We start from the raw sequence: 918,559 nt of genomic DNA, 5'->3' as shown, positions 1-918,559 counted from the left end.
CGCTCGCATGGCCTGGGTGCACGGGCTGGAACGGGAGGCCTGAGCCATGCGGCGGCGCGCCCTCGGCATCGATCTCGGCGGCACGCAGGTGCGGGCCGCGCTCGTCGACGCGGACGGCGCCGTGCTCAGGCGCGCTTCGGCCCGCACCGATGTCGGCGGCGGGCCCCCCGCCATCCTCGCCCAGTTCGCCCGGCTGATGGCCGAGATCGGCGCCGATACCGCGACGCTCGCCGGGGTCGGCGTCTGCGCGCCCGGCCCGCTCGACAGCGCCACCGGCACCTTCATCCACGTGCCGACTTTGCCGCGCTGGGAAGGCTTTGCGCTGCGCGACCGCCTGGCCGCCGATCTCGGCCTGCCGGTCGTGGTCGAGGGCGACGCCATCGCCGCCGCCTATGGCGAATGGCGCTTCGGTGCTGGCAGGGGGCTCGACCACCTGCTCTACATCACCGTCTCCACCGGCATCGGCGGCGGCGTCGTCTCGGATGGGCGTCTCCTGCATGGACGGCGCGGCATGGCGGCCCATGTCGGCCATTTCCGCATGGCGACGGACGGCCCGCGCTGCGCCTGCGGCGCCGTCGGCTGCTTCGAAGCCTTCGCGGCGGGCACGGCGCTCGACCGGCGGGCGCGCCAGGCCGTCCTCGACCATCCGGACAGCCTGCTCGCATCCATGGCGGCGACGGACCCCGCCCATGCCGGCCATGTCGTCGAAGCGGCGCGGCAAGGCGACGCCGTGGCCCTGCGCCTGCTCGACCAGGAGGCGGCCTATCTCGGCGAGGGCATCACCAGCCTGATCCATCTCTACAGCCCCGAGCGCGTGATCATCGGCGGCGGCGTCTCCAACGGCCTCGATCTCATGCAGGCGCGCATCCACAGGGTGATCGAAGAAACCGCCATGCCCTCGTTCCGCGACGTCCGCGTGGTCAGGGCCGGGCTCGGCGACAATGCCGGGCTCGTCGGCGCGGCGGCGCTCATCCTGTTCGACGAACGACGCCGGGCGCAGGCGTGATGCACGCCGTCAGGGGCCGCCCTTGAGCAAGAGGACCAGGGTCACGGGCGAAGCGATCGCAACCGGGACTGCCCCGCTGGGACCGCGGGCGTCTCGCCCATATGCGCTAACTTTGCCGACAATAGCACGATTTTCCTTCTCCCATGCGGGACTTCGCATTTCCTGCGGAAATGCTGGGGGTGGCGCGAAGCGGCGGTTGAGGGTCTGGACTTGTGCAATTCCAGCGCGACTATTGAGCTATCTGCGTTGACGTTTAGACCCTCATCCCCCTGCCGGGACCCCAAGCATTTCCAAAGGAAATGCGGTGTCCCGAACCGGGAGAAGGCGGGTATTTCCGTTACGTTAGCGCCTATGGGCTTCCAGCCTGCATCTTCCTGAAGCGTCGAGGTTCCAAGGGCAGGCTGGAAGCCTGCGGTCCCGGGGATTATGCTGCCGGCGTGCAGGTCCCGGCCAGGAAGCCGTTGAGGCGCATCCCCAGGTCCGGTCATCCGATGCCCTGACAGGCCCTTGACGCATAGCATTTTCGACTGATTTTATGGACTATCGGCAGCCATACCGGCTGCGGCCCGTGCGGGCGAGCTTTCATGCAAAGGAATTGCTTCATGCATTTGACGCCATCGCGGTCGTTTTCCCGCCGTGCCGGCCTGGCGGCCCTCGCCGCCCTCGGCCTTGCCATCGGCATGCCGGCCGCCCGGGCCCAGGCCGTCGATCCGGCGCTCGAGGCCCTGATCAAGGGACCGCAGCGCTCGCCGGCCAACAGCGTACGCGACAAATACCGCCATCCCGCCGAGCTGCTGACCTTCTTCGGCGTCCGGCCCGACAGCACCGTCGTCGAGATCCTGCCCGGCAGCGGCGGCTATTGGACCGAGATCCTGGCACCCTATCTGAAGGCCCATGGCCGCTACATCGCCGCCAATGGCGAGAAAGCCTCGACGTCCGAAGAAACCCGCAAGGACAATGCCGCGCTGGCCGCCAAGCTCACGGCCGATCCCGCCGATTACGGCAGGGTCGAGGTCACCGAATTCGCCGCCGACAAGCACGCCATCGCCCCGCCCGGCAGTGCCGACTTCGTGCTGACCTTCCGCAACATCCACAACTGGATGGCCGCCGGCGAGACGAAGGAGGCCTTCGCCGCCTTCTACAAGGCCCTCAAGCCCGGCGGCATCCTCGGCGTCGAGGAGCATCGCGGCAGGCCCGACCAGCCGCAGGACCCGCTCGCCAAGTCCGGCTATGTGCGCCAGGACGTGGCGGTCGGCTTCGCCGAGGCCGCGGGGTTCAGGCTCGTCGGCAGTTCCGAGGTCAATGCCAACCCCAAGGACACCAAGGACTATCCGGCCGGCGTGTGGACCCTGCCGCCGACCTATCGGTTGAAGGACAAGGACCACGCGCGATACGAGGCGATCGGCGAAAGCGACCGTTTCGTGCTGAAGTTCCAGAAGCCGGCTGGCTGACGCCTGCGCGGTGCCGGTCGGAGGACCGGTGGGCGGGTCCCCTGACCCGCCTTTTTCCGCGAGCGCCGCGCTTGCGTGCCGGTCGGGGGACCGGCACACCGCCCGGCGAGCCTCGTCGGGCAGCGGGCGACGTTCCGCTTCACGGCCCGTGAACGATTGCGTGAATTAACACATTGCCCCGCCGGTGGTAGCTGTCGCTGCCGCATTTTCAGTCCATTTCATTCCGGAGTTCATCAATGGATTACGTCAAGCTCGGGTCGACCGGCCTCGAAGTCTCCCGCATCTGCCTCGGCTGCATGACCTATGGCGAGCCCGACCGCGGCAACCACACCTGGACGCTGCCCGAAGAAGAGAGCCGTCCGCTGCTGCGCCAGGCGATCGAGCTCGGCATCAATTTTCTCGACACCGCGAATGTCTATTCGGACGGTTCCTCCGAGGAGATCGTCGGCCGCGCCATCCGGGATTTCTCCCGGCGCGAGGACATCGTGCTCGCCACCAAGGTCAATTCCCGCATGCGGCCGGGCCCCAACGGCGCCGGCCTGTCGCGCCGCGCCATCCTCGGCGAGATCGACAACAGCCTGCGCCGGCTCGGCACCGACTATGTCGATCTCTACCAGATCCATCGCTGGGATCCGGCGACGCCGATCGAGGAGACGCTCGAGGCGCTGCACGACGTCGTGAAGGCGGGCAAGGCGCGCTATATCGGCGCGTCCTCGATGTATGCCTGGCAGTTCTCGAAGGCCCTCTATGTCTCGCGCCTCAACGGCTGGACGGAATTCGTCAGCATGCAGAACCACGTTAACCTGCTCCATCGCGAGGAGGAGCGCGAGATGCTGCCGCTGTGCGAGGACCAGGGCATCGGCGTGATTCCCTGGAGCCCGCTCGCCCGCGGGCGGCTGACGCGCGACTGGAACGAGACCACGGAACGCCAGCAGAGCGACAGGTTCGGCGAGGTCCTCTACGAGCACGGGCTCGATTCGGACCGCAGGATCGTCGAGGCGGTCGCCGCCGTCGCCGGGAAGCGCGGCGTCCCGCGCGCCCAGGTGGCGCTGGCCTGGCTCCTGCAGAAGAGCGCGATCACCGCGCCGATCGTCGGCGCCTCGAAGCCGCAGCATCTCACCGATGCCGCCGCCGCCCTGGCGCTGTGGCTCACCGCCGACGAGATCGCCGAACTCGAGGCTCCCTATGTCCCGCACCCGGTCGTCGGCTTCCAGTAAGCCCGGCGGCGCACCCGATGGAGCCGACACGAAGACCATCGCCGCGGGCCTGCCGATCGCGGCATCGCACGTTCGCGGCGACGACGAAACCCCTTGCAAATCTGGAGATATGCGATGAACAGCCCTGTCATCCGCCTCAATGACGGCTATGAAATCCCGCAGCTCGGCTTCGGCGTCTGGCAGGTGCCGAATGCCGGCGCGGCCGCCGCCGTGACCGCGGCGATCGATGCCGGCTACCGCCTGATCGACACCGCAGCCGCCTATCGCAACGAAGAGGGCGTGGGCGATGCCATCGCCGCCTCGCCCGTCGGGCGCGACGCGCTTTTCATCACCACCAAGCTGGCCAATCCGGACCAGGGCTACGAGTCCACCCTGCGCGCCTTCGACGCCAGCATGAAGCTGCTCCGCATCGAGAAGCTCGACCTCTACCTCATCCACTGGCAGGCCGTGCACCGCGGCGCCTATCTCGACACCTGGAAGGCGTTCGTCAAGCTGCGGGACGAGGGCCGCATCGCCTCGATCGGCGTCTCCAACTTCACCGTGCCCAATCTCGAACGCCTGCGCGACGAGACCGGCGTGATGCCGAGCGTCAACCAGATCGAGCTCCACCCCCGCTTCCAGCAGAAGGCGCTGCGCGCCTATCACGCCAAGGCCGGCATCGCGACGGAATCCTGGAGCCCGCTCGGCCAGGGCAGCCTGATCGACGACCCGCAGCTCGCCGCCATCGGCCGGAAATACGGCAAGACGGCCGCCCAGGTCATCCTGCGCTGGCATCTCGACCTCGGCCTGATCGCCATTCCGAAGTCGGTCACGCCGGCGCGCATCGTCGAGAACTTCGACCTGTTCGACTTCAGGCTTTCCGAGGAGGACATCGCCGCCATCGACAAGCTCGACCGCCCGGACGGCCGCATCGGCCCCGATCCGGAGGTGTTCGGCTGAGCGGCCGGCTCAACCGCCGGCATAGACGTTACGGCTCCTTCTCCCGGTTCGGGAGAAGGAATTGCGCCATTTCTTGTATACGCCTCCCTTCGCAGAGCTTTCCTCAGAAGAACCGGTTCGCCGGGCGGGGCAGGCCGAGATTCTCGCGCAGGGTCGTGCCCTCATAGTCCCGCCGGAACAGGCCGCGGTCCTGCAGGACGGGCACCACCTTCTCGGCGAAGTCGTCGAGGCCGCCGGGAAGGTAGGGGAACATGATGTTGAACCCGTCGGACCCCTCGGTGAACAGCCATTCCTCCATGGTGTCGGCGATGCTGGCCGGCGTTCCGACGATCGCCAGCCCGGCATAGCCGCCGAGGCGCTGGGCGAGCTGGCGCACCGTGAGGCCCTCGCGCTCGGCGAGCTGGATCGCCCGCTCGCGCCCGCTCTTGCTCTGGTTGGTCTCCGGCACCGGCGGCAGGGGGCCGTCGGGATCGAAGCGGGAGGCGTCGTGGCCGAGCGCGACCGAGAGCGAGGCGATGGCGCTGTCGTAATGGACGAGGCTGTCGAGCCTGGCGCGCTTGGCCTTCGCCTCTTCGAGGGTGTCGCCGACCACGACGAAACAGGCCGGCAGGATCTTCATATGGTCGCGGTCGCGGCCGAGCTTTTCCATCCGCCCCTTGACGTCGGCATAGAAGCGCCGGCCGTCCGCCAGCGTCGCCGGCGCGGTGAACACCGCCTCCGCCGTCTCGGCCGCGAGCTGGCGCCCGGCTTCGGACGAGCCGGCCTGTACGATCACCGGCCAACCCTGCACCGGGCGGGCGATGTTGAGCGGGCCGCGCACCGAGAGGTGCTCGCCCTTGTGATCGAGCACATGCATCCTGGCTGGATCGAAGAAGATGCCGCTTTCGACGTCGCGGATGAAGGCGTCGTCGGCCCAGCTGTCCCACAGGCCGGTCACCACGTCGTAGAATTCGCGGGCCCGGCGATAGCGCTCGTCATGGTCGACGTGATCGGTGAGGCCGAAATTCAGCGCCGCGTCCGGATTGGAGGTGGTGACGACGTTCCAGCCGGCGCGCCCACCGCTGATATGGTCGAGCGAGGCGAAGCGCCGGGCGATGTGGTAGGCCTCGTCGAAGGTGGTCGAGGCGGTGGCGACGAGGCCGATATGCTCGGTGGCGCCCGCCAGGGCGGACAGCAGCGTGAACGGCTCGAAGGAGGTCGCGGTATGGCTGCGCTTGAGCGCCTCCAGGGGCATGTTGAGCACGGCGAGGTGATCCGCCATGAAGAAGGCGTCGAAGCGCGCGCGCTCCAGCGTCTGGGCGAGCCGGCGCAGGCGCGGAAAATTGAAATTCGCATCGGGCCAGGCGCCCGGATAGCGCCAGGCGCCGGTATGGATGCTGGCCGGCCGCATGAAGGCGCCGAGCCTGAGCTGGCGGGACTGAGCCATGGCGATCTCCGTATGGATTGGCGGGGCCCGCGGCGGCCCCAAAATTGCTGAAGCAGTCGGGAAGCGGACGGCGCAACGCTGCAGCCCGTCATTCATCACTGCATCTTCGGGTAATCCAATTCAATACAGAAATAGTATGGTATTCCGTCCGTGCTCCATCCCGGCATGCGCGCGGGGCGGCGCCTCACTTCGCCGGCACGAAGATGAAGTCGTCGGGCGGCAGCGAGCCGTAGACGAAGGGCTCCTGCTGGTTTCCGGTGTCCGAGAGCACGTCGCGCGTCACGAAGCGGAACACCTTGTTGATCTCGACGCCCGGCTCGACGATGCGCTTGGCGAAAGCGAGGGCGAAGGGGCTGTCGCCGCGGTTGCCGTCCTGCGCCGTCGTGCCTTCCTTGGCCGCGTAGACCACCAGGGTCGCGCTGGCCGGCTCGACGCGGGACAGGCCGCGGTCGATCGCGCGGGCGGCACTCGTCATCTTCATCTGCGAGGCGAAGGGATTGTTGCGGCAGGCGTCGAGGACCACGAGCTTCAGCCTGTGGGCGCCTTCGATGGCGCTCATCATCCGGTCGAGCGACACCGTCTCGTCGGCGACGTCGCGGTCGGATTCCAGCCTGGCATCGACCGGGATCAGGTAGTTCTTGCCGTCCATCTCCATGCCGTGGCCGGCATAATAGATCATCGCCCAATCGGCCTGGTCCGCCTTCCTGGCAAAGGCCCTGAGCGCGGCGATCATGCCGTCATGGTCGAGGTCGTGCACGACGGTGACGTCGCCGACGCCGGCATTGCGCAGCGCCGCGCCGACGAGCTCGGCATCCTTGGCGGGATTGGGCAGGAGGCCGACGGAGCGATAGGACGAATTGCCGATGACCAGCGCGACGCGGGTGCCATCCTGCGGCACGGGGGCCGGTGCAGCCGGCACGGCGGCCGGCGCAGCCTCGAGCTTGGCGATTTCGGTGAGGGCATAGGCATTGAACGCATCGCCCGCCGGGATCAGCCGCGCCGCCATCCGCATGTCCTGGAGGGCCTTGTCCTTGAGCCCGAGGGCCGCATAGGCGAGGCCGCGGTCATAGGCGGCATAGGCGTAATCGGGCTTGAGTTCGAGCGCCTTGCTGAAATCCTCGACCGCCTTCGCGTAGAGCTTCATGTCGTAATAGGCATCGCCCCGTCCCTTGTAGGGATAGGGATCGGCCGGCCTGAGCTCGGCCGCCTTGCCGTAGTCGAAGGCGCCCTGCTCGAAACTGCCTTTGTTCACGCTGATCATGCCGCGCTGCATATAGGCGTCGTGATAGTCGGGCTTGAGGGCGATGGCCATGTTCAGGTCGGCGAGGGCCTTGTCGTGCTCGCCTTTGGCCTCGTAGACGAGGCTGCGGTCGTTATAGGCGACGGCGAATTTCGGATCGAGCTTGATCGCCTTGGTGTAGTCGGCGATGGCGCGGTCATGCGCGCCCTTGTTGTCATAGGCCGTGCCGCGATAATCGTAGATCCAGGCGTTGCCGGGCTGGTAGCCGATCGCCTTGGTGTAGTCGGCGATGGCGAGGTCGTGCAGCCCCCGGCTCTCATAGGCGAGCCCGCGATTGTCGAGCGCCAGGATGAGGTCCGGCTTATAGCCGATCGCCTGGGTGTAGTCGGCGATGGCGTTGTCGAGATCGCCCTTCTCGCTATAGGCGTAGCCGCGGCTGTTATAGGCGTCGGCAAAGTCCGGCTTGAGCTGGATCGAGCTGGTATAGTCGGCGATCGCCCGTTCATGATCGCCCTCCCCGTCATAGGCGAGACCCCGGTTCCGGTAGGCGGCCGCCTTTTCCCTCTGGCTCTGGCCGTCCGACGCGATGATGTCCGTGCAGGCCGCGATGGAGATGGCCGCCGTCGGCGACTGGCAGCCGTTCCAGTCCACCGCCCGGGCCGGCGACGCGATGCCGCCAGCGGCGGCCAGGAGGATCGTCAGCAAAGGCCATCTGCGCATTTCCGGGCTCCAGCGCTGCAGGTTTACCGATGAGAAATCATAGCATTTCCAGACAGGGCCGATGTGCGGCCGGATACATGCCTCGGCAGGCCCCGAAGCGGTGGCGATCCGGGTCCGGCCTTGCCGGCCGGGATCCCGCTCCCTATTTACCATATCGGCCGCGTGGACGGCTCCAAAATTTGAAGCGGTCACGATGGATGCCATCCCGAGCCCGGACGAGCCGGCCGTCACCGAGGCGATGATCGCCACGCTCGTGCACACCTTCTACGCCCGGGTGCGGGCGGACGACCTGATCGGCCCCCTCTTCGATGCCAGGGTCGGCGACTGGGACGACCATCTCGCCAAGCTGTGCGCGTTCTGGTCGTCGATCGTCCTGCGCACCGGCCGCTATGACGGCCGGCCTCTGCGCCCGCATCTGTCGATGCCGCTGCAGGGGCGGCATTTCGACCGCTGGCTCGATCTTTTCGAGCGCACCGCGCTCGACGTGCTCGGGCGGCAGGCGGCCCTGCTGTTCATCGACCGCGCCCGCCGCATCGCCGACAGCTTCGACATGGCGGTCGGCACCCAGCAGGGCGAGGTCCGCACGCCCCGCCACCAGGCCCGGCCGCAGCCGGCCTGATCTCTCCTATGGCGTCCGGGCGCGGTTTGCGGCATAGCGTGCGGCCTGGTTCCGCGAGATGCCGATGTCGTCCAAGCTGCTTGCCACCCTCACGGGATTGATCGCCATCCTGCTCTGGGCCGTCCTCGCCCTGACGACCGCCCTCACCTACCGCATTCCCGCCTTCGAGCTGCTCGGCCTGACCTTCGCCGTCGCCACCGCGATGGGCGCCGCCTCCTGGCCGTTCCGCCCGGGCGCCGCGGCGGCCCTGCGCCAGCCCCCGGCGGTGTGGGCGCTCGGCGTCGGTGGCCTGTTCGGCTATCACGCGGTCTATTTCGCGGCGCTGAAGCGGGCGCCGCCGGCCGAGGCCAGCCTGATCGCCTATCTCTGGCCGCTCCTCATCGTGCTGTTCTCGGCGATGCTGCCGGGCGAAAGGCTGCGCTGGTACCATGTCGCCGGCGCGGCGCTCGGCTTTGCCGGCGTGCTGGCGCTCGGGCTCGCAAAGGGCGCCGCGGGGTTCGACGCCGCGCATGCGCCCGGCTACGCGCTGGCCCTGGCCTGCGCCTTCATCTGGTCCGGCTATTCGGTGCTCTCGCGCCGGTTCAAGGCGGTGCCGACCGACGCGGTGGTCGGCTTCTGCGGCGTCACCTGCGTCCTCGCCTTCGCCTGCCACCTGCTGCTCGAGGAGACGGTATGGCCGGACGGCACCGAGTGGCTCGCCATTCTCGGCCTGGGGCTCGGCCCGGTGGGCCTGGCCTTCTACGCCTGGGACCGCGGCGTCAAGCATGGCGACATCCGCCTCCTCGGCGTCGCCTCCTATGCCACGCCCGTGCTCTCGACCCTCATCCTCGTCGCCGTCGGCTTCGCCGCGCCGACGCTGGCGCTCGGCCTGGCGGTGCTGCTGATCGTCGGCGGTGCGCTGCTGGCCTCGCGCGACCAGATCCTGGCGGCGAGGAAGCCGGCTGAAACGGCCCTGGACGCCGGCGGAAGCGGCCGGGCCGATCAGCTCGGCGAAAGGCCGATCCCGTAGCGCTCCGCCAGGCGCCAGAACCAGTCGGCGTCGAGATCGGCGGTCCGCTCGATCTCCGCCAGGTCCGGGGCGCAGCGCTCGTGCAGGGCGTAGCACAAGGCTTCGTCGTCGTGACGCGCATGGCAGGCGATGCCCGCCGCGCCGACGGGATGGGCGAACAGAGCCTTGGACCAGGCCTATGGCCGCTCGGGCCAGGATCCGCGAATTCATAAAACGTCGCTGCGCCTTACCGTGGCGAGCCAGCCTGGATCCAGCGTCGGCACCGAGCCGAGGAGGACCTGCGTGTATAGTTCCCGCGGATCGGCGAGCAGGCCGGCGGCCGGGCCGCTTTCGACGACCCGGCCGGCCTTGAGAACGACGATCTCGTCGGCGATCTGCGCGACCGTGGCCAGATCGTGCGCGATGAAGATGCAGGAGGTCCCCGTCCCGGACTGGAGGCGTCCCAGAAGATCGATGATGCCTCTCGCGACCAGCGGGTCGAGCGCCGAAGTCACTTCGTCGCAGATGATCAAGGCGGGATCTGCGGCGATCGCCCTTGCGATGCAGACACGCTGCTTCTGTCCGCCGGACAGTTCCGAAGGCAGCCGATCGATGAGATCCGCATCGAGCTCGGTCATCTCCAGGAGCTCGAAAATACGCCGATCGAGTGCGCGGCCGCGCAGGGCGTGGCGCAGCGAGAGCACGCGTCCAATCGTCTCCCGGATCCGGTGGCCGGGATTGAGGGCCTCGTCCGGGATCTGGTGGATGGCCTGGATGCGCCAGAGAAGGTTCTGCGGGCGCTGGCGGACGAGGGGCGCAAGCGGCTCGCCGGCGAAGGTGATGCGGCCCGATACCGGCGCCAGCAGGCCGCTGACGATCCTGCCCAGGGTCGACTTGCCGGAGCCGGACTCGCCGACGATGGCGACCGTCGCCCCCTTGGGCACGGCCAGGCTGACCTCGCTCAGGACCGGCATTGCCCGTCCATAGCGGGCCGAAAGCGATTCGATCTGGAGAAGAGCGGCGCCGACCGACGGCGACGGCCGCCGCGAAGGCCGCGCGCCCAGGAGTTGGCGGGTATAGTCCTCGCGCGGTGCGCGGATGAGGTCGGCGGTCCGGCCGTGCTCGATGGTGCGCCCATGCCGCAGGACCATGACGCGGTCGGTCATCTGGGCGACGACGGAGAGGTCGTGGCTGATGTACAAGGCCGCGACGCCGGCTTCGGCGACGACGTCCTTGATCGCCACGAGGACCTCGATCTGGGTCGTCACGTCGAGCGCCGTCGTCGGCTCGTCGAAGACGATGATGTCGGGCCGGCAGGCCATCGCCATCGCGACCATCGCCCGCTGCAGCTGGCCGCCCGAGAGTTCGTGAGGATAGCGCTCGCCGATCGTCTCCGGCGACGGCAGGCGCAGACGCCGGTATATCGCGACCGCCTCGCGCCGCGCATCGGCCGATGCGGTCCGCCGGTGGAACCGGACGGCCTCGACATACTGGTCGATGATGCGGCGCGCCGGATTGAACGCGGCGGCGGCGCTCTGCGCGACATAGGCGATGCGCCCGCCGCGCAATTGCCTGAGGCGCCGGGGCGGCAGGCGCAGGATGTCCTCGCCCTTCAGGATGACCTCGCCGCCGCTGATACGGCAGCCGCCGCGCGCATAGGCCATGGCCGCAAGGCCGATGGTCGATTTTCCCGCCCCGGATTCGCCGATCAGGCCGAGAACCTCGCCCGGCTTCAGCGTCAGCGATACGCCCTTGACGATCTCGCGCCAGCCGCGCCCGTCCGGCGCTTCGACCCGCAGATCGCGTATGTCGAGCAGCGGCGCGTCAGCGGCTGGCATCGGGACGAGCCGTCTTGCGGATGTACCAGTCGGAGACGAAGTTCACGGCAATCGTCAGCACTCCGATCGCTGCGGCCGGCAGCATGGGCGTGATGTCGCCATAGGTGATCAGGTCCGCATTCTCCCGCACCATCGAGCCGAGATCGGCGGCAGGCGGCTGCAATCCGAGCCCCATGAAGGAAAGCGCGCTGATCAGCAGGAAGACGAAGCAGAACCGCAATCCGGCTTCCGCGATCAGGATCTTCCTGACGTTCGGCAGGATTTCCCGGCGCACCAGCCAGAAGCTGCCTTCGCCCCGCATGCGGGCGACGTTCATATAGTCCATCGCGGCGACGTCCATGCCGAGCGCACGGCTCAGCCGGAAGAGCCGGGTCGCTTCCATCAGCGCAATCACCAGGATCAGCACCGGTATGGAGGTGCCGAGGATCGTCAGCAGCAGCAGCGAGAAGATGAGCTGCGGCACCGACATCATCACGTCGACGACGCGGCACAGGACGAAGTCGAACCAGCCGCCGACGGCCGCCGAGAGCAGCCCGAGCGAGCAGCCGGCCATGAAGGACAGCGCACTGGCAGCGATGCTGATGCCGATCGTATTGCGGATGCCGAACAGGAGGCGACTGAGCATGTCCCGGCCGAGATTATCCGTTCCGAGGGGGAACGCCGCGCTCCACGGATCGAAGGCGGAGCCGACGATTTCGGATTCGCCGTGCGGCGCCAGCAGGGGAACCGCCAGGGTCACGACGGCGTAGACCACCATGACGACGGCGCCCAGGCGCGCACTCCAGTCCATCGTTGCGAGCCAGTCCGGCACGGACGGCCGCCGGCCGCGCGACGGCAGGGCGCCTCCCGGTTTCATCGCAGCCTCAGGAGACGCGGATTGGTGATCATCGCGAAAAGGTCCGCCAGGAGGTTGAGCAGGATATAGCTCGCGGCGAAGACCAGGCTGCAGGCCTGGATGACCGGCACGTCGCGGACGACGACGGCGTCGACCATCAACTGGCCGAGGCCCGGATAGACGAAGATCATCTCCACCACGACCACGCCCACCACGAGATAGGCGAGATTGAACAGGATGACGGTCATCACCGGAGGCCACGCATTGACCAAAGCGTGACGGGTGATGACCTGCCAGCGCGAGGCGCCCTTGAGAACGGCCATCTCGATATAGGGTTGATCCATGAGGGCGGCGACGGCGGCGCGGGTCATCCGCATCATGTGGCCGAGGACGGCCAGAGCCAGCACGAGCGCCGGCATCAGCGTCTTCAGCAGCCTTTCGGGCAAGGGATCGCCCCAGGAAACGTGGGAGAGGCTGGGCAGCCAGTGCAGCTTGACCGCGAAGACGACGATCAGCACATAGGCGATGAAGAATTCGGGGAAGGAGATCGTGGAAAGCGTTGCCAGATTCAGCGCCCGGTCGATCCAGCTGTCGCGAAACAGGACCGATACGAGGCCGAGGACCACCGCAAGCGGAACGGCGATGGCGGCGGCGAAGCCCGCCAGGAAGAAGGTGTTGTACAGCCTCGGTCCGATCATTTCGGAAATCTGGCGATGGCTCGCCAGGGAGCGGCCGAGGTCGCCATGCAGGATGCCGCCTATCCAGGCGAGGAAGCGGACGGGAAGGGGCCGGTCCAGCCCCATTTCCAGCCGGAGCGCGGATATGGTCTCCTTCGTCGCATCCCTGCCGAGCACCTCGGTGGCGAAGTCGCCCGGAAGAAGTGAGACCGCGAGGAAGATCAGGCACGACACCGCGGCGAGGACGAACAGGCCGACGGCGAGGCGCCTGGCGATCATGCCCGCCAATTGCCGTGAACGATCGCGGTCGAATCGCACCTGTCTCTCCCGGTTCCGGAACGGCTAATTCGTGATCCAGCTGGCGGTCAGCGGCTTGGAGCCGTTGAGGTCCGCATATCCCTTGCCATTGTAGCCGACGGGATTCTCACCGAAATAGCGGGGATCGCGCGGCATGTCCGCCCGCTGGTAGCGGACGTCGCACGACATGCGGGCACGGTTGATCGGCGAGCAATTGTCGAGCGACCCATGGGCGGTGAAGAGGCTGAAGACGATGATGTCGCCGGCATGGAGATCCGCGCACATGATCGACGTGTGACGCTCCTCGGCGAATTCATAGGCCGGCCGGTTATAGGCGAGCTTGCGCGCCACGGACGCCGTCTCGCCCGCGGCGACCACGTCGTCGATCAGGTCGCGATAGGTGTTCGACTTGTCGATGATGAAGAGAGGTCCATCCGTGACCGGCACGTCGCCGAGCGGTGTCCAGACGGTGTAGAGATCGGGCGTGCCCTTGGCGAAGAAGGGATAGTCGTAATGCATGTCGAGGGCCCTGCCGGGCGCCGCGACGCGCAGATAGACGAGGTCGTGGCCGACCGCCGGCGCGCCGTGGATGGCGCCGAGGATCTCGCGCATGCGGGCGCCATGCGTGACGCTGCGAAGCTTCTCGCCCTCGCTGGCCGTCTTCCAGAAGGCACCGAGGTCGGGGTGGACCTTGTCGCGCTGGCTGACACCGGTCACGATGCCGTCGATCGCCGGCTCCCGCAGTTCGCCGACCGAAGCGAGCCGATCGGCGACCTCCTGCCGCGCCGCCATCACGTCCGCCACGGGCAGGACGTTGCGCAGGAGGACGTAGCCTTCCTCCGCGAGGACCTCGCGCAGGCGGGGAAGGTCGGCCAGCAGCGGTGCGCGATCCGGCAGTTCCCGGATCAGGTGGTCCGGAATCCGCTGCCCCTTGTTGACGGCCTCGAACATCATACGATTCCTTTGTCGAAATTCTGCAGTCAGGCGGACAGCGACCAGCGCTCGACAGCCCGCCAATTGTCCATTTCCCAGTTGCCGCTCAGCTTTTCGGGGGTCGTGACCTTCGATCCCAGACCGACGATGTGGTTGGCGAACAGGGGGGCGATGAGGCCGCCATCCTCGTTGAGGAGGTGCTGCATTTCCGCGTAGACCGCACGCCGCTCGGCGGGATCCACGGTCAGCCGCCCCTTCACGAGCAGATCCTCGAAATGAGGATTGTCCCAATGCGTGTCGTTGTTCTCGGCCTTGGCCGCGTAGAAGGCCGTGAAGATCCAGTCTTCGGTCGGCCGGCCGCCGACATAGCCCATGGTGAAGGGCACCTTCGACCAGGTGTTGGACCAGAAGCCGTCATTGGGACGCTTGACGACGTTGATCCGGATACCGGCCGCCTTCGCCTGTTCTGCATAGAGCACGGCGGCGTCGATGGCCCCCGCCGGCCAGGCGACTTCTGCGGTTTCGAGGTCGACCGTGATGCCTTCCGCCCCCGCCTTCTTCAGCAGGAACTTGGCCTTGTCGGGATCGTAGCTGCGCTGGGCGAGGCCCTTGTCGAAATAAGGGTAGGTCGGCCCGATCGGCTGGTCGTTGCCGATGGTGCCGTGCCCGAGCAGCACCCGCTTCAGCATTTCCTCGCGGTCGACGGCATATTTGAACGCCAGGCGGACATCCTTGTCCCGGAAGAGGGACGAGGTGGTGTCCATCAGGATGGTCGAATATTGGGGCCCGGTGGTCTCGACGATGCGGATGCCCGGAACGCCGCCGAGGCGCAGCACGGTCTTGACGTCGACGCGGCCGATCGCATCGACCTCGCCGGACATCAGCGCCGTCTGCCGCGCGGCCGCGTCGGGAATGTTGATCAGCTCGACTTGGTCGAAATGGGCGCGGCTGTCGCCCTTGAAATAGTTGGGGTTGCGCTTGAGCTTGATCGACACGCCCGGCTCGAAGCTTTCGAGGACGTAGCCGCCCGTGCCGTTCCCCGATTGCCAATCGACCTTGCCGTCGACGACGGGGAGGATCAGCATGTGATAGTCGCTCATCAGGAAGGGGAAATCGGCGTTGCTCTTCGACAGTTCGACGACGACCGTCAGCGGCCCTGTCGCCTTGATGTCGGCGATGGGCTCGACCAGCGTCTTGCCGGCCGAGACGCTCTTGTCGCCGCGGTGGAAGTTGATCGAGGCAACCACATCCTCGGCCGTGAGCGGCTTGCCGTCGTGAAACGTCACGCCGTTCCGGATCTGGAACGTCCACGTCTTGGCCTCGTCGGAAGGCGCCCAGGACGCCGCCAACTCGCCGACCAGCGACCCATCGGGCATCACTTCCGTCAGCGAATTGCGCAGCGCCCACCAAGCGAGGGCGACATGCGTATCCGGCGATCCGCGTGGATCCAGCGTATCCGAGGTTGCGCCGCCGGCCACGCCGAACTTCACGGAGCCACCCTTCACCGGCGCAGCGATGGCCCGCGACGCCCAACCCAGAGGCAGGAAGGCACTTGCGCCCAAGCCTGCCAGACCTGCTAAAGTCTGCCTGCGTGTTGTTTTCAACATTCCCCATACCCCTGGCGGTGTCGCTTCGAAGACGTTCAAAGCCTGCGTTTTTATGCTTAATGTACTAATTGACTAGAACGATATGGCTGGGAAAATGGAGCGTCAAGCTCATATTTATCGCTGGTTTCCGGCGTAAATGCTGTTATTTGGGCAAAATCTGCGTTGGTATGCGAAAATCAGTGTGCTAATTGATTAGAACTTTGGCAGGAGGCTTGACGCCTTGAAACTGAGCGTGGATCGCAGCCTTCCCGTCCCGCTGGGCACGCAGCTTCGCGGGCTGATCGAGCACGGCATCGTCAGCGGCGAGTTCACGCCCGGCGAGAGGCTGCCCTCGGTGCGCGATCTCGCCGAATCCCTCGGCGTTGCTCCGATGACCGTGTCGCAAGTGTATCGCTATCTCAGGAACGCCCGCCTGATCGAAGCCCGTCCGGGCGATGGAACCTATGTCGCCGAGCGCAACCCGGATGCGGCGATCGCGCCGACGGAGATGAGCGCCGTCACCGAGCGCCTCGACCAGTTGATTCACGATGTGCGGTGGCTCGGCCTCAGCCGGGCGGACTTCACCGCGATGGTCCAGACCCGCTTCGCGGCGCAGGAGAAGGCGGGCGAGACGCGGCGCGTCGTTACCATCGGCATGTTCGAAGAGGCGACGCGCGACTATGCGGCGGCCATCGCCTCTCATCTGGGGGCGGACTTCCAGGTCGGGGCCTGCACGCTCGATCGCGTCCGCAGCGACGAGGGCTTTCGGAAATCGCTGCGTGACGTGGAACTCGTCGTCACCTTTCCCAATCGGCAGCGCGAGATCGCAGCGCTTCTCCCGCGCCTCAGGGTGGTCTCGATCAGATTTCTTCCGACGGAGAAGACCCGACAGGCGCTTGCGGGCCTGGACCCCTATGCCAGGCTCGCGGTCGTCTCTCATTTCCCCGATTTCCTGCCGATGCTGAAATCGGGCGCGCAGCGCTTTGCGCCCCATGTGGCGGAATGCAGGGCGGTGGTCCTCGACACGCCCGAATTGGGGCCGGCACTCGATTGGGCCGATGTCGTTGTTTACACGACGGGCGCCGAGAGAGTTCTCGACCTGCTGGATGCCGACCAGACGGGATTTGAATACCGCTATGGCCCGGATCTCGTCGATCTCGACCGGACCGTCCTGCCGCTGCTGCGGCGGGAGCGGGCGGAGGATGTTTCGCTTACGGCCCCCTGAGAAGGGAGGACCTATGTTCGACCCGCTTTCAGGTGTCTGGTCCCGGTTTCGACTTTCGTTGCCGCGAGGCGCTCCCTGGCGGCCTGCCATGCGAGACCCCGGGCATTGCTGCTGGACGCAAAGGGCCGGGCCGTCGCCTTCTTCGGCGAGCTCTTTCACCCTCGGCAATACGCGCACCGGGGCCGCCGGAGAGGGAGACCCCGACGGCTGCTATGATGCCGTCCCGAACGCCGCGAAGGCCAGCGCCACACGCTCATACACCGCCCGCTTGTGCGGGGTGACCAGGCCGGGCAGCCGCGCGAGCCTCTCCCAGCGCCAGCCGAAGAACTCCTGCGGCTCGCCCGTCGGCAGGTTGACCACGTCGATCTCGCCGTCGTCGCCCTCGAAGCGGAAGGCGACCCAGCGCTGCTTCTGGCCACGGAAGGGCGACAATTTGTGCCGCGGGCCGTCATAGGGCGGGAAGTCGTAGTCCCACCAGTCCGGCGTCACCGCGAGCAGGGCCGCCGAGCGCACATTGGTTTCTTCCCACAATTCGCGCCGCGCCGCGGCGACGATGTCCTCGCCCTCGTCGATGCCGCCCTGCGGGCATTGCCATTCGAAGCCGGGGACGATCAGCTCGGGGCCCGAGGTCTTCGCCCGGCCGACCAGGACGAGGCCCTGGCTGCTGAACAGGGCGATGCCGACATTCGGCCGGTAGGGGAGCGCCTGGCCCGTCATCGGACGAGGAAGCGGAAGGCGTCGACGACGTTGCGGTAGACGCCGGCCTTGAAGGGGATGACGAGGTCCGGCAGCGCCTCCAGCGGCTGCCAGCGCCATTGGTCGAATTCGGCCTTGAACCGGCCCTCGCCCGGATGGTCGACGTCGATCTCGCTCTCCTGCCCGGTGAAGCGGAAGGCGAACCATTTCTGGATCTGGCCGCGGTAATGCTGCGTCCAGCCGCTGCCGACCATCTCTTCCGGCAGGTCGTAGGCATACCATTCCGGCGCTTCGGCGAGGAACTCGATCGAGCGCACACTGGTCTCCTCATAGAGTTCGCGGATCGCCGCGTCGCGCGGATCCTCGCCCTCGTCGATGCCGCCCTGCGGCATCTGCCACTCGAAGCTGCCGCTGCGCTCGGCCTGGCCGGGTTTCGGCTTGCGCCGCCCGAGCAGGACCTCGCCGGCCGCGTTGAACAGCGCCGCGCCCGCGCAGGGCCGGTAGGGAAGCTTGCTCCGGTCGTTCATGTCTGCCTCGCGTCCTGCCTATTTCTTTGCCGCCGCCTCGATGGCGGGCAGCAGGCGGCCGGCCACGACGTCGTCGCTCAGCGGGCCGACGATCTTGTCGAGGATGACGCCGTCCTTGCCGACCAGGAAGGTCTCCGGCACGCCGTAGACGCCCCAGTCGATGGCCGAGCGGCCATTGGCGTCGACCCCGACGGCGTCGTAGGGATCGCCGAAGGTGCCGAGGAAGCGGCGGGCATTGTCCGGCAGGTCCTTGTAGTTGATGGCGGCGATGCGAACCTTCTTCTGCGCGGCGAGCCGCATCAGCACGGGATGCTCGTCCTGGCAGGGGCCGCACCAGGAGGCGAAGACGTTCACCACCGTCACGCCGCCGGCCTCGAGATCCGCCGTGCCGAGGCCCGGCACCGGCCTGCCGTCGCGCTGCAGGCCGTCGAGCGGCGGCAGCTTCATGTCGGGGACGGTCTTGCCGATCAGCGCCGAGGGCAGCGTGCTCGGGTCGCCCGCGCCGAGCTGGCGCCAGAACAGCAGCGCCAGGGCGGCGAACACCGCGATGGGCAGGAAGGCGAGCCAGCGCCGCCGCGGCCGGACCGGCAGGGCCTGGGTCTCGCTCATCGCGGAGCGCCCTCCGTCCGCGACCGCGAGCGCCGCCTGAGGCCGCGCGCCTCGAGCTCGGCGAGCGTCTTCAGCTGGCTGCGGTAGTCGACCAGGATCCAGGCGGCGAGCGCGGCGATCACCGCGATCGCCAGCCCATAGGCCCATGTGATGAAGGCCCAATGCGGCCCGAGGTCCATGCCGAGGACGACCATGTCAGGCCTCCGCCGGCATCGCGGGCGCCATCGTGGTCGCCACGCCGGCTGCCGCCATCAGGCGCATGGTGCGGATGCGCCGGCGCAGGATCTCGGCCCGCATCGCCATCAGATGCAGGGTGAAGAACAGGCCGGTGAAGGCGAGCGCCATCACCAGGAGCGGCCAGAGCATGGAGGCATCGATGGTCGATCCGCCCATGCGGAACACCGATTCGCCCTGGTGCAGCGTGTACCACCATTCGACCGAGAACTTGATGATGGGGATGTTGACCGCCCCGACCAGCACGAGGACGGCGCAGATCTTGGCGGCGCGGCCGGGGTCCTCGACGCTGTGCCAGAGCGCCAGCAGCGCGAGATACATCAGGAACAGCACGAGGACCGAGGTGAGCCTCGCATCCCAGACCCACCACGTCCCCCACATCGGCTGGCCCCACAGCGAGCCGGTGACGAGGCAGAGCAGAGTGAAGGTCGCGCCGATCGGCGCCGCCGCCTTCATCGCCACCTCGGCGAGCGGATGGCGCCAGACCAGCACCCCGATCGCCGATGCCGACATCACCATCCAGCCGGCCATGCCGAGCCAGGCGAAGGGCACGTGGATGAACATGATCTTCACCGTGGCGCCCTGCTGGTAGTCGTCGGGCGCGATCACGCTGCCATAGATGCCGATCGCGAACAGCACGAGCGTGACGCCGGCCAGCCACGGCAGGATGCGGCCGGCGAGACCCATGAAGACGGTGGGATTGGCGATCTTCCACATGGAGATGTTCTAGACGGGACGAAGCGGCGAAACAATGACGGCGGGAACACAAATACGCGGGATCGCGCAAGATGAAGCATGCCGGCCGGGAGACCGGCCCGCCGGTGGGCGGACCACCCGACCCGCCTGTTATAAAAAACGGCCGGCCCCCTATTCCAGCCCGAACCGGAGCGCCCAGGCCGAGGCGACCGTGCCGAGCACGATCGAGAACAGCGTCATGGCGCAGAGCAGCAGGAAGGGCGGCAGGAACGGCATCGGCCCGGCGATGGCGGCATTGGCGGCGGCGACGCCGAAGATCAGCACGGGGATGGCGAGCGGCAGGATCAGGATCGACAGCAGCAGGCCGCCGCGGCGCAGCGCCACCGTCAGCGCCGCGCCGATGGTGCCGAGGAAGGTGAGCGCGGGCGTGCCGACCAGCAAGGTGAGCGTGACCGCGCCGATGCCGCTCGCGGGCAGGTTGACGAAGAGGCCGAGCAGGGGCGCGGCGACCACCAGCGGCAGGCCGGTCGCGATCCAGTGCGCCAGCGCCTTGACGGCGACCGCCAGTTCCAGCGGCACCGGGCCGAGATGGATGAGGTCGAGCGAGCCGTCGTCGAGATCGGCCTGGAACAGGCGGTCGAGGCCGAGCAGGGTGGCGAGGAGCGCGCCGAGCCAGAGGATGGCCGGGCCGATGCGCGCCAGCAGGTTGAGGTCCGGTCCGACGCCGAAGGGCACGACCGTCACCACCGCCAGGAAGAAGACGACGCCGACCGGCGCGCCGCCGCCGGCCCGCACCGCCAGGCGCAGCTCCCGCACGAGCAGGGCGGACAGCGCCCTCATGCGGCACCGATGGTCAGCACCAGCGCGGGTGCCAGGCCGAGATCGCCATGGGTCGCGGCGAGGATGATGCCGCCGCCGGCGAGATGCTCGCGCATGCGTTCCGACAGGCGGGCCTGCGTCGCCACGTCGAGCGCCGAGGTCGGCTCGTCGAGCAGCCAGACCGGCCGGTACGAGACGAAGAGGCGGCAGAGCGCGAGCCGCCGCTTCTGGCCCGCCGACAGATAGGCGGCGGGCAGGTCGGCCAGGGGCTCGATGGCGAAGAGGTCGAGCGCGTCCTCCGGCGCGAGCGCGGCCCCGCCATAATAGTCGCGCCAGAAGGCGAGGTTCTCCCGCACCGTCAGCGCCGGCTTGAGGGCGTCGGCATGGCCGCAATAATGCATGTGCTCGCCCGAGGGGCGCCCTTCGTCCCCGGACGTCTCGGCCCCCTCCACCACCACCGAGCCGGCCGCCTTCGGCACCAGCCCGGCGATGACGCGCAGGAGGCTCGACTTGCCGGCCCCGTTATGGCCGACGACGGCGACGAGGTCACCCGCGCCCGCCGCGAAGGACACGCCGGCGAACACCGCCCGCCCGCCCCTTTCGCAGGCGAGGTCGCTCACCGTCAGCCGGAGCGGCGCCGGGCTCACACCAGGCCGATGCGCAGGAGGTCGTGCATGTGCACGACGCCGACGGGGCGGTCGCCCTCCATCGCGAACAAGGCGCTGATGCGCCGGGAATCCATCACCTCCAGCGCCTCGCCCACCAGCGCGTCGGCGCGGATCACCTTGGGGCTGTGCGTCATGATGTCGTCGACCCGGCGCGTCATCAGGTCCGGCGCCATGTGGCGGCGCAGGTCTCCGTCCGTGGCGATGCCGATGAGGGCGCCGGCCTCGTCCGTCACGCCGACGCAGCCGACGCCCATGCGCGACATCACCAGCACCGCCTCCGACATCGGCGTGCCCCGGGCGACGAGCGGCATGGCCTCGCCGGCGCGCATGACGTCACGCACGAATTTGAGCGCGGCGCCGAGCTTGCCGCCGGGATGGAAGACACGGAAGTCGACGGCGGTGAAGCCGCGCGCCTCCAGCAGCGCGACCGCAAGCGCATCGCCCAGCGCCAGCTGCATCAGCGAGGAGGTGGTGGGGGCGAGCCCGTTCGGGCAGGCTTCCTCCACCCGCGGCAGGACGAGGCGGATATCGGCGGCCCGGGCGAGGGTCGAGTTCGGCGCCGAGGTCACGGCGATGAGCGGCACGTCGAAGCGGGCGGCATAATCGAGGATGTCGCCGAGCTCGCGCGTCTCGCCCGACCAGGACAGCGCGATCACCGCGTCGTCGGTGGTGATCATGCCGAGATCGCCGTGGCTCGCCTCGCTCGGATGCACGAAGAAGGCGGGCGTGCCGGTGGAGGCGAAGGTCGCCGCCACCTTCTTGCCGATATGGCCCGACTTTCCCATGCCGGTGACGATGACGCGCCCCTTCAGGCCGGCGATCCGCTCGACGCTGGCGGCGAAGGCCGGGCCGAGATCGTCCGAGAGCGCCCGCGCCAGGGCCTCCAGGCCCGCCCGCTCGGTCTCGATCGTCCTGAGGGCGGACCGCAGCACCGCGCCCGCCTCCGCCTGCCGCTTCTGCTCCGCCTGCCCGGTCGTCGCCATGCATCGTTCCTGTCGGAGATTGTATCGCGGCGCTGTTTAGCACAAATTCCGCGAACGTCAGGGTCCGGCCGCGCCGGCGCTGCGGGAAGCCGACGATTTTCGCCGCGCGCCGGCGATCGGCGCTTGACCCGACGCTGCCGGAGGCCGTTCCGTTCGAGGACGGCACGAATCATCCGCGGAGGCACCGATGCCACGTTCGATCCGGATCCTGCTGCTTGCCCTCGCCTTCGCTTCGCCGCTGACGCCGGCCTGCGCCGCGGCCGACCGCTATCTCACCTTCCTGACGGCCCTCTGGCCGCGGGCCCGGGCGGCCGGCATCTCCCGCGACACCTTCGATGCCGCCTTCGCCGGCCTCAGCGCCGACCCCAAGGTCATCGCGCTCGCGGGCACCCAGCCCGAATTCAACCAGACCATCCATGCCTATATCGAGACGCGCCTCACGCCGGGCCGCATCAGCCAGGGCCGGCTGATGGCCGAGCGCTGGAAGCCCTGGCTCGACAAGGTCGAGGCGCGCTTCGGGGTCGACCGCTACGTCGTGCTCGCCATCTGGTCGCTGGAAAGCAATTACGGCGCCTCGCCGGGCCGCTCCGACATCATCCGCTCGCTGGCGACGCTGGCCTGCTGCACGGGCAAGCGGCCGGAGCTGTTCCGCGACGAATTGATCGCTGCCCTCAAGATCCTGCAGGAGCACGACATCGCCCCCCGCGCCATGACCGGCTCCTGGGCCGGGGCGCTCGGGCAGGTGCAGTTCATGCCGTCCAGCTTCCTGAAATTCGCGGTCGACATGAACGGCGACGGCAAGCGCAATATCTGGAGCGAGGAGCCCGACGTGCTCGGGTCGATCGCCAACTACCTGAAGATGCATGACTGGGCGCCGATGCGGCGCTGGGGCTATGAGGTCCGCCTGCCCCGGACTTTCGATTTCACCGCCATCAATGCCCATGACGGCGGCCCGATCCCGGCCTGGGCCGATCTCGGCCTCGTCCGTGCCGATGGCCAGGCGCTGCCGGCGGACGGCAAGGCCTGGCTGTTCCTGCCGGCGGGCGCCAAGGGCCCGGCCTTCCTGATCTCGGAGAATTACTGGGCCATCAAGAGCTACAACATCTCCGATTCCTACACGCTCTCGGTCGGGCTGCTGGCGGACCGCCTGCGCGGCGGCGGACCTCTCAAGGGCGCCTGGCCGGCGCAGGAGACGCCGCTCGACCATGCCCAGGTCGCCGCCATGCAGGAAAAGCTCCGGTCCCTCGGCTATCCGATCGATACGGTCGACGGCAAGATCGGTCCCGCGGTGAGGACGGCGCTGCGCAGCTGGCAGGCCTCGGTCGGGCTGACGGCCGACGGCTACCCGACGCCCGCTATGCTGCAGCGCCTCGGCGCGACGCCCTGAACGCAGCAGCGGAGCGGCATGGCGTTCGCGCGGAAACGGGCCCTGCTCCCGCGGCCGATGGCGATTTCATCGAATCGCAACGTCCTCGAACCTATTGTTCGAGCGTATTCTCCTCGGCGCGAAATTGTCGGCTATGCTGGGAATATTGTAGCGTGAAGGTACCCCTGCGGATGCTCCCGTCTGCCCGAGCGCTGATGTTTCTGGTCCTGCTGGCGGGGTTCATCGGCGCCGGCGCCTTCTATGGCCAGGCGCGCGACGGCGGCGACACGCCGTTCGATGCCCTGCGCCAGTACCGGCACATGCAGGAGACCCAGCGCACGCGCCGGCCTGCGCCCATCCGGCGCACCAAGGTGCGTGCCTCGCCCTTCTCCCTCCCGATGCAGCGGCTGAAGGCGCCTCCCGCCCCGCCGCCGTCCATCTTCGTGCATGTGCTCGGCGACTCGCTGGCGGACCAGACCGGGGCCGCGCTGTCCCGGCTCCTCGCCGACCGGCCCGACATCGCCGTGAAGGACGACACCAACGACGAGTCCGGCCTGGCGCGGCCGGATGCCTATGATTGGAACCAGGCGGTCGCCAGGCTGCTCGCCGGCGGCGACAGGATCGATGCCGTGGTGATCCTTCTCGGCAGCAATGACGAAGTGCCGATCGAGGACGGCGGCGCCGCCCTGGAGCCGCACACCGAGGGCTGGCGCAAGGCCTATGCCAGGCGGATCGACGCCATGCTGGCACCGCTGAAGGCCCGCAACATCCGTATCTTCTGGCTCGGCCTCCCGCCGATGCGGGACGAGGCGCTGAGCGCCGGCATGGCCGAGCTCAACGGCCTCTATCGCGACAGGGTGACCGCGGCGGGCGGGCTCTACACCGATATCTGGGACGGCTTCGTGAATGCGGACGGCAGCTATGCGGCGAGCGGCACCGGCCTCGACGGCCAGCCGGCACGCCTGCGCCTGCCCGACGGCGTGCATTTCTCCGACGAGGGGGCACGCATCGCCGCCCATTTCGTCGAGGGCGACCTGCGGCGGGCGCTCGGCGAGGGCGCCCCGGCCCCGGTCGTCGCCACGGCGCCGCTGGGCGAACCCGACGATACCCTGAAGCCCGGCGTGGTCGAAAAGCCGGAATACGGTCCCGTCCTGCCGCTGCGCGACTATGATCCGACGCCCGGCGGCACCCTGCTCGGCACGAATGCCGCCCCGCCGCCCTCGGCTGCCGATCCCAGCGTCGCGGCGGCGCTCGCCCGCGGCGAGCCCCTGCCCCCGAAGGAGGGGCGCGCCGACGATTTCCGCTGGCCGGAAGGGGCGCAATAGGACGCCCGGAGCTATCGCGGCAGCGTCGTCGTGCCCATCAGCGCCTCGTCGATGGCGCGGGCGGCCTGCCGGCCCTCGCGGATCGCCCAGACGACGAGGGACTGGCCCCGGCGCATGTCGCCCGCCGCGAAGACCTTGTCCTGCGATGTCCGATAGTTCTCGTCGTCAGCGGCGATGTTGCCGCGCTTGTCGAGGTCGACGCCGGACTGCTCCACCAGCCCGGCCTTGAGCGGGCCGGTGAAGCCGAGCGCGATGAACACGGCATCGGCCCGGATCACGAACTCGGTTCCCTCGATCGGCCGGCGCTTCTCGTCGACGCGGGCGACGCGGACGCCGGTGACGCGGCCCTTCTTGCCGACCACCGCGAGCGTGGCGGCCTGGAACTCGCGCTCGGCGCCCTCGGCCTGGGAGGAGGACGTCCTGAGCTTGGTCGGCCAATAGGGCCAGATCGCCAGCTTGTCCTCGCGCTCGGGCGGACGCGGGCGGATGTCGAGCTGGGTCACCGAGATCGCGCCCTGGCGGAAGGAGGTGCCGACGCAGTCCGAAGCGGTGTCGCCGCCGCCGATGACGACGATGTGCTTGCCGGTCGCCAGGATCGGCTCCTCGCGGCTGACATCCTCGCCGGCGACGCGGCGGTTCTGCTGGACGAGGTAGGGCATGGCGAAATGGACGCCTTCGAGGTCGGCGCCCGGCAATGTCGGATCGCGCGGCGCCTCGGCGCCGGCCGCCATCAGCACCGCGTCATGGCCTGCCTTGAGATCGGCGAAGCTGAGGGTGACGCCGATATTGACGTTGTAGTGGAAGGTGACGCCCTCGGCCTCCATCTGGCGCACGCGGCGCTCGATGTGGTGCTTTTCCATCTTGAAGTCGGGAATGCCGTAGCGCAGCAGGCCTCCGGCCCGCGGTTCGCGCTCATACACATGCACGTCGTGGCCGGCGCGGGCGAGTTGCTGCGCCGCCGCCATGCCGGCCGGCCCCGAGCCGACGACCGCGACCTTCCGGCCGGTCTTCACCAGGGGCATCTCCGGCTTGATCCAGCCCATCGCCCAGGCCTTGTCGGCGATCGACTGCTCGATCGTCTTGATCGTCACCGGCACGTTCTCGAGGTTGAGCGTGCAGGCTTCCTCGCAGGGCGCCGGGCAGATGCGGCCGGTGAATTCGGGGAAGTTGTTGGTCGAGTGGAGGTTGCGCGTCGCCTCCTCCCAATCGTCCTGGTAGACGAGGTCGTTCCAGTCCGGGATCTGGTTGTTGACCGGGCACCCCGTCGGGCCGTGGCAATAGGGAATGCCGCAATCCATGCAGCGCGCCGCCTGCTTGGCGACGTCCTTGTCGTCGAGCGGCAGCGTGAACTCGCGGTAGTTGCGGATACGATCGGCCGCCGGCAGGTACTTCTGGTCCTGCCGGTCGATCTCGAGAAAACCTGTTGCCTTGCCCATACTTCAATCCTCGTCATCCCGGACGCGATGCGGAGTGACGCTCGCAGATCAGGATCGCAATAAAACCAAAGTCATCCCGGACGCGATGCGGCACGAAGTGACGCTTCGCAGATCCGGGACCGATTGCAGAAGGAACTCGGCTCCGCCTGCGATCCCGGACCTGCAACGCACCATTGCATGATACATGGCCTCCGGGATGACAATCATTGCCCAAGCAAATCCCCTGCCAAGTCACGCCAATCGGGCTTTTCCTCCTCGATCAAAGCGACCTTCCAGGCTCTCCGCCATTTCTTGAGCTGTTTTTCGCGAGCTATGGCCTCCCCGGGGTTGTCATAGGGCTCGCACCAAACCAGCTTGTCGACATTATATTTCGCCGTAAATCCTCGCCAGACATGAGATTTGTGCTCATGGACCCGGCGAAAAAGATCATTCGTAATGCCCGTGTAGATGGGTCCGCCCTTGCGCGTCGCCATCATGTAGACGTGGAAGCGCTCGTCGGACATCGAACTCTCTGCCGTCGGCAGCGGAATGTCATCCCGGACGCGATGCGGCACGAAGTGACGCTTCGCAGATCCGGGACCGTCCGCAGAAAAGAGCTCAACTCCTCCTGCGGTCCCGTGTCTGCACCGCGCCATTGCATGGCGCAGTGCGCACGGGATGACTGCATCCCTACTCGGCCGCCATCAGCGTACGGGCCTTCTCCATCTCGCGCAGGGCGCGCCGGTATTCCACCGGCATCACCTTGACGAAGCGGGTGCGATAGGTCGCCCAATCGTCCAGCATCGTCTGCGCCAGGGTCGAGCCCGTATAGTGCAGATGGTTCTCGATCATCTTGCGCAGGCGTTCCTCGTCGTGCCGGCCCATGTCGCCGGACACGTCGATGCGGCCCTTGAATTCCAGATCGCCGCCATGATGGTGGAGGCGCTCCATCAGGTCCTCTTCCTCTTCCACCGGCTCGAGGTCGACCATGGAGAGGTTGCAGCGCTTGGCGAAGGAGTTGTCCTCGTCATAGACATAGGCGACGCCGCCGGACATGCCGGCCGCGAAGTTGCGGCCCGTCTGCCCGAGCACCACCACCACGCCGCCGGTCATGTATTCGCAGCCATGGTCGCCGGTGCCCTCGACCACCGCCGCCGCGCCGGAATTGCGCACGGCGAAGCGTTCCCCGGCGACGCCGCGGAAATAGCATTCGCCCGACACCGCGCCGTAGAGCACGGTGTTGCCGACGATGATCGACTTCTCCGGCACCGCGCCCGAATCCGGATGCGGCTTGATGACGATGCGCCCGCCCGACAGGCCCTTGCCGACATAGTCGTTGGCCTGGCCGACGAGGGTGAGGTCGACGCCCGCCGCCAGGAAGGAGCCGAAGCTCTGGCCCGCCGTGCCGGTGAGGTTCACCTTGATGGTGCCGTCCGGCAGGCCCTCATAGCCGTAGCGCAGGGCGACCTCGCCCGACAGCATGGCGCCGGCGGTACGCTGGGTGTTGTTGATGCGGGCCTCGATCGTGACCTCGCGGCCGTAATCGAGCGCCGGCGCCGCCTCGGCGATCAGCGTCCTGTCGAGCACGTGCTCGATCGGATGGTGCTGCTTCTCGCTGTGGCGGATGCCGACATTGGCGGGCATGTCGACCTTGTGGAAGATCCGCGAGAAGTCGAGCCCCTTCGCCTTCCAATGCTCGACGGCCTCCCGGCGGTCGAGCAGGTCCGAGCGGCCGACCATGTCCTCGAACCGCTTGAAGCCGAGCTCGGCCATCAGCTCGCGCACTTCCTCGGCGACGAAGAAGAAGAAGTTGATGATGTGCTCGGGCGTGCCCTTGAAGCGCTTGCGCAGGACGGGGTCCTGCGTCGCCACGCCCACCGGGCAGGTGTTGAGATGGCACTTGCGCATCATGATGCAGCCGGCCGCGATCAGCGGCGCGGTGGAGAAGCCGAACTCGTCCGCCCCCAGCAGCGCGCCGATGACGACGTCGCGCCCGGTGCGCAGGCCGCCGTCGACCTGCAGCCGCACGCGCGAGCGCAGGCGGTTGAGCACCAGCGTCTGCTGGGTCTCGGCGAGGCCGATCTCCCAGGGCGAGCCGGCATGCTTGATCGAGGTCAGCGGCGAGGCGCCGGTGCCGCCCTCGAAGCCGGACACGGTGATATGGTCGGCCCGCGCCTTGGCGACGCCGGCCGCGACCGTGCCGACGCCGACTTCCGACACCAGCTTGACCGAGACGTCCGCCGCCGGGTTGACGTTCTTCAGGTCGAAGATCAGCTGCGCCAGATCCTCGATCGAATAGATGTCGTGATGGGGCGGCGGCGAGATCAGGCCGACGCCGGGCGTCGAATGGCGCACCTTGGCGATGACGGCGTCGACCTTGTGGCCGGGCAGCTGGCCGCCTTCGCCGGGCTTGGCGCCCTGCGCGACCTTGATCTGCATCATGTCGGCGTTGACGAGATATTCCGCCGTGACGCCGAAGCGGCCCGAGGCGACCTGCTTGATCGCCGAGCGCTTGGACCGCCCGTCCGGCAACGTCTTGAAGCGCTCGGCCTCCTCGCCGCCTTCGCCGGTGTTGGACTTGCCGCCGATGGCGTTCATGGCGATGGCCAGCGATTCATGCGCCTCGCGCGAGATCGAGCCGAACGACATCGCCCCGGTGACGAAGCGCTTCACCAGTTCCTTTGCCGGCTCGACATCCTCGAGAGGCACGGGCGCGAGCCCGCGCTGCTGCGCCGACTTGATGCGGAACAGGCCCCGGATGGTCTGGAGATGCGCCGCCTGTTCGTTCACGCTTGCGGCATAGTCGCGATAGCGGTCCTGCGCATTGGCGCGCACGGCATGCTGCAGCGTGGCGACGCTGTCCGGCGTCCAGACATGGTCCTCGCCGCGGATGCGGTAGGCATATTCGCCGCCGACATCGAGGGCGCTGCGATAGACCGGCGCGTCGGAGAAGGCGTCGCGATGGCGCGAGACCGCCTCGGCGGCGATCTCGTTGAGGCCGACGCCTTCGATCATGGTGGCGGTGCCGAAGAAGAACTCGTCGACCAGCGCCGAGGACAGGCCCACCGCGTCGAAGATCTGCGCGCCGCAATAGGACTGATAGGTCGAGATGCCCATCTTGGACATCACCTTCAGCACGCCCTTGCCGATCGACTTGATGTAGCGCTTGACGATTTCCTGCTCGTCGACCTCCTCGGGGAAGTCGAGCTGGGCATGCAGCGCCGACAGCGTCTCGAAGGCGAGATAGGGGTTGATGGCCTCCGCGCCATAGCCGGCGAGGCAGCAGAAATGATGGATCTCGCGCGCCTCGCCCGTCTCGACCACCAGCCCCGCCGCCGTGCGCAGACCGCGGCGGATGAGGTGATGATGCACCGCCGCCGTCGCCAGCAGCGCCGGGATCGGAATGCGGTCGGCGCCGGTCTGCCGGTCGGAGAGGATGATGATGTTGTAGCCGCCATGCACCGCCGCCTCGGCGCGCTCGCACAGGCGGTCGAGCGCCCCGCGCATGCCCTCGGCGCCCTGGGTCGCCGGATAGGTCATGTCGAGCGTCTTGGTGTCGAAGCGCTCCTCGACATGGCCGATGCAGCGGATCTTCTCCAAATCCTCATTGGTGAGGATGGGCTGGCGCACTTCGAGCCGCTTCTTGCGCGAGGTGCCCTCGAGGTCGAGGATGTTCGGCCGCGGCCCGATGAAGGAGACGAGGCTCATCACCAGCTCCTCGCGGATCGGGTCGATCGGCGGGTTGGTGACCTGCGCGAAATTCTGCTTGAAATAGGTGTAGAGCAGCTTGGACTTGTCGGACAGCGCCGAGATCGGCGTGTCCGTGCCCATCGAGCCGACGGCTTCCTGGCCCGTCGTCGCCATCGGCGGCAGCAGGAGCTTGATGTCTTCCTGGGTGTAGCCGAAGGCCTGCTGGCGGTCGAGCAGCGACACGTCGGTGCGCGAGGCGCGCGCCTCCACCGGCGGCAGCGTCTCCAGCACGATCTGGGTGCGCTTGAGCCATTCGCGATAGGGGTTGGCGGTGGCGAGCGAGGCCTTCATCTCGTCGTCGGAGATGATGCGGCCTTCCTCGAGGTCGATCAGCAGCATCTTGCCGGGCTGCAGGCGCCACTTCTCGACGATGTCGCTCTCCGGGATCGGCAGCACGCCGAATTCGGAGGCGAGCACGACGAGCCCGTCCTTGGTGACGAGATAGCGCGCCGGCCGGAGGCCGTTGCGGTCGAGCGTGGCGCCGATCTGGCGCCCGTCGGTGAAGACCACGGCGGCCGGCCCGTCCCACGGCTCCATCAGGGCGGCATGATATTCGTAGAAGGCGCGCCGGTCCTCCGACATCAGCGGGTTGCCCGCCCATGCCTCGGGGATCAGCATCATCATGGCATGGGCGAGCGAATAGCCGCCCTGGACCAGGAATTCCAGCGCGTTGTCGAAGCAGGCGGTGTCCGACTGGCCTTCATAGGAGATCGGCCACAGCTTGCCGATGTCGTTGCCGAACAGTTCGGAATCGACGGAGGCCTGGCGCGCCGCCATCCAGTTGACGTTGCCGCGCAGGGTATTGATCTCGCCGTTATGCGCGACCATGCGGTAGGGATGGGCGAGGGTCCAGCTCGGGAAGGTGTTGGTCGAGAAACGCTGGTGCACCAGCGCCATGGCGCTCTGGAAGCGCTCGTCCGACAGGTCCTTGAAATAGTCGCCGAGCTGGGTGGCGAGCAGCATGCCCTTATAGGTCACGGTGCGGCTCGACACCGAGACGGGGTAGAAGCCCGTGGTCAGCGGCCGGGTGGCGGCATCGTTGTAGATGGTGTTCGAGATCACCTTGCGGATGATGAAGAGCCGGCGCTCGAACTCGACCTGGTCGGGCGTCGCCGCCGAACGGCCGATGAAGGCCTGCATGTGCAGCGGCTCGGTCGGCAGCACGGTCTCGCCGAGGCCCGCATTGTCGACGGGCACGGCACGCCAGCCGAGGAAGACCTCGCCCTCGTCCGCCACCACCTTCTCGATGACGCGCATGGCGTGGAGGCGGCCTTCCTCGTTGCGCGGCAGGAAGAAGAAGCCGACGGCATAGTCGCCCGGCTCCGGCAGGGCGAAGCCCAGCGCGGCGCATTCGGCGGCGAAGAAGGCATGCGGGATCTGCACGAGCATGCCGCAGCCGTCCCCGGCCTTCGGATCGGCGCCGACGGCGCCGCGATGGTCGAGGTTGTGCAGGATCTGCAGGCCCTGCGCGATGATCGCGTGGCTCTTGCGGTTCTTCATGTCGGCGATGAAGCCGACGCCGCAGGCATCCTTCTCGCGGGAGGGATCATAGAGGCCCTGGGCGTCCGGCAGGCCGGGATCGCGCATCACGAGGCGATCTTTCGCCACCGGACGGTCGTTCGTTTTCGTCGCAGCCGCCGTCGCCGCTGCCGAAACCGCCTGCCATCCGTGTTCGAAGATCGCGCTCATCGCCGAATTCCTCTCTTCTCGCCTCTATTGAAATCTGCCAATCACTCAGCCGCCTGGTCCGCCATTCCGCAGTCAAGCGGGAACAGCGATCATGCCGCCTCATCTGTCGGATCACCACCATGCTGCACCGTCCCGCGTTGAAACGCGAGAGCGACGTTCTTGCCATACGGTCTGGCCGGGCCTGTGGGCCATCTTCGGCTTGCCCGCGAGCTACGCGCCCCCGCAAGAGGGAAAGCGGCAGCACCGAGATTGGACAGCAAGGCTGTCCTAAATACGGAAAGCTGACATGCCACATTTCCGCCGCGGTCACAAGCACACAAAATAGCCACCGCGACGTTTTCTTGCGTGGAGCACCCTCCACCGGCAAGAAACGGAGTGCGGACCTCCTGTCCGCTCCTTCTTCCGCAAGCCCGCCGCTTCGCGTGCGGACAGGATGGCCGCGCTCCGATGACCCTATGATGACGCCAGGGCTGCCCGCCACAGCGCGCGGTAGCGCAGGAGCCCCTCGGCATCGGCATATGCCGGGGTCCTCGCCATCGGCGGCCGCTCGGGCCCCTGCGGCCAGATCGCGAGCAGCGAGGCGCCATAGGCCGTGCCGCCGCCGTCGGCCCCGGTCAGCACGTCCTGGCCGGGACGCAGCGCGGCGAGGATGCCGCAATAGCAGCGGTTGAGGGCGAAGCTCCCTTCGATCACCAGCGGGCCCCGCGCCGCATCGAGCGCTTCGAGGAGATAGTCGGTCACCAGCGCGCAATAGAGGCTGGCAAGCGCCGCGCGCATGCCGTCCCCGGCCGGCAGGCTGCCGCGGATGGCGGCGGGCCGGCCCGGAAAAGGCCCGCCGTTCGCGACGAAGGAGGGCAGCGCCAGCACTCCGGCGGCGATCGCCGCGGCGACGTCCGTCTCGTCGCAGGCCGTCCCGCCATCCGCGAGGATGATGGCGAACTCGCGTCCGCCCATGAACTTGGCCGCCGGCACCCCCCGCCCCTCGACGTCGGCATAGGCGAGCATGTCGCGCGCTGGATCGAGCCGCGCCGCGGCCGCGCCGAGCGCCATGATCACCACCCAGGTGCCGGTCGAGATCACGGTGAAGGGCGGCTCGATCGCCAGGAGATGCGGCAGAAGCGAACCGCTGGAATCGTGGATGCCGGCCCGGACCCGGACGGTCGGCGGCAGGCCGGTCTCGGCCAGCACGGCGGATGAGGGAGGGCCGATCACGGCATAGGCCGGCACCATCGGCGGGAACAGCGGCTCCCAGCCGCGCCGCGTCGCCAGCGAGGAGAGGTGCCCGCCGGGGATCGCCCACAGGTCGGCGTGGCAGCCGAGCCCGGTGACCTCCCCGCGCGCGATGCCGGTCAGCCGCCAGGCGAAATATTGCGCATAGGGCAGGATGTGGCGGACGCGGGCGAACGCCTCGGGATGCATGGCCTCCTGATAGAAGACCTGCTTGCCGGCATTGAGGCCGGCCGAGATCGGCGGCGACAGGGTTTCGGCGAAGGGCGGCCGGAAGGGCGCATAGGCCGTTTCGATCGCATCGACGCCGGCGAATTCATAATCCATCACCGGCAAGGCGAGTTCGCCGTCGCCGACCAGCGCGAGCGTGGCGCCATGCGAGGTGACGACGATATCCTCGATGGCGTGATGCCGGGCCGCCTCGCGCAGGCCCGCCATCAAGAAGCGCCAGATCGCCTCGACATCGGCATGCGGATAAGGCGGCGCCGGCAGCGACCGGTTCGGCGTCGAGGCCTGCCAGAGCACGGCCGTGCCCTCGAACAGCACCAGTTTCACATTTGTCTTGCCGACGTCGAGGACCGCGGTCACCGGCATGGCGGCCTCGGCGAAGGCGACGCCGGTGTCCGGCGATATGGGCTGGCGGCCATGGCGCCGTGCCTCCCCTGCTCGTTTCCGCCCCGTTCCTCGTCCCGCGGGGGAGGAATCGCTTTATCCTATTGGCCCGCTGCGCAGGCGCCGGGTCAAGCCCGGATCGCCGCCGCCAGGAGAGCGCCGCGCCCATGCGGCCGGTCGGGCGCTCCGACGTCCGGGATCGGTCAGAACACGTCCGCGAATGTCGAGAAGTTCTGGCCGTTCACCACGAAGGGCGGCAGCGTCGCCACGGCGCCAGGGCCGACGGCGATGGCGCCGAGACGCCCGGCGGCGATCGTCGCGCCGGAGCTCGCCGCGGCCTGGCCCTTGGCCAGCGCGACGGCGATCTCGGCCGCACCGTAGCCGAGGTCGACAGGATTGACGATGGCGAAGCGTTCGACCGCCGGCGGCTCGCTCATCGCCGCCTTCAGGAGGGACGGACGGCCGAAGCCGGTGACGGAGACCTTGCCGGCCAATCCCTTGTCCCGCACGCAGCGGGCCGCGCCGGCCAGGGCCGCCGGATCGAAGGCGAGAAGGCCCTTGAGGCTGGGATGCGCCGCGAGGACGGCCTCGGCGGCGGCATAGCCGGCATCGTCGCCGTCGACGCCGTAGCGGGTCGCGGCGAGCTTGAGCCGGCTGTAATCGGGCTTCAGCCATTCGCGCATCGTTTCGGAGAGAAGGCTCCGGCTCGCGTCGTCCCCGCGCCTGCCGGCGAGGATCGCCACGTCGCCGCCCGCCTTGATGTCGTCGGCGAGCATCTGCATGAACATCTGCGCCTTGCCGCGCGCCCCGGCTCCGCTCAGCTGCAGGAGGCGCCCGGCCTCGACCATGGGCTCCGCGAAGGAGACGACCTTGATGCCGCGCAGGATGGCGCGGCGGCAGACGGGGCCGAGCGCCCTCTCGTCGACCGGCACGATGGCGATCGCATCGACCTTCTGCTTGATGAAGCCGTTCACCAGCCCGACCTGGTTGCGCAGCGTGCGCTTGTCGGGCGCGCCGATGAGCAGATCGACGCCGCCCATGGCCGTCACCGCCTCCTGAACGCCGGCCTGGCAGGCCTTGTAGAACGGATCGTCCGCCACCGGCAGGATGAGCGCCAGCCTGAGATTGGCCACGGGCGCCGGCGCAGGCATCGCCGGCGCGTCGAGCGGCGCCGCGAAAGCCGCCGGCGCTGCACCGGCGAGGCCGGCAGCGGCCAGCGCGCTCAGGGCCCGGCCCAGAATCTGGCGGCGGCTGAAGAGATCGGTCATGGGGGCTCCGTCCGTTCGAGCGGCCGAATCAGCGGCCGCCGGCATCTCATCCCAATGCCATGTTCTTTTCAAACGTGACGTTACCAAGGTTTCGGCCCCGCCTCACGCCATGATCCTGCGGGCCTCGCGCCCGGCCGCCTGCAGCAATTGGTAGACCTTGAAGCGCGCGTCGTGCAGCGCGCCGGCCGCGCCGCCGGCGGGTGCCCTGACCTCGCCGAGGCGCGACATGCCGCCCATCGCCTCGCCGAGGCCGGCAAAGGCGCCGCCCGCCACCGCACCGAGCATCGCGGCGCCGAGCAGCACCGGCTCGGGCGTATCGGCGACCGCGACCTCGAGGCCGGTGGCGTCCGCGATGATCTGGCGCACCAGCGGGCTCTGCGCCGCGCCGCCGCTGATGATGATCTGCTCGAGCGCGATGCCCTTGGCCGCCATCGCCTCGACGATCTGCCGCGCGCCATAGGCGAGGCCGCACAGGCCGGCCACATAGAGCGTGACCAGGCTTTGGAGATCCGCATCGAGGCCGAGGCCGGCGATCACCGCCCGCGCGTCGGGATCGGCATAGGGCGCGCGATTGCCGAGGAATTCGGGGACGACATGGACGTTCGCGGCCCGCCGCACCGCCTCGCCGGCGCTTCCGGCATGCGCGACGGCCCGGCCTTCCAGCCAGGCGAGCAGCGGCTGGCCCGCCTCGCGCGCCGCCTTCGCCGCCTCGGCATGGGCCGGATGCAGCGTCAGCAGATGGTCGAGCGCCGCGCCGGCCGCCGACTGGCCGCCCTCGTTGAGCCAGAGCCCCGGCACCATCGCCGAATAATAGGGTCCCCACACCCCCGGCACGAAGGCGGGCTCCTTCGTGGTCGCCATCGTGCAGGCCGAGGTGCCGAAGACATAGGCGAGGCGGCTCGTCACCGCCGCGGCTGCGTCGTCCGGCCCGGCGGCGCCCACCGTGCCGACCCCGCCGGCATGGGCGTCGATCAGCGAGGCGCCGACGGCGATGCCGGGCACGAGGCCGAGGTCGGCGGCCGCCTGCGCCGTCAGTCCCGCGCCGAGCGGCGTGGCGACGTCGACGATGCGGTCGCCGATGCGGGCAAAGCCCTCGTCGGCGAGCTCGCCGAGGCCGATGCGGTGGAAATAGCCGGCGTCCCAGCGCTTCTCATGGGCGAGATAGGTCCACTTGCAGGTGACGGTGCAGGCCGAGCGGTCGAGGCTGCCGGTCGCCCGCCAGCTCAGATAGTCCGGCAGGTCGAAGAACCAGCCCGCGGCGGCGAACACCGCCGGCTTGTTCTCCTTCAGCCACAGCAGCTTCGGCGTCTCCATTTCCGGCGAGATCACGCCGCCGACATAGCGCAGCACGTCCGCATGCGTCTCGTTGATACGCCGGGTCTGGTCGAGGGCGCGATGATCCATCCACACGATGATGTTGCGCTCGGCATCGCCCGAGGCGCCGACCGGCAGCGGCCGGCCCTGGCGGTCGACGACGACCAGCGAGCAGGTGGCGTCGAAGCCGATGCCCGCGACGGCGGCGGGCGCGATCCCGGCGATCGCCATGGCGCCCTTCGCCGCCTCGCAGACGGCGCGCCAGATATCCTCGGAGGACTGCTCGGCGATGTCGCCCGCCTCGTGCCAGATGGCGATGGCCTGCTTCGACGCGCCGAGAAGAGTGCCGGCACCGTCGAACACGCCGGCCCGGGCCGATCCGGTGCCGACATCGACGCCCATGAAGAATTGCTCGGCCATAAGCTGCGCTCCCCGTCCGTTTCGAACGGCTTCCGATCTTGGCGCCTGATTCGCAATCGCAGAAGGCCGGAGGCCTCCTGGACCCGGGCACGGAACCGGGGTTTCACATGAAGCAGGCCAGGATCACGTCGGCCTCGCGAACGAAGACATGGATATGATGGAAATCATGGGGATGCCGAATCGGCCTACCCTCCCGCCACCTCGACCTCCACGCCCGCCTCGCGCAGCATGGCGAAGGCGGCGTCCGGCGCGCCGTCGTCGGTGATCAGCCGCCGGATGCGGGAGAGCGGGGCGACCGCGATCGAGCCGCGCGGCTCGAATTTCGAGGAATCGGCGAGCACGACGAGGTCGGCCGCGCGGCTGAGGAGCTTGGCCTCGGCGCGGGCGATGAGCGGATCGCTCTCGACGAGGCCGAGCGGGCCGATCGACATGGCGCTCATGAACATTTTCGATGCCGTGTAGTGCTGGATCGAATCTTCGTCGAAGGGCGACAGGATAATGTTCTGGTCGCGATAGACCTCGCCGCCCGGCAGGATGATGCGGTTGTCGCTCTGGCGCACCAGGGCCTCGGCGATCGGGAAGGAATTGGTGAGGATCTGCAGGCGCGCGGCGCGCAGGAACTCGACCATGTGGAACGTCGTCGAGCCGCCGTTGATGATGATCGATTCGCCATCCCGGCACAGGGCCACGGCCCGGCGGGCGATGGCGCGCTTGCGTTCGGCGAACAGGCCCTGGCTGACGTCGAAGCGGCGCGCCTCCAGCCGCGCCCCGCCGCCGCCGATCGCCTGCACGCCGCCATGGACGCGGCGCACCAGCCCGCGCGCGGCGAGGCGCGCCAGGTCGCGCCGGAGCGTCGCCGCCGAGGCCTGCGTGATCTCGGCCAGGTCCCGCGCCGAGACGATCGGGCGCTCGCGCACGAGGGTGAGAATGGTCTGCCAGCGCTCCTGCTCGTGCATCGGCCCTCCAATCGCTCACAACCTTGCGCAAACGCTCATCGATGTCAACTTCATGAGCGATCTTGCGCCGCAACCAGAAGATTTTGCGCCGCATCATGAGCGCTTATGATTGACCGTGACCGCCGGCCTTCCTATCGTCCGCGCCGAAAACGACCGGCCTGCCGGTCCGCGCAGGCTCTGCTTCCACTTCGAGGATCGCTCCGATGGCTTCAGGAAAACTCGCCGATCTCTGGGACGACAACGTCGCCGCCACGCTGGACGAGCCGGGCAAGCTGCTCTACCGCTCGAACCTCTTGGGATCCGATCTGCGCATCACCAATTTCGGCGGCGGCAACACGTCGGCCAAGGTGAAGGCGACCGATCCCTTGACCCGCGGCGAGGTCACCGTGCTCTGGGTCAAGGGCTCGGGCGGCGACATCGGCTCGATGAAGCTCGACGGCTTCTCGACCCTCTATCTCGACAGGCTCGAAGCCCTCAAGGGCCTCTATCGCGGCATCGAGCACGAGGACGAGATGGTCGGCTACCTGCCGCACTGCACCTTCGACCTCAATCCGCGCGCTGCCTCGATCGACACCCCCCTGCATGCCTTCGTGCCGAAGATCCATGTCGACCACGTCCATCCCGACGCGGTGATCGCCATCGCGGCCTCGCAGAATTCGGAAAAGCTCACGGCGGAGATCTTCGGCGGCGAGATCGGCTATCTGCCCTGGCAGCGCCCCGGCTTCGATCTCGGCCTCAAGCTCGGCACGCTCGCGGCCGAGAATCCGCATCTGGTCGGTGTCGTGCTCGGCGGCCACGGCCTCTTCACCTGGGACGACGACGCGCGGGAATGCTACCGCACCACGCTGCGCATCATCCAGAAGGCGGCCGACTGGATCGAGGCGAATGCGAGGCAGCCGGCCTTCGGCGGCGAGAAGACGCCGGCCCTCGCGCCCGAGGAGCGCGCCGCCGTCGCCACCCGGCTGATGCCGGAGATCCGCGGCCGCATCGGCAGGGAACGGGCCAAGGCCGGCCATTTCACCGACGCACCGGAAGTGCTGGAATTCGTGAACGCCAACGCGCTGGAGGCGCTGGCGCCGCTCGGCACCTCCTGCCCCGACCATTTCCTGCGCACCAAGATCCGGCCGCTGATCGTCCCCTTCGATCCCGCCCGCGGCGTCGAGGCCACGGTCGAGGCGCTCGACGGCCTGATCGGCGACTATCGCGCCGGCTACGCCGCCTATTACGAGCGCTGCAGGCACCCCGACTCCCCCGCCATGCGCGATCCCAACGCCGTGATCTATCTCGTCCCGGGCGTCGGCATGATCTCCTTCGCCGCCGACAAGGCCACGGCCCGCGTCGCCGGCGAATTCTATGTGAACGCCATCAACGTCATGCGCGGGGCGACCGGCGTCGACACCTATGTCGGCCTGCCCGAGCAGGAAGCCTTCGACATCGAATATTGGCTGCTGGAGGAAGCCAAGCTCCAGCGCATGCCCAAGCCCAAGAGCCTGGCCGGCCGCATCGCCCTCGTCACCGGCGGCGCCGGCGGCATCGGCAGCGCCATCGCGGCCCGGCTGATGGCGGAGGGCGCCTGCGTCGTGCTCGCCGACATCGACCAGGCTGCGCTCGACGAGAGCGTCGCCGCCTTCGGCAAGACGTTCGGGCGCGACGTCGTGCGCGGCGTCAGGGTCGACGTCACCGACGAGGCCGCGGTGATCGCCTCCTTCGAGCAGACGGTGCGGGCCTTCGGCGGCCTCGACATCGTCGTCAACAATGCTGGCATCTCCTCGGCGGCGCCGGTGGAGGACACCACGCTGGAACTGTGGAACCGCAACATCTCGATCCTCGCCACCGGCTATTTCCTGGTGGCGCGCGAAGGCTACCGCCTGATGAAGCGCCAGGGCAATGGCGGCTCGCTCGTCTTCATCGCCTCCAAGAACGGCGTCGCCGCCTCGGCCGGCGCCTCGGCCTATTGCACCGCCAAGGCGGCCGAGATCCATCTCGCGCGCTGCATGGCGCTCGAAGGGGCCCCCCTCGGCATCCGCGTCAACGTCGTCAACCCTGATGCGGTGCTGCGCGGCTCCCGGATCTGGCAGGGCGAATGGCGCCAGCAGCGCGCCGCCTCCAACCGGATCGCGGAGGACGATCTGGAGGAATTCTACCGCAAGCGCTCGCTGCTGCAGCGCTCGGTCTTCCCCGAGGACGTCGCCGAGGCCGTCTACTTCTTCGCCTCCGACCTCTCGGCCAAGTCGACCGGCAATTTCCTCAACGTCGACGCCGGCAATGCGGTGAGCTTTTCGCGCTGACAGCGAATCTCCTGGGAGAAGACGACCGCCCTCCCCCTTTCGCAAAAGCCGCGCCGGGTGTAGCACCCATGGCCGCCGATGCCGAGGGACCGACCCCGATGGACTTTCTTCCCGATTCCCACACTTTCGTGCTGTATTCGCTGGCCTGCGTGCTGCTCTTCGTCACGCCCGGCCCCGACATGAGCCTGTGGCTCGCCAAGACCATCAGCGGCGGCCGGCGCGGCGGCACGGCGGCGATGCTCGGCACGCAGGTCGGCTGCGTCTGCCACACCGTCTTCGCCGCCATCGGCCTGTCGGCCCTGCTCGCGGCCTCGGCCACCGCCTTCGCGGCGATGAAGATCATCGGCGCCCTCTATCTCCTCTGGCTCGCCTTCAGCGCCATCCGCTCCGGCTCCGCCCTCAACGTCAAGGCGGAGGCCAAGCCGCCCGGAAGCTTCCGGTCGACCTTCCTGCTCGGGCTCGGCGTCAACATCACCAACCCGAAGGTGGTACTGTTCTTCCTGACCTTCCTGCCGCAATTCGTGCAGGCCAACGACCCGCATGCGGCGCAGAAGCTGTTCTTCCTCGGCCTCTATTTCGTCGCCATCAATTTGCCGCTCGCCTTTGTCCTCATTCTCGGCGCCGAGAAGGTGGTGGCGTGGCTGAAGGCCCGGCCGCGCGTCCTGCGCGGCATCGACTTCACCTTCGCCGGCGTGTTCGGCCTCTTCGCGTTCAAGATCCTGACGACGCAGGCGCGCTGAGCGTTCTTCTCCGGCCGTTCTTTTTGTATAAGCCGCCGTCAAGCTGCGGTCCGCGCGCTGCGGCCCGATTCGTTCCGGGAGTTTCCTGTTGCCGTCATTCCTGCGCTGGATCGCCTGCCGCGCCATGCTCGCCGCCTGTCTCGCCGGCATCGCCGCCTCGGCGCGGGCCGGCTGCGAGCCCCTGACCGAGGACGGGCACGATTACGTCGCCTGCCGGTTCGACCCGCGCAGCGACGCGCTCTCGCTCTATTGGCGCGGCGCCGACGGCATGCCGCTGGCGACGACCGAACGGCTCGCCGACGCGGTGGCCGCCACCGGCCGCAAGCTGGTCTTCGCCATGAATGCGGGCATGTACGACACCGCGCTCGCTCCCATCGGGCTCTATGTCGAGAACGGCCGCATGCTGCATCGGGCCAATCTGCGCAACGGCGCCGGCAATTTCCATCTCAAGCCGAACGGCGTGTTCTATTTCGGCGACGGCAAGGCGGGGGTGATGGAGACCGGCCGCTTCCTCAAGGCCCGCCTCAACCCCGCCTTCGCCACCCAGTCCGGCCCCATGCTGGTGATCGACGGCCAGATCCACCCCAAGCTCCAGCCGGACGGTGCCTCGGAGAAGGTCCGCAACGGCGTCGGCGTGCGCGACGACGGCACGGTGGTCTTCGCGATCTCGACCGAACCGGTGAGCTTCTACGCCTTCGCCAGGCTGTTCCGCGACCGGCTCGGCACCCAGAACGCGCTCTTCCTCGACGGCTCGATCTCCACGCTCTACGCCCCGCCCCTGCCGCCCGTCGGCGGCTGGCGCAGCCTCGGCCCGATGCTGGGCGTGACCGCCGGGCCCTGAAACGGCCGGCAAACGCCCGAGGCGACCGGCCCAACCGAAGCTATTAGTTTTTGCACTCTTTTCCTGGGGCTCGCTTTTGGCTAAATCACGGTCAAACTCACGTCACATGCAGGAAATGCCATGGCTCCCCGCACGCTCTACGACAAGATCTGGGACGACCACGTCGTCGAAACCGCTCCGGACGGGACGAGCCTGCTCTATATCGACCGCCATCTCGTGCATGAGGTGACGAGCCCGCAGGCCTTCGAGGGCCTGCGCGTCTCCGGCCGCAAGGTGCATTCGCCCCAGCGCACGCTGGCGGTGGTGGATCACAACGTGCCGACGACGGACCGCTCCAAGGGCATCGACGACCCCGAAAGCGCCATGCAGGTCGACACCCTCGCCCAGAACGCGCTCGATTTCGGCGTCGAATATTATTCCGAGCGCGACACGCGCCAGGGCATCGTGCACATCGTCGGCCCCGAGCAGGGCTTCACTCTGCCGGGCACCACCATCGTGTGCGGCGACAGCCACACCTCGACGCATGGCGCCTTCGGCGCCCTCGCCCACGGCATCGGCACCTCCGAGGTCGAGCATGTGCTCGCCACGCAGACGCTGATCCAGAAGAAGGCGAAGAACATGCGCGTCACCGTCGACGGCAAGCTGCCAGACGGCGTGACCGCCAAGGACATCATCCTCGCCATCATCGGCGAGATCGGTACCGCCGGCGGCACCGGCCACGTGCTCGAATATGCCGGCGAGGCGATCCGCGCCCTCTCGATGGAAGGGCGCATGACGGTGTGCAACATGTCGATCGAAGGCGGCGCGCGCGCCGGCCTGATCGCGCCGGACGAGAAGACCTATGCCTATCTGAAGGACCGGCCCAAGGCGCCGAAGGGCGATGCCTGGGAGCAGGCTCTGGCCTATTGGCAGACGCTCTACACCGAGGAAGGCGCCGTGTTCGACCGCGAGGTCCGGCTCGACGCCGCCTCGCTGCCGCCGATCGTCACCTGGGGCACCAGCCCGCAGGACGTCGCCTCGATCACCGGCACGGTGCCCCATCCCGACGATGCCGCCAACGAGCACAAGCGCGTGTCGATCGAGCGGGCCCTCGCCTATATGGGCCTCAAGGGCGGCGAGAAGATCATCGACCTCAAGCTCGACCGCGTGTTCATCGGCTCCTGCACCAATGGCCGCATCGAGGATCTGCGCGCCGTCGCCGGCATCGTCGCCGGCAAGACCGTCAACGCCAATGTCGATGCCATGATCGTGCCGGGCTCGGGCCTGGTGAAGATGCAGGCCGAGGCCGAAGGTCTCGACAAGATCTTCCGCGCCGCCGGCTTCGACTGGCGCGAACCGGGCTGCTCGATGTGCTTGGCCATGAACGCCGACAAGCTGAAGCCGGGCGAGCGCTGCGCCTCGACCTCGAACCGCAATTTCGAGGGACGGCAAGGCTATAAGGGCCGCACGCATCTGGTCTCGCCGCAAATGGCGGCGGCCGCGGCGATCGCCGGCCATTTCGTCGACATCCGCGAATGGGACAAGGCGTCCTTGCACGCCTGAGGCATTTTCCGGAAAAGTCGATGGACTTTTCGATTAAGGAAAGGCGTCCGACCGACGAGTTGGAGAAAATCGCGATTCGGTGAGATCGCGATTGATCCGGGGCGCGGACGTCACCTGCCCCTCCCTTGCGGGAAAGAGGCCTGGATGCGGCGAAGGCGCCACCTTGCGCGAGGTGGCGCCTCGCTCGTTCGGAGCAACGCGCGAAGCCGATCGATGCACCCTGTCCTCCCCTCGCCGGCCGATGCCCGCCGCCTGCCGCCCTTCTCGCAGGGCATGACGATCGGGCTGTTCGGCGGCACCTTCAACCCGCCGCATGAAGGGCACCGCCATGCCAGCCTCGTCGCGCTGACGCGGCTGGGGCTCGACCGCATCTGGTGGCTGGTGACGCCGGGCAACCCGCTCAAGGACAATGACGGGCTGCCGCCGCTCGAAATGCGCGTGGCCGCGGCCCGCCGCATCGCCGCCGATCCGCGCATCGTCGTCACCGGCGTCGAGGCGGCGATCCATACCCGCTACACCTATGACACCATCCGCTGGCTCGCGCGCCGCTGTCCGGGCGTGACCTTCATCTGGATCATGGGCGCCGACAACCTCGCCTCCTTCCATCGCTGGCAGCATTGGCGCGGCATCGCGCGGACCATGCCGATCGCCGTGGTCGCCCGGCCGGGCGCCACCACCAAGGGGCCGCTCGCCAAGGCGGCCCGCGCCTTCGCTCCCTGGCGCCTGCCCGAGCACGCCGCGCGCACCCTCAAGCGCCGCGCGCCGCCGGCCTGGGTGTTCCTCCATGCCCCGCTCGACGCCACCTCGTCGACGGCCCTGAGGGCCAGGGGGGCCGGCCTGGTGCCGAATCGGCCCGAACAGCAAAAATAAGCTGCTCTGCGGGCCTCCCGGGGCCCCTTACGGGCGTCGACGTCATTGAAACGACGCCATTACTTGCTAATATTAAAGCGCAAATGGAATTCGCGGAGGTCCGCGGATATCGATAAGCATGAGGGTTTGCCCCTGACCACGATGGTGAGACGCGAAGCGGATGTCATTCCGCTTCATCCCGTGTCCCGAGCCTCCCGCCCGGACGCCGAAGACACGGTCCGCCTGCTCCTCAAAAGCCTGGACGACATGAAGGCCGAGGAGATTGTGGAAATCGACCTGCGCGGCAAGAGCGCCATCGCCGATGCGATGATCATCGCGACCGGCCGGGTTGCCAGGCATGTTGATGCGATCGCGGATCGCGCGGTGAAAGATCTCAAGGCAGCCGGCGTTCACAATATCCGCATCGAGGGTGTCCCGGTCTGCGACTGGGTGCTGATCGACGCGGGCGACGTGATCGTGCACATCTTCCGGCCCGAGGTCCGTGCCTTCTACAATCTCGAAAAGATGTGGTCGTCCGCCCGGCCGAACGAGATCCGGTCGAGCTGACGTCCGGTGCGGCTTTCGATCTGCGCCGTCGGCCGGCTCAAGGCCGGGCCGGAGCGCGATCTCGTGGCCCGCTATGTCGAGAGGCTGAACGCCGGCGGGCGCAGCCTGGCGCTCGGCCCGCTCGACATCGTCGAAATCGACGAGAGCCGGGCGCGGCGCGCCGAGGACCGCAAGGCGGAAGAGGCTGAAAAACTGCTCGCCGCCGCCGGCGAGGCGCTGGTCGCCGCCCTCGACGAGAACGGCGCCCTTCCCGGCAGCGAGGCCTTCGCCGCGAAGATCGCAGGCTGGCGCGACGCCGGCACGCCATCGCTCGCCTTCCTGATCGGCGGCGCCGACGGCCATGGCGAGGCCGTGAAGGCGAAGGCCGCGATGACCCTCTCCTTCGGCCGGATGACATGGCCGCACCAGATCGTGCGCATCCTCCTGGCCGAACAGCTCTACCGCGCCTCGACCATCATCGCCGGGCATCCCTATCACCGGGTGTGACGGGAGCTATTCCATGGTGGATGGCGGCGCTGCCCCTCACCTCTATCCTCTCCCCGCAAGGCGGGGAGAGGGGGGCACCAGCGTCGCGGTCATGTCTGAACCGCTGCAAGGAGGGATAGATGCGTTCTGTCGATCTTCCGACACATGCACGTGCCCAGCGATTGCGCAGGGACGCTCCGACGGCCGAGAAAATCATCTGGCGTCACCTGAGAAACCGCTCCCTGGCGGGGCACAAATTCATCCGCCAATCTCCGATCGGTCCCTATTTCGTCGACTTCGTCTGCCGGGAGCGAAAGCTCATCGTCGAAGTCGACGGGGCCACGCATTCGACGGCTTCCGAAGTCGCACATGATCTGCTGCGGACGAAATACCTGCAGCAGAATGGATACCGTGTATTGCGAGTATCAAATGCCGCCGTCCGGGAGAGTATCGAGGGCGTGCTCGAGCTGATTCTCGCCGCTATGGAAGAACAGGAAGGTTGATTTTCCGTATTCCGATCGCCGAACACCGAAGCCTCAATCTCCAGGCTGCGAGATGGAGGCCTTTCAGGACCGGCGCGACATCGAAGTCCCCTCTCCCCGCTTGCGGGGAGAGGATAGAGGTGAGGGGCGGCGCGACCTGGAAGGATCAACTAAAGTCCCGTCGCCGCCTTGATCACCGCCTTGGCCTCGTCGCTCGCCCATTCGGCGGGCCCGGCCATTGCGGCGAGGCGGCAGCCCTGGCGGTCGATCACCACCGAGGTCGGCAGGCCCTGGCCGAGGCCTTCGTCCTTCAGGCTCTGCAGGATGCCGGTCGAGGGATCGGCGTAACGGGCGAGCCTGTCGATCTTGTTGTCATCGAGGAAGGCGGCGACCCTGTCCGCATTGCGGGTATCGATATTGACGGCGACGACCTCGAAATCCTTGCCGCCGAGATCGCCCTCCAGCTTGTTGAGCGCCGGCATCTCGCGCCGGCAGGGCACGCACCACGTCGCCCACAGATTGAGGAGCACCGTGCGCCCCTTGAAATCGGCGAGCGACATGCTGGTGCCGTCCGCCCGCTGAAAGCTGATCGGCGGCAGAGGCTGCGGTGCGGCGCTGACATTGAGCGCGGCGATCTGGCCCTTGGCGAGCGGGTCCATTTTCGCGGCGACCGCGGCCGAACCCGGGCAGGCGGCGCTTTCCTGATTGCGGGAACCGTCCTTTGTCCCGTATATCGCCGCCACGCCGGCCACCACGCCGGCCACGACCGCCGCGCCGATCATCCAGCGTGCCGACGATTTCCGCGGCGGCCGCGCCTCGGTTGCTTCGTCCCGGGGAGTTTCGTCCCGAGTGTTTTCGTCCATTGCGAGCCTGTTCAGATGAGCAACAAAATGTGGGGCGGCCGGTTCCAGTCAGGACCCGACGCGCTCATGGAAGAGATCAACGCCTCGATCGACTTTGACAAGCGCCTGTGGGCGCAGGACATTCGCGGATCGCTCGCCCATCTCTCCATGCTCGAAGCGCAAGGCATCGTCGGAACGGCGGATGCCAAGGCCATCAGCGATGGTCTAGAGGCCGTCCGCGGCGAAATCGAGGGCGGGACGTTCACTTTTTCGCGTGCGCTCGAAGACATCCATATGAATGTCGAGTCGCGCCTGGCCGCCATCGCCGGGCCCGCCGCAGGCCGCCTGCATACGGCGCGCTCGCGCAATGACCAGGTCGCCACCGATTTCCGCCTGTGGGTGCGCGACACCATCGACGAGCTCGACGGCCAGCTCGCGGATCTGATGACCGCCCTCGCCGAGAAGGCGCTCGCCTTCCACGATGCGGTGATGCCCGGCTTCACCCATCTGCAATCGGCCCAGCCGGTCACCTTCGGCCACCACCTCCTCGCTTATGTGGAGATGCTCGGCCGCGACAGGGGGCGTTTCGCCGACGCCCGCCGGCGGCTCAACGAGAGCCCGCTGGGCGCGGCCGCCCTCGCCGGCACCTCCTTCCCGATCGATCGGCGCGCCACCGCCGCCGCCCTCGGCTTCGACCGCCCGACGGCCAACTCCATCGATTCGGTGTCGGACCGCGACTTCGTGCTCGAGGCGCTCGCGGCGGCTGCGATCGGCGCCATGCATCTGTCGCGCTTCGCCGAGGAGATCGTGATCTGGACGACGCCGCAATTCGCCTTCGTCGCCCTGTCCGACAAGTTCACCACCGGCTCTTCGATCATGCCGCAGAAGCGCAATCCCGACGCGGCCGAGCTGGTGCGCGCCAAGGCCGGCCGCGTCATCGGCGCGCTCGTCGCGCTGCTCGTGGTGATGAAGGGCTTGCCGCTGGCCTATGCCAAGGACATGCAGGAGGACAAGGAGCAGGCCTTCGACGCGCTGCAGACGCTGTCGCTCGCCACCGCCGCCATGGCCGGCATGGTGCGCGATCTGCGCCCCGACACCGCGCGCATGAAGACAGCCGCCGGCGCCGGCTATGCGACCGCGACCGACCTCGCCGACTGGCTGGTGCGCGAGCTCGGCCTGCCGTTCCGCGAGGCCCATCACGCCACCGGCAGGCTGGTCGGCATGGCCTCGGCGAAGGGCGACGCGCCGCTCGAGAGCCTCACGCTCGCCGAGATGCGCGAGGTCGAGCCTCGCATCCACGAGGGCGTCTACGCGGTGCTGGGCGTCGAGAACTCGGTGCGCAGCCGCACCTCCTATGGCGGCACGGCGCCGGACAACGTCAAGGCCCAGGCGGAGCGCTGGCTGAAGGCGCTGCGTTCGTGAGCGGTGGCCCCCGGCGCGGCAAAATGCCGGCCGGGACACCGGCATTTCGATCGAATCCATGCTACACAGCCTCATGATCAGGAGTTGTCCATGCTAGGCCCCGCGTTCCGTGTCGCACTCGCTCTGGCGCTGATATCCAGCCTCGCCCTTGCCGGCTGCGGCCGCCGCGGCAAGCTCGAGCCGCCGCCGGAGCAGAATGTCCCCGAGAAGGGCGAGGGGACGGGCAAAAAGAAGGACCCCGGCTTCGTCAAGGAGCATAAGGCCCTTCCGATGGATTTCCTGCTGAACTGATCCAAAAATGCACCATTTCACCTATCGCGACGGCGTGCTGCACGCCGAGGACGTGCCGCTGCCGGCGATCGCCGCCGACGTGGGAACGCCGTTCTACTGCTATTCCGCCGCCACCCTGCGCCGCCATTTCAAGGTCTTCGCCGGCGCCTTCGCCGACGTGTCCTCGCTCGTGTGCTATGCGATGAAGGCCAATTCCAACCTGGCCGTGCTGCGCGTACTCGCCGAACTCGGCGCCGGCATGGACGTGGTGTCGGAAGGCGAGCTGCGGCGCGCCCGCGCCGCCGGCGTGCCCGCCGACAGGATCATGTTCTCCGGCGTCGGCAAGCTGGCGCGCGAGCTCGCCTATGCGCTCGACGAGGACATCCTCTGCTTCAATGTCGAATCCGAGCCGGAGCTGGAGCTGCTCTCCCGCATCGCCAGCGCCAAAGGCCGCATTGCGCGCATCTCGCTGCGCATCAACCCCGATGTCGACGCCAAGACGCACCGCAAGATCGCGACCGGCAAGTCGGAGAACAAGTTCGGCATTCCCATCGCCGAGGCGCGCGAGCTCTATGCCCGCGCCGCCAGGCTGCCGGGCATCCGGGTCACCGGCGTCGACATGCATATCGGCAGCCAGATCACGGCGCTGGAACCCTATGATGCCTCGATCGAGCGGCTGGTCGGGCTGGTGCGGCTTCTGCGCGCCGACGGCCATACCATCGACCATATCGATTTCGGCGGCGGCCTCGGCATCCCCTATCGCGACGACAACGAGCCTCCGCCCCATCCCGACGACTATGCCGCCGTGGTCAAGCGCTATGCGCGCGACCTCGACGCCACCCTCGTCTTCGAGCCGGGGCGGCTCATCGCCGGCAATGCCGGCATCCTCGTCTCCGAAGTCGTCTATGTGAAGCAGGGCGAGGGCAAGACCTTCGTCATCGTCGACGCCGCCATGAACGACCTCATCCGGCCGACGCTCTATGACGCCTATCATGCGATCTGGCCGGTGAGGGAGCGCCAGGCCGGCGGCGCCATGATCACCGCCGACGTCGTCGGTCCCGTCTGCGAGACGGGCGACTATCTCGCGCTGGATCGCGCCATTCCCCTGGTCGCCTCGGGCGATCTCGTCGCCGTGATGTCGGCGGGCGCCTATGGCGCGGTGCAGGCCGGCACCTACAACACCCGCCCGCTCGTCCCGGAAGTGCTGGTCGACGGAGACAAGTTCGCCGTCATCCGCAAGCGTCCGACCTATGACGAGATGCTGGGGCTGGACATCATCCCCGACTGGCTCGTGTGAAGCCGATTCAGCCCAGGCGCATTCCAGACTTCTTCATGGTGCCGATGTACATTCAAGACCACGTCATGTACATTTTCTGTCGAGAGACGTGCCATGACTCTTCACATCACCGACCCGGCCGCCGATGCTGCAGCCCGCGAGCTGGCGGCCGTCCGCGGCATTTCCATTACCGAAGCCGTACGGATCGCCTGCCGCGAAATGTTGGCTAGGGATCGCAGGGTTCTGCCGTTGGAAACGAGGCCGCCGTCATTCACAGCCAGATCGATGCAGCACCGGATACAGGTGAGCGTCCCGACAAGGCCTTCTTCGACGGCATGCGGTCCTCGCGCGCGAGCGTTACGGCAAGGGCAGGCATCCGGCAGCCCTGAACATGGGAGACTGCCCGTCCTATGCCGCGGCGCGCCATTTCAACGCTCCGCTATTGTGCAAGGGCAACGATTTCGCGCAGACCGACATCACGCCCGCGTAAACGAAGCTGGCGCGATGTCGGTTCGGAGACGCCGGCAAGCCCGGCAGCTCGGAGAAAAGACGCCCGTCCGTCAGTGCCGGCGGCGGCGGCGCGCCGGGTCTTCGCTGCTCGCCGCCTTGGGCGGGGCGACCAGCGGCCCGATCTCGGCGACCACCTTGGCGGTGTCCGGGCGCTCGGCGCGCTGATGGCTGTCGATGGCCTGCCGCATGGCGGCGAGATGGGCGGGCGAGGTGCCGCAGCAGCCGCCGATGATGCGGGCGCCGGCGTCGACGGCCAGGCGCGCATATTCGGCCATCAGCTCGGGCGTGCCGGAATAATGGATATGGTCGCCGTGGAACTGCGGAATGCCCGCATTGGCCTTGGCGATGATGACGGCATCGGGATCCGCCTCGGTCATCGACAGGATCGAGACCAGCAGATCCGATGCGCCGACGCCGCAATTGGCGCCGACCGCCACCGGACGAGGATCGATGTCCGCGGCGACGCCCGGCATGGAGGCGGGCGGAATGCCCATCATGGTCTTGCCCGCCGTGTCGAAGCTCGCCGTCACCGTATAGGGCATGCCGACCTTCACCGCCGCCTTGGCGGCCGCGCGCATCTCCTCGGCCGCCGACATCGTCTCGATCCAGATGACGTCGGCTCCGCCTTCCTTCAGCCCTTCGATCTGCTCGGCAAAGATCTCGACGGCGTCCTCCTCCGTCAACGGGCCGAGCGGGACGAAGAGATCGCCCGTCGGGCCGACGGAACCGGCCACCACCACCGGCCGGCCGGCGCCGTCCGCCACCTTGCGGGCATTGCGGGCGGCGATGGCGTTGAGTTCCTTCACCCGGCCGTCGAGCTTGTGCAGCGCCAGGCGCCTGCGGTTGTCGCCGAAGGAATTGGTGAGGATGATGTCGGCCCCGGCATCGACGAAGGACTGGTGCAGCGCGAGGATGCGGTCGGGATGCTCGATGTTCCAGATCTCCGGCGGGTCACCGGACATCAGCCCCATCTCGAACAGATTGGTTCCGGTCGCACCGTCGGCGAGCAGCACGGGCTTCTGGGCCAGGAGATCTGTCAGGCGCATGGGAGATCCTTCACGGGAAGACGTGCTTCCAAATAGACCGTTGCGGTCGCGATTCAAGCGGGAATCTCAAACGGCAACGCCGGGACGAGCCCGGCGTTGCAAGCACGAGGAGATGGGCGGTCCCGTCAGTTCGGGATGGCCATCTTCGGATTGGGCGGGAAGAAGGCGCTCTTCTGCGTCCCGCGCAGCAGCGCGATCGCGGCATTGAGCTGGGTGTCGTCCTTCTCCTCGGCCGGGACATAGGCCGACGAACCGCCCTCCTCCGCCTTGTCCGAGCTTTCCAGATGGCCCTTGAGGCCGGCTTCGCCCTTGGTCTGGTCCTTGCCCTGCAGATCGGCCGGCACATTCTCCTGCACCACGATCTCGGGCTCGATGCCCTTGGCCTGGATCGAGCGGCCCGACGGGGTGTAGTAGCGCGCCGTGGTCAGCCGCAGGGCGCCGTTGCCCTGCAGCGGGATGATGGTCTGCACCGACCCCTTGCCGAAGGAGCGCGTGCCCAGGATGGTGGCGCGCTTGTGATCCTGCAGGGCGCCGGCGACGATCTCGGACGCCGAAGCCGAACCGCCGTTCACCAGCACGATCACCGGCTTGCCGTTGGTCAGGTCGCCGGCCCGGGCGGTGAAGCGCTGGATGTCGTCCGGGCTGCGCCCGCGCGTCGACACGATCTCGCCGCGCTCGAGGAACGCATCCGAGACTTCGATCGCCTGGTCGAGCAGGCCGCCGGGATTGTTGCGCAGGTCGACGACATAGCCCTTGATCTTGTCCTGGCCGATATCCTTGCTGAGGCTGTCCAGGCTCTTCTTCAGGCCGTCGAAGGTCTGCTCGGTGAACTGGGTGATGCGGATATAGCCGATATCGTCGCCGATCTTCTTCGAACGGACCGATTTGACCTTGATGACGTCGCGCACGATCTTGACGTCGAACGGCTTGTCCTTGCCGCGCTGGATCTTGAGGGTGATCGGGCTGTTGACCGCGCCGCGCATCTTGTCGACCGCCTGCTGCAGCGTCATGCCCTGGATCGCTTCGCCGTCCAGGGCGGTGATGACGTCACCGGCCAGGACGCCCGCCTTGGACGCCGGCGAATCGTCGATCGGCGAGACGACCTTGAGGACATTGTCCTCCATCGTCACCTCGATGCCGAGGCCGCCGAATTCGCCCTTCGTCTGAACCTGCATGTCCTGGAAGCTCTTGGCATCCATGTAGCTGGAATGCGGGTCCAGCGAGGAGAGCATGCCGTTGATGGCGGCTTCGATCAGCTTGGAGTCGTCGGGCTGCTCGACATAGTCGGTCCGCACCCGCTCGAAGACGTCGCCGAAGAGGTTGAGCTGCTTGTAGGTGTCCGTGACGGCAGCATTGGCGCCGCCCATCAGGGCAAGCGGCTGCGTCGCCGCGATTGTCACGACAGCGCCGAGTGCGACACCGCAGAATAGAATGGGAAGCTTGCGAATCATCCGCGTGCCTTCTCGCCTTGATTGGACCACCAGGGGGTGGGATCTATGGAAACGCCGTCTTTCCTGAACTCGATATATAGGGTGGGCTTGGCGGCGCTTGAAGCACCCGTCAGCGCCACTTTCGCCACATCGGCGTCGGAGATCGTCCCGTTTCCCACGATTTTGTCAGCTCCCATGGCGGCAACCGGTTCGCCCGTCAAGACGAACTGACCAAGGCCGACATTGATTTTGTCCATGCCGGCCATCACGACATGGTACCCGCCACCCGCATTGATGATCAAGAGCCGCCCATAAGAGCGGAATGTGCCGGCGAAGACAACCCAGCCGTCGCAGGGCGCGGTGACGCCCGCCTCCGGCGCGGTGGCGATCGTCAGGCCCTTCTCCTGGCCGCCACTGCCGTCATCGGCGCCGAAATCGCGCAGGACCGTGCCGGAAACCGGCAGATTCAGCATTCCCTTCGCCTGTTCGAACGGCAGGGCCGGTGCCAGGCGGCTCGGATCGTGCAGGGCCGCCAGCGAGGCCTTGGACGGCGGCGCGCCGGCATTCTGGTTCGCCGTGGCGGCGCCGGCGCTCCTGGCCGCCTGCTGCGCCGGGCCGTTGTCGCGCTCCATGCGGGCAATCAAATCTTTGAGATTGGCGGCCTGCTGGGCGAGGGAGGAGGCGTGGGCCTGCTCGGCAGCCAGCGTCGTCTCCTCCTGCGCCAGCACCTTCTGGCGTTCCTCCACCAATAGTTCGGTGCGCGTGCGGTTCTCGGCGAGCGCCTCCAGCGCCTGCCTCAGCGTGTCGCGCTGGGCCGTGATCTCGGCGCGCACCCGCGCCAATTCCTTCAGATTGCCGATCAGCACCTCGGTCTCCTGGCGCATCTCGGGCAGGACGATGCCGAGCAGCATCGCCGTCCGCACCGCCTGGAGGGCGTCGTCGGGGCTGACCAGCATCGCCGGCGGCGGATTGCGCCCCATGCGTTCGAGCGAGGCGAGCACCTCGACCAGCAGGCCGCGCCGGCTCTGGAGGGAGACGCGGATATTGTCCTCGTTGCTGTCGAGCGAGGCCAGGCGGGCCTCGGCCGTCAGGGCCTTCGCCTCGGTGTCCTGCGTGCGGTTGCCGGTATCGACCAGCTGCTGGTGCAATTTGTCGCGATCGGCCCCCAGGGCCTGGATCTCCCTGCGCAGGCGTGCAACCGTCTCGTCCGAGAGCTTCATCTGGCCCTGGATCAGCGCGAGGTCGCCGCGCCGGGCAGCGACGTCCCGGGCCGGATCGGAAGGGGTTTGGGCGGGCGCCGCGGCAAGCGGGTCGGCCGTGGCGGCCGGCATCGTGCCTGCGAGCGCGGCCATCACCGTGCCGGCCAACCCCAGCCTTCGAAATGCGCAGAATCCATCCATGCCGAATAAATGCAGCCGATATGATTAACGAACCTTCACTCGCTGCCTCTATGCTGGCCCGCCATCGGGTCTTTTATGGGGCGTGATGAGCGCCGCCGGACGGGCCGGCCCCGAACGGGAAGTTGATCGCGAACGGACGTGCCCCGATGGATTTCCGGCGGCAATGCCGGTACAGGACAGGAAATCATGCGGGAACCCCATGCTGCGCCGCTTCTATGACTGGATGATCCATCTCTCCGAGAGTCGCTTCGCGGTCTGGGTGCTGGGTTTCATCTCCTTCGCCGAAAGCTCGTTCTTTCCGTTCCCGCCCGACATCATGCTGGTGCCGATGTCGGTGGCGCAGCCCAGGAAGGCCTGGTTCTATGCCACCGTCTGCACCATCACCTCCGTGGCGGGCGGCATCGTCGGCTATGCGATCGGCGCCCTGCTCTACGAGACGCTCGGAGCCTGGCTGATCAGCGCCTACGGCTATGAGAACGGCGTCGAGCAGTTCCGCTGCCTCTATGCGGAATGGGGCACCTGGATCATCCTCATCAAGGGCCTGACCCCGATCCCCTACAAGATCGTGACGATCACCTCCGGCTTCGCCGGCTACAGCCTGTTCTGGTTCGTGGTGTTCTCCGCGATCACCCGCGGCGCCCGTTTCTTCATCCTCGCCGGCATCCTCAACTATTTCGGAGCGCCGCTGCGGGCCTTCATCGAAAAACACCTGACGCCGGTCGTCATCGGCTTCGTGCTGTTCCTCGGCGCCGGCGTTCTCGCTTCCCATTATCTGTTCACGCCGGGAACCACATGCCATTAGCGCCCGCCCAGCCCCGCAGCCGAACCGGCGCCTATGCCGCCCTTCTCGCGGGCTTGATCGCCCTTGCCGTCATCCTCGCGGCCCTGGTGCTGCAATACGGCTTCGGCTACGCGCCCTGCCCCCTCTGCCTGCAGCAGCGCTGGCCCTATTACATCGGCGCGCCGGTGGCCATCCTCCTCGGCCTGTTCGGCGGCAACCTGCCGCCGAAGGTCATGGCCGCGCTGCTGGTGCTGCTGGCCGCGCTCTTCGCGTATGGCGCCGCGCTCGGCGTCTACCAGGCCGGTGCCGAGTGGAACTTCTGGCTCGGGCCGAGCGACTGCTCGGCCGGCAATTCCGGTGCCAACCCGTCGGATGTCGGCGGCCTGCTCGATGCCATCAACACCTCCACCGTGGTGTCCTGCACCAATCCGCGCCTGCGCATCCTCGGCGTCTCGCTGGCCGGCTGGAACGCGGTGGTGATGGCCGTGCTCGTCGTCGTCACCCTCCATGGGGCGTGGCGGACCGCCAAGGCGCGGTGATCGCCACCCGGCGCGTCAGATCACGTTGAGCTCGAACACCGGCCGGTTCTCGACCACGCGCCCATAGCCGAACACGCCGAGATCCAGCGTCTCGAAGCGGCCGGCGGTGATCAGTTCGGCGAGCGCGCGGCCGGCGGCGGGCGACTGCTGCAGGCCATGGCCGGAAAACCCGTTGGCGAAATAGAAGTTCGGCATCGCCGGATGCGGGCCGATGATCGCGTTCTGGTCGAGCGTGTTGTATTCGTAATGCCCGGCCCAGGCCCGCACGAGCCTGAGCTCCTCCATTGCCGGGACCTGGGCGGCGAGCGCCGGCCAGATGACGTCCTCGAACAGGGCATGGTTCACGTCGAAATCGCCGTCCGCCCGCGGATCCTGCGTCTCGTCCTCGGCGCCGCCGCAGATATAGACCTCGCCTTCCGGCCGGATGTAGATGCCGCCGGGATCGACCAGCATCGGCATGCCCGGCAGCGGCGTGCGGCAGCGCACCACGAACACCGAGCGCTTGCGCGGCTCGACCGGCAGCGCCAGCCCCGCCATGGCGGCGACGGTGCCGGCCTGCGGGCCGGCGGCGTCGACGAGCACGCCGCAGGCCAGCCGCCCACCCGATTTCAGCCTCACCGCGCTCGCCCGTCCGGCCTCGTGCTCGATGCCCACCACTTCGTCGCGCAGATAGACGGCGCCCGCCTCGCGCGCCGCCTTGCGGAAGAGATCGAGCAGGGAATGGGCGTCGAACCAGCCCTCCCCGCTCTGCCCATAGGCGCCGGCGGCGATGTCCTCGACATTCAGCCAGGCGAAGCGCTGCTTGAGCGCCTCCGGCCCGAGCAGCACCACATCGGCTCCCTCCGCCTGCTGGACGCGCCAGTTCTGTTCCAGGATCGGCTTGCCCGCCTCGGTGGCGAGGAGCAGATAGCCGCCCTCGTGGAAACCGACATCCGCCGAGGGCCCAAAGCGCTCCTTGAGGGTGCGGATGACCTCGAGCCCGAACAGGCTCATGCGGATGTTCTCCGGCGTCGAGAACTGCTGGCGGATCGAGGCGGCCGAGAGCGTCGTCGAGGAGAAGGCGTAGGTCGGATCGCGTTCGACCACCGTGACCGAGCCGGCATAGCCCAGCTTCGCCTTGAGGAAATAGGCGGTGGCCGAGCCGATGGCCGCGCCGCCGATGATCACGATGTCGGAAGAGGAGGATGTCACGTCGAGCCTGCCTGTGAGAAAGCCGGACGTTGCGGGCGCCGGCCCGTTTTCCTATGATCGCGGCATGGCATCGCGCAAGTGCTTCCATGACCGCACCGCTCCCATGCCGATGCTTCCCCTGACGGAAGGCCGGCCGGGGGAGCGCGCATCGTGAGCGGATGGAAGCCGCGCCCGGCCGGTGGCCTGCCCGACGGGCTCGTCCTGTTCGACGGCGTGTGCGTGCTGTGCTCGGGCTGGGTCCATTTCATCCTGCCGCGCGATCCGGCCGGACATTTCCGCTTCGTCGCCGTCCAGAGCGCGGCCGGCCTCGTCCTCGCCGAGCGCTTCGGCCTGTCACCCGGCGATCCGCAGACCGTCGCCGTGGTCGGCGGCGGCCTCGTCCATTTCAAGGGCGACGCCCTGCTCGCGGTCCTGGACCATCTGCCGGGGTGGCGATGGACGCGGATCCTCAGGGGAGTGCCGCGTCCGATCCGCGACTTTGCCTATGATCGCGTCGCCCGCAACCGCTACCGCTGGTTCGGCCGGCGCCAGGCTTGCCTCCTGCCGGGGCCCGGCGAGCGCGGCCGCTTCATCGACGATCCGGCGGCCCTCGCCGGCACCGGCACGGCCGCTGCGGCATGATCGACGTCGACATCACCATCCGCCGCGCCGGCTTCGTGCTCGATGCCGCCTTCACCGCGGATGGCGGGCTCACAGCGCTATTCGGCCGCTCGGGCTCGGGCAAGTCGACCCTGCTCAACGCCGTGGCCGGCCTCGTCCGGCCCGAACGCGGCCATATCCGCGTCGGCGGCACGGCTTTGTTCGAAGCCGGCAGGGTCTTCGTGCCGCCGCACCGCCGGCGCATCGGCCTCGTCTTCCAGGACGCCCAGCTCTTTCCGCACCTCACCGTGCGGCAGAACCTCGACTTCAGCAGCTGGTTCGGCCGGGCGCGGTCCGAACGGCTCGACTTCGACATGGTGGTCGGCGTGCTCGGCATCGCGCCCCTGCTCGGCCGGCGGCCCGGCTCCCTGTCCGGCGGCGAGAAGCAACGCGTGGCGATCGGCCGGGCCCTGCTGGCTGCGCCCCGGCTCCTGTTGATGGACGAGCCGCTCGCCGCCCTCGACGCGCCGCGCAAGCTCGAGATCCTGCCGCTGATCGAGCGCGTCCGCGACGAGATGCGCGTACCCATCCTTTATGTGTCGCATGCCGTGGAGGAGGTGGCGCGCCTCGCCAGCCGCATCGTGCTGCTCGAGGCAGGCCGGGTGGCGCGCGTCGGATCGCCGCAGGACGTGCTGGCGCCGCTGTCCGGGCAGCCGCCGGCGGGATCGCTGCTGAACGCCCGTTTCGATGCGGTATCGCTGCTCACGGCACGGGTGCTGTCCTATGACGAGCGCTACGGATTGAGCACGCTCGACCATCCGGCGGGCCGGATCAGCATTCCCGGGCGGGCCGGGCCTCCCGGCGCGGCCATGCGCGTGGTGGTGCGCGGCAGCGACGTGTCCCTCGCCATGCGCGCGCCGCAGGACGTCAGCATCCGCACCATGCTCGCCGGCCGCGTCACCGGGATCGCCGTCGACGAAGGCCCGGTCGCCCGCGTCGACCTCGCTTTGGCCGGCGGCGACAGGCTTTCGGCCTTCGTCACGCGCAACGCCGTCGACGAACTCGGCCTCGCCCAAGGCGGGGACGTGGTGGCGATGATCAAGGCCGCGTCGATCGACGCGCGGTGACGTCACACCGGCCGTGCCGCCCAGGGGTCGAGCGTCCCGACGCCCATGGGCATGAAATCCTTCACGTTCCTCGTCACCACCGTCATGGCGTGGACGAGCGCCATGGGATTGCCGAGCGACGGCCGCAGAGGATTCAGCGCGCCTTCGCTTCGTCGAGCCAGCGCTCGGCCGCCTCGCGGTGGCGCGGATGGATCGAGCCGGCGATCATGCGCAGCGCGGCATAGAGGATCGCCGCATCGTCGGTATAGCCGAGCCCGACGACGAAATCGGGAATGACGTCGACGGGAAACACGAAATAGGCGAGCGCCGACGCGAGCACGACGCGGACCCGCAGCGGCGTCTGGCGGTCGAGCACCGCATAATAGGCGGCGAGCAGGTCGGCGGCGAAAGGCACATGCGCCAGCACGCGCCTCAGCTTGGGGAGGAAGTCGGCGCGCAACGCCTCCTCGCGCCGCGCGAAGCCGGCATCCGACGCATTCTCGCCATGACCATGGTTCGCCATTCGCCGCTCCTTCGACTCACGATGTGGCCCCCGCGGCAGCGGATTCAAGACCGGCGCCGCCGCGCCCGCTGCGACTGCATGCAAAATCGGAAGGGCAGGACAGATTTGCGACGCTTTGCATTGCGTCCGGCGGTATGAAGGGATATCGCATCGCAACGAGATTATAACGGATCGAAACTGGAGGCTTTTTCCCGATGGCCGATCCAAACGTGCCAGCCGACCGTCCCAGGGCCTGGGCGGACAGGCCCCTGTCTCCGCATCTTCAGGTCTATCGCTGGCCCATCACCATGACGATGTCGATCCTGCATCGCGCCACCGGGATCGCCCTCTATGCCGGAACGCTGCTGCTGGCCTGGTGGCTGCTCGCCGCCGCGACCAGTTCGCAGGCCTTCGGCCTGATGCAATGGTTCATCGGCAGTCCCATCGGCCTCCTCATCCTCCTCGGCTATACCTGGGCGCTGATGCACCACGCGCTGGGCGGGATCCGGCATTTCATCTGGGATCTCGGCCATGGCCTCGGCCCGGGTGACCGCGACCGCATCGCCAGGGCCAATCTGATCGGCTCGATCGTGCTGACGCTGCTGTTGTGGATCGTCGGCTACTGGGCCCTCGGCGGCACGAATTGAGGCACGACATGTCGAAGACGCCCAGCCTGAAGACCCCTCTCGGCCGCGTGCGCGGCCTCGGCTCGGCCCGGTCCGGCACCCGCGATTTCTGGCGCCAGCGCCTGACCGGCGTCGCCATGGTGCCGCTCACCGTCGCCTTCGTGCTGACGGTGATCTATCTCGCCCGGGCGAGCCAAGCCACCGCGATCGCCACGCTGAGCTCGCCGCTGATCGCGATCCTTTTGTTTTTGTTCATTGTCGCCGGCATCGTCCATATGCGGATCGGCATGCAGGTGATCATCGAGGATTATGTCCATGACGAGACGATGAAGATCGTCGCTGTCATGGCCAACACCTTCTTTTCGCTCCTCGTGGGTGCGGCCTGCATCTACGCCTTGCTGAAATTGAATTTCGGGATTTGACCCAGATGGCCGACGGCTCCGTCAATCAGCCTGCCTATGGCGGCAAAGCATATGACATCACCGACCATACCTACGATGTCGTGGTCGTCGGAGCCGGCGGCGCGGGACTGCGCGCCGTGGTCGGCTGCTCGGAGGCGGGATTGCGCACCGCCTGCATCACCAAGGTGTTCCCGACCCGCTCCCACACCGTCGCCGCCCAGGGCGGCGTCGCCGCCTCGCTCGGCAATATGGGCCGCGACGACTGGCGCTTCCACATGTACGACACCGTCAAGGGTTCGGACTGGCTGGGCGACCAGGACGCCATCGAATATCTGGTCCGCAACGCGCCGGCCGCCGTCTACGAGCTCGAGCATTGGGGCGTGCCCTTCTCGCGCACCGAGGACGGGCGCATCTACCAGCGTCCCTTCGGCGGCATGACCACCGATTTCGGCAAGGGCATCGCCCAGCGCACCTGCGCCGCCGCCGACCGCACCGGCCACGCCATCCTGCACACGCTCTACGGCGCCGCCCTCAAGCACAGTGCTGAGTTCTTCGTCGAATATTTCGCCATCGACCTCATCATGGACGAGGAAGGCGCGTGCCGCGGCGTCGTCGCGCTCAAGATGGACGATGGCACCCTCCACCGTTTCCGCTCGCACCGCACCATCCTCGCCACCGGCGGCTATGGCCGCGCCTATTTCACCGCCACCTCGGCCCATACCTGCACCGGCGACGGCAACGCCATGGTGCTGCGCGCCGGCCTGCCGCTGCAGGACATGGAGTTCGTGCAGTTCCATCCGACCGGCATCTACGGCGCCGGCTGCCTGATCACCGAAGGCGCGCGCGGCGAAGGCGGCTATCTCACCAATTCCGAAGGCGAGCGCTTCATGGAGCGCTACGCCCCGTCGGTGAAGGACCTCGCCCCGCGCGACATGGTCTCGCGCGCCATGACGATGGAGATCCGCGAGGGCCGTGGCGTCGGCAAGCTCAACGACCACATCCATCTCCATCTCGACCATCTCGATCCGAAGATCCTGCATGAGCGCCTGCCGGGCATCTCCGAATCCGCCCGCATCTTCGCCGGCGTGGACCTGACCAAGGAGCCGATCCCCGTGCTGCCGACCGTGCACTACAACATGGGCGGCATCCCCACCAATTATCACGGCGAGGTCCTGACCAAGAAGGGCAGCGATCCGGACGCCGTGGTGCCCGGGCTGATGGCGCTCGGGGAAGCGGCCTGCGTCTCGGTCCACGGCGCTAACCGCCTCGGCTCGAACTCGCTGATCGACCTGGTGGTGTTCGGGCGGGCGGCGGGCCTGCGCTGCGCCGAGATGCTGAAGCCCGGCGAGAAGCACGCCGATTTGCCGGCCAATTCGGCCGAGCTGGCGCTGTCGCGCCTCGACCGCCTGCGCTACGCGTCGGGCAGCACCGCCACGGCGGAACTGCGCCTGAGCATGCAGCGCGTCATGCAGAACGACTGCGCCGTCTACCGCACCGGCGAATCGCTCGCCGAAGGCAAGGCCAAGATCCACGACGTGTGGCAGGCCGCCGACGATGTCCGCGTCACCGACCGCTCGCTGATCTGGAATTCCGATCTCATCGAGACGCTGGAGTTCGACAATCTGATCGCGCAGGCCGTCGTCACCATGGACGGCGCGGAGAACCGCACCGAAAGCCGCGGCGCCCATGCGCGCGAGGACTTCCCGGACCGCAACGACAAGGACTGGATGAAGCACACGCTGGCCTGGGCCGACGGCCACAGCCGGACGGTGACCATCGACTATCGGCCGGTGCATGCCTACACGATGTCGAACGATATCCAGTACATCGAACCGAAGGCCCGCGTTTACTGAATTCCCGCGGGCGGACGTCATCCTTCCATCGATATTTCAAGACACCTTGCCGCAGATCCCGAAGAGACCTGATCCATGGTTCAGCTGACACTTCCCAAGAATTCGCGCGTCACGGACGGCAAGGTCTGGCCCAAGCCCGAGAACCAGGACCATCTGAAGGAATTCAGGATCTATCGCTACGATCCCGATACCGGCGCCAATCCGCGGACCGATACCTATTTCGTCGACCTCGGCGATTGCGGGCCGATGGTCCTGGACGCGATCATCTGGATCAAGAACAATGTCGACCCGACCCTGACCTTCCGCCGTTCCTGCCGCGAAGGCATCTGCGGCTCCTGCGCCATGAACATCGACGGCGCCAACACGCTCGCCTGCACCAAGGCGATGAGCGACATCAAGGGCACGATCAAGATCTATCCGCTGCCGCATCTGCCGGTGGTCAAGGACCTCGTGCCCGACCTCACCCGCTTCTATGCCCAGCATGCCTCCATCGAGCCCTGGCTGAAGACCGATACGGCGATGCCCGAGAAGGAGTGGCGCCAGTCCCGCGAGGATCGCGAGAAGCTGGACGGGCTCTACGAATGCATCCTGTGCGCCTGCTGCTCGACCTCCTGCCCGAGCTACTGGTGGAACGGCGAGCGCTATCTCGGCCCGGCAGTGCTGCTCCAGGCCTATCGCTGGCTGATCGACAGCCGCGACGAGGCGACCGGCGAGCGTCTCGACGATCTCGAGGACCCCTTCCGCCTCTATCGCTGCCACACCATCATGAATTGCGCGCAGACCTGCCCGAAGGGCCTCAACCCGGCCAAGGCGATCGCCGAGGTCAAGAAGCTGATGGTGACGCGGCAGGTCTGACCCGGCGGCCGCCGATGGCTGCGCTAATGCGTCGGACCCGTGATGTCGACATCGGCCTCGGGTTCGGCGGATCGGCGCGGCTGCAGGCGCGGCGAAGGGGCCGCGGGCACGGTGGCGGGGACGTGCAAGGTGAGCTTGGGCAGATGCAGCGCCGTCTCGACGCGGTCCGCCGGCGACGCGGTGGCCAGGGTCGACAGGGCGACCAGCACGGCATAGGCACCCGAGGCGGCCATCGAACATCTCCGGCATTCATCGCAACCGGCCGAATTATCGCGGAACGGAATGAATGGATGGTTACCGCGGGCGCTGGTCGGCAGGAATTATGACTGAATCCGCCGGTCATTCACCGTCGGCGCATCCGGCGCACGGCCCCTGCCTCCGAGGCGGATCGGCATGGCGGCGGCCTGGACGGGCCGAGGGAGGACGGCGGTGCCAAACCTTCCATTCCCGCTGTCGAAGCGCATTGCAATCTGGTATTGACGCATCGTGCCCCTGATTTGGACCGGATGGATCAATGAAGCTTTCTGCCCTGGCGATTATTCCCTGTGCCTTGGCTCTCGCCTCATGCGAGTCGACGAGCCGTTTCGATGGCATGTTCGGTTCGTCTCCCCGTCCCGTCGCTTCACGTCCGCATCCTGTCGGGGCGCCGGAACCGCTGATCGCGGCCCCTACGGAACCGGTTTCCTCCGAACCGCTGCCGCCCGTCGGCGGCAGCGTGGCACCGGGGTCCTCCGTTGCCGTGCAGCCCGGCGGCATGGCGCCGTCTTCCCAGAATCAGGTCGCCCTGCAGGCGCCCCCGCCGCCGGTCTCGACGGGCGGCATCGCCGGCAGCTGGAGGATCTCGGACGCGGCCCGCGGCAGCTGCGGCATCTCCTTGACGCGCCAGACCCTGCTCGACGTCTATCGCGCCACCCCCTCGGGGTGTCAGGCAGGCTCGCTCGCCAAGGTGAACGCCTGGCAGCAGCGGGGACAGGAGATCGATCTCCTCGAGCCCGGGGGACGCACGGCGGTGCGCCTGTTCCCGACCAGCGACGGCGCCTATGAGGGCGCTGCCACCATGTCGGGCGCCAAGATCCGCATGACCCGGTAGCAAGGCCGCTCCGCCGTCCCGCGGAAATGGGCGCGCGAACGTCGCGCCCTTCGAGGCGGGCAGGGAGAGGCGCCACCCGCCATCGCCGTCGAGGCCGGGGGAAGGTGTCATTTCGAAAAATTGACGGATTCGGGTGCCGCCCGGCAGATCTGTCTTGTCGGGACGGAGGCTGCCGGCCCGCCCCTTCCAACCTCGCTTTGCGCGGCCTCCCGCCATCGGTGAAGAGCCTTCCGCGCAACATCCTGGGTCGCGCCCGATGCGTTCCTGACCTGTGGCCGTCGCGCCCGGAATGACCTTCAATTTCCAAACGCGCTTGCGCGCGCCGGTCACGCCCCCGCAAGGGCCGGCGCCGGTGTTTCCGGCCTCTCGGCGTCCAGCGCCGGGACGCGGCCGAGCGGATGGATCAGGGTGTCGTGCGCGGTCAGGAAATAGCGCCGGGCGACATCGAGATAGCCGTCATAGACCAGGCCGCCATTGTCCCTCACCAGCCTGGCGCGATGGGCGCGATACCATGCCGGGATCTGGTACCAGGGCATCGTCGGCTGTTCGTGATGCACGACATGAAGGTTGTTGTAGAGGAACAGCAGCCCGAGCACCGGCGCGTTCTCGACGATGGCGGTGCGTTCGTCGACCTCGCTTTCGGCGCGGTGCTCGGCATAGGAGCGCACCAGCATCAGCGCCGTGCCCGGATAGACGATGGCGACGAAATACAGCAGCGGGTTGAGGCCGCAGGCGAAGACCAGCCACGCCAGCACGACGGCCAGCTGCAGCGCATGCCCCGCCCAGATGCGGCGATGCATCGCATTTCCCTGCCAGACGAGGCGGGCCTCGCGCTGCACGAAGCAATAGATCGAGCGCGCCGGGCCGATGGTGATCCGCCCCAGGAAGGTCGCGTTGGCCCGCACCGCCAGCGCATGCAGCAGGCCGAGCCGGTCCCACTGCTCCTGCGTCCAGTAATGCGATTCCGGATCGTCGAGGGGATCGGTCAGCCTTTCGTCCCGATGATGCACCAGATGGCTGATGCGGTAGGATTCGTAGGGCAGCCACAGCAGGAGCGGCCAGCAGCCGACGAGGCGGTTGACGGCCCGGCTGGCGGTGGGGTGGCCGTGGATGATCTCATGCTGCAGCGACGCGTGCCAGGCGACCGTCCATGCGCCGAGCGGAATCCACAACCATAGCGGGAAAAGGGTGTGAAAATAGGTCAACACCCCCCAAAAACCATAGATTGTCCCCGCCAGCGCCACCGTCGGCCATTCGATCGGCCGCCGGACCCGCGCAATCCGCATTCCCGCCTTACGCATTCAAATTGCTCCAGAATACAAGGCAGAATGGGACGAATCGCTAAATCACACAAGGATGCTGTTATCTCTGAACATTGACATTTGTCGCCTTCTGTTTCTAAGTGTTGGTTATCGTCCTCTTTGTTGATTTTCATAAACATCGGCACACACCATGGCTCATCCGACGGCTGCGCAAGGCTTCCGCGACAGGCTCGAACGCGTGATCGCGCAGGCCGGCCTCAATCAGGCGGGCTTCGCCCGGCATGTGGGAATCGACCGCTCGACGCTGTCGCAGCTGCTGTCGGCCGACAATGACCGCCTGCCCCGGGCGGAGACCCTGGTGGCCATCGCCAAGGGCTGCCGCATCTCCATCGACTGGCTTCTGGGCCTCAGCCAGCGCGAGCAGGTCGGTGCGGAACTGGTGGAGGCCGTCCTCACCATCGAGACCCAGGCCCACGCTCCCTTCGACGAGCGCTTCCTGCGCTGGCACGCCGAAGCCGCCGGGCGGAAGCTGCGCACCGTGCCGATGTCCTTCCCCGACTTCATGAAGACCGACGAGGTGATGCGGTTCGAATATGCCGCGGCGCTGGGCCCGGAGCCCAATCCGCTGCTGACGGAGCGCCGCCGCCATATCATCGCCTCCATCCGCGACGGCGGCGAGATGGAAGCCTGCGTCTCCCTCCAGGCGCTGCAGGCCTTCGCCGAAGGCCGCAGCCAGTGGCAGGGGCTCGACGCCCCGGCCCGCCACGCCCAGCTCAATGCCATGGCGGCGCTGACGGACGAGCTCTATCCGACCCTGCGCCTCCACCTCTACGATCTCAGGCAGACCTATTCGGCGCCCTTCACCGTGTTCGGCCATTCGCGGGCGGCGGTCTATCTCGGCCCGACCTATCTCGTGCTCAATGCGAGCGAGCATATCCGCATGCTGACCCGCCGCTTCGACGACATCGTGCGGAGCGCGTCCATCCAGCCCCACGCCACCGCGGCGTTCCTGCGGGATCTCGCCGCCCCCCTCCCCGTCCGGCCGCTGTCGTTGATGAACGCAGGCTGAACGGACACTTGCGGCGGCATTCACACAGCGGCCGCTAGGATGGCGATCGGTCCGGTCTGGAGATGCATCATGTTCCGCAGAGCTCTGCTCGGCGTCATTGCCGGCCTCTTCCTGACCGGGGTGGCCCTGGCTCAGGACGCCCCCCTCTTCCGAGGCGCTCCCTTCGGCTTGATCCGCCGACTGCCTGCCCTGCCGCCGCCTCCGGCCGACGAATTGCCGCCGCCTCCCCTCCCGCGGGGCGGAGGGCCCCCGCCGGCCTATGCCGACCTGCTGCCGCCACGCGCCATCATCGGCAGCCTGTTCCGGCGCGGCTATCGCGATGTCGAGATCAAGCGCGTGCGGGGCGGCAGCTATATCGTCGTCGCCGGCGATCAGGACGGCGGTCGCGTCCTGATCGTGGTCGACGGCCGCACCACCGAGATTACGGGCCTGCGGCGGATCGGCTGGGATCATCCGCCCCGCCAATGGAGCGACGACGATTGGTCGCCGCCGCGGCCCTGGAGTGGTCCACGCTGGTAAGATGTCTGTACGGCGTGATTCCGGAGCGGTCCGGCAGCCCGCCTGCGCCCTCGGTGCAGGCGGGCTCGTTCGCCCTCAGCATGGGTGCGCGGCCGGCCTGAAAGATGCTATGGAGCGGCTTCCCTCCTCGCCTCCGGGGTTTCATGCCGCTGTTCGACTGCCCCGAAAATCCCTGTCCCGCCGGTGCCGTGGTCGAGATGATCAAAGCGCGGGACGGCATCACGCTGCGCACTGCGCGCTGGGCTTCGCTGTCCCCCCGGCCGAAGGGAACGGTCTGCCTGTTCCAGGGCCGGTCGGAATTCATCGAGAAATATTTCGAGGTGATCCGCGACCTGCGCGCCCGCGGCTTCGCGGTGGCGACGCTCGACTGGCGCGGCCAGGGCGGATCGGACCGCCTGCTGAGCGATCCTCGGCTCGGCCATATCGGCGACTTCCGGGATTTCGGCCGGGACGTCGAGGCTTTCGTCCGCCAGATCGCCCTGCCCGAATGTCCGCCGCCCTTCTACGGGCTCGCCCATTCGATGGGTGCCGCCATCCTCTTCGACACCCTGCCACCCGGGGCGTCCTGGTTCGAGCGCCTCGCCGTCACTGCGCCGATGATCGACATCGGCGGCAAGCCGCCCGCCGCCCGGCTGACGGCCCGTGTGCTCAGCCTCGCCGGCCTGTCGGAGCGCATCGTGCCGGGCTGGTCGCCGCATCCGGTCGCGCTGAAGCCGTTCCTGGGCAATCCCGTCACCTCGGACCCGCTGCGCTATGGCCGGGCCGCTATCGTCGCCGAGCGCGCGCCCGCGCTCGCCATCGGCGGGCCGACCATCGGCTGGGTCCGGGCGGCATTCGTGGCGATGGACCGGCTGCTGGATCCCCGCTTCGGCGCGGACTGGCGCATCCCCGTGCTGGCCTTCCTCGCCGGCGAGGACCGGGTGGTGTCGTCCTCGGCGGCCGAGCATTTCACCGCAAGGCTGCGCGCGTCCCGCACGCTGACGCTGCCGGGAGCCCGGCACGAGATCATGCAGGAACGCGACGACATCCGGAACGCCTTCTGGGCCGCCTTCGACGCCTTCGTGCCGGGATCGCAGCCCTGAAGCGGGAGGGCCGGGGCCGCTGCCCTGCGATGCCTCAGGCCTCGAACGAGGCCTGCAGCAAAGCGAGCGCTGCCGCATGGACCCGCGCATCCCCGGCGGCGACGATGCGCCCGCCTGCCTGGGCCGGACCGCCGTCCCAGGTGGTGATGACGCCGCCCGCCCCCTCGATGATCGGAATCAGGGCAGTGATGTCGTAAGGCTGGAGGCTGGCCTCGATGATGAGGTCGACGAGCCCCATCGCCAGCATGGCATAGGCGTAGCAGTCGCCGCCATAGCGCGAGAGCTTCACCTTCTCCTCGATGACGGAAAAGCGCACCTGCTCGGCGGGCGCCATCAGGCGCGGCGTGGTGGTGTAGAGCACCGCGTCGGCGAGGGTGGCGCAGGGACGGGTGCGCAGCACGCGTTCGCCGCCGGGACCGCGATATTTGGCCGAACCGCCGTCGCCCGAAAAGCGCTCGCGGGTGAAGGGCTGATGCATCATGCCGTAGCAGGGCTGCCCGTTGCGCAGCAGCCCGATCAGCGTGCCCCAGCCGACCATGCCGGAAATGAAGGATTTGGTGCCGTCGATCGGGTCGAGCACCCAGACGAACTCGGCATCGAGCCGCTCGGAGCCATATTCCTCCCCCATCACGCCATGGGTGGGAAAGGTCGCCCGGATCTTCTGGCGGATCGCCGCCTCGGCCGCGCGGTCGGCCTCGGTGACCGGATCGAAATCGACCCCGCCCGACTTGTCCTCGACGCCGAGAGCCGAACGGAAGAACGGCATGATCGTCGTGCCCGAGACGTTCGCCAGCTCATCCACAAAAGCTTCGAAATCCACCGGCGCCATCGCTTTTTCTCCCGCTCCCGGACGCTGCATCCGGCAGCCCGCGCCGACTTCCACTAGAGCAAACCCCTATGCGCGGAAACACCTTTTTGCAGCGGGCCGCCGCCGGGCGGAAATGCGCAGGCCCCCTGAGCCGCCGGCGTCGCACGGAGATTTTGCGGCGGCAAGGCCGGAGCAAATTGGTTTGACGCGCCCCCCTGGTCGAGAAGTCCGCCACCTTTTTCTGAAAAATGACCTCGCCGGCGCGCTCGTGAGGACAGAAGCGCTGCAGCAGCCACCTTCCGGCCGGACCGGGCATCCTGTCGACGGGATAGACCGCCTGGAACGGCATCATGCCGGCTGCCGGCCCCTCCAGCTCGATACGGGCGAGACGCCCCGGCGGGAGATCATCGGCCAGCAGGTTCTCTCCCTGGGCGACCAACCGAGGGTACCGCCCGGCCCTCTCGAACAAGGTGACGCCGAGCGGCGCCTCCAGGCCCACCGATATCGCGGGCCCCGTCGCCTTCCTCACCAGCGCAGATGCGCGCTTCGTCACTGGCCAGACGCTGGTGGTCGACGACGGCCTGATGCGGCTCAGAGCCGGACGGCGACCGCGGGCAGCGATCCGGTCAGCCTGTTCGCTCCGCGCGTTCGACCCGTCCGGCGGATAATGGGAAGGCGCTTATAGCAAAAACCCCGCCCGAAGGGCGGGGCTTTCCGATGCATCGCGCCGGCGATCCGTCCGGGGCGTGCTACTGGCAGACCCGCACGCGCTCGATATGCCAGCCCGGGTCATATTCGTTCGGCACGCGCTGGCGCTGGAAATAGCAGCGGGGCTCGACATACACAGGCGCCGGATCCTCGTAATAGGCAGGACCCTCGTCCTCATAGCGGTTCTGGTTGGCGATCGCGCCGCCGAGCAGCAGGCCGCCGACGACACCGGCCGCCGCGCCGCCGGCGAAGGCGCCGTTGCGGCCATAGCGCGCTTCCGCCGTTCCGGTTGCCGCAAGCGAAGCGCCCGCGACAGTGGCCAGAACCAGGCCCGAAGCAATGATCTTCCCGAACATGGTCAACTCCTCAAGGGCTGTTCAAGCGATACGGTCCGTCGAAGACACCGATATCCTTAACTTGAGGACGAAGATTACCTGATTCGAACTGAATGGATGATGAACACGCAAAAGTGGTATTATTTGCCGCAACACTATCCCCCCGGCCAGGCACCGTCGATCTAGCGATCGAGCGTTACGACATCGACGGCGTCTCCCAGCCGTTCCTTTGCGATCTCTGCGACATGCCGGTGATGGGTGAAGAGAATCTTCTGCAGAGGCGATCCGCCGGCGGCGAGGACTGCGAGCGTGGCGGCGACGCGCCTCTCGTCGAAGGTGATGACGAGGTCGTCGCCGATGAAGGGCGGCACGACGCGCCGCGCCGCCATGGCTTCGAGGTTGGCGAGGCGCAGAGCGAGGTAGAGCTGGTCGCGCGTGCCCTCGCTCAGGCCTTCGATCGCGATCGTCTCGCCGCCCGGCCGCCGGGCCGCCAGGCGCAGCCTGTCATCGTCGTCGTACAGCGTGGCGATGCCGGCGAAGGCATTCTCGGTGATGGTCGCGAAGAGGGCGCCGGCGGCTGCGATCAGCGGCCCCTGCTCCGTCCGGAGCTGACGCTCCAGGCCGGTGTCGATCAGCAGCGAAGCAGCCTTGAGGACGAGATAGTCGCGGGCGATGCGCTCGAGGTCGCTGCGCGCATCCTGCAGCCGCTGGGCCGCCCCGGCGGCGCCCGCCTCGCGCTCGATCGCCTCGCGCCGGCGCCTCAGTTCGACCAGCGCGAGCGCCGCCTGCTTGTCCTCCTCCGCAAGGGCGGCGAGTTCGGCCTGCACCACCGCGATCTCGCCGGCCGCCTGGTCCGCGCCGATGGAGGCCGCCTCCTGCCGGAGCGCCGCCTCGTCGAGGCCGTCGCCCTGCGCCGCGAGGCTGTCCCGCGCCTCGCGCAGCGCCTCCTGCAGCAGGAGGCGCGCATTGAGGTCTCCGGCGAGCGCGGCCAGGCCCGCCGCCTCGCACCCGGCCTCCGCCGCGAGCGCCGCCAGCGCCTCGTCGCGCCCGCGCTGGGCCTCGGCGGCTTCTCCCAGGGCAGCGCGGTGACGGGCGAGAAGCTGGCGCGCCGCATGGCGCCGGGCGGCGGCCTCGCGCGCGCCGTTGAGCGCGGCCATCAGCGCCGCCGCCGCCGGCATCGCCTCGGCCGGCCCGCCCGGAAGCAGCCGCCCCGCAAGCTCTGCCGCACGGGCGACAAAGCCCTCGCGGTCTTCGAGAATGGCGGCGATGCGGTGTTCGAGGCTGGCGAGCTGGGCGAGCTTGCCCTGCACGCCCAGCCAGAGTTCGGTCGCCTTGGCGGCCTCCTGCGCACCGGCCCCGCCGATGAGTCCGATCGCGGCGAGCGCCGCGGTCCATCCCTCCTGCGTCGCCGACAGCGCCGCCCGGGCCTCCGCGGCCTCGGTCTCGGCGCGGGCGAGATCCAGCCGCGCCGCCGCGAGGCGGTCGTCCAGCGAACGGGCTTCGCGTGCCCACTGGTCCAGGCCGTCCAGCCTGTCCTCGACGAGCCGGATCAGGCTGGGGAGGCTCTGCGCGGCCGTACCGGCCAGCCCGGCCTCCGCGGCGATCGCCTCGAGCGCCGGCCGCTCCTCCTCCAGCAGGCGGACGGCCCGCGCCGCCGTCGCCGCCGCCTCGGCGAGTTCCGCCCGCAATTCGCGCAGGCGCACGACCTCGGCCAGGAAGCGGCGCATCACCGCAGGGGCCTCTGCCGCACAGCCCAGCGGCGCGAACAGCGCCTGCCAGCGGTCGCGGATCTCCTTCTCCTCGGCGCTGCGCAGGGCCTGCCGCGCCCGCACCGCTTCGAGCGCGGCCGCGGCTTCCGCCTGCGCATGGGCCGCCATGTCGCGGCGCGCCAGCCTTTCGACCTGGCCGAGGCGCCGGTCCGCGAGGTCGTCGACCTGCATCACCGCCCGGCGATAGGCGTTCACCGATGCCGTCCTCGGATCGGCCAGCGCGACGTCGAACAGGTCGTCGCGCTCCGCGCGCCGGCGGGCGAGCAGGGCGTCGTCCACCAGATCCCCTTCGCCGCCCTCCGCGGCCATGGTCTGGCGGCTGGCGGCGATCACGCCCTCGAGCCGGGCCGCCTCGGCGGCGTCCTGCCGCTGCCCGGCCTCAAGCCCGGAAAAGCGCTGCTCGAAGGCCGCGACGGTCTCCTCGGGCGGCGCCGGCCATGACCACAGCGCCGTCCGATCGCCGATGGCGGGAGAGAGGCGGGCGAGGCGCTCGTCGAACTGGCTGCGCCGACGGGCGAGATCGGCTTCGCGGTCGCGCGCCGCCGCCGCTTCGGCCAGCGCGGGACGCATCGCCTGCAGGCGGCGGCGCAGCGGCTCAGGATCGCCGCCCGCCCCGAGCCCGTCCCTCTTCTGCGCCAGCGTGCCGATGGCTTCCCCGGCGCGCCGTGCGGCGCGATCGCTCTCGGCGGCTGAGAGCTCGGCGGCGCGCCGCCGTTCCGCCAGGACGCGGATGCGCTCCAGCGCAAGGTCGCTCGGCTGCAGCCGAGCGAGCGCCGTGCGGTCGGCCTGGCCGAGGCGGCGGGCGAAATCGTCGAGCGCCGCGGCGGCCTCGCGGGCCTCCTCCTGGCGCCGCGCCAGATCCTGCAGCGCCTTGGCGAGGGCCGCGCGTTCGTCATTGAGCGCGACGATCGCCTCGCCGGCGGCGAGCACGGCCTCGTCGACGGCGATCGCCGCCAGCGCCGCCTCGGCGTCCGCCACCTCGCGGGCGATCCGTGCCAGGGTCTCCCGGCCCGCCGCCGCGGCCGCGAGGGCCGTTTCGATCCGGGCGGCGGAGCCCGGCGGCAGGTCAGGCACCCCGGCCAGGGCCGCGAGCCCTTCCTCCGCCCTTGCGACACCGGCGAGCAGCGGCGCGACGCGCCGCACGCGGTCGATGCGGGAACGGCGTGCACCGGCCTCCTTCAGCCGTTCGGCCAGGGCCGCGGCGCGCGCCTCGCCGGCGGCGATGCCGGCATCGAGCTCGCGCACGTCGTCGGCGCGCAACGACTGTTCGCGCAGGGCCTTGCGGGCCGCGTCGTAGCGGTCCTGCGCCTCGTAGAAGGCGCGCTTGCTCGACCGGCGCACCCCGAACAGCCCGTCGGCCTCCGCGTCGAGCCCGGCGCGCACGGCGATCAGCGTCCGGAGCCCCGACGCCGCCGCGAACAGGCTTTCGCCGACCTCGCCCTGCGCCGCCAGCATCTGGCGGGCGCCCTCGCGCAGCCCGCTCTGGCCGAGGCCGAACGCCGCCAGGAAGACGTCGCGCGAGATGCCGCCCAGCATCGGCTCAAGCAGCGCCTCGTCGAGCGGCGCGTCCTGGTCGTCGGTGAGCGAGTTGCGGTTGCGCTTGCGGCGCCAGAAGCGGAGTTCGCGGCCATCCGCCCCGCGCATATGGGCTCCGATGCGCAGATCCTCGTAGCGATGGCGGAAATTGGCGGGACTGCGCAGCTCGAAGCCGTAGAGGAGGTCGGTGATCGCGGCGAGGGCGGAGCTCTTGCCCGCCTCGTTGGCGCCGTGGACGATATGCAGCGCGGCGTCGGGCCGCAGCTCCAGCACCGTCCCCGTGAACGGGCCGTAGCGGTCGAGATCGAGCCGCGTCAGCCTCATGCGCCCGGCTCCCCGCCGGAACCCCGGCCCTGCCGCAGCCGGCCGAGCGCGATGGAGCGCGCCTCGTCGAGCAGCCCCGACCGCGCCTCCTCCCCGCCTTCGGCCAGCAGCGGGCGCAGCTCGTCGGGCAGCCTCGCGGCGATGTCCTCGAAGGCGGCGGCGAAGGCGGCCGCGAAGCCCGGCTCCCCCTCGACGCCGGAGAGCAGCGCCTCGGGGTCGGCGAAGCCGATGCCGGCATCGGCCGGCTCTGTCCGGGGCGGCGTGGTGGCGAGCACGACGCGCTCGACATAGAGCCGGTCGCTGACCCTGTCCGCTGCGGCCTGGAGCTCGGCCTGCACATGCGGGCCGGATGCCGCCAGCCCGTGATGGACCGGCGTCTCCCCGTCGAGGGTGAGCCGCAGGGCGAGCGGGCGCTCGCCCGCCGCCAGCGCTTCGCGGCGCAACGCCGGCTCGACCCGGCGCACGACCTCGTCCAGCGAGGCGGCGGCGCCGACGTCGACGCGGATATGAGCCCAGCGCGCTCTGTCCAGCGTCAGCGGCTCGACGCCGACGATGGCGCCGTCCTCGACCTCGACCAGCATCGCGCCCTTGGCGCCGGTCTCGCGGATATGGCGGCCCTGCAGATTGCCGGGGAACACCACATAGGGGTCCTCGCAGACGATCTCGGCGGCATGGATGTGGCCGAGCGCCCAATAGTCGTACTGCTTGGCCCGGAGGTCGGCGAGCGTGCAGGGCGCGTAGGAGGCGTGGCCGGCGCGCCCGTCGAGCGAGGTGTGGAGAACGCCGATGTTGAACCAGCCGGGAACGGCCTGGGGGTAGCTGCGCACCATGTTCTCGCTCACCGCCCGCTCGGCGAAGCTGCGTCCGTGCAGCGCCACCTTGAGCGCCGGCAGTTCCACCGTCTCGGCCTTGCGCGTGCCGAACAGATGCACGTCGGCCGGCAGGGTCAGCGAACGGGAGATGATGCTGTCGGCGTCATGATTTCCGCGGATGAGATAGGCGGGAATGCCGGCGCGCGTCAGCCGCGCCAGCTGGCCGGCGAAGAACAGGCCGGTGTGGTAGTCGCGCCAGTCGCCGTCATAGACGTCGCCGGCGATGATCAGGAAGGCGGCGTCGCGCTCGATCGCCTCCGACACCAGCGCGACGAAGGCGTTGCGCGCCGCATCGGCGAACAGCGACGCCAGATGCGGCTGGCGGGCGGTGAGCCCGTGCATCGGACTGTCGAGATGCAGGTCAGCGGCGTGGATGAAGCGAAAGCGCATCGCGGCTCAGGCGGGAAGGGATCCGATGAAATCGAACTTGCCCAGTTCGACGCCATTGCTGCGCAGAATCGCATAGGCCGTCGCGATGTGGAAGAAGAAGTTCGGCAGCGCCATATGCATGAGATAGACCGGCCCGGCGAAGCTGTGCTCGCCCTTCGCCAGCTTCATGGTGACGATGCGCTCGGCACCCGCCGCCACGGCTGCCTTCGGCACCGAGCGGATGAAGTCCAGCGTGCGGGCGATGCGCTCCTGCAACTGGGCGAAATCGCGCTCGTCGTCGGCATATTTCGGCGCCTCGACGGCGGCGAGCCGGGCGGTCGCCAGCTTGGCGAAGTCGCAGGCGAGCGAAACCTGGCGGGAAAGGGGCAGCATGTCGGGAAAGAGCCGCAGTTGGCAGAACACCGCCGGCTCGACCTTCCGGGCCTCCGCATGCGCCGCCGCCTTGCCGAGCATGGCTGCGAGGCTTTCGAGGAACTGGATGAATACCGGCACGCTGGCCTGATCGATCGAGAAGGGCATCGTCACATTCCGCCATGGGAGCGGCATCGCCGCGGGGCCGCGTTCCTAACACGGAACGGCGCGCGCGTGGCGAGGGAAAGCGGGGCGCCCCTGAGGGCGATCGCATTTGGAAATGTTGGTCATCCCGGACGCGATGCAGCACGCCAGTGGTGCATCGCAGATCCGGGATCTCGCGCAGGATAAGGCTCGTTCTGCGTGCGATCCCGTGTCTGCACCGCATCCTCTCCAGGATGCAGTGCGCTCGGGATGACATGTCTGGATCAAATGCGATCAGCTTGGGCTGCGCCCTCGGGCTCGGCGCTCAGACATGGACCATCCGGCCGGGATGGATGATATCGCTATGGGCTTTTCGGGCATTTACCGTTAGGAAAATCCCCCCGCGGACCATGATACCGGTCCCTGTTCGAGTCGCGCCCCGCCATGTTCCTCTCGCTCGCCACGACCCATAGGCCCGCCACCGACCTCGGCTACCTCTTGATGAAGCATCCCGACCGCGTGCACGAATTCGAGCTCGCCTTCGGGAGGGCCTTCGTCCTGTTTCCGCAATCGGACGAGGCGCGCTGCGAAGCGGCGCTGGTGCTCGACATCGATCCGGTCGGCCTGGTGCGCGGGCACGGAGCCTCCGACGGACCGCTCGACCATTATGTCAACGACCGGCCCTATGCGGCTTCGTCCTTCCTGTCTGTGGCGATCAACCGCGCCTTCCGTTCCGCCATGGCGGGCAGCTCCCGCGAAAGGCCGGACCTCGCGGCGACGGCGATCCCGCTCGAGATCACGGTCACGCCGCTGCGCGTCAGGGGATCGGAAACCTTGGTGCGGCAGCTGTTCGAGCCGCTCGGCTGGCGCGTCGACCTCGATGTCGTCGCAGGCCGGGCCGGACCGTCGGCCTATGCCACGCTGCGCCTGTCGGGAACGCTGACGCTCGCGGACGCCCTCAACCACCTCTACGTCCTCATTCCCGTGCTCGATACCGACAAGCATTACTGGATCGGCGAGGACGAGGTGGACAAGCTCATCGCCAAGGGCGGCGCCTGGCTGCACGGCCACCCGGCGCGGGAGATCATCGCAACGCGCTACCTCAAGCGCCGGCGCGGGCTCGTGCGCGCCGCCCTGGCCCGCCTCGCCCCCGAAGAGGCGGAAGAGGAGACAGGGGCCGGGCGACCCGCGGCGCAGCCGGGCCGCGAGGAAAGGCTGGAAGCGCCGCTGCGCCTGCACGACGTCCGCCTCGATGCCGTCGCCGGGGCGCTCGCCGCCAGCGGCGCCTCCGTCGTCGCCGATCTAGGCTGCGGCGAGGGCCGGTTGCTGATGCGGCTCGTCAAGATGCGGCAGTTCAGGACGATCATCGGGCTCGACGCCTCCTCCGCCTCGCTGCAGCGGGCCAGCGAACGCCTCGGGCTCGAACAGGCCACCGGGCCGCGGGCGGAGCGTGTCGTCCTGCTCCACGGCGCCCTCACCTATCGCGACGACCGCTGGCACGGGGCCGAGGCCGTCGCCCTCGTCGAGGTGATCGAGCATCTCGACCCCGATCGCCTGCCGGCCCTCGAAGAGGTCGTCTTCGGCGCCGCCAAGCCGCGTACCGTGATCGTCACCACGCCGAACGCCGATCACAACGTGCTGTTCGACGGGCTGAGAGCGGGTGCCTTCCGCCATCCCGACCATCGCTTCGAATGGAGCCGGGCGGAGATGCAGGCCTGGGCCGGCCGCATCGGCGAGCAATATGGCTATGCCGCCGTGCATTCCGGCCTCGGCGAGGCCCACCCCGAATTCGGCGCCCCCTCGCAGATGGTGGTGTTCACACGATGAGGCTTCCCGACCCCACCCTCCTGGACATTCCCGACTTCTCGCTCGTGGTGCTGATCGGCGCGACCGGGTCGGGCAAGTCGACCTTCGCCTCCCGCTGGTTCGCACCGACCGAGATCGTCTCCTCCGACCGTTGCCGCGGCCTCGTCAGCGACGACGAAAACGACCAGACGGTGTCCGGCGACGCCTTCGATCTCGTCCGTGCCATCGCGGAGAAGCGCCTGAAGAACCGGCGCCTCGCCGTCATCGACGCCACCAATGTCCGAGCGGCCGAGCGCAAGGCCTGGATCGAACTCGCGCGCCGCTGGCACGCTTTGCCGGTGGCGATCGTCATCGATCCCGGTATCGACGTCTGCATCGAGCGCAACAGCCATCGGCCGGACCGGCCGTTCGGCCCGGGCGTTCCTCGCCGCATGGTGCAGGAAATCCGCAGCGGCCTCAGGAACCTGCCGAGGGAAGGCTTCCGGCAGGTCTGGAAACTGTCCTCGGAGGCGGCGGTCGAGGCGGCCGTGATCGCGCGCAAGCCGCTCTGGACCGACAAGCGCATGGATCACGGGCCCTTCGACATCATCGGCGACGTACATGGCTGCGCCGACGAATTGCGGGCCTTGCTCGACAAGCTCGGCTACGCGGTGACGGGATCGGGCGACACGCTCTCGGTCGCCTCGCCCGCGGGGCGCAAGCTCGTCTTCGTCGGCGATCTCGTCGATCGCGGCCCGAAGACGCCGGAGGTGCTGCGCATCGTGATGGCCGCGGTGGCGGCTGGCCATGCCTATGTGACGGAGGGCAACCACGACAACAAGTTCAGCCGCTGGCTGGCGGGCCGCAAGGTGACGGTCAACCATGGCCTGCAGGCCTCGATCGACCAGATCACCGCCGAGCCGCCGGACTTCGTCGCCCGCGTCAAGGCCCTCCTGGGCGACCTGCGCAGCCATTACTGGCTCGACGGCGGCAGGCTGGCCGTCGCCCATGCCGGCCTCAGGGAGGACATGATCGGCCGCGGCTCCCCCGCGGTGCGGGAATTCGCCCTTTACGGCGAGACGACGGGCGAGACCGACGATCTCGGCGTTCCCGTCCGGATCGACTGGGCGGCGAGCTACCGCGGCAAGACGGCCGTCGTCTACGGCCATACGCCGGTCGTCGAACCCGAATGGCTGAACAACACGCTCTGCATCGATACCGGCTGCGTCTTCGGCGGCGAGCTCACCGCTTTGCGCTGGCCGGAGCGCGAAATCGTCGCCGTCGCCGCCGAACGCATCTATGCCGAGCCCCTGCGGCCCGCTCCCGCCGCCGTCGCCGCCGAGACGAGCGTGCAGGCCGAGGCGGACCATCTGCTCGACTATGCCGACGTCTCCGGCCGGCGCTGGATCGATACCGCCATGATGCGGCGCATCGCCGTTCCCGAGGAGAACGCCGCGGCCGCATTGGAGGTGATGAGCCGCTTCGCCATCCCGCCGCAATGGCTGGCCTATCTGCCGCCGACCATGTCGCCGGTCGAGACCAGCCGGGACGAAGGCTGGCTGGAGCGGCCCGAGGAAGCCTTCGCGTTCTTCCGGGAACGCGGCCAGCAGACCGTGGTGCTGGAAGAAAAGCATATGGGCTCGCGCGCCGTCATCGCGCTCTGCCGCGACGAAACGGTGGTCCGGCGCCGCTTCGGCCTGCGCGGCGATGAGGGTGGGGCGATCTGGACCCGGACGGGGCGCGCCTTCTTCGACGACGGCGCCACCACCGCGGCCCTGCTCGGCCGCATCCGCCGCGCAGCCGACGCCGCCGGCCTGTGGGAGGAGCTCGGCACCGATTGGCTGCTGCTCGATGCGGAGATCATGCCGTGGTCGGCGAAGGCATCGGGCCTGATCGCGGAGCAATACGAGCCGGTGGGCGTTTCGGCGCGCGCCGGGCTTCAGGCCGCGCTCGACGCGGCGACGCGCATGCTGGGACGGGTCGCCGGCGCGGAGGCGCTGCAGGCCCGCCTGCGCCTGCGCGCCGACAAGGCCGAACGCTATGCCGAGACCTGGGCGCCTTATGTCTGGCCGGTCACGAATGTCGACGACCTCAAGGTCGCGCCTTTCCACCTCCTCGCGAGCGAGGGCGCGGTGCACTTCGACAAGGATCATCTGTGGCACATGGGCGTCGCCCGGCGGCTGGCCGCATCCGGGGAACCCGCCTTGGTCGCCACTGCGATGCATGTTCTCGACCTCGACGACGCCCAGGCCTGCGCCGCCGCGGCGGCCTGGTGGCAAGGGCTGGTCGCCGCGGGCGCCGAGGGCATGGTGGTGAAGCCGCTCGCTTTCGCGCCGCGCGGTGCCAAGGGTCTGATCCAGCCCGCCCTCAAGGTGCGCGGCCCGGACTATCTGCGCATCGTCTACGGGCCGGAATACGACCTGCCGGAAAATCTGCAGCGCCTGCGCTCCCGCGGGCTCGGCGGCAAGCGGGCCCTTGCCCTGCGCGAATTCGCGCTCGGCCATGAGGCGCTGTCGCGCTTCGTCGCAGGGGCGCCGCTGCGCAAGGTGCATGAATGCGTGTTCGCCATCCTGGCGCTGGAGAGCGAGCCGATCGACCCGAGGCTGTGAGGGGTTTGAGCCCGGTCAGTCCGGCAGCCCGGCCTTGCGGAGCCCTTCGAGCAGGTGGTCGCTGTCGAGCTCGTATTTGAAGGGCCGGGCGGCGATGAAGATGCGCGCGGAGAAATCGGGCTTGGCCGCGAGCAGCGCCGCCCGCGCCCGTCCGGCGCCGTCGGCGTCGCCGAGCTGGGCCCGGCAGGCGGCCAGCCCGGCGAGCACGCCGGCCTGGGGCCCGGCCACGCCGGCATAGGCCGCGGCGCCGTCGGCATAGTCGCGGGCGCAGTAGCAGGCGAGGCCGAGATTGGTGGCGTACCAGGCGGGGTGGAGCGGATCGAGCCGCATGGCCCGTTCGATCCAGGCCCTCCCCTCCTCCGGCTTGCCGAGATAGGTCGCCAGCGGCGAGCGCAACGCCAGGATGCGGGCGTCGTAGGGGTTGAGCGCATGCGCCTTCTTGTGATGGACCTCGGCGATGTCGAGCTGGCGCCGGTAGAGGGCGATCTGACCCATGACGAGATGGCTCCAGCCATCGGCCGGATCGAGAGCCAAAGCGCGTCCGGCGAGGTCCGCCACCGGCGCGAGGTCGCCGCTGCCCGGATGCAGCGCCCAGGCCCGCAGGCGCATCAGGGCCAGCATCGCCAGCGCCCCCGCATAATCGGGATCGATCGCCAGCGCCTTCTCGAAGCAGCCGAGCGCGAGCGCGCTCGAGGCCGGGTCCAGGCGGTTGGCGTGGCGGGTGCCCTGCAGCATCAGGTCGAAGGCGTCGAGGCTCTCGGTGCGCTTGCGCTGCGCCGTGTCGGCGCCGGCCTCGGCCAGGCGCCCCGCCAGGATGCCGGCGACGCTCTCCACCAGCCGGTCCTGTGCGTTGAGGAGCCCCTCCGAGCGCTCGTCGTAGCGATGCGCCCACAGGACGACCCCCGAGGCGCCGTCGAGGAGCCGGACCGACAGGCGGAACCGGCCGGCCTCGACGCGGACGGCGCCGGCGAGGACGAAGCGCACGCCGAGGGCGGCCGCCACACGCCGCGGATCCTCCCTCTCGGCCGCCGGCCGGGGCGCCGCCGCGAGCACCGCGATGTTCTTGAAGCGCGACAACGCCGCGATCAGGTCGTCCGCCAGGCCCTCGCCCCAATAATCGTCCGCGCCGGCGCAGGCGAAGGGCGGGACGGCGATGCTGAACTTCCCTTCCAGCCCGCGGGCCTGCCCGGGCTCGCCGAGGCGGATGCGGGCGACTTCGATCGGTTCCCGGATGCCTTTCAGCAGCCGGGCTCCCATGTCCTCGATGTCGAGCTTCTCGACATCGAGGCCGTCGCGGATCGTCTTGGAAATGCAGATGCCGCCGGGATTGGCGATGCTCTCCAGCCGCGCCGCGATGTTGACGGTCTCGCCGAGAAGATCGCCGCCGCTGAGATGGACGCGGCCGGCATGGATGCCGATGCGGTAGGACAGGACCTCCTCGCCCGTCTTCGCGGCGCCGGCGAGGGCCGCCTGGATCTCCCGTCCGCAGCGGACGGCCTGCTCGCCGGAGGCGAACTCGGCCAGCACGCTGTCGCCGCCGGTGGAAAAGATGCGCCCCTGCCGCGAGGCGACCGAACGATCGATGATGGAACGGCTCGCCGCCAGGGCGGCCAAGGCGCGCGCCTCGTCCTGGCTCATCGCCCGGCTGTAGCCGGACGCATCCGCGGCGAGGATGGCGGCGATGCGGCTCGTCGGCGCGGGCCGGTCGATGACGGGATGGCGATCGGCTTCCATGGCGGGCGGCGAGAGGGGCGGCATTCGGCCGCGAATGCAACCGAGGATAGCGTCATGCCCTGACCCGCACCATAGTGTTTCCGAGCCCGTTCGCCTGTCCTCCTGCCCCGGCTCGGGCGGCGGCGGATGGCGCCGGCCGGCGGCCCTGCGCGGCGAAACGCATGGTTTCATTGACTCGGGCGGGTTTTTCCCCTATCTGCCGGCCGTTCTTACATCGGTAAGACGCCAGCTCGCCGACCATTCCCGGAGAATGGAGGCCAACGCCCGCCAGCGCGATGCGCCCGCGGGCGCGTTTTGCGTTGTGCGTCTTGCTCTTTGGAAGGCAGGCTCCAACATCAGCCGTTGCAGCCGACACTCTTGTTTGGCGCATGATCCCGCCCGAAGGCCCCGCCGGGCGTTCGGGCTCATGCACAAGGGAAGATTTGAATGTTCGATGGTCTCTCCGCCCGTCTGTCCGACGTGCTCGACAAGCTCACGCGCCGCGGCTCCCTCACCGAGGGCGACGTCGGCGAGGCGATGCGCGAGATCCGCCGTGCCCTGATCGAGGCGGACGTCGCGCTCGACGTCGTCCGCTCCTTCACCGACAAGGTGCGCGCCCGCGCCGTCGGCGCCGAGGTGCTGAAATCGGTGACGCCCGGCCAGATGGTCGTCAAGATCGTCAACGACGTGCTGATCGAGACGCTCGGCGCCGACCAGCAGTCGATCGACCTCGAGGCCGTGCCGCCGGTGCCGATCCTGATGGTCGGCCTGCAGGGCTCGGGCAAGACCACCACCACCGCCAAGATCGCCAAGCGCCTGACCGACCGCTTCAAGAAGAAGGTGCTGCTCGCCTCGCTCGACACGCGCCGTCCGGCGGCGATGGAGCAGCTCGCCGTGCTCGGCCAGCAGGTCGGCGTCTCCGTGCTGCCGATCGTCGCCGGGCAGTCCGCCGTGCAGATCGCCCGCCGCGCCATGGATGCCGCCCGCTTCGGCGGCTACGACGTCGTCCTCCTCGACACCGCCGGCCGCACCACGGTCGACGAGGCGCTGATGACGGAGGCCGCCGAGGTCAAGGCCGCCACCAATCCGCACGAGGTGCTGCTGGTCGCCGATGCCCTCACCGGCCAGGACGCCGTCAACACCGCCCGCGCCTTCGACAGCCGCCTCGGCATCACCGGCATCGTGCTGACCCGTCTCGACGGCGACGGCCGCGGCGGCGCCGCGCTGTCGATGCGCGCCGTCACCGGCAAGCCGATCAAGCTGGTCGGCACCGGCGAGAAGGTCGATGCGATCGAGGATTTCCATCCCACCCGCATCGCCAACCGCATCCTCGGCATGGGCGACATCGTCTCGCTCGTCGAGCGCGCGGCCGAGACGATCGACGCCGAGAAGGCGGCCAAGATCGCCGCCAAGATGCAGAAGGGCCATTTCGATCTGGAGGACCTGCGCGACCAGCTCATCCAGATGGAGAAGATCGGCGGCATGTCCGGCGTGCTCGGCCTCCTGCCCGGCATGGGCAAGATCAAGGAGCAGATCGCCGGCGCCAACATCGACGACAAGGTGTTCAAGCGCCAGCGCGCCATCATCGATTCGATGACGCCGGAGGAGCGCCGCAAGCCGGAGATCCTCAAGGCCTCGCGCAAGCGCCGCATCGCGGCGGGCTCCGGCACCACGCCCGAACAGATCAACCGGCTGCTGAAGATGCATATGCAGATGGCCGACATGATGAAGAAGATGGGCGGCGCCAAGAAGGGCGGCCTCGGCAAGATGGCCTCGATGTTCGGGCTCGGCGGCGGCGGCATGCCGGCCCTGCCGCCCGGCGCCATGGAGGCCCTCTCGAAGGGGCAGATGCCGCCCGGCATGCCGCCAATGCCCAATCTGCCGCCGCAGCTGCCGAACTTCACCGGCGGCGGCGCGCCCAAGCCGCCGGGCCTTCCCGGCCTCGGCGGCCCGAAACCGCCCGGCGGCCTGCCGGGCTTCCCCTTCGGCGGCGGCAAGAAGAAATAGCGCCGCCGGCCGCTTTACGACTCTCAACCCAGAACGACAGAAACGGAGTATCCCATGTCCCTGAAGATCCGCCTCGCCCGCCGCGGCGCCAAGAAGCGCCCGTTCTATGCGGTCGTGGTCGCCGATTCGCGCTCGCCGCGCGACGGCCGCTTCATCGAGAAGGTCGGCACCTACGACCCGATGCTCGCCAAGGACGGCGACAAGCCGCGGTGGACCGTCGATCTCGACGCCGTGAAGGCCTGGATCGCCAAGGGCGCGACGCCGACCGACCGCGTGCTGCGCCACCTCGCCGACCAGGGCGTCCTGGCGCGCGAGACCCGCAGCAACCCGCAGAAGGCCGAGCCCGGCAAGAAGGCGCAGGAACGCGCCGCCGAGAAGGCCAAGAAGGCCGCCGCCGCCGCCGAAGCGGCGTGATAGGTCATCAGCAGCCTTCTCCCGATCGGGACTCCGCATTTCCTTTGGAAATGCTCGGGGTCCCGGCAGGCGGATGAGGGGTTAAGCGTGGACGAGAGAGTGCGGTCAATCGCACTCGACTTGTCGAACGCCAGACCCTCATCCGGGAGAAGGAAATTCGGTGCCTCTTTCCACGCAAGGCATCCCATGCCCCCCACCCCGAAGAACCTCGTTCTGCTCGGCGTTTTCGGCGCGGCCCATGGCCTCAAGGGCGAGGTGCGGCTGAAATCCTATACCAAAGAGCCGCTCGCCATCGCCGATTACGGCCCGCTCGCCACCAAGTCGGGACGAGTGATCAGGCTCGCCGGCCTGCGCCCGCTCAAGGACGACCTGCTGATCGCCCGCGTCGAGGGCGTGAACGACCGCAACGGCGCCGAGGCGCTGGTCAACCTCCAGCTCTTCGCCGAGCGCGAGGCGCTGGGCACGCCCGAGGACGAGGACGAGTTCTTCCATGCCGACCTGGTCGGGCTCCTCGCCCGCCGGGAGGACGGCACGGTCATCGGCACGGTGACCGCCCTGTTCGACTTCGGCGCCGGCGACATCGTCGAGGTCACGCCCGCCGGCACCGGCGCCAAGCCCTGGCTCCTGCCCTTCACCCGGCAGATCGTGCCGCAGGTCGACGTCAAGGCCGGACATATTCTCGTCGTCCTGCCCGAGGAAATAGACACCGAGAGCGAAGATCCCACAGGAAAGACCGATGAGCGCTGACACTCCCTTCGAAACCGTCCTGCATGCCCCGGCCCCGGTGGCCGGCCTCATCTTCGACATGGACGGCACGCTCGTCGACAACATGCATGTCCACAACGACGCCTGGGAGGTCTGGCACCAGCGCCGCGGCCTGCCGTTCGACCGCGCCACCTTCTTCCAGGCGACGGCGGGGCGGGCCAACCGCGAGGTCGTCCGCGCCGCGATGCCGGACGCGTCCGAACTGGAGCTCGACACGCTCGGCCTCGACAAGGAGACGATCTACCGCGAGATCTACAGCGGCCGCATGGCGCCGATGCCCGGCCTGCTCGACTTCATCGACCTGTGCCTGGGCGCCGGACGCCCGATGTCCGTCGCCACCGCCGCCCCGCCCGAGAACGCCGCGCTGGTGCTCGACGGGCTCGACCTGCGCCGCCATTTCGTCACCGTGGTCTCGCCCTCGATGGGCTATCGCGGCAAGCCGCATCCCGATCTCTTCCTCGCCGCCGCCGAGGCGATGAAACTCGATCCGGCGCATTGCATCGTCTTCGAGGACGCGCCGCTCGGCATCGAGGCGGCCGAGCGGGCCGGCATGCGGGCCGTCGGCGTCACCACCATGCTGGAGGCGGCGATACTCGACGCATCCAATGTCGTCTTCTCCGTCGCCGACTTCACCGATCCTCGGCTGAAGCCCCTGCTGGGGCTGTAGTCGGGAACGCAACAAACCGGCACGGGCCTTGCAGAAAGCAACGCGAGTCCCTTCCCCCATGCGGGAGAAGGCAGCTGATCCTTTCTTCTCGCGAATGATGAGAGCTGCCATGTGGCGCGCCTCGATCCTCACCCTCTATCCCGAGATGTTCCCCGGCCCGCTCGGCGTCTCGCTCAGCGGCGAGGCGCTGGCCGGGGGAAAATGGGCGCTGGAGACGCGCAACATCCGTGATTTCGGCCAGGGCCGGCATCGGGCGGTCGACGACACCCCGGCCGGCGGCGGGCCGGGCATGGTGATCCGCGCCGACGTCCTCGCCCAGGCGATCGATGCGCTCGGCGACGACGGCCGGCCGCGCCTCCTGATGTCGCCGCGCGGCACCCCGCTCACCCAGCCCCATGTGCGGGCGCTGGCGGCGGGCGAGGGGGCGGTGATCGTCTGCGGCCGCTTCGAGGGCGTCGACCAGCGGGTGATCGAGGCGCGGTCGCTGCAGGAGGTCTCGATCGGCGACTATGTGCTGTCCGGCGGCGAACTCGGCGCCATGGTGCTGATCGACGCCTGCGTCCGGCTGCTGCCGGGCGTCATGGGCGGCGAGACCTCGGGCGAGGAGGAGAGCTTCGAGAACGGCCTGCTCGAATATCCCCATTATACCCGCCCCCTCGGCTTCGAGGGCCGCGACATCCCGGACGTGCTGCGCTCCGGCCATCACCGCAACATCGCGGCCTGGCGGCGCGCCCAGTCCGAGGCGCTGACGCAGGCGCGGCGGCCCGACCTGTGGGAAAAACGCGTCCCGACGAGGCCGCGAAATAAATAGACTCCGGTGAGGAATTGGCGTATTGGCTCGCCTCCACTCAAGCAAGAGCAAGATGCGCCCAAAGGGTGCGCGCGGAGATCGACGATGAACTTGATTCAGACTATCGAGCAGGAAGAAGTTGCCCGCCTCTCGGCCGGCAAGACCATTCCGGAATTCCAGCCCGGCGACACGGTCATCGTGAACGTCAAGGTCGTGGAAGGCGAGCGCAGCCGCGTTCAGGCCTATGAGGGCGTGTGCATCGCCCGTGACGGCGGCGGCCTGCAGGAAAGCTTCACGGTTCGCAAGATCTCCTATGGCGAAGGCGTCGAGCGCGTGTTCCCGCTCTACTCGCCGATGATCGATTCCATCAAGGTGGTCCGCCGCGGCAAGGTCCGCCGCGCCAAGCTCTATTACCTGCGCGACCGCCGCGGCAAGTCGGCCCGTATCGCCGAACGCACCGACTACAAGAAGTAAGCGGTCCCTTCACGCGTTTCCGGCGCCGGCCTGGTTCACCAGGCCGGCGTTTTGCGTTCCCGGGACCGCAGGCTTCCAGCCCATAGCGCTAAATATGGGCAAGACCCGCCTTCTCCCTGTTCGGGAGAAGGTCCCGGCAGGGGGATGAGGGTCTAAACTTCAACGCAGATAGCTCAAGGGTCGCGCTGGAATTGCAGAAGTCCAGACCCTCATCCGGCGCTTCGCGCCACCTTCTCCCGCATGGGAGAAGGAAAATCGCGCTATGGTCGGCAAAGTTAGCGCATATGGGCTGGAAGCCTGCGGTCCCGGGGGCTCTCCTCGGTCACCCCTTCGACCACCACAGCTCGGTCGCGCCGAGCATGTAGATCACGCCCGGATCGCGGCGCTCGAACAGGTCCCAGTAAGCGAGCCAGTGGTTCGGCCGGAACCATTGCGGCACCCAGTAATAGCCTGCCCGCAGCACGCGATCGAGCACGCGGCAGAGCGTCGTCAGCTCGGCCCGGCTCTGCGCCGCGACGATCCTGTCGATCAGCGCGTCGACCACCGGGTCGGCGATGCCTGCGGCGTTGAGCGAGCCCGGCATGGCGGCGGCCCGGCTCGAGAAATAGCCGCGCATCCCCTCCCCGGGCGTGAGGTCGAACGAGACCCGCCGGCCCATGACGTCATAGTCGAAATTGTCGGTGCGCAGCTGGTATTGCGCGGCGTCGACGATGCGGTAGCTCGCGGCGATGCCGAGGCGGCCGAGATTCTGGATGAAGGGCTGCGTGTGCTTGAGCAGGGCGTCGCTGTCGTCGAGGAACTCGACGGTGAGCGCCTCGCCCTTGGCGTTGCGCCGCGCCCGATCGATGACGGTCCAGCCCGCCTCGGCCAGCAGGCGGCCGGCCGCCTGCAGCAAAGCGCGGTCGGCGCCCGAGCCGTCCGAGACCGGCGGCAGCACCGCCTCGCCGAACGCCGCTTCCGGCACCTTGCCGCGGAATTCCTCCAGGATGGCGCGCTCCTCCGACGAGGGCAGGCCCGTCGCCTTCAGCGGCGAATTCTCGAAGATCGAGGTGGTGCGCTGGTAGGACGAAAACATGATGGACTTGTTGGTCCATTCGAAGTCCAAGGCCATGCCGATCGCCCGGCGCACGCGCGGATCGGCGAATTTGTCGCGGCGCGTGTTGAAATGCCAACCCTGCGCGCCCGACGGCGTGTAGTCCGGCACCGACTCGCGCCGGACCCGCCCGTCCTTGGCCGCCGGGAAATTATACCCCGTCGCCCAGTTGATCGAGTTGACCTCCTCGCGGAACAGGAAGTTGCGGGCGGTGAAGCCGAGAAAGGCGCTCGCCCGGTCGCGGTAATATTCATAGACGAGCCGGTCGAAATTGTGGGAGCCGACCTGGCTCGGCAGTGCCGCGCCCCACCAGTCCGTCACCCGCTCAAAGGCGATCGCCTGGCCGGGAGCGACCCGGCCGACCTTGTAGGGCCCGCTGCCGAGCGGCACGTCGAGGGAGGACCGGCCGAAATCCCGCCCCGCCCACCAGGCCTTGGAGAAGATAGGCAGGCCGGCGACCACCAGCGGCAGATCGCGCCCTCGCCCCGGCGCCAGGGTGACGCGGACCAGGTCCGGCGCCTCCGCCACCGCCTCGACGAAGGCGCGCAGCGCCTCGCCGAGATAGGGATGGCCCTGCGCCTTCAGCGTGTTGAAGGACCAGGCGCAGTCCGCCGCCGTCAGCGGCGAGCCGTCATGGAAGGAAAGGCCCGGCCGGAGGCGGAAGCGGTAGGTCAGCCGGTCGGCCGAGACGGCGACCGACTGCGCCGCATAGCCGTACATCGCGTCCGGCTCGTCCCAGGCGCGGGCGAGCAGCGTGGCGAAGCAGGCATCCATGCCGGCCGCGCCGTCGCCCTTGAGGATGTAGATGTGCAGGCTGTCGAAGGTGTTGAAGCCCTGATTGTAGATCGTCTGGGACAATTGCTGCGAAAACACGCCGCCCTTCGGCGCGTCGGGGCGGACATAGGCGAAGGCCTTGAAGCCCGGCGGATATTTGAGGTCGCCGAAGCTCGACAGGCCATGGCTTTCGATCTCGGCACCGCGCGCCCCTGCCGGCAGCAGGGCGCTGGCGGCACCGGCGAAGCCGGCCTTGAGCAGGGTGCGGCGGTCGAGGGGGATTGATGGGGGCTGATGGCTTTTCAAGAGGGGCTCGCTTCCCGGGTGCGCGGACGTCCCGTCCGCTCTTGCCTTCGGCTGGGCGCAACAGCTGCGTCGACGGGCGACGGCCAAAGAGATCTCCGCCTGCCTGCACGTCCAGGCAGAAGCGGACGGGACGTCCGCGCACCCGGGACGTGCGTCAGGCCCCTCACCGTCCCGGCCCCACCTTGGCGACCTTGGCCGGATCGTACCACCAGACGTCCGGGAAGCCGCCGGTCGGGCTCTGGGAGGGCAGCGTCGCCGGCTGGCCGAAGCGGTCCCAGCGCAGCGTGTGCCAGACGGGCGAGCGCCACATCGGCACGAGATAGTCGCCCGCCAGCAGGACGCGGTCGAGCGCCCTGGTGGCGGCGACCAGTTCGGGCCGGTCCTTGGCGTAGACGACGCGGTCGATCAGGGCGTCGACCGCCGGATCCTTGATCCCCATCAGGTTCTGGGAGGCCGGCCGGTCGGCGGCGGCCGAACCCCAATATTCGCGCTGCTCGTTGCCGGGCGACTGCGATTCGCCCCACAGATAGACCATCATGTCGAAGTCGCGGTTGTCCTGGCGCTGCTGGAGCTGCGAATCGTCGACGAGGCGGATGTCGACGTCGATGCCGATGCGCTTGAGCGCCTGCTGGTAGACGAGCGCCACCCGGGTGAAGGCCTCGTTATCGATGAGGATCTCGAACTTCATCGGCTCGCCGGTCTTGGCGTTGACGAGCTTCCTGTCGCGGATCTCCCAGCCCGCCTGCTTGAACAGGTCGAGCGCGGCGCGGAAATTGGCGCGGCGGTTCTCGTCGGTGCCGTTGACGGGATTGGTGTAGGGCGTGGTGAACACCTCGGGCGGCACCTTGTCCTTCACGCTGTCCAGGATGGCGAGTTCCTCGCCCTGCGGCAGACCGCTCGAAGCGAGGTCCAGCCCGGCGAAATAGGAATCGATGCGGGTGTAGAGCCCGTAGAACAGAGTGCGGTTCATCTCCTCGAAATCGAAGACGTCGTTGAGGGCCTGCCTTACGCGCCGATCCTGGAATTTCGGCCGGCGCAGATTGAAGATGAAGGCCTGCATGCGGCCGGACGACGTGCTCGGGAAATCCTGCTTGACGATGCGGCCCTGCTTGATCGGCGCGACATCGTCGCCATAGAGCGTCGCCCAGTTCGCCGCGATGTTCTCCAGGCGGAAATCATAGGAATCGCTCTTGAAGAAGTCCGGCAGCTGCTGGGCGTTGAGGTAATAATCGTAGCGCATCTCGTCGAAATTATACTGGCCCTTGGCGGTCGGCAGGTCGGTCCCCCACCAATCCTTCACGCGCTCATAGACGACGGTGTGCCCGGCATCGAACCGCTTGATGCGGTAGGGCCCGGAGCCGAGCGGGGCCTCAAGGCTCGTCTTGGTGACGTCGCGCGGCTTGCCGTCCGGCCCGTTGGCGAGCCACCAATGCTTCGGCAGCACGGTGAGCTGGCCGACGATCTGCGGCAGCTCGCGATTGCCCTTGGTGTCGAAGGTGAACGTCACCTCGCGCTCGCCGGTCTTCTCGGCCTTGGTCACGTCCTTGTAGTAGTAGCCCCAGCGCGGATTGTTCTGCTTCTGCACCTCGAAGGACCACACGACGTCCTCCGGCGTCACCGGCTGCCCGTCGTTCCAGCGCGCCTTGGGGTTGAGGCGGTAGGTGACGGAGGAATAGTCGGCGGGGTAGCGCAGCGCCTCGGCGATCTCGCCATATTCGGAGGAGGGCTCGTCCAGCGCCGGCGCCATCAGCGTCTGGTAGACGCCGTCGAGCCCCATGGCGGACACGCCCTTGGGCGGCACCGGGTTGAAATTGTCGTAGGAGCCGGGCACCGCCTGGCGCACCCGCCCGCCCTTGGGCGCATCGGGGTTCACATAGTCGAAATGGTCGAACGGCCCGGGATGCTTGAGGTCGCCCAGCAGCGAGACGCCCGTGCGCCAGGGCGGCGCCTCGTCGGCGGCGGCGGCCGGCGGCAGGCAGAGGGCGGCGAGACAGAGAACGGCGAGGCCGGCGAGAGGCGAGAGGATACGGCGCATGGGCATTCCGGATATGGCGATCGTCCTCCCCGCCGAACGCCCGGCGGGGCGAGACCCGCCACTTTCATAGGGCAAATTGGCTGAAATAAGAATGGCGGCGATGCCGGCCGGCATGGCGCTTCCCGCCGCGCGCTCTTATGCGTACTCTACGCCGTCGACGCGCCGACATCGGAAGGAACAGCCATGCTGGGCAGCAAGATCGCCATCGCCACCCTCGCGGTGAAGGACCTCGCGGCGGCCCGGCGCTTCTACGAGGACGCCGTCGGCCTCGAAACGGCCTTCGTGCACGAGCCCGGTGCCATCGCCTACAAGACCGGCGATTCCACGTTGTTCGTCTATGAATCCGCCAATGCCGGCACCAACGACGCCACCGCCGTGACCTGGATCGTCGGCGACGACATGGAGGCGGTGGTCCGCTCGCTCAAGGACAAGGGCGTCGCCTTCGAGCATTACGACATGCCCGGCCTGACGGTGGAGGGCGACATCCACGTCGCCGGCGACCTCAAGCTGGCCTGGTTCAAGGACCCCGACGGCAACATCCACGGCCTCGCCAGCGGCTGAGGCTGAGGATGGCCCGGGTGCGCGGACGTCCCGTCCACCCCAAACGCGCACCGTGCCCGATTCGCCCCCGGCAATCCGCACTCCCCGATTGACGCGCCACCCCCGCCCGCTATAGTGCCGCCCGCGTTGCCCCTATGGCGGAACTGGTAGACGCGTCCGACTCAAAATCGGATTCCGCAAGGAGTGCTGGTTCGATTCCGGCTAGGGGCACCAACTCTTCTTCGAGAAACCAGACTTTCAATAAATTCAAGCCCTTATGGGCGAAGAACGCACAGGACGTCGTGCCTGTTTGTAAAGATTTGTACCACTGCCGGTCGGGGTCTCTGCTGCGGCTCGGCTGGATACATGGCATTCAGCAAGCGGCCCGACTCGGTTTTCCCGTCCACACCATGAGAGCTGATCATCCTGCCGATCATTTGGCCGTGTCGGGCTATCAATCGATACTCGATATTATCTTTCGCTGAAGCGAACGCGAGGGCCTTGCAGACTTCCTGCGTTGAATAGTCCGGGCTCGCCAGCTCTTTGCTTCGCATATCGTTGCGCCCGGTGATACCAGCTTTCTCGCCCATCGTTCGTCCGCATAGGACCCATGGGCCGGGACGCCACCCTACGGCATGGATCCCCGCGCTTCGCTCGCCGGGGATGACGGACACGATGCCTGTTGAGAATGAACCCGAACTCGCTGTCCTGGATTCATGCCGGCCGCGCCGTGCGGGGCGCGGGACCTGCTGCCGATGCGATGGACGCCCTGTGCGGCCACCATCGCGGTCGGCGGCGCATTCGCCTCCCGCGTGCGCCCCCGCGAGACTCCCGGTGCCCCCGGCCGGACGAGCACGCGAAGCCGGCGCGCCCGGTGTCTGGCCATCGGGCATTGCCGTTCGCTCGGGATGCCTGCGGAGACCTTCGCAACGCTTCGCGGCAAGACCGGCGGCACGATCATTCGGGCGCCGCGCGCCGGCCGGGCGACGGCGCCGCTACCGCCAGAGCTTCTCTTCGAGGGTCCACCGCTTGCCGGGCAGCGGGCCATCCTTGATGAAGGCGTCGACCACGTTCCGGAGCAGCCTGGAAGCATTGTTCCGGAAGCCGTGGGCAGGCAGGGACTGGCCGAAGGCGATGGAGCCCGTCGAAAACACCGCACCATCGCCCTTGCTGGTGAAGTAGGTCATATCGGCCCGGATACGGTAGTCGATCGATCCCACCATTCCCGCATAGGCATAGAGGATCTCCTCGGTGACCAGCACGTAATTGTCCGAATGTCCGCCGGAGGATGCGATGATCTTCGTGTGCGGCGGCGTGCCGAGACTGAGATCGTAGCGGTCGATCTCGATGCCGGCGGCGGCGCCGTAAGCGAGGCCCGCATCGCCGATGATCTCGCCGTCGATTCCTTCGGTGATCCAGGCGACGGTGCGATGATACGCATCCGGCATCTTGCGGTAGGGCGCGCAGGTCTCGAAGCCCTCCGAAATCATCCCGACGCCCAGGAGCTTCTGCGGCGCGCGCCCGCGATTGCGCCACAGCCCGCTCTTCTCGCCGGTGGACTGCAGATAATGCTCGCCTGATTTCGCCGCCCAGGCCCGCATCCCCGAATCGAGCTTGCGGACCTCCATGCAGGCCGGGTCGTCCGGGGTGAAGCCGACGCACCAATAATAGCCGTTGCCGCCCATGTAGACGAGGCGCCCTCCCTGCGCGACGAAATCCTCCTGGGCGTCGAGCATGCGCTCCGACACATATTCGGGATGGGTGCCGGTCAGCACGCAGTTGTAGGCGCTGATCGCCTCCAGGCCGTCGCGATGCAGATCCTCGTCGGTGATGAAGTCGCACTCATAGCCGCAGTGATCGATCCAGGCGACGATCGAGAGATCGGCGGGGAACTGCCAGGTGATGTTCATGCTCGACATGCGGTATTTGGGACGCATGTTGATCACGGGCCGCTTGTAGGAACTGAAGCAGACACCTGCACCGTCCTCGAAATTATTGTAGGTGGAGAAGCCGAATTCGCCGTGTTCGTAGGTCTCGATGTCGATGTCGGTGACGACCGGCGGCTGCCCCGTCATCGGCTGGATGATCTGCGCGTCGAAACTGAGCGTCTCGTTGCCATAGGCGAGATAGCTCGCCGTCGGCACCAGGAAGCACAGCTTGGCCGAGGGCTTGGCGGGCCGCACGACGAAGACGATATAGTCCTCGCCGAGCCCCGTTCCCGCACCGATGCGCAGGCGGACGGCATAGATGCCGCTCGCCAGATCCAGCGGGATCGTCATCGTGCGGGTAACGTCCCATCGGCAGTCGGTGACCGCGTCCGCATGGAATTCGATGCCGCCGAATTCCTCGGGCGCGAGCCGGAAGCAATCGTTCTTGCCCTTCCAGTTCCACCCGGTCATGCCGCGCACCGGATGGTTGACGCCCACGGCGTGAAGCCCGTTAGGACCGGTGTCGACCACCCTGTTGCCGATGCCGTTCTCCGAATAGCCGGCCGAGGTGTCCCAGAAGGCCACCAGGGCATCGGACGGGGCCGCGGCTCCGCCGCGGCAGGCATCGAGTTCCCCGCGCGTCAGCACGCGGCTGCACAAGCCCGGCCGATCGATCTTGCCGGAATACAGGTCGTTGATGAACGGTCCGCGTAATTCGTGGCGGTCGCGCGCGCCCCCTATGACGAAGGGGGTATCGGGCCTGTTGTGCTGCACGAAACGGAAGGTCGTGCGGACATGCGAGGCGAACTCGTAGGGCACCACCGTGCCGATCAGGGAATTATAGCGGTTGAGCACGCCCTCCTGGTAGAGCGTCGCCGTCCTGGTGGTCACGTCGAAGGATACCGCCACGAAGTACCAGACCATCTTGATCAGCGGCAATTCGGCCGTGACGTAGTCGACGTTCTTGCCGTCGCCCACCCAGAATTCGAGATAGCCCTGCGGATTGATGCCGAGGGCGAAGCCCTCATTGGTGAGCGTGTCCCAGCGGCCCATGATCGTCTGGCGCTTGCCCTTCTTCGGCATCGTCGGCCAGACATAGGCGAACATGGTCAGCGACCCCTCCATCTTCAGGGTTTGCCGGGGGTCGTCGACCGACAGGAAATTGCCCAGCTGGGTGAACTGCTTCTTCACGGCCCAGCGCCCGTTGTCGGGATGGGAGATCTCGCGCTCGACAAAGCCCGGCCCGTCCTTGTGGCCGTCGCCATGGACGAGGCGGACCAGATGGGCGTCGGCGAAATCGGCTCCGTCCGCGTTGACGTGCAGGGTGATCGTTTCGCCCGGTTTGACGGTTATCTTGTTCGCGTATCCGAACAGTTTCTGTTCAGCCATTGTCGAGTTCCATCAGATCTTTGACTTTCCTGAGAAATACGCCGTGGTAGGCGGCCTCCAGCGTATCGAAGACGGCTCCTTCCCCGTCTTCCGGGCGGTCTCGCGCCGCACGCGTCATCGCCATGATCCGGTATCTGCCGTCGGCAAGCCGGTGGAGCAGATATTGCCGGGATGCGGGCAGGCGCCTGAAATAGGCGAGCACCCGGCCGAGTGCCTCGCTGTGGCGTCCCACGGGCCTGCGGCGGTGCTCCTCAATCAGGCCGTCGTCGACGAGGCGGCGCAGATAGGTGCGTGTCATCTTGTCGAAATAGGCACGGTAGACGACGTCGCGGTCGGTCTGGTCGTCGGCGGACGGCGCTGCCATCTCACTCATGTTCATCAATCCCCACGCGGACGGCCATGGTCACGACTCCATGAGGTCGTGGATGCGGCGCATGAAGATGCCGTGATAGGCGTCCTCGATCGTGACATATTCCCTGTCCTCCACCACGCGGGGGGACACGCCTCGCTTGCCGGAGAAGGCGATGATGCGGTAGCGGTCCGTCGCCGCGATGTGGTGAAGCGCATATTTGTCCTCCATCGGCGAGCGCCTGAAATAATAGAGCACCCGTTCGAGCGCCTCGCTGTGCTGGCCGAGCGGCCGGCGGCGATGCTCCTCGATGATCTCCGGGCAGATCATTTTCTTCAGATGGTCGCGCTGCACCTTGTCGAAGCGGCGGAAGAACAACTCGTCCTTGTCGTCGATCTCGGTCGCCTCCTCCGGGAGCGCCTCGCCGCCCTTCTCCGAGCGCAGCGAGCGCCACTCGCCGCGCTTCTTGTCGCGCCAGGCGTCGAACTGCTTCTTGATGCCGAAATAGCCCTTGTTGAGGAAGAGCACGACGCCCAGCATGATGAGGCCGATGAGGAAGTGGCGCAGCGGGCCGAGATCGATGAGAACCTTGTCGAGGAAGGTGACGACGAGCGTTCCGAGAATCGCCCCTTCGGCCTTGCCGATGCCGCCGATGGTCAGCATCGCCAGGCCGAGCAGCACGGTGTCGAAGCCGAAGATCGAGAAGGCGACGCCGCGATATTGCGCCGCGTAGAACCCGCCGATGAAGCCGAACGCCGCCGAGGTGATCAGGAAGATCTGCACGCGGGCGCGCCGGTAGTCGACGCCGCAGGCCTGGGCGAAGGCCTCGCGCTTCTCGGGCGCCATGCGCAGGATGCGCCCGAGCCGCTTGCCGTTGATGAAGCGGAAGAGGAAGAGCGCGGCCAGCAGCAGGGCGAAAGCCCCGTAATAGCCGAGCCAGGACTGCCCCATCGGGGACAGCCAGTCGGGGATGTAGGAGTCGGCGCCGTAGAGCCCGCCGGACGCCGAGCCGAAAAGCTTGGAGGTGGTGAAGAAGACGCGGCAGAGTTCGTTGAGCCCCAGGGTGAGCAGGGCATAATAGAAACCGTCGAGGCGCAGCGCCGGAACGGCGATGAGCGCCCCCATGACGAAGCCGAGCGCCGTGCCGATCGGCGGCAGCAGGTACCAGGGCAATCCGAGCCGGATGGAAAGCCAGGTGGTGATGAAGGCCGCGACCCCGACCACGGCGTAGGTGGCGAGGGAGAAGATGCTGGCGGTGCCGAGGATCAGCGTCCAACACACATTGATGGCCGCGAAGATGCCGAAGATCGCCCCGGCGGAAAGCAGGGTGTTCTGCATGCTTTCGGGGAAGAGGAACGGACCGAGCGCCAGGAGAAGCAGGCAGATCATCCAGTAGATGGGCCGGCGATCGTCGATCTTCTTCTCTGCCGCGAGCGTCTTGCGGTTGTAGAGGCCGTGAATGTGCAGGACATTGCGCCGCGTCGGCCACCAGCGCCAGCGCGACCACAGCTTCTCGCCGTGATGGGGCCAGACGACGTAGTGCTTGAGCCGGCCGACCTTGTGGGTCTTGACCTTGTAGCGCGTATTGGCATCCCAAGCCTCGCGCGGATCCGGCACGGTGACGGATGGGACTTCGTCGAGCCCCTCGGCCGTGCCCCAGGCCGACAGCGGGTTGTGCCAGGTCAGGGGTTCTTTCTTGAATGCGTCGCTCACTGTTCGCGCCCCTTGTCGAGCAGGCCCGAAATGCCGCGGGGCCGGATGATCAGAATGCAGATGATGACGAGGAACTGGGTGATCAGGACGTATTGGCCGCCGAGATAGCGCGAGGTCACGGCCTCGGTGAGCCCGAGGATGGCGGCGGCGATCACCGCGCCCTGGACGCTGCCGAGACCGCCGCAGAGCGCGATCGAGACCCCCTTGATCAGAGGCGTGAGCCCGCTGAAGGGGGAAACGTAGTAGGTCTGCGAGAGCAGCACGGCGGCAAGCCCCCCCATGGCGCCGGTCACCGCCATGACATAGAGGCCGGTCTTGCGGATGCCGATGCCGACGATCGAGGCGGCATGCGGATTCATCATCATCGCCCGTATCTCCAGGCCGCGGCGGCTGCCCTTCATCCAGGCGACGACGAAGGAGAGCATGGCGACGGAGCACACGACGATGCCGATCTTGTCGGCGGTGAGCACCGTTGCGCCGATATGGATGCTCTTCGAGCCGAAGAGTTCCGGCAGCGACTTCGCACGCGGGCCGAACTGCAGCAGCAGGGCCTGGGAGCCCATCAGGCTGATGGCGAGCGTGCCGATCATGCCGCGGGTGGTGAAATTCGGCTTATCGTGCAGGGGGATGAAGACGAGGAGGCACATCAGGATGCCGCCGAGGGCGCCGGTGAGGATGCCGGCGGCCGCCACGAGGACAGGCATCCTGGTGAGATAGAGCGCGACGACATAGGCGCCGTAGCCGGCGAAGGAGAAGATGAAGCCGTATCCGAGATTGATCAGGCCGAGGCTCGACCAGGTGATCGACACGGCGACGGCGATCAGCCCGTATATGCACGCGACCACGACGGCATTGATGAGAACGAACGTCAGTTCCATCTCGGCTTTCCAATCATGCCTTGGTGAGATTGAAGGAGGAGGACGCCTCCCCCTTGAGCTTGCCGGCATGCATGCCGATGACGCGGTCCACGCGCCCTTCGAGCAGGGCGACGTTCTGTTCGGCGATGAACATGGCGCTGTCCTTGAGGTCGAGCGCGAGCAGGGCTTCCATCACGCTCTGGCCGATCTTGGGCGCCAGCCCGAGCGACGGCTCATCGACGAGATAGAGCTTTGCATCCGTCATCAGGCCGCGCCCGATCGACACCATGCGCCGCTCGCCGCCGGACAGCCGCCCCACCGCCGTCCTCGTCAGCTTCCGGAGGGGCGGGAACAGATCGAGGACGCGTTCCTTGCGGGCCTTGCGGTCGCGCCAGGCCTCGCGGGTGAAGGCGCCGCTGTCCAGATGTTCCTCGACCGTCAATCCGTTGAAGATCTCGTCGCCCTGCGGCATGATCGCCAGGCCCTTGCGGACGATCTGGTGGGTATAGCGCCCCGCCCCCTGGCTGCGTGTGCGGCCGATCTCCTCGCCGTTCAGGAGGATCGATCCCCGCTGCCACCCCGTGAGGCCGGCGATGGCATAGAGCAGCGTGGTCTTGCCATGGCCGTTCAGCCCGACGATGCCGACCCGCTCGCCCGACCGGATGACGAGGTCGAGATCATGGATGACGCGCAGCGGTCCGTAGCCGGCTGAGAGGCCGTCGATCACCAGAATGTCGGACATGTCCACCCTCCGCTCAATGCGCCTCGAAATACGCGGCACGAACGGCCGGGCTGTTGATGACGTCCTGCATCGGCCCTTCCGCGATGATGTCGCCCGCATCCATCACGATCACCCGGTCGGCGATGGAGGCGAGCAGTTCCATGCGGTGCTCGACGATGACGACCGCGACATTCATCTCCTTGGAGAGCATGCGCAGGATCTGGTCGATCTGGTCGATCTCGGCGTTGATGAGGCCGGCGGCGGGCTCGTCCATCAGCAACAGCTCGGGCTTGCGCATCAGGAGGTTGGCCATCAGCAGCTTGCGCCGTTCGAATGTCTTGAGCCGGGTGTTCGGCGTGTCGTAGGGGGCGACGAAATTCACCAGCGCCGCGCCGTATTCCGCATCGAAGCGGGTGAGATAGGGCCGATAGGCCTGCCGGGCGGCCTTGAACGTCTCCCCCACCGTCAGGTCCTCGCAGATGATCGGTGTCTGGTAGGTCCGCCCCAGCCCGAGGCGCGCGCGCTCGAAGAGCGGGAGCCCGGTGACGTCGCGCCCCTTGAACCGGACGGTGCCGGTCTTGGGCCGGTAGCGCCCCGACAGGATCTCGAGCAGGCTCGTCTTGCCGGCCCCGTTCGGCCCGATGATGCCCAGGACCTCGCCGGGCCGGAGGGAGAAACCGATGTTGCGCAGAACCTCACGCCCGCCGAGGTCGAGCGCGAGATTCCGGCAGTCGAAGAGCGGCTCCGCCATGGTCAGGCCCACCAGGGGGCCGCCTTGAGGGTCGATTCCGCAATCTCGTTCGGCCAGATGATCTTGTGGTGGCCGTCCTGGACCTGCACGAAGAGCTGGCTCATCCCCTTTTCGAGTTCGGTGGCCTGATTGCCGAAGCCGTTGTCGGGATAGTGCACTGCCTCCTGATAGGCGTTGTTCATGTTCATGAGGCCGCAGACGCCGCGATAGGGATTGTTGCGGATCCACTTGACGTTGGCGGCAAAATCCTCGGGCGCCTTGGTGGCCTCCCAGGCGAGCTTGAGATATTGGACGATGTCATAGCCGTTGCCGGTATAGACGAGGCCCATATTCCCGGCGAACTCCGGATATCTGGCGGTGTACTTCTTGCGGAAGTCCTGTCCGCGCTGGTCCCCGTAGACGCCGAGGACGGTGCTCCAGCAGAAGCCCTCCGTCGCGCTGCCGCCCAGTTCGAGGAATTCCGGCTGCGACGGGCCGTATTGCAGGTAGACCAGCGCGCCCGGAACCGGATCGGCGACGAATTGCTTGCAGAAGGCCGCGAATTCCGACGCGACCCAGTGATTGATCATGATCGCGCCGGCATCCGCTTCCTTGAGCTTCTGGATGACCGGGCTCCAGTCGTTCACCGGATATTGGATGTCGGTGAGGATGGGTGGCTCGAAACCGTGCTTGGCGAGTGCTTCCTTGGCCGCCCGGAGGATGGTCTGATTGTAGCCGACCTGCTCGGAGACGATGTGGACCCGCTTGTTCTTCGGCTTCCAGACACCGGTTTCCTCCATCTTCTTGAGCCAGACGGGATAGGTCCAGCCATAGTTCACCTCGGAAGGGTCGGTCTGCAGGACATGGCTGTATTTGTCGGGGTTGGCCTTGTAGGCCTCCGTCGCCTGACGCTGGGTGTTTCCCTGCAGATAGGGGCACTTGTACTTGGCGGACTCGTCGAGCGCCGGGATGGGCGCGAACAGGAACGAGTTCGAGATCGCCAGGACCTTCTTGTCGATGCAGGCTGCGATCGCCTGCCTGCAGCTCTCCGGGGAGAGCTTGTCGACATCGGGAACGAAGATGTCGAGCTCGCGTCCGAGAACGCCGCCCGCCGCGTTGATCTCTTCGATGGCCAGCTTCGTGCCGTTGAGATGATCGGTATCGTCGGCGACGCCGTAGGGCGTGGAGAGCGAGGACGGCACCCCGATCAGGATCTTGTCCTTCATGCCCTGGGCGATCGCGGGCGCCGCGATGCCGGCCACGGCCGCCCCGGCTGCAACCTTGAACGCCATGCGCCGCGTGACGCCGCCCCGGTCTGCGGCGGCTTGATCTGCGGCGGCTTGGTCTGGATTGTTCATGTTCACCCTCGTCTGGTTCGCCTGCCGCCGCCATCAAGGGCGGCGGTCGAGCGATTGCTTTTTATAGACATTTAACACGACATCTGGACTGAATGTTCTGTTCTTATATCTAGACGTAGCAATCCTTTTTCTCTAATGTCAATAGGCAAAGGGAAGGGCCCAGGGTCCTTTCGGTGCTGGTTTTTTCGGCAGGGGATAGTCAAGCTTTAGGCACTCGGGTATGGAGAACTGCCGTTTGGGCATTCAAGCGAAGAAACGACCGCGAAAGCGCGTATGCCTGCGAAGCTTTTTCGCCCGGCGCACGTCTGCCATGAGACCAGTATGACTGCCTCCGAATCGACCGCTGCAAGGGCCACCGACCTGACGATCCTCATCGCCGACGACCACTGGGTCGTGCGGGAATCGCTCAGGCAGGTTGCCACGAGCCTCCAAGCCGACGTCCGCACCGTCGAGGCAGCGACGTTTCAGGAAGCGCTGCAGATGCTCGAGAGCAATCCGGACATCAATCTGCTTCTGTTCGACCTGGTCATGCCCGGGTTCAGCGAGTTCGACGGGCTGCGCGTCATCCGCCGGAAGCATCCCGCCGTGCCTGTCGTCATCGTCTCGATCCATGAGGATCCCGACTATGTCCTGCGCGCCATCCAGCACGGCGTGATCGGCTACATCCCGAAATCGGCGAATGCCGACGAGATCAAGCGGGCCCTCGAACTGGTCGTCGCCGGCGGCGTTTCCTTCCCGCGCGAGATCATCGCCCGCGCCAGGCCGGACGACACCCATGCGGACGCCAGGCCGATAGCCGGCGCAGACGCGCGGCTCTCGTCCCTGACGCCGCGCGAGAGCCGAATCCTCGGCCTGCTCGGGCGTGGAAGTTCGGTTCTCGATATAGCTGAAGCGCTTGACATCAGCCGCCAGACCGTCCGCGTACATCTGGGCAATGCCATGAAAAAGCTTGACGTCAGCACTAGAGAAAGCGCTATTCGATTTGCGGTCGAAAATGAGACGGCGTTGGACGCACAGGCGGCGAGCAGTGATTCCGATGGAACAGCCCGGCGAGGAGCAAGCAGGACCCCAGCATCTCGCTCATGATGCCGAAGCGTTCATGGGCCTCGCCCATGGCGCCGCCCTCTGGTCGCCGGACGGCACGCTCCTCACCTGCAATCCGGCCTTCGCGCGGCTGTTCAACTGTTTCGCCGGGTCGATTCCCGCGGGCATCGGTCAGCGCCAGTTCCTCGACCTGGTGGAGCAGTCCGGCCTGCTCGTGCAGTCCAGCCAAGCGGGCGGCGAGCCTGCCGATGCCGGCCGCCTCGATATCCTCTCCGGCCGGACGATGGTCTTTTCCGACGGCACCGTGTGCCGCATCGTGGGCTCGCCGTCGCGCGGCGGCGGCACGGTCACGCTCTGCCTCGACGCGACGGACGCCACGCGCAATGCCCGCGCCCTGGAACGGGCCCGCGACTCTGCGGTGACCGCGGACCAGACCAAATCGCGATTCCTGCGCGCAGCGAACCATGATCTGCGCCAGCCGCTCGCGTCCCTCAAGATCCTGATCTACAGCTGCATCGCCTCGACGAACGAGGCGGAGCGCAGCCAGGCGCTCCATGCGATGGACGTGTCGGTCGCCATCATGGAGGACCTTCTGGGCGCCCTGCTGAACATCGGCCAGCTCGACGCCGGAAAGGTCGAGGCCAATGTCACCACGTTCCAGCTGGCCTCGGTGCTGGAACGGCTGCGGGTGCAATATGATCACCAGGCCCGCGAGAAGGGCCTCGATCTGCGCATCCTTCCTTCGAAGGCCGCGGTGAAGAGCGATCGCGTGCTGCTCGAGCGCGTCCTCGGCAATTTCCTCGGCAATGCCCTGCGCTACACCGAGGTGGGGCGCGTGCTCGTTGGCTGCCGGCGGCGCGGACACCTGCTGCGCATCGGGGTCTACGATACCGGATGCGGCATCCCGAAGGAATTTCACGAGGCGATCTTCGACGAATTCTTCCGCATCGCCGAGCAGCAGGACTATCGCAAGCACAGCCTCGGCCTGGGGCTGAACATCGCCAAGCGGCTCGCGCATGTGCTGGGCCATCCCATCCTCGTCGACAGCCGGCCGGGGATGGGCTCGCTGTTCGCCATCGACGTGCCCATCGGCAATGTCTGGCACAGCACCGTCGGCGTGCAGGAGATCAACGAAAGGATCGGCGGGGAATTTGCCGGGCTCGCATGCCTCGTGCTGGAGGACGACGTCCATCTGCGCAACGCCCTCACCACGCTCCTCGAGCGATGGGGAATCGAAGTGCTGACCCTCGAGGTGTTCGACGACATCGCGGCCCGCGTCGCCGGCCTGGCGGGCCGGCCGGACATCATCATCACGGATTACCGCCTGAGAGGCGGCGTGCAGGGAACCGACGCCGTCAACCAGATCAACGACGTGCTCGAACTGCCGTGCCCCGCCGTCGTGGTCACCGCCGACACCTCGCCGGACCTGATTGCGTCCATCCGCGGACAGGGCTTTCCTGTCCTGATCAAGCCCGTCAGCCCTTCGGGCCTGCGCGTCGTCATGCACAATCTGCTTTTCGAGCCCGAACTGGTGCCGGAACTATCATGACCGAGGCCTCGACGACGCAGGAGCCCATCCCGATCGGAAGCATGGTTCCGCTCTCGGGCACGTCGGCCAATGACGGCCGCGAATTCCGCAACGGGCTGACACTCGCGGTGGACGAGATCAATGCGGAGGGCGGCATTCTGGGACGCCCCCTCAGGCCGGTCTTCATCGATTCCGGCCGGCAGACGGCCGAAGAAGTGGTCCGCGCGGCGCGCATTCTCATCCGCGAGCACCGGGTCCACGCCATCATCAACGGCTACAATATCGGGCCCCAGAATTCCGAATATGAGCCGATCGCCGATGCCGGTGTGATCTACATCCATCACAACACCCTTCTCCAGCACCACGACACGGTCGCCAGCGATCCGGACCGCTATTTCGGCTGCTTCATGGGAGACCCGGCGGAATATTGGTATGGCCAGGGCTTCATCAAATTCCTCTCCTGGCTGAGCGAGAGCGGCCAGTGGAAGCCGCACAACCGCAGGATCGCCATCCTTTCGGGACCCAAGCCCTACAGTATCGTCATCGCCAATGCGATGGCCTCGGCCTCGTCCGAATTCGGATGGCAACTGCCCTTCCCGCCGCGAATCATCCGTACCATGGTGAATGACTGGCGCCCGATCATCGAGGAGGTCCGCCGGCACGACCCGGCCGTGCTGGCCGTCACGCAGTTCCATGCCGGCGATCTCGCCAAATTCCATCTGCAGTTCATGGAGGCGCCGATGTCCTGCCTCGTCTACCTGCAATATGGCGCGCTTCACCGCACCTTCTCCAACATCGTCGGCGACAAGGGGCGAGGCGCCATCGTCGGCACCGTCATCGGCCTGCCGCGCGACGAGATGGGCCGGCACTTCGCGCAGACCTACAAGGCGAAATTCGGCCCGCACACGACGCCGGAGATCGGCTGCCAGCCCTATTCGTCCATGCACCATTACGCCATCGCCGCTTCCGTCGCGGGCGGCACCGGCGGACCGGGCGCGTTCGCCATCAACCGCCGCATTGCGAAGGTCCTGCTCAACCTGCCCTATCGCAGCGTCGCGGGCACCGTCCGCTACCATCCGAAATGGCAGGCGGCCGTTCCCTATCCCGACGCCACCCGCGATCCCTCTCTGGGCCTTCCCCATCTGTTCTACCAGCTGCGCGAACCGGAAGATCCGCCGGCACTCATCGCACCGGAGCCGTTCGCCGACGCAGCGTTCGAACTGCCGCCCTGGCTGTAGCGGCGCCCAGACACAGCCGGTGGCGGATGGCAGGGCCGAAACTGAAGTTGGGAAAGTCGCTTTCCGCTCCAGGGCTGGCCTGGCGCTTCGCAGCGAGCGAAGGGCACACGCATTCGCGACGCCCCCCTATTTCAATACTCTTGAAACGCCGAAATTTCCTGCCATAACCGCGGCATGGCGCGAGTCTTTCTCCATCCGGCCGCCGGCGACATCACGCTCGACGGGGTGCTCCATGCGCTGGCCGATCCGGCGCGGCGTGCCATCGTGCGCAAGCTGATGGTGGAAGGCGGCATGAATTGCAGCCGCTGCTGCGCCGACATGCCGCCTTCCACCGTCTCGCATCACCATCGCATCCTGCGCGAAAGCGGGCTGATCCGCTCCGAGAAGCGCGGGGTGGAGGTGGTCAACGTCGTCCGCCGCGAGGAGATCGAGGGCCGTTTTCCCGGCCTGCTCGCCGCCATCCTCAACCAATCCGGAGCATAGGAATGACTGACATGCAATATCGCCAGCTCGGGCGCTCGGGCCTCAAGGTGCCGGTTCTCAGCTTCGGCACCGCCACCTTCGCCGGCGGCAATGAATTCTTCGACAAATGGGGCGGCACCGGGATCGAGGAGGCGACGCGGCTCGTCGACATCTGCCTGGAGGCGGGCGTCAATTTCTTCGACACGGCGGACGTCTATTCGGCCGGCGGCTCCGAGCAGGTGCTCGGTGCGGCGCTGAAGGGCCGGCGCGACAAGGCCTTGATCTCCACCAAGGCGACCTTCCGCAGCGCCGAGGGGCCGAACGGCGTCGGCTCGTCGCGCTTCCACCTCATCCGCGCCTGCGAGGCGAGCCTGAAGCGGCTCGGCACCGACCATATCGACCTCTATTTCATGCACGGCTTCGACGCGACGACGCCGGTGGAGGAGACGCTGCGCGCGCTGGACGACCTCGTGACGTCCGGCAAGATCGGCTATATCGGCGCCTCCAACTTCTCCGGCTGGCACCTGATGAAGGCGCTGGCGACCTCGGAGAAATACGGCCTCGCCCGCTATGTCGCCTATCAGGGCTATTATTCGCTGGTCGGGCGCGATTATGAATGGGAGCTGATGCCGCTCGGCCTCGACCAGGGCGTCGGCCTGATGGTGTGGAGCCCGCTCGGCTGGGGCCGCCTCACCGGCAAGATCCGGCGCGGCCAGCCCGACCAGAGCGGGCGCATCGCCTCGGGCGGCGCCGCCGGCGGCCCGCAGGTCGACGAGGAGCTGCTCTACACCGTGGTGGACGTGCTGGACGCGGTCGCGCAGGAGACCGGCAAGACCGTGCCGCAGGTGGCGCTCAACTGGCTGCTCGGCCGGCCGACGGTGGCCAACATCGTCGTCGGCGCCCGCAACGAGGCGCAGCTGCGCGCCAATCTCGGCGCCCTGGGCTGGAGCCTGACGGCGGACCAGGTCGCCCGGCTCGATGCCGCCAGCCGCCGCCAGCCGGTCTATCCCTATTGGCACCAGATGGACTTCGACGAGCGCAACCCCAAGCCGACCCGCTGGTAGAGCGGGCCCTGATCGCGCCCTGCCCGCCCCTGGATTGCAGGGGCGGGCCCGGCAATGACAAAGGGCGTCGCCCTGCGAGCCTTCAGTCGGGCGCTCAGGCCCTCTTCGCCCGCGCGATCGCCTGGTCGAGCCGGGTCCGGGAGATGGCCGCCAGGCGCTCGACGCCGAGCAGCCGGGCGAGTTCGAGCGCCGGGTCCTCCTCGGCGAGGAGATGGCGGTTGGCGAGCACGGCGCCGGCCAGTTCCGCCAGCGGGATCTCGGCGATGGCGCGGCGCCCCTCGATGTCGTGCGGCGCGCGATAGGCGATGATCTCCGTCACCGTGCCGCGCCGCCAGATGAAGTCGCCGCCCGCCTCCCGCGTGCGCTCGACGTCGCCGAGATGGGCGGCCACGCGCTCGCGGATCTTGGCGCCGGTGCGCAGCCAGCCATGGGCGCGGGCGATGCGCTGCGCGAGGATATCCTCGCGCAGGGGCGCCTCGGCCTCGAGCACCGCCTCGACCATGGCCATGAGCGTGCCGCGGTAATCGGCCTCGTGGAACCGGTCGGGCTCGAGCCGATGGGCGGAGAAGTCGGCCAGGCGGTAGGGAATCGGGCTGGCCGGGAACGGCGGCGGCTCTTCCAAGACCGGCGGATCTTCCAAGACCGGCACTGCTTCCAAGACCGGCACTGCTTCCAAGACCGGCACTGCTTCCAAGACCGGCACTGCTTCCAAAACCGGCACCTCTTCCAAGACCGGCGGGGCCTCTTCCACGGCCGGCAGTGCCTCGGCGAGCGGCCGCGCGGCGTCGGGGGCGCTTTCGGGCACCGGCTCCGCCTCCCTCGCCTCCGTCTCGTCCGTCTCGGCCGGGCCGGCCGGAACGGGCGGCGCCTCTTCCGGCTCCAAGGCGCTTTCTTCCGCCGCCGGGAGCTCGGCCGGGGCGGGCGGCGGCTCCGCCGCGAGGCGGGCGGCGAGCGCCGCCGCCTCCTCGGCCGCCCTCTTCTGGCGGCTCGTCTCCAGGAGGATGGCGAGCGCCGCATGCAGGCGCTCGGCCGTGCCCTTGGGGTCGAACCACCAGTCGGTCGACCATACGCGCACGATCTCCCAGCCGAGGCCGCGCAGCACCTGCTCGCGCACCAGGTCGCGGTCGCGCGCCGTCGCCGAGCTGTGATAGGTGGCGCCGTCGCATTCGACGCCGGCGAGATAGGTGCCGGCCCGGTCGGGATGGCGGATGCCGATATCGACGCGGAAGCCGGAAATGCCGACCTGCGGCACCGTCTGCCAGCCGAGCCGGTCGAGTTCGGCCGCCACCGCCTCCTCGAAGGGCGATTCCAGCGCGCCGACCGAACCCTCGTCCTGCGCCGGCAGCGCCACGGCGCCACGCTCGGCGAAATCGAGGAAGGTCTTGAGGTCGCGGATGCCCGCCGCCTTGACACGGCCGGTATCGATCTGGTCGGCGGTGAAGCCGGAGAAGACGAGCAGCTCCTGGCGCGCGCGGGTCACCGCCACGTTGAGCCGGCGCTCGCCGCCCTCGCGGTTGAGCGCGCCGAAATCCATCACGCGCTTGCCGGCGGCGTCCTGGGAGAAGGTGATCGAGAACAGCATGACGTCGCGCTCGTCGCCCTGCACGTTTTCGAGGTTCTTGACGATGGCCGGCTCGATGCGCTCGTCGGCGAAGAACCATTCGAGCGCGGGCGCGGCGCGGCGGGCCTCGTCGAACAGGTCCTGGATCAGCCCCTGCTGCTGGCTGTTGAAGGTGATGACGCCGAGGGTCGGCCGCTCGGCTTCCGGCAGCTGCAGCCAGGCGCGCAGCCGGACCAGCGCCTCGGCGACGACGGCGCGCGCCTCGATGCGGTTGGTGCGGCTCTTGCCGCGGTCATAGACGCCGTCCGGCACCGATACCAGCCGCACCGCCCGGTCCTCCACCGCCGGCGAGGGAAAGGTGATCAGGCGGTTGCGGTAGTAATGGCTGTTGGAGAAGGCGATCAGCGATTCGTGGCGGCTGCGATAGTGCCAGCGCAGGTCCCGCATCGGGATGCCCGCCGCCTTGGCCTCGTCGAGGATGCTTTCGAGGTCGCGCTCATGCTCGGCGACATCCTCGTCCTCCGCCTCGTTGCGGCCGAAGAAATTGGTCGGCGGCAGCTGCTTGGGGTCGCCGACGATGATGGTCTGCCGGCCGCGGGCGATCGCGCCGACCGCATCCCAGGTGGTGATCTGCGAGGCCTCGTCGAAGATCACCACGTCGAACAGCGCCTGGTCCGGCGGCAGATATTGGGCGATCGAGAGCGGCGACATCAGCATGCAGGGCGCGAGCCTGGCGAAGCTGCCGGGCATGGCGCCGATCATCTCGCGGATCGAGCGGCTGGGGCGCTGCAGCTCCATCTGGTGGCGCAGCAGGCCGAGTTCCGATTGGCGCGGCACCGCCTGCACCGCGGGCAGCCCATGCGCGATGGCGCCGATGACGCGCGCCGCCGCCTGCGCGCGCACCATCGCGTCGATGGCGCGGAAGTCCCGGATGGCGTGCTCGTGCTGGAAGCGGCGGAACTCGCGCAGCACCGGGTCGGCGTCGATGGCGAGCGGCAGCCACCAGCGCCGATAGGCGAGCCGGAACGCCGCCTTCGTCGCGTCGGGGCGGACGCGGCCGGCTTCGACGTCGCCGACGAGGCCGGCGAGCCCATGCGCCTCGGCCGACCGGCGCACCCGGCACCAGGACGTCCAGTCGCGCAGGAGCGGACGCGCGTCGGCGAGCCCCGCCATGGCCGCCATCAGGCCGGCGAGCAGGGCATCGCCTTCCGGCCCGGCCGGGTCGCGGCCTGCCAGCCGCGCGAAGTCGTCCGCCGCCGCCAGGAAGGCGGCGAAGGCCGCGGCATAGTCCAGCGCCGCCGGATGGACGGGGTCCTCCATCGCGCCGCGCACGAAGGGCGCCACGGCGCGGCCGATCGCCCGGATCTCCTCGGGCTCCCGGCCGAGCTGGAGGAGCGTGGCGCGCAGATGCGCCGCATGGGCGAGCCGGCGATTGAGCACAGCGACGTCGGTGTCGAGCCCCGCGAAGGCCACCGCCTTGCCGGCGAGGAGATTGCCGTCGATCGCCGCCAGCCGGTCCTGCATGCGGCGCAGGAGCGGCAGGTCCGTCTCCGGATCGGCGACGCCGGCGGCGGCGTGGGCCTGGAGCTGCTTCTGCACGCGGCGGCGGCCGGCCCAGCGCACCGGCCACAGCGACGCCGCGGCGTCCTTCCACTGGCCGTCGAGCTCCCCGACCGGAATGCGCGGCACCTCGTCCCGCGCGAAGGAGGCCGACAGGCGGCCCTCGGCCGCGCCATAGTCCTCGATCGCCGCTTCGAGCTCGGCGAGCGCCGGGCGCAGCTGCGCGAAATCACGGTCGAACAGGATGAAATGGTCGCTGCCGGTGCCGGCGAGCAGGGCTTCGGCGAAGGCCGACAGCCGCTTCAGCTCGGCCAGCCCGGCATCGTCCCTGAAGGCGAGGCCGATCCGGCCGAGGAACCGCCCGAGCGCCGCGCGCAGAACGCCCGCTGCGCTCCGCAGGGCGGCGGCGGCGGCGAGCAGCCCGTCCTGCCAGGCCGAGGACCATTCGCCGGCATCGACCAGCCGCAAAGCGGGCCGGTCGTCGACGGCGCCATGGACGATACCGATCTCGGCGGCGATCTCCTCCAGCCGGGCGAGGGCCGCCGCGTCATGCGCGTCGAGCGCCGGCCAGGACAAAGCGGGCGCATGCGCCTCCTGGTTGCGCAGGGCGATGCCGAGCGCCTCATAGGCGGTCAGCCCGTTGCCATGCGGCCGGTGCAGCGCCTCGACATAGGCGTTCAATTCGTCCCGCCGCAGCCGCAGCTTCTCGTTGATGGCGATCCAGCCGGAATTGTCGGCCTGGCCGCCGCTTTCCCAGGCCTTGCGGAGCTGGCCGAGGAAGCTGCGGCGGTCCGCCTTGCTGGAATGGAGTTCGAGGCAATGGTCGCCGAGGCCATGCTCGCGCAGGCGGCGATAGACGACGTCGAGCGCCGCCGTCTTCTCGGCGACGAACAGCACCGTGCGCCCGGCCGCCATGCAATTGGCGATCATGTTGGCGATTGTCTGGCTCTTGCCGGTGCCGGGCGGCCCGACGATGATGAAGTCCCGCCCCTCGGCGGCGGCGAGGCTGGCCGCGATCTGCGAGGAATCGGCCGGCAGGAGCGAGACGACGTCCTGCGGCGCGTGGCGGCGGTCGAGCTCCCGCTCGTCCTCGAAGGGCTTGCCGCCGGGATCGAAGGCCTGGTCGGGCGTCTCGATGAGGTGCCGGACCACGCGGTTCTGGCGCAGCGCGCCGCTGCGCTCGACGAGGTCCTTCCACATCAGATATTTGGCGAAGGAGAAGGTCGACAGCGCCGCCTCGTCGACGACCTCCATGCCGGGCACGTCGCGGACGGCGTGGCGCACCGCACCGAGCACGCGCGGCACGTCGACGCCGCTCTCGTCGCGCGGCAGGCCGCCGTCGAACAGGTTCAGCGCGAGGTCGAAGTCGCGTTCCAGGAACTGCAGCAGCGTGGCGTTGAAGCGCGGCTCGTCCTCGTGGAACTTGAGGGCGAAGCGGGAGGAGGCGCTGCGCCGGTCGAGCTTCACCGGCACCAGCAGCAGCGGCGCGCGATAGCTCCTCTCGTCCTCCGGCTTCTTCTTCCAGCGCAGGAAGCCGACGGCGAGGAAGAGCGTGTTGGCGCCGCCTTCGGCGAAGTCGCTGCGGACCTGGCGGTAGAGGTCGACGAGGCGCGTCTCGAGGGTGCGGGCATCGAGCGGCGAGGCGAGCTCGTCGCGCTGCAGCGCCTCGGCGGCGAAATGCCGGTCGAGGTCCCGGCCGCTGACCTCGCGGTAGAGGCCCGGGTCCCGCCCGCCGAGGGGGTTGTGCTCCGGCAGCGAGATCAGGCGGATCGAGGCACCCGCCGCCAGCCGGTCCTCCAGGGCGGAAATGTCGGTGCACAGGAAGGGGATGGTCTTCTTGGTATCCGGGAAATTGAGCAGCCGGTTGCGCAGCGTGAGATCGAGCAGCTTCTTCTGCCAGCGGTCGATGCGCCCGGCGGCGGTGGTCGGCTTGACCTCGACGACCTCGACCGGCAGGTCCGGCGCGGGCGGCAGCGGCAATTCGATGGTCGCTCCGGCCTCGTCCGCCCCGTCGGCCGGGGCGGGCTCGTGCGAGGCGAGCGGGGTGATGCCGCCGCTGCGCGAGCGGCGGACGTCGATGGCCGCCACGAAGGCGGCGGCCTGCCCCTCCTCAAGCCGGCGTTCGACGAGGCGCTGCGCGTGCTCCATCGTCAGCGGCGGGCGGTGGGTGACGCCCGTCGTCTCGAAGACGACCAGTTCCCGCGAGGCCAGGGCCTTGCGGATCTCCATCGCGTCGCGCTCGATCGCGCTGGGCAGGGTGCGCTTCGTCAGCCAGACGCCGGCGGCCGCATGGCCGTCGAAGAGCAGCATGACGGGATGGAGGCCGGCGGCCTCGAGCGCCGCGCCGAACAGCAGCGCGGTGTCGAGGCAGGTGGCGAGCCCCTCCTGCGCGATGGTCGAGGGGCGGCGGATCTTCTGCCCCCGGCTCTCGAAGCTGGCCGGCGGCTCGGCATAGTGCAGCGCCATCGCCGCCACCGCCGAATAGACGGAAGCCGCGAGCAGGAAGGCGCGCCGGGGATCGCCGCTCTGATAGCCGTCCAGCCCGGAGGCATGGCCATGGGCGGCGAGCCTTTCGGCGGCGGTCTTCAGGATCCTGGCGACGGCCGGGTCGTTGGGCATGACGAAGGCCGGCAGGAGCTGGGCCATGTCGGCGACGCCGCCCCACTCGTCGCGCGCCAGCAGGCGCACCGGGACGCGCCGCTCCGCCAGCACGGCGCCGCCCGCCGAGAGCTTCAGCGCGATCTCGCCACGCTCGGCTTCGTCCAGCCCGGCGAGATAGGCCGAATCGAGATCCACCCGGCGGTCGGCCAGCGGCAGGCGGTCACCGGCGGCCAGCCGGTCGACGGTCCAGGTCTTCGGCCGCAGGAAGGGCGGGCTCGAGGTCATCTCGAGCGTGCAGCGCTCGAAGCCCTCTGCGGTCGGGTTGTGGATCGAGACCGCGCGTAGCACGGGGATGGCGTTCTGGAACGAGGCATAGGTGAAGCTCGGCGCGATATCCGCCTCGATCTCGACAACGGGCAAGGATGTGGCGGCACCGTCCGCCGCGACCGCCTCCTCATCGTCCACGCCGCTACCCCTTGCTTCCTGCCGTCGGAACGGACCGCCGAAACCGAAGGCCGCAGGCCGGACCGTCGGGCCCGCGGCCGAATCGGTGCGCGGTCTGCCGCACCGACAGTCTATCCGCATCCGCTCTCGGCGCCACGCCCATGGGCGCCGAAATCGGCTTCGGCCCGTCCCCGGCACCGTCCCGGACGGCGGGCCGCATACCCTAACGGCCCGGCGGCACCGGCACCAGGCCGTGCCGCTGCATGATCGCCGCCATCTTCGCCGGGTCGGGCGGGCCGCCCCCGGCCAGGGCCTCGCGAATCTCGCGGAAATATTCCGGTCCGAGCACGCCGGGCGTCAGCACGCACAGGCAGCGGGCAGGAACCGTGCCGCGATTGTCGAAGCCGTGCACGACGCCGCGGGGGATGAAGACGGTGTCGCCGGCACCGACCTCGATCGGGCGGCCGTCGACCGTCATGGTCAGGACCCCGGAAAGGCCGTAGACCGTCTCCTCCCAGTCGCGATGGTAATGCGGCACCGGCATGCGCCCCTCGGGCTGCACGGTCATCTCGAACATGTCGAGCGCCCCGCCGGTCTCGTGCTTGCTGCGCAGGAACCGAAGTTCGATCGCACCGATGCGGATGTCTTCCGTCATTGTTTCCCCCTGTCCGGCAAGGAGCCCATCAAAGCTGGAAACCTACCGTCATGCACGCGATTTCCCGCGGGCGGGCCGAGGCGGCAGTTCGGCTTCGGCCGGCGGCAAGCGAGGGCCGGGCAGGATGTCGGCGCGCCCGAAAGGCAAAGCCCGGGGCGTGAGCCGGGCCTCCTTCCCGCCAGGGGACGGCCGGCTTACCGGATCGTCTCGATCTGGTCGTGGCTGAGGACCCAGATATGGGCCGGCAGCGCGATGAAATGGGCGTCGTCGAGATATTTCTCGTTGGCCTCGTCGGGCGCGATGGCCCAGAGCAGGAATCGGCGGATCGCCGCGGCCGTCTGCGGATCGGCCTGCCGGGTGGAGACGATCGCGTATTCGTAGTTGACGAGCGGATAGGCGCCGGCGCCGGGCGCGTTGACCAGCGTCAGGCGCTCGTCGGCCGGCGTGCGCGGCCCGAGCGAGGCGGCGGCGGCGGCGATCGTTTCCGGCGTCGGCAGCAGGAACTCGCCCGAATAGCCCTTCAGGGCAGCGGTGCCGATGCCGGCCTTGGCAATGTCGTCATGCAGGCTGATGCCGATATAGCCGACCGAATAGGGCGTCTGGCGGATCGCCTGCAGCACGCCGGCATTGCCGGTCGCGGTCACGGTGCCCGGGACGGCAGGCCAGGCGACCGTGGTGCCGTAACCGATATCGTTCTCCCAGGCCGGGGTCGAGAACGTCAGGTACTGCGTGAAGACGAAGGTATCGCCGGAGCCCTCGACCCGATGCACCGGGACGATGCCCTGGTGCGGCAGGGTGACGCCGGGATTGAGCGCGGCGATCTCGGCGTCGTCCCACATGCGGACCTTGCCGGCATAGATGCCCGCCAGAGTCGGGCCGTCGAGCTTCAGATGGGTGTCGGCGGCGAGCCCGGGAATATCATAATTCACCGTCAGCGCCGAGATCGCCATCGGCACATTGACGATGCCGGGATAATGGCGGGCCTGGGCGTCCGACATATAGGCGTCGGATGCGCCGATCTGCACCTTGCCCGCCAGCGCCTGCTCGATGCCAGCGCCCGATCCGGTGCCGGCGGTCGTGACGTGCACGCCGGCATGGGTCCGGGCATAGTCGGTGGCCCAGATGTCGAACAGCGGGTAGAGCAGCGTCGACCCGGTCTCCGCCAGGGTGACGTCGGCGGCGCGGGCCGGCACGGCGGGCTGGCCGAACACGAGCAGGGCGCCAAGGCCTCCGGCGGCGAGCGTCGCGTTCAGCTTCTTCAGGCGATCGGCGGACATGGATGTTTCTCCTGGGTGAAGACCGCGGCGCATCGTCGGACCGCCGGAGCCGGGGCGCCCCCGCCTCCCGCATGACGGATGCCCGTCGGAACCTGTCTGGAAATCAGGGATATCGCGGTCCGGCCAGCCCGGCGTCGCAGTCTCGATATCGCCGAGCCCGCGGCGTCCATGGCGGGTCCGCGACCCTATTCGGCCGCCACCGGCACGGAGCCGCCCGTCGAAGCGGCCTCGAACGGCTGATCGAGGCGATCGAGGTTCACGCCCGTGGTCTCGATGCGGTAGAGCCAGGTCACGAGCGCCCCGAGGATCGAGACCACGATCAGGCCGTAGAGCAGGGCCGTGGTGCCGATCGACGCCAGAAGGATCGGGAACAGGAAGGCGGTCGCCACTGCGCCGATCTTGGCGAAGGCGGCCGCGAATCCGGCACCCTTGCCGCGGATCGCCGTCGGGAAGACTTCGCCGGCGAGCAGGTAGGTCTGGGCGTTCGGGCCGAGATTGGTCATGAAGTTGAAGAGCATGAAGCCGGCGAAGATCAGCAGGGTCGAGGTACCGCCGGAAAAGCTCGAGGCGAGAGAAGCCAGGAACAGGCCGGCAGCGCAGCCGATGAAGCCGAGGATCTGCAGCGCGATGCGGCCGACCGTATCGGCGAGCAGCACGGCGAAGATGATGCCGACGATCAGCAATGTGGTGATCAGGGCGGCGCCCTTGGCCGCCACGATGTCGTTCAGGATGAGGTCGGCGACGCTGCGGGCGTGATCGGAATTGGCGCCCAGCGCCACGGCCAGGATGGTCGGCGTGAAGATGCCGATGCCGTAGGTGCCGAGATCCTGCAGGAACCAGGGAACGGAAGCGAGGATGGTGGCGCGCCGGTTGGCCTTGCTGAACAGCGACGTCCAGCTCTGACCGGCCGGTGAGCCGTGGCCCATGCCGTCGCCGTGCCGCGTCGCCAGCCTGATCTCCGCCGGATATTGCGGCTTGCGCACCAGCAGGCGCCTCACCGCCTGTTCGGCCTTGGCCATCTCGCCGCGCGACGAGAGCCAATTGGCGCTTTCCACGATGTAGAAACGGCCGATCGTCACGAGGATCGCGGGGATGATCGCCGAGGCGTACATCCAGCGCCAGGCGCCGATCTCCGGCAGGGTCGACAGCACGGCATAGCCGACCACCGTGCCGCCGAGGGCGCCGACCGCCTGGAAGGCGAAGGCGCCGAGCACGAGCCTGCCGCGGCTGGTGGAGGGAATGCTCTCGGAGATGATCATGTGGGCGGTCGGGTAGTCGCAGCCGAGCGACAGCCCGAGGCCGAACAGGAAGACCACCAGCAGCGGATAGTTCGGGCAGAACACCAGGCCGACGAGGAAGGCGCAGAACAGCACCATCTCGGCGACGAACATCGGCTTGCGGCCGAAGCGGTCGGACAGGCCGCCGAGGGCGACGGCGCCGACCAGGATGCCGGCGAGGCTCGCGGCGCCGATGACGCCGTGCTCGGCGGCGCCGATGTCGAATTCGTTCGACAGGAGAGGCAGCGCCACGCCCGTCATGAACACGACGAAGCCTTCGAAGAATTTGCCAGCCGCGGCGAGCGACCAGATCAGCCATTGCATGCCGGTCATCGGCGCCGCGGGCAGATGGGTGCCATCCGCCCACATCGGCAATTCGTCGATGTGGTCCTGGACCGTTCTCGACCGGACATGTCCAGACGGTTGCGACGCTGCGAGATCGACCATGGCGGGTTCTCCTTTGGCAAGAGGCCGACGAGGCATCGACATGCGCTTGCAAATACACGCGCATCGATTGCTTATATTTATTGATACAACCTGAGATCGCGCTTTGAACGACGTTACGACTGTTTCGACTGGCTCATCGCCTCGAACAATCCTTTGACGTCTCAACTTGACAGGGGAATGACAGTTGCGGCCCTGCCTTCCCGTTCGTCATGCCGGTTGCCCGACCGTGCCCGGGCAGGTGGCCGTCAGGGGCGCCGGCGCGCGCGCCGCTCCGCCCGGCCCTCGGCCAGCAGCGCGTTGATTTCGGCGCCGAGCAGGAAGGCCACAGCCACCAGCCACAGGAAGAACAGCGCGGCGAAGACGCCGCCGAGGCCGGCATAGAGCTTCGAATAGGTGTTGAAATTGGTGATGTAGAGGCTGAAGAGCTCCCCGCCGGCGAGCCACAGCCCCAGCGTCACGAGCGAGCCCGGCCAGATCGTCCAGAAGCGCGGCCGGCTTGCGACCAGGAAGAGATGGATCAGGATGATCGCCCCGCCGAGCACGACGACGGTGATGCCGTAGCGGGCGAGTTCGATGACGAAGGCGAACGCCGCCAGGAAGGGCAGATAGGCGAGCGCATTGCGCCACATCACCGGCCACAGCACCACGAACAGGGCCAGCGTGATGAGGGCGAGGGCGGCGACGAGCACGAAGACGAGGCTCTGCAGCCGGCACCGCCAGAAGGACCGCGTCTCGACGAGGCCGTAGGCCCGGTTGGCACCGATGCGGATGGCCTCGATGCCGTTGGTGGCGAGCACCACGGCGATGATGGCGCTGAGCGTCACCAGGCCCGGGTGCGAGGAGCCCAGCACGTTGACGACCTCCTCGGCGATCGGGCTGGCCACGCTGTGCGGCCAGCTGTCGAACAGGAGGCGCACGATCTCCTCCTGCAGGCCGGCGGTACCGACGAGGCCGGCCAGCGCCGTCACGAAGATCAGGAAAGGAAACAGGGCCGTCAGGGTCGAGAGCGCCATATGGCTCGCCATCGCATAGCCGTCATGCGCGACATAGCGCTGGATCACGCGCCAGAGGAAATTGATGAGCCCCATCGGCCGAGACAATGGCATCGCCGGATGGGCACGGCAAGCAGGAGGCGCCGGCACAGCCGAGGCCCCGGCGGAACCCGGCGCCTCGATCGGTCCCCCTCGGCGACCGGTGCGCGCAAGGCTTCAGGAATATGCCCCTGCGGAGCGCCGGAGCGGCCCGCAGGGCGCGAGGCTCATTCGAAATTCTGGTGGAGGCGGGCGTCGAATGGGCTGCCCAGATAGGGCTGGATGTCCGCACGGAACTTCACCGTATGGGCAGAGCCCTGATGCGCGGCAAGGGCGGCGTAGCTGCCCCAGGTCTCGACGATGGTGAAATGGTTGGGGCCGTCCGTCTGGCGCAGGACGATATAGGAGACGAGATCCTTGTCGCTCTTGGTCGCCGCCATCTCGGTGCGGAGGAAGCCCCACGACTTTTCCTCGCTCTGCGCGACATAGGCGTCGGGAATCACGTCGACGTGGCTGACGAGCGTCACCGGGCCGACCGGATCCGCCGCGTTGGCCGAGCCGGCCAGGACGAGCACACCCGCGGCCGCGAGCATGGCGGCGCCGACATGTGCGATGATTGTCTTCATAGTCTTCTCCTTGGAACAGCGAGCCACATCTTTGTCGCATCCGCCCCAGGCTCGATTTCGGGCGGCGGATCGATCCTGCATTCCGGCAGGTCAATCGATTGGGAGGCAGGTCACGGAAAGGTCGCAGCGATGGCGGAAGGGCCGCCGCCGAGGGGAAGCGCCGCCTCGAGCCTGGACAGATGCGTACCGTCGAAATCGAACAGCGAAATCCGGTCGAGGGCGAATTCCTGCACGAGCAGATGGCGCGAATCCGGCGTGAACTGCACGCCCTGGGCGTTGGCGCTCACCTCGGCCGTGGCGGCGAGGACCGGCAGCGGCTTCGCCAGGTCGAAGACCTGGATCAGCGACACCGAGGACGATCCCGGCTTGCCATGGGCGATATTGCTGCCGTTGATCGACGTCACCGCCATGAACCGCCCGTCCGGCGAGATGGTGACGGCCTCCGGTGTCGCCGCCACCGGCACCACGCCCGCGGCGTGAAAGGTCGGCGAGGCCAGGTCGACGAGGGTAACGGCATCGGCATCGCCGGAACTGCGCCCGATATCGGTGACGGCTGCCCGGCTTCCATCCGGGCTGATCACGACGCTGTAGGGGTTGGAGCCTGTGGTGATGTCCCGTCCCGTATAGGAAACGCTCGTTCCCTCGATCCTGAGGACGGCAACGGTGTTCTCGCCACGCTTGGTCGCCAGCGCCCATCTGCCGTCGGGCGTGATTGCCACGCTCATGACCCTGGCCGTCTCCGTGCCGACATCGACCGCCCCGGAGGAGACGACTTTGCCTCCGTCGAGAACCAGGACATAGACCGCACCCTTGCCGCTCGCCGCGAGCAGCAGCGTGCCGGCTCGGTTCAGGGCGATGCCCCAGGGTCTGGTGGCGAGCTTCGGCCTGTCGACGACGGCAGGCGGAGCAGCCTTCAGGTCGACGATCTGGAGTTCGGCCGGGGCCGCGGGCTTGTCCGGATGCTGCGGGTCGGGCACGGCCGGATTCGAGACATAGGCAAAATGGCCGTCGCGGGACACGGCGACGCCAGCCGGCGGACCGACGGCCGAATGATCGGCGGGGATCTCCCAGAGCTTTCGCGGCGGAAACTGCGAGGCGTCGAAGCCGGCGAGCGAGCCATGCTGCGCACCCGGCCTGACGTGATAGGCCCCATCGACCATCTGGTTCAGCCCGTCATTGGCGGAGATGATCAGCGGTTCGGCCTGCGCCGTCGCCGACAGCAGGCCGGCGGCAAGCATCGCCGCCACCGCCGCCGCCTTCGCCGGAGGGCGGCCCGTTGGCTTGCGATCGGTTTTCTCGTCTGCGGACATGGCTGAAATGCCTCTGCTCAGGTCAATCGAAGGAAAACGCATCACGCTGCCGGCGTGATGCGCCTGTCGGGGGTCAACTGGTCGGGATCGGTGACGAGCTCGATGATCGCCGGCCGCCCGGCCTGCTGCGCCCGGCGGAAGGCGGGCAGGAAATCGTCCGTGGCCTCGACCCTTTCGGCATGGGCGCCCATGGCGCGGGCCAACAGCTGGAAGTCGGGATTGCGGATGTCGGTCGCCATCGGCCGGCCGGGAAAGCGCCGCTCCTGATGCATGCGGATGGTGCCGTAGCGGCCGTTGTTGACGATGATCACGATGATGGCCGCCCCATTCGCCAGGGCGGTGCCCATTTCCTGCGGGTACATCAGGAAGCAGCCGTCGCCGGCAAAGCAGACGACGGTCTTCTCGGGATTGCGGAGCTTGGCCGCGACAGCGGCGGGAAGGCCGTAGCCCATCGATCCATTGGTGGGCGCGAGCTGCGAATGGGCCTGGCGGAAGCGATGGAAGCGATGCACCCAGACGGTGTAGTTGCCGGCACCGTTGGTGATCACCGTGCCGCTTTCAGCCTGCTCGCCGACGAGCGCGACGACACGGGCGAGATCGACGCCGCTGACCGGCGGCGTGACTCGCGCCGGATCGCTGAAGGCGAGATAGTCGGCATGGCCCTGCTCCATCCGCCGCCGCCACGGCCGCTCGCCCCGGCCGGGCAGGGCGGCAAGCTGGGCGAGGCAGGCGCCGGCCGGGGCCGCGATCCCGACCAGCGCCTGGAAGACGCGGCCGATCTCGTCGGGATCGGGATGGATATGGACGAGCGTCTGCGTGGCCATCGGGCCGTCCAGCAGCGCATAGCCCGACGTCGTGACGTCGCCGAGCCGGGAGCCGAGCACGATCAGGAGGTCCGACGTCCTCACCAGCTGCGCCAGGGCGGGCGAGACGCCGAGCCCGAGATGGCCGGCATAGGTCGGATGCAGATTGTCGAGCGCGTCCTGGCGGCGGAACGAAACGGCGACCGGAAGGTCGTGGGCGACGGCGAAGCGTTCCAGATCCGCTCGCTGCGGCGCCGTCCACCCGCCGCCGCCCACGATGAGGAGGGGGGCCCGGGCCGTATCGAGGAGGCCGGCGATCCGCTCGATATCCCCGGCGGAAAGGCTGGCGGAGGGGGCCGACCGGACGAGGATGTCGTCGACGGCGGCCGCCTCGGCGAGCATGTCTTCCGGCAGGGCCACGACGACAGGGCCGGGGCGTCCGGACATCGACGTGCGGAAGGCCCGCGCCAGGATTTCCGGAATCCGGGCCGGATCGTCGATTTCGACCGCCCATTTCGCGACAGGCCCGAACATGGCCCGGTAGTCGATCTCCTGGAAGGCTTCGCGGCCCCGGACCGAGCGTTCGACCTGACCGACGAAGAGGATCATCGGCGTCGAATCCTGGAAGGCGATGTGCACCCCGATGCTGGCATGCGTGGCACCGGGCCCGCGCGTCACGAAGCAGATGCCGGGGCGGCCCGTCGACTTGCCGTCGGCCTCGGCCATGTTGGCGGCGGCGCCCTCGTGGCGGCAGACCACGACATCGATCTGCGGCGTCGCATGGAGGGCGTCCAGCACGTCGAGATAGCTCTCGCCGGGCACGCAGAAGACGCGCTCCACCCCGTTGGCGGCGAGACCGTCGACGATCAGCTGTCCGCCGGTCCGGGCGTTGCTGCGCCGGGCGGCGTCAGGGAGAGGATCGGCGGCGGCGTCAGTCATGGGCGGTGAACTCCTTGCCTTTGGTCTCGGGAAGCATGAGGGCGGCGATCACCGCGACGGCGTAGGCGGCGGCGGCGCAGATGCCGATGGCGTTGTTCAGCCCCAGGGGCAGGGCGATGACGCCGACGAGAGCCGGGATCAGCGAGCCGAGGCCCCGTCCGAAATTGTAGGAAAAGCCCTGCCCCGTGGCGCGGACGCGGGTCGGATAGATCTCGGCGAAGGCGGCGCCCATGCCGGAGACGATGCCGGACTGGAAGAAGCCTAGCGGAAAGCCGAGCAGGAGCGTGGCGACATCGCCGATCGGCGCGAACATGTAGAAGGCCACCACCACCGCGGCGCAGATCGCGCAGATCACGAAGGTCTTGCGGCGCCCGAGGAAGTCGCTCAGGTGGGCGGCGCTCAGATAGCCGCAGAAGGACCCGGCAATGTTGACGATGAGGTAGCCGCCGGTGCCCAGGACCGAGAGATGGCGGCTTTCGGCCAGATAGGTCGGGAGCCAGCTGAGGATGGTGTAGTTGCCGCCGAGCGAGGCCGCCGCGAGCAGGCTTGCCGCCGCTGTCAGGCCGAGGAGCGGCCTTTCGAAGATCTCGCCGATGCGAACCCGTGCCCCGCTCTTTTCCTGCAGGCGGCGCGTCTGCAGGAACACCTCCGGCTCTTCGAGGTTGCGCCGGAAGAACAGCACCGCAACGGCCGGGAGCAGGCCGATCCAGAACATGGCGCGCCAGGCGATATCGCGCGGCAGGACGGAGAAGACGATGGCGAACAGGATGGCCGCAGCGCCATAGCCCACGGACCAGCCGCTCTGCACGGCGCCGACGGCCCGGCCGCGATATTCCTTGCGGATCACCTCGCTCATCAGCGCGGCGCCTGCCGCCCATTCCCCGCCGAAGCCGAGGCCCTGCAGGCTGCGGGTGACCATCAGTTCGCCGAAGGAATGGGTGAAGCCCGACAGTGCCGTGAAGACCGAGAACCAGAGGATGGTGATCTGCAGGACCTTCTTGCGGCCGATCCGGTCGGCGAGGAACCCGGCGATGATGCCGCCGAGCGAGGAGACGACCAGCGCCGTCGTCGCCAGGGTGCCGCCCTGCGACTTGGTCAGCCCCCAGACCGCAATCAGGGTCGGCATGGCGAGCGCGTAGATCTGGACATCCATCGCGTCCAGCGCCCAGCCGGAAAAGCAGGCCCAGAACGTCCTTCTTTCGACTGCCGTCAGGTCTGTGAACCAGCCTTGCATGCTTCCATCCCGCAGCGCGCCTCGAGCGCGACCGGCGGATGTTTTATGACAACGGCCGCGAAATGCAATGCTGAATACAGATAAAAATTCAGGAGTGTCCTTTGAGGTCGCTATGCAGTTATGGTATGGCTGCGAGCATGGAGGCCCGCATGGCTGATGAGCAGGAAAGCACCGTGGAGTGGGTTTACGGAGAGCTCACGACCATGGCGATCGCTTTCCAGCTGCGGCCTTCGGAACGCATCAACGAAGTCGCCCTGGCAAAAAAGCTCGGGGTGAGCCGGACGCCGCTGCGCGAAGCCCTGAACAGGCTCGTCGCCGACGGCTATCTCGACTTCGTCCCGCAGCAGGGTTTCTTCCGGCGGGCGCTCGACCCGCAGGAGATCTTCGACCTCTACGAGGTTCGCAAGAGCATCGAGGTGTCGGGTATCGGACTGGCGATCCAGCGGGCCAAGGCACCCGATCTGGAGGCGATCCGCGATTTTCTCGATACCAGTTCGGCCGACATTCCGGGCCGGACCATTGCCGATCTCGTCGAACTCGACGAGATCTTCCACAACCGCATGATCGCGCTGAGCGGCAATCACGAATTGGTGCAGCTCCTGGAGAAGATCAGCGGCCGCATCCGTTTCGTCCGCTGGATCGACATGGAGAACGGCCGGCGCAGCGTCACCCAGTCTGAACACCGCGCCATCCTCCAGGCGGCGATGGACCGGGACGAGGACCGTGCGAAATCCCTTCTCGGCGAGCATATCGACCGGCGGCTCGACCAGATCGTCGAGGCCGTCAAGGAAGGCTATGCCCGTATCTACATCGCCTCCTCCGTGATGGGCCGTCCCGAAAAGGTCGACATCCCTCCGGTCCGCCCGGGAACGGGCGAGCGGGGCTGAGCCCCATCAGGCATCGCCGTTGGGCGCCGATCCCGCCGGGGCGATGACCGTTCTTCACGGCTCTTCACAATTTCCGGCGCGACGCCGTGCTCACCACAGCGTTACTCGCGCCTTGCTTCCGCCCGCGCTATGCCGGAAAGCATATCCACGGCCGAATTTCGAACGAACTCATTTTGGACGAGACCCATGCGTCGGATCGTTGTTGCAGCATTGACGATGCTGGCCTTCGGAGGGCCGGCCTTCGCCCAGCCGCGCGCGGTGATCGAGCTTTTCACGAGCCAGGGCTGCTCCTCCTGCCCGCCCGCCGACCGGATGATGAACCGGTGGGTGCTCGATCCCAACCTCATCGCCCTGTCGCTGCCGGTCGACTATTGGGATTATCTCGGCTGGAAGGATACCCTGGCCAATCACGGCTTCTCCCAGCGCCAGCGCGCCTATGCGGAGGCCCGCGGCGACCGGGCTGTCTATACCCCGCAGATCGTCGTCGACGGCGTCCTCCACGCCGTCGGCTCGAATGGCGAGGAGGTCGATCGCGCCATCGACGCTGCCGGCAGGAAGGTCGGCGTCCTCTCCGTGCCCGTATCGATTTCGGGGTCGAGCGGCGACTATGAGGTTGCGCTGGGCGGCAGCACGGCGCGGGGCGAGGTCTGGGTCGTGCCGGTCGAACACAAGGCCGACGTGAAGATCGAGCGGGGCGAGAACACCGGCCGCACCGTGACCTATTCCAACGTGGTCAGGGGTTTTCGCAAGGTCGCCGACTATGACGGCAAGGCAGCGACGCTGAGGCTGACCTCGGCGGATGTCGGGGCGCCGGGCGCCGACAGCTTCGTCGTGCTGGTGCAGGCCAGCATACGCGGCATGCCCGGAGCCATCCTCGGCGCGGCCATGAAGTGGCCTTAGAGCCTGTTGTCTTGACGCATTTTCCGAATCGAAAAACCGATCAGCTTTCCTGGAAAATGCTCAGGGCGGTGGAACGGCCGTAAAGCTCGACCCGCCCGGGCTTGCCTTCGGCGCGGGCCCATGGCCGGATGTCGGCGCCGGACCGCGACGACCGTCGAAATGGATTGCCGGTGGACGCGGCGCCGGGCTAACGTCCCGGGCCGTTCCGCCCTCACGCTGCATGCCGAGTTTCCGATGATATCGCCTGACGACATTCGCGCCGCCGCGCGGCGCATTGCGCCGCATATCCGCCGCACGCCCCTGGCGACCATCGAGGCGGGCGCTTTCGGCTTCGATCATCCGGTTCAGCTCAAATTCGAGTTCATGCAGCATGCAGGCTCCTTCAAGCCGCGCGGCGCCTTCAACAATCTCCTGTCCCAGGCCGTGCCGGCGGCCGGCGTCGCGGCGGCTTCGGGCGGCAACCACGGCATCGCCGTCGCTCATGCGGCGCGCGCGCTCGGGCACAAGGCGAGGATCTTCGTCCCGGTGATCTCGAGCCCGGCCAAGATCGCGGCGATCCGCGCCCGCGGCGCCGATCTCGAGATCGGCGGCGAACGCTATGCGGATGCGCAGGCCGCCTGCGATGCCTATGCCGCCGCGAGCGGCGCGCTCGTGGTCCATCCCTTCGATTCCTGGGCGACCATGGCGGGCCAGGGCACGCTCGGCCTCGAATGGGAGGAGCAGTCGGGCGGCGAGCTCGATACGCTGCTGGTGGCGACCGGCGGCGGCGGCCTGATCGCCGGCATCGCCGCCTGGTTCGCCGGACGGATCAGGATCGTCTCGGTGGAACCCGAGGGCTCGCAATGCCTGAAGGCGGCGCTGGAAGCCGGCGGCCCGGTGGATGTCGGCGTCGAAAGCCTGGCCGCCGATTCGCTCGGCGCCCGCAATTGCGGGCCGCGCGTCTACGCCGTCGCCAGCCGCTTCGTCGCCTCGGCCGTCACGGTGCCCGACCGGGCCATACGCGACGCGCAGATGTGCGCATGGGACAGGCTGCGCGTGGCGCTGGAACCGGGCGGCGCCACCGCCCTGGCCGCGCTCCTTGCCGGTGCCTATCGGCCGGCGCCGGGAGAAAGAATCGGCGTCCTGCTCTGCGGCGCCAACGTCTCCCTCGACAGCATCGCGGCATAGGCGCCGAGTTTGCAGAAAACGGCGCGGCTCCTTCTCCCAGCCCAGGCCGGGAGAAAGCCGTTACCTCGGATTCCCAGAGCTGCGGGCAGGATGTCCGCGCTGCCGGATCAGCCCTTGCTGGCCTTGTAGCGCTCGATGGCGGCAAGGATCATGGCCTCGGCCTCGCGGGCGTCGCCCCAGCCCTCGACCTTGACCCATTTATTGGTCTCGAGGTCCTTGTAGTGTTCGAAGAAGTGCTCGATCTGCCTGATCGTGATTTCCGGCAGGTCGGTGTAGTTGTGCACCTTCTCGTAGCGGCGGGTGAGACGCGGCACCGGCACGGCGATGATCTTCTCGTCGCCGCCCGATTCGTCCCGCATCTTGAGCACGCCGACCGGACGCACCGCGATCACCGCGCCGGGGATGATGCCGCGCTGGTTGGCGATGAGCACGTCGATCGGATCGCCGTCGTCCGACAGCGTATGGGGCATGAAACCGTAATTGCCGGGATAGCGCATCGGCGTGTAGAGGAAGCGGTCCACCACCAGCGCGCCCGATTCCTTGTCCATCTCGTATTTGATGGGCTCCCCGCCGACGGGAACCTCGACGACGACGTTGATCTCATGCGGCGGATTGCGCCCGGTGGAGACGGCCTCGATACGCATCGTGTTTCATATCCTGTTACGCAGGCTTCCGGGACACGATGCCCCGGCACTCCCATCGGCGCAGCCTTATGCGGATCGACGATGCGATTCAACCTGAAGATGACGGGTGGAAGCCTCGCGCCGCACCTCAGCCCGCCGGCCAGCCGAAAGCGACCTTGCGGAGCTGGATCTCGCCGAAGCGTTCCACCATCGTATCCACGGCTTGGCCGCCGAGCCGCTGGTAGAAGGCGCAGGCCCGGTCGTTGTCCGCCAGGGCCCAGACGAGGATGCTCTTGACGGCATGGCCGTTGAGGTCGCGGCGCACCGCGTTGAAGAGGCGCTTGCCGAGGCCGATGCCCTGATATTCGGGCCGCAGATAGAGTTCGAAGATCTCGCCCTGATAGGGCAGGCCGACCGCCCGGTTGCGCCCATAGGTGGCGTAGCCGGCGATCACGCCGCCGAACGCCATCACCACGATCCGCGTCTTGCGATCGATCGCGTTGCGCCACCATTTGGCGCCGCGCCGCTCGACCAGGCGCTCGAGTTCACGCCCGGGAATCAGGCCGCGATAGGCGTTGCGCCACGCCGCATCGTGGACATCCGCGATGTCGCTGGCGTCGTCCGGACGGGCCAGACGGATTTCGATAGCGTCGGTTTTCATGCCGAAAGGATAATCGGGCTTCGCCCGTTCCTGCAAGAGGCTTGCGCGAGGCCTCATCGCCATTTGATCGAGCATCGCCGGCGCGGCGGGGCAGACATGACGCCGTATAATCTTGTTGCAAGCGGAGGCGCCAACCTGTTGAAGGACGTAGGGGCCGTCGGCTGCAGGACGGGCGGGGCGGCTCGCCCGCGCGCCGCGCGGCCTTGCGGCGGAGGCGAAATCATCGATGACGGCTGGCCCTTCTCTTTCCACCGGCGTGGCGCAGCCCCTCCCCTTTCCGGGCGACCATCCCGGCGCGGCGGCGAGCGGGCGCATCGGCGTGCTGCTGGTCAATCTCGGCACGCCGGACGCGCCGACCTACTGGCCGATGCGGCGCTATCTGAAGGAGTTCCTGTCCGATCGCCGCGTGATCGAAGTGTCGCGCCTGCTGTGGTGGCCGCTGCTCAACGGCATCATTCTCACCACCCGCCCCGGCAAGAGCGGCGCGAAATACGCCTCGATCTGGGACCAGGCCGAAAACGCCTCGCCCCTCCTCGTCGTCACCCGGCGCCAGACCGAAAAGCTGGCGCGCGCATTTGCCGGCCGCGACGGCCGCGTCGTCGTCGATTTCGCCATGCGCTACGGCAGCCCCTCGATCGCCGAGCGGCTGGACGGGCTGCGCGCCCGCGGCTGCGACCGCATCCTGATCGTGCCGCTCTATCCCCAATATGCCGCCGCCACCACGGCCACCGTCTGCGACAAGGCCTTCGAGCATCTGATGACCCTGCGCTGGCAGCCGGCGGTGAGGATCGCGCCGCAATGGCATGACGATCCCGTCTATATCGAGGCGCTGGCCGCCTCGGTGCGGGCGAGCCTCGCCGGGCTTGATTTCGAGCCCGAGGTGGTGCTCGCCTCCTTCCACGGCGTTCCCAAGACCTATCTGCTCGCGGGCGACCCCTATCACTGCTTCGCCGTGAAGACCGGCCGGCTGCTGCGGGAGGCGCTCGGCTATGACGAGGCGCGCCTCAGGATCACCTTCCAGTCGCGCTTCGGCAAGGAGGAATGGCTCAAGCCCTACACCGACGAGACGGTGGAAGGCCTGGCGAAGGCGGGCGTGAAGCGCATCGCCATCGTCGCGCCCGGCTTCGTCGCCGACTGCCTGGAGACGCTCGAGGAACTCGGGGTCGAGAACCGCGAGATCTTCCTGCATCACGGCGGCGAGAAATTCGCCTATCTTCCCTGCCTCAACGACAGCGAGGAGGGGCAGCGCGTGCTCGAACACGTCGTCGGCCGCGAATTGCAGGGCTGGATCTGACGCCGCCGCGGCACAGGACCGCCGCGTCCGGAAGCCGCCTTATCTGAGCAGTTCGGCCGTGCGGTCGAAGGCGGGGCCGAATCCCTTCAGGGAGACCGCGAAGACAGTCACCTTGCCCCCATCGGACGCCTTGGCCGAAAGCTTGAGCTGCTTGCCGTTCTTCAGGGCCGAGACGGTCGCCGCATTGAAGACGAGCTGCACGACGCAGCCCGAGGGCAGGCAGGTCTTGAAGGGAAGCGGCTGGCCGCTGGGCCCGCCGTCGAGCGCCAGGCTCACGCCGGCATCGAGGGCGAGGCCGAACGGCATCATCAGGAAGCCGGTGGTGCCGTCGGCCGTCGGCGACAGTTCGACGGCGAGAACCCGCTTGCCGGACTTGCCGTCGACTTCCTGTTGCTGCATGGCGCAGACCTTGGTCTGCCCCTTCAGGCCGCAGACGACGCGCCAGTCCTGATAGCTCTCCTGCAGGGAGGACGCCCCGCCCGGAAGCGACGATTTCGCGGCGTCGTCCGCCCGCGCCTGGGGTATGGCGGCCAGGACGAGAAGAGCAAGGATCAGGCTGGACTTCGACATGGGGTCCTCATCGGAGCATCGGCATCATGCCGACCGGAAGCGAATGCGCGGAACCCAAACCACAATTTCGGGCGGCTGGCTACAGCCGCCGAGGTGCCGCCGCGCTCAGCCGGCCGCCAGGCGCGCGAAGGCCTCCACCTCGTCCGGCCGGGTGGCGAAGGAGGTCACCAGGCGTACGAGATCGGCGTCCGGACCGGGATGCCGCTCCGGCGCCAGGCTGCCCCGCGGCCATTCGTAGAACCGCCCGCCCGCCTGGCGCAGGCGCTCGATCAGCGCCTTCGGCAGCACGGCGAAGACCTCGTTGGCCTCGACGGGAAAGGCGATCTCGTGGCCGGCGGCGCGAAGCCCCTTGTCCAGCAGCGCCGCCATGGCGTTGGCGTGGCGGGCGAGATCGAGCCAGTGGTCGTCCTCCAGCATGGCGATGATCTGGATGGCGATCAGGCGCGCCTTCGAGACGATATGGCCGCTGCGCTTGCGCCGCCACTCGATTTCCGCGGCCTTCTCCGCATCGAACAGGACCACGGCCTCCGCCATCAGGGCGCCGGTCTTGGTGAAGCCGAAGGACAGCGCGTCGATGCCGGCCTTCCAGGTGACGTCGGCCGGCGCGATGTCGTTCGAGAGCTGCTTGAGGAAGGCGAGGGCATTGGGGAAGCGGGCGCCGTCCATATGGACCTTGAGCCCGCGCTCGCGCGCCGGCCCGGTCAGCGCCAGGATCTCCTCGGGGCGATAGACCGTTCCGCATTCGGTCGCCTGGGTGAGCGAGAGGGCGGCCGGCACCGGCAAGCGCCCGGCTGGCCCGGAGGCCCGGCCGGCCACCGTCTCGAAACGGGCGGGATCGATCTTGCCGGCAAGGCCGCCGATGCCGATCAGGCGCGCGCCCTGGGTGATGAATTCCGGCGCGCCGCCCTCGTCGGCGATGATATGGGCGTCCTCATGCGCATAGACCGCGCCATAGGGCGGGCAGAGCGCCGCGAGGGCGAGGGAGTTGGCGGCCGTGCCGGTGGCGGCAGTGAAGACACCGACGTCGCGGCCGAACAAAGCGGAGAGGCGGGCATTGGCCTCCCGCGTCAGGTCGTCCTGGCCGTAGGCGGGCGCGAGGCCGCCATTGCCGGCGGCGAGCGCTTCGAGGATGCGGGGGCTGGCGCCCGCCCAATTGTCGCTGGCGAAATTCATGGGCCCTGCAGTAGAGCCGGGCGACCGGCGGCGCAAGGCTTTGGGCGCTGACATTGTGTCGCGATGCCCGGCAGCCGGGCGCCCCTAGAGCGACGTCCGGCCGAGGCGGCGGGCGATGAGGGCGTCGAGCGACAGGAAGCCGCCGCCGAACTTCACCAGATAGAGCGCGCACACCATCCAGGGGACATGCTCGTTATAGCTCTCGGGATAGACGAAGACCTGGATCACCAGCGTCATGAAGAACAGGCCGAGCGCGCCGAGGCGGGTGGCGAGGCCGAGAATGACGAGGACGGAGAACACGCTTTCGCCGAGGAGCGCGAGATGAGCGGCGATCTCGGGCGGGACCAGCGGCAGCTTGTACTCCTCCTGGAAGAGGTAGACGGCGCTGTCCGACAGCGTGAACAAGGTGCCGTCCGCGACCTTGGTGCGCGCCGACCACCAGAAGACGCGCAGCAGCGCGACCCGCGCCAGCAGCGCGATCAGCCAGTGCGGCACCAGCGTGGTGAGGTAGAGAACCCGGTCGAGCAGCCCCTGCGGCCGCGCCGGCTCGGCGGATGTGGTCATGGCGGGCATCGTCATCGTGAATCCTCCTGATAGGCCCTCTACGGCACGGCCGATGCCGACGTTACAGCTTGGACCCGGGAATGAAGCGCAGGGCGATGCCGGCGCCGACCAGGCCGGCGACGGCAGCGGCAAGATTGAAGTCCAGCGCCGCGGCGAAGGCGGCTTCGGCCGCGGCGGCGAGTGTTTCGCCGGCCCCGAGAGCGGCCAGGAAGGCGTATCCCCCCGGCGGCAGCACCTGCACCAGCACGTCGAGCGCCGGCCGCGTCACCAGCACGTCCTCGCCGGCCCAGTCGTCGACCGGGCGGACCTCGCCGCCGGCGTTGATCTGCCAGATCGTCGCCGCCGGAAAGGCGGAGCGCAGCAGGCGCACGGCCGGGTGGAGGACAACCCTCGTCTCGCCGAGACTTTCCGGATCGAGGGCCTGGAGGTCGATTAATGTAGCCGGCTCATTATCGGCGGCGTGATAGGCCTGGCTGCGGGCGACTTCGAGCCGCATGACGTCGGCGAGATAGGGAACCTCCCGCGCCGGCTCGAACGTCTCCACGAAGTCCGGCAGGTCGTCGCCATAGGCGAGCAGCAGGGGTGATCGCGGCGGATGCTCCCGAACGAAGAGGATGGCCAGGGCGCGGAAGAATTCCTCCCCGACCAGCGCCATTGCGGCGGGGAAACGGCCTTCCAGCGCCCCTGCCAGCCCCAGCGCGACATTGTTGCGGTAGACGGCGAAGCGCCGGTCATGTCCCGCACCGTGATGGGCGCGCAGGCCCGCCGGCGTTTCCGCGGCCGGATCGAGCACGGCACGGCGGAAGGCTTCCTGGAGATCGGCTGCCATGTCGGCGATACCCTTCATTTTATTTGCCGGCTATCTTATTGGCTTGGCGCACCGCGGGTATCCCGCGTGGGATACCCGCCGGCCACAGCCTCAGCTCTTCATCGGCGCGAGCGAGCCCATGCCGTGCGGCGTCTTCATCGTCACGCAGTTGCCCTTCGGGACCAGCTTGAACGACTGCCCGTCATAGTCGATGGTCGACGCGCCGGCGCAGGAATGGGCGCCGGCCGCGCAGTCGTTCTGCCCCTTGAGCGAAATGCCGTAGCATTTCTCCTTGGCTTCATCGGCCCGGGCGGGGGCGGACAGCAGGGCGGCGGCGCTGGCGACGGCACCCGCGAGGGCGAAGGTGGTGGCGGCCTTGGTGAAGACGGACATGGTCGGTTCCTTTTCTCTCTGCAGCGGCCCGGAACGATCCCGGCGCCCTGCGTGAGACGACTATGCGCATGCGCCCCATCACCGGCAAATCAAGTGCATGTGGCCGAAAACACCCGAAACGCGCGAGTTTTTGTGATCCCCCCGCCCTGTAACGAAAGCCCTCGCCCCCACGTAGTCATCATCCCACCATGATGATTCATCATGTTGAACCCGGCATCGCATTGACAGGGCCCGGCGGGGCCCCGATATAGCCCCTTCGATTTCCCCGAGACCTCAACGCTCCGATCCTGCTGGAGGACCTGCCATGGCCGTCCTTTCCGATCTCGCCGACAAGCCGCACCAGGCGGCGGCCGCCCGTACCGTCTTCATCGACGGCGAGGCGGGCACGACCGGCCTCGGCATCCGCGAGCGTCTCGCCTCCGTTCCGGGCGTCCGCCTGCGCTCGATCGCGCCGGAGCTGCGCAAGGATCCGGCGGCCAAGCGGGACCTCCTGCAGGAAGTCGATCTCGTCGTCCTTTGCCTGCCGGATGCGGCGGCGAAGGAGACGGTCGCGCTCATCGACGGTCTCGGCGGCGGCGGCCCGAAGATCCTCGACGCCTCCACCGCCCACCGCACCGCGGCGGGCTGGACCTACGGCTTCGCCGAACTGGCGCCGGGGCAGGCCGAGCGCATCGCCGCGGCGAGCCATGTCTCCAATCCCGGCTGCTATCCGACCGGCGCCGTCGCCCTGCTCCGGCCGCTGGTCGACGCCGGGCTGATTCCGCAGGACCACCCCGTCGCCGTCAATGCGGTGAGCGGCTATTCCGGCGGCGGCAGGTCGATGATCGAGGCCTATGAGGCGGGCACCGCCCCCGCCTTCGAGCTCTATGGCCTCGGCCTCGAGCACAAGCACGTGCCGGAGATCGAGACCTATGCGCGCCTGTCGCGCCGGCCGATCTTCGTGCCCTCCGTCGGCAATTTCCGCCAGGGCATGCTGGTGTCGGTGCCGCTGCATCTGGACACCCTGCCCGGCAAGCCCTCGGCCGGCGACCTCCACGCCACGCTGGAGCGCTATTATGCCGGTGCCGACCTCGTCGGCGTGCTGCCGATGGACGGCTCGACCCGGATTGAGCCCGAAGCGCTCAACGACACCGACCGGCTGGAGCTGCGCGTCTTCGCGCATGCCTCGCTGCCCCAGGCGGTGCTGGTCGCCCGGCTCGACAATCTCGGCAAGGGCGCCTCGGGCGCGGCGGTGCAGAATATCCAGCTCATGCTGGGCTGACCGGGCGCGACTCTCGGCGCTGGGACAAGCATTGTAAGCGACCTTCTCCCATTCGGGAGAAGGTGCCGGCAGGCGGATGAGGGGCTAGACGCCGACGAGGAAAACTCCGCGAGACCTCGCTCGAACTGTCGAGCGCCAGACCCTCATCCGGCGCTTCGCGCCACCTTCTCCCGCCTGGGAGAAGGAAAACTGCGCCATTTCCTGTAAATCGGCACCTATGGACAGGATGTCCGCGCCCCCGCCTACTTCACATATTCCCGCGCCGCTTCCTCCAGCAGTCCATGCATATAGGCGGCGAAGGAGCGCCATACCTCGATGTGGAAGTCCTGGGCGCCCTTGCGCCACAGCACGATCTCGGCCTTGACGTACAGCGTGCGCGTCGCCATGCCGGGCGGGAAGGCGGCGGGGTCGAGGTCCAGCATCACGCCGTTGGCGAGCACGTCCGCCGCCAGCGATCCGGAGACAAGGATGCCGACATTGCGGTGGCTGGCGTCGACGAGGGAATGCGGCTCCGCCACCGCCGCCTCGATCGCGTCATAGACCTGCTTTTCCTGGTCCTGCGGTGCCAGCAGCAACCACTCGTCGGGACCGAGCCTGAAGGCGGTGCGGACATCGTCGGTCGCGGCGGTGTTGATCGCCAGGGGCAGCGCCAGGCCGAAGGCCTGGCCGGCCGCGATCGCCGCGCTTTCGGAGCCGCGCAGCACGAGGCGCGCGCCGCGCGGGGCGGCCTCGATGGCGAGGCGGCTGCGCGCCGTGATGGCGGGAACGCCGTCGAGAGGATCGCGGCGCAGCAGGGGGGCGGCCCGGAGATCAGCCATTGAGCCGTGTTCCTTCCTTGTCGATGAAGACGGGATCGACCACCGTCACCGCGATCGCACCGCCGGGCATCGGCACATAGACCTCGTCGCCGTAGCGCGAGCGGCCCCGTTCGAGATTGCACAAGGCGATGGAGCGGCCGAGATTGGAGCTCCAATAGGCCGAGGTGACATGGCCGAGCGCATGCTCGCCGATCGCCGGTTCGGCGACGCCGGTGATCTGCGCGCCCTCCTCCAGCACCACGGTCGGATCGGCGGTCAACAGGCCGACGACCTGCTTGCGGTCGGGCCTGGCGAGGTCCGGCCGCATCAGGCCGCGCTTGCCGACAAAGTCGGCCTTGGCCTTGCCCACGGCCCAGCCGATGCCCGCCTCGTCCGGCGTCAGCGTGCCGTCGGTGTCCTGGCCGACGATGATGTAGCCCTTTTCGGCGCGCAGCACATGCATCGCCTCGGTGCCGTAGAGGCAGCCCTCATATTTCGCCACCTCGGCCTGGATCGCCTCCCACGTCGCGCGGCCATAGGCCGAGGGCACATTGACCTCGAAGCCCGCCTCGCCGGTGAAGCTCATGCGGAACAGGCGCGCCGGCACGCCGCAGATATGGCCTTCGCGCACCGACATGTGCGGCATGCCGGCATTGGAGATGTCGATGCCCTCGACCAGCGGCAGGAGCACGTCGCGGGCATGCGGGCCCTGCACGGCGATGACCGCCCATTGCTCGGTGGTCGATGTCAGCCAGACCTTGAGGTCGGTCCATTCGGTCTGGAGGTAATCCTCCATATGGGCGAGCACGCGCGGCGCGCCGCCCGTGGTGGTGGTGACGTGGAAGCGGTCCGGCGCCATCCGGCCGACCACGCCGTCATCATAGACGAAGCCGTCGTCACGGGTCATGATGCCGTAGCGCAGCCGGCCGGGTTCCAGCTTCAGGAACGGATTGACATAGATGCGGTGCATGAACTCCGCCGCATCCGGCCCGACGACCTCGATCTTGCCGAGCGTGGTTGCATCGAACATGCCGACGCGATCACGCACCGTGCGTGTCTCGCGGTTGACGGCCTCGTGCATGCCCTCGCCGCTGCGCGGATAATACCAGGCGCGCTTCCACAGGCCGACATCCTCGAACACCGCGCCGGCCTCGGCCTCCGCCTCGTGCATCGGCGTCCGGCGCACGGGATCGAAGAGGTCGCCGCGCGAGGTGGCGGCGAACAGGCCGAAGGTGGTCGGCGTATAGGGCGGCCGGAAGGTGGTCAGGCCGACCTGCGGCATCGTCTTGCCGAGGGCGCCGGCGGCGATGGCGAGGGTATTGACGTTCGAGGTCTTGCCCTGGTCCGTCGCCATGCCGGTGGTGGTGTAGCGCTTGACGTGCTCGATCGAGCGGAAGCCTTCGCGCGTGGCGAGCTTGATGTCCTTGGCGGTGACGTCGTGCTGGAAATCGACGAAGGCCTTGACGCGGTCGGGGTTGCGCTCGTGCGGCAGCCCGCCGGCATGGAAGCCGGACGGCGCCGTCGCCTGCGCGACGTCGAAGCGCTTCAGCGCCCCCTTGTCGCGCCCGGCGGCGCGCCCGGCCTGGTGGCCGACGGCGAAGCCGTCATCAATGACGGCGCCGAATTCGAACACGCCGCGGCAGGCGCCGGCCGAGCGCTCCGGATCCCGGGAAGTGCCGGGCACGAAGACCTGGTTCTCCGCATCGAAGGCGAGCTTGCCGCGCGACTGCGAGAACAGGTGCACGCTCGGCGTCCAGCCGCCCGACATCAGGACGAGGTCGCAACTCACCGTCTCCCGGTCGCGCACGCTGGCGCCGTCGGTGCCGATGCGGCCGAGCCGCACCGAGGAGACGCGCAGGCGGCCCCCGGTGCCGGCGATCGTCGAACCCGGCGCCACGCGGATGCCGGCCTGCCTCGCCGCCTCCGCCAGCGCCCCGCCCTCGGGCCTGATGTCGGCGATGACCGCGATCTCGATGCCGGCGGCCTTGAGGTCGAGGGCGGCGCGATAGGCACTGTCGCAGGCGGTGAACACCACCGCGCGCGAACCCGGGCGCACGCCGTAGCGGTTGACGAAGGTGCGCGCGGCATCGGCGAGCATGATGCCGGGCCGATCATTGTCGGGGAAGACCAGCGGCCGCTCGATCGCGCCGGCGGCGATCACCACCTGCTTGGCGCGGACCTGCCACATCCGCTCGCGCGGCATGCGGGGCCCGGGATCGGCGAGGTGATCGGTCAGCCTTTCGGCGAGGGCGACGAAATTGTCGGAATACCAGCCGAAGGCCGTGGTGCGCGGCATCAGGCGGACGCGGTCGTTCAAGGCGAGCGACATGATGATGTCGGTGGCCCAGTCGCGCGCCGGCCGGCCCTCGATGCTGGCCGTGGTTTCCGACAGCAGGGATCCGCCGAGCTCGGCCTGTTCGTCGCACAGGATCACCTGCGCGCCGGTCTCGGCGGCAGCGACGGCGGCGGCGAGGCCGGCCGGGCCGGAGCCCACCACCAGCACGTCGCAATGGGCGAAGCGGTTGAGGTAGCGGTCGGGATCGGCCTGCTTCGGCGCGTCGCCGAAACCCGCGGCGGCGCGGATCTTGGGCTCGTAGACGCTCTTCCAGAAGCTCTGCGGCCACATGAAGGTCTTGTAGTAGAAGCCGGACGCCAGGAAGGGCGACAGCAGGTCGTTGACCGCGCCGGCATCGAATTTCAGCGAGGGCCAGCGGTTCTGGCTGGTCGCGGCGAGGCCCTCATAGAGTTCGACCTGAGTGGCGCGCAGGTTCGGCGTGGTGCGTCCGGCGTCGCGGACGACGGTGACCATCGCGTTCGCTTCTTCGGACCCCGCCGCCATGATGCCGCGCGGCCGGTGATATTTGAACGAGCGGCCGACCAGGTGCACGCCGTTGGCGAGCAAGGCGGAGGCGAGCGTATCGCCGCGCACGCCCTGATAGGCGACGCCGTCGAAGGTGAAGTTGAGCGGCTTGGACCGGTCGATCCGGCCGCCGGCGCCGGTACGGAAGCGGGCGTTCACGACCGGACCTCCGTCTTCGCCGTCTCGCCGGCGAGTTCGGCCGCCAGCGCGGCGAGATCGGGCTTGGGGTCGCCCACCTTGTAGGTCATCACGAATTTGTCGGTCACGGTGTGGCGCACGGCGTTGAAGAAGCGCGCGCAGCCATGGATATGGCGCCAGCGCTCGGCGATCAGGCCCTTGGTGTTGGAGCGCAGATAGAGGAAGTCCTCCCACTGCGCGTCCGTCGGCCCCTCCGAATAGGCGGGACGGGCGATATGGGCTTCACCCATGTTGCGGAACTCGAGTTCGGGGCGCACCCCGCAATAAGGACAGGCGATCAGCAGCATGGCGGCCTCAATGCGCGACGGCGGCGGCGGCGGCCTCGTCGATCAGCCGCCCGGTGCGGAAGCGATCGAGCGAGAAGGGCGCGGCGATGGGATGGGGCTCGCCTGTCGCCACCGTGTGGGCGAAGACATGGCCGGAGCCGGGCGTCGCCTTGAAGCCGCCGGTGCCCCAGCCGCAATTGACGAACAGGCCGGGAACCGGCGTCCTCGACAGGATCGGCGAGCGGTCCGGCGTGACGTCGACGATGCCGCCCCAGTTGCGCATCATGCGCACCCGGCGCACCACCGGGAAGAGCTCGCAGATCGCATCGAGCGTGTGGGCGGCGATATGGAGCCCCCCGGTCTGCGAATAGGAGACATATTGGTCGGTGCCGGCGCCGATGACGAGGTCACCCTTGTCCGATTGCGACATATAGGCGTGGACGGTGTTCGACATCACCACGCAGGGCATGATCGGCTTCAGCGGCTCGGACACCAGCGCCTGCAGCGGATAGCTCTCCAGCGGCATGCGTACCCCGGCCATGCCCATCACCACCGATGTGTGCCCCGCCGCGACGACGCCGATCCTCTTGGTCCGGATGGTGCCGCGCGTGGTCTCCACCGCCGCCACCGCGCCCGCGGCGTCGCGCGTGATCCCCGTCACCTCGCAGTTCTGGATGATGTCGACCCCGAGCGCGTCGGCGGCGCGGGCATAGCCCCAGGCGACCGCGTCGTGCCGGGCGACCCCGCCGCGCCGCTGCAGAGCGGCGCCCATGATCGGATAGCGTATATCCTTGGAGATGTTGAGGATCGGGCAGAATTCCTTCGCCTCCTCCGGCGTGAGCCACTCATTGTCGACGCCCGCCAGCCGGTTGGCGTGCACATGGCGCTTGGTCACCTGCACGTCGTGGACATTGTGGGCGAGCATCATCACGCCGCGCGCCGAATACATCACGTTGTAGTTGAGGACCTGCGACAGGTCCTTCCACAGCTTCAGCGCGTGGTCATAGAGCGCGGCGCTCTCCTCCCACAGATAATTGGAGCGGATGATGGTGGTGTTGCGGCCCGTATTGCCGCCGCCGAGCCAGCCCCTCTCGATCACCGCGATGTTGCGCATGCCGTGCTCGGCAGCCATGTAATAGGCCGTGGCGAGGCCATGGCCGCCGGCGCCGACGATGACGGCGTCATAGGCCGCCTTGGGTTCGGGCGAGCGCCATTGTTCGGGCCAGTTCTGGTGGCCGCTCAGCGCGTTGCGCGCCAGGGAAAAGACAGAAAACCGCACGTCTCGCCGCCCGTTCGAGGATCATGGCCGGGACTATCAGCATCCCCGCACCACCCCGTCTAGCACGGAAGCGACGCGCCTTTTGTCGCATCAGAAGAAATCGACCGAGGGCCGACACCGGACCCTGTCGCACAGGAGGCGCATCCAGGACATTTCATTCCGCTTGCACCCGGCAAGGCGGCACGATATTTGTCTATTTACGCCATCATTTGCGACATCCGGTCGCCTGCACGTCAGAAATCTGCAATGAATGTCGCAAGATCGCCGTGCTCCGTCGTTTTCAGCGGTTCGATCCGAATGGCCCGTCATCGTCATCCGGCGAACGGCCAGCGAGGGAGCGCAAGCAGCGCAGGCTGCCGATCCCCAGGGCCCGCAGAGGCCCGCCACCCGTCCCGAGGGGCGGCCGCGCCGCATGGAACGGTCGCCGCTCTCTTTGTCGCTCAGCATGGCCGGCGCTCGCGGCCATCGTCCAGGGAGAATGGTGAATGAACATCCGGCCGGATATCGGCGCCACGCATACAGTCGGCTTTCTGTTGACCCCGAATTTCTCGATGATCGCCTTCGCGGCGGCCGTCGAGGTCCTGCGCCTGACGAATTACGTCACCGGCGCCCGGGCGTTCGCCTGGCGGCTCTATTCGCCCGACGGCCAGCCGATCGAGGCGTCCAACGGCGTCGCTCTCGCGGTCGACGGCGCCTATGCCGATGTGGGGCCGATGCCCGAGATCATCGTGTGCTCCGGCCTCGACGTGCAGAAATACGACCATGGCGCCCTGATCGCCAAGCTGCGCAAGCTCGCCTTCTACGGCGTCTCCATCGGCGCGGTGTGCACCGGCACCTATGTGCTGGCCAAGGCGGGCCTGCTCGACGACCATCGCTGCGCCATCCATTGGGAGAATTTCGACAGTTTCCGCGAGGAATTTCCCGAGATCGACGCCACCCAGGAACTGTTCGAGATCGACCGCAACCGTTTCACCTGCGCAGGCGGCACCGCCTCGATCGACATGATGCTGGCGCTGATCACCGCCAAGAAGGGCGCGGTGATCGCCGCCCTCGTCACCGACGAACTGATCCACCACCGCATGCGCGATTCGCATGAGCGCCAGCGCATGGAACTCAGGGCGCGCCTCGGCGTCTCCCACCCCAAGCTCCTGGCGGTGATCGGGGAAATGGACAAGCGCCTCGAGCGGCCCGTCTCCTGCGCCCAGCTCGCCCGCACCGTCCGCCTGTCGCCACGCCAGCTCGAAAGGCTGTTCCAGCGCTACCTCGACACGACGCCGACGCGCTATTACCTCGAAATGCGCCTCAACCGCGCCCGCCAGCTCCTGCGCCAGACCTCGATGCCGATCCTCTCGGTGGGCCTCGCCTGCGGCTTCGTCTCCGCCTCGCATTTCTCCAAATGCTATTCGGAGCATTTCGACCGCACGCCCTCCGAGGAGCGCAAGGGCATGCGGGTGGAACGCAACGTAGCGACCGCGATCGCCTGACCCCTGGGACGGCCGCCGTCCCGCGCCCATGCGCCAGGTTTGCAGAAAATGGCCTGATTTTCCTTCTCCCGGATGGGAGAAGGTGGCGCGTAGCGCCGGATGAGGGCCTGACCTTCAACGATTCAAGCGCAACTATCGAGCTATCTGCGTCGACGCTCTAGACCCTCATCCCCCTGCCGGGACCTTCTCCCGGACCGGGAGAAGGCGTCTAATTCTCATATCCTGCCGCGTATGGGACGTCCCCTGGGCTTCAGTTCCCGCCCAGCAGACCGGCGGCGATGTTGATCGCCAAGGCCAGCACGGTCGCATTGAAGAAAAACGAGAAGATCGCATGCGCAGCCACGAGGCGGCGCATCAGCCGCGAGCGAATATTGGTATCCGACGTTGCCGACGAGGCGCCGATCGCCACGGAGAAATAGACGAAATCCCAGTAGTCGGGCTCTTCGTCCTGGTTGCCGAAATCCAGGCACGGCGCTGTGGGATGGCCGCCGTCATTGTAGAAGACATGCGCGTAGTGGATCGCAAAGATCGTGTGGATGAAGAACCACGAGCAGACGATCGTCACCACCATCAGCGGCAGCGACACGGCGGTTTGCCCGGCGTGGCTATGCATGGCGCTGAGTTCGAACACGACACCGGCAAAGCTCGCGGCGGCCGACAGCATGCTCAAGGCCAGGATCGTCAGGGCGCCCTCGTCGAGATCGTCGGCACGCCGGCTCAGGTCCTGCGTCGTCATGCGCCCGAGATACCAGCTGACCGAGATGACGTAGAATGCCGATGCCAGACACCAGCCGGCCAGGAGGCGTTCGAGAAGCGGAAAGCCGAAAGGCCCGATGAAGGCAGCCAGGAAGCAGATGGCGAACGGCGCGACCAGGAATGGACGAGTGATGATCGCGCGGTAGAACGCTCTCATGACCGGCGTTCTGCCGTAAACCTCGCTGCCGCCCGCAAAATATCCGCCTCGGAGCCGAACACCGCCAGCGGCGCGAGCGCCTCGGCGACCAGCCGGCCGAGTTCCACCCGCGCCTGCGCCACGCCCCACAGGCCGACGAGCGTTCCCTTGCCCCGTCCCGCGTCCTTGCCCGTCGCCTTGCCGAGCTCGGCGCTCGAGGCTTCGACGTCGAGGATGTCGTCGGCGATCTGGAAGGCGGCGCCGAGGGCGCGGCCATAGGCCTGCAAAGCCTGATAGCGCTCCGCGTCGGCCCGGCCGATGGTGGCGCCCATCTCCACCGCGCCGGCGAGCAGGGCGCCCGTCTTCATCGCCTGCAGTTGGCGGATCGCGCCGGCATCGAGATCCACCGGCACGCCGCCGGCGAAGCGGCCTTCGGCTTCGAGGTCGAGCATCTGGCCGCCGGCCATGCCCGCCGCCCCGGCGGCCCGCGCCAGAAGGGCGATGAGCCTGGCGCGGATCGCCGCATCGCCGCTGGTGGCGGGGTCGGCCAGCGTCTCGAACGCCAGAGTCTGCAGCGCGTCGCCGACCAGGACCGCCGTCGCCTCGTCGAAGGCGCGATGCACCGTCGGCTTGCCTCGGCGCAGGTCGTCGTCGTCCATCGACGGCAGATCGTCATGGACGAGGCTGTAGGCGTGGATGAGCTCGATCGCCGCTCCCGCCCGCAGCGCCGTCTCCTCCTCGCCCTTGAGCAGGCGCGCCGTCTCGAAGACCAGGAAGGGGCGCAACCGCTTGCCGCCGCCCAGCACGGCATAGCGCATGGCCGCCATCAGCCGCGGCGGCACCGGCGGATCGGTGGCGACGTCGAAGATCGTCACCAGCATGGCTTCGATCTCGCCGGCGACGGAGGCGAGGCGGTGATGGAAATCGGTGTCCATGGGCTGTCATACCAAGAAGAGGCGCGATGATCCCCTCCGGGATGGGAGAGGAGGCGAAGCGGGTCCCGAAGGCCCCGCGATGTCGGCGCGAACGCTGTCCGGACTCGATCTGCCTTGTCGAGGCAAAGTCGATGGCGGCCCGCAGGCCGCGCGCGGACGGAACCGGCGTCAGACCATGTGCTGGCCGCCGTTGATGGTGAGCGTCGAACCCGTGATATAGCCGGCATCGTCCGACACCAGGAAGAGCACCGCCCGTGCGACTTCCTCGGGCTGGCCGAGGCGGCCGGTGGGAATCAACGGCAGGACACGGGTTTCCAGCACCTTGCTGTCCATGGCCGCCACCATCTCGGTGAGGACATAGCCCGGCGCGATCACATTGGCGGTGATGTTCTTCGCCGCCCCCTCCAGCGCCAGCGCCTTGACGAAGCCGATGTCGCCGGCCTTGGACGCGGCATAATTCGTCTGCCCGATCTGGCCCTTCTGCCCGTTGATCGACGAGATGACGATCACCCGGCCGAAGCCGCGATCGCGCATGCCCCCGATCACCGGGCGCGTCATGTTGAATAGGCTGTCGAGATTGGTGCGGATCACCGAGGACCATTGGTCCCTTGTCATCTTGTGCAGGAAGCCGTCGCGGGTGATGCCAGCATTGTTGACGAGGATATCGACCGGACCGAGATCCTTCTCCACCTCGGCCACGCCGGCGGCGCAGGCGTCGAAGTCGCCGACGTCCCATTTGTAGGTGGCGATATCCGTCTCGGCCCTGAACCTGGCGGCGGCCTCGTCATTGCCGGCATAATTGGCGGCGACCTTGTAGCCCGCCGCCTTCAGCGCCTTCGAAATGGCGGCGCCGATTCCGCGCGTTCCCCCCGTGACGATCGCGACTCTCGTCATGCTTCCTCCCTGGCGATTCCCATTCGTCTTCTTGCAGACTTGGCGATGCACATGTGGCGATGGATTGAAGATGGAACGATGGCGCGGATGCGGCGGCGATGGACGCCGGCCGCGATCAGCGCTCGACGGTGAGCGCAATGCCCATGCCGCCGCCGATGCACAGCGTGGCGAGGCCCTTGCTGCCGCCGCGGCGGGCGAGCTCGTGCAGGAGGGTGACGAGCACGCGGGCGCCCGAGGCGCCGATCGGATGGCCGAGGGCGATCGCGCCGCCATTGACGTTCACGATCGAAGGATCCCACCCCATATCCTTGTTCACGGCGAGAGCCTGGGCGGCGAACGCCTCGTTGGCTTCGACGAGATCGAGATCCCCGACGCTCCAGCCCGCCTTTTCGAGCGCGCGCCGGGAGGCCGGGATCGGGCCCGAGCCCATGACCGCCGGGTCGACGCCGGCGGTCGCCCAGGAGACGATGCGGGCGAGCGGCGTCAGGCCGCGCCTCTCGGCGTCCTTCGCGCTCATCAGCACCACGGCGGCGGCGCCGTCATTGAGGCCGGAGGCGTTGCCGGCGGTGACCGTGCCCTCCTTGGAGAAGGCGGGCCTGAGCTTGGCCATGCCGTCGAGCGTGGCGCCGTGGCGCGGATATTCGTCCGCATCGACCACCACGTCGCCCTTGCGGCCGGGCACCGTCACCGGCGCGATCTCGTCCTTGAAACGGCCCGCCTTCTGTGCCGCCTCGGCCTTGTTCTGTGAGCCGACGGCGAAGGCGTCCTGGTCCTCGCGGGTGATCTGCCACCTGGTGGCGACGTTCTCGGCGGTGATGCCCATGTGATAGCCGTGGAAGGCGTCGAGCAGGCCGTCCTTCAGCATGGAATCGAGGAACTTCATGTCGCCCATCTTGGTGCCGGCGCGCAGATGCGCGACATGCGGCGCCAGCGACATCGATTCCTGCCCGCCCGCCACGATGATGGAGGCGTCGCCATTGGCGATCTGCTGCAGGCCGAGAGCGACGGCACGCAGGCCCGACCCGCACAGCTGGTTGAGGCCCCAGGCGGTCTTCTCCTGCGGCACGCCGGCGGCCATCGCGGCCTGGCGGGCGGGATTCTGCCCTTCGCCGGCGGACAGGACCTGCCCCAGAATGACTTCATCAATGTCGCCGCCCTCGACCTTGGCGCGGGACATCGCTTCCTTCACGGCCGCCGCGCCCAGCGTATGGGCCGGCACGGCCGCGAAAGCGCCGTTGAACGAGCCGACCGGCGTGCGCGCCGCGCTGACGATGACGACGTCTGTCATGGCATAGTCTCCTTCGAACCCTGTTGGCGGCCCGCGCCCCCATGGGAGTGCGGACGGGTGCTCAAACGCCATATGGGGGGGCCGACATCTCGGCGTCAATCATGCACGCGCTCGATGACGGGTTTACCGCGGCTGCACAAAGGTGTTTTCGCGGTCGCGAAAAGAGCCTAGGATTCCCGAAGGGAGAGGACGAAGTCTCGTCCCATGGCACGGGCCACCGCGAAGGGCATGCTGGCATGGCGAAAGCGAAAGAGCCGACCACCATCAAGAAATACGCCAACCGGCGCCTCTACAATACGGGCACGTCGACCTATGTCACGCTCGAGGACCTCGGCGCCATGGTCAAGGCCGGCGAGGACTTCGTCGTCCACGACGCCAAGACCAATGAGGACATCACCCGCCAGGTCCTGACCCAGATCATCTTCGAGCAGGAGAGCAAGGGACAGAACCTGCTGCCGATCACCTTTCTGCGCCAGCTCATCCGCTTCTACGGCGACAGCATGCAGGCGCTGGTGCCGAGCTTCCTGGAATTCTCGATCGACACGCTCACCCGCGATCAGCAGAAGCTGCGCGAGCAGATGACGCAGCACCTCACCGGCGGCTGGGGCCAGGCGCCCTGGATCAATGGGGGCTTCGGCAGTCTGGAGGAGCAGGCCCGCAACAACATGGCTGCCTTCCAGCGCGCCTTCCGCCTGTTCACCCCCTTCGCCCAGAGCAACGGCCTCGACGCCGAGCCGCCGAGTCCCCCGCCCTCCCCCAAGGCCGGTGACGACCTCAACGACCTGAAGAAGGAACTGGCGGAGATGCGCTCGCGCCTCGACCGCATGAGCGACGAGAAGAAGTGAGGAAATAGCGCTCGCCCGCCCCGAGCAAATTCTCCGGCTTTTTGTTTGACGCGTTTTCCCGATCGCGAACTCGATCCGCTCTTCTGGAAAATGCCCGAGCGGGACTCTCGATCTCCTCACGTTCCCGTCATCATCACCGGCTCCGGCCGCAGGCCCGCCTTCGGACGCGGCAGGTCGAGCCGGAGGGCGCCGGCGACTGCGCCCTGCAGCCGGTCGCAGCCCCAGCCTGCCAGGAGCTGCGCCGTCGCCTCGTCGTCGACCCATTCGGCGCCGACGGCGAGCGAGCGCTGCACCGCCGCCTCGACCAGGCTGCGCAGCGCAAAGCGCCCGTGGGCAACCTGGACCGCCGTTTCCACCAGCGCGCCATGCAGCGTGATCCGGTCGGCCTCCAAGGCCTTCACCGCCTCGAACGACAGATGGCCGCCGCCGAAGCCGGTGACGCCCAAGCGCGCGCCGGACGCTCGAATGGCCCGCGCAAGCGCGCCTCCCCGGTCGAGATCGGCTCGCGCCACGGCCTCGTCGAGTTCCAGGGTCAGGCGCGGGCGGTCCTCGCCGCCGGCCGGAGGGATCACGCCTTCGGGCAAGGGAAGAACGATCTCGACCTCGGGGTGGCGTGCCAGCGTGGCATCCGCGAGTTCGATGAGCCGGAGCGCGAAGCGCCTGGCGACGGCGGCATCGCCGTCGCGGGAAAGCTGGGCCGGCTGCCAGGGGGTGGCACCGGCGGGCGTGCGGACGAGGGATCTCGCCCGGAACGGGCTCGGCCCGGCCGGGCCGCCTTGGCCGCGGAGGTCGATGATCGGATCGAAGGCGAGGAAGAGCCTGTCCTCCTCGAGGGCGCTGGCGATCAGCCCAGCGGCGCCGGGGGTCGCTCCCTCGTCGGCATCGCTCGCCAGTGTCATGAAGCCGCCCGGGCTTTCCCTCGCGCAGCGGTCGAGCGCATGCTGGGCCCGATGCAGCGCCGCCGCGCCATCCGGGGCCGTGGGAAGAAGGACGGCGCCGCCGATCGAGATCGAGGGATGGATCGTGCCTGCCGGGGCGTCCACCGCCGCCGCGGCGACCGAACTGCGAAAGCGTTCCGCCGCCCGCGGCAGATCGGCGGCGTCGCATCCCGCGAGGACGAGCGCGAACCTGCCGTCGGCGACGCTGACGAGGTCGTCCCCGACACGGAGCACCCGGCGCAGGCTCCGCATGACCTGCGCCGCGACCGCATCGGCCGTCACCGCGCCATGCTCGGCCTCGATCGCAGCGAGGCCGTCGACGGCGACCAGCAGCAGCGCGGCCCGTCGACCGGTCTCGCACGCCTTGGCCAGGACGCGGCCGAGGCGATGTCCGAGACCGGCGTGCTGGGATGGCCCGGCCTCGTCCTCCGCGCAGTCGGCGACGACCCGCAGCAGGCCGCGGGCGCGGGCCGGCCGGCCGTCGGGACCGGCGAACCAGCGGCCGCGATCCTCGATCCAGCGCTTGCGTCCGCTCCCGGCCGGCCGGCACGCATAGCGCAGGCAATAGGCGGTGCCGCTGCCGGCCGCGCCCGCTCCGCCATGGAGGATCGCCTCGTGGCGTCCGCCCGGGGCTTCGAAATCGAGCAATTGCGCAAAAGCCCTGCCGCTGGCGAGGGCAGCCTGGTCGGCGATGCCCAGGACGCGGGCGGCGCCAGCGCTCCAGGACACATGATCCGTCTCGAGGCACCACTCGTAGCACGCCTGGTTGAGCGCGATCATGAGAGCCCGCGGATCGATCGGGGATATCGAAGCAATCATGCCGCCCGGCGGCATCGTCCTGTCAGACATCGTTACGCTTTCCGCGCCCGTTGCGGGCGTAAGGGCTGTCTGAGATCTGTCCCGCCCTCTCCTGCGAGCGCTACGCAGCTTGCCGGGGATGACGATATTCACATGAAGACAGGTCTCAAACGAACTGTAAGCATAGGAAGCAAGAATGATGCCGTGCACTGGTTAACAGGCGCTTATGCGGCGGCGGGCTCTCTGGCGGGCCCCGCCCTACACGCTGCCGGTCAGCATGGCCCGGATGACGACGCGCAGGAGCCGGGCGAGCCGCTGGTCGAGCTCGGTCCGGTTGGCGTCGCGATCGGCGGAAATCGCCACGGGATCGATGAAGCGGTGCAAGGCGTCGGTGAGGAAGACGATCAGGCGCTCGTTGGACCGCGCGCGGAAATGCTCGATCGACCGCCCCTCCTCCACCACGCGCTCGATCAGGCCGCGGATACGGCGGCGGTGCCGGCGCACCACGGCGCGATTCTCGGCGATCGCCGAGAGCCAGGCGGCGAAGAGATTGGGCTCGTGGTCCAGCCGCTCGCGATAGAGCCGCGCCAGGAGCAGCATCATGCGCTCGAGCTTGTCGTCGGCCGGATCCGGCGCATCGGCGACGCCGGCGAGCTGGGTCTCGACGCTCTTGTGCCATTCGCCGGTCACCGCGTCGATCAGCGCGTCCTTGGAGGCGAAATAGCGGTAGACCGCCGCGTGGCTGAGCTGCGCGTCCCGCGCCACCGCGACCACCGAGGTGCGCTGCAGGCCGTGCTTGCGCACATGGTCCGTCGCGATGTCGAGCAGGCGCGCGCCGGTCGGCTCGGACTTGCTCACGTATCCACCAGGGGCGATTTCCGCGACGGCGGCGCCTGATGCGGCTGGGCGAGATAGGCTTCCGAGCGCATTTCGATCAGGCGCGACACCGTCCGGTGGAACTCGAAGGCCTCCCGGCCCTCCTCATAGGGATAGAGGCCGGCGGGCTCCGCCTCGGCGGACATCACGAGCTTGACGCCACGGTCGTAGAGGCTGTCGATCAGCAGGATGAAGCGCTTGGCGGCATCGCGCTGCGCCTGCTTCAGGACGGGCACGTCGTCGATCATCAGCGTGTGGAAATGCGCAGCCAGCGCGAGATAATCGGCCGGGCCCCGCGGCTGCTCGCACAATTCGGCGAAGGAGAAGCGGGCGAGGCCCATCGCCGCCTGGGGGACCACCAGCTCGCGCCCCTTGACGGCGAGCACCTGCCTGGCGCCCTCGCGCAGGCCGGTGAGGCGGAGGAAGATGGCGTCCATGTGCGCGCGGACGTCGGGTCCCGTGCCCAGGAGATAGGTCTCGCCGCCCGACAGCTTTTCCAGCCGGTAATCCGTGCGCGCTTCCAGCTTCACCACATCCATGTGCTGCTCGAGGAGCTCGATGAACGGCAGGAACAGCGCCCGGTTCAGTCCGCCTTCATAGAGCCGCGCGGGCACGACGTTGGAGGTGGCGACGACGATGACGCCGAGCCCGAACAGGTGGCCGAACAGCCGCCCGAGGATCATCGCATCGGCGATGTCGGTCACCGAGAATTCGTCGAAGCACAGCAGCCTCGCCTCCGCCGCCAGCGCCGCCGCGACCGGGCCGATCGGGTCGTCGCCCTTGCGGCGCCCCGCCTTCACCTCGTTGCGGTAGCGGAAGATGCGCTCGTGCACGTCGTTCATGAAGGCGTTGAAATGCACCCGGCGCCGCGAGATCCGCTCGGGCACGCTGGCGCCGAACAGGTCCATCAGCATGGTCTTGCCGCGACCGACATCGCCCCAGATATAGAGGCCCTTCGGCGGCGCCTTCGGTTTGGCGCGGCCGAAGAGCCGGGCCAGCGCGCCCGGCTTCGACGCGGACGGGGCTTCGCCCAGCCGGTCGAGCAGCATCTGCAGCCGGGCGAGCACCGTTTCCTGCGCCGTATCGCGCTCCAGGGCGCCGGTTGCGGCCAAAGCGAGATAGCGCTCATGAAGGGAAGGCGAAACGGGGGCGTGCAAGATCGGGACTCGGGAGGTTCGGCGGCGTGGATTCAATGCCGGGCCGGCAGGGCCGGCGGGACGAGATCATAAGGCGGCTTCCATCCCGGCAGCGCGGCAATGCGCGCGCGCCAGGCCAGGATATGCGGATAATCCGCCAGCGCCATGCCGGTTTCCTCATCGAAGAAGATATAGCCGGCGAGCGAGATGTCGGCGATGGTCGGCCGCCCCCCGACCATGAAGTCGCGGCCCGCAAGATGCTTGTCGACGATGGCGAAGGCGCCGGCCGCCCGGCCGCGCAGGAACGCCGTGACCGGCGATTCGCCGCTCTTCTGCAGGCCGACGAGGAAGCGCAGCGTCGCGTAGTAGCTGGTGAACTTGTGGTTGTCGAACAGGATCCAGCGCAGGATCTCGCGCCTTTCGTCCTCGTCGCGCGGCCCGAACTGCCCGGTCTCGGCGGCCAGATAGTCCAGGATGACCCCGGACTGGGTGAGGGTCCGCCCCTTGTGCAGGAGGACGGGTGCCTCTCCCATCTCGTTCACCGTCTCGCGGAAGCCGGCGGTCCGGGTCTGGCCGTTGAAATAGTCGACCGGCACCCGCTCCCAGTCGCTGCCCGTCAAGGCGAGCATCAGCGCCGCCTTGTAGGAATTGCCGGACTCGCCGAAGGCGTAGAGTCGATAGTCAGCCATGCCGCACTCCCTCTTGTGCCGTTCCTCATAGCCAATCATGCGGGAGGGGCATAGAGCGATCGGCGGCGCTTTGCGCCCGCTTCGTTCCTTCCCATCGGGCAGGGCCTGCGGCCAATGTCTCTCGCCCGCCTTTGGCGGAAGGCGTTGACATCCGCCGGCCTCGTCGCTAGAAACCGCCATCTTTTAATTTTGGGAGCCGTAGCGGATTTTCGCGCGCTCCGGTCGAGGCACGAGAACCATGAAGATCCGCAATTCGCTCAAGTCGCTGCGCACGCGTCATCGCGACAACCAGCTGGTCCGCCGCAAAGGCCGCGTCTACATCATCAACAAGACCCAGAAGCGCTACAAGGCCCGCCAGGGCTGATTGTCGCCGCTTTCCTGCGATAGAGCCCGGTCACGGTGACGTGACCGGGTTTTTTGTGTTTGAATCCCGCGTCATCCGGGAGCACCATCGACGCATGCGATTTGCCAGATTTGCACATCTGTTCCTCATCGGCCTGCTCGCGCTGCCCGCCTCGACGATGGCGCAGGGAAGGCCGGGGCCCGATCCGGCGCTGGACCACCTCTACGACCGGCTTGCCAAGGCCCAGTCGGACAAGGAGGCCCGCAACATCGCCATCGCCATCGAGCGCGCCGAACTGCAATCGGGCAGCGACACCGCCGACCTGCTGATGGACCGCGCCCTCACCGCGCTGCAGGCGTCCAATCCCGACGCGGCGATCAAGCTGCTGAGCGCCATTATCCATCTGCGTCCCGGCTATGCCGAGGCCTGGAACAAGCGGGCGACCGCCTATTTCCTCAAGAAGGACTACACCCGTTCGATCGCCGACATCGCGCAGACCCTCAGCCGCAACCCGCGCGAATATGGTGCCTGGAGCGGGCTCGGCGTCATGCTCTCCGATCTCGGCGACAAGAAGCACGCCTATGAGGCGTTCCAGAAGGCGCTGGCGATCAATCCGCGCCTGCCGGGTGCCAGGAAGGCCTTCGACCAGCTCAGGACGGATGTCGAGGGACGCGATATCTGACCCGCCTCCCTGCTCCGTCCGGATCCCGGCCCGAAGCCGGCATCGACGGACAATTCCGCTCACCGACATTCTCCCGACTCTTGGTTGCGCAGGCCGCGATTGACCGTTCTCCTCCTTCTCCTCTTCGTCCTCGTCGGCGTCCATCTCCTCGCGGTGATCATGGCGACCGCGATCATCGCCGCCCGGATCGAGGAGGAAAATCCGCCCGAGGGGGTCTTCGTCGAGGTGCCCGGCGGGCGCCTGCACCTGTATGATCTCGGGGCCACCGACGCGGACCGGCTGCCGATCCTGCTCCTCCACGGGGCCACCTCCAATGCGCGCGACATGGTGCACGCGCTGGGCGCCGATCTCGCCCGGCGCCGGCGCGTGATCGCGGTGGACCGGCCCGGCCATGGCTGGAGTGACCGGCCGGGCGGGCGGGGCGATGCCTCGCCGGCGCAGCAGGCGGCGCTGATCATGGCGGCGCTGCGCCGGCACGGCATCGGGCGCTTCGTGGTGGTGGGCCATTCCTGGGCAGGCTCGCTCGCCGCCCATTTCGCTCTCGACTATCCCCGGGAGGTCGCCGGCCTCGTCGTCCTCGCCGGCGCCACCCATCCCTGGCCCGGCGGCATCAACTGGTATTACCGCCTGGCGGCCATGCCGGTGCTCGGCCGGATCTTCGTCCATACGGTGATGACGCCCGTCGGCGCCTGGGGACTGTCGAAATCGGCGGCCGAGGCGTTCGTTCCCCATCCCGGACCGGCGGATTATGTCCGCAAGAGCGCCGCCGCCTTGGTGCTGCGGCCGAAGGAATTCCGCTGGAACGGCCAGGACGTCGCCGACCTCAAGGCCTTCCTCCGGCAGCAGGCGCCACGCTATGGCGACATTGCCGTGCCGACGGCGATCCTCGCCGATCCCGCCGACCCTGTCGTCCACACCGGCATTCATGCCGAGCCGCTGTCCCGCATGGTCCCCCATGCGCGGCTGACCCTGCTCGCCGGCGCCGGCCACCAGATCCACTATACGGCGAAGGCGGCGGTGCTGGCGGAGATCGAACGGGTGGCGGCGGAGGCCGAGGCGCTGCTTCACCCGCTCGGGGCGAGCGGCTTCTGACGGGACGGCCGGGATCTGATTTGCCGGCTTACTATATCGCGAGTATACCGGCCTTCCTCACGCCTGCAGGGGCCTTTTGTGCGCCCGGCTGCTCCGGCGCTCCACGCGGGCACTCTCTCCTCCTTCCGTGGCTCGTCGCCGAAAGTAAGCTGGAAGGGCCGAAAACGGCGCGATATCGCCGATATTCCCGGGGATGGAAAGCCGCCACCGCAACGGAGTTTCGGCGCGCCGACATCTCCGGCATATAATTTGCCGGCAAATTGAAAAAGGCGCGACGCACAGCGCCGCGCCTCCGAATGGCGTGCGATTATGCTACGCGCCTTCGATGTCGTCGGTACCGACGAAGGCGATGCGCATCATGTTGGTCGCTCCGGGCGTGCCGAACGGCACGCCGGCGACGATCAGCACGCGCTGGCCCGGCCTGGCGAAGCCATCCTTGTAGGCATGACGGCAGCCGCGCTCGACCATGTCGTTGACGTCCTTCGCATCCTCCGTCAGCACCGCATGCACGCCCCAGACGAGGGCGAGGCGGCGGCCGGTGGAGATGTTGGGCGACAGCGTCAGCAGCGGCTTTTCGGCGCGTTCGCGCGCGATGCGCAGGCCCGTGGCGCCCGAGGCCGTCCAGGCGATCAGCGCCGCGAGGTCGAGCGTCTCGGACACGGTCCGCGCCGCCGCGGCGATGGCGTCGGCGCCGGTCTGCTCCGGCTCGTTGCGCTGGGCGTTGATGATGGTGCGATGGAGCGCGTCGCGCTCGACCTCTTCGGCGATGCGGTTCATCGTCGCCACCGCCTCGATGGGATAGGCGCCGGACGCGCTTTCGGCGGAGAGCATGACGGCGTCGGCGCCCTCATAGACCGCGGTGGCGACGTCCGAGACCTCGGCGCGCGTCGGCACCGGGATCGAGATCATCGATTCGAGCATCTGCGTCGCCACGATGACGGGCTTGCCGAGCTTGCGGGCGCCACGCACGATCCGCTTCTGCAGGCCGGGCACCTTTTCGAGCGGCAGTTCGACGCCGAGGTCGCCGCGGGCGACCATCAGCGCGTCGGAGACCTCGATGATCTCCTCCAGCCGCTGGATGGCCTGCGGCTTCTCGATCTTCGACATGATCAGCGCGCGGCCGCGGGCGATCTTGCGGGCCTCGGTGACGTCCTCGGGACGCTGCACGAAGGAGAGCGCGATCCAGTCCACGCCGGTCTCGAGCGCGGCGTCGAGATCGCCGCGGTCCTTGGCCGTCATGGCCGAGACCGGAATTTCGGTATCGGGGAGCGACACGCCCTTGCGGTTCGACATCTTGCCGCCGATCAGCACTTCCGTCACCGCGCGGGTGCCCATGCATTCGGTGGTCTTCAGCCGCACCTTGCCGTCGTCGAGCAGGAGCGTATGGCCCGGCCGCAGGGCGGACAGGATTTCCGGATGGGGCAGCTGGACGCGACCGACGTCGCCCGGCGTGGGATCGGAATCGAGCACGAAGCTGGCGCCGTTGACGAGCTGCACCGACCCTTCGGCGAATTCGCCGATCCGCAGCTTCGGCCCCTGGAGATCGACGAGGATGCCGATCGGGCGGCCGCATTCCTTCTCCACGTCGCGGATCATGCCGACCATCTCGCGCATGCGGTCATGCGAGGTGTGGCTCATATTGATGCGAAATACATCGGCTCCCGCCGAAAACAGTTTGGCGATCATCTCCCTCGAGGAGGAAGCGGGCCCGAGTGTGGCGAGAATCTTCACCTTTCGCTGGCGACGCATGCGGCTCATTCTTTCTATTTCGACATTGCGCCCGGGCGGGCGCTTCGGCGCAACCACCCGGCGGTTCAACCGTGCGATTTCACCGGGCACCCCCGCGCCCGGGCGCTTCGCAGGATCGATCTGCGTCGCGATGGCGGGAAAGGAGGCGGCCGGTCAGGGTCGCGTCTGAAGCCTGGCAGTCTAAACCGTTTTTAGCGCCAGAAACGTGACATAAATGCCACGCCGCTGCGCTATTTCGTCGGCGGTATTGCGGGCTTCGGCGTGGGCAGGGCGGGAACGGCGGAAGCCGGCGCCGATGGGGCGGTCGGGCTCGCCGACTGCGCCGGAGACGTCGCCGCAGCCGGGGCGTTGGGCGACGTGACGGCCGGAGCCGGCGCCGAGGAGCCGGGGGTGGTCGGCGTCGGCGCCGCCGGCGCGGCCGGAGGCACCGCCGCGCGCGGGGCATCCGATTTCGGCCGCGCGCCGTTCTGGGCCTGTTCGGACAGCTGCACGGTCCAGCTCTTCTGCTGGCCGGTGTCGATCTCGAAGAAGCCCGAGCGGTCATAGCCGCGGGCGAGGCAATTCTCGAAACCGCGAATGGTGAATTCCTTGTCGCGGGTGCACATGAAGGACTGCCCGCTCCACTCCCCGCCCTGGTCGTAGTCGACCGAATAGACGTAATAATAGCGGGCCGCGAGCGGCCCCTTGAGGATGGACTCGCAGCTGCGGGCCGAGACGTTCCACCAGCCCTCGGTGAGCCAGCCCTGCTTGTCGCGATAGCCGATCGCCACGCCCACCCGGCTGGACGTGTTGTTGCACAGGCGGAAATCGGCACGCGCCGGAGTGGCGAGCAGCGGCAGCGAGGCCATCACCAAGGCCGGAAGCGTCAAGCGGTACATGGGGCGCGGCGTCATTCGAACCGATTCGATCCTGAGAGAGACCTTGATACAGGCTCGTTCCAGCGCAAGAAAGACTGCTTTCTCGTCAACCGCAGGTCTGCTTTCCGGCCTGCGGCAAGGCTCGGATACCGGGCGTTAAGCATCCCGGAAAGATTTTCTTAGCCTGTAGCGGGCCCGCTCTCTATGCTCGGCGCCATGACTTTCTCCTTCTTCATGGTCCCGCCCACCGCCGTACCGGGCCGGGTTTGCGGCATCCGGGCGGACTGAACCGCGATGGCGCCCAAATCCGCTTCGACCGATTTTTCTCCCCTGGACGTGCTGGAGGGGGATGCCGAATCCGGCCTGATCCTGCTCTGCGACCACGCCTCCAACGCGCTGCCGCCGGAATATGGCACGCTCGGCCTGCCGCCCTCCCAGCTCGAACGCCATATCGGCTATGACATCGGCGCCGCCGCCGTCACGCGCGACCTGGCGCGAAGGCTGCGCGCGCCGGCCCTGCTCACGCGTTTTTCCCGGCTGCTGATCGATCCCAACCGCGGCGCCGACGATCCCACGCTGGTGATGCGCCTGTCGGACGGCGCCCTCGTTCCGGGCAATGCCCGCATCGGGCGGGAGGAGGTGCTGAGCCGGATCGAGCGGTTCTACCGGCCCTACCACAAGGCGGTGGCGGCGCTGGTGAACGACCGGCTCGCCCGCGACGTGGTGCCGATCCTGTTCGCCGTGCATTCCTTCACGCCGGTCTGGCGCGGCGTGCCGAGACCCTGGCACGTGACCCTGTTGTGGGACAACGACCCGCGGGTGGCGCGCCCGCTGATCGAGGCCTTCGGCCGGGATCCCGGCCTCGTCGTCGGCGACAACGAACCTTATGACGGCGCACTCGAAGGCGACACGCTCTACCAGCACGCGACGCTGCGCGGCCTGCCGAACGCCCTCGTCGAAATCCGCCAGGACCTGATCGGCACGCAGGAGGGCGCCGAGGATTGGGGCGCGCGCCTCGCGCTCGCCTTGTCGCCGCTCCTGGCCGATCCCACCATCCGCCGCATCGAACATTACGGGTCGCGCACGGCTGCCGTCCCGCCCCCGGCGGCACGGGCCTGAGCGCGCCGCCGCCTGCCTGCCGCCGCCCCGCCCCCTTGACCCGACTCGCTTTTTTCCCCCACACCCGCCCGAAACAGCGCAGGAGTAGCCCATGACGGACGCAACATCGGTCGCCGCCGACCAGCTCAAATCCATCATCGAACGCATCGAGCGGCTCGAAGAGGACAAGAAGGCTATCGCCGACGACATCAAGGAAGTCTATGGCGAGGCGAAGTCCAACGGCTTCGACGTCGCCATCCTGCGCCGGATCATTTCGCTGCGCAGGAAGCCCGCCGCCGAGCGGGCCGAGGAGGAGGCGATCCTCGAGCTCTACCTCCAGGCCCTCGGCATGGAAGCGTAGGGCAGAGGGAGTGAGGCCTCGCCGGCGACCGCGACGAACACCGGAAAGGCCTCACCCGCCGGGCCCGCATGTCCCGTCGGGACGGGAGCAGGGCGGACCCGTACTTTGCGTCGGTCCGCCGCCGGAAGCGGCGAGCCGGGGAAGCGTCAGCTCTCGTCCTTGCCGTCCATCGCCGCCTGCAGATCCTCGAATTCCTCGCAGGACGTGCCGCAGAGCTTCTTGATGGTGTCGAGCTGCTGCTGGGCGAGATCGCGCCGCCCCTTGATGACATAGGCTTCGCCGAGATATTCGCGCACCTGGACGTAGTTCGGGTCGAGCTGTACCGATTTCAGGTAATAGCCGATGCCTTCGTCGGTACGGCCGAGCTTGCGGGTGGCGTAGCCGCGGAAATTGAGGGCTTTCGGCGTGGCGGGATCGTGCAGCAGGTCGAGCACCTCCAGCGCCTCGTCATAGCGTTTCGCCTTGGTGAGCACCCAGGCGTAATTGGCCATGTCGTCGTCGGGCATGGCGTCCGCTTTCATCTTGACGCATTTCTTCCGCTTGACGCTCCACACATAGCCCTTGTCGCAGGTCGTCATGTCGGTGATGGGCTTGCCGGTCTTGTCGTCGCTGGCGCCGCCACCGCCGCCGCTTCCCCCGCCACCGCCACCGCCGCCTCCCGCGGCGAAGGCGGCACCGACGGACAGAAACAGGACGGCGGACAATGATCCGAGCGTCAGCCGGCGCCGGAACGTCGATGAAGAGTGAGCCATGGTGATCCTCCTTGCATGGATGCCGGGAAAACACGCCATTGCCGATATTATTCGTGCCGAGGCGCGGAATTCGCAGCCCGGCGCGCATTCCCGCCGCGCCTTTCCTTGACTCCCGCGCCCGCCGCTGTATAAGGCCCGTCAACGCGCGGCCTTGGGGTCGCGCGTGTTTTTTCGTGGCCGCCTCTGCCATCGGCGGGCGGCCTTATGTCAACAGACTGGAAAAGCCGGCCGCGCGAGCAGTCCAGGCACCGATCGATGTTCCCCTTTCATCGATGCGTGCGGATGCGACCGCCGGGCGAATGCCGGGTCCGAACGAGGAAAATCATGTTCGCGGTCATCAAGACGGGCGGTAAGCAATACCGCGTCAATCCGAACGACGTCGTAACGGTCGAGAAGCTCGAAGGAGAGGTCGGGGAAATCATCGTATTTCCCGAGATCCTCGCCGTCGGTGGCGACGCAGGCCTGACTTTCGGCACGCCGACGGTGTCAGGCGCATCGGTCGCCGCCGAAGTCGTGGAGCAGGGTCGTGCCGACAAGGTCATCGCCTTCAAGAAGCGCCGCCGCCAGAATTCGAAGCGCCGCCGCGGCCATCGCCAGCACCAGACCGTGGTGCGCATCGCCGAGATCCTCGTCGACGGCGCCAAGCCCACGGTGACGGGCTCGAGCGCGGGAACGGCGGACGAGCCGGCAGCCGCCGAGGCCTGAACCGGCAGGCCCTTCCGGCCTGTCCGCTCGGAAAATGTTTCGGGGGTCGACAATCGCCTGACGATCGGGCATTGTCGGCCCAATTGATGGTTTCACCGCCGTGTCACAGCACCGGCGTAGAATGGATTCGAGGAGTTATCGCCATGGCTCACAAAAAAGCAGGCGGTTCGTCGCGCAACGGTCGCGACTCGCACAGCCAACGTCTCGGCGTCAAGAAATTCGGTTCGGAAGCCGTGATCCCAGGCAACATCATCGTGCGCCAACGCGGCACGAAGTGGCATCCCGGCATCAATGTCGGCATGGGCAAAGACCATACCCTTTTCGCTCTCATCGAGGGCCGCGTCGATTTCCGCACCCGCGCCAACGGCCGAATTTACGTCAATGTCGTCACGGCCGATGCCGCGATGAAAGTAGCAGCAGAATAAACCCGGCGGATATCATCAGCTCCGCCGGCTCCACTGGACCGGCGGACCTGAAAAAAGCCCTAAAGGGTGCACAGGTTGAAGCAAGGGCGGTGGAGAGAAATCCCAACGCCCTTTTTCACGTCTGGAGCTGCCCCATGTCCTCCCAAGCCTCGGCGATCCCGACCATAGAGATCGAAACCGCGCGCTTGATCCTGCGTGCCCCGACCTTCGCCGACGTCCCGGAGATGGCCGCCCTGGCCAACGACTCCGCCGTCGCGCTCATGACGGGCCGCCTGCCTTTCCCCTATGGTGAAAACGACGCGCTCACCTTCGTCCATTATCAGGACGAGGCGCGTCGGGCAGGCAAGGAGCTGGCATTCGCCATCGAAAGCAAGGAAGGCAAGGCCTTCCTGGGCTGCATCGGCTTCCGCCTGCCCAAGCCCGACGCGGCAGAGATCGGCTACTGGCTCGGCCGGCGCCATTGGGGCCGCGGCCTGGCGACGGAAGCGGCCCGGGCGCTGATCGACCACGGCTTCGATACCCTGCCGATCAAGACCGTCATCGGCGAATGCCGCGTCATCAACGAGCCCTCGCGCCGGGTGATGGAGAAGTGCGGCCTGCGCTATATCAATTCGGGCCTGCGCGCCGCTCCGGCGCGCGGCGGCGCCCTGCCGATCGACCGCTTCTGCCTCTCCCGTGCCGACTGGGTCAGCTTCAAGGCCTGGCAGCCCGCCATCGTGCGGGAAAGCAGCGGTTCCACCGAGCTGGCGGTCTGAACGGCCTCCGCTGCGGCGGACAGCCTAGCCGGTGGGGCGATCACCCGATCGCCCTGCCCGGAAACGCAGAGCCCGCCGGAAGCCCCGCTTGTCCGCACTTCCGGCGGACCTCAGGCCACCGATGCCTCGGCATCGGCGATGCGGGCCGCATTCCAGGCGACGGGCTTCGTCGGAGCCGCTCTGGCGCTGGTGAGATTGGTGCCGAGCCCGTGGGTCAGCGTCACCTGCCCGCCATGCGTCGTCACCGTCACGAGCCCGTGCTCGACGAACACGCCGAACACGCCCTTGCTGGGGCCGGCGAAGAATTTCGTGCCGCGCGCCGCGATCAGGCCGAACGGCGTGGTGACGGACAGCGGCCCCGACGGCGCGCCGTCGGGCCGGTCGAACAGCATCGCGCCCCGTTCCAGCACCAGCTCGCCGCCGCGGTCGACCAGAAACCGGTCGATGCGCACCCGTGTGCGCTCGCCGAGCGAGAGCCGCGTCGCCTCGCCGAGCTTGACCGCCAGCCGGGCGCCGGCCCCCGTGCCGAGCATGTCGTCGATGAAGACGGAGGCGCCGACGGCGAGGGGGCGCCTCTCGCCGCGCAGCTGGCCGGTCGTCTCGCCGGCCGTGGCCTGCACGGTTCCCGCCTCGATGATCTGCATGGCGGCCGCCGCAAAGCCGGGCCGCAGGCCGGCGAGGGCGAGCCCGGCCAGGAGGGAACGGCGCGGTATCGGCATGGGACAGGTCTCCTGGGGCAGCAGGCCGAAAGCGCCGGGGCGCGCTTCGGCGACGGAGGGATAAGAGGCCGGGACAAGAGCCGCGGCAGCGGGTCCGCGCCGGCACGATCGCACCTTAGCGGTTTCCCCGCCATGTTGCGAGACACGTCCCGGCCCCGATCCGGGCCCCGGTCACGATTCGTCGACCGGCGTCCGCCGCGGTGCCAGGACAGCCGGCGCAACGCCGCGCGGCTGCACGGGCCGCGTCTTCCAGAGCGAGACGACCACACCGCCGCCGATGATGGCGAGCGTCACCCCGAGCGCCAGCGCCGGGTCGACCTTGCCGACGAGATGGGCCCAGTAGATCTTGGCGCCGATGAAGACCAGCACCAGCGCGAGCGCATATTTGAGGTAGTGGAAGCGGTCGATCATCGCGGCCAGCGCGAAATAGAGGGCGCGCAGGCCGAGGATCGCCATGATGTTCGCGGTATAGACGATGAAGGTATCGGTGGTGACCGCGAGGATCGCCGGCACCGAATCGACCGCGAACACGATGTCGGCGACATTGATGACGATCAGCGCCACCAGCAGCGGCGTCGCATACAGGACGGGCCGGCCGCTGGTCGGATCGGCCTGGCGGACGAGGAAGCGGCTGCCGTGCAGCTCCGCCGTGATGCGCATATGCCGCCGCAGGAAGCGCACCAGCCAGTTTTCCTGGAACGCCTGCGTCTCCCCCGACACGAACAGCATGCGCACCCCGGTGACGATCAGGAAGGCCGCGAAGAGGTAGAGCACCCAGCCATAGGTCTGCACGATGGTGGCGCCGGCGCCGATCATGATGCCGCGCAGCACGATGGTGGCCAGGATGCCCCAGACCAGGGCCCGGTATTGCAGCGCCGCCGGCACGCCGAAATAGCGGAAGATCAGCGCGATGACGAAGACATTGTCGATCGACAGCGATTTCTCGATGAAATAGCCGGTGAAATAGTCGATCGCCGGATTGCTGCCGTCCGGCCTGTCGTCGAGGCCCCACCAGATCGCGGCGCCGAACGCCATGGCGATGGCTATATAGAGGGCGGAGAGCTTGAGGCTCTGCGCGACGCCGAGTTCCCTGTCGTCGCGATTGACGACATTGAGATCGAACACGAGCAGCAGCAGCACGAAGGCGAGGAAGCCGAGCCACATCCAGCTCGGCTGGCCGGCAACGTCATAGGTGAGGAAATCGAGCATGCGCCGGACCCTTTTGCTTCGAAATGACCATCGAAGCCGGCTCCGACATCGCGGCGCGCAGAGCGCATCCGCCAGAGGGGCCCGGTAACCGGCCCCTTTCCATCGCCGATCGCGGCCGCCCCGTCAAGGGCAAGCCGAAAGGACTTCACGTTCGGGGCAGCGCGCGGGAGGCCCTGCCGGGCGCGATCCGGGCTCATAACCGCCAACGCGCGGCGAAAATCGCTGGGCAGGCCCGCCGATTGCGCATCGCCCACGAAAAAGGCCGGAGCAAAGCCCCGGCCTCGAAGGCGGCAACGTGCGAGTGCGTCAGTGCGCAGTCGTCATCTTCTTCTCGATCTCACGCTTCAGCCGGACGGCCGTCGTGGAAAGCTCGGTGGCGCTCGCCTTGATCAGCCAGGCGTCGAGGCCGCCATTGTGCTCGACCGTGCGAAGGCCGGCGGCGGAGACGCGCAGGCGCACGGAGCGGCCGAGCACGTCGGAAATCAGCGTGACATTGTGCAGGTTCGGCAGGAACTTGCGCTTGGTCTTGTGGTTCGAATGGCTCACCTTGTGGCCAGACTGAACACCCTTCTCGGTCAGCGCGCAACGGCGGGACATGGGACGATCCTTCTCAATCGGGACGGCGCCGCACCAGGCGGGGCCAAAGATCAAACGTTACCACCACCCGTGAACGGGGGCAGCAACCTCCGACCCTGAATTGTGTGGCGTTGCTATAGTCGTGCGACATTGTCCCGTCAAGAGCGCTTGCCTTCCGGCGCGCTTGCCTGTATCAGGGCGACGCATCAGCGCGGCTGCCGCATCGGCCGCCGGGCTGCGCATATCCGGACAGCGCTCCAGGCGCCGCTTTAGCTCAGCCGGTAGAGCACATCATTCGTAATGATGGGGTCGCGTGTTCGAGTCACGCAAGCGGCACCACCCTTCCTTCCCTGCATAAATATCGTCGGCGATTCGGGGCTGTCTGCTCATGCGTTTGAACCGCCGGCAATGGATGCAGGCCGCCTCCGCGGCCCTCGCCTCTCTGACGGCAGGGCGCTCGGCCCGGGCGGAGACACCGCCTTCGAGGCTTTCGCCGGGCCGGATGATGGAGGATCTCGATTATCTCCGGACGCAGTGGGCTCCCCTCGACCGAAGCTTCAGCGAGCGGCAGCGGCAGATCCTCGATGGCGTCATCGCGGAAGCCGGGAGCAGAGTCGCCAGCCTGTCCGTCGAGGACTTTGCGCTGTATGTCATGCGAGCGGCGGCCATACCGCGCAACGGCCACACCACCGCGCTGGTCGGTCGCCTGCTGGGCAGCCTGCCGATCCGGACCTGGTGGTTCGCCGACGGGCTCCACATCGTCAGCGCCCAGCCGCAATTCCCGCATGTGCTGGGCGCTCGCGTCGAAAAGCTCGGCGGGATGACGCCGGACGAGGCGCTCGCCGCCGTCGCGCCCTTCATCTCCGGCACCGACCAGCGCATCCGCTATCTGAGCGCCGCCTATCTGACCAGCCCGGCCGTCCTGCGCCGCATCGGCGCGGTACCCGACGCCGCCGAGATTCCGGTGACCCTGCGTCTCGCCGATGGCGGCCTCCATCGCGCCAGCCTCGGCGCGGCAACCGCGCCGGACCCGGGCGATGGCCATGATCCGGTCTTTAGCGGCTGGTCGGCGCTCATCCCGGACGATCCGGACATGCCGGGCCGCTGGCCCCATGTGCTGGATGGGATCGACACCCGCTCCCCCGTCTATGCCAAGCCCACCGACCTGTCGACGACGTGGATGGGGAGCGCCGGCAAGGTTCTGTATGTCAGAAGCAATTATCTGCGCAGCCAGGGCCAGGATGCGCGCTATCAGGGGTGGGTCTTCGGCGTTCTGCAAGGCCTCGTGGTGCCGAAGCAGCCGCAAGCCGTGATCGTCGATCTGCGGCTCAACAATGGCGGCAATTTCTTCGACACGCTTCTGTTCGCCCAGGCCCTGCCGAAATTGATGCCCGCCGGCGGCCGGGTCTTCGTGCTGATCGGTCGCGCGACGTTTTCGGCCGCTTTGGTGACGGCCGCCATGCTCAAGGGCGCCGGCCCGGACAAGGTGATCTTCATCGGCGAGCCGATGGGCGACAACGGCCATTTCTGGGCCGAGCCCGGAACCAAGATCCTGCCGAATTCGGGAATCACCGTTTTCTACAGCACGCGGTTCGAGGACTACGAACATGGATGCTCCGACCCCGGGCAATGCTATTGGCCCACCATCGCCTTCGGACCTCGGAACATATCCCTCGCGCCCGATATCGCGGTCGACGTCTCGTTTTCCGATTACGCGGCGGGCCGGGATCCCGTCCTCGAGAGAGCGCTCGCCATGGCGGATCGCGGCGCGCCATAGGCCTCTTCGCTCGGCCTGTTGCACGATCCGGCCTGATCTCGCTTCATGGATGCCTTCGACGGGGGCGACACGGCCATTCGGTTGCCGTCCTGTCTCGTCTTCGTCCCGCGAAGCCTCACAGATCGAACGCGACGTAATAGAACCCGAACGCGGCAACGGAGACGAAGAGCAAGGCGGACAGCATGGCGGAATCCTTTCGATCTCAAGGGATTGTCGCACCGCGGGGTTTCCGGAATCAGAGGCCTTTGTAATGAAATGTAAGCGCGGCTGCTTTCGGATCGAGGTTCAGGCAGGATCGCAGCATCCGGGCCGCGGGCGGAATCGAGCCCGCCGCTCTCGCCAAGACGAGGACCTCTCATGCCGCCATCGCCCGCCTTCCTCGGTTTCCCCGATCGCCTCCCCGGCAACGTCGCGCCCCGCGCCGTGCTCTTCGGCGCGCCGCACGGCACGCTCTATCCGGGCATCGACGCCGCCCCGTTCGCGCAGGCTCCGGCGGCGATCCGGGCCGCCAGCCAGGAAGATGCGGATTGGACCGAGCATTGGGATTTCGATCTCGACGGCCCGCTGTTCGCCGGCGGTCCCGCCGCTTGCGTCGATATCGGCGACGTGCCGACCACGCTCGGCGACGGTGCCGGCAACCGGGCGCTGATCGAGCGGCAGACGCGCGCCATCCTCGCCGCCTCGGCCGTGCCGGTGATGATCGGCGGCGACGATTCGGTGCCGATTCCCTTCCTCGCCGGCTTTGCGCCGGCCGGCCCGATCTGGATCCTGCAGGTCGACGCCCATATCGACTGGCGCGAGGAGCGCTATGGCGAGCGCTTCGGCTTTTCGAGCACGATGCGGCGCGCCAGCGAGATGCCGCACGTCGCCGGCATCGTGCAGGTCGGCCTGCGCGGCCTCGGCAGCGCCCGCGCCGCGGAGATCGAGGCGGCGAAGAGCTACGGCGCCCGCTTCGTCACGGCGCGCGAGCTGCATCGCGACGGGCCGGAGGCTGCGCTCCGGCATATTCCCGCCGGCGCGAATGTCGTCGTCACCTTCGATTGCGACGCGCTCGACCCTGCCGTCATGCCCGCCGTGGCCGCCCCGACGCCGGGTGGGCTCGACTACGGCCAGGCGATCGGCCTGATCGAGGGCGTCGCCGCCCGCGCGAGGATCGCGGGATTCGACCTGATCGAGTTCTTTCCGCCGTCCGATCGCGGCGGCGTCTCCGCGATCACGGCGGCGCGCCTTCTCGTCAACGTCATCGGCCGCATCGCCCGGCAGGCGTGACGCGCCGCGCGGACGCGCCTGCCGGCCCGCCGATGGTGCTACCCGCCGATATTGGCGGCGGCGAGCACGGCCATGTTGACGAGGTCCGAATCCTTGGCCGCCAGCGGCACGATCTGCACCGGCTTGTCGAGGCCCACCAGCATCGGCCCGATCACCGTGGCGCCGCCGAGCTCCTGCAGCATCTTGGTGGCGATCGAGGCCGAGTGGAAGGCGGGCATGATCAGCACATTGGCCGGGCCGCTGAGGCGGCAGAACGGATAGAGCGCCATCGCCTCGCGGTTGAGGGCGACGTCGGCGCCCATCTCGCCGTCATATTCGAAATCGACCCGGCGCTTGTCGAGGATGCGCACGGCCTCGCGCACGCGTTCGGCCCGCTCGCCCTCGGGATGGCCGAAGGTCGAATAGGCGAGCATGGCGACGCGCGGCTCGTAGCCGAGGCGCTTGGCCACCATCGCCGCCTCGACCGCGATCTCGGCGAGTTCCTCGGAGGTCGGCATGTCGTGCACCGCGGTATCGGCGACGAGCACGGTGCGCCCGCGCGCCAGTGCGATCGACACGCCGATGACGCGGTGCCCCGGCTTGTCGTCGATGACGCGGCGGACATCCTCGAGCGCGATCGAATAATTGCGGGTGAGGCCGGTGACCATCACATCGGCATCGCCCATCGCCACCATGCAGGCGGCGAAATAATTGCGGTCGATGCTGGCGAGGCGGATGCAGTCGCGCATCAGATAGCCTTTGCGCTGCAACCGGTCGTAGAGATATTGCGCATAGGCATTGGTGCGCGGGGAAATGCGCGCGTTCTGGATGATCATGCCCTCGCGCATCTCGACGCCGGCGAAGGCGGCGGCGGCCTCGACGCGGTCTTCGCGGCCGACCAGGATGGCGCTGCCGAGCCCCTGGTTGACATAGGAGGCGGCGGCGCGGATCACCGCCTCCTCCTCGCCCTCGGCGAAGACGACGCGCTTGGGATAGCGCCGCACCTTGTCGTAGATGCGCGCCAGCGTTCCGGCCACCGGGTCGCGCCGCGCCGAAAGCTGGGCGCGATAGGCTTCGAGATCGGCGATCGGCTTGCGCGCCACGCCCGTCTCCATCGCCGCCTTGGCGACGGCGATCGGGATGCGGGTGATCAGGCGCGGGTCGAACGGGGCGGGGATGATGTATTCGCGGCCGAAGCGCGGCCGGGCGCCCTGATAGGCGGTGGCGACCTCGTCCGGCACGTCCTCCTGCGCGAGTTCCGCCAGCGCGACCGCGGCGGCGACCTTCATCTCCATGTTGATCGAGGTCGCCCGCACGTCGAGCGCCCCGCGGAAGATATAGGGGAAGCCGAGGACGTTGTTGACCTGGTTGGGATAGTCCGAGCGGCCGGTGGCGACGATGGCGTCGTCCCGCACGGCATGGGCTTCGTCGGGCGTGATCTCCGGGTCCGGATTGGCCATGGCGAAGATGATGGGGTTGGGCGCCATCGAGCGCACCATGTCGGCCGTCAGCGCGCCCTTGGCGGAGACGCCGAAGAAGACGTCCGCCCCGTCCATCGCCTCGGCGAGGGTGCGCCGGTCGGTGACCGCGGCATGGCCCGACTTCCACTGGTTCATGCCCTCGGTGCGTCCCTGCCAGACCACGCCCTTGGTGTCGCACAGCAGGACGTTGGCGGGGGCGAATCCCATCGCCTTGACCAGTTCCACGCAGGCGATGCCGGCCGCCCCGGCGCCGTTGACCACGAGCCGCGTGGAGGAAATGTCCCGTCCGGTGATCTTCAGGCTGTTGAACAGGCCGGCGGCGGCGATGATGGCGGTGCCGTGCTGGTCGTCATGGAAGACCGGGATGTCCATCAATTCCTTGAGGCGCTCCTCGATGATGAAGCATTCCGGCGCCTTGATGTCCTCCAGATTGATGCCGCCGAAGGTCGGCCCGAGATAGCGCACCGCATTGATGAACGCGTCGGGATCCTTGGTGTCGATTTCCAGATCGATCGAATCGACGTCGGCGAAGCGCTTGAACAGCACCGCCTTGCCTTCCATCACCGGCTTGGAGGCGAGCGCCCCGAGATCGCCGAGCCCGAGGATGGCGGTGCCGTTCGAAATCACCGCGACCAGATTGCCCTTGGCCGTGTAGTCATAGGCCCGGGCCGGATCCTCCGCGATCGCCCTCACCGGCACCGCGACCCCCGGCGAATAGGCCAGCGACAGGTCGCGCTGGGTCGCCATCGGCTTGGTCGCGACGACCTCGATCTTGCCGGGCTTGCCCTGCGCGTGGAAGGCGAGCGCTTCCTGGTCGGTAAAGCTGGGACGCGGCTGGCGCGGCGGTTTGTGGTCCGGCATTTTCGGAGGCTTTCCAGTGGCGGGGCGCCGACCCTATCCGCTGCTTTGGCGGCCAACAAGGGTGATTTCTGGTTGCACTGCAGCAGAAAACGTCGCTTTTGCGCATCTCCCCGGCAGAAGTTCGCGGCCTGGCGGCGGCCTGCATGATCGGCCTGCCGGCGTCGAGACGGCCATTGGTTTGCGGCCGGATTTCCCCTATATGAAGGGGCAGAATTGAGAGCCTTTCCGCATGTCCGGCCTTGCGAACCGCCCCTATCTGAAGATGAACGGCATCGGCAACGAGATCGTCGTGCTCGACCTGCGCGACGGCGGCCACGAGGTCACGCCGGCGGAGGCGCGGGCGATTGCGGCGCATGAGCCGTTCGACCAGCTGATGGTGCTCTATCCGCCCCGGCAGGCGGGCACGGATGCCTTCATGCGCATCTTCAACACGGACGGCTCGCAGTCCGGCGCCTGCGGCAACGGCACGCGCTGCGTCGCCTGGCACCTGATGCCGGCGCACGGCCGCGACACCATCGTCCTGCAGACGCCGACGAGCCTGGTCGAAGCCCGCCGGGCCGGCGAGGCCTTCACCGTGGACATGGGCCCGCCCCGCTTCCTGTGGCAGGAGATTCCGATCTCGCGCCCGGCCGAGGACACCCGCGCGGTCGACTTCCGCTACGGTCCGGCCGAAGCGCCGCTGCTGGAGCGGCCGAGCCTGGTCAATATGGGCAATCCGCATGCCGTTTTCTGGGTGCCGGACGACCCCTATGGCTACGACCTCGCCACCATCGGGCCGAGCATCGAGCACGATCCTCTGTTTCCCGAACGGGTGAACGTCTCGCTCGCCGAGGTCCGCGATGCCGGCCACATCGTGCTGCGCGTGTGGGAGCGCGGCGCCGGCATGACCCGGGCCTGCGGCTCGGCGGCCTGCGCCACCGGCGTGGCGGCGGCCCGGCTCGGCCTGACCGCACGCCGGACCCGCATCTCGCTGCCGGGCGGCGATCTCCTGATCGACTGGCGCGAGAGCGACGACCATGTGCTGATGACCGGCGCCGTCGAGCTCGAGCATGCCGGACGCTTCGCGCCCTCCTGGTTCGCCGACGCCGCATGAGCACCGCCGCCAGCACGGTCGTCACCTTCGGCTGCCGCCTCAACATCCATGAATCCGAGGCGATGAAGACGCTTCTCGGCGGCCGGGACGACCTCACGGTGATCAACAGCTGCGCGGTGACGGCCGAAGCGACGCGCCAGGCACGCCAGGCCATCCGGCGCCTCAAGCGCGAGGATCCGCAGCGGCGCATCGTCGTCACCGGCTGCGCGGCGCAGACCGACACCGAGCGCTTCGCCGCCATGGAGGAAGTCTCCTTCGTCGTCGGCAATGCGGAGAAGCTCACGCCTTCGACATGGCAGTCGCTCGACGACAGCCGGGGCAAGGTGGTCGCCTCCGACATCATGGCGGCCCGCGATATCGCGCTGCCGGAGATCGGCGGCTTCGAGGCGCGCGCCCGCGGTTTCGTCCAGATCCAGAACGGCTGCGACCATCGCTGCACCTTCTGCATCATCCCGTTCGGACGCGGCAATTCGCGCTCGCTGGCGCCGGAACTCGTCGTCGCGCAGATCCGGCGCCTTGTCGAAGCCGGCTACAAGGAGGTCGTCCTCACCGGCGTCGACCTGACGAGCTACGGCGCCGACCTGCCCGCCCCCCTGCCGCTTGGGCGGCTCGTGCGGCAGATATTGGCGGAGATCCGCGAGCTGCCGCGGCTGCGGCTGTCCTCGATCGATTCGATCGAGGCCGATGCGGACCTCATGCGCATGCTGGCGGAGGAGGAACGGCTGATGCCCCACCTCCACCTCTCGCTGCAGTCGGGCGACGATCTCGTCCTGAAGCGGATGAAGCGGCGCCATTCCCGCGCGGATGCCCTGCGCTTCTGCGCCGAGGCCAGTCGCCTGCGCCCCGACGTCGTCTTCGGCGCCGACATCATCGCCGGCTTTCCGACCGAGGACGAGGCGATGTTCCGCCGCTCGCTCGACCTCGTCGAGGAATGCGGCATCGTCTATCTGCACGCCTTTCCGTTCTCGCCTCGCCCGCAGACGCCGGCCGCCCGCATGCCGCCCGTCGACGGCACCGCGATCCGGGAGAGAGCCGCCCGCCTGCGGGAGGCGGGCGACCAGGCGCTTGCACGCTTCCTGGATGGCCAGATCGGCCGCGCGCTGCCGATCCTGACCGAACGTGGCGGCATCGGCCGCACCGTCCAATTCGCCGCCGTGCGGCCGACGGAGGCGCGAGCGCCCGGGGAAATCCTTCCCGTCCGCATCACCGCCCGCAGCGGACGGGAACTTGTTGCCGTCGCAGCTTGATTTCGGCCTTGGGAGCGTGGATTCATCATAGGTTCAGCCGTGATGGCGATGATGATTCTCGATAGCCACAAGGGCCGGACCCGCCATCGTCCGGCGGCGTCATGCCGGCGCGCTGGCCCGCTTCCGGCCGTGGAGACTTCCGCGTGAAGACATATAGATCCGCTTTCGCCGCCGCCGCCCTGCTCGGACTGGCTTCGGCACCTGCCCTCGCCAGCACCGGCGCGCTCGTCGTCCGCTACGGCCTCACTCTGGCGGGCCTGCCGATCGGCACCGCCACCGTGACCTTCAACGTCGCGGATGGCGGCCCCTACAAGATCAACGCGGCGGCCAAGGTCGGCGGCGTGATGAGCCTGCTCAGTGACGGCCGCGGTTCGGCGAGCGCGGCCGGCCGCCTCGGCCCGAGCCAGCCGCAGCCCTCCAGCTATGCCCTCAACTCGATCTCGGGAAAGAAGCCGCAGACGGTGCAGCTCGCCCTCGCCAACGGCGCGGTGACCGCCGCGGCCATCATGCCCGAGCCCGCGCCGCGGCCCGACCGGGTGCCGGTGACCCTGGCAGACAAGCGCGGCGTGATCGACCCGCTGTCCGCCCTGCTCGTGCCGGTCGCCGGTTCCGTCAACGTGCTGTCGGCGGACGCCTGCCGGCGCAAGCTGCCGATTTTCGATGGCGCCCAGCGCTTCGACATTCCGCTCACCTATTCCCGCACCGAGCAGGTGCGGGGCAAGGGCTATGACGGACCGGTGATCGTCTGTTCGGCCCGCTATATTCCCATCGCCGGGCACAGGCCGGAACGGGCGCAGACCAAGTTCATGGAAGACAATCGCGATCTCGAATTCTGGCTCGCACCGATCGGCGGCACCCACGTCCTGGCGCCCTGGCGAATCGTCGTCGGCACCCAGATCGGACGGCTCACCATCGACACCATCCGATACGGCGGCGGCGACTGATCGCAGGCGCAGGCGCCATGGGCGCTGAGATAGGGGGTCCTGACCTGCAACGGTTCAGGATTTGTCATTGCCGGGCTCGTCCCGGCAATCCAGCCGGGCCTCCAACGTCATCCTGGACGAAGTCTGGATACCCGGAACCCGGGTAGGACAAAACGGCCCCCTGCCGATGTCTTGCCGCATATGGCACACGCCCTGCCGCCTGCAGACTTCCCACCAGATGATCCTCCGGCTTCGTTCCGGCCGATGACGGAGGTGCCTCATGGCGGGACAGGACATTAAGACATGCCGAGCGGCCCGCATCCCTCCGGCGCATAGACCAGTCCGAACCGCCTCCATTTTTCACCGTTTCCCGCGCGGACATTCCCCGAACCGCCATCGCCCGCTGATTCGGCCACTCTTCGTTCCCTCTCCGGTTGATAGCTTAACGCCGGTCACGCCACGGCGAACACGCCGGTGACCGGGACGTGGTCGGACGGCTTCGTCCATCCCCGCGCTTCGACGAGGACGTCGATCGAGAGCGCCGAATCGGCCAGCGTCGGCGTGGCCCAGATATGGTCGAGCCGCCGGCCGCGATTCGAGGCAAGCCAATCGGCGGCCCGATAGCTCCACCACGTGTAGAGCTTCTCCGTTTCGGGCACGAATCGACGCATCACGTCGACCCAGCCGCCGGTGGCGATCATCGCTTTCATCGCTTCGGTCTCGACCGGCGTGTGCGAGACGACGTCGAGAAGCTGCTTGTGGCTCCACACATCCTGTTCGAGCGGCGCGATGTTGAGGTCGCCCACCAGCAGCGCGTTCGGACTGGAGGCGGAAAACTCGCCGGCGAACCAGGCGTCCATTTCGGCGAGGAAATCGAGCTTGTGGCCGAATTTCGGATTCACCTCCCGGTTCGGAATGTCGCCTCCCGCCGGCACGTAGAAATTGTGGATGGCGAGTTCCTGCCTCAAGCCGGCGGCAGCGCCGAGCCGGACGGAGATGTGGCGGGCATCGCCCTTGGCGCAGAACTCCCGCTTCTCGACCAGATCGAACGGCAGCTTCGAGAAGATGGCCACGCCGTGATAGCCTTTCTGGCCGTTATAGGCGATGTGGTCGAATCCGAGCCTGCGCACATCCGCCAGCGGGAACTTGCCGTCCTCGACCTTGGTCTCCTGCAGGCACAGCACATCCGGATTGCGTGCCGCCACCAATTGGCGCACGAGGTCCATGCGCAGGCGCACGGAGTTGATGTTCCAGGTCGAGACGACGATGTTCATGAAGATGCCTTGAGGTGCGATGGTCTCGGGGCCGTCGCCGAATTCGCGCGGGGATGAGCAGAGAGGGCGACAAAGCCCTTCACCCGCGCCCTGTGCCGACCCTGTTTGAACCTTGCCGCGCGGCCCCGCGAAATCGGCCCGCCGGCAAATCTCGGGACGCCTCAGCCGCGCAGGCGGCGGCAGAGGTCGTCGAGCTGCTCCAGCGAGTTGTAGCGGATTTTCAGCTCGCCGCCGTCGCCCCGGTGGTCGAGCAGCACCTTGAGACCGAGCACGTCGGAGATGGTCCGCTCCAGGGCGATGGTGTCAGGGTCCTTCTCGACCCGCGACCGGGCCCGCACCACCCTCCCGCTGTCCTCGGCATGCTCCTGGGCAATGCTCTCGGCATCACGTACGGTCAACCCCTGCCGGATGATGGCCTGGGCCACCTCTTCGGGATTGGCGACTGAAAGCAGCGCGCGGGCATGGCCGGCGGTGAGCTCGCCATTGATGACGGAAGCCTTGACCGCGTCGGGCAGCCTGACCAGCCGGAGCGTATTCGCCACATGGCTCCGGCTCTTGCCGATGACCTTGGCGAGATCGTTCTGCGAATAGGAGAACTCCTGGATCAGCCGCTCATAGCCCACGGCCTCTTCGATCGCGTTGAGGTCCGCCCTCTGGACGTTCTCGATGATCGCGAGTTCCAGTGCCTCACGGTCGGAGGCTTCGACGATCGTTACGGGAACATCATGTAGGCCCGCACGCTGCGCGGCGCGCCAGCGCCGCTCGCCGGCGATGATCTCATAGGCATCGAAGCTTCCGGCGACCGGCCGCACCACGATCGGCTGGATGATGCCTTTCTCCCGAATAGACGCCGCGAGTTCCTCCAGATCCTCGTCTCCGAAGCGTTGGCGGGGATTTTTCGGATTGGCTCTCAGGAAGCCGATCGGCACCCGCCTCTGACCGCGCGCCCGTTCGATCGCCGAATTCTCGTCGCCGGCGTCGCCGATCAGGGCGGCGAGGCCACGCCCCAGGCGCGGCCGCATCTTGTCCTCAGGGGTCATGGTCGATCCTTAAGCGGCGCGCAGCATCTTCTCGCGCTGAATGATTTCGGAGGCGAGACGGACATAGGCCTGGCTGCCGGGGCATTTCAGGTCGTAGAGCAGCGACGGCTTGCCGTAGGAGGGGGCTTCCGAGACCCGCACATTGCGGGGGATGACGGTCTGGTAGACCTTCTCGCCCATGAACTGGCGGACATCCGCCACCACCTGGCCCGAAAGGTTGTTGCGCGCATCATACATCGTCAGCACGATGCCGTGGATACCCAGGCTGGAGTTGAGCGAGTTCCGCACCTGCTCGACCGTCTTCAGCAGCTGGGACAGGCCTTCCAGGGCAAAGAATTCGCATTGCAGCGGCACCAGCACAGCGTCCGCCGCCGTCATCGCATTGATGGTGAGAAGGTTGAGGGAAGGCGGGCAATCGACAAGAATATAGGAGCAGGGAAAATCATCCGATGCCGCCAGTGCATGGATGGCGCGTCGCAGCCTGTAGGCCCTGTCCCGGTCGCCCGCGATTTCGAGCTCGACCCCGAGCAGATCCATGTTGGACGGCGCAATATGCAGTTGCGGGACAATCGTCTCCAGAATCGCGGTCCGCAGATCGCAGTCGCCGACCATCACGTCATAGGTGCTGTGAACGCGCTGCTTGCGGCTGATCCCCAGTCCGGTCGATGCATTGCCCTGAGGGTCGAGGTCGATGATCAGCACGTCCTCGCCGATGGCGGCGAGAGCGGTTCCCAAATTGATGGCCGTCGTCGTCTTGCCGACGCCGCCCTTCTGGTTGGCAATTGCAAGCACACGCGGAAGAGTCATGACATCCATCCTGTTGCCGTCCACGCTCATGGCCCGGACCGCCTCGCCGCTTTGCTGACGACCATGATCCGCCCCGTAGGGTCGGTCACGCTCGGCAACAGCTGCGCGTCGATTCTCCAGTATTTGCCTGCGTCGGTCAATTCCTGATCGGCTCCTCTGCCTTTGAGGAACAGCCCCCGGGCGCCTGCGCGAAACAGCTTCTCGCCGAGATCGAGCAAATCACCCACGGGCGCGAGTGCTCTCGCCGTGACGATGTCGGCGTTGCCCCGCCACGCAGCGGTGAAATCCTCGATCCGCATGGCATGGACGGTCGCTGGTGCTTCGGTGGCGCGAGCGACCTCGCGCAGGAAGGAGGCCTTGCGTCCATTGCTCTCGACGAGATGGACATGGAAGCCGGGGCGGTCGACACCCGCAATGGCGAGGACGAGTCCCGGAAACCCCGCACCGCTGCCGAAGTCGACGACGGTGTGAGCGCCATCGAGCAGCGGCAGCAGCTGCGCGCTGTCGGCGAGATGGCGCGTCCACACATGCTCAAGCGTCGAGGGAGCCACCAGATTCTTGATCGTCTGCCAGCGCAGAAGCAGGTCGACATAGATGTCGAGCCGAACGGCTGTTTCATGTGAAACAGCCAGATGAGACAGGGCCAGGGCGCGGTCGGCTTCGAGAGGCATGAATCGTCAATGCCCGAGCCGAGCGCGAAGGGCAACGTCTCGCACTGGCAATCCCGGATTTATTTTTCGGGGAGTCCTGCAATCCTGTTGAGGTTATGCCTCAGCGAATCGATGCGGCGCCGAATCGATGCTCATCGACGCAGCTTGCGCAGCGTTGCCAACAACAGCGTCGTGGCCGCTGGCGTGATGCCGTCGATCCGGCCCGCCTGGCCCACCGTCCTCGGCCGCACCGCAGAGAATTTATGCTTGGTCTCGTTGGAAAAGCCGACCACGCCGGCGAAATCGAAATCGTCGGGAATCTCGATGTCCTCGTCGCGCCGGAAGGCCGCGACGTCGGCGCGCTGCCGTTCGAGATAAACAGCGTATTTCGCCTCGATCTCGACCTGCTCCCGAATGGCGCCGTCGATCCCGCCCGCCTCCGGCCAGAGCCGCGCGAGATCGGCAAAGCCGACGGTCGGATAGGCCAGAAGATCAAACGCCGAGCGACGGACACCGTCGCGATTGATATAGATGCCGGCCGACTCCGCCTGATTGGGGGTCACCGACACCGATCTGGCCCAGGCCACCGCGTCGGCCAGTGCCGCCCGCTTGCCGGCCCAGGAGGTCTGGCGTTCCTGTCCGATCAAGCCCAGCCCCAGGCCGATCTCCGTCAGGCGCTGGTCGGCATTGTCGGCGCGCAAGGTCAATCGATATTCTGCGCGCGAAGTGAACATGCGGTAGGGCTCGCTGATTCCCCGCGTCACGAGATCGTCGATCATCACGCCGAGATAGGAGGTCTCTCGCCCGAAGGTGACGCCCTCGCTTCCACCCGCGCGCCGCGCCGCATTGAGCCCCGCCGCGAGGCCCTGGCCCGCCGCCTCCTCATAGCCGGTGGTGCCGTTGATCTGTCCTGCCAGGAAAAGCCCGCGAACCGCCTTGGCCTCGAGCGTCGCGAACAGCGCCCGGGGATCGACATGGTCATATTCGATGGCGTAGCCCGGCCGCAGCATCTGCGCCTTCTCCAGGCCGGGAATGGTGGCGATCATCGCCTTCTGCACGTCCTCCGGCAGGGAGGTCGAAATGCCATTCGGATAGACTGTGTGATCCTCCAGGCCCTCCGGCTCCAGGAAGATCTGATGCCCGTCCCGTTCGCCGAAGCGCACCACCTTATCCTCGATGGAGGGGCAGTAACGCGGGCCGCGGCTCTCGATCTGGCCGGAATAAATCGGTGCGCGATGGATGTTGTCGCGTATGACCTGATGGGTCTCGGTGGTCGTCCTGGTAATACCGCAGGCGATCTGGCGGTTGGGCAGCCCCTTGGTCAAGGTCGAGAACGGTTCGGGCGGCTCGTCTCCGGGCTGCATTTCGAGCGACGCCCAATCGATGGTGCGGCCGTCGAGACGGGCCGGCGTCCCCGTCTTCAACCGCCCGAGCGGCAGGCCGAGGCGTGCCAATGTCCGGGAAAGACCGAGCGCCGGCGCCTCGCCGACCCGGCCGGCAGCGATCCGGGTCTCGCCGATATGGATGACGCCGCTGAGAAAGGTCCCCGTCGTCAACACGACCGATCCGCATCCGAATCGATCTCCGCGGGCCATTGCAATGCCCGTAACGGCTCCGAATCGAGTCTCGATGTCGTCAACTTCACCTTCGATGACGGTGAGGCCCTGCTGCTCGCCTATCGCAGCCTGCATGGCGCGGGCATACAGCGCCCGGTCGGCCTGCGCTCGCGGCCCGCGCACCGCCGGGCCCTTGCGTCGGTTGAGCACCCTGAACTGGATGCCGCCCTGATCGGCGACGCGTCCCATCAGGCCGTCCAGCGCATCGATCTCCCGCACGAGGTGGCCCTTGCCGAGGCCGCCGATCGCGGGATTGCACGACATCGTGCCGATGGTGGCGGCGCGATGCGTCACCAGCGCGGTCCGCGCGCCAAGCCGCGCCGCCGCCGCCGCCGCTTCGCAGCCAGCGTGGCCGCCGCCGACCACAATCACATCGAACTGTCGATCCATGCATCCATTCCCTATCCGGAGGCGCTTTTACGCCGGTGAGGCGCGAGCGTCAAAGGCGCGGTGTCCGGAAGGGACGGCGCAGAGACGCTCCATGGCCTGCGGACCGGCCGCACAGCCGAAAGCCTATTTGCCGATGCAAAATTCGCGGAAGATCAGGTCGTAGATCTCGTCGATATCGACCCGGCCGGTCAACCGCCCGACGGCGCGCGCCGCCAGCCGCAAATCCTCGGCGATGAATTCGACGGGCGTGTCGACATCCGCGCCGCGGACGATGTCGAGATGCCGTGCCACAATCTCCAGTTCCTGGCGATGGCGCGCCCGTGTCACCAGCGCCTGCTCGCCGCCCTCCAGCGCGGCGCGCGCCATCGCTTCGAGGCGCGCCAGCAGGGTCGCCATGCCGGTGCCGCCATGCACCGACAGGCTGACGTCGAAGGCGCCGATCGCCGCCGAGCCCGGCTGATCGTCCTTGGTGCGGATGCGGAGCAGCGGCGCCGCCACCGCCGGAGGCTCGGCACGGGCATCGGCTGATTCCAGCCAGACCACCAGATCGGCGCGCTCGAGACTGGCGCGCGCCCGCTCCACCCCCATCGTCTCCACCACATCCGTCGTCTCGCGCAGGCCCGCGGTATCGACCAGCGTCACCGCATAGCCGCCGAGGTCGAGATGCACCTCGATGGTGTCGCGGGTGGTGCCGGCGATGGGCGAGACGATCGCGACGTCGCGTTGCGCCAGGGCGTTCAGCAGGGTGGACTTGCCGGCATTGGGCGGGCCGGCGATCACCACCACCGCACCCTCGCGGATTCGCTCGCCGCGGCGTGCACCCGCCAGGGCGGCCTCGATCTCGCCGTGGAGCGTGCCGGCATTCTCCCGCACCGACGCCAGCAGCGCCGGCACGTCCTCTTCGTCGGGAAAATCGATCTCGGCTTCCGCCCAGGCCAGCAGCCGCGCCAGGCGGGCACGCCAGTCCGCGGCCGCACGCTCCAGGGCGCCCCCGGCCTGGCGGAGGGCCTGCCGCCGCTGGCTGCCGGTCTCCGCCTCCACAAGGTCCGCCACACCCTCCGCAGCCGTCAGATCCATGCGGCCATTGCCGACCGCCCGCCTGGTGAACTCGCCGCGTTCCGCGACGCGGAAACCCGCCAGACCGGCCAGGGCCGACAGCACCGCCTCGACCACGGCGCGCCCCCCATGCACATGGAACTCTCCGACATCCTCGCCCGTGAAGCTCGCCGGCCCCGCGAAAAAGAGCACGAGGGCTTCGTCGAGGACCTCCCCGGAGGCCGGCTCCCGCAGGTGCCGCAGAACCGCCCGCCGCGGCTCGGGAACGCCGCCGGCCATCGTTTCAAGGCCGAATCGAACGCCGGGTCCCGACAGGCGGATGACCGCCACACCCGACCGGCCTGCGCCGGAGGCCAGCGCAAAGATGGTATCGTTCTCGCCATATCGCAAAGAAGGCACGTTCATGGTCTAACTTCTTCCGACAGGAGATCGATCGCCTTGCAGAACAACCTCGCCCATGAAACCAGTCCCTATCTGATCCAGCACGCCGCCAATCCCGTGCATTGGCAGCCCTGGGGCGAGGCGGCCTTGACGCTCGCCCGGCAGCAGAACAAGCCCATCCTGCTGTCCGTCGGCTATGCCGCCTGCCACTGGTGCCATGTGATGGCGCATGAAAGCTTCGAGGATCCGGCCATCGCCGCCGTCATGAACGAGCTCTTCGTCAACATCAAGGTTGATCGGGAGGAACGGCCCGATATCGATCAGATCTATATGGCGGCCCTGCATGCCCTTGGGGAGCAGGGGGGCTGGCCGATGACGATGTTTCTGACGCCTGACGGGGATCCCTTCTGGGGCGGGACCTATTTCCCGCCGGAGCCGCGTTATGGCCGTCCCGGCTTTCCCGACGTGCTGCGCGCCATCGCCGGGGCCTATCATGACGATCCCGTCCGCATCGGGCGCAACCGCGACGCTCTTCGCGGGGCGCTCGCCCGTATTCCGCCGCGCGGCCACACCGCATTCGGCGCGGGCGACCTTGCCCAATCGATCGGACGGCTCGCCGCGATCACCGATCCCGTCAATGGTGGCACCACGGGTGCGCCGAAATTTCCGAATGCCTCCTATCTCGAACTTCTGTGGCGCGGCGGGCCGGGCAGCGAAGCCCGACGGCTCATGCTGCTGACGCTCGAGCGCATCTGTCAGGGCGGCATCCGGGACCATGTCGGCGGCGGCTTCGCGCGCTACAGCGTCGATGAACGCTGGCTGGTGCCGCATTTCGAGAAGATGCTCTACGACAATGCCCAGCTTCTCGAATTGCTCGCCCTCGCCTGGGCCGAGACGGGGCGCGACCTGTTCCGCCAGGCCGCCGGCGAATTGGTGGAATGGCTGCGGCGCGAGATGATGGCCGGCGACGGCCGCGCCTTCGCCGCCTCGCTCGACGCCGATTCCGAGGGCCATGAAGGCCGCTTCTATGTCTGGCGTCCCGAACAGGTCACCGACGCGTTGTCGCCCGAAGACGCCGCCTTCGCGCTGGCGGCGTACGACATCACGCCGAGCGGCAATTGGGAAGGAAGCGCCATTCCCAACCGCCTCGACCGGCCCGATCTCACCCCCGCGGAGGTGGCGCGCTGGCACCGCCTTCGTCCCATCCTCCTCGCCGAGCGGTCGCGCCGCGTGCCGCCGGGCCGCGACGACAAGGTCCTTGCCGACTGGAACGGCCTGATGATCGCCGCCCTCGCCCGTGCCTCCGTCGTCTTCGCTGAGCCGGCCTGGCTGCAGCTCGGGCGCGACGCCTTCCGTTTCGTCGCCGAATCCATGGCGCATGGCGACAGCCTCGGCCATTCCTGGCGCGACGGCCGCCTGCTGGTGCCGGGCCTCGCCACCGATCTCGCCGCCATGATCCGGGCCGCCCTCGCTCTTGCGGAGGCGGGCGCCGAAGGCGATTTCATCATGCGGGCCCTCGGCTGGGCGGATGCCGTCGAGCGGGATTACCGCGATTCCGAAGGCGGCGGCTATTTCCTGACGGCAAGCGATGCGGCGGGCCTCATCGTGCGGCCTCGGTCGACCCTGGACGACGCCGTGCCCAACGCCAACGGCATGATGGCGGATGACCTCGTCCGGCTCGCCGCGCTCACCGGCGACGAGCGCTGGCTGACGCGGGCCGACGAGGTTCTTGCCGGCCTTTCCCCGTCGATCGCGGCCAATATCTTCGGCCATTGCTCGCTTCTGAATGCCCTGGATCTCAGGCTGGGCGGCCTGGAGGTCATCGTGGTCGGCGAAGGCCCGGGCGCCGATGCGCTGCTGGCCAAAGCCCGGGCGCAACCATTTCCGGTCCGAATCATTTTGCGGATCCGGACAATCGCCGATCTGCCCTCCAGCCATCCGGTGAGGGCGGCCCCCGCCACGCCCGGTGCCGCCGCCTTCGTCTGCACCAACGGACGCTGCTCGCTGCCGGCTGGCAACGCCGCCGATCTCGCAGCGACCCTCGCCGCCATGCGGCGCTGAGAATGTTTCATGTGAATCAGGCTGTCGACCGGATGACGCGTGATTCATGTGAAACATTGCGTCGGTGATTGCCGCATGAGCGGTTGTCAAGCCGAGAGCCGTAGCGGGAGCGTCATGCTGCCCGCAGCCGGCTCCGCGACGAGATGGAGAGGCCGGCGTCTCACGGCCCGCCGATCGAAACGCAATGCCGGCCAAGCCTTCGCCCCACAAGCGGGGACTCCGCATCTCATGCAGAAATGCTCGCGTGAGGATGAGGGCCGGCGCAACCGGGAAGAGGGAGACGGCGGCCAAGCCGTTCCTCTCGTCATGGTTCAGCCTTCGTGCCGCCCCTCACCTCTATCCTCTCCCCGCAAAGCGGGGCGAGGGGACCCCGGCGTCGCGGCAGGATGGAGAGGCCGGCGTCTCGCAGCCCGGCGACCGAAACGCGGCGCCAGTCGCACCTTTGCCCCGCTGGCGGGAGCTCCGCATTTCCTGCACAAGCGCTCCGGGTGAGGATGAGGAACGGCCCGGCTTAGGCCGCGCGATGGGAAGGGCACGGTCTGAGGGCCGTGCGCAAATAGGCTCATTAGGAAAAGGTTGTATGCCGGGGCTTGGCCGGACATGCGGCTTCGCGGCGCGATGAAGCCGCCTCAGCGCCAGGAAGTACCCGCGCTGCCCAGACTCGATGGAAACGATGTGAAGCCCGCTGCGAGGCCTCGGGCCAGGTTGGCCGGGGGTGCTGTCCCGCTTCTTCGCCGCCTGCTCAAGCGACGACCCGCCGGAGAGCAGGCGAGAATGAGAGTGCCGAGCCGGGAGACCGATTCCCCTTCCGCGACCGTCCGGCTCGGCCTGTTCCGAGCCGGAGCGGCTCCGTTCCGGAGCCGAATCGGAGGATCACGTGTTCATCGAATCGAAGAAGTCGGCGTTCTGCTTGGTCTGCCGCAGCTTGTCGAGCAGGAACTCGATGGCGTCCACGGTGCCCATCGGGTTGAGGATGCGGCGCAGGACATACATCTTCTTGAGGATGTCGGGTGCCACCAGCAGCTCTTCCTTGCGGGTGCCCGAGCGGGTGATGTCGATCGCCGGGAAGACGCGCTTGTCCGAGACCTTGCGGTCCAAGATGATTTCCGAATTGCCGGTTCCCTTGAACTCTTCGAAGATCACTTCGTCCATGCGCGAGCCGGTTTCGATCAGCGCGGTCGCGATGATGGTCAGCGATCCGCCTTCCTCGATATTGCGCGCCGCGCCGAAGAAGCGCTTCGGCCGCTGCAGGGCGTTGGCGTCGACGCCGCCGGTCAGCACTTTGCCGGAGGAGGGCACCACCGTGTTGTAGGCGCGTCCGAGACGGGTGATCGAATCAAGGAGGATGACGACGTCACGGCCATGCTCGACCAGGCGCTTGGCCTTCTCGATCACCATCTCCGAGACCTGCACATGGCGGGCCGCCGGTTCGTCGAAGGTCGAGGATACCACCTCGCCCTTCACCGAGCGCTGCATGTCCGTCACTTCTTCCGGACGCTCGTCGATCAGCAGCACGATCAGATAGCATTCGGGGTGATTGGCGGTGATCGACTGCGCGATGTTCTGCAGCAGCACCGTCTTGCCCGTGCGGGGCGGGGCGACGATGAGGGCGCGCTGTCCCTTGCCGATCGGCGCGACGATGTCGATGACGCGGGAGGAATAGTCCTTGCGCGTCGGGTCGCCGACTTCGAGCTTCAACCGTTCATTGGGATAGAGCGGCGTCAGATTGTCGAAATTGATCTTGTGCTTGGTCTTTTCCGGGTCCTCGAAGTTGATCGTATTGACCTTGAGCAGCGCGAAATAACGCTCGCCGTCCTTCGGGCTGCGGATATTGCCTTCCACCGTGTCGCCGGTCCGCAAACCGAATTTGCGGATCTGCGAGGGCGAGACATAGATGTCGTCGGGGCCGGGCAGGTAATTGGCTTCCGGCGAACGGAGAAAGGCAAAGCCGTCCTGCAGCACTTCGACGACGCCCTCGCCGACGATCTCGACCTCGCGGCTGGCGAGCTGCTTGAGAACGGCGAACATCAATTCCTGCTTGCGCATCGAGGAGGCGTTCTCCACCTCGAGCTCTTCGGCGAAGGCAAGCATTTCCATAGGGGTTTTGGACTTGAGGTCCTGAAGTTTGATTTCCCGCATGGGGAGTCCTTGTGAGGGGGATTCACTTCACAGCGCGCCAAAAAAGCGGGCGCGGAATCACAGATTTCAGAGAAGCAGGTCTTTTGATCGCCAGACGAGGAGCCTTGCGTCGGCGCCTTGGTCGGGCTCGAACCACAACCTCAAGACGCCAGCCTGCAATGGGAGGAGATCGGTCTTATACAGCCCGGCCGCAGCGGCGGCAAGCGGCTCCCGCCGCCCGGCCGCTTAAAAAGGCTTCACCACGACCAGAATCACGATCAGGATCATCAACACGGTCGGAATCTCGTTGATCAGCCGATAAAATCGGGCGGACCTGACATTGCGATCGGCGGCAAAATCCTTCACCAGCTTGGAGAACCAGCCGTGCACGCCCGAGAGAATGATGACGAGCAGGAATTTGGTGTGCAGCCAGGGCGCCGTGTAGAAGCCCGAGAAATAGGCCAGCGACAGCCCGAAAAGCCAAGTGAAGATCATCGAGGGGAGGATGATCGCCTTCATCAGGCGCCGCTCCATCACCTTGAAGGTCTCGCTCTGGATCGAACCCTTCTGCGCCTCGGCATGATAGACGAACAGCCTCGGCAAATAGAGCATGCCCGCCATCCAGGCGATCACGGCGATGATATGGGCGGCCTTCAGCAAATCATAGCCCGTGCTGCCGTAGCTCATATCCCGCTCCCGAATTTGCACCCGATAGGCCGCCCCGGCGGGAAGCGGCTCTCCCCCAGCCTATTAGGCTTGCGCCCTGATTCGCTCCAGCATCCGCTCGACATGCGCGATCGGGGTCTGCGGCACGATGCCATGGCCGAGGTTGAAGATGAATGGCTGGCCTGAAAAAGCGCCGAGAATACGATCGAGGGCGCGGTCGAGCGCATCGCCGCCAGCAACGAGAGCGAGCGGATCGAGATTGCCCTGGACCGGCTTGAGGGTCTGCACATTCGCCGCCGCCCAGGCCGGATCGACGCACCAGTCGAGACCGATGGCGTCGACATCGACCGCGCGGGCATAATCGACATAGAGCGAGCCGGCGCCGCGCGGAAATCCGATGATGCGTGCGAGCGGATGGCGCGCCCGGACGCCCTCGACGATGCGCCTCGCCGGCTCGATCGCCCACCGCTCGAACTCGTCCGGCGGCAGGATCCCTGCCCAGCTGTCGAAGATCTGCACGGCATCGACACCCGCCTCGATCTGGGCGCAGAGATAATCGATGGAGGCCTCGATGAGGCGGTCGATCAGCGCCGCGAAGAAGTCGGGATCCTGGTAGGCGGCAAGCCGCGCCGGCACCTGGTCTTTGACGCCCCGCCCGGCGATCATATAGGTGGCGACCGTCCAGGGACCGCCGCAAAAGCCCAGGAACGTCACCGCCGGCGGCAATTGCCCCTTCACGCGGCGCACCGTCTCGAGAACCGGCGCCAGGTGATCGAGGTCGATCTGGTCCCGCAGCCCCGCCAGATCGCCCCGGCCGGTGACAGGCTCCAGGCGCGGGCCCTCGCCCTCCTCGAACCATACCTTCTGGCCGAGCGCGTCGGGCACGACGAGAATGTCGGAAAACAGGATCGCGCCGTCGAAGCCGAAGCGCCGGATCGGCTGCAGCGTCGCCTCCACGGCGAGTTCGGGTGTGTAGCAGAAATCGAGAAAGCCCGAAGCCCGGCCGCGAATGGCGCGATATTCCGGCAGATAGCGTCCTGCCTGACGCATCAGCCACACCGGCGGCCGGGATGGTGTCCGGCCGGAAAGCACGTCCAGGAGAGGCTTGGTCATTGCGGAGGCTTGGTCATTGCGATGGAACTTTCCTTCGGCCAGCGGCCGCGACACGGCGGTCTACGCCGGAATCGGTCCGACGCGCCGACAAAATGTCCCGGCCTTCATAAAAAATTAAAGAAATGAATCTTCAATTCTCTTTCTTCTTAACGGGTCGTTTACCGTGGTTCCTGGCTGTCCACAATCTATGCACAGGCGGCCGCCCTGTCTCGACCTCTCCGGCCGGAGCTGAAGGCGTGCCGGCACGGCCCTGTCGTGGGCATCGATTGGCTCGCAGAGTCAATCGCTTGCATCGGAGCCCCGCGCGTTCGCGCCGGAGCTCCCCGGAAGACTTATGAGTCTTGTTCATCCGGGCCCGGTGAATCTCATCCAGAGTCGCCAGCCTGTTGATGGATAAGCGGGGTCATCCACAGGCGCTCGCCGGCGCGGCCGGGGGAGGGCGGTTTTCCACACTTGTCCACAGCGCCGTCCCGGGTTACGCCAAGCCATGGCCGCGAGAAGTTTCTTCCATCTCCATTTGGTTTCGGATTCGACCGGCGAGACGCTGATCATGGCGGGGCGGGCGGTCGCCGCCCAGTATCCGGCCATCTCGGCGCTGGAACATGTCTATCCGCTGGTGCGCAGCCAGCGCGATCTCGACAAGGCGATCGCCGAAATCGAGAACTCGCCGGGCATCGTGCTCTACACCCTGGTCGAGCGCGAGCTGTCCGAAAGGCTGGAGCGGACCTGCCGGGAGATCGGCTCGCCGGTGATCTCCGTGCTGCAGCCGATCTTCGACCTGTTCAACTCCTATCTTGGCGCCGAAGTGATGGTGAAGCCGGGCGCGCAGCACGTCCTGAACGCCGATTATTTCCGCCGCATCGACGCGCTCAATTTCACCATGCTGCACGATGACGGCCTCATGACGGGAGACCTCGACGAAGCCGACGTCGTGCTGATCGGGGTGTCGCGCACCTCCAAGACGCCGACCTCGATCTACCTCGCCCATCGCGGCGTGAAGACGGCCAATATCCCGCTTGTCCCCGGCATCCCCCTGCCCATCGAGGTCGAGCGGCTGCGCCGACCCCTGATCGTCGGCCTCTACGCCTCGCCTGAGCGTATCGTGCAGATCCGCGAAAACCGCATCCTCGGCCTCAATCCGCAGCATGACGTCATCGCCTATACCGACCGTATGCTGGTCTCCGAGGAGATCGCCCAGTCGCGCCGGCTCTTCTCGCAGCGCGGCTGGCCGATGATCGACGTGACGCGCCGTTCGATCGAGGAAACCGCCGCAGCGATCCAGGGATTGCTGCGGGCCCATCGCCGCTCCCTCATCGTGGAGACATGACCCTGTCCGGCCTTCCTTTCATCCTCGCTTCGAAATCCGCCGCCCGCATCGCCATGCTGCGGGCCGCCGGCCTCGACATCGACATCCTGCCGGCGGCCATCGACGAACGCGCGCTGGAGCGGGGGTGGGAAGCCGACGATCTCGCTCCCGAGGCGGTGGCGCTGGGCCTGGCGCGGGAAAAGGCGCTTGCGGTCTCGCGCGGCCAGCCGGGCCGCATCGTCATCGGCGCCGACCAGACCATGGCGCTCGGACGGGAGCGCTTCTCCAAGGTGGCGACGATGGCGCAGGCCCGCGGCAAGCTGCTGCGGCTGCGCGGCAGGCGCCATGCGCTGCATTCGGCCTTCGCCGTGGCGCGAGACGGCGGCGTGCTGGCGAGCGGCGTGGCTTCGGCCCATCTGGCGATGCGGGACTTTTCGGATGCCTTTCTCGACGCCTATCTGGAGCGGGCGGGCGAGGCGATTCTGTCCAGCGTGGGCTGCTATCACCTCGAAGGCCTCGGGGTGACGCTGTTCGACGCCATCGATGGCGACTACTTCACCATCCTCGGCCTGCCGCTCCTGGCCCTGCTGGCCGACCTCCGTCGGAACGGGCTCGTCGAGGGCTAGCGGCGCTTGAGCCGGCAGCGAAAGCCACGCACAATGGCAGGGCGCACATCGCCGGGCCGAGATCGGCCCTCACCTCACCCGCATCGCAAGAATCCTCATGAAACGCGCCTTCGTCGTCGGCTACCCCATCGCGCATTCGCGCTCGCCGCTCATCCATAATTTCTGGCTGCGCGGCCTGGGCCTCGAGGGCAGCTATGAACGCGTCGCCGTGCCGCCCGATGCCTTCCCCGCCTTCCTGGACACCCTCGGCGCCCAAGGCTTTGCCGGCGGCAACGTCACCGTACCGCACAAGGAGGCGGCGTTCGAACGGGCGGTGGTCGAGGATGCCGTCGCCCGGGCGCTCGGCGCGGTGAACACGCTGTGGCTGGAAGGCGGGGTTCTGAAGGGTGCCAATACCGATGTCGCCGGCTTCCTCGCCAATCTCGACCAATCGGCGCCCGGATGGGACCGGACCGCTTCGGGCGGAGGCCCGCCCCGGGCCGTGGTGCTGGGCGCCGGCGGCGCCGCCCGCGCGGTGCTCTACGGCCTGCTGCAGCGCGGTTTCGGCGAGATCGCCCTCGCCAACCGGACGATCGAGCGGGCCGAGACGCTCGCGTCTCATTTCGGTCCGAAAATACGTGTCCTATCGTGGCAGGCGATGGAGGACGCCCTGGCGGGCGCCGATCTGCTCGTCAATACCACTTCGCTCGGCATGAAGGGGCAGCCGCCGCTCGACATCGATCTTTCGCGTCTGCCCGGGGCAGCGCTCGTGACCGACATCGTCTATGTGCCGCTGGAGACGCCGCTGCTGGCGAAGGCCCGCCGCGCGGGCTACCGCACGGTCGACGGCCTCGGCATGCTGCTGCATCAGGCGGTGTCCGGCTTCGAACGCTGGTTCGGCGTCAGGCCGGTCGTCAGTGAGGAATTGCGGGCCCTGATCATCGCCGACATCGAAGCGAGCTGACCGGCTCGCGGGCCGACGCTATGCTTCGTTTGCCGGCTAAAGAGGAGCGATCTGCCGTGACCTTCATCCTCGGCCTCACCGGATCGATCGGCATGGGCAAGTCGGCGACGGCGGCCATGTTCAGGGCCCGTGGCGTCGCGGTGCACGATGCCGACGCCACGGTTCACCGGCTCTATGCCGGCCCCGCCGTCGCCACGGTCGAGGCGGCATTTCCGGGCGTCGTCGTCGATGGCGCCATCGACAGGCTGCGGCTCGGTCAGAGGGTGTTCGGCAGCGGCGAAGCGATGAAGCGCCTGGAGGATCTCGTGCATCCGCTGGTGCAGCGGGCCGAGCGCGACTTCATCGAGGCTGCCCGGCAGAAGGGGGCCAGGCTCGTGGTGCTCGACATCCCCCTGCTGTTCGAGACGGGCGCAGACCGGCGCTGCCGTGCGGTCGCCGTCGTCACCGCGCCGGCCTGGATCCAGCGCGAGCGCGTCATGGCCCGGCCGGGCATGGACGAGCGGCGCTATGCCGCCATCCTCGGGCGCCAGATCCCCGATGTGGAAAAGCGCCGTCGCGCCCATTTTCTCATCGACAGCAGCCGAGGCCTCGTCTTTGCCGAGGCGCAGGTCGCTGCCATAATAGCGGCCCTGTCATCGACCCTGTGAGTCGCCATGCGTGAAATCATCCTCGATACCGAAACCACGGGCCTCGACCCCAATGAGGGGCACCGGCTGGTCGAGATCGGCTGCATCGAGATGATCGACCGCCTCCCGACCGGCGTGACCTGGCACCGATATTTCAATCCTGAACGCGACATGCCGCAGGAAGCCTTCGCCGTGCACGGGCTGTCGAAGGAATTCCTGTCGGACAAGCCGCTTTTCAAGGAACTCGCCGGGGAGTTCGTCGCCTTCGTCGGCGAGGCGCATCTGGTCATCCACAATGCCGGCTTCGACATGCGATTCCTCAACGCCGAGCTGAAGCGCGTCAATCAGGCCGTGCTGCCGATGGACCGGGTCATCGATACCCTCGCCATGGCCCGCCGCAAGCACCCCGGCGCCCGCGCCTCGCTCGACGAATTGTGCCAGCGCTACGGCATCGACAACTCGAAGCGCGTCAAGCACGGGGCCCTTCTCGACGCCGAGATCCTGGCCGAGGTCTATATCGAGCTGACCGGGGGGCGGCAGACGACGCTCGGTCTCGCCACGGCGTCCGCGGCCGTCGTCGCGCGCGCCATCGCCGGGGCGGCCGGGCCGCGGCCGGTCCCGCTGCCCTCGCGCCTGCTGGCGGCGGAACTCGCCGCGCACGAAGCCTTCGTCGCGGCGCTCGGCGACAACGCGATCTGGAAGAAATACGCCTGAACAAAGGGGCCAGCCTTCAGCGCACACGAGGCGCTGCGCTCATGGCGATAGGCGGCACAAAGCACTTCAAGGCCGCACGCGCGACGCCTGCCTCTCGGGGCCGGGAGGGATCACGGGCGAGGCGGGCAGAGGCACGGCGACCCTCCAACCCCTTCCCCGGCGGGGGGAAGGGGAAATCGGGCGTCGCCTCAGGCCTGGCCGGCGGCCGGCGGCACCTGGGCGAGACGGTTGCGGTAGAGGGCGACGAAGTCGATCGGGTCGATCATCAGCGGCGGGAAGCCGCCATTGCGGGTGGCGTCGGCGATGATCTGGCGGGCGAAGGGGAAGAGCAGGCGCGGGCCTTCGATCATCACCATCGCATGGACGTTGTCGTCGGGAATGCCGGCGAGGCGAATCACCGCGCCGTAGAGCAGCTCGAACTTGAACAGCGTGCCCGCGCCTTCGCCGGCGCCGCCCTCGATCGACAGCTCGACTTCATAATCGGCGCCGCCGAGCGGCTTGCCGTTCACGTTCACCGTCAGGCTGATCTGCGGCGAGTTCTGCATGTTGCCGAGCGAGCGCGGCGCGTTCGGGTTCTCGAAGGACAGGTCCTTGATGTACTGCGCCAGCACATTGATGGAGGGCTGGATTTCCTGGCCCTGGTCGGGGCCGTTGGAGTTCTGCGGTTCGGTCGCCATTGTCGTTTCCCTGTCTCGCGACGTATCGCCGCTGCCTTGGAAGATGGTTCGGAAGGTTCGAGCGCGGGTACCATGCCGGCGCAGGCGGAACAAGCGCGATTGCGGGCCGTCGGCGGAGGCCGCCGGCCCGATGCCGTCGCCGGATGGGGCTCAGGCCGAAAGGCCCCGGGTGTTTTCGTCGATTTCGGCCTTGGTGGGAATGCTGGACTGCGCGCCCGGCCGCGTGCAGGCGAGGGAGCCGGCAGCCGCTCCGCGGGCGAGCGCCTCGGTGAAGCCGAAGCCCTGCTCGAGCGCGGCGGCATAGGCGCCGGTGAAGGTGTCGCCGGCGGCCGTGGTGTCGACCGGTACGATCTTCAGGGCGGGAGCCGACCGGCGCACGCCGTCGATCCAGCCGACGACGCCGTCGGCGCCGAGCGTCACGATGGCGGCACAGCCGAAGCGCTCGCTGATCAGCCTGACGGCCTCCTCGGGATCGGCGACGTCGATGCCGGCGGCCCGCGCCACGACCAGCGCCTCGTGTTCGTTGACGACGAGATCGTCGAGCAGCCGCAGCATGTCGGCGGGAATGGGCCCGGCCGGCGCGACGTTGAGGATGACGCGCGCCCCGCGCGCCTTGGCCTGGGCGATGGCGGCGAAGTTCTCGCTGTCGCGGATTTCCCGCTGCAGCAGGACGATGTCGCCCTTCGCCAGCGGATAGGCCTCCAGCTGCGTCGCATCGGTGAGCTGGTTGGCGCCGGAGGCGACGACGATGGCGTTCTCGCCGCTCTCCTCGACGGTGATGAGGGCGACGGCGGTCGGGCGCCCGGTGCGGCGGAGCGCGGAAATGTCGACGCCCGCCTCCGCCATCACGGAGACGGCGAGATCGGCGAAGCCGTCATTGCCGCGCGATCCGATAATGGCGGTCTTCGAGCCGGCCCGCGCCGCCGCCACGGCCTGGTTGGCGCCCTTGCCCCCCGGCACCATGAAATAGCCGTCGCACAGCACGGTTTCGCCGGGATGCGGGATATGGCTCACATTGGTGACCAGATCGACGCCGAGAGAACCAAAAACGACGATCATGCGTCGATTTCCTCCGGATTTGCAGGGTTTTCAGACCCCTTGCTTTGAAAATAGCCGCTGCCGGCGGCGGCGCAACTGCAGAATGGCTCAGCCCCGGGCGGCCCTGACCGAGGCGGCGAGCGCCTCGGCGCGGCGGCCGACCTCTTCGGCGCTGCGCCCGACCGCATAGAGGTCGGACCCGACGCCGAAGCCGTCGACGCCGGCGGCGAGGAAGGGCGGGATGGTCTGCGGCGACACGCCGCCGACCACCAGCAGCTTGGTGCCCCTGGGCAGCACCGCCCGCAGGCCCTTGACCGCGGCGGGAGAGGCCATCTCGGCGGGGAACAGCTTCAGCGCATCGGCGCCCGCCTCCAGCGCGGCGAAGGCCTCGGAGGGCGTGAAGAAGCCGGGGAGCGACAGGAGGCCGCTGGCCTTGCTGGCGCGGATCACCTCGACATTGGTGTTGGGCGAGACGATCACCGTGCCGCCGGCCGCGGCGACGCGGCCGACATCGGCGGGGTTGAGCACGGTGCCGGCGCCGACGAGCGCCCGGCCTTCGAGGCTGCGGGCGATCCGCCCGATGCTGTCGAAAGGCTCGGGCGAGTTGAGCGGCACCTCGATGATGCGGATGCCGGCGGCGACGATGGCCTCGGCGACCGCCTCGACTTCGTCGGGCTTCACGCCGCGCAGGATGGCGATCAGCGGCATGCCGGCGAGTGCGGCGTCGAGGGTGAGGCTCATCGGTGGAAAACTCCCTGGCGGGTGCAGGCGGACGGGTGGATGCCCGGCCACGGTTCGAAATGGATCGGTCCGGGCATGCCTCAACGCGCCGCGGCGATGGCGGCGAGGCCGGACAGGAAGGCGCGCTCGGGCGTGAAGATCTCGATCGCGGCGCCGCGGGCGCGCAGGGCGGCGACGTAGCGCTGGGCGATCACGCCATCGGCCACCAGCGTCACCCTGTGCTCCCCGCCATAGCGCCGGAAGGCGCCCTCGATCTCCGAGCCGATGAGGAGGCCGGACAGGAACGGGCCCACCTTCTCCCCCGTCATCGCGCCGTCGAGCACGCGGGCGCGGGCCTGGAACAGCCGGTTGAGAAGGCCGCTTTCGTTCTGCGCCGCTTCGAGCCCCTCGTCGAAGCCGGTGAGGTCCTCCGGCTCGGCGGCCAGGCGTGCCAGCAGGCTCTCATGGCGGTAGAGCGCATAGCTCTCGCCGGTCATGAAGCTGGCGAAATCGGTGATGGCGCCCCCCTCGACCCGCGCCCATTTCGAATGGGTGCCGGGGAGGCAGACGAGGCCGTCGACGACGTCGGTACCGAAGATCAGCGTCTCCTCGCCCCGCATCACGTCCGGACCCGACGGACCGCGCGCGATCACGCCCGGCACGATGGAAATGCGCTCGCTCACGGCGAGGACGGCGTCGGCCAAGCTCTTCGGCGAGGCCGGGCAGGGGGCATAGGCGGCCTCCGCCCAGCCATTGCGCGAGCCGACCATGCCCGCCATCAGCACCGGCGCATCCGGATCGAGCGCCATCCAGGCGCCGCAATGGCGCTGGAGGACGTCGCCAAATCCGCCCGGCGGCACGTTCGCCATGCCGTCCTCGGCGACCACGCGGTCGATCACCTTGCCGGCTGCGTCGAGCCGGAAGGCACGAAACCGGCTCGTGCCCCAGTCGACCGCGATGAACGCCACGCCCATCTCAGACCCAGCCGCCGTCGACGATGATCTGCTGGCTGGTCATGCCCGAGGCCTGGTCGGATGCCAGGAACAGCACCGCCTTGGCGATCTCCTCCGGCAGGATCTTGCGCTTGAGCGCCTGGTTGCGGAAGATCGCCTCCTCGCCGGCCTGGTCGACCCACAGCGCGATCTGGCGCTCGGTCATGATCCAGCCGGGGAGCACGCAATTGACGCGGATATTGTCCTTGCCGAACTGCTTGGCGAGCAGGCGCGTGAAGCCGTAGGCCGCCGATTTCAGGGTGGCATAGACGGTAAGGTCTTCCGAGCCCATCAGCCATGAGCAGGAGCCGAAATTCACGATGGCGCCGCCGCCGGCCTCGATCATGGCGGGGATCACCGCCTGGGCCGCGAAGAAGGCGTGCTTGAGGTTGATGGCGACGCGATCGTCGAAATAGTCCGGCGTGACCTCGAAGAATTTGTGGCGCTGGTCATGCGCCGCATTGTTGACGAGGACGGTGATGGTACCGAGCTTGGCGGTGATGTCGGCGATCGCGGCCTTGAGGGCCTCGATGTCGGTGACGTCGGCCTTCTCGAAATGAACGGTGCCGCCCGCCTTGTTCAGTTCCTCGGCCAGCGCCTGCGAGGGCCCTTCGGCAATGTCGACGAAGCCGACCTTGGCGCCCTGTTCGGCGAACAGCCGCACCGTCGCGGCGCCGATCCCCTGGCCGCCGCCGGTGACGAGGACGGTCCGCCCCTTGAGATCCGGATATATGGCATTCGCCATCTTCAACTCCCGAGTGTTTCCTACAGATTTCTGGCCGAATTCGTCCTACATATCGCGCGTCCGGCCCGCGCGTCCAGCCCGCTGACAAAAGGGCCGGGAAGGACTACATACGGCGCCATGGCCCTGTGCCGCCAGCCCCGAGCGGGGCGCCGGCGCCCTGTTTCGAGGTTTTGCATGAACTGGATCGCTAACGTCGTTCCGCCGCGGATCAAGGATTTCTTCTCGCGTCGCGACACGCCGGAAAATCTCTGGATCAAATGTCCGGAGACCGGGCAGATGGTGTTCCACAAGGACCTGGAACAGAACAATTACGTCATCCCGACCTCGAACTACCACATGCGGATGACGGCGACGCAGCGCCTCACCATGATATTCGACGAGGGAAAATGGGAGGACATCGCCCTGCCGGAGGTGGTGGTCGACCCGTTGAAGTTCCGCGACGAGAAGCGCTACACCGACCGCTTGCGCGATGCGCGCCTCAAGACCGGCATGCAGGATGCCATCAAGCTCGGCGTCGGCGCCATGGACGGCGTGCCGGTGGCCGTCGCCGTCCAGGACTTCGACTTCATGGGCGGCTCGCTCGGCATGGCCGCCGGCGAGGCGGTGGTGAAGGGCCTCCTCACCGCCGTCGAACGCGGCCTGCCCTTCATCATGTTCGCGGCCTCCGGCGGCGCCCGCATGCAGGAAGGCATCCTGTCGCTGATGCAGATGCCGCGCACCACCGTGGCGATCCAGCGCCTGCGCGAAGCCAGGAAACCCTATATCGTCGTGCTGACCAATCCGACCACGGGCGGCGTCACCGCCTCCTACGCCATGCTTGGGGACGTGCAGATCGCCGAGCCCGGCGCGCTGATCGGCTTCGCCGGCCCGCGCGTGATCGAGCAGACCATCCGCGAGAAGCTGCCGGAGGGCTTCCAGCGCTCCGAATATCTCAGGGAGCACGGCATGGTCGACATGGTCGTCCACCGCAACGAGCTGAAGCCCACTTTGGCCAGGCTGTGCCGCCTCATGACCAGGGCCCCGGCGAGCGAGGCGGCATAGCCGTCCTCCGCCGCCGCCCGCCGTCTCCCGTTCATCCCGCCGAAGCCAAGCCCCATGATGCAGTCGGACGCCTTCATCGCGCGCTTCATGGCGTTGCACCCCAAGAAGATCGATCTCTCCCTGGAGCGGATCGAGCGCCTCCTGGCGCAGCTCGGCCATCCCGAACGCCGGGTGCCGCCGGTCGTCCATGTCGCGGGGACCAACGGCAAGGGGTCGACGGTCGCCTTCATGCGCGCCGCGCTGGAGGCGGCCGGCTATGGCGTGCATGCCTATACCTCGCCGCATCTGGTGCATTTCCACGAGCGCATCCGCCTCGGCGGCCATCTCGTCGGCGAGGAGGCGCTGGTCGATGCGTTCGAGACCTGCGAACGGGTCAATGACGGCGCGCCCATCACCTTCTTCGAGATCACCACGGCGGCGGCCTTCAAGCTCTTCGCCGACCACCCGGCCGACGTCCTGCTCCTCGAGGTCGGGCTCGGCGGCCGCATGGACACCACCAACGTCATCGACCGCCCGCTCGTCACCGTCATCGCCTCGATCTCGCAGGACCATGCCGATTTCCTCGGCACCGACCTGGCGGGCATCGCGCGGGAGAAGGCCGGCATCCTGAAGCGCGGGGTGCCCGGCGTCCTCTATCCGCAGGTCGACGAGGTCCGGGCCGAGATCGAGCGGGTCGCCGCCCGGGTGGGGGCGCCGCTGGTCATCGGCGGTCAGGATTTCGACGTGCACGAGGAGAATGGCCGCCTCGTCTACCAGGACGAGGACGGCCTGCTCGACCTGCCGCTGCCGCGCCTGGCCGGCCGGCACCAGCACCGCAATGCGGGCCTCGCCATCGCCGCCCTGCGCAGCCAGCACCGCCTCGTCCTGGAGGACAGGCATTTCGAGCGGGCGATGCAGGCGGTGGAGTGGCCGGCGCGCCTGCAGCGCCTCAACCAGGGCGCCATCCCGGCCCTGCTGCCGCCGGGCTCGGAGATCTGGCTCGACGGCGGACACAATGTCGACGGTGGCCGCGTGCTCGCCGAGGCTCTGGCCGAGCTCGAGGAGCGCACGGCGCGGCCGCTGGTGCTGGTGACGGGCATGCTCTCCACCAAGGATTCGGACGGGTTCCTGCAGAATTTCGCCGGCCTCGCCCGCGAGGTGCACGCCGTGCCGATCGAGCACAGCCCGGCCGCGCGCACCCCCGAGGAGGTCGCCGCCGCCGCCCGCCATGCCGGCCTCGCCGCCCGGCCGCACGCCTCGCTCGAAGCCGCCCTCAGGGCGATCGCCGACGAGGCGTTTCCGGTGGCGCCGCGCGTGGTGATCACCGGCTCGCTCTATCTCGCCGGCGAGGTGCTGGGCTTCAACGGCACCGCCCCGAAATAGCGCCTGTCCCGGGAGCGCGGATATCCCGGTGCAGGGCTGGCGACGTCGCCTGTCCCCGCTCTTCCTTCCACAGGCGCCGAGTTCGGAATGCCAGCGGCTCTTTTCGCATGCTGGTACGACGGATCCGGGGGGTGAGACCCAAATTCTGTTTCGTTGCCCAGGACGGAATGCGCTACATGTCGGGTATGCGCATGAGCGACCGACATGGCTGACAATATCGAAACGGGCCTGTTGACAGAAGTGCTCAAGGAGATCCGCAACCAGTTGCGTGATCAGGGGCAGCTTTTGTCGAAGCTTGTCGAAGCTCGTCGAACTCACCGCCGCTCAGAGCCGCCGCATGGAGCGAGTGGATGCTCGTGTCTCTTCCATCGATGCACGGTCCGGAGAACAGACGGACGAACTGACGACGATCATCAGAGATGAAATGCTGGGCGCCCGGACCAATTTCGAGATCCAGTGGGAAGACAGGCTTCAAGACCTGGATGGGCGCATCCGCAAGCTCGAGGAAAAGATCGGCGCATAAAAGGAGGCCCGACGCCGCCTTCAACGCGCGACACGCGCGACTTGACCGAAGTCGGATAGGACGATTCAGGCAGTAGGCTCGCCGCAGGGGCAAGGTTCATCCGTGATCGACCCTCATGCCTCATGTCGCGCGCCCGGCCTTACGCCACCGGTGTCCACACCACCTGCTCGATCCGGCTCGCGCCCGTCGCCAGCATGGCCAGGCGTTCGAAGCCGAGGGCGATGCCGCTCGCCTCGGGCATGATGGCGAGGGCGGCGAGGAAATCCTCGTCGATCGGGTAGCGCTCGCCATAGATGCGCTGCTTCTCCGCCATCTCGGCTTCGAAGCGGCGGCGCTGCTCGGCCGCATCGGTCAGCTCGCCGAAGGCGTTGGCGAGCTCGACGCCGCAGACATAGAGCTCGAAGCGTTCGGCCACCCGCGGATCATGGGCGGTGCGGCGGGCCAGCGCCGCCTCGGCGCTTGGATATTCGTAGAGGATGGTGGCGCGGCCCTGGCCGAGATGGGGCTCGATGCTCTGCACGAGAATGCCGGAATAGAGGTCGGACCAGGTATCGTCCGCCGCCACGCGCAGGCCCGCCTGCCGGGCCGCCGCCGCCAGCGCGTCACGGTCGCCGGCGCCGTCCTCGTCGAGGGTCGCGAGCAGGTCGATGCCGGCAAAGCGCGCGAAGGCTTCGGCGACGGTGAGGCGTTCCGGCTCGGCATGGGGATCGGCGGTGAGGCCGCCATGCGAGAACAGGCGCCGCCCGCCGGTCTCGGCCGCGAGGGCGAGCAGCGCCGCGCAATCGGCCATCAGCGTCTCGTAGCGCTCGCCGGCGCGATACCATTCCAGCATGGTGAATTCGGGATGGTGGGTCGCCGTGCGCTCGCGGTTGCGGAAGACCCGCGCGGCGGTGAAGATCCGGCGTTCGCCCGCCGCCAGCAGCTTCTTGCAGGCGAATTCCGGCGAGGTGTGCAGGAAGCGCCGATGCGGCACCAGGTCAGGGCCGATGAGATCGGTGGCGAAGGCGTGCAGATGCGTCTCGTTGCCGGGCGAGACCTGCAGGATGGCGGTGTCGACCTCGACGAAGTCCCGGGCGGCGAAGAAGGCGCGCAGCGCCGCCATCAGGCGGTTGCGGCCGAGCAGGAAGGGACGGCGATCCTCATGGGCGGAGGGGCGCCACCAGGCGGCCGACTGGTCTGTCACGATGCGGCGTCCATCTTTGATTTCCGGCACGGACACCCCAGATAGGGGTGTCCCCCGTCATTTGCCGATTCCGGTTATCATAGGGCCGGACCCTGATTCGAGCATGATTTCGCTTTTTCGTCGCAGTTCCCCCCCCGAGCCGATCCAGATCGAGGTCAGGCTCGGCACGGCGACCTATCCCGTCACCGTCAAGCGGCTGGCCTCGGCCCGCCGCTACACGCTGCGCGTCCGCACGGCGCAGCGTGACGTCGTGCTCTCGATGCCCGAGAAGGGCAGCCTCGCCACCGCCAGGGCCTTCGCCGACAAGCATGCGGGCTGGATCGCGCTGCGCATCGGCAAGCTCTCGCAGGACGTCGCCTTTGCCGACGGCGCCATGGTGCCCCTGCGCGACGTGCCGCACCGCATCGAGCATCGGCCGGGACGCGGCACGGTGAAGCCAGAGGCGGGCTCGCCGCCGGTGCTCGCCGTGTTCGGCGATCCCGGGCATCTGCCGCGCCGGCTGACCGACTGGCTCAGGAAGCAGGCGTTGAAGGAATTGCAGGCGGCGGTCACCCGGCATACGCAGGCGCTCGGCGTCAAGCACGGGCCGGTGAGCGTGAAGGACACCGCGAGCCGCTGGGGATCGTGCTCGTCGTCGGGGGCGCTCGCCTTCTCCTGGCGGCTGATCCTCGCGCCGCCCTTCGTGCTCGATTACCTCGCCGCGCACGAGGTGTCGCATCTCCAGGAAATGAACCATTCGCCGCGCTTCTGGCGCCTGTGCCGCACGCTGTGCCCGCGCACCGACGAGGCCAAGGCCTGGCTGAAGTCGCACGGGGCCGGGCTGCACCGCTACGGGTGATGGCCCCGCGGGACGCCCGCTCCCTTTTTTACCGATCGTCGGTCAGCCACCTTCTCCCGTTGCCGGGAGAAGGTCCCGGCAGGGGGGATGAGGGTCTGAACTTCAACAGGACAGCTCAAGATCGCGCTTCAATCGTCGAAATTCAGGCCCTCATCCGGCGCTTCGCGCCACCTTCTCCCGGGGTCGGGAGAAGGAATCGCGCCGTCTTCCATAAACTTGGCGCCTGAGGACAAACGTCCGGCTCGCGCTCACCAGTCGAACGCGTCCGTCGTCTCGCGGGCGCCGACCAGCATCGCATCGGCCACCAGATGGAAGGGGGCGGCGTCGACGGCGCTTTCCCCGCGGTCGAGCAGCCCGGCGAAGCGGGCATAGATCGCCTCATATTCGGCCATTGGCTCGCTGACCACGAGCGTGCCGTCGACGGCGAGCTTCGAGCCGCCGTCGATCAGCGTGAGCACGCTGCCCGCCGCGGTGCGGATCTCGATGGTCCAGGTCTGGTCGCCGGTCTGGCGCCAGTCGAATTCGGCCGTGAGCGGCGCGCCGGGTTCGGCCGCCGTCGAGGAGAAGCGCAGCGAGGCGGCGATCGGCGTGTCGCGGTTGGCGGGATAGACGAGCTTCGCCGCGCTGACGAAGAAGGGCTCCGGCACGATCCTGGTGAGGATCGACAGCGCGTTGATGCCGGGGTCGAACACGCCGAAGCCGCCGGGTTGCCAGATCCATTCCTGGCCCGGATGCCAGCGCTTGACGTCTTCCTTCCAGGTGATGGCGAGCGCAGCGATCTTCTGGCCGGCGAGGCGGCGGCGGGCCTCGTCGACGCCGGCATTGTATTGCGAGTGCCAGGTGGCGAAGAGCACGCGCTTGCCGGCGCCGGCATGGCGCTCGAGATCGGCGAGTTCGCTCACCGTGGGCGCGGGCGGCTTTTCGAGCATGACGTGCTTGCCGGCGGCGAGGGCTTCCAGTGCCACCGCATGCCGCACGCTCGGCGGCGTGCAGATCGCCACGGCGTCGAGATCGGGCAGGGCGGCGTAGAGCTCGGCGGGCGTGGCGAAGGTCGGCACGCCCGGCTGCTGCACGCCGCGCTGGCTGACGAGGGCGGCCAGCCGGAAGGCCGGGTTCTTGGCGATGACCGGCAGATGCTGGTCGATGGCGATCTTGCCGACGCCGATGATCGCGATGGAATGCTGGCTCATGCTGTCCGCTCATTTGTCAGTCAAATGGAGCGTGCTGGGTATCAGCAAAACGGGGCGCCGGGAAGGGCGGCGGCGCCGCCGCCGTGCGGCGGATTTCGGCCTCCCGGGCCGGCTTCCTCTTGATGTCGGCGGCGAAGATGGGCAAGAAGGCGATCTTCGTCGGACCCGATCTGATCGGGTGGCTCGGCCGGGCGCCTATCCCCCGGAAACCCCCAGCGCGATTCCGCCTCACGCATCCCGTTCGCGGGTTGGGCGGCCATCGGTTTTCTGTCGCGCTCGCAGATGATTTGGTTCGAAACATGAGGATTCTGGAGACCCTCCGCCGCGAATGGCTGGCGGACATTGCAACGAATCTGCTGTCGGGCACCCTGGTCGCCCTGGCCCTGATCCCCGAAGCCATCGGCTTTTCCATCGTCGCCGGCGTCGACCCCAAGATCGGCCTCTACGCTTCCTTCTCCATCGCGGTGGTGACGGCGATCGTCGGCGGCCGCCCCGCCATGATCTCGGCCGCGACCGCCTCGACGGCGGTGCTGATGATCACGCTCGTGCGCGATCACGGCCTGCAATATCTGTTCGCCGCCACCATCCTCATGGGCGTGTTCCAGGTGCTGGCCGGCGTCTCCCGCCTCGGCCTCCTGATGAAGTTCGTCTCCCGCTCGGTGATGACCGGCTTCGTCAATGCGCTCGCGATCCTCATCTTCATGGCGCAGCTGCCGCAATTGCGCGGCGTCGGCTGGGAGACCTATGCCATGGTCGCCGCCGGCCTGGCGATCATCTATCTCTTCCCCCTCCTGACCAAGCGCGTTCCCTCGGCGCTGGTGAGCATCGTCGTGCTCACCGCCTTCACCATGATCACCGGGCTCCGGCTGCACACGGTCGGCGACATGGGCGAACTGCCGTCAAGCCTGCCCTTCTTCGCCATCCCGCAGGTGCCCTTCGACCTCGAGACGCTCCGCATCATCTTCCCCTATTCGCTGACCATGGCCGCCGTCGGCCTGCTTGAATCGCTGCTGACCGCCCAGATCGTCGACGACATGACGGACACCGCCAGCAACCGGAACCGTGAATGCGTCGGGCAGGGCGTCGCCAATTTCATCACCGGCTTCCTCGGCGCCATGGGCGGCTGCGCCATGATCGGGCAGTCGGTGATCAACGTCACCGCCGGCGGCCGCACCCGTCTTTCCACCTTCTTCGCCGGCTGCTTCCTGCTCTTCCTCATCGTCGTCCTCGGCGACTGGGTGAAGCAGATCCCGATGCCGGCCCTGGTGGCGGTGATGATCATGGTTTCGATCAGCACCTTCAACTGGTCCTCGGTCGTGCGCCTGCGCTCCCATCCCCTGTCGTCGTCGGTGGTGATGGTCGCGACCGTGATCGTGGTGGTGACGACCGGAGACCTCGCCAAGGGCGTCCTCGTCGGCGTGCTCCTCAGCGGCGTGTTCTTCGCGGCCAAGGTGGCGCGCATCCTGAGCGTGCGCTCGGAGCTTTCCGAGGACGGCACGCAGCGCACCTATTTCGTCGCGGGGCAGGTGTTCTTCGCCTCCTCCAACAGCTTGGTGGAAGCCTTCGACTATCTCGATGTGCCGAAGAAGGTGTGCATCGATCTCAGCCAGGCCCATTTCTGGGACATCACCGCCATCGGCGCCCTCGATTCGATCGTCCTGAAGCTGAGGCGCCACGGCGCGGAGGTCGACGTCGCCGGCCTCAACGAAGCGAGCGCCACCATGGTCGAACGCTTCGGCACACACCAGCGCGCCGATGCCGCGAGCGGGCCGGCGGCGCATTGAGAGGGAGAGCGGACATCCGGTCCGCTCCTTGCCCCAGATGCGGCGGGCGCCGAGACGGATGCGGGAGCGGAGGGCCGGTCACCACACCGTATAGCCGCCGTCGATGACATAGGCGGCGCCCGTCACATAGGCCGCGGCCGGGCTGGCGAGATAGACGGCGAGCGGACCGATCTCGTGCGGCTCGCCCGGCCGGCCCATCGGAATGTTCCTGACGAAGGCCTCGATCACGTCGGGGCGCTTCTCGTTCCAGGCCCGGTTGGTGTCGGTCATGAACAGGCCTGGGCAGATGGCGTTGACCGTGATGCCGTGCGGGGCCCAGTCGGCCGCGGCGCAGCGGGTGAAGTGCAGCACCGCCGCCTTGCCGGTCTCATAGCCGCGGCCGCCGATGCCGCGATTGGCGATCAGGCCGCTGATCGAGGCGATGTTGATGATCCGTCCGCCCTTGCCGGCGGCGAGCATGGCGGCGCCGACGATCCTGGTGCCGAGGAAGCAGCTCGTCAGGTTGCGGTCGAGGGTGTCCTGCCAGCTTTCGAGCGTCTCCTCGGTGATCCCGACGCTGTTCTCGCGGTTGCCGACATTGTTGACGAGGATGTCGATCGGGCCCCGCTCGGCGACGATCTCCTCGAAGGCCGCTTGGCAATCGGCCGGTGCCGCCATGTCCGCCTCCAGCGTCCAGGCCTGCCGGCCGAGGGCGCGGATCTCCTCCGCCGCCTTGTCCAGCGTCGCCGCCGTGCGGCCGGTGATGACGACGTCGGCGCCCGCCTCGGCGAGCGCCAGCGCCATCACGCGGCCGAGGCCGCGGCTCGCCCCGGTGACGAGAGCCCGCTTGCCCGCGAGCCCGAACCAGTCCTGCAGTGCCATCCCAACCTCCGCTTTGCTGTCGATCATGCTGTCCCGTCAGGCCAAGGCGGCCTCGGCCCGGTCGGCGAAGCGCTGGCGCGACGCCCAGTCGAGCAGCCGCGCCCGGAAGCGGGGCCAGTCGACATCCGTCTGCGGCGTCAGCGGCTCGGGCGCTCCCGCTATGTCGGGCCGGCTGCCGACCGCCTCGAAGAAGGCGTCGTAGGCGGCGGGAATGTCGTAGCGGCCCTGCCAGGGCACCGTCTCCCACGGCTTGGGGCGCGTGACGAAGTGGCGGACGATCGGGGCGATCGCCCCTTCGAGGTCGAGGTGGAAGAAGTCGCCCATGAAATTGAAGCGCGGCGACAGCGGCGCGAAATCGCCGGCGATCACGGCGTTGAGGCCGTCCTGTTCGAGATAGGGGCAGGCGGCGCGATGGGCGAGCACATGGCGCAGCGCCGCCGCGCCGAGGCCGCGGGCCGACCATGCCGCACGGTCGATCACGGTGACGCCGTTGTTGAAATAGGGCGTGTCCGGGCCGAGGCCGAGGCCGGCGCGATGGTGCACGAAGCGCTCGCCGAGGGCGCCGCCGCCGAACTGCTTCAGGAAGATCATGTCGAAGGCGGCCGCCAGGGCATGGCCGCCGAGATCGATCGTCGCCAGGGCGGAGAGGCCGGGGCGAATCACCTCGATGTCCGCGTCGAGCGAGATGATGCGCGTGATGCGCTCGGGCAGGATGCGGTCGAGGAAGAGGCGGCGATAGACGGCGCGGGAAAAGCCGGTCGTCGGCGCATCGGTGGCGACGGCGTCGACATCGGCGGTGATCAGCGTCGCCCGGCTGCCGGCGCGGGCGTCGAGCGCCGCATGGTCGGCCGGCGCTTCGCCGGGGCCGCACAGGATGAAGATCTCGAGGTCGCCTCCGTCCGGCTGCCGCCGGATCGAGGCGGCGGCATAGAGGGCCGGAAGGAAATAGGCGGCGTCGGTGGTGATGCAATAGGCGGCCGTCATGTTCCGTCCTGCGGTGCGGCGAAGAGCGTCAGCATGCCCCGGCCCGAGGGCGGGGGGAAGGGTGCGTGCTGTCTCACTTATGCCCGTATGCACAGGGATATGGTCGGCCGAATCTGCTTCGAAGTGGAAATGACCGATGATCGAGACGCATCGTCGAGCCGTGGAGGAAACGCTCCAGCTCCTGCAGGCCCTGGAAGAAGCGCGCAAGAACGCGCTGCGGCGGCTCAAGGAGATCCGCAAGGCGGAAAGCGAACGCTACGAGAAACTGCGGCCGCGTGAACGCAACGGCGCCGAAGGCGCGCTCATCGAGATCTACAGCAAGCATCTCAAATACGCCGCCAACCGCCTCAAGGAAGCGGGACTGAACGTCGCCGAAGCTGCCTACAGCCTGCAGGACGCGCTTGAGGAGGAAGAGCGGTAAAGGGGGATCGGCCGGCCTCAGGGGTGCCCGTCGCTTTTCGCCGCGGCCTGCCGGCCGCCGCCGAGCCATGACGTCGCCGCCGCGACGAGGAAGAGCAGGGTCGAGAAGCCGAAGGCGATGGAGATGCCGCTCATGAAGGGGATCGAGAGCAGTTCGGGGAAGAAGTGCTTGCCGGTGATGATGGCGGCATTCGCCGGCGGCAGGGCGGCGAGGGCAGCGGGCGGAATCAATTCGCCCATCGGATTGTAGCCCAGGAAGGCCGCGAACAGGCTGGCGACCGGCGGCGCGGAAGCCACCTGGCGGGCGATGTCGAGCGGCATGCCCTGCGCCACCAGCCGCGTCTCCATCACGCCCGGCAGCGTCCAGGCGAGGCCGAAGATCATCAGGGTGAAGAAGATGCCGATGGAGAGGACCTGCCCGGCATTGAGCGTGGTCGCCCGCACGCCGGAGGCCTGTCCGCGCTCGCGCGCCGGCACGGCATTCATGATTTGCGTGGTGTTGGGCGTGACGAACAGGCCCGACCCGATGCCGTTGAGGAAGATCAGGGCGGCGAACAGGCCGTAGGGAAAGTCCGCCGGCAGCAGAGCGAGCGCCACGAAGGAGGCGGCGCCGAGCACCATGCCACCCGCCGCGAAGCCGCGCGGGCCGTAGCGGTCCGAAAGCGGGCCAGAGAGGAAGCCGGCGATCAGGAAGCCCGCCGTCAGCGGCAGCATGAAGATGCCGGCCCACAGCGGCGTTTCCTCGAAGGAGTAGCCGTGCAGGGGCAGCCACACGCCCTGCAGCCAGATGATCAGCATGAACTGCAGGCCGCCCCGCGCGATCGACGACAGCAGGCTGGCGACGGTGCCCATGGCGAAGGCGCGGATGCGGAACAGCGCGAGGTCGAACATCGGGCGCGCCACCCGGCGCTCGACCGCCACGAAGGCGGTGAGGATGACCAGGCCGGTCGCCAGCTCGGCGAGGACCTTCGGGCTGCCCCAGGCGGTGACGGCATGGCCGTAGGGCTGGATGCCGTCGGTGATCGCCGTCAGCACCAGGACGAGGCCGACGGCGAAGCTGACATTGCCGAACCAGTCGATATGGCCGGGCTGCGGCAATTGCCGGTCGCGCAGGCTGACATAGCTCCAGATCGTGCCGACGATCCCGAGCGGCACGCTGATCCAGAACACCAGCCGCCAGGAGATGTCGGCGAGCAGGCCGCCGAGCAGCAGGCCGATGAACTGGCCGCCGATCGCGGCCATGGTGTTGATGCCGAGCGCCAGGCCGCGTTCCTGCGGCGGGAAGGCGTCGGTGAGCAGGGCGGTCGAAGTCGCCGTCATCAGCGCCCCGCCGACGCCCTGCACGATGCGCATGACCACGAGATAGAGCGCCGCCCCCGGGCCGGTCGGCATCAGGCTCAGCGCGATCGAGGAGAGGGTGAAGACGAGAAAACCGAGATTGTAGATGCGCGCCCGGCCGAACATGTCGCCGAGGCGTCCGAAGGTGACCACCAGCACCGAGGTCACCACCATGTAGCCCATGATCGTCCACAGCAGGATGTCGGTGTTGGCCGGGTCGAGCGGCTGCAGGCCGATGCCGCGGAACACCGCCGGCAGGCTGATCAGGATGATCGATGCGTTGATGAAGGCGGCGAGCATGCCAAGCGTCGTGTTGCTCAGCACCATCCATTTGTGACGGTCGGCGCCGGCCGCGACGGCGGTCTGCTCGGGCGTGACGTGATCCATGGCGATGTCCGGAAGGAGAGGAGCCGGCAGGCGGGTTTCAGGCCGTTGAAAACGTCTCCTGAGGGATGGTCAAGCCCAAAATGGCGCGTCGCGTCGATCGGTGGCCGGTATCAGCCCCTTGAAAAGATTGCATGTTTTCGATCGCGCAACCGCGCGTGGCACCCTCGCCGTTCTGTCAGGCGTCGGGCGGGGCCGGCGCCGCGGCCTCGACGAGCCAGGCGCCGACGGCCTGGCATGTCGCAGCCGAGCGGGGGCGCGGGGACGTCACGAGATGGAAGCCGTCCGGCGGCACCATGGGAGCGTCGAGGAAGGGCACCAGCCTTCCCTCCCGGACGAGGTCGCCCGTGATCGACCGCCAGCCGAGCATGATGCCGAGGCCGCCGAGGGCGGCCTGCGTCGCCTGCACGTAATTGGTGAAATGGAGGCCGGCCCGCCGGTTGGGGGGGAGCCCGGCGCCGCGCAGATAGCGGCTCCAGCGCACCCAGCTTTCATCGTCGACATCGACATGGAGGAGCGTGGCGTCGGCGATGCCGCTGCCGGCGTTCCGCAGCCGGGCGGCGAGTTCCGGGCTGCAGACCGGATCGATCCGTTCGGCGAACAGGAGCTGGACACGCCCGTCGGTCCAGCTGCCGTCGCCGTAGCGGACGGCGATATCGACGCCGGCGGTGAGCTGCGGAGCGCCGTGCTGGGTCGTCATCACATTGACCGCCATGTCCGGATGGCGGTCGTAGAAGCCGGCCAGACGCGGCATCAGCCAATAGGTCGCAAATCCCACCGAACAGGCGATCGTCGCGGCATCGGCCGTGCGCGTGCCGAGCCGCCCGATCTCCTCCACCGCCTCGGCGATGCGCCCGAGGCCCTCGACCGTCGCCCGGTGCAGCAGCAGGCCGGCCTCGGTGAGTACCGCCGGCCGGACGCTGCGGTCGAGCAGCCGGGCGCCCAGATGATCCTCGAGCTGGCGCAGGGACTGGCTGACGGCAGGCTGGGAGACGTTGAGCGCGGCCGAGGCCTGGCGGATGCCGCCGCGCCGCACGACGGTATCGAACACGGTGAGGAGGCGCAGCGGCGGAAGCGTCACATCATAAGCTCTGGCTTAAGCTACATTCATTTTTATAAGGCTTCCGATCCAGCCCGGACAAGGTTTAATTCAGGATGAAGCGGGCTTCCGGTCTCATGATGCGGCTGCGTCGCCTTTCCCTTCATGGGCGAGGCAAGGCCCGGCATAAGCCGGCAATTAAGGATGGCGAGGACATGGACGGCTCTTTTTCGAATGCGGTCGAACTGGGCGAGAACGGTCTGACGACCCCCCTCGGCAATGGCGCATCGGCCTATTTCAACTATTACTGGCTGCGGGACAATTGTCCGACCTCGTTCGACCCGCAGACCCGCGAGCGGACCTACGACATCTTCTCGCTGTCGCAGCGGCCGGTGCCGGAACGCGCCCATCTCGTCGACGGCGCGTTGGAAATCCTGTGGCGGGGTGACGGCCATGTCACGCGGCACGCTCTCGAATGGCTCGCCTCCTATGCGCAGGGGACGCCGCGGTCCGATCCGGCCGACCTGCCGCGGCGCCTGTGGTATGGCGGCCACTATCCCGACATCGCCCGGTTTTCGCAGCCGGCGCTGATGGCCGACAAAGCGCAGGTCGCCCGATGGCTGGAGGCCATGCTCGTCGAGGGCGTCGCGATTCTGACCGACATGCCCGACAGCGACGAAGGGCTGACGCAGACCGCCAGGCTCATCGGCCATGTCCGGCCGACCTTCTTCGGCGAATATTTCGACGTCAGGACCCATATCAAGCCGACCAACCTCGCTTATACCGCCAAGGCGCTCGAACTCCATACCGATACGCCGGCCGAGGATTTCGCGCCCGGCGTGCAGTTCCTGCATTGCCGCGCCAACAGCGTGGCCGGCGGCTCCAGCCTCTTCCTCGACGGCGCGGCGGCGGCGGCGGACCTGCGCCGCGAGCATCCGGACGATTTCGCCCTCCTGTCGGAGACCTCCATTCCCTATTACTGCGAGCACGACGATTACGACATGCGCTCGCGCCAGCGCGTCATCGAGCTCGACGACCATGGCGAAGTGTCGGGGGTGACGATCAGCCAGCACATGGCGGATGTCTTCGACCTCCCGCAGACCTTCCTCGACAGATATTATCCCGCCTTCTGCCGCTTCGGCCGCCTGCTGCAGGCCGACAAATATCTCATGCGCTTCCGGCTCGGCGCCGGCGAGTGCATCGTGTTCGACAATCACCGCATCGTGCATGGCCGCGAGGCCTACACCGCCGAGAGCGGCGACCGGCACCTTCGCGGCTGCTACACCGATCGCGGCGAGATGCGCAGCACCTATCGCGCCCTCGTGACGCAGGGACGCTTCAAATGAACATCGCCACCCCGATTTCCGCGTCGGCGATCCATGCCGACGAATGGGCCCTGCGCGTCGATCTCGCCGCGGCGTTCCGCCTCGCGGCCGGCTTCGACTGGCACGAATCCGTCGGCAACCACTTCAGTGTGGCGCTGTCGGCGGATGGCGGGCGTTTCCTGATGAATCCGCGCTGGAAGCATTTTTCGACCATCCGGGCGAGCGACCTGCTGCTCCTCGATGCCGGCGATGCCGAAACGATGAGGCGTCCGAACGCGCCCGATGCCTCCGCCTGGTGCATCCACGGCACCATCCATGCGCGGATGCCGGCGGCGCGCGTGCTTCTGCACTGCCATCCGCCCTACGCGACCGCCCTGGCGTCGCTGAAGGATCCGGCGATGAAGCCGGTCGACCAGAATACCGCGCGCTTCTTCGGCCTCGTCGGCGTGGATCTCGGCTTTTCCGGCCTTGCGGACGAGGCCGAGGAGGGCATCAGGCTGGCCGAGGCGTTCGGCACCCACCAGGTCCTGCTGATGGGCAATCACGGCGTGACCGTCACCGCCGCGACGGTGGCCGAAGCGTTCGAGCATCTCTATTTCTTCGAGCGTGCCAGCAAGACGCTGATGCTGGCCTATGCCAGCGGGCAGGAGCTCAACGTCATGTCGGATGCGGTCGCCGCGAAGACCGCCGAAGGATGGCGGGCCTATAACGACATGGCCTTCGCCCATTTCGAGCAGCTCAAGGCCATGCTGGACCGGCAGGATCCGTCCTACCGGGACTGACCGCCCGGTGCACCCTCCCCGGATTCCCCGGCCGGCCACGGATCCTCGCCGCATGAAACTCTTCTATATTCCCGACACCTGCGCCCTCGCGGTCCACATCGCCGCGCTGGAGGCGGGGCTCGATGTCGAGCTCGTCAGGGTCGAGCGCCGTGGCAGGGGCCATGTCTTCGAGGGCGGCGACTATGCTGCCGTCAACCCCAAAGGCAAGGTTCCCGCCATCGAGATCGACGGCGAGATTCTGACCGAGACCCAGGCCATCCTCCATTGCATCGCGTCCCTGGCTCCCGAGCGGCTGCCCTTCCCGGCCGGGGGCCTGCCGCGCTGGCGCATGGTGGAGACGCTCAGCTTCATCACGGCGGAACTGCATCGCGGCCTTTCGCCCCTCTTCCACGCCGAGATCGCCCCGGATCACAAATCCGTGCTCCTCGGCGTGCTTCGCCGCAATCTCGGCCTGCTGCAGGATATGATCGGCGAAAAGCCGTTCCTGATGGGTGAAGCGTTCACGGTGGCGGATGCCTATGCCTATGTCGTCACCGGCTGGGCCGGGTCTTTCGATATCGATTTCCGGGCCTGGCCCGTGCTCGACGCCTATCGTGACCGTATCGCCGCCCGTCCGAGCGTCCAGCGCGCCTTGCGCGAGGAAGGCATGGCCGCGGCGTAGGAGACGTCGAGGCTGAACGGCAGGCTGCGGACCAGCCAGTAGGTGCCTTGCCCGGCAAAGCTGGTGCTATGGGCTCGCCGCCTTCCGATTGTCGACCGAAACTCGTCGACGGTCAGGTCACCAGGCGCCGTGCTGGAAGACGATGCGATATCCGTCGGGATCTTCGAAGGTGACGCCGTCGCGATCCCAGTAGGGGTTGAAAGCCGCGACGGGCGCGAAGCCGGCGGCACGCATCCGGTCGGCGGCGGCCTGCCACACAGGGCGTCGAGGCAGGTAGAAGACCAGCAGGTTGTCCTGCGTCGGCGCCCTGCCGGCCGCATGGCCGCGCGCCCTGGTGAACTCGAAATGATAGGGCGCGCCCTCGCGACCCAACATCACGCCGTCGAACCCTTGATGGTCCTCGAAGCGATAGAGCACGCTCAGGCCCAGCCCGTCCCGATAGAAAGGCAGCAGGCGGTCCAGATCGTCGCTCGGCCGGGCCACGCGCAGCGTGGGGATATGATCTTCCAGGGTCATCTTGTAATCCTCTCATCGGCATCGCGGCGCGCCGGTGCCGCCTCGTTCAGCCGGCACCGGAAGGGCCTCCGATCACGGAGATAGATCGCCGCGGCGCAACGATCTATGACTCCCGCTCGAACCCGGCTATCCTTCAATCCCTGTCCGCAAGGGTGAGGGGAAGCCGCAAATGTCGCGCGTGCGGCCTTGGACAGGCGCCTTTGGCAGGATTGGCCCGATGAACACCACCCAACCCCTCCGGATCGATATTTTTTCCGATGTCGTCTGCCCCTGGTGCTATGTCGGCAGGAAGCGCCTGGACGATGCTCTGGCGGCCGTGGCCGATATCCCCGTCGAGCTGCATTGGCGCCCCTTCTTCCTCCAGCCCGACCTGCCGCGCGAGGGGATGGACCGGCAGGACTTCATCGAGGCGCGCTTCGGTTCGCTCGAGGCCTACAAGGCGCGGTCGCAGCAGCTCGTCGCGATCGCCGAGGCCGAGGGCCTTCCCTATCGCCCGGACCTCATCCGCCGCCAGCCCAACACGCTCGACAGCCATCGGCTGATTCACTGGGCCGGGACCGACCCTGCCGGCGACAGGTCGAGCCCGATGAAACGGCGCCTGATGGAGCTTTTCTTCGCGGAGGGCGGCGACCTCGGCGACACCGATGTGCTGGTGCAGGCGGCGGCCGATTGTGGCATGGATCCCGGCAGCGTCCGTGGCCGCCTCGCGACGGATGAGGACGCGGACGCCGTCTCGGCAGCGGCGGGGGCGGCTTCGGCGCAAGGCATCGACGGGGTTCCCACCTTTGTCTTCGCCGCCAAATATGCCCTGTCGGGCGCCCAGCCTGCCGATCTGCTCGCCCGCGCCATCCGGCAGGTCTCGGCGGAGCTGAACGAGCCGGCTGCCGGATAGAACAGGCCCCGGCGGCGGCGCCGTTGTGACGGGGGTTTGAAACGATCGGGCATGGCCCGAAATTCGCGGCGGGGCCCGCCGCCTGATCGAGGAGAGCGACAGCATGGACGATCGCAAGGCCATCATGATCACCGGCGCGGCGGGCAATCTCGGCAGCGCCGTCGCGCTGGAGCTTGCGCGCGGCAACGCCAGGCTGGTGTGCCTGGACCGCTCGGCCGACAAGCTCGAACGCCTGGCTGCCGGCTTTCCCGCGACGGTCGAGGTTCTCCCGATCGCCGGTACGGACCTGACCGATGCGGATGCCTGCGCGGCGGTCGTCGCGCAGGCGACAGCGCGTTTCGGCGGCGTCTGCGGGCTCGTCAACACCGTGGGAGGCTTCCAGTTCGGCCCCTTCGCCAAGGCGCTCGGGCAATGGGACGCCATGATGACGATGAATGCCCGCACCGCCCTCGCCATCAGCGCGGCGGTGCTGCCGGGCATGAAGGCGGCCCGCTACGGCCGCATCGTCCATATCGCCGCCGGTGCAGGCCTGAAGGCGCCGGCGGGGCTGGCCGCCTATGCCGCGTCGAAGGCCGCCGTCATCCGGCTGACGGAAAGCATTGCCGAAGAATGCCGCGCCGACGGCATCACCGCCAACTGCATCCTGCCCAGCATCATCGACACGCCCCAGAACCGGGCCGCCATGCCCGACGCCAACACCGACGACTGGGTATCGCCTCGATCGATCGCCCGCCTGATCGCCTTCCTCGTCTCGCCGGAGGCCGCCGTCGTCACCGGCGCCGCCATCCCGGCGACGGGCAGGGACCGCCAGGAGGCGGTGTAGCCTCGCCGGGTTCGCCGCTCCGGCTGGAGCGAAGCGCAAAGCGCATCGGCGACCGCCGACGAAAGCCGGCTGCCGCGGCGGCGTGCCCTGTCACACGTCCAGATTCGCGACGCTCAGGGCATTGTCCTGGATGAATTCGCGGCGCGGCTCGACGACGTCGCCCATCAGCTTGGTGAAGATGTCCTCGGCCTCGACGATTTCCTTGACCTGCACCTTCAGCATCGAACGGGCGTTGCGGTCGAGCGTCGTCTCCCACAGCTGTTCCGGATTCATCTCGCCGAGACCCTTGTAGCGCTGCAGCGAGAGGCCCTTGCGCGCCGCTGTCATCATGGTCTCGAACAGGGCGACGGGGCCGTGCACCACGGTCTCGTCGTTGCGGCGCGTCAGCGTCGCCGGCCTGCCATAGGTCTCGCGCAGGGATGCCGACCGCTCGTCGAGCATGCGGGCGTCGACGGTGGCGAGAAGCTGCGCGTCGAGGGCATGCGATTCCTTCACCCCGCGCACGGTGCGCTCGAACAGATAGCCACCCTTGTCGACGATGCCCGTCCAGCCGCGCTCGAATTCCTCGGCGACGGCATCGAGCCGATGCGCCACCTCGACGGCGGCGGCCGCAGCGCGTTCGGGATCGGCGACGACGCCGATATTGAGCGCGCCGGCGATGGCGGCCTGCTCCACCACGCCGCGATCGTAGCGGCTGTGCAGGGCGGCGAGCAGGGTGCGAACGTTGCGGGCATCGGTGATGACGGCGCGCAAATCCTGCGCGGCGCGTTCCTCGCCGCTGGCGAGCCGCAGCACCGACCCGTCGACCCCGGTATCGATGAGATAATCCTCCAGGGCGCGCTCATCCTTGAGGTATTGCTCGGACTTGCCGCGCGAAACCTTGTAGAGCGGCGGCTGGGCGATGTAGACATGGCCGCGATCGATGATCTCGCGCATCTGCCGGAAGAAGAAGGTCAGCAGCAGGGTGCGGATATGGCTGCCGTCGACGTCGGCGTCCGTCATGATGATGATCTTGTGATAGCGCAGCTTGTCGGCGTTGAACTCCTCCGAGCCGATGCCGGTGCCGAGGGCGGTGATCAGCGTGCCGATCATTTCGGATGACAGCATCTTGTCGAAACGCGCGCGCTCGACATTGAGGATCTTGCCGCGAAGGGGCAGCACCGCCTGATATTCGCGGGCGCGGCCCTGCTTGGCCGAGCCGCCGGCCGAGTCGCCCTCGACGATGAAGAGCTCGGCCTTGGCCGGGTCGCGCTCCTGGCAATCGGCGAGCTTGCCGGGCAGGGAGGCGACGTCGAGCACGCCCTTGCGGCGGGTGAGTTCGCGGGCGCGGCGCGCGGCCTCGCGTGCGGCGGCGGCCTCGACCACCTTGCCGACGATGACCTTCGCCTCGGCCGGATGCTCCTCGAACCAGACGCCGAGCGCCTCGTTGAGCGCGCCTTCCACCACAGGCCGGACTTCGGAGGAGACGAGCTTGTCCTTGGTCTGCGACGAGAATTTCGGGTCGGGCACCTTGACCGAGAGCACGCAGGTCAGCCCCTCCCGGCAATCGTCGCCGGTCATCTCGACCTTTTCCTTCTTGGCCATGCCCGAACTCTGGGCATAGCCGGTGATCTGGCGGGTCAGGGCGGCGCGCAGGCCGGCAAGATGGGTGCCGCCGTCGCGCTGGGGAATGTTGTTGGTGAAGCACTGCACCGATTCATGGTAGCTGTCGTTCCACCACAGGGACGCTTCGACGCCGATGCCGTCGCGCTCCGTCTTCACATAGATCGGGGCGGGAAGCAGCGCGGTCTTCGAGCGGTCGAGATAGCGCACGAAGGCGGCCAGGCCGCCCTCATACATCATCTCCTCGCTCTTTTCTCCGCCGTGGCGCCGGTCGGTGAGCACGATGCGCACGCCGGAATTGAGGAAGGCGAGTTCGCGCAGCCGATGCTCCAGCGTGGCGTAGTCGAACTCGACCTTGGTGAAGGTATCGGTCGAGGGCGTGAAAGTGACCTCGGTGCCGCGCTTGCCGTCGGACGGACCGACGAGGGCGAGCGGCGCATCGGCATTGCCGTGGGTGAAGCTCATCTGGTGGTGCTTGCCGTCACGCCAGATGCGCAGCACGAGCTTGGCGGAGAGGGCGTTCACCACGGACACGCCGACGCCGTGCAGGCCGCCGGAGACCTTGTAGGAATTCTGGTCGAACTTTCCGCCGGCGTGGAGCTGCGTCATGATCACTTCGGCGGCGGAGACGCCTTCCTCGTGATGGATGTCGGTGGGGATGCCGCGCCCGTTGTCGGTGACGGTGACGGAGCCGTCCGCGTTGAGCGTCACCGTCACCAGGTCGGCATAGCCGCCCAGCGCCTCGTCGATGGCGTTGTCCACGACCTCGTAGACCATGTGATGCAGGCCCGAACCGTCGTCGGTGTCACCGATATACATGCCCGGACGCTTGCGCACCGCATCCAGGCCCTTGAGGACCTTGATGGAATCGGCGCTGTAAGCGTTGTCGGACGTTTCGATGCGGACGGGTTCAGCCATGGAGCAACTCATTTCCTGATTCGACTTCCAATATAGGGATTCCCAAGCCGGATTTCATGCCAAATCGGCATATTTTTGTTATTTTTCAGATATTTATCCGTGATTCGGGGCACCGCGCCGCGTTTGTGATCCGCTCACCGGGCCACGACGGCGACGGCTGCGCCGGCCATGGCGGTGCTGCAGCCGCGGTTGAGCACCCGCATGGCGCGCGGGCTGGTGAAAAGGGTCCGGGCGCGGGCGGCGAGCACGACATAGAGGCCGAGCACCGCGGCGACGACGATCTCGGTCGCGGTGACCAGTTCGGCATAGCTCGAGAGCGAGATGCGGCCGAGATCGAGCAGGTTGGGCAGGAGCGCCGTGTAGAACATCATCACCTTCGGGTTGCCCAGCGACATCGACAGGCCGCCGAAGAAGGATCGCCACGGCCTTTGGCCCTGTCCCTTCGCCTCGACGCCGAGCGCGGCCGGCGGGGTGGTCCACAATTTCCAGGCGAGATAGACGAGGTAGGCCGCGCCTGCGTAACGGATCGCCAGGAACACGGCGTGGAAGCTCTGCGCCAGCACGGCGAGGCCGCCGACCGCGAGGCTGAGCCAGACGGCGTCGCCCAGCGTCATGCCGGCGGCAAAGGCGAGGCTGCGCCGTGCGCCTTTGCCGAGGACCTGCACCACCAGGGCCGCCACGCCCGGACCGGGCAGGGCGACGGCCACCAACAGCGTAGCGGCATAGACCGACAGGGCGGCGGAATCGAGCATGGAGCGGCTCCGGCAACGGGGCGCCATCATAGCGGTTCGCGGGCGGGATGGGAACAGTGCGGGACCGCCGGGCCGCCCTGCCCGTCGCCGGCTCCGTCCCCGCTCTATTGGATCGAGGACAGAGCGATCCGCCGCTCGGCCTCCTGCACCGCCTGCGGCGTGCCGACATGGAGCCAGACGCCGTCGAGGCGCCGCCCGAACAGCCGCCCGGCCGCCTCGGCGGCATCGAACAGGCGGTTCAGCGAGAAGACGGCGGGCATGTCGTCGAAGAGGTCGGGCTTGATCAGCAGGACCCCGGCATAGGCGAAGGGCACCACTTCGCCTTCGCGGCGGCGGCGCAGCCGGCCGCCCGGATCGAGGTGGTAGTCCCCGGCGCCCTCGAAGCCGACGCTGGTCGCCGTCGCCGCCAGCAGCATCAGGATGTCCATCCGAGCCGGATCCCAGTTCGCCGTCATCGCCGCGAGATTGGAGCGCGGGCCTTCGATCCAGAAGCTGTCGCAATTGCACACGATGAAGGGCTCGCGCCCCAGCATCGGCAGGGCTCGGCGGACGCCGCCGCCGGAATCGAGCAGGCCGTCGCGTTCGTCCGAGATCAGGATGCGCGGCGTGCGGCGAGCCGCCAGATGGGCCTCCATCTGGCCGGCGAAATGATGGACGTTGACCACCGCCGTCTCGACGCCCGCCGGCGGGAGACGGTCGAGGACATGGTCGAGCAGCGCCTTGCCGCCGACTTCGACGAGAGGCTTGGGGCGGGTCTCGGTGAGCGGCCGCATGCGCCTGCCGATACCGGCCGCCAGCAGCATGGCCGTGGCGAACGGGCGGGAGGCGCCTTCGCCCCCCGCAGGGGAGGCCGGCCGCGTCACCGCCGCCCCTCGACCGAGAAGACGAAGGTCTCGAACCATGTGCGCAAGTCGGCCAGCGAGGGATGGGCGAGCATCCGGTCGAGATAGGCGCGTATGCGCGGCAGATGCTGCAGATAGGCCGGCTTGCCGTCGCGCCGGTCGAGGCGGGCGAACAGGCCGAGGATCTTGGTGTTGCGCTGGGCGCCCATCGCCGCATAGGTCTGCGCGAAAGCAGCCGGGTCGAAGGAGGGGTCGACGCTCCTGCGCGCCTTGACGTAGCGCGTCAGCAATTGGAGCTCCAGCGTCTGCGGTACGGTGACCCGCGCGTCGAGGCAGAGCGCGGCGACGTCATAGGCGGGCGGCCCGATCATCGCGTCCTGGAAATCGAGCAGGCCGACCCGGCGGATGCCCTCGCGCTGGTCGAGCCAGAGCAGGTTCGGGGAATGCACGTCGCGCAGCAGCCAGGTCTTCGGCTCCCTGAGCGCTGGCGCCAGCGCGGCGCGCCACAGCGCGATGAAATGGTCGCGGTTGCGCTGCGACAATTGGGGCGCGCCGATCATCGGCAGGTACCAGTCGAGCAGCAACTCGACCTCGATGTCGAGCGCGCCATGGTCGAAGGGCGGGATCTTGTGCGAAATCCCCGGGGCGACGGGCAGCGTATCCGGCAGATCCATCGCGTGCAGCTGCGCCAGGAGGTCGATCGCCACGCCGTAGCGCTCCGGCACCGGCGCACCCTCTTCGGCGATGAAGATCGATCCGAGATCCTCGATCAGCAGCAGGCCGTGCAGGAGGTTCTCGCGGATGATCTGCGGCACCGAGAAGCCGCGTTCGCCGAGGCCGCGGGCCATGGCGACGAAGGGCTTCACATCCTGCGAGATATGCGCGATCTGGCTGTAGGTCTTGCCGTAGCGGACCGGCGTGCGGTCCGTCCGCGTGGGCGAGTTCATCAGGATGGCGCTGTTCTTGCCGCGGACGAGGCGGGTGTAGCTGCGCGTGGAGGCGTCGCCCTGGATGTGGATGCGGGTGGCGTCCTGCCAGCCGGCGGTGCGGAGGAAATCGCCGATCTGGGCGATGCGGCGCAGCCGCTTGGCCCATTTGCCCATGCCGGTCAGCGTCGCGCGGCGGGCGGTGTCGCTCTTGCCGGCATGGACGAAGCGGATGTCGAGGCGGTCGGGCGGCAGCGCCTCGCCGGCCCGTTCGGGCCATTCCACCAGGACGAGGGCGCCGTCCGGCGCCTCGTCCCAGCCCAGCTCCTCCAGCTCGCTCGGATGGCCGATGCGGTAGAGATCGGCATGGACGATGGGAAAGGCCGGGGTGTCGTAGAGCTGGATCAGCGTGAAGGTGGGGCTGGAGACCTCCAGTTCCGGATCGCCGGCGATCTGCCTCACGAGCGCGCGCGCGAAAGCCGTCTTGCCGGCGCCCAGATCGCCCGAGAGCGTGACGATGTCGCTGGGGTGCAGGGCGGGCGCGAGGTCGCGCGCCAGGATTTCGGTGGCGCTTTCGGTGGGGAGGTCGACTGTCCATTGATGGGTCAGAACGTCGGTCAACGGCGATGGCCCCTTGTGAAGAAGGTCATGCCATGGAGACACCGGATCAAAGGACAAGTAAAGCTCATTGCAGCGCGGTTCCGGATTTGCGCCGCGCCGCTGCGCCGTCGCTCGGATCGGCCATGCGCTGGAGGTCGGGGTTGCGTTCGGCCGGCTTGCGGCGGGCGGCGGAGTCGATCGGCAGGCGGCAGGTCACGATGGTGCCGCGGCCTTCCTCCGAGACGAGTTCGACCGTGCCGCCATGCAGCTCGACGAAGGAGCGCACGATCGACAGGCCGAGGCCGACGCCGCGATGGCCGCTGCCGCCATGGGATTCGAAGCGGTCGAACACGCGATCGATGACCGCCTGCGAAATGCCGCGACCGCGGTCTTCGACGCGGAACACGATCTCCTGGCCCTTGCGCAGGGCCGACAGGGTGACGGTGCCGCCCGGCTGCGAGAAGCCGATGGCGTTGGAGAGCAGGTTGAACAGGACCTGCCGCACGCGCTGGCCGTCGGCCTCGAATTCGCCGATGGCATGGCTCGCCTTCATCTCGAGCCGCACGCCGCTCTCGGCGAGCCGCGGCTGCACCGCCTCCGCCACGCCCTGCATCGCCTCGCGGATGTCGACCATGCCGAGGTCGAGCGTCATCGCGCCGGCGTCGATGGTGGCGAGGTCGAGGATGTTGTTGATGATGGCGTAGAGCGCGTCGGACGAGGTCTTGATATAGCCGGCATATTGGTGCTGCTTGTCGTTGAGCGGCCCGGCCGAGCCGTCGGCGAGCAGCTGCACGAAGCCGATGATGTTGGTGAGCGGCGAGCGCAGCTCGTAGGATACGTGGTGGACGAAATCGTTCTTGAGCCGCGCCGCCTCTTCGAGCGCCTCGTTCTTCTCCACCAGGGCGTTCTCGAAATTCACCGAATCCGTCACGTCGGTGAAGGTGGCGAGCGTGCCGCCGTCCGGCAGCGGCACGGTGGCGACGTCGATCACGCTGCCGTCCACGCGGATCATCCGCTTGCTGGTGGAATGGCGGGCGTCGCCGAAGGAGGTGATCACCGATTTCAGCGCCTGCCACACCGCCTCGTCCCGGAACAGGATCGAGCATCGCGCCACCACGTCGTCGATATGGGGACGCTGCTCCATCATCTCGGAGGGCAGGCGCCAGATGGCGGCGAAGGCTGGATTGGACAGGCGCAGCCGGCCGTCCGATCCGAAGGCGGCGACGCCTTCCTTGAGGTTTTCCAGCGTTTCGCCCTGCACGCGCGACAGGGCCTTGTAGCGGGCTTCGAGGTCGATGCGCTCGGTGACGTCCTCGAACAGATAGGTCACGCCGCCGGCCGGGTTGGGCGTGGTGACCACGCGGGACGTGCGGCCGTCCGGCAGGTGCCACCAATGCTCGGCCGGCTCGAGGGCGCGATAGGCCTCGTGAAGCTTCGACTTCCAGGCGCGGAAATCGGCCTGCTCGGGCAGGCGGCGCTGGGCGCGCAGGCGGTCGAGGATCTCGCTGTCGCTCGGCTTTTCGTCGAGGAAGGCCGGATCGAGCTGCCAGAGGGTGCTGAAGGCGGCATTATAGAAGGTGAGGTGCTGGTCGGCATCGAAGATCGCCACCGCGGTGGCGAGCTGGTCGAGCGTGCGGACATGGGCCTCGATCTGGCGCCCGATATCGGCGCGCATCGTCTCGACTTCCGAGACGTCGATCGCCATGCCGGCGGACCCGCGTGAGGAGGGGATGTCGATGACGTCCAGCGTGCGGCGCGCGCTGCCCACCACCGCCGGCACGCGCTTCAGGAAGGGCCGGCCCTCCCGCCGTGCCTTGCCGGCCTCCTCGCGGGCGGGCCGGTCGAGGAGCTCGATGTCGCGCGCCAGCACATCCGCCTCGTCCGCGGCGTCGACGGCCTTGGCATAGGCGCGGTTGACCCAGGTCAGCTTGTCGTTGGCGTTGCGCAGCCACAGGGGGACCGGCGCCTCGTCGAGCAGCGCCCGGATGGCTTCGATCTCCTCGGTCGCCCGGCGGTGGCGGTCCGCCAGGCGGGCGAGCTCCAGCCGGTCGCCGGTCACCTCGCGCAGGCGCAGCACGGCCCGGCCGCCGATGGCCCGGCCTTCCGCCTCGATGAAGCCTCCGTGGCGGGAGCGGGCAACCAGGCGAAAGCCTTCCCCGCGCTCGCGCAGGGCGCGGATGTGCTCGTCGAGGCTGCGCGTGTCGTGATAATCGAGCCAGCCCGTGCCGATCAGGCCTCGCCCGCTCGGCGAGATGGCGACGCCGGTCAATTCGCCCGATATCAGCGGCAGGTCGTCCGCGCCCGACCACACCGCGATCAGCTGCGGCTCCGCCATCAGCAGTTCCTCGGCCCGCTCGGCCCGCGCCAGCAGGGCGAGCATCTCGGTTCTCGCCGTGCGCTCGCGGCCGATCCACAGCGTCCGGGCACGGAGGTGGAAGATCGCAAGGCCGGCGGCGAGCATGAGGAGGCCCGCCACGAAGGACAGCATGAAGAGCATGCGGCGATCGGCGCCGCTGAAATCGCCGAACAAGGCGGGGGCCAGGACGCCCTGCTCGCCCTCGGCGATGGCGAGCGAGGCGAAGGTGAGCAACGCCACAAGCCCGAACCCGGCGGTGAGGCCTGTCCGGACGCATAGCACCCGGCTCCGTCCGGGTGGCTGCGTCATTTTCCTGTCTTGCGGCATATTCTCACGACGAACCCGAATTCCCCTCGACACCGGCAGGACGCCGGTGCTTGAACGTTCCGCTTGCACTGAAACGCAACGCGACGAGCCTCTGGGCCGGAGCGGCATCCCGCTCCTTCGCCGCAGCCTCGTCTCCACACGGGGTCACGAGCCGCGCAGCCTTGATCGCCGGCCTCGCCTCCCCCGAATCACCGCACTCTACTCTTCCGATAAGTTGCGTCGGAAGCCTCCTTCGGAGACGAACGCCACGAAATTTTCGGCAGCGGGGACACGCACGCGGAAAAATCACGGTCCCGAAGCTGGACTCATCATGGCATTACCTATACTTACCAAAGAGTTAACTGGACCATGGCTGACGTCGTCCGCGCCGCTTCGATCGGCAGGACGACAGGGATCGGCCGGCCGGCGTGGTCGGGTTGATGATCGTGAATGAAAGTAGAAGCGACGGCTTGCCGTTTCGGCAAACTGTCATACTATCGTCTTGCGCTTATCTGTGACGCAGGTGGGCCGGACCCCGGTGACGACAAGTGCCGTGCGGTTCGGTGACATGATAATAATCCGCGTATCAACGCGACATTGCGTCAGAAATAAGGGCCAGGGGGCCTCTATAGCCGGGAATGACGACATGCGTCTTTCGTCCCGTATGACCCGTTTGGGTACGGCGTTGACAGCGTTTCTCGCCGCCATCACCTGTCTCGACGGTGTGGCGTGGGCAATTACGGGAGGGGTCGCTTGTTCTGACCCGAACGGGCTTCGTCGCCATGTCGTGCGCATCGTAAGCTCGGACGGCACCGTCTGTTCGGGGACGATCGTCGGTTCGAGGAAGATCGTGACGGCGGCCCATTGCTTCACCTCGACGGATGCGAGCCGCTATCAGATCATGGTGCTCGATCACAATTTCACCGAGCACTGGGTGCGTGTCTCCTCGATCCGGGTGCATCCGCAATTCAACCGGCGTGGGCTCGAACGGCAGACGCAACTCAACGACATCGCCGTGGTGAACGCGGCGGCGGCCCTGCCGGGCGACATGGCGGTCGCGCCGGTGGCGAGCGGGAGCGTGCAGGGCGAGGTGACGGCGGTCGGCTTCGGGACCGGCTTCCGCGGCCGGGATCTGCGCCAGGTCGAATTGCAGGCCGGGAGCCGGCAGATGTCGCCGACCGGCAGCCAGATCCTGACATCGATCGACGGCGGGGCTTGTTCCGGCGATTCCGGCGGCCCGATCTTCCGCAAGAACGGCAAGGGTTTCGTTCTGGTCGGCGTCATCAGCTGGACGTCCGGTGCCTGCGGGGCGATGACGGCGGTGACACCGGTGGGACGCTATCGCGGCTTCATCGGCGGCTAGACAGAGCATTTTTTCAAAAGAGTCGCGGAGCCGTCCCGGGGGCATCCCGATGCGGCATGCCGGGAGACAAAAGCGCCGCGCCCCTGGGAAGGGGCGCGGCGTTCTTGTTGTACGCATGCAACGGATACGCAACGGGTACTGAAAATCGGCTGGTTCTACGGATTGGGATGGCCTTGCGGACATCATCTACGCAATGGGTGCTGGCAATCGTTTGGCTTTGAAAGAGGCGGGGGAAGGGCGTGGCCGTCCGTCCCCGTTCATGCGTCCTGTGCGGGCGTAAAACCCGCCCGGCGCGGCTCAGTAGCGGCCCTTCTGGGCGTTGAGGAAGTCGCGGCCTTCGACGGCATTGGAGGAGAGGCCGAAATCGGGATCGGTCTGCTGGGAGCCGGAGAGGAAGTGGCGGGGCGCGGCATTGTCATGGCTGGTGGCGGTGATGGCCGGGGCATTGCCGCCGACGATGACCTGGCCCTCGGGGCTGTTGGAGAGGGCGAAGGCCGAGGAGATCGACAGAGCGAGGGCGGCGGCGGTGAGGGAGGAGAGGAGAACGGTCTTCATGATGGCAGGTCCTTGAAAAAAGTCCTTCGGCATATCAGTCCGGCAAAGGGCATCGGTCGAAAGGGCTGGGGTGATGAAAAAGCGTGAGCGGTCGCTCGGGGTGGTCGGCAGGCGGTATCGGGCGGGGCCGGTCGGCGGCCCCGTCGTCTCAGGCGGTGGGCTTATTCGCCGCCTTCGTCGTTGAGCCAGTGGCCGCCCTGCTGGACGGCATGGAATTCGCGGCCCTGGATGGCATTGGAGGAGAGGCCGAAGCTCTGGCTCGGGGTGCCGTCCTCGGAGACGCGCTGGCCATAAACATGGCCGGAGAGGAAGCGGGCCTGGGGGGCGGCGGCGTCAGGGGCGGCGTAGCTGGTGACGGCCGGGGCTTCGCCGCCGATGATCACCTGGCCCTGCGGGCTGTTGGAGATGGCGAAGGCGGAGGAAACCGACAGGGCCAGGCCCGCCGCAGCCAGGGTGGAAACAACAAGGGTCTTCATGGTCGTCGTCCTGAAAAGGATGCCGGCGGTCCGGCGATCCATCGTCTGGAAGAAAAGGCAGGAGGCTCGAGGCGGTCACGCGACGCAGCGTGCCGCCCGCTCCTGCCGGGCGGCGGGGCCGGCCTTGCGACCTTGCGTCCCGTCCACCCACTTTACGGTCGCCCCCGCCGGCGTTCGATGCGGCGGGGACCGGCTCCCGAGGGAGCCGTCAGAGCTCAGTAGCGGCCCTTCTGGGCAGCAAGGAAGTCACGGCCCTCGACGGCATTCGAAGAGAGGCCGAAATCGCTGTCGGTCTGCGCGGCGCCCGACAGGAAGTGGGCGGGGGCCGACTGGTGGCTGGTGACCGCCGGGACGTTGCCGCCGGTGATGACCTGGCCATCGGGGCTGTTGCTGAAAGCGAAGGCCGAGGAGATCGAGAGAGCCAGACCCGCGGCAGCCAGCGATGAAACAATGATCGTCTTCATGATTTTTGTCCTTGATGATCGGGCGGCAGTGCGTCGTCCGTTGAGGGAGGTTATAAGACGGTGCGTCTCACATGGCAATAGAAAACGAGACGCTTCGGATTGAAATAATTGTGATCGCGCCGTGATCGAAAGGGAAGCCGGCTGCGATTAACCTCCCAAATCCGTGATCGCGCTGTCAGGGACGTCGCCCCCTGCGAGAATGCCGGGCTGCCGAACGATTGCCGCAAAGTCCATATCCGAGACACGCCGTCTACCAATAAGGCGAAAACGCGTCTTTCCTCCGGCAGGAAAACGGATCCGGCGCTCCTTCCTTGCAGAAGGGCGCTCTGCCATAATGGACCCATGTTCACGCCGATCTTCGACCGCTCCCTCTATGATGCCGGAACGCTGCAGCCCTCCTATTGGGAGGACACGGTGCAGCGCCGCGACTTTCCGGTGCTGCAGGCCGATCTCGCCTGCGACGTCGCCATCATCGGCGGCGGCTACACCGGCCTGGCGGCCGCCTACCATCTCGCCAGGGACCACGGCATCGACACCGCCGTGCTGGAGGCCGGGCCGATCGCCTGGGGCGCGTCGAGCCGGAACGGCGGCTTCATGTCCTATCCGCCGACCAAGCTCGGCATCGGCGCGATGATCGACCGTTACGGGCTCGACGACACCCGCCGCTTCTTCGCCGATCTCAGGGCCGCGGCGGACTATCCGCGGGAGATCGCGCAGGAGGAAGGCTTCGACATCCGCCTGCAGGGCGACGGCACTTTCGATGCCGCCCACAACGCGCATGCGGCCGAGGGCCTCAGGGCCTCGGCCGAGGCCCATGCCCGGGTCGGCATCCGCACCACCCTCTACAGCCGCGAGGCGTTCACCGCGATCGGCCATGGCGGCACCGAGCAATTCGGAGGGCTGCATGTGGAGGGCGGCGGCGGGCTGCACCCTCTCGCCTATGCCATGGGCCTGGCGGACGCGGCGGCGCGGCGCGGCGTGAAGCTGTTCGCCTCCTCCCCGGTCGAGCGCTGGGAGCGCGACGGGTCCCGCCACCGCCTGGTGACGCCGGGCGGCACCGTCACGGCGCGGCGGGTGGTGTTCGCCACCAATGGCTGGACGCCGGACGGCCTGCACAAGGCCATCGACGCCCGGATATGGCCGGCCTTGTCCAATATCGTGGTGACCCGGCCCTTGAGCGAAGCCGAGTTGCAGGCAGCGCCCTATGTCACCGACACGCCGGTTTCGAACACCCGCAAATTGCTGTTCTATTATCGCCTGCTGCCGGACAGGCGCTTCCTGTTTGGCGCCCGGGGCGACGTCTCCGGCACGCCGCGGGCCGCTGCCGCCATGCGGGCCTGGATGGAGCGGCGGATCGGCGAATTGTTCCCGGCGTGGAAGGATGTCGGCACCGATTATTTCTGGCGCGGGCTGGTCGCGCTTTCGCTCAAGCTCGCGCCCTCCGTCGGCCGCGTGCCCGACGATCCCAGCGTCTATTACGGCTTTGCCTATCATGGCTCCGGCGTGGTCGCCGGGCCGCTCGCCGGGCGCTATCTCGCCCGGGCGATCGGGGCTTCGCCCGATGGCGGCGTCGACGTGCCGGCCCCGCTCGCCGGCCTGCCGCCGCGCTTTGCGCTGCCCGGCCTGCGCCGTCCGGCCCTCGCCATGGTCTATGCCGGATATGGCGTGAAGGAATGGCTCGGCGACAGGCTGTAGCCCGATCAGAAATCCGAGGCGATGCCCTTCACTTCCCAGTCGCCGTAGCGCACCGGCTCCGGGCCGTCCCGGCCGTTGAGTTCGCGCGGCCGTGCCACCTGCGGCGCAGCCTTGCGGCGGGCCTCCGCCTCGGCCAGCGCCCGGCGGGCGGCATCGCTCAGCACCTTGCCCGGCGCGGCGTTGGGTGGGTTCGCGCTATCGGTCTCATCATCGGACATGCCTTCTGATCGCAAAATCGAACCTCCCGATCAAGCGCTTCCTGCGCGCCTTCGGCCTGGTGACGCCCGGGAGGCCGAGCCGGCGAACGTCGCCGATCCCCGGCACGGCGCATGGGGAGGACGCCGCGGGCGCGGTGAACAAAATTGCCCCGCCTGCGTTTGAGGGCATGGCTGCGGCGAGCGCGTGCCGCCGGACGTCGCTCCGGGCAGGCCTGCCGCACGGATCTGGTTCAATCAACACAGAGGTCACGCGATGATCCGTCTCGACTATCCCATCGTGATCGAGCCGGCGCCGGAGGAAGAAGGCGGCGGCTATAGAGCGAGGGTCCCCGATCTCCCCGGCTGCATCAGCGATGGCGAAACGCGCCAGGAAGCGGTCTCCAACATCCAGCAGGCGATCATGGCCTGGCTGGCGGAAGCCCGCAATCTGGGCTGGTCGGTTCCGAGCGCCTGAGCGACGGTGCAGAGCGTCTTTTCGCTGAAGGCGCCATCTCGCTTCACGCGTCGCAGCGGCTCGTCTCCGCGAGCACGCTCCTTTCCGCCAAGAGAAGCACCCCTGTCCGGCGAGGAATTTCGAGGAGCGAGGGAACCATGGCCGCACCCTGCAGTTGTTGTGGCGAGAATGCGGGAGAATAATGGCCATGTTCCGAAACCTGAAGGCACTCACTCTGGCGGAATGGCTGTATGGCGCGGCCTTCTATGCCCTGGCCGCCGGGTTCTGCACGGCATGCGTTTTCCTGGGATGAACTTGTTGCCCCAGGGGCGGTGAGCGGTTCGCCACGAAGACGCAGCGCGAGGCGGGCAGGATGGCCCGCCCTTTTTTCGTGTCAATGCGACGGACGGGTCGCAGCCGAACTCAGCGCTTCGGCGAGCGCGGCGGCGGTATAGGGCTTCTGAAGGTGGACGGCATCGGCGATGCCGTGGCTCGGAAGATCCTGGGGGGCCGCATAGCCCGAGGCGAAGATCACCTGCAGATGCCGCATGCGCCGGCGCGCTTCGGCAGCCAGCGCGATTCCCGACATGTCCGGCAGGTTGATATCGGTCAGAAGCACGTCGAACGTGCCGCGGTCGAGCGAGGCGAGGGCCTCCTGTGCGCCGTCCGCCTCGAGGACCGCATGGCCGAGGTCCGACAGCATTTCCTTCGTGCTGGCGCGGATCAGCGGATCGTCTTCCACCAGGAGGATGCGCAGGCCCGGCATTTCCGCCCGCCCCGGGCGGGCTGCCATGTCCTCCCGCGACACCGGGAAGGACGCCTCGTCGACATTTCGCTGCCGATTGTGGCGCAGGACGTGGCGGATCTTGCGCGCGAGCGCCTCGCGCGTATGCGGCTTGCTGAGCAGCTCGATGCCCTCGTCCAGCCGGCCGCCATGCACGATGGCATTGTCGGTGTAGCCGGAGGTGAAGAGGACGGCGATGTTGGGCAGGCGTTCCCTCGCCTTGCGGGCGAGTTCCGGGCTGCGAAGGGGCCCCGGCATCACCACGTCGGTGAACAGCAGGTCGACCGGCATGCCGCTCTCCACGATGGCGAGGCCGCTCTGGGCGTCCTTCGCCTTCAGGACGCGATAGCCGAGGTCGGACAGCGTTTCGACGACGGTGGTGCGCACGTCCTCGTCGTCCTCGACGACGAGGATCGTCTCGGTGCCGCCGGTGATCGGGCCCGCATCGATGTCGGTGGCAACGTCCTCCTCCTGGCGTTCCCGCGGCAGGTAGATGCGGATCGTCGTGCCGTGGCCGGGCTCGCTGTAGATCTTGATGTGGCCGTTGGACTGCTTGACGAAACCATAGACCATGCTGAGGCCGAGACCGGTGCCCTTGCCCTCCGGCTTGGTGGTGAAGAAGGGCTCGAAGACATGCTCCATCACCTCGGAGGTCATGCCGACGCCGGTGTCGGTGACCGCAAGCATGACATATTGCCCCGGGCTGACGTCGATATGCCGGGCGGCATAGGCGTCGTCCAGCGAGGCGTTTCCGGCCTCGATGGTGAGCCTGCCATGGCCGCTCATGGCGTCGCGCGCATTGATCGCCAGATTGAGGAGGGCATTCTCGACCTGGAAGGGATCGACGAGCGTATTCCACAGCCCGCCGCTGATCACGGTCTCGATCTCGATGCCGTCGCCGAGGGCACGGCGGAACATGTCGTCGAGGCCGCGCACGAAACGGCCGAGATTGACGACCTTCGGCGCCAGGGGCTGGCGGCGACCGAAGGCGAGCAGCTGGGAAGCGAGCTTCGAGCCGCGCGAGACGCCCGCCAGCGCGTTGCCGAGCCGCCGCTCCGCCTTCTCATTGCCGGCGACGTCCTTGGCGAGGAGCTGGAGATTGCCGCCGATCACCTGCAGGAGATTGTTGAAATCATGCGCGACGCCGCCGGTCAGCTTGCCGATGGCCTCCATCTTCTGGGCGACGCGCAGGGCCTCCTCCGCATGCTGCAGGACTTCGGCGGCCTCCCGGTCCGCCGTCACGTCGCGGCCGACGCCGTGCAGGCGGTCCTCGACGTCCGGCGACAGCGTCCAGGCGATCCGCCGCCAGCCGCCGGCCGCCGTGCGGATGCGATTCTCGCAGGCGGCGGGGCGTCCGTTCGCCCTCATCTGAGCCATCACCGCCCGCATGGCCGGGCGGTCCTCGGGGTGGATCACGTCGTAGCAGCTGCCGGCCAGCAGCGCCGACCGGTCGTGGCCGAGCGATCGCGTCCAGGACGGGCTGACCCCCAGCAGGCGCCCGTCATAATCGGCGAAGACCAGCAGATCCTCGCTGAGTTCCCACAGGCGGTCGCGCTCGCCGACGGCCTTGCTGACGCGCTGCTCCAGCGTCTCGTTGAATTCGCGCAGCGCCGCCTCGGCCTGGCGGCGCTGGGCGATCTCGGTCTGCGCGGCCTGATAGAGGCGGGCATTGTCGATGGCGATGGCGGCCTGGGCGGCGATGCCGATGGCCAGCCGTTCGGCGCGTTCGGTGAACATCCCCGGCCGGGGATGGCCGAAGAACAGGCCGCCGAGGACTTCGCCGGTCCGCGAGGCCACCGGCACGGCGAGATAGCTGCGGACCGGAAGATGGCCCTTCGGCATGCCGAAATAAGGCTCGTTCCGGCCGTAGCGTCCGTCGCGGGTGATGTCGTCGGAGCGGACGACGCCTTCGCCGCGGAAGGTCGGCGCGAAGACGGCGGTGTTGCGCGGCATGGCGAAGCGGGAGAAGGCCTCCTTCGCCACGCCCGACAGCGTATAGAGCGTGTAGCTCTCGCCCCTGCCGTCGAGCACGTTGTAGAAGAAGGAGCCGAAGGCGGCGCCCGTCAGTTCCGTGGCGGCGTCGGTGACGACCTGCACCGCCCGGTCGATATCGAGCTCGGCGGCGACGGCCGTGCCGACTTCGTTCAGGACTTCCAGCGTGCGCGCATCCTCGCGGAGCCGGCGCTCGGTTTCCCGCCGCGTGGCGGCGAGCTGGAGGTTGCTGGCGACGCGGGCGGTGAGTTCGCGGGCGGAGAACGGCTTGGTGAGATAGTCGTCGGCGCCGGCATCGAGCCCCTCGACGCGCGCCTCTTCCCCGGCGCGCGCCGACAGGAGCAGGATCGGCGTGTCCCGCAGCGACGGATCGGCGCGCAGGGCGCGCAGAAGGCCGAAGCCGTCGAGATGCGGCATCATCACGTCGGAGAGCACGAGGTCGGGCGCGCGGCGGCGTGCCGCCTCAAGGGCGGCTTGCCCGTCGGCGACCGCCTCGACCTCATAGCCCTGCGCGGTCAGCAGGCGGGCGATATAATCGCGCAGGTCGGCATTGTCGTCCGCGACGAGGATGTGCTTGCCGGCCGCCTCGGCTGCCATGCCCGCGCCGATATCGTCGGAGGCCGAGAGCAGCGGGATCTCCTCGAGAGAGGCGGGGCCCGCATCGCCGGGAAGCCAGCGCAGCGCCTCCTCCACATAGGCCTTGGCGCGCAGATGGCTCGAACCGTCCGCCCGAACCGCGACGAGCGCCTCCCCGGCCTGGGTGAAAGGCAGCCTGATGCGGAAGATCGTGCCGCGGCCGACCTCGCTCTCGACCTCGACCGTGCCGTCGTGGAGTCTCACCAGCTCCTGCACGAGGGCGAGGCCGATGCCGCTGCCTTCGATGCTGCGGCCCTTCGCGCCTTCCACGCGGTGAAACCGCTCGAACAGCCGCGGCAATTCCTCGGCGGGAATGCCGGTGCCGGTGTCGCGGATGGCAATTTCGGCATGCGCTCCGTCCGCCGCCCCGACCTCGACGGCGACTTCGCCCTGGAAGGTGAATTTGAAGGCGTTGGACAGGAGATTGAGGATCACCTTCTCCCACATCTCGCGATCGATCTCGACCGGAAGGGGGAGGGGCGGGCAATTCACCCGGAAGCGGAGCCCGGCCTTTTCCATCGCGGACCGGAAAGTCGACGCGAGCTCCGCCGTCAGGGCGGAAAGGTCCGTGGGCCGGCGGTCGATCTGGACGCGTCCCGCCTCGATGCGCGAGAAGTCGAGCAGCGTGTTGACGAGCTTGAGGAGACGCAGGCCGTTGCGGTGGGTGACTTCGAGCAGGACGCGGTCGCCGGTACGGCTTTGCGTGTGGTTGGCGAGGAGTTCCTCCAGCGGGCCGAGCATCAATGTCAGCGGCGTCCTGAATTCATGGCTGACATTGGAGAAGAACAGCGTCTTGGCGTGATCGATCTCGGCCAGCGCTTCGGCGCGGCGCCGCTCCTCCTCATAGGCCTGGGCATTGCTCACGGCGGCGCCGATCTGGTTGGCGGCCAGCTCGAGAAATCCCTTGTAGCCCTCCTCGAAGAGGCGAAAGGGGTTGAGGCCGACGATCAGCACGCCGCGCCGCAGGGTGTCGCCGCCCGGCACGATCGGCAGGACGGCGGCGTGGGCGGGCGGCCGGTTCCAGGCGCCCATCGGCAGCGCGGCACCGAATCGCGCGGCGAGATCGGTTACGAGCCGGCTCTCCTGGCTGCGGATCGCGTCGGCGAAGGGCCATGTCCGCTGCGCCTCCGCCTCGATCCGCCGTGGCGCCGCCGGATGGCCGGGCTCGATGCCGCTCGCTGCGGCGAGCGAGGCGCTGCCGTCGTCGGGATCGACCAGATAGATCAGCGCGAAAGGCAGGTCGCGCGGGTCGCTGGCCAGCGCGGCGGCGCTCCGCTCGCAGGCCTCCTGCCAGGTCCGGGCATTGGCCGAGCCGGCCGCCAGCTCCATCAGCAGCGCCAGCTGGCGTTCGCCGATCACACGCTTGGTATCGTCGCTGTTGGCGCAGATGATGCCGCCGGCGCTGCCGTCGTCATCGGGAATCGGGCTGTAGGAAAAGGTGTAATAGGTCTCTTCCGGATAGCCGTTGCGTTCCATGACCAGGAGCTGCGCCTCGACATAGGTGCCTTCGACGCCGGTCATCGCGGTGGCGAGCAGGGGCCCGATGTCGGTCCAGATTTCCTGCCAGACCACCGATGTCGGCTTTCCCAGGCTGTCCGGATGCTTGCCGCCGATGATCGACTTGTAGGGATCGTTGTAGAAGAAGCGCAGCTCCTGTCCCCATCCGATCCAGATCGGCTGGCGCGAGGCGAGCATGATGCGGATGGCTGTCTTGAGGCTGCGCGGCCAGCAGGCGGCCGGTCCGAGCGGGGTCGCCTCCCAATCGAACGCTCGCATGAGGGCGCCCATCTCGCCGCCCCCGGCGAGGAAGCCCGCCGCATCCGCATCGTCGATCTGAACGGCCTGGAATGAAGTCGCTTCGTTCACAATTCACACCCCGGGCGACGTCCAGGCCGCGCATCCCCCGCCCCACGGCGATCCGCATCCCGGCGCCGAGCGTCCAAGGCGGGTGGGCAGGAAGGCCGGATGCGGCCTCGTCGGTACGAGGGTGGCGAACGGACCGGCGAGGACGGTGTCGACATGCGGCCGCGGCCGGCCGGCAAGCATTCATGGAAGGGCCGAAAGGTCATCGATCTCTTCGCCATCGTCGCCGTCAGTGACATTCACTCGATAGCCGTACCGAATGAGCAATACAAGCCGCGAAACAGCCGGCACTGATCTTGTCGACGTCCCCATAAATACCAGTATGGGAACGTGAAAACACCACGCGTGCCGGTTAAACATGCCCCCCGCTTAACAGCTTTCAACGCGCCGCGGACCTTTGGGTTCCGGAGGGGTCGTCATTTTCTCTGCGGGGCCTCGGGCGGGGCGGCAAAACACGCGGCGCCCTGTCTTCCCCATTTTTCGTCGAGAAGGGATGAACTTCGGGCGGCCCCGCGGTGTTATCGGTCCTGCAATGGGATGCGCCTCATGATGAACAATCTCTTCGCCGTCTGCTCCGTCTTCTTCATCTTCTGGCTGTGCGGCGGCTTCAGGCGCACGGCCGCCTATTTTGCGCGCCCCAGCGAGCTCGATCCCTGCGAGCATTTCATCGAGCCGCCGAAATAGGCGCCGTCCATCGGGCGCTTATCGGGAGGCCTCCCGCCCTTCCTGCTGCGTGGGCATGCGGAAGGTGATGCGGGTTTCCTCCGGGGAGGATTTCGCTTCCAGCGTGCCGCCATGAGCCTTGGCGATTTCGGAGGCGATATAGAGGCCGAGGCCGACGCCGCGCAGGGTGGGTTGATACGAGGCGCGCACGAACGGCTCGAACAGGTTTTCCATGATTTCCGCCGGGATGGGCCGGCCCTCATTGGCGACGGAGAGCTCGAATCGTCCGCCGGCGGTGCTCGCCCTGACGTCGACGGAGCCGTCGGGAGAACCCTGCGCCAAGGCGTTGACGACGAGGTTGAAGAACAGCTGGCCGATGCGCACCGGATCGCATTTCACCGCTTCGGCCAGGCTGAACGCCGTTTCGATCCTGCGGCCGGCATAGGACGAGCGCAGCTCGGCGACGATCGGCTCCAGAACCGGGCCGAGCATGGCATGGCATTGGCGTTCGAGCACGATGCCGCCCCCGAGACGCCCGCGCGCCAAATCGAGGACATCGTCGATGAGCCGCGTCATGCGGGCGACCCCGCCCTGGATGGCGTCCAGCAGCATCTTGGCCTTGGCTTCGTCCGGGCTGCGCCCGAGCATCCGCGCGCCGGCGTCGATCGCCGCGAGCGGGTTCTTCAGGTCATGCCCAAGGGCGGCGATGAATTGTTCGCGGCGCTCCGCCGTCTTGAGTTCCGCCGCCGGGGCGTCCTGCGATGCCTTCGTGCCCTGCTGCCCTTCGAGCTGGAGGGCGATGAGTTCGGCGAAGAGCCGGAACATGCCGACGATCTCGGGGCGCTTCAGCCGGGCGGGGCGCCGGTCCATCGCGCAGAGCGTGCCGAAGAGGGTTCCGTCCCGCAGGGCGATGGGAAGCGAGATATAGCTTTGGATGCCGTGGGATGGCGGCGCGGGGGCGCCGGCGTCATGCGGATCCTGCCCGGCATGATCGATCACCACGGCTTCCCGGGTCTGCCGAACGTGATGGCGCAGGGCGGTCCCGACCTCCATCTCGTCGCCCGGCTTCCATCCCAGCCCGATCTCGTCGCGGACGCTGCAGGTGATCCAGCGGTCCTCCGTCATGCGCGCGACGGCGGCAAAGCCCATCCCCGTCGTCCGGCAGACGACCTCCAAGATGTCGGGAACGGCCTCGATGCGGGCAACGGCCTCCACATCGGCTTGGAAATCGGGCGCCATCGTCGGTGTCGTTCCGTGCGGGTCGGAAGGCATGAACGGGCGACCTTAACGGAGGGCTGTGCCGGAAGGGAGTCCGAATTTCGGGATGTTTCCGGCGGTGCGGACGGCCTCTCCGCCTGCGCCCCCGGGCTGCTGGCCTATTCGCCCTGCGCGGCTCGGCTCTGCACCGCAGCCAGATAGGTGTCGCGCGAGGGGCCGATATGGCTGCGGCACAGCGCCACCAGCGTCTTGCGGTCGCCGGCCCGCAAGGCCTCGATCATCGCCCAGTGCTCGTCGCGGGCGCGGGTCAGATGCAGGCGGCTCGCCGCGGTGAAGAAGCGCGCGCCATGTACCTTCTGCGCCGCGCTGCGGATCACCTCGGCGAGATAGGGATTGCCGCACGCCGAGAAGAGCGCCTCGTGGAAGGCCATGTTGGCGCGGAAGGCGGCGCGCGGGTCGTTGGCGTCGATTGCCTGCGCATGCCGGGCCTGAATCTGGGTCAGCCGTGCGATGAAGTCGGCGGCCGCCGGAAGGGGGATCTGTTCGGCGGCGAGGGTTTCGAGCGCCTCGCGGACCGAATAGATCTGGCGGACCTCCTCGGGGCCGAGCAGGCGCACCATGGCGCCCTTGTTCGGCACGCGGTCGACCAGGCCCATGCGCTCCAGTTCCGACAGCGCCTCCCGCACGACATGCTTCTTGCAGGAGAACTGCTCGGCCAGCCGGTCCTCGAGCAGGCGCTCGCGCGGCATCAGCCAGCCGAGGACGATCTGTTCCTCGAGCGCCGCGACCATGTCGCGCACGCGGTCCGTCGCCGGCTGGCGTATCGTCGGCTCCGTCATCGCACCCCTCCGTCCGGTCCGATGCCATCATACGCGATTCGCGGTTGCCGAAGGCGTGCGGCCGGGCGGCGGCGGCCGGATCGGCATCAGACCGGCGCGACCTTCGTCTGCGCCGGCACGAAGGAGCCGAAATCGCAGCCGCCATCGGCCTGCAGCACCTCGTTGAGGTAGAGCCGGCGATAGCCGCGCTCGTCCGGCGGCGCGGCGGCGGGGAGCGCGGCACGCCTGCGCTCGAGCTCCGCCTCGTCGACCAGCAGGTCGAGCCGGCGGCCCGCGGTGTCCAGGCATACGGTGTCGCCGGTCCGCACCAGGCCGAGAGGACCGCCGGCCGCCGATTCGGGCGTGATATGCAGCACGATCGTGCCGAAGGCGGTGCCGCTCATGCGGGCATCGGAGATGCGGACCATGTCCTTCACGCCGGCGCGGGCGAGCTTGCGGGGGATCGGCAGGTAGCCGGCCTCCGGCATGCCCGGCGCGCCTTTCGGCCCGGCATTGCGCAGCACCAGGACGCTCTGCGGCGTGACGTCGAGATCGGGGTCGTCGATGCGGGCGGCGAGGTCGGCGAGATCCTCGAACACCAGGGCCGGGCCGGTATGCTGCAGCAGCGCCTGGTCGGCGGCGGCCTGCTTGATCACGGCGCCGCCCGGCGCGAGGTTGCCGCGTAGCACCGCCATCGCCCCGGACCGGTAGACGGGGTCGGCCAGCGGCCTGACGACCTGCTGGTCGAACGGCGCCGGCGCGGCATCGATCTCCTCGCCCAGCGTGCGTCCCGTGACGGTCATGCAATCGAGATCGAGCATCGGCCTCAGCTCGCGCAGGATCGCCGTCAGGCCGCCCGCCTTGTAGAGGTCCTCCATATAGCCCTGTCCCGTCGGCTTGAGGTCGACCAGCACCGGCGTCTCGCGGCCGAGCCGGTCGAAGCCCTCGAGGTCGACCCGGATGCCGGCCCGGCCGGCGATGGCGGTGAGATGGATGAGGGCGTTGGTCGAGCCGCCGGCCGCCAGGATGACCCGGAGGGCGTTGGTGACGGAAGCCGGCGTGACGATCCGGTCGGGCGTCAGCCCTTCGGCGGCGAGCGCCACGGCCCGTTCGCCGGTCCGTTCGGCGAGGCGGCGCCGCTCGGCATGCACGGCGGGCACGCTCGCCGACCCCGGCAGCATGAAGCCCATCGCCTCGGCGGCGAGCGCCATGGTGCTCGCCGTGCCCATCACCGAGCAGGTGCCGATGGTCGGCGCCAGCTCGTAATTGACGGCCTGGATGCCCGCCTCGTCGATCTCGCCGGCCCGGTAGCGGGCCCAGAAGCGGCGGCAGTCGGTGCAGGCGCCGAGGCGCTCGCCGCGCCAGCTGCCGGCCAGCATCGGCCCGGTGACGAGCATGATGGCGGGTATGTTGGCGCTGAGCGCACCCATCAGCAGAGCGGGCACCGTCTTGTCGCAGCCACCGAGCAGGATGACCGCGTCCATCGGCTGGCCGCGGATCATCTCCTCCGCGTCCATCGCCATGAGGTTGCGCAGATACATGCTGGTGGGATGGGAGAAGCTCTCATGGATGGAGACCACCGGGAACGGCACCGGGATGCCGCCGCTCAGCATGACGCCGCGGCTTGCCGCCGCGATCAGTTCGGGCACGTTCTGGTGGCAGGCATTATAGCCCGAATGGGTGTCGACGATGCCGATGATCGGGCGTTCGAGCGCCTCTTCGGTATAGCCCATCGCCTTGATGAAGGCCTTGCGCAGGAAGACCGAAAAGTCGCGGTCGCCATAATGGGGCAGGTTCCGGCGCATGCCGAAGGGCTTGGTCATGTTCGTCCTCGTTTCGGCATGAGGATCGGCCTTTCGATGTTATTGTCAATTGGATCATTGACAATATTTTCAAAACTTCCGAAGCTGCCGGCAGGCCGTGACGCGGCGTGGCCGCGGCGCTGCAGCCATGCGATCGGGCAGGGGATATGGAACGGGTGACGGGACGCCTCAGGGACAAGCGCATCATCATCACCGGTGCGGTCGGCAATATCGGCAAGGCGGCGGTGGAAGCCTTCGTGGCGGAGGGTGCGCGGGTGGTGATCGGCGACGTCGACGTCGCCCGCGGCGAGGAAGCCGCTGCGGCCTTCGGTCCGGCCGTCCGTTTCGTGCCGGTCGACGTCGCCGACGAGGCCAGCCTCGCCCATCTCGTCGAAGCGGGCGTCGACTGGCTCGGCGGTCTCGACGTGCTGGCGCAGAATGCCGGGCTGATGAGGTCGGGCAGCATCCTCGATTTCGATGCGGCGGCGTTCGACCGGCTGTTCGCCGTCAATGTGCGCGCGCTGTTCATCGGCGCCAGGCATGCCATTCCCCACCTGAAGAAATCGGGCCGCGGCTCGATTATCAACACGGCCTCGCTCGCCGGCAAGCGGGGCGGGCCGGGCCTGACCGCCTATGCCGCCTCCAAGGGCGCCGTGATCGCCTTCACGACAACGCTGGCGCTCGAACTCGCCCCCGAGCGGATCCGCGTGAACGCCATCTGTCCCGGCTGGGTCGACACCGCCTTCAACCAGCCGATCATCGACTTCATGGGCGGCCCCGAAGCCCAGGCCGCCAAGGTCTCCGCCATGGTGCCGCTCGGCCGGCAGGGACAGCCGCACGAGATCGCGCCGCTCTTCGTGTTCCTGGCCTCGGACGAGTCCTCCTACGTGACGGCGCAATCGATACTGGCCGATGGCGGCGCCTTCAACGGCTGACGCACGCCATCGCCCCGTACAGGAAATCACCTCGCATCCGACGAGGGTGATCGCAAGGCTCGGACGAGCCGGACAAGAGGGAGAGAAACGATGAAGCTCATGGGATCGAGGGCCGCCGTCGCGGCCGTGATGCTCGCCGGCGCGCTCGCATCCGCGCAGGCCGCGGAGAAGAAGCAGCTCTATTTCGTGCCGAACGGCGCCGTCGACTTCTGGAAGCTGGCCGAGGCCGGCATGAAGAAGGCGCAGGCGGAACTGCCCAATTACGCCATCCAGATCAAATATCCCGAGCAGTCGTCCGCCGCCATCCAGGACCGCCTCCTCGACGACCTCGTGGCGAACGGCGCCGCCGGCATCATGGTGAGCTCGGTCGACCCCAAGACCCAGACCGAGGCGCTCGACAAGGTCGCCGGACAGACCCTGCTGTTCACCACCGACAGCGATGCCCCCCGCAGCAAGCGCGCCGCCTATATCGGCTCCAGCAACAAGGATGCCGGGCGCCAGGCTGCCGAGATCCTGAAGAAGGCGCTGCCCAATGGCGGCAAATGCATCGCCTTCGCCGGGCTGCCGGGCGCCGACAACGCACGGGAGCGGCTCGAAGGCATCCGGGAATCGATCCAGGGCACCAAGATCGAGATCCTCGACGTGCGCGCCGACGACATGGACCAGGCGCGCGCCAAGCGCAATGTCGAGGACATCCTCACCGCCCGCAGCGACGTCAACTGCATGATCGGCGTCTACGCCTACAACACGCCGCAGATCTACCTGGCCCTGCAGGAGGCCGGCAAGCTCGGCCAGATCACCGTCGTCGGCTTCGACAACGACCAGGCGACGCTCGGCGGCATCAAGGACGGCTCGATCGCCGGCACCGTGGTGCAGCAGCCCTTCGAATGGGGCTATCAGGGCATGAAGGACATGGCGCGCTACCTGGAGGGCGACAAGTCGTTCATCCCGGCCGACGGGCTGATCATCATCCCCACGCAGATCATCGACAAATCGAATGTCGACGGCTTCATCGCGCAGGTGAAGACCTGGCTGAGCGCCAAGTAGGACGGAAGCGATGTGCCGGTCTTCGGACCGGCATTGTCGCGCGAAAGGAACAGGAAGAGATACGGGAAATGACGCGATTTTCCTTCTCCCGGCTCGGGAGAAGGGCGCTGATCATATCGTCGGCCTATACGTCCGGCCGCTCCACCCTCCGACGTCAGCCTCCATGGTCGCGCGATGGGGGGTCGATCACCGATCGACCTCTTCCTTTACGGCTATGGCAGCTTCGCGTTTCCAGGAAGGGCGCTCGGCGCCCGCCCTCCATCCCCGCCTTCGCTCAATCGTGCGGCGCTGCCTTCACCGCCTTCAGCGCGGCGAGGTAGCGGTCGCGCCAGGCCCGGCGCTCGGGTAGGGCCTCCTCGCTCACCGTCCCGCGCAGCTGCCGTTCGATCTCGGCGACGAGGGCCGGGCTCCACGGCCGCGGATCGGCCTGCTCGCGGGCGAGGTCGAAATACATCGGCCCGAGGTTGCGGCAATATTCGGCGATGCCGTTGGCGGCGTTGAGGTCGATGGTCTGGAACGGCCCCATGAAGAACCAGCGCAGGCCGAGCCCGTCCGACACCGCGCGGTCGACCTCGTCGGCGCTGCAGATGCCGTCCTCGACGAGGCGGAAGGCCTCGCCCAGCAACGCGCTCTGCAGCCGGTTGACGACGAAGCCGGCGATCTCCCGCCGGAGTTCGATCGGCGACTGCCCGACGCTGCGCATCACCGCGCCGGCCCGCTCGACGACCTCGGGCGCGGTCCAGGGCGCGGGGACGATCTCGACCAGCGGCACGAGATGCGGCGGGTTGATCGGATGCACGACGAGGCAGCGGCGGTTGCCGGCCAGGCCCTCGGTGAAGGCCGAGGCCGGCAGGCCCGACGTCGAGCTCGCCAGGATGGTGTCGGGGCCGGCCGCGGCGTCGAGGCGCCGATAGAGCGCCTTTTTGATCTCGAGCCGCTCGGGCGCGCTTTCCTGCACATAGTCGGCGCCGGCGAGCGCCTCCTCGAGGCTCGGCGCCGTGCGGATGCGGGAGAGGACGCCATCTCCGTCCGCGCCGGCATTGGCGGCGGCGAAGGCGGCCACCCTGCCGGCGGCGGCGGGATCGGGATCGTGGACGACGACGTCGAGGCCGGCGCGGGCGAAGACCAGCGCCCAGGAGGAGCCGACGACGCCGGCTCCGATCACGGCAATTGAAGTCATGGGACGGACCTTCCCTGCAGGTTGGTTCGAGGCGGCGAGGGGCCGTCTCAGCGTGGATTGCCGGTGGTGGCGGCGCGCTGGCGCCGCCGGGCGGCATAGACGGACAGGCCGACGGCGACGACGAGGATGCCGCCGTTGAAGAAATACTGGATGTAGAACGGGGCTCCCAGCTGCTGCACGCCCGAGAAGGAGAAGGCGAGGACCAGGACGGACAGCAGCGTGCCGACGACGTTGACGCGGCCGGGCTTGATCGAGGTGGCGCCGAGCAGCGTGGCGGCGAAGGCCGGCAGCAGATATTCCGGGCCGACGCTCGGCGTGCCCGTCTGCAGGATGCTGCCGAGCACGATGCCGGCGAAGCCGCTGATCAGGCCGGAGGCGATGAAGGCGCCCATCACATGGCGCTGGACATGGATGCCGGTGAGTTCGGCGGCGCGCACATTGGCGCCGATGACGTAGAGGTTGCGGCCGACCGGCAGCATCTCGGTGACGCCCCACAGGATCACGGCGATGACGGCGACGTAGAGGGCCGGCAGGGGCAGGCCGTGCCAGATCTGCGTCAGGCCGGTGAAGCTGTCGGGCAGGTCCATGCCGACGATCTGCTCGCCATTGCTGAACCAGTTGCTGATCCCATAGAGCAGCGTGCCGGTGCCCATGGTGGCGATGAAGGAATCGATCCTGAACCAGGTCACCAGCGCGCCGTTGACGAAGCCGGTGAGCACCGCCAGCGCCAGGATCAGCGCGGCGGATTCGGCCCAGCCGAAGCCGAGCTGCACCTGCATGCCGATGATCAGCACCTGCGCCATGCCGGCATGGTAGCCGACCGACAGGTCGAACTGCTTGGTGGCGAGCGGGATCATCTCGGCGAGCGCCAGCATCGCCGTCACCGACTGGCTGACCAGGATGGCGTTGATGTTGGTCATGCTCAGGAAGCTGGCGGGCCTGAGCAGGCCGAAGACGGCCATCACCAGCACGAAGACGACCAGCAGGCCGTAGACCGCGACGAGATTGGCCAGCGTCTGCGGCTGGCGGGCCCGCGGCCGCGCGGCCGGATCCGGCCTGCTTTGCGATGTCGGATGGGACACGGTTTTCTCCGGCATGTCAGGAAACGGAAGGCGCGGCTTCGGCGCCGGTCGAGGAACGGGCGATGAGGCCGTCCAGGGTCAGCGCGGAGCCGGCGAGCTCCGCCACGATCGCGCCGCGCCCGATGACGAGTGCGCGGTCGCACAAGGAGGCGACCTCCTCGAAATCGGAGGAGATCACGAGGATGCCCGCCCCTTGCGCCGCGATGTCGCGGAGCATGCGGTGGATGACGCCCTTGGCGCCGATGTCGACGCCGGCGGTGGGCTCCTCCATGATGAACAGGCGGGCGCCCGTCGCCAGCCAGCGGCCGACGAAGACCTTCTGCTGGTTACCGCCGCTGAGCCAGTCGATCAGCGCCGAAGGGTCGGGCGGGCGGACGTCGAAGCGGTCGAGCACGCGCGCCGCCTCGGCGGTCTCGCGGTCGTGCCGGATCGGCAGGAATGCCCTGCCGCCGACATTGGCGGTGTTGGGATAGAGATTCTCGCGCAGCGACATGCCGCTGATGGCGCTCTCGCGCAGCCGGTCGCCGGCGAGGAGGGCGATGCCGCGCGCGATGCGGCCGGCGATCCCGAGGTCGGCAGGGATGACATCACCGCCGAGGCGGATCGTGCCCTGCTCCTGGCGCCGTGCGCCGAAGATCGTCCGGCCGATCGCCTCGTGGCCCGCCCCGCGCAGGCCGACCAGGCCGAGCACTTCGCCGGCGCCGACCGTGAAGCTGAAGGGGCCCTGCTCGCCGATGCAAAGCCCCTCGACCTCCAGCAGGAGCGGCCGTCCCCCGCCCGCCTCCGCCCCGCGGTGATCGATCTCGAGGTCGCGCCCGAGCATGTCGCGCACGATGGCGTCGGTGGTCAGCGCGCCGATCGGGTTGGTGCTGACATGGCGGCCGTCGCGGAAAACGGTGACGCTGTCGGCGAGCCCGAAGAGTTCGTTCAGCCGGTGGCTGACATAGAGAATGCTGGTGCCGGAGGCTCGCAGCCGCCTGAGGATATCGAAGAGATGCTCCGCATCGGGCCCCGGCAGGGATGCCGTCGGTTCGTCGAGTACGACGATGCCGGCCTTGCGCGACAGCGCCCGGACGATGCCGAGCACCGCCTTGCTCGCGGCGCTGAGCGTGCCGACCAGCGCGCGCGGATCGGGCGGCTCGACCCCCATCGTCGCGTAGATGTCCCGCGTCTGCGACCACACGCGGCGCCAGGAAATGAAGCCGCCGCTCTTCGGGAAGCCCGCGACGAGGGCGACGTTCTCGCCGATGCTGAGCTCGTCGACGAGGCCGAGATCCTGGTGGACGAAGGCGATCGGCAGGTCCTCGCTGCCGGGGTGGACCAGCCGGCCGTCGATGTGGATCTCGCCTTCGTCCGGCGTGTACAGGCCGGCCAGCGTCTTGATCAGCGTCGATTTCCCCGCCCCGTTCTCGCCGACCAGCGCATGGATCTCGCCCCGCCGGATCGTCAGGTCGACATGGTCGAGGGCGAGCGTGCTGAGGAAGCGCTTGGTCAGGCCGCGGATCGATACGGCCGGGATCGGTTCATCCGCCATGCTTGGGTTCCGAGATTGGGAGCGCGGACGCCTCGTCCACAGGCGCTAACCTATTCGCGCGATTGGAGAGTCGATCACCGATCGACCTTCTTTCTCGACGCAGGCTCTGCATTTCGAAGAGGGGCGATCGGTGATCGCCCCTCCATAAGGGGGTTCGTCGTCACCCTCCGCATGCGTTCTTGGTGCCCTTCCAGATGTTCAGGTAATGGCAGGCGAAATTGTTGCTGGGCACGAATTCGTTCTTCGAGCCTCCCTCGCTGTCGACATTCTCCTTCACGATCAGGAAGGTCGGCTGGATGAATTTGGCCGGCTCCTGCCCCGCCATGGCGTGGACCACCGCATCCACCGCCTCATAGCCGAAGAGCGAGCTCGGCTCGGGCACGCTGGCGACCTCGAAGCCGCCCTTGCGGATCATGTCGTAGGCCGAGGGCGGCGCATCGGCGCCGACGAGCTTGATCTTGTCGGGCGAGGCGCCGGCCGAGCGCAGGGCGGCGGCGGCGTTGGTATAGTAGCCGTCGCAGCAGGTGGTCATCCACCAGCTGTCGCCATATTTGCCGAGCAGGCCGGTGATCGCCGGCGTCATGCGGTTCGAAGCCTCGCCGAGCGGCATGTTGATGGTTTCGAGCATCTTGCAGGTCGGGCAATTGGCGATCGGGGTCGTCGTCGCCTTGGCCTTGAAGCGGGCGATGGCATAGGAGTTGTCGACCATGTGGATGTCCTGGGCCTTGCCCTCGGACATGGCGATCACATAGGCGGCTTCCGTCTGGCCGATCTCGGCGGGGTTGGAGACGATGTTGTGGTAGAGGCCGAGCTCGGGGCTCGGGCCGGGGAAGGCGGTCGCATGGATGCCGATGACCGGAATATGCCGGGCCACCGCGTCCTTGATCGGCTTCTGCAGGGCGTTGGCGTCGGCGGGCGTGATGATGGCGACCGGGTTGGCGGCGAGCGCCTGCTGCATCGCGGACAGCGTGCCGCTGACGGTGCCCTGGCCGTTGAAGGTGAGCACCTTCCAGCCGAGCGCCTTGGCGCCTTCCTCGACGCCCCGGCCCCACAGGACATGCGGCGTATAGGACTGGTCGGGCGAGACATAGGCGATGGTGAAGTCGCCGGCAGGCGCCTTCGGCCCGTCGGTGGGGCCCTTCCATTCGGTCTGCGGCTTGGTGCGCTCGGCGACGATGGCCTTGGCCTCGTCGACCGACAGCGTCTCCTTGATCACCGGATCCGGCCATTTCGGATAGGGCTCGGCCCGCGTGGCGCTCTGCGCCAAGGCGTGGCCGCCGATGACGGTGGCGGCGATCAGCGCCGCGGCGCGGAGCGTCCTGGGCAGGACCCTCGCGGAGCGGGCGGTCTTGTGCGCAACGGGCGCGGTCTCTTCCGGGAACATCGTTTCCTCCTGGGTTGATGATGGCCGCTTCGTTTGGCGAGCGGCTCTGTCGAACGGCGCCGGGTGTCGGCGGGGGTGACGGGCTTCGATTGTGCTTGTGAAGTCTGAATGTCTGATATTATGAATGACGAACAGCCCCATCCTGTCAAGCGGGAGAATGCGAGCGGCATGCACCGGTCCCGATATCGAGCGACGCCGCCGTCGCACGGCCGCCTTTCCCCGGATCCCGGCGCCTCCGTCGCCGGTGGAAATACGGCCGCGGATCGGGCATATGCATGGCTGCCAACGGGCGCCGTCGGGGGATCCGGCTCCTGCAGGGGCGCGCCATGACCGCCCCATCCACACGGCCCCCGCACGGACAGAGTGCCTCCATGACCGACTCGAAAAAGACGGAGACCGGCAACCTGATCCGCCCGGTCAGCCGCGCCACGCTGCCGCAGGAGATCGTCAAGGCGCTGACCGATCTCATCATGAAGCGGGTGTGGAAGCCCGGCGACATCATCCCCAGCGAGAAGGAACTCGCCATCCGCTTCCAGGTCGGCCGCTCGACGGTGCGGGAGGCGGTGAAGAGCCTCGTCGTCATCGGCGTGCTCGATGCCCGGCCCGGCGAGGGCTCCTTCGTGCGCGCGACCAGCTCGGAGCTGCTGTCGGGCGCCTTTCATTGGGGCCTGCTGCTCGGCGAGCGCAATCTCGACGACCTCGTCGACGTGCGTGTGCTCGTCGAGGTCGAATGCACGCGGCGGGCGGCGGAACGGCGCTCACCCGCCATGCTCGACCAGCTCGGCGAATCGATAGCAGACATGGAGGCCCACCAGACCGACCACAATGCGTTCATGGAAAGCGACACCAGGTTCCATCTCGCCATCGCCCAGGCGGCGCAGAACCCGATCTTCGAGAATATCGGCGGGACGATCCAGTCCATCGGCCGCATCTGGTATCCCAAGACCTACTATATCCCCGAGACCAAGGGCCTCACCATCACCGAGCATCGCGCCATCGCCGAGGCGATCGCCGCCGGCGACGTCCAGGCGGCGGCCGACGCGATGCGCGCCCACCTCGTCTCGGCGGGCAAGCGGCTGCGGCGCATCCTGTCGGGCGAGTAGCGGTGGGCTGCGGGCGCCACGCCCATAGGCGCTAACATATGGGCAAGACCCGCCTTCTCCCTGTTCGGGAGAAGGTCCCGGCAGGGGGATGAGGGTCTAAACTTCAACGCAGATAGCTCAATAGTCGCGCTGGAATTGCAGAAGTCTAGACCCTCATCCGGCGCTTCGCGCCACCTTCTCCCGCATGGGAGAAGGAAAATCGCGCTATTGTCGGCAAAGTTAGCGCCTATGGACGCCACGCCTGCCTCTATTCTTCGAGCAAGCCTTATCCTTCGAGGAAATGGCCGATGGCGTTGAGCGGCTTGACGCCGTCGCAGATGATCTTGGCGATGGCGAGCATGGGAACGGCGAGGATTGCGCCGGGGGCGCCCCACATCCAGAACCAGAAAATGAGGAAGATGATCACCAGCACGGGATTGAGGGTGAAGCGCCGGGCCAGCAGCATCGGCGTGATCATCTCGCCCTCAATGAGGTGCACCAGCAGATAGAGCCCGGCCGGCAGCAGGGCGGCGCCGAGGCCGTCCTGGCTCAGCAGTCCGGCGAGCAGGAAGATGGCGATGCCGCCGAACGGGCCGATGATGGGGATGTAGTTGAGGAGGAAGGCGACGCTGCCCCACAGCACGGGATCGCCGACGCCGCAGACCCACATGATGAGGCCGGTCGCCACGCCGACGGCGCCGTTCATCAGCGTGATGGTGATCAGGTAGGCGGAGATGTTCTCCTCGATCTGCTGCGACAGCTCGACCACCTGCCGCTTGTCGCTGAAGCGCGGCAGCACCTCGACGAAGCGGCGAAGGAACGTGTCGCCCGAGACCAGCAGGAAGAACAGGATCAGGATCGTTTCGAAGAAACCGCTGGCGAAATGCTGCGTGCCCTTGAACAGGGTGTCGGAGATGCCCGTCGTCGGGGCTCCGGCGTGGCTGCCGCCGTCGATCTGGCGCAGGAAGGTCTGCAGGTCCTGGATCGGATGGCTGAGGAATTGCAGCCTTTCCTCCAGGCGGGGCAGGCCGGACGGCAGCTTCTCGGCCCATGTCGCGGCGGGACCCGAGATGGCCGCGCCGCCGGCGACGATGACGCCGAAGACGGCGAAGATGATCAGGAGGGCGCCGAGCGAACGGGGAACGCTGAAGCGTTCCATGACGCGCATGCCCGGCTGCAGCAGCAGCTTGAGCACGAAGGCCAGGATGATCGGCAGGATGATGTCGGAGGCGACATAGGCGACCGCCAGCAGCGCGATCGCCAGCAGGCAGGCCAGCAGCACAACTTTCGGGTCCGACGAAAACGGTCCCCCCTCGCGCATCAGGTCCGGAACCTCCTTCGGTTCCGTGTGGGTCGTCGGTATGGTGACCGAGAGCAGGGGATCTGTCATGGCGCTCTTTGCAGGGGTGAAGGCGTCGGAGCCCTTCCAGCGCATGCGGTTGCCTGGACGGGCGCGACGATGTTCGGACGCGGAAAATCTGCACACTCAATGTGCGCGGCGTCAAAACGTTCCTCCGCCAAGAACGGCACGAAGAAGATGGTCGGCCGGCAAGAACAAGGCCGCGGTTCCGGCCGTCTATTCCTTTGCGGTACTTGCCAGGAAAAACCGCACCATCTCGGCGGATGCATCCGGTCCCGACGGATCGGTGTAGGAGCCCTCGGCGTGTCCGCCCGCCCAGGCGTGGCCGGCACCGTCGATCATCCAGCAGTCGACGAGCGGGATCCCGCTCCGGTCGAAGACGGTCGTGCGGCTGAACGAACGGCCCGTCTGCGTGCTTCCCGGCTGCGTACGGGTCTCCGAGACGGGCAGCCGCGATCGCGCCCGCTCGGCGATCCGCTCGGCGTTCGAGGGATGCACGGTCCCGTCGGCCCGCCCCTGGAAGATGATCATGCGCACCGGCGCGGCGTCCGCGGCCGGGAGGTCGCGGACGAGGCCGCCGGGCACCTCGCCCCGCATCGCTGCGAAGGCGGACATGGCGTCGTTCGCCGACCGGTAGGCAAGGCCCGAATGGGCGCCGACCGCGGCATAGAGATCGGGATGGGTCTCGCCCATCACCACGGCCATCGCGGCCCCGGCGGACAGGCCCGCGACGAAGGTCCGGTCGCGCGGAACGCTGAACTCCGCCTGGAGCGCGCGGGTCATCCCGGCGATGATCGCCGGCTCGCCGGCCTCGCGCGTCTGGTCGGCGGGGTTGAACCAGTTCCAGCAGGCCGAGGGATTGGCGCCTTGGCTCTGGTTCGGATAGGCGATGACGAGCCCGTACTCCTCCGCCCTGGCATTCATGCCGGTGCCGGCCGCGAAATCGTCCGCGTCCTGCTTGCAGCCATGCAGCATGACGACCAGGCCGCGCGCGCCTTGCGCGGCGGCAGCCGGGATATAGAGCCGGTAGCTGCGCGCACCGGCCGGCCCGGCGAAGGACCGCGTCACGAATTGCGCGCCGGGCGGCAGGGGCTGGGCGACGCGTGCCGGCCTGGGCGTGCCCGAAAGGGCGGAGAAGTCCGGCATCGCCTGTCTCCCGGCCCGCAGCGCCGCGAGCACGTCCGCCATGGGCTTGCGCAGGCGGAAAGGCCGTTCCCCCGGGCCCGGAGGAACGGGTGCGAAGGGCTGCACCATTCCTTCCTGGAGCGCGCGCATGGCCTCGCCGGGATTGCCGGCCCGTACCGACTGCATCGCACGACGCAGGGTCGCCGCCAATTTACTGTCCATGACATCGATCCTCGTTGCGGACGGTTGCCCGCCGCCGTCGCTCAATATGGGGTGCCGGCCGCGGGCCAGACAGGTGGGGAAGCCGGTATCGCGCGGAAGGCGGGCGGCCGCGTCGGGCCGGGTGCCCTCGACGCCGAGCCGGTCAGGCGGAGAGGGCGCGAGACGGGGTGCCGTCATGGGCGGCGCGCCGCAGCACGTCGGTCACCTGCTCCAGGCCGTAGGGCTTGGAGATGAAGCGGCTGCCCTCCGGCAATTCGTTCCGCGAATATTTCTGGCGGCCCGACGTGATGACCAGCTTGATCGGCGGCCAGCGGTCGCGGATCGTCGCCGCCAGCTTGAGGCCGTCCATCGAACCGGGCATGTTGATGTCGGTGAAGACGATGCGGACGTCGTTCCGGCTGCGCAGGATGTCGATCGCGGCATCCGCGCTGTAGGCTCCGATCGCCTCGAAGCCCGCATCCTCCACGATATCCATGGCGTTCATCAGGATGATGGGCTCGTCCTCGACGACAAGAACGACAGATTTCTGGGAAGTGGTCGTCGTGGTCATCAGCGCGGTTCGTCCTGGCAATGCAGAACCCGACCCTTGCCCGCGTGGCGCGAGTACGGGACCCTGCCACACCGCAACGCGGACGCGCGCCCCCTGTTCCCCCTTAAAATGCAGGCCTGCATTGCAGAATGCCTGGCTCTGCCTTTCCCCGCGCGTTTGGAGGGTCGATCACCGATCGACCTCTTCCTCTCCGGCCGCCTCGGCGTTTCCAGGAAGGCGATCGGGTGATCGCCTCTCCATACCTCACGCCTCACCCGGCAAAGGCGGCGCTTGTGCGGTCAGCGTCCGGCCGTCACGGCGGCCAGCGCGGCGGCGAGTTCGGACTTCGTGCAGGACTGCGGGATCACCGCCGTCATCGGCGCGGCCGCCGCGGGATCGGCGGCGAGCTTCGCCTCGGCGGCCCGGTCGGCTGCCAGGATGACCGGCAGCGCGGCCTCGCGCGCCCGCGCCCGTTCGACGAGAAGCAGGCCCGCCATGTCGGGCAGCTGCGTCTCGCAGAGCAGGACGTCGACGTCGCGCATCGCCAGGGCCGTGCGCCCGTCGCTCGCCTCGAGGACCTGGTGGCCGAGTTCCCCGAGCATGCCGGCCATGACCCTGCGCGTCTGCGCATCGCCGGCGCAGACCAAGATCCGCAGCCGCCGGCCCCCGGCCCGTCCCTTCCCCCGGTCGTTTGCGAAGACATGGCGCAGCCTGTGGGCCAGGGATTCGCGCGTATAGGGCTTGCTGAGCAGTTCCACCCCCTCGTCGAGGCGGCCGGCATGCACGATCGCGTTCTCGGTGTAGCCGGAGGTGAAGAGCACGCTGAGATGGGGCAGGCGCTCGCGGGCCTTTCGCGCCAGTTCCGTGCTCTTCAGCGGGCCGGGCATGACCACGTCGGTGAACAGGAGGTCGATCGGCATGCCGCTTTCGATGATCGACAGTGCGCTCTGGGCATCCTTGGCCTTGAGCACGCGGTAGCCGAGGTCGCTGAGCAGCGCCACCGCGGTCTCCCGCACCGACGCATCGTCCTCCGCCACCAGGATGGTCTCGCTGCCGCCGATCACCGGGCCGGGCTCCAGGTCGACAAGGGTGTCCTCCGACTGGATCGAGCGCGGCAGATAGAGCCGCACGGTCGTGCCGTGGCCGATCTCGCTGTAGATCTTGATATGACCGCCCGATTGCTTGACGAAACCGTAGACCATCGACAGGCCGAGCCCGCTGCCCTTGCCTTCGACCTTGGTGCTGAAGAAGGGCTCGAAAACCTTCTCGACGATGTCGGGCGACATGCCGCAGCCGGTGTCGGTGACGGCGAGGAGCACATATTGCCCGGACGTCACGTCGGGATGTTCGGCCGCATAGGAGAGGTCGAGGAAGGCGTTGCCGGCCTCGATCGTCAGCTTGCCGCGCCCGTCCATGGCATCGCGCGCGTTGATCGCCAGGTTGAGGAGGGCATTCTCGACATTGGCCGGGTCGATCAGCGTGTTCCACAGGCCGCCTGCGATCACCGTCTCGACCTCGATCGCCTCCCCGAGGGTGCGCCGGAGAAGGTCGTCCATGCCGCGAAGGAGCCGTCCGAGATTGACGACCTTGGGGGCCAGCGGCTGCCGCCGGCCGAAGGCGAGCAGCTGGGAGGCGAGCTTGGATCCCCGCGACACGCCTTCCATGGCGTTCTGCACGCGGCGGCGGGCTTTCGCATTCTCCGCTATGTCCTTCTCCAGCAGCTGGAGATTGCCGCTCACCACCTGGAGCAGGTTGTTGAAGTCGTGGGCGACGCCGCCGGTCAGGTTTCCGATCGCCTCCATCTTCTGCGACTGGCGCAGGGCGTCCTGGGTCCTGACCAGCTCGGCCGTCCGCGCCTCGACGCGCTGCTCCAGCGTCGTCGCCAGATCGGCCAGCGCCGCCTCGGCCGTCTTCTGATCCTCGATCTCGGTATTGGTGCCGATCCATCGCTCGACGGCTCCCCGGGCGCCGCGGATCGGCACGGCCCGGGCGATGTGCCAGCGATAGGACCCATCATGGCGGCGGAGCCGGAATTCGGTCTCGTAGAGCATGCCGGCCTCGAGGGCCCTGGTCCAGGCCTGCAGGGCGCGCGGCGCGTCCTCGGGGTGGACCATCGCCGCCCAATTGTCGTCCAGCGTCCCCTCCGTCAGGCCCGCATAGGCGTAGACGCGGTCGTTGAACCAGTCGATGCTTCCGTCGGCCCTCGCGGTCCAGACATGATTCGGCATCGACTGGGCCATCAGCCGGAAGCGGCTTTCGCTCTCGCGGATCACCTGCTCGGCGGCGATGCGCGCCGAGATGTCGACGAACATCGCGGCGAACCGGCCGGGGCCCGCCGGCCGGGCCCGCGCCTCGAACCAGCGGCCGTTCAGGGCGGGAATCTCGATCTCGAGCTGGATGGATTGTCCGCCGTCCACCACGCCGGCACAGGTCTCGATCAACGCATCCCCGATACCGGGAACCATTTCGCGCACGGAGCGGCCGTTCACCTCGGCGGCCGGCAGGCCCGTCTGCTGCTCGAAAGCCGGATTGAGCTCCACGAAGCGGAAGTCGACCATCCTTCCGTTCGCGTCCCGGATCGCTTCGCCGATGAAGAAGCCTTCGTGCATCTGCTCGAACAGGCCGCGCCAGCGTGCCTCGCTGGCGATGACCGCGGCTTCGGCTCTCTTGCGCTCGGTGATGTCGAGCACGATGCCGACGAAGCGGCGAGTCCCCGCCTCGGGGCTGGAGACGACCTCACCGCGCCGCGCGATCCAGCGGATCTCGCCCGTCTGCGGGCAGATCCGGCGATATTCGGAATAGTCCAGCGGATTGGCGTGATGGAGCCTGGAGGGACCGGCCGCCTCGCGATCGTCCGGATGCATCAGGTCCAGGAGCAGATCGTCGGTGACGACCACATCGGGGTCGAGGCCCCAGATCCGGCGGTACTGATCGGAGACCTCCAGGAGGCCACTCTCGGGAAACCATTCGAACGTGCCGACGCCGCCCGCCTCCTGCGCGATGCGCAGGCGCTGTTCCACCCAGATGCGTTGGGTGGTGTCCTTGATCAGCGTCAGCACGCCGGCCGGCACGCATTGTTCGTCGAGCACCGGCGTATAGTCGATGTTGAGCCAGGCATCCTCGGGCTTGCCGTCGCGGTGCAGCACCAGATGCTGGTCGCGATAGGCCAGCGTTCCGCCGGCCAGGACGACGTCGAGGACGTTCCGGTTGAAGTCGGCGAGTTCCGGCCACGCCTCCAGGACCTTGCTGCCGAGCGAGGCGGGATGGCGGCCACCGGCGAACCGTGCATAGGCGTCGTTGTAGATCATCACGCCGTCGCGGCCCCACAGCAGGACCATCGGCGTCCTGGCGAACAGCATGAAGGAGACGAATGATTTGAGCGGCGCGGGCCAGCCCGCCGGCGGACCGATCGATGTCGACGACCAGTCGAACGTGGCGATCAGGGATGCCATCTCGCCGTCATGGGACAGGAAGGCGAGCGCGTCGGTGGAGGCGGGGGCGTGCATGAAACCCAGATGTCCCGGCTCCAGGATGGAGCCTTTTCCATCCTGACACCGATCCGGCGGAATGATCAACCGTCCGATCGCCCGCGGGGCGCGTCGACGGGCGGAACCGAACTTTTTGACGTCATGGACTTTGCCCGCGGCACAAGGGAGAGTAGAGAGGGCTGCGGCGTCCGGCGACATCTCGCCGAGGGGAGCATCGCATGAACATCATCGGTCCGTCGGGCGGACTCCAGGGCCTGCGCATCCTCGTCGTCGAGGACGAGGCGATGCTCGCGATGATGATCGAGGACATGCTGATGGAGTATGGCTGCGAGGTCGTGCACGCCTCGCGCATCGCCCAGGCGCTGGAGATGGCGGCGACCGAGACGGTGGACGCCGCCTTGCTCGACGTCAATGTCGCGGGTGCGGCGGTCGATCCGGTGGCCCGGGAGCTGCAGAAGCGCGGCATTCCCTTCGTCTTCTCCACCGGCTACGGCGCGGGCGGCCTGCCGCCGGACTATCGCGGATGGCCGACCCTCTCCAAGCCTTTCCAGCAGGAAGAACTGCGCGCGACCCTGGAGCAGGTGATCCAAGTCAGCCGGGCGGGATGACGGCGGACGGGAAGCGCGGCGAGGGGGCCGCCCTTCCTCTTCGTCGCGGGACCTTGCGGCCGTCGCCGGCAAGGGCATTTTCCATGGAAAGCCGATCGGCTTTTCGATGGGGAAAATGCGCCGAAGCGATGATTTGCTCTACCGCGTATGGTTCGGAAGCGGCTGGATGACGTCGGACGTCATGATCGGCGCATTGTCGTCGAAGTTGACCCAGCCTTCCGATTCATAGGCCTTCCGGCGGCCGGCGAGATCGACGGTCGGCCCCTGGCGCAGGATCGCCCTGGCCTCTTCGGCCTTGTCGTCCTCCACCCGCGCCGTCACCAGCGCACCGCCGCGCCGCACGCTTTCGGCATAGAGATGGGCGTCGGCTTCCGGTACCCCTGCACTCGTCAGGGCGCCGACGATGCCCCCTGCCGCCCCGCCCACGACGGCGCCGGCCACGGCGCCTGCCGCCGTGGTGGCGAGCCAGCCCGCAGCGACGACGGGGCCGATCCCCGGAATCGCCATGATGCCGAGCCCGGTCAGCAGGCCTCCGACGCCGCCGAGCGCCGCGCCGATGCCGGCGCCCTTGCCCGCCTCCTCCTCGGTGGTCGACGCGCCGTCCTCGCCACGGTTGGCGACGAGCGAGATATCGGCGCTTGCGATGCCGGCGGCTTCCAGCCGCTTCACGGCAGCCATCGCTTCGTCGTAACGGTCGAACAGGCCGGTTATGGTTGTCGTCATCTCAGCTCCTCCTGAAGCGCGCATTTCCGTGGAAACGCGATCGGCTCCAAACGCTTGTTCGCGGATCTTTGCGATGCGTGTCGATGCCGACGCGTCGCAAGACGCCTGAGACCTCGAATCGCGCGCCGGCCGATCGGCCGGCGGGACGGGTCGATCGGCCAACATCCCCGGCGGCGGATTGTTCCCCATTTGGGCATCTCGGCCGGTGGGAGCGGCGTGGCGGCCGCACCGGACGCGCTGCAATCGGAGGTTGAGGCCGGTGCCGGCCCAGGGAACCCGATCGCCGACCGGACGTTTGCTCGACGATGGGCAGCCGCCGTGACACGGGTGGCCGCCCCCACCCACAGGAGAGCACTTATGATGAAGACGAGAACCTTGGCATTTGCAGTGATGCTCGGCGGGCTTGCGGCCGCCCCCGCCTTTGCCGCCGAGAACACCACCGCCACCACCGCGCCGGCCAATGCGGGCAACGCCACTTTCATCAGCCAGGCTCAGGCCGGCGACTGGCGGGCGTCCAAGCTCGTCGGCGTCGACATCTACGGGCCCGACAACAAGAGCATCGGCGACGTCAATGATGTCCTCATCAACCGCGACGGCTCGATCAAGGCCGTCGTGATCGGCGTCGGCGGTTTCCTGGGCGTCGGCGAGAAGAGCGTCGCCCTTCCGTTCAGCGCCATCCAGTGGATGGATGCGCCCGCGACCAGTGCCGCGTCCAACACGGCGACCGCGCCTGCGACCACCGGATCCGTCCCTGCGGCCGGGACTGCGCCGTCCGCCAACACCGGCACGGCTCCCGCGACCACGACGCCTGCCGCTCCCACCACGACAGCAGCAGCCGCGCCCATGGTCAACGACTATCCGGACCATGGTGTCCTGAACATGACGAAGGATCAGCTTCAGAACGCGCCGACGTTCAGCTATGCCTCCGAGAAGAAGTGACGTCCTGTCGCCCTCGATAGGCCGTTGAACCGAGGGCGGGCCGCAGGGTCCGCCCTTTTTTCATGGTGCGCCCGGCAGGCGCGCACCTCCGCGACCTTCCGTCTCGAATTGCCCCGCGGGGGAGAGGCCGGTCAACCGATCCGGCCGCGCCGTTGTCCCGATTCACGGCCTCGTTCTCACCGTTTCGAGCCCGCTTCAGGCCGCGTAGCTCTCCGCCGCCTGGTCGAAGAACAGCGCCTGGCTGATGGTCGCCTTGAGCACGTCGATCTGGAAGGGCTTGGAGATGAGGAAGGCGGGCTCCAGCCTTTCGCCGGTCAGCAGGCGCTCCGGGAAGGCCGTGACGAAGATGACCGGGAGCCGGAGGCTTTCCAGGATTTCCTGCACCGCATCGAGGCCGGAACTGCCGTCCGCGAGCTGGATGTCGGCGAGGACGAGGCCCGGCGGCTTTTCGCGGGCAAGCTTGACGGCCTGGCGATGCGTGCGGGCAATACCGGTGACGCGATGGCCGAGATCGGTGACGAGGGTCTCGAGGTCGAGGGCGATCACCGGTTCGTCCTCGATGATGAGCACGTCCGTCGCCATCTGCAGCGCGATCTCGCGTCCCGCTTCGTCCAGAAGCTCGCCGACGGTGTCGAGGTCGGTGTCGAGGATGGTCGCGACCTCCTGCAACGAGAAGCCTTCCACGGTGCGCAGCAGGAAAGCCTGGCGCGATCGTGGGGCGAGGCGGTCGAGATTGCGCTGACCGGGCAGGATCTCGAACTCGATCGTCGGCGCCACGTTGAGCGGTACCGACGTCCACAGCCGGATGAAGAGCCGGTAGAGCCCGAGGCGGACATCGAGCCGGCTGGACAGGGCTGAGGGGTCGGCGACCAGCGCCCGCAGCGTGGAAGCGACATAGGCATCCCCGCTTCGCTGGGAGCCGCTCAAGGCGCGCGCGAAGCGGCGCAGATAGGGAAGGTGCTGGGCGATTTCCTGGGCGGCCGACATGCGGGCCTCCTATGCTTGACGACTTGAATTCCGAACGTGTCGGCGAATTTGGAATTCCGTCAATTTTTTACTACCGGGTCAACAGCAAAAAAATATATTTTGTCTATGGGAACAATGGAACGCGCCCTGCATTCCATGTCTGATCTGGCCTTTTTATTTGAAGATGACATCGAATGCATGTTGATGCCGGGCTCGGCGCGAGGATGTACCTTTCGCGGGCCCCGCGCCAGGGTGCGAGGGCTCCAGGTTCGCGAGCCGGCGGCTAAGCCTTCGGCCTTTCCATGCGCGGATCGTAGAGCGGCTCCATGAACACCCGCGCCTCCACCCGCTCCGTCGCCACTTCGAGTTCGTAGCGGCCCGACAGAACGTGATCGCGGTCGACGCCGTCGGGATGGCGCACATAGCCGTAGCCGATGTTGAGGCCGGCCGTGTAGCCCCAGCCGGCGGAAGCGAGCCAGCCGCAGCGCCGGCCGTCGCGGTAGATCGTCTCGCGCCCCAGAAGGATCACCGAGGGGTCCGCCACCGTGAAGCCGGCGAGGAGGCGCGGCAGGGGCCTCCCCGCCTGTTCGAGCAGGGCCTCGCGGCCGAGGAAGGGGATGTCCTTCTTCAGCTTCACCGCCCAGCCGAGCCCGGCCATCAGGGGCGAGTGGTCCGGCCCGATCTCGCCGCCCCAGGCGCGGTAGCCCTTTTCGAGGCGCAGCGATTCGATCGCCCGGTAGCCGGCATTGACGAGGCCATGCCCGGCGCCCGCCGCCATCAGCGCGTCATAGACCGTCAGCGCGAACTCGACGGGCACATGCAGCTCCCAGCCGAGCTCGCCGACATAGGTCACGCGCAAAGCGAGGAGGCGTGCGCCGGCGACCTCGATGAGGCGCGCCGCGCCGAAGGGGAAGCCGGCATTGGAAAGGTCGTCCGCCGTCAGCGCCGCCAGCACGTCGCGTGCCTTCGGGCCCATCAGCACCAGCACGGCGTTCTGCGAGGTGACGTCGGCGATGCGTGCATCGAGGCCGTCCGGGATGTTGCGGCCGATCCAGTCGAAATCATGGGTGGCGAAGCCGGTGCCGGTGACGATGTAGAAGCTGTCGGCCGCGAGCCTCGCGACGGTGAGGTCGCATTCGATGCCGCCCTTGCGGTTGAGCATCTGGGTGTAGACGAGGCGGCCGGGCTGCTTCGGCACGTCATTGGCGCAGATCCAGGACAGGGCCGCCTCGGCGTCCCTGCCGGTCACCGTGAATTTGGCGAAGGAGGTCTGGTCGAACAGCACGGCGGCCTCGCGCGCGGCGCGATGCTCGCGGCCGACGGCCTCGAACCAGTTCTGGCGGCCATAGGTGTAGACGTCGCGCGGCTCCTCGCCTTGCGCGGCGAACCAGTTCGGCCGTTCCCAGCCGAGCTTCTCGCCGAATACGGCCCCGTCCGCCTTGAGGCGGTCATAGAGGGGCGAGCGGCGCAGCGGCCGGCCGGACTGATATTCCTCGAACGGCCAGGCCATGGCGTAGTGCTTGGCATAGGCCTCCATGGTGCGCTGCCGCACCCAGCCGGTGTCCAGGGTGTTGCGGCCGAAGCGCCTGATGTCGACCGCCCACAGGTCGTAGGGCGGCTCGCCCCTCGCGACCCATTCGGCCAGCGCCATGCCGGCGCCTCCGCCCGAGGCGATGCCGAAGGCGTTGAAGCCGCAGCCGACATAGACGCCCTTCGTCTCCGGGGCCGCGCCGAGGATGAAATTGCCGTCCGGCGTGAAGCTCTCGGGGCCGTTGATGAACTGCTTGATGCCGGCCCGTTCCATGGCGGGGACGCGGCCGATGGCGAGTGCCATCAGGGGCTCGAAATGGTCGAGGTCGTTCTCCAGGAGCTGGAACTCGAAGCGTTCCGTCGCGCCGGTATTGGCCCAGGGCTTGGGGTTGGGCTCGTAGCCGCCCATCACCAGCCCGCCGACCTCCTCCTTCCAATAGGTGAGCCGGTCGGGATCGCGCAGCGTCGGCAGGTTCGGGGTGACGCCCTCGATGCGCTCGGTGATCAGATATTGATGCTGCATCGAGACGAGGGGGATGTTGACGCCGGCCATGCGGCCGATCTCGCGCGACCATTGGCCGGCGCAGATGACGATCTTCTCGGCCTGGATGCGGCCCTGATCGGTCAGCACGGCGCGCGCGACGCCGCCCTCGCCCTCGATGCCGGTGACGGTGATACCTTCGCGGAAGGTGACGCCGCCCTGGCGTGCGCCTCTGGCGAGCGACTGCGCGATGTCGGAAGGCGAGGCCTGCCCGTCGGTCGGCAGGAAGGCGGCGCCGACGACGTCCTCGATCTGCATCAGCGGCCAGAGGTCCTGCGCCTCCCGCGGCGTGAGAAGCTGCATCTCCAGGCCGAAGGAGGTGGCGGTGGTCGCCTGCCGCTTCACCTCGGTCCAGCGCTCCTGGTTGCAGGCGAGGCGCAGGCCGCCATTGCGCTTCCAGCCGGTGGCGAGGCCGGTCTCCTGCTCCAGCCGGTCGTAGAGGGCGACCGAATAGCCGAGGAGCTGCGTGATGTTGGCGTTGGTGCGCAACTGCCCGACCAGCCCGGCGGCATGCCAGGTCGAGCCGGAGGTGAGCTTGCCGCGCTCCAGCACCAGCACGTCGGAGAGGCCCATCTTCGCCAGATGATAGGCCGTCGAGCAGCCGACGATGCCGCCGCCGATGATGATGATTTTCGCGGAGGAAGGGAGATCGGTCATGGGACGTTTCCAGCTGGTGATGTCGTTGGGGACCGGTGCTTGCGAAGCCGGGCCATCGAGGCTTTTCTTCCCGGGCGCGCGGACGTCTCGTCCGCCCTTTCCCTCCTTACGCGCGAGATGCCGGTCAGGGGACCGGCACACCGGCAGGCGGGGCCCCGGCCCGTCTCCCGGGGGATGCGCGCTCGCTCACATCCGCCGCCAGGCATCGTGGGCCGCCTCGTAGCGCCTGAGATTCTCGGCCGTATAGGCGGCATAGTCGAAATCGAGCCCCGAATGGATCTCCGAAACCATGCTCCACATCGCCTCCCGCAGCAGGGAGGCGGCCGTCATCGCGGCGAGGCGGCGGGAGAGATCGTCCGACAGCGCCCGCCCGAAATAGGCCTCGGCGAGGCCGATGCGCGAGGCCTCGTCGAGCTCGGAATTGGAAGCGAGGCCGCCGAGGTCGAACAGCGGCGAATTGAAGCCGGCATAGTCCCAGTCGACCAGCCAGAGCCGCCTGCCGTCGTCGAGGATGTTGGCGGGGAGCAGGTCGTTGTGGCCGAAGACGATCTCCACCGGCCCGACGGCCGCTTCCAGCGCGTCCGCTTCCTGCAGCAGCCGCGGCAGCGAGGCGAGATGGCGGCTGCCGCCTTCCCGCAGCGTATGGGCGTAGTCGCGCAGCACCTGGAACACCCAGAAGATCGCCGCCGGCCCGCGGAAATGGCGCGGCAACTCGCGATGGCAGCGCCGGACGAGGTCGACCAGCGCGTCCCGGTTGCGGGGATCGCGCACATCCGCCGCCCCGAAGGTCCGCCCATCGACATAGCGCAGCACGAGGGCGCCGGGTTCGCTGTAGATGACTTCGGGCGAAAGTCCGGCGGCGAAGGCGGCCTTGCTGGCGGCGAGTTCGTTGCTGCGGCTGATCTGGTGCAGGGGAATGTCGTCGCCGATGCGCACGACATATTTATGCGCGCCGTCGACCACGGTGAAGTTGGTGTTGGTGATGCCGCCGCCGAGCGGCTGCGGATCGACCTTGCCGCGCCAGCAGGCGAGCGAGGCCGCCCTGTGCAGGGGATCGCTCGCCCCGGGACGGGGAGGCGGCGCGGCAGTCATGGGCACCTCCGGATGATCCGTTCAACCTCCCCACACGCTAGCGCAGTTTGTATGAAACCGTCCAGAGGTTGCGGCCCTCGGAGCGCGGACATCCTGTCCGCTCTCCGTCAGGCGAGCAGGGCGCAGAAGCGTTCGATGTCGACATTCCCGCCGCTGATGATCACGCCGACGCGCTTGCCGCGAAGCGGCTCGCCCATCGCGCGCGCGGCGGCGAAGCCGAGGCAGCCGGTGGGCTCGACCATCAGCTTCATACGCGCGGCGAAGAAGCGCATGGCGTCGGCGAGCTGGCGGTCCGAGACGGTGAGGATGTCGTCGACGTCGCGGCGGATGATCGGGAAGGTCAGCTGGCCGAGATGCTGCGTCTGCGCCCCGTCGGCGATGGTCTGCGGGGTATCGATATGGACGATATGGCCGCTCCGGAACGATTGCTGGCCGTCATTGCCGGCCTCGGGCTCCACGCCGTAGACCTTGCAGCCGGGCGCCAGCGCGCGGGCGGCGAGGGCGGATCCCGACAGCAGGCCGCCGCCGCCGAGGCAGACGAACAGCGCGTCGAGCGGACCGGTCTCCTCGAACAGCTCCCGCGCCGCAGTGCCCTGGCCGGCGATCACGTCGGCATGGTCGTAGGGCGGCACCAGGGTGAGGCCGTGCTCCTGCGCGAGGTCGCGGCCGATCGCCTCGCGATCCTCGGTGTAGCGGTCGTAGAAGACGACGGTGCCGCCATAGCCCCTCGTCGCCGCCACCTTCGCGCCCGGCGCGTCCTGCGGCATGACGATGGTGGCGGGCATGCCGAGCAGCCTGGCCGAGAGCGCGATCGCCTGCGCATGGTTGCCGGAGGAGAACGCCACCACGCCGGCGCGCCGCTGGCGCTCGTCGAACCGCGACAGCGCGTTGAAGGCGCCGCGGAACTTGAAGGCGCCCATGCGCTGCAGGTTTTCGCATTTGAAGAAGAGCGAAGCCCCGCTCTCCTCATCGGTCGTCCGCGACGTCATCACCGGCGTGCGATGCGCGTGCCCCGCCAGCCGTGCCGCCGCCGCGACCACGTCCTCATAGGTCGGCAATGCCCTGTCGTCAGCCTTCATAGCCGCCCATCCCGCACACGAAGGCCCATTCCTCGTCCGTCACCGGCTGCACGGAGAGGCGCATCTGCGTCACCAGCGCCATCTTGGCGAGCTGCGGCTCGGCCTTCACCGCGGCGAGGGACACCGGTTTGGGGAAGGGGGCGACAGCCTTGAAATCGACCAGCACCCAGGGCTCGCCGGGCGTCGCCGGATCGGGATAATGCTCGCGCACCACCTCGGCGACGCCGACGATCGCCTTGCCTTCGTTCGAATGGTAGAAGAAGGCTTGATCGCCCGTCTTCATCGCCATCAAATTGAGCTTGGCGGTGTGGTTGCGCACGCCGTCCCACTTCGTCCCTGCGGCCCCGGCTGCGACCTGGTCGTCCCAGCTCCAGACCGACGGCTCCGACTTGATCAGCCAGTGACGCATGAGGATGTCTCCAGAAGGGGCCGGCAGGCGCGGCGATTCGGGTTCGGACGCGCGCCGCGATCAGGCGGCGGGCGGCTTGACGCCCCAGCGCCAGCGCCGGATCTCGACGTCAACGAACAGCCCCGCCTTGGCATAGGGATCGTTCTGCGCGAAGCTCCGGGCCTCGGCCTCGGACGGAAATTCGACGATCAGCATCGAGCCGGTCGGGCGGTCCTGGTCGTCGAGGAACGGCCCGGCGCCGAGGAGGTTGGCCCCGCCGACATCCTTGAGATAGTCGAGATGGACCTGGCGGGTGGCCATGCGCAGATCGAGGCCGTCAGGCTTGTCCTTGCACAAAATCACGAATTGCATGGTTCGGATCTCCCTTCGCGGTGATCGCAACCGCGTAGCGATTTGCGCCGGCCTTGTCGAGGGGATGGGCGCAGGCGGCACGGTCCTCCGCGCCGGGATAAGAGGAGGAGGCGGTAATTTCGTCGTAGCCGGGCTTGTCCCACGGCTGTCCGGACTTCGTCCGGGATGAGGCAAGCGGCCCGGCAATGACACATCATGAACCGTTGGCAGGCCGGAACCACCTGCCTCAGCGCCGATGGGCGGCACGCCGCCACGGAATGGTTCCCTGGCCGGCGAGAAACAGGGTTCACGTAGTTTTCATCGGCCGCCGAGGTCGGCACCGGGTCCGCCGCGTTGTTCATGACAGCGGCCGGGTCCAGTCTGCGGACGCATCGCGGCCCGGCCTGTCCCGCATCACGGAGAAACCAATGCAGAAGATCATCGTCTCATCGATCGCCGCTGCCGTCCTCGCCCTTTCGGGCTCCGCCGCATGGGCCGACATGCCCGACCAGCACAATCCCGATAATCCGATCGTCGTGCGGCGGCAGATGCATGACTGGCAGCATCGGCAGGCCAGGCACCATGGCGCCCGCTACCATCATGATTACCACCATCACCACATGTGGCGGCATCACCACGTGATGTGACGGATTCGATCGCGCAGGGAGACGTCCGTTCGCGCTCCATTCAGGCAAAGTGCCGCGATCGCCTTCTCCCGCATGGGAGAAGGCGGCGCATGACGCCTGTCCTGGCGCGCCGGACCGTTCCGTTCGCTCCGGGCCTCAGCCCCTGGCGCGGGCTTCCGCCGCGACCACCGTGTTGTGCAGGAGGCAGGCGACGGTCATCTTGCCGACGCCGCCGGGCACCGGCGTGATGTAGGAGGCGATGCCCATCGCCTCGGCGGTGGCGACATCGCCGACGATGCGGCTCTTGCCGTCCGCCGTGGCGACGCGGTTGATGCCGACGTCGATCACCACGGCACCGGGTTTGATCCAGTCGCCCTTCACCATTTCGGGGCGGCCGACCGCCGCGACGAGGATGTCGGCCTGGCGGCACACGGCCGGCAGGTCGCGGGTGCGCGAATGGGCGATCGTCACGGTGCAGTCATTGGCGAGCAGCAACTGCGCCATCGGCTTGCCGACGATGTTGGAACGGCCGACCACCACCGCGTTCCGGCCGGACAGCGCGCCCTTGCCGAGCGTGTCGACCAGCATCATCAGCGAGCCCAGCGGCGTGCAGGGGATCAGCATCTGCTCGGGATCGATCTTCGCCGCCGTGAACAGCTTGCCGACATTCATCGGATGGAAGCCGTCGACGTCCTTGGCCGGGTCGATGGCGTCGATCATCATCTGCCCGTCGAGATGGTCGGGCAGCGGCAGCTGCACCAGGATGCCGTCGACGGCCGGATCGGCGTTGAGGCGGGCGATCTCGGCCAGCAGCGCGTCCTTGCCGACGGTTTCCGGCAGTTCGATCAGCCGGCCGTCGATCGCCGTCTCATGCGCCATCTTGGTCTTGGTCGACACATAGGCGCGGCTCGCCGGATGATTGCCGACGATCACCACGTCGAGCCGGGGCTTGCGGCCATGGCTCGCGGCGAAGGCTTCCGCGCGCACCTTGGTGCGGGCCCGGACATTCGCCGCATGGACATTGCCGTCGATCAGTTCGGTCATGGCGCAGACTCTCGATGTTCAGGACGGGGCCTTATAGCGCGACGACACCCCCGCAAGGCAATCCCGGCCCGTCCTGTTCTGTCCTGATTCGGCGGGGCCGGGCGCCAAGCCCGCCGTCCCGGCGACGGATGGGCGCCTTCACGGACGGGCCGATGCGCAATACGGTGCGCAGGCGCCAGTGCGATTCGAGGCCCCGGAGCCTCGGTGCGGCGCCGAGGAGGAAAGCGATGGCGGCCGGCGGCAAGCGTCACTTCAACGTCCCGCGCGAGGCGGATCTCGGGCTCCACACCATCGCCAATGCGGCGGGGCTGGCGATCTCCTTCCTGCCCAACGGCACGATCTTCGCCATCGAGCATCGCGGCTCCGCCGTCATGGTGAACCAGGTGCTCGGCTCGCCGCTCCACGGCGGCATCGGCCGGCTCTATCTGCGCGCCGGCGGCGACCGGCCCTTCGTCGGCGAGATCGTCGGCCCTTCGGCCAAGGGGCGCTTTGCCGGCGGCACCGAAAGCGCCGAGTGGACCGGCGAGATCGAAGGCGTTTCCTACCGCGTCAAGCTGGGCCTGTACCCGCTGGATACCGCATGGCTCTGGCAGGTCGAGCTGTCGAGCGAGGGGGGCGAGGTGCCTTGCGACGTCGTGCTGGTGCAGGATGTCGGCCTCGGCGGGCGCGGCTTCCTGATGGGCAGCGAGGCCTATGCCTCGCAATATCTCGACCATCACATCGCCCGGCACGACAGCTATGGGCCGGTGGTCATGAGCCGGCAGAACCTGTCGCAGAACGGCCGCTTCCCCTGGCTCGCCCAGGGATGCCTCGACGGCGCGGCCGGCTTCGCCACCGATGCCATCGAGCTGCTCGGCCCGGATTTCCGGATGACGGGCCGCTTCGCCCGGCCCTTCGGCACCCCACTTCCCAGCCGCCGCCGGCAGCACGAGGTCGGCTGCGTGGCGCTGCAATCCCTGCCGCTGGCCGTCTCGCCGGGCTATCCGGCGCGGGTATCCTTCTTCGGCGTCTTCGCCGCCGACCATCCCGCCGCCTCGGGCGAGGCCGACCTGGCGCCCGTCGAGGCGGTCGCGCGGCGGCACGGCCACATCGTGGTGGAGGCGCTGGCGCCGGCGGCGCCGCCGCGCAGCCTCCTCCAGGATGCGCCGCTTCTCCAGCCCCTCGCCTTCGGCGAGGAAGAGCTCGCCCGCCGCTTTCCCGAGCGCAGGGCGGAAGAGCGCGACGGCGCCGCGCTGCTCTCCTTCTTCGTGCCGGACGGGCAGCAGAACCGCCATGTCGTGCTGGCGGCCAAGGAAGGCCGCGTCGCCCGCCGCCACGGCGCCCTGCTGCGCAGCGGCCGGAGCATGAAGCTCGACGACTCCACCCTGTGCGCCACCGCCTGGATGCATGGCGTGTTCGCCGCGCAGCTCACCATCGGCAACACCTCGTTCCACAAGCTGTTCTCGGTCTCGCGCGATCCCTACAACATCACGCGGGCGAGCGGATTGCGCATCCTCGCCGATATGGGCGAGGGCTGGCGGCTGCTCGGCGTGCCCTCGGCCTTCGACATCGGCCTGAGCGATGCCCGCTGGATCTACCGGCTCGCCGACCGGACGATCACCGTCCACGCCATCGCTGCCGGCGATGCCCCGGCCATGCAGTGGCGCGTCGCGGTCGAGGGCGCGCCGTGCCGCTTCCTCGTCAGCGGCCATGTGGTGATGGGCGAGCGCGACTATGAGCAGACGGGATCGGTCGAGATCGACGAAGCGGCCGGCCGCATCAGCCTGCGCCCCGCGTCCGACTGGCTCTGGGGCCAGACCTATCCGCATGCCGCCTATCACCTGGTGGTCGCGACGCCGGAGGCGGTCGAGGCCCTCGGCAGCGACGAATTGCTCTATGAGGACGAGGCGGTTCGCGACGGCTCCGTCATCGCCCTGCGGTCCGCACCGACCACGGAGCTCGTCTTCGCCGTCACCGGCTCGATGACCGATACGGCCGAGGGCCTCGCGCTGGCCGATCGCTTCGCCGCCGGGCCCGACGCGGGCGGCCTGCTCGCGCCGGCGCGGCGGTTCTGGAGCCATGTCACCCGCGACCTGCGCCTCCAGGGCGAGGACCCCGACGTCGAGGCGCAGGACCTCATGCTGCCCTGGCTCGCCCATGACGCCATGATGCACCTCACCGTGCCGCACGGGCTGGAGCAATATACCGGCGCCGCCTGGGGCACGCGCGACGTCTGCCAGGGGCCGGTCGAGCTCCTGCTGGCGCTCGAGCATGACGGCGAGGTCCGCGACATCCTGCTCACTCTGTTCGCCGAGCAGTCGCGGGCGAAGGGCGACTGGCCGCAATGGTTCATGCTCGACCCCTATCCCTATATCCGCGCCGGCGACAGCCATGGCGACGTCATCGTCTGGCCGCTGAAGGCGCTGTGCGACTATGTCGAGGCGACCGGCGATCTCGCCATCCTCGGCGAGAAAGCCGCCTGGCGCGACGGGAAGAATGGCCGCACCGCCGACATCGACACGATCGCCGCCCATGTCGATGCCTTGCTCGACACCGTGCTGGCGAGCTTCATCCCCGGCACGCATCTGGTGCGCTACGGCGAGGGCGACTGGAACGATTCGCTCCAGCCCGCCGACCCGCATCTGCGCGACTGGATGGTCAGCAGCTGGACGGTGGCGCTGCTCTACGAGCAGGTCGTGCGCTACGCCGCCATCCTCGACCGGGCCGGGCAGGGGGCGCGGAGCGTGGCGCTCGCCGATCTCGCCGGCCGGATGCGCGCCGATTTCAACCGCCACCTCATCCGTGACGGCGTGGTGGCCGGCTATGCCCTGTTCGGGCATGAGCCGGGCAGCGGCGTCGAGCTGCTGCTGCATCCCTCCGACACCCGCACCGGCCTCGCCTATTCGCTGATCTCGATGACGCAGGCGATCATCGGCGGCCTGTTCGATCCCGACCAGGCGCGCGACCATCTGCGGGTGATCGAGGAGCATCTTCTCCTGCCCGACGGTGCGCACCTTATGGACCGGCCGGTCAAGTATAGCGGCGGGCCGGAGACGCTGTTCCGGCGCGCCGAATCCGCCGCCTTTTTCGGGCGCGAGATCGGCCTGATGTATGTGCATGCGCATCTGCGCTATTGCGAGGCGCTCGCCCGGCACGGCGAGGCGCAGGCGCTGTGGGACGGCCTCGCCCTCGTCAATCCCATCGCCGTGACCAACCGGCTGCCCAGTGCCGCGCTGCGCCAGCGCAACACCTATTTCTCCTCCAGCGACGCCGCCTTCCCCGACCGCTATGCGGCGAGCGCCGAATGGGGCCGCGTCCGCGCCGGCACCATCGCCGTCGACGGCGGCTGGCGCATCTATTCGAGCGGTCCCGGGCTCTTCACCCGCGCCGTCGTCGAGCTCGTGCTCGGCCGCCGCCGGCATTTCGGCGAAAGGATCGAGAGGCCGCTGATGCCGCCGGTGCTGACGGGAATGACGATGAACCGCGAGGCGTGACCGCCCGGGAGCGCGGACGTCCTGTCCATAGGCGCCGAGATAAGAGGAAGAGGCGCAATTTTGTCATGCCCGGGCCTTGTCCCGGGTATCCGGACTTCGTCCGGGATGAGGGCTCTCGGCCCGGCAATGACAAATCCTGAACTGGTATGGACCAGAAATCGCCCTGTCTCAGCACCTATGGCATCCAGTCCGTCCGCGCTCCCGCGATTTCAGGCCTCCGCGTCCTTGCCTACCTGGCGTTTCTTCGTCCGGCGCCGCTGCTTGCGCAGCTCCGCGCTTTCATGGATGCCGAAGGTCGCCTTCGGCTTTCTGCGCGCCGCCGCGGCCTTTTCCGCCCGTTCCTTTTCCTTCAGCAGCGCCTTCAGGGCCTTGAGGTGGGCTTCGGTGAAGAAGAGATCGCGGCCGGAGGCGGTGAAGAAGCCGTGCTGGCGCGCGACATTGGCGAGCGGCTTCGCCTCGGTGCCCAGGCGTTGGGCGGCCTGGACCAGGGTGAAGACCGGTGCTGCCGGGGACGACGGGATCTCGGCCAAGGAAAGTCCTTCCATTCGGTACGGCGACCGCGAAGGGCCTTTCTACAGGAAAACCGGCGGCCGATGCAAAGAAGGTGGCGGCCCCGTCTCACGTAGTGAGGATCGAGCACACGCAAACTCGCACAGCGAATGGACGCTGATCGCTACCAGTTTGGTGCTTCCAGCGTCTCGATCGCGGTCTGCTGCTGCGCTTCGTCGTCGCCGACGATCAGGCGCAGCAACACGTTGGTATCGAGGCTGGTTTTCACTTGCGCTCGATTCCGCTCAGTCCCGCGGCGGTGCCGGCGTCGGCAATGGCGTCATGGATCTGGTCGATCGAAAGCCGCGCGCCGTTCGTCTTCCCCTTGAGGAAGCTCTGCAGCTCCCGCCACGAGCCCTTGGGCTGTTCGGCCTTCAGCTCCGCCCGGCCATCGGGCAGCAGCTCGAGCCTGATCTTGCCGCCCGGTTCGATGCCCAGATGCTTCAGCACGTCCTTCCTGAAAGTGACCTGGCCCCGCGTATTGACGTCAACGTCGGCATGGTGAGCGTCCCCCAGACTGACTGCCGATATAAAGCAAATTTGCATTATCGGCAGGGCGGATGTCCGGCGAAGGTGACCGCCCGTCACACCAAGGGCGGGTCGAGCCGGGCGAAGGCCGCCTGCCGGCGATAGGGAAAATAGGGATAGGGCGCCGTCACCGCGCTGGCCTCGTCGAGCCGGGCCACCTGCGCCGGCGTGAGCGACCAGCCGACGGCGCCGAGATTCTGGCGAAGCTGCTCCTCGTTGCGGGCGCCGATGATCACGGAGGCGACCGTCGGGCGCTGCAGCAGCCAGTTGATGGCGATCTGCGGCACGGTGCGGCCGGTCTCGGCCGCGATCTCGTCGAGCGCGTCGACGACACGGTAGAGCAGTTCGTCGTCGACGGGCGGCCCGAAGCCGGCGGTGTCGTGCAGGCGGCTGCCTTCCGGCCAGGGCTGGCCGCGGCGGATCCGGCCGGTCAGCCGGCCCCAGCCGAGCGGGCTCCAGACCAGCGCGCCGAGGCCCTGATCCTTGCCGAGCGGCATCAGCTCCCATTCATAGTCCCGGCCGAGCAGCGAGTAATAGACCTGGTTGGCGACGTAGCGCGGCCAGCCGTGCCGGTCGGCCGCCGCGAGCGACTTCATCACCTGCCAGCCCGAGAAGTTGGAGACGCCGACATGGCGCAGCTTGCCCGCCCGTACCAGCCCGTCGAGCGTCGAGAGCACTTCCTCCACCGGCGTGCCGGCGTCGAAGGCGTGCAGTTGCAGCAGGTCGATATGGTCCGTGCCGAGGCGGCGCAGCGCATCCTCGACGGCGCGCACGAGACGCCCCCGCGAGGAGCCGGCATCGTTGGGGCCATCGCCCATCGGCAGGCCGGTCTTGGTCGAGATCAGCACCTGGTCGCGCCGTCCCCTGATCGCGGCGCCCAGCACCTCCTCGGAGGCGCCCTGCGAATAGACGTCGGCGGTGTCGAACAGCGTGACGCCGGCGTCGATGCAGATGTCGAGGAGGCGGCGCGCCTCCGCGGCGTCGGTGCGGCCCCAGGCGCCGAACAGCGGGCCGGATCCGCCGAAGGTGCCGGTGCCGAAGCTGAGCGCCGGCACCTTCAGCCCGGATGTTCCAAGACGGCGATAGTCCATGGCGATTTCCTTTCGATCGATGCGGGTCAGGCGGAAAGGGAGGCCGATCGCGCCGCGTCGATGCGATCGGTCCTCAGGGCGAGGAGCGCGGTGACGATGGCGGCGAGCGGAAACAGGCTGGCGGCGAGCGGCACCATGCCCAGGCCCGGCCCGTGCTCGATCACGGCGCCACCCGCCCAGGCCCCGAGGGCGTTGCCGAGGTTGAAGGCGGCGATGTTGAAGCTGGAGGCAAGGCTGCGGCCGGCACCGGCGGCCTTTTCCAGCACCCACATCTGCAGCGGGGCGACGGTGGCGAAGCCCGCCGCGCCGAGCAGGCCGACGAAGAGGACGGCGGCGATGGGCTGGTGCAGCGCCGGCCCCATCAGGGCCAGCACGGCGGCGAGGCCGGCGAGGGTGCCGAGCACCGTGCCGACGAGGTGCCGGTCGGCAAAGCGGCCGCCGACGAGGTTGCCGAGCACGAGGCCGCCGCCGAACACCAGCAGGATCGGGGAGACGGCGGTCTCCGGGAAGCCGGCGATGCGCGTCAGCGCCGGGGCGATATAGGTGAAGACCGCGAAGACGCCGGCATAGCCGAGCACCGTCGTCGCCAGGCCGAGCAGCACGACGGGCCGCGCGATCGCGGCGAGATCGGCCCGCCAGTCGGACGCCTCCGGCGCGGCCTCGTCCTTCGGCACGAGCGCGAGGATGACGCCGAGCGCCGCGACGCCGACGAGCGCGACCGCCCAGAACGTCGCCCGCCAGCCGAAGGCCTGGCCGAGCCAGGTGCCGAGCGGCACGCCGAGGATGTTGGCGACCGTCAGCCCCGTGAACATCACGGCGATGGCCGAGGCGCGCTTGTCCGGCCCGACGAGGCCGGTCGCCACCACGGATCCGACGCCGAAAAAGGTGCCGTGGGCGAGCGCGGTGAGCACGCGCGCCGCCATCAGCGTGCCGTAGGTCGGCGCGAGGGCGCAGGCGGCGTTGCCGGCGGCGAAGATCGCCATCAGGCCGAGGAGCACGGTCTTGCGCGGCCAGCGGGCCGTCAGCACGGTCAGCACCGGCGCGCCGGCGACGACGCCGAGCGCATAGCCCGAGATGAGCAGGCCGGCGGAGGCGATGGAGACGTGGAGGTCGGCGCCGACGTCGAGCAGCAGCCCCATGATGACGAATTCGGTGACGCCGATGCCGAAGGCACCGGCCGTCAATGCGTAGAGGGCCAAGGGCATGATGAAAGGGGTCCGGCTGGTTCGTGGGATGAGCCGGACCATAGACGCGCGGGAGACGATGAGATAGAATGCCTGAAATCACATCATCTATGAATTGAACTCACAATGGCACGGATCGAGATCAATCGCTCCGGCGAGATGGAAGTGTTCGTCCGCGTCGTCGAGCAGGGCGGCTTCTCGCCCGCGGCGCGCGCCTGCCGGATGACGCCCTCGGCGGTCAGCAAGCTCGTGGCGCGGCTGGAGGGCCGGCTGGGCGCCCGGCTCGTCAGCCGCTCCACCCGCAAGCTCCAGCTCACGCCGGAAGGCTGCGCCTTCTACGAGCGGGCGACGCGCATCCTCGCCGACATCGAGGACGCCGAGCGCGGCGCCGCCACCGGGGAACAGGCCGTCGGGCGCATCCGCTTCAACACCAGCGCCTCCTACGGCATGCACATCCTCGCGCCGGTGCTTCCCGACTTCCTCGCGCTCCACCCCGGCGTCACCCTCGACATCGTGCAGACCGATCACGTCATCGACCTCCTGGCCGAGCGCACCGACATCGCCGTCAGGGCGGGGCCGCTGAAGAGCTCGAGCCTCGTCGCGCGCAAGCTCGGGGAGACGCCGATGCTGATCGTGGCGTCGCCCGCCTATCTCGGACGGGCCGGCGTGCCCCGGACCATCGCCGATCTCGAGCTGCATGAGCGCCTCAGCTTCAGCTATGCGCGCAGCATCGAGGGCTGGTCGCTGCGCGACGGCGAGGAGACCGTGCTGGTGCCGGCGGTGGGCCGGGTGCAGGCGAGCGACGGCGAGGCGCTTCGCCACCTCGCGCTCGGCGGCGCCGGCCTGGCCCGCCTCGCGGCGTTCACGGTGCGCGACGACATCGCGGCGGGCCGTCTGGTGCCGGTGCTCGAGCCGCTCGGATCCGGCGACCGCGAGGTCTTCCATGCCATCTATGTCGGACAGGGCGGGCCGCTGCCCTCCCGCGTGCGCGCCTTGCTCGACTTCCTCGCCCTGCGCGGGCGGGTGAGCTGAGGCCGCGCCCTCAATAATGCGGCGGCGGCGGTTCGGGCAGGCCGGCGAGGTCCGCCCGTAGCTCGGTCGCCTGCATGCGGTCGTCGAGGCGCGCCAGCCGGCGCGTCAGCGCCTCGATCTGCTTCCACTGCGCCACGATCGCCTGGTTGAGATCCTCGATGATCTCGTCCTGGAAGGCGAGGCGGGTTTCCAGCGTGTCGATGCGGGCGGTGAGCGTGTCGATGTCGTTCATGCCGCAGCTCTACCACGTCGCGCCGAAACCGTCATGGCCGGCGCGGCGGCGTGCGGCCGGGCCTCACAGCCGCGCGACATGCTCGACCAGGCGGTCGATGTCGGCGCCGGTGTTGTAGTAATGCGGCGAAGCGCGCACCAGCATCGGCAGGGATCGCGCCTCGGCGTCGAGCCGGGTGCTCGCGGGGTCGGAGGTGCCGATGACGATGCCGGCGGCGGCGGCGCTCGCCACGACGCTCTCGGCCTCATGGCCGTCCAGCGTGAAGCTGACGATGGCCGACGGGCTCCGGCCGAGATCCCGCAGGCGCAGGCCGTCTATGCCGCTCAGGCCGGCGCGCAGGCGGTTCGCCAGCGCGCGGCAGCGCTTCTCGATCGCATCGAGCCCGAGATCGAGCGCATAGTCGACCGCGGCGCCCAGCCCCAGCCGCGCCGCATAATTATTCTCCCAATTCTCGAAGCGGCGGGCATCGCCGCGCAGCCGGTACCGGTCCCGTTCCACCCACGGCGCGGCGTGATGGTCGATCATCGGCGGTTCGAGCCGGTGCAGCATCGAGCGGCGGACATAGAGGAAGCCGGTGCCGCGCGGCCCGCGCAGGAATTTGCGTCCGGTCGCCGAAAGCATGTCGCAGCCGATCGCCTCGACGTCGACCTCCATCTGCCCCACGGCCTGGCAGGCGTCGACCAGATAGGGAATGGCGTAGGTCCGCGCCACCGTGCCGATGCGTGCCGCGGGGTTGACGAGGCCGCCATTGGTCGGCACCCATGTCACCGAGATGAGCTTCACCTTGCCGTCGATCATGCGCTCGAGCGCGGCGACGTCGAGCTGGCCCGAGGCGTCGTTCGGCACCACCTCGACCCGCGCGCCCGTGCGGCGGCACATCTGCAGATAGGCGACATAATTGGCCGCATATTCGGCTTCGGCGGTGAGGATGCGGTCGCCCGCCTTGAAGGGCATCGCATAGAACGCCATCTGCCAGGCGACGGTGGCGTTCTCCACCAGGGCGATCTCGTCCCGGCCGGCGTTGAGCAGCCGGGCGACGGAATCATAGACGGCTTCGAGCCGCTCGGCCTCCCTGTCGGCGGCGGCGTAGCCGCCGATCTCGGCTTCCAGGTCGATATGATCCTTCATGGCCGCCACCACCGAGACCGGCATCAGCGCGGCGCCGGCATTGTGGAGATAGGATTGCCGGCCGGCCGCCGGCGTATCGGATCGGATCCGCTCGAAATTGATCATCGTCTATGTGGCTCCGGCGCTGAGCTCGGCCCAGTCGAACTCCGCCTCCAGCACGTGATAGGCGTCATCGCCGATGGCACCGTCGAGGCGCAGTTCATTGGCCTTGCGGCGGGCGGCGGCGATCGCCTTGCGCCGGATCGGATTGCCTGGCAGCTCGTCGGTGTCGTCCTCGGTGGGACTGGTCTCGTTGAGCTCGACCACCGCGCGGTATTCCTTGCGCAGGATGCCCGCCAGGGGCGAGGTCTCGTCGGCGATGGCGTCGAGCGCCGCGCGATAGGCCTCGGTACGCGCCCACTTCACCTCCTGGCCGACGGGGTCGCCGTCGCGCAGGCGCAGCCATCCGATCAGCGGCTTCAGGGTCGGCCCCTGGATCACCAGCGTGCCGAACACCACGCAGAAGGCGCAGATCAGGATGAGGTCGCGATAGGGGAAGGGCGAGCCGTCGGCGAGCCTGTCGGGCAGCGCGAAGGCGGCGGCGAGCGTGACGATGCCGCGCATGCCGGCCCAGGACACCATCAGCCCGCCGCGCATCGTCGGCCGGGCCATCGGTCGGGGCGGGCGGAAGCCGTAGCGGGCGATCTTCACGCGGATCGCCGTGTTGTAGGTCATCACCCAGGCGAAGCGCGCCAGGATGGTGGTGGCGAGCACCGCCAGTGCCGTCATGCCGTATTCGTAGCGCAGGCCCGCGTCGAGCCGCTCCCACAGCGGGCGCAGCTGCATGCCGATCAGCACGAAGGCGAAGGCGTTGAGGATGAAGACCGCCGTCTCCCACACCGCATAGACGGGCACGCGCATGCGCGCCGGCACGAACACGCCGCCCGTGCGGGCGACCGTCATCGCATAGGCCACGATGGTGAGAATGCCGGAGAGGCCGATGGCCTCGGCGACGATCCAGACCCCGAACGTGGCGGAGAACTGCACGATGATCGCCGTCGGCGCGTCGTCGATCAGCCGATTCGCGCGCTGGAACAGATGGCCGAAGGCGATGCCGCCGACGATGCTGCCGACGACGGTGAGCAGGAAGGCCGGCGCGATGCCGACCACCGAAATGCCGCCCGACACCATCGCCAGCACGGCCAGGCGGTAGATCAGCAGGGCGGTGGCGTCGTTGAGGAGGCTCTCGCCTTCCAGGATCTTGAGGAGGCGGTGCGGAAGCCTGACCTGCCGCACCACCGCGGTCGCGGCGGCGGCATCCGGCGGCGCGACGATGGCGCCGAGGGCGATGGCGGCGGCCCATGGCATCGCCGGAACCATCAAGTGGGCGACCACCGCGACGGCCACGGTGGTGACACCGACGGCGGCGATGACGAGGTTGCCCACCGGCAGCCAATTGTCACGAAGATCGCGCAGCGATGTGTCGTAGGCGGCGTCGAGCAGCACGGGCGCCACGAACAGCGTCAGCGCGAGATGGGGATCGAGCGTCCATGCCGGCGCGGCGGGCACGAAGGCGAGGCAGGCGCCGCCGATGGCCAGGAAGGTCGGATAGGGCACGCCCAGCCGGCGCGCCAGCGCCGCCAGCAGGGCCGCGCCCAGCAGCAGAAGGATGATCCACTCGAATGTTTCCATCAGCGCCCCGGCATCCGTGCGCAGGTTGTATCGGCCGGGCGGGCACGTCAAGATTGGAGGGGTGGTCCGCTACCCGTTGATCGGAAAGCGGACCACCGTGTTCGCCTTGTCGGGGCCCGTGCCCGGATCGTCCGGCACCGGATGCGAGGGCAGCACCGGCGTGATCGGCGCCGCCCGCCGTGCCAGCGGCTTCAGCGGCTCGACCTTGGCCGCCTCCGCCTTCGGCTCCGGAGCGGCCGGCTCGGCTGCCGGCGGCGTCTCCGGCGCCTCGGGCGGTTCGGCCGGGGCGAGGGCGTCCTGCACCGCCGCCGGCGCCACGACTTCGGCCTCCACCAGCCGGGGCTGCTCGGGTTCGTCGATATCCGCGAGCACGTCGTCGGCATAGCTGTCCGTCGGGGCGCCGAGGCGCTCGACCGGCATCTTCCATTCGAAGGCGTCGAGATGACCGGTCACGGGCGATGCCGGCAGCCACACGTCCGAGACGACGCCGTCGGCGGTCCATGCCGGATCGCGCGGCGCGCGGACGGCGCGCGAGAGCCATTCGCGGACCTTGCCGGTGGAGCCGTTCTCGGCTTCCTCGATCTCCGCCATCAGCAGGCAGACGCGCTCGGTGGCGCCGGAGGCGAGGAAGGGCGTCAGCGAGGAGCGCGCCAGGGTGAAGTCGCGCGCCGCCAGGGCGGCGCGGGCGAGGGCCACGCCGCTCTCGGGACTGCCGGGGGCCTGCGCCGCCAGCGACTGGATGCGGGTCAGCCGGTCGCGCGCGGAATCGCCGAGCCGCACGTTCATATAGGTTTCGGCGATATCGGGATGGGGCGACAGGCGCCAGGCCGCCTCGAGGATCTTCGAGGCCTTGCGGATCTCGTTGCTTTCCGAGAGCAGCCGCGCCGCCATCACCGCCGCCGGCACCAGGCCGGGCGCGAGCTTGAGGGCTTCGAGCAGGCTGGCGCGCGCGCCGGCCCGGTCGCGTTCCGCCTGCTCGATGCCGCGGGCGGCCAGCAGCACGGCGCGATGGCGCCTCGCAGTGTCCTTGTCGATCAGGCGATGGTCGGCATTGCGCGCCAGGGTGGCGAGCGCGCCGGCCCAGTCCTTCTCCAGCGATTGGAATTCCAGGAGGGCGGTGCCGGCCCAGGGCAGGGTCGGCGACGTCTTCACCGCTTCGGAGGCGAGCATGCGGGCGGCGCGGGCGTCGCCGCGGCGGCGCGCCTCGACGAAGAGCCCGCGCAGGCCGAGCGGCCGGGTCTCCGGATCCTCCAGCATCAAGCGGAAGGCGGCCTCGGCGCCGGCGCGATCGCCCGACAGCTGCGCCGCCTGGGCTCGGAGCAGCAAAGCGAGCGGCTCCGAGCCGAGGATTTTCTCCGCCTCGGCCGCCTGGCGCTGCGCCCGGCGCACATCGCCCGAGCCGACGGCGATCATGCCCTGGGTCACGGCATTGAAGCCCCTCGACCGGCGCCGGGTCCGGAAATAGCCGGACAGGGCGGCGGGCGACCGCAGCAGCCAGCGCAGCAGGCCGACCAGCAGCACGAGCAGCGCGACCAGCGCGAGGAGGGCGATGGCGGCGACGGTCAGCGTCGTGCGCACATGCCAGTGCTGGAAGGTCAGCACGACGTCGCCCGGACGGTCGGCCAGCCAGCTCAGGCCGAGCCCCGCCAGGGCGATCGCGACGATGATGACAATGATACGGAGCATCAGCGCCTCACGGACTGGAGAATTTCTGGAGGGCCGCGGCGGTCTCGGCCTGGATCACGTCGAGGGCGCCGAGCGCGCTGCCCGCCTGGGCGAGCCATGCCGCCCCGGCCTGCTGTCCGGCCTCCGGCATCGCCTTGAAGACGGCGACGGCCCCGGCGAGGTCGCCGCGGTGGAGGGCGTCGGACACCTTCTGCACCGGCGCCGCCGGATCGTCCGGCGAGCCGTCGCCTTCGCGGGTGATGACCACGACATGGCCGAGGCTCGACATCAGGCGGTCCATCACGCCGGCATCCGCCGGCGGCGACGGCGGCTTGGGGGTGAGGGCCGCCACGATCGCGGGCCTGACGGCGTCGAAGCTTGCGGCGAGCGTCTCGGTCGAGGGAACGCCGGTCGCCGCGAGGGCCGCCAGCGGCGCGAGGGCATCGGCATTGCCGCCGATGGCGGCGGCCGTCTTCAGCTCCGGCTCGAACGGCCGGCCGTCGCGCACCGCCTGGGCGACCTCGGCGAGCGCCACCGCATAGGCCGCCGCCTTGTTGGAGGCGGCGCTGGTCGAGGCCGCGAGCGCTGCCACTTGCTTCTGTGTGTCGCGCAGACCGGCCTGGACCTCGGACGCCGCGGCTGCTGCGGCGGCGGCCTTGTCGCCCACCGGCGCGATGGCGGCCTCCTGGGCCTTGGCCGCCTCGTCCAGCGCCGCATGCAGGCTGGCGATGTCGGCTTCGGCCTTGGCGAGCCGATCCGCCAGCGGACCGGCGTCGCCGGATGCCGCGGCGGGCGCCGTGCCCGCCGGGGTGGCGGCCGCGGACTTCTGGGCCTCGCCCGCCAGATTGAGGGCGTCGTTGGCGGCATCGCGCGCCGCTTTCGCCGCATCCTCGGCGGCGGCCGCGCGGCTCATCGCCTGGTCGGCCGCCGATTTGTTGGAGGCGATGTCCTGCTCGGCCGCGGCGAGGCGGGGCGAGAGGTCGTCATTGCTTCGGCCGAGAGGCACGAGGCCGGAGGAAACCGCCGCCAGCACGAGGACGGCGCCCGCGACGCCGCCGGCCAGCGCGGCGAGCAGCAGGGGGAGCCTGCGCTGCGGGGGCGGCGTCTCGAAGATGTCGAGCTTCGGCGCCGGCTGCACCGGCGGGGCGGCATGGTCTCCCGCCGTTTCGGCCGCCGCGTCCGCGGGCGCGGTCGCCGGCTCTTCGGGCGTTCCGGCATCGACGGCCGCTCGCGGCGCGTCGGACGTGTCGAGCCTGGGCTCGGCCTCGCCTTCGGGACCGACCGCTGCCGCCGTGGCCGCGTCGGTGTCCGGCGTTTCGCCTGCCGCCGGGGCGGCCGGCTCCTGCGGCGTCTCGCCGCTCCAGGGGCCGGGCTGGCCGGGCTCGCCTTCGGCCTGCGGGTCGCCTTCGGCGGGCGCGCCGGCGCTCTCCGGCGCCGCGGCGGATGATTCGGTCCGTATCTCGACGGCATTCAAATCGAGCGTCGTCGGGCGGACAGCCATGCTCTTCTGCCGTGCCTGGCCGCCCGCCGTGTCGTCTTCCCGTACCATGCAGACCTCATGGGAACTGATATCGCCCAGCCTATATCACGAAACCGTATGGCGCTAATCGGGCGGAGGCCCGCCCGGTCCGTCCGTGCCGCCGATTTCGGTTCAGATCAGGTCGAGCAGCGCTTCCTCCTCCGGGAGCGGCGCGGACGCCACATGCCCGGCGCCGCTCTCGGCCAGCACCGCGGCGACCTTGGCCGAGAGGCAGAGATGCCGCAGGCCGAGCGCCGCCAGGGCGGCGGGGCCGCCGGCGCAGGCGATGAACGCCTCGGCGGTGCGGGCCGAATAATGCAGCACCGCATCGATCCCCCCCGCGGCGATCGCCTCGGCCGTGGCCGGCGCGAAGCGCTCGGCCTTGTGCGCTTCATAGACCACCGCCAGCCGGACGTGATGGCCGTGCGCGGCGAGGGCGGCGGGAAGGTCGCCGCTGCGGTCCGCTCCCGCCAGATAGAGGATGCGCCTCGGCGTGGGCCAGGCCCGCGCCGCGTGGTCGAGGAGGGCGTCGAGGTCGCGGCCCGTCGTCTCGACGTCGGCGAAGCCGAGCGCCCGCGCGGCGGCGGCGGTCCGCCGCCCGACGGCGACCAGGGGGATGGCGAGCAGGTCCGCCAGTTCCGGCCGGTGCCGGATCGCCGCAAGGGCGTTGCCGCTGGTGACGACCACGGTGTCGAACGGACCTTCCGGCAGCGCATCGTCGCGGGGGGTGACGGTCAGCATCGGATCGATCAGCGCCTCATGGCCGCGCTCGGCGAGCGCCCGTGCGGTCTGGCGCGATTCCTCGATCGGCCGGGTGACGAGGATGCGGGCCAAGCGTCAGGTCCCCGTGAAGAAGCCGGGGCCGCCGCGCGTGCGCAGCTCCTCGCCGGCCGAACGGCCGAGGGCTTCGGCCTCGGCGAGGGGCCCGCTGCGCGCGGTCTCGTGCGCCTCGCTGCCGTCGGGCTTCAGGATGAGGCCGCGAAAGCGGACGGTGCCGCCCTCGATGCGGGCATGGCCGGCGATGGGGGTACGGCAGGATCCGTCGAGGACGGCGAGGAAGGCCCGTTCCATCCTGAGCGCCAGATGCGTGTCGGCATGGTCGATGGCGCCGACGAGCCGGTTGGTCGCGGCATCGTCCGCCCGCGTCTCGATGCAGATCGCGCCCTGCCCGAGCGCCGGCAGGAAGCTCTCCTCGCTGAGGATGGCGCTGGCATGATCGAGCATGCCGAGGCGCTTCAGTCCGGCCACCGCGAGCAGCGTCGCGTCCGCCTGTCCTTCGGCGATCTTGCGCAGGCGCGTTTCGACATTGCCGCGGAACAGCATGGTCTCGAGATCGGGGCGCAGGCGCTTGAGCATCGCCTGGCGGCGCAGCGCCGCCGTGCCGACGACGGCGCCGTGCGGGAGGGCCTCGATCGAGGCCACCCCCGGCGCGATCAGCGCGTCGCGGACGTCCTCGCGCTCGAGGAAGGCGCTGAGGACGAGCCCGTCCGGCAGCAATGTCGGCATGTCCTTGGCCGAATGCACCGCAAGGTCGATCTCGCCGTCGATCAGCGCGCGCTCGATCTCCTTGGTGAACAGCCCCTTGCCGCCGGCCTCCGACAGCGCCCGGTCCTGGATCATGTCGCCGGACGTCCGGATGACGCGGATCTCCAGGCGCTCGGGCGCGATGCCGTGGGCGCGCGCCAGCAGCGCTCGGGTCTCGCGGGCCTGGACGAGGGCGAGGGGGCTGCCTCTCGTGCCGAGGCGGAGGAGGATGGACAAGGCAGGATTTCCCGGCAGGACGGAAGGATGGACCGCGCTGCTTTGCCGAAGAATTGCCGGGGTGTCAAAGGCCGGGGCTCGCCGAGGCCGCGCGGGTGCCCGGATTCGCGGCGCCGGCCGCGCACACGCGCCGGTGGAGCGCCGTGGAAAGCACTGCTTCATTTGGCGGCGGGCATGCTTTACGATGACGCCCTGTCTTCCCTCATCGGTATCGGCGTATCCCAAATGCTCGTCCTCGGCATCGAAACCACCTGCGACGAAACTGCGGCGGCGGTCGTCCTGCGCAACCAGGACGGCGAGGGCGAGATCCTGTCCAACATCGTGCTGTCGCAGATCGCCGAGCATGCCGCCTATGGCGGCGTGGTGCCGGAGATCGCCGCGCGCGCCCATGCCGAGATGGTCGACCACGTCATCGAGCGGGCGATGGACGAAGCCGGGATACGCTTCGACAAGCTCGACGCCATCGCCGCCGCCGCCGGGCCCGGCCTGATCGGCGGCGTGATCGTCGGCCTCACCACCGGCAAGGCGCTGGCGCTGGCGCTCAACCGGCCGCTCGTTGCCGTCAACCACCTCGAGGCCCATGCGCTGACGCCGCGCCTGACCGACCACGTCGCCTTTCCCTATCTGCTGCTGCTGGCCTCCGGCGGCCATACCCAGCTCGTCGCGGTGCGCGGCCTCGGCGACTATGTCCGCCTTGGCACCACCATCGACGACGCCATCGGCGAAGCCTTCGACAAGACGGCGAAGATGCTCGGCCTCGGTTATCCCGGCGGCCCGGCCGTGGAGGCCCAGGCGATGAGCGGCGACGCGACGCGGTTCGCCTTCCCGCGGCCGATGCAGGGCCGGCCCGAGCCGAATTTCTCGCTCTCCGGCCTCAAGACGGCGGTCCGCCTCGAAGCCGAGCGCCATGCCCCGCTCGCCGCCAAGGATGTGCGCGACCTCTGCGCCTCGTTCCAGGCCGCCGTCGTCGACATGGTGGTCGACCGCACGCGCGTCGGCCTGCGGCGGTTCCGCGATGCCGCCGGGCAGCCGACCGCCCTGGTGGTGGCGGGCGGCGTCGCCGCCAACCGCGCCATCCGCCGCGGCCTGCAGCGCCTCGGCTCGGAAGTCGGCCTGCGCCTGGTGATGCCCCCGGTGGCGCTGTGCACCGACAACGGCGCCATGATCGCCTGGGCCGGCGCCGAGCGGCTCGCCGCCGGCATGACCGACGGGCTCGATTTCAGCCCCCGCGCCCGCTGGCCGCTCGATCCCAACGCGCCGGGATCCGGCAAGGGAACGGGCGCCAAGGCGGTGGGCCTCAAGGAAGCCAGGGCGTGAGCGCTGCGCGCGGGGCGGTCGTCGGCGTCATCGGCGCCGGCGCCTTCGGCACGGCGCTCGCCTGCGCCCTCGCGCGGGCGGGATGCGCCGTCCGGCTGTGGGGGCGGGACGCCGCCCATATGGCCGAGCTGGCGCAGGAGCGCCGCGTGCCGCGCCTCGGCGGCCTCATCCTTGCCGAGACGATCCGCCCGACGGCCGACCTCCGCGAGGCGGCCGCCGCCGAGGCGCTCGTCCTCGCCGTGCCGACGCAGGCGCTTCGCGACGTCTGCCTGCAGCTCGGCGGCCTGGCGGCGCCGGACATGCCCCTCATCCTTGCCGCCAAGGGCATCGAGCGGCGCAGCGGCGGCTTCGTCTCGGATATCGTGCGCGAAACCCTGCCGTCCTGCGTGCCGGCCGTGCTGTCGGGGCCCGGCTTCGCCGCCGACATCGCCCGGGGCTTTCCGACGGCGCTGACCCTGGCCTGCGCCGACGGCGCCCTCGGCGCCGCCCTGGCGCGAATGATCGGCTCGCCGGCCTTCCGCCTCTACCACACCACCGACCTGCGCGGCGTCGAGATCGGCGGGGCGGCCAAGAACGTGCTGGCGATTGCCGCGGGCGTCGCCGCCGGCCGCGGCTTCGGCGAGAGCACCGTGGCGGCACTGCTGGCGCGCAGCTTCGCCGAGTTGACCCGGTTCGGCCTCGCCTTCGGCGGGCGAGCCGAAACGCTGGCGGGCCTGTCCGGCCTCGGCGACCTCATCCTGACGGGAACCTCGTCCCGCTCGCGCAACCGGCGCTTCGGCGAGGAACTCGGGCGCGGCGCCGGCGTGGAGACGGCGATCGCCGAGGTCGGCCTCGCCGAGGGGGTCTGGACCGCGCCGATCCTGGCCCGCATGGCGGCGGAGAAGGGGGTCGACATGCCGGTCGCCGCCGCCGTCGCCGATCTCGTCGGCGAGGCGCGCGTCGGCATCGATGCGGTGATCGAGCGCCTGCTCGCGCGTCCGCCGCGGGCGGAGTAGGGCGGCGGATCCGCTGCCCCGCGCGAGGTGTCCTACGCCCGCGCCCGTGGATGGGCCGCCTGATAGACCCGCATCAGCTCGCTGGCGTCGACCTTGGTGTAGACCTGCGTGGTCGAAAGACTGGCATGGCCGAGCAGTTCCTGGATCGAGCGCAGGTCGCCGCCGCGTCCGAGCAGATGGGTGGCGAAGGAGTGGCGCAGGGCGTGCGGCGTGGCGCTGTCGGGCAGGCCGAGCGCGCCGCGCAGGCGCTGCATCGTGAGCTGGACGATGCGCGGCGACAGCGGCCCGCCGCGCGCGCCGACGAAGAGCGGCCCGTCCGGCCCTGTTTCATATGGAACAAGGGCGAGATAGGCCTCGACCGCCTGCGCCACCGGCGCGATGATCGGCACCGACCGCATCTTCTGCCCCTTGCCGGTGACGGTGAGGCTGTCGCGCCCGCTCACCGGCGCATCCTTGCGGGCGATGCCGAGCGCTTCGGAAATGCGCAGCCCCGCCCCGTAGCACAGCGCCAGCACGGCGGCGTCGCGGGCGAGGATCCAGGGTTCGCGCAGGTCCCCGCTGCGGCTTTCGGCGTCGGTGACGCGGCGGGCGGCATCCGGCGACAGCGGCTTGGGCAGGCTCTGCGGCAGCTTGGGCCCGCGGACGGCGGCGAGCGCCGCGCTGGCGCCGTGGCCCTCGCGTTCGAGGAAACGGGCGAAGGCGCGCGCGGCGGCGAGGGCGCGCATCAGCGAGCGGGGCTTCAGCCCGTCGGTCCGCCGGGCGGCGATGAAGGCGCGCACGTCGCGCGGGGCGAGCGCGGCGATGTCGCCGAGCCCCGGGGGGGCGCCGAGATGGCCGGTGAGGAAGCGCAGGAGGGCGGTGACGTCGCGGTCATAGGCCTCGACCGTCTTCGGGCTCATGCGGCGCTCCACCGCCAGATAGGCGAGCCAGCGGCCCCTGGCGGCGGCGAGATCGGGAGCGGCGACGAGGAGCGGCGGCGAAACGGTCATGCCGCCACTCTGCACCACAAAGATGAGCGATCGGTTGAGACCGCCAGGAATTGCGTTCGAGCCGGAGCGGATCACCCATTCAACGCAGAGGTATCAAAAGAATTCTGCGATTCGTGGTGATCCGATCCGAAGATGGAACGCTATTCGCCCGGCACCATCGCGGGGGCACGGGAGGCGACGAGGGCCGGGCTCCGTCCGAAGCCGTACATGACGACCAGGCACAGCGCCGACAGCCCGAGATAGCCGCAGGCGAGCGGGAAGATCGTGCCGTTATAGGCCTCGCCGATGAGGCCGCCGATCACCGCGCCCATGATGGTGGTGACGCAGCCGATGAAGGAGGAGGCGGTGCCGGCGACGTCGCCGACCGGCTCCATCGCCAGCGCGTTGAAGTTCGGCAGCGTCAGGCTGAGCAGGAAATGGGCGATGCCCATGGTGATGCCGAACACCAGCAGCGGCGGCCGGCCGTCGAAGAGATAGGCCTCGGCCAGCAGGATGGCGGCCATGACGGTGAAGCCCGCCATGCCCGCCCGCGACAGCTTGTGCATGCCGAGCCGCTTCACCAGGCGCGAATTGGTGAAGGAGGCGATGCCCATGCAGATGGCGATCATCCCGAAGGCGAGCGGGAACCACGGGCCGAGCTTGTAGATGTCGGTCTCGAAGATTTGCTGGGCCGAGCCGACATAGGTCATCAGGCAGCCCATGGCGAGGCCCATGGCCAGCATGTTGGTGAGCGAGGCGCGGTTGTTGACGACGCGTCCGATGCCGAAGGCGACCATGGCGATCGACAGCTTGCGGCGATATTCGGGATGCAGCGTCTCGGGCATGCGCAGGCCGAACCAGATCGCCACGGCGATGACGAGGCCCAGCATGCTCACGAAGATGTAGTGCCAGCTGCCGAGGATGAGGAAGGCGCTGCCCATCGCCGGCGCCACCACCGGCACGACGATGAAGATCATCAGCGTCAGCGACATCACCCGCGCCATGTCGCGCCCGCTGTAGCGGTCGCGGATGATGGCGATCGACAGCACCCGGGCAGCGGCGCCGCCCATGCCCTGGACCGCGCGCGCCAGCAGGAGCGTCTCGTAATTGGGAGCGAAGATCGCCAGCACCGTACCCGCCGTGTAGATGGCCAGCCCGATCATCAGCACCTTGCGGCGCCCGATCGTGTCGGAGACCGGGCCCCAGACCAGCTGCATGATGCCGAAGCCTGCCATATAGGCGGTCAGCACCAGCTGCATGCGGTTGGGATCGGCCACGCCGAAGGTCGAGCGGATCGAATCGAAGGCGGGCAGGAGATTGTCGATGGAGAGCGAAACCAGCCCCATCATCAACGCAATAACGAGGACGAATTCCAAAAACGACGGTTCGGGCGCCGGCTTGGAGGCCGGTGCGGCAGGCAATCTGGACATGAAAGGCTCAAATGCACGGTAGGCTGGCGGGGGGCAAAAATGCGGCGCTCAGACCGGCGTCCATTTAGCATGGCGATCGTGACTAAAAGGTGATTTTTTTGCCACATCGGCGCAAAACCAAGCAAATGCTGCCCAGATATGCGATTTTTGCGGGTGTCGCCGATCGCGTTCCCGGACCGGCCGGTTGCGCTCAGACCCCCTCGCCTGCGAGGTCGCGCCGGGCCCGGTCGGCCTCTTCGGCATAGCGGCGCAGGGCATGGGCTTCCGAGAGCAGGCCGACGACGCGCTTGCGCGCATCGACGACGGCGAGGGCCTCGGCCTCGCAGGCCTCGATGCGTCGGGCGGCGTCCTTGAGCGTCATCGACGGCGACAGCGTGTCGGTGCGGTGGGTCAGCAGCCCGTCGACCAGGCCGCCGGCCTGGCCCTCGAAATTGACCTGATAGGCGTCGGCGACCCGCACCAGCCCGGCATAGGGACCGTCCGGCCCGTCGACCGCCACGACGTAATGGGTCGAGCCGAGGGCGTGGGCATGGCGGAACGCGCCGAGGGACATGGTCCGCTCGACCGTCGGCACCGGCGTGCGCATCACCCGGGCGACGGTGAGGTCGCGCGCCCAGCCGACGTCGTGGGCGCTGCGGATGGCCTCGCCGCGCAGATGGAACCGCCAGGTGGCGAAGGAATAGCCGAAGGTCTCGCGCACGGTGATGGTGGCGACGATCACCGCCATCAGCACGGCGACGGTGAGCTGGAAATCGCCGGTCATCTCGAGGACGAGGAAGCTCATCGTCAGCGGCCCGCCGACGATGGCCGCCGCCAGCGCCGCCATGCCGGCCAGCGCGGCCGCATGCGGCGCCAGGCCGGGCGACAGGGTGACGAGGCTGACGCCGGCGAGGAAGAACTGCCCGAGCAGGGCGCCGAGGAAGAGCGAGGCGAAGAACAGGCCGCCGCGAAAGCCCGATCCGAGCGAGATCGCCGAGGCGAAGGCCTTGAGCAGGATCAGGCCGCCGAGCAGCAGAAGGGGCTGCGGGGGTTCGGCCAGCAATTTCATCAGGGCACCGTGCCCGGAGGACAGCACCTGCGGCGTGACCAAGGCGAGCAGGCCGAGCAGCAGGCCGCCGATGGCGGGCATGAAGCCGATCGGCAGCCGGATGCGCCGGAACAACGTCTCGGACAGCGCCACGCCCTGCATGATGGCGATGGCGCTGCCGGCGCAGAACAGGCCGAGGCCGCACAGCGTGGCGACGCCCGAGGCATGCGGCTGGAAGGCGGCGCCGACGGCGAACTGGTAGGGCTCCAGGCCGAGCACATGGGTGACGATGGTGCCCGTGATCGCGGCGGCCGCCACCGGCGCCAGGGTTCCCACCGCATAGGAGCCGATGATGATCTCGAAGGCGTAGAAAGCGCCGGTGAGCGGGGCGCCGAAAGCGGCGGCGATCGCCCCCGCAGAGCCGCAGCCCACCATCAGGCGCATGTCGGCCCGCCGCAGCCGGAAGGCGAGGCCGAAGCGGGCGGCGAAGCCGGAGCCGAGCTGGGAATAGGCCGCCTCGAGGCCGACGGAGGCGCCGCAGGCGTTGGAGATCAGCGTCTGCGCGCCGACGATGAGGCTGCCGCCGAGCGACATCCGGCCGCCATGCAGCGCATTCGCCTCGATCGGGTCGACGGGACGGCGGGCGTGGCTGCGGGCGAGGACGAGATTGAACAGGCCGAGCGCCAGGCCGCCGAGGACGGGCACGGCCAGGACGAGCGCCGCCGGCAGGCTCTCCATGCCGCTCAGCCTGTCGCCGGCCTTGAGGCCGAAGAACAGTTCATGCGCGATCTGCGCGCTGCGGCTGATGACGAAGACGGCGATGCCGGCGATCGCGCCGCACAGCGCGGCCATGATGACGAGCCCGCTCTCGCGGCGGCGCACGATGCCCCGCAGCCAGGCGGGGACCGCAGTGGAGGAAGGGGGCTGGGTGTCGTCGCTGGAAGGCAGAGCGGGCATGAACAAACGCGGATGCCCCTGCCCCAGTGAAGGAGAGGGGGATGTCGAGATGGCCGATGATGGAGAATGTTTAGTCGCTCGCCACCAAAGACAAAAGCCCGCCCGCGACGCAAAGACGTCTATTTCGACCGCGAATTGTAATAATAATATCGATGGATTTTCTATGCCTTGACTCGGCAGGACCGCGCGTCGGCGCGTCGGGCCTCGCGTGCCGGCTGCGACGCCGGCACGCGGGATCGGGCGCCCGCTCTATCGATCGATCTTGTTGCGACGATTGGCGATGAGGTCGTCGACCACGGCCGGATCGGCGAGGGTCGAGATGTCGCCGAGCGCGCCGAAATCGTCCTCGGCGATCTTGCGCAGGATGCGGCGCATGATCTTGCCCGACCGCGTCTTGGGCAGGCCCGGAGCGAACTGGATATGGTCGGGCGAGGCGATGGGGCCGATCTCCCGCCGCACCCAGGCGACGAGTTCCTTGCGCAGGCCGTCATCGCCGCTGCTGCCGGCCATCAGCGTGACATAGGCGTAGATGCCCTGGCCCTTGAGATCGTGCGGATAGCCGACCACGGCCGCCTCCGACACCAGCTCATGCGCGACCAGGGCGCTCTCGACTTCCGCCGTCCCCATGCGGTGGCCGGAGACGTTGATGACGTCGTCGACCCGGCCGGTGATCCAGTAATAGCCGTCCTCGTCGCGGCGGCAGCCGTCGCCGGTGAAATATTTGCCCTTGTAGGCGGCGAAATAGGTGTCGAAGAAGCGCTGGTGGTCGCCATAGACGGTGCGCATCTGGCCGGGCCAGCTGTCGGCGATGACGAGGTTGCCCTGGCAGGCCCCGCTCAGCACCTTGCCTTCGCCGTCGACGATCTCGGGCCGGATGCCGAAGAAGGGCCGCGTCGCCGAACCCGGCTTCAGCGCCGTCGCGCCCGGCAGCGGCGAAATGAGGATGCCGCCGGTCTCGGTCTGCCACCAGGTGTCGACGATCGGGCAGCGGTGATCGCCGACGACGCGGTGATACCACTCCCAGGCCTCGGGATTGATCGGCTCGCCGACCGAGCCGAGCAGGCGCAGCGAGGCGCGCGAGGTCGCCTTGACCGGCTCCTCGCCGGCGCCCATCAGCGCCCGGATGGCGGTCGGCGCGGTGTAGAAGATCGAGACCTTGTGCTTGTCCACCACCTGCCAGAAACGGGAGACCGAGGGATAGTTCGGCACGCCCTCGAACATCAGCGTCGTCGCGCCATTGGCCAGCGGGCCGTAGACGATATAGGAATGGCCGGTGACCCAGCCGACATCGGCCGTGCACCAGTAGATGTCGTCGTCATGGTAGTCGAAGACATAGTGGTGCGTCATCGCCGCATAGACGAGATAGCCGGCGGTGGTGTGCAGCACGCCCTTGGGCTTGCCGGTGGATCCGGAGGTGTAGAGGATGAACAGCGGGTCTTCGGCGTCCATCTCCTCGCAGGGGCATTCGGCCGGCACGGCGGCGGCGAGATCGTCGTAGAAATGATCGCGGCCGGCCGCCATCGCCACCGGCGCGCCGGTCCGGCGCACCACGATGACGGAGGCGACGCCGCCCGCCTTGGCGCAGGCCGCGTCGACATTGGCCTTCAGCGGGATCTTCCGGCCGCCGCGCACGCCTTCGTCGGCGGTGATGACCACGGCGGACGCGCAGTCGGCGATGCGTCCGGCCAGCGCCTCCGGCGAGAAGCCGCCGAACACCACCGAATGGATGGCGCCGATGCGGGCGCAGGCGAGCATCGCATAGGCGGCCTCGGGAATCATCGGCATGTAGAGGGTGACGCGGTCGCCCTTGCCGACACCCTGGCTCTTCAGCACATTGGCGAAGCGCTGCACATGTCCGGAAAGCTCGCGATAGGTGATGTGCCTGGACTCGGCGGGATCGTCGCCCTCCCAGATGATGGCGGTGCGCTCGCCCCGCTCGGCGACATGGCGGTCGACGCAGTTCCAGGCGACGTTGGTGGTGCCGTCCTCATACCAGCGGATCGACACGTCCGGCGCGTAGCGCGTGTTCTTGACGAGGGTGTAGGGCTTGAACCAGCCGATGCGCTTGCCGTGTTCGCCCCAGAATGCCTCGGGATCGGCGACGGAGGCCTCGTACATCGCCTGGTAGCGCGATTCGTCGACATAGGCGCTCGCGGCCCATTCCGGCGGGACGTCGTAAATCCGGGCTTCCGACATGGCTTCCTCCGTCATTCCTTACGCGAGCCGGCGTTGGGGCCGGCTGTTTGTTCCCGCGCGACGCCGGCCGGGCGGCCGGCCTTGCGCGCACCGATGTCGGCGCTGCCGTCGGGCCGGCGCACCGTTGCGACACAGGCTTAGGCAAAGCCGCGCCCGCCTGCAAGAGAGCGAATGACGGCGACGACGGGATGGAAGAGGAACCTGTTGCCGCACCCGCCTTCGCGAGCGGCCGAGGCGGCGCCGCGCCCTTGCCGTCCGGGCGAAAGCCGGGGGCGCCGCCGGCCGGCTTCGCGCTAAAGGCCCTCGAACAGGGCGCTCGAAATATAGCGCTCCGCGAAGGACGGCACGATCACGACGATGCTCTTGTCGTCCATGCCCGGACGGGCGGCGAGTTCGAGCGCTGCGGCGACGGCCGCGCCGGAGGATATGCCGCCGGGAATGCCCTCGATGCGGGCGAGCAGGCGCGCGGTGTCGAACGCGGTCTGGTTGCCGACGGTGATGACGTCGTCGATGATCGAGCGGTCGAGCACCTCGGGAATGAAGCCGGCGCCGATGCCCTGGATCTTGTGCGGCCCGGGCTGGCCGCCCGACAGCACCGGCGAATCCTCCGGTTCCACCGCGACGATCTTGATGCCCGGCTTGCGCGGCTTGAGGACCTGGCCGACGCCGGTGATGGTGCCGCCCGTGCCGACGGCGGACACGAAATAATCGATGTCGCCCTTGGTGTCGTTCCAGATTTCCTCGGCGGTGGTGAGGCGGTGGACTTCCGGATTGGCGGGGTTGCGGAACTGCTGGGGAATGATGGCGCTCGGCAGTTCCTTGACGATCTCCTCGGCCCGCGCCACCGCGCCGCGCATGCCCTGTGCGGCGGGCGTGAGCACGATCTCGGCGCCCAGCAGGGCCAGCATCTTGCGCCGCTCGATCGACATCGATTCCGGCATCACCAGGATGAGCCGGTAGCCGCGCGCCGCGGCGACGAAGGCGAGCGCGATGCCGGTATTGCCGGAGGTCGGCTCGACCAGCACCGTTTCCGGCTTCAGCATGCCGGCTTTTTCGAGCGCATCGATCATGCTGACGCCGATGCGGTCCTTGACGCTGGCGATCGGATTGAAGAATTCGAGCTTGGCCAGGATGCGGGCCTTGACGTTCTTGGCCTTGGCCAGGCGGTTGAGCTGCACCAGGGGCGTGTCGCCCACCGTCTCGGTGATCGACTGGTAGATACGGCCGCGGCCGGGCACGTGGTTCGGAACTTGGCTGGTCGGTGCGGCAGTTGCCATGGGTTTTCCCTCATTGGTCGATCGCGCGGAACTCAGCATTAATCCAGTAAATTGTCGAGATTAATGTGGAGTAACATTTTCGACATGTAAATTAGATCGCGAAGTCGATATTCGCCGCCGTGCCGCCGAACACGTGCTTGCGCTCGGCGTCGCGGCACAGATCCTCCACCGTGACCTTGTCGAGCTCCGCCAGGAAGGCCAGCGAGGCCTGGTTCACCGAGGGACCGATGACCTGGTCGACCAGGTTGGACACCGGGGCCGCATCGTCCTCGGAGGAGGCGTCCGACATCGCGGCGCGCACGATGTCGCCGGCGGTGATGCGGCGCCGTTCGCGCGCCAGTTCGTAGCCGCCCCGCGGGCCGCGCACGCCCTTGAGGATATTGTGGCGCACGAGCGCCTGCAGCAGGGTCTCGAGGTGGCGGGGCGGCAGGGCATGGCGGGTCGCGAGCGCCTTGGCGGCTACGGGCGTCGGCCTCGAATGGTGCGCGATGTCGACGACGGCGGCAATGCCGAGCAAGGAGCGACGCGAAAGAAGCTGCATGACCTAAATCCCCCTGGAACGATCTACCCGCCTGACCGGGTCCCCGTCGATCCGAAACCGGCGCTGCCGCGAACGGTCGAATCGACGCTGCTCGCCTCGACGAGCACGCAGGCCGTCACCGGGGCGATGACCAATTGGGCGATCCGCATGCCGTGGCTGACGACGAAGGGATCGCTGCCCAGATTGATCAGGGGGACCATGATTTCACCTCGATAATCCGCATCGATCGTTCCCGGGGCATTCAAGACGGTAATTCCGTTTTTCACAGCCAGGCCGGAACGTGGACGCACTTGCCCTTCATAACCCTGTGGAATTTGGAAAACCAGCCCGGTCGGCACGAGGGCGCGGCTCATCGGCGCGAGGACGATCGTCTCGCCCGGCGGCAGGGCGGCCGCGAGGTCCAGTCCGGCGGCGCCGGCGCTCTGGGCCGCCGGCAGCGGCAGGTCGCCGGCATGGGCGAGCTTGAGCACGGCGATGGCGAGGGGAGCGGTCATGACGGCCTTTCGGGAATGAGCCCGCTCCCGGCCGCAGGCGTTCGCGCTGCTCGCGGGCGAGAGGGTGGGGTGGTGGTTGCGGATGGGGGCGTGCTGAAGCGCCTGCATCCGGGGCAAATGACGATTCGACCGAATCGCCATTTTCTCCAACTCGTTGTTTTTGCGCATTTTCTCAATCGAAAAGTCTATCAACTTTTCTTGAGAATGCTCTAGCCGATATGGAGCTTGGCCCGCTCCAGCTGGCCCAGGCGGGCGACGAGCGCGGCGGCGACGGCCTGCTTGTCCATGTCGGGCCACGTCTCCACGCCGTTCATGGAGATGAGATGCACGCGGTTGCGGTCGCCGCCCATCACGCTCGCGCCGCCCGGCTGGGGCGAGACGTCGTTGGCGACGATGAGGTCGCAGCCCTTGCGGGCGAGCTTGGCGCGCGCATGCTCGACGACCTGCTCGGTCTCGGCGGCGAAGCCGACCACGAGCGTCGGCCGCTGCGCCTCGTCGCGTGCGATGGTGGCGAGGATGTCGGGGTTCTCGACCAGCATGAAATGCGGCGTGCCGCCCTCGTCCTTCTTGATCTTCTGCGCGCCCGCATCGGCCACCCGCCAATCGGCGACGGCGGCGGCGAAGACGGCGATGTCGGCCGGCAGGGCGTGCCGCACCGCTTCCAGCATCTCGCGCGCGGTTTCGACCGCCACCAGCGTCACGCCCGGCGGCGGCAGCAGCGAGACGGGCCCCGAGACCAGCGTCACGCGCGCCCCGGCCGCGAAGGCGGCCGCCGCGATGGCATAGCCCTGCTTGCCGGAGGAGCGGTTGGCGATGAAGCGGACGGGATCGATCGGCTCATGCGTCGGGCCGGCCGTCACCAGCACATGCTTGCCGGCCAGCGGAAGCGCCGCCAGCAATTTGGTGTCCGGTCCCGGCGAGGCGGGAAGCGGGATGAAGGTCTCGCCGGCCAGGGCGTGTTCGATCGCCGCGACGATCTCGAGCGGCTCGGCGAGCCGGCCCGGCCCGTATTCGCCGCAGGCCATCTCGCCGTCGTTCGGGCCGACGAAGGCGACGCCGTCCTCCCGCAGCCGGGCCACGTTGCGCTGCGTCGCCGGGTGGAGCCACATGCGCACATTCATGGCCGGGGCGGCCAGCACCTTCTTGTCGGTGGCGAGCAGGGCGGTGGAGGCGAGGTCGTTGGCGATGCCCTGCGCCATCCTGGCGAGGAGATCGGCGGTGGCGGGGGCGATCACCAGCAGGTCGGCGTCGCGCGACAATTCGATATGTCCCATCTCGGCTTCGTCGGTCAGCGAGAACAGGTCCGTATAGACCTTGTCGCCGGTCAGCGCGGAGACGGACAGCGGCGTGACGAAGGCCTCTCCCGCCTTGGTCAGGATCGCCCGGACGCCGGCGCCGCGCTCGCGCAGGCGGCGGACGAGATCCAGCGCCTTGTACGCCGCGATGCCGCCGCCAATGACGAGGAGGATGCGTTTTCCGGCGAGGATGGATGACATGGCACGATCCCGTGTGGCGCGATGGCTCAACACATAGATACAGCCGCAGAGCGATTCAATCGCGTTCGGGGGCGCCGGCCGTCCCCCTCAGGGCATCGCCATCGCGATCTGGTTCGATCCGGCATAGCGGATGCGATCGTCGCCGCCATGCGGATCCGGCAGGCCTTCGAGGATGCGGGAGGCGATGGCATCGTAGTTGCCGTCGAAATGGTGCCCGCCCGGCAGGGTGACGATCTCGACGCGCTGGGGGTCGACGTCGCTGCAACCCGAACGGTCGCCCTCGTCCGCGCCGCGGAAGCACTGCACATGCGGGCCCGAAATGGCGGCGACCGCGGGGATGGTCCGCCGTTGCGCCGAGAGGACCTTCATGAAGCCGACAGCATAGTCGGCCTCGCGCGACAGGCCGAGCAGGGAGACGAGATGGATGCGTTCGCGCAGTTCCGGCGTCAGGTGGGCGTAGACGGTGGCGGCGACGTCGGCGCCGAAGGAATAGCCGACGAGGATGATCGGGCGATCCGCCCGGAAGGGCGCCACCATGCGCTCGACCGCCACGGCCACTTCGTCCGGCGAGCGGTGATGGATGAAATAAGCGAGGCTGTTGAGGCCGATGGTGGTGACGCCGGCGCGGGCGAGGCCGGAGGCGATGCCGTCGTCGATGCCCCACCAGCCGCCATTGCCCGAGATCAGCACGGCGATCGGCCCGCCCTCGTTCTTGCCGTCGATCAGCACGACCGGCAGGTCACGCAGCGCGGCCGGCACGTTGCGGTTGTCGGGGGCGCCCAGCGCGCCCCATACGCCGCTGAACACGGTGGGGAACCAGCGCGGCAGCACCGTATTGCTGAAATAGGCACCGGCAGACAGCACGATCAACGCGATGCCGACCTGCCTCAAGCGGAACAATCTGGTCATGGGGATACATATGAAAGAGGATCCGGCCTTCTCCGCCGCGATGATGGCGCGAAAAAGGCAGGCCCGCGCAGTCCCTTGCGAGGAATTGAAATTTGTGCGCGCTGCCCGGAAGGACGCTTCCACGCGGCCGAAAGGCCAAAGGGGATGGGGCTTGGATCGAGAAGTTTCGCGCGCATCGGTCCCGGCCGTGCGGCACCCCGAGACATAGCCGCGATGTCGGAAAACGATGTCCGGCAGGAATCGAACCGGGCTTCCGGGACCTTAAGGAAGGCGGCGGCGCCGCGCGCTTTTCCGCCGGGGTCAAAGATTCGCACGGACGGGGCGGCCCAGGCCGCACGGGAGAACCGCGCCCGCGGGGCCCGGCGCCCCGCTGACGAAGGGCCAGGCCCGCCCACGGGCGGTCTTCCGAGAGGAAGCCGGCGCGCTTCAGCGCGGCGCCAGCACCATGATCATCTGCCGGCCTTCGAGGGCGGCATCCGATTCGACCTTGGCGATCAGCCCGGTATCGTCCTTCACCCGGTTGAGCAGGCGATAGCCGATCTCCTGATGCGCCATCTCGCGGCCGCGGAAGCGCAGCGTGACCTTGACCTTGTCGCCTTCCTCGAAGAAGCGCCTCATCGCCTTCATCTTGACGTCGTAGTCATGGTCGTCGATCGCCGGGCGGAGCTTGATCTCCTTGATCTCGACGGTCTTCTGATTCTTGCGGGCCTCGGCGGCCTTCTTCTGTTCATTGAACTTGAACTTGCCGTAGTCCATGATCTTGCAGACCGGCGGCTCGGCGTTGGCGGCCACCTCGACAAGATCAAGTCCGGCTTCGAAGGCCATGGCTATCGCCGCCCTCGTCTCGGTCACGCCGCGATTCTGGCCGTCCTGATCGATCAGCATGACGTCGCGGTTACGAATCTCCTCATTGATGCGCGGGCCGTCCTTTGCAACCGGCGCTGTTGTCCTCATAGGTCGACGAATGGCGGTAATCTCCTCTACCGTTCAAATGATTTGGGCAAAAATATAGGCTCGCGCAAGCCGCACGCCCAGCATGCCAGAAGATCGTGCCGATGCGCCCGGAAGTCAACGCTTTCGTTGCAAATGCCGTGATTTTCTCGCGAGCGCGGCTCAATCCGCGCCGAGACGGCGGCTCCTGACGAGGAGTTCGCCATAGACGTCCAGCGTCGCCTCGCACATCACATCGAGCGAGAAATGCGCCTCGACATGGGCGCGGGCGCGGGCGGCGAGCCCGTCGCGGGCAGAGGCCCCGAGCGTGAGCGCCTCGATCAGCGCCTCGGCCAGCGCCTCGGGGTCGCCCACCGCCGTCCGCCAGCCGGTGCGGCGGTTGCCGACGATCTCCGGCGGGGCGAGCACGGTTTCCGAGGTCGCGCCGTGGTCGGACACCACGACCGGGCAGCCCATGGCCTGGGCCTCCACGGCCGTGCGGCCGAAGGCTTCGGGGCTGGTCGAGGGGATGGCGACCGCGGCGGCGGACAGATAGGCGGCCGGCATGTCGCTGCAATGGCCGACGCGATGGACGGCGCCGCGCAGGCCCCGTTCCGCGATGCGGGCGTCGATATCGGCGACATAGCCGTCGCGGCCCTGCGGGTCCCCGGCGAGCACGAAGGCCACGTCCTCCAGGCCGCGCTGCTTGACCAGCGCCGCCGCGTCGATGAGGACGCGCTGCCCCTTCCACGCGGTGAGGCGGCCGGGCAGCAGGACGATGCGCTGATGCGGCTCGATGTTCCAGGCGCGGCGCAGCACCTCGACCCGCTCGAAGGACACCGCCGACGGCGAGAAGGCGGTGAGATCGGTGCCGCGATGGATGACGCGCACCCGCTCCCGCGCCTCGGGCCAGTTCTCGGCGATCGTCTCGGCGGTGAAATAGGAATTGGCGATGACGACGTCGCCTTCGGCCATCACGCCGTTGTAGCGTTTCTTCCAGCTGTTCCCGCCGGCATAGGAGCCGTGATAGGTGGTCACGAAGGGCAGGCCGAGCCGTCGCGTCGCCAGCCGGGCCGACCAGGCCGGCGCCCGCGAGCGTGCATGGACGAGATCGATCCTCTCCTCGCGGATCAGGCGTTCGAGCCGGCGGGCATTGCCCCAGATGCGCAGGGGATTCTTGGTCGAGGCGTTGAAGGGAACCCACAGGCCGCCGCGGGCCTGCAATTCGCCGACGAGGCGCCCGCCTTCGGTGGCGACGAGGGCGCGCGCGCCGCTGCGGGTGAGGGCGTCGGCGATGTCGATCGTCGTGCGCTCGGCGCCGCCCGCCTCCAGGGAAGGGATGATCTGCAGCACCGTGATGCCGGCCAGACGTTCTTCCTTCGGCCGCCGGGTGCTCGGCCGGGCGGTTCGCGAAAAGGCGGATGAGGGTGCTGGCTGCTCCGGCATAGTGCGTTTATAGAGCCTCCGCCTTTCAAAATGAAAGACGTCGCGGCAGTTGAAATGGACCGGCACCGATGTTTTGCCCAGCCGGCGTGCCGCGCCAGAGCAGGAAGGAAGACGACATGACCGGCAATCCCGCGACGATCGAGATCGGCGAAGGCGCGTCCTCCCGCGCCATCGCCTGGCGCCGGCAGCCCGGCCGGGGGCCCGACGTGGTCTGGCTCGGGGGCTTCCGCTCCGACATGCTGGCGACGAAAGCCTCCGCCCTCGCCGAATGGGGCCTGCGCAACCATCGCACCGTGATCCGCTTCGACTATTCCGGCCATGGCGAATCGGGCGGGCGCTTCGAGGACGGCACCATCGGGCGATGGCTGGAGGACGCGCTGGCGGTGATCGCCGCCGGCGTGCACGGCCGGCCCATCCTGGTCGGCTCGTCGATGGGGGGCTGGATCGCGCTCCTGGCGTGCCAGCGCCTCGCCGGGACGCCGCATGCGCCCGCCGGCCTCGTCCTGGTCGCGCCGGCCGTCGACTTCACCGAACGGCTGATGTGGGACGAATTCCCCGAGGCGGTGAAGCGGGAGGTGATGGAGACCGGCGCCTGGATGCGCCCCTCGGCCTATTCGGCCGAGCCCTATCCGATCACCCGCGCCCTGATCGAGGAGGGGCGCGGCCACCTTCTTCTCGGGCGCATGGTGAAAACCGGCTGCCCCGTTCACATATTGCAGGGCATGGAGGATCCCGACGTGCCCTGGCACCATGCCATGACGCTGGTGGAGAGACTGGCGGAGGACGATGTCACGGTGACGCTGATCAAGGATGGCGACCATCGGCTGTCGCGGCCGGAGGATATCGGGAAACTCGTCGAGGCGGTCGAAGGCATTGCGCCCAAATCGCTGCTCACTCTATAATTGCTTCAGTTTTCCTGGCCGGCCTTGACCCGGTCGCTGGAACGGAGAGAGACATGTTCATTCAGACCGAGGCGACGCCGAACCCGTCGACCCTCAAATTCCTGCCCGGCCGCGACGTGCTGCCGGAGGGCACGCTGCACATGACCAGCGCCGCCGAGGGCGCGCAATCGCCGCTGGCGGAAAAGCTGTTCTCCATCGAGGGCGTGGCGGGCGTGTTCTTCGGCTCGGACTTCATCACCATCACCCGCTCCGGCGTGGAATGGCAGCATCTGAAGCCGGCCGTGCTCGGCGCCATCATGGAGCATTATCTCTCCGGCGCGCCGATCCTGAGGGAGGATGTGGCTGCGCAGGGCGACGGCGAGGAGTTCTTCGACGAGGCCGACGAGGACACCGTCGAGACGATCAAGGACCTGCTGGAGACCCGCGTTCGTCCCGCCGTGGCGGCCGATGGCGGCGACATCACCTTCCGCGGCTACCGGGCCGGCGTCGTCTATCTCAACATGAAGGGCTCCTGCTCGGGCTGCCCGTCCTCGACGGCGACGCTGAAGAACGGCATCCAGAACCTGCTGCGCCATTTCGTGCCGGAAGTTCAGGAAGTCCGCGCCGCGTAGTTTCGGACCGCATAAGCCCGCGCTTGGAGGGTCGATCACCGATCGACCTCTTCCTATCCCGCAAGCATTGCGTTGCCGAGAGGGGCGATCGGTGATCGCCCTTCCATCGTCGCGCTTTTCCCGGCGAAGCCGGCGCCTGACGACATCCTGCCCCGTTCGCGTTGCCCTGTCCGCGTCAATAGCCGTCCCATTGGAAGAATTCGGGATAGGTGTGGCGCCACATGTCTTCCCGCTCCTTGTGCACGCCGATGAACTCGCCGAAGGCGATGCAGGCGCGGCGGCTGCCGCGGTCGCAGCCTGCGTGCAGGTGGCGCAGCTCGTCGAAATAGGGATCATAGGCGACGGGCGCGGGCTCGATATAGCGCGGCGGCGGTGGCGGGGCGGGGTGGTCCGCCAGCGCCTGGCCGAGCAGCACGCCGCCGACCGCACCGACCGCGACACCGCCGAGCAGCGCGCCGGTTCGGCCGTCCTCCGCCTGGGCGGGCGGGGCGGCAAGGGCGGCGATGGCGCCGAGCATGGCAACGGCAATCGAGGATCGAACAATCCGGTTCAAGGTCGTCTCCTGACTATAGATCCCCCAGCAATGAAGGGAATTCTATACAAGGCGGCTTAGCAATCTCTAAAGAGACTCCAGCGAGACGGCTCTACTGAAGATGAACATCCGTTTATCTTCGTGAACCATCGCGATTGTGCCTATATGCCTGACCTGTTCAGGCAAGCAGGCCGGCCATCGGCTTCACGGCCGCCGAATCCGGGAAGACCTGGTCGCCGAGAACTGCCGCCGACAGGCCGAACTGGTCGGCCAGCAGCCCCTTGAGCACGGCCCGGACGTCGGTCGTCGGCGCGAGGTCGCGGCCCTGATAGAGCTGGGCCGGCTTCAGGCCGGGCCAGTCGGCGATGACGCGGCCGCCCCGGACGGCGCCGCCCGCCAGCAGCACCACCGTGGCGGTGCCGTGATCGGTGCCGACGGTGCCGTTGATGCGGGCCGTCCGCCCGAACTCGGTGACCGCGACGATCGCGGTGTCCTGCCAGCGCGCGCCGAGCCCCTGCCGGAACGCATCGAAGGCGCCGTCGAGCCCGCCGAGCAGGCTCGCCAGCCGCCCGGTGGCGCCGCCCTCGTTGACATGGGTATCCCAGCCGTCGAAGGCGAGCGCCGCGACGCGGGGGCCGTCGCCGGCGGCCATGAGCCGGGCGGCGCCCTCGGCGGCCTGGCGCATGCCCGGGGCGGTGTCGAGGCCGCCGCGCGGCTTCATCGCCGCGGAGGTCATGCCGTCCCCGGACGCCATCCTGTCCGCATCGAGCCCCCGGCGCAGCATGGCGCCGAGCGCGGGATCGCGCTGCGCATAGAGGTCGAGCACCCGGGCCTGGAGGTCCTCGCCCGGCGGGGACAGCGATTGCGGCGACCAGCCGAGCACCGGCGCCGGCCCGCGGATGACCAGCGGCGTCGCCGGGCCGATCGCCAGCCCGCCCGACCGGGCCACGCGCTCGCCGGCGGGAAGCGCCGCCAGCGCCCGGTTGAGCCAGCCCGTCGCCGTGTGGCCCGGTCCGGCAAAGCCGCTTTCGAGCACGTCCTGGCCGTCGAAATGCGAACGCTCGCGATAGCCGGTCGCGGCGGCATGGACGATGGCGGCCTGTCCGGCCTTGAACAGCCCGGCAAAGACCGGCATCGCCGGATTGAGCGCGAAGAAGCCGTCCAGCGCCAGCGCCGCATGCGGTCCCGTCCGCGCCAGGGCGATGTCGCCGTGCAGGCCGGCATAATCGGGGTCGCCGACCGGGCCGACCGTCGACAGCCCGTCGAGCGCGCCGCGCAGGACGACGACGACCAGGCGGGGATCGCGCCCGTCGGCAGCGCGGGCGAACCGGGGCATGTGGGCCCAGGCGAACAGCGCGCCGCCGGTGAGGAGCACGGCGCGGCGCGAGGGATGCGGGCTTTCGCACAGGCTGTTCATCGTCATCTCCGCTGGAATTCGGGTGCCATCAGCAGCAGCGCCAGGCCCTGCTGCTTCGATTCGGCCTTGGCGATCGCCGCGCGGGTCTGCGGCGAGGCGGAGGCGCCGACCACCGCGTCGAGCGTGGCGGCGGGGTTGGCGATGTCCTTCACCTGGCGGGCTGCCTGCCAGGCGATGTCGAGACGCACCTTCATGCCTTCGGGCGAGGCCTGCGCGTCCACCGCATCGGAGAAGCCGTTGGGCCCCGGCACCTGCCAGAGCGGCTCGCCCAGCGCGGCGAGCCAGCCGAGCGACTGGCCGGTCTCCTTCGCCAGGTCGGCATCGCCGGCCGGCCCGGCATGGGTGGCGCGGCGGATGGCGACGACATAGTCGAGCGGCGAGCGCATCTTGGTCATCGGCGTCTTCCACGCCTCCGGCATGTCGACGAGCGTGGCGGCGACGGCGCGCAGATTGCCCCCGCTCGCCGCGAAGACCTTGGCCAGCCGCGCCACCGCGGTGGGCGGCGGATCGTCGGCGATGAAGTGCCGTGCGAGCTTGAGGGCGATGTGCCGCGCCGTCGCCGGCTGCGCGGCGATGTCGTTCAGCGCGGCCTCGGCCTGGCCCATGCCACCGGCCGGATAGGTCCGGCCGAGGAGGACCTCCTCGCCGGGCTCATGGGCGGCGGCCTCGAACACGAAGCTTCCGGGTTCCCCGAGCCGTCCCTCCCGCCCCGCCACCGTCCAGCCGGTGAGGAGGCGGGCGAGCGTGGTGACATCGGCCTGCGTATAGCCGCCGCCGACCCCGAGCGTGTGGAGCTCCAGGATCTCGCGGCCCAGATTTTCGTTGAGGCCGCGCCGGCCGTTCTGTCCGGCGCGCGAATCGGGGCCGATCGACTGCTGGTTGTCGAGATAGACCAGCATCGCCGGATGGCGTTCCACCGCCAGCAGCATGTCGGCGAAGCGCCCGAGGACGAAGGGCCGTATCGCCTCCCGCTCGAAGGCGCCGGCCGCCGCCCGCACATAGGGATGCTTGGCGACGGAGACGCAGAAATGGTTCGACCAGAAATAGACGAGGCGCTCGACGAAGCCCGCCTCGACCGACAAGGCCTTGTCGAAGCGCGCTTCCGCCTCCGCGCGGAACAGGCGGGCTTCGACCCCCGGGTCCGGCTTGGGTGGGAGCGGCGCGGCGGGCTGGGGCGGCGCGCCCGGGGGAACCGCAACGCGGCCCTTGTCGAGCTCGCGCTGGCGGGCCGCCGCCATGCTCGCCTCGATCGCGGCGGTGCTTCCCGTCAGGGCGGCGCCGGCCGGAGCGTCCAGGGAGATCAGCGCGATGTCGGGCTGCCGGAGCTCGGCCTTGAGAAAGCCGCGCGGGTCGGCGGCGACCTTGCCGATATCGCCGGGCCGGGCGCCGAGGCCGAAGCGGTTGCAGGCGATCAGGGCGGTGTCTGGATCGGAATCCGGCAAGTCTCGCCTCCCCTATGACCGGGCGTCGTCGGCGCGGCCGGCTTTCGGGTACCGGTCGTCACCGTCCATTCATGGCGCCTGCATGGGGTGGCGTTGCGGCATCGGCAGGGCGATAGAGCGGCAGAGTGTTTCGGAACTTTACGCGCGTCCCGCGAGGGGACGGCGCTCCCCGCGCCGCCGCTATCCCCAGGCTGTGCAAAACCTGCTCGGGAGATGGGACCATTACGGCCGCCGCCTGGTAAGCCGGCCCCCTGAAATTCGCTTGGGAGCGGCCGCCCGGACCCGTCAGGGCTTCACGAACCGATAGGCGAAGCGATCGGTCTGGCCCTTGATCGACGGATCGAACGCCTTGATCGAGTGCTGATCGTCCTCGTTCGCAAGCATGGTGCTGACCGCGTCCAGCACGAAGCCGGCTGCCTCGACCTCCTCGCGGACGGACGCGGGATCGATCCGATGCAGCGACGGGGTATCGCTCGCGCCCGACCCGGCGGCGGCGGCGTGGTCGACGATGACGTAGCGCCCACCCGGCTTGAGCCGCTCGTAGACAGCTCGATTGAAGGCGGCCGCCGTCGCGCCCTTCTTTTGGATCAGGGCGGTGTGGAGATCGTGGTAGAACAGGTGCAGCCACAGGACATCTGCGGGCTGCGTGACCTCGGGCATTGCGACGAGGTCCGCCGAGACGGCTTCGACATTCTCCCGGCCCGGCTCCTTCGCGAGCGTCCGCATGCGGCCGAACGGATCGTTCTTGAAGTGGGCGACTTCGGCCGGCACGAAGCTGTAGACCCGACCTTCGGGTCCCACGACGTCGGAGAAGAGACGGGTCCAGTCGCCGTCGCCTGGGTAAACGTCGATGACGGTGGAGCCCGCATCGACGCGTGCGAACCGGATCAACTCGGATAGCTTGGATTGGTCGTACATCGGAATCTCCGCTGAGGTTGGGCATTCGACGAGCGCGCGGCGTGCGAGGGGGCGATCCGCGGCTCTTTCACCGTATTCGTAGGCCCTACGAGGCTCGTTGTGCGGCCCCGGTGTCGATGGGCGAGGGCGTCGGGTTCGTGTCCGTCTTGGAGGCCCGCACCAATGCCTGCGTGTCGACATACTCCCGGATGCTGGTCAGTTTCCCATTTCGAACGGTAATGGCGAAGACCCAATTGTCCTCCCACGTCCTATTGGTGGCTTTGATTCTTCCCTTGGCGAAGCCGACGACCAGAACCCGGTCGCCCTGCGCCACGAATTCGCGGCGCTCCATGAGCGAAGTTTCGACCTTTTCGGACGCCGTCCGAAGCAAGTCCGTCAATCCGGCGTGCCCGCGGTGTGTGCCGGCCAGCGGCCAGTCCTGGCCCGGAATGATCCACTCGATATCTTCAGCGACCAGCGCCAGCAGCCCCTCCCTGTCGCCGCTGCCGATCGCGGCGAAGAAGTCCTTCACGGTCTGGACGTTCTCTTGTGTGCTCATTGGAAGTTCTCCATTTCCCTTACATCGCCTCACGCCGGATCTGATCGGCGACGATCGCTACAGGCCCGCAGCCGGAGCGAGGAAGCGAACGATCCCGTCCCTCAGGTCGGAAAGTCTCTACTTCTCTGGCCCTGCCGCAGGATTTCCAGACCGGGCCGCGGACGCTGGGTTGCACGCTCTTCGGCGCGACCACCGTCGATAGCCCACGGGAGTCGGCTGAAGAGAACGACGGGGGATGGATCCCACCGGCGTTGTCGGCCTGCCGGCGGGCGCCGGTGTCGGTCATTCAGCCGATATCGACGTTCATGGCGAAGTCCCACGTGCCAGCGCCGTTCTTGGCCAGGCCGATCATCATCAGACCGAGCGCTTCAAGCGTCTGAGCCATGCGCAGGCCGCCCACGTCGAACGGGCGCAGCCCGAGACTTTCGAGGAACGTCGAGACACGCGCTTTCGCCTCCGCATCGTCGGCTGCGATGAACGCGTCGAGGCGTCCACCCTTGGCAAGCACGTGACCGAAGATCGTGTTGAACGCCTTCACGACGTGAGCGCCCGCGGGAAGGCTTTTTGCAGTCTCCTGCGCACCGGAACTGCCGGCAGGGGTAACGAGGCCCGTCATATCGGCGTTGACCGGGTTGGCGAGGTCGATGATCACCTTGCCGTCGAGGGCGTCGCCAAAGTCGGCTACCACCGCGGCCACGCTGCCGTAAGGCACGGCGAGGATGACGATGTCGCCCGCCGGCGCAGCCCCATACGTCCCCGTGGTCGCTCCGGCCGCGAGCTTGCCGGCTAGTGCCTGCGCCTTTGCAGCGTCGCGGTTGACCACCTCCACGGTGTGTCCGGCATTGGCGATACGGCCCGCAACCGCCGCGGCCATGGTTCCAGAGCCAATGATGCTGATAGTACTCATGGAAAGTCTCCTTTGGCGTTAAGTGATCCTCGTAATCTCTACGAGGCATCCCCCGGTTGATGTTGCTTGCGTGCCGGGCCGCGCGCGTCATTCATCATGCCAATTCCAGATCGACAGTTTCTTGCCCGAACAGTTGACGGCATCGCGATTTCACTATCGGCCGGGCCGGTCACGGCCCGGCGTTCTACCCCAGCCGAACTCAGCTGGCGGGGAAGTAATGGCCGTTGTCCAGATCGGCGAGCAGGCCGGGCTGAGTGGGTTCCCAGCCGAGGGTCTGGCGGGTGATGGCACTGGACGCGGCGACGTCCAGCTTCACCAGATTCGCGAGGAACCCGAAAAAGCCCGGCAGCATCAGCTCATCCGCGGGAATCGGCACGGCCGGCAGTTTCAAGCGGCTGCCGATGGCTTCGGCGATCTCGCGGAACGGAATGGCCTCGTCGGCAACCGCATGCCAATTCCTGCCGGCGGGGCTCTTCTCCAGCGCCAGACGGAACACGGCGGCGAGGTCGCGGGCGTGCACGGCCGACCAATTGTTCTTGCCGTCGCCGGGATAGCCGACCACGCCCTTCTCCTTCGCAAGCCCGATCAGTATCGGGAGGAAGCCGGCATTGTCGGTCGTGCTGTGCATGATCGTGGGAATGCGCACCACCGAGGACCGCACGCCTTGCTCAGCGAGACCGAGCACGGTCGTTTCGACGATGTTACGAACCCGCAGGGTGCCCTTGAACTTCTCGCCGCCAGAGAGGGTGGGATCCTCCTCGGTGGCTGGACGGCCGAGATGTTCCCAGCCCGGCGAGCCGATGCTCCCAGACGTGACCAGCGGCTTTCCGGTCCCCTTCAGTGCCTCGCCATATGCGAGCATGATCGTCTGCTCGGCGGCAGCCACCGCGTCGAGGCCTCCGGTGGGAAGCAGGTCTTGCCGGTGCGCGACGTGAATGACACCGTCGGACTCCGCTGCCGCCGCTTTTAGCCCGTCGAGATCATCGAGGTCGCCGCGACGCACCTTGGCGCCAAGCGCAGACACCGCCTCTGCGGACTTGTCCGACCGGGCAAGGGCAGTGACCTGGTGACCGGCTGCAATGAGGTCGGAAATGATATACGGACCGGAATGGCCGGTCCCGCCGGTAACGAATACGTGCATGATATGGCTCTTTGTGGGCGAAGGGATGCGAGAAGGGATGGCGCGTGTCCTCAGACGAGGAGGCTGACGCCGATCGAGAAGTTGGGGTGTTTGATGGAGTGGGTCATGAGCCCCAGCCACAGCATGCAGGCGTGCTCCAGCGTCCGCGCCATGGTCAGCTGCCCGGCGTCCATGGGGCGCAGACCGAGGCTCTCGATGAAGGCTGAGACATGCGCCTTCGCCTGAGAGTCGTCCCCGGCGATGAACACATCCAAGGGGCGGCCGTCGACTGGACCGGCAGCCAGGACCTGGGCGTTCTGGGTGTTGAACGCCTTGACGATAGTGGCGTTGGCCGGCGCGACCTTGGCGATCTCCCGCGCGCCGAAACTCTCCTCAGGCGTGAGGAAACCCGTGAAGTCGGATTTGATGGGGTTGGTGATGTCGACGATGCGCTTGCCTGCCAGCTTTTCGCCGTACTGCTCCACCACGTCGAGAACCGCCGAGTAGGGCACCGCCAGAATGACGAGGTCGCCGGCCGGGGCGGCGCCGAACCTTCCTGTCGTCGCTCTCGAACCGATCTGCTCGGCCAGCGCCCGCGCCTTCGTGGCGTCGCGCCCCGTCACCTCGACGGTGTGCCCCGCCTTGGCGGCGAGGCCGCCGATCGCTGCGGCCATTCCGCCTGAGCCGATGATGCTGATCGTGCTCATGTTCGTGTTCTCATGACTGCTCTTTTCGGGTTGTCGGAAGGCGCCTTCGGCCCCATATTCTTTTGTGGATCAGTGATCCATATATCTGGACCACTGATCCGATTGTCAAGGTGACCTATGCGAGCCGACGCCAGAAAAAATTACAGCCACATCCTCACGGTCGCGCGTGAGGCCGTCACCGAGCGCGGTGCCGAGGTGTCGATGCGCGATATCGCCCGTCGGGCCGGGGTCGGGTTGGCCACGCTTCTCCGTCACTTCCCGACGCGAGAGGCCTTGTTCGAGGCGTTGCTGTGTACGAACCTGGACGCATTGACGCAGAAGGCGGACGAACTCGAAACGTCGAACGCACCCGGCGAAGCGCTCATCTCCTGGTTTCGCGAATGGGTGGTTTTCGCCCAGAGCTATCGGGGCGTTGTCGCCATGATGGCCGCCGCCCACACGAACCCGGACTCGGCTCTTTATGCTTCATGCGCAGCGGTGCACTCGGCGAGCGCGCGACTGCTGCGCCGTGCTCAGGCCGAAGGTACCGCGCGCGCCGACATGAATGGGGATGACCTGTTCGCCCTGATGACGGCCCTCGGCTGGGCGGTCGACCAGCCCTCCTTCGCGCCACGGGCCGATCACCTCTCTCACCTTATTATGGGCGCCATCCTCACAAAATCGCCGGGCAGCGATGTCGAGAAAGCAGGAAGTTGAATCGGATCGGCATCTGCTGCGCTCGGCCGTCAAAGCCGGTTAGTTGCGAAATCGCGGAACGCCAGCTGGATTTCTTCCCTGGTGTTCCTGACGAAGGGACCGCCGAATATGACGGGGGTTCCCCAAGCGGCGGCCCGCCGGCCATTGGCGGTCTGCCAGCGCTACGCCGGCCCTGACGCGTCCATCTGCGAGGCCCGGGCCAGGGCCTGCGTGTCGACATATTCCCGGATGTTGGTCAGTCTGCCGTCCCGGACCGTGATGGCGAAGATCCAGTCGTCCTCGAACGTCTTGTTCGTGGCTTTGATCTTTCCCCTTGCGAAGCCGATGACGAGGACCCGGTCTCCTTGCGCCACGAACTCCCGGGGTTCCGTGGATGTTTCCATCGACTTGGATGCCGTCTCGAGCAGATCCGCCAGCCCGGCGTGCCCGTGCCGCGTTCCGGCCAGCGGCCAGTCCTTGCCCGGAATGATCCATTCGATGTCTTCGGCGACCAGCGCCAGCAGAGCCTCCCTGTCGCCGCGGCCGATCGCGGCGAAGAAGTCTTTCACGGTCTGGATGTTCTTCTCAATGCTCATGGGACTTTCTCCGTTTCGCACGGATCGGATCGCGCTCGACCCGACCGCGTGCGTCGTATCCCTGCCGTCGGGAAAGTCGTGTTCGTCAGTCGAACTTGACCAAATCCTTGAAGATCAGCCGGCCCCAACTGTTCCCGCGCGCCTGCACAAGCAGTCCGCCTTCCGACAGCCCGCCAAGTTTGATCGGCGCGAAGCCGAGATTTTCCGCGAGCGTGCCAATCTCCGCCGCCGCGTCGTCATCGTCACTCGCCAGGAACACGACTCTCCTGCCACCATGGACGGCCGGATCCTGCGCAAGTGAGGCAGCGCCCAAATGGTTGAAGCCCTTGACCAGCCTTGCACCAGAAAAAGCCTGTGCGATGAACCTGGAAGAAGGCTGACCTCCCAGTTGCTCGGGGGGCACGCCGTAGGCATTGGTCACATCGACGATGGTCTTCCCTTGCCAGGTGGGCAGCGCCTTGGCGACATCCGGGTGCGACTCGAAACGGACGGCCAAGAAGATGACGTCCGCCTTGACGGCTTCCGCCAGTGCTTTGGCAAGGATCGTGGGCCCGATCGCGGCCGCTTCGGATGCAAAGCTTTCGGGGGCGCGCGTGGTTGCCACGGATACTTCGATGCCCTTGCGGGCAAACGCCTTGGCCAGGGCCTTGCCGATAGTGCCGAAGCCGATGATTGCGTAGCTCATCTGTGTATTCTCCTTGAGTTTACCAGGCCCGCTCGGGCTCCGAATGTCGGATGGAGCCCGTCCAGGCGTAGCGCGTCAGAGTTGCGCCAGGCCGCCGTCGACGGCGACCTCGCTGGCGGTCATGAAGCTGCTGTCCGACGACGCGAGAAAGGCGGCCGCGGCCGCGATCTCCGTGGGATCGGCCATGCGCTGGAGCGGAGTCATCGCGCCGTAGGCCTTCTGGCCCTCCTCGCCCAGCGCTTCCTTCGCGAGTTCGGTCGCCGTCGCCCCGGGCGACAGCACGTTGACCCGGATGCCGGTGCCCTTCAGGTCCTCCGCCCAGCTCCGCGCGAGGTTGCGCACGGCCGCCTTGCTCGCGCTGTAGGCCGTGAATCCCGGGGCGCCCGTGGTACCGGCGCTCGATCCGGTCAGGATGATCGAACCGCCCTGGCCCATCAGCGGCAACGCCTTCTGGACCGTGAAGATCGTACCCTTCACATTGGTGTCGAAGGCTTCGTCAATGTGCGCGGCGGTGATCTGGCCGAGCGCAAGCGGGCTTCCCGCCCCGGCATTGGCGAAGACGATATCGAGGGTTCCGCGCTCGGCCTTCACCGCCGCGTAGAGGCGGTTGAGGTCGGCCTCATCCGAGACCGAGCCCTTCACCGCGCGGGCATGGGGGCCAAGCTCGGCCATGGCGGCGTCGAGCGCTTCCTGCCGGCGGCCGTAGATGAAGACGAAGGCGCCTTCCTCGATGAATCGCTTTGCCGAGGCGAGGCCGATGCCGGTGGCGCCGCCGGTGATGACGGCGGTCTTTCCATTCAATCTGGTCATGTCGTGCGGTCCTTGTTTCGCCGTCTCGGGTCTTGGCTGTAGGGGGAGGTCCCCCCAAGAGCCTCAACATGGGTCCGCCGGAGGCAGGTGGTGAGGGCGGAATCGCGCACATCGGTGGTGCAAAAACGATCCAGTTGGACGATTGAACGTCGCCGCGTTCGCATGCACTGCGGCACAACGTGTTATAGTGAGCTTCGCAAAGGCGCCGCTTGCGGCGCGGGAATGCACCATGATCGATTGGGATGACGTTCGCTACTTTCTTGCCGCGGCGCGCGGAGGCTCAGTGCGGGCCGCCGCCAAACGTCTCGGCGTGAATCACGCGACCGTGCTGCGCCGCATCGCCCAGCTCGAGGGCCGCCTCGGGGCGCAGCTGTTCGAAAAGCTGCCTTCGGGCTACCGCCTGACGGCTGCGGGCGAGGAGGTCCTCGAGCTCGCGGAGCAGATGGAAGCGTCGTCGAACCAGCTGGAGACGCGCATCTTCGGCCGCGACCAGAGCGTGCGCGGGCTTTTGCGGGTGACGTTGACGCCGATCCTCGCGACACACCTGCTCATCCCGGACTTCGCCGATTTCGCGCGCCTGCATCCGGACATCGAGATGGAGATCCTGTCGTCCGGCGAGCTGGCAAACCTGACCAACCGAGAGGCCGACGTGGCGATCCGCGTCGTCTATGACCGCAAAACCCTGCCGCTCAATCTTCACGGCCTGAAGGGACCGGCGCTGTTCGGCGGCGTCTACATATCCCGCGATCGGCTGGATGCGTGGCGGGCCGGCGCGACGGATCCCCTCCGGTGGATCGTCATAAGCATGCATGGAATTCCGGATTGGGCGAGCGAGGGCGAGGTGGGCACCACGGGGGTTCCCTTCAGGATCACGGACGCCGGGGCGCAGATCGCCGCTGTACGGCAGGGGCTCGGGATCACGACGCTGCCGTGCTTCGTCGGAGATGCCGACCCGCTGCTGGTGAGGGTGCCGGGCACCGATCTGCACATGTACGGAACGCTCTGGCTTCTCACACAGGGGGAGACACGCAAGACGGAGCGCGTCCGGCTCTTCACGGCGTTCGTGTCCCGCAGCCTCGCCGCGCACGCTCCACTCCTCGCGGGGCTGTCAATATCGCGCGACTGACGCCCGGGAGAGACCCTTCATGCGTCTGGTCTACACACCCGCAGCGGGCGATCCGATATCGCACTTCGGCCTGCCCGCCATGAGGCCGAGCTGAGCCGCAGCCCCGCTTCGCGGCGACCGTGTTCCGTTGTGCGAGCCGAAGTCTCGCTCGGCCTGTTCGGCCGGACGTGCCTTCGGGATACCGGCCGGGATCGCCCCTGCCAGGGCCTCGGCGGACCCGGACTGCCCGTAGGGAATGTCCCGGCGCGGCCGGCGGCCGGACTGTGCACCGCAGCATTATGACGGCCCCGTGCCTCAAAGCCGCCTTGATTCCACGGTCTGTCTCCCGCCCGGCCGCCTGCATGAAGCCGGCGGCGGGGACCCGAGCCCCTCATCCTGATAGGGCTCGACGAGCGGGGACGGCGGATGAGCGGAGCGTGTACGCAAGGGGTCGATACGGGATTCGTGACCCTCGGAGCGGCCAAGGTCGCCATTCTCGGCGTGGTGCAGGGCATCACCGAGCTGATGCCGATCTCCTCCACGGCGCATATGCGCCTGGTGCCGGCGCTGCTCGGCTGGCAGGATCCGGGATCGGCCTTCTCCGCCACCATGCAGCTCGCGGCGCTCAGCGCGGTCGTGTGCTATTTCTGGCGCGACATCCGCGCCATCGCCGGCGGTTCGCTCGCAGCCGTCGCCTCGCGCGACTGGGGCTCGACCGAATTCCGCCTCGCGGTCGGCATCGTGCTCGGCACCGTCCCGATCGTCATCGCCGGCCTGTTCCTCGCCCCGCTGCTCAACACCTGCGACAGCCCGCTGCGCACACTGCCGGTGATCGGCATCGCCTGCCTCGTCATGGGCGTGCTGCTCGCCATCGCCGAAATCGCCTGCCGCCACCGCCGCCGCACCGAGGACATGCGGCTCTCCGATGCGCTGATCGTCGGCGTGGCGCAGGTCGGCGCGCTGATCCCGGGCGTCTCCCGCTCCGGCTCGACGCTGACGGCCGCCCTGTTCCGGGATTTCGCCCGCGAGGAGGCGGCCCGCTTCTCCTTCCTGCTCGGCCTTCCCGCCATCGCCCTGGCGGGGCTGCACGAGGTGGTGACGCTCGTCCACGCCCATCTCGCCCTCGAAGGCTGGCTCATCCTGCTCGTCGGCGTCGTCGTCGGCAGCCTGTCCTCCTTCGCTGCCCTGTGGGGCCTGATGCGCATCCTCGAGCGCTACTCCACCTGGCCCTTCATCATCTACCGCATCCTGCTCGGCGTGGCGGTGCTGTGGGTCTCCTTCGCGGCGTGAGGCCCCGGGAGCGCGGGCATCCTGCCCGAACCCAATTTGCCCCAAGATTTAAGAGGAGAAGGCGCAGTTTTTGTCATACCCGGGCTTGTCCCGGGTATCCAGACTTCGCGCGGCATGACGCTTGCGGCCCGGCAATGACAAATCCTGAACGGTCATCGGCCAAAAATCACCTTTGGACATCTTGTCCGCGCTCCCGGGGCTATTTCCCCTTGCCTTCCTTCTTGCCGAACACCGCCAGGAGATTGTCGCGGATGCTGTGCTGGCGTACCGGCGAGGTGATTTTCGCGCCCGTGAGGTCGGTGACGTAGAACACGTCGACCGCCTTCTCGCCGAAGGTGGCGATGTGGGCGGAGGCGATGTTGAGGTTGAGCTGCGAGATCGCCGTGGTGAGGTCGTAGAGCAGGCCCGGCCGGTCGAGGCCGGAGACCTCGACGACGGTGTGGCGGTGCGACCATTCATTGTCGACCACCACGTCCGGCGCGACCTGGAAGGCGCGGTGGCGCGTCTTGCCGGCGCCGCGCTTGGCGACCGCCTCCGGCAGGCGGATGGCGCCGCTCAGCGCCTGCTCCATGCCCTGGGCGATGCGGCCGGCCCGCCGCAATTCATCGGCATCTTCAGGGAATTCCCGGCTGACGAAGATGGTGTCGAGGGCGAGGCCGTCGGTGGTGGTGTTGATCTGCGCGTCGACGATGTTGGCACCCGCCGCCGCGCAGGCGCCGGCAATCACCGACAACAGGCGCGGATGGTCGGGCGCGAGCACGGTGAGCTCGGTCACGCCGCGGAAGGCATCGGTGTCGACCTCCGTGCCCAGGCTCTCCCCGCGCGCCGTCACCGAGCGGATGAAGCGGGCATGGCGCAGCCGCGTCGGCAGGTCGACCTTCAGCCAATAGGGCGGATAATGGCGGCCGACATAGGCCTCGATCTCCTCAGGGCTCCAGTCGGTCAGCGCGGCCCGCAGCTCTTCCTGCGAATGGCGCACGCTGGCGCGCCGGTCGGCGTTGGAGTGGCCGCCCGCCAGCACCAGTTCGGTTTCCCAGAACAGGGAGCGCAGGAGCTGCCCCTTCCACCCGTTCCACACGCCGGGGCCGACGGCGCGGATGTCGGCGACGGTGAGGATGAGGAGGAGCTTCAGCCGCTCCAGCGTCTGCACCGTGCCGGCGAAGGTCTCGATCGTCTTGCGGTCCGACAGGTCGCGCGACTGGGCCGTCATCGACATCACCAGATGCTGCTCGACGAGCCAGGACACCGTGTCGGTCTCGGCCGGGGTCAGGCCGAGGCGCGGCCCGAGGCGGCGGGCGATACGGGCGCCGGCGATGGAGTGGTCCTCCGGGCGGCCCTTGGCGATGTCGTGCAGGAAGGTGGCGACGTAGAGCGCCGTCCGGTTCTGGATCGTCGGCATGATCTCGTTGACGAGCGGATGCTCGTTGGAGCCGACATTGCGGTCGATGTCCGCAAGCTCCCCCACCGAGCGCAGCAGGTGCTCGTCGACCGTGTAGCGATGATACATGTTGAACTGCATCATCGCGACGACCTTGCCGAAGTCGGGGATGAAGCGGCCGAGCACGCCGGCCTCGTTCATGCGCCTGAGCACGGTTTCCGGTGCGTTGCGCGAGGTCAGGATCTCGAGGAAGAGGCGGTTGGCCTCGGTGTTGTCGCGCAGCGCCGCGGTGATCAGCTTCAGCGACTGGGTGACGAGGCGCATCGCCACCGGGTGCAGCGCCAGGCTGTGGAGATCGGCGAGGTGGAACAGGCGGATCAGGTTGACCGGATCGCGCGCGAACGCCTTGTCGTCGGCGACGTTGAGGCGCCCCGTGTCGATCACGAAGTCCTTGGTGCCGGTCAAGGCCTGGCGCTGGGCCCGGCGGAACGGCGCGATGAAGCGGTCGAGCCGCGCGCGGGGCTTCTGCTGGCGTTCCTCCAGGGCGGCGCAGACGATCGCCGTGAGGTCGCCGACATCCTTGGCGACGAGGAAATAATGCTTCATGAAGCGCTCGACGCCGCGCAGGCCGCCGCGGTCGGCATAGCCGAGCAAGGTGGCGATATCCTGCTGGAGGTCGAAGGTCAGGCGGTCATCGGGCCGTCCGGCGAGGAAATGGATGGCGCAGCGCGTCGCCCACAGGAAATCCTCCGCCAGCACGAATTGCCGGTATTCGCGCCGCGTGAACAGGCCGGCATCGACCAGCGCCGCGGCGTCGCGCACCCGGTAGACATATTTGGCGATCCAGTAGAGCGTGTTGAGGTCGCGCAGGCCGCCCTTGCCCTCCTTGACGTTGGGCTCGACGCGGTAGCGCGAATTGCCGGTCTTGACGATGCGCTCGTCGCGTTCGGCGAGCTTGGCGGCGACGAACTCGGCCGCCGTCGACTGCACGATCTCCTTGTCGAAGCGGGCGGCGAGATCCCCGGCCAGCGACATGTCGCCGAGGATCGGGCGCGCCTCCAGCAGCGTGGTGCGGATGGTCATGTCGGTGCGGGCGAGGCGCAGGCAGTCGTCGATCGAGCGCGTGGCGTGGCCGACCTTCTGGCCGAGGTCCCACAGCACGTAGAGGATCGCCTCGGTGACGCTCTCGCCCCAGGCGGTCTGCTTGGCCGGCAGCAGGAAGAGGAGGTCGATGTCCGAGCCCGGCGCCAGCGTGCCCCGGCCGTAGCCGCCCACCGCGATGATCGCCATGCGCTCGCCGGAGGTGGGATTATGCGTCGTGTAGACATAGCGCGTGACATAGGCATAGGTCGCGCGGATCAGCTCGTCCTCCAGCCAGGACAGGCGCTGGGCGCAGACCGTGCCGAGCCTGTCCTCGTGGAACCACGCCTTGATGCGCTCGCGCCCCTCGCGCAGCGTCGTCTTGAGCAGCGCCACCACGGCGAGGCGCAGCGCGTCGCGCTCGCCCTCGTGCTCCAGGGCGAGCGCGTCGATCTCCGCCTCGAGCGCCATGCGGTCGATGACGAGATGCAGCTCACGATCGGGCTTGTCGAGCATGGGGGGCCTTTGGGGGAAGGTGACAACCCTGGGACCGCAGGCTTCCAGCCTGCCTCTTCGCGACACGCAACAGAGCAGGCTGGAAGCCTGCGGTCCCAGGAACTACGCTCTTCTGGCGCCATCCCGTTTGGCTTTCAAGGAAAACAAGGCCTCCAGCGCCTGGCGAGGCGTCATGTCGTTGGGATCGAGGGCGTCGAGCGCCTCGGCGACGACGTCCGGCCGGGTCGCGGGCGCCGGGGCGGCCGCGCGGGGGGCCGCGGCGAAGAGCGGCAGGTCGTCGATCAGCCGCGCCGAGGGGGCCTGGCGGTCGGTCGCTTCGAGCTGCGCCAGCACGGCGCGCGCCCGCTCCACCACCGCGGCGGGCATGCCGGCCAGCTTGGCGACCTGGATACCGTAGGAGCGGTCCGCCGCGCCCGGCACCACCTCGTGCAGGAAGACGACGTCGCCCTGCCATTCGGTCACCCGCATGGTGGCGTTGGCCAGGCGCGGCAGCTTCTTCGAAAGCTGGGTCAGTTCATGGTAATGCGTGGCGAACAGAGCGCGGCAGCGATTGACGGCCGAGAGGTTCTCGATCGCCGCCCAGGCGATGGACAGGCCGTCGAAGGTGGCGGTGCCGCGCCCGATCTCGTCGAGGATGACGAGGGCGCGGGGCCCGGCCTGGTTGAGGATGGCCGCCGTCTCCACCATCTCGACCATGAAGGTGGAGCGGCCGCGGGCGAGATCGTCGGCCGCGCCGACGCGGGAAAACAGGGCGTCGACGGCGCCGATATGGGCCTGCCGGGCCGGCACGAAGGAGCCGATCTGCGCCAGCACGGCGATGAGGGCGTTCTGGCGCAGGAAGGTCGACTTGCCGGCCATGTTGGGGCCGGTCAGCAGCCAGATCTTCCCCGCCGCGCTCTTGTCCGGCGCGCTCCTGCCCGCAGCCTTGCCGGCCCCAGCCTTGCCGGCTTCCTGGCCCGACAGGTCGCAGTCATTGGCGACGAAGGGCTTGCCGTCGCGCTTCAGCGCCTGTTCGACGACCGGATGGCGGCCGCCCTCGATGGCGAAGGCGAGCGAGCCGTCGACCGCCGGCCGGGCATAGTTCTCCTCTTCCGCCAGCACGGCCAGCGCCACGATGACGTCGAGCAGGGCGAGCGCCTCGGTGGCTGTGCGGATGGCCGCGCCGTCGGCGAGCAGGGCGCCGGCCAGTTCGCCGAAGATCGCCAGCTCGCCGGCGAGCGCCTGTTCGGCCGCCGAAGCGATGCGCGATTCCAGCGTCGAGAGCTCCGAGGTCGAGAAGCGCATGGCGCCGGCCATGGTCTGGCGATGGACATAGGTCTCGCGCAGGCCGGGCTGCAGGAAGGCCTCGCCCGCCTGCTGCGGCACCTCGACGAAATAGCCGAGCATGTTGTTGTGCTTGATCTTGAGCTGGCGCACCTCGCTCGTCTCGGCATAGCGCGCCTGCAGGGCGGCGATGACGCGCCGGCTCTCGTCGCGCAGCGCCCGCGTCTCGTCGAGCGCCGCGTCATAGCCGGCGCGGATGAAGCCGCCGTCGCGCTTGAGCAGCGGCAGGTCGTCCTCCAGCGCCGCCGCGAGGCGGGGAGCGAGGCCGCGGTCCGGCCGGGCCAGCGCCGCGGCGATCGCGGCGAGGATCGGCGGCAGGTCGGCCTGGGCCTGCAGGAGGGCTTCGAGGTCGGCGATGCCGCCGAGCCCCTCGCGCAGCGCGGCGAGGTCGCGCGGGCCGGCGCGGTCGAGCGCCAGCCGCCCCATCGAGCGCGCGATATCCGGCGCGGACCGCAGCCGCGCCCGCATCTGCCCGCGCAGCAGCGCCCTTTCGGTGAAGAAGGCGACCGCATCCTGCCGCTCGGCGATGGCGTCGGGACGGATCAGCGGGCTCGCCAGCCATTGCGCCAGCAGGCGCCCGCCGCCGGCCGTCACCGTGCGGTCGATGGCGTCGAACAGCGAGCCCGCGCGCTCCCCGCCGAGCGTGCGCAGCAATTCGAGATTGGCGCGCGTCGCCGCGTCGATCGCCATATGGCTGCTGGCCCCGTCCCGGCGCGGCGGATCGAGCGCCGGCTTCCGGCCGACCTGGGTGCGCAGGATGTAGGTCACCAGCCCGGCGGCCGCGACGGTCTCCGCCCGCGAGAAGCTGCCGAAGCCGTCGATGGTGGCGACGTCGAAGAAGTCCGCCAGGCGCCGCTCGGCCTGGCCGCCGTCGAAGACGTCGCGGCCGACCGGGGTCACCGCGGCGCGGATTTCGCGCCACAGCGGCGCGAGCGCCTCGTCCTCGTGCACCGCCTCGGCGATGACGACCTCGCTCGGATCGAGCCGGGCGATCTCGGCCGCGAGGCCGGCGGGTGAGCATTCCGACAGGCCGAACTGGCCGGTGGAGATGTCGGCGAAGGCGAGGCCGTAGCGCGCCTCGTCGTCGGAGACGCGCAGGCGCGCCACCGCGAGCAGCAGGTTGGAGCGGGTGGGCTCCAGCAGCGTCTCCTCGGTGATGGTGCCGGGCGTGACGAGGCGGACGACGCCGCGCCGGACCACCGACTTGCCGCCGCGCTTCTTGGCCTCCGCCGGGTCCTCCATCTGCTCGCACACCGCGACGCGATGGCCATGCGCGATCAGGCGCTGCAGATATTCGTCGGCACGCACCACCGGCACGCCGCACATGGCGATGTCGGCGCCCTGGTGCTTGCCGCGCTTGGTCAGCACGATGCCGAGCGTCTTGGAGGCGATCTCGGCATCCTCGAAGAACAATTCGTAGAAATCGCCCATGCGGTAGAACAGCAGCGCCCCCTGATGCGCCGCCTTGATCTCGAGATATTGCGCCATCATCGGCGTGACCGGCTGCAGGCCGTCCGGGTCGGGTTTCTGGGGAGCGATGTTCATGGCCGGACCCTAGCAGAAGCAGCCGAATCAGGCACGGGGAAGCCGGATATGGGTTGTGGATAGCGGCGGATGGGAATCAACCTTCTCCCGGTGCGGGAGAAGGTGGCGCGAAGCGCCGGATGAGGGCCTAGACTTCGACAGGAAAGGCGCAGCCGGGATCCCCATCATGACGAGCGAACAGCGTTTATTCGCAAGGCAGCTTCGAGCCAATCAGACCGATGTCGAAGGCCGTCTCTGGCAAGCTCTGCGTGGAAGAAGGCTGCAAGGTCTCAAATTCAGGCGGCAGGTCCCGTTGCTGGCCTACACCGTCGACTTCGTATGTCTTGAGAAACGACTGGTGATCGAGCTCGATGGCAAGCAACACGATTGGCATCGCGAATATGATGAGGAGCGCACCGCGGCAATCGAGGCGTCGGGATTTGCGGTGCTGCGTTTTACAAACGAACAGTTGAAAGGTGATCTCGACCCGGTATTGCAGGAGATCCTGCGAGCTGCCTTTCTTCATGATTGAAAGGCGGGGATTTCGTGCTTTCCATATCCAGGTTTAGACCCTCATCCGGCGCTTCGCGCCACCTTCTCCCGAATCGGGAGAAGGTTGTCCAGCCCCCGCCATTGACGCCGCCATCATCAACTGCCACTTGAGCCCGATGACCTCTTCCCCCTCCGGCCCCGGCTTCGGCGTCTATCTGCATTGGCCGTTCTGCCTGGCCAAATGCCCCTATTGCGACTTCAACAGCCATGTCCGCCAGGGCGGCGTCGACCAGGCGCGCTATGTCGAGGCCTATCGCCGCGAGATCGCCCATATGGCCGCCATCGCGCCGGGGCGGACCGTGTCCTCGATCTTCTTCGGCGGCGGCACGCCCTCCCTGATGGCGCCGGAGACCGTCGGCGCCCTGCTCGATGCCGTCGCCGGCGCCTGGACGGTGGCGCCCGATGCCGAGATCTCGCTGGAAGCCAACCCCACCAGCGTCGACGCCGGGCGGTTCGCCGGCTATCGCGCCGCCGGCATCAACCGCGTCTCGCTCGGCGTGCAGGCGATGAACGATGCCGACCTCAAGCGCCTCGGGCGCATGCACAGTGTCGCCGAGGCGATGGCGGCGGTGGAGATCGCGGCCAGGAGCTTCGAGCGCTTCTCCTTCGACCTCATCTATGCCCGGCCCGGCCAGCAGCCCGGTGACTGGCAGGCCGAGCTCGACGGCGCCATCGACCGCGCGGCCGAGCATCTTTCGCTCTACCAGCTCACCATCGAGCCCGACACCATGTATGAGCGGCTCGTCGCCGCCGGCAAGCTCGTGCCGATGCCCGACGACGATGCCCGCGTGCTGTTCGACATCACCCGCGAGACCTGCGAGCGGCGCGGCCTGCCGGCCTACGAGATCTCGAACCATGCCCGGCCCGGCGCCGAATGCCGGCACAACCTCGTCTATTGGCGCTATGGCGACTATGCCGGCATCGGTCCCGGCGCGCATGGGCGCCTCGTCGACGGCGGCGGCGTCCGTCGCGCGCTGTCGACCGAGCGCAATCCGGAAAAATGGTTCGCCGCCGTCGACCGGCAGGGCCACGGCCTCGTCGACGACCAGCCCCTCGCCCCGGACGAGCAGGGCGACGAGCTCCTCCTGATGGGCCTGCGCCTCGCCGAAGGCATCGACCTCGACCGCCTCGCCGCCCTGCGCGGCCGCCCGGTCGACGCGCGCCGCCTCGCCGGCCTCGCCGAAGGCGGCATGATCGAGCGCACGGGCGCGCGCATCCGCGTCACCCGCGCCGGTTTCCCGCTGCTGGACGCCGTGGTGGCGGAACTGGCGACGTAGAACCCTGGGAGCGCAGAGGCGTCGAGATAACAGGAAGAGGCGCATTTTTGTCACACCCGGGCTTGTCCCGGGTGTCCAGACTTCGTCCGGGACGAGCAAGCGGCCCGGCAATGACAAATCCTGAACCGTTACGGGCCAAACATCGCTTTAACTCGGCGCTCATCGGCGTCTCGCCGACGCTTCCCGCATGAACCCTCGGCTTCGCGGATTACCGCATGCCGGAGCGAGAAGCGGCCCCCAGCCTGCGCAGGATGATCCGCGCGATCCCCGCATAGTCGCCGTCGAAATGATGGCCGCCCCGCCGTTCGATGCGGGTGGCGCGGCCGAGTTCGGGCAGGGTGCAGGCGGTGTTGCCGGCGGCGCGTTCCTCGACGCCATAGAGGCAGATGACCTTGTCCATCGGCAGGCTGCGCAGGGCCGGGCCGACGGGTACGTCGTCGGCCGAGGGGATGTCGAGCATTTCGAGGATGGAAATGCGGAAATCGGCGGCGGGCACCAGCCCGAGCAGGGCGACGAGGCGCGTCGCCCGGCGGGTCCGGGCCGCCAGATGCGGCCAGGCGAAGGGGAAGGCGTCGGCGCCGAAGGAATAGCCGACGAAGGCGATGCGGCGCACGCCCCATGCCTGCCGATAGGCGTCGGCGATGCGGTCGAGGTCGGCGGCGAGGCGCTCCGGCGTCTTGCGGGCGAAGAAATAATCGAGCGAATCGAGGCCGACCACGCCGAAGCCGGCGGCGGCGAAGCGGCGGGCGAGCGCGCGGTCGATGGCCTGCCAGCCGCCGTCGCCGGAGAGCAGCACCACCAGCCCCAGCGGGCGGCCCGAGGCCGGATAGATCGCGATCGGCAGGCCGGCGGGCGGATCGGCGGTCCCCGCCCGGCCCGGGGAGGCCAGCGCGAGGCAGGCGAGCAGGGCTGCGAGGAGGATTTTCCCCCGGGTGCGCGGACGTCCCGTCCGCCCGTGCGAACGCTGCGCTTGCAGCAAGGGGCGGACCGGGAGCCCGCGCAGCCGGGAGGTCTCCGCGCCCTGCCGCTCAGCCATAGACGGCGTTGCGGATCGCTTCGGGGTAGGCGCCGTCCACGCCGGCGACCGCGGTGTTGGAGAAGGCGACGACCGAAAGCCGGCGCGCCGGATCGACGAACCAGGAATGGCCGTAGACGCCGCCCCACTGCCAGCTGCCCGGCGAATAGGGCACGCCCGCGGCGGCGGGATCGCGCGCGATCGACCAGCCGAGGCTGAAGCCGCGGCCGGGGACGCCGGTGTCGAGGGTGCCGATGGCGTTCTCGCCGAGCAGGGCCGCGCTCGCCGGCGAGAGGATCGGGCCGCCGCCGGTACGTACGGCCTCGAGGAAGGCGAGGAAATCGCCGGCCGTCCCGACCATGCCGGCGCCGCCGGAGGGGAAGGAGGCAGGGTCGAAGCAGCGGTCCGGCGCGAAAAGGAAGATGGTGTCCTTGCCCTGGACCGGCTGCAGGGCGGCCATGCGGATCGGCCGTGGCTTCCCGTCGGCATAGGCGGCGGCGAGGCGTTCGGGCTTCGTCGGCGTGAATTCGGTATCGGCGAGGCCGAGCGGCCCGGTCACGTGGCGGGCGACGATGGCGGGAAGGCCGGCGCCGGCCGCCTGCTCCAGGAGCCCGCCGAGGACGTCGATCGCCACCGAATAGCGCCAGGCCGTGCCGGGGGCGAAGGCGAGGGGCTGGGCCGCGATCCGTTCGAGGTTCTCCACCATGCCGCGGCCCGGGCGGTCTATCCCCTCGGAGATCCCGGCCGATTCGGGATAGCCGTAGATCAGCCCGCTGGTATGGGTGAGCAGCTGGCGCACGGTGATCGCCGGTTCGCTGCCGTCGGCGAGCTTCGGCCGGAAGCCGGGCAGGAAGCGCGTCACGGGATCGTCGAGCCCCAGCACGCCCGCTTCGGCGAGCGACAGGGCCGCCGCGGCGACGAGCGGCTTGGTCACCGAGGCCAGGCGGAAGATGCTGTCCTCGGCCGTGGGCCGGCCCGCCTCGCGGTCGGCATGGCCGGCGGCGCGGCGATAGACGATCTGCCCGTCCTCGGCCACCAGCACGACCGCGCCGACGATGCGCTCCTCGCCGATGGCGGCGTCGATGACGGCGTCGAGCCGGCGGGCACGGGCATCGGACGGGGAGGGAGGCATGGCGAGGCTCCGGGAGGGGATGGAAAGGCGTGTGAATCGATCAGGGCAACCACCCTATGCTTCGATCTTGCGCCACACCAGCATCGCCGCCGCGAGGTCCTCCAGGGCGGATCCGATCGATTTGAACAAAGTGATGGCCTCGTCGCCGCAGCGGCCCTGGTGCCGGCCGCGGGCGAGGTCCGACAGGGTGGCGCGGACGTCGCCGCGCGCCACCGCGCCGCTGCCGATCGCCAGCGCGACGTCGCCGCCCTCGGTGAGCGCCGCTTCGGTGTCGATGAACAGCTCGGAACGCCGGGCTGCTTCGTCGTCCGCTTCGCGCATCTGCAGGTTGAAGGCGCCGACGAGGTCGAGATGGGTGCCGGGCCTGAGCCAGGCGCCCCTGACGAGCGGTTCCCGGGTCAGCGTGGCGCAGGACACGATGTCGGCCGAGCGGACGGCGCTTTCGAGGTCCGGCTCGAACCGCGCCGCAAAGCCGGCCTGGGCGAGCTTTTCGATCAGCGTCGCCGCGCTTTCGGGCCGATGGTTCCAGATGGTGATCTCGGTGACCGGGCGCTGGCTCATATGGGCGCGGATCAGGAAGGGCGCGAGCGCGCCGGTCCCGACCATGGTGAGCCGCCGCGCGTCGGGCCGGGCGAGATAGGAGGCGGCGAGGGCCGAGGCCGCCGCCGTGCGCCAATGGGTGAGGCGGGTGCCGTCGATCGCCGCCAGCGGCGCGCCGGTGTCGCCGGACATCAGCACATAGGTGCCGAGCACGGCCGGCATGCCCCGCGCGCCGTTGCCCGGGAAGACGTTGACGAGCTTGGTGCCGAGGAAGGCGCCGGGGCCGGGCGCATCCGCCGTCCAGGACGGCATCATCAGCGCCGTCGCCGCATGGGCGCCATGGCCGATCTCGAGGTGCTGGCGCGGCGGGGTGACGAAATCGGCGGCGAAGGCATCGCGCAGGGCGTTGACGAGGTCGGGAAAGCTCAAGAGTTCGTCGATCTCGTCGGCGGTAACGACGCGCATGGGCACTCCTGGCCTTGACCGGCCGATGCTCGGGGGAAGGGAAGCCTGCTCAGAAAGGCACGGGCGAGGGCAGGATGGCGTGGCTGTCGCGCGGCTGCGAGGCCGCCGCGAGCTGCGCCCGGAGGTGCTCCGCCTCGGCCCGGTAGCGCTCGGCCTCGGCGCGGGCGAGGCGGGCGGCGCGGCGATGGCGCCCCTGCTTCAGCCACACCGAGAAGCCGCCGAGCAGCACGCCGAGGATCAGCACGGCGAACAGGATGAGGAACAGCGGCGCGTCGAGGGCCGCCGCCGGCGCCTGGGGGTTCAGCGGGTCGAACGACAGCGTCACCCATTCGCGATTGGCGAAGGCGAAGGCCAGCACCACCGCCGCGACGGGAATGAGGACCAGATAATAGAAGAAGCGCTTCATCGCCCGCCCTCGTTCCCGCCTCGCCTCGGCGATTTCAGCCTCGCCGGCGCCCTGCCGCCCGTCATGCCTTGGCCGTCGGCTTGTTGAGGCGCAGCCGCATGTCCTTGCCGGTCTTGAAGAAGGGCACGAACTTCTCCTCCACCGGCACATGGGCGCCGGTGCGCGGATTGCGGCCGATGCGCGCCGGCCGTGCCTTGACCGAGAAGGCCCCGAAGCCGCGCAGCTCGACGCGGTCGCCATTGGCCATGGCGTTGGCGATCTCGTCGAGGATCGCGTTGACGATATTCTCGATGTCGCGCTGGTAGAGATGCGGATTGGCTTCCGCGATTTTCAGGACCAGTTCGGATTTGATCATCTTACGCCCGCCAATCGTTCGTTTCGTTGTCGATCGTGTCTATCTGCCCGAACAGGGCCGACGCAACTCTCGCGCGGCGCAAGGCCCCGGCAAGGCTGGAGCCTGTCTTCGGAATACCCGGTCTCGAAACCTTGGCTGGAGCCTTTGAAGGCCGTTGCTTTTGTTTCAAGGGTGCCAAACCGATACGAGGCCGTCAAGCGCCGCCGGTTGCGCCTCGGGGGCGGCCCGCAGGACGTCGCCCAGCACCGTCAGGCCGGCGCTGTCGGCGAGCCAGGCGGCGGCCCGCGCGAACGGGAAGGACGAGCTCGTCGAGGGCTTGTCCCAGTCCTCGACCGGCAGGTCCCTGCCGATCGACCGGGCCTGGCTCAGCCAGGCGACCGCATTGCTCTCGTCGCCGATGCCGTCGATCAGCTTGAGGTCGAGCGCCTGCTTGCCGGTGAAGATGCGCCCGTCCGAGACGGCGGCGAGGCCGGCATCGTCATAGCCGCGGCGTTCCCTAACCAGTCCCTTGAACCAGGCATAGGTGTCGTTGACGATGGAGGCGAGCGCCGCGGTGGCCTCCGGGCTGGTCGGCGACACGCCGTCCGGCGCGGCCTTGAGCGGCGAGGACTTCACCGCCTCGACCGACACGCCGATGGTGTTCAGCAGCCTGGTGAAGTTGGGATATTGCACCAGCACCCCGATCGAGCCGACGAGCGAGGTCCGCCGCGCCACGATATGGTCGGTGCCGAGCGCCGCCATATAGGCGGCGGAGGCGCCGAGGCCGTCGATCACCGCCACCGTCGGCTTGGCCGCCGACAATTTGCGCAGGCCGTCATAGAGCGCCTCGCCGCCGGTGGTGGTGCCCCCCGGCGAATTGATGTCGACGATCACCGCCTTGGCGCTCGACCGGGCGATGGCGTCGAACAGCTTCAGATTGGCGGTCTGGTCGCCGATGAAGCCGCTGACCTTGACGCGGGCGATATGGTCGCCGCGATGCTGGAAGGAAGCGTTGCCGCCGAGCGTCACATAGGCGACCAGCAGCGCGGCAGCCAGAAACAGGAAGGCGAGCACGCGCCATAGTGTGAGCTTCCGGCGCAGGAGGCGGCGGTCGACCAGAAGATCGGTCTCAAGGGACATGGAAAAGCCTTCGGAGAGTCGCTCGGGGCGCCCTTGCGAGCAAAGTGGCGCGGACCCTATCCGAGGCGTCCCTCAGGGGCAAGGCCGAGGACGCCGCGGCCAGGGACGCCGCGGGCCGGGCGGCTCCGGCCGCCGGCTCGCCCGGCATCGGCCTTCCGCCTCAGCGTCCGCCGACGAGGATGACGAATTTGAGGTCCGGGCGGGTGGTCGGATTGAGGGTGACCTGCTGATAGTCCAGCCTGCCGCGCCGGGGATGGTTGAAGCGCCGCAGCCCGCCCTCCCGGCCGGTGACGCTGTGCCCATGCCAGGCCTCGGCGAAGAAGGGGCTTTCGCGCACCAGCCGGGCGACCAGCGCCTGCATGGCCGGCTCGTCGAGATGGTGGCCGTAGTCGATGCGGAATTCGGCGATCACCCGCCGCGCCCGCGCGTCCCAATCCTCGATCAGGAGCCGGGCTTCCGGCTTCAGGAAGATGAAATGCAGGAGGTTGCGGTCGTTGTCGCCGTCGAGCCAGCCGGTGAAGAGGTCGGCGGCGGCCTTGTTCCAGCCCAGCGCGTTCCACAGAGGGTCGATCACATAAGCGGGGGCCGCCACCGTCTCCAGCGCCGCGAGCAGGGCGGCGGGCGCCGCCGGCTCCGCGTCGCCGGCGCCCTGCGGATCGCGCTTGCCGGCGAGATCGAACAGATAGCTGCGTTCGGCGGGCGAGAATTTCAGGACGCCGGCGAGGCGGCCGAGCGCATGGGCGGACAGCGAGATGTCGCGTCCCTGCTCGAGCCAGGTGTACCATGTCGTCGACAGGCCGCCGAGCTGGGCGACCTCCTCGCGCCGCAGGCCGGGCGTGCGCCGCCTCGCGCCGCCGGGCAGGCCGAACAGGGCCGGCGACAGCCGCGCCCGCTGGGAGCGCAGGAACGCCCCGAGCTGCTGGCGCCGCGCCTGGTCGGATTCGAGTGTCATGGCACCATTCATACCAGGATAAGTTTGGATCTGGTACCGGTGTAACGACGGATGTAGAACATTTCCAGCCTGTCGCTCCCGCAGGGAGGCCCCCTGGGAGCGACAAGACTGCAAAGGGAGAAAGCCATGGCCCGCTCGGCCGCTCTGGAAACACTGGTCACCCATCAATTCGGCTCGCAGGCCGCCGCCTATGTCGCGAGCGTCGTCCACGCCCGGGGCGAGGATCTCGAGGCCATGGCCGCCGAGGTCGCCGCGGCGCGCCCGGCGCGCGTGCTCGATCTGGGCTGCGGCGGCGGCCATGTCAGCTTCGCCGCGTCGCCCTTCGCCGGCACGGTCACCGCCTATGACCTGTCCGCGGACATGCTGGCCGCGGTGGCCGGCGAGGCGGCCCGGCGCGGCCTCGCCAATATCCGGACGCAGCAGGGCTCGGCCGAGCATCTGCCCTTCGCCGACGGCAGCTTCGACATGGTGATGAGCCGCTTCAGCGCCCATCACTGGGGCGACGTCCCCGCCGCCCTGCGCGAGGCCTTCCGCGTCGCCGCCGAAGGCGGCACGCTGGTGTTCGCCGACGTGACGGCGCCGCCGCGGCCGGTGAGCGACACCTTCCTGCAGACGATCGAGATGCTGCGCGACCCCTCGCATGTGCGCGACTATACGGTGGCCGAATGGGAGGCGATGCTGGCGGCGGCCGGCTTCACGGTGACCGCGACGCGCGCCATGCGCCTGCGGCTCGACTTCACCTCGTGGATCGCCCGCATGCGCACGCCGCCCGTCTTCGTCGAGGCGATCCGCGCCCTGCAGGCGGTGACCTCGGCGGAGGTGCGCGAGCATTTCGCCGTCGAGGAGGACGGCACCTTCACCCTCGACACCGCGGTGTTCGTGGCGAAACGGTAGGCTTTTCCGGAGCGCGGACATCCCCGTCCGCTCCTGGAGGCACCGGTCCCTCGGGAAGAGCGGGCAGGGATGTCCGCGCTCCGGGAATCATTCCGTCCGCGCGGCATTGCCGCCGGCCCCTGCTTTGTGATATTGCGGCGCAAAATCCGACAGACCATCACTCGCAGAGCGCCGGCCGGCAGGGGTCAGCAGGCGCGGAAACCCGGTTTATCATGCAACTTCGCAACATCGCCATCATCGCGCACGTCGACCATGGCAAGACGACATTGGTCGACCAGCTGCTGCGGCAGTCCGGCGCCTTCCGGGACAACCAGCGCGTGGCCGAGCGCGTGATGGACTCCAACGACCTCGAAAAGGAACGCGGCATCACCATCCTGGCCAAGGCGACCTCGATCGTCTGGAAGGATGTCCGCATCAACATCGTCGACACCCCCGGCCACGCCGATTTCGGCGGCGAGGTGGAGCGCATCCTCAACATGGTCGACGGTGCGATCGTGCTGGTCGACGCCGCCGAAGGCCCGATGCCGCAGACCAAGTTCGTGGTGTCGAAGGCCCTGAAGATCGGCCTCAAGCCGATCGTCGCCATCAACAAGGTCGACAAGCAGGACGCGCGCCCGACCGAGGTGGTCAACGAAGTGTTCGACCTCTTCGCCGCGCTCGACGCCACCGACGACCAGCTCGACTTCCCCATCCTCTACGGTTCGTCCAAGCAGGGCTGGATGGCCCTCTCGGCCGACGGCTCGCAGGATGACGGCATGGCGCCGCTGTTCGATCTCGTGCTCCAGCACGTCAAGCAGCCGACGGTCGAGCCCGGTCCGTTCCGCATGCTCGGCACCATCCTGGAGGCCAATCCCTATCTCGGCCGCATCATCACCGGCCGCATCTCCTCCGGCGTGCTCAAGGCCAACATGCCGATCAAGGCGATCGGCGTCGACGGCAAGGTCGTCGAGCAGGGTCGCGTCTCCAAGGTCCTCGCCTTCCGCGGCATCGAGCGCCAGCCGGTGGAGGAAGCCGAAGCCGGCGACATCGTCGCCATCGCGGGCCTGACGCTCGGCACCGTCGCCGACACCTTCTGCGCGCTCGAGGTGACGCAGGGCATCGTCGCCCAGCCCATCGACCCGCCGACGGTGTCGATGACCTTCATGGTCAATGATTCCCCGCTCGCCGGCACCGAGGGCGACAAGGTGACCAGCCGCGTCATCCGCGACCGGCTGCTCAAGGAGGCCGAAGGCAACGTCGCCCTCAAGATCGAGGAATCCGCCGACAAGGACTCGTTCATCGTCTCCGGCCGCGGCGAATTGCAGCTCGCCATCCTCATCGAGGTGATGCGCCGCGAAGGCTTCGAGCTCGGCGTGTCGCGCCCGCGCGTCGTCTTCCAGAAGGATCCGGCGAGCGGCGAGCTGCTGGAGCCGATCGAGGAAGTGGTGATCGACGTCGACGAGGAGTTCTCCGGCGTCGTCGTGCAGAAGATGTCCGAGCGCAAGGCGGACATGATCGAGATGCGTCCCTCCGGCGGCAACCGCCAGCGCCTCGTCTTCTACGCCCCGACCCGCGGCCTCATCGGCTATCAGGGCGAATTGCTGACCGACACGCGCGGCACCGCGGTGATGAACCGGCTGTTCCACGCCTACGCGCCGTTCAAGGGCGAAGTCGCCGGCCGCCGCAATGGCGTGCTGATATCGACCGATGCCGGCGAAGCCGTCGCCTATGCGCTGTGGAACCTGGAAGATCGCGGCCCGATGATGATCGAGCCCGGCTGGAAGGTCTATCAGGGCATGATCGTCGGCGAGCATACCCGCGAGAACGACCTCGAAGTGAACGTGCTCAAGGGCAAGAAGCTCACCAATGTCCGCGCCTCCGGCAAGGACGAAGCGGTGCGCCTGACCCCGCCGATCAAGATGACGCTGGAGAAGTCGATCGCCTGGATCCAGGACGACGAGCTGCTCGAGGTCACGCCGAAGTCGATCCGCCTGCGCAAGGCGATCCTCGACCCCAACGAGCGCAAGAAGGCCGACCGCGCCCGCGAGGCGGCCGCGTAAGCCCCTGGGACCGCAGGCTTCCAGCCTGCCTCTTCCCGCAGGCGCAACGCTTCCAAGAGGCGGACGTCTCGACCATCCGCTCCAGCTCTACGGAAACGGCGCGATTTTCCTTCTCCCGGCTGGGAGAAGGTGGCGCGCAGCGCCGGATGAGGGTCTAAATTTCGACAATTCAAGCGTGATTGTCGAATTACCTTTGTCAAAGTTTAGGCCCTCATCCCCCTGACGGGACCTTCTCCCCGCAACGGGAGAAGGCAATCGATTCTCATATTGTAGAGCGTGCGGACAGGATGCCCTTCCCCGTCAATAAGTCGGCGGCGTGATGGCGCTGACGATCTCGCTGCGTCCGTCCGAGACGTTGCGGAAGCGGTGCGGCAGGCGGCTGTCGAAATAATAGCCGTCGCCGGGGCGCAGGATCTCGGTCTGCCCGTCGACGGTGATCTCCACCGCGCCGCTCAGCACCATGCCGCCCTCCTGCGCCGAATGGGCATAGGCCTCGCCCGTATCGGCGCCGGGGGCATAGGTCTCGTGCAGCATCAGCATCGATTTGTTGGGATAGCCGAGCCCGATCACCCGGTAGGAGACCGTATCCGGCCGGCCGATCTCGGTGAGGTCCGCCGCGCGGTAGAACGGGCTCTGGGGCAGGGCCGATTGCAGGTCGAGGAAGAATCCCGGCAGCGTGGTGCCGAGCGCGTCGAGGACGGCGTGCAGCGTGTCGAGCGAGGGGCTGATCATGTCGCGCTCGATCAGCGAGATCGAGGAATGGCTGACGCCCGAGCGCGCCGCCACCTCCCGCACGCTGAGCTTGCGGCGGTTGCGAAGCTCGCGAAGCCTGTGCCCGATCTTCATGCTGTCCTCCCCGCCGTGGCGCCGGCTTGATAGCATGACGGGCGAAGTGGTGAATATATTAAACGAACCCCGTCCCCCCGATTGCGCAACTCACCCGCAGAACCGAGTGTCGGCCGACCGTTCTTCCCCCGGAGATATCCGCCGATGCCCATTCTCGACCCCGCCGTCGAAGCCAGGATCATGCGCGTCAAGGCGCCGGAGCGCAGCGCCTGGACCGACAACGCCCCGGTGGAGGCGACGGTCAAGGCGGTGATCGACGACGTCCGCAGCCGCGGCGACGAGGCGCTGCGGCATTATTCGCGCGAGTTCGACCGTGTCGAGGTCGAGCGCTTCGAGGTGTCGCCGGCCGAGCGGCAGGCGGCGGTCGACGCCCTCGATCCGCAGACGCGGGCCGATACCGAATTCGCCATCGCCCAGGTCAGGGCCTTCGCCGAGGCGCAGCGCGCCACCCTCCTGCCGCTGGAAGTCGAGCTGCTGCCCGGCCTCCATCTCGGCCATCGCGTCATCCCGATCGCCAAGGTCGGCGCCTATGTGCCGGGCGGGCGCTATCCGCTGCTGTCGGCGCCGGTGATGACCATCGTGCCGGCCAAGGTCGCCGGCTGCGACGAGGTCGTCGCCTGCCTGCCGCCCGGCGCCCACCAGGCGATGGTCGCCGGCTGCCACCTGTCGGGAGCCGACCGCATCTTCCGCGTCGGCGGCGCCCAGGCGATCGCCGCCATGGCCCATGGCACGCAGAGCATCCCCGCCGTCGACAAGATCTTCGGCCCGGGCAACGCCTTCGTCAACGAGGCCAAGCGGCAGGTGTTCGGCCTCGTCGGCATCGACCAGCTCGCCGGGCCGAGCGAGATCTTCGTCGTCGCCGACGAGACCGGCAATGCCGTGACCATCGCCATCGATCTCCTCGCCCAGGCCGAGCACGACGTGCGCACCCGCGTCGGCCTGATCACCACCGACCGCGCGCTCGCCGAAGCGGTGCGGGCGGAAGTGGAGCGCCTGCTGCCGGGCCTGTCGACCGCGGCCGTCGCCGGCCCGGCCTGGCGCGATTACGGCGAGATCGTCGTCTGCGCCGACGAGGCGGCGATGCTCGCTTATTCCGACTTCATCGCCGCCGAGCATCTCGAGGTCCACACCAGGGATCCGCAGGCGACGGCGGCCAGGCTGCGCAATTACGGTTCGCTCTTCATCGGCGTGTCGGCCAGCGTGGTCTATTCGGATAAATGTTGCGGTACCAACCATACGCTGCCTACGATGGGCGCCGGCCGCTACACCGGCGGCTTGTGGGTGGGCTCCTATCTCAAGACATGCACGCATCAATGGCTCGACGAGCGGGGCGTCGCCGCGGTGGCGCCGCCGGCGATCCGCCAGAGCGCCAGCGAGGGCCTGGAGGGCCATCGCCGCGCAGCGGCCCTGCGGCTCGCGCCGCAGCAGCTGCTGGCGGAGATCGGCGTCTAGTTTATTCAACGGCGCAGGGGCGAGCCATTGCTACGCGGCGGGCTTGAGGGTCGGATGGATCCGTCCATACGGCGACGGTCGCGCAACGCCGGGCGGGACGGACCGATCGCCGGGAAGGTGACGGCAGCCGCCCCGGCCGATGCGGAAACAATCAACCAGAGGGAAGTCGACGATGATCTTCAAGCATGCTCTATCCGCGTCCGGCATGGCGGCGGGCCTGGTGCTCGCCGGCCTGAGCCTGGCCTCGGCCCGCGACCTCACGGTCGTCTCCTGGGGCGGCAACTACCAGGACGCGCAGCGCAAGATCTATTTCAAGCCCTTCTCCGCCAAGATCGGCAAGCCGGTGCTCGACGAATCATGGGACGGCGGCATCGGCGTGCTGGAGGCCAAGGTCAAGGCCGGCACGCCGAACTGGGACGCCGTGCAGGTCGAGGCCGACGAGCTGGCGATCGGCTGCGCCGACGGCATCTATGAGCCGATCGACTGGAGCAAGCTCGGCGGCAAGGACAAGTTCCTCGACAGCGCGGTGAGCGAGTGCGGCGTCGGCGCCATCGTGTGGTCGACCATGATCACCTATGACGGCGACAAGCTGAAGGAAGCGCCGAAATCCTGGGCCGATTTCTGGGATACCAAGAAGTTCCCCGGCAAGCGCGCCCTGCGCCGCGGCCCGAAATATGCGCTCGAATTCGCTCTGATGGCGGACGGCGTCGCGCCCAAGGACGTCTACACCGTGCTGCGCGCGCCCGGCGGCGTCGACCGCGCCTTCAAGAAGCTCGATGCGATCAAGGGCGACATGATCTGGTGGGAATCGGGCGCCCAGCCGCTGCAGCTGCTCAAATCCGGCCAGGTGGTGATGACCTCGGCCTATAACGGCCGCATCACCGGCATCAACAAGACCGAAGGCACGCATTTCAAGGGCGTGTGGCCGGGCAGCATCTATGCCGTCGACAGCTGGGTCATCCTGAAGGGCAGCCCGAACAAGGACGAGGCGATGGACTTCATCGCCTTCGCCAGCCAGCCGGAGAACCAGTCCAAGCTGCCGCTGGACATCGCCTATGGCCTGCCGAACAAGGCGGCCGCGGCGGCGGTTCCCGCCGACCTCGCCGCCGACCTGCCGACCAATCCGGCCAATATGACCGACTCCATCTCGATCGATATTGATTTCTGGAACGACAATATCGAAGATCTCACCAAGCGCTTCAACGCCTGGCTCGGCCAGTAGCGCGGGAAGTCCTGGCGACCGGCGCGCCCTCCGCGCCGGTCGATCCTGCGGAGAAGGAGACGTTCGCGCCAGATGGACTCGTTCATTCATTTTGATGCCGTCAGCAAATCTTTCGGCACGATGAAAGTTGTCGACGGTCTCGACTTCCATGTCGGGCGCGGCGAGTTCGTCAGCCTTCTCGGTCCTTCCGGTTCCGGCAAGACCACGCTCCTGATGATGCTGGCCGGCTTCGAGACGCCGACCAGCGGCGCCATCCATGTCGATGGCGTGCGCGTCGAGCGCCTGCCGCCCTACAAGCGCAACATGGGCGTCGTCTTCCAGAGCTACGCGCTGTTCCCGCATATGACCATCGCCGAGAACATCGCCTTTCCCCTGAAGATGCGCGGCATGGGGCGCGCCGAACGCGAGAGCCGCGTCACCCGCGCGCTCGACCTCGTCCGCCTCGGCGAGCTCAAGGCCCGCCGCCCCGCCCAGCTGTCCGGCGGCCAGCAGCAGCGCATCGCCCTGGCCCGCTCGCTCGTCTACGAGCCCAAGGTCGTGCTGATGGACGAGCCGCTGAGCGCGCTCGACAAGCAATTGCGCGAGCATATGCAGCTCGAGATCCGCGAGCTCCACCGCACGCTCGGCCTCACCGTGATCTTCGTCACCCATGACCAAGGCGAGGCCCTGACCATGTCGGACCGGGTGGCCGTGCTCAATCGCGGCAAGATCGAGCAGCTCGACACCCCCTCGGGCCTCTACGACCATCCGCGCACGCGCTTCGTGGCCGAGTTCATCGGCGAGACCAATCTGCTCGAAGGCACGCTCCGGGCCCATGCCGACGGGCTCGCCCAGGTCGAGCTGGCGCAAGGCCGCGTCGTCGCCTGCCGCACCGGCGCCCCGCCGGCGGCGGCCGGCGAACGGGTCATGGTCTCCGTGCGGCCCGAGCGCCTGCGCCTCGGCAGCGATCCCGGCGCCGCCAATGCGCTGCCGGTGCGCATCGAGGACGACGTCTATCACGGCGACCATGTCCGCCTGCATCTCGACTGCGGCGGCCAGCGCCTGGTGGCGCGCACCGACCGGCGCGACGAGGCGCGCCCCGTCGGCTCCGACGCCATCGCCGGCTTCGCGCCGGAAGACTGCACGCTGGTCCTGCCGTGAACCTGCCGCCGCGGCTGAAGGCCGTCCTCCTCGTCCTGCCGCTCCTCGCCTTCCTCGGCGTCTTCTTCCTCTGGCCGCTCGGCATGATGATCGCGACCTCGGTGCAGGGCGGCACCGTGCGCCTCGCCTTCCCGCTCACCGCCGAGGCGATCGCCGGCTGGAACGGCGAGGGACTGCCGGGGCCGGCGGTCGAGGCGGCGCTGGTCGGGGACCTGCGCGCCACCATCCCGCAGGAGCAGTTCGGCGATGCCGTGCGCACGCTCAACAGCATGCAGTCGGGCTTCCGCACCCTGCTGCCGCGCACGGCGGCGGCGGTGCGCAAGGCGCCGGATGCGCCGCCGCCCGCGCTCGCCGCCGTCGATCCGCGCTGGAGCCAGACCCCGTTCTGGCTGGCGCTGAAGCGCGGCATGCCCGCCTATACCGACGCCAACCTGCTCGCCGCCGTCGACCTCAGGCGCGGCGACGACGGTGCCGTCGCCGCCGTGCCGCCCGACATGGCGGTGAACCGCATGATCATGCTGCGCACCTTCGTCATCGCGCTGGAGGTGACGCTGCTGTGCGCCGCCATCGGCCTGCCCTTCGCCATGCTGGCGGCGAGCCTGTCGGGCTGGAAGCGCAACCTCCTGCTGCTCGCCGTGCTGCTGCCGCTGTGGACCTCGCTGCTGGTGCGCACCGCGGCCTGGATGATCCTGCTGCAGGAGAACGGGCTGATCAACCAGGTGCTCAAGCTCCTCGGGCTGATCGACAGCTCGCTGCCGCTGATCTACAACCGCACCGGCATCCTGATCGCCATGACGCATGTGCTGCTGCCCTTCATGGTGCTGCCGATCTATTCGAGCCTCGTCGCCATCCCGAAGAACCTGATGCCGGCGGCCGCGGCGCTCGGCGCGCCGCCGCTCAGCGCCTTCCGCCACGTGCTGCTGCCGCTCGCCATGCCGGGGCTGCTGTCCGGCTCGCTCCTCGTCTTCATGGTGGCGCTCGGCTATTACATCACGCCGGCCCTGGTCGGCGGCCCCAACGACCAGATGATCAGCTCCGTCATCGCCTTCTATGCCACCGGCACCGCCAATTGGGGCATGGCCGGCGCGCTCGGCATCTTCCTGCTGGTGCCGACGACGGTGCTCTATCTCGTCTATGGCAGGCTGTCGCGCACGCCGATGGTGCAGCCGTGAGCGGCGCGGGCCGGGGGCCGGCGGCGGCGGGCTTCAACGCGCTGCGGCTCGCCTTCGCGGCGCTGGTCGTCGCCTATCTGATCGTGCCGCTCTGCGCCATCCTGCCGCTCGCCTTCACCGGCAGCGTCTTCCTGACCTATCCGATGGAGAGCGTCTCGACGCGCTGGTTCGAGCAGCTCGCCACCAGCGACGCCTGGCAGCGCTCGATCGTCAACAGCCTGATCGTCGGCAGCGGCGCCACTTTGCTCTCCACCGTGGTCGGCACCCTGGCGGCGCTCGGCCTGCGCCGCAACCTCGTGCCCTTCTCGGGCGTGCTGCGCTCCTTCTTCCTGCTGCCGATGGTGGTGCCGGCCGTGGTGCTCGGCGTCGGCATGCAGATCCTCTATGCCCGCATGGGCCTCGCCAGCTCCTATGCCGGCGTCATCATCGCCCATGCCGTGCTGTGCGTGCCCTTCGTGCTGGTGAACGTCTCCGGATCGCTCGCCAGCATCGATCCGGCGCTGGAGCGGGCCGCCGCAAGCCTGGGCGCGCCGCCCGCGGCGGTGTTCCGCACGGTGACGCTGCCGCTGGCCCTGCCCGGCATCCTCGCCGGCGCCGCCTTCGCCTTCGCCACCTCGCTCGACGAGGTGGTGATCACCCTCTTCGTCGCCGGCCCCAACCAGACGACGCTGGCCCGGCAGATGTTCTCCTCGCTGCGCGAAAACATCAGCCCGGCGATCGCCGCCGCCGCCTTCCTGATCATCGTGGTGACGCTGATCCTCGCCCTGGTGGTGAAGGGCGCCTCGATCCTGTCCTGGATGCGGGCGCGGCGGGAGGAGGCGTGACGGGAGCGCGATGTCTCGGCGCATGGGCTTGCCACGCCGCCGGCGCGTTCTTAATCAGCCGCCTTCTCCCCGGCGGGGAGAAGGTCCCGGCAGGGGGATGAGGGTCTATACTTCGAGGCAGATCGCTCAAAATCGCGCTTCAATTGTCGACGGTCAGATCCTCGTCCGGCGGTTTGCGCCACCCCAGCATTTCCGCATGAAATGCGAAGTCCCGCTTGGGAGAAGGAGACTGTGCCGTTTTCTGCAAACTTAGCTCTGATGGACAGGATGTCCGCGCTCCGGCGCTACCCGATCCGCCGGATCGTCCTCAGCGTGCTTCCCGCCGCGGCGATGCGCGCCACGCCCTCGGCGAGCCCCTCCACCATCACCGTCATGCTGTGGCCGGTGGCGTGGATCAGGGTGTCGGCGTCGCGCACCAGGGCGACATGGCCCTTCCAGAACAGGAGGTCGCCGCGCCGCAACGCCGAAAGCGGCGTGGCGGGATCGAGCGCTTCGCCGAGGGTGCCTTCCTGCATGTCGCTGTCGCGCGGGCAGTCGAGGCCGCAGGCCTGGAGCGCCGTCTGCACCAGGGCCGAGCAGTCGAGCCCGAGGCTGGTGCGGCCGCCCCACAGATAGGGCACGCCGAGGAAGCGTTCGGCCACGGCGACGGGGTCGTCCTCCGGCGCGTCGATGGGCGCCGCATGCTCGGCGAATACGAAGCCCCAGTCCTTGAGCGCCAGGAACGGCCCGCTGGGGCCGGAGACGGCGATGGCGCTGCCGAGGGTGAGCGGCATCATCGGCGGCGCCTTGATCGAGGGCACCGGATAGACGAAGGTCCGCTGGGCCCGGATCCGGTGGGTCGGCGCATGCGCGTCGTCGGCCGCCCCGGCGGAGAGCGCGTTGGCCGAGAGCCAGCCGACATAGAGGTCGCGCTCCAGCTGGCCCCAGGCCCAGCCCTCCATCTCGTCATAGACGGTGAAGATCTCGCCGAACACCGCCTCGGTGTCGATCGAGGTGGCGAAATCGGGCTCGCGCCGCAGCGCGGCGGCGGTCTCGACCACGCGGCGCCTTTCGCCCCGGCCGTAGCGCGGCGCCTCGACGAGGCCGCGCAGATGCTCGGCCGCGAAATCGGGCCGGGCGAGCGTGGTGCGGCGGTCATGGGTCGGATGCGCGGTCATCGCGGCAGGTCCTTGGCATGCGCGACCAGGATATCGCCGAGCCGCTCGACGAACAAGGCGCCGTCGACGGTGCGCTGGATGATGACGTTGCGCCGGTCGAATTCGTCGCGCCGCCGCGCCGTGAGCTTGAGCTTGGCGAGGCTGTCGAGGGCGCGGGTGATCACCGGCTTGGTCACCGACAGCTTGGCGGCCAGGCCCCGCACCGTATGCGGCGGCACTTCGAGATAGACGGTGAGCAGGATGGCGAGCTGGCGGGCGGACAGGTCCGGCTGCGCGTCGCGCACGAGGTCCAGCGTCACGTCGTGCCAGAGGCGCAGGGCCTGCGCCGGCCGGATCTCGACCCCCATGATGTGCTCCCGCTCAGGCCGCGACGATGTCTCGGCCCGCTATGGTGCCGCGAAATAACGCAAATTTTGTTAACCCCGGGAGCGCGGGCGTCCCGCCGGCTCTTCCTCTCCCTCGGGCTGGCTCGCCGTGTCGCCTGTCCCCAGTGGAAACGCCTTGCGCGGCGGCGGCGCTCCTCACCTCTATCCTCTCCCCGCTTCGCAGGGCGAGGGGACATCGGCGTCGAGGCAATCTATCGACGCCGCCATCTCGCCCCGCCCTTCCGAAACGCGACGCCGCCGTCCCTTCGCCCCGCTTGCGGGGAGAAGGTAAGGATGAGGGGCTGCACCAACGCTTCCGTGTAAAGCGATAGCCGGCGCCGGATCGGCAGGCCGGGGCGGCGCCCCTTGTATCTGGACATCACGATTGATGTTGGATTGAAGCGACAGAGCCCGAGGACCGGTGGCCACCGGTCCTCGGGTGCGGTGAAGTCGCCCGTTGCCCCTCAGGTTACAACCGCAGGTGAGCCTGGGATCTTCGCCGTTGTCACGTACGACCGAATAGTCGCTGGATCGCAATCGCACGAACAAGGCAGGTTACCGTGGCGCATCAGTTTTGTGGAGCAGATGTTTCGAAGGCGCGTCTCGACGTGGAGATGCTGGACCCGCGTGGCGAGGTGGTGAGAGCTTCTTTCATCAACGACGCGGCGCAGATCGCCGACTTTGCGGCCTTGTGCCGGGAGCATGGCGTTGAATTGGTGGTGATGGAGGCGACCGGCGGCTATGAGCGGCTGGCCTTCCTGCTTCTGTGGGAGGCTGGCATCCCCTGTGCCCTGGCCAATGCCCGGTCGGTGCGCCGCTTCGCCGAAGCCATGGGGGTGCTGGAGAAGACCGACCGGATCGATGCGGGCATGATCCGGCGCTTCGCCGAAGTGAAGCAGATGCGGCCCGATCCGCCGCCGAGCTTGGCCCAGCAAAGCCTGACGGCGCTTGTACGCCGGCTCGGCCAGGTCACGAGCGACCTTGTGGTCCAGAAGCAGCGGCGCCAGATAACGACCGACGCCAAGGCTCTCGCCAGCCTGGACGAATTGATCGCCTTCCTCAAACGCCAGTCGCGTTCGCTGGAGGGCGAGATCGCCGGTCTGATCGACGAGGATCCCCTCTGGAGCCATCTGGGGGAGACTTTTCGGTCGGTCAAGGGCGTGGCCAATCGCTCGATCGCCCGCCTGATGGCGGACCTGCCGGAAATCGGCACCTATTCCAACCGAGCCATCGCCAAACTGGTCGGCCTTGCCCCGATCGCCAGGGAAAGCGGCGCACTCGAAGGCAAGCGCCATATCCGCGCCGGCCGGGCTCCGGTGCGCTCGATCCTCTTCCTGGTCGCCGACATCGCCCGTCGCTACGACCCCGGCCTGAAACAATTCCACCAGAGGTTGCTGGATGCCAAGAAGCCCAAAATGGTCATCCGTATCGCCCTGGCCCGCAAACTTCTCGTCAAGCTCAACGCAAAAGCACGCGATGCGCGCATCGCTTTCGCCAACGCAACTTGACAAGCCAGATAGTCGCTCACCTCTATCCTCTCCCCGCAAAGCAGGGCGAGGGGACATCGGCGTCGAGGCATCTATCGACGCCGCCATCTCGCCCCGCCCTTCCGAAACGCGACGCCGCCGTCCCTTCGCCCCGCTTGCGGGGAGAAGGTAAGGATGAGGGGCTGCACCAACGCTTCCGTGTAAAGCGATAGCCGGCGCCGGATCGGCAGGCCGGGGCGGCGCCCCTCACCTCTATCCTCTCCCCGCTTCGCAGGGCGAGAGGACATCGGCATCGAGGCATCTATCGACGCCGCCATCTCGCCCCGCCCTTCCGAAACGCGACGCCGCTGGCCCTTCGCCCCGTTTGCGGGGAGAAGGGACGTCAACGTCGCGACACCCGGCCCGGCCGCTCGCTTGCGGCGCCACGCGCCTCCGCCCGTCAGCGCGGATCGATCGGCACCAGGCCGGCGAGGCCGAGAATGTCCTCCAGCACGGCGCCCGCACCGAGCAGGGCCGCTTCGCCGCGCGGCTTGCCGATCAGCTGCAGGCCGATCGGGCGCCCGTCGGCGCTGAAGCCGGCCGGCATCGCCAGCGACGGGCAGGAGGTCATGGTCACCACGCTGGCCAGACGCAGCCACTCGACATAGTTCTCGAAGACGTGGCCGTCGACCTCGCGCACCCAGCGCTGCTTCACGTCGAGGGGTGGCGTGCAGGCGGCGGGGGTGAGCAGCAGGTCGTAGGTGCCGAAGAAGGCGGCGATTTCGGCATAGAGCCGGCTGCGCCGCCGGAGCGCGACGCCGACCGCCTCGGCGTCGAGGGCGCGGCCCCGCTCGATGTTCCAGACGACGTCGGGCTTGAGGAGGCTGCGCTTGGTTTCGTAGAGCGTCTGCATGCCCGCGACATAGCCGAGGGCGCGCAGCGTTTGGAAAGCTTCGGGCACGCCGGAGAAGTCCGGGCACGCCTCCTCGACGATGCAGCCGGCCTCGGCGAAGCGCCGCGCCGCCGCCTCGCAGACCGCGCACGTCTCGCGATCGACCGGGGTCACGCCGAGATCCGGCGAGAAGGCGATGCGCCTGGGCGCCCCGCGCTCCCGGGCGGCCTGCCGGAAGCTCGCGGCCGGCGCCTCCAGCGACAGGGGATCCTCGATATGCCAGCCGACCATGGCATCGAGCATCAGGCCGATATCCTCGACATTGCGCGCCATCGGGCCGTTGACCGCCAGCGTCTCGAACTGCACCTCGGCCGGCCCCGCCGCGACGCGGCCGGGCGTCGGGCGCAGGCCGACGACGGAGCAGAAGCTCGCCGGCGTGCGCAGCGAGCCGCCGAGGTCGGAGCCGGTGGCGAGCCAGACCTGGCCGGTCGCCAGCGCCACCGCCGAGCCGCCGGACGAGCCCCCCGCGTTCAGGCTGCGGTTCCAGGGGTTGAGCGTCTCGCCGAAGACGTCGTTGAAGGTGTTGGCGCCGGCGCCGAATTCCGGCGTGTTGCTCTTGCCGATCGGAATGCCGCCATGGTCTTCCAGCCGCTCGACCATGATGTCGGAGCGCTCGGGCACGTTGTCGGCGAAGATGGGCGAGCCATAGGTCGTGCGCACGCCGGCAAGGTCGCTGAGATCCTTGACGGCGAAAGGCAGGCCGCCGAGCCAGCGGAAATCCTGTGCCGGCGCGGGCGGCTGCGCCATCAGCCGGCGCGCCTGGTCGCGCGCCCGCTCGGCGCACAGCGTCACCATGGCGTTGACGGCGCCGTCGACCTCGGCGATGCGCGCGAGCGAGGCCTCGACGAGGTCGAGCGGGCTGACCTCGCGCCGACGCAGGAGGTCCACCACCGCGCCGGCGCTCAGCCGGATGAGATCGTCGCCGTCGTTCATGATATCTCCCTGGGACCGCCGGCTTCCAGCCGTCTTTTCAGAAAATGGCTCGACTTCCTTCTCCCGGCCGGGAGAAGGCGCTGAATGGCCTCACCCTCACGCATAGCGCGTCTTGAGATAGGCGTAGAGCGCCCGTGCGCCCATCACCTCGGCGCCCTCCGGCCGGCCGGGCCGGGTGGTCGGATTCCAGCAGAACATGTCGAGATGGACGAAGGACTTGGCCTTCTCCACGAAGCGGTCAAGGAAGAGCGCCGCGGTGATCGCGCCGGCGAAGCCGCCGCTCGAGACGTTGTTCACATCGGCGATCTTGGACTCGAGCATGCCGTCATAGGGCGGCCACAAGGGCAGGCGCCACAGCGGGTCGTGCTCGACCAGGCCGTTGTTCTGCAGGGCGTTGGCGACGACGTCGTCGCGGGTGAACAGCGGCGGCAGGTCCGGCCCGAGGGCGACGCGGGCTGCGCCTGTGAGCGTCGCCATATCGACGATGAGGTCGGGCGCCTCCTCGTCGGCGAGCGCCAGCGCGTCGCCGAGCACGAGCCGGCCCTCGGCGTCGGTGTTGCCGATCTCGACGGTGATGCCCTTGCGCGTCGCCAGGATGTCGCCGGGCCGGAAGGCGGAGCCCGAGATGGCGTTCTCGACGGCGGGGATCAGCACGCGCAGGCGGATGCGGAGCCCGGCCGCCATGACCATGCTGGCGCAGGCGAGCACCGAGGCGGCGCCGCCCATGTCCTTCTTCATCAGCAGCATGCCGGCGCTCGGCTTGATGTCGAGGCCGCCGGTGTCGAACACCACGCCCTTGCCGACCAGCGTCACTTTGGGATGGGCCGGATCGCCCCAGCTGAAATCGATCAGCCGCGGCGGGCGCGACGACGCCCGGCCGACGTCGTGGATCATCGGGAAGTTGCGGTCCAGCAACTCGTCGCCGACGGTGACGGCGAAGTCCGCGCCATGCCGGGCGGCGAGGCTGCGGGCGGCCTCGGCCAGTTCGGCCGGACCGAGGTCGTTGGAGGGCGTCGCGATGAGGTCCCGCCCGAGCGCCACGCCCTCGGCGATGCGGGTGATGTCGTCGGCGTCGACGCCGTCCGGCACCACCAGGCGGGCGGTGGGCGCCTCGGCGCTGCGGTAGCGGGTGAAGCGGTAGGCGCCGAGGAGCCAGCTCAGCGCGGCCAGCCGGTCGTCATGGCTGGCATTGGCGAAGCGGTAGGTGCCCGCCGGCAGCAGCGTCGCGAGCTTGCCCGGCAGGAAGGCGTCGCGGTGGCGCCCGCCTTCCTCCAGGCCGAAGACGATGCCGGCGAGGGCGCCGCCCGCGGACGGCAGCAGGAGATGGCGCCCGGCGGCCGCTTCGAAGGCGTTGGCGGCGATCCAGTCGCGCTGCGGCGCGGGCAGGCCAGCGAGGATGTCCGCCGCATCGTCACGGGTGACGAACCAGATCGGGACGGCATCGGCGGCGGATGCGACGAGGAGGTCGTGCATGGCAATCTCTCGCAAGGTCAGGGTTTGGGGAAGAGGTCGTCGATGCGCCCCGCCAGCCGGTAGCCGAGCAGGCCGAGCCATTCATGCGAGGCGACATTGCTCTGGCGCAGGCCGTCCCCGACATTGAAGAAGGGCAGCCAATCGTCTGCGGGCCCGGCCGTCCGGTAGTTGACGGGATAGGGCAGCACGTCGAAGCCGGCCTTGCGGAACAGGCCCATGGCGCGCGGCATGTGGAAGGCCGAGGTGACGAGGAGGTAGCGCTGGCCCGGCGCCGGCTGGAGGAGGTCGCGGGTGAACTGCGCATTCTCATAGGTATCGCGCGATTTCGACTCGAAGACCATGCGCTCGTCGGGAATGCCGAAGCTCTCGAAGAGCTGCTTGGCCACCGTCGCCTCGGGCACGTCGTTCTGCGTGAGGCTGGGCAGGCCGATGCCGCCGGTGAAGATGATCCGGGCCTGCGGATAGAGCCGGGCGAGGGCGGGCACCACCGTCATCCGTTCAGCCGAATCGTTGAGGCCCGATTGGTGGCGCATGCTGGCGAGATGGGTGTCGACCGCGCCGCCGAGCACGATGATGCCGGCGATGTCGGTCCCGGGCGCGATCGCGGCGGGCGGAAAACGATCCTCCAGCGGCGCGAGCATGAGATTGCCGGCCGGCGAAAGCCCGAACACGGCGAGGAGCACGATCGAGGCGCCCATCAGGACGCAGCCGAAGGCGCGGGAGCGGCGCCGCAGGCACAGCAGGAGGCCGAGGAGCCCGATCAGGAACACGGCGTTCGACGCGGTCGCGACGAAGCCCACCGCCTTGGCGACGTAATAGAACATGAATGGCGTCCCGCTGCTTCCGCTCAGGCCGCGTCGGCGTCGAGGAAGCGCTGGTCGGCCTCGTCGAGGTCGCGCCTGAGCTTGACGATGGTGAGGCTGTCGTCGACGGCGCAATTGTCGTGGCTGAGCAGGTCGCCCTTGCGGATCGGCCGGGTGACGCGGGCGCGCTCGGCGAGCCCGATCGGCAGCAGGCGCGCCTTGCTGGCTTCCGCCCAGCGCATCGACCAGCCGCGATAGTCGTATTCGCCGATGCGCCCGAGCACGGTGCCGGGCTCGAGGTCGCGCTTGGCGCGCGCCGCCGCCTCGGCCACCGGGTGGTCGAGCGGCTGCATGTCGGCGGTGCCGTAGAGGACGGCGCGGGCGGCGGTGAGCGGCGTCTCCAGGCTGGTGAGGTGGTAGGGCCGGTGCAGCGTGAAGAACGGCCCCTTGCCGACATGCAGGTCGGTCATGCGTTCGAGCACGCGCGGATGGTTGGGCTCGACGATGCAGAAGACGCCGGGCGCCACGCCCTTGCCGATGGTGTAGTCGACGACGCCGCGCCGGCTGAGCACGCCGCCATGGCTGGCGGGGCAGAGCACCTCGGCGAGCTCGTCCCGGCTGGCGCGCGGGCCGTGCATGCCGGGCTTGTCCGGGACGAGGCCGGTCGCATTGGCGAGCGCCACCATCTCGACCATGGTCTTGGAGCCGTCGACGAATTCGACCAGCATGCGCGGGTTCATGTCGCGCGCCTCGGCCTCGGCCACGTAATCGTCGGGCACGGCGTCGAAATCGACCGCGTTGTTCTTGCCCTTGCCGGCGGCGACGACCGTCATGCCGAGGGCGCGGGCGAAGGCGACGAGCTCCACCGCCGCCGCCGGCTCGTCGCCGGCCGCCCCGGTATAGATCACGCCGGCCTTTTCCGCCTCGGCCTTGAGGTAGCGCCCGATGGTGATGTCGGCCTCGACATTGAGCATCACCATGTGCTTGCCGTTGCGGATGGCGGCGAGGGCGACATGGGCGCCGGTCTCGGGATGGCCGGTGGCGTCGATGACGACCTCGATGCGCCCCGCCGCGGCGAAGGCGGCGAGGTCCGTGGTGATGGCGATGCGCCCCGCCTCGATGGCGCGGTCGATGGCCGAGGTGTTGGAGACCTCCACCAGCTCGTCGGGGCGGTGGCCGGCGCTGAGGGCGGCGGCGATGGCGTTCTGCGGCCGGGAGCGCACGCAGATGGCGCCGATGCGCAGGCCCTGCATCAGCGCGATCTGCACGATGAGGTCCGTCCCCATCTGGCCGGCGCCGACCAGGCCCACCGTGATCGGCCCTTTTTGGCGTGCTCGTTCGGTCAGGTCGGCTGCGAAAGACGGATTCATCGGATACTCCGCGAGATTGACGCCCCACACGCCCGCTGGACGACGGGGTCTCACCGTCTAACCACCAAAACACGCCGCTGCCAAGAACAAGCAGCCGAACGTGCCGGCGGCGCGGACATCATGCCGGGTTCCGACGCATGATACCGCGATGACGAAAAGGGCCGGACGCCGACGGACGCCGGCAGAACAGGTTCTTGAACCGCCCTCTTTATGGTGGCAAAAGACCCTCATGGAAAAGCGTCGGCCGACGTATGACCTCGAAGCGATCAAGGACGCCATCGGATCGAGCGAAACCCTGGCGATAACCGTGTCCGCGCTGCGGGACGCCACCGCGCTCGGCTTCGATCGCCCGCGTATCGCCGACACGATCGCCGGTATTCGTCCCCGAATGTTCTTCAAGTCGATGACGACCTTTGTCGATCATCGTGTCTGGCAGGACGTCTACCACGTGCCGCTGGACGGCTTGATCCTCTATGTGAAATTTCAGGCTGACGTGGTGACCGAGTTCGGACGGATGTCCTTCAAGGAGAAAGGGTCATGACGGCAAAGGCAATCCATCTTCCCGACACCATGTTCGCACCGGAGACCGGTGAATTGCTGACGCGCGGCGTGCGTCCGTTCGACGTGACGTACAAGGGAGAGACGATCACTGTCGACTTGCCGGGCTACTACCCCGCCGGCGACGGCGATGGTGTGGTCGTCGGCAAGGACATGGCCGTCGTCGACGAAGCCATGCGCGCGCTCAAGGAAAAGCTCGATGGCATTCCCTCGCCGGCCACGATCAGGCGCGTGCGGACCAAGCTGAAGCTCTCGCAGCGCGAGGCGGGCGCCTTGTTCAAGGTCGGCGAGAATGCGTTCGACAAGTACGAACGGGGACTGGTCGAACCCAGCGGGCCGACGACGCAGTTGCTCCGGGTGCTCGACCGCCATCCGGACCTCGTGCGCGAATTGAAATGAGACCGCCGCCGTCGTGACGGGCGGCCAGGATGCCCGTATGCGCTGACTTTGCCAGGCAAGGCGTGACGATGGAGGGGCGATCACCCGATCGCCCTTCTTGGAGACGCAGAGTCTGCCGGCAAGGAAGAGGTCGATCGGTGATCGACCCACCGATCGCGGGCCTGAGTTACGCCTACGGCCCGGTTGTCCGCGCTCCGATCACCCGAAGCGCGTCGCGGCGAAGGGTGCCGCGTCGACGAAGGTCTTCTCGCCCGTCATCATCTCCGCGAGCAGCCGGCCGGTGGCGGGGCCGAGCGTGAAGCCGAGATGCTGGTGCCCGAAGGCGAGCCACAGGCCGCGATGGCGCGGCGCCGGGCCGATGACCGGCCGCGAATCCGGGAAGATCGGCCGCGCGCCCATCCACGGCTCCGCTTCGGCGCGGCCCGCCAGCGGAAACAGGCTGCGGGCGATCCTCTCGGCCTTGTCGACCTGCACCGGCGTCTTCGGCGCGTCCCGGCGGGCGAATTCGGCGCCGGTGGTGAGGCGGATGCCCTGGAGCATCGGCGTGATCGCGTAGCCGCCCTCCTCGTCGAGCACCGGCCGGCTGAGCCCGGCGCCCGCCTCGGCGTGATAATGCATGTGGTAGCCGCGCTTCACCGCCAGCGGCAGGCGATAGCCGAGCGGGGAGAGCACGTCCATCGACCACGGGCCGAGCGCGACGACCGCCTCCCGGGCGCCAGCGGCGCCTTCCGCCGTGGCGACCGACCAGCCCTGGCCGTCCTGTGCCAGGGTCTGGGCGTCGCCGGCCAGCAGCGTGCCGCCGATCTCCTGGAAATAGGCGGCATAGGCCTTGGTGACGCCGCCGGGGCTCGACACCGAATCCGGGTCGGACCACAGGATGCCGGAGCGGAAGCTGGGCTTGAGCGAGGGTTCGAGCGCCAGCACCTCCTCGCGCGACATTTCCCGCGCCTTGTAGCCGAATTCGGCCGCGAGCGGGATCTCCTCGCGCTCGGCGGCATGCGCCGCCTCGGTGCGGTAGATCTTGACCCAGCCCGTGTCGCGAAAGAAGCCCTCGGCCTGCGCCGCCCGGGCGAGGCGCCGGTGCTCGGCCACGGTGACGTCCAGCAGCGGCTGCATGATGCGGGCCGTCGCCACCAGCTGGTCCGGCGCGGAGAAGCGGCGATAGGCCAGCAGCCACGGCGCCAGGGCCGGCAGCGCCGACCAGTGGAAATTCGCGCCGGGATAGCGCTTGAGGACGATGGCGGCGAGCGCCGAGAGCTGGCGCGGGAAGGCCACCGGCAGCAGCGAGCAGCGCTCGACGAGGCCGGCATTGCCGTAGGAGGTCTCCTCGCCCGGGCCGCGCCGGTCGACGAGCGCCACGGCGCGGCCGCGCTCCTGCAGGTGGACGGCGATGGAGACGCCGACGATGCCGCCGCCGAGAACCAGGGTATCGTAATGCATGGCAGGTCTTTCGATGTCAGGCGGGCAGGCGGCCGTGATGGCCGAGCGATCGCGCCGCCGCGACGATGGCGGCGAAGCCGGCGGCCGCCGCCGTGCTGTGGTGGCGGGCGCGCATATAGGAATGGTCGAGCGCCGGCTCGTGGCGCAGGGAGACCGGCACGCCGGCCTCTTCCAGCCGGGCGGCATAGAAGAAGGCCTCGTCCTGCAGCACGTCGTGCGCGGCGGCGGTGATGAAGGCCGGCGGTAGGCCGTCAAAGTCGTTTTCGAGCAGCGGCACGGCACGCTTGTCCCGCCAGGCGGGCGACGTCGGCGGTCCGAGGAAGGCGTCGAGATAATGCACCATCTCCTCGCGGGCCAGGGCCGAATCGGTGGCGTTGCGCCGGTATGACGCGGTGTCGGTCTCGGCACCGAGCACGGGATAGATCAGGATCTGGCCGCGCAGGACGTCCTCGCCTCTGTCGCGCAGATCGCCGGCCAGCGCCGCCGTCATCTGGCCGCCCGCGCTGTCGCCGCCGGCGACGAGGCGGGCGGTGTCGATGCCGTGGCCGGCGCCTTCGGCGAGCACCCAGGCCAGCAAAGCGTGCGAATCCTCCAGCTGCGCCGGGAAGGGGTGCTCCGGTGCCAGCCGGTAGTCGAGCGCGACGACCGCGACGTCGGCGCCGGCCGCGATCTCGGCGCACATGTCGTCATGCGTCTCCAGGCTGCCCAGCACCCAGCCGCCGCCGTGGAAATAGAGCAGGCCGGGCTTCGGGGCGCCGCCCTCGGGCCGGTAGAGCCGCAGCTTCAGCGGGCCGCCGGGGCCGGCGATGGCGAGATCGGTGACGGCGAGGCCGGGCGGATGCGGCGCGTGGTAGGAGCGGCAGACCGCGTCCCACGCCGAGCGCTGGCGGTCGAGCGGCCAATGGATGGCCTCGTGCGGCGTCTCGGCCGCGAGCCGGGCGCGGAAGGCCGCCATGCCCGGATCGAGCGGCGGGCGGGCCTCGGCGAGATGCGCGAGGCGGGCGGCAAGGGCAGGGGCGGATGGCATGAATCGGTCCGGGGCGGGGGCAATGGGCGAGGATAGGACGGCTCGCCCGCCGGAGGAAACCGAAAAACGACGGCGGGGCTGCCGGTCTCGCGCCCGGCGCCGCCGGGCCGCCCTCACGGCTTGAAGAAGGCGCGGATCTGGGCGAGGAACTGGGCGGGCGGCCCGGGCGGCGCGCTCGCCGCCTTCGCGGCGTCGCGGGCGAGGAAGGCCTGGCCGCGCCGGGCGGAGGCCTCCAGGGCCGCGGCGAGGCGGGGCTCGGCCGCAAGGAGCGGCTGGAGCTCGTTCCGGCGCAGCTCGAACAGGATGCAGCGCGTCACGGCGACGAGCGTGCCGGGATTGGGGCCGTCGGTGAGCAGGCTGATCTCACCGAAGGAATCGCCGGGCCCGAACCGGCCGACGACATGGGAGTGGCCGGCCATCATCCGGCTGCCCTCCACCACGCCGGAGGCGACGATGAACAGCCCGGCGCCGGCTTCGCCCTGCGACAGCACGGTCTTGGTCGGTTCGAACATGCGGCGGACCATGGTCCGCGCCAGCGCGTCCCGCTTTTCGGCGGCGAGCGCGGCGAAGAGCGGGATTTCGGCCAGCAGCTGTTCCGGGGTCAGCGTTTCCACCAGCGGCGAGGCGAGGCCGTCGACGGCGGCGCCGGCCGGGAGCGAGGTGCGGATGTTGTGGTAGCGGAACTGGCGCAGCACTTCCTTGAGGAGCAGGCTCTTCATCGCGCCGAGATGGTCGGTATGGGCGACGGAAAAGGCGATGTCGTAGCTGTTGGAGCGCAGGCCGATGCGCGACAGCAGCACCGAAGGGGCGGGATCGGCGAGGATCTTGGGGCAGAGCATGGTCGCCTGGCGCAGGAGATCCATCACCAGGTCCGGCTTGGCGCTGGCGTCGCAGGAGACCTGCACCGCATCGTCCCGCCGCGTCGTCGGCTTGCTGCGGTTGATCACCCGCGCCTTGGCGATCAGGCTGTTGGGGACGGTGGCGATGTCGTTGCCGTCGGTGCGGATGCGGATCGAGCGCCAGTTGACCTGGACGATGACGCCCTCGATCGCCCCGTCGATCCAGATGCGGTCGCCGATGGAATAGGGGTGCTCGATGCCGACGGCGATGCCGGCGAACACGTCCGCCAGCGTGTTCTGCAGGGCGAGCGCCAGCACGATGGCGATGACGCCCGAGGTCGCCAGCAAGGCGCGCACCGGCAGGTCGAACACGAAATTGACCACCGCGAGCACCGCCGCGATGTAGACGATGCCGGCGACGAGGTCCGAGCCGAGCTTGGCTTCGCCGGTGCCGCGCTCCCGGAACAGCGGCAGGCGCAGCAGGCCGACCACCAGGCGCCCGCCGAGGATCCACCAGGCGGCGACGAGCCCCTGCTGCCACAGGCCGATCGCCATGCTCGCAGTGTCGAAGACGGGGGCGACCGGCGGCCCGCTCGTCTTCACCGTCAGCAGGGTGAGGAGGACGAAGAAGAACGCGCCGGTGGCCATGCGCAGCCAGGCGGGACGCCAGGCGATGCGCCAATTGCCGGCGGTGAGGCAGGCGAGCACGGTGGTGAGGATCAGTTCGCTGACGGGAGGCAGGGGCATGGCGCCGACCGGTGGAGACGGCCCCATGATGGCACCCGGGCGGACGCGGCGCCAGAGCCTTGCCGGCAGGAAGGCCCGCCGCCCCTATCCCTCCAGCATCTTCTGCATGAAGACGAGATCGAGCCAGCGCCCGAATTTCTGGCCGACCTGCGGCATGCGCCCGGTCTCGACGAAGCCGAGGCGCCGGTGCAGGGCGAGCGAGGCCTCGTTGGCGGCGTCGATGCCGCCGAGCATGACATGCTTGCCGCCCGCTGTCGCCGCCGCGATCAGCGCGGCGAGCAGGGCGCGGCCGATGCCCCGGCCGCGGGCGGGCTCGGCGACATAGACCGAATGCTCCACCGTGTAGCGGTAGCCGTCGAAGGGGCGCCAGTCGCCATAGCTGGCATAGCCGAGCACCGCCCCCTCCTCCTCGGCGACGAGGACGGGATAGGCCTGCGCCCGCCGCGCCTCGAACCAGGCCTGCCGGTTGGCGAGGTCGGCGACGGTCCAGTTCCAGATCGCCGTCGAATGGAGCACGGCGTCGTTGTAGATGGCGAGGATGGCCGGCAGGTCGGCCTCGGTCGCGCTGCGGATGGTCATGCCGTGAGATCCTTCCAGAAGAACGTGGTGTCGGAGAAGACGCCCGGCGCCAGCAAGGCGTGCCGCGGCATGACGCCGAGGCGCTGCCAGCCGAGCTTCTCGTAGAGCCGTTCGGCGGGCGATCCGGCGGTGGTGTCGAGGCTGAGCAGCGGACGGCCGAGCGCCCGCGCCTCCCGCTCCAGCGCCGCCATCAGGGCATGGGCGACGCCGCGCCCGCGTCCGCGCCGATGCACCAGCAGCTTGTTGACCTCGGCCCGGTGCGGCTGGTTCTGGATCGGCACCGGGCTGAGCTGCACCGTGCCGACCGGCTCGCCGTCGAGGCGAGCGACGAACAGGATGGTGCTGCCGTCCGCCACCCGCGCCACCGTTTTGCGGTAGAAGGCTTCGGCCGTCGGCCGGTCGAGCGGCGGCAGATAGGACACCGACGCCCCGCCTTCGACGCAGTCGATCAGGATGCCGGCGAGGACGGGCACCAGCGGCGCGGCCTCGTCCGGCCCGGGGATGGTGACGGTGATGGCGGTCATCGGGGAGGCACCTGCCGGGCGTGGGAGAGGACGACGACGTAGCGGGCCGGCACAGGGCCGGGATTGTGGAACATCAGCGGCCGGTCGAGCCGCATATGCAGGCAGTCGCCCGGGGCGAGCGGCCAGGCCTTGCCGTCGACCGACAGGACGAGCTCGCCTTCCCGCAGCCAGACGAGCTGGTCGAAGCCCGCTCCGGCGTGGCGCTCGAAGGGCACCAGCGCCCCCGCCGGCAGCTCGACTTCCACGAGGTCGACGATGCCCGTCGCGGTCGCCGGGGAGACGGCGCGGCGGACATAGCCCGAGGCCGGATCGCGCCAGAGCGGCTGGTCAGCCCGCCGCGCCAGCGGCGAGGCCTCGGCCTTCGGCTCGGCGAACAGGGTGGAGAGGCTGACGCCGAGCGCGCCGGCGAGCCGGGCGAGGAGCTGGGCGGTGGCGCTCGATTCGCCGCGCTCGATCCGCGAGATCATCGCCCGGCTGACGCCGCTGGCCGCCGCCAGCGCCTCGATCGAGAGCTGCCGCGCGCCGCGCAGCGCCTTGATGCGCGTGCCGAGATCGGCGTCGATATCCGTGACCTTGTCCATGATAGGAGATTATATTTCCATTATATTGGAGTCAAGCGGTGTCCGCGATCATGCGCGGGAGCGCGGACGTCCCCGCCCATAGGCGCTGAGATTAAGAGGGGGGAGGCGCAATTTGTCCTACCCGGGCTCGTCCCGGGTATCCGGACTTCGTCCCGAATGAGGGCTGCCGGCCCGGCTGGATTGCCGGGGACAAGCCCGGCAATGCAAATCCTGAACGGTCATGGGCCAAAAACGGCGTCCCCCTCCGGGCCGAAGCGGAGGCCCGCCTCCCGGAAATATCCGCCTTCGCCCCCGCGCGGGATGACGGAGGCCGGCCGGATGCGATAGCCTCGGGAATCAAAACCCTGCCGGAAACGCCATGACCGATACAATTCCCGCTTTGTCCCTGCGCGCGCTCGACGACCTCGCCGCCGTCGTCCGCGCCTTGCCCGCCGATGCGGCGGACGCCCTGATCGAGGCGCTCGCCACCGCCCGGCGCATCGCCATCTACGGCGCCGGCCGCGAAGGCCTGCAGATGCGCGGCCTCGCCATGCGGCTCTTCCATCTCGGGCTCGACGTGCATGTCGTCGCCGACATGACGGTGCCGCCGGTCGGCCCGGGCGACCTCCTGTTCGTCTCGTCGGGGCCGGGCGCCTCGAATATCGGCGATGCCCTGATGAAGGTGGCGCGGGAGGCCGGCGCCCGCACCGCGGTGGTGACCGCCCAGCCGCAGGGCCGCACGCCGCAGGCGGCCGACATCGTCTTCACCATCCCCGCGCAGACCATGGCCGACGACCGCGGCGGCGCCGTCTCCGTGCTGCCGATGGGCTCCCTGTTCGAGACGGCGCAGATGCTCGTCTTCGAGATCGTCGTGCTCAAGCTGCGCGACCGCCTCGGCGAGACGGCCGAGACGATGCGCGCCCGCCACACCAACCTGGAGTGAGACGAGGCCCGTCGTGCCCCGGGACCGCAGGCGTCCCGCCCATATGCGCTAACTTTGCCGACAATAGCGCGATTTTCCTTCTCCCATGCGGGACTTCGCATTTCCTGCGGAAATGCTGGGGGTGGCGCGAAGCGCCGGATGAGGGTCTGGACTTCTGCAATTCCAGCGCGACTATTGAGCTATCTGCGTTGAAGTTTAGACCCTCATCCCCCTGCCGGGACCTCAAGCATTTCCAAAGGAAATGCGGTGTCCCGAACCGGGAGAAGGCGGGTATTTCCGTTATGTTAGCGCATATGGGCGTCCCGCCTGCTCTTGGAAACGCGACGGTTCAGGAAAGGGCAGGCTGGAAGCCTGCGGTCCCAGGGTCTACGCTCTTCCGCCATCCCGTTTGGCCCGAGAGGAAACGACCATGACACGCACCGGACGCCAGATGCGCTCGACCATCCGCGAGGACGGCACGCTCACGCTATCGCTGGAGGAGGTCGCGGTCGGCGATCCCGGCGATGACGAGGTGATCGTCCGGGTCGAGGCCGCCCCCCTCAATCCCAGCGACATCGGCCTGCTGCTCGGGCCGGCGGATGTGTCGACGCTCGTCGAGACCGGCGGGGCGGGCACGCCGTCGCTCACGCTGACGGTGCCCGAGGCGCGCCTGCCCGGCATCCGGGGGCGGCTCGGCCAGTCGCTGCCGGTCGGCAACGAAGGCGCCGGCACCATGGTCGCCGCCGGCCGGGAGGCGCGCGCGCTGGAAGGCCGGCGCGTCGGCATGTTCGGCGGCGCGATGTATGCCGATTATCGCCGCATCCGCGCGCAGGACGTCATGCCGCTGCCCGACGGCGCCAGCGCCATGGACGGCGCCTCGATGTTCGTCAACCCGCTCACGGCGCTCGGCTTCGTCGAGACCGCGCGGCGCGAGGGGCATAAGGCGATCGTCCACACCGCGGCCGCCTCCAATCTCGGCCAGATGCTGCAGAAGATCTGCCTCGCGGACGGCATCCCGCTCGTCAATATCGTGCGGTCCCCGGCCCAGGCCGGCATCCTCCTCGCGATCGGCGCGACCCATGTCCTCGACAGCACCGAGCCCGGCTTCGCCGACAGGCTCGCCGACGCGATCGAGGCGACCGGCGCCACCATCGCCTTCGACGCCACCGGCGGCGGCACGCTGGGCAGCGACATCCTCCAGGCCATGGAACGCGTGGCGTTGCGCGGGATGACGGCGTATAGCCGCTACGGCTCGGACGTCTTCAAGCAGCTCTACGTCTATGGCAGCCTCGCCGCCGGCCCCACGATGCTCGACCGCGCCGGCTTCGGCTCCCAGTGGAGCGTCTCGGGATGGCTGCTCTTCCCCTTCCTGCGCAAGGCCGGCCCCGACATCGAGGCCCGGCTGCGCCGGCGGGTGGCGGACGAACTCACCACCACCTTCGCGAGCCATTACACGCGGGTGATCGGCCTCGCCGAGGCCCTGAAGCCGGACGTGCTGCGCGCCTATGAGCGCAAGGCGACGGGGGAGAAGTTCCTGATCGATCCGACGCGGGGGTGAGGGGGGGGAGCGAGAGGTCGCGTGCCGCGACGAGGGAGGCATCGACATCGTCGCAGCGAAACTTTTGGTTACCCTGCACCGAGTTGGCCGCCTCCTCACCTGCGACGAATATGCCTCACGCTACCATCTGAAGGATTTGCGCCTTATCTCGACCTTCATCGATATCGCTGGTGCTAACAGCGGATCCCGCGAGGATGTACAGGTGCCGCGAGGGCTCGTCTCGGTAATCGAGCTTATGTCGCACTATACAATTTCGGGAAGTGGGATAGGTGTCGGGATCTCTCTAAGCTTACGAAAAGCGATCCTAGCTTTTTGAAGGCGTCCGTTTCCGGCTTTTTCCGGCTTCCGACGGGCTGTCTCTTCCCAGGGGTCATCCTTCCCATCTTTCCCAAACCCCTCAACCTCGAAAAGGAATGCCGCAGTAGCTGCCAATTCAAGCTCGATAGCTCCTATTCTGGCTGCGGCAGAAATAAAATTGGCTCGCTCGAGGTTTCTCACTCCGTCTTGCTGAACTGTGGTGAAAACAGAATACCATCCGCCCCAATCAGTCCGACGCTCCTCTTCCGTTACCAACTTAAGGCCTGTTGCCAATTTCATTGCGTCTGCGAGGTCATCACTAAATGGGCCATAATGCCGGTATTCAAATTCGAACTCATCAGAAAAACCAGCTAACCGGCTTAAATATGCAACCTTTTGAAGACGAGTGCGTCCGATCAGCTCACCGCCCGCATCCGAAACAATAGACGCGGCTCTCTCATGAAGATCATAGGCTGACATTAGACTTCTCCAACAGAATTCTGTATGATGCTTGCGATCATAGTGCGACCTTCAGTATCATCCTCGCTAACGTAAGCACGGTTAACCTCAAAAGACTCTGCGCCAGATACAACAGATGAAAGGTGAGCCATATCCTCTATCACGCCTGCATGGCGTATCAGTATTTGATTCAGTGGTGTTTGAGAATCCTGAAATTTCTTGTAAGGAGATCGCCGATATTCATCAATTAAGATTTGTCGTTCCTTATTTCTTTCTCGTTCTATCGATCTGGCTGTGATTTCTTTCATAATCGTCTTTACTTTTATGGTAATTTTCGCCTCGCGCTCCTGTCGATCTTCAGGTGTCATTCCACGTCTCACGGGAATTTGACCCTCAATTTGTCTGCGAACGTCGATACATTTGAGTAAGCGTCTGCCCTCAAGTCGACTTGCATATTCCGCGACGAGCTTATCTTTCGAGTTTGACAGAAAGTGCAAACTTCCCCAAAATAATGCGTCATCCAAAAGTAATGCATTCTCAATAGCATTCGGGTTAGAGAGAAATAAAATTATGGGATGGTTATCTGGTAGGCCACTCAAATCGTTTCGGCCATCTTGTACAAGGCCGTAAAGTTTCAAAATGAGAGAGGAAAATATTTTTTCTGCTCCCCGTGTTGTTTTGTGTAGATAAACATTCGGGTATAGTTGAAAAAGTGATAAAACATAATGCTCCGCTGCATGAAACGCCTTAGGGCCGAGAACGAGTGTTTTGACTTCACCCGCTTCCTCCTCATCCGCATTAATGCGTACGGTGCCTACTTCCAAATTAGCGAGGATCCATGTTGCATCCACCCCACTCCCCTGGACACCGGTCATCAATCGGTCACGTTGCATATAATCTAGTCGGTCTGCATCGAATTGACTCGAAACAACAGAATCAAACAAATTGCCAGGATTTTTGTTCCGAATTACGTCGGCCACTTCTTCCGAAAAGCCGCGACCCAATTCACGGTTAAGAACCTCTGAAATCTCCGATTCTCGGACAAGAGCATCGCTTACATTTTCGTGTATAGCCATCGGAAGGTTAATTCTCTTGCCGATATCTTCAAATGCATGGCTAAACATCCCATGGCCCAGATCGTGGACCAACGCAGCCGCAAGAGCTACAAGGGACTGATGCGTTCGGTTGGCCGGATCGCTTTCTATTACTGCCATCAGAGCGCGTGCAATGTGGAACACGCCAACGGAGTGTGAAAACCGCGTATGAGTTGCACCAGGGAATACGAATTCTGAAAAACCAAGCTGGCGAATTCTGCGGAGACGTTGGAATGGGCGGGAGAGTTGGCTCGGTTTGTTTGGACAGCTTAGCCCTGCCGGATAAGTGGATTTCAGCCCGTATTATGCCGCGGCCGGGATTGGGGTTGGCTGGCTGAAGTAGGCCTGATCGGGTGTCTTCCGGTCAAGGCTCGAATGGGGTCTGCGGGTATTGTAGAAAATCAAATATCGGCCGATCGAGGCGCGGGCCTGGGACACCGTGTCGTAGGCGTGGAGATAGACTTCCTCGTATTTCACCGACCTCCAAATTCTCTCGACGAAGACATTGTCGCGCCAGGCGCCCCTGCCATCCATGCTGATCTTGATGTCGTTCTTGATCAGCAAGCCGGTGAAGGCCTCGCTGGTGAACTGGCTGCCTTGATCGGTATTGAAGATTTCCGGCTTGCCATAACGCACCAGAGCCTCCTCGACCGCCTCGATACAGAAGTCCGCCTCCATGCTGATCGAGAGCCGCCAGGACAGCACGCGGCGGCTGAACCAATCCACCACGGCTGCCAGATAGACAAAGCCACGCCGCATCGGGATGTAGGTGATGTCCATCGCCCAGACCTGATTGGGCTTGGTCACCGGCAGTTCGCGCAGGAGATAGGGATAGATCTTGTGTCCCGGCGCTGGTTTCGAGGTGTTCGGTCGCCGGTAGATTGCCTCTATCCCCATGCGCTTCATCAGCGTGGCGACGTGCAACCGTCCGGCTTGGTGCCCATCGGCAGCCAAAAGACCTTGCAGCATGCGAGAACCGGCGAAGGGATGCTCAAGGTGCAGCTCGTCGATCTGCCGCATCAGGGTAAGGTCGGCGGGCGGCACAGGACGGGGCAGATAGTAGACGCTGCTTCGCGCCAGTCCCAAAGCCTTGGCTTGGCGAGTGATCGGAAGTTCGTGCGTGCGGTCGATCATTTTCTTGCGCTCAGAAGGCCGGCCTTGGTGAGCGCTCCTTCTAAAAAATCATTCTCAAGCGTCAACTCCCCGATCTTGGCATGGAGGGTTTTGACATCAACCCCGGACGAAGCTGGCACGGCCGTGCCACCCGCACCGAATACCCCGGTTGCCCCTTCAAGAAGCTGTGTCTTCCACTGACTGATCTGGTTGGTGTGGACATCAAACTGCTGAGCTAACTCATTCAGCGTCTTCTCGCCCTTGATCGCCGCCAAGGCTACTTTCGCCTTGAAAGCCGGGCCATGGTTCCGGCGTGCTCGTCTCGTCATCGTCGCTCCTGTTCTTGGCATCCTATGCCAGGTTCAGGGCCAAATTCCACTTATCGGTCCTGTCCGTTTTTCCCGAGCCAGCTCTGGGTTTGTAGAACGCGCCACATCGTCTGTTCAAATTGCCCAGTGTTAAATTCAATCAAATTATGAAGCGGATCACGGATCCGCTGTGATTTTGCTTGACCGATCATTGCCCCATTGGCCTGCAGCGCACCCCGCGAATCATGTGCACTGGCATAGCCATCCCTAGACAATGAGTGCCACAAACGCATCGAAAACTCCAAATGCTCCAAGGTTGGGAATGACACTTCGTCGCTGCAGGCGATAAGGGTACACGAAAATTGGAACAAATAAAGAACGAATTTTCTAAAGGTAATTTGATACTCCTTCCGTGCAGGCAGACTCCAGCGGCCGGATATCCCTAGGAAGGAGCCCTTCCCACACCGCCGATCGGCAATATCTCAATTGCCGGCTTCTATGGAGATCCTTTCAACTGGCCCACTCGCCCACCCGCCCCACCGATTCCCGCACCACCAGCGTCGCCGCCAGCTCGATGCGCTGCGGCTCTCCGCGATCCCCCGCCATGCGCGCGCGCAGCAGGCGCACCGCGTTCGCCGCGAGGTCGTCGATCGGCTGGCGTACGGTGGTCAAAGCCGGGCGGAAGGCGCTGGCCCAGGGGAAGTCGTCGATGGCGGCGACCGAGATGTCCGCGGGCACCGACAGGCCGGCCTCGTGCAGGCAGCGCATGACACCGACCAGCATCTGGTTGTTGGCGACGAACAGCGCCGTCGGCCGCGGGTCGAGCCCGATCAGCCCGGCCGCGGCCTCGGCGCCGCCCGCCTCGCTGAAATCGCCGTGCACGATGAGGCGCGGGTCGGCGGCGAGGCCGCGCGCCGCCAGCGCCGCCGCAAAGCCGCGGGCGCGCTCCTGGCCGGGCAGGCCGCGTTCCGGGCCGGCGACGGTGGCGATCGCGGTGTGGCCGAGGTCGATGAGATGCGCGGTCGCGGCGAAGGAGGCGGCGCAATTGTCGATGACGACGGCATCGACCGGCGCGCCCGCCGGGGCGCTGTCGGCGAGCACGATCGGCGTGCCCCGGCCGATGGCGAAGGCGCCGGCATAGTCCTCGCCGCCGCCGACCGGGCAGAGCACGATGCCGTCGACCCGCTGCATGCGCAGGAGCGCCAGCATCTCGCGCTCGCGGGCGAGGTCGAAGCCGGTGTCGCACAGCAGCATGGCATAGCCGTCGGCCCGGGCGAGCCGGCCCACCGCATGCACGAGCCCGGTGAAGAAAGGGTTGGTGACGTCGGGGATGATCAGGCCGAGCAGGCGCGAGGAGCCGCTCTTCAGGCTGCGCGCGATGCCGTGCGGCGAATAGCCGAGCGTCTCCACCGCCTCGCGCACGCGGGCCTGCAGCGCCTCGCTGACGAAGGAGGCCCCGCTCAGCGTCGCCGAGACGGTGGCGGTGGAAACCCCGGCGAGGCGGGCGACGTCGCGGATGGTCGGCATCGGGTGATTTCTTCCCGGGTGCGCGGACGTCCCGTCCGCTCTTCCTTCCTGCACACCATAAACGCCGGGATGCAGTCTGGGCGCTTCATAGGCGCCAAATCTTGCAAAATAGGCGCCAAGCCCTGCAAAGAATAGCGTGGGTTTCGTTCTCCAGGGTTTAGACCCTCATCCCCTGCCGGACCTTCTCCCGACCCGGGAGAAGGCGGCTGACCGGGCACGGGTTTCCGAGGCGGCGGGCAAGGGCGGACGGGACGTCCGCGCACCCGGGAGGGCTACCGCCACCAATGGCCGTCGGTGCCGGTGCCGGCCTTGCGGGCCGAGCGCTGGGCCGGGGCGTCGGCGGGCAGTTCCTCGATGTCCATCAGGAAGCGCTGCGCCGGGCTCATGCGGTCGTAGAGGCCCTCCGTCAGATAGTCGCGCTGCACCAGCTGCTGGGGGAGGTCGCGCCGCGTATAGGTGAGGTGCAGCACCCGGCGCCGCTCGCCGCTGCGGTTGACCGTGCCGCCATGCCACATCGAGGAGTTCATCACGATGACCGAGCCCTTGGGCGCGGTGACGTGGAGCTCGCCCGGATAGGGCGCGGCGAGATCCTTCGGGGTGCGCGCCTCCTCCTCGGGGGTGAGGGGCGCGGGCTCCCAGTCGCCCTGGTTGACATGCGGCACGTTGATCGGATGCCATTTGTGCGAGCCCGGCACGATGCGGGTGGGGCCGTTGTCGGCCGTCATGTCGTCGAAGGTGACGATGGCGTTCAGCACCCACCAATCGTCCTCGAACAGCTTGGGCACGTCGACATGCAGGTCCTGGTGGCCCTTGCCGGGCAGCGGGTCGCGCAGATTGGCGCCGTGCAGCTTGAACTCGCCGAGGAGATGGTGCGAGGCCGCCAGCACCGGCGCGATGGCGAGGCAGCGGTCATAGGCGTCGGTCTTGTTGAAGAGGTTGGAGACGCGCGGCGCCCCCGGCTCGACATGCACCTCGTGGCCGCCGCGCTCGCCCTCCTTGCGGTGGAGGTCGTCGAAGGCCTCCGCCATTTCCCGGGCCTCCTCCGGCGAGAAGACGCCGGTCTGGATGAAGAAGCCGTTCTCCTCGAGCGACCGGCGCTGGTCGTCGGTGAAGTCCGATCCGGTGACGCCGAGCTCGCGCAGGGCCTGCTTGGTGTACATCGCGTTCCTCCTTGTGGCTGCCGGCTGTGCCGGTCTGTCCCGTACTTAGCGTTTAGCTAAACGTTAAGGCGAAGGAAATTAGCTGATCTGGGCGAGATGGGCAAGGAGGGGGAGGGGGTATCGCGCCGCGTCATCCCGGACGCGGCGCAGCGCGGGAGCGATGCGCCGCAGATCCGGGACCGTCCCCCGGAAGAGGCTCCCTCCGCATGCGGTCCCGTGTCTGCACCGCCCCCTGCGGGGTGCGGCGCGCACGGGATGACGGCTTGAGGCGCACTCCCTTCGAAATATATGCGGCAACCGGCGGTTTCCGCCATCTGGGGACGCGGCAAGCGCCTGCGTTTTGAGTAGCATCGGCGGGCGCCTCGTGATTCCCGGCCGTCACGTCGCGACAACACAAGAAGCGTCGGGGGAGGGGATGGGGGTCCTATGCAACATGTCAGCCTGATCGAGGAATTGCTGCTTCTGACGCTGGAGGATGCCGGCGGCGAGTTCGACGAGGTGCCCGAGGTCTATCTGACCTGCGGCGTCGCCGGCGCCGCGCTGATCGACCTGTCGCTGCAGGGACGGATCGATTCCGACCTGCGCGAGCTCTGGGTGGCCGACCCCACGCCGACGGGCGACCCGGTCCTCGACAGGGTCCTCGCCGAGATCGCCGCCGAGCCGGCGCGGCTCGATCCGAGGGCGTGGATCGTCAGGCTCGCCCCCAAGGCCCCGGCGATGCGCGAGGCGGCGCTGGCCAGCCTCTGCGCCAAGGGCATCCTCTATCGCCGGGACCAGAGCTTCCTCTGGGTCCTGCACGATCGGCGCTATCCGGTCGCCGCCGGGCAGGAGCGTCCCGAGGCCAAGCGCCGCCTCCTCGCTTTGCTGTTCAACGACGACATTCCCCATCCGGAGGATGCCGCCCTGGTCGCGCTGGCCGACGCCTGCTTCGTCTTCGAGCGCTTCTTCAAGCCGGCGGAGCTGAAGGCGGTCAAGCCGCGCATCGAGCAGCTCGGCCGGCTCGACCTCATCGGCGGGGCGATCGTGCGGACCGCGCATGAGCTGAACCTGCAGATCAAGACCTCCGAGCGCCGCACGGTGATCGCCGGCCTCGCCGGCAATGTGATGGAATGGTATGATTTCGGGGTCTACGGCTTCTTCGCCGCCGCGATCGGCCAGCAATTCTTTCCGGCCCACGATCCCACCGTCTCGCTGCTCGCTTCCTTCGGCGTCTTCGCGGTGGGCTTCATCGCCCGGCCGCTGGGCGGGCTGGTCTTCGGCCATATCGGCGACCGCCGGGGACGGCGCGCCGCCGTCGTCGCCTCCGTGCTGATGATGGTGGTGCCGACCCTGCTGATGGGCCTGCTGCCGACCTACGAGACCATCGGCATCGCCGCGCCGGCCCTGCTCGTCGCCCTGCGCCTGCTGCAGGGCCTGGCGGTCGGCGGCGAATACACGACATCGATGGTGCTGCTGGTCGAGGAGGCCCTGCCGTCCCGCCGCGGACGATTGGGCAGCTATGCGCCGCTCGGCTCCATCGGCGGCCTGTTGCTGGGATCGCTGGTCGGCGCCGCCATCACCGCCATCCTGCCGCCGCAGACCGCGGGATCCTGGGGCTGGCGGGCCGCCTTCCTCACCGGCGTCGCCATCGGCGCGCTGGTGTTCATCGCCCGCCGCCGGCTGCCCAAGGAGCCGGAGGTGAAGGCCACGGGGGCGGAAATGTCGCCGATCCGCGACGCCTTCCGCACGCAATGGACCACGATCCTCAAGGTGATCGGCTTCAACCTCGTCAACGGCGTCGGCTTCTACATGTGCTTCATCTACATGACGACATGGCTGCTGCAGACGCATCATTTCGCCGAATCCGAGGCGCTGGCGCTGGACAGTTTCGCCCTCGTCGTGCTGCTCGCCGCGCTGCCGGCCTCCGGCATCGTCTCCGACCGCATCGGGCGCAAGCCTTTGCTGCTGCTGGGCTCGGGCCTGCTCGCTTTGCTGGCCTGGCCTTTGTTCTGGCTGATCAGCCAGCCGAGCCTGCCGCTGATCCTGGCCGGGCTCGCGAGCTTCGGGCTGATCGTCGCCTGCTTCGCGGGCGCCTGCCCCGCCTTCATGGTCGAGGCGTTCCCCAAGCATGTCCGCTGCTCGGGCCTGTCGGTCGGCTACAACCTGTCGCTGTCGATCTTCGGCGGCACGGTGCCGCTGGTCTCCGTCGCCCTGATCGCGGCGACCGGCGACCGGCTGGCGCCCGCCTTCTACCTGATGCTGGCGGCCGCGCTGTCCTTCGTCATGGCAACCCTGATCGATGCCCATCCGGACGAAGCCCGGGCGGGGTGGTGAGGAGGCTGCCCGGCCGTCCATCGCGACAAGGCGGGTCGGGGGACCAGCCCACCGGTGTGCCGGTCTCCCGACCGGTGCCACACCCCCCGAGTCGTCTTCGGGCGCCACGGCGTCCCTTCAAGAGCCTTGCAGCGTTTCACCGGCGTTCCCGCCTGTGAAGCGCTGCTTCATCGTAAGTCGCATGTGCTTCAGGAGCGGCGAGAAGCTTCCCGCACAGACCAGGGCTTCTCGACGGCGGAGCGGATTCGAATTATCTATAAAACATGGTGACAGCTAAAGACGACACGATTGCCGTTCGGATCAGCAGGATTCTGGCCGATCGCATCATCGCCGGGGCGCTTGAGCCCGGATCCCGCCTCGGGCAGGATCACATCGCCGACGAGTTCGGCGCAAGCCATGTGCCCGTACGGGAAGCCTTTCGGCGGCTGGAAGCGCAAGGTCTTGTTGTAAGCGAGCCGCGCAGGGGGGTGCGTGTTGCAAGCTTCAGTCCTGAAGAGGTGCGGGAGGTGGCTGAGATGCGGGCTGCCCTCGAAGCGCTGGCGCTGCGCAATGCCGCTCCACACTTGACCAAGGCCATTCTCGATCAGGCAGAGGAGGCCAATAGGGTCGGCGATCGCGCTCGGAACGTCCAACAATGGGAAGCAGCCAACCGACTCTTTCACCGCATCCTTCTTGCCCCCTGTGGCATGCCGCGCCTGTTGAAGGCCATTGACGACCTGCAGACGGCGAGCGCTCGCTTCCTTTTCTCCGGCTGGCGTGCCGAATGGGAAGCCCCCACCGACCGCGATCATCGCGCTATCCTGGATGCCTTGAGGGCAGGACAGGCGGAGGCTGCAGCCAATGTGCTTGCGCGCCACGTGCAGACCATGGGGCAGAAAACGCCTCGTTAGCCGCCGGAGCAGCCAATCAGGACGGTTCGACGATGGGTTGGTTCCGGGTGATTATCGGCAGCTGCCCACACCACCGGCAATAACCCCGGAACTTGCTGATCCAGGTCGCCCTCGCCTGGAAGCCGTCGTGTTCAGCCGATTTTCAGGCCGAGAGGCTTTTTCGGAATCGCGGCGGGAGGGTGCGCGATCTCGCTGGTGAGCCGAGATATTTCCCGCCTTTTATCATTAGCTCTTGCCGAAATCGTAGATCTGTGGATTCAATTAGCGATAGATATAGTAAATTATAGATAATATCGCACAAGGATCCTCAGATGGCGAACGCCGCCCTGCTCCTCACCCGATCCCGTTCCCGACTATCGACGCGCACGGTCGTGACCGTCCTTGCCGGAGCGGCGCTGATGACGCTTGCCGCCAAGGTGCAGATCCCGTTCTGGCCTGTGCCGATGACGCTGCACACGATGGCCGTCATGGCATTCGCGGTAGCCTTCGGCCCGCGTATCGCGGTTTCGATCTTCCTGGCCTATCTCGCGGCCGGCGCGGCGGGCCTGCCGGTGTTCTCCGGCTCCCCCGAGCGCGGCATCGGCATTGCCTACATGGTCGGGCCGACCGGCGGCTATCTGCTCGGCTATCTCGTCGCTTCCTGGCTGGTCGGCATGCTGGCCGCCGGCAAGGGCGCGATGGGCCGTTCGGTGGCGATGTTGGCCGGCATGCTGCCGATCTACGGGTTTGGTGCCGCATGGCTCGCGGTCTATGTCCCCGTAGACCGGCTTCTCGCCGCCGGCGTCCTGCCCTTCCTGCTGGGCGATCTGGTGAAGATTGGCGCCGTGGCGGCCGTCGGCATGGCGATGCCGGCTTCCTTCGTCCGGCTTCGGGGCAAAGCCGAATGACGGCGGTGGACGGAGCGATCCGGCACGACTGGACAACCGACCAGATCGTCGCCCTGCATGAATTGCCGCTACTTGAGCTGGTCGGTCGCGCCAACGCGGTGCATCGCCAGCACCATGATCCGAACAAGGTGCAGAAAGCGAGCCTGCTTTCCATCAAGACCGGCGGATGTCCGGAGAACTGCGCCTATTGCCCGCAATCGGCGCATCATCGCGATGTCGGCATGAACCGCGACAAACTGATGGACCCCAGGAGCGTGGTCGCAAGGGCCGCGACCGCCAAGGCGGCAGGGGCTGAACGCTTCTGCATGGGCGCCGCGTGGCGGCAGGTGCGCGACGGCAAGGAGTTCGATGCCGTCGTCGAAATGGTCGAGGGCGTCCGCGCGCTCGGAATGGAAGCCTGCGTCACGCTCGGCATGCTGAAGCCGCATCAGGCTGAACGGCTCGCGGCGGCCGGCCTCACGGCCTACAACCACAATCTCGACACCAGCCCCGAATTTTACGGCCGGATCATCACCACGCGGACCTATGCGGACAGGTTGGATACGCTGGCGACGGTGCGATCTTTCGGGATCGACCTCTGCTGCGGCGGCATCATCGGTATGGGCGAGACGATCCATGATCGGGCCTCGATGCTGCAGGTTCTTGCGGGAATGGAGCCGCACCCCGAAAGCGTGCCGATCAACGCGCTCGTTCCGGTTGAGGGGACGCCTCTGGCAAGGCGCCCGCGCATCGACCCGCTGGAACTGGTGCGGATGGTGGCGACGACCCGCCTGGCGATGCCGGCCTCGACGGTGCGCCTCTCGGCCGGACGGTCCGGTCTCAATCGCGAAGCGCAGATTCTGTGTCTTGTTGCCGGAGCGAATTCCGTCTTTTACGGCGATACGCTGCTCACCACACCCAATGCCGGCATTGGCGAGGACGCCGAACTGTTCGCCGCGATAGGTGAGCCGTGAACCGGAATGCGCCTGCGCCTGCGCCTGCGCCTCCGTCCCGGCAGGGTGAGCACCCGGGGAGCGGCGGTCGCCGCAGCCATGCCAGCCCGGGCGGAGCGAGGCGGGTCGGGGGACCCGCCCGCCGCGGTGTGCCGGTCCCCCGACCGGCACCTTGTCCCGGCCGTCACAGGCCCAGCACGCTGCGAAGATCGGACGCCACCTCCTCGTCGCCGCCTTGCAGGAACGCCTCCAGGCAGGGCTGCAGGACGCCGCGCTGTTGCATCACCTCCGAGACATTGTGCTCGGATGTTTCCAGCGGATAGAGCCGGACTTTGGGGGACGCGCCCAGCCGCTCGGCATGGGCCGCATCCAGGGCGTCACCCCGGGGATAGACGACGTGAAAGCGCGTCTGTCCCGCCGATGCGATCAGCGCGCGGATGTCATGGGGCGCGGGCCCGGCCTGGATGACGTCCATGCTGTCCTGCCACCGGCCGTCGCCATGGTCCGCTCGCCATCCGGCGTCCAGGGATGTCTGCGGCGACATCGCAAGCGCCCTGTCCAGTCCGAGGAGCGCGGCGAGCGCCAGCGCCATGTAGCCGCCGCCGGAGGTGCCGACCGCAAAGGTCCGCCTGGCATCGATTCGGCGCACGAGCCTCGAAACGAGATCGACCGTATCGGAAAAGGACGACGTCAGGCCCGGTATGCCCCGGTAATACCAGAGGCTGTTGCTGTCGCAGATGAAGATCTTGTTCGTTTCGATCTGCCTGGACGTGTTTTCCATGGCATAGAGGATGCTGTCCTTCGGGACGATGCCCGCGCAGGACACGAGCAAGGTGTCGGAGGAGCGGGCCATGGCGACCATCACGCCCTCCGCGTCGATCCTGTCGGAAAGGCCTGCGGCGACACAGGCTTCCAAGGCCCGGCGTCGGATCATCCTGCACCATGATGCTGCGGCGGGCGGCCGAGGGCCGCCCCTTTGCTTACGATCGCATGATGAATAGCAAGGGAGAAGCCTTGTCGCCTCAAAGGCTCGGGATCTCATGGCGTCAAGTCCCGGCGCGAGGCAGCCGTGAACGACGATCGATGCCGCTTCCCCTTTCATCGGCGGCCGCGCCCGCCTACCGTGCGGGCCATGCGCCATGAATCGCCGGCCGCTGATCGGTGGTGGCCGCCTGGAGGAATGACTGATGATTTCGCTCACCCGTTCGGCGTCGGCTCTCCTGCTTGTGCTGCTCTTGCCGGCGCTGTCCGTTCCAGCCGGTGCCTTGGCCCGCGACGCATCGTGCGGCGACGGCGATCCGCGCGTGGAAGGCTTCCGGAACGACATGAGAACGCTGAAGGACGACCTCTTCGCCAAGGAGGCGGCGCTGAGGAGCAACCCGGATCCGAACCTCGCCAAAAATCCGATCGCCTTGTGCGAGGTCACCAAAGCCCGCATCGCCTTTTTCGCGCGGATGCGGGATTTCGTGAAGGTCTGCCCGAATCTGCCGCATCTCAAGGAGAACGTGACCAAATCGGCGGCGCTGCTTTCGAAGCTGCAGCAAGCCAGGGCGGTGCATTGCCGATGATCTCGGGAATGATGGTGAGTGCCACCGTCCTTCCGTGGGCTCCCTTTTATCCGGGAACCCGATCAAGCACGGCGCGCAGGAACAGACGAAGCCTGTCGCTCCTGGGATTGGAAAAAATCTCGGCCGGCGTGCCTTCCTCCACGATCAGGCCGGCATCCATGAAAATGACCCTGTCGGCCACGTCACGCGCAAAACCCATCTCATGCGTCACCAGCACCATCGTCATGCCTTGCTCGGCGAGATCGCGGATGACGGCAAGAACCTCTCCGACGAGTTCCGGATCGAGGGCCGACGTCACTTCGTCCAGCAACATCAGCTGGGGCTTCATGGCGAGGCAGCGGGCAATGGCGACACGCTGCTTCTGGCCGCCGGAGAGCTGGGACGGATAGGCATCGGCCCGATCGGCGAGACCGACGCGCCCGAGAAGCGCGCGCCCCTCCTCGACCGCCTGCGCCCTCGGTATCTTGAGCACATGGATCGGGGCCTCGATCACGTTGCCCAAGGCCGTCATGTGGGGAAAGAGATTGAAGTGCTGAAACACCATGCCCATGCGTGCACGCAGGGCATTCATGTCGGTGGCGGGCAGAACCTCCTTTCCCTCGAAAAGGGTCCTGCCTCCGGAAGGCTGCTCCAGGCGATTGAGGCATCGAAGCAGCGTGCTTTTTCCCGAACCGCTGGGACCTATGATCGCGATGCTCTCTCCCTTTGTCACGGCCAGGTCTATGCCGCGCAGCACTTCATGCTTGCCGAATGCCATCGTGAGGCCTTCGATCCGGATGATCTCGTTCAACGCGGCGCCCTCCTGCGTTCCAGGGCCTTCGCAAATTGCGCGAGCGGAAGGCAGATAGCGACATAGATGACACCCGCCATCGCGTAGATCTCCAGGCTTCGAAAGGATTGGCTGGCGGCATCGTAAGAACGATACATGATCTCCGGGACCGCGATCGTCAGGGCGAGCGATGTGTCCTTGATCATGGCGATGACGAAATTGGTGAAGGGCGGAAGCACCAGGATCGCGGCCTGCGGCAGGATGATGCGGCGCATCGCCAGCCAGGACGGCATGCCGAGGCTGCGGGCCGCTTCGAATTGCCCTCGCTCGACACCCTCTATGCCGGCGCGGAAGACCTCGGCCGCATAGGCGCCGCCGATCAACCCCAGCGTCAGCGCGGCTGCGCTGAACGGACCGAGCCGGATATTGATCGTCGTCAGGCCGAAATAGATGATGAAGAGCTGCAACAAGGCGGGCGTTGCGCGAATAAGTTCGATGTATACGCCCGCAGCGACCCTCAGCCATCCGATCTGCCCGAGCCGCGCCATCGCAAGCAGCAGGCCGAGGACGACGCTTCCGGCAAGCGCGATCGCGGTGAGCTCGACCGTGACGACCGCGCCCTTCAGAATGTAGGGAAAATATCGCTGGGCGAGCTCGAAAAACGCGATCATCGATCCTACTGCGCATGGATTGGGAAGGAGTTTTGACGGGGGCGGGCCCCCGTCAGAGCTGCTACTTGAACAAGCCGGTAACGTAGGCCGGGTTGTCCAGTCCGTACGTCGCCATGATCTTCTTGTCTTCGCCCGAGGCCTTCAGCGCCCGGATTTCCTTGTCGAAGGCCTCGATGAGCGCCCCCGATCCCGTCTTCGCGAAAACATAATGCGTGGCCGGCAAGGTCGGGCTGCCGAGATATTCGGGCGGAAGATATTCGACGACCTTGAAATCATAGTCCGGATTCTTCTGGGCTGCGTAGTCGAAGGTGAAGCCCCACCAGATGGCGGCATCCAGGCGGCCGGCCTTGAGGTCGAGCAGCATGGGATCGGCCGCATCGAACTTGCGGATTTCGGTGACGCCGAAGCGCTTCTTCAGCTCCTCCGCCTCGAGCTCCTGCGCCGAACCGCGGACGGTGCCCAGCACCTTTCCCTTCAGGTCCTCGACTTTGGCGATACTGCCCGTCTTGTTCGCCAGCAGCACGTCGATGCCGTACCAGAACGGCTCCTTGTTGTAGGCCATGACCTTCTCCCGCTCGGGCGTGCGGTAGAGACCGGCGATGACGTCGACCCGGTTCGCCTCCAGCGCCGGGGCGAGGGCCGCATGGACGAGGACGACGGGATCGACCTCGACGCCGATCGATTTGGCGATCGCCTTGGTGAAGTCGGCATCGATGCCCTTCCATTCGCCGCTGTCGATATCGATCCAGGCCTCGGGCGGAATGCTGAAGGTTCCAACCCGCATGAAGCCTCGTTTCTTGATTTCCGCCAGCAGGTCTCCTTCCTCGGCGCGCGCGCCTCCGGCCCCTGCGACGAGCGATGTGGCCACGCCGCCGACCAGCATGGTCGTGAAGTTTCTTCGCGTCAGCTTCTGGATCAAAGTCTTGTCTCCCCTCGTTCTGGTTTCCGGATGGATTGATGCGCGCTCGACCGAGCCCGCGGCCTCTCTCAGAGGCGTGGCATCCCTTCTGCGAAGCGGCGTATCGCCGATAGTCCGAAGGGGGTGCACAGGGTTGAGGGGATGCGAATTCCGCCCGCATCCACTCCCAAACGTAAAGCGGCAACGCGTTTGCCGTAGATCACGAGATGATCGATGCTCTCTTCGAGGAACACGATGAGCGGCAATACATCCTTGTAGTGACGCTCCGCCTGCGCTTCATCGCCGTCCTTCATCGCGTCATAGATCTTGACGAAGAAGTCGAAGCTTTCGCCGCCGGGGATGACCCCTGCCGCGCCGGCACGCAGGACGTCGGGCAGTTCAAAGCCGCCCCGGCCGTTGAACACATCGAAACGGCCTTCGGTCTCCTGCACCAGTCGCTCGATCGCAATCGCCGTGCCCTCGGTCTTGGCGACGAGGAAGTTTGCGTGGCGCCGCGCCAGTTCGAGCAGCCCGCTGTTGGAAAGGCCGATTCCGAGGTATTGGGGAGCGTTCTGGATGCCGATCGGCAGATCGACCTTGTCGATCACTGCACTGAAGAATTCGAGAAGCTGCTTCTCGCCGATATGAGAGACCGGAGGCGGCTGGAGCACGAGCCAGCTCGCGCCGCGCTCCCTGGCCAGCCTGCAGAATTCGATCTGGCTCGCAATATTGTTCTCGGCGACCGTGACGCTCAGGGGCAGCCGGCCGGCATTGGCTTCGATCACCCAGTCGAGCATCTTGAGGCGATCGTTCCGCGAGAGCTTGTTGACCTCCGAGGCGAGGCCGAGAACGGCGAGCCCGTTCACATGATGACGGATCATCGCTTCGACGCTCGCGACGATCGGGGCGCGCAGCAGCTCTCCGTCCTCGTCGAAAAAGGCATAGATCATGGGATAGACACCATGGAAACCCGAACGCGACATCACCATCCGATCCTTGTTTATCGTTAAACTAACGCTATCCCGGAGTTTTTGTGTTGGCAAGCCCCTCTGCGGTGGAATTTGCGATCGCCGCCCCGACGGGCTAGGTCGATCCGCCGGGCTGCAGCTTGACGGGGAAAAGCCGATGGCGCTCGGAAGGCAGGTTTCCCTCCAGCATGTCCAGGATGGCGGCCCCCGCGCTCGCCCCCATTTCATAGGCGGGAGAGATCACGGTGGTCAGCATCGGCTGGGTATATTGCCAGGTGTCGAAGGCATTGAACCCGCTGACCAATATGTCTTCCGGCACCCTCAGGCCCTGGTCGATGACCCATTTGAGCGCCGAGATGCCCATCTGGTCGTTGCCGCCCATGATGGCGTTCGGCCAGCCCGATTGCGCGACGTAGCGGGCGATCGCGGCTTGAGAATCGGAGAAGCCGCCATCCGCGCAGTTGACGACGGCGAATGTCGAGCGGGCATCGCCCTGCAAGGCGCTCGTCACGCCGGCGATACGCTGCTCGATGGCCGGCCATTCGACATCCGGCGCCATGAAGACGAAGTCGCGTCCTCCCCTTGAGAGCATGTGCTGGGCCAGTTCGCGCGCACCGCCGAAATCATCCTGGCGGATGGAGATCACGCCATCGCTGTCCGATCCGACGTCCTGCAGGACCACGACGGGATGCCCAGGCTTTGCGAGCCGTTCGAGAAGGCGCCTGCGGCGGGAAGCAGGCCCGGACATGAGCACGCAGAGGGCGTCGGTCTCGTGCCGCCGGACGAGCGCGGATTGCGGCAGGGTTCGCGCGGACATCCCCTGGACGACCAGTCCGTAATCCCGCTGGCTCAGATAATTGCTGAGACCCGCAACGACGCGGGTTATGAAGGCGTCCGCGAGGAAAGTCGGGGATTCGTCGACGACGACCATGCCGATCGAGAACCGCTTTGCCAGTCGAAGGCTTCGGCCGCTGGCGTTCGGCCGGTAACCGAGCTCGCTGATGGCGCGCTCGACTTCGGCACGGACGTCCTTTCCCATCGATCCAAAGCGCTTGTTGACGACATTCGACACCGTCATCGACGAGACATTGGCGGCTCGGGCAACATCGGCGACCGTCGGCCGTCGGCCGATCGGAAAGTCTCCCGAATGCGGCTGTCGATCCGGTCGCGATTTCTTTTCCGTCATGGCGGCAATCGCGGGTCTTCCTGGAGGAGCCGGCTACGTCTGCTCCGCGCATCGGTCCGATCGAAAACGGAAGGATAGGTCGCGGAGGTAAATGGTTTTCGGCTCTCGTTCAAGAGATAGCCCCGCTGATCCTCGCCGGCAACAGGGGAGGCGGATCCGCACGTCCGGTTTGACGAGCGGGGAAAGGAGACGGGGCGTTGCCTACCGACTCAAGCGACCGCGCCCTTCCTCGGCTCCGCAAGGCGGCTTGAGGATCTGCCGACGGAGGAGAGCGCCGGCGCCGTGCTGCAATACGCCAAAGCGGCCGATGCCGCCTTATATCGAACCCTGGCGAACCAATGTGCGCGATCCTACTGCGCCGGCGCCTCTCGCGGCTTCGATGCAGGGGCCTTGGGTTTCGAACTCCGGCTCCGCGGTGGAGCAGGTGCCGCGGCCGGCGCAGCCATTGGTTGCGCAAAGCAGCTGATCGACCCGATCTGGTGCGCACCATACTGGACATAGGGCGAATTCGGCGTCTGCGTATGCTCGGCCGATATCGGCATGTACAGATAGCAGATCGATCCATCGACCGGATCACGCCAGCGCTGGATCACCGTATCCATCAGGGGGCCACGATAATAGGCTTCGAGCTTCATCAGCGGCAGGCTGTCCCAGCGCGGCCCCTGCTGAACCGGCTGTGCCGGCGTTTGCTGAACCTGCGGTATCGGCGGTTGCTGAGCCGGCGGTTGCTGAGCCTGCTGTGCGGCGGCGGTTCCGGCCGCGAGCAAGGTCAGCAACCCGGCCAAAGCACAGCCGGGTTGAATCCATGTTTTCATGCAGGTCCTTCGATGACGGATCCCAGCGGGATTTTCCTAAGCCCAGGGTCCCTAGAATTCGACTCCAACACCAACTCTCGCAACCCATTCGGCGCCACCGGCATTGGCGTAGCCGGCATTGATCATGACCGGGATCGGGAAATCGAGGCGGTGGGCAATGTTGATGCCGAGGCCAACCTCGCCCTTGAACGTACCGATGCCGCCACTGACGGTCGTCTTGCCGGGTGCGGAAGGCATCATCGGACTGTTCAGCGCCACGGTGGCCGCGATACCGCGCCGCGCCTCGGTCTGAACCGAACCGATCCGGTTCGACAGGCTGCCAAAGGCCTGGTTCAACTGGCCGACATTGACGGCGTCGGTCGGCGCGATGCCGGCCGCCACATTGGTGACGCGGCGTTCATTGCCGACACTGCCGACCGAGACCGTGTTGTCCTGGCTGGCCACGGAACCCTGGCCGATCGCCACCGAATTCTGGCCCGTCACGGTGGCCCCGGCACCGACCGCAACGGAACCGGCGGTGGTGACAGTCGAACCATAGCCCATCGCGACTGCGCCGCTGGCGCCCGCCCCGACGGTCGCACCGGAGCCATAGGCCATCGCGTTGCTCGCGCCGGCCCCAACGGTCGCCTGATAGCCGAAGGCCGTGGAATAATTGGCGCCCGAGTTGACGGTCGCCTGATAGCCGAAGGCGTTTGAATATTGGGAATTGTCGGCGATGCTCGCCGAAGCGCCGAACGCATTCGAATAGTTCGAGCCGTCGCCGACCGACGCGGCCGAGCCGATGGCCGAGGCATTGCTGGAGTTCGCTCCGACCGTGGCGCTGCGCCCGGAAGCCAAGGCGCTGACGGAGTTGTCGCCGACCGTGGCGGACGTGCCGATCGCCGTGGAATCCGTCGCGCCGTCGCCGACGCTGGCACTGCGGCCGATGGCATTGGCAGACTCCGACCCGTCGCCGACCGTGGCACCGACGCCTATTGCGCTCGCGGCCGAAGAATTGTCTCCGACCGTGGCGCTGGCGCCGATCGCGGAGGCGCTGCTGGATAACGTGCCAACGGCCGCGTTGTTGCCGACGGCGGTCGCAGCCGAAGAATTGTCCCCGACCGTGGCGCTACGCCCGGAAGCCAAGGCGCCAACGGAGCCGTCTCCGACCGTAGCCGCCGTACCGATCGCGGTGGAATCCGTCGCGCCGTCGCCAACGCTGGCACTGCGGCCGATGGCATTGGCAGACTCCGACCCGTCGCCGACATTGGCACCGACGCCTATTGCGCTCGCGGCCGAAGAATTGTCTCCGACCGTGGCGCTGGCGCCGATCGCGGAGGCGCTGTTGGACAAAGTGCCAACGGCCGCGTTGTTGCCGACGGCGGTCGCAGCCGAAGAATTGTCCCCGACCGTGGCGCTGCGCCCGGAAGCCAAGGCGCCAACCGAGCCGTTTCCGACCGTGGCGGACGTGCCGATCGCGGTGGAATCCGTCGAGTTGTTGCCGACGGCAGAAGAACGGCCAAAGGCATTCGCACTTTCGGAACCATTCCCGACCGACGATTGAATGCCGACAACCGTCGAGGCCGACGAATTCGTCCCGACGGTATTACCGTAGCCGATGGCGTTCGAGAAGTTCGATCCGGCGCCTATGGCCGTGTCGCCGCCTATGGCGATCGAGTAGTTCGTGTTGTTGGTAGCGGCAGCGTTGCCATTACTGCTGGAAATGGCGATGCTGCTCGAGGAACCCGAAGCGCCGTCATCGCCATTCCCCAGCTCAAAGGCCTGCGCTGCCGCGAACGGTAGCGAGCAGCCAGCCACGATCAGCGTTATCCACAACCGGCGGGCCCGACCGACTGCTCCCTTTGTTGCCTTCATCACGTCCCCCCCAAGCGGCTTAACAAGACTTACGCGCGAAACGGGCTTCCCCCGGGAATTCGTAAGCGAGATCTGACAAGTGCATGGCCGCCGCAAGCTGTCAACCGGCTCGGCATTACGGCATTAAGTTGCCAGTGCACTTGTTCGGCTCCTTCCGTAAGTGACTGTGAAATAAATCGCACCGCCGCCACATTCCGCCGTCTGAGCGGCGCCCTGATGAAGCTCGCATGCCTTGCGGCGACGGGCGCCTTTTGCCAGCGCCATGCTTGCCGGATCGCCCGTTCGAGGCTTCCGGGAGGGGTAGACGGCCCGAAATATCCGATGCCCCAGGCCCCGAACAGCATCGCCCATCCTCGGCGGAGCCCATGTGGTCCGGCCAGGCGTGATCGACCACGACGACGGAGACGTCGCCACTGACGTCGGAGTTGCAGTGACAGTGCATTTTTTTAACTACTGCTCCCCGCGCGGGGACTACCAAATAAAATGCACTGTCACCGTTATCCGGGTGAAGAAGGTCACGCAGACGACGCCGCGCGGCTGCACCAGCCCGCCCAACCCGCTGCCGACGGAGACCACCACCTATGTGTTCGGCGACGAGCGCGTCACCTACAGCGCCTCGACCGATCCCTGCGTGCCCACCACCCCGCTGTGGGTGAAGTATCCGACGCCGCAGACCAAGATCGAAGGCACGGGCGGCGCGGCCAAGACCTTTACGCTGCTGCAGGACCATCTCGGTTCGATGCGGGCGGTGACCGACGCCACCGGCGCTCTGGCCATCGCCTCGCGCTACCAGCCCTTCGGCTACCAGACGCCGACCACGACCTCGACGACAACGAAGGAGGACCACGCCTTCATCGGCGAGCGCCAGGACGAGACGGGTCTGCTCTATCTCAACGCCCGCTACTACGATCCCATGGTCGCCCGCTTCGTCTCCCCCGACTGGTGGGACCCCACCCATGAAGGCGTCGGCACCAACCGATACTCCTATGCCGATAACAATCCCGTCAACGTCAAGGATCCCAGCGGGCACTATGCTGACCAGAACGCTGGAACTGAACATTCGAATAGTGACGATGGTCCTTCTCCAAACGTAAAGGGAGACGGCCCCGATACTTCAATCAAAATCCACGTCCCTGGTTTGAGTGATGCCGAGGATGTCCACAGACAGAAGAATCCTCAAACAGCCCAGTCCGTAAACGGAACAGATTTTATAGTATCTCCCGGGGGCGTTACCTACCCTCTACCGAAGGGATCAACACCGGGCCCGAATATAAATAAGGCTGGAAATGTAACTGGACAAGCCTACACTGATGGCACAGGGGGCGGATCAGGGGATCTTCACGAAAACGTTACCGAATTCCGTTCGATGAACCCGACTGAGGGGCCGTATCCTAAGCCGAATGGCTACGGTGTTTACATGAACAAGACAGGTCAAACTGTTGACCCGTTTACGGGGAAAACGATTCCTCGCAACGATCCGATGGCTCACATTGATAAAGGCGCGCCTCTAAATAATGCACCACCTCCGAAGCCGGCTGATGTATCGCCACCGTCCAATCCAAATCCTCCGCCGGACCCGGATCCGGCTCCTCCAAGCGCACCTCTGAATGGAATACCGGAGGAGCCCGAACTGCCCGAGATCCCATTGTTTGTAGATCCACTTCCGTAAATGGCGAAAGTATAGAGGACATCTATGGTTAGCGGTGAGAAAGTAGAAAACCTCAGGTCTTTTGATGATATACTAATTGGCCAAAGAGTATCTTCTTTGGTATTTGTTGAGGATTATTCTCAAATCGTATTTGATGATTGTATTTTGACGCTTTTCCGATGGCCGGAAATATGTAGAAGTTCGCTTAAAATTAAATTTGGAGATATTGAATATCGGAATTTATATTGTGAAATAATAAACAAGAAAGTTGTTACCATTGAAGAGACAATTGAAGGCACGAAAATTGATTTCGAAAATGCGATCTCTATTAATTTGAATGAAAACATAAGCGACGACTCGATAATAGAGTCCGGATTTTTGATTGAGAAAAAAACAAATACTATGATGTCTTTTTGAAAATTCTTGCAGTCAATCTCGTCCAGTCCGCGGTCCGGCAGTGCGGCGAATTTGAAATTCCGAAATTCCGGTGACAGTGCACTTTATTCGTCCCCTGTCCTTGCTTTCATGGCCGCCTCACACCTTGACTTTCGGCCCATCGGTCGCTGTGCCGTCTTGGAACAAATAGCGAACAAATCTTGACATCCGCCTTGTCCCATGGCCTACTTTGCCTCGGAACGAAGCGCGGCGGGGCCAAGGTTCGCGATACCGCCCCGTGCCTTCCACCCACCCCGGCCGATCCCGGTTCGCCTGCGGCGCGCCAGCCGCATTGAGGCGCCCTCCCATTTTCGTCCTGGCTTGGAAACCAGGACGGGGCCGGCGCCGAGGGGGATCGCTGCAGACCGCCCCATTGCTCTTGCGAGCGATGCCGGGACCGCCGACATCCGGTAGCGCCGGGTGTGCGATCACCCGGCCGTCAGGTCTGCACACGGGGCTCGATGAGGAACGTGCCGGGATCGGGCCGCTTTCGGGCCTGCCGGATCCCGCGCGAGACAGGAGAGGCGCCGGCCGTCTGCCGTATCGTCCGCAAGGAGGGGATGGCGGGGCATTTCCAGGCCGGATCGCCTTGTCGGACGCCGGCGGCCGGCAAACCCGGCCCGCAGCGTCCGCGGCCGCAGCAGCACGGGGACCCGGCTGCTCCGGCCGGCGGGGTGCGGCGAAGACATAAGCCGTCCGCCAAGGCCCCTGTCCCGCCCGTTCCGTGGGTGAGGCTTACGTGTCCCATCGGCTTCCCTGGCCCGGAAGCGGTGAAGGGCGCGGGGCCTGTCCGGCGTAGCTGGTGATGGAGGGGAACCGTGCCCTCCGGCGCCGGCGATGCCTCCCGTCCGGCAACGGGTCAGGCCGAAGGCTTGATCCGGAGCGATGGGAAACAGCCGAGCCTCGGCGCGTTGCCTGTTGGCGCGCTTCGGCTCGGCGGGAAAGGGGCGACGGCGGCCTTGCACAACATGCCAGGCCCGCTTCTTCACGACCACTGAGACACTGCACCACGGCTGACACGAGAACAGCCGTCGTCGCCCCGATCTTCCCTTGCACAATCCGGCCCGTTCAGGGCGCGGCGATGAAGACGCATGCCCGCACGGCCATCACCGTCATCCCGTGCGCACGGCACCCCGCAGGGGTGCGGTGCAGACACGGGACCGCGTGCAGGATGAGGTTCCTTCTGCCCGCGATCCCGGATCTGCGAGGCGTCACTGACGTGCCGCATCGCGTCCGGGATGACAGCACCCACGCTGTCGCCGGTTTGGCGTTCTTCCCCGGGTGCGCGGGCGTCCCGCCCGCTCTTGCCAACCCACAGGCGCAACGTTTCAACCTTCGAGCGTCGCGTTTCCAGAGCGGGCGAGACGCCCGCGGTCCCAGGATAGATGCCGACCCCCAAGTGCAACGTCTCAATCGGCTAGCGCGGCGTTTCCAGAGCGGGCGGGACGCCCATATGCGCTAACATAACAGAAATACCCGCCTTCTCCCGGTTCGGGAGAAGGTCCCGATAGGGGGATGAGGGTCTAAACGTCAACGCAGATAGCTCAATAGTCGCGCTGGAATTGCACAAGTCCAGACCCTCATCCGGCGCTTCGCGCCACCCCCAGCATTTCCGCAGGAAATGCGAAGTCCCGCATGGGAGAAGGAAAATCGCGCTATTGTCGGCAAAGTTAGCGCATATGGGCGAGACGCCCGCGGTCCCAGGAGAGATGCTCACCCCAAGCGCTACGTTTCAATCGGCGGGCGCGGCGTTTCCAGGGCGGACGGGACGTCCGCGCGCCCGGGAGGAGCCGGCGGTGCCGGGGATCGACCCCGTCCGTTACCCGTCCACCTTGAGCGCGGCGATGAAGGCTTCCTGCGGGATGTCGACCTTGCCGAACTGCCGCATCTTCTTCTTGCCTTCCTTCTGCTTCTCCAGGAGCTTGCGCTTGCGGGTGATGTCGCCGCCATAGCATTTGGCGGTCACGTCCTTGCGCAGGGCGCGGATGGTCTCGCGGGCGATGATCTTGGCGCCGATCGCCGCCTGCACCGGGATGACGAACATGTGCTGGGGGATGAGGTCCTTCAGCTTCTCGCACATGGCGCGGCCGCGGCTCTCGGCGCGGGCGCGGTGCACCAGCATCGAGAGGGCATCCACCGGCTCGGCATTGACGAGGATCTGCATCTTGACGAGATCCCCCTCCTTGTAGTCGGTGAGGTGGTAGTCGAAGGAGGCATAGCCCTTCGACACCGATTTCAGCCGGTCGTAGAAGTCGAACACCACCTCGTTGAGCGGCAGATCGTACTGCACCATGGCGCGCTTGCCGACATAATTGAGGTCGACCTGCACGCCGCGCCGGTCCTGGCAGAGCTTGAGGATCGAGCCGAGATAATCGTCCGGCGTCAGGATGGTGGCGCGGATCCACGGCTCCTCGATCGAGGCGATCTTGACGACGTCGGGCAGGTCGACCGGGTTGTGCAGCTCGATCTGCGTGCCGTCGTTGAGGTTGATCTTGTAGACGACGGAGGGCGCGGTGGCGATGAGGTCGAGGTTGAACTCGCGCTCCAGCCGCTCCTGGATGATCTCCAGATGCAAGAGGCCCAGGAAGCCGCAGCGGAAGCCGAAGCCGAGCGCGGCGGAGGATTCCATCTCGAAGGAGAAGGAGGCGTCGTTGAGGCGCAGGCGGCCCATGGCGGCGCGCAGGTCCTCGAACTGGGCGGCGTCGACCGGGAACAGGCCGCAGAACACCACCGGCTGCGCCGGCTTGAAGCCCGGCAGCGGCACGACATTGCTCTTGCGGTCGTCGGTGATGGTGTCGCCGACGCGCGTATCGGCGACTTCCTTGATCGAGGCGGTGATGAAGCCGATCTCGCCGGGGCCGAGCGCCTCGATCGCCTGCATCTTCGGGCGGAACACGCCGATGCGGTCGACCTCGTAATGCGCGTCGGTGCCGATCATCTTGATGCGCTGGCCCTTCTTGAGGGCACCGTCGAAGATGCGCACCAGCACGACGACGCCGAGATAGGCGTCGTACCACGAATCGACCAGCAGCGCCTTCAGCGGCGCGCTGCGGTCGCCCTTGGGCGGCGGCAGGCGGGTGACGATGGCCTCGAGCACGAGGTCGATGTTGAGGCCGGTCTTGGCCGAGATCGGCACCGCCTCGGAGGCGTCGATGCCGATGACGTCCTCGATCTGCTGCTTGATGCGGTCGGGCTCGGCCGCCGGCAGGTCGATCTTGTTGAGGACGGGCACGATCTCGTGATTGGCGTCGAGGGCGTGGTAGACATTGGCGAGCGTCTGCGCCTCGACGCCCTGGCTGGCGTCGACGACGAGCAGCGAGCCCTCGCAGGCCGCCAGCGAGCGCGAGACCTCATAGGCGAAGTCGACATGGCCGGGCGTGTCCATGAGGTTGAGGATATAATCCTTGCCGTCGCGGGCGCGGTAGTTCAGCCGCACCGTCTGCGCCTTGATGGTGATGCCGCGCTCGCGCTCGATATCCATGGAATCGAGGACCTGCTCGACCATCTCGCGATCGGTCAGCGTGCCCGTCTCCTGGATCAGGCGGTCGGCCAGGGTCGACTTGCCGTGATCGATATGGGCAACGATCGAGAAATTCCGGATATTTTCAATGGGTTCTTCGCTCATGCCGCGCGAAATAGCAGAGCGGGGCGGCGAAATGAAGGGGCGAGACGGTATGGGCGGGGCGAGGCCGGCGTTTTCTGCCGTTTTCCGGCCTCGCCCTCCGGGCGCCGGCGGACGCAGGGAACCGGAGGAGCCGCGCCGGCGTTGAGGCGCCGCCCGTCCCGGGCGCCCCGCCGCCATCGATCCGCACCATGGTGAAATGTGAGAACGTCGACAGCAAGACCCGGCCGCCCCCCCATCCGTGGCCGGCAGCCGTGATGCCGCCGGATCCTCGCCGCCGGGAATCCGGTCGTCCGGCTCCGCGGCTGTGGCCGCTGCTCGGCCTCAACTTCTTCATGGCCGACATGCAGGCCGGCATCGGCCCGTTCCTCGGGGTCTTCCTGCTCGCCCATGGCTGGCAGAGCGGCCTGATCGGCACGGTGATGACCATCGGCGGCATCGCCGGCATGATCATGACGATTCCCGCCGGCGCCATGATCGACGCCACCCGCCGCAAGCGCGCCTTCGTGATCGTCCCCGGCATCTGCACCGTCGCCGCCTCGGCCGTCATCCTGCTGTCGCAGCACTTCTGGGTGGTGGCGGCCTCGCAGGTCGCCACCGCCGTGGCGGGCGCCGCCATCGGGCCGGCCGTCGCCGGCATCACGCTCGGCATGGTGCGCCAGGCCGGCTTCAACCGCCAGAACGGCCGCAACCAGGCCTTCAACCATGCCGGCAACCTCGTCGGCGCGGCGCTGTCGGGCTATCTCGGCTGGATGTTCGGCTACACCGCCGTGTTCGTCCTCGCCGCTCTGTTCGGCGTCGCCTCGATCGCCTCGGTGCTGCTGATTCCGGCCGCATCGATCGACGATGCCGCCGCCCGCGGCCTGAAGGACGATGCTTCCGACGGCAAGGCCGGCGGCTTCCGCGTCCTGCTCGAATGCCGGCCGCTGCTCATCCTGGCGGCGGCGCTCGCCGCCTTCCATCTCGGCAACGGCGCCATGCTGCCGCTCTACGGCCTCGCCGTCGTCTCCGGCACGCAGGCCGACGCGCCGAGCTTCGTCGCCGTCACCATCGTCGTCGCCCAGGCGGTGATGATCCTCGCCTCCCTCGCGGCGATGCGCATGGCCGAGCGCCAGGGCTATTGGCTGGTGCTGCTGATCTCCTTCATCGCGCTGCCGATCCGCGGCCTGGTGGCGGCCCATCTCGTCACGCGCTGGGGCGTCTATCCCGTGCAGATGCTGGACGGCATCGGCGCCGGGCTGCAGAGCGTCGCCGTGCCCGGCCTGGTGGCGCGCATCCTCGACGGCACCGGCCGCGTCAATGTCGGCCAGGGCGCGGTGATGACGGTGCAGGGGCTCGGCGCCTCGCTGAGCCCGGCGATCGGCGGCTGGATGGCGCAGGAACTCGGCTACCCGCCGGCCTTCACCATCCTCGGCGGCTTCGCGCTGGTTTCGATCGCGCTGTGGGTCGGATGGGCCTCGGTCCTGCGCCCGGCCTGCGGCGGCGCGCCGGAGGCCGCCCCGCCGCCCCTGGCGAAGAGCGCGGCGACCTGACGCCGCCGGCCGGGGGCGTGTCCTGCCGGGGAGCGGTCAGGCATCGCCGCCGTGCGCCGCGAGGCATTCGAGCAGCGGCAGGCGCTCGGCGAAATCCGGCCGGCTGCGGGCCCAGCTCACCCAATAGCCGGCCTCCATGCGCAGCGTGCGCCCGGTCAGGCGTTCGAGCGTGCCGGCTTCGAGCGCCGCGCCGCAGAGGGCGAGCGAGGCGAGCAGCACGCCCGCGCCGGCCTCGGCCGCGCGCAGGGCCTGCACGAACGTGTCGAAGCGCAGGCGCGGCGCCGGCGGCGGCTCCGCGCCGGTGGCGTTCGACCAGTCGCGCCAGCCGAGGCGCGGCCCGGCGACGGCGATGCGCGGCAGGGCCTGCCAGTCCGCCGCCGTGCGCAGCAGGGCCGGCGCGGCGACCGGCGCCAGCTCCTCGGCGAACAGGCGCCGCGCCTCCCGTCCGGGCCAGCCGCCTTCGCCGAAACGGATCTCGAAATCGGCTTCCGACCGCTCGTAATCCGGCAGGTTCTGGATGGTCTCGAAGGCGAGCTGGACATGGGGCAGGCGCCGGGCGACAAGCGGCAGGCGCGGCACGATCCACAATTCGATCACCGAGGCCGATGCCGCGACGGTGATCTTGCGGCGGGGCGCCTCGAACAGGGTGGCGGCGCTGTGCAGCAGCCGGTCGAGGGCGGCCTGGACGTCCGGCAGCCAGGCTTCCCCCTGCGTCGACAGGGCGACGCCGCGCGGCAGGCGGTTGAACAGCTGCGCGCCCAGCCGCAATTCGAGGTTCCTGATCCGCTGGCTGACGGCCGCCTGGGTCAGGCCGAGCTCGTCCGCCGCCGCGGTGAAGCTGCCGAGGCGCGCCGCGGTCTCGAACACCCGGATCCATTCGAGCGGCGGCAAGGTCTGGCGAGGCTCTGCCATAATGGATTCGAGGCCACCCTATCGGAATTCATTGCTGGAATTTATGGCACGCCGCCTGCCACAGTGTCGACGGATCATCCTTCGGACCGGGAGGCGGCAATGCCGGAGCACGTCGATATCGAGATTCTGGACAGGGGCGCCGCCATGGCCGTGCGCCTGCCGGACGGCGCCAGGCGCCGCTTCCATGCGGTATGGCTGCGCGACAACGCCTGGGACGAGGCGACGCGCGCGCCGGGCAACGGGCAGCGGCGCATCACGCTCGCCGACATCCCCGCCGATACGCGTATCGCCGCGGCGCGCATCGAGGCGGGGCAGGTGCAGGTGACGTTCGAGCCGGAGAACCGCACCATCGCCTATGATGCGGCCTGGCTGGCCGCGCATGCCTATGACAGGCCGGAACGGCGCTCGCCCGGCTGGACGGCGCCGGAGATCGAGACCTGGGATGCCGGCCTCGGCGCAAGCATCCCGGTCGCCGATTTCCAGGCCGTCCGCCGCGACCGCGCGGCGCTCGGCGGCTGGCTCCGCGGCGTGCGCCGCTACGGCTTCGGCAAGCTGACGGGAGGCCCGGTCGAAAGCGAGGCGCTGCTCGGCGTCGCCGCGCTGTTCGGCTATGTCCGCGAGACCAATTACGGCCGGCATTTCGAGGTGCGCACCGAGGTGAACCCGACCAACCTCGCTTATACCGGCCTCGGCCTGCAGGCCCATACCGACAATCCCTACCGCGATCCGGTGCCCACCCTGCAGATCCTCTATTGCCTGGAGAATTCGGCCGAGGGCGGGGAGAACATGGTGGTCGACGGCTTCCGCGCCGCCGAGCGGCTGCGCGCGGAGAGCCCGGAGGGCTTCGATCTCCTGACGCGCCATTGCGCGCGCTTCGAATATGCCGGCGAGGCGGGCGTGTGCCTGAGGTCCCGCCGGCCGATGATCGAGCTCGCCCCCGACGGCGAGCTCGTCGCCATCCGCTTCAACAACCGCTCGGCGGCGGCGATCACCGACGTGCCCTACGAGCACATGGCCGCCTACTACGCCGCCTATCGCCGCTTCGGGGAGATCATCGACGACACCGCCATGGAGGTGACGTTCAAACTCGCGCCGGGCGAATGCTTCATCGTCGACAACACCCGCGTCCTCCATGCCCGCAAGGGCTATTCGGGCGCCGGCTCGCGCTGGCTCCAGGGCTGCTACGCCGACAAGGACGGGCTGCTCTCGACGCTGGCCGCCATCGAATCGCAACCCCGGAAGGCCGCCTGATGAGCAAGCCCGATCCGCAATCCCTGTCGCCGGAGACGATCGTCGCCTTCCTCGCCGACATCTTCGAGCGCCGCGGCGGCGAGGAATATCTCGGCGAGCCCGTGACGATGGCCGAGCACATGCTGCAGGGCGCCTGCCTCGCCGAGCGGCAGGGCGAGCCGGAAGCCGTCATCGTCGCCGCCCTGCTGCACGACATCGGCCATTTCACCAGCGAGTTCGGCACCTTCTCGATGGAGGACACCCACGACAAGCACCATGAGGAGGCGGGCGCGCAGGTGCTGGAGCGCTTCTTCCCGAGCCTCGTCGTCGATTGCGTGCGCCGGCACGTCGCCGCCAAGCGCTATATCTGCGCCACCGACCCCGCCTATTTCGGCGAGCTCTCGGCGGCGTCCATCCACTCCCTCAAGCTGCAGGGCGGGCCGATGAACGCCGCCGAGATCGCCGAGTTCGAGACGAATCCGAACGTGCGCGAGATCGTGCGCGTGCGCCGGCTCGACGACGCCGGCAAGATCGCGGGCATGGCCACGCCGGGCTTCGCTTATTTCGCGCCGATGGTGCAGCGCGTGGTCGACGCCCATTGCGGCGGCCGGGGCTGAGGTCGCCCTGCGGCAGCGGCGGCGAAAGGTCCCCTCCCGCCGGATCCAACCGGCGCGCATGATGGTTCCCGGGAAGGCCGCCGCGCTGGCGGCGGCCGGTCAGCGAAGGGAACGACCATGCTGCTGGAAGGATCCTGCCATTGCCGCGCCGTCGAGTTCAGCCTCGAAGCCGAGAGCCCGGTGCCGTTCATGCATTGCCACTGCTCGATCTGCCGCAAGACGGCGGGCTCGGGGGGCTTTGCCATCAATCTCGGCGGCGACGCCCACAGCCTGAAGGTGAAGGGGCGCGAGCATCTGCGCGTCTACCACGCCATCATCCGCGAGGAAGGCCAGCCGGACGAGCGCTCCGAGGCCCAGCGCCATTTCTGCGGCGCATGCGGCAGCCCGCTGTGGCTCTTTGATCCGCGCTGGCCGGATCTCGTCCACCCGCATGCCTCGGCCATCGACACGCCGCTGCCCAAGCCGCCGGAGATGGTGGAGGCGGCGCTGCGCTATGCGCCCGCCTGGGTCGACGTGCCCGGCGGCAAGAACCATATCCATTGCGACACCTGGCCCTCCGAATCCCTGGCGGAATGGCACAAGCGCCACGGCCTGCTCGGCGGCGGGGAGTAGGGGGGGAGCAAGCGGGTACGCATATGCGCTAGAGCGAAATTGTTCAGACTGTAGAATATCCAGCATTAGAGAAGTAATTTCTGCATTCGGACGGGGAGAAGCGCGGGAGAGTTTTGGCGATTTCGTCCCAGAGATCGTGGATGGATCGGGTTGCAGCCGCGCGCAGGAGAGCTTTGAGCTTTGCGAAGAGGTTCTCGATCGGATTGAGATCGGGGGAGTAGGCGGGCAAGTAAAGCAGTTCCGCCCCTGCGGCCTCGATGGCTTGGCGCACACCCGGGACTTTGTGGCTGCTCAGATTGTCCATGATGACGATATCGCCGTAATTGAGGGTGGGAACGAGGATCTGCGCGACATAGGCCTTGAAGCAATCGCCGTTGACTGGGCCGTCGAGCACGCAGGGAGCTGTCAATCCCCCGCTGCGCAGAGCGCCAATGAAGGTCGTGGTTTTCCAATGGCCATGCGGCACGTAGTCGATCAGGCGCTGTCCGCGCTTGCACCTGCCGTAGTGGCGCGCCATCGCGGTCGAGGCCCAGGTCTCGTCAATGAAGACCAGACGCGAGGGCCTCAGCCAGATTTGGTTGCTGTGCCATTTGCGGCGAGCGGCCGCGACATCGGGGCGTTTTTGCTCGCTGGCGTGGATCGTCTTTTTTTATATGTCAGCCCAAGCCGCTTGAGCATATGCCACATCGGGGCATGGCTGATGCTGACCCCCAATTCTTCCTCCGCCCAGGCCCGCAGATCCGCGACACGCGCATCCGGATCAGCCGCGACCTTGGCCCGCAGAACCTCTTCATGCTTGGCAAGCTTGAGCGGAACATGATTGCGCTGGGGGCGGGCACTGACCTCCCCCGTCGCGCGCCGCCGCGCGGCCGCCTTGTAGATGTAGGACACACTCACCCTGAAGATTGGTGCGATTGTGCTCGCCGACATCCCGCTATCCAGCGCCCCAAGCACACGATCTCGCAAATCCTGCGAATAGGCTTCACCACGCTTCGTCATGCTTCATCTCCGGAATAGCCCGGAAACCTATGAATCACACTAAGCCATCCAGTGGAATCCCTTCCGATTCCACTCAGACAAATTCCGCTCTAGCACAATGCGGTCGCCTCCTTCACGGGGGCGTGGATCGAAACAAGAAATTGGAAGCGGCGTTCAATCCGGGGCCGACGTCGCCTCCTTCACGGGGGCGTGGATCGAAACCACTGCCACTGGCCAATGTTGCGCTGGAATTCCAGTCGCCTCCTTCACGGGGGCGTGGATCGAAACCGGAATGGCTGCGCTAGGGTCCTCATCGACCAGCTCGTCGCCTCCTTCACGGGGGCGTGGATCGAAACCACTTCCCGTCCCTCGAAGCAGACGACACCTTGGGCAGTCGCCTCCTTCACGGGGGCGTGGATCGAAACGGATAGCAAACATCATCCGTGGCGATACCGACACGTCGCCTCCTTCACGGGGGCGTGGATCGAAACTGGATAACATGACCGAACCGTTTTTCATCGGTTGTTGGTCGCCTCCTTCACGGGGGCGTGGATCGAAACTGTGCCTCACGCGACCAGGCCGGCGGGCAGAAGACGGTCGCCTCCTTCACGGGGGCGTGGATCGAAACATCCAATCTGACGAAGTGGACGGCGTATGGTCGCATGGTCGCCTCCTTCACGGGGGCGTGGATCGAAACATCGCCATCATGCAGCGCTTGCACGAGGATGATCTGTCGCCTCCTTCACGGGGGCGTGGATCGAAACATCCTTCTCGACGACGCCGCCATAAGCACGCTTCTGTCGCCTCCTTCACGGGGGCGTGGATCGAAACAGCGCGAGGCCGGCGGGCGTTAGGCGGTAGCGGTAGGTCGCCTCCTTCACGGGGGCGTGGATCGAAACTCCTCCGGCGATATGGGCGTCTGCGGAGCACCTTCGTCGCCTCCTTCACGGGGGCGTGGATCGAAACAAGGCGCCGTACCTGATGGCGCCACTCAACATCTGGTCGCCTCCTTCACGGGGGCGTGGATCGAAACGCTTCGGCGGCTCGATCGACAACTACGTCAAGGCCGTCGCCTCCTTCACGGGGGCGTGGATCGAAACAAAATCACTTTCCGGAAGCACCATGTCGTAATCAGGTCGCCTCCTTCACGGGGGCGTGGATCGAAACCAGACCCGAGCGGCCCAATTGTCGCCCCATTGACGCGTCGCCTCCTTCACGGGGGCGTGGATCGAAACTCAGGGAGGCGCTCGCGCAGCTTTGAGGCTTGCGCGTCGCCTCCTTCACGGGGGCGTGGATCGAAACTCCTGGGCGAGGACGAGCAGGTCCTCGCCAAAATGTCGCCTCCTTCACGGGGGCGTGGATCGAAACCGTGGTAAAGCGGTCGGAATCGCCGTCGCCCAGCAGGGTCGCCTCCTTCACGGGGGCGTGGATCGAAACGTCTTCCGCGCCGCCGAAAAGGAAAAGGTGCAGTCGCCTCCTTCACGGGGGCGTGGATCGAAACAAAGGGTCATCATCCGGTCCCGAAATGAACATCCAATGTCGCCTCCTTCACGGGGGCGTGGATCGAAACGACAACAGGAACGCCGCAAATGAGGCTGCGGTTGTCGTCGCCTCCTTCACGGGGGCGTGGATCGAAACAGGGTGAGGCGGCGGCGGCCATCGACGTCGGGGAGGTCGCCTCCTTCACGGGGGCGTGGATCGAAACCAGGATGGCGCGCCCGCCATCATCCCGAGCGCCGAGGGTCGCCTCCTTCACGGGGGCGTGGATCGAAACTGACCAGGACACGCCATCCCCGGACGAGGCCATCGCCGTCGCCTCCTTCACGGGGGCGTGGATCGAAACCGAGCATCCGAGAGCTACGACGTCATGGCGAGCATGGTCGCCTCCTTCACGGGGGCGTGGATCGAAACAGGATGAGGCGGCGGCGGCCGTCGACGTCGGGGAGTCGCCTCCTTCATGGGGGCGTGGATCGAAACGCTCATCGTGATTCCTCCGTCATGAAACCTGGACAAGTCGCCTCCTTCACGGGGGCGTGGATCGAAACAGGAAGCCGCCGACGGACCGCAGCAACGGCTATGCGTCGCCTCCTTCACGGGGGCGTGGATCGAAACTTTTCCTCGTCGCTGGCTTCGGGGGCGAGCGGATCGTCGCCTCCTTCACGGGGGCGTGGATCGAAACGGGGATGGCTTGTTCGGTCGCTCGATCGGTGGGGCGTCGCCTCCTTCACGGGGGCATGGATCGAAACGCCCTGGCCGAGGGAGACGGCCGCCGGCGGCGCGGACAGATCAATTTTGTTCTTTATTTGTTCTTATTTCCGATATACCTTGTTTCAGGAATCGACAGGACAGTTCCTCGGCCCAAACGCGGATCCGGCACCGGTCGATGGGGGATGAGATGTATTACGCGCATTCGAGCGAGGATCAGGATCGCGCCCGCTGGCAACCCCTGGCCGAGCATCTGCGCGCGGTGGCGGAACTCGGGGCGGTCCGGGGCGGAAAATTCGGTGCGGGCAAGGCCTGCGCGGTAGCCGGATGGCTGCACGATCTCGGCAAATACACGAAGGAATTTCAGGCCTATATCGCCGGGCAGCGACGCGACGGCGGCGATCATTCGACGGCTGGGGCGCAGGAGGTGCTGCGGCTTGCTTCCGCACGCTCCGACCGGTTGATCGCGGAACTCGTCGCCTATGCGATTGCCGGCCACCATGCCGGCCTGCCGGATCGCAGCGGCGAGACGGGCTCGCTCGACGACCGTCTCGTGAAGGCGCTCCCCCAGCTGGATGCCGTCTGGCGGGACGAGGTCGAGGCCGATGCCGCGGGTCTCTTTCCCCCCGCATTCGAGCCGCATCCGGACGGGAGCCGGCACGCCTTCCAGTTCGCCTTCCTCGGCCGGATGATCTTCTCGACTCTGGTCGATGCGGACTTCCTCGATACGGAAGCCTATTATGCGGGATTGGAGGGGCGGCCGGTCGATCGCGATTGGCCGTTGCTGCCAGGGCATGTCGATCGGTTGGTCGGCCTGCTCGATGCCCACATGGCCGCGAAGACGAAGGCCGCTCCGGACACCCCGCTCAACCGCCTGCGCGGCGAAATCCTCGGCCATGTCCGTGCCGGGGCAGCGCTGGCGCCCGGTGTCTTCACGCTGGACGTGCCGACCGGCGGCGGCAAGACGCTCGCCTCCCTCGCCTTCGCGCTGGATCATGCGCGGCGCTGGGGGATGGAGCGCATCGTCTATGCCATTCCCTTCACCTCGATCATCGACCAGACGGCGACGATCTTCCGCGACGCGCTGGGCGAGGATGTCGTCCTCGAACATCATTCGGCGATCGAGGAAGAAAAGCCTTCCAACGCCGAGGGCCGTGACAAGCTCCGCCTCGCCATGGAGAATTGGGATGCGCCCGTCGTCGTCACCACCAATGTGCAGCTCTTCGAGAGCCTCTTCGCCAACCGGTCCTCGCGCTGCCGCAAGCTCCACAACCTGGCGAGGGCCGTCATCGTCCTCGATGAGGCGCAGACCATCCCGCTGCCGGTCCTGAGACCTTGCGTCGCCGCTCTCGACGAACTCGCGCGCAATTACGGTTGCACCATCGTGCTGTGCACCGCGACGCAGCCGGCGCTGGCTTCGCCGCGGTTCAAGGGCGGCTTCGAGATCGGCACGGACCGCGAGCTGGCGCCGCGGCCTGTGGATCTGCACGCGGCCCTGAAGCGCGTGACGCTGGAACTGCGCGGCACGATGACGGATGACGATCTCGTCGAGGAACTCGCCGGCCATCCGCAGGGGCTCGTCGTCGTCAACGGCCGCAAGCATGCCCTCGATCTCTATCGCAAGGCCGAGGCGGTCGGCCTCGAGGGTGTCATCCATCTGACCACGCGCCAGACGGCGGCGGACCGGCGCCGGATCCTGCAGGACGTGCGACAGCGGCTGCGCGACGGCCGGCCCTGCCGGTTGGTCGCGACCAGCCTGATCGAAGCCGGCGTCGACATCGATTTTCCGCGCGCCTGGCGGGCGGAAACCGGCCTCGACCAGATCATGCAGGCGGCCGGCCGGGTGAATCGCGAGGGAAGGCGGCCGGCGGAGGAGAGCCTCGTCGTCGTCTTCCGGCCGGCCGAGGCCCTGCCGCCGACGGAGATCAGGGGTTTTGCGGCGGCGATGCAGCGTGTCGTCGCCAAGGGACACCGCGACCTCGCCTCCCAGGCCGCGATCACCGATTATTTTCGCGAGGTCTATTGGCAGCGCGGCGGCGATCTCGACAGGCATGGCGTTGCGACCGCCTTCGTGGTCGATCCGCGCGGCATGACCACGAATTTCGCCTATCGCACGGTCGCCGCGAAATTCCGCCTCGTCGAAAGCGGCATGGAAGCGGTGATCGTCGCGATCGAGGAGGAGGCCGGGGCGACGCTGCGGGCGCTGGCCGCCGGCCTGCCGCCCGCCGCGGCCGCGCGCCGGCTGCAGAACTTCGTCGTGCAGGTGCCGCCGCGCCTACGGCAGAAGCTGATCGACAACGGCCATGTCGCCTTCGTCGAGGGTTTCGGCGATCAGTTCGCCGTGCTGAAATCCGAGGGGCTCTACAGCCGCGACGTCGGCCTCCTGTTCGAGGATGCCGACGAACTGGGCTTCGACGGGATCATATGAGCGGCGCCACGAATTCTCGGCCGCCGCGCCTACACGTTTCCGGTTGCGGCGGCGATCGCCTTCCGCAGCGGAATCTCTGGCTTTTCCACCCGGTGCTATGCCTGATGTTTCCACGGATCGACGATCGCGAGGCCGATATCTGCGAAGTCGTCGACATTGCGGGTGGCGACCGCAGCGCCCCGCGAAAGTGCGATCGCGGCGATCTGCCCGTCGAACTGGCTGATCCGGCGCCCGGACTGACGGCGCATGACGGCCAAAGTCGCATACAGATCCGCAGCCTCCGAATCGAAGGGCAGCACACGACCTTTGAAATCCTCGGTGAAGAGGGGGCGGATCGCCGCTTCGAGGTCGCGCCTCCGCCTTCCGTCAGCGAGAAGGCGAAGGCCGTAGAGGATTTCCGCTTCCGTGACGGCTGTGGTGAACATCGCGGCTGGCGGCTGCTCGGCCAGCCACGACAGGACGGAGGGACTCGGCAAGGGGCTCAGCAGCTCGGAAATGACATTGGTGTCGAGGACGATCATCGGTCGAAATCGACCGGTTCACGGATCGGCTCGCGCGGGGGAATGTCCAGGACCACCCCTCCGAAGGAGGCCACGCGTGCGCGAATCGCTTCGGCAAGGTTGCGGGCGGGCGGCGCTTCGGTCGACAGGGCGACGCGCAGGATATCGCGGGCTTCGTCCTCCATCGAGCGACCATGGGAGGCGGCCCGCACCCGGAGACGCTTCTTCAGGCGATCATCGATATTCCGGATCGTCACACTCGCCATGCGGCCTCCAGCGGTCGTTGACGACATGTTAAGCATTGATCGCACGGTCGGCAAATAGTCCATGAATTTCTTCCTGTCGGCGGGTTGGGTCGTCGCTTTCCATGGCGCAAGTTCAATAAATGAAGATTTCACTGAAAGCTTTATTTACAAGGCAAAATTTTCTTGACTCGATAAGCGGAAAATAAGAAGTTTTGTATTGAGGTAGGGCTGGTTGATTCCTCAATTCTGGTCTCTGCGTCTACATTTATAAATAGACCGTCGTATAGATTGAAATTGGATTCGATAATGAGCGGTCGATGTTGGAATTTGTCAAAAATAAAATTGTTCTTATGATAAGAAATGTCAATTCAATTTTCTCATCGTGACGGTAAATAAGAATTTGGGTGACATGGCGCTGATTATGGTATATTTTTAGCCTAATTTTTTAATTATAAAGACGAAATTTTGCACAAGTCATCTTCCGATCGAAGATGTGGATCGAAATAATAATTGAAATTTTCATGTGAAAAGCTTGAAATTGCGCGACCAGAACGAAATTATTGAAATATATATTATATTTTTAGATTTAATTGTTCCTGATACCGCGATCTGACGTGCTCTCTATGAAAAGTCTTAACAAGAAAGAGGGGGGTTGTACCCATGTCTTACGGTGTGCGTCTCTTCGTTTCCGGGAGGTGGGGGCTCTTCGTGCGCCCGGAGATGAAGGTCGAACGCGTCTCCTATGACGTGATGACACCTTCCGCGGCACGAGGCATCCTCGAAGCCATCCACTGGAAGCCGGCGATCCGGTGGATCGTCGAGGAGATCCATGTCCTCAAGCCGATCCGCTTCCAGTCGATCCGGCGCAACGAGGTCGGGGCGAAGATGCCGGCCCGGGCCGTCGGCACGGCGATGCGGACGGGCGAGATCGGCGATCTCATGCTCGTCGTCGAGGACAACCGCCAGCAGCGCGCGTCCAGCGTCCTGTCGGATGTCGCCTATGTGATCGCGGCGCGTTTCGAGATGACGCCGAAGGCCGGGCCGGACGACAATGCGGCCAAGCATCTCGACACCTTCAACCGCCGCGCCCGCAAAGGGCAGTGCTTCCACCAGCCCTGTCTCGGCACGCGTGAATTTCCGGCCCATTTCGAACTGATCGAGCCGGGGGCGCTGTCGCCTCCGGCGATCGACGAGAGCCGCGACCTCGGTTTCATGCTCTACGACATCGACCATGCGGGCGACCGGTCCTCGCTCTTCTTCCGTGCCCAATTGGACAAGGGCGTGCTGCGTGTGCCGCCTCCGGGCTCGAAGGAGATCCGGCGATGAGCGCGCTCGCTTCCCTGGTCCGCGCCTATGACCGCATGGCCGCCCGCGGCGAGGTGCCGGCCTATGGCTACAGTCCAGAAAAGATCGGCTTCGTGATTTCTCTCAACCTCGACGGCAGCGTCGTGGGGATCCCCACGGACCTCCGGCGGGGGGAAGGCCGCAAGCGCATCGCTCGGGCATTGGCAGTGCCACAGCCGCCGAAGCGCGCGTCGGGCATCGCGCCCTGCTTCCTCTGGGACAAGACGGCCTATGTCCTCGGCGTCACCGCCGGCGAGGGCAAGCGCACGGTGCTCGAACACTCGGCTTTCGTCGCCTATCACCGGGAATGGCTCGCCGGTTCCGACGACGAGGGCCTGCGGGCGCTCCTGTGCTTTCTCGAAGCGTGGTCGCCGGAGCGGTTCGCCGAACTCGGATGGCCCGAGGAGATGAAGGACCAGAACGTCGTCTTCGCGCTGGAGAGCCAACGCCTGGATGGTGTCTATATTCACAGCCGCCCGGCCGCCCGCGATCTGTGGACCCGTATCGCCGCCGCCGGCGAGAAAAACCAAGCTGTGTGCCTCGTCACCGGCGAGCGAGGACCCGTGGCACGGCTGCACCCGGCGATCAAAGGCGTGTGGGGCGCCCAATCCGCGGGTGCCTCGATCGTTTCCTTCAATCTCGATGCTTTCTCCTCCTATGGCCATAAACAGGGCGACAACGCGCCTCTATCGGAAGCCGCGGCCTTCGCCTATACCTCGGCGCTCAACCGCTTCCTCCTGCGGGACAGCGGTCACCGTATCCAGATCGGCGATGCCTCGACGGTGTTCTGGGCCGAGGCCGCCGAGACGGCGGCGGCCGAGGCGGAGGCCCTGTTCGGCTTCTTCACCGGTGATGAGAAGGGGACCGAGAGGATCGGCGAAAAGCGGATCGAGGCGCTCCTCGCCAAGCTGCGCGCCGGCCGGCCGGTCGAGGATTTTCGCCCGGACCTGCCGGAGAATGTGCGCTTCTTCGTGCTCGGCCTCGCGCCCAACGCAGCACGGCTCTCGGTGCGCTTCTATCTGGAGGACGAGTTCGGCGTGATCGCCGAGCGCTATCTCCGCCACATGGAGCGGATGCGTATCGAGCCGCCGCCCAAGGACGAGACGCCCTCGATGTGGCGCATGCTGATCGAGACGGCTCCCCAGCACAAGAGCGACAATATCCAGCCCAATCTGGCCGGCGAATGGATGCGCGCCATCCTGACGGGAACGCCCTATCCGCTGACGCTCCTCTCCACCCTGCTGATGCGGCTGCGCGCCGACCACGACGTCAATGCGCTGCGCGTCGCCATCCTCAAATCCATCCTGATCCGAAACAAGAAAATGGAGGTTCCCGTGGCCCTCGACCTCGCGAACACGCAGCCGGGCTATCTGCTCGGCCGGCTGTTCGCCCTCTATGAACACATTCAGGCGGCGGCCCTCGGCACCGGCGTCAACGCCACGATCAAGGACAAGTTCTACGGCGCGGCTTCCGCCCAGCCGCGCCGGGTCTTCCACCTGCTCGATTCCGGCTCGGCCAATCACCTTTCCAAGATCGGCAAGCAGAACAAGGGCCGCCAGGTCAATTTCGAGAAGCAGCTCGGCGCTCTCATGGACCTGATGACGCCGGGCAGCGATCCCTTCCCGGCGCATCTGCCGGACGAGCAGCAGGGGCTCTTCGCCCTCGGCTACTACCACCAGCGCAACGACTTCTTCCGCAAGGCGGAAAAATCCGAGGAACCGCAGGCATGACCGCGCTCGCCCATCGTTACGACATCGTCTTCCTCTTCGACGTCACCAACGGCAATCCGAACGGCGATCCGGACGCCGGCAACATGCCGCGTCTCGACCCGGAAACCAATCACGGCCTGGTCAGCGACGTTTCCCTGAAGCGCAAGATCCGCAACTACACCGAACTCGCCAGGGGCGACCAGCCCGGCTACCGCATCTATGTGCAGGAAGGCGCCATCCTCAACGACAGGCATCGCGAGGCCTACAAGGCCATCCGCGGCGATACGGAGAAGGTCGCGAAGGACAAATCGCTCAACCCGCAAGGCGAGGCGGAAGCCCGGGCGCTGACCAGGTTCATGTGCGACAATTTCTTCGACGTGCGGACCTTCGGCGCGGTGATGAGCACCGGCATCAATGCCGGGCAGGTCCGCGGCCCGGTGCAGGTCGCCTTCGCCACCTCCGTCGAGCCGATCATGCCGCTGGAGATCTCCATCACCCGCATGGCGGCCACCAACGAGAAGGAGAAGGCCGATCGCGACAAGGTGGGCGACACCGACGGGCGGACCGAGAACCGCACCATGGGCCGCAAGCACATCGTGCCCTACGGCCTCTACCGCGCCCATATCTTCGTCAGCGCCAAGCTGGCGGAGCGGACGGGTTTCGGCCAGGCCGACCTCGATCATCTCTTCGAAGCGCTGAAGGCGATGTTCGAACACGATCATTCGGCCGCGCGCGGCGAGATGTCGGCGCGGCGCATCGTCGCCTTCAAGCACGATTCGGCGCTGGGCAACGCGCCGGCGCAGGCCCTGTTCTCCACGGTGAAGGTGCGCCGCGCGATGGAGGGGGACCTCTACGACCCCCTCGACAGGCGGCTCGACAATCTGCCGCCGGCGCGGCGCTTCGAGGATTATGACGTCGCGGTCGACCGCGGCGCCGTGCCGGAGAGCGTCGAGGTGATCGAGGTGCTCTGAGACCCGGGGGAGGGGTGGCGGCTTTAGAGTTGCCCGCATCGTCATTCCGGGGCGCCCGAAGGGCGAGCCCGGAACCCATAACCGCTGTTCTGCCAGGGCTGCGGTTATGGGTTCCGGCCTTGCGCTCCGCTCCAGCCGGAATGACGCGCGCTCCGCTTCAACTGAACAGCGGGTTCGGTTTTCGAGATCGAGGTCGATCCGGCGCAATGGACCAAACTCAAGGCGAAGCTCGAAGGCTTGATCAAGCCGGAACACGACAGTCTGCGTTACTATTATCTCGGCGCGAACTGGCAAAGGCGGGTCGAGCATGTCGGTGCAAAGCCGGCGGCCGATCTCGGCGGCCCGCTGATCGTCTGAGGCAGGAATCCGCCTGTGCGAACCTGAAGCGTGCCAGTTTTCGCCGGCAGGTTCGCGCGGGTCCTAGACCCTTGAAATCGCGGAAGAATTCCTCAACATATGGCAGGATCCGCTTCACGGCGATGCTCACGCGCGCCAAGTTCGCGCGTGCTGCGCCATTTTCAGCGGCTGCATAATGCATTAGCACAAGGCGGTCGCCTCCTTCACGGGGGCGTGGATCGAAACGCCTGCGCCGTCGTCGGGCCAATCGCCTGCCCCTGTCGCCTCCTTCACGGGGGCGTGGATCGAAACTACTCCGCCAAGGCCGACGCCGACGATCGCCTCGGGTCGCCTCCTTCACGGGGGCGTGGATCGAAACAAGGCGTTTACGCAACGCGACTGGGCGATCTTCACGCAGTCGCCTCCTTCACGGGGGCGTGGATCGAAACGAGCCGTGCTCGTCGTCCATCACGGCCAGCATTTCGTCGCCTCCTTCACGGGGCGAGGGTCGAAACGCCGATGGCGGCCTGGCGCTGGCCGGACCGGTCATGGTCGCCCCCGCACGAGAACGTGGACCAGGTGAACGAGACGTCGAGGGCGGCTTGCGCATTTCCTCTCCCCCTTACGGCGTGATCACCACCTTCATCGTCTCGTCCAGCTTCATCGCCTGGGCCATTGCCGCATCCGCGTCGCCCACGCTAAAGCGGTGGGTCACGAAGTCCCGCAGCGGGAAGGCGTGCTGGTGTTTCTCCAGCAGTTTCAGGCTGTTGACATAGCCCGTCGGCGGGTGGTTGCATAGGCCGATCAGGCGGAGCTGGCGGGCGGCGATGTGGTGGGGGTTGAGCGTCACCGTGCCGACATCGGCGAAGACGCCGGCGACGATGTACATGCCGCCGCGCCGGCCCATCTCGATGCCCTGGGGGATGGCCTCCGACACGCCGGTGCATTCGAGCACGAGGTCGGCGCCGCGGCCCTCGGTGAGGTCGCGCACCCGGGCCACCACCTCGGCCGGGGCGAGGCCGGTGACGTTGATGGTATGGTCGGCCCCGAACTTCCGGGCCATGGCGAGGCGGTAGTCCGAGCGGTCGAGCGCGACGATGTCGCCGGCGCCCATGATGCGCGCCTTGAAGACGTGGAGCAGGCCCATCGGCCCGACGCCCTGCACCGCGATCGAGGCGCCGGAGCCGAAGCCCTCGCCGTCCATCGAATAGAAGGATTTGGCCTTGTCGAGATTGTAGGTGACGGCCATCAACTCGGTCATCACGGCGATGTCGGCGTCGATGCTGTCGGGCACCTTGAAGACGAAGGCGTCGGGGCGGACATAGATGTGCTCGGCCCAGCCGCCCATCAGATGCGGCGCCTCGGTGGAGGTGTAGTGGTTGCCGTAGCCGCGGATGTTCTCGCACAGCGGAAAGCCGTGGAAGTTGCGGCAGTAATAGCAGCGCCCGCACAGGATATCCGGGCACATCACCACCCGGTCGCCGATGGCGAGGGTCTGGCCGTGATATTCGAGGCCGGTGCGGGCGCGCTTGCCGATGTCGGCGACGGTGCCGACGATCTCGTGGCCGGGGATGATCGGGAAGGGCGTCGAGGTCTCGGCCGGGGTGCCGCCATATTGCGTGGTCTCACCCCTGTAGGTGTGCTTGTCGGTGCCGCACAGGCCGCAGAGCTCGAGCTTGATCACCATGCCGTCCTCGCCGGCATCGGGATAGGGGAAATGCTGCGTCTCGATGCGGCCCGGCCCCGTCATCACCGCGGCCTTCACCCGGTTCGGCTGCATGGCTTCCCTCCCGCTCGCTTTGTTTTGCGCCACTGTGGGGCGGGCCGGGCGGCGGCGCAAGGCGGGGCGCGGCGTTTTTGTGGGGCTCCCATAGACGCAAAATTCGCAAGAAACGGCGCAATTCCTTCTCCCATGCGGGAGAAGGTGGCGCGCAGCGCCGGATGAGGGTCTAAATCTCGACAATTAAAGCGGGACTATCGAGCTATCTGCGTCGAAGTCCAGACCCTCATCCCCCTGCCGGGACCTTCTCCCGACTCGGGAGAAGGTGGCCCGTTCTCGCATGTCAACGCCTATGGATGGGACGTCCGCACAGCCGCCACATGCGCCCTATTGGCAGAACCGCGAGGTGCCGCTCGTGCCGCGCGGTTCGAGGTCCATGTGCCAGTGGGTGGCGTGGGAGGCGTCGGCGCCGGGGCCGAGGGCGGTGTGGAAATAGCCGCAGGCGCCGGCGCGGAAGGCGCGGTCGAACACGCGGTCGCGCTCGTCCGCGAAGTCGCCGACATGGTAGGTGCGTCCGCCCGACAGGCGGAACTGGGCGACGTCGATGGCGAGGCCCTGGCCGTGGGCGCTGAGCTTGGCGCCCTTGACGCCGTCGCGCGGGCGGCATTCGAAGCCCGGCCCGGTGCCGACCGAGACGATGGTGTCGCCATAGGTGCCCTTGGCGAGCGGCGCCATGAAGCCGGAGAGGAAGTCGGCGAAGGTCTCGGCGGTGGTGCAGGCGATCGTCGGCCGGTCGGGCAGCTCGACGCGCCCGCCCGGCAGCGACATCGCGGTGAGCGTCACCGGCGTGTCGATGGTGCAGGCGGGGTTGTCCGGGTCCGCCGGCACGGTGGCCGTCTCGGCGGCGAGGCCGCGGTCGCGCAGGCGGGTGAGGCAGTCGGGGCCGGGCGGGGCGGCCGGCGCTTGCGGCGCCGCCTCGGCCGGCTTTGATTCGGGTGGCTTTGATTCGGGTGGCTTGGCCTCGGGCGCCGGCGCGGCGGGGGCGGCATCCGGCCGGGGCGGCGGCGCGGGCGGCCCCTCGGCGGCGGGCGCCGGCGGCGCCGGCATCGGCGGACCCTGAATCGCGTGGGGCGGCCGGTCGGGCCCGAAGGGTTCGGGCCGGGGCGCCGCCGGGCCGAACGTCTCGGGCCGTGGCGGCGGCAGGGGCGGGGAGGCCGTCTGCGCCGGCGCGGCCGCGGGCAGCGCGAGGATGAGGAGGACAGGGAGGAGACGGACGGCCCGCGCCGCGACGTCGCGCGGAAACGGGGCGCCCGGCCTGCCGGGCCCGAAGGGGCGGTCCGTCTCTGCCGGCTGCGTCGGTTGCCGCCCTGCCATGGTTCTCCCGCCGCCCCTAAAGCAAAATGCGTTCGAACAGGAACGGATCACCAGTTTAACGCACTGATATCAAAAGCGTTTTGCGATTCTTGGTGATTCGGTCTGAAGATAGAACGCTTTGTCGTTGCGGGGGCAACGTGCCGGGCGGGCGTGCGGTTCCGCCGAAGCTGCGCTCGGCGGGGGAGGGTCCGTCAGCGGGAGCCGAAGCGGGTGTCGCCGAACAGCGTCTTGTGCTCGTGCGGCAGCGCCCGCCAATATTGCGGCGGCGCCTCCACCGTGGCGCCGAGCGTGGCGGCGGCGTGCCAGCCCCAGCGCGGGTCGTAGAGCACGCCGCGCGCGAGGGCGACGAGATCGGCCTTGCCGCTGGCGACGATCGCCTCGGCCTGGTGCGGCTCGGTGATGAGGCCGACGGCGATGGTGGCGACGCCGGCCTGCGTCTTCACGGCCTCGGCGAAATCGACCTGGTAGCCGGGGCCGATGGCGATCTTCTGCAAGGGCGAGATGCCGCCGGAGGAGACGTCGACCCAGTCCACGCCGCGCGTCTTCAATGCGCGGGCGAAGGCCACGGTCTGTTCGAGGTCCCAGCCGCCCTCGACCCAATCGGTCGCCGATACCCGGATGCCGACCGGCTTTTCCGCCGGGAAGGCCGCCCGGACCGCGTCGAACACCTCGAGCGGAAAGCGCATGCGGTTTTCCAGCGAGCCGCCATAGGCATCGCTGCGCTGGTTCGACAGCGGCGACAGGAACTGGTGCAGCAGATAGCCATGGGCGGCGTGGATCTCGATGGCGTCGAGCCCGAGCCGCGCCGCCCGCCTTGCCGCCGCCGCGAAGGCGGTGCGCACCCTTTCGAGCCCGGCCTCGTCGAGCGCCAGCGGCAGCGCCTCGCCCTCCTTCTGGGCGAGCGCCGAGGGCGCATGCGTCAGCCAGCCTCCCGGCTGGCCGGCCGGGATCTGCTGGCCGCCCTCCCAGGGCAGCTGGCTCGAGGCCTTGCGGCCGGCATGGCCGAGCTGCACCGTCACGGCGGTGCGGGAGCGGCGGCGGATCGCCGCCAGCACCGGCACCAGCGCCGCCTCGGTGGCGTCGTCCCACAGGCCGAGATCGCCGGCGGTGATGCGGCCGTCGGCTTCGACGGCGGTGGCCTCCAGGCACAGCATGCCGGCGCCCGAGAGCGCGAGGGTGCCCAGATGCACCATGTGCCAGTCGGTGGCCCTGCCCTGCTCGGCCGAATATTGGCACATCGGCGACACGACGATGCGGTTGGGCAGCGTCAGGCCGCGCAGGGTGAAGGGCGAAAACAGGGTGCTCATGCTGGGATTTCCAAAAGTCTCGATGATAGGGCCGCTATGGCCGTCCGGCCGGGCGGCAAGACCATAGATGCCCGCTTTATAGAAGAAAGCGCGATTTTCCTTCTCCCGTTCGGGAGAAGGTGGCGCGAAGCGCCGGATGAGGGTCTGTCGTTAGACGATAAGAACGCGACGACGGAGCGATCATCGTCCGGGTGCAGGCCCTCATCCGCCTGCCGGCACCTTCTCCCGAACGGGAGAAGGCCGCTGATTCACCCGTCCCTTCAGGGCAGGGGCCGCTCTTCCACGCTGTCGACGCGGTCGGGATAGAAGGCGAGGTGGCCTGCGATCGCGGCCACCGCCGGATAGGGCGCCTCATAGGTCCACACCGCATCGGCCGCCCGCTCGCCGCCGAGGGGGATGCCGTAATAGGCGCAGTCGCCCTTGTAGGGGCAGTAGGTCGCGTGGCCGCTGCGCTGCAGCAGGCTCATATCGGCATCCTCGCGCGGGATGTAGAGCACCGGCGGATAGGTGGATTCGCGCAAGGTGAGGGCCCGCTTGCTGTCGGCGATGATCCGCCCGCCGGCGGAGACGATCACATGGGTGCCGCTCGGCTCGATGGTGATGGGGTGATCCGGCCCGGGGATCTTGCTCGTCCTGGCTGTCATGATGGGGTCCTTTCGGGGATTGCCTTCATTCGACGACGATCGCGGCCTGCCGGCCGGCCGAAGCGGTGCGCGGCTGGCCGAGGCCGGCCGCCAGCAGGGCGCCGGCGCCATGGCAGGCGGCGATGGCGACCAGCGTGACCGCGAAGGCGTGCGTCACCGCCGCCGCATCGCTCCGGCTGCCGAGCAGGGTGAAGAACAGCCCGCCCAGCACGGCGACGCTGACGGCGGCGCTCACCTGCAGGGTGGAGTTGACGAGGCCGCCGACGAGGCCGGCCCGGTGCGGCTCGACCCGCTCGACGATGACGCGCACCATGGTCGGCATGCACATGCCCATGCCGAGGCCGATCAGCGCCAGCGCCGGCGCCAGCAGCGGCCAGGGCGGCAGCGCGCCAGCCGGGAAGGCGGCGATGACGGCGGCGGTCGCAAGGGTGCCGCTTGCCGACAGAGCGAAGCTGAGCGAGGGCGCCGCCTTGCCGAACAGGCGGGCGAGGAAGGGGCTGAAGGTCGATCCGGCCAGGAAGCCGGCCGAGAAGGGCAGGATCGACAGCCCGGACTGCAGGGCGGTGAAGCCCAGCGCCGTCTGCAGATAGATCGAAAAGGTGAGGAAGAAGGTCGCCATCGCATAGAGCGTCATGATGGCGCCCAGGCCCTTGAGCAGGCCCTTGGAACGGAAGGCCTCGATGGCGACGAGCGGATCGCCGCCGGCGCGCGCCAGGCGGATCTCGTAGCGCCGGAAGGCCTCGACCAGGAACGGCGTGGTTGCCAGCAGGGCGACCGACCACCAGGGCCATCCCCGCTCCCGCCCTTCCACCAGCGGCAGGACGAGGGCGGTCAGCGCCAGGCTCGACAGCACGACGCCGCCGATGTCGAGGCGGGGGCGATGCTGGCCGCGCGTCTCGCGCAGCAGCGGGATGGCGGCGAGGAAGGCGACGATGGCGATCGGCAGGTTGATGAGGAAGATCAGCCGCCAGCCCAGCCCGCCGATATCGGCGCCCACCAGCGCGCCGCCGAGGAGCTGGCCGACGATCGAGGACAGGCCGATGGCGATGCCGTAGATGCTGAGGGCGCGGCCGCGCTCATGCGGGGGGAAGAGCGCATGCACCGAGGCCAGCGCCTGCGGCGCCATCGCGGCGGCGGCGAGCGCCTGCAGCAGCCGGGCGAGGATGAGCGCCGACGGCGACCAGGCGAGGCCGCAGAAGGCCGACGCCGTGGCGAAGCCCGACAGGCCGATCAGGAAGATCGCCTTGCGCCCATAGATGTCGCCGAGCCGTCCGCCGGTGATCAGGAACACCGAATAGACCACCGCATAGCCCGAGATCACGAGCTGGACGTCGGCCGAGGTGGCGTGGAGCCCGGTGGTGATCGAGGGCATGGCGACATTGACGATGAAGAAGTCGAGCGGTGCCAGGAAGGCCCCCGTCAGCAGCACCGCCAGCGCGGCCCACCGATTGGGGTCGAGGGCCTTGCGCTCGCAGGGCGCGGTTGCCGCCAGTATGGTCATCTGAAATGTCCTTGGTGCCGCAATTCATGTTGCAAAGCACAAATATGGACGTCCGTATTTTTTTGGTCAAGCGCGAATTGCCGGGCGCGCGGACATCCCTGTCCGCGCTCCCAGATCAGCGCAGGATCTTGGAGAACAGCAGCCGCTTGAAGCGCTCGACCGGCTCGGGGTCGCGATGGGCCTTGGCCAGGAGATTGGCGCCCTGCAGGGAGGAGACGACGAAGCCGGCCACCTCGTCGCATTCGAAGCCGGGCGGCAGCTCGCCGGCCGCGACCGCCGCCTTCAGGCAATAGGCGACGGAGGCCTTCACCTCGGCGAAGATGTCGAGCAGGCGCTGCCGGATGACTTCGCTCTGGTCGGTGGCCTCGGCGGTGAGATTGCCGAACAGGCAGCCATTGCGCATGTTGTCGCGGTTGAGGCGGTTCTTGCCCGCGTCGATATAGGCGGCCAGCCGCTGCAGCGGCGGCAGCGCATCGTTGCGCAGGGTCTCGGCGATCGTCGCCGCGTTGTTGGCGTAATAGAGATCGAGGATCTCGAGGGCGAAGGCCTCCTTGGAGGCGAAATGGTTGGTGAAGGAGCCCTGCGGCACGCCGGCGGCCTGGACGATGTCGCGCACGCTCGCCCCCGCGAAGCCGTGCCGATGCACCACCCGCAGGCCTTCGATCAGGATCTTTTCCCGGTTGGACTGCCTTGCCATGCCCTCCAATATGTTCGTCCATATTGAACTGTCAAGCGCAGCGCCCCGATCCGAGCGGTGTCCGGCGGTGCGTTGCCGGAACGCAAAGAGGACGGCCCCCCGCCGTCCTCCTCTCAAACGCCCCGCTCAACGGCGGCCGGGGATCAGCTTCGCGTCGGACAGGTCTCCGTCGTCGTTCCAGATCACATGGTCGCCGATGACGCCGATATTCGAGCAGTTCCAATCCTTCGCGGTCACCACGTCATTGTCCGTGTCCTGGAAGATCGTGCACAACTGGTCGCCATCGATGCGCCAGTTGCCGGTATATTTACCTGTATTGTCGGTTCCCGCGATCGAGCCGTTCGGATTGTAGTATTCCTGATAGGTATCGCCGTCATCGACGCCGGTAACCGTATTTCCGATGATGCGGGCCTTTATTTCAGCACCCGTCAACTGAAGGTCGGACGCCAATACGGGCCCGGCTACGCTCAACATCAATATCGACAAGGGAAGGAAATACTTCATCGATATCATTCTTGCCACTCCCGTCATTTTTCCGTCCGTCCAATGCGTGTCCCGGGGGCGTCTCGACCGCGTGCCGCCCCCGACACGACGAGTATTACAACTTCAGCGGCGAGGCTAGCCGCCGGCCGGCATTTGGCGCTGACCCAGGGGTTTTAATCCTTCCCGGCCGTGGTTGCATGTCACGCCATCGTGAGGGCGGCGGAGCGGGCGCGGTTCAGCCGACCCTGTATTTCTCGATCGTCGCCATCTTCGGCTCGGCGCCGTGGCCCGGCCGGGCGGGCGCCCTGACCAGGCCGTCCTCGTGCCAGAAGGGCTCGTCGACGAGGTCGAACTGCATGGGCCCGGCCAGCGGCTTGAGCTCGAACAGCTGGGCCGAGGGCGAGGCGAGCGACAGATGCAGGCTCGCGCCCGTCAGCACCGCCGTCGACCAGGCATGGGCGTTCACGGTCGCGCCCGCCTTCTCGACGGCATCCGCCGCCAGCCGGAAGCCGGTGACCCCCTCGATGCGCGCCGGGTCGAGGCCGAACACGTCGATGGCGCCCGTCTCGATCCAGCGCCGGTAGCCGGCGGCCTGCCATTCGCGCTCGCCGGCGGCGAGCGGCACCGGCACCGCCTTCTTGAGGGCGACGTGGTCGGCGACGCGGCTCGGATGGAAGGGCTCCTCGATCCAGGCGATGTCGTACTCGGCCATGCGGTCGACGGTGCGGATGGCGGTCTTGAGGTCCCACACCGTGCCGTTGCCGGCATCGACCATGATGCCGCCGTCGAGGCCGATGGCGGCACGCAGCGCCTTGACCAGCGCGACGTCGTAATCGGGGTCGCGCCCGGCCCTGGAGAGGCCTTTCTTGCCGAGGCCGAGCTTGGCCGAGCGGAAGCCGGCGGCGAAATGCGCGGCGATGTCGCGCACCGAATCCTCGATCGTCGGCTGGTTGACATGCAGGCTGGCGCAAGCCGGCAGCGCCTCGTGCCGGGCGCCCCACAAGTGGACGAGGGGAACGCCGCGGTCCCTCGCCTTGAGATCCCACAGCGCCATGTCGACGGCCGACAGCGCCAGCGTGGCGATGCCGCCTTCGCCGTACCACCAGCTCTGCGCCTTCATGGCGTCCCAGCAGCCCTGCGTGTCGCTGGCGTCCCGCCCCCTGAGGAGCGGCGCGAAGCCGTCGGCGATCACCGCGACGGTGGCGCGGCAGGCCTCGGGCCACATGGCGATCGCCTCGCCCCAGCCGCGCAGGCCGGCATCGGTGTCGACGGCGAGCAGCACGGTCATGCGGTCATGGCCGAAATCATTGGGCTCCGGCCAGCGCAGCACATAGGGCGTCATCCCGGTGATGCGCATCGTCGTCCTCCCTGGGGCTTGTGGCCATCCCGTGCGCAGAACGAGATTCGTCTCGCGATGCTGCTGTTTTCCGAATTCGATGGCCCTGCCTTGGCAGGCCGCGGAACCTATGGTATCCGGTTCGGACATACAATTGGTCAGGCCAAAAAACAAGATCTGACAATTCGACGGGAGGGACCGATGCGTTCGAGCAAGCGTAGTATCGTCATGCGTAGCGCCGCCATGCGGCGCGTCGTGGGAGCATCCGTCGCGGCGCTCCTGTCGTCGGCTCTGGCGGTTTCGGCCGCCTTCGCCGAGGATTTCCACGGCTTCGATCCGGACAAGCCGACCGGCGCCATGCTGAGCGCACAGCAACTCGGCGACATGGTCAAGGACGCCGCCCAGGTGTCCAAGCCGCGCAACGGTCAATCCTTCGTGATCGGCTTCGCCAACCTGCAGCGCGACATCGCCTTCTGCGTCAAGGTCGAGCAGGGCCTGCTCGCCAACGCCAAGGCCGCCGGCATCGAACTCCAGGTCGCCGACAACCGCCTCGACGGCGCGACGGCGCTCGCCAATGCCGAGAGCTTCCTGCAGCGCAATGTCGACTATGTCGTCGAGTTCCAGACCGACGCCAATTTCGGCGCCACCATCATGCAGAAGATGAACGATGCCGACACCAAGGTGACCGCCATCGACATCCCGATGCCCGGCGCGACCTTCTTCGGCGCCAACAATCCGCGTTCCGGCTTCATGGGCGGCTCCTATCTCGCCCAGGCGGCGATCGCCAAATTCGGCCTCGACAAGGTCAAGACCGGCTATCTCGTCATCGGCGAGCTGCCGCAGTCCGGCGCCATCCCCGCCATGCGCACCGGCGGCCAGGTCGCCGGCTTCCTCGCTTCGGTCGACGGCTTCCCGGTCGGACAGGTCGTCAAGATCGATTCCAAGAACACGCTCGAAGAGAGCTTCACGCAGATGAACAACGTGCTCGGCCGCATCCCGGCCGGCGTGCCGATCATGGTGACCGCCATCAACGACCAGTCGGCGACCGGCATGCTGCGCGCCGTCAAGCAGGCGGGCCGCGAGGCGGATCTGCTGGTGGTCGGCATGGGCGCGGACGAGGTGCAGACGCTGGTCGACGAGCCCGCCTTCATCGCCTCCGTCGGCTATTTCCCCGAGCGCTACGGCAATTACATCGTGCCTCTCGCCCTCATGCAGCTTGCCGGCAAGAAGACGCCGGACACCGTCCTCGTCAGCCATGTCATGGTGACCAAGGCCAATGTCTGCCAGTATTACAAGGACCAGAAGTGCGGGACCGACGCCGGCTTCACCTACACATTCCCGCAGGACAAGTTCGACGCCCATCTCGCCGAGCTGCGCAAATCGCCGGACCTCAAGGGCTTCGAGGGGCTGATCCCCTCGAACTGAGACCGCAAGGCACAGAGGACGCGTCTGGCGTGAAAGCAGTCAGAGGAACTTTGGGGAAACGCGACCTTTGTCATTGCCGGGCTCGTCCCGGCAATCCAGGGGGCGCCGACCTCATCGAGTTCAGTGGCCTGGATGCCCGGGTCAAGCCCGGGCATGACAAGCCCCCGGTCCTTTGCGATCGGGGGAAGGCGCAATATCGGCCAGTTGCACGCGCTGAACACGCAAGGGTCATTGAAAATGGCTCCTGGCGGCATGATCCGCCCGGACTCCAACAGTGCGAAAGGTAGCGCCATGGCGACGGCAACGCCCCGTCTGCACATGCAGGGCATCGGAAAGTCGTTCGGCGGCGTTGCCGTCCTCTCGGGCGTCGACCTCACGGTCGAGGCCGGCGAGGTCGTGGCGCTGCTCGGCTCGAACGGTGCCGGCAAGTCGACGCTGATGAAGATCCTCACCGGCGTCTACGGGCGCGATGCCGGCACGATCCATGTCGACGGGCGCGAGGTCTCCTTCGCCAATCCGGGCCAGGCGGTGACCGCCGGCATCCGCCTGCTGCCGCAGGAGATCTCGGTGATGCCGGACATGACCGTGGCCGAGAACATCTTCCTCGGCGAATTGCCGATGAAGCGCCGCCTGGGCTTTCCCACCGTGGACGACGCCGCCATGCGGCGGCGCTCGCGCCTGCTGCTCGAGGAGCTCGGCTTCGGCGGCATCGACGTCGCCGCGCCGGTCAAGCGCCTCTCCGTCGCCGAGCAGCGCATCATCGAGATCGCCCGCGCTCTGGCGGGGGAGGCCTCGGTGCTGGTCATGGACGAGCCGACGGCGGCGCTGACCGAGCAGGAGGCGCTGATGATCTTCCGCATCATCCGCCGCCTGAAGCAAAAGCAGGTCTCCGTCATCTATATCTCGCATCACCTCTCGGAAGTCTTCGACATCTCCGACCGCGTCGCCGTGCTCAGGGACGGGCGCAATGCCGGCCTGTTCGCGACGGCGCAGACCACGCGCGACGAGGTGCTCACCGCCATGCTCGGCAACACCGTCGGCGATCTCTACGTCGCCCGCCAGGCCGCCGCCCCCGGCGAGGACGTGCTGACGGTGAACGGCCTCGGCGTTCCCGGCAAGCTGTCCGACATTTCCTTCTCCATCCGCGCCGGCGAGATCCTCGGGGTGTTCGGCCTGGTCGGCTCCGGTGTGGAAGTGCTGGGCCGGGCGCTGTTCGGCGTGCTCGGGCCGCTCGGCGCCGGCACAGCGACGTTGGCGGGGCAGCCCTTCCGGCCGGCCTCGCCGCGGGAGGCCAAGCAGGCCGGCGCCGGCTTCGTCGCGGCCGAGCGCAAGAAGGAAGGCATCATCGCCGACCTCACGGTGCGCGAGAACATCGTGCTGCCCTTCCAGGAGCGCTATCTGCGCTGGGGCCAGGTCTCGCGCGCCGCCGAGGACGCCCAGGCGCGGCACTGGATCCAGGGCCTCGGCATCCGCACGCGCGGGCCCGAGCAGAAGATCCGCACCCTGTCCGGCGGCAACCAGCAGAAGGTGTGCATCGCCCGCTGGCTGGTCGACGGCGTGCAGCTGCTGATCCTCGAGGAGCCGACCCGCGGCGTCGACGTCGGCGCCCGCCGCGAGATCTATGCGGAGCTGCGCGACCTCGCCGCCCGCGGCTTCGCCGTCTTCGTGCTCTCGTCCGACGTCGAGGAGGTCGCCGGCCTCGGCGACCGCTCGCTGGTGCTCGACCGCGGCCGCATCGCCGGCCGCTTCGAGCGCGGCGCCACCACCGCCGACCTGATGGCCGCCACCAGCGCCGACCCCGCCTTCCAGCAAGCCTGAGAGCGTCCATGCCGCAAGCAGCCAGCCCCAAAGCCTTCGCGTCCGTGCTTGGAAAGCCGTGGTCCGGCGTCGCCGTGCTCTTCGTCTTCTATCTCGTGCTGATCGCCGTGTTCTCGATGCTGTCGCCCTTCTTCTTCAGCGTGCGGAACATGCTGTCGATCGGTTCCAACGTCGCCTTCATGGGGCTGATGGCGGCCACCGGCACGCCGCTGATCGTCGCCGGCGGGCTCGACCTCTCCGTCGCCGCCATCGCCGGGCTGACCGGGGTCGTCATCGCGCTGCTCTATTCGCACGGCTTCGACATCTGGGCCGCCGCCGCGGTGTCGGTGCTGGTGGCGGCGGCGATCGGCACCCTCAACGGCGTGCTCACCACGCGCCTGCGCATGAATCCGCTCATCGTCACGCTCGGCATGATGTCGATCGTCTCCGGCATCGCTCTGGTGCTGACCGGCGGGCTGACGCGCCCGCTGATGGTCGGCGGCTTCAACTGGATCGGCAGCGGCCGGCTCTTCGGCCTTCCCGTGCCGCTGATCCTGATGGTCGCCACCTTCCTGGTGCTGTGGCTGGTCCTCACCCGCACGAAATTCGGCCGCTTCGTCTATGCCTCCGGCGGCAATCCCGAGGCCTCGCGCCTGATCGGCATTCCCGTCGAGCGCACGGTGGTGACGCTCTACATCGTCTCCGCGGTCTCCGGCGCCTGCGCCGGCATCATCCTCGCCGCCATGCTCGGCGCCGCCGGTCCCAACGCCGCCTCCCAGCATCTTCTCACCGTGATCGCCGCCATCATCCTCGGCGGCACCTCGCTCCAGGGCGGGCGCGGCAGCGTCTGGGGCACGCTGCTCGCCGTGCTCATCCTCGGCACCCTCGCCAACGGGCTGACGCTGCTCGACGTGTCGAGCTTCTGGCAGGACGTCACCCGCGGCGCCGTGCTGCTGCTGGCGGTCGGCCTCGACCAGATCAGAACCCATGCGATGGGGGACTGACGGCATGGCGAAGACCGACGAATTTCCGCCCATCGAGCGAAATTCGATCGCCGAGCAGGTCGCCAAGAAGCTGCTGGAGATGATCCGCACCAAGAATCTCAGGCCGGGCGACATGCTGCCGACCGAGCGGGACCTCGCCGCGATGATGCAGGTCAGCCGGCCGAGCGTGCGCGAGGCGGTGCGCGGGCTGCAGATCCTCGGCGTGCTCAAGATCCGCCAGGGCTACGGCATCTATGTCTCCTCGCTGGATGCGGCGGAGCTGCTCGGGCCGCTCCAATTCCTCCTCACCCTCAACGCCGAGAACATCGACGCCCTCTACGAGATCCGCTTCCTGATCGACCCCGGCGTCGCCAGGCTGGCGGCCGGGCGCATATCCGATGCCGATATCGAGCGGCTCCGGCAGCTCGTGGCGGCGCAGCAGGACCTCGTCTTCGATCCGCTCAGCTTCCGCGCCTCGGACCTGCGGTTCCACACCCTCATCATGGAGGCGACCGGCAATTCCTTCATGGTGCGCACGTCGAGCTCGCTCTACCTGCTCGGCTTCGAATATCGCCGCATCGCCTCGGAGACGCCGGGAGTGCTGCGGCAGTCGCTCGCCGACCATGAAGCGATCGTCGCGGCGCTGGAGCAACGCGACGGCGAAGCCGCCGCCCGGGCGGTCGAACGGCATCTGCGCAATGTCCACCGCTCGACCGTCGACGCCATGGAGGACGACAAATGATTGGGAAGGCGCGTATCGGCGTCATCGGTGCCGGCTGGTGGGCCGCCGCCAACCATATTCCCGTGCTGAAGGCCAATCCGGACTGCGAGGTCGTCGCCGTCAACCGCCTCGGCGCGGCGGAGCTCGAGGCCCTCCGGCAGCGCTTCGACATTCCCCACGCCTTCGAGGACTGGCGCGAGATGCTGGACACGGTGCCGCTCGACGGCGTCGTCGTCGCCTCGCCGCATGTCCTGCATCACGACCACGCGGCCGCCGCCCTCGGCAAGGGCTGCCATGTCCTCGTCGAGAAGCCGCTGGCGACCGCCGCCGCCGATGCGCGCGACCTGGTGGCTCGCGCGCGGGCGGCGGGCCGCGAGATCGTCGTGCCCTATGGCTGGAACTTCAAGTCGTGGACGGACAAGGCGCGCGAGCTCGTCGGCAAGGGCGAGATCGGCGCGGTCGAGCATGTCGTGCTGCAGATGGCCTCGGCCCTGGAGGACCTCTTCGCCGGCCAGCCGATGAAGGAGACGGAGGGGCACATGTTCCGGCCGCCGGCCTCGACCTGGGCCGATCCCAAGCGCGCCGGCGGCTATGGCTGGGGCCAGCTCGTGCATGCGCTCGGCCTGCTGTTCCGCATCGCCGACCTCGAGCCGGCGCGGGTGTTCGCCGCCACCGGCACCTCGCCGGCGGGGGTCGACTATTACGACGCGGCGGTGGTGCGCTTCGCCAACGGGGCGACAGCCTCGCTGTCCGGCTCGGCGACCGTGCCCAAGCATCGCGGCTTCCAGATCGATCTGAGGATCTTCGGGTCCGAGGGCATGCTGCTGCTCGACATCGAGCGCGAGCGGCTGGAGGTGCGCCGCCGCGACGGGCGCGACACCGTGGTGGCGCTGCAGCCGGGCGACGGCGCCTATGCCTGCGAGGAGCCGCTGACGACATTGGTCGACCTCTGCCTCGGCCGCCCGGTCGAGAATCGCTCGCCGGGCCTCGTCGGCATGCGGGCGGTGGAGGTGCTCGACGCGATGTACCGTTCCGCGGCGTCCGGCCGGATGGAGGATGTGTGATGGCGATGCAATTGTCTCTCACCGCGTGGTCGCTGCGGGCCTGCACCCTGGCCGAGGCGGCCGGCCTGTCCAGGGTCATCGGCATCGGCGCGCTCGACCTCGGCTATTTCTACGGCCCCGCGCTCGATCGGGCGCAGGTGCTGGCGGCGCCGGAACGGGAGGCCGAGGCGGTGCGGGCCCTCGGCGTCGACGTGCCGAACTTCTACCATCTGTTCGGCACCTCGCTCGGCGACCGCAACCTCGCCGAACCCGGCAATCGCGAGCGGAACGAGCAGGATTTCGCCGCCGTCGCCCGCTTCTGCCGGCTGGCCGGCATCCCCACTCTGTTCGTACTGCCCGGCATCTGCAATCCCGGGCAGGGACGGGGCGAGGCGCTGAAGCAGTCGGCCGAGAGCCTGCGCCGCCTGCTGCCGCTGGCGCAGCGGGAGGACGTGCAGCTCACCGTCGAGCCGCATGTCCACTCCTTCCTCGAAAGCCCGCAGCTCGTCCTCGACCTGCTCGATGCGGTGCCCGGGCTGAAGCTCACCCTCGACTACGCCCATTTCGTCTGCCTCGGCTGGCGGCAGGACGAGATCGACCCGCTCGCGCCGCATGCCGCGCATGTCCATCTGCGCCAGGCCCGGCCCGGCGCGCTGCAGACGAAGGTCCACCAGGGCACCATCAATTTCGAGGCGCAGCTCGCCACGCTGAAGGCGGCCGGCTATGCCGGGCGGCTGTCGCTCGAATTTGTCCATCAGGACTACATGGACACGCTCCATGACGACGTCCTGACCGAAACCATCACGCTCAGAGACAAGGTGCGGGCATGGCAGGCTTGAAGGACATGACAGGCTTGAAGGAACGGGAGATCGCCGTGGTCGTCGGCGGGGCCGGCGGCATCGGCTCGGCGATCGTCCGCAAGCTCGCCGCCGACGGTTTCGGCGTGGTCTGCGCCGATCGCGCGCCGGCACCGGCGGCCGATCTCGTCGGCACGGCGGAGATCGACATCGCCGATCCCGTCTCGGTCGAGGCCGCGATGACGGGCATCCTCGACCGCCACGGGCGCATCGACGTGCTCGTCAACGCCGCCGGCATCCATCTCCAGAAGCTCGTCGTCGACACCGAGCCGGGGGAATGGGACCGCATCCAGGCGGTCAACGCCCGCGGCCCGTTCCTCACCTGCCGGGCGGCGGCGAAGCCGATGATGCGGGCGCGGCGCGGCCGCATCGTCAACGTCACGACGCGGCTCGGCTTCGGCAATCCCTATTCCTCCGCCTACATGGCCTCGAAGAACGCGCTCTGGGGCCTGACCCAGTGCCTCGCGGTCGAGCTCGCGGGCTACGGCATCACCGTCAACGCGGTGGCGCCGGGCCATGTCGGGCCGGGCACCGGCATGGAGAAGCAGTTCCGCGAGAAGGCCGACAAGCTCGGCATGAGCTGGGAGGCCTTCGAGGCGCAGGTGATCAAGACGATCCCGGTCGGCCGCTGGTGCCGGCCCGAGGATGTCGCCGCCGCCGTCTCCTGGGTCGCATCGCCGGCGGCCTCCTTCGTCACCGGCGAGACCATCAACGTCACCGGCGGCTTCGTCGGCTACGGCATGGCGCCGCCGCTGGAGGCGCGCTTCACCGAGGGAGACGCCCTATGAGCAAGGATCTGCGGCGGGGCGGGCTCGACCGCCTCACGGTCGAGGACATCGTCCGGCCCGGCTTCTCGACGCCCTGGGACGCGCCGACCGTGCCGCCCTTTCCCTTCACCTTCCGCAATGTCGAGGTGCTGACGCTGGCCTGGCGCACCACCGAGGCCGCGGTGGCGCGGCTGCTGCCGCCGCCGCTGGAGCCCACTTCGGATGTCGTGCTCGCCCATATCTACCGCATGAACGACGTCGAATGGCTCGGCGCCTATGGCGAGAGCAACGTCTCGATCGGCTGCCGGCTGCCTGGCACCGGCATCGCCGGCTCCTATTCGCCCTATCTGTTCCTGTCCTCCGATGTCGGCGTCGTGCATGGGCGCGAGGTGCACGGCCAGCCCAAGAAGCTCGGCGAGCCGAAGCTGGAGATGCGCGGCGACCTCGTCGTCGGCACGGTCGAGCGCAACGGCATCACCATCCTCACCGGCACGCTGCCGAGCAAGCAGCGCACCGACACGCTCGACAGCCTCAACCGGCATTTCGACTTCGCCGAGAACATCAACCTCAAGGCCGTCGACCATATCGACGGCCGCCCGGCGATCCGCCAGCTGACGGCGCGGCGGCTCGCCGGCGTCGTCGTACACGAATGCTGGGGCGGCCCCAACACGGTGGAGCTGCGTCCCAACGCGCAGGCGCCGATCCACCGCCTGCCGGTGGTCGACATGCTCGACGGCCTGCACTGGCGCGCCGATTTCACCTTGATCCCCGGCCGCATCATTCATGATTATCTCGACCGGGACGGAGCCGAAGGGACAAGCCGATGAGCCATCACGCCTGGGTATTGGAAGTGCGTCCCGGCTATGAGGACGAGTACAGGAGGCGCCATGACGAGATCTGGCCCGATATGCTCGAAGCGCTGCGCAAGGCGGGGGTGCGCAACTACAACATCTTCCGCTACGGCCTGACCCTGTTCGGCTATTTCGAGACCGACGACCTCCAGCGCACCATCGACGCCCTCAAGGATGACCCGGTCAACGCCCGCTGGGGCGACTATATGGCGCCGATCATGAAGATCGACATCGACACGCAGCGGGGCTTTCCGTTCCTGCTGCCCCTGCAATGGCATATGGATTGACGACATGGCTTTCGATCTGACCGGCGAAATCGCCATCGTCACAGGTGCCGGGCGCGGCATCGGCGCCGCGGCTGCGCAGGCGCTGGCGGCCAGCGGCGCCCGCGTCGTCGTCTCCGCCCGCCGCCCGGCGGATGCGCAGGCCGTCGCTTCCGGCATTGCCGGGGGCCGGGCGATCGCCATCGGCTGCGACGTAGCCGATGCCGGAGCGGTCGACGCCCTCGTGGCCGAGACGACGCGCCGGCTCGGGCCGCCCTCGATCCTCGTCAACAATGCCGGCGTGGTCTCGCCGATCGGGCGTCTCGACACGCTCGACCCCGAGGCCTTCGCCGCGGCGATCCGCATCACCCTGGTCGGCGCCGCCTTCGCCGCCCGCGCGGTGCTGCCGGCCATGGTCGCGGCGGGGCGGGGACGGATCATCAACCTGTCGTCCGGCGCGGCCCACCGGCCGCTGGAGGGCTGGAGCGCCTATTGCGCCGCCAAGGCGGGGCTCGCCATGCTCACCCGCTCCCTCCAGCTCGAATATGGCGAGCGCGGCATCCGCGCTTTCGGCTTCTCGCCCGGCGTGGTCGATACCGGCATGCAGGCCGAGATCCGCGCCTCCGGCATCAATCCGGTCAGCCGTCTGCCGCGGGAATCCCTGGCGCCGGCGGACGAGCCCGCGGCGGGCATCGTCTATCTCTGCGCGGCCGCGAGCGATGTGCGGGCCGGCCAGGAAGTCGATATCCGCGACGCCGATTTCCGCAACGCCGCAGGCCTGCCGTCGCTGGCGGGGTGAGTCGCGCATCCCGAAAATTAGCCGCCTTCTCCCGTTTGGGAGAAGGTCCCGGCAGGGGGATGAGGGTTTAAACGTTGACGACGATAGCTCGATAACTGCGTCAAAGTTTAGACCCTCATCCGGCGCTGCGCGCCACCTTCTCCCCCCTCGGGAGAAGGAAAAATCGCGTTATTTTCTCTAAGCTTAGCGCTTATCGTCGAAGCGCCCGCGTTTCCACGCAAGGGCAGCCTCTACCTACCAATTCCTACGCCGTCACGCCCTCTTCCGTCGGCGCCGGCCGCGTCTCGCCCATCATCACCGCCACCGCACGATCCGCGGCGGCCAGGACGGGCGCGTTGGTGTTGCCGCAGACGAGGTTCGGGAAGAAGGAGGCGTCGACGACGCGCAGGCCCTCGACGCCCCTGACCCTGAGGTCCGGCGTCAGCACCGCCATCGGGTCGCCGTCCCGTCCCATCCGGCAGGTGCCGACCGGATGGTAGTTGGTCTTGACCGTGCGCCGGCAATGGGCTGCGAGCGCCTCGTCCGATACCACATCGGCGCCGGGCAGCAATTCGCGCAGATAGATGTCGCGCATCGGCGCGGCCTGGAACACGCGGCGGGCGAAGCGCAGGCCGGCGACGGAGAGGCGCATGTCGTCGGGATGGCCGAGATAGTTGGGATCGACCAGCGGCAGGGCGAAGGGGTCGGCCGAGCGCAGCCGCACCGTGCCGCGCGCCTTCGGCCTGACCAGGCAGGAATGCAGGGTGACGCCCGGCACGTCGGCGATGGGCGTGACGTCACGGTCGAGATAGACGGCGGGAATGCAATAGAATTGCAGCGAGGGCTCGACGCTCTCATCCGCCGCATCCCGGTCGGGATTGACATAGGCGCAGACGTCGCAGCCGATCGAATTCACCGGCCCGGTGCCGAACAGGACATATTGCAGCCCGTTCGCCAGCATGCGCAGGCCGGTATCCCCGTGGAAATAGCCGAAGCCGGGCTGGGCCTGCGCGATGACCGGCACTTCGTGGTGATCCTGCAGATTCTCGCCCACGCCGGGAGCATCGACGAGCACCTCGATGCCGTGCGCCCTGAGCTGGTCGGCCGGGCCGATGCCGGAGAGCATGAGGAGCTTCGGCGAGACATAGGCGCCCGCGGCGAGGATGATTTCGCGGTCGGCATGCAGCGTCTCGCGCCGACCGCCTTGCGCCACCTCGACGCCGATGGCGCGCCGGCCGTCGAACAGCACGCGGGTGACCGTGGTCTCGCTCAGCACGGTCAGCCGGGGATCGCGCATCACCTGCGAGAGAAAGGCGGTGGTGGCGCTGCTGCGCCGGCCGTCGCGGTCGATCGTCGTCTGCATGAAGCCGACGCCGCGCTGCTCGCCCGAGTTGAAGTCGGGATTGTAGCGGTGGCCCATGCCCTGCAGCGTCTTGACGAAGATGCGGCTGGTCTCGCAGGTGTGGCGCACGTCGGAGACCTTGAGCGGCCCGCCGGTGCCGTGCGCCGCGTTGAAGAAGTGGTCGTTGTCCTCCTGGGCGCGGAAATGGGGCAGGATGTCGGCATAGCCCCAGCCGCCGCCGACGGTGGCGTTCCACTCGTCATAGTCCGAGGGCCGCCCGCGCATATAGACCATGCCGTTGACGGTGCTGCCGCCGCCGAGCACCCGGGCCTGCGGGATCTGATGCACGCGGCCGCCGAGCTGGGCCTGCGGCGTCGTCTCGTGCCGCGTCACATAGGTGCCGCGGTCCAGGAGCTTGACGAAGGCCGCGGGCATGCGCATCAGCGGGTGGCCGTCGCGCCTGCCGGCCTCGACCAGCAGCACGCGGGCGCCGTGGTCGCGGACGAGGCGGGTGGCGACGACGCAGCCCGCGCTGCCGCCGCCGACGATGATGTAATCATATCGAGCGCCCACCGGATCCTCGCCTGTCTTGTTTGCGCGGCTCGAAATGATCAAAAACGATCATCCGATTTCACGTCATTGACCGAAATCCTTAATGCATTTGCAGGACTTGGCAAGCCCGTGATCGTTTGCGCCACCGGCCTGCCTCCCTGCGCGGCGCCCCGGCACGACAGCGAGCGGAATGTGGGGTATCGTCCCGGCGCGGGCGGATGACGCCGTTTCGCACCTTGCCCCTCGCGCGGGGCGGGGATATGCCGATAAAATCTCAGGGAGACGTGATTTGACCGCCCTTTCGCAAGCCACCCTCGACCACCTCGGCGCCTCCATCGCGGTTCCGCATTACGACAGGTCGGTCCTGCTGAAGGGCATCGTGCATATCGGCGTCGGCAATTTCCACCGCGTGCACCAGGCCGTCTATGTCGATCGCTGCCTCGCGGCGGGCGCGACCGAGTGGGGCATCTGCGGAGTGGAGCTCATCGACAGCCCGGCGATGCGGGACAAGGCGCAGGCCTACAAGGCGCAGGACTGCCTCTACACCGTCACCGAATTCGCGCCCGACGGCACGTCGGCGACGCGGGTGGTCGGCTCGATGGTCGACTATCTCCACGCGCCCGCCGACCCCGAGGCGGTGCTGGCGCGGATGGCCCATGCCGACACCCGCATCGTGTCGCTGACCATCACCGAGGGCGGCTACAACATCGACGAGACCTCGGGCGCCTTCGTACTGGCGACGCCGGAGGTCGCACACGACCTCGCCGGCGGCCCGCCGCGCACCGCCTTCGGCTTCATCGTCGAGGCGCTGCGCCGGCGCCGGGCCGCCGGCATTGGCCCCTTCACCGTGATGTCCTGCGACAATCTCCGCCACAACGGCGACACCGCGCGCAAGGCGATCGTCTCCTTCGCCCGGGCGCTCGATGCCGATCTGGCGGCGTGGATCGACGCCGAGGCCGCCTTCCCCAACAGCATGGTCGACCGCATCGCCCCGCAGGTGCCGCCGGAGGTGCGCGCACGCGTCAATGCCATGAACGGCATCGACGATGCGCTGCCCGCGATCTCCGAGAGCTTCATGCAATGGGTGATCGAGGATCGCTTCTGCGCCGGCCGGCCCGCCTTCGAGACCGTCGGCGTCGAGCTGCGCGACGATGTCGTCGCCTTCGAGTTCATGAAGGGGCGCATGCTCAATGCGAGCCACGTCCTGCTGGCCTATCCGGCCCTGCTGTGCGGGCAGCGCATCGTCCATGAGGCGCTCGCCGAGAGGCGCTTCCACGATCTGCTCGACGCCTTCCTCGACCGCGACGTCATCCCGCGGCTGGAGGCCCCGCGCGGCATTTCGCTGACGGATTACAAGGACGCGCTGCTCGAGCGCTTCGCCAACCCGGCGGTGAACGACCAGATCCTCCGCCTCGCCCTCGACGGCGCCGCCAAGATCCCGGTGTTCCATTCCAGGACGATCGAGGCGTTGCTCGACACCGGCGGCACGCTCGACCGCGAGGCCTTCCTCGTCGCCTGCTTCGGCCGCTATCTGCTGGGACGGGACGATGCCGGCCATGAGTTCCCCGTCAACGAACCCCATTTCGGCGAGGCGGACTGGCAACTCCTGAAGAGCGGCGATCCGCTGGCGCTGCTGCATACGAGCCTGTTCGAGCGGCTCAGGCTGTTCGACCACGCCGACTTCGCGCGCCTGTACCAGGCCTATGCGGAAGAGATCGAACACAACTCGACCTCGGCCGCGCTTGACCGCGTCCTGGCGGTAAAGGGCTGACACATTCCGCGACCGCCGGCCCTCTGCCGCGGGCGGGCGACGTCATAAGGGGGCCAAGCGCGACGCCCATAGGCGCCGGCATAGGGGAATGACCCGCCTTCTCCCGACCTGGGAGAAGGAAAATCGCACTATTTTCCTCCAACTTAGCGTCTATGGGCGAACGCCTGCGGTCCCGGGGAAGGCGTCGCCGATGCCCTGGACCGTCGATCTCTCCAAAACGCCCCTTTTCCGGGCGCCGGCTTCCTCCTCCCGCCGGAACATTCGGGCCCTGCGCCGGTTGGAACTCGCGAAACGTCATCGATCCCGCGAGAGGCAACCGCCATTCACGCCATCACACCCGCCGCCGAACCGATCTCGTCCAGCCCGCAGGCGGACGCCTTCTATGCGGACACGCTGCGCATCCTCGTCGAGCTCGGCGTTCCCTTCCTGGTCGCCGGAACCTATGCCGTCAGCGCCTATACCGGCATCTCGCGCCCGACCAAGGATCTCGACGTCTTCTGCAAGGCCGGCGACGCCATGCGCATCCTCGACCATTTCCGCGGCCTCGACTATGCGATCGAGATCGAGGACGAACGCTGGATCGGCAAGATCCACAAGGGCGAGCATTTCTGCGACGTCATCTTCGCCTCGTCCAACGGCACCATGCCGGTGGGCGACGAATGGTTCGCCGAGGCGAGGCGCATCCCGGTCTGCGGCGTCGAGGTCCTGCTCGTCGCGCCCACGGAGCTCGTCTGGTCCAAGGCCTTCATCCAGCTTCGCCACCGCTATGACGGCGCCGACGTGGCGAACGTCATCCTCCGCCAGCACGAGCATATCAACTGGCGGCAATTGCTCGGCTATATGGAGCAGCATTGGGAGGTGCTGCTCATGCATCTCCTCAATTTCCGGTGGATCTATCCGACCGAGCGCGACCGCATTCCGCGTTGGCTGATGGACGAGCTGCTCGACCGGCTGCGGCACCAGCTCGAATTGCCGCCGCCCCAGACGCGGATCTGCCGGGGGCGCATGTTCTCCCACATCGACTATGCGATCGCCGTCGAGCAATGGGGCTTTGCCGATGTCGGCGGCGACGAAAGGCATCGGCTGGATTGACATGAGCGTGACCGAAGGCAAGTTCACCGTGGCGGCGCTGGCCGACCTCCACGCCAATGAGCGCCGGGAGCGCTCCTATCGCGATCTCTTTGCCGAGATCTCGAAGGTCGCCGACGCCATGGTGCTGTGCGGCGACCTCACCGATACCGGCAAGCCGGCCGAGGCGGAGATCCTCGCCGAGGACCTCCGGGCCTGCTCGGTGCCGATGGTCGCCGTGCTCGGCAACCACGACTATGAATCGGGGCAGGAAGGCGAAGTCGTCAAGATCCTCTCCGGCGTCGGCCTGCGGGTGCTCTCGGGCGACGGCTGCAAGATCGGCGATGTCGGCTTCGTCGGCGTGAAGGGTTTTGCCGGCGGCTTCGGCGCCCGCATGCTCGGCTCGTTCGGCGAGCCGGCGATCAAGGCTTTCGTCGCCGAGACGGTGAGGGAATCGATGCAGCTGGAGAACGCCATGCGCAGCGTCAAGGCCAAGCGCCACGTGGTCGTGCTTCATTATGCGCCCGTGGTCGAGACGGTCGAAGGCGAGCCCCCCGAGATCTTCCCCTTCCTCGGCTCCTCGCGCCTCGCCGAGACCATAGACCGCTTCACCGTCGACGCCATCGTGCACGGCCATGCCCATCGCGGGCGCCATACCGGACGCACGCCCGGCGGCGCCCCGGTCTACAACGTCGCCTACGACATCGAGAAGCCGACCGGCCGGCCCTATGCGCTGATCGAACTCTAGAGGGGACAATCATGTCGACGCCGCTCGCCGAGCCGCCTTCCTCGAACGGAAATGCCGCGCTGGCGGCGCTCGCCGAGGAAGCGGCGGCCTGCCGGCGTTGCCCGCTCTATCGGGACGCCACCCAGACCGTGTTCGGCGAAGGCCCGGCGACCGCCGCGATCATGATGGTCGGCGAGCAGCCCGGCGACCAGGAGGACCACGCCGGGCGGCCCTTCGTCGGGCCGGCGGGCAAGGTGCTCGACCGCGCCCTCGCGGAGGCCGGCATCGACCGCGGGGCCGTCTACGTGACCAACGCCGTCAAGCATTTCAAGCATGAGCAGCGCGGCAAGCGCCGCATCCATCAAAAGCCGAACGCCGGCGAGATCCAGCAATGCCGCTGGTGGCTCGACAGGGAACTCGCGGTGGTGGAACCGGCGCTCGTGGTCGCGCTCGGCGCGACCGCCGCCAAGGCCCTGATGGGACGCACGATGGTGCTGTCGCGCGAGCATGGCCGGCCGGTGTCCTTCGCCGATGGCCGCAGGGGGATCGCCACCATCCATCCCTCCGCCGTCCTGCGCATGCGTGACGACACTTCGCGCGAGGCGGCTTTCGCCGACCTCGTCGACGATCTCCGGCAGGCGTCGGCGCTGCTGCGATAGGTCGGCCGCCCCGGCCCGCCTGCCGCCGCCGGGCCGGAACAAAGCCGGCCGCCTGCTGTTGAGCCTGCATCGATGCAAGGCCGGCGCTCCTCTGCGCCGCGCCGTCGACGACATGCGAGGAGGCGTCCATGACCAACGCAGGCAGCCAGGAACCAGCCGCCGCCGCAAGCGATCACATGCGGCTTCTCCATCACGCCGAAAGCGGCGACGACTGGTTGCTGGTCAGGAGCAGGGACGGCGTCGTCGAGGTCGAGCATCGCCCGAACGCCCCCTCCGGCGGCAAGGTCAGTCGAATCGGCATCGGCGCCTTCCTGCAGGCCGACCCTCGCGGGCCGCAGCATGACGAATTGCTTCGCCTCCTCGGCACCCTCGTGGATATCGCTCCGGCCGGTGCGGAGACCTCCTGACGGTCGGCCTTCATGGGAAGGCCGCAGATGACAGGCGTGCGATATCCGGTCGGTCGCCAGCGAGCGGAGGGCGGCTGCTGCGTGCCCCTGCGACGGCGATCGCGTGCGGACGGCGAGCGAGGAGGATTCGCGGACGCCCTGGCGTCGGCGCTGCTGGCGGGAAGGAACCCGGTCATCCGGGGCGGGATTGCAAAAAGAACAATCGGAATGTCCGATTTTCGCCTCATTCCTGCGGCCGGCGTGGGTTGTGCGGGCCCACGGCCTGGGCGGCGCGGACGTGCAAATCAGCTTCGGCGGCAATATTTCAGGCTTGAAGAGACGGCCATGCCCCCTGCGGGCCGGCATGGCCGGGGCGCCCCAGGCGCACCCGCATTTTTTGTCAACGGTCGAATCCGTGATGTGGCAAAAGTATTCTCCCGGCAAGCTGCCTGAATTCGCGTTCCGAAGCTGTAGAATGTGAACCCCACGATATTCCCGTCTCAGGGAATGCGTTGTCGGCGGGACGAATGCCGCAACGTCAGGAACCGTCAAGTCCGCGTCTATGGTGTTGATTTTCGTCGATTCGTGCAAAAAAATGATCGTAAGCCGTCTTACAATACGCTAATGGCGCGACGTTTGTATTCAATCTCGAATACGAAATCTAACTTACCTTGAGATCCCACGACAAGAGCCGGCGAATCCGTGTTGACAGCGCCGCCTTTCGGTATACAGAAGCTTTTTTTACGCATTTTCGTTCAAATCATCGTGTGTTAGCGTTGATTTTTGGGTATCCAGGCTTGAAACGATCCCCGGCTCATGCGCCTTGCGGATGCCGACATGTCCTTGCGGACACACTATGGCAACATTAATGTGATATCGGATTGCAAAGGTAGCGAATTACCGCTACAGAAGCGTGATGACTTCTGCCATGCCCAAAGGTCAGGAAGCGACGCGATCGGCAAGGGTACCCTGCTGTGGTGGCGGGAACCCCGACGCTATGGGAGCGCTTCCTCGGAAAGAGGAGAGTGTGCAGCCATTCTGAAAAATGGCGAAATGTGTTCTGCTGCCCGGCAGTTTTGCAATTTTGCACATATGTGCAGCGCGGGCGGCTTGTCTGTCGGGAACGCCGGGGGAGGCGATTATGCTGCGGCGATCCGGCAGGGCCAACCAGATACGCAACGATGAGAAGAGCCACAGGGCGATGACTGATAACAAAATAAGGCAAAGAGCCAAATACAGTAAGGCAAGGCCCCTCCTGCAGATCGATTGGCATCGCTTCGGCGATGATCTGCGCAGGGAACGTGAGCGGCGGGGGCTCAGCATGCGCCAGTTCGGGGCGCTCACCGGGGCCGCGTTCGCCACGATCGACCGCATCGAAAGAACCCACCAGCCCTGCGGGTCGGAGGTTTTCATGACATTGGCTGCGATGATCGGAAAGGATCCGCGCTCCTATACCTCCAAACGTCCGGAGCGTTTCGAGGACTGGATCAAGCGCCCCGAGCATTTCACGCAATGGACCGAACAGGGCGATTTCGCGGAAACAGGCACCTGAAGCGGGACGCGCGCGACGATCTCGGCTCGGCCCGCGGAGCGCCGGCACCGGCGGGATGATCCGGCGCCTCCGAGGTTTCGTGCGGCGGCCGACGCGATCATATCCTGGCCTTACTCGTCCTCAGCGGAGTCGCTGTGCAGTTCTGCGCGGGCCGCTTCATCCATGGCGTCGCGGATATAGCCGCCGACGTCGCCGATATCCTCCTCGATTTCCTGTCGGGTGACGCCTTGACGCGCCGCTTCGTCGAGGCATTCGGCCGTATAGGCATCGACGCGTTCCTCCGATCCGCGGCCGTAGGAGGACGAGGCGACGTTCTCGCGCACCCAGGCGTTCATGAAGTCGATTCCTGCCTTGCTCACGGAATATCCCCTGGAACGAGCCTGGGTCGAGGCGCGCCCGCGACCGGGATCGCGAAGGCGCCTCGTCCTGGTTCAAAGTCGTCCGGTGAAGACCAGAATCAGGAGAATGATGACGATGAGCCCGAAACCGCCGCTCGGGCCATAGCCCCAGCCCGAAGAATAAGGCCAAGTCGGCAGCGAGCCGAGAAGCGCAAGAATCAGGATAATGATCAGGATGGTGTAAAGCATGGGCTGGCGTCCTTCCATTGACGCGCAATTAACCGGCAGAAGATGCGATTGTTCCCTGCCGAACATATCAGTATTATGCCGGCGCGCAGCGGTCCTTTGCAGCGGCCTGCCGCGCCGCCGCCGTCATCTCCGGCCCTGTGCAGATGATCTGCGGCCCTCCTACTTCGGCGATGCCCCGGGGCCCGAGCATAGTTCGGCCCCGGAGGCGGCGGCCGACATGGACTGCAAGTATTGGTGCGTATCGCGCATCGGCGCCGAAGGCGTTCCGTCTCGGCCTCCCGCTGCGATGGCGCCCGGAGAAAGCCACGATTTCACCGAACTGCCATTTCCCTCCGACTTTTGTCTCGACCTATTGCTGAGCGAGAAGTCCATCGGCTTTCCGGATGCCTACTCGCTGTAGCGCTCCTCGCGCCAGGGGTCGCCGCGATTGTGATAGCCCCTCACCTCCCAGAAGCCGGGCCGGTCGGCGGTGGTGAATTCGATGCGGTTCAGCCATTTGGCGCTCTTCCAGAAATACAGCCGCGGCACCACCAGCCGCACCGGGCCGCCATGGTCCCTCGTCAGCGGCGCGCCTTGCCAGGCATGGGCGAGGAGGACGTCCTCGCCGAGGAAATCCTCCAATGCCAGATTGGTGGTGTAGCCGTCGGCGCCGTGCAGCGTCACATGGCTCGCTTCGGGCCGGGGATGGACGATATCGGCCAGGGCTCGGCTCGGCAGGCCTTCGAACCGGTTGTCGTAGCGCGACCATGTCGTGACGCAGTGGATGTCGCAGACCTCCGTCGCCTGCGGCTGGGTGATGAAGCCGTCGAAATCCCACGCCACCGGATTGTCGACGGCGCCGGTCACGTCGAGGCGCCAGTCCTCGCGGCGAACCTGCGGCTGCAGGCCGAGATCGAGCACCGGCCAGTCCCGCACCAGATGCTGCCCCGGCGGCAGCCGCTCGCCTTCCGGCCGCGCCACGCGTCCGGTGAGGAATTTGCCGGCCTGCGCCCAGAGCTGCTTGGTGCGCGTGAGTTTCGAATCGGCCGGCAGCGCCGGATCCTCGTCGTCGGTCATTCGCCATCTCCACAGACAAGGGCCGGGATGCGGCTCCGGCCCGCCAGCGATGATACGACGGAAATCGGGCCGGCACATCACCCGGCCGTGCCGCGGCGTCGATTCCGCCGGGGAACGGCGAAGGCGGGATTATTTTCGCTCCGTTCCGCTCTATATGTCGGGTACCGCAATCGAGAGCCAGCCATGCCCGCCGTCGACAATCCCCTGCTCGCCCCCTGGTCCACGCCGTTCGAGGCACCGCCCTTCGAGGCGATCCGAGCGGAGCATTTCCGTCCGGCCTTCGAGGCGGCGCTGGCGCAGAACAAGGCGGAGGTCGCCGCCATCGCAGGGCTGGCGGAGGAGCCCAGCTTCGACAACACGCTGGCGGCGCTGGAGCGCAGCGGCCGGATGCTCGACCGCGTCGCGTCGGTGTTCTTCAATCTCGCGGGCTCCAACACCAGCGACGAATTGCAGGCCATCGAGCGCGACATGGCGCCGATCCTGTCGCGCCACCGCACGGCGATCTATCTCGACGATGCCCTGTTTCGCCGCATCGATGCGATCTTCGCCCAGCGCGACCGGCTGGATCTCACCCCCGAGCAGGGCCGGGTGCTCGAGCGCTATCACATGGCTTTCAGGCGCGCCGGCGCCGGCCGGCCGGAGGAGGTCAAGCAGCGCCTCGCCGCCCTGTCGGAGCGCCTCGCCAGTCTCGGCACCCGTTTCGGCCAGAACGTGCTGAACGACGAGAAGGCGTGGTCGATGCCGCTGGACGGCGAAGCCGATCTCGCCGGCCTGCCGGATTTCCTCGTCGAGGCGAGCGCCCGCGCTGCCGCGGATCGCGGCCAGGCCGGGCATGTCGTGACGCTGTCGCGTTCCCTGATCGAGCCCTTCCTGCAGTTCTCCGCGCGGCGGGACCTGCGCGAGACCGCCTTCAAGGCGTGGCTGGCCCGCGGCGAGGGTGGCGGGGAGACCGACAACCGCGCCATCATCGCCGAGATGATCGCGCTGCGCGCCGAGCGGGCGGCGCTGCTCGGCTATGAGAGCTTCGCCCATTACCGCCTCGACGATTCCATGGCGAAGACACCCGGGGCGGCGATGGAGCTGCTGCGTTCGGTCTGGCGGCCGGCGCGGCTGCAGGCGATGCGCGAACGCGATGCGCTCCAGGCGCTGGCGGCCGAGATGGGCGACAATGTCGACATCGCCGCGTGGGACTGGCGCTATTATGCTGAGAAGCGCCGCAAGCAGGCGTTCGACCTCGATGAAGCCGAGCTGAAGCCCTACCTCCAGCTCGACCGCATCATCGAGGCGGCCTTCGACACGGCCCGCCGGCTGTTCGGCGTTACCTTCGCCGAGCGGCGGGACGTGCCTGTCTATCATCCGGACGTCCGGGCCTTCGAGGCGAAGGACGCCGCCGGCGCCACGGTCGGCCTGTTCTACGGCGACTATTTCGCGCGCGCCTCCAAGCGCAGCGGCGCCTGGATGAGCGCCTTCCGCAGCCAGGAGGAGCTCGACGGCGAGGTCACCCCGATCATCGTCAACGTGATGAATTTCTCGCGCGCGCCGGATGGCCAGCCGACGCTGCTCTCCTTCGACGATGCGCGCACCCTGTTCCACGAGTTCGGCCATGCCTTGCACGGCATGCTCTCGACCGTGACCTATCCCCTGCTCTCCGGCACCGGAGTGGTGCGCGACTTCGTCGAGTTCCCCTCGCAGCTCTACGAGCATTGGCTCGAGCGGCCGGAGGTGCTGCAGCGCCACGCCGTCCATTACCGGACCGGCGAGCCGATGCCGAAGGCGCTGCTCGACCGGCTGCTGGCGAGCCGCACCTTCAACCAGGGCTTCGCGACGGTGGAATATGTGTCGTCGGCGCTCGTCGATCTCGAAATGCACCTTCTCGATCGCACCGACGGCTTCGACGCCGCGGCCTTCGAGGCGAAGGTGCTGGGCGAGATCGACATGCCCGCGGCGATGGTGATGCGCCACCGTCCGCCGCATTTCCAGCATGTCTTCGCCGGCGAGGGCTATTCCTCCGCCTATTACAGCTATCTGTGGTCGGAAGTGCTGGATGCCGACGGCTTCGATGCCTTCCTCGAGGCCGGCGACATCTTCGATGCCGAGACGGCGCGCAAGCTGAAGCAGTTCGTCTATGCGGCCGGCAACCGCCAGGACGCGGCCAAGGCCTATCGCGATTTCCGGGGCCATGATCCGGATCCGCAGGCCCTGCTCCGCAAGCGCGGGCTGGCGGCCTGAGGCAGGGCGCCCGGCCGGGACCGGCACGGCGGGCCGGCGTCCGCCTCAGGAGGCGAGGCTCGTCGCCAGGAATTCGATCAACACCTTGACGCGCGCCGGCTGCAGGCGCGAGGTGGTGACGGCATAGAGCGGCAGGGACGGCAATTGCCAGTCCGCCAGCACGCGTTCGAGGTGGCCGCGCGCCACCGCCTCCTGCGCCAAAGCGGGCTGCAGCGGCGAGATGCCGGCGCCGCTCTCCGCCAGCATCCTCATCATCGCCGCATCGTTCGTCATATAGCGGCCGCGCGCGGTGATCTGCTCCGTCTGCCGGCCGTCGCTCAGCTGCCAGACCTCTTCCGGCCTGGGATTGCGGCCGATGATGCATTCATGATTCGGCAGGTCGGCCGGCATGCGCGGCCGGCCGTTGGCGGCAAGATAGGACGGCGCGGCGTAGAGGGGCTGCGGCACCCAGCCGATCCGCCGCACGATGAGCCGTTCGGCGGCGACGGCGCCGACGCGGAAGGAAACGTCGACCTGCTCGCCGACATGATCGCGGTGAAGCGAAGACAGGTCGATGTCGAAGGTGATGTCGGGATAGCGCCGCCCGAACGCATGCAGGGCCGGGCCGAGCATATGGATGCCGACATCCGCCGGCATCGACAGCCGCAGATGGCCCGTCGGAAGGCTGGCCGTGTCGAGCAGCGCCTCCTCGGCCAGCCGCACCTCGTCCACGAGATGCGCGCAGCGCGCAACATAGCGCGTGCCGGCATCCGTCAACTCCACATGGCGCGTGGTCCGCTCGAACAGCTGGAGGCCGAGGCGTGCCTCGAGGGCGGCGATGCGGCGCGACAGCGTGGCATTGGACACGCCGAGATTCCGGCCGGCGACGCTGAAGCTCCGGGTGCGCGAAACCTCGACGATGAGAACCATGTCATGCAGGGCGGACAGGCTGTTCATGGGCGAGCACGATTTTCTGCGTTGGGGGCCTTCGCGCGTGTTCCGGCCGGCCGGAGCGAGCCCAGCCAGTATCTGTTCTTGCCGGTTGCTGCAATCCCAAGAATCAGGCCGCGGCGCGCCAATATCCCGTTCCACCGATGCTTTCCAGTATAGCTTCACATATAACAGTATATTATCGACGATCTCCCTATAGCTTTGCCAGGAAGCGTATTTCGGTCGACAAAAAGAAAATCGAGAGACGAAAAGCAGGCGACATAACAATATTAGGACGGCCAGATACTGAAAGAAGCGGCCGCGATCCGCTTACCTAGCGCTCGGTGCGTTATGTTCGTTGTTGCGAAGACTGGAACGGGCCGTGTTCCAGCCCGCCTCCAGCCCGCCTCCAGCCCGCCTCCAGCCCGCCTCCAGCCCGCCCTCGGAACGGAAGCGCGCGTGAGCGCTGTCGGGTCCGGTGTGGCCGTTCCGCAACACTCGCCATCCGTATCGCGCGGAGCGAGGGAGTGAATCCCTCGCGCTGTGAAGGAAATAAGTTAGATTTTTCAATAGATTATGAAAGTAACTTGCGGGATCGGCGCGGATATGGCGGGCGACCTCGGCCAAGAATCATTTCTGAAATGATCTTTCTCACTTTTGCGTGTTGCCGACGCATGCGGTTACCTCTCTAACGTAAATAAAGTGTCCAAAAAGTGGCATGTGCGACTCATGGGGTAAATTGGATTTTCGGGCTCTTGTTGAAAAAGCCGATCTACCTTCGAATGCGATGGCTCGGCATGTGCAGGAGGCTCGCAGGCGGCGGTGGGCTCATGATCTCTTGTTTTCGTTCGGGTATAGACTGCGGAATACGATCCAGCTCGCTGTCGAGGCGGAGCCGGACCTGCCTGTGGCAGTCTTTTTCCGATTCTTCGGAGCATCCGCTGGGCAGCCTTCGGCGGATGCCCTTTACTCCCGACATCGCTTGACCATCGGAGCCTGATTGGCAATGACGAATTCTGCTCAGGTAACGAGCCCAGCTCCATTCTCCGCCGCTGCGGAAGATGCGGCGTCATCGGCCGCATGGGATGGCCGGTCTGCGGGGAAATCTGCCGTTTCGGCCCGGCGCGGGGCGATGGCGGAAGCCTGGGTCCATGGCGCGAGCGAGGCCTCGCCCCGGCTGCGCAAGCGCGTCCTGGCCGTGCTGCGCATGGCCCATCGCGTGCTCGGCGTGAACCGCCGGCGCCTCGGCCTCGGCATGCTCGGCCTCGGCGGCAGCGTCGCCGCGCTCACCCTCGCTGCGGCCAGCCTGAGCGTGACGGTGGAGAAGGCCTATGCCGACAACTCGCTGGCGACCGGGACAGGCAGCGTCGCGAGCGGCGCCAACGCGACGGCCTATGGCGTCAGCAGCAACGCGACCGGCGCCAATGCGACTGCCATAGGGGAAGGCAGCCTCGCCAATGGCGCCAATGCTTCGGCCTTCGGCGCGTCGAGCAAGGCGTCGGGCATTTATGCGACGGCGACGGGCTATGGCAGCAACGCCACCGGCCAGGATGCCACGGCGACCGGCGGGTTGAGCATCGCCAACGGCTTCTATGCGACAGCGACGGGTTATGGCAGCAATGCCACCGGCCAGGATGCGACCGCGACCGGCACCACAGCGATCGCCAACGGCTTTTATGCGACGGCGACGGGCTATGGCAGCAACGCCACCGGCCAGGACGCCACGGCGACCGGGGCGGCGGCCATCGCGAACGGCTATTATGCAACATCGACCGGCTATCAGACCAACGCCACCGGCCAGGATGCGACGGCGACCGGATCGTCCGCCATCGCCAACGGACGGGATGCGACGGCCGATGGATATCTCGCCAAGGCCAGCGGCGCCAACGCCACAGCGGTCGGCTCGACGTCGAATGCGTTCGGAACCAATGCAGTGGCGGTAGGCTATCTCAGCTTCGCCAACGGCAACAGCGCGTCCGCCTTCGGCACGAGCGCGAGCGCCGTCGATGGGGCGCTCGCGGTCGGCTACAACGCAGTCGCCAGCGTCGCCAACAGTGTGGCGCTCGGCGCCAACACCACCACCGCCGCCGCGGTCGGAACCCCGACTTTGACGATCGGCACGACGGTCACCAATCTCGCCGGCACCTCGCCGGTCGGCACCGTCAGCGTCGGCAATTCCAGCCAGACGCGCACCATCACCAACGTCGCAGCCGGCCGCATCGCCGCCGATTCGACCGATGCGGTGAACGGCAGCGAACTCTATGCCGCCATCACCACCCTGAGCGCCTCCTCCGGCGGCGGCAGCAACAAATATTTCCACGTCAACTCGACCCTGGCGGACAGTTCGGCGGTCGGCACCGACAGCACGGCGATCGGCCCCAATGCCAAAGCCAACGGCAACGGCTCCATCGCCCAGGGTAATGGCGCGTCTGCCGGCGTGTCGGGAACGCCGACCATCGCCAACGACATCGCCATCGGCACCAACGCCACGGCGACCGGCACCGACGGCAGCGGCTTCAACGCCACGGCGATCGGCAGCAACAGCACGGCCAACGGCGCGGCGGCGACCGCGATCGGCGCCAGCAGCTTCGCCAACGGCGATGCCGCGACCGCGATCGGCGGGCGGAGCAATGCGACCGGCAGCAGCGCGACGGCGATCGGCGACCAAGCCGTCGCCAACGGCACCTATGCCTCCGCTTTCGGCCAGAACAGCAACGCCAACGGCCAGTCCGCCGTCGCCGTCGGCAATCGCAGCGTCGCGGCGGGCGCCATCGCCACGGCGGTCGGCGTGCTTGCCAATGCGACCGGCGAGCATGCCACGGCGCTGGGCGGATCGGCGACGGCCAACGGCGTCAGCGCGACCGCTCTCGGCGACGGCTCCAATGCGACGGGCAGCTGGGCTGCCGCGATCGGCCAGGGCGCCATCGCCAACGGCCAATCGGCGACCGCTCTCGGCAACAACGCCAATGCGGCCGGCATCATCGCGACGGCGGTCGGCCGCAACGCCAATGCCATAGGGAACAACGCCACGGTGGTGGGCGGCAACGCCGTGGCCAACGGCACCAACGCCACCGCCATGGGCACCAGCAGTGTCGCCAGCGGCGCCAATGCCACCGCCTATGGCGAAGGCGCCAACGCCACCGGAACGCAAGCCACGGCGACCGGCTTTACCAGTCTTGCTTCCGGCAATCAGGCGACGGCGACCGGCTCGGCGTCGGTGGCCGTCGGCCTGCGCGCGTCGGCTTTCGGTCAGTTGGCCAATGCCACGGGCGATGACGCGACCGCGCTGGGCCGCGGCGCCAACGCGATCGGATTGCAGGCGACGGCCGTGGGCAGCGGCGCCAATGCCAATGGCGACTATGCAACCGCCTTGGGCAAGGGCAGCCTCGCCAACGGCGCGCGCTCGACGTCTATCGGCGCAGGCGCCAACGCCATCGGTCTCGAAGCGGTGGCAGTGGGCCGTCAGGCCAATGCGACTGGCGGCTATGCTACCGCGCTCGGCACCTCGAGCGTCGCCTCGGGCGACAACGCCACGGCTATCGGTGATGCCGCCTCGGCCAATGGCACCTATGCCAGCGTGTTCGGGCAGTCAGCCAACGCGACAGGCACTTACGCGACGGCGATGGGCCAGGGCAGCATCGCCAACGGCGCGACGGCGTCCGCCTTCGGCCAGGGTGCCAATGCTGCTGCGAACGGAACCACCGCCCTCGGCCAGGGCGCTGTCGCGACGAATGCCGGCGACGTGGCGCTCGGCCAGGGCTCGGTGACGGCGACGACGGTGCAGACCAGCGGCGTCACCATCAACGGCTCAGACTACACCTTCGCCGGTGCGACGCCGACGAGCACGGTCAGCGTCGGCACGGTCGGCGGCGAGCGCACCATCACCAATGTGGCGGCGGGACAGATCTCCTCGACCTCAACGGATGCGGTGAACGGCAGCCAGCTCTATGCCACCAACGAGGCGGTCGAAAGTCTCGGCGCCGCGGTGGATGGCGGCGGCATCAAATATTTCCACGTCAATTCGACCCTGGCGGACAGCTCGGCAGTCGGCACCGACAGCACCGCGATCGGCCCGGCCGCCACCGCCAACGGCGACGGTTCGATCGCCGAGGGCAAGAACGCCACCGCCGGCGTGTCGGGAACGCCGACCATCGCCAACGACATCGCCATCGGCACCAACGCTACGGCGACCGGCACCGACGGCAGCGGCCTGAACGCCACGGCGATCGGCGGCAACAGCACGGCCAACGGCGCGGCGGCGACGGCGCTGGGCGCCAGCAGCAACGCCAAGGGTAGTTACGCGACGGCGATCGGCGCCCTCAGCAACGCCAATGGCACGCGTGCCACGGCCCTGGGGACCACGGCCAATGCCGTCGGCACCTACGCCACGGCGACGGGCTATGGCAGCCTGGCCAGCGGCACCTACGCCACGGCGGACGGTGCGAACAGCAATGCGACCGGCACCAATGCGACGGCGATGGGCCGCAACAGCCTCGCCAGCGGCACCGACGCCTCGGCCTTCGGCTATGGGAGCAACGCCAGCGGCACCAATGCGACGGCCATGGGCGCGAGCAGCAATGCTATCGGCACCAACGCCACTGCCCTGGGCTCGGGCAGCGATGCCGTCGGCACCTATGCCACGGCGCTGGGCTACAGCAGCCTGGCCAACGGCACCTACGCGACCGCCTTCGGCGCGAACAGCAATGCGACGGGCACCTATGCGACGGCGCTGGGCTCGGGCAGCGATGCGTCCGGCACCTATGCCATCGCGGCGGGCTATAACAGCAATGCCGCCGGCACCAACGCCACGGCCCTCGGCCAGAACGCCAGGGCCGACGGCACCAACGCCACCGCGACCGGCTCGGGCAGCAATGCGTCCGGCGCCTACGCCACCGCGACGGGCAACAACAGCAAGGCCAATGGCGTGCAGGCGACGGCGACCGGCTATAATTCGGCGGCGAGCGGGCAATACGCGACCGCCACCGGAGCGTCGAGCGCCGCGGCGGGCACCTTCGGCACGGCGACGGGCTACCAGAGCAACGCCGGCGGCGACTTTGCGACGGCGACGGGCTACAACAGCCGCGCCGCAGGTTCCTATGGCACGGCGACGGGCACCAGCAGCAACGCGGCCGGCGATTTTGCGACGGCGACGGGCTACAACAGCAAGGCCACCGGCTCCTTTGCGACGGCCAGCGGCACCAACAGCACGGCTGCCGATACCTATTCGACGGCGATGGGCTACGCCAGCTACGCATCCGGCGCCTATGCGACGGCGACGGGTTCCAACAGCACCGCCGACGGCACCTACGCGACGGCGATGGGTTACCGCAGCAACGCGTCGGGTTCCAACGCGACCGCGGCCGGCGCCAACAGCAACGCCAACGGCCTCAAGGCGACGGCGGTCGGCGCCGCCAGCGATGCGGAAGGCATCAACGCGACGGCGCTCGGCTATGACAGCTACGCCTCGGGCACGTTCGCGACGGCAGGCGGCGCGGGCAGCAACGCCATCGGCACCTTCGCGACGGCCTTCGGCCAGGGCAGCATCGCCAACGGCACCACGGCCTCGGCCTTCGGCCAGGGCGCCAACGCGGCGGCGAACGGAACCACCGCCCTCGGCCAGGGCGCCGTCGCCACCTATCAGGGCGACGTGGCGCTCGGCCAGGGCTCGGTGACGGCAACGACGGTGCAGACCAGCGGCGTCACCCTCAACGGCACCGACTATGATTTCGCCGGCGCGACGCCGACGAGCACGGTCAGCGTCGGCTCGGCCGGTAATGAGCGCACCATCACCAATGTGGCGGCGGGGCGGATTTCCTCGACGTCCACCGATGCGGTAAACGGCAGCCAGCTCTATGCCACCAATCAGGAGGTCGACAACCTCGGCAGTCAGATCAACAATGTCAGTGCCGTCGCCGACAATTCCGTGCAGTACGACGTCGGCGGCAAGTCGTCGATCACCCTGGCGGGCGTGACCTCGACGGATGGCGGCCTCACCAACGGCACCAAGATCACCAATCTGTCGCAGGGCACGCTGAGCGCGACCTCCACCGACGCGGTGAACGGCTCACAGGTCTACACCATCGCCTCGAACACCTCCTCCTATCTCGGCGGCGGCGCGGATGTCATCGACGGCACGGCGCCGACCTATACCGTCGGCAGCACCGACTACCATGATGTCGGCAGCGCCATCGCCGCCATCAATGCCTCCATCGACGGCGGCGGCATCCAATATTTCCACACCAATTCGACCGGCGCGGACAGCACTGCCGGCGGCACGAACAGCGTCGCCGTCGGCCCTGCCGCCAACGCCTCCGGCGCGAGCGCGGTGGCGATGGGCAACAATACGAGCGCGTCGTCGACCTCCGCCGTCGCCATCGGCGACAACTCGACGGCCTCGGGCGGCACGGGCGCGGTCGCCATCGGCTCGCAGCAGACCGCCACCGGCAACGGCGCCGTCGCCATCGGCGATCCCGGCAGCGCCGTCGGAACCGGCGCGGTCGCCATCGGCGCCGACAACAATTCGAACGGCCAGGGCGCGGTGTCGCTCGGCAACGCCAACACGGCGACCGGGCAGGGGGCCGTCGCTCTCGGCAATGAGAGCACGGCCGGCGCGGCCGGCGCGGTCGCCATGGGCGACACGGCCAATGCGGCGAGCACGAACGCCGTCGCCATCGGATCGAATTCGGTGGCGACCAATGCCGGCGATGTCGCGCTGGGCTCGGGATCGGTGACGTCGGCGGCGGTGGGCACCAGCAGCGTCACCGTCAATGGCACGGACTACGACGTGGCGGGAACGAACCCGACCAGCACGGTGAGCGTGGGCTCGGCCGGTAATGAGCGAACGATCACCAATGTCGCGGCCGGCCAGATCAGCGCGACCTCGACGGATGCGGTGAACGGCAGCGAACTCTACGCCACCAACCAGGCTGTCGACGCGCTCGGAACCCAGGTCGCCTCGATCGGCGAGACGGCGGCGAATTCGGTCCAGTACGATGGTTCCGACAAGTCCTCGATCACCCTCGGCGGCGCCAGCGGCACCAAGATCACCAACCTGTCGCAGGGCGAGGTGTCGTCAACATCGACCGACGCGGTCAACGGGTCCCAGCTCTACCAGACCGATACGCGCGTCACCTCCCTGGAGAACGGCGAGTCCGGCCCGATCCAGTATTCCAACGTGACGACATCCACGCCGAGCGGCGCGCAGAGCAACGATCTGACGCTGATCGGCAAGGACACCAGTGCGCCCGTGGGGCTGCACAACGTCGCGAAGGGTTCGGTCGCCGTCGGTTCGACCGACGCGGTGAACGGCGGGCAGATCAACACGCTGGGCACGTCCCTCGCCACCAATTTCGGCGGAGGATCGACCTTCGACGCTTCGACGGGAACCGTCACGGCGCCGAGCTATACCATCCAGGGCAATAGCTACAACAATGTGGGCAGCGCCCTGAGCGGGGTGAACGACGCGCTCAACGCCATCAACAACAACATGTCCAACCTGCAGGGCCAGATCTCCCGCAACTACAAGAAGGCCAATGCCGGCACGGCCGCCGCCCTCGCCGCGAGCGGGCTGCGCTATGACGACAGGCCGGGCAAGATCTCCACCGCCGCGGCGATCTCGACCTATCACGGCCAGGCGGCGCTGGCCGGCGGCGTCGGCTGGACCTCCGAGGACCAGAAATGGCGGGCCAATCTCGCCGCCACCTTCTCGTTCACCCAGCGCAAGCCGGATGTGGGCGTCGTCGGCGGCCTGTCCTATACCTGGAACTGACGGCGCCGCGGCAGGGGGGATCGGGACGGTCGATCGGTGATCGACCGTCCGGCACGTTGCCCGCCGGCAAGATCCCCCGCTTCGCCGGGGGATTCTGCGTTCCGGCGTGCAGAGCGCCATGCCGCCTGATACAGCATGTCCTCGGGAGCACCGCCTTGCGGCAGGCGACGAAGAGGAACGGAGATCCATGGGTATCATCGGCAGGAAAACGGTCATGGGCGCCGTCCTGGTCGGTCTCGGCGCAGCAGCCTGCGTGCTGCCATGGGCGGCGGCCCGAGCCCAGGATACGCCCTCCTCGCCCGCCGCCCCCGCCTCGCCGGCCGACAACAAGGCCAAGCCGCTTCGGAAGGCGAAGCCGAAAGCGCCCAAAAAGGCCGTGCCCAGGGACAAGGCCGCCCAGCCCGTGGTCGCGCCGCCGCCGGTCGTCCTGCCGGACCCGCCGACGCCCGTCGTTCAGGTGCGCCAGATCGGCCTGACGCAATGCGCCGGCGTCGTCGACCAGATGGCGCACCAGATCCTGACCAGCAACTACAACATCCAGTCCGGCTGGAACCGCGCAGCGCCCACGGAGCACGTGTTCCAGAGCGTCGCCATCCTCAACAATCCCCAGAACACGCCGCCGGACGGCATGGCCGCGCTGGTCGCCACGCCGACGCCGAACGGCGCCTGCGACGGCGTCGCCCTCCAGGTGTTTCCGCTCGCCGGGGATTGCGATACCGCACAGAAGCTGATCCAGGCCGAGGGCAGCGTCGCCACGCCCATCCTCAACGCCCGCATCCTGTTCGACCGCAATGGAAGGCGCCTGTTCCTGGTGCCGGGCTTCGCGAAGACCTGCATCGCCATCGCCGTCGACTCGACCTTCGGCGTGCCGGGGAAATAGGCTTTTCCCGGCATCTCGCCTGTTTGGCCGGCTCCTTGGCGCCTACTTTGCCGGCTCCTTGGCCGCTTTGCCGTGCGTGGGCTTGGCCGGAGCCGGCTTGGCGACCGGCGCCGCGGCGGCCGGCGGAGCCGCAGCGGGCGCGCCGGCGGCATTGCCGAGATTCACCGACAGCCCGAACAGCTGCCAGGACGTGCCGACCGCCTGGAACAGGAATTCGAAACGCAGCTGGTCGCTGCCCGCCGGAAAATATCCGGCATAGTGCAGCAGGCCATCGGCGTTGATCTCCGGCTGCTGCGTCACGACCGGCTCGAGCACGGCGGCATTCGAGAGGTCGAGCCCGGCCTGCCGCTCGCTGGCGAAGATCTCGGCGAGGCGCGCCGCCGTATTGACCTTCTGGAAGTCGGGCGAGCCGAGATCGCGCAGCACGGTGTAATTGCCGGTCTTGTTGGCCTGGTCGAGGGCGATCAGGGTCGAGCGGGTGAATTTCAGCAGCACGCCCGGGTCGACCTTGACCGGGCCCGGCGCGGGGCGGCCGGCGGGTACTTGCGCTGCCGGCGCCTGCGCGGCGGGAACGTCGGCCGCGTTCTGCGCCGCCGCGGGCAGCGCGCTCACGCAGGCCAGCCCGCAGGCGACCACGGCGCGGGCCAGGGCTGCCGCCGGGCGGAAGGCGTGGGATGACATTGCATTCGCGTGATCTGCCTTCATGTCCATTTTGCCCGAAAGGATGCCGTGGCCGGTGATTTTTGTGGAATTTGGCCGGATGTTCGCGACATAACATATTTCGGAAGCCGGGCAAGGCGACGCCGCCGCCGTCCGGCCGTATAAGCGGCCGAAGCGGCGGGAAACCTTGGCGGAAAAGCCGAAAAAGACGGCATCGGCGGTGAAAATGGCCGCTCGGGAGCAAAGGAGCGCCATTCCATCGCATTGCCGCCAAATGCGGAAATGAGAATTCCAGTTCGCGACGTTCCCATTTCCCCAGCGATCCGCCATCGACGGGCGCGCGCGGCATGCCGCGCCGATGCCGACGATGCCTTCCAGCCACAGCCCGCCTGAACCGATTGGGACTCTCATGCTGCCCTTGTCCGCGTTGCGCTCCATGAAGGTGATGTTCGCGACGCCCTGCTACATCTCCGCCGTCTCCATGAACTATGTGGTGAGCACCTTCAGCCTGGCGCTCGATTCCAGGCATGTCGGGCTCGACTGCGTCCTCCACATGCACAGCGAGAGCCTCATCACCCGCGGCCGCAACAAGATCGTGATGAAGTTCCTGGAGGACCCGTCCTTCACCCATCTGTTCTGGATCGATTCCGACATCGCCTTCGACACCGCCGCCGCCTTCCGCCTGCTGCTGGCGGACCGGGACGTCGCGGCCGGCATCTATCCGATCAAGTCGCTGAACTGGCCGGCCGGCGGCATTCCGCAGGGCATGACGCAGCGCGATTTCGAGATCAATTATGCGTCCTATCCGCTGAATTCACTCGACCAGAACAAGAGCCCGATCGGCCAGCATGTCGACGAGCACGGCTTCATCGAAGTGTCGGAGGCCCCGACCGGCTTCATGGTGATCAAGCGCGACGTCTTCACGCGGATGATGCAGCATTACCCGCAGCTCAATTACGTGCCGGACGGGCCGCCCGGCCATCCCCAGGCCCATCTGCACTGGCTGTTCTTCGACTGCATGGTCGATCCCGACAGCGGCCGCTATCTGTCGGAGGACTATGCCTTCTGCCGCCGCTGGCGTGACATGGGCGGCAAGGTCTGGGCCGATTCGACCTCCAAGCTGATGCATCTCGGCCAGCATAATTTCGCCGGCAACCTCGCCGAAAGCCTGCAGGCGCAGGGCCGCTGGTGAGCGGGAGCGCGGACTTCCCGTCCGCTCTTCCTTCCTCAACGTGCGGCGCATCCCGGATGCGGACAGGATGTCCGCGCTCCCGGGAAGGCGTCAGGCCGCGTGGCGCTCGGCCCCGGGGCCGAAATGGCCGACATAGCGTTCGCTGATCTTCTCGACCGGCAGGATGACCAGGACGTCGGTGGTGCCGAACTGGTGGTCGACCACCGCGCCGTCGCCGAAGCAGGCGCCCAGGCGCAGATAGCCCTTGATCAGCGGCGGCAGGCCGTGCAGCGCCGCCTTCGCGTCGATGCCCTCCTTGCCGATGCGGTTCATGGAGACATAGCGCTCCGGCACCGCCTTGACGCTCCATTCGCCGGCGGCGGTGGCGTGGTGGTGCAGGAAGGCGAGCGGCAAAGCGAGGCGGCTCGGATCGGTGCCCTCCAGGCTGGCGCAGCCGAGCATGACGTCGATGCGGTGATGCAGGACATAGGTCCAGATGCCGTGCCAGAGCAGCTCCACCGTGCGCTTGTTGCGATAGGGCGCCAGCACGCAGGAGCGGCCGAGCTCGAGGAAGCGGCGGCCGGGATGGGCCGATATCAGTGGCTCGATGGCGAATTCGCTTGCCGAATAGAAGCCGCCATGGCGTTCGGCGATTTCCTGGCGCAGGAGCCGGTAGGTGCCGACGACGCGGGGCGCCGGCTTGCCGAAGGATTTGGGCGGCGCATCGTGGTCGATGACCAGGAGGTGGTCGCACAGCGTGTCATATTCGTCGCGGTCGCGCTTGGAGAACAGCGAGAGCGCGTTCGGCACCGCCGCCATCTCCTCGTAGAACACCTGGTAGCGCAGCTTCTGCGCCTTCTTGACGTCCTTGGCAGTCCGGGCGAGGCGGACCTCGAGGGACCCGATGCGGCCGAGCGTCATCGGCAACCCGCTATTCTCGGCACGGCGCAGCCGCAGCGCCGGCTTCAGCCGACGCGGCGCCAGCGGCACGATGTTGCCCTGGAACCGCTCGCCCCACCCGCGCGGATCCATCATCGCGAGAAAGCCCTTCGGCGTCGTGTATTTCGGCATTGCCTTCGGCATCTGGAGCCCCTGCCCGTACGTTCCCCATGACCCGCCTGTTGATCACACGATGCAGAAACATTTGTGACAACAATAAGCGAGGCGGAAGCTTATTGTACAGGGCGGGCGCCTTCGGGGCGGTAGAGAAGGGCGGCGCTCCCGCACCGCCGCTCTTCCGTCGTCCCCGTTCCCCTACTGATGGATCTCGGGCTCGACCAGCTTGGCGAGGTTGCGCAGCGATTCCTGCCAGCCGAGATAGCAGGCCTCGGGCGGGATGAGGTCGGGCACGCCGGCCTGCTCGATATTGATTTCGGTGCCGACCGATACTTTCTTCAACGCCACCGTCACCTGCATTTCGCCGGGCAGATTGGGGTCGTCGAACCTGTCCGTGTAGCGCACGCGCTCGCCCGGAACGAGTTCGACATATTCGCCGCCGAAGGCGTGGCTGTGGCCGGTGGTGAAGTTGCGGAAGGACATCCGGAAGGTGCCGCCGACTTTCGCTTCCAGATGATCGACGGTGCAGGTGAAGCCGTTGGGCGGGAGCCATTTGGCGAGGGCATCCGCCTCGATGAAGGCGCGGTAGATCTTCTGCGGGCTGGCCGGCAGGACGCGGTGAAGACGTATCGTGTTGAGCATGCTCGTTTATCCTCTCGGGACGGGAAGGGATGTTCGCGGCCGGTCAGGCGCCGGGTATCGGCAGGACCGGCATGATCTCGACGGACTCGCCGGGGAAGATCGCGAAATGCGGATGGTTTTCGAACAAGGCGGCGGCGGCCTCATGCGACTCCGCCCGCACCAGCGTGAAGGCGGCCATCGCATTGCCGACGTCCTCGACGCCGCGTTCGGAGACCTTCTTCGTCCTGCCGAGCGGGCCGCCCATGGCGACGATCGCCGCCTGGTGCTTGTCGACCCAGGCTTTCCAGGCGGCCATGCCCTCCTGTTCCCGGGCACGCCTTTCGGCGTCGGGAAGCGCCAGCCACGCCGTCATGCGCGGGCTGGTCCTGCTGCCGAGAAAGACGGCGAGGTAGGTGTCGTTCGTGCTCATCGGTTTCCTCTCCTTTGTGGCCTGCGGGCTGATCCACATCACAATGACGAACGAGGCCATGCCGCGCCGACAAGGGGGCGCCGGATTTCTCGACGGCGTCGGCAAAATTGGGTGGGTGCCTGTCAGGACCGAGCCCGAAGTTTCGCCAACCGTAGAGAAGGCCTCACATCAAAGAACCGATTCGCCGTCGGCATATGCAAGAACATCGGCCGATCTAACCAAGAGTTCGAAAGACAGAACTGTGGTCTCCAGGGCCTTGCCCGCGATATCGCCTGCTTCGCCAAAATCCTTAGTCATATCGGGCACAATTCAGGAGGACTGAGGGAATGAAACATAGGCCGCCAGCTCGGTGGTCTAGAGAGTTCGAGTTAATAATACAATACCACGGTGCCGTATTAAACGGCAGGAATGCGACGAATATTAGACGGCGCACAAAAGATCATTTTAACGCCCTATTAATTCTTCCAATTGATAAATGAGTTCTTTAGATAACAGTCACGACGAAGCCATAAACTTCATTTCTCAGCGGACCTGCTCACCTCAGAAAGCAGTTATTATAAAAAAAATTAATCCTATAAACCATAGGTAATTCTAAGTATTTCGTTACAAATTTAACGTACTTTTGCTTCGAATTGTCAAGATCTGTTATTGCCAAATTGGCATAGAAGATCTTATAATACCGACGGTACCGTCTCCTCTGTCACCGCATCCGCATTCTTAAACAGTAAGAAGTCTAAAAAATCTATTTCCTCTTCCTATTTTGGAGAGAGCCTCAAACATTAAATCTCCGAACCTATACGACTCTTTCATATATCTTTTGCTTTGTTCGGGGTTCATGAATTTCTCTTTAAGGGTGTCTTCGTCGAAGTCGGTATCCCCTAGAAATTTATTATATTGGTTTATTAAAGATCTAACTTCACCGCTAGCCTCGCTTAGATCCCGCTGTACAAGCAGCCACTCCAAGCGCTCCGACGGCGTTAGACGAGTCATCTCCGAGGCGTCCTTTGGAGAAACAGTGTTTTCCCTCTTATATATAGCAAGAAGATATAAGAGGGCCGAATAACATGTAAGCATTCTGCTGTGCTTGAGCTTGTAATTCTTTATTTTTCCTTTAATTTTCTTCTCGTCGGGTTTTCGTTCTGTTCTAGCCTCGTAATTGACGCAAAAGGTGCGCCAGAGTCGCAGTATATCGTTTGCTAAAAAGGCTGGCATAAACTCGCCCTTATGATCTTCATAGTCGCGCCAATATGCCGCAATCACTTCGTCAATAACGTAATTATAAGTCTCCTCGCCGAGTAGGGGGCGACTCTCCAAAAATAGAAGAAGTCGGCCGGTTAGAGTGTTATTTGCGTCATCTTCCGGCATTCCTAAGGTATTTATCAGTTCACCCGAAGAATAATGTACAAGGTATTTTCCGTCTCCGTCAAAATCAGGTATTATAAGTTTTCTTGTAGATTCTATTAGATCGGCCTTTATGCAAATCTCGTCCAGCCTACTAAGCTGACTTAACCTCACGGAGTTCGCTCCAGAATCGTCCTTATTTCTACCTACGATGAAGAGATCTAGATCACTATTCTGATTCGCTTCGAGGCGGCCGAATGAACCAGTAGCATAGACGCATGCTTTCCCATCCAGCAACGTCCGGGCAGAGTTCAGCTCTGATTGAAGCGCAATCGTGCGCTCCCTAGTATAGGCGCGTCGGCTTTCTAGCTGATTCATCTTTCCTCCCATTGGAACACGTTAGCAAATATCTCCGCCTGCTCAATTGCATCATCTAAAGCATGGTGAGTATGACGTGAAGCTGGAATCAGATGATTCGGAAGACGTGAACGACCAGCCTGAGAGATTGGGAGTTTACTTTTAACCGCAACTGCGGTTTTAATGTCAAAACAGCGAGAATAGCCAAAGGGCGATCCGTTGGGACAAAATCGAACAAAATACCAATATAGCCAAGACCAATCAAAGCTTAACGGATATGCAACTAAGACTGGATTTGCGTGTCCAGCAACTTTTGTTATCCATTTAAACGCCTCTGTCATAGCGGTTTCGGGATTTTCACCATTTTTAACAAGTAAATCGCGATCTAAACCATTAACCTGCAATGCATCAGCCTCGAAATTATTGGAGATTGGCTTCAGCTCTCGATAAATATTCTTATGGTAATCCTGAGGCCGAGAAAATGCTTTCCCATCAAAGGAGCCGGCATAAACAAGGGCGAACGACAAAATTGAGAAAGGGCCGGGAATAGGACCATCAGTTTCAACGTCCGCGGAAAAATATGCGTCCACCCTGCTCTCCAAGATGTTGCCCGATTGCTCAGCTTCAATCTGATTAGGAAGTGGGTTTGAGCTCACAAAATTCATTTTATCCCTTGTCCAACGATGCAGGTATGTCTAGTTGGAGGAGCATCGATCAGCAAGCGGGCTGACGGATTTCCTCGTCACTGACGTGCGGTTTTGAGAGGGAGCGCGTGCTGAATAATCCGCTGTGGCTCTGTGCTGCCTAGGCGCAAATTATTCAAAACAAGCTCAACCGCCCTCCTGTACCCCGGTTCCTTGTTATCTTCAGTACCTTACGCTGATTGAATTACCGTCGCGCGGTCGGTCCGCGCCCGGTAACTCAATGCCTCCGCCACATGGATGCGGCCGACGGCGTCCTCGCCGTCGAGGTCGGCCAGGGTGCGGGCGACGCGCAGGACGCGGTGGAAGCCGCGGGCGGAGAGGCGCATGGCGTCGGCGGCGTCGCGCAGGAGCTTGGTCGCCACCGCGTCGGGCCTGGCGACCTGCTCGACGACGCTGACCGGCACGCCGGCATTGGTCGAGGCCTCGGCGAGGCCGAGCGCCTGGTAGCGCGCCGACGCCCGGGCGCGCGCGGCGGCGACGCGGGCCGCCACCTCGGCGGAGCCTTCGGCCGGCGGCGGCAGGATCAGGTCGGCGGCGGAGACGGCGGGCACCTCGATGACGATGTCGATGCGGTCGAGCAGCGGCCCCGAGATCCGCGCCTGATAGTCGGCGGCGCAGCGTTCCACCGGGCCGCGCCGGCAGGAGAAGCCGGGATCGTTGGCCTTGCCGCAACGGCACGGGTTCATCGCCGCGACGAGCTGCACCCGCGCCGGATAGGAGACGCGCGCATTGGCCCGCGCGATCACGGCCTCGCCGGTCTCCAGCGGCTGGCGCAGGGCGTCGAGCGTCTGCGGCGCGAATTCCGGCATCTCATCGAGGAAGAGCACGCCGTGATGCGACAGCGAGACCTCGCCGGGCCGGGCATGCGCGCCGCCGCCGATCAGCGCCGCCATCGAGGCCGAATGATGCGGGGCGCGGAACGGGCGGCGATTGGTCAGCTCGCCGCCGGCCAGGTGGCCCGCCACCGAATGGATCATCGAGACTTCGAGCAGCTCGCGCGGGGCGAGCGGCGGCAGGATCGAGGGCAGCCGCGCCGCCAGCATCGACTTGCCGGAGCCGGCCGGCCCGATCATCAGGAGGTTGTGCGATCCGGCCGCCGCCACTTCGAGGGCGCGCTTGGCGGTCTCCTGGCCCTTGATGTCGTTGAGATCAGGCAGGTTGGTCGGCGCGGCGGCGATGCGCGGCTGCGGCCGCGAGAGCAGCTGCGTGCCCTTGAAATGATTGGCGAGCTGGATCAGCGAGCGCGGCGCCAGGATCTCCATGTCCGCCGCGGCCCAGGCCGCTTCCGGCCCCGACGCGGCCGGGCAGATCAGGCCGAGGCCCTTGGCATTGGCGGCGACGGCGGCGGGAAGCACGCCGGCCACCGGCGTGATGGTGCCGTCGAGCGCCAGCTCGCCCAGCACGCAATAGCCCTCCAGCGCGTCGTGCGGGATGGCGCCGATGGCCGCCATCACGCCGAGGGCGATTGGCAGGTCGAAATGGCTGCCTTCCTTGGGCAGGTCGGCCGGCGCCAGGTTGACGGTGATGCGCTTGGCCGGCAGCGCCAGGCCGGAGGCGACCAGGGCCGAGCGCACGCGCTCGCGCGCTTCCGACACCGCCTTGTCGGGCAGGCCGACGATCATGAAGACGACGGAGCCGGCCATGATCTGCACCTGCACGTCGACCTGCCGCGCCTCGACCCCTTCGAACGCCACCGTCGAGACACGCGAAACCATGGGAGCCCCCGCCACAAGCCGGACTGGACGATAGCGGGCGGCGGGGAGCGCGCCAAGAGGGGATGAGAACAAATCGTGATTTCAACGGAAATCCCGTCCGCTCTTCTGCTCCGCTGCCGCAACGGGTGCAGGCTCGCCTCATCCGGCCACCGGTGTGGTTCAAGAGCGGGCGGGACGCTCACGGTCCCAGGGGATGCGCGCTCCCGGGAGCGCGGACGTCTCGTCCGCCCTTCCTTTCCGCCGCAGCACCGGCTGCAGGCTCGCCTCTCCTGCAGCCGCAGTGGTTCAAGAGCGGGCGGGACGCCCGCGGTCCCGGGGGATGTGCGCTTCCCGTCATCCCGCCGGCGGCGGCCCGTCATACTGGGCGCGCGGGCGGATCAGCGTGCCCTTCGTCGTCTGTTCGAGGATATGGGCGGTCCAGCCGACCGAACGGGCGACGGCGAAGAGGGTGAGGGGGGCGCTCGCCGGCAGGCCGTGGGCGTCGCACAGGGCGGCCACGGCGAAATCGATATTGGGCTGCTCGCCGGTCAGCGCCTCGACGGCCTCGCGGATCTCGGTGAACACCGCATCGGGCTGGAACCGGGCGAACAGCGCGGCGGCTCGGGGGTCGCCGTCGGGATAGAGGCGGTGGCCGAAGGCCGGCAGGGGCCGGCCCTGGGCGAGCCAGTCGCGCACCGCCCGCACCGCGCCGTTGCGGCGGGCCGCGTCCACCAAGGCGCGCGTGCCCATGGCCGCGCCGCCATGCAGCGGCCCGGCGAGCGTCGCCAGCCCCGCCAGGAGGCTGGCCGAGACCGGGGCGCCCGTCGAGGCGGTGACACGGGCGGCGAAGGTCGAGGCGTTGAGTTCGTGGTCGGCGAGCAGCACGAGAGCGCGGCGGACGAGGTCCTCCACCGCGGGCGCCTCCCAGGCGGCGGCGACGCGCCGGTGCAGCGGCCCGCCGGTCTGCGCCGCCGCGCCGAGCATGGCGCCCGCCATCTCGGCGACGAGACCGGCCGCCTCGCGGCAGAGCACGGCGCCCGAGCGGCCCTGCGCGGGCGGATCGTTTCCCGCGCGGCGGGCGAGGGCGAGCAGGCCGGCCTCCAGCGGATTGGCGGGGGCGGGCGCGGGCGGCGGCGCTTCGTGCGGCGCCCGCCCGAAATGCACGCCGCCGGCATCCCACAGCAGGGTGGCGATCTCTTCCAGCGTGGCGGTCTCGGCGAGGCGGGCGGCGTCCTGCCCGCGATACCACAGCCTGCCCTGCGCCACGGTGGAGAGGCCGGAGACGAGCACCGGCTCGCCCCAGAAGATGGTTTCCGCCGCGACGGCGGCGGCGCTGCGTCGCCCGGCATGGCGGCCGGCGAGACGGCGCACGTCATCGCCATTGTAGAGGCTGCGCCGCGTGTCCATGGGATCGGGCTTCGCCCGGATCTTGCCGCGGCTGACATTGGCGTAGAGCGTCTGCGGCTGGACCTTCAGCGCCGCCAGCGCCTGTTCCGAGGTTAGCCAGGACATCGCATCTCACATTGACGATTTCAATCAAGATTGACGTCAACCCTAATGCGTCCGAATCCTCCTCGCAAATGGATTTGCGAATGAAGGGAGAGTGTCTCATGAACAACGGACTGGATGATGTCGTCGCGACGGAGACGGTGATGTCCGATGTCGACGGGCTGGCGGGCCGGCTGACCATACGCGGCCATTCGCTCGACGATCTCGCCGCGTCCAGCCGCTACGAGGACCTTGTCGGCCTGCTGCTCGACGGCTTCGTCGCCGGGCTGGCGCAAAGCGAGGAGCTCGCCGCCGATCTCGGCGAGGCGCGGACCCGGGTGTTCGAGCAGCTGGTGCCGGCCTGCGCCGGCCTCGGTCCTCTGTCGGTGACCGAGGCCCTGCGCGCCGCGCTGGCGCAACTCGCCGACGGCGAGGATGCGGCGACGGCGCTGCGGCTCGTCGCCGCGCCGGCCGTGCTGGTGCCGGCGATCGTCCGCCTGCGCCGGGGCCAGGCGCCGATCGCGCCCGATGCCGGCGCCGGGCACGCCGCCGACATGCTGCGCATGCTGCGCGGCGCCGATGCGCGGCCGGCCGAGGCGGCAGCGCTCGACATCTATCTCGTCACCGTCAGCGACCACGGCCTCAACGCCTCGACCTTCGCCGCCCGTGTCGTCGCCTCGACCCATGCCGGCCTGACCTCCTCGGTGCTCGCCGCCCTCAGCGCCCTCAAGGGGCCGCTCCATGGCGGCGCGCCCGGCCCGGTGCTCGACATGCTCGACGCCATTGCCGCCACGGGCGACGCCGAGGCCTGGCTGGAAGCAGCCCTCGATCGCGGCGAGCGGCTGATGGGCTTCGGCCACCGCGTCTACCGCGTGCGCGATCCGCGCGCCGAGGCGCTCAAGCGTTCGGTGCAGCGCCTCTTCGCCTCGGGCGGCGAGGGCACCGGGCGGCTCGCCCTCGCCGAGGGCGTGGAAGCGGCGGCGACGCGCATCCTGGCGCGGCGCAAGCCGGACAGGCCGCTGCAGATCAATGTCGAGTTCTACACCGCGCTGCTGCTGGAGGCGCTCGGCTTCCCGCGCGAGAGCTTCACCGGCGTGTTCGCCGCCGGGCGCGTCGCCGGCTGGATCGGCCATGCCCGCGAGCAGGCGCTCTATGGCCGCCTGATCCGCCCGCAATCGCGCTATGTCGGTCCGCTTCCGGACAGGGCGGCGTGACGGGGCTCATCCCTGTTGTCTGGCCAGCGTCGCATGCAGCTCCGGCAGTTCGCTGTGATGGAGCAGCAGCACGCCGAGCTTGCGGGCGAGCTGCTCGGCGGCGGCGGTGAAGTCGCGGTTGGAGACGACGGCGGCGTGGTCGGCATCGCTGTAGCCGGCGGCGGCATGGGCCTCCTGCACCGCCTTGTTGCCGACCGGATTGCCGAAATAGAGCTTGCACTGGATGGCGATGGAGACGTCGTCCCGCCGTGCCAGGATGTCGATGCCCTGGTCGCCGGACATGCCCGTCACCTCGGCGTCCCATCCCGCCTGGCGTAGCAGGTCGGCGCACAGATGCTCATAGTCCTGCGGGCTAATGTCCTCGATCGCCTCCGGCATCGCCACGCCGTCCTCGGCGGCGATCCAGCCCTTCACCACCCGCGTCGCGAAGGCGTCGAAGCGCTCGCAGGACCGCTCGTCGAGATCGAGCCCCGTCGCGGCGCGGAATCGCCCCAGTTCCTCGTGCCATTTGCCGAACTCCTCCGCGCCATAGGCGTTGGTGCGGACCAACTGGCGGCAGCGCTTGACCAGCGCCGGGCGATGCGCCCGCAGCAGGCGCAGCCAATGGCGCCGGCGGGCGCCGAAGGGCAGTACGCCGAGCCGGTAGAGCAGGGCGCCGAGCAGCAGGCCCGCGAGCGAAAGCGAGGCGGAGAGGGCGGTGAGATGGTGGAGGCCCGCCAGATTCATCGCGACGACGAACAGGATCGCGAATTTGGTCAGGCCGGTCCAGCTCGCCGCACGAAAGAGACCGAACGCCCGGAACATGGCGCGTTTCTAGCGCGAAAAGATTGCCAAGAGGTGAGAGGCGCCGGCGGGAGGCTAGAGGCGCCGGACCTGGCGCCCGCTCGGCGGCTATACTCGATCATGCGGATCTGTGTATAGCCCGAGATGCGCTGACGGCGGCTGCAGGGCGCGGCCCGAAATGGCGCGCCGACATGGCCAAGAGCCTCCGGCACCTGGGCGAAGACCCGGCGGTATTGGGCCTTTCCGGCGATTAGGCCGCCAGGCCGCCTTCCCGGGTTTGAAGGGGAAGGCGGCGCGTGTCAGGCGAGACGGCGATCAGACCCAGTCGTCGTCGTTCGACCCGCCGTCGTCATTGTCGTAGTCGGTATCGTCGCCATAGTCGTCGTCCGGCGAATCATAGGCGGCGTCGCGGACATTGTCGTCGCGCGAATCGGCCCGGTTGTCGCGATCGTCGTTGCGATCGTCCCGCGGCGCCTCGTTGATGATCGTCTCGTTGACGGTTTCCGGCGCCTGGCGGCCCCAGGGCCCTTCGAGGCCACCGCCGCCGCCGAGCAGGCCGCTCGCATTGGCGCCTCCGCCGAGCAGGCCGCCCCCACCGCCGAACATCGAGCGCACCCCTTCGAACAGCAGCGCGCCGCCGGCGACGCCGGCCGCCGTCTGCAGGGCGCCCCGCATGAAGCCGCCGCCCTGCGGCGCGGAGGCCGCCGGCGGCTCCGGTGCCTGGTACGGGCCGGGCTGGTAGGCGCCGGGCTGGTAGGGCTGGCCCTGAGGCGGGGGAGGCGGCGCGTCGCGGCGCTGTCCGAAGCCGGACAGGGCGGAGCCGGCGCGCTCCAGGAAGGACGGGGCGGGCTGCTGCTGGCGCTGCTCGGCGGCCTGCTGGGCAGCCGCTTCCGCGGCCCTGAGCTTGTCATGGGCTTCGCGCAGGGCGTGATCCTGCACCAGCACGGTCTGCACCAGCGCATAGGCGGCGCCGGGCGAGCGGGCCATCTCGGCCTCGATCGCGCGTTCGGCTTCCGCATCGCGTCCGCCTGGCGTGGCGCTGCGCAGCCGGTTGAACAGGTCTTCGATGAGGGATTTCTCGTCCGGGGTCATCGCTTCTCTCCATCGCGGTTTTTCCGCCTCGGGCGGATCGGCCGCTGCGCTCCCATGTGGGAGCGGTCTCGGGATGGGACAAGAAGCGGCCGGAAATGCGGCGGATTACTTCGGCTTAATCTCCGGGCCTCGCCGCCCTGCGCGGCAGCCTCAATGCGCCTCCTCCCAATTGTCGGCGGCGCGGGCGTCGACCTTGAGCGGCACCTTCAGCGACAGAGCGGGCAAGGCGGCGCCCTCCATCACCGCGGTGACCACCGGCAGCGTCGCCTCGACCTCGCCCTCGGGCGCCTCGAAGACGAGCTCGTCATGCACCTGCAGCAGCATGCGGGCCGAGAGCGAGGCCTTCGCCAGCGCCGCGTCCATGCGCACCATGGCGCGGCGGATGATGTCGGCGGCCGAGCCCTGGATCGGCGCGTTGATCGCCTGGCGCTCGACGAAGGCGCGCTCGGAGGGATTGCGCGATTCGATCGCCGGGAAATGGCATTTGCGGCCGAAGACGGTGGTGACGTAGCCCTGGTTCCGGCATTCGGCCTTCATGCGGTCCATATAGTCGCGGATGCCGGGAAAGCGCTCGAAATAGCGGCGGATATAGGCGCCGGCCTCCTCGCGCGAGATCGCGAGCTGGTTGGCGAGGCCGAAGGCCGAGATGCCGTAGATGATGCCGAAATTGATCGCCTTGGCGCGCCGGCGCACCTGCGGGTCCATGCCGTGCACCGGCACGCCGAACATCTCGGACGCCGTCATGGCATGGATGTCGATGCCGTCGGCGAAGGCCTGCTTGAGCTGCGGGATCTCGGCGACATGGGCGAGCACGCGCAATTCGATCTGCGAATAATCGGCCGAGATCAGCTTGGCGCCGGGCGCCGCGATGAAGGCGGTGCGGATCTTGCGCCCCTCCTCGGTGCGCACCGGGATGTTCTGCAGGTTCGGCTCCGAGGAGGACAGGCGCCCCGTCGTCGTCGCCGCCAGCGCGAAGGAGGTGTGCACGCGGCCCGATCTCGGGTTCACATAGGTCGGCAGCGCGTCGGTATAGGTCGATTTCAGCTTGGTGAGCTGGCGCCATTCGACGATGCGCCGCGGCAGTTCGAGCCCCTGCTCGGCGAGATCCTCCAGCACGCTGGCGGACGTCGCCCATTGGCCGGTCGGCGTCTTCCGGCCGCCGGGCAGCTGCATCTTGCCGAACAGGATGTCGCCGAGCTGCTTGGGCGAGCCGACATTGAAGGTCTCGCCGGCCAGTTCGTGGATCGCCGCCTCCAGCCGCGCGGCGCTCTGCGCGAATTCGCCGGACAACCGCGAGAGGATCTGGCGGTCGATCATGATGCCGCGCGCCTCCATCTTGGCGAGCTCGGCGACGAGCGGGCGCTCCAGCGTCTCGTAGACCGTCAGCATGCCCTCGGCGACCAGCCGGGCCTTGAACAGCAGCCAGAGGCGCAGCGTCACGTCGGCGTCCTCCGCCGCATAGGCGGTGGCGCGGTCGATCGGCACCTGGTCGAAGCCGATGAGCGACTTGCCGGAGCCGGCCACCTCCGAGAAGGCGATCGGCTTGTGGCCGAGATGGCGGACGGAGAGCTCGTCCATGCCGTGATTGCCCTTGCCGGCGTCGAGCACGTAGGACATCAGCATGGTGTCGTCATAGGAGGCGATGCGGATCGCCTCGCCCTGCATCACCAGCGCGTCATATTTGAGGTTCTGGCCGATCTTGAGCACCGAGGCGTCCTCGAGCAGCAGCTTCAGGCGCGGCAGCGCTTCCTCGGGCGCGACCTGCCCGGGCATCAGCCCGGCGCCGAAGAGGTCGGCCTTGTCGCGGTGGCGCAGCGGCACGTAGCAGGCCCGCCCCGGTTCCAGCGCCAGCGAAAAGCCGACCATCTCCGCCTGCATCGCGTCGAGCGAGGTGGTCTCGGTATCGAAGGCGACGACGCCGCGCTCGCGTGCCTCGGCGATCCAGCGGTCGAGCGCCTCCAGGCTGGAGACCGTCTCGTAGCGGCCGACATCGACCGGCGTGGCGGCGAGCTTCGCCCTGACCTGGTCGACCAGCGCGGCGGGCGTGCCGGCATGGCCGCCGAGCGGCGGCGCGCCGGACTGGGCCTCGGCCGGCGGGCCGCCCGCGGCCGCGCCGGGGCCTGCCGGCGCCGGCGCGAAATCGCTGGCGGGGACCTTGAGGAATTCGTCGGGTTCGACGGCGGCCGCGTCGATGCCGGTGTCCTCGGCGATGCGCCGCGTCAGGGTGGAGAATTCCATCGCCTTGAGGAAGGCGATCGCCCCCCTGGCGTCGATGCCGGGCGCCACCAGCTCTTCGATCGGCGTCTCCAGCACGACATCGGTGACCAGCTTGACGAGCTCGCGCGAGATGCGGGCGAGGCCGGCATGCTCGATGAGGTTCTCGCGGCGCTTGGCCTGCTTGATCTCGCCGGCGCGGGCGAGCAGGGTTTCGAGGTCGCCATATTCGTTGAGGAGTTGCGCCGCCGTCTTGACGCCGATGCCCGGCACGCCCGGCACGTTGTCGGTGGAATCGCCGGCGAGCGCCTGCACGTCGACGACCTTGTCCGGCGTCACCCCGAACTTCTCAAGGACTTCGGCTTCGCCGATCACCCGCTCGGGCCGCGAGCCCTTGGCCTTCTGATCGCCGGAAGCCGGGTCGAACATCACCACGCCGGGGCGGATCAGCTGCATCAGGTCCTTGTCGGCCGAGACGATGGTGACGTCGGCGCCGCCCTCGACCGCGATCCGGCAATAGGTGGCGATGAGGTCGTCCGCCTCGTAGCGGATCTGCTCCACCGGCCGGAGGCCGAAGGCGCGCACTGCGTCGCGCATCAGCGGGAATTGCGGCACCAGCTCTTCGGGCGGCGGCGGCCGATGCGCCTTGTAAGGCGGGTAGAGCTCCTTGCGGAAGCTCTCCTCGGACTTGTCGAAGATGATGGCGAGATGGGTCGGCTTCTTGCCCATCACCCCCTCGCGGATCATCTTGTAGAGCACGTTGCAGAACAGCCGCACGGCGCCGGTCGGCAGGCGGTCCGAGCGGTAATTGTAGCGGGCGTCCTGGTTCATCGACTGGAAATAGGCACGGAAGATGAAGGAGGAGCCGTCGACCAGGAAGACGTGATCGCCCGGCCCGGGACTATGCGGGGCAGAAGGGGCGGAGGACGCGTCGGTCATTGAAGCCTCATCATGGCGGCCAGCTTCTTTGGAAGCCCGATTCTCGAGCGGCGATCATACTCGCTGGCGCCGAGAAGGCGAGCGCGCGCTCGCGAGCCGTTCTTGAAGCGATTGCGGAGGCCGGCCCCGGCCGGCTACACTGGCGCCATGATGTTTTCCTCCGAAGAACTGGAGCGCTACGCCCGCCACGTCGTCATGCACGAGGTCGGCGGCGCCGGCCAGCAGGCGCTGGCGCGGGCGCGCGTCCTCGTGATCGGCGCGGGCGGCCTCGGCGCGCCGGTCCTGCTCTATCTCGCGGCGGCCGGGGTCGGCACGCTCGGCATCGTCGACGACGACGTCGTCGCCCTTTCCAACCTGCAGCGCCAGGTCATCCATGCCACCGCCGATATCGGCCGGCCCAAGGTCGAGACCGCGGCCGAAGCGATCGCCCGCCTCAATCCGCATGTGCGGGTGGTCAGGCACGCCGTGCGGCTCGACGCGGACAATGCGGCCGGGCTGGTCGCCGGCTACGACCTCGTGCTCGACGGCTCCGACAATTTCGACACGCGCTATGCCGTCTCGGATGCCTGCTTCCACGCCCGCAAGCCGCTGATCGCCGGCGCGCTCGGGGTGTTCGACGCCATGCTGACGACGCTACGTCCCTTCGAGACGGATGCCAAGGGCAGGCCGAACCCGACATGGCGCTGCCTCTTCCCGCACAAGCCGCCGCCCGGCACCATCCCGAGCTGCGCGGAAGCCGGCGTCCTGGGAGCGCTCGCCGGCATCGCCGGCTCGATGATGGCGCTGGAGGCGATCCGCGAGATCGTCGGCTTCGGCACCGGACTGACCGGCCGCCTCGTCCATATCGATGCGCGCGACATGCGTTTCGTCGAAACCCTCTATGACTGGGACCCGGACAATCCGCTGAATGGCGAAGAGGCGCAAGCAAGGGGCGCGATGGCGATGGCACAAGAGTGACGGAGATGGCAGTCAGCGGCATGACCGAGATCGCCCCCCTCAGGACTTCCAGCCGCGTCTTCCTGCGCGCGCTCCAGCTCGATGCCCATATCGGCTATTACGCCCATGAGAAGGGCGTCCGGCAGCCGCTGGTCGCCGATGTCGAGCTCACGCTCGGCGTGCACGGCTTCGGCGGCGACGACATCCACGGCACCGTCGATTACGGCAGGATCGCGGAGGCCGCTCATGCGCTCGCCGACGAGCATGTCGACCTGATCGAGACCTTCGCCGAGCGCCTCGCCCAAAAATGCCTCGCCCTTCCGCTGGTCAGCGCGGTCAAGGTCCGCATCGAGAAGCCGCGCGCGGTGCCCGGCGCGATGGCGGGCGTCGAGATCGTGCGGGTGAAGGGGTAGCCGGCGCGGACGTCCGGTCAGCCAAGGTGCCGGTCAGGGGACCGGCACACCGGTGGGCGGGTCCCCTGACCGGCCGCTCGTCTTCCTCGGCCGGCCTATCCCGCCCGGGCAAAGGTTGCGTCGCCGGGCCGCGGCGTATTACAAATTGGAAAGCCGGGTTTTCACGGCGCGGCCGGCTCTCTACCTTGCGGCGAATCGTCAACGGGACTGGGAAAGCCACGATGGACAAATGGATCGAAAGAGGGCTCGTCGCCTCGCGCTGGATCATGGCGCCCTTCTATATCGGGCTGATGGTCTCGCTGCTGGTGGTCCTGCTGAAATTCGGCCAGGAACTCGTCCACTACATCGAGAATGCGGTGGCCCTCACCGGCGAGGAGACCGTGACCGGCGCGCTGGAGATGGTCGATCTCGCATTGCTCGGCAGCCTGATCCTGATCGTCATCTTCTCGGGCTACGAGAATTTCGTCTCCCGCATCGACGGCGCCGACCATGTCAACTGGCCGTCCTGGATGACCAAGGTCGATTTCGCCGGCCTCAAGCTGAAGCTGCTCGCCTCCATCGTGCTGATCTCGGCCATCCAGCTCCTCAAGGGCTTCATGCAGATCGAGAAGCTGACCGACCGCGACCTCTATTGGCTCGTCGGCATCCACATCGTCTTCATGCTGTCGAGCGTGCTGCTGGCGCTGTCGGACTGGCTGCAGGCCAAAGCGGGGCATGGCGAGGAATAGGCCGTGCCCCGTTTCGGGTACATACGCCACCGCGTGCCGAGGGCGCCTGCGCATCAGCCCCAGGGATTGATCGTCCGGACGCTGCATGGCGCGAAATGCGCGATGTTTCGCGTGGCGAGCGGATAATCGTGGCGCAAGGCAATGGAAGCGATCATGCCATCCAGGGCATCCAGCGTTTCGCCTTTCCGACGCGCCGCACCCATCACGTGGCCATAGATCAAGGCGGCTTCTTCATCGAAGCCATAGATCCGCCCGGCAAAGCGCCTGCGCCACTCGTCCAGGCTGGACTGCAGCCGAGGCGAACGTTCATCGTGCCGGATTTTCTCGATGCCGTAGGCGATCTCGGCGATAACGATGGCGGGCACGGCGACGAGGTGGTCGTTGGCGATCAGCCAATGGATCACTGCCGGTGCCGGTCTGGGGCGCATTGTCTCCGCCAGCACGTTGGTGTCGATGAAAATCACAGATCGATGCCATGATGAGGCTGGCGATCCGCTCGAGCGAGCGCCTCGATATCGATGTCCTTCTCTGCCGCGGCGTTCCGCGACAGACGCGCGTAAAATTCCGACGCAGGTTCCTCGCCGATGCTCTGACGGGCGTAGAGATCCAGTGCCCGCTCCACGATATGAGCTATCGATCGCCGCTCGCGCGCCGCCAAGCGATGCGCCAGCTCACTCGCCCGTGCCGAACGCACGGATAATTGTCGCTCTGCAGCCATCGTCGCTACTCCTGCTCTCCCACCCTATATGGCGCGACGGCTCAAGATGGCAAGATGTCCGGCTTATGGCACCGCGAGGACCTGGCGGCAGGCCGCCGGCAGCTCGGACATCGTGATCTGATGGGGCGGTGGCGGCGGCTTCGTCGGCGGCTTGGGATGCAGCACCGCGTCCGAGAACCAGTAGTCGAGCTCCTTGCCGCAGCCTTCCCCCGGCGGGGGCGGCACCTGCGGTGTGCAGAGGCGACTGCCCTTGGGGCACAGCAGGCGGACATGGAAATGATAGTCGTGCCCGTACATCGGCCGGACCTTGGCGAGCCATGAACGGTCGCCCGTCGCATCGCGGCACATCGCCTTCTTGACGGCGGGGTTGACGAAGATGCGCTCGACGGCCGGATCCTCCGCGGCCGCCTCCACCACCGCCATGTTGGACGGCTTCCACGAGTCGTTGACGTCGAGGCGGTCGCTGCGGACCATCACGATCGCGCTCATCGTCTCGCGCTCCTGCGCCGACAGCACGTGATCGGGCATCGGCCGGTACCAGATGTCGGCGTCGAGCCCGATCTGGTGGGAGGCGTGGCCGGTGATCATCGGGCCGCCCCGGGGCTGGGCCATGTCACCGACCAGGAGACCCCGCACGCCCGCGACCTGCGGCACGCGGTTGGCCAGCCGCTTGAGGAAGGCGACGATCGCCGGGTTGCCCCAGTTGCGGTTGCGCGACAGCCGCATCACCTGCCAGGTCGGCCCGGTGATCGGCAGCCTCACCCCGTCCGCCAGGCAGCCCCGGGCATAGAAGCCGATCGAGCCCAGCCCGAGGGCGGCGGGCGCCGCCTTCCGGCCGAAGAGCTGCTTGGCGGGCGTCGCCGGCGTGACGTCGGCCAGCGGCGCCAGCCTGAAGCCAGGCGGGGTGACGTCCTGCGCCGCCGCGGGGGCGGCGGCCAGCAGCGCCGCCACGGCCAGGATGAACGGGGCTGGAGCAAATCGCGCTTTCGCCGACCCGCCCTTGGTCGCCGACGTCCCGGCTTGGCGCGTTTTCTCGATCGAAGGGTCTCTCGGCTCTTCCGGAAAACGCTTGAGGACGTGCATGACCGCTCCGCATCGTGATTCGCTGTCCCGATCCTAGCCTGTCCCGGCGCGACGCGGCAGCCGTCCTTCGAACGTGATTCGAAACGGGATTCGCGCGGCCTGAAGGCCGAAACGAAAGCTAAACCATGATGATTCATGGTTCGTCCCATGGTGATTTTTCGACGCGCGCGACGCCCCTGTGCCAATGCGCATGGAGGGGCGGGCGGGCGAATGCGAAGGGAACGTCACCCGATCGACCCGCTGGCCATGGGGACCCGCGCGTGATCATTCCGAGGGGCTTGCCATGTGTTCCTTTCATTCCGCGTCTTCCTTCCGCAGCGGATGCGCCCGCCTGGCGCATGCCTTCACCCTGCGCTGGACCATGCTGCTGCTGGCGCTCTGCGCCGGCGTCCTGCTCCAGGCGGCGCCGGCCGCGGCCGACGTCATCGCCAAGGTCGACGTCGCCTCGCAGAGCATGACGGTGATCGTCGACGGGGCGGTGCAGGCCGTGTGGTCGGTCTCCACGGCGCGCAACGGCTATTACACGCCGCGCGGGGTCTACCGCGCCCAGGCGCTGCAGCGGATGCACTATTCGAAGAAATACCACAATTCGCCGATGCCCTTCTCGGTGTTCTTCAAGGGCGGCTATGCGGTGCACGGCACGTCCTATGTCCGCCAGCTCGGCAAGGCCGCTTCGCATGGCTGCGTGCGCCTCGCGCCCCAGAATGCCGCGGCGCTCTACCAGCTGATCCGCCAGCATGGCATCGCCGAGGCGCGCATCATCATCAGCTGAGGCCGCCCAATCCCGCATGGCTGGCGTGCCGGCATCGCCTGGAGGGGCGGACCCGCCTTGACGTGGCGCAAGCGCGTTCATAGCTTTGTGCCATGAGACCTGTAGCGGCAATCCAGCCGCGCGCTGTGGAGAATTTCGAGATGGGTGCCAACACGATCAAGGTCACGGATGCGTCCTTCCAGGCCGACGTCCTCAATTCGGCCGAGCCGGTCGTCGTCGATTTCTGGGCCGAGTGGTGCGGTCCCTGCCGCATGATCGCGCCGGCGCTCGACGAGATCGCCACCGAGATGGCGGGCAAGGTCAAGATCGCCAAGGTCAATGTCGATGAGAACCCGCAGATCGCGAGCCAGTTCCGCATCCAGTCGATCCCGATGCTGATGATGTTCAAGGGCGGCAAGCTGACGGCCCAGAAGACCGGCGCGGCCCCCAAGGGCGAGCTCTCGCGCTGGATCTCGGCCTCGTCCGCGGCCTGAGGCATCCGCATTCGCGGATGTGATGTCTTCGCGCTTTCGGAAGGCGGCCCCTGGGCCGCCTTTGTCATGTCTGCGTGAGCAGGAGCATCGCCAGCGCGATCGCGAGCCAGGCCAGCAGCCCGAGGCCGATGGCGAGGCGGTAGTCGAGCCTGCCGATGGCGAGAGCGCAGACGGCGAGGAAGGCGAGATAGGCCGGGATCGTCTTCGCGCCGGCGAGGCACGCTTGCCGGAAGCCGCCGGCATCGCCCCGTGCCCCGATGACGGCAAGCGCGACGACTGCAAAGGTCGGGAACAGAGGCAGGATGCCCGGCAGGACATTGCCGCGCTTCGACAGGAAGACGATCAAAGCGGTGATCGCGCCGCCGGCCGCCCCCTTCCACGCGATCTCCAGCATCGCGGCCTCAGCTCAGCGGCAGGCGGCGGAAGACGCCCGGCCGGTCGGGGTCGTGATATTTGTCATAGGGGCCCTGGTCGAGGAAGAGGCGGTGGCAGTGGCGCAGCCTGTCCGGCGACAGCGTCACGCCGAGCCCCGGGCCTTCGGGCACCATGACCAAATTGTCGCGCGGACGGAACGGCCCTTCCTCGATCACGTCGAGCGGCTGCATGCGGAAGAGCGACTGGTTGGGCTCCCGGATGTGCTGCATGGCGGCGCACAGATGCAGGTAGGCCGCGCTGCCGATGCCCGAATCGCCCGAATAGCACCAGAAGTCGAGGCCCATCTGCTCGCAGGCGCCGACGAAGCGCAGCGTCCGCCCGATGCCGCCATGGGTGGCGATGTCGGTGACGACCGCGTCGGGCACGCCGAGGTCGACCGCCTGGCGCAGGTCGAGGCTGTGGACGGAGAACGGGATGGCGGTGTGCTCGCGCAGCTGCTTCAATTCGTAGAGCGAGCCGCAGGGATCCTCCCAGTTGCGGATGTCGAGCGGCTCGATGGCGCGGGCGATGCGCCGGGCGGTGGCGAGACCATAGGCCATGTTCGAATCGATGCGCAGCATGGCGTCCGGGCCGAGCGTCTCGCGCAGGCATTCCAGCATGCGGATGCTCGGGCCCGGCTCCGCCGTGTAGAACTTGCCCTCGAAGAAGGTGGTGCCCCACGTTTCCTTGAGGCCGAGGCAGTAATCGGCGACTTCCTCGGGCGTCGTCTCGCCGCCGAAGGCGCCTTCCCGGCCGCGGAAGCTGAAATAGTCGGTGACGGGAATGGCCTTGCGGACCGCGCCGCCGAGCAGGTCGTAGAGAGGCCGATTCCACAGCTTGCCGCGCAGGTCCCACAGCGCCATCTCGATGCCGCCGAAGGCGCGGACGAGCCCGTAGTCGATGTTGTTGGAAACCCCCTGCCAGCTCGGCACGCAGACCTGCTCGGCGCCGGCGATGTCGATGGGATCACGGCCGACGAGGCGCGGGGCGAGCCGTGTCTCGATGATGGCGGCATGGGCATGAGACGGCGCTTCGCCCACGCCGGTGAGGCCCTCGTCGGTCTCGACCTCGACGATGGCCTTGGAAAAGCCCGCCAGCGAGCCATAGGACCACAGATAGGGGGCCTCGAGCGGAATATTGACGGGCGTGGCCCGGATTGCGGTGATCTTCATCTCGTTCCCCTCGCCGTCTTGTACAGGCAGCGGACGGCAAAGGGAAAGAGCCTCGGCGGCTACTGAGCCGGCTTCAGCGTCCGCAGGAAGGCGACGAGAGCCCCGGCATCGTCGTCGCTGATGTTGCGGTACCAGCCGAACGCCATCAGCGGAACGATATGGCTGCCATTGGGCCGGATGCCGGTCCGGATCGCCGCCTTCAGCCCGTCGTCGCTCCAGGCAGCGATGCCGTTGGCGTTCGCCGGCGTGAGGTTGGAGGAGGCGATCAGGCCGCCGCCCGGCGCGCCGAACTCGTTGCCACCGGCCCCGAGGCGGGCCATGTCGTTGCGCCCCTGGACGAGGGGCGTATGGCAGTCCATGCAATGGCCGAGGCCGGTGGCCAGATAATGGCCATAGGCGACCTTGTCCGTCTTCGGCACCTCGGGAACGGCGACCACCGGCGGCCCGTAGGCGGCGGGCAGCGGGATGCGGTAGACCGACTTCTCCACCTTGTTCGAGATCGGCTTGACCTGGCGCAGATAGGCGACGAGCGCGTTCACGTCGGCATCCGACATGCCGCGATAGAAGGCGATCGGCATGGGCGGGCCGATGATCGAGCCGTCCGGCCGCTTGCCGTTGCGGACCGCCTCGACGATCTGCGCATCGGTCCAGCGCCCGATGCCGGTGTCGGGATCCGGCGTGATGTTCGGGACGACCGCATGGAAGACCGGCGCATCGATCACGAAGCCGCCCGACAATTCCCTATCCGCGATCGGCTTGCCCTCCGGCCCCTTGGGCGTATGGCAATTGCCGCATGCGACGATGCCGTTCATCAAATAGCTGCCGCGCTCCAGCAGGGCGTCGGCCTGCGCCGACGCGGGCGCGATGACGCCGGCTGCCATGCAGGCCAGCACCGCCAGCGAATAGAATGTCCGTCTCATACTGCTTCGAGCCTCCCCAAACCCAACGGCAGCATAATTGAAAGACGTATCGCAGGCGAGTCTGCGGGGGCGGCCCCAATGAAAAACTCTGCTCCGGCTGCGGTCTTCTTGAGCCGCTGCCTTTCGAAGAGCAGGTTTATTGCGGCGCCCACGCCTGTTGATATCTTCGCGCGTCGCGCAAGCAAGGGAATGGCGGCGGACGGAAGGCTGCAGGCAATGCCGGGGAGGGCGAAAGCATATCTGTCGCGCGGGAGGATCTAAATAAGGGAACAGCGAATATTTCCGGTTGCGCCGGAAATATTCGCTGCCGAAAAACGGCGGAAATGCGGTCCTATCCCTGCTTCTCGGCTTCCGGCGCCGCTGCCTTGGGGCCGCCGCGGGCGACGCCGACCATGGCCGGCCGCAACACGCGCGAGCCGATGCTGTAGCCGACCTGCACGACCTGGGCGACCGTGCCGTTCGGCACCGAGGGATCGGGCACCTCGAACATCGCCTGGTGGAAATTCGGGTCGAAGCGCTCGCCCTTGGGATCGATCTTCTTGACGCCGTGCTTCTCGAGCGCGCGCAGCATCTCGCGTTCCGTCAGCTCGGCGCCTTCCACCAGCGCCTTGATCGTCGCATCGCCGGTCGCGCGGGCTTCGGCCGGGATGGTGGCGAGCGCCCGGCCCATATTGTCGGCGACGCCGAGCATGTCGCCGGCGAATTTGGCGATGGCGTAGAGCCGGGTGTCGTTGACTTCGCGCTCGCCGCGGCGGCGGACGTTCTCGACCTCGGCCAGCGTGCGCAGCAGGCGGTCCTTCAGCTCGGCATTTTCGGCCTGGAGCTTGGTCAGCACCTCGAAGGCGCCGTCATTGGCGCCCACATCCGCCTTCGCGTCGGAGGAAGGGTTGTTTCCCGCCGCGGCCCGGGCCTCGGCCGATGCCGTGGCCTCCGCCTCGATCGCGGCGTCGGCAGCTTCGGCATGGGGAGTGGTCTTGTTGGTCATGGCTTTCCGTTCCAAAATTCGTTCGGGGCGGATATCAGCCTCATCGGCAGTGAAATCAAGCCTGAGCGGCCTTCGATCACCGGCACCAGCACGATTTTGCCGTTTTCAAAGCCGCCCGAGGGCGGCCGGACCCTTCCCGATGGCGGCGGATTCGGCAAGGCCCGTCGCGGAAAGATACCGCGCCGGCTCAGGACGAGGCGTTCCTCGCGCCCGCGCCGCGGCTCGCGCCGGTCACCAGGGCCAGCGCGACGTCGAAGGCGCCGTCGGCGTCGAGGGCGGTGGTGTCGAGGATATGCGCGTCGGGCGCCGGCTTGAGCGGCGCGTCGGCCCGGCCCGCGTCGCGGATGTCGCGCTTGCGGATGTCGGCCAGCACATCCTCGAAGGAAGGAGCGTCGCCGCGCCTTTCGAGCTCCAGATGGCGCCGCCGGGCGCGGATGTCCGGCGCGGCGGTGACGAAGATCTTCATTTCGGCGCCGGGCGCGATCACCGTGCCGATGTCGCGCCCGTCGAGCACGGCGCCACCGCGCTGATGGGCGAAGCGGCGCTGCAGGTCGAGCAGCGCCTTGCGCACCTTGGGATGCGCGGCGACCACGGAGGCGGCCTCGCCCATCTCCCGGCCGCGCAGCCGCGCCTCATCGAGCTCGGCGACGTCGAGCTGCTCGGCGATGTCGGCGGTGGCATCGGCGTCGTCGAGATCCAGGCCCCGGTCGAGCGCGATCCGCCCGACGGCGCGATAGAGCAGCCCGGTATCGAGATGCGGCAGGCCGAAATGCGCGGCGAGGCGCCTGGCCAGCGTGCCCTTTCCCGAGGCGGCCGGCCCGTCGATCGCGATGATCATGCGAATTCGGCGCCCAGGCCGCGCATCATCGGCACGAAGACGGGAAAGCTGGTGGCGATGAAGCCGGTGTCGTCGACGGTGACGGGTTTGTCCGAGGCCAGGCCCATCACCAGGAAGGCCATGGCGATGCGGTGGTCCATATGGGTGGCGACGAGGCCGCCGCCCTTCGCCCGTTCCGTGCCGGCGACGATGAGGTCGTTGCCCTCGATGCGGTGGTCGACGCCGTTGGCGGCGAGTCCGGCGGCGACGGCGGCGAGCCGGTCGCTTTCCTTCACCCGCAATTCGTCGAGGCCGTTCATGCGGGTCTCGCCGCTGGCGAATGCGGCCGCCACCGCCAGCACCGGATATTCGTCGATCATCGACGGGGCCCGTTCGGCCGGCACGTCGACGCCCTTCAGGGCCGAGTGGCGCACGCGCAGGTCGGCGACGTCCTCGCCCCCCTCGACGCGGCGGTCGAGCTCGACGATGTCGGCGCCCATCTCCTTCAGCGTGGTGATCAGGCCGATGCGCAGCGGGTTCATCATCACCCCTTCGATGACGATGTCCGATCCGGGCACGATCAGCGCAGCCACCAGCGGGAAGGCGGCGGAGGACGGGTCGGCCGGGACGACGATGGGGGAGGGCCTCAGTTCGGGGCGGCCCTGCAGCACGATCCGGCGGCCATGGTCGCCATGCGGGGTGACGGTGACCTCGGCGCCGAAATGGGCGAGCATGCGCTCGGTATGGTCGCGCGTCGCTTCCGCCTCGATCACCGTGGTCCGGCCCGGCGCGTTGATGCCGGCGAGCAGCACGGCGGACTTGACCTGCGCCGAGGCGACGGGCGTCTCATAGGTGATGGGGACCGGATCGGCGGCGCCGCGCAGGACGAGCGGCAGCCGGCCGCCTTCGGCGCTGGAGACGATCTCGGCGCCCATGCGCAGCAGCGGCGTCAGCACGCGCATCATCGGCCGCTTGCGCAGCGAGGCGTCGCCGTCGAAGGAGGCGGTGATGCCGTGCCCGGCGACCACGCCCATCATCAGGCGGGCGCCGGTGCCGGCATTGCCGAAATCGAGCGCGCTCTCGGGCGACAGCAGGCCGCCGACGCCGACGCCGCGGATGCGCCAGGCGCCCTCGCCGACGCGCTCGATGGTGGCGCCGAGCTTACGGCAGGCCTCGGCCGTCGCCAGCACGTCGGCCCCTTCGAGCAGGCCCTCGACCGTGGTCTCGCCGACGCTGAGCAGGCCGAAGATCATCGAGCGATGCGAGATCGACTTGTCGCCGGGCACGCGGACCCGGCCCGCGAGGCCCCGGCTGCGGCTTGCGGACAGGGGCACGATCTGATCGGGGGAGGCGGACACGGGCGGACTCCGGCAGGCTTGGACAGCAGGTATGGACGGCGGCTTTGCGGCGTCGGGCTTCGACTTCGCGGGGCGCTTAGCATGGATGGGCGTGATGACAAAGAAAGAAGCGCCGCGCGGTGGGCGGGCGCCGGGCGGCCGGGATTTCGCCGCCGCGATTCCGCCGCGCCCTGTGGGCAGCGCGACATTTTGCTTGACCTCTTGCCAAATGATGAGGGGCCCCCATCTTGCGAATCTCATTGACACCGGGCCGTTCTCTCTGTAGCGGCCTCGCACTCCGAATTCGACATAAGGTTTACGCCGTGGCCAGACCTGAACTTGGCACTAAGCGCGTCTGTCCGACGACGGGGCGCAAATTCTACGATCTCAACAAGGATCCGATCATCTCGCCCTATACGGGGCAGGTGGTGACGATCGCCGCGCCGCTTCTGCGCAACGCCCGCCCCGACGCCATCGCGCCCCGCGCCGTGCCGGTCGAGAGCGAGGTCGAACTCGATCCGGTGGCCGATGCCGAACTCATCAGCCTGGAAGAGGCCGATGACGAGGCGGGTGCCACCAAGGTGGCGGCGGTCGACGACGACATCGACGTCGAGGACGATGCGGCGCCCGGCGACGATACCTTCCTCGAGGAAGACGAGGACGAGAGCGACGACGTCATCGATCTGATCGGCGACGGCATCGAGGACGACGAGGAGCCGTGATCGGCCGGGCGGCGACGCCCTTCCGATTTTTTCGAAATTTTCTTCATCGAAATGTCTTGCGTCGGGCCGCGATCCGTGACAGATGAGCGGCCCGTCGGCGGTGACGCCGAACGGTTCGAAGGCGACAATCCCAAGCGTCGCCTTTCAGGAGTGGGGTCATAGCTCAGCTGGGAGAGCGCTTGGATGGCATTCAAGAGGTCGACGGTTCGATCCCGTCTGGCTCCACCAAACTCCTTCTTCGTCAATTCGTCCGTATCGACAAAAGCCGCCGTCAGGGTTCGTTCCCGGGCGGCTTTGCCGTTTCCCCCGGCGAACGCCGGCCGGCATCGGCGCGGGCCGGGTCCGGATTGATCCGCCCGCCGGCCGGTTCCGTATCACCGGGCAGGACAATCGAGCGGAGCGGGTTCATGGCGAGGTTTCTGGCGGCCTATGCGGGGGCGGCGCTGTGCCTTCTCGGCCTCGACCTGGTCTGGCTGACCCAGATGACGTCGCTCCTCTATCGCCCCTTCCTCGGCCCTCTCATGGCCGACCGGGTGTCGCCGGCGCCGGCCGTGCTGTTCTACGCGCTCTATCTGGTCGGAGTGGTGCAACTGGCCGTCGCCGTCTCCGGCCATTGGCGCGAGGCCGTGCTGCGCGGCGCCCTGCTCGGGCTCGTCGCCTATGGCACCTACGACCTCACCAACCATGCGACGCTGAAGGGCTGGCCGGCGGTGCTGACCCTCGCCGACATGGCGTGGGGCACCGTGCTGACGGCCTGCGCCGCCGGCATCGGCTATGCCGCAGCGTCGAGGCTGGGCCGCAGCCCATATGCGCTAACTTAACTTAGGCGGGTGCAACGCTCGGGTCTCCCTTCCCCCTTGCGGGGAAGGGGAAGGGATGGGGGTCGAGACATAGTCTCGACCGATGAGATTGTTGTCCTGACCCCCACCCTTCTATTCCCTCCCCGCAAGGGGGAGGGAGGGCCCAAACGTCACGTTTAACAATCTAAAGTTAGCGCATATGGGGCCGCAGCCGGTAGTGGCTGACGCCCCATTCGGTGCCGCCGCGATTGCCGAACAGGCCGGCGGTGGCGAGGAAGAACAGCCGCCAGCGCCGGCGCCACAGCGCCGCCTCGGTGCCGTAGACCGCCGCCAGGATGCGATCGATCTGCCGGCCGTTGGCGTCGAAATTGGCGAGCCAGTCGAGCGCCGTCCGCTCGTAATTGCGCCCGCTCCAGCGCCACGCCTCGTCGAGGACGAAGAGATCGCCGAACTGGCGGATGAGATCGTGGCTCGGCATGATGCCGCCGGTGAAGAAATGCTGGGCGATCCAGTCGGCCTTGTCGGCATGGTCGAAGCGGTAGGGCTGGCTGCGATGGCTGAAGACGTGCAGGAACAGGCTGCCGCCGGGCTCGAGCCAGCTGCGCACGCGCGTGAGCAGGTCCCGCCAATTGGTCATGTGCTCGAACATCTCCACCGACACCACGCGGTCGAACCGGCCGGCCGGCGCGAAGACGTTCATGTCGGCGGTGATCACCTTCAGATTGGCGAGGCGGCGGGTGGCGGCCCGGCTCTGGATGAAGGCGCGCTGGCTGGCGGAGTTCGACACGCAGGTGATCCTGGCGGCCGGAAAGCGCGCGGCCATGGCGAGGCTGAGCGAACCCCAGCCGCAGCCGAGTTCGAGGATCGCCTGCCCGTCCCGCAGGTCCGCATGATCCATGGTGCGCGCGAGCGCGTGCTCCTCGGCCTCGGCGAGCGTGCCGGCGCCCTCGTCATAGAGGCAGCAGGAATATTTGCGGTTCGGCCCGAGCACGAGGCCGAAGAAGTCTGCAGGGATCTCGTAATGCTGGGCGTTGGCGTCCTCGGCATGCAGGGCGATGGGATGCGTCGCCATCATGCCGGCAAAGGCGGCGTCGGCGCAGGGCAGGCGCGCGAGCTGCCGGCGCGTGCGCCCGACCAGGAACTGCACGCCGCCGCGGGTCATCCAGTCCGGCAGGGATGTGCGCTCGATCATGCCGATGGCCGATGCGACGAGAGTCACGGGGCGGTCTCCTTCGAAGGCGGGCCGGGGAAGAAGGCGTTCACCCGGGCCTGGTAGGCCCGGTAGGCATCGCCGCGCGAACGCAGCATATGCGCTTCGAGCGGCGGGATGCCGGAGACGTGCACCAGCAGCCAGTACATGAAGACCGGCCCCGTCAGCGCGAGCCAGCCCCACGGATAGGCGCCCGACAGGTCGAGGGCGATGACGGGATAGGCGATCCAGCCGAGCCACTGGAAGAAATAGTTCGGATGGCGCGACAGCCCCCACAGCCCGGTGTCGCACACCCGTCCTTCACCGCCGGGATCGGCGCGGAAGCGCACGAGCTGGGCGTCGGCGACGCCTTCGCCGACGATGGCGATCACCAGCACCGCGAGGCCGAGGGCGTCGCTCCAGCGCAGGTGCGGAACGGGATCGTGGGCGGCGGCGAGCACGGTCAGGGCGAGGAAGAGGCCGCAGACCGCCTGCAGCTGCAGGAACCAGAACAGCCGGCGGGCAAAGGCGTCCCCCCATTCGAGGGCGAACTGGCGGTAGCGCGGGTCCTCGCCGCCGGAGAGCGTGCGCTTGAGGATGTGGACGCCGAGGCGCAGCGCCCAGGCGACCGCCAGCGCCGCGACGAGGCCCTGGCGGAACGGGTGCGGCGCGTCGCCGAGCGGCGCGAGGGCGAGGAAGGCGCCGGCTGCGCCCAGCCCGAAGGTCCAGGCGACGTCGGCCCATCCCGACTTGCCCGTCCGGCGCTGCGCCAGCCAGGCGGCCGCCATCGCAACGCAGAAGAACACCGCCATGGCGGCGACCGAGAGGAGCAGGGGCCCGGCCTCGATGGTGGCTGCAGCGATGGGCATCGTCCCTCCCGGTCAGATGTCGATGAAGCGCTGGATCAGCCGGCCGCTCCAATGGGTCGGGCTGGTGCGGCCGTCGATGGCGATGAGGCAGATGCATCCCGCCTCCGGATCGGCCTGCGGCTGGTGCTCGTCGTCCGGCATGGCCTGTGCGCAGTCGCCCGTGCCATAGCGCTCGTCGCCGTCGATCAGCGTCCCGGCCAGCATCTGGGTGAGCTCGACGCCCCGATGGCCGTGCATCGGTACCGCCACGCCCGGGGCGGCCTTGAGCAGGAAGCCGCGCACCGGGGCGCGCCACAGGCCTTCGATCCGGCTGATGCGGATGCCGGGGGCGACCCATCGCCAGGGCCCGACGGTCTCGTCCCTCAGCGCGGCCGGCATCGCGATGCCCGGCGGCAGGAAGCCCGGCCCGGGATGGCGCGGTCGGGACGCCGCGGCGCGCGGCGCCGCAGCGGCGCCGAGGGTGGCCAGCGCGCGGTCGCGGGCGTCGGCAGCCATCGCCGCCGGCGCCCCGTCTTCGAGCAGGATGCCGCCGACCGCCTCGAAGCGGCCGGCGAGATGCCGGCAGGCCGCGCATCCCTCGATATGCGCGGCGACGACGAGGCGCAGCGCCGGCGCGAGCGTGCCGGCTGCGAAGGCCAGCAGCAGGTCGTCTTGCGGATGATGGTGGATCGTCATGCCAGATCGTCCAGAAGCGCCCGCAGCCGTGCGAGGGCCAGCCTGATGCGCGATTTGACGGTGCCGAGGGGAATGCCGAGTTGCATCGCCACCTCCGAATGGGCGTGGCCCTGGAAGAAGGAGAGGTCGACGATACGGCTCTGCTCGGGCGAAAGCTTGGCGAGCGCGGTCCGGAGCTGCTTTTCCCGCTCGGCGGCGATCAGCAGCGCTTCGGCCGAGGGCAGCGGATCGGCTTCCTCGCTCGGCTCCGCCTCCCCTTCCGGCACGATCTGACCGCGGCGCTGGCGGTCGACGGCGAGATTGCGGGCGATCGTGAAGATCCAGGTGCTGGCATTGCCGCGGTCCGGCGCGAAGGTGCCGGCCTTGCGCCACAGGGTGAGCATGGTTTCCTGGGCGATTTCCTCGGCGGTCGTCGCATCGGTGCCCCGACGGATGAGGAAGCCCTTCACGCGCGGCGCGAAGTGATCGAACAGCGTGGCGAAGGCCTGGCGGTCCGCCCGCTCCGCGATGGCGACGACGAGCGCGTTGGCGGCCGTCCTCGCCTCGGGGGATGACGGGGAGGACCGCATCATCGCGCGCGATTTCTGCCGCGCTCCCGTCTCTCGTTCCTGGAGAGGCAGGGAGGCGGGAAGGGGACAGCGGGTCTGGGCCAGGGCACCATGCATGCTCCTCTTACGCAGGCTGCAGGGCCTTGGATCAGTGATCCACCCGCCTGCCGCCGACGTATCTCCCGCACGGGTCGCAAACGCCGGTTCACGGAAAGTCTCGACGGTGCAGGCATGAATGAAGTTGTACGACAAGGCGGCAGTTCCGGAAAGAAGCGTATCGCCGTCGTCGGTTCGGGCATTTCGGGCCTCTCCGCCGCCTGGCTCCTCGGCAAGCGCCATGACGTCACGCTGTTCGAGGCCTCGCCGCGGCCCGGCGGCCACAGCAATACCGTGCAGGTTGCCGGAGCGGACGGCACCGTTCCCGTCGATACCGGCTTCATCGTCTACAACGAGGCGACCTATCCCAATCTGACGGCTCTCTTCGCCCATCTCGGCGTCGCGACCATGCCGTCCGACATGTCCTTCGCCGTCTCGCTCGATTCCGGCCGGCTCGAATATGCCGGCACCGACCTGGCGGGCCTGTTCGCCCAGAGGCGCAATCTCGTCAGCCCGCGCTTCTGGTCGATGCTGCGCGATCTCCTGCGCTTCTACCGCGAGGCTCCCGGCCATGCGGCTATCGCCGGCGATCTCCCGCTTGGCGCCTATCTCGACCGCCACGGCTATGGGGCGGCGCTGCGGGAAGATCATCTTTATCCGATGGCGGCGGCGATCTGGTCGATTCCGGCAGCACGGGTGATGGACTATCCCGCCGCCGCCTTCATCCGCTTCTGCAGCAATCACGGGCTGCTCAAGGTCTCGGACAGGCCGGTCTGGCGGACGGTGGCGGGCGGCAGCCGGGTCTATGTCCGCGCGCTGCTGGACGATTTCCAGGGCAGGATCCGGCTCGGAACGCCGGTGCAGCGTGTCCGGCGCGTGTCCGGCCATGTCGTCGTCGAGCCCTGGGGCGCGGCGCCCGAGATGTTCGAGCACGTCGTGCTGGCGGCGCATGCCGATCAAAGCCTCGGGCTCCTGGCCGATCCGGACGAGGACGAGCGCGCGATGCTCGGCTGCTTCTCCTATGGGCGCAACGAGGCCGTCCTCCATCGCGACCCCGCCACGATGCCGAGACGGAGGAAGGTCTGGTCGAGCTGGAACTACCTCTCGCAGCGCGGCGAGGCGGACCGGCTCTCGGTGACCTACTGGATGAACCGCCTGCAGGGCATCGACGAGGCGATGCCGCTGTTCGTCACCCTGAATCCGACGGCCGCGATCGAGGCGGACAAGATAATTTGCCGGCAAATTTACGAGCACCCGATCTTCGATTGCCGCGCCATGGCGGCGCAGAAAACCTTGTGGCGCCTGCAGGGCCGCCGGCGCACCTGGTTCGCCGGCGCCTATTTTGGCGCTGGATTCCACGAGGACGGGCTGCAGGCCGGGCTCGCGGTGGCCGAAGCCCTCGGCGGCGCCCGTCGGCCCTGGCGGGTGGCGGAGGAATCCGGCCGCATCCATATCGACGCCCCGCCGCTGCCGTCGGCGGAAGAGGAGGCGGCATGAACAGGCCCGCATCGGCCCTTTATGACGGCTGGGTGAAGCATCGGCGGCTGCGTCCGGCCGTGCATCGCCTGCGCTACCGCGTCCTTTCCGTCCTGCTCGATCTCGACGAGATCGACGCGCTGGCGCGCTCCTCGCGCCTGTTCTCCCGCAACCGCTTCAATCTCTTCAGCTTCCACGATGCCGATTACGGCGACGGAACGGCGCCGGGCCTGCGGAGCCAGATCGCATCCCATCTCGCCGCGGCGGGCCTGGCGGATGCGGGCGGGGCGATCCGGGTATGGACCATGCCGCGCATCCTCGGCTGCGCCTTCAATCCGCTCAGCGTCTTCTTCTGCCACCGCGCGGACGGCACGCTGGCGGCGGTCCTCTACGAGGTCAACAACACGTTCGGCCAGCGCCACGCCTATCTCATTCCGGCCGCGCCGGAGGCGGGCGGCGTGGTGCGCCAAGCTGTCGCCAAGGACTTCTACGTCTCCCCCTTCATGGACATGGCGCTGGACTATGCCTTCCGCCTTTCGCTGCCGGCCCGGAGGCTGGCGCTGACGATCACGGTCGGGGACGGCGGCGGCCCGCTGCTGGTCGCGACCCACGCGGCGTCGCGGGTCGAATGGAGCGACGGCGCCCTGCTGCGTGCCTTCCTCGGCCATCCCCTCCAGATGGTCCGGGTTCTCGGCGGCATCCATTGGGAGGCCCTGCGCCTCTGGATCAAGGGCATGCGGACGAGGCCGCGTCCGCCCCCGCCGGCAAGCCCGGTGACGGCGGTCTCTCCAACCAGGCGGCATGATCATGGCTGACGCGACTTCGCAGATGACGGCACCGGCGGGGCCGGTCGGGACTATGGCTGGCGAGCAGGCCGTACGGGAAGGCGCGGGCCGGCGGGCGGCGATGCGCGGGCCGACGGCGTGGCTGTTCGGCCGCCTCCTCGCCTGCGTGGAGAGCGGTTCCCTCGTCGTGGTCCTGCCTGGCGGAAAGGCGATCGAGCACCGCACCGGCATCGACGGTCCGCAGGGCGTGCTGGTGGTGCATCGGCGCCGCGCGCTCCGCAGCCTGGCCTTCGGCGGCGATGTCGGCTTCGCCGAGGCCTATGTGCGCGGCGACTGGTCGAGCCCCGACCTCACGGCGCTGATCGAGCTCGTGGCCCGCAACGGCAGCGCCATCGTCGAGCGTCTGTCGGGCTGGGTCCCGAGCCGCCTCCTCAACCGGCTGAGCCACCTTGCCCGGGCCAATACCAGGACGGGCAGCCGCCGCAACATTGCCTTCCACTACGATCTCGGCAACGACTTCTACCGCCTGTGGCTGTGCCGCGACATGATCTATTCCTCGGCGATCTATGCGGAGCCGGCCGATACGCTCGAACGGGCGCAGCGCCGCAAGATCGATGCGATCGTGTCGGCGCTCCAGCCGCGTCCTGGCGACCGGGTGCTGGAGATCGGCTGCGGCTGGGGGGCCCTGGCGGCCCGGCTCGGCGGCGAGCGGGCGGCCGTGACGGCGGTAACGCTGTCGCCCGCCCAGCTTTCGATGGCGCGGGCGGTGGTGCGGCAGGCCGGCATCGCGGATCGGGTCGACCTGCGCCTGCAGGACTATCGCGAGATCGAGGGCCGCTATGACCGCATCGTGTCGATCGAGATGATCGAAGCGGTCGGCGAGCGCTTCCTGCCGGGTTATTTCCACGCGCTCGCCCGCCGGCTCGAGCCCGGCGGCCGCGCCGTCATCCAGGCGATCACCATCGCCGAGGAGCGTTTCGAGGGCTATCGGGCCCGGCCGGACTTCATCCAGCGCTCCATCTTTCCCGGCGGCTTCCTGCCGACCAAGGCCCTGATGCGCCGGCGGCTGGAGGAGGCGGGCCTTCGCCTCGTGGCGGCGGAGAATTTCGGCCACAGCTACGCCCGCACGCTGCACGACTGGCGGACGCGCTTCGAGGCGGCCTGGCCCGAGATCGAGAAGCTCGGCTACAGCGCCTCGTTCAGGCGGCTGTGGACCTATTATCTCAGCTATTGCGAGGCGGGCTTCCGCGCCGATGCGCTGGATGTCGGCCTCTATTCGATCGTCCACCGGGAGGCGGCATCATGAGGAAGCACCTGCCGATCCCCTGCCTGGCCGTTGCAGGCATGCTGTCGCTGTCCGGCGGGGCCGAGGCGCAGAGCGCCCAGGCCGGGCATCTCCGCGATGCGTTCGGCAACTGGTCGCGCGACGACGGGCAGGCGAAGGTGCGGATCGCGCCGTGCGGCAAGGCGGTGTGTGCGACCAACACCTGGATCCGCGACCGGGACAGCAGCGAGAAGGTGGGCGATCGGCTGGAAATGACGCTGAAGGCCACGGGCGCCGCGATGTGGGCCGGGCAGGCCTACGACCCGAAGCGAAGGATGACCTTTGCGATGACCATGACCCTGAGCGCCGGCAGGCTGCAGACCCGAGGCTGCATGCTCGGCGGCCTCCTCTGCCGCAATGTCGGCTGGACGCGGGTCCGATAGGACGGCCACCCGGTCCGGCGGCGGGCTTCACGCCGTCTCGGCCGCCTGGAACTGGTCGGTCAGATCGGCCAGCGTCGCCTCGATATGGGCCGTCGTCCTGGCGGCCGCGGCCGAGGCGTCGCCGGCGGCCCAGCTCTCGAACAGCGCCTCGTGCTCGGCCTCCGCGCGGGCATTGCGGCTCGACGGCTCCAGATGCTTGAACACGTAGCGCTCGGCAAGGACGTGCAGCCGCTCGACGATCTGCAGCGTCACCTGCCGGTCTCCGGGACGGATGAGCGACAAATGGAAGGCGCGGTTGCAGGCGCCGATCTCGGGCGTATGGCCGGCGATGGCGGCGTTCAGCGCATCGAGGGCCCTCCGCGCGCGGACGCGATCGTCCGAGCCCGCGCGGTCGCAGGCCCAGGCGACGGCGTCGGGCTCGATCCTGAGGCGCAGGCCGAAGACGTCATAGGCCTCCTCGGCCGAGAGGGGCGCGACGAAGAAGCCGCGATTGGCCTGCGAGACGATCAGGCCGTCCTGTTCCAGCCGCGCCAGCGCCTCGCGCACCGGGATCTTGCTGACGCCGAGCTCGGCGGCGAGGGCGTCCTGCCGGATCGAGGTGTCGGGCGCCAGGGTGCCGGCGATGATGCGGCTGCGCATGACGTCGACGATGCGTTCGGGCAGGGCTTTGCGGTCGATGAGGGGCATTGCGGGCCTGGGTGGGAGCGCTGGGTTTGCAGAATTTGGTGCGATTTTCCTTCTCCCGAGTGGGAGAAGGCGGCGCGTAGCGCCGGATGAGGGCCTGACGTCGACGATGCAAGCAGGTCTTTCGCGCTTCACCCGTCCCGGTTCAGTCCCTCATCCCCCTGCCGGGACCTTCTCCCGCTCGGGAGAAGGCAGCCGATCTAGTATTCCGGCGCATATGGACAGGATGTCCGCGCTCCCGCCTACACCACCTGGAAGCCTTCCCAGAAGGCGTCCTCGCGGTCGATCCAGATCGTGTTGAAGCCGGTGGCGATCGCCGAGCCGGTGATCGAGGGGATGATGGCGGGCTGGCCGGCGAGATTGGCCGCGCCCTCGACCTTGCCGACGAAGCGGCTGCCGATATAGCTCTCATGTACGAAGCTGTCGCCGGGCTTCAGGCGGCCCTTGGCGGCGAGATGGGCGAGGCGCGCCGAGGTGCCGGTGCCGCAGGGCGAGCGGTCGATGGCCTTGTCGCCGTAGAACACGGCGTTGCGGCCGTCGGCGCCGTCGCCGCGCGGCTTGTCGGCCCACAGCACATGGCTGACGCCGCGGATGGTGGCGTCGAGCGGGTGGACCGGCACGAATTTATCGGCGACCAGCCGGCGGATGGCGCCGCTGAGCGCGACGATCTGCGCCGCGCCGAGCGCGTCGAGGCCGCGATAGGCGCCTTGCGGCTCGACGATCGCGTAATAATTGCCGCCATAGGCGACGTCGACGGTGAGCGGTCCGAAGTCCGGCACCTCGATCTCGATGCCGCTGGCGGCGAGATAGGCGGGCACGTTGACGATGCGGACCGAGGTGACGCGGCCCTGCTCGACGGTATAGGCGATATCGATGACCCCAGCCGGCACCTCGACGCGCAGGCGGCCCGGGGTCGCCGGCTGGATCAGCCCGTGTTCCAGGCCGAAGGTGACGATGCCGATGGTGCCGTGGCCGCACATCGGCAGGCAGCCCGAGGTCTCGATGAAGAGGATGCCGATATCGGTGTCGGCTCGCGTCGGCGGGTAGAGGAAGCCGCCCGACATCATGTCGTGGCCGCGCGGCTCGAAGCAGAGGCCCGTGCGGATCCAGTCGAAGCGGGCGAGGAAATCCTGCCGCCGTTCCGACATGCTGGCGCCGCGCAGCAGCGGCGCCCCGCCGGCCACCAGGCGCACGGGATTGCCGGCCGTATGTCCGTCGATGCAGAAGAAGGTGTGTCTCATGATGTCGCCGGTTTCTGGTGGGTGGTATGCGTGGATCCGAAGGGGCGGGTCGGGACCCGCCCACCGGTGTGCCGGTCCCCGACCGGCACGGAAACGCCGCGGCCGGAGGAGCGTTACGCCGCCTTGTCGAGGGACAGGCTCGGGCGGGTGGCGGCGGCCTTCTCGACCATCGCGATGACCTCGGCGCGGCGGGCGCCGGTGAGCGGCCAGCGCGGCGGGCGCACCCGTTCGGAGCCGCGGCCCATGATCTGCTCGGCGAGCTTGATCGACTGCACGAGGTCGTGCTCGGCGTCGAGATGGAGCAGCGGCATGAACCAGCGATAGATGCGGCGCGCCATCTCCCAGTCGCCGCGGGCGGCCGCCTTGACGAGCTGCACCGATTCCTGCGGGAAGGCGCTGGTCAGGCCTGAGACCCAGCCCTTGGCGCCGAGCATCAGGCCTTCCAGCGCGACGTCGTCGAGGCCGGCGAAGAGCTCGAAGCGGTCGCCGAAAATGTTGATGAGGTCGGTGAAGCGGCGGGGGTCCGGCGCGCTCTCCTTGACGCAGACGATGTTGGGCACGTCCTCCAGCGCCCGCAGCACGTCGGCGCCGATGTTGACGCGATAGGCCGGCGGGTTGTTGTAGAGCATGATCGGCAGCGAGGTCGCCTCGGCGATCAGGCGGAAATGCGCCGTGAGTTCTTCGGGCTTGGGCACATAGACCATGGCGGGCAGCACCATCAGCCCGTCGGCGCCGAGCTTCTCGGCATCCCTCGCATAGGCGATGGCGCGGCGGGTATCGAGTTCTGAGACGCCGGTGACGACGGGGACGCGGCCCTGGACCGCCTCGACGGCGGCCTTGAGGACGAGGCGCTTCTCATCCGCCTCCAGCGAGTTGTTCTCGCCGCAGGTGCCGAGGACGATGAGGCCGTTGACACCATCCCGTACCAGTGCATCCTGAACGCGCTGCGTGGCGTCGACATCGATTGCGAGATCGGTGTCGAACTGCGTCGTCACCGCGGGAAACACTCCGTTCCAGTTCGTCTTCATCGTTGTTCTCCATTGTCCGCAGGAATCGTATACTATATACGATGACTCGGAATCAAGAGGGAATGCCCCGCGGCATTCGAGGAGGTTTCGTGGCGGCGGAAAAAGCGGTCGTGATGGGTGGCGGCATCGTGGGCCTGTGCTGCGCGCTGGCCCTGCAGCGCCGGGGCGTCGCTACGCTGCTGATCGATCCGGCGCGCAGTCCGCCGCCGGCCTCCTATGGCAATGCCGGCCATATCGCCATCGAGCAGGCCGAACCCCTGGCCTCGCAGGCGACGCTGCGCTCGCTGCCGCGCCGCCTCGCGCTGTTCGGCGGCCCGGTTTCGCTGCCGCCCCGACAGGCCGGTCGATGGCTGCCCTTCGCCCTGCGTTTCGCCCGCGCCGCCCGGCCGGACCGCTTCGCCGCCGGCCGGGCGGCGCTCGGCTCCCTCCTCGCCCAGGCGATGCCGGCCTGGCGGGAGCTGTCCGACAGCCTCGAGCCGCGCGGCCTGCTGCGCGAGGGCGGCCATGCGGTGGTGTGGCACGGCGAGGCGGCGGCGGCGCGCGGCCTCGCGGCCTGGCAGGGCACCGATGTCGGCCAGGCGCGCTTCCACGCCGCCTCCCGCGACGAGCTCGCCTGGCTCGCCACGGCGATGCGGACGCCGCCCGCCGGCGCCGTCGTCTTCGAGAACACCGGCCAGGTCGCCGACCCCGCGGCGGTTCTGTCGGCGCTCGATCATGCCTTCCGCCAGGCCGGCGGCGACCGCCGGACAGGGTTCGTGCGCAGCCTCCGGCTCGGGGGCGGCCTGGCCGAAGCCGTGCTGGACGATGGCGAGCGCCTGCGCCCGCCGCATCTCGTGCTCTCGGTCGGCGTCGAGAGCGGCGCCCTGATGGCGATGCTCGGCGTCCGCGCCCCGATCATCGCCGAACGCGGCTACCACATCCAGAGCCCGTCCCACGCCTGGCCGGCCGGCATGCCGCCGATCGTGTTCGAGGAACGCTCGATGATCGTGACGCGCTTCGACAGCGGCCTGCGCGCCGCGGGCTTCGTGGAATTCGGCCGGCTCGACGCGCCGCCCGACGCCCGCAAATGGCGGCGGCTGGAACGCCACGCCGCCGCCCTCGGCCTGCCCGCCGCCGGGCCCTGGAACCGCTGGGTCGGCGCGCGGCCCACTTTGCCGGACTATCTGCCGGCGATCGGCCGGATGCCGCAGGCGTCCAACCTCGTCTATGCCTTCGGCCACCAGCATCTCGGCCTGACCCTGGCGCCGGTCACCGGCGCGATCGTCGCCGCGCTCGTCGCCGGCGAGCGGCCGCCGGTTCCGGTCGCCCCGTTCGACCTGAAGCGGTTCGGATAGGAGCCTTCATCGGAGTGCCGGCATTCCCATGCATGGAACGCTCAGCCCCTGGGCGGCGCGTCGTGCCTGCGCGGACATCTTGCCGCAGGCCGCGGGATCGCGGTAAATTCCGGCGGGCGAGCGCGGATCCTGCTTCGCCGTGCGAGGGCGAGGCGGGGCGGAGGTCGCCGGGCCGGCGTGCTTCATAATTACCATGCGCGAAACGCACTTGCGCGGCCATGGCCGACCTTCTATGTAAATTCACCCAATTACGCATTTTTGCGTGTGAAAAGACATTCATGGCTCGCTCCCTGTCTCCTCACCTCAAGCGGCTCGAAGCCGAGTCGATCGGCATCATGCGCGAAGTCGCGGCCGAATTCTCCAATCCGGTCATGCTGTATTCCATCGGCAAGGATTCGGGGGTGATGCTGCATCTGGCCCTCAAGGCCTTCTTTCCGGGCAAGCTGCCGTTTCCGCTGCTGCATGTCGACACGACCTGGAAGTTCCGGGACATGATCGCCTTCCGCGACGAGATCGCGCTGCGTTACGGCCTGGATCTCATCGTCCACATCAACCAGGACGGGCTCGACCGCGGCATCAATCCGATCGACTCCGGTTCCTCCCTGCACACCCAGGTGATGAAGACCGAAGGACTGCGCCAGGCGCTCGACCGCTACAAGTTCGATGCGGCCTTCGGCGGTGCCCGGCGCGACGAGGAGAAGAGCCGCGCCAAGGAACGTATCTTCTCCTTCCGCACCGCCAGCCACAGCTGGGATCCGCGGAACCAGCGCCCGGAATTGTGGTCGCTCTACAACACCAAGATCCGGCAGGGCGAGTCGATCCGCGTCTTTCCGCTCTCCAACTGGACCGAACTCGACATCTGGCAATATATCCTGGAAGAGGACATTCCGATCGTGCCGCTCTATCTCGCCAAGGAGCGGCCGGTGGTGTTCCGTTCGGGCACGATGCTGATGGTCGACGACGAACGCCTGCCGCTGGAGCCGGGCGAGGTGCCGCAGATGCGCCGGGTCCGCTTCCGCACCCTCGGATGCTATCCCTTGTCGGGCGCCATCGATTCGGACGCCACCTCGGTGGAGGACATCGTGCGCGAGATGCTCACCGCCCGCACCTCCGAGCGCCAGGGCCGCCTGATCGACAGCGACGAAGCCGCGTCGATGGAAAAGAAGAAGCGCGAGGGTTATTTCTGATGAACGCCCATCCCTCCCTCGCCGAAATGCTCAAGCCCCGCGAGAAGGAGCTCCTGCGCTTCCTGACCTGCGGCTCCGTCGACGACGGCAAGTCGACCCTGATCGGCCGCCTGCTCTATGATTCCAAGCTGATCTTCGAAGACCAGCTCGCGGCGCTGGCCAAGGATTCGCGCCGCCACGGCACGACGGGCGAGGACATCGATCTCGCCCTTCTGGTCGACGGGCTCGAGGCCGAGCGCGAGCAGGGCATCACCATCGACGTCGCCTATCGCTTCTTCTCCACCGCCAGGCGCTCCTTCATCGTCGCCGATACGCCCGGCCACGAGCAATATACCCGCAACATGGCGACGGGCGCCTCCACGGCCGATCTCGCCGTGCTGATGATCGATGCGCGCAAGGGCGTCCTGGTGCAGACCAAGCGCCACGCCACCATCTGCTCGCTGCTCGGCATCCGCCATGTCGTCGTCGCCGTGAACAAGATCGACCTCGTCGGCTATGACAGGGCGGTGTTCGACCGCATCGTCAGCGATTTCGCCACCTTCTCCGCCGGGCTCGGCTTTTCCTCGGTCACGCCGATCCCGATGTCGGCCCGCTACGGCGACAATGTCTCGAGCCGCTCGGGCAATATCGCCTGGTATCAGGGGCCGAGCCTGATCGAGCATCTGGAGACGGTGGACATCGCCTCCGACCGGCTGAGGAAGCCGTTCCGCTTTCCCGTGCAATGGGTCAACCGGCCCAATCTCGATTTCCGCGGCTTCGCCGGCACCGTCGCCTCCGGTTCGATCCGCCCCGGCGACGCGGTGACCGTGGCCTCCTCGGGCAAGTCCTCGGTGGTGACACGCATCGTCACCCAGGACGGCGATCTCGACGAGGCGGTGGCGGGCGACGCCGTGACGCTGACGCTCGCCGACGAGATCGATGCGGCGCGCGGCGACGTGCTGTCGCTTCCTTCCGAGCGGCCGGACGTGGTCGACCAGTTCGCGGCCCATGTCATCTGGATGGCGGAGGAGGCCCTGCTGCCCGGCCGCTCCTACATGATGCGCATCGGCACCAAATTCGTGCCGGCGGCGGTCACCTCGATCAAGCACAAGATCGACGTCAACACCCAGGAGAGCCTGGCCGCCCGGACGCTCCAGCTCAACGAGATCGGCGTCGTCAACCTGTCAACCGGCGTGCCGGTGGCGCTGGACGCCTATCGCGACAACCGCGAGACCGGCGCCTTCATTCTGATCGACCGCACCACCAACCAGACGGCGGCGGCGGGCATGATCGATTTCGCGCTGCGCCGCGCCACCAATGTCCACCGCCACTCCCACACCATCGACAAGGCGGCGCGCGCCGCGATGAAGCACCAGAAGGCGGCGGTCGTCTGGTTCACCGGCCTGTCCGGATCCGGCAAGTCGACCATCGCCAATCTGGTCGAGGCCCAGCTCGCCCGTGCCGGCCACCACACCATGCTGCTCGACGGCGACAATATGCGCCACGGGCTCAACCGCGATCTCGGCTTCAGCGATGCCGACCGGGTCGAGAACATCCGCCGCGTCGGCGAGGTCGCCAAGCTCTTCGTGGAATCCGGGCTGATCGTGCTGTGCTCCTTCATCTCGCCCTTCGCCGCCGAGCGCAGCCTGGTGCGCTCCCTGGTGGAGAACGGCGAGTTCATCGAGATCTTCGTCGACACCCCGATCGAGGACTGCATCCGGCGCGATCCCAAGGGCCTCTACGCCAAGGCGATGGCCGGCCAGATCCGCAACTTCACCGGCATCGACAGCCCCTATGAGAAGCCGGAGCAGGCCGAACTCGTCCTGCGCACGCCCGGGGCGACGGCGGAATCCCTCGCCGAAATCGTGGTGAAGACCCTGCGCGAACGCGGCTTCCTGGAACATCGGGACGATTGGGGCCTGTAGGGTCGTTCGGGGCGCCGACGTCCGGTCCATAAGCGCGGATATACCAGAACGAGCGGCCTTCTCCCGGGCGGGGAGAAGGTCCCGGCAGGGGATGAGGGACTCAACCTCAACGAGAAAAGCCGAAAAGGTGTGCCTATACCGGGAACGCTAAACCGCCATCCGGCGTTGCGCGCCACCTTCTCCGATGCGGGAGAAGAGAAGCCGCTTTATTTCCTGCGACTTAGCACCCAGGACGTCCGCTCCCGTTTCCCATGAAACAGCGTTCAGGCCAGGTGCCAGGCGATGTAGATCAGCGCAGCAGCGATGATCCACAGCGCCGCGGTGCTCCAGCGCGCGCGCCGCGCCTCGGCCCTGCCGATCGCCTCGATGCTGTCGACATGCAGCCCGAAGCCCTTCTCCGCCGCCTCCTCCAGCCTTTGCCCCAGCACCTGCGCCCGGTGAATGAGGCCCGGCAGCAGGGTCAGCGACTTGCCGGCTTCCCAGGTCTGGCTGCCGAAGTCGCCGAGCTTGCCGAGCGGGCCGAGATTGCGCTCGATCCATTCGCGCACCACCGGATCGGCGGTCGCCCACATGTCGAGCTGCGGATCGAGCCGCCGCGCCACGCCCTCGACCACCACCATGGTCTTCTGCAGCAGGATCAGCTCCGGCCGCGTCTTCATGTCGAAGAGGTCGGTCACCTCGAACAGCAAGGTGAGGAGCTTGGCCATCGAGATCTCGTCGGCCCGCTTCTGGTGGATCGGCTCGCCGATGGCGCGGATCGCCTGGGCGAAATCGTCGATCGAATGGGTCGCGGGCACATAGCCCGCCTCGAAATGCACCTCCGCCACCCGGCGGTAATTGCGGGTGATGAAGCCGTGCAGGATTTCGGCCAGGAAGCGCCGTTCCTTCAGGCCGGCCCGCCCCATGATGCCGAAATCGACGGCGACGAGGTTGCCCGCCCGGTCGATCATCAGATTGCCCTGATGCATGTCGGCATGGAAGAAGCCGTCGCGGATGGCGTGGCGCAGGAAGGACTGGATGATGATGCGCCCGAGATTCTTCAGGTCGAACCCGGCCGCCCTGAGGCTGTCGAGATCGGACAGCGCGATGCCGTCGATCCATTCCAGCGTGAGCACGCTGCGGGCCGTGCGGTTCCAGTCCGGCGCGGGGATGCGGAAATCCGGATCGTCGGCGATGTTCTCCGCCATTTCCGAGAGCGCGGCGGCTTCGAGGCGAAAATCCATCTCGAAGGCCACCGTCCGCGCCAGCATGTCGACCGCCTCGACCGGCTTCAGGCGCTTGAACCGCGGATTGAGCCGCTCGATCATGCGGGCGGCGAAATAGAAGGCGGAGAGGTCGCGCCGGAACCGCCGGTCGATGCCCGGGCGCAGGATCTTCACCGCGACCTGGCGCGTGCCCGCCTCGTCGCGGATCGTCGCCTTGTGGACCTGCGCCACCGAGGCGGCCGCCACCGGCTGCGACAGCTCAGCGAAGAACTGCCCGAGCGGCCCGCCCAGTGCCCGCTCGATCTCGGCGACCGCGATGTCCTGGCCGAAGGGCGGCATGCGGTCCTGCAGGGCCTCGAGGTCGCGGGCGACGCCGAAGCCGACGACGTCCGGCCGGGTGGCGAGGAACTGGCCGAGCTTCACCCAGCTCGGCCCGAGGCGGCCGAGCGCCGTCGCCAGGCCCTTGCCGCCCGCGACGTCGCGCCGCTCGGCCAGCCGGCCGAGGCGGACGGCCAGGCGCGCCGACGCCGGCAGTTCGGCGACGTCGACGAGGCCAAGCGCGCCCTCGCGGGCCAGCATCCAGCCGGCGCGCATGAGACGGAACGGGTCGAGGAAGGATGCCAAGATCAAGCCGAGCCAATGGGAGGGACGCAGGTCGATAGCACGGGCCGGCCGCCGGTCAAACCTTCCTGGGACGGCCGGCCGCCGCCCCGCCCTTCTTTTCCGGCCCTTTGCCCGAGCCGGACGGCGCATCGTGCCGGGCGCCACGCAAACGACATGATCCCATGAAGCGGCTTGCATGGCGCGCCGAACCGGTTCTATGTCGCAGGGACAGGACAATCGCGACTTCAGGATCTTCCGTGACCATTCGTTATCATCGTGGCGATCTGCCCGATCTCTCCCGCTACGCCTCGAGCGCCGCCATCGACACCGAGACGATGGGGCTCAACCCGCATCGCGACCGGCTCTGCGTCGTGCAGCTGTCGCCCGGCGACGGCACGGCGGACGTGGTGCAGATCATGCGCGGCCAGAAGGAGGCGCCGAACCTGGCGAAGCTTCTGGCCGACGCCTCGGTCACCAAGATCTTCCACTTCGCCCGTTTCGACGTCGCCATGCTCTACAAGGCGTTCGGGGTGGTGACGCAGCCCGTCTACTGCACCAAGATCGCCTCCAAGCTGGTGCGCACCTATACCGACCGCCACGGCCTCAAGGACCTGACGCGCGAATTGCTGGGCATCGACCTCTCCAAGCAGCAGCAATCCTCCGACTGGGGCGCCGAGACGCTCACCGACGCCCAGCTCGCCTATGCCGCTTCCGACGTGCTGCACCTGCATGAGCTCAAGGCCAAGCTCGACGCCAACATCGCGCGCGAGGGGCGCACCGCCATCGCCGCCGCCTGCTTCCGTTTCCTGCCGACGCGCGCCCTGCTCGATCTCGGCGGCTGGCCCGACGTCGACATCTTCGCCCACGGCTGAGGCGCGATCGCCCCGAGGCAGGGCAACCCGCCGGCCCGCTGAAATCCGCCGGAGACCTTTGCAGGTCTGCCGTCGCGCCATTGCCGCCATGCGCAGGCGATCGTTTATCCCTGTGGACAATTCTGCTATACCCGGCCTACATCAAAACCCGGAAATCTCGCGGGTCGATGACATGGAAGTCATCGGAGACAAAGTCTCTCAACTTATGCCATTGACTTGGTAGTGTTTTTCGGAAGAACATGTTCACTGCATCTACGAAATCAGCGAAGCTTTCATAGTATTTGTTGTGGGTGACCGACGTGTGCATGACGCGCCATAGTCGCTCGATCGCGTTGAGATTTGGCGCGTAGGGTGGCAGGAATCTGAGATCGATCCTTTGTCCGTGCTCGACCATCCATGCCTCGACCTCCTTGGCGTGGTGGTATCTGGCATTGTCGAGGAAAACATGGATTTTCCCCGCCCCCGGATAGGCGGAAAGCAGGCGCGAGAACAGGCGGATGGTCGTCTCTGCGTTGACGGTTTCCCCTTCGACGATCTGGCAGAGACCGCTTTCCAGATTGATGGCGCCATGCAGGTTCAGCCGCTGGCGACCGGCCGTCCGCAAGATGGCAACCGGATCGCCTTTTTTGATCCAACCATGAGCCGGACGGCTCTGGTATTCTGGATGGACAGCATCAAGGAAAACCATCTGGTCATTGGCCGCGAGTCCGCTGAGAAGACGGGAATACTCGGCTATGAACGCTTGTTGCGCTTGCACTGTCGGCAAGCGCGGCAGCGCCTTCGGCTTCTTGTATTCGAACCCGAGGCGATCGAGCAGCTTGATCATCCCGGATCGGCTGTAGGCGATGGAAAACCGCTTCTCTACAAGGGCAATGATCTCGGACGTGCTGGTGAACACGCGCGCCATCAGCGCTTTCACCAAGTCTATTTCCTGCGGCGTCGAAAGACGCGGCAGGCTGCCCTTCCAGCCGAAATCCGTCAGACGCTCAACACCGCCCGATGTCCAGCGTTGATGCCACTGGTAAACAGTGTCGTCATCAACATAAAGCACCCGCGCCACCTCCGGCACGGCGAGCCCGTCATCCAGAAGCAAGATCGCATGCGCCCGCCGCGCCGGGCCATGCTGGCCAGACGGGCGGCGAACCAGCCCCAGCAAATGCTGGCGTTCCGAAGCGGTCAGGAATTGGCCTCTGATCATCCCGTAATCTGAATCCATCAGCGCCGATTCCGCAAGCCTTCGCAGCTATTTGCCGGGATTCTACGGACTCGGGGTATATGAAAAAGGTTGTTGCCATTTTCACCCAACGTTGAGGAATCGCTGGCAGTGATGCCCCGACGCACGGCGCCGGGTTGACGTGCAGGTTCCGCATCGCAATATGATGGATCGATCGTGCCCGGTTTACGCCGCGGAAAGGTACTGCATTGGCCGATATCATCGATTCGCGAGGCAAGGGGGCGCCGTCCGCGGCTTTTTCCCGCGAGAGCGCCTTTCACGCCGCCCGCTCGCACAGCAGGCTGGTGCGTTTTCTGAAATTCGCCGTCCCCACGGTCGCCGTGCTGGGAATGGCTTCCTTCGTCTTCTTCGCCTGGTTCAATCCCTTCCGGGCGGAGAACGTGACGGTGAATGTCGGGCAGGTCGGGGTCGACGGCGGCAAGCTCGTGATGGAGCTGCCGCATCTGACGGGCTTCAACAAGCGCCAGCAGTCCTACAACGTCACCGCCAAGACGGCGTCGCAGAAGATCGCCGCGCCCGGGCTCATCGACCTCACCCATCTCGACGCGGTGATCACCATGGTCGACAAGAGCGAGACGACCATGACCGCCGATGGCGGCAAGTTCAATTCCGACGCGGAAATCCTGTCGCTGCAGGATAATGTGAAGGTGAAGTCGACCAAGGGCTACGATGCGCTGCTGCAGAGCGGCACGATCGACTTCAAGGCGGGAACGGTGAAGAGTTCCGATCCCGTCACGGTGAACCTCGCCAACGGCTCGATCTCCGGCAACGGCATCGACATCGTCGACGGCGGCGGCAAGATCACGTTCCAGGGCGGCGTCACCGCCCATTTCCGCACACCGCAGAATCCGCAGGCGGACGCTTCGCCCGCCGCGGCTGCCGAGGGGCAGGAACCGGCCGAGCAGACCGGGTCCACGCCGCTTCCTACCGATGCTGTTCAGGGGGGATCTTCACCATGATGACGAAATTCGGCCGGCTGGCACCGCTCGTGCTGGTACCGCTCGCTCTTGCATTGATGCCCGTGGCGGCAGGGGCGGCGGAGAAGGAGAAGAAGGCATCCAGCCCCTTCCAGGGCTTCTCGTCCGATAACGGCAAGCCCGTCGACGTCAAGTCGGATTCGCTCGAGGTGCACCAGGACGAGCAGAAGGCGATCTTCAGCGGCAATGTCGTGGCGACGCAGGGCGAATCCGTGCTGCATGCCAACGAGCTCACGGTCTTCTACGACAACAGCGCCGTCAACGGCTCGGCCGCCAAGCCCGCTGACGGGGCCAAGTCCGGCGATGCCACCAAGTCCGGCGATGCCACCAAGTCCGGCGATGCCACCAAGTCCGGCGATGCCACCAAGACGCCGGACGCCGGCGCCAAGCCGGCTGCCGCCGAGGGCAAGGCGGCGGGCGGCACGTCCGGCGCGCAGGCCAATTCGATCAAGAAGCTGATCGCCAAGGGCAGCGTCGTGGTGACCTCGAAGGACCAGAAGGCGACCGGCGACGAGGGCGTCTTCGACATGGCCACCAACATGGCGACCCTGACCGGCCGCGAGGTCGTGATGGTGCAGGGCTCGAACGTCGTGAAGGGCAAGAAGCTGGTCGTCAATCTCAAGACGGGCATCGCCAATGTGATGGGCGGCACCACCGGCCTCTTCGTCAACAGCCAGCAGCAGAAATCCGACTGAAACCAGAAATCTGACTGAAACATTGCGCGTGTTTCATGGGGGAAGCGTCCCTTTCTTGCGCCGGCGCGCCGGATGCAAGGGAGGGCGCGGCATGACGACGGCCCGCTTTCCCGCTTCGCGCCCGCAGCGCAAGCGGTGCGCGCCCGGCGGCGGGCATCGGTGGATGCCCGGCCGCCATCGGCATGAATGCGAAATCAATAGAGGACTTGTCCATCGTGGCCTGGCTGCCTTTGGAACGACGCGGACCGGCGGGAACCGGGGCAGTCGAGTATGAATCGGGCGGGGGAGGCGGCAGCTACGCCGAAACCGCCGAGGGCATTCTCTCGGTGCATTCCATCGCCAAGACCTATGGCAAGCGCGAGGTCGTCAGCGATGTCAGCCTGGAGGTCAGGCGCGGCGAGGCCGTCGGCCTGCTCGGGCCGAACGGCGCCGGCAAGACCACGGTGTTCTACATGGTCACCGGCCTGGTGCCGCCCGACCGAGGCCGCGTCGAGCTGGACGGCTACGACGTCACCCATCTGCCGATGTACCGGCGCGCGCGCCTGGGCATCGGCTATCTGCCGCAGGAGGCCTCGATCTTTCGCGGCCTCAATGTCGAGCAGAACATCCGCGCCGTGCTGGAGATCGTCGAGCCGGACCGGGTGGAGCGCGAGAACCAGCTCGACGAGCTCCTCGACGAGTTCCGCATCCAGCGCCTGCGCAAGACCCCCTCGATCGCGCTGTCGGGCGGCGAGCGCCGGCGCGTCGAGATCGCCCGCGCTTTGGCCGGCCGGCCCTCCTTCATGCTGCTCGACGAGCCTTTCGCCGGCATCGACCCGATCGCCGTCGGCGACATCCAGACCCTGGTGCGCCATCTCACCAATCGCGGCATCGGCGTGCTCGTCACCGACCACAATGTGCGCGAGACGCTGGCGCTGATCGACCGCGCCTACATCATCCATTCCGGCCATGTGCTCACCCAGGGCACGCCGCAGGAGATCATCGACAATCCCGAGGCGCGCCGCCTCTATCTCGGCAGCGAATTCAGGATGTGAGGCGGCGATCGGCGTCATCGCAGCGAATCCCGCCGGCCCGATCAGGCTCCGGGGCGAATGGCGATCGCATCGGACCGCAATGTTCTCCCGCTCCTTGCTCGGCGCATTTTCTCGATCGAGAAGTCTGTGAACTTTTCCGGAAAATGCTCTAGGATTCCGTATGCCCGCCTATATCCTCCGCCGCCTCCTGCTGATCCTGCCGACGCTGTTCGGCATCATGCTGATCTCCTTCGCGGTGATCCAGTTCGTGCCGGGCGGGCCGGTGGAGCGCATGGTGGCGGTCCTCTCGGGCAATGGCGGCGACCGCATGGGAGGCGGGGGCGATTTCGGCGGGCAGGGCCAGCCGGCCGGCGCCGATTCGTCCTCCTCCCAATATCGCGGTTCCCAGGGGCTCGATCCCGCCTTCATCGAAAGTCTCCGGAAGCAATACGGGCTCGACAAGCCGGCCTATGAGCGCTTCTGGATCATGATGCGGAACTATGTGACCTTCGATTTCGGCAAGAGCTTCTTCCGCGACACGCCCGTTCTCACCTTGATCGAGCAGAAGCTGCCGGTCTCCGTCTCCATCGGCCTGTGGGTGACGCTGCTGAGCTATCTCATCTCGATCCCGCTCGGCGTCCGCAAGGCCATGATGGACGGCTCGCGCTTCGACGCATGGACCAGCGGCATCGTCGTGGTCGGCTACGCCATACCCGGCTTCACCCTGGCGATCCTGCTGCTCACCCTCTTTGCCGGCTCGAGCTTCTGGCAGATCTTCCCCAATCGCGGCCTCGTCTCGGAGAACTGGTCGGAGTTCTCGCTCTGGCACAAGATCACCGACTATGCCTGGCACATGACGCTGCCGCTCATCGCCATGAGCTTCTCGGCCTTCGCGACGCTGACCATCCTCACCAAGAATTCCTTCCTCGACGAGATCCGCAAGCAATATGTGCTGACGGCGCGGATGAAGGGCCTGTCCTCCACCCGGGTGCTCTACGGCCATGTCTTCCGCAACGCGATGCTGATCGTCATCGCCGGCTTTCCCGCCGCCTTCATCAGCGCCTTGTTCACCGGCGCGCTGCTGATCGAGCGCACCTTCTCCCTCGATGGCCTCGGCTGGCTCAGCTACAACGCGCTGGTCGACCGGGATTATCCCATCGTCCTCGCCAATCTCTACATCTTCTCGCTGGTCGCGCTCGTCGTCGGCCTGATCACCGACCTCGTCTACATGCTGATCGATCCCAGGATCGACTTCGAAGCGCGGGAGGTCTGAGATGGCGACCGAGGCCGCGACGCCGAGCCCCGCCGCCGTCCGCGGCAGCCATTTTGCGCTTTCGCCGATCAACCGCCGGCGCTGGCGCAACTTCAAGTCCAACCGGCGCGGCTATTGGGCGCTCTGGCTGTTCCTGTTCATCTTCGTCGTCACCCTGTTCGCCGAACTGGTCGCCAACAGCCGCCCGCTGCTGATCGTCGACCGCGGCCATCTCTACTGGCCGGCATTCACCTCCTACACCGAAACGGATTTCGGCGGCGACTTCGAGACCGAGGCCGATTTCCGCGACCCCTTCGTCGCCAAGCTGCTCGCCGACCGCCACGCCTTCGTGCTGTGGCCGCCGATCCGCTTCTCCTACGACACCATCAACCGCAATCTGCCGCAGCCGGCGCCCTCCGCGCCGACCTGGACGCTGGCGGACGACCAGTGCAAGGCCGCCGCCGAGCGCGTCGGCGGCAAGACCTGCCGCGACATCGAGTGGAACTGGCTCGGCACCGACGACAATGCCCGCGACGTGCTGGCGCGCATCATCTACGGCACGCGCATCTCCATCCTGTTCGGGCTGATCCTCACCTTCTTCTCCTCGATCATCGGCATCCTCGCCGGCGCCGTGCAGGGCTATTTCGGCGGCTGGGTCGACATCACCTTCCAGCGCGCCATCGAGATCTGGACGAGCGTGCCGTCGCTCTATCTGCTCATCATCATCTCGGCGGTGCTGGCGCCCGGCTTCTGGATCCTGCTCGGCATCCTCCTGCTGTTCTCCTGGACGACGCTGGTGCCGCTGGTGCGGGCCGAATTCCTCAGGGCGCGCAATTTCGAATATGTCCGCGCCGCCCGCGCGCTCGGCCTTTCCAACACCAGGATCATCTGGAAGCACCTCCTGCCCAACGCCACCGTGGCGACGCTGACCATGCTGCCCTTCATCCTCTCGGGCTCGATCTCGACGCTGACCGCCCTCGACTATCTCGGCTTCGGCCTGCCCCCCGGCACCGCCTCGCTGGGCGAACTCCTGCAGCAGGGCCAGGCCAAGCCCGACGCCTACTGGCTGAGCGTGACGGGCTTCGCGGTGATGGCCGTCATCCTCTCCCTGCTGATCTTCATCGGCGAAGCGGTGCGCGACGCGCTCGACCCGCGCAAGACCTTCAACTGAGCGCAAGACCTTCAACTGAGCGAGAGGCCCCCTTCAACTGAACGAGATCCGCAACAGGCGATTGCGGGAAGCGATTCGATCGGCTAGAAGGACTGCGGAAGCACCCATAGCTCAGCTGGATAGAGCGTTGCCCTCCGAAGGCAAAGGTCGCACGTTCGAATCGTGCTGGGTGCGCCATACCTCACTTTACCACGTCTTGGGTGCTTAGGTCTTGGTCACAGACTGGTCAAACCGAGATTCGCATTTAACGACTCCGTTGATGCCCGCCAAATAAAATGCACTGTCACCGTGTGCGCCCTGTAGGCGTGTTTCTCTAGTGGAGGTAGGTTCCACCCGGATAATAGTCGATAGGTTCGGTAGCTGACGAGCGGCTTGGCAGGGTAATCTGCTGGGTCGGAGCCTCGTGACAAAGGCCGCCTTGGGTGGCTGAGCGATCCGACGGGCCGTAATGTGAGTGAAGCCTGAGCAGGCCTCGAAAGGTGCGATGCGGATGCCGACCCGCCACGGTGATGGGGAAGGCAGTACGGACAGGGAAGCCATCGACACGTGCACCTGTTTGATCCGCCGGGGTATTGGGCACGGCACGCCGGAAGAGAGAGACGGGTCATCAGGGGAGACCCGCTGGTCGAGGATGATACCTCGCGCCGTCGCAGGGCGGTGGACCGAGCGGGAGTCGGAGAGGGGCGTAGTACTGTCGAAACCGGGTAATTGCGGTGGAGGGAAGGCCCCTTGCTTCAGATGCGCTTGTGAAGAAGGTGAGGATAGGGTGATTGGCGATGAGCCTGGCAACACCGGATAAGATCAGGAACCTTCAGAGGAAGCTGTATTGCAAGGCGAAGGCGGAGCCTGCCTTCCGCTTCTATCTGCTCCACGACAAGATTTGTCGCGCGGACATTCTGGCTCATGCGTGGGCGTGTGCCCGTCACAATGGCGGGGCTCCGGGCGTGGATGGAGTGCACTTCGAGGACATTGAGCGGTCGGGGGTGGAGAAATGGCTGGCAGCCTTGCGGGAGGACCTTGCCTCGAAGAGGTATCGGCCCGAGCCGGTGCGGCGGGTGATGATCCCCAAGCCCGGTGGCGGGGAGAGGCCCTTGGGTATTCCCACGATCCGGGACCGGGTGGCCCAGACTGCTGCCAAGCTGGTGCTGGAACCGATCTTTGAGGCAGATCTGGAAGACAATGCCTATGGCTATAGGCCCAAACGAAGCGCGCTCGATGCCATCACGCAGACCCATCGGCTGATCCGACAGGGGTATACGGATGTCGTCGACGCCGATCTGTCGAAATACTTCGACACGATCCCGCATGCGGAGCTCCTCAAATCGGTGGCTCGCCGTATCGTTGACCGGCATGTTCTGCATCTGATCAAGATGTGGCTTCGTGCTCCGGTCGAGGAGCGGGATGGTGGTGGTATCCGGCGCATGAGTGGCGGCAAGAGCAACAAGCGAGGCACGCCGCAAGGCGGCGTTGTCAGCCCGTTGCTTGCCAACCTCTATATGAACCGGTTCCTGAAGTATTGGCGGAGGCAAGGATGCAGTCGGGCGTTCCGTGCGCATCTGGTCAACTATGCCGATGACTTCGTCATCCTCAGCCGCGGGCATGCGCCTGAGGCTCTCGCGTGGACGAGGGCAGTGATGATCAGGCTTGGGCTGAGCATCAACGAGGCGAAAACCTCGGTGAAGGATGCCGGCGCGGACAGCTTCGACTTCCTCGGCTACACGTTTGGTCCGAAGTTCCGGAAACGGGATGGCCAGAGGTATTCGGGCGCAAGTCCCTCCAGAAAGAGCGTGAAACGGATCAAGACCAAGATCGGTGACCTTCTGGTGCCAGGCAACAAGGGAGCATGGCCAGACGTGCGCGACAGGCTGAACGGTCTTCTGACTGGCTGGTCGGCGTATTTTGGCTATGGCACCCGGGCTGCGGCCTATCGGGCCATCGATCGGCACATCTGTGATCGCGTCAGACGCTTCCTCGCCAAGCGGCACAAGGAAGGTGGACGAGGAACGCGGCCCTTCCCCTGGAGAGAAATCTTCGGGACACTCGGGGTCAAGCAACTCACCACGACGCCGAAGGCAACCGCCGTGAGCCTGCAATGAAGTCTGTCGGAAAGCCGGATGCGGGAAATCCGCACGTCCGGTTTGATGAGCGGGGAAGGGAAACGGGGCGTTGCCGAACGGCACAAGCTACCGCGCCCTTCCTCGACTCTACGATTCGAGTGCCGCGATCCCGAGACCGGTGCAATCTGGGCGGGGAGGAGCGGTCCGCCTGGCTCGATGCAGAAGCCTCTGAAAAGGGGTAAGAGAAAGGAGGAATGCCGAATTGAGTAAAGTGGCAGGGGCGAGCATGTTACCGCTGGAAAAGCTGATATCGAGTTTCCGCGAAGCGCAGTCAAAGCTAGTTGTGCAAACCGCAGACCTGCCTTTAGCGACGCTCGCGCAAATGGTGGAAGACAATGCAATCGATCTGCAACCAGGATTCCAGCGACGTGAGCGATGGTCCCCAGATAAGCAGTCAGCGTTGATTGAGTCGTTTCTGCTAAACGTTCCTGTCCCGCCGGTCTATCTCGCTGAAGAGCTATCAGGCACCTATACCGCAATCGACGGAAAGCAACGCCTGCGCGCGATTTCCGATTTCATCTTCGGTAGGTTGACCCTTCGCAATTTGGAACGGTTGACGGAAGCTCAGGGCTTGAAATTTGACGATTTGCCTAGTGAAATTACAAATTCGTTCCGGCTCCGCCCGTATTTACGCGTTGTAACTCTGCTGAAGCAAACCGACCCGATGCTGAAATATGAGGTCTTTCTTAGGCTCAATCGCGGTGGTGAAGCGCTTAACGCCCAGGAGATCCGAAACGTGGCCTTTAGAGGCCCACTTAACGATCGGATTTACACGCTCTCCGAGAATCAATTCTTGCGCCAGCGGCTCAAAATCGATGGACATAAGTCGGCAGCCTATCGCGAGATGGACGACGCTGAATACGTGCTTCGATTTCTCACGCTTTCCGAGCGCATTGCCATCTTCAGCGGCAGCCTTGTGAAGGAAATGGATGAATACATGCGGCGTCACCAGCTCGATAGTGGGCTGAAAGTCGAGAATCTCGCCGCGACTTTCAATCAAGCCATGGATCGGTGTCAGGCAATTTGGGGGGATTACGCTTTCCGTCGGCCTGAAGGGCAGGGCTGGCGCGATCAAACCCTCGCCGGCATGTACGACGCCCAAATGATATCTGCGTCTCAAATCTCACAGCAGGTAGCCGACAAAGCTGCCAATCATCAAGCCGCTGTTCAGGGCCAGACGCGCGCGCTGTTTGATGAGGCTGAGTTCGATAAGTCTGTCCGTACCGGCACTAACACACCGGCTCGCATTCGTTATCGTGTCAATCGCATGAAAAGGCTGCTCGAAGCGATCTAGCCATGGCGCAGTTTCGGCGGGAATTCTTCAGCACGCTAGAGCGGAATTTGTCTGAGTGGAATCGGAAGGGATTCCACTGGATGGCTTAGTGTGATTCATAGGTTTCCGGGCTATTCCGGAGATGAAGCATGACGAAGCGTGGTGAAGCCTATTCGCAGGATTTGCGAGATCGTGTGCTTGGGGCGCTGGATAGCGGGATGTCGGCGAGCACAATCGCACCAATCTTCAGGGTGAGTGTGTCCTACATCTACAAGGCGGCCGCGCGGCGGCGCGCGACGGGGGAGGTCAGTGCCCGCCCCCAGCGCAATCATGTTCCGCTCAAGCTTGCCAAGCATGAAGAGGTTCTGCGGGCCAAGGTCGCGGCTGATCCGGATGCGCGTGTCGCGGATCTGCGGGCCTGGGCGGAGGAAGAATTGGGGGTCAGCATCAGCCATGCCCCGATGTGGCATATGCTCAAGCGGCTTGGGCTGACATATAAAAAAAGACGATCCACGCCAGCGAGCAAAAACGCCCCGATGTCGCGGCCGCTCGCCGCAAATGGCACAGCAACCAAATCTGGCTGAGGCCCTCGCGTCTGGTCTTCATTGACGAGACCTGGGCCTCGACCGCGATGGCGCGCCACTACGGCAGGTGCAAGCGCGGACAGCGCCTGATCGACTACGTGCCGCATGGCCATTGGAAAACCACGACCTTCATTGGCGCTCTGCGCAGCGGGGGATTGACAGCTCCCTGCGTGCTCGACGGCCCAGTCAACGGCGATTGCTTCAAGGCCTATGTCGCGCAGATCCTCGTTCCCACCCTCAATTACGGCGATATCGTCATCATGGACAATCTGAGCAGCCACAAAGTCCCGGGTGTGCGCCAAGCCATCGAGGCCGCAGGGGCGGAACTGCTTTACTTGCCCGCCTACTCCCCCGATCTCAATCCGATCGAGAACCTCTTCGCAAAGCTCAAAGCTCTCCTGCGCGCGGCTGCAACCCGATCCATCCACGATCTCTGGGACGAAATCGCCAAAACTCTCCCGCGCTTCTCCCCGTCCGAATGCAGAAATTACTTCTCTAATGCTGGATATTCTACAGTCTGAACAATTTCGCTCTAGAGCAGATGCTCAAGGTCAGCGGAGAGCCGCTGCTCCAAGACCGGTTGCCGCTTACAGACCCGGCCAACCTGAGTGCACGTGTCCTCAGGCTCGGACTCGCAGTGACCGCATTTGCAATGCTCGAGAAGTACGTGGGTTCGGTCTTCGACCACTTGGTGGAGAAGGATGTCGGTGCCGCCCACCTCGGTTTCGCGGCATTGCCGGACGGCATCCGCGATTTCATCGTGGTCGACTCGACTATCGGCATGAATAACCGCCTCTCGTTCCTCCGCGGTGCGCCTGACCGTATCAATTACGTGACGCAGACGCTCGAACTCGTTGTGAAGTATAAAGACGCTCCACCCTCTTACACTGCCCTTGGCTTCAGTCCGAAAGGTTCGAACGTTGGTCACGATGATATCAAACAGGCTTTTGGAACATTCGGAGTGAAAGACCCCTGGAGCAAGATGAACAGTCTTGCCGCCGCATTTGGTGGAGCTGCCCTTAGTCTACAAGAGAACTACAAGAACTTAGCAGGTACACGGCATAAGGCTGCTCATGATCCTGTCTCCAGCATCCCTGTTGCCGACCTCCAATCAAACATCCGTTCTGCCATTGTGATAGGTATCTGCTGTGACGTGTTGGCGAAGAACGCTGGCGCTGCGATCAAGGCATGTCAGGACAAGAAGAACCTTGAGAAAGATGTAGCGACATATTCTCGCGATACGCGCTTCCTCGATGAACAAGCGGACGGCTCCTGGCTCGAGCGCCCTTTTACAGTACGCAAGGGAACCAAACTTTATCCCAACCGTGCTATCGGAATTGCTGGGGCGGTGGCTCGGGCCGCAAAACCATTTGTCATAGTGCGAGATAGAACAGGGCAACCGATCGAATTGGCTGGATAAAAAACCAAATCGGCCCGAAGGGGCAGCCGCGCGAACCACTCCGCAAACCCATGGCGGCCTGCGAAATCGAATCCAAACTAGGCGATCGATCGACTACGACTCTTTTTCAGCCTATTGTACTCTCACCCCGCAAGCACTGTGAACTATTACCAAATACCCTTGAACTGACGCCACAGCATCCCCAGCTAGACGAACGGTGGTCAAGTAAGTGGAGGGATTCATGGTTCGGAGGGTAACCCCTGCAGAGTACAACGCTATGGTTAGGCGGCAAAACCAAGAAATCGACCGCGTAAACCGTGCCAATAAGGCCGCCTACGAAAAGTGGGTGCGTGACACGAACAGAGAGATCGACAGGATCAACCAGCACAACAAGCGCTTGGTCGATAACCACAATCGCGAGGTTCGCCAGTACAACCAGAAGCGCCAAGCGGCCATCGGCAAATACAATCAGGCGGTGCGCACTCACAACGCCCAGGTCGAGCGGGACCGGCAGCGCCGCCTCTCAGCGCTCCGCGCGCTGACCACATCGCGCTATGCAGACGTCAGAGACTCTTCCTTCGACTTGAGCGCGAGGTATGATCGAGTTGAGGCTATAGGCTCTGCGAATACCGACATCCTGGCGGCCGCCAAGCGAGAAAGCAGCAACAGCGCTGCCGTCGCATACGCCTTGAACGCCGACACCGAAGCGCCGACTGAAAGCGCACAGGATACTGGCATCCTCGACTATCTTACCGACCTCTCCCAAGATCTTTGCGACCGGTGGAAAGGGGCGCTCTTCGCGCTCAATCCGGCCAATACGGATGCTGCTCGCCACTTCTGCACAAGCGTGCGCGAGATTTTCACCGAGATTCTGGACCGGTGGGCCGACGACAAGGATGTCATCGCGGCTGATCCAAGCTACGAGAAGACACCCAACGGTACCCCCTCACGAAAAGCGAAGGTCAGATACCTGTTGAAGCAGAAGGGCGCGGATTCGCCTGAGATGCTCGGCTTCGTTGAAAAAGACATCGACGACATACTTCAGCTTTTCCCAGTTTTCAACAAAGCCACACACGGAGCGGCGGGGACGCTCACCTTCGCCAGCCTGAAAGCTCTTAGGCAGCGCGTAGAGGGCGGCATCATGTTTCTGGCCACCATAGCCTCATAGCGGGGCCGGCCGAGATCTGCGGGCGGGCAAGTCACTCTCGCATGTCCGCTTCGACCAATTGTGTTCCATTAACGAACGGGCGGCTTTCGGCTCAACATCTGCCGAGATCGCCCGCGAGTTTTTGGTATTAGAACCCAAATGGCGGCGGTGAGCGTTCAGCGGCATTCGCAAAGAATTACACAGCACAAAAGAGTTGGCTCGGTTTGTTTGGACAGCTTAGCCCTGCCGGATAAGTGGATTTCAGCCCGTATTATGCCGCGGCCGGGATTGGGGTTGGCTGGCTGAAGTAGGCCTGATCGGGTGTCTTCCGGTCAAGGCTCGAATGGGGTCTGCGGGTATTGTAGAAAATCAAATATCGGCCGATCGAGGCGCGGGCCTGGGACACCGTGTCGTAGGCGTGGAGATAGACTTCCTCGTATTTCACCGACCTCCAAATTCTCTCGACGAAGACATTGTCGCGCCAGGCGCCCCTGCCATCCATGCTGATCTTGATGTCGTTCTTGATCAGCAAGCCGGTGAAGGCCTCGCTGGTGAACTGGCTGCCTTGATCGGTATTGAAGATTTCCGGCTTGCCATAACGCACCAGAGCCTCCTCGACCGCCTCGATACAGAAGTCCGCCTCCATGCTGATCGAGAGCCGCCAGGACAGCACGCGGCGGCTGAACCAATCCACCACGGCTGCCAGATAGACAAAGCCACGCCGCATCGGGATGTAGGTGATGTCCATCGCCCAGACCTGATTGGGCTTGGTCACCGGCAGTTCGCGCAGGAGATAGGGATAGATCTTGTGTCCCGGCGCTGGTTTCGAGGTGTTCGGTCGCCGGTAGATTGCCTCTATCCCCATGCGCTTCATCAGCGTGGCGACGTGCAACCGTCCGGCTTGGTGCCCATCGGCAGCCAAAAGACCTTGCAGCATGCGAGAACCGGCGAAGGGATGCTCAAGGTGCAGCTCGTCGATCTGCCGCATCAGGGTAAGGTCGGCGGGCGGCACAGGACGGGGCAGATAGTAGACGCTGCTTCGCGCCAGTCCCAAAGCCTTGGCTTGGCGAGTGATCGGAAGTTCGTGCGTGCGGTCGATCATTTTCTTGCGCTCAGAAGGCCGGCCTTGGTGAGCGCTCCTTCTAAAAAATCATTCTCAAGCGTCAACTCCCCGATCTTGGCATGGAGGGTTTTGACATCAACCCCGGACGAAGCTGGCACGGCCGTGCCACCCGCACCGAATACCCCGGTTGCCCCTTCAAGAAGCTGTGTCTTCCACTGACTGATCTGGTTGGTGTGGACATCAAACTGCTGAGCTAACTCATTCAGCGTCTTCTCGCCCTTGATCGCCGCCAAGGCTACTTTCGCCTTGAAAGCCGGGCCATGGTTCCGGCGTGCTCGTCTCGTCATCGTCGCTCCTGTTCTTGGCATCCTATGCCAGGTTCAGGGCCAAATTCCACTTATCGGTCCTGTCCGTTTTTCCCGAGCCAGCTCTCAAACAATGACATAAGAGTGCCCAGTTTTATCCTCTCCGGCGCGCCATCTCCCCGATTTCCCTGCACAGCACTCTGAAACCGCCGAAGCCACGACAGCGCGGAGAGTGGGAGATGCTCTCTTCGGAAGAGAGTAGAAGCGGCGGCGTATGGCGGCGGAGAGTTCGGGTGGTCGCCATCCACGCCTAACGATGGTCCAGTCGAGTGTACTGGCTCGGAATAACGGTGACACTGCACAGGAATAACGGTGACACTGCACAAATAAACACCATCTGCCGCATCGGAACCGGCTTCAGGCCCATCACATAAATGCACCGCTTCTCGTCCTACGTCTCGTCCCAGGCATGCGCCATCGCATCCGTCAGGAACTCGATCAGCACGCGCACCCGTTTCGGCAGCTGCCTGCGCGAGGGGTAGACGAGCTGGATCGCCAGGCCGGGCGCATCCTGTCCTTTCAGGATCTGCGTCAGCAATCCCTGCCCGACCGCCTGCTCGGCATAGAAGGCCGGCGTCTGCGCGATGCCGATCCCGGTGATCGCGGCGTCGATCATCGCATCGCCATTGGTGAAGCTCGCCACCGCGTGGCGGGTGTCGATGGCGATATCCTGGTCGCCGACGACGTAGAGCATCGGTTTCGACCGTCCCGTCGGCGGCATCAGCGCGATCAGCCGGTGCGACAGCAGCTCTTCCGGCGAGGCCGGCTCGCCGTAACGCTCCAGGCATCGGGGGCAGACATAGGTGCCCATCGGCGCCCGGCCCAGCGGCTTCACCACCAGGTCGGAATCTGCGAGGTCCCCGATGCGCAGGGCGAGATCCACCCCCTCGGCGACCAGATTGACGCGGTGATCGTTCATCCGGACCTCGACCGAAAGCTTCGGAAAGCGATCCAGAAAGGCGGCGAGATGCGGAATGAACAGCGCCCGCCCGAAGGTCGTCGGCATGTCGATCCGCACCAGGCCGCTGAGCTCGGCCGGATCGCCGCTGACGGCACTCTGCATGTCGTCGAGCTCGGAGATCCAGCGGCTCGCCCGCTGGTAGAACAGCGAACCTTCCTCCGTCAGGCTGACGCTGCGCGTCGTGCGGTGGAAGAGCCGGGCGCCGAGCCGCAGCTCAAGCTGCCGGATCGCCTTCGATACGGCCGAGGGCGCCTGCCCCAGCGATTCCGCCGCGCGGATGAAACTCGATGTCTCCGCGACGCGCACGAATTCCTCGACCCCTGCAATCCGCTGTGTCAGCCGGTCATTATTGCTCATGAGGAAACAGTATCATATTTCTGACGATCTTTGCGGCGTGACGAAGCACCAATAAAATGCGGCTTCCGACAACGCAGAAGCAGAGTGTCCCATGATGAGAGCCGTCATTGCCGTCGAACAGGGGACGCCCGACGTTCTCAAGCTGGTCGAACGCCCGATACCCGAGCCCGCGGCCGGCGAGATCAGGGTCAGGATCATCGCCTCCAGCCTCAATCCGATCGACGTCAAGGTGCGCAAGGCGGCCCTGCCGATGACGCCGGGGACGTTTCCGGCCGTGCTGCACAGCGATTTCGCCGGCATCGTCGATGCGCTCGGCCCGGGCGTCGCCAAATTCGCCGTCGGCGACGAGGTCTTCGGCTTTGCCGGCGGCTTCAAGGGGCCGGCCGGCGATGTGCCGGGCGCGCTTGCCGAATATGCCGTCTATGATGCCGCGCTGGTTGCCCGCAAACCCGCAAATCTCGATTTCCGCGCCGCGTCCGCCCTGCCGCTGACGGCAGCGACCGCCTGGAAGGCGCTGTTCGACAAGGCGAGCGTCACGCCCGCCAGCAAGGTCTTCATATCGGGCGGCGCCGGCGGCGTCGGCTATATGGCGGTGCAAATGGCGGCCGCGGCGGGCGCCTATGTCGTCGCCGGCACCCGGTCCGAGGAGAGCGCCGCGCTGGCGCTCGGCGCCGGGGCCTGCGCCAGCGTCGATCTTTCGGTCGAGACCGCGGCGGATGTGATCGGCAAGCATACAGGGGGCCGCGGCTTCGACGTCATTTTCGACACCGTCGGCGGCGCGGCGCTCGACGCGGCCTTCCAGATGGTCCGGCCGACCGGCGATGTGGTCACCGTCGTCGGCGCCGCATCCCACAACCTCGCCCCGCTCTATCTCAGGGGCGGCAATCTGCACATGGTCCTGGTCCTGCTGCCGATCATGAAGGGCATCGGCATCGAGCGGCATGGCGAGATCCTCGAGATCGTCGCGGCGATGGCCGAGGAGGGCCGATTGAAGCCGCGCCTCGACCCCGAGCGCTTCACCCTCGCACAGGCAGCCGACGCGCACCGCAAATACGAGGCGGGCGCGGCCAAGGGCAAGCTCGTGATCGACGTCGCGCAGCAGGCCTGACGGGGGTCCCGGACGTCCTTTCGGCGGTGCCGGCCCGCATAGGAGGGGGCCGGCCAAGCCGCTTTCAAGTCGGCTCGGCTGGGTCATAGGGCGTCTACGGGTTGGGGACCTCGTAGACTTTCCCGTGCCATGGCGCTTTGTCGATTTGGTCGAGCGCCATGACGTAAATCACCTTCTCCTCCGGCCCGAAGGCGAGATTTGGCATCGAGACCGAGGGGACTGCTATCGTGCGCAGCAGCTTGGCGTCCCCGTCCACCACGATGATCTTTCCGGGCGCGTCGAGCGAGCGCGGGCTTTGGCCGATATAGAGTTCACCCTTCGCATCGATCTTCACGCCGTCGGGCCAGATATGCGGCGCATTCGGGAAGAGGTCGTCGAGGCGCAGGAAAACGCGGCGGTTCGACAGGGTCCCGTCCGGCTTGATATCGAACTCGATCAGGCGGTTGTCCTCCGTCTCGATCAGGTAGAGCAGCTTGCCGTCGTTGGACACTGCAAGTCCGTTGGCGTTGTGCAAATTGTCCGCGACCTTGGTTACCTTGCCATCCCCAGTGAGATAATACGCCGAAGCATCGATCGCCGGTCCTTCATGGCCGGAACCGGTGAAATAGATGCCGCCTTTCCTGTCCGGCGCGAAATCATTCGGCCCGATGAAGGGGTTGCCGTCGCTGTCCTTGTCGTAGGGCGGCAGCGTCTTGCCGTCGGCCGAGATGTGGCCGATCATGTTGGAATCATAGCATGTCACCAGGAACTCGCCAGACGCGGTCGGCACCACCGCCGAAGGGCCACAGCCATCCTGGCGCCAGAACACCTCGTTTTTGTTGCCGTCCCAGGTCATGACGGTATTTCGGCCATACTCGACATAGAAGAGCTTGCCGTCGTGCCAGATCGGTCCTTCGGGAAAGTAGGCGTCGGGATTGACCACCTTGACGTCGGCGGCGAAAGCCGGTGCGGTCAATACCGCCGCCAGGGCATACGCAAGAATGACTGATTTCATGAAAGTCCCTCTTCAAATCAGGCCTGCCCAAAGAGCGCAGCCAAGGCTTCGCTCCCCGTCCAGGAGATGGATGGCTTGATGGATGGTGAATGCCTGCTGTTTTCAGGCCGTGTGGTTGGGATTTCGCCGGCCACGCGCCCGGATCGGGAAACGGGTAAACCCGGTGAGTGAAGACGGTTTTGCGTCGGCCGGAAACGATCGCATGCGACACATTGCGGTAATAATGCGACAGTTTTTTACTTGACGCGAAACCTGCGGCGATCGTGCGGTGGTCTACTTCGCAATCCCAGTGATGATCGCCGAACAGCAGAAGCAGATGATCGGCATGCAACTTTACGCCGCCTCGAGGGAGCGGTCAGGCCCACCCGCCCGCCCGCGAAATTCCTGCCACGCCCGCTCTATCGTCCCCAGACGACGGCGTTCTCGTGGCGCTTGATGATGTGTTTCAGGTTCTCGAAGGCGGTGGTGACGTGGCCGGCGAAGCGTTCCGCGGCCGGGGAGCGCGGGGCGCCGACGCGGCGTAGGATGCCCAGGGATCGGTTCGGCTGCGGGATCTCATAGGGGAGCACGGTGACGCGGTTCTCCTTGCGCTGCGCGAAGACGACGGAGAAGGGGAGCACGGCCAGCGCGTCGGTTTCGACCAGATAGTTGATGACGCCCATCAGCGAGCTGCCCGAATAGCGGATGTTCAGGTCCGACATGCCGATGCTCATCAGGATCATCTGGAGATCCGACATCAGCGGCGAGCCGGGGAGCGGCGCCACCCAGGGAAAGCGGGTCAGGTCGCGCCCGACCAGACGGCGGTTCCGCAGCAGGGGATGGTCGGGCCGGCACGCCACGATGTTGCGGCCGGGCAGGATCTCGGTGAATTCGAAGCCGGGCCCGAGGCCGAGCACGCCGATCGGCACGATGCCGAGGTCGATCTGGTTGCCTTCGAGCGCCGCGACCATTTCAGGCAGGTTCAGATAGCTCTGCTGGATGGTCACTTCGGGCTCCAGGTTCTGGAACTCGCCGATCATCCGGCTGATCATCGCATCCATGAAGAACGGCACGCCTCCGACGCGCACGATGCCCTTGGTGCCCTTCATGAAGCCCTGCACGGCGTCGGACGCCTTGCGGGAGGCGGTGATGATCGTGCGGCCCTCCGCCGCCAGCTGGGCGCCGAGCGGGGTTGCCTGCAGCGGCCGGCGGCCCTTCAGGAAAAGCGGCTCGCCGATGCGCGCCTCCAGCATGGCGAGCGATCGGCTGACCGCCGGCTGGGTCAGGCCCAGCATGGCGGCGCCCTCCGATACGCCGCCGGAGTCCAGCACGGCGGCGAGCTGCATGAGGTGGCGCTCGTTCAGCTTCATAGCAAAATGCTATACAAGCGCGCCCACAACTCATCAAGCCCGGCGTCGGAGCGTGCTACCTCTGTCGGCAAGGGGAGGGAGGCCCCGGCGGAATGCACGGCCAGCATGACGGTGCGCGGGGGGATCCGATCCCGGAGGCGATCTCGGCGCAGGCGGAGGAGTTTTCCCGGCGCCTGACGGCAGCAGGCCCGTCGCGCCTGGCAGCCGCCGCGCGGGCGAGCGTCGACGGGCTGCACGCGCTCGTCGCGCAATTGCGCCCCTCCGTCGAGGAGTTCCGGCTCGCGATCGATTTCCTGACCGAGGTCGGCCACTACGCCGATGCGCGGCGGCAGGAATGGGTGCTGTTCGCCGACGTGCTCGGCGTTTCCTCGCTGATCGAGGACCTGAACAGCCCGCGTCCCGCCGGCGCGACGCCGAACACGCTGGCGGGTCCGTTCTATCGGTCCGACGTGCCGGACACGCCGCTCGGCGCCGATATCTCGCGCGACCATAAGGGCGAGCCGCTGGACGTCGAAGGGCGGATCGTCGGCCTCGACGGGGCCGGGATCGGCGGCGCCACGGTCGAGGTGTGGCAGGCCAATTCCGAGGGGCTCTATGAGAACCAGGAGCCGGACCGACAGCCCGAATTCAATCTGCGCGGACGCTTCCGTGCCGATCCGCAGGGGCGGTTCGGCTTCGTGACGGTGAAGCCGAAGGGCTACACGCTGCCTTCCGACGGTCCGGTCGGCCGGTTGATGTCGGCACTGGGCCTTGGTCTTGAACGCCCCGCCCATATCCATTTCCGCGTTTCGGCGGACGGTTTCGAGACGCTGACCACCCACATCTTCGATCGCTCGGATGCGGCGATCGGCCGGGATGCGATTTTCGGGGTCAAACCCGAACTCATGGCCGAGTTTCGCGCGCTGCCGCCGCTGGGAGGAAAGCGGAAATATGCGCTCGATCTCGATCTCGTGCTCTGCCCCTCGCCGGCAGAGCGGACCGGAACGTCTGGGAGGAGATGACCAATGGCCCGAATCAGCGGCTACCACCATCTGACGATGTCGACCGACAGCGCTCAGGAGGACTTCGATTTCTACACCAAGGCGCTCGGCCTGCATTCGGTCAAGCGCACCGTCCTGTTCGACGGCGTGATCCCCGTCTACCACCTCTATTATGGCTCGCCCGGCGGCGACGCCTCGACGATCATCACGACGTTTCCGTTCCGCAAACCGGCCGTCTATGGCCGCCGGGGCACGAACCAGTCGCGCACCATCATGCAGTCGATTCCCAAGGGCGCGGCCGAGTTCTGGGTCGACCGGCTGAATGCGCGCGGCATCGAAGCCGCCCGGATCACCCGTTTTGGCGCCGACCGCGCGGCGTTCCTGCATCCATGCGGCATTGCGCATGAGCTGGTCGAAAGCGACAGCGATTCGCGCGAGCCGATCACCAATGCGGCGCAGGGTATCGGCAGGGAGCACGGCATCAAGGGGATCTACGGCGCCGTCGTCGCGGTGATGGACCGCACCGCCATGGACGACTTCCTGACCGTCGCGCTGCCGCTCACGAAGGAGGCCGACAACCATGAGGGCCTGGTGTTCCGCGTTCCCGATGCGGGCGGCGTCGACCAGCGCGTCGAGGTGATCGTCGACCGCGACAGCGCGCAAGGCACCTGGACGCTGGCCGGCGGCACGATCCACCATCTCGCCCTCAACACCGGCGACGAAGAGAACCAGCTCAAGCTGCGCGCCCATATCGAGGGTCTGGGCTTCACGGACATTTCCGAGCAGAAGGACCGCAACTACTTCAAGTCCTGCTATGTCCGCTCGCCGGGCGGCGCGCTGTTCGAGCTTGCCTGGACCACGCCGGAAGGCTGGGCCAAGGACGAGCCGCCCGGCGCGATCGGCAAGACGCTGGTGTTCCCACCCTGGTTCAAGGATCGCGAGGACGAACTGCGCGCCGGCCTCGAGGAGGCGGAATTCGCATGAATTCGGGCAGCGGTCCGCTCCGGCTGGGGTCGAGGGGTTCGGAGGCGAAGGCGATCTGCGTCTTCGTCCACGGCCGCGGCCAATCGCCGGAAGAGATGCAGTCCCATGTGCTGGTGCGGGTCCGCGCGCCGGCGGTGGCCTTCGTCCTGCCGCGCGCCCCGCTCGGTGCGTGGTGGGCGGCGCGCGCCATCGACCCGCTGACCGCGGTCGCCCGCGCGCAGCTCTCCGATGCGCTCGATCATCTGTCCGCCGCGCTCGCCGCAGTCCGGTCCGAACTGCCGGGCCTGCCGCTGGTGCTGGCCGGCTTCTCGCAAGGGGCCTGCCTGTCGATCGAATATCTCTGCGCCGGTCTGCCGCGGCCCGAGGCGCTGGTGGCCTTTACCGGCAGCCGGGTCGGCGTTGCCGCGGATGGCCGGCCGGAAGCCGCGCCCGCCGGCGTGCCGGTCTATCTGACCGGCGGCGACGCCGATCCGTGGATCCCGGTTTCGGCCTTCGCCGATGCGGCGCAGTCGCTCGGCAGGAACGGCGCGCGGCTCCGGGCCGATCTGTTCCCCGGCCGGGGCCACGAGGTCTCGGACGCCGAGATCGCCATGCTGGATTCGATCCTGGCCGACCTGGCGGCGGGCCGCCCTGCGCGCATGGAGGCAGCACGATGATGCAGAGCTTCATCTTTCCGGGCCTGACGACACGGGTGGTGTTCGGCTCCGGTACGACGGCCCGGGCCGGGGACGAAGTCCGGCGGCTCGGCCATGACAAGGTGCTGGTGCTCTCGACGCCGCATCAGCAGGCCGATGCGGAAAGGCTGGCGGCAACGCTCGGCGAGCTCTCCGCCGGAATTTTTGCCGGCGCGGTGATGCACACGCCGCTCGACGTAACGCAGAAGGCGGTCGATGCCTTCCGAAGCAGCGGCGCGACCGCGGTCGTCAGCCTCGGCGGCGGCTCGACGACGGGGCTCGGCAAGGCCATTGCCGTCCGCACGGGCGCGGACCAGGTGGTGATCCCGACGACCTATGCCGGCTCGGAGATGACCGATATTCTCGGCGAGACGGCGGCGGGCGAGAAGACGACGCGTCGCTCGCCGGACATCCGCCCGGAGACGGTGATCTATGATGTCGACCTGACGCTCAGCCTGCCGGTCGGGCTCACGGTCACCTCGGCGATGAACGCGATCGCCCATGCGATGGAGGCGTTCTACGCGCCGGACCGCAACCCGGTGATCGTGCTGATGTGCAAGGACGCTCTTGCCGCCTTTCACAAGGGCATTCCGGCCTTGATCGCGGATCCGCATGACCGGACGGCGCGGGCCGAGGCGCTCTATGCGGCGTGGTGCTGCTCGGCGGCGCTCGGCAGCGTCCAGATGGCGCTGCATCACAAGCTCGCCCATGTCTTCGGCGGCTCGTTCGATACGCCGCATGCCGAGACGCACGCCATCCTGCTGCCCTACACCACCGCCTTCAACGAGCAGGCGGTGCCCGATCTGCTGGCGCCGATCGCCGACGCCTTCGGCGGCGGCACGGCCGGCGGCGGGATCTGGGATTTCGCCCGCAGCGTCGGCTCGCCGCTCAGCCTCCGGGCCATCGGCATCCAAGAGGCCGATCTCGATCGCGCAACGGCGATCGCCGTCAAGAATGCCTATGCGAATCCGAGGCCGATCGACCCGGGATCGCTACGGGAACTCCTCCAGGCGGCGTGGGAGGGACGTCGCCCGGGGGCCTGAGAACAAAACAAGAGGGAGGAGAAAAACATGATTACCAGACGGACTCTGCTGAAAGCCTCGGCGGCGACCGGCTTCACGATCGCCGCTTCGGGGCTTGCCGCTCCGGCCATCGCGCGGGGCGCCAGGATCAAGCTCGGCTATGTCTCGCCGCAGACCGGCCCGCTCGCGGGCTTCGCCGAGAGCGACGCCTATAACATCAAGGCGTTCCTGGCCTCCGAGGCCGGCAAGAATTTCGATGTCATCGTCAAGGACAGCCAGTCCAACCCGAACCGGGCGGCCGAAGTGGCGAAGAGCCTGATCGTCGACGACGAGATCCATCTGATGCTCGTCGGCTCGACGCCGGAAAACACCAATCCGGTCGCCACCACCTGCGAGGCGGAAGGCGTTCCGGTCATCTCGACCACGGCGCCCTGGCAGCCCTGGTTCATCGGCCAGCAGGGCAATCCGGGCGATCCGGCCAGCTGGAAGCCGTTCAACTTCGCCTTCCACTATTTCTGGGGCCTCGAGGACATCATCGCCGTCTATACCGGCATGTGGAAGCAGCTCGACACCAACGGCAAGGTGGGCGGGCTCTTCCCCAACGATGCCGACGGCAATGCCTGGGGCGATCCGAAGAACGGCCTCAGGCCCGGCTTCGACAAGGCCGGCTTCAGCCTCACCGATCCCGGTCGCTACCAGAACCTCTCGGACGATTTCACCGCGCAGGTGAACGCGTTCAAGGCGGCGAATGCCGAGATCGTCACCGGCGTGGTGATCCCGCCCGACTTCACCACCTTCTGGAACCAGGCCCGCCAGCAGGGCTTCAAGCCGAAGGCCGTGACGGTCGCAAAAGCCATCCTGTTCCCGCAATCGGTCGAGACGCTGGGCGAGGCGGGCCACAACCTCTCGTCCGAGGTCTGGTGGTCTTCCTCGCATCCGTTCAAGTCGTCGCTGACCGGCCAGAGCTCCGCCGAGCTCGCAGCCGATTTCGAGGCGAAGACCAAGCGTCCCTGGACGCAGCCGATCGGGTTCTCCCATTCGCTGTTCGAAGTGGCGGCGAATGTCATGGCGCGCGTTTCCGACCCGAGCAGCGCGGACGCGATCGCCGCGGCCATTGCCGCCACCGACATGGCGACGGTCGTCGGCAAGGTGGCGTGGAACGGGGCGGGCGTGCCGCCCTTCGCGGCGAAGAACGTCTGCAAGACGCCGCTGGTCGGCGGCCAGTGGCGGAAGAAGACGGGCGGCGGCTTCGATCTGGTGATCGTCGAAAACGCCGCCGCGTCGCAAATCCCGACCGCCGGCAAGATGGAAGCCCTGGTCTGAGGCTCCTCGGGGGCGGTGTTCGCCGCCGCCCCCGCTACCCGTCCCGAGAATGGCAACGATGATCCTGAAGCTCGAAAACGTCTCGAAATCCTTCGGCGCCTTGAAGGTCGCCGATGGCGTGACCTTCGCGGTCCCGCGCGGCGAGGCGCTCGGCATCATCGGGCCGAACGGGGCCGGCAAGTCGACGCTGTTCAACCTGATCACCGGCAATGTGCTGGCCAATGCGGGGCGCATCGAATTCCTCGATCGCGACGTGACGCGCGCCCCCGCGATGGAACGGGTGCGCATGGGCGTCGGACGCTCGTTCCAGATCCCGCAGCCCTTCGAGGGGCTGACCGTGTTCGAGAACCTGCTCACCGCCGCCGCGTTCGGCCGCGGGGGGCGCGAGGCCGCCATGGTCGACGACTGCGCGCGCATCCTCGAGGAAACCGAATTGTTGAAGAAAGCCAATCTCGTGGCCGGATCGCTCAGCCTGCTCGACCGCAAACGGCTGGAACTCGCCCGCGCGATGGCGACCGGGCCGGAGCTTCTGCTGCTCGATGAAATCGCCGGCGGGCTGACCGAGGGCGAATGCAAGGCGCTGGTCGCGACGATCCGGGCGATCCATGCGCGGGGCACGACGATCATCTGGATCGAGCATGTGCTGCACGCGCTGAATTCCGTGGTCGAGCGGCTGCTGGTGCTGAACTTCGGGCGCGTGATCGGCATCGGCGCGCCGGCCGCGATCATGGCCTCGAAGGATGTCCGCGAAATCTATCTGGGGCTCGAGGTCTGATGCTGCTCGAAACCCGCAATCTCACCGCCAGTTACGGCCAGTTCCGCGCTTTGTTCGGCGTCGATGTCGGCATCGCCGCAGGCGAATGCATTGCAATCATCGGTGCCAACGGTGCCGGAAAATCCACCCTGATGCGCTCGATCACCGGCGTTCTGCGCAACGAGCCCGGCATGGTGCTGCACCGGGGCGAGGCGATCGGCGCGCGCTCCTCGGCCGAGGTGATGAAGCGCGGCATCGCCATGGTACCCGAGGGCCGCAGGCTGTTTGCCTCGCTCACCGTGGAGGAAAACCTTCTGATCGGCGGCCAGATGCGCAAGGTCCCGGGTCCGTGGGATCTCGGCGCCGTCTACGACCTGTTTCCGATCCTGCGCGAGCGGCGCAAGAACCCGGGCACGGCGCTTTCCGGCGGCCAGCAGCAGATGGTGGCGATCGGCCGGGCGCTGATGTCGAATCCCGAACTGCTGCTCTGCGACGAGATCAGCCTCGGCCTGGCGCCGGTGGTGATCCGCGACATCTATGCGGCCTTGCCGAAGGTCCGCGCCGCCGGAGCCGCGATCGTCGTGGTCGAACAGGATATCGGCAAGGCGCTCGCCGTCGCCGACCGCGTCTACTGCATGATGGAGGGCCGCGTCACGCTGGTCGCCGGTGCGGCCGAGGTCACACGCGAGCAGATCCATGCCGCCTATTTCGGGGAGGCGGCATGATCTGGATCGATACCCTGGTACAGGGCATTCTGCTCGGCGGTCTCTATGCGCTGTTCGCGGCGGGTCTCAGCCTCGTCTTCGGCATCATGCGGCTGGTCAACCTCGCCCATGGCGACCTGATCGTGTTCGCCGCCTATCTGGTGCTGATGGGCGTCACGCTGCTCGGCCTGTCGCCCTGGATCGCGGTGCTGATCGCCATGCCGGTGATGTTTTGCCTCGGCTGGCTTTTGCAGACGATCGTGCTGAACCGGGTGCTCGGCAAGGATATCCTGCCGCCGCTCCTCGTCACCTTCGGCCTGTCGGTCGCCCTGCAGAACGGACTGCTGGAGGCGTTCTCCGCCGATAGCCGCCGCATCCCGGCCGGCGCGCTGGAAGGGGCTTCGCTCGATTTCGGCCTCGTCACGGTGGGCGTCATGCCGCTCCTGACCTTCGCTTCGGCGGTTGCCGCGATCCTCGCGCTGAACGGGCTCTTCTATCACACCGCACTCGGCCGGGCGCTCCGCGCCACCTCCGACGACCCCGTGACGGCAGGCTTGATGGGGATCGAGCCGAAGCGGATCTTCGCCATCGCCACGGGGATCGCGATGGTCGTGGTGACGATCGCGGCGCTCTATCTCGGCATGCGCGCGAATTTCGATCCGTCGATCGGGCCGGCGCGGCTGATCTATGCCTTCGAGGCGGTGATCATCGGCGGCCTCGGCAGCCTGTGGGGGACGCTCGCCGGCGGGATCATCATCGGCGTGGCGCAGACCTTCGGCGCCGCGGTGAATCCCGAATGGCAGATCCTCGCCGGCCACGTCGCCTTCCTGGTGGTGATGCTTCTGAAACCGCGGGGCCTGTTCCCGCGCGCGGTGGATTGAGGGCGGCATGTACAAGCTCACCACCCGCACCCGCGCCGGCACCGCCACAGCGATCGCCATGCTCGTCCTGGTCCTGGCCGCTCTCGCTTTGCCGGCCGTGGCGCCGCGCGGCGTCATCCAGGATCTGTTCTTCATCCTGACCATGCTGACCCTGGCGCAGCTGTGGAACCTGCTCGCCGGTTATGGCGGCCTCGTCTCGGTCGGCCAGCAGGCCTTTGTCGGCATCGGTGCCTATGCGATGTTCGCCGGGGTCATCCTGCTCGGCTGGAACCCGGTCTGGGCGATCCTGCTCGGCGGCCTTGCCGGGCTGTTGCTGGCCATTCCGACCGCTTACTTCGCCTTCCGCCTGCAGGGTGCCTATTTCGCCATCGGAACCTGGGTGATCGCCGAGGTGACGCGTCTGTCGATCGCGCAGTGGAAGACGCTCGGCGGCGGTACCGGCACCTCGCTGCCGCGCGAGGCGACGAGCCATATCCTGGGAACGGACGCCATCCGCGCGCTGTTCGGGGTCCGCGATGCGGCCGCGCGCGACATTCTCGCCTATTGGCTGGCGCTGATCCTCGTCGTTGTCGTCACGGGCGGCATTTACGGGCTGCTGCGCAGCCGGCTCGGCCTGGCGCTGGCGGCGGTGCGCGACAACATCGATGCGGCGCGCTCCGTCGGGGTCGATGCCGGGCGGCTCAAATGGGCGGTGTTCCTGATAGCGGCGGCCGCCACCGGCCTGAGCGGCGCGCTGATCTTTATGCAGACGGCGCGCATCTCGCCGGATGCCGCCTTCGCCGTCACCGACTGGACGGCCTACGTCATCTTCATCGTCGTCATCGGCGGCATCGGCACCATCGAAGGTCCCATCCTCGGCGTGCTCGTCTTCTTCGCGCTGCGCTCGGCGCTGGCCGATTACGGCAGTTGGTACCTGATGACGCTCGGCGTGCTCGCCATCGCCGTCATGCTGTTCGCGCCCAAGGGACTGTGGGGGCTGATCTCGTCCCGCAGCGGGCTGCATCTGTTCCCGGTCCGCCGCAGGCTGACCGGTCCGAAGATCGAGGGAGGACTCTGATGGCCGATATGGAAACCGACGTGCTGATCGTCGGAACGGGCCCGGCTGGCTCGGCGACGGCGGCGCTGCTGTCGAGCTGCGGCGTCGCCAATATGGTGATCAACCGCTATCGGTGGCTGTCGAATACGCCGCGCGCCCACATCACCAACCAGCGCACCATGGAAGTGTTGCGCGACCTCGGGACGGATGTCGAAGCCGAGGCTTCGATGCACGCTTCCCCGCAGGAATTGATGGGCGAGAACGTGTTCTGCGAGAGCCTGGCCGGCGAGGAGATCGGCCGGATGAAGAGCTGGGGCACGCACCCGCTCTCCAAGGCGGAGCACCTGCTGTCCTCGCCCACCTTCATGAACGATCTGCCGCAGACCTTCATGGAGCCGATCCTGTTCAAGACGGCCTGCTCGCGCGGCACGCAGGCGCGGATGAGCACCGAATATGTAAGCCATGTCCAGGATGCGGACGGCGTCACCACCACCTGCCGCGACCGGCTGACGGGCAAGGCGTTCACCGTCCGGTCGACGTTCCTGGTCGGCGCCGATGGCGGCAACTCGCTGGTCGCCGAACATCTCGGCCTGCCCTTCGAAGGCAGGATGGGCGTGGGCGGATCGATGAACATCCTGTTCCGGGCCGACCTCTCCAAATATGTCGCCCACCGCCCGAGCGTTCTCTACTGGGTGATGCAGCCCGGCGCCGATGTCGGCGGCATCGGCATGGGGCTCGTCCGCATGGTGCGGCCCTGGAACGAATGGCTGATCGTCTGGGGCTACGACATCAACCAGCCGCCGCCCGTGGTGACGCCGGAACTCGCCACCGAGGTCGCACGCCAGCTGGTCGGCGATCCCGAACTCGAGATCGAGCTGCTCGGCGCCAACACCTGGACGGTGAACAACTGCTTCGCGACAGAGATGTCGAAGGGCCGGGTCTTCATCATGGGCGACGCCGCGCACCGGCATCCGCCCTCCAATGGTCTCGGCTCGAACACATCGATCCAGGATGGGTTCAACCTCGCCTGGAAGCTCGCCAAGGTCGTCAAGGGGCAAGCCGGGCTCGGACTGCTCGACAGCTACTCGACCGAGCGTGCGCCGATCGCGCGCCAGATCGTGACGCGCGCCAACCAGTCGATCGGCGAATTCGGTCCGATCTTCGAAGCGCTCGGCATGGATGGCGGCGTCGACCACGAGAAGATCCAGCGCAACATGGAGGCGCGCTGCGACGCGACCCCGGCCGCCGAAGCGCAGCGCGAGGCGCTCCGAAAGGCGATCGCCTTCAAGAAATACGAGTTCGACGCCCATGGCGTCGAGATGAACCAGCGCTACAAGTCGGACGCCGTCGTGACCGACGGACAGGCGGAGCCGGCCTTCGAAAGGGACAGCGAGCTGCATTACGCCCCCACGACCTGGCCGGGCGCGAGGCTGCCGCATGTTTGGGTCTTCGAGCGGTCGGGCAAGAAGATCTCGACGCTCGACCTCTGCGGCCATGGCGAGTTCACGCTGCTGACCGGCATCGGCGGCGAGGCATGGGTCGCGGCTGCCGAGGCTGTCGGCGCGGAACTCGGCCTGCCGATCCGCACGCACCTCATCGGCCCCCGCCGGCCGATCGAGGACCATAGCGGCGACTGGGCGCGGGCAAGCGAGATCCGCGACGCCGGCTGCCTGCTGGTCCGCCCCGACCATCACGTCGCCTGGCGCTCGGAGGCGCTTTCCGCCGAGCCGGCGGCCGAACTGCGCCGCGTCCTCAAATCCATTCTCGCACGCTGAGGCAAGGCCATGAGCAACGAGCACGAATATGGCTACTTCACCGAGGAAAACTCGGCCGAGGTCGTTGTCGCGCGCAACAAGAACGCCGGGGACGAACGGCTCAAACAGGTGATGGAGGTCATCACCCGCAAGCTGCACGAGGCGGTCAAGGAGATCGAGCCGACCCAGGAGGAATGGTTCGCTGCGATCATGTTCCTGACCGAGACGGGGCAGATGTGCAACGAATGGCGCCAGGAATACATCCTGCTGTCGGACATCCTCGGCGTCTCGATGCTGGTGGACGCCATCAATAATCGCAAGCCGTCCGGCGCCTCGGAATCGACGGTGCTCGGGCCGTTCCATGTCGACGACGCGCCCGAATTGCCGATGGGCGCCGACATCTGCCTCGACCGGAAGGGCGAGCCGATGTTCGTGCATGGCCGCATCCTCGACACGGAGGGCCATCCGATCGCCGGCGCCAAGATCGATGTCTGGCAGGCGAATGACGAGGGGTTCTACGACGTGCAGCAGAAGGGCCTCCAGCCCGATTTCAACCTCCGCGGCGTGTTCCGGACCGGCGAGGACGGGCGCTATTGGTTCCGCGGCGTGAAGCCCAAATATTACCCGATCCCCGATGACGGCCCGGTCGGCAAGCTGCTCGGCGCGCTCGGCCGCCACCCCAATCGGCCGGCGCATCTGCACTACATCATTTCGGCCGACGGTTTCGACGCTCTGACCACGCACATCTTCGATCCCGACGATCCCTACATCAATTCGGATGCGGTCTTCGGCGTGAAGAAGAGCCTGCTCGCGGAGTTCCGCAAGGTCGAGGACGCCGAGGCTGCTGCGGCGGTCGATGTCGAGGCGCCGTTCTACGACGTCGCGTTCGATTTCGTGCTGTCGCATGCCAAGCCGAAGTGAGGCGTCGTGGGCCGCCCTTCAGCGCAGGATCTCCCGCATCCGGTTCTGGACGTCCTGAAGGGCGGGAAGATAGCGCTCGACGAGCGCGCCGACGGGCTCGCCCCGCGCCGGCAGGCCGAGATTGACGGCGGCGACCGTGACCCGCCGTGCCGTCATCAGCGGAACCGCAATGGAGCGGAGGCCGATCTCGACCTCCTGGTCGATGACGGCGTAGCCGTCGGACCGGACGCGATCCAGCGCGGCCAGGACGGCTGCCGGCTCGGTCAGCGTGTATTCGGTGCGGCGGGGCAGGGCGGCCGCGCCCAGCCGCTCGCGCGCTTCGGCCTCGGGCAGGGCGGCGAGCAATACCCGGCCCATCGAGGTGCAATAGGCCGGAAGGCGGGAGCCGGGCATCAGCGTGATCGTCATCACCCTGCGCTGCGCGGCCCGGGCGACATAGACGATCTCGGTGCCGTCGAGGATCGAGACCGAGGAGCTTTCTCCGATCGCATCGGACAATTGGTCGAGCAGCGGCTGGACGAGTTGCGGCAGGGGCATGGTCGCCAGGCATGCCGTGCCCAGCCGCAGGACGCGCGGCGTCAGGGTGAAGAACTTCCCGTCATAATCGGCATAGCCCAGATGGGCGAGCGTCAGCAGGCAGCGCCGCGCCGTCGCGCGATCGAGGCCGGAGGCGGCTGCGACCTCGGAAATGGACTGGCGCGAATGGTCGAGGCTGAAGGTCTCGATGACGGAGAGGCCCTTGGCAAGACCGCTCATGAAATCGCGTTCGATCACAGCCATGTCGGGTCCCACCGGTGATTTGAGCGATATACGCACAAATGGATGATATCGCACAAATTAGATGGACGGAAGAACAGGTGGCGGACTATTTCTGGGTCGCCCAGGTGTTCGCGCCGGGGAGCTGAGAGGAAGCGCGTATGGACAAGACAGTCGCAAACCTCGCCGCCGCCGTGGCGGGGGTCGAGGACGGCATGACCGTGATGATCGGCGGCTTCGGTGGCGCCGGTGCGCCGATCGAGCTGATCCATGCCCTCATCGATCGTTTCCTCGCGACCGGCCGGCCGAAGGACCTGACGATCGTCAACAACAATGCGGGCAACGGCCATGTCGGCCTCGCCGCGCTGATCGAGGCGGGGATGGTCAGGAAGCTGATCTGCTCGTTCCCGCGCTCCGCCGATCCGGTCGTGTTCACCGATCTCTATCTCGCCGGGAAAATCGAGCTGGAGCTGGTGCCGCAGGGCACGCTCGCCGAGCGCATCCGCGCGGGCGGCGCCGGCATCCCCGCCTTCTACACGCCGACCTCCTACGGCACCGATCTCGCCATAGGAAAGCCGGTCGAGCAGTTCGACGAGCGGCCCTATGTCCGGGAACGCTGGCTGAAGGCCGATGTGGCGCTGGTGAAGGCCGAGACGGCCGACACCCACGGCAATCTCACCTACCGGGCGGCGGCGCGAAACTTCAATCCGCTGATGTGCATGGCCGCCGCCGTCACCGTCGTGCAGGCGAGACGGATCGTGCCGGCGGGCGGCATCGACCCGGAGATCGTCGTCACCCCCGGCATCTTCGTGCAGCAGGTGGTGGAAGTCGCCCATCCCGCGCAGGAAGAAGACCTGAACCGCGCCAATGCCGTCTATCCGGGAGTTGCCTGACATGACCGCCAAGCTCTCCAACAACCAGATCGCCTGGCGCGCCGCGCAGGACATTCACGACGGCGCCTATGTCAATCTCGGCATCGGCTTCCCGGAAAAGGTGGCGCAGTACCAGCCGCCCGGCCGCGAGGCGATCTTCCACACCGAAAACGGCATCCTGAATTTCGGCCCATCCCCTCCCAAGGGCGAGGAGGACTGGGATCTGATCAATGCCGGCAAGCGCGCCGTGACGTTGAAGCCGGGCGCCGCCTTTTTTCATCATGCCGACAGCTTCGCCATGGTGCGGGGCGGGCATCTCGATGTCGCGATCCTCGGCGCCTATGAAGTCGCCGAGAATGGCGATCTCGCCAATTGGTCGACCGGTCCGAAGGGCGTTCCGGCCGTCGGCGGCGCGATGGATCTGGTCCACGGCGCAAAGCGGATCGCGGTGATCACCGATCATGTCACCAAGGACGGCAAGCCGAAGCTTCTGAAGCGCTGCAGCCTGCCCTTGACCGGCGTCGGCTGCGTGACGCGGGTCTATACCTCGCTCGCCGTGATCGACATCGAGGGCGGGCACTTCGTCCTCAGGGAGAAGCTGCCTTCCATGTCGTTCGACGAGCTCCAGGCGGTGACCGGCGCCGACTTGCACGTCTCCGGCCCCGTCGCCGATCTGATCGTTCCGGAGCTCTGACATGACCGACGTTTTCATCTGCGACTATATCCGCACGCCGATCGGCCGCTTCGGCGGGGCGCTCGCCGCGGTCCGGGCCGACGATCTCGGCGCCATCCCGCTCAAGGCTTTGCTTCAGCGCAACGCCGGCGTCGATTGGGAGGCGGTCGACGATGTCGTCTTCGGCTGCGCCAACCAGGCGGGCGAAGACAATCGCAATGTAGCGCGCATGGCGTCGCTTCTCGCCGGGCTGCCGGTCAACGTCTCCGGCACCACGATCAACCGCCTCTGCGGCTCGGGCATGGATGCCGTCATCACCGCCGCGCGCGCCATCAAGGCGGGCGAGGCGGAATTGATGATCGCCGGCGGGGTGGAGAGCATGTCGCGCGCGCCCTTCGTCGTTCCCAAGGCGGAAACGGCCTTTTCCCGCAATGCCGAGATCTACGACACGACGATCGGCTGGCGGTTCGTCAATCCGTTGATGAAGGCGCAATACGGCGTCGATTCGATGCCGGAAACCGGTGAGAACGTGGCGGAGGATTTTGCCGTCTCCCGCGAAGACCAGGACGCCTTCGCCGTCCGCAGCCAGGCAAAGGCCGCCGCGGCGCAGGCCAATGGCCGGCTGACGCGCGAGATCACGCCGGTCACGATCCCGCAGAGGAAGGGCGATCCGGTCGTCGTCGAGAAGGACGAGCACCCGCGCGCGACGACGATCGAGGCGCTGGCGAAGCTGCCGACGCCGTTCCGCAAGGGCGGCTCGGTGACCGCCGGCAATGCCTCGGGCGTCAATGACGGGGCGGCGGCGCTGATCCTCGCCTCGGAAGCGGCGGCCAGGAGGCACGGCCTGACGCCGATCGCCCGCGTCCTCGGCGGCGCCGCGGCCGGTGTGCCGCCGCGGATCATGGGATACGGGCCGGTGCCGGCGTCGCAGAAGCTGATGGCGCGGCTCGGGCTCGGCGCCGGCGATTTCGACGTGATCGAGCTGAACGAGGCCTTCGCCTCCCAGGGCCTCGCCACGCTGCGCGCTCTCGGCATCGCGGATGACGATGCGCGGGTCAACCGGAACGGCGGCGCCATCGCGCTCGGCCACCCGCTCGGCATGTCCGGCGCGCGCATCACCGGCACGGCGGCGCTCGAACTCGCTCTCGCCGGCGGCCGGAGATCGCTCTCGACCATGTGCATCGGCGTCGGCCAGGGCATCGCGATCGCCCTGGAACGGGTCTGAGAGGCGGCCGCGACGGCGATCTTGACGGCACGGGGGATTCGCGGAACCCCGGCCCCCAAGGGTCGCATTGAAACAAGTCGGACCAGGGCGAGGAAGTTGGCGGCGAGCTTGTCGCAGCGTGTCGGCGACCGGCCCGTCATGCGCCTGTCCGGCTGCGGGGCCGAGCTACTGGCGCTTTGCTGCTGGATCGACCGCAATCAAAAGCTTGCCGTGGGCTCGTCCGTTCATGCTGATTTCTACTGCGTCCTGCCAATCATCCCATGTGAATATGCGGGCAATCGGGATCGAGAAACGCCCTTCTGCGGCAAGCTGGGCATAATCTCCAAGAACGTCGTAGCGATGAACCACTCCTTTCTCGCGCCCGGTCGTGCGGACGCCAAGGCCGCCCTCATCGAAATCACTGAAACTCATGACGCGGCGCGGATCGCCGCCGACGATCTCAATGAGATCAGGCAGCACGCCTTTGACCAAGGCCGTGTGCAAAGCGAAGTCAGGTGTTCCGCCCGAAAGCGCGCGAACCCGCTCGACCATGCCGTCGCCGTAAGCCGTTACCTTCGCGCCGAGGTCACGCAGGCGGCCGGCGAAGGTCTCTCCGGCCGTGGTGGTCACATTCGCCCCGCGCCGCAAGGCAATCTGGACGGCAGCAAACCCGGTCATCGTCCCTCCGCCATTGATCATGATGGTCTGGCCCTTGGACAGTCCGAGCAGATCGATACTCCTCGTCGCTGTCTCGACGGCCATCGGCAGGCATGCGGCGTGCAAAAGGTCCAAACCGTCCGGGACCGGAATCCACAGTTTGAGGACCGCAAATTCCGAAGCCCCTGCGGTCGCGTAGCCGATATAGTCGGGGACACCGAAGACAAGATCGCCAACGCGAACGCCGGCGACGCTATCGCCGATGGCATCGACGGTGCCCGACACATCGAACCCAATCCCACGCGGTGGAGGGAGGGGAATGAATCCGCGGCAGACGGCCCAATCGGCGGGATTGAGTGCGCAGGCATGGACGCGAATGCGGACCTGTCCCGGGCCCGGCGTCGGGATGGGGACGATGTCCAAATGCAGCACGTCAGTCGGATCGCCGTAGCTGCGGACGCGAAGCGCCTTCATCGTTGCGGTGTTGGAACTCGACACTGTGTCCTCCTCGGTGGCGCGCGCCTGCGAAACATCATCCTCACGCCCGCTCTTGCGATCGCGAGGCATCGGCGATAGCGTATCGTCATATGCTGACGTTACCCGTAAAGTCAGCTTGTGACAATACAGGATGATGTTTTGCCGAGGGATGCCCAGAAAGTGCGGCGGCGCTTGCAGGAGGCGGCTTTGACGCTGTTCCAGACGCGCGGTTACGAACAGACCACGGCGGCAGACATCGCGGCTGAGGCCGGGGTAACGCAACGGACCTTTTTTCGGCATTTCCCCGACAAACGAGAAGTGCTCTTCGGCGGCCAGGCGGAATTCATCGACGTGCTTACCAAGGGGGTCCTGAGCGCTCCACCGGGCCTCGGGCCGTGGGATACGCTGTTGCATGCATGTCGGACAGTTGAAGCGCTGTTCATCGAAAACCGTTCCTTCTCGGCGCCGCGCCGCGTTATCATTGCGGCCAATCCGACCTTGCAGGAACGCGCTCAGACGAAAACGCAAGACGTCATGGCCGCTCTGGCATCGGCGCTTCGCCAGCGCGGCGTGGCCGACCGTTCCGCCGATCTCGTCGCGCATATGGGCATGGCGGCGATGGGACACGCTGTGGCTGCCTGGTTCGAGAACGGATCGACGGACCTAAGCATCCACATTGAGAGGGCATTCAGAGAGGTGCACGATCTATCAGCGCATGACCCGGCACCGTCACGCTGATTTTCGCGGGTTCATAGGCAGTAAAACGGCCGGCCGCTGCATTGGACGTCCGATCATCGGCACAGATTGCTCCAAGGCGGAATGCCGGCAATCCGCCCCATCCGGTCATCGCAATTCATGGGTTCGCGGCCTAATAGGGCAGCCCGACATAGTTCTCGGCCACGCCCGCGGAGCCGACCGCGGAGTTCGCGATATAGTCGAACTCCGCTCGCTGCATGCGCTGCTCGAAAGGCGTGTTGGCCGGGAAGTGGTGCAGCAGGCTCGTCATCCACCAGGAAAACCGCTCCGCTTTCCAGATGCGTGCCAGCGCGCGCTCGGAATAGCGTGAAAGGCCCGCGTCGGAGTGCTCGCGGTAGTGCTCGATCAGGCCCTGCGAGAGATAGTGAATGTCGCTGGCTGCGAGGTTGAGCCCCTTGGCACCGGTCGGCGGTACGATATGAGCGGCATCTCCGGCGAGGAAAAGCCGTCCGAAGCGCATCGGTTCGGCGACAAAGCTGCGGAGGGGCGCAATGCTCTTTTCGATCGAGGGACCGACGGTCACGGCGGCCGCGACATCCTCGGGCACGCGGCGCCTCAATTCGTCGAAGAAGCGCTCGTCCGACCAGTCCTCGACCTTTTCATCCAGGGGGACCTGGACATAATAGCGGCTGCGGCCCGCCGATCGCATCGAGCACAGGGCGAAGCCCCGCGCGGCGTTGGCATAGACGAGTTCATGCGCCGCCGGCGGCACGTCCGCCAGGACGCCGAGCCAGCCGAAGGGATAGATCCGCTCGAATTCCCGGATCGAGCCGTCCGGCACCGAGCGGCGACAGACGCCATGGAACCCGTCGCAGCCGGCGATGAAGTCGCAGGCGAGTTCGGTTCGGACCCCGTCCTTGACGAAGGAGACGCGCGGTGCGGCACCGTCGAAATCGTGCAGCGCGACATCGTCGGCCTCGTAGATCGTGGTCGCACCCATGGCCTCGCGCGCGATCATGAGGTCGTGCGTCACTTCGGTCTGGCCGTAGACGGTGACCGTCTTGCCGCCCGTCAGGCCCTTCAGATCGATGCGATGGCGGCGGCCCTCGAAGGCGAGCGAGAAACCGTCATGCACGAGGCCCTCGCGGTGCAGCCGCTCTGCGACGCCCGCCTCTTCCAGCATATGGACCATGCCCTGCTCGAGCACACCGGCCCGGATGCGGGAGAGCACATAATCGCCGCTCCTGCGTTCGAGGATGACAGTGTCGATGCCCTGCCGCGACAGGAGCTGGCCGAGCAACAGCCCGGCCGGGCCGGCTCCGATGATGGCCACCTGTGTCCGCATGATCTTCCTCCCTCATCGATGCGGTCGAGCCGGCATCGTCCAATGGTCGGTGTTTTATGCGATCGCGGCTTGACGTGAATGGAGCATTCGCACAACTTGTTGGACAAATCGAACATGGCTTTGCAATGTCCACCGCTTCCGTCCCGGCCTATTGGCTCTATGGCGAGCGCCGCGGGGATCGCTTTCCCGACGCGCTGCACATCGAGACGATCGGCGATCGCAGCTCGATCAACAATTGGCGCATCCAGCCGCACCGCCACCAGGACATGCATCAGTTCTTCCTGATCGTCTCGGGAGGAGGCAGGGCGCGCATCGATGGCATCGATCATCGGCTCGCACAGGGAACGGCGATAGTGATCACGCCTTTTGTCATTCACGAGTTCTGGTTCGAAGCCGGAACGGTCGGCTACGTCGCCAGCGTCGCCGATGTGATTCTGCGGCGATTGTTCGAGGCCGAGCCGGCGACGATGCGGGCGCTTGCGAGCCCCCGCGTCGTGGATCCGTCGCCCGAACGCTCGGAAACAGGAGGGCTACAGGCCGCCATGCAGGCCGCCCTCGCCGAATTCGAGCGGAACGCCGGCGGGCGCGAAATCGCGCTTTCAGCCCATGCGGCCTTGCTGGCGACCTGGTTTGCCCGCGCGGCTAGCCAAATGTCGCGCTCGCTCGGGCCTTCGGCCGACGGCCGGATCGCCTTGGTCCAGCGCTTCGTGGCGCGCGTCGAGGCCGATTTCCGCAGCCACCAGCCGCTGGAGGCCTATGCACGGCAGCTCGGCGTGTCCGTGCCGCATCTGACGCGCTGCTGCCGCGAGACGCTCGGCCATCCGGCGATCCGGATCATCCACGACCGGCTCATGATCGAGGCGAGGCGCCATCTCGTCTACACCTCCATGGGCATATCGCAGATCGCCTTCGGACTTGGATTTTCCGATCCGGCCTATTTCTCGCGCTTCTTCGCGGCGCGCGCCGGTCTGCCGCCTTCGGACTATCGCGCCGCCGGTTGAGCGATTTGCGCATCGGGCAGGAATCGCAGCGCTTCGATCAGCTGCCGGGCGTGGCCCAGCGCCGCTCCCGTCGTGATCGCCATCTGCGGAAGCACCAGCCATTCCAGCGTCCAGGCCGCGCCGGATCTCTCGTTCTCGTGCACGAGCGCCTGCTGAAGCGTGCCCGCGAGGCCGGCATTGAAGCGGGCGAGGGCGATCAGCACTTCCGCCGCCACGGGATTCGACTTGTGCGGCATGGCGGAGGAACTGCCGCCGCCGGCGATCCGGACGGCGGCGACTTCGTTCTGCGCCATCAGTCCGACATCGGCGCCGATCTTGCCGAGCGTGCCGCTGGCGAGGGAGAGCCAGTTTCCAAACTCGACGATGCCGTCGCGGGCCGTGTGCCAGGCCGGCGCGCAGCCGAGGCCGAGCCGCGTCGCCAGCCTCTCGGCGACGAGATCGCCCTTGCCGTCGAGACCCGAGCGGGTTCCCACGGGGCCGCCGAACTGGACGACGAGAAGACGCGGCGCGATCTCGGCGAGGCGTGCGCGATCGCGTTCCAGGGGCCTGAGCCAGGTGTCGATCTTGTCGGCGGCCGTGAAAGGGAGCGCCCGCTGCATCCGCGTCTGCGCCATCAGGGCGGTCGCCCCCTGCGCCGCCTTCAGGCGTTCGAGCGCTTCCATCGTCCCCGCAAGGCGCGCATCGAGTTCGGCAGCGAGCGGCTTCAGCCGCAGGATCAAGCCGGTATCGACGACGTCCTGGCTCGTCGCGCCGAAATGCAGCCATTTGCCATGCGGCTCACCTACCGCCTGGCGCAGGAGCGCCACGAAGGAGGGCCCGACGACGCCATCCTTCGCCATGCCGGCGCGCAGCGCGTCGAGCGGTGGCCGGAAGCCGCGACACGCCGTCTCGATCGTGGCGGCAGCCTCGGCCGGCACGATGCCGGCCTCCGCTTCGGCGCCCGCGAGCGCCGCCTCGAAGGCAAGCATGGCCTCGATCTCGCGGCCTTCGGCGAAGAAGGCGGCGATCGCGGCGTCGCCGGCAAGGGCGTGCAGCAGGGGGAAGCTCATCGGTTCACTTCGCTCCGGGCACAGGACGGACAGGCTTGCGAGGCGGCCGACGGATCAGCTCCCGATGCCGCCGGCGCCGTCATATATCGAAGAAGACGGTTTCCGTCTCGCCCTGGAGATGGATGTCGAAGATATAGGTCGGCAGGCTTCCTTCGGCGGACCGTGCCGCGATCAGCGTCGGAACCCTGCTGCGATGCTCGATACGGGCGAGAACCGGATCGATGGCATTGGCGGCTTCCTCGTCGTCGAAATAGAGCCGCGTATGCAGGCCTATGTTGATGCCGCGGGCGACGATCCAGAAGGTGATGTGCGGCGCCATGGGCCGGCCGTCGAAATAGGGGACCTGGCCGGGCTTGATCGTCTCAAAACGATAAAGGCCTGTCACGCCGTCGACCGGTTGGCGCGCCCAGCCGGCGAAGGCCGGATCGGCGGTGCCGCGATGCTCGCCGCGGCCGGGATAGAGGCCGTCGGCATCCGCCTGCCAGATTTCGATCAGCGCATCCTTGAGGATGTTGCCGCCGCCGTCGATCACACGGCCGGTGATGACGATGCGTTCCCCCTTTGCCGCGGCTGGAACCGGCCCTGAGCCCAGATCCGCCGCGTAGACGCCGGTGATGCCGATGAAATTCGGGTTCGTGCCGATATGGACATAGGGTCCGGCAGTCTGCGACGGGCTCTCTGGCAGTCTATCGAGCTTCTGGGCCATCAATTACCCTCCTTGCGGTTCTCGAACATGGTCGAGCGGCGCCCACGCAGCACGATGTCGAACTTGTAGGCGAGCGTATCCATCGGCGGCGAAGCCTCCCGGTCCAGGGCGGCGATGAGCGTCTCGACAGCTTCGCGGCTCGGTATGCCCCTGACGATCGGGCACTGCCAGATCATCGGATCGCCCTCGAAATACATCTGCGTGATCAGGCGCTGCGCGAAGGCATGGCCGAAGACCGAGAAATGGATGTGCGCCGGCCGCCAGTCATTGACGCCGTTCGGCCAGGGATAGGCGCCTGGCTTGATCGTGCGGAACCAGTACCGGCCTTCCTCGTCGGTGATGGCGCGTCCGCAGCCGCCGAAATTCGGATCGATCGCCGCCAGATAGGTTTCCTTCTTGTGGCGATAGCGGCCGCCGGCATTGGCCTGCCAGAATTCGACGAGCGCGCCGGCCACCGGCCGGGCATTCTCGTCGAGAACGCGGCCATAAACGATGGTGCGGGGGCCGATCGGGTCGCCCGTCGTCGCGAAATTGCGGATGAGGTCGTTGTCGAGCGGCCCCAGCATGTCGTGGCCGAATACCGGGCCGGTCATCTCCGAGATCGTGTTGCCGAGCGAGAGCAGCGCCTGCTTCGGCGACCGCAGCACCGAGGTCTTGTAGTCGGGCGTGAAGGCCGGCGGATGCCAGGATCGATCGCGCTGGAAGAATGCGCCGTCCTGATAGGATGAATTCTGGTTTCGCATGATGGGACCTCCTCCCGATCTTCCGCCGTCAGCCCGTGGTCTTGGCCTCGGCGTCCATTTCCGCATAGGTTTTTGCGGCAATCTTGAAGGCGTGGTTCGCTGCGGGCACGCCGGCATAGATCGCCACATGCAACAGCGCCTCCTTGATGTCGTCCATGCTCGCGCCGGTATTGCCGGTGGCGCGGACATGCATCGCCACCTCGTCATGGTGGCCGAGCGCGGCCAGAAGCGCGATCGTGAGCATCGAGCGCTCGCGCTTGCTGATCGTGTCGCGCGACCAGACCGAGCCCCAGGCGCTTTCGGTGATCAACGTCTGGAAATCCGCGTTGAAGGCGGTGGTCGAGGCGACGGCGGCGTCGACATAGGGCCCTCCCAGAACCGCGCGTCGCGTGGCCAGGCCGGTCTTGTAGCGCTCGGTCGGCTCAGACATGTCCGTTCTCCTCGAGATGGCGGGCGATCAGGGCGGCGAGCGCAGCCGGCTGCTCGACCGGCGGGATGTGGCCGCAGGATGCAATCGTCTCGAACCGGGCGCCGCGAATGCGATCGGCCGTGGCGCGGACGAGATCCGGGGGCGTGGAGAGATCCTGATCGCCGGCGACGACCAGGGTCGGCACGGAGAGGGCGCCGACGCGCCCGGTCAGGTCGGCGTCGCGGAGCGCCGCGCAGCTGCCCCCATAGCCCTCCGGCGGCGTCCGCAGCAGCAGGTTGCGCCAGCCCGCGAGTTCCACCGGCCGCGCCGCGCGGAAGCTCGGCGTGAACCAGCGCTCCATGACGGCGTCGGCGATCGGGGCGAGACCGCCGCTTCGCACGGCGTCGATGCGGGCATTCCAGCCCTCCGTCGTGCCGATCCTGGCGGCGGTATCGGCGAGGACGAGCGCCGCCACACGCTCCGGCGCGCGGAGTGCCAGATTTTGCGCGATCAGCCCGCCGATCGAAAGCCCGACCAGCGCAAACCGGTCCAGCTTCAGATGGCCGGCGAGGGCGAGCAGATCGTCCGTGTGATCGTCGATCGAATAGGGCCCGGCGGGAGCATCGGAGAGGCCGTGACCGCGCTTGTCATGGAGCACGATATGCCAGCGATCGCGAAGACGCGCGGCGACGTCGTCCCAGATGCGGAAATCGGTGCCGAGAGAATTCACCAGGACGATCGCCGGCGCGTCGGTCGGTCCCACCGAGGTCCAATGGATCACCTGATGGTTCAGCAGCGCAAACGCCATGGCAGATCAGGGTCCTTTCAATGACGATTCCGGGAGAATAGGACGTGGCGGATATTCATGTAAAATGAGATTATCGGCTGTTATTATAACTCCGGAGTTATAGCTATGGATCTGACACGCGGCGATATCGTCGATGGGCGGATCAAGCTGCGCCATCTCGTCTGTTTCCTCGAAGTCGCCAGATTGAAGAGTGTCGTGCAGGCATCGTCCGTGCTCGGCCTCAGCCAGCCGGCTGCTTCGAAGACGATCCAGGAACTGGAGGCGATCCTCGGCGTCGAATTGTTCGACCGGAGCCGCCGCAATCTCATCCTCACCAGCTATGGCGAGGTTTTCCAGCGCTATGTCGGCGCGAGCCTGACCTCGCTGAAGCAGGGTGTCCGCTCGATCGGGCAAGCCGGCAGCGCCGTCATCTTCACGGTCGGAGCCCTGCCGACCGTATCGGCCAGCATCCTGCCGGCCGCGGTCATGCATTTTACCGCCCGGCAACTCGACATGACGCCCCGCATCCTCACCGGCCCCAACGCCTTCCTGATGTCCCAGCTTCGCGTCGGCGAGGTCGATCTCGTCATCGGGCGCATGGCCGAACCGGAAGCGATGCGCGGATTTGCCTTCGAGCACCTCTATTCGGAGGCGATCGCGCTGATCGTCCGGCCCGGTCATCCGCTTCTGGCCACGCCGAGTTTCGATATGGGTGCGATCGGCGGCTTCCAGATGCTGATGCCCCCGCCCGGATCGATCATCCGGCCGATCGTCGACCGCTTTCTCGTCGCCAATGCGATCGGGCCCTTGCGCGGCGGCGAGATCGAGACCGTTTCGGACGCCTTCGCGCGCAGCTATGTCCGGGCCACCGATGCCGTCTGGATCATCTCGCAGGGCGTCGTCATCGACGATGTCGCGCATGGCTTGCTCGCAATGCTGCCGGCCGATACCGCCGACACGCTGGGTCCCGTCGGCCTCACCACCCGCGCCGACACGCCGCCGACGCTTCCGGTGCAGCTTTTCGCCCAGTCGGTTCGCGATGTGGTGGCCGATCGCGCCGGCCCCGGTTGAGCCGGCGCGATCGTCTGGCGATCAGAACGGGTAGGGCTGCGGGCCCTCGATCGTCACCCAGCGCAGCTCCGTGAATTCGGCAATCACCGCCTTGCCGCCGAAGCGGCCATAGCCGGAGGATTTTACGCCGCCGAACGGCATTTGCGCCTCGTCGGCGACGGTGGGTCCATTGATATGGCAGATGCCGCTCTCGATCCGCTTGGAGACCGCGAGCGCCCGCTTGATGTCCTGACCGAACACCGCGGAGGAGAGACCGTATTCGGTGTCGTTGGCGACCCGCACGGCTTCGTCGACGCCGTTGACGCGGATGATCGGCTTCACCGGACCGAAAGTCTCTTCCACATAGATGCGCATGTTCGGTGTGACGCGGTCGATCACGGTCGCTTCCACGACGGTGCCGGTCCGCTTGCCGCCGGCCACGACGATGCCGCCCTTTGAAACGGCATCCGCGATCAGTTCGTCCATCCGCTCGGCCGCTTTCAGGTCGATGAGCGATCCGAGCACCACATGGCCGCGCGGATCACCGGCCGGCAGCGAGGCCGCCTTGGCGGCGAACTTGGCGACAAACGCATCGGCGACCTTTTCGTCGACGATCAAGCGGTCCGTCGCCATGCAGATCTGGCCCTGATGCAGGTAGGAACCAAAGGCTGCCGCCGAAACCGCCTGGTCGATATCGGCATCGTCGAGGACGATAACGGGCGCCTTGCCGCCGAGTTCGAGCAGCACCGGCTTCAGATGCTCGGCCGCGAGCTTGGCGATGATCTTGCCGACTTTCGAGGATCCCGTGAAATTGACCCGTCGAACCGCAGGATGGGCGATCAGCGCCTCGACGACGGCCGGCGCGTCGGCAGGGGCGTGGGAGATGACGTTCACCACGCCCTTCGGGAAGCCGGCATCGTTCAACACCTGTCCGATCAGATGGTGCGTGCCGGGGCACGCTTCGGACGAGCGCAGGATCACGGTATTGCCGCAGGCGAGCGGAGCGGCGATGGCGCGGACGCCGAGGATGACCGGCGCGTTCCAGGGCGCCATGCCGAGCACGACGCCGGCCGGCTGGCGGATGGCCAGCGACAGGATGCCGGGCTTGTCGGAGGGGATGACCTCGCCGGTGATCTGGGTCGTCAGCGCGCCGGCCTCGCGCAGGATGCCGGCGGCGAGATGGACGTTGAACCCGGCCCAGGGCGCCGTGGCGCCGGTCTCCTCCATCATCAGCCGGGTGAAATCGGCCACGCGGCTCTCCAGCATGTCCGCGGCCTTCACAAGCAGCGCGCGCCGCTCGCCGGGGCCGGTCTCGGACCAGCTTTCGAACGCCTTGGCGGCCGAGGCGACGATCGCCTCGACATCGGCGAGGCCTGCCGCGGCGGCGCTGGTCGCGACGGCGCCTGTCACCGGGTCCCTGCGGTCGAAGGTTGCGCCGGAGGCGGCATCTGCCGCTTCCCCGTCGATGATAAAGCCAATTTTCACGGTTCTCTCCTTTTCGGGATGCCGGCCGCGACGGGGCCGGCCATGGATGGCGGCAGCGGCCTAGAAGCCGAGGACGTCCGCATTGATGGAGGCTTCCAGTCCGCCGTCGACCGGCAGATTGGTGCCGTTGATCCAGCGCGCCCCGTCGGAAGCCAGGAACAGGATCGCCGGCGCGATGTCGGGCGCGCTGCCGGCCCGGCCGACGCGGGTGATGTCGCTGTCGACCCGCGCATCGCCGAAGACCTGGCGAAACTCCTTGAGGATCGGTGTCGAGACCGGGCCGGGGCTGACGGCGTTGACGCGGATGCCGCGGTCCCTGAACAGGCTGAGATGAGCGGCCCGCTGGGTCCACAGAAGCAGCGCTTCCTTCGAGACCGGATAGCCTTCGCCTTTCGCAATGGCGAATTCCTCGAGGATCTCGTTCGGGTCCGGGAAGCCCTGCACGCCGACCAGTCCCTTGGCCCGTTCGAGATTGGCCCGCCAGCCATAACCGGCGATCGAAGCGACATTGACGATGGAGCCACCCTCGCGAATATGCGGAGCGACGGCCTCGGAGAGCGTCCTGAGACCATAGAAGTTGATCGCGATCGTCTTGGCGTCGCCGAGCGTGCCCGAAACCCCGGCGACATTGGCCAGGGCATCGATGCGCTGGGGCAGGCGGGCGACGAGATCCGCGATCGACGCCGGTGACGACAGGTCGGCCTGGATGAACGAGGCCATCGGTGTGGCGGGAACGCGCTGGTCGACGCCGATGACGTCGGCACCGGAAGCCAGGGCGAGTTCGGCCGTGCGGGCGCCGATGCCGGACGAGACGCCGGTGATGAGGATGGTCTTGCCGAACAGCATGGTCTGTCTTTCGTTTCTGTTGGGAAGGGGTCAGGGCGTGCCGGCCGAGGGCGTCGCGCCCCTTTCGCCGTCATCCGGCGGGCTTGTTCCGGCCGTCGGCTCGATGCCGAGAATGCGGTAGCCGAGCGGCAGCAGGCTCAGGCCGAAGCGGCGCTCGAGCCAGCCCCAGATGCCGCGCGGCACGAAGAGCGAGAAAAGGAGCGCGGTGGCGCCGAGCCCGACCAGGTACCAGACGCCGCTGCCGCCGAACCACGCTTCGATCAGGAAGAAGATCAGCGCACCGAGGATGGCGCCCTCGAACGTTCCGAGGCCCCCGACCAGCACCATGAAGATCATGTAGGCCGTCCACTGGACGCCGAAATAGGTCTTGGGCTGAAAGGTGATCGCGGTCGAGAGCCAGAGCGCGCCGGCGAGCGCCGCACCGAAGGCGGCGAAGACATAGATGATCCGCTTGGTTGCCATCACGCGCACGCCCAGGGCGGCGGCGGCCTCCTCATTGTCGCGGATCGCCTGGATCGCCGAGCCGATGCGGCTCCTGAGCAGGACGAACAGGATGACGAGGATGGCCGTCATCGAGCCGAGCGCGGCCCAATAGTTGAAGGCGTGCCGCTGATCGGCGTCATAGGCGTTGAGCGCGATCAGCGAGGTGCCGGTCTCGCCCTGGACCAGACTGTCGAGATTGACCAGGAGGTGGCAGAGCTCGGCCAGGACCCACATGCCGATCGCGAACTCGCCGCCCTTGAGCCGCAGCATGAAGCTGGAGATTGGCAGGGAGACGGCCGCGATGATGACGGCCGCGAGGACGAGCGACACATAGACGTTGAGGCCGGCATCGGCGAGCCGCACGGCGGCATAGGCGCCAAGCCCGAAGAAGGCCTGCTGCCCCACGGAGACGAGACCGCCATAGCCGGCGAGCGCGTTCCAGGTCACCGCGAGGATGACATAGATGAAAAGCGTCGTCAGCTTGTCGATCGCGTTGTTGCCGAAGAAGAACGGCCCCGCTGCGAGCATGACGAGAAGGAGGGTCGCGCCGAGGATGGACAGGCGCGACAGCGGCGTCCATCGCTCGACCCGGATGGCTGGATCCCGGCTCATGCGGAACGCCTCACGATCTTGCGGAACTTGGTGCCGATCGCCTCGCTTTGGAGACGTCCGAACAGCACGGCGAGGAAGACGGCATGACCGGTGATCAGGAAGCCCTGCGGGTTGATCTGGGCGCCGAGGCTCTGGGCGACGCCGAGTACGACGCCGCCGATGAGCGTTCCCCAGAGCGAGCCGGCGCCGCCGATGACGGCCGCCTCGAAGGCGAAGATCAATTGCGGCCCGCCCGCATAGGCGTCGAAGGTGGCGCGCATGCCGAGAAAGGCGCCGGCAATGCCGACGGTCACGAGGGCGATCGCCGCCGCCGCGGCATTGATGCGCTTGGCGTTGATGCCGATGAGGCCGACCGTATCCGGATCCTCGGCCGTGGCGCGGATCGCCCGCCCCAGCTGCGTCTTCGTCAGGAAGAGTTGCAGCCCGCCCAGGATCACGACCGCCGTCACGAAGGTCAGCGCCGCCAGCTTGCCGATGTAGATGTCGTCGGTGATCGTCCAGCTGTCATAGGAAAGCTCGTCGATGAACGGCGCCAGCGAACGGGTATCGGCGCCGAACCGCTCGAACAGGAGATTGTCGAGCACGATCGACAGGCCGAATGTCGACAGGATCGGCACCAGCATGCCGCCGCGCTGGCTCCGCTCCAGGATCGTCCGCTGCAACACCCAGCCGAGAGCCGCCATGGCGGGCAGCACCAGGATCAGGCCGGTGAACGGATTGAGCCCATATTGGTCGGCGAGCACGAACAGCGCGAAGGCGGCGACGATCGCGAGGCTGCCATGCGCCAGATTGATCATGCGCATCACGCTGAACATGAAGGACAGACCGCAGGCGATCACGGCATAGTAGCCGCCGAGCAGGATGCCCTGCACGATCTGGTTGACCCAAATCATCATGCGTGCAGCCTCCCCTTGGCGCTGCCGAGGCCGAAATAGGCTTCGGATACCTGCTCGCGCGTGATCTCGCCGCGCTTGCCTTCCAGCACGATCTTCCCCTCCAGCATGCAGACGATCCGGTCCGCGACCCGCATCGCCCGGCGCAGATCCTGCTCGACCAGGATGATCGTCGTGCCGCCCTGGATGAGCGTATCGAGCGAGGCATAGACGCGGTCGACGGCGAGCGGCGACAGGCCGAGCGAGACCTCGTCGAGAAGCAGGATCTCGGGGTTCGTCATCAGCGCGCGGCCGATCGCCGTCGCCTGCTGCTCGCCGCCGGAGAGATTTCCGGCCTTCGCCTTGCGGCGCGGCACCAGATTGGGGAAGGCCTCGAAGACGCGATCGATCGTCCAGGGACCCTTGCGGCCGGCCGAGCGCGCGAGGATGAGGTTTTCCTCGACCGTCATCTGGCTGAACAGACGCCGGCCCTCCGGGACGAGCGCGACGCCGAGCCCGACGCGGCTGTAAGCGGGAATATGCGTGATATCCACGCCGCCGAAATGCACGCTGCCCCCGAACGGGATATGCGCGCCCGCGATCGCCCGCAGCAGCGTGGTCTTGCCCGCGCCGTTGGCGCCCACGAGCGCGACCGTCTCGCCCTTTTCGACGGCGAAGTCGATACCGCGCACCGCCTGGAGCAGGCCGTGGCGGACGTCGAGGCTCTTGATCTCGAGGAGGCTCATTCGGCGCTCCCCCCGAGATAGGCTTCGACGACCGCCGGCGTTCTCATCACCGTCGCGGGGTCGCCGTCGGCGATGATGCGGCCCTGGTCCATGCAGATCAGGCGATCGGCCACGGCGAGCAGGATGTGGACGATGTGCTCGATCCAGACGATGGCGATGTTGCGCCGGCGCAGTTCACGGATCGTGGCGACGAGCTCGTTCGCCTCGCCGTCCGTCAGTCCGCCGCCGATCTCGTCGAGCAGCAGCAATTTGGGATCGGTCGCCAGCGCGCGCGCCAGCTCGAGCCGCTTGCGGTCGAGCAGGCCGAGCGTCTCGGCGCGGCGGTTGGCGAGATGGAACATGCCGCAGAGGCGCAGGGAATCGAGCGCGCGCTCATAGCCCTCCTCGCGCGGAAAATCGCCGCCATTCGCCGCCGCCACGAAGACATTCTCGAACACCGTCATGCCGCCGAAGGGGCGGGGGATCTGGTGCGTCCGGACGATCCCGCGCCGGCACCGCTCCGCCGCCGGGACATGGGTGACGTCCTCGCCGATGAAGCCGATGGTGCCGCTGGTCGGCGGATGCGCACCGACCAGCACGCTCAGAAACGTCGTCTTGCCGGCGCCGTTCGGGCCGACGATTCCGACCGCTTCGTCGGCGCGCATGGAGAAGTCGATCCCGTCCAGGACGACCAGCGCGCGAAAACGCTTCCGAAGCCCCAAGACATTGATGATCGGCTGGTCTGTTGCCTCGCTCACGCTTGGATCCATTCGGGTCTGCTCTGTCGCCGCGACAGGAAAGGGAGAGGATGGATCTCCCGCATGTGAAGGCGGGAGATCGGCCGCGTCAGCCGTTGAGCGGCTGCAGCTTGGTGGCGATCGGCACGTTCGGGTCCGTCGCATTGTCGGTGACGACGAAGTCGAGCTTGAACTTCGAGCCCGGCGCCGCCTTCACCCATTGCGTGCCGACGATGGGACCGGGGGATACGTTCGGCACGGGGCCGCTCGTGAAGTCGACCTTGCCGGAGATGGTGACGGTATTGAGCGTGCTGATCGCCTTGGCGATCTCCGCCTTGCTCTTGGGGTCGGTGCTCGCCTTGAGCGCGGCAAAGCCGGCGTCGAGAAGCGAGAGGGTGGCGCCCAGTTGCTGCGTCCACTGTTTGCCCGAGCTCTCCTCATAGCCGCTGGCGAGCGCCTCACCGCCGATGCCGGTGAGCGAGGAGGCGTAGGGGAAGCTCTTGTGCCAATAAGCGTTGTTGCCGAGGTTGTAGCCGAGCGTGCCGAGCGCTTCGACGCCGTCCGGGAAAAGACCGGTCTTGGCGAGCTGCGCGATCTTCAGCTGCTTGCGCAGGCCCTGTTGCGCCGCCTGGCGCCAGAAGGCGGCGAAATCCGGGGGGATCGGGAAGGAATTGAAGATCTGGACCTTCTCCTTCCTGAACAACGAGATCTGCGACGAATAATCGGTCGTCCCGTCCTCATAGGCACCGGGATCGATGATCGTATAGCCGGACTTCTCCAGCAAGGGGACGAGGTTCGCGCGAATGGCATTGCCGTCCGCATCGTTGGGATAGAGAACGCCGACCTTCTTGTTGTTCTCGATCAGGGCGAACTGCGAAACATACATCTTGTAGAATTCGCCGACGCCGAAGCCGAAATGATAGGTCCATTTGAACGGCGAGGGCGCGCCCGGCTTGGCGCCGCGGCCGAAATACCAGGCCTCCCAGGGCATGACGGTCGAAAGGCATGGCACGCCGGCGGCTTCGGCGGCGTCGGCGACCGGATTGATCGTCTCCGGCGTCGAGACGGCCAGGATCAGATCGACCTGATCGGCGTTGATCAGCGACTTCGCCAATTGGCTGGCGCGCGAGGGATCCGATTGCGTGTCGACATCGATGATCTGGATCTCGTAGGTCTTGCCGCCGATCGCAAGGCCTTTGGCCAGCGCCTTGCGCGCCAGGTCAAGCACATAGCCGTCGGTCTGGCCGAAGCCGGACAGGGCACCGGTGCGCGGGCTGACGAAGCCGACCTTGATGACATTCTCGGCGCCGGCCGCGAACGCTCGCCCTTGCGTCGCGAGCATCAGACCGCCGGCGCCGATGCCGGCCATCACCTGGCGGCGATTGGGGCGCAGGCCGGTCGATTGGATTGGATGATTGGACATTTTTTCCTCCCTCTTCGTTCCCCGATATGCCGAGGTCCGGCACTAGATGGGGTAGCTTCCCGGCTGGCTCGACACCGTGATCCAGCGTAGTTCGGTAAACTCGGGAATGGCGGCGAGGCCGCCGAAACGGCCATAGCCGGACGCCTTCACGCCGCCGAAAGGCATCTGCGCCTCGTCCTGGACAGTCGGGCCGTTGATGTGGCAGATGCCCGATTCGAGCCGCTTGGCAACATCGATGGCGCGCTTGACGTCACGGCTGAAGATGGCGGACGACAAGCCGTATTCCGTGTCGTTGGCGACACGAACGGCCTCGTCGATGCCGCGGACCCGAACCACGGCGACGACCGGCCCGAACGATTCCTCCGAATAGATCCGCATGGCCGGCGTCACATGGTCGACGACGGTCGCATCCATCAGCGTGCCATTGGCATGGCCCCCGACGCGCAGCACGGCGCCTTTGGAAAGGGCATCCTTGACCAGCGAATCGATCCGCTCGACCGCATCGAGCCCGACCAGGGCGCCGAGCGGCGTCGTGCCGCGGCGCGGATCGCCGGCCACGAGCGTCGCGGCCTTGCGCGCCAGCTTGTCGACGAAGAGGTCGGCGACCTCTTCGTCGATGACGATGCGCTCCGTCGACATGCAGGTCTGGCCCTGGTTCATGAAGGCGCCGAACGCCGCCGCGGCCACCGCCTCGTCGAGATCGGCATCATCGAGAACCAGGAACGGCGCCTTGCCGCCCAGTTCCAGCAGGATCGGCTTCAGATGGCGTGCCGCGACCTCCGCAATGAGGCGACCGACGCGCGTCGAACCGGTGAAATTGATGCGGCGGACGGCGGGATGCGCGATCAGCGTCTCGACCACCCGGGCGGCGTCGGCGGGCGCATTGCTGACGACGTTGACGACGCCCTCACCGAGCTCGGCGTCGCGGAAGGCCTCGCCGATCAGCCGATGCGTGCCGGGGCAGAGTTCCGACGTCTTGAGGACGACGGTGTTGCCGCAGGCGAGCGGCATCGCCAAGGCGCGCACCCCGAGAATGACGGGCGCGTTCCACGGTGCCATGCCCAGCACGACGCCGACGGGCTGGCGGATGCCGAACGCCATCATGCCGGGCTTGTCCGTGGGGATCATCGTGCCGGCGACGGAGGTGGTGAGGCTGGCGGCCTCGCGCAGCATCTCGGCGCCGAGAGTGACGTTGAACGCCGCCCATGCGGCGGTGGCACCGGTTTCCTCCGCCATGACGGCGATGAACGCTGCCCGGCTCCCCTCGATCCGGTCGGCGGCCCGCATCAGGCGGCTTCGGCGCTCGCTTGGCCCGAGTGCCGACCAGCCCGGATAGGCGGCGGCAGCCGCGGACCCCGCCGCAACCGCATCGGCCAGCGTGGCCGCAGCGGCGCGGCTTGCAATTTCACCCGTGACGGGATTGAGCCGGTCAAACGCCCTGCCATCCGAGGCTGGCATGTCGTGATCGCGCAGAAGCAGGGGAACATTGAGCACGGCGTCCTCCTCCGACGACAGGCCATGGAAATCCGGTCCCGAGAGTGAATGTCTCCAGGCTCGTCGAAAGGCTGCAAACGACCGTTCGCGTCGTTCACCGTTCGCGTCGTGGCGACGTCGACGGGGAAGTCTCTTTCGTTTCGAAAAAACCGATGCTTCGCGCTTGCTCCTCGAAAGGCGAATCGCTTGTTTCCTCTGACTATCCAGTTCTTTGGCTGGATTGACGATCGACAGTAAGCCTCAGCCTGACCGTGGGCGGAATGCATTATTCTGGATATAAGTGGTATTTTCCTGGATAATCGCTATGTTTCCGGGGGAGCCCGCCTGCAATGCCCAATTCCTATCCTTCGCCGCCGGCCCTGGCGAAGCCGGACCGGATCCTGCGCGCCGACGCAGCCGTCATCGCGTCGAGAATAGAGACGGCCCTTGCCGAGCGTAGCTGGTCGATCGCCGAACGTGAGCGGCGTCGCCATTGCCAGCTCTTCTTCGTTTCCCATGGCCGCGCGGTCTTCACCAGCGTGGACGGGCATGGGATGGAGCTGTTCGCACCGGCCATGCTCTGGCTGCCGCGGCCGGTCGCCGGCGAGTTTCGGCTGCAGGCCGGCAGCGACGGCGTCACGGCGATGATCGCGGAGGATTTCGTCTGGCGCGTCATCGGCGACAGCCCGGTCGCCGCGCATCTGAGGCCGATGCTGGAACGGGCGGCGGTGGCGCCGGGCGAGCGGATCGCACCGCAGCTTGCCGAGATCGAGGCCTCGCTCAACGCGCTCGTCCGGGAATCGCGCGAGCCGCAGGCCGGAGGTGCCGCCATGATGGCGCTTCATCTCGGCGTCGTCCTGCTTCACCTCTGGCGCGCATTGGGCCGCGGAACGGCCATCACGCAGCGCGGCAGCGGCGTTGCGACCGTCCAGCGGTTCCGGCAGCTGATCGAACTTCACTATCGCGAGAATCTGAGTGTCGATGAATATTCCGACCGGCTCGGCGTGACGCGTGCGCATCTCCACGACGCCTGTCTGCGCGCCACGCGGGAGACGCCCTTGGCGCTGATCCATGTCCGCCTGCTCGAGGAGGCCCAATCGCGTCTCGAGCAGACGGACCTGTCGGTGGAGCAGATCGGCTACAGCCTCGGTTTCCGCGATCCGAGCTATTTCAACCGCTTCTTCAAGCGCTTGTCGGGCGTGACACCCGGCGTCTATCGGCAGCGCGGTCCGGTCGCGCGCACGACACGCGAGCCGCCCTCTTTCGCGGCATGGCCCTGAGACGGGCTGCGGCCGCGCAGGCGTGAACCGCCGGCGGCAGGAGGTTCATGACGCTCATCAGCGCGCGACAGGATCGTCGCCGATCGTCGCCAGCAGGCCTGTGCCGTGCGCCTCGATGCGCGACAGCGTGCGCGCGCGGAAATTCGACTTGTTGCTGGGCGCCTGTCTTTCTGGCGCCGCCCGATCAGAGTCGCCGCGACAAAGCCGCTCTGGAATTGCGCCTGGCTGAACGGCCCCTCGGCGGATCAGGCGACGTATGGATGTCGCAGGCCCCTTTCCGACGAACGCGCCATTCGTCGTCTCGTCGGTCCCTGCTCTCGTCGCGATCGGAATTTTCCGATCTTCCCGAATAGGTCAGCGATCGCCGTCGAGCAGCCCGTAGAGCGTGCGGAGCCTGTCGATGTCGACGTGGAGGGAGGCCTGGAACCCCGTGCCTTCGAGGCCGGTACAGAATTGCATCGCGTGGCGGAGGCCGAGTTTTTCGGATATCAGCCAGAAGAACGGCCGCATCTCCACGGCCGGCATGAACTCGATGACCCTGGTGCCGGGCTCGCAGAAAAGCAGGTTCGCCAGGCCGGCGCCGTGGGCGCCGATCACGAATTCGGCGCGCTGGAACAGCAGGATCTGGTCCTCGATGTCGGTTCCCTCGAGCTGGACCGTTTCGAAGCCGCGCGGGCGAAGCAGGGCTTCGACCGCTTCGAAATTGTCGATGGCCCGCGTCGGCCCGAGGCGCCTGATGAGAAGGCGCTTGTCCCGGGGACCCCGCCTTTCGGCATATCGGGAGGCGATGCGGCGCTGGAATCGCCTCACATGGGCGGCGGGGATGCCCTCCATGATGTCGTGGCTCTCCAGCCAGACCGCCTCGCCGACCCGGGCCATCGGAGGCGGGGCCTCGACGACAGGCCATGCGTCGAACCCCAGCGCCGCGAGGGAGGCGCGATGGTCGAAGGCCGCGTCGATGTCCATCGTGCGCGGCAGCGCGATCCGGAGGCCGAGGCTCTGGCCGACCGTCTGCGTCAGCACGTCCAGCGCCAGCAGGCCCTCGGCCACCCAATGGTAGTAATTGTGCAGATTGCCGTTGAAGAAGATGGCGAACGCGCCGTCGAGCGGGGGCGCCTCGGCGAGGGCCTCCTTGCGGACCCGGATGCCCGTGGAGGTCCTGGTCAGCCACGGCGCATCCTTCGGCGCGACCTCGACATAGCCGGCATCCTTGGCGAAGCCTGACCCGTCGAAGATCGCGCCTTCCGTGTACCGCGACATCGAGACATAGGGGTCACGCAGGCGGCGAAGCGCGAGGTCGTCGGGCACGGCACCCAGCCGGGCGCTGCCGGCGTTGCGATAGCGCGTCAGGAAAAGCCGCCGGTCGGATGAATCGGCGAAGATCGGCTCGCGGCGATAGAGGGTGGCCTCGCTCGCGCAGCGCCATCGCGAATGCGGCACCCGAAGGAACGCCGCCAGCGAGCCGACGCCATGGACGGGGGCCGAGGAGGAAACCGCCGCGACGAAGGTCCGATCGGCAGCCCCGGGCGCAGGGGCCGGCGTCGCCGGCGCGCCGCTCGCTTGCGGCCCGGCCCCCGAGGGCGCCCCCGCCAGCACGCTCGGCTGGATGTATAGAAATCCCTTCAGCTTCCATGCCGATCGCCGGGGCGGCGAGCGCACATCCTCCTGGTCCGGCGTCTGCAGGAAGACGGTGACCAGGCCGTCCTCTTCGCTTTCGCAGGACAGGGTCACGATCCGGTCCGCCCCGGGCTCGATCGCAACCTGCCGCCGCGCCCCCGATGCGGCGCGCATGTCGATCCCGCACGCCTTCGAGCCCGATGCCGAGAACCGGAAGACGATGACCACCGTGGCACGGGGCGCCCGGCCTGCTCGGAACCGCAGGACGGAGAGAGGAGCGGAAGCGGCGATGCCGGCCGCCTGGGGGACGCCCCATCCCGACACGCAGGCCGCATCGCCCGACAGATGCCCGAGGACCGCTTCGCGGGCGCTGCCGTCCACCCGCCTGCCGATCTGCAGGAATATGTTGGGCGGCAGCGAGATGGCCGAAGGGGAGAGCGATGGCTTCGGCGGTGCCTGCAGCTCGGCCGTCACCCCGAGCATGATCGCGGCGGCACAGTTCCGCCAGGACCGGAGCGGGAACCGTTCGGCGATCTCCATTTCGCGCTCCGCCCGCCGTTCAGGCTCGTCCAGATAGCGGACGAGCCGGGCATATCCGTCCCGGACGTTGTAGGGATCGATGTAATCGGCGAAAGCGCCGCCGACCTCGGGCACGCCGCCGGCGGCCGAAGCCAGGCAGATCTTGCCATGGGCCAGGCTCTCCCCGACCGGCAGGCCCCAGCCTTCGTCGAAGCTGGGGAATATCGTCAGGAGGCAATGGCGATAGAGCAGGTCCAGCGCCCGGTCGGACAGGTCGTGCAGGAGGACGATCCGGCCGTCGAGATGGCTGCAGGCCTCGATCTGGCGCAGGATGTCGTCGACCAGCCAGCCCTTGCGTCGGGCGAGCACCAAAGTGGGGATTGAGGGGCGGCCGGCGTCGGCCATCAGCTTCCAGATGTTGAAGAGATAAGGCAGGTTCTTGCGAACCTCGAGGGTGCCGACGCAGAGGACGAACGGCGAACGCAGGAGAGCCGCCACGGCGTCGCCGGCCTCGGTCCCGCGGCCCGGTCGCTTCGGCAGGTCATGTCCGAGCGGGACGACATGGATCGGGATCGAAGGGAGGTCGCGTTCCCGACGATAGGCGGCCAGCGCCTCCCTGTTGTAATTGGAGGACGTCATGACGAAGTCGGCGAGGGCCAGGACTTCCACGAGCGGCCTCACCAGCCTATTGCCGGTATTCTCCTCGAAATATTCGGGGCGGGATATCGGCAGGATGTCGTGGAGGAACACCCCGAGCGTGACGCCGCAATCCCGGAGCTGCCCGACGAGCCGTCCTACGCCGGCGACCGTCCAGAAGGCCCCGGTTGCCAGGAAGAGATCGCCGGGACGGACCGTCACGGGCACGGTGCCTTCCAGCACAGTCCGGATCCGGCTGCGCAGCTTCGAAGCGGATCCGGCGCCGATCCGGTCGACGATCCCCAGCAATTGGGGCTTTGCGACCATACGCAGACCGCCCTCGCCGAAAACCGTGAACGCGACTTCGGGCCCCTGGGGCGGGCTCTCCAGATGGCGAATCAGCTCGCATTGAACGCGCTGGATGCCGGAAACCGCCCGGGTCAGGCGCAAATGCGAAAGCAGGTCCGTGATGTCCAGATAGAGGAGGGGGCAGCGGCCTTCGCCGGCCGGCCTGCTGCGGCTCGTCGCGACGGAAGCCGTCGGGCGCGCCTCGCGGCGGCCGCTCAAGAATTGCATCCCAGCAAAATCACATCCGCAGCGGCAGATCTTCAATAAAAGGAAAGCAGTGACTGTCAGTCTTCGCTACTGATCGATTCGGCGCAAGCCTGTTCTGATTCTGCCCGATCTCGAACCATGCCCGACGAAATGAATAAGCCTGCAAGGGTGTAACCCGGAGGGAAGCGCGCGATATGAAGAAATTAACGATCAGAAACCGTATATTGCTGAGTTTTTTTGCTGTGCTGGTGATCATTTCGATCATGGCTGCCGTTGTCCATCTCTGGCTCGCCGAGATCGAGCGTGAAGCCAAGACCATTGGGTTCAGCACCGGGCCTGCTCTCTACTTCAGCGCGCAAATGCAGAACGCCGCGATGAACTCCTACAGCCTGATCGAGGAGTTTGCGCTGCAGGACAATCCGTCCGATCGGGCCCGCGTCGAAAGCGAGATCAAGATCACCCTCGGCGACCTCGACCAGCGCCTCGCCAAATACAAGACGACGATCGATACGGAGGAAGACCAGAGAAATTACGATGCGGTGCACGACCTCGTCGGTCAGCTGTCTTCGGCCGAAGAGGCCGTCCTTCAGCGCGGCCGCGCCAGCGATGCGTCCGGCGCGGTTGCGGATGTCCGCGCCGACGTAAGGAACGGGCCAAAGCCGGTCTTCACCAGGATCCAGGCAGCGCTCGCGACGATGTTCGAGTTCAACAAGGGCGAGGCCGACACGTCGACCCGGCGCATCGTGACTGTCGTCCGTTCGGCCGAGACCGGGCTCGGCATCGGCTTCCTCGCCGCCGTCGCCCTCTCCTGCCTGTTCGGATATCTCCTCTTCCGTGCCGTGATGATCCCGCTGGGCCGGCTGCTCGGCGCCGTCGAGACGATGCGGCAGGGCGATTTCAGCGCGCGCCTCCATCTGGAGCGGCAGGACGAGTTCAGCACGCTGGGCGCCGGGTTCAATGCCATGGCCGACGATCTCACCGGCCTGATCGGACAGGTGCAGAAATCGAGCATCCAGGTCAACACCTCGATCACCGAAGTCGCGGCCACCTCGAAGGAGCAGCAGGCGACGGCGCACGAGATCGCGGCGACGACCACGGAGATCGGCGCGACGGCCAAGGAGATCGCGGCGACGTCGAACGAACTCGCCCGTTCCATGAACGACGTCTCCGCCGTGGCGGAACAGACGGCCACGCTGGCCGGCGGAGGCCAGGCGGGCCTGGCGCGCATGGAGACCACCATGCGCCACGTCGTCGACGCCGCAGCCGCCATCAACGCCAAGCTCGCCATCCTCAGCGAGAAGGCCGGCACCATCAACCAGATGGTCACGACCATCACCAAGGTGGCCGACCAGACCAATCTCCTGTCCCTGAACGCCGCCATCGAGGCGGAGAAGGCCGGGCAATATGGGCGCGGCTTCGCCGTCGTCGCCACGGAAATCCGCCGCCTCGCCGACCAGACCGCCGCCTCGACCTACGATATCGAGCAGATGGTCAGGGACATCCAGTCGGCGGTCGCCGCCGGCGTGATGGGCATGGACAAGTTTTCCGAGCAGGTCCGCCGCGGCATGTCGGAGGTCCAGGAAGTCGGCGGCCGGCTGTCGGAGATCATCGAACAGGTTCAAGACGTGGTGCCGCGGTTCGAGGCGGCGAACGAAGGCATGCAGGCCCAGGCGGCGGGCGCGGTGCAGATCAGCGAGGCCCTCGGCCAGTTGAGCGAGGCCGCGCAGCAGACGGTCGAATCCCTCCAGCAGTCGACGCTTGCCATCGACGAACTGAACCAGGTCTCCAGCGGGCTGCGCACCAGCATCTCGCGCTTCAAGCTCAGGGCGTGACCCGATTCATCCTGCCGCCGGAGGAACGATGCTCTTCCTGATGTTCCACCTGGACAGGGACCGCTATGTCCTCGATGTCGCGCAGATCGAGGAAGTCCTGCCTTATGTGGCGGCCAAGGCCATTCCGGGCGCGCCGGCGGGGGTGGCCGGCGCGATCAACTATCACGGCAAGCCCGTGCCGCTGATCGACCTCGCCATGCTGGCGCTCGGGCGGCCCTCGGCCGCGGTGATGAGCACGCGCATCGCCCTCCTGCGCTACCCTTCCGGCACGGCCTCGCCCCGACTGCTCGGCCTCGTCGTCGAGCGCGCCACCGATATCCTGGCCCGTGACGCCGCCGATTTTGGGCCGTCCGGCATCGATGCGGGCACGCCGCCCTATCTCGGCCCCGTCGCCACCGACGATCTCGGCATCATCCAGCGCGTCCGCGTCGAGGATCTGCTGCCGGCGGACATCCGCGAGGCCCTGTTTCAGCAGATCGCGGCGGCATCCTGATGATCGCCGCGCTGGAGCAGTTCCTCAAGGAAGCGATCGGGCTGCATGTCGAGACGGTCGGCACCGGCGTGATCGACCATGCCGTGAGGCAGCGCATGAGCGCCTGCGGCATCGCCGACGCCGGCCTCTATTGGGAGCACCTGACGACGTCCGGCGATGAGCGGCAGGCGCTGATCGATGCGATCGTCATTCCGGAGACGTGGTTCTTCCGTGACCGGGAGGCCTTCGCCGCCGTTGCCGGCCATCTTCGCGCCGCGGCGCGGGCCGGCCGTCCCAGCCGTCTCCTGAGCCTGCCCTGCTCGACCGGGGAGGAACCGTTCTCGATCGCCATGTCCCTCTTCGATGCCGGCTTCGGCCCGCAGGACTTCAGGATCGACGCCGTCGACGTCAGCGCGCAGAGCCTCATGAAGGCGGAACGGGCTGTCTATGGCCGCAACTCGTTCCGCGGCGCGGATCTGGGCTTTCGCGACCGCTATTTCGAGCAGGTCGGATCCGGCGCGCAGCTGAGCGCGAAGGTGCGTGCGCAGGTCTCCTTCACGCGCGCCAATCTCTTCGAATGGACGCCGGCGGCCGGGCCGAACGCCTATGACGCCGTCTTCTGCCGCAACCTACTGATCTATTTCGACCGCCAGACGCAGGACCGCGCCTTGCACCGCCTCGGCGGATGGCTGGCGCCCGGCGGCCTCCTGCTGGTCGGGCCCGGCGAATCCGGCCTTCCTGCCGGTTCCGGCTATGTCTCCCTCCGGGCCCCCAGGGCTTTCGCCTTCCGCAAGGCCGAACAGCCCCCGGCGGCCGTGCCCCCGCCGGCCCGCAAACCCGCCATGCCGCCCGGCCCGCCCCGGCGCAAGCTCGCGCCGGCGGTGGACAGGGTCCGCCCGCAGGCCGCCGCGGCGACGACGGCGCCGGGCGAAGGCGCCGCCCCGGCGTCCGAGCGCGGGGCCGCCAGCCTCGCCGCGCTGCAGCAGGCCGCCGACAGCGGGAGGATCGGCGAGGCCAAGCAGGCCGCCGCGGCCCATCTTGCGGAATTCGGCCCCTCGCCGGAGCTTTTCTACCTCATGGGGCTGGTCCATGATGCCAGCGGTGCGGCATCCGAGGCGATCGGCTGTTATCGGAAGGCTTTGTATCTGGCACCCGATCATCCCGAGACGCTTTCCCATCTTGCTTTGCTGCTGCGCAGGCAGGGTGACGTCGCCGGTGCCAAGGCTCTTGGCGGGCGGCTGGCCAGAATCGAGAAAGGGAGCGGTCGGTAATGGCCTCCTCAGCCCAGGGCGAACGCCGCGAGTCCTCCCCCGCGCATCCGGGCGCCGGGCAGAACGGCGAGGCGGCGGCGCAGACGGCGCGCAACCTGCTCGACCGTCCCCTTCCGCCCGGTTATCGTGAGGAATGGGCAAAGCATTTCGGGCGCAGCGAACGCAGTGCGGAGGAACGGGAAGCCGCTTGGGAAAAAGCGGGGACGGTGATGGTCTTCCGCCTCGGCGAGGAATGGCTGGCGCTGCCGACGGACATCTTCCATGACGTCGTCGAGCCGAGGCCGATCCACTCGCTTCCCCACCGCCGCGACGCCGTCGTGCTCGGCCTCGTCAACATCCGCGGCGAGTTGCTCGTCTGCGTGTCGCTCCACGAATTGCTCCATGTCGGGCAGGACGGGGCGGCGCCCCGGACCGGACGGGGAGACGGCATGCGGCGCCTCGTCGTGATCGGGAGAAAGGACAGGCGTCTCGTCTTCGCCGCCGACGAGGTGCATGGCGTTCACCGCTACGACCGCAGCGCCGTCCAGGCCGTGCCGGCGACGATCGGGCTGGCGGCCTCGGCCTTCACCACCTCCATGCTGGCCTGGCAAGAGCGGACGATCGGCTGCCTCGATGGAGCGATGGTGCTGGAGATGCTGGATCGGAGCCTCGCATGAGCGGGGAGGATTTCAGCCAGTTCTCGATGCTGGACCTGTTTCGAGCCGAGCTCGAGACCCAGTCCCACGCGCTGACCGCGGGACTTCTCGCGCTGGAGCGCCAGCCCATGGCGGCCGATCACCTCGAAGCCTGCATGCGGGCCGCCCACTCGCTGAAGGGCGCCGCGCGCATCATCGACCTCACCCCGGCGGTCACCGTCACGCATGCGATGGAGGAATGTTTCGTCGCCGCCCAGCGCGGGCAGGTGCGGCTGCAGCGGGCGCATATCAGCGCCCTTTTCGGCGGCGTCGATCTGCTGGCGGCGATCGCCGCGCAACCCGAGGGCGGCACCGACCAGACCGCGCCCGCGATCGCGAAATTCCTGAAGGCGCTGGCGGACGCGTCGGCGCCTGACCCGGCGGAGGAGGCCCCGGAGCCCGTGGAGGGCGGGCCGGTGCCCGTCCGGGCGCCCGCCATGCAGACGCCGCAGCCGATGGAGCCGGCCTTCACGGCGGCCGTTGCCGGCGGCCCCGACCGCATCGTGCGCCTGACGGCCGGCAGCCTCAACCGGCTGCTCGGGCTCGCCGGCGAGGCGTTGATCGAGGCGCGGCGGCTGAAGCCCTTCGCCGGCGGCCTCGTCCGGCTCAAGCGCCTGCAGACCGATCTCGCCAGATCCTTCGACGCCCTGCGTTCAGAGCTGCCGCAGCCGGGCAATGACGAGCGCGTCGCGCCGGCGCTCGCCGACGCCGGGCAGAAGCTGGCGGCGATGCAGGAATTCCTCGCGCAACGGCTCGGCGAGCTGGACAGCATCGACAGGCGCGTCACCGACCTCGCCAACCGGCTCTACGACGAGACGCTGGCCAGCCGGATGGGGCCGCTCGAGGACGGCGTGAAGCATTATTCGCGCATGGTGCGCGATCTCGGCCTGGCGCTCGGCAAGATCGCGCGGCTGGAGATCGTGGGCGGGTCGACGAGCATCGACCGCGACATCCTGGACCAGCTCGATGCGCCGCTCGGGCATCTCCTGCGCAATGCCGTCGATCACGGCCTGGAGACGCCGGGGGAACGCATCGCGGCCGGCAAGCCGGAGGAGGCCACCGTCCGGATCGAGGCGCGGCATAGCGCGGGCCGGCTGCAGATCATCGTCTCCGACGACGGCAGGGGCGTCGACCTCGACGTCCTGCGCCGGCAGATCGGCAGCCGCCGGCTCGCCAGCCCGGAAGCCATCGGCAGCCTCAGCGAGGAGGAACTGCTCGAATTCCTGTTTCTGCCGGGCTTCTCGCTGAAGACGACGGTCAGCGACATCTCCGGCCGCGGTGTCGGCCTGGATGCCGTCAGGGACATGGCCAGGCAGGTCGGTGGGCTCGTCAGGGTATCCTCTGCGGCTGGTGTCGGGACCTCCTTCCAGCTCGAACTGCCCCTCACCCTCTCGGTGGTGCGCACGCTGCTGGCGGAGATCGACGGCGAACTCTACGCGTTTCCGCTGGTGGGCATCGCGCGAGCCCTCAGATTGCCGCGTGAGCGCGTCGAATTGGTCGAAGGGCGTCCGCATTTTCGGTTCGACGGCCGGCAGATCGGCCTGATCACCGCGCATGACGTGCTGGAGCGGGCTGAATGGAAGCCGGCCGGAGGCGAGTTTCCCGTCGTCGTCATCGGCGAGCGCGAGCGGAGCTACGGCGTGATCGTCGATCGTTTCGCCGGGGAGCGGGAACTGGTCGTGCAGCCGCTCGACCCGCGCCTGGGCAAGGTCAAGGACGTCAGTGCCGCGGCCCTGATGGATGACGGCTCGCCGGTGCTCATCCTCGACGTCGACGATCTCATCCGCTCGGTCGAGAAGCTCGCTTCGTCCGGGCGTCTGCGCGCGCTCGGGCGGGCCGCGGACACCGCGGACCGCAAACGGCGCAAGCGCGTGCTGGTGGTCGACGATTCGCTCACCGTGCGCGAACTCGAGCGCAAACTGCTCGATCACCACGGCTATCATGTCGAGGTGGCGGTCGACGGCATGGACGGATGGAACGCGGTCCGCTCCGATCCGTTCGACCTGGTGGTCACCGATGTCGACATGCCGCGCATGGACGGCATCGAGCTCGTCACGCTGATCAAGAACGACGTGCGCCTCGGCGGGATACCCGTCATGATCGTTTCCTACAAGGACCGGGAGGAGGATCGCCGCCGCGGCCTCGATGCCGGCGCCGACTATTACCTGGCCAAGGGCAGCTTCCATGACGAGACGCTGGTGCGGGCCGTCGCCGACCTGATCGGGGAAGCCGACGAATGACGTGCTCTGGGGACCGGCGATCATGAGGATCGGCATCGTCAACGATCTGCCCATGGCGGTCGAAATGCTTCGCCGCACCCTCGCCGCCGTGCCGGCCCATCAGGTCGCATGGGTCGCGACGAACGGGCGCGAAGCCGTCGAGGCCTGCGCGCTGGATCTGCCGGACCTCGTGCTGATGGATCTGACCATGCCGGAGATGAACGGCGTCGAGGCGACGCGCCGGATCATGGCGGCGACCCCGTGCCCGATCCTGGTGGTGACCGCCAGCATCGATGCCAATGTGCCCGAGGTCTATGACGCCATGGGCTATGGCGCGCTCGACGCGGTCGAAGTTCCGACGATGGCGTCCGACGGGGCGAGATCCGCCAGGACGCAGCCCTTCCTGGCCAAGATCGCCAATATTGCGCGGCTCATCCAGGACAGTTCCCTCACGCGGCGCAAGGCGGCGGCCGTGCAGGCTCCGGCGGCGCAGCGGCTGATCGGGATCGGCGCCTCGGCCGGCGGCCCGGCCGCCGTCGCCGGCGTGCTCGGCAAGCTGCCGGGAGACCTCCCGGCCGCGGTCGTCGTGATCCAGCATCTGGACGCCCAGTTCGTTCCCGGCCTGGTGCACTGGCTCGGCCAGCACACGGCGCTGCCCATCCGCGCCGCGGTCGAGGGCGACGTCCCGGAGGCGGGAACGGTCCTCGTCGCCGCGACGAATGATCACCTCGTCTACAGGCCGACGGGCGAACTGGGCTATACGTCCGATCCGCGCAACAATCACTATCGTCCCTCGGTCGACGTGTTCTTCGAGAGCGTGGCGCAGCGCTGGCGCGGGCCTGTCGTCGCCGTCCTTCTGTCCGGGATGGGGCGCGATGGCGCCAAGGGACTGAAGTCGCTGCGCGACAAGGGGCACCTGACGATTGCGCAGGACGAAGCCACCAGCGCGGTTTACGGCATGCCCAAGGCCGCGGCGGCGATCGGGGCGGCGGCCGAGATTCTACCGCTCAATTCAATCGCGGCACGCCTGGTGCAAGCCTGCTATAATGGGATCTGAAGGATACCCCCATGTCAGACGATTTCGATCTCGCTTTCGGGATTGTTCCGGCTCCGGCCGAAAACTACCTGTCGATGGTCCTGCTCGTCGACGACCAGGTGATGATCTGCGAGGCGGTGCGGCGCGCGCTGGCGGGCCAGCCCGAGCTCGACTTCCACTACTGCACCAATCCGCTCGAAGCGGTGCGGGTCGCCGCCGAGGTGAAGCCGACCGTGATCCTGCAGGATCTCGTCATGCCCGGCATGGACGGGCTCGACCTCGTCCGGCAATATCGCCAGAATCCCTCCACGCAGGCCGTCCCGGTCATCGTGCTCTCCACCAAGGACGAGCCGGCCATCAAGGGCGAGGCGTTCAACGCCGGCGCGAACGACTATCTCGTCAAGCTGCCGGACCAGATCGAGCTCATCGCGCGGATTCGCTATCACACGCGTGCCTATCTCGATCACGTGCAGCGCAACGAGGCCTATCGCGCCTTGCGCGAGAGTCAGCGCCAGTTGATAAAGGCCAATCTCGAGCTTGAGCGCCTGACACGGATCGACGGGCTGACCTCGCTGGGCAACAGGCGCTATTTCGACGAATATCTCAGCCTGGAATGGCAGCGGTCGCTGCGCAAGCAGATCCCCATCGCCATCCTGATGATCGACGTCGACAATTTCAAGAAGTACAATGATACTTATGGACACCTTGCCGGGGACGAGGCGCTCAAGCGCATCGCGCAGGTGATCCAGAACAGCCTCGGCCGCCGGACGGATCTGGCGGCTCGATTCGGCGGCGAGGAATTCGTCGCCGTCCTTCTCAACGTGTCCGATCCCGGTGCATCCCATGTGGCGGAGCGCATGGTGGCGGGTGTTCGCGATCTCAACATTCCGCACGGATCGGGGCGCGTCACGATCAGCATCGGCATTGCGAGCACGCTGCCGGCGGTCGGCTATACGCCCGGCGAACTTCTCCATATCGCCGACCAGGCGCTTTTCCGTGCCAAGATGGCGGGGCGCGACCGTATCGTGATCCACGAGCCCTCGGCCACGTGAAGGGGACTTCCCGCGCGGTCGCCGTACCCTGCATGGCGCCGGCAAGCGGAGACGTTTCCGGCCAATGGCGGGACGCCGGAGAAGGCGGCAGCCCCTCCTCGGCTTCCTCGACGCGGACGAGGCGGGCGCGCAGCGTCGTGGGCGCGGCGACCCTCGTCCCTCCCCTCGCGGGCCTCGACGGTGCGGGGCCGTCAGGCTCGCGCGGCGGATGGCGGCGACATCGCCTTGTGCCTCTCCCGCAGCATGTCGGCGGAGTCGCGGACGACCTCGGAGATCTGCATGAGCTGGGCGACCAGCGGACTCGTCTTGCGCCAGATCATGCCGATCGTCCGCGAGGGCCGCGGGCTCTTGAAGCGGGCGATGGACACCGATGCCGAGCGTGTCTCCATCGCCACGGCCATTTCCGGAATCAGGGTGACGCCGATGCCGGCCCCCACCATCTGCACCAGGGTGGACAGCGAGCTGCCGTCCAGCAATTCCCGCGTCAGCATGGAATGCATGTTGCAGAACGCCAGGGCCTGGTCGCGGAAGCAGTGGCCTTCTTCCAGCAGGAGCAGCCGCATCTCGCGCAGCGTGTCGCGGTCGGGCACCGGCTTGCCCTCGTCCTCGCCCGGCCGGACCAGCACGAACTCCTCGGTGAACAGCGCCACCTCGGTAAACGAGAGCTCGGATACCGGCAGGGCGACGATGGCCGTATCAAGCCGGCCGTCCGCCAGTTCCTGGATCAGCTTGGGCGTCAGCGTCTCGCGCACGTGGATGTCGAGGCCGTCATGCAGGCGCGTGAGATTGCCGATGATGGTCGGCAGCAGATAGGGAGCTACGGTCGGGATGATGCCGATGCGCAGCGGCCCCACCAAGCGGTCCCGCGAGGCCTGCGCGAGGTCTCCCAGCGCTTCGACCGAACGCAGGATATCGCGGGTGCGCAGCGCGAATTCCTTGCCGAAATTGGTGAGCTGGACCTGGCGGGCGCCGCGCTCGAACAGCGCGGTGCCCAGCGATTCCTCCAATTCCTTGATCTGCACCGACAGCGCGGGCTGCGTGATGGCGCAGGCATCCGCTGCCCGTCCGAAATGGCCGTGCCGTGCCAGCGCCTCGAAATAGCGAAGCTGCCGGAGTGTCAGGTTGATCATAACCGCGCCTTATTGCCGCAATCAGAAAACCCAACTTAAACTAATGAGGGGACTTTGGTAAACCAGCGCCGCGGAAACAGGGTCCGTCAAATGTGACAGCAACCTCGCGCCAGGGCCCCGACGGCCCGCCGGGGCGTGCTGTCCAGGCGATGGACAATGCCCGTGCAGCCCGAGTAATGCCGTTTCAGTGCGTTCATATTCCAGCCGAGCGTGGCAGGCGGGACATTCGATGTCTCGGACACCCGATGATCGTGCTGGCCGTGACGAGGAATCGTCTTTCCAAGGACTGGCAGTGCTTGTCCGCGGACAAGTTCAGTCGACGCAACCACGATCGGAGGAAATCATGGATGGAAATGATGCCGGGAACGCCGGCAAATGCCCGGTGGCGCATGGGGCTCGCCCCGTTCCCACCTTCGGCGGACGGTCGAACCGGGACTGGTGGCCGAACCAGCTGAACCTCAAGATCCTGCACCAGCGTTCTTCCCTCTCCGATCCGATGGGCGAGGGGTTCGATTACGCCGAGGAGTTCAAGAAGCTCGATATCGAGGCCCTGAAGAAGGACCTCTTCGCGCTGATGTCGGACTCGCAGGACTGGTGGCCGGCCGATTTCGGCCATTACGGCCCGCTGTTCATCCGGATGGCCTGGCACAGCGCGGGAACCTACCGCACCGGTGACGGCCGCGGCGGCGCCTCCTCGGGCACGCAGCGCTTCGCGCCGCTCAACAGCTGGCCCGACAACGTCAACCTCGACAAGGCGCGCCGCCTGCTGTGGCCGATCAAGCAGAAATACGGCAACAAGATCTCATGGGCCGACCTGATGATCCTGACCGGCAACTGCGCCCTCGAGTCGATGGGTTTCAAGACCTTCGGCTTCGGCGGCGGCCGGGCGGATGTCTGGGAGCCTGAGGAAGACATCTATTGGGGTGCCGAGGATACCTGGCTCGGCGACAAGCGCTATACCGGCGAGCGGGACCTGCAGAACCCCCTCGCCGCCGTGCAGATGGGCCTCATCTATGTGAACCCGGAAGGGCCGAACGGCAACCCCGACCCCCTCGCCGCGGCCCGCGACATCCGCGAGACCTTTGCCCGCATGGCGATGGACGATGAGGAGACCGTCGCGCTCATCGCCGGCGGCCACACCTTCGGCAAGACCCATGGTGCGGGCGACGCAGCGCTCGTCGGTCCGGAACCCGAAGGGGCCGGCCTCGCGGAACAGGGCCTCGGCTGGAAGAACGCCTTCGGCACCGGCAAGGGCGCCGACGCGATCGGCAGCGGCCTCGAAGTGGTCTGGACCAGCACGCCGACGCGGTGGAGCAACAATTTCTTCTGGAACCTGTTCGGCTATGAGTGGGAGCTGACGAAGAGCCCCGCCGGCGCGCAGCAATGGAAGCCGAAGCACGATGCCGGTGCCGGCACGGTGCCGGACGCGCACGACCCGTCGAAGCGCCATGCCCCGTCGATGCTGACCACCGACCTCGCTCTGCGCTTCGACCCGGCCTATGAGAAGATCTCGAGGCGCTTCTTCGAGAACCCCGACCAGTTCGCCGATGCGTTCGCCCGGGCATGGTTCAAGCTGACGCACCGCGACATGGGCCCCCGCTCGCGCTATCTCGGTCCGCTGGTCCCCGCCGAGGAACTGCTGTGGCAGGATCCCGTTCCCGCCGTCGACCACGTGCTGATCGACGCGCAGGACATCGCCGACCTCAAGGCCAAGATCCTGGCCTCCGGGCTTTCGATCTCCGAACTGGTCTCGACCGCCTGGGCCTCGGCCTCGACCTTCCGCGGTTCCGACAAGCGCGGCGGAGCGAACGGCGCACGCATCCGCCTCGCGCCTCAGAAGGACTGGGACGTCAACCAGCCCGCCAAGCTGGCGACGGTGCTCGGCACGCTCGACGAGATCCGGGCGGCCTTCGACGCCGCGCAGACCGGCGGCAAGAAGGTATCGCTGGCCGATCTCATCGTCCTCGGCGGCTGCGCCGCGGTCGAGCAGGCGGCCAAGAATGCCGGCCATCCCGTCGAGGTTCCCTTCACGCCGGGCCGCACCGATGCGACGCAGGAGCAGACCGACGTCGAATCCTTCGCCGTGCTCGAACCGGTCGCCGACGGGTTCCGCAACTACCTCAAGACCGACTTCACCATCGCGGCGGAAGGGCTTCTGCTCGACCGGGCACAACTCCTGACGCTGACCGCTCCGGAAATGACGGTGCTGGTTGGCGGCCTGCGCGTCCTGGACACCAATGTCGGACATTTCCAGCATGGGGTCTTCACCAAGCGGCCGGGAATGCTCACCACCGACTTCTTCGTGAACCTGCTCGACATGGGCACGGTCTGGCAGGCGGTCTCGGAAGCCGAAGACGTGTTCGAGGGCCGCGATCGCGCGACGGGCGAGCTGAAATGGACCGGCACCCGCGTCGATCTGGTCTTCGGCTCGAACTCCCAGCTCCGCGCCCTTGCGGAAGTCTACGGATCCGGCGACTCGCACAGGAAGTTCGTGCAGGACTTCGTGGCGGCCTGGAACAAGGTCATGAACCTCGACCGTTTCGACGTGGCCTGACGCCCGCAGAAAGCCGAGGGGCGCCGCCGGAGTCCGGCGGCGCCCCTCGGCGCGAAAGCAAAATGCTTGGCCCGCCATGCATCTCGCCTGCCTCCGGAGAGCGGGCGGCGGGCGATCAGAACCCGAACGCGCCGATCGTGCGCGTCAGCACGGCCATGTCCACCGGTTTGGGGAGAACCGGGCAGGTCGTCCATTCCGGCGGGAGGTCGGAGGGCGCGCGCCCTGTGGCGAAGACGATCGGCACTTTCCGGGTTTTCAGTTCGCAGGCGAGCGGGAAGACGAGATCCTTGCCGACATTGACATCGAGGATGCCGAGGTCGACGACGCGGGAGACCAGCAGCTCCACCGCCTGCATCAGGCTCGATGCGATATGGATGTTCCGGAAGCCGAGTTCGCGGAGCATGTCTTCCATCAGGCACGCGATCAGAAGTTCATCTTCCACCAACAGCACGCCCGCAGTACCGCGCTGCAGGTTCATGGAACACTCCTCGACCGTACGACCAACTCCCTATGTCAACTAGTAGACAGACCGATGGTTCCCGCCGGTGCTACGCGGTTCCGCGACTTTTTTCGAGCGGGATGCTGTGTTGGCCAAGGGGAAGCGCTCAGGGGCGGAGGGGACCGGCACGCCCGGACGACAGCGCCTCGGCAACCAGATCCTGAATTCCCTGCCTGCGCCGGCGATGGAGGCCCTGTCGCCGGCCGTCGAATATGCCGACACCCGCCGGGGCGAAAGCCTGTTCGAGCCCGGTGACGAGGTGACGCATGCCTGTTTCCCTCTCGGGCCGACGGTGATCGCCTTCGTTCTGCCGATGCGCGACGGACGGATGGTGGAGGCGGCGACGATCGGGCGGGAGGGGGCGGTCGGCGGCGTCGTCAGCCTCGGGCTGAAGCCGGCCTTCGCCCGCGCCGCGGTGCGCATAGCCGGGCCGGTGGCACGGGTGCCGATCGCCAGGCTGGAGGACGCCAAGCGCGCGACGCCGCGCGTGCACGACATCTTCTCGCGCTATGCCGACTGCCTGACGGCGCAGGTGCTGCAGTCGGTGGGCTGCGCCGCCCTGCACCCGCTCGAGGCGCGCTGCGCGCGCTGGCTCCTGATGACGCATGACCGGCTGCAGGAGCCGGTACTGCCGCTCACCCAGGAATCGTTGGCCGAGATGTTCGGCGTCGCCCGCACCTATATGACGCGCATCGCGAGGTTGCTGGAGGAGCGGGGCGCGATCTCGCGGCGGCGCGGGGCCATGTGCATCGAGGCGCGGTCGGTGCTCGAAGAAATCAGCTGCGAGTGCTATGGACGGGTGCGCAGGCATTTCGAACGCGTGCTGCCGGGCCTCTACCCGAGGGCCGAACCCTGAGGGAAATCACACTCCCGTCGAATCGCATTTTTCTGACGCATTGTTTTGACATCTTCGCGAAAAGGCCCCGGTCGCTGCGGCCCTCCTTGTCGGGGCGCGCCATCCACAGGAGTCGGCGTGCATGAAGCGCGTGCAGCATCCCGTCCGCAACCGCCTCCTCGACGCCCTTTCCGCCCATGACCGCGGTCTGCTCGCCCACCATGCCGAAGCCTATGGGCTCGAAGCCGGCGAGATCCTGTTCGAACCCGGGCAGGATGTCCTGCACGTCTATTTTCCCGGTCCCGGCTCCATCGCCTCGCTCCTGCTCGACCTGCGCGAGGGCGCGACGGCGGAAGCCGCGATGATCGGGCAGGAGGGAGCCGTCGGCGGCATCGTCAGCGACGGCAACAAGCCGGCCTTCGCGCGGGGCGCCGTGCAGGTCGCCGGCACGGCGCTGCGGGTGCCGATCGAGGCCCTCGAAGCGGCCAAGCAGCGCTCGCCGACCCTGCGCGACCATTTCGCCCGCTATGCGGACTGCCTGCTGGCGCAGGTGCTGCAGTCCGTCGCCTGCAATGCGGTGCACGACCTCGACGCAAGGCTGGCCCGCTGGCTGCTCTCCACCCAGGACCGCATCGGCGGGCGGGACTTGCGCCTCACCCAGCAGTTCATCGCCGAAATGCTCGGGGTGCAGCGCAGCTACGCCTCGCGCATCATCGGCGATCTCGAGAAGAAGGGCATCATCGCGACCGGCCGGGCCCTGGTCACCATCCGCGACCGGCGCCGGCTGGAGGGCGAGGCCTGCGAATGCTACGCCTATCTGCGCCGGCACTATCAGCGGGTGCTCCCGGGCGTGTACCCCATGCCGGAATAGGACGCCCGGCTGTCCCGAGCCTATCCGAGCCAGGCCAGCACGGCGAGGGCCGCCGCGAGCGCCGGCGTCATCACCACGATGCCGAGGCGCAGGAACAGCCACGCGCCGACCCTCTGCCCGTCCCGGCGCAGCGCCGCCAGCCAGAGGATGGTGGCGAGGGATCCGGTCACCGACAAATTGGGGCCGAGATCGATGCCCACCAGGATCGAGGCCGCGACATGGCCGGGCAGGGGCCCCGCCTGGATGGCGCTGCCGGCGATGAGCCCGGCGGGCAGGTTGTTGACGAGGTTGGTGCCGAACGCCGTCATCGTGCCGGCGAGCACACCGGCCTCGCGCGGAGCGTTCGCGGCAGCCTGTTGCAGCGCCGAGGCGAGCAACCCGATCACGCCCGTCTGCGCCATCGCCTCCACCAGGATGAACAGCCCGGCGACGAGCGGCAGCACGCCCCAGGAAATGCCGCGCAGGATCTCGGCCGGATTGTCCCGGTTGACGCAGACCACCAGCACCGCCGTAGCGACGCCGGCGACGAGCGTCGGCAGGCCGAGGTCGAGGTCGAGGGCCGATGCGGCGGCGAGCAGGATCGCGGTCGCGACGATGCCGGCGCCGGCCAGCCTGGCCCCGGGCGTCAGCGCGGGCCGCGGCACGTCCGCCGCGATCGCGTCGGCGGCGAGCGAACGGCGCTGGGTCAGCCACAGGGCGGCGAAGGTGACGCCGATCGCCAGGATCGAGGGAAGCGTGAACAGGCGCAACCAGTCGAGCAGCGGCGGCATGTGGCCGCCGCCGAACACGACGAGGTTGGCCGGGTTGGAGATCGGCAGCACGAAGCTGGCGGCATTGGCGATGAAGGCGCAGATCAGCAGGAAGGGCAGGGGGTCCTTGACCTTGGCCGCCCTGGTGGCGGCGAAGACGGCCGGCGTCAGCACCACGGCGGTGGCGTCGTTCGACAGGAACACGGTGACGACGATGCCGATGGCGTAGATCAGGGCGAAGAGGCGCTGGGGCGAGCCGCGGGCATGGGCGACCGCCAGCGCCGCCAGCCAGTCGAACAGCCCTTCCTTCCGGGCAAGTTCCGACAGCAGCATCATGCCCGTCAGGAACAGGTAGACGTCGAGGCCCTTGAGCACGCCCGTCCAGGCGACGTCGGCGGGAATCAGCCCGAGCGCCAGCAGCAGCGCCGCCCCGGCGAGCGCCCAGACGGCCTCCGGCCACTCGAAGGGGCGCATGATGACGCCGGCCGTCGACAGGCCCACGATGCCCCAGATCAGGTTGTCGGCTCTCGCCCAGGTCTGCAGGTCCATCATCGTCGGGGCGCGGTCCTCAACTCGGCCGCCGCAGCCGGGGCGTCCGGCTCCGTCGCGGGGCCGATCCTGGCATTGGCGGATCTTCGATCCAGTGCATAGGGGAGACGGGGCGAGCCGTCATTCGGAAGGGTGGTGCGGCGGAGCATCAACCGGCGGAAAGCAGCCCGTTGATCGCGGCCAGCATCGCCTGGAGGTCGTAGGGTTTGTCGAACACCTCGGCGAAGAGTTCGCCGTGCTCGCGGCCGGTCGAGCCTTGAGCTCCGCTGACCAGGATCACCGGAAGGCCGTCGAGCGCCGCGTCCGCCTTGACCGCCTGCGCCAGCTCCAGTCCGGTCATGAGGGGCATCATGAAGTCGGTTATCACCAGCGCGGGCCGCCGCTCGCGGATCATCTGCAGCGCGATGACGCCGTGGGCCGCCGTCACCACTTCATGACCCTCGTCCCGCAGAAAGTTCGCCAGCATGTCGGCGAGCAGGAATTCGTCGTCGGCGACCAGTATCAGTGCCATCCAGCCGCCTCCCCGGATTTCTTATCCATGACGCTCAGCCCCCGCGAGGGTGCGCTACGTGAGGCAGTTTTCCTCCGATTTCGTCCGGTACGACTGCGAGGCCCTTGTCGGTGAAGACGAGATCATGATTGCGCGAACTATGGGCGCTGTCGCGGACCTTGAGCACCGAGATCAATCTCTTCACCTCCGCACCCGTGTCGACGTGATTGAGCAAGAGGAGATTGTCGAGAACGCTCGAGATATCCGGCATGGGGGTGGCCATGCCCGCTCCCGACAAGTCCCGCAATTCCCATGTCGCAACGGTCGTAACGCCCAGGGCGCGCAATTCGTTCGTCAACGCGGCGAAAAATGTCACGAGCCGCAGCGGATGGATCGCCGCCCGCTCGAAACCGCCGAGGCCGTCGATGAAAAGGCGCTTGACGCCCCGTCGCCGCACCGCCTCCAGCAGGTGATGCGCCAGCTTGTCGAGGATGTTTTCGGTGAGCGGATGCCAGACGAGCTCGATCGCCTCGGAGGCGACCGCGTCCTTCATGTCCAGGCCGAGCGATGCCGCCTTGAGCATCAGCCGCGAGGGAGGCTCGTAGAAGCCGAAATGAAGCGCCGGCTCCTCGCCGCTCGCCTGGCTCAGGAAGTTGATGCCGAGGGAGGTCTTGCCGCTGCCGGGCGGACCCATCACGAGCGTGATGGATCCGGCGGGAAGCCCGCCTCCCATCGCCTCGTCCAGGCCGTCGACGCCGCTCGTCATCCGGAGCGCGGCCGGCGCGTCCTCGACCGACGTGCGCGCGAGCACGGCTTCGAGGCGCGGAAACGCGACGATGCCGTCCTCGCCGATCTCATATTGGTGATAGCCGCCCAATGAGCGGCTGCCGCGCGATTTGCGCACCTGCAATCGCCGAAAGGACCGCACGCCGGCGATGTCGTCGCAAAGTTCTATGACGCCGTCGACCATCGTATGTTCGGCACTGCTGTCCTTGGTGCGGGTGCTGGTGAGGAACAGCACCGTGCATCCTACGAACGCGGCCTGGCTTTGGATCTCCGCGACGAAGGTTTTGACGTCGAGGTCGGTCTCGGCCCGTTCCCTGGCGTTGAGCAGGCCGTCGAAGACCAGGAGCGTCGCCGCCTGCCGCTGGATTTCCTTGCGGAGCAGGGTGACGACGCCGTCGAGCCCCTCATCCCTCAGGGACTGGAAGACGCTGACATATTTGATGCCGTCGCCGAGCTTCTCCCGGTCGAAGAACGTCAGGGTCGACAGCGACTGGAACAAACGGTCATGCGTCTCGGCCAGCAGGGTGATGTAGAGAACGCGTCTTCCCGCTGCGATCTGGGCAAAGGCGACCTGATTGCTGAGGATCGTCTTGCCCGCCCCGGGCCGGCCCTCGATGATATAGGAGGCGCCCTCGACGAAGCCCCCGCCCAGAATGGCGTCGAGGCCGCTCACGCCGCTGGCCAGCCGCGCAAGATGCTCAACCACGACCCTTCTCCGTCGCCTGAGGTGGCGGGCCGGTCCGACTTGGCTGCCGCGCCGGCCCCCTCCGAGAACAGTGTCCGATCTGCATGAACATCATGGCTTCAATCCGTTCCTTCCCTGATGGCCGGAAGTTTGTTCGGTTCTAGACTGCAGCGCCTTTTTCGCCAAGCGCTGCTTCACCGACAGCGCTGCTTCACCGGCGCCTGTCGGACAGGGCCTCGACGACCGACTTACGCTGGGTAAAGCGGGTTGTGCGCAAACGCCGTCCTGCACCGACATCAATCCTTGCGGATGTCGTTCGCCGCGGGCGCGCGGTTCGCCGGCGGCTCGGTGTCGGGCGAGAGGGCCGGCTCGGCGATGTCGAAGCCGTGATCGCTCAGCGCCGTCAGCAATCGGCGTATATGCGCCGACCACGCCTCGTCCATGACCGGCTTCGACGCGCCGGCGGCGGCCATGGCGCGCGCGCCTATCGGCCGCCGGGCCGGCCTCGGGGGGCCCAGCCTCAGGAGACGGTCCCAGCGCCGCGCGATCAATTCGAGTTCGGTCTTGAGCGCCAGACCCTCGAATTTCCACGCCAGATAGATCGCCTCGCTGAGGGCGAGCGCGAGCGGACCGCGCCAGCTCCACGGCCCGACCGCGCCTTGCTGCTGGCTGAGAAGCGTGAATTCGCCGGCGAGGAGCAGCAGCACGGCCACCATCAGGAGCTGGGCGGCGTTGAAGGACCAGGGCCGCGGCCGCGCGCCCCGAAACCCGACATCCTCCGCCAGGCGGCGGATTTCCGGGAAGAACACGGCACGGGCGACCCGCCGCGTCGCCAGGGCTGCCGCCGCTCCCCCGGCGACGAGGATGACGGCGATGGCGACATACATCCGCGAGAACAGCGCGTCGCCGGGATGGTCGCGCGGCGCTGTCAGGGGGCTGGCGAGCGCGAAGGCGAGCGCCGCCAGCGCGCCTGCGAAATGCAGCAGCGGCACGTCGTGGAGCCACCGCCGGATGTCCCCGCCTGTCATGGCGTGGCGGGCGCCGCCGGCGGCTCGGAGCACGGCTCCGGGCGCTTGCCGCCGTCCAGTTCGGTCACGGTGCTGACGGCGACGGCAAGCGCGGCGTCGTGCGGCGGCGGGCCCGTCAGCGAATCGATGTTGCGGATGCCGGATCCGATCACCCCGGTCCAGTCATGCGCGGATGCGGTCTCGATCCTGGCACGGAAGAGGTTGGCGTTTCGGATATGGCCTCCCGGCATGTCCGCCGGCAGGGTGGCGCCGGCCAGGTCCGCGCCGGTGAAGATCGCCGATCCCACATTCTTCGCGCCGGTGAGGTCGACATTGCGCAGGTCCGCGCCGCAGAACAGCGCGCCGCGCAGGTCCGCACCCTTCAGGATAGCGTCCTTCAGGATGGCGTTGCTGAGATTCGCGCCGTCGAGATTCGCGCCGGTGAGGTCGACGCCCGTCATGTCGAGCCGGTCCTTCGCGTCGGTGCGGGCGGACGGCTTGTCCGGCTGCGGGGCCGCCGGTGTGTCCTGCTGCGCGAGCACGATGGCGCCGGCCCGCCCTTCGGCGCCGGAAAGGACCGTGCCCTGAAGCGAAGCCCCGGCGAAATGGGCGCCCGTCAGCGTCGCCCCCGACAGGTCGGCATGACGCAGCGAGGCATCGGCCAGGCTGCTCCGCGTCAGGTCCGCGCCGGACAGGTCGGCATAGTCGAAGGAAGCGCTCCTGAGATCGGTGCCGACCATGCGGATGCCCGCCATGCTCGCATGCTCGAAATTGCCGCGCCGGAGGCGCCAGCTCGACAGGTCAATGCCGCGGACCGTGCCTGCCGCTGCTTCTTTGCCCGGCGCGCGGGGCGGAAGCGTCTCCTTCCCGTCCGTCCTTAGCGGGGCCTGCACGGCTTCTTTCGGCTCCCCGGCGACGAGCCTCGCGCCGGAGAGATCGAGGGCCCGGCCATAGGCCGGCGCGACCGCCCCCGCGAGAAAGGCGATCAGCAAAACGAGACGGTCCCGCATGGTCAGGTTTTCCTTCATGAGAGGGGAAGATGGCGCGCGCTGCCGGGACGGCGTCCCGGCGAGCAGGCCGGCGGCGAGAATGACGGCGGCGATCAGCGCCACCCCTCCGGGGATGTCCATGCTCGCCGTGGCCATGATCGAGCGGGCCGGCTCCCAGGCGAGGAGGACGATCAGCCATATCGCCGCCGCCACGCCCGCCACCAGCAGGAGGCGCGCGGCCCGGCCGGCCCGATCGGCACGGCGCGGACCGCCGGACGGGGCAGGGCGCGGCAGCAGCGCCAGGGCGATGAAGGCGAGATCCACCGCCAGGGCGGCGGTCTGGACGGCCTCGATCAGGGAGCCGTCGAAGGGCGGCGCCGGCCGGGCGGCGACATAGGGCGTAAAGCGCCAGCGGATGAGCGCGAGAATGCCGAGCGGCATCCAGAGGGCCGCCAGGCGCAGGACGGGCGCGGCCGACCGCAGCAAGGCGCGCCGCCGCAGCACGGCCGCATGCAGTCCCAGGATCAGGAACGGACCGATGGAATAGCACAGGCCGAAGGGGCGCAGGAGCGGACCGGGACCGGCTTGCGGAGGCGGCAGGATCAGATCGGCGTCCGACGGCGCCAGGACGGCGGCCGTGACGGCGGCGAACAGCAGCAGGACGGCACCGAGCGTGCGATCGGCCTTCAGCTTGCTCTCGCGCCCTGCTTCATCCATGGTCGATGGCATCCCCCGTGCGACATTACTGGCGCCGGTTCGCGACGGTCAATGCCGTCCGGATATTTTGGATGCCGCCGGTCCGGCGCGACAGGAACATCATGCCGGTATCGCAGCCCTTTTGTCGCACGATGCTGTGCTGGACGCTGGACAGAATTCGGGCACAATATCGCTTTCGCTCGTCGCCATGCCGTAAAACCAAACCGGTATTCATCGTCGGCTTCGGCTTCCGCATTGCCTGCATGGTTGCGCGGCAATGCATCCACCGGGTCTGTCGGAATACCGCATGAGCACGGCCATACAGGACTTGGTCCACCCGCTGTGGGACGAGCTTTCCGATTTCGAGGCGAGCCAGCCCGTCAAGGCCGCCGCCCATCTGATGAGCCGGCTCTGCTGTCTTGCGGAGGCGGCCAACGCCACCTGGGCCGGCGCGATACGGTTCGACGCCAACAATATGAAGGACCCGCTTCAGGGCTGGCGCGTCGGCGCGGTGCAGGCCCTCCACCCGGTGGTGCCGCATCCGGATGAAGGCCACTTCAAGGAAATCCTGCGCATCTGGGACAGGAGGGAGATCGACCCGTCCTTCCTGCTGCCGCTTCGGGACGTCGGCACGTTCCGGACCTATTCCTTCCGGCGGGAACTGCCCGCCGAATGGTTCGAATCCGCCTTCTACCAGCGTCACTATGGTTCGGTCGGCACGCATGATGCCGTCTTCGTCGCCTTTCCCCTCAACGAGGGCTGCGAGTCGCATTTCGGCTTCTATTCGGGCAGGACCTTCGCCGACGAGGAAATCCTGCTGCTCGCTTATGCGCTGCGCGGCATAAAATGGTTCCATCGCCATCTCATGCTGGCGAGCGGCCTGACGGTCGCCAATGCGCCCCTGACGGCCGCCGAACGCAAGGTTCTGCAACTCCTGCTCACCAGGGCTTCTGAGAAGGAGATCGGTCGCCAGGTCGGCGTCGCCACGTCCACCGCCCACCAGCATGTTACCAGCATTTTCCGCAAGTTCGGCGTGCGCAGCCGCGCCGAGCTGATGAGCCTGTGGCTCAATCCGGGCGGATGATCCCGTCCCTGCCCGTGCTCTTCTCCTCTATCTAGAGGATAGGACAGGGCAACCCCCCCGATTATCTGTTTCCTGTTCGAATCTGCCTCTGCGGAAGGTGCGCCGGGGTCGTCGAGACGGGCTGGGGGATACAGTGTCGCAAAGCAAAGCTTCGGCGGGAGCAGTCCTGGGCGCCGCCGGCGCGGGGAACGGCGATGCTCGCCCCTCGCCGGGTTGGTGGATCGCTCTGTTGCTCTTTCTGGCGCCGCTGGCCGGCGGCTCGCCCGCTCGGGCGGATTGCCTCGATGGCGCCGATGGGCAAGTCTACTACCCCGGCGCCGGTTGCGGCGCGGGCAATGACGGCGGCGCGACGGCTTATCTCGATACGGGCGGCGCGGGGGGCGCCGGCGGGGGAAATGGCGGCTCCGGATATAATGGCGGCGGCGGCGGCGGCGGAGAAGGCAGCGGCGGCGGCGGCGGCATGGGAGGCTTTCTCGGCAGCGCTGGCGGCGTGGACGGCGGCTATGGCGGCTATCGCGGGACCGGCCCGGCGGTCAGCTGGAACGAGGGCGGCGGCGGTGGCGGCGGCGGCGGTACGGGACTGACCGTCGACGCGGAGGGCGTGATCTCGGGCGCGATCCAGGGCGGCAATGGCGGCGCCGGCGGAAACGGTGCCGACGAGACGGACCGCCTCGGCGGCGGCGGCGGCGGCGGTGGTGGTGGTATCGGCCTGCTGATCCAGACGCCGGGCAGCTACGAGCTCACCGGAAGCGCCGAGGGCGGTAACGGCGGCAAGGGCGGAGACGGCGGCAAGGGCACTTATGCAGTGTATGCCGGCGGCGGCGGCGGCGCGGGTGCTTCCGGCGTCTCGATCACCGGCGCCCAGCTCACTTTGGCGGTCGGCGCCTCGGCGCAGGGCGGCACCGGCGGCGCCGGCGGCCTCGGCAACGACCCGAGCGGTAACGGTTATGCGGGCGGGGGCGGTGCCGGCATTTCCGCCTATAATGCGACGATCATCACCGCCGGAACCATCGTCGGCGGTCTCTCCGGCGACGGCGTGCAGGGTGCCGCCCTGCTCTTTCGTGGCGGTACGAACACTCTCACCTTCCTGAACGCCACCTCCGGCCTGACCGGCGGCATCGTGCTCCAGAGCGCGGCCTCGCTCGTCCTCGACCAGGCGACCGACGTGACGCTCGCGAGCCCGATCTCGGGCAACGGCTCGGTCACCAAGGCGAAGGCGGGGACCATCGTTCTTTCCGGCGCCAGCACCTATACCGGGGCGACGGCAATCAACGCTGGCACGCTGAAAGGCGGCGCGGCCAACAGCTTCTCGGCCGCCAGCGCCTACAGCATCGCGGCGGCGGGGACCCTGGACCTCGGCGGCTACAGCCAGAGCCTCGGCCGCCTGTCGGGCGTCGCCGGTGCGCGGATCACCAACAACGGCAACGCCGCGGCCACGCTGACCGTCGCGGGAAGCGGCACCTCGACATTCGCCGGCACCATCGCAGACGGCGACCATGCGCTCGGCCTCGCCAAGACCGGAACCGGGACGCTGGTGCTCACGGGCGCCAATTCCTTCTCCGGCGGAACATCGATAACCGGCGGAAAGCTGCAATTGGGCAATGGCGGCGCGGTCGGTTGGATCACGGGCGACGTGACGACGTCGTCCGGCACCCGCCTCGTCTTCGACCGTTCGGACGAGGTCACCTTCGCGGGCGGCATCTCCGGCAGCGGCGGCCTGGAACAACTGGGCGGCGGCGTCACCACCCTGACGGGAACCAATACCTATTCGGGCGGCACCACATTGTCGGGCGGCGTGCTGTCGGCATCGAGCAACAGCCAGCTCGGGAGCACGACGGGCACGCCGGGCGGCCTGACGTTCAACGGCGGCACGCTGCGCGTGACCGGCACCGCCTTCACCAGCACCAGCCGCGCCGTCACCATACAGGCGGGCGGCGGTACCTTCGACATCGCCGATGCGGCGAACAGCCTGAGCCTCGGCGCCGCCATTTCCGGTTCGGGGCGCTTGACGAAGACCGGCGCCGGGACACTCGTGCTGACCAAGTCGAGCACCAGCTTCACCGGCGACACCTATCTTCTCGGCGGTACGCTGTCGGCCTCGAACAACAACCAGCTGGGGCAGACCAGCGGCAATCCGCCGGACCTCTATCTGAATGGCGGCATCCTGCAGGTGACGGGCACGTCCTTCACCAATCTTGGCAGCCGGGTGGTCAGCCTGATGAGCGGCGGCGGCGGGTTCGATATCGCGGCCGCCGGCAATATCTTCACGGTGAGCAGCAATCTTTCGGGCACCGGCAGCCTGGCGAAGCTCGGGGCGGGCACGCTCCTGCTGTCGGGGACGAACAGCTATTCCGGCAGCACGGCGATCTCGGCCGGCACACTGAAGGCGAGCGCGGCAAACCGCTTCTCCGCATCCAGCGCCCATGTCGTCGGCGCTTCCGGCACGCTGGATCTCGCGGGGTACAATCAGGCGATCGGCTCCCTGGCGGGCGCTGCCGGCGCTGTCGTCACCAGCAGCGGCGCATCGGGGAGCGCGCGGCTGACCGCGGGCGGCGACAACAGCTCGACGGTTTATGCCGGGGTGATCCGCAACGGCGCCAACGGGGCGCTGGCCCTAACGAAAACGGGCACGGGCACGCTGACCCTGTCGGGCGCCAGCACCTTCACCGGGGCGACCACGGTCTCCGGCGGCGCCCTTGAGATCGACGGTTCGAGCGACAGCGCGACCACGGTCAAGTCCGGCGCCAGCCTGCAGGGCGGCGGCACCATCAAGGCCGGCGTCGGCATCGAGAGCGGCGGCCACCTCGTCGGAGCGTCCGGCTCGACGCTGACGATGAACGGGCTGACGCTGGCGAGCGGCTCGAATGTCGACGTCACGCTGGGCACGCCGTCGTCGACGGCCCTGTTCGACGTCAAGGGCGACCTCACCCTCGACGGCACCCTCAATGTCAGCGACGCCGGCGGCTTCGGCGCCGGCGTCTACCGCATCATGGATTACGCCGGCACGCTCACCGACAACGGCCTCGCTATCGGCACCACGCCGGACGGGACCTCGGCCTCGGACCTCTATGTGCAGACGGCGGTCGATCACCAGGTCAATCTGGTCGACAGCAGCGGCGTCACCGTAAACTTCTGGAACGGCGGCACGACGGCACCGGACGGCACCATCCATGGCGGCACCGGCACCTGGACCACGACGGGCGCCAACTGGACGGACCAGGACGGCAATGCGCCCGGCCCGATGAAGCCGCAGCCGGGCTTTGCGGTGTTCGAGGCCGCGGCGGGCACCGTCACCGTCGACGACGACGGCGGCCTTGCCCCGGTGAGCGTCACCGGCATGCAGTTCGCGACCAGCGGCTACACCGTGACGGGCGATGCGATCACCCTGGCGCCGGCCAGCGGCGCGGCGATCATCCGCGTCGGCGACGGCACCGCGGACGGCAGGACGATGACCGCCACCATCGCCTCGGTGCTCGAGGGCACGGGCGGGCTGAAGAAGACCGATTACGGCACCCTCGTCCTCGCCGGCACCAATATCTATGCCGGCGGCACCACCATCGCGGCGGGCACGCTGTCGGTTTCGGCCGACGCCAATCTCGGCGATATCTCGGGCGGCCTCACCTTCGATGCGACCGGCGGGCCGCAGGACAGCGCGCCGACGCTGCAGACGACGGCGGACGTCACCAGCGCCCGCAGCGTGACGCTGACCACCAACGGCGCCTTCGACGCCGCGGCCGCCACCACGCTGACGCTGACCGGCACCGTCGCCGGGGCGGGCGGCCTGACCAAGGCGGGCGCCGGCACGCTGGTGCTCACCGGCGCCAACATTTATCAGGGCGGCACGCTGATCTCGGCCGGCACCCTGCAGGCCGCGGCGGCGAGCCTCGGCTCGGGCTCGATCGAGGACGATGCCGCCCTGGTGCTCGACCAGGCGAGCGACGATACCCTCGCCAATACCGTCACCGGCACCGGCACGCTCACCAAGACGGGCACGGGCATGCTCACCCTGTCGGGCAGCAATTCCTATGCGGGCGGCACCACGATCGAGGAAGGCACGCTCGCCGTCTCCGCCGACGCCAATCTCGGCGACGCCGCCAGCGGGGTGACCTTCTCCGGCGGCACGCTGGAGGCGACCTCCTCCTTCGCGACCACCCGCAGCTTCACCTTCGACCAGGCCGCGACGCTGCAGGTCGATGCCGGCGCCAGCCTCGTCGACGGCGGCAGTCTCGGCGGCACCGGCGCCTTGGCCAAGACCGGCACCGGCACGCTGGTGCTCAACGGCGACAGCAGCGCCTACACCGCCGCAACCACGGTCTCGGCCGGCAAGCTGGTGGTCGGCGACGATGCCTCCTCCGGCGCCAGCCTGGCCAGTATCGTCACGGTGCAGGACGGCGCGGCGCTCGGCGGCAAGGGCTCGATCGGCGGCCTCGTGGTCGAGAGCGGCGGCACCGTCGCCCCCGGCAATTCGATCGGCACCCTCACCGTCAACGGCAATGTCGTGTTCGACGCCGGCTCGATCTACGACGTCGAGGCAGACCCGGCCAGCGGCGACAGCGACCTCATCCATGCCACCGGCACCGCGACCCTCAATGGCGGCTCGGTGCTGCATCTCGGCCTCGGCGGCACCTACCAGGCGCTGCAGACCTACACCATCCTGGAGGCCGACAGCGGCGTCACCGGCACCTTCGCCACCATCAGTTCCAACTACGCCTTCATCGATCCGGTCCTCGGCTATACCGCCGACAGCGTGACGATGACGCTCGCCCGCAACGACGTCTCCTTCGCTTCGGTGGCTGAGACGCGCAACGAGGCGACGACGGGCGCGGCGGTCGACAGCCTGCCGCCGGGGACCAACGCGGTGTGGAACGCCGTCGCCGTGCTCGATGCCGCCGGGGCGCGGCACGCCTTCAACCAGCTTTCGGGCGAGGTGCACGCCTCGCTCGCCGGGCAGATGATCGAGGACAGCCGCTTCGTGCGCGAGGCCGCCCTCGACCGGCTGCGCGACGCCTTCTGTGCCACCGGCTTCGGCGCCAGCCCCGCCCGGCCGGATGCCGGCGGTATCACCGCCGGCGCCGGCTGCGAGGCCGATCCCGGCCGCTTCACCGCCTGGGGCCATGCCTTCGGCGCCTGGGGTCATGCCGGCACCGACGGCAATGCCGCCTCATCCTCGCGCTCGATCGGCGGCTTCGTCGCCGGCCTCGATGCGCCGATCTTCGACGACTGGCGCGCCGGCCTGCTGGCGGGCTACAGCCAGTCGAATGTCGACGTCGACGCCAGAGGCTCCTCGGCCACCAGCGACGATTATACGCTCGGCCTCTATGGCGGCAGGCAATGGGGCGCGCTCGCCCTCCGGCTCGGCGGCGCCTATACCTGGCACGACATCGACACCAGCCGCACGGTGGCCTTCGGCGGCTTCGCCGGCTATCCGCAGGCGAGCTACCATGCCAGTACGGCGCAGGCCTTCGGCGAACTCGGCTACCGGCTGACCAGCGGCGGCATCGGGCTCGAACCCTTCGCCAACCTCGCTTACGTCAACCAGCATGTCGACGGCTTCACCGAGGAAGGCAGCGCCGCCGCGCTCACCGCGTCCGGCCGCAACGAGGGGGTGACCTTCTCCACCCTCGGCTTCCACCTCGCCGGCACCTTCGAGACCGCCGGCCTGCCGGTCACCGCCAAGGCGACGCTCGGCTGGCGCCATGCCTATGGCGAGACCACGCCGACCTCGCTGTTCGCCTTCTCCGGCGGCAGCAGCCAATTCGAGGTCGCCGGCCTGCCGGTCACCCGCGATGCCGCCATCGTCGATACCGGCCTCGACGTCCACCTCACGCCGAGCACCACCTTCGGCGTCAGCTATGGCGGCCAGTTCGGGCGAAACGCCATCGACCAGAGCGCGAAGGGTACGCTTGCGGTGAGCTTCTGAGGTCCGGGTCCCGGAGGCTAGAGCGAAATTGTTCAGACTGTAGAATATCCAGCATTAGAGAAGTAATTTCTGCATTCGGACGGGGAGAAGCGCGGGAGAGTTTTGGCGATTTCGTCCCAGAGATCGTGGATGGATCGGGTTGCAGCCGCGCGCAGGAGAGCTTTGAGCTTTGCGAAGAGGTTCTCGATCGGATTGAGATCGGGGGAGTAGGCGGGCAAGTAAAGCAGTTCCGCCCCTGCGGCCTCGATGGCTTGGCGCACACCCGGGACTTTGTGGCTGCTCAGATTGTCCATGATGACGATATCGCCGTAATTGAGGGTGGGAACGAGGATCTGCGCGACATAGGCCTTGAAGCAATCGCCGTTGACTGGGCCGTCGAGCACGCAGGGAGCTGTCAATCCCCCGCTGCGCAGAGCGCCAATGAAGGTCGTGGTTTTCCAATGGCCATGCGGCACGTAGTCGATCAGGCGCTGTCCGCGCTTGCACCTGCCGTAGTGGCGCGCCATCGCGGTCGAGGCCCAGGTCTCGTCAATGAAGACCAGACGCGAGGGCCTCAGCCAGATTTGGTTGCTGTGCCATTTGCGGCGAGCGGCCGCGACATCGGGGCGTTTTTGCTCGCTGGCGTGGATCGTCTTTTTTTATATGTCAGCCCAAGCCGCTTGAGCATATGCCACATCGGGGCATGGCTGATGCTGACCCCCAATTCTTCCTCCGCCCAGGCCCGCAGATCCGCGACACGCGCATCCGGATCAGCCGCGACCTTGGCCCGCAGAACCTCTTCATGCTTGGCAAGCTTGAGCGGAACATGATTGCGCTGGGGGCGGGCACTGACCTCCCCCGTCGCGCGCCGCCGCGCGGCCGCCTTGTAGATGTAGGACACACTCACCCTGAAGATTGGTGCGATTGTGCTCGCCGACATCCCGCTATCCAGCGCCCCAAGCACACGATCTCGCAAATCCTGCGAATAGGCTTCACCACGCTTCGTCATGCTTCATCTCCGGAATAGCCCGGAAACCTATGAATCACACTAAGCCATCCAGTGGAATCCCTTCCGATTCCACTCAGACAAATTCCGCTCTAGCCCCGCGCCCCTCCGCGATCCCTCAGCTCTTGACCTCGAATGCGGCATCGACCGGCACCTGCATCGCCGTCACCAGATGGTTGGTCTTGCCGGCCAGCCCGATGACCGCGAGCAATTCGCCGTGCTGGGCGTCGGTCATCCCCTTGGCGCGGGCGGAGGCGGTATGCGAGTGGATGCAATACGTGCAGCCATTGGCGGTGGAGACCGCGATGTAGATCATCTCCCGCACGAGCGGATCGAGGGCGCCGTCGGCGACCATCACCGCCTTGAGCTCCTGCCAGGTCCGCTCGAGCAAAGCGGGATCGTTGGCGAGGGCGCGCCAGAAATTATTGACGAAATCGGATTTGCGCGTCGCCCTGATATCGTCGAACACCGCCTTGGCGGCGGGGATCGCCTCGACCTCGCTGTCCGTCAAGAGCCGTACGGTGGCCATGGTCCTGTCCTCCTGAGAAACGCGGTGCCGCGCTCAATGCACGGCTGCGTACATGATCTTTTCTTCCGTGGCTTCCCGCGGCGAGAATTCCTCGACGATGCGGCCCTGGCGGCAGACCAGGATGCGGTCCGAAAGATTCATGATCTCCGGCAGATAGGACGAGATCACCACCACAGCCAGCCCCCGGTCGGCGAGCTTGTTGATGATCTGATGGATCTCGACGATCGCCCCGACGTCGACGCCGCGCGTCGGCTCGTCGAAGATCACGATGCGTGGCTCCTGCACCAGGCCCTTGCCGATCACCACCTTCTGCTGGTTGCCGCCCGACAGTTCGACCACCCGCGCATTATCGTTGATGGCGCGGATGCTGAGGGTGTCCGTCCAGGTCTTCGCAAGCTCGTGCATTTCGCTGAAGCTCACCACCCAGGCCTTTTCCCGACCGGCGGCGAGCAGGCCGGCGAACAGGTTCTCGGCGATCGACATCGTCTCGAAGATGCCTTCGCTCTTGCGGTCCTCGGTGACGTAGACGATGCCGTCCTTCATCGCTTCCCGCGGCACGGTGTAGCGCACCGGCTTGTCGTCGAGCTCAATGATGCCGCCGCGCCGGAAGTCGCGCTTGTAGATGCCCGAAACGATCTTGAACGTCTCGGTCCGGCCGGAGCCGATCAGGCCGAACACGCCGGTGATCTGCCCCTCGAACACCGAGAAGGAATTGTTGCGCACGATGCTGCCCATCGAGACGTCCTGCACCGACAGCACCCTGCGGCCGGGCTTGCGCAGCGGGCTCTGGCTGCGGTCCTTGTACAGCGCGGTCGACAGGGTGCGGCCCACCATGGCGGCGACGATCTTCTCCCGGTCGAACAGCGCCGTCTCGCCGCTCGCCACCAATTCGCCGTCGCGCAGGATGGTGATGCGGTCGGACAAGAGGAGCGCCTCCTCCAGGGCGTGCGAGATGAAGATGACCGCGACGCCGCGCGCTTTCAGCCGGCGCACCAGCGCGAAGAAATGCCGCTTCTCCTCGGGGGTCAGCGTCGCCGTCGGCTCGTCGAAGATGATCACCTCGGCATTGTGGTGCACGGCCCTGGCGATCTCCACCATCTGGCGCTTGGCCGCGCCCAGCGTCTCCACGGTCGCGGCGGGGTCGACCGGGAAATTGAGGGACTGCAGGAATTGCTGGGCGGCGATATAGATGCCGCGAAGGCGGTTCAGGAACTTCTCCGACCCGAGATAAAGGTTCTGCGCCACCGTCATCGACGGCACCAGGCTGGTTTCCTGGAACACCATGGCGATGCCGGCCTTCAGGGCCTCGTGCGGGGAGGCGAACCGGACTTCCTTGCCATGATGGAACATCCGGCCGGCGCTGGCCTCGACCGCCCCGGAGATGATCTTGGTGAGCGTGGACTTGCCCGCCCCGTTCTCGCCGAGCAGCGCGTGGATCTCGCCCTTGCGCAGCTCGAAATCGACGCCGGTGACGGCGGGAACGCCGCGATAGGTCTTGGAAACCCCTTCCAGGCGGACGATCGGCTCCATCGCTCGGCCCTCCATCTCACGATCCTCCCGCTGCGGCATTGTCGACGGTGACGAGGCAGCCGCCGCCCCTGGAGGCGACGACCAGCCGGCCCCGGTGCTCGACGGCGCTGCAGGTGCCGTGGCGGCGGCCGTCGGCGCGGCTGTGCAGGCTCGACACCGGCATCAGGCCGGCATCGAGGCGCACGACCATGCCGTAGGAGCGGCTCGGCGACCACGGCTTGTGCACGCCCATCGTCTTGATGCCGCCGCATTGCAGCGGCTCGAGGAAATCGCGGCCGGAAGAGAACGCCGGCGCGATCCAGTAGGCCGGCGGCACGTCGCGCAGCATGTCCTGCCGATAGCGTTCCTCCCGGAGCACGAACTCGACGAGGCGGTTGCGCGGGGCGAAGAGGCAGAGCCAGACCCCGCCATCGGCGCCACGCGAGAGGCGGGCCGGATAGCCGGGCAGGTGGTCGGCGGCGGTCGCGGCCCGCACGCCGGCGCCGCCGACGCGGATGAGGCGATGGCGCCAGGCCTCGCTGGCGACGATGCCGTCTCCGTCCGCCAGCAGGCCGTTCGGAAAGGCCAGCCCGCCGGCGACCTGCCGGAAGGAGCTCTCGCCCGCCTCGCGCTTCCACAGCGAGCCCGATGCGGCTTTGCGCAGGAGGTCGGCGGCCCAGGCGCCCGGACTGCAGGCGGACGAGCCGTTCGCCAGCCACAGCGTGCCGTCGGCGCCATAGGCGAGGGCGGTGATGCAGCGGACGGCGTCGGGCAGGCCGACAGCCGCGCTGCCGATCGTCAGCATGCCCGTCTCCAGGCCGACGGCGATCTCGTCCGCCGGCGACACCGCCAGCGCCGTGACGGGGGCGGGATACGTCTCCAGCACGCGGGGCTCCCCGCCTTCGCCGATCGAGAACACGGCGTTGCCGCTGCTGGCGACGAGGCCGTCTTTCAGCACGGCGAGATTGTCGGGCTCGGGCAGTTCGGCCAGCACGGGGGCCTCGTCGAGCCGCGTGTCGGGGCGGAACGCGCCGTCCATCGGCGGCACCGTGATCGTCCTGCCGCGGAAGAGGTCGAGGAGCGGGTCGAGGATCATCGCTGCGCCCCCCAATAGGAGGCGGGGCCGGTCCAGCTCTCATCCGCGCCGGCGAGATCGAGGCGGCCGATGCGGTTGTTGAGGATGCCGCCGACGAAGAGCTGGCCCTTGTGCTCGCGCATCGAGGTGACCATCGGGTGCGAATCGCCGGTGAGATCGCCCATCGCCCCGACGATGGCGCCCTTCTCGTCGAACTTCACGATGCCGCCGGTGTTGATGTTGGGGAACAGCCATTCGTCCTGCGGCAGGCGGCGCGTCATGCGCTTGCGCATGGCGGGATGGCGCAGCGACAGGTCGAAGCTCGGCGTGCGCATGCCGAGCCACGCCATCCAGTAACGGCCGTCCGAGGCGCGGTTGATATTGTCGGGATAGCCCGGCATGTCGCGGATCACGCATTCGGCCGTGCCCGCCTTCGGGCCCTCCAGCCAGTAGCGGTGCACGCGGCAGGCCCAGCTCTCGGCGAAGAACAGCGACTTGCCGTCATGCGCCATGCATACGCCGTTGGTGTAGCGGTAGCCGTCGAGCAGGGTCCTGGTCGAGCCGTCGCGGGGGTCGAACACCAGGAGGCGGCCGGTGGCGCGGTTCTCGATCGAATCCAGCGCCCAGTCATGGGCGTCGTAGCGCTTGGTGGAATCGGTGAAATAGATGCGCCCGTCCGGCGCGATGTCGCAATCATTGGGGTCGCGCAGCCGCGCATCGTCGACGATCGAGGTCCAGGAGCGCGCGGTCTCGGCCGAGAGCTTGGTGACGCTGCGGTCGGGCGCGATCGAATACAGCCCCATGGCGCCGACGCAGCTGATGAGGTTGCCGGCCCGGTCGAAGGCGAGCCCGAGCGGGAAGCCGCCGACATGGGCGAACACCTCAGAACGCGCATAGTCGGGCGCGAAGAAGCGGATGATCTCGCCATGCCGGGTGCCGCAATAGAGATGGTCGTCGCGGTCGAGGATGATATCCTCCGGGCCTTCGAGCTCGCCGAGGCCGATGGAAGCGGCCTGCGACAGGCGGTTGTCGAGCGCGTAAGGCGTGCCCGAGCCCGGCTGCGCCGAGGCGGCCTCGCCCATCTTCAGGTAGACCGGCGCGACATAGACCTCGTTGAGGACCTTGTGGCGGTTCTTCAGCCAGCGGATGTCGACGATGACGGCGGCCGCCAGCATGATGCCGAGCACCATCTGGTTGGTGCCGGTGCCGTAGCCGAGGCGGATCAGGCCGTTGGTCATCACCAGGACGATGATCGCGCCCATCAGGCCCTTGACGATCGAGCCGCGCCCGCCGCCCAGGCTGTTGCCGCCGACGACGGCCGCGGTCAGCGCCAGGATCTCCAGGTTGAGGCCGGTGCCCGGTCCCGCCCCGCTTAGCCGGCAGGCGATGAGGAAGCCGGCGATCGACGAGCAGAAGCCCGAGAAGACATAGGTGAGGAACACGGTGCGGCGCACGCGGATGCCGGCATTGTGCGCCGAGCGCCGGGATCCGCCCACGGCCAGCACATGCCAGCCGAAGCGCGAGCGGGTCAGCGCGACATGGGCGATGACCGCGAGCACGAGGGCCGTCGCCACCGAGACGGACAGGCCGTGGAAGCTGCCGTCGCCGATATAGTCCCACAGGTCCGACGCCGCGTCGGACAGCTGGATCTGCGCCGCGAAATTGACCACGAGGATGTCGAAGACGGCCCGGCCGAGGATGAAGGTGACGAGGGTGGTCAGGAAGGCCCTGAGCCGCAGATAGCCAATCAGGTAGCCGTTGATCGCGCCGCAGGCGATGCCCGTGGCGATCGCCGCGAGGAGGGCGAGGCCGACCGGCTGGTGGAAGATGAAGAAGGCGGAAACCGCCGAGAAGGTCGAGAGCGCGAAGATCGAGCCGACCGACAGATCGATGCCGCCGCCGAGCATCACCACCGTCAGGCCGATCACCACGATCGAGAACTCGCCGAGCTGGCGCGTCGAATCCTGCAGCGAGGAGATCCGGAAGAACCCCGATATGGCGGTGCCGAACACCGCGACCGTGACGACCAGCACCAGGAAGGGGATGGCATTGTCGGTCCAGCGCTTGGTCAGGATCTCGCCGACGACATGGTCGGGAACGAGATTGTAGCGCCAGGCCTGCAGGCGTTCGCGAAAGGACATCGACCAACACTGTTGAGGGCATCGTGAGACAGGCTGGCCGGATGTTCCGGCCAGCCTGATGGCGGGTGGAGAGGGGCTCGTGCCGTTATTTGGCGGCGGCCGCGGCGGCTGCCTCCGCCTGCAGGGCCTTGAGATCCCAGCAGGTGTCGGGCTTGAGGTCGGCCTTCGTCGTCGCCTTTTCGAGCGTGTAGATATAGGTCTTCGACGTGCCGGCGGGCTGGCCGCTCTGCAGCAGGAATTTGATGATGGCGTTCATGTCTGCCGATTGCCGGGCGAGATCGGTCATCACCACGGCGCCATAGGTGCCGTCCTGCAGCCGGTCGCAATCGGCGGTCTTCTCGCCGCCGCCGGTGGTGACCAGGAACACCTTGCCGTCGAGCTTGGCGTCGCGGATGGCGGCCGAAGCGCCGGTGGCGTCGCCGTCCCAGAAATCGATGATGCTGCAGATGTCCGGATGCTGCTGCAGCATGGTGGTGGTGACGTTGCGCGATGTGGTGGCGTCCCAGTTGGAATCGGGCTTGGCCACGACCTGGAAGTCGGGGTGCTTCTCCAGTACCTTCATGATGCCGTTATACTGGTAGAGGCTGGACGAGTTGACCTGGTCGCCCTGGACGAGGCCGATCTTCTTGGAGGAGTTCGGGCCGCATCCCTTGACGGCGGCTTCCGCTTCCAGCTGGCCGAGGCGGTCCCAGTCGCTGCCGACGAAGGCGTCGGCCGGGAAGTTGGCGGGATTGTCGACGAGGATGATGTAGGTGCCGGCCGCCTGCGCCTTCTTCATCAGCTTGGAATAGGAATTGAGGTCCGGCGCGTGGATGATGAGGACGTCCGGCCGGCTGTCGCCCGAGATCGCGTCGGTGATGGCCTGGGCGCCGGCATCCGTGCTCCAGTTCGGATCGCGCGTCTCGAAGGTGCCGCCCCAGGCGTCGACTTCCTTCTTGAGATAGGCGGCCCAGCCCTGGGCGAGGTCGAAGCCCATGGCGAGCGGCACCAGCATGACCCGCTTGCCCTTCATGGCCTGCGCATAGGCCGACGGGCCCGGATCGTCGGCCGCGGACGCAACCGTCGCGGTGAAGGCGGTGATGGAAAGTGCTGCGAGCGCGAGCCCGATGGTCTTCATCAATCTCATGTCATGCCCCTGTCGTCGAATGACGCATTCCGTGGAGGCCGAAACGATCCGGCCCCCTTCCTTCAGATGTCCCCCTGCTGGGCGGTTTGCTCGTCGCGCGGATTGAGGAGGCCGTCGACGATGATCGCCGCCAGAAGAATGGCTGCCTTGATCAGGTTCTGGTAGAGCAAGGGTATGTCGATGATCGTCATGGCGTCGAGCAGGATGCCGATCAGCGCGGCGCCGATCAGCACGTTGCGCACGCCGCCCTTGCCGCCGGACAGGCCGATGCCGCCGATCACCGCCACCAGCACGATGTCGTAGAGCAGGCTCGAATTGACCACCCGCGTGTTGATGGAATGCAGGCTCGACGCGGTGAGGATGCCCGCGATGAAGGCGACGAGCGCCGAGATCACATAGCGCAGCACCAGCATCGGCCGCACGGGGATGCCGATATTGCGCGCGGCGGCGGGATTGTCGCCGGCCAGATAGACATAGCGGCCCCATTTGGTGAAGCGCAGGAACAGGAACATCGCTCCCGCGAGCGCGGCGAAGATGAAGACCTCAATGGGAATGGTGAAATAGCGCAGCCCGCCGAGCCGCTCGACCCAGTGGCCGGGCGGCACCGGCACCGCATCCTGGGTGATCAGCTGCGAGCGCACGAAGCCGAAGACGAAGGCGGCGGTGGCGAGCGTGACGAAGAGGGCGGGCACCTCGGCATAGGCGATGAGGAAGCCGTTGAGGAGGCCGAGGCACAGCACGCCGGCCAGCACCGAGGCGAGGGCGACGCCGTCGCTGGTGCCGCTGTTCAGCATCTGCAGATACCAGGCGACCGACATCGCCATGATCGCCACGGCCGACAGGTCGATGCCCCGCCCGATGATGACGACGGCCATGCCGAGCGCGAGGATGCCAAGCACCGAGACGGAGCGCACGATGGCGACGAGATTGTCGGGGGTGAGGAAGCCGTGCAGGCCGATGGCCGCCGCGCCGAAAAGCAGGACGGCGACGACCAGGACGATGCCTTCCTGGCTCATCCGCTTCCAGCCTGCCCCGCCGCCTTGCGCCATATCCCCGCTTCCCACGCCGCCTGCGCCGCATGAACGCGTCGGCGCAGGCGGTTGAAGCTAGCGGGGACGCAGGCGCCGTCAATAGCAAGCGCGCCATGCGAGCAAAAATCCTGGGCTGATCTTCAGGCGCCCGAGGCGGAGGCGGTCGGTGTCGTCCTGCGCGCCTTGCGGCAGGCAGCGGCGCGGTGCAGACATGGGGCGGCAAGATGATGGAAGCAGGTTCGCGAAAGGAAGGGACCATGGCCTGTCCGTGCAGAATCATCCCGTCCCCGGTCGGCGCGCTGAAGCTCGTCGCCGGTGCCGGCGGCCTCGCCGCGATCCTGTGGGAGAACGACGATCCCGGCCGCGTCCGCCTCGGCCCCCTCGTCGAGGATCCCGGCGACCCTGTCCTCGCCGAGACCGAACGCCAGCTCGGCGCCTATTTCGCCGGGGCGCTCAGGATTTTCACCGTACCGCTCGATTTCAGGGGAACGGCGTTCCAGCAGAGCGTGTGGAAGGCGCTGCTCACCATTCCCTTCGGCGAGACGCGCAGCTATGGCGACATCGCACGCCAGATCGGCCGGCCGGCGGCGGTCCGTGCCGTCGGGGCCGCCAATGGCCGGAACCCGATCTCCATCATCACGCCTTGCCACCGCGTGATCGGCGCGAACGGCGCGCTCACCGGCTTTGCCGGCGGCCTGGCCGCCAAGCGGCGCCTGCTCGACATGGAGAGCGGCCGGCTCGCCTTCTGAGCGCTCTTCCGATCGTTCAGCCATTGCCGATGAGGATGCCGGTGGCCAGCACCAGCGCGCCGCCGAGCATCACCTTGGCGGCAGCCGACAAGGGCGGCGTCTCCATGAAGCGCCACTGGATCCAGGCGATCGCCAGGAGTTCGAACACCACGACGATGCAGGCGACCAGCGTCGCGAGGTAGAAGTCGGGAATGAGGTAGGGGATGGTGTGGCCGATGCCGCCCGCCACCGTCATCAGGCCGCAGACGATGCCGCGCAGCAGCGGCGTGCCGCGGCCGGAAAGCTTGCCGTCGTCGGCGAGCGCCTCGGCGAAGCCCATCGAGATGCCGGCGCCGAGCGAGGCGGCGAGGCCGACCTTGAGCGCATTGGTGGAATCATGGGTGGCGAAGGCGGCGGCGAACACCGGAGCGAGCGTCGACACCGAGCCGTCCATCAGCCCGACGAGGCCGGGCTGGATGATCTGCAGGATGAAGTTGCGGCTGGCGCTCGCATCCTCCTTCTCCCGCACGTCCTGCGGCAGGCGCTCGGCCTCGAATTCGCCGGCCTTCTGCTCGTGCTGGGCTTCGGCGTCGGCGAGGTCGCCGAGGAGCTTGCGGATGCCCGCGTCGCTGGTCCGTCCGGCCGCCGCCCGGTAGAAGCGCTCGGCGTCCCGCTCCATCTGCGCGGCATGGCGGCGCACGGCCTCCACGCCGAGCGGGCGCACCTGCCACACCCGCTTGCGGGGAATGTTGCCGCGGATGTCGTGCCGCCGGATCAGCGGGATATGGTCCCCGAAGCGGTCGACGAAGAGGTCGATCAACTGCCGGCGATGCTCGCTTTCCTCGGCCGCCATGTCGTCGAACAGGCGGGCGGTGTCGGGATATTCCTCCCGCAGCGTATGGGCGAAATCGGCAAGGATGCGGCCGTCTTCCTCCTCATTGCTGATGGCGAGGGCCAGGATTTCGGTTTCGGTCAGTTCGTCGAAGGATTTCATCGTGCAGCCGTACCCAGATTAGATTTATTCTAAACTAGAGCGGCGCGCCGGGGATGACAACCGCCTTGAGGAATTTTTCGCGCCGTCCAAGCGGAGTTTCACCGGCGAGAACCCCCGTGAAACTCCGCAAGACTCTTGAAAGGATGCAGCGATTTCGGTCCATCCGTTGGATGGGCCCGAAAATTCTGCTTAGGATTCGCCGCCGCCCTTCCGGGCATGCCCGAGGGGTGCCGTCATGATCGAGATCCGTTCCGCCTCCGCCTCCGCCCGTATCACCCCGGTGGCGGCCATGCTGAGCGACGTCGCCTTCCGCCTGCCGTCCGGCCGCCTGTTCCGGCCGTTCGCGCAGGCGCCCTGGTTCGGCTCGACGGAGGCTGGCCTGCCCGGCCATCTGCGTTGGCTCGGCAGCGAATTCGTCTGCCTGCCCTTCGGCGTCGGCGGGCCGCTCGAGGAGATTGCGGGGGATTGGCGGCATTTGCCGGTCGAAGCCGTCAACGAGCCGGCGCATGGGCCGGCGGCCGAAGAGGCCTGGACGGTGCTCGTGCAGGCCGCCGACAGCATTCGCCTCGCGCTCGACTATCCCGCCGATCATCCGATCCGCCGGCTGGAGCGCAGCATCGCCGCCGCGGCGGACGGTCCGGCGCTCGATCTCGAACTCGCCGTGGAGAGCCGCGTGCCGGCGCGAACCTCCATCGGCCTCCACCCCATTCTCGACCTTGCCGTGCCCGAGCGGAGCCTGTCGGTCGCGGCGCGTTTCGATTTCGGACTGACCTATCCGGCACGCGTGCCCGGCGGCGGCATGGCGAGCGCCGTCGGCCGGACGTTCGAGCGGCTTTGCGCCGTGCCGGCGGCGGGCGGCGGCCTCGTCGACCTGTCGCGCCTGCCGCTCGGCCCCCCGGTCGAGGACGTGGTGCAGCTCTGCGGCCTGCGCGGACCCGTCGAGATCCGCTTCGAGCACGCCGGCGCCGGCTTGCGCATCGATTGGGACCGGTCTCTCTTGCCCTCGTGCCAGATGTGGATCAGCGACCGCGCGCTACAGGCGCCGCCCTGGAGCGGGCGCTATCGCGGCCTCGGTATCGAACCGATCGCCTCCGCCTTCGATCTCGCCAATGCCGTTTCGCTGGCGGACAATCCTATCGCGGAACGCGGCGTGAAGACCGCCGTCACCGTCGAGCCCGGCGCGCCGCTGCGCATCCGCTACCGGCTGGAAGCGTTCGAGCTGTAAGAAAGACTTGCGACCATGGCGGGAAGGTCTCTGGCGACAGGTTCCATTCGGTGCAGCGCCTTTTATAGGCATGAATTCATTGCGGCCGCACTCGTATCTGTATATACAGAAACATGACGGTCGAGTTCGACGCGGACAAGGATGCGCGCAATATGGAGAAGCACGGCATTTCGCTTGCCCGTGCCGAGGAGATGGACGTCAGGGCCTTTCTGGAGGACGTTCGCGCCGACTACGGCGAGAAACGCTACCGCGCCTGGGGCTTCATCGATGGCGAGGCTCATTCCCTCGCCTACACGCTGCGCGCCGGCGTGCTGCGCCCGATCAGCCTGCGTCGCGCTCATGCAAAGGAGATGAAACGCTATGTCCCCTAGACCTTTCGTCACCGATCCGGACAACCCCGAATGGACGGAGGAGGACTTTGCCAACGCCAGGCCGGCCCATGAAATGCCGGATGACATGAAGGCCGTTTTCAAGAATGCGGGCGGCAGGCCGAAGAAAGAGGATCCGAAGCGGCCGGTCTCGATCCGGCTGAGCCCCGAGGTCGTCGACTATTTCAAATCCGGCGGCCCCGGCTGGCAGACGCGGATCGACGACACGCTCCGGAAGGCTATCGGCATCGGCTCGACCCCACGAAAGATCGCGGCCGGCGGCAAAACGCCATCGCCCGTCGCCGCGCGACAGGGGCGCAAATAGATCCTGTCTCGGTTCAAGCCCTCAATCCAGCGGGAACGGCCGGTCCTCCAACCCCTCCACCCCGGCGTCGATGGCGAAGAGATGGCCCGAGAGCGGCGCGGCGGCGAGCATCACCGGGCTCAGATCGAGGCGGGCGGTGGTGACGTAGAGGGTGGCGAGGCCGGGGTCGCCGAAGGCGAGGCTGGTGACGCGCGGCACCGGCAGCAGGATGACGCGCAGGCGCTCCCCCTCCGGCGAGAAGCGGGTGATGCGCCAGCCGTCCCAATGCGCCACCCAGACGCCGCCTTCGGCATCGACCGCGAGGCCGTCCGGCAGGCCCTCGTCCATGGCGAAGCTGGCGAAGACGCGCCGGCCCGTGGGCTTCGGGCTGTCGGGTGCGATGTCGTAGGCGAGGATGCGCCGGCCGATCGAATCGCTGAAATACAGCGTGCGCCCGTCCGGCGAGAAGGCGGGGCCGTTGGAGACGACGAAGCCGGCATCGGCCATGACGGGCGCGGCGCCGGGTGCGAGGCACCACAGCACGCCGCGCGGCTCGGCCTCGGCCGCGTCGCTGGTGCCGATCCACAGCCGGCCCCAGCGGTCGACCTTGCCGTCATTGTAGAGGAGGCCGGCGCGACCCTGCTCCGGGGCGACGAAGGGCGTGAGCCCGCCGGTCCGCGCGTCGAGCAGCGACAGGCCGGCCGGATGGGCGAGCAGCAGCGTGCCGGGGCGCCCGGTCGGGATCACCGGCCCCAGCGGCGTGGGCGCGTCGAGCGCGAGGCGGCTGGCCGCCTTCGTCGCCGGGGCGTAGCCGAACAGCGCGGGCTCGACCAGGTCGAGCCAGAGGAGGCGGCCCTCCCGTGCGTCCCAGGCCGCGGCCTCGCCGAGCGTGTTGGCGCATTCGGCAGCGATGCGGATCATGATCGTTTCGCCTCCCTGTCGCGAAAGCGCGCGCGGGCGCGCTGGAGATGGGCCTTGCCGTCGAGGATCGCCCGCAGCATGCCTTCCTCGGCCGCTGCGGCATCGCCCCGGTTGATGGCGTTGAAGATGCCGATATGGATGGCCAGGTCCTCCTCGAAACGCGAGCTGCTTTCCTCCAGCGCCTCCTGCTGGATGCGGAAGCTGAACTGCAGGAAGTTCGCCACCGTGTGGGCGAAGCGCTTGAGGAGGACGTTGTGCGAGGCGGCGAACACCACCATGTGGAATTTGACGTCGGCCCTCGCATAGGCGGCGACGTCGCCGATCGAGGCCTGCATGTCGGCGCAGGCCTGGGAGATGCTGGCGATGTCGTCGAGGGTCGCCCGGCCGGCGGCGAAGCGCGCGGCGGGCGGCTCGACCAGCTGGCGCATCTCGATGAGGTCCTTGAGGATGTCCTGGTCGAGGCTGTCGAAGGTGTGCCAGGACAGCACGTCGCCGTCGAAGATGTTCCATTCGTCGCGGGCCCGGACGCGGGTGCCGACCTTCTGGCGGGTCTCGACCAGCCCCTTGGCGGAGAGCACCTTGATTACCTCGCGGATGGTGGTGCGGCTCGCGCCATAGGTCTCCATCAGCTCGGCTTCGCGCGGCAGCGTGACGTTGGGCGGGTAGAGGCCGCGCACGATGCTTTCGCCGAGCGTGCGGATCAGCCGGCCCTGTACGCCGCGCAGGCGGTAGCTGGTCGAGCCGGACTCCGGCCGCTCAGCCGTGGCGTCGTCGTCGATCCACAGGAACCCCGTGTCGCGCGAACTGTTCATGGTTGCGTCCCGCTCCTCCTCGGCCGTCCCGCCTGTCGCGCGCCTGCGTCGGCCCGATGCATCAGAAAGTCGCCGTCATGCCGCCGTCCACGGTCAGGACATGTCCGGTAACATAGCTCGCTCCCGGCGTGCACAGAAACAGGATGGCGGCGGCGACTTCCTCGGCGGTGCCGGGCCGGCGGAGCGGGATCTTGCCGTGCCGGACATAGACGTCCTGGAACCATTCGGTCTCGTATTCGGTGCGTCCGTCCTCCAGCCGCGCCATCGGCGTGTCGATGAAGCCGGGCGCCACGGCGTTGACGTTGATGCCGCGCGGCGCCAGTTCGCAGGCGAGCCCCCGTGTCAGGTTGACGAGGGCGCCCTTGGCCGCGCCATAGGCGAGCGAGCCCGTGGTGCCGCGAAAGCCCTGGATCGACGCGACGTTGACGATGCGCCCGCAATCGCTTGCCGCGAGCCGGCCCGCTGCCGCCAGGCTCGCATGCAGGGCGCCTTCGAGGTTGACGTCGAGGACGCGCCGCCAGCGCGCAGCGTCGAAATCTGCCACGGAATCGGATGGGCCGATGCCGGCATTGTTGACGAGGCAGTCGAGCCGGCCCCAGGCCTCGGCGGCCGCCGCGATCATCGCCTCGATCGACGGGCGGTCGGCGACGTCGGTGCGGGCGAAGAGCGCAGTGCCGCCCTCCGCCGCGATCGCGGCGACCGTGTCGGCGCCGTCCGCCTCGACGATGTCGGCGACGAGGACCCGCGCCCCGGCGCGCGCCAGCTGCATCGCCGTCGCGCGGCCGATGCCGCGCGCCCCGCCGGTCACCACGGCGACGCGGCCGGCGAGGTCGTGGAGCGAGCGCGCCGCGCCGCCCTCGGCCATCAGACGAGGTCCGGCGTGGCGAAGAGGCGCTCGCCGCGGACCTTGATCTCGACGTCGACGAGATAGGTCCTGAGCGCCGCGAGGTCGATGTCGATGCCGAGGCCCGGCGCGTCGGGGACGAGGATCTCGCCATCGGCGTCGCGCGTGATGTGGTTGCGGGTCAGGTCGATGGCGAGCTGCTTCGGAGCCACCGGATATTCGCAGATGCGATGATGCGCGAGGCCGGCGAAGGGCTGGATCGAGGCGCTCAGGGCGAGATGCGAGGTGAAGGTGTGGTTCACATAGGTGACGCCCTTGGCCACCGCGTAGTCGGCGATCTTCTTGGCCGGGCCGATGCCGCCGATGCGGCCGCAATCGATCTGCACGAAGCCGACCTGGCCGTAGTCGATGAGCTGGCGTGCCATGAACACATTATGGGCGCCCTCGCCGCCGGCGAGCTTGACCTTGGGGCTGCGCCGGGCCAGCGCGCCATAGGCTTCGAGGGCGCTGGCATGGAACGGCTCCTCCAGCCAGACGGCGCCGGCCGCCTCCAGCGCCGGCAGGCGGGCCGCCGCCGCCTCGACGTCCTCGCCGAAGATCTGGCCGACATCGACGAGGAGGATGCCGTCCGGGCCGAGACCCTCGCGGGCGGCCAGGATATGGTCGCGGTCGATCTCGACCGCGCCGCGGCCGACCGGACCCCAGCCGAACTTGACCGCCGCGAACCCCTTGGCGCGGGCGGCCCTGCCGAGATCGAGCGTCTCCTGCGGCGTGTCGCCGAAGAGCTGGGAGGCATAGGGCGTCTTCTTCTCGGCGCGCCGGTAGCCGAGCAGCTTCCACACCGGCTCGCCGCGCACCTTGCCGAGAAGGTCCCACAGCGCCATCTCGACGCCCGACCAGGTGTGGGCGGCCTGCAGCAGGTCCATGCTGTCATATTCGACCAGCGCCGCCATGCGGGCGATGTCGGCCGGGCCTTCGAAGGCCTGGCCGAGCACCGAGGCGCCGACCGGGCGGCAGACGCCGTGCGACATCGGGCAGACGAAGGCGGCGATGGAGACGAGCGGCGAGGCCTCGCATTCGCCCCAGCCGACATGGCCGCCGGCCGAGACCCTCACCAGAAGCGCGTCCTGGCTTCCGTCCGCCTCCGTCGTGATCTCGGGCATGGCAAGATAGAAGAAGTCAACGGCATCGATTTTCATGGGAAGACAAGACTCCGTACTGTCACAAGGCGCGATTGCCAGCGCGTTGCTGCATGAAGCCGACGGCGAGCGTGATGCCGGCGGCGAAGACGAGGATAAGGGTGGCGAGGGCGTTGATCTCCGGCACGAAGCCGACCCGCATCATGCCCCACAGGCGGATCGGCAGGGTCGATTCCGAGCCGGCGAGGAAAAGGGTGATCAGCGTCTCGTCGAAGGACATCGAGAAGGCGAGGAGGCCGCCGGCGATCAGCGCCGGCCTGAGCTGCGGCAGGATGACCAGCCAGAGCGTCTGCCAGCGCGAGGCGCCGAGGTCGAGCGAGGCCTCCGTCAGGCTCTTGCCGAGGATCTGCAGCCGGACGAGGACGGTGCGGTAGACGATCGGCACGATGAAGACGACATGCCCGACCACGATGGTGAGGATGCCGCGGGTGATGTCGAGCTGCCGGAAGAAGATCAGCAGAGCGAGGCCGGTGATGATCGGGGGCAGCAGGAAGGGCAGGAAGATCAGCCCCTGCATGAGGAGGCCGAGCGAGCGCCGCGCCGTGACGAAATAGAAGGCGAAGAGCACCCCGAGCACCAGCGCCAGCGCCGTCGCGACGACGCCGATGAAACAGGTGGTGGCGAGGGCGGAGAGGATGTCGTCGTTCACCCACAGCCGCGCATAGGGCTCCAGCGAGAACGGCGCGAACGACATCACGCCCCTGAGCCGGACGAGCTGGAAGAAGGACAGCGCCGACACCGCCGCGAGCGGGGCGTAGAGGCACAGGAAGGTCAGCACCGTGACGATGCCGAGCACGAGGTCGATGAAGCCCGCGCGCCGCGTCATCGCACATGCTCCTTGCGCAGGAAGAGCCCGGCGATCGCGACGGCGGCGAGCGCGGTGCCGAGCAGGATGACGGCGAAGGCCGAGCCGAGCGGCCAGTTGAGCGCCAGGCCGAACTGGCTGAAGACGATGCGGCCGAAGGTGAAGCCTTCGGTGCCGCCGACCATCTGCGGCGTGACGAAATCCCCGAAGGTGAGCACGAAGGTGAAGACGCCGGCGACGACGATGCCCGGCATCGCCAGCGGCGCCACGATATGCAGCAATTCGTCCCGGGTCCTCCCGCCGAGATCGGCGGAGGCGGCGAGATAGTTCGGGGGGATGCGGTCGAGCGCCAGGTAGATCGGCAGGATCGCATAGGGGAGGTAGACGATCGCCAGCGTCAGGAAGATGGCGGTGCGGCTGAACAGGAGGGCCTCGATCGGCTGGCCGGTCAGGCCGATCGCCATCAGGCCCTCGTTGAGGAGGCCGCGCTGGCCCAATATGCCCCGGATCGAATAGATCTTGATGATGTAGCTCATGAACAGCGGCAGGACGAAGGCCATGAGCAGGAGGAAGCGCACGCGCGCGGCGCGGCGGAAGATGAACAGGGCGACGAAGGACGCCAGCACCGTGTTGACCACGGTGACCTCCAGCGACAGCAGCACCGTGCCGCCATAGACGGAGAGATAGCTGTCGTCGCCGAGGAAGGCGAGGTAGTTGCCGAGGGTGAACTGCGTGACGATGTGGCCATTGTCCAGCGTCCAGAAGCTGATGAGGACGAAGGACAGGATCGGCGCCAGCACGAACAGCAGGGGCAGGCCGAGATTGAGCCCGTGCCAGGCAGCCTTGAGGAGCAGGGGGCGGGCGCTCATGGGCGCGACGCTCCGGGCCGGGTGATCACGGCGGTGTCCGCCGCGGACCAGGACAGGGTGAGGGGCGAGCCGGGCGCGACAGGCGCCGCCCCGCCGAGCTGGCGCAGCTTGATCCGCAGCTCCGGCGCCGCATCGGGGCGCACTTCCAGCATCGCCGTCGGCCCCAGGAAGTGGCTGCTCGCGACGGTCGCCTGCAGCCGGTTCTCGCCGGTTGCGGCCGTGCCGATATGTTCGGGCCGGACCGCGACGAGAACCGAGGCGCCTGGCGCGGCCGGGCCGCCGGGAATGCCCGCGAAGGTGCCGAGCACCGTCTCGACGCGGACCATGCCGCCGTCCGCCGCGGCGATCCTGCCTTCCAGCACGTTGTTCTCGCCGAAGAAATTGGCGACGAAGGCGGTGCGGGGCCGGTGATAGATCTCGTGGGGCGTTCCTTCCTGCTCGATGCGGCCGTCGGCGACCACGACGATGCGGTCGGACAGCACGATGGCCTCCTCCTGGTCGTGGGTGATGAACACGAAGGCGATGCCGAGCCGCCGCTGCAGGTCCTTGAGGAAGCGCTGCATCTGGGCGCGCAGCGAAACGTCGAGCGCCGCCAGCGGCTCGTCGAGCAGGATGAGCCGCGGCTCGCATATGATCGCCCGCGCCAGGGCGACGCGCTGGCGCTGCCCGCCGGAGAGCTGGGCCGGGAAGCGCTCGCCGAACTGGTCGAGGCCGACGGTGGCGAGGACCTCGTCGACGCGCCGGGCGATCTCGGCCCTGGCCACGCCGCGCACGCGCAGCCCGTAGCCGACATTGCCGCGCACGCTCATGTGGTGGAACAGGGCATAGTCCTGGAACACCGTGTTGAACGGGCGCCGGTTGATCGGGACGCGCGCGAGGTCGCGGCCCTCGAACATCAGGCGGCCCTCGTCGATCGATTCGAAGCCGCCGATGATCCTGAGGATCGTCGTCTTGCCCGAGCCGCTGGGGCCGAGAATGGTCAGGAACTCATTGTCCGCGACATGCAGGTCGACGCCGTGGAGCACCGTCACGGATCCGTAACGCTTGGAGACGCTGTCGAAATGGAGAAGGGGCTGCACGTGGTGAAATCCCGAATGAGCCGGACCGTTCGCGGGGATCGGCCGGGCCTGCGCCATGCGCCGCCCGGTCATCGAAGCCGCGGTCAGTTGCTGGCCTTGACCTCGTTCCACAGCGCCTGGCGGCGGTTGTAGTCCTCGGGATTCTTGGCCCAGATCAGCTTGTCCGCATAGTCCATGCCCTCGGCGGGCGCCGTGGTGCTGGCCCAGCCCGACTTCACCGCCATGTCGGCGCCGATCTTCTTCTGGAAGGCGAAGTTGATCCAGGCATAGGCGAATTCGGGATGCGGCGAGCCGGCGCTGACCGTGAGGTTGTCGAGCCAGCCGACGGCGCCCTCCTTCGGGATGGTATAGCCGACGTCGAAGCCCTTCTTCTTCAGGTTGATGGCATTGAGCTCGCCCATCGAGAACATCAGCACGACATTGTTCTCCGACCAGATCGTCGTTCCCTCGTCGAAGCCGGCGAAATAGGTGAGGAGGTTGTGCTTGAGGTCGACCAGCTTCTGCTTGACCTGCGCGAACTGGGCGTCGTCGAGCTTGAAGGGGTCCTTGATGCCGAGCGCGATGGCCGCGAAGTTCACGCAATTGTTGGCGTCGTCGAGCGAGATGACCTTGCCCTTGTATTGCGGATCCCACAGCACGGACCAGGAGGTCGGCGCCTGCGGGAAGGTCTTCTTGTCGTAGACGAGGCCGAGCGAGCCCCAGGCCCAGGGAATGCCGTAGGTCACATTGTCGAACGTGGCGTTCGCCATCGGCTGGAACTGCGGCAGGAGGTTGTCGAAGCTGGTGAATTTCGACTTGTCGATCGGCGCGACCAGCTTCTGGTCCGCGAAGGCCTTGAGGCTCGCGGTATCGACGGCGACGACGTCGTAATCCTTGCCGTTCGACGCCTTCATCTTGGCGATCTGTTCGTCCACCCCGCCGACATAGGTGACCTTGACGGCGATGCCGGTCTCGTCCTGGAATTCCTTCACCCAGGCCGGGTCGGCATAGCCTTCATAGGTGAGCAGCCGGACCTCGCCCTTCGATTGTGCCAGGGCGGCGCCCGATACGCCCAGCGCCAGGGCGACGGCCGCGGCACAGGCTGCAATGGTAAGCTTCATGATGTCCCCTCTCGTGTTGGTCACGACGTTTGGCAGGACATAATCATCGTACTTTATATCGGACGTCAACCCGTCTCGCGCAGGACAGAGGGGAGTGGAAAGGATGGAGAGGATGCGTATGCCTGGCAAGATGGCTGCGAGGCGACGGATTTCCAGCCTGGAGACCGATTTTTGTGGGCGTTCGGTCGATCTCGGTCCTTTTCATTAAATCGTACTTTATGACCCGTCCGGTGAGGGCGCCCCCTGGTGCGCGGACGTCCCGTCCGCTCTTCCCCTCCGCTTCCTTTGCGACGAGGCGTTTCCAAGGGCGGACGGGACGTCCGCGCACCCGGAAGGGCCGGCCTGCCTTGCCGGCTCCGTCTACCCGACCGGATAGGGCGCCTGCCCGAAGGAGGCGGCATGGTAGCCCTTGCTTCCCACCGCGCGGGCCAGCGGGCTGCGGAAGTCCGTGCCGGCGCGCAGGCTGTCGAGCACGTGCCGGAAATCGCAGCGCGGCCGCCAGTCCAGCGCCGCCCGCGCGCGGTCGTTGACATAGACGCGGTCGATCTGCGGGACCAGCCTCCAGCCCCGCGCGGCATACAGCGCCTCGCAGTCCGGGAACAGCCGCCGCACCACGGCGGCGGCGTCGCGGCGCAGCGGGCCGAGATCGTCCGGCGAGAACGGCGTCGTCGCCGAGACGATATAGCGCCCGAAGCCGATCGCGGCCGCCTTGCCGGCGGCGAGCAGATGGGCCTCGACGACATCCGCGAGATCGACGCGCCGATGCAGCATTTCGTTGGCCTGGACGTTGGCGGTCTCGTAGGCGTCCCTGACCGCCGCCTCGTCGTCGGCCTCCGGAAAGAACCGGGACGTGCGCAGCACGATCACCGGCAGGCGCTGGCGGCGGAAGGCCAGTTCGCACAGGCTTTCGGCAGCGACCTTGGTCACGCCGTAGATGTTGCGCGGGACCGGTGCGACCGTCTCGGTGATCCAGGCTGCCGGCTCCCCCGGCGCCGGCGTCAGGGCGGCGCCGAACGCGCTCGTCGTGCTGGTGAAGACGAAGGCGCCGACGCCGGCGGCGGCCGCTTCCTCGAGCAGCGCCAGCGTGCCGGTGACATTGGTGTCGAGGAAATCCTGGGCGGCATGGGTCGCCACATGCGGCTTGTGCAGCGTCGCCGTGTGGAGGACGGCGCGCACGCCCGCCATGCAGCGCCGCACGAAGTCCCGGTCGGCGATCGAGCCGACGCGGTCGGTGAACCGGGACGGCTTGATGTCGAGCCCGAGCGCCGCTTCGCCCGCGGCGCGCAGGCGGATCATCAGCGCTTCGCCGAGATGGCCGGCGCTGCCGGTCACGAGGATGGTCATCGCCGCCATGTCCTTTCTGGAGCCGCAGCGACGCTACGGGGAGTCGGCCGGCGGGGCCACGCATAAGATATGCGGGGTGCCGACGGGCTCAGGCGAGCGTCGTCACGAGGCGGCCGGCGGTGCCGTCGGCGAGCACGATGCGCTCCCACAACATGCGGCCGGGACGGATGGGAAGGAGCGGGTGGCCGTTGGAGCCGGTGTCGACAGCGAGGCTGTCCAGCCGGCCGTCGTGCCAGCCGAGTTCGCCCAGCCTCGCTTCGGCCGCCAGGATCTCCGCGGACGCGTAGGCAAGCAGGGATCTGCCGATGAAGGCGGACGGGTCGCCCTTCCACTCGGCTTGGCGCGGGCGGGAGGCGGCGAGCAGCCGGTGCGTCCGGTCGCAGATGAGATGCACCTTGCCGGCGGAGGATTCCACCAGGCGTTTCAGAGCGGCGTCCTGCGCCCGTCCGGCCGGCGGCGCGAGGAGGCGCTCGATGGCGGCGCGCCGGGGCTCGGGAAGGGGCAGAAGGCCGCGTTCCCAGCGGGAGACCGTGGTCTGGGCAACGTCCAGGAGTTCGGCGAGATGGGCCTGCTTCATGCCGCGCAGGAGGCGCATGCGGCGCAGGGAGGCTGCATCGTTCACGGCTTGCTCCGCTTCCTTTCCGGCCCGCCCGCGCCGGGACGGCTTTTCGACGGCCGCCGCAACGCTCGCGGGCTCCGATTCGATGATCCGGCTTTCGTCCGCTGCCGCGACGGGGGCGGACTCGGCTCCCGGAACCTTAGCATCCCCCCGGGGCATTATGGCAGGGTGACTGCGGAGGCAAAGGTTCGCATGGCGCCTTGAAATCGCCCGGAGTTCTGCAATTTTGACGTGAAACCCGGCCGGATGGCACAATTTCAACCCATTTGGATAGCGACCGAGACGTGAAATGTCAACACTTGCAATGCGGTTGCTTCACAAGTAGGCTGGATATAATGAGTATCTTTTGCAATATACCTTGAATTTACTTGGTGTTGTAGTTGGGATTTCCTGCCCGCGATGGCCTATTCGGAGGAACGGAAGGCATATGTCGACAGCTGACAACCGCGCTTTCACCGAAAGGACGCCGGCAATACGGGAGCAGATCGCGGCGGCCCCGCAGGACTGGGCCCTGTTCCTCGATCTCGACGGCACGTTGCTCGACATCGCCGAGCATCCCTGGGACGTGCGCACGCCGCCATGGCTTCCCGGCAAGCTGGAAGGGATCGAGGCCGGGCTCTCCGGCGCCATGGCGATCGTCAGCGGCCGCCCGCTGGCCGACATCGACCGCCTTCTCGAACCCTCGCGTTTCTGCGCGGCGGCCGAGCACGGCGCCGAGATGCGCCTCGCCGACGACAGGGAGGTCGTCGGCTTCGCGCTGGCGACGGACCCGCTCCTGCTTGCGGCGATCGAGGAAGCCGTGGGCGGATTCGCCGGCGTGGTGGTCGAGCCCAAGGCGACGGCGATCGCCGTGCATTACAGGGCTGCGCCGGACAAGGGCGAAGCGGTGTTCGGCGCGCTGAGCGAGGTGCTGGCGCAGGTCGGCGGCGACAGGCGCATCATGGCCGGGCGCTTCGTCTTCGAGGTGGTGGCGACACGTATCTCCAAGGCCCAGGCCGTCAAATTCCTGCTCTCCTTGCCGGCCTTCGCCGGGCGCACGCCGGTCTTCATCGGCGACGATGTCTCGGACGAGGAGGCCTGCCTGTTCGTCGAGGAGCAGGGGGGCGTGGCCCTGCGCGTCGCCGGCGAATATTTCAGCCTCGACCGCTCCGCCTTCCGCTCGCCCGACGAGGTCCGTCTGTGGATCGCCACGCTGGCCGGCGACCTCGAGCGGGTCCGCGAGGGAGCGCTTCGCGCATGAGCCGCGGGGAGGCCGTGTCCGGGCACCGCGCCGATGCCGGTTCCTTCCTTGGCAGCGACGGCATCGAAGGCAGGTTTTCGGGCCCGACCCCGGCCTTGCCCGGCACATTTCATTGACAGGGCGGATGCGCGGGCTCATCGCGATGTCGGCCCGCGTCCAGAAGAGGTCATGATCATGCTTGATGGTTCGAGGAGGCACGCCGGTCCGTCGCGGCCGGCTGGCGGCAATGCGCATGAAGGCCGGCTCAGCCGGGCGGGAGGCGGGGCATGAAGCTCCGCCTGGCCGATGGCGTCAAGTTCGCGGCGGCGGGCGTCATCCTGGTCGTGGCCCTGATCGCCGGCGTCGCCCCCTTCTCCAAAACCTTCATCGAACACTGGTCGCGACGCGACGTCGAAGCCCGTTCCCGCCTCGTCTACAACGCCATCCAGGGGCCGGTTTCCCACGCGCTGGCCACCGGCGACATGGACCGGCTCGGCTCGATCTTCGACGGCGTCGCGCAGGACAACCGCATCCTCGCGGTCGGTCTGTGCGATCCGAGCGGGCGCCTGCTGAAGCCGACCAAGCTGATGCCGCCGACCTTCTCATGCGACAATCTCCCCGATGAGGAAGCCGGAAATTTCTCCACCCTCACCAGGGGGCGGCAGAACATTCTCGTCGGCACCTTTCCCCTCGCCGAGCAGAGCGGCAAGGCGCATCTGATCATCCTGCATGACCTCAGCTTCATCGATGTCCGCTCCGACACCGCCCAGACCTTCGTCGCCCTGACCTTCGCCGGCTTTGCCGTCGTCATCGCCGGCATCGCCGCCATCTTCGTGTTCTTCATGCTGCGAGGCTGGATGCGCTCCTTGCAGATGGCCGTCGAGGATGTGCGGTCCGGGCGCCCGCTGTCGCCCGAACGGCGCGAACTGACGCCGATCGACGCGCAGATCCAGACGCTGCTGCGCGAGATCGGGCGGGTGCCGTTCGAGACCACCCAGATCGACTGGAACCCCGACGCGCTGCAGCGCCTCCTGCACGACGCCCTGCCGGGCGCGGAAGTCCTGATCGTCGCCAATCGCGAGCCCTATATCCATATCCGCACCGGCCAGAAGGTCACGGTGCAGACGCCGGCGAGCGGCCTGGTCTCGGCGCTGGAGCCGGTGATGCGGGCCTGCGGCGGCACCTGGATCGCCCATGGCAGCGGCAATGCCGATCGCGAGACGGTGGACCGCAACGACAAGATCGCCGTGCCCCCGCAGGACCCCGCCTACACGCTGCGGCGCATCTGGCTCACCGACGAGGAGCAGGACGGCTATTATTACGGGCTGGCGAACGAAGGCCTGTGGCCGCTCTGCCACATCGCCTTCGTCCGCCCCACCTTCCGCGAGGAGGACTGGCACGCCTATGAGATCGTCAACGAGCGCTTCGCCGATGCGGTCGCCCAGGAGGCGCGCACCGAGGATCCGATCGTGCTGGTGCAGGACTATCATTTCGCCCTGGCGCCGCGCATGATCCGCGAACGCCTGCCGCGGGCGACCATCATCACCTTCTGGCACATCCCCTGGCCCAATGCCGAGACGTTCGGCATCTGCCCCTGGAAGGAGAGGATCATCGAGGGCCTGCTGGGCAGCACGATCCTCGGCTTCCACACCCAGTTCCACTGCAACAATTTCTTCGAGACGGTCGACCGCTATGTCGAGAGCCGCATCGACCGCGAGAGGGCGACGGTGACGCTCGGCGGCCACGAAACCATGGTCCGGCCCTATCCGATCTCGATCGAATGGCCGCCGCGGGCGCTCGCCAGCCAGCCGCCCGTCGAGACGTGCCGCGCCGAGGTGCGGCGGGACCTCGGCCTGCCGCCCGACATCAAGCTCGCCGTCGGCATCGAGCGCTTCGACTATACCAAGGGCCTGCTCGACCGCATGAAGGCGGTCGACGCCCTGCTGACGAGCACGCCGTCCTGGAAGGGCCATTTCGTCTTCGTCCAGGTCGCGGCGCCGACGCGCAGCAAGCTCTTCGCCTACAGCAACCTGCAGAATGAGGCGGAAGCCCTGGTCGAGGAGATCAACCAGCGGCACGGCGAGGGCGACTACAAGCCGATCCTGCTGATCGTGCGCCACCATGAGCATGACGAGGTGTTCAAGCTGTTCCGCGCCGCCGACCTGTGCATCGTCAGCAGCCTGCATGACGGCATGAACCTCGTCGCCAAGGAATTCGTCGCCGCCCGCGACGACGAGCAGGGCGTGCTGGTGCTGTCGAGCTTCACCGGCGCCTCGCGCGAGATGTCGGAGGCCCTGATCGTCAATCCCTACCACGCGCAGGAAATGGCGCAGGCGATCGAGACGGCGCTGTCGATGCCGGCCCAGGAGCAGCGCGAGCGCATCCGCGTCATGCGCCAGCAGGTGCAGGAGCGCAACGTCTATCGCTGGGCCGGCCGCATGCTGCTCGACGCCGCGCAGGTCCGCCAGCGCCAGCGCATCCTCGACATCGGCAACCGGAACAGGGAGCAGTGAGCGGGACGTTCTCCCTAGATGCGCCCCACCACCCCGGCATATTCCGCGATGGGGAGCGGCCGTCCGATGTAATATCCCTGCACATGGTCGCAGCCTTCGCGGGCGAGGAAGGCGAGTTCCTCCTCGGTTTCGACCCCCTCGGCGAGAACCGGCAATCGCAGGCCGTGAGCAAGCCCCAGCACGGCCCGCACGATCGCCGCCGATTGGGGATTGTCCTCGATCTTCGTCACGAAGGTGCGATCGATCTTGATCTTGTCGAAGGGGAACGACTGAAGATAGGACAATGATGAATATCCGCTTCCGAAGTCGTCCATCGCGATCCGCACGCCCAGAGCCTTGACCTCGCGGAGGATCGACGCGATGCGCCCGGAATCGTCCATCAACACGCCTTCCGTGATCTCCAGTTCGAGCTGGTTCGAGGCGAGGCCGGTTTCGAGAAGGATGGAACGGATAAGGCCGGGCAGATCGCTGTGCTGGAATTGCACCGGAGACAGATTGACGGCCACGCCCAGGGGAAGCGGCCAGGATGCAGCCTCACGGCATACCTCGCGCAGCACCCACTCGCCGATCGGCACGATGAGGCGGCTCTCTTCGGCGAGGGGGATGAAGGTGCCCGGAGAAACCCATCCCCGGGTTGGATGCCGCCAACGCAGCAGGGCCTCGAATCCGGTGATCTTGCCGGCGATTTCCGCCTGCGGCTGATAGAACACGACCAGTTCGCCGCGCTCGATCGCGGAGGCCAGCTCGCGCCGCATCGAACGGCGTTCGCGCAGCTTCTTGTCCATCTCGGGTGTATATGACCGCGAGACCCCCGGTCCTTCCTTCTTGGCGCGATGGAGCGCGGCGTCCGCATTTGCCAGAAGCGTTGTCGCATCGCCGCCATCGTCCGGAAAGATCGCAATGCCGATGCCCAGGCTTGTGCGGATAGGCTCGCCTAGAATATCCAGATCGCCGCTGACGGCGTCGATCACCCGATCGGCGAGCGCGATGCTTGCTGCCCTGTCCGCCTTGGCGATCAGCGCGAACTCGTCGCCGCCGATGCGCGCCACCAATCCCCCCTCGGCGACGGCGAGGAGCCTGCGCGATACTTCGCACAACAATTGGTCTCCGGAGGCATGGCCGAAGATGTCGTTGACCTCCTTGAGGTGATCGAGGTCGATGCTGAGAATGGCGAAACGGTCGCCCGTGTCGATGGACGCCTTCAGTATCGCGGCAAGACGCTCATTGAACGCAGTCCTGTTCGGCAGGTCCGTCAAGGGATCGTGCAGCGCCAGATGGGCAATGCGCTTGTCGGCCCGGGCGCGCTCGGTGACATCCCGGATGACGGCCAGCATGTGCAGCGGTGCGCCGTCCGCACCCTTCAGCAAGATGCGGTTCAGCGTGATGAAACGCGAGTCCCCCGAGCGCAAATTGATCGCGTGGCTGTCGACGGCGAGTTCGCCGTTTCGCAACAGTTCCTCGTCCTGCCTGGTAATTTCCTCGATGGCCGTCGCGGGATAGACCTCTTCGATCAGCTTTCCGATGACATTCTCGCGAGTCATGCCGAGAAAGTCTTCCGCGGCCTTGTTCAGAAGGATGAACCGTCCGCTCCGGGCATCCCTGACGAAGATCGCGTCCGGTATGCTTTCGATCACGACGGCCAGGAACTCCTGCGCGCGCCGCAATTCGTCTCGCGCCTTCAGGCGCTCGGTCCCGTCCACGACGGCGACCAGCTGTCCGCTGCGTCCCTCATAGGTGATCGATCGCGCGTAGACGTCGACGAGAAGCTCGCCGCCGTCTGCCCTCTTGTGCCGCCATGTGCTGCCGTTCTCGGCCGTCCATTCCCTGCCGGCGGCGCTTCTCGCGGCCTCCCACTCCTCTTTCGGTCGAATATCCAGGATCGTCATCGAAAGGAACTGGTCGCGGCTATAGCCATAGCGCTCCACAGCCGCATTGTTGACCGCGAGGAAGCGGAGGCTTTCCCGATCGAAGACCCACATGGGAACGGGGTTGCTGTCGAACAGCAGATCGAAGGCTTCCTCCTCCAGACCCAGGGCGGCCCGCGCCTGTGCCAATTCGTTGCCGATGCGGGTTTGCCCGGTGATGTCGTCATATGTCGAAAGCCAGCCCCCGCCGGTCGTCGGCTGGTGGGAAACCCGAACGATGCGGCCATCCTTCAGTTCGAGCAGGGCGGCGGAATGCCCGGCCCGATCCGCAGCGTCGAGCGGCCTCCAGACATGGGATTTGGGATCCTCGTCCGGAAGCGGACCGAACATGGCTCCATGATGGAGGATGTCGAGAAGCGGGGTCCCCGGCTTTGCAAGCTCCGGCGGCAGATCGAAGAGATCGGCGTAACGGCCGTTGCCGTGGATCAGCCGTCGCCGGGAATCAAACATGCAGACGGCTTGCGGCATCGCTTCCAGGGCGGTTTCGACGCGCACCGTCCGCCCGCCGAGGAGATCGTATGCCCCTCGTTTGATCGCCTTGATCGCCGGGACTATTTCAGAAAGCCGCTTCAATACCGTCCCCCCGACCCGGCTGTAACAATCGTCAGAGCCCGACCGGAAGCACTTCCAAGAAGACACTCTGACGCCCCACCTCACTACGTTGTAGCGTACGCCGAGTGGATGCAAATACAACCTGATTCGTTCAGTCGAAAAATAAGATCCTTATCTCCTGGTCTGAACTTGACTAAAGATTTTAAGGATTTCCTTCGAAATAATATTTCGCTTAAATTTGCAATTAAACTCAATTAATTTGTTCTATTAACGCGAACGTGATACATATCAAAAATATAAATGGTCGTCTTATGAAGCAGTAGGGGTATTTTATTTAAACCTATTGGCAATAAAAAGCATAATTTTCTTGAAGCGCTGTTCCTGTCGGCATCACTTGGCTGGAGCGTTTGTTTGTCGGCACCGGCTGCGCCGCCTGGCACACTATGATGCCGGCGCAGTCAACCGCCCACTTCGCTGGCCGCGATCCGGCCCGCCACCATACCAATCGTCATATCGCGATCTCCTCGATCCCGGTCTGAGAAGGCTTCCGCGCCTACTGATCGAAGCGCCAGCTTCCGTTCAGCGCATTGTCGCGCGTCGTGCGGATGCCGACGATCACCATGGCGAGGATGGTCACGAGATAGGGGATCAGCTCGAGCAGCTGCGGCGCCGCGCCGGTGACCTGCGGCAGTCGCACCGAGAGCGCCGTCGCCAGGCCGAACAGCACGGCGACGGCCGCGGTGCGTACCGGCCGCCCCTTGGCGAAGAAGATCGCCGCCAGGGCGATCAGGCCGCGATCATTGTTCATCTGCTTGGCGAACAGCGAGACATAGCCGAGCGACAGATAGGCGCCGGCGAGGCCGCAGAACAGGCCGCTGAGCAGCATGGTCTGGAATTTCACCCGCTCGACGGGGATGCCGGCGGCGCGCGCGGCGTCCTCGGCCTCGCCGACCACCCGCACCCGGAGGCCCCAGCGCGTGCGGTAGAGCCACCAATGCACCACGGGTATGGCGAGATAGGCGACGTAGACGAGGAGGGTATGGCCGCTGGCCAGCGGCCCGACCACCGGTATGTCGGCGACGAAGGGGATGTCGATGGCCGGGAAGGTGGGGATGGCGTCGGAGGCGAACACGCCGTCCTGGCCGAGCAGGCTCTTGAGGAGCAGGGCGGTGAGGCCATAGGCGAGGAAGGTGACGGCGATGCCGACGATGAAGATATGGGCGCGGAAGCGCAGGTTGAACAGCGCCATCAGCGCCGCCATCAGCATGCCCGCGAGGATGCCGGCCAGCACGCCGACGGCGAGGCTGCCCGAGATATAGGCGGCGGCGATGGCGGCGAAGGCGGCGACGATCATGAAGCCATCCAGCGCGATGTTCAGCATGCCCGCCTGGAAGGTGAAGAGGCCGCCCAGCGCCGCGAAGATCAGCGGCGTGGAGATGCGGATGGCGGAGAAGGCGATGTCGGAAATCATGGCGCTCGCTCCTGCGGAATGTCAGCGGTCGGCGGGGGTCGGGCCGGGTTGCTCGCCCGGCGCGGCGGCGGGGGCGCCGGCCGCCTGCCTCTTGCGGTGCCGGTCCAGCCAGCCGAAGGAGAACTGGGCCGCCAGGATCAGCACCACGATGAACTGCAGCACCTGCACCAGATATTTGCTGATGCCCATCTGCATCTGCAGCACCGAGCTGCCGCTGTCGAGCGCGCCGAACAGGAAGGCCGCCAGCATCACACCGATGGGATGGGAATGGGCCAGCATGGCCACGGCGATGCCGTCGAAGCCGTAGCCGGGCGAGAAATTGTCGTAGAAGGCGCCGTAGACGCCGAGCACCTGCTCCGCGCCGGCGAGGCCGCCGATGGCGCCGCTGACCAGCATGACGCCGATGACGTTGCGGCGCACATTGACGCCGCCGTAATGGGCGAAGCGCGAATTGAGGCCGATCAGCTTCCATTCATAGCCGCGCACCGTCACGCGGTTGAACACCGCGATCGCGACGCAGCAGGCGATGGCGATGAAGATGCCGGTATTGAGCTGCGAGAAGATCGAATAATTGGTCAGCCTCGCGGCGTCGGCGATGTCCGGCAGCTTGTTGGTCGGCCCCGGCGCCTTCAGCACGCGGGTGGAGATATAGCCGGTGACGAGCAGCGCCGTCGGATTGAGCATCAGGCAGATGACGAGCTCATTGACGTTGAGATAGACCCGCAACAGGGCTGGAATGGCGGCCCACAGCGCCCCGCCCAGCGCCGCGGCGAGGATGCAGGCCGGCGCGTGGAGGAGCGGCGGCAGGTCGGCGGCGTAGCCGACGATGCCGGCGGCGAGGGCGCCCATCAGCATCTGGCCCTCGACGCCGATGTTCCAGATGCCGGAGCGGAACGAGAGCGCGACGGCGAGGCCGGTGAAGATCAGCGGCGTCGTCATCTGCAGCGTCACCGACAGGTTGGCCCAGCCGACGAGGCTGCCTTCGATGAGCAGGCGATAGACCGCGACCGGGTCCTGGCCGAGGGCGGCGACCAGCAGCCCGCCGATGACGAAGGAGATGACGACCGCCAGCACCGGGCCGGCCAGCGGCTTCAGGATGCGCATCCCCGGAAGGCCCGCCTGCTTGGGCAGGCTCGTCTCGCTCTCGCTCACGCTCATGTCCCTGTCTCGGCCGGAACCGGGTCGTCGGCGCGGGGGGCCTCCGCCTCCAGGCCGCCCATCAGCCGGCCGACGCCCTCGACCGTCGCATCGGCGCTGGCGAAATCGCCGACGATGCGGCCGCGATAGATCACCAGGATGCGGTCGCAGAGCGAGAAGATCTCGTCGAGATCCGCCGAAACGACGAAGACGGCGCAGCCTTCGTCCCGCATCTTGACGAGCATGCGGTGGATCGATTCGATCGCACCGATGTCGACGCCCTGCGAGGGCTGCTCGGCGATGATCAGCGAGACCGCGCGCGTCAGTTCGCGGGCGAGCTGCACCTTCTGCTGGTTGCCGCCCGAGAGCGCGCCGGCCGGGGTGTCCTCGCCGGCGCCGCGGATGTCGAACCTGCGGATGAGTTCGCGCGTCCGGCGCCGTGCCGCCCCGGCCGAGAGCAGCGGGCCATGGCTGAACTCGGCCTGGTGGCCGAGCGTCAGGTTCTCCCAGATCGAGCTCTGCAGCGAGAGCCCGACCTGGCCGCGGTCCGCCGGGATATAGGCGAGGCCGGCCTTGCGCGCGGCACGGGGGCTGGAGGCGGCGGGCGACGTGCCGCAGATCGAGATGCGGCCGGCGACCGGCCGCCGCAGCCCGGCGATGCTCTCGACCAGCTCGTCCTGGCCGTTGCCCTGCACGCCGGCGAGGCCGACGATCTCGCCGGGATGGATGTCGAGCGACAGGTCCTCCACCGCGACGGCGCCGCGCTCGCTGCGCACCGTCAGGTTGCGGATCTCGAGCGTGCAGGCCGGCGCGGGGCGGGAGGCGGCCTTGCTCACCCGCAGCAGCACGCTGCGGCCGACCATCAGGCTGGCGATCTCGTCGGCGGTGATGCCGTCATTGTCGCGCGTGGTGACGATGCGCCCGTGCCGCATCACCGAGATGCGGTCCGCCGCCGCCAGCACCTCGCGCAGCTTGTGGGTGATGAAGATCACCGAGCGCCCGCTCTCGGCCAGGGCCTGCATGGTGGCGAACAGCTCATGCGTCTCCTGCGGCGTCAGCACGGCCGTGGGTTCGTCGAGGATGAGCGTCTCGGCATTGCGGTAGAGCGCCTTGAGGATCTCGACCCGCTGGCGCAGGCCGACCGGCAGCGTGCCGACCACGGCCTTGGGATCGAGGTCGAGGCCGAAGCGGCGGCTGAGCTCGGCGGTCTGCTCCTCGGCGCGCCGGCGGTCGAGCCGGGAAAAGGAGCGCACCGGCTCGGCGCCGATGATGATGTTCTCGGCGACGGTGAAGGACGGCGCCAGCTTGAAATGCTGGTGCACCATGCCGATGCCGGCCTTGATCGCCTCGGCGGGACCGTCGAACGACACCGGTGCGCCGCGCAGCAGGATTTCACCGCCCGTGCGCGGCACGAGGCCGTAGAGGATGTTCATCAGCGTCGACTTGCCGGCGCCGTTCTCGCCGACGAGGGCGTGGATCTCGCCGGGCCGGATCTCGATCGAGGCATCGTGGATCGCCATGAGGTCCCCGAACCGCTTGGCGATATTGCGCATCGTGACGAGGTCGCTGCCGTGCATGGCATCACCCGGATCGCTGGAGGAGGGAGAGGTGCGGCAAGGGTTCGCCGCGCCGTCGTTCCGTATCCGCTCAGTTGCTCTTGCCGGCGATCGAGGGCGGCGTCGCCATCGGCGGCGTGCCCATCTCCTTCTGGCCGGGCTTCAGGTCGAAATAGTTCGGCACCACGATCTCGCCGGAAATCACCTTCTGGCGCAGCACATCGACCTGCTTGAGGACGTCGTCGGCGATGAGGCCCTTGTTGTACTGGTCCATCGCCGCGTCGACGCCGCCTTCCTTCAGGCCGTAATAGAGCACGGTACCGCCCTTGAACGTGCCGTCCACCACCGACTTGATCATGTCGTAGGCCTGGGTGTCGACCCGCTTCACCATCGAGGTGAGCACGAAGCCGGGAGCGAGGTAGTTCTGGTTCGAATCGACGCCGATGGCGAGCGTCTTGGTGCTCTTGGCCGCGTCGATCACACCCGCGCTGGTGGCGCCGGCGACGGCGAAGTTGATGTCGGATTTCTGGTTGACGAGCGAGAGCGTGTATTCCTTGCCGGCCGCCGGGTCGGTGAAGGTGCCGGCATAGGTCTCAAGGACGTTGACCTGGGGATTGGCCATCTTCGCCCCGTAATAATAGCCGATGAAGAAGCGGTGGATGATCGGGATGTCCTTGCCGCCGACGAAGCCGATCGTGCCCGTCTTGGTGGTCTTGGCCGCGATCATGCCGACGAGGAAGGAGCCTTCCCAGTCCTTGGTCACGCTGCTCACCACATTGGGGGCGATCGGGTCGGGGCCGACATCGACGAGGCCGAACTTCTGGTTGGGGAAGGCGGCGGCCACCGTCTGCATCGGCTTGATCATGTCGAAGGACGAGCCGACGATGAAGTCGAAGCCCTGGCCCGCCGCGCGGGCGAGGGTCGACTGGAATTCCGAGATCGAGCGCGGCTGGATGACGACATAATCGATGCCGAACTCGGCCGCCGCCTTCTTCATCCCCTGGTTCATCATGTCGTTGAAGGAGCGGTCGCCGAGGCCGGATTCCGACGTGACCATCGCCACGCGCAGTTTCGCTTCGGCGGCGCCGGCCAAGAGCAGACTGCCGGCCAGCATCGCCAGGATGCCGAGTGCTGCAAGAACTCTTCTCATCTGTGTTCCCTTTGGATCTGGAGTGGACGACAGTCGGCGCGGAGCTTCGCTCTCTTCGCCGGGTGGTTCAGGTCCGGTGCGACACCCTCCCCTGGAGGGGGAGGGTCAGCCTGCAAGGCCGGGGTAGGGTGATGGCGCGACCCGGCATGACACAGGCAAGAAACAATGAATTCTTGCGAAGAAGTCACCCCACTCCGACGCTTCGCGTCGCCCCTCCCCCTCGAGGGGAGGGTGGAACGTGGCGCTTGCCCAGGCCTTGCCCCTTTGTGCTCGTTCTACGCTTTCGCCTCCTGTGCGGCGGCCATGAAGGATCGGACCTTGGCGGGATCGAAGCTGCCGAAGGCCGTCCCGGTGCCCTTGAGGGAGGAGGAGACGATCGTGCCGTCGGCGACGGCGTTCACTTCCGCCACATTCTCTGCGGTGACGCTGCCGCCGACCAGGATCGGCACCTGGCCGACCCTGCGCCGGGCGATGGCGATATAGTCGTGCGTCTGAGCGTAGGTCTTGCCGGTGAGGACGAGTCCGTCGGCGGTGCCGAGGCGCACGGCATAGTCGAGGTCGTCCTCGAAGGTGCCGGGCACCAGCGACATGCCGGTGCGGTCGTGGACGTCGGCGAAGATGGCGACATGGTCGGCGTTCCAGCTCGTCCGCGCGCGGATCGCCGCGAAGGCCTGCGCCGATTCGACACCGAACGGCGTCAGCATCGCCCCGACGAAGATCTTGATGCGCACGAAATCGGCCCCCGCGGCGGACGCGACGGCGAACATCGCCTCCGCGTCGTTCTCCAGGAGGTTGAGCCCGACGGGCTTGCCGAAGGCTTGCCGGACCTCGCTCGACACCCGCGTCATCCAGGCGACCTGCGCCTTGGTGGCGTGCAGGTCGGTCGGGACGTCGCCGAGATTCTGCACCATCAGCACGTCGACGCCGTTCTCGGCCAGGATCTGCGCCTCCGCGAGGGCCGGGACGAGGATGTCGTCGATGCCGGCGCCCCGGTAGCGGCTGCTGCCCGGCAGGGCGCCGAGCTGCACCATGCCGATGACCGGCTTCCTGCCGGCGCGGATGAGGGACAGAAGTTCGCTCATCAGGCCGCCGCTCCGCTTTCGGCCTTCTGCGCCGAATTGAAGATCTGGCGGAAATTGACTTCCTGGCGCTTGCGGTTGTCGAAGCCGAGGAAGGCGATGCCCTGCTTGTCGGAGATGTGGCAGGACAGATATTCGAACGGCGCCTTGTAGACGAAGGGCGACAGCGTTTCGGGCACCGGCGGCATGGCGAAGAAGATATCGCAGGCCGCCTTGGCCTCTTCGTCGCCCTCCTCGCCGATGATGATGATGCGCGAGCCCATCTCCCGCGCGGCCTGGGCCTGTTCGAGGCCGCGGTCGTGCCCGGCGCCCGGGGGCAGGATGATGATGGTGTCGGTCATCTCGTCGGTGATGAAGTAATGTTCGTGCGCCCACTCCTCGAGCTCGGAGAGGTGGCAGGGGCGCGTCAGGCCCTCGAACCATTTGGCCATGCCGAAATAGGCGGTGGCATAGTTCGGGCCGCCGCCGAGGATCACCGTCTTGCGATCTTTCGTGAAGCTGGCGGCGATCGCCTCGGCGAGCGTGCCGGAAACGGCATCGGCCTTCGCCATCGCGTCGGGCAGGGCGTGCAGGTCGGCCACCAGCGCCGCGACCTCGGCGGCGTCGAGATTGCCGATGCGCTCGCCGAGGGCGATGCCGGCGATGACGAGGCCGAGCATGCTGGCGGTGTAGGTGATGGTGCCGGGGGTGACGACGCGCGTCCCGTCCGGCTGCTCCTTGATGTTCGGGGTGGCATTGACCTTGATCAGCGTCTCCGCTGTCCTCGCCAGCCGGTTGTCGGCGCTGACGGTGACGCCGAAGGTCCAGGCGCCGCGCTCGCGGGCGAGGCGCACGCCCTCGATGGTGCGCGATACCGTTCCGGAATTGGAGATGCCGAACACGAAGCTGTCCTCGGGCAGGTGGCCCACCAGGTAGCGCGAGAATTCCAGGGCTTCGACCGGCTCGATGAAGCGGCCGGTGGCCAGCGACATGTGCTGCCGCGCGGCGAGGGCGGCGCAATAGCTGTCACCGCAGCCGATCATGAAGCCGTGGCGCAGCGTTCCCGGTTCGCGCGGGGCGACGACGCCGCGCATGAAGTCGAGCATGGCGTCGACATTGTCACGCACGAAACCGGGTTGCATGGCAATCTCTTGCAGCATGACGGTCTTTTCGTTCTGCACGGCAATTCCCTTCATTTGCTTTGGTGCGGCCCGGCCTCGCGGCCCGGCCTTCGTTCAGATCGGATAGGTGCCGGCGCGGGCGCGCAGGGCATCGAGCCGCCGCCTCGCCTCGCCGGGTGTGGCCGCGGCGAGCCGCGAAGAGCCGAGCGCCTCGACGCAGAAGGAGGCGGCGACGGCGCCGAACAGCAGCGCCTCCAGGGGATCGCCCGTGCGGGCAAGGCCGACGAGCGTGCCGCCGCAGAAGGTGTCGCCGGCCCCGGTCGCATCGACGACGTCGACGGGGAGCGCGGGCAGGCGGATGCCCTGCCGGGCGCCGGCCGCATGGGCGACGACGCCGTCGGCGCCGCATTTGACCGCGATCAGCGCGACGTCGGGGCCGATGGCGCGCAGGCGCCGCACGGCCTCGATCGGGTCGGCGTCCGGGAAGAGGGCTTCGGCGTCCTGGCGGCTCGGCAGGAAGAGATCGACGCTGTTCAGGAGCGCGCCGACCTCGTCGAGGCCGACTTTCGCCAGATCGCGGTCGTCGAGGTCGAGGGAGATGAGACGGGTGCCGCTGTCGCGCAGGGCGCCGACGAGGCCGCCATAATGCTGCCAGGGCAGGGGCGCGATATGGGCCGCGTCCTGCCGGCCGGTGGCTACCGCGGAGGGAGCGGGGCTGAAATCGGCCCAGTTGCGTGTCTCCCGCCGGAACACGAAATGCCGCGACCCGTCCTCCTCGTAGAGGCCCCAATTGCGCAGGGTGCGGGGCAGCGCCGGGCAGCGCGAGAGGTCGATGCGCCCGGCCAGCGGACCCAGCGGATATTCCGGACCGACGGGCGCGACGATGCTGGCGCGCTCCCCCCACACCGCCATGCCGAGGGCGGCATACATCGCATTGCCGCCCGGCACGCCCCACCGGGTCGAGCCATCGACGAAGACGAGATCGTCGATGGACAGGTTCCCGAAGGCGGCGAAGGAGGCCGTCATGACTTCATCCCGGCGCGGACCAGGGTGAAGTCGATGACGTCGGAATTGTGGTAGTTGACCGAATAGAGCGAGCGCCGGCCCTCGATGTCGAAATGCGCCTCGCGCATCAGGAGGAGCGGCGAGCGCGGCTTGAGGTCCAGCAAGGCGGCGAAGGTCTTGCCGGCGGAGACCGCGGTCACCGACATCTCGCTGCGCGCCAGCGGCCGCGCCAATTGCTCGGACATGAAACGGTAGATCGAGCTGCCGTCGAAGCGCCGCACCAAGGCGAACTCCCGCGCGGGATCGACGAGGCGGATATATTCATAGGCGACGGCGAGCGGCCGCTCGTCCATCAGGCGCACGCGGCAGATCTGGGCGACCGGGGTATCCTTGGCGACACCCAGCGCCTCGGCGACGCCGCCCTCCGCCGGGACCATCCGGAACGTCATGTCGCGCACGCGAGGTTCGCCGCCGAAGGAGCGGATCAGGGCGCTCATCGAGCGCATGGTGTCGAGGGCGCTGCTGACATGCCGGGACGGGTCGGTGACGAAGGTGCCGACGCCGTGGCGGATGTCGAGCAGGCCGTCGCGCGCCAGGATCCGCGTCGCCTCCCGCAGGGTCGGCCGGCTGATGTTGAGCTGGCGCGCCAGTTCCGCCTCGCCCCGCAGCCGCGTGCCATGCGGCAGCGCGCCCGACTGGATCTGCTCGCGAAGAGCGTTCGAGACGCGCCCCACGAGGTCTTCCCGCGGCACGCCGCCCTGCCAGATGCGTCCGGAAAGATGGGTGATCTGCAGGTCGTCCACGTCGGCCTCCATGCTCGGCAGGCGGAGAATGCGGAAGGACGGCGGCGAAGTCAACTGACATCAGAGGTCAGACGTCTTGTTTCTTTACCGACGGCAAAATACCTCTCGCCCGTTTCGACCGGACATCTAGGCCGGAGCGTGCTGAAGGCCGGTACCCGGGCTTCTCGCGGCCTGTCCGGGCCGGTTTTCACGCCGCCGGGAAAACAGGGGCGGGCGAGACGTCTCCGCTCCCCGAAAATCTGCGCCGACGCCGGCCTGAGCGCGCGCAGGAGATCGGGTCATCTCGTGCCCCGGATGGGATGCGTGTTCACGCCGCCGCCTTGCCGGCGCGGATGGCGTCGCGATAGGCGGCGAGGCCCTCGGCGATGGGGAAGCGCGGCTTCCAGCCGAGATCGGCGGCGATCAGCGCGACGTCGAAGCGCGTCTGCACGTCCGGCACGTCGTCGGCGCCGGGAACGAGGCGCGGGCGCATGTCCGGATGGGCGGCGGCTGCCTTCTCGACGATGGCCGGCATGGTCAGCGCCTCGCCGGAGCCGACATTGTATTCGCGGTGCGGCAGGTCCCTGGCCTCGAGCGCGGCGATCATCGCTTCGGCGACGTCGTCGGCATAGACGTAGTGGTAGACGAAACCGGGGTCGCAGGGGATCTCCGTCTCCACGCCCCTCTCGGCGTTGCGGATCAGCGCGTTGAGATGGCAATTGGCGCGGCGGTAGGGGCCGTAGACCCGGCCGATGCGCAGACTGACGCCGGCGAGGCCGTATTCCACCGCGAAGCCCTGGATCAGCTGCTCGCAGGCGACCTTGGTGGCGCCGTAGACGGAGGTCGGCCGCAGCGGTGTCGCCTCGGTGATGGCCGCCGCGCCGACATCGCCATAGACGCTGATCGAGGAGCAGAACACGAAGCGCCGCATGGCGTGGACGCGGGCGAGGTCGAGCAGCAGGGCGGTCGCGTCGATATTGGCCGAGACGAGCTTGAGCGGCTCGCCCTGCGCCATCATCGGGCCGGAAATGGCGCCGCAATGCAGGACGGCGTCGATCGCCTCCTCGCGGATGAGCGCTTCGAGCGGACCGCGCTCGTCGAGCCCGACCAGCCTCAGCGCGGGATCGTCGCGGCCGAAGCCGGTGATGTCGATCGGGACGACCTTGTGCCCGCGCGCGGCGAGCATCGGCCTCAGGGCCATGCCGATCAAACCGGCGGCGCCGGTCAACAGAACGTTCATGCGGGCTCCTTCTCTTGCGTTCGGGCCGGCCTACAGGGCGACCATGCCGCCGTCGACGCTCACGTCGGATCCCGTCACGAAGGAGGAGCCGTCCGAGCAGAGGAACAGGATGACGGCGGCGACCTCCGGCGATTCGGCGAAGCGGCCGATCGGCGTCAGCGGCAGGAAGGCGGCGCGCTGGGCGTCGGTGACGTCGCGCTGGATGCCGGTCATCGTCGTGCCCGGCGACACCGAATTGATCTGGACGTTGTGGGGCGCGTATTGCACTCCGGCCTGCCGCGTCAAGGCGAGGACGGCCCCCTTGGAGGCGCAGTAGGCGGCGGCGTCGCGCAGGCCGATATGGGCCGCCGTCGAGGCGACGTTGCAGATCTTGCCGCTCCGGCGCGCCACCATCCCCGGCAGCACGGCGCGCATGCCGAGCCAGACGCCCTTGGCGTTGATATCGAGGATGCGGTCCCACACCGCCTCGGACACGTCGATCGCGGTGTCGCCGGCCACGGCGATGCCGGCATTGTTGACGAGGATGTCGATGCGGCCGTGGCGGCCGAGCACGTCCTGCACCAGCTCCGTCCAGCCTTCGGCGTCGCGCACGTCGAGGCTCGCGGCTTCCGCCCGTCCGCCGGTCGCCCGGATCGCGGCGGCGGCTTCGTCCGCCTCCTTCCAGTCGACGCAGATCACCGTGGCGCCGCCGGTGGCGAAGCCCTCGGCGGCGGCGCGGCCGATGCCACTGCCGGCCCCGGTGACGATGGCGATCTTGCCGTCGAATTGCGGCGAGGGAGAGGGCATGGCTTCAATCCGGATTGGCGAGGGATGCGGGCGCGAACGGCCGCAGGGCGGGCGAAGTGGCGAGGAAGTCGAGGAGGTCGCGGTCGCGGCCATGGCCGGCCACGAGCTGCAGCCCGATGCCGCCTTGCGCGTCGGTCATCGCGACGGGCACCGTCACCGCCGGCAGGCCGGTGACGTTCATCCAGCCGGTGAACACGGCGTGGCCGCGCGGGCCGACCTCGCGGCCGTCGATCTCGGGCGGGAAGATGGTGTCGGCCGGCCAGGCGAGGGCCGCGGTGGCGGGGCAGAGCAGCAGATCGTAGTCGCGGAAGAACAGGCCGGCGGCGCTGCGCACCTCGGCGGCGGCGGCGAGGGCGTCGAGCAGCTCGCCCGCCGTGCGGGCGGCGCCCTGTTCGGCCAGCGCCCTGGCGCTGGGATTGACGAGCGCCTGCCAGCCCTCGAATTTCGACAGGTGCCAGGCGAGGCCCGCCTGCATGATCGCGGTCCAGGCGGCGGTGACGCGGTCGGCGTCGAAGGGCGCCTCGATCGTCTCGACCCGGGCGCCGGTTTCCGCGAGCGCCGCGGCGATGCGGCGGCTCGCCGCCGCGATGCGCGGGTCGACGGGATTGGCGCCGATCGCCGGCATGAAGGCGATGCGCGGCTCGGCGGGGAAGGGCCGCGCCGGGGCGGCGGTCGCCAGCGTGCGCGGATCGGCGGGATCGAAGGTCTCCAGCACCTCGCGCACGCTGTCGAGATCGGCGGCGGACCGGCCGATCGCGCCGACGACTTCGAAATCGGCCAGGAGCTGCGGAAAGCCGTCATAGCGCGTCACATGGCCGATCGACGGCTTGAGGGCGAACAGCCCGCAATGGGCGGCCGGGCGGCGGATGGAGCCGCCGGCGTCGGTGCCGATGGCGAGCGGCCCGATGCCGGCCGCGACCGCCGCCGCGCCGCCGCCGGTCGAGCCGCCCGGCGTCATGCCGCGCGCATGCGGGTTGAACGTCGTGCCGAAGACGAGGTTGCCGGTATAGCCCTGCACCGTGAATTCCGGCACGTTGGTCTTGCCGAACAGGAGGGCGCCGGCCGCCCGGAGGCGGGCGACCGCCGGCTCGTCGTGATCGGGCACGAAGTCGCGGTGCAGCCGGCTGCCCCAGGTGGCCGGCAGGCCCGCGAGGTAGAGATTGTCCTTGATGCTGATCGGCACGCCGTCGAGCACCGAGAGCGGGGCGCCGTTCTCCCAGCGCAGCGTCGAATCGAGCGCGGCCAGCGTGGCGCCTTCGCGGTCGACGGCGATCACCGCATTGAGGCCGGGATTGACCGCGTCGAGGCGGTCGAAGACGGCGTCCATCACCGCCGTCGGCGAGAACGCGCCGGTGCGATAGCCGGCGACGAGCTCGGCGGCCGTCAGGGACCAGAGGGGGGCGGTGTCCGAGGTGCTCACGCCGGTTCTCCCACCCGTGATGATGCCGGCAGCGGTATGTCGCGATAGAGCTGGGCCAGCTTCTGCCGGAAGGCGGGCTCGGTCTTGCGGATTGTGCCGGCGACCGGATCGGCGCCCGCCAGCATGGTGTCGGTGGCCTCGCGCGAGAAGTCGACGACGAAGCGCACCCGATCGGCGCGCCGCGCTTCGACGCGCTCGGAAACCGTCGCCACCGGACGTCCCTCGGCGAGGGCCGCCCGGATCTCGTCGACGACGACGCAGGCGTCCTCGCAGGCCTGGGTCGCGCCCTGGCCGAGCGTCGGCACCATCGGATGGGCGCTGTCGCCGACGAGCAGGATGCCGGGCTCGCGCCCATAGGCGACGCTGCCTTCCTGCAGCCGCGCCCAATGGATGCGCTCGGCATGGCGCTGCACCGCCTCGATCAGGTAGCCGGCCTGCGGGGAGGGCGTCCCGGAGGCGGGCCGGTAGAGTTCGCCGAGGAAGGCCGGCTGCTTCATGTCCTCGGCGATGCCGCTGCCCGGGGGGATCGGGAACGAGCCGGCGCAATAGATGAAATCGCCGGGCACGCGGAAGGCGAGCAGCCGGTTGGATCCGTTGAACCACTGGGCGTAGTCGTCAATCGGACAATCGGGCCCGGCCGGGAACAGCACGCGGTAGAGGCAGACGCCGAGAAAATGGGGCGTCTCCGGCCCGCCGAGGACGAACTCCCGGATCTGCGAATAGCGTCCGTCGCCGGCGATCAGCAGATCGATGTCCTCGATGCGGCTCTCGGTGCCCGAAGCGCGGTCCCGCCAGACGACGAAGGGGCTGCCGTCCGCCCGTCCGCATTGCGTCAGCTCGGCGGAGAAGCGCACATGCTCGCGGATCGGCTCGCGCAGCAGCGCGTAGAGCTCGGCCCAGCGGATGCGGATGCCGGCATTGTCGGCGACGGTGGCGAGGTCGAGGTCCATCAGCACCCGGCCGTCGGTGAGCGAGACCTGCCAGCTCTGCCAGGGCAGGCTGTTGGCGATGATGGCCTCGGCGCTGGCGGGCAGGTGCAGCTTCAGGCATTTCATCGCGTTCGGGCCGATATTGAGGCCGGTGCCGGCTTCGGCATGATCGAGGGGGCTGACCCGCTCCAGGCAGGTGAGTTCGATGTCGTCGCGCCCGGCCAGGCCCGCCGTGATCAGGCTGCCGGCGATGCCGGCGCCGACGACCACGATGCGCTGCTTCTTCGCCGCGTTCATCTCAGGCGTCCGGCCGGTCGGCGATGACCGCGATCATGCCGCCGCCATCGGGGCCCTGATGCTCGGCGCCGCCGGACACGAACAGGCCGGTATCGTTGAGGATGCTCGCCGCGATGGCGCCGACCGCCCCGCGGATGTGGCGCTGCTCGTTGATGTCGCCGTCGTTGAGCATGGTGTGCGGACGCCCGCGGATGAGGCCGTCGCGCTGCGCCTCGCATTTGATGAAGGCGGCGCGCACGCGGCCCGCCTCCATCTGCGGGGCAGGCGAAAAGCCGAGGCGCTGCACCATGGCGTGGATGCTGGCGACGTCGAGCGCGTCCGTCATGGTGGTGTGCTCGATGGCGAGCGGGCCGGACCAGGCCCGGCTCATGCCGACGACGATCACCTCGTTGCAGTCGACCTCGACGCCCGCCGACATCGACGCCACCGACGAATAGAGCGAGAAATCCTTGAGCACGGCGGCCTCGACCGCCTTGTCGGCCGGCACCTCGCCGAGCGCCTTGGCGACGCCGAGCGCGCAGGCCGCGCGGCCGAAGCTCATCAGCTTGCCGGGATTGTCGGTGGCGGGCGGACGGCCGGAGCGCTGGTCTTCGAGAATGTCGGCGAGCGTGAAGGCCGGGCCCTTGACCTGCACGAAATGCACCTCCTCGATGGCGGCCTCGGCGATGGCCGCGGTGACCGAGGCGGCGATGGCGTCGATCTGGGCCTGCCGGCCGATGTCGGACGGGCGCATCGGCGCGGTGAAGGCGACGCCGATCGCGAGCGCCGGCTCGCCGCCGGCGGCCGCACCGTCCGGCGCGACGGTGAAGACGGTGTAATGCGGCGACAGCACGCCCTCGACGCCGCCCGAGAACACGAACGGGATCTTCTCGCGCACGGCTTCCGGCGAACGGCCGGTGCGCTCGCCGATCAGGATCGAGAGGCAGAGGGTGAGATAGCCGCGGGTGTAATCATTGACGAGGCCGTTGCCGTGCGTCTTGCCGATGACCGCGACGATCTGCGAGGCATCGATCGCGCCGCTGTCGATGGCGGCCTTGAGGCCTGAGACGTCGCTGGGATCGGCAATACTGAAGCGGTGGACATCGGCGCGCACGGGCGAACTCCGGAGATGACTGGACGAGGGCGAGTCAAATCAGACGTCAGACGTCTGATGAGAGCGTGATTGGGGTTTCCGCGCAAGCGGAAATTTCGGCGGCGTCCGCGCCGCGGATGCGGACGAGCCGGTTGGCGAGGGTGCCGATCGAGTCGGCGACGAGCTCGACCATGTCGCCGTCCTGCGGGAAGCGGCCGATCTCCAGCCCCGTGCCGCCGGCGGCGGTGCCGGAGGCGAGGAACTCGCCGGGCTGGAGCGTCTCGTCCCTGGAGAAGTGGACGATGAGGTCCTCGAAGCTGTGCAGCATGCCGGCGGAGGTGCCGCTGGCCCAGAGCTCGCCATTGACGCGGGCTTCCAGGGCGAGGGCGTAGGGATCGGGGATCTCGTCGGGGGTGACGATCCACGGGCCCATGGCGTTGGCGCCGTCGAAGCTCTTGGATTTCGAGGGGCCGAAGCCGGATCGGCTCTCGACGAGCTGGAAGTCGCGCGCCGACATGTCGTTGTAGAGGGTGTAGCCGAAGATGCAGCGGCTCGCCTCGGCGGGGCGGATGTTGCGCCCGCCCCGGCCGAGGAAGAGGCCGAATTCGAGCTCGAAATCCATCACCCGGCTCGCCTGCGGCCATTGCACCACGGCCCGGTGGCCGACGACGTTCAGCCGGTTCTGGAAATAGGAGACCGGGCGGTCGACGAACACCGGCGGCACGGCCGGCAGCGGCTGCAATTCCTCCGGCGTCGGCGCACGCCCTTCGAGGAAGGCGGCAACCCGGCGCATGCCGATGGGCGCGTGGCGGATATGGCCGGGGAAGAGGGCGGCTTCGCGCAGTTGCCGCGGCTCCGGCACGGGAGGCAGGAAGGCGACCGCGTCGAGCGGCACCAGGAAGGCCGCCTCTGCGCCTTCGCGCTCCGCCAGGCGGCGCACCCGGTCGAGGCCGGCCTCGCCGGCGTCGATCAGGTCCAGCATGGTGCGCAGGGCGGCGTCGGGGGCGGAGCCGGTCGCCGCCTGGGCGGCGGCCACGTCGAAGGCATGGCGCTCGCCGGGCGCCACCACGCCCACGAAGCGATGCCCCTGCCGTTCGAAGGTTCCGAGCTTCATGCGCCGTTCCCGTCCGTCCTCGCCCCGCTCTCAGGCCGGCGCGAAGACGTAGAAGGAATGGACATAGCCGAGCAAGATGGCGGCATACCAGGCCAGGACGAGGGCGAGCATCAGCGTGCACACCGCCATGCCGGCGGCCGTCATGCGCGGCGCCTCGACGAAGGTGCGCTGGGGATAGGCGCCGAAGGCGCGCGCCTCCATCGAGATCACCATCATCGACGCCTTGCGCAGGCTGCCCACCAGGAGCGGCATGGCATAGCGCTTGGTCTCACCGATGCGTCCGGCGATGCCGCCCTTGCGCACCACGCCGCGCACCGACTGGGCGGCGCGGATCGTCTTGATCTCCTCCTCGATGGTCGGGATGATGCGCAGCGCGATGAAGAAGGCGTAGGCGATGCGGTAGGGCACGCGGATCTGCGTCACCAGCGCGATCGCCAGCTCGCGCGGATCGGTGGTGCTGACGAAGACGAGCGAGGACAGGATGATGGCATAGATGCGCAGCGCCGAGGCGATGGCGTAGTCGGCGCTCTCGGCATAGATCGGATGGCCGAAGATGCGGAAGGCGACATGCGTGCCGGGCAGCGTCAGGGTCTGGATCACCAGGAAGCTCAGGCAGGCGAGGCCGAACAGCCAGGTGCCGCGGAAGACGACCGCGAAGGACAGGCCGGCGAGCGCGAAGGCGGTGAACAGGATCGCCAGCGTGACGACGATCTGCACCCAGCCGATATAGGCGCCGAAGGCGAGGAGGGAGACGCCGACGAGCCAGGCGAGCTTGGTCAGCGGGTCGAGGTGGTGGAAGAAGGAGTTCCCGGCCCGGAACTGGAAGGCGGTGGAGCGGTTCATGCGGGCGTCCTCTGGGGTCCGGCGATGGTGCCGGCGAGGTCGGCGAGGGAAAGGGTCGGGCGCACCGCGCTTTCCGGATGCAGGTTGGCGAGGGCGCGGCTGATCTCGAAGACGGGCGGCACCAGCAGCCCCGCTTCCTGGATGAGGCCGGAATCGGCGAACATCGCCTCCGGCCGGCCGTCGAACAGGAGCCTGCCGCGGCTGATCACCAGCGCCCTGTCGGCCCATTCGGCGACGAGGCGGACGTCATGGGTGATCATCAGGATGGTGGTGCGGTAGCGTTCGCGCAGGCGCGCCATCAGGCCCATGAGCTGCTGGGCGCGTTCATGGTCCTGGCCGATCGTCGGCTCGTCGAGCACGAGCAGATGCGGCTCCAGCACCAGCATGGTGGCGACGCTGAGGCGGCGGCGTTCGCCGAGGCTGAGCGAGAAGGGCGAGCGGTCGCGGTAGCGCTGCAGGTCGACGATGCCGAGCACCTCGTCGACGCGCTCCTTGATCGCCGCCTCGGAATAGCCGCGGACCTGCAGGCCGTAGGCGATCTCGTCCCACACCCGGTCGGTGACGAATTGATGGTCCGGATTCTGGAAGACGTAGCCGATCTCGGCGGCGATGTCGCGGGCGGTGAGGCCGGCGATATCCTTGCCTTCCAGCAGGATGGTGCCGCGCGGCGGCGGGTTGATGTGCATCAGCAGGCGGGCGAGCGTGGTCTTGCCCGAGCCGTTGCGCCCGCACAGCGCGATCATCTCGCCGCGGCCGAGGTCGAAGGAGATGTCGGCGAGGATCGGCAGCTTGCGCTCATAGCCGAAGCGCAGGTCGACGACGCGCAGGAAGGGGGCGACCTCCTCGCCGGCGGGAACGGCGGCCGGCAGTGCCGGCGGCATGCCCTCGCCGAGATGGCGTTCGGCGAACTGCACGGCTTCGCCGACATTCAGCGGCATGTCGGCGGCGGCAAGCGGAAAGCCCATGGCGTCGGACAGCGCCAGCGCGAATTCGCAGGCCTGCGGGAACCAGGCGCTGGTCGGCACCGTGCCCTGCTCCTCGGAATGGGCGGTCCGGCGCTGGGAGAAGGCTTCGCGCGGCGTGCCGTCGAAGACGACGGTGCCGCGGTCCATCATCACCACGCGCGAGACGCGGTCGGCGAGCTCGTCGACGCGGTGCTCGACCATGACGATGGTGGTGCCGGCCTCGCGGTTGAGCTTTTCCAGCACGGCGAAGATCTCGGCCATACCGGCCGGATCGAGATTGGCGGTGGGCTCGTCGAGGACGAGCAGCCGCGGCCGCGCCGCGAGCACGGCGGCGATGCTCACGCGCTGTTTCTGGCCGCCGGAGAGATCGAAGATCGAGCGGTCGCCGAAGCCGTCGAGGCCGACGAAATCCAGCGCCTCGGCCTGGCGCTGCAGGATCTCGGCGGCGGGGCGGCACAGATTCTCCAGCCCGAAGCACACTTCGTCGCGCACCCGCGTGTTGATGATCTGCGCCTCGGGATCCTGGAACACCATGCCGACTTCGGTGGCGAAGGTGGCGACCTTGGTGGTGGCGACGGGCTTGCCGTAGACGGTGACCTCGCCCGACAGCGTGCCTTTGAGGGTATGCGGGATCGTACCGTTGAGGAGCTGCAGCAGCGTGCTCTTGCCGCAGCCGCTCGGGCCGAGGATGAGGACGAACTCGCCCTCGTCGACCGTCAGCGAGACATTGTCGAGGACGTAGTTCGCCTCGCCTTCGTAAGCGTAGGAAACGGCGCGGATCTCGATCGCATGCTCATGCCCCGGCATCGCCGCGGCGGCCGCCCCGCCCTGCATCGCCGGGATTGCGGGCGCGTCCGCGGGAGGGTGGAGGCTGCGCGGGGGCGCAGCCTCCACGGCGGGATCGACTGCAAGGGCCATGGCACCGTTTCCCGCTGCGTTGTCCATCAGGCCGGCGACCGTTGCGGCTGGACGGGCGATTCGGCCGTGGCGAGGGCGGTGCCGCGCAGCACGCCGGCACGGGCGAGCGCAAGGGCGATCGGCTTGACGAGGATGATCGCATAGACCGCGCCGCTCGCCATGCGGATGATGAGGGCGAGGAGATTGTAGCTGATGCCCATGTCGCCGACGCCGAAGAAATAGACTTCCGGGATCTGCTGCAGGAGCGGGGCGAGGGCGCCGGAGAGGGCGAGCACCGACAGCGTCCACTTCTTGTAGCCGTAGAAGGCGAAGCCGAGATCCGACATGAAGCCCTGAAGGAAGCCGGCGCCGAGCACCATGATGCCGTTCGGATTGCCCGACAGCACCTGCGCCACGCCGTTCATGGTCTCGGCGATGGTGGCCGCGCCCGGCTTGCGGATGATGTAGCCGCAGAGCGGGCCGGAGATGTAGAAGCCGCCGCAGACCGCGGCGAAGGCCAGGAAGCCGTAGCTGCCGGAGAAGGTCATGAAGAGGCGGCCGAGCATGGCGTTGGGCGTGCCGAGCACGCCGTTGATCACGCCGATGATCGCCATGATCACGATCTCCATCAGCGTGAAGCTGACGAAGAATTTCCCGCTCGTGCGGTTCATGAAATAGGCGATCGCCGCCAGGACCACGCCGATGACGGCGACGATCAGATAGATAATGCCAACAGTCATAGGAAGTGCCTCGCAGCTTGAATGAGAGCCAGTGCGTGCGCCGGCAGGAGCCGGTATCCGCTGCGATCGACCTCGTTTGTTCAGGTTTCCGACATTGCGGCAAGCCGCCTTCAGAAGAGCCCCTCGCACCCTCTGTCCGATCGCCGAATGAATAATGCATTCAATTTTTCGGGTGGGACAGTTGAAGATGTCACCAAAAGGCTGCTTGATTGCATAAATAATATGCAGTCCAAATTTTAGACAAAGCCCCCTACTCCGCGGCGGCGGCCGTCGGCGTGTCCGCGCCCAGCAGCGCCGCCAGCGCACTCTCGACGCCGCCGCTGCGGTGGGGAATGCCGCAGGCGCCGAGGCCCATCTCGATGGCGGCGAGGATGCCGAGCAAAGTGGGGTCGTTGAAGTCGCCGAGATGGCCGATGCGGAACACCCGGTCCGTGAGCTGCCCGAGCCCGTTGCCGAGCGACACCGAGGACTGGTCCAGGATCGTGGCGCGCAGCGCATCGGCCGAATATCCGGCCGGCAGGCGCACGGCCGTCAGCGCGGCGGACGCCTCGCGGAGATCGGCGGCCTGGATGTCGAAGCCCCAATGCCGCACGCAGCGTCGGACCGCGTCCGCCGCCCGCAAATGGCGCCGGAACACGGCGTCCATGCCTTCCTCCTCCAGCATGTCCAGGGCGACCGCGAGGCCCTGGAGGAGGTTGGTGGACGGCGTGTAGGGGAAGAAGCCCTTGTCGTTCGATGCCAGCATCTCCTCCCAGTCCCAGAAGGCGCGCGGCATCCCGGCCGTCGCGGATGCGGCCCTCGCCGTCGGGGAAACGGCGTTGAAGCTGAGGCCGGGCGGCAGCATCAGGCCCTTCTGCGAACCCCCGACGGTGACGTCGACACCCCATTCGTCGTGGCGGTAGTCGATCGAGCCGAGCGAGGAAATGGTGTCGACGAGCAGCAGGGCGGGATGGCCGGCCCGGTCGATCGCCCGGCGCACGGCGGCGATGTCCGAGGTCACGCCGGTCGAGGTCTCGTTATGGACCACGGCCACCGCCCGGATCCGCCGTTCGCCGTCCGCGCGCAGCTGCGCCTCGATGCGGGCGGCATCGACGCCGGACCGCCAGTCGCCGGGCAGGAGGTCGACGTCGAGGCCCAGCCGGCGCGCCATCCGGCTCCACAGCGTGGCGAAATGGCCGGTCTCGGCCATCAGGATGCGGTCGCCCGGCGACAGCGTGTTGACGAGCGCGGCTTCCCAGGCGCCGGTGCCGGAGGCCGGATAGATGATGACCGGCTGCGTGGTGCCGAACACGCCGCGGATACGCTCCAGCACCGAGCGCGCCAGCTTCTGGAACGTCGGGCCGCGATGGTCGATGGTCGGCTGGGCGATCGCGGCCAGAACGCGCAGCGGCGTATTCGTCGGCCCGGGAATCTGGAGGAAGGGTCGTCCTGGCACACGGGGCATCGGCGTGAGATCTTTCTGGGACGCCATGCCCATCACGGCGTTTCCCTCGATTTATCCCTTATGTGAATAATGAATGCAATATTATGAATTGCGATAATTCGGGGCTTTGCTAGAGAGGAGGGGATCGGGCGTTTGCGGCATCGTCGCGCGGGCGCGGTCCGGGGTGACGATCACCGGCCGAATGCGATAGTTTGGAGCGGCATTGCCGATCCACCGGAACGGAGAGACATGACGCTCGCGGAGTTTCCTTCGACGATCAGCCGCCGCTATCTGCATGACGAGGTCGTCGCGCGTCTGCGCGACCTCATCCTGTCGGGAGAGCTGGAGCCGCGCTCCCGCGTCAACGAGGCGGCGCTGTGCAAGCGCTTCGACATTTCGCGCACGCCGCTGCGCGAGGCCATCAAGCTGCTGGCGGCCGAGGGGCTGCTCGAGCTTCTCCCCAACCGCGGGGCCCGCGTCACCGCCCTGTCGACGCGGGAGGTCGAGGACGTCCTCGAAGTAGTCGCCGCGCTCGAGGGCGCAGCCGGCGAGCTCGCCTGCAGCCACATCACCGACACCGAGATCGCGGCGCTCGAGCGGATGCAGGAGACCATGGTCGAGGCGTGGAGGGCGCAGGATGCGCCGCGCTATTTCGCCTTCAACCGCCAGATCCACGAAGCGATCATGCTGGCCTCGCGCAACACCGCCCTGCAGGGCGTCTATGCCATGATGGCCGGGCGCATCCAGCGGGCGCGCTATTCGGCCAACAAGACGCCGGAGCAATGGGTCCACGCCATCCAGGATCACGGCGAGATGCTGAAATTCCTGCGCGCCCGCGACGGTCTCGCCCTCGGCGCCCTCATGCGCCGGCACATCCGCAGCAAGCTGCCGGTGATCACGGCTGCGTTCGGCAAGGCTGCGCAGGAGCGCAATCAAGGCATCATGGTTTCAGGCTGAACCGCAGAGCCCGTCATTCCGGCTGAAGCGAAAAGCCGGAACCCCTGATCGCGCCATTGGCAGGACGGTGTTCATGGGTTCCGGGCTCGCCCTCCGGGCGCCCCGGAATGACGACAGCTATTCGATGAACGTATCACGCTCTGGAGCGGGGCGTTTCGAGCCTGATTGACGCCCCGTCAGCCGCCTTCGAGGCCCGCCAGCACGATGTCCGGCGCGGCGCCCCAGCGGGCGAATTCGGCGACGAGTTCGGCTTCCGAGGCATCCGCGTGGATGCCGGTGCGCACCAGCGCCGCGACGGCGCCAAAGCGATGAGCGCCCGCGATGTCGTGCTCGACGCTGTCGCCGACGCACAGGATGTCCTGCGGACGCGGCGAGCCGACCAGCGCCGCCGCGGCGGCATAGATCGCCGGATGCGGCTTGCCGATCCAGGTGACCGGCCCGCCGAGCGAGGCATAGAGCGCGGCGATGGCGCCGGCGCCGGGGAACGTCCCGTTCACGCCCAGCGCCAGCCTGTCCGGGTTGGTGCACAGGCACGGCACGCCGCGCGCCGCGGCAGGCCCGAGCTGCCTTTCATACGCGTCCAGGGGCACGCGATCGCCCTGGCTGCCGCCGATGATGACGAGGTCGGCATCCGCCCCGTGCTCGGTGATCGAGAAGCCCGCGGCGTCGGCGAGATCGTGCTCGTCGGAGGAGGAGAGGGTCAGGCAGCGCGTGGCCGGGCCCGGCGCGACCGCGATGTCGCCCCTCTCCAGCATGGCGCGCGCCACGTCGCCCGAGGTGAGGAAGTGATCATAGAGGTCCCGTGCGAAGCCGAGCCTGGCCATGCGCTCCGCATTGGCCTCGCCGGGCTTGCCCGAATTGGAGATGATGACGGTGCGCGTGCCGCGCTGCCGCAGCAGCCGCAGCGCCTCGACGGCGCCGGGATAGGGGCGCCGTCCGTCATGCAGCACGCCATACTGGTCGAGGAAGACGACGCCGAAGGCGGCGGACAGCGGGCCGAACAGAGGGAGGCCGTTCATGTCGCGGAATCTCCGGGCCGGGAAAGCAGAAGCCGTGCCGTGCCGACGCAGGCTTCCTGCGACAGGGCCGGCTCGAAGGGCACGCCGAGCCGGCGTTGCCGCATGCGCGCCCACGCCTCGTTGCCGGCGCCGCCACCGACGCTGCGCACCGAGAGCAGGGCGGGTGCACCGAGCTCGGCGAGGCGGCGATAGGCGAGCGCCTCGATCGCGGCGATGCCTTCGAGCACCGCCTGGAAGAAGAGAGCGTCGTCGGCCGGGCGCGGCGCGAGGCGCGGCTCCAGGCCGGGGTCGTTGACGGGAAACCGCTCGCCCGGCCGGCCCAGCGGATAGAAATCGAGGCCGGTCGGATGCTCGGGCCTGAGCCGGGCCGTCAGGGCGACGAGGTCGGCGCCCGGAAACAGGCTGTCGATCACCCTGCCGCCCGTGTTGGAGGCGCCGCCCACCAGCCAGCGGTCGCCGAGGCGATGGCTGTAGACGCCATAGGCCGGCTCGAACACCGGGGCGTCGGACAGGAGCTTGATCACCAGGGTCGAGCCCAGCGCCGTCACGCCGTCGCCGACCCGGTCGGCGCCGGTCGCCAGGAAGGAGGCGCAGCCGTCGGTCGTGCCGGCATGGACGATGGTGCCCGGCGGCAGCCCCAGCGCCCGTCCCGCTTCGCCGACCGGACCGATCGCGGCGCCGGGCTCGACGACGTACGGGAGCTTGGCCAATACGGCCCCGGTGCGCGCGATCCAGGCCGGCCATTGCCGCGCCACCGGATCATAGCCGGTCTTGAGGGCGTTGTTCTCGTCCGAGCGGTCGAAGCGCCCGCTCAGCCGGCCGGCCACCCAGTCGGCCTGGTGGAGGCAGCGGCGGACGCCGGCGCGATCCTGCATCGCCAGCACCCGGGCGAGGCCGGAGGTTCGCCCTAGGGCAGGGCTGCCGGCCGGCGCCTCGGCGGTGACGCGCGCGAGGACGGCGTCGTCCGTGCAAGGTTCGTCATACATCGAGGCGGGGCCGACGGGCTCGCCGGCTTCGTCGATCGCCACCACGGTGCCGGAGGTGCCGTCGACGGCCAGCGCCCGGAGAGCGGACAGGTCGTGGCCCTCCCTGAGTTCGGCGAGGCAGAGGCGCACCGCCCGCCACCAGGTCTGCGGGGCCTTGGGATCCTCGCCGATGGTGGCGAAGCGCGCCGCCGCCGTGCCGACGAGGTCGCCGCCCTCGGCGAGGAGCGCGGCGCGCACGCCGGAGGTGCCGACATCGATGCCGAGCAGCCGCGGCGTCACGGCGCGGCCTCCTTGGCGCGAGTCTTGGCATCGAGCGTCTGGCGATACTGCTCGGCCTCCCAATGCGTCAGCTCGTAGTCCTGCGCCTTCGACAGGTAGTTGAGGACGGCATCGGCCGGGATGCGCGAGGCGACGTCCCACAGGCAACGCGCCAGGGCGTCGGCGGCCGGGGTGGTCGAGCGGTGCAGGACGACGCCGAGACCGCGCAGCAGCAGCATGGCGGGCGGCCCGTCCTTGGCCTCCTCGCGGCGGATGGCGGCACCGGCGGCGACGTCGTCCGTCTCGACGATGCCGGGCCCGAGGAAGATGACGTGATCGGGATAGAGCGATCCCTGGCGGACATGGCCGAAGCTGACGGGATCGAGCGCGACGCCATGGGCGAAGAGGTCCGCCGGCAGCCGGTAGTCGCTGCCCCGCACTGCGTCCTCGAGCCTGCCGAGGTCGGCGGGCGGCGCGGGCCGCGCCGGCGACGCCAGAGCGAGGCAGACGCGGTCGAGGCGGTCCTCGACCTCGGCCACGCTGGCGCCGGAGACGACGAGGCCGTGATTGCCGAGGACGAGGACGTTGGTCTCCGGCTTCTGGCGCGCGGCGATCGCCGCCGAAAGCGGCACGCCCGGCCGGCAATAGGGCACGAAGGCCCATGCGACGTCCTCCAGCGGCGCGAGCCTTTCGCCGATGCGGGCCTCCCCGTCCTGCCGTGCCGCCAGCGCGAGCGTCTCGACGCAGTGGATATGGGCGACGACGGCGTGCGGGATGACGGCGTGGACGCTGGTCTCGATCGACGGGCGCAGGTTCGAGACATTGGCCGCCTGGTCGACGAAGTCGACGGCCGTCTCCGCACGGGGATCCCCGCCCGCCAGCGCCGCGCGCAGCGGCTCGATCCGCACGGGGACCATGATGTCGCGGTCGAGCGCATGGGCGAGCCAGGTGCCGGACGCCTTGATCCACATGATGCCCTCGCGCTTCAGCGAGGTGTTGCCGCCGGCCGCCTGGGTCTTGGCGGAATCGTCCCCCAGCATCGCCGAGAAGGCACGCAGCGCCCGGAATTCATCGTCACCGGCCATCGATTGCGTCATGTCTGTCGGTCTCCGGTGGATCACTGATGGCACGGGATCGGGATTTGAACGAGGGGCGTTGCCCGCGAGCCAAAGCGTGTTGCGGTGTGAAGGATGGGCGTTCCCTCACCGCCTGCCCGCCATCCAGGCCTCGAAGCCTGCGATCTCGATGTCGGTCATGTGCAGGCCGTGCTTGGTGCGCCGGCTGAGGATGTCCTCCGCCGTCGCCGCCCATTCCCGGTCGATCAGGAAGCGCGCCTCCCGCTCGTAGAGCGTGCCGCCGAAGGCACGGCCGAGATCGGCGAGCGAGGTGGCGCCCTGGAGGAGGTCGTCGCCGCGGGTGCCGTAGCGCCGGGCATAGCCGAGCGCGACGTCGGCCGGCAGGAAGGCGTGGCGCTGCCGGAAGCCGGCCAGAAAGCGGTCGAAATCCGCATCCGGCATGTCGCCGCCGGGGAGAGAGGCGCGCTGCGTCCAGGCCGGCCCCATTTTCGCGAAGAACGGGGCGAGCTTTTCGAGCGCGTGTTCGGCGAGCTTGCGGTAGGTCGTGATCTTGCCGCCGAACACCGAGAGCATCGGTGCCGCTCCGTCCGGCGCGTCGACGTCGAACACATAGTCGCGCGTCACCGCGCTGGGATTGGCGGCCTTGTCGTCATAGAGGGGACGCACCCCGGAGAAGGCGTGCACGACGTCGGCGGGCTTGAGATCGACCTTGAAATAGCGGTTGACCACCCCGAGCAGGTAGTCGACCTCGGCGGGCGCGATCGCCACCTCGCTCGCCGGTCCGTCGAAGGGAATGTCTGTCGTGCCGATCAGGCTCAGATCGCCTTCATAGGGGTTGACGAAGATCACGCGCTTGTCGGTGTTCTGCAGGAGATAGGCCTGCTCGCCCTCCCAGAATTTCCGCATGACGATATGGCTGCCCTTGACGAGGCGCACCCGGTTCTCGGCATTGCTGCCGGTCGAGCGCAGCACGTCCTCGACCCAGGGCCCCGCGGCATTGACGATGACCTTGCCGCGCGCCGTCAGGCGCCCGCCGCCCGCTTCGTCCGCCAGCTCCACGGTCCAGGCGTCGTGCCCGCGCCGGGCGCCGACCAGCGGCGTGCGCGTGCGGACCGTGCCGCCCCGCATCTGCAGGTCCAGCGCGTTGAGCACGACGAGCCGGGCATCGTCGACCCAGCAGTCGGAATATTCGAAGGCCTTGCGATAGGCGGGCCGGATCGGCCGTCCCTCCGGGGCGGTGGCAAGGTCGAGGCTGCGGGTGGGCGGCAATTTCCGGCGGCCGCCGAGATGGTCGTAGAGGAAGAGGCCGAGCCGGATCATCCAGGCCGGGCGCTGCTCCGGGCTGTGCGGCAGCACGAAGCGCATCGGCCAGATGATGTGGGGCGCGGCGGCGAGCAGCACCTCGCGCTCGATCAGCGCCTCGCGCACGAGGCGGAACTCGTAATATTCGAGGTAGCGCAGCCCGCCATGCACGAGCTTGCCGGAGCGGGAGGACGTGCCCTGGGCGAGGTCGTCCTTCTCGCACAGAAGGACCGAGAGGCCGCGCCCGGCCGCGTCGCGGGCGATGCCGGCGCCGTTGATGCCGCCCCCCACGACGATGAGGTCGAATGATCCGAGGTCCTGCATGTCGCCGGCCGTTCCTTTCAGGGTCTGCCTTGTCGTGTCCGCCCGTTCAGCACGGGTTGAGGGGCGGCTCGCCGGCGATGTAGCGGCGGACCTCCTCGGCCGCGGCCTCGGCGGCGAACGTCACCGTCTTCACCGAGGCGCCGGCGATATGGGGCGTCAGCGTGACGTTGTCGAGCTGCAGCAATTCCCAGTCCGGCGGCACCGGCTCGATGCCGAAGGTCTCGATCGCCGCGCCGCGCAGGTGCCGGCTCTTGAGGGCCTCGGTCAGCGCCGCATAGTCGACGAGCGGCCCGCGCGCCGTGTTGACGAAATAGGCGCCCGGCTTCATCGCGGCGAACTGCTCGGCGCCGATGAAGCCGGTCGTCTCGGCGGTGACGCGCGCATGCAGCGTCACCACGTCGGATTCGGCCAGGATCCGTTCGAGCGAGACGTGCTCGACGCCGTCCTTGAGATCGTCGACGGAGAGCTGGACATAGGGATCGCAGACCAGCACCTTGCAGCCGAACGCCTTGAGGATGCGCACCACCTTGGTGCCGACATGGCCGTAGCCGACCACCCCGACCGTCATCTCCGACAATTCCTGCCCGGTGAGGTCGGCGCGGTAGAGATCGCCCCGCCATTCGCCGCGCCGGAGCGATTCATGCCCCCTGGTGATCAGCCGAGTCTCGGCGAGGATGGCGCCGAGGGTGAATTCGGCGACGGCGCTGGCGTTGCGGCCGGGCGTGTTGACGACGAGGACCTTGCGCTCGCGCGCCGCCTTCATGTCGATATTCACCGGGCCGCCGCGGGAGACGGCGATCATCCGCAGATTGGGCAGGCGGTCCATGATGCCGGCGGAGAAGGGGGCGAGCTGCGTGACCGCGATCTCGGCGTCGCCGATCATGGCGACGATCTCCTCCTCCGTGCCCTGATATTCCTTCAGCCCGTCCATGCCGGCCTCGGCATAGCCGTGCTGCATGGGTTCGTCCGGCCACGGCATTTCGTAGGATCGGATTTCCAGGCTGACGCCGCATTTGCCGCGGATCGCTTTTTCGAACATCGACGGCAACATGAAACGGTCGCCGATGATTGCAATGGTCGGTCTCAAGCCTTCGTCTCCTGTCTGATGCGGGCGAGGGTTTCCCAGGCCGGCGGCATCGCCTCGCGGATGGCGACATAGGCCGGAAAGAGCTCGCCATAAAGCCTGTTCAGCGCCGGGTCGGGATCGGTGACCTCGCCGAGCGCCGGCGTCACCCATGCGTCGACGCAGGCGGGAATATCCGCATGCAGGCCGAGCCGGACCGCCGCCATCATCGCCGCGCCGGCGGCGCCGCTCTCCTCGCGGTTGACGGTGCGCACCTGGGCGCCGAGCGTCGAGGCGAGGATCTTGCGCAGCGCCTTCGAGCGCGCCGCGCCGCCGCCCAGGCGCACCTCTTCCGGAATCATGCCGGTGGCGGCGTAGCAGTCGCGCGCCGCGAAGGCGAGGCCTTCATAGACGGCGCGCATCATGCCGGCGAAGGTCGTGCGGGTCGAGAGGCCGGTGAACTGCGCCCTGGCATGGGGGTCGAGGAAGGGGCCGCGCTCGCCGGCCTCGAAAATATAGGGATGGTAGAGGGCCGAGCCCGGCGGCGCGTCCATGACGCGCTTGTCCATGCCGGACAGCAGCGCCGCGCGCGTCGCCTCCACGCCGGCCGCGGCCGCCGCCTCGCGCGCCACGTCGAGGAACCAGTCGATATTGAGCGTCGAGGCCATGTTCGACTGGATGGCCAGCGAGGAGCCTTCGATCGGAAAGCACATCGTGTAGCCGGAATGGGAGTCGTTGAGCGTCACCTCCTCGGGCGTCGCCACATAGCGCATATGCATGCCGGTGGTGCCGACGATGGTGAGGCCGACCTTGCCGGAACGGTCGAACACGCCGCCGCCGAGGCCCGTGCAGACGACGTCGAGATAGGCGAGCACGATCGGCAGCCCCTCCGGCAGGCCGGTGACGGAGGCCGCCGCGGCGCTGAGCCCGTGCGAGACCCGTGTCCCGTCGATGATCGGCGGCAGCAGCCGCTCATAGTCGGCGATGCCCATCTTCTCGAGGATCGAGGGCTCGTAGCGGCGGGTGCGGAAATTGCCGAAGGTGAAACTCGCCTCGGAGGGATCGGTGACGCGCTCGCCGGTCAGCTTGAAATAGAGCCAGTCCTTGCAATGCAGCGTCGTCGTGGCCCGAGCGAGGCGCTCCGGCTGGTGGATCTTCATCCAGGCGATCTGGGCGGAGGCCATGCAGGCATTGAGGCCCGATCCGGTCAGTTCGTAATGGCCGTGATAGTCGCGGCTTCGCAGATAGGGCCCGATCAGCCCGGCCGCGCGCGAATCGAGCCAGAGCAGGCCGCCGCCGACGGGTTCGCCTTCCCGGTCGACCAGCCAGGTGCCGTCGCCCTGGCCGGTGACCGCGACCGCCGCGGCGCGCGCGGCGAGGTTGGGGATGACGTCGTGCAGCTCGCGCAGCGTCGCCGCGCAGTCCGCCCAGGTGCGGGTCATGTCCTGCTCGACCTGGCCGGGGCCGGGTGTGGCGTAGGAATTGGGCCGGGCCGCCATCGCCACCTGCTCGCCGTCGAGCGTGAAGACGACGGACTTGATCACCGAGGTGCCGGCATCGATGCCGATGAGGAGGTCACGAGTCATGGGCCGGCCTGGATGGGGAAACGTGCCTGGAAGGGCGGGTCTGTGCGGTGGTCGCAGGAAAGCGGATGGACGGATGCGGGAAGTCGGCCGCATGTCCACAGGCGCTGGTTTCTACAAAAAATAGCGCGATCTTCCTTCTCCCAAGCGGGAGAAGGTGGCGCGAAGCGCCGGATGAGGGACTGACTCCGGACAATTCGAACTCGACTATCGAGCGCATTTCGTCAAGGTCTAGACCCTCATCCCCCTGCCGGGACCTTCTCCCGGATCGGGAGAAGGCAGCTGATCCGTTTATCCCGGCGCCCATGGGCGGGAGGCCCGCTCTCGCCGATGACGCCCCCATCACGCCGCCTCCGTGCCGTGGCTGAGCGCCGCGCCCGTCTCGGCGTCGAACACATGCAGGCTCTGCACGCCGATCTGGTAGCGCAGCGTCTCGCCGGCCTTCGCCGCCACCGGCGCGTGCGACACCGCGACCATCAGCTTGCCCGCGACGTCCATCGCCAGGTGGCTCTGGTCGCCGAGCCACTGGTTGGAGACGATGCGCGCCTGGTGGTCGCCGGTGCCGAGGCGCACCGAGTGGGGGCGGATGCCGATCACCGCCCGGCCGCGCCGGCCGATGGCGTTGCGGACCGGCTCCGGCACCTCGGCGGCGGCGAAATCCAGCGCGGGCCCGTTGGCGATGGCGAAGCGGACGCGCTCGCCGTTCTCCACCGCGGCATCGAAGACGTTCATCGGCGGCTCGCCGATGAAGGTCGCAACGAAGAGGTTCGCGGGCCGATCCTTGAGTTCCTTCTGGTTGGCGAATTGCTGGAGCACGCCGCCTTCCATCACGGCGATGCGGTCGGCCAGCGCATTGGCTTCGGTCTGGTCATGCGTGACGAAGATCGAGGTCATGCCGCGCTCGACCAGCAGGTTCTTGAGGCGCCCGCGCAGCACGGAGCGCAATTGCGGCTCGAGCTGGCCCATCGGCTCGTCGAGGAGGTAGAGATCGGCCCGCCGGACGAGGGCGCGCGCCAGGCTGGCGCGCTGCTGCTGGCCGCCCGAGATGGAGGAGGGATAGCGATCGAGAATCGCCTCGATCTCGACGAGCCGGGCGATCTCCTCCACCGCCTTGGCGATCTGCGGCGCCGGCGTGTTCGAGCTCTTGAGCGCGAAGGCGATGTTGTCGCGCACCGTGAGCGGCGGATAGAGGGAATAGCCCTCGAACGCCATGGCGACGTTGCGCCGGGCCGGCGCCAATTGCTCGATGCGCCGGCCGGCGAGCGAGATGCCGCCGGTCGAGACCTCCTCGAAGCCCGCGATCATGCGCAGGGTCGAGGTCTTGCCGCAGCCCGAGGACCCGAGCAGGGCGACGATCTCGCCCTTGGCGATCGCCATGCTCAGGGATTTGACCGCATGGACCGGCGCCTTCCTGCGACTGCGGTAGATCTTGTCGACATTGTCGATCACGAGGGCGGTTTCGGCCATGGAGATACTCAGTTCAGATGAGGAGGGATGCGGCGGCCGCTCGCCGCGTCGAACACCAGCACGGCGTTCGGGTCGAAGCGGGCATGCGCCGGGCCGTGCCGCCGCGTGGCCTCCTCGTTGCCGGCCTCGGCGGCCAGCAATTCACGGCCGTCGGTGGTGCGCAGGAGCAGCACGCTCTTCTCGTTGAGCGGGGTGATCGCCACCACCTCGACCGGGAAGCTCTCCGGCGAGGCCGTCTCCTCGACCACGAGGCTTTCCGGCCGGATGCCGATCATGCAGGTCCTGCCGGCGATATGGGCATAATGCGCCGGCAGGCGGAGCGGCCTGCCGCCGATCTCGAAGACGGGCTCCGCCTCCTGCAGGACCGGTGTCGCCGGCACCACGTTCACCGTCGGGTCGCCGAACAGGCGCGCGACGCCGAGCGTCGCCGGTTCGAGATAGACCTCCGCCGGCGTGGCGACCTGGGCGAAGCCTCCGTCCAGCAGCACGGCGATGCGGTCGCCGAGCGCCATCGCCTCCTTGTAGTCCTGGGTGACGTAGAGCACCGTCGATCCCGCCGTCTTGAGCAGGGAAGGCAGCTCGAGGCGCATCTCGTAGCGCAGCTTGGCGTCGACGTTGCGCAGCGGGTCGTCCAGCAGCAGGATGCGCGGATCGGAGACGAGCGCCCGCGCCAGCGCGGTGCGCTGCTTCTGGCCGTTGGAGAGCTCGCGCGGGGCGTGCTGCATCACATGGCCGATCTTCAGCAGGGCGCCGACGCGGTCGACCTTGGCCTTGATCGTGGCCGCCGATTTCTCATGCGCGGTGAGGGCGCTCGCGATGTTGTCATAGGCGGACATGTGCGGGAACAGCGCGAAATTCTGGAACGCCATGCCGACGCCCCGCGTCTCCGGCGCCGCGTCGGTCACGTCGCGGCCCATCAGGCTGATCGAGCCGGCGTCGGGATCCTCGACGCCGGCGATCAGCCGGAGCAGGACGGTCTTGCCCGTGCCGGAGGGGCCGAACACGACGACGATCTCGCCTTCGTCGGCCGACAGCGAGAGGCCCTTCAGCACCTCGCCCGTCTTGAAGCCCTTGTGGAGATTGCGGAGTTCGATCTGAGGCATGGTTCAGCCCTTCACCGCGCCGAGGGAGAGGCCTTCGACGAGGTAGCGTTGCGCCCACAGGGCGATGGCGAGGGTCGGCGTGATCGACAGCACGATGGCGGCGGCGATCTGGCCGTACTGGATGCCGGACGCCGTGACGAAGGCGAGGGAGCCCACCGTCACCGGCTGTTTCTCGGCCGAGGCGAGCACCAGGGCGAAGACGAAATTGTTCCAGCAGAAGATGAAGGCGAGCAGGCCGGCCGCGGCGATGCCGGGCCCGGCCAGCGGCACGGCGATGCGCGCGAAGGTCTTCAGCCAGGAATGGCCGGCGATGCGGTAGGCCGATTCGATGTCGGGCGAGATGTCCTCGAAATAGCCCCGCACGATCCACAGGATCAGCGGCAGGGCGATGAGCTGGTAGACCCAGATCAGGCCGACATAGGTGTCGGTCAGCCCGATCTGCTGGTAGTAGAGCGTCAGCGGCAGCAGGACGAGCAGCGGCGGGGCGAAGCGGAAGGACAGCAGCGTGAAGGCGATGTCCTCGCTCAGCGGGAATTTGTAGCGCGCGAAGGCGTAGGCCGCGGGCACGCCGAGCACGAGCGCGACGGCGACCGACACGCCGGAGAGCAGCACGCTGTTCCACAGGTTGCGCATGAAGGCGATGTCGAGCGTGCCGGCGGTCGAGACCAGCTTGCCGGTGATCAATGCCTGGTAGTTGCTCAGCGTCGGCGTGAAGAACGGGCTCGGCGGAATGCGCAGGATGTCCTCGTTGGTCTGGAAGGACATCAGGAAGATCCACAGGATCGGGAACAGGAAGAAGACCAGGATCAATGTGATCAGGGTGCCCCGCAGGGCCTTTTCCAGCGTCGAGGTGTGTTCCATGGCTTGCTCCTCACGCCAGTCCGCGCGCACGTTCGCGCAGCTTCAGGTGCTGTTTCACGAAGATGTTCGACAGGATGTAGGTGATCGCCCACAGGATCATGAGCAGGGCCGCCGACTTGGCGACGTTGGTGTACTGGTAGAAATCGAGATAGGCGCGCACCTGGAACACCAGCAGCGTGTTGCCGGGGCCGCCCTGCGTCATCGAATAGATGATGTCGAACTGCTGGATGGAATCGAGCAGCCGGAACAGCGCCGCCGTCATCAGATAGGGCGCCAGCATCGGCAGGGTGATGCGGAAGAAGACGAAGCGGCGCGGCACGCCGTCGAGCGCTGCCGCCTCGAAGGGCTGGCGCGGCAGCGAGCGCAGGCCGGCGAGCAGCAGGATCATGATGAAGGGCGTGTAGACCCACACGTCGACGAGCACGACGGTGAAGAGCGCCGAACTCGGATCCGAGGCCCATTTGAAATTGGTGATGCCGAGGAGCTGGAGCAGGTAGGACAGGATGCCGAAGCCCGGATTGGTCATCAGCTTCCACATCAGCGCGGCCAGGGCGGGCGCCGTCATCAGCGGCAGCAGCAGCAGCACGGAGGCGAGGTTGTTGAAGCGGGTCTGGCGCTGCAGCAGCACGGCGATAGCGAGGCCGAGCAGCACTTCGACGCCCACCGTCAGCGCGGTATAGAGCAGGGACACACGAACCGTGTTCCAGAATTCGGGGTCGCTGGCGAAGCCGATATAGTTCTGGAACCAGATGAACCCCTTCATCATCGGCATGTTGAGGCGGTAGCGCAGCAGCGAATAATAGATCGCCGTCACGAAGGGGACGAGGATGCCGATGCAGACGATCAGGGCCGGCAGGCTGAGGAGATAGGGCAGGAGACGCGTCCTGCGCCGGCGCGGCACCGGGACGGTTTCGACGACATCCGCTGTCATGACGGCATACTCACGGGTTCGATGCGAGGGGACGGGGCCGCAGGCCCCGCCTGGATTTCGAAGGCTCCGCCGCCGATGCGGTGCGAGCGGATCAGGAAGTCGCGATGCCCTTCATCCCTGCCTTCTCCCCTCAGGCGGGGAGAAGGAGGGGGCGGCGTCGCGTTTCGACAAGCGGGTCTGCGAGATAAAACCCGGCAGGACTTGTCGCGGCGCCGAGGTCCCCTCTCCCCGCTCTTGTGGGGAGAGGATAAAGGCGAGAGGCTGCGCGACGGCGATCCGTCCCGCAACGCCGACGGTCGTCAGCCGAGACCGGCGTCCGACAATTGCTTGTTGATCGCGGCGGCGAGCTGGTCGAGCCCGTCGTCGACCGGCACTTCCTTGGCGACCATCTTCTGCAGCGTCTCCGCCCACAGCGTGGTGACGTCGAAGAACAGCGGCTGCGGCGTGAAGTAGATCTGCGCGCCGGGCGAGGACGCCTGCAACTGGTCGAAATAGCCGCTGTAGGACTTGTCCAGCTTGGCCTTGAAGTCGGCATTGGAGGCGACCGACTGGCGCACCGGGTTGACGAAGTCCATCTTGGTGGCGCCGAAGGTGTCGTGCTCGGTCGAGGACGCCCATTGCATGAAGTACCAGGCGGCGTCCTTCTGGGTGCCGAAGGCGTTCATGGCCAGCGACCAGATCCACACATTCGGCGTCGGCGCCTTGGCCTCGGGATTGGCGGCGAAGGCATGGAAGCCGAGATTGCCCTGCTCCTTGTTGCCGGCCCCGTTCATGAAATAGCCGAGGATGTCGGCGTCGAAGATGGTCGCCGACGCGCCGGCGCCCAGATCGGTGCCGACCTGGTACCAGGTGTAGGTCGACCAGTTCTTCGGGCCGGAATTCTGGACCATGTCGACGAACAGCTTGTGGTAGGCCTTGGACTGGGGCGTATCCATCGCCGCCTTGAGCTTGCCGTCGGCGCTGACCGTGAGGTCCTTCTGGCCGTAATTGGCATAGCCCGAGAGGAAGCCCGGATGGATCGTCGCCCATGACCGCGAGCCGCGCACGCCGATGCCGTAGGGCCCGCCGAGATCCTTGGTGAGCTTGGCGGCCTTCTCGACGAGGTCGGGCATGTTCTTCGGCGGTTCGACACCCGCCTTTTCGTACATCTTGCGGTTGTAGGTGATCGAATTGAGCTCATAGCCCCACGGGATGCACCATTGCTTGGCGTCCTTGGAGCCGAGCGCCGCGCCGGGCACGCCGTTCCAGGCGGTCGAGGCGCGCAGGCCCGGCAACACGTCTTCCCAATTATAGGTCGGGCTCGTCTTGGCGGGGTCGCTGATATAGGCGTTGAGGTCTTCCACCCAGCCCGCCGGGCCGTAGGTCCAGGTCATGTAGGCGCCGGTCATGAAGGCGTCGTACTGGGTGGACTTGGAGGAGAGCGCCGCCGTCACCTTGTCGAAATACACATCCTCCGGGAAGATGTCGTAGGTGATGTCGATGCCGGTCATCGACTTGAAATTGGCGAGATCGGCGATCATCGCATCGGCATAGGGATGCTTGTTCAGGAGGAGGTGCAGCTTGGTGCCGTTGAACTTCTTCCAGTCGAAGTCCGTGGCGGCGAGCGCCCGGGTGCCCGCGGCGTTGAGCATGAAGTTGGCGGCGGCGGCGGTAATGCCGAGCTTGGCCGCGCCCACCATCAGCTCGCGGCGGCTGATCTTGCCCGCCTTGTACTGGTCGAAAAAGTCGTTTGCCTTCTGGGTCATCGTTTCCATCCTTGGTTTTTGCTGTTGGTTCCTTCGATCCGGGTCTTGCCGCCCGGTTGCTGGCCCGATCGTCAGGCGGTCAAGGTTCGCGCCGTCCTTTCGTCCATGATGATGCCGTGGAGCAGTCCGCTGGCGAGGACGGCCCGGATGGCATCGATTTTCGAACGCCCGCCCGCCAGTGCGACCGTCTTCTGCGTGCCGATGTCGGCGGCCGACATCGAGAGGGTCCGGGCCGACAGGTCGTTCTCGATCAGCTTGCCCGAGAGGCTGAAGATATGGCCGAGCACCTCGGCGACGCCGCCGGCGCGCCGGGCCGCCTCGACGTCCTCCCGCTCGATCATGCCGGTGGAGACGGTCGAGGCGTCGGCCTCCATCGTGCCGATGCCGACCATGCGCAGCGTCGCGGAAATGCCGAGCTGCATCACTTCGAGCACGCCGCGCTGGGCCATGAACACCGCCCTGTCCTCGACCGAATTGGCATAGAAGGGCAAGGGCAGCACATAGGTCTCCGCCCCGGTGCGCCCGGCCAGCCGGTGGATCACGTCGAAGGGGGTGGTGGCGTTGCGCCGCGTCAGCCCGCCGAGCAGGGAAACCAGCTTCACGCCGTTCGCGCTCATCGTCGGCAGCATGGAAACGCAGGCGGCGAGCGTGCGGCCATGGCCGAAGCCGATCACCTTGTCCTCGCCGCTCTCGAGCGCGCGGCGCAGGAAGCGGCTGCCCGCCATGCCGAGGGTGCGCAGCGGCAGAGGCTCGTCGTCGAGATCGGGGCAGACTTCGCAGAATTCGATGCCGTAACGGCGGCGGACCGCCTCCTCGAGCCGGAGGCATTCGGAAATATCGCCGTCGATGGAGAACTGCACCAGGCCGTCGCGGTTGGCGCGGGCGATGAGCCGATGCGCCTTCAGGCTGGGAATGCCGAGGCGCCGGGCGACTTCGCCCTGGGTGAGGCCGCCGCCGTAATGCAGCCAGGCCGCGCGAATGCAGAGATCGAAATCCTCGCTATTCGGATATTTGCGGGCTTCGCTGAGCATTCCCTGAGCCTGATAATTTTTTCTTGTCTTGAAGTTTGTTTCATCACCATGGCATTCTGTCAAGGCTGATCGAACCCGGCGATGCAGGCGGCGGCCTGGCTTCGGCAGGGTTCGATCCAGCAAGGGAAAGAGAGAGGCGGGCCGCATGCCCATGGGCGCCGAGGCAAGGGACGGACGCGAATTTTGTCGTGCCCGGGGCTTGTCCCGGGCCTCCGGCCCGGCTCAGAAGAGGTCAGGCGGCTGAGGTGCGACGAGATGCGAATCTCGCCGGCCAGGACCGCCTGATCCAGCGTCTGCGGGCCGGAAGCCTGCCGCCCCAAGAAACGTCCCGGATGGAAACCCCGATGTCCTTTCGCCTGTCGCTGAACACCAATCCGCTGGTCAACCGCTTTGCCGCGCCGGACGAGCTGATCCGCACCGTCGCCGGTGAGATCGGCATCGGCCATATCCAGCTCGTGCATGAATTCATCAATCCGGCCTGGCCCGCCGCCACGGTCCGCCGGCTCACGGACGCGATGGCGGCGGCCTGCGCCGCGGAGGGGGTGAGGATCACCTCCCTGATGACGGGCCCCTATGGCCGGCTCAACCATTTCGGCCATCCCGACGCCGAGGTCCGCGCCTATTATGTGGGCTGGTTCGAGCGGATGGCGGATATCGCGGCGGACCTCGGCTGTCCGGCCATCGGCACGCAATACGCCATCCTGACCTACGCCGACTATGACGACCCGGTCCTGCGCCGGACGCGGCTCGGACAGGCGCTGGAGTGCTGGCGCGCCGTGGCCGAACATGCCGCCGGGCGCGGCCTCGCTTATCTGTTCTGGGAGCCGATGTCGGTCGGCCGCGAGCTCGGCCACACCATCGCCGCCTGCGCGCAGCTGCAGGATTTCCTCGACGCCGCCGACCTGCCGGTGCCGCTCAAGGCCATGGTCGACATCGATCACGGCGACGTCTCCTCGCCCGATCCCGCCGACACCGATCCCTATGCCTGGGCCGCGGCCTTCGCCACGCGCTCGCCCATCATCCACATCAAGCAGAGTTCCGCCAACAAGGGCGGCCACTGGCCGTTCACCGCCGCGCACAACCAGGACGGGCGCATCGTCCCCGACCGGCTGATCGCGACGATCCGGGAGGCCGGCGGCGTCGACAATGAATTATGCATGGAGTTCGCCTTCCGCGAACGCGAGCCGGCCGACCGCAATGTGATTCCGATGATCCGGGAATCGGTTGCCTTCTGGAAGCCTTACGTCGATATCGGGCGGCCGGAAGCGGAGAAGACGGAGCGTTGACATGGCAGTGAAGAGACCCTGGATCGGCACGAGCTGGAAGATGAACAAGACGCGGGCCGAGGCCGAAGCCTTCGCCCGGGCGCTGGCGGCCTCCAAGGTGGCATCGACGCGGAAGGTGCTTCCCTTCGTCATTCCGCCCTTCACCGCGATCGCCGGCGTCGCCGAGATCCTTTCCGGCACCGCGGTGCGCGTCGGGGCGCAGAACATGCATTGGGCCGAAGCGGGCGCGTGGACCGGCGAGATCTCCGCGCCGATGATCAAGGATGCCGGCGCCACCATGGTCGAGCTCGGCCACAGCGAGCGGCGCATCCATTTCGGCGAGACCGACGAGACGGTGGCCCTGAAGGTCAAGGCCGCTCTCGCCCACGGCCTGCTCGCGCTCGTCTGCGTCGGCGATACGCGGGCTGAATTTGAGGCGGGCGCGACGGCGAGTGCGCTGGCCCGGCAGGTCGAGGCCGTCTTCTCGGTGACCGAGCCCAGCCAATTGTCCCGCGTCGTCATCGCCTATGAGCCGGTCTGGTCGATCGGCGAGGGCGGCGTGCCGGCCGATCCGGACTTCGCCGACGAGCAGCATGCCCTGATCAAGAAGCAGGCGGTGGCGCGCTACGGCATGCCGATCGACGTCGTCTATGGCGGCAGCGTCAATCCCGCCAATTGCCGCGAGCTTGCCGCGCGCCCGAGCATAGACGGCCTGTTCATCGGCCGCTCCGCCTGGGACGTGCAAGGCTATGTCGGCATCGTCGAAAGCGTCTGCGAGAGTCTCCCTGGCGCCTGAGCGCCCGGCGTATTTTCGGGAACGGCCAGCCGTTCTCGACGGCGCGAATGCGCCGAATGCGGAACCGGAGAAAATTGCGATTCGATGACATCGCAATTTTCCCGGAGTTTCCCCAAGGTCGCAACGCCTCCCATGCGCGACGACATAAGAATTCGCACGTAAAGATTGTATTTGTGGTCTGTGCCGATGTGTTTCGGGGCCGCGTTTCGGTTTTATGACGCGGTTTGTACAGAAGATTCCGGCATAGCGTGGCGGCGGTCGTGCCCTTGTCATCGAACGCTGGTCTAGCTCCTCGCCTCGCTAGAGGAAATACATCATGCAGTCTTTCAAATATGCCCTTTTCGCCATAATGGCATCGACGACGTCTGTCTTCGCCGCGGATTTGCCGCAAAGAGCCGAACCCGTTGCTCCGGCTGCCGCCGTCCCCTTCTCCTGGACGGGCTTCTATGTCGGTGCGCAGGGCGGCTATCAGTGGACCGACGCCTCCGGCCCGCTCGGCAGCCGTCCGGATTTCTCCCAGGGCATGCCCTATAGCAACCATCCCGAAAGCGGCTTCATCGGCGGCCATGTCGGCTACAACTACCAGTACGACTCGTTCGTCGTCGGCATCGAAGGCGATGCCAACGCCGCCTTCGACGACAAGGATACGGATCTGGTGCAAAGCCCCGTGCTGGGCCAGCCGCCCTTCCGCATCCGCACCAAGCAGGACTGGAACGCCGATATCCGCCTGCGCCTCGGCTATGCCATCGACCGCTTCCTGCCCTATATCGCGGGCGGCGTCGCCTTCGGAGACGTCAAGACGAGCTACGAGCCGACCAGCCCGCTCCTCTTCGGCGTCCAGAACAACACCAACCGGACCGGCTGGACGATCGGCGCGGGCCTCGAATACGCCGTCACCGACAACATCACCGCCCGGATCGAATATCGCTACACCGATTTCGGCAAGAAGAACTTCTCCTATCCGAGCCTGTCCTATTACGACAAGGTGAAGTTCACGACGAACGCCGTGCTCTTCGGCGTGAGCTACAAGTTCTGACCGGAACGATTGCCGGCGGCTCAGACGGCCTTCACGTCGCGTGCCTGGCCGCCGGTGATGCCGATGAGATCGGCCGCCGTCGTGCGGAAGGCGTGCATCGGCGAGCCGGCGGCGGCCCAGAGCGGGTCGAGGCCGAGAAGGTCCTCGTCGACGAGGACGAGAGGCGCGGTCCGGTGCCCGACGGGCGCCACCCCGCCGACGGAAAAGCCGGTGACGGCCGCGACCCAGGCCGGGTCGGCCCGCTCGACCTTGCGGCCGAGCGCGGCGCCGACCTTGGCGCGGTCGATGCGGTTCGCGCCGGACGCGATGACCAGCACCGGCGTATCGCCGGCGCGGAACACGATCGACTTGGCGATCTGCGCCACGCTGCAGCCGACCGAGGCCGCGGCCTCCTGCGCCGTATGGGTGCCTTCGGCGAAGGCCGCGATGGTATCGGCATGGCCCGCCGCGAGCAGGGCCCGCCTCACCCGTTCGATCGCTTCCTGCATCGATTGTCCGCCTCCCGGATCACGGCGCGCAGGATAGGGGCGCGCCGGCGCGATGCCAACCGCGATCGTCTTGCGACCAAGTGGCTGTCACCAAGGGGCTGGACGGCGCGCCGATCCGGGACTAGGCTCCGTTCCGTTCCGAGGGGTGTCCTGCGCGAGCGGGGCTGAGATGGCCGAGAGCCGAACCCTTCGAACCTGATCCGGGTCATGCCGGCGAAGGGACGGGAACCATTGTGTTTCGCTGCGATGCGAAGCCTCCCAGACAATCGTCGCCCCGGATCTCCATGTCTCGTTTCGAGGAGGAGATCCAGTGAATATCCATCCCAAGGACAAGCTCGCCGCGCCGCAGAGCGTGACCACCGGCCCGATCGCCGGCTCGCGCAAGGTCTATGCCGCGCCCGCGTCGCATCCCGCCATGCGGGTGCCTTTCCGCGAGATCGCGCTGAGCGATCCCGCCGAGGCGCCGGTGCGCGTCTACGATGCCTCCGGCCCCTATACGCAGGCCGACATCCGCATCGACCTCAAGCAGGGCCTGCCGCTGGTGCGCGAGGCCTGGATCGCCGGCCGCGGCTTCGCGCCCGTCGAGGGCCGGGCCGTGAAGCCGGAGGACAATGGCAACGTCTCCGCCGACGCGCTGGTCGAGCCCTGCCCGGCTACGCGGGTGCTGCGTCAGGGCCGCGACGGCCAGTTCGTCACCCAATATGAGTTCGCCCGCGCCGGCATCGTCACCGAGGAGATGGTCTACGCCGCCTTCCGCGAGAATCTGGCGCGCGAGACGGCCCTCGGCGGCGCGGCGGAGCGCATGGCCGACGGCGACAGCTTCGGCGCCGCCATCCCCGATTTCGTGACGCCGGAGTTCGTCCGCGACGAGATCGCCCGGGGACGGGCCATCCTGCCGGCCAACATCAACCATCCTGAAGTCGAGCCGATGGTGATCGGCCGCAATTTCCTGGTCAAGGTCAACGCCAATATCGGCAATTCGGCGGTGACCTCGGGGGCGGCCGAGGAGGTCGAGAAGCTGGTGTGGGCAACGCGCTGGGGCGCCGACACGGTGATGGACCTCTCCACCGGCCGCAACATCCACAATATCCGCTCCTGGATCCTGCGCAATTCGCCGGTGCCGATCGGCACCGTGCCGATCTACCAGGCGCTGGAGAAGGTCGATGGCGACCCGCTCAAGCTCGACTGGGCGGTGTTCAAGGACACGCTGGTCGAGCAGGCCGAGCAGGGCGTCGACTATTTCACCATCCATGCCGGCGTCCGGCTCGCCCATGTGCCGCTGACGGCGCAGCGCGTCACCGGCATCGTCTCGCGCGGCGGCTCGATCATGGCGCGCTGGTGCCTCGCCGGTCATCGCGAGAGCTTCCTCTACGAGCATTTCGACGAGATCTGCGACATCATGCGCCGCTATGACGTCTCCTTCTCGCTGGGCGACGGCCTCCGGCCGGGCTCGATCGCCGACGCCAACGACGCCGCGCAGTTCGCCGAACTCGACACCCTCGGCGAGCTCACGAAGATCGCCTGGGACAAGGGCTGCCAGGTGATGATCGAGGGCCCCGGCCATGTGCCGATGCACAAGATCAAGCAGAACATGGACAAGCAGCTCGCCGTCTGCGGCGAGGCGCCGTTCTACACGCTCGGACCGCTGACCACCGACATCGCGCCGGGCTACGACCACATCACCTCCGGCATCGGCGCGGCGATGATCGGCTGGTTCGGCACGGCGATGCTCTGCTACGTCACGCCGAAGGAGCATCTCGGCCTGCCCGATCGCGACGACGTCAAGACCGGCGTCATCACCTATCGCATCGCCGCCCATGCCGCCGATCTCGCCAAGGGCCATCCCGCCGCGAAGATCCGCGACGACGCGGTGTCGCGGGCGCGCTTCGACTTCCGCTGGCAGGACCAGTTCAACCTCTCGCTCGATCCCGATACGGCGCGGGCCTATCACGACGAGACGCTGCCGAAGGACGCCCACAAGGTCGCGCATTTCTGCTCGATGTGCGGGCCGAAATTCTGCTCGATGAAGATCACGCAGGACCTCCGGCAGGAGGTGCGGGCCATGGAGGCCGAGGCCTCCGCGCAGGCGGGGATGGCGGCGAAATCGCGCGAATTCCTGGCCGGGGGCGGCGCCCTCTACGTGCCCGCGGAATAGGGCCGTGCGCGTCGTCGTGATCGGGGCCGGGGTCGCGGGCCTCGTCGCCGCGCTCGAATGCGCCGAGCGCGGGGCCGAGGTCGAGATCCTCGAACGCAGCCCGGCCTTGGGCGGGGCGGCGGCTTCCTGGCTCGCCGGCGGCATGCTCGCACCCTGGTGCGAGCGGGAGAGCGCCGAGCCCGCGGTGCTGGAGCGCGGGCAGGCCGCCCTCGACTGGTGGCCGCGCCATGTGCCGCAGACCGTCCGGCGCGGCACGCTGGTGGTGGCGCCGCATCGCGACGAGGGCGAGCTCGCCCGCTTCGCGCGGCGTACCCTCGACCATGAGCGGGTGGACGAGGCGGCCATCGCCGCGCTCGAGCCCGACCTCGCCGGCCGCTTCCGCCAGGGCCTGTTCTTCGCCCGCGAGGCGCATCTCGACCCGCGCCTCGCGCTCGCCGTCCTGGTGGAGGCGCTGGCGCGGCGCGGGGCCGCCATCCGCTATGGCGTCGAGGCCGACCCCCAGGCGGCGGTTGCCGACGCGGTGCTCGACTGCCGGGGCTTCGCGGCCCGCCGGGACCTGGCGGATCTTCGCGGCGTGCGGGGCGAGATGGTGGTGGTGCGGACCGCCGACATCGCTCTGTCGCGTCCGGTCCGTTTCCTCCATCCGCGCATGCCGCTCTATGTGGTGCCGCGCGAGGGCGGGCTGTTCATGATCGGCGCGACCATGATCGAGAGCGACCGGCAGGGGCCGCCGACGGTGCGTTCCATCCTCGAACTGCTCAACGGCGCCTTCGCCCTGCATCCGGCCTTCGGCGAGGCGGAGGTCGTCGAGACCGGCGCGGGCATCCGCCCCGCCTTCCCGGACAACCTGCCGCGCCTCACGCGCCAAGGCCGTGTCCTCGCCCTCAACGGGCTGTTCCGCCACGGCTTCCTTTTGTCGCCCGCGCTGGCGCGCGAGGCGGCCGATCTCATCCTCCCGGACCCGGAGGTCAGCCATGACCCTGATCATCAACGGCGAAGCGCGTGACGTCGCCGCGCCTTCACTCGCCGCGCTCCTCGAAGCGCTCGAGCTCGATGCCGCCGTGGTCGCCACCGCGGTGAACGGCCGCTTCGTGCGGCGCGCCGACAGGATGGTGACGCTTCTCGCCGAGGGCGACGCGATCGAAATCCTCGCGCCGATGCAGGGAGGATGAGGATGCGGCGGGCGATTTTCCCGGGTGCGCGGACGTCCCGTCCGCTTCTGCCCCGGCACATGCGAAAGTTGGCAATGAAGAGCGGACGAGACGTCCCCGCACCCGGGAAGGCCACATGCCCGGAGATCGTGCCATGATCGACCCTCTCGACTTCTACGGCACCCGCCTGTCCTCGCGCCTGCTGCTCGGCACGGCGCAATATCCTTCGCCTGCCATCCTCGCCGAGGCGGTGCGCGGCTCGGGCGCCGGCATCGTCACCGTGTCGCTGCGCCGCGAATCGGGCGCGCTGCGCAGCGGCCAGGACTTCTGGCAGTTCATCCGCGGGCTCGGCGCCCGCATCCTGCCCAACACCGCCGGGTGCCATTCGGTCAAGGAGGCGGTGACGACGGCGCAGATGGCCCGTGAGGTCTTCGGGATCGGCTGGATCAAGCTCGAAGTGATCGGTGAGGCGGACACGCTGCAGCCCGACGTGTTCGGCCTGGTCGAGGCCGCCCGCATCCTCTCGGCCGACGGCTTCGAGGTGTTTCCCTACACCACCGAGGATCTCGTGGTGGCGGAGCGCCTGGTCGAGGCCGGCTGCCGCGTGCTGATGCCCTGGGGCGCGCCGATCGGCAGCGGGCGCGGCCTCAACAACGTCTTCGGCCTCAGGGCGATGCGCGCGCATTTTCCCGGCATTCCGCTCGTCGTCGATGCCGGCATCGGCACGCCGTCCCAGGCCGCGGCGGCGATGGAACTCGGCTACGATGCCGTCCTGCTCAACACCGCCGTCGCCAAGGCGGGCGATCCCGCCTTGATGGCACGCGCCTTCGCCATGGCGATCGAAGCGGGGCGCCTGGCCTTCCGCGCCGATCCGATGGAGCCGCGCGACATGGCGGTGCCCTCCACACCCGTGCTCGGAAAGGCGCTGCTGGCATGATCCTCCGTCTCGATCCCTTCTATCCGGTCGTCGACAGCGCCGGCTGGGTCGCACGCCTCGTCGAGGCGGGCACCCGCCTGGTCCAGTTGCGCGTCAAGGACCGGCCGCCCGGCGACACCCTGGCCGAGATCCGCCGGGCGCTCGCGCTCTGCCATGCCGCTGGGGCGCAACTCGTCGTCAACGATCATTGGCAGGCGGCGATCGAGGCCGGCGCCGATTTCGTGCATCTGGGGCAGGGCGATCTCGATACGGCGGATCTCCCGGCGATCCGCAGGGCGGGGCTGCGCCTCGGCGTCAGCACCCATGACCATGCCGAGCTGGAGCGGGGCCTGTCGGCCGATCCCGATTACGTCGCCCTCGGCCCGATCTATCCCACCACGCTGAAGGTGATGCCCTTTGCGCCGCAGGGGCTCGGCCGCATCGGCGAATGGAAGCGCCTGATCGGCGACCGCCCGCTCGTCGCCATCGGCGGCATCACGCTCGAGCGTGCCCCGCTCTGCTTCGAAGCGGGCGCCGACTGCCTCGCTCTGGTCAGCGACGTCACCGGCCACGCCGACCCGGCATCGCGCATCCGCGCCTGGATCGCCGCCACCCGCGGGCGGTCGGCGTGAGCCCGCGGGCCGGCCGGGGACGGCGATGACGGCGGTCGCCCTCACCATCGCGGGGTCGGATTCGGGCGGCGGCGCCGGCATCCAGGCCGATCTCAAGACCTTTGCCGCGCTGGGCGTCTACGGCACCAGCGCGATAACGGCGGTCACGGCGCAGAACACCATGGGCGTGCGCGCCGTGCATCTCGTTCCGCCCGGGATGGTGGCGGCCCAGATCGCGGCGGTGCTCGACGATTTCGACGTGCGCGCCGTCAAGATCGGGCTGGTGCCGGCTGCCGCCCATGTCGCCGAGATCGCCGACGGCCTGGCGCGCCGTTCCGTCCCGGTCGTGCTCGATCCGGTGATGATCGCCTCGTCGGGCCACCGGCTGATGGACGCCGACGCCGTCCGGGCCCTGCGGGAGCGCCTGCTGCCGCGGGTCGCCTGCCTGACGCCGAACCTGCCGGAAGCCGCCGCCCTCACGGGGCGGGACCTCGCCGCCGGCGAGGCCGAGATGGAGGCGCAGGGGCGGGCGCTGCTCGCCTTCGGCCCGCAGGCGGTCCTCGTCAAGGGCGGCCATGCGGGTCTCGGCGAGGCGGTGGACCTGCTGGTCTCCGCGCAGGGCGTCATCCGCTTCGCCGGCGCCTGGATCGACAGCCCCAACCTCCACGGCACGGGCTGCACGCTGTCCTCCGCCATCGCCGCGGGCCTGGCGCGCGGTCTTCTCCTCGAGGAGGCCGTCGAACGCGCCAAGGCCTATCTCACCGCCGCCATCGCGGCCGGGGCCGGGCGCCGGCTCGGACGCGGCTCGGGACCCCTGGACCACTGGCCGGACCGGGCCCGGCAGGGATAAGGGAGCAGCCCTGCGTGGGACGCAGGGCTGCTGCGACGAGGCTTTGCCGGCCTGCAAATGCCCGCTCCGGCGGCAAATATGGCATTCCTGCGGCGCACGCTTCCCGGCGAAGGCCTGCCTGGTGGCAGGCAAGGCAGTATCGCCAAGCTGAACCGCAGCCTGATCTGGATCGGGGTACCGCCGAGGGGGACGTGACGTGGAAGAAATCGAGCCAAGATGTTGCGCCGCGCCCAATCTCGTGTTGTTGAAGTGAGGAAATTAACGTATTATTTTATAATAAAACTTGTACAAGAAGTATATATAAAGATATTTCTCGAATAAAATATGTAAAGTGACAATTTGACTCGGGATGACCGGTCTTAATTTTGCCTTTGAATCTACGCGGTCCGGCCAAGACGCTCGACGGGCATGTGGCGCAAACGCTACAGACTTGGACGGCGATTTCTGTTTTATAGTGAGCTACTGTATCTCGTCGTTTTGGAGTTCGTTTTATGAAAATGCGTTTGGCCCTTGCAGCCTTGCTGCTCACCTCGACCTCGGCTTTTGCGGCTGATCTCGCCCCTCAGTCGGTCGAGCCGGCGGCTCCGATGCCCGTCGCACCCGTCTTCAGCTGGACCGGCTTCTACGCCGGTGTTCACGCCGGCGCCGTGTTCGGCGATGCCAAGGCCAGCGATCCGGCTCTTGGCGCCCGGGCGAAGTTCAACAGCACCGGCTTCATCGGCGGCGCCCATGCCGGCTACAATGAGGAATTCGACAACAATGTCGTGATCGGCCTCGAAGGCGACATCGACTACACCAGCCTGTCGAAGACGACCACGGAGACCGTCGACAGCGTGTCGGGCTCGGCCAAGTTCAAGAGCGACTGGCAGGGTTCGGTCCGTGCCCGCGCCGGCTATGCCTTCGACCGCATCCTGCCCTACGTCACCGGCGGCGTCGCCTTCGGCGATGAGAAGCTCAGCGTCGATATTCCCGGCATCGGTTCCGATTCGTCGAGCAAGACCCGTGTCGGCTGGACGGCCGGCGGCGGCGTCGAATACGCCATCGACCAGAACTGGATCGTGCGCGGCGAAGTCCGTTACACCGACTTCGGCAAGCAGAACGTCAACATCCTCGGCGACCGGGTGAAGACCCGCTTCAACGAGACCACGACCGAGCTGGGCGTCAGCTACAAGTTCTGATCCGGCGAAACGCCGCTCTCTCCTCCCGGAGCGGTTGCACGGGAAGCCCGGCGAAAGCCGGGCTTTTTTTATTCTCCCGGATCCGCGGCGCAGCATTGCCGTCCGCCGCGCTTTGCCGTTGAGCGGCAAGCCGATCGCGCGCAAACTCGCACGGTTTTTTTCAGCCGTGCCGCGTCAGCGGATTTCCAGGAAGTCATTGATGCCTCCCCCTATCGAGGATGGGCTCCCGCTCATCCGCCAGAGCAATTTTGTCCTGTTCTGGTCGGCCCGTGTCCTGTCGACCAGCTGTTTCCAGATCGTCTCCGTCGTCATCGGCTGGCAGATCTACGCGCTGACCAGCAGCACCTTCGACCTCGGCCTGGTGGGTCTGTGCCAGTTCCTGCCGATGCTGCTGCTCACCCTTCCCGCCGGCCATATCGCCGACCGCTTCGACCGGCGCGTGGTGGTCCGCACCTGCCAGCTCGTCGAAGGGATGACGGCGGCGGGCCTGGCGCTCGCCTCCTGGTCCGGCGTCATCAGTCCCCATGTCATCTTCGCCGCCGCGGTGCTCGTCGGCGCCTGCCGCACCTTCGAGGCGCCGACCGTGGCCGCTCTCCTGCCGATGGTGGTGAGCCCGTCGATCCTTCCCAAGGCCCTGGCGCTCTCGGTCTCCGCCATCCAGACCGCCACCATCATCGGTCCGGCCTTCGGCGGCCTCCTCTACATCGCGGGACCGGGCCTGGCCTATATCGCCGTCGGCCTGCTCTACCTCGTCGCGGCGGCGCTGGTCTCCTCGCTGAGGATCCTAGTGCCGCCCGCTCCCCGCGAGACGCAGACGCTGCGTTCGGTGTTCTCGGGCTTCGGCTTCATCCGCAGCCGGCCGGTCATCCTCGGCGCCATCTCGCTGGACATGGTGGCGGTGCTGCTCGGCGGCGCCACGGCCCTGCTGCCGGTCTATGCGCGCGACATCCTCCACACCAATTCCCTCGGCCTCGGCGTCCTGCGCGCCTCGCCTGCCCTGGGCGCCCTGGCGACATCGCTGGTGCTGGCGCGCTGGCCGATGGAACGGCATGTCGGCCTGAAGATGTTCGGGGCGGTGGCGACCTTCGGCTTCGCCACCATGGTGTTCGGCGCCTCCTCCTGGTTTCCCCTCTCGATGCTCGCGCTGAGCGTGATGGGGGCGGCGGACGTGGTCAGCGTCGTCGTTCGCAGCACGCTGGTCCAGCTCGGCACGCCCGACGCGATGCGCGGGCGGGTCAGCGCGGTCAATTCCATGTTCGTCGGCACCTCGAACCAGCTCGGCGAGTTCGAATCCGGCATGACGGCGACCCTGTTCGGCACGGTTCCCGCGGTCGTCCTCGGCGGCGCGGGAACCGTGATCGTCGCGCTGGCCTGGTCGCGGCTGTTTCCGGCGCTGCGGCGTGCCGACGGCTTTCCGCGCAGGAGCGCCTGACGCGGCCGCCGTGTCGCGCCGGAACATCCATCTCGACAATTCCGCCGCGCCTGCCCATGGTGCGGCCATGCGCAGCCCCAGCTTCAGACGCGATTCGACCCCGGTTTCCGCTGAGGACGTTCCGGCCGATCTCGCCATCTCGGGCATCATCGACCGGGTGACCTATCACAAGCCGGAGACCGGCTTCGCCGTGCTCAAGGTCAAGGTGAAGGGGCGCAAGGATCTCGCCACCGTGCTCGGGCGCCTGGCTTCGGTGGCGCCCGGCGAGAAGCTGGAGGCCACCGGGCGCTGGAGCGTCGACCCGGAACGCGGCCTCCAGTTCAAGGCCGAGACCATCGCGACGCAGCCGCCGGCGTCGGCCTCCGGCATCGAGCGCTATCTCGCCTCGGGCTTCGTGCGCGGCATCGGCCAGGAGACGGCCAAGAAGCTGGTCGCCGCCTTCGGCAAGGATACGCTCAAGGTGCTCGACACCGAGCCGGAGCGCCTCGATACCGTTGAGGGCCTCACGCCGCAGCGCGTCCGCCTCATCCGCGAGGGCTGGACGGCGCAGCAGGGCTTCCGCGACGTGCTGCTCTTCCTCACCGAGCATGGCCTCGGACCGAACCGCGCGGCGAATGTGCAGAAGACGCTCGGCTCCGGGGCGATCGAGCTGATCAAGGCCGATCCCTATCGCCTGTCGCGCGAGATCAAGGGCTTCGACTTCCACACCGCCGACCAGTTCGCGCTCAGCCTCGGGCGCGATCGCGAGGATCCTTCGCGCCTCAGCGCGGGCCTGCTCTGGGCGCTGGGCGACGGCGCGTCGAACGGCCATTGCGGCCTGCCGCGCGAGGTCCTGTTCGAGCGGGCGGCGCGCATGCTCGACGTCGACGAATATCTGCTGAACGAGGCAGCCTCGGAGCTGCTCAAGGCCAAGGCCGTCATCGGCGACACCATCGAGGGCGTGCCGGCCTATTTCCTGCCCTCGCTGTGGCATGCCGAGGAGACGGTCGCGGCGCGGCTCAAGCAGATGGCGGGCGGCACGCCGCCCTGGCGGCAGGACGGACTGGCCGAGGCCGTGCTCACCGCCGAGGCCCGCACCGGCAAGCGCCTCGCGCCGGCCCAGGCGCTCGCGGTCGAAAGCGCGCTGGCCTCGCGCCTGCTCGTCATCACCGGCGGCCCGGGCGTCGGCAAGACCACCATCATCGACACCATCCTGCGCGCCCTCGACCGCAAGGAGGTGACGATCGCGCTCTGCGCCCCGACCGGACGGGCGGCCAAACGCATGGCCGAGAGCACCGGCCTGGAAGCCAAGACCATCCACCGCCTGCTCGAAATCGATCCGGTCTCGGCGACCTTCCGCCGCCAGAAATCCTATCCGCTCGACGCCGACCTCGTGATCGCCGACGAGGCGAGCATGATCGACATCGAATTGATGCGCGCGCTGCTGGACGCGCTGTCGCCGCGCGCCGCGCTGGTCCTCGTCGGCGACGCCGACCAGCTTCCCTCGGTGGGGCCCGGGCAGGTGCTGGCGGACGTCATCGCCTCCGGCGCCGTGCCCGTCGTGCGGCTGACGGAGGTCTTCCGCCAGGCCGAGTCGAGCCGCATCATCGCCGCCGCCCATGCCGTCAACCACGGCGAGGTGCCGGAAGGCGCCAGGAGCCCGGAGGAGGGCGACTTCTTCGTCGTCGACATGGCCTCGGCCGAGGACGGGGCCAACAAGATCGTCGACATCGTCACCCGGCGCCTGCCGCGCCGCTTCGAGCTCGATCCCGTGCGCGACATCCAGGTGCTGACGCCGATGAACAAGGGGCCGCTCGGCTCGCAGGCGCTGACCCAGGTTCTGCGCGAGATGCTCAATCCCGCGCGCGAAGGCGCGATCATCCGCGATTCCGGCACGTTCGCGCCGCGTGACAAGGTCATGCAGATCGACAACGACTACGACCGGGAAATCTTCAACGGCGACATCGGCTTCGTCACCCGCACCGATCCGAAGCTCGGCCAGCTCACCGTCTCCTTCGACGGGCGCGAGGTGCATTACACCGCCGCGCAGCTCGACAGCCTCGTGCCCGCCTATGCCACCACCATCCACAAGGCGCAGGGCTCCGAATACCCTGCCGTGGTGGTGGTGATCGCCAACGGCCATTATCCGATGCTCGCCCGCAACCTGCTCTACACCGCCATCACCCGCGGCAAGCGCCTCGTCGTGGTCGTCGCCGACCGGCGTGCCCTGCGCATGGCCGCCGAGGACGCGATGGGACGGCGGCGCTGGACGCGGCTGCGCGAGAAGCTGGCGGCCTCCTGACGCCGCCGGCATGAGGCTCGCACGTCTGCGGCATCGTGCGGGAAGGCACATCGGGCGCCCGCTGTTTCCCGCAGAACGCTTGCCGTCATATATGGGCGTTATAGAACTGGAACGTGTCGGTCTGGCCGGCGAGCTTCGGGGGGCGGAGATGCAGAGGAACTGGACGGTCGGAACCTGCCTGTTGTTGAGCCTGTCCGCGTTCGCCCTGCCGGCGATCGCCCAGACCAAGAGCCCGGCAGCGACGAAAACGCCGGCGGCGACGGCGCCGGCCGCCGACCCGGCCTTCGAGGCCGCCAAGGCTGCCGCCGCCGCAGAGGGCCCCGATGCCCTCAGCGCCGTCCAGATGGACCTGATCTGGACGGGCGATCTCAATTCCCTGCCGACCGGCGACCTCGGCAAGCGCAGCTATGAGGCGATCAAGGCCTTCCAGAAACGCATCAAGGCGAAGGACACCGGCATCCTGCTGCCGCCCGAGCGCGCGGTGCTCGCCCAGCATGCCGCGAAGTTCACCGATCGCTACGGCTTCACCGAGATCACCGATCGCGGCCTCACGGTGGGCTACCCCGCCAAGCTCGCATCGAAGCGGACGGAGGGCAAGAACGGCCCGAATTTCGCTTCGCCGAAGGGCGACGTCTCCATCGACGTCCTGAGCCTGCCGGCCGACAAGGAGGACTTCGAGGCGCTGTTCGCGCGCATGAAGACCGAGCGCCCCGGCCGCAAGGTGACCTATTCGCTGCTGCGGCCGGATTTCTTCGTCGTCACCGGCGTCAATGACGGCAAGAGCTTCTATCTGCGCTTCCTTCGCGCGGACGGCCTCTCCCGCGGCTTCGCGCTCGGCTGGGATCCGGCGCTGTCGCCCGCCTTCGACCGCGTCGCCATCGCCATGGCTGCGTCCCTCCGGCTCGCCGGCCCGGACGAGGCCGCCGAAACAGCCGCAAAGCCTGCGGCCAAGCCCGTCCAGAAGCCGGCTGCGCCGGCCGAGCCTGCCAAGCCGGCAGGGCCGCCGGTGCCGTTGCCCGCCGGCGCTCCCGCCGGACCGAGGACCGGCCTCGGCGTCCTGGTGTCGGACAAGGGCGACATCCTCACCTATGCCGGCGCGGTGGCCGGCTGCACGAGCGTGACCATGGCGGACGGCAGCCGCGCGGCGGTGATCGGCGGCGATCCCGCCAACGACATCGCCGTCGTCAGGCTCGCCAGGCCGGCCCGCCTCGCGCCGTTGTCCTGGCGGACGGCGCCTCTCGCCATGGGCGAGGCGGTGTCGGTGCTGTCGGGCGCCTCGCCGGTGGCCGCGACGGTGACGGCGCTCGCCGGCCCGGGCGCCGATACCCGGCGCGTCGGCCTCAGCGCCGGCGGCGGCGGGGCGCTGGCCGACAAGGATGGGGCGCTGGTCGGCCTCGCCGCGGCGGACGGCAGTCCCGTGGCCCTCAAGGCGCTGTTCGTCACCGCCTTCCTGCGCGCCAACGGCGCCGCTCCGCCCGCCAAGGGCGGCGACGCCGCCCGGGACATGATGTCGTTCCGCTGCGAGCCGGGGAAGTAAGGGAGCGCAGGCTTCCAGCCCATATGCGCCAACATAAGAGAAATACCCGCCTTCTCCCGAGCCGGGACACCGCATTTCCTTTGGAAATGCGAAGTCCCGCATGGGAGAAGAAAAATCGCGCTATTTTCGGCAAGGTTAGCGCCTATGGGCTTCCAGCCTGCTCTTGGAAACGCCGGAGCTTCCGGAAGAGGCAGGCTGGAAGCCTGCGGTCCCGGGGCTCACACTTCGAAGCACGCCACCCGTCGCCCGTGCTTCATCTCGAGCTCCGGGCGTTCGGCGCGACAATGGGGCTGCGCCAGCGGGCATCGCGGGTTGAACGCGCAGCCGGGCGGCGGGGCGAAGGGCGAGGGCAGCTCGCCCTGCAGCACGATGCGCTCGCGCACGCGGTCGGGATCGGCCTGCGGGGTCGCGGCCATCAGCGCGCGCGTATAGGGATGCTGCGGCGCGGAGAACAGCGCTTCTCGGCTGCCCATCTCGACGGCGCGGCCGAGATACATCACCATCACGTCGTCGGCGATATGGCGCACCACCGATAGGTCGTGGCTGATGAAGATGTAGGCGAGGCCGAATTCGGCCTGCAATTCGCCGAGGAGGTTGAGCACCTGGGCGCGGACGGAGACGTCGAGCGCCGAGACCGGCTCGTCGAGCACGAGGATCTTCGGGTGCAGCATCAAAGCGCGGGCGATGGCGATGCGCTGGCGCTGGCCGCCCGAGAACATGTGCGGATAGCGCTGCGCCTGCTCCGGCCGGAGGCCCACCCGCCGCATCATCGCCAAGGCCGCCTCGCGCCGCTCGGCCGCCCGCATGGCGGTGTTGACGAGCAGCGGCTCCTCGAGCGCTTTGCCGATGGTCTGGCGCGGATTGAGCGAGCCGAACGGGTTCTGGAACACGATCTGGATCTCGCGCCGGAGCGCCTTGCGCTGGGCGGCGCTCGCCAGCGTCACGTCGACCCCGCCGATCTTCAATTCGCCCGACGATGGCGTTTCGATCATGGTGATGAGCCGGGCGAGCGTCGACTTGCCGCAACCGGATTCGCCGACCACCGCCAGGGTCTTGCGGGCCTGCAGGGTGAAGCTCACCCCGGCGAGCGCCCGCACCACGGCGGTGGCCCCGAACATGCCGCGGCGAGCGTCGTAGAAGCGGGTGAGGTCGCGCGCCTCGACCAGCGCCGGGGAAGCCGCTGCGTTCATGATGCGGTGTCCAGCTCGGCCGGCGCCCCGTGGTCGAGCGGCCGGATGCACAGGGCATGGTTGAAGGCGGCGCCCGCCCGTCCGGGCGGGGCGGCCCGGCAGGCGTCGACGGCGAAGTCGCAGCGCGGGGAGAACAGGCAGCCGGCCGGCCGGTCATAGGGGCCCGGCACCACGCCGGGGATGGAGGCGAGCACGCGGGTGGTCGCCCGCTCGGGCAGGGCCGCGAGCAAAGCGGCGGTGTAGGGATGGCGGGGATTGTGGAAGAGCGCCGGAGTGTCGGCCATCTCCACCTGCTGGCCGGCATATTGCACGACGACGCGATGCGCCGTCTCGGCGACGACCCCCATGTCGTGGGTGATCAGCACCACGGCCATGCCGCGCTCCTTCTGCAGGCCGATCAGGAGGTCGAGGATCTGGGCCTGGATGGTCACGTCGAGGGCGGTGGTGGGCTCGTCGGCGATGAGGAGCTTGGGATTGCAGGCGATCGCCATGGCGATCATCACCCGCTGGCTCATGCCGCCGGACATCTGGTGCGGGAAGGCCGAAAGGCGCCGCGCCGGATCGGTGATGCCGACGGCGGCGAGGAGCTCGACCGCGCGGTCGCGGCTCTGCCGGCGCGAGAGCGGCATATGGGCGCGGATCGCCTCGATGAGCTGGAACCCGACGGTGAAGCACGGATTGAGCGAGCTCATCGGCTCCTGGAAGATCATCGCCATGTCCTTGCCGATGATCCCTCGCCGCTCGCGCGCCGTGATGCGGGCGAGGTCGCGCCCGTCGAAGGCGAGCCTGTCGGCGGTGACGCGCGCCGTCTTCGGTAAAAGGCCCATCAGCGCCAGCATCGCCACCGATTTGCCCGAACCGGATTCGCCGACGATCGAGACGATCTCGCCGGCATCCAGCGCCAGCGAGATGCCGTCGACGGCGCGGAACGAGCCGTGGCGGACCTGAAACTCGACGCTGAGATTGCTGATTTCGAGCAGGGCCATGGCTCAGCCTCGCTTCAGCTTGGGGTCGAGCGCGTCCCGCAGGCCGTCGCCGAACAGGTTGATGGCGACGACGGTGACGAGGATGGCGAGGCCCGGCATGGTGGCGATCCACGGCGCGCTCTGCAATTGCTGGCGCGCATCGGCCAGCATGGCGCCCCATTCCGGCGAGGGCGGCTGGGCGCCCATGCCGAGGAAGCCGAGCGCCGCCGCCTCCAGGATGGCGTCGGACACGCCGAGCGTCGCCTGCACGATCAGGGGGGCGAGGCAGTTGGGCAGCACGGTGACGAACATCAGGCGCAGCGTGCCGACGCCGACCACCCGCGCCGCCGTGACATAGTCCTTCGACAATTCGGCGAGGGCCGTCGCCCGGACGATGCGCACATAGCGCGGCAGGAAGACGACGGTCACCGCCACGATGGTGTTGGTGAGGCTCGGCTGCAGGATGGCGACGATCACCATGGCGAGCACCAGGTCGGGGATCGACATGATCAGGTCCATCGTCCGCATCAGCACGATGTCGACGATGCCGCCGCGGAAGGCGGCGACCAGGCCGAGCACCACGCCGAGCAGCACCGAGACCAGCATCACGGACAGGCCGATGCCGAGCGAGTAGCGCGCGCCGTAGAGGATGCGCGAGAGCATGTCGCGCCCGTTCGAGGCGTCGGTGCCGAGCGGAAAGCGCCAGTCGCCGCCGGCGATCCAGGCGGGCGGCAGCAATTCGTGGCCGTCATTGCCGGCGATCGGGCTGTGTGGGGCCAGGAAATCGGCGAAGACGGCGGTAAGGACGATGAGGACGAGCACGACGAGGCCGCCGACGGCGCCGCGGTTCTGCTTCAGCCCGTCCCAGGTCTCCGCCAGCAAAGTGGGGGGCGCCGCCGAGGGGGCAGGGCCGGCCTCGGCGGCCGTTCCAGTGTCAGCGGCCATGGCTGATCCTCGGGTTGATGATGCCGTAGAGCAGGTCGACCGACAGGTTCACCAGCGTGACGAGGATGGAGATGATCAGAACGCCGCCCTGCAGGGCGGGATAGTCGCGCCGGTTGAAGGAATCGATCAGCCATTTGCCGATGCCGGGCCATGAGAACACCGTCTCGGTCTGCACCGCGCCGGCGATCAGCGTGCCGACCATCAGCCCGATGGCGGTGACCACCGGGATGAGGGCGTTGCGCAGGGCGTGCAGGCCGACGACGCGCAGCGGCGAAAGCCCCTTGGCCCGCGCCGTGCGCACATAATCCTCGCCCAGCACTTCGAGCATCGCCGACCGGGTGATGCGCATGATCACCGCGAGCGGAATGGTGCCGAGCACGATCGAGGGCAGGATGAGATGGGAGAGCGCCGACAGGAAGGCGCCGTCCTGGTCGGACCAGAAGCTGTCCCACAGCATGAAGCCGGTGGTCTGGTCGGGATCGAAATAATAGGCGACGTTGTCGATGCGTCCGTCCACCGGCGTGAGGTCGAGCTTCAGCGACACCAGCAGCACCAGGAGGATGCCCCACCAGAAGATCGGCATGGAATTGCCGATCACGGCGAGCGCCGTCACCGTGTAGTCGACGAAGGTGCCGCGCGACAGGGCGGCGACGATGCCGAGGGGGACGCCGAGGCCGACGGCCAGGACCAGCGACACCGCCGACAATTCGATGGTCGCCGGGAAGCGGGCGAAGAACTCGCTCAGCACGGATTGCTGGCTGACGACCGAAATCCCGAAGTCTCCATGCAGGATCTGCCAGAGATAATGCAGGAATTGCTGCCAGACGGGCAGGTCGAGCCCGAGCTGGTGGCGGAACTCGGCGAGCCGTTCCGGCGAGATGCCGTGCTCGCCGACGCGCACCTCGACCGGGTCGCCGGGAACGAGGCGGAGCGCGAAGAAGGTCAGGGCCACCAGGGCGATGAAGGTCGGGACGGTCTGGGCGATGCGCTTGAGCGCATAGGTCAGCATGGGCGCTCGCGAAGCTTGCAACGGGGCAGGCGAAACGGGAGAGCGGCGGGCTCGAGAGCCGCGCCGCCCCCGGCGAGGCTGCTTACTTCAGCTCGACCTGGTGGAACTCGAAGCGCCCGAGCGGCGAGACCTTGAAGCCGACGAGATTCTTGCGCATCGGCACATAGACGACCGAATGGGCGATGTTCAGATAGGGAACCTCGTCATGGGTGATCTGCTGCATCTCCCGGTAGAGCTTGGCGCGCTCGTCCTTGTCGAAGGTCTGCTGGGCCTTGAGGAAGCGGTCGTTATAGTCCTTGTTGCACCAGCGGGCGTAGTTCTGTCCGCCGTCGCGCGCCGTGGCGCAGTCGAACAGGAAGAAGAAATTGTCGGGGTCGCCATTGTCGCCGGTCCAGCCCATCTGCGAGATGGTGGCTTCGCCATTCTGCAGGCGTTTGCGGTAGTCGCCCCATTCATAGGTGACGAGATGGGCGTTGACGCCGATCTTGGCGAGATCGGCCTGCATCAGCTCGCCCATGCGCTTGCCGTTGGGGTTGTAGGGACGGTAGACCGGCTGGTACCACAGGTCGACGTCGAGCGGCGTCTTCACGCCCGCGGAGGCGAGCAGCTGCTTGGCCTTCTCCGGATCGTAGGGATATTCCGGGATCTTGTCGTTGTAGCCCAGCATGAAGGGCGGGATCAGCGTCGTCGCCGAGGCGCCGGTGCCCTCATAGACGTCCTCGATGATGTTCTTCTTGTCGATCGCCATCACCAGGGCCTGCCGCACCTCCTTCTTGTCGAAGGGCGGCTTCTTCATGTTGAAGGACAGATAGGCGTCGTTGAGGCCCTGCTGCGACATCACATTGAGGTCGGGATTGGCCTGCATTCCCTTCAGGTCGGCCGGCAGCGGGCCGACCATGATCTGGCATTCGTTCTTCTGCAGCTTGGCGTAGCGGGCCTCGGCATCCGGCGTGATCGCGAAGACGAGCGTGTCGATCTTCGGGCGTCCGCCCCAGAACTGGTCGAAGGCCTTGTAGCGCAGCACCGCGTCCTTCTGGTAGGCCACGAACTGGAACGGACCGGTGCCGACGGGCTCCTGGTCGATCTTCTCGGGCGTGCCGGCCTTCAGCAGATAATCGGCATATTCGGCCGATTCGATCGATGCGAAGTCCATGGCGAAGTTGGGGATGATCGTCGCGTTCGGCTCGTTCAGCGTGACCTTGACCGTGTAGTCGTCGACCTTCTCGATCGATTTCAACAGCTTGGGCATGTCCATGTCGTTGAAATAGTCGTAAGCGCCGCCCGACACCTTGTGGTAGGGATTGTCGTCCTTCCATTGCCGGTTGAACGAGAACAGCACGTCGTCGGCGTTGAAGTCGCGCGTCGGCTTGAAGCCCTTCAAGGAATGGAATTTCACGCCCTTGCGCAGATGGAAGACGATCTCGAGACCGTCCTTCGAGACCTCGTATTTCTCGGCGAGACCGGGAACGACGTCGGTGGTGCCGGGGGTGAATTCGACCAGCTGGTCATAGGCCGGCCGGTCTGCGTCGAGCGTGGTGTTGGTGGTGTTGAGCGCGGGCTGGAAGTTCTCGGGACTGCCTTCCGAGCAGAAGACCAGCGTCTTGGCGCTGAGGCCGGTGGAACCCAGAAGCGCGGCGAAGCCTGCGGCGAGAAGGCCCGTTTTGAAAAGTTTCGACATGTGGTCCCCGTTGGTGATGCCGCGCCGTATGCTCCGCATCGAGGCGGAAGCCGGCGCAGGACGAGCGTGGTGCGCCCTGTTCCGACCATGGAAGCCTTTTTGAGCGATGTCGGCAACGGCTATTTGCAGTTTTCGCGCCGGGAGCCGCCGGCATCCGGCCGCCGCAGCGGCGCAGTGCAACCCCAGGCTGCAGGGGTGCCCAGGCGACCAACCGGAAGCCCCGCGGCTCGCAAGCGGGGCTCCGCCGAAGGCGCGCCCAGGCGCCGGATCATGCGCGGCCTCAGGCCGGCTTCACGAACAAATCGAGCTTCTTGAAATGCTCGGCGAGCAGGTAGCAGACCGTCACGCGCGATTTGGTGTGATCCGCCTTGAGCTTCTCGATGACGGACTGGATGGCGGCATCGAGCTTCTTGTCGTCATCCGTCAGGGCAAGCTTCTTCTTGAGGAAGCCGTCCCGGAGACGGGCGAGTTCGGCGGGGTCCTTGCCCGCCACGAGAGAAGAATCCCTGTTGCGCAGTGCAATGCCGAGATGCCGGACGATGCCGGCGACCGCGGCCTCGTTTGTATTGGACGTATATTTCTTGATGTCGGCGATATAGGTTGCCAGATCGGTCATCGACGTTCTTGCCTCCCGATAAAAGCGGTTTTGATTGCACGACAAGAAACTGTGCACTGAAGATTAGCGCACGATTCAAGACCGCGCGCCACTTAAAATATGCTTTCGTTAGGGAAACGGCAGCGCCTATGACCGCTTGGCGGCGATCGCGTCCCAGATCGGCACCGCCAGATTGGGGCCGCCCAGGCGCTGGATCGCCCTGAGCCCGGTCGGCGAGGTCACGTTGATCTCGGTGAGATGGCCGTCGATGACGTCGATGCCGGTGAAGAGCAGGCCTTTCTCGCGCAGGGACGGGCCGATGCGCTCGCAGATCTCCTGCTCGCGCGGGCTGAGGTCGGTCGGCTTGGCGGCGCCCCCGCGCACCATGTTGGAGCGGATGTCGCCGGGTTGCGGCACGCGGTTCACCGCTCCTGCGGCGACGCCGTCGATCAGGATGATGCGCTTGTCGCCCTCCACCACGCGCGGCAGGAAGCGCTGCGTCACCCAGGGATCGCGCGACATCGTCGAGAACAGGTCGAAGAGGGAGCCGAAATTCGGATCCTCCCGCGCCACCTTGAACACCGCGGCGCCGCCATTGCCGTAGAGCGGCTTCATCACCACGTCGCCGTGCTCGGCCCTGAAGTCCTCGATCTCGGCCTTGTCGCGGGTGATCAGCGTCGCCGGCATCAGGTCGGGAAATTCGGTGACGAAGATCTTTTCGGGCGCGTTGCGGACATGGAAGGGATCGTTCACCACCAGCGTCTTGGGATGGACGCGGTCGAGCAGATGCGTCGTCGACACATAGCCCATGTCGAAGGGCGGGTCCTGGCGCAGCAGGATGACGTCGAAGCTGGTCAGGTCGGTCCGGACGGTGGCGCCGGACTTGACATGGTCGCCCTCGACATCCTGCACGGTGACCGGCTTCGTCAGCGCGGAGACCACGCCGTCGCGCTGAGAGAGCGTGTCGGGCGTGTAGACGGACAGCGGGTAGCCGCGGGCCTGCGCCTCCAGCATGAGGGCGAAGGTCGAATCGCCCCTGATGTTGATGCGCTCGATCGGGTCCATCTGCACGGCGACATTCAGTTTCATCGAGCGGTTCCTTGCTTTCGTCACGGGAAGGCTGGCCCGTAGATAGCCGCCCGGGCCGCCGTGCAACAGACGTCCGTCAGGCGCGGGACCGAAAAAAGAAGGTTTGCCGGAAAGACGTTCCTACTTCGCCTTGGAGGGGTCGCCGACATAGCCCTCGATCAGCGTCTGCCCGCTCGCCGCATCGTGCAGGGCGAACAGGAACGGCTTGTCCGCGACGAAGGCGAGCGGGGGCGGGCCGGCGATGCTGCGCGTGGTGGTGATCGCGGTCGCGGCTGCGGCCTCGGTGCCCTTCTCGTCGACGGCGATGACGACCTTCTGGACGATCCTGTCGATGGCCTGCGGGCGGGACGAGAAGCCCGAAAGCGCCGTCGGCGACAGCCGGGCCGGCTTCAGGCCCCTGTCGTCGAGCCCGGCCAGGAGATCCCCGCCGGCCCTGATGGTGAAGCGCGGCAGCGCCACCGTCACATATTTGTCGGCGAAGCCCTCGCCCGACAGCCAGCCGGCCACGGGCGCGAAATCGGCGAGCCGCGCCGGACCGTCGGTGGTGGTGATCAGGATGAGCGAATAGTCCTTGGTCCTGTAGGGCAGCGCGACGGCGAGGAAGCGGCCCTCCCGGCGCACGGGCAGGGCTTCTTCCCGACCTTGCATCATGGCGACCTTGACGGGCCGGCCGCCGGCCGGATGAAAGTCCGTCCGCGTGGTGCGGGAAGGATCGAAGGCCGTCTGCCAGTCGTCCTTGAAATGCAGGGCGTCGAGGACGACGAGGCCGCCTTTGGTCAGCGGCGCATCGAGGATGCCGGGAATGAGGCCCCCGGTGCGGTCCTTGACCAGGGCATTGATCGCCGCGACCGTGGCCGGATCGGAAAGGTCCTTCACCTCGGCCTGGGCGCCGGCCTTGCGCAGGAGCTCGATCGCCGCCGGCAGCGGTTCGGATTTCGGATCGAAATAGACGGCGCCGACGCCGGAGAGCGGTCCTGAGCCGCCGCCCGCCAGCAGGGGGGCGAGCGTTCCCCGCAGGGCGGCGAGGCCGTCGGAGGGGGCGTCGTCGAGCCGCAGCACCGTGCGCAGCGCCTGGCGGAAGGGGGCGTCGGCGCCGATGTCGAGCAGCGAAAGCGCCGCCGCGAGGCTCGCCGGCGAGACGGCCGGATTGGGCGGCGCCTTGGCCTTGGCCGGCTGGCCGAGGAGGTCGAAGCCCAGCCTCGCCGAAGCCTCCGACCAGCGCGCGGCCGGCCCGGCGGGCGCGCCCTGCTGCGCGAAGGCGCATCCCGTTACGGCCATCAGGGCCGCCGCCACTCCCATCGCCAATGACCGCCTGCGCATGCCCTTGCCTCCCCCGCTGGACGCCCGCACGTCCGGATCCGTCCCGTGATAGCCATCATGCCATGCCTGCGCTGTATCATGGAGCACCTTCTGCACGGGGCGGGGTGAGGTGAGGCGGGGCCTGCTGCGATCGGCCGAGCCGCTTCGGCGCTGCGCGAGCAGGGCGGAAGGGGCGTCGCAATCGCGCCAAACTTGCGCTTCCCCGCCGGGAGTCGTCCCGCTATAAGGCTGCGTCCATCCGGTCCGAGGGCCTTTCCATGCGCAGCGCCGCCGTCGAGCGCACCACCAACGAAACCTCGGTCTCCGTGTCCGTCGATCTCGACGGCACCGGGCGGCACGATATCGAGACCGGCGTCGGCTTCTTCGACCACATGCTGGCGCAGCTTGCGCGCCATTCGCTCATCGACATCACCGTGCGCGCCAAGGGCGATCTCCATATCGACGACCACCACACGGTGGAGGATGTCGGCATCGCCCTCGGCCAGGCGCTCCGCAAGGCCCTCGGCGACCTCAAGGGGGTGATGCGCTATGCCGATGCCATGCTGCCGATGGACGAGACGCTGTCGCGCGCCGCCGTCGACATTTCCGGCCGGCCCTTCCTGGTGTTCCGCGTCGAGTTCCCACGCGAGAAGATCGGCACCTTCGACACCGAACTGGTGCGCGAATGGTTCCAGGCCTTCGCGATGAATGCCGGCATCACCCTGCATGTCGAGACGTTCTACGGCGCCAATGCCCACCATATCGCCGAGAGCTGCTTCAAGGCGCTGGCGCGGGCGCTGCGTGCCGCCATCGCCATCGATCCGCGCATGGCCGGCGAACTGCCGACCACCAAGGGCAAGCTCGGAGCATAACATGGCGAGCTGGACGGTCTTCGAACCCCGGGCCACGGCGCCGGGCACCCTGGCGGCAGCCGACGGCTCCGTCTTCGTCAAGGACGGCTTCAGCCTCCCCGCCTTCCTCTTCGCCCCGCTCTGGCTCCTGTGGCAGCGCATGTGGCTGGCCTTTTTGTTCTGGCTGGCGGCCGAGGTCGTGCTGCGCGCCGTCGCCTTCGCCCTGCATATGGGCGACATGTGGGCTGCCGGCCTGTCGCTGCTGTTCGCCTGGCTCTTCGCACTCGAGGCCGGCGCGCTGCGCTGCTGGACGCTGCGGCGCAAGGGATGGCGCCTGGCCGGCATCGCCTGCGGGCATGACCTGACCGAGGCCGAGAGCCGCCATTTCGAGGGACGTATGCCGCCGCCGTCCGCGCCGCCGGCGCCTCCCGCCGCGTCCTCGCCCGCCGGCCCGACGCGCCCCGATGCCGGCCATGGTGCCGTGCTCGGCCTGTTTCCGGAGCCATGGGGGGCACGGACGTGATCGCCGCCATCATCGACTATGGTTCGGGCAATCTGCATTCCGCCGTGAAGGCTTTCGAGCGGGCCGCCGCGGATAGCGGGCTGGCGACGCAGATCCGCCTCACCGCCGACCCCGACCTCGTCGCCGGGGCCGACCACATCGTCCTGCCGGGCGTCGGCGCCTATGCCGACTGCAAGCGCGGGCTGGCGGCAGTCGACGGCATGATCGAGGCGCTCGGCGAGGCGGTGACGGTCCGCGGGCGGCCGTTCCTCGGCATCTGCGTCGGCATGCAGCTGATGTCGGAACGCGGCCTCGAATTCGAGACCACCGAGGGGCTCGGCTGGATCGGCGGCGACGTCACGGCGATCCGGCCCGCCGATCCCGCCTTCAAGGTACCGCATATGGGCTGGAACACCCTGCGCGTCTTGCGCAACCACCCGGTGCTCGAGGGCATTCCGACCGGCCCGGACGGGCTGCACGCCTATTTCGTCCACTCCTACCATCTGGCCGCCTCCGATCCCGGCAGCGTGATCGCCGAGGCCGATTATGGCGGCCCGATCACGGCGATGGTCGGGCGCGCCAACATGGTGGGCACCCAGTTCCATCCCGAGAAGAGCCAGGCGCTCGGCCTCGCCTTGATCGGCAATTTCCTCCGGTGGCGCCCTTGATCCTTTTTCCCGCAATCGACCTGAAGGAGGGGCGCTGCGTGCGCCTCGTCCAGGGCGACATGGCGCAGGCCACCGTCTTCAACGACGATCCCGCCGCCCAGGCCGCCACCTTCGAGGGGCTCGGCTTCACCTATCTGCATGTCGTCGATCTCGACGGCGCCTTCGCTGGCAAGCCGATGAACGGCGCGGCGGTGGAGCGCATCCTCGCCAGCGTCACCATGGACGTGCAGCTGGGCGGCGGCATCCGCGACATGGGCACGGTCGCCGCCTGGCTCGACCGCGGCATCGCCCGCGTCATCATCGGCACGGCGGCCGTGCGCGATCCCGCCTTCGTCAAGGCCGCGGCAAAGGCGTTTCCCGGCCGCATCGCGGTGGGGCTCGACGCCCGCGACGGGCTGGTGGCGGTGGAAGGCTGGGCCGAGGTCTCCACCGTGACGGCCGAGGACATCGCCCGGCGTTTCGAGGATGCCGGCGTGGCGGCGATCATCTACACCAACATCGCGCGCGACGGCATGCTGCAGGGCATCGACTGGGACGGCACGCTCGCTCTGGCCAAGGCGGTGCGCATTCCGGTGATCGCCTCCGGAGGGCTCGCTTCGATGGCCGATATCAGGCGGCTGGTCGAGCCCGACGCCGCCATCCTGGAAGGCGCGATCGCCGGGCGGGCGCTCTATGACCGCCGGATCGACCCGCAGGAGGCCCTGGCGCTGCTGCGGCAGGCGGCATGATGCGGCGCGCCCGGATAGATGACGTGATTTTCAGGCTCGATTCTGTCATGGTCGCCCGATCTTCGGCAGGACGGCCCGCCACGCCGCCCGTCCGCTAACCCCCGGCCGGTAGCCATGCTCAAAGCGCGTATCATCCCGTGTCTCGACGTCAAGGACGGCCGTGTCGTCAAGGGCGTCAATTTCGTCGACCTGCGCGACGCCGGCGATCCCGTCGAAAGCGCCCGCGCCTATGACGCGGCGGGCGCCGACGAATTGTGCTTCCTCGATATCGCCGCCACGCATGAGGGGCGCGGCATCCTGCTCGACGTCGTCCGGCGCACCGCCGAGGCCTGCTTCATGCCCCTGACCGTGGGCGGGGGCGTGCGGGCGATCGACGACATCCGCCAGCTGCTGCTGGCGGGCGCCGACAAGGTCTCGATCAATTCGGCCGCCGTCGCCGACCGGCACTTCGTCGCCCGGGCCGCCGAGAAATTCGGCCAGCAATGCATCGTCGTGGCCATCGACGCCAAGAAGGTCTCCGCGCCGGGCGAGGCCGGCCGCTGGGAGATCTTTACCCATGGCGGGCGGCGGGAAACCGGCATCGATGCGGTCGCCTTCGCCCGCGAGGTCGTCGATCTCGGCGCTGGCGAACTGCTGCTCACCTCGATGGACCGCGACGGCACCAAGGCCGGCTTCGACCTGGGGCTGACGCGGACGGTGGCGGACGCCGTCGGCGTGCCGGTGATCGCCTCCGGCGGCGTCGGCACGCTCGACCATCTCGTCGAGGGCGTGCGCGACGGCCATGCCAGCGCGGTGCTGGCCGCCTCGATCTTCCATTTCGGCACGTTCTCGATCGGACAGGCCAAGGCCCATATGGCGGCGGCGGGCCTGCCGATGCGCATGGACGGCATGCACAGGGGCGGTCTCGCGGCATGACATTTTCCCTCGCCGACCTCGAGGCCCGGGTGGCCGAACGCGCCGAGGCGCCGCCCGAACAGTCATGGACAGCCAGGCTGCTGGCGGGCGGCCCGCCGCGCGCCGCCAAGAAGTTCGGCGAGGAAGCGGTCGAACTCGTCATCGCCCTCGCCGAGGGCGAAAGGCCGCCGATCGTCGCCGAGGCGGCCGACGTCCTCTATCATCTCCTGGTCGCCCTGCGCTCGCGCGGCGTCGGCCTGGATGACGTGATGCTGGAGCTCGAACGGCGAACGGCCCAGTCCGGCCTCGCCGAAAAAGCCAGCCGGAACCATGGATAGGGAGCGGGCGCACAGGATGGATCAGCTCGTGCACTCCAGGGTGTCGCCCTATTCGGTGTTCTCCCGCGGCGAATGGGCCAAGCTGCGGGCCGACACCCCGATGACGCTGACGGCGGCCGAGCTCGACCGCCTGCGGGCGCTCAACGACCCTGTCTCCCTGGCGGAGGTGGAGGAGATCTACCTGCCGCTGTCGCGCCTCCTGTCCCTCTATGTCGCGGCGACGCAGGCGCTGCATCGGGCGACGCAGAGCTTCCTGACCACGCAGTTCGGCAAGGTTCCCTATCTGATCGGCGTCGCCGGTTCGGTCGCCGTCGGCAAGTCGACGACGGCGCGCGTGCTGCGGCAGTTGCTGACGCGCTGGCCGAACACGCCGAAGGTCGACCTCATCACCACCGACGGCTTCCTCTTTCCCAATGCCTTCCTGCGTGAGCATGGCCTGATGGAGCGCAAGGGCTTTCCGGAGAGCTACGACACCCAGCGCCTCCTGCAGTTCCTCGCCGACATCAAGGCGGGGCAGGGCAGGGTGACGGCTCCGGTCTATTCCCACCTCGTCTATGACGTGGTGCCCGGCGAGTTCGTCACCGTCGACCTGCCCGACATCCTCATCGTCGAGGGCCTCAACGTGCTGCAGCCCGCGCGCCTGCCGCGCGACGGCAAGGCCATTCCCTTCGTGTCGGACTTCTTCGACTTTTCGATCTATCTGGACGCCGACGAATCGCTCCTGCGCCGCTGGTATGTGGAGCGCTTCATGACGCTGCGCCAAACCGCGTTCCGCAATCCGCTGTCCTTCTTCCGCAAATATGCCGACCTCACCGAGGGCGAGGCCCTCGAGACGGCGCATGGCCTGTGGAGCCGGATCAACCAGCCCAACCTCGTGGAGAACATCCTGCCGACCCGGCCGCGGGCCGATCTCATCCTGCGCAAGGGCGAAAGCCACGGCATCGAGCAGGTCTCGCTGCGCAAATTGTAAAATGCCTGAAACATTGCGCGGGCAAGTCCTTCACCGGTATGCGGTAGGGATGCGAATCCCTCGACCGCCCGGCACGGGATGCCGGGACCATGTTTCTGCCGCCGAACGCGTATGAACGGGCCCGGCTCTCCCGGGGCGTGAACCGAAAGGAAGTCGTGATGAAGGGCATGCGTGCCTTGCTGCTGGTAGCGGCACTGACGATCGCCGCCGGCCTGCTGTTCGGGCTTGCTCCCGGGATCGATGTCGACGCCGCCCGCCTCTTCGGCACGACCGGAACCGGCTTCGTCATGCGCCTCGACGCGACCGCGCTCGTCATGCGCCAGGTCGGGCTGTGGATGCCGATCATCGTGGCGGCCTGCTGCCTGCTGGTTCTCCTCGCGCCCATCGTCAACCCGCTGTACCGCTCGCGGATCGATGCCCGGAGCCTCGCCGCGATCGTGCTCACCTTCGTGCTCGGCCCCGGCCTGCTGGTCAATGTGGTGCTCAAGGACAATTGGCATCGCCCGCGGCCCATCCAGGTCGTCGAGTTCGGCGGCGTCAACCAGTTCAAGCCGTGGTGGGACACGTCGGGCGCCTGCAACGTCAACTGCTCCTTCGTGTCGGGCGAGGTCTCCGGCGCCGTCGCCATGGCCACCGCCGCCGCCCTGGTGCCCGCCGCCTATGCCGGCTCGGCCCTGATGGCGGCGATCGCCTTCGCGGTCGTCGTGGCGTTCCTGCGCATGGCCTTCGGCGGCCATTTCCTGTCGGACATCGTCATGGCGGCGCTGTTCACCGAATTCATCGCGGTGGCGCTGATGACGCTGTTCCACGATCCCCGCTGGCGCTATGGCAGGCCCGGCGTGCTCGACGGCGACATCCGGGCCCTCGCTTTCCGCTTGCGCATGCAGGCTTCGCGGTCCTGACGCGCGCCGCGCCGTCTCTCGCCGGCCATGGCGGTCAGGGTTCCAGCAACGCCTTGTGTTGCGGAAAAGCCCGGCTATAGTCGCGCGCGATTTTCCCGGAGTTCCCGATGTCTCAATCTGTCAAGAAGGTGGTGCTTGCCTATTCGGGCGGCCTCGACACCTCGATCATTCTCAAATGGCTGCAGACCACCTATGGCTGCGAGGTCGTGACCTTCACGGCCGACCTCGGCCAGGGCGAGGAACTGGAGCCTGCGCGCCAGAAGGCGCTGCTGCTCGGCATCAAGCCCGAGAACATCTTCATCGAGGACGTCCGCGAGGAATTCGTGCGCGACTACGTCTTCCCGATGTTCCGCGCCAACGCCCAGTATGAGGGCCTCTATCTGCTCGGCACCTCGATCGCCCGCCCGCTGATCGCCAAGAAGCAGATCGAAATTGCCGAAAAGCTCGGCGCCGACGCGGTTTCACACGGCTCGACGGGCAAGGGCAACGATCAGGTCCGCTACGAAGTTGCCTATTATGCCTTGAAGCCCGACGTCACCATCATCGCGCCCTGGCGCGAATGGGACCTGCGCTCGCGCGAGCAGCTGCTGAAATTCGCCGAGGACCACCAGATCCCCATCGCCAAGGACAAGCGCGGCGAGGCGCCGTTCTCCGTCGACGCCAACCTCCTGCATTGCTCTTCCGAGGGCAAGGTGCTCGAGGATCCGGCGGTCGAGGTGCCCGATTACGTCTATTCGCGCACCGTCAACCCGGAAGATGCGCCGGACAAGCCGACGGTGATCAGCATCGACTTCGAGAAGGGCGATCCCGTCGCCGTCGACGGCGTGCGGATGTCGCCGGCGACGCTGCTCACCCGGCTCAACGAGCTCGGCCGCATCAACGGCATCGGCCGGCTCGACCTCGTCGAGAACCGCTTCGTCGGCATGAAGTCGCGCGGCATGTACGAGACGCCCGGCGGCACCATCCTGCTGCAGGCCCATCGCGGCATCGAGAGCATCACGCTCGACCGCGGCGCGGCCCATCTCAAGGATGAGCTGATGCCGAAATATGCGGAGATCATCTATAACGGCTTCTGGTTCTCGCCGGAGCGCGAGATGCTGCAGGCCCTGATCGACAAGAGCCAGGAAGCGGTGACCGGGTCGGTCCGCCTCAAGCTCTACAAGGGCGGCGTGCATGTCATCGGCCGCGAGAGCCCCTATTCGCTCTACAGCCAGGACCTCGTCACCTTCGAGGAAGGCGCCGTCGCCTATGACCATCGCGATGCCGCCGGCTTCATCAAGCTCAACGCCCTGCGCCTGCGCACGCTCGGCAGCCGCAAGCGCAAGATGGGCATCTGACGCCGCATTCCGGCGGGGCTCCGTCGCCCCTCCTCGTCGAACGCAGCCTTCCCCGCCCCCGGGGAAGGCTGTTCTGCTTCAAGGGCCTCGACATCGTCACCGTGGAATGGGGGGAGAGGTGTTCGGGTGCGGTGCAATAAATATATACTGCGATGCAATCTGAAATCCTCATGTATTTGAGGCAGCATTACTGACATTTTATTTGAGGGAAAAGCGATTTTCTAGAGAGGGAGAACTTATCCCGATTGCTTATCGGTATTGCCGTTGCGATAGTCCTGGGTGTTGGTCAGGCAATGATCGGTTACGAGCAAGGCAATCCCATGATCCGGAAACTCGTCCTGCTGTTCGCGGGCGCCATGATGGCGCTGGCGGCCTCCTTCTCCGCGGTTCAGGCCGCACCGAAGACCTTCTACTGGATTTCGCACGGTTCGCCGGCGGACCCGGTGTGGACCTACTTCCTGGCCGGCGCCAAGCAATGGGCGGCCGATACCGGCAGCACCGTCAACACCTCCTTCCACAATGGCGACGTCGCCGCCCAGCAGGAGGCGGTCCGCTCCGCCATCGCGGCCGGCGCGGCGGGCATCGTCACCACCAGCCCGGATCCGGGAAGCCTCGTGAAGGTGGTGGACGAAGCCAACGACAAGAAGATTCCCATCATCAACTTCAACACGCCCGATCCGAAGGCCAAGTTCGGCGCCTATGTCGGCGGCGACAACGTCAAGTTCGGCACCGCCTGGGCGCAATATCTGGTCGACAAGGGGCTGGTGAAGTCCGGCGACTTCGTGTGGATGCCGGTCGAGGTACCCGGCGCCACCTATGGCGTGCAGGAGGAGCAGGGCATCGCCAGCGTGTTCAAGCCGGCGGGCATCAAGTGGGAGGTGACCGAGACCACGCTCGACCAGGCCGAGATCATCAGCCGCATGAGCGACTATCTCACCGCCAACCGCAAGAAGGTGAAGGCGATCATCGGCATGGGCGACCTGGCGATGGGCAGCATCAAGCGGGTGTTCGACCAGGTCGGCGTCAAGCCGGGCGAGATCCCGGTCATCGGTTGGGGCGATTCCCTCGATACCACCCAGGAGGTCCTGCACGGCTATGTCAACGCCGCGCAGTGGCAGGATCCGCAGGCGACCAGCTACATCGCCCTGTCGATGGCGGCGATGTCCGCCTCCGGCATCCGGCCCGGTTTCAGCGTCATCACCGGCTCGCTCTACGACAAGGATACCGCCCAGCAATATGACGATATCCTGAGCGGCAAGAAGTGATGCGAAGGCCGGGCGCTTCCGCCGGCCGGCGCGCCCGGCGCCTCCTCGGGAGGGGAGGCGGGCCGGTGCCGCCCCGCGACGGTCCTGCCGATCCTGTCTCCATCCGCCAGCAGCCGGGCAAGGAAACAACGTGGAAAGACATTCGATACTTCAGCGCTTCGTCGCCCGGCCGGAATTTGGTCCCCTCGTTCTCTTCATCGTCGTCATCGCGGTCTTCGGCATCGAGAACCGCGATTTCCTCTCCCCCGACAATATCAGCAACATCCTGGCCTTCACCGTCGAGTTCGGGCTCATCGCCCTCGCGATGACCATGCTGATGACGGCGGGCGAATTCGATCTTTCGGTCGGCTCGCTCTTCGGCTTTTCGCCGATCCTGATGTGGACGCTCTTCAATGCCGGCGTCCTGCCGCTGTGGGCGGCCCTCGTCGTCGCGCTCGTCGTCGCCGCCATGATCGGCTATGCGAACGGCTTCTTCGTCACCCGCCTCAGGATCCCCTCCTTCCTCGTCACGCTCGGCATGCTGCTGATCGTGCGCGGCACGGCGCTCTACGTGACCGACGGCTTCCCGCAGCGCACCTGGAGCGCGGAGGGCCAGCCGCTCGCCTATGTCCTCGTCGGCACCTTCTATATCGGTTCCTTCCGGGTCTACATGTCGCTGTTCTGGTTCAGCGCGGTCGCCATCATCCTCGGCTATGTGCTGACGCAGACCAAGGTCGGCAACTGGATCCAGGCCTCCGGCGGCAATCCCAATGCGGCCCGGGCGCGCGGCGTCAATGTCAGCCGCACCAAGGTCAGCCTGTTCATGCTGAGTTCGGTGCTCGCCTCCTTCGCCGGCATCATCAGCTCGATCCGCATCTCCGCCGCCAATCCCAACAGCGGCGACGGCTACGAGCTCGAGGTCATCGCCATGGTGGTGATCGGCGGCACCGTGCTGACCGGCGGGCGCGGCTCGATCCCGGGCACCGTGCTCGGCATCTTCATGCTGCGCAGCATCCGCAACGGCATCGTCTTCGTCGGGGTGCCGGCCCTCGCCTACAAGATCTTCCTGGGCGCCATCATCCTCGGCATGATGGTGCTGCATTCATGGCTGGAACGCCGCCACCAGGAGGGCACGTGATGGCCGGCGAACTCGTCCGCATGCAGAACATCGCCAAGTCCTATGGCCGCATCCGCGCCATCGAGGACGTGACGCTGACCGTCCGCGAAAAGGAGATCGTCGGCCTGCTCGGCGACAATGGCGCCGGCAAGTCCACTTTGATCAAGATCCTCTCCGGCGCGGTGCCCGCCACCTCGGGCGATATCTTCATCCGCGGCGAGAAGGTGGAGATGCGCTCGACCACCGACGCCATCGCCCGCGGCATCGAGACGATCTACCAGGATTCCGCCCTGGTGCCGCAGCTCTCCATCGCCCGCAACCTCTTCCTCGGGCGCGAGCCGCTCAAGGGACCGCGCTTCCTCAACCGCATGGACCAGGCCAGGATGAACGAGGTGGCGGCCGAACTCCTCCGCCAGGTCGGCATCACCAAGAACATCGCGCCGACCACGCCGATCGGCGCGCTGTCCGGCGGGGAGCGTCAGGCGGTGGCGATCGCCCGCGCCATGTATTTCGACAGCGACCTCATCATCCTCGACGAGCCCACCAACAATCTCGGCGTCGCCGAGACGCAGGGCGTGCTCAATTTCGTGCGCAACGCCCGTAATTCCGGCCATTCCTGCATCTTCATCGCCCACAACATCCACCATGTCTTCCAGGTGGTGGACCGCATCGTCGTCATGCGCCGCGGCCGGGTCGTCGCCGACGCCATCGATCCGAAGAAGACGAGCGTCGAAGAGGTGGAGAAGGTGATCACCGGCATGGAGCCTTGAGGGATATCCCGGGAGCGCGGACATCCTGTCCGCTCTTCCTCTCCGCGGGCTCGCGTCCCGACGGACGTCCCGAGAGAGGTGGACGAGACGTCCGCGCTCCCGGGAAGAAGGTCCCGTTTTGCTGCAATGCACGCTAAATTTTGCCGCCGCCCCTTGTTTGCGGACGCCGTCGCATGTGATGGTCGCGCCGACCGGCCATCGCCCGGCCGGGAACAAGGCGCCGGACCTCTATGAAGAAGCTCGTTGTTTTCGACCTCGATGGCACTCTCGCCGAAAGCAAGTCCCCTGTCGATGCCGAAATGGCCGGACTTTTGCGCGACCTCCTCGCCGTCGCCAAGGTGGCGATCATCTCCGGCGGAGACTGGCCGCAATTCGAGAAGCAGTTCCTGTCCAATTTTCCCGCCGAGGATCTTTCGGGCCTTTCCCTCCTGCCGACCTGCGGCACCAAATTCTTCCATTTCGAGGCGGGCTGGAAGCCGCTTTATTCGGAGGATCTGGGAGCCGACGAGAAGCGCCGGATCATCGATGCGCTGGAGGATGCGTTCACGCGCGGGGGCTTCCATCCCGAGCAGGTCTGGGGCCAGGTCATCGAGGACCGCGGCAGCCAGATCACCATGTCGGCCCTCGGCCAGCAGGCGCCCGTCGCGGCCAAGGCGAAGTGGGACCCGGACTTCACCAAGAGGAAGCTGCTGAAGACCTTCCTGGACGAGACCATCCCGGACTTTTCGGTGCGGATGGGCGGCGCGACCTCCATCGACGTGACGCGCCAGGGCATCGACAAGGGCTACGGCATCCGCAAGCTGCGCGACCGGCTGGGCATCGCCATCGAGGAGATGATCTTCGTGGGCGACGCCCTGTTCCCCGGCGGGAACGACTACGCGGCCAAGGAGGCGGGGGTCGATTCGATCCGCGTGCGCGATCCCGAGGAGACGAAGCGGATCATCGAGACCATCATCGCCTGCCTCGGCTAGACCCGGCGGCGGCCCTTCCTCACCTTCTCCCCGCAAGCGGGGCGAAGGGACGACTGCGTCGAGCCCCGATGACGTTGCCGCGAGACTCGGCCGTCACGGAATTTTCGCGACGCCGATGTCCCCTCGCCCCGCGGAGCGGGGAGAGGATAGAGGTGAGCGGCGCGACCGGCAAGACAGGAGCCGATGGCTGGCGCCGATGTCGGCGCCCTTCTCACGCCACGGGAACCGATCACAAAAAGAAACCATGAACCCATCCGGCGGAAATTCGATCTGTCCGGCGGCGCCGACTTTTGTTAGTGGGGAAACGAACATGCCATCGCGGCCCGGGCAACGGGCCCGCCCGGAGGAATCGATCATGTCTGACCAACGCCAAGTCGCCATCGTCACCGGCGCCGCCACCGGCATCGGCAAGGCCATCGCCCTTGCCCTGCTGGAGCATGGCTGGGCGGTGACGTTCAGTGGCCGTCGCAAGGAGGCGCTGGACGCGGCTGTGGCAGAGAGCAGCCACGCCGATGCCGCGCTCGCCTTCCCCTCCGACGTCACCGACCCCGCCTCGGTGCACGCGCTCTTCGCCGCGACGGTCGAGCGGTTCGGCCGCGTCGACCTCCTCGTCAACAATGCCGGCACCAACGCCCCCGCCGTGCCGGTGGAAGACCTGCCGGTCGAACAATGGCAGGCGGTGGTCGACACCAACATCACCGGCGTGTTCCTGTGCACGCAGGAGGCCTTCCGCGTGATGAAGGCGCAGACGCCGCGGGGCGGGCGCATCATCAACAACGGCTCGATCTCGGCGACGGCGCCGCGGCCGAATTCCGCGCCCTATACCGCCTCCAAGCATGCGGTCGCCGGGCTGACCAAGTCGACCGCCCTCGACGGCCGCAAATACGACATCGCCTGCGGCCAGATCGACATCGGCAACACGCTGACCCCGATGGCCTCGCGCATGCCGGGCGGCGTCATGCAGGCCGACGGCTCGATCAAGCCCGAGCCCACCTTCGACGTGAAGCACGTCGCCGACGCCGTCCTCTATATGGCCGGGCTGCCGCTCGACGCCAATGTGCTCACCCTCACGGTGATGGCGACCAAGATGCCCTTCGTCGGGCGCGGCTGACCTGGAGCGCGGACGTCCAGTCCGCTCTCCGGATTACCGCCCGATCCGCGGCCGGCCGGACGCCCTGGCGGTGACGAGCGCTTCGACGAAGATCTCCCGTCCTTCCGTCACCGCCTTCTTCTCGTCCACCGTCACGGCGATCTCCACCGAGGCGGCGCCCGCTTCCAGCGCATCGGCATGAGCCTGGGCCCGGGCCGTCTCCTCCGCATGTGCGAGGGCGGCGCCGAGGTCGCCGAAGTCGCGCGTGCCGCTGCGCGCCAAGACCCGGAAGACGCCTTCGACCGGCTGCAGGATGCGCAGTTCCGCCGAGACATGCACGCCGCCGACCACCGCGCCCACGGCGTTGGCGACCTCGGCGTGCTCGGGCACCAGCGCCGGCGCGCCCACCAGCGCGGCGATGGCGCCGTAATAGGTGGCGGCGGAGGCACCGAGACCGACCACCGGCGTCGTCAGCGACAGGCCGATGCGCACCAGGCCCTCATGCCCGTCCAGCGCGGCGGCGGCCAGCACGTGGCGGGACAGGCCGGCCTCCTGGAAACCGTCCTCGGCGAGCGCGCATTCGAGCAGGAACTCGGCGGAGCGGCGGGTGAGGACCTCGATGATGCGGCGGGCGAGGATGTCGGGCGTAGCCGCGAAGGGAAGGCCCATGGCGTTGCGCCGCCGCGAGAACAGCAGGGCACCCTTGGCCGCGGCGTCCCTGTCCCAGGCGGCATGAAGGCCGAGGACATGGGCGGCGTCCGACGGCGTCAGCGAGGCCATGATGGCGAGGCGGCGATTGACGAGACGCTGCAGGGCGTTGAGCTCGCGCCGGTTGGCGATGAGCCTGTCGGCCGGCTGCGGCCCTTGCGCAAGCCGGCCGAGGAGCTCGGCCTCCAGGGCCGGCACTTCGGCCAGGGGCGGATTGAGGCTGAGGGCAAAGCGGCCATGGAGGTCGTTGGGCATGTCCGCACCGAGTTGGCGCTCCAGCGTGGCGTGGACGAGGTCGCCATGGCTCGCCGCCAGCAAAGAGAGCGGGATCGCGCGGCGGGGGCCGAGCTTCAGCGACGCCTCCAGCCCGTGCTGTTCGAGCGTGACCTCGCTGTCGCCGCCGAGCCCGCAGGTGCGGATGGCGATGGCCTCGACCATGGTGCGGAAGCCGCCGATCAGCGCGCCGGCGGGATCGATGCGCGGGCGCCCCTGGCGCAGCACCACGACGTCGGTGGTGGTGCCGCCTATATCCGAGACCAGCGCCTCCTGCGTGCCCGCCAGGAAGGCGCCGCCCACCGCGCTGGCGGCCGGGCCGGAGAAGATCGTCTCGATCGGCCTCGCCTTGGCGACTTCGGCCGAGACCAGCGAGCCGTCGCCGCGCACCACCATCAGCGGCGCCTGGATGCCGAGCGCGGCCAGGCGCCCCTCGGTCGCCGCGATCAGCATCTCCAGGAGGTGGATGAGGCGGGCATTGAGGACGCAGGTCAGCGCCCGCTTGGGGCCGTCGAGCCTGGCCGAAAGTTCGTGGCCGCAGGTCACCGGCAGCCCGGTTTCCCGCCGCAGGATGTCCCGGGCGGCGATCTCGTGCGAAGGGTCGAGCACGGCGAAGCGCCCGGTCACCGCGAAACCGGTGAGGCCGGGCGCGAGGCGGCGGGCCTCGGCGGCCAGCGTTTCGGCGTCGAGCGGCATGCGCGGCTGGCCCATGGCGTCGTGGCCGCCGCCGACGAGGATGACCGGATCCCCGTTCAGCGCGGCCTTGAGGTCCGGCCGTTCGGCGTCCGCCGCGTCGAAGCCGATATAGACGAGGCCGACGCGCCCGCCCTGGCCTTCGACCATGGCATTGGTGGCGAGGGTGGTGGAGAGCGAGACGAGGGCAATGACGCCGGGTGCGATCGCCGAAGCCTCGATCACGGCCCCCACGGCGCCGCCGACGCCGATGGCCAGATCATGGTGGGTGGTGAGGGATTTGGCCTTGGCGACGACGCCGCTCGCTTCGTCATAGAGGACGGCGTCGGTGAAGGTGCCGCCGGTGTCGATACCCAGAAGGATGGCCATGAAATCCGTCGCAAATCCGCAATCAATTCGATCGGCTGCTGATACGCGAGAATCCCGTCCCCGCTCCACAGGAAACGGCTTGCCGGCAGCGATCTGTTGCGGGGCCGGACTATCGTCAGGGCAGGATGCCGGGACGGCGGACTTTTCGCCCCAGGCGCCTGACGAGAGAATGGGCAGCCTTCTTCCGCTTGGGAGTACGATAATCGCGCTATTTTCAGTACGTCCGAGGCTTGCGGACGAAACGTCCACGGTTCCGGAAAAAAGCCCTCCCCAGCCTTCGCTGGAGAGGGCGGCCCCCCCGGCCGATGTCTTGGAGCGAAGCAGGATCGGCGTCCCCGCCGGGTCCTGCGCGATCAGGACGCCGGCTTGGCCGGCAGCGGCTGGACCGGCATGCCGGGGCCGATCTTCTGCAGGTTGCCGCTGATGATGCTGTCGTGCTCGCCGACGCCCTTGACCACCGAGATGAGGTCGCCGTCGGTCGCGCCGAGCTCGACCAGGCGCTGGTCGACCCGGCTGCCCTCGCCGACGACATAGACATATTTGCCGAGCTGGCTGGAGCCGAGCGCCGTCTGGGGCACCAGCAGTGCATCGGCCTGCTGGCCGACCGCCAGCCTCACCCGCACATATTGCCCGGGCAGCAGTGCCAGGTCGTCATTGGCGATCGTCGCCCGGGCGGTGATGGTTCCCGTCGTGCGGTCGACCGCGTTGTCGAGGAAGGTCAGCTCGCCCTTGTGGTGAGGGCCGGGCTCGCCGGGCACGAAGATGTCGGCGCTGATCCTGCCGGCGGCCTTCGCCTTCTGGATCGCGACGAGATCGGTCTCGCTCGGATTGAAGGTGACGTAGATCGGATTGAGCTGCACCAGCGTGTTGAGGACCGTCCCGCCGGCGCCGACCAGCGTGCCGACCGGCGCCTGGTTGCGGCCGATGCGGCCCGGGAAGGGGGCGCGGATCTCGGTATAGCCCAGATTGAGCTCGGCCGAGTGGACGGCGGCGGCATCGGCCGCGATGGTGGCCTCGCCCTGCTGCACGGCGCTGGTCCGCTGGTCGAACGTGTCCTTCGACAGATAGCCGGTCTTGGTCAGCTCGTTGCCGCGATTGAGGCTCATCCGGGCGTAGTCGAGCGAGGCGGCGTCGCGCTGGGCCTGCGCCTTCACCTGGTCGAGCGTGGCCTGGAAGTCGCGCGGATCGATACGGTAGAGCAGGTCGCCCGCCTTGACGTCGCTGCCGTCGGCGACCGCCTGGTCGAGGATGTAGCCGGAGACCTTGGCCTGCAGCGTGATGCTGCGGATCGATTCGGTGCGGGCCGCATAGTCGAGATAGAGCGGGATGTTGCGCTTGATCACCGGCGTGACCGGCACCGGCATGGCCGGCATCGCGGGGGCCGGCGTGGCGGCGCCCGCCGGGCCGGCGACGAGGCCTCCCAGCATGCTCGGCTGGTTATAGGCGTAGACGAGGGCTGCGGCAGCGATCGCGACGACAGCGGTGGTGGTCTTGAGGTAACGCATGGGGAGGCTTTCCTATTCCGCCGCTTCGACATGGGGGAGACGATTGGGCTTCTCCGCGTCGGCCGGCGTGGCATGGGGGTCGGAAGCATGGCCGTCGGAGCCGTGGCGGGGGCTGCGCTCCCGCCATTTCTCGATCACGGCATAGAAGACCGGCACGAAGGCCAGGGTCAGGATCGTGGCGGCGACCATGCCGCCGAAGACGGTGGTGCCGAGGGACTGCCGGCTGGCGGCGCCGGCGCCGGTCGCCAGCATCAGCGGCACGACGCCGAGGATGAAGGCGAAGGCCGTCATCAGGATGGGACGCAGCCGCAGCCGCGCCGCCTCCATCGCGGCTTCGACGATGCCGAGGCCCTCCTCGCGCCGGCGCCTGGCGAATTCGACGATCAGGATCGCGTTCTTCGCGGCGAGGCCGATGAGCATGACGAAGCCGATCTGCGAATAGACGTCGATCTGCATGCCGCGCAGGCAGATCGCCGCCAGAGCGCCGAACAGAGCGAGCGGCACCGCCAGCAGGACCATGAAGGGCATGGTCCAGCTTTCATACTGCGCTGCCAGGATCAGGAAGACGAAGACGATGGCGAGCGCGAACACCACGGTCGCGATGGAGCCGGCCTTGAGTTCCTGGAAGGTGATGCCCGTCCATTCGAAGCCGAAATCCCGCGGCAAGGCCGTGGCGGCGGCCCGTTCCATCGCCGCGACCGCCTGGCCCGAGCTGAAGCCCGGCGCGGCGCCGCCATTGATCAGGGCCGAGCCGTAATTGTTGTAGTGCGGCACCGTCTCCGGCCCGACGATGGGCTTGAGGGTGCCGAGCGTGGAGAGCGGCACCATGGCGCCGGCGGCGTTGCGCACATAGAGGCGCGACAGGTCCGTCGCCTTGGCACGGGCGTTCTGGTCGGCCTGCAGGGTGACGCGGAAAGTACGGCCGAACAGGTTGAAGTCGTTCACATAGAGCGAGCCGAGATAGATCTGCAGGGTGTTGAACACGTCCGGCAGGCTGAGGCCGAGCAGCTTGGCCTTGGTGCGGTCGAGGTCGTAGTCGAACTGCGGCGTCGAGGTCGAGAAGGACGAGAACAATTGCTGCGGGTTGAGCTCGGGCTGCTTGCGGGCTTCCGCGATCAGGGCCTGCGTGGCGTCGTTGAGCGCGACGGCGCCGCGTCCGGTGAGGTCCTCGACTTCGAACTCGAAGCCGCCTGTGGTGCCGAGGCCGGGGATGGAGGGCGGATCGAAGCTCAGGGCGAAGGCGTCCGGGATCTGCAGGAGCTTGCCCCGGACCTCGTTGACGATCTTCGAGGCGTTCTGCTCCGGCGGCCGCTCGTCCCACGGCTTGAGGATGGCGAACTCCACCGCCGAATTCGACTGCGCGGCGTTGGTCAGGAAGTTGAGGCCGCTGATCGAGCCGACGATGTCGACGCCCGGCGTGTTCTGCAGGATGTCGCGCGCCTTCTTCGCCACCGCGTCGGTGCGTTCCAGCGAGGCGCCGTCCGGCAGCTGGATCACCACGAAGAAATAGCCCTGGTCCTCGACGGGAAGGAAGGTGGAGGGAATGCGGGTGGAGAGGAGATAGGTGCCGACGAGGCCGGCGGCGAACAGGCCGAGCACCGGCCAGCGGAAGCGGATCAGCCAGCGCACCGCCGAGGCATAGGCGTGCGAGATCCGCTCGAAGCCGCGATTGAACCAGCGGAAGGGCGGAAAATTCGTGGGCGTCCGGTGGCGCAGGAAGGCGGCGCTGAGCGCCGGGCTCAGCGTCAGCGAGTTGAAGGCGGAGATGCCGACGGAGATCGCCACGGTCAGCGCGAACTGGTTGTAGAGCCGGCCGGCGACGCCGGGAATGAAGGCGACGGGCACGAACACCGCCATCAGCACCGCCGTGGTGGCGATGATGGGGCCGGTGACTTCCTTCATCGCGAGCCTGGCCGCTTCCAGCGGCGGATGGCCGTCCTCGAGCTGGCGTTCGACATTCTCGACGACGACGATGGCGTCGTCGACCACGAGGCCGATCGCCAGCACCATGCCGAGCAGGCTGAGCATGTTGAGGGAGAAGCCGAACATCTCCATCACCACCAGTGTCGCGATCAGCGAGACGGGGATCGCGATGGTGGGGATGATGGTGGTGCGCCAGCTCTGCAGGAAGACGAACACCACCGCGACGACGAGGGCGAGCGCCTCCGCCAGGGTGATCACCACGTCATGCATCGAGGCCGACACGAAGCGGGTCGTGTCGTAATGCATGGCATAGGCGATGCCCTTGGGGAAATGCTTCGACAATTCCTGCATCTTGCCCAGGACACGCGCCTGGAGGTCGAGCGCGTTGGAGCCCGGCATCTGGTAGACGGCGAGCACGACGGTCGGATCCTTGCCGAAGAAGGCGGAGGAGGTGTATTGCAGCGCCCCGAGCTCGATGCGGGCGACGTCGCGCAGGCGGACGAGCGAGCCCTGGGCCGAATCGGCCCTGACGACGATGTCGCCGAACTCCTTGGGGTCGCTCAGGCGGCCGGTGGCGTTGACCTGCATCTCGAAGGGCGTGCCGGCGGGCGCCGGCGACTGGCCGATCTTGCCGGCCGCGACCTGGACGTTCTGCTCGGCGATGGCGTTCTGCACGTCGACGGCGGTGATGCCGAGATTGGCGAGCTTGTCCGGGTCGAGCCAGACGCGCATCGAATAGCGCCGCTCGCCGAAGATCTGGACGTCGCCGACGCCTGGCAGGCGCTTGAGCGGGTCGATCACCTGCAGATAGGCATAGTTCGACAGCGCGATCGGGTCGACCGATCCGTCGGGCGACGTCAGGTTGACGATCAGCACGAAGTTCGGATTCTGCTTCTTGATGGTCACGCCGGCCTGGTTGACGATGGCCGGAAGCGACGAAGAGGCCTGCGAGACGCGGTTCTGGACGTCGACGGCGGCGATCGACAGGGGATAGCCGACGTCGAAGGTGACGGTGATGTTGGAACTGCCGTCATTGGAGCTGGAGGAGGACATGTAGGTCATGCCCTCGACGCCGTTGATCTGCTGCTCGAGCGGCGTGGTCACGGTGTCGGCGACCACCTGGGCGCTGGCGCCGGGATAGTTGGCGCTCACCACCACCTGGGGCGGCGTGATGTCGGGAAACTGCGAGACCGGCAGCAGGAAATAGCAGATCGCCCCCGCGAGCACCATGATGATGGCGATCGCAGAAGCGAAGATCGGGCGTTGGATGAAGAAGTTCACCATGTCAGGGGGCTCTGCAACGGTCGAACGGCGCCCTGCCGCCGGCAAGGAACCTGTGTCCCTTGAGCGCGGGGTTGCCGAAGAAGGGGATGGATCGCGCCGGGATGGCGGGCGCGGCGTTGTCTCTTGCGACGTGAAGGCGCGCGGCGACGCCGCGGAGCATCGCCTGGAGCGCGTTGGGGTCGACCCGGTCGGCCCGCATCACGGCGACGGTCACCGGGTCGCTCAACAGTTGATCGATCGACAGATCGTTGTTCATCGACGCCATGGGACCTCCTTGGCGGACATCCGTGGGCGACGGCGTTCCGCTTGCTGAATTCTGCGATCTCGGCCGGTTCTGCCGCTCCTGCCGGGCCTCCCTCAATTCCCTGGGAGGTCATCGGCCTTGACATCGCGCGATCAAAGATGTTACCGCTTGGTAACAAGTGCAGTGTTACAGACCGGTCACACCCTAGTCAAGAGACATGTCTCACAAAATTTTGCAGCGCGAAGAAGACGTATTGCACCGCGAAGAGCCCGCCGCGCCGGTGGCCTGTGCCGCGATGCGCCCGCGCGACCGCATCGTCGTCAAGGCGCGGGACCTGTTCCACCAGCACGGCATCCGGGGTATCGGCGTCGACGCCATCGCGGAGGCGGCCGGCACCAACAAGATGACGCTGTATCGCCATTTCGGCTCCAAGGACGACCTGATCGTCGAATGCCTGCAGAAGGCGGTCGACGAGGCGCAGACGGGGTGGGATGCCTTCGAGACCGACTATCCCGGCGACGCGATGGCGCAGCTCCATGCCTGGGTCCGGCAGGGTGCCGCCTGCATCGAGGCGGACAAGCGCGGCTGCGAGATGGCCAATGCGGCGGTCGAGCTGACCGAGGCCGGCCATCCGGCGCGCCGCGTGATCGAGGATTTCAAGACGGCCTATCGCAACCGCCTCGCCAAACTGTGTTCGGATGCGGGCCTCGCCCAGCCCGATCTCGTCGCCGATACGCTCGCGCTCCTCATCGAAGGGGCGCGCGTCAGCCGCCAGAGCGTCGGTGTCGAAGGGCCGAGCGGGCGCTTCATGCGCATGGCCGAGGCGATCATCGCCTCCTTCGGCAAGCGCGAGCCCGGCGCCTGAAGGCCTGACCGGTGAAGCCCCCGTATGAGCGCCTCGCCGCCGACATGCGCGCCGCCATCGCGCGCTGCCGATCGCCCCTCGCCGATCCCTTCCTGGCGGCATGGCCGCAAGCGCAGGCGCCGATCCGGCGTGCCGCCGCGGCGTTGCCTGTGCTGTCACGGCTGCCGCAACTGCTCGACCACACGGGCGCCGCGACCGCCGACCTGACGCAACTGGTGGTCGAGAACGGCGATGCCCTCGACTGGCGGCAGACCTATGGCGCCGGCGATTTCGGAAGCGCCTTCCTCTCCCGCTATGGCTGGACCGAGATCATCGGCCAGAGGGGCGCCTTCGCCAGCGACAGCATCGCCGCCGGCTTCCTCATGCTCGGGCCCGGCATCGAATATCCCTTCCATTCGCACGACGCCGAGGAGATCTACATTCCCCTCGCCGGCACGGCGCTGTGGGCGGCCGGCCCGCAGGGCTGGCGCGCCAGGCCGCCGGGCGATCTCATCCATCATCCCTCCCGCGTGCCGCATGCCATGCGGACCGCGGCGGCGCCGCTCCTGGCGCTCTATGTCTGGCGTGCTGGAAATCTGACACAGAAATCCGTCATAGAGGCACCCCAAGCCTGATCTCTGGAGAATCTCCCATGTCCCATCCTGCCCTGACGCCCGGCGCGGTCGCCGTCATCACCGGCGGCGCGAGCGGCATCGGCCTTGCCGCCGCCGTCAAGTTCGCCGGCCTCGGCCTCAAGGTCTGCATCGCCGATCTCGGCGGGGAGCGGCTCGCCGAGGCGGGCGCGGCGGTGGCGGCGGCCTCTCCCGAGGGGGCGGCGGGGGTGATGACCGCGGCGACCGATGTCGGCCAGGAAGAGCAGGTACGCCGGCTGGAGCAGGCGGTGCGCGAGCGGTTCGGTGGCACGGATGTCCTGATGAACAATGCCGGCATCCAGCCCGGCAGCGGCATGTTCGGCCCGGCCGGCGCCTGGCAGCGGGTGCTCGGCGTCAATCTGTGGGGCGTCATCCACGGCAGCCAGGTCTTCGTGCCCGGCATGATCGAGCGCGGGCGGCCCGGCCTCGTCATCAACACCGGCTCCAAGCAGGGCATCACCACCCCGCCCGGCGATCCCGCCTACAATGTCGCGAAGGCGGGCGTGAAGGCCTTCACCGAAGCGCTGCAGCACGAGCTCCGCAACACGCCGAAAGCGGGGATCAGCGCCCATCTGCTGATCCCCGGCTTCGTCTTCACCGGGCTGACGGCAAAGGGGCGCACCGAGAAGCCGGACGCGGCCTGGACGCCGGAACAGACCGTCGATTTCATGCTCGCGAGCCTCGGGAAAGGCGACTTCTACATCCTGTGCCCCGACAACGACGTGCCGCGCTCGCTCGACGAGCGCCGCATCGCCTGGGCGGCCGGCGACATCATCGAGAACCGCCCGCCCCTGTCGCGCTGGCATCCCGATTATGCCGAGACGTTCGCGGCCTTCGTGAAGGGGGACTGACCGACGGCTACAGCCCTCGCCGCGTCGTCCGCTTGGGCATGACCGCATGGGTCGGCCGCCCTGCGGCGCTTTGCAGCTCGCGCCGGAAGAGGTCGCGGCGCTCATGGATCGAGGCGATCACCGGGCCGGCGGGCACGCCGAGGCCGGCGAGCGCCGCCTCCGAGAGCTGGAGGCTGGCCTCGATGGTCTCCGGCACCGCGTCGGTGACGCCGAGGGCGTAGAGCTTGCTCGCATGGGCGGCGTCACGCGAGCGTGCGACGATGACGAGGTCGGGCCTGAGGGCCCGCGCCGCCGTCACCACCGCCTCGATCTGCCGGGGCGTATCGATGGTGACCACTAGCGCGGACGCCTCCAGCAGCCCGCAGCGCTCGAGGAAGACGGCATTGGTGGCGTCGCCCCAATAGACCGGCTTGCCGTCCTCGCGCCATTTCGCCACGCCCCGGGCGTCCGCATCGACCGCCAGATAAGGGATGCGGTGCTCGGCCAGCATCTCGGCCACCAGCCGGCCGACGCGGCCATATCCCACGATGATCGCCCGCCTCTGCCTATCCTCGGGCGGCGGCTCCAGCGCCGCGGCCTCGACCGGCAGGGTGCGCTCCAGACGCTTGGCGAGGCGCCGGCCGCTCCAGCCGAGCATGGGAATGAGCGCCATCGACAGGGAGGTGACGACGACCGCCAGCGAGGACTGCTCCGGCGTGAAGATGGCGAGGGAGGAGGCGAGGTTGAAGACCACGAAGGCGAATTCGCCGGCGGAGGCGAGCAGGAAGGCGGTCTCGACCGAGACCGCCGTCGGCAGGCGGAACAGGCGGCAGAGGGCGAAGACGATGCCGGCCTTGACGAGGATCAGGGCGAGCACGGCGCCGGCGATCAGCAGCGGGTGCTGCAGCACCACGGCGATGTCGATGGTCATGCCGATGGCGAAGAAGAAGACGCCGAGCAGCAGGCTCTTGAAGGGCTCGATCGTCGCCTCGATGGCGCGCCGATATTCCGTCTCGGCCAGGAGCAGGCCGGCGATGAAGGCCCCGAGCGCCATGGAGAGGCCGGCGGCGGCCGCCGCCACGCCGGTGCCGATCGCCACGAACAGGGTGGCGGCGATGAAGAGCTCCGGATTTTCCGGCCGTGCCACCAGGCGGAAGAGCGGACGCAGCAGGAAATTGCCGGCCGCGACGATCGCCCCGATGGTGACCGCCGCCGACAGCAGGGCATAGGCGAGCCCCGTCCACATCGAGGGGCCGCCGCCGCCGGGAACGCCGAGCGTGCCGACGAGGAACAGCACGGGCACGACGGCGAGGTCCTGGAAGATCAGCACCGCGAAATTGGCGCGCCCGGTGGCGGACGCCATGCGCCGCTTCGCCGCCAGGATCTCCACCACGATCGCCGTGGAGGACAGGGCCAGGCCCGAGGCGAGCACGAGGGCCGCCGTGGCCGGCAGGACGAGGCGCGCGATGAGCGCGATGGCGAGCGTCGAGACGACCACCTGCAGCGCTCCCAGGCCGAAGACGAGGCGGCGCATCGTCTTCAGGCGGGCGAGCGAGAGCTCGAGGCCGATGACGAAGAGCAGGAAGACGACGCCGAGCTCGGCGATCTCCGCGATCCTGTCCCGTTCGCCGATGGTGACCCAGTCGATGAGGGGAAAACGCGAGGACAGGGCCCCGAGGCCGCTCGGGCCCATCACCGCGCCGGCCGCGAGGAAGCCGATCACCGAATTGACGTGGAGGCGGCGCACGAGCGGGACCACGACGGCCGCCGTGCCGAGCACGACGAGGGCGTCCTTCAATGCCGATGCGTCGAACGTGCCTGCCAAATCCCGTCCCCCGATGCCTGCCCCGCGGCGGACATCGAACAACGAAGCCGGCCGCTTCGCCAAATGAATTATGCGCAACGCCCGCGCATGTCGGCGGGGGCCGTCCGGAACCGGCCGAAAGCCCGGCCTACAGCTTCCAGCCCGAGTGGATCGCCACGATATTGCCGCTGAGGGAACGGTGGCTCACCTGCGAGAAGCCCGCTCTGGCGATCATCGCCGCAAAATCGGCCGGCCGCGGGAATTTGCGGATCGATTCGACCAGATAGCGATAGGGCTCGGCATCGCCCGTCACCATCCGGCCGATCGGGGGGATGAGGTTGAGGGAATAGAGATCGTAGATGCGGTCGAGGCCCGGCACGTCGACGGCCGAGAATTCGAGGCAGAGGAAGCGCCCCCCGCGCCGCAGCACGCGATAGGCCTCTTCCAGCGCCTTGTCGATGCGCGGCACGTTGCGGATGCCGAAGGCGATGGTGTAGCCGTCGAAGCTGCCGGTCTCGAAGGGCAGTTCCTCCGCATTGGCCTCCACGAAGGAAAGCTGGCCGCCGAGGCCCTGGGCCTCGCCGCGGGTCCGGCCGACTTCGAGCATCGAGGCGTTGATGTCCAGCACGGTGACATGGGTGTCGGCCCCGCCCGCCCGGGCGATGCGGAAGGCGACGTCACCGGTGCCGCCGGCCACGTCGAGATGGCGGAAGGGGCGCCGGCGCGGCGGGTCGAGCAGGTTGACGAGGTTGTCCTTCCACAGCCGGTGCAGGCCGGCCGACATCAGGTCGTTCATCAGGTCGTAACGGCCGGCGACCTTGTGGAAGACGTCGTCGACGAGACCCTGCTTCTCGGCGAGCGGGACGGTGGAAAAGCCGAAATGGGTTTCAGCGCTGGCAGGCATCGTCGAACTCCGGGCACGCGGTCGCCGCCAGCTATAGAACAGGAGGGGAAGGCGAGGGAAGCCGCATTCCGGCGTGCCGGAGCCACGCGGTCCCCGCGCATACTGGCGCGGGCGCGGGTCCGCCCCTATGTGTGACGTTCCCAGCCTCGCGGAGAAACGATGCCCGAACTGCCCGAAGTCGAAACCGTGCGCCGCGGCCTCGAGCCGGCGATGGCCGGCGCGAGGCTGGTCGAGGTCGAGGCGCGCCGGCCGGACCTGCGCTTTCCCCTGCCGGCGGACTTCGCCGGCCGCCTTGCGGGCCGGACGGTGGTCTCGCTGGGCCGGCGGGCCAAATATCTCCTGGCGGACCTGTCCTCCGGCGAGGTGCTCGTCATGCATCTCGGCATGACCGGACGCTTCCTCATCACGAGGCCGGACGGCGGCGTCGAGGAGCCCGGGGACTTCGCGCAGGAGGCCGGTCAGGCGCGGCGCCACGACCATGTCGTCTTCCGCCTCTCCAACGGCTTCGTCGTCACCTACAACGATGCCCGCCGCTTCGGCTTCATGGACCTGGTGCCGCGGGCGGACCTCGCGGCCTCGCGCCATTTCAAGGCGATGGGCATCGAGCCGCTCGGCAACGAGCTGAGCGGTGCCCTCGTCGCGACGTTGTTCGCCCGCAAGGCGGCGCCCCTCAAGGCGGCGCTGCTCGACCAGGGCCTGATCGCCGGGCTCGGCAACATCTATGTCTGCGAGGCGCTGCATCGGGCCGGCCTGGCGCCGGAACGGGCGGCGGGGACGCTCACCTCCGGCGAGGCGGGCCGGCTCGCCGAGGCCATCCGCGACGTCCTGGGCGAAGCGGTCGAGGCCGGCGGCTCGACCTTGCGCGATTATCGCCACACCGACGGCTCCCTCGGCTATTTCCAGCACCGCTTCCGCGTCTATGACCGCGAGGGCGAGACCTGCGCGACGCCCGGATGCGGCGGCGCCATCGAGCGCCTCGTCCAGTCGGGACGGTCGACCTATTGGTGCCGGACCTGCCAGGGCTGAATCGCCCGGCCGCCTTTACCCCGGCCGGCTTCGTTTGCTATCCTGCCGCGGACTGCGCAGGGGAGCCATGATGCCGGACACCGCCTTTCCGATCCGCCGCGTGCGCACGCCCGTCCTCGACATCGCCTATGAGGAGCATGGTCCCGCCGACGGCGAGGTCGTCATCCTGCTGCACGGCTTTCCCTACGACCCGCGCGGCTATGACGAGGCGGCGCCGATGCTGGCCGAGAAGGGCCGCCGCGTGATCGTGCCCTATCTGCGCGGCTACGGGCCGACGCGGTTCCTGTCGCCGCATACGCTGCGATCCGGCCAGCAGGCGGCCCTGGCGCGGGACTTGCTCGACCTCATGGATGCGCTCTCGATCCGGCAGGCGGCCCTGGCAGGCTATGACTGGGGCGGACGGGCCGCCTGCATCGTCGCGGCGCTGTGGCCGGAGCGGGCGCGCTGCCTGGTCACTGGCGACGGCTACAACATCCAGGACATTCCGGGCTCGGTGCGGCCGCTCGCGCCGGAGATGGAATACCGCCTGTGGTATCAGTATTATTTCAATACCGAGCGCGGGCGGGACGGCCTTGCCGCGAATCGCCGGCCGCTCTGCCAGCTGCTCTGGCAGCTGTGGTCGCCGTCCTGGCGCTTCGAGCAGGCGACCTATGACCGCACGGCGGCCTCCTTCGACAACTCCGATTTCGTCGACGTCGTCATCCATTCCTATCGCCACCGCTACGGCTATGTCGCCGGGGACCCGTCGCTGGAGGCGATCGAACGGGACCTCGCCCGGCAGCCGGCCATATCGGTGCCCACCATCGCCCTGTATGGCGCCGATGACGGCGTCGCGCCGCCGGACGAGGGCGAGGGGGACCCTATCCGCTTCCCGCGGCTCCATGCCCGCCGCGTCCTGCCCGGCGTCGGCCACAACATCCCGCAGGAGGCGCCCGGGGAGGTGGTCCGGGCGCTCGAGGAGCTCCTGAGTGGCGGATAGAGCATTTTCCAGGACAGCGGATGGGCTTTCCGATTGGAAAATGCGCGAAAACCACAGGTTGGAGAAAAATTTCGGCTCGACGGATCGCAATCGACGCCGGCGGCTCCCGGCCGCCAAGGGCTGGTGATAACCGGTGGCCGGCGATTCCCTGCGGCGGCGGCCTCCCCTACAGTCGGCCCCGAATCGCGGATCCCTTCCTTCGCCCGGCTCGCCGGGATGACGGGACGATTGCCAGACAGTCTCTTTCCCCTGATTCGGAGCCGATGATGACGCAGCCGGATGGAACCTACGAAACCCTGCTCGTCGAAAGGCGGGGGCGGGTCGGCCTCATCACCCTGAACCGTCCCAAGGTTCTCAATGCGCTCAACGCGGCGCTCGCCGCCGAGCTGACGGCGGTCCTCGCCGCCTTCGACCGCGACGCGGCGCTGGGCTGCACGGTGATCACCGGATCCGAGAAGGCCTTCGCCGCCGGGGCGGACATCACCGAAATGGCCGGCAAGACCTACCCGCAGGCCCGGATCGAGGATTTCATCGCCGTGTGGGACGGTTTCGCGCGTCTGCGCAAGCCGGTGATCGCCGCCGTCGGCGGCTTCGCCCTCGGCGGCGGCTGCGAACTCGCGATGATGTGCGACCTCATCATCGCCGCCGACGGGGCCCGCTTCGGCCAGCCCGAGATCCGCCTCGGCATCGTGCCCGGCATCGGCGGCACGCAGCGCCTCGTGCGGGCCATCGGCAAGGCGAAGGCGATGGAGATGGTGCTGACCGGGCGCATGATGGATGCGGCCGAGGCGGAGCGTGCCGGGCTGGTCGCCCGCGTGGTGCCGGCGGCCGACCTTCTGGCCGAGGCGATGCGGACCGCCGAGGCGATCGCCGCCATGCCGCTGCCGGCGGTGCTCGCCGCCAAGGATTGCGTCGACCGCGCCTATGAGCTGACGCTGGCCGAAGGCATCCGCTACGAGCGGCAGGCCTTCTATGCCCTCTTTGCCAGCGCCGACCAAAAGGAAGGCATGGCCGCCTTCCTCGAGAAGCGGCCGCCGGCCTTCCGCCACGGATAGGGCACGGATAGATAGGGATGGGCGGGCTTTTGGCCCTTCGCCCGCGGGCGCGCGGGCTTCGGCGTCCGCTTTTTGGCGCTTCGATGCAGGATGGCGTTGACGGCGGGCCTCGCCCCATGTAAAGAGCCGCCTCCAATGTCGGACGCAATTGGCGTCCGCTTTTTGTCGTTTCACACAACGCACGGCTTCCGGGGGATCGTCTGATCGCCAGGAGACGGTCGGCTCAACAGGCAGGAACCATGGCCAATACCAAGTCGGCCAAGAAGGCTACGCGCAAGATCGAAGTGCGCACCGCAGTGAACAAGGCGCGCCGCTCCCGCATGCGCACCTTCATTCGCAATGTCGAGGAGGCCATCGCCGCAGGCGATCAGGCCAAGGCGACGCTTGCATTCAAGGCCGCCGAGCCCGAGATCATGCGCGCCGCCCAGAAGGGCGTCGTCCAGGACAACACGGCTGCTCGCAAGGTTTCGCGCCTGGCGCAGGCGGTGAGGAAGCTCGGCGCCTGAGCGGGTCGATGCTTCGTGCCGGCGTGTGCTGACGTCCGGACGGGTCGGATTCTATTGACCTTACGTAGAGATACCGAAACCCGGCCGTCGTGCCGGGTTTTGTTTTGCCGCGAGCCGCTTCATCGTTCGGCGCGAGATGCTTGGCCGTATGGTCCTTGCCGGCCGATGGCCAGCGCCGGCGCGCGGCGCTGGCGGCCCGCCGTATCGGCCCGCCGCCTGCTACCCCCGGGAAGGCTCGGTTTCATGTGACCGCATCCGCGCATTTCGCCGGATGAGCGGCGCGCCTGCGCCCTATTTCCCCGTCTCCCATCAGTCACGCCGGTCGCGGAGGATGTCGTTCCCGGGCCGTTCAAGTAACAGGTATGAAAATACCCTGCACGAAACCGGTGCTAATCTTTCCCCTTGACTCAGGCTTTTGCTCAAATAGCGTTCGAGGAGGCCGTGCCGATCAAAATTTCGCATGTTAGATCAGTCGTTTACGACCTAAGGCTTGTTGCCTCCCGCCGGGGGTCGGGAGAGTCCCCACAAAATGTGGCCGTCTGAAATCTTTACGCAGCCGAAACGAGTTTTTTCGAACTGTTTTGCCGCCTCCACGATTCCATCGACTCCTCAACGCGTTGCAGCTTCGGGGTGCGGCGAGCCCCTCGTCCGAATCGGGAACGCCGGGGCACCGTTAACGAATCAGTGAGATTTGTCTGTTGCAAGCGCCTGCCATGGTTCGCTATGTTTTTTCTCGGAACGGGTCACGTGTATGTTCCTTCCCGATATTGCGAGTGGACCAGCGTCCTTTCGGACGTCGGGGAGGCGTGTGCGAACGCCTTTTCGAGTATAGATCGGTGCGGTATGGGTGTGGTTAACGTCGTGTTGAAGTTCTATACTGTCATTTTGTAAGCGTGTGCTGCATGCGCGTCATGCCGGTGGGCCGGCGTGTTTTTGAAAAAATCAAATCAGGTCTGAAAGACGGAACTGGAGTATCATGTCGTCGGGGTGGATGAATGACTATGCGGGGGATGTTTCAGCCAGCGAGGCCTATGAGCTTCTCGGCCGGGAACCCAAGTCCCAACTCGTTGATGTCCGCACCAAGGCGGAATGGTCCTTTGTCGGCGTTCCGGATCTCTCCGCTCTCGGCAAGGAAGCCGTCCTGGCTGAATGGCAGCGCTATCCCACCATGGAGATCGCGTCGGACTTCGTTGCGCAGCTGGAACGAGAACTGGCGCGCCGCTCGGTCGGCCAGCATGATACGATCGTATTCCTCTGCCGCTCCGGCGCGCGCAGTCTCGCCGCAACCCAGGCCATGATCGCCGCGGGGTGGCTCGGCAGCCGCAACATCGCGGCGGGCTTCGAGGGCCCGGCGAACGCCGAGCGCCACCGCGGCCTGGTGGACGGCTGGAAAGCTGCCGGCCTGCCTTGGGTCCAGTCCTGATTCCATTCGTGGTTTTGCCGCTGCAGCTCCGGCCGTGATGCCGGAGCCGTGTCATGAACTCTTTGCCAGACGATAGCCCCATGAACCCGAGCGAACGCCTGACACTCGCTGCCGCGGCACCGACCGCGAGCGACATATCCAATGGGTCGGTCACTGCCGATCCGCCGGCTGCCTGGGATCGCGTGAAGCGCCTTCTGCGCGCCGAATACGGCGAAGACGTCTTTTCCAGCTGGTTCGCCCGGCTGGAGCTCGATGTCGTCATCGACGACACCGTCCATCTTTCGGTGCCGACGCGTTTTCTGCGCAGCTGGATCCAGGCCCATTATCTCGACAAGATCCTCGGCATGCTGGCCGCCGAGCTGCCGGGCACCGCCCATATCGCCCTCAACGTCCGGACGGCAGGGGTGCGGCCGATCGCCGGCCGCGACCACGCGCCGGGCGCCAGGGCGGCCGAGCCGATGGTGGCGGCGACGGCCAAGCCCGCGCCCTTCCTGCGGGCCATCGAGGTGACGTCCCGCGAGGACGATCTCGCCGGCTCCCCGCTCGACCGGCGCATGTCGTTCGACGCCTATTTCGTCGGGCGTTCCAATGCTCTTGCCCATGCCGCCGCCCAGCAGGTCGCCAGGGCCGGCGCCAGCGAGCCGCTGCCCTACAATCCGCTCTTCCTCCATGCCGCCGTGGGCCTGGGCAAATCCCATCTCATCCAGGCCATCGCCCATCTGTCGGAGAGCGTCGGCAAGCGGGCGCTCTACCTCACGGCCGAGCGCTTCATGTACGGCTTCGTCGCGGCGCTGAAGGCGCAGACCGCCATCGCCTTCAAGGAGAAGCTGCGGGCGATCGACCTCCTCGTCATCGACGACCTGCAATTCCTGGCCGGCAAGTCGATCCAGCAGGAATTCTGCCACACGCTCAACGCGCTCATCGACGGCGGCAAGCAGGTCGTCGTCGCGGCGGACCGGCCGCCGGCCGATCTCGATACCCTGGACGAGCGCGTGCGGTCCCGCCTGTCGGGCGGGCTGGTGGTCGAAATCGGCGCGCTGGACGAAGAGCTGCGCATCAAGATCCTCAAATCGCGCATCGAGGCGGCGCGGGCGCATCACGCCAATTTCGACGTGCCGGACAATGTCGTGGCCTATGTCGCCCATCAGGTCTCGACCAACGGCCGCGACCTCGACGGCGCGGTGAACCGTCTCCTCGCCCATTCCGCGCTGTCCGGCTCCGGCATGTCGCTGGAGACGGCGGAGGCGGCCATCCGCGATCTCGTCCGCAACCGCGAGCCGCGCCGCGTCAAGATCGAGGATATCCAGCGCATCGTCGCCAAGCATTACAATGTCAGCCGGGCCGACATCCTCTCGCTGCGGCGCACGGCGACGGTGGTCAAGCCGCGCCAGATCGCGATGTATCTGGCCAAGTCGCTCACGCCGCGCTCGCTGCCGGAAATCGGCCGCCGCTTCGGCGGGCGCGACCACACCACGGTGCTGCACGCCGTGCGCAAGATCGAAGGCCTGGTGGGGCGCGATACCGGCCTTGCGGAGGAGGTTGACCTCCTGCGCCGTTTGCTGTCCGAGTAGGGCGATCCCTCGTTCCTGCGTCGCGGCGAGACCGTGACGGGCAGGGGCGCAGGTGCCTCCCACTCCGGATGACGTGATGCCCTATCTCGGCCTCGATATCGGAACCTCCGCCGTCAAGGCGGTCATCGTCGACGACGACGAGAAGGTGCTGGCGGAAGGCGAGCGGCCCCTCGTCCTTTCCAGGCCGGGGCCGGGACTGTCCGAACAGGACGCGCAGGACTGGGTCGGCGCTGTCGAGGCCGTGCTGCTGGCGTGGCGGCAAGACCACGGCGCCGTGCTGGCGGCGGTCGAGGGCATCGGCCTCTCGGGCCAGATGCACGGGGCGGTATGCCTCGGCGCGGACGACCGGCCGCTGCGCCCCGTCACGCTGTGGAACGACAGCCGTGCCGCCGCCGAAGCCGCCGAGCTCAACCGCATCCATCCTGATCTCGCCTGGCGGCTGGGCGTGCCGGCCGCGCCCGGCTTCGCCGCGCCACAGCTGCTGTGGCTGTCGCGCCACGAGCCCGCGACGCTGGTGGCGCTGCGCAAGGTGCTGCTGCCGAAGGACTATGTCCGCCTCCAGCTGACGGGCGAGCATGTCACCGACATGTCGGACGCGGCCGGCAGCTGGTGGCTGGACGAAGCCGCGCGCGACTGGTCGGACGCCGCGCTCGCCGCCACCGCCGTCAGCCGTTCGGTGATGCCGCGCCTCGTCGAGGGAACGGCGGTGTCCGGCTCCCTGACCGTCTCGGCCGCGACCCGCCTCGGCCTCCGGCCGGGCATTCCGGTCGCCGGCGGGGCCGGCGACGCCATGGCCGGCGCTGTCGGCATCGGCGCCATCGATGACGGTGCCTTCATCTCGCTGGGGACGTCGAGCCAGTTCTTCGCGCCGGGCAGGCAATATCGGCCGCTGCCCGACAAATTCCTGCACGCCTTCTGCCATGCCGTGCCCGGCTGCTGGATCCAGATGGCGGCCCTGCTCAACGGAGCCTCCTGCCTCGCCTGGCTCGCCGCCCTGGTCGGCACGCCGATCGAGACGCTGCTGGCCGAGGTGGCGGCGCAGCCCCCCGGGCCGGGGGCGGTGACGTTCCTGCCCTATCTCGCCGGCGAGCGCACGCCGCACAACGATGCCGCTGCCAGCGGCGTCTTCTCGGGCATGACGGGCGCGACCGGCAGGAGCGATCTCGCCCGCTCCGTGCTGGAAGGGGTCGCCTATTCCCTGGCGGACGCCGCCGATTGCCTGGCCGAGGCGGGCACGCAGCTCCAGGACGTCGCGGTGATCGGCGGCGGCGCACGCAGCGCCCTCTGGGTCCAGATCATCGCCGATGTGCTCGGAAGGCCGCTCAAGCGCTACCGTGGCGGCGAGAAGGGACCGGCCTTCGGTGCGGCACGGCTGGCAAGGGCCGCGGCCTGCGGGGCCGACATCCGCACGCTCGCGCCGGCGCCGCCCGTGCTCGACGTCGCCGAGCCGCGCCCGGACCTGACGGCCGCCTATGCGGAACGGATCGCCGCCTTCCGCCGCCTCTACCAGGCGACGAAAGCGGCGCGATAGGAGCGCGGACATCCTGTCCGCCTCTTCCCGCACGCGCACCCGAGGCGTGCGGACCTCGATCTACAGGCAGCTCAGCGCCAGCCGGCGCACGGTCGCCTCCAGTTCCCTCGCCAGCGCCTTGCGGTCGGTGCCCGGCCGGTAGGGCAGCGCCTCGCCCCACTGCACCACCACGTCGATCGGCGCGCCGGCGAGGATGCCGAGGAGATGGGGGCCGAGATCGGTATCGCCGATCCAGGCGATCTCGCTCATGCCGCTGCGGCCGATCGGCAGGCCGCCGCGCCGGACATAGCGCAGCGCCAGCGGCTGCACGAAGGCGGGCGCCTCCTCGCCGCCCAGCGCCTCGCGCGCCGCGCCGAGCAGGGCCGAGCGGAAGGGCAGGACATGGATGCCGTCACCGGTCGTGCCCTCGCCGAACAGCACCATGGCGTCGCCCGATCTCAGGCGCGCGCCGATGGCGGCATTCGCAGCGCCCGTCTTGTGGCGGCGCTCGCGCTCGATGAAGATGGAGCGCTGCAGCCGGGCGAACAGGCCGATCACCGGCCACCCCGCCACCTCGCTCTTGGCGATGAAGGACAGCGGCGCGCAGGCCCCGAGCACGACGATGTCGAGCCAGGAGACGTGATTGGCGACGATGAGCAGCGGGCGACGCCGGTCCTCGGCGCCACGGACCGTGAGCTTCACGCCGATGATGGCGAGGACGCAGCGATGGAAGAACACCGGCAGGCGCCGGGCCAGCGGCCAGTCCGCCCGCACGGCGAGCCATTGCAGCGGGATGAGCGGCAAAGCGAGCGCCGCGACCGCGGCGATGCGGCAGATGGATTTGAGCCGCATCAGCGAAGGCCCGCCCGGCCGCCCGCGCCTCGCTTCGCCCATCTCGCCCCTCGTGCCACGGATTGCTCCCCGCTTCGAACCCCGGTTCCCCTATAGGGGAAACAGGCGCCGCGACCAATGCCGTTTCTCCTCCTCGCCTGCCGGTTATTCGGCCGCCGCCGCCACCGGGTCCTTGCCCTTCCCTGCGGCGCCGGGAAGCGGTTCGCCGCCGCCGGCCCTCGGCTGCGTCCCATGCTGCTCCGGCTCCGGCAGGACGTCGACCGCGCGGGAGGGATCGGCCGCCTCCCGCCGGACGAACCAGCCCGACACCCGGTCCAGCGCCACATAGACGACCGGCGTGATGTAGAGCGTCAGCAATTGCGAGACCAGGAGACCGCCGACCACCGCCACGCCGAGCGGCTGGCGCAGTTCGGCGCCGGCGCCCTGGCCGAGGGCGATCGGCAGCGCGCCGAGGATGGCCGCCAGCGTGGTCATCATGATCGGCCGGAAGCGCAGCACCGCCGCCTCGACGATGGCGTCGCGGGCGGACGCGCCGGCCGAACGCCGCTCGATGGCGAAATCCACCATCATGATGGCGTTCTTCTTGACGATGCCGATCAGCATGATCAGGCCGATCATGGCGATGATCGACAGGTCCATGCCGAAGATCTCCAGCGTCAGCAGGGCGCCGATGCCCGCCGTCGGCAGCCCCGACAGGATCGTCAGCGGATGGATGAAGCTCTCATAGAGGATGCCGAGCAGGATGTAGACGACCAGCACCGCCGCCAGGAGCAGCATCGGCATGCCCGAGAGCGAATCCTGGAATTGCTGCGCCGTGCCCTGGAACTTGGCGCTGATCGTGTTGGGCATGTCGATCTCGCGCGTCGTCTTCTCGATCGCCGCGACGGCCTGGCTCAGCGCCACCCCGGGGCGCAGGTTGAAGGAGATCGTCACCGACGGCAGCTGCCCGATATGGGACAGCGACACGGCGGCCGGCACCTCCTCGATACGCGCCACGCTGTCGAGCGGGATGTGGGCGCCGCTGCTGGAGCGGATGGTGAGTTTGCGCAGGAGGGCCTCGGGCGAGCTGTAGTCGCCGCCCGCTTCGAGGATGACCTGGTAGGTGTTCTCCGGCGCATAGATCGTCGAAATCTGGCTGGTGCCATAGGCGGCGTAGAGCCCCGCGCGGATCTGGTCGACGGTGACGCCGAGCTTGGCGGCGTTGTTGCGGTCGATATGGACGACGGCGTTGCGCGCGTTGATCTGCAGGTCCGAATTGACGCCGGTGACCTGCGGCATCGCCCGCATCCGCTCCTCGATCTTCTGGGCGTAGAGGCGCAGTTCATCGATATCGGCCGACATCAGCGCATATTGGTACTGGCTGCGCGAGCGCGTGGCGCCGATGTTGATCGACTGCACCGCCTGGAAATAGGTGCTGATCCCCGGCACCCGCGCCGCTGCCCGCTCCAGCCGCGCCATCACGGCGCCGATCGGCTGCGTGCGGGCCGGTTTGTCCCGGAGCTGGATGAACAGCCGCCCGGCGCTGATCTGTCCGGCACCGCCGCCGCCCACGGTGGATATCACCGAGCCGACGTCGGGGTCCTTGCGCAATTCCTCGACGACGGCCTGCTGCCGGACCGCCATGGCGTCGAAGGAGACGTCGTCCGGGCCGACCGTCGAGCCGCTGACGAGGCCGGCATCCTCCTGCGGGAAGAAGCCTTTGGGAATGTCGACGAAGAGGATGGCGGTGAGCACGAAGGTCGCGGCCGTGAGCCCGAGCATGAGCACCGGCGCCTCGACCGCGGCCCGCACCGTGGTGGCGTAGCCCCTGGCGAGCCGCGCGAAGCCCGCCTCGAAAAGCCGCAGCAGCAGCGGCTCCTTCCGGCCCTGCTCATGCGGCTTGATCAGGCGCGCGCACAGCATCGGCGTGAGCGTCAGCGACACGACGCAGGAGATGAGGATGGCGAGGCCGATCACATAGCCGAATTCGGAGAACATGCGCCCGATGATGCCGCCCATGAAGATCACGGGGATGAACACCGCGATCAGCGACATCGTCATCGACAGGATGGTAAAACCGACCTCGCGGGAGCCGATCAGGGCGGCGGCGAAGGGCTTCTGCCCGAGTTCGACATGCCGGACGATGTTCTCCAGCATCACGATGGCGTCGTCGACCACGAAGCCGACGCACAGCGTCAGCGCCAGCAGCGAGATGTTGTCGATCGACAGTCCCAGCACATGCATGCCGGCGAAGGTGCCGATCAGCGAGATCGGCAGGGCGATGGCCGGGATGAGGGTGGCGCGGGCGCTGCGCAGGAAGAAATAGATGACGATGACGACGAGGACGATCGACAGGCCGAGCGTGAACTCGACGTCCTCGACCGCATGGCGGATCGAGACGGAGCGGTCGATCATCACGTCTAGCGTCACGCCGGCCGGCATCGCCTGCCGGATCTTCGGCAGCACGGCCTTGATCGAATCGACCACGGCCACCGTGTTGGCGTCGGGCTGGCGCTGGATGGCCAGAACGATGCCGCGCTTGTCGTCGCGCCAGCTCGCCGTCTGGTTGTTCTCGACGCTGTCGACGGCCTCGGCGACATCCTGCAGGAGCACCGGCGCCCCGCTGCGCGAGGCCACGACGACCGGCATATAGCCTGCGGCGCGGCGGATCGGGCCGGTCGCCTCGAGGATGATGTTGCGGCCGTCGGCATGGGTGGAGCCGACCGGGGTGTTCGAATTGGCCGAGGCGACCGCGCCTTGCAGGTCGGCCAGGGTGAGGTTGCGTGCGGTGAGCTGGTCGAGATCGGCCTCGATGCGCACCGCATATTGCTGGCTGCCGTAGATGTTGACCTGCGCGATACCGGGCAGGGTGGACAATTGCGGCACGATGTCCGACTGGGCGAAGCGGTCGATGTCGGACATCCGCGCCTGGTCGGAGGTGAGGGCCAGGAACAATACGGGCTGGTCGGCCGGATTGACCTTCCGGAAGCTCGGCGGCGTCGCCATGTCGGCGGGCAGGTTGCGCTGCGCGGTCGCGATCGCCGACTGGACGTCGAGCGCGGCGCCGTCGATGCTGCGGTCGAGATCGAACTGCAGCACGATCGCCGTCTGGCCGAGCGTCGAGGTCGAGGACATCTGTGTGACGTCGGAGATCGCCGAAAATTGCTTCTCCAGGATGGCGGCGACGGACGAGGCCATGGTTTCGGGGCTGGCGCCGGGCAGCGAGGCGCTGACCTGGATCGTCGGGTGGTCGACGCGCGGCACGGCGGCCACCGGCAATTGCCGGTAGCCGAACCAGCCGGCGGCGACGAAGGAGACCATCAGCAGGATGGTCATGACCGGGCGTCGGATGCAGATCTCGGACAGCATGCTTGTCTCCGCCCCGGCTCAGCTTTTGACGGCGGCGGTATCCGTCGCGGCCTTGGCCGAGACGGGAGCGCCGTCGACGAGGCGCAGCATGCCCTCGCTCGCCACCTGCTCGCCATCCGCGACGCCGTCCGACAGCACCGCATCCGCCCCTGCGACGCGGGCGACCGTCACCGGGCGCAGATGGGCGACGGCATCCTCGACGACGAAGACATAGCTGCCGTTCTGCCCGATCTGGACCGCGGCGCTGGGGACCACGACCTGCGGCGCGGTGCCGGGAAAGACGACCTCGACCTTCACGAAGGCGCCGCCCCACAGCAGGTTGCGCTCGTTGGGGATGTCGGCCTTGACCAGGATGGTGCCGGTGGCGGGATCGATGGCGTTCTCGATGAAGGCGACCTTTCCCGTCAGCGTGTGCCTGCCGGCGGTGACGTCGACGCGCACCGGGCCGGACGCCATGGCTTCGCGCAGCGCCACCAGGCGGTCCTGCGGGATCGAGAAGGCGACCATGGACGGGTCGAGCTGGTTGACGGTGGCGAGAGGCGCCGCATCCGAGGTGCGCACGCTCGAGCCCGGCCTGACCGGGATCGATCCGATCCGCCCCGACACCGGGGCGCGGATGACGGTATCGTCGCGCGTCGCCTGCGCCGAGGCGAGGGTGGCCCGGTCGGCGGCGAGCTGAGCCTGCGCGATCTTGAGGGCGGTGGCCGCCGTGTCGCGCGTGGTGACCGCACCGGCGTGGCGGCTGAGGAGGCTGTCGGCGCGGGAAAGGTCGTGCTCGGCCTGGGCGATCTGGGCCGTGTCCTTCTCGATCTGGGCCTCGATCTGCGCGATCTGCGCGGAGATCGTACGGTCGTCGAGCGTGAAGAGGATGTCTCCCTGCTCGACCTCCGCGCCCTCGGCGACGCGAACGCTGGTGACCGCGGTATTGTCGATGCGGCTGCGCAGCTGGATCGAGGCATAGGGCGTGGCGGTTCCCACGGCGGCGATCACGACCGGCACCTGCCTGACCGCGGCCCTGGCCAGCCTCACAGGCACCGGCGCGGTGCCCTCGCCGGGCTTCCGCACCTCGCCCCCGGGAACGCCGGCGCCGCCCGGGGCATCGAGGCGAAGCGCGGCGGCAAAACCGGGGATCGCAGCGACATAGGGCTCGGAGGCGGGAACCGTCCGCACGATCCAGGGCGCGACATAGGCCCGCTGCCACCAGGCCAGGCCGAAAAGGAGCGAGAGGAGGACCGCCAGATTGAAAAGACGCTTCATCGGAAACCATCGAGTCATGAAATGAAGCGCGGAGTTTAGGGGCGAAGGCGGGCTTCTTCCGGGCCGCTACGATTAATTTCCTGTCATGAAGCGCGAGGAGGCGGGAAAATATCCGCGCCGGTTGCAATCGGCTCTCATCCGGCGCCTCGCCGTCCGGCCGAGGAAAAGCCCCGGCGGGGCTGCCGGGGCGGGTCTTAGGTGCAGACGATGGCGCGGGCCTCACTCCGCCGCGATGGTCTGCGGCTTGTGCTCCTTCTCCGGATTTTCGGTGAAGCCCTCCTCGGCGGGCGGCGCCTCGTCGCCGGAAGAGCCGAAGCTGCCGATCCAGTGGGAAAACCTGTCGAGATAGAGGTAGATGACCGGCGTGGTGAACAGGGTCAGCACCTGGCTGACCAGCAGGCCGCCGACCATGGCGTAGCCGAGGGGCTGGCGGATCTCCGCGCCGGTGCCGCTGCCGAGCATCAGCGGCACGCCGCCGAGCAGCGCCGCCATCGTGGTCATCAGGATGGGCCGGAAGCGCAGGAGGCAGGCCCGCCGGATGGCGTCGAAGGCCGACATGTGGTGGTCGCGCTCGGCGACGATGGCGAAGTCCACCAGCATGATGCCGTTCTTCTTCACGATGCCGATGAGGAGGATGACGCCGATCAGCGCGATCAGGCTGAAGTCGAAATGGAACAACAGCAGGGTGGCGAGCGCGCCCAGGCCCGCGGAGGGCAGGGTCGAGAGAATGGTCAGCGGGTGGATGTAGCTCTCATAGAGGATACCGAGGATCAGGTAGACCACGATCAGCGCGGCGACGATCAGCATCGGCACCGAGGAGAGCGAGGCCTGGAAAGCCTGCGCGGTGCCCTCGAAGGTCGAGCTGATGGTGGCGGGGACATTCATGTCCCGCTCGGCCTGGCTGATGGCGTCGGTCGCCTGTCCAAGCGCCACGCCCGGTGCCAGGTTGAAGCTGATGGTCACGGCCGGGAATTGGCCCTGGTGGTTGATGGCCAGCGGCTGCACCGGCACGGTCGTCCATGTCGTGAAGGCCGACAGCGGCACCTCCCCGCCTGTCGTCGGCGAGCGCACATAGATCTGCTGCAGCGTCGAGATGTTCTTCTGCAGCGACGGCAGCACCTCCAGGATGACGTAATAGGTCGACAGCTGGGTGGAGAACTGCGCGATCTGGCGCTGCCCGAAGGCATCGTAGAGCGTGGCGTCGATGACGTCGGGCGTCAGGCCGTAGCGCGCGGCCTGGTCGCGGTTGATCGTCAGCGTCAGCGTGGTGCCGGAGGCCTGCTGGTCGGAGGCGACGTCGCGCAATTGCGGCATGGACTTCATCTTGGCCAGCAGCTTGGGCGCCCATTGGTTGAGCTCGCCGATGTCGGTTCCCTGCAGGGTGAACTGATATTGCGTGCGCGACGGCCGCCCGCCCATGCGCACGTCCTGCGCCGCCTGCAGGAACAGCCGCGCCCCCTCGACCTTGCTGGTCTGCGCCTGAAGGCGGCGGATCACGTCGTCCGCCGACGCCGTCCGCTCGTCGCGCGGCTTCAGCGTGATGTACATGTTGCCGTCGTTGAGGGTGTTGCCGTTGCCGCCCATGCGCATCGCCATATGGGCGATGGCCGGATCCTTGAGCACGATCTGGCCCAGCTGCTCCATATGGTGCGCCATGTCGGCGACGGAGGTGTCCTGCGCCGTCTCGACGATGCCGGTGATCAGGCCGGTGTCCTGCTGGGGGAAGAAGCCCTTGGGAATGATCACGAACAGGTAGCAGGTCAGCGCCAGCGTGGCGAAGAACACCATCAGCGTGACGAAGCGGGCCTTCAGCACGATGTCGAGGCCGCGCTCATAGGCGCCGAGCAGGGCGTCGAAGGCCCTTTCGCTCATCTGATAGAGCTTGCCGTGATGCTCCTCGTGGATGGGCTTGAGGAAGCGCGAGGCCATCATCGGCGTCAGCGTCAGCGAGACGAAGGCCGAGACGACGATGGTCATGGCCAGGGTGATCGAGAATTCCCGGAACAGGCGGCCGATGATGCCGCTCATCAGCAGCAGGGGGATCAGCACCGCGATCAGCGAGATGGAGATCGACAGGATGGTGAAGCCGATCTCGCCCGCGCCCTTCAGCGCCGCCGCCATCGGCCTCTCGCCTTCCTCGATGTAGCGCGTGATGTTCTCCAGCATGACGATGGCGTCGTCGACGACGAAGCCGACCGCGATGGTCAGCGCCATCAGCGAGAGGTTGTCGAGGCTGTAGCCGGCCAGCCACATCAGGGCGCAGGCGCCGAGCAGCGCCAGCGGCACCGTGATCGAGGGGATTACCGTCGCCCATACGCTGCGCAGGAACACGAAGATGACCATCACCACCAGGCCGATGGTGAGCAGCAGCGTGAACTGCACGTCCTTCACGGCGGCCCGGATGGTCTGGGTGCGGTCGCTGAGCACCAAGATCTTGATCGCCGGATTGATGCCGGCGGTCAGATGCGGCATCTCGGCCATCACCCTGTCGACGGTCTGGATGACGTTGGCGCCGGGCTGCTTGAAGATGACGAGGAAGACGCCGCGCTTGCCGTCGGCCCAGCCGGCCTGGGTGTCGTCCTGGGCGGCCTTCACCGCCTGGCCGATATCCTTGACGCGGATCGGGCTGCCGTTGCGGTAGGCGATGATGGCATCGTTCCAGCTCTTGGGATCCATCAGCTGGTCGTTGGTGTAGATGGTGTAGGATTTGGTGGCGCCGTTGAAGGTGCCCTTGGGATTGTTGACGGTGGTGACCGACAGCGGCGTGCGGACGTCCTCCAGCGACAGGCCCTTGGCGACGAGCTTGGCGGGATCGACCTGGATGCGGATGGACGGCGTCTGCTGGCCGCCGACATTGACCTGCCCGACGCCGTTGATCTGGCTGATGGCCTGGGCGAGCTTGGTCAGCGCCTCGTCCGAGACCTGGGTCAGGGGCAGCGTGTCGGAGGTCGCGCCGAGCAGCAGGATCGGCGAGTCGGCCGGGTTGACCTTACGATAGGTCGGCGGGCTCGGCATGTTCTTCGGCAATTGGCCGTTGGCGGCGTTGATGGCCGCCAGCACGTCGCTGCCGGCGCCGTCGATGTTGCGCGACAGGTCGAATTGCAGCGTGATCTGGGTGGAGCTCGTCTGGCTCGACGAGGTCATCTCTGCGATGCCGGGGATCAGCGCGAACTGGGTCTCCAGCGGCTGCGCCACCGAGGACGCCATCGTCGCCGGATCGGCGCCGGGCAGGCTGGCCGAGACCTGGATCGTCGGGAAGTCGACTTCCGGCAGGGGCGCCACCGGCAGCTGCGGATAGGCGATGATGCCCACGAACAGGATGCCGACCATCAGCAGGGAGGTGGCGATCGGGAAGCGGATGAACGGAGTGGAGATGCCGCCGGCCATGTCAGTTCGCCTCCTTCGCCGCCGCAGCGTCGGCGGGCGCGACGGCCTGTTCGGCCACCTTCTCGCCGTCGGCGGCCATCGGCTTGGCATCGACCTCGGCGCCGGGCTGCAATCTCGACTGCCCCTCCACCACGACTTTCTGGCCGGGCGCCAGCCCGTCGGTGACGACGGCCTTGCCGTCGCCGCTCAGGCCGACCTTGATGGGCTGGGCCTCGACCTTGCCGTCGGCGTCGATGACATAGGCGAAGAGCCCGCCGGGCCCGTGCTGCACCACGTCCTCGGGTACGACGACGACCTGCTTGAGGGTGTCGACGAGCATGCGGGTCGTCACCGACAGACCCGGCCAGAGCGCGTTGTCCTTGTTGTCGAAGCGCGCCTTCAGGCTGATCGTGCCGGTCGCCTGGTTGACGGAGTTGTCGATCACGGCGAGCGCGCCGTGCGACAGGGTGGTCTGGCCGTCCGAACTCAGGGCGTCGACCGCGACCCCGCCCCGGTCATAGGCCTTGCTGACGGCCGGCAGCGAATCCTCCGGCTCGGTATAGACGACGGCGATCGGCTGCAGCATCGCGATGGTGACCATGCCGGTCTGGTCCGAGGCGTGCACGATGTTGCCGGGGTCGATCAGGCGGAAGCCGGTGCGGCCGCTGAAGGGCGCGGTGATCGTCGTGTAGCTCAGATTGGTCTGGGCGTTGTCGATCGCCGCCTGGTCGCCCTTGATCTGCGCCGTCATCTGGTCGACGAGCGCCTGCTGGGCATCGAGGTTCTGCTTGGATTCGAAATTCTGCTTGGCGAGGTTCTGGAAGCGCTCGAGATTGAGCTGGTCGTTGCGCAGATTGGCCTCGTCCTGCGCCTTCTTGGCCAGCGCCTGGTCGAGGGCGGACTGGTAGGGCCGCTTGTCGATCTCGATGAGCGGATCGCCCTCCTTCACCATCTGGCCCTGCTTGAAGAAGACCTTGATGATCTGGCCGTCGACGCGGCTCTTCACCGTCGCGGTCTTGAACGGGGTGACCGTGCCCAGGCCATAGGTGCGCACCGGAAAGTCGGCCTTCGCAACCTGCACGAAGGTGACGGGAACCTTGGCGACCGGCGGCGCGGCCTTGCTGGCGGCCTGGGCCTGCGCCTGGTTCCCGTCATAATACCGCCAGCCGCCATAGCCGGCCGCCGCCGCGACGAGAACTATCGTCATGTATACCGGCCAGCGCCGAGAGCGCTTTTCTTGTGAATTTGTCATATATCTGGTCCGATAGTTGGAAACGTCGCGGCGATTGCAGCTGGTACAGAATTATTTAGCTCATTTTGCGGAGCATACAGCGTCTAAAATATGACGTGGGCCGCAATACAAGCTCGATCTCGAAATGTTGAACATGGCGTTACCTGTCCATCGACGGCCGTGATCATGAGAAGACATTCCTACCGGGCCCTCATCGGATCCTGGCCGGAGGGCGGCAAGGGCCGTCTTCCGGCCGGCAGCCTGGTGGCGATCGTCACCGGCTCCGGCACGGGAACCGGTGCCGGCGCGAGAAGCTCATGCCCGACGTCGCGGGGCATGCGCATGAAGATGAAGGTGGACGCCGCTGCGATCAGGCCGACGCCCATGAAGACCGGCGGGAAGACGGCCGCGGTCAATGTGGTGGCGCCCGAAAGCTGCATCGAGGCTTCGAGCGCGAAGGCCGCGACCGACACCCCGACCGAGCCTGCCAGTTCCTGCAGCACCGATGTCATGCTGGTGACGCGGCCCATGAGGGCGGCGGGCACGTCGGAGACGCCGGCCGTGTTGATGCTGGTGAACTGGAGGGATCGGGTGAAGCCCGCCGCGAGCAGCGTGGCGCAGATCGCGGCGACCGGCATATGGGCGTAGAACAGCGCCGGGGCCGCCACCAGCGCCGAGGAGAGCAGCGCGTTGACGGTGAGGACGCGCCGGAAGCCGACGCGGCGCAGGATGGGCCCGGCCAGCGTCTTCATCGCCATGGCGCCGAGGCCGGTCGACAGCGTCATCAGGCCGGACTGGAAGGGGGAGAAGTCGAAGCCGAGCTGGAACAGCAGAGCGAGAAGGAAGGGCGTGGCGCCGACGCCGATGCGGAACAGGAAGCCGCCCGAGATCGAGGCCCGGAAGGCGGGAATGCTCAGCAGGCGCAATTCGATCAGCGGATTGGCCGAGCGCCGGGCGTGCGGCACGTAGAGCCCGATCAGCACCAGGCCGAGCACGGCGAGCGCCATGTCGTAGCCGGGCGCGACGACGTCGAGGCCGGCCAGCGTCGCGCCGCTCATCAGCGCCACCAGGCCCGGGGCCAGCAGCAGGAAGCCGATGAGGTCGAAGGGGCGGCGGTCCTCCTCGCGCACATTGGGGACGAAGATCGAGGACAGCACGATGCCGAGCACGGCGATGGGGATGTTGATCCAGAAGATCAGGCGCCAATGGAAATAGGTGGTGATGAAGCCGCCGAGCGGCGGGCCGCTCAGGGGGCCGAGCAAGGCAGGAAAGGTCAGCCACATCATGGCGTTGACGAGATCGTGCTTGGGCGTGGTCTTGAGGATGATCAGCCGGCCGACCGGCGTCATCATCGCCCCGCCCATGCCCTGGAGGATGCGGGCCGCCACCAGTTCGGTGAGGTCGTGCGACAGGCCGCAGGCGATCGAGCCGAGGGCGAAGACGACGATGGCGGCGCGGAAGACGGTGCGCGCCCCGAAACGGTCGGCCATCCATCCCGAGGTCGGGATGAACACGGCGAGCGAGAGGAGATAGCTCGTCAAGGTCAGCTTGAGGTAGATCGGGCTGGTGCCGAAATCGCGGGCGATCGTCGGCAGCGCGGTCGACAGCACGGTCGAATCGAGGTTCTCCATGAAGAGCCCGGTGGCGATGATGAGCGGCAGCAGGCGGCCCGGGGAGACGGATCGATCGCTCACGGCACCGCCTCCGCGGCGGGCGAGGGCGCTCCCAGCCCGCGCAGGGCGAGGCCGACCACGGCTTGGGCGATCTGCGCGTCGGACAGGTGGTCGGCGGTGACGCCGCTGCGCACCATGCCGATCATCAGCTTGGCGGCGAGCCCGGCCTCGAAGGGCCGCGCCTCGCCGCGGGCCTGCCCGGCTTCGATCGCCGCCTTCAGCCGCGCCTCGACCTGCCCCCGGCGCTGGCGGAACAGGCGGCGCTTGGAGGTCTCGCCTTCGCCCATCGGGCTGATCGAGCCGAAATGGGTGCGGATGGTGGGAACGATCTCCGTCACCAGGCGGACGAGACGCTGCTCGAAGCCGCCGGGCAGCACCATCGCGGTATCGAGCCTGCTTTCGAGATCGTCGAGGGCATGGCCGAACGCCGCCTCGAACAGCGCCTCCTTGCTGGGGAAATAGCGGTAGACCGTGGGCTTGCCGATGCCGGCCTCGAAGGCGATCTCCTCGACGGAGGCGGCTTCATAGCCCTGGCGCGCGAAGATGCGGCTCGCCGCGTCGAGCAGATTGTTGCGGCGGATGTCGCGCCACCTCTCCGCGGCCGAAGGCCTTTCGTCAGCTCGAACGTCCATGCGCAGCCCCGATCAGAACCCGCCGGTTACGAACGAAACCGGCGAGTTTCATCTGGGCATGAAATGTGAAGAAAATATGCGGAAAGGCCCGCTGCCCGCTTTGCGGGCAAACACGATGTCACACGTTTCGGTGAGGATTGTTTCGCCTGCGTAAACCGGCCATTCCGGCCCCTTGCGCGGGATGTCCGGCTGCCCGCGACAGGCGGGCAGGGGAAGTGCCGTAGTCCTCTCCTGCCCCGGCGGGACCGGCGTCCGTCCGCCTAGTGGAGGACCGTGAAGCCGGCCTCCGCGAAGGGCTTCTCGCCCGCCGGCGTCTTCAGGAAGGCAAGGAAGGCGGCGGCGTCCGCGGCGTCGGCGGAGGCCGTCGTCACGCCGAAGGGATAGATGATCGGGTCATGCGTGTCCTCGGGGAAGGTGGCGACCACCTTGACCTTGGGCTCGGCCTTGGCGTCGGTGGCGTAGACCACGCCGAATCTGGCCTCGCCGCGCGCGACGAGGGCGAGCGCCGAGCGCACATTGTCGGCCATCGCGAATTTCGGCTCCACCGCCGCGAGGATGCCGAGCTTCTGGAAGGCGGCCCTGGCATATTTGCCGGCGGGAACGGTCTTCACCTCGCCCACCGCGATCTTGCCCTCGCCGGTGGCGCCGGCGAGATCGACCCCCGGCGACAAGGCGAGCGTGGCGGTCGAATCCAGGGGCGCGATCAGCACGAGGGCATTGCCGAGCAGGTTGGCGACGCTGTCGGGCCGGATCAGCTTGCGGTCGGTGCCGTATTTCATCCAGTCGAGATCGGCGGAGGCGAAGATGTCGGCCGGCGCGCCCTGCTCGATCTGCCTCATCAGCGCCGAGGAGGCGGCATAGGAGATCACGACCTTCTTGCCGGACTGCGCCGTCCACGCCTTGGCCGCGCCGTCGAGCGGTCCCTTGAGGCTGGCCGCCGCGAAGACGGTGAGGTCGGCCGCCAGCGCCGGCGCGGACAGGAGGGGCAGGCCGAGGACCAGGGCGAGGACGGCACGGCGGAGGATGGACAGCATGGCGGAATCCCGGTTGGCTATAGTTGTGTGGCTATAGCGAACAGGGATGAAGGCGGCGTGTCAATGCCGCGAAGGCGGAAAAGAAGGGCGGCTTCCGGCGCTGCCCGGCCGTGGCAGGCGCCCTGTCGGCGGCCTGCCCGTTGGCCGACCGTCATATATGGGTGACATAGCCGATCCGGCTGCGGGGCGCCCGCCCGAGCCAGAAGCACAGCACCGATCCGGCGGCCAGCAGCAAGGCGAAGGGAAGTTCGAGGATCGGCAGGACGATGTCGTTCCAGACGAAGGCGCTGAAGACGCTGTCGACCCCCGCTTGCGCACGGGCGAGGCTGGAGGCGCTCAGCCATTGCCAGAGGCCGTGGATCGACAGCACCGTCCAGCCGCTGTCGGCGATCGAGCGCGTGCCGTCGACGATGACGGCGACGAAGGCCGCCGCGGCCAGGAACAGCCCGAGGGATTGGGCAAGAAAACGCATCGGCTCCGTTTCCTCCGCGAGAAGGCCCAGCCTAGGCGATCCCTCGCCGAAGCTGGAGTCCCTTCCAGCGCCCGGCGGCGCGAATCCGATGAAAAAACCGGCATGACAGGTTTACAAAACCCGCCGACGCCGCCATAAGCACCGCTCGACGGAAGGGTGGCCGAGTGGTTGAAGGCGCACGCCTGGAAAGTGTGTATACGGGAAACCGTATCGCGGGTTCGAATCCCGCCCCTTCCGCCATTACCACCCATTCTACGTCATGATGCGATATTCCGGGCGATGGCTACGCAGACCCCGCCGATCGCCGCACTGGCGACATGTGCGGATATCAAACATGGCGTACACCCTCCTTCTCGGCAGATTTCAAACTCCAACTTCGCCGGCATGGCCGCCCAGCAGCCAAGCGCATAGTTCGTGATGTTGAAGCCCAGCGAGCCGCCTAAAGCCGCCATCCATGCCGCAGATGACGTTCTATTCGCGGTCTCGATGGCAATCCGCCTGGACTGTCGGAGGCCAGCTCTGGGAGAGCCAGGGTAAGCATCCGCGGTCCAAGTGAACGCGCTGCGATAAAAGCGTGGAGGTCATCGCCTTCTGCGAGAACCGCCCCCCAACGCCCCACCGGTCAGCGAGGTTGTTCACCGAGGGCCCAATTCGGTCCGTCGAAGGGATAGCCAGCCGGCACGCGCGCCGCGGCATTATAACTCTGGATCCATCCCGGATAGGCGGCCGGCCGTTGGCTGGCCTCGTCTAGTTGGCGCAAGTCGTCGTCTTCCAGCGCAAGATCGAGCGCCGACAGGTTAGCTTCAAGTTGATCGAGGCGCTTGATCCCCACAATGACGCTGGTAACGGCGGACTGCGCCAGCAGCCATGCCAGTGCCACCTGCGCGGGCTCACTTTCCCGGCGTTCGGCCACCGCCTTCAAGGCATCGATCACATTGAAGGTGCGTGCCTCGTCGACGGGCGGGAAGGAGATCTTGGCGCGACGTGCGGCGGTGTCTTTACTGCCGCTGCGATCGAACTTGCCCGACAGCAATCCTCCCGCAAGCGGGCTCCAACACAAAAGGCCGAGCTTCTGGTCGGACACCGCCGGGATCACCTCGTCCTCGATGTCGCGGCCAGCGAGCGAGTAAAACGACTGGATCGAGACGATCGGCTCCAGCCCCTCACGCGCGGAAATGCCGAGTGCCTTCATCAGTTGCCACGCCGCGAAATTGGAACAGCCGATGTGGCGCACCTTGCCTTGCCGTACCGCATCGTCAAGCGAGCGCAAAACCACCTCGATCGGCGTGTACGGATCGAAATTGTGGAGCTGGTAGAGATCGATATGATCGGTCTTGAGGCGGCGCAGGCTCGCTTCCAGCGATTCCATAATGTGGCTACGCGACTGGCCGATGTCGTTCGGACCGCTGCCCGATTTGCCGCTGACCTTGGTGGCGAGCACGACATCGCGTCGCCGCTCCTTCAGCACCTCGCCCAGCACAGTCTCCGACCCGCCGCCGCCATAGACGTCGGCCGTGTCGATGAAGTTGATCCCGGCATCGAGCGCCATGCCGACGATCGCGTCTGCCTCCGTTGCGGACAGGCGGCCGATGGCGTTACCGGCCGGGTTGTCCGCTCCGCCAAAGGTCATCGCACCCAAGCAGAAGCGCGAAACAAACATGCCGGAGGAGCCGAGTGGAGCAAACTGCATCACCATACCTTTTATCATTTCTCACTTGATACCATCGTGTCCTGATACGATCTATAATCGATCAACTGAATAATGTAGGCGATCGTCCATGATCGATCCTCTTTCCGACTTCCTCGCCAGGCTGCAGAGCGAGAGCGTCTTTCCGGTGCAGATGGAAGCGCGGGGGCGATGGGGGCTGCGCTACCCGGCATTCCGCCATATGAAATTCGGCGGCATCATCAAGGGGGAGCGATGGTTTTGGGCGGAGGGTGTAGAGCCGCAGTGCCTTCGGGCCGGCGACTTTTACTTACTGACCGATGGCAGGCCCTACTGCATGGCCAGCGATCCCGACGCCCCATTGGCTGAAGCCACTGCGGCTTTCGCGTCGTATCGCCCATCGGATGGCAATCTGATCTATGGCGAAGGCAAGACCAGCTCTGTCGCAGTCGCCGGGCGCTTTACCTTCGCGGACGATGACATGGCGGCCATGTTACGCGTGCTGCCGCCGCTGATTCATGTGCCGGCTCAAGATGTGGCAGCCACTCCACTCCCCCTTCTCATGACGCTGATCAAGGCCGAAACCGGTGCCATGAACCAGGGAGGCCGCGTTGCCGCGTCCAGCCTGGCGAACCTCGTCCTCGTTCACATCCTGCGGGCCTGGCTCGCGATGGGGAAGCGTTCCGCCAGCTGGCTAGCGGCGACCAGCGATCGACAGATCGGTGCAGCGCTGTCGGTCATGCACGAGCGGGTCGGTCACGACTGGTCGCTCGACCTGCTCGCCAGGCACGTCGGCATGTCGCGCTCGCTGTTTGCCAAGAGGTTCGCCGAAGCGGTCGGGGTGCCGCCGATGACCTATCTGCTGGGCTGGCGCATGACGATCGCGCGCACGGCGTTGCGGAATGGCGAACGCAACATAACGGCGTTGGCTGAGCGCCTGGGTTATGGTTCCCCGACGGCTTTCCGTATCGCGTTCCGCCGTGAGGTGGGCGAGAGCCCCGGGCGTTACCGAATAGGACACAACGCCAATTAAGTTGGTGTCGTTATCATAGCTTTGATCGGCGTCGGTTATCTCCTGGCGATGTTCATGACTACCGCGATCAAGCCCAATTTCCCAAGCCGTTCTACTAAACGAAGGAGAACGCGCGCCATCTTCTGGTCAGCAGTTTAGTGACAAGCGCCGTGCTTTGTTGCGGAAGGCACATTATGCGCACGAGCGCAGACGATTTGAGGATTTTCGAGGCGCCGGAACAACTGCAGGTAGGTTTTAGAACGCCCACGCCTGCAGTGCAAAGATGGTCGGGGCTACCTGAAGGTGCCTTGGCCTTTCTTCTTAGGCCGCGCTTGAAAATGCGCGAAATCTAGCCCGTCAAACCAGCCGTTGTGACCGCTTTGTCTAGAAGCTGACGTTCCGCTGCCCCCCCGGCGCGGCCATATAGAAATGGGCAAGACCGATGAACTGCGCTAATTGGCACTGGAGGAGGCGCCGTGCGGCGTTAGAGGGCTATAGCGTAGACGTAGTGCTCATCATCATCGGGCGCGGCCCGCCATTACCACCCATTCTACGTCATGATGCGATATTCTACGCTGTAGATGCCTGGTCGCCGCCGATTGGTGTAGGGCGCGTCAAAGGGACTTGCCAAAAAGAAGTTTCCGAACGGTCGGTCGAGACATTTGCGCCTTCCAGGGATGTCGCATTTCCAGGGCACGGGTCACCCGTCAGTCCATCAATATCACGGATTTGCCCGGAAGCCGGTTGCCAGTTTCAAGGTCGCCAATCAGGGCGATCGCCTCGGATAAACGGGCAGTGCGGTTGATCGGTATTTTGAACTGGCCAGCAGTGGCCAAGTCGACGATCTTTTGCAGGATCAACGTGCTCGGCACGCCCCGGACGAAGCTGTGCTTGGATGAGATCAGTGATCTGATCAAGTTGCCGACGGTCGGGTCGATGTCCACCGCGATGCCTGAGCGCCTGGTCAGGAAATCCTCCTCCCTGGACGTCAGGCCGCCATGGCAGTCGAAGACGACGTCGAAGGCGCGCTTCAGATGGTCGGGCAAGGGCTGAGTGTAATCCAGCACCCCCGCCAGCCCCATATCAGCGGAACTGGCGAGAGAAGAGGGCCCCACGCGAGCGGTGATGACGGCTCCGAACGCTTTGGCGATGGCGATGGCCGCCTGCCCCACGCCACCGGAGGCGCCATTGATGAAAAGCGACTGTCCTGGCTTCAGCTTGCCGCCGTCGATCAGCGCGCGCCAGGCGGTCACGCCGACCGTCGGCAAAACGGCGGCGGCGGCAAAGGACAGCGAGGCTGGTTTCTTGATCACCAGATTGGAGGTGGTGATCGCCGTTTCGGCAAAAGCGCCGGGCTTCATCATCGGCACCTGCCCCAGGACTTGGTCTCCATGGGCAAAGCCGGTCACGCCGGGCCCGATCCCCTCGACGACGCCGGCGAAGTCCATGCCCATCGCCCGCGGGAAGCGCCTGCCCATCATGAGCTTCATGAAGCCCTGGCGTAGCTTCCAGTCGAGCGGATTGATCGAGGCCGCCTTGACGCGTACCAGAATTTCGTTCTTGCCGGGGGCTGGGAGTTCGTAGGCCTCCAGGCGCATCACCTCGGGTCCGCCATATCGATGGTACTGAATGCGCTGCATGTCATTCTCCTCGCCAGCGTGATTTCGAGATTGGTCTCAAATATTGACTTACTCCAGATAAGTGACTAAATCTCCCGGCACAAGAACGCATATTTTCAGGACCAGGCCATATGGATATGTCCGCAGCGCCCGACTCTGCCGATTGCCGCGGGGTCAGCGAGATTCTCAACCGGGTCGGAGACAAGTGGACGATGCAGGTGGTCGTTGCGCTTCGCGATCAGCCACGGCGTTTCAACGACCTCAAGCGCCAGATTGCCGGGATCTCGCAGCAGATGCTGACGCGCACTCTGAAGACACTCGAGCGCGACGGTATGGTCGAGCGCACGGTCTGTGCCGCCACTCCGCCGCAGGTGGAATATGCGTTGAGCGAACTCGGGCACTCGCTGTCCGAGCCCGTGCGGCAGTTGGCGCAATGGGCGGTCGCGCATCTCGCAACCATTCACGGCAACCGCCTGCGCTACGACACCAACCGCTGAGACCGGCACGTCCTCAGTCCGCCGCCCGGATTGAGGATTGAGATGCGGCAAGCTGTGTCGCTCATACCGACGGCGTGACGAAGGCCTTCTCTGGAAACGCCCTCCCAACCACCTCCAGGAAGGCGCGCACCTTGGCACCGATCAGGCGGCGTGAACTCTGCAGCGCCCAGATCTCCACGGGCGGACCGGCATGGGTTCCCCAATAAGCAAGCCTGCCGACCGCGATGTCTTCGGCAACAAGGAGTTTGGGCAGTAAGGCCGCACCCGCGCCCGCGAGAACCGCGTCACGAACCATCAGGAGCGATGAGAGGCGGAGGATCGGGTCTGGCCTCAGGACGATGTCAGCCTCCGTTCCGGAGCCCATCCGCCAGACGGTCCCGGGCGGTGTCGCGGAGAGCAGAACAGCCTTTACCGCCGATTCTTCGCCATCTGCCATTTGAAAGGGGCGTGACATGCCGGGCGGCGCCACGATCAGGCGCTCATCGTTGAGGAAGCGACGGCCGACGAGGCGCTCGTCCGGCGACGGGTCGATCCGGATGATCAGATCATAGCCATCTTCGACTGGATCGACCTTGCGGTCCTCGGCAACGATGTCGAGCTGGACCTCCGGATAGGCCAGAGCAAACCGCGTGCCGATCCGGGGAAGCGCCACATGCGCGAAGACGACGGGCGCACTGACCCGTAGCCTGCCTTTCGGCGTGGATGCGCCAAGGACGACCGCCTCTCCGGCTTCGGCGATTTCACTCAGCAGCCCGTGCGTGCGCTCATGAAGCGCCCGTCCTTCATCCGTCAATCGCAGGTTCTGGGACCCGCGCTCGATCAGCCTCACGCCGAGGCTCTCTTCGAGTTCGGCGACCCGCCGCGACAGCGTGGCTTTCGAGCGTCCGGAGACGCGGGCAGCGCGGCCAAACCCGCCATGGGCAGCGACAAGGTCGAAGTCGGACAAAGCCTGAAGATCCATCAAAGTGTTCCGTATTTGAGACAAATTATCTCGATAATGGCATCTCCCAAACGTAAATGAAACGGATATCTTGCTCCTCAACAGATGCAACTCGAACCAGACATAAGGAGACTTCGACATGGCCATTCTCGTTACAGGCAGTACAGGAACCATCGGGGCGCAGGTTCTGGCCCATCTTCAAGGTCGCAACGCCGATGTGCGCGCTCTGACGCGCTCGCCCGAGACGGCGCAGCTTCCCGCCGGCGTGACGGCGGTCCGCGGTGATCTCGCCGACCCGGATTCGGTGCGCGCGGCACTTGCTGGCGTCAGCACGCTGTTCGTGCTCGCCCCGAATGTCGCCGATGAACTCACCCAGGCCATGCTGACCCTGACGGTCGCCCGCGAGGCCGGTGTCAAGGGCATCGTCTATCTCTCGGTCTTCGGCGGCGACGCCTATGCCGACGTGCCGCATTTTGCCGGCAAGTACACGGTCGAGCGCATGATCGAGGCGCTCGACTTGCCCGCGACGGTTCTGCGTCCCGCCTATTTCATCCAGAACGATCTTCGTCAGAAGGACGGACTTCTGAAGGCCGGCGTCTATGGCTCGCCGATCGGCGCGAAGGGCGTCTCGATGGTCGATATCCGCGACATCGGCGAAGCCGCCGCGATTGAACTCGATCGCCGTGAGCGGTCTGCGACGCCGCTCGGCCGCGAGACCTACGCCTTGGTCGGTCCGAACGGTCTGACCGGCGAAGGTATCGCCGCCGTCTGGAGCGAAGCGCTCGGCCGCGCGATCCGTTATGGCGGCGACGATCTCGTCGTCATGGAGCAGCGCACGAAGACCATGCTTCCTGCCTGGCATGCGCTCGACCTGCGCTTGATGTTCAGCCGCTATCAGACGGAAGGCGCGGTGGCGACCGCTGACGACATCGCGCGCCTGACCAAGCTCCTCGGTCGCGCCCCGCGCTCCTATTCCGCTTTTGCGAGGGATGCCGCCGCCCAGTGGGCGAACGCCTGAGTCCGCGCGCTTACCCGAGCCAAGGAGGACACATGATGACGACGAGCCAACCTCTCTCGCCTGAAGACGCTCCAGCGGTGGCCGCGATGCGACAGGCCGCCTCGGCTCATAAGGGTGAGACACTCGGGCCCGAGGCGCGGCCGATGTTCGACGCCATGCTTGCCGCAACACCTGCTGCGGCGGATGTGCGGGTCGAGCCAGCAACCGTTGGCGGCATCGCGGGCCTCTGGCTGCGGCCGGCGAATGCGCGAGCGGGCGCGCGCATGCTTTATATTCACGGCGGTGGCTATGTGCTTGGCTCGGCACAGGCGGTCACCCATTTCGCCGGCCAGATCGCCGTACGCGTCGGCGTTGATGCCTTCGTCCCGGATTACCGGCTGGCACCCGAGCACCCGTTCCCGGCAGCGATCGACGATGCGGTGGCCGTCTATCGCGGTCTCGCGGCGGAGGGAGCCGAGCGGATCGTGGTCGTGGGCGATTCGGCGGGAGGCGGCCTTGCGCTGTCCCTGCTGTCGATCCTCGCCGCCGATACGACGACGGGCATGGTTCAACCGGTCGGTGCGGCTGTGATGTCGCCCTGGACCGACCTGGCGCTGACGGGCGACAGCTTCGAGACAAGGGCGGAAGCAGACCCTATCTTCACGCGCGGCGTACTCCAGGGCTTCGCAGACCTGTATCTGCAGGGCCAGAATGCCGCGAACCCCAAGGCGTCGCCGCTCCATGCGTCCCCCGCCAACCTGCCGCCGATCCGCATCGATGTCGGCGACGCCGAAGTGTTGCTCTCCGATTCCATCCGCTACACTGAGCGCGCGCGAGCGGCGGGCGTGGAGATCACGCTGTCGGTCTGGGAGGGCATGCCGCATGTGTTCCAGTCCTCCCTCGGCCAGTTTCTCGCAGCCGAGCAGTCCGTGAACGCCATCAGCGACTTCCTCCGCCAGCGCTCGATGCCCTGACCGACGGCGCCGTCCCCTCCAACCCACTCAAAGGAGCTTGATCATGACACGCGTATTATTTGTAGGGCAGATACCGGAAACCGTCGACTTTTCCGATCCCTCCCTGCCACCAGGGTTCAATGCTGAAAAAATCCGGGCGGGCATCGACATCGCGGAGGCGACCATGACCGAGCGCGGTTGGGAGGGCGACCTCTGCATGATCGCTCCCGATGACACTGGCATCGCGGTGCTGGCCGCGCAGCTGGCGAAGGCGGACTATGATTGCGTCGTGATCGGTGGCGGCCTGCGCATCCCGCCCAAAGGGCTGCCGTTCTTCGAGAGGGTTGTAAACGCTATCCACCAAGGCGCACCGAAGGCGGCGATCGCATTCAACACCCGTCCCGAAGATACGGCGGAGGCCGCGGCGCGGTGGACCGACGCGGATTGACCGCAAGGCGGGCGTCGAGATTACTTTGTTGGTCTGGGAGGGCATGCCGCATGTGTTCCAATCCTCCCTCGGCCAGTTTCTTGCGGCCGAGCGGTCCGTGACCGCCATCGCTGATTTTCTCGACCAGGGGCTCAGCGATGCTTCCCTGTCCATCAGCACAGCTTCGGAGGTTTGACATGAAAATTCTGGTATCGGGCGCCACCGGCGCCACCCGCCGGCTGATTGTCAGCAAGGCCATCGCGAACGGAGACGCGATCGTGGCCCTCGTTCGTTCCAAGGCAAAGGCAGCAGACATTGCCGGCGCCGAACTCGTCGAAGGCGACGCCCGCGATGCTGCCGCTCTGACCCGCGCCATCTCCGGCTGCGATGCCGTCATCAGTTCAACGAGCCGCATAGTGGTGGGCCGATCCGCCATCGCCGCGACCGGATGAGCGGCGTCATGTAGGTCCGGTGCCCCTTTTCGGCTTTTCCATCTTCCCGCGCTTTCCGCTGCGCTTGCCCGCCACGTCCACCAGTCGCCGAAACGTCGGGCACTCCATATGGGAGGGCGCCGGGCAATCGGCGATGTGGCGGAGCGTATCGCGCAGCGCCGTCAGTTCACGGATCTTCCGGTCAATCTCGTCGGCCTTCGCATGAATCACCTGGCGCCGCAGGTGACGACCTACCGCCGAATGCTGCCGATTTCCCTCCAAAGCCCTATCGTCGAACAAACAATTCCCCGTAGCTTCGCAAGCCGTCGGCGCGCGAAACTCGTCCGACGTAGCCCAGTTCTCGGCGTGCGTCGGCATCGTCTATGGTGAACTCTCGCCCAATCATGCGCATCAACGAGCGCGAGATTGGTGGATCGCCCTCTTTGCGCATGATCGTCCAGATCGTGTCGAACAGTCGGCCCATGGCGGAGGCGAGCCAGTAGGGCATCGACCGCAGCCTGGCGATGGACAGTCCCTGCAGGTCCGCGAGCGAAGCGATGAACTCGCGGAAGGTCAGCCCGTCCTGGTCCCTGATAAAGAAGGCGCGACCGCCGCCTCCACGGTCGAGGGCGCATCGTATGGCTTCGATCACATTGTCCACGTGGCAGGTTGAAACGGCGTAATCGCCGCGGTCGATAAAGGCGAACTGCCCGGATCGGATGGCTTCGGGAAGCGCTCGGCTGAACGGGTCGCCAGGCCCCCAGATCGCCGGCGGTCGGAGCGCGATGGTGCGAAATCCGGACCGGTCGGCCGCCAGCACCAGCGCCTCGGCCTGCGCCTTGCTGGCCAGATAGGCGGAAAAATGGTTGGGAAACGTCGGCGCGCTTTCATCGGCGTTGCGGATCGGCGTGCCGCGATCATCCATGATGATCCCCGCCGCGCTGATATAAACGAATGTCTTCGCACCGGCGGCTTCGGCGACCTTCAGCAGCGCAGCGGTGCCATCGACATTGGTGCGGAAAAAGGGTGCGCGCGGCCCGGAAAAGCGGAACAGGGCGGCGGCATGCACCACCGCGTCGATCGTAGGAAGGGCGAGCTGCGCGGCGCTTTCCAGATCGGCATTGACCGGTGTGGCCCCCATCGCCTCCAGCCGGGGGCGAGAGGATGCGGAGCGTGTGAGCGCGAAAATCTGATGTCCCTCGCCCACGAGTTGGGGGATCAGGCGACTGCCGAGCAGGCCGGTGCCTCCCGTCACGAGAACTTTCATTGTGATTAGCCTTTCAGGATGGACCGCAGAGCGCTCTCGCGCATTTGCTCAAGCATCGTAGAGGTGGGGGGCCACTTTGCGTAGCCGGGCCGTGACGTGAAGCAGCGACGCGGCATTCACGCTGGCCCACAGAAGATCGGCCGCCGGCTCGATCTCCAGCGCCAGCCGGCACGGCGGATATGTCCGATGCCGACACGGCAGCAACGATCGCGCTCAATGTCATCGCGCCGACCCGGCTCGCCCGCGCCGTTCTGCCGGGGTTTCTGAAGCGGGATACCGGCGCGATCATCAATATCGCATCGATCATGGCATTTCATGCCCTCCCGATCACCACGCTCTACAGCGCCACGAAGAGCTACGTGCTGACGTTCAGTCGCGGGCTTCAAGGGGAATTGGCGGCGACCGGGGTGCGTGTTCAGGCGGTGCTTCCCGCCGGGACCGCAACCGAATTCTACGACCATTCCGGCGTCCCACTCTCAGCTTTCGACCCAGCCGCAGTGATGACGACCGAGAACCTGGTCGATGCTCGCTTGCTGGCTTTGACCGGGATGAGGAAGTTAGGCTTCCTTCGGTTCACAACGACGAACTATGGACGGCTTATGAGCAAGCGCGGAGCGCGTTGTTCGGGGCGACCCAGACTGGCATACCAGCACCGCGCTACCACAAAAGCGAACGGCTGCCTGCCGGCTACGCGTCAAAGGGTCCCCGACATTTGCGATCTAATTCGCCGTCGCTACGCTTTGGGCCATTGCCCGTCACGCCTCATGCCTGGTTCTTGGCGAGACAGCCAGTCCGAGAAACACGAGGACTGCCTGGTTGAGCCGCAGGATATCTTCGTCGTCCAGCCGCCGACGCGCGCGCCAACCTTCGTCCTTGGCGCGGTCGTGATCTTGTCCACCATCAAACGGCATGCCGCCCGCAATCCATTGCGCTCGTTCGGCTCCACCGGCAGGCGGAACAATGGCGCATCGGTCTCGTCCGTGGTGAAGGCGCAGATGATGATTGAATCGGTAGCGTCGAAGCTATCGTCCTGAACGATGACGACGGGGCGCGGCTTGCCCGCATGGTCCTTGCCGCCGGCGATGGTCCAGATGCCGCCTCGCCTCATTCATCGCCCCAATCCGATATCGCGTCGATGAACGCTTGATCATCCGCTGCATGGGCACTGGCGGCGACGGCAGCTGATTGGCGATGTGCTTCGGAGCGGAAGGCGGGGGAGCGCACGTCCGGCACCCAAATCTGGATCGGGCGCAGGCCCTGCTCGCGCAGGCGCTCGCGATGTTCCCGTACCTTGATGCGCGAGGGATTGGCGCCTGATGCCGAGGCCATGACAAGTCTCCAGCGTGGTTACATGTAACTCATCATAGGCCGCCGGGGTCGCCAGTCCTTTCACCGCTGTTCGCTGCCGGTTCGAACCCCTCCTCTTTCCGGCCCTTTCCTGCCACAGCGAGGTGCGGATGGGCTCGGATCCTTGATGATTGTCGACGTTTCCGCGCCGTCGTATGGACGAATGTACAGATCGGAGAGCGGCCACGTAGGTTTCGCAGTAAAATTAAAGAGAGTGAACAGTTCTTGGCTCTTGCCAAAGCCTGACGTGCTCAAGCCAAACCGCGCAGCGATCACGATGGCAATTGCTGTTATTCAAGGCTGGTGGCCGACGCACGACGAAACTAACAGGCTGTTTGGAAAATCGATAGCGCCCCTTGCCATTGATGTGGCGCGCCGATTGCATCCTCGTATTGAGCCATAGCGCGCGCTCCCACCCCGTGGTCGAACGTCGGGATTGGCATCCGGGTACCCGAGAGGAGGCAGGCAGCTTACAACTGGATGCCATCACAGGACTCCTGCGACATCGGTTCGCGAGAAATCCTCGCCCACATACAGCAATAAACAACCATGCTCTTTCGCGACTTCATAGGCAAAACAGTCGCCGAAGTTCAGCGCTGCGGGATGCACACCCTTGCCCCAGATTTCGTAGGCATGCGCGATGCGTCGCGCCGATGCCGGCGTCACGCTGACAACCTCGAAGCCGAGACCTTCAATGAGGCGCTCCATCTCTTCACCAACATTTCGCCGAGCAGCGACAATCAAGGCTTCTGCCACTGTACCGGCGGAGATCAGAAGGTTCTCTTCGGCTTCCAGTGCGGCGGCACACGCATCCGCCTCAGGCCCATTCAGCACGATGGCCATCAGTGCCGACGTATCGACCGCGATCATTCCGGCAGACCGTCATCACCGTAGAGGAAATCCTGGCTGTGCGCCGCGCTCGGTCCGGCTGCCGCCTTGGCGGCGGCGGATGCTCGCACAGCCGCGAGCAGAGTCCGACGAGATTTCCGGTCCGTCGCCGCCTTGATCGGCACGAGCCGCACGGCAGCGTGACCGTGCCGTGTCAAGATGACGTCATCTCCCGCCTCGGCGCGCCGAACCAACTCTGTCAACTGCCCCTTGGCTTCTGTCACAGAAATTTGCATGGCTTGCTCCAATTTGGACCATATAGCGGTCCAATATTCTGCTGTGCTTAGACCATTTGATAGTCTAAAGCAATAACCATGCAGATGGCCCCTCACGGCATGCTCCGCGGTGACCCGCTCGATCCCGTCCCCCATGTCGGCGCGCTCGTCTCGCGGGATCACATGGAGAAGGTGCTGTCCTATATCGAGAAGGCAAGGCGGAGGGCGCGCGTATTGCCCCTCTTCATCGTTCGCTGCCCGCCACACGGTAGCCATCGAACCTTCGTAGTGATCCCAGCCGCAAACGATGCGGCGACGGGCAAGCCCGCGCGAGCGCGGCTTCGGGGGGGTCCATGATCATCGTCCATCATCTCAACAATTCCCGCTCGCAGCGCGTGCTCTGGATGCTCGAGGAATTGGGCCTGCCCTATGAGGTCCGGCGTTATGAACGCGACAGGAGGACCCTGCTGGCTCCGGCCGATCTGCGGCGCGTGCATCCGCTGGGCAAATCGCCGGTCGTCGAGGATGACGGACGCGTAATCGTCGAGAGCGGAGCGATCGTGGAATATCTCGTCGAGAAGGCCGGCGGACGGCTGGGTCCGCCGGCCGACCGGGAGGCGGCGCTGCGCTACCGCATGTTTCTCCATTATGCCGAAGGTTCCGTCATGCCGCCCCTGCTCTTGAAGCTGGTGCTTGCCCGCGTGCCGATCATGGGCAGGCTGGCGGTCAGGCGGATACAGCCGATGATCGACACGCATCTCGATTTCATCGAGGCCGAACTGCGCCAGCGCCCGTGGTTCGCCAGCGATCACATGAGCGCCGCCGATATCATGATGAGCTTTCCGATCGAGGCCGCGCGGGATCGCGGCGGCCTCGATGAAAGCCGTCCGCGAACGCTGGCGTGGCTGCACGGCATCCAGTCTCGACCTGCCTATCGGCGCGCCCTCGAGACAGGCGGCCCCTACGCATACGGCTAGCATGACAGTCGCTGTCTCGATCTGACATGCGCTCGCTGTGCATGCGCGCCGCAGCATGACGGGCGAGGGCGCGGCGATGCCATCCGCGCCTGGAGCGAGCTTGTTGCGGTCGAGACCGAGTCCGGTCTTGGCGGTCTCGGTGGGAACGTGGATCGCCGCCAGGCGGTCTGCATCATCCGCCCGGACTTTGGTCTTGCCCCCTCAATCCGCCTTCGCCCAGGCGCAGATCTGGGCCGGCCCCAAGATCTGGCTGAATAAGGCCGTTGTGTCCCTGCGGAGGACGTCCGGCAGCGTTTCGTCGAGGCCGGCAGGCATATCCGACAGGTCTCCGCCCATTCCCGATCTGACGGTCATCGCCGTATCCGCCAGCCAGTGGTAGAGCGGGCTGTGGTCGCCATTCCCCAGCGGGATTTCGCAGAACAGGTGAGGAGCCGGCAGCCCCGCCTTCATAAAATGCTCCGTCAGCCGCCGTGCGGCGTCCGGATGATTGAGTGTCTTGCCGAAGTTCGCGAGAATCCAATCGCATAGATCGTCCCAGACTTTCACCGGCGGATGGGAACGCAGGGCGCTGACAAGATCGAGTTCGTGAAACGCCAGCACGCCACCCGGCCTCAGGCACGAGCGTAAAGACCGCAGGACGGCACTGGGATCGACGGTGTGAACGAGTACATAGCGTCCGATCACGGCGTCGAAACCGCGGGGATAAACGAGCGCCGCTATATCCGCCTGCTCGAATTTCACGTTGCGCAGCCCGCTCTCCCTGGCGCGCCGGTGCGCGGTTGCCAGGGCTTCGGGGCTCCGGTCCACGCCGGTGACGGAACCGGAGGCGCCGACCATTTGAGCTGCGAGCATCGAAACGTCGCCCGCGCCGCAGCCGATATCGAGAACATTCATCCCCTCGCACAGGCCTGCGCTGTTGAGCAGCCTCTCGGTGATCGGAGCAATGATCCGGCTCTGAAAGGCGAGCCGTTCAAGTTCTCGATCTGAATGGCCGAGAATGTACCGGTGTTGCGATATCTTGTTCACTGAAGGATGTCCCTTGTGCGTCCGTGAATCTGCGGGGGGGCTGGCCGGCGTCCGATGAGGCGCCGACGGCCCTGGCCGGTGAAGTACCGGCCCGCACAAGAAAAACGCCCGTCTATTACGGGACCATTGCAACTCCGATCCATCCGATTACGAAGGTAATAGGGAAGCGTCGTGCCGTTGCTATGGCCGCTTATGGGAGAGTTTCCACCGAAGCCACGAAGATCTGGCCGAAGCCGCGACGCGTCGCGATCATGCGCGGTGCCGGCGGGTCGCTCTCGATCTTGCGGCGAAGCCGTCCTTCGTGACCGTGCGGCACGGCCATCAGGCTTCACATTCGACTTGAAAGGTGGCCGATCCAGCCGCCCCTCACCTTCATCCTCTCCCCGCAAGGCGGGGCGAGGGGACCTCGACGTTGCGTCCCTCCGGTGATGCGATCATCTCGCCCGTCCCTTTCAAGGCGCGAGGCCAGCCGCTCCTTCTCTCCCGACTTCGGGGGAGAAGGCAAGGTTGAGGGGCTGCGTCGCCCGAGGGGGCTATCCAGCCGGATGTCCGATAATCCAACGTCCCGCTGCCGAGGCCTCTATCCCCCCAGCGTCCAGATGCTCGATTTCTTGATGTCGGGATCCTCGAGATCGCGGGAGACGGGCACCTCACAGGTGGCGAGCAGGGACAGCCTGTCCTTCGCAGATGGGTCTCGTCGTCAGGCGATCATCGGTCCTCTGCGTGCGGCACGGCAGGCGTGTTCAAAAGCTTTGAGGCTTCGCCGGCGTTCAGGCAGCGAGGGAATGCACGATCGCCAGGCCGGCGAGGCGGGCGCTGGCGAGAAGCTGGTCCAGCCCGTGGCCGTTGCGCGCCTTGGCCGACAGCCCGGACATGGTGGTGGTGACGAAATCCGTCAGAAGCGCTGCCTTCTCCGGATGGCGGGCAGCGATGTAGTCGCGAATCACGCCCTCTGCGACGCGGTGGAAGGCACAGGCCGCCTCGCGCGCGTCGAGGTCGTTGCAATGGGTGCCTTCCAGCACGAGGCAGCCGCCGGCGGCCGGATCCTCCGCGTAGCGGCGAGCGGCTTCCTCCAGCACATCCGCGAGGGCCTCGGCCACCGGGCGTTCAGGGCGCAGGATGTCGTGAAGGGGAATGGCCCGCGTGTTGGCCCAGTGATCGAGAACGCGGGCGTAGAGCCCGGCCTTGTTTCCGAAGGCGGCGTAGAAGCTCGGCGGGTTGATGCCGAGCGCCTTGGTGACGTCTGCGACGCTGACCGCGTCGTAGCCGTGAGCGTGGAAAAGGTGCTGCGCCGTGCCAACGGCCTCGTCGGGATCGAAGCGCCGCGGTCGGCCGCGCGGACGGGATTTATTTGTAGGAGCCATTACAAAACCCTTTGAAGCGGCCGTCGGATGTTTTATGTAGCGCGTGCTACACTAAATCTCAAGGAGGGCCGAATGGCCGCGTTTCAAGGAAAGTCTGTTCTGGTGCTCGGTGGCAGCCGGGGAATCGGAGCCGCGATCGTGCGGCGCTTCGCGACGGAGGGCGCAGTGGTGGCCTTCACCTATGGTGCGTCGCGAGAGGCGGCCGAACAGCTGGCGGCCGAAACCGGCAGCACGGCGGTCCTGACCGACAGCGCGGACCGCGACGCGGTGATCGCGCGGGTACGCGAGAGCGGACCGCTCGACATACTCGTGGTGAACGCCGGCTTCGCCCTCTTCGGCGACGCGCTGGAACAGGACCCGGATGAAATCGACCGGCTGTTCCGGGTCAATATCCACGCTCCCTATCATGCTTCGGTCGAGGCGGCGCGGCAGATGCCGGAGGGAGGGCGCATCATCGTGATCGGTTCGGTGAACGGCGATCGGATGCCGGTCCCGGGCATGGCGTCCTACGCGCTGAGCAAGTCCGCCCTGCAGGGCATGGCGCGCGGGCTGGCCCGCGATTTCGGGCCGCGCGGCATCACCATCAACATCGTGCAGCCCGGGCCGATCGACACCGATGCGAACCCTGCGGACGGGCCGATGAAAGAGCTGATGCACAGCTTCATGGCCATCAAGCGCCACGGGCGGCCCGAAGAGGTCGCGGGGATGGTGGCGTGGCTGGCAGGACCGGAGGCTGGCTTCGTGACGGGGGCGATGCACACGATCGACGGCGCCTTCGGCGCTTAGCCGCGTGGAGCCCGGGCCTGGCGCGCCTCTCGCAAGGTCGTCTGATGCCATCTCTCAAGGCGGCGGCGCCATTCGGATGCCGGGACGGTCGCCCTCCGACAAACGCGCGACAACTCACGGTTCCCAGACCGGTGGGCTTCCGATCAACGTCCGCAGCGCCTCGGTGAAGGCCCGCAGCTTGGCGCTCGGCTGCGGCAGGGCGCGCAGGAGATAGATGCCGGCCGGCGCGGCGTTCCAGGGTTCGTTGCCCGGCCGCAACCGGACCAGCCTGCCCGCTTTGACATCCGGTCCGACGACCCAGCTCGGCAGGAGCGCGATGCCCAGGCCGGACTCGGCCGCCGCGCGCAGGGCCTCGAAATCGTCTGAACGGAACGTCACCATGGCGTTCCCGCCATGCCCCGCCGGACCGTCGAGCACGTCCCGCCAGCCGAGAAGATCGGCGCCATGCAGCTTGTCCAGCAAACGGTGCACTGAGAGACCGGCCACGCTCTCCGGCGCACCCGCTCGCGCCAGATAGGCCGGGCTTGCCACCAGCAGCCGGGTCAGCGGCGCCAGCTTGGTGGCGATCAGCGTGCTGTCGTTGAGCGCCCCCATGCGGACGACGACATCGAGGCGCTCGAGAACCGGATCGGCCAGCCGCTCCGTCAGGTCGAGCTCGACCTTGAGCGCCGGGTGCTCGGTCTGCAGCGCGGCCACAACCGGCAGGACGTAGCGCTTGCCGAAGGTCGGGAAGCAGGCGATCCGCAGCGTGCCGGAGACGGCCCGGTCAAAGGCGGAGACCTCCGCGTGGGTGTCGGCCAGCTCGTCGAGAAGCCCCAGCGCCCGCTCGTGCAGCCGCCGGCCGGCATCGGTAAGCGCGAGGGCGCGTGTCGAGCGGATCAGCAGGGCAACGCCCAGATCCTCCTCCAACGCGTCGATCTGGCGCACGATCGCCGAAGGGGTCATGGCGCGCCGGCGGGCGGCGCCGGAAAAGCTCCCCGCCCTGACGACATCGACGAAGACGGACAGGAATTCGGCGAAGTGGGGTCTCATCTTTGCGATCCAGGCAAAGCCGTTTGCAGAAGGCTACGGCTTATCGCCGATCCCCGACAGTCGCACAGTCCTCCCCGTCGACACAGAGGCGGCGTGGCGTTTGACGCCGCCCGACGACTAGGAGAAACTGAGATGACCGTTCTTGAGGACCTGCTTCTGTCGCAGTCTGCCTATTCCGCCGAGATCGATGTTCCCTTTGAGAAGATCGACATCGCCGATTGGCTGTTCACGCTGCCGGAGGCTGAATATTTGCGCTGCTGCCCGCCCGACCACATCGCCGCGGGCACCACGACGACGGATGACGGCCGCCGCATGTCGATCAATGTCGAGATGATCGGCACCGGGCTCGTCATCCAGCATTATGTCGCCGAGGAGGCGACGCCGAGCTATTGCCGGATGAACTCGATCTCCGACGTGTTCACCCCCGTCGGGCGCACGCAGGTCAACGTCATCTGGGAACTGATCGCCGAGGCGATCGAGGGCGGCCGCACCCGCTACACCAACCGCGTTACCTCGCACCCGACCGACATCTTCATGGACTTCATCACCGCGCATGGCCAGACCTTCGAGCAGGCGGCCGCGGCCCGTCAGGCGGCGGGCGGCGATCACAACCGCCGGGAGACGCCGCTCTTCGCCGCCAGCATCGCCCGCCACGCGCTCGGCAAGGCCGCAACGCTATGAAGGCGATTATGTTCGATGATTTTGGCAGCGCGGCGATTCTCCGCCTCGCCGAGGCGCGATGCCGGAGCCACGCCCCGGCGATCTTCTGGTCAAGGTGAAGGCCGCTGGCGTCAATCGCGCCGATTTTCTGCAGCGGCAGGGCGATTACGGCCGCCAGAGCTATGGCGAGAGCGGCCTGCTCGGGCTGGAAGTGGCCGGAGAGGTGGTGGCCGTTGGCCGCGACGTCACGGATGTCCGCTCCGGCGAGCGGGTGATGGCGATCGTCGGCGGGGGTGTCTATGCCGAATATGCCCGCGTCGATCGCGGCATGGCGGTGCGCATTCCCGACGATCTCGATGATGTCGGAGCGGCGGCGGTGATGGAATCCTTCGTCACCGCCTGGGAAGCGGCGGTGCAAGCCTGGGCCATCATCGCCAACGAGGCCCGGCCCGCGCAAGGGCGCCCTGATGACGGTTCAGTCCTGCGAAGACGGCGCGTCGCCCATCATCTTGCTCAGCAGAAAGCTCAGCGCGATCCGTTCGGCGGGATTGAGGTGGATGAGCGTCTCCTCGCTGATGGCGCGCGCCTTGGGATACATGGCATCCAATAGGATGCGCCCTTCATCGGTCAGCGCCATCATCACCTTGCGGCCATCGCCGGCATCCTTCTTCAGCTCGAGCAGTCCACGCGCCTTCAATCGGTTGACGACGCCCCGGATCGTCGCCTGGTCCACCGCGGTCGCTCGGACCAGCTCCGCCTGGGAGCAATCCCCGAGATCCCTGAGGATGCAGAGCGTCACGAACTGGACGGAGGTCAGAGCGGTCGGCGAAGCCCGTTCGTTGAAGATGGCGAGATGGCGCTGATAGACCTTGCGCAGCATGTGCCCGACCTGCTGCGTGACATCATAGGTGTCGGACGTATTGGGCATGGCGGACGCTTCGATCATCGTTTCCAAGGGGGCAGGGGGCCGTTGACGGATCCGACATGGCGCCGCTGCGACGACGCCGGCCTGCCCAGAGCTTACAGCGCGCCGAGATCGGAGAAATAGTCTGTACGTTATAAATTTTCAGCAGACAGTTGACCGTCTCCTGATCATCTGCACAATTTGCAGGCGATTTCAGCAAATCTCTACCCGCTTGAGTAGTTCGGCGTGTGGAACACGTTGCGTATTCTAGTGCATGCACTGTATATTTGCACTGTTCAGGCGAACAGCTTCGCCGTTTTTTGCGAACGGGATAAGGAGCGCCGGCTTGCTCGCCGATCACCAAAGACAAATGCATTTGGTGGCATACCTCAAGACCGGCCCAACGGCGCGGTATGATGGCGGATGGCGTCATCCGGAGGCGACGCTCGACGATTTCCTCGGGGCCGAGCGCTACCAGCAAATAGCGCGTACGCTTGAAGCGGCGAAATTCGACGGCTGCTTCTTCGCCGATCTGCTGGGGTTGCAGGATATCCATCGGGGCAGCTATGAGGCCGTGCTCCGCGGGGGTGGACAGGTCAGCTATCTCGATCCCATGGTCGTGCTTCCCATCATGGCCGCCGCGACCCGTCGGCTCGGTCTCGGAGCGACACTGTCGACCACCTTCCACAATCCCTATCATCTGGCCCGTTGGCTCGGATCGCTCGATGTGCTGAGTGGCGGCCGTGCCGCCTGGAACATCGTCACCTCCGCCACGGATCTCGAAGCGCAGAATGTCGGCATGGACGCGATTCCACCCAAGGATGAGCGATATGATCGCGCCGAGGAGGTGATCGAGGCCTGTTGCGCCCTCTGGGATGGCTGGGACGACGACGCTTTCGTCCTCGACAAGCGGAATGGCGTCTTCGCGGATCCCTCAAGGGTGCGCTACGCCAATTACGAGGGGCGCTGGGTAAGGACGCGCGGCCCGCTGTCCATCCCGCGCAGCCCGCAGGGGCGCCCTGTCCTGATGCAGGCGGGGGCATCCGATCGCGGCCGCGACCTCGCCGCGAAATGGGCCGAAGTCATCTTCATGGTGCAGCGGACCAAGGCCGACCTTCAGGCCTTCTATGCCGACATCAAGGGGCGGATGGGCGCGCGGGGGCGGGCGCCCGGGGATTGCGCCATTCTTGCCGCCTCGACCTTCGTCATCGGCGAGACCGAATCGATCGCACGCGAGCGCGCCGACTATCTGAGGAGCCTCGTCGATCCCGACATCCGGCAGGCGCGTTATTCCGGCCATCTCGGCGTGGATCTCACCAGGCTGAAGGACGGCGAGGACATCGGCGGCCTGCAGGCAAATCAAGGGATTCATGGCTCCCGGATGGTGTTGGAGCAGGCGATGCGGGACAGTGGCGCGACCTTGCCGGAGGCGGCGGCGCGGCAGGGAGACGGCGATGAGATCGTCGGCACGCCCGGCTCCATCGCGGATCGCCTCCAGGACCTCTTCGAATCCGGGGCCTGCGACGGGTTCATCGTCGCCCCCACCTATTTTCCCGGCATGTTCGAGCAATTCTGCCGCGCGGTGGTACCTGAGCTGCAGCGGCGCGGGCTGTTTCGGAAGGAGTATTCCGGCACGACGCTCCGACATCATCTCTCGTCCTGAACGGACGGATGCGGGGCGGCGCGGCGGCAAGGATGAACGGCAACAAATATCTCCGGAGTGGAAGACGAACCATGAAGCGAATGACAGCAATGCGTGCCCGTCTGACCGGGCTGGCCCTTCTCGGACTTGCCGCGATCGGCCTCGCCGGCCATGCCAGCGCACAAGGCGTCGTGGACGCGGCCCGGGCTGCCCTGCCCGAGGCGACGCGCCAGTCCGGCACGCTCAAGGTGGCCACGTCCCTGCAGTGGGCGCCGTTCGACTATGCGTCGGAGAGCGGCGAGCCGGTCGGCATCGACATCAGCCTCATGCAGCTGCTCGCCGCCAAGCTGGGCCTCAAGGCCGAGTTCGAGGACCTCAAATTCCCCGCCATCATTCCGGGCGTGCAGGCGGGCCGCTTCGACGTGGGCGTCAACCAGTTCGACGTCAACGACGAACGCAGGAAGATCGTCGGCCAGCTGCCTTACTTCAACTCGGGCTACGGGCTGCTCGTGCGCAAGGGCGTGACGGGCATCGACGTGAACAATCTGTGCGGCAAGACACTGGCCCTGACCCAGGGCAGCGCGCAGATCGCCATTGCCGAGAAGCTGTCGGCCGCCTGCGTCGCGGCGAGCAAGCCCGAGATCGAGACGACCTTCTACCCCGACAGCGCGGACACCTATCTCGCCGTCGCCAATGGTCGCGGCGACGGCTTCCTGACGGCACGCGCCGTCGGCGTCTATATCTCCAAGGGCAACCCGAAGCTCGAGCTTGCGCCCGGCGCGCTCTCCGGCATGAACTCGATCTCGGGCATCATCGTCGGCAAGTCCAATGAAGGGCTTTACAAGGCTCTCCTGCTGGCGATGAAAAGCGCCATTGCCGACGGCTCCTACGCCGCCGTCCTCGACAAGTTCGGCGTGGCCGACGGCGCTCTGACCCTCGAGCAGATCGAAAAGTAAGGCCGTCTCTCGACGATGAGTCGGGAGGGGCTTGCGCTCTCCCGCCCGATCGGTTTGGGGAATTGTGGCTCGATCGAGGGGATCGAGCCACCTCATTGCTTCGCCTGGTGCAGCGCCGCGCACCCGACGCAGGCACCACTTCGGGAGCAGTCATGAGCGCACGCCTCGCGATGGACACCAAGGGACCTTCGGCGGCCATGTCGAAGGCGCCCGAGATCGTCGATCCACCCCGCTTCGGACGCTGGATAGGTGTCGTCCTCGTGGGCGGGGTGATGGCCTGGATCGTCTTTCAGGTTCTGACCAACCCGGGCTTTCAGTGGGATGTCGTCGGTCGATACCTCCTGAATGCCGGCGTCCTGAAAGGCGTGGCGATGACGCTGCAGCTCACCGTGATCGTCATGATCGTCGGGCTGCTCATCGGCATCGTCGTCGCGGTGATGCGCATGTCGGGCGATCCGCTGCTCATTTTCTGCGCCCACGCCTTCGTCTGGTTCTTCCGCGGTACGCCCGTGCTGGTCCAGCTGGTGTTCTGGTACAATCTGGCAGCCCTCTTCCCCGCCATCGAAATCGGCATTCCGTTCGGGGGGCCGAAATTCTTCGAGATTCCGGCCACCGTCGCCATTTCGTCCTTCACCGCCGCGCTGCTCGGCCTCGGCCTGAACGAGGGAGCCTATATGGCGGAGATCATCCGCGCGGGCCTGCTGTCGGTCGACAACGGACAGACCGAAGCTTCCAAGGCGCTCGGCCACAAGCCCTGGCAGACCTTCTGGATCGTCGTGCTGCCGCAGGCGATGAAGGCGATCGTGCCGCCGACGGGCAACCAGGTGGTCGGGATGCTCAAATACACCTCGATCGCCAGCGTGGTTGCCCTCTACGAGCTGATGCACTCGGTCGAACTCATCTATTCCAGGACCTTCGAGACCGTGCCGCTGCTGATCGTCGCGGCCCTGTGGTATCTCTTCCTGGTGAGCATCCTGTCGGTCATCCAGTATTTCATCGAGAAATATTACTCGAAGGGCTGGCATCGGCAGGACGATCGGGGCGTGTGAGCCGTGAACAGCATCCCCCTCAACGCAGACCGGGCCTCGCGCATGACCGCACCGAACACCGACGAGCCGCTCGTCCGATGCGAAAACATCTGGAAGACGCGCGGACACAACCTCGTCCTCAAGGGCGTCGATCTGAAGGCCGACAAAGGCGAGGTGGTCTGCCTCCTCGGGCCGTCCGGCGCCGGCAAGAGCACGCTGCTCCGCTGCATCAACGCCATCGAGCTGGCGGATCGCGGGCTGGTGCATGTCGACGGGGTGCCGATCGGCTGCACGCTGCGCAACGGCACCTATGTGCGCCTGACTGAAAGCCAGCTCAGCCGCCAGCGCGCGGACATCGGCATGGTGTTCCAGAACTTCAACCTGTTCCCGCATATGTCGGTACTGAGCAACATCATCGACGCGCCCATGCGCATCCGGGGAGAAACACGCGCGGCGGCGACGGAGCGGGCGCACGAACTCCTGCACAAGGTCGGCCTTTCGGAGAAGGCGGGCTCCTATCCGCGTCATCTGTCGGGCGGCCAGCAGCAGCGCATCGCCATCGCCCGCGCGCTCGCCATGCAGCCGAAGCTCATGCTGTTCGACGAGCCGACCTCGGCGCTCGATCCCCACCTGACGGACGAAGTGCTCGATGTCATCAAGGGCCTCGCCGCGACCGGCATGACGATGATCATCGTCACCCACGAAATCCAGTTCGCCCGAGACGTCGCCGACACCGCCGCGGTGATGAGCGACGGGGTGATCATCGAAATGGGCCCGGCCAGGGACGTGCTCTCGCGGCCGACGGACCCGCGCACCCGAACCTTCCTGGCCCGTTCCCTCCCGGACCATCAGCAGCAGGCGGTATAGCAGCATGAGCGACATTCGCCGCAGCTGGCTCATGGTCATCGACCATCAGCCGGCCTTCACCCACCCCGGCAGCGCCTGGTTCACGCCGGCGGCGGTGCAGTCGACGCCGAAAGTGGCCTCGCTGGTCCCGCTCTATGGCGACCACGTGGTCTTCACGCGCTTCGTCCCGCCTGCGGCGCCGAGCGGCAGCTGGATCCCCTATTACGACAAGTGGTCGTTCGCCTATGCCGAGGGCTCGGACTGGCTCTGGGACGTCGACGATCCCTGGCGGACGCGATCGAGCATCTCCAGCGACACCTTCTCGAAATGGACACCGCAGGCCCGGGCGATCTTCGCCCCCGAGGACGAGATCGTCATGTGCGGCATCTCGACGGATTGCTGCGTGCTGGCCACCGCCTTCGCCGCCGTCGATGCCGGGGCGCATGTCCGGATCGTCGCCGATGCCTGCGCCGCCAAAAGCCAGGCGGTTCACGAGAATGCCCTGGCGATCATGGCCTCGCGCGCCCCGCAGCTGACGATCGTCACCGCCGCCGAGGAAGCCGAACGGATGCGGCGGGCGTTGCCGAACAGGGGAGAGCAATGATGGGCAAGACCATGCATCTGGGCATGATTCTGCTGGGCACCGGCAGCCATGTCGCAGGATGGCGCATGCCGGACGCCCAGTTCGGATCGCAGAACCTGCCTTTGCTCCGGCAGGTGGTGCAGAAGGCGGAGGCGGGCAAGCTCGACTTCGTGTTCTTCGCCGATGCCGTGAATACCGGCCTCGACGCCCATCCCGGCATGATGCTCCGCTTCGAGCCGCTCACGCTGCTGGCGGCGCTGGCGATGAGCACCTCGCGCATCGGGCTGGTGGCGACCGTCTCGACGACCTATTCGGAACCCTACAACATCGCCCGCGCCTTCGCCTCGATCGACCATCTGAGCCAGGGCCGGGCGGGCTGGAACGTCGTCACCGGCTCGAGCCCGGACGCCGCCGCGAATTTCAGCCGGGACAAGCATCCCCCGCATGAGGAGCGCTACGCGATCGCCGAGGAATATGTCGCGATCGCCAAGGGCCTGTGGGACAGCTGGCAGGAAGGCGCGCTCGTCGGCGACAAGGAACGGGGCATCTTCGTCGACCCCACGAAGATGCATGTCCTCGATCATCAGGGCGCTCATTTCAGCGTGAAGGGCCCCCTCAACATCACGCGCCCGCCGCAGGGCTATCCGGTCATCTTCCAGGCCGGCGCCTCCGATCGCGGTCTCGATTTTGCCGCTGCCACCGCCGAAGTCGTCTTTGCCGCCCAACAGGTCCAGGAGGAGGCGCTCGCCTTCGCCGACAGGCTGCGCGACAAGGCCGAGGCTGCGGGCCGGGCGCGGGAGGCGGTCAAGGTTGTCTGCGGCGTCTCGCCGGTCATCGGCCGTACCGAGGAGGAGGCGAAGGAGATCGTCGCCGAGCTCGCCTCGATGATGGACACCAAGGCCGCGATGCGGGTGCTCTCCGACCGCCTCGGCCATGACATGAACCAGTTCCCGCTCGACGAGCCGGTGCCGGATCTTCCCCCGTCGGGCATGATGCAGGGCCACGCCATCCAGCTATCCTCCATCGCCCGGCGCAAGAAGATGACGCTTCGCCAGCTGCGCGACTACGCCGCGGTGAGCTCGGGGCATCGGCTGCTGGTCGGCACGGCCGAACAGGTGGCCGACGACTTCGAGGACTGGTTCCGCAGCGGCGCTGCGGATGGTTTCGCCATCATGTCCACCCATCTGCCCGGCCCGGCGGAGCGTTTCGTGGACGAGGTGGTCCCCCTTCTCGTCGAGCGCGGCCTGTTCCGTTCCGAGTATGCCGGCAGCACGCTCAGGGACCATCTCGGCCTCCCCCGGCCGGCACATCCCGCGGCTGTGGCCGGCATGGCGACAGGTGTGGAGGGATGAGGCTTTTCCCAAAGGGCGATTGATCGGCACAACGAGGGACGAGCCGCCGGTTCCGTCCGCGGCATTTGCGCCAACGTCCCGCGCCTGTTTGCGGCCGGCCTGCTCCCGATCGCTCCCGTATAGGCCTTCGATCCGGCTTTGCCCTCGCCGCCTGTTTCGACGCCGCGCACGGGTCGATGGCGCCGCGATGACGAGGAGGAAGGCACGCAGGTTCGCGGGTCGCGCCATTTCGCCGTCGCGCGACAGGGCATGATAGCCGGCTTCGGATCGGCTCTATTGCCGGTGGACCACGACGTTGAAGCCTTCGTCGGGCGCCGGCGCGATGAAGTGGCTCGTGATGAGATCGAATTGCTCGTCGGTTGCCGCGAACGCGTGCTCTCCGCGCGCATTGCGCGCCCGAAGCCGAGCCTTGCAGACGGCATCGGGAACATCGAGGTAATGCAGTTGATGGGAGGCCCCGGCCTCCTCGAACAATGCGCGCATCCATGTGCGCTGGGCCGGCGTGTTCGCCGGAAAGTCCAGGACAACCGAAACGCCGCATGTGAGGAGCGCGACCAGATGCGATCCCATTGCGTCCCGAAGGTGAGCGGAACAGCGAATGTAATCGGCGACCGAGGTCATCGCTCCCGGATAGAGCCGGGACAGCCAATGATCCTCGCTGACGACGACGGTGTTGGGCAGGCGGCCGAGTTGAGCGGTGAGCGTCGACTTGCCGGAGGCAATTTTGCCGCACAGGAGATGCAGCGTCGCTTGGTTCGATGACATGTCCATAGACTTTGCGCTCGGCGCTCTACACGCCGTTGATGTTCACATGCGGGACGCCCCGGCCCGACATATCAGGCCGGGTGGCTAATTCGGCCGCCAAAGGCGGCATCCGCATGGTGAACAGGGAAGGTCATCGACCTACGCTGTACTCTTCCGAGGCCTTCCCGTCCAGATGGAGCCCGTCCGCTTCAGGGCAGGGAACGAACCCAGCGCTCGTCTTCATCGGCCGCCGCCCGTCATTCGGGCAGGGGCCTGCCGGTGAACGGCCTCGCTGCCGTTCACCAATCCGCGAGGCTTCCGTTCACAGACGCGGTCCGCCGAGGGTGAAGCCGCCATCCACCACGATGTCCTGGCCGGTGACAAATCCGGCGTCCTCGGACAGCAGCCACGCGATGGTCCCCGCGACGTCTTCCGGCGTTCCGTTTCGGCGCAGGGGTGCATGGGCGGCGAGACGCGCTGAAAATAGGGGATCGAGAACCTCTTCGGCCATCGGCGTCAGGATGATGCCGGGGCTGACGCTGTTGACCCGGATGTTGCGCGGCCCTTGCTCCATCGCGAGCGTGCGCATCATGGCGACGAGCGCGCCCTTGGTGGCGGCATAGGCGCCGGCGCCGGGCATCACGGCGCTGGCGGTCCATGAGGCGTTGATGACGATGGCGCCGCCTTCGAGATGAGGCAGGCAATGCTTGATGCCGAGGAACGTCCCCAGCAGGTTCGTGGCGACGGGTCCCTCGAAGTCGGAAATCTCGGTTTCGGCGAGCGGCTTGAACTCGCCGAGCACACCTGCATTGGCAAAGAGGCCGTCGATACGGCCGCCTGTGTCGATCGCCTGCTCGACCATCGCCTTCACCGCCGCGTCGCTGCCGATATCGCAGGCGATTGCCGATGCCGTTCCGCCGGCGGCGATGATCTCGGCAGCCAGTTGATCGAGAGGTCTCGGTCGCCGCCCGACAAGAACGGTTCGCGCCCCCTCCTTTGAGAGGCGGAGCGCCGCAGCGCGCCCCATGCCGGTTCCTGCCCCTGTGACGATGATCGTCTTTTCCGCAAACCGCGTCCGCATTCTTGCCATTTCCTTCGAGGGCCTCGCTGCAGGCGTTGTAATTGCTTTTCGACGGGAGAATAATCGGGCGATATCTTGGATCATTTGAAAGTTATGCCATTAAATGGATCTGCTTCGTTCCATGCAGGCGTTCGTCGCCACGGTGCAGGCCGGCTCCATGAGCGCAGCTGCGGCCGCCATCGGGCTCTCGCCCGCGATGGTCGGGCAGCACATAGCCGCGCTGGAGGAGCACCTCGGCACCCGGCTCCTCAACCGGACCACGCGCCGTCAAAGCCTGACGGATTTTGGCTCGGACTATTTCGAGCAATGCCGCGACATCCTCGATCGGATCGCGCTCGCCGAGGAAGCCGCCGAGCTGCAGCGGACGGCGGCTCAGGGGCGCTTGCGCATAACCGCGCCCACGACCTTCGGCACCGAAGCGCTGATGCCGGCCCTCGCCGGTTACCGGGCTCTTGCGCCGGAGGTGGAACTCGACATCGGTTTGACTGATCGCAATGTCGATCTTGTCGATGAGGGCTTCGACATTGCCTTTCGCATCGGCGCCATGCCGGACGGCAGCATGATCGCGCGATCGCTGATGCCATATCGCATGGTGGTCTGCGCCGCGCCCGATTACCTTTCCCGCAAAGGCACGCCTTCGCATCCGGGCGAGCTGGACGGGCACGAGGCCGTCGCGTTCACGCCCTCGGCCCGTTCCGCCTGGAGGTTTACGCAAGGAGAGGAGGATGTACAGGTCTCGCCCATCCGCATGATCAACGTGAACAGCGGCCAGGCCGTCCGTGCAGCGGCACGGGCGGGCCTCGGCATCATCATGCAGCCGGAAATTCTGGTGAAACGGGACCTGGAAGCGGGATGCCTGATCCGTCTTTTCCCGGACTGGCGGCTCGACGAGCGCCCGATGTGGCTGCTCTACTACCGTGATCGGCGCATGACGCCCCGGCTGCGCAGCTTCATTTCCTTTGCCGTCGCGGCATTCGGCTCATCCGGGAGCGAGGACGAAGGGACGCCGGCCTCTGCCTGAACGAGAGCCGGACCGATCTTCCGGCCGGCAGCGATATTCCTTGCAGGATGAAAGCCAGGGATAAGCCGGAAGGGGCAGCCGGCCTGCCTCGCCTAGCCCCGCATATGTCGTCTGTCCGGCTCGACGGTTGCCGCCTGTGGCGATGCCACGCGCGCTTGCGCCCCATCGGCGGCAGGAGCGTCGCGGTCGTCCCACAGCGATCGGATGCGTTCGGCGTCCTCCGCCGTCGCCGGGTTGTAGACCACCATGGTGAGGTCCGTCCGTCCGTCGACCGCAAAGGCCGAATATTCGAACGCGATGCGGCCCGCGACCGCATGGCGGATATGCTTGACGGTCTCGCCATGAGGTCCGCGGACGTCGTTGTCGCGCCACATCGCCTTGAATTCGGGGCTGAGCCGGCAGAGTTCGTCGACCAGCGGTTCGACTTCTTCGGAAGCGCCGGCCCGGGCGACGTCCGCCCTGAACGTGCCCAATGCGAAGCGCGCCACGCTTTCCCAATGATATTGCGCGGCGCGGGCCCGCGGATCGAGGAAGATGAAGCGCAGGATGTTGCGTTCCTCCGGGCGAAGCGACCCATAGTCCATCAGCATCGCGGTCGCCGCCCGGTTCCAGGCCATGACATCCCATAGCGCGGTCCTGATCAGGGCGGGGCTGGGGTCCAGCGCGTCGAGAACGCGTTGCAGCCGCGGCGTGACGCCGTCGCTTTTCTGGTAGCGCACCTCGGGGAGGCGGCCGAGGCCGAGCAGGAAGAGGTGCTCGCGCTCGGCATCGGTGAGCAGGAGCGCTCGCGCGATCCGATCGAGCACGTCCGTTGAGGGTGCTCCGCCGCGGCCCTGTTCGAGCCAGGTGTACCAGGTCGGGCTGATATTGGCGCGCTGCGCCACTTCCTCGCGACGCAGGCCCGGGGTGCGGCGACGCTCCGCGGGAAAGCCGAGAGCCGCCGGGTCGAGCTTGGCACGACGATCCTTCAGATACCCGCCGAGCAGGTTCACGGCCGTGACGCGGTCGACCATCCTGTTAGCCTCTATACTACGATAAAGTCCCTACTTTACCGGAATAACGCATCGGCGCACCTTTGTCTCCGACGAAATGTGGAGCTGTGCCCATGCGTGTATTTGTAACCGGTGCCACCGGCTGGGTTGGGTCGGCCATCGTGGCGGATCTGATCGCCGCCGGCCATGCGGTGCTCGGCCTCGTCCGCTCGGACGCGGGCGCCGAAGCCCTGGCCGCGGCCGGCGCCGAGGTTCGTCGCGGCACGATCCAGGACCTCGCCGGCCTCGAGGCCGCTGTATCGCAGGTGGATGGCGTGATTCACACCGCCTTCAACCACGACTTCTCGAAGATCGCGGAGAGCGGGGCGGACGAGCAGCGCGCCATCGCGGCGATGGGCGGCGTGCTGGAAGGCTCCGACCGCCCGCTCATCGTCACCTCCGGCGTCGCGCTCCTCGCGCCGGGGACCGTCGTGACGGAACTGAGCCGGCCCCGTCCCCCCGCCGACGCCTTTCCCCGCAACCCGGAAGCCGCGGTGGCCGCGCTGAGGGCGCGCGGCATACGCGCCACGGCCGTGCGGCTTCCGCCATCGGTCCACGGTCATGGCGATCACGGCTTCGTGCCGCGCGTCATCGGCCTCGCCCGCGAGAAGGGCGTCTCCGCCTATGTCGGGGACGGTCTCAACCGCTGGCCGGCGGTGCACCGGCTCGACGCGGCCCGCGTCTTTCGGCTGGCCCTGGAGCGCGGCGGCGAAGGAGGCCCGTTCCACGCTGTCGCCGAGGAAGGCGTGCCATTCAAGGCGATCGCCGAGGTGATCGGCCGGCGGCTGGACGTGCCGGTCGTGTCACAGACGGCGGACGAGGCAGCAGCGCATTTCGGCTGGTTCGCCAGGTTCGCGGCCGTCGACTGCCCGGCCTCGAGCGAGAGAACCCGCTCGCTGCTCGGCTGGAAGCCCGGGCAGGCCGGACTCATCGAGGACATCGACCATCCCAGCTATTTTGCTTCCTAGAACAAGGATCGACTCTATGCGTGTATTCGTCACCGGCGCGACAGGAAATATCGGCTCGCGCGTCGTCAGGGAATTGATCGCGGCGGGCCATGAGGTGCTCGGCCTCTGCCGCTCGGATGAGAAGGCTGCGGCGCTGGCTGCCGCCGGCGCCGAGGTCGTCCGCGGCTCGCTCCAGGATCTGGGCGGCCTGAAGAGCGCTGCCGCCCGGTCGGACGGCGTCATCCATCTCGCCTTCAACCATGATTTTTCGCGATTCGTGGCCAATTGCGAGGATGACCGTCGCGTGATCGAGGCGCTCGGCTCGGCTCTCGCCGACTCCGGCCGGCAACTGATCGTGACCTCGGGAACCCCCATGGCCAACACCGTGTCCGGCCAGCCGGCTAGGGAGGGCAACGCCATCGTCGGTTCGGACGTGCATCCGCGCGCGGCCTCGGAGGAGGCTGCCGCCTCCCTCGCTGCGGCCGGGGTCAATGTGGCGGTGATGCGCCTCCCGCAGGTCCATGACACCGTCACCCAAGGCCTCGTCACCCCGGCGATCGGGATGTATCGCGCGAAGGGAGTGTGCGCCTATGTCGGGGACGGGCTGAACCGTTGGCCGGCGGCGCATGTCCTCGACGTGGCCCGCCTCTACAGGCTGGCGATCGAAAGGGCCGAGCCGAACGCGCGGTATCACGCCGTCACCGAGGAAGGCGTGGCGACACGCGACATCGCCGAAGCCATCGGCCGACGCCTGAAGCTGCCGGTCAAGTCCATCCCGCCGCAAGAGGCTTCGGATTTCTTCGGCTGGCTGGCCATGTTCGCCGGGCAGGACCTGCCCGCCTCGAGCGCGCAGACGCGAGCCGCGCTCGGCTGGGAGCCGGTCGGGCCGGGGCTCATCGCCGATCTCGATCGCCTGGGCGATGAGGCCGTCCAGATGGCCGGCCGCTGATCCTCGGCCGGCTTAAAGTTCGCTGTCGCCCGGCAAGGCGGCGGCGACCGCGTCGATGGCGAGCCGGACGCGCAGGGGCAGATGCGGCGTCTCGGGCCACAGGGCATGGGTCCTGAACACGAGCTGCGGCGCGTTCGCCAGGAGCGGCACGAGCAGTCCGCCGCGGACCCGCTCCCGGATGAGCCAGCAGGGCAGCCAGGCGAGGCCGTGCCCCGCCTCGGCCGCGTCGGCGATCGCTTCCAGGTCGTCGAAGTGAAGCCGGCTCGGCGGGGTGACTTCCCGCAGCCCGCCGTCGCCGCCAGGAAATTGCCATGCCTTGACGCGTCCGCCGCGTCCATAGGTGATGCCGCGATGCGCGGGCAGGTCGTCCAGCGTCTCCGGGCGGCCGTGCCCGGCAAGATAGGCCGGCGAACCGCAGACGGTCATGCGTTGCAGGCTGACCGTCCGCGTCATCAGCCCTGCGCCGTCGCCGATCGCGCCGTTGCGGATCGCGAGGTCGAAGCCGTCTTCGATCAGGTCGACCGGGCGGTCGCAGAAGGAGAGGTCGAGTTCGAGCTTGGGGTGCCTCGCCGCCAGCCGGGTGAGCACCGGCGCGACGCAGCGTCGCCCGAACAGCACCGGCACCGACACGCGCAACCGGCCCGACGCCTCGCGCCGGCCGGAGTCGATCGCCGTCTCGCCGGCCCGCAGCTCTTCGAGCGCCCGGGCGCAACGCTCGTAATAGATCTGCCCGTCCTCGGTGAGGGTGTGGCTGCGCGTCGTGCGGTGAAACAGCCGGACATCGAGCCGCGCCTCGATCCGCGCGATCGTCTTGGCGACCGCCGAGCGGGTGAGGTGCAGCCGCTCGGCGGCGGCGGCGAAGCTGCCGGTTTCGACCGCCGCCACGAACACGTCCACGCCGCTCAGCAACTCGCCCATATTGTCAGCCGTAAGGAACCAATGCTGAGAGTTTATATCACCACCGGCGCCTAAAATTCAACGATACAGTGCTGGCCATCGAAATTTCGGCATCAGGAGCAATGGATGGCCAGGACGATGAAACGATGGGAGATGGACGGCCTCGGCCGCGACCGGCTCGCCTTGAAGCAGGCGCCGGTTCCCGAACCGGCGACCGGCGAAGTGCTGGTGAGGGTGGCGGCGGTTTCGCTCAATTACCGCGACAGGCTGGTGATCGAACGCGGCATGGGCCTGCCGCTCGCCTTTCCCTTCACGCCGGCCTCCGATCTCGCCGGAACGGTCGAGGCCGTCGGGCCGGGGGCGAAGCGCTTCGCCCCCGGCGACCGGGTGATCTCGACATTCGCGCCCGGCTGGATCGAGGGCGCGCCGCTCGGCAATGCGCGCACGCCGCCCTACCGCACCCTCGGCGGAGCCTATCCCGGCGTGCTCGCCGATTATGTCGCCTTCCCCGAGGACTGGTTCGTCCGCGCGCCGGCCTCGCTCGACGATGCCCAGGCGAGCACCTTGCCCTGCGCGGGCCTCACCGCCTGGTTCGCCCTGGTCGAAAAGGGGAGGGTGCGTGCCGGCGAGACGGTGCTGGTGGAGGGCACCGGCGGGGTCGCGTTGTTCGGCCTCCAGATCGCCAGGGCGCATGGAGCGCAGGTGATCGTCGTCTCGGGCAGCGCCGGGAAGCTGGAACGCGCCAGGAGCCTCGGTGCCGATCACGCCATCGACCGCACGGCGGAGGACTGGGTGGAAGCCGTGCTGCGCATCACCGACGACCATGGCGCCGATCAGATTCTCGAGATCGTCGGCGGCCCGCATCTCGGCAAGGCGGTGCAGGCGGCGGCCATCGGTGGACAAATCCATCAGATCGGCGTCATCGAGGGCTTCGAGGTCGCGGCGCCCGTCGGGCCCCTGATGCTGAAGAACCTCACGATCCAGGGCATCGGCGTCGGGCATCGCCGGGCGCTGGAACATCTGGTCGTCGCCGTCGACCGCATCGGACTGACGCCGGTCATCGATGCGCGCTACCCGGCTGCCGAACTCCCCGCCGCGCTCGATCATCTCGACCGCGGCGCCTTCGGCAAGATCGTCGTCGAGATGACGTGAGGAGGACGGCGCGCGTCCGAGGTCCGGGCGCAATGCGGTGTCCGGACGGAGGTATGCCCTCTTCAGGCAACGGCGAGGATCGACCGGACGTCGCGCTTTGGCGGCACGCCGAACAGGCGCCGGTACTCCCGGTTGAACTGGGTCACGCTCTCATAGCCGACACGGAGGGCGGCGGTGCCGGCGTCGATCCTCTCCGTGATCATCAGGCGCCGGGCCTCGTGCAGGCGCAGATGCTTTTGATATTGCAGCGGGCTCATCGCCGTGAGAGCCCGGAAGTGGTGATGCAGCGTGGACTCGCCCATGCCCGCCTCGTCCGCCAACGCCCCGATGCTGAGCGAGCGGTCGAAATTCTCGCGGATCCACCGGATTGCCGCCGAAACGCGCTCGGTCTGCGTTCCCCTCTGGACCGCCTGCCGCAGTCGGCCCCCGACCGGCCCGGTAAGGATGCGATAGAAGATTTCGCGCTGGATCGGCCGGACGAGGATCGGGATGTCGTCGGGACTGTCGAGAAGCTGGAGCAGACGCATCGACGCGTTCGCCAGCGCCGGCGTGACCGGGCCGACCGCAATGCCGGCGCCGTCGGCTGCGGCCGAAGGCCCGTGTCGATCGACCTCCGCGATCAGCTCCCGCGCCATGTCGAGATCGATATTCTGCTTGATCGAAAGATAGGGCGTCGCCTCGGTCGCATCGAGGACCTGGACCACGGTGGGAAGGTCGACCGCGGTCAGGAGGAAGCGGGACTGGTCGTAGACATAGGTTTCCTCGCCCAGGATGACCCGCTTCGCGCCGCGGACGATGAAGGCGTAGGACGGCTCGTAGAGATACGATCCCGGCTCCATGGGCGACGTGCGCCGATGGAGCGTGAGACCGGGCACCGCCGTGCTGCAGGAGCCGTCGCCGCCGAGGTGACGGGTGATCGCCTCGGCCATCCAGTTGCGGACAGCTTCGATTTCCGCGGCTTCGACGGTCCCGTCGATATCTGCTGCAGGCTTGTCCACCAGGCCTTCCTCTCGGCCGCGACGTTCCGGGCACGCCGCTCAGTTTAGCACATCCTGCTTCCCACCGTCGCGTTCGGCCTTCAGGCCGGGAAGTCGGTCGAAAGCGTCAAGCCCTTCCATTCTTCGACATTCCTGCGAAGGGCCTCCGCCTTGGTCGTGAACACGGCATAGGCGTCGGACCCGGCCGCGAACCAGGCCGGCGGCTTCCCGGCGTCGGCCAGGGCCAGTATCGCGGCGGCGAATTTCACGGGATCGCCGACCTGGCGATGATTGTCGGCATCCAGCGCCGCCCTGTGCCGGGCGGACGAAGCCGCGTAGTCGTCGATCGCGATTTCGCCGTAGCGTACCGAGCTGCCATCGAGGAAATCCGTGCGGAACCGCCCCGGATAGACACAGGTCACGTGGATTCCGAACGGCGCGACCTCGTGCCCCAACGCCTCCGACCAGCCCGAAACGGCATGCTTCGTCGAGCAGTAGACCGAAGCCCCCTCGAAGCCTTCGACGCCGGCGATGGAAGAGATCGTCACGATATGGCCGGAGCGTTGCGCGCGCATGATCGGCAGGATGGCCCGTGTCACGTTGAACACGCCGAACACGTTGGTCTCGAACTGCCGATGCAGCGTTTCCGGGGTGATTTCCTCGAACGCGCCCAGCTGGCCGTAGCCCGCATTGTTGACGAGCACGTCGATGCGGTCGAAATGCCGTCTGCTCTCGGCCAGGGCGGCGGCGATCGCGGCGGTGTCGGTGACGTCGAGGGCCACGGCCTGAAGCCGTCCGCCATGGCCCGTGAGCGCGTCGGTGATCGGACGCGGGTTGCGAGCGGTTGCAACGACGTTGTCGCCCGCTTCGAGCGCCGAACGCGCGATCTCCATGCCCAGGCCGCGGCTGGCCCCGGTGATGAACCAGGTCTTCATTGTCTTTTTTCCCGTAAACGAAACAGCGACGGCGCCTGTCGCGCCGGCAGGGCGTTGTCTACCGCTCCCGGCCGGGTGGCCGCTAGGAACGGTCCTGCCTGCTTCTTGCCTGATCCTGTCGATCCGCGCCGGCACGTTGAGGCCGGCACTTCCTGCGCGTCGTCGAACCCGGCGGCTCAGGCCTGCGGGGGAACGACCACCAGCTTGCCGAACTGCGCCCTGGCGAGAAAGTCCTGCTGGGCGCGGGCGAGTTCGGACAGCGGATAGGCGGCGGCGAGGAGAGGGCGGATGTCCCCGCTTTCCAGGGCGCCGACCAGCCGCTCGAACACGCCGTCGTCCTGGGAGGTGCAGCCGAAGAAGCAGAGATCCTTGAGATAGAGCTTGCGCAGGTCGAGCGAGACGATCGGGCCGGCGACCGCGCCCGACACCGCATATCGGCCCCGCGGCCTCAGGACGTCGAGAAGATCCGGCCAGGACGGGCCGCCGACGACGTCGATGACGGCGTCGACGCTGTCGGGCGGCACATGGGACGCAAGCGCCGCGCCCCTCGGCACCAGCCGCGCGGCGCCGAGGGCCTCGAGGCGATCCGCATGACGCCCGCTCGCGACCGCGATCACCTCGGCGCCCCGCCGGCGGGCGAGCTGGACGCAGGCCGCGCCGACGCCGCCGCTCGCGCCGGTTATCAGCACCCGTTCGCCGGCCGCCACGCCGCTGCGCCCGAGCAGGTTCTCGGCCGTCGCATAGGCACAGGGAAAGGTCGCGAGCTCCGCATCGGAGAGGGGGCTCTCGATCCGGTAGGCATCGGGGGCGGGAACGCAGGTGAACTGCGCAAAGCCTCCGTCGACCTCCGAGCCGAGCCAGGCATCGCGCCTTCCCTGCCGGAGCGAGCGCAAGCAAGGCTGGACGATGACGCGCTCGCCGATGCGGCCGGCCTGCACGCCGGCGCCGGCCGCGACGATGGTGCCGCACACATCCGCGCCCTGGATGCGCGGAAAGCCGATCGCCCCGTTCCAGCCGCCTTCCCGTGGCGGCGTATCGACGCCGACCCCGGCCGGCGCATACCAGCCGATCCGCGTGTTGATGTCCGTATTGTTCAGGCCGGCCGCGCCTACCCGGATCAGCACCTCGCCGGCCCGCGGCCGGGGTACCGGGACGTCATGCCGATAGGCGAGCTTGTCATAGTCCCCGTGGCCGGTGAGGACCATCGCCGTCATCACGGCGGGAATCGAGAATGTCATCATGCCTCGACAATGCCCGCCTTTGGGCGATATGCCAGCGGAAACGACGGGGATCGGCGTTTCGCCAGAACTCCCGTCCGGCCGGCGAATTGCGAGAGGGCGACGTCGGGGCAGCGGGAGCCGCCGCCAAACCTCGCGCGGAGCCTCTTCGTTCAGGTCTTCGGCTGCAGCCTGTCCCAGATCCTCACCAGGTCGGCGACGGACTTGGCCTGCATCTTGCGCATGACCTGGCTGCGGCGAACCTTGACGGTGATTTCGCTGACGTCGAGGAGGCCGGCGATCTGCTTGTTCAGAAGCCCGCGGACGACCAGGGGCAGGACGTCCCGTTCTCCGGGCGACAGCGTCCGCCAACAGGCCTGCAGGGTCGCCGTGGCCTCGTCCTCTTCGAGCCGAAGACGATCCTTCTCGATGCCGTGCTGGATGGCGTCGAGCAGGTCCTGGTCCCGGAACGGCTTGGTCAGAAACTCGATGGCGCCATTCTTCATCGCCTTCACCGACATGGCGATGTCGCCGTGGCCGGTGATGAAGATGACGGGCAGCCGAAGGCCGGTCCTCGCCATCTGCTGCTGGAATTCCAGTCCGCTTTGCCCGGGCATGCGGATGTCGAGCACGAGGCATGCCGGGCCATCGACCGGGGCGGCCTCCAGGAAGGCCCGGGTCGAGCCGTAGGACCTGACGCTCAGGCCCACGGAGGCGAGCAGGTCCTCGATCGCCGTGCGGACGGCCTCGTCATCGTCGATCACGTGGACGAGCGCGGTGCCGGGCTCGTGCGTCGGGCCGGCGGCGGTCATGGCGTGTCCTTCCCGGCGGCCGGCAGGCTGAAGCGGAACACCGCGCCCATCCGCGGCTCCGACGTTGCCCAGATCCGGCCGCCATGCGCCTCGATGATCGAACGGCTGATGGCCAGGCCGATGCCCATGCCGGTTTCCTTCGTGGTCCAGAAGGCGTCGAACGCGTGCTCCAGCACGGAAGGCTTCATGCCGGCACCGGAATCGGCGACGGCGAGCACGATGTTTCCATCGGCGTCGCGGGAGGAGGATATCTCCAGTTCCCGCCTGAAGCTGGGCAGGCCGGCCATGGCTTCGAGGGCGTTGAGGAGCAGATTGCCGATCACCTGCTGGATCTGGACCCTGTCCGCCATCGCCGCCGGGAGATCCTCCGCCAGGTGCCATTGCAGCGCCACGCCGTTGCGCTCGATCTCATGCTGCGCCATGGCGACGGCTTCGATCGCGGCTTCGTTGAGATCGAGCGGCTCGCGGCGCGACGGCTCGTTCCTGGCGAGGCCGCGGACACGGGCGATCACCTCGCCGGCGCGGCTGGCGTCGCGGACGATCCGTTCGGCGGCCTGCCGTGCCTTGGCGAGGTTGGGCGGCTCATGGGCGAGCCATCGCCGGCAGGCATCGGCGCTCGTCACCACCGCCGCGAGGGGCTGGTTGACCTCGTGGGCGATCGAGGCGGTCAAGGCGCCCAGGCGCGTCAGACGGGCCACGCGGGCGAGCTGTTCTTGTGCGTCATGGGCGGCCGCCTGCGCGGCCACGGTCTTCAGGGCGAGATAGGTGGTGACGCCGATGGCGGAGGCGCTGATCCCGCAATTGAAGACCCCGGCCTCGAAGGAGCCCTGCTTCGTCAGGAGCAGGCTGATCGCCGTGAGGCCGACGCAGACCGACGCCAGGAAGACGACGCCGCGGGTCGACAGGAAGCCGATCGCGGAGAGAATGACCGCGATGTAGAAAACCGCGAAGGCGATCTCGAAATCCGTGACCGTATCGGCCACGAAGATGCAGATCAGCAGCGACGCGATGAAGACGGCCCGCAAGCCGGGCCTGTTTCGCTGTTTGGAGAGCATGCCCTGCTTCATCGTCGGCGACCGTCGTGGCGGCGTTCTACGGGTCTTCCTGCCCGACTTGCAAGGCGCGGGGCAAGCGCGGGCCGACGAATTCGACCGCGAAACACGAGGGATGGCGAAATCGCGACCCTCTCCGCATCCCCGCGCCGCCGTCGGCTATACCAAAGTATAGCTCCCTTATTCTGAAGTCTTCCCTGTCTTGCCCTGATCGAGATGGCGCCCGCAGGCAGGGGATTCTATAGCGATTTATGCCCGCTCGGTCGCTTCGGCCGGCGGGACCCGCGCAGGCCGGCAAGGGCGATCCGCACCCTGGCTGCCGCGCGGATCGAAAATCCCCGCCGCCGGGGCGTCTGCTCGGGGCCTGATCCAGGCGCACCCGCGGCGCTCCGGGCGGCGCACCGGTGAGGTGGCACATGATCTTCATAGCGGCCCTGTTCCGAAACCGCCGCCCAGGCCGGGAGGCGCGGCCCGTCCCTCGGTCCTCCTCGGAGCCGTTCCCGTCACCGATGCGGGCGGGCCTGCGCCAGGCGGCCGAGCACGCGGTCCGCCTGCTGGCGGCGGTCCTCGCCTGGAGCGCCGTGCACCTGCTCCGGCTGGCGTTTTCGCGCGTATCGCTGCGCCTTCTGTCGAAGCGTCGGGCTCGCTCGCTCGCGGGCTGGGCCGGGCGCCTGAATCACGCATCCGTCGAAATCCTGCTCCGGCAGTCGCGCTGCTCCGATCAATCCTTCAGGCCACCGGCCAACGGGTTTCTTCCATGACAAGGCAGACCTTCAGCCCGCTCGCCATCCGCCGTTCCGTGCTGCCGAGCCTGTGGGACCTGATGGCCCTGCTGATCGTGGTCGGCGCCATCGTCCTCGTCGCCTATGGCGCGAGGGTCACCACCGTTCCGCTCTCGACGCTGGACGTCACGCCGCTGTCGCTCGACCCGGCCAATCTGCCGGTCTACGCCTTGCGCACCGTGCTGCGCATGCTGCTGGCGATCGCGTTCTCGCTGGTGTTCACCTTCGTCTACGCCGCCGCCGCCGCCAAGAGCCGGCGCGCGGAAATGGTGCTGATCCCCATCCTCGACGTGCTGCAGTCGGTGCCGATCCTCGGCTTCCTGACCTTCACCGTGACGTTCTTCCTCAATCTGTTCCCCGGCAGCGTGCTGGGAGCGGAGCTGGCTTCGGTGTTCGCGATCTTCACCAGCCAGGCCTGGAACATGACCTTCAGCATGTACCAGTCCATGCGCAATCAGCCCAAGGACCTGGAGGAGGCGACGCGGAGCTTCCACCTGAGCGGCTGGCAGCGCTTCTGGCGCCTCGACGTACCCTTCGCCATGCCGGGCCTGGTGTGGAACACCATGATGTCGATGTCCGGCGGCTGGTTCTTCGTCGTGGCGTCCGAGGCGATCACCGTCGGCGACACCACGGTCACGCTGCCCGGCATCGGTTCCTATGTCGCGCTGGCGATCAAGCAGCAGAACATCATGGCGATCCTCTACGCCGTCGTCGCCATGCTGGTGGTGATCATCCTCTACGATCAGTTCCTGTTCCGCCCGCTGGTGGCCTGGGCCGACAAGTTCCGCTTCGAGACCACGGCGTCCGGCATGGCGCCGACATCCTGGATGCTCGACCTGTTCCGCCGCGCCCGCGTCACACATGTGCTGGCGGCGCCGATCGAATGGCTCGCGCGCCTGGTCTGGAATCTGCGTCTGCCCCAATGGCCCCGGCTCGGGTCGCGGCAGGCCGGCATCGCCACCGCGCGGGTGATCGACGGGGCGTGGATCGCACTGATCGCGGTGGGGGCGGCATGGGCCGCCTATGTCAGCATCACCTATCTGCGGGCCAGCATCGGCTGGTCGGAGGTGGCGACGGCGGTTCTCTATGGTCTCATCACGCTCGCCCGCGTCGTCGTGCTGATGGCCATCGCGACGCTGATCTGGGTGCCGGTCGGCGTCTGGATCGGCCTGCGTCCCAAGCTCGCCGAGAAGGTGCAGCCGCTGGCGCAGTTCCTGGCGGCCTTTCCGGCCAACATCGCCTTTCCCGTCTTCGTCGTGCTGATCGTGCGTTTCGGGCTCGACGCCAATATCTGGCTCAGCCCGCTGATGATCTTGGGCACGCAATGGTACATCCTGTTCAACGTCATCGCCGGGGCGAGCGCCTTTCCCAGCGACCTCAAGGAGGCGGCGCGCAGCTTCCACATCAGGGGCTGGCGCTGGTGGTTCAAGGTGATCCTGCCCGGCATCTTTCCCTACTACATCACCGGCGCGATCACCGCCTCGGGCGGCTCGTGGAACGCCAGCATCGTCGCCGAGATCGCCAGCTGGGGCGATACACGGCTCTCCACGCCGGGGCTCGGCTCCTACATCGCCAACGCCACCGCGGCCGGTGACTTTCCGCGCGTCGTGCTCGGCATCGTCGTGATGTGCGCCTTCGTCACGCTGTTCAACCGGCTGGTCTGGCGCCCGCTCTATGCCTTCGGCGAACGCCGCCTGCGCCTGGGCTGACCCGTTTCTCCCGATCTGAGGATACCGCCATGCTCGACCACGTCGTGAAGGCCCCGCTCGTCGATATCCGGCAGGTCTGCCGGTCCTTTCCCAAGGGGAGCGGCAAGGAAGTCGTCGTCCTCGAGGATGTCGACCTGACCATCAAGGCCGGCGAGATCGTCGGCCTGCTCGGCCGCTCCGGCTCCGGCAAGTCGACGCTGCTGCGCATCATTGCCGGCCTTCTCTCGCCCTCCTCGGGACAGGCGCGGTGCCGGGGCTCGGCCATCCAGGGGCCGCCGGCGGGCATCTCCATGGTGTTCCAGTCCTTCGCCCTGTTTCCCTGGCTGACCGTGCTGCAGAATGTCGAGCTCGGCCTGGAGGCGCAGAACGTCGAGCGGGCCGAGCGGCGCCGGCTCGCACTCGCCGCGATCGACCTCATCGGCCTCGACGGCTTCGAGAACGCCTATCCCAAGGAATTGTCCGGCGGCATGCGCCAGCGCGTCGGCTTCGCCCGCGCCCTCGTCGTCCATCCCGATCTCCTCTTGATGGACGAACCCTTCTCCGCCCTCGACGTGCTGACGGCCGAAACGCTGCGCACCGACATGATCGACCTGTGGATCGAGGGGCGCCTGCCGATCAAGTCCGTGCTGATCGTCACCCACAACATCGAGGAGGCGGTGCTGATGTGCGACCGCATCCTGGTGTTCTCCTCCAATCCGGGGCGGGTGGCGCGGGAATTGAAGGTCGACCTGCCGCATCCGCGCAACCGCCTCGACCCGGTGTTCCGTCAGATGGTCGACAGCATCTACGCCCTGATGACGCGGCGCGCCGAGCCGCGGGCGCCTTCGATGGAGGGCATACCCGGGACGGGCATGGGCATGGTCCTCGATCCCGTCTCGACCAATGTGATGGCCGGCCTCATGGAGGCCGTCGCCGGCCCTCCCTATCACGGCCGCGCCGATCTGCCGGTTCTGGCAGGCGTGCTCCAGCTGGAGGCCGACGAGCTCTTCCATCTCGGCGAGGCGCTCCAGCTCCTGCGGTTCGCCCAGCTGAGCGAAGGGGATCTCCTGCTCACCGAGGCCGGCAAGCGCTTCGCCACGCTGGAGACGGACGCCCGCAAGAAGCTCTTTGCCGAGCATCTCGTCACCTATGTGCCGCTGATGGGGCTGATCCGGCGGGTGCTCGACGAGCGTCCGACCCATACCGCGCCGGCGGCGCGTTTCCGCAACGAGCTTGAGGACTACATGACCGAGCACTATGCGGACGAGACGCTGAAGACGATCGTCGCATGGGCGCGCTATGCCGAGCTGTTCGCCTATGACGAGCAGGCCGAGACCTTCAGCCTCGAAAATCCGGAATAGGTTGCCGGCTCGGGGGCGCGATCAGGTCCGGCCCGCGTCCATCAGGCGGTAGCGGTCGAGCGCCACGGCGACGATGATGATCAGGCCCTTGACGATATATTGCCAGACGTCGGAGACGCCCGTCAGGATCAGCCCGTTGGTCAGCACCGCGATGATGAGCGCGCCGATGAGGGTCCCCCAGATCGAACCGATGCCGCCCACGAAGCTCGTGCCGCCGAGGATGACGGCGGCGATCGCGTCGAGTTCGTAGGACTGGCCGAGCTGCACGCCGTTCGCCGCATAGAGGCGCGCCGCCGACATCACCCCGCCCAGCCCGGCGAGGAGGCCGGAGACGCCGTAGACGAACAGGAGGATGCGCCAGACCTTGATGCCGGACAGCCGGGCCGCGCTCGGATTGCCGCCCACGGCGTAGATGTGGACGCCCAGCACCGTCCGGCGCAGCACGAACCACGAGGCGGCGACCACCACCAGGGCGATCACCACGAGCCAGGAGATGCCGAAGATCGAGCCATTGCCGATGAAAGCGAAGGGCAGGGCCGGGTTGAACACCGTGGTGTCGTGGCCGAGCAGGCGGGCAAAGCCGCGCACCGCCGTGAGCGAGCCGAGCGTGACGATGAAGGGCGGCAGCTTCAGGAAGGCGATGAAGCCGCCATTGGCGAGGCCGAACAGGAGGCCGGCGGCGAGCGCGGCCGGAACGCCGATCAGGCCGATGTCCGGCAGCAGCGAACTCATGACCGCCACCATCGCCGAGACGGCGAGGATCGAGCCGACCGAGAGGTCGATGCCGCCGGTGAGGATCACGAAGGTCATCCCCGCGGCGAGCACGGTGTTGATCGAGGCCTGCTGGGCGACGATGGAGAGGTTCTGCAGCGAGGCGAACCGCCCCGACAGCAGCGCGAACACCACGCACAGGATGATCAGCATGGGCAGCATGCCGAGGGCGCGCACCAGGCCGCGGAAGGACTGCTCGCGGCTCGCCGGCGCGAGGGCTGCTGCCGGTTGGACGGACATGTTGTCGGGGCCGCTCATCGTTGTTTCCACCCTCAAGCCTGGACGGGTGCCGGCCCGGCATGCAGGCCGGCGGCGAAATTCATGATTGCTTCCTGCGTGATCGGCAGGCCGCTGTCGCCGCCGACCTCGCCTTCGATGGCGCCTTCCCGCATCACCAGCACCCGATCGGCGATGCCCATGATCTCCGGCAGCTCGCTCGAGATCACGATGATGCCGATGCCGGCCTTGGCGAGCTGGTCGATGATCCGGTAGATCTCCGACTTGGCGCCGATGTCGACGCCGCGCGTCGGTTCGTCGAGGATCAGCACCGACGGCTTGGCTTCGAGGAGGCGGGCGAGCAGGACCTTCTGCTGGTTGCCGCCGGACAGCGAGCCCACGGCCACGCGCTCATGCCCCACCCGCACGGAAAGCGCCGAGATCGCCGCCTTGGCGCGGGCCTTCGCCCGGACGCTGTCGAGAATGCCGGCGGGGCCGGCGTCGCGGCTGCAGACGATCAGGTTGACATTGTCCAGGACGGACATGTCGAGCAGCAGGCCCTGCGCCTTGCGGTCCTCGGTGAGGTAGACGAGGCCGGCCCGGATGGCGTCCTGCGGCCCGGCGATGGCGACCGCGCGCCCGCCGATGCGGATCGTGCCCGCCGCGCGCCTGTCGGCGCCGAAGATCAGCCGCGCGAGCTCCGTTCGCCCGGAGCCGACGAGCCCGGCGATGCCCAACACTTCGCCGGCATGGAGCGCCAGCGTGCACGGCTTCACCCGCCGCCCGTCCGTGATGCCCTCGACCTCCAGGACCGCCGGGCCGCGCCCGCCTGAAGCGGCGTGGTCCTTCTTGTAGAAGCCGGAGATGTCGCGGCCGACCATCATCCGGACGAGGCGCTCGGCCGAGAGTTCGTCGCGCGACAGGGTGCCGACATAGCTGCCGTCGCGCAGCACCGAGCAGCGGTCGGAGAGTTCGTAGATCTCCGCCATGCGGTGGGAGATGTAGATGATGGCGAGCCCGTCGTCGCGCAGGCGCCGGATGAGGTCGAACAGGCGGTCGGTCTCCCGCGAGGACAGCGCGGTGGTCGGCTCGTCCATCACCAGGATCTCCGCCTTGGTGTGGATCGCCCGGGCGATCTCGACCAGCTGCCGCTCGGCCAGCGACAGCGAGCCGACGAGGGCCTTGGGCCCGAAGCCCGCCCCGAGCCTCGCCAGCACTTCCCGGCTGCCCGCCGCCATGGCGGCGCGGTCCGCCAGTCCGGCCGTCCGCGCTTCCCGGCCGAGGAAGATGTTCTCGGCGACGGTGAGGTTGGGCGCCAGCGACAATTCCTGATAGATCACGGCGATGCCGAGTTCCCTGGCGTGGAGGGGCCCGGCGATGGTCACGGGCCGGCCGCGGAGGACGATCTCGCCGCCGGGATCGGCGACATAGGCGCCGGACAGGATCTTCATCAGGGTCGACTTGCCCGCGCCGTTCTCGCCCATCAGCGCATGGATCTCGCCCGGCCATGCCGCGAGGCTGACGCCGTTCAGCGCCTTGAGGCCGGGAAAGGTCTTGGAAATGTTGCGCATTTCCAGGACCGGCGTCGTCTCCTGTCGCACCGTCTCGCCTCCGTGCACCGTCATGGGGTCGCGCGGGCGGCCGGACGAAGCCGGCTGCCCGCGGACTGGCCTGCCGGCCTATTTGCCGGCCCAGCCCGGATAGGACTGGATATTGGCGGTCGTCACCAGCGTCGGCGGCAGCAGGATCGTCTGCTGCGGCGGCTTCTTGCCGCCGACGATCTCCACCGCGTAGCGGTAGGCCTCGGACGCCATGTGATAGGGCGCCTGCGCCGAGGTGGCGCGGATCAGCGACTTGCCGCCCTTCATGACCTGGATGGCGTCCGGCGAGCCGTCGACCGAGGTGATGAAGAACTCGCTGCGGTGGAGCTGGGACGCGGCGAGGTCGGCGCCGATGGCGGTCGGATCGTTGATGGCGAAGATGGCGTCGACCTTGGGGAACTGGGTCAGCAGGCTCTGGGTCACCGCGAGGCCGCCGTCGCGCGAGGCCTGGCCGTTCTGGTCCCTGGAGATCACATGGATGTCCGGATGGGCGGCGAAGACCTTCTCGCAGCCATTGACGCGGTCGACGATGGCCGAGATCGGCGGCCCGTTGACGATGATGACGTCGCCCTTGCCGCCGGGCAGGTTGTCGACGATGTACTGGCAGGCCTGCCGCCCGGCTTCCTCATTGTCGGTCATCACGGTGACGTCGACATTCTTGGCCGTGACGTCGAAGGCGGCGACGGTGATGCCGGCCGCCTTGGCCCGGTCGACCGCCGGCTGGATGCCGACGGGATCGACGGCGTTGAGCATGATGATGTTGGTGCCGGCGGCGATGAAATTGTCGATCTGGTTGAATTGCTTGCCGAGATCGTAGTCGGCCGATACCGCGGTCACCTCGGCGCCCGGCGTCAGCTTGGCGGCGGTGTCCTGGATGGCGCCGTTCGTCACTGCATAATAGGGGTTGCCGAGGGAGCCGACGGTGATCCCGACCTTCGAGACCTCGGCTGCCGACGCCGCCGAGGCCGCGAGGGCGATGCCCGTCGCTGCCGCCGCGGTCCGCAAAAAGCTCTGACGCATAATCCGTTTCCTCCCTTGTTTCCGGCTTGTGCCGCCCGGAGAACCGGCGACGCGGCCGGCTTCTCCGACGCGGTGGGGTCGTTGCCGCACGGTCGTTGCCGCCGGCCCGCTCCCCGCGAGATTCCGTCTGGCCGGCGCCTCGGCACCAGCCATTGGCAGGAACGCTAACATCGGTCACCACGCCCGTCCAGGCATAAAATTTCCTTGCATCACATCGTGCAAGAAAGTTACTACCAAGCGAGGGGGCGTGAAATCGGTTAAGCAGGGCGCAGTCTGGCTGGCGGTAGAGGCGGGTATGCAGGGGACGGAAATCACGCGGCGGATCGATGCCTTGCGCGGCGGATTGAATCCGACGCTGCGCCGCGTCGCGGACCTGGTGCTCGACCGTACCTCGGAGGCCAAGGCCATGAGCATCAAGGAATTGGCGGAAGCCTGCCGGGTGTCGCAATCCTCGGTCAGCCGCTTCGTGCGCGCGGTCGGGGCCGAGAGCTACCAGGATTTCCGCATCATGCTGGCCGAAGGTCTGACCCGGTCGGTCGGCGCGAACCGGACCGGCGAGCCGTCGGTCTATGAAGGCATCGCGCCCGGCGACGATGCCGCGGCGATCATCGCCAAGGTGGCGCGGCGCCAGGCGGAGATCATCCAGGCCGCGAGCATCAGCCTCGATCCCGTTCAGCTGCAGCGGGCGGCCGATCTCGTCGCCGCCCATGACACGCTCGTCTTCTTCGGCGTCGGCTCGTCCCTGCTGGCCGCCGAGGACGGCGTCATGCGCTTCCTGCGCATCGGCAAGGCCTGCGTCTACAATCGCGACGCCAACATCCAGATGTTCTCGGTCGCCGGACTGGCGGGGCGGGCGGTGGCGATCGGCATCAGCGAGTCCGGCCGCACCCGCTCGACCGTCGAGGCCGTGCGCGAGGCGGCCGCCCTCGGCATGCCGTCCATCGCCATCACCTCCGCCGCCGGCTCGCCGCTGGCGCGCAGCGCCGATGCCGTCCTCCTCACGCCGGGCGCGGCGCCGGAGCCGACGGGCGGGGAGGGCATGTATGAATCCATGGTGTCCAAGATGGCGCAGCTCGCCGCCATGGACGCCCTCTACGCCCTCGTCGCCGTGCAGGACCATCAGCGAGCGCTGGCACGGCTCGACTACACCGATGCCGTCATCGTCAGGAGCCGGCTGAAATAGATGCGGAATGGAATGACAGAGAAGATCGAACGGGCCGCCCTGCCGTCCCTCAACCGCCTGTGGCCGTTTGCCGGCGGCGAGATCAGCGACATCGGCGTCGACGGGAGCTATGTGGAGGAGGCGCAGGCGGCGGCGGGGCCGGACGAGATCGTCGCCCGGGTGGACGCCGTGTGCATCTGCTCCTCCGACATCAAGATCATCCGCATGGGCGCCGCCCATCCTTTGTTCGCCGACCGCGACCTCAAGCGTTCGCCGGCGGTGCTCGGCCACGAGATGGCGCTGACCGTCTGCGACGTCGGCGAGCGGTGGAAAGACCGTTTCCGCCCGGGCGACCGCCTCGGCCTGCAGCCGGCGATCATGGTGGACGGCGTGCGCCGCACCGTCGGCATGGACCTTCCGGGCGCCTTCGCCCAGTTCATCCGGCTCGATGCCCGCGTGCTGGCGGGAGCGGGTCCCTATGTCTTCCCGGTGCCCGCAGACATCAGCGCGGCGATCATCGCCATGCTCGAGCCCTATTCCTGCGTCGAGGCCGCCTATCGCCCGAATTGCCGCACCGTGCTCAAGCCCGGCGGCAGCCTGCTCGTCGTCGGCTTCGCCGGCGCGGACGCCGTCGCGCTGGACGTCGCATGCCCGGAGGGGGCGGCGGTGACGCTGGTCGGCGGCGGCGAGGCGGCCGAGGCCTGGGCCGGCCCGCGGCGCGCCGGCGCCTTCGCCACGCTCGACGCCTTCCTCGCCGCGCCGGCCGGCGCGCAGCCCTATGACGACATTCTCGTCCTCGGCCGGCCGGACGTCGCCGCGATCGAGCGTCTGGTGCCGCGCCTGGCCCGCGGCGGGCTGATGGCGCTCGTCGGCGCCGCGACCGAGGCCGCGCCGGTCGTCGTCGATGCCGCCCGCATCCATTATCATGAGCTGTCCTTCCTCGGCGCCCCCGGCCCCTCCGTCGCCGAGGCGTTCGCGCCGTCCCGCCACCGCTTCGCCCCGCGGGCCGGCGGCACCATGCTGATCCTGGGCGCGGGCGGCGCCATGGGCCGCATCCATGTCCACCGGGCGCTGGAACTCGCGGACGGGCCGGCGACCGTCATCGCCGCCTCGCGCAAGGCGGACCGCTGCGCCAGCCTGGAGGCCGATTTCGGCCCGCTGGCGCGCCGGCACGGCAAGAGGCTGGTGGTCGCGCAGGACCACGCGGTGGCGGAGACGGTCGCCCGCCTCGCGCCGGACGGATGCGACGACGTCGCCGTCGTGGCGCCCGAGGTGGAGGCGATCGAGCGGGGAGCCGCGATGATGAAGCCGGACGGCCTGCTGGTGCTCTTCGCCGGCATGGCCTTCGGCAAGGCCTGCCGCCTGCCGCTCGGGCGCATCGCCTCGCAGGGCGCGCGCTTCACCGGCTCGACCGGTTCGACGGTGGCCGACCAGATCGCCGTGCTCGACCGGGTGGTGGAGGGCTCGCTCGACCTGTCCGGCAACCTCGAGGCCGTGGCGGGGTTCGGCGCTTTGCCCGAAGCCCTCGCGGCGGTGAGCGAGGGGCGCGTGTCGGGCAAGATCGCGATCTATCCCGGCCGGCTCGATCTGCCGGTGACGCGCATCGCCGGCCTGCGCCCGGCCGCGGCCGAGGGCACGCGCTGGACGCCGGACGACGAACGCCGCCTGGTCGAGGGCTGACGGGACCGGGGCGGACGGCACGAAGGGCGCCGGATGACCGGCGTCCGGCAAGAAGACGAAACGGGAGGGCGCCAATGGCCCATTGCGTGATCGGCGTGGATATCGGCACCACCGGCACCAAGACTGGCCTCTATGACGAGGCGGGCCGGCTGCTCGGCTCGGCCTTCGAGGAATCGGTGCTGATCTATCCGCAGGCCGGCTGGGTGGAGCAGCGCCCGGACGACATCGAGGGCTCCGTACTGCGCACCATCAGCGCCGCCGTGGCGAAGAGCGGCGTGCGCGGGAGCGACGTCGCGGCCATCGCCATCGACGGCCAGATGGCCGGCGTCTGCACCGTGGACGACGACTGGAACGCGCCGACCCATTACGATTCCTGGCTCGACAATCGCTGCGCCGCCTTCCTGCCGCGCCTCAAGCAGCAGGAGACCGAGATCCTGCGCTCTTCCGGCTGCGCGCCGTCCTACAATCACGGCCCGAAGATCCTCTATTGGCAGCAGGAGCATCCCGAGGCCTGGAGCCGCATCCGCGCCTTCGTCCAGCCGGCGGCCTATGTCGCCGGCCGCATGGCCGGCCTGCGCGGCCGCGACGCCTTCATGGACCGCACCTATCTCAACTTCTCCACCTTCGCCGACACCGCGAACAACCGCTGGAACGACGATCTGCTCGCCGAATTCGGGCTCACGGCGGAAAAGCTGCCCCGCATCGTCGAGCCCTGGGACATCGTCGGCAGGCTGACGCGGGCCGCCGCCGAGGCGACCGGGCTGGTGGAGGGCACGCCCATCGCCGCCGGCTGCGGCGACCAGGCTGCCAATGTGCTCGGCGGCGGCTTCGTCGATCCGGGCATGGTGTATGACGCCGCCGGCACCGCCTCGGTGTTCTCCATCGTGATCGACCGTTTCGCCACCGATACCGCCTACCGGGCGCTGATGACCTGCCCGCATGTCGTGCCCGGGCTCTATTACGCCATGGCCTATGTGGCGGGCGGCGGCCTGAACCTGCGCTGGTTCCGCGACGCGATGTGCGGTGCCGAGAAGGAGGGGTGGCTGTCCGCCGGCCGCGACCCCTATGACGAGCTGGCCGCCCTCGCCGAGACCGCGCCGCCCGGCTCCGACCGGCTGGTGTTCCTGCCCCATCTCGGCGGGCGCAACACGCCCAACAACACCGACATGCGCGGCGCCTTCGTCGGGCTGACCTGGAAGCACGGCAAGGCGCATATGGTGCGCGCCATCATGGAGAGCATCGGCTACGAATATGCGCTCTATCTGCGCTCGGTGCGGACCCTGGCGCCGGACCTCGAGCCCACGCGCGTGTTCGGCATCGGCGGCGGCGCCCGCAGCCAGGCCTTCCGCCAGATCAAGGCCGACATTCTCGGGCTCGACTATGGCCGGCTCGACCGGGACGAGTTCGGCACGCTCGGCAGCGCCATCGTCGCCGGCAAGGCCGTCGGCCTGTTCGACGACATCGCCGCCACCGCGCGCCGCTTCGTCAAGACCGACGGCGCGCTCACCCATCCCTCCCCCGGCAACGCGGCCCTCTACGGGGAGTATGCCGCCTTCTATGCCCGCCTGCTCGACCAGTCGGCCGGCTTCTTCGAGGAGCTTGCGAGGATTGAACGGGCATGACGGCGTGAGGGCTCTCAGGGCACCGGCGTGCCACAGCGCGCCATAGAAGATCCACGCCGTCACCGGCGGCAATTCCGGCTGGCCGAGGCTGACCATCTTGGCTGAAATCGCCGCGAGGGTCGGTGGCCGGCCGGTCGCCGTCGGCGGCGAAACGCAAAATGGCAGGCACTTGGATCCCTGGGGCTTCGGCGAGCAAAGCCTCGTCCCTTCATTTCGGCAGTGTGCGGTTATGTTTGCTACACGATGCTGGATCCACTGGTCTGCATATATGCGAGCAGGTGGACACCAGGTAGACCGACGGCACGCGCCGAAACTCTTGCGCCCACGAAAACGATGAGCCTAAAATGTAATCGGGCGGGGGAAATAAGGCATGCGTGAGTTCTTGTCTGCGGCTATACGATTCGTACTTTTTTGGTCGGTAACTGCTGCCACTGTATTTTCTGCAGAGTTTATATTTTCGTTCATAAATTTTAAGATTGTCTATGGTCGGTTTTTAGATGCGGTTTCAGGCAACGTTGATGAAATAAGCAGGCCGGAATTTGCCTATTCTTTAGCGGGGATAATATTCTCCTCCGGCGTGGGGCTGGCAGTATCCTTTCTTTTATTTCATGTCGCGCCTGTCATCTTCGTGCTTTCACGAGCGCGAAATCTGGTCCGAGCCGCTGTTGGCAACGGCAGGAACGACAAGGAGGTGCGTAGGGCGTTCGCATCAGGTTTCGAGCGGCTGCGCCAGCGGCTGTCACGCCAATGGCTCATCGGTCATTCCTGGATCGAGTTCGAAGAGACACTTGTTGATACTGACAGTACCGACGCTATCGGTAATACTGTGAGACCACAGGTGTTCTTCAACATCAGTGTAGCGCGCGAGAGGCTGGCGGGCCTGAAGATGATGAATGCCGTGCCGGGCTATTTCGTCGGCATCGGCTTGCTGCTGACTTTCATCGGTCTTGTGCTCGCCCTTCATAAGGCAGGCGCTGCCGCTGCGGCAGGTGACTCCACCGTCATGGCCAAGGAGATGGGCGAACTGCTGCAGATCGCGACGTTCAAGTTCTCGACCTCGATCGCCGGGCTCGGCGCCTCGATCATCCTTTCGATCGTTTTCCGTTGGTTCTTCGTGTTGATCGAAAGCGCATTTTACCGCTTCAATGCCGCGCTGGAGCGGGGCTTATTGTATCACGCGCCGCAATCAATCGCGATTGAGATGAGCCGTACCATGCAGGACCAGTTGGTCCAGCTGAAGGACATCACCCAGGGTGACTTTTTCGCACGCATGGGGTCCGAGATCGCACCGCACCTCAATGCCGCGATCAGCGATGCGATGACGCCAATCACAGATCAAATTGGCAGCGCAGTCGGCAGCCTTACGACGAACAGCCAAAGCGGCGTCGAGAGCATGGCACGTTCATTTGCCGAGTCGTTGCAGCATGGTGCCGGTGCAGAAATGCGCGAACTCGCGGCGACGCTGAAGCAGCTTCAGATGTCGATGGTCGAGATGCAGACGGGCGTGCGCGGCAGCGGTGATCAGTTCGCTGCCAAGTTGTCCGAAGCGGCCGACAACCTCAATCGCATGGTGGAGCGTGCTGGCCAAAGCTTTGAAACGAGTTCGACCCAGAGCCGAGACTCACTGGCAGCGGTCGTGGAGACGCTTCGCCAAACGATGGAAAGGGCCAATGCCGATCTGGACACGGCGCTGGGCGCGGCTGCGGGGGGCGCCTCGGCAAAGCTCGAATCTGCGATGGGTAATGTGATGGGCAAGCTCGACGAGCAGATCATTGGCGTTGGCGCGCGTTTCGGTGAACTGGCGCGATCGATGCAGGCGATCGAAGGGGCGCTCGCGAGTCAGAGAGTCGCGCTCGAAGGCGCCTCTGCCGAGGCGCGAAACACTGCGCAGGCCTTTGCGGAAAGCGCGGGTAGCGTTCGAACCGCGACGGCGCCGCTCATGAATGTCGGCGACAAGTTCAGCAGCGCCAGCGAAAAACTGGCCGCGAGCGTGGGAGCGACCTTGGAGACGCTGAATGGCGCCAAGGACCAGATGGCGACGCTGGCGAAGGACCTCCAAGCCACCAATACCACGACCAACGATTTCTGGCGCGACTTCTCCAGCAAGTTCGATGATGTCGATACGGCGCTCGCGAAAGCGGTCAAAGCGCTCTCCGAGTCTACCTCCGATCAGGAACAGCGCTTGCGCGATCATGTGCGGCAGGTTGATCAGGGGCTGACCGAGGCCATCCAGAAGATGTCGCCGATGCTGGCGAGCATTTCGGATAGTGCGGAATCCATTGCCGACAGCCTGGAGAAGAACAGACCAATGGAAGAAGCGGAATAAGACTGCGGCAGGCGGAGCAGAATCATGATCGCGGCCGACGCCGATGAGCATACAGGTACTCACGTTGAGGAAGATGAGAACTATTTCGTGTCAATGACTGACATGATGGTGGGAATCCTCTTCATTTTTATCATCATGCTGATGGTTTTTGCCCTGAACTTCCAGAAGCAAACCGATCAGAGCGAAACTTTGACGAAACAGCAACGGGAGCAGATCGAGAAAGCGCAGGAACTGGCGCGGCAGATCGCGGCGCTCCAGGGGCGCATCGATGATGCCGTGAGCGAAATTCGAAAGGCCGACAACGCACGAAATGGATTGTTGAAAGAAGTGCAGAAACGGCTCGAAGCCGTTAGCGTGAAAGTGACCATCGACCAAAACACTGGCGTGCTGCGCTTGAACGAGAATGCCGTGCACTTCAAGACGGCCAGCGCCGCGCTCGATGCGGCCGCCTCCGTAAACGTTGACAGGGTCTCGCAGGTACTTCTCGATGTTCTACCTGCGTATGTCGAATGTCGTAGGGATGGTGGATGTGCGCAGCCTTCAAGTGGTTACAGGTTAGAGACGGTCTTCATCGAGGGGCACACCGACAAGAATGGTGGGCCTGAGTTGAACTGGCCGTTGTCGACTGCCAGAGCGGTCAATACCTATCGAACGATGGTCGAGAAACATTCTGACCTTCATAAGCTGCTGAATTCCCACAAGGTGGAAGTCATGTCGGTCTCGGGCTACGCCGACACCCGTCCTGCCACCGATCGCGACGAAGACAATCGACGCATCGACCTTCGTTTCGTCATGGAGGCCGATCGGGAAGAGCGCCTCAGCCAGGTGACGAACCTGCTTGAGCAAATGAGGGGCCAAGTCGAGGCGCTGCAGGAATCCGCCCGCGCGGGATTGATCGATGCGGAACACTCACAGAGTGGCGCCCGGTGAGCACACTTCTCAAGGACGCGATTAAGGAGCTTTTAGTCCGGCACAGTCCGTCGACGCCACCGTTGACGGAGCCGTCCCTTCTGCGGCTCGCGCGAAAGCTTCCGGAAGGCCAGGGTGATCTCCCTGGCCCTAAGAATTATGAGGAGATCGCCGTTCGGCTCAAGACGATGCTCGGCCGCGGTGAACGCCTGACCAAAGCGCAGGCGCGCGATGGTGCATGGTGCCTGTGGGGCACACGCGTCGCGATTGCCAAGGAGCCCGATCTGCTCAGGGCTTTCCTGGCTCAGGTCCGGGCGCTGCGGCACAAGGCTTCCTCGCGTGCTCTAGCCTTCTCCTATCTGATCAGCTTCCAGGCTGGTGGCCCGGGATTTGCCACCGTCGCCGATGTGCTGCGTGATGTCACCTCGGTCATGGGCGACCCCTTCGTCGGTCTCCAGCGCAAGCTGCGCATCTTCGATCAGAACGAAGGGCCCCGTCTCATTGGCGATGCGGCTTTCGCCGAGAGGAAATCTCCAGGCGCGGTCCTGGAGGAGAACGGCGTGCTTCTGCAGCAGGTTCTGGCTGGTGGGTATATCGAACCCTGCGCGCGCCAGGTCCTGCAACGCGCTGCCGAAGACAAGCGAATGGCGGCGCTGGAGCGCCTGGAGTTCATCAAGCGCATTGCGGTAAAAACGGACACGCACAAGCTGAACTTCCCCACCCACAAGGATCTGGTCGCAAACGCCCTGCTCCAGCCCTATGTCGGGCGCGAGGCGGAGAAGACCATCAAGGACCGCACGCTCGATTTACTGATCGCTCTGGAAGGGCTGGGTGATCCGCGGACCAAGAGCGGCAACTGGGTCGGCATCCCCGCGGCACGCGATGTCGCCATCAGTTGGCTGACCGAGCAGGCGCTACGTCAGTTCCTCGACGTCGTCGCGGCCGTGAATCCCAACGAGAATTGGCCCTATCGGCGCAAATTCTGGGAAGCGATGCACTCGAGGGGCGTCATCTCCGAAGCCTGGGTCGTGCTCGACGGCCATGGCGCCACCGAGGCGCGCCGGCGATTCGGCAGCCACGCCCGGTTCGGCCGCTTCTCACCGGGCAGCGGCAGCGTCCAGGCCGGTCACGCCGTGCTTTTGCTCAGAATCGGGGGAGGCGTGTGCGCCGAATGGAGTTTCAACGGCAAATGCCGTTTCTGGGTGGATGCGACGCGGGTGGGAGCGCCAAAGCTCTATGAACCGCATTACGGCGCGGATGATCTTCGGCTGGGAAACCGCTACGCACCGGTCGAAGAAATTACCCACGTGCGGCACACGGGAGAGAGTGCTTGGCAGCATAAGGCGGCCAAGCAAATCCATAAAATGTCCGGCGAGCGATTTAATCCGCGAGAATATATGTGAAAGCGTCCTTCGTCCATGAAGTCCAGTCAGACGGCGTTCTGCTGAGGTTACGGCAGCGGCGCTTGCTTAGCTGGCAGGCGGTCCCAGTAAAAGACTGGTCCACTGCCGACGGCAGGCAGGGCGCGGCCGCGCGTTTCCTGCTCCCCGGCGTCGAGACCGGCGCGAGTTTCGAGCGCGACGGCGGCATTTTGCTGCCCCATGCGCTTGTTGCCTCGCTGCCGGCGACCGTGGCCGAAGCCGCCGGCCTGCCGCCGCTCGGCACGCTGTCGATCACCCTCGCCTTCGAAGGCATCATGACCGACACGAGGGCCCGCATCCGTGCCAGCTGGTACGATGAGGCCGACAGGAAGATCCGGATCGAAAGGGTCGGCGCGCTGGCCCGATGGGGCGCGGTCGAAGGCCGCCTCTCCGCACCGCTCTATGCGCTTGCCGAGGCAATCGACGGCTACAATCAGACCGAGGGCAGGGACGCCGATGCCCGCATCGCCGCCTGGGGCGTGGTGCAGGCGGCGCTGAAGCGCACCACCGCCGACGAGCTGCGCAGCAACGACCATTATCTCACCAGCCTGACCGTCTATCAGGCCGGCGCGGTGGCGCTCGACGTCGTCGAGACCGCCTCCGGGCCGGACTTCTTTCCTGTCGTCATGGGACGCGAGAAGGCCGCTACTCTCGAAGACGAGGCTGCGGCGCCCGGCGAGGACGGCGAAGCGCCACCGGCCCAGTTCGACCTCGTCTCGGACGCGCTCCTGCCCCGGCCGCTGCAGCAGCGTTTCTCCCGCGAAATCTTTGCCGGTGCGGGAAAGAGCCGCGACGCCTATGAGCTCGATCGCAACGTCTTCCTCGTCCTCGATCCGTCGCTGAAGACGGCGCTCGACGTCATCCGCCGAAAGCGGGCTGCGCCGAAGGCCGAGCGCATTGCCTTCCTGAAGAATCCGCGGGCCGAGATCGCCGCAGCGATCGGCGGCGATAGCGACGAAACGTCCTTGTCGCTGCTGGTCGAGACCTGGCAATATTCCGCGCGCGTGCTGGGGCTCGGCTTGTGGGAGCCGCCGCCGGTCCCATGGCTGAAGAACAAATCCGGCCAATGGCTGCCCGAACGTTTCCCCTGCCGTATCGGCAACGAAGTGATCGATCTCGACCGTGAGGGCTTCCAGACGCTGAAGGCGGAAGTCAGCCGCGCCGACGCCAGCAACGAAGCCGAGATCACCGTTGAAGGCCGGACATTCCGCGTTGCCGATGTCCAGGACACTTTCGAGCAGCTTGGCTTTGACCGGTTCGGCAATGGCGGTATGGCGGAACCGCCGCCGGAGTATCAAGTGGAGATGGCGCATGCCGAGCCGGCTTCGTCTTCTCAAACAGGCGTCGATGCCGATGAACGACTGGTCATCAGCCAGAACCTCAACGGTGAGGAATTTGCCGTTTCCTATTCGCCACGCGTTACCGCGGTCGGTGCCGGCTTTCCGTTGGCGCCCCTTGTCCTGACACCGCCGAAGCCGCACCAGACGACAGGCTTTGACTGGCTCGTCGCCTGCTACCGCGCCGGTTGGCCGGGCGTGCTGCTCGCCGACGACATGGGCCTGGGGAAGACCTTCCAGGCGCTCGCCTTCCTGGCTTGGGTGAGGGCAAATCGCAGGGCGCTGGGGGGCGGCCGTGGCGCGCAGAACAAGCCGGTGCTGATCGTCGCGCCGACGGCCCTGCTGCGCAACTGGATCGACGAGGCGAGCCGGCATCTCGGAGCAGAGGCGCTTGGCGAGCGCGTCGACGCCTTCGGCTCGTCGCTGCGCCATCTCAAGGGCCCGAAGGACGAGCACTGGACGCCGGAGACGGCCATCCATGTCGATGAACTGCGCAAGGCGGACTGGGTGCTGACCACCTATGAGACTCTGGCCGACAACCACCGTGCTTTCGCGCGGGTCGCTTTCAGCGTTGCCGTCTTCGACGAGGCGCAGAAGATCAAGTCGCCGGGGGCCATCAATACGCAGTCGGCCAAGGCGATGAACGCCGATTTCGTGCTCGGCCTCACCGGCACGCCGATCGAGAACCGGCTCGCTGACATGTGGTGCATCATGGACCGCGTCGTGCCGGGCTATCTCGGCAGCCTCAAGGATTTTGTCTCGACCTATGAGGAGGGCGGTGAAGACGATTTGAAGCGCCTGAAGGAAAAGCTCGACAGGCCTCAGCAGGAAGGCCGCGCCCCGCCGGTGCTGCTGAGACGGATGAAGACGGAGATCCTGGAGGGCCTGCCCAAACGCGAGATCAAGTCCAAACGCGTCGTGATGCCAGCCGAGCAGGCCGAGGCCTACAGCGATGCGGTGCGCAAGGCGCAGACCGGCGGGGCGACGCAAGGAGACATGCTCCGGGCGATCCACGCCTTTCGCGGCGTTTCGCTGCATCCGAGTGGCGCGCGCGAGTGCGACCCGCTGGACAGGGCGTCGGTAGGGCGCTGGTTCGCGCAGTCGGCGCGCATGCGTCACGCCGTCGACGTGCTCAAGGAGGTGTGCGCGTCTGGCGAGAAGGCGCTGGTCTTCATCGAGGATATCGAGGTCCAGGCATTGTTCGCAGCTGCCGTTGCGACGCATTTCGACCTCGGCCGGCAGCCGGCCATCATCAATGGCCAGATACCCGGCGAGAAGCGGCTGGAGATCGTCGAGCGCTTCCAGGCCTCGCCCGCGCCGTTCGACATGCTCGTGCTGTCGCCCAAGGCAGCCGGCGTCGGCTTGACCATCACCGCAGCCAATCATGTCATCCACCTGTCGCGCTGGTGGAATCCCGCGGTCGAGGACCAGTGCAACGATCGCTGCTACCGCATCGGCCAGCTGAAGCCGGTGACGGTGCATGTTCCCATCGCCGTGCACCCGCATTTCGGCGAGGCATCCTTCGACGTTAAGCTTGACGAGCTTTTGCAGCGCAAGCGGCAGCTGTCGCGGAACATGCTCATGCCGCCGGTCGCCGATGGCGATGTCCGGACGCTGTTCGGTGAGACGGTCGGCAAAGCCTGAGGCTCAGGGAAGTGCGGCCTCGGCGAGGAATGGCGACGGCATCGTCACCTTGTCGCCGATGCGCGTCGAGGCCGTGAGGATCAGCCGTTTGCGTGCGCGCGTCATGGCGACGTAGAAGAGGCGGCGCTCGCCTTCGAGCTTGCGCTCGTCATTGGCGGAGCGCAGCGGCCAGATGCCATCGACGACGTCGAGCATGACGACCGTGTCGAACTCGCGTCCCTTGGCGCGCAACGCCGTCATCAGGTGCACCGGCTTCTTCCATATCTCGTTGTCGCCGTCGCCATCCATGCCCGGCAGTCTGACCAGCGTATCCTTCGCCTTTTCGAGATCGTCGACGAATGCCTGGAAATCGGCGCCGTATCGCTCGGAGAATTCGACGAGGTAGAAGAAGGGCGGGTCGGCGAGGAAGATATCCTCGGTGCTACGCCCATAGTCCTGCCGGAAGCCGGAGTAGAGATTCTGCAGCGCCTCGACCGCCGCACGCACCGTCGGGGCGTGGATGAGCTGGCGCAGCTTGACGGCAAAGCTCGCCGCCGTCGCCCCCTCGTCGCTCTGCCCGCGGATCGGTCCATCGTAGGTTTCGAGCTGATCGATGGCCGCATCATAGGATTTGGGGCGAATCTGCCGGATATGGCGTGCCATCGCGTCGGCCTCGGCACGGCGCAGCGGGTAGCGTTGCACGGAGTTGCAAAGGGCCATCACGTCGTCGACGATAGTCGGCACCGCGACGCCGAGCCCTGCCATCGTCCGCGTCCGGAGAGCACCGAGCAGACGGTCGAAGGTTTCGGAGAGGAAGAGATGGAGATCCTCCGCCGCGCAGAAGGGTATGTCGTCGCGCGCCAGCAGGATCTGATACGGAATCAGTTGCGCCCGCTTGCGCGAGAGAAGCGCCATGCGCGCGCCGGGCGTCTTCCTGCCGACGAAAGCGCGGATTTCCGAAAGCACGTTCTCGACCGAATCGAGAAACGTTGCGCCATTGTGCATGTCGACAACCGCATCGATGGTCGACACCGGATGCATCGCCTTGGCGACGCGCCGCTTGTTGTGGGCGATCAGCCTTGCCGATTTCTCCACGATGTTGCGGGGGCTGCGGTAGTTCTTCTCCAGAATATAGGTAGCAAAGCGCCGGTCGAGATAGCGATTCGGCTCCAGGATGAAGTCGGGTGCGGCGCCGCGCCATTCGAAGATCGCCTGGTCGTCGTCACCGACGATCGTCAGGGCGGACCCGTTCAGCTCGGCAATCGTCGTGATGAGCGCCAGGTCGAGCGGGTTGATGTCCTGGAACTCATCGACCAGGATCTCGGTGATGCGCGCTTCCTTGGCCATCTCATGTCCGGAGGCGAGCTGGCGCCGCTGGTCGAGCCAGGCACCGTATTTCTGGTCTTCGAGCGTGAACGTGCTGGTGTTGAATTGCTGCGTGCAGGCATTGTTGAAAAAGGGCAGCGCAACCTCAAGGAACGGCTCCCAGCGGCGAGTCGTAAGCACACCCAGATCCTCCAGCCGCACTATGTATTCTTCCAGAAGAGGAAGCAGGCCGAGTCCGTCCAATGCGTTCAGCCGGTCATCGGCCATCCGTAGCGAACCGTCCTCATGGTCGAAGCCGAGCGTCTTCATCATGTCGAGCAGACCGGCCAACAGCTTGGGTAGCTTGAAGGGCTGGTGCTTCATGCCCTTTTCCAGGGCCGGCACGGCGGTCCAGGCCGGCGCTAGGATGGTCTTGACCATGGTGGATCGTTCGAATTCGGACACGTGCAGGCGAGGCGACGCCGAAAGGGCCTTGAGCCGGCGATGGCCCCAGCCATTGAGGGTCACGACGTCTGCGCGCGCGGCCACCCCCGCGAATTTCTCGCCGCTCAACCTCGATTTCAGCTCGTCGCGCGCTGCGCGCGTGAACGAGACGATGAGAAACCTCGAGCCCGGTGCACGGCGGTGAAGCTCGGCGCAGCGATGCAGCAGCGACAACGTCTTACCGCTGCCTGCAGGCGCGAGTAGGCGGATGTCGCGTTCTGGCGCTCGTACGAAGCAGAGCTGGGTCCCGTCGAGACCGCCATAGGGATCAATTGTGGGAGTGCCGATCGTAGCCGCCATGCTCAGGCAAACCATTTCTTGATGTATTGGGTCATGGCGGCTCCTACGCTCGCCCGCCGCCACTCGCATAGAAGCGCCGCTTTGCACACGCGTCCTTGGCGTCGTAAATCTCAGGCAACTCAAAGAACCGTGTCAGCTGTGAACGGCGGCTCACAACAGACCGAAATCCTTCACCATACAATTAGCTCGATTGGGGCTGCGATGCGCTCTATTTAACATACACAGGACGCCGCAGGCGCTCTTTGACGAACGCACTGTTGTCTATCCAAGATATCGGCGTCGGACAATTGAAAACTCGGCGGAGTGACAAGGAGACCCTACTCCGATTGCTGTGCGTCTGCCCTCTTGCGGAAGTGGCTTGGCGGCGCACCGATGATGCGCTTGAAGGCTCGACTGAAAGAGGCCTCGGCATCGTAACCGAGCCGGTCGGCTGCCACCGAGACACGCATTCCCTCGCCCAGCCATTGGCGCGCCTGATGCATGCGCACACGCACCACGTAACGCGCCGGTGTATCGCCGACGACCTTCTGGAACCGCTCGGCAAATCCGGAGCGCGACGCGCCCATCAGCCGCGCAAGCTCCGCAAGGCTCCAATCCCGGTCCGGCTCCAGATGGATCGCCGCCAGCACCCGGCCGATATCGGGATTGCGGACCGCTGCGATCCAGCCGGTCGTCTCGCCGCAGCCATGCTCGACCCAAGTCCGAATAAGCGTTGCGGTCAGGACATCGGCAAGGCGGGCGAGTATGCCGCCTGCGCCGACCCGGTCCAACTCCACCTCGCGCGCCATGGCGTCGAGCAAATGAGGGATCGCCGGATCATTCCTGGCGAGATCGCTCGTCAACATCGCATCCGGCATCAGCTGCAGCAAGGGGTGAAGCTTGTCGATGTTGAAGCGCATCGAGGCCGTCAACGCCACGGTTTCGCCGCAGCCATCGGGGCACTGGACGTCAAACACGCCCTGGCAGACCTCCTTGCGATCGAACCGTTCAAATGGCTGCGGCGGAATTCCCGGGGCGTTGGCAATTACATGCGCATTGCCGCGCGGTAACAGCACCGCATCGCCCGGCCGCAATTCCAGCCAGTCCCCGCCCGGGGTCTGCAGCCAGGCCGCCCCCGTCGATATGAAATGAAAGCGAGCGGCGTCCTCCGCCGGAAACGACGTTGACCAGGGCTCGGATAGCCGGCATCTGCCGTATTCGACGCCGTCGAGCCGAAGCCCTCGCAACATTTCGCTGAGAGGATCGGGGAGGTTGCCGACGCTGGGTTTGGACGAACGGTCAAGCATGTCGGACTTTCTAGCATGGAAAGTACACGCTGTCAGGTCTAAGTCTGAGCTGGTCGCGGTAAGGCTCGCTGCGAAACCCGGCACACAGGACTGAACCCCATGACAGATACCACCGTCGAAGCGGCCGATGTCGTCGCGTCTGCGTCTGGCTCCCGCATCGAGACCCCGTCGCGCTGGAGCGCTGTCGGCGCTTTGAGCCTCGGCGTCTTCGGCCTGGTCACGGCGGAATTCCTGCCGGCGAGCCTGCTGACCCCCATTTCCGCAGACCTCGGAGTCTCGTCAGGCGCCGCCGGCCAGACGGTGACGATCACGGCCATTGTCGCGGGGATCGCGGGTCCGGGCATTGTCATCGGCACCCGGAACCTGAACCGGCGGTGGACCCTTTTCGGGTTGGCCGCCTTGCTCGTGCTCGCCTGCGCGCTCGCTGCCCTCGCAAACGGGCTGACCATGCTTCTCCTGTCGCGCGTCCTCCTCGGTATCGGGCTTGGCGGCTTTTGGGCAATGGCCGGCGCGATCGCGATGCGCCTGGTGTCCACCGAGCACTTGCCGCGCGCGATGGCTATAATCTTCACCGGCGTCTCGGTCGCCACCGTCACGGCGGCGCCGCTCGGCGCCTATATCGGAGCGACGCTCGGCTGGCGGGCCGCCTTTGTCGTTGCCGGCCTGGTCGGCGTGCTGGCGCTGATCGGGCAAGCCGTCACGATTCCCTCGCTGCCGCCGGCCGGACATGCCGGATTGGGCACAATGGCTGCAGTTTTGCGACGCCCGAAGATCCGGGTCGGGCTCATTGCAACGATCCTCATCGTCGCGGGACATTTTGCCGGCTTCACCTATATTCGCCCCTATCTCGAATTCATCCCGCGTTTCGATGCGAAACTGGTTTCGCTCGCGCTCCTCGGCTACGGCGTCGGCGGCTTCTTCGGCAATTTCGTCGGCGGCATGATCACGGAGCGGAATGCCGCGCTGGGCAGCGTCTTTGCTGCCGGCCTCATCGCTGTCTCCGCCGCGATCCTCGTCACCGCGGGTGCCTCGGGCGCGGTGGCGGCGGTGGGTGTCACGCTTTGGGGCTTCGGTTTCGGTGCCTTTCCGGTCAGCATCCAGAGCTATATCACCCGTGCCGCCCCGGACGAGGCAGAGAGCGCCGGCGCCTTGCTGCTCACGACGTTCCAGATCGCCATATCGAGCGGCGCGGTGCTCGGTGGCCTGCTCGTCGATGTCGAGGGACCGCTTGCCGTCGTGCTCTTCCTCGGCGTCATGTGCTTGCTGGGAGCCGCGATCATGGCGGTCCGCGGCGGCAGGCAGGTCGCCTTCAGCCAGGGCTGACCGAATGCGTGCGTGCCGGCGGGCGGATGGATGTCCAACCCGTTCCGTCGGTGTGAGACGCCTCGCTAGAGACGCTGCGGGACGGCTGCTGCAAAGAAGTCGGTCGCGCGGCGCACGCGCGCCGGCACGAACCGACGCTTCGGCCAGACGAGGCTGATGTCTCTGCCGTCTTCGAGAAAGTCGTCCAGTATCGTGATCACGTCGGGATGATTGAGCTCATCGGCGAGCGAGACCTTGGCGAAGAGGCCGATTCCGACGCCGGCGAGAACACCAGCCCGGATCGTTTCGACGCTGTTGGAGGACAAGTTGCCGCGAACGGGCACGCTGAACCGTCCATGCGGGCCTGAAAAGGGCCATTTCGCCAAGTCCGCCAAGCCACCGTATAGAAGGCAATTGTGCTCACTCAGGTCTGCGGGAGTCCTCGGCATCCCGTGCTTCTCGAAGTAGCGACGGGATCCGACGCAGACGAGGGGCGTGACCGCCACCCGGCGGACAACCGCGTCCGGGTCTTCGACCGGCCCCACCCTGATCGCCAGGTCGATCCGATCTTCCACCATGTCCCGCACGAAATCCGAAAGAACGAGATCCACCTGAAGGCCGGGATAGAGCGACAACAACTCGGGTATCAGCGGCAGGATATGCAGGCGGCCGAATGTGGAGGCCGCGCTGATCCTGATGAGGCCCGACACGGCCTGGGTGCTGCTCGTCAGTTCGCTATCGGCATCGTCGATTTCATCAACGAGCGGCTTCGTCCGGTCATAATATCGCTGCCCCTGATCCGTCAGGGTCACGCTGCGGGTGCTCCGATTGAACAGCGCCACGCCGAGGCGCTTCTCGAGCGCGGCGATTGCCTTGCTGACAGCGGGCTGCGACTCGCCGGTCCGACGCGCAGCAGCCGAAAAGCCGCCCGATTCGACCACCGCGATAAAGGCACTCAACTCCTGAAATCGATCCATTTCATTCTCTTTAGGCATCAATCTTATGAAGATCCGCAGTATTATCGATGTTTTTCGCATGACCTAAATGAGGCGTCTACCAACGCTTGAAAGGGAATGCGCCATGAATATCGATATTACCGGACGCAAGGCGGTCGTTACCGGGTCTACGGCGGGCATCGGCCGAGCCATCGCCGAAGGACTGGCACGCGCTGGGGCGTCCGTCGTGATCAACGGACGCGGCGAGGAACGGGTCGCGACAGCGCTTCGGGAGCTGCGCACGCTTTTCCCAAACGCCGAGCTTGCCGGTGTCTCCGCCGATCTCGCCAACCCGGAAGGCGCGGCCGAGTTGTTCGCACGGGCACCGGATGCGGATATCCTCGTCAACAATGTCGGCACGGGGCGCCCGAAGCCGTTCTTCGACATTGCCGACAAGGAGTGGATCGATCTCTTCGAGCTCAACGTCATGAGCGGCGTCCGCGCTTCCCGCCACTATGTGCCGGGCATGACGAAGCGCGGCTGGGGGCGTGTCGTCTTCATCAGCAGCGAGTCCGCGCTCGCGGTCCCCAAGGACATGGTCGATTACGCCATGACCAAGACGGCTCAGCTCGCCATTGCGAGGGGCCTGGCCGAGGAGGTCGGCGGAACGGGGGTCACCGTCAATTCGGTCCTCCCCGGTCCAACGAATTCGGAGATCATGAGCGGTTGGATGAAGGCGACCGCAGAGGCGCAGGGCATCACGCAAGAGGAGGCCGAGCAGCAGTTCCTGAAGACGCTGCGCCCGACAACACTCCTCAATCGCTTCACGACGACCGAAGAGGTCGCGAACCTGGTCGTCTATGTCTGCTCGGAGCAGGCGTCGGGGACGACGGGCACGTCCTTGCGTGTCGACGGCGGCGTCGTGCGGACAATCGCATAAGGCTTCCGCTTCGCGCAACGCTTGGCGCGGCTCCGGGAAGGGCGAGGCACCGGTCCCCTCCCGGGGCAGACCAACGCCCAGGTCAAATGCGTTCGTACGCATATCTAATTTGGTCATTCAAATAGCGCTATCCAGCGCTGGCGCCAATGCAATCGCTTGAGGTCCTCATGACGGGTTCATATCCACCACCGGCTTGGAGACATTGCCGTATGTCCACTGACCGCTTTTGACGCGTTTGAGCCAAAGTTAGGGAGTGACCGTGATGGAGATCGGCGTTCGAGCTCGCCTTCAGCTGAAGTGGGGCACGCAATTCTTGCATGCCCATCCGTCTACATGACGAAGACGGCTCGGGCACCGGGCGTCTCCTCATAGGCCATGGCCTGGTCGATCTGATCGAGGCTGAACTCCTTGCCAATGCGTGTCCTGAAGAGAGGTTCGTCGATCAGTCCTTCGATTTCCTTCATCGCTGCAGCAAGCCGCAGTGGGTTCGAGACCGTGGCGTTTTCCAGGACCGAATATCGTCTAAGGACCAGGTTTTTGCCCATCAGAAGCATCGTTGAAAAAGAAACGGGCGCGGAACCGCCCAGGAACCCGTAGACGTAGATCGTCGAGTTCATGGGAAGGCTCGGCAGGATATGGCTGAGCAGATCGCCGCCGACTCCGTCGAATACTGCGCTCGCCCCGAGTTCCGCCGACAACGCGCCTACGCTCTCCTCGAAGTCGGGCTCCGTCGTCACCAAGACATGTTCAGCGCCATGCGAGACGAGTTCCGCGCGCGCTGACGTCGAGCGGACGACAAAGATCGCCGGCACATTCTGTCGGCGCGCAAGCGACACCGCAATGCGGCCTGTCGCAGATGTTCCTGCCGTGACGATCATCCCCTTATGTCCGTCTGCGGCGATTTGCGCCAGAAACGCATAGACGGTGAGGACATTGGCGAACGAGCCATTATAGTCCCGGACGCGAACATGATCAGGCAGGATCAGGCAGCTCCCGTAGGGCAACTGCGCCTTCTCGCACCAGAGGCCGACGATGGCCGGGCTTCTGACGAGGGTCTTGTAGATCGCCACCGGCTTGCCGACGTAGTCCGGAGGAACACCCGGCCCGATCGCCACGACCTTACCCGCGCCATTGGACCCATAGACGTCCCAGGCGCCGCCTGACATGGAGGCGCCTCCGGGCAGGGGCCGGCTCAGGAAGAACCGATCGCCATGCGTTATCGTGGCAGAGTCCATGTCAACGAGGATGTGGCCAGGCGGCGGATTTTGCGGGGCGGGAATATCGCGAAGCTCCAGTGTTCGGCTGGGTGTCACGCAAATCGCTTTCAAGGCTGTCTCCTCTGCGCCTCCGCGAGCGCGGCATCGCGCCCTTCGCGGCTTGCGACATAAGACAGCGACCTGCTAACAAACGACAAGTACGGAATTTTTTGTTAGTGGGTCACGCGATGACAACACCGAAGCAATGCCCCGTAATCTTTACCTCGCGCGTTATCGGCGGGCGGTGGAAGGCGAAGCTCGTCTGGCTGCTCCTTCGGAATGAAAAACTGCGCTACACCGAGCTGCGTCGCGGATGTCCCCCGATCAGCGACAGGATCTTGTCGAAGGAGCTGAAGGAGCTCGAAGGGTGGGGCCTCATATCGCGACGGGAATACGCAACGATTCCGCCCAAAACCGAGTATAGCTTGACCGCCTTGGGCGAGACGCTTCGGCCGATAATGGCGGCGATGGCGGAATGGGGCGATAAAACCCAAGAGATTATCGGCGTGGCGTCGGAGTGAAGACGCGTCTGGTGTGCGTCCGAGGCCAACGACTGCTTTTGGCGCGAGCAGACGACATTGGCTTTTCATCTCGGCTCGTGCCCGACAATGCCGCCGATCGTCTGGCGGCATTGTCGGGCTGCTTCGCGAAGCCGCCGCCGTCGGCCGCGGCGTGGAATACGCACGACCGAACACACCCTTTCGAACCGGCCTCGCGATCGAAGCCGCCACCGGCGCCGCGAAGGATGCCGCCGTTTAAAACCGTATCTGCCCGGCGTGCAGGAAGCACATCTTGCTGAACAGCGAGAGGTCGAGCGGGTTCGGCAGGCGGACGTCGCCGATGTCGGGGCAGGGTTTCTTCGCCGGGTCGTAGGAGCGGTCGATCTGGGAGATGAAGACGAGAATGAGGCCCCGGTCGGCGGCGAAGGCCTTCAGGGTGCGGATCTGCGCCATCAAGGGCGGGTTTTCGCGCCTGTGGTCGAGCAGCTGCAGGTAGTCGACGACGACGAGGGTGCCGGGCGGCGCCGTGGCCAGCGCTCCGACGATGTAGTCGGCGCTGATGGCGTCGGAATCGTCGAAGTCGAACAGGCCTCCGAAATGCGCCGGGTCTGCCCCGATGGCGCGGAAGCGATCGATGACGTCCCGCGCCGTATATTCCAGCGTGAAGAGCACGCCGCGGCGGCCCGCCTTCATGGCTTCCACCGCGAGTTCGAGGCTCATCAGCGTCTTGCCGTGGCCGGGCCGGGCGCCGATGAGCACGAGGTCGCCGGGTGCCAGCCGGGCGAACAGCCCGCCGGCGGGCGATGTCGCGGTCCGCCTGGCGGCGAGCAGGCTCCAGGCGCCGAAGCCTTCCCCGGCGGCCACGCGGTCGAGCGCCTGGTGGAGCGGAATGCGTTCCTCGCGCGACAGGCGCCTGGCCCGGCGCTTCAGATGGTGGACGGGTGCGGACAGCTTCACGGCAAAACCTCCCCTTGCGAGCGATCTTCGCAACCCCTCCTTATGCCTGGTGCCCGAACGGTCGGTCCGAGGATGGGATGGCCCGGCATGAACGATGCTTTCCCGAGCGGAGGGGGGAGGCGCGGGCCGCGCCGGCGGCAAGCATAGCCGAGTCGCGGCCGATCGAAAATCGCCGGGGGCGGGCGTTGTCGCGGGAAGGGCGGACGGGACGTCCGCGCGCCCGGGGAGTGCTGCCGGCGGCGTCAGCCGGACCAGCCGCGGTGGATCACATAGACGGCGACGGCGAGGACGAGCGCGGCGAAGAGGCGGGCGAGCATGTGCCGGCTGGCGGACAGCCGGGTCGCCAGCAGCATGCCGCCGATGCCGCCGAGGATGCCGCCGGCGATGAACTCGGCCGCCAGCGCCCAGTCGACCAGGCCGGCGCCGGCATAGTTGAGCGCGGTCGCCAGCCCGAAGGTTCCGACGGCGAGCAGCGAGGAGCCGATGGCGCTGATCGTCGGCATGCCCGTGGCGAGGATGAGCGCGGGGACGATGAGGAAGCCGCCGCCGATGCCGAAGAAGCCCGAGCCGAAGCCGGTCACCAGGGCGGCGCCGGCGGTGAGAGCGCACATGCGCAGGTCGACCGGGCGGGCGACCGCCGGCGCCTCGCGCCGCGGGCGCAGCATCAGGAGGCCCACCACCAGCATCAGCACGCCGAAGAAGAGCAGCAGCCGCCTGCCGTCCACCAGCATGCCGAGGCTGGAGCCGAGCAGGGCGCCGGCCGTGCCGATGAGGGCGAAGACGACGGCGCAGCGCCACCAGACATGGCCTTTGCGCGCATGGGCGACGAGGCTGGCATAGGCATTGACGGAGACGGCGAGCGCGCTGGTGCCGATCGCCACATGCGGATCGGCGACGCCGACCACATAGAGGAGCAGCGGCGTGGCGAGGATGGAGCCGCCGCCGCCGAGCAGGCCGAGGATGAAGCCGACGAGGCTGCCGGAGCCGAGGGCCGGGACGAGGGTGCCGGTGATCATGAATGCCGCCCTGCAAGGAGGCGGTCATGCACGATCATGCCGACCGCCATCGCGGCCACGAACAGGATGACGGGAGGAAGACCGGTCGACAGCGCCGAGACCGCCGGCCCCGGGCAGAAGCCCGCCAGCCCCCAGCCGACGCCGAAGATCGCCGAGCCTGCCAGCAGGCGGGCGTCGATCCTGGTCTTTTGCGGGAGGTGGAACTGGTCGTCGAGCACCGGCCGTGCCATGCGGCGCTGGAGCAGGACGCCCGGCACCGCCATCGCCACGGCGCCGGCGAGCACGAAGGCGAGGCTCGGGTCCCATCGGCCGGCGAGGTCGAGGAAGCCGAGGACGCGGGCGGGATCGACCATGCCGGACAGCGACAGGCCGAAGCCGAAGAGGGTCCCGGCGGCGAGCGCGGCGAGAAGGCGGAGCAGGGCGCGGGCGGTCATCCGAGCAGGCCTCCGAGGGTCGCCGTAAGGATGCCGGCGGCGAGAAAGGTCGCCGTCGCCGCGATGGAGCGGGGCGAGAGGCGGGCGAGGCCGAGGATGCCGTGGCCGGAGGTGCAGCCGCTCCCCATGCGGGAGCCCACGCCGACGAGCAGGCCGGCGGCGAGGATCACCGGCCAGGCGGCGGCGACCGTCAGCGCCGGCAGGGCGCCGAACAGCGCGGCATAGGCGAAGGGCCCGGCAACGAGGCCGGCGACGAAGGCGGCGTTGAGTGCGGCCCGCCGGCCGAGCAGGAGGCGGCCGACGATGCCGCTGATGCCGGCGATGCGGCCGTCGAGGACGAGCAGCAGCGAAGCTGAAAGGCCGAGCAACATGCCGCCGAGGAGGGAAGGCCAATAGGCGCTCATGCCCGGCCCTCCGGCCTGCAGAAGATGTCGTAGAGCGCGTTGACGAGCTGCGCCGCCTTCGCCTCGGTGAGGCGGTAGAAGATCTGCTTGGCCTCGCGCCGCGTCTCGACGATGCCGGCCTCGCGCAGCACGCCGAGCTGCTGCGACAAGGTCGGCTGGTGGATGTCGAGCTGCTCCTCGAGGGCGCCGACCGAATATTCGCCCTCCACCAGGGTGCAGACCAGCATCAGGCGCGCGGGATGCGACAGGGTCTTCAGCAGGGCGGCGACCTCGCCGGCACGCTTTTCCATGTCCTCGCGCGTCATGCGGTCGCGCAGCTCCGGCGGGGCGGGGATGGCTACGGTCACCATGAGGCGCCTCCGAGGGCGTCGAGGGGGAATTTCAGGTAGCGCCGGCCGTTCGCCTCGGGCTCCGGCAGCCGTCCGCCGCGCAGGTTGACCTGGAGGGCGTGCAGGATGAGCTTGGGCATCGGCAGCGACTTGTCGCGTTCCTGGCGCAGGCGCACGAAGGCGGCCTCGTCGATGCCGGCCAGATGCGGGTTGGTGCGCTTCTCGGCCCCCACCGTGCTCTCCCAGCGCGGGTTGCGCCCCTCGGGCTGGTAGTCGTGGCCGGCGAACAGGCGCGTCTCGTCGGGCAGCGCCAGGATCGCCTGGATCGACCGCCACAGGATGTCCGCCCGGCCGCCGGGGAAGTCCGCCCGCGCGGTACCGCTGTCCGGCATGAAGATGGTGTCGTGCACGAAGGCGGCATCGCCGATGACATAGGTGACCGAGGCCAGCGTATGCCCGGGCGAGAACATCACGCGCCCGTCGATCGAGCCGACGCGGAAGCGGTCGCCGTCGGCGAACAGCCTGTCCCATTGCGAGCCGTCCGTGCGCAGCTCCGGCCAGTTGTAGATGTCCTTCCACAGGGCCTGCACCTCGGTCACATGCGCGCCGATGGCGGTGGGGGCGCCGGTCTTCTCCTTCAGGTAATGCGCCGCGGAGAAATGATCGGCATGCGGATGGGTGTCGAGGATCCATTCGACCGAAAGCCCCTGCTTCTCGATATAAGCGAGGATCGCGTCGGCGCTCATCGTGCCGGTGGAGCCGGATTTCTCGTCGAAGTCGAGGACGGGATCGATGATGGCGCAGCGCCTGGTGGCGGGATCGCTGACGACATATTGCGCGCTCCAGGTCCGGGGATCGAAGAAGCCTTCGACCTGCGGCACCCGGCTCGTCTCGCGCTCCAGCCATTTGACCGCGCCGGACAGGTCGAAGCCGTAATGCCGGCCGAAGGCGGGGACCTCCTCGATGCGCATGCGCCCGTCGAGCACCTCGCCGAGGACATGGAGGGCGAGGGCGCGCATGCCGCTCTTGCAATGGGCGAGGACGCGCCCCTGCGCCCCGGCGACGAAGGCCTGGAAGGCGCGCACATCGGCGCGGGTGATGCTCGCCAGGCTGACGGGGACGAAGGCATAGGCGAGGCCGGCCCTCTCGGCCGCCGCCTTCTCGGCGGCATTGCCGGGCTGGCCGGGCTCCTCGCCGTCCGGACGGGCGTTGAGCAGCGCGGAAAAGCCGCCTTGCGCCAGCGGGCCGAAGGCGGCGGGATCGGGCTGGCCGGCGATGGACAGCCGGTCGGTGACGGAGACGGGTTGCATGATGCGGCCTTTCGAGAATCGATATACATTTAAGTAAAATATATAATGTTGAGATGCAAGGGGGGAACGAAATTTTCCGCGCACCCCGCCGCCCGTCCCCGGTGCCCGGCAACGTCATCCCGTGCGCACCGCCACCCTGCGAGGGTGGGTGCAGACACGGGACCGCGTGCGGAACGAGCCTCATCCTGCCCGCGGTCCCGGACGCGATGCGTCACTGACGTGCCGCATCGCGTCCGGGATGACCGGCCGTTGCCGGGCGGGGGGGCGAGACTACCCCGCGCCGCGAAGGAAGCGGTCGACTTCCTCGCGCTCGGGGATGCCGAGGCGGCCGCCGAAGCGGGTGCATTTGATCGCCGCCGCGGCCGAGGCGAAGCGCACGGCTTCGGGCGCGCCCATGCCCTCGCCGAGAGCGAGCGCCAGCGCGCCGTGATAGGTGTCGCCGGCGGCGAGCGTGTCGACGACCTCGACCCGGAAGGCGGGGATGTGCTCGATGCGGCCGTCTGCCGTGAACCACGTTCCTCGCGGGCCATGCGTCACCGCCTGCCAATTGGGGGCGCCGGCTGCCAGTTCCGCCAGCGCCGCGGCCGGGTCCTCGCGCCCCGTCATCTCGCGCGCCGCCTGGTGCGAATAGGCGACATGCGTGGCCGCCTGGAGCAAAGCGGGGCTGTCGGGGGCGCTGTCGACGTCGAGCACGCCGGGGCATCCGGCCTGCCGGGCGAGGGCGAACAGGCGCAGCGCCGCCGCCTCCCAGCGGATGTCGCCCATCACGGCATCGGTGCCGTCCGGCAGCGCCTCGGGCAGCCATGCCGGCTCCTGCGGCAGGGCGTCGTCGGTATAGGTCACGATCAGGCGTTCGCCGGCGGCGTCGACGAAGATCGCCGAGAGCGGTGAGGTCAGGCCGGGAATGCGCCGGATGAGCGCGCAGTCCACGCCGAAGGCTTCGAGGCCCTCGACGATGTCGCGCCCGGTCGCATCGTCGCCGAGGCGCACCATCAGCACCGCCTCGCCGCCGAGCCGGGCCACCGCGACGGCGGCGTTGGCGGCGAGGCCGCCGCCGACCACCGTCAGGGCGTGGCTGCGATATTTCTCCGGACGGACGGGCATCTCCCGCACCGCGAAGATGAAATCCTGAACCGCCGTGCCCGCCAGACAGACCTTGGCCACGTCGCCCCCCCCCCCCCCCGGAATGGTCGATTTTCCGTCCGCCCCTCCCTATCGGCCGGAGCGTCCTGCATTCAAGCGCTTCGGCCGGCGCGAAGGCAAGGAGCCCGGCGCATCTTCCTACCTGTTTCCGACCGCGGACCGGGGCGAGTCGGCATTCCGGGTCTCCTCGGAAAAGGCCAGGGAAATATGGATGTCGAGCCGCTCCTTGACGGCGAGCGAGGCGGCCGCGAAGGCGGCTTCCAACGCCGCTTCCGGCATGTCGTAGGGGCCCGTCCTGTCGCCGTCATGGTCGATCATCCAGCCCTCCCGGCGGCTGACGATCCGGTATGACGCCTCTTTCGCCTTGTCCATTGCCGTCTCCTCGCTGATGTCGCCTGCAAGGAACGGACGATGGGAGCGGTGGTTCCTGCGCGAGGAAGGGGCTGTCCCCGCGGCAGGCATCCTTCCCGTCTCGCTTACCGCCCGAGGAGGACGTCGCGGGTGTGGCCGGCGATCACCGCCTCCTCGTCGGTCGGGATGATCAGCACCCGCACCGCGCTGTCCGCGGCGCCGATGTCGGGCGCCGCGGCGGCATTGGCGGCGGCGTCGATGGCGACGCCGAGCCAGCCCAGCCTTTCGCCGACGCGGGCGCGTATCTCGGCGGCGTGCTCGCCGATGCCGCCGGTGAAGACGAGGCATTCGAGGCCGCCGAGGGTGTTGGCCATCGCCGCCGTGTGCCGGGCGATGCTGAAGCAGAAGAGGTCGACCGCCTCGGCCGCTTCGGGGGCGTCGGATTTCAGCAGCGCCTGCATGTCGCCGCTCAGGCCGGAGACGCCGAGAAGGCCGGATTCCTTGTAGAGCAGGTGCTCGAGCGCCGCCACCGAGAGACCCTGCGCCTGCTGCAGATAGAGGAGGACGCCCGGATCGATGGCGCCGCAGCGTGTCGCCATCACCAGCCCGTCCAGGGCGGAGAAGCCCATGGTGGTGTCGGCGCTCCGGCCATGGCGCATGGCGCACAGGCTCGCGCCGCTGCCCAGATGCGCCACCACGGTGCGCCTGTCCGCCAGCGAAGGCGACAGGCCGGCGAGACGGCGCGCGACATATTCATAGGACAGGCCGTGGAAGCCGAAGCGGCGCAGGCCCTGCACCTCGTAGCGGCGCGGCAAGGCGAGCCGGCTGACCGGCGGCGCGAGATCGTGGTGGAAGGCGGTATCGAAGCAGGCGACCTGGGGCAGCTGCGGCCGCATCGCCCGCAGCGCCCGGATCGGCGCGAGGCTTCCCGGCTGGTGCAGCGGGGCGAGCGGCGTCAGCGCCTCCAGCGCCGCGAAGAGGGCATCGTCGATGCGGGCGGGCTCGACGTGGAGGCCGCCGCCATGCACGACCCGGTGGCCGACCCCCGCAAGGGCGCCGGCGCCGATATGTTCCTCGCTCCACGCCAGGAGATCGCTCACCAGCCCGTGGCCGTCCGGCTCGCCGGACGCCGCGTGGCGGTCCGCCAGCATGCCGCCGTCGGGGGCATGCGCCACCAGGCGCCGGGCCCCGTCGCGTTCCTCGGCCTTCCCCCTGGCGAGGAGGCCGGGCTCGTCGGCGCCCGACATCGCGAACAGCGCGAATTTCAGGCTGGAGGAGCCGGCATTGATCGCGAGGACGGCATCGGTCATGTCATGCTCCTGTCTGTGTTGGGCCCGTCAGGACGGGATGCTCGGCGACGGCGATCTGCCGATGGAAGATCATCGGTCGCACGCCAGTACCGGTCCATCGAGGCGAGGTGTCCGGCGTTCGCCGTGCCGCTTCTGCATCGTTTCTGCCTCGGAAGCTACCGTCGGCATCCAGGAACGTTCTGCAGTGGTTGATACGACGGCTAACTATGCGCCGCGCCTTCCGGATTATGCCCCGCCGCGACTGCCCCGACAACCGACCGTGCCGTGAATTGTTCGGGACGGGAGAATGAGCCGTCGACGGGTCTGCGAGCCTGGACGGCCGCCGTCGCGGGCGGATGGCCAGATTCGGGAGGATTGCGCGTTTGGGCCATGGCCGTAGCAGCCCCGACAGGGTAGAACTGACCTGTCGTTCCGTCAGGGACGTTCTCTGACCTTCGTGGATACCGGGCTTCCCATGACGCTGATCAAGACATCGAGGATCGGTCCTGCCGCCGGCCGGCACGATATGCCTGCCGGCCGCCGCAATGTCCGCAAGCCGCAGGGCGCCGCCGTCGCGGGCAATGCGAAGATATCCGAACGCCTCGCCGCCGCCACCCAGGAACTCGCCAGCGGGCTGTCCGAGGCGTCGGCTGCGGCCGAGGAGCTGTTCAGCTCGATCGCGCAGATCGCCGCTGGCGCGGCGGAGGCCTCCGCCGCCTCCCAGCAGCAGCTTTCGTCGCTCAAGGCGGTGACCGGCCATTTCACGGCCGCCAAATCGCAGGCCCAGTCCTTCCGCAGCCTCACCACCTCGCTCGAGCGGACGCTGATCGAGACCTCGGCGCAGACCATGACCTCGGTCCGCGCCATCGAGCGCAACGCGGAGCGCCAGATCGCCTCGGTCGAGGTGATCGCCGAGCTGGAGCGCCGCACCCAGGACGTGCGCGACGTCACCCAGATCGTCGGACGCATCTCCGACCAGACCAACCTGCTGGCGCTGAACGCGGCGATCGAGGCCGCGCGGGCCGGCGATCACGGCCGCGGCTTTGCCGTCGTGGCCGACGAGGTGCGGGCGCTGGCCGAAACGTCGGAGAAGGGGGCGACGGAGGTCCAGGCGCTGGCCGACGCCATCCAGTCGGAGGTGCGGTCGGTTGCCGAGGCGGTGAAGGCGGCCGCGGAAGCGGCGAAGGCCGAAGCCAGGACCGGCCGCATCGTCGGCGAGACGCTGGAGGCGATCGGCAGGGAGATGATCCAGCTGTCGGAAGGCAGCGAGACGACGCTGCTCGCCGCGCTCGAGGCGGAACGGGGAGTGGAAGAGGCGCGGCGAGGCGCCGAACAGGTGGCGAGCGCGGCCGAGGAACAGTCGGCGGCTGCGGGCGAGGCGCAGACGGCCACCGGGCAGCAGGTGCAGTCGGTCGAGCAGGGCAAGGTCGCCGCCGAGGCCCTCTCCGCCCTGGCGGAGGTCCTTCGCGACCGGGCGGACGACAGCCAGGCCGAGCAGATCGCCGCCATGGCCGAGGAATTGTCGGCCGCCATCCAGGAATTGAGCGGCACGGCGAGCCAGATTTCGACCGCGGTCGATCAGATCAGCCGGGGCGCGCAGCAGCAGGCCGCGGCGACGCACCAGACCTCGTCCGCGCTCGTCCAGATCGAGAACGGCGCCAAGGTCGCCCTGGCCAATGCCGGCCGCGCCGATGAGAGGGCGACGGCGATCGTGCTTTCCCTTTCGGATTGCCGTTCGTCCGTGCAGCGGCTGATCGAGGCGGTGCTTTCGATCACAAGCGCCACCCAGGACAATCTGGCGAGGATCCGGCGCATCGAGACAACCGGCCGCAGGATCGAGAAGAACATCGATGCGATCGCCCTGCTCGGCGTGCAGACGACCATGCTCGCCGTCAGCGGTTCGGTGGAGGCCGCGCGGTCGGGTCAGGCCGGCCGCGGCTTCGCGCTGGTCTCCAACGACATCCGCGCGCTTGCCAGGGAGGCCTCGGAGAGCATCGACCGCGTCAAGGACACCGTCCGCGGCATCCTCGACCAGATCAATTCGTTGCGCCGCGAACTGGAACAGGTCGTCGCCGCCTCGGAGGGCGAGCTCCAGAACAATCGCGCCACCGTCGTCGCCCTCGAAAAGGTCGACCGCGAGGTCGCCGCCCTGAGGGAGGCCAACCGCGCCATCCTGGAGGGCGGCGCGACCATCCGCGAGGTCGTCGAGGAGGCGGCTGCCGGTGCGCGCCAGATCGCGGCGGCGGCGGAGGAGGCCGGGTCGTCGGCACGCCAGGCCGCCGCGGCGACGGCGCAGCAGGCACAGGGCGCGGAGGATCTCGCCGCGGCGATCGAGGACATCGCCGCCCTGGCCGATGCGCTCAGGGGAGAGGGCGCGGCACAAGCGGGCCCCGACGAGCCGGGGCCGGCGGTGGCGGACAATGGCTGAGCCGGCGGCACTCGCCGAGGGTGAGGGGGAACCCCGGCGCTTCCTGACGTTCCGGAGCGAGCGCCGGCTCTATGCGCTGCCGGCCGAGGACGTGCTGGAAGTGATGCAGACGCCGGATGTCGCCCGCGTCCCCCGCGCACCCCCGTTCCTGCTCGGCATCGCTAATCTGCGCGGCATGGCGACCCCGCTGGCGAGCCTGAGCGGGCTGCTCGGCCGCCAGGTGCCGCCGCCCGCCTCTTCGTCGCGCGCGATCGTGCTGAACATCGGGCAACGGGTGGCGATCGTCGTCGACGGCCTGAGCGCGCTCGTCAGCATCGAACCGGACCAGCTCGAGAGCGCCGGCGCCGCGTGGGCGGGCGAGCGCGGCGAGGCCGTGAGCGGGGCCTTCCGCTGGAGCGGTCACGCCGATATCGTCAGGATCCTCGACATACGGGCATTGCTGGCCGCCGCTTTCGTGCGGCGGGCGGCCGCCGAGCGCCCGCGCGGCCGGCTTCATGCCGAACTCCCGGCCGCCCTCGCACCCGATGCCCCGTCCTGGACGCGCTATGTCGTCTTCGAGACGGGCGGGCAGGAATATGCGCTCGACGTCGCCGCCGTCCGCGAGATCGTTCCGGCGCCGGAAGTCCTGGCGGCCATGCCGGAGAGCGAGGACGTCGTCATGGGGCTGACGGCCTATCGGGGCGGTATCCTGCCCCTGCTGTCCATGGCGGGGCTGCTGGGATTTCGATCCGCGGCGCGGCCGGACGCCGGTTCCCGCATCCTGGTCGTCGGCATCAGGGGCACGCTGGCCGGCCTGGCGGTGGACAAAGCGCGCGCGATCCTCGACGCCGATCCGACTCTCGTCGAGCCGCTTCCCGCCATGCTCGCGGCGCGCTCGGGAGGCGAAACGCGCATCAAGGCGGTGTATCGGGACGAGGCCGGCACCAGGCTGGTGTCGATCGTCGCGGTCGACACGCTTTTCCGGGAGGACATCATGCAGCGTCTGTCCGCGCCGGGGCGCCCGGCGGCGCAGGGGGAGACCGGCGGCAGCGAGGCCTCGCCGGGGCAGAGCACGATTCTGGTGTTCCGGCTCGGGGACGAGGAATACGGCCTGCCCATCTCGTGCATCGAGGAAGTGGCGCCGGTTCCGACCCGGATCTCGCGGCTGCCGCGGGCGCCCGACTTCCTGGATGGGGTGACGAGCCATCGCGGCGAAGTGCTCCCCGTGATCGATCAGCGCCGGCGGTTCGACATGCCGGCCGGCGCATCGCTGCCGTCGCGCCGTCTCGTCGTCCTGCGCAGCGGCGGCCATCGCGCCGGCCTGATCGTGGACGGCGTGTCCGAAGTGCTCCGCACCAGCGAGGGGGCGATCCAGCCGCCCCCCGAGCTGACGGGCGAAGCGACGCGCTATGTCGAGGGCGTCGTCGATACGGGTGAACGGGGCCGTCTCGTGCTGCTGCTCAATCCGGCTGAATTGCTGAGCGTGAGCGAACGCAGCGAGCTCGACTCCTTCACCACCTCCCATCCCGCGCCGTTGCCTTGATTAAGGTCCTGGTCGTCGACGATTCCGCGCTGGTGCGCAAATTGCTCGGGCAGGCCTTCGCCGGCGAAGGGGATTTCGAGGTTGCCTTCGCCCGCGACGGCGTCGCGGCGCTCGCCGAACTCGCCCGCTTCAACCCCGACGTGGTCACGCTCGACGTCAACATGCCGCTCATGGACGGCCTGGCCTGCCTCGACCGCATCATGATCGAGCGTCCATGCCCGGTGGTCATGGTCTCTTCCGCGACGGGAGAGGGCGCCGAGGCGACGCTGGAAGCCTTGCGGCTCGGCGCCGTCGATTTCGTGGCCAAGCCGGACGGCGCGATGTCCCTGCAGATCGAGGCGTGGATCCCCACGCTCCTGCGGACGGTGAGGACCGCAGCGGGCGCCAAGCCCCGCCTCAGCCGGCGGCTGCGGGAGCGGGTGCGCCATCGCATGCGCGGGTCCGCTCCGGCGGGCCTCGCCCCGCCGGCGGCGCCCAGGCTCGCTGCCGAGGCCGCTCCGATCGAGGGGCTGGCTCATGGCCTGGTCCTGGTGGGGGCGTCGACCGGCGGCCCTCCCGCGCTGGAGACGCTGCTCCGGGCCCTGCCTTCCAGCTTTCCCTGGCCGATCCTCGTGGCGCAGCATATGCCGGTGGCCTTCACCGGCCCCTTCGCCAAGCGCCTCGACGGGCTGTGCGCCTTGTCCGTCGCCGAAGTGGGAGCGCCCGTGCGGTTGCGGCCCGGCGCCGTCCATATCGGCCGGGGCAATGCGGACCTCGTGGTGACGCGCCGGTCCGGCGAGCTCTTCGCGATGGCGGCGCCGGCCCAGCCCGGCTATCCCTGGCATCCGAGCGTCGATCGCCTCGTGCGCAGCGCTATGGAGCAGGCGCCGGCCTCCCGCCTGGTCGGCCTGCTCCTGACCGGCATGGGCACGGATGGCGCCGACGCGATGGCCGCGATGCGGCATGCCGGCGGACGGACGATCGCCGAAGCGGAGGAGACGGCGGTGGTCTGGGGCATGCCGGGGAGCCTGGCCCGCCTCGGCGGGGCAGACCGTATCCTGCCTTTGCCGCGGATCGCCGATTGCCTTATAAGATGGACGGCGAAGATGGATTGACGACCACGGATGCCGCTCGTTCGAAAACATGCGCCGGTCCGGACGGACGCCGAGGCCGGGGACCGTTCGCCGGTCCCGCACGCCGGCGCTGCGGACCTGCGCGTCCGACTCGTCGAAGGCACCCCCGAGGAGCGCTATGCGGCGGCGCGCCTGCTGGCGGCGATGCCCGAAGGCGCCGACATCCTCGGCCAGGCGCTGGCGCTGGAACCCGATGCGCGGGTGCGGGAGGCGATCTTCGCAGGTCTGGCACGCTCGAGCGATGCAGGGGCGGTGGACGTGCTGCTGCGCCAGCTGCATTCGGACGACGCCGGCCTGCGCGGCGGGGCGCTCGATGCCCTCCGCGCGATGCCGGGACGTTTGAGGCCTTATCTCGAGGCCCTCCTCTCCGATGGCGATTCCGACGTCAGGCTCCTCGCCTGCGATCTCCTGCGCGAGCAGCCGGACGACGTGGCGGCGGCCCTGCTGCCGCCGCTCCTCGATGCCGAGACCCATGCCAATGTCTGCGCGGCGGCGGTGGACGTCCTCGCCGAGGTCGGCGATGCCCGGTCCCTTCCCGCGCTGCAGCGCTGCGCGGCACGCTTTCCCCGCGAGGCCTTTCTCCAATTTGCCATCCGTGTGGCCGTCGGACGGATCGGCGGCCCGCCTTGAGCGACGAGGCGCGGGCGCAGGTCGTCACCGAGGAGGAGTTTGGTCGCCTGTCGGATTTCCTCTACCGCCGTACCGGGCTGGTCTTCGGGGCGGCCAAGCATTATTTCGTCGCGCGCAGGCTCGCCGAGAGGATGGCCGCGACGCGAACCGGAACGTTTGCCGGCTATTATGCGTTGCTGCGCCGCAATGCGGACGACGAAATCGAGCATCTGATCAACGCCTTCACCATCAACGAGACCTATTTCTATCGCGAGGATCATCAGCTTCGCTGCCTGACCGGAGACCTCCTGGCGGAGCGTGTCGCCGGCCGCCCGGCGGGCGGCGGCATCAGGATCTGGTCGGTGCCGTGCGCCACCGGGGAGGAGCCCTATTCGCTGGCGATGTGGCTGCTGGAGAACTGGCCGCCCGTCGATCGCTACGAAGTCGAGATCGTCGGCTCCGATATCGACACCGCAGCGCTCGACGCCGCCGAACAGGGCTATTTCGGCAAGCGCGCCCTCATGCGGCTTTCGGACGGGCTGGTGGAGAAATATTTCGTCGACAGGGGGAACGACAGCTGGCGCATCAGGGAGGAATTGCGCGAATCCGTGCATTTTTCGCGGGTGAACCTGATGGACGCGGGCGAAACCGCGGCGCAAGGTCGGTTCGACGTGATCTTCTGCCGGAACGTGCTGATCTACTTCGACGACATGTCGCGGCGCTTGGCGGCGGAAAATCTCTACGAATGCCTTTTGCCGGGCGGTTTCATTTGTCTGGGGCATGCGGAATCCATGAGTCGCATATCGCCGCTTTTCGAGGTCTGCCGCTATGCGGACGCCATCGTCTATCGACGCCCATGGGAGGACCGGCGATGACCCCGGACGGCAAGGCGCGCATCCTCGTCGTCGACGACGCCAGCCTGGTCCGCCTCTATTATCGCGACATCCTGGAGAAGGCTGGCTTTGCGGTCGACGAGGCGCTCAACGGCATCGAGGCCCTGGAGAGGCTTCTCCTCGATCCCGCCGATCTCGTCATCGTCGACGTCAACATGCCGCGGATGGACGGGCTGAGCTTCCTGCGCGCTTTGCGCGAGCGGGACCTGCCCCTCGCCTCCACGCCCGCCTTGGTGACGAGCACGGAAGCGGCGCCGCAGGACGCGGCGGCGGCCAGCGCCGCCGGGGCCAATTTCTACCTGGTCAAGCCCGTCACTCCCGAGGTCCTGGCGCGCCATGCGGCCCTGCTCTGCGGTGTGGCGACGTGAACGAGTTCATCGAGCAATTCCTGATCGAGAGCCGGGAACTGGTCGAGCAGGCGACCAACGATCTCCTGTCCCTGGAGGCCGATCCGCAGGACAGGGCTTCGGTCGACCGGCTCTTTCGCGCCCTCCACACGCTCAAGGGCGCCGCCGGTATCGTCGATTTCGACGCGATGGCGGCGTTGATGCATGCCACGGAGGACGCGCTCTCCGAGGCGCGCTCGGGGCGCCGCGCCATCAGCCCGGCGCTTGTGACGCAGGGCCTCGCCAGTCTCGATCAGGTCAGCACCTGGCTGGACACCATGCAGGCCACCGGCGTTGTTCCCGCCGATGCCGGCAGGGCGGCCGAGGCGGTGGCGGCGTCTTTCGAGCCCGCGCCGGCCTCGGCGGCCGAGGACGCTTCCGAAGGCTGGGCGAGCGCGCTGCGCAGGCGCCACGGCGCGCAGGCCGGGACGGCGCGCGTGGCGATCCGCTACAGGCCCGCATCCGACTGCTTCTTCCACGGCGAGGATCCGCTCGAGCTTTTTTCGGCCTGCCCCGGCCTCCTCGCCGTCGATCTCGTGCCGCTCGGCACCGTGCCGGCGGCGGACGCGCTCAATCCCTATGACTGCCTGTTCGGCGTCCTCGCTTTGTCGGGCGCACCGCTCGCGGAGGTCGAGGCATGGCTGGCGCCTCTGGGTCCCCGGGCCGAGGCGGTGCCGCTCGCCGGGGAGGCTCCGGACCTGCCGGCGGAAGCCCGCGACATGATCGAGGCGCAGATCCGGCTTCTCGGGGAGGCGGGTGCGCGGCCTTCGCCGGGGCGGGCGGCCTCGGCGGCGCGGTCGGCGGCCAATATCCTGCGCTCGCTCGGCCGGGCGGCGGACGGGGAAGCCGTCGATCGCGTCCTGGCGGATACGGGTGAGCTCGCCCTGCCGGCGGCGCTCGCCGCAGCCCTCCGGCGTCTCCTCGGCACGGACGGGCCGGGCGCGCCGGCAGCGGACGGCCCCGGGCCGGACCCCGCCGCGGCGGCACCGGGCGCCGTCCGCGTGGAGTTCGACCGCATCGAAGCCCTGATCAAGCTCGCCTCGCAGCTGACCGTGGTGAAGAATGCGCTCGGGCACTCCACGGAACGGGCGGCCGAGACGACGATGAGCGACCTGCTCCCGCGCCTCAAGGAGCAGCATGCCGCGCTCGACCGCCTCGTCAGGGAATTGCAGCGCGCCGTGCTGGACATCAGGGTCTTCCCCTTCCGGCATGTCTTCCAGCGCTTTCCCCGCCTGGTGCGGGAGATGGCGACCAGCGTCGGCAAATCGGCGCGCCTCGTCGTCGCGGGCGAGACGACGGAAGCGGACAGGGCCATCGTCGAGGGCCTGTTCGAGCCGCTCCTGCACGTGCTGCGCAACGCGGTGGACCATGGCGTCGAGACCGCGGTCATCCGTGCCGCCGCGGGCAAGCCGCCGACGGCGCTCATCCATCTGCGCGCCATGCGGAGCACCGACCGCATCCTCGTCGAGGTGGAGGACGACGGCAGCGGCATCGACGTCGAAAGGGTGCGGCGGGCCGCGGTCGAACGCGGCATCGTCGACGGACGATCTGCCGAAGGCATGGCGCGGGAAGCCCTGGTCGATCTCATTTTTGCGCCGGGCTTTTCCACCGCGCCGCGGGCGACGGCGCTGTCCGGGCGCGGCGTCGGCATGGATGTGGTCCGTGCGGCCGTGGAGCGCATGAACGGGCGCGTCGGGGTGGAGAGCGCGGACGGGAAGGGAACGCTCATCCGCTTCGACCTTCCCTTCACGGTGATGCTGATGCGGGTCATCACCGTGGAAGCGGGCGGGCAGGCCTTCGGCATTCCGGTCGAGGCGGTGGTCGAGACCGTCAGCATGCCGCGCTCCCGCATTTCCGCCATCGGCCGGGCGCGGGCCTTCGTTCACCGCGACCGGACCATCCCGCTCGTGTGGATGAGCGAGATGCTGGGAGAGCGGGCGGCGGCCCGGGAGGAGGGCGAGGCCCGCATCGTGATCCTCTCCGCCGGCGGCGAGTCGGGCGGGCTCGAAGTCGACCGGTTCGGAACGAAGATGGACGTCATGCTCAACCCTCTCGAAGGCGTGCTGGCCGGGGCGCCGGGCATTTCCGGCACCACGCTCTTGGGCGATGGACGCGTCCTCATCGTGCTCGACCCTCTGGAGCTGATCCGATGAGCGTGCGCCTGCGCGACGAGGGGACCGTCGAGCTCGCCGGCCGCTGCCCCGCCGACGACGCCGAGCCGCTGCTGCGCCTCCTGCTGTCGGAGCCCGGCGCGCAGGTCGACTGGCGGACATGCGACCATCTCCACATGGCGCTCGTGCAGCTTCTCTTCATCTTCCGCCCCCCGCTCGTCGGGCCGCCGCGCGGCGATTTCCTGCGCCGCCATGTCGATCCCCTGCTGCGGCGCGCCTCCTGACAAATGCAAATGCGGCCTTTCGCCCATGGTGCGAAAATGCGAGAATGGCCGGAAATCCGAACGATCCGAGAGAGACTGAATGCAGGTGTGCGAAGTCTATGGTCCGTAAAGTCCTTATCGTCGACGACAGCAAGCTCGCGCGCATGGCGATCGTCAAGGTCCTCGGCAGCCTGTATCCGGAGTGGACCAGGCTGGAGGCGGCCGAAGCCGAAGCCGCCCTCGAAATCGCCGGGCAGACGGCCATCGACATCACGCTCCTCGATTTCAACATGCCCGGTCGCGACGGCCTCAGCCTCGCTTCCGATCTGTTGAAACTGTATCCGGGCATGCCGGTCGCCGTGATCTCGGCCAATCACCAGGACGAGGTCGTGCGCCGCGCTGGGTCGATCGGCGCTGCCTTCCTCTCCAAGCCGCTGACCGAAAAGGCCTTGGCCGCGTTCCTGGCCGAGGCGGTGCAACAGCTGGGCAGGGATGCGCGGTGAGCCTCCCCGACATCCAGATCCTGAGCGAGCTCGAACTCGATGCCTTCACCGAACTGGTGAACATCGGCGTGAGCAAGTCGGCGAACAGCCTGCGCGAAATGATCGGCGAGCAGGTGCTGCTGTCGGTGCCCCGTCTCAGCCTGGTGAGTCGGGGACGGGCGATCGAGATGCTCGGCGAGACCGAGGCGAGCAATCTGGTCGCGGTCCATCAGGTCTTCGAAGGCGACATCACCGGCCGGGTCATCCTGATCTTTCCCGAGACCAAGAGCCTGGAACTCGTCAGGGCGGTCGCGGGCGGCGACCTGCCTCTCGAGGACATCATCGAGCTCGAGCACGAGGCTTTGGCGGAAACCGGCAACATCATCCTCAATGGCTGCCTTTCCACCATGGCCAACCTGCTGCAGCGCAGCCTGAGGATGTCGCTGCCGGAGATCCTCAGGGGCAAGGGTCCCGAATTCTTCTCGATGGATCCGCCGCCGGATGCCGGTGACGTCGTGATGTTCCTCTTCATCAATTTTGCCGTCAGGCAGCGCGACATCCGCGGCTATATCGTCATGCTGATGGATCTGCCTTCGCTGGCGGCGTTGAAGGGATTGCTCGCCGAATTCATCGAACGGACGACAGGCGTGAAGGCGACGGCTCCCGATGAAACAGCCTGAAAGCGGCGGGCTGGGCGAGATCCTCGACGCGCTCGACACCGGCCTGATCATCCTGGATCGCGACAAGAAAGTCGTCGGCTGGAACGGCTGGGTGGTCTCCGCCACGCGGGTTTCCGCCGAGGAGGCGGCCGGCCGGACGCTGGAGGAGATCTTCCCCCCCGAGCCGCTGCGCCGGCTGCTCGCCGCGGTCGACAATGCCCTGCATGCGGGGACGTCGAGCCTCCTCACCCATTCGCTCAATCCGGACCTCCTGCCCCTGCATACGCGGGCGGGCCGCTCCCTGATCCATGATGTTTCCGTGCGCCCGCTCGGGCCGAGGAGCGAGGCGCGCTGCCTCATCCAGATCGTGGACGTGACGCTTGCCGCGGAGCGCGAGCGCCTCCTCCGCGCCCGGCAGAATGCCCGCTATGCCGCCGTGGTCGACAATGCTCCCGATGCCATCGTCACGCTGAGCGCCGAGGGCATCGTCGAATTCGCCAATGCCGCTGTGCATCGCGAACTCGGCTATCCCCTGCAGGATCTCGTCGGCCTGCCGCTGCGTGGGATCTTCGCCGACGCCTCCGAATGGGATCGGATCTGGCCGCGGCTGGCGGCGGGCGAGGCGCTGCCGGCGCCGGTGAGCCTGGCCGTCATCCGGAGGGACGGCTCGACCAGCCATGTCGAATTGTCCGCGTCGCGCTGGACCAGCGAGATGCGGGTCTATGTCACGGCGATCCTGCGCGACGTCACCGACCGGCATGCGGCCGAAGCCAAGCTCCGGCACCTCAACGAGACGCTCGAGGAGCGGGTGGTCAACGCCATCGCCGAGCGCAATCTCCTGGCCGATATCGTCGAGACGACGGATGCGTTCATCCAGGTCGTCGACCTCTCCTATCGCATCCTCGCCGTCAACAAAGCGAGCGCGGACGAATTCGAACGGATTTTCGGCGTCAGGCCGGAGGTGGGCGACGACGTGCTCGACCTCCTCGCCGCCCAGCCTGAGCAGCGCGACAGGCTGGAGGCGCTGTGGCGCCGGGCTCTGGCCGGCGAGAACTTCACGGTCGTGCAGGAGCTCGGGGATCCCGCGCGGGACCGGCGCCATTACGAGATGAAGTTCAGCTCGCTGCGCGGGAGCGACGACCGCCTCGTCGCCGCCTTCCAGTTCGTCTACGACGTTTCCGAGCGTCTGGAGCATCAGGCCCAGCTCGCCCGGACCGAGGAGGCCCTGCGCCACGCCCAGAAGATGGAGGCGATCGGCCAGCTCACCGGCGGCATCGCCCACGACTTCAACAATCTCCTCATGGGCATCAGCGGCTCGATCGAACTGCTCAGGCGCCGCATCGCCGCCGGCAAATATGACGAGACGCAGCGTTTCATGGATGCCGCGGTGGCCTCGGCCAACCGTGCGGCGGCGCTGACCCATCGCCTGCTCGCCTTCGCCCGGCGCCAGCCGCTCGATACCCGCAGCGTGGATGTCAACCATCTCGTCCGCGACATGGAGGACCTGCTGCGGCGCTCCCTCAACGAGCAGATCGAATTGCGGATTTCGCTCGCGCCGGATCTCTGGGCCACGCTGACCGACGCCAACCAGCTCGAGAACGCGCTGCTCAACCTCGCGATCAACGCGCGGGACGCCATGCCCGACGGAGGCCTCCTCAGCATCAGCACGCGCAACGAGGAGCTGGACCGTCCGGTCCGGCATGGGTCGGAGGAGATCGAGGCGGGGTCCTACACCGTCATCCGTGTCGCGGATACCGGCGTCGGCATGCCGCCCGAGGTGGTGTCGAAGGTGTTCGAGCCTTTCTTCACGACGAAGCCGATCGGGCAGGGGACGGGCCTCGGCCTTTCCATGATCTACGGCTTCGTCAAGCAGTCCCGCGGGCATGTGCGCATCGAGAGTGCGCCGGGCGAGGGGACCGCCGTCGTCATCTATCTGCCGCGGTCCGACGAGGAGCCGCTCGCCGGCCGCGAGGCCGCCGTGGAACGGCCTTCCGTCGCCTCCGGCGAGGTCGTGCTGCTGGTCGAGGACGACCCGTCCGTCCGCCTGCTGATCGGGGAGGTGCTGAGCGAGCTCGGCTATGCCTGTGTGGAAGCGACCGACGGCCAGGCCGCCGAGCCGATCCTGCGTTCCAATATCGAGATCGACCTGATGATCACCGATATCGGGTTGCCCGGCATGAACGGCCATCAGCTCGCGGATATCGCCCGGCGTTACCGGCCGCAGCTGAAGATCCTGTTCGTCACCGGCTATGCCGAGCACGCGACCGGCAACACCGGATTCCTCAGGCCGGGCATGGAACTGGCGACCAAGCCCTTCATCCTCGATTCACTGGCGCTCAAGATCCGCGAGATGCTGGCCGCTCCCGCGCGGCGCACGGATACGGTGTGATCGCAGGAGGACGCCGGACCGAAGCGGGGCCGGCGACGCGGACGGGCAACGCCGAGCCCGGCGGTTTCACAACGCCTTTTCCGTGCCGGCGTCGAAGAGCGAAATCCGGCCGAGGTCGATGTCGAGGGCGATCCGCTCGCCGGCCCGGCTGACGTCGTGGGCGCGCAATTCGGCGAGGACCGGCACGCCGGCGAGCCGGAAGGTGGCGAAGCTGCGCGAGCCCGTCGGCTGCAGCAGCTCGATCTCGGCGTCGATGCGCGCAATGCCCGGCGCCGGCGCTTCGCCGGCGGCACGGCTCACATGTTCCGGCCGGATGCCGAGCAGCAGCGGCGTCGCGTCGGCGATGCCGGCGGGAACCCGTCCGGGCGGCAGCGGCAGGCGTGCCGGGGCGCCCTCCCGGAAGGCGACGGCGTCGCCGGCCTCCCCGCGCGCCAGCACGCCCGGCACGAAGCCCATCTGGGGCGAGCCGAGGAAGCCGGCGACGAAGCGCGAGGCCGGCCGCTCGAACAGCGCCAGCGGCGCGCCGGACTGCTCGATGACGCCGTCGCGCATCAGCACGATGCGGTCGGCCAGCGTCATCGCCTCGATCTGGTCGTGGGTGACGTAGATCATCGTGGTGCCGATCTCCTGGTGGAGCCGCTTGATCTCGCCGCGCATCTCGTCGCGCAATTGCGCGTCGAGGTTGGACAGGGGCTCGTCGAACAGGAAGATCTGCGGGTTGCGCACGATGGCGCGCCCGATGGCGACGCGCTGGCGCTGGCCGCCGGAGAGCTGGCGCGGATAGCGGCCGAGCAAAGCGGTGATGCCGAGCATCGCCGCCGCGCGGCCGACCCGCTCCTCGATCTCGGGCTTCGGCATCTTGCGCGCCCGCAGCCCGAAGCCGATATTCTGCGCCACCAGCATATGCGGGTAGAGCGCATAGTCCTGGAACACCATGGCGACGTCGCGGTCGCGCGGGCGCATGTCGTTGACGACCCGTCCGCCGATGGCGATCTCGCCCTCGGTGATGTCCTCGAGCCCGGCGATGGTGCGCAGCAGCGTCGACTTCCCGCAGCCTGACGGGCCGACGAGCACGGTGAACTCGCCGTCGGCAATGGCGAGGTCGATGCCGCGCACGGCATGATAGCTGCCGTAGCGCTTGTGCAGGGCGCTGATCCTGACCTCAGCCATGAGTCTCCTCGCGGGATATCGTTCCAAATGATCGGGTGGTCGCGTTGGCCCTCACCCCTGCCCTCTCCCCGCTGGCGGGGAGAGGGCAGGGGTGAGGGGCGCCGCCGCCGCATCATGTATTGCGGGCGATTCCAAATTTGCCATTCCTCACCCCCTGACGGCGCCGAGCGTCAGCCCACGCACGAGGTGGCGCTGCGCCAGCACGCCGAGAAGGATCGAGGGCACGAGCGAGACGATGGCGAGGGCGCTCGCCTCGCCATATTGGGCGCCCTGGAATCCGAGAAAGGCGCGGAACACCGTCGGCAGCGTGAAGGCGGTCCGGCTGGTGAGGATCAGCGCGAAGAAGAATTCGGTCCAGCAGGCGATGAAGGCGAAGACGGCCGCCGCCACGATGCCCGGCGCGGCGAGCGGCACGGCGACGCGCCAGAAGGCCTGCCAGCGGGTGCAGCCGTCGACCAGCGCCGCATCCTCCATCGAGCGCGGCAGCCCGCGGAAATAGGCGAACATCATCCACACCGTCACCGGCAGGGTGAACACGGTATAGGCGATGATCATGCCGAGATGGGTGTCGTGCAGGCCGATGCCGCGATAGATCAGGAAGATCGGCAGCACCACCGCGATCGGCGGCAGGAAGCGCTGCGACAGCACCCAGAAGGACAGATGCTTGCCGCCGGTGCCGAAACGGGCGAGGCTGTAGGCCATCATCGTGCCGAACAGCGCCGACAATACCGTCGCTGCCAGCGAGATGACGAGGCTGTTGATCAGTCCCTGCAGGCCGCGATAGGCGAACAGCGCCGCCGTGTAGTGCACGATCGTCGGCTCGGACGGGAACCACACCGGTGGCACGGCGAGATAGTCGTCGCTCGGCTTGATCGAGGTGATGAACATCCAGTAGAGCGGGATGAGCACGAAGAGCAGGAACAGGCCGAGGAAGACGAGCCGTCCGGCCGAGCCCCGGCGCCGCCAATGGGGTGTCGCGTTCGCCATCACGCCGGCTCCGTGTTGAGGAGGCGCCTGACCAGCAGGCTGACCACCGCCGCGGTGAAGATCAGGAAGATCCAGCTTCCCGCCGTCGCCTGCGAGAGGTGGAACTGCGTGAAGCCGACGGTGTAGAGATAGAAGGACGAGGTGTAGGTCTTCGTGCCCGGCCCGCCGGCCGTCATGATGAAGATGGTGTCGAACAGCTTGATCGCGTCGAGCAGGCGGAAGGTGATCGCCAAAAGGATCATCGGGCCGAGCTGCGGCAGCGTGATGGCGCGGAAGGCGAGCCAGCTGTCGACGCCGTCGAGCTCGGCCGCCTCGTAGAGATTGGGCGGGATCGAGGTCAGTCCGGCGAGCAGGATGACGAACATGAACGGCGTCCACTGCCAGACGTCGGCCAGGATCAGCGAGATGTAGAGCCAGGGCGTCTGCGTCAGCCAGCTGATCGTCACGTCGTGGCCGACGATCTTGCCGAGGACATAGTCCATCGGCCCGAAGGGGCGCTGCAGCAGGAGGGCCCAGGCCTGTCCGACGATGACCGGGCTGATGAACAGCGGCACGATCAGGATCGACATCACCAGGCCGCGCCCCGGGAAGGTGCGCACCATGGCGAGCGCCAAGGCGAGGCCGAGGCCGAACTCGATGGCGACATTGGCGGCCGAGAGCAGCACGGTGAGCACCAGCGACCAGCGCGCCACCGGATCGAACACCACCATCGAGAAGTTCTTCAGGCCGACGAAGGCGTGGCCGGGAATCTGGAAGTCGTAATTGACGAACGACACCCACACCGAGAACAGCAGGGGATAGACCGACAGCGCCAGGATGAGCAGGACGGCGGGCGCGACGAGCAGCCATTTGAAGTGGCGCTCGCTCCAGTCTGACAGGCGCGCGAGGGCACCGGCCGGGCGGGGCGGGGACAAGGTGCCGGTGTGTGGGGCCATCGGAGGGTCTCGCTTGGAATATAGACGACGATGCAGTCGGTCGTGCTGCCCTCATCCTGCCCTTCTCCCCATAGGTGGGGAGAAGGAACGGCCGGCGTCGCGTCTTGAAGACGCCGCCGCTAGATGAAGACGTTGCAGGCCTGTCGCGACACGGAAGTCCCCTCTCCCCGCATGCGGGGAGAGGATAGAGGTGAGGGACTGCGTTATCTCAGGCGGGAAGATCGCACGTCTTCCCGCGGTTCCCCTCAGTCCATCTTCACGGCCATGCCCATCGTCTCGATCGTGTGATCGGCCGAGGAGCCGGGCAGCTTGCTGTATTCGGCGAAGGCCGCCTTCTGGCTGTCGACGCCGAGCCGCTCCGTCGTCTGGTCCCATTCGGCGGCGGCGGTCTGGAGCGCCTCCTTCGGGTCGGTGCCGGCCCAGACCGAAGAGCACATGCGGTCGAGCGACAGGGCGTAGTCCTGCCAGCCGGGCATGATCATGTCGAGCAGGCCGACATTGGCCGAGTTGTTGAGGTTGATGAGATAGTCCTTCGCGTCCGGCCACAGCGAACGATAGAGATCCGACTTGAAATGCGACAGCCGGTAGGGGTCGCGCAGCGAATAGGGCAGCATGGTGCGCGCCAGCGACACCGGCGGCGACGTCGCCCACTGCATGAACAGATAGGCGGCCTCGGCATTGGCGGAATCGGCCGCCAGCGCCTTGTTGTAGCCGGTGGCATGCTCGGGATGGCCGCCCGGCATGACCGCATAGCCGACCTTGCCGGCGACCGAGGATTGCGGGATGAAGTTGATCGCCTTGGCGCTCTGGGAATAGTTCGCGGCCATGCGCCCGGTCGGCGGCCAGGAATAGATCATCGCCACCTTGCCCTGCAGGAAGGCGGCCCATAGCGACACCGCGTCGAGTTCGTTGTTGCCGGGGATCGAGGCCTTGTTGGCGGCGAGCATGTTCTCCAGCGTCTTGATGCCCTGGGGCGAGGCGAGCTGCGCCTTCATGTCGGCATCGAACAGCACGCCCTTGTTGGCGCGGAACTGCTGCATGAAATCATACTGGTTGCCGGGGCTGCCGGCCTTGCGGAAATGGCCGGCGCCGTAGACGTTGGGCGCGAGCTGGTCCGAGATGAACTGGGCGACCTCGGCATAGTCCTCCCATGTCTTCGGCACCTCCAGCGGCTTGTTGAACTTCTTGGCGTAGGCATCCTTGAGCTTGGGATCGGCGAAGATGTCCTTGCGATAATAGAGGGCGAGCATGTCGCCGTCGTCGAAGAAGCCCCAGATCTTGCCCTTATAGGTCGGCAGGGCCTTGTAGAGGGGGTGATAGTCCTCGAAATCGGCCTTGTTCATGTATTTGGCGATGTAGTCGTCCAGCGGCGCGATCACGCCGCCATCGGCGAGGGACGGGGTCCAGGCCGGCTCGATGTCGAGGATGTCATAGGCGCCGGAGGCGGCGATGTGCTCGGCGACCGGCTTGGAATACTGGTCCGGATGGGACAGCTCGACCACGTTGGACTTGATGCCGGTGAGCTGCTCCCAGACGGGGCCGGAGAAATTGCGCTGGTCGAGCGCCTGCAGGCCGGCCTCGAAGGTCATGCTCAGGCTGACGCCCGAATATTGCTTGGCGGCGGCGACCGCCCGGAAGGCCGAGCCGTCGGCCGGCCCCTCGGTCGAAGCCTTGAGGGCCGCGGCCTGCGCCTTGCCGAGCGGCGTCGAGGCGTCGGCGAGGTCGAGGGCGGCGGCCGCGACGGCCTCGCTCGTCCAGGCCGGCAGCGCCAGCCCGGCGAGCGGCAGCATGCCCATCATCTGGCCGAGCCGGGTGATGAAGGTCCGCCGCGTCGGGCGGCCGGACAGCCACGCATCGACCTCCTCGGCAAGACCGGCTTCGAAGTCACGCCTTTCACGCTCGTTCATGTTGTTCCTCCCTGTGGTCTCGTCCCGAGGGCGCTTCGGTCGAGGCCTTCTTCTGCTGGGGCGCCCGGGATTATTTACGGGGGCTTTCGCGCAACCGACCATGTCGGTCGAGCAGCCCCTCATCCTGCCCTTCTCCCCGCATGCGGGGAGAAGGGATGGCCGGCGTCGCGTTCCCGAAAAGCAGGCTGCGGGACGTGAATGTTGCCGGCCTGTCGCGACGCTGATGTCCCCCTCGCCCCGCTTGCGGGGAGAGGATAGAGGTGAGGGGCGGCGCTCCCTCCCACGATAATGCGATGGCGGGGCGCAGCCGGCCCCTACCCCTCACCGGCTGGCGAACGCCGCCAGCTTCCGCTGCCAGGCCGGCGTCTCCAGCACGGTGCGGTTGACGACGGCGCGCGGCGTCCGGCCGTGCTGGACCTCGATCACGGCCGCGATGTCGGCCTTTCCGTTGCCGGCAAAGCATTGGTCGGTCCAGCACAGCGCGTGGGGCGAGAGGATGACGTTGTCGAGCTTGAGGATCGGATCGTCCGGCTCGGGCGGCTCCTGTTCGAGCACGTCGAGCCCGGCGCCCGCGATGCGTCCCGCCTGCAGTGCCGCCGTCAGCGCCTTCTGGTCGACGATCGGTCCGCGCGCCGTGTTGATCAGGTAGGCGGTCGGCTTCATCAGAGCGAGGCGCTCGGCATTGACGAGGTGGTGCGTCTGCGGCGTCAGCGGACAGCTGACCGACACGATGTCGGCACGCCGGAAGACGTCTTCCAGCCCGACCAGCTCGATGCCGAGCTCGGCGGCGACCGCCTTGTCGGCGAAGGGATCATGCGCGATGAACTTCATGTCGAAGGGCTGCAGCAGCCGGAACAGTTCCGCGCCGATATTGCCGATGCCGAGGGAACCGATCGTGCGCCCGACGAGGCCGACGCCCATATGGTCGGAGCGCCGGGCAAAGCCCGCCGCGGCCTCGCGCGTCAGCCGGTCCTTGATCGTCAGCTTGCCGGTCAGGGCCAGCATGAGGGTGACGATCGACACCGCCACCGGCCGGCGCACGCCGTCGGGCGTGATGACGAGGGCGATGCCGGCCTGCGTGCAGGCCTCGACATCCACGGTGTCGTAGCCGACGCCGAAGCGGGCGATCACCGCGAGGCGGCCGCTCTTCGGCACGCTCCCGGCGTCGAAGCGGTGGGCGAGCAGGATCAGGGCGTCGAAATCCTCGAGCTGGTCGGCCCGCAGCGGATTGGCCGGTTCCAGGAAGACGGCCTCCACCCCGGGGGCCTGCCGCAACGGATCGAGGTCGAAGTCCGGATAGGTCGGCGAGCCGTCCGCTTTCCTGAAATCCCCGGAGATGGCGACACGAAAAGGCTGGGCCATGGCGTCAGATCCTCTGGTTCCCGGTGCCCTGGCGCAGGCGCGACACCGCCTCCGCAAGGGCGTTGTGCAGCACCCAGACATCGCCCGCATAGCAGATGAAGTCGAAGCCCTCGCCATAGAGCGCGATGCCCGCCTCGACCGTCGGCACCAGGCGGCCGAGCGCCTTGCCGTTGCGCTTGGCGGCGGCGATCGTCTTGTCGACCGCGGCCTTGAACGCCGCATTCTCGAACTGGCCTGGAATGCCGAGCGAAACCGAGAGGTCGAAATGGCCGATCCACAGGCAGTCGACGCCGTCGACGGCGGCGATCTCGTCGACATTCTCGACCCCTTCCGCCGTCTCGATCAGGCAGAAGAAGGTCGAGCGGGCATTGGCGGCGCTGAACTTGTCGGCGACGGTGCCGGGCCGGTACCGGTCATGCGCGATCTGGAGCGCGACGCCGCGGCCGCCCTCGGGGTGGTATTTCATCGCCTGCACGATGTCGCGCGCCTCCTGCGCCGTGCCCACCATCGGCGGCATGATGCCCTCCGCGCCCATGTCCATGGCGCGGGCGATATGGTGGTAGGCCTTGGACGGCGTGCGCACCAGCGTCGGCAGGTCGGCGGCCTCGAAATAGCGCAGCACGCTCTTGACCGTCTCGAAATGGAAGCCCGAATGCTCCATGTCGAGGAAGGCGAAGTCGCATCCCGCCGATTTCAGGATGTGGCCGATGCCGGGCGTCGCGAATTCGAGGATGAAATGCCCGAATTTCGGCGCTCGCGTCTGCGCCATGGCCTTGAGACCGTGCTCCGTCATTCCCGTTTCCTTCCCGTCCTCCGCCCGCTTCTTCGCGCGGGTCGGATCGTTTGAAATCAGACCGATCCCTCGCAGACGAGGTCGCCGGTCGTTATCGTTTTGGCCGCCACCAGCCCGGCGCTGTCGGCGTCGAAGCTGAGGAAATGGTCGGTGCGCATATGGGCCTCGAAGGCGGCCCGGTCGGCATAGATCTCGTAGAGGAGCACGCGGTCCGCCTCGTTCTCCGGCTCGACGACGTCGAAGCGCCGGCAGCCCGGCTCGGCCTGCACCGAGGCGCGGGCATTGGCGTCGATCAGCCGGCGGAACGCCGCGAGGGCGCCGGGCTTCACGCGAAAATCGACGATGACGACATAGCTCCCCATTACCGGCCCTCGACGATCGTCTTGTAGCGCCGTGCGATATAGTCGAGATGGCTGCGCATCGCCGCCTCGGCCCGGTCGGGATCGCGCGAGGCGACGCCCTCGAAGATGGCCCTGTGGGCCTCGTAGATCGTGTCGTAGAGGGCGGGATCGTGCGCCGGCCCCAAGGTCGTCTCGCGCTGTTCCAGCAGCCAGTCGGCGAGCGCGGCGTGGATCGCGGTGAAGATCGAATTGCCGGGGATCACCGCCAGCACATAGTGGAAGGCGACGTCCGTCTCGCGGAAGCGCTTGAGGTCGCCGATGGCCGCATGGTTGGCGGCGAGCGCCGCCTCGAATTCGGCGATGTCGTCATCGGTGGCGAAGGCGGCCGCATGGCGGGCGAGGCCGCCCTCGAAGAAGGCGCGGGCGTCCTGGAACTCCTCGACGCCGCCGGGAGCCGCCAGCATGTGGCGCGCCGTGCCGGAGAGGGCGCCGATGACGAATTCGGGCGTCGGTCGGCTGACGCGGGCGCGCTCGCCGGAGCGGATCTGCACGAGCCCCATCTTGCGCAGGTGGAAGAGCGCCTCGCGGATCGCCGGCCGCCCCACGCCGTAATGCCGCATCAGGTCCCGTTCGGAAGGCAGGAGATCGGCCTGCGCATACTGGCCGTCCTGGATCATCCGTTCCAGGTCGTCGGCCACTTCCTCGTACAGCTTGCGCCGCCGGATCGCTGCATGCATTTTGGTATACCTATGATACCAGGACGAAACGGACGCTAGCGCCGATCGGGGCGGCGGTCAAAGGAAATGCATGCTGCGCTGCAGCAGTCCGGTACCCGGCCGGCACAGTTCCGCGGCGGCGGCCCGGTCCGCTCGTTCTTCAGGCCGTGTGGATTGTCCATCGCCGACGTGGAGCGTCGGCCGGTCCTCGGGCCGGCGTCCTCAGCCGCGCCGCCTGCGCGCGCTGAGCCCCTCCGCCGCGAACAAGGCGAGCAGCAGCAGGCCGAGGGCGGCGCCCGCGTCGGCGGTCATCGTCCAGCCGCCGCGATGATAGGTCAGCGCGCCCAGGATCGAGCCGGCGGCGCCGCCCATGAAGTTGATCGTCATGTAGATCGCGTTGACGCGCCCGCGTATCTCGCTTGGCACCGAGAAGATGATGCGCTGGCTGACGACTTGGTTGGTCTGGACGGCCGCGTCGATGAGGAGGGTGAGCACGACCAGCGGCGCGAGCGCCATGGCGGCGACGGCGGGGCCGGTGGCATAGAAGGCGAGGCCGAGTGCCGCCATGGCGCCGGCCGTCGCCGGGCGGATCAGCCCGCGATCGGCGAGGCGTCCCGCGACCGGGGCGGCGAGCGCCCCGCCGGCGCCGGCGAGCGCGAACAGGCCGACGGCGTGTTCTCCCAGGCCGAAGCGGGCCGCCAGCATGAGCGGGGCCGCGGTCCAGAACATGTTGAAGCCGGCGAACATCAGGGCCTGGTACAGCGCGCGCCGCCGCAGGACGGGCATGTCGCGGAACAGCCCCGCCATCGACAGCAGCACCTGCCCGTAATGCATGCCGCCGCGGGGCGCATGCCGCGGCATCAGCCGCGACAGCAGGATGCCGATCGCCGCCATCAGCCCGGCGGAGCACCAGAACACGGTGCGCCAGCCGAAGCTGGCGGCGATGAAGAGCGAGGCCGGCCGGGCCAGCATGATCCCCGTCAGCACGCCGGCCATGATGTTGCCGACCACCCGCCCGCGCCGCTCCTGCGGCACGAGATGGGCGACGAAAGGCAGGAGCACCTGCGCGCCGGTCGAGCACAGGCCGATCAGGAAGGAGGCGGCGAAGAAGGGAAGCGCCGCGGTCGAGACGGCGACGCCGACCAGCCCGCAGATGGTCAGCGACAGCGTCGTCAGGACGAGGCGGCGGTTCTCGACGAGATCGGCGAGCGAGACCAGCAGGAACAGCCCGACGCCATAGCCGATCTGGGTGACGCCGACCACCGATCCCGCCAGATCGGGGCGGATGCCGATCTCGGGTGCGATCGAGGCGATCAGCGGCTGGGCGTAATAGAGGTTGGCGACGAGCGCGCCCGTCGCAATCGAGATCACGGTGACGAGCGCCGCGGAAGGTCCGGGCCTGGCCGCCGCGGCGCGTCCGGCCGACGGTTCAGGCGCCATGGTCGGCACGGTATGCAAGCGGGAAGGCCATCGCCGCGTAGTTAGAACGGAAGGCTCGCCTTTCATAGGGCGGAATGCAGGGGCCCATGGAAATTGAGGCGGCCTGCCGGTCTTCAGCCGGCCGGCCGCTTCCAGCCGACGCCTGCCGGGGCAGCACGTCGAATACTATATTTACCTCTTGAAGAAGAAGCGGAACAGGCGCAAGATTTGCGTGTTCATGTCGAAGGGAAAATTCCCTGATTAGCCGGCCGTTCAAGAGCCGGACTAGGAGGTACGTCATGGATCTCAGTGAAATGATCACCGGTTTTCTCGCCGTGCTCGTCTTTGCCATCCTGGGCATCGACACGGTGATGGATTGGCGCGCGCTTCCACGCAACGCCGTGCCGGCTCGCGCCGCTGCGGCGCCGGCGCGCCATAGTTTCGATTCGAGCATCAGCTGCGATATCGTCTGGTGCTGAACGTCGTCCCGGCGGCTTGCGGACGCCCCGATTCGCGACAGCGGAGGCGGGGCCGTCTTCATTGCGTGCCCATCGGCTGGATGTGGCCTGGCTGACGCATCGTCGTTCCCGGCGCTGAACGAGGGCGGTTCGTTCCGGCGGCATGGTCATCCCTTCGTCTGAATCGGGGGCGGCTCATCGCACAGGCTTTGTCGGCGCTGATGTTTTGCGGCCTGTTGAGCGTGAGCGCGATCTTCGGCTCGGTGCTGCGCAGATGGCTGCCGGAGACCCATCTGTCCGACCAGAACATCGAGGCGATCCGGCTCGTCACCAGCCTGCTGGTGACGTTCGTCGCGGTCATGCTCAGCCTTCAGCTCTCCTCGGTGAAGACGAGCTTCGACACCGCCTATCGCGACCGTGGCATCGATGCCGCCGAACTCGCCCGGCTCGACCAGTGCCTGCGCAATTACGGGCCGGAAGCGGAAGGGGCACGGGCGCTGCTGCGCGCCTATACGGCGGCGGTCGTCGCCAGCACATGGCCCGACGAGCCGCGGCCGCAGGCGGTCTCCTATCCCGACACCGCCGGCATGCCGCTTCGCGGCGAGAGCGCCACCCTCGGCGCCCTCATGAACAAGGCGGGCGTGGCGATCGATGCGCTCGCCCCCGCGGATGCGCTGCATGCCAATCTCGCGGCGCGCTGCCGGGCCGTCTATGGCGGTGTCCAGACCAGCCGCTGGACGGTGATCGAGGACGTCCACGGCCCGTATTCGGCCCTGTTCTCCAATGTCGTCACGATCTGGCTGATGCTGGTGTTCCTGAGCTTCGGCCTGCAGGTCCCGCGCAAGCGCATGGCGGCGGTGGTGATCGGCATCGGCGTGGTGTCGATCTCCAGCGTGATCTTCGTGATCCAGGATCTCGAAAGGCCCTATGGCGGCCTGTTCGGCATTCCCAGCACGACGATGCGCGACACCCTCGCCGACATGCTGCGCCTCGATCCCTCCCCCTGATCCCGCCGCGCGATTTTGCGCTGGATCTCGGCGGCGCGAATGCGCAATGTCGCGGGGGGCCGCCGTTTCCGGCGGCCGCGAGGACGATGCTGCGAATGAATGTGAATCCATGAAAGTCACGGACTGGGCCCGCCTCGCCGTCGCCTGGGCGACGGTGGCGCTCTTTCTCCTCATCAGCCCGGATTGGCTGTCCGGCTCCGGCGGGCCGGCCGTGTCGGCGCTGGTCTTCTTCTGGCTGCTCGGCGTCACCGTGTGGTCCGCCTTCGGCGGCGTGCACGCGGCGGAGGAAATGGCCGAGCGCCTCGGCGAGCCCCTGGGCACGCTGGTGCTCACGCTGTCGATCGTCATCATCGAAGTTGCGCTGATCTCGGCGGTGATGCTGGGGGCGAAGGCCGCTCCCACGCTCGGGCGCGACACCATGTTCGCCGTGCTGATGATCGTGCTCAACGGCGTGGTCGGGCTGGGACTGCTGCTCGGCGGCCTGCGCCACAAGCAGCAATTCTTCAACCTGCAGGGCGCGTCGGCCTATCTGGCCGTCATCATTCCCCTCGCGATGATCGCGCTTCTCCTGCCGAACTTCACGGTGTCGACGGAGGGAGGCACGCTGAGCACGGCGCAGGCCGTGTTCTTCTCGCTCTTCACCGTCCTGCTCTACGGCATCTTCCTCGTCCTGCAGACCGGCCGCCACAAGGACTTCTTCGTCGAGCCGGGCGAGAGCGCGACGGCCGGGCCGGTCGATCCGCCGCCGCTGCCGTCGCTGGCGCGCAACGTGGTCCTCCTGCTCGCGGGCATCCTGCCGATCGTCATCCTGTCGAAGAGCCTCGCGGCCATCCTCCATTACGGCATCGGCGCCGTCGGCGCCCCGCCGGCGCTCGGCGGCGTCATCATCGCCATCGTCGTGTTCATGCCCGAGGGCATCTCCGCCCTGCGTGCGGTCAGCGCCAACGAATTGCAGCGCGCCGTCAACCTGTGCCTCGGCGCGGTCGCCTCGACGCTCGGCCTGACGGTTCCCGCCGTCCTCGCCATCGGCCTGATCACCGGTCAGACGGTGACGCTCGGTCTCGACCCGATCAACATGGTGCTGCTCACCACAACGCTGATCCTGAGCACGCTGACCTTTTCCGGCTCGCGCACCACCACGCTGGAGGGCGCCGTCCACCTCGTGATGTTCTTCGTGTTCGTGGTGCTGATCTTCAGTCCGTGAATCCAGCCGCTCGGCCGCAGAGGCCGGCGTCCCTGCATCGGACGCTTCCGCTTCGCCCTCAGGCGATCTTCTTCAGGTCCTGGAGGCGGACAGGCCCGTGCTGGCTGGCGAAACGCAGGCTCGTATCGGCGCCCTGCTGCTGGGAGATGCCGGCGATGACGTGGTCGCCCGTATCGTAGACCGCGAGAACGCCGCCGTCCTCGATCGCCAGGCGCCGCTTCATCGGGAAGATCGCATAGCGCGTCGCGTTCTGACGCCCCGCCGAGGCCGGCGTTCCCAGCTCGCCAGGCCACCAGCCCGAGCCGGCCTCCTGCGCCGAAGGGCTGCGGGTGTCGGACCGCGTACCGGCCGGGTCGCCCGCCTCCGGGAGCCGCTGGCAGAGGTCGGAAGCGAGCGCATCGAGACGCGCCTTCATGCCGTTGTCGAACATGTTCCCCACCATCGTCATGCCGCCGCGCATCCACTGGGACATGCCGCCGAAATCGGGATGGGAGAACTGGGCCATGGTTCCGCCGCTGCGCCGCAGCGCTTCGAGGCACGCCCTGACGGCGCTCTCGGAGACCCGGTGGCGCAGGGACATTTCGATGACCAGCTTGCGATCGTCGACCGGCATGTCGTTCCCTCCTTCATGGACAGGGCGGCCTTCGGCGGCCCCCGCGAACAGGAACGGGCATGCCAAGCGAGGGTTCCTCCGGCGCGACGCGGGTGGGAGGCCGTCGCCGCTACCGCTGCGCCGAGACCAGGAGCATCATCGGGCGCTCCACTTCGTCGGCGAGCGCCGGCTGGGCGGCGAGTTGCGCCGGGGCGGGGCTCCACTCCTCGACATGGCGGATGGCGAAGCCCGCGGCGATCAGCGCGTTGAGCGTCGTGCCGAGCCGCCGGTGCTGCTTGACGACACCCTCGGCGAGCCAGTCGGTCACGCGCGGGCCCTCCACCGCATAGCCGTCGACCGGCCATGTCCGGCGGCCGTCCGCTCCTACTGCCCAGCCGGGCCTCGCCGGCGCCATGAAGATCGGGTGCTCGATGGTGAAGACGAAGTGGGCGCCGGCCACGAGGGCGCGGTGCACCACGGCGACCAGCCGCCCGAAATCCTCGATATAATGCAGCGCGAGCGAGCTGTAGGCGAAGTCGAAGGCGGCTTCCTCCAGCTGCAGCGTCTCGAGGTCGGCGATGACGTAGTCGATGCCGCCGTCCCGGGTCTCGGCCCGCGCGCGGCCGATCATGTTCTCGGAGAGGTCGAGGCCGAGCACATGCGCCGCGCCCTGCCGTCGCGCCCAGCGCGCGAACCAGCCGAAGCCGCAGCCGAGGTCGACGACGCGCTTGCCCGGGAGGTCCGGCAGCAAGGCCCGGATGGAAGGCCATTCCGGCGCCCCGTCGAGGCCGTACACCGAGCGCGCAAGGCGGCTGTAGCCGGCAAAAAAGTCCGGCGTGTCGTAGATGTTCTGGGCCATGGCTCGCTCCCCTGTCCCCGTGCCCCGGTCGAAACGGGCGCGATGATAGCGAGGATGGCGGCCGGAACAATTATCGGGCGCGCCTGGACGGATCGGCGTGCTCCGCCGCACAATTGCCCGCTATGGGGGCTATGGCTTGCGCCTGCTTCCGATCCGGCAAGCTCCAGGGGAAAATCGTACGGCCATGTTTCAATCCGCCCTTCCCCACGAATATGCCGTGGGCATCGAGCAGGCCGACATCGACTTCATGGGTCATGTCAACAATGCCAGCTATCTCAAATGGGTGCAGGCTGCGATCGTCAGCCATTGGGAGCGTTTCGCTCCCGCCGAGGCGGTGAAGAGGCTGGCCTGGGTCGCGCTGAAGCACGAGATCGTCTATCGCAAGCCCGCCTTCCTCGACGACGACGTCGTCGCCACCGTGATCCTCGAAAAGGTCTATGGGGCGAGGGCCTTTTACGAAGTGATCATCCGGCGCGGCGAAGTCGTGCTCGCCGAGGTGAAATCGAGCTGGTGCTGCCTCGACGCGACGACGCACCGGCCGGCGCGTCTTGCCGGCAGCATCATCGAACGCTTCCGGGGCAAGACGGACACCGAAGAGAAGGTTGAGAGCTGAGGCGCGGGGCGCTGCCCGGTCGGGGCATTCTTCCAGGGAGTTCCGCTCTCGAAAGAATTCGTCCCCCGGCGGAAAAGTCGAGCGTGCGGAGCGCACCGAACAGCCATCTCGCCGGCGAGCCGCCGGGGCGGCTGGCCTGTCGGAACGTTCGGCGTTTGAACTTGCGATAGCGCGGGCGGCGTTCGTTTTACCGCCGATCTTGCTTGCCGCAACGCAGTGCGCGTCCGAAATCCCGGAAAATTGGATTTCCCGACCGCGCCGTTTGCAGGAAGGCTCCCGGGAGGCAAGCAGAAAGCGGGCCTTCTTCCGGGTTCTTCGAACAGAGACGACGCGGTACATCCTCCCCCCGCAAACTATTTGGATTTCTGCTGTTGATGAAGTAGACGTCAGGCGGTATACCCACACCGTTGTCTGAATTCTCCTGCGCATCGGGGGAGCGGTTGCATGTTCGATCCAAGCAGATCGGAACTCGACGTCAAGTTCGAGGCCGGGGGGAATGTTCGGCGGGCCGGTAGAGGCGCCGTGCTGAGCGCGCCTCACGGTCGTCGATGCCGCATTCCCGACACAGACGCCTGCGGAGGGCATGGACAGGCCTGGGCCGCCGGCCATGCACCTGAGCGCAGACGGTGACGGTGGCGATCGATCTCAGCAGGGCGCAAGCCGGTACCCGCTTCGAGGCGCGCGACGGCGAAGTATGGACTTATATCGGCCCGTCCTTTCGGCATGATGTCTATGAATATTCACTCCAGGGCAGCGACCTGGTCAAATGCATCTTCACCCGCGACGGACATTACTGGGTGGTCGGTGAATCGCCGCACGACCTCGTCAGGACGATCCACCGGGAGGAAGCTGCCCCCGGCGGCAACGAGCCTGCATCCTGGCATTGCATCGACCTTCCCTTCGGCGATGCCGCCGATCTCCGCATGACGCGCCGGCGATAGGCCGGTCCGGCATTCGCGTTGCCGGCCGCCGTCAGCCGCCGACGAGGTGGCGCGGCGTGCCCTGCATGAACAATTCGATGTTCTCGATCAGTTGGTCGGCGAGCCCCTGGATGGCTTCGCGGCTCGACCAGGCGACATGCGGCGTCAGGATGAAATTCGGCAAGCCCAGCAGGCGCATCATCACGTGATCGGCCGGCGGCGGCTCCGCCGTCACCACGTCGAAGCCGGCGCCGGCGATCTGCCCGCCGACCAGGGCGTCGTGCAGGGCCTGCTCGTCGACGAGGCCGCCGCGGGCGGTGTTGATCAGAAGGGGGCGGCGCGCCATGGCCGCGAACTCCGCCGCGCCGATCATGTTGCGGGTCGACGGCATCAGCGGCGAATGCAGGGTGATGACGTCGCTCTGCGCCAGCACGTCCTCGAACGCGGTATAGAGCGGCCCCATGCCCGCGCTGCCCTTGTAGGCGGCGAACAGGACGCGCATCCCGAACGCCTTGCCGATGTCGGCGACCGACCGGCCGAGCACGCCGTCGCCGATGATGCCGAGGGTAGCGCCGGCGAGATCGTGGATCGGATGATCGAAGAAGCAGAATTGGCCCGATTCCTGCCAGCGCCCGTTCCTCACCGAGTCCCGATAGGCGAGGATGCTCCGGCGCAGTGCCAGGATCAGGGCGAAAGTGTGCTCGGGCACGGTGTGCACGGCGTAGTTGCGGATGTTGCACACGCTGACGCCCCGCGCTGCGCAGGCCGCGAGGTCGACGACGTCGGTGCCGGTGGCGGCGACCGCGACGAGGCGCAGGCGGGGCGCGGCGGCGATCGCCTCCGCCCGGATCGGCGCCTTGTTGGTGATGACGATCTGCGCACCGGCGATCCGTTCGGCGACCTCGGCCGGCGTGGTGCTCTCATGCACCACGAGGCGGTGGGCGAAGCCGAGCGGCCGCACCCGGGTCTCCTCGGGCAGCGTCGCCCTGTCGAGGAAGACGACGTCGACGGGCTCCGTCCGGTCCGTCACGCGCATGCCGTCCTCTTGATCCCGGTCCTGATGCCGTTCTGCCATGCGATATCCTCCTGCGTCATGTCTCCGTGGGGAGCGTCACCGCCTGCCGCCTCACGCGCAGCCCCTCGTATTGACATAGAGGGCATAGACCGACTGGCTCGCCGCCATGAACAGCCGGTTGCGGTGGGGGCCGCCGAAGCACAGATTGGCGCAGCGCTCGGGCAATTGGATGCGTCCGATCCTCTGGCCTTCGGGCGAGTAGACGACGACACCGTCGAGCTCGGGACGGCCCATGCCCCAGCCGCACCACAGATTGCCGTCCTCGTCGACGCGAAAGCCGTCGAGGGCGCCGCCGTCGTCGGCGGTCAGGAAAGTGCGCCGTCCGGCCAGTTCGTCGCCGGCGACGTCGAAAGCAAGGATCCGGCGCGGCGACACCCGGCCCTCGACGATGTAGAGCGTCCGCTCGTCCGGGGAGAAGGCGAGGCCGTTGGGGCCGCGAATGCCTTCGGCGGCGGCGCTCGCCGCACCCGTGACGCCGTCGATGCGGTAGACATTGGCGGGGAGCTCCGGCTGGGCGCGGCCGCCCTCATAGTCGCTGTCGATGCCGAAGGGCGGATCGGTGAACCAGATCGAGCCGTCGCGCTTGACCACGATGTCGTTGGGCGAATTGAGCCGCTTGCCTTCGAAGCTGTCGAGGAGGACGGTGATCGAGCCGTCATATTCGGTGCGCGTCACCCGTCTGGCGCCGTGCTCGCAGGTGAGGAGGCGGCCCTGCCGGTCCCGTGTATTGCCGTTGGCGAAGTTGGAGGGCTTGCGGTAGATGCCGGTCGTGCCGGTTTCCTCGTCCCAGCGCAGGATGCGGTTGTTCGGGATGTCGCTCCACAGCAGGCATCGCGCATCGCCGAACCATACCGGCCCTTCGGCCCAGCGGCAGCCGGTGTACAGGCGCTCCACCGCCGCCAGCGGATGGCGGTATTTCTCGAAGGAGGGATGCAGGATCTGCACCGCCGGGTCGGGGTAGAAGGGCGTCGGCTGCCACATGCCGTCTGGTCCTGGGTGTCGTGCGGGGAGCGATGGACGCGGAACGCCCGTTCAGGCCTGGAGCGCCACACGGACGCTCCCGCTTCGGGCAGCATAGGCGATTCGCCGCCTCCGTCCGCCGCTTATCGCGCCTCCAGTCCGGCACGAGGGGCTGCACCCCGTCACATCGGCGGCGCGACGCCATGGGTGCCGACGACGACGAAGCCGGCGCTCAGGGCCGAGCCCGCGCCCGCTTCGGCGGGAACGAACACCGTGGCGCCCGGCTTGAGGTCGTCCGGCGTCGCCGGCGCGAAGGTCACGACGGGCGTGCCCTGCGCGATCGTGACGGTCTTCTGCCCGCCCTGATAGGTCAGGGTGAGCGTGCGGCCGTGGACGTCCGCCACGGCGTTGGCGACGGTGGCGTTCGTCATCGTGCTGCCAGGCTGGAGGTCCCAGGGATAGCTGCCTTCGCCCGTGCCCTTCATCGCGGCGGGGAAGACCAGCACTTCGACGGCGCCGTCGCCGCCGGCCGCTGTCGGCAGGGACGCGACGCCGACGAAGTCGCCCGGCTTGATCGCCTCGACCGCGGCCCTGGCGACGCCGGTGACCTTCCAGCCGGGCTTCAGCGTGACGGCGACGGTGTCGCCCTCGCGGGTCTTCACCGTCAGTGCAGGCCCCTCCAGGCTGACGACGGTGCCGCGCACGCGCACGGTCTTGACCTGCGCCAGGACCGCCTGCGCGGGGATGGCGGCCAGCAAGGCGGCGACGCCGATGGCGCCGAGGGCCGATGTGATCTTCATTGTCGTTCTCCCGGAATGAGGCCCGCGGGCACGGCGGAGGCCGTCCCCGAGGGCGAAAAGCAGCCGAGATGTCCCACAGCCCGAAGAAGGCTTGGTTCAAATAGAATTGATCGACTACGCTTGTCGTCGGGCGCGGGACCGCGACAAGGTGGGGCCGAGGCCCGAAATCGAAGCAAAGACGGCCCAGACCCGGCCGGGGCGGCCCCCCGTCCGGGAAGAACGGCGCGGCGGAACATCACGACAGAGTGATCGGACCGGCAAACGGCCTCGATCGAGGTGATTTCGTCCGCTCATGCGCCGAATAATCGTCCTGCTCATGTGTTCTGCTCCCGACCACAGCGCTGGGCGGCATGGGCGCCATGCCGGCTCCGCCCGCCCCGAAGGAACACCGCCATGATGAAACCGAAGCCGATGGGCCCCCGCCCCCTCCTCAGCGCCGCCCTGGCGGCGCTGTTCCTCGCTCATGCCGCCGTGCCGGCCGTCGCCGCCCAGCGCAAATGGCGCATCGACCCGGGCCAGACCTCGATCGGCTTCGTGGTCGACGGCGTCGGCTGGCCGCAGACCAAGGGTCGTTTCCGCGACTTCGAAGGCCGCATCGCCATCGACTTCGACCATCCCGAGTCGAGCCACGTCTCCTTCCATGTCGCCGCCAAGTCGGTCGACGTCGGCTCGCCGTCCTTCGACGACTATCTGCGCACGGACGCTTTCTTCGATGCCGCCCGCTTCCCGACCATCGCCTTCGAATCCACCAAGGTGGAGAAGGTCGATGACCGCCATGCGCGCGTCACCGGCAACCTGACCCTGCGCGGCGTCACGCGGCCGCTGACCATCGACGTCGAGGTCGAAGGCGCCGCCGGCGCCAGCGCCCGCCTCGGCTTCCGCGCGACGGGCACGATCCATCGGCTGGCCTTCAACATGAGTGCGGGCTTCCCCGCCATCAGCAACGACGTGGCGCTCGTCGTCACGACGCAGGCCCTGGCCGAATGACCACCCTTTCGCCGCGCCGGCGCTGGAGCCCGGCCGGGCAGGCGCTGCACTGGCTGTCGGCGGCGCTGATCCTGTTCATGCTCGGCCTCGGGCTCGTCATGGTCGAGTTCGTCGAGGATCCGGGCCGGCGCTTCGAGCTCTACCAGCTGCACAAGACCTGCGGCGCGTTCGTCTTCCTGCTCCTCGCGCTGCGGACGGCGTGGCGGCTCTTCGCCGTCGCGCCGTCGCCGCCCGCGACGATGCCGGGGCATGAGCGCCTCCTCAGCCGGACGGTCCATGTCGTGCTCTATCTGATGATCTTGGCGATCACCCTTTCGGGCTATGTGATGATCTCGTCCTCACCCCTGCCGCTGCCGGTCGAACTGCCGGGCGGCCTCGCCGTGCCGAACCTGATCGCGCCGGATTATGGCCTGTCGGAGACGATGAAGACCCTGCATCACCGCCTCGCCTGGGTGCTGCTGGGGCTGGTGGCGCTGCATGTCCTCGCGGCCCTGAAGCACCATTTCTGGGACCGCGACGACGTCCTTCGGCAGATGCTGCCGCTCGTGCGGGCTCGCAGGGAGGGTCGATCACCGGTCGACCGGCCTCCCGGCGGCGGGCTCCCCGCTGCCGAGAGGGGCGATCGGTGATCGCATCTTTCGCGGGGCTCAGCCGCTGCGGCGGCGCTGGTTGAGCGAATCGAAGAGGACGGCGAGGAAGATCACCGCGCCCTGGATGAACTGCACCCAGAACGGCTCGACATTGTTGAGGGTGAGGCCGTTGTTGATCACGCCGATCAGCAGCACGCCCAGGATGGTGCCGAGCATGCTGCCGCGGCCGCCGAACAGCGAGGCGCCGCCGATGACCACCGCGGCGATGGCGTTGAGTTCGAGGCCGTTGGCGGCGATCGGCTGGGCCGAATCGAGCCGGCCCGTGAGGATGATGCCGCCGAGGCCGGCGAGGCCGCCGGAGATGAGATAGACGAGCATCAGCGTGCGCCGGACGGGGATGCCCGCCATCACCGCCGCCTCGCGGTTGCCGCCGACCGAATAGACCTCGCGGCCGAACACCGTCTTGGTGAGGACGAAGGCGCCGATGACGAGTGCGGCCGCCGCCACCAGGCCGGCGATCGGCAGATAGCCGACGAGCCCGCCGCCGATGGCGTCGAAGGCATCGTCGAAGCCGAACACCGTCTGCCCGTTGGGGATGATGAAGGCGAGGCCGCGTGCCATCGCCATCGCCGCCAGGGTGACGATGAACGGGTTCATGTTGAGATAGGTGACCGAAAACCCGTTGAAGAGCCCGCAGGCGAGCCCGACCAGGATGCCGAGCAGGACGGCGGCCGGGATCGGCACATTGGCATGGAGCGCGAGGCCGGTCAGCACCCCCGAAAGCGCCACCACCGAGCCCGAGGACAGGTCGATGCCGCCGGTGATGATCACGAAGGTCTGGCCGCAGGCGACGATGGCGATCAGCGAGCTCGCCACCAGGATCGACATGATGTTGGGCGTCGACAGGAAGGACGAGGTCGTGAACGACAGATAGAGCACGATCGCGAGGAAGACCACGATGATCGCGATCTCGCTCATGTCGCCGCCGAGGAGGCGCGGTCTCTTCCGGCTGGCCGCCGGCGGGGCTTCGTTTGTGACCATGCTGTTTATCCGACCGCGGCCAGGGACATGATGCGGTCCTGGCTGAATTGAGGGCGCTCGACTTCCCCTGCCAGCCGCCCGGCGCGCAGCACGCCGATGCGGTCGCACAGGCCGAGAAGCTCGAGCATGTCCGAGGAGACGATGACGACGGCCGCACCGCGGGCGGCGAGTTCGCCGATCAGCGTGTAGACCTCGACCTTGGCGCCGACGTCGACGCCGCGGGTCGGCTCGTCGAGCAGGAAGATGCGCGGTGCCACACTGATCGCCCGCGCCAGCACCACCTTCTGCTGGTTGCCGCCGGACAGGCGCCGGACCTCCTGGCCCGCCGATGTCGCCCGGATGCGCAGGTTGCGGATCGAGGTCTCCGCCAGTCTCTGCACCTTGCGCGCGGACATGATGCCGAGCCAGGACAGCGCATTAAGGGTGGACATGGCGATGTTCTGGCGGATGGAGAACGCCAGCACCAGGCCTTCGAGCTTGCGGTCTTCCGGCGTGAGCACGATGCCGCTGCGCAGCGAGCGGCGCGGCGAATGCGGCCGATAGGCCTCGCCCGCGACCCGGATGCGGCCGGCGGAGATCGGCAACGCCCCGAACAGCGCCTTCAGCACTTCGGTCCGGCCGGCGCCGACCAGGCCGGCGAGGCCGTAGATCTCGCCGGCGCGCACGGTGAAGCTGACCCCGTCGAAATGGCCGGCGCTCGAAAGCCCTTCCACGTCCAGGAGGGACGGGCCGAGCGTAATGTCCTGCTTGGGAAAGAAGCTGTCGATTGGCCGGTTGACCATGGCCTGCACCATGGTCTCCTCGGTCCATTGGGGCGTCGCGCGCGTGTCGACGCAGCGCCCGTCGCGCATCACGGCGATGCGGTCGGAGACCTTGAACACCTCGTCGAGGTGATGGCTGATGAAGATGATGCCGACGCCCTGCGCCTTCAGCTTGGCGACGGTGCCGAAGAGGCTTTCCACCTCATGGCTGGTCAGCGTCGCCGTCGGCTCGTCCATGACGATGACGCGGGCCTTGCGCGACAAGGCGCGGCCGATCTCGACGAGCTGGCGCTGGGCGAGGGACAGCGAGCGGATCTTGGCGGAGGGCGGGATGTCGAGGCCGACCTGCGCGAGCACGGCGCGGGCCTGCTGCATCAGCGCGCCGGACCGCACCGTGCCGAGGCCGGTGCGGGGCAGCGTGCCGGCGAAGATGTTCTCCGCCACGCTCTGGTCCGGGAAGAGGCTCAGTTCCTGGTGGACGACGATGATGCCCGCCTCCAGGGCCTGGCGCGGGTTCTGCGGCGAGAACGCGGCGGTGCCGAGCCGGATGGTGCCCTGGTCCGGCTGGTAGATGCCGGCCAGGACCTTCATCAGCGTCGACTTGCCGGCACCGTTCTCGCCGACGATGCCCAGAACCTCGCCCTCGTCGAGCGAGAGCGAGACGTCAGAGAGAACGGTGACACCGAGGAACGCCTTCGAGACGTTCGCCATGTCGAGAATACGCGGCACTGGCTCTCCCCGTTCTGGAGCGGATGACGGTGCGGTCAGCCCTTGGTGACGTCGTCGGCCCACAGGCCGTAGGATTTCACCTCGGCGCTGTCGATATTCGCCTTGGTCAGCAGGATGTGCGGCCAGAACTGATGGGCCGGGATCTTGGACTTGTCGCCGTTGAAGTAGGCGTTGACATAGTCCACCGCCTGCGCCGCCATCGTCAGCGGGTTCTGCGAGAGGGTGGCGTCCATGTCGCCCTTGCGGATCGCCGTCAGCGCCTGCTCGGTGCCGTCGATGCCGATGATGATGATGTGCTTGGGATCGTCGATGGGCATGTTGCGGCTCGCCTGCCTGACGGCGCGCAGCGCACCCACGGCGTTGTCGTCATTGCCGTTGAACACCGCGTCGATCTGCGGGTTGGCGGCCATGATCTGGCTCATCAGGTTGAAGGCCTTCTCCTGGTCGAACTGGGCTTCCTGCCGGGCGACCAGCTTCAGGTCGGGCGCCTCGGCCGAGATCTTCTTGAACTCGTCCATGAAGCCCTTGTCGCGATCGTCGCCGGCCGTCGTGCCGAGCAGGCCGACGAGGTTGACGACGTTGCCCTGCACCTTGCCGTAGCGTTTCTTGAGCTGGGCGGCGATGTATTGCGCGCCTTCGCGGCCGAGCGCGACGTTGTCGGTCTCCAGGAAGTTGGTCTGGCAGTCGCCGCAGGCGGCGCCGCGGTCGAGCGTGAACACCGGGATCTTCTTCTTCTCGGCCTGCTGCACCACCGGCACGATGGAGTTGGCGTTGATCGGGTTGAGGATCAGCGCATCGACGCCCTGGTTGATCAGGTCGACCACCATGGTCGACTGGGTGTTGGCGTCGCCATTGGCGTTGGTGTTGAGCAGCGTCATGCCGGGATATTTCTTCACGGCGTCGACCACGCCCTTCGTCATGCCCTGGAAGAAGGGATTGGCGAGGGTGGCGACATTGTAGCCGATCTTCAGCGGCTTGCCCTGTGCGAACGCCAGCCGCCCGCCGAGGGTCGAGGCGGCGACGACCGACGCACCGGCCAGCATGAACTCGCGACGATTCATTCTTTCAACTCCCTGGTTTCCTCCGGCCCTCGATCAGGCCGCCCTTTTTCGTTGATGACCCACGGCCGAACTCCCGTCGGCTTCCTGCGTCATGTCAGCATATCCGACACGTAACCACCGCTGGCGTCAAGTAGGGAAGCGTGTCAGGCTTGCGCAAACTCCGTCATCGGGCATCATGTTCGTTCGGTCGCAGTCGAAATCCGTCAGGCGCGACCGGGCGAGTTAGGGTTTGCGCATTCGTTCGAACTGCGGCAGGTTGGCGCCGCCGCTTCGCTCGCCCCCGACAACAAGATGCGCGGTGACGGCCTTTTCCGTGGGAGGAATGATGAAAAAGGTCATGAATTCGCCCGTCAGCTATGTGGACGACATGCTGTCCGGCCTGTGCCTGGCGCATGAGCGCCACTTCCGGCAGCCGGAGCGGCGGGTCATCGTCCGGGCCGGCGGTGCGGTGAAGGGCAAGGTCGGCATCGTCACCGGCGGCGGCTCGGGGCACCTGCCGATCTTCACCGGCTATATCGGGCCGGGCCTGCTCGACGCCTGCGCCATCGGCGACGTCTTCGCCTCGCCCTCGGCCGACCAGATGGCGAGCGCCATGCGCCATGCCGACGGCGGCGCCGGCGTGCTCCGGCTCTACGGCAATTACGGCGGCGACGTCATGAATTTCGACATGGCCGGCGAGATGCTGGAGATGGAGGACATCGCCTCGACCACCGTGCTGCTCGCCGACGACGTCGCCTCGGCGCCGGCGGCGGAAGCCGAGAAGCGGCGCGGCGTGGCGGGTATGGTGTTCGCCTTCAAGGCAGCCGGCGCCCGCGCCGAGGAGCGCGCCACCCTCGACGAGGTCACGGCGTCGGCGCAGAAGACGGCCGACGCCTGCCGCTCGATCGGCTTCGCCCTCACGCCCTGCATCGTGCCGCAGGCCGGCGCCCCCACCTTCAACCTCGCCGAGGACGAGATGGAGATGGGCATGGGCATCCATGGCGAGCCCGGGATCTGGCGCGACAAGCTGAAGACGGCGGACGAGATCACCGACGAGATGGTCGACCACCTGCTGGACGACGTGCCGCTCGGCCGGGGAGAGCGCATCGCGCTACTGGTCAATTCGCTCGGCGCGACGCCGCTGGAAGAACTCTACATCATGTATCGGCGCATCCGCGAACGCTTCGACGACAGGGGCGTGACCATCGTCTCGCCGCTGGTCGGCCGCTACGCGACGTCGATGGAGATGGCGGGCGCCACCCTCACGCTCTGCCGCCTCGACAGCGAGATCGAGCGGCTGCTCGCCGCGCCCTGCGACTGCCCCTTCTGGAAAATCTGATCGTCTGGAAAGAAACGACCATGGCCTCCGACGCGCCCGCCTCGAACGAAACGGCGATTTTCACCTCCGCCGACCTCGCCGCCGCGCTGAAGCGCATCGCCGGCCGGGCGCAGGGCGACGCCGCCGAGCTGAACGCCGCCGACGGGGCTCTCGGCGATGGCGACCTCGGCATCACCGTGTCGCGCGGCTTCGCCGAGGCCGCGGCGGCGCAGCTTCCCGAGGATGTCGGCCTCGCCTTCATGGAATGCGCCAAGGCGATGCAGCGCGTCTCCTCCTCGTCCTACGGCACGCTGCTGGCGACCGCCTTCCTCGCCACGGCCAAGGCCTGCAAGGGGCGCGCCTCGATCGAGGCGCGGGAGATCCCGGAGTTGGCGCTCGGCGCACTGGCGGCGATGATGGCGCGCGGCAAGGGCAATCTCGGCGACAAGACCGTGCTCGACGTCCTCAAGGCCGTCGCCGACGCCACGGCGGACGCGTCGCCGGCCGAGCTCTACCCGCGCAGCCTCGAAGCGGCGCGCGCTACTCTCGAGACCTTCAAGGGCCGGCCGAACAAGCTCGGCCGCGCCCGCATGTTCGGCGAGGGCAGCATCGGCCTCTACGACCCCGGCCAGCTTGCGATGGTACGGATCATCGAGGCGCTCGGCCCGGCGTGACGGCGGGCGCCTCCTCAAGACGACAGACAGGAACGCAGCATGGAATATCGATTTCTCGGCCGATCGGGCCTGAAAATTTCTGTTTTGACGATGGGAACGTTCACTTTCGGCGGCAAGGGGCCGTTCGCCATGGTCGGCAGCCAGGGCGTGAAGGACGCCCGCCGCCTCGTCGACCTGTGCATCGACGCCGGCGTCAACCTGTTCGACACCTCGAACATGTATTCGAACGGCCTGTCCGAGGAGATCCTCGGCGAGGTGCTCGCCAAGGGCAAGCGCGGCGACGTGCTGATCTCGTCGAAGGCCCGCATGCGCATTGGCGACGGGCCGAACGACGAGGGCGTCTCGCGCTATCACGTCATCCGCGAATGCGAGCGCAGCCTCAAACGCCTCAGGACCGACGTCATCGATATCTACTACATGCATGAATGGGACGGCGTCACCCCGCTGGAGGAGATGCTGGAGGCGCTCGACACCCTGGTGACCCAGGGCAAGGTCCGCTATATCGGCTGCTCCAACTATTCCGGCTGGCACATCATGAAGGCGCTCGGCGTTAGCGACCGCGACCGCCGGCAGCGCTTCGTCACCCAGCAGATCCATTACACGCTCGAGGCACGCGAGGCCGAATACGAGCTGCTGCCGATCGCGGTGGACCAGGGGCTGGGCGTGCTGGTCTGGAGCCCGCTCGCCGGCGGCCTCCTCTCCGGCAAGCACCGCCGCGGCAAGGAGGCGCCGGTGGGCTCGCGCCAGAACGCCGGCTGGACCGAGCCGCCGATCCGCGATTACGATAGGCTCTGGACCATCGTGGACGCGCTTGTCGAGATCGGCGAGGCCCGCGGCGTTTCGGCCGCGCAGGTCGCGCTCGCCTGGCTGTTGGGGCGCCCGGCCATCGCCTCGCTCGTCATCGGCGGGCGCAACGAGGAGCAGTTCGAGCAGAATTTCCGGGCGGTCGGCCTGAAGCTGACGGCGGAGGAACGCGGGCGCCTCGACGAGGTCAGCGCCATTCCCATGATCTATCCCTATTGGCACCAGCAGAATTTCGCCAGGGACCGCTTCGGTGCCGGCGACCGCGCGCTGCACGGGGAAGGCTGAGGGACGGCTTGGTATGTCGCCGGGAGGGCGGTCGCCGCGAGGTCCGTCCAGGCGGGCGGCCTTCCGTTTCACGGTGGAATAACATCGGCGGTTGGAAATGGGCGTGAGGCAAAGAGCGCCGGATCGAAGAGGAGCGTGCCGGAGCATGGCGAGCGTCTCGCCCATACTGGTCGACCGCCTGCTGGCGATCTCGCGGGCGCTGGCCGGGCATATCGATCCCGGCGCGGCGTTCCGGGCGACGGCCGCCGAAATCGGGAGCCTGCTGCCGCACGACCACATCGACGTGGCGGTGCTGCTGCATGACGGCGCCAGCCATGCCTGCTACGAGGCGGGCTTCCATACGAGCTGGAGCGCGCTCGGCCGGGATCCCCTCCCGGCCGAGCGCAGCCCGGTGCGCATGGTTCTCAAGGGCGAGGTGCCCTATCTGATCGCCGGCGACGCGTTGTCGGACGGACGCTTCCATTTCGACGGCGCGCTGGACGAGCCGATCTTCGCGGCCGAATTGCGCAGCCGCATCATCGTGCCGATGCGCGCGCGGGGCGAGATCGTCGGCACCCTCAACATCAGCCGGCATGCGGCCGACTGCTACGGCATCGAGGACGTCGGCACCGCCCAGCAATGCGCCGACTTCATTGCCCCCTATATCTTCGCCCTGATCCAGGCCGAGGAGGCGCGCCGCGCCATGCTCGCCGAAAGCGAGGCGCGCAACCGCGAGGAATTGCTGCGGGTCGGCGCCTCCCAGCTGACCGAAGGCATGGAGCGGGAGCGGCGGCGGATCGGCATGGACCTGCACGACCAGACGCTGGCGGACCTCGCCCGCGTCGTGCGCCAGGTGTCGGCCCTGCGCAGCCAGGGCGTGGCCCGGGCGGCGCAACTCGCCGACCTCGAGCGCGAGGTCGTCGGCTGCCTCGCCGAGCTGCGCCACATCGTCGACGACATGCGGCCCGGCGTCCTCGAGCTGTTCGGCCTGCGCGAGGCCGTCGAGGCGCATCTCAACCGCAGCGTCAGCCGCGCCAACCCGCCGATAGCGGTCCATATCGCCGACAGGAGCGATGGCGCCGCCGACACCCTGCCCGACACCATGCGCACGGCGGTCTACCGCATCGTGCAGGAGGCGATCAACAATGCCGCCCGGCATGCGATGGCGAGCCGCATCGACGTCCGCATCGAGAGGGACGCGGAGGAACTGCGCATCGCGGTCACCGACGATGGCTGCGGCTGCGGCCCCGTCGGGCCGGAGACGTTCGGCGGCATCGGCCATATGCGCACGCGGGCGGCGCTGATCGGCGCGCGCCTGCATATCGGCCGTGCCGGCCGCAAGGGCGGCACGAAAGTGGAGGTCGGCCTCAAGCTCGGCCGCCCCGCCGGGGGAGGCTAGGCCGTCCGCCTCCCGTTCGAAGCGATATTTCTCCGTCGAGGCCGTGCTTCGGCGACATGCGCAGGAGGAGACCAGGATGCTTGTGATGATAGCCGAGGACGACGGGCTGCATCGGGCGTTTGCACGCGGGATCATCGAGCAGCTCTGGGCCGGCGACGTCGAGGTGATCGAGGCGGCCAACGGCAACGAAGCCATGGACCTGGCGAACCGGCGGACGCCGCCCTGCGTCGTGCTCGACCTGCAGCTGCCCAAGGTGACGGGCATCGAGGTCGCCCGCGCCATCTGGAGCCGGCGTGCCGACACCAACATCCTGTTCTGGTCCAATTTCGCCGACGAGGCCTATGTCCGAGGGGTGGCACGCATCGTGCCGCCGGGCTCCGTCTATGGCTATGTCCTCAAATCGGCCTCGGAGGAGGGCATGCGCTCGGCGCTGCGCGGCGTCTTCCGCGAGGGCCACTGCATCATCGACCGGGAAATCAGGGGCATCCAGCATCGCGTGCAGGATCGGCGCGAAGGCATCACCGACAGCGAGTATGAAAGCCTGATCGACATCGCCCTCGGCCTCACGGACAAGGCCATCGCGGCGCGCCGCGGCCTGTCGACGCGCGGCGCCCAGAGCCGCATCCAGCATCTCTACGACAAGCTCGACCTCACCGGCGCGGGCGAGGGGGACAGTGCGCCGATCTTCAATTCGCGCACGCGGGCCATCTACATCGCCCTCTCGCGCGGGCTGATCAACATCGATGCCCTCCGGCGCGAGCAGCACCAGTTCGACGCCTGGCTCGCCGGGCCCGGGCGTGCGGCGAAATAGGCCGCGGGACCGGCGTTCCGCGGGCGGGGCAACCGCGATAGGATCGGGCGCGCCGGCCGGAAGACCGGCACGCCCCCTGGAACGTCAATATATCGGAGGATGCCCATGTCGGAAGAAAGCACGACGCCGGAACGCCCGGCGGTCTGCACGGTTTTGCGGGCGAGCGCGCCGTTCGTCGGCAAGCAGGGCTTTTCCTATGCGCCCGCGATCTCGGCGGAGACGACGGGGGCTGCCGCCATCCACATGCAGCTGCTCACCATCCCGCCCGGCGGCCGCGCCAAGGCCCACAAGCACGAGGCCCACGAAACCGCGATCTATGTGATCAGCGGCGAGGCCGCGATGCATTACGGCGAGAGGCTGGAGCAGCACCTCGTCTCGCGCGCCGGCGACTTCGTCTACATTCCCGCCAACGTGCCGCATCTGCCCTACAATCTGAGCAGCACGGAACCCTGCGTCGCCGTGATCTCGCGCACCGATCCCAACGAGCAGGAGAGCGTCGTCCTCCTGCCGGAACTCGACGCGATTCACGTGTGACGGAAGCCTTTGCCCGCGGGCCCGCCGGATGACTGTGCAAACGCACAGTGTCCGCTGTTCCTTGCCCCCTATCGTTTTCCCCGTCGCCCGCTAGCCTCGCGCCAAACAACAAGATCGAGACAACAGGTCGAGGAAACGCCGATGCCTTTCGTCAATATCCGCATTCTCAAGGGCCACTCGCAGCAGCGCAAGGACGAGATCGCGCGCCGCGTCACCGAGGCGGTCAGCGAGATCGCCGAACTGCCCAAGGAGGCGGTGTGGGTGGTGTTCGAGGATGTCGAGGCGCCGGACTGGTATGTCGGCGGCAAGACCGCCGCCAAGCCCAAGGAATGACCTCGGTGGAGATGCGCGATCCGCGTTTCGCCGATATCGTCGGCGACGCCGGGCTGGAAACGCTCGCGGGCGGCTTCGGCTTCACCGAGGGCCCCGTCTGGCACCCCTATGAGAAATGGCTCGTCTTCAGCGACATCCCCAACAGCCGCATGCATCGGCGGCTGCCTTCGGGCGAGATCGAGGTCTTCCGCGACCCGAGCCACAAGGCGAACGGCAACACGCTCGACCGCCGGGGACGGCTGTTGAGCTGCGAGCATGCGACCAGCCGCGTCACCCGCGCCGAGCCGGACGGCACCGTCACGGTGCTCGCCAGCCACTATGGCGGCAAGGCGCTCAACAGCCCCAACGACATCGTCGTGGCGACGGGCGGGGCTGTCTATTTCACCGACCCGACCTATGGGCGCCAGCCCTTCTTCGGCGTGCCCAGGGAGGCGGAGCTGGCCTTCCGCGGGGTCTACAGGATCGACGTCGACGGGGCAGAGCCGACGCTGCTGGCGGGCGACTTCGCCCAGCCCAACGGGCTGTGCTTCTCGCTCGACGAATCGCGCCTGTTCGTCAACGACACCGAGCGGCGGCACATCCGCGTCTTCAGCCTGTCCGCGTCCGGGGAGCTCACCGGCGGCGCCGTCTGGGCGACGACCGAAGGCGAGGCGCCCGGCGCGCCGGACGGCATGAAGATCGACAGCTGCGGCAATCTCTATTGCAGCGGGCCGGGCGGGATCCATGTCTTCGATCCCTCGGGCGACGGGCTCGGCGTCATCTCGACGCCGGAACCCTGTGCCAACTTCACCTTCGGCGACGAGGACCTGCGCGGTCTCTATTTGACCGCGTCGACCTCGCTGTACCGGCTCAGGGTGCGCGTGCCCGGGCTGAGGCTCTTCTGAGCCGGCGGCGGCGGGGGTTCTGGCGAAATCTTTGATTTCGGGGCGAAAATAGGGAAATGTTCGAGGCCGGGGCTCGTCCGCGACAGCGGCGCCCGGCTCCGGGCGAAGGGGCAGCCGGCGGGTCGCCGGCTGCCGGTAAGAACGATCATAAACGGGAGGATCTGCAATGAAGAGAATACTTGTCCTGGGCGCCCTTGCCACGCTTCTGGCCTCGGGAACCGCTCTTGCCGACACGAGCGGCAAGAAGATCGCCTTCTCCAACAATTACGCCGGCAATTCCTGGCGCCAGGCGATGCTCAAGAGCTATGACGCCGTCACCAAGAAGGCGGTCGAAGACAAGATCGTCGCGGCGGCCGACGTGTTCACCACCGCCGACAAGGAAGTGCCGACCCAGGCGGCCCAGATCCAGAACCTGATCCTGCAGGGCTATGACGCCATCGTCATCAACGCCGCCTCGCCCGATGCGCTGAACGGCGCCATCAAGCAGGCCTGCGATGCCGGCATCGTCGTGGTTTCCTTCGACGGCGTCGTCAACGAGCCCTGCGCCTACCGCGTGGTCGTCGACTACAAGGACATGGGCAAGCAGGAAATCGAGCACATGGCCAAGTTCCAGCCCAAGGGCGGGAACCTCCTGGAAATCCGCGGCCTCGCCGGTACCTCGATCGACGACACCATCCATGCCGGCATCCTGGAAGGCGTCGCGGCCCATCCCGAGTTCAAGATCGTGAGCTCGGTCACCGGCGACTGGGACCAGACCACCGCCCAGAAGGCGGTGGCGACGGTGCTGCCCTCGCTCCCGACCATCGTCGGCGTGGTCGACCAGGGCGGCGACGGCTATGGCGCGGCGCAGGCCTTCGCCGCGGCCGGCAAGTCGCGCCCGACCATCATCATGGGCAACCGTCAGGACGAACTGCAATGGTGGAAGGAGCAGAAGGACAAGGACGGCTACACCACCTGGTCGGCCTCGATCGCCCCGGGCGTGTCGACGCTCGCCTTCTGGGTCGCCCAGCAGATCCTCGACGGCCGCAAGGACCTGCCGCATGACCTGGTGGTGCCGTATCTCGCCTTCACCCAGGACGACTTCGAGGCGGCCCTGCCGACCATCGCCAAGGGCGGCGTCGCCAGCCACGAATACACCCAGGCCGACGCGATCGCCGCGATCAAGGCCAACATGAAGTGAGGCGGCGTGGCGGACGGGACGAGGAAACGTTCCCCCGCGGCCCGTCCCGCCCGCATCGCGGCGGCCCCGGCCGGCGCGGGTCTTCACTTTTGCCCTCTCCCTTTGCGGGGAGGGGGCCTGCCCGCCTGCGGATGAACATATTTTCAGTGGAAATTCCCCGGAGGCGCGGATAAGGCTGCGGGGCTGAAATACTGGACGCCCCTCAGAACCGACCGGCTGCCATCCCGCTTGTGCGGCGATGCGGAGCCTCCCTTGCATGTACGATCCGGCCTCCTGCCGACCGAGCCCCATAGGAGTGACAGTGCCATCCGAGGCCGCTTCGATCATCGTCAGGCTGGACGATGCCGGCAAATATTTCGGTGCCGTCCGTGCGCTCGACGGCGTCGACTTCGCCGTTTCCAAGGGGGAATGCGTCGGCCTCGTCGGCCATAACGGGGCGGGCAAGTCGACGCTCATGCAGGTGGTGGCCGGCACGCTGGCCCCCAATCGCGGCCGCATCGCGGTCGGCGGCGCCGTCGAGGAGAACTATTCCGTCGTCCGCGCCCAGAAGCTCGGCATACGCTGCGTGTTCCAGGAGCTTTCGCTCTGCCCGAATCTCAGCGTCGCCGAGAACACCCGCATCAACCATCCCTCGCTGCGCGGGTTCGGATGGCGCCGCCGGGCGGCGCGCCTGATCGTCGACAAGCTCGACGAGATCTTTCCCGGCCACGACATCGCCGCCTCGGACGTCGTGCGCGACCTGTCGATCGGGCGCCGGCAGATGGTGGAGATCGCCCGCGCCTTCACCGTCACCACCGATCCTCTCGACCTCGTCATCCTCGACGAGCCGACATCCTCGCTCGACGCCCGCACCGCCGGGCAGTTGCTCGCCTTCGTCCGCCGCTTCGTCGCCGGCGGCCGCAGCTGCATCCTCATCTCGCATTTGCTCGGGGAGATCCTCGAAAACGCCAGCCGCATCGTGGTGATGCGCGACGGCAAGGTCGTCGTAGCCGACACCGCCGCTGCCTTCGACCGCGACCGGCTGGTGACGACGATGGGCGGCGCCGCGGCCGAGACCCGCGAGAAGGCCGCCGCGCAGACGGCGGCGCGGCAGGAAAGCCGGCCCCTGCGCGTGCGTGCCCGCCCGGCGCGCCAGACCAACCAGACCGAGCTGGTGGCGCGCGAAGGCGAGATCATCGGCCTGGCTGGCCTGTCGGGACATGGCCAGACCGACCTGCTCATCGCCATCTACAGCGCGGCCGAACGCCGCATGGCGGGCGTCGAGGTGACGGAGCCGGTGGCCCTCGTCGCCGGCGACCGCCAGTCGGACGGCGTGTTCCCGCAATGGTCGATCGCCGCCAATATCGGCATCCGCTCGCTGTCCCGGCTGCGCCAGGGCCTGCTGATCTCCGCGCAGCGCGAAGCCGAGCTGGCGAAGTTCTGGCAGGACAGGATCAAGATCCGCACCCCCGACATGAACAACAACATCCTCTCGCTCTCCGGCGGCAACCAGCAGAAGGCGCTGTTCGCCCGCGCCCTCGGCTCCGACGCCCGCATCATCCTGATGGACGACCCGATGCGCGGCGTCGACATCGGCACCAAGCTCGAGGTCTACGATCTCATCCGCGAGGAGGCGCGCAACGGCCGCACCTTCCTCTGGTACACCACCGAAACCGACGAGCTCGACAATTGCGACCACGTCTATGTCTTCCACAACGGCCGGATCGTCGCCGATCTCAGCCGTTCCGAGCTGACGGAAGAGCGCATCATCCAATCCTCCTTCAGCGAGGCGGTGTGACATGACGGCGCCTTCCGTGGAACAACGCGTCCGGGTGCCGGCGCTCGGGCGGATGACGCCGGGGCGGATGTTGCGCGCCCTCCTGCCGGCCCTGTCGCTCTCCCTCGTGCTGATCGCGATCGCCTGGCTCAATCCGCGCGCCATCAGCTATTTCGGCTTCAACCTGATGCTGAACCTGGCGATCCCGATCGCCCTGGCGACGATTGCCCAGATGTTCGTCATCGCCAGCAACGAGCTCGATCTTTCCATCGGCACCTTCGTCGGCTTCGTCGGCTGCGTCACCGCGACCTGGCTGCACGACGCCCCGCTCCTCGGCATCGCCGTGCTCCTCGGCGGCATCGCGGTCTATGCGGCGCTCGGCGCGCTGATCCACCTGCGCAACCTGCCCTCGATCGTGGTGACGCTCGGCATGAGCTTCGTGTGGAGCGGCCTCGCCATCCTCATCCTGCCCAAGCCGGGCGGCAAGGCGCCGGACTGGCTCCTGGCGATCACCGGCTTCAAGCCGCCCTTCGTGCCGCTGCCGATCGTGGCGGCGGTGGTGATCGCGGCCGTGGTGCATTTCGGGCTGATGCGGACCTCCTTCGGCGTCGTCCTGCGCGGGTCGGGCGGCAATCCGGCCGCGCTGCGCCGCGCCGGCTGGTCGCTGCTCCGCATCAAGGTCATCCTGTTCGCGCTGACCGGCCTGTTCGGCGTCCTCTCGGGCATGATGCTGATCGGCATCACCACCTCGGGCGACGCCAATATCGGCAATGGCTACACGCTGCTGTCGATCGCCGGCGTCATCCTTGGCGGCGGCGAGTTCGTCGGCGGCCGGGTGTCGCCGATCGGCGCGGTCATCGGCGCGCTGACGCTCGCGCTCGCCGCCTCGCCGCTGCTGACCTTCATGCATATTCCGCCGGACTGGCAGGTCGCCGCCAACGGCGCCATCCTCATCATCGTGCTCGCGGCGCGGGCGCTGATCAGCCGCAAGGAAGGGTGACCGATGCCGTCCCTGAGGATACTGCTCGCCAAGCCCTGGCTGTGGTCCTTCGTCGGCGCCCTCGTGGTGTGGCTGGCGACGATCGCCTTCACCGGCGGCTACGGCGCCGGCGGCATGCTCACCTCGGCGCTCGCCTTGGCGGAATTCACCGTCATCGTCGGCGTCGGCCAGATGTTCGTGATCACGCTCGGCCCCGGCAATGTCGACCTGTCGCTGCCCGCCAATATCGGCCTCGCCAGCGCCGTCGCCATGAAGGTGATGGACGGCAATGATTCGATGGTGGTGGCGGGCCTCCTCGCCGCGCTCGCCTGCGGCATCGCCATCGGCGCGGCGAACTACCTGCTGATCTGGGCGCTGCGCATCCCGCCGATCATCGCCACGCTGTCGGCGAGCTTCATCATCCAGTCCATCGACATCAGCTATGGCCGCGGCCTGCAGATCAAGCCGCCGCCGGGCTTCGCCGAGTTCACCAACCTGCAATTCTTCGGCATCCCGGTCCTCGCCGTGCTGGTGATGCTCTTCACCGTCGGCGCCGCCATCCTGCTCCAGCGCATGATCTATGGGCGATCGGTGCTCGCCATCGGGCAGAACATCCGCGCCGCCTGGCTGGCGGGGGTCAAGGTCGGGCGCATCCGCTTCCTCACCTACGCGCTGTCGGGAGCCCTGGGCGGCCTCGACGGCGCTCTGCTGGCCGGCTATTTCCGCGGCGCCAATGTCGATATCGGCAATGAATATCTGCTGTCGTCGCTGGCGGTGGTCGTGATCGGCGGCACCTCGGTCGCCGGCGGCAAGGCCAATGTGCCCGGCGTCTGGGGCGCGGCGCTGTTCCTGGTGCTGCTCCTGACCATGCTCAACACCTTCGGCGTCAGCGCCGGCGTGCGCCTGCTGCTGACCGGCCTCATTATCGTCGGCGTGATCACCGCCGCCGGCGGGGAGAAGGCATTGCGCTGAACGTCGGCCGACGGACGCCTGTCCGTCATCCGATCACCTCGACCGTCCGCACGCCGACGATCGTCCGCAGCCGGCCGGCGATGTCCTCGACCGACTGGGGCGACAGGCGGATGAAGGAGACGAGCACCTCGTCGCTGCCGTCCTCGAGCCGCTGGCGCAGCACGAACTGCTTGACCCTGGAGGCCCGCAGCCCCGCCGCCTCGTGCACGACGTCGAGCGTGACCTTGTCGTGCTCGGCGCTCAGCCGGATGGTGCGCACCGCCATCTGCGCGCGGAAGCGCTCCTCCAGCGGCTTGATGCCGGCCAGGATGACCAGGATGATGACGGTGGTCGACAGCGCCGCGGTATAGAGGCCGCCGCCGACGGCGAGGCCGATGGCCGCCACGCTCCACAGGCTCGCGGCCGTCGTCAGGCCCTTGACCACCTCGCCGCGCAGCAGGATCGTGCCGGCGCCGAGGAAGCCGATGCCCGACACCACCTGCGCGGCGATGCGCGAGGGGTCGAGGACGACATGCGGATTGTTGACGATGTCGGAAAAGCCGAAGGCCGAGACGATCATGATGAGCGAGGAGCCGACGCAGACCAGCATATGCGTGCGCAGTCCTGCGGCCCAGAGCAGCCTCTCGCGCTCGAAGCCGATGACGCTGCCGAGGGCGGCGGCCAACAGAAGCCGGATGAAAAGTTCGGTGTTGGCGAGCATGTCCACCTCCGTCGATGTGCCGGATCGCCATGAAAGGCGATTCGCGTCGGCCCGTGGCCGGCGATGGCGCCGTATTCTGTCGTGAACGCGCGCGAAGCGATCGATATCCCGCTCCCCTCTTTCATCCCGCCCGGTCCGCATGTCCGTGACCGGCTTGACGGGCGCCCGCGATCGCGTAATTCTACTGGCAACGCATAAAAATGCAGACAGGGGTGGAAACGTGGCCGACGATCTCGCCCGTCATGCGCGTGACGAGGACGATGAGGGCATGCCGGCCCGCGCGGCCTGGATGCATTTCGTCGGCGGCATGACGCATGCCGAAGTCGGCAAGCGGCTGCATGTGCCCGGCTTCAAGGTGCAGCGGCTGATCGCCCAGGCGACGCGCGAGGGCATGGTGCAGGTCTTCGTCAACAGCCCGATCGCCGGCTGCGCCCGCCTGGAGCAGGCCCTGTCCAACGCGTTCGGGCTGGAGGAGTGCATCGTGGCGCCGGATATCGGCGAGGCGGCGCTCGTACCGGTCTCGCTCGCCGCCGCCGGTGCCCAATACCTGCTGCGCATCCTGCAGAGCGGCGCGCATCGGGTCATCGGCCTCGGCCACGGCCGCACCCTGACCGACATCGTCGAAAGGCTGCCGCGCCTGCATGTGCCCGAGACCAGCTTCGTCGCGCTGCTCGGCGGGCTGACGACCAGCTTCTCGGCCGACCCCTTCGACGTCATCCACCGGATCTCCGACCGCACCAAGGCGGCGGGCTTCTTCCTGCCCGTGCCGTTCTTCGCCAATTCCTCCGCGGATCGCGAAGTGCTGCTGTCGCAGCTCGGCGTCGTGCGCGTCCAGGCGCTGGCGCTGGAGGCGACATTGCTGCTCGTCGGTATCGGCACGACGAACCCCGACGGCTTCCTGGCCCGCAACGGATCGCTGCAGGCGGACGACCTCGTCGAGTTGAAGCGGCTGCGCGCCCGCGGCGAGATCCTCACTTATTTCCACGACGCGCAGGGCCGGCCGATCCGCACCGAGATCTCGTCCCGCGCCGTCACCCTGCCTTACGAAGACCTCGCCGGCCGCAACATCGTGGCGGCCGCCGGCGGCGCCGACAAGGTCGATGCCATCCGCTCCATCCTGCGCAGCGGGCTCCTGAAGGGCCTCATCACCGACGAGGCGACCGCGGCGGCGCTCCTCGGTCCTGCCGTTCCGGAGCGGCAGGCCGCCGGCATGCGCACCGCGCAGACGAGGCGGGCGGGCCAGGGCCGCGCCGCCGCCGCAAAGCCCCGCCGGCGAGGCGTGGCGGCCCGTCCGGACGGGAGCCCGCCATGACGACCGCTTCCCTCCGATCCGCCGCAGCCACGGGAGCGGCCCTGACGCTGTCGGGCATCGCCAAGTCCTACGGTCCTATCCGCGTCCTCAGCGATATCGGCTTCGAGATCGGGCGGGGCAGGGTGCACGCGCTCGTCGGCGAGAACGGCGCCGGCAAGTCGACGCTGGTGAAGATCATCACCGGCATCGTGCAGCCCGACGGCGGCGAGGTCTCGATCGGCGGGCGGGCCGTGCATTTCGCGACGCCGATCGAGGCGCGCGCCGCCGGCATTTCCGCGGTCTACCAGGATCCCAAGCTGTTCCCGCATCTCGACGTCGCCGAGAACATCTTCATGGGCGCCTATCCGCGCACGATGTTCGGCACCGTCGACCGCCGGGCGATGTATGACAAGGCGAGGGCCTCGCTGCGCCAGCTCGGCGTCGAGCTCGATCCGTTCTCCCTCGTCGCCGCCCTGTCGATGGCAGAGCTGCAATTCGTCGAGATCGCCCGCGCGCTGTCGACCGACGTCCAGCTCCTCATCCTCGACGAGCCGACCTCGCCGCTGACGCCGGCCGAGGCCGAGCAGCTCTTCCGCATCGTCAGGGCGCTGCGCGACCAGGGCAAGTCGGTGCTGTTCATCACCCATCGCCTCGAGGAGGTCGAGGCGATGGCGGACGACGTCACCGTCCTGCGCGACGGCCGCCACGTCGCCACCGGCCCGGCCAGCGAATTCGACCGGGCGAGGATCGTCAACCTCATGGTCGGCCGCAGCGTCGACCATCTCTATGCGGACAGGACCGTGGCCGCGCCCGGGCCGGAAATGCTGCGCGTCGAAGGCCTCGGCCTCAGCGGCACCTTCGCCGATATCTCGTTCTCGCTGCGGGCGGGCGAGATCGTCGGCATGGCCGGCCTCGTTGGCGCCGGCCGGTCCGAGATCGCGCAGGCGATCTTCGGCATGACGCCGCCGAGCGCGGGCAAAGTGGTGCTCAAGGGCGAGGAGATCCAGCCGGGGAGCCCGGCGCAGATGCTGCAGCGCGGCCTCGCCTATCTGCCGGAGGACCGAGACGGCCAGGGCCTCATCATGGCCGAAACCGTGGTCGAGAACGTCACGCTGCCGGTCATCCGGCGGCTGGCGCGCTTCGGCGTGCTCGACCGCGCCGGCGGGCGGCGCATGGCCGACGAGGCGGTCGCCACCTACCAGGTCCGCACCAAGGGCATCGACCAGGTCGTCGCCGCGCTTTCCGGCGGCAACCGCCAGAAGGTCGCCTTCGCCCGCTGGCTCGCCACCCGGCCGGCGGTGCTGATCCTCGACGAGCCGACGCATGGCGTCGATGTCGGCAGCAAGGCGCAGATCCACCGGATTATCGCCGATCTCGCCGCCGCCGGCATCGCCGTCCTCCTCATCTCGTCCGACCTGCCGGAGGTCATCGCCATGAGCGACCGAATCCTCGTCATCGCCGAAGGGCGCCTCGTCGGCGAGATCGCCCGCGCCGACGCCACGCAGGAAGCGGTGATGCAGGCCGCCACCCGCACCGTCGAGGCTGCCCATGACCGCGCCTGATCCTGCCCTCGTGCCCGGCCGGGCACCGCCCCGGCGCAATCTCGGCCGGCTGGCGCTGCGCCTGCGCGTCAGCGGCGTCGTCCTCTTCCTGGTGATCCTCGGCATCGCCTTCTCGATCCTGACGCCGCACTTCGCCAGCCTGCAGAACATCGGCGTCATCGCCTCCAACGCCTCGATCCTCGCCATCGTCGCCGCGGCGCAGGCGATCGTGCTGCTGACCCGCAACCTCGACGTCTCCGTCGGCTCCATCATGGGGCTCACTGCCTATCTCAGCGCCGATTATGCCGCCCATCATCCCGATGTCGGCGTGCTGCTGGTGGTGATCGCGCTCGCCATCGGGGCGGGGCTCGGCGCCGTCAACGGGCTGATCGTCGCCTATGGCCGGGTGTCGCCGCTGATCGCCACGCTCGGCACGATGTCGCTCTATCGCGGCGCCACCTATGTCTATGCGCACGGCCAGGAGATCACCTCGAGCCGCCTGCCGCGCTGGGTGCTCCAGACGGTGGATCTGCGTATCGGCGGCCTGCCGCTGCTGGTGCTGGTCTGCGGGGCCGTCGTCGTTGCCGCGGCGCTGTTCCTGCGGCTCTTCCCCTTCGGGCGGCGCATCTACGCCGTCGGCTCGAACCCGCTCGCCAGCGTCTTCTACGGGCTGCGCACCGAGCGTGTCGTCCTTTTCGCCTATACGCTGGCCGGCCTGATGTGCGGGTTTGCCGGCCTGCTCTACGCCGCCCGCGTCGGCACCGTCACCGTCGTGCTCGCCAGCGGCTGGGAGCTGACCTCGCTGGCGGGGGCGGTACTCGGCGGCGTCAGCGTCGCCGGCGGCTCCGGCTCGCTCATCGGCGCCGCCCTCGGGGCGGTGGTGCTGGCGACGATCGACAACGGCCTGGTGCTGCTCGCCATTCCCGAGTTCTGGCGCATGTTCATCCAGGGCACGGCGATCGTCCTCGCCGTCACGGCGGACGTGCTGATCAACAGCCAGATCCGCCGCTCGCTCAAGGGCCAGCGCTTCGGAGGAAAGCTCGCATGAAGGCCCGGCTGCCCGTCTCCTCCTGGGAAGTGACGCTCGTCGTCGCCATCGTCGCGGCCGGTTGCTGGTCGGCGACGCTGTCGCCCTATTACCTCAGCCTCGACCAGATCCTCGATTCGACGCGCCAGTTCATCATTCCCGGCCTGCTCGCCATCGGCCTCGCCATCGTGGTGATCACCGGGGAGATCGACATCTCCGTCGCCTCGACCCTGGCGGTCGGCGCCGTGCTCCTCTCCAAGTTCTCCGCTTTCGGCGTGCCGGTCTGGCTCGCCGTGCCGCCGGTGCTGGTCGTCTGCGCCCTGCTCGGCACGTTGAACGGCCTGCTGGTCGCCGGGCTCGGCCTGCCCTCGCTCGCCGTGACCCTGGGGACGATGGGGGCGTTCCGCGGCCTCGCCTTCATCATCGGGTCCGAGGTCGGCTACACCGATTTCGACGATTCCTATCTCTATACGGGTTCGGACTATGTCTGGGGCATCGTGCCGGTCGCCCTGCTGCTGTTCGTCGCGGTCGCGCTCGCCATCGGCTTCCTCCTGCACCGCACCGTGTTCGGGCGGCGCTGCTTCGCCGTCGGCAACAACAAGGATGCCGCCTGGATCGCCGGCATCGACGTCACCCGCCTGAAGACGATCGCCTATATGCTGGCGGGTGTCCTCGCCGGCCTGGCGGCGCTGGTATGGATCGGCCAATACGGCTCGGCGCGCGGCGACAATGCCGACGGCCTCATCCTGTTCGTCGTTACCGCCGTCGTGCTCGCCGGCGTCGACATCAATGGCGGCAAGGGCACGGTGCTCGGCATCGTGCTGGCGCTGCTCCTGCTCGGCACGCTGCGCAACGGCATGGGCCTCGCCAACATCGCCGGGCCGACGCAGACGCTCGTCTTCGGCGCCCTGTTGGTCGCCGGCGTGCTGCGCCCGCTCGCCCTGCGCGTCCTGGCGGAAGCGCGAAATTTCGTTCGTCCCGCATCGTCGGGCGCCGGAAAGGCCGGCTCCTGACCACCAACCAGAAGCGGAGATCAATCCGCCGCATCAAACAAAACACAAATGGAGGAACGACGATGACATCGAGAAGGACTGCACTGGCCGTGCTGGCTTCGGCTCTCGCCATGGGCGCGGCGCTCGCCCCGACCGCTCAAGCCAAGGATTCCGGCTTCAAGCTGATGATGACGCCGAAATGGACGGGCTTCCCCTATTTCGAAGCCGCCGCGAAGGGCGGCAAGGCCGCGGCCGACGAACTCGGCGACACCTTCGTCTATGCGGGCGCCGACCATGCCGACGTCTCGCTGCAGGTCGAGACCCTCACCAACTTCGTCACCCAGCATGCCGACGGCATCATCCTGGCCGCCATCGACCTCAATGCGGTGGCGCCCGTCCTCAAGCAGGCGCGCAAGAAGGGCATCACCGTCACCACCTTCGATGCCGATGCCGCGGTGCCGGCGCGCGACATGTTCGTCAACCAGCTCTCCTACGAGCAGGCGGCGCGCGTCATGCTCGACTGCGCCCTGCTCGACGCGCCGGAGGGCGGTGAGATCGCCTTCGTCGCGGCGTCGCCGACCTCTCCCAACCACATGGCGCATATCAAGATCATGACGGAGCTGACGAAGACCGATCCGAAATACAAGGTCTTCAAGGTCGTCGACACCCAGTTCGCGGGCGATGACGACGCCAAGAGCTTCGATGTCGCCACCAACCTGATGCAGGCCCACCCCAACCTCAAGGTGATCATCTCCTCCTCCGCCGTCAGCGCGCCGGCGGCGGCCCGCGCCATCGTCTCCGGCGGACATCAGGGCAAGGTCTTCGCCACCGGCTTCGCCCTGCCGGCGGCGATCAAGAGCTATCTCGACGACGGCTCGGAGAAGGCCTTCGCGCTCTGGAATCCCTATGAGCTCGGCTATGTCGCCACCTATGCGACCCACCTCAAGCTCGCCGGCAAGCTCGACATCAAGCCGGGCGCGACCTTCCAGGCCGGCAAGGCGGGCAGCTACACCGTCGGCAAGGACGGCGAGATCGTCTACGGCAAGCCTTTGATCTTTACCAAGGAGAATGTCGACAAGGCCGGCTTCTGAGCCAAACCAGCCGGGCGGCGAGAGAAGGCGCCGCCCGTATCGTCCCCGCGAGCGCGGACGTCCCGTCCACAGGCGCCGGGATAGGATAAGGCGGTTTTTGGCCCATGACGGTTCAGGATTTGTCATTGCCGGGCTTGTCCCGGCAATCCAGCCGGGCCGGGGCCGCCATGCCGCACGAGGTTCGGGTGCCTGGGACAAGCCCGGGTAGGACAAAATTGCGCCTCCTCCTATCCCGGCGCCTGTGGACGGGACGTCCGAGGCGATCGCGGGAATCTGCCGCAGGGAGGGCTTTCAGGAGCGCTCGGCCGCTCGCCTGCATCCTCTTCCCGCAAGACGGGACGAGGGCTGCGCCGTCCTCTCCGGTTCCGGTCTTTCAACACGAACAATCCAAGGAGGAAGTCCATGCCCACGCCATGCTGCACCCTGACGGCAACGCTCCATGGCAGGCCCGAGAAGCGCGAGGAACTGGTCAAGCTGCTCGCCAGCTTCGTCGACCGTTCCCGGTCCGAGCCCGGCTGCGTCGAATATCATTTCCACGTCAATCCGGACGATCCCGACAATTTCTACTTCTATGAAAACTGGACGACGCGGGAAGATCTCGACCGCCACCTGCAAATGCCCTACCAGCGCGAATGGTTCGGGCGCCACAAGGAATTCCTCGTCAAGGATGCGGAACTGCGCTTCTTCACCATGCTGAGCGACTACGACAAGTAGCCGTCCGCCGGTCGGGCCCGGACCGCGAAAGACGACACTCATTTCCGGAGGAGACAGCATGGAAAAGCTCGGTATTCACGCCTTCGTCTGGACGGGCGGTTCCCGGCCGCAGGACCTCGAAGGGGCGATGGAGAAGTCCCGCCGCCTCGGCTACCGGCTGATCGAGTTCCCGCGGCTCGATCCCACCAAGTTCGACATCGCCTGGCTGTCGCGCCGGCTCCGCGACTTCGGCCTCGATGTCGCCGTCACCATGGGCCTGCCGCCTTCCGGCGACGTCTCCAGCGAGGATCCGGCGATCGTCGCCGCGGGCGAGCGCATCCTGGAGACGGCGGTCGCCACCACGCGCGATCTCGGCGGGCGCAAGCTCGGTGGCATCCTGTTCTCAGCCCACAGCAAGGCGAGCCATATGCCGACGCGCAAGGGCCGCGACAACAGCGTGGCGGTGCTGACGCGGGTCGCCGAGAAGGCGAAGGCGGCGGGGGTGACGCTCAACCTCGAAATCGTCAACCGCTTCGAAAGCAATCTCCTCAACACCACGGCGCAGGGCCTCGCCTTCATCCGCGACACCGGGATGGACAATATCTATCTCCACCTCGATACCTTCCACATGAACATCGAGGAGGCCGATCCCGCGCACGCGATCCGCCTCGCCGGCGACCGCCTCGGCTATGTCCATATCGGCGAGAGCCATCGCGGCTATCTCGGCACCGGCACCATCGACTTTCCCAGGATCTTCGATGCCCTGCTCGACCACGGCTATGACGACTTCGTCACCTTCGAATCCTTCTCCTCCGAAGTCGTCGACGAGGATCTCTCCATCACCTGCGGCATCTGGCGCAACATCTGGGACGACAATGTCGCGCTCGCCGCCCATGCCAAGGCGTTCATCGAGGCGCGCCATGCCGATGCGGTGAGGAAGGCGGCTTCCGTCATCCACCCGTGACGGCGTCGACCACGGCCTCGACCTCGATCTCGACCCGGTAGGGCCCCACCAGCCGGTCGATCGCCAACAGCGTGTTCGCCGGGCGCACGCCGGCGAAATAGCGCCCGTGCACGCGCGACACCGGCTCCCAATCGTCGACATCCTGCAGGTAGACGCGGCTGCGCACGACGTCGGCGAGGCTGCCGCCGAGCGCCGCGAGGCTCGCTGCGATCTTGTCGAGGATGTAGACGGCCTGGCCGGCCGGATCGTCGGGGCAGACCGCCTCGCCGGTCGTATGCGTCGCGGTGGTGCCGCTGACGAGGATGCGCTCGCCGATCCTCATCGCCCGGCTGTAGCCGCAGATGCCTTCCCAGACGCTGCCCGTATCGACGGTGAAGCGGCCCGGACGCCCTTCGACCGGCGACGCCTCGTAGATCTTCGGCAGTTCGGCCAGATGATGGCTGAGGTCGCCGGAGGCGGTGAGGAAGGGCGGCTTGCGGTATTCGTCGCCGCAATCGCCGCGCAGCCGGCGCGACTGCGCGAAGGCCTCGGCGAGCACGGCGCGATCCTCCGCGTCGAGGGCGAGGCCGAACATGCGCGCATTGTCCTGCCGGTGCTCGCTGTCGCCGAGCCTTGCGCCGACGATCACCGCCGCGACGGCGGGCTGGTCCAGCACCCAGCGGGTGGCGACGTTGGCGATCGAGGCGCCGTGGCGGTCCGCCACGCGCTTGAGCGCCCCGAGGATGGCCTGGAACACCCTCCAGCCGCCGACGGCGTCGACGAAGCGCTTGTATTTCATCTTGCTCCAGTCGGCGATCGCATCGGGCTCCGGCGCGCCGAGCCAGCGTTCGGACAGGAGACCGCCCGCCAGCGTGCCATAGGCGAGCAGCCGGATGCCGTGGGCGAGGCAGAACGCGCTCATCTCCTCGGCGGCGCGCCGGTCGAGCACCGAGAACGACACCTGGTTCGACACCAGCGGGATACCTTCGCCGACCAGCACGCGCAGGTGGTCGGTGTCGAAATTGGTGACGCCGAGGTGGCGGATCAGGCCTTCCTCGCGCAGCTTCGCCAGTTCCTTCAGGGCGTCGAGATAGGCCGGGTGGTCGAAGGTCCACCAATGGAACTGCAGGAGGTCGATCGCCGGCACGCGCAGGCGCTCGAGGCTGCGCTCGACGCCGGCCCGCACCACGGCCGCCGTCATCGGGCCGGGCGTCGGGCACCATTTGGTGAAGGCGAGCGAGCGTTGCGGGCCGGCGCGGCGTTCCCGCGCCAGCCATTCGCCGGCGATGACCTCGGCGCTGCCATAGTGGTCCGCCATGTCGAAGGTGTCGAAGCCGGCGGCGCTGTAGGCCTGCAGGGCATCGGCCGCCGTGGCGGGATCGAGGAGACGGCCGCCGCGCTCCATGTCGGCGACCTGCCACAGCCCGGTGACGATGCGGCTGATCGAAAGGCCCGGTGCGAGGTCGATGCGCGCGGGCGGGGCGGACAGGGCAGACGGCATCGTCGAATCGGTCATGGCTCGCATCGAGGTCCGAGGGGTCGGCCGCCTTCTTAGCGCCGCTTGCGCATGAAGGGAACGGTATCGCGTTCCAGGCGTTAGGGAATGTCGATCCCATCGACAGGGCAAGGCCGAGCCACGCCGCGACAATGTCTTCGAGGGTCGACGTTACGCATCCGGAACGCGCATTCGCCCGGCCGGGGTCCATGAACGAAAGGAAAAAGATCCGTGCTGAAATATACGATGCCAGCTGCTTTTCTGGCCTTCTTCGTGACTCTGGCGTCGGCCTCGGCGTTGCCCGTCGCTTCGTCGGGGACGATGGTGCAGGCGCAGTCGCCGCAGATCGTTCAGGTCCAGATGCCGGATCGCAAGCTCGTGCGTCCCGGCCGGCCTGGCGTCCGTCCCGGTGCTCGTCCGGGCCGACCCGGCATTCGTCCGGGCCGTCCTGGTGTTCGCCCGGGCATCAACCCCGGTCGTCCCGGCTTTCGCCCGCGCCCCGGCGTCCGCCCCGGTTTCGGCGGGCCGCGACGCTTCCGCTACGCTCCGGGCGCGCGCCTCGGCGCCCCGCCCTATGGCTGGCATCGCTACCGTACCCGCCCCTATGACTGGCGCACCCGCGGCTGCATCGTCGTCGGCCCGATCTGGTTCTGCCCCTGAGGCAGGGTGATCCCGAAGGGCTCCGGCGCAGCGATGCGCCGGAGCCCTTCGTCTGTACGGCATGCCGGCGGCGGCGGGCCCCCGCCGAAGACGGCAAATACCCTGCCGAGAAGCGCCGAGGTCGGGAAAGACAATCCGCTTCCGTCCGTTTTGCGCTATGACGCCATGCAATCTCCCTATATCGGGACGGCAGGATGGGCGGCATGGACAAGGAAAGCGGCATCACGGCATGGAAGCCCGCCGTCAGCAGGAGCGGCGGCCCCCTTTATCTCGCGGTCGCGGATGCGCTCGCCGCCGATATCGCCGCCGGCCGCCTCCCGCCCGGCACCCGCCTGCCGGCGCAGCGCGCCCTGGCCGACATGCTCGGCATCGATTTCACCACCGTCAGCCGCGCCTATGCCGAAGCGCGCCGGCGCGGCCTCGTCGACGCCTTCGTCGGGCAGGGGACCTTCGTCCGCCGCCGCCCGGCACCGGCCGCCGCGACGCTCGCCGCCGGTCTCGTCGACATGGGCATGAATCTTCCCCCCCGTTTCGAGGATGCCGCGCTGGTCCGGCGGATGTGGAGCGACATGGCGGGGCTGGAGGCCAGCGGCGGCCTCGATCTCCTGCTGCGCTACCAGGACGTGGGCGGCACGGCCGCCGACCGCATGGCCGGCGTGCATTGGCTCGCCGACCGCATTCCTTCGGTCGGCGCCGAGCGGCTGCTCGTCTGCCCCGGCGCGCAGGGCGCCCTCCTGGCCGTCGCGGGCCTGCTCGCGGGGGCCGGCGGCTCGATCTGCGCGGAGGCGCTGACCTATGCCGGCTTCCGGTCCCTGGCCGCCCATCTGCGGATTCCCCTCGTCGAGGTGGCGATGGACGAGGAGGGCCTTCTTCCCGAGGCGTTCGACGCGGCCTGCCACCGGCACAGGCCCAAGGCGCTCTACTGCACGCCGACGCTGCACAATCCGACCACCGCGACCATGCCGCTCGCCCGGCGCCGGGCGATCGTCGCCATCGCCCGCGAGCACGGCCTCTTCATCATCGAGGACGACGCCTACGGGCCGCTGGCGCCTCAGGCGCAGCCGCTCGCCGCGCTCGCGCCGGACATCGTCTTCCATGTCGCGGGCCTGGCCAAGAGCGTGTCGCCGGCGCTGCGCATCGCCTATCTCGTCGTGCCCGATGCGCGCATGGCCGCCCGCGTCGCCGGCGCCGTGCGCGCCACCACCGCGATGGCCTCGCCGCTGACGGCGGCGATCGCGACGCGCTGGATCGAGGACGGCACCGCCCAGGCGGTTCGCGACGCGATCCGCGGCGAAGCGTCCTCGCGCCGGGCGATCGCCGCCGCCGCCCTGCCGCCGGAACAGGCGCGCATCCCCGGCGAAGGCTTCCATGCCTGGCTGCGCCTGCCGCCGCCCTGGTCGCGCGGGGAATTCACGGCGCGGCTGCGCGCCGCCGGCATCGGCGTCGTCGGCAGCGACGCCTTCGCGCTGGGAACCCCGCCGGAAGCCGTCCGCCTCGGGCTCGGCGCCGCCGGCTCGCGCGAGGAACTGGCGCAAAGCCTCCATATCGTCGCCGATCTCCTCGGCGAGGCGCCCGCAATGTCCTCGATGGTGGTGTGACCGGCGCCGTTCCCGGGCCGCCTCATGCATGCATCTTCGCGCCCTTGGTGATCTTGTCGACGATCTTCCTGTCGGCGCGCAGCGCGATGCCCACCACCTTCGCATCGTCGGGCGCATGCTCGGCGAAGACGGCGCGGTTGGCGGCATCGTGGCCGGTGGCGAACATTTCCTCTATATAGAGCGAGGTTCTCACCGCGCGGTCCAGCGACCGCCGGTGGATCATCCGCATCGTCCCGGCATCGGCGGACAGCACGATGGCGGGCTGGATCGACAGGGCATTGTAGACATGGCCGGCACGGTCTCGATAGGGCTCGCCGATGATGGCGGGGAACTGGCCGACGATGCCGCTGGTCAGGAAGCTCGTCACGTTGAGAGCCTGCCAGGGCGCGAGATCGTTGCGGAGGACGATCGCGAATTTCGTATCGAACATGAGCTGACTTTCGGCGGGCGCCGGCCCTGCGAGGGCCGGCGACAGGGATGATGAAAGCCGATCTAGAGCCGCAGGTCTTGGAGGGTCTTGAACGTTCGTGCGAAAGAGGGACGGGCGACGGCATCGTCACCGCGCCGGCCTTTCCGGGCATCGAGCGCATCGAGGCGCGCTTCTTCGGCGAGGCCTTCGCGCCCCATCGCCACGACAGCTACGCGCTCGGCGTCACCCTCCAGGGCATCCAGACCTTCCGCTACCGCGGCGCGGCGCGCTACAGCCCGCCGGGCGGCATCATCGTGCTGCATCCCGACGAACTGCATGACGGCGGGGCGGGCACCGAGGCGGGCCTGCGCTACCGCATGCTCTATCTCCAGCCCTCGCTGCTGTCGCAGGCGCTCGGCGGCGAGGGGGCGGCGCTGCCCTTCGTGCGCCAGCCGGTCCTGGCGGACGATGCGCTGCGCGCCGGCCTCCTCGCCGCGCTCGGCCCGCTCGACCGCGGGCTCGACGAACTGGCGGCCGACGACATCGTCTCCCGCATCGCGCAAGGCCTCGCGCGGCATGGCGGGCAGGCGCCAAAGCCGCTCGGCCGGCTCGCCGCGCGGCAGGTGACCCTCGCCCGCGAATTCCTGGAGGCCAATGCGACGCGGCCGGTGCGCTCGGAGGAACTCGAGAGCGTCACCGGCCTCGACCGCTTCGCCCTCTCGCGCCACTTCCGCGCCATGCTCGCCACCAGTCCGCACCGCTTCCTGCTGATGCGCCGCCTCCAGCATGCCCGGCGGCTGATCGACCGCGGCGAGCCGCTCGCCGAGGTCGCGGCGGCGGCCGGCTTCGCCGACCAGAGCCATCTCAGCCGGCATTTCAAGAAGGCCTTCGGCCTGACACCGGGCCGCTGGGCCGCCCTCGTCGCGGCGGGCAGGACGCGACGTTGAGGCAAGGCGCTGCCGCTCCTGCCATTTTGCCTCACGCGTGGTTTTCGTGGCCCCCCTGCAGCCATCGGGCGCAATCGGGGCCGAGCTCGGCGAGCGCGCGCTCCTCATAAATGCGGCTCAGCGCCTCCGGCAGCTCGTCGCGCCAGCGGCCGTTCGTCCCCTTGTGGATGAAGGTCCTGCCGCCGCCTTCCCAAAGGATACCGCCGAGCGGGGCGGCATCCTCGGCATTCGCCTTCATGTAGTCGAAGCTGCAATGCTCGACGATTTTCGGAAAGGCCGCTTCGTCGATGGGGATGTCGAGGAAGGAGGCGATGCGGCGGATGCCGCCGGGCATGTCCCGCTTCATCTCGTCGTAATGGAGCAGCAGCACGTTGGGCAGATCGCGCACCGCCCACCAGCTGGCGATGTTCTCCCAGAAGGGCCAGAACGGGTAGCCGTCCTTTTCCAGCCACGCCTGGAAATACTCGACCACGCCGCAGTCGACCCGCTCGATCGCCGGCCCGACGCGGCCGGGCGTGTCGTTGAGCACCTGGTACCACAGGTCGGTCGCCTTGCTGTGGTGGTTGTACATGCTCCACATCACGTCGCGGCCGTCGCGGCCGAGATAGATATATTTGGCCTCGGGGGAGAAGACGAGCGCGTCGACCGGCAGATGCGTCTTGACGAAGCGCCGGTTCGCCTGCGCCTCCAGGGCGGCGAGCTTGACGTCCTTCGGCGGCACCCTCAGGTCGAGCCAGGGCGAGATTTCGTGAACGGGCACGTGGTCCGCGCCGCCGAAGATGAGCTGGCCGATGATCTGCTGCGTCCAGGTGGTCCCGGATTTTCCATAGGTCGCGATGATCACGTCGTCCGGCCGGAAGCGGAACGCGTCCCAGATGGTCGAATCCATGTGGTGGTTGTGGATGTCGCGGCTCTTGACCGGAAAGGATTGGTTTTCGGCTCTCATGGCGGCTTGCCCTTGACTTTGAGGAAAAGATATCGGTGAGATGTCCTGCCTGATCTTCCGTAAAGGAAAGAGAGGCGCGGGAGGCGCGACCTTGCGCATCCCGGCCGGCGACCTTCAGTGCGGTTCGCCACGGACGAGCCGCCAGAAATCCTCCTTGGCGTTGGTGCGGGGAAAGGGAACGTCCGGCACGGGCCTGCCGAGGAAGGCGCAGAGCGGCTCCCAGCCCTCCGTCACGTCGAACACCAGCAGTCTTTCCGGAGGAAAGGCGGCGCGCACGTCCTCGATGCGCTTGCGATAGGCGCGCAGGGCCCCGTCGCGGTCGGTGACCGCGCATCCGAAAGTCTGATTCTCGATCAGTTCGAAGCCGGCATCCAGCATGGCGTCGATATGGGGCGGCATCATCGTCCGCTCGGGCGCGTCGCGCAGAGCGCCGATGGTCGCGGAGAAGCTCTTCCACCACGCCTCCTCCGGCCTGACGCTCAGCACGATCCTGGCATCGGGGTAGGCCGCGGCCAGCTCGCGCCACGGGTGGGCGCCCGGCCAGTCGACCTGCGAGCGATAGCCCGCGAACACATCGTCCCACATGACGAGCCTGCCGGCGGCGACGGCCTGCCAATGCGGGACCTGCCCGGGATTCTTGAAGACCTCCTCCATATGATGACAGGGCCCGAAACCCAGGATTTCCAGCGCGTGCTTGAGCGACAGCGTCCCGTCCGGCCGAAGCCGGGGCCGATGACCTGCAGCGACATCGATGTTCTCCCCCGTAGCCGCCGAATTCATTTCATTGTCGGCCACGAAGTTACAATGCAGGCGATATATTCAAATTTCAACTATTGGGAGGAGATGGAACGGCCTCGAGCGAAAACTTGTCGGTAAAATGGCTCGGCTCTACAGCATTGACGGCATTAAAATATCCAAGTGGGCCGCCGACGGTTTCGGTTTAGCCTCAAAAACTGTATTAATATAGTATATATATGAAGTATATCTTTGGGGAATTTCGTCCTTGAAGCGAGACTTCGCTCATGACGGCGCCCGCTTCCGGGCGCCGTCCCGACTCCCTGCCTTCGTCATCCCAGCAGCAGCCGGCGCAGGGCGGCGTCGCACAGGTCGAGCTGGGACGGCAGGATGGATTCGTCCGGCTTGTGCGCCACGTCGATCGAGCCGGGGCCGCAGACCACGGTGGGAACGCCGAAGTCGCGCTGGAACAGGCCCGCCTCGGTGCCGTAGGCGACCTTGCCGTGGCCGTTGTGCCCGACCGCGTTCTTGATGCGCGTGACGAGCGGATGCGCCGGATCGATGCCGTGGGCCGGATAGTCGTAGAGCATCTCGAAGCCGATCGAGGCCTCCGGCGCCTGGCGCCGCATGGCGGGCACGAGTTCCTCTTCGGCATAGGCGGCGATCCGGCCGAAGATCGCATCCGGCATCACCTCGGCGAGGTTGCGGAACTCGAAGGTCAGCGCGCAGGTCCTCGGCACGATGTTGACCGCCGTGCCGCCCCGGATGCGGCCTGTCGAGATGGTGGAATGCACGACGTCATATTCCTCGTCCGCGGGGCCGAGGGCCAGTTCGGCGGCGAGCCGGCGGATGAAGACGACGAGCTCCGCGGCATATTCGATGGCGTTGGCGGCCCGCGGCGCGAGGCTCGAATGGGCCTCCGATCCGGTCACCAGGCAATCATAGCCCCGGCCGCCCTTGTGCCCGACGACGACCCGCATGTCGGTGGGCTCCCCGACGAGGCAGGCAGCCGGCTTCTCGCCCCGTCCCGCCAGGCGGGCGATCATCGCCCGCACGCCGGTGCAGCCGACCTCCTCGTCATAGGAGAAGGCGAGATGCACCGGCTCCCTCAGCTTTCCCGCCACCAGCGCCGGCACCGCTGCCAGCACCGAGGCGAGGAAGCCCTTCATGTCGGTGGAGCCGCGGCCGTAGAGGCGGCCGTCGCGTTCGGTCAGCGCGAAGGGGGGCGACGTCCAGGCCTGGCCGTCCACCGGCACGCAATCGGTATGGCCCGAGAGGATGAAGCCGCCGGGCCCGGGCGGGCCGATGGTCGCCCACAGATTGGCCTTGTCGCCGGCGTCGTCGGCGAAGATCTCGGCCTCGATGCCGAAGCCGGCGAGATAGTCGCGGACATAGCGGATGAGCGGCAGGTTCGACCGGCTGCTGGTGGTGTCGAAGGCGACGAGATCGGCGAGGATCTCGCGCGTGGTGCTGGTGGTCATGATCGAAGGGTCTCGGAGGTTGTCTGAAAGCGTTTCGTCATCCCGCCGGCGCAGCGGGCGAAAGGGGATCCATGCCATGGCGCGACGTTCCGGGCCAGGGATCCTCCAGCGGCCCGGCGGGGACGGCGGAACTCGGGGGCGCCGCCATGCGCCGGGCGGGCCGTCAGGCGCCGCCATTCCCGCCGGGGCGGTAGGGCGGCGGCGTCATGATCATGGCGGAGACCTCGGCGGGAATGCCGCCGATCGGGTCGTGCCGCGAGGGCATGCCGTCGATGAAGGGCAGGAGCTGCTGCTTGGCGATCTCGAAGACGCGCCGCAATTCCTGCACCGGGTGCGGATGGGCGTCGACGCGAATGTCGAGCCAGGCGAACGCCTCCTTGTGGAAGACCTTGAGCGAGGCGGACTGCTTGCCGCGCTTGTCGCCGCCAGCGGCCTGCCCGGCCTCCAGCACCAGCATCAGGCGCTCGTGCAGGTCGAAGGCTTCGCTCCTCGCCGCGGCGGCGGCCATGGCCTCGATCGTCGCCGCGCCCACCAGCATGTTGCCCTGCACGGTGAAGCCGTCGCCTTCGATATGGCCGGCCCAGTCGACGCATTCGCTGCCGGTATAGGCGGCGGTGCGCCCTTCTCGGTCGACGATGCCGAGCTGGCGCACGGCGCGGCCGGGATCCTCGGCGATGAGCTTGTCGAGGGCCTCCTTCGCCGACAGGCCCCCGCGCAGCAGCGCCAGCCCTTCAATGCCGAGATAGGGGTTGACCCAGGACTGCGTCGCGATGGCGCCGATGCCGGGCTCGATGAACGGGCAGATGCCGCCGACCGCCGGCACCGCGGTCGAGACGGCGACGCCGAGCCTGCCGCTGCGCGGGCAGCGCGCCGCGATGGAGAAGGTGTTGAGTTCGATCATGGCGTGGTCCTCTGGTCTGCGGTGGCGCGAAAGCGGCGGAACGGGTCCGGCACGGCGTCGATCAGCGCGCGGGTATATTCGCTCTTGGGGGCGGTGAAGATCTCGTCCGCGCTGCCGATCTCGACCACGCGTCCCAGCCGCATCACGGCGACGCGGTCGCTGACCTCGCGGATGACCGCCAGATTATGGCTGACGAACACCGAGGTGAGCCCGAGCTCGCGCTTGGTCTCGCGGAAGAGCTGGAGCACCTGCGCCTGGACGGAGACGTCGAGGGCGGAGGTCGGCTCGTCCGCCAGCACCACCGCCGGCTTCATGATCACCGCGCGGGCGATGGCGATGCGCTGGCGCTGGCCGCCGGAGAGCTGGTGCGGGAAGCGCGAGACGGTCGAGGCCGCCAGGCCGACGCGCTCCAATGTCGCGCCGATCAGCGCGGCGCGCGAGCGCTCGTCGCCGATGCCGTGAACCTGCAGCGGCGCGGCCAGGATGGCGCCGATGCTCTGGCGCGGATTGAAGGAGGAGGCGGGGTCCTGGAAGATCGCCTGCATGCCGCGGCGCACGGCCTTCAGGTCGGCGCCATGGGCGTTCCAGACATCGCGCCCCTCGACGGTGACGCTGCCCTCGGAGGGGCGGATGAGGCGCAGGATCATGCGCAGCAGCGTCGACTTGCCCGAGCCGCTCTCGCCGACGATGCCGAGCGTCTCGCCGCGCTCCACCGCCAGCGTGACGCCGTCGACCGCCTTGGCCCCGCGGGTGAAGGATTTGCCGAGGCCGGTGACCTGGATCACGGTGTCGCTCACGCCAGGCCCTCCGGGCGCGCCGGCGCGAACAGCGTCGGCGTCGCGGCCAGCAGGGTGCGGGTATAGGCGTCGCGCGGCGCCGTGAAGATGCGCTCCACCGATCCCTCCTCGACGATGCGGCCGCGATACATCACATAGACCCAGTCGCAGAGCTCCGCGACCACGCCGAGATCATGGGTGATGAACAGGATCGAGGTGCCCTTGCGCGCCCGGATCTCCTTGAGCAGGCGCAGCACCTGCGCCTGCACGGTGACGTCGAGCGCCGTCGTCGGCTCGTCGGCGATCAGCAGCTCCGGCTCCAGCGCCAGCCCCATGGCGATCATCGCCCGCTGCTGCATGCCGCCCGAGAAGCCATGGGGATAATCGTGGATGCGCTGGTCGGGGTCGCGCACATGCACCTGCCGGAGCAGGCCGGCGGCGCGCCGGATCGCCTCGCGCACACCCATGCGGCGATGCAGCACGAAAGGTTCGCCGACCTGCCGGCGGATGCGCATCGTCGGGTTGAGCGCCCGCATGGCGTCCTGCGGGATGAAGGCCAGCCGGTCCCCGCGCAGGCGCCGCATCGCCGCCGCCGGCAGCGACAGCAGCGGCCGCGCCCCGAGCTCGATCGAACCGGCGACGCTCGCCCGCTTCGGCAGCATGCGCAGCGTCGACAGCGCCGTCATCGTCTTGCCGCTGCCGGATTCGCCGATCACCCCGACGATCTCGCCGGGCCAGACGTCGAGCGAGACCCGGTCGACGACGCGGACCGGGCCGCTCCGTTTCGGGAATTCGACCACGAGGTCGCGGATCCTGAGCGTCGGCCCCTTGGCGGGATCGGCATGGAAGCGCTCTTCTTCCATCGTCATTCCCTCATATGCGGGTCGAAGACGTCCCGGAGGCCGTCGCCGAGCAGGTTGAAGCCGAGGACGCAGATGAACATCGCCATGCCCGGCACCAGGCTGAGCCAGGGGGCCTGCACCAGGAAGCCGCGGCCGGTGTTGAGCATGTTGCCCCAGGAGGGGTCCGGCGGCTGGGCGCCGAGGCCGAGGAAGGACAAAGCGGATTCGAGCAGCACCGCATAGGCGAAGGCGACCGCCGCCTCGACGAGGAGCGGGGCGACGATATTGGGCAGGATCTCGCGGAAGATGATGCGGGCGTCGCCCATGCCGATCGAGCGCGCCGCCTCGATATATTGCTGGCGCAGCACCGATTGCGTGCTCGCCCGCGCCAGGCGCGAGAAGCCGGGAATGAAGACGATGCCGATGGCGATCATCGCGTTCAGCACGCTGGTGCCGAGGCTGGCCATCAGCACGACGGCCAGCAGGATGGCGGGAAAGGAGAACAGGAGGTCCATCGCCCGCATCAGCGCGAGGTCGGCGAAGCCGCCGAAATAGGCCGCGGTCATGCCGACGAGGGTGCCGCCGGCCAGGCCGACGGTGACGGCGATCAGCGAGACCTCCATGGAGATGCGCGCGGCATAGATGGCCCGCGAGAGCACGTCGCGGCCGAGTTCGTCGGTGCCGAGCCAATGGGCGGGGCTCGGCGGCTGCAGCATCTGCACGACGTCGAGGTCGAGCGGCGAATAGGGCGCGACGAACGGCGCGAAGACGGCGGCGAGCAGGACGATGCCGACCAGGAGGCCGCCGAGGATCACCAGCCGCCAGCGGCGGATGTCGAAGCTGCTCTCCATCTAGCCGTGCCTCGCCTTGACATGGCGCGGGTCGAGCGCGGCGGAGAAGATGTCGACCAGCAGGTTGACGGTGAGCACGAACACCGTGATGGCGAGGGCGCCGGCGAGCAGGACGGGGTAGTCGCGGTTGATGATGCCGACCAGCACGAAGGAGCCGACGCCGGGCAGGAGGAAGATGTCCTCGATGACGACGACGCTGCCGAACAGGAAGCCGAACTCGACGGCGGCGACGTTGCAATAGGGGATGAGGGCGTTGCGCAGGGCGTGGCGGAAGATGACGACCATGCCGCCCGCGCCCTTGGCGGTGGCGGTTCGGATATAGTCGGTGGAGAGCACTTCCAGCATCGAGGCGCGCATGATGCGGATGAGCAGCGCCGAGGAGACGAGGCCGAGCGACAGGGCCGGCATGATCATCTGCTTCAGGTTCATCAGCGGGTTGAGGCCGAACGGCGTGAAGCCGCCCGGCGGCAGCCAGCGCAGCCGCAGCGTGAAGACGAGCACGAGCAGGGTCGCCAGCCAGAAATTCGGCACGGCGCCGAGGATCGTCGCCAGGAAGGTCACCGAGCGGTCGGCGGCGCGCTGGTGGCGCCGCGCCGCGAGGGCGCCGAGCGGGATGGCGATGACGTTGGCGACGAGGAAGGCGAGGGTGGCGAGTTCCAGCGTCACCGGCAGCCGTTTCAGCAGCTCCGGGCCGACCGCCACGCCGTTCTGGAAGCTGGTGCCGAAATCGCCGTGGAGGATGCGGCCGAGCCAGTCGAGATATTGCACGACCAGCGGGCGGTCGAGGCCGTTCAGCGCCTCGAAGCGCCGGATCGCCTCCGCCGTGGCGTCGATGCCGAGCGCCGCCTTGGCGGCGGAGCCGGGCAGGACGTTGATGGTGACGAAGAGCACGGCCGAGGCGGACAACAGCGTCAGCACGAAGGCCGAGAGCCTCAGCAGGACGAGACGGATCATGGCGAACCAGACGCTTGCAGGAAACCGGCCGGACGGCGTCCGGCCGGGACGGCACGCGGGGCGGTCGCATTTGGAAAGTTCAGGTCATCCCGGACGCGATGTCGTACCCGCGTGATGCCGCGCGGATCCGGGATCGGCCGTGGGAAGAAGCTCCTTCTGGCAGCGGTCCCGCGTCTGCGCCGCACCCTTGCAGGGTGCAGCGCGCATGGGACGACCCGGATCTCCATCGGCGATCGCTCCGGGGACAGCACGGCGCTCAGGCGGCGAGCCAGGCGTCCTTGATCGTTTTCAGGAAGCCGGTGCGCATCGGCTTGTAGTTCTGCAGCTTGTCGGTGTGGGCCGTGAGGATCCAGGCATTGACGAGCGGCACGATCGGCATCTGCTCGAGCGACAATTCCTGCTGGCGCTTGTAGGCAGCCTTGCGCGCCTCGAGCGTGGTGCCGGACTTGGCTTCGTCGAGCACGGCGTCCATGTCGGGCGAGCAGCTCTTCTGCACGTTGATGCCGGTGTTGCAGCGGTAGTTGTTGGTGACGAAATCGTCGGGATCGGCGAGCGGGCTCACCCAGTACATCGCCGTCATGTCGAACTTGCTCGGCCCCCACACCTCGTCCCAGTAGCGCGGGATCTCCATCGTCGAGATGGTGGCCTTGATGCCGACGGCCGCCAGATTGGCCTGGATGATCGGCGCCATCGACATCATCGCCGGGAAGGAGGACGCCATGGTCAGCGACGTCTCGAAGCCGTCGGGATGGCCGGCCTCGGCCAGCAGGGCTTTGGCCTTGGCGACGTCGCCGCGCAGCGCGAAGGTGTTCAGGTCGGCATAGGCCCAGTTCCATTTGGGGATGACGCCGCCGGTGATCGGCGTCGCCTGCCCGAAGAAGGTGCCGGCGACGATCGCCTGGCGGTCGAGGGCATGGGCGATGGCCTGGCGCACCTTCGGATTGTCGAGCGGCACGTGGGTGTTGTTGGGCAGCAGCCAGTAATAGCGCGAGCCTTCGAGCGTCTGGCCGGTGAGGCCGGGCGTGGCCGAGATCGTCGCCCAGTCCTTCGGCGGGATCTCGTTGGAGAAGTTGACCGTGCCCGAGATCAGCGCGTTGGTGAGGGCGGTGACGTCGGCGATGAGATGCATCTCGATGGCATCGAAATACGGCTTGCCGGGCTCGTAGAAATCGGCGTTGCGCTCGAAGGCGATCAGCGAGCGGGGCTGGTAGGAGATGAATTTGAACGGTCCGCTGCCGACGGGCTGGGCATTGAGGTCATGCCCGGATTCGACCAGCGCCTTGGGCACGATCGAGGAGCCGGGGAACGCCATGTAGACGAGGAACGGTCCGGTCGGCTTGGTCAGCTTGAAGGTGACGGTATGGGGATCGACGACCTCGACCGAGGCGATCGTCTCGACCTGCGAGGCGTAGGAATAGCCGCTGTTCGGCGCCCGCAGCCGGTCGAAGGTGAACTTGACGTCCTCCGCCGTCAGCTCGGCGCCGTTGTGGAACTTGACGCTCTTGCGCAGGTAGAAGGTGTAGCTCTTGCCGTCCGGCGCCATGTCGTAGCGCTCGGCGAGGTCGGGATAGGGCTTGGCGTCGGGGTCGAGCGACATCAGCGTCGAATAGATCTGCTCGATCACCACATGCGACATGCCGCTCGGGCCGCGCGCCGGGTCGAAGCCGGCCGGATCGGCCGAGAAGGCGAGCTTGAGCACGCCGCCCTTGACGGGCTCGTCCGCCAGCGCCGGCGCGACGCCCAGAGGCCCCGCGCCGAGCGGCGCCAGCAGCGCCAGGGCTGCGGCCGAGGCGCTCGCCTTCAGGAGGAAGCGCCGGCTCACACTGCGATTGCGGTTGTTCTTCATGATGGATCCCCCTCAGGAACGAAACCGGCCGCGTCGGGGTCTTGTCTTCGATCCCGGATCCCGGCCAAGATGGTCATATGCCTGTCGCGTCGACTTGAATTCACTTGAATGATAAGAAAGCCGCTTGGCCGGTCAATCGAAAAACCGCGCTCTGCATGGCCAATTTATCTGCAACCCCGTGCTTTTTTGGGCAGGATGCGCGGGACGGCCGTTCAAGCGGATACGGGCGCCCTGTCGGAAGGAATGAAACGGGTATGGCGAGACCGGCGCGCGAGGAAGCGGATGCGGCGTCCCTCGGCAAGCATCTGCGTCACCTGCGCCATCTCAAGGGCCTGCGCCTCAAGGATGTCGCGGCCGCGATCGGCTGCTCCGAGAGCATGCTGTCCAAGGTGGAGAACGACCGCACGGACCCGTCCCTGCACATGCTCCACCGGCTCGCCGAGGCGCTGGGCACGCCGGTGCAGGCGCTGTTCAGCGACACGCCGGCCCAGCCGCTCACCGTCTACCGCAACGGCGAGAGGCCGGTTCTCGCCATGGAGAGGCACGGCTCCGGCCCGCCGCTGGCGAGCTTCGAGCGCATGATCCCCTATGCCGAGGGCCGCACGCTCAACGCCAACGTCCATGTCGTGCCGCCGGGGGGCGGGTCGAACGGCATCCTCCGGCACGAGGGCGAGGAGGTGGGCTATGTCGTCGAGGGCACCATCGAGCTGGTGGTCGACGGCACCTCGGTGGTGATCGGGGCCGGCGGCTCCTTCTTCTTCCAGTCCTCGCTGCCGCACAGCTACCGCAACATCGGCACCGTCGTCGCACGCGTCGTCTGGGTGAACTCCCCGCCCTATTGAGAGGCGGGCGCATCGCTCTGCGGCCTGCCCCTCGCCGATCCGGCGTGCCGTCGCAAGGCGGCCCGGCTCCGGAGGCTTGGAGGGGCCGCGCCATCGTGGAACGTCTTGGCGATGCTTTCACCGGCGGTGTTCGTGTACAGGCGCAGTCCGCTCGGCCATCGGGCTCTACAGCCCGGTCCGGTCTCGTGCATGAAGCAATGCATCCGGGTGCCGCCGGGAACTTCTGCTCGATTCCCGGAAGGATTTGGCAGCGGAAGTCTGGAGCCTGTCCGGCGATAGACACACTGCCGACCCGGGCGCCCGGCAATCCGGGCGGCGAAAATACGGCGCAAGTTTATTTCTCTTTATTCCTCTAGGTAAGTTGTTTTTGTGCAACAGTTTACAACAATTCTCCGCTGAAATCTCAACGTTATGGCTTTAGTCGTCGGCCGACGATAAGCGTGATCAGGCCGGGTCGTCGCCATGCGGGGGGGCGGTGCGGTGATCGAACGGCCGGAGGCGCGGGCGTTCGATCGGAGCGAGCTTCTTCGAGAACGAATTTCTTTCGATATCGATATTTGTCCCCAGCCGCCGACGGCGTGACGTCCGGCATGGGACGAGCCCTGGTGCCTGGATCACCGGCGTCATCGGCTGAACGAGGCGGGAATTGAGTATGGCTCCGAACGACCGCAGGTCTGGGCAGGCCCTTGCTCGCGCGCAGGGGGCGAGGCGGCCGCTGCTCGCTTTCCTCGCCTTCGCCGTGGCGCTGATCCTGCCGGCTTCTCCCGCCTCGGCCGACAATTGCTCGGTCTCCGGCAGCGTCGAGACCTGCACGGGCAGCCAGATCCCCAACGGGGTGCATGTCGACGCCGGACCGACGACCCTCAACGTCAACAGCCTCACCACCGCCGTGAACGGGCAGGTCGGCCTGTTCCAGAACGGCGGCGGCGGCGGCGGCGGACATGACGGCGCCCTGTTCGTGTCGCCGAGTTCGGGCGGCAGCGGCGGTTCGGGCAGCAGCGGCGTGACCGTCGTCGGCACGCCGACCACCGATGCGAACGGCGTCGTCACCATCAATTTCAGCGATGGCAGCATCGAAATCCTGACGCCGGTTTCCAGCACCCAATATTCCCAGGCGATCAAGGTCCCGGTCAAGGACAGCGACCCGGTCAAATACACGACCACGACGACGACCATCGACGCCACGGTGACGACGAACCAGCAGGGCGACCTCGTCATCACGCTGGGGGCCAGCGGCAGCGGGGGCACGCTGACGATCAAGTCCGGCGGGCCCGGCCTCGATGCCGGGGGCGGCCTCCATCTGACCTATGTCGGCACGCCGCAGACGCTGACGACGTCGGGCCAGGCCGGCGTCATCGCCGTCAGCCAAGGCGGCAGCGGCGGCAGTGGCGGCACCTATTATCTCGGCGGCGGCGGCGCCCATGGCGGCAATGGCGGCAATGGCGGCGACGTCACCGTCTCGGCCACGGGAAATATCACGGTGGCGAATGCCTATGGCGTCGTCGCCCAGTCCATCGGCGGGCATGGCGGCGACGGCGGCGGCTCCGAGGGTGCGGCGTCGGCCAGCGGCGGCGACGGCGGCCTCGGCGGTGCGGCCGGCAATGCGACGGCGGAATATGCCGGCGGCACGCTGACGACCACCGGCGACAACGCCGTCGGCGTCGCCGCCCTCAGCCAGGGTGGCCATGGCGGCTCGGGGGGGGATGCCGGCGGCATCGTCGCCAGCAGCGGCAGCGCGGCGGGCGCCGGACAGGGCAAGAAGGCGAGCGCCCAGGTTGACGAGGGCGCCACCGTCAGCACGGCCGGCACCAATTCCCACGCCATCCTCGCCCAGTCGATCGGCGGCAGCGGCGGCAACAGCGGCAGCGCCGGCGGCATCGCCGCCTCGGGCGGCGACGGCGGCTCGGGCGGCGATGCCGGCGAGGCGGACGCGACCAACAACGGCCATCTGATCACCAGCGGCGACCACGCCGACGGCATCCTCGCCCAGTCGGTGGGCGGCGGCGGCGGGCAGGGCAACAGCACCGGCGGCCTCGTCGCCCTCGGTTCCACCGGCGGGGCGGGTGGCGCCGGCGGCGACGTGAACGCCGCCAATGGCGGCCAGATCGAGACCCACGGCTTCAATTCGACCGGCATCTTCGCCCAGTCGATCGGCGGCGGCGGCGGCGACGGCGGCTCGACCAGCGGCTTCGCCTCGATCGGCGGCTCCGGCTCGGCGGCCAGCAACAGCGGCGTCGTCACCGTGACGAATACCGGCTCGATCACCACCGACCAATCCTTTTCGGACGGCATCTTCGCGCAGTCGGTCGGCGGCGGCGGAGGCAATGGCGGCGCCAGCGACGGCCTCGGCGGCCTGAGCTTCTTCACCGTCGGCGGCTCCGGCGCCAAGGGCGGCCAGGGCGGCAATGTCGTCGTGGTCAGCGGCGGGTCGATCGTCACCGGCCTCGCCGCCAGGAATTCGGGCCATTCGTCGGATGTCACCGATTCCGACGGCATCTTCGCGCAGTCGGTCGGCGGCGGCGGCGGCAATGGCGGCAACGCCCTCGGCATCGGCGTCGGCATAAACCTGACCATTGGCGGTTCCGGCGGCACCGCCAATGCCGGCGGCAATGTCGAAGTCGACCGTTCGTCCGACCCGCTCGACATCGCCTCGATCACCACCTGGGGCGACCGCTCGGCCGGCATCTTCGCCCAGTCGGTGGGCGGGGGCGGCGGCAATGGCGGCTTCGCCCTCAGCGCCACCGCCGGCCCCATCGCGGCGGGCATCGCCCTCGGCGGCACCGGCGGCAAGGGGGGCGACGCGGGCAATGTCAGCGTCGCCACCAACGGCACCATCGAAACGCATGGCAACCTTTCCGACGGCATCTTCGCGCAGTCGATCGGCGGGGGCGGCGGCAATGGCGGCCTCGCCGTGGCCGGCAGCGTCGGCGCCGTCACCCTGTCCCTGGCGGTGGGCGGCAATGCCGGCGACGGTGGCGCCGCCGGCACGGTGAGCATCGACAATCTCGCCGGCATCACCACGGCGGGCGACAATTCCACCGCGATCTTCGCGCAGTCGATCGGCGGGGGCGGCGGCAATGGCGGCGATTCGGTCGCTGCCGGCGTCGGCCTCGGCAGCATCGCCTTCGGCATCGGCGGCGTCGGAGGCGGCGGCGGCGCCGGTGACGACGTCACCGTCACCAGCGGCGACAGCAGGACGGGCACCGCCGCCAATATCGCCACGAGCGGCCGGAATTCGGACGGAATCTTCGCCCAGTCGGTCGGCGGCGGCGGCGGCAATGGCGGCATGGCGATCGCCGCCGCGGTCGGGGCCATCAGCGTCCCCGTCACCCTCGGCGGCCAGGGCGACACCGGCGGCGGTGCCGGTACGGTGATCGTCTCCAGCACCGGCGAGGTCACGACGGCAGGCGACAATTCGACCGCGATCTTCGCCCAGTCGATCGGCGGCGGCGGCGGCAATGGCGGCTTCGCGGTCTCGGCCGGCGTCAGCATCGCCGGCGCATCGGTCGGCCTGGGCGCGCCGGCCGGCGGCGGCGGCAATGGCGGCGCGGTGACGGTCACCAGCGCCGGCAATATCTGGACGCAGGGCAGCAATTCGGCCGGCATCGTGGCGCAATCGGTCGGCGGCGGCGGCGGCAATGGCGGCTTCGCCATCGCAGGCCAGGTCTCGGCCGTCGGCAATGTCGGCCTCGCCTTCGGTGCGGCCGGCGGTACCGGCGGCAATGCCGGCGACGTCATCGTCAGCGCTTCTCCGTCGAACCCCAATCCCAACGGCAGTCCGGCCGACGCCACGCTCGAGACGGACGGCGACAATGCCACCGGCATCCTCGCGCAATCGATCGGCGGTGGCGGCGGCAATGGCGGCTTCGCCGGTGCCCTCGCCCTCTCCGGCGGCATCTCGGCCGGCGTCGCGCTCGGCGGCGGCGGCGGCAGCGCCGGCCATTCCGGCACGGTGACGGTCACGCAGTCGAACAATATCCTGACCAAGGGCGACAATTCGGCCGGCATCGTCGCGCAGTCGCTCGGCGGCGGCGGCGGCAATGGCGGCTTCGCCGCCGCCTTCAGCGGCACGCTTCCGGTGGAGCCCGTGTCCGGCTCGCTCTCCGTTGCGCTCGGCGGCAGCGGCGGCACCGGCAATGCCGGGAACACGGTGTCCGTCACCAGCACCGGCATGGTGACGACGCAGGGCAGCATGTCCGACGCCATCCTCGCCCAGTCGATCGGCGGCGGCGGAGGCAATGGCGGCCTGAGCATTTCCGGCGCCTTCACGGTCGGCGGGCTCGGCTCGGCCGCGGTCGCCATCGGCGGCAGCGGCGGCGCCGGCGCCGACGGCGGCGCGGTGACGCTCCACAGCACCGGCCAGATCGCGACCGCCGGCGACGGCTCCAGCGGCCTCGTCGCCCAGTCGATCGGCGGCGGCGGCGGCAATGGCGGCTTTGCCGGCGCGGCCTCGCTGGCGACCGGCGTCTCCCTCGGCATCAGCGTCGGCGGCACCGGCGGCGCCGGCGGCAAGGCCGATACCGTCGACGTCACCAATGACGGCGCCATCTTCACGACGGGCAGCATGTCCGACGCTATCCTCGCCCAGTCGATCGGCGGGGGCGGCGGCAATGGCGGCTCCGCCATCGGCGTCGCGCTCAGCGGCGGCGCCGGGCTCACAGTCGCGATCGGCCGCAAGGGCGGATCGGGCGGCGATGCCGATGCCGTGACGGTCGGCAGCAACGGCGCCATCGTCACCGGCGCCTACACGCTGGTCGACGGCGACGCCGTGCCGGCGGGCACCGGTTCCGGCAGCGCCGGCATCGTGGCGCAGTCGATCGGCGGCGGCGGCGGCAATGGCGGCTTCAGCGGGGCGCTCGCCATCGGCGGCGAGGCCGCGCTCGGCGTCTCCCTCGGCGGCAGCGGCGCCACCGGCGGCAAGGCCGGGAGCGTCGAGGTCACCAATGGCGACGTCGCCGCCAGCAGCATCACCACCTTCGACGACCTGTCGAGCGGCATCATCGCCCAGTCGATCGGCGGCGGCGGCGGCAATGGCGGCTTCGGCGCCAGCCTGAGCGGCAGCGGCGGCGTCGCGCTGTCCGCCTCCATCGGCGGCGGCGGCGGCGCCGGCGCGACGGCCGGCACCGTGACCGTCACCTCGACGGGCGCCATCGCCACCTATGGCGACTTCTCGGACGGCATCTTCGCCCAGTCGATCGGCGGCGGCGGCGGCGACGGCGGCTTCGCCCTTTCCGGCGCGGCGGCGCTGGACGGCGCTGCCGGCATCACCGTGGGCGGCAGCGGCGGCGTCGGCTCGGAAAGCGCGGGCGTGACCGTCACCTCCACGGGCGGCCTCTATACCGCCGGCGACGATTCCAACGGTATCTTCGCCCAGTCGATCGGCGGCGGCGGCGGCAATGGCGGCTTTGCCGGTTCGGTGGCGCTCTCCGACGCGGCGATGACGATCGGCGTCGGCGGCAAGGGCGCCGACGGCGGCGATGCCGCCTTCGTCAAGGTCACCAGCACCGGCGCGATCACCACGCGCGGCAGCAATGCGAACGCCATCCTGGCGCAATCGATCGGCGGCGGCGGCGGCAATGGCGGCTCCAGCGTCGGGCTGGCGCTCGGCGCCCAGGCCGGCCTCTCCCTCGCCATCGGCCGCAGCGCCGGCTCGGGCGGCGATGCCGGCGCGGTCACCGTCGGCAGCAACGGCACCATCGTCACCGGCAGCGGGTCGGTGGTCGACGGCAAGTGGGTCGCGGGCGGCAGCAACGCCGCCGGCATCGTGGCGCAGTCGATCGGCGGCGGCGGCGGCAATGGCGGCTTCAGCGGGGCGCTCGATATCGGCGGGACGGCCGCCCTCGGCCTCACGCTGGGCGGCGCCGGCGGCGGCGGCGGCAATGCCGGCGACGTGACGGTCACCAGCGGCGACGTCACGGTCAGCGACATCACCACCTTCGACGACCTGTCCGGCGGCATCGTGGCGCAGTCGATCGGCGGGGGCGGCGGCAATGGCGGCTTCGGCATCGATCTCTCGGGTGCCGGCAATGTCTCGCTTTCGGCGACGATCGGCGGCAAGGCCGGTTCCGGATCGTCGGCCGGCAAGGTCACCGTCACCTCCACCGGGGCGATCACCACCTTCGGCAATCTTTCCAGCGGTATCCTGGCGCAGTCGATCGGCGGCGGCGGCGGCAATGGCGGCTTCGCCGTCTCCGGCAGCCTGACGGGCGAAGGCGCGGGCGCCAGCGTCGGCGTGGGCGGCAGCGCCGGCGACGGCTCGTCGGCCGGCAAGGTGACCGTGACCAGCACCGGCGCGATCACCACCTATGGCACGATGTCCTCCGGCATCCAGGCCCAGTCGCTCGGCGGCGGCGGCGGCAATGGCGGCTTCGCCGTCTCCGTCGCCCTGTCGTTCGGCGAAGGCGCCGCCGCCGGCGTCAGCGTCGGCGGGGGTGCCGGCGACGGCGGCACGGCGGGCGACGTCGGCGTCACCAGCACGGGTGACCTCACCATCGGCGGCGCGCTCTCCGCCGGCATCCTGGCGCAGTCGATCGGCGGCAATGGCGGCAATGGCGGCTTCGCCGCGGCGGGCGCCCTCACGCTCGGCGCCGGCGCCGACCTCAGCGCTGCCGTAGGCGGCGCCGGCGGCGGCGGCGGAACCGCGGGCGGCGTGACGGTGACGAGCACCGGCGATATCGTCACCGGCGGGCCCCTCTCCGCCGGCATCCTCGCCCAGTCGATCGGCGGCGGCGGCGGCAATGGCGGCTTCGCGGCAGCGGGCAGCATCACTGTCGGCGAAGGCGCTTCGCTCGGCGTCGCGGTCGGCGGCTCGGGCGGTGGCGGCGCCACGGCCGGCGCCGTCGTTCTCGACAGTTTCGGCGACGTCACCACGCTGGGCGATCTCTCCTCGGGGCTCGTGGCGCAGTCGATCGGCGGCAGCGGCGGCAATGGCGGCTTCGGCGCGTCCCTGGCCGCCGGCGGCTCGATCGCCCTTTCGGCCGCGGTCGGCGGCCAGGGCGGCGCCGGCTCCGGGGCCGGCAGCGTCGAGGTCACCAATGGCAGCCACGCCATCGCCGGCAACATCACCACCTATGGCGACCTTTCCGACGGCATCCTCGCCCAGTCGATCGGCGGCGGCGGCGGCAATGGCGGCCTCGCCCTTTCCGGTTCGGCGGCGCTGGAGGGGGCGGCCGGCGTCACCATCGGCGGCAAGGGTGGCCTCGGCTCGGACAGCGGCAGCGTCACCGTCGCCAGCACCGGCGTGATCCAGACCGCCGGCGACGGCTCCAACGGCATCGCCGCCCAGTCGATCGGCGGCGGCGGCGGCAATGGCGGCTTCGCCGGCTCCATCGGGCTGGCGGCGACGGCGGCGGTCACCGTCGGCGTCGGCGGCCTCGGCAATGACGGCGGCAACGCCTCCTTCGTCGCGGTGACCAATACCGGGGCGATCACCACCTATGGCAGCGATGCCAACGCCATCCTGGCGCAATCGATCGGCGGCGGCGGCGGCAATGGCGGCTCCAGCGTCGGCTTCGACCTCGGCGGCGAGGCCGGGCTCACGGCCAATATCGGCCGCAGCGCCGGCTCCGGCGGCAATGCCGGCGCGGTCACGGTCGGCAGCAACGGCGCCATCGTCACCGGCACCGGTTCGGTCGTCGGCGGCAAATGGGTGGCCGGCGGCAGCAGCTCGGCCGGCATCGTCGCGCAGTCGATCGGCGGCGGCGGCGGCAATGGCGGCTTCAGCGGCTCGGTGGCGCTCGGCGGCACCGCCGCGCTCGGCCTGAGCCTCGGGGGCGCCGGCGGCGGCGGCGGCAATGCCGGCGACGTGACGGTCACCAGCGGCGACGTGACGATCAGCGACATCACCACCTATGACGACCTGTCCTCGGGCATCCTGGCGCAGTCGATCGGCGGTGGCGGCGGCAATGGCGGCTTCGGCCTCTCGCTGTCGGGCGGCGGCAAGGCCTCGCTGTCGGCGGCGGTCGGCGGCAATGCCGGCTCGGGCTCTTCGGCCGGCAAGGTCACGGTCGACAGCACCGGCGCGATCACCACCTTCGGCGCTCTCTCCAGCGGCATCCTCGCCCAGTCGATCGGCGGCGGCGGCGGCAATGGCGGCTTCGCCGTCTCCGGCAGCCTCGCCATCGCCGATGCGGCCGTGGGCGCGAGCGTCGCGGTCGGCGGCGACGGCGGCGGCGGCTCCTCCGCCGACGACGTCGAGGTCACCAGCACGGGCGACATCGTGACGTTCGGCACCCTGTCCTCCGGCATCCAGGCGCAATCCCTCGGCGGCTCCGGCGGCAATGGCGGCTTCGCCGTGTCGGCCGCCATCACCGTCGGCAAGGGCGCCTCGGCCGGCGTCGCGGTGGGCGGCGGCGCCGGCGACGGCGGGCAGGCCGGCGCGGTCACGGTGACGAGCACCGGCGCCATCACCACCCTCGGCACGCTGTCCTCGGGCATCCTCGCCCAGTCGCTCGGCGGCTCCGGCGGCAATGGCGGCTTCGCGGTGGCGGCCGCCGCCACCTTCGGCAACGGCGCGGCGCTGAGCGCGGCGGTCGGCGGCCCGGGCGGCGACGGCGGCAAGGCCGGCGACGTCGAGGTCACCAGCATTGGCACGATCGGCACGGCCGGCGACCTGTCCTCGGGCATCCTCGCCCAGTCGATCGGCGGCGGCGGCGGCAATGGCGGCTTCGCCGTGGCCGGCAGCCTCGCCGTCGGCGGCGAGGACGCGACGCTCGCCGTGACGGTCGGCGGCAGCGGCGGCGACGCCGCCTCGGCGGGCGACGTCACCATCGCCAGCACCGGCGATATCACCACCTTGGGCGAGCAGTCCTCCGCCATCGTGGCGCAGTCGATCGGCGGCAGCGGCGGCGATGGCGGCTTTGCCGGGGCGCTCGGCGTCGATTTCGGCAAGGGCGGCTCGCTCGGCGTGTCCGTCGGCGGCTTCGGCGGCACCGGTTCCACCGCCGGCAAGGCGACCGTCACCAGCACGGGCGACATCGCCACCAGCGGCGACGGCTCCAACGGCATCCTGGCGCAGTCGATCGGCGGCGGCGGCGGCAATGGCGGCGCCAGCGTGGCGGCGACCTCCGCCTCCGGCCAGACCGGCCTCAGCCTCGCGGTCTCGGTCGGCGGCGGCGGCGGCGACGGCGGCACCGGCAACGACGTCTCGGTGACGTCGGACGGCACCATCCTCACTCTCGGCGCGCTGGCCAACGGCATCTTTGCCCAGTCGGTCGGCGGCGGCGGCGGCAATGGCGGCTTGTCGATCGCCGGCAGCCTCAGCGTCGCCGACGAGACCAGCACGGGGGCCGCCGTCAGCGTCGGCGGCTTCGGCGGCGATGGCGAGACCGCCGGCAACGTCGTCGTGAACAGCAATGTCGGCGCCACCCTCGCCGGCAACACCGCCACCATCGAGACGGACGGGGCCAGCGCCAACGGCATCTTCGCCCAGTCGATCGGCGGCGGCGGCGGCAGCGGCGGCTTCTCCGGCGCCCTGTCGCTCTCGCTCGGCGAGGACAGCGCCAAGGGCTTCGGCGTCTCCATCGGCGGCTTCGGCGGCACCGGCAACGATGCCGGCACCGTCGACGTCACCAGCCTCGACAACATCCTGACCAAGGGCGACGGCTCCAACGGCATCCTCGCCCAGTCGATCGGCGGCGGCGGCGGCAATGGCGGCTTCAGCGCCGCGGCGACGCTGACCTCCTCGGCGCCGACGGACGGCACGGTGGCGGTCTCGCTCTCCCTCGGCGGCTTCGGCGGCGAGGCCGGCGACGCCGGCACCGTGGGCGTGACGTCGACGGGCCTCATCACCACCGGCGGCGACCACGCCGACGGCGTCCTCGCCCAGTCGATCGGCGGCGGCGGCGGCAATGGCGGCCTCAGCGTCTCCGGCGCCATCTCGCCCGCCGGCAACTCCACCGACGTCGCGGTGACGGTGGGCGGCTTCGGCGGCGCCGGCGGCACGGGCAGCGCGGTCACCATCGCCCGCAACGGCGACATCGGCACCACCGGCGACTATTCGGCCGGCATCGCGGCGCAGTCGATCGGCGGCGGCGGCGGCAATGGCGGCATGGCCATCTCCGGCGCGTTCGGCAATGTCGGGGAGGGCGGCGCCAAGCGCTTCAGCGCCACCCTCGGCGGCTTCGGCGGCACCGGCAACAGCGCCGGCAAGGTGACGGTCGGCAGCACCGGCACGATCGTGACCGCGGGCCTGCAGTCGCAGGCGATCATCGCCCAGTCGATCGGCGGCGGCGGCGGCACCGGCGGCCTCGCCGGTTCGGTCGTCATCGGCAATGGCGGCGCCGACACGACGCTGAATTTCGGCGCCACCGTCGGCGGCAGCGGCGGCACCGGCGGCCTCGGCGGCGACGTCGCGGTGACCGACACCGACGGCTATCTCTCGACCTCGGGAACGGCCTCCCAGGGCATCCTCGCCCAGTCGATCGGCGGCGGCGGCGGCAATGGCGGCTCCAGCATGGCCGGCGTGATGGGGCTTTCCGGCGCTTCCGTCGGGCGCACCGTCAACGCGGTGGTGACCGTGGGCGGCAGCGGCGGCAGCGGCAATGTCGCCGGCAACGTCACGGTGACCCAGTCCGGCGGCATCGTGACGACCGGCGACGGCTCGCACGGCATCCAGGCCCAGTCGATCGGCGGGGGCGGGGGCAATGGCGGCCAGGCCAATTCGCTCTCCCTGGTGCTGACGGCCAATTGCACCCTGCCGGGCGTGTGCACCAAGCCGCCGGAAGTCGGCAACAATATCGGCATCAATCTCGCCGTGGGCGGCTTCGGCGGCACCGGCAACGACGCCGGCACCGTCGACGTCGGCAACAGCGGCTTCATCGTCACCTCGGGCCAGGCCGCCAACGGCATCCTCGCCCAGTCGATCGGCGGCGGCGGCGGCGAGGGCGGCAACAGCATCCTCGGCCTGAAGGACCTGGTGCCCGATCCCTATGCCGACCTCACCACGGCGCTGAAGCCGTTCGGCGGCATCGGCATCGCCAAGAACCTCCAGGTCGCCATCGGCGGCTATGGCGGGGCGGCCGGCAACGGCGCGCAGGTGACCGTCGGCAATACCGGCCAGATCCAGACGGCGGGCGCCTTCTCCTGGGGCATCTTCGCCCAGTCGGTGGGCGGCGGCGGCGGCAGCGGCGGCAATTCCGTCGCCGGCCTGCTCGGCACCGTCGGCATCGGCGGCGGCGCCTATGCGGACGCCCTCGGCGTCCATGACGACGGCAGCGCCGGCGACGGCGGCCTGGTGCAGGTCACCAACGGCACCTCGTCGGCCACCGCCGAAGAGATGAGCGTCGGCGCCATCGTGACGACGGGCGCGGTCTCGTCGGGAGCGATCTTCGCCCAGTCGATCGGCGGCGGCGGCGGCCAGGGCGGCGCCGGTTCCGGCCTCATCGACATCGGCGGCGAGGGCGGCTCGGCCGGCAATGGCGGCACCGTCGACGTCACCAACTACGCCTACCTGTCGACGGCCGGCATCTTCTCGGACGGCATCAACGCGCAGTCGGTCGGCGGCGGCGGCGGCATGGGCGGCGGCGGCGGTCTGGCTCTGGTCACCCTCGGCGGCTCCGGCGCCTCCGGCGGGGACGGGGGCGCCGTCGGCGTCGTCAATTCCGGCGACATCGCCACGGCGGGCGACGAATCGAACGGCATCGTCTCGCAGTCGGTCGGCGGCGGCGGCGGCCGGGGCGGCGGCTATGTCGCCGCCGACGCCGACATCATCGGCTCCCCGAGCCTGGTCGAGCTCGGCGGTGCCGGCGGCTCGGCCGGCAATGGCGGCACGGCGGGCATCCGCAATTCCGGCTATGTCAGCACGGCCGGCGCCTTCTCCAACGGCCTGTTCGCCCAGTCGGTCGGCGGCGGCGGCGGCATCGGCGGCAATGCGTTCGGCGCCGTCACCTTCGGCGGCGCCGGCGGCTCGGCCGGCAATGGCAGCGCGGTGACCATCGACAATTCGGGCGGCGAGACGTTCACGCAGACCGGCGGCACGCCGCTCACCGTCAGCATCGTCACCACCGGTGCGAATTCGGACGCCATCCTGGCGCAATCGGTCGGCGGCGGCGGCGGCGCTTCCGGCCAGGCCACCGGCCTCGCCTCCTTCGGGCGCGACTCCGGGGTCGGCAGCGACGGCGGCGCCGTCACGGTCACCAATTCCGGCACCCTGCTGACCTATGGCACCAATTCGACGGCGATCTTCGCCCAGTCGGTCGGCGGCGGCGGCGGCTATGTCGCCGCGGCGACCGGCCTGCTCTGGGCCGACAGCGGCGATTCCGGCGCCGGCGGCAATGGCGGCCTGGTGAGCGTCACCAACACGGCGAGCCTGATCCAGACGGCGGGCGCCAATGCGCATGGCATCTTCGCCCAGTCGATCGGCGGCGGCGGCGGCGTCGTCAACGCGGCGAGCGGCACCGTCTCGACGAATTGGGGCGTGCCCGATCCGGTCACCGGGGTCATCACCGACCTCGTCAGCGACGCCGGCCTCGGCATCGGCTTCGCCGGATCGGCGGGCGGGGCGGGGGCGGCCGGCAACGTCGTCGTCGACCAGACCGGCAGCATCTACGCCGAGGGCCAGAGCTCGTTCGCCATCCTCGCCCAGAGCGCCGGCGCCACCAACGGCAATATCGCGATCACCGTCAATGCCGGCAGCACCCTCGTCGGCGGCACCGGAACCGGCGCCGCCGTCGGCTTCCTCGACGGCGCGGCCAACACGCTGAGCAATGCCGGCGTCCTCACCGATCTCGGCCAGACGACCGGCCTCGCCTTCGACGCCGACAAGAACCTGATCGTCTCCGGCTGGCTCGACGGCATGGCCGTCTACGGCACCTCCGGCAACGAGGCGGTGACCAACACCGACTACATCACCGGCAATGTGAATCTGGGGACCGGCACCAACACCTTCGACAACAAGCAGAACGCCTGGTTCGTGATGGGCAGCACGCTCGCCCTCGGCAGCCAGTCGGGCGACCTCTACACCAATGAAGGCTTCATGACGCCGGGCGGCATCAACAAGATCTATGCCACCAACGAGACCGGCTCCTTCAAGCAGACGGCCAGCGGCGTCTACATGCTGGATTTCGACCTCGATCCGGCGACCGACGTGCTCAACGTCACCGGCACCGCCAACCTTGCCGGCACGCTGGCGATCAACATCCTCAATCCCGGCAATGCGACGCCAGGCGAGAGCCAGCACGCCTTCGTCACTACCGGGGAGGGCGTCACCAACAATGGCATGGTGATCGACGCCACGCCGTCCGCGGTCGCCACCTACAGCCTCCTCTACGACCAGTACGACGCCATCCTCGACACCAAGATCACCTTCGCGCCGGGCGGCCTCACCGAGAACGGCATCAGCGTCGGCTCGACCATCAACCAGATCCAGACGGTGCAGAACGCGCCGGCCTTCGTGCCGCTCGCGGCCGCATTGTTCTATCAGCCCAACGCGGCGGCCCTGAACGCGACCTACAATTCGCTCGACGGCGAGGGGACGGCCGGCACCGAGCAGACCTTCTTCAACGACACCGACGAGTTCATCAATGCCGTCATGCACCAGGCCGACGTCTGGCGCACCGACGACAGCACCGATCTTTCCGGCTACGTCACCGGCGACTGCACCAAGGGCAAGCCGGGCGCCGGGCCGACGGCCCGCCAGGGCCTGTGCGATCCGCGCACATGGCGCGCCTGGATCACCGGCTATGCCGGCGGATCGAATTTCGGCGGCGATGCCGTCGTCGGCTCGGGCAGCCTGCACACCAACGATCACGGCATGGCCGCCGGCCTCGACTATCAGGTCGACCCCGATGCCCTTCTCGGCCTGGCGCTGGGCGGCGGCACCTCCGGCTTCAGCGTCGATTCCCGGGCGACCACCGGCGATGTCGGCACCGGCCATGCCGCCTTCTACGGCGCGCTGCGGCAGGGCTCGTTCTATGCCAACGGCCTGATCGGCTACGATTATTTCCATGCCAACACCAACCGCTACGCGATGCTGCAGGGCACCGATGCGGTGATCAACCCGGTTCCCGGCTTTGCCGACCAGCTGGCGAGCGGCTTCGGCGGCTATGCCGTCAGCGGCCGGGCCGAGCTCGGCTACAAGAAGGATTTCGGCGGCTTCTCGGTGACCCCGTTCGGCGCCGTGCAGTTCTCGTCCCTTACGATGGACGACCATGTCGAGCATCCGCAGGGCACGCCGGGGACCCTCGGCGTCGATTACGCCCGTCGGACGGTCGCCTCGGTGCCGAGCTTCCTCGGCGCGCAGCTCGACACCCGGTTCGACGTTTCCGGCGCCTTCTATGTCGAACCCTTCGTCCGGGCGTCGTGGGTGCATGAATTCGAGCGGTTCCGCTCGATCAACGGCAGCTTCGCCGCGGCGCCCGGCTATGACTATATCGTCTACGGCGCCGCCGCCCCCCGCGATTCGGCGCGGGTGGAGGCGGGCATCAATATCGTCAGTGGCACGGGCTGGTCCGTCTACGGCAAGTTCAAGGGCGATTTCGCGAAGAGCGCCCACGGCATGTCGGGATCGGGCGGCATCCGCTATGCATGGTAGGAAACGCATGACTGGACTGGAAGCAAGAAGGATGCGGCGTCTCGCCGGCATCGCCGTCGGGATCGCCCTGGCGGGCATGGCCGGCATCGGCAGCGGCGGGGCAGCCACGGCGCCGGCCAAGAAGCCCGCGCCGAAGCCGGCCGCGGAGGCGCAGCACAAGGCGGACGACGCCGCTGCCGCGCCGGCCGCCGCACCCCGGCCGGCGAATGCCCCGGGCTGGGCCGCCCGCTGCTCGGCGGCTGCGCGCCAGGGGCCGCTCGAATGCGCGGTCGAGGAGAGCGCCGTCATGAACGGCACCGGGCAGCTCGTCGTCGGCATCACCATCAGGGTTCCCAGCGATACGCGTTCGCCGGTCATGCTGGTCCACCTGCCGCTCGGCCTCTATCTGCCCGCCGGGGTGAAGCTGCAGGTCGACGCCGCCGAGCCGGTCGGCCTCGCCCTGCAGACCTGCGACGCCTCGGGCTGTTTCGCCGGCGCGCCGGTCACCGCGGGCCTGCTCGACCAGCTCAAGCACGGCCAGCAGCTCAAGGTCATCTTCCAGAACCTGCAGCACGCCGATATCGCTGTGCCGCTGCCGCTCGGCGACTTCGCGGCGTCCTTCGCCAAGATCCAGTAGCGGGCGACGGCCGGTCGCCGCAGCCTTGCCCCATATGCCGGGATAAGACGATTTCGGCCCGGGACGGTTCAGGATTTGTCATTGCCGGGCTCGTCCGGCAATCCAGCCGGGCCGCTTGCCCTCGTTCCGGCGAAGTCCGGGTAGCCGGGACAAGCCCGGCTATGACAGATTGCGCCTCTTCCTCTTCCTCCTGTCTCGGCGCATGGGGCAGCCTTGCCCGCGGCCCTGCGCGGCGGCATAATGTGCGTGGTCGGGCCGCAGGCCACCTCGACAGCGGGGGAGAAGCAATGATCACGCCGCCCCATTTCGCCCTTTTCGATACCGCGATCGGCACCTGCGCCCTGGCCTGGGGTGCCAAGGGCCTCCTCAGCGTGCAGCTGCCTTCCAGCGATGAAAAGGCGCTGCGGGCGCGGATGCAGCGCCTCGTCCCCGGAGCCGTGGAGGCCGAGCCGCCGCCGCCGGTGCGGCGCGCCATCGAGGCGATGCAGGCCCTGCTCCGCGGCGAGCCGGCGGACCTCTCCTGGATCGAGCTCGACATGGAGGCCGTGCCGGCCTTCAACCGGCGGGTCTATGCGATCGCGCGGGCCATTCCGCCGGGCTCGACCATGACCTATGGCGAAATCGCCGCCAGGCTCGGCGACCCCCTGCTCGCGCGCGCCGTCGGGCAGGCCATGGGCCAGAACCCCTTCACCATCGTCATGCCTTGCCACCGCGTGATGGCGGCCGGCGGCAAGTCCGGCGGCTTTTCCGCCCATGGCGGCGTCGAGACCAAGCGCCGCATGCTGCGGATCGAGGGGGCGCTGCCGGACGACCAGCCCTCCCTGTTCGGCTGGCCGTGAGCATCGCCATGGCGCCGGATGCCGAAGGGCGCCTCGCCGCAATCGCCGGGGCCTTCCTGGCCGACCCCGAGGTCAGCCGGGGCAAGCTGTTCTCCGCCTGGGGGCTGAAGGTCCGCGGCAAGATCTTCGCCATGGTGACGCGCGGCCGCCTCGTGGTGAAGCTCCCGAGAGCCCGTGTCGATTCGCTTGTGGCGCAGGGGCTGGGAGACCGCTTCGATCCCGGCCATGGCCGGCTGATGAAGGAATGGCTGTCGCTGCGTGGGCATGAGCCGGATTGGCGCGCATTGATGGCGGAAGCGAAGGATTTTGTCGCCGGGGCAGCCAATGCGGGCAGCAGTGGCGAGGGATGACGCCCCGCGAGGACGAGGCCGCCGCGGGGTGAAGATGATCCTTCCGGTATCGATGCCGGCATTTTGACACAGCCTGCCTCGCGACGTTCCGACCCCGTTGCGTCGGCGTCGGTTTGGTCCATACTGGCGGTAAAGACGGTCCATCTCCTTGTTTTCACCCGCCTTCTCCGGGCATGCCGGCAGCATGGCCGAAAACCGGGGATCGGCCGATGACCCAGGAGGATTCGATCCATGACTACCGGCGCAGACTTCGTGACGCTGCAGGCCGACGGCATAAGCGTGACCCTCGATCTCGCCGTCGGGCATATCAGGGCGCTCGAGGTCGACCGCGGGGAACAGCGGATCGCGCCGCTGCATACGGCGCCCTGGATCGGCGATTCGCATGCGTCGGACACGCCCGCGCATCTGGCGCGCCTGTCCGGCGACTTTCTCTGCGCCCCCTTCGGGCCGAGCGACATCGACGGCTCGCCGTCCCATGGCTGGCCGGCCAATTCGCCCTGGCGTCATCTCGGCACCGAGGCCGTCGCCGGCGGCAGCGTGGCCCGCTTCGAGCTGGGGCGAACGGTGATGGGCGCCACCGTCACCAAGGAATTCACGCTCCGCGACGGCCATCCCTTCCTCTATCAGCGGCATCTCTTCTCGGGAGGCGAGGGCGCCGTCTCGGTGGGGCTGCACATGATGGTGTCGCTGCCGCAGGGCGGCCATCTCAGCTTCTCGCCCAAGCTCTTCGCCGAGACGCCGGCCGAAGCGCTGGAGCCCGACGCCGCCAGGGGCCATTCGCTGCTCGCCTATCCCGCCCGCTTCACCGACCTCAAGCACGCGCCGCGTGCCGATGGCGGCACCGCCAACCTCACCTGCTATCCGTTCGACCGCAATCACGAGGATTTCGTGATGATGGTCGAGAAGCCGGAGGACAGGCTCGCCTGGGCGGCGGCCCTGCGCCACCACGAGCGCGACCTCGTGCTCAGCCTGAAGCGGCCCGCCGACTTCCCGGCGACGTTGCTGTGGATGAGCAATGGCGGGCGCTACTACGCGCCCTGGAACAGCCGCCACCGCGGCGTGCTCGGCCTCGAGGAGGCGCGCACCTATTCGCTCAACGGCCACAAGGCGTCGATCGCGCCCAACCCCCTCAGCGCGCAGGGCATCCCGACCTCGATCGCCCTGGGGGCGAACGGGGAGGTCGACCTGCGCCAGGCCATCGGCATCATGCCGGTTCCCCCCGGTTGGGACCGCGTGACCGACGTCGAGGCCCGCGGCGGCACGCTCGCCGTGATCACCGACATCGGCGAATTCACCGTGCCCTACGATCCGGCCTTCGTGCTGCACCGATAGGAGGGCGGCGCACGTTCCTCCCTTGGGGGGACGCCGAAGGGCGAGGCCGGATGCGCCTCACCCCACCAGCACGATCCTGAGATCGTTGACGTTGGTGAAGGTCGGGCCGGGGGCGACGAGGTCGCCGAGCGCCTCGAAGAAGCCGGTGGAATCATTGTCGGCGAGGAAGGCCGCCGCGTCGAGGCCCTGCGCCCGGGCGCGGGCCAGCGTGGTCTCGTCGACGACCGCCCCGGCCGGATCGGTGGCGAGGCCGCCGCCGCCGTCGGTGCCGTCGGTGTCGGCGGCGAGGGCGCTGATGCCGCTCTCGGCCTTGAGGGCCAGCGCCAGGGCCAGCGCATATTCCTGGTTGGGCCCGCCGCGCCCCTGGCCGGCGATGGTCACCGTCAATTCGCCCCCGGAGATCAGGGCCGCGCGCCGGCCGGCCGCCTTGAGCTCGCGGGCCAGCGAGGCCTGGGTCGCGGCCACCTCGCGCGCTTCGCCCTCGACGTCGGCGCCGACGAGCACCGGCTCATAGCCGCGGGCACGCACGGCCTTCGCCGCCGCGTCGATCATCATCGCCGGCGTCATGACGATGCGGTACTCGGTGTTGGCGAAGATGGCGTCGCCCGGCTTCGGCGTCTCGTTGGCCGGGTCCGCGAATAGGGACCTCGCCGCCCCGAGGGGCGTCCCGTAGCGATCGGCGATGGCGAGCGCCTCGGCATTGGTCACCGGGTCGGGCACGGTCGGGCCGGACCCGATCACCGAGGGATCGTCCCCCGGCACGTCGGAGATGGCGAGGGTGAGCAGGCGGGCCGGGAAGGCGGCACGGGCGAGGCGTCCGCCCTTGATGCGCGACAGGTGCTTGCGGATGGCGTTGATCTCGCCGATCGCCGCGCCGGACCGCAGCAGATGCCGGGTGATGGCCCGCTTGTCGTCGAGCGACAGGCTGCCGGCGGGCGCCACCCAATTGGCCGAGGCGCCGCCCGAGAGCAGCACCAGCACCAGGTCCTCCGCCGTGGCCGAGGCGGCGAGGTCGAGGGCGCGCCGCGCGCCCTCCACGCTGCCGGCGTCCGGCACCGGATGGCCCGCCTCGATCATCGGGACGAAGCGCATCGGCCGCCCATAGCCGTGGCGGGCGACGGCGATGCCCTCGATCCGGTCGCCGCCGACGCCGAGCGCGGAATAATGCGCCTCGGCGGTCTCGGCCATGCTGCCCGCCGCCTTGCCCGCGGCGAGAAGGATCAGGCGTCCCCGCTCCGGCGGGGCCGGCAGATGGGGAACGAGGCAGCCGGCGGGATGGGCCGCGGCCACCGCTTCGCTGAACACGGCGTCGAGAATGTTGCGGTGGGCGCGGATCGGATCCGTCATGCCTGCGTCGTCTCCTCTGTTCGGTCGTCGGCGTGCTTTAGCAACAAAAAAGGCCGGTCGCGAGACCGGCCTTGTCGAATTTCGAAGCCGCGGCGTCAGGTGCGCCGGGCGACGGCGTTGTAGATCAACAGGAGGATGATCGAGCCGGCGACCGCGATCAGCAGGCTGGTGAAATTGACGCCGGTGACCGGCGGGCCACCGAGGAAATTGGTGCTGATATAGCCCCCGATGAGCGCGCCGACGATGCCGATCACGATGTCGATCAGCACGCCCGCGCCGGTCCTGTTCACGATCTTGCTGCCGATGAAGCCGGCGATCAGGCCGAGTATGATCCACGCGATCCAAGACATGATGGTTCCTCCCTTATCCCGGATGTGCCTCCGGATGCTTGTGTGCGCGGATGGTAGGCGAGTAAATTCTTTTCGCAAGTCCGAACTGTCGTAACGCAAGGTGAGGTCGGCGGGAATTTCGTCGTCTCGATGTCGTTATGAGCCGGAGCAGGGATGCAGTATAGTGAGCGGGCAAGGCGGTCGCGACTTGCGACGCGAGACGAGGAGATGCAAATGGGCTTTTTCGACGATGCGCTCAACAAGGCCGCCCCGGGCGGCAACCTGGCCAAGCCGCTGATCATCGCGGCCGGCGCCCTGCTCCTGGCCAAATATCTTCACGGCAATGACGGCGCGCCGGCCCCGGCGCCCGCTCCGGCGCCGGCCTCGCCGCCCGTCCCGCAGCCGTCCGCTGCGGACCAGGGCGGGGGCCTGCTCGGCGGGCTCGGCGGGCTGCTCGAGCGCTTCCAGCAGGCCGGGCACGGCAACGTCATCGATTCCTGGATCGGCAATGGCCAGAACGCGCCGATCCAGCCGGGCACGCTCGGCCAGGTCCTCGGTTCGCAGACGATCTCCGACCTCGCGCAAAAGGCCGGCATCAACGAGCAGGACCTTTTGAACCAGCTCGCGCAGAACCTGCCCAACATCATCCACAACCTGACGCCCAACGGGCGCCTGCCGACGCCGAACGAGGTCGGGCAGTAGCGCGCGGACGCGGAGGGGCGATCGCCGATCGCCCCTCACATAAAGAAATCCTTATATCCTTATTGTCGTTGCGTGCCGCCTGTGCTAGACGCCCGGGCATTGAATCAGGATCGCACCGATGAGCACGCACGATTATATCGTCAAGGATATGGGCCTCGCCGCCTGGGGCCGTAAGGAAATCGACATCGCCGAGACCGAGATGCCCGGCCTGATGGCGACGCGCGCCGAATACGGCCCGGCCCAGGTGCTGAAGGGCGCCCGCATCGCCGGCTCGCTCCACATGACGATCCAGACCGCAGTGCTGATCGAGACGCTGACGGCCCTCGGCGCCGATGTGCGCTGGGCGTCGTGCAACATCTACTCGACCCAGGACCACGCCGCCGCCGCGATCGCCGCGGCCGGCACCCCGGTCTTCGCCGTCAAGGGCGAGACGCTGGAGGAGTACTGGCAGTACACCCACAAGATCTTCGAGTGGGCCGATGGCGGCACGCCGAACATGATCCTCGACGACGGCGGCGACGCCACCATGCTGATGCATCTCGGCCTGCGCGCCGAGAAGGGCGACACGGCCTTCCTCGACGGCGCCACCAATGAGGAAGAGGAAGTCGTCTTCGCCGCCATCAAGGCGCGGATGAAGGAACAGCCGGGCTGGTACACCAAGAACGCGCTCGCCATCCGCGGCGTGACGGAAGAGACCACCACGGGCGTGCACCGCCTCTACGAGATGGCGAAGAAGGGCACGCTGCTGTTCCCCGCCATCAACGTCAACGATTCCGTCACCAAGTCGAAGTTCGACAATCTCTATGGCTGCCGGGAATCGCTGGTCGACGGCATCCGCCGCGGCACTGACGTGATGATGGCCGGCAAGGTCGCCATGGTCGCCGGCTTCGGCGATGTCGGCAAGGGCTCGGCCGCGTCGCTGCGCAATGCCGGCTGCCGCGTCATGGTCTCGGAAGTCGACCCGATCTGCGCCCTGCAGGCGGCGATGGAAGGCTATGAAGTCGTCACCATGGAAGAGGCGGCGCCCCGCGCCGATATCTTCGTGACGGCGACGGGCAATATCGACGTCATCACCATCGACCATATGCGCGCCATGAAGGATCGCGCCATCGTCTGCAACATCGGCCACTTCGATTCCGAGATCCAGGTCGCGGCGCTGCGCAACCTGAAATGGAGCAATGTGAAGCCGCAGGTCGACGAGATCCAGTTCGCCGACGGCCACCGCATCATCCTGCTGTCCGAGGGCCGCCTGGTGAATCTCGGCAACGCCACCGGCCATCCCTCCTTCGTGATGTCGGCCTCCTTCACCAACCAGACGTTGGCGCAGATCGAGCTGTGGACCAATCCGGGCCAGTACGGCAAGGAAGTCTATACCCTGCCCAAGCATCTCGACGAGAAGGTCGCCTCGCTGCATCTCGCCAAGGTCGGCGCGCATCTCACCAGGCTCAGCGACAAGCAGTCCGCCTATATCGGCGTGCCGCAGACCGGCCCGTTCAAGCCGGAACTCTACCGCTACTGACGGCGAGCCGGCCCGTCGGCGTTCCCGCTTGCCGGAACGCGCAAGAAGCGAAAGGCGCGCGCCGCGCCTTTCGAAACGAGGGGAATGGCCCCTTCCTCGCGGCCTGCAGCATGCCTGCGGACGCATGGCTGTCCCTCGCCGTCGCGCCGCCGGGAACAAGGCGGGCCGGGCGGCGTTGCTTGGCTGCGGATCGGCCGTTGCTTCCTGCAGACATCCAGGCCCGAAGCCGTGCTTATGCGCGGCCGGGATGTGCTTCCTTGCCGGGCTCGCCAGCGAGGATCCCATGCTCATCCGTTACGGCTTCAACATCGATCTCGATTTCTTCCAGCCGTCGACGCTGGTCACAGTGATGGACGTCCATCCCGACCGGTGGAGCGACATCGTTTCGGAAACGAGCTATCCCTATGGCCAGGCCCGCCGGGCCCGCACCTTCTTCGATGCCCACGGCAATTTCTGCCGTCGCATCGATCTCGACGGCGGCACGGTATCGCTGCGCCGCGAGGGCCTGATCCGCGACGGCGGCCTTCCGGACCCGGTGTTCCCCACCCTGCCGCAGACGCCGGTCGCCGACCTGCCCGACGAGACGCTGCAATATCTCACCGCCAGCCGCTATTGCGAGACCGATCTGATGGCCGCCTTCGCCTGGCAGAATTTCGGCTGGATCGAAGGCGGCTGGGCCAGGGTGCAGGCGATCTGCGATTTCGTGCAGGGGCATCTGCGCTTCGATTACGCCCTGGCCTCCCCCACCCGCACCGCCGTGGGCGCGTTCCAGGAGCGCGTCGGCGTGTGCCGCGATTTCAACCACCTCGCCGTCACCCTCTGCCGGTGCCTCAATATCCCCGCGCGCTACTGCAACGGCTATCTCGGCGACATTGGCGTGCCGTTCAATCCCGATCCCATGGATTTCAACGCGTGGTTCGAGGCCTATCTCGACGGCCGCTGGTACACGTTCGACGCCCGCCACAACCAGCCGCGAATCGGCCGTATCCTGCTCGCGCGGGGCCGGGACGCCGCCGACATCCCGATGATCCATTCCTACGGCCAGCATAGCCTCGGCCGTTTCGAAGTGATCACCGAGGAGGTGCCGGAAGCCCAGGCCATGCGCGCCGTGGCGTAATCCGGATCCGGGCCCGTCATTCGGGCGCCGGTATCGCCCGGGCGAAGGCCTGGAGGGAGGCAACGATCGCCGCCGCGATCCCGGCCTGCGCCGCGATCGCCTCCCCGTCGAGGCCGGCGGCGAGCAGGGGCACCGTCAGCGAGGCTTCCTCCACAACCCGGCCGGACATCGTGCGCAGCACCAGGCGCAGCGCCGTCTGCGCGTCGGAAGCGCGCGGCGAGGCGTTGAACAGCGCGACCGGCTTGCCCGGGAATTCCGGCCCGCCCACCAGCCAGTCGAGCGCGTTCTTGAACGAGCCGGGAATGCCGCGCGCATATTCGGGGCAGGAGATCAGCAACCCGTCCGCGGCGCCGACCCGTTCGCGCAGGGCGCGGACCGCGTCCGGCAGCGCGCCGGCTTCGAGATCGGGGTTGAAGTGCGGCAGGGCGCCGATGCCCGCGAACGGCTCGATGCGCATGCCGGCAGGCGCCAGCAGGGCGGCGGCCTCCAGAAGCGCGCCGTTGGAGGACCGGGCCCGAAGGCTCCCGGAGAGGGCGAGAAGGCGGATCATGGGCACGCGCTCGAGGAAGGGCGGGGGCGATCTAACGCGAATCGCCGATCCGCGCCACGCTTCGCCGCCCGATATCGCCAAGGCGCGGCTGCAGCGCCTCATCGGTCTTTGACATCAATCTGTCATAATGCCAATGAAGCCCTTGAAGACGCTTCGGGTTTAGACGTGGCTGCGCGCAGGCGGACGGGCGTCCGGCCCGCGCTCCGGCCCCGCCAGCCCGCCGGGCGCACCCTGATTGTCGTGAAGCCTGCCCGATGCATCTCCCTCTTACGGTCTTCCTCGCCGTGCTGGCCGCAGCCGCCCTGCATGCCGGCTGGAACGCCCTGGTCAAGATCAAGCTCGACCCCTTCCTGGCGATGACGCTGATCTGCGTCTCCTGTGCCATCATCGCCCTGCCGGCCCTGGCGATCACCGGGCTGCCGGCCGGCGCGGCATGGCCGTGGATCGCCCTCTCCACCTTCCTTCATCTCGGCTACTACCTGTTCCTCGCCGAAGCCTATCGCCGGGCCGACATGGGCCAGATCTATCCGATCGCCCGCGGCGCCGCCCCGCTGGTGACGGCGCTGATCTCGCTGTTCATCGTCCATGACCCGGTCAGCCCCGGCAATCTGATCGGCATCGTGCTGCTCGGCCTCGGCGTGCTGCTGATTTCGCTGAAGGGCCAGCGTTCGGCGCTGGTGCCGAGCCGCGCGGCGATCGTCTACGCCTTGCTGACGGCGGCCACCATCTCGCTCTACACCGTCGCCGACGGCATCGGCGCGCGGGCCGCGGGCGGTCCCAACGCCTATGCGGCGGCCCTGTTCGCGGTCGACGCCTATCCCATGCTGGCGATCTGCCTTTGGCGCAAGGGATTGTCGGGCATCCGGCCGGCGCTGCGCTTCGTCGTGCCGGGCTTTGCCGGCGGGGCGATGTCGCTGGCCGCCTACTGGATCGTGATCTGGGCGATGACGGTCGCGCCCATCGCGCTGGTCGCCGCCACGCGCGAGACGAGCGTGCTGTTCGGCGGCATCATCGCCGTGCTCTTCCTCAAGGAACCGCTGACGCCGGTGCGCGGCGTCTCCGCCTTCCTGATCCTGCTCGGCCTCGTCTTCATGCGGCTGTTCTGAAGCACGGGGGGCAGGACGATGAGCCCGTCCGCCGCGCCCGCGCCATGCCCCTGAATATTCGCGCGTCCATGGCCGGCTGAAAGCCGCGGCTCTGCTTGCCTTTGCTTGTTCGCGGCTGACATTCCCGCACAGGAAGCGTAGAGTGACCGTCCATGGGGCGCGTTACGTCGTGACTGGCCCTGAAGTCGAGCGCCCTCACGCGGCCGCGGCCTCTCGAAGCCATTTCGGGAGTAGGGACATGACGATCAGAAATCCTGTTGAATGGGGCATCGACGCGGTCCGGACCACGGCGCATGGCGTCGGCGGCATCGGGCAGACCCTCCACCGCCCGGCGGCGGACTTCGACACGGCCTCCCCGGTCGTGCGTCGTATCGACTACGGCGATCTCGGGCGCGCGCTCGCCAAGGGCTTCGCCGATTTCGGCGCCTATCGCACCGATGTCGTCTTCATCGGCCTGATCTATCCGCTCGCCGGCCTTGTCCTGGGCCAGCTCGCGCTCGGCAACGGCATGCTGCCGCTGATCTTTCCGCTCGTCTCGGGCTTCGCCCTGCTCGGGCCGGTGGCCGCGATCGGCCTCTACGAGATGAGCCGGCGGCGGGAGCGCGGGCTGGAGGTGACCTGGGCGCATACGCTCGATGTCTGCCGCTCACCGTCCTTCGGCGCCATTCTGGGCCTGAGCCTCCTGCTGGCGCTGATCTTCGCCGCCTGGATCGGCGCGGCGGCGCTGCTCTACCGCGCGACGCTCGGGCCGGCCGTCCCGGTCTCGATCGCGGCGTTCGTCTCCGACGTCTTCACCACCGGAGCCGGTTGGGCGATGATGGTGACGGGCATCGGCGTCGGCTTCCTGTTCGCCCTTCTCGTGCTGGCCATCGGTGCGGTGTCGTTTCCGATGCTGCTCGACCGCCGGATCCGGGTGGCCACGGCGGTCCGCACATCGGTGGAGGTAGCCAGGACCAATCCGGGTCCGATGCTGGCCTGGGGCTTCATCGTTGCCTGTGCGCTGGTGGTCGGCTCCCTCCCGCTGCTCCTCGGCCTCATCGTCGTGATGCCGGTGCTTGGCCATGCGACGTGGCATCTGTACCGGAGCACCGTCGGCTGACGGTCGCGGACGCGCCGGCGCCGCGCCGCCGGCCGACTCAGCCAGGCGTTCGGCCCGCTGCCCTGGCGGCATGGCGTCGCTGCGCGGCCGTGGGAAAGGCGGCCTCGCCGGCGATCTCCCCGACAGCCGGGTCCGAAATTGTGGCCGAAGGGACACACAAGAACAAGAAAATGCCTCAATTTCCGATGTTTTCGTCCGCGCTTGACGCAAGGGAAAGGGCCCGGAGGCTCAGCCGCGTCGAAATATGACCTACTATGATACCTCAAATAGGATGTGGCCGGCCCACGAAGGTGTTTTTTCCGCCTCAGATGCGGCGTAAATGTGCAAAATGTACGGCCTGTGTCATAATAAATCATAATACATACGATAGGGCTGCCTTTATTCCTCTGCCCGTCAGATGCCTCATTTCGAGCAGCATCAGGCCTACATTTGAAGTTTCGACGCCTGAAATCGTGGCGCCGTCGCCGAAGTTCATTGAAAATAGGCTGATATATCACTAAATTACAAGTTATACTCGGATCATCAACAAGCTTTATCTAAAAATATTACCCTAGGTTATTGAGCGGAGCTCACTTTGGGAAATGCGGTAATTTGATTTAATGTAGAAAAAATATTGTTGAAACTGCGCTCCCTCCCGGGTAGGAGGAGGTATTCTAACTCAAAAAAGACCTTGGGCGCCTTCGCTGAGTGGGTTGCGGAATCCTTTTGTGCATTAACGCACTGCAAAATTGGATGAATCACGGTCAGATCACAGTGTGATCACGATGTGCGTGGAATAGTCCAGTACTCACGGACGTCACGAGGGACATGGCGATGAACAATATGAGCGATATATCCCAGTTTAAACCCGTCAAGCCGACGTCTGCGCCGTATAATGTCGCGATCATTGGGGGAGGCCCCGGAGGTTTATTTACGGCGTGGCACCTGGCCGCCAAAGTCGGCAATGCCTGCAAGATTACGATCTATGAAGCGAGCGAGCGGCTGGGCGGCAAGATCATCACCGGTGAATTTGCCGGCGTCGGCCCTTATGAGATCGGCGTCGCCGAAATCTATGATTATTCCGCTCTCGGCCCCGATCCGCTGCGCGACCTGATCGAAAAGGAGCTGGGCCTCGAGATCAAGCATATCGCGGGGGGCGCCTGCGTCCTCGACGACAAGGTCCTGGAAAGCTACAAGGACCTGAAAGAGAATTTCGGAGACGAGACCTTCGAATCCGTCGAGGCGTTCAAGAAGCGCTGCACGGAGCTGCTCAGCCGTCCCGACTTCTATTCCAGCGCCAGGAACGTCGACAACCGGCATGCATGGTCGCGGGTTTCGGCGGAAGAGGTGATCGCGACCGAGATTCCCGACGAGATGGCCCGCCGCTATGTGCGAATCATGGCGCACAGCGATGTCGCGGCGCCGCCGCACCTCACCAACGGCCTCACCTTCCTCAAGAACGCCCTCATGGATTCGGAGGGCTATATGGACGTCTTTTCGGTGGTGGGGGGCAATGAGCAGATCGTCGACCGCCTCGCCGACGAACTCGACGCCGACGTCCAGTTCAACTCCTCGCTCAAATCCGTCCGGCCCCTGTTCGACGGCAGCCTTCAGCTCGGCATGCATGTCAACGGCAAGCCCGAGACGGTGGTGGCCGACTATGTCGTCCTCGCTTTGCCGCTGACCGCGCTGTCCATCATCGACTGGCGCTCTCCGCATCTGCAGCAGGCCATGGCCCGCCACATCAATTATTTTGACCGCCCCGGGCATTATCTGCGCGCCACGCTGCTGTTCGAACGGCCGTTCTGGCGCGACGTGCTGCCGGGCGCATGGTGGATGATCGATGCGTTCGACGGCTGCTGCGTCTATGACGAAGGGGCTCGCAACAGTCTCGGCCAGTGGGGCGCACTCGGCTTCCTGATCGCCGGCAACGCGGCGCTCGGCCTGGCGAACATGTCGAACGAGGCGATCGAGAAACTATGCCTCGACGCCCTGCCGCCCTGCCTGGAATTCGGCCGCAAGCTGCATGTCGACACCCGCATCCATCGCTGGATGGCATCGGTGAACGCCATTCCCGGCGGTTTCCCGGTCCGCAGCCCCTATCTCAACCACCGTCCCAATGCGGAGCAACTCCCCAATCTGGTGGCGGTCGGCGACTACATGTTCGACGCCACGCTGAACGGCGTGCTCGATTCGGCCGACGCGGCGACGGACATCCTGCTGGCCGAGGTCGTCGCCAGGCGCCAGAGGGAGGCGGAGATCGACGGCCGCCTCGCCGTCAGCGAGTGGTTCGATCCGCCGGGCGCCGAGGAACAGGACGGCGTGTTCGACGCGACCTATCTCGCCGACATGCTGCGGGCCGTCTGGAACGTGCAGCCCGGGGCGCGCATTCTCCACGTCGGCTCCGGCGGGGGAGAGGTGGTGGCGGCGCTGCGCTCGCTCGGCTTCGACGCGCAGGGCCTCGAACCGAGCCAGCACGCCTGGCGTTCGACTCCGCCGGAACTGCGCGCGTTCAATCTCTGCTCGGCCCCGCTCGGCCTCGACGTCCCGGACGGCTATTTCGACGTGGTGCTCGACACCGGCCTCTGCCGTTTCGAACGCTCGGAGCTGCCGAAGATGCTGGCGGAGATCCGGCGCGTGACCCGATATGGTTTCGTGCTCGGCTCCATCAGCAGCGACCTGCCGATCGAACTGGTCGAGCGCCGCAAGCTGCTGACCGGCGTCAAGACGCTCACTTCCCGCTGGGACTGGTCGGATCAGCTCCTCGCCATCGGATTCCACTTCGCACTGTCCGATCCGCGCCTCCTCGACGTGGCCTGGAAGAAGACGGTGGCGGCGGGCGTGGCCCCCGGCGAGTGGTATGAGGATGCGGAGAGCCTCCTTTACTGCTTCTACGGCGCAAGCGGCAGTGCCGCGAGCGACATCGCTGCGGCTGCGGAAGCGGATCGCATCGTCGAAGAGCGGCTCTACACGGACGAGCGGGTTCCCGTTTCGGGCCTGTAGAGGCTGCGTCGTCGGAAGCGATCGATCTTCCTATCCAGGTATGAAAAGGAAAATGACATGCAGAAGGCCCATCTGATGGAGGCGCCGGCTGTCGAGGCAAAGGCATGGCTGGTCAGCTTCGGCACGACGGCGCGGGGCGAGGGGGTGCGCATCGGCGCTCCTCGCGAGCTTTTCGCGCAGTGGATCCCGGTCGACACCGCCGCGCCGCCGGCCGCCGTCGCCGCCGGCGAGGCGGATCGTCCGATCGCCGTCCTGTGGATGCCGACGGGCGCACCGGCCGACGTCGAAGCCGGCTGGGTCGCCGCCATCCCGGCGGGCGAAAGCACCGAGCGGGTCGTTCGCGCCGGCTTGCGCACGGCCCGTATCGTGTGGACCGATCGCCTCGCCATCGTCTACACCGCCCAGGAGCAGCTGGAGGATGCGCTCGACGCCCTCATCCGCTTCACCGTGGTCGAGCGCGATACGGCGGCGCTCGAAGCGAAGATGCCCGCGATCTGGGCGTCGATCGACGCCGACACGCCGCTGACCCACACTGTCCTGCCCAGCGATCACGACCGGCGCAAGGCGGAGGTCAACAGGACGACGGAAACCGTCACCAAGATGGCGAGTTCGGCGCTGCGGCTGGAGATCGCCCTCCAACAGCTCGATCCTGCGCTCCAGAGCTCGTCGAAGCGTCTGTTCGCCGAGCTGGCACTGCAGGCCGGGCTCGAAGATCGCCTCGAAATGCTGGCCGAGCCGATCGACTTTGCCATCGAGCATTATGAATTGATCAATTCGAGAATGATCGAAGCCAAGCAGTTCATGATCGAGGAACAGCAGTTCGAAGTCGGAAAGAAGCAGTTCGAAGTCGAGAAGAAGCAGGCGACCGCCAGTCTCGTCGTCGAACTCGTCATCCTTGCGGTGCTTGTCGCCGATCTCCTGTTTATCGCTTATCCCTACCTCGCGAAGTGACTGGTGGATTGAAATGGCCGGAATGGTGAATAGGATGACGGTGAAGTATATTCTTCCGTTGTCAGTGCTGTTGCTGACGGGGATGAACTGTGCATCGGCTTCCGACCTGCAGCTGACCGCAGCCGAGATCAAGGCGCGTATCATCGGAAATACCGTCCTCGGCGTCGAGGACGGCAATCCCTACCAGGAATATTTCAATCCCAACGGTTCGATATCGGGCAAATCCAGCACGGAGACCTATACGGGCGCCTGGCGTATCCAGGGCGACAAGCTGTGCATGGGCTATGAATCGGACGACGAGTCCGGCCAGATCAACGATTGGAACTGCTCCGATGTCGGTGTCATCGGCGATCGGGTGATCTGGAACGACGACGGGGAACTGTCCGAGGGCAAGCTCGTCGCCGGCGGGAAATAGCAGCGGCGGTCACGCCGCTATGCTTGGCAAACACCGGGAGGGCAGCCATGCCGCCCTCCCGCATCCGGGCCACGGGGAGCGCTCCGCGACCTGTCGAAAGCGGCAGGCACCGCAAGGATGCGCCAAAGCAAAGAGACGGGGCAAATGGCGTTTATATCCGAACGCTTCCTGCCCGAGGGCATTTTCCAGGCGAGCCGACGGGCTTCCCGATCTGAAAATGCGTTGAATGGATAGAGAAGGGGACATTGCGGTTCGATGAATCGCAATTGCTCGGCAAGGGGCCGGCCGCCTTCCCGCGGGTCTCGCCCCTGGCGGGCTCGCGGTCCCGGAGATGGCAGGCAGGGCCTCGGCGGGCAGAGACGCGGCGCGCGTCCCCGCTCCGGCTGCATCGCCCTTCTTTCGTGCCGGCGCTTGGGCGGAAAGCCTTGCGCGGGGCGGAAACCGATCACATCGCGGAACAACGCCCACGCGGACGAGAGGGCGCCGTCGGAATCGTTGCGCCCGCTTCCGCGCGAGGGCGACCCGTGCATCCAGCAACAGGGAGGACACGACATGCAGAGAATTCATCTGGTCGAGGCGCCGGCGGTCGAAGTGAAGGCCTGGCACGTCGGTTTCACTCCGGCGGCCGTCGTCGGCGCCGTGGAGATCTCCTCGCCTCGCCGCCTCTTTGCGCAATGGACGTCGATCGACGCCGAGGCGCCGCCCGCCCTCTCCAGGGCTCCGGGAGAGATCGACCGCTCGATCGCCATCCTGTGGATGCCGCCGGGAGCGGCACCGCAGGTCGAGGAAGCCTGGCTCGCCGCCATGCCGGCGGCCGACAGCGGGGCGAGAATCGTCCGTGCCGGCCTGAGGACGGCGCGCGTGGTGTGGACGGACCGGCTCGCCATCGTCCATACCGCCGAGGAACTGCTCGAGGATACGCTCGACGCGCTCATCCGCTTCACCGTCGTCGAGCGGGACACGGCCGCGCTCGAAGCGAAGATGGCGTCCGTCTGGACATCGATGGACGTCCATGCGTCGCTCGCCCATACCGTGCCGTCCGGCGATTACGACAAGCGCAAGGCGGAGGTCAACAAGACGACGGAGGTCGTCGCCAAGATGGCCGGCGTCGCCCTGCGTGTCGAGGCCGCTCTGGAACAGCTCGATGCTCGCCTGCACAGTTCGTCCAAGCGGCTGTTTGCTGAGCTTGTGCTGCAGGCCGGGCTCGAGGACCGCCTCGAAATGCTTGCCGAGCCGATCGATTTTGCTATCGAGCATTACGAGTTGATCAATACAAGAATGATCGAAGCCAAGCATTTCATGGTCTCCGAGCAGCAATTCGAAGCCGATAAAAAGCAATTTGAAATCGCAAAAAAGCAGGGAACGGCTAGCCTTGTCATCGAACTTGTAATACTTGCGGTTCTGGTGGCCGATCTGCTGTTGATCGCGTACCCATACATTACAAAATGGTCACAATGAGAGAATGGGGATAGTTAAAATGAGGATGATGAAGCATATTGTTCCGCTTGCGCTGATGTTGCTGGGCGTCGCCGGATGCGCGACGGCTTCCAAGGCCGGCATGGGCGGGGACGAGATCAAGGCCCGCATCGTCGGCAATACCGTGACCGGCGTCGACGACGGCAAACCCTATATGGAATATTACGATCCGAGCGGCTCCATCGCCGGCAAGGACACCGAGCCCTATACCGGTTCCTGGCGGATCGACGGCAACAAGCTGTGCACGGGCTATGAATCGGAGGATCCGACGAAGACCGATCTCGACTGGACCTGTTCCGGCGTCTCGGTCGTCGGCGATCGGGTGTTCTGGCTGGATCAGGATGGCGAGAAGACGGAAGCCAAGCTGCTTCCCGGTCGGCAGCAATAGGCTGCCTGCATCCGCGAGCCGGCGATATGGACGGGATGGAGAAGGGCGGCGTTGCCGCCCTTCTGCGCAGGAGGCCTTTGCCCGGACGCGGCGAGGCCGGGGGAACGCCGGAGCAGAATGCGTTCCCGCGGGAATGCCGGTTGAACGTCCCCCCTCGATCCTAGGCGCGCCTGTACCCCTTGGGGGGATCGGATCGCAAGACGCCTATTCGTCGTCCCGCGCATAGGAGATGATGGAGAGGAAGCGGATGGGGAGCTTGCGCATCTCGTCCGGGCCGTGTGGTGCGTCGGCGTCGAAGAACAGGCTGTCGCCGGGCTGCAGGGTGTAGAGCTTGTCGGCGTGCCGGTAGACCACCTCGCCTTCGAGCATGTAGATGAACTCCAGGCCCGAATGCTGGAACAGCGGGAAGACGTCCGACCCCTCCGTCAGCGTGATGACATAGGGCTCGACCACCACGCGCCCGGTATGGCCGCTGGTATGGCCGAGCAGGCGGTACTGGTGCCCGGCGCGCGTGCCGCGCCGTTCGATCAGAAGCCCTTCGCCGGCCCTCACGAACACCGCGTCGCGCCGCTCCTCGAAGCGGCGGAAAAAGGCCGTGACCGGCACGCCGAGCGCGCGCGACAGCGTCTGGAGCGTGGTGAGCGAGGGCGAGGTGACGCCGTTCTCGATCTTCGAGAGCATGCCGAGGGACAGGCCGGTGGCGGCGGCGAGATCGGAGACCGTGATGCCGAGCTTGTTGCGGAAGGCGCGAACCTCGCGGCCGATCGCCACTTCGAGCGTGTTGTCGCGGGCGCCGCCGAGGGCATGCGGGTCCTGTCCGGCCAGGGCGGCACCCGAGGGGAAGTTGCGGGTGGGAAAGGCATCCGAGAAGGGGCCTTCGCCGTCTTCCGGATCCACCGGGTCGGCATAGGGGATGCCGGTCGTATGGGCGATCGCCGCCTGGTCTCCGCGATAGGGCGATGGCGGGCTGCGCTCGGCTCCGCCGCGTTCGGTTGCGGCGCGTTCAACCCTGGGGCCTGGCACGACCACCCGTTTCGTCATTGCCCATACCCCTTTTCAACGTCCCCGCAGGAAGCGGAGGAACGGCCTCACGGCGGTGAAGCAGGACCGGCGAGAAGCTCCTCCAATGTGGAAAGCCCCGTCATCCGCCCGCCGAACTCTTCGGCCGCATCGCGCAGGCACATCAAGAAATATCCGGCGGCCGCGCTGTCGGCAAGCAGGTGGAAGGCCAGCGCATCCCCGATGTCGGCGCGGGCGACGATGGCGGTGAGCCGGGCGACCGATGTCTGCGCGATGGAAAGGTCGGGGAACTTGTCCCTGCGGAGGTCGACACCGCAGATCTTGGCGAACATCGCCGGCGCCGCTTCGCCGGAGACCACGAACCAGGCATGGCTGTCGCGGCGCGGCAGCGGATAGGTCCGCTCCTCGTCCTCGATCCGCCATTCGGCTTCCATCCGGCCGAAGCGGCCGTCGCCGCCGCCGAGCGGGCTCAGGAGCACGACCTCGCCCGGCGCCAGCACCAGGCAGAGGCCGCCATCCGGCTGGCGGAACACCCGGTTGGGCTCCGCCTCGACCTCGACGCCGCGCTTGCGCATGGCGGGGATGGTGCCGCGCCCCTTGAAGCCGAGGCGCGGCAGCGGCGACAGATCGGCGATGCCGAGCGCCGGCAGCGGCCCGTCGAACTCGGCGATCGCCGCGTCGGCGAGAGGCCGCCAGCCGGTGGCCTGCCCGGCCAGCGCGTGCTGGAGCGGGGAACGGCGGAGGAAGACATAGGGAGCGGTCATCACAGGTCCTGCCGCTTGTTCTCGGGATCGTAGAAGGGCGTCGGCACCACCGTCGCCTCGATCATGCGCCCGCCTTCGATGCGGATCGAGAAGCCGGATCCGGCCTCCGCGAGGTCGGGCGGCAGGTAAGCGAGGCCGACGACCTTGCCGAGCGAGGGCGAGAGCACGGCCGACGTCACCCGCCCGGCGATCTGCCCGTCGCGGATGACGAGATGGCATTCCTTGGGCGCGGGCGCCGCCGGGTCGGCCAGGGCGAAGCCGACCAGCCGCCGCGTCACGCCCTTGGCGATCTGCATGTCGACGGCCCGCTTGCCGACATAGAACGGCTTCTTGCGGGCGAGCGCCCATTCCATCCCCGCCTCGGCCGGATTGGTCAGCCCGTCGGTGTCCTGCCCGACGATGATGTGGCCCTTTTCGAGCCGCAGCACGCGCTGGGCCTCGACGCCGAAGGGCTTCATGCCGAAGGGCTTGCCGGCTTCGTGCAGCATGTCCCACAGCGCCTCGCCCTGGCCGGACGGGCAATGGATCTCGTAGCCGAGCTCGCCGACGAAGCCGACGCGCAGGATGCGCACAGGGATGCCGCCGAGCAGGCCCGCGCGCACCGCCATATAGGGGAAGGCTTCCGCCGACAGGTCGATGTCGGTCGGCAGCGTCGCCAGCACGGCGCGGGCCTTGGGACCGGCGATGTTGACGCCGGCATAGGCGGCGGTGACGTTGGCGACGTCGACGTCGAGCCGCCATTGCGTGTTCCACCAGCCCATCTGGCGATACATCTGGTCGACCGCGCCGGTGGTGGCCGTCACGTAGAAATGGCGCTCGTGGAACCGGCAGGCGACGCCGTCGTCGAAGACGACGCCGCTCTGGTCGGTGGCGAGCGCATAGCGTGCCCGGCCGACCGGCTGCTTGGCATAGGCCCAGGTATAGATCCTGTCGACGAACTCGGCGGCGTCGGGGCCGCGGATCTCGATGCCGCCGAGGGTCGACACGTCGATCATGCCGACATTTTCGCGCACGGCCTTGACCTCGGCCGTGATGGCGGCGGCGGCCTCCGCCTTGGCGCCGTAATAAGCGGGGCGCATCCACAGCCCCGCCGCCATCATGCGCGCCCCCAGTTCCAGGTGGCGCTGATGCATCGCGGTGTGGCGCACCGGCTCGAAGGAGCGGCCGGCGAGATGGGCGAACTTCTCCGGCACCAGAGGCGGGCGGAAGGTCGTGGTGCCGACCGCCGCCGGCGTCTTGCCCGTCGCTTCGGCGACCAGCCGGATGGTGTTGAGATTGGCGTGGCGGCCCTGGCTCGGCCCCAGCCCGGCGGTGGAATAGCGCTTGACGAGCTGGATGTCGTCATAGCCGTCCTTGACGGTGTTGACGATGTCCTTGGCCTGCAGGTCCTCGTCGAAATCGACGAAATCCTTGGCCTTGCCGCCGGTGAAGATCGGCCAGGGATGGGTGATGTCGGCCGCGCCGGGATCGGCGGGCGCCACGGCGGCCGTATCGGGCCTGCCGAGCGCCCGCGCCGCGGCGCCCGCGCCCTGGCGGGCGGCGTCTTCGGCGGCGAGGGCGTCCGTCCACAGGCCGGCCGCGGCGCCGGCGATCGCCACCCCCGGCGGCAGGTCCCGGGCGCGATGCATGGCGATGGTCTCGTCGTAGACGGCCCTGGCGCCGGCATGGCTGGCGAGGTTGAGGGCGGGCGTATAGCCGACGCTCATGGCGACGAGGTCGCAGGCGATCCATTCCGGGTTCGGCGCCGTCTCGCCCCGCCCGGTGACGGCGGCGACCGCCACCGCCTCGACATGGGCCTTGCCGCGCGCCTCGACCAGGGTCGAGCCGGTGCGCACGGGAATGGCGCGCGCCCGCACCGCATCGGCGGCGGGGCCTTGGCGTGCCGGGCCGAGGTCGACGACCGCGGCGATTTCCACGCCGGCATCGGCGAGGTCGAGCGCGGCGTCGTAGCCGAAGCGGTTGGCGGTGACGATCACGGCGCGCTGGCCGGGCCGGATGCCGTAGAGGCGGATCAGCCGCTGCGCCGCGTCGGCGAACATGATGCCCGGCCGGTCGTTGTTGCCGAACACCAGCGGCTGGTCGAAGGCGCCGGTCGCGAGCACGGTCTGCCGGGAGCGGATCTTGTAGAAGCGGTTGCCGGCGATGGCCGAGGTCCAGTTGTCGGCGAACAGCCCGGTCGCGGTGGTGTCCGCCATCAGGCGCAGGGTCGGCAGGCTCTGCGCCTTGGCGACCAGCGCGCGGCGGCGCTCGTTGGCGGCGGCGCGGGTGCCGTCGAGGCGGCCATAGAGGAGGGAGCCCCCGGGCTCCGGCCATTCGTCGAGCAGGAGCGTGTCGGCGCCCGATTCGGCGGCGGCGATCGCCGCCTCGAGCCCGGCCGGGCCGGCGCCGACCACCAGCACGTCGCAGAACAGATAGGCCTTGTCGTAATAGCCGTGATGGGCCTTCGGATCGAGCCGGCCGAGGCCGGCCAGTTCCCGGATCGGCTTTTCGAACAGCTTCCACGAGCCGTTCGGGCGGAAGAAGGTCTTGTAGTAGAAGCCGACCGGCAGGAAGCGCGAGAAATTCTCCAGCACCGCGTAGCGGTCGGCGTCGAGCGATCCCAGGCGGTTGATCGAGGTGACCGCCATGCCCTCTTCGATCGGATGGCGGTCGCCGCGCACATTGGGCTCCGGGCCGACCTGCACCATGGCGTTGACGTCGTGTCCGGCCATGGTGAGGGCACCGCGCGGGCGGTGGTATTTGAACGAGCGCGACAGCAGGGAGCGACCCCCGGCCATCAGCGCGCTGGCGATGACGTCGCCGGCAAAGCCCGTCTGGCGCTGGCCGTCGAAGGTGAAGCCGACCGGGCGGGACGGGTCGATCAGCAGGCCCCAATCGGGGCCGGCGAGGCGGGCGGTGCGCTTCATGCGGGCTCTCCCGCCGGTCCGGCAGCGGTCTGTTGGAAGAAGCGGTCCACCGTCATGGTTTCCAGGATCTCGTCGGTGATGGTGTTGCGCCGGGCGACGAACCAGAAATTGGTGGGAGCGTGCAGCCACCATTCATGCACGATGCCGGCGATGTTGTCCTCGATGAACAGATGGTCGGTCCATTGCCGGTCGCTGCAGGTAGCCGGATCGGGCATCGGCTTGATGTCGCCGCCCCACACGAATTCGGAGATGTTGCGCGGCCCGTTGAGCGGACAGTTCATGATCTTCATGGCATGCACTCGAAGGTCCTGGGACCGCAGGCATCCCTGCCTGCTCTCGATCCGCAGACGTTTCCGAAAAGGGCAGGCGAGGACGCCTGCGATCCCAGGGGAGAACTCTGGCTCATCGTCAATGTCCCACCGAGGCCGCGCCCTTTTCGCCGACGAGGTCGAAGCGGTCGAAGCGGTCGAGCGCGAAGGGCCTGAGGAGGCCGGGCTGGGTGCCGGTGGCGACGCATTCGGCCATGCGCTTGCCGCACACCGGCGTCGCCTTGAAGCCCCAGGTGCCCCAGCCGGCGTCGATGTAATAGTTCTCGACCGGGGTGAGGCCCATCACGGGCGAGAAGTCCGGCGTCATGTCGGCCATCCCCGCCCATTGCCGGAGCACGCGCAGTTCGGCCATGAACGGGAAGAGTTCCAGCATGTGCCCCATCAGCCCCTCCTTGAAATCGAGGGTCGAACGGGTCGAATAGAGGCCGTAGGGGTCGGTCGCGCCGCCCATCACCATCTCGCCGCGGGCCGATTGCGAGATGTAGACATGCAGCGAGCCCGACACCACGATCTGGTCGAGGATGGGCTTGACCGGCTCGGACACGCAGGCCTGCAGGGGAATGGTGCGGATCGGCAGCCGGAAGCCGGCCTTGCGCGCCATCAGGCTCGACGAGCCGGCGACCGCCTGCACCACCTTGCCGGCATGGATGGTGCCCCGGCTGGTCTCGACGCCGACGGCGCGCCCGTTCTCGATCAGGACGTCGGTGACTTCCGTCTGCGGATGCACCTCGACGCCCCGGCGCATCGCCTGACGGGCATAGCCCCAGGCGACGGCGTCGTGGCGCGCGATGGCGCCCGGCGGATGGTAGAGCGCGCCCAGGATCGGGTAGCGCACCTCGTCCGACATGTTCATGGTGGGGCAGAGTCTGGCGATGTCGTCGGGATAGATCAGCTCCGAATCGACGCCGAGATGCTTGTTGACCTCGGCGCGCCAGCGCGCGGTGCGCATCGCCGCATCGGTATGGGCGAGGGTGAAATGGCCGCGCTCCGAATACATGATGTTGATGTCGAGCTCGAGCGACAGGCCGCGGAAAAGCTCGACCGATTCCTTGTAGAAGGCGACGCCCTCCGGCGTGAGATAGTTGGCGCGCACGATGGTGGTGTTGCGCGCGGTGTTGCCGCCGGCCAGATAGCCCTTCTCGAGCACGCAGACATTGGTGATGCCGTGATGGGCGGCGAGGTAATAGGCGGTGGCGAGGCCATGGCCGCCGGCGCCGACGATCACGACGTCGTAGGATTTCTTGAGCTCCGGCGCCCAGCGGAAATGCGGGTCTTCGCGGTGCTTGGAACTCAGGCCGTATTTCAGCAGGGCCAAGGGCATACGGGCAACTCCGCGCCACCCACGCGGCGCTCATTCGGGAAGCGAACCCGCGACGATGCGAATTCCCCTCGACTTTTACCGCATGCTTCCTGAAGTGCAAGAAAATTTCCGCACATTAAACAGATGGGCCGCAGGTCGAAAAAGCGGCATCAAAGGTCGAAAACAGGCATTTTGACGGATACGGTGCTTGACTTTTAGGCAGAGGCGAGCGCACCTTTTCCTGGCATAAAAACAAATTGCCTCTGAGGTAACTCGACCTACCGACTGAGAAGCAAATATTCAAGAGAGGAAACATTCATGACACCGGGATCGGAGGATCCGCGGATCGAGGTGATGTATCGCCGCGATCGCGCCTGGTCCTACCTCGCCATCATCGTGCTGTGGCTCACGTTGCTTTTCGTCTTTTCGGAAGTCCTGCCGGATACCGGCTCGCCCGGCGTCACCATCGCGCTCATGGTGGCGGGCGGCCTCGTGCTGCTGTTCAACACGGCCTCGATCGCGGCGCTGCTGCGCCATTACCACGAGGACAAGCAGCATCTCTACGGGCTCGACCTCCACTATATCGACGAAATGAAGAAAGCGAGAAGGTGAGGATCGCCATGGCCAAATCTCCTCTCGCGGACAAGTCCACCCGGGCGAAGAAGCCGCCCTACCGGCCGCCGGAACAGTCGATGGTCGGCCAGGTCGTCGATTCGGCCGTCCTCCTCGTGCTCGTGGTGGCGAGCCTGTTCGCCCCCGTCTATTTCGGCCTCGCCGGCGGCGGCAAGATCGACCTTTCCTTCGCCGACAAGAGCTGGGCCGGCATGGGGCAGACGCCGCTCATGCAGGGCATCTGGGAAAAGCTCGGCTACACCGCCGACACCGCCGCGCCGGTCATCGCCTCACGCTTCGACTACAGCTTCTCCTGGCCGATGTTCCTGCTCACCGCCTTGGTGGTCCTCGTCTATTTCGGCTTCCTGCTCCGCTTTTCGGAGAAGGAATACCGGGACGTGATCGCCGAGCGGTTCGACGGCAAGTGAGGGGAAATCGATGAACGCTTTCCAGTGGCTCGAATACCTCGCCTGGGCGGTTTCGATCCTGATCGGCGCCTGGCTGCTCTACGACCTCGTCAAGACCAATACGAGCTATTCCGAGGATGTGCTGATGTCTTCACGCGAAGGCGAAATCGAGGATGATCTGGTGATCGATCCCACGCATCGGGGGGCGAAATGAGCGAGATCACCACCGACGGGACAGCTGTCACCGTCATCCATGGCGAGAAGATCTCGCTCCTGCGCGTGCTCGGCCCCGCCCATGTCTGGGCGCTGGGGGTCGGCATCGTGCTGGTCGGCGAGTTCATGGGCTGGAACTTCGCCGTCGGCAAGGGCGGCGGGCTTGCCGCGCTCATCGCCTGCTGGACGGCGGGGCTGCTCTACACCTGCGTCGCCATGATCGATTCGGAGGTGACCTCGACGGTCGCCGCCGCCGGGGGGCAATATGCGCAGGCCAAGCACATCGTCGGGCCGCTGATGGCCTTCAATGTCGGCCTGTTCCTCGTCATGGCCTACACCATGCTCGAAGCCGCCAACGCCATCACGGCCGGCTATCTCATCCAGACCGTCGGCGGCATGGCCGGCTTCGACGGCGTGCACGACAAGCCCTTCATCGTGCTGACCATCATGGCCTTGGCGCTGCTGAACTATCGCGGCGTCTACGCCACGCTGACCTTCAACCTCGTCATCACCGCCATCGCCTTCGTCGCCATCGTCGTGCTGTTCTTCGGCGTGCGCCCATGGTCGCACGATCTGCTCAAGCCGAACGAGCTGCTCGGCGGCCTGCCCTATGGCTGGCTCGGCGTCATCGCCTCGCTGCATTTCGGCCTGTGGTTCTATCTCGGCATCGAGGGTACCACCCAGGCGGCCGAGGAGGTGCGCTCGCCCGCGCGCTCGCTGCCCCTCGGCACCATGCTGGGCATGATCACCCTGCTGATCGCCGCCGCGATGACCTGGTATGTCTGCGTCAGCCTGATGCCGTGGGAATATCTCGGGCAGGCGACGACGCCGCTGTTCGACGCCGCGCGGCTGACCGGCTCGACCTCGCTGATGGTGCTGCTCTTCATCGGCACGATCTTCTCGACCCTGGCCTCGGCCAATGGCTGCATCAACGACGCCTCGCGCGCCTGGTTCTCGATGGGGCGCGACCGCTACATGCCGGCCTGGTTCGGTGCCGTGCATCCGAAATACCGCACACCCTTCCGCTCGATCTTCTTCCTGGTGCCGATAGCGCTCATCTTCGCGCTCGGCGCGCCGCTCGACCAGGTCGTGACCTTCTCGATCCTGTCGGGCTTGCTCGGCTACACCTTCATGTCCTTCAACATGATGATGTTCCGCTCCAAATGGCCGCTCGGCTCGATCCGCCGCGGCTATGTCCATCCGCTGCACCCGCTGCCGGCCATCGTGCTGTTCGTGCTGTGCGCGGCGACCTATTTCGCGGTGTTCCTGGGCTACGGCACCCAGCTCCTCGCGATGATGGTCTTCTACATCGTGGTGTCCATGTGGTTCGCCTTCCACCGCTACAAATTCGTGCGGCGCGGCGACCAGTTCACCATGCCCTGGCCGCGGCCGCGGGGCTATTGAGCGCGGCGATGCCGATGCTCCCGCTCCTCGCCGGCCTTGCCGGTCTCGCGCTGCTCGCATGGCTGATGCAGCGCGAGAAGGCGGCGCAGCGCGGCCGGCGGAGCCGGCGCCTGGCCGACTGCCTGCCCCTGTTCGACACCGCCGCCGTCACGCCGGGCGGCGACGGCTTTCCCCGGCTCGCCGGCATCATTGCCGGCCGCCGCGTCGAGATCGAGTTCGTGCCGGATTCGATGACGATCCGGCGCCTGCCGCAATTGTGGATGGTGCTGACCCTGATCGATCCCCAGCCGGTGCGGGCGGCGCTCGGCGTGCTCGCCCGGCCGTCGGGGGCCGAATTCTACGCGCTGACGCCGCGGCTCGGGCAGCGGCTCGACGCGCCGCCGCCCTTTGCGCCCGACGTGCTGCTGCGGGCCTCCGGCCCCGAGGTCGCGGCCTTCCTCCCGCTCGTCGCCGAGCCGATGGCCCGCCTGCTGGCCGATCCCAGGGTCAAGGAAGTCGCCTTGACGCCCCGGGGTCTGCGCGCCGTCTGGCAGGCGGCCGAAGGGCGCCGCGGCCAGCATCTCCTGCTGCGGCAATGCGATTTCGGCGAGGAGCGGGTCGGCCCGGCGGATCTCGTCCGGCTGCATGACGGCCTCGACGCCGTCGCGGCGGCCCTGCGGCCGGCCCGCGATGCCGCCGCTTCCGAGATGGACCGGTGCGCGGCGCGCCGGATCGGCAACCCCCGGCATGGCCCGACATGACAATCATGGCTTCTGCGAAACCGATCGATCCCCGTCTCGTGCTGGCGCTGGCGGTGGTGCTTCCCGGCGCCGGCCATGTCGCGCTCGGCCGGCAGGCCCGAGGCCTCGGCTTCGCCTTCTTCGCGCTGCTGCTCGCCTTGCTGAGCTGGCACGCCACCACGCCCGACATCTCGGCGGTCGGGCGCATGGCCGGCGGCCTCTTCGTGTGGGCGCTGTCCGTGCCCGACGCCTATCGCTCGGCGCGCCTGCGCCGGGAACGCTGGCGGCGCCAGGCATAACGGGCTATATTCACCTCAGGAATATAATTTTCTGAAGATCCTGTTGCCTGGCATGAAAAAATCATTCTTGGCAGTTGAGGGGCGCCGATGAAGCTGCTACGGTCCTGACATGATCAACAGGACGAGGGCAGGGCCATGTGCGGCATTGTCGGCCTATTTCTCAAGGACAAGAGCCTCGAGCCTCAATTGGGAGCGCTCCTTTCGGGCATGCTGACGACGATGTGCGATCGCGGCCCGGATTCGGCCGGCTTCGCCGTCTACGGCGCGCCGAGCTCGGGCAAGGCGAAGATCACCGTGCAGTCGGCCGATCCCGGCCAGGACTTCGACGGGCTCGCCGAACTGGTGGGCGGCGCGGTCGGCGGCGAGGTGCTCATCGCCCGCAAGGACACCCATGCCGTGCTGACGGTGGCCGCCGACAAGGCGTCGGCGGCGCGCGAGGCGATCCGGACGGCGCGCCCTTCGATCCGCATCATGGGCACGGGCGAGACGATCGAGATCTACAAGGAGGTCGGCTATCCCACCGAGGTCGCCGAGCGCTTCTCCCTCTCGCAGATGTCGGGCACCCACGGCATCGGCCATACCCGCATGGCGACGGAATCGGCGGTGACGACGCTCGGCGCCCATCCCTTCTCGACCGGCGCGGACGAATGCCTCGTCCACAACGGCTCGCTGTCCAACCACAACAATCTTCGCCGCGAGCTCAAGCATGACGGCATGACCTTCGAGACCGAGAACGACACCGAGGTCGCGGCCGCCTATCTCACCTGGCGCATGAACCAGGGCCTCAATCTCGGCCAGGCGCTCGAAAAGGGCCTCGACGACCTCGACGGCTTCTACACCTTCGTCGTCGGCACCAAGGACGGCTTCGGCGTCCTGCGCGATCCCGTCGCCTGCAAGCCGGCCGTGCTGGCCGAGACCGACCGCTATGTCGCCTTCGGTTCGGAATATCGCGCGCTCGTCAACCTCCCCGGCATCGAGGATGCCAAGGTGTGGGAGCCCGAGCCGGCCACCGTCTATTTCTGGGAGCGTTGAGTGATGGAGACAGTCGATCTCGCCAAGGTCGCCTTGCGCGAGCTGAACCAGGTTCTGCACCAGCAGAAGGCGGGCACCAACGCCACATCCTGGGAAGTCGTCAATCCCAAGGGGTCGCATGCGGTCGCCGTCGGCGTCGACGCGCCGATCAGCATCGATATCAGGGGCAGCGTCGGCTATTACTGCGCCGGCATGAACAAGGACGCGACCATCACCGTGCATGGGTCGGCCGGCCCCGGCGTCGCCGAGAACATGATGTCGGGCGAGGTGCGCATCAAGGGCGATGCCAGCCAATATGCGGGCGCCACCGGCAAGGGCGGCCTCCTGGTGATCGAGGGCAACGCCTCCTCGCGCTGCGGCATCTCGATGAAGGGCATCGACATCGTGGTGAAGGGCAATATCGGCCATATGTCCGCCTTCATGGCCCAGTCCGGCAATCTCGTCGTCTGCGGCGATGCGGGCGACGCGCTCGGCGATTCCATCTACGAGGCGCGGCTCTTCGTGCGCGGCGCGGTCAAGAGTCTCGGTGCCGACTGCATCGAGAAGGAGATGCGGCCCGAGCATGTCGAGATCCTGGCGGGCCTGCTCGCCAGGGCCGGCATCACCGATGCCGAGCCGTCCGACTTCAAGCGCTATGGATCGGCGAGGAAGCTCTACAATTTCAACATCGACAATGCGGATGCGTATTGAGCCCCGGGACCGCAGGCATCCTGCCTGTTCTTCCTGAAACCTCGACGTCTCCAAGAGCAGGCAGGATGCCTGCGGTCCCAGCCCTCTCCCGGAATCCCGTCATGAGCTACCACAATCCGCCGACCACGCCGCGCAAATCGGCGACCTTCGACGATTACACCCTGTCGGAAATCCGGCGCGCCGCGACCACCGGCATCTATGACATCCGGGGTGGCGGCGCGAAGCGCAAGGTGCCGCATTTCGACGACCTCCTCTTCCTCGGCGCCTCGATGTCGCGCTATCCGCTCGAGGGCTATCGCGAGAAATGCGCGACCAACGTCGTGCTCGGCTCGCGCTTCGCGAAGAAGCCGATCGAGCTGAAGATTCCCATCACCATCGCCGGCATGAGCTTCGGCTCGCTGTCGGGCCGCGCCAAGGAGGCCCTCGGCCGCGGGGCGACGCTGGCGGGCACCTCGACCACCACCGGCGACGGCGGCATGACGGCGGAGGAGCGCGGCCATTCGCAGCTGCTCGTCTATCAATATCTGCCTTCGCGCTACGGCATGAACCCGGACGACCTGCGCAAGGCCGACGCCATCGAGATCGTGGTCGGGCAGGGCGCCAAGCCCGGCGGCGGCGGCATGCTGCTCGGCCAGAAGATCTCCGACCGCGTGGCGCAGATGCGCACGCTGCCCAAGGGCATCGACCAGCGTTCGGCCTCGCGCCATCCGGACTGGACCGGCCCCGACGATCTCGAGATCAAGATCATGGAGCTGCGCGAGATCACCGATTGGGAGAAGCCGATCTATGTGAAGGTCGGCGGGGCGCGGCCTTATTATGATATCGCCCTCGCCGTGAAGGCGGGCGCCGACGTCGTGGTGCTCGACGGCATGCAGGGCGGCACCGCCGCCACCCAGGAAGTCTTCATCGAGAATGTCGGCCAGCCGACGCTGGCCTGCGTGCGGCCCGCGGTGCAGGCCCTGCAGGACCTCGGCATGCACCGCAAGGTGCAGCTCATCGTCTCCGGCGGCATCCGCAACGGCGCCGACGTCGCCAAGGCGCTGGCGCTCGGCGCGGACGCCGTCTCGATCGGCACGGCGGCGCTCGTCGCCATCGGCGACAATGATCCGATCCACGAGGAGGAATATCAGAAGCTCGGCACCACCGCCGGTGCCTATGACGACTGGCACGAGGGCAGGGATCCCGCCGGCATCACCACGCAGGATCCCGCGCTGATGGAACGGCTCGACCCGATCCTCGCCGGCCGCCGCCTCGCCAACTACCTCAAGGTGATGACGCTGGAGGCGCAGACCATCGCGCGCGCCTGCGGCAAGAACCATGTCCACAATCTCGAGCCTGAGGATCTGTGCGCCCTCACCATCGAGGCCGCCGCCATGGCGCGCGTGCCGCTGGCGGGGACGAACTGGATCCCCGGACAGGGATTTTGAGGCGGGCCGGTCTTCGGACCGGCCCTTCTTTTGCATGAGGATGCCGGTCCGAAGACCGGCCGATCAGAACAAGCCATCCAGACATCGGGGACTATCGACATGACGCAGGATCTGGCGGCACTCGCCAAGGAAAAAGGCATCCGCTACTTCATGATCTCCTATACGGACCTGTTCGGCGCCCAGCGCGCCAAGCTGGTTCCGGCCGCGGCGATCGCGGACATGCAGAGGGACGGCGCCGGCTTCGCGGGCTTTGCGACCTGGCTGGACATGACGCCGGCCCACCCCGACCTCTTCGCCGTGCCGGATGCCTCGGCGGTGGTGCAGCTGCCGTGGCGGCGCGACGTGGCCTGGGTCGCCGCCGATTGCGTGATGGAGGACAAGCACGTCACGCAGGCGCCGCGCATCGTGCTGAAGAACGCGATGGCCAATGCCGCCAAGGAAGGCCTCTACATCCGCACGGGCGTCGAAGCCGAGTTCTTCCTGATCGATGCCGACGGCACCCAGATTTCCGATGCCAAGGACAATGCCGCCAAGCCCTGCTACGACCAGCAGGCGCTGATGCGCCGCTACGACGTCATCGCCGAGATCTGCGACTACATGCTGGAGCTCGGCTGGGGCCCGTATCAGAACGACCACGAGGACGCCAACGGCCAGTTCGAGATGAACTGGAATTTCGACGACAGCCTCGTCACCGCCGACCGGCACTCCTTCTTCAAATTCATGGTGAAGTCGGTCGCCGAGAAGCACGGCCTGCGCGCCACCTTCATGCCGAAGCCGTTCCCGGGGCTGACGGGCTCGGGCTGCCACGCCCATATCTCGGTGTGGGACAAGGACGGCAAGACCAACATGTTCTACGACGCCGACGACGAGATGGGCCTGTCGGCGCAGGGCTACAACTTCCTCGGTGGCATCATGAAGCATGCCGAGGCGCTGGCGGCGATCACCAACCCCACCGTCAATTCCTACAAGCGCATCAACGCCCCGCGCACCGTCTCCGGCGCCACCTGGTCGCCCAACACCGTCACCTGGACCGGCAACAACCGCACGCATATGGTGCGCGTCCCCGGCAAGGGGCGCTTCGAGCTGCGCCTGCCCGACGGCGCCGCCAACCCCTATCTCCTGCAGGCGGTGATCATCGCCGCCGGGCTCAGCGGCATCCATTCCAAGGCCGACCCGGGCAAGCGCTACGACATCGACATGTATCAGCTCGGCCATACCGTGAAGGGCGCGCCGAAGCTGCCGCTGAACCTGCTCGACGCACTCCGGGCCTTCGACAAGGACAAGGCGCTCAAGGCGGCCCTGGGCGAGGATTTCTCGGCCGCCTATCTCAAGCTCAAGCATCAGGAATGGAACAGCTACGCCGGCCATTTCACGCAGTGGGAGCGCGAGAACACCCTCGACGTGTGAGGGGGGGGCAGGCGGCGCGATCTCCTTCTGCCAAGAGGGAGATCGCGCTTATTTTGTCGGATGAGCAGCCTGGAGAATCTCCTGCAGGACAGGGTCCAGATCGCCCGTCAGCTGCTCGTTTCGAAAACGCAATATCATGAAACCCATCGCTTCTATTTCAGCGGTGCGCTCCATGTCATATGCCCCGTGCCAATCGTGCTGCTTGCCATCGAGTTCGATAATGAGACGCCTTTCGGCGCACAGGAAATCGACGGTGTAAGCGAGCAACGGTACCTGTCGCCGGAATTTCAGGCCGTCCAATTTTCGGCCCCTCAGCGCCTGCCAAAGACGATTTTCGACATCCGTTTGACTGGCACGCAGCCTTCTCGCAAACGAACGCGGCTCTGTCGTCATTGTAAGGCTCTCTCACAGTAAAGCGCGGAAAATCCTTCTCCCGAGGGGGAGAAGGTGGCGCGCAGCGCCGGATGAGGGACTGACGTCTCCCGATTTGAGGGGCTACCTGCCCCTCAATCAACCGGTATTTCGATCAGGAGCCGCAAGATATCGTTCAAACTGATGGCCTGCACTTGTCTCGTTGAAGTTTAGACCCTCATCCGCCCTTCGGGCACCTTCTCCCGTCTGGGAGAAGGCTGTCTCCCCTGCCTACAAATCCTGGTTCTGCGGCAGGATCACGAGGTCGCGGATGGTGACGTGGGCCGGCCGCGTCAGCATGAAGAGCAGCGCCTCGGCGACGTCTTCCGAACGCAGGCCGCCATGTTCGGCGACGCGGCGGTCGATCTCGGCCGGGTCGGTCACGCCCCATAATTCGTTCAGCACCATGCCGGGCGCGAGCGAGCCGATGCGGACATTGTGGGGGGCGATCTGCCGGCGCACGCCGTGGACGAAGGACTGCACGGCGTGCTTGGTGGCCGAATAGACCGGTTCCCAGTGGATGGCCTGGTGGCCCGATATCGACGAGGTCACGACGATGTCGCCGGAACGCTGTGCGATCATGCCCGGCAGCACGGCGCGGACGGCGCGGAACACGCCGTTGACGTTGATGCCGATGACCCGGTCCCACTCGTCCGGGTCGCCGCCGGCGACTTCTCCCGCGACATAGCTGCCGGCATTGGCGAAGAGAATGTCGACGCGGCCGAAGCGCGCCAGCGTCCGTTCCAGCATGGCGTCGATGTCGGCGGGCTTCGTCAGGTCGGCGGGCACGGCGAGGGTGTCGCCGCCGAGCTCGGCGGCGAGCGCCGACAGCCTGTCGGCGGACCGGGCCACCAGCACGAGTCGCACGCCTTCCGCCGCGAACCGGCGCGCCGTCTCGCGGCCGATGCCCGAACTGGCACCGGTGATGATCATGATCTTTCCCGCCAGGGATTGCGTCACGGCCGTTTCCTCCTGATTTTTGAATTTTTGACGTGGATCGACCGCTTGCGGCGGGAGCCGGGGAGCGGAGACGGCCGGGCGCGGCGGTCCGGTGGACGCCGCCCGATGCCGGCCGAGCGCCCATACAAGCACGCCGGCGGGAGCGGCACCATCCTGATCGGGGAGATCATCGTCCCGGCCGTCGCCCCGGGCGGCTTCGCCGCGGCGCAGGGCGCGGCGGGGAGCTTCCCGGGAGCGGGCATCCCGCCCATGAGCGCCGAGATAAAAGGAAGAGGCGCAGTTTTATCATCCCCGGGGCTTATCCCGGGTATCGAGACGTCGTGCAGAAGGAGGCAAGCGGCCCGGCTGGGTTGCCGGGACAAGCCCGGCAATGACAAATCCTGAACCGTTACGGGCCAAGAATCGCCTTATCCCAGCGTCCATGGGCCTTCCGCCTGCCCCTTGCTGTCAGACGGGAGGCGGACGAACGCCCGCGCTCCCGGGAAGCAGCCCTACCCCAGGCTGCGGGACAGCACCTGCGACAGTCTTTCGGCGAAGGCGGCCGGATCGGCCGGCACCGTGCCGTCGAGGATGCGGGCTTCGTCGAGCAGCAGCCGTGTCGCGCTTTCGACGAAGGGCAGGTCGGCCCCCGCTTCGCGCGCCGCCGCCAGGCGCGCCACCAGCGCATGGCGCGGATTGATCTCCAGCACCGGCTTCTGCAGCGCGCCTTCGAGCTTGCCGGCGCCGGCCAGGATCTGCTCCAGGCGCTTGTCCATGCCGTGTTCGGGCGCCACGAGGCAGACGGCGCTCGAGGTCAGGCGCTCGGAGGCGCGCACGTCCGAAACGTCCTCGCCCAGCGTCGACTTGGCGAAGGCGAGATAGGCGGCGACGGCGGACGAGACGTCCGGCGCCGCTTCCTCCGGCTTGTCGAGGAGGGGAATGAGAGCGAGGTCGGCCGCGCCCTGCGTCACCGACTTGAAGGGCTTGCCCTCATAGCCGAGCGCCGAGGTCACCCAGAAGCTGTCGACCGGATCGGCGAGCAGCAGCACCTCGATGCCGCGGGCGCGGAAGCCCTCGAGGTGGGGCGAGGTCTCGATGCGCCTGGCATCGTCGCCTGCCAGATAGTAGATCGCCGTCTGGTTGTCCTTCAGGCCTGCGACATAATCCTTGAGCGAGCGCCACTCGCCGCCCGAAGAGGTCGTCTTGAAGCGGGCGAGGCCCAGCAGCGCGTCGCGGCGCTCGAAGTCCTCGTAGAGCCCCTCCTTGAGCACCGCGCCGAAATTGTCCCACACCTTGGCATAGGCGCCGGCATCGGCGGTCGACAGCTTTTCCAGCTCGCTGAGGACACGGCCGGTCACTGCCTTGCGGATGGCGGCGAGCAGCGGGCTCTCCTGGATCATCTCGCGCGAGACGTTGAGCGGCAGGTCGGCGGAATCGACGAGGCCGCGCATGAAGCGCAGATAGCCCGGCAGCAGGTCGGCTTCGTCGGAAATCAGCACCCGCCGCACATAGAGCTTCATGCGGGCCTTGCGCTGCGGGTCGAACAGGTCGAACGGGCGCGAGCCGGGCACGAAGGCCAGCATCGTGTATTCCTGCCGGCCCTCGGCGCGGAAGTGGATGGTGAGCGCGGGCTCGTCGAACTGGCCGGCGACGCCGCGATAGAAGTCCGTGTAGTCCGCCGCCGCGATCTCCGCCTTCGGCCGCGCCCACAGGGCGGCGCCGTCAGAGATCTCGCGCGGCTCGGCATCGGGCTTGTCGGCGAGGAAGATCGGCACCGGCACATGGCCGGAATGGGTCTTGATCAGGCGCTCGACGGTATGGGCCTCGGCGTAGGACCTGGCGTCCTCCATCAGGTGCAGCACCACCCGCGTGCCGCGCTCCGGGGCGTCCTCCAGGTTCACGGCGGCGACCGAATAGGCGCCCTTGCCGTCGGAGACCCAGACATTGGCGGCCTGGCTGCCGGCGCGGCGCGAGAACACCTCCACCTTGTCGGCCACCATGAAGGTGGAATAGAAGCCGACGCCGAACTGGCCGATCAACTGGCTGCCTTCGGCCTGCTGGGCCGTCTCCAGCCGCTCCACGAAGGCCCTGGTGCCCGAGCGGGCGATGGTGCCGAGCGCCTCGATCATCTCCTCCGCGCTCATGCCGATGCCGTTGTCGGCGACCGTCAGGCGGCCATTGTCGGGGTCGAGGGTGATGCGGATGGCGCCCTTCTGGTCCTCGCCGAGAAGGTCGGGATGCGACAGGGCCTCGTAACGCAGCTTTTCGCAGGCATCGGCAGCGTTGGACACCAGTTCACGCAGGAACACGTCCTTGTCCGAATAGACCGAATGCACCATCAGGTGCAGCAATTTGGCGACGTCTGCCTCGAAAGTGCGGCTCTGCGGCGCCTGTGTGTCCGGCGAGGCGCTCTGCTCTTCAGCACTCATAACGATTCTTCACTCATGATGATTGTCGGAAAGGGGCGAAGGACTTCGCCGCAGCACAAATGGACAATTCATCCGTGCGTTTCAAGGCGGGTAGACGGGGAAGACGAGGAGATTCGCCGAATTCGGGCCGGATTCCGCCTCCGAGGGGGGCTCGACGCCGATGGTCGCCGCAGCCCGGCCGCCGGGACCGAGCGAGACAAAAAAGCCGGCCCTGGAAAGGACCGGCTTGAGATATTGGGGGTCGAAATACGCCACCTCGGCAAACCCGATCCGACAAAGTCGGGGGGCTGGGGGGCTGAGGTTTCCGGCTGTCGCCGGACCGGGTGCCGAGGTAACGTTGAAGAACCTCGCGCCGGGCTGAGGCTTCCGATAGGCCGTATTGCGGCGGAAACGTGACTTTTGATGAAGTTGTGTTTCTGCTTGCGGCGAGGCGAATCCGCTGGTCGGCGCATCGGCGCGCGCGCCGGCGATCTGCTTGGCAAACAAGGCTTTTTCGCTCCGAAACCGCGGTGATCCCACGCGTTTCCGCCCGTTGCGGACGACGCAGCGGCCCGATGCCCCGAGCAGTTCAGGCCCGGGCGGGACCGATCACGATTTCGTCATGAGGGGAGGGGAAGGATCAGGATTCTTCGCCGAACTTATGGGCCAGCAGAGCCTCGATGGCTTCCATGCAGGCCTCGGCCTGCCGGCCGGAGGTTTCGACGGTAATGGTGGTTCCGCGGGCTGCCGCCAGCATCATCAGGCCCATGATCGACTGGCCGCCCACCGTCTCGCCGCAGCGCGAGACCTTCACGGCGGCGTCGAAGCCTTCGACCGTCTGCACGAATTTCGCCGAAGCGCGGGCGTGCAGGCCCTTGTTGTTGACGATCGGCAGCACCCGGACGATCGCACCCTCGACGCTCGGCAACGGTACCGGCGCCTCTTCGCAAGGCGGGCCGTCGTTTCCCGGGTCTGCACCCCCCTGGCTACTCATGGAGGCCTCCGCCTGCATCTGGATTTGCGTACAGGCACCCGATGTCCTCGAGCCCCAACATTCGGCCCACGGATTGATGTAGGTCACCGTGTCGGCGAGCGCGCCGGCAGCGAATTGCGGCTCGCAGGCCGCCAGTTGAAGGGAACGACGACTCATTGTCCTGACAACACACGACTGGCGATATTGATGTATTTACGGCCGGCCTCCTGTGCACGGGTCACGGCTTCGGCGAGGGGAACCTCGCTGCGCAGACGTGCCAGTTTGACCAGCATGGGAAGGTTGATGCCGGCAAGCACCTCGATCGAGGGGCCGCTCATCACCGAGATCGCGAGATTGGAAGGAGTCCCGCCGAACATATCCGTCAACACCACCACGCCGGAGCCGGTTTCAACCCTGGCAACGGCATCGATGATGTCATGCCGACGCTGCTCGACATCGTCCTCGGGACCGATATCGATCGCTTCAACATTGCGTTGCGGCCCTACCACATGTTCCAGGGCCGCGAGGAACTCGGTAGCCAGATGACCGTGGGTTACGAGAACCAAGCCGATCATCGTTGAACCTGTACCATGAGTTCCCGCTTGCTGCCGCGCACGCAACAACAGGCAAGGTCCTTTTCGCTTTCGCGCCACCCGGTGCTGAGCAAATTGAGACGACGCCTCCGTAACGCACGGCTGGGGCGCTTTGAAGGCGCCTGAACAATCCGTAGCTCATCTGCCTGATAATATTCTTGCGATGCACAAAAACAAGTCTCTCGCCGGCTCACATTGTCGCAGTCTCGTCACACGCTGGCCGCAGCCGTTAAGGGAATGTGAACGGCAGCGTCGCCGCCCGGGCTGACATTGTCAACAGGCTGCCGGGCCGAGAAGGGGCAAAATCGCTTCGATGCGGGCCACGGCGCGGTCGAAATCCCGCGGCACGTAGAGATGGGCGACCTCGATGCCCTCGATCGCGATGCGATCGGCGGCGTCGGAAGCCAGCGCGGAAAATTCCGCGTCGGCGAGGATATCCACAACCAGGGCGACCGGCGCGGAGGGCTGATAGGCGATTGCCTCGATGCCGGCGCCCCGGCGTTCGATCAGTCCGGCGATGGTATCCGGGACATGGGCGACGAGATGGCCGCGCTCCGGCTCGACATAGACGCGGTCGTCGCCGACGAGGCGGGCGAAACGCCCGGCCGCCGGCGCGCTCTCGATGAAATGCAGCGCAAGCCGGCTCTTGCCGGCGCGGGAGGGGCCGCGCAGCAGCACGCCGTGGCCGCCGACGACGACGCAGGTGGCATGGATGGTCGGCTTCCTCATACCGCGGTGGCGGGCAGGCGGGCCACGAAGCGGGCGCCGAGCACGACCCCGTCCTTCTTGCGCGTCTCCGCCCACAGCTTGCCGCCATGCGCATCGATGATCTGCTTGGAGATCGACAGGCCGAGGCCGGAATTCTGGCCGAAGCCCTGGTCTTCCGGCCGGTCGGTGTAGAAGCGTTCGAAGATGCGGCTCAGCGCGTGGTCCGGGATGCCCGGCCCGTCATCCTCGATGGCGATCTCGATGTCGTTCTTGTTGCGGCGCAGGTTGATGCGCACCTCGCCGCCGGGCGGCGAGAAGGAGCGGGCATTGTCCACGAGGTTGTTGATGACCTGGCCGAGCCGCGAATCATGGCCGTTGATGAGGAAGGCGGCGGCGGGCAGGCCGGTCGGCACCGACAGGCGGACCTTCACGCCGTCATCCCGCTCGACGCTGTTGAACACGCTGGTCAGCGCCCCGAGCAGCTTGACGAGGTCGACCGGCTCGGCGGTCGAGCGCAGCAACTCGGCATCGAGGCGCGAGGCGTCGGAAATGTCGGAGATCAGGCGGTCGAGCCGGCGCACGTCGTGCTGGATCACTTCGAGCAGGCGGGCGCGCGAGGTGTCGCTCTTGGCGAGCGGCAGGGTCTCCACCGCCGAGCGCAGCGAGGTCAGCGGGTTCTTCAATTCATGCGCCACGTCGGCGGCGAAGCTCTCGATCGCCTCGATGCGGCTGAACAGCGCCTTCGTCATGTCGCGCAGCGCCCCGGACAAATGGCCGATCTCGTCGGAACGCTCGGTGAAGTCGGGGATCTCGTAGCGCGACTTGACGCCGTAGCGCACCCGTTCCGCCGCCTCCGCCAGCCGCCGGACCGGACCGGCGATGGTGCCCGCGAGCAGGATCGACAGGATGACGGTGACGGCGGCGGCCACCGCGAAGACCCTGAGGATGGCGAGCCGCTCCGCCGTGACGATCTCGTCGATGTCGCCGGGCCGGGTCGACAGCAGGAGGACGCCGAGCACGGATTTGAAGCGCTGGATCGGCACCGCCACCGAGACGATCGATTCGTTCTTCTCGTTGACGCGCACCAGCGTGGATGGCGAGCCGTTGAGCGCCGTCACCACTTCGCTGTAGCCCTTGCCGTTGCGGTTGCCGAGTTCCTTGTAGAGCGGCGTGTCGGAGCGGAAGATGAAGCGCTTGACCTCGTTCCACGCCCGCTCGACGACGTTCGGGGTCTCCCTGGGCGGCGGCAGGTCGGAGCGGATGATGTCGCTGTAGATGAACAAAGCGCGCGAATCGATCACCAGATTGCCGTCGCGGTCGTAGACGCGGGCCCGCAGCTTCGTCGGCGAGATCAGGCGCCGCATCAGCGGCGCGACCTTCTCCGGATTGATCGGGAAGTCGAGCGAGGTCGAATCGTCCGGATCCTCGTCGCCCGCCGCCTGCTGCTCCAGGAGCTTCTCCGGATCGATATGGATCGAGCCGGTCTCCACCGTGGCGGAGGCCGCGACGGCGCTCGCCATGATCTCGCCCTGGGTCAGCAGCGCCTGCACGCGGGCATCGATCAGGCCCTCGCGGAACTGGTTGAGATAGAAGATGCCGACGACCAGCGCCACCAGCCCGGCCAGGTTGAGGATGACGATCCGCCGGGTGAGGCTCGAGAAGGTCTGCACGCCGAGCGCCCGCATCATGCGCCGGAGGCGGCGGCGCAGGCTCAGCGAGGGCTTGGGGAGTTCGGGATCGTCCGGATCTCGGTCGGCGCTTATCGGCATCTGAACAACATGGTCACGCGACGCGGGGCTGCTGAAGAACCCGCGTTTGAGACGGTCAGCGCCAGTCTGGGGGAGGTCGGTCGGCGACCGGCCTTCCGCCTTACGCTTCCTTGAAGCGGTAGCCCACGCCATACAGCGTCTCGATCATTTCGAAATCGTCGTCGGCCTGCTTGAACTTCTTGCGCAGGCGCTTGATGTGGCTGTCGATGGTGCGGTCGTCGACATAGACCTGGTCGTCATAGGCGGCATCCATCAGCGCGTTCCGGCTCTTGACCACGCCGGGCCGCTGCGCGAGCGCATGCAGGATGAGGAACTCGGTGACGGTGAGCACCACCGGCTCGCCCTTCCAGGTGCAGGTATGGCGTTCCGGATCCATGCGCAGCAGCCCGCGCTCGAGGATCTTGGCGTCCGACGCCTTGGCCGCGGCCGCATCCTTGGGCTGGAAGCGGCGCAGCACCGCCTTGACGCGCTCGACCAGCAGGCGCTGGGAGAAGGGTTTGCGGATGAAGTCGTCGGCACCCATCTTCAGGCCGAAGAGCTCGTCGATCTCCTCGTCCTTGGAGGTGAGGAAGATCACCGGCAGCTCGGATTTCTGGCGCAGGCGGCGCAGAAGCTCCATGCCGTCCATGCGCGGCATCTTGATGTCGAAGATCGCCAGATCGGGCGGGTTGGCCTTCAACCCATCGAGCGCCGACATGCCGTCATTGTAGGTCTGGATACGGTAGCCTTCCGCTTCCAGCGCGATGGAGACCGAAGTCAGGATGTTGCGGTCGTCATCGACCAGCGCGATGGTAGGCATTGCATTCCTCGCATTTCGCGGAGCGATCCGCTTCGGCTTCTCCTGCGGTTCGGTGCAGAAGAAGCAGGACGGAGAACAGACACGAGGCCGGCTCGGGACAGCCTCGCTCTCTATAGTGGCGATCCCCATCCGGCAAATCACCACCCTTCTGGCATTCTACGCTCAAACCGGCAGAAATGTGACCGATTATTGGTCCGGCTGCCCTGTCATGTTGCTTATTGGTAATGAAAGGCCATTTTTGCCGCCGCCCCCTTGATTTCGGGCCCCGGCATGAAAGTCATGCGTCACGCGTCCCAACCCCGTGCAACAGGGCAGTTCCTTTACGATGACGACAGACAAGACGACCCGCCGGCCGGGCCAGCCGACACCGGCGAGCCAGCCGGCCGATTTCGACCCCGTGCGCCAGGGCAAGGCGCTGCTGCGCCGGATCCAGGCCGGGGCGCTGGCGACGCTCGACCGCCGCGACGGCGGGCCCTTCGCCAGCCTCGTCAATGTCGCGACCGATTTCGACGGCTCGCCGCTGCTGCTGCTGTCGAAGCTGGCGGCGCATCGCGCCAATATCGAGGCGGATCCCCGCATCTCCCTGCTGCTGGCCGAGACCGGCAAGGGCGATCCGCTGGCCCATGCGCGGCTGACCGTCACCGGCCGCGCCGAACCGGCCGGGGGCGAGGCCGTGCAGGCGCGCTGCAGGGAGCGCTTCCTGGCCAAGCATCCCAAATCGGCCCTCTATGCCGGCTTCGCCGATTTCGGCTTCTTCCGCGTCGCCATCGGCGCCGGCCATCTCAATGGCGGCTTCGCGCGCGCGGCCGAGCTCTCCGCGGCGGAGCTGACGACCGATTGCAGCCAGGCGGCGGCGCTGATGGAAGCGGCGCCCGGCGCCCTCGCGCATATGAACGCCGACCATGCCGATGCGGTCCGGCTCTATGCCACCCGGCTCCTCGGCGGCCGGGACGGCCCGTGGCGGATGACCGGCCTCGATCCCGAAGGCGCCGATCTCGCCTTCGCCGGCAGGACGCTGCGCCTGGCCTTTCCCGAGCCGGTGCACGACGCGCAGGCGCTGCGCGGCATGCTCGTGCGGCTCACGCGGGAGGCGCGATCCGCGGCGGACGGCCCTGCCGGCCCGCCGTGAGGCCGATGGCCGGCAGGAAGGCGCATCGGAAGGAGGGGCGATCGCCGATCGCCCGTTTTCTTTCCCATGCGCTCGGCATCGCCGGGAGGGGCGATCAGCGATCGCCCCCCGATGGCATCCGGCCGCCGTCAGGCCTTGATGAAGGCCAGCAGGTCGGCGTTGAACTTGTCCTGCTCCGTCAGGCTCAGCCCGTGCGCGCCGCCGGGATAGACGGTGAGTGTGGCATGGGGCACCAGCGTGACGGCGATCTCGGATGCCGCCGCGATCGGCACGATCTGGTCGTCGTCGCCATGAATGAAGAGGGTGGGGATGTCGATCTTCTTCAGGTCTTCGGTGAAGTCGGTCTCGGAGAACTGCTTGATGCAGTCGAGCTGGCCCTTGAGCCCGCCCAGCATGCCCTGCAGCCAGAAGGAATCGCGTGCGCCCTCGGACACTGCGGCGCCCGGCCGGTTATAGCCGTAGAAAGGCACGGCCAGGTCCTTGTAGAACTGGCTGCGATTGTCGAACGTTCCCTTGCGGATGCCGTCGAACACCTCGATCGGCAGGCCGCCCGGATTGCCCGGCGTCTTGAGCATCAGCGGTGGCACGGCGCCGACCAGCACGGCCTTGGCGATGCGGCCGCTGCCATGGCGGCCGAGATAGCGGGCGACCTCGCCGCCGCCGGTGGAGTGGCCGACCATGACCGCGTCGCGGAGGTCGAGGGCCTCGATCAGCTCCGCCAGGTCGTCGGCATATTGATCCATGTGGTTGCCGTCCCAGGTCTGGGTCGAACGGCCGTGGCTGCGCCGGTCATGGGCGATGACGCGATAGCCGTGCTGTCCGAGGAACACCATCTGGGCGTCCCAGGCGTCGGCGCTCAGCGGCCAGCCATGCGAGAAGATCACCGGCTGTCCCGAACCGAAATCCCTGTAGAAGATCTGCGTGCCGTCTTTCGTCGTGATCGTGCTCATTGTCCATCCTCATCGGCTTTGGAAGGCGCCCTGCCCTCCAGCGGGTTGAATACAGCGCCGGTCATGCTATGCAGATTGGCGAAAGTGACATTGATCGGGGCAAAACTGACAAAATGCCGGCTGATGACAATCCCTTCGAGATCGCCCTGCTGCTCTATCCGGGCGTGCGCACCGCCGCCGTCTACGGCATGATCGACCTGTTCGACGCCGCCAACGATACGGCGCTCGCGCTGAACGGCGCCCGCACGGCGAGCCTGCGCGTCAGCCAGTGGAGGATGGCCGAGGGCGGGACGGACGTCGTCTGCGTGGCCGACACCCATGGCGGACGCGCCAATCGGCCCGTCGCGGTCGTCGTCCTGCCGGCCCTCGGTGCGTTGCCGACGCACGAAGTCGCGGCGCCCTTCGCCCGCTGGTTATCAGAGCGCCATGTCGATGGTGCGACACTGTGCTCCGTCTGCGCCGGAGCCTTCCTCCTCGCCGAGACCGGCCTGCTCGCCGGACGGGCGGTGACGACGCATTGGAGCTTCGCCGAGACGCTGTCGCGCCGCTTCCCGGATATCCGCGTCGAGGTCGAGCGGATGATCATCGACGAGGGCGACATCATCACCGCCGGCGGCATCATGGCCTGGACCGATCTCGGACTGTGCTTGGTCGACCGCCTGCTCGGCCCGGCGGTGATGCTGGAGACGGCACGCTTCCTGCTGGTCGATCCGCCCGGGCGCGAGCAGCGCTATTACAGCAGCTTCTCGCCCCCGCTGGGCCATGGCGACGAGGCCATCCTCAAGGTGCAGCGCTGGCTCCAGTCCTTGGCCGAGGACGACGATGGCATGCGCGGCGTCACGCTCGCGGCGATGGCGGAGACCGCGGGCCTCGAGGAGCGCACCTTCCTGCGCCGGTTCACCAAGGCCACGGGGCTCAAGCCGACCGAATATTACCAGCAGCTCCGGGTCGGCAAGGCGCGCGCGATGCTGGAACTGACGGCGAGGAACGTCGATCAGGTCGCATGGGCGGTCGGCTATGAGGATCCGGCGGCGTTCCGCAAGGTCTTCCAGCGGGTGACGGGCCTGTCGCCGCGGGACTACCGGCGGCGCTTCGCCGCCGGTCAGGCCGCCGCCGCGCTCTCGGCGGCCGGCTGAAGCACGCGGCCGTCGGCCCGGTCCTGCGACCAGGAGACCGCGAAGACGGCGAGGCCGCCGATCGCCAGCAGCGCGCCGACCCAGCCGGTCGAGGCCCAGCCGAAGCCGGCGGCGATGGCAACGCCGCCGAGCCAGGCGCCGAGCGCATTGGCGATGTTGAAGGCGGAGTGGTTGAGGGCGGCGGCGAGCGTCTGCGCGTCGCCCGCCACATCCATCAGCCGCATCTGGATCGCCGGGCAGATGGCGAAGTTGCAGCCGATCAGGAAGATGCAGAGCGAGACGGCCCAGGGGTTGGCGGCCGTCAGCCAGTACAGCGCCATCACCCCGGCGTTCCACACCAGCATGCCGCCGATGGTGGGCATCAGCGCGCGGTCGGACAGCCAGGAGCCGACCATGTTGCCGACATTCATGCCGATGCCGAACAGCACCAGGGCCACCGGCACGAAGGCGGCGGTGAAGCCGGAGACCTGCGTCAGCGTCGAGGCGACATAGGAATAGACCGAGAACATGCCGCCGAGGCCGATGGCGGGGATACCTAGCGTCAGCCAGACCTGCTTGCGCCGGAGGGCGCCGAGTTCCCGCAGCGGGCTCGCGCCCGGCGAGGCCCGGTCGAGCGGGAGGAAGATGACGATCAGCAGGGCCGTCAGCGCGCCGATGCCGCCGACGGCGGCGAAGGTGAGGCGCCAGCCGAGCAGCTGGCCGAGCAGCGTCGCCAGCGGCGAGCCCACCAGCGTGGCGAGGGTGATGCCGAGCATCACCCGCCCGACCGCCTGGCCGCGCCGGCTCGGTTCGGCCATGCTGGCGGCCACCAGGAAGGAGACGCCGAAAAAGGCGCCATGCGGCACGCCGGCGAGAAAGCGGAACAGGATGAGGGAGGCATAGGTCGGGGCGAGCGCGCTCGCGACATTGCCGAGCGCGAAGAAGGCCATCAGCCACAGGAGGAGCGTGCGGCGTGCCATCCGGGCCGAGATCACCGCGATGAGCGGGGCACCGACGACCACTCCCAGCGCATAGGCGCTGATCATGTGGCCGGCCTGCGGCTCGCTCACCTGCAGCCCGGTCGCGACGTTGGGGAGGATGCCCATGCTGGCGAACTCGCCCGAGCAGACGCCGAAGCCGCCGACGGCGAGCGCGAGCTCGATCCAGCCGGCGCCGAAGCGGCGGGAGACGGGAAGGGGGGAGAAATCGGAAAGGGAGGCGGTGGCCGGCTGGGTCACGACGAGACTTTCGAAAGGCAAGGGGCGGACAAAACGAATTGCAGCACGGCCGGCAGGATGCCCGGCATGCGGAAATACGAGGCTCGAGGAATTACGAATGCCTCCGCCGCAATGCGATATCGCATTGCAGCAGAGAATTTATAAATCGATTCATCCTACAGCTTCATGAAATTTCGAGCATTGCAAAATTTTCATACCCTCCTGTCGAATTCGGTGGGGGCCATTCGCCGGGGTGCGGCGCACGACGCCTCGATGCCGCTGCCGCCCGCAGGGCGCTGCAGCCGCCGACGAGGGTGAGTTGGCCGGCAGAGGGCTCCCGGCCGCTCCGCTGCAGAGCCGATCGATCTTCCTCCTCCTTGGTCGATGGCGGCTTGCCGCTGACGATGGAACAAAAAGCGTACGAAACATTGACTCCTCCGCTTGCGGCAGGCAGGCTGAGACTATGACGACATCGGGCGCCCGGAGCTTTGCTTCGGGCGTTTTGCGTTTTCGGACGCCGTGATCGTCCTCGCGCGGGCATGGCCCGCGCGCCCACAGGTCCGGCGTCGCCCCCTGTCCCGATCCCGATCCGCACTGACTGCCCGGCCCGCTCCCGAACCCACCCGGCCCGCCCTCACCGGCGGGCTTTTGTTTGGAGCAAGCCTTGCCCCGCTTTCCCGATTACGTGGCGCAGGAGGGCCTTGCCGTGCCCTCCGCGCCGCAGATCCAGGCCTATGACGACGCCGCCAGGGCGCTGCGACAGCTCGGCCTGACCGTCGAACAGGTCGGCCAGCGCTGGTTCGAGCGCCAGAAGCAGCAGGCCGATTTCGACGACCAGGTCGCCTTCCAGCGCCACAGCCTCACCCAGGACCAGACCCTGCAGCAGGCCCGGGCCGGCATGGCGCCGCAGGCCACCGGCTTCCACGACGCCGTCATGGCCGGCCGCACCCGGGCGGACGATGCGTTCCTCAAGACCGTCTCGCCCGCCAACCGCCAGACCTATGCCGGCCTGCTCACCCTCGACCGCGACCGCACCTCGCTCGCCGCCGCCCGCATGGAATTCGAGGGACGGGGCACCTATGAGCAGGCCGCCTTCGGCCAGTCGGCCGCCGCCATGGCCGACCAGGTCCGTGCCAGCCCCGGCCTGCTGCCCTCCGCCCTCGGCGTGCTGAAGGCGCAGCAGGCCAACCAGTCGAGCGTGCCGGCGGCGGCGCGCGCAGCGCAATGGACGGCGACGCAGCAGGCCCTGCAGACCGCCGCCTGGCAGGGCCGCCATGGCGACGACCCCTCCGGCCGGGGCCTCGCCGCGCTCGGCGTCAAGCTCTCGCCGCAGGACCGGGCCGTCCTGCCGCTGCTGATGGACGAAGGGCCGGTCGACCCCAGCGTCGACGCCCTCACCCCGGCGCAGCGCCGGCAGCTCGCCCTGCACTGGCAGATCGAGCAGGCCCAGAAGCAGGCCGCCGCCCGGGCCGATGTCGCCGGGCTGCAGCAGCGCCTCGCCGACCTGCCGCTCACCGGCCGGCTCGACGGCCCGCCGCCGGACCGGCAGACCTTCGTCACCGCCTATGGCCCCGAGGAGGGCGCCCGGCGCTTCGACGAGGCCGATGCCTTCGTCAACAAGGACGCGCCGGCGATCACCGCGCTGCTGCATCAGCCCGACGCCGCCCAGGACGCCGCGCTCGCCCATTACGCGACCGCCACCGACCCTGACGGCCAGCGCTTCCTCGCCCACGCCGCCGCCGCCGTCGCCCGCTACCGGGCCGAGCGCGCCGCCGACCCGGTCGGCACCCTCGGCAAGCTCTATCCCGCTCTCGCCCAGGACTGGCAGGCCCTCGAAGGCGCCGATCCCGCCACGCTGCGCCGGACCCTGCCGAGCCTCGTCGGCCGGACCGCCGCCCTGATGGATGCCGCCGGCGTGCCGGCAGGCGAGCGGCGCTATCTGCCCCGGGCCATGGCCTCGGCCATCGTCGGGGCCTTCGCCGATACGAGCAGGCCGATGGCCGAGCGCATCGGCCCGCTGCGCGACACCATCGCGGCGGTTCAGGATCCCGGCCAGCAGCAGGCTCTGTTCGACCAGTTCGTCAAGGCCGGCCTCCCACCCATGCTGGAGCCGGCAGCGGCTGCCTATGCCAGTGGCAACAAGGCTCGAGGCGACAGATTTGCACAGGCGCTTCTCGTCGATCCGAATGTCCAGAAAGGTGCCTTGTCAACCACACGATCGGGGAGCCAGGATAACGACGTCTCAAGCCCCGTTGCTGCGGCGAATACAGCGAGCCTTCCCTATCTACGCCGGCCGTTGAACGGGCCCGGCATAGATCTCGGATCTGCGATCGCTCCGCGGATATACGATGCGCGCCTCACCGGCGATCCTGCCGCCGAGCGCGCGAACACCCTGCGCGCCCGCATGATCCAGAACGCAATCCGGATCAACGGCGGCGACCGGAGTGCTGCGGAAGCCGAGGCAAACCAGGATTTCGCAAGCCTTCAGAGCGCCCCTTGGACACCGTCGCGCTACGTCGCTTTTCCCACGACGGCTCTGGAGACGCGGTACGCCTTCGACAACAGCACGAACAACCCCGCTTTGCCGGCCTATGTCGCGGCGCCGACACCGGATGCGCCTTCGAGCGAGGCGGCCGCCGGCGCGGATGCGAGCCCGCGATCAACCGCCCGCGTCGGCTACATCGGCATGCCGGAAGAGCCCGCGGCAAATAGGTCCCTGGGAAAATTTAGCGGCCGCTTCGGGGGACGAGCGGCCATGTCGAGTGTCGGCGACTTGCTCATCTCCGCGCTTATCCAGAACATGATCGAACCTTACGACATGTCGGAGCCCTATCCCGGGACACTTGTTCCCAAGACATATTCTATGAGAGGGTTTTCTGTCAACAAAGACATTCATTTCGGAACAGAGGTATCTCCACTCGTTTCTAGTTATGTTCGTAACTTCGTCATGTCCTTTCCTGCTGTTACTCTTAGTCCAGAGGATACTGACAGAGCCCGGGCATACGCTTTTTCATATATAAATGAGCAGATAAATGCCGGCCGGCGAGCTATGCGCCGCTTGCCTGAGCCTGATGACTATAAAAAAACTTATGAATCCGGCGAATACGAGTTTCGGTTTGCCCCCAATCCAAAAGAGGGGGGCAATGCAGTCGTTGTCGCGATCAGAAAGATAGACCCCGGAATTTTCTGGTCTACCCCCGTCGAGCCTTGGTGGGGCGATCCCGATGCGGCGCAAAAACCGCAGCAATACACCTCCGAGCCCACAACGGCAAAGGCATCTCCCGCTTCACCGACTGCAGATGCGTCGCAAGCACCGCAACCTATACAGCTCCCGCCGAGCCACGGCACAGACGATCCGTACGACAAGATCGACTATGACGGACTCGTGAATAGTGGAGTACCTCCAGCCTCCGCCATTAACATAGCAAAATACAACTACCGACTGAGAAACGGGCAACATTCGGGAGATGGCGCAGCAAGACCCAGTTTCCCAACAGCGGGTTTGCCGGCCCGAGACGGCACCTTGGCCAAGGGGAACCAAGCAGAATCCGCTCCAAATGTATTGGTCAGCAGTGACCCGCTTTCTTCCGAAGCCTCTCAAGCGAAAACGGATAAGAACAAAACAGGAACAAAGTCATCGTCTCTGCCGGATTTCTCGGGGGCGTGGACCGACGGTTACACCAAACTGAACAATACCACCATCTTCGGACCATGGGGTACCCTGGCGAAAAAATCGCCGATGGGAAAAAACTTTTTCGATCCTCGCAGAATGATGTCCTTTTCGTTTGACGAATCCACAGGGATCGTGACGAGAAACAACTCGACTTGGAAACAGATATTGGATAGAACAGGGAACGAATCAGGAACTTGGGTGGCTGGAACGAGGGGCAATGGCTATCTTCTCTCCAATAACCCAGACGCGCAGGCGGCGACGAACTACCGAGGCATCGAGTATCGCTTCGGCTATCCCAATTACGATCCTCATTCTCGCGTGAACGTTCAACTTGACCAGATGTCGAGGATTAGACGTGACAATTTCCGCGCAGGCGATAAGTACATCGCCCAAAGGCCTGAACTGATAAAAGAGCTGGGTATAGAGGCGAAGAATAAAGCGATCGGTGTTGTGCCTAGGGATGTCGCCCGCTGGCGGATCGCAAATGGATATACCTGGCACGAAAAAGAGGACCTGAGAACACTTCAGCTTATTCCGAGCATTATAAACAAATATTACCCCCATATTGGAGGTGTAGGCGAGCTCAACGCCGTCTATAGACTTTATGATCAAGAAGAGGAAGGCGACGATGATAACGAAACTGAATGATCCGGTCTTCGGGGAACTCGATCAGACGGAGTGGGCCTGGATTCGAAATTATAGAGTTTCGATGTTTGGTGAAAGTAAGGAGGTTGAGCTAGAAGTAGAATGGGAAGAACCCGATATATTGCCGTCGACTGAACAACAAGAGACCTTCCTCAAATTCGATCGGAATAAAAATAAATGCTTTAGTGATATTGAAAATGCAATTTATAAATATTATCTTTCTATTTTGAATAATTTGCGAAATGATTTAGGAGACTCTGCTGACGAGCTGATGCCTATCGTCTCGGATGTCAATGGACTGAAAGATTTGGTTTCGTTGCAGGCAATAATTATAAAACCGCATTATGGGATATGGGAGAACAAAATTGTTTTTCTGTTGGATTGTACGTGGGATACAAGCCTCGGGCTTGGTGTTGCGATGATCGACAACAAGGTAACGGAGGTCGGAGAACAGGATATTGTTCTTTGAATATCGAATTACATATGGATTTGAAATAAAAAGCCTTCTCGCGCTCCTTCGGGCTTTACATCAATGAGATCACCAGGGTCGGTTTTGGTTCTACGCTAAATCCGGCCCTAACTAGGCCCGAAAAATTCACGGTGGTTGGCGGATGTGGTGCAAGCCGTTGAAATGACGTAGGATTTGGTTGCTTAAGCCGATCCAACCATTTGCCGGAGACCACACCCGCCATGAATGATCTTACGCTGCCGCTGAGCGGTTTGTCATCTGTTCGGGGCAAGTCCGTCGTCGCCCGTTTCGACGGCGGCATGCTGTCGTCCAACAGCGGCGTTCTGGCTCTGGCCGAGGTGGAAAAGCGGTTGCGGGTGGCCGAGCGTCTGGCGCGCTGCATCGACGATCCGCGCAACCCGGATCAGGTCGTCCACAGCCTGGCGGACATGATCGGCTTTCGCATGAAGATGATCGCCGCCGGCTACGAGGACGGCAACGACGCCAACCGGCTGCGCCGCGATCCGGTCTTCAAGATGGCCCAGGATGCGCTGCCGTCGGGTCGGGATCTGGCCTCGCAATCGACGCTGTGCCGGCTGGAGAACCTGCCCGGCGTGCGAGAGCTGGTCGCGATGGGCCGGGCGATGGTCGACCTTTATTGCGCCTCCTTCCGACAGGTTCCCAAGCGGATCGTGCTCGACATTGACGACACCTTCGACGCTGTGCACGGAGGCCAACAGCTCCGCCTGTTCAATGCCCATCACGACGAATACGGCTTCCAGCCGATTGTTGTGTTCGATGGTGCCGGTCGCTTCGTTGGTGCGGTCCTGCGACCGGCGAAGCGGCCGAGCGGGGCTGAGATCCGTCCCCACCTGCGCCGCCTCGTGCGGGCGATCCGGAGCAATTGGCCGAACACTCGGATCCTGATCCGGGCCGACAGCCACTACTGCAGTCCGCCGGTCATCGACTGGTGCCGCGCCAATGGTGTCGACTTCATCCTCGGCCTGGCGCCCACCACGACGCTGCGCGAGCATGTCTCGGATCTGGAGGCCAGCACGACGGCGCGCTTGGAAGCGTCGACCAAGACGGGCAAGGTCCGTCGCTTCAAGGAGTTCCTTGACGGCGCCGTCAGTTGGAGCCGCGTGGAGCGCATCATTGCCCGCGTCGAGGTCGGCGCCCAAGGTGCCGATACCCGCTTCGTCGTCACCAACCTTGCCGGTGGGAAGGCCAAGGCGCTCTACGAGGATGTCTACTGCCGGCGCGGCGCGGCCGAGAACCACATCAAGTCGTGGAAGACGCATCTTGCCGCCGACCGCACCTCCTGCACCAGAGCGACAGCCAACCAGTTCCGTCTATTCCTGCATGCCGGTGCTTACTGGCTGATGTGGGGCTTGCGGGCCGCGATGCCGAGGCGCTCGAGCTTTGCCGTCGCCCAATTCGACACGCTGCGAGTGCGCCTCATCAAAATCGCCGCGCGGGTGGTCGAGATGAAATCGCAAATCCGCCTGCACCTGCCGACATCGTGCCCCGACCAGCGCATCCTGCGCATCGTCCTCGATCGCATCCCCCAACTCGCGACATAACGATGGGGCGCACACGCCCCGAAACAAACCCGTCGACCCCAACCTGCAAACCCAAGACTGCCATCACGACGGAGCAATCCCGGCGCCTGACGAGGCGCGTGGAAAACCACCGCAACGGCAACCAAATCGTCGCTTCAGGCCGTCAAAAGCTTATCGCCGTGCATTAGAGCGGAATTTGTCTGAGTGGAATCGGAAGGGATTCCACTGGATGGCTTAGTGTGATTCATAGGTTTCCGGGCTATTCCGGAGATGAAGCATGACGAAGCGTGGTGAAGCCTATTCGCAGGATTTGCGAGATCGTGTGCTTGGGGCGCTGGATAGCGGGATGTCGGCGAGCACGATCGCACCAATCTTCAGGGTGAGTGTGTCCTACATCTACAAGGCGGCAGCGCGGCGGTGCGCGACGGGGGAGGTCAGTGCCCGCCCCCAGCGCAATCATGTTCCGCTCAAGCTTGCCAAGCATGAAGAGGTTCTGCGGGCCAAGGTCGCGGCGGATCCGGATGCGCGTGTCGCGGATCTGCGGGCCTGGGCGGAGGAAGAATTGGGGGTCAGCATCAGCCATGCCCCGATGTGGCATATGCTCAAGCGGCTTGGGCTGACATATAAAAAAAGACGATCCACGCCAGCGAGCAAAAACGCCCCGATGTCGCGGCCGCTCGCCGCAAATGGCACAGCAACCAAATCTGGCTGAGGCCCTCGCGTCTGGTCTTCATTGACGAGACCTGGGCCTCGACCGCGATGGCGCGCCACTACGGCAGGTGCAAGCGCGGACAGCGCCTGATCGACTACGTGCCGCATGGCCATTGGAAAACCACGACCTTCATTGGCGCTCTGCGCAGCGGGGGATTGACAGCTCCCTGCGTGCTCGACGGCCCAGTCAACGGCGATTGCTTCAAGGCCTATGTCGCGCAGATCCTCGTTCCCACCCTCAATTACGGCGATATCGTCATCATGGACAATCTGAGCAGCCACAAAGTCCCGGGTGTGCGCCAAGCCATCGAGGCCGCAGGGGCGGAACTGCTTTACTTGCCCGCCTACTCCCCCGATCTCAATCCGATCGAGAACCTCTTCGCAAAGCTCAAAGCTCTCCTGCGCGCGGCTGCAACCCGATCCATCCACGATCTCTGGGACGAAATCGCCAAAACTCTCCCGCGCTTCTCCCCGTCCGAATGCAGAAATTACTTCTCTAATGCTGGATATTCTACAGTCTGAACAATTTCGCTCTAAGGCGGCTAGGAGAGAATCGGTCCATTGCCCTTCAGCATACAAGGGAATTTCCCACCCTCGCGGATATGCGAAAAGATATACCGGGGACAGACCCGATCGTGCCGATCGAAGCATCAGACCCCGACTACGGTTCGCCGTACATGGCCGCCTTCCTCGGCACGCATGTCCAGAAGATCGAGACCATACAGGCGCACGAGACAGGCCGGGCAGGCATGCGGCGCAACGAACGCGGCCTGCGGATCACGAACGACAGGAATATGGAAATGTCGATCGGATGGAACATTCATCGGCCCAACCTGGAGCATGGCATCGTCATGGCGGCCCCCGACCAGATGGACGACAAGCCGGGCCTGTTTTCGTTCTCATCGATCAGCGGCTGACGCAGCTCGGCGTGCCGGTGGCGGTGCGATGCTTCATTAAACGGACAAAAGTGCGGCGTCGCGGCGGGTGGAATCAAGGCCTGCCCGGGGTTACGCCGGCCGGGAGACCGTGCTATTGGCCGTTCCCATCCCTCATCCTCGAAGGCCTGCCAGGAGTCCGCCGTGCGCTTTGCTTCCGTTACCGATCGTCTGGCGGGCCTCGGCGCGGACAAGTGGGTCCTGCATCAGGAGAGCCGCCGGCGGGTCGGCAGCGGCGAGGATATCATCGAGCTCACCATCGGCGAGCCGGACACGCCGGCGCCGCAGGCGCTGATCGATGCGGCGATCGCCGGCCTGCATGCCCGGCGCACCCGATATACCGGCGGGCGGGGCGAGAGCGTCGTCGTGGAGGCGATCGCCGCCAAATATGCGGCGCGGACGGGACGGGCGGTCACCGCCGGCAATGTCGCCTATATGCCGGGCACGCAGACGGCCCTCTACGCCGCCATGCGCGTGCTGGCGGAGGCGGGCGACGAGGTGCTGGTCGGCGATCCGCTCTACGCCACCTATGAGGGCGTGATCCGCTCGTCCGGCGCCGACGTTGCCTATGTGCCGCTCGACCCGGCGAACGGCTTCCACATGCGCGCCGCCGACATCGAGGCCCGCATCACGCCGCGCTCGCGGGCGCTGCTGCTCAACTCGCCGCACAACCCGACGGGCGCGACGCTTTCGGCGGCCGAGATCGCCGAGATCGTCGAGGTCTGCCGCCGGCACGATCTGTGGATCGTGTCGGACGAGGTCTACGAGACGATGGCCTATGGCGCGGCCTTCGCCTCGCCCTTCGACCTGCCGGCGGGCGCCGAGCGCACCGTCGTCGTCTCCTCGATCTCGAAGTCGCATATGCTGCCGGGCTTCCGGTCCGGCTGGTGCGTCGGCCCGGTCGAGTTCATCGACCGCCTGCTGCCGGTGTCGGAGACCATGCTGTTCGGCGCCCAGCCCTTCATCCAGGATGCCGCGGCGAAGGCCATCGGCGCCGCCTTCCCCGAATGCACCGAGATGGTCGAGGTCCTCGCCCGCCGCGCCGCGATCTTTCCCGAGGCGCTCGCCAACGCGCCGGGCCTGCGCTGCGCCATGCCCGAAGGCGGCATGTTCGCCATGGTCGACGTCTCCGGCACCGGGCTCGACGGCGAGGCCTTCGCCTGGCGCCTGCTCGACGAGGAACGGGTGGCGGTGATGCCGGGCTCCTCCTTCGGCCGCCAGGCATCGGGGCATGTCCGCGTCAGCCTCACCGCCGAGGCGCCCATGCTGCGCGAGGCGGCGAGCCGGATGATCCGCCTCGCCATCCGCCTCAGCCAGGGCAAGGCGGCCTGAACGCCGGAGCGCGGACATCCCGTCCGCCGCTTGGAAACGTCACACAACATCGGAAACGTCACAGAAGACAAAGAGGCGGACAGGATGTCCACGCTCCCAAGGGGTTCCATGACCGACCATCCGCCTCTCGGCTCCGCCATCCCCGGGCTGCTGGTCCAGCGCGGCATCGACACCGTGTTCGGCATCCCCGGCGTGCACACCGTCGAGCTCTATCGCGGCCTGCCCGGATCGGGCCTCACCCATGTCACGCCCCGCCACGAACAGGGCGCCGGCTTCATGGCCGACGGCTATGCCCGCGCCACCGGAAGGCCCGCCGCCTGCTTCATCGTGACCGGCCCGGGGCTGCTCAATGCCGCGACCGCCATGGCACAGGCGCTCGCCGACAGCATCCCCATGCTGGTGATCACCACCCTCAATCCGCGGGCGACCCTCGGACGGGGCGAGGGACGCCTGCACGAATTGCGCGGGCAGTCGATCGTCGGGCGCGAGATTTCCGCGCTGGCGCTGACGGTGCTCACCGCCGGCCAGCTCGTCCCGGCCCTGGACGAGGCCTTCGCCTTCCTCGCCTCCTCGCGTCCCGGCCCGGTGCTGATCGAGATCCCGATCGATCTCCTGTCGGAGCCCTTCCTCGTTCCCGATAGCGGCGCGCGCCGGCCGGCCGGGCCGCCGCCGCCGTGCATGGACGACGTCGAAGCGGCGGCGCGCCTCCTCGACGCAGCCCGCAACCCGCTGGTGATCGCAGGCGGCGGCTGCGTGGCGGGTGCGCCGGCCGTCCGCGCGCTCGTCGAGACGCTCGGCGCGGCGACGCTCCTCACCACCAACGCCAAGGGCATCCTGCCCGGCGGCCATCCGCTGCTCGCGGGCGGCTGCGTGCTGACGGCGGCCCAGCACGCCATGCTCGACGAAGCCGACGTCGTCCTGGCCCTCGGCACCGAGCTCGGCGAGACCGACTTCTGGTACGGCGATGCCGGGCTCGGCCTGAAGGGCGCGGTCATCCGCGTCGACATCGATGCACGCCAGCTCGGCCGCAACGCGGTGCCCGCTTTGCCGGTGGTCGGCGATGCCGGCCGCTTCGCCGCCCTGCTCGCGCCCCTGCTGACGCGCCCGCGTCCGGGCGGGGAGGCCTATGCGCAGCGCCTGCATGCCGCCCGGCTCGACGGCGCCGAACCGCGTTATACGCGCCATCTGCCGCTGCTGGAGGCGATCTGGGAGGTCCTGCCGGACGCGGTGGTGGCCGCCGATTCGACCGCCGCGAGCTATGGCGGCAATTTCCTCGCCGAGCCGCCGGCGCCGCGGCGCTGGATGAGCGCGGCGACCGGCTTTGGCACTCTCGGCTATGCCCTGCCGGCGGCGATCGGCGCCAAGGTCGGCCGGCCGGAGGCGCCTGTCGTCTGCATCATCGGCGATGGCGGCCTGCATTTCACCATGCCGGAACTCGCCAGCGCCGCCGATGCCGGCGCGCCGGTGATCGTCCTTCTGTGGAACGACAGGCGCTATGGCGAGATCGAGGAATACATGGTCCGCTACCAGATCGCGCCGCTCGGCGTCCGCCTGCATGCCACCGACTTCGCCGCGATGGCGAAGGCCTTCGGGGCGGACCACCGCATGGCGCGCTCCCTCGCGGAGGTCCGGGCCGCGCTGCTCGCCGCCTCGGCCCGGGCCGCCACCACGATCATCGAGATGGACGCGTCGGATTATGCCTGATCGGTGTCGCCGCGGGCTTGCCGGCCCGCGGCGAAATCGCCGAGATTGACGTCGGATCAGGAAGCCAGGGGAGTTCCATGCAGTTCGCGTTGACCGAAGAGCAGTCGATGCTGGTCGAGACGGTCCGCCGCTTCGTCGAGGAGGAGCTCTATCCCCACGAGGCGCTGGTGGAGCGCACCGACGAGGTGCCGGAGGACGTTGCCGCCAGGATCCGGCAGAAGGCGATGGATCTCGGGCTCTATGCCGCCAACATGCCGGTCGAGCTCGGCGGCGGCGGCCTCGACGCGGTCGGGATCGCCCTGCTCGAACGCGAGCTCGGCCGGGCCAATTACGGCCTGCAGATGGTGGTGGCGCGGCCCTCCAACATCCTGCAGGGCTGCGTCGGCGAGCAGCGCGAGCGCTGGCTCCTGCCGGCGATACGGGGCGAGCGTACCGATTGCCTGGCGATGACCGAGCCGGGCGCCGGCTCCGACGTCCGCTCGATGAAGACGCGCGCCGTGCGCAAGGGCGAGCGCTACGTCGTCAACGGCCAGAAGCATTTCATCAGCCATGCCGACAAGGCCGACTTCATCATCCTGTTCGCCGTCACCGGCACCGAGGAAACCAGGCGCGGCCCGCGCAACCAGATCTCCGGCTTCCTCGTCGACAAGGACACCCCGGGCCTGACGGTGCGGCCCGGTCCGCAGGCGCTGTCGCATCGCGGCTACCACAATTGCGAGCTCTATTTCGACGATTGCGAGATCCCGGCCGGCAATTTGCTCGGCGAGGAGGGCAAGGGCTTCGACCTGATGAGCGAATGGCTCGGCGCCACCCGCCTCACCGTCGCGGCGACCTCGGTCGGCCGGGCGCGACGGGTGATGGACGAGACGCTGGCCTGGGCCGGCCAGCGCAAGCAGTTCGGCCAGCCGATCTCGCAGTTCCAGGGCGTGTCCTTCCCGCTGGCCGACCTGATGGTGGAGCTCGAAGCCGCCGACCTGCTGACGCTGCGCGCCGCCTGGCTGCTCGACCAGGGCAAGGCGACCGACGCCGATTTCGCCATGGCCAAGCTCGCCGCCTCCGAGATGCTCGGCCGGCTGACCGACCGCGCCATCCAGACCTTCGGCGGCATGGGACTGATGGACACGCTGCCCATCGCCGGCTGGTGGAAGGACGCCCGCGTCGAGCGCATCTGGGACGGCACCAGCGAGATCCAGCGCCTGATCATCGCCCGCCAGATGCTGCGCCCGCACGAGGGGAAGTGAAGGAGGAAGCCGGATTGCAGCTTCCGGCGTGCCGTGTGGATCGCGTCTATGCGGCCCGTGACGACATGGGCAATATCCCGGTTTCAGCGATCCTCCCGCGTGTGCCACAGGCGCAGGACGAAAAGGGTCGCATCGCGGATTTCATAGCGCATTTCATAGTGCTGAATGACAATTCGGCGCACCTCACGCGGCGCGAACCCCTCCAGTCGATTCCCGATACGAGGATTCAGCGATAGAGTCGTCGGCGCGGCCGAAAGCATCTTGACCACCCGCTCTGCAGCACTTCTGTTCACGGGGGCAAGAAAATCGTGGAGCCGGGCGAGGTCCAAAAGGGCCTTTTCGGTCCACTGAACTTTCACCGGCGAGGCACCGGCAACGGTTCGTCAGTGCCGAGGCTTTCCGCCCATGCCAGAACGCTTTCGTGGTCGATGACGCGCCCTGCATCCACATCGGCGAGAGCTTCGCGTGTGAGACGGTCGCGCTCTTCTTCCTGATCAATCCAATCCGCCAGGGCCTGCTTGATGATCCAGCCCCGCGAACGCTCGAGACGAGCTGCGAGGGCGTCGATTTTGTCCGCCAACGGCAAAGGTATGTGAGCGGTCAAAACTTTCGTGTCGGTCACCCGCGCCATCGTGAAGCACTCCCTAATCGAATTAAATAATAACGATTAGGTTTGATTTTGCAAACAATCGAGGATCCCTCCATCGCAGATCCAAAACGCTTCCACGCGCCGATTGACGAAACGCATCCGCTCGTCAACCTTGTAGCAAGAAGCATGCCTCTAGCGTGCCGCCCCCTGCACTGCCATTCCCTCCCATAGGTTCCCCGTATGTCTCTCGTCGATGGCCTTCGCCGCCTGCTGAAACCTCGTCATATCGCCGTCGCGGGAGGGCGGCTGGCGTCGATCATCATCCGCGAATGCGACCGCATCGGCTATGCCGGCCCGATCTGGCCGATTCATCCCGACAAGGACGAGATCGCCGGCCACCGGGCCTACAGGACGGTGGCGGACCTGCCCGAGGCACCGGACGCCACCTTCGTGGCGACGCCGAGCGAGCCGACCGTCGACATCGTCGCGGCCCTCGCCGAGCGCGGCGCCGGCGCCGCGGTCTGCTATGCCGCCGGCTTCGCCGAGATCGGCGGCAAGGGCGTTGTCCTGCAGGAGCGCCTGGTCGAGGCGGCGCGCGGCATGCCGATCGTCGGGCCCAATTGCTACGGCGTGCTCAACCTGCTCGACGGCTGCGTGCTGTGGGCCGACACCCACGGCGCCGAGCGCGTCGAGCGCGGCGTCGCCATCATCACCCAGTCCGGCAATATCGCCCTCAACATCACCATGCAGCGCCGCAGCCTGCCGATCGCCTATGTGATCGCCGTCGGCAACAAGGCGGTCGGCGACCATGGCGACTATATCGAGGCGCTGCTGGCCGACGACCGCGTCACCGCCATCGGCCTGCATATCGAAGGCATCGAGGATGCCGCCCTGTTCTCCAAGGCCGCGATCAAGGCGCTCGAAAAGGGCGTGCCGCTCGTGGTGCTGAAGACCGGCCGCTCGCATATCGGCGCCGAAATGGCGATGAGCCACACCTCCTCGCTCGCCGGCGCCGATTCGCTCTACGACGCGCTGTTCGCCCGCTACGGCATCGCCCGCCTCAACGACGTGCCGGCCTTCATCGAGACGCTCAAGCTCATGCATGTGTTCGGCGGCCTGCCGGGCCGGCGCATCTCCTCGATGAGCTGCTCGGGTGGGGAGGCGGCGCTGATCGCCGACCTCGCCGCCGACCGCGCGCTCGAATTCGGGCCGATCCCGCCCGACAATGCGGCGCGGCTGCAGGAACTCCTCACCGAGAAGGTGCATGTCGCCAATCCGCTCGACTACCACACCTATATCTGGGGCGACCGGCAGGCCAACGCCGCCGTGTTCGGCGAGATGCTGCAATCGGGCTTCGACCTCAACCTGCTGGTGCTCGACCAGCCGCGCGCCGATCGCGGCCTCGTCCCCGACGGCGGCTTCGACGCCGCCCGCGCCGCGATGGCGGAGGCCGCGGCAGCCACCGGCGCGCGGGCGGCGGTCGTCTCCTCTCTGCCCGAGAACATGCGGGAGGACGACGCCAAGGCGCTGATGGCGCGCGGCATCTTGCCCATGCAGGGCATCGGCGACGCCCTGACGGCGATCTCGCACGGGGCCGATTACGGCCTCGCCCGCGGGCGGCGGGACCGGCTGGTGCCGCTCAAGCGGGCCGCGCTCATCGACGTCGCCAAGGCGCGCCTGCTCAGCGAACATGAATCCAAGCACCTGCTCGGCCGCCACGGCCTGGACCTGCCGCCGAGCCGCATCGCCGGCGCGGTGGAGGCGCCGTCCACGGCGGCGGCGCTCGGCTTTCCCGTGGCGATCAAGATCCACAGCGACCGGATCGCGCATAAGTCGGATGTCGGCGGCGTCAAGCTCGGCCTGCGCACGCGTGCCGACGTCACCGACGCCGTCGCCTCCATGCTGCATCTGGGCGAGCGCTTCCTGGTCGAGCGCATGGTCGAGGGCGCCGTGGCGGAACTCATCGTCGGCGTGGTGCGCGATCCCCAGTTCGGCCCGACGCTGACGATCGGCGCCGGCGGCGTGCTGGTCGAGGTGCTGCAGGACGCCGCGGTGATGCTGCTGCCCGCCAGCGCGGAGGAGATCCGCGAGAAGCTGATGGGCCTGCGCGTCGCCCGCCTGCTCGAAGGCTTCCGTGGCAAGCCGCGCGGCGACATCCGCGGCACCATCAAGGCCATCCTCGCCATCGCCGCCTTCGCCGAGCGCCACGCCGACCGGCTGGTCGAGCTCGACGTCAATCCGCTCTTCGTGCTGCCGGAAGGGCGCGGCGCCGTCGCGGCCGACGCCCTCATCCGCATGATCGACTGACACCTGCCGGGCGTGCGGGCGTCCCCGCAGCCTCCCGAACCGCCTCGAGGAATGACCGACATGACCGAAGCCGTCAAACTGGAGCGCCGCGGGGCGGTGCTCGAAATCACGCTGGACCGGCCGAAGGCCAACGCCATCGACCTCGCGACCTCGAAGGCGCTGCATGCCGCCTTCCGCACCCTGGAGGACGATCCGGCCCTGCGCGTCGCCATCCTCACCGGGGCGGGCGAGCGGATCTTTTCGGCCGGCTGGGACCTCAAGGCGGTCGCCGCCGGCACCGAGGAGCCCGATACCGATTTCGGCGAGGGCGGCTTTGCCGGGCTGACGGCGTTCTGGGACCTGTCCAAGCCGGTCATCGTAGCCGTCAACGGCGTGGCGATCGCCGGCGGCTGCGAGCTGGCGCTCGCCGCCGACCTCATGGTGGTCGCCGACCATGCCGAATTCGCCCTGTCGGAAGCCACGGTCGGCCTCGTTCCGGACGCCGGCGGCGTGCAGCGCCTGCCGCGCCGCATCCCCGCCGCCATCGCCACCGAGCTGCTGCTCACCGGCCGCCGCTTCACCGCGGCGGAGGCGCTGGGTTGGGGGCTCGCCAATGCGGTGGTGCCCTCGGCCGAGCTGATGGAGACCGCCCGGGCGCTGGCCGGCCGGATCGCCGCCGCGGCGCCGCTCTCCGTGCGCGCCATCAAGGCCATCCTCGCCGCCACCGACGGCATGAGCGTGCGCGAGGCCTATGAGCACGTCGCCGCCGGCAAGGTGCCGGCCCATCGCGCCATGCAGCTCTCCGAGGATTCGCGCGAAGGCGCCAAGGCCTTCGTCGAGAAGCGCCCGCCGGTCTGGAAGGGGCGGTAGCCCCGGGACCGCGGGCGTCTCGCCCATATGCGCTAACTTTGCCGACAATAGCGCGATTTTCCTTCTCCCATGCGGGACTTCGCATTTCCTGCGGAAATGCTGGGGGTGGCGCGAAGCGCCGGATGAGGGTCTGGACTTGTGCAATTCCAGCGCGACTATTGAGCTATCTGCGTTGAAGTTTAGACCCTCATCCCCCTGCCGGGACCTTCTCCCGAACCGGGAGAAGGCGGGTATTTCCGTTATGTTAGCGCATATGGGCTTCCAGCCTGCTTTTGGAAACGCGAGGCCCGCCCGGGAAGGACGGGCTGGATGTCCGCGCTCCCGCGGCTCCCTGCGTGACAGGGCCGCGCGGGTCTGCTTAATGTCGCCCGATGGTGCATCGCCCCAACCTCCTCACCATTGCACCCGGCACGCCCTTTCTGGAGACGCTGGTCGACGCGCTGCTGGACGGCCGGCTCGTGCCCGGCTATGCGCCGCGCCGCGACCCGCTGGCACTGTCGGCCGCCACCCTCTATCTGCCGACCCGCCGCGCCATCCGGGCGCTGCGCATGATCTTCCTCGACCGCCTCGGCACCGGCGCCGTGTTGCTGCCGCGCCTGCTCGCCCTCGGCGAGGTCGATGACGACGAGGCCGCCTTCGATGCCGAGGCGCCGGACTTCGGCGAGCCGGTGGCGGGGCTCGACCGGCAGATCGCGCTGACGCGCCTGATCCTGCAATGGAGCGCCGCGCTGAAGCAGGCCCTGCTGCCGCTGCCGGGAGCGGAGGAGCCGCTGCTGATCCCGTCCTCGCCCGGCGACGCGGCCGGGCTCGCCGCCGAGCTCGGCCAATTCCTCGACGGCATGCAGATCGACCGGGTCGAGCCCGCCGCCCTGGCGACGCTGAGCGCCACCCATGCCGGGCTCTACGACAAATATTGGGACCTGACCCTGCGCTTCCTGGAGATCGCCACCGTCCATTGGCCGGCGCATCTGGCCGAGATCGGCAAAGGCGACGCCGTCCTGCTGCGCAATGCCCGCATGATGGCCGAGGCCGCGCGGCTCGCCGCCGATCCGCAGGCCGGACCGGTGATCGTCGCCGGCTCGACCGGCTCGATCCCGGCGACGCGCGACCTCATCAAGGCGGTCGCGGCCCATCCGGGCGGTGCCGTCGTGCTGCCCGGGCTCGATCTCGATCTCGACCTCGCCGGCTGGACCGCCATCGCCACCGGAGCCGGCGCGCCGGGCCATCCGCAGGCCGGCCTCGCCGCCCTGCTGGCGGCGATCGGCGTCGACCGCGACGGCGTCGGCCTGCTGAAGGAGCCGCCGCCGGCGCTGGCGCGCCGCGCCGCTCTGGTGTCGCAGGCGCTGCGGCCGGCCGAGACCACCGATCTGTGGGCGGGCCGGCGCGGCGGCGATCCCGGGGCGGTGGCCGAGGCCTTCGCCGGCGTCACGCTGGTCGAGGCGGCGCATGAGGGCGAGGAGGCCCTCGTCGCGGCCCTCGCCTTGCGCGAAGCGCTGACCGTGCCCGGCCGGACCGCGGCGCTCGTCACGCCCAACCGCCTGCTCGCCCGGCGGGTGGTCACCGAACTCGGACGCTGGGACATCCTCGCCGACGACAGCGCCGGCCGGCCTCTGGCCGATGCGCCGCCCGGCCTGTTCGCGCGCCTCGTGCTCGATGCCGCGCTGAACGATTTCGCGCCGATCCCGCTGCTGGCCCTGCTGAAACATCCCTTCGCCCGGCTCGGCCGGCCGAGGGCGGCGATCCGGCGCGCCACCGCGGCCCTGGAGATCGGCGCCCTGCGCGGCCCGCGGCCGGCGCCGGGGCTCGCCGGCGTCGCCAAGGCGCTCGCCCGCGGCCGGGCGAGCCTCGGCGAGCCGCATGCCCCAGCGGCGCGGCGCGGCCTCTCCGACGCGGACTGGACGGCCGCCGAAGCGCTGGTCGAGGCGCTGCAAGGGGCGCTGGAGCCCTTCGCCGCGCTGCTGCGCAGGCGCGAAGCCTATCCGGCATCGGCCTTCTTCGCGGCCCATCGCCTCGCGGCGGAGGCCGCGGCTGCTCCGGCTGAGGACGAGGAGGCCGTCCTCTACGCCCAGGAGGCGGGCCTGGCGCTCGAAGCCTTCTTCGCCGATCTCGGCACCGTCGCCCCCGATGCCCTGGCGCTGGCCGCCGCCGAGTTCCCCGGCCTGTTCGCGGCGCTGCTGGCCGGACGCACCGTGCGCGGCGGCGAACCGAGGCATCCGCGCATCGCCATATACGGGCTGCTGGAGGCTCGGCTGCTGCCGGTCGACCGGCTGGTGCTCGCCGGCCTCGACGAGGGCGTGTGGCCGCCCGACGTCAAGGCCGATCCCTGGCTCAACCGGCCGATGCGGGCGGCGATCGGCCTGTCCGCGCCGGAAAAGCGCATCGGCCTCGCCTCCCATGATTTCGAGCAGGCGCTCGGCTGCGCCGACGTAGTCATCACCCGTGCCCTGAAGCGCGGCGGTTCGCCGACGGTGCCGTCACGCTGGCTGCAGCGGCTCGGTGCCTTTCTCGGGCCCGCCTATGCGGCGATGCAGGTGAGGGGGGGCCGGCTCTGCGCGCTCGCCCGCCAGCTCGACGCCGGCGCGGCGCCGTCTCCCGCCCCGGCGGCGCCGACGCCGCGTCCGCCGCTGGCGCTGCGCCCGACCCGCCTGTCGGTGACCCAGATCGAGCATCTCGTGCGCGATCCCTATACGATCCATGCCCGCCACATCCTGCGCCTGGAGCCGCTCGACGACATCGCGATGCCGCCCGGCGCCGCCGACCGAGGCACGCTGATCCACGAGGCGCTCCGGCAATTCGCCGGGATCTGCGCCGGCGGCGTGCCGCCGGACGCGCTGGCGCGATTGATGGCGATCGGCGAGAGCCTCTTCGCCGACCTCGCCGATTTCCCCGACGTGCTGGCATTCTGGCGGCCGCGCTTTGCCGCCATCGCCGGCTTCCTCGCCGACTGGGAGGCCGAGCGGCGGCCGCGCCTCGCCCGGGTGGAGAGCGAGATCGGCGGCACCATCGCCTGGGAGACCATCGCCGGGCGCGCCTTCACGCTCGCCGCCCGGGCCGACCGCATCGAGGTCGCGGCGGACGGCGTGGTGCGGCTGCTCGATTTCAAGACCGGCCAGGCGCCGACCGCCCGGCAGGTGCAGCGCGGCCTCAGCCCGCAGGTCGCCCTGGAGATGGCGATGCTGGTCGAAGCCGGCTTCCAGGGCTTCCCGGCGCCCGACGCGCTCGCGGCGCCCAGCATCGTGAAGCTCGGCGCCCGCCGCAAGGACATCCGCGAGATCCCCCTCGCCTTCGAGGACATGGAGCCGATCGAGGTCGCGATGGAAACGCTGGCCCGCGTCAAGGCGCTGATCGACCGCTTCGAGAACGAGGAGACCCCCTACGCCTCGCTGCTGCACCCGATGTTCAAGGGCCGCCGCTACGGCGATTACGATCATCTCGCCCGGGTGCGCGAATGGTCTCTCGGCGCGGAGAGCGAGGAATGACGCCGCGCCGGCCTTCCGCCGAGACGATCCACCGCCAGCGCCTCGCCTCCGATCCGCGCCTGTCGGCCTGGGTCTCGGCCAATGCCGGCTCCGGCAAGACGACGGTGCTGACGCGGCGCGTCATCCGCCTGCTGCTCGACGGCGTCGACCCCTCGGCGATCCTCTGCCTGACCTTCACCAAGGCAGCGGCCGCCAACATGCAGAACCGCATCTTCGCGTTGCTCGGCCAATGGGCCGTCATGGACGAGCGGGCCCTGGCCGAGGCGATCGCCGGCATCACCGGCGAGCGGCCCGACATCGCCGGCCTGCGCCGGGCCCGCCAGCTCTTCGCCGCGGCGATCGAGACGCCGGGCGGCCTCAAGATCCTCACCATCCACGCCTTCTGCGAGCGCGTGCTGCACCTCTTCCCGTTCGAGGCCAACGTGCCCGCGCAATTCTCCGTGCTGGACGACCGGGCGGCGCGCGAATTGCTGGATGCGGCGCGGGCCGGGCTGATCGCGGCGGCCGACATCGCCCCCGACGGCCCGCTCGGCGCCGCCCTGGCGCGGCTGCTGGAAGAGGCGGGGGAGGACGCCTTCGACGGGCTGCTCGCCGAGATCACCGGCGCACGCGAAGCCCTGCGCGCCGTGCTGGCCGACGGCCACGAGACCGTGCTGGCGCAGATCCGGCGGGCGCTCGACCTCGCGCCGGAGGACGGCACCGCCGCCCTCGACGCGGCGATCGACGGCGACGGCCTGCCGGCGAGCGAATGGCCTTCGATCGCCGCCGCTCTGCGCGAGGCCGGCAAGAAGGGCACCGACGACCTCGCCGACGGCCTGCTGCGGGCGTCGGCGCTGCAGGGCGAGGCGCGCCGCCTCGCTTATCGCGGCCTGTTCCTCACGGAGAAAGGCGAGGCGCGCTCGCCGGCCCGCTTCCTCAACCAGGCCTTCGCCAAGGCCCATCCGGCGCTCGCCCAGGCGCTGCTCGACGAGCTCACCCGCATCGCCGCCTTGCTCGAACGGCGCAAGGCCGCCGCCGCGCTCGAGCGGAGCGAGGCGCTCCTCGTCATCGCCGAGGCGCTGCTGAGGCGCTACGAAGCCGGCAAGGCCCGCCGCGCCGCCCTCGATTTCGACGATCTCGTGCAGAAGACCTCGCAGCTGATGACCCGCGCCGGCGCCGAATGGGTGCTCTACAAGCTCGACCGCGGCATCGACCACATCCTCGTCGACGAGGCGCAGGACACCAGCCCGGCGCAGTGGCGGATCGTCGAGAAGCTCGCCCACGAATTCACCGCCGGCGCCGGGGCACGGCCGGGCCGGCGCACCATCTTCGCGGTCGGCGACGAGAAGCAGTCGATCTTCTCCTTCCAGGGCGCGGCGCCGGCCGAGTTCGCCCGCATGCGCGCCTTGTTCCAGGCGCGCATCACCGCGGCCGAGCAGGCCTTCGAGGCGATCGAGCTCAAGCAGTCCTTCCGCTCGACCCCCGACATCCTCACCGCCGTCGACCATGTCTTCACCCCCGCGGACAACCGACGGGGCCTGTCCTCCGACGACGTGCCGACCCTGCACGAGACGGTGCGCAGCGCCGATCCCGGCCGCGTCGAGGTCTGGCCGGTGGAAAAGCCCGAGCCGGCCGCCGACATCCCGGCCTGGGACGCCCCCTTCGACACCACGCCGCCGACGAGCCCGGTGATCCGCCTGGCGCGCGGCATCGCCGCCGAGGTGGCGCGGCTCGTGCGCGAGGGCGATCCGGCCGTCGGCCTGCGCTGGCAGCCCGGCGACGTCATGGTGCTGGTGCGCAGCCGCAACGCTTTGTTCGAGGCGGTGATCCGCGCTCTCAAATTCGCCGGCGTGCCGGTGGCCGGCGCCGACCGCATCGTCCTCACCGACCATATCGCCGTGATGGACCTGATGGCGCTGGCGCGCTTCACGCTGCTGCCGGCGGACGACCTCACCCTCGCCACCCTGCTGAAGACGCCGCTGGTCGGGCTCGACGACGACGACCTCATCCGCCTCGCGCCCGGCCGGAAGGGGACGCTGTGGGCGGCGCTGGCCGCGGCGGCCGGGGCGGATGCGCGCTGGGCCGCCGCCCATCGCCGCCTGTCGCTGTGGCTGAACGAGGCGGCCTTCAAGACGCCCTTCGCCTTCTTCGCCGACATCCTGGCGCGTGACGGCGGCCGGCGCATCCTGCTCGCCCGCTTCGGCCACGAGGCGGCGGATGCGCTCGACGAATTCCTCCGCGTCGCCGCCGAGTATGAACGCGCCAACACCGCGAGCCTGCAGGGCTTCCTCGCCTGGCTCGCCGAGGCCCGGGCCGAGATCAAGCGCGACATGGATGTGGCGCGGGGCGAGGTGCGGGTGATGACGGTGCACGGCGCCAAGGGGCTGGAGGCCAAGATCGTCATCCTCGCCGACACCTGCGGCGCGCCGGACGGGCGGCACGATCCCAAGCTGTTCTGGGTGCAGAGCCCCGGCCGCGCCGCGGGCAGCAGCCTGCCGGTGTGGTCGCCGAACAAGGCGGCGGATCCCCCCTGCGTCGCCGAGGCGCGGGCGCGCATCCGGGCCGAAGGCGAGGCCGAGCATCGCCGCCTGCTCTATGTGGCGCTGACGCGAGCCGAGGACAGGCTGATCGTCGCCGGCTTCGAGGGCGCGACGGCAAGGCGGCCGGGCAATTGGTACGACATGGTCGCGACCGCCCTGCGCGAGGCCGGCGCCCGCACCGAGCCGATGCCGGGCGGCACCGGCGAGCGCCTCGTGTGGGAGCCGACGCCGCGCGTGGTGATGGCAAGCCCCGCGGCGGCCGGCGCGGAAGGCGCCGTCGCGGAGCCGCCCTGGCTGCGCCGGCCGGCCGCGGCCGAAGGGCCGGCCCGGGTCACGCTCAATCCGTCGGAGGCCGTCGCTGCGGGGGATGACGAGGAGGGGCCGGCGCCGCGGACCGGCCTGCCGGCCGACCGGCGCGTCCTGCGCCGCGGCGGGCTCATCCACGCTTTGCTGCAGCGCCTGCCGGCGGTGGCGCCCGCCGAGCGGCAGCAGCGGGCGCTCGATTTCCTGGCACGGGCCGCGCCGGAATGGCCCGGGGACCACGAATCCTGGGCGCAGGAAGCGCTCGCCGTGCTTGCCCTCCCGGATCTCGCGCCGCTGTTCGGTCCGGGCAGCCGCGCCGAGGTCGATCTCGGCGGCGCCATCGCCCGGCCGGGCAAGCCCGACTATGCCGTCGCCGGCCGCATCGACCGCCTCGCCGTCACGCCCGAGGCGGTGTGGATCGCCGATTTCAAGACCAACAGCCGCCCGCCGGCCGGGCTCGCCGAGGTACCGCCTGCCTATGTGGCGCAGATCGCCCTCTACCGCCACCTCCTCGCCCGCCTCTATCCCGACCGCCCGATCCGCGGCGCCATCGTTTGGACCGTGACGGCGCAGGTCATGGAGCTGCCGGCGGCGACGATGGACGAGGCGGTGGCGGCGGTGATCGGTGGGGGCGCGGACATTCCACTCGCCTCTCCTCCGCCATAGCCCTTCGGGGAGCCGACAGGATATCCGCTACGCTCGAATTCGCCAGACCATGGCCGTCGCTCGCCCGCGGCAGGCAATCCTCATCTGCTCAAGTCGATTATTCGTGCCGCACTCCCCAAGCCGTGATCCGGGGAGAAACGATCGTGCCCGTCTCGTAGAGCTGCCGGAAGATGTCGTAGACCCAGTCATAATCGGTAAAGACCGTGCGGTTGTCGTAGTCCTCGCCTCTGATTTCGAAAATTCCTTTGGGTCTCTTGGCGTCGAAGGAGAGACGGAAGCTCGGGACACCGCTCCTTTCATCCACGAATATAAGATGGTAATGACCGTTCTCGGCATAGAGACTCAGGCCTTTGGCATTCGCGCTAGTTTCGTTGATATCGAGTGCAATGCTCCCTTCTCGATTGCGAATGTCCGTCAACTTCTCCTCGATGAGTTCCCAGCGTGGCTTGAAGGTGTGATTGCCGTCATGGCGTCCGTCTGAATAGACAATTCCCCACGCAAAGCATATTTTATCGAATAATTCTGTCATTTTGTTACTCCGTCGATGGTGAGGAATTTGTCGCTTCCTTTTTTCCATATTAAGGTCTTGCCACTAAATTCTTGGTATATTGTTAATTCTTGCAAGCCTGAATTATTTGCAGCGACTGGTAAATCTCTCAGGCAGAATCGACACAAATCTTGGCCGGTTACAATCATTCTCAATGTCCCACCCTGTGTTAAACCGGAATCGTAGAATTTCTGCAGGACAGCGAGTTCGGCATGGGCATTTGATTGTTTCTCATTTGCATTCTGGGTTCGGTCGGTGTCCGCCAGTAGATCTCGAACATGACCTCCTATCAACGTGTCCTGGTTTGGATCGATGTAATCGGGACGAGATCTCTGATTTACGCTGTACTCCGTTCTGTCGTCGATCCTCCCGACGGCAAAGACATCGGGCTTGCGAAGCGTCTTGCCTGGATTGGCCATTTGATAGGTTCGCGCCTTGAGGGCATAATCCGTTTCCGCCTGAGTCTTCGCGTCGAATAACGCCTTAGTCCAGGGAGGGGGCGGGTTTGCAGTTTCATTAATATATGTGTCATTTTTGTTCCTGTCGGATTCTGTGGTCTCTTTCGAATTACTGTTTCGATAATTGTTCTTTGCCTGGACGGTTGCCGCTTCATGGCTGAGGCCCGCATTGCGTGCGGCTTGGTAGTCTGCGGGGTCGTATGCGTCATCGACCCCGTGGCTGGGCTGGACCTGTATGGGCTGCCGCGCCGGTGGATCATCGGCTGTGGCGGTCGGCGCTGCGGAGGATGTCGTTGCGGTGGCGCCCGGTTGCTGCGAGCGTTGCCACGCATCCGGATCGCCCCACCAGGGGCCTGCGGGCGACAACCAACCTGCCGTGGTTCGAAGGGCAACGACCGTTACCTTTCCGCCGGGCCGCTGCGGCGGCGCGAAGAGGAAGTCGTAGCCACCGGCCAAATAATACCGCTTGTAGTCCTCCGGTCCGGGCTGATCGGGCAAGAGTGCACGTGCGGCATTGATATCGCTGTTGAAATCGCTGAAGTTTTCCGCCCGAAAGCGAGTGACGATGTTGAGATCGACGCCAGCGGTTGATGCTTTCGTTGCCTCCTTCCAGATGTAGCTGGAGACAGCCGGCGGGACGTCGGTGCCGCCGAAGGGCAAGAGGGAGTAGCTCTTTGGGATCAGGGTGCCTTGATAGGGTTCAGACATGTCGGAGGGCAGCGTTAGAGCCGAGAAGAGCCCGGCCGCGACAAGGTCCGCTGCATTTGCGAGGCCACCTCGCTTGACGTAACGGCTGAGGAATTCCGAGAGGGGCATCGCCGTCAGCGGCTCTTCCGGCATGCCGACATAGCCGACACGGCCGGTGGACTGCGGGCTCGCAGGGGTCTCGCCGGTGGGCGTTTCGCCTGATGAAGGGGGCGGCGCGCTGGGCGCTAGGGGTGCCTGGGGCTTCGGAACGAGGATGCCGGATTGGCCCGGTCCGCTTTTGCCGGTGCGCAGCAGATAGGCATAGCGGACGGGGGTGTCGCTGACGGGTTTGCGCAGGTCGGCGGCGGCGAGGGCTTTGGCGGCGGGGATGTCGCCGCCATTGGTCTTGAGGTTGTTCTGTACCAGGCGCGGGAAGAGCGCCTGCGCGATCGGTGAGGGGTCCACGCCCGCTATGCCGCCGGTGCGGGCGATCTCGCTCGCCGCCGATGCGGAGAGATCGATGTCCGTGCCGGCGCCGGGGCGGGGCGGCGCCGGGGGCATGGCGGCATTGTCGAGCGCCACGGGGCTCGCCGGTGCGGCGGCGCCCGCACCCTCGCCTTGTGCCGGATCCGGCAGGACGGCGGCGAACAGGCGGCCGGCGACGGGGTTGTCGCCGCGGGCATAGGCGGCGACGGCTCGGTTCGAGCAGGCGGGGAATGCCGCTGTCGACGAGTTGCCGGAACAGGGCGTCTTGCCGGGCGGGATCGCGGATCGCCGCGATGGTGTCGCGCAGCGGGCCGATGCGCTCGGCCATCGGCCTGCTCGTATCGGCGAAGGCCCCGACGATGGCGGAGGCCATGGCCCGGGGCAGATAGCGCCGCTCGCCTGCCGGCACGCCGGCGGCATCCATCAGGGCGGCGGTCCGGTCGACGAGGCCGGGCAGGGTCCGGCGCAGCGTGGCGGGATCGGCGCCTTCGAGGGCCTGCCAGCTTTGGGCGAGGGCGGGATAGAGCTTGCCGAGGGTGCCGACGGGGTCGGCGGCGCGTTCGGCCCGGTAGCGGGCGACGGCGGCGGCGGCGTTGGCGAGGAAGCGCTGGCCGTCAGGGTCGGTGGCGGTCGCGTAATGGGCGAGCGCGGCGTCCTGGGCGGCATCGGGCTGATGCAGCAGGGCGGTGATCGCCGGCGCGTCCTTGCTGACGAAGGCATCGGCCTCGTCGAAGCGCCGGGCGCCCTCCTCGGGGCCATAGGCGGTGATGAAGGTCTGCCGGTCGGGCGGCGGCCCGTCGAGCCTGCCGGTGAGCGGGGCGTCGGCGAGGCGCTGCTGCAGCCCGGCGACATCGGCCCGGGCGGCGGCCTGCTTCTGGGCCTGGTTCGTCTGCCAGTCGAGCGCGAGTTGCTGGCGCTGCGCCGGGGTGAGGGTGTCGACGCTGGGATCGACCGGCCCTTCGTCCATCATGAGCGGCAGGACGGCCCGGTCCTCGGGCGAGAGCGTCATCCCGAGTTCGGCGAGGCCTCGGCCGGAGGGATCGTCGCCATGGCGGCCCTGCCAGGGGGCGGTCTGCAGGGCCTGCTGCGTCGCCGTCCATTGCGCTGCGCGCGCCGCCGCCGGCACGCTCGACTGGTTGGCCTGCTGCGCCTTCAGCACGCCGAGGGCCGAGGGCAGGAGCCCCGGACTGGCGCGCACCTGGTCGGCCATATCCGAGACCGACCGGCCGAAGGCGGCCTGCTCATAGGCGCCGCGCCCCTCCAGCTCCATGCGGGCGGCGGCGAGGGAGGCGCGGTCGCGGTCCTGCGCGAGCAGGCCGGCATAAATGTCGCGATTGGCGGGGGAGACGGTCTTGAGGAAATCGTCGTCCGCCTGGGTGCGGCCGGCCATGACGGCGTCGTGGAAGCCGGTGGCCTCAGGCGCCATGCCGGCGCGGGCCTGCTGCAGGGCCTGGTCCTGGGTGAGGCTGTGGCGCTGGAAGGCGACCTGGTCGTCGAAATCGGCCTGTTGCTTCTGGCGCGCCAGCCAGCGGGCGGCGACGTCGCCGACGGTCTGGCCGAGCTGCTGCAGCGCCTTGGCGGCGTCGTCATAGGCCTGGATCTGCGGCGCGGCGGGCACGGCAAGGCCCTCCTGCGCCACGTAATCGGGAAAACGGGGCAAGGCTTGCTCCAAACAAAAGCCCGCCGGTGAGGGCGGGCTGGGTGGGTTCGGGAGCGGGCCGGACGGTCAGTGCGGATCGGGATCGGGACAGGGGGCGACGCCGGACCTGTGGGCGCGCGGGCCATGCCCGCGCGAAGACGACGACGGCGTCCGAAAACGCAAAACGCCCGAAGCAAAGCTCCGGGCGCCCAATGTCGTCATCGTCTCAGCCTGCATGTCGCAAGCGGAGGAGTCAATGTTTCGTACGCTTTTTGTTCCGTACGGTATCCTGCGTTTCTTTCACTTGCTACAGTTTGCCGCCTGTCGATCGAATCGCAGGAATAGAATGGAAACGGGGCGCCGCCGGTTTTCGCGCGATGCTTTCAGAAGCCGTCTGCGGCCCGGAAAGATTGATTGGAAAGCCATCCATGTCCGATATCGACCTTCTTGTTCTCGATCGCAACGTGACCGAGGCACCATCCGCGGATACGAGGTTCGGCGGCCTGCCGTCGGCCGACAGCGACGTCGCCTGGCCCGCATGCCGGGAATGCGGCGGCAACATGCAGTTCCTCGGTCAGGTCCGGCTTGCCGGAGCGCGG

The 918,559-nt window shown here is 67.7% G+C and carries 806 protein-coding genes, 5 tRNA genes, 6 pseudogenes, 1 CRISPR repeat array, 1 riboswitch and 1 other annotated feature (2 of these 820 cut by a window edge); of the genes and pseudogenes, 379 read left to right on the top strand and 438 right to left on the bottom strand.

The genetic code is table 11. The features are described 5' to 3' along the window. From J3R73_RS29930 to J3R73_RS29910, 5 genes are all read left to right on the top strand, one after another. On the top strand, positions 1-43 hold the 3' end of the coding sequence (locus J3R73_RS29930; RefSeq protein WP_307436159.1) for a ribulose-phosphate 3-epimerase. It extends 662 nt beyond the left edge of the window; 43 of the gene's 705 nt are visible here — the last part of the coding sequence; its start codon lies off the left edge, out of view; the stop codon is at positions 41-43. A gap of 3 nt (positions 44-46) precedes the next feature. Further along, complete coding sequence (locus J3R73_RS29925) at positions 47-1,006, top strand: ROK family protein (RefSeq protein ID WP_307436157.1); 960 nt, start codon at positions 47-49, stop codon at positions 1,004-1,006. A gap of 602 nt (positions 1,007-1,608) precedes the next feature. After that, positions 1,609-2,457, top strand: a complete 849-nt coding sequence (locus J3R73_RS29920) for a class I SAM-dependent methyltransferase (RefSeq protein ID WP_307436154.1) — start codon at positions 1,609-1,611, stop codon at positions 2,455-2,457. A gap of 236 nt (positions 2,458-2,693) precedes the next feature. Next, the gene (locus J3R73_RS29915; protein WP_307436152.1) at positions 2,694-3,674 is read left to right on the top strand and encodes an aldo/keto reductase; all 981 of its coding nucleotides are present in this window, start codon (positions 2,694-2,696) and stop codon (positions 3,672-3,674) included. 114 nt (positions 3,675-3,788) lie between these two features. After that, complete coding sequence (locus J3R73_RS29910) at positions 3,789-4,613, top strand: aldo/keto reductase (protein ID WP_307436149.1); 825 nt, start codon at positions 3,789-3,791, stop codon at positions 4,611-4,613. Between the two features lie 103 nt (positions 4,614-4,716). On the opposite strand, the gene J3R73_RS29905 is transcribed toward J3R73_RS29910, so the two are convergent. Together J3R73_RS29905 and J3R73_RS29900 are read right to left on the bottom strand one after the other, a co-directional pair. Then, positions 4,717-6,039 carry an LLM class flavin-dependent oxidoreductase gene (locus J3R73_RS29905; protein ID WP_307436146.1) on the bottom strand — a complete coding sequence of 441 codons (1,323 nt, stop codon included), beginning with the start codon at positions 6,037-6,039 and terminating at the stop codon, positions 4,717-4,719. Between the two features lie 184 nt (positions 6,040-6,223). Continuing rightward, positions 6,224-7,999, bottom strand: coding sequence for a tetratricopeptide repeat protein (locus tag J3R73_RS29900; RefSeq protein WP_307436143.1), 1,776 nt, complete (start codon positions 7,997-7,999; stop codon positions 6,224-6,226). 193 nt (positions 8,000-8,192) lie between these two features. Here J3R73_RS29900 and J3R73_RS29895 point away from each other — a divergent pair, with 193 nt between their 5' ends. Together J3R73_RS29895 and yddG are read left to right on the top strand one after the other, a co-directional pair. Then, positions 8,193-8,618 carry a group III truncated hemoglobin gene (locus tag J3R73_RS29895; protein WP_307436141.1) on the top strand — a complete coding sequence of 142 codons (426 nt, stop codon included), beginning with the start codon at positions 8,193-8,195 and terminating at the stop codon, positions 8,616-8,618. A gap of 64 nt (positions 8,619-8,682) precedes the next feature. Next, positions 8,683-9,627 (top strand): aromatic amino acid exporter YddG, encoded by a 945-nt coding sequence (yddG, locus tag J3R73_RS29890; RefSeq protein WP_307436138.1) that lies wholly within the window; start codon positions 8,683-8,685, stop codon positions 9,625-9,627. On the opposite strand, the gene J3R73_RS29885 is transcribed toward yddG, so the two are convergent. The 6 genes from J3R73_RS29885 to J3R73_RS29860 form a co-directional block, all read right to left on the bottom strand. Continuing rightward, the gene (locus J3R73_RS29885; RefSeq protein WP_307436135.1) at positions 9,600-9,725 is read right to left on the bottom strand and encodes a hypothetical protein; all 126 of its coding nucleotides are present in this window, start codon (positions 9,723-9,725) and stop codon (positions 9,600-9,602) included. The genes yddG and J3R73_RS29885 overlap by 28 nt on opposite strands. A 108-nt stretch (positions 9,726-9,833) precedes the next feature. Further along, complete coding sequence (locus J3R73_RS29880) at positions 9,834-11,444, bottom strand: ABC transporter ATP-binding protein (protein WP_307436133.1); 1,611 nt, start codon at positions 11,442-11,444, stop codon at positions 9,834-9,836. Beyond that, on the bottom strand, positions 11,431-12,300 hold the full coding sequence (locus J3R73_RS29875; RefSeq protein WP_307436131.1) for an ABC transporter permease: 870 nt from the start codon (positions 12,298-12,300) through the stop codon (positions 11,431-11,433). Before J3R73_RS29875 ends, J3R73_RS29880 begins: the two co-directional genes overlap by 14 nt. Beyond that, complete coding sequence (locus J3R73_RS29870; protein WP_307436129.1) at positions 12,297-13,274, bottom strand: ABC transporter permease; 978 nt, start codon at positions 13,272-13,274, stop codon at positions 12,297-12,299. The genes J3R73_RS29875 and J3R73_RS29870 overlap by 4 nt, the downstream gene beginning before the upstream one ends. A 24-nt stretch (positions 13,275-13,298) precedes the next feature. Beyond that, entirely contained in the window at positions 13,299-14,207 is a 909-nt protein-coding gene (locus J3R73_RS29865; protein WP_307436127.1) for a phytanoyl-CoA dioxygenase family protein, read from the bottom strand. 26 nt (positions 14,208-14,233) lie between these two features. Then, positions 14,234-15,676, bottom strand: a complete 1,443-nt coding sequence (locus J3R73_RS29860; protein ID WP_307436123.1) for an ABC transporter substrate-binding protein — start codon at positions 15,674-15,676, stop codon at positions 14,234-14,236. 337 nt (positions 15,677-16,013) lie between these two features. On the opposite strand from J3R73_RS29860, the gene J3R73_RS29855 reads away from it, so the two are divergent. Continuing rightward, positions 16,014-16,997 (top strand): GntR family transcriptional regulator, encoded by a 984-nt coding sequence (locus J3R73_RS29855; RefSeq protein WP_307436120.1) that lies wholly within the window; start codon positions 16,014-16,016, stop codon positions 16,995-16,997. Between the two features lie 210 nt (positions 16,998-17,207). Here the strand turns inward: J3R73_RS29855 and J3R73_RS29850 are convergent, their stop codons facing one another. The 8 genes from J3R73_RS29850 to J3R73_RS29815 form a co-directional block, all read right to left on the bottom strand. After that, positions 17,208-17,714 carry an RNA pyrophosphohydrolase gene (locus tag J3R73_RS29850; RefSeq protein WP_307436117.1) on the bottom strand — a complete coding sequence of 169 codons (507 nt, stop codon included), beginning with the start codon at positions 17,712-17,714 and terminating at the stop codon, positions 17,208-17,210. Continuing rightward, positions 17,711-18,220, bottom strand: a complete 510-nt coding sequence (locus tag J3R73_RS29845; RefSeq protein ID WP_307436114.1) for an RNA pyrophosphohydrolase — start codon at positions 18,218-18,220, stop codon at positions 17,711-17,713. The genes J3R73_RS29850 and J3R73_RS29845 overlap by 4 nt, the downstream gene beginning before the upstream one ends. 18 nt (positions 18,221-18,238) lie before the next feature. Then, complete coding sequence (locus tag J3R73_RS29840; protein WP_307436111.1) at positions 18,239-18,829, bottom strand: DsbE family thiol:disulfide interchange protein; 591 nt, start codon at positions 18,827-18,829, stop codon at positions 18,239-18,241. Continuing rightward, the gene (ccmD, locus tag J3R73_RS29835; RefSeq protein ID WP_307436108.1) at positions 18,826-19,023 is read right to left on the bottom strand and encodes a heme exporter protein CcmD; all 198 of its coding nucleotides are present in this window, start codon (positions 19,021-19,023) and stop codon (positions 18,826-18,828) included. The genes J3R73_RS29840 and ccmD overlap by 4 nt, the downstream gene beginning before the upstream one ends. Before the next feature lies 1 nt (position 19,024). Then, positions 19,025-19,780, bottom strand: a complete 756-nt coding sequence (locus tag J3R73_RS29830) for a heme ABC transporter permease (protein WP_370880049.1) — start codon at positions 19,778-19,780, stop codon at positions 19,025-19,027. Between the two features lie 150 nt (positions 19,781-19,930). Continuing rightward, on the bottom strand, positions 19,931-20,590 hold the full coding sequence (gene ccmB / locus J3R73_RS29825; protein ID WP_307437800.1) for a heme exporter protein CcmB: 660 nt from the start codon (positions 20,588-20,590) through the stop codon (positions 19,931-19,933). A gap of 5 nt (positions 20,591-20,595) precedes the next feature. Beyond that, positions 20,596-21,225: a heme ABC exporter ATP-binding protein CcmA gene (gene ccmA / locus J3R73_RS29820; protein WP_307436105.1), complete on the bottom strand. Its 630-nt coding sequence runs from the start codon at positions 21,223-21,225 to the stop codon at positions 20,596-20,598. Beyond that, positions 21,222-22,229 (bottom strand): KpsF/GutQ family sugar-phosphate isomerase, encoded by a 1,008-nt coding sequence (locus J3R73_RS29815; protein ID WP_307436102.1) that lies wholly within the window; start codon positions 22,227-22,229, stop codon positions 21,222-21,224. The genes ccmA and J3R73_RS29815 overlap by 4 nt, the downstream gene beginning before the upstream one ends. Positions 22,230-22,416: 187 nt before the next feature. On the opposite strand from J3R73_RS29815, the gene J3R73_RS29810 reads away from it, so the two are divergent. Further along, on the top strand, positions 22,417-23,616 hold the full coding sequence (locus J3R73_RS29810) for a lytic murein transglycosylase (protein WP_307436099.1): 1,200 nt from the start codon (positions 22,417-22,419) through the stop codon (positions 23,614-23,616). 194 nt (positions 23,617-23,810) lie between these two features. After that, the gene (locus J3R73_RS29805; RefSeq protein WP_307436096.1) at positions 23,811-24,920 is read left to right on the top strand and encodes an SGNH/GDSL hydrolase family protein; all 1,110 of its coding nucleotides are present in this window, start codon (positions 23,811-23,813) and stop codon (positions 24,918-24,920) included. A gap of 11 nt (positions 24,921-24,931) precedes the next feature. Here the strand turns inward: J3R73_RS29805 and J3R73_RS29800 are convergent, their stop codons facing one another. From J3R73_RS29800 to J3R73_RS29770, 7 genes are all read right to left on the bottom strand, one after another. Then, positions 24,932-26,356, bottom strand: a complete 1,425-nt coding sequence (locus J3R73_RS29800; RefSeq protein WP_307436094.1) for a glutamate synthase subunit beta — start codon at positions 26,354-26,356, stop codon at positions 24,932-24,934. A gap of 203 nt (positions 26,357-26,559) precedes the next feature. Then, the gene (locus J3R73_RS29795) at positions 26,560-26,859 is read right to left on the bottom strand and encodes a GIY-YIG nuclease family protein (protein WP_307436092.1); all 300 of its coding nucleotides are present in this window, start codon (positions 26,857-26,859) and stop codon (positions 26,560-26,562) included. Between the two features lie 166 nt (positions 26,860-27,025). Next, entirely contained in the window at positions 27,026-31,774 is a 4,749-nt protein-coding gene (gene gltB, locus J3R73_RS29790; RefSeq protein ID WP_370880047.1) for a glutamate synthase large subunit, read from the bottom strand. Between the two features lie 453 nt (positions 31,775-32,227). Next, complete coding sequence (locus tag J3R73_RS29785; protein WP_307436088.1) at positions 32,228-33,595, bottom strand: FGGY-family carbohydrate kinase; 1,368 nt, start codon at positions 33,593-33,595, stop codon at positions 32,228-32,230. A gap of 221 nt (positions 33,596-33,816) precedes the next feature. After that, positions 33,817-34,881 carry a substrate-binding domain-containing protein gene (locus J3R73_RS29780; RefSeq protein WP_307436085.1) on the bottom strand — a complete coding sequence of 355 codons (1,065 nt, stop codon included), beginning with the start codon at positions 34,879-34,881 and terminating at the stop codon, positions 33,817-33,819. A 102-nt stretch (positions 34,882-34,983) separates the two neighbouring features. Next, positions 34,984-36,615: an FGGY-family carbohydrate kinase gene (locus tag J3R73_RS29775; RefSeq protein WP_307436083.1), complete on the bottom strand. Its 1,632-nt coding sequence runs from the start codon at positions 36,613-36,615 to the stop codon at positions 34,984-34,986. 185 nt (positions 36,616-36,800) lie between these two features. Next, positions 36,801-37,571: a DeoR/GlpR family DNA-binding transcription regulator gene (locus J3R73_RS29770; RefSeq protein WP_307436080.1), complete on the bottom strand. Its 771-nt coding sequence runs from the start codon at positions 37,569-37,571 to the stop codon at positions 36,801-36,803. A 203-nt stretch (positions 37,572-37,774) separates the two neighbouring features. Here J3R73_RS29770 and J3R73_RS29765 point away from each other — a divergent pair, with 203 nt between their 5' ends. The 8 genes from J3R73_RS29765 (at position 37,775) to J3R73_RS29730 (ending at position 45,366) form a co-directional block, all read left to right on the top strand. Beyond that, positions 37,775-39,859, top strand: a complete 2,085-nt coding sequence (locus J3R73_RS29765) for a bifunctional rhamnulose-1-phosphate aldolase/short-chain dehydrogenase (RefSeq protein ID WP_307436079.1) — start codon at positions 37,775-37,777, stop codon at positions 39,857-39,859. 98 nt (positions 39,860-39,957) lie between these two features. Continuing rightward, positions 39,958-40,599, top strand: a complete 642-nt coding sequence (locus tag J3R73_RS29760) for a LysE family translocator (protein ID WP_307437795.1) — start codon at positions 39,958-39,960, stop codon at positions 40,597-40,599. An 88-nt stretch (positions 40,600-40,687) separates the two neighbouring features. Next, positions 40,688-41,440 carry a phosphodiester glycosidase family protein gene (locus J3R73_RS29755; protein ID WP_307436078.1) on the top strand — a complete coding sequence of 251 codons (753 nt, stop codon included), beginning with the start codon at positions 40,688-40,690 and terminating at the stop codon, positions 41,438-41,440. Between the two features lie 120 nt (positions 41,441-41,560). Further along, entirely contained in the window at positions 41,561-42,982 is a 1,422-nt protein-coding gene (gene leuC, locus J3R73_RS29750; protein WP_307436074.1) for a 3-isopropylmalate dehydratase large subunit, read from the top strand. Between the two features lie 213 nt (positions 42,983-43,195). Next, a complete protein-coding gene (locus J3R73_RS29745) occupies positions 43,196-43,852 on the top strand; it encodes a nicotinate-nucleotide adenylyltransferase (RefSeq protein WP_307436071.1) in 657 nt (218 codons plus the stop codon). 141 nt (positions 43,853-43,993) lie between these two features. Continuing rightward, positions 43,994-44,398: a ribosome silencing factor gene (gene rsfS / locus J3R73_RS29740; protein ID WP_307437792.1), complete on the top strand. Its 405-nt coding sequence runs from the start codon at positions 43,994-43,996 to the stop codon at positions 44,396-44,398. A 6-nt stretch (positions 44,399-44,404) separates the two neighbouring features. After that, positions 44,405-44,884, top strand: a complete 480-nt coding sequence (rlmH, locus tag J3R73_RS29735; RefSeq protein WP_307436068.1) for a 23S rRNA (pseudouridine(1915)-N(3))-methyltransferase RlmH — start codon at positions 44,405-44,407, stop codon at positions 44,882-44,884. 119 nt (positions 44,885-45,003) lie between these two features. Further along, entirely contained in the window at positions 45,004-45,366 is a 363-nt protein-coding gene (locus J3R73_RS29730; RefSeq protein WP_307436065.1) for an endonuclease domain-containing protein, read from the top strand. 149 nt (positions 45,367-45,515) lie between these two features. Here J3R73_RS29730 and tlpA read toward each other — a convergent pair whose 3' ends face one another. Next, the gene (tlpA, locus tag J3R73_RS29725; protein ID WP_442358288.1) at positions 45,516-46,208 is read right to left on the bottom strand and encodes a thiol:disulfide interchange protein TlpA; all 693 of its coding nucleotides are present in this window, start codon (positions 46,206-46,208) and stop codon (positions 45,516-45,518) included. A gap of 15 nt (positions 46,209-46,223) precedes the next feature. Here tlpA and argH point away from each other — a divergent pair, with 15 nt between their 5' ends. The 5 genes and pseudogenes from argH to J3R73_RS29705 form a co-directional block, all read left to right on the top strand. After that, positions 46,224-47,609: an argininosuccinate lyase gene (gene argH, locus J3R73_RS29720; protein WP_307436059.1), complete on the top strand. Its 1,386-nt coding sequence runs from the start codon at positions 46,224-46,226 to the stop codon at positions 47,607-47,609. Positions 47,610-47,699: 90 nt separating this feature from the next. Continuing rightward, positions 47,700-47,900, top strand: coding sequence for an LPS translocon maturation chaperone LptM (lptM, locus tag J3R73_RS29715; protein WP_307436057.1), 201 nt, complete (start codon positions 47,700-47,702; stop codon positions 47,898-47,900). A 7-nt stretch (positions 47,901-47,907) separates the two neighbouring features. After that, on the top strand, positions 47,908-49,176 hold the full coding sequence (lysA, locus tag J3R73_RS29710) for a diaminopimelate decarboxylase (RefSeq protein WP_307436055.1): 1,269 nt from the start codon (positions 47,908-47,910) through the stop codon (positions 49,174-49,176). A 93-nt stretch (positions 49,177-49,269) separates the two neighbouring features. After that, positions 49,270-49,449: pseudogene (locus tag J3R73_RS31595) on the top strand (type II toxin-antitoxin system VapB family antitoxin); the annotation flags it as partial. A gap of 58 nt (positions 49,450-49,507) precedes the next feature. Beyond that, positions 49,508-49,645 (top strand): annotated as a pseudogene (locus J3R73_RS29705) (type II toxin-antitoxin system VapC family toxin); the annotation flags it as partial. 70 nt (positions 49,646-49,715) lie between these two features. Here the strand turns inward: J3R73_RS29705 and bmt are convergent. The 3 genes from bmt to J3R73_RS29690 all read right to left on the bottom strand — a co-directional run bounded on the left by bmt (position 49,716) and on the right by J3R73_RS29690 (position 53,493). Beyond that, the gene (gene bmt / locus J3R73_RS29700) at positions 49,716-50,711 is read right to left on the bottom strand and encodes a betaine--homocysteine S-methyltransferase (protein WP_307436052.1); all 996 of its coding nucleotides are present in this window, start codon (positions 50,709-50,711) and stop codon (positions 49,716-49,718) included. Between the two features lie 125 nt (positions 50,712-50,836). Beyond that, the gene (locus tag J3R73_RS29695; RefSeq protein ID WP_307436049.1) at positions 50,837-52,162 is read right to left on the bottom strand and encodes a S41 family peptidase; all 1,326 of its coding nucleotides are present in this window, start codon (positions 52,160-52,162) and stop codon (positions 50,837-50,839) included. Next, positions 52,159-53,493 carry a murein hydrolase activator EnvC family protein gene (locus J3R73_RS29690; RefSeq protein ID WP_307436046.1) on the bottom strand — a complete coding sequence of 445 codons (1,335 nt, stop codon included), beginning with the start codon at positions 53,491-53,493 and terminating at the stop codon, positions 52,159-52,161. Before J3R73_RS29690 ends, J3R73_RS29695 begins: the two co-directional genes overlap by 4 nt. Before the next feature lie 247 nt (positions 53,494-53,740). Here J3R73_RS29690 and J3R73_RS29685 point away from each other — a divergent pair, with 247 nt between their 5' ends. Together J3R73_RS29685 and J3R73_RS29680 are read left to right on the top strand one after the other, a co-directional pair. Next, on the top strand, positions 53,741-54,343 hold the full coding sequence (locus J3R73_RS29685) for a YqaA family protein (protein WP_307436043.1): 603 nt from the start codon (positions 53,741-53,743) through the stop codon (positions 54,341-54,343). After that, entirely contained in the window at positions 54,334-54,861 is a 528-nt protein-coding gene (locus J3R73_RS29680; protein WP_307436041.1) for a disulfide bond formation protein B, read from the top strand. Before J3R73_RS29685 ends, J3R73_RS29680 begins: the two co-directional genes overlap by 10 nt. 15 nt (positions 54,862-54,876) lie before the next feature. Here J3R73_RS29680 and J3R73_RS29675 read toward each other — a convergent pair whose 3' ends face one another. Continuing rightward, complete coding sequence (locus J3R73_RS29675; RefSeq protein WP_307436038.1) at positions 54,877-56,052, bottom strand: NAD(P)/FAD-dependent oxidoreductase; 1,176 nt, start codon at positions 56,050-56,052, stop codon at positions 54,877-54,879. 150 nt (positions 56,053-56,202) lie between these two features. Between J3R73_RS29675 and J3R73_RS29670 the strand changes: the two genes are divergently transcribed. Both J3R73_RS29670 and modC read left to right on the top strand, forming a co-directional pair. Next, complete coding sequence (locus J3R73_RS29670; protein WP_307436035.1) at positions 56,203-56,673, top strand: thiol-disulfide oxidoreductase DCC family protein; 471 nt, start codon at positions 56,203-56,205, stop codon at positions 56,671-56,673. Then, positions 56,670-57,758, top strand: coding sequence for a molybdenum ABC transporter ATP-binding protein (modC, locus tag J3R73_RS29665; protein ID WP_307436033.1), 1,089 nt, complete (start codon positions 56,670-56,672; stop codon positions 57,756-57,758). Before J3R73_RS29670 ends, modC begins: the two co-directional genes overlap by 4 nt. Before the next feature lie 133 nt (positions 57,759-57,891). On the opposite strand, the gene J3R73_RS29660 is transcribed toward modC, so the two are convergent. Further along, positions 57,892-58,260 (bottom strand): YkvA family protein, encoded by a 369-nt coding sequence (locus J3R73_RS29660; RefSeq protein ID WP_307436031.1) that lies wholly within the window; start codon positions 58,258-58,260, stop codon positions 57,892-57,894. 194 nt (positions 58,261-58,454) lie between these two features. Between J3R73_RS29660 and sdhC the strand changes: the two genes are divergently transcribed. From sdhC to J3R73_RS29640, 4 genes are all read left to right on the top strand, one after another. Next, complete coding sequence (gene sdhC / locus J3R73_RS29655; protein ID WP_307436027.1) at positions 58,455-58,886, top strand: succinate dehydrogenase, cytochrome b556 subunit; 432 nt, start codon at positions 58,455-58,457, stop codon at positions 58,884-58,886. Positions 58,887-58,894: 8 nt separating this feature from the next. Beyond that, the gene (sdhD, locus tag J3R73_RS29650) at positions 58,895-59,287 is read left to right on the top strand and encodes a succinate dehydrogenase, hydrophobic membrane anchor protein (RefSeq protein WP_307436023.1); all 393 of its coding nucleotides are present in this window, start codon (positions 58,895-58,897) and stop codon (positions 59,285-59,287) included. Between the two features lie 5 nt (positions 59,288-59,292). Beyond that, entirely contained in the window at positions 59,293-61,119 is a 1,827-nt protein-coding gene (gene sdhA / locus J3R73_RS29645; protein WP_307436018.1) for a succinate dehydrogenase flavoprotein subunit, read from the top strand. A 75-nt stretch (positions 61,120-61,194) separates the two neighbouring features. Beyond that, the gene (locus tag J3R73_RS29640; RefSeq protein ID WP_307436015.1) at positions 61,195-61,974 is read left to right on the top strand and encodes a succinate dehydrogenase iron-sulfur subunit; all 780 of its coding nucleotides are present in this window, start codon (positions 61,195-61,197) and stop codon (positions 61,972-61,974) included. A gap of 23 nt (positions 61,975-61,997) precedes the next feature. Here the strand turns inward: J3R73_RS29640 and J3R73_RS29635 are convergent, their stop codons facing one another. Further along, positions 61,998-62,207 carry a hypothetical protein gene (locus J3R73_RS29635; RefSeq protein WP_307436013.1) on the bottom strand — a complete coding sequence of 70 codons (210 nt, stop codon included), beginning with the start codon at positions 62,205-62,207 and terminating at the stop codon, positions 61,998-62,000. A 281-nt stretch (positions 62,208-62,488) separates the two neighbouring features. On the opposite strand from J3R73_RS29635, the gene J3R73_RS29630 reads away from it, so the two are divergent. Continuing rightward, positions 62,489-63,064, top strand: coding sequence for an AprI/Inh family metalloprotease inhibitor (locus tag J3R73_RS29630; protein ID WP_307436010.1), 576 nt, complete (start codon positions 62,489-62,491; stop codon positions 63,062-63,064). Between the two features lie 326 nt (positions 63,065-63,390). Here the strand turns inward: J3R73_RS29630 and J3R73_RS29625 are convergent, their stop codons facing one another. Next, the gene (locus tag J3R73_RS29625) at positions 63,391-64,365 is read right to left on the bottom strand and encodes a fatty acid desaturase (RefSeq protein ID WP_307436006.1); all 975 of its coding nucleotides are present in this window, start codon (positions 64,363-64,365) and stop codon (positions 63,391-63,393) included. A gap of 151 nt (positions 64,366-64,516) precedes the next feature. Here J3R73_RS29625 and J3R73_RS29620 point away from each other — a divergent pair, with 151 nt between their 5' ends. The 3 genes from J3R73_RS29620 (at position 64,517) to J3R73_RS29610 (ending at position 66,996) form a co-directional block, all read left to right on the top strand. Continuing rightward, entirely contained in the window at positions 64,517-65,395 is an 879-nt protein-coding gene (locus J3R73_RS29620; RefSeq protein WP_307436004.1) for a helix-turn-helix domain-containing protein, read from the top strand. 69 nt (positions 65,396-65,464) lie between these two features. Beyond that, a complete protein-coding gene (locus tag J3R73_RS29615) occupies positions 65,465-65,914 on the top strand; it encodes a hypothetical protein (RefSeq protein ID WP_307436001.1) in 450 nt (149 codons plus the stop codon). Positions 65,915-66,057: 143 nt separating this feature from the next. After that, on the top strand, positions 66,058-66,996 hold the full coding sequence (locus tag J3R73_RS29610; protein ID WP_307435998.1) for an alpha/beta fold hydrolase: 939 nt from the start codon (positions 66,058-66,060) through the stop codon (positions 66,994-66,996). A 34-nt stretch (positions 66,997-67,030) separates the two neighbouring features. Here J3R73_RS29610 and hisN read toward each other — a convergent pair whose 3' ends face one another. Beyond that, positions 67,031-67,825 carry a histidinol-phosphatase gene (hisN, locus tag J3R73_RS29605; RefSeq protein WP_307435995.1) on the bottom strand — a complete coding sequence of 265 codons (795 nt, stop codon included), beginning with the start codon at positions 67,823-67,825 and terminating at the stop codon, positions 67,031-67,033. A gap of 329 nt (positions 67,826-68,154) precedes the next feature. Between hisN and J3R73_RS31590 the strand changes: the two genes are divergently transcribed. Further along, positions 68,155-68,472, top strand: coding sequence for an SDR family oxidoreductase (locus J3R73_RS31590; protein WP_370880043.1), 318 nt, complete (start codon positions 68,155-68,157; stop codon positions 68,470-68,472). An 81-nt stretch (positions 68,473-68,553) separates the two neighbouring features. Here J3R73_RS31590 and J3R73_RS29595 read toward each other — a convergent pair whose 3' ends face one another. The 4 genes from J3R73_RS29595 to J3R73_RS29580 form a co-directional block, all read right to left on the bottom strand. After that, on the bottom strand, positions 68,554-68,868 hold the full coding sequence (locus tag J3R73_RS29595; protein ID WP_307435992.1) for a hypothetical protein: 315 nt from the start codon (positions 68,866-68,868) through the stop codon (positions 68,554-68,556). Between the two features lie 161 nt (positions 68,869-69,029). Further along, positions 69,030-72,476 carry an ATP-binding protein gene (locus J3R73_RS29590; RefSeq protein ID WP_307435988.1) on the bottom strand — a complete coding sequence of 1,149 codons (3,447 nt, stop codon included), beginning with the start codon at positions 72,474-72,476 and terminating at the stop codon, positions 69,030-69,032. Next, a complete protein-coding gene (locus J3R73_RS29585) occupies positions 72,473-73,738 on the bottom strand; it encodes a metallophosphoesterase family protein (protein ID WP_307435985.1) in 1,266 nt (421 codons plus the stop codon). Before J3R73_RS29585 ends, J3R73_RS29590 begins: the two co-directional genes overlap by 4 nt. Positions 73,739-73,744: 6 nt before the next feature. Then, positions 73,745-74,257, bottom strand: a complete 513-nt coding sequence (locus tag J3R73_RS29580; RefSeq protein ID WP_307435982.1) for a DUF1993 domain-containing protein — start codon at positions 74,255-74,257, stop codon at positions 73,745-73,747. 420 nt (positions 74,258-74,677) lie between these two features. Here J3R73_RS29580 and J3R73_RS29575 point away from each other — a divergent pair, with 420 nt between their 5' ends. Both J3R73_RS29575 and J3R73_RS29570 read left to right on the top strand, forming a co-directional pair. After that, positions 74,678-76,060: a 3' terminal RNA ribose 2'-O-methyltransferase Hen1 gene (locus J3R73_RS29575; protein WP_307435979.1), complete on the top strand. Its 1,383-nt coding sequence runs from the start codon at positions 74,678-74,680 to the stop codon at positions 76,058-76,060. After that, positions 76,057-78,627 carry a polynucleotide kinase-phosphatase gene (locus J3R73_RS29570; RefSeq protein WP_307435976.1) on the top strand — a complete coding sequence of 857 codons (2,571 nt, stop codon included), beginning with the start codon at positions 76,057-76,059 and terminating at the stop codon, positions 78,625-78,627. The genes J3R73_RS29575 and J3R73_RS29570 overlap by 4 nt, the downstream gene beginning before the upstream one ends. Before the next feature lie 15 nt (positions 78,628-78,642). Here the strand turns inward: J3R73_RS29570 and J3R73_RS29565 are convergent, their stop codons facing one another. Further along, a complete protein-coding gene (locus tag J3R73_RS29565) occupies positions 78,643-80,385 on the bottom strand; it encodes an adenylate/guanylate cyclase domain-containing protein (RefSeq protein WP_307435971.1) in 1,743 nt (580 codons plus the stop codon). Positions 80,386-80,787: 402 nt separating this feature from the next. Here J3R73_RS29565 and ffh point away from each other — a divergent pair, with 402 nt between their 5' ends. From ffh to rplS, 6 genes are all read left to right on the top strand, one after another. Further along, positions 80,788-82,347, top strand: a complete 1,560-nt coding sequence (gene ffh / locus J3R73_RS29560; protein WP_307435969.1) for a signal recognition particle protein — start codon at positions 80,788-80,790, stop codon at positions 82,345-82,347. 54 nt (positions 82,348-82,401) lie between these two features. Next, positions 82,402-82,761 carry a 30S ribosomal protein S16 gene (gene rpsP, locus J3R73_RS29555; protein ID WP_307435967.1) on the top strand — a complete coding sequence of 120 codons (360 nt, stop codon included), beginning with the start codon at positions 82,402-82,404 and terminating at the stop codon, positions 82,759-82,761. Positions 82,762-82,947: 186 nt separating this feature from the next. Next, complete coding sequence (gene rimM, locus J3R73_RS29550; RefSeq protein WP_307435964.1) at positions 82,948-83,508, top strand: ribosome maturation factor RimM; 561 nt, start codon at positions 82,948-82,950, stop codon at positions 83,506-83,508. Further along, entirely contained in the window at positions 83,498-84,193 is a 696-nt protein-coding gene (locus J3R73_RS29545) for an HAD family hydrolase (RefSeq protein WP_307435961.1), read from the top strand. The genes rimM and J3R73_RS29545 overlap by 11 nt, the downstream gene beginning before the upstream one ends. Before the next feature lie 109 nt (positions 84,194-84,302). Continuing rightward, complete coding sequence (gene trmD / locus J3R73_RS29540; protein WP_307435959.1) at positions 84,303-85,004, top strand: tRNA (guanosine(37)-N1)-methyltransferase TrmD; 702 nt, start codon at positions 84,303-84,305, stop codon at positions 85,002-85,004. Positions 85,005-85,088: 84 nt separating this feature from the next. Next, positions 85,089-85,457, top strand: coding sequence for a 50S ribosomal protein L19 (gene rplS, locus J3R73_RS29535; protein WP_307435956.1), 369 nt, complete (start codon positions 85,089-85,091; stop codon positions 85,455-85,457). Positions 85,458-85,779: 322 nt separating this feature from the next. On the opposite strand, the gene J3R73_RS29530 is transcribed toward rplS, so the two are convergent. Both J3R73_RS29530 and J3R73_RS29525 read right to left on the bottom strand, forming a co-directional pair. Further along, a complete protein-coding gene (locus tag J3R73_RS29530; RefSeq protein ID WP_307435953.1) occupies positions 85,780-87,630 on the bottom strand; it encodes an extracellular solute-binding protein in 1,851 nt (616 codons plus the stop codon). A 163-nt stretch (positions 87,631-87,793) separates the two neighbouring features. Further along, positions 87,794-89,665 (bottom strand): extracellular solute-binding protein, encoded by a 1,872-nt coding sequence (locus J3R73_RS29525; RefSeq protein WP_307435948.1) that lies wholly within the window; start codon positions 89,663-89,665, stop codon positions 87,794-87,796. Between the two features lie 183 nt (positions 89,666-89,848). On the opposite strand from J3R73_RS29525, the gene J3R73_RS29520 reads away from it, so the two are divergent. Both J3R73_RS29520 and J3R73_RS29515 read left to right on the top strand, forming a co-directional pair. Next, the gene (locus J3R73_RS29520; protein WP_307435945.1) at positions 89,849-90,226 is read left to right on the top strand and encodes a VOC family protein; all 378 of its coding nucleotides are present in this window, start codon (positions 89,849-89,851) and stop codon (positions 90,224-90,226) included. A gap of 128 nt (positions 90,227-90,354) precedes the next feature. Then, positions 90,355-90,439: transfer RNA gene (locus tag J3R73_RS29515), tRNA-Leu, on the top strand. A 761-nt stretch (positions 90,440-91,200) separates the two neighbouring features. On the opposite strand, the gene J3R73_RS29510 is transcribed toward J3R73_RS29515, so the two are convergent. From J3R73_RS29510 to J3R73_RS29480, 7 genes are read right to left on the bottom strand one after another with little or no spacing between them, the layout of a single operon-like run. Further along, positions 91,201-93,522 carry a N,N-dimethylformamidase beta subunit family domain-containing protein gene (locus J3R73_RS29510; RefSeq protein ID WP_307435942.1) on the bottom strand — a complete coding sequence of 774 codons (2,322 nt, stop codon included), beginning with the start codon at positions 93,520-93,522 and terminating at the stop codon, positions 91,201-91,203. Beyond that, complete coding sequence (locus tag J3R73_RS29505; RefSeq protein WP_307435938.1) at positions 93,515-93,895, bottom strand: N,N-dimethylformamidase alpha subunit family protein; 381 nt, start codon at positions 93,893-93,895, stop codon at positions 93,515-93,517. Before J3R73_RS29505 ends, J3R73_RS29510 begins: the two co-directional genes overlap by 8 nt. A gap of 30 nt (positions 93,896-93,925) precedes the next feature. Continuing rightward, positions 93,926-95,584 (bottom strand): branched-chain amino acid ABC transporter permease, encoded by a 1,659-nt coding sequence (locus tag J3R73_RS29500; RefSeq protein WP_307435935.1) that lies wholly within the window; start codon positions 95,582-95,584, stop codon positions 93,926-93,928. Continuing rightward, a complete protein-coding gene (locus J3R73_RS29495; RefSeq protein ID WP_307435932.1) occupies positions 95,581-96,462 on the bottom strand; it encodes a branched-chain amino acid ABC transporter permease in 882 nt (293 codons plus the stop codon). Before J3R73_RS29495 ends, J3R73_RS29500 begins: the two co-directional genes overlap by 4 nt. Positions 96,463-96,475: 13 nt before the next feature. Continuing rightward, complete coding sequence (locus tag J3R73_RS29490) at positions 96,476-97,183, bottom strand: ABC transporter ATP-binding protein (RefSeq protein WP_307435929.1); 708 nt, start codon at positions 97,181-97,183, stop codon at positions 96,476-96,478. A 13-nt stretch (positions 97,184-97,196) separates the two neighbouring features. Beyond that, entirely contained in the window at positions 97,197-97,913 is a 717-nt protein-coding gene (locus J3R73_RS29485; RefSeq protein WP_307435927.1) for an ABC transporter ATP-binding protein, read from the bottom strand. A gap of 2 nt (positions 97,914-97,915) precedes the next feature. Continuing rightward, the gene (locus J3R73_RS29480; protein WP_307435924.1) at positions 97,916-99,250 is read right to left on the bottom strand and encodes an ABC transporter substrate-binding protein; all 1,335 of its coding nucleotides are present in this window, start codon (positions 99,248-99,250) and stop codon (positions 97,916-97,918) included. A gap of 321 nt (positions 99,251-99,571) precedes the next feature. Between J3R73_RS29480 and J3R73_RS29475 the strand changes: the two genes are divergently transcribed. From J3R73_RS29475 to J3R73_RS29455, 5 genes are all read left to right on the top strand, one after another. Next, positions 99,572-100,336 carry a response regulator transcription factor gene (locus tag J3R73_RS29475; protein WP_307435921.1) on the top strand — a complete coding sequence of 255 codons (765 nt, stop codon included), beginning with the start codon at positions 99,572-99,574 and terminating at the stop codon, positions 100,334-100,336. Further along, complete coding sequence (locus J3R73_RS29470; protein ID WP_307435919.1) at positions 100,287-101,843, top strand: ATP-binding response regulator; 1,557 nt, start codon at positions 100,287-100,289, stop codon at positions 101,841-101,843. Before J3R73_RS29475 ends, J3R73_RS29470 begins: the two co-directional genes overlap by 50 nt. Continuing rightward, positions 101,840-103,060, top strand: coding sequence for an ABC transporter substrate-binding protein (locus tag J3R73_RS29465; RefSeq protein ID WP_307435917.1), 1,221 nt, complete (start codon positions 101,840-101,842; stop codon positions 103,058-103,060). The genes J3R73_RS29470 and J3R73_RS29465 overlap by 4 nt, the downstream gene beginning before the upstream one ends. A 174-nt stretch (positions 103,061-103,234) precedes the next feature. Continuing rightward, positions 103,235-103,543, top strand: coding sequence for an ArsR/SmtB family transcription factor (locus J3R73_RS29460; RefSeq protein WP_307435914.1), 309 nt, complete (start codon positions 103,235-103,237; stop codon positions 103,541-103,543). An 11-nt stretch (positions 103,544-103,554) separates the two neighbouring features. Next, complete coding sequence (locus J3R73_RS29455; protein ID WP_307437790.1) at positions 103,555-104,586, top strand: aldo/keto reductase; 1,032 nt, start codon at positions 103,555-103,557, stop codon at positions 104,584-104,586. Between the two features lie 94 nt (positions 104,587-104,680). Here J3R73_RS29455 and proA read toward each other — a convergent pair whose 3' ends face one another. From proA to J3R73_RS29410, 9 genes are all read right to left on the bottom strand, one after another. Next, positions 104,681-110,773 (bottom strand): anti-phage protein ProA, encoded by a 6,093-nt coding sequence (proA, locus tag J3R73_RS29450; protein ID WP_370880042.1) that lies wholly within the window; start codon positions 110,771-110,773, stop codon positions 104,681-104,683. A gap of 202 nt (positions 110,774-110,975) precedes the next feature. Further along, entirely contained in the window at positions 110,976-111,407 is a 432-nt protein-coding gene (locus J3R73_RS29445; RefSeq protein WP_307435910.1) for a cupin domain-containing protein, read from the bottom strand. A 194-nt stretch (positions 111,408-111,601) separates the two neighbouring features. Then, entirely contained in the window at positions 111,602-112,684 is a 1,083-nt protein-coding gene (pstS, locus tag J3R73_RS29440; RefSeq protein WP_307435908.1) for a phosphate ABC transporter substrate-binding protein PstS, read from the bottom strand. A gap of 185 nt (positions 112,685-112,869) precedes the next feature. Then, the gene (locus tag J3R73_RS29435; protein ID WP_307435905.1) at positions 112,870-114,408 is read right to left on the bottom strand and encodes an MFS transporter; all 1,539 of its coding nucleotides are present in this window, start codon (positions 114,406-114,408) and stop codon (positions 112,870-112,872) included. Positions 114,409-114,653: 245 nt separating this feature from the next. After that, a complete protein-coding gene (locus J3R73_RS29430; protein WP_307435902.1) occupies positions 114,654-115,508 on the bottom strand; it encodes a YihY/virulence factor BrkB family protein in 855 nt (284 codons plus the stop codon). A 158-nt stretch (positions 115,509-115,666) separates the two neighbouring features. Continuing rightward, entirely contained in the window at positions 115,667-116,065 is a 399-nt protein-coding gene (locus J3R73_RS29425) for a putative quinol monooxygenase (protein ID WP_307435898.1), read from the bottom strand. A gap of 110 nt (positions 116,066-116,175) precedes the next feature. Beyond that, the gene (locus J3R73_RS29420) at positions 116,176-117,375 is read right to left on the bottom strand and encodes a beta-propeller fold lactonase family protein (protein WP_307435895.1); all 1,200 of its coding nucleotides are present in this window, start codon (positions 117,373-117,375) and stop codon (positions 116,176-116,178) included. A 41-nt stretch (positions 117,376-117,416) separates the two neighbouring features. Continuing rightward, the gene (locus J3R73_RS29415) at positions 117,417-119,117 is read right to left on the bottom strand and encodes a thiamine pyrophosphate-binding protein (protein WP_307435892.1); all 1,701 of its coding nucleotides are present in this window, start codon (positions 119,115-119,117) and stop codon (positions 117,417-117,419) included. After that, entirely contained in the window at positions 119,110-120,351 is a 1,242-nt protein-coding gene (locus J3R73_RS29410; RefSeq protein ID WP_307435890.1) for an MFS transporter, read from the bottom strand. The genes J3R73_RS29415 and J3R73_RS29410 overlap by 8 nt, the downstream gene beginning before the upstream one ends. A 149-nt stretch (positions 120,352-120,500) precedes the next feature. Here J3R73_RS29410 and J3R73_RS29405 point away from each other — a divergent pair, with 149 nt between their 5' ends. The 3 genes from J3R73_RS29405 (at position 120,501) to J3R73_RS29395 (ending at position 123,305) form a co-directional block, all read left to right on the top strand. Then, the gene (locus tag J3R73_RS29405; protein ID WP_307435887.1) at positions 120,501-121,238 is read left to right on the top strand and encodes a GntR family transcriptional regulator; all 738 of its coding nucleotides are present in this window, start codon (positions 120,501-120,503) and stop codon (positions 121,236-121,238) included. 186 nt (positions 121,239-121,424) lie between these two features. Further along, positions 121,425-122,138 carry a DUF1223 domain-containing protein gene (locus J3R73_RS29400; RefSeq protein WP_307435883.1) on the top strand — a complete coding sequence of 238 codons (714 nt, stop codon included), beginning with the start codon at positions 121,425-121,427 and terminating at the stop codon, positions 122,136-122,138. Positions 122,139-122,372: 234 nt separating this feature from the next. Further along, positions 122,373-123,305 (top strand): serine/threonine dehydratase, encoded by a 933-nt coding sequence (locus tag J3R73_RS29395; protein WP_307435880.1) that lies wholly within the window; start codon positions 122,373-122,375, stop codon positions 123,303-123,305. Positions 123,306-123,412: 107 nt separating this feature from the next. Here J3R73_RS29395 and ppa read toward each other — a convergent pair whose 3' ends face one another. Further along, the gene (gene ppa / locus J3R73_RS29390) at positions 123,413-123,949 is read right to left on the bottom strand and encodes an inorganic diphosphatase (RefSeq protein WP_307435879.1); all 537 of its coding nucleotides are present in this window, start codon (positions 123,947-123,949) and stop codon (positions 123,413-123,415) included. Positions 123,950-124,076: 127 nt separating this feature from the next. Next, positions 124,077-124,589 (bottom strand): GNAT family N-acetyltransferase, encoded by a 513-nt coding sequence (locus tag J3R73_RS29385; RefSeq protein WP_307435876.1) that lies wholly within the window; start codon positions 124,587-124,589, stop codon positions 124,077-124,079. 226 nt (positions 124,590-124,815) lie between these two features. On the opposite strand from J3R73_RS29385, the gene hemH reads away from it, so the two are divergent. Beyond that, positions 124,816-125,883, top strand: a complete 1,068-nt coding sequence (gene hemH, locus J3R73_RS29380; protein ID WP_307435874.1) for a ferrochelatase — start codon at positions 124,816-124,818, stop codon at positions 125,881-125,883. Between the two features lie 39 nt (positions 125,884-125,922). Here the strand turns inward: hemH and J3R73_RS29375 are convergent, their stop codons facing one another. From J3R73_RS29375 to J3R73_RS29355, 5 genes are all read right to left on the bottom strand, one after another. After that, positions 125,923-126,453 (bottom strand): invasion associated locus B family protein, encoded by a 531-nt coding sequence (locus J3R73_RS29375; RefSeq protein WP_307435873.1) that lies wholly within the window; start codon positions 126,451-126,453, stop codon positions 125,923-125,925. Positions 126,454-126,558: 105 nt separating this feature from the next. Beyond that, on the bottom strand, positions 126,559-127,626 hold the full coding sequence (locus J3R73_RS29370; protein ID WP_307435872.1) for a threonine aldolase family protein: 1,068 nt from the start codon (positions 127,624-127,626) through the stop codon (positions 126,559-126,561). 84 nt (positions 127,627-127,710) lie between these two features. Next, positions 127,711-128,205, bottom strand: coding sequence for a DoxX family protein (locus J3R73_RS29365; protein WP_307435869.1), 495 nt, complete (start codon positions 128,203-128,205; stop codon positions 127,711-127,713). Positions 128,206-128,251: 46 nt separating this feature from the next. Further along, on the bottom strand, positions 128,252-129,037 hold the full coding sequence (locus tag J3R73_RS29360) for an HvfC/BufC N-terminal domain-containing protein (RefSeq protein ID WP_307435865.1): 786 nt from the start codon (positions 129,035-129,037) through the stop codon (positions 128,252-128,254). A gap of 72 nt (positions 129,038-129,109) precedes the next feature. Further along, a complete protein-coding gene (locus tag J3R73_RS29355; RefSeq protein ID WP_307435862.1) occupies positions 129,110-129,391 on the bottom strand; it encodes a BufA1 family periplasmic bufferin-type metallophore in 282 nt (93 codons plus the stop codon). Between the two features lie 304 nt (positions 129,392-129,695). Here J3R73_RS29355 and argC point away from each other — a divergent pair, with 304 nt between their 5' ends. Beyond that, a complete protein-coding gene (argC, locus tag J3R73_RS29350; RefSeq protein WP_307435858.1) occupies positions 129,696-130,652 on the top strand; it encodes an N-acetyl-gamma-glutamyl-phosphate reductase in 957 nt (318 codons plus the stop codon). Positions 130,653-130,894: 242 nt separating this feature from the next. Here argC and J3R73_RS29345 read toward each other — a convergent pair whose 3' ends face one another. The 4 genes from J3R73_RS29345 to J3R73_RS29330 are packed head-to-tail and all read right to left on the bottom strand — an operon-like array spanning position 130,895 to position 136,052. Further along, complete coding sequence (locus J3R73_RS29345; protein ID WP_307435855.1) at positions 130,895-131,470, bottom strand: sarcosine oxidase subunit gamma; 576 nt, start codon at positions 131,468-131,470, stop codon at positions 130,895-130,897. Beyond that, positions 131,463-134,468, bottom strand: a complete 3,006-nt coding sequence (locus J3R73_RS29340; RefSeq protein ID WP_307435851.1) for a sarcosine oxidase subunit alpha family protein — start codon at positions 134,466-134,468, stop codon at positions 131,463-131,465. Before J3R73_RS29340 ends, J3R73_RS29345 begins: the two co-directional genes overlap by 8 nt. After that, a complete protein-coding gene (locus J3R73_RS29335; RefSeq protein ID WP_307435847.1) occupies positions 134,465-134,794 on the bottom strand; it encodes a sarcosine oxidase subunit delta in 330 nt (109 codons plus the stop codon). The genes J3R73_RS29340 and J3R73_RS29335 overlap by 4 nt, the downstream gene beginning before the upstream one ends. A gap of 7 nt (positions 134,795-134,801) precedes the next feature. Continuing rightward, positions 134,802-136,052 (bottom strand): sarcosine oxidase subunit beta family protein, encoded by a 1,251-nt coding sequence (locus J3R73_RS29330; protein WP_307435845.1) that lies wholly within the window; start codon positions 136,050-136,052, stop codon positions 134,802-134,804. A 485-nt stretch (positions 136,053-136,537) separates the two neighbouring features. On the opposite strand from J3R73_RS29330, the gene J3R73_RS29325 reads away from it, so the two are divergent. After that, the gene (locus tag J3R73_RS29325; protein WP_307435842.1) at positions 136,538-137,536 is read left to right on the top strand and encodes a GlxA family transcriptional regulator; all 999 of its coding nucleotides are present in this window, start codon (positions 136,538-136,540) and stop codon (positions 137,534-137,536) included. A gap of 250 nt (positions 137,537-137,786) precedes the next feature. On the opposite strand, the gene J3R73_RS29320 is transcribed toward J3R73_RS29325, so the two are convergent. From J3R73_RS29320 to J3R73_RS29305, 4 genes are all read right to left on the bottom strand, one after another. Next, positions 137,787-138,449 (bottom strand): DUF1345 domain-containing protein, encoded by a 663-nt coding sequence (locus J3R73_RS29320; RefSeq protein ID WP_307435840.1) that lies wholly within the window; start codon positions 138,447-138,449, stop codon positions 137,787-137,789. Then, positions 138,446-139,363 (bottom strand): polyprenyl synthetase family protein, encoded by a 918-nt coding sequence (locus J3R73_RS29315; RefSeq protein WP_307435838.1) that lies wholly within the window; start codon positions 139,361-139,363, stop codon positions 138,446-138,448. The genes J3R73_RS29320 and J3R73_RS29315 overlap by 4 nt, the downstream gene beginning before the upstream one ends. Before the next feature lie 168 nt (positions 139,364-139,531). Then, positions 139,532-140,257 carry an acetoacetyl-CoA reductase gene (phbB, locus tag J3R73_RS29310; protein ID WP_307435836.1) on the bottom strand — a complete coding sequence of 242 codons (726 nt, stop codon included), beginning with the start codon at positions 140,255-140,257 and terminating at the stop codon, positions 139,532-139,534. Positions 140,258-140,372: 115 nt separating this feature from the next. Further along, positions 140,373-141,545, bottom strand: coding sequence for an acetyl-CoA C-acetyltransferase (locus J3R73_RS29305; protein ID WP_307435833.1), 1,173 nt, complete (start codon positions 141,543-141,545; stop codon positions 140,373-140,375). Between the two features lie 236 nt (positions 141,546-141,781). Between J3R73_RS29305 and phaR the strand changes: the two genes are divergently transcribed. Further along, positions 141,782-142,390, top strand: a complete 609-nt coding sequence (phaR, locus tag J3R73_RS29300; protein ID WP_307435831.1) for a polyhydroxyalkanoate synthesis repressor PhaR — start codon at positions 141,782-141,784, stop codon at positions 142,388-142,390. Between the two features lie 116 nt (positions 142,391-142,506). Here phaR and J3R73_RS29295 read toward each other — a convergent pair whose 3' ends face one another. The 4 genes from J3R73_RS29295 to J3R73_RS29280 all read right to left on the bottom strand — a co-directional run bounded on the left by J3R73_RS29295 (position 142,507) and on the right by J3R73_RS29280 (position 146,827). Continuing rightward, positions 142,507-144,177 (bottom strand): EAL domain-containing protein, encoded by a 1,671-nt coding sequence (locus tag J3R73_RS29295; RefSeq protein WP_307435829.1) that lies wholly within the window; start codon positions 144,175-144,177, stop codon positions 142,507-142,509. A 207-nt stretch (positions 144,178-144,384) separates the two neighbouring features. Further along, positions 144,385-144,984, bottom strand: coding sequence for a TetR/AcrR family transcriptional regulator (locus tag J3R73_RS29290; RefSeq protein WP_307435826.1), 600 nt, complete (start codon positions 144,982-144,984; stop codon positions 144,385-144,387). Then, complete coding sequence (zapE, locus tag J3R73_RS29285; RefSeq protein ID WP_307435823.1) at positions 144,981-146,159, bottom strand: cell division protein ZapE; 1,179 nt, start codon at positions 146,157-146,159, stop codon at positions 144,981-144,983. The genes J3R73_RS29290 and zapE overlap by 4 nt, the downstream gene beginning before the upstream one ends. A gap of 32 nt (positions 146,160-146,191) precedes the next feature. Continuing rightward, positions 146,192-146,827, bottom strand: a complete 636-nt coding sequence (locus J3R73_RS29280) for a glutathione S-transferase family protein (RefSeq protein ID WP_307435819.1) — start codon at positions 146,825-146,827, stop codon at positions 146,192-146,194. A 238-nt stretch (positions 146,828-147,065) separates the two neighbouring features. Between J3R73_RS29280 and ykgO the strand changes: the two genes are divergently transcribed. From ykgO to J3R73_RS29265, 3 genes are all read left to right on the top strand, one after another. Beyond that, the gene (gene ykgO / locus J3R73_RS29275) at positions 147,066-147,191 is read left to right on the top strand and encodes a type B 50S ribosomal protein L36 (RefSeq protein ID WP_068283257.1); all 126 of its coding nucleotides are present in this window, start codon (positions 147,066-147,068) and stop codon (positions 147,189-147,191) included. Positions 147,192-147,285: 94 nt separating this feature from the next. After that, complete coding sequence (locus J3R73_RS29270) at positions 147,286-147,852, top strand: tetratricopeptide repeat protein (RefSeq protein WP_307435813.1); 567 nt, start codon at positions 147,286-147,288, stop codon at positions 147,850-147,852. 99 nt (positions 147,853-147,951) lie between these two features. Continuing rightward, entirely contained in the window at positions 147,952-148,944 is a 993-nt protein-coding gene (locus J3R73_RS29265; protein WP_307435810.1) for an alpha/beta fold hydrolase, read from the top strand. A 312-nt stretch (positions 148,945-149,256) separates the two neighbouring features. Here the strand turns inward: J3R73_RS29265 and pyk are convergent, their stop codons facing one another. After that, a complete protein-coding gene (pyk, locus tag J3R73_RS29260) occupies positions 149,257-150,693 on the bottom strand; it encodes a pyruvate kinase (RefSeq protein WP_307435808.1) in 1,437 nt (478 codons plus the stop codon). Here pyk and J3R73_RS29255 point away from each other — a divergent pair. Next, positions 150,620-150,862 carry a hypothetical protein gene (locus J3R73_RS29255; RefSeq protein WP_307437847.1) on the top strand — a complete coding sequence of 81 codons (243 nt, stop codon included), beginning with the start codon at positions 150,620-150,622 and terminating at the stop codon, positions 150,860-150,862. The genes pyk and J3R73_RS29255 overlap by 74 nt on opposite strands. Positions 150,863-150,923: 61 nt before the next feature. On the opposite strand, the gene J3R73_RS29250 is transcribed toward J3R73_RS29255, so the two are convergent. Then, positions 150,924-151,586, bottom strand: a complete 663-nt coding sequence (locus J3R73_RS29250) for a DUF1036 domain-containing protein (protein ID WP_307435805.1) — start codon at positions 151,584-151,586, stop codon at positions 150,924-150,926. 258 nt (positions 151,587-151,844) lie between these two features. Between J3R73_RS29250 and J3R73_RS29245 the strand changes: the two genes are divergently transcribed. Then, the gene (locus J3R73_RS29245; RefSeq protein WP_307435802.1) at positions 151,845-152,669 is read left to right on the top strand and encodes an N-formylglutamate amidohydrolase; all 825 of its coding nucleotides are present in this window, start codon (positions 151,845-151,847) and stop codon (positions 152,667-152,669) included. Positions 152,670-152,760: 91 nt separating this feature from the next. After that, complete coding sequence (locus J3R73_RS29240) at positions 152,761-153,009, top strand: DUF2312 domain-containing protein (protein WP_307435799.1); 249 nt, start codon at positions 152,761-152,763, stop codon at positions 153,007-153,009. Positions 153,010-153,155: 146 nt separating this feature from the next. Here J3R73_RS29240 and J3R73_RS29235 read toward each other — a convergent pair whose 3' ends face one another. Continuing rightward, entirely contained in the window at positions 153,156-153,761 is a 606-nt protein-coding gene (locus J3R73_RS29235) for a tetratricopeptide repeat protein (RefSeq protein WP_307435795.1), read from the bottom strand. A gap of 324 nt (positions 153,762-154,085) precedes the next feature. Here J3R73_RS29235 and rplU point away from each other — a divergent pair, with 324 nt between their 5' ends. From rplU to J3R73_RS29220, 3 genes are all read left to right on the top strand, one after another. Beyond that, complete coding sequence (rplU, locus tag J3R73_RS29230; protein ID WP_307435793.1) at positions 154,086-154,466, top strand: 50S ribosomal protein L21; 381 nt, start codon at positions 154,086-154,088, stop codon at positions 154,464-154,466. 143 nt (positions 154,467-154,609) lie between these two features. Then, positions 154,610-154,891: a 50S ribosomal protein L27 gene (rpmA, locus tag J3R73_RS29225; RefSeq protein WP_307435790.1), complete on the top strand. Its 282-nt coding sequence runs from the start codon at positions 154,610-154,612 to the stop codon at positions 154,889-154,891. Positions 154,892-155,025: 134 nt separating this feature from the next. Then, positions 155,026-155,646, top strand: coding sequence for a GNAT family N-acetyltransferase (locus tag J3R73_RS29220; protein WP_307435787.1), 621 nt, complete (start codon positions 155,026-155,028; stop codon positions 155,644-155,646). A gap of 110 nt (positions 155,647-155,756) precedes the next feature. On the opposite strand, the gene J3R73_RS29215 is transcribed toward J3R73_RS29220, so the two are convergent. From J3R73_RS29215 to rpmB, 3 genes are all read right to left on the bottom strand, one after another. Next, a complete protein-coding gene (locus J3R73_RS29215) occupies positions 155,757-156,365 on the bottom strand; it encodes a FecR domain-containing protein (RefSeq protein WP_307435784.1) in 609 nt (202 codons plus the stop codon). Between the two features lie 171 nt (positions 156,366-156,536). Then, positions 156,537-157,574 (bottom strand): TerC family protein, encoded by a 1,038-nt coding sequence (locus tag J3R73_RS29210; protein WP_307435781.1) that lies wholly within the window; start codon positions 157,572-157,574, stop codon positions 156,537-156,539. A gap of 306 nt (positions 157,575-157,880) precedes the next feature. Next, entirely contained in the window at positions 157,881-158,171 is a 291-nt protein-coding gene (gene rpmB / locus J3R73_RS29205; protein ID WP_307435778.1) for a 50S ribosomal protein L28, read from the bottom strand. 242 nt (positions 158,172-158,413) lie between these two features. Between rpmB and J3R73_RS29200 the strand changes: the two genes are divergently transcribed. The 3 genes from J3R73_RS29200 (at position 158,414) to J3R73_RS29190 (ending at position 161,196) form a co-directional block, all read left to right on the top strand. Further along, a tRNA-Thr gene (locus J3R73_RS29200) sits at positions 158,414-158,489 on the top strand. Positions 158,490-158,538: 49 nt separating this feature from the next. Continuing rightward, positions 158,539-159,927 carry a S41 family peptidase gene (locus tag J3R73_RS29195; RefSeq protein ID WP_307435775.1) on the top strand — a complete coding sequence of 463 codons (1,389 nt, stop codon included), beginning with the start codon at positions 158,539-158,541 and terminating at the stop codon, positions 159,925-159,927. A gap of 357 nt (positions 159,928-160,284) precedes the next feature. Next, complete coding sequence (locus tag J3R73_RS29190) at positions 160,285-161,196, top strand: arginase family protein (RefSeq protein ID WP_307435772.1); 912 nt, start codon at positions 160,285-160,287, stop codon at positions 161,194-161,196. 38 nt (positions 161,197-161,234) lie between these two features. On the opposite strand, the gene J3R73_RS29185 is transcribed toward J3R73_RS29190, so the two are convergent. Beyond that, the gene (locus tag J3R73_RS29185) at positions 161,235-163,517 is read right to left on the bottom strand and encodes an NADP-dependent malic enzyme (RefSeq protein WP_307435769.1); all 2,283 of its coding nucleotides are present in this window, start codon (positions 163,515-163,517) and stop codon (positions 161,235-161,237) included. A 229-nt stretch (positions 163,518-163,746) separates the two neighbouring features. Here J3R73_RS29185 and dapF point away from each other — a divergent pair, with 229 nt between their 5' ends. The 3 genes from dapF (at position 163,747) to J3R73_RS29170 (ending at position 166,801) form a co-directional block, all read left to right on the top strand. Beyond that, on the top strand, positions 163,747-164,610 hold the full coding sequence (gene dapF, locus J3R73_RS29180) for a diaminopimelate epimerase (protein ID WP_307435766.1): 864 nt from the start codon (positions 163,747-163,749) through the stop codon (positions 164,608-164,610). After that, the gene (gene mtaB / locus J3R73_RS29175) at positions 164,607-165,857 is read left to right on the top strand and encodes a tRNA (N(6)-L-threonylcarbamoyladenosine(37)-C(2))-methylthiotransferase MtaB (RefSeq protein ID WP_307435762.1); all 1,251 of its coding nucleotides are present in this window, start codon (positions 164,607-164,609) and stop codon (positions 165,855-165,857) included. The genes dapF and mtaB overlap by 4 nt, the downstream gene beginning before the upstream one ends. A gap of 143 nt (positions 165,858-166,000) precedes the next feature. Further along, complete coding sequence (locus J3R73_RS29170) at positions 166,001-166,801, top strand: DUF3108 domain-containing protein (RefSeq protein ID WP_307435759.1); 801 nt, start codon at positions 166,001-166,003, stop codon at positions 166,799-166,801. 431 nt (positions 166,802-167,232) lie between these two features. Here the strand turns inward: J3R73_RS29170 and xth are convergent, their stop codons facing one another. From xth to mnmE, 6 genes are all read right to left on the bottom strand, one after another. Then, positions 167,233-168,054 (bottom strand): exodeoxyribonuclease III, encoded by an 822-nt coding sequence (xth, locus tag J3R73_RS29165; protein WP_307435756.1) that lies wholly within the window; start codon positions 168,052-168,054, stop codon positions 167,233-167,235. Between the two features lie 161 nt (positions 168,055-168,215). Then, entirely contained in the window at positions 168,216-169,094 is an 879-nt protein-coding gene (locus J3R73_RS29160; RefSeq protein ID WP_307435753.1) for a ParB/RepB/Spo0J family partition protein, read from the bottom strand. A 9-nt stretch (positions 169,095-169,103) separates the two neighbouring features. After that, positions 169,104-169,901 (bottom strand): ParA family protein, encoded by a 798-nt coding sequence (locus tag J3R73_RS29155; protein ID WP_307435750.1) that lies wholly within the window; start codon positions 169,899-169,901, stop codon positions 169,104-169,106. 26 nt (positions 169,902-169,927) lie between these two features. After that, positions 169,928-170,572, bottom strand: a complete 645-nt coding sequence (gene rsmG, locus J3R73_RS29150) for a 16S rRNA (guanine(527)-N(7))-methyltransferase RsmG (RefSeq protein WP_307435747.1) — start codon at positions 170,570-170,572, stop codon at positions 169,928-169,930. A 131-nt stretch (positions 170,573-170,703) separates the two neighbouring features. Next, on the bottom strand, positions 170,704-172,557 hold the full coding sequence (mnmG, locus tag J3R73_RS29145) for a tRNA uridine-5-carboxymethylaminomethyl(34) synthesis enzyme MnmG (protein ID WP_307435744.1): 1,854 nt from the start codon (positions 172,555-172,557) through the stop codon (positions 170,704-170,706). A 123-nt stretch (positions 172,558-172,680) separates the two neighbouring features. Next, a complete protein-coding gene (gene mnmE, locus J3R73_RS29140; RefSeq protein WP_307435742.1) occupies positions 172,681-174,018 on the bottom strand; it encodes a tRNA uridine-5-carboxymethylaminomethyl(34) synthesis GTPase MnmE in 1,338 nt (445 codons plus the stop codon). A 33-nt stretch (positions 174,019-174,051) separates the two neighbouring features. Here mnmE and J3R73_RS29135 point away from each other — a divergent pair, with 33 nt between their 5' ends. Then, on the top strand, positions 174,052-176,055 hold the full coding sequence (locus tag J3R73_RS29135; protein WP_307435741.1) for a thioredoxin domain-containing protein: 2,004 nt from the start codon (positions 174,052-174,054) through the stop codon (positions 176,053-176,055). Between the two features lie 873 nt (positions 176,056-176,928). Here the strand turns inward: J3R73_RS29135 and rho are convergent. The 3 genes from rho to hemE form a co-directional block, all read right to left on the bottom strand. Continuing rightward, positions 176,929-178,194: a transcription termination factor Rho gene (gene rho, locus J3R73_RS29130; protein ID WP_307435740.1), complete on the bottom strand. Its 1,266-nt coding sequence runs from the start codon at positions 178,192-178,194 to the stop codon at positions 176,929-176,931. A gap of 225 nt (positions 178,195-178,419) precedes the next feature. Continuing rightward, the gene (gene hemJ / locus J3R73_RS29125; protein WP_307435738.1) at positions 178,420-178,860 is read right to left on the bottom strand and encodes a protoporphyrinogen oxidase HemJ; all 441 of its coding nucleotides are present in this window, start codon (positions 178,858-178,860) and stop codon (positions 178,420-178,422) included. A gap of 63 nt (positions 178,861-178,923) precedes the next feature. After that, entirely contained in the window at positions 178,924-179,952 is a 1,029-nt protein-coding gene (gene hemE, locus J3R73_RS29120; RefSeq protein WP_307435736.1) for a uroporphyrinogen decarboxylase, read from the bottom strand. A 487-nt stretch (positions 179,953-180,439) separates the two neighbouring features. On the opposite strand from hemE, the gene J3R73_RS29115 reads away from it, so the two are divergent. From J3R73_RS29115 to dnaQ, 5 genes are all read left to right on the top strand, one after another. Further along, positions 180,440-181,279 carry a pyruvate, water dikinase regulatory protein gene (locus J3R73_RS29115; RefSeq protein ID WP_307435732.1) on the top strand — a complete coding sequence of 280 codons (840 nt, stop codon included), beginning with the start codon at positions 180,440-180,442 and terminating at the stop codon, positions 181,277-181,279. Beyond that, entirely contained in the window at positions 181,276-181,884 is a 609-nt protein-coding gene (locus J3R73_RS29110) for a Maf family protein (RefSeq protein ID WP_307435728.1), read from the top strand. Before J3R73_RS29115 ends, J3R73_RS29110 begins: the two co-directional genes overlap by 4 nt. Before the next feature lie 97 nt (positions 181,885-181,981). Further along, positions 181,982-182,827 (top strand): shikimate dehydrogenase, encoded by an 846-nt coding sequence (locus J3R73_RS29105; RefSeq protein WP_307435725.1) that lies wholly within the window; start codon positions 181,982-181,984, stop codon positions 182,825-182,827. 20 nt (positions 182,828-182,847) lie between these two features. Beyond that, positions 182,848-183,474 (top strand): dephospho-CoA kinase, encoded by a 627-nt coding sequence (coaE, locus tag J3R73_RS29100; protein ID WP_370880039.1) that lies wholly within the window; start codon positions 182,848-182,850, stop codon positions 183,472-183,474. 6 nt (positions 183,475-183,480) lie between these two features. Beyond that, positions 183,481-184,167, top strand: coding sequence for a DNA polymerase III subunit epsilon (gene dnaQ, locus J3R73_RS29095; protein ID WP_307435718.1), 687 nt, complete (start codon positions 183,481-183,483; stop codon positions 184,165-184,167). Between the two features lie 188 nt (positions 184,168-184,355). Here the strand turns inward: dnaQ and secB are convergent, their stop codons facing one another. The 5 genes from secB to J3R73_RS29070 all read right to left on the bottom strand — a co-directional run bounded on the left by secB (position 184,356) and on the right by J3R73_RS29070 (position 188,339). Then, entirely contained in the window at positions 184,356-184,844 is a 489-nt protein-coding gene (gene secB, locus J3R73_RS29090; protein ID WP_307435715.1) for a protein-export chaperone SecB, read from the bottom strand. A 150-nt stretch (positions 184,845-184,994) separates the two neighbouring features. Then, entirely contained in the window at positions 184,995-185,903 is a 909-nt protein-coding gene (locus J3R73_RS29085; protein ID WP_307435711.1) for a ribokinase, read from the bottom strand. An 87-nt stretch (positions 185,904-185,990) separates the two neighbouring features. After that, positions 185,991-186,623, bottom strand: a complete 633-nt coding sequence (locus J3R73_RS29080) for a 2-dehydro-3-deoxy-6-phosphogalactonate aldolase (protein ID WP_307435706.1) — start codon at positions 186,621-186,623, stop codon at positions 185,991-185,993. An 80-nt stretch (positions 186,624-186,703) separates the two neighbouring features. Beyond that, on the bottom strand, positions 186,704-187,570 hold the full coding sequence (locus J3R73_RS29075) for a 2-dehydro-3-deoxygalactonokinase (RefSeq protein ID WP_307435703.1): 867 nt from the start codon (positions 187,568-187,570) through the stop codon (positions 186,704-186,706). 7 nt (positions 187,571-187,577) lie between these two features. Beyond that, positions 187,578-188,339: an SDR family NAD(P)-dependent oxidoreductase gene (locus J3R73_RS29070; protein ID WP_307435699.1), complete on the bottom strand. Its 762-nt coding sequence runs from the start codon at positions 188,337-188,339 to the stop codon at positions 187,578-187,580. Between the two features lie 174 nt (positions 188,340-188,513). On the opposite strand from J3R73_RS29070, the gene accD reads away from it, so the two are divergent. The 3 genes from accD (at position 188,514) to J3R73_RS29055 (ending at position 191,265) form a co-directional block, all read left to right on the top strand. Further along, positions 188,514-189,380, top strand: coding sequence for an acetyl-CoA carboxylase, carboxyltransferase subunit beta (gene accD / locus J3R73_RS29065; protein ID WP_307435697.1), 867 nt, complete (start codon positions 188,514-188,516; stop codon positions 189,378-189,380). Positions 189,381-189,434: 54 nt separating this feature from the next. Then, the gene (locus J3R73_RS29060; protein WP_307435693.1) at positions 189,435-190,742 is read left to right on the top strand and encodes a bifunctional folylpolyglutamate synthase/dihydrofolate synthase; all 1,308 of its coding nucleotides are present in this window, start codon (positions 189,435-189,437) and stop codon (positions 190,740-190,742) included. A gap of 295 nt (positions 190,743-191,037) precedes the next feature. Then, complete coding sequence (locus tag J3R73_RS29055) at positions 191,038-191,265, top strand: hypothetical protein (RefSeq protein WP_307435690.1); 228 nt, start codon at positions 191,038-191,040, stop codon at positions 191,263-191,265. Positions 191,266-191,404: 139 nt separating this feature from the next. Here the strand turns inward: J3R73_RS29055 and epmA are convergent, their stop codons facing one another. After that, positions 191,405-192,448: an EF-P lysine aminoacylase EpmA gene (gene epmA / locus J3R73_RS29050; RefSeq protein ID WP_307435687.1), complete on the bottom strand. Its 1,044-nt coding sequence runs from the start codon at positions 192,446-192,448 to the stop codon at positions 191,405-191,407. 103 nt (positions 192,449-192,551) lie between these two features. Between epmA and J3R73_RS29045 the strand changes: the two genes are divergently transcribed. Then, positions 192,552-193,286 (top strand): M48 family metallopeptidase, encoded by a 735-nt coding sequence (locus J3R73_RS29045; protein ID WP_307435683.1) that lies wholly within the window; start codon positions 192,552-192,554, stop codon positions 193,284-193,286. A 248-nt stretch (positions 193,287-193,534) separates the two neighbouring features. Here the strand turns inward: J3R73_RS29045 and J3R73_RS29040 are convergent, their stop codons facing one another. After that, entirely contained in the window at positions 193,535-194,476 is a 942-nt protein-coding gene (locus tag J3R73_RS29040) for a Gfo/Idh/MocA family protein (protein WP_307435680.1), read from the bottom strand. 158 nt (positions 194,477-194,634) lie between these two features. Next, positions 194,635-194,688 (top strand) — a sequence feature (sul1 is cis-regulatory element that is thought to sense ions involved in sulfur or methionine metabolism; They are found in Alphaproteobacteria). A gap of 87 nt (positions 194,689-194,775) precedes the next feature. On the opposite strand from J3R73_RS29040, the gene J3R73_RS29035 reads away from it, so the two are divergent. Continuing rightward, positions 194,776-196,260, top strand: coding sequence for a SulP family inorganic anion transporter (locus J3R73_RS29035; protein ID WP_307435676.1), 1,485 nt, complete (start codon positions 194,776-194,778; stop codon positions 196,258-196,260). Positions 196,261-196,338: 78 nt separating this feature from the next. Here the strand turns inward: J3R73_RS29035 and J3R73_RS29030 are convergent, their stop codons facing one another. Both J3R73_RS29030 and J3R73_RS29025 read right to left on the bottom strand, forming a co-directional pair. Beyond that, complete coding sequence (locus J3R73_RS29030; protein WP_307435673.1) at positions 196,339-197,121, bottom strand: SDR family NAD(P)-dependent oxidoreductase; 783 nt, start codon at positions 197,119-197,121, stop codon at positions 196,339-196,341. Positions 197,122-197,157: 36 nt separating this feature from the next. Further along, positions 197,158-198,105: a glycosyltransferase family 8 protein gene (locus tag J3R73_RS29025; RefSeq protein WP_307435670.1), complete on the bottom strand. Its 948-nt coding sequence runs from the start codon at positions 198,103-198,105 to the stop codon at positions 197,158-197,160. 136 nt (positions 198,106-198,241) lie between these two features. Between J3R73_RS29025 and J3R73_RS29020 the strand changes: the two genes are divergently transcribed. Beyond that, positions 198,242-198,526 (top strand): hypothetical protein, encoded by a 285-nt coding sequence (locus J3R73_RS29020; RefSeq protein ID WP_307435668.1) that lies wholly within the window; start codon positions 198,242-198,244, stop codon positions 198,524-198,526. 17 nt (positions 198,527-198,543) lie between these two features. Here J3R73_RS29020 and J3R73_RS29015 read toward each other — a convergent pair whose 3' ends face one another. Further along, entirely contained in the window at positions 198,544-200,250 is a 1,707-nt protein-coding gene (locus tag J3R73_RS29015) for an MFS transporter (protein WP_307435666.1), read from the bottom strand. 175 nt (positions 200,251-200,425) lie between these two features. Next, a complete protein-coding gene (locus tag J3R73_RS29010) occupies positions 200,426-201,328 on the bottom strand; it encodes a LysR substrate-binding domain-containing protein (RefSeq protein WP_307435662.1) in 903 nt (300 codons plus the stop codon). A 173-nt stretch (positions 201,329-201,501) separates the two neighbouring features. On the opposite strand from J3R73_RS29010, the gene J3R73_RS29005 reads away from it, so the two are divergent. The 3 genes from J3R73_RS29005 to J3R73_RS28995 are packed head-to-tail and all read left to right on the top strand — an operon-like array spanning position 201,502 to position 204,054. Continuing rightward, positions 201,502-202,632, top strand: coding sequence for a TauD/TfdA family dioxygenase (locus tag J3R73_RS29005; protein ID WP_307435659.1), 1,131 nt, complete (start codon positions 201,502-201,504; stop codon positions 202,630-202,632). Continuing rightward, complete coding sequence (locus J3R73_RS29000) at positions 202,629-203,393, top strand: class II aldolase/adducin family protein (protein ID WP_307435655.1); 765 nt, start codon at positions 202,629-202,631, stop codon at positions 203,391-203,393. The genes J3R73_RS29005 and J3R73_RS29000 overlap by 4 nt, the downstream gene beginning before the upstream one ends. 52 nt (positions 203,394-203,445) lie before the next feature. Then, a complete protein-coding gene (locus J3R73_RS28995; protein ID WP_307435653.1) occupies positions 203,446-204,054 on the top strand; it encodes a glutathione S-transferase N-terminal domain-containing protein in 609 nt (202 codons plus the stop codon). 117 nt (positions 204,055-204,171) lie between these two features. Here J3R73_RS28995 and J3R73_RS28990 read toward each other — a convergent pair whose 3' ends face one another. Then, positions 204,172-204,570: a VOC family protein gene (locus J3R73_RS28990; RefSeq protein ID WP_307435650.1), complete on the bottom strand. Its 399-nt coding sequence runs from the start codon at positions 204,568-204,570 to the stop codon at positions 204,172-204,174. A gap of 217 nt (positions 204,571-204,787) precedes the next feature. On the opposite strand from J3R73_RS28990, the gene J3R73_RS28985 reads away from it, so the two are divergent. Together J3R73_RS28985 and J3R73_RS28980 are read left to right on the top strand one after the other, a co-directional pair. Next, entirely contained in the window at positions 204,788-205,462 is a 675-nt protein-coding gene (locus tag J3R73_RS28985) for a DsbA family oxidoreductase (RefSeq protein ID WP_307435647.1), read from the top strand. 103 nt (positions 205,463-205,565) lie between these two features. Further along, on the top strand, positions 205,566-206,285 hold the full coding sequence (locus tag J3R73_RS28980; RefSeq protein ID WP_307435644.1) for an SDR family NAD(P)-dependent oxidoreductase: 720 nt from the start codon (positions 205,566-205,568) through the stop codon (positions 206,283-206,285). Positions 206,286-206,375: 90 nt separating this feature from the next. On the opposite strand, the gene gyrB is transcribed toward J3R73_RS28980, so the two are convergent. From gyrB to J3R73_RS28955, 5 genes are all read right to left on the bottom strand, one after another. Continuing rightward, on the bottom strand, positions 206,376-208,805 hold the full coding sequence (gyrB, locus tag J3R73_RS28975; protein WP_307435641.1) for a DNA topoisomerase (ATP-hydrolyzing) subunit B: 2,430 nt from the start codon (positions 208,803-208,805) through the stop codon (positions 206,376-206,378). Between the two features lie 134 nt (positions 208,806-208,939). After that, a complete protein-coding gene (locus tag J3R73_RS28970; RefSeq protein WP_307435637.1) occupies positions 208,940-209,557 on the bottom strand; it encodes a LysE family translocator in 618 nt (205 codons plus the stop codon). A gap of 104 nt (positions 209,558-209,661) precedes the next feature. Next, positions 209,662-210,360 (bottom strand): nucleotidyltransferase family protein, encoded by a 699-nt coding sequence (locus J3R73_RS28965; protein ID WP_307437784.1) that lies wholly within the window; start codon positions 210,358-210,360, stop codon positions 209,662-209,664. A gap of 56 nt (positions 210,361-210,416) precedes the next feature. Beyond that, entirely contained in the window at positions 210,417-211,946 is a 1,530-nt protein-coding gene (tsaE, locus tag J3R73_RS28960; protein ID WP_307435634.1) for a tRNA (adenosine(37)-N6)-threonylcarbamoyltransferase complex ATPase subunit type 1 TsaE, read from the bottom strand. Between the two features lie 64 nt (positions 211,947-212,010). Next, entirely contained in the window at positions 212,011-214,590 is a 2,580-nt protein-coding gene (locus J3R73_RS28955; RefSeq protein WP_307435630.1) for a sensor histidine kinase, read from the bottom strand. A gap of 565 nt (positions 214,591-215,155) precedes the next feature. Here J3R73_RS28955 and J3R73_RS28950 point away from each other — a divergent pair. Further along, positions 215,156-215,950 carry a S1 family peptidase gene (locus J3R73_RS28950; RefSeq protein ID WP_307435627.1) on the top strand — a complete coding sequence of 265 codons (795 nt, stop codon included), beginning with the start codon at positions 215,156-215,158 and terminating at the stop codon, positions 215,948-215,950. Between the two features lie 297 nt (positions 215,951-216,247). On the opposite strand, the gene J3R73_RS28945 is transcribed toward J3R73_RS28950, so the two are convergent. The 3 genes from J3R73_RS28945 to J3R73_RS28935 all read right to left on the bottom strand — a co-directional run bounded on the left by J3R73_RS28945 (position 216,248) and on the right by J3R73_RS28935 (position 217,445). Continuing rightward, positions 216,248-216,505 (bottom strand): hypothetical protein, encoded by a 258-nt coding sequence (locus tag J3R73_RS28945; protein ID WP_307433110.1) that lies wholly within the window; start codon positions 216,503-216,505, stop codon positions 216,248-216,250. Between the two features lie 161 nt (positions 216,506-216,666). Continuing rightward, positions 216,667-216,981: a hypothetical protein gene (locus J3R73_RS28940; protein ID WP_307435624.1), complete on the bottom strand. Its 315-nt coding sequence runs from the start codon at positions 216,979-216,981 to the stop codon at positions 216,667-216,669. A 215-nt stretch (positions 216,982-217,196) separates the two neighbouring features. After that, the gene (locus J3R73_RS28935; RefSeq protein WP_307435620.1) at positions 217,197-217,445 is read right to left on the bottom strand and encodes a hypothetical protein; all 249 of its coding nucleotides are present in this window, start codon (positions 217,443-217,445) and stop codon (positions 217,197-217,199) included. Positions 217,446-217,787: 342 nt separating this feature from the next. Here J3R73_RS28935 and J3R73_RS28930 point away from each other — a divergent pair, with 342 nt between their 5' ends. Continuing rightward, positions 217,788-219,140, top strand: coding sequence for an NAD(P)/FAD-dependent oxidoreductase (locus J3R73_RS28930; RefSeq protein ID WP_307435617.1), 1,353 nt, complete (start codon positions 217,788-217,790; stop codon positions 219,138-219,140). A gap of 5 nt (positions 219,141-219,145) precedes the next feature. On the opposite strand, the gene J3R73_RS28925 is transcribed toward J3R73_RS28930, so the two are convergent. After that, entirely contained in the window at positions 219,146-219,358 is a 213-nt protein-coding gene (locus J3R73_RS28925; protein ID WP_307435613.1) for a DUF1674 domain-containing protein, read from the bottom strand. Positions 219,359-219,611: 253 nt separating this feature from the next. On the opposite strand from J3R73_RS28925, the gene J3R73_RS28920 reads away from it, so the two are divergent. After that, positions 219,612-219,812 carry a type II toxin-antitoxin system HicB family antitoxin gene (locus tag J3R73_RS28920; protein ID WP_307435610.1) on the top strand — a complete coding sequence of 67 codons (201 nt, stop codon included), beginning with the start codon at positions 219,612-219,614 and terminating at the stop codon, positions 219,810-219,812. Positions 219,813-220,185: 373 nt separating this feature from the next. Here J3R73_RS28920 and J3R73_RS28915 read toward each other — a convergent pair whose 3' ends face one another. Then, positions 220,186-225,069, bottom strand: a complete 4,884-nt coding sequence (locus tag J3R73_RS28915; protein WP_370880038.1) for a response regulator — start codon at positions 225,067-225,069, stop codon at positions 220,186-220,188. A gap of 543 nt (positions 225,070-225,612) precedes the next feature. Between J3R73_RS28915 and J3R73_RS28910 the strand changes: the two genes are divergently transcribed. After that, positions 225,613-225,750 (top strand): hypothetical protein, encoded by a 138-nt coding sequence (locus tag J3R73_RS28910; RefSeq protein WP_307435606.1) that lies wholly within the window; start codon positions 225,613-225,615, stop codon positions 225,748-225,750. 18 nt (positions 225,751-225,768) lie between these two features. Here J3R73_RS28910 and J3R73_RS28905 read toward each other — a convergent pair whose 3' ends face one another. From J3R73_RS28905 to J3R73_RS28895, 3 genes are all read right to left on the bottom strand, one after another. Beyond that, positions 225,769-226,968, bottom strand: a complete 1,200-nt coding sequence (locus tag J3R73_RS28905; RefSeq protein ID WP_307435603.1) for a GAF domain-containing sensor histidine kinase — start codon at positions 226,966-226,968, stop codon at positions 225,769-225,771. Positions 226,969-227,105: 137 nt separating this feature from the next. Further along, on the bottom strand, positions 227,106-227,786 hold the full coding sequence (locus J3R73_RS28900; RefSeq protein WP_307435601.1) for a GntR family transcriptional regulator: 681 nt from the start codon (positions 227,784-227,786) through the stop codon (positions 227,106-227,108). 86 nt (positions 227,787-227,872) lie between these two features. Further along, on the bottom strand, positions 227,873-229,588 hold the full coding sequence (locus J3R73_RS28895; protein WP_307435598.1) for an IlvD/Edd family dehydratase: 1,716 nt from the start codon (positions 229,586-229,588) through the stop codon (positions 227,873-227,875). Between the two features lie 155 nt (positions 229,589-229,743). On the opposite strand from J3R73_RS28895, the gene J3R73_RS28890 reads away from it, so the two are divergent. Together J3R73_RS28890 and J3R73_RS28885 are read left to right on the top strand one after the other, a co-directional pair. Continuing rightward, positions 229,744-230,502 (top strand): SDR family NAD(P)-dependent oxidoreductase, encoded by a 759-nt coding sequence (locus tag J3R73_RS28890; protein ID WP_307435595.1) that lies wholly within the window; start codon positions 229,744-229,746, stop codon positions 230,500-230,502. 90 nt (positions 230,503-230,592) lie between these two features. Next, positions 230,593-231,549: a sugar-binding protein gene (locus J3R73_RS28885; protein ID WP_307435592.1), complete on the top strand. Its 957-nt coding sequence runs from the start codon at positions 230,593-230,595 to the stop codon at positions 231,547-231,549. A 274-nt stretch (positions 231,550-231,823) separates the two neighbouring features. Here the strand turns inward: J3R73_RS28885 and J3R73_RS28880 are convergent, their stop codons facing one another. From J3R73_RS28880 to J3R73_RS28865, 4 genes are all read right to left on the bottom strand, one after another. Beyond that, positions 231,824-232,729 (bottom strand): 3-hydroxyacyl-CoA dehydrogenase, encoded by a 906-nt coding sequence (locus J3R73_RS28880; protein ID WP_307435588.1) that lies wholly within the window; start codon positions 232,727-232,729, stop codon positions 231,824-231,826. 47 nt (positions 232,730-232,776) lie between these two features. Beyond that, a complete protein-coding gene (locus J3R73_RS28875) occupies positions 232,777-233,811 on the bottom strand; it encodes an ABC transporter permease (RefSeq protein ID WP_307435585.1) in 1,035 nt (344 codons plus the stop codon). Between the two features lie 16 nt (positions 233,812-233,827). Continuing rightward, entirely contained in the window at positions 233,828-235,345 is a 1,518-nt protein-coding gene (locus tag J3R73_RS28870; protein WP_307435582.1) for a sugar ABC transporter ATP-binding protein, read from the bottom strand. Positions 235,346-235,505: 160 nt separating this feature from the next. Next, entirely contained in the window at positions 235,506-236,729 is a 1,224-nt protein-coding gene (locus tag J3R73_RS28865; RefSeq protein ID WP_307435579.1) for a substrate-binding domain-containing protein, read from the bottom strand. A 371-nt stretch (positions 236,730-237,100) separates the two neighbouring features. On the opposite strand from J3R73_RS28865, the gene J3R73_RS28860 reads away from it, so the two are divergent. Then, positions 237,101-237,832: a FadR/GntR family transcriptional regulator gene (locus J3R73_RS28860; RefSeq protein WP_307435574.1), complete on the top strand. Its 732-nt coding sequence runs from the start codon at positions 237,101-237,103 to the stop codon at positions 237,830-237,832. 265 nt (positions 237,833-238,097) lie between these two features. Here J3R73_RS28860 and J3R73_RS28855 read toward each other — a convergent pair whose 3' ends face one another. From J3R73_RS28855 to J3R73_RS28840, 4 genes are all read right to left on the bottom strand, one after another. Further along, positions 238,098-239,201 carry an AI-2E family transporter gene (locus J3R73_RS28855; RefSeq protein ID WP_307435571.1) on the bottom strand — a complete coding sequence of 368 codons (1,104 nt, stop codon included), beginning with the start codon at positions 239,199-239,201 and terminating at the stop codon, positions 238,098-238,100. A 186-nt stretch (positions 239,202-239,387) separates the two neighbouring features. Then, the gene (locus J3R73_RS28850; RefSeq protein WP_307435568.1) at positions 239,388-240,518 is read right to left on the bottom strand and encodes an extracellular catalytic domain type 1 short-chain-length polyhydroxyalkanoate depolymerase; all 1,131 of its coding nucleotides are present in this window, start codon (positions 240,516-240,518) and stop codon (positions 239,388-239,390) included. A 142-nt stretch (positions 240,519-240,660) separates the two neighbouring features. Further along, complete coding sequence (locus J3R73_RS28845; RefSeq protein WP_307435565.1) at positions 240,661-241,068, bottom strand: response regulator; 408 nt, start codon at positions 241,066-241,068, stop codon at positions 240,661-240,663. Positions 241,069-241,346: 278 nt separating this feature from the next. After that, positions 241,347-244,553, bottom strand: coding sequence for a hybrid sensor histidine kinase/response regulator (locus J3R73_RS28840; protein WP_307435562.1), 3,207 nt, complete (start codon positions 244,551-244,553; stop codon positions 241,347-241,349). A gap of 200 nt (positions 244,554-244,753) precedes the next feature. Between J3R73_RS28840 and J3R73_RS28835 the strand changes: the two genes are divergently transcribed. Then, the gene (locus J3R73_RS28835; RefSeq protein WP_307435559.1) at positions 244,754-245,143 is read left to right on the top strand and encodes a response regulator; all 390 of its coding nucleotides are present in this window, start codon (positions 244,754-244,756) and stop codon (positions 245,141-245,143) included. A 138-nt stretch (positions 245,144-245,281) separates the two neighbouring features. Here J3R73_RS28835 and J3R73_RS28830 read toward each other — a convergent pair whose 3' ends face one another. Continuing rightward, positions 245,282-245,866: a general stress protein gene (locus tag J3R73_RS28830; protein ID WP_307435555.1), complete on the bottom strand. Its 585-nt coding sequence runs from the start codon at positions 245,864-245,866 to the stop codon at positions 245,282-245,284. Between the two features lie 357 nt (positions 245,867-246,223). On the opposite strand from J3R73_RS28830, the gene J3R73_RS28825 reads away from it, so the two are divergent. Next, complete coding sequence (locus J3R73_RS28825; RefSeq protein ID WP_307435552.1) at positions 246,224-246,805, top strand: PRC-barrel domain-containing protein; 582 nt, start codon at positions 246,224-246,226, stop codon at positions 246,803-246,805. A 195-nt stretch (positions 246,806-247,000) separates the two neighbouring features. On the opposite strand, the gene J3R73_RS28820 is transcribed toward J3R73_RS28825, so the two are convergent. From J3R73_RS28820 to J3R73_RS28795, 6 genes are all read right to left on the bottom strand, one after another. After that, positions 247,001-247,792: a response regulator gene (locus J3R73_RS28820; protein ID WP_307435549.1), complete on the bottom strand. Its 792-nt coding sequence runs from the start codon at positions 247,790-247,792 to the stop codon at positions 247,001-247,003. A gap of 262 nt (positions 247,793-248,054) precedes the next feature. Beyond that, positions 248,055-250,499 (bottom strand): GcvT family protein, encoded by a 2,445-nt coding sequence (locus J3R73_RS28815; protein WP_307435545.1) that lies wholly within the window; start codon positions 250,497-250,499, stop codon positions 248,055-248,057. Between the two features lie 186 nt (positions 250,500-250,685). Continuing rightward, on the bottom strand, positions 250,686-251,591 hold the full coding sequence (locus tag J3R73_RS28810) for a phosphotransferase (RefSeq protein ID WP_307435542.1): 906 nt from the start codon (positions 251,589-251,591) through the stop codon (positions 250,686-250,688). Between the two features lie 107 nt (positions 251,592-251,698). Continuing rightward, positions 251,699-252,670 (bottom strand): threo-3-hydroxy-L-aspartate ammonia-lyase, encoded by a 972-nt coding sequence (locus J3R73_RS28805; RefSeq protein ID WP_307435539.1) that lies wholly within the window; start codon positions 252,668-252,670, stop codon positions 251,699-251,701. Next, positions 252,660-253,079: an EVE domain-containing protein gene (locus tag J3R73_RS28800; RefSeq protein WP_307435537.1), complete on the bottom strand. Its 420-nt coding sequence runs from the start codon at positions 253,077-253,079 to the stop codon at positions 252,660-252,662. Before J3R73_RS28800 ends, J3R73_RS28805 begins: the two co-directional genes overlap by 11 nt. Before the next feature lie 60 nt (positions 253,080-253,139). Continuing rightward, positions 253,140-253,430, bottom strand: coding sequence for a YciI family protein (locus J3R73_RS28795; protein ID WP_307435533.1), 291 nt, complete (start codon positions 253,428-253,430; stop codon positions 253,140-253,142). A 407-nt stretch (positions 253,431-253,837) separates the two neighbouring features. Here J3R73_RS28795 and J3R73_RS28790 point away from each other — a divergent pair, with 407 nt between their 5' ends. Continuing rightward, positions 253,838-254,056, top strand: coding sequence for a hypothetical protein (locus J3R73_RS28790; RefSeq protein ID WP_307435530.1), 219 nt, complete (start codon positions 253,838-253,840; stop codon positions 254,054-254,056). A 135-nt stretch (positions 254,057-254,191) separates the two neighbouring features. Here the strand turns inward: J3R73_RS28790 and J3R73_RS28785 are convergent, their stop codons facing one another. Continuing rightward, positions 254,192-255,079, bottom strand: a complete 888-nt coding sequence (locus tag J3R73_RS28785; RefSeq protein ID WP_307435527.1) for a bifunctional 5,10-methylenetetrahydrofolate dehydrogenase/5,10-methenyltetrahydrofolate cyclohydrolase — start codon at positions 255,077-255,079, stop codon at positions 254,192-254,194. A 227-nt stretch (positions 255,080-255,306) separates the two neighbouring features. Here J3R73_RS28785 and J3R73_RS28780 point away from each other — a divergent pair, with 227 nt between their 5' ends. After that, the gene (locus J3R73_RS28780; protein WP_307435524.1) at positions 255,307-258,552 is read left to right on the top strand and encodes a GH36-type glycosyl hydrolase domain-containing protein; all 3,246 of its coding nucleotides are present in this window, start codon (positions 255,307-255,309) and stop codon (positions 258,550-258,552) included. A 209-nt stretch (positions 258,553-258,761) separates the two neighbouring features. Here J3R73_RS28780 and J3R73_RS28775 read toward each other — a convergent pair whose 3' ends face one another. The 4 genes from J3R73_RS28775 to J3R73_RS28760 all read right to left on the bottom strand — a co-directional run bounded on the left by J3R73_RS28775 (position 258,762) and on the right by J3R73_RS28760 (position 261,925). Further along, positions 258,762-259,082, bottom strand: coding sequence for a hypothetical protein (locus tag J3R73_RS28775; protein WP_307435521.1), 321 nt, complete (start codon positions 259,080-259,082; stop codon positions 258,762-258,764). A 244-nt stretch (positions 259,083-259,326) separates the two neighbouring features. After that, positions 259,327-259,551, bottom strand: coding sequence for a transcriptional regulator (locus J3R73_RS28770; protein ID WP_370880033.1), 225 nt, complete (start codon positions 259,549-259,551; stop codon positions 259,327-259,329). A 134-nt stretch (positions 259,552-259,685) separates the two neighbouring features. After that, entirely contained in the window at positions 259,686-260,720 is a 1,035-nt protein-coding gene (locus J3R73_RS28765; protein ID WP_307435518.1) for an aldo/keto reductase, read from the bottom strand. Between the two features lie 26 nt (positions 260,721-260,746). After that, positions 260,747-261,925 (bottom strand): MFS transporter, encoded by a 1,179-nt coding sequence (locus J3R73_RS28760; RefSeq protein WP_307435515.1) that lies wholly within the window; start codon positions 261,923-261,925, stop codon positions 260,747-260,749. 105 nt (positions 261,926-262,030) lie between these two features. On the opposite strand from J3R73_RS28760, the gene J3R73_RS28755 reads away from it, so the two are divergent. After that, positions 262,031-262,936 (top strand): LysR family transcriptional regulator, encoded by a 906-nt coding sequence (locus tag J3R73_RS28755; protein ID WP_307435513.1) that lies wholly within the window; start codon positions 262,031-262,033, stop codon positions 262,934-262,936. A gap of 10 nt (positions 262,937-262,946) precedes the next feature. Here J3R73_RS28755 and J3R73_RS28750 read toward each other — a convergent pair whose 3' ends face one another. The 7 genes from J3R73_RS28750 to hemC form a co-directional block, all read right to left on the bottom strand. Beyond that, positions 262,947-263,168: a SlyX family protein gene (locus tag J3R73_RS28750; protein ID WP_307435510.1), complete on the bottom strand. Its 222-nt coding sequence runs from the start codon at positions 263,166-263,168 to the stop codon at positions 262,947-262,949. Between the two features lie 63 nt (positions 263,169-263,231). After that, positions 263,232-264,401, bottom strand: coding sequence for an aminotransferase class V-fold PLP-dependent enzyme (locus tag J3R73_RS28745; RefSeq protein WP_307435507.1), 1,170 nt, complete (start codon positions 264,399-264,401; stop codon positions 263,232-263,234). Between the two features lie 3 nt (positions 264,402-264,404). Further along, positions 264,405-265,967, bottom strand: coding sequence for a Na+/H+ antiporter (locus tag J3R73_RS28740; RefSeq protein ID WP_307435505.1), 1,563 nt, complete (start codon positions 265,965-265,967; stop codon positions 264,405-264,407). Between the two features lie 69 nt (positions 265,968-266,036). Next, complete coding sequence (locus tag J3R73_RS28735; protein WP_307435503.1) at positions 266,037-267,653, bottom strand: heme biosynthesis protein HemY; 1,617 nt, start codon at positions 267,651-267,653, stop codon at positions 266,037-266,039. A 7-nt stretch (positions 267,654-267,660) separates the two neighbouring features. Then, positions 267,661-269,181, bottom strand: a complete 1,521-nt coding sequence (locus J3R73_RS28730; RefSeq protein ID WP_307435500.1) for a COG4223 family protein — start codon at positions 269,179-269,181, stop codon at positions 267,661-267,663. A 102-nt stretch (positions 269,182-269,283) separates the two neighbouring features. Continuing rightward, entirely contained in the window at positions 269,284-269,985 is a 702-nt protein-coding gene (locus tag J3R73_RS28725; protein ID WP_307435497.1) for a uroporphyrinogen-III synthase, read from the bottom strand. 3 nt (positions 269,986-269,988) lie between these two features. Next, the gene (hemC, locus tag J3R73_RS28720) at positions 269,989-270,930 is read right to left on the bottom strand and encodes a hydroxymethylbilane synthase (RefSeq protein ID WP_307437776.1); all 942 of its coding nucleotides are present in this window, start codon (positions 270,928-270,930) and stop codon (positions 269,989-269,991) included. A 207-nt stretch (positions 270,931-271,137) separates the two neighbouring features. Here hemC and tsaD point away from each other — a divergent pair, with 207 nt between their 5' ends. Both tsaD and J3R73_RS28710 read left to right on the top strand, forming a co-directional pair. Then, positions 271,138-272,229 carry a tRNA (adenosine(37)-N6)-threonylcarbamoyltransferase complex transferase subunit TsaD gene (tsaD, locus tag J3R73_RS28715; protein ID WP_307437772.1) on the top strand — a complete coding sequence of 364 codons (1,092 nt, stop codon included), beginning with the start codon at positions 271,138-271,140 and terminating at the stop codon, positions 272,227-272,229. Then, positions 272,226-273,224, top strand: a complete 999-nt coding sequence (locus tag J3R73_RS28710; protein WP_307435494.1) for an NAD(P)H-dependent glycerol-3-phosphate dehydrogenase — start codon at positions 272,226-272,228, stop codon at positions 273,222-273,224. The genes tsaD and J3R73_RS28710 overlap by 4 nt, the downstream gene beginning before the upstream one ends. A gap of 32 nt (positions 273,225-273,256) precedes the next feature. On the opposite strand, the gene J3R73_RS28705 is transcribed toward J3R73_RS28710, so the two are convergent. The 11 genes from J3R73_RS28705 to J3R73_RS28655 form a co-directional block, all read right to left on the bottom strand. Beyond that, positions 273,257-274,213, bottom strand: coding sequence for a tyrosine recombinase XerC (locus tag J3R73_RS28705; RefSeq protein WP_307435491.1), 957 nt, complete (start codon positions 274,211-274,213; stop codon positions 273,257-273,259). Between the two features lie 140 nt (positions 274,214-274,353). After that, positions 274,354-275,622 (bottom strand): multidrug effflux MFS transporter, encoded by a 1,269-nt coding sequence (locus J3R73_RS28700; protein ID WP_307435488.1) that lies wholly within the window; start codon positions 275,620-275,622, stop codon positions 274,354-274,356. 190 nt (positions 275,623-275,812) lie between these two features. After that, positions 275,813-277,606: a chloride channel protein gene (locus tag J3R73_RS28695; protein WP_307435486.1), complete on the bottom strand. Its 1,794-nt coding sequence runs from the start codon at positions 277,604-277,606 to the stop codon at positions 275,813-275,815. A gap of 249 nt (positions 277,607-277,855) precedes the next feature. Continuing rightward, the gene (gene acs / locus J3R73_RS28690) at positions 277,856-279,802 is read right to left on the bottom strand and encodes an acetate--CoA ligase (protein WP_307435484.1); all 1,947 of its coding nucleotides are present in this window, start codon (positions 279,800-279,802) and stop codon (positions 277,856-277,858) included. 293 nt (positions 279,803-280,095) lie between these two features. Further along, complete coding sequence (gene cysK, locus J3R73_RS28685; protein WP_307435480.1) at positions 280,096-281,079, bottom strand: cysteine synthase A; 984 nt, start codon at positions 281,077-281,079, stop codon at positions 280,096-280,098. A gap of 91 nt (positions 281,080-281,170) precedes the next feature. Continuing rightward, positions 281,171-281,620, bottom strand: coding sequence for an RrF2 family transcriptional regulator (locus J3R73_RS28680; protein WP_307435476.1), 450 nt, complete (start codon positions 281,618-281,620; stop codon positions 281,171-281,173). Positions 281,621-281,643: 23 nt separating this feature from the next. Next, entirely contained in the window at positions 281,644-282,114 is a 471-nt protein-coding gene (dut, locus tag J3R73_RS28675) for a dUTP diphosphatase (RefSeq protein ID WP_307437769.1), read from the bottom strand. 209 nt (positions 282,115-282,323) lie between these two features. Further along, positions 282,324-283,610 carry a bifunctional phosphopantothenoylcysteine decarboxylase/phosphopantothenate--cysteine ligase CoaBC gene (coaBC, locus tag J3R73_RS28670; protein WP_307435473.1) on the bottom strand — a complete coding sequence of 429 codons (1,287 nt, stop codon included), beginning with the start codon at positions 283,608-283,610 and terminating at the stop codon, positions 282,324-282,326. An 87-nt stretch (positions 283,611-283,697) separates the two neighbouring features. Further along, complete coding sequence (locus J3R73_RS28665; protein ID WP_307435470.1) at positions 283,698-284,519, bottom strand: AcvB/VirJ family lysyl-phosphatidylglycerol hydrolase; 822 nt, start codon at positions 284,517-284,519, stop codon at positions 283,698-283,700. Positions 284,520-284,945: 426 nt separating this feature from the next. Continuing rightward, positions 284,946-285,485: a translation initiation factor IF-3 gene (infC, locus tag J3R73_RS28660; protein ID WP_370880118.1), complete on the bottom strand. Its 540-nt coding sequence runs from the start codon at positions 285,483-285,485 to the stop codon at positions 284,946-284,948. Positions 285,486-285,632: 147 nt separating this feature from the next. Then, on the bottom strand, positions 285,633-286,895 hold the full coding sequence (locus tag J3R73_RS28655; protein WP_307435461.1) for a glycosyltransferase family 4 protein: 1,263 nt from the start codon (positions 286,893-286,895) through the stop codon (positions 285,633-285,635). A 116-nt stretch (positions 286,896-287,011) separates the two neighbouring features. Here J3R73_RS28655 and J3R73_RS28650 point away from each other — a divergent pair, with 116 nt between their 5' ends. Then, entirely contained in the window at positions 287,012-287,797 is a 786-nt protein-coding gene (locus J3R73_RS28650) for an alpha/beta hydrolase (protein WP_307435459.1), read from the top strand. Positions 287,798-287,850: 53 nt separating this feature from the next. Next, on the top strand, positions 287,851-288,408 hold the full coding sequence (locus J3R73_RS28645; RefSeq protein ID WP_307435456.1) for a NifU family protein: 558 nt from the start codon (positions 287,851-287,853) through the stop codon (positions 288,406-288,408). 175 nt (positions 288,409-288,583) lie between these two features. Here the strand turns inward: J3R73_RS28645 and J3R73_RS28640 are convergent, their stop codons facing one another. From J3R73_RS28640 to J3R73_RS28605, 8 genes are all read right to left on the bottom strand, one after another. Next, positions 288,584-288,961, bottom strand: coding sequence for a hypothetical protein (locus tag J3R73_RS28640; RefSeq protein ID WP_307435454.1), 378 nt, complete (start codon positions 288,959-288,961; stop codon positions 288,584-288,586). A gap of 157 nt (positions 288,962-289,118) precedes the next feature. Next, positions 289,119-290,357, bottom strand: a complete 1,239-nt coding sequence (locus J3R73_RS28635) for a DUF1501 domain-containing protein (protein WP_307435452.1) — start codon at positions 290,355-290,357, stop codon at positions 289,119-289,121. A gap of 2 nt (positions 290,358-290,359) precedes the next feature. Next, positions 290,360-291,799, bottom strand: coding sequence for a DUF1800 domain-containing protein (locus tag J3R73_RS28630; RefSeq protein WP_307435451.1), 1,440 nt, complete (start codon positions 291,797-291,799; stop codon positions 290,360-290,362). Positions 291,800-292,084: 285 nt separating this feature from the next. Further along, a complete protein-coding gene (locus J3R73_RS28625) occupies positions 292,085-292,717 on the bottom strand; it encodes a class I SAM-dependent methyltransferase (protein WP_307435449.1) in 633 nt (210 codons plus the stop codon). Positions 292,718-292,802: 85 nt separating this feature from the next. Next, positions 292,803-293,255 (bottom strand): nuclear transport factor 2 family protein, encoded by a 453-nt coding sequence (locus J3R73_RS28620; protein ID WP_307435447.1) that lies wholly within the window; start codon positions 293,253-293,255, stop codon positions 292,803-292,805. Between the two features lie 286 nt (positions 293,256-293,541). After that, positions 293,542-294,162: an NADPH-dependent F420 reductase gene (locus J3R73_RS28615; RefSeq protein ID WP_307435444.1), complete on the bottom strand. Its 621-nt coding sequence runs from the start codon at positions 294,160-294,162 to the stop codon at positions 293,542-293,544. 199 nt (positions 294,163-294,361) lie between these two features. After that, positions 294,362-295,303 (bottom strand): SDR family oxidoreductase, encoded by a 942-nt coding sequence (locus J3R73_RS28610; RefSeq protein ID WP_307435440.1) that lies wholly within the window; start codon positions 295,301-295,303, stop codon positions 294,362-294,364. Between the two features lie 50 nt (positions 295,304-295,353). Then, positions 295,354-295,989 (bottom strand): NADPH-dependent F420 reductase, encoded by a 636-nt coding sequence (locus tag J3R73_RS28605; protein ID WP_307435437.1) that lies wholly within the window; start codon positions 295,987-295,989, stop codon positions 295,354-295,356. Between the two features lie 117 nt (positions 295,990-296,106). Between J3R73_RS28605 and J3R73_RS28600 the strand changes: the two genes are divergently transcribed. Continuing rightward, entirely contained in the window at positions 296,107-296,685 is a 579-nt protein-coding gene (locus tag J3R73_RS28600; protein ID WP_307435434.1) for a TetR/AcrR family transcriptional regulator, read from the top strand. A 161-nt stretch (positions 296,686-296,846) separates the two neighbouring features. Here J3R73_RS28600 and J3R73_RS28595 read toward each other — a convergent pair whose 3' ends face one another. The 3 genes from J3R73_RS28595 to J3R73_RS28585 form a co-directional block, all read right to left on the bottom strand. Further along, positions 296,847-297,260: a nuclear transport factor 2 family protein gene (locus J3R73_RS28595; RefSeq protein WP_307435429.1), complete on the bottom strand. Its 414-nt coding sequence runs from the start codon at positions 297,258-297,260 to the stop codon at positions 296,847-296,849. Positions 297,261-297,345: 85 nt separating this feature from the next. Further along, a complete protein-coding gene (locus tag J3R73_RS28590; RefSeq protein WP_307435426.1) occupies positions 297,346-297,945 on the bottom strand; it encodes an NADPH-dependent F420 reductase in 600 nt (199 codons plus the stop codon). A 75-nt stretch (positions 297,946-298,020) separates the two neighbouring features. Then, the gene (locus J3R73_RS28585) at positions 298,021-298,755 is read right to left on the bottom strand and encodes an SDR family NAD(P)-dependent oxidoreductase (RefSeq protein ID WP_307435423.1); all 735 of its coding nucleotides are present in this window, start codon (positions 298,753-298,755) and stop codon (positions 298,021-298,023) included. A gap of 229 nt (positions 298,756-298,984) precedes the next feature. Here J3R73_RS28585 and J3R73_RS28580 point away from each other — a divergent pair, with 229 nt between their 5' ends. Further along, positions 298,985-299,881, top strand: coding sequence for a LysR family transcriptional regulator (locus tag J3R73_RS28580; RefSeq protein WP_307435420.1), 897 nt, complete (start codon positions 298,985-298,987; stop codon positions 299,879-299,881). A 405-nt stretch (positions 299,882-300,286) separates the two neighbouring features. Continuing rightward, on the top strand, positions 300,287-301,150 hold the full coding sequence (gene uppP / locus J3R73_RS28575; RefSeq protein WP_307435418.1) for an undecaprenyl-diphosphatase UppP: 864 nt from the start codon (positions 300,287-300,289) through the stop codon (positions 301,148-301,150). Positions 301,151-301,349: 199 nt separating this feature from the next. Here uppP and J3R73_RS28570 read toward each other — a convergent pair whose 3' ends face one another. Beyond that, positions 301,350-304,124, bottom strand: a complete 2,775-nt coding sequence (locus J3R73_RS28570) for a [protein-PII] uridylyltransferase (protein ID WP_307435415.1) — start codon at positions 304,122-304,124, stop codon at positions 301,350-301,352. A 102-nt stretch (positions 304,125-304,226) separates the two neighbouring features. Then, positions 304,227-306,992 (bottom strand): DNA mismatch repair protein MutS, encoded by a 2,766-nt coding sequence (mutS, locus tag J3R73_RS28565; RefSeq protein WP_307435412.1) that lies wholly within the window; start codon positions 306,990-306,992, stop codon positions 304,227-304,229. Positions 306,993-307,158: 166 nt separating this feature from the next. On the opposite strand from mutS, the gene J3R73_RS28560 reads away from it, so the two are divergent. Together J3R73_RS28560 and hemW are read left to right on the top strand one after the other, a co-directional pair. Further along, the gene (locus J3R73_RS28560) at positions 307,159-307,503 is read left to right on the top strand and encodes an endonuclease domain-containing protein (protein ID WP_307435409.1); all 345 of its coding nucleotides are present in this window, start codon (positions 307,159-307,161) and stop codon (positions 307,501-307,503) included. Positions 307,504-307,639: 136 nt separating this feature from the next. Continuing rightward, positions 307,640-308,800 (top strand): radical SAM family heme chaperone HemW, encoded by a 1,161-nt coding sequence (gene hemW, locus J3R73_RS28555; RefSeq protein ID WP_307435405.1) that lies wholly within the window; start codon positions 307,640-307,642, stop codon positions 308,798-308,800. A gap of 208 nt (positions 308,801-309,008) precedes the next feature. Here the strand turns inward: hemW and J3R73_RS28550 are convergent, their stop codons facing one another. From J3R73_RS28550 to J3R73_RS28520, 7 genes are all read right to left on the bottom strand, one after another. After that, a complete protein-coding gene (locus tag J3R73_RS28550; protein WP_307435402.1) occupies positions 309,009-309,836 on the bottom strand; it encodes an AcvB/VirJ family lysyl-phosphatidylglycerol hydrolase in 828 nt (275 codons plus the stop codon). Then, on the bottom strand, positions 309,829-310,947 hold the full coding sequence (locus J3R73_RS28545) for a serine hydrolase domain-containing protein (RefSeq protein WP_307435399.1): 1,119 nt from the start codon (positions 310,945-310,947) through the stop codon (positions 309,829-309,831). Before J3R73_RS28545 ends, J3R73_RS28550 begins: the two co-directional genes overlap by 8 nt. A 54-nt stretch (positions 310,948-311,001) precedes the next feature. Beyond that, a complete protein-coding gene (lhpI, locus tag J3R73_RS28540) occupies positions 311,002-311,952 on the bottom strand; it encodes a bifunctional Delta(1)-pyrroline-2-carboxylate/Delta(1)-piperideine-2-carboxylate reductase (RefSeq protein WP_307435396.1) in 951 nt (316 codons plus the stop codon). Positions 311,953-312,001: 49 nt separating this feature from the next. Then, complete coding sequence (locus J3R73_RS28535) at positions 312,002-312,358, bottom strand: lipopolysaccharide assembly protein LapA domain-containing protein (protein WP_307435392.1); 357 nt, start codon at positions 312,356-312,358, stop codon at positions 312,002-312,004. 61 nt (positions 312,359-312,419) lie between these two features. Continuing rightward, positions 312,420-312,713: an integration host factor subunit beta gene (gene ihfB, locus J3R73_RS28530; protein ID WP_307435388.1), complete on the bottom strand. Its 294-nt coding sequence runs from the start codon at positions 312,711-312,713 to the stop codon at positions 312,420-312,422. Positions 312,714-312,878: 165 nt separating this feature from the next. Beyond that, positions 312,879-313,832 carry a signal peptide peptidase SppA gene (sppA, locus tag J3R73_RS28525; RefSeq protein WP_307435386.1) on the bottom strand — a complete coding sequence of 318 codons (954 nt, stop codon included), beginning with the start codon at positions 313,830-313,832 and terminating at the stop codon, positions 312,879-312,881. 160 nt (positions 313,833-313,992) lie between these two features. Further along, positions 313,993-314,784 (bottom strand): helix-turn-helix transcriptional regulator, encoded by a 792-nt coding sequence (locus J3R73_RS28520; RefSeq protein WP_307435383.1) that lies wholly within the window; start codon positions 314,782-314,784, stop codon positions 313,993-313,995. Positions 314,785-314,910: 126 nt separating this feature from the next. Between J3R73_RS28520 and J3R73_RS28515 the strand changes: the two genes are divergently transcribed. Together J3R73_RS28515 and typA are read left to right on the top strand one after the other, a co-directional pair. Next, positions 314,911-315,678, top strand: coding sequence for a class I SAM-dependent methyltransferase (locus J3R73_RS28515; RefSeq protein WP_307435380.1), 768 nt, complete (start codon positions 314,911-314,913; stop codon positions 315,676-315,678). Positions 315,679-315,890: 212 nt separating this feature from the next. Then, the gene (gene typA, locus J3R73_RS28510; RefSeq protein ID WP_307435377.1) at positions 315,891-317,717 is read left to right on the top strand and encodes a translational GTPase TypA; all 1,827 of its coding nucleotides are present in this window, start codon (positions 315,891-315,893) and stop codon (positions 317,715-317,717) included. 300 nt (positions 317,718-318,017) lie between these two features. Here the strand turns inward: typA and J3R73_RS28505 are convergent, their stop codons facing one another. Beyond that, complete coding sequence (locus J3R73_RS28505; protein WP_307435373.1) at positions 318,018-318,563, bottom strand: cupin domain-containing protein; 546 nt, start codon at positions 318,561-318,563, stop codon at positions 318,018-318,020. Positions 318,564-318,707: 144 nt separating this feature from the next. Here J3R73_RS28505 and hisD point away from each other — a divergent pair, with 144 nt between their 5' ends. The 5 genes from hisD to J3R73_RS28480 all read left to right on the top strand — a co-directional run bounded on the left by hisD (position 318,708) and on the right by J3R73_RS28480 (position 324,373). Beyond that, positions 318,708-320,015, top strand: coding sequence for a histidinol dehydrogenase (gene hisD / locus J3R73_RS28500; RefSeq protein WP_307435371.1), 1,308 nt, complete (start codon positions 318,708-318,710; stop codon positions 320,013-320,015). Positions 320,016-320,220: 205 nt separating this feature from the next. Beyond that, on the top strand, positions 320,221-321,237 hold the full coding sequence (locus tag J3R73_RS28495; RefSeq protein ID WP_307437767.1) for an ABC transporter substrate-binding protein: 1,017 nt from the start codon (positions 320,221-320,223) through the stop codon (positions 321,235-321,237). Positions 321,238-321,309: 72 nt separating this feature from the next. Then, on the top strand, positions 321,310-322,377 hold the full coding sequence (locus J3R73_RS28490; protein WP_307435368.1) for an ABC transporter ATP-binding protein: 1,068 nt from the start codon (positions 321,310-321,312) through the stop codon (positions 322,375-322,377). Between the two features lie 83 nt (positions 322,378-322,460). After that, positions 322,461-323,549, top strand: coding sequence for an ABC transporter permease (locus J3R73_RS28485; protein ID WP_370880117.1), 1,089 nt, complete (start codon positions 322,461-322,463; stop codon positions 323,547-323,549). Continuing rightward, positions 323,546-324,373 carry an ABC transporter permease gene (locus J3R73_RS28480; protein WP_307435363.1) on the top strand — a complete coding sequence of 276 codons (828 nt, stop codon included), beginning with the start codon at positions 323,546-323,548 and terminating at the stop codon, positions 324,371-324,373. Before J3R73_RS28485 ends, J3R73_RS28480 begins: the two co-directional genes overlap by 4 nt. Positions 324,374-324,657: 284 nt before the next feature. On the opposite strand, the gene J3R73_RS28475 is transcribed toward J3R73_RS28480, so the two are convergent. Further along, entirely contained in the window at positions 324,658-325,530 is an 873-nt protein-coding gene (locus J3R73_RS28475; RefSeq protein WP_307435360.1) for a C40 family peptidase, read from the bottom strand. Beyond that, a complete protein-coding gene (locus J3R73_RS28470; RefSeq protein WP_307435356.1) occupies positions 325,527-325,877 on the bottom strand; it encodes a MarR family transcriptional regulator in 351 nt (116 codons plus the stop codon). The genes J3R73_RS28475 and J3R73_RS28470 overlap by 4 nt, the downstream gene beginning before the upstream one ends. Positions 325,878-326,455: 578 nt before the next feature. On the opposite strand from J3R73_RS28470, the gene J3R73_RS28465 reads away from it, so the two are divergent. Next, on the top strand, positions 326,456-327,403 hold the full coding sequence (locus J3R73_RS28465) for an IS110 family RNA-guided transposase (protein WP_307425932.1): 948 nt from the start codon (positions 326,456-326,458) through the stop codon (positions 327,401-327,403). 418 nt (positions 327,404-327,821) lie between these two features. Here J3R73_RS28465 and J3R73_RS28460 read toward each other — a convergent pair whose 3' ends face one another. The 4 genes from J3R73_RS28460 to J3R73_RS28445 all read right to left on the bottom strand — a co-directional run bounded on the left by J3R73_RS28460 (position 327,822) and on the right by J3R73_RS28445 (position 332,892). Further along, complete coding sequence (locus J3R73_RS28460) at positions 327,822-329,246, bottom strand: amidase (RefSeq protein ID WP_307435351.1); 1,425 nt, start codon at positions 329,244-329,246, stop codon at positions 327,822-327,824. A 96-nt stretch (positions 329,247-329,342) separates the two neighbouring features. After that, positions 329,343-330,719, bottom strand: coding sequence for a leucyl aminopeptidase family protein (locus J3R73_RS28455; RefSeq protein ID WP_307435348.1), 1,377 nt, complete (start codon positions 330,717-330,719; stop codon positions 329,343-329,345). 17 nt (positions 330,720-330,736) lie between these two features. After that, the gene (locus J3R73_RS28450) at positions 330,737-331,543 is read right to left on the bottom strand and encodes a YdcF family protein (protein ID WP_307435343.1); all 807 of its coding nucleotides are present in this window, start codon (positions 331,541-331,543) and stop codon (positions 330,737-330,739) included. A gap of 23 nt (positions 331,544-331,566) precedes the next feature. After that, positions 331,567-332,892: an NAD(P)H-dependent oxidoreductase gene (locus J3R73_RS28445; protein WP_307435340.1), complete on the bottom strand. Its 1,326-nt coding sequence runs from the start codon at positions 332,890-332,892 to the stop codon at positions 331,567-331,569. Positions 332,893-333,040: 148 nt separating this feature from the next. Between J3R73_RS28445 and J3R73_RS28440 the strand changes: the two genes are divergently transcribed. Both J3R73_RS28440 and J3R73_RS28435 read left to right on the top strand, forming a co-directional pair. Further along, positions 333,041-333,433, top strand: a complete 393-nt coding sequence (locus tag J3R73_RS28440) for a type II toxin-antitoxin system MqsR family toxin (protein WP_307435337.1) — start codon at positions 333,041-333,043, stop codon at positions 333,431-333,433. Beyond that, a complete protein-coding gene (locus J3R73_RS28435; protein WP_307435333.1) occupies positions 333,430-333,849 on the top strand; it encodes a type II toxin-antitoxin system MqsA family antitoxin in 420 nt (139 codons plus the stop codon). The genes J3R73_RS28440 and J3R73_RS28435 overlap by 4 nt, the downstream gene beginning before the upstream one ends. 198 nt (positions 333,850-334,047) lie before the next feature. Here the strand turns inward: J3R73_RS28435 and J3R73_RS28430 are convergent, their stop codons facing one another. From J3R73_RS28430 to J3R73_RS28405, 6 genes are all read right to left on the bottom strand, one after another. Next, complete coding sequence (locus tag J3R73_RS28430) at positions 334,048-335,289, bottom strand: NAD(P)/FAD-dependent oxidoreductase (RefSeq protein WP_307435329.1); 1,242 nt, start codon at positions 335,287-335,289, stop codon at positions 334,048-334,050. 16 nt (positions 335,290-335,305) lie between these two features. Then, on the bottom strand, positions 335,306-336,316 hold the full coding sequence (locus tag J3R73_RS28425; RefSeq protein ID WP_307435327.1) for an alpha/beta hydrolase: 1,011 nt from the start codon (positions 336,314-336,316) through the stop codon (positions 335,306-335,308). Between the two features lie 113 nt (positions 336,317-336,429). Continuing rightward, the gene (locus J3R73_RS28420) at positions 336,430-337,902 is read right to left on the bottom strand and encodes a mechanosensitive ion channel family protein (RefSeq protein WP_307435323.1); all 1,473 of its coding nucleotides are present in this window, start codon (positions 337,900-337,902) and stop codon (positions 336,430-336,432) included. Between the two features lie 84 nt (positions 337,903-337,986). Then, entirely contained in the window at positions 337,987-338,481 is a 495-nt protein-coding gene (locus J3R73_RS28415; protein WP_307435319.1) for a GNAT family N-acetyltransferase, read from the bottom strand. After that, complete coding sequence (locus tag J3R73_RS28410) at positions 338,478-339,005, bottom strand: GNAT family N-acetyltransferase (RefSeq protein ID WP_307435315.1); 528 nt, start codon at positions 339,003-339,005, stop codon at positions 338,478-338,480. The genes J3R73_RS28415 and J3R73_RS28410 overlap by 4 nt, the downstream gene beginning before the upstream one ends. After that, entirely contained in the window at positions 339,002-339,586 is a 585-nt protein-coding gene (locus J3R73_RS28405) for a helix-turn-helix domain-containing protein (RefSeq protein WP_307435310.1), read from the bottom strand. Before J3R73_RS28405 ends, J3R73_RS28410 begins: the two co-directional genes overlap by 4 nt. 358 nt (positions 339,587-339,944) lie before the next feature. Here J3R73_RS28405 and J3R73_RS28400 point away from each other — a divergent pair, with 358 nt between their 5' ends. Then, the gene (locus J3R73_RS28400; RefSeq protein ID WP_307435305.1) at positions 339,945-340,508 is read left to right on the top strand and encodes an SIS domain-containing protein; all 564 of its coding nucleotides are present in this window, start codon (positions 339,945-339,947) and stop codon (positions 340,506-340,508) included. A 409-nt stretch (positions 340,509-340,917) separates the two neighbouring features. Continuing rightward, a complete protein-coding gene (locus J3R73_RS28395) occupies positions 340,918-342,045 on the top strand; it encodes a zinc-binding dehydrogenase (protein WP_307435302.1) in 1,128 nt (375 codons plus the stop codon). Positions 342,046-342,288: 243 nt separating this feature from the next. On the opposite strand, the gene J3R73_RS28390 is transcribed toward J3R73_RS28395, so the two are convergent. The 5 genes from J3R73_RS28390 to J3R73_RS28370 form a co-directional block, all read right to left on the bottom strand. Continuing rightward, on the bottom strand, positions 342,289-342,822 hold the full coding sequence (locus J3R73_RS28390) for a hypothetical protein (RefSeq protein WP_307435298.1): 534 nt from the start codon (positions 342,820-342,822) through the stop codon (positions 342,289-342,291). After that, positions 342,822-344,111: an HD domain-containing protein gene (locus J3R73_RS28385; protein WP_307437765.1), complete on the bottom strand. Its 1,290-nt coding sequence runs from the start codon at positions 344,109-344,111 to the stop codon at positions 342,822-342,824. Before J3R73_RS28385 ends, J3R73_RS28390 begins: the two co-directional genes overlap by 1 nt. A gap of 87 nt (positions 344,112-344,198) precedes the next feature. Next, positions 344,199-345,337, bottom strand: a protein-coding gene (locus J3R73_RS28380) for an IS3 family transposase (protein ID WP_307421818.1) whose coding sequence is annotated in 2 segments (ribosomal slippage) — positions 344,199-345,070 and positions 345,070-345,337 — 1,140 coding nt in all. Because the reading frame shifts where the segments join, the coding sequence is not laid out codon by codon here. A gap of 489 nt (positions 345,338-345,826) precedes the next feature. Then, positions 345,827-346,843 (bottom strand): LacI family DNA-binding transcriptional regulator, encoded by a 1,017-nt coding sequence (locus tag J3R73_RS28375; RefSeq protein ID WP_307435295.1) that lies wholly within the window; start codon positions 346,841-346,843, stop codon positions 345,827-345,829. Between the two features lie 272 nt (positions 346,844-347,115). Beyond that, positions 347,116-348,003 (bottom strand): phytanoyl-CoA dioxygenase family protein, encoded by an 888-nt coding sequence (locus J3R73_RS28370; protein ID WP_307435293.1) that lies wholly within the window; start codon positions 348,001-348,003, stop codon positions 347,116-347,118. Positions 348,004-348,429: 426 nt separating this feature from the next. Here J3R73_RS28370 and J3R73_RS28365 point away from each other — a divergent pair, with 426 nt between their 5' ends. The 4 genes from J3R73_RS28365 to bioB all read left to right on the top strand — a co-directional run bounded on the left by J3R73_RS28365 (position 348,430) and on the right by bioB (position 353,046). After that, complete coding sequence (locus tag J3R73_RS28365) at positions 348,430-350,316, top strand: MFS transporter (RefSeq protein ID WP_307435290.1); 1,887 nt, start codon at positions 348,430-348,432, stop codon at positions 350,314-350,316. A 263-nt stretch (positions 350,317-350,579) separates the two neighbouring features. Continuing rightward, the gene (locus tag J3R73_RS28360) at positions 350,580-351,206 is read left to right on the top strand and encodes a GntR family transcriptional regulator (RefSeq protein WP_307435287.1); all 627 of its coding nucleotides are present in this window, start codon (positions 350,580-350,582) and stop codon (positions 351,204-351,206) included. 311 nt (positions 351,207-351,517) lie between these two features. Further along, the gene (locus J3R73_RS28355; protein WP_307435284.1) at positions 351,518-352,093 is read left to right on the top strand and encodes a biotin transporter BioY; all 576 of its coding nucleotides are present in this window, start codon (positions 351,518-351,520) and stop codon (positions 352,091-352,093) included. Beyond that, the gene (gene bioB, locus J3R73_RS28350; protein ID WP_307435281.1) at positions 352,090-353,046 is read left to right on the top strand and encodes a biotin synthase BioB; all 957 of its coding nucleotides are present in this window, start codon (positions 352,090-352,092) and stop codon (positions 353,044-353,046) included. Before J3R73_RS28355 ends, bioB begins: the two co-directional genes overlap by 4 nt. Positions 353,047-353,209: 163 nt before the next feature. Here bioB and J3R73_RS28345 read toward each other — a convergent pair whose 3' ends face one another. Then, the gene (locus J3R73_RS28345) at positions 353,210-353,887 is read right to left on the bottom strand and encodes a hypothetical protein (RefSeq protein WP_307435278.1); all 678 of its coding nucleotides are present in this window, start codon (positions 353,885-353,887) and stop codon (positions 353,210-353,212) included. A 325-nt stretch (positions 353,888-354,212) separates the two neighbouring features. Between J3R73_RS28345 and J3R73_RS28340 the strand changes: the two genes are divergently transcribed. After that, positions 354,213-354,593 (top strand): hypothetical protein, encoded by a 381-nt coding sequence (locus tag J3R73_RS28340; protein WP_307435275.1) that lies wholly within the window; start codon positions 354,213-354,215, stop codon positions 354,591-354,593. 46 nt (positions 354,594-354,639) lie between these two features. Here J3R73_RS28340 and J3R73_RS28335 read toward each other — a convergent pair whose 3' ends face one another. From J3R73_RS28335 to J3R73_RS28305, 7 genes are all read right to left on the bottom strand, one after another. Further along, positions 354,640-355,350 carry an amino acid ABC transporter ATP-binding protein gene (locus J3R73_RS28335; RefSeq protein ID WP_307437761.1) on the bottom strand — a complete coding sequence of 237 codons (711 nt, stop codon included), beginning with the start codon at positions 355,348-355,350 and terminating at the stop codon, positions 354,640-354,642. 29 nt (positions 355,351-355,379) lie between these two features. Further along, the gene (locus J3R73_RS28330) at positions 355,380-356,033 is read right to left on the bottom strand and encodes an amino acid ABC transporter permease (RefSeq protein WP_307435271.1); all 654 of its coding nucleotides are present in this window, start codon (positions 356,031-356,033) and stop codon (positions 355,380-355,382) included. A 61-nt stretch (positions 356,034-356,094) separates the two neighbouring features. Beyond that, positions 356,095-356,952, bottom strand: a complete 858-nt coding sequence (locus J3R73_RS28325) for a substrate-binding periplasmic protein (RefSeq protein ID WP_307435268.1) — start codon at positions 356,950-356,952, stop codon at positions 356,095-356,097. 68 nt (positions 356,953-357,020) lie between these two features. Beyond that, positions 357,021-357,920 carry a dihydrodipicolinate synthase family protein gene (locus J3R73_RS28320; protein WP_307435265.1) on the bottom strand — a complete coding sequence of 300 codons (900 nt, stop codon included), beginning with the start codon at positions 357,918-357,920 and terminating at the stop codon, positions 357,021-357,023. 94 nt (positions 357,921-358,014) lie between these two features. Next, positions 358,015-359,085, bottom strand: coding sequence for a LacI family DNA-binding transcriptional regulator (locus J3R73_RS28315; protein ID WP_307435262.1), 1,071 nt, complete (start codon positions 359,083-359,085; stop codon positions 358,015-358,017). 350 nt (positions 359,086-359,435) lie between these two features. After that, positions 359,436-359,900, bottom strand: coding sequence for a hypothetical protein (locus J3R73_RS28310; RefSeq protein ID WP_307435259.1), 465 nt, complete (start codon positions 359,898-359,900; stop codon positions 359,436-359,438). A 51-nt stretch (positions 359,901-359,951) separates the two neighbouring features. Further along, positions 359,952-361,754 carry a YadA family autotransporter adhesin gene (locus tag J3R73_RS28305; protein ID WP_307435253.1) on the bottom strand — a complete coding sequence of 601 codons (1,803 nt, stop codon included), beginning with the start codon at positions 361,752-361,754 and terminating at the stop codon, positions 359,952-359,954. A 382-nt stretch (positions 361,755-362,136) separates the two neighbouring features. On the opposite strand from J3R73_RS28305, the gene J3R73_RS28300 reads away from it, so the two are divergent. Next, positions 362,137-363,423, top strand: a complete 1,287-nt coding sequence (locus J3R73_RS28300) for an RHS repeat-associated core domain-containing protein (RefSeq protein ID WP_307435250.1) — start codon at positions 362,137-362,139, stop codon at positions 363,421-363,423. Between the two features lie 24 nt (positions 363,424-363,447). Next, positions 363,448-363,819: a hypothetical protein gene (locus J3R73_RS28295; protein ID WP_307435247.1), complete on the top strand. Its 372-nt coding sequence runs from the start codon at positions 363,448-363,450 to the stop codon at positions 363,817-363,819. 1,837 nt (positions 363,820-365,656) lie between these two features. On the opposite strand, the gene lepA is transcribed toward J3R73_RS28295, so the two are convergent. Further along, positions 365,657-367,462, bottom strand: a complete 1,806-nt coding sequence (gene lepA / locus J3R73_RS28290) for a translation elongation factor 4 (protein ID WP_307435244.1) — start codon at positions 367,460-367,462, stop codon at positions 365,657-365,659. Positions 367,463-367,716: 254 nt separating this feature from the next. Here lepA and J3R73_RS28285 point away from each other — a divergent pair, with 254 nt between their 5' ends. After that, positions 367,717-368,991, top strand: coding sequence for an MFS transporter (locus J3R73_RS28285; protein ID WP_307437758.1), 1,275 nt, complete (start codon positions 367,717-367,719; stop codon positions 368,989-368,991). Between the two features lie 36 nt (positions 368,992-369,027). Here J3R73_RS28285 and J3R73_RS28280 read toward each other — a convergent pair whose 3' ends face one another. Next, positions 369,028-369,903, bottom strand: a complete 876-nt coding sequence (locus J3R73_RS28280) for a LysR family transcriptional regulator (RefSeq protein WP_307435241.1) — start codon at positions 369,901-369,903, stop codon at positions 369,028-369,030. A gap of 99 nt (positions 369,904-370,002) precedes the next feature. Here J3R73_RS28280 and tmpA point away from each other — a divergent pair, with 99 nt between their 5' ends. The 3 genes from tmpA to J3R73_RS28265 all read left to right on the top strand — a co-directional run bounded on the left by tmpA (position 370,003) and on the right by J3R73_RS28265 (position 372,362). Continuing rightward, complete coding sequence (gene tmpA, locus J3R73_RS28275; RefSeq protein ID WP_307435238.1) at positions 370,003-371,154, top strand: 2-trimethylaminoethylphosphonate dioxygenase; 1,152 nt, start codon at positions 370,003-370,005, stop codon at positions 371,152-371,154. Further along, complete coding sequence (gene tmpB / locus J3R73_RS28270) at positions 371,154-371,750, top strand: (R)-1-hydroxy-2-trimethylaminoethylphosphonate oxygenase (RefSeq protein ID WP_307435235.1); 597 nt, start codon at positions 371,154-371,156, stop codon at positions 371,748-371,750. The genes tmpA and tmpB overlap by 1 nt, the downstream gene beginning before the upstream one ends. A gap of 117 nt (positions 371,751-371,867) precedes the next feature. Next, positions 371,868-372,362 carry a GFA family protein gene (locus J3R73_RS28265; protein ID WP_307435232.1) on the top strand — a complete coding sequence of 165 codons (495 nt, stop codon included), beginning with the start codon at positions 371,868-371,870 and terminating at the stop codon, positions 372,360-372,362. A 43-nt stretch (positions 372,363-372,405) separates the two neighbouring features. Here the strand turns inward: J3R73_RS28265 and J3R73_RS28260 are convergent. Further along, a protein-coding gene (locus J3R73_RS28260) for an IS630 family transposase (RefSeq protein ID WP_370879838.1) occupies positions 372,406-373,361 on the bottom strand; the annotation gives its coding sequence in 2 pieces (ribosomal slippage) (positions 372,406-373,013 and positions 373,013-373,361; 957 coding nt in all). Between the two features lie 102 nt (positions 373,362-373,463). Further along, positions 373,464-375,586: a CRISPR direct-repeat array (repeat unit 32 nt; unit sequence GTCGCCTCCTTCACGGGGGCGTGGATCGAAAC). Positions 375,587-375,735: 149 nt separating this feature from the next. Here J3R73_RS28260 and cas3 point away from each other — a divergent pair. After that, positions 375,736-377,973 carry a CRISPR-associated helicase Cas3' gene (gene cas3, locus J3R73_RS28255; RefSeq protein ID WP_307435229.1) on the top strand — a complete coding sequence of 746 codons (2,238 nt, stop codon included), beginning with the start codon at positions 375,736-375,738 and terminating at the stop codon, positions 377,971-377,973. A gap of 95 nt (positions 377,974-378,068) precedes the next feature. On the opposite strand, the gene J3R73_RS28250 is transcribed toward cas3, so the two are convergent. Both J3R73_RS28250 and J3R73_RS28245 read right to left on the bottom strand, forming a co-directional pair. Continuing rightward, positions 378,069-378,494 (bottom strand): type II toxin-antitoxin system VapC family toxin, encoded by a 426-nt coding sequence (locus J3R73_RS28250; protein WP_307435226.1) that lies wholly within the window; start codon positions 378,492-378,494, stop codon positions 378,069-378,071. After that, complete coding sequence (locus J3R73_RS28245; protein WP_307437756.1) at positions 378,491-378,739, bottom strand: FitA-like ribbon-helix-helix domain-containing protein; 249 nt, start codon at positions 378,737-378,739, stop codon at positions 378,491-378,493. The genes J3R73_RS28250 and J3R73_RS28245 overlap by 4 nt, the downstream gene beginning before the upstream one ends. 639 nt (positions 378,740-379,378) lie before the next feature. Here J3R73_RS28245 and cas5c point away from each other — a divergent pair. The 4 genes and pseudogenes from cas5c to J3R73_RS28225 all read left to right on the top strand — a co-directional run. Then, complete coding sequence (cas5c, locus tag J3R73_RS28240) at positions 379,379-380,044, top strand: type I-C CRISPR-associated protein Cas5c (protein WP_307435223.1); 666 nt, start codon at positions 379,379-379,381, stop codon at positions 380,042-380,044. Then, complete coding sequence (gene cas8c / locus J3R73_RS28235) at positions 380,041-381,792, top strand: type I-C CRISPR-associated protein Cas8c/Csd1 (protein ID WP_307435220.1); 1,752 nt, start codon at positions 380,041-380,043, stop codon at positions 381,790-381,792. Before cas5c ends, cas8c begins: the two co-directional genes overlap by 4 nt. Further along, positions 381,789-382,742 carry a type I-C CRISPR-associated protein Cas7/Csd2 gene (cas7c, locus tag J3R73_RS28230; protein WP_307435217.1) on the top strand — a complete coding sequence of 318 codons (954 nt, stop codon included), beginning with the start codon at positions 381,789-381,791 and terminating at the stop codon, positions 382,740-382,742. The genes cas8c and cas7c overlap by 4 nt, the downstream gene beginning before the upstream one ends. A gap of 174 nt (positions 382,743-382,916) precedes the next feature. Continuing rightward, a pseudogene (locus J3R73_RS28225) lies at positions 382,917-383,099 on the top strand (CRISPR-associated endonuclease Cas2); the annotation flags it as partial. Between the two features lie 601 nt (positions 383,100-383,700). Here the strand turns inward: J3R73_RS28225 and J3R73_RS28220 are convergent. The 8 genes from J3R73_RS28220 to J3R73_RS28185 all read right to left on the bottom strand — a co-directional run bounded on the left by J3R73_RS28220 (position 383,701) and on the right by J3R73_RS28185 (position 392,161). Beyond that, positions 383,701-384,858 (bottom strand): zinc-dependent alcohol dehydrogenase, encoded by a 1,158-nt coding sequence (locus J3R73_RS28220; protein WP_307435215.1) that lies wholly within the window; start codon positions 384,856-384,858, stop codon positions 383,701-383,703. A 327-nt stretch (positions 384,859-385,185) separates the two neighbouring features. After that, positions 385,186-386,172, bottom strand: coding sequence for an extensin family protein (locus tag J3R73_RS28215; RefSeq protein WP_307435211.1), 987 nt, complete (start codon positions 386,170-386,172; stop codon positions 385,186-385,188). A gap of 191 nt (positions 386,173-386,363) precedes the next feature. Continuing rightward, positions 386,364-387,479, bottom strand: a complete 1,116-nt coding sequence (locus J3R73_RS28210; RefSeq protein ID WP_307435208.1) for an NADH:flavin oxidoreductase/NADH oxidase — start codon at positions 387,477-387,479, stop codon at positions 386,364-386,366. 260 nt (positions 387,480-387,739) lie between these two features. Then, the gene (locus tag J3R73_RS28205; RefSeq protein ID WP_307435205.1) at positions 387,740-388,123 is read right to left on the bottom strand and encodes a DUF427 domain-containing protein; all 384 of its coding nucleotides are present in this window, start codon (positions 388,121-388,123) and stop codon (positions 387,740-387,742) included. Positions 388,124-388,148: 25 nt separating this feature from the next. Next, on the bottom strand, positions 388,149-389,624 hold the full coding sequence (locus J3R73_RS28200) for an MFS transporter (protein ID WP_307435202.1): 1,476 nt from the start codon (positions 389,622-389,624) through the stop codon (positions 388,149-388,151). A 115-nt stretch (positions 389,625-389,739) separates the two neighbouring features. Next, on the bottom strand, positions 389,740-390,321 hold the full coding sequence (locus J3R73_RS28195; protein WP_307435199.1) for a TetR/AcrR family transcriptional regulator: 582 nt from the start codon (positions 390,319-390,321) through the stop codon (positions 389,740-389,742). 126 nt (positions 390,322-390,447) lie between these two features. Further along, entirely contained in the window at positions 390,448-390,825 is a 378-nt protein-coding gene (locus J3R73_RS28190) for a hypothetical protein (RefSeq protein ID WP_307435196.1), read from the bottom strand. 214 nt (positions 390,826-391,039) lie between these two features. Further along, a complete protein-coding gene (locus tag J3R73_RS28185) occupies positions 391,040-392,161 on the bottom strand; it encodes a mandelate racemase/muconate lactonizing enzyme family protein (protein WP_307435193.1) in 1,122 nt (373 codons plus the stop codon). A 180-nt stretch (positions 392,162-392,341) separates the two neighbouring features. Here J3R73_RS28185 and J3R73_RS28180 point away from each other — a divergent pair, with 180 nt between their 5' ends. The 10 genes from J3R73_RS28180 (at position 392,342) to J3R73_RS28135 (ending at position 401,646) form a co-directional block, all read left to right on the top strand. Continuing rightward, on the top strand, positions 392,342-393,565 hold the full coding sequence (locus J3R73_RS28180; RefSeq protein ID WP_307435187.1) for a sugar ABC transporter substrate-binding protein: 1,224 nt from the start codon (positions 392,342-392,344) through the stop codon (positions 393,563-393,565). A 291-nt stretch (positions 393,566-393,856) separates the two neighbouring features. Continuing rightward, positions 393,857-395,383 (top strand): sugar ABC transporter ATP-binding protein, encoded by a 1,527-nt coding sequence (locus J3R73_RS28175; protein WP_307435186.1) that lies wholly within the window; start codon positions 393,857-393,859, stop codon positions 395,381-395,383. Positions 395,384-395,391: 8 nt separating this feature from the next. Continuing rightward, the gene (locus J3R73_RS28170) at positions 395,392-396,366 is read left to right on the top strand and encodes an ABC transporter permease (protein WP_307435185.1); all 975 of its coding nucleotides are present in this window, start codon (positions 395,392-395,394) and stop codon (positions 396,364-396,366) included. Positions 396,367-396,370: 4 nt separating this feature from the next. Beyond that, positions 396,371-397,087, top strand: coding sequence for a FadR/GntR family transcriptional regulator (locus J3R73_RS28165; RefSeq protein ID WP_307435170.1), 717 nt, complete (start codon positions 396,371-396,373; stop codon positions 397,085-397,087). Further along, the gene (locus J3R73_RS28160; RefSeq protein ID WP_307435169.1) at positions 397,084-398,130 is read left to right on the top strand and encodes a Gfo/Idh/MocA family protein; all 1,047 of its coding nucleotides are present in this window, start codon (positions 397,084-397,086) and stop codon (positions 398,128-398,130) included. The genes J3R73_RS28165 and J3R73_RS28160 overlap by 4 nt, the downstream gene beginning before the upstream one ends. Beyond that, positions 398,130-398,948, top strand: a complete 819-nt coding sequence (locus J3R73_RS28155) for a sugar phosphate isomerase/epimerase family protein (protein WP_307435168.1) — start codon at positions 398,130-398,132, stop codon at positions 398,946-398,948. The genes J3R73_RS28160 and J3R73_RS28155 overlap by 1 nt, the downstream gene beginning before the upstream one ends. 5 nt (positions 398,949-398,953) lie before the next feature. Next, complete coding sequence (locus tag J3R73_RS28150) at positions 398,954-399,754, top strand: SDR family NAD(P)-dependent oxidoreductase (RefSeq protein WP_307435166.1); 801 nt, start codon at positions 398,954-398,956, stop codon at positions 399,752-399,754. Then, positions 399,751-400,560, top strand: coding sequence for an acetoacetate decarboxylase family protein (locus J3R73_RS28145; RefSeq protein WP_307435163.1), 810 nt, complete (start codon positions 399,751-399,753; stop codon positions 400,558-400,560). Before J3R73_RS28150 ends, J3R73_RS28145 begins: the two co-directional genes overlap by 4 nt. Continuing rightward, positions 400,557-400,871 carry an L-rhamnose mutarotase gene (locus J3R73_RS28140; RefSeq protein ID WP_307435161.1) on the top strand — a complete coding sequence of 105 codons (315 nt, stop codon included), beginning with the start codon at positions 400,557-400,559 and terminating at the stop codon, positions 400,869-400,871. Before J3R73_RS28145 ends, J3R73_RS28140 begins: the two co-directional genes overlap by 4 nt. Positions 400,872-400,875: 4 nt before the next feature. Continuing rightward, a complete protein-coding gene (locus J3R73_RS28135; RefSeq protein ID WP_307435159.1) occupies positions 400,876-401,646 on the top strand; it encodes an SDR family NAD(P)-dependent oxidoreductase in 771 nt (256 codons plus the stop codon). 244 nt (positions 401,647-401,890) lie between these two features. Here the strand turns inward: J3R73_RS28135 and J3R73_RS28130 are convergent, their stop codons facing one another. Further along, complete coding sequence (locus tag J3R73_RS28130) at positions 401,891-403,540, bottom strand: GMC family oxidoreductase (protein WP_307435151.1); 1,650 nt, start codon at positions 403,538-403,540, stop codon at positions 401,891-401,893. 268 nt (positions 403,541-403,808) lie between these two features. Here J3R73_RS28130 and J3R73_RS28125 point away from each other — a divergent pair, with 268 nt between their 5' ends. The 6 genes from J3R73_RS28125 (at position 403,809) to J3R73_RS28100 (ending at position 409,682) form a co-directional block, all read left to right on the top strand. Then, entirely contained in the window at positions 403,809-405,290 is a 1,482-nt protein-coding gene (locus J3R73_RS28125; RefSeq protein WP_307435149.1) for a mannitol dehydrogenase family protein, read from the top strand. A 330-nt stretch (positions 405,291-405,620) separates the two neighbouring features. Then, positions 405,621-406,382 carry a hypothetical protein gene (locus tag J3R73_RS28120; protein ID WP_307437754.1) on the top strand — a complete coding sequence of 254 codons (762 nt, stop codon included), beginning with the start codon at positions 405,621-405,623 and terminating at the stop codon, positions 406,380-406,382. Position 406,383: 1 nt separating this feature from the next. Then, positions 406,384-407,106 (top strand): metallophosphoesterase family protein, encoded by a 723-nt coding sequence (locus tag J3R73_RS28115; RefSeq protein ID WP_307435147.1) that lies wholly within the window; start codon positions 406,384-406,386, stop codon positions 407,104-407,106. Between the two features lie 11 nt (positions 407,107-407,117). After that, on the top strand, positions 407,118-407,744 hold the full coding sequence (locus J3R73_RS28110; RefSeq protein WP_370880029.1) for a UdgX family uracil-DNA binding protein: 627 nt from the start codon (positions 407,118-407,120) through the stop codon (positions 407,742-407,744). 128 nt (positions 407,745-407,872) lie between these two features. Further along, complete coding sequence (locus J3R73_RS28105; RefSeq protein WP_307435146.1) at positions 407,873-408,151, top strand: hypothetical protein; 279 nt, start codon at positions 407,873-407,875, stop codon at positions 408,149-408,151. A gap of 1,120 nt (positions 408,152-409,271) precedes the next feature. Beyond that, positions 409,272-409,682, top strand: coding sequence for a hypothetical protein (locus J3R73_RS28100; protein ID WP_307435145.1), 411 nt, complete (start codon positions 409,272-409,274; stop codon positions 409,680-409,682). A 110-nt stretch (positions 409,683-409,792) separates the two neighbouring features. Here J3R73_RS28100 and J3R73_RS28095 read toward each other — a convergent pair whose 3' ends face one another. From J3R73_RS28095 to J3R73_RS28085, 3 genes are all read right to left on the bottom strand, one after another. Then, on the bottom strand, positions 409,793-410,041 hold the full coding sequence (locus J3R73_RS28095; RefSeq protein ID WP_307435144.1) for a hypothetical protein: 249 nt from the start codon (positions 410,039-410,041) through the stop codon (positions 409,793-409,795). Between the two features lie 72 nt (positions 410,042-410,113). Further along, positions 410,114-410,269 carry a DUF3309 family protein gene (locus J3R73_RS28090; protein ID WP_307435143.1) on the bottom strand — a complete coding sequence of 52 codons (156 nt, stop codon included), beginning with the start codon at positions 410,267-410,269 and terminating at the stop codon, positions 410,114-410,116. Between the two features lie 387 nt (positions 410,270-410,656). After that, positions 410,657-411,325, bottom strand: a complete 669-nt coding sequence (locus tag J3R73_RS28085) for a sulfite oxidase-like oxidoreductase (RefSeq protein WP_307435142.1) — start codon at positions 411,323-411,325, stop codon at positions 410,657-410,659. A gap of 183 nt (positions 411,326-411,508) precedes the next feature. Between J3R73_RS28085 and J3R73_RS28080 the strand changes: the two genes are divergently transcribed. Beyond that, positions 411,509-413,554, top strand: a complete 2,046-nt coding sequence (locus J3R73_RS28080; RefSeq protein WP_307435138.1) for a M3 family metallopeptidase — start codon at positions 411,509-411,511, stop codon at positions 413,552-413,554. A gap of 45 nt (positions 413,555-413,599) precedes the next feature. Here the strand turns inward: J3R73_RS28080 and J3R73_RS28075 are convergent, their stop codons facing one another. Further along, positions 413,600-414,490 (bottom strand): LysR family transcriptional regulator, encoded by an 891-nt coding sequence (locus J3R73_RS28075; protein ID WP_307435136.1) that lies wholly within the window; start codon positions 414,488-414,490, stop codon positions 413,600-413,602. 1,105 nt (positions 414,491-415,595) lie between these two features. Between J3R73_RS28075 and J3R73_RS28070 the strand changes: the two genes are divergently transcribed. Further along, positions 415,596-422,231, top strand: coding sequence for a hypothetical protein (locus J3R73_RS28070; protein WP_307435135.1), 6,636 nt, complete (start codon positions 415,596-415,598; stop codon positions 422,229-422,231). 187 nt (positions 422,232-422,418) lie between these two features. Next, positions 422,419-423,111, top strand: a complete 693-nt coding sequence (locus tag J3R73_RS28065) for a hypothetical protein (RefSeq protein ID WP_307435134.1) — start codon at positions 422,419-422,421, stop codon at positions 423,109-423,111. Positions 423,112-423,153: 42 nt separating this feature from the next. On the opposite strand, the gene J3R73_RS28060 is transcribed toward J3R73_RS28065, so the two are convergent. Continuing rightward, positions 423,154-424,209, bottom strand: coding sequence for a hypothetical protein (locus tag J3R73_RS28060; protein ID WP_307435133.1), 1,056 nt, complete (start codon positions 424,207-424,209; stop codon positions 423,154-423,156). Here J3R73_RS28060 and J3R73_RS28055 point away from each other — a divergent pair. Beyond that, on the top strand, positions 424,181-424,963 hold the full coding sequence (locus tag J3R73_RS28055) for a hypothetical protein (RefSeq protein WP_307435132.1): 783 nt from the start codon (positions 424,181-424,183) through the stop codon (positions 424,961-424,963). The two genes, J3R73_RS28060 and J3R73_RS28055, sit on opposite strands and share 29 nt — an antisense overlap. 90 nt (positions 424,964-425,053) lie before the next feature. Here J3R73_RS28055 and olsB read toward each other — a convergent pair whose 3' ends face one another. From olsB to J3R73_RS28020, 7 genes are all read right to left on the bottom strand, one after another. Then, a complete protein-coding gene (olsB, locus tag J3R73_RS28050) occupies positions 425,054-426,025 on the bottom strand; it encodes a l-ornithine N(alpha)-acyltransferase (protein WP_370880028.1) in 972 nt (323 codons plus the stop codon). 171 nt (positions 426,026-426,196) lie between these two features. Then, entirely contained in the window at positions 426,197-426,640 is a 444-nt protein-coding gene (locus J3R73_RS28045) for an SRPBCC family protein (RefSeq protein ID WP_307435131.1), read from the bottom strand. Positions 426,641-426,683: 43 nt separating this feature from the next. Then, positions 426,684-427,049 (bottom strand): hypothetical protein, encoded by a 366-nt coding sequence (locus tag J3R73_RS28040; RefSeq protein WP_307435129.1) that lies wholly within the window; start codon positions 427,047-427,049, stop codon positions 426,684-426,686. A 717-nt stretch (positions 427,050-427,766) separates the two neighbouring features. Next, positions 427,767-428,768, bottom strand: coding sequence for a nucleotidyltransferase domain-containing protein (locus J3R73_RS28035; protein WP_307435127.1), 1,002 nt, complete (start codon positions 428,766-428,768; stop codon positions 427,767-427,769). Further along, positions 428,765-429,412 (bottom strand): 3'-5' exonuclease, encoded by a 648-nt coding sequence (locus J3R73_RS28030; protein ID WP_307435125.1) that lies wholly within the window; start codon positions 429,410-429,412, stop codon positions 428,765-428,767. The genes J3R73_RS28035 and J3R73_RS28030 overlap by 4 nt, the downstream gene beginning before the upstream one ends. A 209-nt stretch (positions 429,413-429,621) precedes the next feature. Further along, positions 429,622-431,166 (bottom strand): YifB family Mg chelatase-like AAA ATPase, encoded by a 1,545-nt coding sequence (locus J3R73_RS28025; RefSeq protein ID WP_307435124.1) that lies wholly within the window; start codon positions 431,164-431,166, stop codon positions 429,622-429,624. 333 nt (positions 431,167-431,499) lie between these two features. Further along, entirely contained in the window at positions 431,500-432,657 is a 1,158-nt protein-coding gene (locus J3R73_RS28020; RefSeq protein WP_307435123.1) for a citrate synthase, read from the bottom strand. Positions 432,658-432,755: 98 nt separating this feature from the next. Here J3R73_RS28020 and J3R73_RS28015 point away from each other — a divergent pair, with 98 nt between their 5' ends. Further along, entirely contained in the window at positions 432,756-433,847 is a 1,092-nt protein-coding gene (locus tag J3R73_RS28015) for a citrate synthase/methylcitrate synthase (protein WP_307435121.1), read from the top strand. Between the two features lie 6 nt (positions 433,848-433,853). Here the strand turns inward: J3R73_RS28015 and J3R73_RS28010 are convergent, their stop codons facing one another. The 3 genes from J3R73_RS28010 to polA form a co-directional block, all read right to left on the bottom strand. Continuing rightward, complete coding sequence (locus tag J3R73_RS28010) at positions 433,854-434,651, bottom strand: restriction endonuclease (protein WP_307435101.1); 798 nt, start codon at positions 434,649-434,651, stop codon at positions 433,854-433,856. A gap of 294 nt (positions 434,652-434,945) precedes the next feature. Beyond that, positions 434,946-435,722 carry a DUF2076 domain-containing protein gene (locus J3R73_RS28005; RefSeq protein WP_307435095.1) on the bottom strand — a complete coding sequence of 259 codons (777 nt, stop codon included), beginning with the start codon at positions 435,720-435,722 and terminating at the stop codon, positions 434,946-434,948. A 150-nt stretch (positions 435,723-435,872) separates the two neighbouring features. Continuing rightward, positions 435,873-438,875, bottom strand: a complete 3,003-nt coding sequence (polA, locus tag J3R73_RS28000) for a DNA polymerase I (protein ID WP_307435094.1) — start codon at positions 438,873-438,875, stop codon at positions 435,873-435,875. 150 nt (positions 438,876-439,025) lie between these two features. Here polA and J3R73_RS27995 point away from each other — a divergent pair, with 150 nt between their 5' ends. The 3 genes from J3R73_RS27995 (at position 439,026) to J3R73_RS27985 (ending at position 440,952) form a co-directional block, all read left to right on the top strand. Further along, on the top strand, positions 439,026-439,832 hold the full coding sequence (locus J3R73_RS27995) for a HesA/MoeB/ThiF family protein (RefSeq protein ID WP_307435093.1): 807 nt from the start codon (positions 439,026-439,028) through the stop codon (positions 439,830-439,832). Positions 439,833-439,837: 5 nt separating this feature from the next. Further along, a complete protein-coding gene (gene folB, locus J3R73_RS27990) occupies positions 439,838-440,224 on the top strand; it encodes a dihydroneopterin aldolase (RefSeq protein WP_307437750.1) in 387 nt (128 codons plus the stop codon). 221 nt (positions 440,225-440,445) lie between these two features. Then, the gene (locus J3R73_RS27985; protein WP_307435092.1) at positions 440,446-440,952 is read left to right on the top strand and encodes a TIGR00645 family protein; all 507 of its coding nucleotides are present in this window, start codon (positions 440,446-440,448) and stop codon (positions 440,950-440,952) included. A 53-nt stretch (positions 440,953-441,005) separates the two neighbouring features. Here the strand turns inward: J3R73_RS27985 and J3R73_RS27980 are convergent, their stop codons facing one another. From J3R73_RS27980 to mepA, 3 genes are all read right to left on the bottom strand, one after another. Continuing rightward, on the bottom strand, positions 441,006-441,416 hold the full coding sequence (locus J3R73_RS27980; RefSeq protein WP_307435089.1) for a type II toxin-antitoxin system VapC family toxin: 411 nt from the start codon (positions 441,414-441,416) through the stop codon (positions 441,006-441,008). After that, complete coding sequence (locus J3R73_RS27975) at positions 441,413-441,670, bottom strand: plasmid stabilization protein (RefSeq protein WP_307435087.1); 258 nt, start codon at positions 441,668-441,670, stop codon at positions 441,413-441,415. Before J3R73_RS27975 ends, J3R73_RS27980 begins: the two co-directional genes overlap by 4 nt. A gap of 63 nt (positions 441,671-441,733) precedes the next feature. Then, positions 441,734-442,753: a penicillin-insensitive murein endopeptidase gene (mepA, locus tag J3R73_RS27970; RefSeq protein WP_307435086.1), complete on the bottom strand. Its 1,020-nt coding sequence runs from the start codon at positions 442,751-442,753 to the stop codon at positions 441,734-441,736. A gap of 283 nt (positions 442,754-443,036) precedes the next feature. On the opposite strand from mepA, the gene J3R73_RS27965 reads away from it, so the two are divergent. Together J3R73_RS27965 and trxA are read left to right on the top strand one after the other, a co-directional pair. Further along, the gene (locus J3R73_RS27965) at positions 443,037-443,525 is read left to right on the top strand and encodes a L,D-transpeptidase (protein ID WP_307435084.1); all 489 of its coding nucleotides are present in this window, start codon (positions 443,037-443,039) and stop codon (positions 443,523-443,525) included. Positions 443,526-443,665: 140 nt separating this feature from the next. After that, positions 443,666-443,998, top strand: coding sequence for a thioredoxin (gene trxA / locus J3R73_RS27960; protein WP_307435082.1), 333 nt, complete (start codon positions 443,666-443,668; stop codon positions 443,996-443,998). Positions 443,999-444,062: 64 nt separating this feature from the next. On the opposite strand, the gene J3R73_RS27955 is transcribed toward trxA, so the two are convergent. From J3R73_RS27955 to aroA, 6 genes are all read right to left on the bottom strand, one after another. Continuing rightward, on the bottom strand, positions 444,063-444,392 hold the full coding sequence (locus J3R73_RS27955) for a GlpM family protein (protein WP_307435080.1): 330 nt from the start codon (positions 444,390-444,392) through the stop codon (positions 444,063-444,065). A 7-nt stretch (positions 444,393-444,399) separates the two neighbouring features. Next, entirely contained in the window at positions 444,400-445,584 is a 1,185-nt protein-coding gene (locus J3R73_RS27950) for a mandelate racemase/muconate lactonizing enzyme family protein (protein ID WP_307435078.1), read from the bottom strand. Between the two features lie 59 nt (positions 445,585-445,643). Continuing rightward, positions 445,644-446,504, bottom strand: coding sequence for a c-type cytochrome (locus J3R73_RS27945; protein ID WP_307435076.1), 861 nt, complete (start codon positions 446,502-446,504; stop codon positions 445,644-445,646). Positions 446,505-446,835: 331 nt separating this feature from the next. Beyond that, positions 446,836-447,489, bottom strand: coding sequence for a nucleotide exchange factor GrpE (gene grpE / locus J3R73_RS27940; protein WP_307435074.1), 654 nt, complete (start codon positions 447,487-447,489; stop codon positions 446,836-446,838). Between the two features lie 187 nt (positions 447,490-447,676). After that, the gene (gene cmk / locus J3R73_RS27935) at positions 447,677-448,327 is read right to left on the bottom strand and encodes a (d)CMP kinase (protein ID WP_307435073.1); all 651 of its coding nucleotides are present in this window, start codon (positions 448,325-448,327) and stop codon (positions 447,677-447,679) included. Beyond that, the gene (gene aroA, locus J3R73_RS27930; protein ID WP_307437746.1) at positions 448,324-449,643 is read right to left on the bottom strand and encodes a 3-phosphoshikimate 1-carboxyvinyltransferase; all 1,320 of its coding nucleotides are present in this window, start codon (positions 449,641-449,643) and stop codon (positions 448,324-448,326) included. The genes cmk and aroA overlap by 4 nt, the downstream gene beginning before the upstream one ends. A 323-nt stretch (positions 449,644-449,966) precedes the next feature. On the opposite strand from aroA, the gene J3R73_RS27925 reads away from it, so the two are divergent. The 3 genes from J3R73_RS27925 (at position 449,967) to J3R73_RS27915 (ending at position 451,186) form a co-directional block, all read left to right on the top strand. After that, positions 449,967-450,365 carry a TIGR02300 family protein gene (locus J3R73_RS27925; protein ID WP_307435071.1) on the top strand — a complete coding sequence of 133 codons (399 nt, stop codon included), beginning with the start codon at positions 449,967-449,969 and terminating at the stop codon, positions 450,363-450,365. A 152-nt stretch (positions 450,366-450,517) separates the two neighbouring features. Beyond that, positions 450,518-450,593: transfer RNA gene (locus tag J3R73_RS27920), tRNA-Ala, on the top strand. A 179-nt stretch (positions 450,594-450,772) separates the two neighbouring features. Further along, on the top strand, positions 450,773-451,186 hold the full coding sequence (locus J3R73_RS27915) for a DUF2177 family protein (protein WP_307435070.1): 414 nt from the start codon (positions 450,773-450,775) through the stop codon (positions 451,184-451,186). Between the two features lie 169 nt (positions 451,187-451,355). Here J3R73_RS27915 and J3R73_RS27910 read toward each other — a convergent pair whose 3' ends face one another. Genes J3R73_RS27910 through J3R73_RS27895 form a run of 4 tightly spaced genes read right to left on the bottom strand, consistent with a single transcriptional unit; the run spans position 451,356 to position 454,470 of the window. Next, the gene (locus J3R73_RS27910) at positions 451,356-452,384 is read right to left on the bottom strand and encodes an SAM-dependent methyltransferase (protein WP_307435069.1); all 1,029 of its coding nucleotides are present in this window, start codon (positions 452,382-452,384) and stop codon (positions 451,356-451,358) included. Next, complete coding sequence (locus tag J3R73_RS27905) at positions 452,381-453,223, bottom strand: DUF1295 domain-containing protein (protein ID WP_370880027.1); 843 nt, start codon at positions 453,221-453,223, stop codon at positions 452,381-452,383. The genes J3R73_RS27910 and J3R73_RS27905 overlap by 4 nt, the downstream gene beginning before the upstream one ends. A 12-nt stretch (positions 453,224-453,235) precedes the next feature. Further along, a complete protein-coding gene (locus tag J3R73_RS27900) occupies positions 453,236-453,898 on the bottom strand; it encodes a ChrR family anti-sigma-E factor (RefSeq protein ID WP_307435068.1) in 663 nt (220 codons plus the stop codon). Continuing rightward, positions 453,895-454,470 (bottom strand): sigma-70 family RNA polymerase sigma factor, encoded by a 576-nt coding sequence (locus tag J3R73_RS27895; RefSeq protein ID WP_307435066.1) that lies wholly within the window; start codon positions 454,468-454,470, stop codon positions 453,895-453,897. Before J3R73_RS27895 ends, J3R73_RS27900 begins: the two co-directional genes overlap by 4 nt. A gap of 207 nt (positions 454,471-454,677) precedes the next feature. On the opposite strand from J3R73_RS27895, the gene J3R73_RS27890 reads away from it, so the two are divergent. Genes J3R73_RS27890 through J3R73_RS27875 form a run of 4 tightly spaced genes read left to right on the top strand, consistent with a single transcriptional unit; the run spans position 454,678 to position 458,510 of the window. Next, positions 454,678-456,039: an NAD(P)/FAD-dependent oxidoreductase gene (locus J3R73_RS27890; protein ID WP_307435065.1), complete on the top strand. Its 1,362-nt coding sequence runs from the start codon at positions 454,678-454,680 to the stop codon at positions 456,037-456,039. After that, a complete protein-coding gene (locus tag J3R73_RS27885; protein WP_307435063.1) occupies positions 456,036-456,833 on the top strand; it encodes a DUF1365 domain-containing protein in 798 nt (265 codons plus the stop codon). Before J3R73_RS27890 ends, J3R73_RS27885 begins: the two co-directional genes overlap by 4 nt. Beyond that, complete coding sequence (locus J3R73_RS27880) at positions 456,826-458,109, top strand: SAM-dependent methyltransferase (RefSeq protein ID WP_307435061.1); 1,284 nt, start codon at positions 456,826-456,828, stop codon at positions 458,107-458,109. Before J3R73_RS27885 ends, J3R73_RS27880 begins: the two co-directional genes overlap by 8 nt. Further along, on the top strand, positions 458,106-458,510 hold the full coding sequence (locus J3R73_RS27875; protein ID WP_307435059.1) for a DUF2147 domain-containing protein: 405 nt from the start codon (positions 458,106-458,108) through the stop codon (positions 458,508-458,510). Before J3R73_RS27880 ends, J3R73_RS27875 begins: the two co-directional genes overlap by 4 nt. A 27-nt stretch (positions 458,511-458,537) precedes the next feature. Here J3R73_RS27875 and J3R73_RS27870 read toward each other — a convergent pair whose 3' ends face one another. From J3R73_RS27870 to J3R73_RS27860, 3 genes are all read right to left on the bottom strand, one after another. Further along, complete coding sequence (locus tag J3R73_RS27870; RefSeq protein ID WP_307435057.1) at positions 458,538-459,197, bottom strand: GntR family transcriptional regulator; 660 nt, start codon at positions 459,195-459,197, stop codon at positions 458,538-458,540. Positions 459,198-459,436: 239 nt separating this feature from the next. Continuing rightward, positions 459,437-460,438: a 4-hydroxyproline epimerase gene (locus J3R73_RS27865; RefSeq protein WP_307437741.1), complete on the bottom strand. Its 1,002-nt coding sequence runs from the start codon at positions 460,436-460,438 to the stop codon at positions 459,437-459,439. Between the two features lie 110 nt (positions 460,439-460,548). Further along, the gene (locus J3R73_RS27860; RefSeq protein WP_307435050.1) at positions 460,549-461,463 is read right to left on the bottom strand and encodes a dihydrodipicolinate synthase family protein; all 915 of its coding nucleotides are present in this window, start codon (positions 461,461-461,463) and stop codon (positions 460,549-460,551) included. A gap of 89 nt (positions 461,464-461,552) precedes the next feature. Here J3R73_RS27860 and J3R73_RS27855 point away from each other — a divergent pair, with 89 nt between their 5' ends. The 3 genes from J3R73_RS27855 (at position 461,553) to cysN (ending at position 465,888) form a co-directional block, all read left to right on the top strand. Continuing rightward, entirely contained in the window at positions 461,553-462,797 is a 1,245-nt protein-coding gene (locus J3R73_RS27855; protein WP_307435045.1) for an NAD(P)/FAD-dependent oxidoreductase, read from the top strand. A gap of 278 nt (positions 462,798-463,075) precedes the next feature. Continuing rightward, entirely contained in the window at positions 463,076-463,984 is a 909-nt protein-coding gene (gene cysD / locus J3R73_RS27850; protein WP_307435043.1) for a sulfate adenylyltransferase subunit CysD, read from the top strand. After that, positions 463,984-465,888: a sulfate adenylyltransferase subunit CysN gene (cysN, locus tag J3R73_RS27845; protein ID WP_307435040.1), complete on the top strand. Its 1,905-nt coding sequence runs from the start codon at positions 463,984-463,986 to the stop codon at positions 465,886-465,888. The genes cysD and cysN overlap by 1 nt, the downstream gene beginning before the upstream one ends. A 263-nt stretch (positions 465,889-466,151) precedes the next feature. Here cysN and ubiB read toward each other — a convergent pair whose 3' ends face one another. Then, positions 466,152-467,720, bottom strand: coding sequence for a 2-polyprenylphenol 6-hydroxylase (ubiB, locus tag J3R73_RS27840; RefSeq protein ID WP_370880116.1), 1,569 nt, complete (start codon positions 467,718-467,720; stop codon positions 466,152-466,154). 233 nt (positions 467,721-467,953) lie between these two features. On the opposite strand from ubiB, the gene J3R73_RS27835 reads away from it, so the two are divergent. Then, on the top strand, positions 467,954-468,568 hold the full coding sequence (locus J3R73_RS27835; RefSeq protein WP_307435038.1) for a ribonuclease D: 615 nt from the start codon (positions 467,954-467,956) through the stop codon (positions 468,566-468,568). A gap of 136 nt (positions 468,569-468,704) precedes the next feature. On the opposite strand, the gene J3R73_RS27830 is transcribed toward J3R73_RS27835, so the two are convergent. Beyond that, positions 468,705-469,784: an IS630 family transposase gene (locus J3R73_RS27830; RefSeq protein ID WP_307421543.1), complete on the bottom strand. Its 1,080-nt coding sequence runs from the start codon at positions 469,782-469,784 to the stop codon at positions 468,705-468,707. A gap of 206 nt (positions 469,785-469,990) precedes the next feature. On the opposite strand from J3R73_RS27830, the gene lptC reads away from it, so the two are divergent. From lptC to J3R73_RS27775, 11 genes are all read left to right on the top strand, one after another. After that, positions 469,991-470,761, top strand: coding sequence for an LPS export ABC transporter periplasmic protein LptC (gene lptC, locus J3R73_RS27825; RefSeq protein WP_307435035.1), 771 nt, complete (start codon positions 469,991-469,993; stop codon positions 470,759-470,761). After that, positions 470,758-471,474, top strand: coding sequence for an LptA/OstA family protein (locus tag J3R73_RS27820; RefSeq protein WP_307435033.1), 717 nt, complete (start codon positions 470,758-470,760; stop codon positions 471,472-471,474). Before lptC ends, J3R73_RS27820 begins: the two co-directional genes overlap by 4 nt. 224 nt (positions 471,475-471,698) lie before the next feature. After that, positions 471,699-472,508: an LPS export ABC transporter ATP-binding protein gene (lptB, locus tag J3R73_RS27815; protein WP_370880115.1), complete on the top strand. Its 810-nt coding sequence runs from the start codon at positions 471,699-471,701 to the stop codon at positions 472,506-472,508. Between the two features lie 160 nt (positions 472,509-472,668). Next, complete coding sequence (locus tag J3R73_RS27810) at positions 472,669-473,760, top strand: microcin C ABC transporter permease YejB (protein ID WP_307435027.1); 1,092 nt, start codon at positions 472,669-472,671, stop codon at positions 473,758-473,760. A 1-nt stretch (position 473,761) separates the two neighbouring features. Beyond that, the gene (locus tag J3R73_RS27805) at positions 473,762-474,910 is read left to right on the top strand and encodes an ABC transporter permease (protein WP_307435025.1); all 1,149 of its coding nucleotides are present in this window, start codon (positions 473,762-473,764) and stop codon (positions 474,908-474,910) included. 100 nt (positions 474,911-475,010) lie between these two features. After that, a tRNA-Arg gene (locus J3R73_RS27800) sits at positions 475,011-475,087 on the top strand. Between the two features lie 599 nt (positions 475,088-475,686). Then, complete coding sequence (gene ltrA / locus J3R73_RS27795) at positions 475,687-477,006, top strand: group II intron reverse transcriptase/maturase (protein ID WP_307437198.1); 1,320 nt, start codon at positions 475,687-475,689, stop codon at positions 477,004-477,006. Positions 477,007-477,253: 247 nt separating this feature from the next. After that, positions 477,254-478,321, top strand: coding sequence for a DUF262 domain-containing protein (locus tag J3R73_RS27790; protein ID WP_307435022.1), 1,068 nt, complete (start codon positions 477,254-477,256; stop codon positions 478,319-478,321). Positions 478,322-478,449: 128 nt separating this feature from the next. After that, positions 478,450-479,405 (top strand): IS630 family transposase gene (locus J3R73_RS27785; RefSeq protein ID WP_370879838.1). Its coding sequence is split into 2 segments (ribosomal slippage): positions 478,450-478,798 and positions 478,798-479,405, totalling 957 coding nucleotides; the frame shifts between segments, so codons are not numbered across the junction. Between the two features lie 20 nt (positions 479,406-479,425). Beyond that, positions 479,426-480,304 (top strand): hypothetical protein, encoded by an 879-nt coding sequence (locus J3R73_RS27780; RefSeq protein ID WP_307435019.1) that lies wholly within the window; start codon positions 479,426-479,428, stop codon positions 480,302-480,304. A 220-nt stretch (positions 480,305-480,524) separates the two neighbouring features. Then, entirely contained in the window at positions 480,525-481,451 is a 927-nt protein-coding gene (locus tag J3R73_RS27775) for a pPIWI-associating nuclease domain-containing protein (protein ID WP_307435017.1), read from the top strand. A 250-nt stretch (positions 481,452-481,701) separates the two neighbouring features. Here J3R73_RS27775 and J3R73_RS27770 read toward each other — a convergent pair. Continuing rightward, a protein-coding gene (locus J3R73_RS27770) for an IS3 family transposase (RefSeq protein WP_307421818.1) occupies positions 481,702-482,840 on the bottom strand; the annotation gives its coding sequence in 2 pieces (ribosomal slippage) (positions 481,702-482,573 and positions 482,573-482,840; 1,140 coding nt in all). A gap of 409 nt (positions 482,841-483,249) precedes the next feature. Continuing rightward, on the bottom strand, positions 483,250-484,176 hold the full coding sequence (locus tag J3R73_RS27765) for a LysR family transcriptional regulator (RefSeq protein ID WP_307435014.1): 927 nt from the start codon (positions 484,174-484,176) through the stop codon (positions 483,250-483,252). 91 nt (positions 484,177-484,267) lie between these two features. Here J3R73_RS27765 and J3R73_RS27760 point away from each other — a divergent pair, with 91 nt between their 5' ends. After that, a complete protein-coding gene (locus tag J3R73_RS27760; RefSeq protein ID WP_307435011.1) occupies positions 484,268-485,284 on the top strand; it encodes a zinc-binding dehydrogenase in 1,017 nt (338 codons plus the stop codon). 94 nt (positions 485,285-485,378) lie between these two features. On the opposite strand, the gene J3R73_RS27755 is transcribed toward J3R73_RS27760, so the two are convergent. Beyond that, on the bottom strand, positions 485,379-486,278 hold the full coding sequence (locus tag J3R73_RS27755) for an SMP-30/gluconolactonase/LRE family protein (RefSeq protein ID WP_307435009.1): 900 nt from the start codon (positions 486,276-486,278) through the stop codon (positions 485,379-485,381). A gap of 398 nt (positions 486,279-486,676) precedes the next feature. After that, positions 486,677-487,627 (bottom strand): LysR family transcriptional regulator, encoded by a 951-nt coding sequence (locus tag J3R73_RS27750; protein ID WP_307435007.1) that lies wholly within the window; start codon positions 487,625-487,627, stop codon positions 486,677-486,679. A gap of 92 nt (positions 487,628-487,719) precedes the next feature. Between J3R73_RS27750 and J3R73_RS27745 the strand changes: the two genes are divergently transcribed. The 11 genes from J3R73_RS27745 to J3R73_RS27695 are packed head-to-tail and all read left to right on the top strand — an operon-like array spanning position 487,720 to position 498,660. Further along, positions 487,720-488,628, top strand: coding sequence for a dioxygenase family protein (locus J3R73_RS27745; protein WP_307435005.1), 909 nt, complete (start codon positions 487,720-487,722; stop codon positions 488,626-488,628). A gap of 3 nt (positions 488,629-488,631) precedes the next feature. After that, complete coding sequence (locus J3R73_RS27740; protein WP_307435002.1) at positions 488,632-489,591, top strand: VOC family protein; 960 nt, start codon at positions 488,632-488,634, stop codon at positions 489,589-489,591. Further along, positions 489,588-490,247: an alpha/beta hydrolase gene (locus J3R73_RS27735; RefSeq protein ID WP_307434998.1), complete on the top strand. Its 660-nt coding sequence runs from the start codon at positions 489,588-489,590 to the stop codon at positions 490,245-490,247. Before J3R73_RS27740 ends, J3R73_RS27735 begins: the two co-directional genes overlap by 4 nt. Further along, positions 490,244-491,308: a maleylacetate reductase gene (locus J3R73_RS27730; RefSeq protein WP_307434995.1), complete on the top strand. Its 1,065-nt coding sequence runs from the start codon at positions 490,244-490,246 to the stop codon at positions 491,306-491,308. The genes J3R73_RS27735 and J3R73_RS27730 overlap by 4 nt, the downstream gene beginning before the upstream one ends. A gap of 27 nt (positions 491,309-491,335) precedes the next feature. Beyond that, positions 491,336-492,610 carry an ABC transporter substrate-binding protein gene (locus J3R73_RS27725; RefSeq protein ID WP_307434990.1) on the top strand — a complete coding sequence of 425 codons (1,275 nt, stop codon included), beginning with the start codon at positions 491,336-491,338 and terminating at the stop codon, positions 492,608-492,610. 58 nt (positions 492,611-492,668) lie between these two features. Next, positions 492,669-493,385: an ABC transporter ATP-binding protein gene (locus tag J3R73_RS27720; RefSeq protein ID WP_307434987.1), complete on the top strand. Its 717-nt coding sequence runs from the start codon at positions 492,669-492,671 to the stop codon at positions 493,383-493,385. Then, positions 493,382-494,089 carry an ABC transporter ATP-binding protein gene (locus J3R73_RS27715; RefSeq protein WP_307437735.1) on the top strand — a complete coding sequence of 236 codons (708 nt, stop codon included), beginning with the start codon at positions 493,382-493,384 and terminating at the stop codon, positions 494,087-494,089. The genes J3R73_RS27720 and J3R73_RS27715 overlap by 4 nt, the downstream gene beginning before the upstream one ends. Next, complete coding sequence (locus tag J3R73_RS27710) at positions 494,086-494,949, top strand: branched-chain amino acid ABC transporter permease (RefSeq protein WP_307434984.1); 864 nt, start codon at positions 494,086-494,088, stop codon at positions 494,947-494,949. Before J3R73_RS27715 ends, J3R73_RS27710 begins: the two co-directional genes overlap by 4 nt. A 7-nt stretch (positions 494,950-494,956) precedes the next feature. Beyond that, complete coding sequence (locus J3R73_RS27705; RefSeq protein ID WP_307434981.1) at positions 494,957-496,006, top strand: branched-chain amino acid ABC transporter permease; 1,050 nt, start codon at positions 494,957-494,959, stop codon at positions 496,004-496,006. Beyond that, positions 496,006-497,760, top strand: coding sequence for an FAD-dependent oxidoreductase (locus J3R73_RS27700; protein ID WP_307434978.1), 1,755 nt, complete (start codon positions 496,006-496,008; stop codon positions 497,758-497,760). The genes J3R73_RS27705 and J3R73_RS27700 overlap by 1 nt, the downstream gene beginning before the upstream one ends. A gap of 9 nt (positions 497,761-497,769) precedes the next feature. Next, positions 497,770-498,660: an intradiol ring-cleavage dioxygenase gene (locus tag J3R73_RS27695; protein WP_307434976.1), complete on the top strand. Its 891-nt coding sequence runs from the start codon at positions 497,770-497,772 to the stop codon at positions 498,658-498,660. A gap of 18 nt (positions 498,661-498,678) precedes the next feature. Here J3R73_RS27695 and J3R73_RS27690 read toward each other — a convergent pair whose 3' ends face one another. Continuing rightward, entirely contained in the window at positions 498,679-499,440 is a 762-nt protein-coding gene (locus J3R73_RS27690) for an IclR family transcriptional regulator domain-containing protein (protein WP_307434973.1), read from the bottom strand. 137 nt (positions 499,441-499,577) lie between these two features. Between J3R73_RS27690 and J3R73_RS27685 the strand changes: the two genes are divergently transcribed. From J3R73_RS27685 to pcaF, 3 genes are read left to right on the top strand one after another with little or no spacing between them, the layout of a single operon-like run. Then, the gene (locus tag J3R73_RS27685; RefSeq protein WP_307434970.1) at positions 499,578-500,309 is read left to right on the top strand and encodes a 3-oxoacid CoA-transferase subunit A; all 732 of its coding nucleotides are present in this window, start codon (positions 499,578-499,580) and stop codon (positions 500,307-500,309) included. Position 500,310: 1 nt separating this feature from the next. Then, on the top strand, positions 500,311-500,982 hold the full coding sequence (locus J3R73_RS27680) for a CoA transferase subunit B (RefSeq protein WP_307434967.1): 672 nt from the start codon (positions 500,311-500,313) through the stop codon (positions 500,980-500,982). Position 500,983: 1 nt separating this feature from the next. Then, positions 500,984-502,186 (top strand): 3-oxoadipyl-CoA thiolase, encoded by a 1,203-nt coding sequence (gene pcaF / locus J3R73_RS27675; protein WP_307434964.1) that lies wholly within the window; start codon positions 500,984-500,986, stop codon positions 502,184-502,186. A gap of 165 nt (positions 502,187-502,351) precedes the next feature. Here the strand turns inward: pcaF and J3R73_RS27670 are convergent, their stop codons facing one another. Beyond that, entirely contained in the window at positions 502,352-503,320 is a 969-nt protein-coding gene (locus J3R73_RS27670) for an NADP-dependent oxidoreductase (protein WP_307434961.1), read from the bottom strand. Positions 503,321-503,506: 186 nt separating this feature from the next. Between J3R73_RS27670 and J3R73_RS27665 the strand changes: the two genes are divergently transcribed. Then, positions 503,507-504,037, top strand: coding sequence for a TetR/AcrR family transcriptional regulator (locus J3R73_RS27665; protein WP_307434958.1), 531 nt, complete (start codon positions 503,507-503,509; stop codon positions 504,035-504,037). Positions 504,038-504,167: 130 nt separating this feature from the next. Here J3R73_RS27665 and pobA read toward each other — a convergent pair whose 3' ends face one another. Further along, positions 504,168-505,340, bottom strand: a complete 1,173-nt coding sequence (gene pobA / locus J3R73_RS27660) for a 4-hydroxybenzoate 3-monooxygenase (RefSeq protein WP_307434955.1) — start codon at positions 505,338-505,340, stop codon at positions 504,168-504,170. 125 nt (positions 505,341-505,465) lie between these two features. Here pobA and J3R73_RS27655 point away from each other — a divergent pair, with 125 nt between their 5' ends. Further along, the gene (locus tag J3R73_RS27655; protein ID WP_307434952.1) at positions 505,466-506,341 is read left to right on the top strand and encodes a helix-turn-helix domain-containing protein; all 876 of its coding nucleotides are present in this window, start codon (positions 505,466-505,468) and stop codon (positions 506,339-506,341) included. Here the strand turns inward: J3R73_RS27655 and J3R73_RS27650 are convergent. From J3R73_RS27650 to pcaD, 5 genes are all read right to left on the bottom strand, one after another. Further along, positions 506,323-507,390, bottom strand: a complete 1,068-nt coding sequence (locus tag J3R73_RS27650) for a 3-carboxy-cis,cis-muconate cycloisomerase (RefSeq protein WP_307434949.1) — start codon at positions 507,388-507,390, stop codon at positions 506,323-506,325. The two genes, J3R73_RS27655 and J3R73_RS27650, sit on opposite strands and share 19 nt — an antisense overlap. 79 nt (positions 507,391-507,469) lie before the next feature. Beyond that, positions 507,470-508,096, bottom strand: a complete 627-nt coding sequence (gene pcaG, locus J3R73_RS27645; protein WP_307434946.1) for a protocatechuate 3,4-dioxygenase subunit alpha — start codon at positions 508,094-508,096, stop codon at positions 507,470-507,472. Beyond that, positions 508,096-508,839 carry a protocatechuate 3,4-dioxygenase subunit beta gene (pcaH, locus tag J3R73_RS27640; RefSeq protein ID WP_307434943.1) on the bottom strand — a complete coding sequence of 248 codons (744 nt, stop codon included), beginning with the start codon at positions 508,837-508,839 and terminating at the stop codon, positions 508,096-508,098. Before pcaH ends, pcaG begins: the two co-directional genes overlap by 1 nt. A 28-nt stretch (positions 508,840-508,867) precedes the next feature. Further along, entirely contained in the window at positions 508,868-509,269 is a 402-nt protein-coding gene (gene pcaC, locus J3R73_RS27635) for a 4-carboxymuconolactone decarboxylase (protein ID WP_307434940.1), read from the bottom strand. After that, a complete protein-coding gene (gene pcaD / locus J3R73_RS27630; RefSeq protein ID WP_307434937.1) occupies positions 509,262-510,056 on the bottom strand; it encodes a 3-oxoadipate enol-lactonase in 795 nt (264 codons plus the stop codon). Before pcaD ends, pcaC begins: the two co-directional genes overlap by 8 nt. A 105-nt stretch (positions 510,057-510,161) precedes the next feature. Here pcaD and pcaQ point away from each other — a divergent pair, with 105 nt between their 5' ends. Next, positions 510,162-511,106 carry a pca operon transcription factor PcaQ gene (gene pcaQ, locus J3R73_RS27625; RefSeq protein WP_307434934.1) on the top strand — a complete coding sequence of 315 codons (945 nt, stop codon included), beginning with the start codon at positions 510,162-510,164 and terminating at the stop codon, positions 511,104-511,106. Positions 511,107-511,127: 21 nt separating this feature from the next. On the opposite strand, the gene J3R73_RS27620 is transcribed toward pcaQ, so the two are convergent. From J3R73_RS27620 to J3R73_RS27585, 8 genes are all read right to left on the bottom strand, one after another. Further along, positions 511,128-512,570: an aldehyde dehydrogenase gene (locus tag J3R73_RS27620; protein ID WP_307434931.1), complete on the bottom strand. Its 1,443-nt coding sequence runs from the start codon at positions 512,568-512,570 to the stop codon at positions 511,128-511,130. Between the two features lie 60 nt (positions 512,571-512,630). Next, positions 512,631-513,416 (bottom strand): coniferyl-alcohol dehydrogenase, encoded by a 786-nt coding sequence (locus J3R73_RS27615; RefSeq protein ID WP_307434927.1) that lies wholly within the window; start codon positions 513,414-513,416, stop codon positions 512,631-512,633. 30 nt (positions 513,417-513,446) lie between these two features. After that, complete coding sequence (locus J3R73_RS27610; RefSeq protein WP_307434923.1) at positions 513,447-514,511, bottom strand: branched-chain amino acid ABC transporter permease; 1,065 nt, start codon at positions 514,509-514,511, stop codon at positions 513,447-513,449. Continuing rightward, complete coding sequence (locus J3R73_RS27605) at positions 514,508-515,404, bottom strand: branched-chain amino acid ABC transporter permease (RefSeq protein WP_307437732.1); 897 nt, start codon at positions 515,402-515,404, stop codon at positions 514,508-514,510. The genes J3R73_RS27610 and J3R73_RS27605 overlap by 4 nt, the downstream gene beginning before the upstream one ends. Next, a complete protein-coding gene (locus tag J3R73_RS27600; protein WP_307434919.1) occupies positions 515,404-516,129 on the bottom strand; it encodes an ABC transporter ATP-binding protein in 726 nt (241 codons plus the stop codon). Before J3R73_RS27600 ends, J3R73_RS27605 begins: the two co-directional genes overlap by 1 nt. After that, positions 516,126-516,866 carry an ABC transporter ATP-binding protein gene (locus J3R73_RS27595; RefSeq protein WP_307434914.1) on the bottom strand — a complete coding sequence of 247 codons (741 nt, stop codon included), beginning with the start codon at positions 516,864-516,866 and terminating at the stop codon, positions 516,126-516,128. Before J3R73_RS27595 ends, J3R73_RS27600 begins: the two co-directional genes overlap by 4 nt. 88 nt (positions 516,867-516,954) lie before the next feature. Next, entirely contained in the window at positions 516,955-518,268 is a 1,314-nt protein-coding gene (locus J3R73_RS27590; RefSeq protein ID WP_370880026.1) for an ABC transporter substrate-binding protein, read from the bottom strand. A 42-nt stretch (positions 518,269-518,310) separates the two neighbouring features. Continuing rightward, the gene (locus J3R73_RS27585; RefSeq protein ID WP_307437729.1) at positions 518,311-519,726 is read right to left on the bottom strand and encodes an aldehyde dehydrogenase; all 1,416 of its coding nucleotides are present in this window, start codon (positions 519,724-519,726) and stop codon (positions 518,311-518,313) included. Between the two features lie 365 nt (positions 519,727-520,091). Here J3R73_RS27585 and J3R73_RS27580 point away from each other — a divergent pair, with 365 nt between their 5' ends. Further along, a complete protein-coding gene (locus tag J3R73_RS27580; RefSeq protein ID WP_307434912.1) occupies positions 520,092-521,021 on the top strand; it encodes a helix-turn-helix transcriptional regulator in 930 nt (309 codons plus the stop codon). A 354-nt stretch (positions 521,022-521,375) separates the two neighbouring features. On the opposite strand, the gene J3R73_RS27575 is transcribed toward J3R73_RS27580, so the two are convergent. Continuing rightward, positions 521,376-524,360, bottom strand: coding sequence for a glycosyltransferase 61 family protein (locus J3R73_RS27575; protein WP_307434903.1), 2,985 nt, complete (start codon positions 524,358-524,360; stop codon positions 521,376-521,378). Between the two features lie 19 nt (positions 524,361-524,379). After that, entirely contained in the window at positions 524,380-524,613 is a 234-nt protein-coding gene (locus tag J3R73_RS27570) for a hypothetical protein (RefSeq protein ID WP_307437845.1), read from the bottom strand. Between J3R73_RS27570 and J3R73_RS27565 the strand changes: the two genes are divergently transcribed. From J3R73_RS27565 to J3R73_RS27535, 7 genes are read left to right on the top strand one after another with little or no spacing between them, the layout of a single operon-like run. Continuing rightward, the gene (locus J3R73_RS27565) at positions 524,543-526,180 is read left to right on the top strand and encodes a methyl-accepting chemotaxis protein (protein WP_307434900.1); all 1,638 of its coding nucleotides are present in this window, start codon (positions 524,543-524,545) and stop codon (positions 526,178-526,180) included. The genes J3R73_RS27570 and J3R73_RS27565 overlap by 71 nt on opposite strands. A gap of 28 nt (positions 526,181-526,208) precedes the next feature. Then, positions 526,209-526,673, top strand: a complete 465-nt coding sequence (locus tag J3R73_RS27560; RefSeq protein ID WP_307434896.1) for a chemotaxis protein CheW — start codon at positions 526,209-526,211, stop codon at positions 526,671-526,673. Then, entirely contained in the window at positions 526,673-527,923 is a 1,251-nt protein-coding gene (locus J3R73_RS27555; protein WP_307434893.1) for a CheR family methyltransferase, read from the top strand. The genes J3R73_RS27560 and J3R73_RS27555 overlap by 1 nt, the downstream gene beginning before the upstream one ends. Then, entirely contained in the window at positions 527,923-528,579 is a 657-nt protein-coding gene (locus tag J3R73_RS27550; protein ID WP_307434890.1) for a chemotaxis protein CheW, read from the top strand. The genes J3R73_RS27555 and J3R73_RS27550 overlap by 1 nt, the downstream gene beginning before the upstream one ends. Further along, on the top strand, positions 528,576-530,837 hold the full coding sequence (locus tag J3R73_RS27545; protein WP_307434888.1) for a hybrid sensor histidine kinase/response regulator: 2,262 nt from the start codon (positions 528,576-528,578) through the stop codon (positions 530,835-530,837). Before J3R73_RS27550 ends, J3R73_RS27545 begins: the two co-directional genes overlap by 4 nt. A gap of 22 nt (positions 530,838-530,859) precedes the next feature. Further along, positions 530,860-531,873, top strand: coding sequence for a chemotaxis response regulator protein-glutamate methylesterase (locus J3R73_RS27540; protein ID WP_307434885.1), 1,014 nt, complete (start codon positions 530,860-530,862; stop codon positions 531,871-531,873). 11 nt (positions 531,874-531,884) lie between these two features. Beyond that, on the top strand, positions 531,885-532,904 hold the full coding sequence (locus J3R73_RS27535; protein ID WP_307434882.1) for a response regulator: 1,020 nt from the start codon (positions 531,885-531,887) through the stop codon (positions 532,902-532,904). A 191-nt stretch (positions 532,905-533,095) separates the two neighbouring features. Here J3R73_RS27535 and J3R73_RS27530 read toward each other — a convergent pair whose 3' ends face one another. After that, positions 533,096-534,034 carry a LysR substrate-binding domain-containing protein gene (locus tag J3R73_RS27530; protein WP_307434879.1) on the bottom strand — a complete coding sequence of 313 codons (939 nt, stop codon included), beginning with the start codon at positions 534,032-534,034 and terminating at the stop codon, positions 533,096-533,098. A gap of 343 nt (positions 534,035-534,377) precedes the next feature. Between J3R73_RS27530 and katG the strand changes: the two genes are divergently transcribed. After that, entirely contained in the window at positions 534,378-536,588 is a 2,211-nt protein-coding gene (katG, locus tag J3R73_RS27525; protein WP_307434876.1) for a catalase/peroxidase HPI, read from the top strand. Positions 536,589-536,703: 115 nt separating this feature from the next. Here the strand turns inward: katG and J3R73_RS27520 are convergent, their stop codons facing one another. After that, positions 536,704-537,066 carry a response regulator gene (locus tag J3R73_RS27520; RefSeq protein ID WP_307434873.1) on the bottom strand — a complete coding sequence of 121 codons (363 nt, stop codon included), beginning with the start codon at positions 537,064-537,066 and terminating at the stop codon, positions 536,704-536,706. A 109-nt stretch (positions 537,067-537,175) separates the two neighbouring features. Here J3R73_RS27520 and J3R73_RS27515 point away from each other — a divergent pair, with 109 nt between their 5' ends. Further along, positions 537,176-537,943: a Crp/Fnr family transcriptional regulator gene (locus tag J3R73_RS27515; RefSeq protein WP_307434870.1), complete on the top strand. Its 768-nt coding sequence runs from the start codon at positions 537,176-537,178 to the stop codon at positions 537,941-537,943. A 121-nt stretch (positions 537,944-538,064) separates the two neighbouring features. Further along, on the top strand, positions 538,065-538,793 hold the full coding sequence (locus J3R73_RS27510) for a Crp/Fnr family transcriptional regulator (RefSeq protein WP_307434867.1): 729 nt from the start codon (positions 538,065-538,067) through the stop codon (positions 538,791-538,793). A gap of 20 nt (positions 538,794-538,813) precedes the next feature. Here J3R73_RS27510 and J3R73_RS27505 read toward each other — a convergent pair whose 3' ends face one another. From J3R73_RS27505 to J3R73_RS27485, 5 genes are all read right to left on the bottom strand, one after another. Continuing rightward, positions 538,814-540,094 (bottom strand): arsenic transporter, encoded by a 1,281-nt coding sequence (locus J3R73_RS27505; protein ID WP_307434865.1) that lies wholly within the window; start codon positions 540,092-540,094, stop codon positions 538,814-538,816. A 145-nt stretch (positions 540,095-540,239) separates the two neighbouring features. Next, positions 540,240-540,602 (bottom strand): response regulator, encoded by a 363-nt coding sequence (locus tag J3R73_RS27500; protein WP_307434863.1) that lies wholly within the window; start codon positions 540,600-540,602, stop codon positions 540,240-540,242. 34 nt (positions 540,603-540,636) lie between these two features. Then, complete coding sequence (locus J3R73_RS27495) at positions 540,637-542,073, bottom strand: DUF7125 family protein (protein WP_307434861.1); 1,437 nt, start codon at positions 542,071-542,073, stop codon at positions 540,637-540,639. A gap of 275 nt (positions 542,074-542,348) precedes the next feature. Continuing rightward, positions 542,349-543,080 carry a hypothetical protein gene (locus tag J3R73_RS27490; RefSeq protein ID WP_307434859.1) on the bottom strand — a complete coding sequence of 244 codons (732 nt, stop codon included), beginning with the start codon at positions 543,078-543,080 and terminating at the stop codon, positions 542,349-542,351. Next, positions 543,077-544,765: a pentapeptide repeat-containing protein gene (locus J3R73_RS27485; protein WP_307434857.1), complete on the bottom strand. Its 1,689-nt coding sequence runs from the start codon at positions 544,763-544,765 to the stop codon at positions 543,077-543,079. Before J3R73_RS27485 ends, J3R73_RS27490 begins: the two co-directional genes overlap by 4 nt. Before the next feature lie 286 nt (positions 544,766-545,051). On the opposite strand from J3R73_RS27485, the gene J3R73_RS27480 reads away from it, so the two are divergent. Continuing rightward, entirely contained in the window at positions 545,052-545,828 is a 777-nt protein-coding gene (locus J3R73_RS27480; protein ID WP_307434856.1) for a helix-turn-helix transcriptional regulator, read from the top strand. Between the two features lie 229 nt (positions 545,829-546,057). After that, positions 546,058-551,748 carry an autotransporter domain-containing protein gene (locus tag J3R73_RS27475; RefSeq protein WP_307434853.1) on the top strand — a complete coding sequence of 1,897 codons (5,691 nt, stop codon included), beginning with the start codon at positions 546,058-546,060 and terminating at the stop codon, positions 551,746-551,748. A 32-nt stretch (positions 551,749-551,780) separates the two neighbouring features. Here the strand turns inward: J3R73_RS27475 and J3R73_RS27470 are convergent. The 7 genes from J3R73_RS27470 to J3R73_RS27440 all read right to left on the bottom strand — a co-directional run bounded on the left by J3R73_RS27470 (position 551,781) and on the right by J3R73_RS27440 (position 560,162). Next, a protein-coding gene (locus tag J3R73_RS27470) for an IS630 family transposase (protein ID WP_370879838.1) occupies positions 551,781-552,736 on the bottom strand; the annotation gives its coding sequence in 2 pieces (ribosomal slippage) (positions 551,781-552,388 and positions 552,388-552,736; 957 coding nt in all). A gap of 115 nt (positions 552,737-552,851) precedes the next feature. Further along, the gene (locus J3R73_RS27465; RefSeq protein WP_307434850.1) at positions 552,852-553,262 is read right to left on the bottom strand and encodes a carboxymuconolactone decarboxylase family protein; all 411 of its coding nucleotides are present in this window, start codon (positions 553,260-553,262) and stop codon (positions 552,852-552,854) included. A gap of 33 nt (positions 553,263-553,295) precedes the next feature. Next, positions 553,296-554,792 carry a sugar ABC transporter ATP-binding protein gene (locus J3R73_RS27460; protein ID WP_307434846.1) on the bottom strand — a complete coding sequence of 499 codons (1,497 nt, stop codon included), beginning with the start codon at positions 554,790-554,792 and terminating at the stop codon, positions 553,296-553,298. Between the two features lie 16 nt (positions 554,793-554,808). Further along, entirely contained in the window at positions 554,809-555,867 is a 1,059-nt protein-coding gene (locus tag J3R73_RS27455; RefSeq protein ID WP_307434845.1) for an SMP-30/gluconolactonase/LRE family protein, read from the bottom strand. Beyond that, positions 555,864-557,987, bottom strand: a complete 2,124-nt coding sequence (locus tag J3R73_RS27450) for an ABC transporter permease (protein WP_307434843.1) — start codon at positions 557,985-557,987, stop codon at positions 555,864-555,866. The genes J3R73_RS27455 and J3R73_RS27450 overlap by 4 nt, the downstream gene beginning before the upstream one ends. Before the next feature lie 85 nt (positions 557,988-558,072). Then, positions 558,073-559,113, bottom strand: a complete 1,041-nt coding sequence (locus J3R73_RS27445; protein ID WP_307434840.1) for a sugar ABC transporter substrate-binding protein — start codon at positions 559,111-559,113, stop codon at positions 558,073-558,075. A 62-nt stretch (positions 559,114-559,175) separates the two neighbouring features. Next, positions 559,176-560,162 carry an ABC transporter permease gene (locus tag J3R73_RS27440; RefSeq protein ID WP_307434837.1) on the bottom strand — a complete coding sequence of 329 codons (987 nt, stop codon included), beginning with the start codon at positions 560,160-560,162 and terminating at the stop codon, positions 559,176-559,178. Positions 560,163-560,401: 239 nt separating this feature from the next. Between J3R73_RS27440 and J3R73_RS27435 the strand changes: the two genes are divergently transcribed. Continuing rightward, complete coding sequence (locus J3R73_RS27435; RefSeq protein WP_307434834.1) at positions 560,402-560,893, top strand: methylated-DNA--[protein]-cysteine S-methyltransferase; 492 nt, start codon at positions 560,402-560,404, stop codon at positions 560,891-560,893. 16 nt (positions 560,894-560,909) lie between these two features. Here J3R73_RS27435 and mbfA read toward each other — a convergent pair whose 3' ends face one another. Continuing rightward, complete coding sequence (gene mbfA / locus J3R73_RS27430) at positions 560,910-561,866, bottom strand: iron exporter MbfA (protein WP_307434831.1); 957 nt, start codon at positions 561,864-561,866, stop codon at positions 560,910-560,912. Positions 561,867-562,101: 235 nt separating this feature from the next. Between mbfA and J3R73_RS27425 the strand changes: the two genes are divergently transcribed. The 3 genes from J3R73_RS27425 (at position 562,102) to J3R73_RS27415 (ending at position 563,784) form a co-directional block, all read left to right on the top strand. Continuing rightward, positions 562,102-563,091, top strand: coding sequence for an aldose epimerase family protein (locus J3R73_RS27425; protein ID WP_307434828.1), 990 nt, complete (start codon positions 562,102-562,104; stop codon positions 563,089-563,091). Between the two features lie 113 nt (positions 563,092-563,204). Beyond that, on the top strand, positions 563,205-563,462 hold the full coding sequence (locus tag J3R73_RS27420; protein WP_307434826.1) for a BrnT family toxin: 258 nt from the start codon (positions 563,205-563,207) through the stop codon (positions 563,460-563,462). Then, complete coding sequence (locus J3R73_RS27415; protein ID WP_307434823.1) at positions 563,452-563,784, top strand: BrnA antitoxin family protein; 333 nt, start codon at positions 563,452-563,454, stop codon at positions 563,782-563,784. The genes J3R73_RS27420 and J3R73_RS27415 overlap by 11 nt, the downstream gene beginning before the upstream one ends. A gap of 21 nt (positions 563,785-563,805) precedes the next feature. On the opposite strand, the gene J3R73_RS27410 is transcribed toward J3R73_RS27415, so the two are convergent. From J3R73_RS27410 to J3R73_RS27365, 10 genes are all read right to left on the bottom strand, one after another. Beyond that, positions 563,806-564,684 carry an SMP-30/gluconolactonase/LRE family protein gene (locus tag J3R73_RS27410; protein WP_307434821.1) on the bottom strand — a complete coding sequence of 293 codons (879 nt, stop codon included), beginning with the start codon at positions 564,682-564,684 and terminating at the stop codon, positions 563,806-563,808. After that, complete coding sequence (locus J3R73_RS27405; protein WP_307434818.1) at positions 564,681-565,496, bottom strand: FadR/GntR family transcriptional regulator; 816 nt, start codon at positions 565,494-565,496, stop codon at positions 564,681-564,683. Before J3R73_RS27405 ends, J3R73_RS27410 begins: the two co-directional genes overlap by 4 nt. 61 nt (positions 565,497-565,557) lie before the next feature. Then, positions 565,558-566,361, bottom strand: a complete 804-nt coding sequence (locus tag J3R73_RS27400; protein WP_307434815.1) for an SDR family NAD(P)-dependent oxidoreductase — start codon at positions 566,359-566,361, stop codon at positions 565,558-565,560. Continuing rightward, positions 566,361-567,539, bottom strand: coding sequence for a mandelate racemase/muconate lactonizing enzyme family protein (locus tag J3R73_RS27395; RefSeq protein ID WP_307434812.1), 1,179 nt, complete (start codon positions 567,537-567,539; stop codon positions 566,361-566,363). The genes J3R73_RS27400 and J3R73_RS27395 overlap by 1 nt, the downstream gene beginning before the upstream one ends. Before the next feature lie 22 nt (positions 567,540-567,561). Beyond that, entirely contained in the window at positions 567,562-568,365 is an 804-nt protein-coding gene (locus tag J3R73_RS27390; protein WP_307434808.1) for an ABC transporter permease, read from the bottom strand. Next, positions 568,362-569,213, bottom strand: coding sequence for an ABC transporter permease (locus J3R73_RS27385; RefSeq protein WP_307434805.1), 852 nt, complete (start codon positions 569,211-569,213; stop codon positions 568,362-568,364). The genes J3R73_RS27390 and J3R73_RS27385 overlap by 4 nt, the downstream gene beginning before the upstream one ends. Further along, complete coding sequence (locus J3R73_RS27380) at positions 569,210-570,292, bottom strand: ABC transporter ATP-binding protein (RefSeq protein WP_307434802.1); 1,083 nt, start codon at positions 570,290-570,292, stop codon at positions 569,210-569,212. Before J3R73_RS27380 ends, J3R73_RS27385 begins: the two co-directional genes overlap by 4 nt. A gap of 83 nt (positions 570,293-570,375) precedes the next feature. After that, entirely contained in the window at positions 570,376-571,392 is a 1,017-nt protein-coding gene (locus J3R73_RS27375) for an ABC transporter substrate-binding protein (protein WP_307434799.1), read from the bottom strand. Between the two features lie 360 nt (positions 571,393-571,752). Beyond that, positions 571,753-572,736 (bottom strand): NAD-dependent epimerase/dehydratase family protein, encoded by a 984-nt coding sequence (locus J3R73_RS27370; protein ID WP_307434796.1) that lies wholly within the window; start codon positions 572,734-572,736, stop codon positions 571,753-571,755. Between the two features lie 88 nt (positions 572,737-572,824). Then, positions 572,825-573,358, bottom strand: a complete 534-nt coding sequence (locus J3R73_RS27365; RefSeq protein WP_370880024.1) for a helix-turn-helix domain-containing protein — start codon at positions 573,356-573,358, stop codon at positions 572,825-572,827. Positions 573,359-573,782: 424 nt separating this feature from the next. Here J3R73_RS27365 and otsB point away from each other — a divergent pair, with 424 nt between their 5' ends. Both otsB and J3R73_RS27355 read left to right on the top strand, forming a co-directional pair. Next, positions 573,783-574,595 carry a trehalose-phosphatase gene (otsB, locus tag J3R73_RS27360; RefSeq protein ID WP_307434793.1) on the top strand — a complete coding sequence of 271 codons (813 nt, stop codon included), beginning with the start codon at positions 573,783-573,785 and terminating at the stop codon, positions 574,593-574,595. A gap of 266 nt (positions 574,596-574,861) precedes the next feature. Continuing rightward, positions 574,862-577,087 (top strand): alpha,alpha-trehalose-phosphate synthase (UDP-forming), encoded by a 2,226-nt coding sequence (locus J3R73_RS27355; protein WP_307434790.1) that lies wholly within the window; start codon positions 574,862-574,864, stop codon positions 577,085-577,087. Between the two features lie 14 nt (positions 577,088-577,101). Here J3R73_RS27355 and J3R73_RS27350 read toward each other — a convergent pair whose 3' ends face one another. The 19 genes from J3R73_RS27350 to J3R73_RS27260 form a co-directional block, all read right to left on the bottom strand. Continuing rightward, on the bottom strand, positions 577,102-579,585 hold the full coding sequence (locus J3R73_RS27350; RefSeq protein ID WP_307434787.1) for an EAL domain-containing protein: 2,484 nt from the start codon (positions 579,583-579,585) through the stop codon (positions 577,102-577,104). Positions 579,586-580,117: 532 nt separating this feature from the next. Then, positions 580,118-581,035 (bottom strand): ABC transporter permease, encoded by a 918-nt coding sequence (locus J3R73_RS27345; RefSeq protein WP_307434784.1) that lies wholly within the window; start codon positions 581,033-581,035, stop codon positions 580,118-580,120. Positions 581,036-581,056: 21 nt separating this feature from the next. Further along, entirely contained in the window at positions 581,057-582,193 is a 1,137-nt protein-coding gene (locus tag J3R73_RS27340) for an ABC transporter permease (protein WP_307434781.1), read from the bottom strand. Further along, positions 582,190-583,749, bottom strand: coding sequence for an ABC transporter ATP-binding protein (locus tag J3R73_RS27335; protein ID WP_307434778.1), 1,560 nt, complete (start codon positions 583,747-583,749; stop codon positions 582,190-582,192). Before J3R73_RS27335 ends, J3R73_RS27340 begins: the two co-directional genes overlap by 4 nt. A 70-nt stretch (positions 583,750-583,819) precedes the next feature. Further along, a complete protein-coding gene (locus J3R73_RS27330) occupies positions 583,820-584,878 on the bottom strand; it encodes a BMP family lipoprotein (RefSeq protein ID WP_307434776.1) in 1,059 nt (352 codons plus the stop codon). Positions 584,879-585,153: 275 nt separating this feature from the next. Further along, on the bottom strand, positions 585,154-585,960 hold the full coding sequence (locus tag J3R73_RS27325; RefSeq protein WP_307434773.1) for a BtpA/SgcQ family protein: 807 nt from the start codon (positions 585,958-585,960) through the stop codon (positions 585,154-585,156). Further along, positions 585,960-587,078 carry an SIS domain-containing protein gene (locus tag J3R73_RS27320; RefSeq protein WP_307434770.1) on the bottom strand — a complete coding sequence of 373 codons (1,119 nt, stop codon included), beginning with the start codon at positions 587,076-587,078 and terminating at the stop codon, positions 585,960-585,962. The genes J3R73_RS27325 and J3R73_RS27320 overlap by 1 nt, the downstream gene beginning before the upstream one ends. Before the next feature lie 93 nt (positions 587,079-587,171). Further along, positions 587,172-588,083: a carbohydrate kinase family protein gene (locus J3R73_RS27315; protein ID WP_307434768.1), complete on the bottom strand. Its 912-nt coding sequence runs from the start codon at positions 588,081-588,083 to the stop codon at positions 587,172-587,174. Continuing rightward, a complete protein-coding gene (locus J3R73_RS27310) occupies positions 588,080-588,865 on the bottom strand; it encodes a GntR family transcriptional regulator (RefSeq protein WP_307434764.1) in 786 nt (261 codons plus the stop codon). Before J3R73_RS27310 ends, J3R73_RS27315 begins: the two co-directional genes overlap by 4 nt. A 307-nt stretch (positions 588,866-589,172) precedes the next feature. Further along, positions 589,173-590,084, bottom strand: a complete 912-nt coding sequence (locus J3R73_RS27305) for an NAD-dependent epimerase/dehydratase family protein (protein ID WP_307434761.1) — start codon at positions 590,082-590,084, stop codon at positions 589,173-589,175. 30 nt (positions 590,085-590,114) lie between these two features. Next, positions 590,115-590,870 carry an SDR family NAD(P)-dependent oxidoreductase gene (locus tag J3R73_RS27300; RefSeq protein ID WP_307434759.1) on the bottom strand — a complete coding sequence of 252 codons (756 nt, stop codon included), beginning with the start codon at positions 590,868-590,870 and terminating at the stop codon, positions 590,115-590,117. Positions 590,871-590,874: 4 nt separating this feature from the next. Then, positions 590,875-592,290, bottom strand: a complete 1,416-nt coding sequence (locus J3R73_RS27295; protein ID WP_307434756.1) for an amidase — start codon at positions 592,288-592,290, stop codon at positions 590,875-590,877. Continuing rightward, positions 592,287-593,516 (bottom strand): FAD-dependent oxidoreductase, encoded by a 1,230-nt coding sequence (locus tag J3R73_RS27290; protein WP_307434754.1) that lies wholly within the window; start codon positions 593,514-593,516, stop codon positions 592,287-592,289. The genes J3R73_RS27295 and J3R73_RS27290 overlap by 4 nt, the downstream gene beginning before the upstream one ends. A gap of 1 nt (position 593,517) precedes the next feature. After that, a complete protein-coding gene (gene atzD, locus J3R73_RS27285; RefSeq protein ID WP_307434751.1) occupies positions 593,518-594,609 on the bottom strand; it encodes a cyanuric acid amidohydrolase in 1,092 nt (363 codons plus the stop codon). 46 nt (positions 594,610-594,655) lie between these two features. Continuing rightward, positions 594,656-595,702 (bottom strand): fumarylacetoacetate hydrolase family protein, encoded by a 1,047-nt coding sequence (locus J3R73_RS27280; protein WP_307434748.1) that lies wholly within the window; start codon positions 595,700-595,702, stop codon positions 594,656-594,658. 30 nt (positions 595,703-595,732) lie between these two features. After that, the gene (locus J3R73_RS27275) at positions 595,733-596,545 is read right to left on the bottom strand and encodes an energy-coupling factor transporter transmembrane component T family protein (RefSeq protein ID WP_307434744.1); all 813 of its coding nucleotides are present in this window, start codon (positions 596,543-596,545) and stop codon (positions 595,733-595,735) included. Further along, the gene (locus tag J3R73_RS27270; protein WP_307434741.1) at positions 596,542-598,428 is read right to left on the bottom strand and encodes an ABC transporter ATP-binding protein; all 1,887 of its coding nucleotides are present in this window, start codon (positions 598,426-598,428) and stop codon (positions 596,542-596,544) included. Before J3R73_RS27270 ends, J3R73_RS27275 begins: the two co-directional genes overlap by 4 nt. A 26-nt stretch (positions 598,429-598,454) precedes the next feature. Beyond that, complete coding sequence (locus tag J3R73_RS27265) at positions 598,455-599,147, bottom strand: ECF transporter S component (protein ID WP_307434738.1); 693 nt, start codon at positions 599,145-599,147, stop codon at positions 598,455-598,457. 250 nt (positions 599,148-599,397) lie between these two features. Next, complete coding sequence (locus J3R73_RS27260) at positions 599,398-600,591, bottom strand: pyridoxal-phosphate-dependent aminotransferase family protein (protein WP_307437724.1); 1,194 nt, start codon at positions 600,589-600,591, stop codon at positions 599,398-599,400. A gap of 228 nt (positions 600,592-600,819) precedes the next feature. Here J3R73_RS27260 and J3R73_RS27255 point away from each other — a divergent pair, with 228 nt between their 5' ends. Further along, entirely contained in the window at positions 600,820-601,527 is a 708-nt protein-coding gene (locus J3R73_RS27255) for a GntR family transcriptional regulator (protein WP_307434735.1), read from the top strand. A 176-nt stretch (positions 601,528-601,703) separates the two neighbouring features. Here J3R73_RS27255 and J3R73_RS27250 read toward each other — a convergent pair whose 3' ends face one another. From J3R73_RS27250 to J3R73_RS27195, 12 genes are all read right to left on the bottom strand, one after another. Beyond that, positions 601,704-602,546 (bottom strand): TIGR01459 family HAD-type hydrolase, encoded by an 843-nt coding sequence (locus tag J3R73_RS27250; protein WP_307434732.1) that lies wholly within the window; start codon positions 602,544-602,546, stop codon positions 601,704-601,706. Then, positions 602,543-603,811: an FGGY-family carbohydrate kinase gene (locus J3R73_RS27245; protein ID WP_307434729.1), complete on the bottom strand. Its 1,269-nt coding sequence runs from the start codon at positions 603,809-603,811 to the stop codon at positions 602,543-602,545. The genes J3R73_RS27250 and J3R73_RS27245 overlap by 4 nt, the downstream gene beginning before the upstream one ends. Beyond that, the gene (locus J3R73_RS27240; protein ID WP_307434726.1) at positions 603,808-604,887 is read right to left on the bottom strand and encodes a class II aldolase/adducin family protein; all 1,080 of its coding nucleotides are present in this window, start codon (positions 604,885-604,887) and stop codon (positions 603,808-603,810) included. Before J3R73_RS27240 ends, J3R73_RS27245 begins: the two co-directional genes overlap by 4 nt. A gap of 105 nt (positions 604,888-604,992) precedes the next feature. Further along, positions 604,993-606,492, bottom strand: a complete 1,500-nt coding sequence (locus J3R73_RS27235) for a glycerol-3-phosphate dehydrogenase (RefSeq protein WP_307434723.1) — start codon at positions 606,490-606,492, stop codon at positions 604,993-604,995. A gap of 46 nt (positions 606,493-606,538) precedes the next feature. Further along, positions 606,539-607,579, bottom strand: coding sequence for a 2-hydroxyacid dehydrogenase (locus tag J3R73_RS27230; RefSeq protein WP_307434719.1), 1,041 nt, complete (start codon positions 607,577-607,579; stop codon positions 606,539-606,541). After that, the gene (locus J3R73_RS27225; protein WP_307434716.1) at positions 607,576-609,141 is read right to left on the bottom strand and encodes an FGGY-family carbohydrate kinase; all 1,566 of its coding nucleotides are present in this window, start codon (positions 609,139-609,141) and stop codon (positions 607,576-607,578) included. Before J3R73_RS27225 ends, J3R73_RS27230 begins: the two co-directional genes overlap by 4 nt. Positions 609,142-609,480: 339 nt before the next feature. Next, positions 609,481-610,605 (bottom strand): ABC transporter ATP-binding protein, encoded by a 1,125-nt coding sequence (locus J3R73_RS27220; protein WP_307434713.1) that lies wholly within the window; start codon positions 610,603-610,605, stop codon positions 609,481-609,483. A gap of 8 nt (positions 610,606-610,613) precedes the next feature. Continuing rightward, entirely contained in the window at positions 610,614-611,708 is a 1,095-nt protein-coding gene (locus J3R73_RS27215) for an ABC transporter ATP-binding protein (RefSeq protein WP_307434710.1), read from the bottom strand. Between the two features lie 3 nt (positions 611,709-611,711). Continuing rightward, positions 611,712-612,569: a carbohydrate ABC transporter permease gene (locus tag J3R73_RS27210; protein ID WP_307434706.1), complete on the bottom strand. Its 858-nt coding sequence runs from the start codon at positions 612,567-612,569 to the stop codon at positions 611,712-611,714. 10 nt (positions 612,570-612,579) lie between these two features. Beyond that, positions 612,580-613,500 carry a carbohydrate ABC transporter permease gene (locus tag J3R73_RS27205; protein ID WP_307434703.1) on the bottom strand — a complete coding sequence of 307 codons (921 nt, stop codon included), beginning with the start codon at positions 613,498-613,500 and terminating at the stop codon, positions 612,580-612,582. Between the two features lie 299 nt (positions 613,501-613,799). Beyond that, positions 613,800-615,245: an ABC transporter substrate-binding protein gene (locus tag J3R73_RS27200; RefSeq protein WP_307434700.1), complete on the bottom strand. Its 1,446-nt coding sequence runs from the start codon at positions 615,243-615,245 to the stop codon at positions 613,800-613,802. Between the two features lie 71 nt (positions 615,246-615,316). Continuing rightward, complete coding sequence (locus J3R73_RS27195) at positions 615,317-616,276, bottom strand: sugar-binding transcriptional regulator (RefSeq protein ID WP_307434696.1); 960 nt, start codon at positions 616,274-616,276, stop codon at positions 615,317-615,319. A 344-nt stretch (positions 616,277-616,620) separates the two neighbouring features. On the opposite strand from J3R73_RS27195, the gene J3R73_RS27190 reads away from it, so the two are divergent. The 3 genes from J3R73_RS27190 (at position 616,621) to J3R73_RS27180 (ending at position 619,373) form a co-directional block, all read left to right on the top strand. Then, entirely contained in the window at positions 616,621-617,562 is a 942-nt protein-coding gene (locus J3R73_RS27190) for a sugar phosphate isomerase/epimerase family protein (RefSeq protein ID WP_307434694.1), read from the top strand. Between the two features lie 7 nt (positions 617,563-617,569). Continuing rightward, positions 617,570-618,337, top strand: coding sequence for a triose-phosphate isomerase (locus J3R73_RS27185; RefSeq protein WP_370880114.1), 768 nt, complete (start codon positions 617,570-617,572; stop codon positions 618,335-618,337). Positions 618,338-618,653: 316 nt separating this feature from the next. Then, positions 618,654-619,373, top strand: coding sequence for an outer membrane protein (locus J3R73_RS27180; RefSeq protein WP_307434689.1), 720 nt, complete (start codon positions 618,654-618,656; stop codon positions 619,371-619,373). Positions 619,374-619,393: 20 nt separating this feature from the next. Here J3R73_RS27180 and J3R73_RS27175 read toward each other — a convergent pair whose 3' ends face one another. After that, positions 619,394-619,861, bottom strand: a complete 468-nt coding sequence (locus J3R73_RS27175; protein ID WP_307434687.1) for a YbaK/EbsC family protein — start codon at positions 619,859-619,861, stop codon at positions 619,394-619,396. Between the two features lie 131 nt (positions 619,862-619,992). After that, positions 619,993-620,100, top strand: a riboswitch (TPP riboswitch). 71 nt (positions 620,101-620,171) lie between these two features. Here J3R73_RS27175 and thiC point away from each other — a divergent pair. From thiC to J3R73_RS27125, 10 genes are all read left to right on the top strand, one after another. Beyond that, positions 620,172-622,016, top strand: a complete 1,845-nt coding sequence (thiC, locus tag J3R73_RS27170) for a phosphomethylpyrimidine synthase ThiC (protein ID WP_307434682.1) — start codon at positions 620,172-620,174, stop codon at positions 622,014-622,016. Positions 622,017-622,020: 4 nt separating this feature from the next. Beyond that, a complete protein-coding gene (thiO, locus tag J3R73_RS27165; RefSeq protein WP_307434680.1) occupies positions 622,021-623,022 on the top strand; it encodes a glycine oxidase ThiO in 1,002 nt (333 codons plus the stop codon). After that, the gene (gene thiS, locus J3R73_RS27160) at positions 622,991-623,188 is read left to right on the top strand and encodes a sulfur carrier protein ThiS (protein ID WP_307434677.1); all 198 of its coding nucleotides are present in this window, start codon (positions 622,991-622,993) and stop codon (positions 623,186-623,188) included. The genes thiO and thiS overlap by 32 nt, the downstream gene beginning before the upstream one ends. A 133-nt stretch (positions 623,189-623,321) precedes the next feature. After that, complete coding sequence (locus J3R73_RS27155) at positions 623,322-624,104, top strand: thiazole synthase (RefSeq protein ID WP_307434674.1); 783 nt, start codon at positions 623,322-623,324, stop codon at positions 624,102-624,104. Then, positions 624,101-624,715: a thiamine phosphate synthase gene (locus J3R73_RS27150; RefSeq protein WP_307434671.1), complete on the top strand. Its 615-nt coding sequence runs from the start codon at positions 624,101-624,103 to the stop codon at positions 624,713-624,715. Before J3R73_RS27155 ends, J3R73_RS27150 begins: the two co-directional genes overlap by 4 nt. A 25-nt stretch (positions 624,716-624,740) precedes the next feature. Next, the gene (gene thiD, locus J3R73_RS27145) at positions 624,741-625,544 is read left to right on the top strand and encodes a bifunctional hydroxymethylpyrimidine kinase/phosphomethylpyrimidine kinase (protein ID WP_307434668.1); all 804 of its coding nucleotides are present in this window, start codon (positions 624,741-624,743) and stop codon (positions 625,542-625,544) included. A 491-nt stretch (positions 625,545-626,035) separates the two neighbouring features. Then, on the top strand, positions 626,036-626,722 hold the full coding sequence (locus tag J3R73_RS27140; RefSeq protein ID WP_307434665.1) for an outer membrane protein: 687 nt from the start codon (positions 626,036-626,038) through the stop codon (positions 626,720-626,722). A 199-nt stretch (positions 626,723-626,921) separates the two neighbouring features. Next, positions 626,922-628,154 (top strand): MFS transporter, encoded by a 1,233-nt coding sequence (locus tag J3R73_RS27135; protein ID WP_307434662.1) that lies wholly within the window; start codon positions 626,922-626,924, stop codon positions 628,152-628,154. Between the two features lie 10 nt (positions 628,155-628,164). Continuing rightward, positions 628,165-630,435, top strand: a complete 2,271-nt coding sequence (gene recD2 / locus J3R73_RS27130) for an SF1B family DNA helicase RecD2 (protein ID WP_307434659.1) — start codon at positions 628,165-628,167, stop codon at positions 630,433-630,435. A gap of 181 nt (positions 630,436-630,616) precedes the next feature. Then, the gene (locus J3R73_RS27125; protein WP_307434656.1) at positions 630,617-631,972 is read left to right on the top strand and encodes a serine protease family protein; all 1,356 of its coding nucleotides are present in this window, start codon (positions 630,617-630,619) and stop codon (positions 631,970-631,972) included. Between the two features lie 218 nt (positions 631,973-632,190). Here J3R73_RS27125 and J3R73_RS27120 read toward each other — a convergent pair whose 3' ends face one another. The 8 genes from J3R73_RS27120 to J3R73_RS27085 form a co-directional block, all read right to left on the bottom strand. Further along, positions 632,191-633,162 (bottom strand): dipeptide ABC transporter ATP-binding protein, encoded by a 972-nt coding sequence (locus J3R73_RS27120; RefSeq protein WP_307434653.1) that lies wholly within the window; start codon positions 633,160-633,162, stop codon positions 632,191-632,193. Next, positions 633,159-634,148 carry an ABC transporter ATP-binding protein gene (locus J3R73_RS27115; protein WP_307434650.1) on the bottom strand — a complete coding sequence of 330 codons (990 nt, stop codon included), beginning with the start codon at positions 634,146-634,148 and terminating at the stop codon, positions 633,159-633,161. The genes J3R73_RS27120 and J3R73_RS27115 overlap by 4 nt, the downstream gene beginning before the upstream one ends. A gap of 3 nt (positions 634,149-634,151) precedes the next feature. Continuing rightward, the gene (locus J3R73_RS27110) at positions 634,152-635,072 is read right to left on the bottom strand and encodes an ABC transporter permease subunit (RefSeq protein WP_307434646.1); all 921 of its coding nucleotides are present in this window, start codon (positions 635,070-635,072) and stop codon (positions 634,152-634,154) included. Continuing rightward, entirely contained in the window at positions 635,062-636,081 is a 1,020-nt protein-coding gene (locus J3R73_RS27105; protein WP_307434643.1) for an ABC transporter permease subunit, read from the bottom strand. The genes J3R73_RS27110 and J3R73_RS27105 overlap by 11 nt, the downstream gene beginning before the upstream one ends. 82 nt (positions 636,082-636,163) lie before the next feature. After that, entirely contained in the window at positions 636,164-637,759 is a 1,596-nt protein-coding gene (locus tag J3R73_RS27100) for an ABC transporter substrate-binding protein (RefSeq protein ID WP_307434638.1), read from the bottom strand. Between the two features lie 280 nt (positions 637,760-638,039). Then, the gene (locus J3R73_RS27095) at positions 638,040-638,375 is read right to left on the bottom strand and encodes a DUF2853 family protein (protein WP_307434635.1); all 336 of its coding nucleotides are present in this window, start codon (positions 638,373-638,375) and stop codon (positions 638,040-638,042) included. A gap of 126 nt (positions 638,376-638,501) precedes the next feature. Then, positions 638,502-639,443, bottom strand: a complete 942-nt coding sequence (gene gshB / locus J3R73_RS27090) for a glutathione synthase (RefSeq protein ID WP_307434632.1) — start codon at positions 639,441-639,443, stop codon at positions 638,502-638,504. Positions 639,444-639,563: 120 nt separating this feature from the next. Next, on the bottom strand, positions 639,564-640,763 hold the full coding sequence (locus J3R73_RS27085; RefSeq protein ID WP_307434629.1) for a serpin family protein: 1,200 nt from the start codon (positions 640,761-640,763) through the stop codon (positions 639,564-639,566). 257 nt (positions 640,764-641,020) lie between these two features. Here J3R73_RS27085 and hisB point away from each other — a divergent pair, with 257 nt between their 5' ends. From hisB to J3R73_RS27015, 14 genes are all read left to right on the top strand, one after another. Beyond that, entirely contained in the window at positions 641,021-641,614 is a 594-nt protein-coding gene (gene hisB / locus J3R73_RS27080; protein ID WP_307434625.1) for an imidazoleglycerol-phosphate dehydratase HisB, read from the top strand. A gap of 1 nt (position 641,615) precedes the next feature. Further along, positions 641,616-642,116 (top strand): DUF2628 domain-containing protein, encoded by a 501-nt coding sequence (locus tag J3R73_RS27075; RefSeq protein WP_307434622.1) that lies wholly within the window; start codon positions 641,616-641,618, stop codon positions 642,114-642,116. Next, on the top strand, positions 642,098-642,763 hold the full coding sequence (gene hisH / locus J3R73_RS27070) for an imidazole glycerol phosphate synthase subunit HisH (protein ID WP_307434619.1): 666 nt from the start codon (positions 642,098-642,100) through the stop codon (positions 642,761-642,763). The genes J3R73_RS27075 and hisH overlap by 19 nt, the downstream gene beginning before the upstream one ends. Beyond that, entirely contained in the window at positions 642,751-643,491 is a 741-nt protein-coding gene (gene hisA / locus J3R73_RS27065) for a 1-(5-phosphoribosyl)-5-[(5-phosphoribosylamino)methylideneamino]imidazole-4-carboxamide isomerase (protein ID WP_307434616.1), read from the top strand. The genes hisH and hisA overlap by 13 nt, the downstream gene beginning before the upstream one ends. Positions 643,492-643,605: 114 nt before the next feature. Further along, a complete protein-coding gene (gene hisF / locus J3R73_RS27060; protein WP_307434612.1) occupies positions 643,606-644,406 on the top strand; it encodes an imidazole glycerol phosphate synthase subunit HisF in 801 nt (266 codons plus the stop codon). After that, a complete protein-coding gene (locus J3R73_RS27055) occupies positions 644,403-644,723 on the top strand; it encodes a phosphoribosyl-ATP diphosphatase (RefSeq protein WP_307434609.1) in 321 nt (106 codons plus the stop codon). The genes hisF and J3R73_RS27055 overlap by 4 nt, the downstream gene beginning before the upstream one ends. 16 nt (positions 644,724-644,739) lie before the next feature. After that, the gene (gene coaA / locus J3R73_RS27050; protein ID WP_307434606.1) at positions 644,740-645,693 is read left to right on the top strand and encodes a type I pantothenate kinase; all 954 of its coding nucleotides are present in this window, start codon (positions 644,740-644,742) and stop codon (positions 645,691-645,693) included. A 158-nt stretch (positions 645,694-645,851) separates the two neighbouring features. Then, a complete protein-coding gene (locus J3R73_RS27045) occupies positions 645,852-646,595 on the top strand; it encodes a phosphatase PAP2 family protein (RefSeq protein ID WP_307434603.1) in 744 nt (247 codons plus the stop codon). A 107-nt stretch (positions 646,596-646,702) separates the two neighbouring features. Next, positions 646,703-647,932, top strand: a complete 1,230-nt coding sequence (locus tag J3R73_RS27040; RefSeq protein WP_307434599.1) for an argininosuccinate synthase — start codon at positions 646,703-646,705, stop codon at positions 647,930-647,932. A gap of 356 nt (positions 647,933-648,288) precedes the next feature. Then, on the top strand, positions 648,289-649,197 hold the full coding sequence (locus J3R73_RS27035; protein ID WP_370880113.1) for a substrate-binding domain-containing protein: 909 nt from the start codon (positions 648,289-648,291) through the stop codon (positions 649,195-649,197). A gap of 130 nt (positions 649,198-649,327) precedes the next feature. Further along, the gene (locus tag J3R73_RS27030; protein WP_307434594.1) at positions 649,328-650,314 is read left to right on the top strand and encodes an ABC transporter permease; all 987 of its coding nucleotides are present in this window, start codon (positions 649,328-649,330) and stop codon (positions 650,312-650,314) included. Beyond that, positions 650,314-651,063: an ATP-binding cassette domain-containing protein gene (locus J3R73_RS27025; RefSeq protein WP_307434593.1), complete on the top strand. Its 750-nt coding sequence runs from the start codon at positions 650,314-650,316 to the stop codon at positions 651,061-651,063. The genes J3R73_RS27030 and J3R73_RS27025 overlap by 1 nt, the downstream gene beginning before the upstream one ends. Positions 651,064-651,293: 230 nt before the next feature. After that, positions 651,294-652,034 carry an HAD-IIB family hydrolase gene (locus J3R73_RS27020; protein ID WP_307434590.1) on the top strand — a complete coding sequence of 247 codons (741 nt, stop codon included), beginning with the start codon at positions 651,294-651,296 and terminating at the stop codon, positions 652,032-652,034. A gap of 355 nt (positions 652,035-652,389) precedes the next feature. Beyond that, the gene (locus J3R73_RS27015; protein ID WP_307434587.1) at positions 652,390-653,145 is read left to right on the top strand and encodes an SDR family oxidoreductase; all 756 of its coding nucleotides are present in this window, start codon (positions 652,390-652,392) and stop codon (positions 653,143-653,145) included. Between the two features lie 33 nt (positions 653,146-653,178). Here the strand turns inward: J3R73_RS27015 and J3R73_RS27010 are convergent, their stop codons facing one another. The 4 genes from J3R73_RS27010 to J3R73_RS26995 form a co-directional block, all read right to left on the bottom strand. Continuing rightward, a complete protein-coding gene (locus J3R73_RS27010) occupies positions 653,179-655,167 on the bottom strand; it encodes a hydantoinase/oxoprolinase N-terminal domain-containing protein (RefSeq protein WP_307434584.1) in 1,989 nt (662 codons plus the stop codon). A 353-nt stretch (positions 655,168-655,520) separates the two neighbouring features. Then, a complete protein-coding gene (locus J3R73_RS27005; protein WP_307434580.1) occupies positions 655,521-656,672 on the bottom strand; it encodes an efflux RND transporter periplasmic adaptor subunit in 1,152 nt (383 codons plus the stop codon). A gap of 12 nt (positions 656,673-656,684) precedes the next feature. After that, the gene (locus tag J3R73_RS27000; RefSeq protein WP_307434577.1) at positions 656,685-659,879 is read right to left on the bottom strand and encodes an efflux RND transporter permease subunit; all 3,195 of its coding nucleotides are present in this window, start codon (positions 659,877-659,879) and stop codon (positions 656,685-656,687) included. A gap of 1 nt (position 659,880) precedes the next feature. Next, on the bottom strand, positions 659,881-660,144 hold the full coding sequence (locus J3R73_RS26995; protein WP_307434574.1) for a hypothetical protein: 264 nt from the start codon (positions 660,142-660,144) through the stop codon (positions 659,881-659,883). 274 nt (positions 660,145-660,418) lie between these two features. On the opposite strand from J3R73_RS26995, the gene J3R73_RS26990 reads away from it, so the two are divergent. From J3R73_RS26990 to J3R73_RS26980, 3 genes are read left to right on the top strand one after another with little or no spacing between them, the layout of a single operon-like run. Further along, positions 660,419-660,988 (top strand): TetR/AcrR family transcriptional regulator, encoded by a 570-nt coding sequence (locus J3R73_RS26990; protein ID WP_307437721.1) that lies wholly within the window; start codon positions 660,419-660,421, stop codon positions 660,986-660,988. Positions 660,989-660,999: 11 nt separating this feature from the next. Next, positions 661,000-661,602, top strand: coding sequence for a dimethylsulfonioproprionate lyase family protein (locus J3R73_RS26985; RefSeq protein WP_307434572.1), 603 nt, complete (start codon positions 661,000-661,002; stop codon positions 661,600-661,602). Positions 661,603-661,619: 17 nt separating this feature from the next. Next, the gene (locus J3R73_RS26980) at positions 661,620-662,471 is read left to right on the top strand and encodes an SDR family NAD(P)-dependent oxidoreductase (protein ID WP_307434568.1); all 852 of its coding nucleotides are present in this window, start codon (positions 661,620-661,622) and stop codon (positions 662,469-662,471) included. Between the two features lie 7 nt (positions 662,472-662,478). Here J3R73_RS26980 and J3R73_RS26975 read toward each other — a convergent pair whose 3' ends face one another. Continuing rightward, positions 662,479-664,275, bottom strand: a complete 1,797-nt coding sequence (locus tag J3R73_RS26975) for a cation:proton antiporter domain-containing protein (RefSeq protein WP_307434565.1) — start codon at positions 664,273-664,275, stop codon at positions 662,479-662,481. A gap of 127 nt (positions 664,276-664,402) precedes the next feature. Further along, entirely contained in the window at positions 664,403-665,158 is a 756-nt protein-coding gene (ubiE, locus tag J3R73_RS26970) for a bifunctional demethylmenaquinone methyltransferase/2-methoxy-6-polyprenyl-1,4-benzoquinol methylase UbiE (RefSeq protein WP_307434562.1), read from the bottom strand. 159 nt (positions 665,159-665,317) lie between these two features. Between ubiE and mutM the strand changes: the two genes are divergently transcribed. From mutM to xylB, 7 genes are all read left to right on the top strand, one after another. Further along, positions 665,318-666,184, top strand: a complete 867-nt coding sequence (mutM, locus tag J3R73_RS26965; protein WP_307434559.1) for a bifunctional DNA-formamidopyrimidine glycosylase/DNA-(apurinic or apyrimidinic site) lyase — start codon at positions 665,318-665,320, stop codon at positions 666,182-666,184. Between the two features lie 67 nt (positions 666,185-666,251). Continuing rightward, a complete protein-coding gene (locus J3R73_RS26960) occupies positions 666,252-667,163 on the top strand; it encodes an alpha/beta fold hydrolase (protein ID WP_307434557.1) in 912 nt (303 codons plus the stop codon). A gap of 266 nt (positions 667,164-667,429) precedes the next feature. Then, the gene (locus tag J3R73_RS26955; protein WP_307434555.1) at positions 667,430-668,218 is read left to right on the top strand and encodes an enoyl-CoA hydratase; all 789 of its coding nucleotides are present in this window, start codon (positions 667,430-667,432) and stop codon (positions 668,216-668,218) included. Positions 668,219-668,457: 239 nt separating this feature from the next. Then, positions 668,458-668,724, top strand: coding sequence for a 30S ribosomal protein S20 (gene rpsT / locus J3R73_RS26950; protein WP_307434553.1), 267 nt, complete (start codon positions 668,458-668,460; stop codon positions 668,722-668,724). A gap of 976 nt (positions 668,725-669,700) precedes the next feature. After that, a complete protein-coding gene (locus tag J3R73_RS26945; protein WP_307434549.1) occupies positions 669,701-670,147 on the top strand; it encodes a rhodanese-like domain-containing protein in 447 nt (148 codons plus the stop codon). An 80-nt stretch (positions 670,148-670,227) separates the two neighbouring features. Next, entirely contained in the window at positions 670,228-671,718 is a 1,491-nt protein-coding gene (dnaA, locus tag J3R73_RS26940) for a chromosomal replication initiator protein DnaA (RefSeq protein WP_307434545.1), read from the top strand. A gap of 76 nt (positions 671,719-671,794) precedes the next feature. Further along, positions 671,795-673,249 carry a xylulokinase gene (gene xylB / locus J3R73_RS26935; RefSeq protein WP_307434541.1) on the top strand — a complete coding sequence of 485 codons (1,455 nt, stop codon included), beginning with the start codon at positions 671,795-671,797 and terminating at the stop codon, positions 673,247-673,249. A gap of 60 nt (positions 673,250-673,309) precedes the next feature. Here the strand turns inward: xylB and olsA are convergent, their stop codons facing one another. From olsA to J3R73_RS26890, 9 genes are all read right to left on the bottom strand, one after another. After that, complete coding sequence (olsA, locus tag J3R73_RS26930; protein ID WP_307434538.1) at positions 673,310-674,122, bottom strand: lyso-ornithine lipid O-acyltransferase; 813 nt, start codon at positions 674,120-674,122, stop codon at positions 673,310-673,312. Between the two features lie 102 nt (positions 674,123-674,224). Continuing rightward, positions 674,225-677,428: an efflux RND transporter permease subunit gene (locus tag J3R73_RS26925; protein WP_307434535.1), complete on the bottom strand. Its 3,204-nt coding sequence runs from the start codon at positions 677,426-677,428 to the stop codon at positions 674,225-674,227. Positions 677,429-677,446: 18 nt separating this feature from the next. Next, positions 677,447-678,685, bottom strand: coding sequence for an efflux RND transporter periplasmic adaptor subunit (locus J3R73_RS26920; RefSeq protein ID WP_307434533.1), 1,239 nt, complete (start codon positions 678,683-678,685; stop codon positions 677,447-677,449). A gap of 219 nt (positions 678,686-678,904) precedes the next feature. Next, positions 678,905-682,072, bottom strand: a complete 3,168-nt coding sequence (locus tag J3R73_RS26915; protein ID WP_307434532.1) for an efflux RND transporter permease subunit — start codon at positions 682,070-682,072, stop codon at positions 678,905-678,907. Between the two features lies 1 nt (position 682,073). Next, positions 682,074-683,258, bottom strand: coding sequence for an efflux RND transporter periplasmic adaptor subunit (locus J3R73_RS26910; protein WP_307434530.1), 1,185 nt, complete (start codon positions 683,256-683,258; stop codon positions 682,074-682,076). Positions 683,259-683,482: 224 nt separating this feature from the next. Further along, positions 683,483-684,976 (bottom strand): DHA2 family efflux MFS transporter permease subunit, encoded by a 1,494-nt coding sequence (locus J3R73_RS26905; protein WP_307434528.1) that lies wholly within the window; start codon positions 684,974-684,976, stop codon positions 683,483-683,485. After that, complete coding sequence (locus J3R73_RS26900; RefSeq protein WP_307434525.1) at positions 684,973-685,587, bottom strand: TetR/AcrR family transcriptional regulator; 615 nt, start codon at positions 685,585-685,587, stop codon at positions 684,973-684,975. The genes J3R73_RS26905 and J3R73_RS26900 overlap by 4 nt, the downstream gene beginning before the upstream one ends. 260 nt (positions 685,588-685,847) lie before the next feature. Next, a complete protein-coding gene (gene modA / locus J3R73_RS26895) occupies positions 685,848-686,621 on the bottom strand; it encodes a molybdate ABC transporter substrate-binding protein (protein WP_307434523.1) in 774 nt (257 codons plus the stop codon). Between the two features lie 151 nt (positions 686,622-686,772). Further along, positions 686,773-687,093: a hypothetical protein gene (locus tag J3R73_RS26890; RefSeq protein WP_307434521.1), complete on the bottom strand. Its 321-nt coding sequence runs from the start codon at positions 687,091-687,093 to the stop codon at positions 686,773-686,775. A gap of 150 nt (positions 687,094-687,243) precedes the next feature. On the opposite strand from J3R73_RS26890, the gene J3R73_RS26885 reads away from it, so the two are divergent. Next, a tRNA-Ser gene (locus J3R73_RS26885) sits at positions 687,244-687,333 on the top strand. A 382-nt stretch (positions 687,334-687,715) separates the two neighbouring features. Here the strand turns inward: J3R73_RS26885 and J3R73_RS26880 are convergent. Continuing rightward, positions 687,716-688,783 carry an aldo/keto reductase gene (locus tag J3R73_RS26880; RefSeq protein ID WP_307437719.1) on the bottom strand — a complete coding sequence of 356 codons (1,068 nt, stop codon included), beginning with the start codon at positions 688,781-688,783 and terminating at the stop codon, positions 687,716-687,718. A gap of 88 nt (positions 688,784-688,871) precedes the next feature. On the opposite strand from J3R73_RS26880, the gene J3R73_RS26875 reads away from it, so the two are divergent. Further along, entirely contained in the window at positions 688,872-689,792 is a 921-nt protein-coding gene (locus J3R73_RS26875; RefSeq protein WP_307434517.1) for an AraC family transcriptional regulator, read from the top strand. Positions 689,793-690,478: 686 nt separating this feature from the next. Here J3R73_RS26875 and J3R73_RS26870 read toward each other — a convergent pair. Continuing rightward, on the bottom strand, positions 690,479-691,411 hold the full coding sequence (locus J3R73_RS26870) for an NAD(P)-dependent alcohol dehydrogenase (RefSeq protein WP_307434514.1): 933 nt from the start codon (positions 691,409-691,411) through the stop codon (positions 690,479-690,481). A 110-nt stretch (positions 691,412-691,521) separates the two neighbouring features. Between J3R73_RS26870 and J3R73_RS26865 the strand changes: the two genes are divergently transcribed. Further along, complete coding sequence (locus J3R73_RS26865; protein WP_307434510.1) at positions 691,522-691,887, top strand: winged helix-turn-helix transcriptional regulator; 366 nt, start codon at positions 691,522-691,524, stop codon at positions 691,885-691,887. A gap of 61 nt (positions 691,888-691,948) precedes the next feature. Here the strand turns inward: J3R73_RS26865 and J3R73_RS26860 are convergent, their stop codons facing one another. Further along, on the bottom strand, positions 691,949-692,848 hold the full coding sequence (locus J3R73_RS26860; RefSeq protein ID WP_307434507.1) for a LysR family transcriptional regulator: 900 nt from the start codon (positions 692,846-692,848) through the stop codon (positions 691,949-691,951). Positions 692,849-692,966: 118 nt separating this feature from the next. On the opposite strand from J3R73_RS26860, the gene J3R73_RS26855 reads away from it, so the two are divergent. The 4 genes from J3R73_RS26855 to J3R73_RS26840 all read left to right on the top strand — a co-directional run bounded on the left by J3R73_RS26855 (position 692,967) and on the right by J3R73_RS26840 (position 695,656). Then, positions 692,967-693,845 carry an NmrA/HSCARG family protein gene (locus tag J3R73_RS26855; RefSeq protein ID WP_307434504.1) on the top strand — a complete coding sequence of 293 codons (879 nt, stop codon included), beginning with the start codon at positions 692,967-692,969 and terminating at the stop codon, positions 693,843-693,845. Positions 693,846-693,877: 32 nt separating this feature from the next. Further along, on the top strand, positions 693,878-694,798 hold the full coding sequence (locus tag J3R73_RS26850; protein WP_307434502.1) for an alpha/beta hydrolase: 921 nt from the start codon (positions 693,878-693,880) through the stop codon (positions 694,796-694,798). A 43-nt stretch (positions 694,799-694,841) separates the two neighbouring features. Next, positions 694,842-695,225 carry a hypothetical protein gene (locus J3R73_RS26845; protein ID WP_307434498.1) on the top strand — a complete coding sequence of 128 codons (384 nt, stop codon included), beginning with the start codon at positions 694,842-694,844 and terminating at the stop codon, positions 695,223-695,225. Positions 695,226-695,401: 176 nt separating this feature from the next. Further along, positions 695,402-695,656, top strand: a complete 255-nt coding sequence (locus tag J3R73_RS26840) for an NAD(P)H-binding protein (protein ID WP_307434495.1) — start codon at positions 695,402-695,404, stop codon at positions 695,654-695,656. A gap of 6 nt (positions 695,657-695,662) precedes the next feature. Here the strand turns inward: J3R73_RS26840 and J3R73_RS26835 are convergent, their stop codons facing one another. Further along, positions 695,663-695,935 (bottom strand): MerR family transcriptional regulator, encoded by a 273-nt coding sequence (locus tag J3R73_RS26835; RefSeq protein ID WP_370880020.1) that lies wholly within the window; start codon positions 695,933-695,935, stop codon positions 695,663-695,665. Next, the gene (locus tag J3R73_RS26830) at positions 695,922-696,902 is read right to left on the bottom strand and encodes an NAD-dependent epimerase/dehydratase family protein (RefSeq protein ID WP_307434492.1); all 981 of its coding nucleotides are present in this window, start codon (positions 696,900-696,902) and stop codon (positions 695,922-695,924) included. Before J3R73_RS26830 ends, J3R73_RS26835 begins: the two co-directional genes overlap by 14 nt. A gap of 179 nt (positions 696,903-697,081) precedes the next feature. Between J3R73_RS26830 and J3R73_RS26825 the strand changes: the two are divergent. Continuing rightward, positions 697,082-697,294: pseudogene (locus J3R73_RS26825) on the top strand (SDR family NAD(P)-dependent oxidoreductase); the annotation flags it as partial. A 455-nt stretch (positions 697,295-697,749) separates the two neighbouring features. On the opposite strand, the pseudogene J3R73_RS26820 reads toward J3R73_RS26825, so the two are convergent. The 4 genes and pseudogenes from J3R73_RS26820 to J3R73_RS26805 all read right to left on the bottom strand — a co-directional run. Beyond that, a pseudogene (locus J3R73_RS26820) lies at positions 697,750-698,010 on the bottom strand (type II toxin-antitoxin system PemK/MazF family toxin); the annotation flags it as partial. Next, positions 698,007-698,231, bottom strand: coding sequence for an antitoxin MazE family protein (locus J3R73_RS26815; RefSeq protein WP_307434489.1), 225 nt, complete (start codon positions 698,229-698,231; stop codon positions 698,007-698,009). The gene J3R73_RS26815 and the pseudogene J3R73_RS26820, both read right to left, overlap by 4 nt. A 504-nt stretch (positions 698,232-698,735) precedes the next feature. Further along, complete coding sequence (locus tag J3R73_RS26810; RefSeq protein WP_307434486.1) at positions 698,736-699,119, bottom strand: type II toxin-antitoxin system VapC family toxin; 384 nt, start codon at positions 699,117-699,119, stop codon at positions 698,736-698,738. Further along, positions 699,116-699,373 carry a type II toxin-antitoxin system Phd/YefM family antitoxin gene (locus tag J3R73_RS26805; RefSeq protein ID WP_307434484.1) on the bottom strand — a complete coding sequence of 86 codons (258 nt, stop codon included), beginning with the start codon at positions 699,371-699,373 and terminating at the stop codon, positions 699,116-699,118. Before J3R73_RS26805 ends, J3R73_RS26810 begins: the two co-directional genes overlap by 4 nt. A gap of 332 nt (positions 699,374-699,705) precedes the next feature. On the opposite strand from J3R73_RS26805, the gene J3R73_RS26800 reads away from it, so the two are divergent. Continuing rightward, positions 699,706-700,329 carry a glutathione S-transferase family protein gene (locus J3R73_RS26800; RefSeq protein WP_307434479.1) on the top strand — a complete coding sequence of 208 codons (624 nt, stop codon included), beginning with the start codon at positions 699,706-699,708 and terminating at the stop codon, positions 700,327-700,329. Between the two features lie 201 nt (positions 700,330-700,530). Here the strand turns inward: J3R73_RS26800 and J3R73_RS26795 are convergent, their stop codons facing one another. Then, complete coding sequence (locus tag J3R73_RS26795) at positions 700,531-701,355, bottom strand: class I SAM-dependent methyltransferase (protein WP_307434477.1); 825 nt, start codon at positions 701,353-701,355, stop codon at positions 700,531-700,533. A gap of 770 nt (positions 701,356-702,125) precedes the next feature. Continuing rightward, positions 702,126-702,719: a TetR/AcrR family transcriptional regulator gene (locus J3R73_RS26790; RefSeq protein ID WP_307434473.1), complete on the bottom strand. Its 594-nt coding sequence runs from the start codon at positions 702,717-702,719 to the stop codon at positions 702,126-702,128. 72 nt (positions 702,720-702,791) lie between these two features. Between J3R73_RS26790 and bdcA the strand changes: the two genes are divergently transcribed. After that, positions 702,792-703,505, top strand: a complete 714-nt coding sequence (bdcA, locus tag J3R73_RS26785) for an SDR family oxidoreductase (RefSeq protein ID WP_307434470.1) — start codon at positions 702,792-702,794, stop codon at positions 703,503-703,505. 114 nt (positions 703,506-703,619) lie between these two features. Here the strand turns inward: bdcA and J3R73_RS26780 are convergent, their stop codons facing one another. Next, positions 703,620-704,537 carry a LysR family transcriptional regulator gene (locus tag J3R73_RS26780; protein ID WP_307434467.1) on the bottom strand — a complete coding sequence of 306 codons (918 nt, stop codon included), beginning with the start codon at positions 704,535-704,537 and terminating at the stop codon, positions 703,620-703,622. A gap of 132 nt (positions 704,538-704,669) precedes the next feature. Between J3R73_RS26780 and J3R73_RS26775 the strand changes: the two genes are divergently transcribed. Further along, positions 704,670-705,218 (top strand): hypothetical protein, encoded by a 549-nt coding sequence (locus J3R73_RS26775; protein ID WP_307434464.1) that lies wholly within the window; start codon positions 704,670-704,672, stop codon positions 705,216-705,218. 58 nt (positions 705,219-705,276) lie between these two features. After that, positions 705,277-705,486 (top strand): annotated as a pseudogene (locus J3R73_RS26770) (alcohol dehydrogenase catalytic domain-containing protein); the annotation flags it as partial. Positions 705,487-705,672: 186 nt separating this feature from the next. Here J3R73_RS26770 and J3R73_RS26765 read toward each other — a convergent pair. Further along, positions 705,673-706,143: a MarR family winged helix-turn-helix transcriptional regulator gene (locus J3R73_RS26765; RefSeq protein WP_307434462.1), complete on the bottom strand. Its 471-nt coding sequence runs from the start codon at positions 706,141-706,143 to the stop codon at positions 705,673-705,675. A 328-nt stretch (positions 706,144-706,471) separates the two neighbouring features. Here J3R73_RS26765 and J3R73_RS26760 point away from each other — a divergent pair, with 328 nt between their 5' ends. From J3R73_RS26760 to J3R73_RS26735, 6 genes are all read left to right on the top strand, one after another. Further along, the gene (locus J3R73_RS26760; RefSeq protein ID WP_307434460.1) at positions 706,472-707,764 is read left to right on the top strand and encodes an LLM class flavin-dependent oxidoreductase; all 1,293 of its coding nucleotides are present in this window, start codon (positions 706,472-706,474) and stop codon (positions 707,762-707,764) included. Between the two features lie 71 nt (positions 707,765-707,835). Beyond that, complete coding sequence (locus J3R73_RS26755) at positions 707,836-708,699, top strand: ABC transporter substrate-binding protein (protein ID WP_307434458.1); 864 nt, start codon at positions 707,836-707,838, stop codon at positions 708,697-708,699. Positions 708,700-708,851: 152 nt separating this feature from the next. Next, the gene (locus J3R73_RS26750; RefSeq protein WP_307434455.1) at positions 708,852-709,748 is read left to right on the top strand and encodes an amino acid ABC transporter permease; all 897 of its coding nucleotides are present in this window, start codon (positions 708,852-708,854) and stop codon (positions 709,746-709,748) included. Between the two features lie 42 nt (positions 709,749-709,790). Further along, on the top strand, positions 709,791-710,594 hold the full coding sequence (locus J3R73_RS26745) for an amino acid ABC transporter ATP-binding protein (protein WP_307437717.1): 804 nt from the start codon (positions 709,791-709,793) through the stop codon (positions 710,592-710,594). 4 nt (positions 710,595-710,598) lie between these two features. Beyond that, a complete protein-coding gene (locus J3R73_RS26740; RefSeq protein ID WP_307434453.1) occupies positions 710,599-711,177 on the top strand; it encodes a cysteine hydrolase family protein in 579 nt (192 codons plus the stop codon). Next, positions 711,177-712,508 carry an LLM class flavin-dependent oxidoreductase gene (locus J3R73_RS26735; RefSeq protein WP_307434450.1) on the top strand — a complete coding sequence of 444 codons (1,332 nt, stop codon included), beginning with the start codon at positions 711,177-711,179 and terminating at the stop codon, positions 712,506-712,508. Before J3R73_RS26740 ends, J3R73_RS26735 begins: the two co-directional genes overlap by 1 nt. 273 nt (positions 712,509-712,781) lie before the next feature. Here the strand turns inward: J3R73_RS26735 and J3R73_RS26730 are convergent, their stop codons facing one another. Together J3R73_RS26730 and J3R73_RS26725 are read right to left on the bottom strand one after the other, a co-directional pair. Continuing rightward, entirely contained in the window at positions 712,782-713,273 is a 492-nt protein-coding gene (locus J3R73_RS26730; RefSeq protein WP_307434447.1) for a P-loop nucleotide/nucleoside kinase family protein, read from the bottom strand. A 301-nt stretch (positions 713,274-713,574) separates the two neighbouring features. After that, on the bottom strand, positions 713,575-714,333 hold the full coding sequence (locus tag J3R73_RS26725) for an SDR family NAD(P)-dependent oxidoreductase (protein ID WP_307434444.1): 759 nt from the start codon (positions 714,331-714,333) through the stop codon (positions 713,575-713,577). Between the two features lie 103 nt (positions 714,334-714,436). On the opposite strand from J3R73_RS26725, the gene J3R73_RS26720 reads away from it, so the two are divergent. Beyond that, positions 714,437-715,354, top strand: a complete 918-nt coding sequence (locus J3R73_RS26720) for a LysR family transcriptional regulator (RefSeq protein ID WP_307434441.1) — start codon at positions 714,437-714,439, stop codon at positions 715,352-715,354. Between the two features lie 92 nt (positions 715,355-715,446). On the opposite strand, the gene J3R73_RS26715 is transcribed toward J3R73_RS26720, so the two are convergent. Beyond that, positions 715,447-716,367: a helix-turn-helix transcriptional regulator gene (locus tag J3R73_RS26715; RefSeq protein WP_307434439.1), complete on the bottom strand. Its 921-nt coding sequence runs from the start codon at positions 716,365-716,367 to the stop codon at positions 715,447-715,449. Positions 716,368-716,459: 92 nt separating this feature from the next. Between J3R73_RS26715 and J3R73_RS26710 the strand changes: the two genes are divergently transcribed. Together J3R73_RS26710 and J3R73_RS26705 are read left to right on the top strand one after the other, a co-directional pair. Beyond that, on the top strand, positions 716,460-717,353 hold the full coding sequence (locus J3R73_RS26710) for an SDR family oxidoreductase (protein WP_307434436.1): 894 nt from the start codon (positions 716,460-716,462) through the stop codon (positions 717,351-717,353). 16 nt (positions 717,354-717,369) lie between these two features. Next, positions 717,370-718,281 carry an SDR family oxidoreductase gene (locus J3R73_RS26705; RefSeq protein ID WP_307434433.1) on the top strand — a complete coding sequence of 304 codons (912 nt, stop codon included), beginning with the start codon at positions 717,370-717,372 and terminating at the stop codon, positions 718,279-718,281. Between the two features lie 12 nt (positions 718,282-718,293). Here J3R73_RS26705 and J3R73_RS26700 read toward each other — a convergent pair whose 3' ends face one another. Beyond that, positions 718,294-719,199, bottom strand: a complete 906-nt coding sequence (locus J3R73_RS26700; protein ID WP_307434430.1) for a LysR family transcriptional regulator — start codon at positions 719,197-719,199, stop codon at positions 718,294-718,296. Positions 719,200-719,304: 105 nt separating this feature from the next. On the opposite strand from J3R73_RS26700, the gene J3R73_RS26695 reads away from it, so the two are divergent. Beyond that, positions 719,305-720,330, top strand: a complete 1,026-nt coding sequence (locus tag J3R73_RS26695; protein ID WP_307434426.1) for a zinc-dependent alcohol dehydrogenase family protein — start codon at positions 719,305-719,307, stop codon at positions 720,328-720,330. Positions 720,331-720,392: 62 nt separating this feature from the next. On the opposite strand, the gene J3R73_RS26690 is transcribed toward J3R73_RS26695, so the two are convergent. The 5 genes from J3R73_RS26690 to J3R73_RS26670 form a co-directional block, all read right to left on the bottom strand. Then, positions 720,393-721,328, bottom strand: coding sequence for an AraC family transcriptional regulator (locus J3R73_RS26690; RefSeq protein ID WP_307434423.1), 936 nt, complete (start codon positions 721,326-721,328; stop codon positions 720,393-720,395). Positions 721,329-721,408: 80 nt separating this feature from the next. Beyond that, entirely contained in the window at positions 721,409-722,377 is a 969-nt protein-coding gene (locus tag J3R73_RS26685; protein ID WP_307434417.1) for an oxidoreductase, read from the bottom strand. 41 nt (positions 722,378-722,418) lie between these two features. Then, positions 722,419-723,480, bottom strand: a complete 1,062-nt coding sequence (locus J3R73_RS26680) for an alcohol dehydrogenase family protein (RefSeq protein ID WP_307434414.1) — start codon at positions 723,478-723,480, stop codon at positions 722,419-722,421. A 152-nt stretch (positions 723,481-723,632) separates the two neighbouring features. After that, positions 723,633-724,271, bottom strand: coding sequence for a response regulator transcription factor (locus J3R73_RS26675; RefSeq protein ID WP_307434411.1), 639 nt, complete (start codon positions 724,269-724,271; stop codon positions 723,633-723,635). Further along, positions 724,268-725,326 (bottom strand): sensor histidine kinase, encoded by a 1,059-nt coding sequence (locus tag J3R73_RS26670; protein ID WP_307434407.1) that lies wholly within the window; start codon positions 725,324-725,326, stop codon positions 724,268-724,270. Before J3R73_RS26670 ends, J3R73_RS26675 begins: the two co-directional genes overlap by 4 nt. 413 nt (positions 725,327-725,739) lie before the next feature. On the opposite strand from J3R73_RS26670, the gene J3R73_RS26665 reads away from it, so the two are divergent. Genes J3R73_RS26665 through J3R73_RS26655 form a run of 3 tightly spaced genes read left to right on the top strand, consistent with a single transcriptional unit; the run spans position 725,740 to position 729,154 of the window. Further along, on the top strand, positions 725,740-726,084 hold the full coding sequence (locus J3R73_RS26665; RefSeq protein WP_307434404.1) for a hypothetical protein: 345 nt from the start codon (positions 725,740-725,742) through the stop codon (positions 726,082-726,084). Next, complete coding sequence (locus tag J3R73_RS26660) at positions 726,081-727,814, top strand: ABC transporter permease (protein WP_307434401.1); 1,734 nt, start codon at positions 726,081-726,083, stop codon at positions 727,812-727,814. Before J3R73_RS26665 ends, J3R73_RS26660 begins: the two co-directional genes overlap by 4 nt. A 29-nt stretch (positions 727,815-727,843) precedes the next feature. Further along, positions 727,844-729,154 carry an ABC transporter ATP-binding protein gene (locus tag J3R73_RS26655; RefSeq protein WP_307434398.1) on the top strand — a complete coding sequence of 437 codons (1,311 nt, stop codon included), beginning with the start codon at positions 727,844-727,846 and terminating at the stop codon, positions 729,152-729,154. 21 nt (positions 729,155-729,175) lie between these two features. On the opposite strand, the gene J3R73_RS26650 is transcribed toward J3R73_RS26655, so the two are convergent. The 3 genes from J3R73_RS26650 to J3R73_RS26640 are packed head-to-tail and all read right to left on the bottom strand — an operon-like array spanning position 729,176 to position 732,762. Further along, positions 729,176-730,183 (bottom strand): ABC transporter permease subunit, encoded by a 1,008-nt coding sequence (locus J3R73_RS26650; RefSeq protein WP_370880018.1) that lies wholly within the window; start codon positions 730,181-730,183, stop codon positions 729,176-729,178. 14 nt (positions 730,184-730,197) lie between these two features. Then, positions 730,198-731,766 carry a sugar ABC transporter ATP-binding protein gene (locus J3R73_RS26645; RefSeq protein ID WP_307434395.1) on the bottom strand — a complete coding sequence of 523 codons (1,569 nt, stop codon included), beginning with the start codon at positions 731,764-731,766 and terminating at the stop codon, positions 730,198-730,200. A 54-nt stretch (positions 731,767-731,820) separates the two neighbouring features. Beyond that, positions 731,821-732,762: an ABC transporter substrate-binding protein gene (locus J3R73_RS26640; RefSeq protein WP_307434392.1), complete on the bottom strand. Its 942-nt coding sequence runs from the start codon at positions 732,760-732,762 to the stop codon at positions 731,821-731,823. Positions 732,763-733,057: 295 nt separating this feature from the next. Between J3R73_RS26640 and J3R73_RS26635 the strand changes: the two genes are divergently transcribed. From J3R73_RS26635 to J3R73_RS26605, 7 genes are all read left to right on the top strand, one after another. Next, positions 733,058-733,945 (top strand): MurR/RpiR family transcriptional regulator, encoded by an 888-nt coding sequence (locus tag J3R73_RS26635; protein ID WP_307434390.1) that lies wholly within the window; start codon positions 733,058-733,060, stop codon positions 733,943-733,945. Positions 733,946-733,957: 12 nt separating this feature from the next. After that, entirely contained in the window at positions 733,958-735,604 is a 1,647-nt protein-coding gene (locus J3R73_RS26630; RefSeq protein WP_307434387.1) for an alcohol dehydrogenase catalytic domain-containing protein, read from the top strand. Positions 735,605-735,678: 74 nt separating this feature from the next. After that, positions 735,679-737,226, top strand: coding sequence for an FGGY-family carbohydrate kinase (locus J3R73_RS26625; RefSeq protein ID WP_307434383.1), 1,548 nt, complete (start codon positions 735,679-735,681; stop codon positions 737,224-737,226). Between the two features lie 370 nt (positions 737,227-737,596). Beyond that, positions 737,597-739,552 (top strand): anti-phage ZorAB system protein ZorA, encoded by a 1,956-nt coding sequence (zorA, locus tag J3R73_RS26620; protein ID WP_307434382.1) that lies wholly within the window; start codon positions 737,597-737,599, stop codon positions 739,550-739,552. Positions 739,553-739,576: 24 nt separating this feature from the next. Beyond that, positions 739,577-740,482 carry an OmpA family protein gene (locus tag J3R73_RS26615; protein WP_307434380.1) on the top strand — a complete coding sequence of 302 codons (906 nt, stop codon included), beginning with the start codon at positions 739,577-739,579 and terminating at the stop codon, positions 740,480-740,482. Beyond that, complete coding sequence (locus J3R73_RS26610) at positions 740,479-741,864, top strand: EH signature domain-containing protein (protein WP_307434378.1); 1,386 nt, start codon at positions 740,479-740,481, stop codon at positions 741,862-741,864. Before J3R73_RS26615 ends, J3R73_RS26610 begins: the two co-directional genes overlap by 4 nt. 62 nt (positions 741,865-741,926) lie before the next feature. After that, positions 741,927-744,863, top strand: coding sequence for a DEAD/DEAH box helicase (locus J3R73_RS26605; protein ID WP_307434375.1), 2,937 nt, complete (start codon positions 741,927-741,929; stop codon positions 744,861-744,863). A 3-nt stretch (positions 744,864-744,866) separates the two neighbouring features. On the opposite strand, the gene J3R73_RS26600 is transcribed toward J3R73_RS26605, so the two are convergent. Together J3R73_RS26600 and J3R73_RS26595 are read right to left on the bottom strand one after the other, a co-directional pair. Next, entirely contained in the window at positions 744,867-746,951 is a 2,085-nt protein-coding gene (locus tag J3R73_RS26600) for a 3'-5' exonuclease (protein WP_307434372.1), read from the bottom strand. 317 nt (positions 746,952-747,268) lie between these two features. Then, positions 747,269-748,237 carry an AraC family transcriptional regulator gene (locus J3R73_RS26595; protein WP_307434369.1) on the bottom strand — a complete coding sequence of 323 codons (969 nt, stop codon included), beginning with the start codon at positions 748,235-748,237 and terminating at the stop codon, positions 747,269-747,271. A 99-nt stretch (positions 748,238-748,336) separates the two neighbouring features. Between J3R73_RS26595 and J3R73_RS26590 the strand changes: the two genes are divergently transcribed. Then, positions 748,337-749,560, top strand: a complete 1,224-nt coding sequence (locus J3R73_RS26590) for an MFS transporter (protein WP_307434366.1) — start codon at positions 748,337-748,339, stop codon at positions 749,558-749,560. Between the two features lie 65 nt (positions 749,561-749,625). Here J3R73_RS26590 and J3R73_RS26585 read toward each other — a convergent pair whose 3' ends face one another. Continuing rightward, entirely contained in the window at positions 749,626-750,516 is an 891-nt protein-coding gene (locus J3R73_RS26585; protein ID WP_307434363.1) for a LysR family transcriptional regulator, read from the bottom strand. 103 nt (positions 750,517-750,619) lie between these two features. On the opposite strand from J3R73_RS26585, the gene J3R73_RS26580 reads away from it, so the two are divergent. Next, positions 750,620-751,414: an SDR family NAD(P)-dependent oxidoreductase gene (locus J3R73_RS26580; RefSeq protein WP_307434361.1), complete on the top strand. Its 795-nt coding sequence runs from the start codon at positions 750,620-750,622 to the stop codon at positions 751,412-751,414. 329 nt (positions 751,415-751,743) lie between these two features. On the opposite strand, the gene J3R73_RS26575 is transcribed toward J3R73_RS26580, so the two are convergent. Beyond that, positions 751,744-752,742: a zinc-binding dehydrogenase gene (locus tag J3R73_RS26575; RefSeq protein WP_307434356.1), complete on the bottom strand. Its 999-nt coding sequence runs from the start codon at positions 752,740-752,742 to the stop codon at positions 751,744-751,746. A gap of 116 nt (positions 752,743-752,858) precedes the next feature. Between J3R73_RS26575 and J3R73_RS26570 the strand changes: the two genes are divergently transcribed. Then, positions 752,859-753,191, top strand: a complete 333-nt coding sequence (locus tag J3R73_RS26570) for a winged helix-turn-helix transcriptional regulator (protein WP_307434354.1) — start codon at positions 752,859-752,861, stop codon at positions 753,189-753,191. A 234-nt stretch (positions 753,192-753,425) separates the two neighbouring features. Here the strand turns inward: J3R73_RS26570 and J3R73_RS26565 are convergent, their stop codons facing one another. From J3R73_RS26565 to J3R73_RS26525, 9 genes are all read right to left on the bottom strand, one after another. Continuing rightward, positions 753,426-754,127 carry a DNA helicase gene (locus tag J3R73_RS26565; RefSeq protein WP_307434350.1) on the bottom strand — a complete coding sequence of 234 codons (702 nt, stop codon included), beginning with the start codon at positions 754,125-754,127 and terminating at the stop codon, positions 753,426-753,428. A 242-nt stretch (positions 754,128-754,369) separates the two neighbouring features. Beyond that, a complete protein-coding gene (locus J3R73_RS26560; protein WP_307434348.1) occupies positions 754,370-755,143 on the bottom strand; it encodes a sulfite exporter TauE/SafE family protein in 774 nt (257 codons plus the stop codon). Beyond that, on the bottom strand, positions 755,140-755,577 hold the full coding sequence (locus J3R73_RS26555; protein WP_307434345.1) for a YeeE/YedE family protein: 438 nt from the start codon (positions 755,575-755,577) through the stop codon (positions 755,140-755,142). The genes J3R73_RS26560 and J3R73_RS26555 overlap by 4 nt, the downstream gene beginning before the upstream one ends. Further along, positions 755,574-755,981, bottom strand: a complete 408-nt coding sequence (locus tag J3R73_RS26550; RefSeq protein WP_307434342.1) for a YeeE/YedE family protein — start codon at positions 755,979-755,981, stop codon at positions 755,574-755,576. Before J3R73_RS26550 ends, J3R73_RS26555 begins: the two co-directional genes overlap by 4 nt. Continuing rightward, on the bottom strand, positions 755,978-756,331 hold the full coding sequence (gene bigR / locus J3R73_RS26545; protein WP_370880017.1) for a sulfite-sensing transcriptional repressor BigR: 354 nt from the start codon (positions 756,329-756,331) through the stop codon (positions 755,978-755,980). The genes J3R73_RS26550 and bigR overlap by 4 nt, the downstream gene beginning before the upstream one ends. After that, positions 756,325-757,620 carry a bifunctional sulfur transferase/dioxygenase Blh gene (gene blh / locus J3R73_RS26540; RefSeq protein WP_307434339.1) on the bottom strand — a complete coding sequence of 432 codons (1,296 nt, stop codon included), beginning with the start codon at positions 757,618-757,620 and terminating at the stop codon, positions 756,325-756,327. The genes bigR and blh overlap by 7 nt, the downstream gene beginning before the upstream one ends. Positions 757,621-757,890: 270 nt before the next feature. Continuing rightward, positions 757,891-758,784: a PfkB family carbohydrate kinase gene (locus J3R73_RS26535; protein ID WP_307434335.1), complete on the bottom strand. Its 894-nt coding sequence runs from the start codon at positions 758,782-758,784 to the stop codon at positions 757,891-757,893. A 117-nt stretch (positions 758,785-758,901) separates the two neighbouring features. Then, positions 758,902-759,135, bottom strand: coding sequence for a hypothetical protein (locus J3R73_RS26530; RefSeq protein WP_307434332.1), 234 nt, complete (start codon positions 759,133-759,135; stop codon positions 758,902-758,904). A gap of 104 nt (positions 759,136-759,239) precedes the next feature. Then, positions 759,240-760,424 carry an acetate/propionate family kinase gene (locus J3R73_RS26525; RefSeq protein ID WP_307434329.1) on the bottom strand — a complete coding sequence of 395 codons (1,185 nt, stop codon included), beginning with the start codon at positions 760,422-760,424 and terminating at the stop codon, positions 759,240-759,242. 454 nt (positions 760,425-760,878) lie between these two features. Between J3R73_RS26525 and J3R73_RS26520 the strand changes: the two genes are divergently transcribed. From J3R73_RS26520 to J3R73_RS26470, 11 genes are read left to right on the top strand one after another with little or no spacing between them, the layout of a single operon-like run. Further along, a complete protein-coding gene (locus J3R73_RS26520; protein WP_307434328.1) occupies positions 760,879-762,831 on the top strand; it encodes a methyl-accepting chemotaxis protein in 1,953 nt (650 codons plus the stop codon). Continuing rightward, entirely contained in the window at positions 762,824-764,353 is a 1,530-nt protein-coding gene (locus J3R73_RS26515; protein WP_307434321.1) for a chemotaxis protein CheW, read from the top strand. Before J3R73_RS26520 ends, J3R73_RS26515 begins: the two co-directional genes overlap by 8 nt. Then, on the top strand, positions 764,350-765,447 hold the full coding sequence (gene cheB / locus J3R73_RS26510; RefSeq protein ID WP_307434318.1) for a chemotaxis-specific protein-glutamate methyltransferase CheB: 1,098 nt from the start codon (positions 764,350-764,352) through the stop codon (positions 765,445-765,447). The genes J3R73_RS26515 and cheB overlap by 4 nt, the downstream gene beginning before the upstream one ends. A gap of 9 nt (positions 765,448-765,456) precedes the next feature. Continuing rightward, on the top strand, positions 765,457-766,095 hold the full coding sequence (locus J3R73_RS26505) for a HEAT repeat domain-containing protein (protein ID WP_307434316.1): 639 nt from the start codon (positions 765,457-765,459) through the stop codon (positions 766,093-766,095). Next, positions 766,092-766,949 carry a CheR family methyltransferase gene (locus tag J3R73_RS26500; RefSeq protein ID WP_307434313.1) on the top strand — a complete coding sequence of 286 codons (858 nt, stop codon included), beginning with the start codon at positions 766,092-766,094 and terminating at the stop codon, positions 766,947-766,949. Before J3R73_RS26505 ends, J3R73_RS26500 begins: the two co-directional genes overlap by 4 nt. Beyond that, positions 766,946-767,335 (top strand): response regulator, encoded by a 390-nt coding sequence (locus tag J3R73_RS26495; RefSeq protein ID WP_307434311.1) that lies wholly within the window; start codon positions 766,946-766,948, stop codon positions 767,333-767,335. Before J3R73_RS26500 ends, J3R73_RS26495 begins: the two co-directional genes overlap by 4 nt. After that, a complete protein-coding gene (locus tag J3R73_RS26490) occupies positions 767,332-769,506 on the top strand; it encodes a chemotaxis protein CheA (RefSeq protein ID WP_307434308.1) in 2,175 nt (724 codons plus the stop codon). The genes J3R73_RS26495 and J3R73_RS26490 overlap by 4 nt, the downstream gene beginning before the upstream one ends. Further along, positions 769,503-769,748: a hypothetical protein gene (locus tag J3R73_RS26485; protein WP_307434305.1), complete on the top strand. Its 246-nt coding sequence runs from the start codon at positions 769,503-769,505 to the stop codon at positions 769,746-769,748. The genes J3R73_RS26490 and J3R73_RS26485 overlap by 4 nt, the downstream gene beginning before the upstream one ends. Before the next feature lie 44 nt (positions 769,749-769,792). Then, positions 769,793-770,230: a response regulator transcription factor gene (locus J3R73_RS26480; protein ID WP_307434301.1), complete on the top strand. Its 438-nt coding sequence runs from the start codon at positions 769,793-769,795 to the stop codon at positions 770,228-770,230. Further along, a complete protein-coding gene (locus J3R73_RS26475; RefSeq protein WP_307434298.1) occupies positions 770,227-770,889 on the top strand; it encodes a chemotaxis protein CheX in 663 nt (220 codons plus the stop codon). Before J3R73_RS26480 ends, J3R73_RS26475 begins: the two co-directional genes overlap by 4 nt. Continuing rightward, positions 770,876-773,257, top strand: coding sequence for a PAS domain-containing hybrid sensor histidine kinase/response regulator (locus J3R73_RS26470; RefSeq protein ID WP_307434295.1), 2,382 nt, complete (start codon positions 770,876-770,878; stop codon positions 773,255-773,257). Before J3R73_RS26475 ends, J3R73_RS26470 begins: the two co-directional genes overlap by 14 nt. Before the next feature lie 66 nt (positions 773,258-773,323). On the opposite strand, the gene J3R73_RS26465 is transcribed toward J3R73_RS26470, so the two are convergent. From J3R73_RS26465 to J3R73_RS26425, 9 genes are all read right to left on the bottom strand, one after another. Then, a complete protein-coding gene (locus J3R73_RS26465) occupies positions 773,324-774,427 on the bottom strand; it encodes an ABC transporter ATP-binding protein (RefSeq protein ID WP_307434291.1) in 1,104 nt (367 codons plus the stop codon). A 147-nt stretch (positions 774,428-774,574) separates the two neighbouring features. Then, entirely contained in the window at positions 774,575-775,414 is an 840-nt protein-coding gene (locus tag J3R73_RS26460; protein WP_307434289.1) for a carbohydrate ABC transporter permease, read from the bottom strand. Then, positions 775,414-776,349, bottom strand: a complete 936-nt coding sequence (locus tag J3R73_RS26455) for a carbohydrate ABC transporter permease (RefSeq protein WP_307434287.1) — start codon at positions 776,347-776,349, stop codon at positions 775,414-775,416. The genes J3R73_RS26460 and J3R73_RS26455 overlap by 1 nt, the downstream gene beginning before the upstream one ends. Positions 776,350-776,594: 245 nt before the next feature. Beyond that, positions 776,595-778,256: an extracellular solute-binding protein gene (locus J3R73_RS26450; protein WP_307434285.1), complete on the bottom strand. Its 1,662-nt coding sequence runs from the start codon at positions 778,254-778,256 to the stop codon at positions 776,595-776,597. A 321-nt stretch (positions 778,257-778,577) separates the two neighbouring features. After that, the gene (locus J3R73_RS26445; protein ID WP_307434283.1) at positions 778,578-779,618 is read right to left on the bottom strand and encodes an NAD(P)-dependent oxidoreductase; all 1,041 of its coding nucleotides are present in this window, start codon (positions 779,616-779,618) and stop codon (positions 778,578-778,580) included. 4 nt (positions 779,619-779,622) lie between these two features. Beyond that, the gene (locus J3R73_RS26440; RefSeq protein ID WP_307434281.1) at positions 779,623-780,411 is read right to left on the bottom strand and encodes an HpcH/HpaI aldolase family protein; all 789 of its coding nucleotides are present in this window, start codon (positions 780,409-780,411) and stop codon (positions 779,623-779,625) included. A 56-nt stretch (positions 780,412-780,467) separates the two neighbouring features. Further along, entirely contained in the window at positions 780,468-780,773 is a 306-nt protein-coding gene (locus tag J3R73_RS26435; protein ID WP_307434279.1) for a putative quinol monooxygenase, read from the bottom strand. Further along, positions 780,773-781,489 (bottom strand): transcriptional regulator NanR, encoded by a 717-nt coding sequence (gene nanR / locus J3R73_RS26430; protein ID WP_307434277.1) that lies wholly within the window; start codon positions 781,487-781,489, stop codon positions 780,773-780,775. Before nanR ends, J3R73_RS26435 begins: the two co-directional genes overlap by 1 nt. Before the next feature lie 201 nt (positions 781,490-781,690). Further along, entirely contained in the window at positions 781,691-782,908 is a 1,218-nt protein-coding gene (locus J3R73_RS26425; RefSeq protein WP_307434275.1) for an MFS transporter, read from the bottom strand. 278 nt (positions 782,909-783,186) lie between these two features. Between J3R73_RS26425 and J3R73_RS26420 the strand changes: the two genes are divergently transcribed. The 3 genes from J3R73_RS26420 (at position 783,187) to J3R73_RS26410 (ending at position 785,556) form a co-directional block, all read left to right on the top strand. Then, complete coding sequence (locus tag J3R73_RS26420) at positions 783,187-783,366, top strand: hypothetical protein (protein ID WP_307434273.1); 180 nt, start codon at positions 783,187-783,189, stop codon at positions 783,364-783,366. A gap of 221 nt (positions 783,367-783,587) precedes the next feature. Then, positions 783,588-784,352 (top strand): bestrophin-like domain, encoded by a 765-nt coding sequence (locus tag J3R73_RS26415; RefSeq protein WP_307434271.1) that lies wholly within the window; start codon positions 783,588-783,590, stop codon positions 784,350-784,352. Positions 784,353-784,461: 109 nt separating this feature from the next. After that, positions 784,462-785,556, top strand: a complete 1,095-nt coding sequence (locus J3R73_RS26410) for a calcium:cation antiporter (protein WP_307434269.1) — start codon at positions 784,462-784,464, stop codon at positions 785,554-785,556. A gap of 58 nt (positions 785,557-785,614) precedes the next feature. Here the strand turns inward: J3R73_RS26410 and J3R73_RS26405 are convergent, their stop codons facing one another. Together J3R73_RS26405 and J3R73_RS26400 are read right to left on the bottom strand one after the other, a co-directional pair. Beyond that, on the bottom strand, positions 785,615-786,169 hold the full coding sequence (locus tag J3R73_RS26405) for a hypothetical protein (protein WP_307434267.1): 555 nt from the start codon (positions 786,167-786,169) through the stop codon (positions 785,615-785,617). Between the two features lie 109 nt (positions 786,170-786,278). Continuing rightward, entirely contained in the window at positions 786,279-787,007 is a 729-nt protein-coding gene (locus tag J3R73_RS26400; protein WP_307434265.1) for a class I SAM-dependent methyltransferase, read from the bottom strand. Positions 787,008-787,191: 184 nt separating this feature from the next. Here J3R73_RS26400 and J3R73_RS26395 point away from each other — a divergent pair, with 184 nt between their 5' ends. Beyond that, positions 787,192-787,620: an acyl-CoA thioesterase gene (locus tag J3R73_RS26395; RefSeq protein WP_307434263.1), complete on the top strand. Its 429-nt coding sequence runs from the start codon at positions 787,192-787,194 to the stop codon at positions 787,618-787,620. A 626-nt stretch (positions 787,621-788,246) separates the two neighbouring features. Beyond that, positions 788,247-788,561 (top strand): hypothetical protein, encoded by a 315-nt coding sequence (locus J3R73_RS26390; protein WP_307434261.1) that lies wholly within the window; start codon positions 788,247-788,249, stop codon positions 788,559-788,561. A gap of 31 nt (positions 788,562-788,592) precedes the next feature. On the opposite strand, the gene J3R73_RS26385 is transcribed toward J3R73_RS26390, so the two are convergent. The 3 genes from J3R73_RS26385 to J3R73_RS26375 form a co-directional block, all read right to left on the bottom strand. Then, positions 788,593-789,576: a D-2-hydroxyacid dehydrogenase gene (locus J3R73_RS26385; protein WP_307437709.1), complete on the bottom strand. Its 984-nt coding sequence runs from the start codon at positions 789,574-789,576 to the stop codon at positions 788,593-788,595. A gap of 90 nt (positions 789,577-789,666) precedes the next feature. Continuing rightward, complete coding sequence (locus J3R73_RS26380) at positions 789,667-790,596, bottom strand: SMP-30/gluconolactonase/LRE family protein (RefSeq protein ID WP_307434259.1); 930 nt, start codon at positions 790,594-790,596, stop codon at positions 789,667-789,669. Positions 790,597-790,757: 161 nt separating this feature from the next. Then, positions 790,758-791,375 carry a hypothetical protein gene (locus J3R73_RS26375; protein WP_307434257.1) on the bottom strand — a complete coding sequence of 206 codons (618 nt, stop codon included), beginning with the start codon at positions 791,373-791,375 and terminating at the stop codon, positions 790,758-790,760. Positions 791,376-791,768: 393 nt separating this feature from the next. Here J3R73_RS26375 and J3R73_RS26370 point away from each other — a divergent pair, with 393 nt between their 5' ends. Both J3R73_RS26370 and J3R73_RS26365 read left to right on the top strand, forming a co-directional pair. Further along, positions 791,769-792,362 carry a YceI family protein gene (locus J3R73_RS26370; RefSeq protein ID WP_307434255.1) on the top strand — a complete coding sequence of 198 codons (594 nt, stop codon included), beginning with the start codon at positions 791,769-791,771 and terminating at the stop codon, positions 792,360-792,362. Next, positions 792,359-792,991: a cytochrome b gene (locus tag J3R73_RS26365; RefSeq protein WP_307434253.1), complete on the top strand. Its 633-nt coding sequence runs from the start codon at positions 792,359-792,361 to the stop codon at positions 792,989-792,991. Before J3R73_RS26370 ends, J3R73_RS26365 begins: the two co-directional genes overlap by 4 nt. Positions 792,992-793,009: 18 nt before the next feature. Here J3R73_RS26365 and J3R73_RS26360 read toward each other — a convergent pair whose 3' ends face one another. Genes J3R73_RS26360 through J3R73_RS26350 form a run of 3 tightly spaced genes read right to left on the bottom strand, consistent with a single transcriptional unit; the run spans position 793,010 to position 796,544 of the window. After that, on the bottom strand, positions 793,010-793,993 hold the full coding sequence (locus tag J3R73_RS26360) for an ABC transporter permease (protein ID WP_307434251.1): 984 nt from the start codon (positions 793,991-793,993) through the stop codon (positions 793,010-793,012). 5 nt (positions 793,994-793,998) lie between these two features. Continuing rightward, positions 793,999-795,483 carry a sugar ABC transporter ATP-binding protein gene (locus tag J3R73_RS26355; protein ID WP_307434249.1) on the bottom strand — a complete coding sequence of 495 codons (1,485 nt, stop codon included), beginning with the start codon at positions 795,481-795,483 and terminating at the stop codon, positions 793,999-794,001. Positions 795,484-795,518: 35 nt separating this feature from the next. Beyond that, positions 795,519-796,544 (bottom strand): sugar ABC transporter substrate-binding protein, encoded by a 1,026-nt coding sequence (locus tag J3R73_RS26350; protein WP_307434246.1) that lies wholly within the window; start codon positions 796,542-796,544, stop codon positions 795,519-795,521. Between the two features lie 325 nt (positions 796,545-796,869). Between J3R73_RS26350 and J3R73_RS26345 the strand changes: the two genes are divergently transcribed. The 12 genes from J3R73_RS26345 (at position 796,870) to J3R73_RS26290 (ending at position 808,431) form a co-directional block, all read left to right on the top strand. Then, entirely contained in the window at positions 796,870-797,862 is a 993-nt protein-coding gene (locus J3R73_RS26345) for a dihydroxyacetone kinase subunit DhaK (protein WP_307434244.1), read from the top strand. Between the two features lie 20 nt (positions 797,863-797,882). Next, on the top strand, positions 797,883-798,515 hold the full coding sequence (locus J3R73_RS26340) for a dihydroxyacetone kinase subunit L (protein ID WP_307434242.1): 633 nt from the start codon (positions 797,883-797,885) through the stop codon (positions 798,513-798,515). Between the two features lie 39 nt (positions 798,516-798,554). Further along, on the top strand, positions 798,555-799,604 hold the full coding sequence (locus tag J3R73_RS26335; RefSeq protein WP_307434240.1) for an aldo/keto reductase: 1,050 nt from the start codon (positions 798,555-798,557) through the stop codon (positions 799,602-799,604). Between the two features lie 145 nt (positions 799,605-799,749). Next, the gene (locus tag J3R73_RS26330) at positions 799,750-800,982 is read left to right on the top strand and encodes a GAF domain-containing sensor histidine kinase (RefSeq protein ID WP_307434238.1); all 1,233 of its coding nucleotides are present in this window, start codon (positions 799,750-799,752) and stop codon (positions 800,980-800,982) included. Between the two features lie 76 nt (positions 800,983-801,058). Continuing rightward, entirely contained in the window at positions 801,059-801,793 is a 735-nt protein-coding gene (locus J3R73_RS26325; RefSeq protein WP_307434236.1) for a response regulator transcription factor, read from the top strand. Positions 801,794-801,898: 105 nt separating this feature from the next. Next, positions 801,899-802,327 carry a cupin domain-containing protein gene (locus J3R73_RS26320; protein ID WP_307434233.1) on the top strand — a complete coding sequence of 143 codons (429 nt, stop codon included), beginning with the start codon at positions 801,899-801,901 and terminating at the stop codon, positions 802,325-802,327. A gap of 141 nt (positions 802,328-802,468) precedes the next feature. Then, positions 802,469-802,660: a tautomerase family protein gene (locus tag J3R73_RS26315; RefSeq protein WP_307434230.1), complete on the top strand. Its 192-nt coding sequence runs from the start codon at positions 802,469-802,471 to the stop codon at positions 802,658-802,660. Between the two features lie 11 nt (positions 802,661-802,671). Next, complete coding sequence (locus J3R73_RS26310; protein WP_307437704.1) at positions 802,672-803,544, top strand: SMP-30/gluconolactonase/LRE family protein; 873 nt, start codon at positions 802,672-802,674, stop codon at positions 803,542-803,544. Positions 803,545-803,710: 166 nt separating this feature from the next. Beyond that, on the top strand, positions 803,711-804,724 hold the full coding sequence (locus tag J3R73_RS26305) for an ABC transporter substrate-binding protein (RefSeq protein WP_307434228.1): 1,014 nt from the start codon (positions 803,711-803,713) through the stop codon (positions 804,722-804,724). 301 nt (positions 804,725-805,025) lie between these two features. Further along, positions 805,026-806,501 carry a sugar ABC transporter ATP-binding protein gene (locus J3R73_RS26300; protein ID WP_307434225.1) on the top strand — a complete coding sequence of 492 codons (1,476 nt, stop codon included), beginning with the start codon at positions 805,026-805,028 and terminating at the stop codon, positions 806,499-806,501. Positions 806,502-806,553: 52 nt separating this feature from the next. Continuing rightward, complete coding sequence (locus J3R73_RS26295; RefSeq protein ID WP_307437701.1) at positions 806,554-807,480, top strand: ABC transporter permease; 927 nt, start codon at positions 806,554-806,556, stop codon at positions 807,478-807,480. A gap of 3 nt (positions 807,481-807,483) precedes the next feature. Then, on the top strand, positions 807,484-808,431 hold the full coding sequence (locus J3R73_RS26290) for an ABC transporter permease (protein WP_307434223.1): 948 nt from the start codon (positions 807,484-807,486) through the stop codon (positions 808,429-808,431). 25 nt (positions 808,432-808,456) lie between these two features. Here J3R73_RS26290 and J3R73_RS26285 read toward each other — a convergent pair whose 3' ends face one another. After that, positions 808,457-809,131: an MgtC/SapB family protein gene (locus tag J3R73_RS26285; RefSeq protein ID WP_307434220.1), complete on the bottom strand. Its 675-nt coding sequence runs from the start codon at positions 809,129-809,131 to the stop codon at positions 808,457-808,459. A 220-nt stretch (positions 809,132-809,351) separates the two neighbouring features. On the opposite strand from J3R73_RS26285, the gene J3R73_RS26280 reads away from it, so the two are divergent. The 7 genes from J3R73_RS26280 to J3R73_RS26250 all read left to right on the top strand — a co-directional run bounded on the left by J3R73_RS26280 (position 809,352) and on the right by J3R73_RS26250 (position 816,730). Beyond that, on the top strand, positions 809,352-810,443 hold the full coding sequence (locus J3R73_RS26280; RefSeq protein ID WP_307434218.1) for a sugar-binding transcriptional regulator: 1,092 nt from the start codon (positions 809,352-809,354) through the stop codon (positions 810,441-810,443). Beyond that, positions 810,440-811,984: a sugar ABC transporter ATP-binding protein gene (locus J3R73_RS26275; protein ID WP_307434216.1), complete on the top strand. Its 1,545-nt coding sequence runs from the start codon at positions 810,440-810,442 to the stop codon at positions 811,982-811,984. The genes J3R73_RS26280 and J3R73_RS26275 overlap by 4 nt, the downstream gene beginning before the upstream one ends. Continuing rightward, the gene (locus tag J3R73_RS26270; RefSeq protein WP_307434214.1) at positions 811,971-813,011 is read left to right on the top strand and encodes an ABC transporter permease; all 1,041 of its coding nucleotides are present in this window, start codon (positions 811,971-811,973) and stop codon (positions 813,009-813,011) included. Before J3R73_RS26275 ends, J3R73_RS26270 begins: the two co-directional genes overlap by 14 nt. Continuing rightward, positions 813,008-814,003, top strand: coding sequence for an ABC transporter permease (locus J3R73_RS26265; protein WP_307434213.1), 996 nt, complete (start codon positions 813,008-813,010; stop codon positions 814,001-814,003). Before J3R73_RS26270 ends, J3R73_RS26265 begins: the two co-directional genes overlap by 4 nt. A 62-nt stretch (positions 814,004-814,065) precedes the next feature. After that, positions 814,066-815,073 carry an autoinducer 2 ABC transporter substrate-binding protein gene (locus J3R73_RS26260; RefSeq protein WP_307434211.1) on the top strand — a complete coding sequence of 336 codons (1,008 nt, stop codon included), beginning with the start codon at positions 814,066-814,068 and terminating at the stop codon, positions 815,071-815,073. 402 nt (positions 815,074-815,475) lie between these two features. Then, positions 815,476-815,787, top strand: coding sequence for a putative quinol monooxygenase (locus tag J3R73_RS26255; RefSeq protein ID WP_307434209.1), 312 nt, complete (start codon positions 815,476-815,478; stop codon positions 815,785-815,787). A gap of 58 nt (positions 815,788-815,845) precedes the next feature. Continuing rightward, on the top strand, positions 815,846-816,730 hold the full coding sequence (locus J3R73_RS26250; protein ID WP_307434207.1) for a sugar phosphate isomerase/epimerase family protein: 885 nt from the start codon (positions 815,846-815,848) through the stop codon (positions 816,728-816,730). Here the strand turns inward: J3R73_RS26250 and J3R73_RS26245 are convergent. Then, on the bottom strand, positions 816,717-818,225 hold the full coding sequence (locus J3R73_RS26245; protein ID WP_307434204.1) for an aldo/keto reductase: 1,509 nt from the start codon (positions 818,223-818,225) through the stop codon (positions 816,717-816,719). The genes J3R73_RS26250 and J3R73_RS26245 overlap by 14 nt on opposite strands. A 210-nt stretch (positions 818,226-818,435) precedes the next feature. Between J3R73_RS26245 and J3R73_RS26240 the strand changes: the two genes are divergently transcribed. Both J3R73_RS26240 and J3R73_RS26235 read left to right on the top strand, forming a co-directional pair. Beyond that, positions 818,436-818,864 carry a hypothetical protein gene (locus tag J3R73_RS26240; RefSeq protein WP_307434202.1) on the top strand — a complete coding sequence of 143 codons (429 nt, stop codon included), beginning with the start codon at positions 818,436-818,438 and terminating at the stop codon, positions 818,862-818,864. Between the two features lie 203 nt (positions 818,865-819,067). Continuing rightward, positions 819,068-820,462: an aminotransferase-like domain-containing protein gene (locus tag J3R73_RS26235; RefSeq protein WP_307434200.1), complete on the top strand. Its 1,395-nt coding sequence runs from the start codon at positions 819,068-819,070 to the stop codon at positions 820,460-820,462. Positions 820,463-820,484: 22 nt separating this feature from the next. On the opposite strand, the gene J3R73_RS26230 is transcribed toward J3R73_RS26235, so the two are convergent. Then, entirely contained in the window at positions 820,485-820,892 is a 408-nt protein-coding gene (locus tag J3R73_RS26230) for a DUF2000 family protein (protein ID WP_307434198.1), read from the bottom strand. A gap of 50 nt (positions 820,893-820,942) precedes the next feature. On the opposite strand from J3R73_RS26230, the gene J3R73_RS26225 reads away from it, so the two are divergent. Next, positions 820,943-821,818, top strand: a complete 876-nt coding sequence (locus J3R73_RS26225) for an AraC family transcriptional regulator (protein ID WP_307437699.1) — start codon at positions 820,943-820,945, stop codon at positions 821,816-821,818. A 31-nt stretch (positions 821,819-821,849) separates the two neighbouring features. Here J3R73_RS26225 and J3R73_RS26220 read toward each other — a convergent pair whose 3' ends face one another. The 9 genes from J3R73_RS26220 to J3R73_RS26180 form a co-directional block, all read right to left on the bottom strand. Next, the gene (locus tag J3R73_RS26220) at positions 821,850-822,764 is read right to left on the bottom strand and encodes a sulfotransferase domain-containing protein (RefSeq protein ID WP_307434196.1); all 915 of its coding nucleotides are present in this window, start codon (positions 822,762-822,764) and stop codon (positions 821,850-821,852) included. A 114-nt stretch (positions 822,765-822,878) separates the two neighbouring features. Beyond that, positions 822,879-823,559: a sulfotransferase family protein gene (locus J3R73_RS26215; RefSeq protein ID WP_307434195.1), complete on the bottom strand. Its 681-nt coding sequence runs from the start codon at positions 823,557-823,559 to the stop codon at positions 822,879-822,881. A gap of 272 nt (positions 823,560-823,831) precedes the next feature. Beyond that, positions 823,832-824,980, bottom strand: coding sequence for an acetylornithine deacetylase (argE, locus tag J3R73_RS26210; RefSeq protein ID WP_307434193.1), 1,149 nt, complete (start codon positions 824,978-824,980; stop codon positions 823,832-823,834). Positions 824,981-825,143: 163 nt separating this feature from the next. Further along, complete coding sequence (locus J3R73_RS26205; RefSeq protein ID WP_307434191.1) at positions 825,144-825,881, bottom strand: DUF1028 domain-containing protein; 738 nt, start codon at positions 825,879-825,881, stop codon at positions 825,144-825,146. Further along, entirely contained in the window at positions 825,878-826,678 is an 801-nt protein-coding gene (locus J3R73_RS26200; RefSeq protein ID WP_307434189.1) for an ATP-binding cassette domain-containing protein, read from the bottom strand. Before J3R73_RS26200 ends, J3R73_RS26205 begins: the two co-directional genes overlap by 4 nt. Then, positions 826,675-827,526: an ABC transporter ATP-binding protein gene (locus J3R73_RS26195; protein WP_307434188.1), complete on the bottom strand. Its 852-nt coding sequence runs from the start codon at positions 827,524-827,526 to the stop codon at positions 826,675-826,677. The genes J3R73_RS26200 and J3R73_RS26195 overlap by 4 nt, the downstream gene beginning before the upstream one ends. Beyond that, positions 827,523-828,350, bottom strand: a complete 828-nt coding sequence (locus J3R73_RS26190) for an ABC transporter permease (RefSeq protein WP_307434186.1) — start codon at positions 828,348-828,350, stop codon at positions 827,523-827,525. Before J3R73_RS26190 ends, J3R73_RS26195 begins: the two co-directional genes overlap by 4 nt. Then, on the bottom strand, positions 828,351-829,304 hold the full coding sequence (locus J3R73_RS26185; RefSeq protein WP_307434184.1) for an ABC transporter permease: 954 nt from the start codon (positions 829,302-829,304) through the stop codon (positions 828,351-828,353). Positions 829,305-829,560: 256 nt separating this feature from the next. Then, positions 829,561-831,150, bottom strand: a complete 1,590-nt coding sequence (locus tag J3R73_RS26180; RefSeq protein WP_307434182.1) for an ABC transporter substrate-binding protein — start codon at positions 831,148-831,150, stop codon at positions 829,561-829,563. 254 nt (positions 831,151-831,404) lie between these two features. Between J3R73_RS26180 and J3R73_RS26175 the strand changes: the two genes are divergently transcribed. From J3R73_RS26175 to J3R73_RS26150, 6 genes are all read left to right on the top strand, one after another. After that, on the top strand, positions 831,405-831,992 hold the full coding sequence (locus J3R73_RS26175) for a helix-turn-helix domain-containing protein (protein WP_307434180.1): 588 nt from the start codon (positions 831,405-831,407) through the stop codon (positions 831,990-831,992). A gap of 652 nt (positions 831,993-832,644) precedes the next feature. Continuing rightward, complete coding sequence (locus J3R73_RS26170; protein WP_307434178.1) at positions 832,645-846,522, top strand: hypothetical protein; 13,878 nt, start codon at positions 832,645-832,647, stop codon at positions 846,520-846,522. A gap of 7 nt (positions 846,523-846,529) precedes the next feature. Further along, complete coding sequence (locus J3R73_RS26165) at positions 846,530-847,138, top strand: invasion associated locus B family protein (RefSeq protein ID WP_307434176.1); 609 nt, start codon at positions 846,530-846,532, stop codon at positions 847,136-847,138. A gap of 287 nt (positions 847,139-847,425) precedes the next feature. Further along, positions 847,426-847,977, top strand: a complete 552-nt coding sequence (locus tag J3R73_RS26160) for a methylated-DNA--[protein]-cysteine S-methyltransferase (RefSeq protein WP_307434175.1) — start codon at positions 847,426-847,428, stop codon at positions 847,975-847,977. After that, positions 847,974-848,327 carry a hypothetical protein gene (locus J3R73_RS26155; RefSeq protein ID WP_307434173.1) on the top strand — a complete coding sequence of 118 codons (354 nt, stop codon included), beginning with the start codon at positions 847,974-847,976 and terminating at the stop codon, positions 848,325-848,327. The genes J3R73_RS26160 and J3R73_RS26155 overlap by 4 nt, the downstream gene beginning before the upstream one ends. 231 nt (positions 848,328-848,558) lie before the next feature. After that, positions 848,559-849,659, top strand: a complete 1,101-nt coding sequence (locus tag J3R73_RS26150; RefSeq protein WP_307434171.1) for a hypothetical protein — start codon at positions 848,559-848,561, stop codon at positions 849,657-849,659. A gap of 57 nt (positions 849,660-849,716) precedes the next feature. On the opposite strand, the gene J3R73_RS26145 is transcribed toward J3R73_RS26150, so the two are convergent. Further along, complete coding sequence (locus J3R73_RS26145) at positions 849,717-851,006, bottom strand: glycerate kinase type-2 family protein (protein ID WP_307434169.1); 1,290 nt, start codon at positions 851,004-851,006, stop codon at positions 849,717-849,719. Positions 851,007-851,101: 95 nt separating this feature from the next. Beyond that, positions 851,102-851,356 (bottom strand): GlsB/YeaQ/YmgE family stress response membrane protein, encoded by a 255-nt coding sequence (locus J3R73_RS26140; protein ID WP_307434167.1) that lies wholly within the window; start codon positions 851,354-851,356, stop codon positions 851,102-851,104. A 213-nt stretch (positions 851,357-851,569) separates the two neighbouring features. Between J3R73_RS26140 and J3R73_RS26135 the strand changes: the two genes are divergently transcribed. The 3 genes from J3R73_RS26135 (at position 851,570) to J3R73_RS26125 (ending at position 854,673) form a co-directional block, all read left to right on the top strand. After that, positions 851,570-852,037 carry a YidB family protein gene (locus J3R73_RS26135; protein ID WP_307434165.1) on the top strand — a complete coding sequence of 156 codons (468 nt, stop codon included), beginning with the start codon at positions 851,570-851,572 and terminating at the stop codon, positions 852,035-852,037. A 118-nt stretch (positions 852,038-852,155) separates the two neighbouring features. After that, on the top strand, positions 852,156-853,556 hold the full coding sequence (gene ahcY / locus J3R73_RS26130; RefSeq protein ID WP_307434163.1) for an adenosylhomocysteinase: 1,401 nt from the start codon (positions 852,156-852,158) through the stop codon (positions 853,554-853,556). Between the two features lie 283 nt (positions 853,557-853,839). After that, positions 853,840-854,673 (top strand): transglutaminase-like domain-containing protein, encoded by an 834-nt coding sequence (locus J3R73_RS26125; RefSeq protein WP_307434161.1) that lies wholly within the window; start codon positions 853,840-853,842, stop codon positions 854,671-854,673. 16 nt (positions 854,674-854,689) lie between these two features. Here J3R73_RS26125 and J3R73_RS26120 read toward each other — a convergent pair whose 3' ends face one another. Next, positions 854,690-855,223 carry an NADPH-dependent FMN reductase gene (locus J3R73_RS26120; protein ID WP_307434159.1) on the bottom strand — a complete coding sequence of 178 codons (534 nt, stop codon included), beginning with the start codon at positions 855,221-855,223 and terminating at the stop codon, positions 854,690-854,692. Positions 855,224-855,477: 254 nt separating this feature from the next. Here J3R73_RS26120 and J3R73_RS26115 point away from each other — a divergent pair, with 254 nt between their 5' ends. The 7 genes from J3R73_RS26115 (at position 855,478) to J3R73_RS26085 (ending at position 863,640) form a co-directional block, all read left to right on the top strand. Beyond that, positions 855,478-856,329, top strand: a complete 852-nt coding sequence (locus tag J3R73_RS26115; protein ID WP_307434157.1) for an EamA family transporter — start codon at positions 855,478-855,480, stop codon at positions 856,327-856,329. A 238-nt stretch (positions 856,330-856,567) separates the two neighbouring features. After that, a complete protein-coding gene (locus J3R73_RS26110) occupies positions 856,568-857,428 on the top strand; it encodes a DUF2189 domain-containing protein (RefSeq protein ID WP_307434155.1) in 861 nt (286 codons plus the stop codon). Positions 857,429-858,250: 822 nt separating this feature from the next. Next, on the top strand, positions 858,251-860,410 hold the full coding sequence (locus J3R73_RS26105; protein WP_307434153.1) for an FAD-dependent oxidoreductase: 2,160 nt from the start codon (positions 858,251-858,253) through the stop codon (positions 860,408-860,410). A gap of 57 nt (positions 860,411-860,467) precedes the next feature. Beyond that, the gene (locus tag J3R73_RS26100; protein WP_307434151.1) at positions 860,468-861,361 is read left to right on the top strand and encodes a hypothetical protein; all 894 of its coding nucleotides are present in this window, start codon (positions 860,468-860,470) and stop codon (positions 861,359-861,361) included. A gap of 40 nt (positions 861,362-861,401) precedes the next feature. After that, positions 861,402-861,776: a hypothetical protein gene (locus tag J3R73_RS26095; RefSeq protein WP_307434149.1), complete on the top strand. Its 375-nt coding sequence runs from the start codon at positions 861,402-861,404 to the stop codon at positions 861,774-861,776. Between the two features lie 552 nt (positions 861,777-862,328). Beyond that, the gene (locus J3R73_RS26090) at positions 862,329-863,234 is read left to right on the top strand and encodes a hypothetical protein (protein ID WP_307434147.1); all 906 of its coding nucleotides are present in this window, start codon (positions 862,329-862,331) and stop codon (positions 863,232-863,234) included. A 28-nt stretch (positions 863,235-863,262) separates the two neighbouring features. Next, on the top strand, positions 863,263-863,640 hold the full coding sequence (locus J3R73_RS26085; protein ID WP_307434144.1) for a hypothetical protein: 378 nt from the start codon (positions 863,263-863,265) through the stop codon (positions 863,638-863,640). Positions 863,641-863,844: 204 nt separating this feature from the next. Here J3R73_RS26085 and J3R73_RS26080 read toward each other — a convergent pair whose 3' ends face one another. From J3R73_RS26080 to J3R73_RS26060, 5 genes are all read right to left on the bottom strand, one after another. Further along, positions 863,845-864,681: a helix-turn-helix domain-containing protein gene (locus tag J3R73_RS26080; RefSeq protein ID WP_307434142.1), complete on the bottom strand. Its 837-nt coding sequence runs from the start codon at positions 864,679-864,681 to the stop codon at positions 863,845-863,847. A gap of 47 nt (positions 864,682-864,728) precedes the next feature. Continuing rightward, positions 864,729-865,424, bottom strand: a complete 696-nt coding sequence (locus J3R73_RS26075) for a hypothetical protein (RefSeq protein WP_307434139.1) — start codon at positions 865,422-865,424, stop codon at positions 864,729-864,731. Next, positions 865,424-868,330, bottom strand: coding sequence for a glycine cleavage T C-terminal barrel domain-containing protein (locus J3R73_RS26070; protein WP_307434137.1), 2,907 nt, complete (start codon positions 868,328-868,330; stop codon positions 865,424-865,426). The genes J3R73_RS26075 and J3R73_RS26070 overlap by 1 nt, the downstream gene beginning before the upstream one ends. Continuing rightward, entirely contained in the window at positions 868,327-868,620 is a 294-nt protein-coding gene (locus J3R73_RS26065) for a sarcosine oxidase subunit delta (protein ID WP_307434135.1), read from the bottom strand. Before J3R73_RS26065 ends, J3R73_RS26070 begins: the two co-directional genes overlap by 4 nt. A gap of 118 nt (positions 868,621-868,738) precedes the next feature. Further along, complete coding sequence (locus tag J3R73_RS26060; RefSeq protein ID WP_307434133.1) at positions 868,739-869,980, bottom strand: FAD-dependent oxidoreductase; 1,242 nt, start codon at positions 869,978-869,980, stop codon at positions 868,739-868,741. A 297-nt stretch (positions 869,981-870,277) separates the two neighbouring features. Here J3R73_RS26060 and J3R73_RS26055 point away from each other — a divergent pair, with 297 nt between their 5' ends. The 10 genes from J3R73_RS26055 to glnT all read left to right on the top strand — a co-directional run bounded on the left by J3R73_RS26055 (position 870,278) and on the right by glnT (position 878,169). Further along, a complete protein-coding gene (locus J3R73_RS26055) occupies positions 870,278-870,571 on the top strand; it encodes a hypothetical protein (protein WP_307434132.1) in 294 nt (97 codons plus the stop codon). An 8-nt stretch (positions 870,572-870,579) separates the two neighbouring features. Further along, entirely contained in the window at positions 870,580-870,999 is a 420-nt protein-coding gene (locus J3R73_RS26050) for a hypothetical protein (RefSeq protein WP_307434130.1), read from the top strand. Positions 871,000-871,009: 10 nt separating this feature from the next. Next, positions 871,010-871,192: a hypothetical protein gene (locus tag J3R73_RS26045; protein WP_307434128.1), complete on the top strand. Its 183-nt coding sequence runs from the start codon at positions 871,010-871,012 to the stop codon at positions 871,190-871,192. After that, positions 871,189-872,595 (top strand): APC family permease, encoded by a 1,407-nt coding sequence (locus tag J3R73_RS26040; RefSeq protein WP_307434125.1) that lies wholly within the window; start codon positions 871,189-871,191, stop codon positions 872,593-872,595. Before J3R73_RS26045 ends, J3R73_RS26040 begins: the two co-directional genes overlap by 4 nt. A gap of 8 nt (positions 872,596-872,603) precedes the next feature. Continuing rightward, positions 872,604-873,335 carry a hypothetical protein gene (locus J3R73_RS26035; protein WP_307434123.1) on the top strand — a complete coding sequence of 244 codons (732 nt, stop codon included), beginning with the start codon at positions 872,604-872,606 and terminating at the stop codon, positions 873,333-873,335. Positions 873,336-873,340: 5 nt separating this feature from the next. Continuing rightward, positions 873,341-873,613 carry a hypothetical protein gene (locus J3R73_RS26030; RefSeq protein ID WP_307434118.1) on the top strand — a complete coding sequence of 91 codons (273 nt, stop codon included), beginning with the start codon at positions 873,341-873,343 and terminating at the stop codon, positions 873,611-873,613. A 135-nt stretch (positions 873,614-873,748) separates the two neighbouring features. Further along, the gene (locus J3R73_RS26025; protein ID WP_307434115.1) at positions 873,749-874,645 is read left to right on the top strand and encodes a class II glutamine amidotransferase; all 897 of its coding nucleotides are present in this window, start codon (positions 873,749-873,751) and stop codon (positions 874,643-874,645) included. 3 nt (positions 874,646-874,648) lie between these two features. Then, complete coding sequence (locus J3R73_RS26020; protein WP_307434112.1) at positions 874,649-875,335, top strand: GXGXG domain-containing protein; 687 nt, start codon at positions 874,649-874,651, stop codon at positions 875,333-875,335. 101 nt (positions 875,336-875,436) lie between these two features. Beyond that, entirely contained in the window at positions 875,437-876,762 is a 1,326-nt protein-coding gene (locus J3R73_RS26015; protein WP_307434111.1) for an FMN-binding glutamate synthase family protein, read from the top strand. Positions 876,763-876,861: 99 nt separating this feature from the next. Further along, positions 876,862-878,169, top strand: coding sequence for a type III glutamate--ammonia ligase (gene glnT / locus J3R73_RS26010; RefSeq protein WP_307434109.1), 1,308 nt, complete (start codon positions 876,862-876,864; stop codon positions 878,167-878,169). A gap of 48 nt (positions 878,170-878,217) precedes the next feature. Here the strand turns inward: glnT and J3R73_RS26005 are convergent, their stop codons facing one another. The 9 genes from J3R73_RS26005 to J3R73_RS25965 form a co-directional block, all read right to left on the bottom strand. Then, entirely contained in the window at positions 878,218-878,562 is a 345-nt protein-coding gene (locus J3R73_RS26005) for an endonuclease domain-containing protein (RefSeq protein WP_307434107.1), read from the bottom strand. 249 nt (positions 878,563-878,811) lie between these two features. Further along, positions 878,812-879,540 carry an SDR family oxidoreductase gene (locus J3R73_RS26000; RefSeq protein ID WP_307434104.1) on the bottom strand — a complete coding sequence of 243 codons (729 nt, stop codon included), beginning with the start codon at positions 879,538-879,540 and terminating at the stop codon, positions 878,812-878,814. Between the two features lie 491 nt (positions 879,541-880,031). Beyond that, positions 880,032-881,948 carry a molecular chaperone HtpG gene (gene htpG / locus J3R73_RS25995; protein WP_307434103.1) on the bottom strand — a complete coding sequence of 639 codons (1,917 nt, stop codon included), beginning with the start codon at positions 881,946-881,948 and terminating at the stop codon, positions 880,032-880,034. A gap of 81 nt (positions 881,949-882,029) precedes the next feature. After that, entirely contained in the window at positions 882,030-882,434 is a 405-nt protein-coding gene (locus J3R73_RS25990; protein ID WP_307434101.1) for a hypothetical protein, read from the bottom strand. Positions 882,435-882,567: 133 nt separating this feature from the next. Next, entirely contained in the window at positions 882,568-882,921 is a 354-nt protein-coding gene (locus J3R73_RS25985; RefSeq protein WP_307434099.1) for an HPr family phosphocarrier protein, read from the bottom strand. Between the two features lie 152 nt (positions 882,922-883,073). Next, positions 883,074-883,475 (bottom strand): PTS sugar transporter subunit IIA, encoded by a 402-nt coding sequence (locus J3R73_RS25980; RefSeq protein ID WP_307434096.1) that lies wholly within the window; start codon positions 883,473-883,475, stop codon positions 883,074-883,076. A 291-nt stretch (positions 883,476-883,766) separates the two neighbouring features. Next, positions 883,767-884,222 carry an HPr kinase/phosphorylase gene (locus J3R73_RS25975; RefSeq protein WP_307434094.1) on the bottom strand — a complete coding sequence of 152 codons (456 nt, stop codon included), beginning with the start codon at positions 884,220-884,222 and terminating at the stop codon, positions 883,767-883,769. Beyond that, a complete protein-coding gene (locus tag J3R73_RS25970) occupies positions 884,219-885,970 on the bottom strand; it encodes a sensor histidine kinase (RefSeq protein ID WP_370880015.1) in 1,752 nt (583 codons plus the stop codon). The genes J3R73_RS25975 and J3R73_RS25970 overlap by 4 nt, the downstream gene beginning before the upstream one ends. A 100-nt stretch (positions 885,971-886,070) precedes the next feature. Next, on the bottom strand, positions 886,071-886,769 hold the full coding sequence (locus J3R73_RS25965) for a response regulator transcription factor (protein WP_307434091.1): 699 nt from the start codon (positions 886,767-886,769) through the stop codon (positions 886,071-886,073). 325 nt (positions 886,770-887,094) lie between these two features. On the opposite strand from J3R73_RS25965, the gene J3R73_RS25960 reads away from it, so the two are divergent. After that, the gene (locus tag J3R73_RS25960; protein ID WP_307434088.1) at positions 887,095-887,898 is read left to right on the top strand and encodes a HugZ family pyridoxamine 5'-phosphate oxidase; all 804 of its coding nucleotides are present in this window, start codon (positions 887,095-887,097) and stop codon (positions 887,896-887,898) included. 128 nt (positions 887,899-888,026) lie between these two features. On the opposite strand, the gene J3R73_RS25955 is transcribed toward J3R73_RS25960, so the two are convergent. Continuing rightward, the gene (locus tag J3R73_RS25955; protein WP_307434086.1) at positions 888,027-888,848 is read right to left on the bottom strand and encodes an alpha/beta fold hydrolase; all 822 of its coding nucleotides are present in this window, start codon (positions 888,846-888,848) and stop codon (positions 888,027-888,029) included. 113 nt (positions 888,849-888,961) lie between these two features. Between J3R73_RS25955 and J3R73_RS25950 the strand changes: the two genes are divergently transcribed. Next, positions 888,962-889,984 (top strand): GlxA family transcriptional regulator, encoded by a 1,023-nt coding sequence (locus J3R73_RS25950; RefSeq protein ID WP_307434084.1) that lies wholly within the window; start codon positions 888,962-888,964, stop codon positions 889,982-889,984. Here the strand turns inward: J3R73_RS25950 and J3R73_RS25945 are convergent. Further along, positions 889,951-891,201, bottom strand: coding sequence for an MFS transporter (locus J3R73_RS25945; RefSeq protein WP_370880014.1), 1,251 nt, complete (start codon positions 891,199-891,201; stop codon positions 889,951-889,953). The two genes, J3R73_RS25950 and J3R73_RS25945, sit on opposite strands and share 34 nt — an antisense overlap. Before the next feature lie 643 nt (positions 891,202-891,844). On the opposite strand from J3R73_RS25945, the gene J3R73_RS25940 reads away from it, so the two are divergent. From J3R73_RS25940 to J3R73_RS25905, 8 genes are all read left to right on the top strand, one after another. After that, positions 891,845-895,501 carry an HNH endonuclease signature motif containing protein gene (locus J3R73_RS25940; RefSeq protein WP_307434083.1) on the top strand — a complete coding sequence of 1,219 codons (3,657 nt, stop codon included), beginning with the start codon at positions 891,845-891,847 and terminating at the stop codon, positions 895,499-895,501. After that, a complete protein-coding gene (locus tag J3R73_RS25935; RefSeq protein ID WP_307434081.1) occupies positions 895,482-895,967 on the top strand; it encodes a DUF6985 domain-containing protein in 486 nt (161 codons plus the stop codon). Before J3R73_RS25940 ends, J3R73_RS25935 begins: the two co-directional genes overlap by 20 nt. Positions 895,968-896,188: 221 nt before the next feature. After that, positions 896,189-897,529 (top strand): IS1380 family transposase, encoded by a 1,341-nt coding sequence (locus J3R73_RS25930; protein ID WP_307434078.1) that lies wholly within the window; start codon positions 896,189-896,191, stop codon positions 897,527-897,529. Between the two features lie 256 nt (positions 897,530-897,785). Continuing rightward, positions 897,786-898,741, top strand: a protein-coding gene (locus tag J3R73_RS25925) for an IS630 family transposase (protein ID WP_307421350.1) whose coding sequence is annotated in 2 segments (ribosomal slippage) — positions 897,786-898,134 and positions 898,134-898,741 — 957 coding nt in all. Because the reading frame shifts where the segments join, the coding sequence is not laid out codon by codon here. A gap of 113 nt (positions 898,742-898,854) precedes the next feature. Beyond that, entirely contained in the window at positions 898,855-899,136 is a 282-nt protein-coding gene (locus J3R73_RS25920) for a hypothetical protein (protein ID WP_307434076.1), read from the top strand. A 162-nt stretch (positions 899,137-899,298) separates the two neighbouring features. Beyond that, positions 899,299-900,486, top strand: a complete 1,188-nt coding sequence (locus J3R73_RS25915; protein ID WP_307434074.1) for a pyridoxal phosphate-dependent aminotransferase — start codon at positions 899,299-899,301, stop codon at positions 900,484-900,486. A gap of 108 nt (positions 900,487-900,594) precedes the next feature. Then, on the top strand, positions 900,595-902,190 hold the full coding sequence (locus J3R73_RS25910) for a 5-guanidino-2-oxopentanoate decarboxylase (protein WP_307434070.1): 1,596 nt from the start codon (positions 900,595-900,597) through the stop codon (positions 902,188-902,190). 77 nt (positions 902,191-902,267) lie between these two features. Continuing rightward, positions 902,268-903,431, top strand: coding sequence for an acyl-CoA dehydrogenase family protein (locus J3R73_RS25905; RefSeq protein WP_307434068.1), 1,164 nt, complete (start codon positions 902,268-902,270; stop codon positions 903,429-903,431). A gap of 83 nt (positions 903,432-903,514) precedes the next feature. Here the strand turns inward: J3R73_RS25905 and J3R73_RS25900 are convergent, their stop codons facing one another. Together J3R73_RS25900 and J3R73_RS25895 are read right to left on the bottom strand one after the other, a co-directional pair. Further along, entirely contained in the window at positions 903,515-903,790 is a 276-nt protein-coding gene (locus J3R73_RS25900) for a type II toxin-antitoxin system RelE/ParE family toxin (RefSeq protein ID WP_307434065.1), read from the bottom strand. Then, positions 903,787-904,062 (bottom strand): CopG family ribbon-helix-helix protein, encoded by a 276-nt coding sequence (locus J3R73_RS25895; RefSeq protein ID WP_307434062.1) that lies wholly within the window; start codon positions 904,060-904,062, stop codon positions 903,787-903,789. The genes J3R73_RS25900 and J3R73_RS25895 overlap by 4 nt, the downstream gene beginning before the upstream one ends. Before the next feature lie 198 nt (positions 904,063-904,260). Here J3R73_RS25895 and J3R73_RS25890 point away from each other — a divergent pair, with 198 nt between their 5' ends. From J3R73_RS25890 to addA, 4 genes are all read left to right on the top strand, one after another. Then, positions 904,261-906,327 (top strand): acetate--CoA ligase family protein, encoded by a 2,067-nt coding sequence (locus tag J3R73_RS25890; protein ID WP_307434060.1) that lies wholly within the window; start codon positions 904,261-904,263, stop codon positions 906,325-906,327. A 60-nt stretch (positions 906,328-906,387) separates the two neighbouring features. Beyond that, complete coding sequence (locus tag J3R73_RS25885; protein WP_307434059.1) at positions 906,388-907,176, top strand: enoyl-CoA hydratase-related protein; 789 nt, start codon at positions 906,388-906,390, stop codon at positions 907,174-907,176. 371 nt (positions 907,177-907,547) lie between these two features. Continuing rightward, positions 907,548-910,655, top strand: coding sequence for a double-strand break repair protein AddB (addB, locus tag J3R73_RS25880; protein ID WP_307434058.1), 3,108 nt, complete (start codon positions 907,548-907,550; stop codon positions 910,653-910,655). Next, complete coding sequence (gene addA / locus J3R73_RS25875; RefSeq protein WP_307434057.1) at positions 910,652-914,143, top strand: double-strand break repair helicase AddA; 3,492 nt, start codon at positions 910,652-910,654, stop codon at positions 914,141-914,143. Before addB ends, addA begins: the two co-directional genes overlap by 4 nt. A 97-nt stretch (positions 914,144-914,240) precedes the next feature. Here the strand turns inward: addA and J3R73_RS25870 are convergent, their stop codons facing one another. Further along, a complete protein-coding gene (locus J3R73_RS25870) occupies positions 914,241-914,672 on the bottom strand; it encodes a DUF6911 family protein (protein WP_307434055.1) in 432 nt (143 codons plus the stop codon). Further along, positions 914,669-916,417: a cytidine deaminase-like fold-containing protein gene (locus J3R73_RS25865; RefSeq protein WP_307434052.1), complete on the bottom strand. Its 1,749-nt coding sequence runs from the start codon at positions 916,415-916,417 to the stop codon at positions 914,669-914,671. Before J3R73_RS25865 ends, J3R73_RS25870 begins: the two co-directional genes overlap by 4 nt. 169 nt (positions 916,418-916,586) lie before the next feature. On the opposite strand from J3R73_RS25865, the gene J3R73_RS25860 reads away from it, so the two are divergent. Then, positions 916,587-918,011, top strand: a complete 1,425-nt coding sequence (locus J3R73_RS25860; protein WP_307434050.1) for a hypothetical protein — start codon at positions 916,587-916,589, stop codon at positions 918,009-918,011. Positions 918,012-918,274: 263 nt separating this feature from the next. Continuing rightward, positions 918,275-918,559: the 5' end (the start) of a hypothetical protein gene (locus J3R73_RS25855; protein WP_307434048.1), read on the top strand. Its footprint extends 450 nt past the window's final position; 285 of the gene's 735 nt are visible here — the first part of the coding sequence; the start codon lies at positions 918,275-918,277; the stop codon falls past the right edge of the window.

This window comes from Labrys monachus, from assembly GCF_030814655.1.
Taxonomy (GTDB): Bacteria; Pseudomonadota; Alphaproteobacteria; order Rhizobiales; family Labraceae; genus Labrys; species Labrys monacha.
Note: the sequence above shows the minus strand (reverse complement) of the source record. Positions and strands in the feature narration are given on the sequence as shown.

Bases quoted from the DNA above. Each gene is read 5' to 3' on its own strand.
- thiS (WP_307434677.1), top strand. From the start codon at position 622,991: ATGACCCTGATCATCAACGGCGAAGCGCGTGACGTCGCCGCGCCTTCA.
- J3R73_RS28505 (WP_307435373.1), bottom strand. From the start codon at position 318,563: ATGAAGATCGGGCACAGGCTTCGCGAGCTTCGCAACCGCCGCAAGCTC.
- J3R73_RS27335 (WP_307434778.1), bottom strand. From the start codon at position 583,749: ATGCACGGCAGCGACCTCGTCACGATGCGCAATATCGCCAAGCGGTTC.
- J3R73_RS29910 (WP_307436149.1), top strand. From the start codon at position 3,789: ATGAACAGCCCTGTCATCCGCCTCAATGACGGCTATGAAATCCCGCAG.
- J3R73_RS28280 (WP_307435241.1), bottom strand. From the start codon at position 369,903: ATGGCAGAGCCTCGCCAGACCTTGCCGCCGCTCGAATGGATCCGGGTG.
- thiD (WP_307434668.1), top strand. From the start codon at position 624,741: ATGACGGCGGTCGCCCTCACCATCGCGGGGTCGGATTCGGGCGGCGGC.
- J3R73_RS27955 (WP_307435080.1), bottom strand. From the start codon at position 444,392: ATGCTGGAGATCGCGTGGAAGGGGGCGGCCGGCGGCGCGATCACCGCT.
- J3R73_RS26840 (WP_307434495.1), top strand. From the start codon at position 695,402: ATGAAAATTCTGGTATCGGGCGCCACCGGCGCCACCCGCCGGCTGATT.
- J3R73_RS26680 (WP_307434414.1), bottom strand. From the start codon at position 723,480: ATGACATTCTCGATTCCCGCCGTGATGACGGCGATGGTCCTCACCGGC.
- J3R73_RS28815 (WP_307435545.1), bottom strand. From the start codon at position 250,499: ATGACCGATCTCCCTTCCTCCGCGAAAATCATCATCATCGGCGGCGGC.
- J3R73_RS29445 (WP_307435910.1), bottom strand. From the start codon at position 111,407: ATGACGGAAGACATCCGCATCGGTGCGATCGAACTTCGGTTCCTGCGC.
- J3R73_RS29470 (WP_307435919.1), top strand. From the start codon at position 100,287: ATGGAACAGCCCGGCGAGGAGCAAGCAGGACCCCAGCATCTCGCTCAT.
- J3R73_RS27860 (WP_307435050.1), bottom strand. From the start codon at position 461,463: ATGAAGACGAACTGGAACGGAGTGTTTCCCGCGGTGACGACGCAGTTC.
- J3R73_RS29485 (WP_307435927.1), bottom strand. From the start codon at position 97,913: ATGGCGGAGCCGCTCTTCGACTGCCGGAATCTCGCGCTCGACCTCGGC.
- J3R73_RS27975 (WP_307435087.1), bottom strand. From the start codon at position 441,670: ATGGCTGCAGAGCGACAATTATCCGTGCGTTCGGCACGGGCGAGTGAG.
- J3R73_RS26725 (WP_307434444.1), bottom strand. From the start codon at position 714,333: ATGCGGACGCGGTTTGCGGAAAAGACGATCATCGTCACAGGGGCAGGA.
- dnaA (WP_307434545.1), top strand. From the start codon at position 670,228: ATGAACCCGAGCGAACGCCTGACACTCGCTGCCGCGGCACCGACCGCG.
- J3R73_RS28015 (WP_307435121.1), top strand. From the start codon at position 432,756: ATGAACAACGGACTGGATGATGTCGTCGCGACGGAGACGGTGATGTCC.
- J3R73_RS26260 (WP_307434211.1), top strand. From the start codon at position 814,066: ATGACATCGAGAAGGACTGCACTGGCCGTGCTGGCTTCGGCTCTCGCC.
- J3R73_RS26855 (WP_307434504.1), top strand. From the start codon at position 692,967: ATGGCCATTCTCGTTACAGGCAGTACAGGAACCATCGGGGCGCAGGTT.
- hemW (WP_307435405.1), top strand. From the start codon at position 307,640: ATGACCTCTTCCCCCTCCGGCCCCGGCTTCGGCGTCTATCTGCATTGG.
- hemJ (WP_307435738.1), bottom strand. From the start codon at position 178,860: ATGAGCTACGGCAGCACGGGCTATGATTTGCTGAAGGCCGCCCATATC.
- J3R73_RS28390 (WP_307435298.1), bottom strand. From the start codon at position 342,822: ATGTCAGCCTATGATCTTCATGAGAGAGCCGCGTCTATTGTTTCGGAT.
- J3R73_RS29795 (WP_307436092.1), bottom strand. From the start codon at position 26,859: ATGTCCGACGAGCGCTTCCACGTCTACATGATGGCGACGCGCAAGGGC.
- J3R73_RS28520 (WP_307435383.1), bottom strand. From the start codon at position 314,784: ATGACACTCGAATCCGACCAGGCGCGGCGCCAGCAGCTCGGGGCGTTC.
- J3R73_RS28955 (WP_307435630.1), bottom strand. From the start codon at position 214,590: ATGACGCAGCCACCCGGACGGAGCCGGGTGCTATGCGTCCGGACAGGC.
- J3R73_RS29460 (WP_307435914.1), top strand. From the start codon at position 103,235: ATGGCGCGAGTCTTTCTCCATCCGGCCGCCGGCGACATCACGCTCGAC.
- J3R73_RS28895 (WP_307435598.1), bottom strand. From the start codon at position 229,588: ATGACCAAGCCCTTCGGCATGCGCCGGAACCTGCCCCATTATGGCGAC.
- J3R73_RS28025 (WP_307435124.1), bottom strand. From the start codon at position 431,166: ATGGTTTCGCGTGTCTCGACGGTGGCGTTCGAAGGGGTCGAGGCGCGG.
- J3R73_RS29420 (WP_307435895.1), bottom strand. From the start codon at position 117,375: ATGTCCGCAGACGAGAAAACCGATCGCAAGCCAACGGGCCGCCCTCCG.
- J3R73_RS29490 (WP_307435929.1), bottom strand. From the start codon at position 97,183: ATGTCCGACATTCTGGTGATCGACGGCCTCTCAGCCGGCTACGGACCG.
- J3R73_RS25950 (WP_307434084.1), top strand. From the start codon at position 888,962: ATGCCGGCTGATGACAATCCCTTCGAGATCGCCCTGCTGCTCTATCCG.
- J3R73_RS28790 (WP_307435530.1), top strand. From the start codon at position 253,838: ATGCAGAAGATCATCGTCTCATCGATCGCCGCTGCCGTCCTCGCCCTT.
- J3R73_RS29080 (WP_307435706.1), bottom strand. From the start codon at position 186,623: ATGAGCCTCACCCTCGACGCCGCACTCGCCGGCATGCCGCTGATCGCC.
- otsB (WP_307434793.1), top strand. From the start codon at position 573,783: ATGTCGACAGCTGACAACCGCGCTTTCACCGAAAGGACGCCGGCAATA.
- J3R73_RS27440 (WP_307434837.1), bottom strand. From the start codon at position 560,162: ATGGCGCAAGGCGGCGGGGCAGGCTGGAAGCGGATGAGCCAGGAAGGC.
- J3R73_RS26180 (WP_307434182.1), bottom strand. From the start codon at position 831,150: ATGAAGAACAACCGCAATCGCAGTGTGAGCCGGCGCTTCCTCCTGAAG.
- J3R73_RS26235 (WP_307434200.1), top strand. From the start codon at position 819,068: ATGGACAAGGAAAGCGGCATCACGGCATGGAAGCCCGCCGTCAGCAGG.
- J3R73_RS27830 (WP_307421543.1), bottom strand. From the start codon at position 469,784: ATGGATTCAGATTACGGGATGATCAGAGGCCAATTCCTGACCGCTTCG.
- ltrA (WP_307437198.1), top strand. From the start codon at position 475,687: ATGAGCCTGGCAACACCGGATAAGATCAGGAACCTTCAGAGGAAGCTG.
- J3R73_RS28735 (WP_307435503.1), bottom strand. From the start codon at position 267,653: ATGCTCCGTATCATTGTCATCATCGTCGCGATCGCCCTGGCGGGGCTC.
- J3R73_RS26365 (WP_307434253.1), top strand. From the start codon at position 792,359: ATGACCACCCTTTCGCCGCGCCGGCGCTGGAGCCCGGCCGGGCAGGCG.
- J3R73_RS26435 (WP_307434279.1), bottom strand. From the start codon at position 780,773: ATGGGGAGCTATGTCGTCATCGTCGATTTTCGCGTGAAGCCCGGCGCC.
- J3R73_RS27385 (WP_307434805.1), bottom strand. From the start codon at position 569,213: ATGAGCGCCCGCCCCCTGCTCCTCAAGGCTGCCTGGCACGGGCTCAAT.
- J3R73_RS27415 (WP_307434823.1), top strand. From the start codon at position 563,452: ATGTCCCCTAGACCTTTCGTCACCGATCCGGACAACCCCGAATGGACG.
- J3R73_RS27315 (WP_307434768.1), bottom strand. From the start codon at position 588,083: ATGACGGCCTCCTTCGCCGCCTTCGGGAACCTGTCCATCGACGATCTC.
- J3R73_RS27305 (WP_307434761.1), bottom strand. From the start codon at position 590,084: ATGAACGTTCTGTTGACCGGCGCCGCCGGTTTGATCGGCATGGCCCTG.
- phbB (WP_307435836.1), bottom strand. From the start codon at position 140,257: ATGACGAGAGTCGCGATCGTCACGGGGGGAACGCGCGGAATCGGCGCC.
- J3R73_RS28910 (WP_307435606.1), top strand. From the start codon at position 225,613: ATGATGAACAATCTCTTCGCCGTCTGCTCCGTCTTCTTCATCTTCTGG.
- J3R73_RS27600 (WP_307434919.1), bottom strand. From the start codon at position 516,129: ATGAGCCTCCTCGAGATCAAGAGCCTCGACGTCCGCCACGGCCTGCTC.
- J3R73_RS27255 (WP_307434735.1), top strand. From the start codon at position 600,820: ATGACGCTCGCGGAGTTTCCTTCGACGATCAGCCGCCGCTATCTGCAT.
- J3R73_RS26080 (WP_307434142.1), bottom strand. From the start codon at position 864,681: ATGACGAAACGGGTGGTCGTGCCAGGCCCCAGGGTTGAACGCGCCGCA.
- J3R73_RS29585 (WP_307435985.1), bottom strand. From the start codon at position 73,738: ATGCGCTTTCGCTTCATCCACGCCGCTGACCTGCATCTCGACAGTCCG.
- J3R73_RS28865 (WP_307435579.1), bottom strand. From the start codon at position 236,729: ATGTTCCCGGAAGAGACCGCGCCCGTTGCGCACAAGACCGCCCGCTCC.
- J3R73_RS26400 (WP_307434265.1), bottom strand. From the start codon at position 787,007: ATGGCCCAGAACATCTACGACACGCCGGACTTTTTTGCCGGCTACAGC.
- J3R73_RS25960 (WP_307434088.1), top strand. From the start codon at position 887,095: ATGACGACAGACAAGACGACCCGCCGGCCGGGCCAGCCGACACCGGCG.
- J3R73_RS26630 (WP_307434387.1), top strand. From the start codon at position 733,958: ATGACAGAGAAGATCGAACGGGCCGCCCTGCCGTCCCTCAACCGCCTG.
- J3R73_RS28560 (WP_307435409.1), top strand. From the start codon at position 307,159: ATGACGAGCGAACAGCGTTTATTCGCAAGGCAGCTTCGAGCCAATCAG.
- J3R73_RS29215 (WP_307435784.1), bottom strand. From the start codon at position 156,365: ATGCCGATACCGCGCCGTTCCCTCCTGGCCGGGCTCGCCCTCGCCGGC.
- J3R73_RS28580 (WP_307435420.1), top strand. From the start codon at position 298,985: ATGATCGATTGGGATGACGTTCGCTACTTTCTTGCCGCGGCGCGCGGA.
- J3R73_RS28055 (WP_307435132.1), top strand. From the start codon at position 424,181: ATGCTGCCCTTGTCCGCGTTGCGCTCCATGAAGGTGATGTTCGCGACG.
- mutM (WP_307434559.1), top strand. From the start codon at position 665,318: ATGCCCGAACTGCCCGAAGTCGAAACCGTGCGCCGCGGCCTCGAGCCG.
- J3R73_RS27995 (WP_307435093.1), top strand. From the start codon at position 439,026: ATGTTTTCCTCCGAAGAACTGGAGCGCTACGCCCGCCACGTCGTCATG.
- J3R73_RS26225 (WP_307437699.1), top strand. From the start codon at position 820,943: ATGAAAGCCGATCTAGAGCCGCAGGTCTTGGAGGGTCTTGAACGTTCG.
- J3R73_RS26135 (WP_307434165.1), top strand. From the start codon at position 851,570: ATGGGCTTTTTCGACGATGCGCTCAACAAGGCCGCCCCGGGCGGCAAC.
- J3R73_RS28600 (WP_307435434.1), top strand. From the start codon at position 296,107: ATGCGAGCCGACGCCAGAAAAAATTACAGCCACATCCTCACGGTCGCG.
- J3R73_RS26925 (WP_307434535.1), bottom strand. From the start codon at position 677,428: ATGCTGTCCGAGATCTGCATCCGACGCCCGGTCATGACCATCCTGCTG.
- J3R73_RS29345 (WP_307435855.1), bottom strand. From the start codon at position 131,470: ATGGCTGATCTCCGGGCCGCCCCCCTGCTGCGCCGCGATCCTCTCGAC.
- J3R73_RS28100 (WP_307435145.1), top strand. From the start codon at position 409,272: ATGCTGCGGCGATCCGGCAGGGCCAACCAGATACGCAACGATGAGAAG.
- J3R73_RS28855 (WP_307435571.1), bottom strand. From the start codon at position 239,201: ATGACAGATCCCCTGCTCTCGGTCACCATACCGACGACCCACACGGAA.
- J3R73_RS29030 (WP_307435673.1), bottom strand. From the start codon at position 197,121: ATGGCACTGCAGGACTGGTTCGGGCTCGCGGGCAAGCGGGCTCTCGTC.
- J3R73_RS26455 (WP_307434287.1), bottom strand. From the start codon at position 776,349: ATGGCCCCACACACCGGCACCTTGTCCCCGCCCCGCCCGGCCGGTGCC.
- J3R73_RS29455 (WP_307437790.1), top strand. From the start codon at position 103,555: ATGCAATATCGCCAGCTCGGGCGCTCGGGCCTCAAGGTGCCGGTTCTC.
- J3R73_RS28495 (WP_307437767.1), top strand. From the start codon at position 320,221: ATGGCGGCGGGCCTGGTGCTCGCCGGCCTGAGCCTGGCCTCGGCCCGC.
- J3R73_RS26375 (WP_307434257.1), bottom strand. From the start codon at position 791,375: ATGAAGATCACATCGGCCCTCGGCGCCATCGGCGTCGCCGCCTTGCTG.
- J3R73_RS26550 (WP_307434342.1), bottom strand. From the start codon at position 755,981: ATGAGCGCCTATTGGCCTTCCCTCCTCGGCGGCATGTTGCTCGGCCTT.
- J3R73_RS26580 (WP_307434361.1), top strand. From the start codon at position 750,620: ATGAATATCGATATTACCGGACGCAAGGCGGTCGTTACCGGGTCTACG.
- J3R73_RS28805 (WP_307435539.1), bottom strand. From the start codon at position 252,670: ATGAAGGCTGACGACAGGGCATTGCCGACCTATGAGGACGTGGTCGCG.
- J3R73_RS27195 (WP_307434696.1), bottom strand. From the start codon at position 616,276: ATGCTCAGCGAAGCCCGCAAATATCCGAATAGCGAGGATTTCGATCTC.
- mepA (WP_307435086.1), bottom strand. From the start codon at position 442,753: ATGCACGTCCTCAAGCGTTTTCCGGAAGAGCCGAGAGACCCTTCGATC.
- hisN (WP_307435995.1), bottom strand. From the start codon at position 67,825: ATGGCGCCGGTGGATTTCGAAGCTTTTGTGGATGAGCTGGCGAACGTC.
- J3R73_RS26460 (WP_307434289.1), bottom strand. From the start codon at position 775,414: ATGGCGAACGCGACACCCCATTGGCGGCGCCGGGGCTCGGCCGGACGG.
- J3R73_RS29640 (WP_307436015.1), top strand. From the start codon at position 61,195: ATGGTTCAGCTGACACTTCCCAAGAATTCGCGCGTCACGGACGGCAAG.
- J3R73_RS27370 (WP_307434796.1), bottom strand. From the start codon at position 572,736: ATGACCATCCTCGTGACCGGCAGCGCCGGCCATCTCGGCGAAGCGCTG.
- J3R73_RS28655 (WP_307435461.1), bottom strand. From the start codon at position 286,895: ATGCCGGAGCAGCCAGCACCCTCATCCGCCTTTTCGCGAACCGCCCGG.
- J3R73_RS28755 (WP_307435513.1), top strand. From the start codon at position 262,031: ATGGCACGGATCGAGATCAATCGCTCCGGCGAGATGGAAGTGTTCGTC.
- ihfB (WP_307435388.1), bottom strand. From the start codon at position 312,713: ATGATCAAATCCGAACTGGTCCTGAAAATCGCGGAAGCCAATCCGCAT.
- J3R73_RS26775 (WP_307434464.1), top strand. From the start codon at position 704,670: ATGACCGTTCTTGAGGACCTGCTTCTGTCGCAGTCTGCCTATTCCGCC.
- J3R73_RS27290 (WP_307434754.1), bottom strand. From the start codon at position 593,516: ATGAACGCGGCGAAGAAGCAGCGCATCGTGGTCGTCGGCGCCGGCATC.
- J3R73_RS27480 (WP_307434856.1), top strand. From the start codon at position 545,052: ATGAGCACGGCCATACAGGACTTGGTCCACCCGCTGTGGGACGAGCTT.
- J3R73_RS26325 (WP_307434236.1), top strand. From the start codon at position 801,059: ATGCTTGTGATGATAGCCGAGGACGACGGGCTGCATCGGGCGTTTGCA.
- J3R73_RS28885 (WP_307435592.1), top strand. From the start codon at position 230,593: ATGAAGCTCATGGGATCGAGGGCCGCCGTCGCGGCCGTGATGCTCGCC.
- J3R73_RS27235 (WP_307434723.1), bottom strand. From the start codon at position 606,492: ATGCAGGACCTCGGATCATTCGACCTCATCGTCGTGGGGGGCGGCATC.
- J3R73_RS26405 (WP_307434267.1), bottom strand. From the start codon at position 786,169: ATGCCGGTCGACGATCGCAAGCTGGTCATCGAAATGTCCCTGCGCCAC.
- J3R73_RS28215 (WP_307435211.1), bottom strand. From the start codon at position 386,172: ATGGCAGGGCGGCAACCGACGCAGCCGGCAGAGACGGACCGCCCCTTC.
- J3R73_RS29865 (WP_307436127.1), bottom strand. From the start codon at position 14,207: ATGATGTTCGAGGCCGTCAACAAGGGGCAGCGGATTCCGGACCACCTG.
- J3R73_RS29105 (WP_307435725.1), top strand. From the start codon at position 181,982: ATGAAACGCGCCTTCGTCGTCGGCTACCCCATCGCGCATTCGCGCTCG.
- secB (WP_307435715.1), bottom strand. From the start codon at position 184,844: ATGGCGACCGAACCGCAGAACTCCAACGGCCCCGACCAGGGCCAGGAA.
- polA (WP_307435094.1), bottom strand. From the start codon at position 438,875: ATGACCGACGCGTCCTCCGCCCCTTCTGCCCCGCATAGTCCCGGGCCG.
- J3R73_RS27280 (WP_307434748.1), bottom strand. From the start codon at position 595,702: ATGAAGCTCGGAACCTTCGAACGGCAGGGGCATCGCTTCGTGGGCGTG.
- J3R73_RS26070 (WP_307434137.1), bottom strand. From the start codon at position 868,330: ATGAAGCGCACCGCCCGCCTCGCCGGCCCCGATTGGGGCCTGCTGATC.
- J3R73_RS27985 (WP_307435092.1), top strand. From the start codon at position 440,446: ATGGACAAATGGATCGAAAGAGGGCTCGTCGCCTCGCGCTGGATCATG.
- J3R73_RS29160 (WP_307435753.1), bottom strand. From the start codon at position 169,094: ATGACCCCTGAGGACAAGATGCGGCCGCGCCTGGGGCGTGGCCTCGCC.
- J3R73_RS26600 (WP_307434372.1), bottom strand. From the start codon at position 746,951: ATGGCGGCTACGATCGGCACTCCCACAATTGATCCCTATGGCGGTCTC.
- J3R73_RS29875 (WP_307436131.1), bottom strand. From the start codon at position 12,300: ATGAAACCGGGAGGCGCCCTGCCGTCGCGCGGCCGGCGGCCGTCCGTG.
- ykgO (WP_068283257.1), top strand. From the start codon at position 147,066: ATGAAGATCCGCAATTCGCTCAAGTCGCTGCGCACGCGTCATCGCGAC.
- J3R73_RS28645 (WP_307435456.1), top strand. From the start codon at position 287,851: ATGTTCATTCAGACCGAGGCGACGCCGAACCCGTCGACCCTCAAATTC.
- trmD (WP_307435959.1), top strand. From the start codon at position 84,303: ATGTGGCGCGCCTCGATCCTCACCCTCTATCCCGAGATGTTCCCCGGC.
- J3R73_RS27605 (WP_307437732.1), bottom strand. From the start codon at position 515,404: ATGATTTGGGTCAACCAGATCGTGCAGGGCATCCTGCTCGGCGGCTAC.
- mnmG (WP_307435744.1), bottom strand. From the start codon at position 172,557: ATGGATCGACAGTTCGATGTGATTGTGGTCGGCGGCGGCCACGCTGGC.
- J3R73_RS27585 (WP_307437729.1), bottom strand. From the start codon at position 519,726: ATGCCAGCCTCGGATGGCAGGGCGTTTGACCGGCTCAATCCCGTCACG.
- J3R73_RS27735 (WP_307434998.1), top strand. From the start codon at position 489,588: ATGAATTCGGGCAGCGGTCCGCTCCGGCTGGGGTCGAGGGGTTCGGAG.
- J3R73_RS26990 (WP_307437721.1), top strand. From the start codon at position 660,419: ATGCGCCCGCGCGACCGCATCGTCGTCAAGGCGCGGGACCTGTTCCAC.
- J3R73_RS26560 (WP_307434348.1), bottom strand. From the start codon at position 755,143: ATGATCACCGGCACCCTCGTCCCGGCCCTCGGCTCCGGCAGCCTCGTC.
- J3R73_RS28135 (WP_307435159.1), top strand. From the start codon at position 400,876: ATGGCTTTCGATCTGACCGGCGAAATCGCCATCGTCACAGGTGCCGGG.
- J3R73_RS27225 (WP_307434716.1), bottom strand. From the start codon at position 609,141: ATGACTCGTGACCTCCTCATCGGCATCGATGCCGGCACCTCGGTGATC.
- J3R73_RS29115 (WP_307435732.1), top strand. From the start codon at position 180,440: ATGGCCGCGAGAAGTTTCTTCCATCTCCATTTGGTTTCGGATTCGACC.
- J3R73_RS27500 (WP_307434863.1), bottom strand. From the start codon at position 540,602: ATGGCACTGATACTGGTCGCCGACGACGAATTCCTGCTCGCCGACATG.
- J3R73_RS26495 (WP_307434311.1), top strand. From the start codon at position 766,946: ATGACCCCGGACGGCAAGGCGCGCATCCTCGTCGTCGACGACGCCAGC.
- folB (WP_307437750.1), top strand. From the start codon at position 439,838: ATGGCAGTCAGCGGCATGACCGAGATCGCCCCCCTCAGGACTTCCAGC.
- J3R73_RS28205 (WP_307435205.1), bottom strand. From the start codon at position 388,123: ATGACAGCCAGGACGAGCAAGATCCCCGGGCCGGATCACCCCATCACC.
- J3R73_RS28140 (WP_307435161.1), top strand. From the start codon at position 400,557: ATGAGCCATCACGCCTGGGTATTGGAAGTGCGTCCCGGCTATGAGGAC.
- J3R73_RS26195 (WP_307434188.1), bottom strand. From the start codon at position 827,526: ATGACGATGGAAGAAGAGCGCTTCCATGCCGATCCCGCCAAGGGGCCG.
- sppA (WP_307435386.1), bottom strand. From the start codon at position 313,832: ATGTCCCTTGAGACCGATCTTCTGGTCGACCGCCGCCTCCTGCGCCGG.
- J3R73_RS26285 (WP_307434220.1), bottom strand. From the start codon at position 809,131: ATGCTCGCCAACACCGAACTTTTCATCCGGCTTCTGTTGGCCGCCGCC.
- J3R73_RS27260 (WP_307437724.1), bottom strand. From the start codon at position 600,591: ATGCCCCGTGTGCCAGGACGACCCTTCCTCCAGATTCCCGGGCCGACG.
- J3R73_RS28020 (WP_307435123.1), bottom strand. From the start codon at position 432,657: ATGTCCTGGCTAACCTCGGAACAGGCGCTGGCGGCGCTGAAGGTCCAG.
- acs (WP_307435484.1), bottom strand. From the start codon at position 279,802: ATGTCGGAAGCCCGGATTTACGACGTCCCGCCGGAATGGGCCGCGAGC.
- J3R73_RS26875 (WP_307434517.1), top strand. From the start codon at position 688,872: ATGATCGATCCTCTTTCCGACTTCCTCGCCAGGCTGCAGAGCGAGAGC.
- J3R73_RS27200 (WP_307434700.1), bottom strand. From the start codon at position 615,245: ATGACCCAGAAGGCAAACGACTTTTTCGACCAGTACAAGGCGGGCAAG.
- J3R73_RS29840 (WP_307436111.1), bottom strand. From the start codon at position 18,829: ATGAGCGAGACCCAGGCCCTGCCGGTCCGGCCGCGGCGGCGCTGGCTC.
- J3R73_RS26090 (WP_307434147.1), top strand. From the start codon at position 862,329: ATGCAGAGAATTCATCTGGTCGAGGCGCCGGCGGTCGAAGTGAAGGCC.
- olsA (WP_307434538.1), bottom strand. From the start codon at position 674,122: ATGGGCGAAGCGAGGCGCGGGCGGCCGGGCGGGCCTTCGCTGATGCGG.
- J3R73_RS28730 (WP_307435500.1), bottom strand. From the start codon at position 269,181: ATGGTACGGGAAGACGACACGGCGGGCGGCCAGGCACGGCAGAAGAGC.
- J3R73_RS27320 (WP_307434770.1), bottom strand. From the start codon at position 587,078: ATGCAACCCGGTTTCGTGCGTGACAATGTCGACGCCATGCTCGACTTC.
- sdhD (WP_307436023.1), top strand. From the start codon at position 58,895: ATGTCGAAGACGCCCAGCCTGAAGACCCCTCTCGGCCGCGTGCGCGGC.
- J3R73_RS26845 (WP_307434498.1), top strand. From the start codon at position 694,842: ATGACACGCGTATTATTTGTAGGGCAGATACCGGAAACCGTCGACTTT.
- J3R73_RS29405 (WP_307435887.1), top strand. From the start codon at position 120,501: ATGGCTGATGAGCAGGAAAGCACCGTGGAGTGGGTTTACGGAGAGCTC.
- hisD (WP_307435371.1), top strand. From the start codon at position 318,708: ATGCCCATTCTCGACCCCGCCGTCGAAGCCAGGATCATGCGCGTCAAG.
- tmpA (WP_307435238.1), top strand. From the start codon at position 370,003: ATGCCGGAGCACGTCGATATCGAGATTCTGGACAGGGGCGCCGCCATG.
- J3R73_RS28545 (WP_307435399.1), bottom strand. From the start codon at position 310,947: ATGCCTCCCTCCCCGTCCGATGCCCGTGCCCGCCGGCTCGACGCCGTC.
- leuC (WP_307436074.1), top strand. From the start codon at position 41,561: ATGGCTCCCCGCACGCTCTACGACAAGATCTGGGACGACCACGTCGTC.
- J3R73_RS29220 (WP_307435787.1), top strand. From the start codon at position 155,026: ATGTCCTCCCAAGCCTCGGCGATCCCGACCATAGAGATCGAAACCGCG.
- J3R73_RS28585 (WP_307435423.1), bottom strand. From the start codon at position 298,755: ATGACCAGATTGAATGGAAAGACCGCCGTCATCACCGGCGGCGCCACC.
- J3R73_RS28330 (WP_307435271.1), bottom strand. From the start codon at position 356,033: ATGATCGCGTTTTTCGAGCTCGCCCAGCGATATTTTCCCTACATTCTG.
- J3R73_RS27765 (WP_307435014.1), bottom strand. From the start codon at position 484,176: ATGAGCAATAATGACCGGCTGACACAGCGGATTGCAGGGGTCGAGGAA.
- J3R73_RS27730 (WP_307434995.1), top strand. From the start codon at position 490,244: ATGATGCAGAGCTTCATCTTTCCGGGCCTGACGACACGGGTGGTGTTC.
- J3R73_RS29925 (WP_307436157.1), top strand. From the start codon at position 47: ATGCGGCGGCGCGCCCTCGGCATCGATCTCGGCGGCACGCAGGTGCGG.
- J3R73_RS28615 (WP_307435444.1), bottom strand. From the start codon at position 294,162: ATGAGTACTATCAGCATCATTGGCTCTGGAACCATGGCCGCGGCGGTT.
- dut (WP_307437769.1), bottom strand. From the start codon at position 282,114: ATGACCGCTCCCCTCGCCATCGCCGTGCTCAAGCTCGCCCATGCCGGC.
- J3R73_RS26445 (WP_307434283.1), bottom strand. From the start codon at position 779,618: ATGGCCCAGCCTTTTCGTGTCGCCATCTCCGGGGATTTCAGGAAAGCG.
- J3R73_RS26980 (WP_307434568.1), top strand. From the start codon at position 661,620: ATGTCCCATCCTGCCCTGACGCCCGGCGCGGTCGCCGTCATCACCGGC.
- J3R73_RS28105 (WP_307435146.1), top strand. From the start codon at position 407,873: ATGACCAACGCAGGCAGCCAGGAACCAGCCGCCGCCGCAAGCGATCAC.
- J3R73_RS28535 (WP_307435392.1), bottom strand. From the start codon at position 312,358: ATGAAGCGCTTCTTCTATTATCTGGTCCTCATTCCCGTCGCGGCGGTG.
- J3R73_RS27725 (WP_307434990.1), top strand. From the start codon at position 491,336: ATGATTACCAGACGGACTCTGCTGAAAGCCTCGGCGGCGACCGGCTTC.
- J3R73_RS28195 (WP_307435199.1), bottom strand. From the start codon at position 390,321: ATGGCAAGGCAGTCCAACCGGGAAAAGATCCTGATCGAAGGCCTGCGG.
- J3R73_RS27390 (WP_307434808.1), bottom strand. From the start codon at position 568,365: ATGACGCGGCGCGCGGGCTTCATCGACCTCGTGCTCGGCATCGTCACG.
- J3R73_RS28355 (WP_307435284.1), top strand. From the start codon at position 351,518: ATGGCGAACGCCGCCCTGCTCCTCACCCGATCCCGTTCCCGACTATCG.
- J3R73_RS26910 (WP_307434530.1), bottom strand. From the start codon at position 683,258: ATGACGATAGTTCTCGTCGCGGCGGCGGCCGGCTATGGCGGCTGGCGG.
- J3R73_RS28825 (WP_307435552.1), top strand. From the start codon at position 246,224: ATGATGAAGACGAGAACCTTGGCATTTGCAGTGATGCTCGGCGGGCTT.
- J3R73_RS29045 (WP_307435683.1), top strand. From the start codon at position 192,552: ATGATTTCGCTTTTTCGTCGCAGTTCCCCCCCCGAGCCGATCCAGATC.
- J3R73_RS28765 (WP_307435518.1), bottom strand. From the start codon at position 260,720: ATGGACTATCGCCGTCTTGGAACATCCGGGCTGAAGGTGCCGGCGCTC.
- J3R73_RS26115 (WP_307434157.1), top strand. From the start codon at position 855,478: ATGCATCTCCCTCTTACGGTCTTCCTCGCCGTGCTGGCCGCAGCCGCC.
- J3R73_RS29810 (WP_307436099.1), top strand. From the start codon at position 22,417: ATGCCACGTTCGATCCGGATCCTGCTGCTTGCCCTCGCCTTCGCTTCG.
- J3R73_RS28285 (WP_307437758.1), top strand. From the start codon at position 367,717: ATGCCGCCGGATCCTCGCCGCCGGGAATCCGGTCGTCCGGCTCCGCGG.
- J3R73_RS28460 (WP_307435351.1), bottom strand. From the start codon at position 329,246: ATGAACGACGGCGACGATCTCATCCGGCTGAGCGCCGGCGCGGTGGTG.
- J3R73_RS26440 (WP_307434281.1), bottom strand. From the start codon at position 780,411: ATGACGGAGCACGGTCTCAAGGCCATGGCGCAGACGCGAGCGCCGAAA.
- J3R73_RS26805 (WP_307434484.1), bottom strand. From the start codon at position 699,373: ATGCAAATTTCTGTGACAGAAGCCAAGGGGCAGTTGACAGAGTTGGTT.
- zorA (WP_307434382.1), top strand. From the start codon at position 737,597: ATGCGTGAGTTCTTGTCTGCGGCTATACGATTCGTACTTTTTTGGTCG.
- cmk (WP_307435073.1), bottom strand. From the start codon at position 448,327: ATGATCATCGCGATCGACGGGCCGGCCGCCTCGGGAAAGGGCACGCTG.
- cas5c (WP_307435223.1), top strand. From the start codon at position 379,379: ATGTCTTACGGTGTGCGTCTCTTCGTTTCCGGGAGGTGGGGGCTCTTC.
- J3R73_RS27580 (WP_307434912.1), top strand. From the start codon at position 520,092: ATGCCCAATTCCTATCCTTCGCCGCCGGCCCTGGCGAAGCCGGACCGG.
- J3R73_RS31590 (WP_370880043.1), top strand. From the start codon at position 68,155: ATGCCGGCTGCCGGCCCCTCCAGCTCGATACGGGCGAGACGCCCCGGC.
- J3R73_RS28035 (WP_307435127.1), bottom strand. From the start codon at position 428,768: ATGAATCAGCTAGAAAGCCGACGCGCCTATACTAGGGAGCGCACGATT.
- pcaQ (WP_307434934.1), top strand. From the start codon at position 510,162: ATGGATCTGACACGCGGCGATATCGTCGATGGGCGGATCAAGCTGCGC.
- J3R73_RS29480 (WP_307435924.1), bottom strand. From the start codon at position 99,250: ATGAACAATCCAGACCAAGCCGCCGCAGATCAAGCCGCCGCAGACCGG.
- J3R73_RS28445 (WP_307435340.1), bottom strand. From the start codon at position 332,892: ATGAATCCGTCTTTCGCAGCCGACCTGACCGAACGAGCACGCCAAAAA.
- pcaG (WP_307434946.1), bottom strand. From the start codon at position 508,096: ATGGCCCAGAAGCTCGATAGACTGCCAGAGAGCCCGTCGCAGACTGCC.
- J3R73_RS27590 (WP_370880026.1), bottom strand. From the start codon at position 518,268: ATGTCCAATCATCCAATCCAATCGACCGGCCTGCGCCCCAATCGCCGC.
- J3R73_RS28635 (WP_307435452.1), bottom strand. From the start codon at position 290,357: ATGAACAGCCTGTGCGAAAGCCCGCATCCCTCGCGCCGCGCCGTGCTC.
- J3R73_RS26045 (WP_307434128.1), top strand. From the start codon at position 871,010: ATGAACGCTTTCCAGTGGCTCGAATACCTCGCCTGGGCGGTTTCGATC.
- J3R73_RS28310 (WP_307435259.1), bottom strand. From the start codon at position 359,900: ATGAAAACATGGATTCAACCCGGCTGTGCTTTGGCCGGGTTGCTGACC.
- mutS (WP_307435412.1), bottom strand. From the start codon at position 306,992: ATGAACATCGCTCCCCAGAAACCCGACCCGGACGGCCTGCAGCCGGTC.
- J3R73_RS27210 (WP_307434706.1), bottom strand. From the start codon at position 612,569: ATGGAACACACCTCGACGCTGGAAAAGGCCCTGCGGGGCACCCTGATC.
- J3R73_RS26730 (WP_307434447.1), bottom strand. From the start codon at position 713,273: ATGTCATCGAACCAAGCGACGCTGCATCTCCTGTGCGGCAAAATTGCC.
- pcaD (WP_307434937.1), bottom strand. From the start codon at position 510,056: ATGGCGTTTGCGCTGCTGAACCATCAGGTGATCCATTGGACCTCGGTG.
- J3R73_RS26505 (WP_307434316.1), top strand. From the start codon at position 765,457: ATGCCGCTCGTTCGAAAACATGCGCCGGTCCGGACGGACGCCGAGGCC.
- J3R73_RS27965 (WP_307435084.1), top strand. From the start codon at position 443,037: ATGTGTTCCTTTCATTCCGCGTCTTCCTTCCGCAGCGGATGCGCCCGC.
- J3R73_RS26740 (WP_307434453.1), top strand. From the start codon at position 710,599: ATGAGCGACATTCGCCGCAGCTGGCTCATGGTCATCGACCATCAGCCG.
- J3R73_RS29635 (WP_307436013.1), bottom strand. From the start codon at position 62,207: ATGGCCGCCTCGGGTGCCTATGCCGTGCTGGTCGCCCTGTCGACCCTG.
- J3R73_RS27655 (WP_307434952.1), top strand. From the start codon at position 505,466: ATGTCCACCGCTTCCGTCCCGGCCTATTGGCTCTATGGCGAGCGCCGC.
- cas3 (WP_307435229.1), top strand. From the start codon at position 375,736: ATGTATTACGCGCATTCGAGCGAGGATCAGGATCGCGCCCGCTGGCAA.
- J3R73_RS27100 (WP_307434638.1), bottom strand. From the start codon at position 637,759: ATGTCGAAACTTTTCAAAACGGGCCTTCTCGCCGCAGGCTTCGCCGCG.
- J3R73_RS29730 (WP_307436065.1), top strand. From the start codon at position 45,004: ATGCGTTCTGTCGATCTTCCGACACATGCACGTGCCCAGCGATTGCGC.
- J3R73_RS26335 (WP_307434240.1), top strand. From the start codon at position 798,555: ATGGAATATCGATTTCTCGGCCGATCGGGCCTGAAAATTTCTGTTTTG.
- phaR (WP_307435831.1), top strand. From the start codon at position 141,782: ATGGCGAAAGCGAAAGAGCCGACCACCATCAAGAAATACGCCAACCGG.
- J3R73_RS26185 (WP_307434184.1), bottom strand. From the start codon at position 829,304: ATGATCCGTCTCGTCCTGCTGAGGCTCTCGGCCTTCGTGCTGACGCTG.
- J3R73_RS26220 (WP_307434196.1), bottom strand. From the start codon at position 822,764: ATGAGAGCCGAAAACCAATCCTTTCCGGTCAAGAGCCGCGACATCCAC.
- J3R73_RS28625 (WP_307435449.1), bottom strand. From the start codon at position 292,717: ATGTACGACCAATCCAAGCTATCCGAGTTGATCCGGTTCGCACGCGTC.
- J3R73_RS28070 (WP_307435135.1), top strand. From the start codon at position 415,596: ATGGCGGAAGCCTGGGTCCATGGCGCGAGCGAGGCCTCGCCCCGGCTG.
- lepA (WP_307435244.1), bottom strand. From the start codon at position 367,462: ATGAGCGAAGAACCCATTGAAAATATCCGGAATTTCTCGATCGTTGCC.
- sdhC (WP_307436027.1), top strand. From the start codon at position 58,455: ATGGCCGATCCAAACGTGCCAGCCGACCGTCCCAGGGCCTGGGCGGAC.
- J3R73_RS25870 (WP_307434055.1), bottom strand. From the start codon at position 914,672: ATGACAGAATTATTCGATAAAATATGCTTTGCGTGGGGAATTGTCTAT.
- J3R73_RS26745 (WP_307437717.1), top strand. From the start codon at position 709,791: ATGACCGCACCGAACACCGACGAGCCGCTCGTCCGATGCGAAAACATC.
- J3R73_RS29195 (WP_307435775.1), top strand. From the start codon at position 158,539: ATGCGTTTGAACCGCCGGCAATGGATGCAGGCCGCCTCCGCGGCCCTC.
- J3R73_RS26675 (WP_307434411.1), bottom strand. From the start codon at position 724,271: ATGACCGCCGCCGGCCCGACGCACGAGCCCGGCACCGCGCTCGTCCAC.
- J3R73_RS29425 (WP_307435898.1), bottom strand. From the start codon at position 116,065: ATGAAGACAATCATCGCACATGTCGGCGCCGCCATGCTCGCGGCCGCG.
- argC (WP_307435858.1), top strand. From the start codon at position 129,696: ATGGCCGTCCTTTCCGATCTCGCCGACAAGCCGCACCAGGCGGCGGCC.
- J3R73_RS26015 (WP_307434111.1), top strand. From the start codon at position 875,437: ATGAGCTACCACAATCCGCCGACCACGCCGCGCAAATCGGCGACCTTC.
- J3R73_RS28620 (WP_307435447.1), bottom strand. From the start codon at position 293,255: ATGAGCACACAAGAGAACGTCCAGACCGTGAAGGACTTCTTCGCCGCG.
- J3R73_RS29805 (WP_307436096.1), top strand. From the start codon at position 23,811: ATGTTTCTGGTCCTGCTGGCGGGGTTCATCGGCGCCGGCGCCTTCTAT.
- J3R73_RS26710 (WP_307434436.1), top strand. From the start codon at position 716,460: ATGCGTGTATTTGTAACCGGTGCCACCGGCTGGGTTGGGTCGGCCATC.
- J3R73_RS27025 (WP_307434593.1), top strand. From the start codon at position 650,314: ATGGCCGGCGAACTCGTCCGCATGCAGAACATCGCCAAGTCCTATGGC.
- J3R73_RS27055 (WP_307434609.1), top strand. From the start codon at position 644,403: ATGACATTTTCCCTCGCCGACCTCGAGGCCCGGGTGGCCGAACGCGCC.
- J3R73_RS28785 (WP_307435527.1), bottom strand. From the start codon at position 255,079: ATGACCGAACTGATCGACGGCAATGTCCATGCGGCGAATGTCCGGGCC.
- J3R73_RS27240 (WP_307434726.1), bottom strand. From the start codon at position 604,887: ATGACGCAATCGATGGCCGGTGACGATGAATTCCGGGCGCTGCGTGCC.
- J3R73_RS26590 (WP_307434366.1), top strand. From the start codon at position 748,337: ATGACAGATACCACCGTCGAAGCGGCCGATGTCGTCGCGTCTGCGTCT.
- J3R73_RS25890 (WP_307434060.1), top strand. From the start codon at position 904,261: ATGTCTCTCGTCGATGGCCTTCGCCGCCTGCTGAAACCTCGTCATATC.
- J3R73_RS28175 (WP_307435186.1), top strand. From the start codon at position 393,857: ATGGCGACGGCAACGCCCCGTCTGCACATGCAGGGCATCGGAAAGTCG.
- J3R73_RS29785 (WP_307436088.1), bottom strand. From the start codon at position 33,595: ATGCCGGTGACCGCGGTCCTCGACGTCGGCAAGACAAATGTGAAACTG.
- J3R73_RS27565 (WP_307434900.1), top strand. From the start codon at position 524,543: ATGAAGAAATTAACGATCAGAAACCGTATATTGCTGAGTTTTTTTGCT.
- J3R73_RS28080 (WP_307435138.1), top strand. From the start codon at position 411,509: ATGCCCGCCGTCGACAATCCCCTGCTCGCCCCCTGGTCCACGCCGTTC.
- ahcY (WP_307434163.1), top strand. From the start codon at position 852,156: ATGAGCACGCACGATTATATCGTCAAGGATATGGGCCTCGCCGCCTGG.
- tmpB (WP_307435235.1), top strand. From the start codon at position 371,154: ATGAGCAAGCCCGATCCGCAATCCCTGTCGCCGGAGACGATCGTCGCC.
- J3R73_RS28265 (WP_307435232.1), top strand. From the start codon at position 371,868: ATGCTGCTGGAAGGATCCTGCCATTGCCGCGCCGTCGAGTTCAGCCTC.
- rpmB (WP_307435778.1), bottom strand. From the start codon at position 158,171: ATGTCCCGCCGTTGCGCGCTGACCGAGAAGGGTGTTCAGTCTGGCCAC.
- J3R73_RS29250 (WP_307435805.1), bottom strand. From the start codon at position 151,586: ATGACGCCGCGCCCCATGTACCGCTTGACGCTTCCGGCCTTGGTGATG.
- J3R73_RS28415 (WP_307435319.1), bottom strand. From the start codon at position 338,481: ATGACCATCCGCAGCGCGACCGAGGCCGACCTGCCGGCCATCCTCGCC.
- J3R73_RS28450 (WP_307435343.1), bottom strand. From the start codon at position 331,543: ATGTTCTATTACGTCGCCAAGGCGGTGGGCTTCGTCGCGACCGCGTCG.
- tlpA (WP_442358288.1), bottom strand. From the start codon at position 46,208: ATGGACGAAAACACTCGGGACGAAACTCCCCGGGACGAAGCAACCGAG.
- J3R73_RS29895 (WP_307436141.1), top strand. From the start codon at position 8,193: ATGGATGCCATCCCGAGCCCGGACGAGCCGGCCGTCACCGAGGCGATG.
- hisF (WP_307434612.1), top strand. From the start codon at position 643,606: ATGCTCAAAGCGCGTATCATCCCGTGTCTCGACGTCAAGGACGGCCGT.
- J3R73_RS28425 (WP_307435327.1), bottom strand. From the start codon at position 336,316: ATGCCATCCGCCCCTGCCCTTGCCGCCCGCCTCGCGCATCTCGCCGAG.
- tsaD (WP_307437772.1), top strand. From the start codon at position 271,138: ATGCTCGTCCTCGGCATCGAAACCACCTGCGACGAAACTGCGGCGGCG.
- J3R73_RS28610 (WP_307435440.1), bottom strand. From the start codon at position 295,303: ATGCACGTATTCGTTACCGGCGGGACCGGCCATTCCGGTCCGTATATC.
- cas7c (WP_307435217.1), top strand. From the start codon at position 381,789: ATGACCGCGCTCGCCCATCGTTACGACATCGTCTTCCTCTTCGACGTC.
- J3R73_RS29610 (WP_307435998.1), top strand. From the start codon at position 66,058: ATGCCGCTGTTCGACTGCCCCGAAAATCCCTGTCCCGCCGGTGCCGTG.
- J3R73_RS26190 (WP_307434186.1), bottom strand. From the start codon at position 828,350: ATGGAGAGCAGCTTCGACATCCGCCGCTGGCGGCTGGTGATCCTCGGC.
- J3R73_RS27885 (WP_307435063.1), top strand. From the start codon at position 456,036: ATGAACAGGCCCGCATCGGCCCTTTATGACGGCTGGGTGAAGCATCGG.
- accD (WP_307435697.1), top strand. From the start codon at position 188,514: ATGAACTGGATCGCTAACGTCGTTCCGCCGCGGATCAAGGATTTCTTC.
- pcaF (WP_307434964.1), top strand. From the start codon at position 500,984: ATGACCGACGTTTTCATCTGCGACTATATCCGCACGCCGATCGGCCGC.
- J3R73_RS28145 (WP_307435163.1), top strand. From the start codon at position 399,751: ATGAGCAAGGATCTGCGGCGGGGCGGGCTCGACCGCCTCACGGTCGAG.
- J3R73_RS28745 (WP_307435507.1), bottom strand. From the start codon at position 264,401: ATGATCAATTTCGAGCGGATCCGATCCGATACGCCGGCGGCCGGCCGG.
- ubiE (WP_307434562.1), bottom strand. From the start codon at position 665,158: ATGCCTGCCAGCGCTGAAACCCATTTCGGCTTTTCCACCGTCCCGCTC.
- J3R73_RS29595 (WP_307435992.1), bottom strand. From the start codon at position 68,868: ATGTTCGGGAAGATCATTGCTTCGGGCCTGGTTCTGGCCACTGTCGCG.
- J3R73_RS26255 (WP_307434209.1), top strand. From the start codon at position 815,476: ATGCCCACGCCATGCTGCACCCTGACGGCAACGCTCCATGGCAGGCCC.
- J3R73_RS28075 (WP_307435136.1), bottom strand. From the start codon at position 414,490: ATGAACAGCCTGTCCGCCCTGCATGACATGGTTCTCATCGTCGAGGTT.
- J3R73_RS26075 (WP_307434139.1), bottom strand. From the start codon at position 865,424: ATGACCGCTCCCTATGTCTTCCTCCGCCGTTCCCCGCTCCAGCACGCG.
- J3R73_RS26995 (WP_307434574.1), bottom strand. From the start codon at position 660,144: ATGGCGTCGATGAACAACGATCTGTCGATCGATCAACTGTTGAGCGAC.
- pobA (WP_307434955.1), bottom strand. From the start codon at position 505,340: ATGCGGACACAGGTGGCCATCATCGGAGCCGGCCCGGCCGGGCTGTTG.
- J3R73_RS26810 (WP_307434486.1), bottom strand. From the start codon at position 699,119: ATGATCGCGGTCGATACGTCGGCACTGATGGCCATCGTGCTGAATGGG.
- cysD (WP_307435043.1), top strand. From the start codon at position 463,076: ATGGCTCGCTCCCTGTCTCCTCACCTCAAGCGGCTCGAAGCCGAGTCG.
- J3R73_RS26110 (WP_307434155.1), top strand. From the start codon at position 856,568: ATGACGATCAGAAATCCTGTTGAATGGGGCATCGACGCGGTCCGGACC.
- J3R73_RS26615 (WP_307434380.1), top strand. From the start codon at position 739,577: ATGATCGCGGCCGACGCCGATGAGCATACAGGTACTCACGTTGAGGAA.
- J3R73_RS27040 (WP_307434599.1), top strand. From the start codon at position 646,703: ATGTCTCAATCTGTCAAGAAGGTGGTGCTTGCCTATTCGGGCGGCCTC.
- coaE (WP_370880039.1), top strand. From the start codon at position 182,848: ATGCTTCGTTTGCCGGCTAAAGAGGAGCGATCTGCCGTGACCTTCATC.
- J3R73_RS28840 (WP_307435562.1), bottom strand. From the start codon at position 244,553: ATGCACGCCCCCGCCTCCACCGACGCGCTCGCCTTCCTGTCCCATGAC.
- J3R73_RS28360 (WP_307435287.1), top strand. From the start codon at position 350,580: ATGGTGACAGCTAAAGACGACACGATTGCCGTTCGGATCAGCAGGATT.
- J3R73_RS28780 (WP_307435524.1), top strand. From the start codon at position 255,307: ATGGCGGCCGGCGGCAAGCGTCACTTCAACGTCCCGCGCGAGGCGGAT.
- J3R73_RS29015 (WP_307435666.1), bottom strand. From the start codon at position 200,250: ATGGATCACGTCACGCCCGAGCAGACCGCCGTCGCGGCCGGCGCCGAC.
- J3R73_RS29240 (WP_307435799.1), top strand. From the start codon at position 152,761: ATGACGGACGCAACATCGGTCGCCGCCGACCAGCTCAAATCCATCATC.
- J3R73_RS28900 (WP_307435601.1), bottom strand. From the start codon at position 227,786: ATGACGGAGCCGACGATACGCCAGCCGGCGACGGACCGCGTGCGCGAC.
- J3R73_RS29630 (WP_307436010.1), top strand. From the start codon at position 62,489: ATGAAGCTTTCTGCCCTGGCGATTATTCCCTGTGCCTTGGCTCTCGCC.
- J3R73_RS28440 (WP_307435337.1), top strand. From the start codon at position 333,041: ATGACGAAAAGGGCCGGACGCCGACGGACGCCGGCAGAACAGGTTCTT.
- J3R73_RS27775 (WP_307435017.1), top strand. From the start codon at position 480,525: ATGGTTCGGAGGGTAACCCCTGCAGAGTACAACGCTATGGTTAGGCGG.
- J3R73_RS26050 (WP_307434130.1), top strand. From the start codon at position 870,580: ATGGCCAAATCTCCTCTCGCGGACAAGTCCACCCGGGCGAAGAAGCCG.
- J3R73_RS26750 (WP_307434455.1), top strand. From the start codon at position 708,852: ATGAGCGCACGCCTCGCGATGGACACCAAGGGACCTTCGGCGGCCATG.
- rsfS (WP_307437792.1), top strand. From the start codon at position 43,994: ATGGTGAGACGCGAAGCGGATGTCATTCCGCTTCATCCCGTGTCCCGA.
- J3R73_RS26520 (WP_307434328.1), top strand. From the start codon at position 760,879: ATGACGCTGATCAAGACATCGAGGATCGGTCCTGCCGCCGGCCGGCAC.
- argH (WP_307436059.1), top strand. From the start codon at position 46,224: ATGAGCAACAAAATGTGGGGCGGCCGGTTCCAGTCAGGACCCGACGCG.
- J3R73_RS29210 (WP_307435781.1), bottom strand. From the start codon at position 157,574: ATGCTCGATTTCCTCACCTATGACGTTGCCGGCCAGCCGAGCTGGATG.
- ppa (WP_307435879.1), bottom strand. From the start codon at position 123,949: ATGCGTATCGAGGCCGTCTCCACCGGGCGCAATCCGCCGCATGAGATC.
- J3R73_RS27745 (WP_307435005.1), top strand. From the start codon at position 487,720: ATGCACGGCCAGCATGACGGTGCGCGGGGGGATCCGATCCCGGAGGCG.
- J3R73_RS28110 (WP_370880029.1), top strand. From the start codon at position 407,118: ATGTCGACGCCGCTCGCCGAGCCGCCTTCCTCGAACGGAAATGCCGCG.
- J3R73_RS28880 (WP_307435588.1), bottom strand. From the start codon at position 232,729: ATGACTTCAATTGCCGTGATCGGAGCCGGCGTCGTCGGCTCCTCCTGG.
- J3R73_RS28210 (WP_307435208.1), bottom strand. From the start codon at position 387,479: ATGAGCACCCTGTTTTCGCCCTTCACCCTGCGCGGCCTGACGCTGCCC.
- nanR (WP_307434277.1), bottom strand. From the start codon at position 781,489: ATGCATGCAGCGATCCGGCGGCGCAAGCTGTACGAGGAAGTGGCCGAC.
- J3R73_RS28250 (WP_307435226.1), bottom strand. From the start codon at position 378,494: ATGATCGTCCTCGACACCAATGTCATTTCCGAGCTGCTGAGCCCCTTG.
- J3R73_RS26955 (WP_307434555.1), top strand. From the start codon at position 667,430: ATGACGCAGCCGGATGGAACCTACGAAACCCTGCTCGTCGAAAGGCGG.
- J3R73_RS26530 (WP_307434332.1), bottom strand. From the start codon at position 759,135: ATGGACAAGGCGAAAGAGGCGTCATACCGGATCGTCAGCCGCCGGGAG.
- J3R73_RS29325 (WP_307435842.1), top strand. From the start codon at position 136,538: ATGAACATCCGGCCGGATATCGGCGCCACGCATACAGTCGGCTTTCTG.
- J3R73_RS27870 (WP_307435057.1), bottom strand. From the start codon at position 459,197: ATGCCCCTCATCGACCGCAAAGCCCTGCCCGAACGCATCGTCGACGTC.
- J3R73_RS27250 (WP_307434732.1), bottom strand. From the start codon at position 602,546: ATGAACGGCCTCCCTCTGTTCGGCCCGCTGTCCGCCGCCTTCGGCGTC.
- J3R73_RS26055 (WP_307434132.1), top strand. From the start codon at position 870,278: ATGACACCGGGATCGGAGGATCCGCGGATCGAGGTGATGTATCGCCGC.
- J3R73_RS27095 (WP_307434635.1), bottom strand. From the start codon at position 638,375: ATGACCGATCTGGCAACCTATATCGCCGACATCAAGAAATATACGTCC.
- J3R73_RS28170 (WP_307435185.1), top strand. From the start codon at position 395,392: ATGCCGCAAGCAGCCAGCCCCAAAGCCTTCGCGTCCGTGCTTGGAAAG.
- J3R73_RS28650 (WP_307435459.1), top strand. From the start codon at position 287,012: ATGACCGGCAATCCCGCGACGATCGAGATCGGCGAAGGCGCGTCCTCC.
- J3R73_RS26035 (WP_307434123.1), top strand. From the start codon at position 872,604: ATGCCGATGCTCCCGCTCCTCGCCGGCCTTGCCGGTCTCGCGCTGCTC.
- J3R73_RS26480 (WP_307434301.1), top strand. From the start codon at position 769,793: ATGGCCGGAAATCCGAACGATCCGAGAGAGACTGAATGCAGGTGTGCG.
- J3R73_RS28680 (WP_307435476.1), bottom strand. From the start codon at position 281,620: ATGCAGCTTCTTTCGCGTCGCTCCTTGCTCGGCATTGCCGCCGTCGTC.
- J3R73_RS25985 (WP_307434099.1), bottom strand. From the start codon at position 882,921: ATGAGTAGCCAGGGGGGTGCAGACCCGGGAAACGACGGCCCGCCTTGC.
- J3R73_RS25980 (WP_307434096.1), bottom strand. From the start codon at position 883,475: ATGATCGGCTTGGTTCTCGTAACCCACGGTCATCTGGCTACCGAGTTC.
- J3R73_RS28150 (WP_307435166.1), top strand. From the start codon at position 398,954: ATGACAGGCTTGAAGGAACGGGAGATCGCCGTGGTCGTCGGCGGGGCC.
- J3R73_RS27900 (WP_307435068.1), bottom strand. From the start codon at position 453,898: ATGACGATCCACCATCATCCGCAAGACGACCTGCTGCTGGCCTTCGCA.
- J3R73_RS29295 (WP_307435829.1), bottom strand. From the start codon at position 144,177: ATGTCTGACAGGACGATGCCGCCGGGCGGCATGATTGCTTCGATATCC.
- J3R73_RS28860 (WP_307435574.1), top strand. From the start codon at position 237,101: ATGACCGACTCGAAAAAGACGGAGACCGGCAACCTGATCCGCCCGGTC.
- J3R73_RS27685 (WP_307434970.1), top strand. From the start codon at position 499,578: ATGGACAAGACAGTCGCAAACCTCGCCGCCGCCGTGGCGGGGGTCGAG.
- J3R73_RS27755 (WP_307435009.1), bottom strand. From the start codon at position 486,278: ATGAAATCAGTCATTCTTGCGTATGCCCTGGCGGCGGTATTGACCGCA.
- J3R73_RS28295 (WP_307435247.1), top strand. From the start codon at position 363,448: ATGGTTAGCGGTGAGAAAGTAGAAAACCTCAGGTCTTTTGATGATATA.
- J3R73_RS29060 (WP_307435693.1), top strand. From the start codon at position 189,435: ATGATGCAGTCGGACGCCTTCATCGCGCGCTTCATGGCGTTGCACCCC.
- J3R73_RS27950 (WP_307435078.1), bottom strand. From the start codon at position 445,584: ATGAAGATCACCGCAATCCGGGCCACGCCCGTCAATATTCCGCTCGAG.
- J3R73_RS26595 (WP_307434369.1), bottom strand. From the start codon at position 748,237: ATGCTTGACCGTTCGTCCAAACCCAGCGTCGGCAACCTCCCCGATCCT.
- J3R73_RS28165 (WP_307435170.1), top strand. From the start codon at position 396,371: ATGGCGAAGACCGACGAATTTCCGCCCATCGAGCGAAATTCGATCGCC.
- J3R73_RS29900 (WP_307436143.1), bottom strand. From the start codon at position 7,999: ATGCGCAGATGGCCTTTGCTGACGATCCTCCTGGCCGCCGCTGGCGGC.
- J3R73_RS27465 (WP_307434850.1), bottom strand. From the start codon at position 553,262: ATGGCCACCGTACGGCTCTTGACGGACAGCGAGGTCGAGGCGATCCCC.
- J3R73_RS28435 (WP_307435333.1), top strand. From the start codon at position 333,430: ATGACGGCAAAGGCAATCCATCTTCCCGACACCATGTTCGCACCGGAG.
- J3R73_RS29580 (WP_307435982.1), bottom strand. From the start codon at position 74,257: ATGCCCTTCTCGATCGATCAGGCCAGCGTGCCGGTATTCATCCAGTTC.
- mtaB (WP_307435762.1), top strand. From the start codon at position 164,607: ATGAGCACCGCCGCCAGCACGGTCGTCACCTTCGGCTGCCGCCTCAAC.
- J3R73_RS28980 (WP_307435644.1), top strand. From the start codon at position 205,566: ATGGACGATCGCAAGGCCATCATGATCACCGGCGCGGCGGGCAATCTC.
- J3R73_RS29505 (WP_307435938.1), bottom strand. From the start codon at position 93,895: ATGAGTGAGATGGCAGCGCCGTCCGCCGACGACCAGACCGACCGCGAC.
- J3R73_RS27610 (WP_307434923.1), bottom strand. From the start codon at position 514,511: ATGAGCCGGGATCCAGCCATCCGGGTCGAGCGATGGACGCCGCTGTCG.
- J3R73_RS27530 (WP_307434879.1), bottom strand. From the start codon at position 534,034: ATGATCAACCTGACACTCCGGCAGCTTCGCTATTTCGAGGCGCTGGCA.
- J3R73_RS26485 (WP_307434305.1), top strand. From the start codon at position 769,503: ATGAGCGTGCGCCTGCGCGACGAGGGGACCGTCGAGCTCGCCGGCCGC.
- J3R73_RS26295 (WP_307437701.1), top strand. From the start codon at position 806,554: ATGACGCCGGGGCGGATGTTGCGCGCCCTCCTGCCGGCCCTGTCGCTC.
- J3R73_RS28845 (WP_307435565.1), bottom strand. From the start codon at position 241,068: ATGACCACGACGACCACTTCCCAGAAATCTGTCGTTCTTGTCGTCGAG.
- J3R73_RS26105 (WP_307434153.1), top strand. From the start codon at position 858,251: ATGAGCGATATATCCCAGTTTAAACCCGTCAAGCCGACGTCTGCGCCG.
- J3R73_RS28115 (WP_307435147.1), top strand. From the start codon at position 406,384: ATGAGCGTGACCGAAGGCAAGTTCACCGTGGCGGCGCTGGCCGACCTC.
- J3R73_RS27510 (WP_307434867.1), top strand. From the start codon at position 538,065: ATGAAGCGCGTGCAGCATCCCGTCCGCAACCGCCTCCTCGACGCCCTT.
- J3R73_RS29000 (WP_307435655.1), top strand. From the start codon at position 202,629: ATGAACATCGCCACCCCGATTTCCGCGTCGGCGATCCATGCCGACGAA.
- J3R73_RS26020 (WP_307434112.1), top strand. From the start codon at position 874,649: ATGGAGACAGTCGATCTCGCCAAGGTCGCCTTGCGCGAGCTGAACCAG.
- J3R73_RS27545 (WP_307434888.1), top strand. From the start codon at position 528,576: ATGAGCGGGGAGGATTTCAGCCAGTTCTCGATGCTGGACCTGTTTCGA.
- hemE (WP_307435736.1), bottom strand. From the start codon at position 179,952: ATGACCAAGCCTCTCCTGGACGTGCTTTCCGGCCGGACACCATCCCGG.
- J3R73_RS27395 (WP_307434812.1), bottom strand. From the start codon at position 567,539: ATGAAAATCGATGCCGTTGACTTCTTCTATCTTGCCATGCCCGAGATC.
- J3R73_RS29085 (WP_307435711.1), bottom strand. From the start codon at position 185,903: ATGATCGTCGTTTTTGGTTCTCTCGGCGTCGATCTGGTCACCAATGTG.
- J3R73_RS28590 (WP_307435426.1), bottom strand. From the start codon at position 297,945: ATGAGCTACGCAATCATCGGCTTCGGCACTATCGGCAAGGCCCTGGCC.
- J3R73_RS27455 (WP_307434845.1), bottom strand. From the start codon at position 555,867: ATGATCCTCGACCCGCTCCTCGACCTCTTCCGCGGCAGGACGATCACG.
- J3R73_RS26780 (WP_307434467.1), bottom strand. From the start codon at position 704,537: ATGAGACCCCACTTCGCCGAATTCCTGTCCGTCTTCGTCGATGTCGTC.
- argE (WP_307434193.1), bottom strand. From the start codon at position 824,980: ATGACCACCAGCACCACGCGCGAGATCCTCGCCGATCTCGTCGCCTTC.
- J3R73_RS27750 (WP_307435007.1), bottom strand. From the start codon at position 487,627: ATGAAGCTGAACGAGCGCCACCTCATGCAGCTCGCCGCCGTGCTGGAC.
- J3R73_RS29020 (WP_307435668.1), top strand. From the start codon at position 198,242: ATGATCGAGACGCATCGTCGAGCCGTGGAGGAAACGCTCCAGCTCCTG.
- htpG (WP_307434103.1), bottom strand. From the start codon at position 881,948: ATGAGTGCTGAAGAGCAGAGCGCCTCGCCGGACACACAGGCGCCGCAG.
- J3R73_RS26040 (WP_307434125.1), top strand. From the start codon at position 871,189: ATGAGCGAGATCACCACCGACGGGACAGCTGTCACCGTCATCCATGGC.
- J3R73_RS27945 (WP_307435076.1), bottom strand. From the start codon at position 446,504: ATGAGACGGACATTCTATTCGCTGGCGGTGCTGGCCTGCATGGCAGCC.
- J3R73_RS27300 (WP_307434759.1), bottom strand. From the start codon at position 590,870: ATGCCCTCTCCCTCGCCGCAATTCGACGGCAAGATCGCCATCGTCACC.
- J3R73_RS25930 (WP_307434078.1), top strand. From the start codon at position 896,189: ATGAATGATCTTACGCTGCCGCTGAGCGGTTTGTCATCTGTTCGGGGC.
- J3R73_RS28065 (WP_307435134.1), top strand. From the start codon at position 422,419: ATGGGTATCATCGGCAGGAAAACGGTCATGGGCGCCGTCCTGGTCGGT.
- J3R73_RS26650 (WP_370880018.1), bottom strand. From the start codon at position 730,183: ATGAGCGGCCCCGACAACATGTCCGTCCAACCGGCAGCAGCCCTCGCG.
- J3R73_RS27135 (WP_307434662.1), top strand. From the start codon at position 626,922: ATGCCTCCCCCTATCGAGGATGGGCTCCCGCTCATCCGCCAGAGCAAT.
- J3R73_RS27265 (WP_307434738.1), bottom strand. From the start codon at position 599,147: ATGACTGTTGGCATTATCTATCTGATCGTCGCCGTCATCGGCGTGGTC.
- J3R73_RS26360 (WP_307434251.1), bottom strand. From the start codon at position 793,993: ATGGTCACAAACGAAGCCCCGCCGGCGGCCAGCCGGAAGAGACCGCGC.
- J3R73_RS27190 (WP_307434694.1), top strand. From the start codon at position 616,621: ATGTCCTTTCGCCTGTCGCTGAACACCAATCCGCTGGTCAACCGCTTT.
- J3R73_RS26150 (WP_307434171.1), top strand. From the start codon at position 848,559: ATGACTACCGGCGCAGACTTCGTGACGCTGCAGGCCGACGGCATAAGC.
- J3R73_RS26230 (WP_307434198.1), bottom strand. From the start codon at position 820,892: ATGTTCGATACGAAATTCGCGATCGTCCTCCGCAACGATCTCGCGCCC.
- J3R73_RS29385 (WP_307435876.1), bottom strand. From the start codon at position 124,589: ATGAAAACCGACGCTATCGAAATCCGTCTGGCCCGTCCGGACGACGCC.
- grpE (WP_307435074.1), bottom strand. From the start codon at position 447,489: ATGACCAACAAGACCACTCCCCATGCCGAAGCTGCCGACGCCGCGATC.
- J3R73_RS29245 (WP_307435802.1), top strand. From the start codon at position 151,845: ATGGCGCCCAAATCCGCTTCGACCGATTTTTCTCCCCTGGACGTGCTG.
- J3R73_RS28995 (WP_307435653.1), top strand. From the start codon at position 203,446: ATGAAACTCTTCTATATTCCCGACACCTGCGCCCTCGCGGTCCACATC.
- J3R73_RS26145 (WP_307434169.1), bottom strand. From the start codon at position 851,006: ATGACGGATCCGATCCGCGCCCACCGCAACATTCTCGACGCCGTGTTC.
- J3R73_RS28365 (WP_307435290.1), top strand. From the start codon at position 348,430: ATGCAACATGTCAGCCTGATCGAGGAATTGCTGCTTCTGACGCTGGAG.
- J3R73_RS28005 (WP_307435095.1), bottom strand. From the start codon at position 435,722: ATGACCCCGGACGAGAAATCCCTCATCGAAGACCTGTTCAACCGGCTG.
- J3R73_RS27215 (WP_307434710.1), bottom strand. From the start codon at position 611,708: ATGCCTCAGATCGAACTCCGCAATCTCCACAAGGGCTTCAAGACGGGC.
- J3R73_RS28420 (WP_307435323.1), bottom strand. From the start codon at position 337,902: ATGCCCCTGCCTCCCGTCAGCGAACTGATCCTCACCACCGTGCTCGCC.
- J3R73_RS29880 (WP_307436133.1), bottom strand. From the start codon at position 11,444: ATGCCAGCCGCTGACGCGCCGCTGCTCGACATACGCGATCTGCGGGTC.
- J3R73_RS28040 (WP_307435129.1), bottom strand. From the start codon at position 427,049: ATGAGCACGAACGACACCTACCTCGCCGTCTTTCTCGGCAGCAGGACC.
- J3R73_RS27155 (WP_307434674.1), top strand. From the start codon at position 623,322: ATGATCGACCCTCTCGACTTCTACGGCACCCGCCTGTCCTCGCGCCTG.
- J3R73_RS27035 (WP_370880113.1), top strand. From the start codon at position 648,289: ATGATGGCGCTGGCGGCCTCCTTCTCCGCGGTTCAGGCCGCACCGAAG.
- J3R73_RS27450 (WP_307434843.1), bottom strand. From the start codon at position 557,987: ATGTCCTTTCGCGAACGCCTGCAGGCCTGGCGCTACAATCTCGTTCCC.
- hisH (WP_307434619.1), top strand. From the start codon at position 642,098: ATGGGGGGCACGGACGTGATCGCCGCCATCATCGACTATGGTTCGGGC.
- J3R73_RS27205 (WP_307434703.1), bottom strand. From the start codon at position 613,500: ATGACAGCGGATGTCGTCGAAACCGTCCCGGTGCCGCGCCGGCGCAGG.
- hemH (WP_307435874.1), top strand. From the start codon at position 124,816: ATGACGGCTGGCCCTTCTCTTTCCACCGGCGTGGCGCAGCCCCTCCCC.
- J3R73_RS28800 (WP_307435537.1), bottom strand. From the start codon at position 253,079: ATGCGTCACTGGCTGATCAAGTCGGAGCCGTCGGTCTGGAGCTGGGAC.
- J3R73_RS26695 (WP_307434426.1), top strand. From the start codon at position 719,305: ATGGCCAGGACGATGAAACGATGGGAGATGGACGGCCTCGGCCGCGAC.
- J3R73_RS29625 (WP_307436006.1), bottom strand. From the start codon at position 64,365: ATGCGTAAGGCGGGAATGCGGATTGCGCGGGTCCGGCGGCCGATCGAA.
- J3R73_RS27140 (WP_307434665.1), top strand. From the start codon at position 626,036: ATGAAAATGCGTTTGGCCCTTGCAGCCTTGCTGCTCACCTCGACCTCG.
- J3R73_RS28990 (WP_307435650.1), bottom strand. From the start codon at position 204,570: ATGACCCTGGAAGATCATATCCCCACGCTGCGCGTGGCCCGGCCGAGC.
- J3R73_RS29495 (WP_307435932.1), bottom strand. From the start codon at position 96,462: ATGGAACTGACGTTCGTTCTCATCAATGCCGTCGTGGTCGCGTGCATA.
- J3R73_RS28795 (WP_307435533.1), bottom strand. From the start codon at position 253,430: ATGCAATTCGTGATTTTGTGCAAGGACAAGCCTGACGGCCTCGATCTG.
- J3R73_RS28905 (WP_307435603.1), bottom strand. From the start codon at position 226,968: ATGGCGCCCGATTTCCAAGCCGATGTGGAGGCCGTTGCCCGCATCGAG.
- J3R73_RS29690 (WP_307436046.1), bottom strand. From the start codon at position 53,493: ATGGCCGCGCTCGCAGGCACGATGCCGGCCGCCACGGCCGACCCGCTT.
- J3R73_RS28970 (WP_307435637.1), bottom strand. From the start codon at position 209,557: ATGCTCGATTCCGCCGCCCTGTCGGTCTATGCCGCTACGCTGTTGGTG.
- J3R73_RS28345 (WP_307435278.1), bottom strand. From the start codon at position 353,887: ATGGTCGCCATGGCCCGCTCCTCCGACACCTTGCTCGTGTCCTGCGCG.
- J3R73_RS27085 (WP_307434629.1), bottom strand. From the start codon at position 640,763: ATGCGCAGGCGGTCATTGGCGATGGGAGTGGCGGCGGCCCTGATGGCC.
- ffh (WP_307435969.1), top strand. From the start codon at position 80,788: ATGTTCGATGGTCTCTCCGCCCGTCTGTCCGACGTGCTCGACAAGCTC.
- J3R73_RS28595 (WP_307435429.1), bottom strand. From the start codon at position 297,260: ATGAGCATTGAGAAGAACATCCAGACCGTGAAAGACTTCTTCGCCGCG.
- J3R73_RS29280 (WP_307435819.1), bottom strand. From the start codon at position 146,827: ATGGCTGACTATCGACTCTACGCCTTCGGCGAGTCCGGCAATTCCTAC.
- J3R73_RS26945 (WP_307434549.1), top strand. From the start codon at position 669,701: ATGTCGTCGGGGTGGATGAATGACTATGCGGGGGATGTTTCAGCCAGC.
- J3R73_RS27890 (WP_307435065.1), top strand. From the start codon at position 454,678: ATGAATGAAGTTGTACGACAAGGCGGCAGTTCCGGAAAGAAGCGTATC.
- J3R73_RS29685 (WP_307436043.1), top strand. From the start codon at position 53,741: ATGCTGCGCCGCTTCTATGACTGGATGATCCATCTCTCCGAGAGTCGC.
- J3R73_RS26125 (WP_307434161.1), top strand. From the start codon at position 853,840: ATGCTCATCCGTTACGGCTTCAACATCGATCTCGATTTCTTCCAGCCG.
- xth (WP_307435756.1), bottom strand. From the start codon at position 168,054: ATGAACATCGTCGTCTCGACCTGGAACATCAACTCCGTGCGCCTGCGC.
- J3R73_RS29745 (WP_307436071.1), top strand. From the start codon at position 43,196: ATGCACCCTGTCCTCCCCTCGCCGGCCGATGCCCGCCGCCTGCCGCCC.
- J3R73_RS27105 (WP_307434643.1), bottom strand. From the start codon at position 636,081: ATGCTGACCTATGCGCTCAAGCGCATCGCCCAGACCGTCCCGACCTTC.
- J3R73_RS28090 (WP_307435143.1), bottom strand. From the start codon at position 410,269: ATGCTTTACACCATCCTGATCATTATCCTGATTCTTGCGCTTCTCGGC.
- rho (WP_307435740.1), bottom strand. From the start codon at position 178,194: ATGCGGGAAATCAAACTTCAGGACCTCAAGTCCAAAACCCCTATGGAA.
- J3R73_RS29920 (WP_307436154.1), top strand. From the start codon at position 1,609: ATGCATTTGACGCCATCGCGGTCGTTTTCCCGCCGTGCCGGCCTGGCG.
- addB (WP_307434058.1), top strand. From the start codon at position 907,548: ATGGTGCATCGCCCCAACCTCCTCACCATTGCACCCGGCACGCCCTTT.
- J3R73_RS26350 (WP_307434246.1), bottom strand. From the start codon at position 796,544: ATGAATCGTCGCGAGTTCATGCTGGCCGGTGCGTCGGTCGTCGCCGCC.
- rpsP (WP_307435967.1), top strand. From the start codon at position 82,402: ATGTCCCTGAAGATCCGCCTCGCCCGCCGCGGCGCCAAGAAGCGCCCG.
- J3R73_RS26860 (WP_307434507.1), bottom strand. From the start codon at position 692,848: ATGGATCTTCAGGCTTTGTCCGACTTCGACCTTGTCGCTGCCCATGGC.
- J3R73_RS27020 (WP_307434590.1), top strand. From the start codon at position 651,294: ATGAAGAAGCTCGTTGTTTTCGACCTCGATGGCACTCTCGCCGAAAGC.
- J3R73_RS26005 (WP_307434107.1), bottom strand. From the start codon at position 878,562: ATGACGACAGAGCCGCGTTCGTTTGCGAGAAGGCTGCGTGCCAGTCAA.
- J3R73_RS29915 (WP_307436152.1), top strand. From the start codon at position 2,694: ATGGATTACGTCAAGCTCGGGTCGACCGGCCTCGAAGTCTCCCGCATC.
- J3R73_RS26085 (WP_307434144.1), top strand. From the start codon at position 863,263: ATGAAGCATATTGTTCCGCTTGCGCTGATGTTGCTGGGCGTCGCCGGA.
- bioB (WP_307435281.1), top strand. From the start codon at position 352,090: ATGACGGCGGTGGACGGAGCGATCCGGCACGACTGGACAACCGACCAG.
- J3R73_RS29410 (WP_307435890.1), bottom strand. From the start codon at position 120,351: ATGCAAGGCTGGTTCACAGACCTGACGGCAGTCGAAAGAAGGACGTTC.
- J3R73_RS26765 (WP_307434462.1), bottom strand. From the start codon at position 706,143: ATGATCGAAGCGTCCGCCATGCCCAATACGTCCGACACCTATGATGTC.
- J3R73_RS26320 (WP_307434233.1), top strand. From the start codon at position 801,899: ATGTCGGAAGAAAGCACGACGCCGGAACGCCCGGCGGTCTGCACGGTT.
- J3R73_RS28700 (WP_307435488.1), bottom strand. From the start codon at position 275,622: ATGTCCAGATTGCCTGCCGCACCGGCCTCCAAGCCGGCGCCCGAACCG.
- J3R73_RS27705 (WP_307434981.1), top strand. From the start codon at position 494,957: ATGTACAAGCTCACCACCCGCACCCGCGCCGGCACCGCCACAGCGATC.
- addA (WP_307434057.1), top strand. From the start codon at position 910,652: ATGACGCCGCGCCGGCCTTCCGCCGAGACGATCCACCGCCAGCGCCTC.
- J3R73_RS28030 (WP_307435125.1), bottom strand. From the start codon at position 429,412: ATGAATTTTGTGAGCTCAAACCCACTTCCTAATCAGATTGAAGCTGAG.
- J3R73_RS28405 (WP_307435310.1), bottom strand. From the start codon at position 339,586: ATGGACAAGGTCACGGATATCGACGCCGATCTCGGCACGCGCATCAAG.
- typA (WP_307435377.1), top strand. From the start codon at position 315,891: ATGCAACTTCGCAACATCGCCATCATCGCGCACGTCGACCATGGCAAG.
- J3R73_RS28945 (WP_307433110.1), bottom strand. From the start codon at position 216,505: ATGAAGACCGTTCTCCTCTCCTCCCTCACCGCCGCCGCCCTCGCTCTG.
- J3R73_RS27780 (WP_307435019.1), top strand. From the start codon at position 479,426: ATGCTCAAGGTCAGCGGAGAGCCGCTGCTCCAAGACCGGTTGCCGCTT.
- bigR (WP_370880017.1), bottom strand. From the start codon at position 756,331: ATGGTGACCGTAGCCATCCCCGCCCCGCCGGAGCTGCGCGACCGCATG.
- uppP (WP_307435418.1), top strand. From the start codon at position 300,287: ATGAGCGGAGCGTGTACGCAAGGGGTCGATACGGGATTCGTGACCCTC.
- J3R73_RS27115 (WP_307434650.1), bottom strand. From the start codon at position 634,148: ATGGCCCTGCTCGAAATCAGCAATCTCAGCGTCGAGTTTCAGGTCCGC.
- J3R73_RS26705 (WP_307434433.1), top strand. From the start codon at position 717,370: ATGCGTGTATTCGTCACCGGCGCGACAGGAAATATCGGCTCGCGCGTC.
- J3R73_RS29005 (WP_307435659.1), top strand. From the start codon at position 201,502: ATGGACGGCTCTTTTTCGAATGCGGTCGAACTGGGCGAGAACGGTCTG.
- J3R73_RS29400 (WP_307435883.1), top strand. From the start codon at position 121,425: ATGCGTCGGATCGTTGTTGCAGCATTGACGATGCTGGCCTTCGGAGGG.
- gyrB (WP_307435641.1), bottom strand. From the start codon at position 208,805: ATGGCTGAACCCGTCCGCATCGAAACGTCCGACAACGCTTACAGCGCC.
- J3R73_RS28485 (WP_370880117.1), top strand. From the start codon at position 322,461: ATGATGATCGCGACCTCGGTGCAGGGCGGCACCGTGCGCCTCGCCTTC.
- J3R73_RS28245 (WP_307437756.1), bottom strand. From the start codon at position 378,739: ATGGCGAGTGTGACGATCCGGAATATCGATGATCGCCTGAAGAAGCGT.
- J3R73_RS27915 (WP_307435070.1), top strand. From the start codon at position 450,773: ATGGCGAGGTTTCTGGCGGCCTATGCGGGGGCGGCGCTGTGCCTTCTC.
- J3R73_RS26250 (WP_307434207.1), top strand. From the start codon at position 815,846: ATGGAAAAGCTCGGTATTCACGCCTTCGTCTGGACGGGCGGTTCCCGG.
- dnaQ (WP_307435718.1), top strand. From the start codon at position 183,481: ATGCGTGAAATCATCCTCGATACCGAAACCACGGGCCTCGACCCCAAT.
- J3R73_RS28400 (WP_307435305.1), top strand. From the start codon at position 339,945: ATGACCGATACAATTCCCGCTTTGTCCCTGCGCGCGCTCGACGACCTC.
- J3R73_RS28705 (WP_307435491.1), bottom strand. From the start codon at position 274,213: ATGACCGTTTCGCCGCCGCTCCTCGTCGCCGCTCCCGATCTCGCCGCC.
- J3R73_RS27445 (WP_307434840.1), bottom strand. From the start codon at position 559,113: ATGAGATTGATGAAGACCATCGGGCTCGCGCTCGCAGCACTTTCCATC.
- J3R73_RS26645 (WP_307434395.1), bottom strand. From the start codon at position 731,766: ATGACGGTGCACGGAGGCGAGACGGTGCGACAGGAGACGACGCCGGTC.
- J3R73_RS29815 (WP_307436102.1), bottom strand. From the start codon at position 22,229: ATGGCGACGACCGGGCAGGCGGAGCAGAAGCGGCAGGCGGAGGCGGGC.
- cysN (WP_307435040.1), top strand. From the start codon at position 463,984: ATGAACGCCCATCCCTCCCTCGCCGAAATGCTCAAGCCCCGCGAGAAG.
- J3R73_RS27400 (WP_307434815.1), bottom strand. From the start codon at position 566,361: ATGGCCGAGGGCGGCGCGGCGCGCTCGCTCCACGACCTCGCCGGCCGC.
- J3R73_RS27490 (WP_307434859.1), bottom strand. From the start codon at position 543,080: ATGACAGGCGGGGACATCCGGCGGTGGCTCCACGACGTGCCGCTGCTG.
- J3R73_RS27740 (WP_307435002.1), top strand. From the start codon at position 488,632: ATGGCCCGAATCAGCGGCTACCACCATCTGACGATGTCGACCGACAGC.
- J3R73_RS29190 (WP_307435772.1), top strand. From the start codon at position 160,285: ATGCCGCCATCGCCCGCCTTCCTCGGTTTCCCCGATCGCCTCCCCGGC.
- dapF (WP_307435766.1), top strand. From the start codon at position 163,747: ATGTCCGGCCTTGCGAACCGCCCCTATCTGAAGATGAACGGCATCGGC.
- J3R73_RS29475 (WP_307435921.1), top strand. From the start codon at position 99,572: ATGACTGCCTCCGAATCGACCGCTGCAAGGGCCACCGACCTGACGATC.
- J3R73_RS29830 (WP_370880049.1), bottom strand. From the start codon at position 19,780: ATGTGGAAGATCGCCAATCCCACCGTCTTCATGGGTCTCGCCGGCCGC.
- J3R73_RS29590 (WP_307435988.1), bottom strand. From the start codon at position 72,476: ATGAGGCTGACGCGGCTCGATCTCGACCGCTACGGCCCGTTCACGGGG.
- J3R73_RS29355 (WP_307435862.1), bottom strand. From the start codon at position 129,391: ATGTCCGTCTTCACCAAGGCCGCCACCACCTTCGCCCTCGCGGGTGCC.
- J3R73_RS26175 (WP_307434180.1), top strand. From the start codon at position 831,405: ATGGCGAGACCGGCGCGCGAGGAAGCGGATGCGGCGTCCCTCGGCAAG.
- modA (WP_307434523.1), bottom strand. From the start codon at position 686,621: ATGCTGTCCATCCTCCGCCGTGCCGTCCTCGCCCTGGTCCTCGGCCTG.
- J3R73_RS28740 (WP_307435505.1), bottom strand. From the start codon at position 265,967: ATGGAAACATTCGAGTGGATCATCCTTCTGCTGCTGGGCGCGGCCCTG.
- J3R73_RS27880 (WP_307435061.1), top strand. From the start codon at position 456,826: ATGGCTGACGCGACTTCGCAGATGACGGCACCGGCGGGGCCGGTCGGG.
- J3R73_RS29040 (WP_307435680.1), bottom strand. From the start codon at position 194,476: ATGAGCCAGCATTCCATCGCGATCATCGGCGTCGGCAAGATCGCCATC.
- J3R73_RS26625 (WP_307434383.1), top strand. From the start codon at position 735,679: ATGGCCCATTGCGTGATCGGCGTGGATATCGGCACCACCGGCACCAAG.
- J3R73_RS29035 (WP_307435676.1), top strand. From the start codon at position 194,776: ATGAGGATTCTGGAGACCCTCCGCCGCGAATGGCTGGCGGACATTGCA.
- xylB (WP_307434541.1), top strand. From the start codon at position 671,795: ATGCCCTATCTCGGCCTCGATATCGGAACCTCCGCCGTCAAGGCGGTC.
- J3R73_RS26385 (WP_307437709.1), bottom strand. From the start codon at position 789,576: ATGCGCGTGACGGACCGGACGGAGCCCGTCGACGTCGTCTTCCTCGAC.
- J3R73_RS26395 (WP_307434263.1), top strand. From the start codon at position 787,192: ATGTTTCAATCCGCCCTTCCCCACGAATATGCCGTGGGCATCGAGCAG.
- J3R73_RS26660 (WP_307434401.1), top strand. From the start codon at position 726,081: ATGACAAGGCAGACCTTCAGCCCGCTCGCCATCCGCCGTTCCGTGCTG.
- cysK (WP_307435480.1), bottom strand. From the start codon at position 281,079: ATGGCAACTGCCGCACCGACCAGCCAAGTTCCGAACCACGTGCCCGGC.
- J3R73_RS26160 (WP_307434175.1), top strand. From the start codon at position 847,426: ATGATCACGCCGCCCCATTTCGCCCTTTTCGATACCGCGATCGGCACC.
- J3R73_RS27340 (WP_307434781.1), bottom strand. From the start codon at position 582,193: ATGAGCGTGAGCGAGAGCGAGACGAGCCTGCCCAAGCAGGCGGGCCTT.
- J3R73_RS28950 (WP_307435627.1), top strand. From the start codon at position 215,156: ATGATAATAATCCGCGTATCAACGCGACATTGCGTCAGAAATAAGGGC.
- sdhA (WP_307436018.1), top strand. From the start codon at position 59,293: ATGGCCGACGGCTCCGTCAATCAGCCTGCCTATGGCGGCAAAGCATAT.
- J3R73_RS27895 (WP_307435066.1), bottom strand. From the start codon at position 454,470: ATGATGCGGTCCTCCCCGTCATCCCCCGAGGCGAGGACGGCCGCCAAC.
- J3R73_RS28870 (WP_307435582.1), bottom strand. From the start codon at position 235,345: ATGGCGGATGAACCGATCCCGGCCGTATCGATCCGCGGCCTGACCAAG.
- J3R73_RS29615 (WP_307436001.1), top strand. From the start codon at position 65,465: ATGTTCCGCAGAGCTCTGCTCGGCGTCATTGCCGGCCTCTTCCTGACC.
- coaA (WP_307434606.1), top strand. From the start codon at position 644,740: ATGGATCAGCTCGTGCACTCCAGGGTGTCGCCCTATTCGGTGTTCTCC.
- J3R73_RS28570 (WP_307435415.1), bottom strand. From the start codon at position 304,124: ATGCTCGACAAGCCCGATCGTGAGCTGCATCTCGTCATCGACCGCATG.
- J3R73_RS26165 (WP_307434176.1), top strand. From the start codon at position 846,530: ATGACTGGACTGGAAGCAAGAAGGATGCGGCGTCTCGCCGGCATCGCC.
- J3R73_RS29545 (WP_307435961.1), top strand. From the start codon at position 83,498: ATGAGCGCTGACACTCCCTTCGAAACCGTCCTGCATGCCCCGGCCCCG.
- J3R73_RS27520 (WP_307434873.1), bottom strand. From the start codon at position 537,066: ATGAACCTGCAGCGCGGTACTGCGGGCGTGCTGTTGGTGGAAGATGAA.
- J3R73_RS26755 (WP_307434458.1), top strand. From the start codon at position 707,836: ATGAAGCGAATGACAGCAATGCGTGCCCGTCTGACCGGGCTGGCCCTT.
- J3R73_RS26310 (WP_307437704.1), top strand. From the start codon at position 802,672: ATGCGCGATCCGCGTTTCGCCGATATCGTCGGCGACGCCGGGCTGGAA.
- J3R73_RS26640 (WP_307434392.1), bottom strand. From the start codon at position 732,762: ATGCGTCAGAGCTTTTTGCGGACCGCGGCGGCAGCGACGGGCATCGCC.
- J3R73_RS28695 (WP_307435486.1), bottom strand. From the start codon at position 277,606: ATGCCCGCTCTGCCTTCCAGCGACGACACCCAGCCCCCTTCCTCCACT.
- yddG (WP_307436138.1), top strand. From the start codon at position 8,683: ATGTCGTCCAAGCTGCTTGCCACCCTCACGGGATTGATCGCCATCCTG.
- J3R73_RS27150 (WP_307434671.1), top strand. From the start codon at position 624,101: ATGATCCTCCGTCTCGATCCCTTCTATCCGGTCGTCGACAGCGCCGGC.
- J3R73_RS28060 (WP_307435133.1), bottom strand. From the start codon at position 424,209: ATGGAGCGCAACGCGGACAAGGGCAGCATGAGAGTCCCAATCGGTTCA.
- J3R73_RS28155 (WP_307435168.1), top strand. From the start codon at position 398,130: ATGGCGATGCAATTGTCTCTCACCGCGTGGTCGCTGCGGGCCTGCACC.
- J3R73_RS27375 (WP_307434799.1), bottom strand. From the start codon at position 571,392: ATGAAGCTTACCATTGCAGCCTGTGCCGCGGCCGTCGCCCTGGCGCTG.
- J3R73_RS27120 (WP_307434653.1), bottom strand. From the start codon at position 633,162: ATGAACGCAGCGGCTTCCCCGGCGCTGGTCGAGGCGCGCGACCTCACC.
- J3R73_RS27680 (WP_307434967.1), top strand. From the start codon at position 500,311: ATGACCGCCAAGCTCTCCAACAACCAGATCGCCTGGCGCGCCGCGCAG.
- J3R73_RS27435 (WP_307434834.1), top strand. From the start codon at position 560,402: ATGGCCTGTCCGTGCAGAATCATCCCGTCCCCGGTCGGCGCGCTGAAG.
- J3R73_RS29845 (WP_307436114.1), bottom strand. From the start codon at position 18,220: ATGAACGACCGGAGCAAGCTTCCCTACCGGCCCTGCGCGGGCGCGGCG.
- J3R73_RS25935 (WP_307434081.1), top strand. From the start codon at position 895,482: ATGATAACGAAACTGAATGATCCGGTCTTCGGGGAACTCGATCAGACG.
- J3R73_RS26315 (WP_307434230.1), top strand. From the start codon at position 802,469: ATGCCTTTCGTCAATATCCGCATTCTCAAGGGCCACTCGCAGCAGCGC.
- J3R73_RS27000 (WP_307434577.1), bottom strand. From the start codon at position 659,879: ATGGTGAACTTCTTCATCCAACGCCCGATCTTCGCTTCTGCGATCGCC.
- J3R73_RS27650 (WP_307434949.1), bottom strand. From the start codon at position 507,390: ATGAGCTTCCCCCTGCTGCACGCCCTTGCCGGCGACGCCGCGATCGCC.
- J3R73_RS27535 (WP_307434882.1), top strand. From the start codon at position 531,885: ATGTCAGACGATTTCGATCTCGCTTTCGGGATTGTTCCGGCTCCGGCC.
- J3R73_RS28605 (WP_307435437.1), bottom strand. From the start codon at position 295,989: ATGAGCACGATCAGCATCATCGGCTCAGGCGGAATGGCCGCAGCGATC.
- J3R73_RS25955 (WP_307434086.1), bottom strand. From the start codon at position 888,848: ATGAGCACGATCACGACGAAAGACGGCACGCAGATCTTCTACAGGGAT.
- J3R73_RS27405 (WP_307434818.1), bottom strand. From the start codon at position 565,496: ATGAACAGTTCGCGCGACACGGGGTTCCTGTGGATCGACGACGACGCC.
- cas8c (WP_307435220.1), top strand. From the start codon at position 380,041: ATGAGCGCGCTCGCTTCCCTGGTCCGCGCCTATGACCGCATGGCCGCC.
- J3R73_RS28925 (WP_307435613.1), bottom strand. From the start codon at position 219,358: ATGTCCGATGATGAGACCGATAGCGCGAACCCACCCAACGCCGCGCCG.
- J3R73_RS29850 (WP_307436117.1), bottom strand. From the start codon at position 17,714: ATGACGGGCCAGGCGCTCCCCTACCGGCCGAATGTCGGCATCGCCCTG.
- J3R73_RS27010 (WP_307434584.1), bottom strand. From the start codon at position 655,167: ATGGCCATCCTTCTGGGTATCGACACCGGCGGCACCTTCACCGACGCC.
- J3R73_RS26025 (WP_307434115.1), top strand. From the start codon at position 873,749: ATGTGCGGCATTGTCGGCCTATTTCTCAAGGACAAGAGCCTCGAGCCT.
- J3R73_RS27555 (WP_307434893.1), top strand. From the start codon at position 526,673: ATGATCGCCGCGCTGGAGCAGTTCCTCAAGGAAGCGATCGGGCTGCAT.
- J3R73_RS28085 (WP_307435142.1), bottom strand. From the start codon at position 411,325: ATGACCGACGACGAGGATCCGGCGCTGCCGGCCGATTCGAAACTCACG.
- J3R73_RS27505 (WP_307434865.1), bottom strand. From the start codon at position 540,094: ATGATGGACCTGCAGACCTGGGCGAGAGCCGACAACCTGATCTGGGGC.
- J3R73_RS27420 (WP_307434826.1), top strand. From the start codon at position 563,205: ATGACGGTCGAGTTCGACGCGGACAAGGATGCGCGCAATATGGAGAAG.
- coaBC (WP_307435473.1), bottom strand. From the start codon at position 283,610: ATGTCATCCATCCTCGCCGGAAAACGCATCCTCCTCGTCATTGGCGGC.
- J3R73_RS28490 (WP_307435368.1), top strand. From the start codon at position 321,310: ATGGACTCGTTCATTCATTTTGATGCCGTCAGCAAATCTTTCGGCACG.
- J3R73_RS28395 (WP_307435302.1), top strand. From the start codon at position 340,918: ATGACACGCACCGGACGCCAGATGCGCTCGACCATCCGCGAGGACGGC.
- J3R73_RS26720 (WP_307434441.1), top strand. From the start codon at position 714,437: ATGGATCTGCTTCGTTCCATGCAGGCGTTCGTCGCCACGGTGCAGGCC.
- rimM (WP_307435964.1), top strand. From the start codon at position 82,948: ATGCCCCCCACCCCGAAGAACCTCGTTCTGCTCGGCGTTTTCGGCGCG.
- J3R73_RS29660 (WP_307436031.1), bottom strand. From the start codon at position 58,260: ATGGCGAACCATGGTCATGGCGAGAATGCGTCGGATGCCGGCTTCGCG.
- mbfA (WP_307434831.1), bottom strand. From the start codon at position 561,866: ATGAAATCCTTCGACGAACTGACCGAAACCGAAATCCTGGCCCTCGCC.
- J3R73_RS28190 (WP_307435196.1), bottom strand. From the start codon at position 390,825: ATGAAGTATTTCCTTCCCTTGTCGATATTGATGTTGAGCGTAGCCGGG.
- J3R73_RS26790 (WP_307434473.1), bottom strand. From the start codon at position 702,719: ATGGCTCCTACAAATAAATCCCGTCCGCGCGGCCGACCGCGGCGCTTC.
- lysA (WP_307436055.1), top strand. From the start codon at position 47,908: ATGCACCATTTCACCTATCGCGACGGCGTGCTGCACGCCGAGGACGTG.
- J3R73_RS26345 (WP_307434244.1), top strand. From the start codon at position 796,870: ATGAAAAAGGTCATGAATTCGCCCGTCAGCTATGTGGACGACATGCTG.
- J3R73_RS27820 (WP_307435033.1), top strand. From the start codon at position 470,758: ATGATGACGAAATTCGGCCGGCTGGCACCGCTCGTGCTGGTACCGCTC.
- J3R73_RS27570 (WP_307437845.1), bottom strand. From the start codon at position 524,613: ATGATCGAAATGATCACCAGCACAGCAAAAAAACTCAGCAATATACGG.
- J3R73_RS26555 (WP_307434345.1), bottom strand. From the start codon at position 755,577: ATGACCGCCCGCGCCCTGCTCCGCCTTCTCGCCGCGCTCGCCGCCGGG.
- J3R73_RS26245 (WP_307434204.1), bottom strand. From the start codon at position 818,225: ATGACCGATTCGACGATGCCGTCTGCCCTGTCCGCCCCGCCCGCGCGC.
- J3R73_RS26670 (WP_307434407.1), bottom strand. From the start codon at position 725,326: ATGCTCTCCAAACAGCGAAACAGGCCCGGCTTGCGGGCCGTCTTCATC.
- J3R73_RS29370 (WP_307435872.1), bottom strand. From the start codon at position 127,626: ATGAATTTCGCCAGCGACAATTGGGCGGGCGCCAGCCCCCGCATCCTC.
- J3R73_RS28200 (WP_307435202.1), bottom strand. From the start codon at position 389,624: ATGACCATACTGGCGGCAACCGCGCCCTGCGAGCGCAAGGCCCTCGAC.
- J3R73_RS29415 (WP_307435892.1), bottom strand. From the start codon at position 119,117: ATGACTGACGCCGCCGCCGATCCTCTCCCTGACGCCGCCCGGCGCAGC.
- J3R73_RS25885 (WP_307434059.1), top strand. From the start codon at position 906,388: ATGACCGAAGCCGTCAAACTGGAGCGCCGCGGGGCGGTGCTCGAAATC.
- pyk (WP_307435808.1), bottom strand. From the start codon at position 150,693: ATGCGTCGCCAGCGAAAGGTGAAGATTCTCGCCACACTCGGGCCCGCT.
- J3R73_RS27110 (WP_307434646.1), bottom strand. From the start codon at position 635,072: ATGGCCGCTGACACTGGAACGGCCGCCGAGGCCGGCCCTGCCCCCTCG.
- J3R73_RS29800 (WP_307436094.1), bottom strand. From the start codon at position 26,356: ATGGGCAAGGCAACAGGTTTTCTCGAGATCGACCGGCAGGACCAGAAG.
- bmt (WP_307436052.1), bottom strand. From the start codon at position 50,711: ATGCGCCTGACAGATCTCCTGGCCCAGAAGCCCGTGCTGCTCGCCGAC.
- J3R73_RS29520 (WP_307435945.1), top strand. From the start codon at position 89,849: ATGCTGGGCAGCAAGATCGCCATCGCCACCCTCGCGGTGAAGGACCTC.
- J3R73_RS28010 (WP_307435101.1), bottom strand. From the start codon at position 434,651: ATGTTCCGGGCGTTCGGTCTCTTTCGTGCGGCGAGCTGGACCGGCCTG.
- J3R73_RS27175 (WP_307434687.1), bottom strand. From the start codon at position 619,861: ATGCAGGAAGCGATCGAACGGGTGAGGCGGGCCCTGCTCGCGGCGGGC.
- J3R73_RS26900 (WP_307434525.1), bottom strand. From the start codon at position 685,587: ATGGACGTTCGAGCTGACGAAAGGCCTTCGGCCGCGGAGAGGTGGCGC.
- J3R73_RS27550 (WP_307434890.1), top strand. From the start codon at position 527,923: ATGGCCTCCTCAGCCCAGGGCGAACGCCGCGAGTCCTCCCCCGCGCAT.
- J3R73_RS28810 (WP_307435542.1), bottom strand. From the start codon at position 251,591: ATGACTGCCGCGCCGCCTCCCCGTCCCGGGGCGAGCGATCCCCTGCAC.
- J3R73_RS27790 (WP_307435022.1), top strand. From the start codon at position 477,254: ATGTTACCGCTGGAAAAGCTGATATCGAGTTTCCGCGAAGCGCAGTCA.
- J3R73_RS26340 (WP_307434242.1), top strand. From the start codon at position 797,883: ATGGCCTCCGACGCGCCCGCCTCGAACGAAACGGCGATTTTCACCTCC.
- J3R73_RS26920 (WP_307434533.1), bottom strand. From the start codon at position 678,685: ATGAAGCGTCTTTTCAATCTGGCGGTCCTCCTCTCGCTCCTTTTCGGC.
- J3R73_RS27345 (WP_307434784.1), bottom strand. From the start codon at position 581,035: ATGATTTCCGACATCGCCTTCTCCGCCATCCGCATCTCCACGCCGCTG.
- J3R73_RS28305 (WP_307435253.1), bottom strand. From the start codon at position 361,754: ATGAAGGCAACAAAGGGAGCAGTCGGTCGGGCCCGCCGGTTGTGGATA.
- rplU (WP_307435793.1), top strand. From the start codon at position 154,086: ATGTTCGCGGTCATCAAGACGGGCGGTAAGCAATACCGCGTCAATCCG.
- J3R73_RS29235 (WP_307435795.1), bottom strand. From the start codon at position 153,761: ATGGCTCACTCTTCATCGACGTTCCGGCGCCGGCTGACGCTCGGATCA.
- pcaC (WP_307434940.1), bottom strand. From the start codon at position 509,269: ATGTCTGAGCCGACCGAGCGCTACAAGACCGGCCTGGCCACGCGACGC.
- pstS (WP_307435908.1), bottom strand. From the start codon at position 112,684: ATGTCCGCCGATCGCCTGAAGAAGCTGAACGCGACGCTCGCCGCCGGA.
- lptM (WP_307436057.1), top strand. From the start codon at position 47,700: ATGCTAGGCCCCGCGTTCCGTGTCGCACTCGCTCTGGCGCTGATATCC.
- J3R73_RS29770 (WP_307436080.1), bottom strand. From the start codon at position 37,571: ATGCACGAGCAGGAGCGCTGGCAGACCATTCTCACCCTCGTGCGCGAG.
- J3R73_RS29110 (WP_307435728.1), top strand. From the start codon at position 181,276: ATGACCCTGTCCGGCCTTCCTTTCATCCTCGCTTCGAAATCCGCCGCC.
- J3R73_RS27075 (WP_307434622.1), top strand. From the start codon at position 641,616: ATGGCGAGCTGGACGGTCTTCGAACCCCGGGCCACGGCGCCGGGCACC.
- J3R73_RS29525 (WP_307435948.1), bottom strand. From the start codon at position 89,665: ATGCGCCGTATCCTCTCGCCTCTCGCCGGCCTCGCCGTTCTCTGTCTC.
- J3R73_RS27805 (WP_307435025.1), top strand. From the start codon at position 473,762: ATGGCGACCGAGGCCGCGACGCCGAGCCCCGCCGCCGTCCGCGGCAGC.
- J3R73_RS26170 (WP_307434178.1), top strand. From the start codon at position 832,645: ATGGCTCCGAACGACCGCAGGTCTGGGCAGGCCCTTGCTCGCGCGCAG.
- J3R73_RS29185 (WP_307435769.1), bottom strand. From the start codon at position 163,517: ATGCCGGACCACAAACCGCCGCGCCAGCCGCGTCCCAGCTTTACCGAC.
- J3R73_RS26850 (WP_307434502.1), top strand. From the start codon at position 693,878: ATGATGACGACGAGCCAACCTCTCTCGCCTGAAGACGCTCCAGCGGTG.
- J3R73_RS25965 (WP_307434091.1), bottom strand. From the start codon at position 886,769: ATGCCTACCATCGCGCTGGTCGATGACGACCGCAACATCCTGACTTCG.
- J3R73_RS29435 (WP_307435905.1), bottom strand. From the start codon at position 114,408: ATGGTCGATCTCGCAGCGTCGCAACCGTCTGGACATGTCCGGTCGAGA.
- trxA (WP_307435082.1), top strand. From the start codon at position 443,666: ATGGGTGCCAACACGATCAAGGTCACGGATGCGTCCTTCCAGGCCGAC.
- J3R73_RS26655 (WP_307434398.1), top strand. From the start codon at position 727,844: ATGCTCGACCACGTCGTGAAGGCCCCGCTCGTCGATATCCGGCAGGTC.
- J3R73_RS26410 (WP_307434269.1), top strand. From the start codon at position 784,462: ATGAAAGTCACGGACTGGGCCCGCCTCGCCGTCGCCTGGGCGACGGTG.
- J3R73_RS27325 (WP_307434773.1), bottom strand. From the start codon at position 585,960: ATGAGCGAACTTCTGTCCCTCATCCGCGCCGGCAGGAAGCCGGTCATC.
- J3R73_RS27700 (WP_307434978.1), top strand. From the start codon at position 496,006: ATGGCCGATATGGAAACCGACGTGCTGATCGTCGGAACGGGCCCGGCT.
- J3R73_RS29510 (WP_307435942.1), bottom strand. From the start codon at position 93,522: ATGGCTGAACAGAAACTGTTCGGATACGCGAACAAGATAACCGTCAAA.
- J3R73_RS28935 (WP_307435620.1), bottom strand. From the start codon at position 217,445: ATGAAGACGATCATTGTTTCATCGCTGGCTGCCGCGGGTCTGGCTCTC.
- J3R73_RS27270 (WP_307434741.1), bottom strand. From the start codon at position 598,428: ATGGCCCTTGCAGTCGATCCCGCCGTGGAGGCTGCGCCCCCGCGCAGC.
- J3R73_RS28455 (WP_307435348.1), bottom strand. From the start codon at position 330,719: ATGCACGACCTCCTCGTCGCATCCGCCGCCGATGCCGTCCCGATCTGG.
- J3R73_RS28335 (WP_307437761.1), bottom strand. From the start codon at position 355,350: ATGGCATTCGGCAAGCATGAAGTGCTGCGCGGCATAGACCTGGCCGTG.
- J3R73_RS29155 (WP_307435750.1), bottom strand. From the start codon at position 169,901: ATGACTCTTCCGCGTGTGCTTGCAATTGCCAACCAGAAGGGCGGCGTC.
- J3R73_RS28850 (WP_307435568.1), bottom strand. From the start codon at position 240,518: ATGGACAGTAAATTGGCGGCGACCCTGCGTCGTGCGATGCAGTCGGTA.
- J3R73_RS26270 (WP_307434214.1), top strand. From the start codon at position 811,971: ATGACCGCGCCTGATCCTGCCCTCGTGCCCGGCCGGGCACCGCCCCGG.
- J3R73_RS26425 (WP_307434275.1), bottom strand. From the start codon at position 782,908: ATGGCGCCTGAACCGTCGGCCGGACGCGCCGCGGCGGCCAGGCCCGGA.
- J3R73_RS25975 (WP_307434094.1), bottom strand. From the start codon at position 884,222: ATGAGGAAGCCGACCATCCATGCCACCTGCGTCGTCGTCGGCGGCCAC.
- J3R73_RS29315 (WP_307435838.1), bottom strand. From the start codon at position 139,363: ATGGACACCGATTTCCATCACCGCCTCGCCTCCGTCGCCGGCGAGATC.
- J3R73_RS25910 (WP_307434070.1), top strand. From the start codon at position 900,595: ATGACCGACCATCCGCCTCTCGGCTCCGCCATCCCCGGGCTGCTGGTC.
- J3R73_RS29905 (WP_307436146.1), bottom strand. From the start codon at position 6,039: ATGGCTCAGTCCCGCCAGCTCAGGCTCGGCGCCTTCATGCGGCCGGCC.
- J3R73_RS26525 (WP_307434329.1), bottom strand. From the start codon at position 760,424: ATGACCGATGCCGTCCTCGCGATCAATGCCGGCTCCTCCAGCCTGAAA.
- J3R73_RS26890 (WP_307434521.1), bottom strand. From the start codon at position 687,093: ATGCGTTTTCTTGCCCAATCCCTCGGGCTGTTCCTGGCCGCGGCGGCC.
- J3R73_RS28370 (WP_307435293.1), bottom strand. From the start codon at position 348,003: ATGTACACCAAGCAGGCCCTGCGCGAGCTCGGCGTCACCGGATCGGAC.
- J3R73_RS27005 (WP_307434580.1), bottom strand. From the start codon at position 656,672: ATGCGTTACCTCAAGACCACCACCGCTGTCGTCGCGATCGCTGCCGCA.
- J3R73_RS29070 (WP_307435699.1), bottom strand. From the start codon at position 188,339: ATGGCGAATGCCATATATCCGGATCTCAAGGGGCGGACCGTCCTCGTC.
- J3R73_RS26960 (WP_307434557.1), top strand. From the start codon at position 666,252: ATGATGCCGGACACCGCCTTTCCGATCCGCCGCGTGCGCACGCCCGTC.
- J3R73_RS26370 (WP_307434255.1), top strand. From the start codon at position 791,769: ATGATGAAACCGAAGCCGATGGGCCCCCGCCCCCTCCTCAGCGCCGCC.
- J3R73_RS26470 (WP_307434295.1), top strand. From the start codon at position 770,876: ATGAAACAGCCTGAAAGCGGCGGGCTGGGCGAGATCCTCGACGCGCTC.
- J3R73_RS28160 (WP_307435169.1), top strand. From the start codon at position 397,084: ATGATTGGGAAGGCGCGTATCGGCGTCATCGGTGCCGGCTGGTGGGCC.
- J3R73_RS28320 (WP_307435265.1), bottom strand. From the start codon at position 357,920: ATGGTGATGTCGCGTTCGGGTTTCCATGGTGTCTATCCCATGATCTAT.
- J3R73_RS28340 (WP_307435275.1), top strand. From the start codon at position 354,213: ATGATTTCGCTCACCCGTTCGGCGTCGGCTCTCCTGCTTGTGCTGCTC.
- pcaH (WP_307434943.1), bottom strand. From the start codon at position 508,839: ATGCGAAACCAGAATTCATCCTATCAGGACGGCGCATTCTTCCAGCGC.
- J3R73_RS29775 (WP_307436083.1), bottom strand. From the start codon at position 36,615: ATGGCCGAGCAATTCTTCATGGGCGTCGATGTCGGCACCGGATCGGCC.
- J3R73_RS26635 (WP_307434390.1), top strand. From the start codon at position 733,058: ATGCAGGGGACGGAAATCACGCGGCGGATCGATGCCTTGCGCGGCGGA.
- blh (WP_307434339.1), bottom strand. From the start codon at position 757,620: ATGCAACCCGTCTCCGTCACCGACCGGCTGTCCATCGCCGGCCAGCCC.
- J3R73_RS26140 (WP_307434167.1), bottom strand. From the start codon at position 851,356: ATGTCTTGGATCGCGTGGATCATACTCGGCCTGATCGCCGGCTTCATC.
- J3R73_RS27760 (WP_307435011.1), top strand. From the start codon at position 484,268: ATGATGAGAGCCGTCATTGCCGTCGAACAGGGGACGCCCGACGTTCTC.
- J3R73_RS27180 (WP_307434689.1), top strand. From the start codon at position 618,654: ATGCAGTCTTTCAAATATGCCCTTTTCGCCATAATGGCATCGACGACG.
- J3R73_RS26665 (WP_307434404.1), top strand. From the start codon at position 725,740: ATGATCTTCATAGCGGCCCTGTTCCGAAACCGCCGCCCAGGCCGGGAG.
- J3R73_RS28965 (WP_307437784.1), bottom strand. From the start codon at position 210,360: ATGCTGCTGGCGGCCGGTATCGGCAGGCGCATGCGGCCGCTCACCGAG.
- J3R73_RS26715 (WP_307434439.1), bottom strand. From the start codon at position 716,367: ATGGTCGACCGCGTCACGGCCGTGAACCTGCTCGGCGGGTATCTGAAG.
- J3R73_RS28835 (WP_307435559.1), top strand. From the start codon at position 244,754: ATGAACATCATCGGTCCGTCGGGCGGACTCCAGGGCCTGCGCATCCTC.
- J3R73_RS28220 (WP_307435215.1), bottom strand. From the start codon at position 384,858: ATGCAGCCGAACCGGGTGAAGGCCGCGGTGATGACGGGGCCGGGCCGC.
- rpsT (WP_307434553.1), top strand. From the start codon at position 668,458: ATGGCCAATACCAAGTCGGCCAAGAAGGCTACGCGCAAGATCGAAGTG.
- J3R73_RS29320 (WP_307435840.1), bottom strand. From the start codon at position 138,449: ATGAGAGCGTTCTACCGCGCGATCATCACTCGTCCATTCCTGGTCGCG.
- ccmD (WP_307436108.1), bottom strand. From the start codon at position 19,023: ATGGTCGTCCTCGGCATGGACCTCGGGCCGCATTGGGCCTTCATCACA.
- J3R73_RS25905 (WP_307434068.1), top strand. From the start codon at position 902,268: ATGCAGTTCGCGTTGACCGAAGAGCAGTCGATGCTGGTCGAGACGGTC.
- J3R73_RS26290 (WP_307434223.1), top strand. From the start codon at position 807,484: ATGCCGTCCCTGAGGATACTGCTCGCCAAGCCCTGGCTGTGGTCCTTC.
- J3R73_RS27810 (WP_307435027.1), top strand. From the start codon at position 472,669: ATGCCCGCCTATATCCTCCGCCGCCTCCTGCTGATCCTGCCGACGCTG.
- J3R73_RS27905 (WP_370880027.1), bottom strand. From the start codon at position 453,223: ATGCCCATCGCTGCAGCCACCATCGAGGCCGGGCCCCTGCTCCTCTCG.
- J3R73_RS25970 (WP_370880015.1), bottom strand. From the start codon at position 885,970: ATGCCGATAAGCGCCGACCGAGATCCGGACGATCCCGAACTCCCCAAG.
- J3R73_RS26800 (WP_307434479.1), top strand. From the start codon at position 699,706: ATGATCATCGTCCATCATCTCAACAATTCCCGCTCGCAGCGCGTGCTC.
- J3R73_RS27485 (WP_307434857.1), bottom strand. From the start codon at position 544,765: ATGGATGAAGCAGGGCGCGAGAGCAAGCTGAAGGCCGATCGCACGCTC.
- J3R73_RS26585 (WP_307434363.1), bottom strand. From the start codon at position 750,516: ATGGATCGATTTCAGGAGTTGAGTGCCTTTATCGCGGTGGTCGAATCG.
- J3R73_RS26330 (WP_307434238.1), top strand. From the start codon at position 799,750: ATGGCGAGCGTCTCGCCCATACTGGTCGACCGCCTGCTGGCGATCTCG.
- J3R73_RS26815 (WP_307434489.1), bottom strand. From the start codon at position 698,231: ATGGCCTCGGCATCAGGCGCCAATCCCTCGCGCATCAAGGTACGGGAA.
- J3R73_RS27220 (WP_307434713.1), bottom strand. From the start codon at position 610,605: ATGGCCGAAACCGCCCTCGTGATCGACAATGTCGACAAGATCTACCGC.
- J3R73_RS26760 (WP_307434460.1), top strand. From the start codon at position 706,472: ATGCATTTGGTGGCATACCTCAAGACCGGCCCAACGGCGCGGTATGAT.
- J3R73_RS27015 (WP_307434587.1), top strand. From the start codon at position 652,390: ATGTCTGACCAACGCCAAGTCGCCATCGTCACCGGCGCCGCCACCGGC.
- J3R73_RS26060 (WP_307434133.1), bottom strand. From the start codon at position 869,980: ATGCCCTTGGCCCTGCTGAAATACGGCCTGAGTTCCAAGCACCGCGAA.
- J3R73_RS26830 (WP_307434492.1), bottom strand. From the start codon at position 696,902: ATGAAAGTTCTCGTGACGGGAGGCACCGGCCTGCTCGGCAGTCGCCTG.
- J3R73_RS29375 (WP_307435873.1), bottom strand. From the start codon at position 126,453: ATGTCGAAGTCCAGCCTGATCCTTGCTCTTCTCGTCCTGGCCGCCATA.
- J3R73_RS27330 (WP_307434776.1), bottom strand. From the start codon at position 584,878: ATGAGAAGAGTTCTTGCAGCACTCGGCATCCTGGCGATGCTGGCCGGC.
- J3R73_RS28045 (WP_307435131.1), bottom strand. From the start codon at position 426,640: ATGCTCAACACGATACGTCTTCACCGCGTCCTGCCGGCCAGCCCGCAG.
- J3R73_RS28830 (WP_307435555.1), bottom strand. From the start codon at position 245,866: ATGACGACAACCATAACCGGCCTGTTCGACCGTTACGACGAAGCGATG.
- J3R73_RS26870 (WP_307434514.1), bottom strand. From the start codon at position 691,411: ATGCAGCGCATTCAGTACCATCGATATGGCGGACCCGAGGTGATGCGC.
- J3R73_RS29570 (WP_307435976.1), top strand. From the start codon at position 76,057: ATGAGGCTTCCCGACCCCACCCTCCTGGACATTCCCGACTTCTCGCTC.
- J3R73_RS26515 (WP_307434321.1), top strand. From the start codon at position 762,824: ATGGCTGAGCCGGCGGCACTCGCCGAGGGTGAGGGGGAACCCCGGCGC.
- J3R73_RS27695 (WP_307434976.1), top strand. From the start codon at position 497,770: ATGAGCAACGAGCACGAATATGGCTACTTCACCGAGGAAAACTCGGCC.
- J3R73_RS28750 (WP_307435510.1), bottom strand. From the start codon at position 263,168: ATGAACGACATCGACACGCTCACCGCCCGCATCGACACGCTGGAAACC.
- J3R73_RS25895 (WP_307434062.1), bottom strand. From the start codon at position 904,062: ATGGCGCGGGTGACCGACACGAAAGTTTTGACCGCTCACATACCTTTG.
- J3R73_RS26275 (WP_307434216.1), top strand. From the start codon at position 810,440: ATGACGACCGCTTCCCTCCGATCCGCCGCAGCCACGGGAGCGGCCCTG.
- J3R73_RS28665 (WP_307435470.1), bottom strand. From the start codon at position 284,519: ATGACCAGATTGTTCCGCTTGAGGCAGGTCGGCATCGCGTTGATCGTG.
- J3R73_RS29335 (WP_307435847.1), bottom strand. From the start codon at position 134,794: ATGCTGCTGATCGCCTGTCCTTATTGCGGGGTGCGCCCCGAACTCGAG.
- J3R73_RS26380 (WP_307434259.1), bottom strand. From the start codon at position 790,596: ATGTGGCAGCCGACGCCCTTCTACCCCGACCCGGCGGTGCAGATCCTG.
- J3R73_RS27275 (WP_307434744.1), bottom strand. From the start codon at position 596,545: ATGAACCGCTCCACCGCCTTCCAGTTCCGGGCCGGGAACTCCTTCTTC.
- J3R73_RS28315 (WP_307435262.1), bottom strand. From the start codon at position 359,085: ATGACGGAAAAGAAATCGCGACCGGATCGACAGCCGCATTCGGGAGAC.
- lhpI (WP_307435396.1), bottom strand. From the start codon at position 311,952: ATGCGCGTCGTTACCGCCGACGAGATCGACGAACTCTTGAGCTTTCCC.
- J3R73_RS26880 (WP_307437719.1), bottom strand. From the start codon at position 688,783: ATGCAGTTTGCTCCACTCGGCTCCTCCGGCATGTTTGTTTCGCGCTTC.
- rplS (WP_307435956.1), top strand. From the start codon at position 85,089: ATGAACTTGATTCAGACTATCGAGCAGGAAGAAGTTGCCCGCCTCTCG.
- J3R73_RS26065 (WP_307434135.1), bottom strand. From the start codon at position 868,620: ATGAAGATCATGAACTGTCCGCTCAACGGGCCGCGCAACATCTCCGAA.
- rpmA (WP_307435790.1), top strand. From the start codon at position 154,610: ATGGCTCACAAAAAAGCAGGCGGTTCGTCGCGCAACGGTCGCGACTCG.
- J3R73_RS26030 (WP_307434118.1), top strand. From the start codon at position 873,341: ATGGCTTCTGCGAAACCGATCGATCCCCGTCTCGTGCTGGCGCTGGCG.
- J3R73_RS27875 (WP_307435059.1), top strand. From the start codon at position 458,106: ATGAGGAAGCACCTGCCGATCCCCTGCCTGGCCGTTGCAGGCATGCTG.
- J3R73_RS28515 (WP_307435380.1), top strand. From the start codon at position 314,911: ATGGCCCGCTCGGCCGCTCTGGAAACACTGGTCACCCATCAATTCGGC.
- rsmG (WP_307435747.1), bottom strand. From the start codon at position 170,572: ATGCCTCTCGAAGCCGACCGCGCCCTGGCCCTGTCTCATCTGGCTGTT.
- J3R73_RS29360 (WP_307435865.1), bottom strand. From the start codon at position 129,037: ATGAAGGGTATCGCCGACATGGCAGCCGATCTCCAGGAAGCCTTCCGC.
- J3R73_RS28375 (WP_307435295.1), bottom strand. From the start codon at position 346,843: ATGCCGACCATCCGCGACGTCGCCCGCCTCGCCGGGGTTTCCACCGCC.
- J3R73_RS29760 (WP_307437795.1), top strand. From the start codon at position 39,958: ATGGACTTTCTTCCCGATTCCCACACTTTCGTGCTGTATTCGCTGGCC.
- J3R73_RS27045 (WP_307434603.1), top strand. From the start codon at position 645,852: ATGAAGGGCATGCGTGCCTTGCTGCTGGTAGCGGCACTGACGATCGCC.
- J3R73_RS28940 (WP_307435624.1), bottom strand. From the start codon at position 216,981: ATGAAGACCCTTGTTGTTTCCACCCTGGCTGCGGCGGGCCTGGCCCTG.
- olsB (WP_370880028.1), bottom strand. From the start codon at position 426,025: ATGCCGAAGGCAATGCCGAAATACACGACGCCGAAGGGCTTTCTCGCG.
- J3R73_RS26205 (WP_307434191.1), bottom strand. From the start codon at position 825,881: ATGATCGAACTCAACACCTTCTCCATCGCGGCGCGCTGCCCGCGCAGC.
- J3R73_RS27425 (WP_307434828.1), top strand. From the start codon at position 562,102: ATGATCGAGATCCGTTCCGCCTCCGCCTCCGCCCGTATCACCCCGGTG.
- J3R73_RS29305 (WP_307435833.1), bottom strand. From the start codon at position 141,545: ATGACAGACGTCGTCATCGTCAGCGCGGCGCGCACGCCGGTCGGCTCG.
- J3R73_RS29395 (WP_307435880.1), top strand. From the start codon at position 122,373: ATGATATCGCCTGACGACATTCGCGCCGCCGCGCGGCGCATTGCGCCG.
- J3R73_RS29270 (WP_307435813.1), top strand. From the start codon at position 147,286: ATGCGATTTGCCAGATTTGCACATCTGTTCCTCATCGGCCTGCTCGCG.
- J3R73_RS27460 (WP_307434846.1), bottom strand. From the start codon at position 554,792: ATGGAGCCGATCGTCCGCCTGGAAGGGGTTTCCAAGACCTATCGCGGC.
- J3R73_RS29465 (WP_307435917.1), top strand. From the start codon at position 101,840: ATGACCGAGGCCTCGACGACGCAGGAGCCCATCCCGATCGGAAGCATG.
- J3R73_RS28475 (WP_307435360.1), bottom strand. From the start codon at position 325,530: ATGACCGCGCATCCGACCCATGACCGCCGCACCACGCTCGCCCGGCCC.
- J3R73_RS26700 (WP_307434430.1), bottom strand. From the start codon at position 719,199: ATGGGCGAGTTGCTGAGCGGCGTGGACGTGTTCGTGGCGGCGGTCGAA.
- J3R73_RS26735 (WP_307434450.1), top strand. From the start codon at position 711,177: ATGGGCAAGACCATGCATCTGGGCATGATTCTGCTGGGCACCGGCAGC.
- J3R73_RS27615 (WP_307434927.1), bottom strand. From the start codon at position 513,416: ATGCTGTTCGGCAAGACCATCCTCATCACCGGCGTCTCGTCCGGCATC.
- J3R73_RS28185 (WP_307435193.1), bottom strand. From the start codon at position 392,161: ATGCGCATCACCGGGATGACGCCCTATGTGCTGCGCTGGCCGGAGCCC.
- J3R73_RS28410 (WP_307435315.1), bottom strand. From the start codon at position 339,005: ATGACCGCCATCACCGTCACCATCCCCGGGCCGGACGAGGCCGCGCCG.
- glnT (WP_307434109.1), top strand. From the start codon at position 876,862: ATGACGCAGGATCTGGCGGCACTCGCCAAGGAAAAAGGCATCCGCTAC.
- J3R73_RS28930 (WP_307435617.1), top strand. From the start codon at position 217,788: ATGTTCACGCCGATCTTCGACCGCTCCCTCTATGATGCCGGAACGCTG.
- J3R73_RS28180 (WP_307435187.1), top strand. From the start codon at position 392,342: ATGCGTTCGAGCAAGCGTAGTATCGTCATGCGTAGCGCCGCCATGCGG.
- J3R73_RS28760 (WP_307435515.1), bottom strand. From the start codon at position 261,925: ATGCCCTTGGCCCTCTACGCATTGACGGCCGGTGCCTTCGGCATCGGC.
- J3R73_RS26265 (WP_307434213.1), top strand. From the start codon at position 813,008: ATGAAGGCCCGGCTGCCCGTCTCCTCCTGGGAAGTGACGCTCGTCGTC.
- bdcA (WP_307434470.1), top strand. From the start codon at position 702,792: ATGGCCGCGTTTCAAGGAAAGTCTGTTCTGGTGCTCGGTGGCAGCCGG.
- gltB (WP_370880047.1), bottom strand. From the start codon at position 31,774: ATGAGCGCGATCTTCGAACACGGATGGCAGGCGGTTTCGGCAGCGGCG.
- J3R73_RS29565 (WP_307435971.1), bottom strand. From the start codon at position 80,385: ATGCCGCCCCTCTCGCCGCCCGCCATGGAAGCCGATCGCCATCCCGTC.
- J3R73_RS29025 (WP_307435670.1), bottom strand. From the start codon at position 198,105: ATGACGGCCGCCTATTGCATCACCACCGACGCCGCCTATTTCCTTCCG.
- J3R73_RS27690 (WP_307434973.1), bottom strand. From the start codon at position 499,440: ATGGCTGTGATCGAACGCGATTTCATGAGCGGTCTTGCCAAGGGCCTC.
- mnmE (WP_307435742.1), bottom strand. From the start codon at position 174,018: ATGAACGTGCCTTCTTTGCGATATGGCGAGAACGATACCATCTTTGCG.
- J3R73_RS26450 (WP_307434285.1), bottom strand. From the start codon at position 778,256: ATGAACGAGCGTGAAAGGCGTGACTTCGAAGCCGGTCTTGCCGAGGAG.
- J3R73_RS26570 (WP_307434354.1), top strand. From the start codon at position 752,859: ATGACAACACCGAAGCAATGCCCCGTAATCTTTACCTCGCGCGTTATC.
- J3R73_RS29575 (WP_307435979.1), top strand. From the start codon at position 74,678: ATGTTCCTCTCGCTCGCCACGACCCATAGGCCCGCCACCGACCTCGGC.
- J3R73_RS26465 (WP_307434291.1), bottom strand. From the start codon at position 774,427: ATGGCTGAGGTCAGGATCAGCGCCCTGCACAAGCGCTACGGCAGCTAT.
- J3R73_RS28820 (WP_307435549.1), bottom strand. From the start codon at position 247,792: ATGTCGGCCGCCCAGGAAATCGCCCAGCACCTTCCCTATCTGCGCCGC.
- J3R73_RS27560 (WP_307434896.1), top strand. From the start codon at position 526,209: ATGCTCTTCCTGATGTTCCACCTGGACAGGGACCGCTATGTCCTCGAT.
- J3R73_RS27355 (WP_307434790.1), top strand. From the start codon at position 574,862: ATGAAGCTCCGCCTGGCCGATGGCGTCAAGTTCGCGGCGGCGGGCGTC.
- J3R73_RS26305 (WP_307434228.1), top strand. From the start codon at position 803,711: ATGAAGAGAATACTTGTCCTGGGCGCCCTTGCCACGCTTCTGGCCTCG.
- J3R73_RS29620 (WP_307436004.1), top strand. From the start codon at position 64,517: ATGGCTCATCCGACGGCTGCGCAAGGCTTCCGCGACAGGCTCGAACGC.
- J3R73_RS26100 (WP_307434151.1), top strand. From the start codon at position 860,468: ATGCAGAAGGCCCATCTGATGGAGGCGCCGGCTGTCGAGGCAAAGGCA.
- J3R73_RS29765 (WP_307436079.1), top strand. From the start codon at position 37,775: ATGGCTTCAGGAAAACTCGCCGATCTCTGGGACGACAACGTCGCCGCC.
- katG (WP_307434876.1), top strand. From the start codon at position 534,378: ATGGATGGAAATGATGCCGGGAACGCCGGCAAATGCCCGGTGGCGCAT.
- J3R73_RS29365 (WP_307435869.1), bottom strand. From the start codon at position 128,205: ATGACGATGCCCGCCATGACCACATCCGCCGAGCCGGCGCGGCCGCAG.
- J3R73_RS28470 (WP_307435356.1), bottom strand. From the start codon at position 325,877: ATGGGGGTCGAGATCCGGCCGGCGCAGGCCCTGCGCCTCTGGCACGAC.
- J3R73_RS26120 (WP_307434159.1), bottom strand. From the start codon at position 855,223: ATGATCCGCCTTCTCGCCCTCTCCGGGAGCCTTCGGGCCCGGTCCTCC.
- J3R73_RS27410 (WP_307434821.1), bottom strand. From the start codon at position 564,684: ATGATCCGCATCGCTGCCGAATGCGCCAACACGCTCGGCGAGGCCGCG.
- modC (WP_307436033.1), top strand. From the start codon at position 56,670: ATGATCGACGTCGACATCACCATCCGCCGCGCCGGCTTCGTGCTCGAT.
- J3R73_RS26420 (WP_307434273.1), top strand. From the start codon at position 783,187: ATGGATCTCAGTGAAATGATCACCGGTTTTCTCGCCGTGCTCGTCTTT.
- J3R73_RS26865 (WP_307434510.1), top strand. From the start codon at position 691,522: ATGGATATGTCCGCAGCGCCCGACTCTGCCGATTGCCGCGGGGTCAGC.
- J3R73_RS27540 (WP_307434885.1), top strand. From the start codon at position 530,860: ATGAGGATCGGCATCGTCAACGATCTGCCCATGGCGGTCGAAATGCTT.
- J3R73_RS28430 (WP_307435329.1), bottom strand. From the start codon at position 335,289: ATGCATTACGATACCCTGGTTCTCGGCGGCGGCATCGTCGGCGTCTCC.
- hisB (WP_307434625.1), top strand. From the start codon at position 641,021: ATGCGCAGCGCCGCCGTCGAGCGCACCACCAACGAAACCTCGGTCTCC.
- J3R73_RS29695 (WP_307436049.1), bottom strand. From the start codon at position 52,162: ATGATTCGCAAGCTTCCCATTCTATTCTGCGGTGTCGCACTCGGCGCT.
- J3R73_RS27720 (WP_307434987.1), top strand. From the start codon at position 492,669: ATGATCCTGAAGCTCGAAAACGTCTCGAAATCCTTCGGCGCCTTGAAG.
- J3R73_RS28550 (WP_307435402.1), bottom strand. From the start codon at position 309,836: ATGGCTGAGCGGCAGGGCGCGGAGACCTCCCGGCTGCGCGGGCTCCCG.
- J3R73_RS29680 (WP_307436041.1), top strand. From the start codon at position 54,334: ATGCCATTAGCGCCCGCCCAGCCCCGCAGCCGAACCGGCGCCTATGCC.
- J3R73_RS28920 (WP_307435610.1), top strand. From the start codon at position 219,612: ATGATCCGTCTCGACTATCCCATCGTGATCGAGCCGGCGCCGGAGGAA.
- J3R73_RS27710 (WP_307434984.1), top strand. From the start codon at position 494,086: ATGATCTGGATCGATACCCTGGTACAGGGCATTCTGCTCGGCGGTCTC.
- J3R73_RS26915 (WP_307434532.1), bottom strand. From the start codon at position 682,072: ATGGCCGGCGGCATCTCCACTCCGTTCATCCGCTTCCCGATCGCCACC.
- J3R73_RS29780 (WP_307436085.1), bottom strand. From the start codon at position 34,881: ATGACCGATCTCTTCAGCCGCCGCCAGATTCTGGGCCGGGCCCTGAGC.
- gshB (WP_307434632.1), bottom strand. From the start codon at position 639,443: ATGAAACTGAATGTCGCCGTGCAGATGGACCCGATCGAGCGCATCAAC.
- J3R73_RS28985 (WP_307435647.1), top strand. From the start codon at position 204,788: ATGAACACCACCCAACCCCTCCGGATCGATATTTTTTCCGATGTCGTC.